At 29.8% G+C, this 696873-nt stretch carries 570 protein-coding genes, 2 tRNA genes and 2 pseudogenes (1 of these 574 cut by a window edge); 288 read left to right on the top strand and 286 right to left on the bottom strand.

All coding sequences use genetic code 11. The features are described from left to right. Positions 1-263 precede the first annotated feature (263 nt). Complete coding sequence (locus tag GOY08_RS06450; RefSeq protein WP_158998039.1) at positions 264-842, top strand: hypothetical protein; 579 nt, start codon at positions 264-266, stop codon at positions 840-842. 274 nt (positions 843-1116) lie between these two features. On the opposite strand, the gene GOY08_RS06445 is transcribed toward GOY08_RS06450, so the two are convergent. Together GOY08_RS06445 and GOY08_RS06440 are read right to left on the bottom strand one after the other, a co-directional pair. After that, positions 1117-1317, bottom strand: coding sequence for a hypothetical protein (locus GOY08_RS06445; protein ID WP_158998038.1), 201 nt, complete (start codon positions 1315-1317; stop codon positions 1117-1119). A gap of 166 nt (positions 1318-1483) precedes the next feature. Continuing rightward, positions 1484-3985 carry an alpha-ketoacid dehydrogenase subunit alpha/beta gene (locus GOY08_RS06440; RefSeq protein WP_158998037.1) on the bottom strand — a complete coding sequence of 834 codons (2502 nt, stop codon included), beginning with the start codon at positions 3983-3985 and terminating at the stop codon, positions 1484-1486. A gap of 154 nt (positions 3986-4139) precedes the next feature. On the opposite strand from GOY08_RS06440, the gene GOY08_RS06435 reads away from it, so the two are divergent. Continuing rightward, the gene (locus tag GOY08_RS06435; RefSeq protein WP_158998036.1) at positions 4140-4844 is read left to right on the top strand and encodes a hypothetical protein; all 705 of its coding nucleotides are present in this window, start codon (positions 4140-4142) and stop codon (positions 4842-4844) included. Between the two features lie 8 nt (positions 4845-4852). Then, the gene (locus GOY08_RS06430; RefSeq protein ID WP_158998035.1) at positions 4853-5578 is read left to right on the top strand and encodes a hypothetical protein; all 726 of its coding nucleotides are present in this window, start codon (positions 4853-4855) and stop codon (positions 5576-5578) included. On the opposite strand, the gene GOY08_RS06425 is transcribed toward GOY08_RS06430, so the two are convergent. After that, on the bottom strand, positions 5560-7329 hold the full coding sequence (locus tag GOY08_RS06425) for a leukocidin family pore-forming toxin (RefSeq protein ID WP_158998034.1): 1770 nt from the start codon (positions 7327-7329) through the stop codon (positions 5560-5562). The two genes, GOY08_RS06430 and GOY08_RS06425, sit on opposite strands and share 19 nt — an antisense overlap. Positions 7330-7557: 228 nt before the next feature. Next, positions 7558-10164 carry an ATP-dependent chaperone ClpB gene (gene clpB / locus GOY08_RS06420; RefSeq protein WP_158998033.1) on the bottom strand — a complete coding sequence of 869 codons (2607 nt, stop codon included), beginning with the start codon at positions 10162-10164 and terminating at the stop codon, positions 7558-7560. A 240-nt stretch (positions 10165-10404) separates the two neighbouring features. Between clpB and GOY08_RS06415 the strand changes: the two genes are divergently transcribed. The 10 genes and pseudogenes from GOY08_RS06415 to GOY08_RS06375 all read left to right on the top strand — a co-directional run bounded on the left by GOY08_RS06415 (position 10405) and on the right by GOY08_RS06375 (position 19673). After that, the gene (locus tag GOY08_RS06415) at positions 10405-11670 is read left to right on the top strand and encodes an FtsX-like permease family protein (protein ID WP_158998032.1); all 1266 of its coding nucleotides are present in this window, start codon (positions 10405-10407) and stop codon (positions 11668-11670) included. Positions 11671-11691: 21 nt separating this feature from the next. After that, a complete protein-coding gene (locus GOY08_RS06410) occupies positions 11692-12945 on the top strand; it encodes an aldo/keto reductase (protein WP_158998031.1) in 1254 nt (417 codons plus the stop codon). 39 nt (positions 12946-12984) lie between these two features. Then, a complete protein-coding gene (locus GOY08_RS06405; RefSeq protein ID WP_158998030.1) occupies positions 12985-13650 on the top strand; it encodes a MotA/TolQ/ExbB proton channel family protein in 666 nt (221 codons plus the stop codon). Positions 13651-13652: 2 nt separating this feature from the next. Continuing rightward, positions 13653-13767 (top strand): annotated as a pseudogene (locus GOY08_RS15730) (biopolymer transporter ExbD); the annotation flags it as partial. Further along, the gene (locus GOY08_RS06400; protein WP_407947659.1) at positions 13749-14075 is read left to right on the top strand and encodes an ExbD/TolR family protein; all 327 of its coding nucleotides are present in this window, start codon (positions 13749-13751) and stop codon (positions 14073-14075) included. The pseudogene GOY08_RS15730 and the gene GOY08_RS06400, both read left to right, overlap by 19 nt. A gap of 36 nt (positions 14076-14111) precedes the next feature. Then, a complete protein-coding gene (locus GOY08_RS06395) occupies positions 14112-15437 on the top strand; it encodes a glutamate-cysteine ligase family protein (protein WP_158998028.1) in 1326 nt (441 codons plus the stop codon). A gap of 20 nt (positions 15438-15457) precedes the next feature. Next, on the top strand, positions 15458-16426 hold the full coding sequence (locus tag GOY08_RS06390) for a DMT family transporter (protein WP_158998027.1): 969 nt from the start codon (positions 15458-15460) through the stop codon (positions 16424-16426). Between the two features lie 250 nt (positions 16427-16676). Next, positions 16677-17468, top strand: a complete 792-nt coding sequence (locus tag GOY08_RS06385; RefSeq protein WP_158998026.1) for a Hint domain-containing protein — start codon at positions 16677-16679, stop codon at positions 17466-17468. A 34-nt stretch (positions 17469-17502) separates the two neighbouring features. Further along, positions 17503-18264, top strand: coding sequence for a hypothetical protein (locus tag GOY08_RS06380; protein ID WP_158998025.1), 762 nt, complete (start codon positions 17503-17505; stop codon positions 18262-18264). Between the two features lie 8 nt (positions 18265-18272). Then, the gene (locus tag GOY08_RS06375) at positions 18273-19673 is read left to right on the top strand and encodes a hypothetical protein (RefSeq protein WP_158998024.1); all 1401 of its coding nucleotides are present in this window, start codon (positions 18273-18275) and stop codon (positions 19671-19673) included. On the opposite strand, the gene GOY08_RS06370 is transcribed toward GOY08_RS06375, so the two are convergent. Together GOY08_RS06370 and GOY08_RS06365 are read right to left on the bottom strand one after the other, a co-directional pair. After that, the gene (locus GOY08_RS06370) at positions 19674-20183 is read right to left on the bottom strand and encodes a hypothetical protein (RefSeq protein WP_158998023.1); all 510 of its coding nucleotides are present in this window, start codon (positions 20181-20183) and stop codon (positions 19674-19676) included. After that, positions 20137-22383 carry a DUF4301 family protein gene (locus GOY08_RS06365; RefSeq protein WP_158998022.1) on the bottom strand — a complete coding sequence of 749 codons (2247 nt, stop codon included), beginning with the start codon at positions 22381-22383 and terminating at the stop codon, positions 20137-20139. Before GOY08_RS06365 ends, GOY08_RS06370 begins: the two co-directional genes overlap by 47 nt. Before the next feature lie 140 nt (positions 22384-22523). Here GOY08_RS06365 and rlmN point away from each other — a divergent pair, with 140 nt between their 5' ends. The 3 genes from rlmN to GOY08_RS06350 are packed head-to-tail and all read left to right on the top strand — an operon-like array spanning position 22524 to position 25524. Next, complete coding sequence (gene rlmN, locus GOY08_RS06360) at positions 22524-23594, top strand: 23S rRNA (adenine(2503)-C(2))-methyltransferase RlmN (RefSeq protein WP_158998021.1); 1071 nt, start codon at positions 22524-22526, stop codon at positions 23592-23594. Position 23595: 1 nt separating this feature from the next. Continuing rightward, positions 23596-24723: a tRNA dihydrouridine synthase gene (locus tag GOY08_RS06355; RefSeq protein ID WP_158998020.1), complete on the top strand. Its 1128-nt coding sequence runs from the start codon at positions 23596-23598 to the stop codon at positions 24721-24723. A gap of 60 nt (positions 24724-24783) precedes the next feature. Next, on the top strand, positions 24784-25524 hold the full coding sequence (locus GOY08_RS06350; RefSeq protein ID WP_158998019.1) for a Bax inhibitor-1/YccA family protein: 741 nt from the start codon (positions 24784-24786) through the stop codon (positions 25522-25524). Between the two features lie 11 nt (positions 25525-25535). On the opposite strand, the gene GOY08_RS06345 is transcribed toward GOY08_RS06350, so the two are convergent. Continuing rightward, positions 25536-26195 carry an energy transducer TonB gene (locus GOY08_RS06345; protein ID WP_158998018.1) on the bottom strand — a complete coding sequence of 220 codons (660 nt, stop codon included), beginning with the start codon at positions 26193-26195 and terminating at the stop codon, positions 25536-25538. Further along, positions 26147-27286 (bottom strand): glycoside hydrolase family 3 N-terminal domain-containing protein, encoded by a 1140-nt coding sequence (locus GOY08_RS06340; RefSeq protein ID WP_158998017.1) that lies wholly within the window; start codon positions 27284-27286, stop codon positions 26147-26149. The genes GOY08_RS06345 and GOY08_RS06340 overlap by 49 nt, the downstream gene beginning before the upstream one ends. Before the next feature lie 57 nt (positions 27287-27343). On the opposite strand from GOY08_RS06340, the gene GOY08_RS06335 reads away from it, so the two are divergent. Beyond that, entirely contained in the window at positions 27344-28852 is a 1509-nt protein-coding gene (locus GOY08_RS06335) for an FGGY family carbohydrate kinase (RefSeq protein ID WP_158998016.1), read from the top strand. A gap of 36 nt (positions 28853-28888) precedes the next feature. Here the strand turns inward: GOY08_RS06335 and GOY08_RS06330 are convergent, their stop codons facing one another. From GOY08_RS06330 to GOY08_RS06320, 3 genes are all read right to left on the bottom strand, one after another. Continuing rightward, complete coding sequence (locus tag GOY08_RS06330) at positions 28889-29356, bottom strand: Hsp20/alpha crystallin family protein (protein WP_158998015.1); 468 nt, start codon at positions 29354-29356, stop codon at positions 28889-28891. A 193-nt stretch (positions 29357-29549) separates the two neighbouring features. Further along, positions 29550-30701: a hypothetical protein gene (locus GOY08_RS06325; RefSeq protein ID WP_158998014.1), complete on the bottom strand. Its 1152-nt coding sequence runs from the start codon at positions 30699-30701 to the stop codon at positions 29550-29552. A 179-nt stretch (positions 30702-30880) separates the two neighbouring features. Further along, positions 30881-31114 (bottom strand): KH domain-containing protein, encoded by a 234-nt coding sequence (locus tag GOY08_RS06320; protein WP_148698833.1) that lies wholly within the window; start codon positions 31112-31114, stop codon positions 30881-30883. Between the two features lie 207 nt (positions 31115-31321). On the opposite strand from GOY08_RS06320, the gene GOY08_RS06315 reads away from it, so the two are divergent. Further along, entirely contained in the window at positions 31322-33397 is a 2076-nt protein-coding gene (locus GOY08_RS06315) for a hypothetical protein (RefSeq protein ID WP_158998013.1), read from the top strand. Here GOY08_RS06315 and GOY08_RS06310 read toward each other — a convergent pair. From GOY08_RS06310 to GOY08_RS06290, 5 genes are all read right to left on the bottom strand, one after another. After that, positions 33321-34070 carry a hypothetical protein gene (locus tag GOY08_RS06310; protein WP_158998012.1) on the bottom strand — a complete coding sequence of 250 codons (750 nt, stop codon included), beginning with the start codon at positions 34068-34070 and terminating at the stop codon, positions 33321-33323. The two genes, GOY08_RS06315 and GOY08_RS06310, sit on opposite strands and share 77 nt — an antisense overlap. Positions 34071-34094: 24 nt before the next feature. Next, on the bottom strand, positions 34095-34652 hold the full coding sequence (locus GOY08_RS06305; protein WP_158998011.1) for a phosphatase PAP2 family protein: 558 nt from the start codon (positions 34650-34652) through the stop codon (positions 34095-34097). A 4-nt stretch (positions 34653-34656) separates the two neighbouring features. Next, positions 34657-36753, bottom strand: coding sequence for a transketolase (tkt, locus tag GOY08_RS06300; protein ID WP_158998010.1), 2097 nt, complete (start codon positions 36751-36753; stop codon positions 34657-34659). A gap of 95 nt (positions 36754-36848) precedes the next feature. Next, positions 36849-37571, bottom strand: a complete 723-nt coding sequence (locus tag GOY08_RS06295; RefSeq protein WP_158998009.1) for a hypothetical protein — start codon at positions 37569-37571, stop codon at positions 36849-36851. Between the two features lie 20 nt (positions 37572-37591). Beyond that, the gene (locus GOY08_RS06290) at positions 37592-37852 is read right to left on the bottom strand and encodes a glutaredoxin (protein ID WP_158998008.1); all 261 of its coding nucleotides are present in this window, start codon (positions 37850-37852) and stop codon (positions 37592-37594) included. A 198-nt stretch (positions 37853-38050) separates the two neighbouring features. Here GOY08_RS06290 and GOY08_RS06285 point away from each other — a divergent pair, with 198 nt between their 5' ends. After that, the gene (locus GOY08_RS06285) at positions 38051-38455 is read left to right on the top strand and encodes a hypothetical protein (protein ID WP_158998007.1); all 405 of its coding nucleotides are present in this window, start codon (positions 38051-38053) and stop codon (positions 38453-38455) included. 6 nt (positions 38456-38461) lie between these two features. Here GOY08_RS06285 and GOY08_RS06280 read toward each other — a convergent pair whose 3' ends face one another. Then, positions 38462-40096, bottom strand: coding sequence for an ArnT family glycosyltransferase (locus GOY08_RS06280; RefSeq protein ID WP_158998006.1), 1635 nt, complete (start codon positions 40094-40096; stop codon positions 38462-38464). A gap of 249 nt (positions 40097-40345) precedes the next feature. On the opposite strand from GOY08_RS06280, the gene GOY08_RS06275 reads away from it, so the two are divergent. The 5 genes from GOY08_RS06275 (at position 40346) to GOY08_RS06255 (ending at position 47795) form a co-directional block, all read left to right on the top strand. Beyond that, positions 40346-42712 (top strand): TonB-dependent receptor, encoded by a 2367-nt coding sequence (locus GOY08_RS06275; RefSeq protein ID WP_158998005.1) that lies wholly within the window; start codon positions 40346-40348, stop codon positions 42710-42712. A gap of 14 nt (positions 42713-42726) precedes the next feature. Beyond that, a complete protein-coding gene (locus GOY08_RS06270) occupies positions 42727-43728 on the top strand; it encodes a hypothetical protein (RefSeq protein WP_158998004.1) in 1002 nt (333 codons plus the stop codon). 46 nt (positions 43729-43774) lie between these two features. Next, positions 43775-44794 (top strand): adenosine kinase, encoded by a 1020-nt coding sequence (locus GOY08_RS06265; RefSeq protein WP_158998003.1) that lies wholly within the window; start codon positions 43775-43777, stop codon positions 44792-44794. A 32-nt stretch (positions 44795-44826) separates the two neighbouring features. Continuing rightward, positions 44827-45948 (top strand): L,D-transpeptidase family protein, encoded by a 1122-nt coding sequence (locus GOY08_RS06260; RefSeq protein WP_158998002.1) that lies wholly within the window; start codon positions 44827-44829, stop codon positions 45946-45948. Between the two features lie 227 nt (positions 45949-46175). Continuing rightward, positions 46176-47795 carry a beta-ketoacyl synthase N-terminal-like domain-containing protein gene (locus GOY08_RS06255; RefSeq protein WP_158998001.1) on the top strand — a complete coding sequence of 540 codons (1620 nt, stop codon included), beginning with the start codon at positions 46176-46178 and terminating at the stop codon, positions 47793-47795. Positions 47796-47876: 81 nt separating this feature from the next. Here the strand turns inward: GOY08_RS06255 and GOY08_RS06250 are convergent, their stop codons facing one another. The 3 genes from GOY08_RS06250 to gltX all read right to left on the bottom strand — a co-directional run bounded on the left by GOY08_RS06250 (position 47877) and on the right by gltX (position 53610). Continuing rightward, on the bottom strand, positions 47877-49313 hold the full coding sequence (locus tag GOY08_RS06250; protein WP_158998000.1) for a PAS domain-containing sensor histidine kinase: 1437 nt from the start codon (positions 49311-49313) through the stop codon (positions 47877-47879). Positions 49314-49389: 76 nt separating this feature from the next. Further along, positions 49390-52155, bottom strand: coding sequence for a M16 family metallopeptidase (locus GOY08_RS06245; RefSeq protein ID WP_158997999.1), 2766 nt, complete (start codon positions 52153-52155; stop codon positions 49390-49392). Then, positions 52156-53610, bottom strand: coding sequence for a glutamate--tRNA ligase (gltX, locus tag GOY08_RS06240; protein ID WP_202914035.1), 1455 nt, complete (start codon positions 53608-53610; stop codon positions 52156-52158). It abuts the gene before it with no gap. A gap of 230 nt (positions 53611-53840) precedes the next feature. Between gltX and GOY08_RS06235 the strand changes: the two genes are divergently transcribed. Then, entirely contained in the window at positions 53841-54122 is a 282-nt protein-coding gene (locus GOY08_RS06235) for a hypothetical protein (RefSeq protein ID WP_158997998.1), read from the top strand. Here the strand turns inward: GOY08_RS06235 and GOY08_RS06230 are convergent. Further along, on the bottom strand, positions 54119-54994 hold the full coding sequence (locus GOY08_RS06230; protein WP_158997997.1) for a follicular epithelium yolk protein subunit: 876 nt from the start codon (positions 54992-54994) through the stop codon (positions 54119-54121). The two genes, GOY08_RS06235 and GOY08_RS06230, sit on opposite strands and share 4 nt — an antisense overlap. 235 nt (positions 54995-55229) lie before the next feature. Between GOY08_RS06230 and GOY08_RS06225 the strand changes: the two genes are divergently transcribed. Then, positions 55230-56006, top strand: coding sequence for a hypothetical protein (locus GOY08_RS06225; protein WP_158997996.1), 777 nt, complete (start codon positions 55230-55232; stop codon positions 56004-56006). Between the two features lie 8 nt (positions 56007-56014). Here GOY08_RS06225 and GOY08_RS06220 read toward each other — a convergent pair whose 3' ends face one another. The 3 genes from GOY08_RS06220 to GOY08_RS06210 form a co-directional block, all read right to left on the bottom strand. After that, the gene (locus tag GOY08_RS06220; protein WP_162343847.1) at positions 56015-57565 is read right to left on the bottom strand and encodes an ABC transporter substrate-binding protein/permease; all 1551 of its coding nucleotides are present in this window, start codon (positions 57563-57565) and stop codon (positions 56015-56017) included. A gap of 23 nt (positions 57566-57588) precedes the next feature. Continuing rightward, positions 57589-58365 carry an amino acid ABC transporter ATP-binding protein gene (locus GOY08_RS06215; RefSeq protein WP_328598599.1) on the bottom strand — a complete coding sequence of 259 codons (777 nt, stop codon included), beginning with the start codon at positions 58363-58365 and terminating at the stop codon, positions 57589-57591. A gap of 132 nt (positions 58366-58497) precedes the next feature. Further along, entirely contained in the window at positions 58498-59289 is a 792-nt protein-coding gene (locus GOY08_RS06210) for a substrate-binding periplasmic protein (RefSeq protein ID WP_158997995.1), read from the bottom strand. 204 nt (positions 59290-59493) lie between these two features. On the opposite strand from GOY08_RS06210, the gene GOY08_RS06205 reads away from it, so the two are divergent. Further along, complete coding sequence (locus GOY08_RS06205; protein ID WP_158997994.1) at positions 59494-60492, top strand: ABC transporter substrate-binding protein; 999 nt, start codon at positions 59494-59496, stop codon at positions 60490-60492. Between the two features lie 45 nt (positions 60493-60537). Here the strand turns inward: GOY08_RS06205 and GOY08_RS06200 are convergent, their stop codons facing one another. Next, positions 60538-61197, bottom strand: coding sequence for a Dph6-related ATP pyrophosphatase (locus GOY08_RS06200; RefSeq protein WP_158997993.1), 660 nt, complete (start codon positions 61195-61197; stop codon positions 60538-60540). A 295-nt stretch (positions 61198-61492) separates the two neighbouring features. Here GOY08_RS06200 and pstS point away from each other — a divergent pair, with 295 nt between their 5' ends. From pstS to pstB, 4 genes are read left to right on the top strand one after another with little or no spacing between them, the layout of a single operon-like run. Next, the gene (gene pstS / locus GOY08_RS06195; RefSeq protein WP_158997992.1) at positions 61493-62599 is read left to right on the top strand and encodes a phosphate ABC transporter substrate-binding protein PstS; all 1107 of its coding nucleotides are present in this window, start codon (positions 61493-61495) and stop codon (positions 62597-62599) included. A 49-nt stretch (positions 62600-62648) separates the two neighbouring features. After that, a complete protein-coding gene (gene pstC / locus GOY08_RS06190) occupies positions 62649-63566 on the top strand; it encodes a phosphate ABC transporter permease subunit PstC (protein ID WP_202914034.1) in 918 nt (305 codons plus the stop codon). Between the two features lie 2 nt (positions 63567-63568). Further along, on the top strand, positions 63569-64417 hold the full coding sequence (gene pstA, locus GOY08_RS06185; RefSeq protein ID WP_158997991.1) for a phosphate ABC transporter permease PstA: 849 nt from the start codon (positions 63569-63571) through the stop codon (positions 64415-64417). Then, the gene (gene pstB, locus GOY08_RS06180) at positions 64414-65256 is read left to right on the top strand and encodes a phosphate ABC transporter ATP-binding protein PstB (protein WP_158997990.1); all 843 of its coding nucleotides are present in this window, start codon (positions 64414-64416) and stop codon (positions 65254-65256) included. The genes pstA and pstB overlap by 4 nt, the downstream gene beginning before the upstream one ends. A 49-nt stretch (positions 65257-65305) precedes the next feature. On the opposite strand, the gene GOY08_RS06175 is transcribed toward pstB, so the two are convergent. Further along, entirely contained in the window at positions 65306-66349 is a 1044-nt protein-coding gene (locus GOY08_RS06175) for a S1 family peptidase (RefSeq protein WP_158997989.1), read from the bottom strand. Positions 66350-66820: 471 nt separating this feature from the next. Here GOY08_RS06175 and GOY08_RS06170 point away from each other — a divergent pair, with 471 nt between their 5' ends. Further along, the gene (locus GOY08_RS06170; RefSeq protein ID WP_158997988.1) at positions 66821-67267 is read left to right on the top strand and encodes a DUF1772 domain-containing protein; all 447 of its coding nucleotides are present in this window, start codon (positions 66821-66823) and stop codon (positions 67265-67267) included. 13 nt (positions 67268-67280) lie between these two features. Further along, positions 67281-67742 (top strand): MarR family winged helix-turn-helix transcriptional regulator, encoded by a 462-nt coding sequence (locus GOY08_RS06165; RefSeq protein ID WP_158997987.1) that lies wholly within the window; start codon positions 67281-67283, stop codon positions 67740-67742. Here the strand turns inward: GOY08_RS06165 and GOY08_RS06160 are convergent. From GOY08_RS06160 to GOY08_RS06150, 3 genes are all read right to left on the bottom strand, one after another. Continuing rightward, complete coding sequence (locus tag GOY08_RS06160; protein WP_158997986.1) at positions 67739-68698, bottom strand: Crp/Fnr family transcriptional regulator; 960 nt, start codon at positions 68696-68698, stop codon at positions 67739-67741. The genes GOY08_RS06165 and GOY08_RS06160 overlap by 4 nt on opposite strands. Further along, the gene (locus tag GOY08_RS06155; protein WP_158997985.1) at positions 68695-69702 is read right to left on the bottom strand and encodes a chemotaxis protein; all 1008 of its coding nucleotides are present in this window, start codon (positions 69700-69702) and stop codon (positions 68695-68697) included. Before GOY08_RS06155 ends, GOY08_RS06160 begins: the two co-directional genes overlap by 4 nt. A gap of 71 nt (positions 69703-69773) precedes the next feature. Continuing rightward, complete coding sequence (locus GOY08_RS06150) at positions 69774-70778, bottom strand: Crp/Fnr family transcriptional regulator (RefSeq protein WP_158997984.1); 1005 nt, start codon at positions 70776-70778, stop codon at positions 69774-69776. A gap of 169 nt (positions 70779-70947) precedes the next feature. Between GOY08_RS06150 and GOY08_RS06145 the strand changes: the two genes are divergently transcribed. Continuing rightward, on the top strand, positions 70948-71247 hold the full coding sequence (locus GOY08_RS06145) for a YggT family protein (RefSeq protein WP_158997983.1): 300 nt from the start codon (positions 70948-70950) through the stop codon (positions 71245-71247). A 65-nt stretch (positions 71248-71312) separates the two neighbouring features. Here GOY08_RS06145 and sppA read toward each other — a convergent pair whose 3' ends face one another. The 3 genes from sppA to GOY08_RS06130 form a co-directional block, all read right to left on the bottom strand. Next, positions 71313-72353: a signal peptide peptidase SppA gene (sppA, locus tag GOY08_RS06140; RefSeq protein ID WP_158997982.1), complete on the bottom strand. Its 1041-nt coding sequence runs from the start codon at positions 72351-72353 to the stop codon at positions 71313-71315. 112 nt (positions 72354-72465) lie between these two features. Next, complete coding sequence (locus GOY08_RS06135) at positions 72466-74229, bottom strand: 30S ribosomal protein S1 (protein ID WP_158997981.1); 1764 nt, start codon at positions 74227-74229, stop codon at positions 72466-72468. A 157-nt stretch (positions 74230-74386) separates the two neighbouring features. Next, the gene (locus tag GOY08_RS06130) at positions 74387-75685 is read right to left on the bottom strand and encodes a 30S ribosomal protein S1 (protein WP_158997980.1); all 1299 of its coding nucleotides are present in this window, start codon (positions 75683-75685) and stop codon (positions 74387-74389) included. 103 nt (positions 75686-75788) lie between these two features. On the opposite strand from GOY08_RS06130, the gene GOY08_RS06125 reads away from it, so the two are divergent. Then, a complete protein-coding gene (locus tag GOY08_RS06125) occupies positions 75789-76787 on the top strand; it encodes a type 2 periplasmic-binding domain-containing protein (RefSeq protein ID WP_158997979.1) in 999 nt (332 codons plus the stop codon). Positions 76788-76804: 17 nt separating this feature from the next. Continuing rightward, positions 76805-77986: a metallophosphoesterase gene (locus GOY08_RS06120; RefSeq protein ID WP_158997978.1), complete on the top strand. Its 1182-nt coding sequence runs from the start codon at positions 76805-76807 to the stop codon at positions 77984-77986. Positions 77987-78161: 175 nt separating this feature from the next. Here GOY08_RS06120 and GOY08_RS06115 read toward each other — a convergent pair whose 3' ends face one another. The 3 genes from GOY08_RS06115 to lepA all read right to left on the bottom strand — a co-directional run bounded on the left by GOY08_RS06115 (position 78162) and on the right by lepA (position 82416). Beyond that, the gene (locus tag GOY08_RS06115; protein WP_158997977.1) at positions 78162-79142 is read right to left on the bottom strand and encodes a hypothetical protein; all 981 of its coding nucleotides are present in this window, start codon (positions 79140-79142) and stop codon (positions 78162-78164) included. Between the two features lie 251 nt (positions 79143-79393). Beyond that, positions 79394-80596 carry a Bcr/CflA family efflux MFS transporter gene (locus tag GOY08_RS06110; protein WP_158997976.1) on the bottom strand — a complete coding sequence of 401 codons (1203 nt, stop codon included), beginning with the start codon at positions 80594-80596 and terminating at the stop codon, positions 79394-79396. After that, positions 80596-82416 (bottom strand): translation elongation factor 4, encoded by a 1821-nt coding sequence (lepA, locus tag GOY08_RS06105; RefSeq protein ID WP_158997975.1) that lies wholly within the window; start codon positions 82414-82416, stop codon positions 80596-80598. Before lepA ends, GOY08_RS06110 begins: the two co-directional genes overlap by 1 nt. A gap of 102 nt (positions 82417-82518) precedes the next feature. Here lepA and GOY08_RS06100 point away from each other — a divergent pair, with 102 nt between their 5' ends. Both GOY08_RS06100 and GOY08_RS06095 read left to right on the top strand, forming a co-directional pair. Further along, positions 82519-83118 (top strand): hypothetical protein, encoded by a 600-nt coding sequence (locus GOY08_RS06100; RefSeq protein ID WP_158997974.1) that lies wholly within the window; start codon positions 82519-82521, stop codon positions 83116-83118. Then, positions 83105-83869 (top strand): substrate-binding periplasmic protein, encoded by a 765-nt coding sequence (locus GOY08_RS06095; RefSeq protein ID WP_158997973.1) that lies wholly within the window; start codon positions 83105-83107, stop codon positions 83867-83869. Before GOY08_RS06100 ends, GOY08_RS06095 begins: the two co-directional genes overlap by 14 nt. A 1-nt stretch (position 83870) precedes the next feature. Here GOY08_RS06095 and ruvB read toward each other — a convergent pair whose 3' ends face one another. Both ruvB and ruvA read right to left on the bottom strand, forming a co-directional pair. Further along, positions 83871-84899 carry a Holliday junction branch migration DNA helicase RuvB gene (gene ruvB / locus GOY08_RS06090; protein ID WP_158997972.1) on the bottom strand — a complete coding sequence of 343 codons (1029 nt, stop codon included), beginning with the start codon at positions 84897-84899 and terminating at the stop codon, positions 83871-83873. A gap of 8 nt (positions 84900-84907) precedes the next feature. Beyond that, a complete protein-coding gene (ruvA, locus tag GOY08_RS06085; RefSeq protein ID WP_158997971.1) occupies positions 84908-85696 on the bottom strand; it encodes a Holliday junction branch migration protein RuvA in 789 nt (262 codons plus the stop codon). A gap of 130 nt (positions 85697-85826) precedes the next feature. Between ruvA and GOY08_RS06080 the strand changes: the two genes are divergently transcribed. Next, a complete protein-coding gene (locus tag GOY08_RS06080; RefSeq protein ID WP_158997970.1) occupies positions 85827-86558 on the top strand; it encodes an MIP/aquaporin family protein in 732 nt (243 codons plus the stop codon). Here the strand turns inward: GOY08_RS06080 and GOY08_RS06075 are convergent. Then, positions 86553-89510 carry a LysM peptidoglycan-binding domain-containing protein gene (locus GOY08_RS06075; RefSeq protein WP_158997969.1) on the bottom strand — a complete coding sequence of 986 codons (2958 nt, stop codon included), beginning with the start codon at positions 89508-89510 and terminating at the stop codon, positions 86553-86555. The genes GOY08_RS06080 and GOY08_RS06075 overlap by 6 nt on opposite strands. Before the next feature lie 313 nt (positions 89511-89823). On the opposite strand from GOY08_RS06075, the gene GOY08_RS06070 reads away from it, so the two are divergent. After that, positions 89824-102624 (top strand): fibronectin type III domain-containing protein, encoded by a 12801-nt coding sequence (locus tag GOY08_RS06070; RefSeq protein WP_158997968.1) that lies wholly within the window; start codon positions 89824-89826, stop codon positions 102622-102624. A gap of 47 nt (positions 102625-102671) precedes the next feature. After that, positions 102672-103769, top strand: coding sequence for a thioredoxin domain-containing protein (locus GOY08_RS06065; protein WP_158997967.1), 1098 nt, complete (start codon positions 102672-102674; stop codon positions 103767-103769). A gap of 2 nt (positions 103770-103771) precedes the next feature. On the opposite strand, the gene GOY08_RS06060 is transcribed toward GOY08_RS06065, so the two are convergent. After that, complete coding sequence (locus tag GOY08_RS06060) at positions 103772-104854, bottom strand: hypothetical protein (RefSeq protein ID WP_158997966.1); 1083 nt, start codon at positions 104852-104854, stop codon at positions 103772-103774. Positions 104855-105021: 167 nt separating this feature from the next. Between GOY08_RS06060 and GOY08_RS06055 the strand changes: the two genes are divergently transcribed. Further along, a complete protein-coding gene (locus GOY08_RS06055) occupies positions 105022-105672 on the top strand; it encodes an EcsC family protein (protein WP_158997965.1) in 651 nt (216 codons plus the stop codon). On the opposite strand, the gene GOY08_RS06050 is transcribed toward GOY08_RS06055, so the two are convergent. Both GOY08_RS06050 and GOY08_RS06045 read right to left on the bottom strand, forming a co-directional pair. After that, the gene (locus tag GOY08_RS06050; protein ID WP_158997964.1) at positions 105665-106642 is read right to left on the bottom strand and encodes a CobW family GTP-binding protein; all 978 of its coding nucleotides are present in this window, start codon (positions 106640-106642) and stop codon (positions 105665-105667) included. The two genes, GOY08_RS06055 and GOY08_RS06050, sit on opposite strands and share 8 nt — an antisense overlap. A 51-nt stretch (positions 106643-106693) precedes the next feature. Continuing rightward, entirely contained in the window at positions 106694-107677 is a 984-nt protein-coding gene (locus GOY08_RS06045; RefSeq protein WP_158997963.1) for a FliG C-terminal domain-containing protein, read from the bottom strand. Between the two features lie 92 nt (positions 107678-107769). Between GOY08_RS06045 and GOY08_RS06040 the strand changes: the two genes are divergently transcribed. The 5 genes from GOY08_RS06040 (at position 107770) to GOY08_RS06020 (ending at position 113750) form a co-directional block, all read left to right on the top strand. Then, a complete protein-coding gene (locus tag GOY08_RS06040; RefSeq protein ID WP_158997962.1) occupies positions 107770-108213 on the top strand; it encodes an acyl-CoA thioesterase in 444 nt (147 codons plus the stop codon). 3 nt (positions 108214-108216) lie between these two features. Next, positions 108217-110256 carry an acetoacetate--CoA ligase gene (locus tag GOY08_RS06035; protein ID WP_202914033.1) on the top strand — a complete coding sequence of 680 codons (2040 nt, stop codon included), beginning with the start codon at positions 108217-108219 and terminating at the stop codon, positions 110254-110256. Positions 110257-110266: 10 nt separating this feature from the next. After that, positions 110267-111100: a histidine phosphatase family protein gene (locus GOY08_RS06030; protein ID WP_158997961.1), complete on the top strand. Its 834-nt coding sequence runs from the start codon at positions 110267-110269 to the stop codon at positions 111098-111100. 92 nt (positions 111101-111192) lie between these two features. Continuing rightward, positions 111193-112725: a LysM peptidoglycan-binding domain-containing protein gene (locus GOY08_RS06025; RefSeq protein WP_158997960.1), complete on the top strand. Its 1533-nt coding sequence runs from the start codon at positions 111193-111195 to the stop codon at positions 112723-112725. After that, on the top strand, positions 112725-113750 hold the full coding sequence (locus GOY08_RS06020) for a hypothetical protein (RefSeq protein WP_158997959.1): 1026 nt from the start codon (positions 112725-112727) through the stop codon (positions 113748-113750). The genes GOY08_RS06025 and GOY08_RS06020 overlap by 1 nt, the downstream gene beginning before the upstream one ends. On the opposite strand, the gene GOY08_RS06015 is transcribed toward GOY08_RS06020, so the two are convergent. After that, positions 113705-114742, bottom strand: coding sequence for a M14 family metallopeptidase (locus GOY08_RS06015; RefSeq protein WP_158997958.1), 1038 nt, complete (start codon positions 114740-114742; stop codon positions 113705-113707). The genes GOY08_RS06020 and GOY08_RS06015 overlap by 46 nt on opposite strands. Before the next feature lie 142 nt (positions 114743-114884). Between GOY08_RS06015 and GOY08_RS06010 the strand changes: the two genes are divergently transcribed. Beyond that, positions 114885-115175 (top strand): FmdB family zinc ribbon protein, encoded by a 291-nt coding sequence (locus GOY08_RS06010; RefSeq protein WP_158997957.1) that lies wholly within the window; start codon positions 114885-114887, stop codon positions 115173-115175. On the opposite strand, the gene GOY08_RS06005 is transcribed toward GOY08_RS06010, so the two are convergent. The 4 genes from GOY08_RS06005 to GOY08_RS05990 all read right to left on the bottom strand — a co-directional run bounded on the left by GOY08_RS06005 (position 115176) and on the right by GOY08_RS05990 (position 123249). Then, a complete protein-coding gene (locus tag GOY08_RS06005; protein ID WP_158997956.1) occupies positions 115176-116144 on the bottom strand; it encodes a hypothetical protein in 969 nt (322 codons plus the stop codon). A 75-nt stretch (positions 116145-116219) separates the two neighbouring features. Further along, positions 116220-119555 carry a UvrD-helicase domain-containing protein gene (locus tag GOY08_RS06000; RefSeq protein WP_158997955.1) on the bottom strand — a complete coding sequence of 1112 codons (3336 nt, stop codon included), beginning with the start codon at positions 119553-119555 and terminating at the stop codon, positions 116220-116222. Between the two features lie 11 nt (positions 119556-119566). After that, on the bottom strand, positions 119567-122344 hold the full coding sequence (locus tag GOY08_RS05995; protein WP_158997954.1) for a PD-(D/E)XK nuclease family protein: 2778 nt from the start codon (positions 122342-122344) through the stop codon (positions 119567-119569). Between the two features lie 35 nt (positions 122345-122379). After that, positions 122380-123249 carry a DNA-processing protein DprA gene (locus GOY08_RS05990; protein WP_158997953.1) on the bottom strand — a complete coding sequence of 290 codons (870 nt, stop codon included), beginning with the start codon at positions 123247-123249 and terminating at the stop codon, positions 122380-122382. A gap of 325 nt (positions 123250-123574) precedes the next feature. Here GOY08_RS05990 and GOY08_RS05985 point away from each other — a divergent pair, with 325 nt between their 5' ends. After that, positions 123575-123844 carry a hypothetical protein gene (locus GOY08_RS05985; protein WP_158997952.1) on the top strand — a complete coding sequence of 90 codons (270 nt, stop codon included), beginning with the start codon at positions 123575-123577 and terminating at the stop codon, positions 123842-123844. Beyond that, positions 123841-124482 (top strand): hypothetical protein, encoded by a 642-nt coding sequence (locus GOY08_RS05980; RefSeq protein ID WP_158997951.1) that lies wholly within the window; start codon positions 123841-123843, stop codon positions 124480-124482. The genes GOY08_RS05985 and GOY08_RS05980 overlap by 4 nt, the downstream gene beginning before the upstream one ends. 12 nt (positions 124483-124494) lie before the next feature. Here the strand turns inward: GOY08_RS05980 and GOY08_RS05975 are convergent, their stop codons facing one another. Both GOY08_RS05975 and GOY08_RS05970 read right to left on the bottom strand, forming a co-directional pair. Beyond that, positions 124495-125655, bottom strand: coding sequence for a hypothetical protein (locus GOY08_RS05975; protein ID WP_158997950.1), 1161 nt, complete (start codon positions 125653-125655; stop codon positions 124495-124497). Positions 125656-125792: 137 nt separating this feature from the next. Beyond that, positions 125793-126425, bottom strand: coding sequence for a YceD family protein (locus tag GOY08_RS05970; RefSeq protein ID WP_158997949.1), 633 nt, complete (start codon positions 126423-126425; stop codon positions 125793-125795). A gap of 406 nt (positions 126426-126831) precedes the next feature. Here GOY08_RS05970 and GOY08_RS05965 point away from each other — a divergent pair, with 406 nt between their 5' ends. The 6 genes from GOY08_RS05965 to GOY08_RS05940 all read left to right on the top strand — a co-directional run bounded on the left by GOY08_RS05965 (position 126832) and on the right by GOY08_RS05940 (position 132941). Next, positions 126832-127089, top strand: a complete 258-nt coding sequence (locus GOY08_RS05965) for a flagellar FlbD family protein (protein WP_158997948.1) — start codon at positions 126832-126834, stop codon at positions 127087-127089. 132 nt (positions 127090-127221) lie between these two features. Beyond that, the gene (locus tag GOY08_RS05960) at positions 127222-129927 is read left to right on the top strand and encodes a tetratricopeptide repeat protein (RefSeq protein WP_158997947.1); all 2706 of its coding nucleotides are present in this window, start codon (positions 127222-127224) and stop codon (positions 129925-129927) included. Between the two features lie 22 nt (positions 129928-129949). Then, positions 129950-130246, top strand: coding sequence for a hypothetical protein (locus tag GOY08_RS05955; RefSeq protein WP_158997946.1), 297 nt, complete (start codon positions 129950-129952; stop codon positions 130244-130246). Then, on the top strand, positions 130243-130743 hold the full coding sequence (locus GOY08_RS05950) for a hypothetical protein (protein WP_158997945.1): 501 nt from the start codon (positions 130243-130245) through the stop codon (positions 130741-130743). Before GOY08_RS05955 ends, GOY08_RS05950 begins: the two co-directional genes overlap by 4 nt. Before the next feature lie 72 nt (positions 130744-130815). Continuing rightward, positions 130816-132018, top strand: a complete 1203-nt coding sequence (locus GOY08_RS05945) for an aminotransferase class I/II-fold pyridoxal phosphate-dependent enzyme (protein ID WP_158997944.1) — start codon at positions 130816-130818, stop codon at positions 132016-132018. After that, the gene (locus GOY08_RS05940; protein ID WP_158997943.1) at positions 132015-132941 is read left to right on the top strand and encodes a 2,3,4,5-tetrahydropyridine-2,6-dicarboxylate N-succinyltransferase; all 927 of its coding nucleotides are present in this window, start codon (positions 132015-132017) and stop codon (positions 132939-132941) included. The genes GOY08_RS05945 and GOY08_RS05940 overlap by 4 nt, the downstream gene beginning before the upstream one ends. 10 nt (positions 132942-132951) lie before the next feature. Here GOY08_RS05940 and GOY08_RS05935 read toward each other — a convergent pair whose 3' ends face one another. Genes GOY08_RS05935 through GOY08_RS05920 form a run of 4 tightly spaced genes read right to left on the bottom strand, consistent with a single transcriptional unit; the run spans position 132952 to position 135970 of the window. Further along, positions 132952-133653, bottom strand: coding sequence for an amino acid ABC transporter permease (locus GOY08_RS05935; protein ID WP_158997942.1), 702 nt, complete (start codon positions 133651-133653; stop codon positions 132952-132954). Between the two features lies 1 nt (position 133654). Next, positions 133655-134368, bottom strand: coding sequence for an amino acid ABC transporter permease (locus GOY08_RS05930; protein WP_158997941.1), 714 nt, complete (start codon positions 134366-134368; stop codon positions 133655-133657). Between the two features lie 34 nt (positions 134369-134402). Next, on the bottom strand, positions 134403-135215 hold the full coding sequence (locus tag GOY08_RS05925; protein ID WP_202914032.1) for an ABC transporter substrate-binding protein: 813 nt from the start codon (positions 135213-135215) through the stop codon (positions 134403-134405). 14 nt (positions 135216-135229) lie between these two features. Then, on the bottom strand, positions 135230-135970 hold the full coding sequence (locus GOY08_RS05920) for an amino acid ABC transporter ATP-binding protein (RefSeq protein WP_158997940.1): 741 nt from the start codon (positions 135968-135970) through the stop codon (positions 135230-135232). A gap of 294 nt (positions 135971-136264) precedes the next feature. Between GOY08_RS05920 and GOY08_RS05915 the strand changes: the two genes are divergently transcribed. The 6 genes from GOY08_RS05915 (at position 136265) to GOY08_RS05890 (ending at position 142592) form a co-directional block, all read left to right on the top strand. After that, positions 136265-137029 carry a substrate-binding periplasmic protein gene (locus GOY08_RS05915; protein WP_158997939.1) on the top strand — a complete coding sequence of 255 codons (765 nt, stop codon included), beginning with the start codon at positions 136265-136267 and terminating at the stop codon, positions 137027-137029. 79 nt (positions 137030-137108) lie between these two features. Then, positions 137109-137858: a substrate-binding periplasmic protein gene (locus tag GOY08_RS05910; RefSeq protein ID WP_158997938.1), complete on the top strand. Its 750-nt coding sequence runs from the start codon at positions 137109-137111 to the stop codon at positions 137856-137858. 30 nt (positions 137859-137888) lie between these two features. After that, positions 137889-138638, top strand: coding sequence for a substrate-binding periplasmic protein (locus tag GOY08_RS05905; RefSeq protein WP_158997937.1), 750 nt, complete (start codon positions 137889-137891; stop codon positions 138636-138638). Between the two features lie 34 nt (positions 138639-138672). Continuing rightward, the gene (locus GOY08_RS05900; protein ID WP_158997936.1) at positions 138673-139428 is read left to right on the top strand and encodes a substrate-binding periplasmic protein; all 756 of its coding nucleotides are present in this window, start codon (positions 138673-138675) and stop codon (positions 139426-139428) included. 114 nt (positions 139429-139542) lie between these two features. Next, positions 139543-141024 carry a methyl-accepting chemotaxis protein gene (locus GOY08_RS05895; RefSeq protein WP_158997935.1) on the top strand — a complete coding sequence of 494 codons (1482 nt, stop codon included), beginning with the start codon at positions 139543-139545 and terminating at the stop codon, positions 141022-141024. Positions 141025-141116: 92 nt separating this feature from the next. Next, positions 141117-142592, top strand: coding sequence for a methyl-accepting chemotaxis protein (locus tag GOY08_RS05890; protein WP_158997934.1), 1476 nt, complete (start codon positions 141117-141119; stop codon positions 142590-142592). Here the strand turns inward: GOY08_RS05890 and GOY08_RS05885 are convergent. Both GOY08_RS05885 and GOY08_RS05880 read right to left on the bottom strand, forming a co-directional pair. Further along, on the bottom strand, positions 142589-143881 hold the full coding sequence (locus GOY08_RS05885; RefSeq protein WP_158997933.1) for a POTRA domain-containing protein: 1293 nt from the start codon (positions 143879-143881) through the stop codon (positions 142589-142591). The genes GOY08_RS05890 and GOY08_RS05885 overlap by 4 nt on opposite strands. Positions 143882-144324: 443 nt before the next feature. Beyond that, on the bottom strand, positions 144325-145026 hold the full coding sequence (locus tag GOY08_RS05880; RefSeq protein ID WP_158997932.1) for a substrate-binding periplasmic protein: 702 nt from the start codon (positions 145024-145026) through the stop codon (positions 144325-144327). A 118-nt stretch (positions 145027-145144) separates the two neighbouring features. Between GOY08_RS05880 and GOY08_RS05875 the strand changes: the two genes are divergently transcribed. Next, entirely contained in the window at positions 145145-146425 is a 1281-nt protein-coding gene (locus GOY08_RS05875) for an RCC1 domain-containing protein (RefSeq protein ID WP_158997931.1), read from the top strand. A gap of 90 nt (positions 146426-146515) precedes the next feature. Next, complete coding sequence (locus GOY08_RS05870) at positions 146516-147166, top strand: hypothetical protein (protein WP_158997930.1); 651 nt, start codon at positions 146516-146518, stop codon at positions 147164-147166. Between the two features lie 22 nt (positions 147167-147188). Here GOY08_RS05870 and recA read toward each other — a convergent pair whose 3' ends face one another. Then, positions 147189-148349: a recombinase RecA gene (gene recA, locus GOY08_RS05865; protein ID WP_158997929.1), complete on the bottom strand. Its 1161-nt coding sequence runs from the start codon at positions 148347-148349 to the stop codon at positions 147189-147191. Positions 148350-148565: 216 nt separating this feature from the next. Here recA and GOY08_RS05860 point away from each other — a divergent pair, with 216 nt between their 5' ends. The 3 genes from GOY08_RS05860 to GOY08_RS05850 all read left to right on the top strand — a co-directional run bounded on the left by GOY08_RS05860 (position 148566) and on the right by GOY08_RS05850 (position 152592). Then, positions 148566-149771 carry a D-alanine--D-alanine ligase family protein gene (locus tag GOY08_RS05860; protein WP_158997928.1) on the top strand — a complete coding sequence of 402 codons (1206 nt, stop codon included), beginning with the start codon at positions 148566-148568 and terminating at the stop codon, positions 149769-149771. Between the two features lie 134 nt (positions 149772-149905). Then, on the top strand, positions 149906-152008 hold the full coding sequence (fusA, locus tag GOY08_RS05855; RefSeq protein ID WP_158997927.1) for an elongation factor G: 2103 nt from the start codon (positions 149906-149908) through the stop codon (positions 152006-152008). Between the two features lie 128 nt (positions 152009-152136). Next, on the top strand, positions 152137-152592 hold the full coding sequence (locus GOY08_RS05850; RefSeq protein ID WP_158997926.1) for a ferritin family protein: 456 nt from the start codon (positions 152137-152139) through the stop codon (positions 152590-152592). Here GOY08_RS05850 and GOY08_RS05845 read toward each other — a convergent pair. Next, entirely contained in the window at positions 152575-153318 is a 744-nt protein-coding gene (locus tag GOY08_RS05845; RefSeq protein ID WP_158997925.1) for a helix-turn-helix domain-containing protein, read from the bottom strand. The genes GOY08_RS05850 and GOY08_RS05845 overlap by 18 nt on opposite strands. A 209-nt stretch (positions 153319-153527) precedes the next feature. Between GOY08_RS05845 and GOY08_RS05840 the strand changes: the two genes are divergently transcribed. The 9 genes from GOY08_RS05840 to accC all read left to right on the top strand — a co-directional run bounded on the left by GOY08_RS05840 (position 153528) and on the right by accC (position 162688). Then, positions 153528-153725: a hypothetical protein gene (locus GOY08_RS05840; protein ID WP_158997924.1), complete on the top strand. Its 198-nt coding sequence runs from the start codon at positions 153528-153530 to the stop codon at positions 153723-153725. 67 nt (positions 153726-153792) lie between these two features. Beyond that, positions 153793-154851, top strand: a complete 1059-nt coding sequence (locus GOY08_RS05835; RefSeq protein ID WP_158997923.1) for a hypothetical protein — start codon at positions 153793-153795, stop codon at positions 154849-154851. A gap of 296 nt (positions 154852-155147) precedes the next feature. Next, positions 155148-157634, top strand: a complete 2487-nt coding sequence (locus GOY08_RS05830) for a ribonucleoside-diphosphate reductase subunit alpha (RefSeq protein WP_158997922.1) — start codon at positions 155148-155150, stop codon at positions 157632-157634. Positions 157635-157657: 23 nt separating this feature from the next. Then, positions 157658-158641, top strand: coding sequence for a ribonucleotide-diphosphate reductase subunit beta (locus tag GOY08_RS05825; RefSeq protein ID WP_202914031.1), 984 nt, complete (start codon positions 157658-157660; stop codon positions 158639-158641). 78 nt (positions 158642-158719) lie between these two features. After that, a complete protein-coding gene (locus tag GOY08_RS05820; protein WP_158997921.1) occupies positions 158720-158986 on the top strand; it encodes a hypothetical protein in 267 nt (88 codons plus the stop codon). 77 nt (positions 158987-159063) lie between these two features. Further along, on the top strand, positions 159064-159906 hold the full coding sequence (locus GOY08_RS05815) for a YdcF family protein (RefSeq protein ID WP_158997920.1): 843 nt from the start codon (positions 159064-159066) through the stop codon (positions 159904-159906). Positions 159907-160007: 101 nt separating this feature from the next. Beyond that, complete coding sequence (efp, locus tag GOY08_RS05810; RefSeq protein ID WP_158998077.1) at positions 160008-160574, top strand: elongation factor P; 567 nt, start codon at positions 160008-160010, stop codon at positions 160572-160574. Between the two features lie 229 nt (positions 160575-160803). Beyond that, on the top strand, positions 160804-161325 hold the full coding sequence (accB, locus tag GOY08_RS05805) for an acetyl-CoA carboxylase biotin carboxyl carrier protein (RefSeq protein ID WP_158997919.1): 522 nt from the start codon (positions 160804-160806) through the stop codon (positions 161323-161325). 19 nt (positions 161326-161344) lie between these two features. Next, positions 161345-162688 carry an acetyl-CoA carboxylase biotin carboxylase subunit gene (gene accC, locus GOY08_RS05800; RefSeq protein WP_158998076.1) on the top strand — a complete coding sequence of 448 codons (1344 nt, stop codon included), beginning with the start codon at positions 161345-161347 and terminating at the stop codon, positions 162686-162688. Between the two features lie 76 nt (positions 162689-162764). On the opposite strand, the gene GOY08_RS05795 is transcribed toward accC, so the two are convergent. The 3 genes from GOY08_RS05795 to acpS form a co-directional block, all read right to left on the bottom strand. Then, the gene (locus GOY08_RS05795; RefSeq protein WP_158997918.1) at positions 162765-163769 is read right to left on the bottom strand and encodes a trypsin-like serine protease; all 1005 of its coding nucleotides are present in this window, start codon (positions 163767-163769) and stop codon (positions 162765-162767) included. Between the two features lie 24 nt (positions 163770-163793). Further along, complete coding sequence (locus GOY08_RS05790; RefSeq protein ID WP_158997917.1) at positions 163794-164450, bottom strand: hypothetical protein; 657 nt, start codon at positions 164448-164450, stop codon at positions 163794-163796. Between the two features lie 168 nt (positions 164451-164618). Further along, a complete protein-coding gene (gene acpS, locus GOY08_RS05785) occupies positions 164619-165008 on the bottom strand; it encodes a holo-ACP synthase (RefSeq protein WP_158997916.1) in 390 nt (129 codons plus the stop codon). Between the two features lie 84 nt (positions 165009-165092). Here acpS and GOY08_RS05780 point away from each other — a divergent pair, with 84 nt between their 5' ends. Next, on the top strand, positions 165093-165677 hold the full coding sequence (locus GOY08_RS05780) for an ATP-dependent Clp protease proteolytic subunit (protein WP_158997915.1): 585 nt from the start codon (positions 165093-165095) through the stop codon (positions 165675-165677). A gap of 5 nt (positions 165678-165682) precedes the next feature. Here the strand turns inward: GOY08_RS05780 and eutC are convergent, their stop codons facing one another. After that, a complete protein-coding gene (eutC, locus tag GOY08_RS05775) occupies positions 165683-166477 on the bottom strand; it encodes an ethanolamine ammonia-lyase subunit EutC (protein ID WP_158997914.1) in 795 nt (264 codons plus the stop codon). An 8-nt stretch (positions 166478-166485) separates the two neighbouring features. Next, on the bottom strand, positions 166486-167865 hold the full coding sequence (locus GOY08_RS05770; RefSeq protein WP_158997913.1) for an ethanolamine ammonia-lyase subunit EutB: 1380 nt from the start codon (positions 167863-167865) through the stop codon (positions 166486-166488). A 463-nt stretch (positions 167866-168328) separates the two neighbouring features. On the opposite strand from GOY08_RS05770, the gene GOY08_RS05765 reads away from it, so the two are divergent. The 4 genes from GOY08_RS05765 to GOY08_RS05750 all read left to right on the top strand — a co-directional run bounded on the left by GOY08_RS05765 (position 168329) and on the right by GOY08_RS05750 (position 173451). Beyond that, the gene (locus GOY08_RS05765) at positions 168329-168574 is read left to right on the top strand and encodes a hypothetical protein (protein ID WP_158997912.1); all 246 of its coding nucleotides are present in this window, start codon (positions 168329-168331) and stop codon (positions 168572-168574) included. A gap of 12 nt (positions 168575-168586) precedes the next feature. Then, on the top strand, positions 168587-169078 hold the full coding sequence (locus GOY08_RS05760; RefSeq protein WP_158997911.1) for a chemotaxis protein CheW: 492 nt from the start codon (positions 168587-168589) through the stop codon (positions 169076-169078). 279 nt (positions 169079-169357) lie between these two features. Next, positions 169358-171196 carry a hypothetical protein gene (locus GOY08_RS05755; RefSeq protein ID WP_158997910.1) on the top strand — a complete coding sequence of 613 codons (1839 nt, stop codon included), beginning with the start codon at positions 169358-169360 and terminating at the stop codon, positions 171194-171196. Positions 171197-171507: 311 nt separating this feature from the next. Next, positions 171508-173451, top strand: coding sequence for a hypothetical protein (locus GOY08_RS05750; protein ID WP_158997909.1), 1944 nt, complete (start codon positions 171508-171510; stop codon positions 173449-173451). Between the two features lie 474 nt (positions 173452-173925). Here the strand turns inward: GOY08_RS05750 and GOY08_RS05745 are convergent, their stop codons facing one another. Then, positions 173926-175866 (bottom strand): S41 family peptidase, encoded by a 1941-nt coding sequence (locus GOY08_RS05745; RefSeq protein WP_158997908.1) that lies wholly within the window; start codon positions 175864-175866, stop codon positions 173926-173928. A 522-nt stretch (positions 175867-176388) separates the two neighbouring features. Between GOY08_RS05745 and GOY08_RS05740 the strand changes: the two genes are divergently transcribed. Beyond that, on the top strand, positions 176389-177678 hold the full coding sequence (locus GOY08_RS05740) for an aspartate aminotransferase family protein (RefSeq protein ID WP_158997907.1): 1290 nt from the start codon (positions 176389-176391) through the stop codon (positions 177676-177678). 12 nt (positions 177679-177690) lie between these two features. Here the strand turns inward: GOY08_RS05740 and hemG are convergent, their stop codons facing one another. Further along, a complete protein-coding gene (gene hemG / locus GOY08_RS05735) occupies positions 177691-179157 on the bottom strand; it encodes a protoporphyrinogen oxidase (RefSeq protein WP_158997906.1) in 1467 nt (488 codons plus the stop codon). A 188-nt stretch (positions 179158-179345) separates the two neighbouring features. On the opposite strand from hemG, the gene GOY08_RS05730 reads away from it, so the two are divergent. Further along, complete coding sequence (locus tag GOY08_RS05730; protein ID WP_158997905.1) at positions 179346-179582, top strand: (2Fe-2S)-binding protein; 237 nt, start codon at positions 179346-179348, stop codon at positions 179580-179582. Here the strand turns inward: GOY08_RS05730 and bfr are convergent. Next, positions 179527-180003 (bottom strand): bacterioferritin, encoded by a 477-nt coding sequence (gene bfr, locus GOY08_RS05725; protein WP_158997904.1) that lies wholly within the window; start codon positions 180001-180003, stop codon positions 179527-179529. The two genes, GOY08_RS05730 and bfr, sit on opposite strands and share 56 nt — an antisense overlap. Before the next feature lie 259 nt (positions 180004-180262). Here bfr and GOY08_RS05720 point away from each other — a divergent pair, with 259 nt between their 5' ends. Continuing rightward, complete coding sequence (locus GOY08_RS05720; RefSeq protein WP_158997903.1) at positions 180263-181903, top strand: APC family permease; 1641 nt, start codon at positions 180263-180265, stop codon at positions 181901-181903. A gap of 1 nt (position 181904) precedes the next feature. Here GOY08_RS05720 and GOY08_RS05715 read toward each other — a convergent pair whose 3' ends face one another. Then, positions 181905-182504 carry a hypothetical protein gene (locus GOY08_RS05715; protein WP_158997902.1) on the bottom strand — a complete coding sequence of 200 codons (600 nt, stop codon included), beginning with the start codon at positions 182502-182504 and terminating at the stop codon, positions 181905-181907. A gap of 107 nt (positions 182505-182611) precedes the next feature. Between GOY08_RS05715 and GOY08_RS05710 the strand changes: the two genes are divergently transcribed. From GOY08_RS05710 to GOY08_RS05700, 3 genes are read left to right on the top strand one after another with little or no spacing between them, the layout of a single operon-like run. After that, a complete protein-coding gene (locus GOY08_RS05710; RefSeq protein WP_158997901.1) occupies positions 182612-183052 on the top strand; it encodes an acyl-CoA thioesterase in 441 nt (146 codons plus the stop codon). Further along, the gene (locus GOY08_RS05705; protein ID WP_158997900.1) at positions 183052-183837 is read left to right on the top strand and encodes an SDR family NAD(P)-dependent oxidoreductase; all 786 of its coding nucleotides are present in this window, start codon (positions 183052-183054) and stop codon (positions 183835-183837) included. The genes GOY08_RS05710 and GOY08_RS05705 overlap by 1 nt, the downstream gene beginning before the upstream one ends. A gap of 20 nt (positions 183838-183857) precedes the next feature. Then, a complete protein-coding gene (locus GOY08_RS05700; RefSeq protein ID WP_158997899.1) occupies positions 183858-185396 on the top strand; it encodes a multicopper oxidase family protein in 1539 nt (512 codons plus the stop codon). 14 nt (positions 185397-185410) lie between these two features. Here the strand turns inward: GOY08_RS05700 and GOY08_RS05695 are convergent, their stop codons facing one another. After that, positions 185411-185632: a hypothetical protein gene (locus GOY08_RS05695; RefSeq protein WP_158997898.1), complete on the bottom strand. Its 222-nt coding sequence runs from the start codon at positions 185630-185632 to the stop codon at positions 185411-185413. A 301-nt stretch (positions 185633-185933) separates the two neighbouring features. Here GOY08_RS05695 and GOY08_RS05690 point away from each other — a divergent pair, with 301 nt between their 5' ends. Beyond that, complete coding sequence (locus GOY08_RS05690; RefSeq protein ID WP_158997897.1) at positions 185934-186431, top strand: GyrI-like domain-containing protein; 498 nt, start codon at positions 185934-185936, stop codon at positions 186429-186431. Here the strand turns inward: GOY08_RS05690 and GOY08_RS05685 are convergent. Beyond that, positions 186420-187214, bottom strand: a complete 795-nt coding sequence (locus GOY08_RS05685; protein ID WP_158997896.1) for a DUF3025 domain-containing protein — start codon at positions 187212-187214, stop codon at positions 186420-186422. The genes GOY08_RS05690 and GOY08_RS05685 overlap by 12 nt on opposite strands. Between GOY08_RS05685 and GOY08_RS05680 the strand changes: the two genes are divergently transcribed. Genes GOY08_RS05680 through GOY08_RS05660 form a run of 5 tightly spaced genes read left to right on the top strand, consistent with a single transcriptional unit; the run spans position 187213 to position 193585 of the window. After that, entirely contained in the window at positions 187213-187692 is a 480-nt protein-coding gene (locus GOY08_RS05680) for a DUF503 domain-containing protein (RefSeq protein WP_158997895.1), read from the top strand. The genes GOY08_RS05685 and GOY08_RS05680 overlap by 2 nt on opposite strands. 10 nt (positions 187693-187702) lie before the next feature. Then, positions 187703-189931, top strand: a complete 2229-nt coding sequence (locus GOY08_RS05675) for a carboxy terminal-processing peptidase (RefSeq protein ID WP_158997894.1) — start codon at positions 187703-187705, stop codon at positions 189929-189931. A 51-nt stretch (positions 189932-189982) separates the two neighbouring features. Beyond that, positions 189983-191017, top strand: coding sequence for an NAD(P)/FAD-dependent oxidoreductase (locus tag GOY08_RS05670; protein ID WP_158997893.1), 1035 nt, complete (start codon positions 189983-189985; stop codon positions 191015-191017). Continuing rightward, positions 191018-191563, top strand: coding sequence for a superoxide dismutase family protein (locus tag GOY08_RS05665; protein WP_158997892.1), 546 nt, complete (start codon positions 191018-191020; stop codon positions 191561-191563). Positions 191564-191578: 15 nt separating this feature from the next. After that, positions 191579-193585 (top strand): amylo-alpha-1,6-glucosidase, encoded by a 2007-nt coding sequence (locus GOY08_RS05660; RefSeq protein WP_158997891.1) that lies wholly within the window; start codon positions 191579-191581, stop codon positions 193583-193585. Between the two features lies 1 nt (position 193586). Here the strand turns inward: GOY08_RS05660 and GOY08_RS05655 are convergent, their stop codons facing one another. From GOY08_RS05655 to GOY08_RS05635, 5 genes are all read right to left on the bottom strand, one after another. Further along, positions 193587-193946, bottom strand: coding sequence for a group I truncated hemoglobin (locus GOY08_RS05655; protein WP_158997890.1), 360 nt, complete (start codon positions 193944-193946; stop codon positions 193587-193589). Positions 193947-194014: 68 nt separating this feature from the next. Then, entirely contained in the window at positions 194015-194851 is an 837-nt protein-coding gene (locus GOY08_RS05650) for a penicillin-binding transpeptidase domain-containing protein (RefSeq protein ID WP_158997889.1), read from the bottom strand. Between the two features lie 263 nt (positions 194852-195114). Further along, positions 195115-195783: a carbonic anhydrase gene (locus GOY08_RS05645; protein ID WP_158997888.1), complete on the bottom strand. Its 669-nt coding sequence runs from the start codon at positions 195781-195783 to the stop codon at positions 195115-195117. 178 nt (positions 195784-195961) lie between these two features. Beyond that, positions 195962-196519 (bottom strand): carboxymuconolactone decarboxylase family protein, encoded by a 558-nt coding sequence (locus GOY08_RS05640; RefSeq protein WP_158997887.1) that lies wholly within the window; start codon positions 196517-196519, stop codon positions 195962-195964. Positions 196520-196548: 29 nt separating this feature from the next. After that, on the bottom strand, positions 196549-197328 hold the full coding sequence (locus GOY08_RS05635) for an SDR family NAD(P)-dependent oxidoreductase (RefSeq protein WP_158997886.1): 780 nt from the start codon (positions 197326-197328) through the stop codon (positions 196549-196551). Positions 197329-197908: 580 nt separating this feature from the next. Between GOY08_RS05635 and GOY08_RS05630 the strand changes: the two genes are divergently transcribed. After that, positions 197909-198631, top strand: coding sequence for a substrate-binding periplasmic protein (locus GOY08_RS05630; protein WP_158997885.1), 723 nt, complete (start codon positions 197909-197911; stop codon positions 198629-198631). Positions 198632-198665: 34 nt separating this feature from the next. After that, a complete protein-coding gene (locus GOY08_RS05625) occupies positions 198666-199436 on the top strand; it encodes a substrate-binding periplasmic protein (protein WP_158997884.1) in 771 nt (256 codons plus the stop codon). A gap of 75 nt (positions 199437-199511) precedes the next feature. On the opposite strand, the gene GOY08_RS05620 is transcribed toward GOY08_RS05625, so the two are convergent. Next, positions 199512-202778, bottom strand: coding sequence for a collagenase (locus tag GOY08_RS05620; RefSeq protein ID WP_158997883.1), 3267 nt, complete (start codon positions 202776-202778; stop codon positions 199512-199514). 801 nt (positions 202779-203579) lie between these two features. On the opposite strand from GOY08_RS05620, the gene GOY08_RS05615 reads away from it, so the two are divergent. Both GOY08_RS05615 and GOY08_RS05610 read left to right on the top strand, forming a co-directional pair. Beyond that, positions 203580-204131, top strand: a complete 552-nt coding sequence (locus GOY08_RS05615; protein WP_158997882.1) for a TetR/AcrR family transcriptional regulator — start codon at positions 203580-203582, stop codon at positions 204129-204131. Positions 204132-204246: 115 nt separating this feature from the next. Continuing rightward, the gene (locus GOY08_RS05610; protein WP_158997881.1) at positions 204247-205455 is read left to right on the top strand and encodes a multidrug effflux MFS transporter; all 1209 of its coding nucleotides are present in this window, start codon (positions 204247-204249) and stop codon (positions 205453-205455) included. A 1-nt stretch (position 205456) separates the two neighbouring features. Here the strand turns inward: GOY08_RS05610 and GOY08_RS05605 are convergent, their stop codons facing one another. Together GOY08_RS05605 and GOY08_RS05600 are read right to left on the bottom strand one after the other, a co-directional pair. Then, positions 205457-206290 (bottom strand): M12 family metallopeptidase, encoded by an 834-nt coding sequence (locus GOY08_RS05605; RefSeq protein WP_158997880.1) that lies wholly within the window; start codon positions 206288-206290, stop codon positions 205457-205459. Positions 206291-206512: 222 nt separating this feature from the next. Beyond that, entirely contained in the window at positions 206513-207508 is a 996-nt protein-coding gene (locus GOY08_RS05600) for a hypothetical protein (protein ID WP_158997879.1), read from the bottom strand. A 230-nt stretch (positions 207509-207738) separates the two neighbouring features. Between GOY08_RS05600 and GOY08_RS05595 the strand changes: the two genes are divergently transcribed. After that, entirely contained in the window at positions 207739-208131 is a 393-nt protein-coding gene (locus tag GOY08_RS05595; RefSeq protein ID WP_158997878.1) for a hypothetical protein, read from the top strand. On the opposite strand, the gene GOY08_RS05590 is transcribed toward GOY08_RS05595, so the two are convergent. The 4 genes from GOY08_RS05590 to GOY08_RS05575 form a co-directional block, all read right to left on the bottom strand. Further along, complete coding sequence (locus GOY08_RS05590; protein WP_158997877.1) at positions 208128-209003, bottom strand: LysR family transcriptional regulator; 876 nt, start codon at positions 209001-209003, stop codon at positions 208128-208130. The two genes, GOY08_RS05595 and GOY08_RS05590, sit on opposite strands and share 4 nt — an antisense overlap. A gap of 193 nt (positions 209004-209196) precedes the next feature. After that, positions 209197-210732 (bottom strand): cryptochrome/photolyase family protein, encoded by a 1536-nt coding sequence (locus GOY08_RS05585; RefSeq protein WP_158998075.1) that lies wholly within the window; start codon positions 210730-210732, stop codon positions 209197-209199. A gap of 13 nt (positions 210733-210745) precedes the next feature. Beyond that, the gene (locus tag GOY08_RS05580; RefSeq protein WP_158997876.1) at positions 210746-211366 is read right to left on the bottom strand and encodes a DUF924 family protein; all 621 of its coding nucleotides are present in this window, start codon (positions 211364-211366) and stop codon (positions 210746-210748) included. 105 nt (positions 211367-211471) lie between these two features. Continuing rightward, positions 211472-212848, bottom strand: a complete 1377-nt coding sequence (locus GOY08_RS05575; RefSeq protein ID WP_158997875.1) for a hypothetical protein — start codon at positions 212846-212848, stop codon at positions 211472-211474. A 275-nt stretch (positions 212849-213123) separates the two neighbouring features. Here GOY08_RS05575 and GOY08_RS05570 point away from each other — a divergent pair, with 275 nt between their 5' ends. After that, positions 213124-213720, top strand: a complete 597-nt coding sequence (locus tag GOY08_RS05570) for a hypothetical protein (protein ID WP_158997874.1) — start codon at positions 213124-213126, stop codon at positions 213718-213720. Positions 213721-213933: 213 nt separating this feature from the next. Here GOY08_RS05570 and GOY08_RS05565 read toward each other — a convergent pair whose 3' ends face one another. Both GOY08_RS05565 and GOY08_RS05560 read right to left on the bottom strand, forming a co-directional pair. Beyond that, complete coding sequence (locus GOY08_RS05565) at positions 213934-214512, bottom strand: TMEM175 family protein (RefSeq protein WP_202914028.1); 579 nt, start codon at positions 214510-214512, stop codon at positions 213934-213936. A 379-nt stretch (positions 214513-214891) separates the two neighbouring features. Continuing rightward, positions 214892-215599, bottom strand: a complete 708-nt coding sequence (locus GOY08_RS05560) for a DNA alkylation repair protein (RefSeq protein ID WP_158997873.1) — start codon at positions 215597-215599, stop codon at positions 214892-214894. Between the two features lie 311 nt (positions 215600-215910). Here GOY08_RS05560 and GOY08_RS05555 point away from each other — a divergent pair, with 311 nt between their 5' ends. Beyond that, a complete protein-coding gene (locus GOY08_RS05555) occupies positions 215911-216249 on the top strand; it encodes a putative quinol monooxygenase (RefSeq protein WP_158997872.1) in 339 nt (112 codons plus the stop codon). Positions 216250-216290: 41 nt separating this feature from the next. Here GOY08_RS05555 and GOY08_RS05550 read toward each other — a convergent pair whose 3' ends face one another. The 4 genes from GOY08_RS05550 to GOY08_RS15610 form a co-directional block, all read right to left on the bottom strand. After that, positions 216291-217013, bottom strand: a complete 723-nt coding sequence (locus tag GOY08_RS05550; RefSeq protein WP_158997871.1) for a substrate-binding periplasmic protein — start codon at positions 217011-217013, stop codon at positions 216291-216293. Between the two features lie 64 nt (positions 217014-217077). Continuing rightward, positions 217078-217320 (bottom strand): monooxygenase family protein, encoded by a 243-nt coding sequence (locus GOY08_RS05545; RefSeq protein ID WP_158997870.1) that lies wholly within the window; start codon positions 217318-217320, stop codon positions 217078-217080. A gap of 70 nt (positions 217321-217390) precedes the next feature. Further along, positions 217391-218032, bottom strand: a complete 642-nt coding sequence (locus GOY08_RS05540) for a lysophospholipid acyltransferase family protein (RefSeq protein ID WP_158997869.1) — start codon at positions 218030-218032, stop codon at positions 217391-217393. 10 nt (positions 218033-218042) lie between these two features. Next, on the bottom strand, positions 218043-218177 hold the full coding sequence (locus GOY08_RS15610) for a hypothetical protein (protein WP_268892489.1): 135 nt from the start codon (positions 218175-218177) through the stop codon (positions 218043-218045). 285 nt (positions 218178-218462) lie between these two features. On the opposite strand from GOY08_RS15610, the gene GOY08_RS05535 reads away from it, so the two are divergent. Together GOY08_RS05535 and GOY08_RS05530 are read left to right on the top strand one after the other, a co-directional pair. Then, positions 218463-220517, top strand: a complete 2055-nt coding sequence (locus GOY08_RS05535) for an aldo/keto reductase (protein WP_158997868.1) — start codon at positions 218463-218465, stop codon at positions 220515-220517. 271 nt (positions 220518-220788) lie between these two features. Further along, positions 220789-221679, top strand: coding sequence for an ATP-grasp domain-containing protein (locus GOY08_RS05530; RefSeq protein ID WP_158997867.1), 891 nt, complete (start codon positions 220789-220791; stop codon positions 221677-221679). Between the two features lie 67 nt (positions 221680-221746). Here GOY08_RS05530 and GOY08_RS05525 read toward each other — a convergent pair whose 3' ends face one another. Next, entirely contained in the window at positions 221747-222595 is an 849-nt protein-coding gene (locus GOY08_RS05525) for a substrate-binding periplasmic protein (RefSeq protein ID WP_158997866.1), read from the bottom strand. 330 nt (positions 222596-222925) lie between these two features. On the opposite strand from GOY08_RS05525, the gene GOY08_RS05520 reads away from it, so the two are divergent. Beyond that, positions 222926-223747, top strand: coding sequence for a hypothetical protein (locus tag GOY08_RS05520; protein ID WP_158997865.1), 822 nt, complete (start codon positions 222926-222928; stop codon positions 223745-223747). Between the two features lie 132 nt (positions 223748-223879). On the opposite strand, the gene GOY08_RS05515 is transcribed toward GOY08_RS05520, so the two are convergent. From GOY08_RS05515 to GOY08_RS05495, 5 genes are all read right to left on the bottom strand, one after another. Further along, positions 223880-224857, bottom strand: a complete 978-nt coding sequence (locus tag GOY08_RS05515) for an alpha/beta hydrolase (RefSeq protein ID WP_158997864.1) — start codon at positions 224855-224857, stop codon at positions 223880-223882. A gap of 169 nt (positions 224858-225026) precedes the next feature. Further along, positions 225027-226079 carry an ABC transporter ATP-binding protein gene (locus tag GOY08_RS05510; RefSeq protein ID WP_158997863.1) on the bottom strand — a complete coding sequence of 351 codons (1053 nt, stop codon included), beginning with the start codon at positions 226077-226079 and terminating at the stop codon, positions 225027-225029. Further along, entirely contained in the window at positions 226072-227637 is a 1566-nt protein-coding gene (locus GOY08_RS05505; protein ID WP_158997862.1) for an ABC transporter permease, read from the bottom strand. Before GOY08_RS05505 ends, GOY08_RS05510 begins: the two co-directional genes overlap by 8 nt. A 34-nt stretch (positions 227638-227671) precedes the next feature. Continuing rightward, a complete protein-coding gene (locus GOY08_RS05500; protein WP_158997861.1) occupies positions 227672-228718 on the bottom strand; it encodes an extracellular solute-binding protein in 1047 nt (348 codons plus the stop codon). Between the two features lie 426 nt (positions 228719-229144). Next, entirely contained in the window at positions 229145-229624 is a 480-nt protein-coding gene (locus GOY08_RS05495; protein ID WP_158997860.1) for a cupin domain-containing protein, read from the bottom strand. A gap of 471 nt (positions 229625-230095) precedes the next feature. Between GOY08_RS05495 and GOY08_RS05490 the strand changes: the two genes are divergently transcribed. Next, complete coding sequence (locus GOY08_RS05490; protein WP_158997859.1) at positions 230096-231478, top strand: hypothetical protein; 1383 nt, start codon at positions 230096-230098, stop codon at positions 231476-231478. A 187-nt stretch (positions 231479-231665) separates the two neighbouring features. Here the strand turns inward: GOY08_RS05490 and GOY08_RS05485 are convergent, their stop codons facing one another. Next, positions 231666-232637 (bottom strand): class I SAM-dependent methyltransferase, encoded by a 972-nt coding sequence (locus GOY08_RS05485; protein WP_158997858.1) that lies wholly within the window; start codon positions 232635-232637, stop codon positions 231666-231668. Positions 232638-233973: 1336 nt separating this feature from the next. Between GOY08_RS05485 and GOY08_RS05480 the strand changes: the two genes are divergently transcribed. The 6 genes from GOY08_RS05480 to GOY08_RS05455 all read left to right on the top strand — a co-directional run bounded on the left by GOY08_RS05480 (position 233974) and on the right by GOY08_RS05455 (position 237397). After that, a complete protein-coding gene (locus GOY08_RS05480; RefSeq protein ID WP_158997857.1) occupies positions 233974-234243 on the top strand; it encodes a hypothetical protein in 270 nt (89 codons plus the stop codon). Between the two features lie 123 nt (positions 234244-234366). Beyond that, positions 234367-235347, top strand: a complete 981-nt coding sequence (locus GOY08_RS05475) for a hypothetical protein (RefSeq protein ID WP_158997856.1) — start codon at positions 234367-234369, stop codon at positions 235345-235347. A 39-nt stretch (positions 235348-235386) separates the two neighbouring features. Continuing rightward, positions 235387-235599, top strand: coding sequence for a hypothetical protein (locus GOY08_RS05470; protein ID WP_158997855.1), 213 nt, complete (start codon positions 235387-235389; stop codon positions 235597-235599). 113 nt (positions 235600-235712) lie between these two features. After that, the gene (locus GOY08_RS05465) at positions 235713-235970 is read left to right on the top strand and encodes a hypothetical protein (protein ID WP_158997854.1); all 258 of its coding nucleotides are present in this window, start codon (positions 235713-235715) and stop codon (positions 235968-235970) included. Positions 235971-236180: 210 nt separating this feature from the next. After that, entirely contained in the window at positions 236181-237032 is an 852-nt protein-coding gene (locus GOY08_RS05460) for an SDR family oxidoreductase (RefSeq protein WP_202914026.1), read from the top strand. Between the two features lie 197 nt (positions 237033-237229). After that, positions 237230-237397 carry a DUF1328 domain-containing protein gene (locus GOY08_RS05455; protein ID WP_158997852.1) on the top strand — a complete coding sequence of 56 codons (168 nt, stop codon included), beginning with the start codon at positions 237230-237232 and terminating at the stop codon, positions 237395-237397. Between the two features lie 36 nt (positions 237398-237433). Here GOY08_RS05455 and GOY08_RS05450 read toward each other — a convergent pair whose 3' ends face one another. Continuing rightward, positions 237434-237886 carry a hemerythrin domain-containing protein gene (locus GOY08_RS05450; protein ID WP_158997851.1) on the bottom strand — a complete coding sequence of 151 codons (453 nt, stop codon included), beginning with the start codon at positions 237884-237886 and terminating at the stop codon, positions 237434-237436. Positions 237887-238458: 572 nt separating this feature from the next. Here GOY08_RS05450 and GOY08_RS05445 point away from each other — a divergent pair. Both GOY08_RS05445 and GOY08_RS05440 read left to right on the top strand, forming a co-directional pair. Beyond that, positions 238459-238980: a hypothetical protein gene (locus tag GOY08_RS05445; protein WP_158997850.1), complete on the top strand. Its 522-nt coding sequence runs from the start codon at positions 238459-238461 to the stop codon at positions 238978-238980. A 426-nt stretch (positions 238981-239406) separates the two neighbouring features. Beyond that, a complete protein-coding gene (locus tag GOY08_RS05440) occupies positions 239407-240549 on the top strand; it encodes an SGNH/GDSL hydrolase family protein (RefSeq protein ID WP_158997849.1) in 1143 nt (380 codons plus the stop codon). A gap of 41 nt (positions 240550-240590) precedes the next feature. Here the strand turns inward: GOY08_RS05440 and GOY08_RS05435 are convergent, their stop codons facing one another. Then, the gene (locus tag GOY08_RS05435; protein ID WP_158997848.1) at positions 240591-241013 is read right to left on the bottom strand and encodes a CBS domain-containing protein; all 423 of its coding nucleotides are present in this window, start codon (positions 241011-241013) and stop codon (positions 240591-240593) included. Between the two features lie 346 nt (positions 241014-241359). Between GOY08_RS05435 and GOY08_RS05430 the strand changes: the two genes are divergently transcribed. Then, positions 241360-241938: a ZrgA family zinc uptake protein gene (locus GOY08_RS05430; RefSeq protein ID WP_158997847.1), complete on the top strand. Its 579-nt coding sequence runs from the start codon at positions 241360-241362 to the stop codon at positions 241936-241938. 14 nt (positions 241939-241952) lie between these two features. Here GOY08_RS05430 and GOY08_RS05425 read toward each other — a convergent pair whose 3' ends face one another. From GOY08_RS05425 to GOY08_RS05410, 4 genes are all read right to left on the bottom strand, one after another. Further along, positions 241953-242432, bottom strand: a complete 480-nt coding sequence (locus GOY08_RS05425; protein WP_158997846.1) for an SRPBCC family protein — start codon at positions 242430-242432, stop codon at positions 241953-241955. Between the two features lie 81 nt (positions 242433-242513). Beyond that, on the bottom strand, positions 242514-242720 hold the full coding sequence (locus GOY08_RS05420) for a hypothetical protein (RefSeq protein WP_158997845.1): 207 nt from the start codon (positions 242718-242720) through the stop codon (positions 242514-242516). Between the two features lie 175 nt (positions 242721-242895). After that, entirely contained in the window at positions 242896-243090 is a 195-nt protein-coding gene (locus tag GOY08_RS05415; RefSeq protein ID WP_158997844.1) for a hypothetical protein, read from the bottom strand. 303 nt (positions 243091-243393) lie between these two features. After that, a complete protein-coding gene (locus GOY08_RS05410; protein ID WP_158997843.1) occupies positions 243394-243852 on the bottom strand; it encodes a hypothetical protein in 459 nt (152 codons plus the stop codon). A 588-nt stretch (positions 243853-244440) separates the two neighbouring features. Between GOY08_RS05410 and GOY08_RS05405 the strand changes: the two genes are divergently transcribed. Then, a complete protein-coding gene (locus GOY08_RS05405; protein ID WP_158997842.1) occupies positions 244441-244701 on the top strand; it encodes a SemiSWEET family transporter in 261 nt (86 codons plus the stop codon). A gap of 341 nt (positions 244702-245042) precedes the next feature. Here the strand turns inward: GOY08_RS05405 and GOY08_RS05400 are convergent, their stop codons facing one another. Further along, complete coding sequence (locus GOY08_RS05400; RefSeq protein ID WP_158997841.1) at positions 245043-245639, bottom strand: biliverdin-producing heme oxygenase; 597 nt, start codon at positions 245637-245639, stop codon at positions 245043-245045. Between the two features lie 39 nt (positions 245640-245678). Then, entirely contained in the window at positions 245679-247235 is a 1557-nt protein-coding gene (locus GOY08_RS05395; RefSeq protein WP_158997840.1) for a GAF domain-containing protein, read from the bottom strand. Between the two features lie 1142 nt (positions 247236-248377). On the opposite strand from GOY08_RS05395, the gene GOY08_RS05390 reads away from it, so the two are divergent. Beyond that, positions 248378-248626, top strand: a complete 249-nt coding sequence (locus GOY08_RS05390) for a stress-induced protein, KGG, repeat-containing protein (protein ID WP_158997839.1) — start codon at positions 248378-248380, stop codon at positions 248624-248626. Between the two features lie 634 nt (positions 248627-249260). On the opposite strand, the gene GOY08_RS05385 is transcribed toward GOY08_RS05390, so the two are convergent. Next, entirely contained in the window at positions 249261-250442 is a 1182-nt protein-coding gene (locus GOY08_RS05385; protein WP_158997838.1) for an FRG domain-containing protein, read from the bottom strand. Positions 250443-251512: 1070 nt separating this feature from the next. Between GOY08_RS05385 and GOY08_RS05380 the strand changes: the two genes are divergently transcribed. Then, entirely contained in the window at positions 251513-253651 is a 2139-nt protein-coding gene (locus GOY08_RS05380) for a hypothetical protein (RefSeq protein WP_158997837.1), read from the top strand. Between the two features lie 80 nt (positions 253652-253731). On the opposite strand, the gene GOY08_RS05375 is transcribed toward GOY08_RS05380, so the two are convergent. Further along, complete coding sequence (locus GOY08_RS05375) at positions 253732-254151, bottom strand: SRPBCC family protein (RefSeq protein WP_158997836.1); 420 nt, start codon at positions 254149-254151, stop codon at positions 253732-253734. A 344-nt stretch (positions 254152-254495) separates the two neighbouring features. Then, complete coding sequence (locus GOY08_RS05370; protein WP_158997835.1) at positions 254496-258893, bottom strand: non-ribosomal peptide synthetase; 4398 nt, start codon at positions 258891-258893, stop codon at positions 254496-254498. Between the two features lie 685 nt (positions 258894-259578). On the opposite strand from GOY08_RS05370, the gene GOY08_RS05365 reads away from it, so the two are divergent. Further along, a complete protein-coding gene (locus GOY08_RS05365; RefSeq protein WP_158997834.1) occupies positions 259579-261933 on the top strand; it encodes a hypothetical protein in 2355 nt (784 codons plus the stop codon). Positions 261934-262239: 306 nt separating this feature from the next. Here the strand turns inward: GOY08_RS05365 and GOY08_RS05360 are convergent, their stop codons facing one another. Together GOY08_RS05360 and GOY08_RS05355 are read right to left on the bottom strand one after the other, a co-directional pair. Further along, positions 262240-263145, bottom strand: a complete 906-nt coding sequence (locus GOY08_RS05360) for a hypothetical protein (RefSeq protein ID WP_158997833.1) — start codon at positions 263143-263145, stop codon at positions 262240-262242. A gap of 347 nt (positions 263146-263492) precedes the next feature. Further along, entirely contained in the window at positions 263493-263648 is a 156-nt protein-coding gene (locus tag GOY08_RS05355; protein ID WP_158997832.1) for a hypothetical protein, read from the bottom strand. A 562-nt stretch (positions 263649-264210) separates the two neighbouring features. Here GOY08_RS05355 and GOY08_RS05350 point away from each other — a divergent pair. Next, on the top strand, positions 264211-265641 hold the full coding sequence (locus GOY08_RS05350) for a M61 family metallopeptidase (protein WP_158997831.1): 1431 nt from the start codon (positions 264211-264213) through the stop codon (positions 265639-265641). A 134-nt stretch (positions 265642-265775) separates the two neighbouring features. Here the strand turns inward: GOY08_RS05350 and GOY08_RS05345 are convergent, their stop codons facing one another. Next, a complete protein-coding gene (locus tag GOY08_RS05345) occupies positions 265776-267215 on the bottom strand; it encodes an SH3 domain-containing protein (protein WP_158997830.1) in 1440 nt (479 codons plus the stop codon). A 736-nt stretch (positions 267216-267951) separates the two neighbouring features. On the opposite strand from GOY08_RS05345, the gene GOY08_RS05340 reads away from it, so the two are divergent. Further along, positions 267952-270771 (top strand): TrlF family AAA-like ATPase, encoded by a 2820-nt coding sequence (locus GOY08_RS05340; protein ID WP_158997829.1) that lies wholly within the window; start codon positions 267952-267954, stop codon positions 270769-270771. Positions 270772-270800: 29 nt separating this feature from the next. Here GOY08_RS05340 and GOY08_RS05335 read toward each other — a convergent pair whose 3' ends face one another. From GOY08_RS05335 to GOY08_RS05325, 3 genes are all read right to left on the bottom strand, one after another. After that, positions 270801-271250, bottom strand: coding sequence for a hypothetical protein (locus GOY08_RS05335; RefSeq protein ID WP_158997828.1), 450 nt, complete (start codon positions 271248-271250; stop codon positions 270801-270803). Between the two features lie 60 nt (positions 271251-271310). Next, entirely contained in the window at positions 271311-271538 is a 228-nt protein-coding gene (locus GOY08_RS05330; RefSeq protein WP_158997827.1) for a hypothetical protein, read from the bottom strand. A gap of 226 nt (positions 271539-271764) precedes the next feature. After that, positions 271765-274761 carry a Tn3 family transposase gene (locus GOY08_RS05325; RefSeq protein ID WP_158997826.1) on the bottom strand — a complete coding sequence of 999 codons (2997 nt, stop codon included), beginning with the start codon at positions 274759-274761 and terminating at the stop codon, positions 271765-271767. 188 nt (positions 274762-274949) lie between these two features. On the opposite strand from GOY08_RS05325, the gene GOY08_RS05320 reads away from it, so the two are divergent. From GOY08_RS05320 to GOY08_RS05295, 6 genes are all read left to right on the top strand, one after another. Continuing rightward, the gene (locus GOY08_RS05320; protein WP_158997825.1) at positions 274950-275501 is read left to right on the top strand and encodes a recombinase family protein; all 552 of its coding nucleotides are present in this window, start codon (positions 274950-274952) and stop codon (positions 275499-275501) included. Between the two features lie 9 nt (positions 275502-275510). Then, the gene (locus tag GOY08_RS05315; RefSeq protein ID WP_158997824.1) at positions 275511-276500 is read left to right on the top strand and encodes a hypothetical protein; all 990 of its coding nucleotides are present in this window, start codon (positions 275511-275513) and stop codon (positions 276498-276500) included. Positions 276501-276548: 48 nt separating this feature from the next. Further along, positions 276549-277160 (top strand): SLATT domain-containing protein, encoded by a 612-nt coding sequence (locus GOY08_RS05310; RefSeq protein ID WP_158997823.1) that lies wholly within the window; start codon positions 276549-276551, stop codon positions 277158-277160. 80 nt (positions 277161-277240) lie between these two features. Then, positions 277241-279388 carry a hypothetical protein gene (locus tag GOY08_RS05305; RefSeq protein ID WP_158997822.1) on the top strand — a complete coding sequence of 716 codons (2148 nt, stop codon included), beginning with the start codon at positions 277241-277243 and terminating at the stop codon, positions 279386-279388. 993 nt (positions 279389-280381) lie between these two features. Further along, positions 280382-281104 carry an SDR family oxidoreductase gene (locus GOY08_RS05300; protein ID WP_158997821.1) on the top strand — a complete coding sequence of 241 codons (723 nt, stop codon included), beginning with the start codon at positions 280382-280384 and terminating at the stop codon, positions 281102-281104. Between the two features lie 445 nt (positions 281105-281549). Further along, positions 281550-282863, top strand: coding sequence for a hypothetical protein (locus GOY08_RS05295; protein WP_158997820.1), 1314 nt, complete (start codon positions 281550-281552; stop codon positions 282861-282863). Positions 282864-282990: 127 nt separating this feature from the next. Here the strand turns inward: GOY08_RS05295 and GOY08_RS05290 are convergent, their stop codons facing one another. Continuing rightward, positions 282991-283800 carry a hypothetical protein gene (locus GOY08_RS05290; protein WP_158997819.1) on the bottom strand — a complete coding sequence of 270 codons (810 nt, stop codon included), beginning with the start codon at positions 283798-283800 and terminating at the stop codon, positions 282991-282993. Positions 283801-284004: 204 nt separating this feature from the next. Next, positions 284005-284613 carry a glutathione S-transferase family protein gene (locus GOY08_RS05285; protein WP_158997818.1) on the bottom strand — a complete coding sequence of 203 codons (609 nt, stop codon included), beginning with the start codon at positions 284611-284613 and terminating at the stop codon, positions 284005-284007. A 529-nt stretch (positions 284614-285142) separates the two neighbouring features. Here GOY08_RS05285 and GOY08_RS05280 point away from each other — a divergent pair. Beyond that, positions 285143-286552 (top strand): hypothetical protein, encoded by a 1410-nt coding sequence (locus tag GOY08_RS05280; RefSeq protein ID WP_158997817.1) that lies wholly within the window; start codon positions 285143-285145, stop codon positions 286550-286552. 797 nt (positions 286553-287349) lie between these two features. Beyond that, positions 287350-289137: a hypothetical protein gene (locus GOY08_RS05275; RefSeq protein ID WP_158997816.1), complete on the top strand. Its 1788-nt coding sequence runs from the start codon at positions 287350-287352 to the stop codon at positions 289135-289137. A gap of 175 nt (positions 289138-289312) precedes the next feature. Here GOY08_RS05275 and GOY08_RS05270 read toward each other — a convergent pair whose 3' ends face one another. The 3 genes from GOY08_RS05270 to GOY08_RS05260 all read right to left on the bottom strand — a co-directional run bounded on the left by GOY08_RS05270 (position 289313) and on the right by GOY08_RS05260 (position 291478). Beyond that, positions 289313-289888 carry a hypothetical protein gene (locus GOY08_RS05270; protein ID WP_158997815.1) on the bottom strand — a complete coding sequence of 192 codons (576 nt, stop codon included), beginning with the start codon at positions 289886-289888 and terminating at the stop codon, positions 289313-289315. A 342-nt stretch (positions 289889-290230) separates the two neighbouring features. Continuing rightward, on the bottom strand, positions 290231-290491 hold the full coding sequence (locus GOY08_RS15530) for an FAD-dependent oxidoreductase (protein ID WP_268892495.1): 261 nt from the start codon (positions 290489-290491) through the stop codon (positions 290231-290233). Positions 290492-290683: 192 nt separating this feature from the next. Next, the gene (locus GOY08_RS05260; protein ID WP_158997814.1) at positions 290684-291478 is read right to left on the bottom strand and encodes a sulfite exporter TauE/SafE family protein; all 795 of its coding nucleotides are present in this window, start codon (positions 291476-291478) and stop codon (positions 290684-290686) included. A gap of 346 nt (positions 291479-291824) precedes the next feature. On the opposite strand from GOY08_RS05260, the gene katG reads away from it, so the two are divergent. The 3 genes from katG (at position 291825) to GOY08_RS05245 (ending at position 295933) form a co-directional block, all read left to right on the top strand. Next, positions 291825-294002: a catalase/peroxidase HPI gene (gene katG / locus GOY08_RS05255; RefSeq protein WP_158997813.1), complete on the top strand. Its 2178-nt coding sequence runs from the start codon at positions 291825-291827 to the stop codon at positions 294000-294002. A 76-nt stretch (positions 294003-294078) separates the two neighbouring features. Further along, the gene (locus tag GOY08_RS05250) at positions 294079-294762 is read left to right on the top strand and encodes a substrate-binding periplasmic protein (RefSeq protein ID WP_158997811.1); all 684 of its coding nucleotides are present in this window, start codon (positions 294079-294081) and stop codon (positions 294760-294762) included. A 190-nt stretch (positions 294763-294952) separates the two neighbouring features. Beyond that, positions 294953-295933 carry a hypothetical protein gene (locus tag GOY08_RS05245; protein WP_158997809.1) on the top strand — a complete coding sequence of 327 codons (981 nt, stop codon included), beginning with the start codon at positions 294953-294955 and terminating at the stop codon, positions 295931-295933. A 7-nt stretch (positions 295934-295940) separates the two neighbouring features. On the opposite strand, the gene GOY08_RS05240 is transcribed toward GOY08_RS05245, so the two are convergent. From GOY08_RS05240 to GOY08_RS05220, 5 genes are all read right to left on the bottom strand, one after another. Next, on the bottom strand, positions 295941-297389 hold the full coding sequence (locus GOY08_RS05240) for an FAD-binding protein (protein ID WP_158997807.1): 1449 nt from the start codon (positions 297387-297389) through the stop codon (positions 295941-295943). After that, positions 297386-298222 carry a TauD/TfdA family dioxygenase gene (locus GOY08_RS05235; protein ID WP_158997805.1) on the bottom strand — a complete coding sequence of 279 codons (837 nt, stop codon included), beginning with the start codon at positions 298220-298222 and terminating at the stop codon, positions 297386-297388. The genes GOY08_RS05240 and GOY08_RS05235 overlap by 4 nt, the downstream gene beginning before the upstream one ends. A 1-nt stretch (position 298223) precedes the next feature. Then, on the bottom strand, positions 298224-299216 hold the full coding sequence (locus GOY08_RS05230; protein ID WP_158997803.1) for an L-tyrosine/L-tryptophan isonitrile synthase family protein: 993 nt from the start codon (positions 299214-299216) through the stop codon (positions 298224-298226). 129 nt (positions 299217-299345) lie between these two features. After that, entirely contained in the window at positions 299346-303110 is a 3765-nt protein-coding gene (locus GOY08_RS05225) for a glycine zipper family protein (RefSeq protein ID WP_158997801.1), read from the bottom strand. A gap of 407 nt (positions 303111-303517) precedes the next feature. Next, positions 303518-303802, bottom strand: a complete 285-nt coding sequence (locus GOY08_RS05220) for a hypothetical protein (protein WP_158997799.1) — start codon at positions 303800-303802, stop codon at positions 303518-303520. 229 nt (positions 303803-304031) lie between these two features. On the opposite strand from GOY08_RS05220, the gene GOY08_RS05215 reads away from it, so the two are divergent. Continuing rightward, positions 304032-304910, top strand: coding sequence for a pirin family protein (locus GOY08_RS05215; RefSeq protein ID WP_158997797.1), 879 nt, complete (start codon positions 304032-304034; stop codon positions 304908-304910). Then, positions 304879-306018, top strand: a complete 1140-nt coding sequence (locus tag GOY08_RS05210) for a DUF4189 domain-containing protein (RefSeq protein WP_158997795.1) — start codon at positions 304879-304881, stop codon at positions 306016-306018. Before GOY08_RS05215 ends, GOY08_RS05210 begins: the two co-directional genes overlap by 32 nt. Before the next feature lie 230 nt (positions 306019-306248). Here GOY08_RS05210 and GOY08_RS05205 read toward each other — a convergent pair whose 3' ends face one another. From GOY08_RS05205 to GOY08_RS05190, 4 genes are all read right to left on the bottom strand, one after another. After that, complete coding sequence (locus tag GOY08_RS05205) at positions 306249-306974, bottom strand: 2OG-Fe(II) oxygenase (RefSeq protein WP_158997793.1); 726 nt, start codon at positions 306972-306974, stop codon at positions 306249-306251. A 14-nt stretch (positions 306975-306988) separates the two neighbouring features. Then, complete coding sequence (locus GOY08_RS05200) at positions 306989-307471, bottom strand: methylated-DNA--[protein]-cysteine S-methyltransferase (protein WP_158997791.1); 483 nt, start codon at positions 307469-307471, stop codon at positions 306989-306991. 143 nt (positions 307472-307614) lie between these two features. After that, positions 307615-308751: a ubiquitin carboxyl-terminal hydrolase family protein gene (locus GOY08_RS05195; RefSeq protein WP_158997789.1), complete on the bottom strand. Its 1137-nt coding sequence runs from the start codon at positions 308749-308751 to the stop codon at positions 307615-307617. 431 nt (positions 308752-309182) lie between these two features. Beyond that, on the bottom strand, positions 309183-310613 hold the full coding sequence (locus GOY08_RS05190) for a DNA-3-methyladenine glycosylase 2 family protein (RefSeq protein ID WP_158997787.1): 1431 nt from the start codon (positions 310611-310613) through the stop codon (positions 309183-309185). A gap of 247 nt (positions 310614-310860) precedes the next feature. Between GOY08_RS05190 and GOY08_RS05185 the strand changes: the two genes are divergently transcribed. Both GOY08_RS05185 and GOY08_RS05180 read left to right on the top strand, forming a co-directional pair. Next, positions 310861-311238 carry a DsrE family protein gene (locus GOY08_RS05185; RefSeq protein ID WP_158997785.1) on the top strand — a complete coding sequence of 126 codons (378 nt, stop codon included), beginning with the start codon at positions 310861-310863 and terminating at the stop codon, positions 311236-311238. Between the two features lie 64 nt (positions 311239-311302). After that, positions 311303-311677 carry a putative quinol monooxygenase gene (locus GOY08_RS05180; protein WP_158997783.1) on the top strand — a complete coding sequence of 125 codons (375 nt, stop codon included), beginning with the start codon at positions 311303-311305 and terminating at the stop codon, positions 311675-311677. Between the two features lie 33 nt (positions 311678-311710). Here GOY08_RS05180 and GOY08_RS05175 read toward each other — a convergent pair whose 3' ends face one another. Then, positions 311711-312658, bottom strand: a complete 948-nt coding sequence (locus tag GOY08_RS05175) for an alpha/beta hydrolase (protein ID WP_235899656.1) — start codon at positions 312656-312658, stop codon at positions 311711-311713. A gap of 230 nt (positions 312659-312888) precedes the next feature. Between GOY08_RS05175 and GOY08_RS05170 the strand changes: the two genes are divergently transcribed. Further along, a complete protein-coding gene (locus GOY08_RS05170) occupies positions 312889-314094 on the top strand; it encodes an MFS transporter (protein WP_158997779.1) in 1206 nt (401 codons plus the stop codon). A 45-nt stretch (positions 314095-314139) separates the two neighbouring features. Here GOY08_RS05170 and GOY08_RS05165 read toward each other — a convergent pair whose 3' ends face one another. From GOY08_RS05165 to GOY08_RS05155, 3 genes are all read right to left on the bottom strand, one after another. Then, positions 314140-318207 carry a Pls/PosA family non-ribosomal peptide synthetase gene (locus GOY08_RS05165; RefSeq protein WP_158997777.1) on the bottom strand — a complete coding sequence of 1356 codons (4068 nt, stop codon included), beginning with the start codon at positions 318205-318207 and terminating at the stop codon, positions 314140-314142. 432 nt (positions 318208-318639) lie between these two features. Continuing rightward, positions 318640-319347 (bottom strand): response regulator, encoded by a 708-nt coding sequence (locus tag GOY08_RS05160; RefSeq protein WP_158997775.1) that lies wholly within the window; start codon positions 319345-319347, stop codon positions 318640-318642. A gap of 116 nt (positions 319348-319463) precedes the next feature. Next, positions 319464-320252 (bottom strand): type 2 periplasmic-binding domain-containing protein, encoded by a 789-nt coding sequence (locus GOY08_RS05155; protein ID WP_158997773.1) that lies wholly within the window; start codon positions 320250-320252, stop codon positions 319464-319466. Between the two features lie 90 nt (positions 320253-320342). Here GOY08_RS05155 and GOY08_RS05150 point away from each other — a divergent pair, with 90 nt between their 5' ends. Beyond that, positions 320343-320603 (top strand): GIY-YIG nuclease family protein, encoded by a 261-nt coding sequence (locus GOY08_RS05150; protein ID WP_158997772.1) that lies wholly within the window; start codon positions 320343-320345, stop codon positions 320601-320603. Here the strand turns inward: GOY08_RS05150 and GOY08_RS05145 are convergent. Both GOY08_RS05145 and GOY08_RS05140 read right to left on the bottom strand, forming a co-directional pair. Then, complete coding sequence (locus tag GOY08_RS05145; RefSeq protein WP_158997771.1) at positions 320593-321171, bottom strand: hypothetical protein; 579 nt, start codon at positions 321169-321171, stop codon at positions 320593-320595. The genes GOY08_RS05150 and GOY08_RS05145 overlap by 11 nt on opposite strands. Positions 321172-321293: 122 nt before the next feature. Next, on the bottom strand, positions 321294-322286 hold the full coding sequence (locus GOY08_RS05140; protein WP_158997769.1) for a S1 family peptidase: 993 nt from the start codon (positions 322284-322286) through the stop codon (positions 321294-321296). Positions 322287-322492: 206 nt separating this feature from the next. On the opposite strand from GOY08_RS05140, the gene hemN reads away from it, so the two are divergent. Both hemN and GOY08_RS05130 read left to right on the top strand, forming a co-directional pair. Then, complete coding sequence (gene hemN / locus GOY08_RS05135; RefSeq protein WP_158997768.1) at positions 322493-323848, top strand: oxygen-independent coproporphyrinogen III oxidase; 1356 nt, start codon at positions 322493-322495, stop codon at positions 323846-323848. 215 nt (positions 323849-324063) lie between these two features. Beyond that, on the top strand, positions 324064-325212 hold the full coding sequence (locus GOY08_RS05130; RefSeq protein ID WP_158997766.1) for a hypothetical protein: 1149 nt from the start codon (positions 324064-324066) through the stop codon (positions 325210-325212). Between the two features lie 27 nt (positions 325213-325239). On the opposite strand, the gene GOY08_RS05125 is transcribed toward GOY08_RS05130, so the two are convergent. The 3 genes from GOY08_RS05125 to GOY08_RS05115 form a co-directional block, all read right to left on the bottom strand. After that, positions 325240-326208, bottom strand: a complete 969-nt coding sequence (locus GOY08_RS05125) for a sterol desaturase family protein (protein WP_158997764.1) — start codon at positions 326206-326208, stop codon at positions 325240-325242. A gap of 135 nt (positions 326209-326343) precedes the next feature. Further along, entirely contained in the window at positions 326344-326505 is a 162-nt protein-coding gene (locus GOY08_RS05120; RefSeq protein WP_158997762.1) for a hypothetical protein, read from the bottom strand. A 113-nt stretch (positions 326506-326618) separates the two neighbouring features. Further along, on the bottom strand, positions 326619-327749 hold the full coding sequence (locus GOY08_RS05115) for a substrate-binding domain-containing protein (protein WP_158997761.1): 1131 nt from the start codon (positions 327747-327749) through the stop codon (positions 326619-326621). Positions 327750-327922: 173 nt separating this feature from the next. On the opposite strand from GOY08_RS05115, the gene GOY08_RS05110 reads away from it, so the two are divergent. Then, positions 327923-328312: a response regulator gene (locus GOY08_RS05110; RefSeq protein WP_158997759.1), complete on the top strand. Its 390-nt coding sequence runs from the start codon at positions 327923-327925 to the stop codon at positions 328310-328312. A gap of 2 nt (positions 328313-328314) precedes the next feature. Here the strand turns inward: GOY08_RS05110 and GOY08_RS05105 are convergent, their stop codons facing one another. The 11 genes from GOY08_RS05105 to GOY08_RS05055 all read right to left on the bottom strand — a co-directional run bounded on the left by GOY08_RS05105 (position 328315) and on the right by GOY08_RS05055 (position 344433). Then, the gene (locus GOY08_RS05105; RefSeq protein WP_158998072.1) at positions 328315-329841 is read right to left on the bottom strand and encodes a SpoVR family protein; all 1527 of its coding nucleotides are present in this window, start codon (positions 329839-329841) and stop codon (positions 328315-328317) included. A gap of 8 nt (positions 329842-329849) precedes the next feature. Beyond that, complete coding sequence (locus GOY08_RS05100) at positions 329850-330953, bottom strand: DUF444 family protein (RefSeq protein WP_158997758.1); 1104 nt, start codon at positions 330951-330953, stop codon at positions 329850-329852. 55 nt (positions 330954-331008) lie between these two features. Continuing rightward, positions 331009-333075 carry a PrkA family serine protein kinase gene (locus GOY08_RS05095; protein ID WP_158997756.1) on the bottom strand — a complete coding sequence of 689 codons (2067 nt, stop codon included), beginning with the start codon at positions 333073-333075 and terminating at the stop codon, positions 331009-331011. An 81-nt stretch (positions 333076-333156) separates the two neighbouring features. Next, positions 333157-334995: a hypothetical protein gene (locus GOY08_RS05090; protein ID WP_158997754.1), complete on the bottom strand. Its 1839-nt coding sequence runs from the start codon at positions 334993-334995 to the stop codon at positions 333157-333159. A gap of 22 nt (positions 334996-335017) precedes the next feature. Beyond that, positions 335018-335971 carry a metallophosphoesterase gene (locus GOY08_RS05085; RefSeq protein WP_158997752.1) on the bottom strand — a complete coding sequence of 318 codons (954 nt, stop codon included), beginning with the start codon at positions 335969-335971 and terminating at the stop codon, positions 335018-335020. Positions 335972-336050: 79 nt separating this feature from the next. Next, the gene (locus tag GOY08_RS05080) at positions 336051-337202 is read right to left on the bottom strand and encodes an acyl-CoA dehydrogenase family protein (protein WP_158997750.1); all 1152 of its coding nucleotides are present in this window, start codon (positions 337200-337202) and stop codon (positions 336051-336053) included. A 100-nt stretch (positions 337203-337302) separates the two neighbouring features. Next, complete coding sequence (locus tag GOY08_RS05075) at positions 337303-339327, bottom strand: acetyl/propionyl/methylcrotonyl-CoA carboxylase subunit alpha (RefSeq protein ID WP_158997748.1); 2025 nt, start codon at positions 339325-339327, stop codon at positions 337303-337305. Further along, positions 339324-340148, bottom strand: coding sequence for an enoyl-CoA hydratase-related protein (locus GOY08_RS05070; RefSeq protein WP_158997746.1), 825 nt, complete (start codon positions 340146-340148; stop codon positions 339324-339326). The genes GOY08_RS05075 and GOY08_RS05070 overlap by 4 nt, the downstream gene beginning before the upstream one ends. Next, on the bottom strand, positions 340145-342046 hold the full coding sequence (locus tag GOY08_RS05065) for an acyclic terpene utilization AtuA family protein (protein WP_158997744.1): 1902 nt from the start codon (positions 342044-342046) through the stop codon (positions 340145-340147). The genes GOY08_RS05070 and GOY08_RS05065 overlap by 4 nt, the downstream gene beginning before the upstream one ends. Before the next feature lie 31 nt (positions 342047-342077). Further along, positions 342078-343685, bottom strand: coding sequence for a carboxyl transferase domain-containing protein (locus GOY08_RS05060; RefSeq protein WP_158997742.1), 1608 nt, complete (start codon positions 343683-343685; stop codon positions 342078-342080). 37 nt (positions 343686-343722) lie between these two features. Further along, positions 343723-344433, bottom strand: coding sequence for a pyridoxine 5'-phosphate synthase (locus tag GOY08_RS05055; protein ID WP_158997740.1), 711 nt, complete (start codon positions 344431-344433; stop codon positions 343723-343725). A gap of 429 nt (positions 344434-344862) precedes the next feature. Here GOY08_RS05055 and smc point away from each other — a divergent pair, with 429 nt between their 5' ends. The 4 genes from smc (at position 344863) to GOY08_RS05035 (ending at position 351959) form a co-directional block, all read left to right on the top strand. After that, a complete protein-coding gene (gene smc / locus GOY08_RS05050; protein WP_158997738.1) occupies positions 344863-348516 on the top strand; it encodes a chromosome segregation protein SMC in 3654 nt (1217 codons plus the stop codon). 146 nt (positions 348517-348662) lie between these two features. Then, on the top strand, positions 348663-349676 hold the full coding sequence (locus GOY08_RS05045) for an NHL repeat-containing protein (protein ID WP_158997736.1): 1014 nt from the start codon (positions 348663-348665) through the stop codon (positions 349674-349676). Between the two features lie 113 nt (positions 349677-349789). After that, positions 349790-350329, top strand: a complete 540-nt coding sequence (locus tag GOY08_RS05040; RefSeq protein ID WP_158997735.1) for a hypothetical protein — start codon at positions 349790-349792, stop codon at positions 350327-350329. A 388-nt stretch (positions 350330-350717) separates the two neighbouring features. After that, complete coding sequence (locus GOY08_RS05035) at positions 350718-351959, top strand: argininosuccinate synthase (RefSeq protein ID WP_202914024.1); 1242 nt, start codon at positions 350718-350720, stop codon at positions 351957-351959. Here GOY08_RS05035 and GOY08_RS05030 read toward each other — a convergent pair. Continuing rightward, positions 351956-352849, bottom strand: coding sequence for a LysR family transcriptional regulator (locus tag GOY08_RS05030; protein ID WP_158997733.1), 894 nt, complete (start codon positions 352847-352849; stop codon positions 351956-351958). The two genes, GOY08_RS05035 and GOY08_RS05030, sit on opposite strands and share 4 nt — an antisense overlap. A 120-nt stretch (positions 352850-352969) precedes the next feature. Here GOY08_RS05030 and GOY08_RS05025 point away from each other — a divergent pair, with 120 nt between their 5' ends. Further along, a complete protein-coding gene (locus tag GOY08_RS05025; protein WP_158997731.1) occupies positions 352970-353977 on the top strand; it encodes a zinc-binding alcohol dehydrogenase family protein in 1008 nt (335 codons plus the stop codon). Positions 353978-353980: 3 nt separating this feature from the next. Here GOY08_RS05025 and GOY08_RS05020 read toward each other — a convergent pair whose 3' ends face one another. Continuing rightward, the gene (locus GOY08_RS05020; protein ID WP_158997729.1) at positions 353981-354679 is read right to left on the bottom strand and encodes a pirin family protein; all 699 of its coding nucleotides are present in this window, start codon (positions 354677-354679) and stop codon (positions 353981-353983) included. Positions 354680-354686: 7 nt separating this feature from the next. Then, positions 354687-355550: an SCO family protein gene (locus GOY08_RS05015; RefSeq protein ID WP_158997727.1), complete on the bottom strand. Its 864-nt coding sequence runs from the start codon at positions 355548-355550 to the stop codon at positions 354687-354689. Between the two features lie 123 nt (positions 355551-355673). Between GOY08_RS05015 and GOY08_RS05010 the strand changes: the two genes are divergently transcribed. Together GOY08_RS05010 and GOY08_RS05005 are read left to right on the top strand one after the other, a co-directional pair. Beyond that, positions 355674-356477 carry a DODA-type extradiol aromatic ring-opening family dioxygenase gene (locus GOY08_RS05010; protein WP_158997725.1) on the top strand — a complete coding sequence of 268 codons (804 nt, stop codon included), beginning with the start codon at positions 355674-355676 and terminating at the stop codon, positions 356475-356477. Between the two features lie 42 nt (positions 356478-356519). Beyond that, positions 356520-357401, top strand: a complete 882-nt coding sequence (locus GOY08_RS05005; protein ID WP_158997723.1) for a hypothetical protein — start codon at positions 356520-356522, stop codon at positions 357399-357401. Positions 357402-357406: 5 nt separating this feature from the next. Here the strand turns inward: GOY08_RS05005 and GOY08_RS05000 are convergent, their stop codons facing one another. Then, positions 357407-357931, bottom strand: coding sequence for a VOC family protein (locus GOY08_RS05000; RefSeq protein ID WP_158997721.1), 525 nt, complete (start codon positions 357929-357931; stop codon positions 357407-357409). Between the two features lie 512 nt (positions 357932-358443). On the opposite strand from GOY08_RS05000, the gene GOY08_RS04995 reads away from it, so the two are divergent. Then, on the top strand, positions 358444-359643 hold the full coding sequence (locus GOY08_RS04995; RefSeq protein WP_158997719.1) for an esterase/lipase family protein: 1200 nt from the start codon (positions 358444-358446) through the stop codon (positions 359641-359643). 1 nt (position 359644) lies between these two features. On the opposite strand, the gene GOY08_RS04990 is transcribed toward GOY08_RS04995, so the two are convergent. From GOY08_RS04990 to GOY08_RS04975, 4 genes are all read right to left on the bottom strand, one after another. Next, positions 359645-360526, bottom strand: a complete 882-nt coding sequence (locus GOY08_RS04990) for a mechanosensitive ion channel family protein (RefSeq protein WP_158997717.1) — start codon at positions 360524-360526, stop codon at positions 359645-359647. 79 nt (positions 360527-360605) lie between these two features. After that, a complete protein-coding gene (locus tag GOY08_RS04985; RefSeq protein ID WP_158997715.1) occupies positions 360606-361661 on the bottom strand; it encodes a GTP-binding protein in 1056 nt (351 codons plus the stop codon). Between the two features lie 96 nt (positions 361662-361757). Continuing rightward, on the bottom strand, positions 361758-361961 hold the full coding sequence (ccoS, locus tag GOY08_RS04980; protein ID WP_158997713.1) for a cbb3-type cytochrome oxidase assembly protein CcoS: 204 nt from the start codon (positions 361959-361961) through the stop codon (positions 361758-361760). After that, positions 361958-364408 carry a heavy metal translocating P-type ATPase gene (locus tag GOY08_RS04975; RefSeq protein ID WP_158997711.1) on the bottom strand — a complete coding sequence of 817 codons (2451 nt, stop codon included), beginning with the start codon at positions 364406-364408 and terminating at the stop codon, positions 361958-361960. Before GOY08_RS04975 ends, ccoS begins: the two co-directional genes overlap by 4 nt. On the opposite strand from GOY08_RS04975, the gene GOY08_RS04970 reads away from it, so the two are divergent. Then, the gene (locus GOY08_RS04970; RefSeq protein WP_158997709.1) at positions 364389-365060 is read left to right on the top strand and encodes a sulfite exporter TauE/SafE family protein; all 672 of its coding nucleotides are present in this window, start codon (positions 364389-364391) and stop codon (positions 365058-365060) included. The two genes, GOY08_RS04975 and GOY08_RS04970, sit on opposite strands and share 20 nt — an antisense overlap. A 2-nt stretch (positions 365061-365062) precedes the next feature. On the opposite strand, the gene GOY08_RS04965 is transcribed toward GOY08_RS04970, so the two are convergent. Genes GOY08_RS04965 through ccoN form a run of 3 tightly spaced genes read right to left on the bottom strand, consistent with a single transcriptional unit; the run spans position 365063 to position 367930 of the window. Further along, entirely contained in the window at positions 365063-365638 is a 576-nt protein-coding gene (locus tag GOY08_RS04965; RefSeq protein ID WP_158997707.1) for a cytochrome c, read from the bottom strand. Then, positions 365628-365786, bottom strand: coding sequence for a hypothetical protein (locus tag GOY08_RS04960; RefSeq protein WP_158997705.1), 159 nt, complete (start codon positions 365784-365786; stop codon positions 365628-365630). The genes GOY08_RS04965 and GOY08_RS04960 overlap by 11 nt, the downstream gene beginning before the upstream one ends. Beyond that, a complete protein-coding gene (ccoN, locus tag GOY08_RS04955) occupies positions 365786-367930 on the bottom strand; it encodes a cytochrome-c oxidase, cbb3-type subunit I (RefSeq protein WP_158997703.1) in 2145 nt (714 codons plus the stop codon). The genes GOY08_RS04960 and ccoN overlap by 1 nt, the downstream gene beginning before the upstream one ends. A gap of 292 nt (positions 367931-368222) precedes the next feature. Here ccoN and GOY08_RS04950 point away from each other — a divergent pair, with 292 nt between their 5' ends. Further along, complete coding sequence (locus GOY08_RS04950; protein WP_158997701.1) at positions 368223-370355, top strand: ATP-binding protein; 2133 nt, start codon at positions 368223-368225, stop codon at positions 370353-370355. Positions 370356-370372: 17 nt separating this feature from the next. Further along, on the top strand, positions 370373-370747 hold the full coding sequence (locus GOY08_RS04945; protein WP_158997700.1) for a response regulator: 375 nt from the start codon (positions 370373-370375) through the stop codon (positions 370745-370747). Here the strand turns inward: GOY08_RS04945 and GOY08_RS04940 are convergent. After that, the gene (locus GOY08_RS04940; protein WP_158997699.1) at positions 370744-371277 is read right to left on the bottom strand and encodes an adenine phosphoribosyltransferase; all 534 of its coding nucleotides are present in this window, start codon (positions 371275-371277) and stop codon (positions 370744-370746) included. The two genes, GOY08_RS04945 and GOY08_RS04940, sit on opposite strands and share 4 nt — an antisense overlap. 14 nt (positions 371278-371291) lie before the next feature. Next, positions 371292-372435, bottom strand: a protein-coding gene (prfB, locus tag GOY08_RS04935) for a peptide chain release factor 2 (RefSeq protein ID WP_202914023.1) whose coding sequence is annotated in 2 segments (ribosomal slippage) — positions 371292-372374 and positions 372376-372435 — 1143 coding nt in all. Because the reading frame shifts where the segments join, the coding sequence is not laid out codon by codon here. Positions 372436-372593: 158 nt separating this feature from the next. Here prfB and GOY08_RS04930 point away from each other — a divergent pair. Beyond that, entirely contained in the window at positions 372594-373481 is an 888-nt protein-coding gene (locus tag GOY08_RS04930; RefSeq protein ID WP_158997697.1) for an undecaprenyl-diphosphate phosphatase, read from the top strand. A gap of 22 nt (positions 373482-373503) precedes the next feature. Continuing rightward, a complete protein-coding gene (locus GOY08_RS04925; protein WP_158997696.1) occupies positions 373504-374733 on the top strand; it encodes a 3-deoxy-7-phosphoheptulonate synthase in 1230 nt (409 codons plus the stop codon). Between the two features lie 31 nt (positions 374734-374764). Here the strand turns inward: GOY08_RS04925 and GOY08_RS04920 are convergent, their stop codons facing one another. Then, the gene (locus GOY08_RS04920) at positions 374765-375334 is read right to left on the bottom strand and encodes a thymidine kinase (RefSeq protein ID WP_158997695.1); all 570 of its coding nucleotides are present in this window, start codon (positions 375332-375334) and stop codon (positions 374765-374767) included. 116 nt (positions 375335-375450) lie between these two features. Here GOY08_RS04920 and GOY08_RS04915 point away from each other — a divergent pair, with 116 nt between their 5' ends. Then, positions 375451-376728 (top strand): NAD(P)/FAD-dependent oxidoreductase, encoded by a 1278-nt coding sequence (locus GOY08_RS04915; RefSeq protein WP_158997694.1) that lies wholly within the window; start codon positions 375451-375453, stop codon positions 376726-376728. Here the strand turns inward: GOY08_RS04915 and GOY08_RS04910 are convergent. From GOY08_RS04910 to GOY08_RS04895, 4 genes are all read right to left on the bottom strand, one after another. After that, positions 376723-377526 carry a CheR family methyltransferase gene (locus GOY08_RS04910; protein ID WP_158997692.1) on the bottom strand — a complete coding sequence of 268 codons (804 nt, stop codon included), beginning with the start codon at positions 377524-377526 and terminating at the stop codon, positions 376723-376725. The genes GOY08_RS04915 and GOY08_RS04910 overlap by 6 nt on opposite strands. A gap of 18 nt (positions 377527-377544) precedes the next feature. After that, complete coding sequence (locus tag GOY08_RS04905; protein WP_158997690.1) at positions 377545-378393, bottom strand: HDOD domain-containing protein; 849 nt, start codon at positions 378391-378393, stop codon at positions 377545-377547. 139 nt (positions 378394-378532) lie between these two features. Then, positions 378533-378889, bottom strand: a complete 357-nt coding sequence (locus GOY08_RS04900) for a hypothetical protein (protein WP_158997688.1) — start codon at positions 378887-378889, stop codon at positions 378533-378535. 102 nt (positions 378890-378991) lie between these two features. Next, positions 378992-379465 carry a transglycosylase SLT domain-containing protein gene (locus GOY08_RS04895; protein WP_158997686.1) on the bottom strand — a complete coding sequence of 158 codons (474 nt, stop codon included), beginning with the start codon at positions 379463-379465 and terminating at the stop codon, positions 378992-378994. 295 nt (positions 379466-379760) lie between these two features. Here GOY08_RS04895 and GOY08_RS04890 point away from each other — a divergent pair, with 295 nt between their 5' ends. Then, positions 379761-381632, top strand: a complete 1872-nt coding sequence (locus tag GOY08_RS04890) for a MutS-related protein (RefSeq protein ID WP_158997684.1) — start codon at positions 379761-379763, stop codon at positions 381630-381632. A 2-nt stretch (positions 381633-381634) separates the two neighbouring features. Here GOY08_RS04890 and GOY08_RS04885 read toward each other — a convergent pair whose 3' ends face one another. The 6 genes from GOY08_RS04885 to mutM all read right to left on the bottom strand — a co-directional run bounded on the left by GOY08_RS04885 (position 381635) and on the right by mutM (position 390446). Then, on the bottom strand, positions 381635-382651 hold the full coding sequence (locus GOY08_RS04885; protein WP_158997682.1) for a leucine-rich repeat domain-containing protein: 1017 nt from the start codon (positions 382649-382651) through the stop codon (positions 381635-381637). 275 nt (positions 382652-382926) lie between these two features. Further along, a complete protein-coding gene (locus GOY08_RS04880) occupies positions 382927-383925 on the bottom strand; it encodes a tyrosine-type recombinase/integrase (RefSeq protein WP_158997680.1) in 999 nt (332 codons plus the stop codon). Positions 383926-383966: 41 nt separating this feature from the next. Then, positions 383967-385319 carry a diaminopimelate decarboxylase gene (gene lysA / locus GOY08_RS04875; RefSeq protein ID WP_158997678.1) on the bottom strand — a complete coding sequence of 451 codons (1353 nt, stop codon included), beginning with the start codon at positions 385317-385319 and terminating at the stop codon, positions 383967-383969. A gap of 577 nt (positions 385320-385896) precedes the next feature. Further along, a complete protein-coding gene (locus GOY08_RS04870; RefSeq protein WP_158997676.1) occupies positions 385897-387978 on the bottom strand; it encodes a SpoIIE family protein phosphatase in 2082 nt (693 codons plus the stop codon). A 117-nt stretch (positions 387979-388095) separates the two neighbouring features. After that, positions 388096-389610 carry a cupin domain-containing protein gene (locus tag GOY08_RS04865; RefSeq protein ID WP_158997674.1) on the bottom strand — a complete coding sequence of 505 codons (1515 nt, stop codon included), beginning with the start codon at positions 389608-389610 and terminating at the stop codon, positions 388096-388098. Positions 389611-389624: 14 nt separating this feature from the next. After that, entirely contained in the window at positions 389625-390446 is an 822-nt protein-coding gene (mutM, locus tag GOY08_RS04860) for a bifunctional DNA-formamidopyrimidine glycosylase/DNA-(apurinic or apyrimidinic site) lyase (protein ID WP_158997672.1), read from the bottom strand. Between the two features lie 123 nt (positions 390447-390569). Between mutM and GOY08_RS04855 the strand changes: the two genes are divergently transcribed. After that, positions 390570-390989 (top strand): hypothetical protein, encoded by a 420-nt coding sequence (locus tag GOY08_RS04855; RefSeq protein ID WP_158997671.1) that lies wholly within the window; start codon positions 390570-390572, stop codon positions 390987-390989. Positions 390990-390992: 3 nt separating this feature from the next. Here GOY08_RS04855 and GOY08_RS04850 read toward each other — a convergent pair whose 3' ends face one another. Genes GOY08_RS04850 through GOY08_RS04840 form a run of 3 tightly spaced genes read right to left on the bottom strand, consistent with a single transcriptional unit; the run spans position 390993 to position 392990 of the window. Beyond that, positions 390993-391793, bottom strand: coding sequence for an SDR family NAD(P)-dependent oxidoreductase (locus GOY08_RS04850; RefSeq protein ID WP_158997669.1), 801 nt, complete (start codon positions 391791-391793; stop codon positions 390993-390995). Beyond that, positions 391771-392280: an SCP2 sterol-binding domain-containing protein gene (locus GOY08_RS04845; protein WP_158997667.1), complete on the bottom strand. Its 510-nt coding sequence runs from the start codon at positions 392278-392280 to the stop codon at positions 391771-391773. Before GOY08_RS04845 ends, GOY08_RS04850 begins: the two co-directional genes overlap by 23 nt. A 29-nt stretch (positions 392281-392309) precedes the next feature. After that, a complete protein-coding gene (locus tag GOY08_RS04840) occupies positions 392310-392990 on the bottom strand; it encodes a hypothetical protein (protein ID WP_158997665.1) in 681 nt (226 codons plus the stop codon). Positions 392991-393081: 91 nt separating this feature from the next. Here GOY08_RS04840 and GOY08_RS04835 point away from each other — a divergent pair, with 91 nt between their 5' ends. After that, positions 393082-394281: a pyridoxal phosphate-dependent aminotransferase gene (locus tag GOY08_RS04835; protein ID WP_158997663.1), complete on the top strand. Its 1200-nt coding sequence runs from the start codon at positions 393082-393084 to the stop codon at positions 394279-394281. A gap of 7 nt (positions 394282-394288) precedes the next feature. Here the strand turns inward: GOY08_RS04835 and GOY08_RS04830 are convergent, their stop codons facing one another. Together GOY08_RS04830 and lon (GOY08_RS04825) are read right to left on the bottom strand one after the other, a co-directional pair. Continuing rightward, positions 394289-395533, bottom strand: coding sequence for a cysteine desulfurase family protein (locus GOY08_RS04830; protein WP_158997661.1), 1245 nt, complete (start codon positions 395531-395533; stop codon positions 394289-394291). An 11-nt stretch (positions 395534-395544) separates the two neighbouring features. Beyond that, positions 395545-398169: an endopeptidase La gene (gene lon / locus GOY08_RS04825; RefSeq protein WP_158997659.1), complete on the bottom strand. Its 2625-nt coding sequence runs from the start codon at positions 398167-398169 to the stop codon at positions 395545-395547. 240 nt (positions 398170-398409) lie between these two features. On the opposite strand from lon (GOY08_RS04825), the gene rpmB reads away from it, so the two are divergent. Both rpmB and GOY08_RS04815 read left to right on the top strand, forming a co-directional pair. Further along, a complete protein-coding gene (gene rpmB / locus GOY08_RS04820) occupies positions 398410-398640 on the top strand; it encodes a 50S ribosomal protein L28 (protein ID WP_158997657.1) in 231 nt (76 codons plus the stop codon). A 190-nt stretch (positions 398641-398830) separates the two neighbouring features. Beyond that, positions 398831-399052 carry a hypothetical protein gene (locus tag GOY08_RS04815; RefSeq protein WP_158997655.1) on the top strand — a complete coding sequence of 74 codons (222 nt, stop codon included), beginning with the start codon at positions 398831-398833 and terminating at the stop codon, positions 399050-399052. Here the strand turns inward: GOY08_RS04815 and GOY08_RS04810 are convergent. Then, positions 399032-399808 carry a lysophospholipid acyltransferase family protein gene (locus tag GOY08_RS04810; protein ID WP_158997654.1) on the bottom strand — a complete coding sequence of 259 codons (777 nt, stop codon included), beginning with the start codon at positions 399806-399808 and terminating at the stop codon, positions 399032-399034. The genes GOY08_RS04815 and GOY08_RS04810 overlap by 21 nt on opposite strands. A 142-nt stretch (positions 399809-399950) precedes the next feature. On the opposite strand from GOY08_RS04810, the gene GOY08_RS04805 reads away from it, so the two are divergent. The 6 genes from GOY08_RS04805 to GOY08_RS04780 all read left to right on the top strand — a co-directional run bounded on the left by GOY08_RS04805 (position 399951) and on the right by GOY08_RS04780 (position 411521). Beyond that, positions 399951-400913, top strand: coding sequence for a succinylglutamate desuccinylase/aspartoacylase domain-containing protein (locus GOY08_RS04805; RefSeq protein WP_158997652.1), 963 nt, complete (start codon positions 399951-399953; stop codon positions 400911-400913). Between the two features lie 103 nt (positions 400914-401016). Further along, the gene (locus GOY08_RS04800) at positions 401017-402804 is read left to right on the top strand and encodes an ABC transporter permease subunit (RefSeq protein ID WP_158997650.1); all 1788 of its coding nucleotides are present in this window, start codon (positions 401017-401019) and stop codon (positions 402802-402804) included. Positions 402805-402807: 3 nt separating this feature from the next. Next, on the top strand, positions 402808-404211 hold the full coding sequence (locus GOY08_RS04795) for an ABC transporter ATP-binding protein (protein WP_158997648.1): 1404 nt from the start codon (positions 402808-402810) through the stop codon (positions 404209-404211). A 106-nt stretch (positions 404212-404317) separates the two neighbouring features. Further along, a complete protein-coding gene (locus GOY08_RS04790) occupies positions 404318-407167 on the top strand; it encodes a 2-oxoglutarate dehydrogenase E1 component (RefSeq protein ID WP_158997647.1) in 2850 nt (949 codons plus the stop codon). A gap of 198 nt (positions 407168-407365) precedes the next feature. Then, a complete protein-coding gene (locus GOY08_RS04785) occupies positions 407366-408466 on the top strand; it encodes an efflux RND transporter periplasmic adaptor subunit (RefSeq protein ID WP_158997646.1) in 1101 nt (366 codons plus the stop codon). 25 nt (positions 408467-408491) lie between these two features. Next, positions 408492-411521 carry an efflux RND transporter permease subunit gene (locus GOY08_RS04780; protein WP_158997645.1) on the top strand — a complete coding sequence of 1010 codons (3030 nt, stop codon included), beginning with the start codon at positions 408492-408494 and terminating at the stop codon, positions 411519-411521. A 19-nt stretch (positions 411522-411540) separates the two neighbouring features. Here the strand turns inward: GOY08_RS04780 and GOY08_RS04775 are convergent, their stop codons facing one another. After that, positions 411541-412167 carry a hypothetical protein gene (locus GOY08_RS04775; protein WP_158997644.1) on the bottom strand — a complete coding sequence of 209 codons (627 nt, stop codon included), beginning with the start codon at positions 412165-412167 and terminating at the stop codon, positions 411541-411543. Positions 412168-412254: 87 nt separating this feature from the next. Next, on the bottom strand, positions 412255-413658 hold the full coding sequence (asnS, locus tag GOY08_RS04770) for an asparagine--tRNA ligase (RefSeq protein ID WP_158997643.1): 1404 nt from the start codon (positions 413656-413658) through the stop codon (positions 412255-412257). 237 nt (positions 413659-413895) lie between these two features. On the opposite strand from asnS, the gene GOY08_RS04765 reads away from it, so the two are divergent. Next, entirely contained in the window at positions 413896-414636 is a 741-nt protein-coding gene (locus GOY08_RS04765) for a hypothetical protein (RefSeq protein WP_158997642.1), read from the top strand. Here the strand turns inward: GOY08_RS04765 and GOY08_RS04760 are convergent. The 4 genes from GOY08_RS04760 to hemH form a co-directional block, all read right to left on the bottom strand. After that, positions 414633-415730 carry a protein-glutamate methylesterase/protein-glutamine glutaminase gene (locus GOY08_RS04760; protein WP_158997641.1) on the bottom strand — a complete coding sequence of 366 codons (1098 nt, stop codon included), beginning with the start codon at positions 415728-415730 and terminating at the stop codon, positions 414633-414635. The two genes, GOY08_RS04765 and GOY08_RS04760, sit on opposite strands and share 4 nt — an antisense overlap. Before the next feature lie 83 nt (positions 415731-415813). Then, the gene (gene truA / locus GOY08_RS04755) at positions 415814-416641 is read right to left on the bottom strand and encodes a tRNA pseudouridine(38-40) synthase TruA (RefSeq protein ID WP_158997640.1); all 828 of its coding nucleotides are present in this window, start codon (positions 416639-416641) and stop codon (positions 415814-415816) included. After that, the gene (uvrB, locus tag GOY08_RS04750) at positions 416642-418675 is read right to left on the bottom strand and encodes an excinuclease ABC subunit UvrB (RefSeq protein WP_158997638.1); all 2034 of its coding nucleotides are present in this window, start codon (positions 418673-418675) and stop codon (positions 416642-416644) included. Between the two features lie 17 nt (positions 418676-418692). After that, the gene (hemH, locus tag GOY08_RS04745) at positions 418693-419730 is read right to left on the bottom strand and encodes a ferrochelatase (RefSeq protein ID WP_158997636.1); all 1038 of its coding nucleotides are present in this window, start codon (positions 419728-419730) and stop codon (positions 418693-418695) included. Positions 419731-419869: 139 nt separating this feature from the next. Between hemH and GOY08_RS04740 the strand changes: the two genes are divergently transcribed. Next, complete coding sequence (locus GOY08_RS04740) at positions 419870-421579, top strand: adenylate/guanylate cyclase domain-containing protein (protein WP_158997634.1); 1710 nt, start codon at positions 419870-419872, stop codon at positions 421577-421579. A gap of 14 nt (positions 421580-421593) precedes the next feature. Here the strand turns inward: GOY08_RS04740 and GOY08_RS04735 are convergent, their stop codons facing one another. Both GOY08_RS04735 and GOY08_RS04730 read right to left on the bottom strand, forming a co-directional pair. Then, complete coding sequence (locus GOY08_RS04735; RefSeq protein WP_158997632.1) at positions 421594-422223, bottom strand: outer membrane beta-barrel protein; 630 nt, start codon at positions 422221-422223, stop codon at positions 421594-421596. Positions 422224-422295: 72 nt separating this feature from the next. Continuing rightward, a complete protein-coding gene (locus tag GOY08_RS04730; protein ID WP_158997630.1) occupies positions 422296-422889 on the bottom strand; it encodes an outer membrane beta-barrel protein in 594 nt (197 codons plus the stop codon). A gap of 323 nt (positions 422890-423212) precedes the next feature. Between GOY08_RS04730 and GOY08_RS04725 the strand changes: the two genes are divergently transcribed. Next, positions 423213-423875, top strand: coding sequence for a hypothetical protein (locus GOY08_RS04725; RefSeq protein ID WP_158997628.1), 663 nt, complete (start codon positions 423213-423215; stop codon positions 423873-423875). A 335-nt stretch (positions 423876-424210) separates the two neighbouring features. Further along, entirely contained in the window at positions 424211-425551 is a 1341-nt protein-coding gene (locus tag GOY08_RS04720) for a leucine-rich repeat domain-containing protein (RefSeq protein WP_158997626.1), read from the top strand. Between the two features lie 14 nt (positions 425552-425565). Here the strand turns inward: GOY08_RS04720 and lon (GOY08_RS04715) are convergent, their stop codons facing one another. From lon (GOY08_RS04715) to clpP, 3 genes are all read right to left on the bottom strand, one after another. Continuing rightward, the gene (gene lon / locus GOY08_RS04715) at positions 425566-428046 is read right to left on the bottom strand and encodes an endopeptidase La (RefSeq protein WP_158997624.1); all 2481 of its coding nucleotides are present in this window, start codon (positions 428044-428046) and stop codon (positions 425566-425568) included. 154 nt (positions 428047-428200) lie between these two features. Further along, positions 428201-429577 carry an ATP-dependent Clp protease ATP-binding subunit ClpX gene (clpX, locus tag GOY08_RS04710; protein ID WP_328598598.1) on the bottom strand — a complete coding sequence of 459 codons (1377 nt, stop codon included), beginning with the start codon at positions 429575-429577 and terminating at the stop codon, positions 428201-428203. Positions 429578-429595: 18 nt separating this feature from the next. Beyond that, positions 429596-430204, bottom strand: coding sequence for an ATP-dependent Clp endopeptidase proteolytic subunit ClpP (clpP, locus tag GOY08_RS04705; RefSeq protein WP_158997622.1), 609 nt, complete (start codon positions 430202-430204; stop codon positions 429596-429598). Between the two features lie 230 nt (positions 430205-430434). Between clpP and hemB the strand changes: the two genes are divergently transcribed. The 10 genes from hemB to GOY08_RS04655 all read left to right on the top strand — a co-directional run bounded on the left by hemB (position 430435) and on the right by GOY08_RS04655 (position 440813). After that, positions 430435-431448 (top strand): porphobilinogen synthase, encoded by a 1014-nt coding sequence (gene hemB / locus GOY08_RS04700; RefSeq protein WP_158997620.1) that lies wholly within the window; start codon positions 430435-430437, stop codon positions 431446-431448. Positions 431449-431477: 29 nt separating this feature from the next. After that, a complete protein-coding gene (locus GOY08_RS04695; RefSeq protein WP_158997618.1) occupies positions 431478-432023 on the top strand; it encodes a TIGR00645 family protein in 546 nt (181 codons plus the stop codon). Positions 432024-432092: 69 nt separating this feature from the next. Continuing rightward, the gene (locus GOY08_RS04690; protein ID WP_158997616.1) at positions 432093-432788 is read left to right on the top strand and encodes a substrate-binding periplasmic protein; all 696 of its coding nucleotides are present in this window, start codon (positions 432093-432095) and stop codon (positions 432786-432788) included. A 43-nt stretch (positions 432789-432831) separates the two neighbouring features. After that, positions 432832-434769, top strand: coding sequence for a DNA mismatch repair endonuclease MutL (gene mutL / locus GOY08_RS04685; protein ID WP_158997614.1), 1938 nt, complete (start codon positions 432832-432834; stop codon positions 434767-434769). After that, positions 434751-435779, top strand: coding sequence for a tRNA (adenosine(37)-N6)-dimethylallyltransferase MiaA (gene miaA, locus GOY08_RS04680; RefSeq protein WP_158997612.1), 1029 nt, complete (start codon positions 434751-434753; stop codon positions 435777-435779). Before mutL ends, miaA begins: the two co-directional genes overlap by 19 nt. 85 nt (positions 435780-435864) lie before the next feature. Continuing rightward, positions 435865-436668 carry a LexA family protein gene (locus GOY08_RS04675; RefSeq protein WP_158997611.1) on the top strand — a complete coding sequence of 268 codons (804 nt, stop codon included), beginning with the start codon at positions 435865-435867 and terminating at the stop codon, positions 436666-436668. A gap of 340 nt (positions 436669-437008) precedes the next feature. Further along, the gene (locus tag GOY08_RS04670) at positions 437009-437962 is read left to right on the top strand and encodes an ABC transporter substrate-binding protein (protein WP_158997609.1); all 954 of its coding nucleotides are present in this window, start codon (positions 437009-437011) and stop codon (positions 437960-437962) included. Between the two features lie 306 nt (positions 437963-438268). Then, entirely contained in the window at positions 438269-439222 is a 954-nt protein-coding gene (locus GOY08_RS04665) for an ABC transporter substrate-binding protein (protein ID WP_158997608.1), read from the top strand. Positions 439223-439278: 56 nt separating this feature from the next. After that, a complete protein-coding gene (locus GOY08_RS04660; RefSeq protein ID WP_158997606.1) occupies positions 439279-440136 on the top strand; it encodes an ABC transporter permease in 858 nt (285 codons plus the stop codon). Next, a complete protein-coding gene (locus GOY08_RS04655) occupies positions 440133-440813 on the top strand; it encodes an ATP-binding cassette domain-containing protein (RefSeq protein WP_158997604.1) in 681 nt (226 codons plus the stop codon). The genes GOY08_RS04660 and GOY08_RS04655 overlap by 4 nt, the downstream gene beginning before the upstream one ends. A gap of 11 nt (positions 440814-440824) precedes the next feature. On the opposite strand, the gene GOY08_RS04650 is transcribed toward GOY08_RS04655, so the two are convergent. Continuing rightward, complete coding sequence (locus GOY08_RS04650; protein WP_158997603.1) at positions 440825-441322, bottom strand: hypothetical protein; 498 nt, start codon at positions 441320-441322, stop codon at positions 440825-440827. Between the two features lie 260 nt (positions 441323-441582). On the opposite strand from GOY08_RS04650, the gene GOY08_RS04645 reads away from it, so the two are divergent. The 6 genes from GOY08_RS04645 to GOY08_RS04620 all read left to right on the top strand — a co-directional run bounded on the left by GOY08_RS04645 (position 441583) and on the right by GOY08_RS04620 (position 449731). Next, a complete protein-coding gene (locus GOY08_RS04645; protein WP_158997601.1) occupies positions 441583-442818 on the top strand; it encodes a 3-deoxy-7-phosphoheptulonate synthase in 1236 nt (411 codons plus the stop codon). An 8-nt stretch (positions 442819-442826) separates the two neighbouring features. Beyond that, the gene (locus GOY08_RS04640) at positions 442827-444734 is read left to right on the top strand and encodes a chorismate-binding protein (RefSeq protein ID WP_158997599.1); all 1908 of its coding nucleotides are present in this window, start codon (positions 442827-442829) and stop codon (positions 444732-444734) included. A gap of 60 nt (positions 444735-444794) precedes the next feature. Then, the gene (locus tag GOY08_RS04635) at positions 444795-447125 is read left to right on the top strand and encodes a hypothetical protein (RefSeq protein ID WP_158997598.1); all 2331 of its coding nucleotides are present in this window, start codon (positions 444795-444797) and stop codon (positions 447123-447125) included. Beyond that, on the top strand, positions 447118-448275 hold the full coding sequence (gene trpB, locus GOY08_RS04630) for a tryptophan synthase subunit beta (RefSeq protein WP_158997596.1): 1158 nt from the start codon (positions 447118-447120) through the stop codon (positions 448273-448275). The genes GOY08_RS04635 and trpB overlap by 8 nt, the downstream gene beginning before the upstream one ends. Next, entirely contained in the window at positions 448272-449006 is a 735-nt protein-coding gene (gene trpA / locus GOY08_RS04625) for a tryptophan synthase subunit alpha (protein WP_158997594.1), read from the top strand. The genes trpB and trpA overlap by 4 nt, the downstream gene beginning before the upstream one ends. Before the next feature lie 107 nt (positions 449007-449113). Further along, the gene (locus GOY08_RS04620) at positions 449114-449731 is read left to right on the top strand and encodes a hypothetical protein (protein ID WP_158997593.1); all 618 of its coding nucleotides are present in this window, start codon (positions 449114-449116) and stop codon (positions 449729-449731) included. On the opposite strand, the gene GOY08_RS04615 is transcribed toward GOY08_RS04620, so the two are convergent. Then, entirely contained in the window at positions 449726-450700 is a 975-nt protein-coding gene (locus GOY08_RS04615; protein ID WP_158997591.1) for an NAD(P)/FAD-dependent oxidoreductase, read from the bottom strand. The two genes, GOY08_RS04620 and GOY08_RS04615, sit on opposite strands and share 6 nt — an antisense overlap. Before the next feature lie 39 nt (positions 450701-450739). After that, positions 450740-452047: a pyridoxal-phosphate dependent enzyme gene (locus tag GOY08_RS04610; protein ID WP_158997590.1), complete on the bottom strand. Its 1308-nt coding sequence runs from the start codon at positions 452045-452047 to the stop codon at positions 450740-450742. A 150-nt stretch (positions 452048-452197) separates the two neighbouring features. Between GOY08_RS04610 and GOY08_RS04605 the strand changes: the two genes are divergently transcribed. From GOY08_RS04605 to kdsA, 6 genes are read left to right on the top strand one after another with little or no spacing between them, the layout of a single operon-like run. Continuing rightward, positions 452198-453055, top strand: a complete 858-nt coding sequence (locus GOY08_RS04605) for a hypothetical protein (RefSeq protein ID WP_158997588.1) — start codon at positions 452198-452200, stop codon at positions 453053-453055. Between the two features lie 2 nt (positions 453056-453057). Then, positions 453058-455670 carry a hypothetical protein gene (locus GOY08_RS04600; protein WP_158997586.1) on the top strand — a complete coding sequence of 871 codons (2613 nt, stop codon included), beginning with the start codon at positions 453058-453060 and terminating at the stop codon, positions 455668-455670. Next, complete coding sequence (locus GOY08_RS04595; protein ID WP_158997585.1) at positions 455667-457694, top strand: hypothetical protein; 2028 nt, start codon at positions 455667-455669, stop codon at positions 457692-457694. The genes GOY08_RS04600 and GOY08_RS04595 overlap by 4 nt, the downstream gene beginning before the upstream one ends. A gap of 14 nt (positions 457695-457708) precedes the next feature. Further along, positions 457709-458140: a hypothetical protein gene (locus GOY08_RS04590; protein ID WP_158997583.1), complete on the top strand. Its 432-nt coding sequence runs from the start codon at positions 457709-457711 to the stop codon at positions 458138-458140. Between the two features lie 14 nt (positions 458141-458154). Next, positions 458155-458841: a DAHP synthetase I family protein gene (locus tag GOY08_RS04585; RefSeq protein WP_158997582.1), complete on the top strand. Its 687-nt coding sequence runs from the start codon at positions 458155-458157 to the stop codon at positions 458839-458841. Positions 458842-458865: 24 nt separating this feature from the next. Then, on the top strand, positions 458866-459705 hold the full coding sequence (kdsA, locus tag GOY08_RS04580; RefSeq protein WP_158997580.1) for a 3-deoxy-8-phosphooctulonate synthase: 840 nt from the start codon (positions 458866-458868) through the stop codon (positions 459703-459705). On the opposite strand, the gene GOY08_RS04575 is transcribed toward kdsA, so the two are convergent. The 5 genes from GOY08_RS04575 to GOY08_RS04555 form a co-directional block, all read right to left on the bottom strand. After that, positions 459702-461318 carry an SGNH/GDSL hydrolase family protein gene (locus tag GOY08_RS04575; RefSeq protein ID WP_158997578.1) on the bottom strand — a complete coding sequence of 539 codons (1617 nt, stop codon included), beginning with the start codon at positions 461316-461318 and terminating at the stop codon, positions 459702-459704. The genes kdsA and GOY08_RS04575 overlap by 4 nt on opposite strands. 254 nt (positions 461319-461572) lie before the next feature. Continuing rightward, entirely contained in the window at positions 461573-462061 is a 489-nt protein-coding gene (locus GOY08_RS04570; protein ID WP_158997576.1) for a hypothetical protein, read from the bottom strand. A gap of 242 nt (positions 462062-462303) precedes the next feature. Next, on the bottom strand, positions 462304-463062 hold the full coding sequence (locus GOY08_RS04565) for an amino acid ABC transporter ATP-binding protein (protein WP_158997574.1): 759 nt from the start codon (positions 463060-463062) through the stop codon (positions 462304-462306). Between the two features lie 15 nt (positions 463063-463077). Further along, positions 463078-463866, bottom strand: a complete 789-nt coding sequence (locus tag GOY08_RS04560; RefSeq protein ID WP_158997572.1) for an amino acid ABC transporter permease — start codon at positions 463864-463866, stop codon at positions 463078-463080. A 55-nt stretch (positions 463867-463921) separates the two neighbouring features. Continuing rightward, a complete protein-coding gene (locus tag GOY08_RS04555) occupies positions 463922-464776 on the bottom strand; it encodes a transporter substrate-binding domain-containing protein (RefSeq protein WP_268892488.1) in 855 nt (284 codons plus the stop codon). A 256-nt stretch (positions 464777-465032) separates the two neighbouring features. On the opposite strand from GOY08_RS04555, the gene GOY08_RS04550 reads away from it, so the two are divergent. From GOY08_RS04550 to GOY08_RS04540, 3 genes are all read left to right on the top strand, one after another. Continuing rightward, the gene (locus GOY08_RS04550; protein ID WP_158997568.1) at positions 465033-465701 is read left to right on the top strand and encodes a hypothetical protein; all 669 of its coding nucleotides are present in this window, start codon (positions 465033-465035) and stop codon (positions 465699-465701) included. Positions 465702-465814: 113 nt separating this feature from the next. Then, on the top strand, positions 465815-466384 hold the full coding sequence (locus tag GOY08_RS04545) for a BamA/TamA family outer membrane protein (protein ID WP_158997566.1): 570 nt from the start codon (positions 465815-465817) through the stop codon (positions 466382-466384). Between the two features lie 123 nt (positions 466385-466507). Further along, positions 466508-466750 (top strand): hypothetical protein, encoded by a 243-nt coding sequence (locus GOY08_RS04540; RefSeq protein WP_158997564.1) that lies wholly within the window; start codon positions 466508-466510, stop codon positions 466748-466750. On the opposite strand, the gene GOY08_RS04535 is transcribed toward GOY08_RS04540, so the two are convergent. From GOY08_RS04535 to GOY08_RS04520, 4 genes are read right to left on the bottom strand one after another with little or no spacing between them, the layout of a single operon-like run. Continuing rightward, a complete protein-coding gene (locus GOY08_RS04535) occupies positions 466730-467212 on the bottom strand; it encodes a hypothetical protein (RefSeq protein WP_158997562.1) in 483 nt (160 codons plus the stop codon). The two genes, GOY08_RS04540 and GOY08_RS04535, sit on opposite strands and share 21 nt — an antisense overlap. A 2-nt stretch (positions 467213-467214) precedes the next feature. Beyond that, positions 467215-469413, bottom strand: a complete 2199-nt coding sequence (locus GOY08_RS04530; protein WP_158997560.1) for a hypothetical protein — start codon at positions 469411-469413, stop codon at positions 467215-467217. A 20-nt stretch (positions 469414-469433) separates the two neighbouring features. After that, positions 469434-470114, bottom strand: a complete 681-nt coding sequence (locus tag GOY08_RS04525) for a 3'-5' exonuclease (RefSeq protein ID WP_158997558.1) — start codon at positions 470112-470114, stop codon at positions 469434-469436. 14 nt (positions 470115-470128) lie between these two features. Next, positions 470129-471061: a LysR family transcriptional regulator gene (locus GOY08_RS04520; RefSeq protein ID WP_158997556.1), complete on the bottom strand. Its 933-nt coding sequence runs from the start codon at positions 471059-471061 to the stop codon at positions 470129-470131. A 100-nt stretch (positions 471062-471161) separates the two neighbouring features. On the opposite strand from GOY08_RS04520, the gene GOY08_RS04515 reads away from it, so the two are divergent. From GOY08_RS04515 to GOY08_RS04480, 8 genes are all read left to right on the top strand, one after another. Further along, entirely contained in the window at positions 471162-472871 is a 1710-nt protein-coding gene (locus GOY08_RS04515; RefSeq protein WP_158997554.1) for a hypothetical protein, read from the top strand. Further along, complete coding sequence (locus GOY08_RS04510) at positions 472871-474040, top strand: glycosyltransferase (RefSeq protein ID WP_158997552.1); 1170 nt, start codon at positions 472871-472873, stop codon at positions 474038-474040. Before GOY08_RS04515 ends, GOY08_RS04510 begins: the two co-directional genes overlap by 1 nt. Then, a complete protein-coding gene (locus tag GOY08_RS04505) occupies positions 474037-475401 on the top strand; it encodes an undecaprenyl-phosphate glucose phosphotransferase (protein ID WP_158997550.1) in 1365 nt (454 codons plus the stop codon). Before GOY08_RS04510 ends, GOY08_RS04505 begins: the two co-directional genes overlap by 4 nt. A gap of 113 nt (positions 475402-475514) precedes the next feature. Next, positions 475515-476678 (top strand): FapA family protein, encoded by a 1164-nt coding sequence (locus GOY08_RS04500; protein ID WP_158997548.1) that lies wholly within the window; start codon positions 475515-475517, stop codon positions 476676-476678. A gap of 13 nt (positions 476679-476691) precedes the next feature. Continuing rightward, positions 476692-478095, top strand: coding sequence for a class I SAM-dependent RNA methyltransferase (locus GOY08_RS04495; RefSeq protein ID WP_158997546.1), 1404 nt, complete (start codon positions 476692-476694; stop codon positions 478093-478095). A gap of 15 nt (positions 478096-478110) precedes the next feature. Further along, complete coding sequence (gene radA, locus GOY08_RS04490; protein ID WP_158997544.1) at positions 478111-479496, top strand: DNA repair protein RadA; 1386 nt, start codon at positions 478111-478113, stop codon at positions 479494-479496. 139 nt (positions 479497-479635) lie between these two features. Then, complete coding sequence (argS, locus tag GOY08_RS04485) at positions 479636-481471, top strand: arginine--tRNA ligase (RefSeq protein WP_158997542.1); 1836 nt, start codon at positions 479636-479638, stop codon at positions 481469-481471. Between the two features lie 143 nt (positions 481472-481614). Next, complete coding sequence (locus GOY08_RS04480; protein ID WP_158997541.1) at positions 481615-482421, top strand: substrate-binding periplasmic protein; 807 nt, start codon at positions 481615-481617, stop codon at positions 482419-482421. Between the two features lie 9 nt (positions 482422-482430). Here the strand turns inward: GOY08_RS04480 and GOY08_RS04475 are convergent, their stop codons facing one another. From GOY08_RS04475 to lpdA, 3 genes are all read right to left on the bottom strand, one after another. Continuing rightward, positions 482431-483504 (bottom strand): BMP family lipoprotein, encoded by a 1074-nt coding sequence (locus GOY08_RS04475; RefSeq protein WP_158997539.1) that lies wholly within the window; start codon positions 483502-483504, stop codon positions 482431-482433. A gap of 77 nt (positions 483505-483581) precedes the next feature. After that, the gene (locus GOY08_RS04470; protein ID WP_158997538.1) at positions 483582-484871 is read right to left on the bottom strand and encodes a dihydrolipoamide acetyltransferase family protein; all 1290 of its coding nucleotides are present in this window, start codon (positions 484869-484871) and stop codon (positions 483582-483584) included. 48 nt (positions 484872-484919) lie between these two features. Then, the gene (lpdA, locus tag GOY08_RS04465) at positions 484920-486323 is read right to left on the bottom strand and encodes a dihydrolipoyl dehydrogenase (RefSeq protein WP_158997536.1); all 1404 of its coding nucleotides are present in this window, start codon (positions 486321-486323) and stop codon (positions 484920-484922) included. 123 nt (positions 486324-486446) lie between these two features. Between lpdA and yihA the strand changes: the two genes are divergently transcribed. From yihA to GOY08_RS04450, 3 genes are all read left to right on the top strand, one after another. Continuing rightward, a complete protein-coding gene (gene yihA / locus GOY08_RS04460) occupies positions 486447-487130 on the top strand; it encodes a ribosome biogenesis GTP-binding protein YihA/YsxC (RefSeq protein WP_158997534.1) in 684 nt (227 codons plus the stop codon). Further along, positions 487114-487740, top strand: coding sequence for a tRNA (cytidine(34)-2'-O)-methyltransferase (locus GOY08_RS04455; RefSeq protein ID WP_202914022.1), 627 nt, complete (start codon positions 487114-487116; stop codon positions 487738-487740). Before yihA ends, GOY08_RS04455 begins: the two co-directional genes overlap by 17 nt. Before the next feature lie 183 nt (positions 487741-487923). Beyond that, the gene (locus GOY08_RS04450) at positions 487924-488910 is read left to right on the top strand and encodes a hypothetical protein (protein WP_158997532.1); all 987 of its coding nucleotides are present in this window, start codon (positions 487924-487926) and stop codon (positions 488908-488910) included. A gap of 3 nt (positions 488911-488913) precedes the next feature. Here GOY08_RS04450 and GOY08_RS04445 read toward each other — a convergent pair whose 3' ends face one another. Continuing rightward, on the bottom strand, positions 488914-489405 hold the full coding sequence (locus GOY08_RS04445; protein WP_158997530.1) for a hypothetical protein: 492 nt from the start codon (positions 489403-489405) through the stop codon (positions 488914-488916). Between the two features lie 215 nt (positions 489406-489620). On the opposite strand from GOY08_RS04445, the gene GOY08_RS04440 reads away from it, so the two are divergent. Further along, complete coding sequence (locus GOY08_RS04440) at positions 489621-490904, top strand: sensor histidine kinase (RefSeq protein WP_158997528.1); 1284 nt, start codon at positions 489621-489623, stop codon at positions 490902-490904. Between the two features lie 12 nt (positions 490905-490916). Then, a complete protein-coding gene (locus tag GOY08_RS04435) occupies positions 490917-491459 on the top strand; it encodes a response regulator transcription factor (RefSeq protein WP_158997526.1) in 543 nt (180 codons plus the stop codon). A gap of 48 nt (positions 491460-491507) precedes the next feature. Here GOY08_RS04435 and GOY08_RS04430 read toward each other — a convergent pair whose 3' ends face one another. From GOY08_RS04430 to GOY08_RS04395, 8 genes are all read right to left on the bottom strand, one after another. Further along, positions 491508-493745 carry a hypothetical protein gene (locus tag GOY08_RS04430; RefSeq protein ID WP_158997524.1) on the bottom strand — a complete coding sequence of 746 codons (2238 nt, stop codon included), beginning with the start codon at positions 493743-493745 and terminating at the stop codon, positions 491508-491510. Positions 493746-493854: 109 nt separating this feature from the next. Further along, the gene (locus GOY08_RS04425; RefSeq protein ID WP_158997522.1) at positions 493855-495174 is read right to left on the bottom strand and encodes an MFS transporter; all 1320 of its coding nucleotides are present in this window, start codon (positions 495172-495174) and stop codon (positions 493855-493857) included. A gap of 49 nt (positions 495175-495223) precedes the next feature. Beyond that, a complete protein-coding gene (locus GOY08_RS04420) occupies positions 495224-498058 on the bottom strand; it encodes a DEAD/DEAH box helicase (RefSeq protein WP_158997521.1) in 2835 nt (944 codons plus the stop codon). Positions 498059-498222: 164 nt separating this feature from the next. After that, positions 498223-498936 (bottom strand): hypothetical protein, encoded by a 714-nt coding sequence (locus GOY08_RS04415; RefSeq protein ID WP_158997519.1) that lies wholly within the window; start codon positions 498934-498936, stop codon positions 498223-498225. A 76-nt stretch (positions 498937-499012) separates the two neighbouring features. Continuing rightward, positions 499013-499699 (bottom strand): outer membrane beta-barrel protein, encoded by a 687-nt coding sequence (locus tag GOY08_RS04410; protein ID WP_158997517.1) that lies wholly within the window; start codon positions 499697-499699, stop codon positions 499013-499015. 329 nt (positions 499700-500028) lie between these two features. Next, positions 500029-501204, bottom strand: a complete 1176-nt coding sequence (locus GOY08_RS04405; RefSeq protein WP_158997515.1) for a thiolase family protein — start codon at positions 501202-501204, stop codon at positions 500029-500031. Positions 501205-501216: 12 nt separating this feature from the next. Next, complete coding sequence (locus GOY08_RS04400; protein ID WP_158997513.1) at positions 501217-501720, bottom strand: EVE domain-containing protein; 504 nt, start codon at positions 501718-501720, stop codon at positions 501217-501219. Then, positions 501721-502818 carry a Glu/Leu/Phe/Val dehydrogenase dimerization domain-containing protein gene (locus tag GOY08_RS04395; RefSeq protein WP_158997512.1) on the bottom strand — a complete coding sequence of 366 codons (1098 nt, stop codon included), beginning with the start codon at positions 502816-502818 and terminating at the stop codon, positions 501721-501723. Positions 502819-503313: 495 nt separating this feature from the next. Between GOY08_RS04395 and GOY08_RS04390 the strand changes: the two genes are divergently transcribed. After that, complete coding sequence (locus GOY08_RS04390) at positions 503314-504576, top strand: MFS transporter (protein WP_158997510.1); 1263 nt, start codon at positions 503314-503316, stop codon at positions 504574-504576. Here GOY08_RS04390 and GOY08_RS04385 read toward each other — a convergent pair. The 4 genes from GOY08_RS04385 to GOY08_RS04370 all read right to left on the bottom strand — a co-directional run bounded on the left by GOY08_RS04385 (position 504485) and on the right by GOY08_RS04370 (position 510958). Continuing rightward, positions 504485-505576 (bottom strand): aminopeptidase, encoded by a 1092-nt coding sequence (locus GOY08_RS04385; protein WP_158997508.1) that lies wholly within the window; start codon positions 505574-505576, stop codon positions 504485-504487. The two genes, GOY08_RS04390 and GOY08_RS04385, sit on opposite strands and share 92 nt — an antisense overlap. Positions 505577-505612: 36 nt before the next feature. Next, entirely contained in the window at positions 505613-507457 is a 1845-nt protein-coding gene (locus GOY08_RS04380; protein ID WP_158997507.1) for a hypothetical protein, read from the bottom strand. 131 nt (positions 507458-507588) lie between these two features. Continuing rightward, entirely contained in the window at positions 507589-509187 is a 1599-nt protein-coding gene (locus tag GOY08_RS04375; RefSeq protein WP_158997505.1) for an APC family permease, read from the bottom strand. 178 nt (positions 509188-509365) lie between these two features. Then, entirely contained in the window at positions 509366-510958 is a 1593-nt protein-coding gene (locus GOY08_RS04370; RefSeq protein WP_158997503.1) for an FMN-binding glutamate synthase family protein, read from the bottom strand. 208 nt (positions 510959-511166) lie between these two features. On the opposite strand from GOY08_RS04370, the gene GOY08_RS04365 reads away from it, so the two are divergent. Further along, positions 511167-512057, top strand: a complete 891-nt coding sequence (locus GOY08_RS04365) for an ABC transporter ATP-binding protein (RefSeq protein ID WP_158997501.1) — start codon at positions 511167-511169, stop codon at positions 512055-512057. Positions 512058-512060: 3 nt separating this feature from the next. Further along, positions 512061-512771: an ABC transporter permease gene (locus tag GOY08_RS04360; protein ID WP_158997499.1), complete on the top strand. Its 711-nt coding sequence runs from the start codon at positions 512061-512063 to the stop codon at positions 512769-512771. A gap of 2 nt (positions 512772-512773) precedes the next feature. Here the strand turns inward: GOY08_RS04360 and GOY08_RS04355 are convergent, their stop codons facing one another. From GOY08_RS04355 to GOY08_RS04335, 5 genes are all read right to left on the bottom strand, one after another. Next, positions 512774-513361: a superoxide dismutase gene (locus GOY08_RS04355; RefSeq protein WP_158997497.1), complete on the bottom strand. Its 588-nt coding sequence runs from the start codon at positions 513359-513361 to the stop codon at positions 512774-512776. A gap of 75 nt (positions 513362-513436) precedes the next feature. Then, positions 513437-514504, bottom strand: a complete 1068-nt coding sequence (locus GOY08_RS04350; protein ID WP_158997495.1) for a hypothetical protein — start codon at positions 514502-514504, stop codon at positions 513437-513439. Positions 514505-514574: 70 nt separating this feature from the next. Next, positions 514575-516092: an aldehyde dehydrogenase family protein gene (locus GOY08_RS04345; RefSeq protein ID WP_158997493.1), complete on the bottom strand. Its 1518-nt coding sequence runs from the start codon at positions 516090-516092 to the stop codon at positions 514575-514577. Positions 516093-516122: 30 nt separating this feature from the next. Beyond that, on the bottom strand, positions 516123-517256 hold the full coding sequence (locus GOY08_RS04340) for an A/G-specific adenine glycosylase (protein ID WP_158997491.1): 1134 nt from the start codon (positions 517254-517256) through the stop codon (positions 516123-516125). Further along, positions 517237-517686 (bottom strand): histidine biosynthesis protein HisIE, encoded by a 450-nt coding sequence (locus GOY08_RS04335; protein WP_158997489.1) that lies wholly within the window; start codon positions 517684-517686, stop codon positions 517237-517239. The genes GOY08_RS04340 and GOY08_RS04335 overlap by 20 nt, the downstream gene beginning before the upstream one ends. Before the next feature lie 220 nt (positions 517687-517906). Between GOY08_RS04335 and GOY08_RS04330 the strand changes: the two genes are divergently transcribed. Continuing rightward, on the top strand, positions 517907-518977 hold the full coding sequence (locus GOY08_RS04330; protein ID WP_158997487.1) for a D-alanine--D-alanine ligase family protein: 1071 nt from the start codon (positions 517907-517909) through the stop codon (positions 518975-518977). 37 nt (positions 518978-519014) lie between these two features. On the opposite strand, the gene gap is transcribed toward GOY08_RS04330, so the two are convergent. The 5 genes from gap to GOY08_RS04305 form a co-directional block, all read right to left on the bottom strand. Then, positions 519015-520022 (bottom strand): type I glyceraldehyde-3-phosphate dehydrogenase, encoded by a 1008-nt coding sequence (gene gap / locus GOY08_RS04325; RefSeq protein WP_158997485.1) that lies wholly within the window; start codon positions 520020-520022, stop codon positions 519015-519017. A gap of 123 nt (positions 520023-520145) precedes the next feature. Then, on the bottom strand, positions 520146-521093 hold the full coding sequence (locus GOY08_RS04320) for a pentapeptide repeat-containing protein (RefSeq protein ID WP_158997483.1): 948 nt from the start codon (positions 521091-521093) through the stop codon (positions 520146-520148). 3 nt (positions 521094-521096) lie between these two features. Continuing rightward, positions 521097-522188, bottom strand: a complete 1092-nt coding sequence (locus GOY08_RS04315; protein ID WP_158997481.1) for an LptF/LptG family permease — start codon at positions 522186-522188, stop codon at positions 521097-521099. Further along, positions 522189-523520, bottom strand: a complete 1332-nt coding sequence (locus tag GOY08_RS04310; protein WP_158997479.1) for an LptF/LptG family permease — start codon at positions 523518-523520, stop codon at positions 522189-522191. Between the two features lie 3 nt (positions 523521-523523). Next, positions 523524-524315 carry an enoyl-ACP reductase FabI gene (locus tag GOY08_RS04305; protein ID WP_158997477.1) on the bottom strand — a complete coding sequence of 264 codons (792 nt, stop codon included), beginning with the start codon at positions 524313-524315 and terminating at the stop codon, positions 523524-523526. A 112-nt stretch (positions 524316-524427) separates the two neighbouring features. On the opposite strand from GOY08_RS04305, the gene GOY08_RS04300 reads away from it, so the two are divergent. Beyond that, positions 524428-524682, top strand: a complete 255-nt coding sequence (locus GOY08_RS04300) for a hypothetical protein (protein ID WP_158997475.1) — start codon at positions 524428-524430, stop codon at positions 524680-524682. Continuing rightward, the gene (locus GOY08_RS04295; protein ID WP_158997473.1) at positions 524660-525760 is read left to right on the top strand and encodes a hypothetical protein; all 1101 of its coding nucleotides are present in this window, start codon (positions 524660-524662) and stop codon (positions 525758-525760) included. Before GOY08_RS04300 ends, GOY08_RS04295 begins: the two co-directional genes overlap by 23 nt. 5 nt (positions 525761-525765) lie before the next feature. Here GOY08_RS04295 and GOY08_RS04290 read toward each other — a convergent pair whose 3' ends face one another. The 3 genes from GOY08_RS04290 to GOY08_RS04280 all read right to left on the bottom strand — a co-directional run bounded on the left by GOY08_RS04290 (position 525766) and on the right by GOY08_RS04280 (position 529439). Then, positions 525766-527277 carry a methyl-accepting chemotaxis protein gene (locus GOY08_RS04290; RefSeq protein ID WP_158997471.1) on the bottom strand — a complete coding sequence of 504 codons (1512 nt, stop codon included), beginning with the start codon at positions 527275-527277 and terminating at the stop codon, positions 525766-525768. 90 nt (positions 527278-527367) lie between these two features. Beyond that, the gene (locus GOY08_RS04285) at positions 527368-528768 is read right to left on the bottom strand and encodes a methyl-accepting chemotaxis protein (protein ID WP_158997469.1); all 1401 of its coding nucleotides are present in this window, start codon (positions 528766-528768) and stop codon (positions 527368-527370) included. A 182-nt stretch (positions 528769-528950) separates the two neighbouring features. Beyond that, positions 528951-529439 carry a DUF3299 domain-containing protein gene (locus GOY08_RS04280; protein WP_158997467.1) on the bottom strand — a complete coding sequence of 163 codons (489 nt, stop codon included), beginning with the start codon at positions 529437-529439 and terminating at the stop codon, positions 528951-528953. A gap of 95 nt (positions 529440-529534) precedes the next feature. Here GOY08_RS04280 and GOY08_RS04275 point away from each other — a divergent pair, with 95 nt between their 5' ends. From GOY08_RS04275 to GOY08_RS04255, 5 genes are all read left to right on the top strand, one after another. Continuing rightward, a complete protein-coding gene (locus tag GOY08_RS04275; RefSeq protein WP_158997465.1) occupies positions 529535-531328 on the top strand; it encodes a RecQ family ATP-dependent DNA helicase in 1794 nt (597 codons plus the stop codon). Next, on the top strand, positions 531325-533889 hold the full coding sequence (locus GOY08_RS04270; protein ID WP_158997463.1) for a Lon protease family protein: 2565 nt from the start codon (positions 531325-531327) through the stop codon (positions 533887-533889). Before GOY08_RS04275 ends, GOY08_RS04270 begins: the two co-directional genes overlap by 4 nt. Next, complete coding sequence (locus GOY08_RS04265; protein WP_158997461.1) at positions 533886-535310, top strand: amino acid--tRNA ligase-related protein; 1425 nt, start codon at positions 533886-533888, stop codon at positions 535308-535310. The genes GOY08_RS04270 and GOY08_RS04265 overlap by 4 nt, the downstream gene beginning before the upstream one ends. A 104-nt stretch (positions 535311-535414) precedes the next feature. Beyond that, positions 535415-535801, top strand: coding sequence for an FtsB family cell division protein (locus GOY08_RS04260; protein ID WP_158997459.1), 387 nt, complete (start codon positions 535415-535417; stop codon positions 535799-535801). A gap of 130 nt (positions 535802-535931) precedes the next feature. Then, entirely contained in the window at positions 535932-536213 is a 282-nt protein-coding gene (locus GOY08_RS04255) for a hypothetical protein (protein ID WP_158997457.1), read from the top strand. Positions 536214-536258: 45 nt separating this feature from the next. Here GOY08_RS04255 and GOY08_RS04250 read toward each other — a convergent pair whose 3' ends face one another. Then, on the bottom strand, positions 536259-537662 hold the full coding sequence (locus GOY08_RS04250) for a cryptochrome/photolyase family protein (RefSeq protein ID WP_158997455.1): 1404 nt from the start codon (positions 537660-537662) through the stop codon (positions 536259-536261). Between the two features lie 111 nt (positions 537663-537773). Here GOY08_RS04250 and GOY08_RS04245 point away from each other — a divergent pair, with 111 nt between their 5' ends. From GOY08_RS04245 to GOY08_RS04230, 4 genes are all read left to right on the top strand, one after another. Then, positions 537774-538679, top strand: coding sequence for an alpha/beta fold hydrolase (locus GOY08_RS04245; protein WP_158997453.1), 906 nt, complete (start codon positions 537774-537776; stop codon positions 538677-538679). Between the two features lie 27 nt (positions 538680-538706). Continuing rightward, a complete protein-coding gene (locus tag GOY08_RS04240) occupies positions 538707-539237 on the top strand; it encodes a GAF domain-containing protein (protein ID WP_202914021.1) in 531 nt (176 codons plus the stop codon). Positions 539238-539331: 94 nt separating this feature from the next. Continuing rightward, the gene (locus GOY08_RS04235; RefSeq protein WP_158997451.1) at positions 539332-539700 is read left to right on the top strand and encodes an Hpt domain-containing protein; all 369 of its coding nucleotides are present in this window, start codon (positions 539332-539334) and stop codon (positions 539698-539700) included. After that, the gene (locus GOY08_RS04230) at positions 539697-540698 is read left to right on the top strand and encodes a polysaccharide deacetylase family protein (protein ID WP_158997449.1); all 1002 of its coding nucleotides are present in this window, start codon (positions 539697-539699) and stop codon (positions 540696-540698) included. The genes GOY08_RS04235 and GOY08_RS04230 overlap by 4 nt, the downstream gene beginning before the upstream one ends. 1 nt (position 540699) lies before the next feature. Here the strand turns inward: GOY08_RS04230 and GOY08_RS04225 are convergent, their stop codons facing one another. Genes GOY08_RS04225 through GOY08_RS04215 form a run of 3 tightly spaced genes read right to left on the bottom strand, consistent with a single transcriptional unit; the run spans position 540700 to position 545101 of the window. Next, entirely contained in the window at positions 540700-541674 is a 975-nt protein-coding gene (locus tag GOY08_RS04225) for a hypothetical protein (RefSeq protein WP_158997447.1), read from the bottom strand. Then, a complete protein-coding gene (locus tag GOY08_RS04220) occupies positions 541671-543782 on the bottom strand; it encodes a polysaccharide deacetylase family protein (protein ID WP_158997445.1) in 2112 nt (703 codons plus the stop codon). Before GOY08_RS04220 ends, GOY08_RS04225 begins: the two co-directional genes overlap by 4 nt. Continuing rightward, the gene (locus tag GOY08_RS04215; RefSeq protein ID WP_158997443.1) at positions 543779-545101 is read right to left on the bottom strand and encodes a glycosyltransferase family 2 protein; all 1323 of its coding nucleotides are present in this window, start codon (positions 545099-545101) and stop codon (positions 543779-543781) included. Before GOY08_RS04215 ends, GOY08_RS04220 begins: the two co-directional genes overlap by 4 nt. A gap of 153 nt (positions 545102-545254) precedes the next feature. Here GOY08_RS04215 and GOY08_RS04210 point away from each other — a divergent pair, with 153 nt between their 5' ends. The 4 genes from GOY08_RS04210 to betB all read left to right on the top strand — a co-directional run bounded on the left by GOY08_RS04210 (position 545255) and on the right by betB (position 549828). Further along, entirely contained in the window at positions 545255-546184 is a 930-nt protein-coding gene (locus tag GOY08_RS04210) for a response regulator (RefSeq protein WP_158997441.1), read from the top strand. Position 546185: 1 nt separating this feature from the next. Then, positions 546186-547208 carry a glycoside hydrolase family 18 protein gene (locus tag GOY08_RS04205; RefSeq protein WP_158997439.1) on the top strand — a complete coding sequence of 341 codons (1023 nt, stop codon included), beginning with the start codon at positions 546186-546188 and terminating at the stop codon, positions 547206-547208. A gap of 71 nt (positions 547209-547279) precedes the next feature. Further along, positions 547280-548338: a PLP-dependent cysteine synthase family protein gene (locus GOY08_RS04200; protein WP_158997437.1), complete on the top strand. Its 1059-nt coding sequence runs from the start codon at positions 547280-547282 to the stop codon at positions 548336-548338. 86 nt (positions 548339-548424) lie between these two features. After that, the gene (gene betB / locus GOY08_RS04195) at positions 548425-549828 is read left to right on the top strand and encodes a betaine-aldehyde dehydrogenase (protein ID WP_202914020.1); all 1404 of its coding nucleotides are present in this window, start codon (positions 548425-548427) and stop codon (positions 549826-549828) included. On the opposite strand, the gene GOY08_RS04190 is transcribed toward betB, so the two are convergent. Further along, the gene (locus GOY08_RS04190; RefSeq protein WP_158997433.1) at positions 549825-551486 is read right to left on the bottom strand and encodes an oligosaccharide flippase family protein; all 1662 of its coding nucleotides are present in this window, start codon (positions 551484-551486) and stop codon (positions 549825-549827) included. The two genes, betB and GOY08_RS04190, sit on opposite strands and share 4 nt — an antisense overlap. A gap of 142 nt (positions 551487-551628) precedes the next feature. Between GOY08_RS04190 and alaS the strand changes: the two genes are divergently transcribed. Both alaS and GOY08_RS04180 read left to right on the top strand, forming a co-directional pair. Then, positions 551629-554376 carry an alanine--tRNA ligase gene (alaS, locus tag GOY08_RS04185; RefSeq protein WP_158997432.1) on the top strand — a complete coding sequence of 916 codons (2748 nt, stop codon included), beginning with the start codon at positions 551629-551631 and terminating at the stop codon, positions 554374-554376. Between the two features lie 455 nt (positions 554377-554831). Next, positions 554832-556448 carry an APC family permease gene (locus tag GOY08_RS04180; protein WP_158997430.1) on the top strand — a complete coding sequence of 539 codons (1617 nt, stop codon included), beginning with the start codon at positions 554832-554834 and terminating at the stop codon, positions 556446-556448. Here GOY08_RS04180 and GOY08_RS04175 read toward each other — a convergent pair. The 6 genes from GOY08_RS04175 to GOY08_RS04150 all read right to left on the bottom strand — a co-directional run bounded on the left by GOY08_RS04175 (position 556445) and on the right by GOY08_RS04150 (position 561506). Next, entirely contained in the window at positions 556445-557191 is a 747-nt protein-coding gene (locus tag GOY08_RS04175; protein ID WP_158997429.1) for a substrate-binding periplasmic protein, read from the bottom strand. The two genes, GOY08_RS04180 and GOY08_RS04175, sit on opposite strands and share 4 nt — an antisense overlap. A gap of 110 nt (positions 557192-557301) precedes the next feature. Then, positions 557302-558063, bottom strand: coding sequence for a substrate-binding periplasmic protein (locus GOY08_RS04170; RefSeq protein ID WP_158997427.1), 762 nt, complete (start codon positions 558061-558063; stop codon positions 557302-557304). A 72-nt stretch (positions 558064-558135) separates the two neighbouring features. Then, entirely contained in the window at positions 558136-558648 is a 513-nt protein-coding gene (locus GOY08_RS04165) for a DUF3575 domain-containing protein (RefSeq protein WP_158997425.1), read from the bottom strand. Further along, positions 558638-559564 (bottom strand): hypothetical protein, encoded by a 927-nt coding sequence (locus GOY08_RS04160; protein WP_158997423.1) that lies wholly within the window; start codon positions 559562-559564, stop codon positions 558638-558640. Before GOY08_RS04160 ends, GOY08_RS04165 begins: the two co-directional genes overlap by 11 nt. 3 nt (positions 559565-559567) lie before the next feature. Next, positions 559568-560401: an HDOD domain-containing protein gene (locus GOY08_RS04155; RefSeq protein WP_158997421.1), complete on the bottom strand. Its 834-nt coding sequence runs from the start codon at positions 560399-560401 to the stop codon at positions 559568-559570. A gap of 19 nt (positions 560402-560420) precedes the next feature. Continuing rightward, positions 560421-561506 (bottom strand): hypothetical protein, encoded by a 1086-nt coding sequence (locus GOY08_RS04150; protein WP_158997419.1) that lies wholly within the window; start codon positions 561504-561506, stop codon positions 560421-560423. A 33-nt stretch (positions 561507-561539) separates the two neighbouring features. On the opposite strand from GOY08_RS04150, the gene GOY08_RS04145 reads away from it, so the two are divergent. The 5 genes from GOY08_RS04145 (at position 561540) to GOY08_RS04125 (ending at position 569327) form a co-directional block, all read left to right on the top strand. Then, complete coding sequence (locus GOY08_RS04145) at positions 561540-563612, top strand: ATP-binding cassette domain-containing protein (protein ID WP_158997417.1); 2073 nt, start codon at positions 561540-561542, stop codon at positions 563610-563612. Then, positions 563599-565422 carry an ATP-binding cassette domain-containing protein gene (locus tag GOY08_RS04140; protein WP_158997415.1) on the top strand — a complete coding sequence of 608 codons (1824 nt, stop codon included), beginning with the start codon at positions 563599-563601 and terminating at the stop codon, positions 565420-565422. Before GOY08_RS04145 ends, GOY08_RS04140 begins: the two co-directional genes overlap by 14 nt. 22 nt (positions 565423-565444) lie before the next feature. Next, the gene (gene serA / locus GOY08_RS04135; RefSeq protein ID WP_158997414.1) at positions 565445-567064 is read left to right on the top strand and encodes a phosphoglycerate dehydrogenase; all 1620 of its coding nucleotides are present in this window, start codon (positions 565445-565447) and stop codon (positions 567062-567064) included. Positions 567065-567145: 81 nt separating this feature from the next. After that, the gene (locus tag GOY08_RS04130) at positions 567146-567862 is read left to right on the top strand and encodes a zinc ribbon domain-containing protein (protein WP_158997412.1); all 717 of its coding nucleotides are present in this window, start codon (positions 567146-567148) and stop codon (positions 567860-567862) included. A 1063-nt stretch (positions 567863-568925) separates the two neighbouring features. Then, a complete protein-coding gene (locus GOY08_RS04125; RefSeq protein ID WP_158997411.1) occupies positions 568926-569327 on the top strand; it encodes a hypothetical protein in 402 nt (133 codons plus the stop codon). 119 nt (positions 569328-569446) lie between these two features. Here the strand turns inward: GOY08_RS04125 and GOY08_RS04120 are convergent, their stop codons facing one another. Then, on the bottom strand, positions 569447-570721 hold the full coding sequence (locus GOY08_RS04120; protein WP_158997409.1) for an MFS transporter: 1275 nt from the start codon (positions 570719-570721) through the stop codon (positions 569447-569449). 1715 nt (positions 570722-572436) lie between these two features. Between GOY08_RS04120 and GOY08_RS04115 the strand changes: the two genes are divergently transcribed. The 11 genes from GOY08_RS04115 (at position 572437) to GOY08_RS04065 (ending at position 588714) form a co-directional block, all read left to right on the top strand. Continuing rightward, complete coding sequence (locus tag GOY08_RS04115; protein WP_158997407.1) at positions 572437-574215, top strand: hypothetical protein; 1779 nt, start codon at positions 572437-572439, stop codon at positions 574213-574215. A gap of 825 nt (positions 574216-575040) precedes the next feature. Then, complete coding sequence (locus tag GOY08_RS04110; protein WP_158997405.1) at positions 575041-577356, top strand: gluzincin family metallopeptidase; 2316 nt, start codon at positions 575041-575043, stop codon at positions 577354-577356. Between the two features lie 238 nt (positions 577357-577594). After that, positions 577595-578596 carry a 2-hydroxyacid dehydrogenase gene (locus tag GOY08_RS04105; protein WP_158997403.1) on the top strand — a complete coding sequence of 334 codons (1002 nt, stop codon included), beginning with the start codon at positions 577595-577597 and terminating at the stop codon, positions 578594-578596. Between the two features lie 164 nt (positions 578597-578760). Further along, positions 578761-580194, top strand: a complete 1434-nt coding sequence (locus GOY08_RS04100) for a glucose-6-phosphate isomerase (protein WP_158997402.1) — start codon at positions 578761-578763, stop codon at positions 580192-580194. A gap of 30 nt (positions 580195-580224) precedes the next feature. After that, positions 580225-581136, top strand: a complete 912-nt coding sequence (locus GOY08_RS04095; RefSeq protein WP_158997400.1) for an AAA family ATPase — start codon at positions 580225-580227, stop codon at positions 581134-581136. A gap of 25 nt (positions 581137-581161) precedes the next feature. Beyond that, a complete protein-coding gene (locus tag GOY08_RS04090) occupies positions 581162-583303 on the top strand; it encodes a hypothetical protein (protein WP_158997398.1) in 2142 nt (713 codons plus the stop codon). A gap of 2 nt (positions 583304-583305) precedes the next feature. Continuing rightward, on the top strand, positions 583306-584757 hold the full coding sequence (locus GOY08_RS04085; protein WP_158997396.1) for a M16 family metallopeptidase: 1452 nt from the start codon (positions 583306-583308) through the stop codon (positions 584755-584757). Between the two features lie 11 nt (positions 584758-584768). Continuing rightward, positions 584769-586343 carry a M16 family metallopeptidase gene (locus GOY08_RS04080; protein ID WP_158997394.1) on the top strand — a complete coding sequence of 525 codons (1575 nt, stop codon included), beginning with the start codon at positions 584769-584771 and terminating at the stop codon, positions 586341-586343. Positions 586344-586357: 14 nt separating this feature from the next. Next, positions 586358-586663 (top strand): hypothetical protein, encoded by a 306-nt coding sequence (locus tag GOY08_RS04075; RefSeq protein ID WP_158997392.1) that lies wholly within the window; start codon positions 586358-586360, stop codon positions 586661-586663. A gap of 185 nt (positions 586664-586848) precedes the next feature. Beyond that, positions 586849-587778, top strand: a complete 930-nt coding sequence (locus GOY08_RS04070) for a hypothetical protein (RefSeq protein ID WP_158997390.1) — start codon at positions 586849-586851, stop codon at positions 587776-587778. Between the two features lie 42 nt (positions 587779-587820). Further along, positions 587821-588714 (top strand): hypothetical protein, encoded by an 894-nt coding sequence (locus GOY08_RS04065; RefSeq protein WP_158997388.1) that lies wholly within the window; start codon positions 587821-587823, stop codon positions 588712-588714. Here GOY08_RS04065 and GOY08_RS04060 read toward each other — a convergent pair. After that, the gene (locus GOY08_RS04060) at positions 588711-590345 is read right to left on the bottom strand and encodes a peptide ABC transporter substrate-binding protein (RefSeq protein ID WP_158997387.1); all 1635 of its coding nucleotides are present in this window, start codon (positions 590343-590345) and stop codon (positions 588711-588713) included. The genes GOY08_RS04065 and GOY08_RS04060 overlap by 4 nt on opposite strands. A gap of 143 nt (positions 590346-590488) precedes the next feature. Here GOY08_RS04060 and GOY08_RS04055 point away from each other — a divergent pair, with 143 nt between their 5' ends. The 3 genes from GOY08_RS04055 to GOY08_RS04045 all read left to right on the top strand — a co-directional run bounded on the left by GOY08_RS04055 (position 590489) and on the right by GOY08_RS04045 (position 593093). Beyond that, entirely contained in the window at positions 590489-590740 is a 252-nt protein-coding gene (locus GOY08_RS04055) for a hypothetical protein (protein ID WP_158997386.1), read from the top strand. An 82-nt stretch (positions 590741-590822) separates the two neighbouring features. Further along, positions 590823-591800 carry an oxygen-dependent tRNA uridine(34) hydroxylase TrhO gene (trhO, locus tag GOY08_RS04050; protein ID WP_158997384.1) on the top strand — a complete coding sequence of 326 codons (978 nt, stop codon included), beginning with the start codon at positions 590823-590825 and terminating at the stop codon, positions 591798-591800. A gap of 147 nt (positions 591801-591947) precedes the next feature. Continuing rightward, positions 591948-593093 (top strand): hypothetical protein, encoded by a 1146-nt coding sequence (locus tag GOY08_RS04045; protein ID WP_158997382.1) that lies wholly within the window; start codon positions 591948-591950, stop codon positions 593091-593093. Positions 593094-593162: 69 nt separating this feature from the next. Here the strand turns inward: GOY08_RS04045 and GOY08_RS04040 are convergent, their stop codons facing one another. The 3 genes from GOY08_RS04040 to rsgA all read right to left on the bottom strand — a co-directional run bounded on the left by GOY08_RS04040 (position 593163) and on the right by rsgA (position 597674). Beyond that, positions 593163-594764 (bottom strand): peptide ABC transporter substrate-binding protein, encoded by a 1602-nt coding sequence (locus GOY08_RS04040; protein WP_158997380.1) that lies wholly within the window; start codon positions 594762-594764, stop codon positions 593163-593165. Between the two features lie 121 nt (positions 594765-594885). Then, on the bottom strand, positions 594886-596355 hold the full coding sequence (locus tag GOY08_RS04035) for an NAD(P)-binding protein (protein ID WP_158997378.1): 1470 nt from the start codon (positions 596353-596355) through the stop codon (positions 594886-594888). 14 nt (positions 596356-596369) lie between these two features. Then, positions 596370-597674 (bottom strand): ribosome small subunit-dependent GTPase A, encoded by a 1305-nt coding sequence (gene rsgA / locus GOY08_RS04030; protein WP_158997376.1) that lies wholly within the window; start codon positions 597672-597674, stop codon positions 596370-596372. An 89-nt stretch (positions 597675-597763) separates the two neighbouring features. On the opposite strand from rsgA, the gene GOY08_RS04025 reads away from it, so the two are divergent. Further along, positions 597764-600601, top strand: a complete 2838-nt coding sequence (locus GOY08_RS04025) for an endonuclease MutS2 (protein WP_158997374.1) — start codon at positions 597764-597766, stop codon at positions 600599-600601. A gap of 84 nt (positions 600602-600685) precedes the next feature. Then, a complete protein-coding gene (gene infA, locus GOY08_RS04020) occupies positions 600686-600922 on the top strand; it encodes a translation initiation factor IF-1 (protein ID WP_158997372.1) in 237 nt (78 codons plus the stop codon). Between the two features lie 15 nt (positions 600923-600937). Here infA and GOY08_RS04015 read toward each other — a convergent pair whose 3' ends face one another. Genes GOY08_RS04015 through GOY08_RS04005 form a run of 3 tightly spaced genes read right to left on the bottom strand, consistent with a single transcriptional unit; the run spans position 600938 to position 603174 of the window. Then, a complete protein-coding gene (locus tag GOY08_RS04015; RefSeq protein ID WP_158997370.1) occupies positions 600938-601555 on the bottom strand; it encodes a phosphatase PAP2 family protein in 618 nt (205 codons plus the stop codon). Positions 601556-601606: 51 nt separating this feature from the next. Continuing rightward, on the bottom strand, positions 601607-602383 hold the full coding sequence (locus tag GOY08_RS04010) for a transporter substrate-binding domain-containing protein (RefSeq protein ID WP_158997368.1): 777 nt from the start codon (positions 602381-602383) through the stop codon (positions 601607-601609). A gap of 5 nt (positions 602384-602388) precedes the next feature. After that, positions 602389-603174 (bottom strand): transporter substrate-binding domain-containing protein, encoded by a 786-nt coding sequence (locus GOY08_RS04005; protein WP_158997366.1) that lies wholly within the window; start codon positions 603172-603174, stop codon positions 602389-602391. A gap of 173 nt (positions 603175-603347) precedes the next feature. On the opposite strand from GOY08_RS04005, the gene GOY08_RS04000 reads away from it, so the two are divergent. Beyond that, the gene (locus GOY08_RS04000; RefSeq protein WP_158997364.1) at positions 603348-604238 is read left to right on the top strand and encodes a sterol desaturase family protein; all 891 of its coding nucleotides are present in this window, start codon (positions 603348-603350) and stop codon (positions 604236-604238) included. Here the strand turns inward: GOY08_RS04000 and GOY08_RS03995 are convergent. Next, positions 604230-604709, bottom strand: a complete 480-nt coding sequence (locus tag GOY08_RS03995) for a hypothetical protein (RefSeq protein WP_158997362.1) — start codon at positions 604707-604709, stop codon at positions 604230-604232. The genes GOY08_RS04000 and GOY08_RS03995 overlap by 9 nt on opposite strands. A gap of 206 nt (positions 604710-604915) precedes the next feature. Between GOY08_RS03995 and speA the strand changes: the two genes are divergently transcribed. From speA to GOY08_RS03975, 4 genes are all read left to right on the top strand, one after another. Next, on the top strand, positions 604916-606838 hold the full coding sequence (gene speA, locus GOY08_RS03990) for a biosynthetic arginine decarboxylase (RefSeq protein ID WP_158997360.1): 1923 nt from the start codon (positions 604916-604918) through the stop codon (positions 606836-606838). A 58-nt stretch (positions 606839-606896) separates the two neighbouring features. Continuing rightward, positions 606897-607823 carry a bifunctional 5,10-methylenetetrahydrofolate dehydrogenase/5,10-methenyltetrahydrofolate cyclohydrolase gene (locus GOY08_RS03985; protein ID WP_202914019.1) on the top strand — a complete coding sequence of 309 codons (927 nt, stop codon included), beginning with the start codon at positions 606897-606899 and terminating at the stop codon, positions 607821-607823. 150 nt (positions 607824-607973) lie between these two features. Beyond that, a complete protein-coding gene (locus tag GOY08_RS03980; RefSeq protein WP_158997358.1) occupies positions 607974-608333 on the top strand; it encodes a hypothetical protein in 360 nt (119 codons plus the stop codon). A 179-nt stretch (positions 608334-608512) separates the two neighbouring features. Beyond that, a complete protein-coding gene (locus GOY08_RS03975; RefSeq protein WP_158997356.1) occupies positions 608513-608869 on the top strand; it encodes a hypothetical protein in 357 nt (118 codons plus the stop codon). On the opposite strand, the gene GOY08_RS03970 is transcribed toward GOY08_RS03975, so the two are convergent. The 4 genes from GOY08_RS03970 to lepB all read right to left on the bottom strand — a co-directional run bounded on the left by GOY08_RS03970 (position 608866) and on the right by lepB (position 612228). Beyond that, entirely contained in the window at positions 608866-609669 is an 804-nt protein-coding gene (locus GOY08_RS03970; protein WP_158997354.1) for a substrate-binding periplasmic protein, read from the bottom strand. The genes GOY08_RS03975 and GOY08_RS03970 overlap by 4 nt on opposite strands. A gap of 24 nt (positions 609670-609693) precedes the next feature. Then, positions 609694-610575, bottom strand: coding sequence for a phenylalanine 4-monooxygenase (locus tag GOY08_RS03965; protein WP_158997352.1), 882 nt, complete (start codon positions 610573-610575; stop codon positions 609694-609696). 211 nt (positions 610576-610786) lie between these two features. Beyond that, positions 610787-611395 (bottom strand): 30S ribosomal protein S4, encoded by a 609-nt coding sequence (gene rpsD, locus GOY08_RS03960; RefSeq protein ID WP_158997350.1) that lies wholly within the window; start codon positions 611393-611395, stop codon positions 610787-610789. Positions 611396-611553: 158 nt separating this feature from the next. Then, on the bottom strand, positions 611554-612228 hold the full coding sequence (gene lepB, locus GOY08_RS03955; protein WP_158997349.1) for a signal peptidase I: 675 nt from the start codon (positions 612226-612228) through the stop codon (positions 611554-611556). Positions 612229-612407: 179 nt separating this feature from the next. Between lepB and ileS the strand changes: the two genes are divergently transcribed. Beyond that, positions 612408-615536, top strand: a complete 3129-nt coding sequence (gene ileS / locus GOY08_RS03950) for an isoleucine--tRNA ligase (RefSeq protein WP_158997347.1) — start codon at positions 612408-612410, stop codon at positions 615534-615536. Positions 615537-615563: 27 nt separating this feature from the next. Here the strand turns inward: ileS and GOY08_RS03945 are convergent, their stop codons facing one another. Continuing rightward, on the bottom strand, positions 615564-616208 hold the full coding sequence (locus GOY08_RS03945; protein WP_158997345.1) for a TetR/AcrR family transcriptional regulator C-terminal domain-containing protein: 645 nt from the start codon (positions 616206-616208) through the stop codon (positions 615564-615566). Between the two features lie 104 nt (positions 616209-616312). Here GOY08_RS03945 and GOY08_RS03940 point away from each other — a divergent pair, with 104 nt between their 5' ends. Continuing rightward, positions 616313-617812, top strand: coding sequence for an FAD-dependent monooxygenase (locus GOY08_RS03940; RefSeq protein WP_158997343.1), 1500 nt, complete (start codon positions 616313-616315; stop codon positions 617810-617812). Here GOY08_RS03940 and GOY08_RS03935 read toward each other — a convergent pair. The 16 genes from GOY08_RS03935 to fliG all read right to left on the bottom strand — a co-directional run bounded on the left by GOY08_RS03935 (position 617801) and on the right by fliG (position 632949). Continuing rightward, the gene (locus GOY08_RS03935; protein WP_158997341.1) at positions 617801-618247 is read right to left on the bottom strand and encodes a hypothetical protein; all 447 of its coding nucleotides are present in this window, start codon (positions 618245-618247) and stop codon (positions 617801-617803) included. The genes GOY08_RS03940 and GOY08_RS03935 overlap by 12 nt on opposite strands. Positions 618248-618394: 147 nt before the next feature. Then, positions 618395-618670, bottom strand: a complete 276-nt coding sequence (locus GOY08_RS03930; protein WP_158997339.1) for a hypothetical protein — start codon at positions 618668-618670, stop codon at positions 618395-618397. A gap of 342 nt (positions 618671-619012) precedes the next feature. Then, a complete protein-coding gene (locus tag GOY08_RS03925) occupies positions 619013-619312 on the bottom strand; it encodes a hypothetical protein (protein WP_158997337.1) in 300 nt (99 codons plus the stop codon). A gap of 124 nt (positions 619313-619436) precedes the next feature. Continuing rightward, complete coding sequence (gene tig / locus GOY08_RS03920; RefSeq protein WP_158997335.1) at positions 619437-620717, bottom strand: trigger factor; 1281 nt, start codon at positions 620715-620717, stop codon at positions 619437-619439. Between the two features lie 193 nt (positions 620718-620910). After that, positions 620911-621582: a uracil-DNA glycosylase family protein gene (locus tag GOY08_RS03915; protein ID WP_158997333.1), complete on the bottom strand. Its 672-nt coding sequence runs from the start codon at positions 621580-621582 to the stop codon at positions 620911-620913. Positions 621583-621672: 90 nt separating this feature from the next. Beyond that, positions 621673-622440 carry a fatty acid desaturase family protein gene (locus tag GOY08_RS03910; protein ID WP_158997331.1) on the bottom strand — a complete coding sequence of 256 codons (768 nt, stop codon included), beginning with the start codon at positions 622438-622440 and terminating at the stop codon, positions 621673-621675. A gap of 148 nt (positions 622441-622588) precedes the next feature. Beyond that, positions 622589-623089 (bottom strand): peroxiredoxin, encoded by a 501-nt coding sequence (locus GOY08_RS03905; protein WP_158997329.1) that lies wholly within the window; start codon positions 623087-623089, stop codon positions 622589-622591. Positions 623090-623098: 9 nt separating this feature from the next. Further along, positions 623099-623803, bottom strand: coding sequence for a recombination-associated protein RdgC (gene rdgC, locus GOY08_RS03900; protein WP_158997327.1), 705 nt, complete (start codon positions 623801-623803; stop codon positions 623099-623101). 85 nt (positions 623804-623888) lie between these two features. Then, entirely contained in the window at positions 623889-625148 is a 1260-nt protein-coding gene (locus tag GOY08_RS03895; RefSeq protein WP_158997325.1) for a hypothetical protein, read from the bottom strand. 110 nt (positions 625149-625258) lie between these two features. Continuing rightward, complete coding sequence (locus GOY08_RS03890; RefSeq protein ID WP_158997323.1) at positions 625259-626941, bottom strand: patatin-like phospholipase family protein; 1683 nt, start codon at positions 626939-626941, stop codon at positions 625259-625261. 18 nt (positions 626942-626959) lie between these two features. Further along, on the bottom strand, positions 626960-628375 hold the full coding sequence (locus GOY08_RS03885; RefSeq protein WP_158997321.1) for a THUMP domain-containing class I SAM-dependent RNA methyltransferase: 1416 nt from the start codon (positions 628373-628375) through the stop codon (positions 626960-626962). Further along, positions 628347-628919: a MotE family protein gene (locus GOY08_RS03880; RefSeq protein ID WP_158997319.1), complete on the bottom strand. Its 573-nt coding sequence runs from the start codon at positions 628917-628919 to the stop codon at positions 628347-628349. The genes GOY08_RS03885 and GOY08_RS03880 overlap by 29 nt, the downstream gene beginning before the upstream one ends. Continuing rightward, positions 628916-629374, bottom strand: coding sequence for a flagellar export protein FliJ (gene fliJ / locus GOY08_RS03875; protein ID WP_158997317.1), 459 nt, complete (start codon positions 629372-629374; stop codon positions 628916-628918). The genes GOY08_RS03880 and fliJ overlap by 4 nt, the downstream gene beginning before the upstream one ends. Then, a complete protein-coding gene (locus GOY08_RS03870) occupies positions 629371-630714 on the bottom strand; it encodes a FliI/YscN family ATPase (protein ID WP_158997315.1) in 1344 nt (447 codons plus the stop codon). The genes fliJ and GOY08_RS03870 overlap by 4 nt, the downstream gene beginning before the upstream one ends. A 2-nt stretch (positions 630715-630716) precedes the next feature. Then, positions 630717-631940, bottom strand: a complete 1224-nt coding sequence (locus GOY08_RS03865; protein ID WP_158997313.1) for a FliH/SctL family protein — start codon at positions 631938-631940, stop codon at positions 630717-630719. Between the two features lie 10 nt (positions 631941-631950). Next, positions 631951-632949: a flagellar motor switch protein FliG gene (fliG, locus tag GOY08_RS03860; protein ID WP_158997311.1), complete on the bottom strand. Its 999-nt coding sequence runs from the start codon at positions 632947-632949 to the stop codon at positions 631951-631953. 182 nt (positions 632950-633131) lie between these two features. Between fliG and GOY08_RS03855 the strand changes: the two genes are divergently transcribed. Beyond that, positions 633132-633974 (top strand): ABC transporter substrate-binding protein, encoded by an 843-nt coding sequence (locus tag GOY08_RS03855; RefSeq protein WP_158997310.1) that lies wholly within the window; start codon positions 633132-633134, stop codon positions 633972-633974. Further along, positions 633971-635209 carry a dicarboxylate/amino acid:cation symporter gene (locus tag GOY08_RS03850; protein ID WP_158997308.1) on the top strand — a complete coding sequence of 413 codons (1239 nt, stop codon included), beginning with the start codon at positions 633971-633973 and terminating at the stop codon, positions 635207-635209. Before GOY08_RS03855 ends, GOY08_RS03850 begins: the two co-directional genes overlap by 4 nt. Positions 635210-636224: 1015 nt before the next feature. Here the strand turns inward: GOY08_RS03850 and GOY08_RS03840 are convergent. The 4 genes from GOY08_RS03840 to GOY08_RS03825 form a co-directional block, all read right to left on the bottom strand. Further along, complete coding sequence (locus GOY08_RS03840; RefSeq protein WP_158997307.1) at positions 636225-637616, bottom strand: hypothetical protein; 1392 nt, start codon at positions 637614-637616, stop codon at positions 636225-636227. 587 nt (positions 637617-638203) lie between these two features. Continuing rightward, positions 638204-640168: a hypothetical protein gene (locus tag GOY08_RS03835; protein WP_158997306.1), complete on the bottom strand. Its 1965-nt coding sequence runs from the start codon at positions 640166-640168 to the stop codon at positions 638204-638206. Positions 640169-640595: 427 nt separating this feature from the next. Beyond that, positions 640596-642845 (bottom strand): choice-of-anchor D domain-containing protein, encoded by a 2250-nt coding sequence (locus GOY08_RS03830; protein ID WP_158997304.1) that lies wholly within the window; start codon positions 642843-642845, stop codon positions 640596-640598. 42 nt (positions 642846-642887) lie between these two features. After that, entirely contained in the window at positions 642888-643031 is a 144-nt protein-coding gene (locus GOY08_RS03825; protein ID WP_158997303.1) for a hypothetical protein, read from the bottom strand. A 561-nt stretch (positions 643032-643592) separates the two neighbouring features. Here GOY08_RS03825 and GOY08_RS03820 point away from each other — a divergent pair. Together GOY08_RS03820 and GOY08_RS03815 are read left to right on the top strand one after the other, a co-directional pair. Next, positions 643593-644264 (top strand): heavy metal response regulator transcription factor, encoded by a 672-nt coding sequence (locus GOY08_RS03820; RefSeq protein WP_158997301.1) that lies wholly within the window; start codon positions 643593-643595, stop codon positions 644262-644264. 2 nt (positions 644265-644266) lie between these two features. Continuing rightward, complete coding sequence (locus GOY08_RS03815; RefSeq protein ID WP_158997299.1) at positions 644267-645709, top strand: heavy metal sensor histidine kinase; 1443 nt, start codon at positions 644267-644269, stop codon at positions 645707-645709. A gap of 54 nt (positions 645710-645763) precedes the next feature. Here the strand turns inward: GOY08_RS03815 and GOY08_RS03810 are convergent. Beyond that, positions 645764-645838 (bottom strand) — tRNA-Gln (locus tag GOY08_RS03810). A 124-nt stretch (positions 645839-645962) separates the two neighbouring features. Between GOY08_RS03810 and GOY08_RS03805 the strand changes: the two genes are divergently transcribed. Both GOY08_RS03805 and GOY08_RS03800 read left to right on the top strand, forming a co-directional pair. After that, positions 645963-647174: a branched-chain amino acid aminotransferase gene (locus GOY08_RS03805; protein WP_158997297.1), complete on the top strand. Its 1212-nt coding sequence runs from the start codon at positions 645963-645965 to the stop codon at positions 647172-647174. A gap of 200 nt (positions 647175-647374) precedes the next feature. After that, the gene (locus GOY08_RS03800; RefSeq protein ID WP_158997295.1) at positions 647375-647914 is read left to right on the top strand and encodes a hypothetical protein; all 540 of its coding nucleotides are present in this window, start codon (positions 647375-647377) and stop codon (positions 647912-647914) included. 1 nt (position 647915) lies between these two features. Here the strand turns inward: GOY08_RS03800 and GOY08_RS03795 are convergent, their stop codons facing one another. From GOY08_RS03795 to GOY08_RS03785, 3 genes are read right to left on the bottom strand one after another with little or no spacing between them, the layout of a single operon-like run. Next, positions 647916-648875: a flagellin gene (locus GOY08_RS03795; protein WP_158997293.1), complete on the bottom strand. Its 960-nt coding sequence runs from the start codon at positions 648873-648875 to the stop codon at positions 647916-647918. Continuing rightward, entirely contained in the window at positions 648876-650501 is a 1626-nt protein-coding gene (locus GOY08_RS03790; RefSeq protein WP_235899647.1) for a methyl-accepting chemotaxis protein, read from the bottom strand. Between the two features lie 19 nt (positions 650502-650520). After that, positions 650521-652203 (bottom strand): GspE/PulE/PilB domain-containing protein, encoded by a 1683-nt coding sequence (locus GOY08_RS03785; RefSeq protein WP_158997291.1) that lies wholly within the window; start codon positions 652201-652203, stop codon positions 650521-650523. A gap of 147 nt (positions 652204-652350) precedes the next feature. Between GOY08_RS03785 and GOY08_RS03780 the strand changes: the two genes are divergently transcribed. The 3 genes from GOY08_RS03780 to GOY08_RS03770 all read left to right on the top strand — a co-directional run bounded on the left by GOY08_RS03780 (position 652351) and on the right by GOY08_RS03770 (position 655505). Then, positions 652351-652947 (top strand): TetR/AcrR family transcriptional regulator, encoded by a 597-nt coding sequence (locus tag GOY08_RS03780; RefSeq protein WP_158997289.1) that lies wholly within the window; start codon positions 652351-652353, stop codon positions 652945-652947. A 15-nt stretch (positions 652948-652962) separates the two neighbouring features. After that, positions 652963-654366 carry a POTRA domain-containing protein gene (locus GOY08_RS03775; RefSeq protein WP_158997287.1) on the top strand — a complete coding sequence of 468 codons (1404 nt, stop codon included), beginning with the start codon at positions 652963-652965 and terminating at the stop codon, positions 654364-654366. Between the two features lie 293 nt (positions 654367-654659). Beyond that, on the top strand, positions 654660-655505 hold the full coding sequence (locus tag GOY08_RS03770; RefSeq protein WP_158997286.1) for a C1 family peptidase: 846 nt from the start codon (positions 654660-654662) through the stop codon (positions 655503-655505). A 238-nt stretch (positions 655506-655743) separates the two neighbouring features. Here the strand turns inward: GOY08_RS03770 and GOY08_RS15605 are convergent, their stop codons facing one another. After that, complete coding sequence (locus GOY08_RS15605; RefSeq protein WP_202914018.1) at positions 655744-656766, bottom strand: flagellin N-terminal helical domain-containing protein; 1023 nt, start codon at positions 656764-656766, stop codon at positions 655744-655746. 157 nt (positions 656767-656923) lie between these two features. After that, complete coding sequence (thyX, locus tag GOY08_RS03755; protein WP_158997284.1) at positions 656924-657646, bottom strand: FAD-dependent thymidylate synthase; 723 nt, start codon at positions 657644-657646, stop codon at positions 656924-656926. A gap of 161 nt (positions 657647-657807) precedes the next feature. Between thyX and GOY08_RS03750 the strand changes: the two genes are divergently transcribed. The 19 genes from GOY08_RS03750 to GOY08_RS03660 all read left to right on the top strand — a co-directional run bounded on the left by GOY08_RS03750 (position 657808) and on the right by GOY08_RS03660 (position 678923). Continuing rightward, on the top strand, positions 657808-658251 hold the full coding sequence (locus GOY08_RS03750; RefSeq protein WP_158997282.1) for a hypothetical protein: 444 nt from the start codon (positions 657808-657810) through the stop codon (positions 658249-658251). A 6-nt stretch (positions 658252-658257) separates the two neighbouring features. Further along, complete coding sequence (locus tag GOY08_RS03745) at positions 658258-660336, top strand: glycosyltransferase (RefSeq protein WP_158997280.1); 2079 nt, start codon at positions 658258-658260, stop codon at positions 660334-660336. A 41-nt stretch (positions 660337-660377) separates the two neighbouring features. Beyond that, positions 660378-661016: a hypothetical protein gene (locus GOY08_RS03740; RefSeq protein ID WP_158997279.1), complete on the top strand. Its 639-nt coding sequence runs from the start codon at positions 660378-660380 to the stop codon at positions 661014-661016. Positions 661017-661163: 147 nt separating this feature from the next. Next, positions 661164-661538: a DDE-type integrase/transposase/recombinase gene (locus GOY08_RS03735; protein WP_158997278.1), complete on the top strand. Its 375-nt coding sequence runs from the start codon at positions 661164-661166 to the stop codon at positions 661536-661538. Positions 661539-661698: 160 nt separating this feature from the next. Further along, a complete protein-coding gene (locus GOY08_RS03730; protein WP_158997277.1) occupies positions 661699-662247 on the top strand; it encodes a peroxiredoxin in 549 nt (182 codons plus the stop codon). A gap of 29 nt (positions 662248-662276) precedes the next feature. Further along, positions 662277-662828, top strand: a complete 552-nt coding sequence (locus tag GOY08_RS03725) for a carboxymuconolactone decarboxylase family protein (protein ID WP_158997275.1) — start codon at positions 662277-662279, stop codon at positions 662826-662828. Between the two features lie 24 nt (positions 662829-662852). After that, the gene (locus GOY08_RS03720; protein WP_202914017.1) at positions 662853-663644 is read left to right on the top strand and encodes a ZIP family metal transporter; all 792 of its coding nucleotides are present in this window, start codon (positions 662853-662855) and stop codon (positions 663642-663644) included. A 117-nt stretch (positions 663645-663761) separates the two neighbouring features. Then, complete coding sequence (purB, locus tag GOY08_RS03715) at positions 663762-665372, top strand: adenylosuccinate lyase (RefSeq protein WP_158997273.1); 1611 nt, start codon at positions 663762-663764, stop codon at positions 665370-665372. Beyond that, positions 665369-666172 (top strand): phosphoribosylformylglycinamidine synthase subunit PurQ, encoded by an 804-nt coding sequence (locus tag GOY08_RS03710; RefSeq protein ID WP_158997271.1) that lies wholly within the window; start codon positions 665369-665371, stop codon positions 666170-666172. The genes purB and GOY08_RS03710 overlap by 4 nt, the downstream gene beginning before the upstream one ends. Beyond that, positions 666165-668675, top strand: a complete 2511-nt coding sequence (locus GOY08_RS03705; RefSeq protein ID WP_158997269.1) for an AIR synthase related protein — start codon at positions 666165-666167, stop codon at positions 668673-668675. Before GOY08_RS03710 ends, GOY08_RS03705 begins: the two co-directional genes overlap by 8 nt. Continuing rightward, positions 668675-670132, top strand: coding sequence for an amidophosphoribosyltransferase (purF, locus tag GOY08_RS03700; protein ID WP_158997267.1), 1458 nt, complete (start codon positions 668675-668677; stop codon positions 670130-670132). The genes GOY08_RS03705 and purF overlap by 1 nt, the downstream gene beginning before the upstream one ends. After that, positions 670125-670655 (top strand): 5-(carboxyamino)imidazole ribonucleotide mutase, encoded by a 531-nt coding sequence (purE, locus tag GOY08_RS03695; protein WP_158997265.1) that lies wholly within the window; start codon positions 670125-670127, stop codon positions 670653-670655. The genes purF and purE overlap by 8 nt, the downstream gene beginning before the upstream one ends. Beyond that, complete coding sequence (locus GOY08_RS03690) at positions 670652-671845, top strand: 5-(carboxyamino)imidazole ribonucleotide synthase (RefSeq protein ID WP_158997263.1); 1194 nt, start codon at positions 670652-670654, stop codon at positions 671843-671845. Before purE ends, GOY08_RS03690 begins: the two co-directional genes overlap by 4 nt. Further along, positions 671832-672623, top strand: coding sequence for an orotidine 5'-phosphate decarboxylase / HUMPS family protein (locus tag GOY08_RS03685; protein WP_158997261.1), 792 nt, complete (start codon positions 671832-671834; stop codon positions 672621-672623). The genes GOY08_RS03690 and GOY08_RS03685 overlap by 14 nt, the downstream gene beginning before the upstream one ends. 1 nt (position 672624) lies before the next feature. Further along, a complete protein-coding gene (locus GOY08_RS03680) occupies positions 672625-674928 on the top strand; it encodes a phosphoribosylaminoimidazolesuccinocarboxamide synthase (RefSeq protein ID WP_158997259.1) in 2304 nt (767 codons plus the stop codon). 29 nt (positions 674929-674957) lie between these two features. Beyond that, complete coding sequence (purN, locus tag GOY08_RS03675) at positions 674958-675530, top strand: phosphoribosylglycinamide formyltransferase (RefSeq protein ID WP_158997257.1); 573 nt, start codon at positions 674958-674960, stop codon at positions 675528-675530. A gap of 2 nt (positions 675531-675532) precedes the next feature. Next, complete coding sequence (purM, locus tag GOY08_RS03670) at positions 675533-676489, top strand: phosphoribosylformylglycinamidine cyclo-ligase (RefSeq protein ID WP_158997255.1); 957 nt, start codon at positions 675533-675535, stop codon at positions 676487-676489. Positions 676490-676709: 220 nt separating this feature from the next. Continuing rightward, positions 676710-678026 (top strand): peptide MFS transporter, encoded by a 1317-nt coding sequence (locus GOY08_RS03665; RefSeq protein WP_158997253.1) that lies wholly within the window; start codon positions 676710-676712, stop codon positions 678024-678026. Positions 678027-678053: 27 nt separating this feature from the next. Beyond that, entirely contained in the window at positions 678054-678923 is an 870-nt protein-coding gene (locus tag GOY08_RS03660) for a mechanosensitive ion channel domain-containing protein (RefSeq protein WP_158997251.1), read from the top strand. Positions 678924-679014: 91 nt separating this feature from the next. Here GOY08_RS03660 and GOY08_RS03655 read toward each other — a convergent pair whose 3' ends face one another. Both GOY08_RS03655 and GOY08_RS03650 read right to left on the bottom strand, forming a co-directional pair. Next, complete coding sequence (locus GOY08_RS03655) at positions 679015-680565, bottom strand: DHA2 family efflux MFS transporter permease subunit (protein ID WP_158997249.1); 1551 nt, start codon at positions 680563-680565, stop codon at positions 679015-679017. A 4-nt stretch (positions 680566-680569) separates the two neighbouring features. Next, on the bottom strand, positions 680570-681430 hold the full coding sequence (locus tag GOY08_RS03650) for an HlyD family secretion protein (RefSeq protein WP_158997247.1): 861 nt from the start codon (positions 681428-681430) through the stop codon (positions 680570-680572). A gap of 284 nt (positions 681431-681714) precedes the next feature. Here GOY08_RS03650 and GOY08_RS03645 point away from each other — a divergent pair, with 284 nt between their 5' ends. The 4 genes and pseudogenes from GOY08_RS03645 to pgtP all read left to right on the top strand — a co-directional run. Further along, the gene (locus GOY08_RS03645) at positions 681715-683100 is read left to right on the top strand and encodes a PAS domain S-box protein (protein ID WP_158997245.1); all 1386 of its coding nucleotides are present in this window, start codon (positions 681715-681717) and stop codon (positions 683098-683100) included. A 255-nt stretch (positions 683101-683355) separates the two neighbouring features. After that, complete coding sequence (locus GOY08_RS03640; RefSeq protein ID WP_158997243.1) at positions 683356-684591, top strand: dicarboxylate/amino acid:cation symporter; 1236 nt, start codon at positions 683356-683358, stop codon at positions 684589-684591. A gap of 79 nt (positions 684592-684670) precedes the next feature. Continuing rightward, a complete protein-coding gene (locus GOY08_RS03635; RefSeq protein ID WP_158997242.1) occupies positions 684671-686269 on the top strand; it encodes a cache domain-containing protein in 1599 nt (532 codons plus the stop codon). Between the two features lie 339 nt (positions 686270-686608). After that, positions 686609-687916, top strand: a pseudogene (gene pgtP / locus GOY08_RS03630) (phosphoglycerate transporter PgtP); the annotation flags it as partial. Positions 687917-687961: 45 nt separating this feature from the next. Here the strand turns inward: pgtP and GOY08_RS03625 are convergent. The 3 genes from GOY08_RS03625 to GOY08_RS03615 all read right to left on the bottom strand — a co-directional run bounded on the left by GOY08_RS03625 (position 687962) and on the right by GOY08_RS03615 (position 691081). Beyond that, the gene (locus GOY08_RS03625) at positions 687962-688726 is read right to left on the bottom strand and encodes a transporter substrate-binding domain-containing protein (RefSeq protein ID WP_158997239.1); all 765 of its coding nucleotides are present in this window, start codon (positions 688724-688726) and stop codon (positions 687962-687964) included. Positions 688727-689023: 297 nt separating this feature from the next. Beyond that, positions 689024-689115, bottom strand: a tRNA-Ser gene (locus GOY08_RS03620). A gap of 52 nt (positions 689116-689167) precedes the next feature. Continuing rightward, positions 689168-691081 (bottom strand): lytic transglycosylase domain-containing protein, encoded by a 1914-nt coding sequence (locus GOY08_RS03615; protein WP_158997237.1) that lies wholly within the window; start codon positions 691079-691081, stop codon positions 689168-689170. Between the two features lie 142 nt (positions 691082-691223). Here GOY08_RS03615 and GOY08_RS03610 point away from each other — a divergent pair, with 142 nt between their 5' ends. Further along, complete coding sequence (locus GOY08_RS03610; RefSeq protein ID WP_158997235.1) at positions 691224-692156, top strand: DUF2797 domain-containing protein; 933 nt, start codon at positions 691224-691226, stop codon at positions 692154-692156. Here the strand turns inward: GOY08_RS03610 and GOY08_RS03605 are convergent. From GOY08_RS03605 to kdpB, 5 genes are all read right to left on the bottom strand, one after another. After that, the gene (locus tag GOY08_RS03605) at positions 692149-693000 is read right to left on the bottom strand and encodes a hypothetical protein (protein WP_158997233.1); all 852 of its coding nucleotides are present in this window, start codon (positions 692998-693000) and stop codon (positions 692149-692151) included. The two genes, GOY08_RS03610 and GOY08_RS03605, sit on opposite strands and share 8 nt — an antisense overlap. 82 nt (positions 693001-693082) lie before the next feature. Then, positions 693083-694123, bottom strand: a complete 1041-nt coding sequence (locus GOY08_RS03600) for a transcriptional regulator (RefSeq protein ID WP_158997231.1) — start codon at positions 694121-694123, stop codon at positions 693083-693085. Between the two features lie 7 nt (positions 694124-694130). After that, on the bottom strand, positions 694131-695237 hold the full coding sequence (locus tag GOY08_RS03595) for a kinase (RefSeq protein ID WP_158997229.1): 1107 nt from the start codon (positions 695235-695237) through the stop codon (positions 694131-694133). A 39-nt stretch (positions 695238-695276) separates the two neighbouring features. Beyond that, positions 695277-695849: a potassium-transporting ATPase subunit KdpC gene (gene kdpC / locus GOY08_RS03590; protein WP_158997227.1), complete on the bottom strand. Its 573-nt coding sequence runs from the start codon at positions 695847-695849 to the stop codon at positions 695277-695279. Between the two features lie 9 nt (positions 695850-695858). Next, positions 695859-696873, bottom strand: the 3' portion of a protein-coding gene (kdpB, locus tag GOY08_RS03585) for a potassium-transporting ATPase subunit KdpB (RefSeq protein WP_158997225.1). It continues 1013 nt past the right edge of the window; 1015 of the gene's 2028 nt are visible here — the last part of the coding sequence; its start codon lies off the right edge, out of view — the gene reads right to left on this strand; it ends in the stop codon at positions 695859-695861.

The raw sequence follows: 696873 nt of genomic DNA, 5'->3' as shown, positions 1-696873 counted from the left end.
TCCCAATGACTTGTTAGCATTTAATATGTTTTTGGGTAAAGTGACAACTGAAGAAGATTACAAAAATTTATTACAAACAAAATACCCTATTCATATTAAAGAAGAAAAAATACCCTTGTTGTATGAGAAGTAATTTTTGAAAAATCATAAAATATTATTAAAATTATTTTATATTTTCCGTATATTTTTCTAAAAAATGTGGAAAGTATTTTGCGTTGATAGTACTTCTTAACTATTGTCTAACAAATTATAGGTTATTAAAAATGATTAGAAAAACACTTAAAATAATGAAACTAATTGCTACAAATACTTTTTTTATAAAACTTATTGCAGTAATTTTTTCTATTAAAATTATTTTATTATATATTGAATTATCAAGAGATATATCTGAAAATGCATTATATTACAAATTATTAATTGTATTCTTACCGCTGTTTTTTTGGTTGCTAGATTCTTATTTTGGCTATAAAAAAAGAATATTTTCTGAAATAAACAAGCAAAAAGAATTGATTTTTCTTGAAGTAGAAAAGAAGGATGAATTGACTTTAAAAGTAAAGAAAGTAACTCATATTAAAAAATTTGTTATTTCTTTTTTATCAATTTTTAAATTAAGTATTTATATACCAATTTTATTTTTCGCAATAATTTTCTCTGGTTTTTTATTCAATAATATGAATAATAGTGATTTAGGGGGTATAGCTTTTAGTTTAGTAATTATAATTGGCTACATTATTTGGCCTCTCGGTTTTTTTTATTGCTTGATTCTTATTTTGGGTATAAATAAAATATATTGTCAAATAAAAAATCAAAAATTATTTTCTTTGAAGAAAAAAGAAAGATGAATTGACTTTAAAAAAAAGTTACTCACATAAAAAATTTGCTAGATCTTTTTATCTATTTTTTTATACGCTTATTTTATTTTTTGTAATAATTTGCTCTTGTTTTTATACCATAGTAGAGATTTAGGAATATTTTTATTAAAATAATTATACTTTTTCCAATTATTGAGACTATTATTAAAGTATTTTCAATTATCCATTTTAAAAAGTGACAACTTCAAATGGGGGATAGAAACATATTCAGAATATCTTAGTGCTAAGTCCCTAAATAAATTTATTATCCACCATTTCCGCCATTTCCGCCATTTTCACCATTTTCACCATTTTTGCCGTTTTTACCATTTTCGCTGTTTTTAGAAACTAAATTTATGTTGGGCTCCATATTTTTATGATAAATTAAATTTCTGTTACTATATGCTGTGTTACTTATTAATAAAAATAATGCTGAAATAATTTTAGCTAGTACTATTTTTTTCATTTAAATATTGTCTTATAATATTTTTTTATTATAAATTTTAAAAACTTTTAGCTTTTTAAAAAATAGCAAAATTACACTTAACTTTTAAAAGAAATAATGTAAACTTAAGCAGAGTTCCATAACTAGAAATTATGATTTTTAGCTTACATATTTAAATTTTTATAGATTAAAAATTTTCAAGTGTAGAATTATGTGTTAAATTTAGGGAATTTTCACCTGATATGGCACCTTGACGCCTTACTTCTTGATTATAAAAATCATGGAATTTTTTAGGAGATCTTTCCTGCATAATTTGATAACAAATTTCAATAATATGTTCAGTTTGTGGCTTACAATAAAAGTCACCATCACGCCCATAAGCGCCTCTATTTTCTTTTGCGGATAAAGTTCTTGGCATGCAATCTAAATAATGAAATGCTTTGTCTCTTTCAATAGACTGTTGCATCATATATGCAGACGCTCCACCTGGGACATCTTCATCTAAAAATAATACAGCATTTGTTTTCTTAATTGACTGACTAATAGTATTTGTTAAATCAAAAGGTAATAATGTTTGTATATCAATAATTTCTGCTGAAATATTCATTTTTTCTAATTCTGCAGCTGCTTCTAAAGCAAGTTTGCAACATGCACCATAGGTAACAATAGTCAAGTGCTCACCATTTTTCAAAATTTCTGGATGGCCTAAAGGAACAGTAAAGGTTCCAATATTATCTGGAATTTTTTCTTTCAAACGATATGCATTGAGAACTTCAATGACCAGAGCAGGATTATCTGATTGAAATAAAGTATTGTACATGCCAGCTGCTTGTGTCATATTTCTTGGGACGCATAAATACATTCCTCTAATTGAATTTAAAATGGTTCCCATTGGCGAACCTGTATGCCAAATACCTTCCAGTCTATGCCCTTTTGTGCGAATGATCACGGGAGCTTTTTGTCCCCCAGCAGTTCGGTAGAGTAGGGTAGACAAATCGTCGGAAGCAGTTTGTAGACAATATAAAAAATAATCAAGATATTGGATATCAACTAAAGGTCTTAAACCCCTAATTGCAGCGCCTATTCCTTGTCCTAAAATAGTGGCTTCACGAATCCCTGTGTCTGTAACTCTTAAATCACCAAATTTTGCATTTAGTCCTTCAAAAACTAAGTTAACATCACCTAATTTACCAACATCTTCTCCTAGGACAAAAAATTTAGGATTGTTTAAAAACTGTTGTTCAAAACATTTTTGCAAGACTACTCTGCCGTCAACGGTTTCTCCTTGAGGAGAATAGGTAGGATCAATTTTTTTAACATTTAATGGTGATTGTTTTGAATCACTATATAGTTTGCTTTCATAAATATAATTATATTTTCTGGAAAAATCATTAAAAAATTGTAATAGTTGATTTTTTTCTGATGATTCTTCATTGCGTATATTAATAATAGTTTTAAATAAATTTGAGTGAATAACTCTTCTGTTTAAAGAAACAGCATTTTCTAAATTATAAATGCATTGTTTTATTACTTCTGAGCTCTGTGTATTATTCAAAACAAGTTTTAAATAGTGGAGAGCAGTGTTAACTTCTTTTTTAATAGGATTTATTAAAAGATCCCAAGCTTCAGAACGACATTTTTCTACATAAATTTTTTCTTCTTCATCTATTAAGTTTAATTCGTTTTCAGTTGAAATATTTTTGGCTATAATCCATTCTCTAAATTTTTTAATACAGCAATAATCTTTTTCCCAGTCTAGTCTTTCTTTAGATTTATATCTTTCATGACTTCCACTAGTGGAATGTCCTTGAGGTTGTGTAACTTCTATCACGTGAACTAAAGCTGGTTTATGATTTTTTCTAACACTATCTGCTGCCATGCGATATGTTTCACAAAGAGCAATATAGTTCCAAGCTTCCACTTGATAAATGGATATGCCTTTATTGTCTTGATCATTTTGAAAACCCGAAAGAGCTTGAGAAATTGAATTATTTACTGTTTGTAATTGCCTTGGGACAGAAATACCATATCCATTATCCCAAACAGACATTAACAATGGAACTTGCAGAACACCTGCAGCATTCATTGTTTCAAAAAAGATTCCTTCTGATGTAGAAGCATCGCCAATCGTTCCAAAAACAATTTCGTTACCTTGGTTTGAATAGTGATGTCCTTCGGAATGTAAACTTTTTTCATTGCGGTAGAGTTTTGAAGCATAAGCTAAGCCAAGCATTCGGCTCATTTGTCCAGCAGTTGGAGAAATATCAGAAATTGAATTTTTATTTTCAAGTTGATTTTTAAAGAAGCCATTTTCATCAAGTAAGCGAATTCCAAAGTGAGAATTCATTTGTCTTCCGCCGGAATGAGGATCATTATTAATATCAGGATCTGCATAGAGTTGAGAAAAAAATTGAGTGACAGAAACATTTCCTAAAGCCATTTCAAATGTCTGATCTCTATAATAACCTGTTCTGAAATCTCCATTTGCGAAGGCTTTGCTTGCAGCAATTTGTGGGAGTTCTATACCATCTCCAAATATTCCAAAACTTGCTTTCCCTGTAAGCACTTCTTTTCTGCCTAATAAACTAGCAAATCTGCTTCTAACAGCAAGTCGATAATCCGAAACAATTTCTTCAAAGGAAAAAGAAAATTTCTTATTTTGAGATTTAATAGTTCGGATAGTTGCCATTGAAATGGACTCCTTCATTATGGAATTAGCTTCTAATTTTATTGAGAAATCCCAATGCAAATGGGATTGCTTTTATATACTCATATATGAGACAATTAAAAAAATCTACATTTAAGTTTTTTTTGGAGAGTAAAATAATATTTATAGGCAAATTATGTTCAAATTTATGTTTTTAGTTTTTTTTATAATCTTTATTAGTAATGCATTCTCAGAAGCAAATGAAAAGCCAGAAACTTGTAATTTTGTCCAAACAGATGCTTTTTTATATGACTATAAAATAATTAATTCTGATGATTCTAATCAGTCTGGAATAAACAATCAAGTTTTAACGGCTAGACCTGGCCTTGAACTATGCATTAAAACTAAACAATTTAATTTTCGTCCACATATTCTTATAAATCCATTTAATTCATCAACAGAAGGTGGATTGTATATTGGTAAAGAATATTCTAATGCCGAACTTGGTTTGTATTCAAGTATTAATTATAGTCAAAAAACACTAGGAAATAATAATAAGTTAAATGAAACAGTTGAAAATAATTTATTGCTAGGACCTTATTTGTATTTATTTCCAAGTTTAAGTGAGAACAATTCTGTAGAAATTTTATTTAGACTATCTTACTACTACTATCTTAATCAAGGAACTGTTAATGGTTATACAACTACAACTTCAAAAAAAAATGGGGTAAATTTTTTATTTAGTTTACTTTATGCGACATATTTAAATAAAAATTTAGCTTACTCACCATCAATCAATTTTGTATATACTTATGCTGTTGAAATGGTGGGTGGAAATATTGGATCAAATATTTTTCAAATTCAAATTTTACCTATTTCTTTTCGCTGGTATTTGCATTAGGAGATTTTATGGTTGAAAGTTTAGTTTTTGGAATAATATCTTTATCAAGTTCTAATTTTACATTACAATATTTAGAAAATTTTTTTGATTTTTATAATAAAAAAAGAAATAAGGAAGGATTAAAAGAAAAGGTTAATGTTTTTTTATATTCAATTTCGGACGAATATTTTAAGATGAATGAAAATGAATTAAAAAATGAAGTTACAAAATGTATAAAAAATTTTCAAGCAATAAATGTTTTTAACTTAATCGTGCCTTGTAGTGAATTGTACTTTTTTAAGGAAATTTTTTTTAAAAATTCAAATTTTGATTTTTATTTTTCGGTTAGTGAAAGTATAAATATATTAAAAAAAAGCTCTTTAAAAAAAATTGCTATAATTTCAAACGATAAAAGTATTGAAAAGAATATTTTTCAAGATCAACTTACTGCTAATGGAGTGCCATATTTCTGGAATGAAAATTTACTTGAAATGATTAATGAAGTTATAATTTGTACTAAGCAATCTGGAATAAATGCACATGTTAATAGAGTATTTAGCAATATATTAGCTTATTTAAGCTTAAATCAATGTGACAGTATTTTGATTGATAACTTTGAAATTAGAACTATTTTCCAAAAAAATAAACAAAAGACTCATTTAAAAATTTTTGATACCTTTCACATATTAAATCAGCAAATATTTAAGTCAAAATTATTCTTTAGAGATGAAGAAAATTATAAAACAGCACTATAAGCTTCTAAGTGTAATTTTCTTTCAGAATTAATATCAACAATTTTTACTCTATGTGAGGAATCTGTCCCAAGTACTTTTGTTTTATCATTGCTTAGGTGTATATGTCCTAACTCATTTAAAACCCATTTTTGATTGTAATTAATATTACATGTGTTTACTGTTAAGTAACCTGTTTGATCTAAATTAAGGCAATTTTCATTAAATAATCTTGTTTTAAATTGTTTTTCATCATTATCATAACCCCAAACTTGGGCACGGGAATTATTACAATCAGCTTGCACAATATTTTTATTACTATCAACAATTAAACATTTACTAGAATAAAGTTCTTTTGTGTTTTGCAAGCGAAAATTTAGTTCTGAAGCAAAATAAGGGGAACTCCAGTCAACTGAAATTTGTTCTGTAACACTAGGTGTTATATAATTATTTGTCTTTATATTTATGTAGTGAAATAAAGCAAGGCTCAATTTTCTTCCAAGTATAACACCTGTTTCGACATTGGTTCCTAATTCAAAAATGGATTGCCCTTGATTTTGCTTACTAGTTTTAAATACTGCTTGAAATGAAGGGGTAAATGATTTGTGACTGATTGCAGAAAATTTACCTTTATTTGCTGACCAACTTTTTTGCCATGCTGCTTCTGTAAAATGGCAAGTATTAAAATCTTTTCTGGTTAGATAGTCGCAAATTTTATCATTTACTTTTGAATCCCACATCCATTTTGCTTTATTATTGTAGCTAACATTTTCTATAGTATATTCATAGGTATTATATGAAACATTTCGCAAATTTGATATTTGAATTGAAGCTCCTAAAGAAACATTTGCATTAGGATTATGATTCATAATCCCACCTAAAATATTTCCTGATAGCCCAATTGTTGTGCCATGACTTTGCGTAATTGTTGTGCCTGGATTGGTATTTTGTGGAAAAGTTTTCGCTAATTTTACATCATTTGTTGAAGTTAATTCATTAACCCAAAAGCTATATTTATTTGCATAAGGGCCAACAAAATCTCTTTTGCTTCTTAAAAACTCATTTCTATTAAAGCCTTGATTTATGTCATCTGCGAGATGCCAACCAGTACCGCCTTCCTCATCAGGGGATACAGAAAACATTAAGTATTTTGCATTTTCTGTCTTTATTAATTGCCCAGTTTTAGGATCCTCTTTCATTGTAAATTTTGAACCAGATAAATCTACCTTATAATTTAATTCTAAAAAAGCATTATTTATACAGTAATCTCGAATTTCTTCCTCATCAAAAAACATAAGCATTGGGCATTGGATATTTTTTCTAACTAAAGTAACATTAACTGTAGCATTAGTTAATGAAGTTTTTACATTTCGCATATTTTTATTTTGTAGATCTTTCTCATTTTTGAGAACTTCTAAGTGTTTATTTAGAATTTCATTGCTAGGTTTTTCATTGTAAACATAAAATTTTGGACCATTATTGGATTTAGCAACCAAGATATAATTGCTAGTAAAACTTAAACCACTCAATTCATTTATTAAATTGCTAGCTAATTTACTTTTATCAATTGAGTTTTTTTCTAAATATAGGGGCTTATAATTTTCATATTCTTTTAAGTAATGTTGTTTATTATTTTCTTCCTTTAAAACTACTAGCCCAGGATAAGTGTATTCAGTTGAGGACTCTTCTTTTTTTTGGTCTTTTTTACCACAACTATATGCGAATAAAATTATAATAGCAGACAAAGAATACAAAGTAACTTTATTTTTTTGCATGTCTCACCTCTAATATTGTTTTTGACATTATATGGGCAAAAAAAATAGAATACAAACAAAATCTTAAAAATAAAAATAAATTTTATTTGTTACATTAGTAAATAAATCGAAAAAACATTTATTCTTTTTTGTATAATAAAAATAGAAGTTAATTTTGAGAAAAAATAAAACCCTAGCTAAAAATTGCTAGGGCATTTTAATACATGAAAAAGATTTTGATAATATAAATTATTTTTTAGTAAAAGATATACTTTTTTTAGAATCTTCTTTTACAAGAATGGTATCCCCTTCATTAAATTTACCTTCGAGTAACTCCATTGATAATGGAACTTCAACTAAATCTTGTAAAGCTCTTTTTAAAGGACGCGCTCCAAAATTTACATCCCAACCCTCTGTTGCAATAGAAGAAATGACTTCAGGACTTACTTCAAGAATCATGTGTTGTTGTTGCATTAATCTTTGCGCTAATTTTGCAACTTGAATACTAACAATTTTTTCTATTACGTCCTCTCTTAAAGCATTAAAAATAACTGTTTCATCTATTCTATTTAATAACTCTGGGCGCATATGGGTGAGTACTTCATCCATAACAAGTTTCTTTAATTGTTCACTGTTGCGTGAATCTTCTGGAGCTTCCAATATACGGTGAGCTCCAATGTTACTTGTCATAATAACGATACAATTTTGAAAATTAATTGTTCTTCCTTGACCATCAGTTAATCTACCATCATCTAACATTTGCAAAAGTACATTGAGAACTTTTGGATGTGCTTTTTCAATTTCATCAAAAAGAACAACTGTATATGGTTTTCTCCGCACAGCTTCAGTCAATTGCCCTCCATCTTCAAAACCAACGTAACCAGGAGGGGCTCCAATTAATCGAGAAACTGAATGCTGTTCCATGTATTCAGACATATCAATTCGAATCATAGATTTTTCTGTATCAAATAAACTTTTCGCTAGGGCTTTGGCTGTTTCTGTTTTTCCTACACCTGTTGGTCCTAAAAATAGAAATGAACCCATTGGCTTGTTTGGATCCTTTAATCCACTTCGAGTCAGACGGATAGCATTCGCAACCGCTTTGAGAGCATGATCTTGTCCTACAACGCTTTCTCTAAGCTCGTTTTCTAATTTTAATAGCCTTTGTCTTTCAGCTGCAAATAATTTATTGACAGGGATTCCTGTCCAAGTAGACACAACTGTTGCAATATCTTCAGCATCGACTTCCTCTTTTAAGAAAACAGAATTTTCATCATGCTTTTCTTCATTTGGAGAATGTGAAGACGATTGTGTTAATGTGCGTAAACGTTCTTGTAGCTTAGGCATTTCACCAAATTTAATTTCACTAGCACGCGCATAATCTGCACGACGCTCATAATCTTCCATTTTAACTCTGGCTTGTTCTAAATCTTTCTTTAATTTATTGATTTCATTAACGCTGCCCTTAGCAAGCTGCCATTTATTGCGCATTAATTTTGCTTCGTTTTCGAGCTCGCGTAGCTGGTTTTCAATGTCAGTTTTTCTACCAATTGCTTGATAATCTGTTTCTTTAGATAAGGCCACTAATTCTATTTTATATTGGGCAATTTTTCTTTCTATAGTGTCTATTTTTTCAGGAACACTATCTAATTGAATTTTTAATCTACTAGACGCTTCATCAATTAAATCAATTGCTTTATCGGGAAGAAATCTATCTGTTATGTAGCGATCTGATAAGGTAGCAGCAGCAATTAATGCATTATCCTTAATTCGAATGCCATGATGAATTTCGTATCTTTCTTTGAGGCCACGTAAAATTGTGATGGTATCTTCAACACTTGGTGGATTTACAATAACAGGCTGAAAGCGGCGTTCTAAAGCAGTATCTTTCTCAATAATTCTATACTCTTCTAAAGTAGTTGCGCCAATACAACGCAATTCACCTCTAGCTAATGCAGGCTTTAACATATTTCCTGCATCCATTGATCCTTCGCCTCCACCAGCTTTGACCATAGTATGAATTTCATCAATAAATAGAATAATTTTCCCAGAAGCATCTTGAACAGCTTTAAGAACAGCTTTCAATCTTTCTTCAAACTCACCTCTAAATTTTGCTCCTGCAACCATGCCTGCAATATCAAGACTTAAAAGCTTTCTGTTCTTCAATGTTTCAGGTACATCTCCACGTATAATTCGTTGCGCAAGACCTTCTGCAATTGCTGTTTTTCCAACCCCAGGTTCACCTATTAAAATAGGGTTGTTTTTGGTTCTTCTAGACAAAATTTGAATGACTCTTCTTACTTCGCTGTCCCTCCCAATAACTGGGTCGAGTTTGTTTTCTTCAGCTAACTTTGTAAGATCTCGAGCGTATTTTTCAAGAACACCTAATTTATTTTCTGGAGATTGGTCAGTCACTTTATTGTTGCCTCTTATCGCTAAAATGGATTTTTGGAGAGTATTGGTATCAAGATTATAACGGTTAAATAAGCTTGCTACAGTTGGTTGCTTACTAGTTGGAGCAGCTATGACAAAATGCTCTATCGAGATATATTCATCTTGCATTTCTTTTTTGATTTTATCAGCCGATTCAAGGTACGAGGATAAAAATGGACCGCTTGTTGGCTCACTTCCACCAGATACTTTTGGGAGTGTATCAACAATTTTTTTTAATTCTGATGAAATTTGGGTTACTTTTAATCCAAGATTTTGACAAAGCATTTTCACAATTTCTTCATTTTCATTAAAAACTGCATTTAAAATATGGGCTGGAGTTAATTCAGGATTGCCATTTTGTTTAGCAACGGTATGTGCGTCATTTATGGCAGATTGGGCTCGATGTGTGAATTGATAAGCCATACGTTTACTCCCTTGTTAAGATTGGAGTTCTAAAATATTAGAGTTAGAAAGCAATTTCTAGTTGCTTTCACTTAACTGTAACCTTGGTCTTTTTGTGTTTTTGTCAAGGTCAAAGAATTGAAAAAAGTTTAATTTGCGGAAACGCTTTGAGATTTCTCTGTTTATGATAAAGCTCTTGATAAAGATAAGATCTTGCAATTTTATCTTATCTTAAAATAATTCGTTATGAGGTAAATTATAGTGAATCTTTTAGTTAGATTATCTCTTAATTTTTTATGCAAAAAAAACTCTAAAAAATTAAGTTTTACTTCTTTAGTTTCAATAGTTGGAATATGTTTTGGATTATCGGCTTTTTTAGTAGTTATTACAGTTTTGAATAGTTTTCAAAATGAATTAAAAAATATTATTTCCTCAGTAAATCCAAATGTAACAATTTATTCGCCAGCAGGAGTAACAAATCCTTCAAAATTGATTAAAGAATTAGAAGAATTTATTCCTGCAAAAGTAGAAAAAATGAGCAGTTTTGTTTATCACGAATCTATTCTAAGTAGTGGAAAAGAAACAGCAACTGTTTACATAAGAGCAATTGAAGGAACAAATTCAGCTTCAGCAGTTCATTTAAATAAATATTTATATCCTGAAAATGCTTTAAATACTTTAAACGTTTCTAGTCCATTGATAAATAAAGATCGTAATACATTAAGCGAAGGTAAACTGTTAGAACAACTACCGCACGTTATTTTAGGAAAAGGACTGGCAGATTCTTTGGAAGTTAAAATAGGAAGTGTTGTAACTTTAATGTCTTTTACATCTGAGTATAAAAAAGTCGGAATTCGTTATAATAAATTATTTGTGACAGGAATAATGAACTCTGGTTTATCTGAATTTGATAAGAAACAAGTTTTAATGAATTATCAAGATGGAGTAAAATTATTTGGTGTTGATAATTGGGCAAGTGGTATAGAAATAAATTTAAAAAACCCTGATGAAGCAATTATTGTAGCAAATAAATTAAATATTGATTTACCTTATAATGTTATAGCATGGCAAGAAATTCATGCAGGTCTTTTTGAACAAATAAAAAGAGATGGTACTGCAATAAAATTAATTGTTTTAATTATTTCATTTGTTGCTGGATTTAATATTGTAGTTACCTTAGGTTTAACAGTCATGAATAGAGCAAAACAAATTGCAATATTAAGAGCGTTAGGTGCAAAAAAATCCTTAGTTATTTCGTCTTTTGTCATGTCAGGAGTAATTTTAGGGCTATTAGGTTCAACATTAGGAGTTGTAACTGGATTAGGGATACTAAAGATTTTTTCAGGTTTATCTCTAGGTGACTTTCAAAAGTTTTATAATATAGAACGGATACCTGTGCACATCGATGTCACATTAATTGTATTTGCCTTTTTTACTTCTCTTATCTTATCGTTCGTAGGTGCTTTATATCCAGCTTGGAAGGCTTCAAAAGTTTCACCTATGCTTGGTATTAGTCAAGGCAATTAATTTAATTTTTAAGGGTTATTTATGAATGTACTTCAGGGATTTGCTACAGCATCTACAACAAGACCTTCCAATCAGTCACTGGGAAGAGTATTTGAAACGCGTCGAAGAGCATTGTATTCAGGCGGACCAAGCGTTTCTCCGGTAGGATTTGGTAGCTATAGAATTGGTTACGCAAAACATTTAGGATTCCCGCAATCAGGCCAAGCTTTAGAACTTGCCATCAGAAAGGGCATGAATTTAATTGATACAAGTTCAAATTATGGATTTGGGCAAGCTGAACTTCTTATTGGAAAAACGTTAGGAAAACTCATTAATGAAGAAATTATAACAAGAGAAAACATGGTTATTGTTTCTAAAGTTGGTTATGTCCAAGGTTCTAATCTTGAACTAGCCAAAGCGAAAGAACAACAACTTCAACCCTTTCCAGAAATGATTAAGTTTGGTGATGAAATATGGCATTGCATTCATCCTGAGTTTATTTTTGATCAAGTTGAACGCTCATTAAATAGAATGAATATTTCAACGATTGATGTATATCTTCTTCATAATCCAGAATATATGCTTAAAAAATTTGAGTTAGAAGGAATTGAAGTTGAAAAAGCAAGAGAAATATTTTTCAACCGTTTACGCGAAAGTTTTTTAGCATTGGAAAAATTAGTTACTTTAGGAAAAATAAAATCATATGGTATTAGTTCAAATAATTTAGGTGCTCCAGCTGAAGAATATGCATCTGTTTCTTTAAAAAAAGTACATGAAATTGCGCTTTCGATAAGTGATCAACATCACTTTAAAGTGGTGCAGTTTCCTCTTAACTGGCTAGAAATTTCCCCCGTATTTTATGACAGAGATGAAATTGGCGAAACAACTCTTTCCTATGCACTCAAAAATAATATTGGTACAATGATAAACAGACCATTTAATGCCATGTTCAATGATGGGCTCATTCGTTTAACTCGTCCACAAGTAAAACCTGATGAGTTACAACAGCTTGATGAAGGTATGAAGATTGGTTTGCAAAACTGGTCAAAGTTAGCAGCTGATTTAGAACGTTTGGCAAAAGAGCAATTGGAAGATGTGCCAGGTTATGATGATGCCACTTTGTCACAATTTGTTATTAGTACTTTAGCTTGGCTACCTGGGGTAACAAGTGTTTTATGTGGTGCAAGGAAAGAAGAATATGTAAAAGATGTGGAAGAAGCGCTCGCACGACCTGCATTAACTAGAGCTAAAGAACTTTTGTATGGTATTTACGAAAATTTAGAATTTACTACTTAATAAAGTTACAAGTTTTTTCTTGCATGATGGAGTGTGAAAATGAATCTTACCCAAGAATTCCTCAAATTTTCCCTAGCAACAGGTCCTCAATGGGTAATGTACACATTGATTGTATGCAGTATTGTTAATGTTGCGATCATCATTGATAGAATAATATTTTTCCATAAAATGCGTGGCGATTTTCCAGAATTTATTAAGAATCTTACTCAAAGATTAAATTCAAATGAGTCATTAGAACAAACTGCTGCTTGGTGCTCAGGGCAAAAAATGTTGGAAGCAAATGTTGCTGCTGTTGGTTTGGAAAGAGGATTGGATAATTTAAAAGCTTCTGAAGAATCTATGAATGCAACAATGATTGCTGCAAAAACAAGACTTGAAAAGGGACTAGTTGTACTTGGTACTTTAGGGAGCAATACGCCATTTTTAGGTCTTTTCGGTACAATTATCGGGATTATCGAAGCCTTTCATGCGTTATCTACTTCAGCAAATCCTGGTCCAGAAGTTATCATGGCTTCAATTTCAGAAGCTTTGGTCGCTACTGCATTAGGTTTGTTGGTTGCTATACCTGCTGTTGTTGCCTTCAACTTTTTTAATAGAGCAATAAAGAAAAAAATGGCTAATACAGATGCGACATCTAGAATTGTCATCACACATTTGGGTTTAGCAGGAAGTAACAGCAATAGTAACAAAAAGAAAGGTAACTAATTATGGCAGGAAAAACAGGTGGAGGAGATGAAGATCCAATTGTTGATATAAATATTACACCTTTCGTTGATGTTGTCCTTGTTCTTCTCGTTATATTTATGGTTACTGCGCATTTTATTGTAAATAAAGGAATGAAGCTGGAGTTACCAAAAGCAACAACTGCAGAGCAGTTAGAAAATCAAAAGACTTTTAATATTTCAATAGGTAAGTCTGGTGAATTCATGTTAGATGGTAAATCAACATCTGTAGATGAATTAAAAACTGTTGCAAGAGATGCAACAAAAAATAAAGCAAAAGTCGTTGCCATGATTAGTGCTGATAAAGAAGCTGTTTATAATTCTGTTGTTATAGTTATGGATGCTCTTCGCTCTGAAGGCGTTACTGATTTTGCTCTCCAGCTTGATCCTGCAATCCAAAAAAAATAAGATGAGGCTCCTTATTGTTTTTTTGGAGCTGCAACAATGATATCTCAAAAATCTTTAGTTGATAAAAATATTTGTTCCCGTGTATGGACTCAGCCAATTAAAGGTACGAGAGAGGGAATGGAAAAAATTGGTTTAGAAATGGAAATGCACGCATATGATGCGAAAACTTTAGCTCCCATTGGTACAGAATCTGCAAAATTGGATGTGCAGTCTTTTTTAAAAAGAGTTGCTGAAATTTCAACGCCAATTAAAATAAAATATGATGAATCTTCATCTCTAATAACAGATATTTTTCTCAAACATGGTGGCAATATTAGTGTAGAGCCAGGAGGGCAAATAGAATACTCTTCCGCACCATTTGAAAAATTAACGGATGTTATTGAAAATGTTATAAAAGGTTTGAAGATAATAGAAGAAGCAGCAGCAGGTGAACTTGTTTTTCTTTCGCATGGAACAAATCCAATTTCAAAGAATGATCATCCTTTGGTCTTGCCTAAAGAGCGTTATCAAATTATGACTCGGTATTTTGAATCCGCACCTCAAGTGCGTGGCATAGACATGATGCGACATAGTGCAACTGTTCAGGCTAATTTAGATATTTTTGGTGATGAAAATTGGCAAGATGCTGTTAATTTGATTTTAGTTTTAGTTCCTATTACACAAAAATTATTTGCAAATTCTCAATATTTTAAAGGGATGAAAAGTCAATATTATTCTGAAAGACAAGAAATTTGGGAGAAAATGGATCCCTCTCGTTCAGGAATTCCAAAAAATATGCCGTTTTCAGATAATGCTGAATGTGCCTATGCGCAATGGGCTAAAAAAGCAAATGTCTTTTTTATTGATGGTCTGCCTATTCAAGAACAACCTTTGTTTAATGAATTATCTTTTGAAAGCTGGTTAGAAAATGGCTACAAAGGCAAATATCCTGATTTAAATAGCTGGGAAACCCATTTAGGAACTTTATTTCCGCATTTAAGACTAAGAGATTTTTTAGAAATTAGACATATTGATGCTCAACCATTCGAACACACTTTTGCTCCAGTAGCTTTTTTTTGGGCATTAGCAAAAACTAGTAAAGTGAGAAAAGAAGTTTGGCAGTTTCTCAAAAAGAAAAAAATAGATTTTAAAAAAGTATTTGTTGAAAAACATGATTACTCTGAATTAGAAGTTCCTTTATTAAATCTTGCTATAGAAATGTTATCTGATTTAAAAGAACAAGAAGCTTGTAAGGCTGTTAATGCATATAAAGATTTTTTAGTACAAAAACCTGAATATTGGAAAGCTGCAAGTGCTCTTGAATTTGTTGAAAAAAATAAGACATTAAATCCCGCAAAAGAATTTGGTAAATTTTTATACTAATTTATTGGTGGAAATGCTGAGTGAAAAAAAATAATAATTACCTAATTGGTGTTTTTGAAATAGGTATTGCGAATTCTTTTGTTGGTGTAAATATCATTTTAAATAAATTTTTAATTGAAAAAGCACCTTTAATGCTGTTATTAGAATTAAGATATATTTTTGGTGTATTAATATTGCTTTTTATGGCAATTATTATGAAAAAATTTAAATTTTACATAGAAGATAATAAGTTTAATAGCTATGATTGGTTTATTTATATACTAATGGCACTTTCTGGTGGTGTGTTTTTTAATTTTATTTACATGTATGGACTGAATAAAACAACAGCAACTTCAGTTGGTATTATTGGAAGTTCTATTCCAACAATAATTGTTATTTTCTCATATCTATTTTTGCGACAACCTCTGAAACGAATTCATGTCTTGAGCGTTTGTTTAGTTGTTTTGGGAATTATGATATTAAATTTGACTAGAATTCCAGGGCAAGTAGCGAATGATAAAATTTTAGAGCACACTTCTGAGCAAATGATTTTAGGGAATTTTATAGTATTTTTAGCAATGGTACCAGAAGCATTATTTACAATATTTGCAAAAATGATTAAAATTAAAGTCTGTCCTATAGTTTCAGGATTATTCATTAATTTATTAAATGGATTGTTTTGTTTACCTTTTGCTATTTATTCTGCAAGGGAAATCAATTTCTTTCAAATAGATTCAAAAATATGGATATTAAGTTTTTTTATTGGCTTGTTTAGTGGAGCTCTCTTTTATACATTTTATAATAGAGGAATTGCTAAAATAGACTCAAATACAGCGGCATTAATGACTGGGGTTATTCCTATAAGTTCGGCAATATTAGCAATAATATTTTTAAATGAACCATTTCACATAACGACATTTCTAGGTATGTTTTGTGTATTAATATCGATATATGTTGGTGTAAGATATGCAGATCAATCTAAAGTACTATTACACAGAGTTAGAGACTAATAGAATTATATTTTCGCTTTTTCCAATCATATACAAAATAATTTAAATATTTACTCACTATTAAGTTATAGATAGATTTATGTATAGGTCTTCACAATGTCATTATTTTGACTTCGCAATATTAAAATTAAGAAACAATATTTTGATTTAAAGCCATAATTAAGAACTTTTCAAAAAAGTATTAAGAATTTTTCAAAAATAAAATTTGAATATACATTAACTCTTACATTTCCAAACAAAAGGGGTTTATATGTATAATAACTTGTTTAAACGTGTTTTGCTTTTTACTAGTATTATAATATCAATAATTTCTATTAGTAATAGATCTTATGCAGGAAATAGAATTATAGGTCCTACTGATAGAAATGGACGTTGTGTAGACAATATTCCTGATGCTCCCACTTGCCAAGGCGAAAGAGACTATGGTCTCAGAAGCGGATGCATAAATAAAGAAGAATATGATTCCTTAGTCGCATATAATTCTTATCCAATTTGCGATCGTAACAACATACTAAGAGCATGGTGTTCATGTGGATGTTTTGAAAAAAATACAAGAATATTTTCTGTTGGAAAAGATATTAACTTTATGGGTTATGAAAAAATAGAAAAAATTATTTCAGAAAAACAACACTACAAAGTTTTAAGTCTTCATCAAGATACTAAGTTATCTACAATTAAGTCCAATACTTTTGATTTATTTCAAACCACGAGCGGACCAGAAAAAGAACCACTCATTGTTATTTATACAGAAAATAATTTACGACTTGCTGTTACCAAAAAACATGCAATTTTACTTAGCAATGGTAAAATGGTTGAAGCTGAAAAAGTTCAATTGACTGATAAATTGGTACAAGCCAATGGTAAACCAGTTAGTGTTCTTAAAATTGAGCGTGAATTTACAAATGATGATGTGTTAAATATATTAACTTCGGGAAAAACACCAATTGAACACACCTTATTCGCTGAAGGTCTTATAGTTGGTGATTTAGCTTGGCAAAATAATTTAAAGAGTATGCTTAATTCAATTACAGTAAGAGAATAATTTTTATTACTGGTTTAATTTTTTGGATTTAAAAATGAAAAATAAAAAAAAATATTTTCTGATAATTTTATCTATTCTGTTAATTTTTTTATATTTATCTTTAAACAAAAAGAATAATCATAACTATAAAACAGATTTAATACAAAATCGAGATAATTTATTGTCTTTTTCGAGAGATAATTTAGATAGTAAAATTAAAAATAATACAAATGAATTAGAAATAAATAATTCTAGTTATGAATTCTCAAAGGAAAAAATTGCAATTATAAAAATGATTAAAAATTTAAAAGATAAATATACATACATAAATTTTGAAAAAGAATTTAAAGATAGTTTTTTCTCCATGTACTATTCTGGTAATCAGAGAAAAATTGTTAATATAATTCAAGAAATTTTATTAGATAAAGAAAATGCAATAAAAATAGCTGGAGATAATCAAGCTTATGCTAGGGTCTTTGCCATCAAGGCTTTAAAAGAATTAGCAATAATTGGAAATCAAGAACCATTAATTGATACTATAAATAAAATTACGAGAAATTTTGATGAAAAGAAATTAATAAATAAAGGTGAAGAGGCGGATATTTATGATTTAGTAAGTTCTTTTATAAGTATTCAAAATTCAGAAGAATTAGAAAAAAATTTAGGATTTTATTTAACAAATATAGGTTTTAAAGGCTCTTTAAAAAATAAAGAATTAAAAGATATTTTTGATCAAAGTGTGTTTTTTTCTTTAAAGTCAAAATTTGGTAGAGAAAAAACAACTGCAATAATGTCTAAATATTTTTCTGATACTTAGGGGTAAAAATGTTGTATATTTATTTACTTGTAAAAAAGGTAAAATTTAAGGGCATATTTTTTATTTTTCCATTTTTAAATTTTATGCTTATATATGCCAATATTCAATCCCCTGATTTGAATAATAATTATGAAAAAATAAATCAACTTGTTAAAAATGCAATAGAAGAGTGGCAATATTCTTGTGCTAAAGGAACAGAAACTTGTACAAAAAAGGAACTGGTATATCCAAAAAAAGCTTTACCAAATGCGAATAGTAATAATTATAGAATACTAGTAATTGATGATAGTGGAATGGCATTAGCTGCATATACTAGATATTATAATCGAGTATTAGAAAATTTAGTGGAAGGTGCAAATGGTGAAATTACAACTGATATTAGATTTCTAGAAATTAATTCATCTGCAAATAATATATTAACTAATATTTTAAATCCTTCTGATTTTTCTTTTATCCCAAGTGAATCCTTAAAACCAAATCAAGAAATTTTTTCAGCTTCTTTTGGTCAAGAATTAAGTAATATTCTTTTCCAAACCAATTCACGAGGGCATTCAGTCAGCATTTTTAATTTTTTAGCAAATAATAATCCTCAAGCGCAGTTTTTGCTTTACTATGATTCACAAAAAAAATGGAATGAAATTATTTGTGATTATAATTTAAAAGATGAATATAAATTAGATAAATTAAAAATATTATTAAGCTTTCAATCTAATTATATAAATAAAAAAATAATTGAATATGGAATTAATTTTATATCCCTCTCTGAAGGAATAGATTCTTCCTATTTTAATATTTTTAATAAATTATGTCCTAATATAAAAATAAAAAGCAGTTTTAAAAGATCTGTAAATAAATTATATTTTGAGCAATTTTTGACAAAACTAGTTGAAAATAATAATGTAATTCTTGTTCAAGCAAATTTATCCTCAAGTAGTTATGTTGATAAAAATAATTCTGATTTTTATTCTGACTGCCAACCACTCAAGAATAGAATAAGGGTAGGTTATATAAATTCATTAAATAGAGATATTCCTCCAGAAGGAATTATTAGTGACAGATCTAAAAAATATTTATTAAATGGCAATGAAAATTCTGAACAGTGCACAGATATATATATAAATATTGCTGTAGAAAAACAAAGACCTTTTAATTTTGCTTTAGGTGCCGTAGAATTTTCCACTTTTAATGTCGGTACAATGCCACCAATAGGGGCTGATGCAGTCAGTTCTTTTGCAACTCCTATTGGATTATCTTATCTTCTTGATTTAAAAATAAAAAACTCAAGTTTAAAGGATGCAAATGATCTATATTCATATGTTATTAATTTAAAAAAGAATGAGAAATTTATAATTTTAGATCCTGCGTTAAATAAACAGTTATCAATATATTCATTGCAATATTTAAAGTAATTACTGCATTGAATCTGCTAAAAGTAAAAGCATTTCACTTGTTTGTTTTAATGATAATGTTTTATTATTTTCATTTACTCTAATATAGTTTTCATCAAGAAGCAAAAATTCTTCAATAACTCCACTTTTTAAAATAAATAATGGCGAATAATTTCCATCTGATTTTCCTAAATCTACCTGTTGAATTAATTTTGTAGCACGGAATAAATAAAATTGTTCATAGGTTTGATTTGGTTCAATTAAAAAACCAGCATCACCTGGGATATAAATAAAAATATATTCTTTTGTTACTTCTTTATTTTGTGGATCTAATACAATTGATCCAAATGATACTTTTAGCTGGTGAAAAAATAAATTTTTTTCTAGATCTTTTTGGGCTTTAAGAAATAGAATATCTTTTTCAAGTTGTTTTCCTAATTGTTGAAAAAAAATTTTTCCTTTTTCAGTAATACTTTCTTCAATACTAAAAATTTCTTGCTTCGAGTGAGACCAAAGTTTCGTCAAATCCATAAGTTCGCCTATCATTTCCTAAAGAATCAAAAAAAGATTTATGCGGACGAAAAAGAGTTCTTGGAACTTCTATGAAGACCAAATTTGATGTTGCAGAATTTCCAATTAATTCATGCAATACTGTTTCATGATAACACACAGGAACACCTTTGTATTCCCTTTTGGTTAAAAGCCAAAACCTGTCGTCAAAAAGTTTAGAATAATTTACCTTTTTTCCTAACAATTGTTCTTTTTCAAAGGAACGTTTATTTGTTCGTAATTCAAAAAAAGCAAGAACTGGATTAAAATGTGTTGCCTTCCCACGTGGACCAAAATACTCCATTGTTTCTTTTTCATCGACATGCGGCATTTCAATACATAATTTTATTTTTGTGCCGTCAGAAAGCTCGGCAAAAATAGGTCCTCCACCAAAATCTGCTACTTCTTTGCGAACAACTCCAAATATAGAAATGGGTTGTTCCAACCATGAAAGTGTTTTCTCCCAGGCTGAATAATGATCTAAGTGTTCTGAAAGTGGTTGCCAATGGAACAGGTTTCCAACAATTTTATGTATTGTTTGGAAAGGGATGCCTATAAATTGTTTTTCATTATTAAAACATAAATTTAATCCATCTTGAGCTAATTCTTGATTAATAAAAGAACATAAATAATTAAGAACTTTTAGAACTTCTTGATCATGTAACTTTTGAATAGACTGTTTCTTATTTTGGTCATGAAAAAGATGATCTTCAATTTTTGCTCGAAGAACCTCAATACAATCACGAATAATTTTAAATGCCTCAGCAGGAATATTGAGTTCTTCTATTCTATCTTTTGATGTGCCTATAACGTTATCTATGTTTCGAATATGTAAACATTCAGCATTTGGAAAGGAGTCCGCAATAGAATCAAATAAATGTATTAATTCGCCATGTCCTGCAGAAATAGGAACATAATTCCCATCTTCGTCTGTATATGGAGTTCCATCTAATTTAAATCTGATAGTTGATAAGGATTTTCCTTGTTCTAAAACAAGCCAATCTCCTTTTTGATTTGCATTGTGTTTTAACCAAACAGGAGCAAATGGTGAGTCTTTTAAGGCAAAAATATCATTTATATTTTCTTGTAAGTAGCTTGAGTTTTTTGATATTTCCTGTTCAAAATCTTTTTTTAAATTTGTTGGGACAACTAAAACATTTCCTAAACAAGGAAACAATTTAATTTGTTCAGCAATTTTTAAAGTTAGAAAAGAGTCTCCTTCAATTGTTGTAGGAACAAGAGCTTTTGGTAAAGCACCATATAAATACACAAATGTAGAGCATATACTATAAGATTTTAAAATATTTTGTTCATGCGAATTAAAAAGAATAAATTCGTTTTTAAATTCTTCTGTTTGTTTTTTCATAGAATTATTAGGAACGACAATTCTCTCCATCCAATGGTTAGTTTGTGCTGAATACTTTAAGACTTGCTTATTTTTTTCATCCAATTTTTGTTTTAACAACGGTTGATTATAGTCCCATGGTGTTCTTATTATTTGTTCATTTATTTGTTGTGAAGAGGTTTTCTTTCTGGCTGTTTTTTTATTACTTTTTTCTCCATACTGATTTTCAGTTGATCCAGTTTGTAAAAGTTCTAAGAGAAAAAAATAAAATTGATAGCAATTTTTTTTGCTTTCTTCTGCAATGTGCTCTTCAAGAGAATCAAATAAAACTGAAATTTCAGGAATATTTTTTATATTTAAAATAGTGGTATGTATTTTTTTTCTAATATTATAAGGTAAATGATAGCCTGTTTTATTAACTGTGAATTTATTAAAAATATCTTTTAATTCGGGAATAAGGTCATCTAAGATAATAATATATTTTTGCAAGTCACTAAAGAAACGAGATGCGGCTCCTGCAGCAGGAATACATGTTACTAAATGATTTTCACGCCAAAAATCCATTGCGCTTCTTTGAAATTTTCTTCGTGAAGGATGGAAGGTGGATGATAATATTCTTGTAATTTGTTTCCAGGAGATAATGCCTCCGTTGCTAGTGGTACAAGCGCCCATAATAGGGATGGTGGTTTTAATTTCATTATTTAAAGCCTGCATAATCCTTGTGTGATGAATATTTATTCTGGTTGGGTCAAGTTGAAGTTTCTTTATTAATTCAGGAGAAATAGTATTAGGGTAATTCACATTTTTATCCTTATTGTATTCACCTTCCATTTGCATTCATCTACTCCTATAAAATTAGACGCTTTCAGCAAGTTAGCATAAGCTGTCGAATTTTGGCAAAAATACCTTGACCAGCTGTTTATACTCTGTTTGATAAAGAGTCACCGATTAGGTGACTCTTTGTGGGATCAATTAAAATGAAATCAATTTTTAGCCAAGATCGAATTACTTTGGCAAGAAGTATTGCCCAGCAGTTTGGTGATTTAAAATCTTCGCTTCGAGCTGAAGTAATTTATCGTGAAATATATAAAAAATCTTCATCTTCACCCACTCCATTTTTTGGGTTGAGTGAAGAAGTTAAAAGATGGTTGAATGAATCTTATACATTTGAATATCCTATTGAAATTATTGATTTAGACTATAGTAAGCAAGATGGATCAGTAAAGTTCATCATGCGTTTGAAACGTGACGGGCGATTAGTAGAAAGTGTCTTAATTCCTGAGTTAGGACGCTTAACCCAATGCATTTCAACACAAGTTGGTTGTGCTCAAGCATGCCGTTTCTGTCAAACGGGGCGTATGGGGTTGGCGCGAAACTTAGATACAGATGAAATCATTGGACAAATTTTAGAAGCAGAGCGTTGGAGACAAGAAAATTCTGCACATGAAACTGCTAAATATGAAAGAATTACGAACGTAGTTTATATGGGTATGGGAGAGCCCTTAGATAATTTAGATAATGTTATTGAAAGTACTCATATTCTTTGTGATAATAAAGGATTAAATTTTTCTCCTAATAAGGTGACAATTAGCACTGTTGGTCTTTTACCCCAATTAGAAAAAGTGTTAACTTTTACAAAAGTAGCAGTAGCATTATCCCTCCACTCCCCTTATAATTCAGAACGCAGTAAAATAATGCCAGTAAATAATAGGCATTCAATAACGGATGTGGTTGAAGTCTTGCGCAAGCATTCACAGCAAGGTTCCCGTCGTTCTTTTATGATTCAATACACATTGCTTCGCGGAATTAACGATACCTCTGCACATGCAAGTGAATTAATAGCTCTTCTTGAAGGTATTTCTGTTAAAATCAATCTTATTCCATTGAATGAGCACGAAGGGGCTTCCTATCGACGCCCGGATTTAGGCAGAGTCTTTGCTTTTCAACAAGAATTGAAAAAAGCAGGTATGGTTGCTACTGTGCGTCTTTCCAAAGGGAGAGATATTCAGGCTGCATGCGGGCAGTTAATTAAAGACAAGGTAAAGTAAAATGAGCAACTTTTTTAATCAACCAATTCAATTGGGGTCATTAAAATTAAAAAATAGAGTGTTTTTAGCTCCATTAGCAGGGGTCTCTGATATACCTTTTCGCCGAATTGCACAAGAAATGGGGGCAGGCTTAACTTATGTAGAAATGCTATCTGCTACAGCTATTTCTTATAAAAATAAGAAGACTTTTGACATGATGGCGCGCCATTCTTCTGAGGGCATTCTTGGTGTTCAAGTAACAGGACCAGATGCTATTCAAGTGGCGCATGCGGTTTCTGTTTTAGATAAACAAGGTTTTGATACTATTGATATAAATATGGGTTGCCCTGTTCGAAAAGTTGTTAATGCAGGTTGTGGGAGTGCTATTTTGAAAGAACCTGAACGTATTTCACAAACTGTGAAATTAGCCAGAGAAGCAACAACAAAGCCTCTATCTGCTAAATTCCGTTTAGGTTACACTCGTGAGCTAATTAATGTCGAAGATACAACTAATCGAGTTCTTACTGAACTAGTTGATATGTTCACTATCCACGGCCGTACACGTTCGGAGTCCTATTCTACACCATGTGATTTAAATGGTATTCAACTTTCTATGCAAGCAGCTGCTAAAAATCCAAGCAAAGCTATAAAAGTTGGTAATGGAGATATCTTTGATTTTCAATTTGCAGAAAAAATGCAGAAAGAAACTGGTTGCGACGCTGTGATGATCAGTCGCGGAGCTTTGGGAAATCCTTGGATTTTTAAAGAAATATTAGAAGGGAAGCGTTATCAACCTACTTTTGCTGAGTGGTATGACGTATTGCTTAGGCATATTACTTACCAAGAAGAGCACTATGGCAAAACAAAAATTTCAGCAATTTTAGCACGGAAACATCTGCTTTGGTATACTAAAGGTTTCCCACAAAGCAAAGCTTTAAGAGATGTTTTAAACAAAGTCGAAGATTTGGAACAAGCAAAAGTACTTTTAAAAGAATATGCTAAGAAAATTGCTCCCCACTATATTCGTTATGGTGATGGTGATTATGAAATGCATGAGGGGTATGATCCCAAGTTTGAAATGGATAGACAATTGGATAGAGGCGTGGGTGATGAAGAAATGAACGCTGTCTTGTCAAATAAGAAAGATTGATTAGATTACTATTGGAATGTGTTGAGTCAACATTTTTCACGTGTAAGGAAGGAATTTGATATGAATCGGTTTCAAAATAATAATTCAAACTGGATGGAAAACGCAGGAAAAAATTCACTTGCTCAAGCAAATGCAAGCAAGCTTATTTCTGGTGTATATGGCTGGATGTCTTTTGGAGTTTTATTAAGTGCTATTGTTGGTGTTGGTATTGTTCAAACAAATACCTTGAATTATCTCCTAAAAATGGGCTCTGGATTTATCTTTGCAATCTTTCTAATGCAGGTTGCTCTTGTTATGGTGATGAGTTTTGCTGCAAATAAATTAAGCGCTTCTGCATTAAAAGCTTTATTTCTTGTTTATGCTGCAGTTACTGGATTTACTTTTGCAATCATTATGAATGTTTATCCTATTGGAAATGTTATCTCTATATTCTTTATAGCCGCTATGGGTTTTGCTGCTTTGGCAATATTTGGAGCAGTTACAAAGAAAAATTTAGGATTTATGCGCACATTCTTGTACATGGGATTGTTTATGATTATTGGGGCAGGAATTTTGAATATATTTATGCACAGCCCAATTTTAAGGTCATTTACAGGTTGGGCAGGAATTTTAGTATTTTCTGGTTTAACGGCATATGATTCACAACGTATTCGTGAGGGGGCGCTTGAAATTTCTTATCAATCAGCTGGTAATAGGCAAGAAATAGGCAAATTTATGATTTATGGGGCTTTAACCATGTACTTAAATTTCATCAATTTATTTATCAGTCTTTTGCAAATTTTTGGTGGTAGAAAAGATTAATTTCATTAGAATTACTGAACAATTACCCAGTTGATTCTTTTTATCACACCAACACTTTCTTGGTCTCTTCTTGCTGGTTTGCAATTTAATTCTTTTGCAGCATTTAAAGCTACTTGATCTATTTTATATCCAGTACCTTTTATCAATGTTGCATTAGTTACTTTTCCTTGGCTATTAATTTGCACCTCTATAATAACATTCCCACTTTTAATTCCCGCATTAGTAGCATCATCTGTTAAATTAATTTCAGGTAATGTGCACTGAGCGGTTTTATCTACCGTAGATTCAGCTGAATAAAATTCCTTACTAGGATTTGATGATTGCCCTTCAGGAGTTGGATTTGGGATATCTTTAGCGTTTGTTGATGGAGCTGTTTTTTCAGACGGAATTTCTTTCTGAATGCTACGTTTGGCAGTATTTGATTTGACAATTTCTTCTTTTGGAATTTTTTTGTCTTGTTGTTTTTGAATAGTTTGTTTATTTGATTGCGATTTATTTGTACTTAATTGAATTGTATTTGTTGAAACTTTAATACTAATAAACTCAGGTGGGTGTGGTTTCAGCAAAGCGATAGCAAGTACTAAAAAGAAATGAAAAAATAAGCTATAAATTGTTATAACTATTATATTTTCATCTTTCGCTTTTTTGTTAAGGTCGAAAAAATATTCCACGCTTTCTCCAACATCAATTTATGGAATAGTTTATCATTCTGCATTTTGTTTGCGATTGCATATGCAATTTTTGCTTCCCTAACAATACTTTGACAACTTAACAAAATATCACAACCAGCTTTTAATGCATCGATAGCTGCATGTTGCAAATAATTATCATCTTCTTGAAAAGAAATATTATTATTTTCAGTTATAGAAGATTGAACCTTTCTTTTTTGCTTATAATGTTCAGCAATAGCGTTCATTCTTAAGTCATCACTAATTATTAATCCTTTAAAACCTAATTCTTTTCGTAAATATTTTGCAAGAATTATTTTACTTAAAGTTGCTGGATTATTTTCATCAATTTCAGGAATTAAAACATGGGCTGTAATAATAAATGGGACATTTTCGTTTATTAAATTTTTGAAAGGAATCCATTCCCTTTTTCTTAGAACTTCTAATGTAACATTGCTGACACTCAATTCCTTGTGCGAATCTGTAGTTGTATTTCCATGCCCAGGGAAATGTTTTGCACAGGAATACATATTTTCAGCAAGCAGTATTTTATTTACGAAAGAGGCGAACTTTGTAACCTTTTCTGGTGTACGACCAAAGCATCTATCCCCTATGACTAAATTAGATGGTTCTGTAAGGATATCTACAACAGGACTAAGTAAACTATTAATACCTAAATTTTTTGCAACAAAAATTTGATGCAACAATTGACCTTCCAAGCCATTTAAATCATTTTGTTCGGCAAATTCAAGGGCTGGTTTACCTCTATTAAAAGGAGGTGGTAAGCGAGAGACTCTTCCCCCTTCTTCATCGATTGAAACTATCATTGGAATTTTATAAGTGCTTTTTTTAATACCACGCACTTTTTTTATTGTTTGAATTAAATTTCTTGCTTGTGAAAAACTTTGAAAATTCCTTTTAAACAATATCATCCCAGATGGTTTTATTAGATTTAATAATTTTTTTTCTTCCGCTTGAATTTCAACGCTATTTAATGATGGCCATAAGAAAAAACCCGCTTGCTCAATAAATGGCAATGAAAAAAAATATTTTTCAAATTTTTTTGGAATTGATTGTCGCTCTTTCAGACTCAAGTTAGTATCCTCCATAAACTCATTACGTTTTTCCCTAAATTCAAAGGAGTGGGAGTTATGACTCATTTTATCTTATCAATAGATGAAGGTACCACAGGAATTCAGGCCTCTTTTTTTAGTATGAATGATTTTTCAATGTATGGAAATAATAAAATTGAATTTCCTCAAATTTATCCAAGGCCAGGATTGGTTGAACATAATCCACAACAGATTTGGGAAACTACTTTAAAAGCAATACAGAATGCAATAGAGCTTTCTTATCAACAAAATTCAAACTTTTCAGCAGCAAAAATTGCAGCTATTGGTATTACAAATCAAAGAGAAACATGTTTGGCTTGGAATAAAAAGACAGGCGAAATAGCTGGTAATGCAATTGTTTGGCAAGATAGAAGAACTGCAGATTTTTGTGAGAATTTAAAAAAGAATAAAAAATTACAAGAAGAAATACTTCAAAAAACGGGGCTAGTTTGTGATCCCTATTTTAGCGCTTCTAAAATGCGCTGGATGTTAGAACAATATTCTTCTGTAAAACAGTGGGATTTAACAGGTGAATTAGCTTTAGGCACTATAGACTCATTTGTGATTTGGAAATTAACAAACGGGAAATCATTTGTAACTGATCATACAAATGCAAGTCGTACAATGTTGTATAATTTACATACTGGAAATTATGATCAAGATTTATTAAAGCTATTTAATATTTCTGAAAAAAGTTTAGCTGAAATTAAACCAAGTTTTGCTAATTTTGGAGAAACTTTTAAAGTACCAGGACTCCCAGATGGTATACCAATAATGGGTGTATTAGGGGATCAGCAAGCTGCTTTATTTGGACAAAAATGTATTCATTCTGGAGAAGCAAAAATAACTTTTGGTACAGGTGCTTTTCTGTTAATGAATACTGGGGAACATATTGTTACAACTGATGAAGGATTGCTTACTACGGTTGCTTTTGCAACAAAAAATAAAAGAGCATTTGCATTGGAAGGTTCCGCATTTATTGCTGGAGCTGCAGTTCAATTTCTTCGAGATAATTTTGGTTGGGTAAAAAACTCTGCTGAAAGTGCTGAACAGGCGATGAGTTATCCTAGAGATGAAGAAATTTTATTTGTTCCTTCATTAGCAGGTTTAGGCGCGCCTTATTGGAATCCGCAGGCAAAGGGGGTTTTATTTGGGCTTACAAGAGGAACACAAAAAGCGCAGATTATTAGGGCTGTGCTTGAAAGTATTGCAATGCAAAATGTCCAGTTACTGAAATTAATGGAAAAATTAAGTAAACAAAAAATATTAAAAGTGGGAGTTGATGGTGGAGCTTCTAGAAATGATTTCCTTATGCAGTTTCAAGCAGATTTATTACAAACAGAGTTATTCAGACCTGCTAATACAGAAACAACTTCTCTAGGAGCCGCTATGGCAGCTGTTACAGGCTTAAAAGAACAGGATATATTTGAATCTGTTAAGGATTATAATGGGAAAGAATTTAGGCCAACAATGCCAGAAGCTATAGCAAGTGCTAACCTATACAGATGGCTTAAGGCGGTAGATTGTGTGAATTTATTTTATAAATAAAAGGCTTGAAAGAAGTTATTCTTTCAAGCCTTAAGGCTATTGAGCTAGTTTAATTTCAATTTTTTTTGCTTCTGCCTGTGTAATTTTGCCAATTTTAATTGATAAAATTCCGTCTTTTAATTCAGCTTCAATGGCATCTGAATTTGCCTTTTCAGGAAATTCTATAGAGCGTTTAAATTTTCCATAGGAAATTTCACTGCGATAAAAATTTGTTTCTTTATCAAGTTCTTTTTTCTTTTTTTCTCCTGATATTGTTAAAATATTTTTCTCTAAAGAAATATCAATATCTTTTTGAGAAATTCCTGAGAGTTCAAGCGTTACAAAATAGTGATCTTTAGTTTCCATAATATCTAAGTTGGGTCTAAACCAAACTTCAGAATTATCATCTTTAATTTGGTCTGAAAAAATTGTATTTATTAAATTACCCACTTCATTATGAAATCCAAAAAAAGGTAACGAACTATTTTGGCTTGTTAAATTTTTTATAAAATGATTGCGGTACATAATTAATTCTCCTATAAAATTTAATTTCATGGAGTCATTCATTCTCCACTACTGGAAACTTAACCGTTTATTTAATTTGTAAAGGGGAATTTTTTTAATTAAAGAATATTTTTTTGTTTATAATTTTACTATTGACTTAATAAAATTATGTTTATATTTAAGGCTATTGACAAAATAATTATCCGTTTATATTTCAGGGTAAATAATAATTAAATGACACAAAATTGTTAGAAGGAGTTATAATATATCCATCTCTATCTTTTATAAAGGCATAAATATTATATGTTTGTCCATATGTCCAACTTATTGGTAATGTTGTAATCACAAAATTTTGTCTCGGACAAGGTTGGAATGGGAGTAATATGTTTGTATTTGTATAGTCCTTTATTTGGCAGTATATATCAAAACTTCTTCTATTAATTAAGCTATTTGGATCTTGACTGTTACTTTGAGGGCCTAGAAAAACATTAAAGTCATTAGAATTAGGCGTTTGTAAAACATATGATAAAAAATCCGGAAATCTTGGATTTTTTTGTAAAACATCTCTTGTGTAAGCTATGGAATAGCCATCTTGTAAAAAACTGTCAGTATTTTCGTTCATTGCTGTGACACTGCCATCTGCCATATTTACATAGTAAAATTGCGCTTTTGATGCACCTCTAACAAATACAGGTTTAAATACTTTTGTATTTCCATCAGCAGTTTGAACCATGAATCGAAATCTTTTAGAATCACTATAAATAGGTAAGTCTACCGCTACTCTACCTTGTGAATCTGTAACATCAGAGGCAATTTTACCTTCACAAGGGTCAAAAATATTTTGCTCACTTATAACATCAAAATAATAAATTGTTGCATTTGCTGCAGGATTACCATTTTTATCTTTAATCAAAAATCCAAAATGATCAACGGGGATTAAAGAGAATGGATTAGGAAAATTTATGTCAATCTTTGTCGTATTTGAATCTACAGTATAATCAAATTCGTATTCACTATACAAAACATTATTTGGACCACCGCCATTATTGTTGTTACAACTACTTGAGCTTCCTGATGTATTTCCAAATGCTAAATATCCTATTTTTATATGCAAACTACCAGTAGGAATTTGGACAGAGTTTGCCCCCGCAGATAATGCTTTTTGTAATTGAAATCCACTTGAGTTTGTAATTGAAATTGGAATTTGGACTGTAGTAAATGAGGTAAATAAAGAACGAGAACCGCCTGTTAAAGAAGGGGCGTTTATGTTAAAACTTACTCCCGGTGCTTTAAAGTAACTACATGAAGTAAATAATTTAGTAAGAAAAATAATTATAATGATATTTATATATCTTTTATAATGCATATTTTCTCCTAATAATATTTTTTACTATTCGGAGTTTATTATTATTTCTTTGTTAGCAAATTTTTGGCGGATATTTGTTGTAATGTATGGAGTTAGAAAATTGACATTTAAAGAATTTTTTTAAAAGAATTATACGAACAAAAAATAAAAATTTTATTTCAATGAGATTTTAGAATATTTTATTCGTCAATGATGTGTAAAATATATCGTTTATTTTGTTTAGCAGCACCACAATTTAAAATCGTTCTAATTGCATCTGCTGTTCTTCCGCTTTTTCCGATGATTTTTCCAACATCTTCTTTAGCAACTTTTAATTCTATAACATTTGTTTGTGCACCATTGATTTCATTAATTTCAACTTTATCCGCATTGTCAACAAGAGACTTCGCAACATATTCAATTAATTCTCGCATAGAAGACGCAGAGGAGATGGACATAGCGGGAGACTCCTTCTTTTCACAAAACAGTAGAATGATGAGTATTCGGTTCTAACATCGGTAAAGAACCTGCCAAACTTTAGTAACCAATGTAAATGAATATTTCAACATACTCTAGGTAACCTCAAGTTCTATGCCAAGTAAACGATACCAAGTCAGTAAAATAGTACCGGGAGAGATTCATTGTCTGGTGGTCAATTTGAATTAAAAAATGGCAATCTTTTTGTTTTAGCTGAAGCCGCTGGCGGAGTCTATAACGGTGCTCAATTGCGTATGATTTGTGATGTTGCTGATGATGTTTCTGTTTTTTTGAAGGTGACAGAAGATCAAAGAATTGGCTTTATGGTTCCTAAAGACAAACTTCTCGATTTGCATAGTAAACTCTCTAAATCAGGTATTTTATTAAAACATTATCGAAACCATTCCATTTTATCTCCAAAAGCTTGTTTGGGGGAACTTTGTAATAAATGCCAGCAAGATGCTTTGGGAGATGCCATAGAAATTTCACCTATTTTGAACGAAAAATTTAAAGAATCTTTTACTGCTTTAAATATAGGAATGAATGGGTGTGCAACGGCTTGTGTAGCGTCCGCTACAGACGACATTCATGTTATAGGTGAAGAATCTGGGTACAAAGTTCTAATTGGAGGAAAATCTTCTGGTGAGCCAAAGCTTGCTGAGTTTTTAGTTGATTCTATTAAAAGAGAACAAATTGGTGAAACAATTTGTTCTATATTAGAGACTTTCTCACAAAATAAACAGGAAAATGAAGGTTTAGCAGAGGTTGTCGCACGAATAGGGTTATCGCCATTTAAACAAAGTTTAAAGTCTGTAGGAGTTTCTGGGGAAACTAGTGAAGCTAATCATTTACAAAGTGGGAGTGATGAAGAAGATATAGCAGCTACTCCTTTAAACGAATCTGCCCTAGAAGAAAAAATCCCAGCAGAGGAGAGTGCAGCCCCAGCAGAGGAGAGTGCAGCCCCAGCAGAGGAGAGTGCAGCCCCAGCAGAGGAGAGTGCAGCCCCAGCAGAGGAGAGTGCAGCCCCAGCAGAGGAGAGTGCAGCCCCAGCAGAGGAAGAAATTCAAGTAGAAACTACTGAAAGTGCTCAACCTAGTACTATTGAAGCTAGTACAGAAGAAACTATTGATTTTGCTGCAGATGCATCAAATGAGCCAGCAAACTCAGCTTCATCAACAGAAAAAGCCGAAGAAGCTCCTCTAGAAATAGAAGAAGAAAAATCAGCTTCAAATCAAACTGAAACATCAGAGTCAGCAGAATCAACTACTGTTTCTGAGACAACAACAGAAAATGCAGAAAATACTGAAGAATTGGCATTAGAAGTCGATGAGTCTGCAGAAGCAATGCCAAAGGCGGAGGATGGAGCTTTAGATAGCTCTTCTGAAGCTCCTGCACTAGAAGTTGCAGGAAATGAAGCTGATTCCACGTCAGCTGAAGTCGCTGCTGATGGTGAAGCTAATAATGCGGAAGCTATGGAAGAGCCTCCATTAGAGATAGCTGGTGCAGAAGAAACTGTTCCAGCTAGTGTGGAAGAACCGGCTGCAGAAGAACCTCTTGTGCAAGAAGTGCAATTAGATGAGGAGCAAACTTCTGTAGGGGAGGAAACCATGAAAGAAGAAACTCCTGAAGAAAACAAAGAAGTAACGGAAGAGTCCGCAGCTCCAGTGGAAGAAAACGCAACTCCAGCTGAAGATTCTACACCTCCAGCTGAAGGTGCTGAAGGAAATCCTTCTGTGGAAATGAAAGATTTAGATATTGTAGATGATACTGCCGAAACATCTGCAGAAGCTCCAGCGGCAAGTGATGAAGAGATTAAAACGGCATCGCCAGAAGATCTTTCTGGAGGAGACGCTCCGCAGCCAATTGATCATGGTTTAGGAGAAGATAATTCTGTTAGTAATGTTGGTGAATCAAGCACCCCTGCAGCAGATATATCAGAAGAAGCAGCTCCAATTGGTTTAGATGATGATGTGACACCAGCAAATGTTCCAACAGGAACTAATAAAACTTCAATTCAAGTAAGAGGAAAGTATTTCATGGTCATTTTATCTGATGGCTCTGACTTTAGAATTCCTTTCAAAACAATACAGGTCGGTAAAATATTAGAAATGCAAATAGAAGATGAAATTTTTATAGTTGAGAATGTTGATGGTAAACTTCAAGTTAAATACGGTGATTTTGAGATGCACGTTCCTTTATCTCATGGATCTGTTGAGGAAACGACGGAGGGGGCTGCTTAGTTTTTGCTAGTTTTTCAGCTATTTCATGAATTTGAATCATTAAATAGGAGTTTTCTTCCGTCCATATTAATTTCTTAGGAAAATGTTTATTATACCATTTAATTTTTACAGCCGTTTTTTTTGCATAAACTTCATCATTCATTAATCCAAAATGTTCCCAATAAAATTCTCTCTTTCCTAAATATATGGTAAAGTCTGGATAATATGTTTTTCCATCAGCTGTTAATGGTTTTTCGTAGGAAAAAAGAATATTTTTTTCTCGCAGTTTTTCAGCTATAAAAACTTCACTTTTACTTCTTACTTTTAAACCAAATGAAGTTAAAACTTGTGGACTTCCATACGAATTAGCTTTCTTTTTGGCTTTTTGTGGAATTTTTTTGATAAATTTTACTTTTTTTGTCGGTCTTGTAATAAAAATATATGTTTTTGTAAAAGCAAATTGGAATGTATTTAAGCATAGTAAATAAAATAAAAATATTATTTTTTGAGAACTTGTATTAGTATTAATAACTAAAATTAAAAAAGAAATAATTAAAATTATGTAGTTAATTATTCTGTATTTTGTATTTACTTTGCCTAATAAAAAAGCCAAAAAAATAAAAGATACAAGAAAAAAAGATAAAAAAGTTAAAAAAGAATTTGATAATAAAATGTTAGATAAACTAGGTAACATCCTTGTTTCCTGTTTAAAAGAAAATTAATTATATTTTTTTACCAATAGAAATCCTGAAATTGAGCAAAGAATGATGGATGCAATTACATCAATAGGCCAATGGGCTAATGAATAAATTCTTGTAAATCCAACAAATGATGCTAAAGGTAAACTAATAAATGCGTATTTCCAGCCATAGCGTAAAGACAAAAATACTGCTCCAGAGAAAGCCCCTGAAGTGTGTCCGCTAGGAAAACTCATGTTACCTCCTCTTGGACGTAAATCACTTATCCCAAAGACCTGACTTAAGCCTAATTTAAAAGCCCATGTTATACCTAAAATCACTACTAACATTTTGATCATTTGGATTGCGCCAATTTTATCTTTCTTCCATAAAACTGGTACCAATACATAAACAGGTATAGCTATTTGAATTATTGAACCGATAATTTCTATCCAAACGTGAGCTGGTTCTCTATAATTCAATACTACATTTATAATTAGTACAAGAAAAAGAATAGTAAAGTAGAAAATATTAACAGTTTTAATATTTACTAATTCTTTTTCTTTTAAATGAAAGTTAATTGATTTTAATAACTTCATTCTGTTACCTTAATTGAAGAAAATTTAATACAAATTTAGCAAACTTATTTTTTTCAAAACCAAAATGTTCTGCTAAAACTTTTGCAGGAGCAGATGCTCCAAAAGATTTCATACCAAATATAGCGCCGTCTCTTCCAACAATTTCTCCCCAACTTTGAGTAGAGCCTGCTTCTACAGCTATAGTAGGAATTTCTTTTGGTATTAAGTTATTTAAAGTAACAGGATTGTCGCTTAAGAGTTGTGGTGCTATACAACTAACAACGCGTATTGATAATTTTACTTTATTTTGATTTAAAGTTTGATATGTTTCTTTTTCTAAAATATTGGCAGTTTCCAGCGCAAGAGAAACTTCGCTACCGGAAGCAATTATAATTGCTTTTGTTCCATTATTTTCAGAGAAGTCTTTAACTATATATGCACCCTTATCTAAACTTTCTTTAACCAAATAAGATTCTCTTGGTGTAGTTAAAAAACTATCTAAATCTGATAAATCTTGGCGCGTTAAAAGCAATGCCGTAGGTTTATTTTTTGTATTAACAGCTTTCTCCCAGGCTAAGTAGGTTTCAAGAGTGTCGCTTGGTCGATAAACAAGGAGATCTGGAATAGCTCTTAAAGCAGCAGCGTGTTCGATTGGTTGATGAGTTGGTCCGTCTTCACCCACTGCATAGCTATCATGAGTTAAAATAAAAACAGTAGGTATTTTCATTAGGGCAGCTAAACGGATAGAAGGGCGCATGTAATCTGAAAAAACCGCAAAAGTTGCACAAAAAGCTTGGAAACCTCCATGCAGAGAAATGCCATTACAAATAGCGGCCATTCCGTGCTCTCTGACCCCAAAGTGTATATTTCTTCCAGAAAAATCTTTACTATTTATAAATGTTGTATTTGGAAGAGTAGTTAAATTGCTGCCTGCTAGGTCAGCAGATCCTCCAACAAGTTGTGGATTTAAAGCTGCTAATTCACATAGAGCTTTGCCACTCGAAACACGTGTGGCCATATTACCTTTTGCATTACTTAAAACTTGTTTTGAAAATTCAACTTCAAGTTCTTTGTTGAAATGCTGATGCCATAGTTTAAGTTTTTCCGGCTCAGTTGTTTCCCAAAGATGTAAAGTAGTAGATAATTGTTTTTCCCATTTTTGATATTTTTTTGCCGAGAATTCAATTAAATTTTTTGCTGAATTATAACATTCTTGTGGTACAAAAAATGGTTCTACGTTTTGAACTCCTAAATGACGTTTTGCATCGACAACATCTTCCGCTGTCATTGGATTTCCATGAATTTTTGGTTTTCCTTCCCATTTTGGAGAACCTTTACCAGGGATGCCTTTACAAATTACAATCGTAGGCCCTGTTTCTCCATTAGACATTTTAGAAAACTCTAAAGCTTTTTCCATAGCTTTTGCTAGGGATTCAAAATCATTTCCATTAGCATGAAGAACATTCCATCCATAAGCTTCATATCTTTTCTGAACATTTTCACTAAATGAGATATCAATTGTTCCGTCGATAGTAATGTTATTTGCATCATAAAGCGTGATTAGGCGATTTAATTTTAAGTGTCCAGCTAAGCTACAGGCTTCAGAGCTGACACCTTCCATCAGACAACCGTCACCAGCTATGACAAACGTTCTGTGATCTATAATTTCATTATTTGTTGTGTTAAATCGTGCGGCTAGCATTCTCTCGGCAATTGCCATGCCAACTGCATGCGAAATACCTTGTCCAAGAGGACCTGTTGTGCATTCAATTCCAACTGTATGACCATTTTCGGGATGTCCAGGGGTAAGACTATCTAATTGTCTAAATTGGATTATTTCTTCCTTGGAGATGGGATAATTAGCCATATGCAAGAGCGAATATTGCAACATACTTCCATGACCCGCTGAAAGAATGAAACGATCTCTATTAATCCAATTTGGGTTTTCAGCGCTGTGTTGCATTACAGCAAAATAAAGGAGGGTGCCCATTTCAGCACCCCCCAATGGCAGACCTACATGCCCAGATTTTGCTTTTAAAACCGCATCCATTCCTAAAATTCGAACAGAAAGAGCAATGTTTTCCAAATCTTTTTTATGTTTTGCGACAAAATCTAAAAGCATAAATAGCTCTCCTCATTGGGGAAGTAACAAAAGATATAAAATCGAGGAAAAACTACATTTTCTTTGTCATTTTTACAAGTAGCTACAAAAGAAGATTAGCTTCCTTTTGTTCTATCAATAGTTCCTTTTTTAGGCAGAGCTGTAGTAATAAGATTGTAAATATCTGCTGAAACAGCATCGGAAAATGTTTTTACAGAATTTTCAATGCTTTCTTGGTATCTTAGAACATGTAAATCAGGAGTCCATTGCATATATTTGATGGTATTGCCATCAGTATCGCCGATTTCATTGAAAGTAACAGGAGTGATATTTTTAGCAGAATAACGTTTTGACCAAATAACTTTACCATCATTTAGATCAATAGCTTTTGTGTCTACAACAAGTGATATTTTTTCTTGAGCAGGTGATTTAGTTGAGTGGTTAAATGATTTAGGCAATGTAGTATTTGGATTGGATATTTCAGGATGGATGGCAGTGCATTTAAATGCTCCGCTTCCAACGGTTGTATTTGCTGGATTAAAGCAATCATCAATAGATACAATATCTTGAACTCTATCAACAACTATAATTTCAATAGCCCATCTTGCATTTTCAGCCGAGGTAATATTAAGGTCAGAGTTCAGTGCTAGTTTTTGGCGAATAGCTTGTGTTAAACGGCTAGCATTTCCTGAATAAGAAGATTTATCTATGGCAGCTGGTATATATACATTTGTAAAATCTTCAGAAATATGGTTCTTTTTGTTGCTAAATCCTACCACACATCCTGTAATAGATGCACAAAACAAAATCCCGCTTCCAATTTTAGCAATTTTAAACATATTTTTATTTTCGTTTTAAATTAGTTTTTCCCAAGTAAATTTAGAAGTTTTCCTTCTTTATGGAGCTTATTTGTATCATCAAAACCGCCAATAAATTTACCATCAATAAAAATCATTGGAACAGTTCTCCAACCATTATTTTCTGCTGAAAGTTTTGCTCTCAGATCAGGATCACTGTCTAAATTAATCTCTTGATATTCAACATTTAAGCTTTTAAAAAGATTTTTTGCTGCATTGCAATAGGGACAAACAGTAGTTGTATACATGAGAACTTTTGCCAAAATAAAACTCCTTTTGAAAAAAGGTTTTTTGTTTTAGAAAACAGAAAACCAAAAAGACTTTAATACATAATATAAAAATATGCTATCAGCTTTAGGGATTTCAATTTTTTTGAGCTTGTTTATTTTTCTTTCGGTTGTATTATCAAGACTTAATTTGCACACCATCAAGGTGTCCTTTAAATTATGTGAGGTTAGATTATGCATGTGATCTGGAAAAGGCCAGACGGTTTTCAAAATGCTCTCCCAGATGACTTCAGACGTGTTGCGTTAAGTAACGGCGCGCATTTATGGCTACATAGGCATGAGCTTGATTGGTACCCCTTTCAAGTAAGTGGTGATTGGGAAGGACAAGATCAAACCAAACGATTAAATAGATTAGTGAACATGCTTGATGCTCCCTTATCTTCTTGGAAGACTTATTTGGAACAACTTTCAGACGACGAGTTAGATGACAAAGAATCTCAGTCAAGTGTTAAAATTGTAAGCAATTTAGTGGAATGGATTCAAGATTTGGAACATTCGGCAAAAGGTCATACGTGGGAGATAGAAATTGTAAGATGTGCTTTAAAAGATATATTAGAAAAACTTAAAAATTTCACTTGATATAAGTTAAAATTTTATTTTTTTTGTTTGTTTATCATATATTTCTTTTAGCTTAGCTTCTTCCTTCATTCTTCCTTTCAAGTAGATTATGTTTTCGCCTGAATATGGATAAATATGAATTTCTTTTTTTTCATGTATATCCATGACTTCTTCAATTAAATTTTGATCAAAATGGTCTTTACTTCCTAGTAATATGATATTGCAATTTGCTAAACGCGGAAGATTATCCCTCCATAAATAAAATGAAGTATTTATAAAGTCAAAGTTATATATTTTAGGTTGATTCTGAAAATGAAAAGCCATTTGAGCAGTCCAATACCATTTTAATGAAGCAAAGATAAAATCAGAGCCTTTACAATTTAATTTATAAGGATTAAAAGGTTTTGTTTCTATATCAATCTTAACTTGTTTTTTTAAATCGTTCTGTAAACTTTGCCACGCAAGAACTTGAAAAAGATCGTCAGCATTTCCTTTGAAAAACACATAAGCCCGTAATACAAATTGATTGAATTGATCAAAACATAATACTGTTGGAATTAATATTGAAATGCTTGCAGATAATTTTAAATATATTTTCCAGCGTTTAAAATATTTATTAGTAAAAGGATGCCATTGAACAGCTAAAGCGGGTATGAGAAGAAAAAAACCTGGCATTGTCCAATGCGGTAAAGCTTGCTTTCCTAATGCGGAAGTTAAAATTATTATAAATAATATCAGAAATGGAAAAATAACTACATTATTAATTGAGGTTAAAAATTTTTTTCGTTTTAAATTTTGATAAATAAACACAAAAAATACCACAAAAAACCATGGGTAAAGATAAAAAATGGTACCTAAAATAAATTTGCTAAAAGCTTTTAAATTTAATGAAAATCCAGCAAAACCATGTTGGCTTTGAAAGTGAAAAGATGCAAATTGATGTTCAAAATTCCAAATTAGAACAGGGCTAACAACTAAAATGCTAGATAAGACAGTTAGCAACCAAAATGGAATATCAGAGATGCTTTTTTTTAATCCTCTATAAAACAAAATGGAAATAAAAAATCCTATACTGATTGGAAGGGCGTGATATTTTGAAAGTCCAGCTATTCCAATAAAAAATCCTGCAAAAAAAGCATATTTTAGCGGTAAATGCAGAAGTTGTTTCTTTTGTTGAACTTCTAAAGCAGATAGCAAAAAATAAAGAGAACCTGAAATACCAAATAACAACCCATTATCTGGTAGTAACATAAATCCCTCTAATGAAAAAACTGGGACGAGTTGGGTCATAATAATTACAGAAAAAGCAATTTCATTTGTAAAAATTTTGTTTTGTAACTTTGCGAATTTTTCTGCACTTAAAAGTAAAAATAAAGTTGATATAAAATAAAATAAAGGAAGAAAAAATCTTGCACCTAAAGAATTATCAAAAATTAAATTGCCAAGATAACTTTGCCAAGCAACAAAAGGGGGGGCGTCAACGTAACTAAGCTGTAGCACTCTCGACCATTCCCAGTAGTATACTTCATCATTGCCCATGGGAAAAAAAATTGCCCAAATTATCCGCAGTAATAGAAACAAAAATAAAATGAACCAAAAATGAGTTCTTTTTAAATCAAATGGTTTGAGAAAAAAAACAGTTGTTTTTTCAAATGAGTTCACGCAATGCCTTTCGGTTGAAACATTCTCTATTATAAATAAAAGTTGACATAATAAATAGAGAACCTTAAATGAGTTTATTATATTGAATAAGCAAAATTGTAAAATAACAAAAAAAATAAATTTGATTAAAAATTAAGCAATTTTATTTTTCAAATTTTTGAATTCCATATTTTGAAAAATAATAGTTTTTTATGGTATTTTTATCTGAGTGTTTAATTATTGATAATGTAAATATAATAGGTTCAAACAATGTTTAAGAAAAACGTGCCACTCATTATCATCGTATTGTTTTCAAATCAGATGATCTATGCCCAAAATACACCTGTGCAACAAAAAACACAAGATGCAAGTCTTGAAGGAAAAATAAAAATTCAAGGCAAAGTTCGTGCTTTAGGTTCAAGAACAGATATTGTGGATGCTATGATATTTGATGAAAGCGATCGTCAAATAACAACAAGATCAAATAATGATGGTTTTTTTACTATAATTGTTAGTAAAAACTCAAAAGGTATTGTCATTCGCGCTGAAAATTTTCAAGATTTAAAAATTAAAATAGAAGATGGAAAACTGCAAAGTGAGTCCCCTTTCTTACTTGAGCCTTCTCCCGAATATGGTGGATATGGAATTATTCGAGCAAAAAAGAAAGATGAAATATCTCAAACATCTTTTCAAGCTGATGAAATAGATCAAGCTCCTGGCACTTCGCGTGATGCTGTTAAATTATTACAAACTTTGCCTTCTGTTTTACCTGCTAGTGTAGGAAGTGCAGATATCGTTGTCCGTGGTGGGTTACCGGGTGACAATTCATATTATTATGATGACCTGTTGTTACCTTTTATATTTCATTTCGGTGGAGCTCAGACTATTATTCCAAGCAGAATGATAGAGTCTATGGATTTTTATCCAGGTGCTTTTAGTGCTAGATATACTGATACAATTGGGGGAGTGATTCAATTAAGATCTCCAGGAAGTATTCCAAAAAAATTATCGGGTGAATTTGAACTTGGGATGATTCAAAGTGGAATTTACTTAGAAGGTAATGCTTTTGGCAAAGAAAAGAGTGAATCAGAAAAAGTAGCTGCTAATACTACTCAAGTAGATAACAATACAACAAATGAAAAAGATAATGATGCAGTTGGATTTCGCATGGGTTTCAGGCGGACTTATTTAGAACTCTATAAACCTTTAATACAAAAATTAGCGAGTGATTCTAGTTTTGTTACGATACCTCAAGCAACAGATTATCAATTTGTTTTTAATGGAAATCATTCAAGCGGTACATGGCAGGCTTATCTTTTAGGAGCTGCTGATAGAGTTTCTTTATCTTCTGATATAGGTAACAGTAATACGGCTTCAGGAAAAAATAGTTTTAGTTTTTATAATTATACAGAAGTTTCAGGCGTAAAATATAATTTTAATTTAGGAAATGGCTATGGTTTGAATATTTTTGGTGAACAACGCTATTTAGTTTTTCAACAAAATATTTTTAATGATGTTATCGATGCAAAAAGCCATTTATTTGTGTTAGGTTTAGCATTAGATAAAAAAGTAAATGACCAATTTTCGTATACACTAGGCATAAGACCTAAAGTTGCAAGAAATCAGGTTGGAATTGATGTTGTTCAATACCCTAGTGGAGATCCAACTATTTATTTTGATCCTGAACTAGCGCCAAGAAATAAAACAACTGTTACTGACAATTACTTTTATGGTGATACGTTTTTGGATTTTACATATTCACCAATTAAGCCTTTAAAATTTAATCCTGGAGTAAATGTTTTAAAAGGACCTTCGGCAAATCAATTAGCAATTGATCCAAGAATTGGAGTTCGCTATGAGTTTATGGAAGGGCAAACATTAAAAGCAGCTTGGGGATATTACAGCCAATTACCCGCTATACAATATTTAATCTCTGGGTATGGTAATCCAAATTTAGATTTAGAAAGAAATATTCAGTATGTAGTCGGTCATGAATCTAAATTTTGGGACAATTATTCAACAGATCTTCAATTTTGGTACAAAACAAGTAATAATTTAACAGGTCCAGCAGTAAATAATTCAAATAATAAATTTGAAAACTCAATTCAATCTAGAGCAAAAGGAGTAGAGTTTTTTCTAAAGAAAAAACCATCTGACTTCTGGTTTGGCTGGATTAGTTATGGTTGGAGTATGGCAGAAGTAAGAGATCCTGGAACAGGTGCATGGCGTTACTCAGATTATGATAGAACACATTCCTTTAATTTGGTTTATGGACAAAAAATTACAAGTCGTTGGAATGCTGGATTTAGAATACAATATATGACAGGTAATCCTTATTCTACGGTACAAGGCGGTACATTTAATCAAAATACTGGTGTATATGCTGCAGCTCCAGATGGAAATACTTATCTTATTAATAAAAATGATGGGCGTTCGCCTTACTTTATGGAAGTAGATTTCAGAACAGAATATGACTTTTTATTTACTGATTGGACATTAACATCTTATTTAAATATTTTAAATTTATTTAATAGAAGTAACGTAGCTTACACTACTTTTAATCGAGACTATTCAAATACTGTAAGTGTAACTGGTTTACCCATACTTCCTTCTATAGGTGTTATTGCAAAATTTTAATATAAGGATTTTCTATGTTATTTTATCGAAACATATTTGCCACAGTTACTTTATTGTTTGTTTATCTCATGACAAATAGTTGCAGTCCAACAGATAATAACTACTATGTCATAAATAAAGTTAGAGTTGTTGCAGCAGTTTTTCAAAATTCGGCATTGGTATCAGGAAATTCTTTTTCAGGAACATCCACGCAACAGTTTCCTGTGCGTTTAACATCATCAACTAATTCTTGTACAAATACACATTTTTATTTAGTAACAATTTCTCCAACTTCAGAAATTCCTACGTTAACAATAAATAGTATAACTGCATATGCTATAGGAAATAATTATTTAAGTAATGGTGGTGGTGCAAGGGGTGTTTCTGCAGGTACAACGGGCACATTAGTATCCTCGAGTACTTTTTTTAGCTCATCAACAACAACAACGGTACAGACAACTCCTTTTAGATTAACTGTATTTGATTATACTGTGAATTGTACAAACCTTAACACAACAAATTTAAATACCTATATGTCGAATGTTAAAGATATTCCAGGATTTCAAATTTCTTATACAGCTAATTCTGGGGTTTCTAGTGATAATGGATTTTATTCATTTTATTTTTTACCAGAACCCACTGATTCTTGGTGGACTTCAACAACATTTCCGGCAAATGCTAGTTCTAGTAAAGTGACACAAATTAAAAATGGTCTAGCAGTTACAAATAATCCTTTATTAATCAATAGTATTTCACCTTCAAGTAATTCAAGTGTATCAGGGAGTAGTGTGAGTATTAATATAAATTTAAATTCTCCATCAGTGCCTTCTCCAAGGGATCCTAACAATTCCTTATACACACCAAGTTCAAGGGTGCAGTGGTATGTCTCTACTGGTTCTATAAATTTAGACACATCTTCTTCAACTACCTGGAATCCTGGTGTAGGTTCAGGTAATACAGTCGGTGGGTTGGTCGTAGTCAGAGACTTGCTTGGTGGAGTAGACTTAAAAATTCTAGGTCCATTTACAACTCAATAATCTCTTCAGAAGTTTCTGAAGAATAAAGTAAAATTTAGAGGGATATATGATTCGGAATACTTTCTTTTCTTCAGAGCAGTTTAAACATAAGCTTGATGTTGTCTCAATAGAAAATGCATTAATAGATTTATTGGTGCGTGCAAATGATTCAGATTTAAAAAACTTTGGTATGACCAAAGGAATTATGCAGTTGGTTGATGAAGAGACGCAAAAAAAAGTATTGCAAAATTTGGGAAATGTGCGTCCTGAAGTTGAGCTTGGAGGTAGTGCATCTAATGCTGTGAGGGGTTTAGCCGTATTAGGTGCAAAAACAAGTTATAGCAGCTGTGTTGGTGAAGATGCTTATGGTAAAGCGTTTGCAAGTCGGTTAGCAGAATTGGGTATAAATAATCGACTTTCTGTGCAGGGGCAAACTCATACAGGTACATGTCTCGTAGTTGTTACACCCGATGGTGAAAGAACATTAAATACTTATCTTGGAGCATGTAGAAAATATATGCCAAGCGATTTACCTTTTGATGATATTGCAAACTCTAAAATTCTTTTCACAACTGGCTATATGCTTGATACCCAAAATCAAATCGATGCCCTACATGCGGCAATTGATTTTGCTCTTTTGAATGATGTCAAAGTAGCATTCGATGTTGCCGATCCATTTGTTATAAAAAGACACGGTAAAAAGACTATTTTTTCTCTTCTAGAAAAAACTCATCTTGTTTTTTTAAATGCTGAAGAAGCAAAAATGCTGCTTGAAATGGAACCTAAATCTGCAGCTTTGGAACTAGCTAAAACTGTTCAGTTATGTGTGGTTAAAGACGGAGAAAATGGTGCATATATTGCCCATGACGAAAATGTAATTTTTATTCCTGCAAAAAAAGTAGAAGTTGCCGATACAACAGGTGCGGGGGATATGTTTGCAGGCGGCTTTATGTATGGCCTTTGCAATGGCCTAACCATTGAACAATCTGGGCAAATTGCAACTCTTTTAGCGTCTGATACGGTTTCATACATGGGGGTTCGTCTTTCATCTAATATCCGAGCACAAGTAGAAGCTATTATTAGATAAATAGCTCTACACTTCTGGAATAAGGGAGTGGTGTGAAGAGACTTAGTCAGGGCATAAAATTTAAAGATTATAAATTTTTATCTGTTGTGTATGCCCTAATTCTGTTTATCGCAGTTTTTAGTTCTGAAACTCTTTATTCTCAGGAAACAAAAGATTTTTTTACAAAAGAGTCGAAAGAACTTTTTCAAAAACAATCTCAAACTAAAAGTGAAGTATCTTCAAATTTAGTTTTAAATCATATCCCTTCTGCATTTGTTAGTTTGGGTGCTTATCTTCCAATTCACGCCATTGTCGTTGAAAAAAATTTGCATAAATTAAGCGTATTTAAAATGTTGTTAAATGGTAATTATACTTTAGTAAAAACTTATCTTGCAATAACAGGAAAAGAGCAAGGCGATAAAAAATTTAGAGGAGACAATCGAACTCCTGAAGGTATATATTTTATTGTCGGACAAAAAGATGGAGCTGACTTAATTCAGAAATGGGGGCCTTCTGCAAGGAAATATGGTCCTAAAGCTTTTGTGCTTGACTATCCTAATATCTTTGACAAGAGACAAAGAAAAACCGGTTCTGGCATTTGGATTCATGGGGTTGATAAAGATGACCGGATGCAGCGACCTTTTGATACAGAAGGTTGTGTGGCCTTAAGAAATGAAGATGTTCTTGATATTTCACAATATATTTCTGAATATCAAACTCCTGTTGTGATTGTAGATAAAATGTCTGTAGTTCCACATGAAGATCTCTTAAAAGAAAGAGCCAGAGTTTCTGAAATGATTGAATCTTGGCGGACAAGTTGGGAAAGCTCAGATTTCGAAACATATTTAAGTTTTTATTCTCCTCAATTTCAATCATTAGGAAAAAATAAAGAAGGTTGGTACGAGTATAAAGAAAAGCTGGCAAAATTACGGGCTGGGGAAATTAAAGTTGAAATTAGTCAACCAAAGATTTTAGCTTTTAGAAATCAGCTATTAGTTGAATTTACGCAAAGATATTCTTCTCCGGATAAAAAAGATTTTGGAAGAAAATATTTGTATCTTAGAAAAGAAGGAAATATCTATAAAATTATTGCAGAAAAATGGTATGCAATCCCCAAGGGAAAGTCAGAATTAGCAGTTACAAGTGAGAGTTCTCCAAAAAAAAGAAGTGACTAAAATTTAATATTTATAATTCCTCTAACAAATTCGAGCATTTCTTTGCTTCTAGACATAATAGCTTGTGAATCAGAATAATATGCATATAATCAGCCTCTGGATTTTTAGTGAGTCTTGCTAACAGTACATAATTTTTGTTAAATTAATTATTGCTTACCCATAAAGACAAGCTTTGCTTAAATTTATCGCTTGTGGTTAGTATTCAACCAAAAAAGGAAGTGTTGCACATGACTATATCTTCAAATTCTTTACCAAAGCGTAGAAAAGTATTTCTTTATGCGGCATCAGTAGTCGCTCCAGGCGCTTCAAATTTGGAAGAATTTCTTGCAATTGTTGAAAAAGGAGAATCAGCTTTAACTCCAAAGCAATCCTTATCAAATGTTTTTTTAGCAGGAATCCCTAAGTTTGATTTTTCTATCTATAAAGATTGGTTAGAAGAAAGGCATGGACCCAAAAGATTTACTTTATTAAATGAAAAAAATGGTGATTTAGTTAAATATGCTGTTGGAAGTTTAATAGATGCCTTAAAATCAAGACCAGGATTAGAAAAAGCCTTACACTCTTTAGATCCGCGTATAACTATACAATATGCTAATGGTTTAGCTGACTTGCCTGTTATGTTTAAGTCGGCTCGTGAGTCAGACGCAGGTTTTTTTCAATGGAATGCATTTTGGGCAGATCCTGTGAGAAATCAAGAATGTTCCGACCATTTAAATAAAATAAAAGTGAATCCAGACGCGCCTCCTCAACCAGATCTCTTTCCTGTAGATTCTCTGCAGCGTTTTGAAGCTCTAAAAAAATGGAATGATTTTTGGGTTCAAAAATCCAGCTATTATCAGACATTTTTAACTGAATTAAAAGAAATTGAAGCCCAACCAGTGGTAGGAATTGATATCGATGCTGCCAAATTAGCATTAATTAGAACAAAATCAAAACAAAGAAAAAATCTACTTGATAAATATAACTGTCCTATTCCTCCATGGGAAAGCACTTCTCCAAATCTATTATGGAATGTTCCAAATGTTGCTGCTGCACAGGCTTCAATGTTGCTTAATTTACATGGAACAGCAACTGGCTTTTCAGGGGCATGTGCATCCTTTGGCTCTATGATTGACCAAGCATTGTTAGAAATCCAAAGTGGCAGAACAGATGCAGCGATAGTAGGAGCCACCGATGCAAATCCGTCGAATGAGCTTATTTCCGCTTTTTATAATGGTCGTTTGGCTGTGTTAGGTGATTCACATGGAGTTCCATTTTGCGATTTACGCGGAACCCATATTTCAGGTGGATCGTGCACTTGGATTATAGCGGCTGAAGATGCAATGCAAAAATTTGATATCCAGCCTTTGCCAATAGAAATACTTGGAGCAGGTGTGAGCAGTGATGCTGAGCATATCATTACTCCTTCAAAAGAAGGGCCTAAATTAGCAATAAAAAGAGCTTTTGCTGCTGCTGGAATTCAGCCGGCACAAGTGGCTCTCTGGGATATGCATGCTACAGGAACACCTGGTGATTGGAATGAATTAAATTTAATAGATGAATTTGCTCCAAGAACAGCATATATTTCAGCAAGAAAAGGTATTTTTGGGCATGGTATGTCAGTAGGTGGGGGTTGGGAACTTACAGCGCAATTGTTAGGAACCAAGAAAACAAATCAACAAACATATAAATTACTACCATCTGGAATAGATCCAAATAAAATTAATCCAAAAATTTCTTCATTAAATCGAAATTTATTATTGGATAAAGTTGTTGAGATCAAAGCACAAGAAGAAGGCCTTATTTGTGTTAAATTAAGTATGGGTCTTGGTGGTACTACAAGTTGTGTAGTTGCACGAGTGAAATAAAACCCGTTACTTTATAGATGAATAAATTTTTTTAAAGACCTTTTTCTAGTCCGCCCTTTTTATTTATTAATTTGAAATATGCTATGAAGCATCTATAGGAAGAGTTATAAAAAAAGTAGTTAAATTTTCATTACTTTCAAAATTTATAGTTCCTTTATGCTGCTCAACAATTCTTTTTGAAATGCTTAAGCCAAGTCCAGTTCCATGCCCAACTGGTTTTGTTGTAAAAAATGGTTCAAAAATTCTATCTTTTATTTCTTCTGGAATTTGTTCACCTGTATTTGAAATTTGAATGATAATGTTTTCTTTTTCTTCGTATAATTTGAGCTCTATTTTTCTGGAGGAATTCTTCTTGCTTAATATAATACTATCTATTGAATTGAGTAAGATATTTAAAATAACTTGGGATAATTCAGTTGGGTAACAAAAAATTTCATCATTTTTTATTTGATTTATCTGAAGGTTGGTTTCTATTTCATAGGCTTTAAATTTGTCTGTTAAGGTGCTAAATACGGATTGGATAATGTCTGAGACTTTTGATTTTGTTTGAGGGAGTATAGCATTATTTTTAGCTAAAGATCTCATCATTTTTATTAATTTTGAAATTCTATCAACCATAAATTCTATTTTTTCAATTGATTTTATAAGTAATTCATTTTCTTCCTTTTCATCTTGACGCAGATTTTTCTTTAAAATTTGTGAATTCCCCAATATAATTGTTAACGGGTTGTTTATTTCATGTGCAATTTGTCCAGCCATTTCACCTAAATATGAAAGTCTATTTGAATGAAAAAGTGCTTGCTGATGATCAACAAGTCTTTTTTCAGATAATTTCCAATTTGTAACATCTTTTGAAATAATTAAGAGAACATCTTCTCCATAAGGCATTTTTATTGGAACTCTAATATTTTCAAACCACGCAGCATTTCCTAAAGGATCGGTAGTTAATTCTATCTCAGATACTTTTTCATCATCTTTACTCACGAGTTTTTCTGTTCCTGGTAACCATAATTCTTTTTCTTGTAATAAATGATTTAATGTTTCTATATTTTTTCCTTCTTTTATTCCAGCAAAATCATAAATTGCTTTATTTGCAAATAAATACAGACCTACACGATTAACTATTGCTATAAGATTAGGGTCATTATCAAAAATTATTTTCATAAGACCAGTATGTAACAAAAAATCTTCGGAAGAATATTGGGACAATTCTTCACAGCAAAATGCAAAAAGATTTTGCTCTTGCAAGAAAAAAATTTTCCAACGTGAACGCGAAAGCATTTCAGGAAAACAAGAAAACTCTATTTGGAAAGATTCATTACTTTGAGAACCATTTTTTAAGTCTTCTAATAAAATTTTTAATTTTTCTAATTCAGAAGCTATTAAAAGAGAAAATAGATTTTTATCTGTTGCTAATGAATGTTTATTTGCTACTTTATTTGCAGCTAAAATATTTCCAACAGAATCTACAAGAAGCAGCGCCTCTTTTGCTAGATTAAAGAAGAATTTGAAATCCATACTTTTATTTCCTAAGAAAAAGCAGGAGATTTAAATCTTTTGAGAAATCTAAAAAAAGAAGCCTAGTTTTGAAATGTTAAGATAAATCCCAAGTTAAATTGGAATCATCATTTTCAGGTATCCAAGTTCCTTTTGGACCGACAATTGAAATAATTGGCGGGTTTTCTCTTAACAACAACGATAACACATCGCTTACCATTTCAGGAGTAACAGCATTGACACGATCAGAGAACTTTAAAAAATTATCGAAATCTAGTCCATACACATCGCTCATCGCAAGTTGAGAGGCTTGGTAGTTGTGATGTTGTGATTCAATACTTTGTGAGCCTAAAACAGAACTCTGGGCGCGCTTTAATTCATCCTTTGAAGGCGGGATTTTAGCTAGCATTTCAATATGATATTTCATCCCTTCAATAGCCTCTTTTGCTTTATGTGAGGCTGTGGCTATATAAGTCGTAAACACACCTGCAAAGATATTTGGAGATTGCGATGCGCTGACGCTATAAGCTAAAGACTTATTGTCTCTTAAGTCCAAAAATAGTCTTCCCCCTTGTCCAGCAAGTATATTTGCCCCTAATTCAAGTGCTGTTCTTCTAGGATCATTTATAGGAAACGATCTAAAAGAAAGGGTAATATGTGCTTGTTCCCTTTTAATTTCATCAAAAGCAACTCTTTTACTTTTGTTAGTAGGGAATTTAGGTGGAGAAGGTAAGATTAATTCTTTTGCTTCGTAATCAGAATCAAAAAAAGATTTAAATTCTGATTCTATTAAGTTTACAAAAGATCTTAAATCAAAATCACCAGCCACAGAGAAAACAAACTCTTTAGCGTGAAAAAGTTGTGACCAGAAAATTTGAGCATCTTCTCTTGTTACGTTTGGAAGAGATTCTTCTGTGCCAATACCACTTTTTGCATATGGATGATCAGGAAATAACATGGGTTGAGATAATTTAGATATTCTTGCAACGGGGCTATCTTTTTGAGCTATGATCACTTCTAATGTTTCTTTATGAGTTCTTTGCCATTCGTTAACTGAAAATTCAGGTCTAAAAAAGCAATCAAGTAACATTTGAGCAGTGCGTAAACTATTCTCACTAATGGAATCAAAACGCATTCCAAATAAATCTCTAGATGAAAAAGCGCTAATACTTGACGCATTATCTTCTAATTCTTCAATAAATTTTCTATAACTTTGCCGCAAAGTGCCCCTAGTTAACATGCTTGCCATAAGGCCACTTACACCATTTTTATCTTGTGGCTCATGGATAAGTCCGCCTTTTAAAAGTAACATACCACTAACTACAGGTAACCTTTTTGAATTTCTGTAATTAATTTTTAATGTTTTATCTCCAGGTAATGGAATTATTATTTGCTTAACATCAGGATTAATTTCTGAAGTTTTTCTAAAATAATGATTTAACCAACTAGCCTTATTAAAACTTGGACTATTAGATTTTTGCAAACTTGTTTCAAGTGGTTCTTCGTTTAAGTGGATGACTTTAGCAGCGTGAAGAATTGTATTAGTAAGTTCTGAAGATGTCATATTTGGCAATATTTCTTGTCCTAAAGCTGCTGAAACACAGAACTTTCCTAATTCTAGTTGATTCATTACATTTTGAGCTATTTTTTGAATTTGAATTGGAGTTACTTTTGAAACTGCATGCATATATTTAGATTCAAATTCCATTTTTTGTGCTGTTTGTAAACTTAAACCCGCACAGCGAGAAATACCATCCATACTTTCGCGAGAATAAATTCTTTGTGCTTTTAAAGTATTTAAAACTCTAATTAATTCTTCTTGTGTGGGTGGGACTTCGGCAAGGCGTCGGATTTCTTCAACTATCACTTTTAGAGCTTGGAGAGTATTGTTTGCCATTCCAAAAAAACCAATTCCAAGCATTCCAACTGGATATTTTGGTGTATAACAAGAGCAATCAATACTTGTTACAATCTGCATTTCATCACGCAAAATTCTAGATAAGCGCGAAGTGTCAGCTTCTCCAAGAATAGAAGCAAAAACATCCCATGCAGGCATGTCGTGACTTTCTAAAGTGGGTGCAAGCGTTGCTAATTGTACACGTGCTTCTTGCCATGCGCCACGTTCAATGATTGCTGTTGGTTGATTTTGAAGTGAATTGCTGAGCTTTGGAAGTTCAGGACGAAATCTTTTTGGCACTGATTGTGGTTGAAAATCTTTAGTTAGTTCTAGAAGATGATTCCACATTTCATCACTATCAAAATCTCCTGAAGCAATAAAAATCATATTATTTGGGATGTACCATTTTTTATAAAAAGAATAGACTTGTTCTCTAGAAAACTTCTCAACAATTGGCTGATAACCTATTACAGGTTTTGCCATTCTTGTTCCATTGTAAAAAATAGAAAACATATTATGCGATAAAACGGCGTTGGGATTATCACGACTTCTTTTAATTTCTTCTAAAATAACTTCTAATTCTTTTTTTAATTCTTCTTCATCAATAAGGCTATTTTGGACAACATCCAGTAAAAGTTCAGCGCCTTTTAATGCAAAAGATGCTGGTGCAGTTAAATGATAATTTGTGTGATCAAAAGTGGTATAAGCATTGATATCTCCACCTTCAAATTCAACTGTTGAAGCTATTTGACCTGTTTTTGGAAATTTCTTTGTTCCTTTAAACAGCATATGTTCAAGAACGTGGGCGAGTCCGCCTTCTTGTGTATCAATATCATCTTCATCAATGGAACCAGCTTTCACCAAAATTTGAACTGAAATAATTGGCGCAAAATTCGAAGGATGTAAATAAACTTCCATTCCATTAGGTAAATATTTATGGATAATATTATTACTATTTTTGTACATTCATGACTCTTTCATAGTTTTTAAAAATTCAATTGCAAGTCTAATTCTTCTTTGTACAATATCTTTGCCTAATACTTCAATACATTCAAATAATGGCGGTGTTTCTTTACTTCCTGTTACAGCAACTCTAACAGGCATAAAAACATCTTTAGGCTTAAGCTCTTTTTCTGTTAAATATTGATTAAATATATTATGTATTTCTTGATGATTCCAATTTTCACAAACATCTAGTTTTAAAACTAAATCATTAAGGTAAGTAGAAACTTCAGTAGGTGTTCTACCTTTAGGAAGTAATGGTGCATTTGTATAGTTCAAATCTCCTTGAAAAAAGAAAGAAGTGTGATCAATAAAATCTTCAAATTTTTCCACTCTTTCCTTAATTAGTGGAATTATTTTTAGTAAATATTCTTCATTAAATACAATTTCCTTTAAATGTGCTAACCATTTATCGTTACTTTCTTGTTTTAAATATTGCCCATTAAGCCATGATAATTTCTTTAAATCAAATACAGGTCCACCTAAGGTCATTCGATCCCATGTAAATCCTTCAATCATTTCTTGAGTTGTAAATTTTTCAACATTATCACCAAAATTCCATCCCATGAGAGCTAAAAAGTTTCTCAATGTTTCAGGCAAAATTCCTTTTCGGCGATAGTAGTTAATTGAGGTAGGATTTTTTCTTTTAGAAATTTTTGATTTATCTGCATTACGTAACAAAGGTAAATGACAAAACTCTGGTTTATCCCAGCCAAACATTTCATATAACATAACATGTTTTGGAGTAGAAGAAATCCATTCTTCTCCTCGAATAACATGGGTAATTTTCATAAGATGATCATCAACTACTACGGCTAAATGATAAGTAGGAAATCCATCTGTTTTAAGTAAAACTTGGTCGTCTACGCCATCATTTTCAAATTCTATCATACCGCGTAAAGTATCTTTAAAAGCAGTTTTACCCGTGGTTGGCATTTTCATTCTAATGACAAAAGGAATACCTTCGGCTAATTTTTTTTCTACATCGGCCTGTGGGAGATCTCTACATAATCTGTCATAACCTGGGGGAAGTTTTTGTGCTTGTTGTGTTTTTCTTAAAATATCTAAGCGCTGAGTTGTGCAAAAACACCTGTAAGCATGTCCTTTTTGAATTAAACTTTCAGCATATTCACGATAAATATCTCTGCGTTCACTTTGTTTATAAGGCGCATAAGGCCCTCCAACATCAGGCCCTTCATCCCATTGGATTCCTACCCATTTTAATGCATCAAGAATCATTGCTTCACTGTCAGAACGATATCTTTTTTGGTCAGTATCTTCAATTCTGATTATAAATTTTCCATTGTGTTTCTTTGTAAAAACATAATTAAATAAAGCAATATATGCCGTGCCGATATGCGGATCTCCAGTAGGGCTGGGTGCAATACGAACTCTGACTTCTTTGTTCATCGATGACATGAAAAGGACTCCTAGTATTATTGGGTACAATTCCCTTATGCACTAGGCTTTACCTCATATTGCATTCTTTTGGCAATGATAGATATTACTGAATGAGTTGCAAATTAAAGATTGAAACGTATACTCCCCCACAAGAAGTTTTATTAAACTTCTTGTGCTAGGGAAATATTAAACAGCTTTATTTTTTCTATTGGATACTTGAAATATTGACAAATGATGAAGAACAAAAAATGCGTGGATTCCATTTTATTATTTTCACACAAGACGTTTTGAAGAAGGATCTGTGGCATAAGGATGAAATTGTATATGCTACAACGCCTTTAAAAGCTGCAGAACTTTATGTATCACTTCATTTTCAAATTCAGGATCATATTCATTCTATGCAAGAAATCAATTTAGGAGAATATGATGTTTTTATTAGAGGGATTGATAATTTTGAGACTAAAATTCGGGTCAAGTCTTGTAGAGAACTTGACCTTGAAATTCCAGCTTATCTCAGGTTCCAAGATTAGGGTGCTGTAGCAATTAAAGTCTTGGGCTTACCGCTACTATCTTGTACGATAACTGAAGCATTAGAATAATATCCCACTTGAATATCTTCGGTAACAACTCTGTAACTTGGCGCATTTGATGCATTTAAAACCGTTTCAATTGGAAAAGCCCAAAAGTGATGGCCTTGATACGGTTTTTGATAGTTAACAGCGGTGTTTCCTGAAAGATAAACGATGTAATTTACTCTTACCTTCATGGTTCCTCTAGTTGCTATCAGATCAGCAGTAACTTCTTCGCCGGGATTTAGATTTACAGATAACCCTGAACTAGAACCAACTGTTGTTGTTTGACTAGAAGAACCACCTTTTCCCCAGGTTTCAGAAAGGCTAAATCCAGTAGAATATTGAACTGATTCTTTTGCTAATTCTACACTAACTTCTGTTGTACTAGTAAATGAAAAGTTTGAAGCTGCAGTAGTAGAAGATGACCAATTGCTCTCTATTGTATTTGCTACACTTTCAGAAATATTTGCAGAAAAAGTTGCAGGTTTTGAAGAACTATTTTTAAAGTAACGAGATGCAATAATAACAGGTTGTGACTGGATGTCAGTAATTTTTATATCTCTAACTTGCATATTAACTTGGACTTGTTGCCAGTTGTAACGGGAGTATAAATCAGACCAAGATTTATTTGGCCAACTATCACTACTTTTTACAAAAACATCTGTAGGCTGTTTTCCAAAAAATTTTGCAACAGCATTTTTTAATTGAATATCGTTAATTTGAAAAGTTTGTCTTTCAGCATCAGTTATAACGTGAAATTCATTTCCTGTTGCTGAAACACTAGAAGAAGCAAGGTTTAGGCCAGCAATGGCTGAAATTAAGATAGTCATAGAATTTCCTTTTTTTGGGAAGAAAGACTTACATTGTCAAAAGAAGATCTTTCATTTATATTTAATTTTAAGCTAAAAATTCTTACAAAATGATGAACTTTATATGAATTTTACATATTTTATCTTGTTTTAATTCAGAAGATTTTGTATTTAGAATGTTTTTTATAAATTTTAGACTCTTGCCTTTAATTTAAATATTCTATAAAATATAATTAAATTTTATAGAGAGCTTAAAATGAAATATTTCTTCAGATTATTATGCTTAATTTATTGCCTATATTTTTTTCAAGTTAAAGCAGTTCAAATAATTCAGCTTGGAGTTGAAGATGTTAATTTTTTTCCAATATATGGTACTTATGATGGAAATGATAATAAACTGTTAGAATATGATGGGTATTCTGCAGACATTTTTCGCTTGTATAATAAATCCCAAAATAAATACGAAATTAAATTCAATCCTGTCCAAATAAAACGCTTGTTTTTAGAATTTCTTGATCCTAAAAGTATTTTAGATGCAAAATATCCAGATGATCCCAAATGGGCTGTTGATTTAAAAAAAAGTAAAGGTTTAAAAATATACTATAGTTTGCCAGTTATTAATTATACTGATGGAGCTTTTGTATTAAAAGAAAATCAAAATGCGGATATTTCAAAAATTAAAACGTTAGGAATGATCCTTGGTTTTTCCCCAATAGGTTATGAAGAATACATAAACAGTGGTAAAATAAAATTAGAACAAACAATTAATGTTAAAATTTTATTTGATTGGTTAATTAATAAGAAAGTAGATGCTATTTATATTAGTAAAAGCATAGGTGAGTGTAAATTAAATATTTTAAAACATTCTGACAAAATAGTTTTTAATAGTAAATTACCTATTCTAAATGGTTCATATAGATTATCTAGTATAAAGTATCCAGAATTAATAAATGATTTTAACGTTTTTTTAAAAAATAAAAAAAATTTTCTTGGAAAAATGCAGAAAAATATTACTAAATTTAAATGTCATTAATTGTAAATTTAGTTAGTCTCTTCTGCTTGGTTGTCAAAGTTTTTATTAAATTTCTTTTTAGAATTAACGGCAAAATGTCTTTCTGCATAACGTGAAAGTCTAGCAAATGGAAGGCCAATTAAAAAGTAAACTAAAGCAGCTAGTAAACCTACTCCTAAGTAGTCAAAGTAAGTTGAAGCTAATTGACTATAAATTGTAGTTAATTCAATTAAGGTAATAACGGAGACTAAAGAAGAATCCTTAATTAATGCGATAAAATCATTGGTTACTGGAGGTATAACAACTCTTACTGCTTGTGGTATAATAATATGGCGAAGAGATTCCATTCTAGACATCCCTAATGCATACGCAGCATCTTGTTGGCTATGCGGAATGGAAGTCATTCCTGCGCGGTAATTTTCAGCTTCATTTGCAGCATAATTTAATCCTAGACCTAAAACGGCAGCGAAGAAAGGGCTTAATTTTATCCCAATATGTGGAAGGCCATAAAAGATGATATACAATTGTATCAGTAATGGTGTTCCGCGAATAATTTCAACATATGTTAGAGCTAATTTGGAAAAAAATGGTGGAGCATATAGTCTTACCAATGCAATAAAAAGACCTAAAGTAACTGCAAGGAACATTGCAAGGATTGATATTTGTAATGTCATTATCGCACCTTTACCAAGTAAAGGTAAGAAACTAATGTATTGTTTTATTTTATCTGTCCATGTTCTTTCTAGGCCAATATGTTTCAAATATTCTTGGTAGGCAATAGGTTCGGCTTTGTATTCACTTGATAAGCCCCAAGCTTCTGCAGTGGCTTTATTCCATAAATTCCAATTTTCTAATATTGCTTGCAAAGTCCCATTTTTAATCAGTTCGTCTATTGCCTTATTTACCTTTTTTCTTAATTCTTTATCTTCTTTTCGAAAGGCAACCCCATACTCCATTCTTCCAACAGGCGGGCCAACAAATTTAAGTTTTGGATTATGTTTAGCATAGTATTGCGCAATTGGTAGATCTAGGAGAACAGCATCAAGACGATCTCCAGCAGCTAAATCTGCATAGGCGTTTACTTCTTCGTCATATATTTTGATTTGTACATCGCCAACATCTTCAAGAATACGATAAGCCAGTGAAGCTGGGAGAGTAGCGACTCTTTTACCTCTGAGATCAGATAACTTATGGATTTCGTAATTTTGTTTATTTACGACTATTTGCTCTGATGTAATGTAATAAGGGTCAGAAAAACTTACTGATTGTTTTCTTTCCTCAATAATTTCTAATCCATCAATAACAACATCGTAATTTCCTGCTATCAAACCTGGGATAAGTCCATCCCATTGATTTTGAACAAATTCTGCTTTCATATCGAGTTGTTTAGCTATAGCTTCGATTATGTCAGCATCTACACCAATAATTTTATTAGGATTATTTGCATCACGAAAGACGTATGGAGCACCACTATTTGCATCACTACCCCATCGTAAAACTTTTTTATCTTCTTTTCCAAAGGAATTAGTTATAAAAATTAAACAGATTAAAGAAACAAAAAAGTAACGAATTCCGTTCATTATATAATTTTCTCCAGTCCTACTCAGTTAAAGTTTCTTAAAAAATGACGTGTTCTTTCATCAACTGGTGAGGTAAAAATTTGTTCTGGAGTTCCCATTTCAACTATTTTACCTTCTTGAATATGTACGATATGATCTGCTACATCTTTAGCAAATCTCATTTCATGCGTAACAACAATTTGAGTCATTCCTTCATCATCTAGTGTGCGCATAACTTGCAACACTTCATGCACTAGACCTGGATCTAATGCAGATGTAGGTTCATCATACAATATTGCTTTAGGTGACATAGCAAGTGCACGAGCTATTGCTGCTCTTTGCTGTTGACCACCTGAAAGCTGACAAGGATAGTGGTCTGCGTGCGAATATAAACCAACTTTAGCTAGCAGTTCTTTAGCTTTTTCCTTAGCTAGTTTTTTATCCATTTTTTTTACAACTATTGGTGCCTTTGTTATATTTTCTAAGAGAGTTAGGTGAGGAAAAAGGTTAAAACTCTGAAATACCATACCAACATTTTCTCTAATGGCGCGTGCTTTTTTATCAAAATCTTTTTGCGATTGAGTTGATGTAGAGTTTTTCTCTAATACAACTCCGTTTATGATGATTTCCCCAGAATCTAAGGTTTCTAAACCGTTTAGACAACGTAATAGTGTAGACTTCCCGCATCCAGAAGGCCCAATTAAAACAGTAAGTTCTCCTGGCGTCACTTCTAAGTTTACGTTACGTAAAACTTCTAAATTGCCATGTTTTTTTGATAAATTTTTGACAGAAATATATGCGCCTGTTGGGCTTATCATCATATAAATACTCCTATTTTTTTCCAAAAGGAGGGAAGCCATGAGAAGGGTATTCTCTTTTACCGTGGAATTGCAGGTAACATAAAATAAAAGGATTTGGAAACAAAAGATTTCAAAAATTATCGGGCAGCATCTCTATTGATAGATATCTTTGAATTCATCACTGTTGGAAGTCATAATTGCGTCATATTTTTTTAAAATTGCTAAAAATTTCGATGTAGCCATAAATTTACGAAGAGTCTTTCGAAGAAGATCAATATCAGTTTGAGTTAAATTTAATGAGCTTGCTAACCATCCCTGACTGTCATAAATTTGGAAATAATTATTGAGTTCGCTTTGAATTTTATACTTTTTTAGAAAGTAATTTGCCTTTATTTTTTGAGTTATCCAGGCATCAACTTCATTCTTCCTTAGTCTATCAATACAGCTATCTTCATCCCGACAGTAATATATCTGCCCTTCCAGTCCGAATGATTTTAAAATACTTTCGCCAGCACCGCCATTAATAGTACCTATTCGAGAAAGTCCTTTGAGGGCATTTATACTGCTTATTTCTTTTGAGGTCCTAAGATTAAAGAGACACGTGTAGTCATCAAAAAGTGGGATTATCCAGTTATAATTATTTTCTCTTTCCGGTGTTCTGAAGTAATAAAATAAAAGTAATCTATTTTCGTTATGGATATTATAATTTTTGATTCTGTCTCCCTTGAGTAAGAAATGATGCGGAATGTTACCCGCGGTTAATGCTTCATCTATAATTTCGCTGAATAAACCTTTTTTAGTATGAACAGAAGTAGAGTAAGGTGGGTTGAGATCAATATAAATTTCGAAAAATTTTGCATATGATATTTGTGATTTTATTAATAAAAAAAAGAATAAAATAAAATTAAAATGAAATAAAGAAAAAAATTTTAAACTGATTTTCATTCTAACTTCCTAGTTACTATAAGAATAGAATATTCCATTGTTTCTTAATGAAAATATTATAATAGAATAAAAGAATGATTAAAATTAAGTCAAAAAAATGGCAAAATTAATTAATACTTTTAATAACCAAAAAAAATTGCAATTGAATTCTTTTAAATTTGTCGCTATTAGAAAGATGATAGATTTTTTCCTGAAAGGTTTATTATGCATTTTTTTCTTTTGCGTTTGATTGTAGTAAATTTTGTAATATTAAGTTTTTGCTATGCTTTAGCTAGCACAGAGATAAAAAATACAAATCAAATACCTAAAATGGTTACTGTATCATTGCTCTTAGATTGGAAACCAAATACAAATCACATTGGATTTTATGTAGCAAAATCTAAAGGATTTTATAAAGAAAATGGAATTGAATTAAAAATATTAAATCCCACTCAAACAACATCAACTGCATTAGTAGGTATGAATAGGGCTGATTTCGGTGTAAGTTATGCAAATAATTTAATTTATGCTAGAAATTCAAAAATCCCTGTGAAAGCAATTGCAGGTATTGTAAGTGTTGATACTTCTTGTTTTGTATGGAGAAAATCTCTGAATGTAAAATCATTAAAACAACTTGAAGGAAAACGTTATGGTGGTTGGGGGAGTCCCGAAGAAAATGCAACATTAAATTTTATTATGCAAAAAAATGGTGCGGATTTTTCAAAGATTAAAATGCTTACAACTGGTGTTCAAGATTTTTTACCAGCGACTTTAAAAAATGTGGATTTTACATGGGAATATAAGGGTTGGAATATATTAGCTGCTCAATTAAATAAAGTAGAAGTTGAAACATATTGTCCATCAGAACATTTTGCTGAATTTAATAAACCATCACCCCTTATTATAACTAGTGATAAATTAATAAAAGATAATCCAAAATTAGTTCATTTATTTATGCAAGCTACAAAAAAAGGTTTTGAATACTCTATAAATAATCCTATAGATGCTGCAAATGAAATGCTTAATCTTCTTCCAGAACTAGATACAAAATTAGTTAAAGAATCTGTGAAATATTTAGCTCCTTTATATAAAGGGAAGAATATCAATTGGGGATATTTAGATTTCAAAAAATTTGAAGTTTATTCAAAATGGATGAAAAAAGTAGATTTAATAAAAAATATTCCTTTTCCAAATGAGTATCTATCTAACGACTTTATAAATTAATTGGCCGTGGCGAACTAATTTAAAGTTTAGCAATTGATAGTATACTTATTTTGATGTTATGGAAACATCAACAACCCAGTATCCATTTTTTAAATTGATATCACCTTCTTTTATTTGTAAGGATTGTTTAAAATATGGTGCTTCATAAAGAATTGTTTGAAACTCAGAATTTTCACCAAACAAATCAACTTTTCTGGATCGAATTTCATTTAGAGTTTCTTTATCAAGATCTCTATTTAATAAGTCTCTTGTTAAATAGCGCTCATTTACAGCAATGATTTTTGCTTTAAACCCAAGTTCTATAAATTCAGAAAGCAGAGCTTCTTTTTCTCTATTTTCTAATGGAAAATACGCATCTATTTTTTCCAATTGACATAATTCCGAGAGAACGTTTTTTTGCTCTGGCTGGTTTATGAAAGGAAAAAAACCCCCTATGAGATCATGTTTCTTTATTCTGCCTAAAGTTTTAGCAAAACTCTCCAGGTGGTTTTCTGTATCGGAATTATAGATTAATAGTGGGATATTCAACTGGTCTGACTGCGCTCTAAGTACGGCAGGAGAAAAGAAGTTAGGTTTTGTTTGATTGCTATAATCCTGCATTGCAGTGATAAGGCATAGAATATCAGTTTTTTTCGTAGCATGATAAAGAGTTAATGCAGAGTCGTGACCGCCACTCCAAAGGCAAAAGTAATTTCTTTTTTTCAATGTAATTTCCTTTAAAAGCATTCAATAGTTTAGTTCAGAAAAGATTTCCAACTTGTTAAATATACTTAATTTTGAATTTGGAGCAATTGGCCTAGAGAAATCTAGATTATTAAAATTTTGTGACGATTCTGTGTCAAAAGTCTCTTTTGATCCGTTTAACGCCACATTATAGCCAAATTCTTTTAACAACATTGAAGTACAAAATTAGATAAAAATAGAATAACCCTCAGATAGATAAATGAAGAGGGAAAAAGTGGCTCCCTTTTTTTATTTGTATTATTAGAGGTTTATCTTTATGCAGACAGTACTAAATAAAATTGCAAAAATATCTGCCCTATTCACCACACTAGCTAGCTTTCCAATGGCTTTCGCAAGTGACCTTGTAACTGGGGCGGGTTCAAGTTTTATAGCTCCTGTTCTCTACAAATGGTCTGCTAATTATAACACTGAATTTGGCACAAAGATTAATTATCAATCAACGGGCTCAGGTGCCGGAATTAAACAAATTGAAGGCAATGTTGTTGATTTTGGTGCGTCAGATATGCCTTTAAAACCTACAGAATTAGAAGCAAAAGGACTGTTTCAATTCCCAGCTATTATTGGTGGGATTGTAATGGTCACGAATATCCCAGGGGTGGGTCAAGGCCAACTTATTCTTGATGCCAAAGTAATTGCTGAGATTTATAATGGAACTATAAAATTTTGGAATGATCCTAAAATTTTAGCTTTAAATCCAAACTTAACTTTACCAAAGAAAAATATTCTGGTCGTCTATCGCTCAGATGCTTCAGGCACAACATTCAATTTCACTTACTTTTTAGATAAAGCGGGTATGGGTGCTTGGAAAGTTGGGGTAGGGACAGCAGTTTCTTGGCCCTCAGGAGTTATGGGAGTTGGTGGTAAAGGAAATGAAGGCATCACAACAATGGTAAAACGAGCACCTGGATCCATTGGTTATGTTGAATACGCTTACGCAATGCAAAATAAATTATCTTGGGCCAGAATGATCAATGCTGATGGAAAAGTAGTGCCTTCCTTAACTGTAAAAGATTTTTCAGATGAGAAAAAAGTCAGTGAAGCTTTTCGAAAAGCATTGCAATCCGCTGCAATTAACGCAAATTGGGAAACAGCACCAGGGATGAATGTAATCCTTGCAAATCAGAAAGGTGCTGAGACTTGGCCTTTGACTGCCTCTACATTTATTCTAATTAAAAAAGAACAAAAGAATTCGAAAATTGGGACAGAAGTCTTGAAGTTTTTTGATTTTGCTTTTAAAAGGGGATCGGAGTCCGCACAAGCTTTAGATTATATCCCAATACCTGAAAATACTTACCGTTTTATAGAGAAAAAATGGACGCATGAAATCAAGTCAGGTAACGACAAAGTAGCTATTTGGAAATAATTTTTCATAATCAATTGAGTTGTTTTTTGTTTAGTTGGAGAAATGTATTTTGGGTGACATTTTATTTTCAAACATAACTAAAGGGTTTGCATGGTTTGCCTTTTTGTTATTGATGTGTGTTTTAGTTTCTTTGTGTTTTGCAAGCGCACCAGCCCTCCATCAATTTGGATTTCATTTCCTAGTGAGTGATGTGTGGGATCCAGTACAGGGGCATTTTGGCGCATTAAGTGCAATTTGTGGTACTTTAATGACCTCGATAATTGCAATGCTTTTGGGTGTTCCTTTGAGCTTAGGAATAGCTGTTTTTATTTCAGAAATATCCCAAGGGAAAATAGCAAAAACTGTTCGAACATTAATTGATTTGATGGCAGGAATTCCAAGTATAATCTACGGAATGTGGGGATTGCTGGTTCTTGCTCCATTTTTAGCTAATTATATCCAACCTTTTATAACTGACATTTGTCAAAATATACCTATTTTAAATGAATTGTTTGGAGGACCACCTCTTGGAATCGGTATTTTTACAGCTGGTCTTATTTTAGCAATCATGATAATACCTTATATTTCTTCTACTTTAATTGATATGTTTCGCTCTGTTCCTGCAGTATTAAAAGAGGCAGCTTACGGGGTGGGGGCTACACGCTTTGAAGTGGTTTGGAAAGTTGTCATTCCCTATGTGAGAAAAGGGATGATTGGAAGTATTATGTTAGGTCTAGGTCGCGCTCTAGGCGAAACTATGGCTGTTACTTTTGTTATTGGAAATTCTAAACAACTAACAAGTTCACTATTTATGCCTGGTACAACTATCTCTGCTTCAATTGCTAATGAATTTAATGAAGCAACTGGCCATTTGTATCCAGCATCTTTGTTGGAACTGGGTGTTATTCTTTTTGTATTATCTTTCATTATTCTTGCATTTGCTCGCTTATTTTTGTTGCGTATTAATAGAAAAAAGGCTGGAGCATAAATATGAGAAAGACACAACTTACAAGAAGAATATCTAATAATATTTTTCATTACCTCTGTTACTTATCAGTTATTTTTGGAATTGCTGTTTTAAGTTCTATTTTTTATGCTCTAATTCATCATGGACTTCCTGCTTTAAGTCTAAATTTCTTTACAATTGATACACCTGCCCCCGAATCTATCGGAGGCGGTTTGAGAAATGCTATTGTAGGAAGTTTAATTATTACTTTAGCAGCTGTAGCAGTTGCTACCCCTGTAGGAATTCTTGCAGCAACTTTTCTTTCAGAATATGCACGTGGAAAGAAAATAGCTTCGGTTATTCGTTTCGTTAATGATGTTTGGTTAAGTGCTCCTTCTATTATTGTTGGGTTATTTGTTTATACTGTTGTTGTGCATCCGATGGGTAATTATTCTGCATTTGCAGGTGCTATATCGTTAGCAATGATTGCTTGTCCTATTATTACTCGTAGTGCAGAAGATATGTTAAATTTAGTTCCAAATGAACTAAGAGAAGCTGCTATTGCACTTGGGTTGCCAAAATGGCGAGTTATTATTCATATTGCTTGGCGTGCTTCAAAACAAGGTATCCTCACAGGTATTCTTCTTTCTATTGCTCGTATATCAGGTGAAACTGCACCATTATTATTTACATCATTAAATAATCAATTTTGGAGCACCAGTTTATCTCAACCAATCGCTAATTTACCTGTGACAATTTATCAATTTGCAATGAGTCCTTATCATAATTGGCAAGAATTAGCATGGGGCGGTGCGCTTCTAATAACAGTATTTGTTTTATTTTTAAATATTTTAACTCGTTACTTTACAAAGTCTGGGGGAAAACGCTCATGAGTATTTTTTCTAATTTATTTAAACGCGCAGCATTTTCCGGTCAGGCTACAACTGGGGAGTTAGATAATTTGGTTGTATTAAGAGATAGTTCTCAAATAGTTATTCAAGATCTAAATTTTTACTACGGAAATAAGCATAGATTAAAAAATATTAATATTTCCTTTAGGAAAAATAAAATTACATCTTTAATTGGTCCTTCAGGCTCAGGAAAATCAACTTTATTAAGAACTATAAATAGAATTTATAGTCTTTATCCAGAGCAAAAAGCTTATGGCAATATTATGATAAACGGGAAAAATATCTTAGAATCAAATATTGACTTAAATGAATTGCGTACAAAAGTTGGAATGGTGTTCCAAAAACCAACTCCATTTCCAATGTCAATATTTGAAAATATTTCTTTTGCCATAAAAATGCATGAAAAACTTAGTAAAAAAGATTTACATGCAAGAGTTGAATGGGCACTACGCTCAGCTGCTTTATGGGATGAAGTTAAGGATCATTTACATTCATCTGGTTTAGGTCTTTCAGGTGGACAACAACAAAGACTGTGTATCGCCCGTACTATTGCTGTAAAACCAGACATTTTATTACTTGATGAGCCTTGTTCAGCTTTAGATCCTATTTCAACTCAAAAAATCGAACAATTGCTTATGGAACTAAAGAAAGATTTTACAATTGTCATGGTAACCCACAATATGCAGCAGGCGATGCGTGCTAGTGATGATACAGTTTTTATGACAAATGGTGAAATTGTTGAAGCTTCTGATACTAAAACTTTTTTCTCAAATCCAAAGGACAAACAATCTTTAGATTATGTGCATGGTAAATTTGGTTAAAAAATTTATCAGTTAAAATTTGTTTTATTGATTCAGAGAAAAGGATATTCTAACTTTCTCTTGCTTTGAAATTAACTTGTTCGTTTACTTGCATTGCTTCCTCTAAAATCCATTCTAAATAAGGTTCAATGTAAGTATTTATGCTTTTCTTGTTTTTACAAATCTCATTTTTCTCGCCTTCATTTGCATGCACTACTCCAATTGTATAAAAAGCATCTTTATCTTTAATAAATATTGGTCCACCAGAATCGCCTTGGCAAATTCCACTTTCACTTCCCTCTGCAAATAAAAATATTGATCTAGGATCGTCATGAAAGTTTTCTGTTATAAATGGAACAATGTTGCTTTTGAAATAGCTTCCTAATGCGGTATTTTCCATTTCATAAAGTATAAAGGATAAAAAATCTAAATTATGTAAATGCGCCAAACCCCATCTTTTTGTCCTAACTATATTGTTGTCACTGTCCGATGTTTTCCCATAGCCTACAAAGATGATTCCTTCGTTATCATCTTTTTTATGGCTAATACCTACAGGAAGTACATTTAATTCATGTGAACTTTTTTCAGTATAGACTAAGGCTAAATCAGCAAAATTACATTTATTAAGAGACTGATGTTCTTTACTATCATCAGCACAATTTTGTAAGTAATAAGGATGAATGATAATATTTTTAGCTTTTGTTTTATAGCTTGTATTAAGAATATCAAAGCTATTAAAGATATTATGATTTGTACTTGTTATAGCATAAGTATTTTCCACTTCATCTATGAAGTCAGCATAACTACTTCCCATTTTTTTTAAATCAAAACAGTGTGCAGCTGTTAAAATAAAATGTTCGCTAATAAATGTTCCTGTACAAAATCCAGATGCAGTGGAAAGTGAAACAACACCACTAGCCTCTGGAAAAGCAGTTTTAACATCATTGCTAAAAGAACATCCATCAACAATTTTATTTTTTTGTTGATTGTTATTTAGAAGCTCTATACTGCATTTATTTTTATTTGAATCTTTTAATTTTTCTTTATTTTTGCAAGAAAAAGATAAATTTACAAAAATAGCAAATAAAAAAATATATTTTTTTTGAATAGTCATTATAAAATCCTTTATAAATTAGATTAATTGCTACGAAAGTAACAGGCTAAATACTAATATAATAAAATTAATATAATTATAAGTAATTTTTATTAGTATATTTTAAAAATATATAATTATTAAATTATATTTACATTTTATGAATTATTAATATATATAAATTTTATTTTTCATTAAAAAAAATAATTGCATAAATAGACTTAGATTTTTCTTGATGTTATTTTATAGAGTTTATAAATTAATGTTTTAATTTTATTTCAATTATTGAAATTAAAAATATATTTATAAATTTTATTTTTAAATTAGATACTAAAAAAATATATTTATTTTATTTTTTATTTTCTTATTGTTAAAAGATTAATTTATTTTTTTTTAATAATATTGAAAAAAATAAAAATGAATGTTATATGAATAGTTGTTTGTGCAACTATCTAGAACTTTCTAGTTTTTCCTCCGGAAGGAATTGTATCCTTGACAAATAAAATTTATCTTTCATTTCATATTCTGTCTGGAATATATGCAGGAGCCTGTTTGAGCATTGCTGTTATTGATTTAAAATTTATTCAAGCATTAAGTGACGTGTCGTTAAAAATTCAATATTTTTCAATACTCTTAAAAAATATGGGTTTTTTAATGGCGCCTTTATTAGTTCTTATGTCCATCCTTTGCCTTTTTTTAACATGGCAAAATAGAAAAAAAATCTTTGTGTACTGTCCATTAATTTTACTTTTCGCAATTTTACTAATTACTTTTACCATTCATTTTCCAATCAATGATCAGTTTTTTAATTTAACTGTCTCAAAAAATGAGGTTCATTATCTGATTAACAAATGGATTTATTGGCATTATTTAAGAGTATTATTATCTTTTTTACTACCCTTTTTTATTGTAAAATATTTTAAACAAATTTTAAATTAAAGTAAGAAATAATATGGAAAAGTTACCACATATTTTATTTGAATCGCCGCATTTTTATATTTATAAATTATCTATGTTGCTTAGAAGAGAATTTTTGACTGCCCTAAAAAAGTATCAATTAACTCCTGAAAAATGGCAAATTTTAACTGCTGTTTGGGAAAATATTCAACCAGTGAATCAAAATTGTTTGGCTAGAATCACTTCGAAAGATAAACCATCTATTTCAAGATTAATTATAGGTATGGAAAAAAAAGGATGGATTGAAAGAGAAATTAATCCTGATGATATGCGAGCTTATTTAATTAAAGCAACTTCAAAATCATTTGAGTTAAAAGAGTCAATTATAAATGATTTATTTTCTCATTTTAATTTATTAGCAGAAAATTTTGGTATAGAAAAAATAAATCAATTAAAAAAACTATCGGAAGAGTATATTTCAATAATTGAATCTCTTCACAAGTATAATAAAATTTAAGGTTTAATTTCTTTTATAATTCTACAAAGACTTTCAAAAACAACTGTTTTTTGTAATTTTAAAGGAGTGAACGTCACCATTTCATTTTCTTCATGAATGATATCATTTTGGATCATATCTGCTATCATTACTTCTCCATCTTGTCTGCCTAAATCAGTTTGTAAAAGTATGGCAATTTCAGGTCTTTTAAATTTATTTTGATTATTATTTTTCCTACTAATTCTTGCTAATGCCGACATCCATGGATGATATTTCTTAGGGACAAAAAGATTTGTACCTTTTTTAAAAACATTTAAGGAAAATACAGCAAAATCCTCTAGAAGTTGAGGATTAGGGTTACTAATTATTCTGCCATACTTTTTGTCTTCTACTTCTTTAATCAAACCACAATCATTAAAAGCCTTATAAATACTTTCTAAATATTGAAAGCGTTTCATTAAGACATTTTCAGCTATGGTAAGAAAATCTGTGGTAACTAAAATAGAAATATTTAAATCATTTTTAATACAAGCTTTTCTTGCTAAAATTGCAAGTAAATTTGCTAGTTGAGCTGAGTGATGATGTGAAGTACCAATGTTTCTGAGTAAATTTTTTTCATTTAGTTTTGTTGAAATTAAAAGTTCATTTACGTGTTTTAGTCTACTTATAGCATCTTTCATGACTGCTTGGCTCCAAACAGGCAAGGTCTTAAATGCTTCACTTAATCCTTCATTTTGGTAAAATACTGCTACGGTTTGAGTAATTGCTCTTGCAGTAGCTGTTCTAGGTTCTCTGGAAAATAAAGTGATCGTTCCTAAAACATCTCCAGCTTTTAAAGTACCAAGAGTAACTTCAGTATTTTCTCTGATGCGATAAATTTCTATTTCACCTTCTTGTACATGATATATGCCGTTTGTAGCATCACCTTCATTAAAAATAATTTGTTTTGGTGCAAAAGTGAGTGTTTCAGGTTTCATGAAGCACCTTTCCAACTTGGTGGAAGAGCTGCTTTTAATGCTTCTATTATTTCTTTTCTATTTAATTTACCCACATAGGCATCTGCTCCAGCTTGTTTAGCTCTATCCTTATTTACGTCGCCGGTTAAACTAGAGTGCAAAATGATAGGCATTTTCTTTAACTTTTCACTGTTTCTAATGCGTTTTACAAAAGAATAACCATCTAATTTTGGCATTTCTACATCACTCACGATGAGTTGCACTTTGCTTAAATCAGAACCTGCCTCAGCAGTATTGAGATCATTCCAAGCTTGTTCAGCATTTGTATATTCAATAATATCTAGTTGCATGCTCCTCAATAGTTCACATATTGCACGACGAGCAGTTGGTGAATCATCAACAACTAATATTAATGGGCGGGTTGAGGATCCAGCTCCTTGTGCTCCACCACTAGGTTGCGCCCCGCCTCCTCCGGTTGGTAAAGGCTGATTATATTCTATAGCCATTGATGATGTTCCTTGGCCGCCACTTCTGCTTTCAATATCTAGTAAAATTCTTTCAAAATCCAAAATAAAAATAAAGTCTTGATTTTCAATTAACATCATTCCTGTGATTGTATTAAATGCATCACTGGATGGTGGTAAAACTTTATCCCAACTGACTCTCCGAATTCTTCGTGTACCAGCAACAACAAATCCTGCTTTTCTACTAGAAAACTCTGTTACTATGACCTGACTTGCTGGAGTAACTACTTCATCATTATATCCTAAAGCTTTTGCCAGGTGGATTGCAGGAATAGGAGCTCCTCTTAAATTAAAAACCCCTAATACTTCTGGAGCATTCGTTAAACAGGGGACTATAGTTGGTAAGCGAATCACTTCACGTACCTTAGCAACATTTACTCCATATAAAATTGGTGTTTTTCTATCAGAAGTAGGTACTGCACTTGCTTTTGTTGCAGTAAATTCGATTAGTTCAAATATATTGCTACCCACTTGAAACATGGGTCTTCCGATATTAACCACGTGTTCTCCCTGATAGGTGGTTATAATTCATTATTCTATCGGTAAAAATTAAATGGGCTAGAGGTAAGGATTTATGCAACTGTCTTTTTTTCATCAGGTTTTACTTTATCTATGTCATTTACTCCCCGGGAAATACTTTCAAAGATGACTCTTTTTTGCAGCATTGGGGCATTTAAGATAATTCGCATGGAAGCTCTATCAGCTCCTTTTTCACTAATGAGTTTCAAGGAAAGTAATTGATGCATGATATCTTCACCATCCTCTCTTCCTAATTCTCTATTTATTAAATTTGCAAAATCAATTTTTAAAAAAGAACCACTGTTTTCTTTATAGCGTTTATGGATTCGTATAAGTCCACTAACCCATTTATGCGCCTTGACGGGGATAAAACCAACGAGTCCTTTTTTTGCAACATTTATGGAAAATACTGCAAAATCTTCTATTAATTGGACATTTGGGGAAAGAACGATGTTACCATATTTTTTGTCAAAAATTACTTTAATCAATCCTCCTGAAGAAAATAGATTAAAAATTTTTTCAAGATAATCAAATTTTTTATGGAGGATAAGTTCACCATTTACCAGAAAGGATTTTAATGGGTATATTTTATTTTCATCATGCTCAATTGTTCCTTGACGGACAAATGCTGCTAATAAATAAGCTAATTGTGATGCATGTTGATGTTGAGAACCTGTTGCTTTAATCAATTTTTTTTCATTAAGCTTAGCTTCAACCAACTGCGAAATAAGTAAACCAATTCTTTCTGTAGCAGATTTTATAAAAACACTTAAGATAGGATTTAATTCATTAAAATAAAGTTTTATTGCTTCAAACGGATAAAATAAAGTTACGGTTTGAACTATAGTTCTGGCTGTAACAGTATGTCTTTCACGTGATAGAATTGTTGCAAGGCCAATAATTTGACCACGAGCAATTTCTCCAAGAGGAATTTCTTGTCCTTCAATAGTTTTGAAAAGTTCTACTTTTCCTTCTTGAATGACGTAAATACCTTTTGTTTCATCCCCTTCTTGCACTACGATTGTTTTTGGCGGCAGCACAATGCTTGCATTTTTCACAAATTTTACCCGTTAGTTGAAAAGGAAAAACCCCCTGTGGATATTTTCGGAAAATAAGATAAAATCTGAATAAAAGTTATATTGACGAAATGAATTTAAATTGTCATTTTATCAAACATTAAAATTATTTGGAGTGATAATTTTAAGTTATAAAAATTGAGGGGCGAGAATGTTACTTATTGAGATATTATTTAAAATTAGTTATTATTTACTTTATTTCTACATGTTATGCCTAATTATTACTGGTATTTTAAGTCTTGTAGGCGCAAATCCATCAAACCCTATTGTTGGATTTCTAAATGCGTTAACATCTCCACCATGTCGTTTTTTAACACGTAAATTTCCAAGATTATTAGTGAGAAGTCAACACGGATATTTTGATATGTCTCCCATAGTTTTAATTTTAATTATTGGCTGTTTAATGATAATTATTCAAACAATTGCTAATCACTTAGGATTTTATGTATAAATTAATTTTGATATAATATTTTATAATTTTATATTATTGATAAATAAATTAAATTTTATAATGATTTATTTTGCTTTGATTGAGTTTGATTTTTCTGCACTTTGTGAAAATAAATTAGTAATCGATTGTTGCATTAATACAGCAGTTTGAGAAGCTAATTTTTGTGTAAATAAATCTGAAAAGGATTGAATATCTTCGTAGTAATACAAAGGAGGAGTATTTTTTAATTTTGCTAAATTTGCAATCTCGGAAAGAGCAAAATCTTTTGTTCCTAGTGCATCAATTAATTTTAAATTTAAAGCTTGAGGCCCTAGAACTATTCTTCCATCAGCCATGTATTTCATTGTAGAGTCAGATGTTTTTCTTTCAGCTTTAACGTCTTCTACAAATTGTAATCGAGTTTCTTCAAGTAATTCTTGCAAATATTGTTTATCTTTTTCATTAAATGGTCTAAATGGAGATAGAGAATCTTTTAATGCCCCAGTTTTTAAAACAACTGGATTTATTTTTAAAAATTGTAGCAGTTTGTCTACTTCAAAACTGTTCATAATGACACCGATACTACCTATAATACTTCCTCTATTTGCAATAATTTTTGAAGAAGAAGAACTAGAATAATAAGCACCACTTGCTGCAATATCTCGCACATATGTGACGACTGGTTTTACTTGTTTTATTTTTTTAATAGTATCATAAATTTCCTGGCTTGGTACAACCGAACCACCTGGGCTATTCACATCAAATAATATCCCTACAACATTTTTATCATTTTTTGCTGCTTCTAATTTTTCAACTACAACAGCTGAAGAATCTGCAGAAATTTCACCATTTAAAGTTACACCAGCAATATATTGTGAATTTAAATGTGGTTTAGTGAATCCGCCAATACCATTTGTCTTTCCAAAAGAAGCGGCTGGATTTAGTGATGTAGAAAAAGATTTAATACTTGTTGATACAGAGCTAATTAAAAAGAATAATCCTACAAAAAATAAAATAAATAATGTTACTGATAAGACTCCGATTGTTGCAAAAAATGTTTTTAATTTTCCTTTAAGGTAATTAACTTTTCCTGACTTTTCAGGAAGATTTTCATGTTGAATATTCATATAGTCCTTCCATTAGATTTTTTTGATAAAAAAAACTCTTGAACTGGGTTAAGATACCACATAGTTCAAGAGCCTATCAATTTAAGAACAATTTTAAGATAGAGTGTATATCTTAAGTGTTGTCTTTAGTTGCCTTTGCACGTGCAAATGCTTCAGCAAAACTGTTTTGGGAAGAAGCATCACTGCTTAATGCAGACTGTATTGTCTTATTGTGAGAATCATCAAGGCCGCGAGTAGCAGCTTTTTGTGAAAGCTCAAAACGACGTTCAGCAAAATCTGCACTTAAAATTACAAATTCAACTTCGGCATCAACCGCAATATTTGGATTTTCCAATTCACTAGTGTGAATGAGTCCTTCTACACCAGGAGCAATGTCAACAAAAGCACCAAACTCAGCTAAGCGAGTTACTTTACCTTTTGCTTTAGTGCCTGGGAGCATTTTCTTTGCAGCAACTTCATAAGGATCTTCACCTAATTGTTTGATGCCAAGAGAGAAACGCATATTTTCTACATCTATTTGAAGAACTTTTGCTTCTACTTCATCACCTTTTTTGTAAAGATCTTGAGGGTGTTTAATACGCTCTGTATAGCTGATATCAGAAACGTGAATTAATCCATCAACACCTTCTTCAATTCCAACAAAGATACCAAAATCTGTGATGTTGCGGATTTTTCCACGGATAACATCGTTAACTTGATATTTTTGAGTCACAATTTCCCAAGGATTTGGTTCTGTTTGTTTCATTCCCAAAGAAATGCGGTGGTTTTCAAGATCTACAGCTAATACAACAACATCAACTTCGTCACCGATGTTAACTATTTTGCTTGGATGTTTAATGCGACGGTTCCATGTCATTTCAGTAACATGAATAAGCCCTTCAACTCCTGGCTCAAGTTCAACAAAAGCGCCGTAGTCAGTTAAGCTAACAACTTTTCCGCGCAATCTTTGAGCAGAAGCATATTTTTCTGCAACAGAAATCCAAGGATCATTTTGTAATTGTTTTAAGCCTAAAGAAACACGGTTGCTAGAAGGATCAAAACTTAGAACTTTAACATTGATTTCGTCACCAACATTTAAAACTTCTGATGGACTATTTAGACGGCCCCATGACATGTCAGTGATATGTAGAAGTCCATCAATTCCACCAAGATCAATAAATGCACCGTAGTCAGTGATATTTTTAACAATACCAATCATTGAAGAGCCAACTTGAAGACCCTTTAATGTTTCACTGCGCATGCGCTCGCGATCTTGCTCTAATAATACACGACGGGAAAGAACAATGTTTCCACGTTTTTTATTAAATTTAATAATTTTGAATTGTAAAACTTGGCCAAGAAGTTTTTCTAAATTACGAACTGGGCGTAAATCAACTTGTGAACCAGGTAAAAATGCTTTTACGCCGATATCAACAGAAAGACCGCCTTTTACACGACCAACAATTTTACCTTCAACAAGTTCGTCTTTTTCAAAGGCTTCAGAAATACGATCCCAAGCTTTGAGCATGTCTGCTTTATCTTTAGAAAGTACTAATTCGCCTTCATCATCTTCAAAAACATCAACAAAAACATCAATAATATCATTAACTTTTAATGAAAAAGTACCATTTTCAGTAGTAAATTCACTTTTTGGGATTTCGCCCGCAGACTTATGTCCAATATCAACAACGACGCTGTCATCTTTTATTTCGATTACGCGCCCTTTTACAACTTGGCCTTCTTTGATTACGCTTTGAGATTCTTCTTGCGCTTTAAATAATGCAGCAAAACCGTCTTGTGACTCTTCTTGTGATAAGAAGTCTACGTCTTCATCAAGCCATTCAAGAGCGTTATAATTTACTTTTTTCTTAGAAACATCGGAGTGGAGACTTGCCATATGTGCGGGATACCTTTCTAATGTGCCATAAAACAGTATCAGGTAAGTTGTTTTATGGGAAAATGCTAATAATATAGCTACGTTAAAGCGGTCTGGGCTAATTTGCACCAAATTCGGCTTGAACGTAGCATATTTGTTTTTTAATGTATAGTTTTAATTATTTCTTCTTTTGTGCTTTTTTAAAGGCAGAAGCAAAGATATTGGAGTCCTCTCTATTTGAATTGGTTAATACTTTAGCATCATTTGCTTTGTAATCTTCCCATTGTTGCATGAGAGCTCGGTCTTCTTCACTGACCGTATCACCGCGTTTTTTAAACTTAATTTTATTTAACATTTCTTCAGGCATAGGACCTTTTATGGATAAACTTAGTCTATGTGCAGAGAGATCTGACGCCAAAACATGTACTTTAACTGACTGTCCTACTTTTAAGATATCCTTGGGATGGTTGATACGTTTTTCCCAAGTAATTTGATTGATAGGAACTAGGCCATCTACTCCATCAGCTACATTGACAAAAGCGCCATTATCAATCATGCGAACTACAGTACCTTCCAAAACTGATCCTGGATGAAGTCTTGTGGCATTTGATATCCAAGGATCTTCACCTGCTTCTTTCATTGTCAAAGCAATTTTTAATTTAGGAGAGCGTTCAATTTTTAAGATTTTAACATTAACTTGTTCACCAATACGAACCACTTCATCAGGTTTTTTAAGTCTTTTCCAAGCCATTTCGCTAAGCGGGATAAGTGCTTCTACTCCTTCTATTGAAGCAAACGCACCAAAATCAACTAATTTAGTGACTGTTGCAATGTGATTTTGCCCCACTTCTAGTTTATTTAAAATTTCTGAAATTTTAGAATCAAACTCTTCTTTTAGAATTGATTTTCTAGAAAGGACAATATTTTTTCCTTTTAATTCAGTAATATGAAATTTATAGATGTTACCTACAAAAACTTCAGGATCGCTAAAATGAGCGAGATCCATTTGTCCTAACGGAACAAAACAACGTTTTCCGCCAAGAGTAGCTTCAAATCCTCCTTTTATTGTTTTTTCTACTTTAGCTTCAACTGGAATTTTAGCAGAAAAAGCATTGCGTAAGATGGAATCATCCATTTCTTTTCTTCGTACAGTCTTTGTCAAAATAATTTCAGAACCATTGTCGGATTTTACATAAGCAGAAATGCTTTCTCCTGCTTTTGGAGGAGTCAGGGATAGACTTGTAAATTCTTCAGTGGGTATTGTTGCTGCGCTTTTACCGCCTAGGTCGATAAACACAAAATCACTATTTACCGAAACAACTGTGCCTTCTACAGTTTCACCCATCCGGTAGCGTCTTGACGTTGGTGTATGTTTGTCAGTTTGTAATAATTGTTCAAATTCATTCATTTCTTCTGCTTCTGAAGCAAATGGATCACGGGAATTTTCTTCTTTATCAATATATCTAAATTTTGCCATTGCCAAAGTGTCCTTATTGATTGCTTAAACAAAGGTGCTAAGCATTAAAGAAGTTTTGTGCCATAATGTGCTTATAAGATCAATTGTTAAAAGGAGAGATCGCTTGTATCGCATATCCATTTCATTTTTATCAATATGGCTGCAATTTTTTGTTTATGGAGCTGCTTTTAAACCTGTGTTAAATTTGCTTGCTCCCCAAGGTGTGTTATCTCCAAAAATGATCTCGCAATTTGAAGATGAGTATCACTGTAATGTAAGAATAGAATTTGTCGGAAGTCGCTATGAGTATGAATCTCGCTTACGTGCAGGTTTGAGGAACTACGATGCCCTTCTTGCAGATGAAAGAATATTGCAAAGACTGTATTTACAAAGGCAGTTACGTTCTCTTAATGATGATGTAAATTTTTCGCTCAATCAAGTAACAAAATATCCTCTGCAAGTTCGTTCGCGTTTAAACTTAGATGGAAGATCTTATGTTACTTTAATGGCTGACCCGATGGGAATTGTTTTCAATAAAAGAAATTTTAACGTAAAACAGGCTTTGCCTTCATGGAACTGGCTTATAAGCCCAGAGGAATTTCCTTTTTGGCGACAAAGAGTATTTGTTTCTAATTTTCCTAAACATCAACTTCTTATTGCCTTATTAGCTACAGGGAAAGAAATTACATCTTCATCATGGTTCATTCCTGAACCTACTATAAAATGGTTACAAAATTTAAAGCTTCAAAGTGTAAATGTTGATTATCCATTAGAATTAGCATTTTTAGGAAATAAAATTGAAGCAGCAGTTGTGTTTAGATCAGAATATATGCGATTAAAAAAAGTTGTACCTGATTTAAAGTTTGTCGTACCAAATAAAGTAACATATTTTGATAGAATTGGAATTGCTGTGGTGTCAGACACTGTCCAAGAAACCTTAGCACAGAATTTTATTAAATTTTTAAATTCTAAAAGAGATCACTTGATTGTTAATGATAATTACATTAGCTATAATGTGATAAATTATGAGGGATCAGCTACAAAAAATTGGGTGGCTTATGATGATGAAAACCCTATACCAAGAAGAATAGAAAATATTTTAAATGATTTATACAAAAAATAATTGAGATAGGAGATAAAATGGATTTTTTTCGAATTCTCATTGTGATACTTTTTTTGATTTTTTCATATTTTTATTTATGCCGAAGTATTCACATTATATTTGGTTTAAAAAGAAAATCATTTATTTACATAACTCTAGCATTATTTATGTTTTTAACAAATTTAGGCTTTTGGGGATCTCGGTATTTTAGAGGGCAGGGGAGTATACCCTATCAATTTGAATATATTTATTGGGTGAGCTTTATATTATTAGGTTTTATGTTTTTTATGCTAAGTTGTTTTTTTATTGCAGATATATTTTCCATAATAATATATTTCATTCATAAAATTATTAGTTTTAAGAAAACAAAAAAATCTGAAAATTTAAATAAAGAAAGAAGAAGAATATTGCATTTTATTTCATTAGGAATTGCTGCTTGTTTTACTGGAGTTGCATATGTAAATGCAAGAAGAATTCCTCAGGTTAAAGAAGTATTTGTTCCAATTAAAAATTTGCATGATGAATTGAAAGATTTTTCTATTGTCCAGCTTACTGATCTTCATATTGGACAAACTATTGGAAAAGAATATGTTGAAGCAGTTGTTGAAAAGGTAAATCTCTTAAATGCAGATATAGTTGTAATAACAGGTGATTTGATTGATGGTTTTGTTGAACAAATTCAAGATTGGGTCAAGCCATTAAGCAATTTAAAAGCTAAATATGGAATTTATTACGTTACCGGAAATCATGAGTATTATTGGGATGCTGAAGGTTGGGTAAAATATATTCAATCTCTAGGAATACACTATCTAGGAAATTCAAATCATCTTTTAAATATTGGCAAATCAAAAGTAATTATTTGTGGAGTGAATGATCTTTCCGCCGAAAAATTTATAGAATCACATAAGATGGATTTAGAAAAAAGTAAAAATAATGCACCGCAGTTTCCTCATTTAAAGATACTATTGGCACATCAACCCAATACTGCTTTTGAAGCAGTTAAACTGAATTACTTTGATTTACAAATTTCAGGACATACCCATGGAGGACAAATTTGGCCAATGACATGGCTTATTCATTTTATTCAATATTTTAGGCCAGGATTAACAGCTTTTCAAAATATGTATGTTTATGTGAGTAGAGGAACGGGATACTGGGGGCCACCAGCGCGTTTAGGCTCGGATTCTGAAATTACATTTCTTAAAATAAAACAAGTTTAATTTTATTTTTTTCTAGATAAACCCTCCCACTCTTGTTGCTGCTGGTTATGTTTATTTTTCAGGCAAATTGAAATCTGGTATGTTAATTGAACCTATTGAAAACGAATCTCTTGAGTCTTTAGATTGAATTATTAATGTATTTTCAAAAAGTCATTTTGCACAATAAAAATTTAAATTAAGCAGGTTTCGCTCCATAATTTGGTAATTCATTTTCATGAACATTTTTTGTTACTTTTGGAATACCTGGAATATCTAAATTTTTATCTGTTCCCATTTCATAAATTTTTATAGGATCAATATGTTTGTATCGAAAACTTCTTATTTCGCAATAAGCTAAACCATGCAGTAATGGAAGGGCATCATAAAAAGGAGTTTCAGGTACAAAGGCCGATGCTTCTTGTTTCATTCCTAATGACATAATTAAATTTTTAGAACTAATTGTCCTTGGCATTTCTGCTAATTTTTTTGTTATATTCAATAAATCTATAGATTTTTTCTTGCCAGCATTTTGTATCTCTAGTTTTTGATTTGTAACTGAGGATAGAAGATCATTACGCCTTCTTAATTCTTCTCGCCAATCTATCGTTTTCTGTGCTTGGCAATAAATATTTCCTTTTAAAAACTCAGATACTGCTTTTTCAATGATATGTTTTACAAGTTTTGAATGCAAAATAAATGTTTTAGTAAAGTAATTTTTCCCATCAAATCTTATTAATCGCCCATCAAATATTTGTTTTAAATCAAAACCAGCAAATGAATATTCAGGTAAAGGATATACAATATCAATACGATCGGAAATTAAATCTCTTACTACTAGGGATTCATCTTTATGAAATTCTACTTGGAATAAGGAATGTCTAAAGTTTCTAAATTGTTCGTATTTAGCAATTTCATTGAGAGAGTAACAGGCTTGTCCATTGTATAGAAACGTTTCAAATACAGTTGAACCGGAAAACCCTTCGGATAAGCGATATTCAAAAATAAAAAATTCCTGAAAAGAATGCATTCGTTGTTCAAAAAAAGGATCATCATCGTTGACTTTACCGGTTGATATAGAAAACAACTCTTTGGCTATTTGTCGCTCATGTTTAAATTCATCTTTTAAAGAGTATTCTGATAAATTGCGGATTATTTCTTGGCAATACTTAGCGGACATGAAAGACCTCATAATTTCCTAGTTATCTTATAAAAAGTCTGGTGAAAGAATTCCACCATATCGTTATTTTTTATTTTAAGAAAAAATAGATAAAGTTTATTGACGTCAAAATTTATTCGATATGCGTCAATTTCTTTAATATAACTTTAACGTATTTTATATTAAAAATGGAAGATTTAGTTCTATTTTTATGCTTTCATAAATATAAATAATATTTTTATGAATATAAAATAGTTAAACAGATAATTGATTTATAATCCCAATTTATCTGACGTATTTTTTTCTTTCTCCATAAAAAAATAAAACATCAAAGATATAAGGTAAATAATTGAAATATATAAAACAAATGAAAATATTGTTTGATTATAAAAACTTGGAAAAATACCAGAAAAAATTGTACCTACTACAAAAAAGAAAAAATATAGTAATGCAGATGAAATTCCTTTTGATAAATTTGTTGAATCTAAAATGATTCTTGTAAAAGGAGCCGAAAATAATCCGTAACCAAAATTAAAACAAGCAAATACGGAAATTAAAAGATATAAATTTTTAGGGAAAAAAAATGTGGTAAAGCATAATACTAGCATTGAGATAGTTGTAATAACAAAACCAATTTTTAAACATTGGGTAGAAGATTTTAACTGACTTAAATATCGTAGTGCAAAAGTTCCTAGTACAAAAGCCATAAATATAGGGATTTGAACAATACTAAATTGACTTTTATTTAATTTAAATAAACTAATTAAAACCATAGGTGAACTAGCTATCCATACAATGACTGATCCAAAAGCAAAACTAAAACTTAAGGTACCGAAAAAATATTTTTGATTTTTAAATAGCTCTAAATAATTTGCTAATGTGGTTTTTAATTTAATGGGAACAATTTTATTTTTTGGTAATGTTTCAGGCATTACAAACCACAAACCAATTAAGGTAATGAATGCTAAGAAAAATGTAGTTAAAAAAATGTATCGCCAGCTTGCAAAAAGTAACACAAAGCTACCTAATAATGGACCTATCATTGGAGCAAAAAGAGCTATGGAAGCCATCCAAGAAATAACGTGAATAGCTTCTTTTTCTGCAAAAAGTTCATGTACGCATGCATATCCAGCTACACCAATGAAGCAAGGTCCCATTCCTTGAAGGATTCTAGCAACAAAAAACATATCCATGTTTGCAGCAATGATACCCAAAAGATTGCCTATTAGAACAATCAATCCACCAGCAAATAGAGTTTTTCTTCTTCCATAGCGATCAGATATTGGTCCAACTATGAGTTGAATTGAAAGTGATCCTAGGAGGAAGATGGAAAGGGATAACGGAATGAGATCTTCAGGCTCTTGGAAGTCATTAACAACATCAACAAGAGCAGGAAGAATCATATCATTTGACAAATAAACAGAGAATTCGAAAGAAACTAAGAAAATTAAAAATAAAAGGTGTGATTTTTTCATTATTCTACATCGGAAAGGTTCAATATCGCCATAAATGCTTCTTGTGGAATTTCAACACTTCCAACTTGCTTCATACGTTTTTTACCTTCCTTTTGTTTATCTAATAATTTTCTTTTTCGAGAAATATCACCACCATAGCATTTGGCGGTAACATCTTTTCTAAGCGCACTTAACGTTTCGCGTGCAATTACTTTAGAACCTATGGCAGCTTGCAAAGGAACTTCATATTGTTGTCTTGGAATAACTTCCCTTAATTTTTTGACTAGCAAACGACCACGTTCATACGAATTGCTTCTGTGGACAATACAAGAAAGAGCATCAAGGGGTTCTCCATTTACTAATATATCTAGCCGAACAAGATCGCTTTCTTTGTAATCTAAAAATTCGTAATCCATACTTGCGTAACCGCGGGAAATACTTTTAATACGATCAAAAAAATCAAATACCATTTCATTTAAAGGAAGTTCGTATTGCAACATCACACGGCTTTGAGAAAGATATTCCATTTTAGTCTGAACCCCCCGCCTTTCAGCTAGCAAGGCCATTACTCCGCCCAAGTGTTCTTGTGGCATATGAAAAGTGGCTTTTACAACAGGTTCAGAAAACTTTGCAATAGTTGTAGCTGATGGTAGATTTGCTGGATTATCAACTCGTAACTCTTCACCTTTTGTAGTTTCAACAATATAAACACAGGTAGGAGCAGTGAAGATGACGTTCATATTATATTCACGTTCAAGGCGTTCTTGAATAATTTCCATGTGCAGAAGTCCAAGAAATCCACAACGGAATCCAAATCCTAGTGCCACTGAAGTTTCTGGTTCATAACTAAGAGAACTGTCATTTAAAGTTAATTTTGCTAGAGCATCTTTAAGGGATTCAAATTGATTTGTTTCCACAGGAAAGATACCTGCAAATACCATTTGTTTTGCTTTTTTAAATCCAGGTAAAGGTTCTACCTGTGCAGAGGCCATGCAAATAGTGTCACCAACTCTTGAATCTTTCACGTCTTTCACATTTGCAATGATATAACCTACTTCACCAGCACTCAAACTTTCTCTTGGATAAGCTTTCACGCACATGATTCCAACTTTTTGCACTTCAAAAACTTTGCCAGAATGCATCATCTTTATTTGATCACCGATTTTGACAGTTCCATCAAAAATACGCACAAGAACTATCACTCCTTGATAGGCATCAAACCAACTATCAAAAATGAGAGCTCTAAGATCTTTGTCTCTGTTGTCAGGAGGGGACGGTATATAATGAATTATAGCTTCTAAGATATCGGGAACACCCATTCCTGTTTTTGCGCTACATTTTATTGCATTAGATGTATCAATAGCAAGTTCTTCTTCAATTTGAAAACAAACACGTTCATAATCAGCACTTGGTAAATCAGCTTTATTTATGACTGGTATTATGTCTACGTTGTTATCTGCAGCTAAGTAAACATTGGCGACGGTTTGAGCTTCAACTCCTTGGGTAGCATCAACAACTAGCAAAGCTCCTTCACAAGCAGTTAAACTGCGGCTGACTTCATAGGTAAAATCAACATGGCCAGGGGTATCAATCAAATTTAAAGTATAAGTTTTTCCATCTTTAGCTGTATAATCGACGGTGGCTGTTTGCGCTTTGATGGTTATTCCACGTTCTCGCTCAAGATCCATACTGTCTAAAATTTGAGCTTGTTTTTCTCTGTCGGCTACAGCACCAGTCATTTCAAGTAAACGATCCGCTAAGGTTGATTTACCGTGATCAATGTGGGCAATGATACAAAAATTTCTGATGAGTTCTGGTTCTGCGTTAGTTGTTTTACTCATTCTTTTCTGCCTTAGTAATATTAAAAAAAAATATAATTTCTGCCGATGATACAGCCCAAGGAAACATACATACTCAAATGTTTACTTTTCGCAAGGACTCTTATGCGCTTACGGTGGCAATATTCAATAATAGCAAAGCTTATTGGGTTAATGCTACCTTGTTTTTTTGTTTCTTGCCAATCAACAGAGGAAGATAAGGATGAGATTCCGTCGCCACCGTTGATGACTTCAACTGAATACGTCTATATTCCATTAAAAGATATTCAAATCTCATATTTTGACAAAAGAAAATGGCGAATTATAACACAACATATTGAATATATTGATAATACATCAATGGATTCCATTTCTTCTATTTGGTTTTTTCAATCATTCCCGTTAGAAATTATAGTACTAGACAATCCTGACATCCATCAGCCTTTTACAAATAACTTTAGTGAGATGAGTAAACTCACCTTGCGGAGAACAAAGATTTACTTGCCATTTTTGGAATTAATTCATTCAGATGATTTGGATTCTCTTCTACCAGCATGTTCTGGAAATGAATTTAGAGCAATTGCTAGAATTATAAGCAATCAAAAATATATAGGCATTCCAAGTGAAGAAGTTAAATTAACAGAGGATGAAAATTTTAGGAAATGGTATAATTTGGGTGAAGTCATTTGCATTAATTTAATAAGAGAAATCAATGAAAGTAATTAAAGTTAAGTTCTCATTAAAAATAAAAATATTTATGCTATTGCTGTTACTTATTTTATTCCAAAATAAAATATATGCCGAAGAATGGATTGGAGCTTGTGAAGAAAATTATCCTCCTTATAACTACATGGAAAATGGATTTCCTACAGGATTAGATACTGAAATTGTTCAACATGTTATGAATAAAATAGGAAAGAAAATAACTATTAGAACAGCTAATTGGTCTAATGTTTATAAAAATTTACTAGAAAGTAAAGTTGACTTGGCATGGCAGTTTATTGGATCTGAAGAAAGGAAAAAATTATTTTTTTTGGTGGGTCCAATTCGTTATGGATTAGACGTTATTTTAGTCAGAAAAAGTTCAAATGTTTCTAATTGGACTTCATTAAATGATTTTTCAGGATTAAAGGCAGGGGTGATTAAAGGCTACAAATATCATCATGAATTCGATACTGCAAATAATTTTAAAAAGAAAGAATTTCCAAATGTCCAGTCACAACTTGAAGCTTTAATAAGTAACAAAGTTGATTTTATCATTGGCGATTTTAATGTAATGAAATATATTATTAAAAAAAATAATTACTATGAAAAAGTTAAATTTCTGCCAACTTCAATAAAAAAGATCCCTCGCTTTATTGCTTTTTCAAATAAGGATAAAGAAAAATCTATTTTATTTGATCATTATCTTCAAGAATTTTTAAGTTCACAAGAATATACAGATTTGTTAGAGAAATATGAAAAATTAAATCGTTAAATTAAATATCAAATTGTTTTATTTTTTCAATATGAGACTTGCCTGATTCAGATAAAATTCTACCTCTTGCTGAACGTAAGACGAAACCCCGATATACTAAATAAGGTTCGTATACATCTTCTAAAGTGGATTTTTCTTCATTTAATGCTGCAGCAATAGCATCTAGACCAACTGGTCCTCCTGCATATCTTTCGTACATTACTTGCAGAAAATCTCTATCCATATTACAGAGACCTTCTTCGTCAACACCAAGACGTTTTAATGAATTATTAATGACCTCTTCATCAATGATATTTTTTTGTAAAACAATTGCAAAATCAAGAACTCTTTTTAATAATTGATTTGCAATTCTTGGAGTACCTCTACATCTTTTTGCTAATTCAAATGCAGCATTTGTGGTAACTGAATAATTCATAATTTTTGCACTGCGTAAAAGAATTTTACTTAAGGCTTCAGGTGAGTAAAAATCTAAATGCTCCTGAATACCAAAACGATCTCTTAATGGAGCTGAAATAGCTCCTGCACGTGTTGTTGCACCGATAATACAAAATGGCGGAAGATCAAATTTTACTGTCCGAGCTGTAGGTCCTTGACCTATTAAAATATCTAGCCGCATATCTTCCATTGCAGAATATAAAATTTCTTCAACATTTGCTGGCAGTCGATGAATTTCATCAATAAATAAAATTGTTTTAGGCTCTAGGCTAGCTAAAATTCCCATTAAGTCTGCGGGCCTTTCAATGACAGGGCCTGCTGTTACTTTAAATTGATATTGCATTGTTTCAGCAATAATACCTGCTAATGTAGTTTTACCAAGGCCAGGAGGACCATGAAATAAACAATGATCTAACATTTTTCCACGAAGTTGTGCTGCTTTTGTATAGATCTTTAAATTATCACAGACTCGTTCTTGTCCAGGATAGTCATCAAAACATTTTGGTCTCAAATTTAAATGAGGTTCTATAGGATCAGTTGCAAGTTCAGGAAGAATGACTTGGTTTTCAAATTTTGTGTGAATATTTTTATTCATACCTTGCCTTAGTGTTTTTGTAACATTTTTTCAGATAATTTAGCTAAACTTTCTTTTAATGCTATTTCAATTGTTATGTTTTCGCCTGTTTCCATTCTTTTTTCAAATTTTGATAGGATATCTAAATATTGCTTGTCTTTATATCCTAAATTAGATAATGCGCTTTTTAGATCTTCCAGCAATTGGCGTTGCATATATTTTTGTTTAGTATTTTTCTGTAAGTTTTTTGAATTTTGTTCGTTGCTTTGATTTTCTATTTTACTGTCAAAATCTTTAATTTTTGTATATTCATTTTCTTCAAGATAAAGTGACAATTTTTTACTTAACTTATCTTTAAGCTCTAAAATTAAGCGTTCTGCAGTTTTTAATCCAATACCCGGAATTGCAGTTAATTTGCTATTTTTTCCAGCAGAAATAATTTCACAAAGTTCTAAGCCGGTAACAGAACCTAAAAGTCCTAAAGCTGCTTTAGGCCCCACTCCTGTAACACTGATAAGATCTAGAAAAACTTTTTTGTCAAAAGAATTAGCAAAACCAAATAATCTAATAGCATCTTCGCGAACATGAGTATAAATATACAATTGTGCTTCGAGGAAAACGGCTGGGAGTTGATACAACGTTGTTGCAGGAACTTCAATTTCATATCCAACACTATTTACATTTAATAAAATAGATTCTGGATTTTTTTCAATGATTATTCCTTTTAGATATCCAATCATTGTTACTACCCTTGTATTTATGAGTGACTCATTTTTCTTAATGAAAACTGCATTATTGCATATTTCAAATTTAACCATAATCACTTCCTCCTTAAAAGGGCAACTCTAAATTGTCAAATTTAAAAATTAAACTAGACAAAAGATCAAAAATCGTGTTCGTTCATATGTTTGTAAGTATTGTAATAATTTATTTTTTTAAGAGGTTTTCATGAATGCGATCATTTTAGGTGAATTTATTGGTTGTGTTTTTTTAATAATCTTTGGTGGAGGCGTTGTTGCAAATACTTTGTTAACTAAATCAAAAGGAATAAATGCTGGATGGTTTGCAATCTCAGCAGGGTGGGGCTTTGCAGTTATGGGGGGAGTTTTTGTTGCAAAGTCAGTTGGATCAGATCAAGCAGATTTAAATCCCGCTGTTACTTTAGCGAAATATTTATTAGGAGGAATTTATTCTTTGCAAGAAATATTTCCAATTTTTATTTCACAATTTGCAGGTTGCTTTGTAGGGGCTATTTTAGTCTGGCTAACTTATTTTCCTCATTGGAAAGAAACAAAAGATCCTTCTTTAAAGCTAGCTGTATTTTCTACAGGGCCTGCAATTAGACATTCTGCTGCAAATTTAATGGCAGAAGTTATCGGCACAACTATTCTTGTTTTTGGTATAGGTGCTATTTTTGGAAAAGCAACAAATAACGGTGCGATATCTCCAGCATTAGGACCTTATCTTGTCGGAATTTTAGTTTGGGCAATAGGTTTATCTTTGGGAGGAGCTACTGGATACGCTATTAATCCAGCAAGAGATCTAGGCCCCAGAATTGCGCATTTTTTGCTACCAATTGCTGGAAAGGGAAAATCTGATTGGAAGTATTCTTGGGTACCTGTAGTTGGTCCTGTATTAGGAGGGGTAATTGGCGCTTATTTATGGAAAACATTTTTATAATAATCCTAAATCTAAATTAAAGTTTAAAATTACCCCATTTTCAGTAACAGTTGAAATTACATTATTAGTATAAGTCGTTCTACTTGAGTAAAATAATTTCAAACCTATTGAATAATTGGGCAATTGTTGAAATAATTCAATTTCTGCTTGATAACCATTACCAAATTGCGAATAATTAAAGAAATTAGGAATAGTTAAAATGTAACCAACTTTGCCGTATAAATGCAAATTAATTTTTTCTAAAAAATCATATCCTAAATAAAAAATATGATTGTCGACAATAATGTAATTGTCTTGCATTGTTTTCGGTACAGCATTTATTTGCGATTGATAGTAAATATCCTGTTGAAGAATATTCTTATATTCGAGTAAGAATGATGATTTTAGATACCAGGACAATCCAAATTGCAAATAAGGCAATAATGCTTGTCTTTGATTTATTGCATAAACAGGTGAATCTAGTAAGTCAAAATAAATTAAACCTAATCCAAAGTGAGTTTTAAATTCTTCACTCCAGTTTTGAACTAATAAAACATTTTGATTTGTACTTGCAGCTGAATTCAAAGAAGCGTAAGAATCTGATGCTTTATTATACTCAAGTAATTTAAAATAGCTAATTCCAAAACCAATTTGAACCGAAGATGGAATATTGTTACTTAAATCACTTGACACAGAAACAATATCTGAAAAATCCGATTTAAAATTATCAATTTTAGTTTTTATTGCATAAAAATATTCTGTATCTGCAGTTATGTGTGAATCAAGATAATTCTCTTTTCCTGTAATTTCAGTAAAAAATGACATATTATCAGTATTTTTAAAGCCACGATATATTTCGTATGTAATGGTTAAATTACTTTCTAATTTTTCCCATTCTAAATAAATTTCTTTATTAATTACTTCAGCTTTTTTCCATTTTGGAGGTTGAGAAGGAACAATTATTTTAAATACATTTGATTCAGAAATATTTTTTTGATTATTTTCTGTGATAAATTTATAGTAAATTATATTCCCTTGTCTTATATTGTCATCAATGAAAGTATTTCCTTCAGCATTATCTTTTAATAAGATAAAGTTTTTATTTAAATCATAAGATTTTAGAATGGTTGTTTTTGTAGTAATATTAGATTGAGTGTTTTTCCATTCAATTTTGACAGATTTTTTATTTATTATTGATAGTTTTACATCTGAAATTGTTTTAGGTTTTAAATCTATACTAACAATATTTGACTCAATTGTATTATTTTTATAAATAGCTATAACTTTATAAAAATATCTATTTCCTTTTTCTACTTTTGGATCTACAAAAACGTTTTTTTGGAATTTTTCTTCTACTAAAGTAAAATCAGTATTTTCAACCTCGGTTCTATAAATATTATAAAATATATTTGTTGAACCATGATATTTATTCCAGTAAAGTTTAATACTATTTTCTTCTTCAATGATTTGAAGAAACAAGTCATCAAATGAAGTAACAACTTTAACTGTATTAGATTTTTTTGTCACGCTGCTAAGATTTTTTGCTACTAATTTATAGAAATAAGTTTGATTTTTTTCAATACTATAATCTCTAGTGAAGTAATCTTTAATATTTGCTTGTATTAATTCATAATTATTCTCGTTATCTTTTGATCTTAATAAATTATAATTACTTAAATTATTATTAAAATTTTTATTCCATTCCAGATAAACATAATTATTTTTTAAATAGGCGGATAATTTTACTTCATTAGGAAATGAATAAAATTTTATTGGTGACGATTCAGTAATATTTTTGTTCTTGTCAATAGCTTTTACTTTATAAAAGTAAACAGAATCGCCTTTTATAGTTTTGTCCGAAAAATTTGGATCTTTTAAATTATCTTTTAGAAGTAAATATCCATTCCGTTCAAAATTTGAACGATAAATTTCATATGTTAATTCAGATTGGCTTTCACACTTATCCCATGTTATTTCAGCTGATGTGTCTGTTATATTAATTGAAATATTTTTAATATAGCTTGGTGGAAGTTGTATTTTTACAATATTTGATTCATGTTTTTTACCAAATCTATCAATCCCAATGACTTGATAGTAGTATATTTTCCCTAAATAAACCTCATAATCAGTTAGTCTATTGCCAAAAAAGTTATTTTCAAAAGTTATAAAATCATTGTCTTTATTTATAGATTTCTTAACTTCATAACGTAAAACAACATTTTCTTTTCTTATCCATTTTAAAAATATTTTTTTATCTTTTGTTTCAGCAAATAACTTTATTTTATTTGTAAAATTGTTTTTGTTGTTTATTTTTTCATCTTTTAAATTCTCTTTCAAAGTTTCTGGTAAGGTAAGTGGAGGTATTTCTACTTTATTAGTTTCTAAAAACTCAGAGTATGAAATTTCTTCATGGCTTTGTTGTTTTTCATTAAAATATATTATTTTTAAATATTTTTTTTCATTCTCACTTAGTTGATTTAATACCCATATAGAGATTGGAAGTGTAATTAATTCATTTGGAAAAATAAGATCTCCTTTTGTTGGTTTCTTTTTAGGATTTAAATCTAATGTTTCATTAAGAGTTCCTTTTTTTCCATAAATTGGAAATGACTTATATTTTTGAAGTAAAACACTTATCATATCGTTTTTTCTTACCTTATAAATAATATAAACATGTGAACTTGGTAGTTTTTGAATATTTTCTAAATTTCCGTTATATTTCTTATATCGAGGTATTTTTTTATTTTCTAAATTTTCAACTAAATTATTATTTAACGAATTATTTTCTACCTCTTTCTTAAGAGGTATGGTTAGAATTTCTCCAGGGTAGATAAGATTTCCTTTTGTATTAATTTTATGCGGGTTTAACTTTAATATTTCAGAAAGATATCCTTTTTTACCATAAATTGGCTTTAGTGAATACTTTTTTAAAATTCCTAAAAGAGTGTCTTTTTTTTGTACTTTGTATTGCATATACTTTAACTCAATTGAATAAATATTTTGATTTTTTTGGCAAAATAAAATTATGAATAGTATTAAAATATTTTTGATTAAATTTTTTTTAAATTTTATTAGCTTCAAATTCCTTTTACCTGTAAAAATTTTTCTAACTTTATATAAATTTTTCGGCTTGTTATATTGCAAGGTAAGTAAGATTATTTTAGGAAAATATTTCTGGCAGTGAAAATATTGCATTGTTAATATTGAAGATAATTATGGATAACTAAATAGAAATATATTCCTTTATTATGTATAATAAATTAAATTTAAAAATTAGGATAGGGAGTTGTTTCGATTATTTCATAAAACAATTTTAATTTTGTTTCTTATTTTGATCGTTGCTTATGGTTGTAATTTTAATCCTTTAGGGGGGGCGAATTCACATGTTGACGATGGTAATAGCCCTTTTTTATCAACTCCTAAAGTTTTTGAAATTACTGATGCTCTTGCAAGTGATAGTCAGGTTGCGTTACTTTGGGGACAAGCGCAAAAAGCAAATCATTATACTGTTTGGTATGGTACTTCTCCAAAAAATTATTCAAATTCTTTGACTTCATGTAATGCCCAAATTGTTTGTATTGTTTCTTCTTTGCAAAATGGGACAAAATATTATTTTAAAGTTTCTGCACAAAATGCCTATGGAAATACGGACTCTAAAACAGAAATAGCTGCTACTGTTGGCCCATTTCAATCTGTTAATGCAATATCTGGTGACAAAACTGTTTATTTAATTTGGAATGCGGTTGATATTGCTAAGACATATTCTGTAAGTTACGGCGTTTATCCTGGACCATTTACAGATTCCATAACCAATTTGCAAACCAATTACGCAATTATTCCTAATCTAAATAATGGTACAACTTATCAATTTCAAGTTACTGCAAGTAATAATGCTGGAAGTGTAGCAAGTAATATAAGTACTGCAACCCCACTTGCACCACCTTTTGCTCCGACTTCTGTTACTGCCTTAGCAGCTAACTCTAATTTAACGAATGTATCTTGGAATGCATCCGTTGGTTTGGGAACAATAACTTATCAAGTAAGTCGTTCAATTGTTTCTGGTGGACCGTATAGTCTTCTTGTAAGTAATTTAAACTCTGCTACTTTAACTTTTGCAGATTATACTGTTTTACCAGGAATGCAATATTATTATGTTGTTTCTGCGAGTAATTCAGCAGGGAGTTCTCCGAATTCCTTTCAAGCTTCCGTAGTAACACCTACAACTCCACCTACCAACTTATATAGTCCTTTTGTATCAACAAATTCTGCAATCATACAATGGCTACAAAGTCCTGGAAATGTACCAATTACTTATACACTAAAAAGATCTTTAGTTTCTGGAGGACCATACTCTAATGTAACAGGTTGTATTAATATTAGTGTAGTAAATTGTTCAGATAGTTCAGTAGCAGCAGGAACGCAATATTATTATGTTGCAAGTGCAACTAATTCAGCAGGGACTACTTCGAATAGCTCTGAATTGGCATTAACAACACAACCAAATTCACCTTCGGCTTTAGTATTTTCTGCAATTACAGCAAATTCACTCCAACTCTCTTGGACTCCAAGTTCTGGGACTGCAGGGCAAATTACTTATTCTGTATTTAAATCAACAACGTCAGGTAGTAATTATTCTCCTGTTCCAAATTGTATAGGAATTAACGGAAATAATTGCACTGATAATGGACTTTCTGCAGGTACAAATTATTATTATGTAGTAATAGCAACGACATCAGGAGGATCTTCTCCAAACTCGAGTGAGGCTACAGCTACAACGCTAACAACACCTCCAAGTGATCTTATTGCAAATGCAAATTCAGCAAATTCTGTTACTTTAAATTGGCAAACTAGTCCTGGCAGTGTGCCAATTACATATCAAGTAAAGAGGGCTACAAATAGCGGCGGTCCATATTTTGTAATTGCTTCGGGATCATGCAGTAATTCAACTCTTACTGTGACTTCTTGTACTGATTTAAGTGCTTCACCTGGACTTCGTTATTATTATGTTGTTTTGGCTACAACAGCTGGAGGAAGCACGAGCAATTCCATTGAAACAAACGCAGTAACTCCTACAGCAGCACCAACTGGATTATCTGCTACGGCTATAGGAAATTCTTCTGTTAATTTATCTTGGAATGCGAGTCCTGGAAATTCTTCTTTAATAACATATCAAGTATATCGTTCTGAAACATCAGGTTTTGGTTATAATTTAGTTTCATCGGCAAGTTGCTCTGTCTTATCTATTGGAGTTACTAATTGTATTGATTCGGCTGTAGATTCAGGGAAAAAATATTTTTATGTTGTAACAGCTACGACAGATGGTGGAATATCAAGTTATTCAGCTGAAGCAAATGCCACAACAACGACAACCCCTCCGGCTGATCTTATTGCAACCACAATATCTAGTACAAGCATTAGTATGAGTTGGTCTGCTAGCCCTGGAACGACTCCCATAACCTATACAGTACTTCGTTCAACGAATAGTTCGAGCGGATATGTAGCCATTGCAACGGGTGGATGTACAGGAAGTTTATCTGTTACCTCATGTATCGATAATTCTGTCAATCTTGGGACAACTTACTACTATATTATTACTGCAACGACAGCTGGAGGTGCTTCTGGAAATTCAGGATTTGCTTCTGCAACAACTCCAACAAATGCACCAACAACTTTAACAGCCACAACAACGGGAACAAATTCTATCAATCTATCTTGGACAGCTAGCTCGGGTAGTGCACAAATAAGTTACACATTATTTCGCTCTACGACGAGTGGCTCGGGATATTCTCAAATTGTAAATGGTTCTTGTGGAACCAGTATTCTGTCTCCTTTAGTTACGTGTCTTGATAATGATGTTTTACCAGGTACAAAGTATTATTATGTAATTACAGCAGCGACTGCTGGTGGAGTATCTGTTTACTCTAGCGAAGCAAATGCGACTACGACAACAAATCCACCAGCTAACGTAACAGCGTCTCCGATTGGTTCTAATACAGTAAACGTAACTTGGTCTGCAAGTTCAGGAAATGTGCCAATCACGTATACTATTTTACGTAGTTCCACAGGTGGCGGAATTAATTATGCTGCAATTACATCTGGTACTTGTCAAAGTGGTTTAGTAAATGCATTTAATTGCACAGATACTAGCGCATCTCCTGGAAATTCTTATTACTATATTGTAAAAGCAACAACAGCTGGAGGTGTTTCTACAAACTCAGCTGAAGTCAATGTGGTTATGCCTTCAACAGCACCCACTAACTTAACTGCAATCGCTCAAGATACTACTTCCATAAATCTGAGTTGGACAGCAAGCCCAGGAACATCAACAATCTTATATAATTTATATCGATCAACATCTGCAACTGGACCTTATAATATTGTTAGTTCTTGTAATAATATCTCAATTAATTCATGTTCTGATACAAATCTTATTGCAGGTACTACTTATTATTATGTTGTTACATCTGTAACCTCAGGTGGTGAATCAGTTTATTCAACTCAAGCACAAGCTACTACTTATACAACTCCTCCTATTTTAAATAATATTAGTACCGCAAGTTCTTCATCAGTTTCTTTATCGTGGACAACTAGTCCTGGAACGGCAAGTATTTCTTATAATGTGGCGCGAGCTAATACAAGTGGAGGGCCTTATACAACTATTCTATCTGGCGGATGTAGTGGATCTCTTGTTTTAACTTCGTGCACAGATACAAACGTAGTTGCGGGAACAACTTATTATTATGTAATTACTGCAACTACAGCAGGTGGTGTATCTGTTTATTCAAATGAAGTATTAGCTACAACAATTGCAAATCCTCCAACTGGATTAGTAGCTACTGCAAATGGAGGTGGAGTTGTTAATTTAGCTTGGACAGCAAGCAGTGGTACAAGTGGTTCTATCAGTTACATTATAAAAAGATCATTATCTTCTGGTGGTCCATATAATGTTATTGATACAAATATTACAACAACAAGCTATAGTGATTTTAGTGTTACAAACGGAACAACCTATTACTATGTTGTTCAAGCAATGACAAGTGGTGGAAATTCTGGAAATTCAAATCAAATAACTGTAACCCCAATTAGTAGTTTAAATATAATTGGAAATGTGACGGCACCAAATCAAGTTACGTTAACTTGGAATACTGCATTAGGGGCAACAAACTATACCGTGAAGCAATCTACAACAATGGGAGGCTCAAGTTCTGGTTCAATTATATCAAATTGTTCAGCCATAGTGTCTACAACATGTGTAATTAATACAGGTCTTACTAATGGTACAACTTATTATTATACGGTATTTGCAAATAATGTTGGAGTAGGATCTACTGCTAGTAATTTTTCAAGTGAGGCTACTAGCACTCCTTTTAATACGCCATTTACAACTATAACAGCAGGAACTGGTCAAGTAGTAATTAATTGGAATTCAATCCCAAATGCAAATAATTATAATATTTATGTTTCGCAGATATCAGGAAATGCTATTTCTGGAGGTGTTATAGCAACGGGCTGTAGTTCAATTACTACAAATTCATGCACGGCTACAGGTTTAACTAATGGGACAAAATATTATTTTGCAATGGTTGCAAATTTATCCACTGGTGGAACTTTTAATAGTGGTGAAGTCTTTGCAACTCCTATTGGATCTTTTGACTTTATTGCTGTCAATGGTTTATCTGCAAATAGTGTGCAAATAAGTTGGAATTCTGCTCTTGGTGCAAGTTCATACAATATTATTTATGGAACAGTTTCTGGTTCGTATACTTTTTCTAGCGGGCCATTTACATCATCTCCTGCAACTATATCTAATTTAAATGCTGGTACAATTTATTATTTTAAAATAGTAGCAATTAATGGACAAGGTAACGTTAGTTCAAATTCTGAATTCTCAACAACATTAGTTACTACACCACCTACTAATATAACCGCTTCAGCAACAAGTAGTTCAACAATGAATTTAGTTTGGAATATCAGTCCTGGGAATTCAAGTATTAATTATATTATCCAAAGCTCTTCTACGCCAGGTGGGCCTTATACAACAATTTCTTGTCCTGTTACTGTTAGTGGCTCTTCAGCTAGTTGTACTGATACCAGTGTTTCTGCTGGAAATAGATATTACTATGTTATTAAAGCTAGCAATACAGGAGGAAATTCATCTAATTCATCGGAAATAAATGCTGTAACTCCAACAACAATTCCTACTGGATTAACAGGAAATGCGGCAAGTAGTACAGCTGTATTTGTATTTTGGAATCCAAGTATAGGTTCTGACCCTATCAGTTATACTTTAAAAAGAGCCAATACAAGTGGAGGACCTTATACAAATGTAATAGGATGTACAAGTATCTCTTCTGCAAGTTGTACGGATACTTCAATAAATTCTGGAAGCAATTATTACTACGTTGTTTCTGCAAGTAATGCAGCAGGTTTTACTGGAAATTCAACAGAGTTATCCTTAACTTCACAAGCGTCTGCGCCAACAAATTTATTAGCTACAGCTGTAAGTGCTAATTCAGTTAATTTATCTTGGTCTAGTAGCTCTGGTGGTGCATCGTTAAGTTTTATAATATTGCGCGCAACACAAAGTGGAGGGCCTTACTCGGCCATAACATCTGGTGGATGTGCTGGTAATATCAATTATCCAACTTTAAGTTGTCAAGATACAACAGCACAAGCTGCATCAAAATATTATTATGTTGCTCAATCTGTAACTTCAGGTGGTACATCTGGAAATTCTAATGAAACTTCAGTTACAACATATGCAAGTGTCCCAATTAATGTAACAGCTACTGCATTGAATACAACTTCTATCTCTCTTAGCTGGACGGGTACAACTGGGACTAATCCTGTTAGCTATTTAGCTAAGCATTCATTAAATGGTTCAACCTATACAGCCATATTAGCTGGAAGTTGTCAAACTGCTGTAAATACAACAAATTGTCTAGATCAAAATGTACAGCCAGGGACAACTTATTATTATGTTATTAACTCAATTACAGCAGCAGGAACAAGTGCTAATTCAATAGCAGTAAGTGCAACTACTCCAACTCTTTCTCCAACAAATGTAGTTGCTAATGTTGGAAGTAGTTCTGCGATAAATTTTTCTTGGACAGCAAGTCCTGGAACGGCAAATATAAATTATTCTTTGCTCCGTTCAAGTGTTAGCGGAGGACCTTATACAGTAGTATCTAGTTGTACTTCAGTTACTTCACTTACTTGTTCAGATACAACTGTGAGTCCAGGTTCTCAATATTTTTATGTTCTTATAGCATCAACAGCGGGAGGAAATTCACCATATTCTGCAGAAGTTACAGCGACAACAGCCGCAAATGTTCCAACAAATTTGGTAGCAACAGCTACTGGAGCAACTTCTGTTACCTTATCTTGGACTGCGAGTGCGGGATCAACTAGCAATGTAACTTATACTGTAAAAAGATCTACAGTAAGCGGAGGAGTCTATTCTTCCGTAATTTCTGGAACCTGTTCGGCTCTTGTTGCAAGCACAACTTGTACGGATCAAAATTTATCTCCTGGAACAATTTATTACTATGTTGTTATTGCAAATACTGCTGGAGGAAGCTCAGCAAACTCATCTGAAGCTTCCGTAACAATGCCAACAACTGCTCCAACAAATTTAATTGGCTCTGCAAGTTCTACTACAGCTGTAAATTTATCTTGGAATGCAAGTCCAAGCAGTGGGGCTTCTGTAACATATTTAATTAAAAGGTCTGTTATCTCTGGTTCAACATATTTAAATATTACATCAGGAACTTGTTCAAATTCAGCATTAGCTTCAACAAATTGTAGTGACACGTCAGTAACACCTGGTAATATTTATTACTACGTAGTAAATGCAACAAATTTTGCAGGAACAACGAGTTTTTCAAATCAAGTAGCTGTAACAGTACCAACAACTGCTCCTTCAAATGTTGTTGCAGTAACTGCATCATCAACAGCAATCAATCTTTCATGGAATTTAAGTCCAGGGAATTCTGCTATTAGTTATATAATTGGAAGATCAACAACTTCTGGTAGTGGCTATATTAATATAGCCACTGGTGGGTGTTCTGGGAATTTAAGTACTTCCACAAATTCTTGTTCAGATACAGGTTTATCACCTGGAATAACTTATTATTATACAATTACTGCAGTTAATGGGGGAGGGAACTCTGCATTATCAAGCGAAGTTTCTGCCACAACAATAACTAATGCACCATCGACTTTAACAGCTACAGCAACAAGTAGTACAAGCGTAAATTTATCGTGGGGTGCAAGTATAGGCACTGCAAATGTTACTTATCAGGTGAGTAGATCTGTAACGAGTGGAGCTAATTATTCTCCATTGACCTCAGGAAGTTGTAGTAACATAACAGTATTAACTTGTACTGACTCTACTGCTCAGCCAGGCTATAAATATTACTATATCGTAACAGCAATTAATTCAGGCGGAGCATCTATTGCTTCTAATGAAGTTTCTGTAAATATGCCTACAAGTCCTCCAACAGGTTTTTCATTTACATCTGTTTCCTCAACAAATATTGTGATGACTTGGGCACCAAGTCCAGGTCTACTTGCAAATACTTATACTGTTTTACGTTCATCAACCACAGGCGGATCATATACAAATGTTGTTGGTTGCGTGGCAATTAGTTCATTAAATTGCTCTGATAGTTCTGTTACACCAGGAAATGCTTATTTTTATATTGTCAGAGCAACAAATTCTAATGGAACAACAGGGAATTCAAATGAAATTAATACAGTAACACCAACAACAGCTCCTTCAACACTATCTGCAGTTGCTGGTGGATCTTTTATTAATTTTTCTTGGACAGCGAGTTCGGGCACTGCTGCATTAATTACTTATTCACTAAGTCGATCACAAACTTCTGGAGCTTCATATTCTGTAGTACAATCTGGTATTAGTTCAACATCTGTTTCTGATAATTCTATTTTTCTTGGTACAACGTATTACTATGTAGTGAATGCAAATACGTTAGGTGGAGTATCTGCAAATTCAAATCAAGTTACAGTAACACCTATTGGATCTTTTTCAATAACAAATATTTCATCTTCTTCAGGGCAAATTATTTTAAATTGGAATGCAGCTTCAGGTGCAACAAATTATACTGTAAAATCATCTACAACTTTAGGAGGATCATCTACTGGAACCAATGTAACAGGCTGTGTATCTATTATTACATTGACTTGTACGGTAACTGGTTTAACAAATGGTACTACTTACTATTTTACAGTATATGCAAACAACACTGGAATAAATTCTACTGCAACAAATTCAACTTCTGAAGTTAGTGGCACTCCATTAGGTAACACTCTTGCAATATCAGGGATAGCATCGACACAAATTTCTTTAAATTGGGGGAGTGTAGTTAATGCTACAACATATAATATTTATTATTCAACTTCTCCAGGAAATGCTGTTAGTGGCGGACAAATTGTTTCAGGATGTGCAAATTTAGTTGTTACGAATTGCACCGCTTCAGGTTTATCTAATGGAGTAACATATTATTTTGCATTAATAGCAAATTTATCAACAGGAGGAACATTTCAAAGTACTGAAATTTCTGGAATGTCGATTGGAACATTTGATTTTATAAGTTTAGCTCCAGTGAATTCAACTTCTGCTAATATCAATTGGTCTGCAGCAAGTGGTGCACAAAATTATATTATTCAATATGGAGCTGTTTCTGGAACTTATACTGGTAGCCAAGGTCCTGTAACAACATCATCTTTAGCATTAAGTAATTTATCTCCAGGAAATATATACTTTATGAGAATTAAAGGACAAAATTCGTCAGGAAGTATTTTATCTACCTCAGAAAAACAATTAATATTACCTACAAATCCACCAAGTGGTTTAAGTTTAGCATCGTTAACAACAACTAGTGCAAATTTATATTGGGTAGTTAGTCCCGGTAACTCAGCAATTAATTATAATATTTATCGTTCAAATGTTAGTGGAAGTGGTTATGTGTCGTTAAGTGGTTCTATTGGCTCATGTGGTAGTATTGTAACAACAAATAGTTGTACAGATTCAAGTATTGCATCTGGATCAACTTATTTTTACGTTATTTCTGCAACAAATAGCGCTGGAACTACCACATTTTCAAATGAAATTTCTGTGACTTCACCTCCTAATCCTCCAACTTCTTTAAGTGCTAGTCCTATAAATACAACTCAAATTCAAATGAATTGGTCAGCAGTGACTGGGAATGCTTCTGGTACAACATATACTTTAAGTAGGTCTTCTACTTCTGGAGGTGCTTATTCTCCTGTTACTGGTTGTAAAAATATTAGCGCTGTAACATGTATTGATAGTACAGTTGCTCCTGGTACAACTTATTATTATATTTTAACTGCAACCAATGCAGGTGGTACTTCGGTAAATTCAAGTGAAATATCAGCAACTAGTTTTACGTCTCCACCCAATACATTTACTGCTCTGGCAACTAGTTCTTCTCAAGTAAATTTATCTTGGTCGGTAAGTCCTGGTACAGCTAATATATCTTATACAATATTTCGTTCACTAGTTTCTGGTGGGCCATATACAGCATTAACAAGTGGAACTTGTTCAGGGAATATTACTGTTTTATCTTGTCAAGATACTTCAGTTTCAGCAGGTATAAAATACTTTTATATTATTAAAGCTAATACAGCGGCTGGCGCTTCAGCAAATTCTTTTGAAATTAACGTAACTACGCCTACAACTGCTCCAACTTCTATCACGGCAACAGCGGTAAGTTCAGTATTAGTTAATATTAGTTGGACGGCAAGTCCAGGAAGTAGTGTAGTTTACAATATTAAAAGATCAACAACAGCAGGTGGACCTTACATTTCTCCAACATCTGGGACTTGCAGTAGTGCTGTTAATTCTCCATTAGTAACATGTAACGATGCAAGTGTTCTTCCAGGTGTAACATACTATTATGTGCTAACGGCATCAACAGGTGGAAGCACTTCAGGTAATTCAAGTGAAGTATCTGTTACCTTACCGACAACAGCACCTACAACACTTATTGCTACTACAGCAAGCACAAATTCTGTTACTTTAAATTGGACCGCAAGCCCTGGTACAGCCTCTATTACGTATAGTGTTTTGCGATCCATAAATGGAACAACTTTTACAGCAGTTCCTAGTGGAAGCGGATGTTTTGGCAATTTATCTGGTATTACCTGTACTGATTCTGGATTAGCAATCGGGACAAAATATTACTATGTAGTTACTTCGACTAATATTGCAGGAACAACGGCAAATTCAGTTCAAGCAACTGCAACAACATTAACATCTACACCAACCGGATTAAGTGCGACAGCAGTTTCTTCATCTTCAGTAAATCTCTCTTGGACAGTGAGTCCAGGATCTGCTAGCATAACTTATAATGTATTTAGATCTTTAAATAGTGGTTCAGGTTTTTCTCAAATTGTATGTAATGTTACAATTACATCTTCTTTGGCAAGTTGTTTAGACTCATCAGCAACTGCAGGAAATATTTATTACTATAATATTTCAGCAACAAATGCTGGTGGAACAACCTCAGTTACAAGTAATACTTCTGTTACTTTACCTACAAATACGCCTACAACAATTTCTGCAACAGCAACAAATACTACTACAATTAATATCAGTTGGAGTGCGAGCCCTGGAAATTCAAGTATAAGTTATATTGTATTACGATCGTTAACAAATTTAGCAGGAAGCTTTTCAACATTTTCAACAGGTACATGTACTCCTGCAGGAATTAGTGGATTAAATTGTTCTGATACAGGAGGTTCTCCAGGAAATATTTATTACTATGCAGTACAGGCGGTGAATTCAGCAGGAACCACAATTCAATCAAGTTCTGTTAGTGCTGTTACGCAAACGACACCACCAACAGGAGTAACAGCAACTATTTCTGGAGTAGGCTCCATTGCTGTAAATTGGACAGCAAGTCCAGGTAATTCAGCAATAACATATACTGTAAAACGATCTACTACATCTGGCAGTGGGTATCTTCCTTTAACAGCAGGTACTTGTGCTAATTCAAATTTAACAAATACTTCATGCTCAGATTTAAGTAATCCAGTTAACGGAACAACATATTATTATGTAGTAACAGCTACAAATGCATTTAATACAACTGCTAATTCAAATATCGCATCTGTTACTTATAGTTCTCCTCAAAATACTGTGACACCAGTACTAAGTGGATCAGGTATTAGTTCTACATCAAATATTATTACTTCAACAGGAAATATACTTTCTACTACTTTAGGGACATGGAGTGATACATCAAACTGTTCTTATAGTTGGTATGCTAATAACAGCATTATAAATGGTGTTACGTCTTCAACTTATACAACTCAATCTTCTGACTTATGTAAAGTTTTGACAGCATGTGTAACTTGTTCAAATTTTTTAGGGAGTAATAAAGTTTGTATTAACGGAAATTCTACAACAAATGGAATTAATACGAGCGGAATATTAACAGATTATTCAAATAGAGTCAGTACTATTTCTGGGTTTTCGTTAACTGCAGCTGGACAAGGACAAATTAAAAACTTTCTAGATAATTTAATTGCTAACAATGTTTCTATACCAGATGTATTATATGCAATGCAAAAGCAACAAAATGCTGGCTATGGAAGTGTAAGTAATAGAACTTTGTTTGACTTATATTGCGATCAGCATAACTCTACACTAACTTCATCCTCGTTTGCTTGGGATCAAAATGGAGTACTGGGCAGTTCTGCTTTAGCATCAGCTCCAAATTATGGTATTGCTACATCTAATTCAGCAATTTTTAATTCGACACAACCATCTACAATTGTAGCATATGCACAAAATCCAAGTTCAACTAATTTTAATGGTATTTTTGGTTATTCAACGAATTCATCTGCTAATTCAACAAATGGGTTTGGATTTAATAGTGGTAGTGGAAATAACTTTCGTGATGATTTAGCGAATCAAACTATTACAAATAGTAATGTAGGATATAATTTTGTTGGCAGATCATTAAGTGGTACAACAAATATTTTAGATACGAATGGAACTCAAACGTTACCTTCAACAAATGCAACAGCTTTAGGAGGTGGTAATTTTATATTAGGTAATTTCCCACGCATTGGAAGTCAACAGAATTTTACATTAAATGGATATTTAGCTTTTGCTGCAGCTTGGACAAATAGTGCTTTAAATTTTAATAGTATGGAAATTGTACGCAGTGCATACACTGTTAATTTTCCTGTTCCTGCTACAGTAACATATATTGGTGATAATAATGGTTCTGTCTATACTTGCACTTTATCTGGTGGTGCTGTACCTAATGCGTCTAGCTGCACAGCTTCAACTGGATTTGGAAGTTTATATAGCGTATCAGCTTCAAGCTCATTTTTGTATGTTGTAAATAGTTCTGGATTTGTATATGCATGTCCTATTACAAATAATTCCATTCCATCTACTGCAGCAAGTTGTTTAAAAAGTACTGGATTTAGTGATTCTTTTCCAGCATATCCTACAATTTATTATGCAAATAATTATGTGTATGTTGTGATGTATAGTGCTGGAACAATCTATTCATGTCCGGTGCAAAGTAATGGTTCCATTCCTAATTCTAGTGGTTGTTCTGTTGGTACTGGATTTAGTAAAATTTATGCTGGTTTTGTAAAAAATAATTACTTTTATCTTGCAAATTATTCTTCTGTAAATAAAGTAACATCATGTCCATTAAATAGCGGAGTCGTACCTAATTTTTCTGGTTGTTCTCAATCGAGTACATTTACTGGAGCTTGGGGTATGGGTTACAATGGCAGTTATGCTTATGTTGGTGGTTATTCGAATGGGAATGTTTATGTCTGTCCTTTTAATAGTGGGGTATTTCCTTCAAGTTCAAGTTGTACAAATACTGCAAATGGATTTGGAACAATATGGGCAATTACAAGTACACCAAATAGTAGCGATGTTTATATCGTAAATTCTAACGGTGTAGTGTATTCCTGTCCAATAGCTGCGAATGGATCAATTCCTTCTGCTGGTAGTTGTGCCAGTGGTTCAGGTTTTGGGAAAGGATATGGAATTAGTATCTATTAAAGTATGCTAATATAATTCCTAGATTATAAATTTAGGAGGTTGCTTTAATGTTGAAACAGAACAAATTATTTTATATTTCTATATATCTTTTAGGAATTTTCAGTGGCTTTGCTCTTTTTTTAACTTATCAATTTATTCAAAATAAATATTCTTCCAATCAAAATAGGATAGTAAAAAAAATAGTAAAGATTGGTGATAGTGTATGGACAAGTGCAGATTTACCAAATGATTTAATTTTAGAATATGCAAATATTGAAAATAATATTTATAATGCTGAAAAAAGGTTTGCAGATCATTTAGCTTTAAGAATTATACTTGCAAAAGAACAAAATAAAAGAGTAGATAAAAATTATATTCCAACTTTATTTGATCTTATAAAGTTTAATCAAGCTAGTGAAGATGATGCTCTTATATATTATAATAAAATGGTTAAAGAACATGGAGTCAATGTATTTTCTGGACAAGGATTTGAGAAAATTAAGACGCAAATTCAATTTCAATTAAATTATGAAAAAATGAATTTAATATCAGATAAAAAAATATCTGAACTATATAACAATGGAAAATATATATCATATGTTAGTAAACCTTTAGGTAATCCTTTGCTTTTTGATATAAGTGTTTTTCCAAATAGAGGTAATAGTAATACTAATATATCACTAATTAGTATTCTTGACTATACAAACCCTAAAAGTATTGAGTTAGAAAATAAAGTAGAAGATATTTATAAAAAATATGGCAAAAAAGTTAATTTTATAAACATTCCTTACACATCAAGTATAAATTCTTTAAGCGGTTTTTTTGCCAAAGGAGCTTTTTGTGCTCAAGAACAAGGTAATGATAAATACTGGAGTTATTCTAGGAAAGTTCTTACTTTTACTTCTAAAAATAATGAAAATGAAAATTTGAAAAATGATGAAATTAAAAATAAAGTATTAAGTATTGCTAATAATGCAAAACTTGATATAAATAATTTTAATACCTGCTTAGATTCCAAAAAAGTTAATGACAAACTGATTTTAATTCAAAATAAATTGTATTCTACAAATGGTTTTCAAGGGAATCCGACTATATATTTAAATAAAAGAGAATTAAATTTTTCTTTGAATGAATTAGACGATAGAATAAAAAATGAGATAAATTGATATTACTCTAAATCAACAGTAAGGCGTATTGAAATTCCAACTTCGGTATAATCAAAAGTAACTGGCTGAACATAAGTAGAGTAATGGCTATAGTATACACGTCCTCTTAAATTCCATCCATTATTAGCTATAATTACTAATAGAGCACCTTCATAACCTTTACCATAATCAGAATTGTAAATCTCATTATTAAATTTTGTATTCAGTAAAAAACCTAATTCGCTATTAAAAAAAATATTTTCGAAATTCAAAAAATTAATTCCCCCTAAAAATTTAAATTTTGTATTAGACATTTTTTCGATTTTTAAAGTATTATCACCTACAGCTCTTACAACAAGAGTATCACCATAAGAAATTAAAAGTTCTGAATATAATAATGAGTTAAATTTATAATTAAGACCTAGAAAATAATTTGTAATTCTTATTATACTATCACCTATTACTACACTTGAATCTGATTGCATAATTTGAGAAATTGAATAATTAATTCCTAAATAGCTTTTAAAGTCTTTTGTCCAATTTTGGATAAAACCAGTTTCAATAAAAGGAATAGCTCTTGATAAAAGTTTTGCTTCAGTGCCAGATGTTGAATCTATTTCTATCAAACGTAAATATTTTATTCCGCTTTCTAAGTAATAAGAATGAAAATTTGAATCTATATTATTCAATTTATCTTCATTTATTAATTCATTTTTAAGTAAACAAATAGATTCTCCTTCAGATAGGGTTATATTATAGCTTGAAATGTTTGGATTAATTTTAAGTGTTTTTTTTAGAAATCCATTTTCTCCATAAATAGGAAAATATTTTTTTTTTCTTAAAATACTAGTTATTGTTTCACCTTCTTTTATTTCATATAGTTCGCAAGCTGTATTTTTATTTTCTTTTAATTTTATAACTTTGCTTTTTTTTAATTCATCAATATTAGCTTCATGAGATTCATGATCTATGTTATTTAAATTATTTGTTTTATTATCTGAATTATTTATGATTTCTTTTGAATAAGAAAGTTGAAATTTAAATAAGATGATACTTACAGTAATAATTAATTTTTTTGTTTTTAATTTATAGATTATCAATTTCAATTGCTTGCTTTCATAAATAAAATTCATACATAATTTCGTTACATTTTGAGGTTTTTTAAAATTTTGTTTTTATTATTTCAAAAATTTGCTAGATAAGGTTAAAATTTCCTAGTTTATGAAAATTTTCTAGAAATTTTATTTCTTCTTAACTCTTCAAGGGCATGTAAATGGCTGAAAAATTGAATGAATCATTAATTTTAAAAACATTAGATTGGGCATACGAGAAAGCCCTCACACAAAATTTACCTGGACTGGATAGTGCTTTTATTTTGGCAGAGGAATATTTAAAACAAGAAGGTTCCTTAGAAGAAAAAATTGATAGTTTAATCCGCTGGCAGAATACAAAAGCAGCTTCATGGGGTTTTTTAACTGGACTAGGTGGTATTGTAGTTATTCCAGTAACCCTACCTTCTAATATTGCTGGAGTATCTTTTTTGCAAATCAGAATGATAGCTGCAATTGCAATTATGAATGGCTATGATGTGCATGATGATCGTGTGAAAACCATGGTTCTTGCATGTTTGTGTGGTTCTGCTGGCGCAGAAATATTAAAAAAAGCGGGTGTTAATTTAGGAACAAAAGTTTTACATAATGTGATTCAAAATATTAGTAAAGAAACAATAATGCGCTTGAATAAAGCTATTGGTTTAAGTTTGTTATCTAGATTTGGGGGAAAAAGTGTTATAAATTTTGGGAAAGCTGTTCCGTTATTAGGTGGTGTTATAGGCGGTGCTTTTGATGGAATTACCACAAATGCTATAGGTGATATAGCAAAAAAAGCATTCCTTAAAAACATTAAAGAAACAAATGTTACTTAGCTACGCAAAGAGAAATTCCTTCTTCCAAAACATCTTTAGGTAAATGGCGACCAATAAAGACAATTCTTGTTTTCTTTTCTTCAGATGGAAGCCATTCTCTATCTTCATTACTTCCCATGGTGGTATGCACGCCTTGAAAAACAATTCTTTTAGATTCATTCTTTATATATAATATTCCTTTATATCTTAAGACTTGATTACCTAATTCATTTAATACAAGTTGCATAAAGCGATTTATTTTTTCAATATCTAGCGGTCTTGTTTCTTCAAGATAAATACTTTGAATGGCATCGTCATGAGAATGTTCATGATATTCCTTTGTTATTTCAGGATTGATTTCTATTCTAGCCTGAAGATCAAATGCATTTATGGCAAGAACTTCCCCTATTTGTACATTTGAATTTACAGTTTTGAAAAGTTTTGCTATTGGATTAATTGTTTTTATTTTATTTTCTACTTCTAGAATTCTTTTCTCATCAATTGTATCAATTTTATTTAATAAAATAACATCAGCAAAGCCTATTTGATCCTGTGTTTCTTTAATTTCAGACAAATTTTGATCTATATGTTTCGCATCTACAACTGTTACAACAGCATCCAGATAAAAATATTTACGAAGATTTTCATCCATAAAAAATGTTTGTGCAACAGGGCTTGGATCTGCCATACCAGTAGTTTCAATTACAACATGGTCAAAATTAATTTTCTTTTTAATTAAATCAAGACAAATTTTAGTGAGATCTCCACGAACTGTGCAGCAAACACAGCCATTATTCATAATTTTTAATTCTTCACCAATGCTTTGAACAACCAGTTCAGAGTCTAAATTAACATCACCAATTTCATTCAGAATTACCGCTATTTTTTTTCCATGATTTTCTTGTAGCATTCTATTTAACAGAGTAGTTTTTCCAGATCCTAGAAATCCAGTAACTACCGTAACAGGATATTCTTTTTGTTGCTGTGCCATTGAAGACTCCATAAGTAAAGGGAAACATGTACCCAAATTTCAATTTTCTTCTTATACCAAAGTTTCTTCCCAAGGAAATGCTATTTTCCCCTTTTCCTTTAGCTCTAAGGCCTTTTTTATAATAGTTGAAATGGCGTTTTCAACTATTTTTTTTTGTACCTTTCCATGTTCCCAGTCATTTTCTATCAAATGTCTCCTTTTTTTTGCTACACAGGAAAGAAATTTTTCTTTTACAGAGTCATCTTCTAGGCGCAGTCCTAAAGATAGTACTTGGTCGCTTAAATTTGAACATAATAAGCTAAGATGATTGGAATTTAATTCAGATATACGCGACAAAGTCAACATATCTTGTGCAATTTTGTTAGCCAGTTCAGGATTTTTCGAGCTTAATCCTGCAAGTAATTGCGTTCTAAAATCACTATTTGCCGCTTGAAGCATTTGGCTTATCTTTTCCACTCCATTTGGAGTTGTATTTCTAGAATTCATATTTTTTTGTAACTTTTCTAGTTCTTCATGAACATTTTCAAGTTCTGGTGTATCAACATGATTTAAGACACTAATTCTTAAGAGTATTTCTGTTCTAACACTTTCGTTGAGATGTTTAAATATTGCTGAGCATTTATCGGGGGGGGCGATTGCTAGAATGAGAGTTATTGTTTGAGGATGTTCAAGTTTTAACCATTGAATTAGAACTTTTTCATAGATTGTTTCAAGAATATTTCTTATTTCATCAATAAGATAGGAGTCTGATAGCTGTTCAATCCAAGTTGGATCTTTTAAAGTTAAATTTGCTTTCGATAAAATTTGCTTTGCTTTATTTATCGAAAAAGCACCTTGATAAGAATCAACTTTTTTAACAAGGTCAACAAATTCTTTAGCTAATATTTCTATATCTTTTTCAGTCAAAATAGGTAAGCGTGAAAAAGCTTTTAAAATTTTTTTAGTTTCATATTCTGGAATGTTTTGGATAAGTTTTGCAGCGTTTTCTTCTCCTGCTAAGGCAAGAATTGCAGCCGCTTTTTGACTTGGAGTCATGTACTTTTTCCTTAATGATTTGATTTTTTATATTCATCCCTTTATTTTAACATTTTTAAACTGGGTTAACCTAACGCTCCTGAGGCTCAATTATGTCAAGTATAAATCAAATTAGGGTTGCTAACCCAAGTGAAGTCACCATAAATAATAGAACATATATCCGAGTAACATCCCATTTGGTGCTAAGTGCACACTTAAATGCAGGGAATAATTTATTTGGTGGATTGCTAGTTCAATGGGCAGATGAGTGTGCAGGTATTTTTGTAATGGAAATTTTGAAAACTCATCATGTTGTGACTAAAAAAATATCTGAAGTGTTGTTCAATGAACCAGCAAAACTTGGTGATGTATTAGAATTTCTTTGTTGCGTAAAAGCAATTGGGAAATCCTCGATAACTGTTGAATGTGTTTGTCGTGCAAAACAGATTGACACTGAGGATAGACTCCGTACTATTTTAAACTGTGACCTCGTGTTTGTAAAAATAGATAAATTTGGAAGATCAACACATCATAATTTTGTGCTAGAGGAAAGTTGACTTATGTTTAAATCCCATTGTGTTCAAATGTTTAATTCAGCTGCGAGTGAATGCCTTTGGGAACCTTCAGAAGAAAAAATAAAATCTGCAAATCTTACATTATTTAGAAATTATATTAATCAGAAATATAATCTTAATTTAAAAAATTTTCATGAACTATATTTATGGTCAATTGGTGAATATGCGGGAAAAAAAAATCATCATTCTGTATTACTATTTTGGCAAAATATTTTAGAATATTTTCAAATAATTCATGATAATGAAGATGAATATAGTGTAATTAATATTGATGATTTTAAAAAAGTGGAATGGTTCCCTTCTGTTAATTTAAATTACACGCAAAATTTACTAAGGAAAAATGATTCTGAATTAGCTATTGTTTTTAGAGGTGAAAATTTTCAAGAAAAAAAATTAAGTTGGACAGAATTAAACATGCAGGTTTCTAAAATGCAGCAATTTCTTCTTTCAATTGGGATTGAAAAAAATGATTGTATTGCATTTTATATGCCAAATATTCCTGAAACAATTACTTTGTTTTTAGCGGCAGCTAGTTTGGGAGCTATCTGTTCATTTTGTTCTCCAGATTTTGGGATTCAAGGAGTTTTAGATAGATTTGGGCAAATTGAACCTAAACTTTTTGTTTTTTCTGATTCAAGTGTTTATAATGGTAAAGTGATTCAAGATTTTAAAAAAATAACTGAAATAATAAGAAATTTAAAGTCGTTAAAAAATATTGTGGAAGTTAATTATTTTAGTAATGAAATTGAAAATATTGATAAAATATTAATTTCTCCTGATATAAAATATAGTAATTATTTATCCGTTCTTAAAAAATTTGAATATAAAGAAATACAATATCCAAAATTCCCATTTAATCATCCTTTGTTCATAATGTATTCTTCTGGAACAACAGGCGTCCCAAAGTGTATTGTGCATGGAGCTGGGGGAACTTTAATTCAGCATGTAAAAGAACATAAACTACACTGTGATTTTAAAGATGGCGATAAAGTCTTCTACTATACAACTTGTGGTTGGATGATGTATCAATGGCTGGTATCTGCACTAGCATCTAACTGTACAATAATTCTTTATGACGGCTCACCTTTTTTTCCTTCGCCAGAAATGTTATTTAACTATATAGACTCAGAAAAAGTTCGTTTTTTTGGAACTTCAGCTAAATATATCGATGCAATTAAAAAAACTTCTTTTATACCAAAAAATAAATATCCTTTAAAAAATTTAGATTTTATAGGTTCTACTGGTTCACCGTTGCATGATGAAAGCTTTGAATTTGTCTATCAAAATATTAAAAAAGATGTGTGTCTATCATCTTTGTCTGGTGGAACCGATATTATTTCTTGTTTTGTGTTAGGAAATCCTACTGGCAAAGTTTTTAAAGGAGAAATTCAAACTCCAGGTCTTGGTATGAAAGTTGAAGTTTTTAATGAATTTGGAAAAAGTATTATCAACGAACAAGGTGAATTGGTTTGTACTTTACCATTTCCTTCGCAGCCAATTTATTTTTGGAATGATCATGATCATTCTAAATTTTTTAATAGTTACTTTAAAAAATTTGTCAACGTATGGCACCATGGAGATTGGGCTGAAATAAAATCTTCAGGTGGTATCGTTATTTATGGAAGATCAGATGCAACTTTAAATCCAGGTGGGGTAAGAATTGGAACTGCGGACATATATCGCCAAGTTGAACAATTTGAGGATATTTTAGAAAGTATTGCTGTTGAACAAAAATGGCAAAATGACACTAGAATTATTTTGTTTGTCAAACTAAAAGTTGATAAAAATTTAACGCCTACACTTATAGATGAAATTAAAGGTAAATTAAAAGTAAATTGTTCTCCAAGACATGTCCCAGCAAAAATAATTTCTGTTCCAGATATTCCACGGACAAGATCTGGAAAAATAGTTGAGACCGCTGTCAAAAGTGTGATAAATGGATTGGAAGTTAAAAATAAGGAAGCAATGGCAAATCCTGAAGTTTTAGCATATTATCAAAATCACCCTGAATTAAATTTAGATTAAAGCAGTAATTATGAAAAAAATAAATCCTATCGTTATTCTATTTAGACATGGTCAAACAGATTATAATGCGGAAAAACGCTTTCAAGGACAGCAAAACTGTCCTTTAAATATGAATGGTTTGGAACAAGTACAAAAAACTGGTGAAGTTATTAGTGATTTACTTGAAGATATTTTTAACAAATTTCCTAATTCTAAAATTGCTGAATGTCGTACTTCAGATCTCCAAAGATCTGTTTTATCTGCACAAGTTGTTAGTAAAGTAATATCAAAGCGCTTAGGAAAAAATATTAATTTTATGAATGAACCTAAATTACGCGAATATCATGCAGGAGAGTTAGAAAATTATACAATTGATGAATATCTTAAAAAAAATCCTGGCAAATTAGAAAAATATTTTTCTGATTATAAAGAAGATCCTTTAAATGCTAAATATCCTGGAGAAAATTCTGAGTCATGGAATATGGTTTCAACAAGAATTCTACCTTTTTTGGTAGATTTAAATCAAGCTTTTATTTCTCAACTAGCTGATAATCCTCAAATTGATTTAATGCATGAGAATTCTGTACAGGATATTTACATTTGGTCAACACATGGTGGAGTCATAAGAAACTTCTTAAGTTTAATGCAAATTTGTGATTTCAATACCTCTTTCATTGAGGTGGGGAATGGAGATGTTCTCCTTTTAAAACCATCTCTAGTAATTGAATCGCATGAGCTAAAAGACAAGCAACTAAATTCTTCAGCCTTACTTAATGACAGGCTAGTGACATGGGAATTGTTAAAACATGTTAAAATAGGTGATTCAATTACTGTACTTACAGATTTATCTACCCTTATTAAGTAAGTCGTAAACTGTCAAAAATTAAGCTTAAAAATTTAATCATTTCTTTAACTTCCGAATTATATGAGCAATGTTGTCTGAAAAAGGATTGAGAATTGCTCAAGATAAAAAATTTATTTCTTAAAATTTTAATAATACTGACTATCTTTCACTTTTCTTTGAAGAATGAAGCATATGCAAAAAAGCAAAATTATATTATATATACTGTAAAAAAGAATGACACATTATTTAAAATCTTAAAAAGATATAAATTAAATCCTATTTTTGGGAAAAATGGATCATTAAAAAGAACATTAGATTTAAATCCAAAAAAAAAGAAATCAAAAGGAAATTTAATTTTTCCAAGAGAAAAAATAAAAATACCAGCTTTTAAAACCCGAAAAGGCAAAAATATAATTGCTATTGACAATACTCAAGAAGAAAAGGAAGTTCAAAAAAAACAACCCATTTTGATTCTTAGTGGCATTTTAGAAAAAAACGCTATTATTTTAAAATGGGATATTTCTCCTGAAAGTAGTGAATATAAATATGATGTAAAAAGAGCTTTTGTTGAAGAGAATGAATTTAAAATTATAGAAGAAAATTTAACTATTAAAGAATTTAAAGATAAAGATTTGTTTTTAGAAAAGGAATATAAATATATAGTTACCGTTAAAGATGGAAATGGTTTTATTTTAAACTCAAATGAATTTAAAATAGTTTATAAACCATTATTTTATACTAGTTTAAAAGGGATGTTAAACGATAAAAAAATACATTTAGAATGGGAAGGACTAGAAGATAATAGCAATATTAAATATATCTTACTTCGTAAATTTAAAAATGAAGATGAATTTAAGCCTATTTTAATAAATACTTTTGAGAATACATTTTCTGATTTGAATATTACTGGAAATAAAATATATCAATACCAGGTTAAAGCTATCAATGCGGATAAAGAATTAGGAATGTCAAATATAGTAGAAATTCCATCATTTCTTTTAGCTTATCATGAAAATAATTTAAAATTAAATATAGCAACAGCATATTATACATACCATGAATATAATACAACTAATAATACTGATAATGTTCTTTATACTTCATTAAGTCCAACTTTAGGTTTAAGTTATTTAAAAAATTGGAATGAAAATTTTGCTACTTATTCTTCTTTAGAATTATCATATTTAGATTTTTTAAATAGTAGTTATTATAATATATCCGGAAATCCTGTTTTACTCTATGGATTAAATTTAGGATTAAATTATCAATTAATGAAATACTTGCATATACATGAAAAAATTAATATTGGAAAAGATGTTATTTATAAACCTTATAGTAATAATTCTAACTTACAAAGTATTTATACTTTTAATAACTCATTGTACTTGGGAATTCACTTTTATAAAACAAAATTGCTTGATATATTTACTGAAATAGGCTATATAGCATCTTTAAGTTTAACAAATACAAATGGATTTGGAAATGGCTATGAAATTAATTTTTCTCTGTTGAAAGGATTTGAAAATTTTGATTTTACTACAAAAATTTATTACTTAAATAAAAATATAATAACTTCTGATGTGACATCTAATGAATCGAATTTTGGCTTAATTGCTGAAATAACATTTCCTATAGGAGAGAATTAATGAATTGTATACTTTTAATAATACAATTTATTTTCTCTAAATTAAATATAATATTCCTTGTTTTTTTAATTTTGCAACCTTGTTATGCGCAAAATGAAATAAATGCAATAGATAATTCAGGTTCAATAATAAATTCTAAAGATCAAAATCATTTAAAAGAGTTTAAGGATATAGAAATTGTTAAACCAGAGAATAATATAGCCAATCCAGAGTTGAAAACACCAGAGAATAATGTAGCCAATCCAGAGTTGAAAACACCAGAGAATGAAATGACATTAAATCCTGAAGAAAAAAATGATTTAAAGAATGAAATGGAAAATGAAATGGCTCAAAAATCAATTTTATCTTTTGATAATAGAACGAATAAAGTAAGTAGTGACAATTTTTTTTCTTATGAATTAAATGGAAATATTCATTACTATCAAATTTCTGGGACAGATAAAAATTATAATATTTCTCAGACAATTCTTTTTAAAGCTGTTACTTTACAGGAATTTGGATTAACTGAAAATTGGAGCCCAAATTTAAAAACCTTTCAAAAAATGAATTATTCCGTTTTGCAAGTTTCATCATCAACAGCTGGAATAAATGTATATAATTCCTTAAATAGAATTGTAAATGCAATTTTTGGATTAAAATATGATGTAATAGAGAAAATATATTTAAAACCTGAATTTCAATATGGTGGTTTAATTGCATTTAGAGCCCTGAATTCTAAGACAACAGTGATAGAAACAATTTTATTACCTAAGTTAAATGCAACATTTGGATTTCATATTTTTTATACAGATCATGTCGAATTTAATGTATATGGAGTTTGTAATGCCATCATACCTGTTCAAGTACCTAATTATGGAAGTGTAAATGGTTTTGGCTATGAATTTGGTCCCGAATTTATTTTCAAAAAAACAGAATGGTCTTTCAATACAAGTTTATATTATAATTCTTTTTATCTAAAAACTTCACCAATTAATTTAAATTACTTAGAATTTGGTTTGCGATTAGGATTTGCTCTTGATTTATAAGAATAAGTCCATTTTAATGGATGAAAATTCATTTTTTGTGCTATCACAAATAGTTCTCCAGGTAAGGGCTGTTTTGCTTGGTGATTTTCATCGCGAGTAGGGTATTTTGGAAATAAAATATTTCCACTTAAAGGTGCTAATAAAGGTTTATTTAAGTTATCAAAGCCAATATTTTCATTTTTTTCTATATATTTAAAGTTACTAAGTCCTTGATGAAGTCGTTTTGTTGGATGATCAAATTTTTCCTTGTATTTAATTTGCATGAATTCAAAATCATCATTTTTGTGAGCTAATTTTTTAATGGAGCAATGGTGCAGGAATACTAAATCCATGTTTTTAATAGCTCTTTTCATTATCCAATATGCAAAAAGAGCAGCACTAGTATGGAACCCTTTTTCTCCAAGTTCAATAGTAATTCCTACCTTTTGCAATGAGCGAACATATTCATCTGTACACATCCCTAAATTTGAAAAAGCCGCTCCTTTTTTTCTCGTTACATATGTATTCGATATACCAGTTGATCTTGCCCAATAGTAACTTTGAAGATCCATCTCAAAAATATAAAATGGTCTTAAACATGGCATAATAGTTTGATGAAAATCATAATAAATATCAGCTTGTTGCAGTAAAGGTGTGAGCTCTGCAGCTCTTTTTGCTTCTATAGTATTAGAAAAAGAATTTTTTGTACCAAAACTTCTGTTTAAATCCATTTCGATAAAACGAACATTTTGGCGCGCAGCAGGAATGTTTCCCAAGAAAAATGATATTTTCCCACCATATGTTATTTTGTGAGAGAGAAGATCTTCAATGATTTTAATAATAGCTGGCAATGAACCTGTTTCGTTCCCATGCACTAAACCAGAAAAAATAATATGACCTTTATGCTTTTTAAAATCTATGGTTAGTGAATGGGGAATTCCATTACTGTAGTCTGCTGCATATTTTTCAAAAATTTTTAAGTTGTCTTCAAGATTTAATATTTGTGAATTCACTTTCAACTGCCTTTAATTAAAAGAAGGAAAAGAATCAATCAGATTCTTTTGTTTGCAAAAATGTAGCATTTAATTTAAAAAAAACTAGTATGCTGTTTTAATTCCTTCCAAGAATAGCTCTAGGAATAGAAAGGTTAAGAAATTGCCTATATATGTTTATGAACCCACTATTTGGTCTTTAGATGAACCTGTTAGTGATTGCTGTTATTTTGAATCTATACAATCTTTTAAAGATGAACCATTGAAGAGTTGTCCAACATGTGGGCATGCGGTTCATCGTAGTGTGACTAATTTTAGTTTATCCACGTCTAAATCAAGTCAGGAAAAAACATCTGACCCTTTCCAAGCTTTAAATTCAAAAAACGATTCCCCCTCTGCTCGTGCAGCGCGTTTGGCTATGCGGCATGTTTGTGCTCAAGGTTGCAAACATTAATTATTTTTCAAAAAATAAAACCGTTTTTGGTTTGCGTTGAACATCGCGGATGGATTGATCCCCTCTAGCTACCACTGTGGCTCTGGTAAGTTTTCCTTTCTCAACTTCAAAGATGAGAATTCCAATTTTTTGGAGGATCATGAAAATTCCTAATCCTGCACCAGGGTAACCTTCTTGAATGGGCTCTGTTTCTTTATACCCAACACCAAATCTAATATATTTAGCAATTCCTTCACCTTTAAATGTACCAAATTTATCTTCTACACTTAATACAAGTGTTGTATCAGAAAATAAGCATTTTAATTCAATTTTCTCATTTTCTTCTAATGCAACAGCTTGGGTTCTATCAATATTGCTGCGAGCGGGGCAAGCATCCCAGATGGCATTCATTAGAAACTCATCAACAATATCACTTAAAATTTTTGCATAAGATGCAGATCCTGCTACCAGCTTATCTTTTTTCTGCTGAATGAGTTGAGAAAAGAAATCAGCAACTTTACTTTGAATGATGACTCTTTCAGAAGAATGTTCAATAGATTGTTCATAAGTTTCAGGTGATTTCAATGATAAATTTTGGATAATATTTTTTGCTTTATTTTTTTTGAAAGATAGGATTTGGATAATAACAGTTTTTAATAGTTCTTGATGGATTAAACCTATTAAAAATCTTATTTTTTTCATTTCTTCTTTGTATTTTTCAAAAATAGAAAGTTCTTTTTCGTTTGGCATCAAAATTAGATTTTCTGTGATAAAATCTTTTGCTTTATTGACAAAAAATAAAAAATCAACGCCATCACATAAAATATATTCATTGCCAGATTTATCAAATTTTGAAACGATCTCGGTGTTAGGGATATTTTTTTGTATCACATGCGAGGTGTTTTTACAGGCAAGCTCAATGGCATCCAGTTGATTCTGGTTAAGAATTTTGCTTAAATTTTCTGTTATGTAAAAGCAAACTGCAGACATTATTGTCCTTATAATATTGATTTAATAAAATTCTTACTTTTTTTTCTCTTTGGGTCAAAAAGAAATGTCGGAAATCTAGTAGGAATTTTTTCTCAATAGAAAGCAGATACTTTCTTTGTTTGAGAAATCAAAAAAATTTAAACTTACAGAACTTGAACCCAAAGTAAATAAATCTGGAATTAATTTCTTAGGGTAACAGATCGAGGCAATGATATCATAAGGGTAATTTAGCTCTTGCAAATTGAGTTGACTAATTATTTCCATATAATTTATTATTTGCTCAATATGTGATTCATCAGGTAAACCCGTTTTATAGTCAATAAGCCATACTAAATTTTTGTTCTGTGAGCTTAGTTGTAATTCCTCTAAACTAAAAAGTTGATTATCTATTGTTTTAAATGTAGGAATGAATGGGAGAAAAGACAATTTATCAATTGGAATAATAGCTACAAAATCAAGGATATTCCTTTGAGTCATTGTAAAAAAATTCACAGGTTCTGTTTCTTTCCAAACTTCAAGTTCATGGTAGATTTTTTTGGCATGTAATTTAATAGAATATTGGAGCGAATTAATTTTTGCAGGTTTATTTTCTATAGCCGCATGATATAATATGCCCCGTGAAATAGATTTTCTTTCTTTCATTTTTTTCTGAATCAATTCATATATATTATTAGTCTTAAATTTCTCAGTTTTTTCTTCTGATATGTTGTTTAGTATATCTAAATTAGAAGTTTTTCTATAAACGCTAGTAGCTTGGAAATGAAATTTATTAATAAAATTTGAGGAAATTAGAGGTTTTTCATCAGTATTTCTTTCGTTACTATCAAAGTTACAAAAATGTATAAATTGAGGGCCGAAGTCATAATATGAAAAGGAATTTTCATTGCTTTTAATAGGAATGGGAAAGTTTTCATTTGTTTGAAACCAAGGAGGCTTTTGCTCTAGAGTAATTTGTTTCCTTCCTTGTTTTATTTTTTCTGATGTAAGATTAAAATTACTTCTTAAAAATTTTATTAATATTTCTTCTTCAAGATATTTCTGAGAAGGAATAATATCACTACTAGTATAATCTGATAAATCGTCACGTAGACCAAATCTTTTTTGGGAATGTCTTTTTGCTTGAAAGATAGTTAGTGATGATATTGCCCTAGTAAATGCAGTATAAAACACCCTTTGACGTTCAAAATCTAATTCAGCTTGTTTCCTTAATTCTGGATAAAAATACTTTTCTTTTAAATTGCCTTTTGAGTTGTATTCCTCAAAATAATCTTCTGCATTAAATTTCTCATTTTTTACTCTTTGCAATATTGACATATTTTCAATATCGTCTTGTAACCAAGTAATATCAATAAATCGTTCAGAAATTGCAGTAACAAATTTGCCACTTGGCTTTACTCGACCATTTTTAGGGTAAAAGAATACATGTTTCCATTCAAGGCCTTTTGCTTTGTGTACTGTTTTTAGCTCTAAAGAATTTTCTAGTTCAAGTAATTTATTATTTAAATTTCTTATGCCCCACTGTTCTAATTCATGAGGTATGATTTGTTCTTTCTTCTTTTTTTCTTTTAATTGAGTATTTTCTATTAAATTATTTTTAATTTTTTTCTCTAATTCAAACGAAAATTCATGATATGAAAGTTTTTTTACCAAAGCTTCTGCAAAATTATCCATGTTAATAATAAAATACATAGAATGTATGTCGTCGCATTTATGATTAAATAAATAAAATAATTCCCATCTTAATTCTTGCCATGCATATAAAAAATTATCTTTTGCAATTAATTTATACTTTTCAATAACTGCTAATATATCACTAATTTTTTTTGATTTAAATTTTTTGTCGAGAAAGAAACTTTCTATTTCTTCAAAGTTTATTTTGCAAATTGGACTAATCAATATCATAAATAGATCATAATCATCGTTTTCGTCAACTAGAAATTTTACTAATGATAAAGAAACACTATATTCTAAAATAGTATCTAACGTATTATTTTTTTCCACAGAAATATTTACTGGAATACTATGTAGCTTTAGAAAATTATAAATTTTTAAAATATCTGCATTTTCTTCACATAAAATAACCATTTCATTCCAGTCACAGGCGACAGTTTTTTTCCAGTGCTTTATAAATTCGACATAACACTGCAATGAATAATTTTCTAAATTTATAGAATTAATTTTTTTATTTAATTCTTCATCAGAGTTATTTAATCTTGAAGTATTTAATGAACATGTAACAATATTTAATTTTTCAACATGAATTATATTTTCTTCAATTGTTTTTCCTGCATCTAGAGCATTTTCAGAAATATATTTTTTTAATGCTTCTTTATAAAAATAAGATTCTTTGAATTCTACTGGGAACCTTGGGTTATTCCAATCAAACGTAATTTTTGATAAAGAGTTTATTTTATTTAGCAATGAGGGATCTGAGCGAAAGTTTTTTTTCAGCTCTAAATGTTCCCAGTTGATATGTTTTTTTAAACCTTGAAAAACATCAACAGAAGCATTTCTAAATCCATAAATACTTTGTTTAGGATCTCCCACAACAATCATTCTAGCATTATTCATTTGCACTAAGTGATATAAAATGTCATGCTGAATATGGTTGGTATCTTGGTATTCATCAACAATTAATTCTTGAATTTTTATTGGAATATTTGACTGTAGTTCTTCTTTTAGAAATAAAGTTCTATCAGCATAGCTAAATTCTCCCCTTTGTATACGCTTTAAATACTCCTTGCGTGCAAGGGTATGAAAATCTTTAAGCAAAACTTGAGTTGCCGGATGCATATTTCTTGCAGCTATTCTAATATTTTCATGAGATGTGGCGAGAAAAGTATCATTGCAAAGAGCTTTTAGAATAAAACTAAAAGTACTAGAAGTCTGTAAGAAACCAGTATTTAATGCTCCTGACAGCAAAAAGTCTATAGCTATTACTAACTCTTTTTGATTTAGATTGCTATTTAAAAAATATTTTTTGATTGATTTTTTAAGATCATCTTGGATTACTTCTTCTTCAATGAGTTGTAATTTAGGTGGCATTTTAAACTTATTATTAGACTGATTTTTTTCCCACCAAGTAGGATAAATACAATTTACAAGATCTGAAAAAAAACTATCAATTGTAGATATATGTATTAAACTTAAAGCATCATTTAAGAAATATTCTTTCGAAAAATCATTCTCAATTCGTGCCTTGATTTGCTGTGCAGCATCATTTGAAAAAGTTACAATGAATAAACGAGCTGGGTCAATTTTTTTAGTCAAAAGCAGCCATTTTACTCTTTCTAGAAGAACGGCTGTTTTTCCTGCGCCTGCACCAGCTTCAATTAAGAGATGTTTTTTGCTTGCTGTATAATTCGGAAAAAAATGAATGCATTTATTTTGTTCTTCAGTAAAACTACGCATAAAAACCTCTGCTAATTAATTTGCTCGACAGAAGATTCATCAGAATTTATATTATTAACTTTTGCAGGACAAATATTTTTGTAGTCGCAAAAATTGCAATATGTTTCTTTTAGAGGAGAAGGTTGGAAATATCCCTGCTTTAATTTTTCTACATATTCTGAATATTCATTTAACATTTCATAAAAAATTTTATTATCTTTTTTTAAAGGATTAAGAAATTCATAATTTAAGATGGGATTTTGGGATGTATCCAGATTTTTCAAGTGAAATAATGCAAAAGAAGTTATTTGGTTTCTATTTAAGTTTTCCCCATCATCTTCAAATAAATGTTTGTCAGCCCAGGCTAGGCAGTATAGAGCTCCTTGAACACTAAGTTTAGCAGATTTACTATTTGGTTTTTTTAACTCAGAAGGAAGAAGTGCAAGTTTTTTTTCAGTTTTAGGAATATTAGCTGTTTTATAATCAATAATTTTAATACCTTCTGAAGTGCAGTCAATTCTATCAATTTTTCCAACAAAAGATATTCCAGCAATATCTATTTGAATAGGTCTTTCTCTTTCAATTCCGACTAGAGAGTTAGAATTCTCTAAAGCGAGTTCTTTTTCTATAAAAATAAAGCGATAAAAAGTTCTTTTCAATATTTCTCTATCTTGTATTGCTTGAAAAGAATTTTCATTTGTATTCCAGATTAATTCAATCGCTTCTTCAAAGGCAGAAAATATTTGATCAAAAAATATATATCCATATTTTATCAAAATATCTTTGAAGCATAATTTCCATTCTTGGATTGATTGCGAAATAAAAAGTTTTTCATTTTTTAGATGCATTATAATTTCTTCATAAATTTTAGGCATTAATTTATTGTAATTTGAATTTCCAAGTATTGTTACTAAGCGTGAAATAAGTTGTTCACAAACTAAATGCATTTTACTTCCAATTACCAAAGGATCAGATTTTAAATAAATATCTTTTTCTTTTTTTAATTTAAGAACTTCTTGTAAATAAAAATTTAATGGACAATTAATATATTTTTCAAAGCTAGTAATAGATATTCTATTTTTATTCTTTAATAAAAATTCTTCCCAGTTTTTATTTTGCAAATTTTCATTTAGTTTTTTCTTTAAGCTATTTATAGAAGTAAAATTTAACTTTTCACCAAAAAATTCAACATTTTTATTTAAAACAATATAGGGAGGAAATTTTTCCATTTCATCAACAGAATTTAATAGAAATGATATTGGTATTGAAGAGTTGCATATATTTTTCCAAAAGCCTTTGTACATAATTTCACTTGCAGGAAGATCAATTGGCACACCATTTTTTCTTAATAAAGTTATGGCATTGTTTAAAACTTTTACATTAAAACTTGAGTTTGTTGCCGCATGAGCTCTTCCTATGCAAAAAATATTATTTGGAAAAGTGTCTGAATTAAAAAATGATAGAGCTTTAGGAAGACTATTTACGGAATGTGGTTCACCAATTTGCACAGTTTGTTGTGATAGAAAATTTTTAAGTAGTGATAGAATAAAATTATTATTAATTTTTGTTTTTATTGAATAAATATCAGCAATTTTTTCTATTTTTTCAATATTCTCTACTAATGAAATATATTCAATAAATTCATTATAATATTTATCTAGTTGCGGATAAATTTCTTGAAATTTAAAATAATTTTGATTGTTGGAATCCCAGTTTTCTATCATGCTTTCATTGATTGGATACTTACCAGAAGCGCATGGTGTATATAATTTTAAATTTCCTGGATCATAGTCAGCAAGTATTTTAAAAGAATTTTCGGATTCTAACACTTCATCTACTTTTTTTATAAAACAATGATTATTATTAGCAATTTTGAAAAAAATATTGTCGCTATTTAGCTTTATATCATTGAATGAATCTTTAATAATAGTTCTATTTGTCCAAAAAAATGTATTCTTATAATTTAAAATTTCCTTTGTTTTTATAATAGAGCTTCTTAAGTCATCAACAACATAGCTTTGAAAATTACCTGGTCTAATAGTATTAATTAAGTCATAATTATTTTCTTCAATATTTAATTGATTGTTGTGGTTTGTAGCAAATTCAGGAGCACAAATCCAAATGATATTACTTTTTAGAAAGTTATTAGGTAAAATTAATTTTGTCTCAAATTTATAAAGATGTTCAATAAAATCAATATTTAAATAATTTTTTACTAAGGATTGTAGTCTACTAAAATTACTTATTCCCTCTTTACAATACTGATATGTAGCTAAAATTTGTTTTAATGAAATTTCATTTATTTCTTGAACACTTTTAATTTGATCTTTACTTTGTGTGTCAAAAAGTAAACTAGCTAGCGATGTGCTTTCAGGCCAATTTATATCTATCAAAGATAGAATTTGTTTTGCAATTGGCAGAGAATCATTATTAAAATAATTAAACATTTTTAAAGAGTATTCAATATATTTCTCTTGATTAATTACATCTAAATATGGTTGTAAAATAAAATTTGGAATATGATTTAGAATATTTTTATCGCTAGTTGAGATTGATGCACAAAAATTTCTGGCTAAATTATCCAATGTATACATAGAAATGCCATATACAGATTTATTATTATTTCGGTTTAATTTTTTTAATTCATGGAAGATTTGATTACGAAATGTAATTAAATCTTCTTTTCTTTCACAAACGATCGACCAATGGATATCTTTTGCACAAGAATATTCAGAATAATGCTGAATGAATTCTGTTATAATTTTATAATTACATAGAAACATAGAATGCTCAAAAAATTCTTTTTTCATGTAATTTCCTTACAAAGAAAGAAGCAAATTCTTCTCTAAGAATATAGATAGCTAAGAGAATTTATTATATCTAAGACATCTTTTGGTGATTGTATACAATAAGCCCCGTTTTTTATAAGTTGATTGCAACCATCACTATTTGAGCTAGTTATATCACCTGGAATAGCTCCCACGTGACAACCTAAATCTAAAGCGGCATGCGCTGTAATTAAACTTCCACTTGTTTTACCAGCTTCAACTACCAATAAAAAATCACATATTGCAGCAATTGATATATTCCTTCGTGGAAAATTCCATTTTTTTGCTCCACTATATTGATGAAATTCACTCATAATTAAAGCATTCTCTGAATTCATCATTTTATTAAATAAATTGATATTTGAGGCTGGATATAATTGATTTAATCCAGACCCTACAATTGCACAAGAACTTCCATATTCAAATGCAACAGAATTTGCAATAGAATCGATTCCTATGGCGCCCCCTGAAATAATAGTATTTCCTGCAATTGTAAGTTCTTTAGAAAAATCCGCAGCTATTTTTCTGCCATAAAATGTTGGTTTTCTAGATCCAATGATACCGATTTTTGGTTTTTCTAAAATTTGTAAATTTCCGCAATATTGATATGCAAGTAAACAAGGATGCTCCCATTTTCTATGAATTATTTTTTCTAGATGATAATAGGGAATAATTTTTTTATTAGATTCTTTTTTATCAATACATTCGAAATTGATATTTAAATTGCATTTTTTAGTTATTTTTTCTAAACTATATGAGCTTGAATTGTAATTAAAATGGTTTGAGAGAAAATTTTGAACCCTATTTAATTCTTTAATACTTAAATTTGTTTGCAAAAACCATAACTCTTCACTAGTTAAAGTTGAGCACTCATTATTAAAAATCATTATTAAAATACTTTCTTAAGAAAATTGAAAGAAAAAAAAAGTAATATGCCGATTTGAAATAAATTATTTTTTATTTGTTTGATATAGTTTTTAATTTTGATCACAATTTTTTTGTCTTTGTCCATATTTTAATGAAAACAAAAAAATGACGCATAAAGTTAAGATAATATTATTATTTTGCATTGGAAAAAATTTGACTAGGTAAATTCATTATGCTTTACTCAGTTTAAAGCAAATAAAGCTTAAATAAGTGTCATTTTTGTCTGTGCAAAATTTATTTTTGCATGCAAATCTTTTTTTTTAACTTCCTTTTGTAGGGTGAATTATGAAAGAAAGTCGTTGCCCCTATCATGTTAAGCAAGGATTAGTTGATTCTGAGGGAAAATTAATTTTAAGTGATGTCTGTGGAGTGAAGTCTGCATGTGGGTCTGTATGCCCGCACGCCCCTTTTAAAGATAATTCACATAAAGAGTGTTCCCGATATGTGACTCATGTTAGAGGTGCTGAGCGACAAGTACTTGTTCCTAAGAACGATATAGAGTATTTGCCCGAGGTGAGTGGTTTAAGCAATTTTAGTGAGATAGATCTCTTGTGAATTTAAGTTCAAGTACAATAAGCAAAAAGTATCATATTCAAAGGAAATCGAATCCTATCGATTTAATAGGTTATGAAGTGGACTTTTGTGATACAGAAACCAATGCACTGATTAAAGTCGCAATGTTTTCGTATGTTAAATCTGATTCAGTAGAAATTAGTGATTTTTTCCAAAGATTGCTAAAAAAGTATTCTATAATATCAAATAAAAAGCCTTTTCATGGGCTTTTTTCTATTCTATTTTTCTCAAAATTTAAGGAAAGATTTATAGTTGCTGTTGCTGAAGAAATTAAACAACTTAGAGTTAGTTGGCTATTAGAAAAGTGTGATCCATATGAATTAGCAGCTATTGATGCAAAAAATACTCAACACTATTTTTCTCAGCTTGAAAAAAATTTATTTGAAAAATATGTAGCTGAGTGGGACTCACCGCAGAAACTTTTTTATTCTGAATTTAAAAATCTTAGAAAAAAAATTATTTTTCAATTTTTTCGAAGTAATTTACATTTTATTTTATTCTGGTGTCTTATTTTTCTAGCCATTTTTTTAGGATTGCACATTACATCGAAAGAAAATTCTTTGACTATGTGGCAACAATTAAAAGGTTGGATATTCTTTTTATTACAACGATTAAACTAAAAATTTATAAAATTACTTTAAAGAACTATCATTTGTTAACATAAAAAAAGGTTTTTTGGGATTGCAGCATTTATTATTTAAGTCCCATAACCAAAATTTACAGCTTGGAAATATATCGCAACTATTTTCATCTGAAAGAAAAACTTCCTTACGGAAATAAGAATTTGAAACAGGAGAGCTTTTTGTAGAAGAACTGCTTAAATTATCTTCTCTGCTTATTTCTTGTTTTTTTAGAGGCATAGCTAGTAAAATTGTTTTTTGAGAAGAAAACAGATGGTTTTCTATTTTGGATGAATTAGCAAATTCTAAGCTTTGTTTAGTTACTTGATTACTAGAACGATCTTTCGAATTTGAAATCAAGATTTCATTTAGCTTATTGAAGTTAGGTTTATTTTCTTTATCATTTGGCAGAATGTTTGTAATTATAGCATTCGGCTTTGAAAACTTATTTTGTAGGGATTGCTCTTTTTCTGCATTTTTGTTTTCAAAAGAAGCTGGTTTTATATCTGTGGCAGACTTAGCTTGTTGAGTATAAATTGTTTCATTTTTTTGCACGGGAACTTTTGGTTCTTTAGGTTGTTGGATTACTGCAGTTTCACTTTTTTGCACGGGAACTTTTGGTTCTTTAGGTTGCTGGATTACTACAGTTTCATTTTTTTGCACGGGAACTTTTGGTTCTTTAGGTTGCTGGGTTACTACAGTTTCACTTTTTTGCACGGGAACTTTTGGTTCTTTATGTTGCTGGATTACTACAGTTTCATTTTTTTGAACGGGAACTTTTGGTTCTTTAGGTTGTAAAGTCGCCTTTACATTATTGTTTTCATTTGTTTTTTTAATTTCAGTTTGTTTCCCAATTTCTTTTTTTAATTCAAGATTTAGCTTCTCTTTTGTCAGCATACTTTTTGGTAAAAGTATGACTTCACCAGCATAAATACAATTTCCTTCACTTTCTTGCTTCTCAGGATTTAATTTTAAAACTTCTGCTAAAGAACCATTCTTTCCATAGATAGGTTTTAAGGAAAGTTTTTGGAGTATGGTAGAAAGATTATCATTTGGTTGTACAGTATATTCAAACACTTCTTCACTAGCAGAAACAGAAAAAGGAACAGCGAAAAGAGATAAAATAACTAATTTTACTCCCCATTTTTCTGCTAATTTCTTCAAAAAGTGCATACGATACCCTCATTCCAAATGAAGGAAAACCTTAATTTCTTTTCGGAGAATTTTTTATAAATAATGAATAGTTTTAGATAAATAGTTAATATTTTACAGAAATTAAATTATGGCGGAAAAAGAACTTGAAATGCCTATTAATGCAACTTTTTAAAATGACTGCAGTTTTTTTTATGTGCGACAGTTCTTGTTTTGCCATTTAAATCAGTTAAGTTTAATTCTTCACCACATTCAGAACAAAGACCTAAACAATTTTCTCTGCAAAGAGGTAATTCTGGAATTGCGCAATATAATGAATCTATTAACATTTCATCAAGAACTAAAAAACTTCCACTATAAAAATAATTTTCAAGTTCTTCGATACTTATTTCCAAATCTTCTTCTTCATCCTTTGTATTACTTCCTTTAAATGTATTAATTTTAGCTTTTTCCTGAACAGATTTAGGAGTGAAAAAACAGTTTATTGGTGCTGAAATTTTAGCTCTAAATTCTGTTAGTGAACGTACACATTCAAGAAGTGGTTCAAATATTATTTCACCAGAAACGCGAAAAAGCATATGCTCTTTTACAATCTTTAAAACTCCTGAAATTTTTTTATATTCTGGGTTGTTTGGTGTAAGACCATATTCAGTTAGAAATCCAATAGTATTTTCAGAAACAAGACCATCATCAAAATGAAATACATTTCCAAGTGGTTTGTCATTCATCCCAAAAATAACTGTTACTTCATTACCAATTTTTGGAATGCTTAAAGAAATATTTTTTTTCATAATTAAAAAATTCCTCAAAAGAAAAAGGAGAACAAAGAATTAGAATTTTAAATAAAACTTTGTTTCAAGAATGGAATTATGATAAAAAAAATGAACTTGCAAAGGAAAAACTTTTTTTTCTATAGAACTTCTCAGCAATGCCATATTGAAGCATTCTTTTGAATGTTATGAAAATGTATGTTTAAAAAATTACTATTAATGTATGTAATAAATACTTTATTAATGATATTTAAGGGCATATTTTTACAAAATTCCTAAAAAAATAATGCAAAAAATTTGAAAATTCACATAAATTTACTTCTCATGTATGCTTTGCATATATGAGAAAAAATACTGTGATGTTTAACATACATTATAAATATATTAGTATGATAGGTAAGTTATTCAAATTAAAAGGAGGATTCAAGTGATTAAGCTGACTAGAATCGATGGATCAAATATTTATTTAAATCACATGAACATTCAATGGATAGAATCAATTCCAGACACTACCATAACCGTAATGAACGGTGCAAGAATCATTGTTAAAGAAAAAATTGAAGATGTATTAACTCTCATAAAAAATTATTCAAAAAGCACTGAACATTCCAATTTTGAAAATTCAGTACACTGTTTTTCAAAGCAGATTATTAAAGAAGAGGGAAATGATTGCCCTAAGACATAATTATCTAGAGTATTTTTTTAAATTTTGATCCGAAAGACATTAGCATAACATTAGGACTTGCTGATGCTCTTTAAGATTATAAAAAAGTTATTCATAATAAGTACTTTAAATCTACTGATAGGCGTGCAATTTTTGTTTGCTCAACAATGGCCAACTCTTTTTCTTCCAGAAGATATCATCCCTGAAAATAAAGATGACTTAAAAAAAATTGAGAAAATGTCTAGCAAATCGTTTGAAAAGATGCCACCTGAAGATGTTCGCAATAAAATTTATCAATCATTTTATTTTATTGCAGATTTTTTGAGTAGTACCAAAGGCGAATTACCAAAAGGATGGTTTGAATCTAAAAAAGATCCAGAAAAATCTTTAATCCATGGATTTCCTCCTGAATTGAAAAGACCACCTCTCCAAATATTTTACCCTGCTTATAATTTAGGTGTTTTAGGATATTTTATTAGTGATGATAAATACATTTCTAGGCTAAATATTTGCCAAGGGTTTTGGTTAGAAGAGCGTCTGCAAAAGGCTTATGATTGTATGTTTTTTTTGCAAATGGATCTTGCAAAAGATAATGTTCCTATAAATTCGCTTACTAGAATTCAAGTAAATATAATGCATGGATTTCTGTTTCTTTATTTAGCCACAAATGAAATTAAAGACGTACATATTTGGAATGCAAAGACAAGCCCTCCTTCTCCTCAAGAATTTACAGAAGGAGATCACTACTCAATGGCTAGAGCTATTTTTGCATATGTTGCAAATCAGATAGATGATTCTTTGTATTTGCCTAAACAAAAAACAACAGTGATAGAAAATGTCTATAAACACGCTTTTGAAAATCCAGTTTATTTCAAAGTTTCAACAAAAATTAGCACAAAAAAAGCAAAAGTAACTTTCATTCCAGAGCATTTAGATTCTTTACTTTGGATACAAACTGTAATGCCATTAGTTTACGCAAATACAATGGCCATGAATCAAGGTATTTTACTATGGCAGAGAGCTTTTAATGCTGCTTTAAGATTAGAAAAATATTTTGATTATTTTAATTACCCAAAACTTCCAGAAGGTTCTCCAGTTGAGATAGTTGACCGACCTTTAGTAAAACGTGAAGTTTTTATATCTCCTAAAAATAATACCGACTTTTTAGTAGCTTCAGATTTATTCAGAACTTCTGCTATGTTAATTGCCAAAGATCCAGGAAAAGCATTAGAATATATTGCTGCAGGAATTCTAAAAAAGGGTCATCCTGAAATTTCTTCATTACTTTTTACATTATCTGCTAATGCTTATTTCGATTTAGATTTATTGAGATGGGCACGAAGATCATATTCATGGGCGGAACTTTTTTCAAAACCTTTTGCAATGAAAGTTCCAAGTTCTTTATTTTATGGAGCAGAAACTGCTTATTGGTTGGGTTATTATGACATTGCAAAAAAGGGATTTGAAAGATTTACAAATTTAATTGGAGATCCTGAATATGGTCCTTGGGCTTATTTGCGCTTAGCTGAAATAGCTGAAAGACAAGGTGAAAGAGATAAAGCCAAAAATAAATATGAAATGCTTTTAAGAAAATTTAATAACCATCCCGTTTCGACGGATGCTCAAGTTCGTCTATTTTGCTTATATGAAAACACTTTAAGCAAACGGGCACGTATGGTTGAATATGCAAAAGTCCAAGAGAAGATTAAAGATGGGAGAGATCTTTTAAAGAAACAAGCAAAAGCTTGTTTGTTAAAAGTTGATTTGGACAACCTACAGGCTGAAGCAGAAGTAGATAATAAGAATAATGTAGTTGAAAAATCTTTAAAACAAAAGAAAGCTATAGATAATTATGCAAAAGAATTTCCAGATAGTGAGTTTTTACCCCTTTTCGACAGTAGATTAAAAGAGTTAGAGCTCTCTGTGGGCACGTTTCTAGCTACAGAAAATGCTTGTTTTGAACTCCTTGATTATTATAAAAAAAATAAGGCGGCCATATTATCCTTAGAGAAAAATAATCATCACTATGTTAAAGGGCTAAAGTGGGAAAAAGAAGAAAAACTAAAAGTTTTAAGATGCAGTGCATTTATTAAAGATTTTCCCATTTGGAATGAAATGCGGAAGTCAGAAGTTGGAGGTGATGGAGAACCATTGCATTCTGAGTTTTATCAAATGATGTTTCATCCATCAGTAGAAAATGCTCTAAAAGCTTATAATAGTTTAAAAAAATCAAATGAAAAATGGAAAGAAGATCTTGTAAAAGTAGAAAAAGCTCAGCTTGATTTTATTTTAAATAAAGATTTTTGGTCTTTATTGACTTTAAGAGAACTTTTAAAATTTGATTTACTTGCATCAAAATCATCTAATAATCTGTTAAATATAGCTGTTTCACAAGACTTATTTAAAGAACCTAACCAAATTTTTTCTTCGCCGACATTTTGCTCATGGATGTTAAGAACTTCTCCAAATTTCAACAAAGAAAATTGGTTTCAGATACTAGCTTTAAAGGAAAGTAAGGAATGGTTAGATCTTTTGCAAGAAAAAAAAGCTGATAAATCATATAATTGCGAAAAAGGATTTGCGAAAGCTATTTTCACATATTTTCTTAAAAATCCGGATAATAATTTTGATGACAAAATCTTATTTCCTTACTTACAGTCTAAGGGAATAGCAAACGCTGGTGAAGAGTGGTTACAATATGCTCAAAGGATTGAAAAAAACAGAGGACAGCAAGACAAGCAAGTGCTTGATATTTATAAGAAGTTAAAAAAAGAAGCTAAGGACCCTATTGTCAAAGATGCCGCAGACTTATGGCTAAAAAAGAATATGCCAGAGGAAGCCGATAAGTTATTATGGTGAGAGAAACCTTAAGGGAGAAGTTATGGGAACAATTGTGCAACTATCTAAAAAAAGAGAAGAAAAAGATAAGCAAAATTCAAAACTTAAAGCTCCAGATGGTGAAACTGTAAGATTATGGCGTCTTTCGATGGAAATAGATGATTTAATAAAAAAAGGTGTCATGAATGATTCTTTGCCACCCGATGAAATTGCTACTATTCTATCACATAGATTAGGTACTTTAATATCTTGTTGTGATAAGCCAGAAGAACTTGCTAAGTTTTGTGCGCATATCATAGAACGAATGAATTCTAATTGTATTACAGGTGAACCTGCATGACGAATATCTTGTCTTTTGATTGGGAAAAGGATGACTACGTTAGAATATCAGGAATGGTAGATGAAAATGCTGATTTTAGTGAATTATATAAAAAGCATCACGATATTTTATTTTTAGATTTAAAAGGTGTGCATAGAATAAACAGTAGTGGTGTGCGTAAATGGGTTTTAGCTTTAGACAAATTAAAAGATGTTGAACTGCATTATATAAATTGTTCCTTTCCTGTTGTTGATCAATTGTCGATGGTTCCAGAATTTATAAATAAGAAATCCTATGTCGAATCTTTTGATGCGCGTTACGTTTGTGAAAATGATAATACTACACATATATTCAATTTAGTTGTAGGTTTTGATATCCAACCAGGATTAAAAAAATACGAAGATGGTCCTGAAAGATTTTGTCCTAATTGTAAAAATCGTTTAGAATTTGATCATAATCCAGATAGTTATCTTTTTTTTCTAAGCAATTTACATCCAAAGAAAAAATCAGCTAGTTAATATTACTCTCTTGCTGTTAAGATTACAAAAAGTTATACAACTTTGTACTTAAAATTTTTGTACGGGGTGTGTATGACAAAATTAGATGAAATGAATTCTTGGTTATTAGCATTGAGACCTTTTGGTTTAACAAAAAATGATGAAATAAAAAGTAAATTAGAAGCTCAAAATATTGAAGTATTCGATTTCACTTTAGGAGATCCCAAAGAACCTACTCCTGATTTTATTAAAAAAGCCTTGATCGAAAATATTGATTCAGTAAGTCAATACCCACAAAATATTGGATGTTTGCAATTAAGACAAACTTGTGCAAAATGGGTAAAAAATAGGTTATCAATTGATATTAATGCTCAAAACCAAATTATTTCATCTAATGGTAGCAAGGAAGCTATATTTCATATTCCTCATGTTATATTAAATTCCTCTTCTATCCGTCGTATGATTATCAGTCCTGAGCCAGGATATCCAGTTTACAAAGCTGGAACTGTTTTAGCTGGTGGTATTCCTTATGTTAATCCATTGAAAACAGAAAAAAATTATATTTTTGATCCAAGTGAAGTTCCACAGGAATTGACAAATCAAATCGCTGCAATTTGGTTATGCTATCCACATAATCCAACAGGTGCAGTAATTAAAAAAAATCAAATGGAAAAAATATATAAATGGGCTTGTGAACATAATATTATAATTCTATCTGATGAATGTTATATTGATATGTATTATGAAGGAAATGATAGTCCTAATTCTTTTCTAGAAATTTCAAGTAAAGAAAATTTTAAAAATGTTATATGCTTTTTTTCGCTGAGTAAAAGAAGTGGTATGACAGGATATCGTTCTGGATTTATTGCAGGTGATTCTGAATTGTTAACTTTATATGCAAAATATCGTTTAAATGTAGGTTTAGGTACTCCTGATTTTATTCAAAAAGCTGCAATTTCAGCTTGGTCTGATACAAATCATGTTAGAGAAAGAAACAAAATATTTGCTAAAAAAAGAGAATTAGTTGATGCTTTTTTCAAAACAAATAATATTTCTGTGTTACCTAGTTGTGCGACATTTTATGTCTGGGGTAATGTTCCAAATTCTTATCAATCTGATTTTGAATTTGTGAATAAAATTTTGGAAACAACGGGTATTATGCTAACACCAGGTTCTGTTTTTGGTGAATCCTGTAACAGGAATTTTAGAATGGCTTTAGTTCCAACTGTCGATAAAATATCTGAATGTTTAAAAATATGGCAAGCAAAAATAAATTCTGGAGAAATTAAATTATGATTTCATTATCGTATCAAGAATTAGAAGAGTTAGAAAATAATATTAAAACACTTGTAAGTGACAATGAACTTTTACAAAGAAAAACTTCTCAAGAAATTATTTATCAATGCTTACGTTATCTTGAAGATGGTACGTTAAGGGTTGCCTCTCCAAAAGGAGAAGGTCCAAACTGCGGCGAAGTTGAAATGCGTGATTTAAATGAATGGGTTGTTCATCCATGGGTAAAGCAATCTATTTTATTTGCAATGAAAATTAGAACTGTTGAAAGTTTTAAATGGGAGTTGAATGGAAATTTAAAAATAATGGGACAAGAGAGAGTACATGCAGGTTCTTTGGGATACCACGATAAATTAGATGTACGAAAAGACTTAGCAGCTTATGGAGTTCGCTCTGTTTATGGCTCTATTGTACGAGAAGGTGCTTATGTATCAAAAGGTGCCATTTTAATGCCTAGTTTTGTTAATATAGGTGCTTGGGTTGGCCTTGGTACAATGATTGATACTTGGGCTACCGCGGGTAGTTGTGCACAAGTTGGAAAAAATGTTCATGTAGCAGGTGGTGTTGGAATAGGTGGGGTTTTAGAACCTGAAAATGCTAAGCCTGTGATGATTGGAGATAATGCTTTTCTAGGGAGTAGGGTGATTGTTGTTGAAGGTACTATTGTGAGTGAAGGAGCAGTTTTGGCTGCAAATGTATCATTAACTTCTTCTACTCCTATTTATGATGTTACGACATCGGAGAAAAAAGAATATCGAGGTTTTGTTCCTCCAAATGCTGTAGTTGTTGCTGGTACAAGAGTGAAATCATTTCCAGGAGGAGAGGTTCCTATTCAATGTGCATATATTATTGCTTATCGGAGTGCAAAAAGTGATTCCAAATTAAGTTTGAACAATATTTTACGCGAAACGGGAATACCTATTTAATTGCTAAAAATTAAATAGATTTTTTCCAAGCTAAAGTTTTTTCAAGCCAACGACTTAAGCTTGTGAATGCAAAACAAATAACAAAATAAATTATAGCCAAGAAAATAAATATTTCTGCAGCATAGTTCTGGGTTCTATTATTTATCTGTTGTGCAACTTGAGTTAGCTCTGAAACCCCTACAATATATCCCAAAGAAGTATCTTTTATTAAAGAAACAAATTGGTTAACAAAAGAAGGAATCATATTTCTTAGCCCTTGTGGAAGAACAACATATCGCATTGTTTGCCAGTAAGTCATTCCACTAGAGATTGAAGCTTCGGTTTGACCTTTTGGAATACTTGCAATACCTGCTTTTACAATCTGTGAAATATAACAAGAAGTAAAAATTGTTAAAGCACAAATTACAGTTCCATTTTCTGGAAATTTCCCACCAGTTAAAATAGGTAACAAAAAAAACATCCAAAAAATAACCATTAATAAAGGCATTGCTCTTATTAAATTAACTATAAACGAAACAGGTACTCTAATATAAGAATTTCGTGATATACAAAGTAAACCTAATATTAATCCGCCAATAATTGATAAAGAAACAGATATAAAAGCTAGAATGATAGTTAGAGCTAAACCACCTAAAGGTCCATTTGGATAGCGCCCAATCATTAATTGTAAAAAATTGTTTTGTATAACACTTAAATCAAAAATACTATCCATATCAAACAGTTCCTTTGCCAATTGGGTTTAGAACTTTTTTGTCATAAATTGTTATTAATCCTGAAATAACAAAGGAAAAACAAACATAAATTAAAGTAGCAGCAAAGAAGGCTTCAAAACTTTTGAACGACTGGCTTTCAATTTGCCTTGCTTGATAAGTAATTTCCGCAACACCAATAACCATCGCCATAGATGAATTTTTTGCTAGATTTAAAAATTGGTTTATCAAAGGAGGGATTGTCAAACGTACTGCTTGTGGGAGTATAATATAGTGCATGGATCTGACATATGAAAATCCGCTACTTCTAGCAGCTTCCATTTGTTCTTTTGGAATGGAAGAAATTCCAGAACGGATATCTTCAGCGATAAATGCTGAGGTATAAAATGTTAAAGCAATTACTGCTGCTGCGAATTCGAAATTTAAAGTGTTTAGCCAATCATTAATTACTGTTGGTAACACTTGATAAGAACCAAAATACCAAAAAAATAGCTGTACAATGAGAGGAGTGTTCCTAAAAAATTCCAGATAGCACTGGGCAAATATCCTGATTGGAGCAAAATGAGCTAAACGCATGACGGCTAAATTCAAACCAAGGAAAAATGCCAAAGCACATGAAATAACGGAAAGTTCTACTGTTGTTACAAGGCCTTCTACTAACATTTTTGCATATTTTTCAGTTAGTAGGATGGAGAAATCAAATTGGTAAGATGACATAAAACCATTCCTAAATTTTTAATTGTTTATATTTCTAGGGGGTGATTTTAAAGTCTTTTACTAAAGGAACTGAAGAATTTGGACCAAACCATTTAGCAAAAGTGGCATCAGCTTTTCCGTTTTTTTCCATCTCAATTAATGTTTGATTTACTATTTTTAATAATTCTGGATTTTTTTTGTTAACACCTATTCCATATGGCTCTTTAGAAATATCAAATGCAGGTAATTCAAAATCCTCCTTCTTAGATGCTTTTGAAAGTATTCCCGCTAAAATTGATTCATCAGTAGTTATTGCGAATACTTTTCCTTGTTGCAAAGCTAAAAAAGCTTGGGGATAATCATCAAAAGAAAGTATTTTTGCGCTTGGAATTGCTTTTGCAGCATTCAGCTCTGAAGTTGATCCTTTGGTTGTACCAATTTTTTTGTTTTCTAAATCTTTTAATGATTTCACTGTTCCTTTTTTAACAATGAATTTTTGCTTAGAGACAAAATAAGGATAACTAAAATTTATTTGTTTTGCTCTTTCTGGTGTAATTGTCATTGTACAAGCAAGCAAATCAACATTATCTTCCATCAATAATGGTATTCTATTAGCAGATGTTACCGGTTTTAGCTCTATTTTAACTCCTAATTTATCAGCGATTTCCTTTGCAAAATCTATATCATAGCCTTCTAAAGTGCGAGATTTTTCATTTACAAATCCAAATGGGTATAAGGAGTCTTTCACACCAACTATAAGAGTTTTCTTTTTCTTTATTTCATTAACATCAGCTTGAACATTTGTTACATATAGAAGAGGGATTAAAGAAATAATAGATATAAAAAATTTTCTGCTCATTAATTTCATGAAAAAATCTCCTTTTATGCTTGCATTGGTGTCAAAACTTGCTTTAAAAATTGTTGTGCTCTTTCTGATTTTGGATGATTAAAGAAATCATTAGGTTCAGAAACTTCAACAATTTTTCCAGCATCAATAAAAACTATTCTATTTGCAACTTCACGAGCAAAACCCATTTCATGGGTAACAACCATCATAGTGATATCGCCCTTGGCAAGGTCTTTCATAACCTTCAAAACTTCACCGATCATTTCAGGATCTAGAGCAGATGTTGGTTCATCAAACAACATAATTTTAGGTTGCATGGCAAGTCCACGTGCAATAGCTACTCTTTGTTGCTGGCCACCAGAAAGTTGTGCCGGATAGGAGTCTTTTTTATTATCAAGACCTACTTTATTAAGTAAATCAAGAGCTATTTTTTCAGCTTCAGATTTGTTTACTTTTTTAACTTTTATGGGAGCCAGTGTTATATTTTCTAAAACTGTTAAGTGTGGGTAAAGATTAAACTGCTGAAAGACAAACCCTATTTCTCCTCGTAATGTATTTAAATTTATTTTCGGATCTGTTACTTTAATACCATCCACAATAAGTTCACCGGCATCCACGGTTTCAAGAGCGTTAACAGTGCGGATAAGAGTAGACTTTCCAGAACCTGAGGGGCCACAAACAACAACAACTTCCCCTTTTTTCACTACTAAATTAATATCATTTAAAACATGCAGTTTTTTATTGTACCATTTATGAATACCTTTAAATTCAATCATGCTAGCTTCCCATTTTTTCATAACCATTGAAAGATAATAAAATACCTTGATTAGATAAAATATCAAAAAATAAAAATTTTTACAAAGAAGAAAATGACTTCATAAAACTCAATTGTGAATTTAACAAATGTATTTTTTTTTTCAAGCAGATTAAGTTTTTTATCATTGATTTTTCTCAGATTTTATTCAAGTGAATTTTAATGAGCTTAAGTCGCCAATTAATTGACTATAATTGTTTAAAAATATCTTGGATAATACAATAAATTATAAATTTATAAAATTAGGGATATATAAATGCTAAATTATAAAAAAATATCCACATTAATTGTTTTATTTGGATCTTGTTACATAACAACTAAAATAAAAGCACAGGATATAAAAATTTTAACGGAAAATGTCCCTGGTGAAGTTGAAAAGTCGAGTAATGGAAAAGTAACCGGAATTTTTGCAGAAATTGTTACTCAAGCGCTAGAAAGTCAAAATATTAAATATGAATTTATTTGGACAAGGTGGAAGTTAGCCCAACAAAAGGTTCAAGAAAATGCTGATAAAAAAAGTTTTATTTTACCAATAACCAGAATTCCTGAGAGAGAAAAAAATTATATCTGGGTAGCTAAAATATGTGATATAGAAACTTTCTTTATCACAAAAAAAGGCAATAAAAAAATAAATAGCTTAAAAGAAATAAATGATAAAAAAATTGGTGTCCAAGTTGGTACCTCTTATGAGCAAAAAATTTTAAATCAAAAAGGAAAAGCATTTAAGGATGAAGTCTCTTCTGTTCCCTACGATCAGCTAAATGTGAAAAGATTATTACTTGGGGAAATATTTGCCTGGTATACAAGTTCTATTTCGGGAAAAGCAAATATAGTTGCTGAAAAAATAGATCTTAGCCAATTTGAATACGGAAATAAAATTGATGTTGAAGAAAATTATATTTCAACGACTTCAAAAACAGATCCTAAATTAATAGAAAGAGTTGCTAAAGCCTTTGAGCAGTTTAGAAAAACAAATAAATATTCTGAAATTATTAAAAAGTATGTTCCTAATAAGAATTAATCTGCCAGAATATTGACTTTATATTTTTGTAAGTAAAATGTTTAATTATAGAGTAATCATTTTTATAATGGAGTTTTTTATGTTCAAACAAAAAAATTTTCTACTCGCGCCAGTTTTTCTTTTTGCATTTGGTACTGCAATAGCTCAAGATATATCAATTTTGACTGAAAATTTTCCATCTGAAACAGAAAAAATTGGAGAAAATCAAGTCAGTGGAATTGGTGGAGATATTGTTACAAAGGCATTAGAGGCTAAAAAAATTTCCTTCAAAATGGTTTGGTCACCTTGGAAAAGAGCGCAACAAGAAACCCTTGCAAATTCTGACAAAAAATCATTTGTAATTCCTTTAACTCGCAATTCAGAGCGGGAAGCAAGTTATAATTGGGTAGCTAAACTTTATGATGCTGATACTGCATTTCTGACATTAAAATCAAATAAAAAACTGGACAGTATTGCTGATGCAAAAGGTAAAAAAATAGGTGTTTTACTTGGTTCTTCGTATGAGGGCTTTATTGCAGATGCAAAACATGGATTAAATAAAGCTGATATAGAAGCAGTGCCAAATGATGCAACAAATGCTAAAAAGCTTGATGCTGGAAAAATATATGGCTGGTATTCAGGAGTGATTGGGGCTGTTGCAGCTTTAAAAGCTGAAAAAATAGATATTGGAAAAATAGATATTGGTAAAAATATTGATCGCGAAGAAAACTATATAGCGACAGCTAAAAATACTCCTGCTGAATTAGCAAATAAAGTAAAAGATGCAATTGAAAGTTTTAAAAAGACACCTCAATATGCAGCAATTATTAAAAAATATGCAGGAAAATAATTTTAATTTATTTATAAAATTGAGGATTATATGTTAAGAAATATAAAGATTTTAGCAATTTCTATATCAACTTTAGCATGTACTGCTGTATTTGCTCAAGACATTACAATTTGCACACAAGTTTTACCCTCAAAAACAGATAAATTAGGGGAAAATCAAGTTGGTGGCATTGGTGGTGAAATTATTACAAAAGCATTTGCGGCTAAAAAAATAAGTTTTAAAATGAATTGGTTGCCTTGGAAGCGTGCTCAAGAAGAGACCTTAGCAAATAGTGATAAAAAATCTTTTATTATTCCTTTTACAAGAAATGCTGAAAGAGAGCCTAATTACAATTGGGTTTCAAAATTGTATGATGCTGAAACAGTATTTATTACAAAAAAAGGAACAGCAAAGTTAAATACTATTGCTGAAGCTAAAGGTAAAAAAATAGGTGTTTTACTTGGTTCTTCCTATGAAGCTGCCATTGCTAATGAAAAAAATGGGTTAACAAAATCAGATATTGAAGGCGTACCAAATGACTCAACAAATGCGAAAAAACTTGAAGCGGGAAAAATATATGCTTGGTATACTGGTGTCATAGGTGCAATTGCTACGTTCAATGCTGAAAAAATGGCTATAGATTCTTTTGAATTTGGAAATAAAATTGATATTGAAGAAAACTATATTGCAACATCTAAAGGAACAGCAAAAGAACTAGTTGATAAAGTTAAAGAAGCTATAGATTCTTTTAAAAAGACTCCTGATTATAAAGCAATTATTAAAAAGTATACTGGTAAATAGTATTTTTTTGTAATAAGCTGTTAAAGGTAATTAAATGGCTATTTCTAAAAACATATTTTATTCTTTTCTATACATTTCCTTCACCTTACCAATATTTTCTTTTGCAGAAGATGTCACCATAATAACGCATGATTTCCCTTCTAAAACTGAAAAATGGGGGGAGAATCAAATTGGTGGAATTGCAGGAGAAATAATATCCCAAGCTTTTAAACATAAAAATATTACGTTTAAAATAATATGGGAACCTTGGATTAGAGCACAAGAAGATTGCTTGGCAAATACTGATAGTAAATCATTTATTATTCCATTTACTAGAAATCCTGATAGAGAAAAAAAATATATATGGGTTTCTAAAATCTATAATGCTGATACGGTTTTTATTAGCTATAAAGGAACAAAACCAATCAATTCTCTCCAAGAAGTAAAAAATAAAAAAATAGGGGTTATGCTTGCTACTTCATATGAAACATTTCTGCTAAATCAAAAATTAATGAAACAAAATATCATTTCAGTGCCAAAAGACTCACAAAACGTAAAAGCTTTGGAAGAAAAAACAATAGATGCTTGGTACACATCTGTCATAGGTGCATTAAGTTTTCTAAAAGAGCAAAAGCTAAATATTGATTACTATACATTTGGCAATAAAATAGATACTGAAGAAAATTATATTGCTACGACAAAAAAAACATCTGAAAAACTTATTAGTAAAGTAAAACAGGCCATTGAAAGTTTTAAAAAAACACCCCAATACTCAGCAATTGTAAGAAAATATACAGGTAAAAATCCTTAAATTAAAGTAATGATTAATATTATATTCAATATTATGATAAATACTAAATAAAATTAGGTAAATATTATTTATTGCCTACCGATAGATTGACATACAATTTTTGTTGGTAGAAAGATGGATATTAAAGAAAAACCTTTAAATATAAAAATCTTACTTATCATTATCCCTATAACAGTTTGCTCAATAGGCTTATACTTTGTTTATCAAATATTAGATACAAAAAAACAATTTCAAATTGAATTCGATAATACTATTGTTAATTCTATGGTCATTTTAAAACCCTCCTTATCAGCTAATATTTATAATTTAGAGAAAAACAATGTTTCTAATTCAGTAAAAGGATTATTTATTAATGAGAATATTAATAAAGCACTGATATTTAGTGAAAAAAAGACCTTATTTACTGGAGTGCAAATAAAACCTGACAAAACTTATCTGGATCTTCCAGACGATACTAAAATTTCTGATTTTACAGAAGATTTAGATTTTAAAGCAATTCAAGGTGTTTTATCAAAAACAAAAGAAAATAAAAGAATTTATATATCCCCTATTATAGACCAAGAATCAAAAAGATTTGATGGCATTATGATTATTGAAGCAGATTTAAGTAAACTTTCTTCACAAATATTGCGGATGATTATAGGAGCTATACTTGGTGTTTTTTTCTGTGTAGTGTCAATTATAGTTTTATCTTTTTATATTATAAATAAAATAATTTCAAAACCATTAGCAAATTTAACACTTGAAGTAGGATCAAAATCTGACGATATTTATGCAACAAATCAAAATTTAAATGTTTCCTTTGTCAAAGTATCAAATCTATCAGAGTCACAAACTGAAGCGATGGATAAAATATTACAACAAATGAATAAAATGATAGAAAGTGTTGATGTCACAAATAAAAGAGCAGAAGATTGTAATAGAATTGTGGATAACTTAAATGAAAAAACTAAGCAAGGTAACAGCATTGTTGGCACTATGATTTCTGCTGTCGAAAAAATTGATAAAGCAAGTTTAAACTTAAAAGAAATATCGAAAATAATTAATAATATATCAGCTAAAGCAACAGTTATTAATAATATTGTTTCTAAAACAGAATTGCTTTCTTTAAATGCTTCAATTGAAGCTGCTAGAGCTGGAGAATTAGGAAAAGGATTTTCCGTGGTAGCCGAAGAAGTGGGAAATTTAGCAAAAATGAGTGGAAAAGCAGCAAAAGAAATAGATAATTTGATAACAGAAAGTCAAAAAGTTGCAAATACTGTGATACTAGAAATGAACAATAGTGTCTTAGAAATTAAGAATAATTCTAATAATGTTTCGCAATCTTTTCATGAAATAGCTGGTGAAGTCGTTAATATATTAAATAATACCAAAGAAATACAAAATTCTACTTCTTTTCAATCACAAAGTATCAATGAAGTACAAAGTTCAGTAAATTTAGCAGGTTCAATTAACTCCAATACAAAAGATGAAATGACTGGATTAATATCTTTAGGAAAAGAAATAGATGATCAGTGTGAGAAACTAAAAAATGTTATGCAATCAATGAATGTAATTATTGCTGGAAGAAGTAAAAAAGTACATAACCCTCAGTAAATTCAGAAAAAAAAATTAATATTTGAACTTAAAATTAACTTAATAATACTAATTTATATACCGATTTAATACTGGTATTGAGGATTAAAGAAATGAGATTTTCAGATTTATCACTAAACTTAAAAATAATAATTGTTACGGTACCAATTATTATTTTATCTCTTAGTATCTATTTTATTTACTCTATTATAGATACTAAAGGACAACTTCAAGAAGAATTTGATCACTCTATTTCTAATTCATTAGTAATATTAAAGCCATCTCTTTCTGCAAATATATATAATTTAGAAAAACAAAACGTTTTAAACTCAATTAAAGGTTTATTTATCAATGAAAATATAGTTAAAGTATTTATATTTGGTGAAAAAAAGACATTATTCACTGGCGCTATAAAAAAAGACAATAATACTGTAGATGAAATAGCAAACGATATTAAATTGACTGATTATACAAAAATAAATGATTTAAAGGATATAAAAGGGGTTGAAACTTTAGCTTTATCTTCCAATAGAAGAGTATATTTATCTGCAATTACTGATAAAGAATCAAATCGATTAGATGGAATCATTATTATCGAATCTGAATTAACTCATTTAAATAAACAAATTTATAAAATGATATTTACTGCTGTACTAGGTTTATTAAGTTGTATTGTTTTAATTTCTGTTCTTTCTTTTCTCATAGTGAAAAAATTTGTTTCAGATCCATTACAAATGCTTACTAAGAAAATAGGGGGACAATCTGATGAACTAAACTCTACTAACAAGGAGCTTAGTAAGGCATTTGTTAAGGTTTCTGAATTATCAAAATCGCAAAGTGAAGCCATGGATCAAATTCAAAATCAAATGGAAGAAATGGTAAAGATGATCGATAAGACTAAGAAAAATGCAGATGAATGTATTCAAATTGTAGATAGTTTGAACCATAAAACTAAAGAAGGGAATCATATTGTTGATTTAATGACTTCAGCAGTAGGTAAAATTGGAAAATCAAGCGACAATTTACAAAATATTTCGAAGATTATTAAAGATATTTCAGCTAAAGCCACAGTAATAAACAATATTGTATCTAAAACAGAATTGCTTTCATTAAATGCTTCAATTGAAGCAGCAAGAGCTGGTGAACTTGGAAAAGGATTTTCGGTAGTAGCCGAAGAAGTGGGGAACTTAGCAAAAATGAGTGGTAAAGCAGCAAAAGAAATAGATCAATTGATTTCAGAGAGTCAAAAAGCTGCTGAAGTAGTCATAAAAGATATGAATAATAGTGTTTTTGAATTAAAAGACAATTCAAAAAATGTTTCAAACTCATTTCAAGCAATTGCTTCAGAAGTTGTTAATATCTACAATAATACAAAAGAGATTCAGGAATCAACAACTCAACAAAGTTCTAGCATTGGTTCTGTGGTAAGTTCTGTAAATATAGCAAGTTCTATTAATTCTGAAACTTATGATCAGATGAATGCATTGATTAAATATGCAAAAGAAATTGATATACAATGCGATAAGCTGAAAGATATTATGGATTTGATGAATTTAATTATTCAAGGTCACAAAGAAAAAAGAAATTAAAAGAATTGCAGTAATCCAAAACTAAATCCATTCATTTTAAATTGAGAAACTGTAGTTGCATAATCTAATCTAAAAGCAATTTTATTAATTTTCATTAATGGAATTCTTATTCCTACACCCACACTCGAATAAATATTATGAAATAGATCATCAAATTGATCTGCAGTATTTCCATAATCAAAAAATGGGACAAATTGAAAAGCTATATAATTATTTTTATATAAAGTAAAACGAAGTTCAATGTTTTGATAATAAGCATTTCTTCCGGTTAATTGTGTGTAATTAAAGCCTCTTAGTTTATCTAAGCCACCAAGATAAAATTCATTCACCGGATTTTTTGAGTTTGTCGATTGGAGACCAATTCGAGTTCCAAAATATGAATCACGAATACTAGGAAGTTCAACAAAACCTAGTAACTGAAAGTTTTCATCATTAAAATTTTCGTCACTTGAATTTTGGCTAAAGTAAGAATTCGTAATATTATTTATTAAAATTCCTTCTTGAGTTATTTCTTGATAATCCATTTTTCCTATTTGTACTCTTGATTGAAGTCCAAAACTTGAGTATCCAGAAGGATTTTTTATAAAATTACTATTATTTGTAGCAATTTCATCACTGGAAAGTTGGGAATTAATTTTAATAGCTTCTTTAAATGCAATACCACCACCAAAGTTAATATAGTTATTTAATTTATATAGACTGAATAAATTAAATAAATGCTCTTCAAATGAATAGTATCCAATTTTTTCTTCATTTTTAAAATAAGTAATTTTCTTATTTATGATATTTGCACTTGCCCCATTAATAAAATTATTTCTAAATGCATAATTGTTTGCAAAAGATATACTGTAATTAGATTCCCCATTTTCTATTTTATAATTTATATTGAAAGTGTAAAGATTATTTAAAAAATTAGAATCAAATAATCCAAAAGAATAGTAGCTAGTTCCTCCTCCAGATCCCGCTATAAAGTAAGGAATAAAAGTCCATTTTTTTTCAAGATTAAAAGTAATTTTAATTGTTTTTTCTTTGTCCTCATCTACTTGAGCAGTTACTTTACTAAATACAGTCGTATTTTTTAGATTTTGAATGTCATTGTCTAATTTACTTTGTGAAAAAACTTCACCTTCTTCCAATTCAATTATATATTTAAGTGAATCTTTAGGAATATCGGAGTCACTATTGAATTCAATTTTTTTAATTATTTTTTCTTCCGCAGAAGCAAGATGGGTTAAAATAGCTGACGAAAAGCTAATAAAAATCTGTATCATTTTGATATAAATGCGCATATTTCATTTACCTTTATAAGGTTTTGAAAATACTAGCATTAATATTTTGAGCAGGCAAATTTTTGGCGCTATTTTTTAAAAGATTAGATTTTAGCTAGAAAAAGGGTTGCTTACCATTAATAGTAGCAACCCTTTTTGGTCTATTAGCCAACTTATTAAGCTATTTATTTACAGAATTTATTTTGCAATTTCGGTGCTAAAGCTCACTATTTGATTTTTAATTTCATCATGATTTGCTAAAATAATTAAAGTTAAAATAAGAAAAACGTAATATTTAATCATAAACTTCCCCTTTAAAAAAGTAGTCTTATAATATATAATTATGCTTAAATAAGCAACATATTTTTTATCATCTCCTTTTTATATATCGTATTTCTATGATATTATTTAATAAAATATTACGCGTAGTTTAAATTAAATGTTTATAAACAATAATTTTATTGTTACTTTTCAGTTACTTCTTTAAATTTATGAATCATTGACTCATCACTTCCAGGACTGAAAGCAATATAGATATTACCATCAAATTCAGGAACTTCTAATACTTTCTCTACAACATTCATATTGCTGTAGAGTTCTTTTAACTTAGCTTTTAGGCCTTCTTCTGCAATAATAATCAATTCACAGCGTTTATTTAAAAATTTTTGCACATTTTGAGTTTGTTGAGTAGTTTCTTCAATTTTTGTAAAGTTAGCTTGCAGTAAATGTTCATGTCTATAATCATTTCTTACTACACAGGTTGTATATTTTTTTGCATCTTCTAAATTGCGTACTTCTATTCCTTTTGTATCTTTTAATTTGTAAAAATTTAAAGTTTGTTTATATGCTAAAATTGCAAAATTAAAAATTCCTAAACGTTCTTTTGTTTTCACAAAAGGAAAGATCATAACATTTTTTTGCTTTTTTGCTTCTATTAATGCCCTAGCCCAAGGAACAACTTCAATTTTTACTTCGTTTTCTATTTTTAATTTTTTTAATGCTTTTACAACTTTTTCTCCAACAAGTCCTGATATTTCATTTTTTTCATTGACTACAACATATGGTGGGTTGTTTTCTGTATATATTTTTAAATCTTTAAATTCATTTGCAAGTGTCGATTGTGACATTTTACAGAAGAAAAGAAACAAAATAATATGTTTTTTCATTTATCCCCCTTTTTTTGTATTATATAATAAACTGATAAGTCACGTTATTGACATTAATATTCTATATTTATTTGAGCTGTATTTAATATAATCTTATAACTTTTGCTTAGGATTTGAAATGAAATTTTTTCTAATTTTTTCTTTATCCCTAATTTTCTTCACTGCATGCAATGATTTATACGACTTACCTGATCCCAAGGTTCCTTTAAATGAAGGATCTTTTAATTCACTCGATGAATTAGTGTCTTATTCAACTAAATTGGGATATGTTCCAAGTTATACAACTAATGGTGGCGAATATGGTTTAATTAGTATGGGTGATATTGATAGTTGTGTAGTTATGAAGTCTGGAAAATTAAAGTGCTGGGGAAATAATGCAAATGGGCAACTTGGGTTAGGAAATTTGATAAACCAGGAAACTCCTGTAACTGCTACAAATTTAGGGTTATCAGGTGTTTCTTCTGGTGATTTTGCTGTTGCAGTTACTTCTGTTCTTCTTCACACATGTGCTTACTTTAAATCTGGATTTAAATGTTGGGGTGATCAATCCAATGGTAAATTAGGTAATGGTTTAACTGCTTCAGCAAATGTTTTATCTCCAGTAACAGTTGGAACTTTAGGTGGTAAAACTGTAAAAAAATTCAATGCAGGTGATCAACACTCTTGCGCTGTTTTTACTGATGGTACTTTAAAGTGCTGGGGTTTAAATACAAATGGTCAATTAGGTGATGGCACTACAACCCTAAGTGCAACTGGTGTTGCTCCAAACCTTGGCGGAGCTTCAGTAGTTGAGTTTTCTTGTAATGATTTTTCTAGTTGCGCTATTACCAGCAATAAAGATCTTAAGTGCTGGGGAACTTTATTAACCGGCTCTTCCTCTCCTTCAACAATTGCTACCAATGCTGCATATGTGGCTAGTGGAGATGGAGGGGATGGCGGTTCAGAGTTTTCCTGTTTTGTAAATACTAATCAAAATGCTTACTGTTTCGGTGCTACTAACACTTATGGACAATTTGGTAATGGAACAACCAGTGCATCATCTACTCCTGTGCCTGTGAGTAATATAACAGGAGTTAGTATGATGATTACTGCTGCTCAACGAGCTTGTGCTGTAACAAATAATAATAAAAGTGTTTACTGTTGGGGACAAAATAATTTTGGACAATTAGGAAACGGAAATACTACGTTATACACTGTGCCACAAAAAGTGGTAGGATTACCTGCTTCTGAAACTATAGTTGATATTGCATGTGGTGATAACGTTACATGTGTTTTACTATCTAATGATGATCTTTATTGTTGGGGACAAAATAATTCCGGACATTATTTGGGTATTCCTTACACTTCAGCAACTATGTCTTCAAGTGCAATAAAAATATTGAATAGAAATGATCCTTAATTTTTGTTTTTAGAATATTTTATTTAGTTTTTTTGTAGAGTTTTATCTATGCATAATGTTCTTATTACATTTTATATAAGGAAATATATTTTGATAAATATTATATTTTCTGTTGTTTTCATTTTCTTTTCTTTAAATACTTTTTCTCAGGATTTTTCTGGATCTGGTGGAAATTCAGTAGATGTTCTCGCTTCAGGTGGTTATACAGTAATAACAATTCAGAATAGTCAATATATAGGATATTCAGCTGTAGCTAAAGTTTTATTTCCTTTCAGTGGTTCTAAAGATATTTCAATTGGGCTTGGCGTTAAATATGATAATGCTTCTTATTCTCCAAGTTCAACAAACGGACAAATAACATATACTCATCAATACGATACTTTAATGGTGGGTATTGATTTGGGATATAAGATCAATTTTTCTTGGTTATTAGTTCTTTTAAATCCTTACATCTATTATTCTCTGTATGATACTTGGCTGCAAACAACTGATACTCCCACTTATCAGCAAACATATTCTCCCTATATTATCCATAATATAAATTACGGAACCGGATTACATTTTCTTTTTAAAATTGATCTTAATTCGGGCACTGGTATTTATTTTGGTCCAAGTGCTTTTTATTCAGGAGGTTATATCGTGTACCAAAATGCCACAGATAGTAAAGGTAACAAGTATTCTGGTGGAGAAGGTAGTTATTCTTTGTATTCTGCAAACTTTACAATTGGCATGTATTTTTAAATTAATTAGTTATTTTCTGCGGCTATTGTTCTACACTAGCTGCAGCACCTTTCCGTCCTGGTTTTGCAGTTTGTTGCGAAGAAGAACTTGCAGGGAGTGCTTGTGCTGTTCCTGGTAAGGATTTGAGGCTTGAGTCTTCAGTATCACTTTCTGAGGCGCCTGCTGTTTTTATTAAATTTGCTCTTGAACGGACTGCATTTTCAATTTTTGCTAGCGTTTCAGGATGTTCTCTTAAATATTCTTTTGCATTTTCTCTTCCTTGGCCAAGACGTTCTCCATTATAGGTAAACCAAGTACCGCTTTTTTGAATGATTTCCGCTTCAGGTGAAGAAGCGAGATCGAGTAAGTCACCTTCTTTACTGATTCCTTGACCAAACATGATATCAAATTCAACTTCTTTGAAAGGGGCTGCAACTTTATTTTTTACAACTTTGACTTTTGTGCGATGTCCTGTTGTATCGTTACCATTTTTTATTGCTGCTGCACGTCTTACCTCTAAACGAACAGATGAATAAAATTTAAGAGCTTGTCCGCCTGTTGTTGTTTCTGGGTTACCAAACATAACACCAATTTTCATACGGACTTGGTTGATGAAAATAACAATACAGTTTGTTTTTGAAATGCTACCTGTTAATTTACGTAGAGCTTGGCTCATTAAACGAGCTTGAAGGCCCATGTGGCTATCTCCCATTTCTCCTTCAATTTCAGCACGAGGAGTTAACGCAGCAACGGAATCAACAACAATGAGGTCAACAGCACCGCTTCTTACAAGCATATCAACTATTTCTAAAGCTTGCTCTCCATGATCTGGTTGAGAGACAAGTAGGTCAGAGGTATTCACGCCAATTTTACGAGCATAACTTACATCAAGAGCGTGTTCAGCATCAATAAAAGCAGAAATCCCGCCTTTTTTTTGGCATTCGGCAATTGCGTGTAGAGTGAGAGTTGTCTTTCCACTTGATTCTGTTCCATAAATTTCAATGATACGCCCTTTAGGGAGTCCACCAACACCGAGAGCAACGTCAAGGCTGATGGAGCCGCTAGGAACGACTTGAAGCTCTTGCGCGATTTTAGATTCATCCGAAAGGCGCATGATTGTACCTTTGCCGAATTGTTTTTCAACTGAGTGAAAAAGCGTTTCAAGAGCCTTAAATTTATTAGCATTTGATTCATTAGCGGACATGAGCTTCTCCTTTTATTGCAAACGTAAATTGCACATGTTTAGATATATGTTGGGAATTGGTGTACGTGCAACCCTCTGAAGTATGTATATTCTTTTTTGTTGAAAGAATACCATACATTTGTACTGTCCATTTTTTCATATCCTTTGTTTAGTTTCAATTCAAGGGTTCTCAGGATATTTTCTGTTGGGATAAAAATAGTGTTTGGGAGAAATTAAATGGCTTTAAAAACAGGCAATGAAAAAACAATAGCTGTATTATTTGGTGGGCGCTCAAGTGAACATGAAATATCATTGCGTTCAGCTGTGTTTATACTAAAAAATATTCCTTTGAAATATAAAATTATCCCTGTTGGAATAAATAAAAATGGGAGTTATCGGAGTCTATCAGGCACATTTTTATCGACTGATTTTTCAGAAATAACACCAGAAGATTTAGCAATTATAGTAAAAGGGAGTGTGCCTAGCGCATTTATTGGTAGAAAAAATACAAAATCAATATTGTTACCTTATTTAGAGGATGAAATTAAAAAAGATAATCCAGAATTTTTTTATGAAATCAATGAACAAAAAGAAAGCATTAGAATTTTAAATTTAGATGCATCATGTTTTTTTCCTGTACTACATGGTCAAAATGGTGAAGATGGGAGATTGCAAGGATTACTTGAATTAGCCGATTTAGCCTATGTAGGTTGCGATATTAGATCAAGCGTAATTGGGATTGATAAAGATATACAAAAACGATTGGCAAAGCATGCAGGAGTACCAATTGCTAAATATGAGCTTGTTGAAATAGAGCAATTTGAAAATAAACATGCAGAAACAATACTAAGAATTGAGGCGAATATTGGCTACCCTTGCTTTATAAAACCAAATTCGCTTGGTTCAGCAGTAGGAACTGGACGAGCTAAAAATAAAAGTGAGTTAGAAACACTATTAAAAGAGGCTTTAGCCTTTGATCAAAAAGCACTTGTTGAGGAGCCAATGTCTGGAACAGAAGTTGAATGTGCTTTCCTTGGAAATTCATGTAATCCAAGAATTACAATTGCAGGTGAAATAGCAACTAGTGATTTTTACTCTTATGAAGAAAAATATGCCAACACTTCAAAAGCAGAATTATTTATTCCTGCACGCCTTTCTTCTGAGAGAATGCAAGAGCTGAGAAATTTTGCTAAAACTGTAGCTGTAGCTACTGGAATTTCTGGCCTTTGTAGAATTGATTTTTGGAACTGCAAAAAAACGAATACATTTATATTCAATGAAATCAATACGATACCTGGATTAACCTCTATCAGCATGTTTCCAAAACTTTGGGAATATGAAGGGGTGAATGGTGAGCTTTGGATTGAAGAAGTTATAGAAGCTGCTTACATGCGAAAACAAAGAACAGTTAAAAGTCAGTATGGAATTAAAGCATCTCTCTGAATATAAATCGTCTAAAAGACTCCCTTTAAAATGGCTATTGAAATTCAATCAAAAATCAGATAACACAGGGCTTGTTTAACGTCCGTATGCTAGGACTGAAATTTTAACCATTTTTATGTTGAGTTGGATTAATCATGACTATTAAAGACCTCGCCCGTGTAAGAAATATTGGGATATCTGCCCATATTGACTCAGGAAAGACAACACTTTCTGAACGTATCCTTTTTTATACTGGAAAAATCCACAAGATTGAAGAAGTTAAAGGAAAATCCGGCGTTGGTGCAACAATGGATAGTATGGATCTCGAACGTGAAAAAGGGATAACAATTCAGTCTGCTGCTACTTTTTGTCAGTGGAAAGACTTGTGGATAAACCTTATTGACACTCCTGGCCACGTTGACTTCACTGTGGAAGTCGAGCGTTCTTTGCGAGTACTTGATGGTGCAATTTTGGTTCTTTGTTCTGTTGCTGGGGTACAATCTCAGTCAATTACTGTTGACCGTCAAATGCGTCGTTATCGTGTTCCACGTATCGCTTTTGTAAACAAAATGGACCGCGCGGGTGCAAATCCTTACCGTGTTTGTCAACAATTGCGTGAAAAACTAAATCATAATGCTTGGATGGCACAAATGGCTATCGGAGCTGAAGATCGTTTTCAAGGTGTGGTAGATCTTTTAACTATGAAAGCTTTCTACTTTGATGGTGCAAATGGTGAAAATGTAAGAGAAGAAGAAATTCCTGTAGACATGATTGAGGAAGCAAAATCACGTCGTTCTGATCTTATTGGCGCACTTGCAGACTTTGATGACGCACTTGCAGAAAAATTCTTAGGTGACGAGTACGTTTCAGCTGAAGAAGCTGCAAAAGTAATGCGTAAAGCTGTTATCAGTCTACAATTTACTCCTGTATTCTGTGGTTCTGCATTCAAAAATAAGGGTGTCCAAAATCTTCTTGATGCAGTTGGTGCTTACTTGCCTGCACCTAATGAAGTTTCTAACGAAGGTCTTGATCAATCAAATAACGAAGCGCCATACCAACTTAAATCAGATCCTAATCTACCTCTAGTTATGCTTGCATTTAAATTGGATGAAACTCGTTATGGACAATTAACATTCATGCGTGTTTATCAAGGTACTGTTAGAAAAGGTGACATGTTAATTAACATGGCTTCTGAAAAACGCGTAAAAGTACCGCGTATTGTGCGCCTACATTCAGATGAAATGGAAGATATTGAAGAAGCATCAGCTGGCGATATTGTTGCATTATTCGGTGTTGATTGTGCTTCTGGTGATACATTTACAGATGGAAAAATTAACGTAACTATGGCTTCCATGTATGTGCCAAATGCGGTTATATCCTTGGCTATTGCACCAAAAGATAAAGCGGCTCAAACAAACTTTTCAAAAGCTTTAAATAAATTTACGAAAGAAGACCCTACTTTCAGAGTTTCTCGTGATGAAGAATCTGGTGAAACAATTATTGCGGGTATGGGTGAACTTCACCTTGAAATTTATGTTGAGCGTATGAAACGTGAATTTAACTGTGAAACGATAGTTGGTAAGCCACAAGTTAACTTCCGCGAAGCTCTTACGCAACGTGCCGAAATTAACTATACACACAAAAAGCAATCTGGTGGTTCTGGTCAGTTTGCACGTATCGTCGGTTATATGGAACCATTGGTCGATGCTGGTGATAAAATTTATGAATTCTCTGATGAAACTGTCGGAGGTTCTATTCCAAGACAATTTATTCCAGCTTGTGAAAAAGGTTTCGTAGAGCAAATGAAGAATGGTCTCTTAATTGGAGCTCAAGTTGTTGGTGTTAAACTTATCGTTAATGATGGTTTACATCACCCAGTGGACTCTAACGAAATGGCGTTCAAAACATGTGCTATGACTGGTTTCCGTGAGTCCTATATGAATGCTAAGCCAGTAATTCTAGAGCCAATTATGAAAGTTGGGATTGAAGGACCTGAAGAATTCCAAGGAACTATGATGGGATTAATAAATCAACGTCGTGGTGTGATTATGGGATCCTCTGGGAACGGTGGCTACTGTCAAATTGAAGCTGAAGTTCCTTTAACTGAAATGTTTGGTTTCTCAACTGACCTACGTTCAGGTACACAAGGTAAAGGTGAGTTTTCTATGGAATTTGCTAAGTACGCAGCTGTACCAAGAAATGTTCAAGAAGACATGGTTGCGAAATATAAAGCAAAGCGTGCAGCAGAAAACAAATAGTATTTAAATTTTTGTATCATTTCTATTTAAAAACCGCATGAGTTAAAATCTTTTTCTCATGTGGTTTTTTTGTATTATTTTTCTTAAAATATAAAAGTTAACAGATTGTAATTTGGAGAGGGGAAATTATGAAAGTGACCAATGAGCTATCAAGTGGATTATCTTCTTTGGTTGAATTAAATGGCACTATATTACAACAACTTAGAATCCATAAAAATATGGTAGGACTTTGGGGTTATGATAAAATTGTAAATATTATAACCACCCAAAAACAAATTATCTCACAACTACAAGATACTCTAATTACTTTTATGCTGAAAGAAGAATATAATCTTGATCTGCAAAATTTAGCCAAGTTAAATATAGGACAAACTGTTGAAGAAATTTTTGTTTCTGATAGAGCTATGGCTGCTAATTGCTATGAACTATGCAATAAAATCTATTTAATCACAAATGATATTGAATTGAATAAATTTTTAGAAAAAATTTCAATACAACAAAAGGCTTATTATTCCTTAATGAATCAACAATTAGAACTTGTGAGACAAATGGGAACTCAACTTTATTTAGCGACGCGCGGGTAAAGTTGGGATAAATTTAGTTGTTTTATTTTTCCAATTTTTTTTAACTTTTTTTTCAATTGCCACAATATTCTGTTCTTTGTTTTGTTTGATCATATTAAAATCTAATATTGCTATTTTATTTAGTATATTTTGTGTTTTAATTTCTAGTTGTTCTAATTTATTTTGTATATTATTTTTTTCTTTCATATCAAATTTTAATGTTTTGTTTATTTGTTCTTTTATTTCTAATAAATGGGAATAATTATTAATTATTAAGTCATTAATTTTAGAATTTTTATCCTTAATTTGTTCTGATTCGTATAATTCTTTCGCAGTCTTCAAGTTAAAATTTTTGCTCTGAAATGATTTTTTTAATGTTTGTTTTTCAATAAGTAATGGTTTTTCTTCTAAATAATTATTATTATTATTTATCTGTTCTATTGGTAATGTTTTTTCTAGTTGGTTATTTGGAAAATAATTTTGGGAGCTTTGATATTGGTTGCGTTGGTGATTTAGTAAATCACTTAGTTTATAGAATAACCTATTTCTAGTATCTATTTTTCTTTTTTCAAAGGAAAAAATTCCTTTGCTTGTGAGTTGTGACAATCTTGAACGATTGACACCTAAAATTTCAGCTGCTTCTTCAGCGCTAATAGTAAAACTCTCATTTGATTCTGTATTGTTTTGATTGTGAGTAAGATGGGGAAAATGGGTTTTTTGTTCTAAAATTTCGGTTGTATCGGACATTTACTCTTAATCCTATCAGTGTGATGACTGCCAGAAATGTTTTCAAAGCATATTTTAACACGATTTTAGATTATTTGCTGTTTTTCTAGCTTTCGTATTTTGGCTGTTTTATAAAGAGATTGCTTTTTTACATCTTACGAAGAAAGTAGTTGTTCTGTATGAAGAAAAAATTAGTTATATCAATATGTTGCGTTTTATTGGGTTCTTGTGTGGTTAATATTTCTGATTCTTCTAAAACTAATGAGGAGAAAAAAGAAAAAAAATTAGATGAAAAAATAGTCTCTGAAGAATGCAGTAATGGAAATAAGACTGCCTGTGAACTTGACGAATGGATTCAAAAAAACAAAGCTGAAACAAATAAGAAAGTTCTTGAAGAAAGTGGTATTCGTGATAGAGGAAAGAAATAATATTGATTGATTTATTATTTCTTTTAGATTAAAAATCCTTTGAATATATGGATATTTAGGGGATTTAATGCAGGTAAGTAAAGTTTTTATATTTTATTATAGTATCTTAATCGTAGGTTTTTTCTTTATTTCTTGTACTTCTAATTCAAATAATGACCTAAGAAATTCCTCTAATATATCGAAAAAAATGTTAATTTTGTATGCGTCTGATGATCCTTTATGGCTGCCTTATTTTTCTAATGTCATTACAAGACGTATAAAACGTGAAAGTAATTATTCTGCTTTTGAAGACCTTGAAATTAATAAAGAATGGTTGCTAAATAGTATTGGAACTCTAAAAGAAGTCCATGTTGAAGATAAATTGAATAGTTTTAGCGAGAAGTTAAAAGCAGCTTATTTAGCTGGGAAGTATTTAAAAGCTTACAAGCTATCGCACCAATTTATGCAAGAAGCCGCTTTTTTGCTTGCTAATCAACCAGCCTCTGTGGGTTATGCATATGCTACTTTAAGCTTTTGGGCTTCCGTTTCAAATATGCGTTATGCTAAATTTTATGCTATTAAATATGGAATAATTTATGAAAAATACTTACCTTTAAGAATTAAAGATGAACTAGAATTTCAAGCAAATTCAGAATTAATCGATCAGCTAAAAAATCTTACTAAGAGTTACATTTCTTCTCAAAAATATGTTCAAATTAAAAATATAAAAAATTGTAATGTTTATGTTGATGGTCAAGAATTAAAGACAAATAAAGTTTTACTTCCACCAAAAATGCAAAGTATTGTTACTGCTTCCTGCGCTAATGGGATGTTTTCTCAGACTATAATTGCTGAAAAGGTAAAAGAAGTAAAAATTTCACCTTACTACCCAGCGGCATTTTATAAAATGCCGACTGTGAATGCTTTACCAAGTGAACTATTAGCTCAATTAAAATTAAACCATATTTTGCTTGTTTTTTGGTCACATAGTGGGAAGTATTTAGATTTACAACTCATTGAAGCTAAGTTGAAGCTAACTGTTGCCAAAACACGTATAGATCTGTCTGCAAAGAAAAATGTTGATGAAGCTGGAGATCTTTTGCTCTCATTTTTACAAACCAACTCAAGTCAACTCACTAAAAAGTAGTTCTGAGGGCTTGACCTCCTGAATGATATGACCTATTCCCCTAAGTCTATCTTGTTGTCAAAAGCTTGTCGTTTTTCGTCAATTTTTTTATCATTTCTATTAATAATTTCTGCTTATTTCCTATGCTTTTTTCGATTAATGCCCAATAAATTTAGAGATCTTTTAGTGCAGGAACTTTTATACCCACACTATTGACAGTGTGTTTTCGAATGAGCTAACACTATATATAACAAGTGTCGGCATTTTCATCCTACATAATGGGATGCCGCAATTCCTCGCTCAGAAGATTTGCGGCTGTGAGTTTTTTGCGGCATGTAACACCATTCATTTGTATGGTTTCTACTACTTGTTTGTTTGTTGATTTTAAAATGTGCTGTTCTGATACACCATCTGGAGATTTATTCATGGCAATAACTACTTATAGACCTTATCATCCAAAAGTGAACTTTAGTGAGTTAAGTTTTCCAAATGTGGACTTCAATTCATCATTACAAAATATCATTCTTGATGTGCGTCCATGTATTGAACAGGGTAGGGAATATTCATATATTGCCGCTAGTTTACTATCGGAACAATTACGTTTAGAAGTACTCCAAACAATTGGTTTAGAATCAACACAGACAAATTTGCCAGAAGAAGAAAAGTTTTATCCGACTTTAATGCAATATGTAAAATTTGGTACAGAGTTTGGACAACTTACAAATCGTTTGCGTGAGTTGGATTTAGAATACTTAAATTCTTGTATTAAACATGAAAGAAATTATTTATTTGATTATCTAGGCGCACATACTCTTTATGATCGCTATCTGCTGCATAAAAAGGGAATGCGTTATGAAACCTTGCAGCATTTCTGGATGAGAGTTGCTATGGGTGTTGCTTTGGCAGAAGGCAACGCACAGGAAGCAACAAAACACGCAGCTGAATTTTATGATGTTATTTCTCAAATGTTGTATGTTCCAAGCACTCCAACTTTATTTAATTCAGGAACAAATCATTCACAGATGTCGTCGTGTTTTTTGACTACAACTCAAGATGATTTGCTCGATATCTATCGACAATATTCTGATAATGCAATGCTTTCCAAGTATGCAGGAGGCTTAGGAAATGATTGGAGTAACATTAGAGCAAGTGGAAGTTGGATAAAAGGGACAAATGGTCGCTCGCAAGGAGTTATTCCTTTTATCAAAGTCCAGGATTCCTCAACCATTGCAGTGAATCAAGGTGGAAAAAGAAAAGGTGCTGTTTGTGCATATTTAGAAACATGGCATTTGGATATCGAAGATTTTCTTGAACTTAGAAAAAATACTGGGGATGAACGTCGGCGTACACATGATATGAATACAGCAAATTGGATTCCGGATCTTTTTCTTGAGCGGGTGGAAGCAAATAAAGAGTGGACTTTATTTTGTCCTTCAGAAACACCTGATTTACATGATTTATATGGTGATAACTTTAAAAAAGCTTACTTAGATTATGAATTAAAAGCAGATCAAGGCAAAATTCAAAATTTTCGTAAAGTTTCTGCGCTACAATTGTGGCGAAAAATATTAACAATGATTTTTGAAACTGGTCATCCATGGGTAACGTTTAAAGATCCATGCAATTTACGTAGTGCTCAACGACATGTAGGTGTTGTGCACAGTAGTAACTTATGTACAGAAATTACATTAAATACAAATGCTGAAGAAACAGCTGTTTGTAATTTGGGATCAATCAATTTAAAAGCTGTATTTTTATCTGAAAATCCAGGAAAAACTTTAGAATACGCCGTACGCGTAGGTATGCGTATGTTGGATAACGTAATTTCTGAAAATTTTTATCCCATTAAATCTGCCGAAAGAGCTAATCACAGACATAGACCTGTAGGTTTGGGATTTATGGGATTTCAGGATGTTTTGTATCTAAAGAAAATTCCTTATGCAAAACCAGAAGCAATGTGGATTGCAGAAAATATAGCAGAACAAATTAGTTACTATGCAATAAAAGCCTCCTCTTTATTAGCAAAAGAAAGAGGAAGTTATTCCACCTTTAATGGCTCTTCTTGGTCAAAAGGATTAGTACCAAAAGATACCATAACCGAATTAGGATCGCATGTAACATTACCAAAAGCTCCAGACTATTTTCAAAGTAACAATGGAGAAATGTTACCTTGTCAAGAACTATTAAAAAGTGATGGTTTTAATTTGAATTTAAATTGGGACGAGTTACGAAATAATGTAGCACAAGGAATGCGCAATAGTCTTTGTCTTGCCGTAGCACCAACAGCAACTATATCAAATATTTCCAACTGTACTCAGTCTATAGAACCAACATATAAAAACTTATATGTAAAAAGTAACATGGGTGGTGAATATACAATAATAAATGAGTATCTTATTGATGATTTAAAAAACTTAGGTCTATGGAATTCTGATTTAGCTCGTGAATTAAAATTAAATGATGGATCTTTAACAACCCTAGAGTTACCTGAACATATAAAGGAACTTTATAAAACAGCTTTTGATATTGAACCAGAACAATTGATACGTTGTGCAGCATTACGCCAAGTTTATATTGATCAAGCACAAAGCCTTAATTTATACATGTCGGCTCCAAGTGGAAAGAAAATTGATGAAATGTATCGTTACGCTTGGCATAGTGGATTAAAAACAACTTATTATTTAAGAACAAAAGCTGCCACAAGTGTTGAAAAATCTAGTATTGTAGCTAAAAAGAAAGACATAAAACCGACTGAAATAAAAGCTTGTTCAATTGAAAATCCAGAATGCGAATCTTGTCAATAAAAAGAATAAGCTAGGAGATAAAAATGCTGATTAATGAAATAAGACCACAATTAATGCCTTTTAATTATCCATGGGCATGGGACGAATTTAAAAATTTATGCAAAAACCATTGGCTACCGCAAGAAATATCTATGGCATCAGATATCGCTCAGTGGAAAAATATGGGCTATTTAACAACTGATGAAAGACATCTTATCAAGAAAATTCTAAGTTTTTTCGCAAATACAGATGTTCTTGTTGGTGATAATATTATTATGGCCATTTATAAGCACATCACTAATCCTGAATGCAGACAATATTTAACTGCCCAAGCTTTTCAAGAAAGTATTCACTCTTGGAGTTATTCACACATTGTTGAATCACTTTCTATGGATCAACAAGAAGTATTTGGAGAGTTTAAAAAGGTAGGAACAATTAAAGACAAACATGACTTTCAAGCGCAATTTTTTGAAGGTATTTTAAATGAAGGTTTTACTACAAAAACAAAGGAAGGTAGAGCTTTATTTTTAAAAAATTTATGCGCATATTATGTTGGTATGGAAGGAATGCAGTTTTATAGTGCTTTTGTATTGTTACTTAATTTCAAGAGAAGAAATTTGTTGGTTGGAACATCAGAACAGCTAGAATATATCGTGCGTGATGAAAGCTTACATTGCAGATTTGGAACTAAACTAATTAATCAGTATATCTTGGAAAATGAAGATATTTGGACACCAGAGCTACAAGCAGAGGTCAGACAGAATATTGAGCATGTTGTGGAATTAGAAGACGCGTTTGTTGCCGATGCTTTGCCAAGAGATATTTTAGGTCTTTCAAAAGCACAGTTTGCTAAATATATCCGTTATATTGCTGACAGACGTATCGAAAGTATAGGTTTAGAACCTATATATGGTGAAGAAGAAACACCTTTCCCATGGATGAATGAAATAATGGATCTTCCAAAAGAAAAAAACTTTTTTGAAACACGAGTTACAGAATACCAAACAGGCTTTGGTTTGGAATGGTAAGTGACAAAAGTTAACTAATTGAAATATAAAAATAAAAAAGTTAAGGTAAAGGTAAATATCAGATTTTGAGGTATGCTAATGCAAAAATGCCTGTTGATAATAGTTACCTTTATTTTTTTTAATTTTGTAATTTCTTGCACAAAAGTTGATTCTGTCGATTTAATTGTGGAAGTACCAGAAATGTTAAAAAAAGAGAAATTAGCCACTTTTTATGGGAATGATGCAAATAAAAATTGCCAACATTTTAGGAAAATATATGCAGGATTTTGTGATACAGTAAATCAACCCTACATTAAATGTTTTGACTTAAATGAAAAAAAATACAAACTAACTTCTTGTGAATAAATCTTTTCAAACCTTCTAACAAATATGCTATAAAATTTTTGGAAGAAAGAAATAGTATTGGAAGAAGGTATCAAAATATGGATAGTAACAAAGAAATAGTGGCATGGGATTTGGATTTAAAAAATTACTTGAAAGATTTTTCCTATGATGCAGGGTTTCCAATAGTTATTTTGTTAATTTGCTGTATTTTTTTATGGTTATGTATAGCTAAGAAAATAACAAAAATTTTAATAACTTTTTCAACATTATTAATTGTAATATTTTGCTTTAGAAAAACTCCTGATATTCTCTTAAAACCGTTACTAATTTTAAGTGAACAAAAAGAAAATAAAGAAAACAGTTTAATAATATCAAATATTCTTCCTAATTGTATAAATCAAGCTAGTGCTATTGTAGTGCTTGGAGGGGGAATATTTCAAGAAAACTTACCTTCAACTAATTCACAAATACGTTTGATGGGGCTGTCTCAATTACTGCTAATAATGAATTCTAGTGGAACAAAAAAATCACAAATACCTATAGTATTAACTGGTGGTCAAACAAATAAATATATCAAACAAAGTGAAGCAGATGCTATGAAAGTTTTTTTAAACTATTTTTTAAAAAAAAATAGTTACCTAAAAATAATCACAGAAGAAGAAAGTAAAAATACATATCAAAATTCAGCGTATGTAAAAAAAATCTTTACTGAAAATAAAATTGAAAAAAAAATTATATTAATAACTAATGATTTTCATATGCTAAGAGCAAAAAAAACATTTGAGAACCAAAATTTTACAGTTTGTCCAGTACCTATTATTTCACAAAGTTCTTCTGGTTCAGGCGTCTTTAACTTCAACAATGCACTAACATCTGTAACTTTTATGAATGAATACTTTGGGATTTTAGGTTATGCTTGGAAGGGATGGTTAAAATTTTAAGCTATATTTTGTTAAATTCCTAGCAAATTTCCTTGATTGCATTTTTATATTAAAGATGTTAGTTCAGAATCGCATGAAAAGGAGATTTTTATATGAGTAGCATGTATGATACCCGTGATTTTAGAAGAGGTCTCAAAGTTTTAATGAATAATGACCCTTGGGTAATAGTTGATTTTCAACATGTCAATCCTGGAAAAGGAGCCGCTTTTACTAGAACTAAGGTTAAAAATTTAAGAACTGGACAAGTTGTTGAGCACAATATCAAAAGCGGTGACAAATTAGAAAAACCAGATGTTGAAGAAAGAAGCATGCAGTTTCTTTATAACGACGCAGATGGCTATAATTTTATGGATACAGCTAATTATGAACAGATTTCTCTTACAAATCTTGAAGTTGGCGATACAAAAAACTACTTAATAGAAAATTCCGTAATCAAAGTTGTATTTTTTAATAATAAACCAATAGGGGTTGAAACTGAAACATTTGTAGAGTTGAAAGTAGTTGAAACTGCTCCTGGTGTTAGAGGTGATACAGCCACTGGAGGCAGTAAGCCAGCTAAATTAGAAACTGGATTGGTAGTAAGTGTTCCTTTTCATATCAATGAAGGGGATATACTAAGAATTGACACACGTGAGGGTGTCTATGTTGATAGGGTAAACAGAAAATAGAACAAAAATTTCTATATTTTAAGCTGGTAAGTTTAGTCTGCCAGCTTTTTTATTGGGAAAAAGCAAGGATAACAGAACCTAGAAATCTTCACAAGCTATTGACTTTCTTAAAGGATTTATGGAAATCTGAGGTTGTTTTTATAGAACTTTAAACGTTCTTAAATTAAGTATAAGAATATACTTGAACTTGTAAGTTTGAGTTATAGGTTAATTTTAGAGGAAAAAAATAATGGTTGATGTAAATAAAATTGAAAAGTTAATGTCTTTGATGGCTAAGCATGGATTTGATGTGGTGCAAGCAGAATCTTCTGGTGAAAAAATTTCTTTAGCAAGAAATGTAACACAAGCTTCCCTCTTTAATCCCACAGTACAGCCAACTTTACCAACAAACTCCATAGCATTGGCTTCAAAAAATGTGCAAGTTTCAACGGATAATACTTCTGAGCAAGAATCTACATTTCAACAAATCAATAATAAAGAAGAGAAAGTTACTAAAAAACTGCCAGATGGTATCACAATTACAAGCCCATTTGTGGGTACTTTTTACCGTTCTTCCAACCCAGATGCTGCACCATTTGTTGATCTTGGGGCAAAAATTAGGAAAGGACAAACTCTTTGTATAGTTGAGGCTATGAAATTAATGAACGAAATAGAAGCTGAAATAGATGGAGAGATAGTTGCTATTTTAGTTGAAAATGCAAAACCTGTAGAATTTGGAACTCCTTTATTTATTGTTGCTCCAGCTATGTAAATCCAATTGTGAGAAAATTATTATGAAAAAAATTCTTATTGCGAACAGAGGCGAAATTGCAGTTAGAATCATTCGCGCTTGTAGAGAATTGGGAATTAAGAGTGTTGCAATCTACTCTCAAGCAGATGCACACAGCTTGCACGCAAAACTAGCTGATGAAAGCATTTGTATAGGCCCTGCTGAAAGTAAAAAAAGCTATTTGCATATACCAGCAATAATAGCAGCTGCAGAAGTTAGTGGTGCCGATGCTATCCATCCTGGATATGGTTTTTTATCTGAAAATGCACATTTTGCTGAAGTTTGTGCAAAGTGTAATTTTACATTTATTGGACCAACGCCAGAGCAAATGCGAAAATTAGGTGAAAAAGTTGCAGCAAGAGATGTTGCAAGAAAAGCAGGATTGCCTTTTCTACCTGGATCGAAATCCGCTATTGAAAATATTGATGTAGCTAAAAAAACTGCAAAAGAAATTGGCTTCCCTGTAATATTAAAAGCAAGCGGCGGCGGTGGTGGACGTGGAATGAAAATCGTTCATAAAGAAGCAGATTTAGAAAAAGCATATTTTACATGTAGACAAGAAGCAGGGGCAGCATTTGGAAATTCTGAAGTTTATTTAGAAAAATATTTAGAAAATCCAAGACATGTTGAAATTCAAATCATGGCTGACAAGCATGGTAATATTGTGCACTTAGGTGAACGTGATTGCAGTATTCAACGCCGGCATCAAAAAGTGATTGAAGAAGCACCATGTAATCTATTGTCAGAAAAAGAAAGAAACAAAATTGGGGGCTATGCAGTAGCTCTTGCAAAAGAGGTTGGCTACCACGGAGCTGGTACAGTAGAATTCCTAATGGATGACGACAAAAACGTCTATTTTATGGAAATGAATACTCGTATTCAAGTTGAACATCCCGTTACTGAGCAAATAACTGGAATTGACCTCGTTAGAACACAAATATTAGTGGCAATGGGAGAAAAGCTTCCCTTTACACAAAAAGATATTTCAATAAAAGGCCACGCCATTGAATGTAGAATTAACGCAGAAGATCCTAAATCATTTGCACCTTGGCCAGGTAAAATAACAGCCTATTCAAGTCCGGGTGGTTTGGGTGTCAGAGTTGATGGTTTTGTTTATCATGGTTACACTGTGGTACCTTATTATGATTCTATGTTAACAAAATTAATAATTACAGCTGATACACGTGAGCTTGCTATTCAAAAAATGGAATGTGCATTAAAAGAATTTATTATAGATGGTATTAGAACAAATATTCCATTTCACTTAGAGGTACTGAAGCATCCAGATTTTATGCAAGGAAAACATTCTACACGCTTTTTAGAGCGAGCAGGATTTGTAAAGTAACTTAAAATTTTTAGTTAAAAAAAGGTCTATATTTTTAAATATAGACCTTTTAAAATAAATAGCTTTGTTTAATAAATTAATTATTCACTAAAACCAAACTCTCACCTCTGGCACTCATTTTTGAATTTAACCAATCGGTATACGGAGCAATTCTTGTATTGATAGAAGTACTTAATTTATTGCAATCATCTTCTTCATTAACAAGAATTTCATGAGCTTTTTTTCCTAACCAAAAACCAGAAGCGCCTTGAGTTGCTGAAAGTAACAGAGCTTCGCCGTTAAATGATACAAATTCAGGGCCGCCAGAATCTCCAGAACATGTTTGACCTTGTTGAGCAGTAATTCTATCAGTAATGATTAGAGTATCTTCAGGCTTAGTTGTGCTAAATTTATTTGAAACATTCCCAAAGTTCACTTGGTCCTTAAAGAAATTATTTACTGAATTATATTTAGAGGTAGGATCATAAATATCTACTTTTCCTAAAGTGGAAACGGACCATCTTTTTAAACCGTAAGATTTAGAATCATATCTTCCTGTACTCCCATAACCTACATTTAAAATTAATTGGTTTGGTTTAGGCGGATTTACAGCAATTTTTGCTGGAGTTAATTGTAAATCTTTTACCAGATCTTCTACTGTTTCTATAAGAGCAATGTCACCTAGTGATGGATTATAGAAAGATTTTGTTGTATAATAATCATTTGTGTAATAGTTTTTAACGTTTGCTATTTTTACGTTAAATACATCGAATGCATTATTGCCAAAAATTACTTTTATATCTTCTTTTTTCTTATATCCATTTACTTCATGGAATAAACAGTGTGAAGCTGTAATAACAAAGTGAGAAGAAACGACAGTTCCAGTGCAAGCACTAGAACCTAAAAATAAAAAAACAGTTGAATTGTTACCTATAATGTTTTTTGCATTTACATCACAACCATTACTTATTCTATTTGTTGAAAACTCATCTGGTAGAGAAGCACAAACTTCCGAATTTTTAACCGCATTTTTTGGGGGTTCTTTACAAGAAATAATTAACAAAGATGCGCTAGTTAAAGCAAGATTTAATATTTTTTTCATATTTATTTTGTCCTTAAACAGGTATTAAAATGTAAACATAGCTATTAAATTTACTGAATATTCATTAAATCCACTGCGTTCAGTAGTACTTTCAGGTGGAGTTTGCATTTCTAAATCAATAGAGTGTCTGTTGTAAGTAAGACTTCCACCTAAGCTAAAATTATCCGCAACATTGTAAGAACTCATCAATGTTGCACCATAAAAGTAATGGTTAGTTATTTTAAAACTATCTCTTGTTAAAGCTTTCGTAGTATAGTCATTTGAATTATCGCCAGAAAAACTAATGTTATTTGAAGGAGAATATCCTAAATTTATTAAGGCATATATTGGTAAATTATTAAAATAATTAATTTTAATACCGCTCAAAGCACTTGTCGTAAAATAGTTAAAACTACCTTTAACATTTTCATTGTTTACAGAATTTGAATTTTTACTAAAAACACTATTTAAATTTAAACCTAACACAGGAGAAATTGAAGCTTCTGGATTGAAGTTATAAAGACCAGAGAGACCAATATTAAAACCGCTGAAAGAGTTCATTACTTTGTTGGCTTGTGAAAAAGAAAAGCCATTTAAGTAGGTATAACCTAAGCTCCCATAAACATCTATGTTTTTCTGAGCATATGATTGTTTAGTTAAAAAAAGGGAAGCTATTAATAGAAGTATTTTCTTTTTACTCATTGTATTTCCTTAGAAGAACAGAAAAAATGTTAGAAAAACTTCAATTAATATACAAAATCTTTTAAGTCAAATATTTTGTTTAAAATAAGGTGTTATTTTGCTGAAAAATATGAAATATATAACAATAAATTTATAAATTATGTAATATTTTTATTTAATTGATAAATTTTATAAAGAATATAAAATAACAGTGGCAATGGCATATTCTTCATGGTGACTGAGAGAGACATCGGCAGAAGAAAAACCCTTTTCAATTAAGAACTTAGAGATATTTTCTGAAAAGCATAGAACAGGCCTGCCAGACGACTCATTTTCTATCCAAATTTGTCTTGGAGAAATACCTTGTACAAATAGACCTGTACCTACTGCTTTGGAAAAAGCTTCTTTAGCTGCAAAGCGAGCTGCGTAAGAGGCTATGCGGCCAGAAAGTGCTTTTTGATCGCAATATTCAATTTCTTTCAGATGAAATATTTTTTCTATAAAATTACCAGTAGCCAAAGATTTCGCAAAGCGAGTGACACTAACGATATCTGTCCCAATCTGTATTTTTTTGCTCATAAGTTGTCTTGTTCCTCTGTTTTATTTAACTTATAATCCTTGTTAGCAAATCATTTCCAAATATTGAAATGAGAAGGAGCATAAATGGCTAATCATGATGAGTTAAATCCAAATCTTGAAACGACTACTCAAAAAAAACTTTTTGATCAACGACTTATTGTTCTCTCTGAAGGAATTCATGCCGCGTCAGCAAAAAAAATCATTGAACAACTTTTTGCCATGGAAGCAGCTGATCCTGCAAAGGAAATTTGGCTTTTCTTAAATAGCCCTGGAGGTGAAGTAAATTCTGGCTTTGGAATTTATGATACCATTCGCTTTATTCGGCCAGAAGTAAAAATAGTTGTTACAGGCTTGGCCGCAAGTGCAGCTACTGTTGTCCTTCTGGCAGCTCAATCAAAGTATAGATATTCCATGCCTAATTCAAGGTTATTAATTCACCAACCGTTGATTGGGGGGAGTATCCAAGGACAGGCCTCAGATATTGAAATTCATGCTAAAGAAATTTTAAAAACAAGGGAAAAAATTGCTGAACTTTACACCAAAGAAACTAAGCAACCTATTGAAAGAGTAAGAAAAGATATTGAACGCGATTACTGGATGACATCTCAGGAAGCCCTAGAATACGGTCTTATAAGTAGAGTTATTTCATCATGGAACGAAGTAAAGTAATTATTTTAGGCAAGTTTAATTGATTGCAAATCTGAATCTAGTACTAAATGAGAGGGGCTTTCGTCTTTTAAAATAACACCTGTAGCATTCAATTCTTTTGCTTTCTGTAAAATCCAAAAAATTTTATAAGCAGCTAGTTTATAACTTAAGCCCTCATGCCGGATATTTGAAATACAATTTCTTTCCGATTCCAACCTTCCAATTTTAGGATTCCATGTAATATAGACACCTAAACTATCAGGAGAAGATAACCCAGGTCTTTCTCCAATAAAAATAAGGCTAGCAATACAGTTTAATTTTTCACCAACTTCATCGGACAATGCAACTCTAGCATGTTTTGCTAATAGGACAGGGGATAGGTTAAATCTAGAATCATCTTTTAGTAGAAAATTTAATTCTAGAAAAAGAGGTATGGCGTGGTTGTGAACGGCAGTAGCTGAAAGACCATCGGCAAAAATCAAAGCAATTGAATTCTCATGCCACGGTTGCTCTTGAAGGAGTTTTTTGCTTTTATCATTTAATCTTCTCCCTAAATTAGGATTCATTAAATAATCTTTTTTTGATTCAGCCATAGATTTAAGTACCAAAGAGGAAACACCTTTTTCGTTTAATTGCTCGGAGATAAAATTAATATTTAATTCAGTATAAATAGCATCTTTTGCAAGTGCATGCGATAAACCAAAATTCAATATTTCTTGTGTGGGAATACTTTGTCCAACTCTCCCTAATGCAATTCTAGCAGGTGTATGGTTTTTCAAATGTTGCCAAGAATCTTTTTTAATAATGATATTTTGAGTCATAAATTTTCCTAACAATATTCTAATAAAATAGGATTATTTTGAATTGGAGGAATAACTTTATTAAGATTTTTATCAAGTAAATTATTTCTAACCAACCATTCTTCAAACTCAGGAGCTCTTCTTAAATTTAATAATTGGCGAATATATAAAGAATCATGAAAAGAAGTACTTTGATAATTTAACATAATGTCATCTGCACCCGGAATACCCATAATGAATGTAACTCCCGCAGTTCCAAGCAAAGTTAACAAAGTATCCATATCATCTTGATCTGCTTCAGCATGATTTGTATAACAAATATCACAACCAATTGGTAAACCTAATAATTTTCCACAAAAATGATCTTCAAGACCTGCGCGAATTATTTGTTTTCCATCATATAAATATTCTGGTCCAATAAAACCAACTACTGTATTAATTAATAGAGGAGAAAACTCTCTTGCAATAGCATAAGCACGAGCTTCACAAGTTTGTTGATCAACATTATAATGGGTATAAGATGATAAACAACTTCCTTGACCTGTTTCAAAGTACATCACATTATTTCCAACATTACCTCTATTTAAAGATAATGCTGCATCTTGAGCTTCTTTTATAAGAGCAAGATTTACTCCAAATTGAGCATTTGCTTTTTCAGTTCCTGCAATCGATTGGAAAACTAAATCAACTGGTACATTGTTATTTATCATTTTTAATGTGTTAGTAATATGCGTAAGTATACAAGATTGAGTAGGTATTTCAAATTTTAAAATAATATCATTTAATAAATTATTAAGCATTGAAAGAAGTTCTATATTGTCACTTGCTGGATTAATTCCAATTACCGCATCACCACAACCATAAAATAATCCATCAATTAATGAAGCAGAAATTCCTTTTAAATCATCAGTTGGATGATTGGGTTGCAAGCGTACTGATAGTGTATCTGGTAAACCAATTGTATTTCTAAATCGAGTTACAATTTTGCATTTTTTAGCTACCAAAATTAAATCTTGATTGCGCATTATTTTACTAACTGCTGCAACCATTTCAGGAGTTAGGCCTTTGGATATTTTTAGTAGCGTGTCTGAATCTGCTTCATCTGAAAGGAGCCATTCTCTAAAATCACCAATAGTTAAATGAGAAATTTTTTGAAAAGCTAAATTATCATGTTTATCAATAATAAGTCTTGTTACTTCGTCTTCTTCATAAGGAATTAAAACTTCTGTTAAAAATTGCTTTAATGGAACTCCTGCCAAAACTATTTTAGCAGCCATTCTTTCTTCATAACTATTAGCAGCTATTTGAGCTAATAGGTCACCAGAACGTTCAGGTGAGGATTTTGCCATAACTTCTTTAAGAGAACTGAAATTATAAATTTTATTTTGAATAACTGTAGTATACTTCATATTTAACCCTATTAATTACTTTATTTTATTCTTAAATTTTATATATTAATAAAATTAACATTTCAACTCACAAGAATATAATATTTAAATTTAATCAGTGTGTTAAAGTAAGAGTTATTTCAACCGACAATCTTTTATACTTTTTTTTTAAAAAGTAGAACTGATAGTGTATGATTTTAATAATCTAATACAACTACTGCAGCAAAAGATATCAATAGTTTAATAAAAAAATCTGTTGAAAAATCAGAGCAAGGCGCCAAAATTGCTGAATAAAGCGGAATTTTGTTAAAAAATATTATTACTTCAATTAGAAAAATTTCAGAGCTTAATGATGAAATATCATCAGCTTCTCAACAGTAAGCAGAAGGTATAGAACAAATTAGACGCTTCAACACATAATAATGCAAACTCTTCAGAAGCAGTTGCTGCTTCATCAATTCAATTATCAGCTCAAGCAGATGCAATGCAAAATATGGTTAATGAATTAGCTGTTATTATAGGAAATAAATTTTCATCTGAAAGAAATATAAATTCAGAAAATTATCAATTAAATATAAATAGAGATTTTAGTTATAATAATTTTGGTACAAAAAATACAGCATTTAATAAACAAAGATATGAAGATATTATACCTTTTGGACAAAGAAAAAACTATCAGAAGGAAAAACCTGTTAAAATTAATAAATTAGATATTAATGATGGCTTTTAAAAGGATTTTGATATGACTTATGGATTCTTTAATGATAAAAAAATTGAACAAAATCAGTATTTAACATTTAGACTTAATACTCAATTATTTTGTATAGGTATTGATAGCATTAGAGAAATTAACCAATTGGTTGAAGTAGTTACAATTCCAAATACACCAGAATTTATTATTGGTGTAATTAATCTTAGGGGAAAAATAATTCCTGTTGTAGATTTAAGAGTTAAATTTGGTTTAGGAATTTTGCAAATCACTAAAGAAACATGTGTAATAATTATAGAATGTAGTCTTGGTTTTATAGGAATTGCAATAGATGCTGTTCATGATGTTATTACTTTAGAAAATAATCAAATTAAAATGCCGGAAGTAATAGAAAGTAATAAATTAAATTATATAAAAGGATTAGGAAAAGTAGATTCAAAAATATTCATAATTATTGATATTTTAAATTCTTTTTCAAAAGAAGATTTTTTCAATGTGCAAAATATTTCTTTCTCACATACTTAGTTATAGCTAACTTAACAGAAAAATTGAAAAAAATTTAAAATTTAACACATTGATAACATTGAATAATAATGCTTAATTTATAGTTTGTCACAATTTTATATAAATAAATAATTCATTAAAATAATCTAAAATAAAGGGAAACTTTGATATTAAATTTCGACAATTAATTTCGTTGTAATGAGATTGCAACCCAAAGTGCTGTAAAAATGAGACAGACAAAAAATGCTGAATTGTTCAGCGTTTTTGTATCACACCCATAATAGGAAAGGTCAGTGTGCTATGTCTACATTTTATAAAGTTTCTTTAGCGTTGACATCAATCGCTTTTGCTGCAGTAGGATGTAAAAAGTCTTCTTCAGGTGAGAGTGCAAGTCAATCTAGTGATGTGCAAGCATCAAAACCACAGGCTGAAACAAAGCCTACAACACAAGATTATTTATTAGTTGGTGCGCCAAATGCTTTTAAAGGCAAAGGTGCAGTTTTAATATGTAATCCAGATGGAAGTTCTTGTAAAACATTTTTAGGTGGAGATGACGAAGCGTCAGTAGCATCAGCTAAAAGTTTAAAGTTACAAGAAGGTGATAAGTTTGGATCTAGCATAGTTGTTACTGCAAATAATATATTTGTAAGTGCAGCAAATAAACAAAGCGGATCTGGTGCAGTTTATAAATTTGACCTTTCTGGTAAAAATGGATCTGCATTAGAAATCACTGATTTATATCAAGCAAAACAATATTTAGGTAAAAGCATGTTTGCAACAGCAAAAAATCTTTATATTGGAGCTCCTGAAAGAAAAGGTGACGATAAAAAAATTAAAGGTGCATTGATAAAATGTGAATTAGACGGAACAAACTGTGCAGTATCTTTAGGTGGAGAAAGTACAAATTCCTCAACACAAGTTTTAGCAAATACATCATTACTTGGAACTTATGGTTTAGGTGCAAGTATATTTGCAAATGAAAAGAATTTATTTGTTGGTGCGCAAGGTGGATTAGGTAAAGTAACTAAATGTGAAGCAGATGGAAGCAACTGTTTACCATTAAATCTTTCTTCTTCATTAGTATCATTAATTACAAATGACAACTTTGCAGAAAGCATGACTGGAGATAGCAAATATTTATATATTGGTGTTCCAGGTAGAGATCAAAGTGCGTTAAAGCCTTCAACATATGACATTGGTGGATTAATCAGATGTGATATCGATGGTGGAAACTGTGCAGATTTCATTGGTGGAACTTCTAAAGTAACTGGTGGATTAGCGTTTGAGAAAAATGATAAATTTGGTTCAAGCGTAGCTTTATCTAAAGATGGAAAATCTATTTATGTAGGATCCATTGGAAGAAAAACAGCAAAAGGCGTAACAATTGGTGCAGTAATCAAGTGTGACGTTGAAGGTAAGGAATGTGCTGATATCGTTGCTGGTAAATATGCTAAACCAGTAGTTGCAACACCAGTTGTGGCAGCTGCACAGGCAGCTTCTGCTCCAGAAGCAAAATCTGCTCCAACAGTTTCTTCTGTTATAGCAGCTAACCCTGTTGCTCCAGCAAAACCAGATGCTCCTAAAGCTCCTAAAGCAGGAACTGAAGCTTCTGAATTAAAGCTTGGTGAATACCCATCTAAAGATGATGAGTACCTAGGATCTGACTTAGATTCTATTCAAGGTGCATTAATTGGTGCCAGTGTTGCTGTTGCTACTTTACCAATCCAATCTCAAGTTGAAGCTCCTGCTGCTTCTTCAGAAACAAAAGCTGAAGCGGCTCCAGCTTCTTCAGAAGCAAAACCTGAAGCAGCTCCAAGCTCTTCTGCAACTCAACCAGCTACAACTCCTGCTTCTTCAAGCAGCAGCCAAGCAACTGCACAAGCAGATTCTTCTAAGAAACCATCTATTGTTCCAACATTAATTACTGGTGGAGCATTGGTTGCAGGACCGGTATTAGCGAAAAAAGGGATTACTGATTCTATCAAAGCTGCTTTTGCAAAAGTAGGAACTTTCTTTGGGAAGATTGGTAGCTCAATCGTGAGTTTTGCGAAAGTTGCAGGACCTAAGATTTTAGCATTCGCTAAGACAGCATTAGGTGTTGGAGAAAAAGTGGCTCCACTAGCTTTAGCAGCTCTGTAAGTATAGTAAGCTAATATAAAGTAACAAACTTTACTGAAGGTTTTGAATAATTCAAAACCTTCTTTTTTGTATTAAAAAAAGAGGAAAAATAAAAAAATATGTTACATTATTTGAGTTACATTTTTTATATCCTGAAAAAATAAACTTAAAACCTTTATAAATAAAGAATAAATAATTACATAAATAATCGTATTAATGAAATTTTAATGATTATGATATCAATTTTTTGCTAAATATATTTGGTATTTTAATGAATATTATTTCTTTAAAATATTTTATAACACACCCATAATAGGAAAGGTCAGTGTGCTATGTCTACATTTTATAAAGTTTCTTTAGCGTTGACATCAATCGCTTTTGCTGCAGTAGGATGTAAAAAGTCTTCTTCAGGTGAGAGTGCAAGTCAATCTAGTGATGTGCAAGCATCAAAACCACAGGCTGAAACAAAGCCTACAACACAAGATTATTTATTAGTTGGTGCGCCAAATGCTTTTAAAGGCAAAGGTGCAGTTTTAATATGTAATCCAGATGGAAGTTCTTGTAAAACATTTTTAGGTGGAGATGACGAAGCGTCAGTAGCATCAGCTAAAAGTTTAAAGTTACAAGAAGGTGATAAGTTTGGATCTAGCATAGTTGTTACTGCAAATAATATATTTGTAAGTGCAGCAAATAAACAAAGCGGATCTGGTGCAGTTTATAAATTTGACCTTTCTGGTAAAAATGGATCTGCATTAGAAATCACTGATTTATATCAAGCAAAACAATATTTAGGTAAAAGCATGTTTGCAACAGCAAAAAATCTTTATATTGGAGCTCCTGAAAGAAAAGGTGACGATAAAAAAATTAAAGGTGCATTGATAAAATGTGAATTAGACGGAACAAACTGTGCAGTATCTTTAGGTGGAGAAAGTACAAATTCCTCAACACAAGTTTTAGCAAATACATCATTACTTGGAACTTATGGTTTAGGTGCAAGTATATTTGCAAATGAAAAGAATTTATTTGTTGGTGCGCAAGGTGGATTAGGTAAAGTAACTAAATGTGAAGCAGATGGAAGCAACTGTTTACCATTAAATCTTTCTTCTTCATTAGTATCATTAATTACAAATGACAACTTTGCAGAAAGCATGACTGGAGATAGCAAATATTTATATATTGGTGTTCCAGGTAGAGATCAAAGTGCGTTAAAGCCTTCAACATATGACATTGGTGGATTAATCAGATGTGATATCGATGGTGGAAACTGTGCAGATTTCATTGGTGGAACTTCTAAAGTAACTGGTGGATTAGCGTTTGAGAAAAATGATAAATTTGGTTCAAGCGTAGCTTTATCTAAAGATGGAAAATCTATTTATGTAGGATCCATTGGAAGAAAAACAGCAAAAGGCGTAACAATTGGTGCAGTAATCAAGTGTGACGTTGAAGGTAAGGAATGTGCTGATATCGTTGCTGGTAAATATGCTAAACCAGTAGTTGCAACACCAGTTGTGGCAGCTGCACAGGCAGCTTCTGCTCCAGAAGCAAAATCTGCTCCAACAGTTTCTTCTGTTATAGCAGCTAACCCTGTTGCTCCAGCAAAACCAGATGCTCCTAAAGCTCCTAAAGCAGGAACTGAAGCTTCTGAATTAAAGCTTGGTGAATACCCATCTAAAGATGATGAGTACCTAGGATCTGACTTAGATTCTATTCAAGGTGCATTAATTGGTGCCAGTGTTGCTGTTGCTACTTTACCAATCCAATCTCAAGTTGAAGCTCCTGCTGCACCAGCTGCAAACAGTCAATCTGATGTAAAACCTGGTTCTTCTGCAAACGGCAAACCTGATGCAGCTCCTGGTTCTTCTTCCCAAAATCAACCTGCAGCACAAGCAGATTCTTCTAAAAAACCATCTATAGTTCCAACATTGGTATCAGCTGGAGCTATTGTAGCAGCTCCTACTTTATTACAAAAAATCAAAGGGTTTTTTGCAAATATTAAAAATAAAATATTCCCAGCAAAAGTGACTCCAGTAGAAACTGCTGAAACACCAGCTGCAAATGAAAATACTTCATTATTAGCAAAAGCAAAAAATGCTTTTAGAAAAGGAACTTCAGTTGCTGAAAGTGTTGTAGAAAGTCAAGGAGCTCTTGCAAAAGAAGCTGCCGCTAAAGTTGCTGCAAAAGCTAAAAGTGGAATTCAAACTGTTTCTGGAAGTTGGGATGCTGAAAGTTTTTCATCCTTTGATGAAGAAGTTGTAGAAACCCTTGCTAGAAGATAATTTTCCAAAGTAACAATAATTTATTTAGGAGATTTTGAGAAATCAAAGTCTCCTTTTTTTAATTTAAATAAATATAGGAAAATAAAATTATAATTGATATGTGCTTTTTTTATAAGGTAATATTAACTATAAAATTAATTAACAGCCTTTCAAAGCAATAATTTATAAATATCGAAGGCGGATATCGACTTCTCTTTCTACGTATTTCCTCATCCATTCTTCTTAGATTGATATAACATTTTAATTTAGACAAATAATATTATTTGTTATTAAATAACTTAACTAATATAATTTTGCTAGTTAGCGCAATAATGAATTATTAATATATTGAAAAAATTGCAAATAATATTAGATTTTTATTAAATCTGAAAATATAAAATAAAAGTATAAATCATCCTAAAGGGCTAAAATAATATGTTACAAAAAATTTTAGCTCTTTAGGAACTTTGTAAGAAAAAATTTCATTAAAAAAAGTTATCTATTGAGATAGAATTTTTTAGGATTTTTTTCATTACCCATATCATCCATTATTTTATTCAAAATATTTTCACCATTATTCAAAATGTCGTAACTTGTAGGCTTATAAATATAATCAGAAATAACTCCATTACCTTCAATATATTGTTCATCTTTACTAGTATTTAATCGTTTTACTTTATTCCAAGCAAAACGTAGTTCAATACCCTTTGGTAAAGATTTTGCATTTGGAATTATTGAGGATTTTGTTCCATCACTATCAATAATTACGGGAGTTAAAAATTCTTTCCAATCTATAACATTAGCTCCACCTCCTCCTGTATGGCGTGTTTCTCCAAAAATTCTAGCTATTTTATAATCTTTGAATAAAGCAGCAAAATCATCACAAGATGAATAACAATTGCTATTAGTAAGAACTGCTACTGGTTTTTCAGTATAAATTGGTTCTAATATTTCAGTCTCATCTTTTGAAAAATTTTGTGGAAGTGCATCATTTTCATCTCCATCAAAGCGATTTCCTGGTTCAAGTAAAAGCAATCTTTTGTTTACTAATTCCTTTTTAAATTTGTCATTAATTAAAAAGTCCATATCTATTACTGTATTTAAAATTGGTTCAGATAATTCGTCATTAGTACCTAATCTAGAAAAATATCTAGACATTTCTAAATTATAAAAAGTATCTCTGTTTGTTGGTGAAACTAAAGGAAATACTTTCATATTTGTAACAAATTGATGTGTAAAAATATTTGCTAATAAAATAGGATAAACTCCAAATCCTCCTCCATTATCTCTAACATCAAATATTATTCCTGAAAGAATATCTTTATTTTTAGAAATAAAATTTCGAATAATATTAACTTCTTTAAATATTTTATTTCTTACAGATAAATAATCATTTTCATCGAAATTTGCACTCGGAATAAACATTTCTATACGAATTAATCCATATTTTTTATCATTTTTCTTAACAATTTTTAATGTTACATTATCATTTGATTTTTTCTTTATGTTTTTATAGTAATTACTTATTGTTTCATGTTTATTCGATTTTTTTAATTTAAAAAAATATGAGTTATTGTTATAATCATTGCTTTTATTCTCATTGCAAATATCTAATCTAGACTTTTTTGTAATCCAAGGAAATGAATATTTTTTTATCGTGCCATCAGTTTTTTGAACTTTTATTGTAAATCTTCCTTCGGGTGTTTTCATAAAAGCACCATTTCTTGAAAAAAAACTTTGAACAGCTCGTGTTTTAAAAGCATCTTCATTTGCACCCCGCATATATTTTCCTAATTCATTGATAGCATCTTTAACTGAAATCTCTTCAGCTGTAAATCCTTCAATTCCTAAATTAGAAATTGTTAAAATTTCATCATTTAGCTTAAGATCATTATAATTTAAATTATCCATTTCATTTTCAAATTTGGGATTGTCTGTTAATTTTTCTGAGATAATTAATTTTTCATTTAATCCATTAAAATCATATGATAAATTAACATTCAATGGAAATCCACCTATTAAGCATTTAGCTGGTAAGGGATATTCAAAATCGGTATGGAGATCACGTATATTCATAAAAATGAACATTGTTTTTCTTAGTAATTCCTCTGAACTCATATTTATATTTAATTGATTTGCTTCTTTTAAAGAATCAAATTGATAATCTGTAATTTTTTGTAATCTATGAACATAAAGATCATTAAAAATAGTTTTAACAGAGTCAATGATTGTTTCTTTTTCTGCAATAGATAATTCAGGTAAAGTCCATTTTAAGGCACTACTTTCAATTTTGGAGGAAGATTCTTTATTTTCAGCAATAAAACTTGGATTATAGTTTTCATTTCTTTGTAATTTCCCACAATTTGTTAAGAATGTAAAAAAGATAATAATTAATATTTTATATTTCAAATATATAGAGCGCTTTTTTAGACCCATGACTTCTCCTTTATATAAATTATCTTAAGTAAGATTATCTAAAAATTTTAATATTATTATGTTTTAAAGTCAAAAATATTTTTATCAAACCCATTTATACAAGTTTAATGATTTTTAATTTCATAAAACTATATAAGTTATTAAAATTTTTAAAAATTATTTATAAAAATATTTTCCAGTAAAATACATTATTGGTGGAAATTATGTGAAAAATATTAAAGAAAGTATTGAATCTATCTATTATATCGATATCTCATATGATATCAATAATTTTATTCTATATTAAAAATCTATTTAATAATTTAAATTTAGAAGTTATTTTCCCATCTTCAAAATCAAATAGAATTTTAAATTCTTAATTTTTTTAAAGTTTGTAATTGCGATTTAGTAAAAATTAGGGTAAAAAGTAGTTTGTGAAATTAATAAAAAATATTCTAATATTAATATAATTAAATAAGTATTTTTTAACTTATATAAAAAATAAGCTAAAAAAATTCATATAAAACTTTTAAGGAAAATAATATGCTAGAACAAAATTTAATCCAAAAAGCGCGTACATTAATGCCTCGAGGAGTTGCTGAAAACTATCGTTTTTGGGGAGATGAAACTATTTTTATTCAACAAGCAAAGGGTGCAAAGCTAATAGATTGTAATGGAAAAGAGTACATAGATTTTCGACTTGGTTATGGCCCAATTATTTTAGGATATGGGGATGCGCGAATAGATAATGCAGTAATTGAACAAATAAAAGAATCGGGAATTCTTTACGGTTTTTCTTCGCCCTTGGATCTTCAAGTAGTTGAACAAATGCAGAAAATTTGTCCGCAATTGGAAATGGTTCGATTTGCAAATTCAGGAACTGAAGCAGTAATGGGCGCTGTCAGAACGGCAAGATCTTATACCAAAAAAAAACATGTAGCCATAGTGGAGGGGGGATTTCATGGTTTATGTGATGAAATGATGTGGCGGCCAGACTACGAAAATCGTATTAAAAATTTACTCCCATTGGGGTCTGGGTTGGCTCCAAGCTCCCAAAACCATATTAGTTATATTAGTATGAATGATGATGAAGAATTGCATTCTCTTTTTGCCTCTAAAAGTCATGATTTAGCAGCCATTTTAATGGAACCTATTATTGGAAATGCAGGAAGTATAAGTGTTCAAAAACCATGGTTAGAACGATTACAAAAAATGTGTCAGCAACATGGAACTTTACTTATTTTTGATGAAGTAAAAACAGGTTTTAGAGTGGCTTTAGGAGGAGCTCAACAACTTTATGGAATGAAAGCTGATTTAAGTACATATGCAAAAGCTATGGGTAATGGCTATCCAATAGCTGCTTTTGGAGGACGGCGAGATATAATGGAAATTATTGGTCCTCACAAAGGAGGAGTAACACACGGAGGAACTTACACAGCTAATTTAATTGGCATGCGGGCAGCTAATAAGACTCTTGAAATTTTATCAAAAGGACAAGTCTATGAAACTATTTTTTCAATAGGTGAAAAAATAAAGCAAACGCTTTCACGAGTATTTTCTAAAGCTGGGGTCAAGCATGTATTTGCAGGTCCAAGTTCAATGTTTGGTGTGCATTTTGGTGAATTTATCCCAACAAACTATCGTGATTGGTATAAAACAAACAGTGAATTATATAAAAAATTTGCATGGAACCTTATAAAATTAGGTGTAATGTTAGAACCCGATTCGCGGGAACCTTGGTTTATTTGTGAAGCACATCAAGAGATGGACTTGGGTTGGTTTGAAGATATTGCAACAAAAGCTATATTTAAAGCACTTAATTCAACTGATTAAGTCATTAATTAATTATAAAATATTTTTTTCTTCTCCAGCCAAAAAAAGTATTACATTTTTACAAGTAATTGAAGCTTGTTCAAGACAATCAGAAACAGATGGCCCCTTTATATAATTTCCAGTAAAGAAAAGCCCAGGCATAATAGCTTCGATTTTCCATATAGATTCAAGAATTTTATCTTGATTTACGGTGGCTAATGGAATGTATTTTTCCCAGATAATAACTTTTTCAAATATATAATTCGTATTTTTTGGAACAATATTTGTTTCATTTAATCTTTGTTTTGCAATTTCTATAAGCTCAAATTCGCTTTTTTGTAAAATATCTATTTCTCTATCACCACCAAGGAGAACGCGAAATAATTTTGAATTTTTTGGTGTATGTTGAGGATAAGTAGAATGAACAAAGATTACTCCAAGTAAATCTTTTGACCATTCACCTGCTAAAGCACCAAATCCGCGAGGTGAATTAGAAATTTGATTGTCTGTTCCTAATCCAACCACAGCAACACTATGTGCTTCCATTGACCTTAAATTTTGATAAGATTTTTGTAATTCTTCAAAATTAATATTATCAACAATTAGAGATAAATTATTATCTCGCCAAGGTTGGCCAGAATAAACAACACAGTCAAATGATTGTTTCTTTATTTTATTTTCTAAAGTAAATTCAAGGGAAAAATAATTAGAAATTTTTATAATTTTAAAAACTTTTTGATTTAAATTTAATTCAACAATTATAGATTTTTGTTTGCAAATATTTAAAAATTGTTGATATAATTCATGAACTAAATATTCCATTCCATTTTCAAAGCTTCCTAGTCCTTTTTGTTTAATTTTTATATCTTTTTTTAATTTATTTTTAAACGAAAGAATAAAAAATGCTTTCAATAAGCTACCATAACCGTTTTCTAATTTTAATAAATTTGGAAATGCATATCTAACTAAAATTTTTTTAGCTCCACCACCCCAAATACCAAAAGTTAGTGAAACTAAAAAAGTCTCAGTAAATTTTTTACCGAAATGTCTTAAAAAAAACTGATACAAAGTATCATTAAAGTTTTTATTATCTGGTCTTTTTAAAAAGATTTCACTAATAATCCTTAATAAGTCTCGAAATCCAAGAAAACCATTTTTTTTCAAACGAAAAATATTTGGTGTAATTGGAATACAGTTGGTAGGAGTTAAAAGGTATCTTCTCTTCGCATTTTTGGCCGGTACCAATAATTTATTAGTTAATTTAATCTCATTTAAGCAATCCCAAAACGCTTGTCTACTCAACAAAACTCCCTGAGCTCCATGCTCTAGTTTAAATTCACCACTAGTTGTATTTTTTAGAACGCCTCCAATAGAAGCACTTGAGTCAAAAATTGCAATTTTGCCAATATTTTTATTTGCCTGTTTTGCTAGCAAATAAGCAGATCTTATTCCTGAAATACCTGCACCAATAATCGCAACATTTTTTTTGTTTGTTTTCATAATTTACCTTTTTTGACAGTTAAACTTTAACTCTGTCGGGAACATTTACATATAGCAAAAAGTTATAAGCAAGTTTTTCCTTAAAAATTTAAATACTTGAGAATAATTCTCAACTGAACTTGAGAATTATTCTCAAGTATGTTATTTTTTTTCCGAGAAAGAGAGCAAATGATTCAAAGGGGTTGATAATGCTAATGTGTCTCTGCTACGGGGTTTCTTGTAAAGAAATAAAAAATCTTGTTAATCAGGGTTTTGCCACAACAGAAAGTGTTCAAGAACAGTGCCTAGCAGGAACAGGGTGTGGATGTTGTCTAGATGCTTTAGAAAAGCTAGTAGAAGCTGAGGCAAATTCTATTAAATTCACACAAATTACGACTTCTCATGCAACTGCTGAGCAAGATAATTCTCTAATCCAATATCCTTAATCAAACCCAACTGTGTTTCTAACCAATCAACATGCTCTTCTTCATCTTCCAAAATTTCTTCTAAGAGTTCAGCGCTGGTATGATCTCGCGCATTTTTGCAAATATCAATTCCATTTTTTAGGCGATCCAAAGCAGTATGCTCTAAAGCAAGATCTGACTCAAATTGTTCTTTAACAGTTTCGCCTATGTTTAACTTGTCTAATTTTTGTAGATTTGGGATTCCTTCTAAAAATAATACCCTATCTAATAATTCTTGAGCATGTTTCATTTCTTCAATTGATTCTTTGTATGTTTTTTCTGCTATTCTGTTATAACCCCAATTTTTGCACATCCTTGCATGTAGAAAATATTGATTAATTGCAGTAAGTTCGCCAGTTAAAACCTCATTTAAGGCTTTTATAACATTAGCATCACCTTTCATTTGTTCTCCTTTGTGTATTTATGCAAATGAATAAAATGGAACAGTTAGATCCTTTGTTGCATTTGCAGATTATCAACCTAGAAAACATAAGTCCATTACCTCCACGAAGCAATTTCCTAATAAGTATAAATTATTATAATTATTATTAAAATGTTACAAAAATGGGATGCTTTTAGGTTTTATTAGACAAGCTATGGTTTTTCAGTTAAACCATATGTTGATTTTACACTAGTAGAACTTTTTGCTTCGGAGACTATGTATGCAATTTAAAAGACAAATAGGTGCTGGGGGGGTCATGTTCGCTTCAATTGGAGCGATGGTTGGTTCTGGTTGGCTTTTTAGTTCCTTATATGCTTCCCAATTAGCAGGACCCGCAGCAATTATATCTTGGATCATTGCTACATTTTTTATAATCATTATTGCTCTTACATTTGCAGAACTAGGGACTTTGTTTCCAATTGCAGGTGGAATTGCCAACTACCCATTTTTTACGCACGGTAAATTAGCTGGTTTTCTTTTAGGCTGGATTTCTTGGTTATCTTTTTTGGTACTAACGCCAATTGAAGTCCAAGCAACTATCCAATATATGACAAATTTTTTTCCTTCTTTGACAAGAGTAGAGAACAATATTCATCATCTTACAGCTAGTGGTTACATCACAGCTACCATTCTCATGTTGCTTCTTGTTTTTATAAATACAAGAGGCGTAAAATTTATGTCAGATACAAACAAAGTTTTTAGCATTTGGAAATTAGCTGTACCTGCTTTGGCCATACTTATTTTCTTTTTAAGTGCGAAAGGTACTACTAATTTGACTTTGGAATCAGCTGGAGGTTTTGCACCTTACGGCTGGCAAGGTATTTTTTCTGCATTGGCTGTTGCTGGGATAGTATTTTCCTTTAACGGCTTCCAAATTGGAATTATGATGGCTGCTGAAACAAAAGATCCGCAGAAAAATATACCAAAAGCTATTATAGGTTCTGTTTTACTAGGTGCCCTTCTCTATATTCTTCTACAAACATCCTTCTTAGTTGCAGTTCCTGAAGAAGCATTAAAACATGGATGGTCACATCTTTCATTTACTGGGGATGCTGGTCCGTTAGCAGGTTTAGCTCTCACTTTAGGTGTTGCTTGGCTTGCATACTTGCTTTATGTCGACGCTGTTATTTCCCCTCTCGGAGCAGGAATTGTTTATGCAGCTTCAAGTTCAAGAGTGCTATATGCACTAAGTGCAAACGGATATATTCCTCAGCAAATTAAAAAAATTGATAAAAGAGGAATTCCAATAACAAGTATTTGGGTAAATTTTGGATTGGGAATGCTAGCATTTTTACCATTTCCAGGTTGGCAGGGAATGGTCGCATTTCTTTCTTCAACTATGATTGCTGGTTATGCTATAGTGCCAATTTGTATCGTTGCTTTAAGAGAACAACAACCAGATTTGCACAGACCATTTCGCTTACCAATGTATAAATTATTTTGTTTAATAGCATTTTTCATATGTAACTTAATGCTTTACTGGTCTGGCTGGGAAATCATAAGCAAATTGTTTATTGCTGTCTTAGTTGGTTTTTTCATTTATTTTTCAATGTTAGTTTACAAAAAAGAGTTAGGCGCAAATATTCCAACTTGGCGAAATGCATTTTGGATCTTTGTTTATTTAGCAGGACTCTGTTTATTCACTAAATTTGGTTCTTTTGGACAAGGTTTAAAAGTTATACCAGAGGGATTTGACTATTTGTTATTAGCAATTTTTTCTTATGGAATTATGTTACTCTCTAAAGCAACAATGTTACCAAAAGAAATTGCCGAAAAAAATATCGATTTGATTTTATCAGGGCATAGTGGAATTGCTGAAATTGAAGCTGAGGCTAAAGAAAAAATTCTTTCTAATGGATAAGTTAAAAATAATATCCTACTGTAATTCCTAAATCTGGTTGAAAAATATTTTCTTGTTTGTTTATTTCATTTGTTGCCTTATTCCAATCAGAATTACTTGATTTATTATTAGGCAGGTTATTTTTATCAATATAATTTGTACCAGATTTTATTCCTCCACCTATATAACCAGCTATTGTAAATCCATTTGAAGCAAGAAAACGATAACCAGCAGCAAGTACAAATGAACCATATTGCTTAGTAGATTTATAGTTATCTTGAGTATCGTAAAGATAGATATCCGAATATGTAAAATTAATTTTGCCTTGCACAAAGGGGCCAAGTAATTTTTCGCCTAAAAAATAATATCGCAAGTAATATGCAATATTATAAATATCTCTTTCAGCATTCATTGTATTCTTCGCATATATTTTTTGCTGAAAAATCTCAAAACCTAAACCATTAGAAATATTCTTGCTCAAACCGATTTCTGTGTTCAGACCAATTCCTTGATTGATAAGTAACAAGGGATTTGCTTCTACAATGAATCCCTCAATGCTATGTGCTTGAAATTGAAATAAGTTTACTAGAATGCAAACTAAAGACTTTTTTGGTGTTTTCATAATATGTATTATTCCTTCAATCATTGAACATTGTCCAAATGAATAATAGGTGTTATAACAAAAATTGAAAGCATGAAAATAAATTTTATGCAAAAATTAGAGGTTCTATGAGTAATATAAAAAATATTCAGAAGTTCTACTATGAATTAACAATTAAAGAACACCACTTGGATACCTTTGGACATGTTAATAATGCAGTATACTTAGAGCTTTTTGAAGAAGCACGTTGGGAATTCATTTCAGAAAATGGATATGGACTTAAAAAAATACAGAATGAAAAAAAAGGGCCAATTATTTTAGATACAAGTATAAAGTTCTTAAAGGAACTTAAACTAAGAGAAAAAATTATTATTGAAACTTTTTGCACTGAAGTTTCAAAAAAAATTATTAAAATTAAACATTTCATTCGAAATTCAGAAAATACTATCTGTACTGAAGCCGATTTTACCATGGCATTTTTTGACCTTGAAAGAAGAAAAATAATTGAACAACCAAAAGAATGGTTACAAGCTTTAGGAATTCATTTTATTGATGAAATGAGTAACTAATGCAAAACGAACTATTTTCAGTAAAAAATAAAAAAATATTAATTACTGGAGCTTCTTCTGGTTTAGGGGCACATTATGCGGAAGTGCTTGCTAAAGCTGGTGCACATCTATTTTTATTAGCGAGAAGGAAAGAAAATCTTCAATATATAGTTACAAATTTGCAAAAAATAAATCCAAACATAGAATATTTGGTTCTAGATATAACAAATTTTGATTTATTACAAAAAACAATTATTAATTTACTTGATAAAATAAATGGGATAGATGTACTAATAAATAACGCAGGTTATTCTCCTAAAATAAAAAAGAATGTTTTTGATTTAGAAATTTCTGATTGGGATGATATTTTTGATATTAATTTAAAAAGTATGTGGTATCTTTCAAATATTGTTGCAAAGAATATGCAATTAAATAGTATAAAAGGAAGCATAATAAATATTTCATCTACAGTTGCAAATAGAACAAGAATTGGCAACCCTTTTTATGGAATTGCAAAATCAGCTGTTGTTTCTTTAACAAAAAAATATGCAGTAGAATTTGCTAAATATAATATACGAGTAAATTCAATCGCTCCAGGTTTCTTTGAAACAGATATGAATAGACATTTTATTCAAACACAACAGGGACAAGAATTTCTTGAAAGAACAATTCCTTTAGGAAGAAAGGGTAATTTTGATGAATTAAATGGAGTTTTATTTTTATTTGCATCAAGTGCTTCATCTTATATCACTGGTGAGTGTGTCTTTGTAGATGGTGGGTATATAACAAATTCAATCCCTAATTAATTAAAAAGGTTATTAAAAAAATGAATACATTAGTTTCTTTAACACTTGGTTCTTTCGTGCTTTTTTCTAGTTTCAATCTATATGCTTCTGAAATGGGGCATAATTCCCACAACAAACACGCTACTAGTTCAGAAGAAAGATTTAGCGAATCAATAAAAAATTTAAATTTTGTAAAAAAATCTCAAATTATTAAATTAAAAGATGGTGATAGTTTTACCTTAACTGCAGCTATTGTAAAGCAAAAAATTGGGAACAAAATAATTAAAAGATATGCCTATAATGGAACTATTCCAGGGCCATTAATAGTAGTTCCTAAAAATGCAAAAATTAAGCTTAAATTTGTAAATCAAACAGATACCGATCAAACATTACACTCACATGGATTACGTTTGGATTATCGTTACGATGGAGCTGTTGGTATTGGCCAAAAAGCTCCTGTGAAACCAGGAGAATCATTTGATTATGAATTATTTTTTCCTGATTCAGGAGTTTATTGGTACCATCCACATGTTCGTGAAGATTACTCACAAGATATGGGTCTTTATGGAAATTACTTAGTAAAAGATGCTTTAAAAGAAGAACCATTTAACAAGCAAATTTCTTTGGTACTTGATGATATTTTACTTAGCAAAGATGCAAAACCTTATTTTAAAGATTTCGCAAATTACGCAGCTATGGGACGATTTGGGAATGTAATGTTAATTAATGGAATACCAAATTATGTTACACAAGTAAATAAAGGAGATGTAGTTAGATTATATCTAACTAATACAGCTAATACAAGGACATTTCAATTTAAAATACCAAATGTAAAAATGAAACTTATTGCTGGTGATGCTAGTAATTTTGAGAAACAAACTTGGGTTGATAGTGTTACTATTGCTCCTTCAGAACGTTATACTATTGATGTGTTGTTTGAAAAAGAAGGAACTTACAATATTGAAAGTATACATCAACAAAAAAATTTGAAACTAGGAACTATAAAAGTTCTAAAAACTAAATCACAAAAAGATTACACAAAAGAATTTGGAAACTTAATTGAAGATTTTGAAGTTATTAAAGAGATAGATAAAGTAAGGCCATTTTTAGACAAAAAAGTAGATAAAAATATAGCTTTAACAGTCAAAATGGATATGAGTCATGCTGAAGAAAACCCTCCAGAAATTGAATGGGAAGATACCATGCCAGAAATGAATTCCATGATGACTTCTAAAGAAGTAACATGGCAAATTGAAGATCTCGATACAAAGAAAATGAACATGGATATATTATGGAAATTTAAAAAAGGAAATTATTATAAAATTAAAATATTCAATGATCCAAAATCAAGTCATCCTATGCAACATCCTATTCATTTCCATGGACAAAGATTTCTTATTGCAACCCGCAATGGGGTCAAAACAACTAACTTTACATGGAAAGACACTGCTTTAGTAAAAACAGGTGAAACAGTTGAAATTTTATTAGAGGCATCAAATCCTGGAAAATGGATGTCACATTGTCATATTGCAGAACATCTATCAGCAGGAATGATGATCGGTTTTGATGTGGAAGAATAAAAGTGATAAAACTTTTATTGGAGCCAAACTATAATTTTTCTATCTTGTTCTTCAAGTTTAAAAATATCTGTTGCGTAAAGAATTTCTTGCTTAGCTAAATTATCTTGAATTTCTTTTAAAGGAATTCCTTCAGCATATATTTTAGCAATAACATCATCAGGAATGAGTTCTATGAGCCAGCGTGCACTATGCGCTGGCAATGAAACATCCACAACATTTTGATTGTTTCTTTGCACTAAGACTCTTAAATTTGATGCTTTATTATCTGACGATTTTTTTTGAAAAAAATTTCTAAAATAAGTGTAAGGGCATTTGCTCATAATTCACCTGTTTTATAGTTCAAGTCTTCGCTTTATTTTAATTATACTATATTTTATTTAGAAAATATCTTTGTTTCTTTTAGGGAATGAATTTGGGTTAAATAAGGTGTGTTTTTTGCAAATTCTAAATACCCTTGCTTTAATTTATTTTAATTAATATATCCATGGAATCAGAAAAATTTTTCTGATAAAAACTTCAATAGAAAAGAGCAAAAAAATGCAAATAGTTGATACTACTTTAGAAGAAATAAACCTTGTTGGAATTTTTGTTAGAACAAATAATAAAAGCGAATTTACCCAAAACTTAGGGAAAATACCAGGAAATTTCAATAGATATTTTGGCGAAAAGATGTTCGAGAAAATTCAGCATAGAATAAAACCTTTTGTTACCTATGCAGTTTATACTGAGTATGAAAGTAATGAAAATGGCGAGTACACCCATTTTCTTGGGGAAGAGGTTTCCTCATTTGCTAATCAGGATACTAGTTCTTTTAAAACAATAACAATTCCAAAAAGCAACTATCTAAAATTTACGTCAGCAAAAGGAAAAATGCCAGATATCGTTATAAATGTTTGGCAAAAAATTTGGAGCATGCAACCTGCTGAGTTTAACGGAAAGAGAAACTTTGTTGCGGATTTTGAACTGTATGATTCAAGAGCAAGCGATCCTGAAAATGCTCAAGTGGATATTTATATTGGAAAATCAAGTACTTAAATTGTTAAATAATTTTTTTGAATTTTCCAAATAACTCAAGGCAACCTCTATTTTTAAAGGATAAAAGGGACATCCTTTACTGTAAGTATCTCTTGAAGAAAGAATTTGACTGCCTATTTCATCTAAATATTTAATTTGATTTATCAAGGAATTATTTATAAAACTAATGTCGCAGTCAAGTTCAAAACAACTCATTGAAATATCATTTTCTCCTAAAGTCATTCTCTCATAAACTGCGTGTCCAAATAAAAATGGGATTTTTAATCCATTTAAATTTGCAAGTAAACAGCCACCTTCATCAAATATCGTAAGAAAATCTTGTTCTCTTGTCCTTGATTTTGGTGGATTTTTCCAAGGAAATTCAGCATTTTCATCAAATGCAAGGAATTGCCGCATATTTAAAGTGGCTTTAATTTTTGGAAAAGTATACCAAATGAGTGCATTATAAAAATCGTGCCAATTTTCATATCTAGTTCTTATTTCTCCTTGAAGAAAAATTCTCGGCTCATAAAGGCTATTGAAGCCTTCTATACATCTTTTACCTTTTTGCAGGATAAATTTTAATTCAAATCCCGTCCAAGTTTTTGTTTTTTGAGGTTTGAAAAGGTTAAGTTGTTCTAATGTCGGCCAATTTGAATGGTTGGAAAAAATTTGTCCGTATGGCATAATAGGGAAGAACAACTCAGAGCAACTTAAAAATTGTGCCTTCCAACGTCTGTTTGTTGTTGGGACCTTATTTTGTGCTCTTTTTTTCTCAACCCTTGGAATTTCAGGGTGCACCATGTACTTAGCCTCTCTTTATATCGTTTTAGATCTAGATCCCGAAATAATGGTCAATGATCGTGATAGGGTTTTACGCTCTCTGCGTGAAAAATTAAAGCAAAAATTTAACCACAGAATAACAGTTCGAGCAGATGAAAAAGAAACTTCTCTTGCAGTAGCTTTATTTGATGATAATTATGAACGAATAAAATCTCGCCTTGATGAAATTCATGAAAAAGTAGAAGCAGCAGGCGAGGCAAGAATCCGATTTGAACAAGGTCAAATATTTTATTGGTTTAATGGTAAATTTGTTGAGACAAATGACAGTTTAGCTTATAGTGAGAAAAATTTGAGCGAGTTTAAAAATAGTAGTGCAAATATTACTAGGTCATTTCGTGTACAAGAAAAAACTATTGTATATACAGACAAGGACGATGAATTGTCTTCTATTCCATCAAGGTTTTCAAGAAGGAATTTAAGAATTCCAACCCGAAAGTGAGAATGTTTCAATGATTTTTAATAAAACGCGAGTATTTTTAACTATTGCAGCTGTGACAATAACTGTCCCTATTGGACAATATTTTAAAATTATTCCAACTTTTCAAAATGCAAATTCAGAAGAAAGTAATAAAAAGAATCCTAAAATTGTTGCAGCTTATTTAGGCTGTGCTACTTTATCCGAAAGAATGAAAGATTTTTTAAAAAATCATTATGTTTTTAGAACCTTTGAACCTGAATTAGCAAAAAGAACATTTGATACATTTATAAAACTTTTAGATCCTGGAAAATTGTACTTTACCCAAGATGACATTAACGAATTTCAAAAACAACAACCTGACTTATTTAAAAATATTAATAATTATGATTGCCGTTTGATAACTGGTGAGAACGGAATTTACGAAAGATATCGCAAAAGAATAACTGAAGCAACCATATTAGCTAAGGAAGCATTAAAACAAAATCAAGATTTCACTAAAGATGAATATATTGAAACTGACAGAAAAAAAATTGAATGGGCAAAATCAACTGATGAATTAAAGGAACGATGGCGCAAAACAATTAAGTTTATTATATTGAATATGAAAGATTCAGATGATTTAGAAAAAATTCGTACCCGTTTAATTAAACGTTACGATCTAATTAAAAAAGATATTGATTCAAAGTCATCAGATGAAAGATTTTCTTTATTTTTAAATTCTTTTGCTTTTTCCTTGGATCCGCATTCAAGTTTTCTCACTCCAATTGATAATGCGCAATTTCAAGCTGACTTTAGTTTAAAATTTGTGGGGATTGGGGCTACATTAAAATCAGTTGATGGTTATACAGTAATCGATTCTGTAGTGCCAGGTGGTGCAGCTGCAAAAGATGGAAGACTGAAAAAGAATGATAAAATAGTTGCTGTTGATTCTGGAGATAATTCAGGAATACAAGATGTCATTGAAATGGATTTAAGTAAAGTAGTACAATTAATTCGTGGAAAAGAAGGTACAACTGTAAAGTTAGTTATTCTTAGAAAAGAAATAGATGGTAAAATCAGCCGATTTACCATAGCTTTAAAAAGAGCTGTTGTTCAAATTAAAGATAACGAAGCAAAAAGCGATGTCATGACAATTAATAATAAGAAAATTGGTATTTTAAATTTACCAAGTTTTTATATAGATTATAAGGGTTGTCAAGATAGTCCATCTACGTGTCGCAGCTCTTATAACGATATGTACAGAGAAATTAAAAAATTAAAGCAATTAAAAGTCGATGGTATTGTCCTTGATTTAAGAAGAAACGGTGGGGGTGATTTAAATGAAACACAAAAAATTGTCAGTTTATTTATTAAGAACCCAATAGTAACACAAGTAGAAGATAAAGATAAAAATGTAAGGATACTTTTAGGTGGAGAATTAAAAGAAGATCCATATTTGGGTCCATTAGGAATTCTTGTTAGTAAATATACAGCATCTGCTTCAGAAATTGTTTCTGGTGCTGTACAAGACTACGGTCGCGGTATAATTATGGGTAATAGCAGAACTTTTGGTAAAGGAACAGTGCAAACAGTTATTGAAGTCCCAGGTACCGGTGGAAGAGTTACCGATGGTGCTATTCATGTAACTATAGCAAAATTTTTCAGACCAAGCGGGAAAAGCAATCAAGAAAAAGGTATTTTATCAGATATAGTAATTCCAGATATTATTGAAGCTACAGAAATTGGTGAAAAAGAAAATGATTATGCTTTACCTTATACAATTATAAAAGCTTCAAGAGATTTTAAACCTGAAAAAGATTTATCAAGTTTGATAGTCAATTTACAAAAATTAAGTAAAGAAAGAATTGAAAAATCTGACGAATTCAAAAAAATAAATGAAGCTATTGAAAAGGCTAAAAAAGAAAAAAATACTCTAGTATCTTTAAAAGAAAGTAAAACTACTTTAGCGAAGGGAGCACAAACAAAACAAAGTAAAGAGAAAATTGTTAATAATAAAGAAAATGCTAGCAAAGAAAAAAATGCTAATAATAAAGAAAATGCTAGCAAAGAAAATAGTAGTCTTGATAAAATAGCCAATAATAGTGAAAATACCGGTAAAAATAAGAAAAGCTCTTCTGCTAGTAATGAATCTATTGCCGAAGATGAAGATAATTTTGAATTTTCGCCTAAAGTTATTAGAAAAAATGATATTCAATTGCGTGAAGCAGCAAATATATTGATAGATAGCATTCGACTAACAAGTAATAATAATAAAAACTAATTTTATTATTATTACTTTATAATATCTTAGAGCAAATAAAGAGAATAAATTATGAAAAAAGAAATTTATGATATTACAATATTAGGTGGTGGACCAACTGGATTATTTGCAGCTTTTTATGCTGGGATGCGAAATGCGAAATGCAAAATAATAGATTCTATGCCTGCACTAGGTGGAAGATTAACAGCAGTATATCCAGAGAAATATATTTATGATGTAGCTGGTTTTCCAAAAATTTTAGCGAGAGAACTAATTGATAATTTAATTGAACAAATTAAACCATATAATACAGATATTTGTTTGAATGAAAATACATTATCAGTCGAACAAACAGAAGATCAAATTTGGGAAATTAAAACTAATTTAGACACTCATTACACAAAAACAATAATTATAGCTGCAGGGGTGGGATCATATAGTCCTAAAAAGCATCAAGGATTAGGAGCCGATCAATTTGAAGGAAAAGGAATAGAATATGCAGTTATAGAAAAAAATATCTATAGAAATAAAAATGTAATTATTGCAGGTGGTGGAGATTCTGCTTTAGATTGGGCAAATGAGTTAGTTTCGATTGCCAAATCAGTTACCCTAATTCATAGATCTGATAAATTTAGAGCACATGATGATTCAATAACAAAACTCAAAAAAACAAATGCAAGAATTATTTTAAATTCAGAAATTTCTGGTTTTTATGGCAATGAAAATTTGCAAGAAGTGCTAATAAAAGGTTTAGAAGATCACCATGAAGAAATTATTAAAGTTGATGCTGCTCTAATAATGTTTGGATTTAACAGCTCACTTGGAAAAATAAAAGAATGGGGTTTAAATTTGGTTGGTAATGGTATTTGTGTTAATGAAAAAATGGAAACAAATTTACCAGGTATTTTTGCAGCTGGTGATATTGCGAAATATTCAGCTAAACTTGATTTAATTGTTACTGGTTTTTCAGAAGCTGCTATTGCTGTTGCTTTTGCAAAGGTGTATTTAAATCCTAAAGAAAAAGCACAACCATTGCATTCTACTACAGTAATGGAAATTAAAGAAAAGAAAGAAAAACGTTTAAACGCTTCAGTTAAGGAGATATAAATGAACTTTCGTATTGCTCTGCTTTTTTCCATAGGTGGATTATTCTTTGCTTCTTGTGAAACAAGTAAAAATACCAATCCGCAAAGGTATCAAATTAATCTGTTACCTAAAAATGACACAAAAGCTTCAGGACAAATAATTGTTGAAACTTTGCAGCAAAATAAAATTCATATATCAGGAAAAATTACTGGATTAAGTCCTAATTCGGTGCATGGATTCCATATACATGAAAAAGGAGATTGCTCTGATTCTGCAGCAATAAATGCTGGAGGGCATTTCAATCCTGATACTCATCATCAGCATGGAGAATCTATAGCTACTACAGAATATAAGCATCAGCATGCTGGAGATTTAGGAAATATTAAAGCAAACGCAAACGGAATAGCACTTATCGATGTTAATATTGAAAAGCCAATTAATTTAATTCCAGATGACAAGTTTTCAATTTTAGGCAAATCCATTATTATACACGCTGATGAAGATGATGAAAAAACAGCACCAGCTGGAAATGCAGGTAAAAGAATTCTATGTGGAGTAATTAAATAAACGGATAGGATAAAAATGGATCATTTAAAAGAAAATGGCCGATCTTACTGTTTTTTTGATAAAAGTAACATTGAAGGTGCATTTGAAAATGAGTGGCTTATTTCTAATGCCCACGGAAGTTATGCATCTGGAACAATATCTGGTGTTTTGACTAGAAAATACCACGGCTTATTTATTCTAGCAAAACAACCACCTTTAAATCGTTATTTATATATTTCGAAAGTAGAAGAAGTAATCACTATTGACGGAGTTGATTATACTCTTTATTCAAACTGTTGGCAAAATGCCTCTATAGTAAATCCAAATGGAAGTTTTTATATACACTCTTTTTATCTAGACGAAAATATGCCTGTTTGGATTTACAAATGTGGTGATTTTTTTATCGAAAAAAGAATAATCTTGCATTACAATAAGGATATACTAGGTATAAAATATTCAGTATTAAGTAACAGCGATAAATCTTTCCAAATAACATGCAACTTATTTGGAAATAATAGAAATTTTCACTCATTGCAAAAAGAAATGAATATTGATTTAAATATTACTCAAACAGATGAATTATTAATTTTAAGTAATTCTTCTGAAAATAATATTCTAAAAATAAGAGCAAATTGTAATAATATAGAACTTTGTAATGTAATATATTATAATTATTTTTTAAAAGAAGAGGATAATAGAGGTTTTGAAGCACTAGAAAATCATGTCTTATTTAGCAAGTTGCATTATAATTTATCTAAAAATAATAGTGCCGAAATATTAATATTTTGTTGTGAAGAAAATATTAATAATATAACATTTCAAAATATTTTAAATGAAATAAAACTCTACAATAATATTGTTGTAGACCTTTGGAAAAAAGAAATTGAAAATTCACCAGCTTGGGTAAATCAGCTGATCTTAAGCAGCACTTTTTTTATAATAAAAAAGTATAATATGCAAAAAGAATATTTATACTCGATATTAGCGGGTTTTCATTGGTTTGGGGATTGGGGAAGAGATACAATGATTTCTCTTCCTGGACTATGCCTTGTTACCGGACGATTTAAGATTGCAGCCTCAATTCTTAATAATTATTCGCATTATCTTTGTGAAGGATTATTACCAAATCGATTTCCAGATGATTCTGTCACACCCGATTACAATACTGTAGATGCAAGCCTTTGGTATTTTAATGCTGTTTTTCAATATTTTAAATTCACAAATGAGATTTCATTTATCAATGATCTTTATCCTATTTTAAAAGAAATTATTTTATGGCATATCAAAGGAACAAAATTTAATATCAAATTAGATCCTACAGATGGATTAATTTATGCTGGACAAGAGGGTTCGCAATTAACATGGATGGATGCAAAAATTGGAGATTATGTAGTCACTCCAAGAATTGGAAAGCCAATTGAAATAAATGCTCTTTGGTATAATGCATTATGTATTATGCGGTCATTTTCAGACATATTAAATAAACACGACGAGAAATTTTTTACCAATTATATTCAATTAGTAGAAAAAGGATTTCAAAAATTTTGGGATGAAAACTTACAATATTGTGTTGATGTTTTAATGCAGAATGATCTTCCAGATACATCTCTCAGGCCTAATCAAATTCTTGCACTTTCACTTGAATATTCTCCCTTATCCAATTTCCAGAAACGCTGTATTTTAGACAGTTGTGGAAGATTTTTATTAAGTTATTTTGGGTTGAAATCATTAGCTAAAGATAATTTAAATTATCGCGGAAAATATCTCGGAAATCCCTTTGAGAGAGATTCAGCTTATCACCAAGGAACTATTTGGGGATGGCTTCTTGGGCATTATGCAGTTGCTTACTATAAAGTTACAAAAAATAAATCTGTTGCATTTGGATTTTTGGAACCAATGGAAAAGCATATAAATGATGCAGGTATAGGTTTTATTAGTGAGATATTTGATGGTGATTATCCCCACACACCGAGAGGCTGTATAGCTCAAGCATGGAGTGTAGGTGAATTTCTTTATGCCTGGTATTATTTATCAAAATATTAAATCAAGCTGTAACAATATCATTTTTGAATCCGCCAATAGCGGTTAAAATTGTAGTTATGTCATTTCTCTCAATTTTAACTTCTTCTAATGTTTCTTTCAATAACTTCACAACTTCAGAAAAATCAGCTTCGTTAATTTTTAAATTTTGATGGGCCGTTTTTATTTTTTTTACATCATATCCTTGTGGACCACCTAGAGCAGTAGAGAAAAACTGCGTTTGGTGCTCTATTAATTTAGTCATATCAGTATTCTCAAAAAAACGATACAAATTGTCAGAAGCTAATACCTTTTTATAGAAAAGACTGACAACTTTTTGAATAGCATCAAATCCACCATACTTAGAATATAAAGTATTTCCCATAACTGCTCCTAGTTTAGGAATGTATCTTATCATAATACTTTAAAATTCATAAAGGTATAACTAAAATGTCATTTTTCTAATTGAAATCCAAGCTTTTTTAAAAATTCAAATGTGTTATTTTTAGCTACAATATGATTAAATTTACCATTCGGAATTTTATCTTTAATTTGGCTTATAAAAATATATTGCTTATTACTTTTCTCTACCCAACCAACAAACCAGCCATGCGCAATTCTATTTTCAAGATATCCAGCACCAGTTTTGCCATAAACTTTATCTATTACAGACTTATCTTCTAAAAATAAATTATTTTTAGTCATTATAAAGGCCTGTTTACTAACAGATAATTCATTTTTAACAAGTTTTTTCATAAACTTGAGTTGTTCATAAGCTGTAATTTTGAGTGAAGAATCTATCCAAGGAATCAATAGTTTTTCATTATCAGAAGATATTCCTTTAAAATCTTTATTTCCATAATCAAATTTGTTTAAATAAATTTCGATATTTTTCTCACCAATTTCATGAACTAATTTCTCACTAAACCAAACAACAGAATATTTTAGCCATATTTTTGGATTTACAGGACCTAGCCATTGTTTTGGCATCCAGTCTTTTACTCCATCTCTAAGATATTCTTTTTTATATTCCCAAGTTGGTGAAGATTCTGTACTAAGTATTTTTTTATCATACCCAATTAAACTTAAAGGTATTTTGAATGTAGAATTGGGTGGAGTAGGGGAGCTACAAAGATCTGTTTTATATTCTATAACACTTTTGTCATTTTGAACATCATAAAGCAAAAAACAGCCTTCAGCATCTTTATAGTATTGAGTAAAATTTATATCCTCTGCATAACTACACGTTGAAAAGAAAAAAATGGATGAAAAAAATAACTTTAACAGCATAAATACCTCTTCTTAAAAAAGTTACACTCTAACAAAAGAAAGCGAATTGCAATAACTAAAATATTTTTAAATTAAAATCTGCGAAATAATTAAATCACAATTATTTAAAATTAAATTAAATTAAATAATTTTTCTTAGGACTAAATTTTGCTTGACGTATAATAAAAATATATATTTATATTAGTTTGTTTTTAATAGGATGGGTGCATTGAATATTTTATTGAAAAAATGTATTATTTATTGACAATCATTTACATTGGTAATTAGTAATTAAGGCTTGATAACAATAATTCTGCTTCTTCATCATCTAAAATTTTAAATCTTTCTAAAGATTCATTGAATGAATACACGTCAGCTGTAGCTATATCAAACCACCAACAATATATTTTCAGTTTATTTTGTTTCAAGAGTTCACGAACGATAGGATAAGATTCCATATTTCTTTTTTGTTCTAAAACGTTAATTTGTGATAGTTGATTATGAAGTTTTAAGGATTTATCTAAAGAAAATCCTTCATTCAATTTTTTTAAAGATTTTTCGCCATATTGAAGCCATGAACGCAAGTTTGGTGAGGAAATAGTATTTCTTCCTGCAAGAATACCTTGCATTGCACCACATTCCGAATGTCCGCAAATAATAATACTTGAAACTTTTAAAGTCAGTAATGAGAATTCTATAGCTGCTGCTTCTGATTCGTCTCCTACAGACAATCCATCTTCTTGGCATGGTGGAATTAAATTTCCGACATTTCTAACAACAAAAAGATCTCCGGGATCTGTTGAAGCAAATAAATTTGGAACCACTCTACTATCTGAGCATGCTACAAATAAAACATCAGGAGATTGTCCAAGAGCTAAACGCGCAAAAGTTTCTCTGTAACCTTCAAGTACATTCTTTCTAAAATCAGTAATACCTCTAATTAATTTTTTCATTCTATTTCCTCTAAAATTTACCAATAATTAGATATGCGTATAGTTTAATGACTAAACTCAACTAAGCATGACAGTATATTTTAATTTTTCATAGAATTTCAATGGAAGCAGGTAAGTTTATCATTTTTAGAAGTCATTCTAAAAAAAGGAGTTTTGTTAAAAAACTCCTTTTAAAGATTTAATTTTTAGAAATTTCAATTAAGCCTTTTAAAATTCCTGTTAATCTAACAATATCATGGATTTTACTTCTTTGAACACCAACTTGTACAGCATGTTGCTCATGAGCTAAAACACATTTTTCACAACTATTTAGGATACTAATTGCTATAAAAATAAGTTCAAAATGAGATTGAGGCATTTTACTCTTGCCAAGTATACCCATTCTTAGACCAACAGCTCCATATTCCTTACTTGCTTCTTTATCACTGATATCAATAAAGTGCCTAAATTTATGGTATGTATTTAACATCCCATTTATTCCTGGGATTTCTTGAGCTTCTTCAACTTCTTCAGGCTTAATATCAAGAAAAGAAGCATATTCAAGCGCAAGATTTGTAAGAATTTTACTTTCTAAAGTTTTACTTAGCGCTATGAGATATAATGCTAATTCATTATCTGTTAAATTTTCTGAAAAGAAATACTTTTCAAAATTACTTTTTAAATCTCTTACAATAATTCCATCATACCTAGATTCTATCGTTGCTAAAAATTTCTCAGTTAATACTTTTCTATTCATAAATAATTCCTTCTATTTAAAATAATTTCTTAATATTTATTTCTACCAGCCATTACTCCACCATCTACATCCCAAATCGCTCCCGTAACCCAAGATGATTTATCAGACAGCAAGAAAGCAACAACTTCAGCAACATCACTAGGACGACCAACTCTACCAATCGGATGGAAGGTATTAAAACCCTCTAATGCTGCATGTACTTGCTCTTTAGGTATAAACCCTTCGTAAATAGGAGTCTGAACAACAGCTGGAGAAACCGCGTTGACTCTAATTTTATGTGGAGCAAGTTCCATCGCTAAATGTTGAGTCAATGAATGTAATCCTGACTTTGCCATAGAATATGCCGATGAAGGTGTTGCTTCTACCGCTTGTTTAGCCCACATAGAACCAATATTTACAATTGAACCCATTTTATTATTTTTAACCATATTTTGTGCGACTTTTTGCGTTATAAAGAAAAATGACTTATTAATTTTATGATATATGTCATAGTCACTATCAGAATGATCTAAAAATGGTTTAGGAAAGAAGACTCCTGCAGCATTAACTAAATAATCAATGTCACTGTGCTCTTGGGATATTACTTCTAAAAACTGATTAACTTCACTTTCTTTAGTTAAATCAATTGTATATCCTTTAGCCTCACCAATATTGTTTAGCACCTCTAAAGCTTCTTTTGTTTTCACGGTGGATGAACCCGTAACTAAAACCTTAGCACCATTTTTTGCTAAAATTTTAGCTGTTTCTAGCCCCATACCACTAGTGCCACCAACTACGAGTAATTTTTTAGAGAAAAATGTTGAATTCATAAAAGACCTACCTTTCAATTAGGATTTTTAAAAGTAGGCTGAATTACCTACCGATTAGTAGGTTTGTATATGATATTTTTTTTTAAGTCAATATTAATATGAAAAAAAAAACATAAAAAATATTTTATTATTAAATATTAGCTAGTTAAACACGGAAAATCAATTAGTAACAAATAAAAAAAAGATTTTTAATTTTAATTTAGTTTAATAAGTACAGAATTTGCCAATGATATAAATAATTCAAATAATCTTGAAGGTGCACAATATTTGCTCAATAATGGCACATTGAAACTTTGTGATAATGATGAATGTATAGATTTTAACTAATTAACATATAAAAAAAGGGATTAATGATTTTATTAAGCCCTTTTCTTATTTCCCATGAATTCAAATACTTTTTTTTGATTTAGGAAGTCAAATAATTTTCTAAATTAGATTCGATAAAATGAACCAATGCTCTAAAATTAGAATAGTCTTTTCAATATATAAAATAGTTTGCCTACGATGAGGTAACATGTTAAATATATTTAAATTTTTTATAATTTTCATCTATATTTCAACTTGTTTTAAAAGCTTTTCCATGGAAGAGATAAAACTTTCAACGTCAGAATGGAGTCCATACATTGGTGAAGAGCTACATGAGAAAGGATTGATTGCAAACATTGTCCAAAGAGCATTAGAGTTAGAAGGATATAAGTTAAACTTGGTATTTATGCCCTGGGCGCGAGCTGTAAATGAAGCGCAAACAGGAAAAGAAGGGCTGGATGGCTATTTGCCAGAATATTATGATAAAAGCAAAGAAGAATATTTCGAATTTTCAGATCCATTTTTAGATAGTGAAGTTGGCTTTCTTATCAATGAAAAAAATAAAACAAAGTTTAATATAAACATAGATAAAAATAATTTGTCAAAGTCTTATGAAAAACTAGTAAACTTTCGTTTTGGAGTTGTCAGGGGATATATTAACGAGGAATATTTTGATAAAATAACTTTTCTAAAAAAAATTGAATCTACATCTGATGAAAAGAATTTAATTTTACTTGATCAAGGAAAAGTTGATATTGTTGTTATTGATAAAAATGTAGCAAATTACTATAAAAGAAATTCACCTGATCTTTTGTTATCAAAAAATCAACTTATATTTCTAAATCCTCCAATAAAAAGCCATAAACTTTTTATCGCATGGTCGAAATTAGCAAGCAATTTTAAAGCTAAAAATAGAATTTTTAATAGTGGATTAAAAAAACTTCTCGATTCGGGTGAATATTATAAAATAATTAAATTTTATCAAAATATTCAGTAAACTCTGAGAAATAATTTCTAATGGAAATATTACTATGCAATATAAAGTTTTAATATTTTTTTTACTTAGTATCATATCCATAAAAATTCATGCTATTACTTTAAAACTCTGTTATCCAGATAATGATGCTCCACCATGGCAAATTGGTAATGGGGAATATATTTTTCAACCTCCTGGATTATCAATTGATATTATTTCCTCTGCAGCAAGAAAAATTAAAGTAAATTTGGAAATTATAAGAGTTCCAACAAATAGAGTTTTTCAAATGTTAGCTAAAGAAGAAGTTGATGGAGTCTTTATTTTTTCATATTTACCAGAAAGATTAGAACATGGAGTTTTTCCAACTCTAAAAAATGGTGAACTAAATCATAAAAATAGAGTTGCTACAATGAACTATCATTTCTACAAAAACAAAAATACTAAACTAAATTGGGATGGAAAAATTCTAAGTAATTTAAATTCTGCAATTGGTGTAAACAGAGGCTATGCTGTTATTGATATTTTAAAAAAAAATTCTATTCCATATGAAGAAAGTAAAGGATCAGAAATTTTAGTTAAGAAAGTAGATACAGGAAGGTTAGAGGGATTAGTTGCCCAAAGTGTTACTGTTGACTTATTTATAAAAAAGTTGAAAGCAAAAAATTTAATTAAACTATCTCCTCCACTTATTTCTAAAGATTATTATTTAGTTTTTGGTAAAAATTTTTATTTAAGAAACAAAACATTATGTGATAAATTTTGGGAGAATATAGGAAATGTCAGAGATGTAGTAATAAAGAAAAATATTTTAAGATATGCTAACTAAGAATAAATTATATTTATTCTTAGTTAGCATATTGTAAGTGTATTTAAATATCTCAATAAATTCGTACTAATTAATTTAATTTATTTCGAAATTTACCTTTAACAACATGACAGGTTCAGTAACTGTATTTGTAATTCTTGTAATAAGAATTTCTGCATAATCCTTATTTGATTTACAGTTTTCCTTTTTTTCATACATAAATGCACCATAATTTGCTAATCTAAGTTCATTACAATTAACATTTTTAATTATACTGTAATTATATATTTTATCAGGAATAAGTAAATGCTCAATATCACTATAAATATAACCTGAAATTCTAACATCATCTTTGAAGGATATTTGATGTGTTTCAATATCTTTAGGAATAGAGTTTAATTTTTCAGATAAATTTGGTTTATTTTTAACTTTTATCTCAATCTCTCCAGCTTCATTTCCATGCTTTATAACTTTAAGAATAATTTTATCGTTTAATCTATTTTTCTCATCCGGATTTGAGTAAGAATACATATATCTACTACCTAGTACTATATTTGGATTCGGGTTTTTAAGCTCAAAGTCAAGATCATTCATATAACGTTCTACAAAATTTCTATCTATAACTTTAAATCCATCGCCACGATCAACTAGACTGTACTCATCTCTATATAGGCTTCCTGTTGCTCTTCCATTTTCATCCAAATATATTTCATTAATAAACATTCTTGGATCTATCTCTTTAAATTTAAATATATTAACATTTATTTCATGCGAATTTTTATCATTATGCAATGGAGTTTTTATTTTATCGGTTTCACTAACTTTAACTTTACCTGTTATTTTTTTATAATCTTCGCTATTTAAACCTTTATTTTCATAAGTAATTTCACCGTTTTCATTTACTTCTAAATGACCTCTATCTGTATTTTTATCTACATTATAATTATAAGACTGGCCTTCTAATCTTCTTTGACTTGTATACAGAATATCAGATAAAATATCTCCAACAAAGAAATAAAAGTGTTCATTTGAACCTTTAAAGGTTTTATCACGCTGTGCGCTATTACTTATTTTTATTTTGGATTGTTTTGAATCAGACAATTGGTCGAACTTAATTATTTCAATTTTATTGTTAGTTGTTTTTCCTTTAATTGGCCCTTCACAATAAAGAGTATTTTCATTAAACATACAATTTGTATTTAAAAATCTATTATCATCTGAATATAGACTACTTATTGATGAATTTAAATTTTCTTCATTAACATTTTTATTATTTAATTTCCATTCACATGCAAATCTTGCTTGTGAATTAGAATATTCATTACTTGCAACCAATTCACAAGTATTTTTTTTATGCGTAATTTCAATTCCATTTAATTTAAATTTATTAAATATTTTGTTATATATATCAAATAATATAGTATTATTTAATTCAAAATATTTATCATTTACTTTTGTTTCTAAATTGTTGTAATTATTTAAATTATTTTTCACATCAATTACATAATTTTTGAAATTTTTAGAATACAATTCTGTATTTGAAATTTTTTCCATTAAATTATCAAATTCAATTACATTATTTGCTTTAATTGAAGCTATTATTCCATCAAATATTGCACGTTCTTTCTCGTATAAGTAATTTAATAAAGCATTACTTTGTGGATATAAAATATTTGATGGTAAAATATCTAATGATGAATTTACAATTTCTTTAATCGGTCTTATATTTTCAGAAGTTATCGAATTAAAATTATATTTATTCTTTAATATACCATTAAATTGAGTTGAAAAAGCAAAAAATTCTGCACTCCCTTCTTCAAACCATTTCATTCTACTCCATTTTTTTACAAATGAAGAAGTATCACCATCAATTCCTTGTACCAAATATCTAGCATTTAAATAGTGGACGTATTCATGTCTAACAATCTCTTCTAAATTATTTTGATTGAATGTATAGAAAGAACCTACGTGCTCAACATAAAATCCACTTAATCCTTCTGGATCATTATCACTAATGTAAGCCTTAAATTTATCATAATCTTCTTTGTTTTTATAAATAAAAACTTGTAACCTTTCATTTGGATCATTTCTAACAGGATCAAATGTTTTTGCTGTTCTTTTATACTGAGCTTCTACTTGTTTCATCGCTAGGTATAGTTTATCTGTTTGATTTTTATCTAAAGATGAAAAAATTATAATATTTCCTTCATCATACTTTGATCTGTTTTTAAAAAGTTCTTTACTTAATTTAGATTTTGCGTCACATATATTCTTCTGATATTTATCAACAAAGTATACGCAATTTTTTGAATTAACAATTTTATTTTCTTCTAGTGCCGAAACAGCTTCAACCCAATATCCTGAAGGATCCTCTTTCCCTGTTTTTGAAATACGTGAGGTATTTGCTATTAGCTTTTTTAAAGTATCAATAATTCTTTCTTTATTATTATTGTCATTATTTTTTACATTATATCTTAAAAATCTTCCTAGTTCTCTTATATAGTTCCTGTAGATTTTTGACTCTGCTAATTTAAGATTTTCATCATTATTAATTTCATTATTTACAATATTTATAATATTATTTACTATATTTATAAATTTATCTCTATTTTCTTTAGATTTAAAATAAATACCTCCAGCATCGTGTGAAGAAGCTAAGGCATTTTGAATTGGTAAAATAGAATCATATAATGCACTCTTATTTTTATCCACAATTGAAGAAGAATTTAATGTAATATATTCAATTAAAGCTAAAGATTGTTCATAAGTCTTTGCTGATTCAATTAATCCAAAAACTTGCTTTGATAAAGTTGAAAGATTTTCAGAATATTTTTTGTCATATATTTTAATAGCATATTTATGTGCAATAGTTGCAATGGAATCTTTTAAGAAAGTATCACTTTCATATTTTTTCTTTTCCTCATCATACTTTATGTTAAAGTCATTAATATACTTTGGATTTTCTTTTTGTAAAAAATAAGCAAAATTTAAAAATGAAACTAAATTAAGAAATTTTTTAGGTGAATTTAAGTCGACCCTATCAACTTCAACTAATGCTTCATTAGTAATTGTAATCATATTATCTTTTGTTATAATTTTTCTCAACTCTAATGGAGAAGCTAAAGATATTTTTAAAATACAATCTGGATCTATATTTGCAATCTTATCCAAAAAGTCCTTTCCTGATAAACTCATAATTTCTTTAATGATATTTTTTGAGTCAGTCCTGCAATATCCATTGCTCTTATTAATTACATTAAATCGAGGCTCGTTAGCTAATGCATATGTATTAATACATGATAAAATGCTTAAATTAATAATTACTTTAAAACAACTTCTTATTTTTAAAGCGTTGTTTCTCATAAAAAAACCTCCTTGTTTAGATTCCCATTCTTTTTGAATGATAAAAAATTATTATTTTATGGAGCTATTAAAATCAAATTTAATTTATGTATTTTCATTAATTAATAAAGTTAAATATTTAACTTATAATATTTAATTATAATAAGTAACTAAATTTTATAATACTTTATTTATTTAATAATTTTATTTTTTTTCTTTTAATTATGGGTATCTATACTAAAAATTTTAAAATAATCATTTGTTGCATAAAATAATTATTTAACTATATTAAATTTTTAATATAGTTAAAAATTTTTAAATTTTTGAAATTATTTTATAATTTAGTTTAGCAAAATTAATCTAATTGCTCTTAATTTAAATTGGCTTAGGAAATAAATTTTTATTTATTTATAAGTAAAATTATTTCTAAATTATGAAAAAATATTATTATATTCAACAAATTAAATTATCATTATGCACCATAAGTGCTTATTAAAAACTCTAAGTTAATTACTTTATTTGAAATTATTTAAGAAAATATTAAATTTTTATTCTGTAATGTTTTTCTTTTTTAAAAATGAAATAGAACGATAGTTATTTCATCTTGATATATGATTATTTATTTTAAGTGTATTTAAAACAATTATAAAGCTTTTTTGTTACTGTTAGAAAAAAAAATCTACTTTAAACTTGAACTTGCAAGGGTTAATACCAAAATAATCTTTACAAAGAGTCAAATGTAGACTACTATAAAATACCGAACATTTGGTACAAAAAGTGTTCTTTTTAGGTGCTGATTAATATCATAGGGATTCCTTTAAAATGACAAAAATTGAATTAATACAAATACTTATAAATGAATTTAGAAAATTTGGATATGAAGGTCTTAGTTTGAGACAAATATCACAAGCCACTGGTCTTGGAAAAGCTAGTCTTTATCATTACTTCCCTGGTGGTAAAAAAGAAATGGCTTTTGAAGTCATGAAAGCTGCTAACTCATGGATCGAAAAAGATTTGCAAACTCTTGTTTCCTCAGATTTACCTCCTGATGAGAGATTAGAAAGTTTAATCAAAATTTTAAAAGAGTTTTATCAAAATGGCAAAAATGCTTGCCTACTTGATGTAATGACAATAGACAATTGCTCAAATGATGATTTCTATCTTGAATCTAGAAATATACTAAAAAACTTAACAAATATTTTTTTTACTTTAGCAAAAGAATATGGGCAAAATGAAACTCAAGCTTATATCACAGCACAAACTGCTTTAAGTTTACTCCAAGGTTCGTTAATTCAATCAAGAATACTTCAAGATACTAATATTTTTGAGCAGCAATTTAATTATGTTGTTCGCTTATTGAAGAATAGTAAATGAATTTTGCAGGGAAAGAGATTTTTTATAAGTTAAAATAAATTTTCAAATAACTATTTCCTCATTGCCTTCCGAAAAAATTTCAACTAGATTTCATATACAGAATTAGGAATATCTTATGAAATCTAGTTTGCTTTTAAATAGTGATAAAAAAAATTGGTTTGTCATTTTATTAGGCGGTTTGACAGCATTTGATCCATTAACAATAGATATGTATTTGCCAGCGTTTTTAAATATCCAAAAAGATTTAAAAACATCAATGCCACTTGTCGAACTATCTGTTTCTTTATTTTTTATTGGCATGGCTTTAGGACAACTTGTCTATGGTCCATTATCAGATAAATTTGGCAGAAAAAAACCTCTTATAGCTGGAATGGTACTTTATTTTTTTGCAACTATTGGCTGCGCTACAGCCAATAATATTTATTTCTTTCTCCTTTTTAGATTGATTCAAGCTTTTGGTGGCTGTGCAAGTATGGTTATAAGTAGAGCAATTGTGAGAGATCTGTTTGAAAAAAAACAAGTTGCTATTTTTTTATCAAATATGGCAATTGTCATGGGAATTGCTCCTATAATAGCGCCTTCCATTGGTGCAATTATTAATCAATACTTTGGCTGGAGAGCGATTTTTTATTTCTTATCTTTTGCAAATCTTATTAGCATCTCACTAATTATCCTTTTTTTACCAGAAACAAATAAAAATATTAATAGAAATCTTAATTTTTCAACAATTATGATAAATTATTTATATTTTTTAAAAAATAGAACATTTATTGCATATTTAATTCCTGATGTTTCTATTAGAGCTGGAATGTTTGCCTATATTGCAGGATCTCCCTTTGTCTTTATTCAAATATTTCATTTATCTCCTAAAGAGTATGGAATATTTTTTGGTATTAATGGATTAGGATTACTTATAGCCGCTCAAATTAATAAGAGATTATTAAATTTTATGACTCCTGAAGTAATATGCCGTAAAAGTATTAAGATTGCTTTTCTTGCCTCATTTGTACTGCTAATAACTAGTTTTATTCCAATTTTATCTGCTATATTTATTTCACTTTTTATTTTTATTGCAACTTTAAATTTTATAAGCCCTAATTCTATTTCTATAGTTTTAAGCAATCAAGAAAGTAAAGCCGGATCTGCTTCTGCTTTTTATGGATGTTTTCAGTGGAGTATTGCTTTTATAAGTTCAGCTATTGTTAGCTTTTTTCATAATAATACAGTTTTACCATTAATGAGTACTATATTTACATGCGGCTTCATTTCTTTTATAGGTTATCACTTTTTTCTTTACGATAATAAATTACACTCAAAAAATTAATCTATTTCTGATGAGCTTTTCCATAAGCTTTCTGAAGTGCTTCTTTATCTAGTGGGCTTAGATATTTTACATTTCCAATATAATCCCAATATAGTCCTTGATATAAAGGAACTATTGTAAATTTTCTAGGATCTTTACTAAAAGCATTTAATGCATAATGCATAATTGAATAATAATCATATGATCCAAATTGTAATGTAGAGTGATGGCCAATATCAAAATTATTTTCCTTACCAGGCTGAATATTTTCTTTGATAATTTTTACATAATAGTCTCTATCTGCTCGACTTTGTTCATGCAAAAATCCAAGAGAGTGCATAAGTTCATGTTGAATAATTTCAGAATAAATACAACCATTTCCTAAAGAAACTGTTTGCGGATAATCTGCACCAATTCCTGAATAACAACCATCATCATTTATAATTTCAAGATAATTATATTGCAATTTATCATGTACTTCTATAAATTTTACATTTGCTACTTTTTCAATTTCATTCATTGCAAATCGAATTATAGATTTTTCAAAGTAAGTGAAACTTTTTTTATGAATGTATTTATTTCTAGAAGAAAAAGGAATAAATGAATAATATATTGTACCATTATTCCAGTAATATTTAGAATAATTGTATGGAGCGCTTGAACTTTCCTTAGTACCATTATTGCTTTTTTTGACAAGAATATCACCCTCTATAAGTGAGTATGTTATTTCATTTTTACTTGAATCAATCTGAAACTCTTTCATCGCTAATGGATCTTTACTCAATTGAAGCATGTTTGCAGAAAAAATATTACCATGTATTTGTATTAAAGTTAAAAACAAAATTATTTTTTTCATTTTATTAACCTCTTAGATTAAATTTTATTCTTCAATTTTTTATAATTAAATTTCTACATTAAATCAAATATTTTTTATTTAAATTTGTTAAAACAAGTATATAATTATTAGATAAATTTTTAGATAATAAATTATCATAAAAAACAATTAGATAAAATTAATGAATATAATTAAATATTAAAAATTAATTTAATTATATCTCTGCTAAGAAAAATAATTTTTTTATTTTTTTTGTGCTGTCTTTTGAGCAGATTCATCAAAACTATTATGAAAAGAAGAATTTGTTAAATCTCTATTTACCTGTTGAAGTCTTGAATGTAAATTAGGATTTTTTTGCTTGAGTTCATAAGAATCCTTTAAATGTTGACCAACATGCATACCTATTAAATAGGTTCCAACTACTAAGGACAAAACAGGATTACCATATAATTTAGCCATTCTTTTTGTTATCAGGAATTTAACTGGAAAACTTTGAGCAAAACTTCCATAATAAGTTGATTTTGGAAATAAGTGATTCATGGCCGCATTTGTTCTTCGACGAAATGGTGAGAGATTAAATAAACCAAAAACTGATAGAAATATACCTAATTTTTCAGCCACAAAATTATTTGAAAGATCATAAATAATTTCACAGGTATGTGTAATTTTTCTTGTAGGATTGGTTATAGAACCTTCAATTTTTGAAAAATTCTCATAAGTATTTTGGAAACTATAATTTAGCGTATTAGATCTTCTATTCCAAGTTCCCCTAAAATCTTGATAATATTGTAAAGGAGTTGTAATTTGATCAAATCTTTGCATAAAATATTTTTTTACATCTCCTGTATTCATTGCACAAATCATAAAGTTGTAGGGATCTAAAGCATTACGAGTTTGAGAAGGAATTTGATAAAACAAATTACTTATACCTCTTTCTAGTAAATTAAAATTTGCTTCTACTAAATCGACAACTTTATTGTATGCTAGCATTTTAAGGTACCAATAAAGAGAGTCATCTTTTCGATGATTATATTTAAAATTTGTGAAAATATTTTTTTTTAAAGCATTTCCATTTGTATTAAAAAAATCTGTTGATTGTCTAAGAGCATAATTATATTTTTCAATACAGAAACTATTAACAAGTTTTAATGCTTCAACACTTTCTTCATGTGTTAAAAGAATTTTTTCTTCACTAGATGAAATAGCATCATCATGAATGTCTCCGATGACTCTAGGCATAACCCTTCCTTTATAATATGTTTAATATATAATCTTAAATTAATTTGAATTTTATTAACTGTAAACAGTATTTTTTTCCTAATTCAACAAAAAATAAATTTTATTAACAACCTGTTGACTAAATCTATAAAATCATTAAATATCAATTAAATTTTAAATAATTCGTGCAGTTAGATAATTCTAAGATTATTTTAAATGATTAATAAAACTTTACCTACTTAGGAGAAATTATGCATATTAAATATATGCTCTGCGGGCTGTTGCTTATTTTTACAAGTCCAATTTTAGCAAAGTTTTATAAGTGCCCTGAAATTTATCAAAATACTTATCACTCAATATTTAGTGAAATTGATGAATGGCAAATATATGCAGTCAATGCAGCAAATAAAACTATTTATAAATTTACTACTAAAGAAAAAATGGATGATTGGCAAGATTATAATATAGAAATCACTTTTAATAGAGATATGTCCATCTTATTTTGTTCTTCAGCCGCTCAACACATAGAAGTGAACAAAAGTAACATATCTCTTTTGGTACTAGGTGAAATTAGAGCATTAAAATTTATTGACGAAGTAAATTGTTCTATTGATAAAATTAACAAAGGATTTACTTGCAATTAATCTTTTTGTTTTAATGCGTTTATTATTGCTTTAGAAATAGCTTGAATTGCCTTGATACTTCTATTTTCTACACGATAAAGTAAACAAATTTCATCATGAAAAGATGGAAAATTTTCCATCTTATATAATTTTCTACTTTCTACCAAATTAGCTACTTTTGTTGGTAAAACTCCTATGCCACATTCTTTGCTAACAAGCGAAGCTATCACTTCTAAACTACTTGATGAAATTATTCGCTTAAATTTAATTCCTTTTTTATAAGCAACTTTTAAAACACTTTGCACCTGTATGAGATCAGGATCACAAAGCAATATACATTCATCATTTTTAATTTTTTGCAAATCTTTATTTAGATTTGAACTCCAAAAAGTCACTTCGTCATCACAAATTTTATGGATTATGAGATCTGGATGATAAATCGGATTTACAGCGATTCCAATATCAATATTTGAACTAATTACCCCATCCACAATTTTTCTTGATAATGAATGTTGGAGATTTATTTCAAGTTGCTGATGATTCAAAAGAAGAGTTGGTAGAAATTCTGAAAGTGTAAATAAACCAACTGAAGGATGACAACCAATAGTATATGATCCTTGAATTTCATTAATTGAAGCAAGAGCTTGAACTTTTAATTGCTCCCAACTTTTTATTAAGAATTTTGATTGTGCTAGCAGTTGTCTCCCAGCTTGGGTTAGCATAACTCCTGATTTATTTCTGATAAGTAAGGAAGTTCCTATAGATTCTTCAAGTCTTTTCATAGCTTGAGTTAAAGATGGTTGGCTTACACCAGCTCTTTTTGCTGCTTTTGATATATTTAACACATTTGCTACTTCAATAAAATAATGCAAATCTGAAGGTGATGCTATCATTTAATCTCCCATTGATACTTTTTTAAAAATTAAAATAATTTTAAAATAGAAACGTTATCTAATGGGACATTCTATTTTATATTAGGTATAAAATCCAATATTAAGTCTATTTACAACCAGTTTAAAAACCCATTTTCAAATAATATTTTAAGATTATAAGAGAATCTCATTCACTTAAATTTAATTTAACTAATTATAATTCATTATTTCCCATCATAGTAAGAACTTCTTTTGCACGTATTTTAATTGCTTTTTTCTTTTCTTCTGTAAATTTTTCCAAGCTTTTTAAAATAAGAGACATTCTAGGATTATCTTGAAAAATGTTTTTATTTCTTTCAATAAAATTCCAATATAATGAATTAAATGGACAAGAATTACTGCCAATAATTTCTTTTGAATTGTAAGAACAATCTTTACAAAAATTACTCATCTTACTGATATAATTTGCACTTGCTGCATAGGGTTTGCTAGCAACAATCCCTCCATCTGCAAATAAAGCCATTCCAATAGTATTTGGCATTTCCACCCATTCAAATGCATCGCTATAAACAGATAAATACCATATATGCACTTTCGTAACATCAATACTCGCGATGAGAGCAAAATTGCCTGTAATCATAAGACGCTGAATATGGTGAGAATATGAATGCTCTTTAGTTTGTGCTACAACGTCAGCTATACAATTCATTTTTGTTTTTCCCCCCCAAAAAAAGTCTGGTAGGGGGTTTTTTGCATTAAAATAATTTAAATCTTCGTAAGAAGGCATTTTTAACCAATATATCCCTCGTACAAATTCACGCCAACCAAGAATTTGTCTTATATACCCTTCAGCAGAATTTAATGAAACATTTCCTTGATTATATGAATTTTCGACTAATTTACATATTTCTCTTGGCAAAATTAGACCTACATTAATGTAAGATGATAGTAATGAATGATTTAAATATGCCTCACCTTTTACCATAGCATCTTGATATTCACCAAAATTGGGAAGGATATATTCTACAAAATGTTTAAGTTCTATTAATGCTTGCTTACGAGTAACAGCATAATGAAATGGCTCTAGATTTCCAAAGTGACTTGAGAATTTTTCTCTAACAAGTTTTATTACATCAAGAAGTATTGAAGATTTTTTATGACTTATTCTTTTTGATGATTTAAGATTTTTAGAAGGAGGCTTTCTATTTTCTTTATCATAATTCCATAATCCACCAATAGGACTGCCATCTTTTTCAAGCAATATTTTATTTTTTTTTCGCATTTCTCTGTAAAAAAATTCCATTCGTAAATTTATTTTTCCACTTGACCATTTTTTAAAATCAGAAATGGAACAAAAAAATCTATCATCTTCTAAAATATGAAAAGATAATTGAAAATATTTACGAATTTTTTCAAAAAATATTTTATTTTTATATTCACTTGGTTCTGTAACAGTTATTTTCTTTATAGGATAATTTTGAACAATTTTTTGAAATTCAAGAAATAAAGAACCTGAATTTAATGGATCGTCCAACTTTATATAGACAACATTAAATCCTTTTTCTGTTAATTCTTGAGCAAAGTGTCTTCTTGTAGCTAATAAAAATGCTATTTTTTTAGGATGGTGCGGAATATCTGTAAATTCTTCTAAAGTCTCACAAAAGAAAATGATATCATTTTTATTTGCGGTTTTTAATGAAGAAATTGATTCAGATAACTGATCTCCCATTATGTAAATTAGATTACTCATATGTTCCATTTATTTAAAATCCTGCTCCTTCTTTCTCAAGGAAATTTATCTCACTTTGTGTCGAACTTCTACCAAGTACTTTATTTCTATTTGGGAATCTGCCAAATAATTCAATGACTCTTTTATGTTTTAAAGCATAATCTAAGTTTATTTTACAAAATTGTTTTTGTTCAGAGGATGCATTTTCATATTCCTTTTGATATAAATCAACAGACTGAATTTGTAAATGAATATCTTCAGCATGTTCTAGTGGCAAAAAAATAAAACTTCTTTTTTGATAAGACAATAATTTGTCATACCCTAGTCTGATGGCAGTTAAAGCATATGGAAGACCCAAATGACATATTGTAAACGCTCTTGCTTGGCCACGAAAAACATTAAGAGGGAATTGATCCAATAGTATGATTAAAGCTAATGCGCCTTCAGGTGTTTCCATCCACGCATCAAGATGGCCTAATATAGCTTTATCAATTAATTTTCTATATTTTTTCTCAATAAATTGATCTATTTCAGGAAATCCTGAAAACCACAATGTCATTGATGAGTTCACATTTTTTAATTTTAGTTTTTGAACATCACCAAACCAAAAATCTAGAATATTATTAATATTTTGATTTGTTTTATTTTCTTGCATTTTTAAACCCACTCATAAAAAATTTATTGTTCTTGTCATGGTGATTCCAAAAAAGTAATTTAGCAAAAGATTTTATACATTAATAATTATAGATATTTTCTTCTATTATTGCAGAGTGTTATAAGATATATTTCCATTAATGTCAATTTTAGCTTCTAAATTACTTTTCTCGCTAATTTTCCCACCAAATCCTTCATAAATAATTGTTGAATCTACTGCTAATGGAAATTTTGGTATTACAATACTTCTAATTTCGGGATATTTCATAAATATTTTTTCAGATGCACTTACTAATTTACTATAGAATTCCATTTTACTTTCTTTTTTTGAGTATCTATAAGGTATCAAAGAAATGATAATTAAAAGAATTATAGTTTGAAAAAATAAATTAATTTTCGTATTTTTTATTGCACCATTGAAAAGAATAATAATTGGAAGAATAGCAATAATAAATAAATGTTCATTTAATAAGTATGTAGATCTATCATATGATGGAATACAAGAAAATCCATAATAAGTGATAAATATATATAAAAGAAAAAACTGTACTAAGGAGTCTTTATATAATTTAAAGAAAAATACTTTAATAAAAGTTAACAAATAAATAATGAGCAAAGGAAAAATTTTATATACTTGAAATAAAATTAATGATGAATCATTCATTAAAAATATAAATCCTCTTCCAAATCCTCCTTGAAATAGAAGAAATTTATGAATAAATGTCGCTGTTCCTGTATTTCCTACATAATTATTTAATTCACTTGAAATTGAAAATGTATGTATTATAAAAGGTATTTGTAAGATAAGAAGAAGAATAACTGATATAAATAAAAATTCAAATTTTAGTCTTTTAGATTTTGTCTTAATTAAAATAAAAAGCATAGACGCTAGAAAATAAAATAATGCAGGTGAGTGGCATTGAACAGAAAACCAAGATAGAGTTATAAAAACTAAAATATTAATTTTATTAATTTTTTCATAACCATTGCTTAAAATATTTTTATATATAGCAAAAGCTAATGATAAATTAATAAACATTGTTGCATAATTAGGATTCCAAGAGAGTCCAGCCATTGAAGCCAAAATTGGACTTGTAATGTATAAAATAAACAATGAAAATATAAAAACAAGTGATTGATTATACTTTTTTGCTAAGCTATAGAACAAAAAAGAGTTTGCTAATGCAAAAAAGAAGGATTGAGAATATACAGCTATATGTGGCAAATAATTAAAAAAAGGCCCTAAAATATGATAAGTTAATTGCAAAAGCCAATAAAAAATCGGACCTAAAGAATTACCGCCAGAAGAAATAGACGTACCAATAAGTTGAATATCCTTTGAGCTTGCAATTCTCCAGTCTCTGGATTGATCTCCAAGCATTTCATAAGAGTCATGAACATCATAGATAAAATATAAGTAATTAAATAAAAATAATATTAGTACAGGAATAAAAATTTTTAAATCTTGCTTTTTTAAAGACATGTGAAATCACCTTTCTAAAAAAAGCAGACTATATTTGTTTGAATTTTTTGTCAAAAATTAACTTCTATAAAATTTAAATTACTTTCTAAAATTTTAGCTAAAAGTAAAAATTACTTTCTATTAAATATATTAAATTTTTTTTCAAATTCTTAATGTATTTTCTATTCTCTACAAGTTGATATGATAGACAAATGTTATTTTTCTGACACTAGCCTAAACTTAAATCAATTAAATACGATTTTAAATAAATAAAGACTTTAATAAGGAAAAAGAAAATGCTGTATAAAATATTTATTTTGAAAATATTCTTAATTAAACTTGCTATTATTTGTTTATCTTTTGCTAATTTTAATGCTTTTGCATTCACTGGACCTGGTATAGTTTTCAGTCCAATGATAGGCTACTATAACTATAATGATGACTATACAAATACAACAGCTAGCCCAAAACAAGATCAACGCTCACATTTCTTATATGATATTCGTCTTGGATACCTTATTAACACTAAAGTAAAATTATATTTAGGTTTAATTTATTCTGGAATGAAGCGAGACTATACACCAGGAACAATTCAAAGAGTTTCTGCTGGAGCTTCTGCAGGTTTTGCTGCTAATAATTTTGCAATTTTAGTGCATTTTTTCCCTTGGTCACAATATAATCATCCAAATTTTACAGCATCTGATGGTGTTGGGTTCCAATTTGATGCTGGTTATTATGCACCACTATCTAAGGCGTTCTCACTCGGTTTACAGTTTACTTATAGGAATATTACTTATAATACTTATACACCAGTTGGATCAACGACAAGCCAATCCAAAGTAATTACAGAAGAAGAGTACTTACCTATGATAGGTTGTGCTATCGTTTTCTAAATTTTATTTAATAATACTCTTCTATTTACATGTAAATTTGGAGTACTTTTTTTTAGTTTACAATTATTATTTGACTTTTAATAATGAATATATAATTTTTTGACTAAATCAAATTTGTTGCGACAAATAAAGCACCTCCTTCAAAATCAGGCAGGTCTATCAAGAGAGTATCCCACTGACCTTTCCAATACCAAACTTAAAAATATATTAATTTTATCTATACATTCTTAATTTTTTAAATGGATGAGCCCAAAAAAAAGCTACAAAGATATAGATTAATAATGATATATAAGGCGAGAAATAAGTTGTAAATATTCCTATTATATAAAAAATTATTGAAAATTTTCCTATCTTATTTTCACCAATTTCTTTAACCAACTTTGAATCTTTATCATGTGATATTTTTAAGGTATAAGTTAGAAGATAAAAAGATATTGAGGATAAAAGTAAAACTATTCCATAAAGAACAACCGGGGTTTTTGCAAAAGAATTTTCACCTGACCATGCTGTAACAAAAGGAAGCATTGATATCCAAAATAATAAATTTATATTTGTCCAAACAACTTTCATGTTAATTTGGGTTGCTAAATGAAATATATAGTGGTGACTTACCCAATATATTCCTACATAGATGAAACTTAAGAAGTAGCTTAAAAAAATCGGAAGTAAAGGTAGTAATTCATATAAATCGTCAGTTTGAGGAATTTTTAATTCAAGTACCATTATAGTTATTATAATAGCTAAAACACCATCACTAAATGCTTCTAACCTTGCTTTACTCATACAATGCATATTTTGCTCTTTTTGTTTAGAAAAATATTTTTATACAATCCATTTTTCGGAGATAAACAGATTTATGTAATAGAAATAAATTTCCTATTAGATATAAAATTTTTATTTAAAAAATTGAGATATTATTTAATAAATTCATATAGTAATAATAATTTAACTATAGAATAGTCTATTATATTGGTAATTTTTATGTTTACTTACATTTTTTAAAATTCAAATAAAAAAATGTAAATAAATTAGAAAATTTATTTACATTTATGTCATTTATTGCAAATGGAGGCTTGTATGAAAAAATAGATAGTTAATTCTTTCCTAATTTTTGTAGCAATTAACTTGATAACTATACAAGTATTAGCAAATAATGTTATGAAAGATGAATTTACTTTAAGATATCAAATTTTTCTTTTTCTGAGAATTTTTCTAAAGAGTAACGGAGCATTATTTTAGGCATTACTTTAAAATTATTTTTCAAAAAATTTTTTAACTGAAGTTTATTCTTTTTACCAGCTTCTCTAAGCATCCATCCACATGCTTTATGAATTAAATCATGATTATCATTTAAAAATCTCGGAATTATAGAATAAAAGAAATTAAGTTCATTTTTATGAATATATGCGAAACACGAAACAACAGAAATTCTTCTTTCCCAAATTGAACTTGAATACGATAAATTGCTTAAAATATCATCTAATTTATTTTGATAACAATATTCTCCTAAAATTTTGTAACAACTAGCATCTACCAGATCCCAATTATTTATGAATTTTGTATTACTTAAATAAAAGTTTACAATTTTTTTTTGGCCTTCCTCATCTCTATTTTTAGTCATTATTTCATACTGATAAGTTAAAATAAGCAAGCCAAGCAATCTAACTTCATGATACTTATTGACTAATAGCTCATGAATTTGTTCAAGTTGTAGTGATAAATTTTTCTTTGCTATTTTTCTGACTTCAGGAACCACGACTCCTAGAAAAAGATCTCCTTCTGCATATTGCCCTTTTCCCGTTTTAAAAAATTTTTGTTGTATTGCTGCTTTTTCAGTATTTTGCAGCTTTTTTAAATTTTGGATTAATTTATTTCCCATTTTTCCCCTAATTAGTATATTTTCAATTAGTTAGAAATATATCAAGAGAGACTTTACAATATTTTTTCCAATAATAATATACAAATTTATCCTAAATTTTATTAATGATTAACAGATTTATATAATTTTAGGATTAATATTATTAAGATAAAAAAAATTAGTTAATCCAAAAAAATTTTATTATTAACTTTTTATTAACAGTAATTTCATTTTTTCAGCATTGTAACAAAAAAAATTAATGGTAAGTATGAATTAATGAAAAACCTTAATTGGAAAGTTTTTCAGTTATTTATTTTTAAAAGGATTATAACATGTCAAAACTAAATGAGAATTATAATGTAGGAAAACCTCATAAAGAAATTTTAGCTGTATTTGCTAAAGTAAAAGTAATTCCAGGAAATGAAGATTTTTTCAAAAAGGAAATGGAAAAAATAATTCCTTTGACTTTAAGTGAAAAAGGAGCTTATTGTTATTTGCTACATGAATCAACAAATGATAAATGTGAGTTTACATTATATGAACAATGGGAATCTCAAGATGATTTAAATGCTCATTTAAATTCAGATCATATGACTAAATTCTTTAATGCAGTGAAAGATATTATGCAAACAGGATATCCAGAAATTAAAACATATCGAAATGTTCGTTAATTAAAATAGTAAGACTTATATTTGCAAAATTTTTATTATATTTATAAGTCTTTATCTGGATCATAAATATCTGTTAAAGTTTTTTTTACTATAGAAATTATTTCATCTTCTATTTCTTTATTAAAAGCAATATAATTATTAACATCAATATCTTGAAGTTCAATTAACTTTACAACATCACTCATTTGCATATTATTTTGGTTTAGATACTTGAGCATAGAATTTTCACTTAAAATTATTAAATCTTGTCTCTTTCCAATAAATTTTTTAAAATTCAAATCCATAGAAGTTGCTATTTCTATTTTAGGAAAACCTTTTTTTTCTAGTAAAATTTGTCTAAAATCATCTCGAACAACACCTATTGAATACTTTTTTGTGTCATTAATATTTTTAATTTTGATATCTTTTCTCGATTTTAACTTGAAGAAAAATTGTCTAGATTTATAAATAATGCAGCAATACTTTAATTCTTTTTCTCTTACTTCTGTTTTTGCTATAGGAAAAATTGCAAAATTTTTATTTTTTGTCGTTTCATAATAAGCTCTTGACCAAGGCATGATTTCTACTTTGCTTTTTATATTTAATTTTTTTACTAAATATTGAATTCTTTCACCTATAACTCCTTTTAATTCATTACTTTTTTCATCATAGTAGATAACTGGTGAAGGTTCAGTAACAAAATGAAGATCTTTTATCTCAATGGCGTATGAATTGTACCAATAGATGAGGGAGATGAATATCATTTTTATTTCAAATTTTAACATGCAACAACCTCTTCATATTGAAGATAAAGCACTATCAATAAATATAGCATAGTATTTAGTTGAATTAAATTTCTAATTTTTGACTAGCAGAATCTTTCTCTTTACTTACTATTGATATTTGTCCAACTTTACCTAATCCAAATGGCGGCATATTAGCATAAATATTTTCATAAGAACCACTAGATGCTAAATATGTCTCATGCCATATTCCAACACAATCATCATTTCCAATATTTAAACGCATACCAATTAAAAAAACAACAAAGTCCCCTTTAAACTTTGCAGTCATTCTTTCTTTTATAACCAAGAAAATCTCCTCTACATTTTATTTTGCATCAATAAAACTTTTCTAAATAAATATAATTTAAGTAAACAATTTACTCATCATTCATTGTGGAAAGAAGAGTATTTGTAACTGCATCAAAATTCTGCTCAGTAACACAGATAGGTACACCGATTTTAACCTGCAATTTTCCAAATGGAGTAGGGAATAATTTTTTATCCCAACTCCATATTTGGAAACTCGGTTTTGATGTAAAATAAAGGGGAACAATAGGAACTTTACTTTTAGCTGCAATATAAAGTACACCTTTTTTTAAAACTTGTGGAGGACCAGAGGGGCCATCTGGGCAAATCATGGTTGAATATCCAGATTTAAGATCTTTTATAAGCTCCTTTGTAGCTTTAATTCCAGTATTTCCAGCAGATCCTGGTATTATTTTTTCGACACCTAAAAGTCTTACAAGTAGCCACATATGCGCCATATATAATAAAGGATGAACCATCCAAACATGTTGCTTATATTTAAAAAATGCAGAAAAATAGCATGGAAAATATCGATGCCAAAATATGAAAATATAATTTTGATTAGGTGAAAGATTTTCGCTTCCTATCCATGAAATTTGTATAGTCTTATGATTTATCCAATATTGAAAATATTGTAAGTATCCTAATACATATGCATATATTAACAAGAATGGTTTTACTAATAAAGGTGCTGAATCTATTCTGATTGGCATATTCTAATTCTTAAGATTCATAGTATTTATTTCTGACACTTATTAGTAATATATATTTTTTATCTTTTTCTATATATTTGCCCATATTTTTATTATTTATTTTTAAATAATAACGCAAATACTTACTTTCATTTTCTTCTTTCATTTTAAATCACCTACCTTTATTCTGTAATAAGGAATATTATACCACTGCAATTTTTTAGATTCAATCTTTTATAAAAACTTTAATAATAAGCATTGTTAAAATGTACAAGTTAACAAGAACACTGTCTTTTTAACTTATTAAAAAAGTATCCAATATTTTTAAATTTTAAAAGTGGTAATCTTTTTATTATATTTGATAAGATGAATTCAAAATTCTAAATATAATTTTGAATCTTAAATGAAAATAATTTAAAATAAAAAAAATAAATTTAGTGAGGAAATTAGTGTGGAGAAAATTATTAAAAATGTTGCAACTTATAAAAAAGCTTTAGATTTGGCTAAAAGTTTTGAAGAAGAATCAAAAAATTGTTTAGGGATACAACTCAATCAAAGCACTTCCGATTGTGAAGGTTTTTGGCCTCTTCTTGGCCATACAATTAATAATTTAGGCGACCCATTCACTGGGTTAGGTGGCCATCTGGTTTCTTTTGAAGCAGAAAAAGAATTAGTTCATTTTGTATCTAATTTACTTAAATTACCTGAAAATGATGCTTGGGGTTATACCAATCCTGGATCTTCGTTTTCAAACTTGCATGGAATCCATATTGGCATGCGTCGTTTTCAAGACCCTATTTTGGTATTTGCAGAAGATGCTCATTATAGCATAATGAAAGCGGCTTTAATAACAAGATGTAAGCAAATTTTGAAAATAAAAACTCTTTCTAATGGTTCCATGTGTTCTGAAGATCTTTTTAAGAAATTAAAAACACAGAAAAAAAATGAAAATTATATATTTATTTTTTGCTCTGGTTCAGTTAATAAAGGAGCTTATGATAATATTTTAGAATTAATAAATAGTATTAGATTAGCAAATATTAATTCAGAAAACTACCATATACATCTAGATGCTGCTTTAGGTGGATTGATTACACCATTTTTAGAGTATCAACCTTTGTCATTAGATTTTAGTATTGAAGAAATTGATACATTATCAGTAAGTTTACATAAAAGAGTTGGGATCCCCATGCCTGGTTCTTTATTTTTAGCAAGAAAAAAAATAATTAATAATCTTCCATGTTCTCCTTTTGCTGAGTGTGTTGCTTCTTATGATACTACTATTGGAGGCTCAAGAGATGGAACTATTCCCTTTATTGCATTAAATATAATTAAAAAAGTAGGTATGGAAGGTTTTAAAAAACGTACACAAGCAATTTTAGAAAAAACAAAGATATTAACTGAACTTTTAAATAATAAAAATATTGACGCATGGCATAATAAATTCTCACCATGTGTGGTATTACCAGCTCCTTCTCAAATGCTTGCAAAAAAATATCATTTACCTATTTTTGTTGATCCAAGTAAAGATAATTCTCATGATAACTTTACTCATATTTTCACTATGGAACATGTAACAGAAGAAATTATTAATCAATTTGTTGAAGATTACATAAAAGATCCAGTTATAATTAGAAAATATTTTAAAAAAAACCGAATAAATTCAGAAATCATTTCCAACGCCAAAAAAATACCAGTTAAAGAAATAGTAAAAAACACTTATGCACCAATTATTGGATTAGGTACCTATAGAATTCCTGCTGGTTTTAGAGCATATAATGCAGTTCTAAATGCTCTAAAATTAGGTTATAGACACATTGATACTGCGAGTGTTTATGAAAATGAAGAAGATATTGGTAAAGCAATTAAAGATTCAAAAATTCCTCGTGAAGAAATTTTTATTTGTACTAAACTTGCATCTTCAAAGGTAGATCCAAAATTTGTAAAAACTGAATTTAGTAGTAGTTTAAATAAACTAAGTATGGAATATATTGATTTATATCTGATTCATTCACCAAATAATGCAACAAATAGGCTAGCAGCATGGAAAGAATTAGAAAAAATTTATGAATTAGGCCAAATAAAAGCAATAGGAGTATCAAATTATGGAATATTACACTTAGAGGAACTATTAAAAAATTGTTCTATAAAACCTGCAATTAATCAAATAGAAATTTCTCCTTTTAATCAAAAGAAAGATATTGTTAAATATTGTTTTGAAAATAATATTACTATTTGTGCATGGGCACCATTAACAAATTCTCACTTTTTTGAAGATCCTGTAGTTTCAAATATTGCGCTAAAATATAATGTAACTCCAGCTCAAGTTTTCTTAAGATGGAGTTATCAAAATGGTTTTTGTTCTATACCAAAATCGGAAAATATAGAGCATATGAAAGAAAATTTAAATATTTTCAATTTTGATCTTACATATAAAGATCTTGCAGAGTTAAATTCATTAGAAATTAATTTTAAAACTTCTTGGAACCCAACTGTTGTAAAATGATTAAAATCTTGATAATTACCTTTCTAATGTGAAAATAATTGTTAGATCAAAACGAAAAAGTATATTAAATTTTTTGAAAAGAAAGAGTAAGTTCTTGACTTATATTATTAATTTTTTTTAATTTGTAAAATTTCTTCATAATTCTCCCAAAAATATAAGATTTAGTTACTATATAAAAATATTCTAACTAAAATATTTTAATGTATGCTTGCTTTTTATATTCGCATATAATATATGTTCCATATAAATACAATAATATTTAGGATAAAAAATGAAAATAGCATTACTTGATTCTGATAATAAAGATTTTTTTATTAATAATTGCTCCGACTTTCTTGATGAATACAAATTATTTAAACCATTCTTAAAAGAAAATGGAGCTGATGTAGAAATTATAAATTGGAAGAATATAACTAAAATTCAAAACGAATATGATATAATAGTACCAAAAAGATGTTGGGATTATTCGCTTAATTATTCTGATTTTATTGATATGCTATCGGAACTAAAAAAAAATAATAAAAAAACCGTTAACGATATAGATCTCATAATATGGAATTCACATAAAAAATATCTTTTAGATTTAAAAGATATGAATCTAAACATTGGCGAAGTTCTTATTATTAATAAAAAGACAACTAATTATATAGATATAATTAATGAATTTATTATTAAAATTGAAAAAAATTCATTATATAGTAATTTTGTAGCTAAACCAGCTATAGGATTGGGTGGAAAAAATGTATTCAAGTTTTCTAAATCAGATTTGATAGAAAAAAAGGCTCTTTTTGATGAGATATTAAATAATTGGGATTTGGTAATTCAAACATTTTTTCCAGATATAAATAGTGAAGGCGAACTTTCATTTTTCTTTTTTAGCAATCATTATTCCCACGCAATAATGAAAAAACCAGCAATAAATTCTATTTTAGCTCATCAATTGTATGGTGCTAAAAATATTTCATACTTTCCCTCTTTGGAAGAAATTAAGGAAGCAAAAAAATTTATAGATCATTTAAACCCAAACTATGCCAGAATTGATTTGGTTAGACATAATGGAAAATTATATTTAGTTGAACTCGAATTAATTGAACCTTATTTATATTTAAACGAAAATATGACAGAAAATATTTCAGCTTTTTGTAAATCACTAATGAATTAAAACTACAATTATATTTCATGCAATGAAATAATATTTTATTATTACTAATCTTTTAAAACACATTTTATTATTGATAGTTACAATTTATAGTACATTTCCAAACTTTAAAATTAATTAATTTCTTGAAATCATCATCAGTTAAATATTTTTTAAAAATTTTTAATACTGTTCCATCAACAACCATTTCCTTAATTAAGGTATCCCAACTCTGTCTTTCAATTTCATTAATTGTTTTCTTTGAAATAACAATTCCTACATTGGCTGATTTTTCTTCTGGAAACCAATCATATATTTCAATATCATCTTTTAAGTTAGGAAATTTTTCAAAATATATTTTATAATTTAAAATACTTCCTATCACAGCTTGAATTCTATTTGTCGCTAATTTCTTATACATTAATTCTTGGGAGGTAGACTCTTCTACTCTTTTTTCTTGCCTTAAGAGGTCTAGCATATTATCAATTTTTTTGCTCCCATCTTTATAAGATATTATTGTACCAAAAATTAAATTCTTATTTGCCATAAAGTCTTGCATGCTTTTAATATTAGTTTCTTTTCTTATTAAAATAGATTTTTTATAACTAACAAAATTAGAAAAATATGAATATTCTTCCCTCTTAGTTGTTGGAATACCTGATGTTGCAAAATCTAATTTACCATTTTCTAATTCATACCAAATTCTAGCTCTAGGTTCTGCTGTAATTACAAATTTACAACCACTTCTTTTTTCAAGTTCTTTAAGTAAATCATAATCAATTCCACTTTTTTTATCCGCCATATAGAAAAGTCCATTCTCATATACTTTTGCTGTGAATTCTCTATTACACTCTGGTAAAACACTTTTTCCATATATTTCAAAACTTAAAATCTGACTTAATAAAATAATAAATTTTAAAAAAAATATTTTATAAAACATATTCATATCCCAACTTAATTATTTTTCAATAAAAATTTAGTATTTTAATATTATATCTTAATTTTTTTTCTTGTAAAGAAGATATAAATTATATTTGATTATTTGAAAAATTTAAATCATTATTACATAAAAATCAATTAAATTAATTTTTAATTAGCTTACCTTTTATAAAATTTAAGTAACATAAAAATTTAGAATTATTCAAAGGAAAAACGGGAAAAGTAGACATTTACTCAGAAAGATGTATAAGAGTAGAGTTACAAGCAGTATTTTTTGTTCTTGATTTAAATATATTTATACTCCTTAATACTTATATTATAAGGGTAAACTATGATAAAAAATTGGACATTAGTATGCACTGGACTATTTGGATTGTCTTATACAGTAACATCTTTAGCAAACTCTTGCGCTAAAGATGTTACTCCTCTTATTCAAAAAATATTTTCTACATTAGGAAACGACTGCTCTAATTATGTATCCCTTTACTCTAAAAATGCTAGATATTATCATCAACATGATGGATTTAAAACAGCACCAGAATTATTAAAAACTTGTCAGAACTATGCGACATTTTGTCCAGGAAAGTCTTGCAAATTTCAGCAAAATGGCAATCCAATGTTAGTAGCTCGTGAAAATACATGTCATATTCTTGTACCTTATTTATGGTCAGAAATTCCTGCAAATAATAAAGCTCCTAATAATTTAGAACCACATACAGGTTGGGAATATATAGCAGTAAGTCCAGATAAAAACTCACCTTTTAAATATACAATTAATAGTTTTGCTGAAATAGAATCTACATATTCCGTATCATTTAATTGGTCTGAACCAAGCAATACTCCATCAAATGTTGCTCAAAGTACTTTAAAACTTCTTGCACTTGAAAATAGTGCATCTAAAGGCGAATGTGACAAACCTATAGCGCCTATTTTAACAGAATTCTTTAAAAATAAAAGCAATCGAGAAAATACATGGAAGCAACAAGGCGATGCAATAGTACTTGCTGCTGGAGGGATTTGCCATGTATTAGTACCATTTGCAGCACAAGTTGGTGATTTATTAAAAACAGGTATTTTTGTTTTTCTCCTAGAGACAAATGTCTCATTAATTAATTATAAAATAATACAAAGTATTGAATTTATAAAAAAATGATTTTATATAAATTTTCATTAATTATTTTTTACTTTATTTCAAACATCATATTGGATTAAATTGAGGATACAAAATGAACAGTGAAATTGAAATATATATAGCAAAAAAGAATTAATATTTAAGTTAAATAATCTATTTAAGATGTTTTTTAAAAAAATCAATCACTTTAAGTGCATTTTTTTTCTGATCAAAAATGCGGTCGCCATGCCCTGCATTTTTTAAAATATGGAGAGTAGCATTTCTATCACCAATTTTATTTTTAAGTTCATTATAAAAATAAATTGATTGCTCAGTTCCTACAATACAGTCACGATCACCAACTTGAATTAAAAATGGTGGAGTATTTTCATTTATATAAGTAACAGGATTTGCCATTTTGACAAGGGATAGATCAGTTTGAATTGGCTTACCAAGGTAAAGAGATTCAGGCGAATTTTCTGAATTATGAAATTCTTTTTCAGGAGAGTTTTCTGGAAACTTGGATTTATCACAAACTTTTTCTAACATAGAATCCATTGATGAAAAATCAACAGGAGGAAACATTGCTGTCACAGCATTAACAGAAGAACTAAAATTTATATTCCCTAAATTAGGATCATCAAATAAAGAAATTCCTGCTGTAGTTCCAACTAAAGAAGCAATATTTGCACCTGCCGACTGTCCAAATACACCAATTTTAGATGCATCGAAATTAAATTTTTCTGCATTTGCTTTTAGCCATCTTATAGCCGCTTTAGCATCTTGAACTGCTGCTGGAAACTTCGCTTCACCACTTAACCTATAATTAATGCTTGCAATAGCAAACCCATTATCTAAATAATATTTAAAATTTGCAATTGGATCAGTTTTAGAACCAAACATAAATGCACCTCCATGAATAAAAACAATTACCGGAATATTATTGTTTATATTTTCAGGGATATATAAATCTAACTTTTGTGATTCCGAAATATTTGCGTATGGAATATTTGTGTAAGTTGGGATTACACTTTCTCTCGCAATAAAATCCATAATATTTTCATATGCATTTTCATGCGAAATATCAGAATATGTGAAAAATACACTTTCACTTGCAATAATTAAAGATAAAATTGGTAGAATTGAATTCATATTTTTTCTCTCTATAATAATAAATTTATGGCTATATTAATTTAGCCATAAATTTATTATTATATTTATTAAAATTTTCAATAAAAAATTGTTTAATATAATTAAATATAAAAAACTTAAATTTATTTTAAAAATATCTTCAAAATAAATTATATTAATTGATTGATAATCAATCTTCAAAGCAAAATATATTACAAATATCTATTTCTAAATAAATACTATCTCCAATTTTTACTTCTTCTTGAGGAGAAAATTTTCCAATTACATTTCCAAATTCTTTTGAACAAAAATGAACAAGTATATAAGAGCCAAAATATTGGAAATTTAAAATATTTGCTTCAAAGTAAAGAAATTCTTTATGAGTATCTAATTGTCTAATTTTTATAGACTCAGGACGAAAATACAAAAAAATTGTATTTACATCTTTTTTATTCGGTAATAATTTCTCTAATATCATAAAATTTTTAATAATTATTTCTGTTACTTTTATTCTATTAATGACTCCAAAAAAAGATGCGACAAATGAATTTTTTGGTTTATTATAAATATTTTTTGGAGTATCAAATTGCTCTATTTTTCCATTATTTAAAACTATTATTTTATCTGAGATCATTAAAGCATCATTGGCATCATGTGTGACAAATATTGAAGTAATTTGATATTTCTTTAAAATATATACAGTTTCTTGAAGAATATCTCTCCTGAGATTTACATCCAATCCAGAAAACGGTTCATCAAGTAATAAAACTTTTGGCATTGGAGCCAAAGCTCTTGCTAAAGCAACTCTTTGCTGTTGTCCTCCTGATAATGCATGGGGATAAATAAAAGAATATTCCAGCATTTTTATAAGCTTAAGCATTTCATTTACCCTACTCAATTTTTCAGATTTTGATAGGTTTGAAATGCCATACTTAATATTATCTTCTATATTTAAGTGGGGAAATAAAGCTAAGTCTTGGAATACTAAACCTACATCTCTTTTATTTGGTTCTAAATGAATAGATGCACTAGTTAATACTTTATTTTCCAGAAACACTTCTCCACTCTTAATTTTTTCAATACCAGATATAATTTTCAATAAAGTTGATTTACCAGATCCAGAAGGACCCAAAATACTAATAATTTCACCTTTAAAAATTTGAAAGTTAATATTTTCCAAAGTAAAAGATTTTTTGTACTTATGAGAAATATTTTTAATATTTAAAATTAACTGGTTATTCATCTTTATTTTCTTTCAAGCGATATATGTTAAATTTAGTTATAAAATATAAAGCAAATATTCCTAAAATGACAATAATTAATGCATAAGGTGAAGATTCTTTTAGTCTTTCATCAGAAGCTAGATTATAAGTTTTAATTGCAACTGTCTCAAAATTAAAAGGTCTTAATATCATCGTAGCAGGTAGTTCTTTAAGGATATCTAAAAAAATTAATATAAATGAAGTAATAAGTGAACTTTTAACAAGAGGGAAATATATTTTTACTGCAGTATTTTTATTTGAATATCCTAAAATTTTTGAGGCCCAAAATAAATTAGGGGAGACTCTTTTCATTGCTGATTCAGAATTATTAAATGAAATAGCAGAAAATTTTATTGAATATGCAAAATATAAAGCAATAATGCTACTTGTAAATATATTATTTATATTTTCATTTTTGAAAATATTCATTGATAAATATAAAATAAATTCGTCTAAATTTTTTAAATTACTAAGCACTATAATAGAAAGAATTGATCCAGGTATGGCATATCCTAGAGAAATAAATTTAGGAAATATATTAATTAATTTATTCAATTTTATTTGACTTGAATAACTAAAAGTAAAACCTAATATAATGCAAATAATTGCTCCACTAAATGATATAAAAAAGGATCTAAATATAATTTCAAAAAATTCTTTATCAAAATTTTTAAATCCAATTTGAAAGGTATTGTACAATAATATTGATATAGGTATAACAAATGCAATTAATATAGGAAATGTGCAATAAAAAATTGCTAATAACGAATAAATTAAATTTAATTTTTTTGCACTTTTTTTTGCATTTAAAAATTGATTTTGATAAAATTTCTTTTTTCTTTTCAAGTATTGATCAATAAAAATGGCTAACGCTATTATTGAAAATAAAGTAAGAGAAATTTGAATTGCCCCTTTGATACTTCCTAATCCAAACCAGGTTCGATAAATTCCCGTAGCTAACGTATCTATAGAAAAAAAGTCAACGGTTCCAAAATCACCAAGTACTTCAATACAGACAAGTATTGTTCCTGAAAATATTGCTGGCTGGGAAAGAGGAAAAATTATTTTCCAAAATGTTTTTAATTCTGATTTTTGAAATATTCTTGCTGCATTGATTAAATTTGGTGAAATTTCAGCAAATGCGTTTCTGCTAAATAAATAAACATATGGATAAAAAGAAAGGCTCATAATAAATATAGCTGCTATATAAGAATTTAATTCAATAAATTTATCTTTATGTGAGTAATAAATATATGCAAGAATATATGAAGGAAAAACAAAAGGAAGTATGATAGCCCATTCCAAAAATTTCTTTAAAGGAAATTGATAAAATGTGATTAGCCAAGCCAAAGAAACCCCATATAATAATGTTATCAAACCAACTGACAGACATAATATCATTGAATTCCAAATATATGTTGAGAGTACAGTTGAATTTAAATGTTTCCATATTTCAAGATCAATTGGAAATAAGTAAAATAATATTGAAAAAATAGGAATTATAAAAATCAAAATAAAAATTAATAAAATTAATTTCACAAAATCTCCAAATGTATTTTTTCAGACTCAAATATTAACGCCATCCAACTTTATCTAATATATGAATAGCTTTTGGAGTGTTTTCTCCTAAATTAGATAAATTAATTGTATCAAATTTAGGCTTACCCATATTTTTTAACACAAGATTCCATTCAACATCTGTTCTAACAGGATATTCATTATTCATTTCTGCAAGCATTTTTTGTGCGTCTTGACTTACTAAGTATTCAATAAATTTAATTGCATTTTCTTTATTTTTTGAATATTTTGCAACACCAGCTATACTAGCGTTTATATGCATTCCTCTATTATTTTGATTTGGAAATACAACACCTAAATTTTTTACTATATTTTGCTCTTCAGAATTTTGTGATTTTAAAAGACGAGCATAGTAATATGTATTTACTATTGCAATTTCTCCTTTACCTTGTGAAATTGCTTTCATTTGGTCAATATCACCTCCCTCTGGTTTTCTTGCTAAATTTTCAGTTATTTTTTTTGCCCAACTCTCAGTTTCCTGCTCTCCGTTTGCACTAATTAAAGATGCTACTAGGGATTGATTATAGACATGGTTTGAAGTCCTTACTAAAACTTTTCCTTTAAATTTTTCCTTTGCCAGATCTTCATAATTTTGAATTTCATTTTCTTTTATTTTTGACTTATCATAAACTATAGCTCTTCCGCGTAAAGTAATTGCATACCACATTTGGTTTGGTCCAATTAAATTTCTTGGTACAGAATTTTTAAGTTTAGAAGAACTCACTGATTGAAATAAATCAGACTTTTCTGCTTTCCAAGCATTTCCAATATCAACCGTAATTATTACATCTGCAGGGCTTGTTTTGCCTTCAATTTTTACTCTTTCAATCAATTGAGCTGCTTCTTTAATTTGAATTTGATTTATTTTAATTCCTGTTTCTGACTCAAATTTTTTAAATAGATCATTATCCACTCCATAGTGTCTTGAAGTGTATAAATTAACTACCTTTTCTTTTTCTGTAGCATAAATTACGTTTGGAAATAAATTTATAATGATAAATGAAAAAAGTGAGAATTTAAAAAATCTTTTATTTTCTTTCATAAACTATCCTTAAGTTTTTAATTGTTGAATGATTTTGTAAGACAAACATTGGTCTACAAAACTAAATCAGATATAATGAAAATGGTTATCATTATCAACAATGTTAGCCTAGTTTTTCTAAAATTTTATATTAGCATAAAATAATTGCGATTTTCTAAAAAAAATAGTACTAGTTTATAAGATAATAAAACAAATAGAAAGATTTTAGGAGCAATTAAAATTTAAAAGTTCAAATATTTTTATTACTTATCAAAATTTGATGTTAACAGAACACCTTTTCTCAAAATTTGAAATATTATTTAACATACTTGAAAAATATCGATATTTGAGAATTGATACTAAAAATAAGCAATTAAGGCAATCGCATATTTTTCACTTATATTACTTTTTTATTTTAGATAATAATAAAATGGAAATAGTACTGACTTAATCCGTTAATAATTCAATTATATTCTTTGCATGGGGAAACATTTCATTTAGTTTTGAGCGCTGACCTATTTCAAAATCGTTAAAATCAAATCCAGGAGCAACCGTACATCCAACAAAAGAATAATCTCTATCGTTCATAGAAATAGCACCAAACCAATAACCAGCTGGAACAACGTGCTGTAATTTATGGCCAGCCTTTAAATCTTGTCCAAGTATTACTTGAGATAAAATACCATCTGGTGAGATTTGAATAATTTTTAAAGGAGCGCCTAGATAAAAGTGCCAAACCTCATCAGATGCAATTCGATGAAGCGCTGACTTCTTGCCAACAGGTATAAGAAAATAAATTGCAGTTGAAGAGTTTCGCTCACCATTAGGTGTAGACGTTTTGGTCTCTGCACGATATGATTCTTTAAAATAACCACCTTCTGGATGCGGTTGCAGATCATACAATTCTATCAGTTCTTTTAATTCCATTTTAAAACCTTTTAAATATATTAATAAAGATGTTGCTTATAGTAACAACATCTAACACTAATTAAAAGTTCTAAAAAAAGTCAAATTTTTCTTACGAATAATTTTCCTAAAAAATTAACCGAATGATTTTTTAAATTCGAAAGGATGTTAGGAAACGGTATTTCTAAATTACTATAAATTTTATCATTACATTTAATATAACAGATTAAAAAATTCAATATTTTTAATTTTTGCTAGTTCTTTAAGATTTGCAATGCGATGAATTAATTGATTACTTATTTCAACTTAAAAATTCAAATTTAGGAATAAAAAAATACAAATATTTTAAAATAATTTTGTAATTAAAATTTAATTAAATTGAAATTAAATTTATATTAGTATTTTTATGTTATCTGCATGATAGAGTACCCGAAAATTAGATTATTTATATTAAATCATAAAGTAAACAATATATTTAATTAAGGTGGAATAATGTTTGGACGAAACGAATGGGTTTCTGGTAAAAGAACAATTGGAGAAGAACAAAAAGGTTCTACTGCACCTCAAAATACAATTTTTACCCCTCATATAAACCCAACACCAGATCAAAATGCTATTTACTACAGAAATGAAGTTTGGAATGCAACTGGAGATTTAAGGATCATTGGAGTTTTAGGTTTACATCTTTATTTTACCCAAAGATCTAAGAGAATTGTCCTTTTACTTCATCCTAAAACAATTACTTTTTTTCAAAAATTCTTATGGCATTGTGGTGTAATTATCCGACCCATGGGAATAAATTCTTCGGTGAAACTCCCCGTCCCAACTAGAACGCAAGTAACAAATTTACAAAATAAATTCGGCACGTTAGATAAGCCGTTATCCCTTTTTAAAATGCAATATGATATCATTAATCCTTTAGCGCCACCAGAAATACAAGAATTAAAAAATCTTGATAAAGTTGTACCGGGAATTCGTACAATGTGTTTTGAACAAAGAACTAATATTCGATTTCGACGTCCTTTCAGCAGAGGTCTAATAAGCAATACAATAAATTCATCAAATAAAAAAATAAAAAAAACTCTAATAATTCATACCAAGAAAAAGTCATATCAAGGTCTTAACAACAATATGGCCGGGGCACCTGGTGTGAATTACCATGAACAACATAAGTTTAGTTACTCATTAGCTTTAGCTGTTGCAATGCACGCTTCAAAAGCAGGTTGGGATGTTTTTATTAACGATGATGGAAATCGTTTCCATGGAAATTTAACGACAATTCCAGAAAGCGTTCAATCTTTGCTATCTTGGGTTCATAAAGGAAATACTTTTAATATTACAGATCTAAAAAAAATCAAAGTGTTACCAAGAAATGGCTCGCTTATAGAACAATATGCAGACGTTGCTGAATTTGGGGAAAAAAATGTTATTCACCTAGGAGGAAGAAGTGGCCATTTGGAATTTATGATTTATTTGGGACAAAAAGTCATTTATGTTGAAGAACCAAATGCTGAAGGTGAAGATAGAATTTCTACAACTCTTTGCTCTTTCAAATATCAGGGTGAAGAATTAATGAAAAGGCTTATCTTAATCCCAACTACAGCCGGTGGACGAGCAGAGCATGAATATAGATATGAACTTCTTAGTAACAGTTCAGATAGAATCAATAGATCTCCAATAGATCTCTCTAATTCTTTAACTTCTACAAAGTATCCTATACCTCCTCCCCCGAGTCATTATAGAGCACCATTAGGAGTGAATCCTGTTCCAATAAAACGTATTACATCTTTTCATAATTCTGAATTGACTGTAGATTATTACAAAATAAAAGCACTTCATAAAATTTTAAATGCATTAGGACTAATTAATTATTGATTATCCTTTAGTTTTTAAATTTCAAATTATTGCATAAAAATATTTTTAAAATCTCTTATATTGAATTTATTCTTAATCCTTAGAAGGAACAAAAAGAGTAATGATTGATCTACCTTTACTGCAATCAGATAATCCAATAAAGTAAAGAAATTGTTTGGTATGATTCATATTTTTCATTTTCTATGTATTAAGTTTCCAAATTAGGATGTTGTTTTAATCCGGTTACACACTTAGATAAAAATCTAATATTTGTTTCAATATTTATAAATTGATTATTTTCCATAAATTTTAAAATGGGGCGTTTGATGTAATTCATATAAAATGGTTCATGAAAATCTTTTGGAAAATTAAGTAATGCCCAATCAAAATCAGGAACATCACCAAGTTGAATTGAATCGATAGTAACCATCAATCCTAGATGATTTAATTTCCTATATGCGGACTTAAAAACTAAGTTTCTCTCTTTTTCAGGCATTTCATGAAATAAATAAGATGATAATATAATATCAAAATTTTCTTCAAAATGATCTAAATTTAGTGCATCTAAATTCAGATATTTTATATTTGAATAATTTTTTGTTTTTTTCTCCGCATATTTAATATAAGATGAACTAAGATCAATCGCTGTTAATTCAATATTTTCACAAGAGCTTAACAATATTTCTGTGGATTCGCCTGAGCCACAAGCTAATTCAAGTATTTTTAACCTGCGATTTTGTTTTTTTATATAACTTAAAACAGGCGCTAAAAGAACCCGTCTTGTGAGAGCAAGTGATCCTCTGAATAATATTTCCGTTTGGTGTGAATATAATTGAGCTGACTTATCACTTAAGTAACCATCAGTTTGAAAATGAAAATTTCTTTTGTAATATTTAGGTAAATCTTTTTCATCAACTTTTAAATCTTCTGAAAATGTTTTGTATTCATTATTTTTTTTTCTAATAGAAGAATGAAATGAATCTTTAAATATTTCTATATATCTTTTCCAGTGAATGATCGGATTTTCAGGCAATACTAAAGTTTCAGAGTAAATATTCTTTTGAATATTATTTATGTCTTCCTCAATCATATTAATGATAGTTTTTATTAGTTTTTCTTGATGATCTTTTGGTGGAGGTGGATTAGGTTTACGTCTTAATCCAAAAAATTTTTGCACCATTATGATTGGAAATCCTTCAAGAGTATAAACAAAAAATCTTGAGTAATTGAAAATTTTAAACAGAAAAATTTTATTTTTTAAAGGAAACATCTGTGCTCCTAAATTTCATTTTTTCCAAAAAATATACCTTTATTTGAGTTTAATGTTTTTTCCAGCACTATCAACTGAAGAATGGATCTTGATCTCTGTTTGAGTGCTTAATAAGGATATGATAATCAATTTCATGACTTTTTGAATATCCTCAAATCTGTAACTCTTCTTTTCAGAATTTCAGCAATAAAAATATCTTTTAAACCAGGGCTCAACCAGATGACAAGGGCATAGGTGTTGTTCTATACTTGATATCAACTAGGCAGACGAAACTTTTAGGAATAGCAATTGTGAAAAACCTCAGCAATATAGATTCAATTTTAACAATTAGGAAGTTAAATAGATCATGGAGAGAGCTTAGAAAGCATGGAGTTCTTACTGGGATAGATAAAAAAATTATTTAAATTAAAAGATTTTATATGTCTTGGTTATATATTTGTTTTTCTTTGATTTGAAAAATTGAAATAGTAATTACTTTTACGAAATAATTTTTACAGAGGATTTTGAAATAAAAAATCAAATATAATATTTTACTATAAGAAAAACATTTAATTATTTGTTTTAAAACTTTACATTTGTAAATTTATAAAATAGACATCCACTTAACTACAAAATATTATTATACAAAAATTTTACAGTAAAGTAATTTATACTAAAAGTTATTTACAAATTTAAATATTTTGTATACTTCAAATAGGTACTTCTTATAAAAAAGGAGTATTCATATTTGTTAATGTGTATTCTTAATTATTAAATAATACCGGGTTATGTTACTTCTAATAAAAATTGGTTATCAAAAAAAGAGAATAAGTTTCAACGATCGTTAATTCCTTTCAGTATTATCTCTTTTTAAATAATAAGAGTTATTCGAATAAAACACTAGAGTTTCCGATTTGGATAGTTATCCCGATGGCAAATTATTGAATAAATAACTTTATTTTAAAATTATATTTTCCAACATTTATTAACATGAATTTATAATTTGAATAATCTGTTCAACGGAGAAAAGTACACCAATGAAAGAATTCGGTAATTTAAGAAAAAGCGGCCGAAATATATAATTTTTATTAATATATTGAACAATATATAAATTGAATTTATAATTAGGGTATAATATTTCTAGGATTTATTTAACATTATTGTTAATTTAAATATAAATTAACAGTATAATCTAGTTATTAATTTAATGTTTAATTCTCAATATAAAAATAGAATGTAGTTAATTCACAAAAGCGAGGTTTATTTTATGTTAAAAAAAAATCAGATTTCAAATGTTTCCCGTAAAAACACTATGGAAGAAGATAGATCTGATAAATACAATTGGTCTAAATGCGAGGAAAATAACAAAAGGACAACTGTAGGCGAAAGATCAAGAAAAATAGGAAAATTACCTATTTCTAGATTCGGCAAATTTTTTAAAGAGAACGCATTGGATGATAGGGAAATTCGTTCAAAACATCAGCGCGAGATTAAATCTAAGAATTCAAATGTAAAAGCTCGCACAGGTAGTCAATAGATTTATTTAAAACACCAATATGTTACTTAATATAATTCAAGATTTATTATTCATAAAATATTTTCAATTAAAAAAATATTTAACACAATCTATTAATCTTTAACATTTATACGAGAATTTATTATGCTTACAAAATATAAGATCATTTTATTACAAGTGTTCTTCTTTCCTCAGATAATAAGTGCTTTAGAGGAGAAGGAGTGCGTTATCGAATTCCAAAACAATTCCTCTGAAATTATAAAAAACGAAGAAAATTTAAACTATTGTTTGAATTCATTAGCAAATAAAAAGATAGAAAATGTTGTGGCTTATGGTAGCAGTTCGTGGACTGGTTCAACTGCCAAAAATCAGCAACTTGCTTCGCAAAGAGCAAAAAGATCAATTTCATTTATAAAAAAAAGGTATCCTGATATTCTAGTGAAAGAATTGAATCCTTTTCAAATGCAATATATTGGAACAAAAGCGGTAGTCACATTTTATTATAACGATCCAGCAGAAGAAAAAAATATAGCTTTATTAGAAACAAAAATATCTGAAATGGATATGGAGATCAAAAACCGAGATGCTTTGCTCGCTTCAACGGGCGAAGAATTAGATAATCTTAAGAAAGAAAACAAAGATCTTTCTTCTAAAAACAAATCTCAAGAACAGTATTCGGATAGTTACAATGCTGATGCAAAATTTAGGATTGGTTCTTTGTTTTCTTACGATACCTATTACAGAGAGAGCGGAATAAATTATTTATCCTTGGGTACAGAGTTCTCGTGGGTGATAAAAGCTTCGCATTTTAGACCTGAAATTGGAGCAAAAATTAAAACGTCTATCCCTAATTTAAAGATATCGGACAACAATGTGCAGGTCACTAATACCTATGCTTTTCTGGGATTAGGAATGTCTATAAAGTCGTTTTCAACAGGGCTTCGAGTAATTGGTGGAAAAGAGTGGATTAAAGTACCAGAAAAAAATATTGATAAAGGAGATTTGGCTGCTGGAGGTGAAGTTAGAGTTGGTTATGAAACAGAAAGAGGTCCATCTGTTTTTCTAACTTATTCACTTACCAACAACATACAAATGATTGGCTTAGACGTCGGGTTAAGTTTTTAATTTTTTCAATTTATAAAAATCTAATACATCGGAGAAAAAATGAAAAAAGCATTAATGAAAGATTATTTTAATAACTCTGAAAATAATCAACAAGAGCCTTATAAAAAAAAGGATGAAGCAGATAAAGAGGAAAAGGAAAAAGAGGATACAACTAGAAGACCAATAGAAGTTCCAATTATTAATCCCCCGCGTAATCCCGGTGGAGTTCCTCCTGCTGAAGAGCTTTTAAAAAGAACAACTATTTACGTTTAATAATAAAAAGATAGATGCAAAAAATATCTCTCAGTTCTAGTGAATAAATTTTATGGTGTGGGTATTTTTCAAAGAGTTTATTTCAATTTTTTCATAAAAAAAGGAGAATTATTATGTCTGGAGTTATTTTAGGAATTTGTATAACTGCTGTTTCTTACGTAGCTATTTCAAAATTAATAAAAAAGAATGAAACCTCTGTTCAAAACTATATAAGTTCAACGGCTGAAAAACTACGTAATTATTTAGAAAATTTCATTTCAGAAAAAAAGCAAAACGATTCTAAACAGCCGCAAGAAGGAGACTCAACATCAGAGTTTGGTAATAAAAAAAATAAGTTCTTTCAAAATGAAGAAGTAAGACCTAAATACTAAATTTATTTTAAGATTTATATTCTATATCAAGATTGTATATATTAATAATTAAGAAAAAAGTATTTTAATTTGAATCTTAAAAAAGTATTAATATAATCCAATAATTAATGCACAAAATATTTCTGGTAAAATCCATATTTAGGTGCAAATTTAGTCGAAAAAAGGTCTAGAAAAAATCTTCTTTTACAAAAAATGATAGGAAAAAAGGAAATGGAAAAAAGTAAATTCCACCAAAGTTATGATGGAAAGCCTGGAAAAGAAAAGGAAATGCTCCCAAAGCCTATTTTCGAAAGACCCGATAAATTAAGTGCAAAGCGTCTTGAAGGTAAAATTGCCATTATAACAGGTGGTGATAGTGGGATAGGGAGAGCAACAGCCATCGCTTTTGCCAAGGAAGGCGCAGATTTAGCATTACTTTATCTAAATGAGCATGAAGATGCCCTTTTTACAAAAAAACGAGTCGAAGAAATTGGCAAACGATGCCTCACACTAGATGGAGATTGCGGTAATCGTTTTTTTTGTAATGAAGCAATCAGGCAAATTATTAAAAAGTATGGATATATCGATATACTCGTTAATAATTGTGGAGAACAACGTTTACACGGAAATTTTGAAGAAATTTCTGAGGTAGAAATACAAAAAATATTTCGAACAAATATTTTCTCCTATTTTTTTATGACACAAGCTTCATTAAGATTCATGAAAGAAGGTGCCAATATAATTAATTGCGCTTCAGTTGTTGCCTATAAAGGAAGTGATGACCTAATTGATTATTCTGCTACAAAAGGAGCAGTCATTTCGTTTACTCGATCTTTAGCAAAAAACCTTGCCAAACAAAAAATCCGAGTAAATGCAGTTGCTCCTGGACCTATTTGGACTCCATTGATACCTTCTACTTTTACTGAAGAGCGGCTAAAGCATTTTGGAAAAGATACCTTTCTAGAAAGAATAGGACAGCCATGTGAAGTCGCTCCTTCGTTTGTTTTTTTAGCATCAGAAGATGCCTCTTATATGACAGGTCAAGTACTACACCCAAATGGTGGTATTCCCGTTAATTCTTAATATGAATAAGGCTAAATTATTTCTGGAAATAAAAATTCTTTCAATTTTTATTTTCTCTGGGAGATCCATTTTACCTTTCATTTTTCATTTCATTTTAGAAATGAATACTTAAATTTCTAATATTTTAATAATTAAATGTGCGATATAATTATTAAATATTATTTTTTAAATGTCTAAAATTGAAAAAGGAATAAAATATGTTACGCTGGGCACTAGGATTTTTGGGTGTTTCTTTAGTCGCTGCTTTCTGTGGATTTTATTTATTAGCACACATGTATGCTTATGCAGCAAAAATAATATTTATTATATTTCTAGTTTTAAGCATTTTATCATTCATCGATTCCTTCTTAGAAAGAAAAAGTTAAAACTTTTAGATTATTTGCAGAGATGGATTTATTAAATTATTGCTCAGCTAATTCTTTTTTATAATCATCAAAAAGCTCACCCATCTCAATAAGTTCCATCTCCGTAAAAAGTTTTTTGATTTGTGGAAATAGTTCTTCTTCTTCATCGCAAAGAGCATGGTGTTCTAAAAGTTCTTTTAAGACATAAAGAGTAGCTTTAAATTTTCCATCTTCCCCAGGTGCTGTAGAAGATAATTTGTCCAAAACTTTATTTATAAGAGAATGCTCAATTTTACCTTCTAAAACTATATCTCTAAGCTTTACATTTTTTTTCTCGCAAATTTTATATAATGCTTTTTCTTCAGATTTGGCATGCAATGAAATTTCTTCACATAACCTTTGAACCAGTTCTTGTGTTTTTTCATCATCTTTTTCAGTCCTTTTTTCTAATTGTTCAATAATATTCAACACATTATGGTGATCAATTATCAATTTTTTTATAATGTTCATAAAATTACCTCACAAAATATTCAAATTTTAAAAATTTTTCATAAATTGAAAATAAAAACTGTCTTTAATTATTTTTAACTAAATTAGCACAAAATTATCAAAAATATTAATGGTAAGTAAAAACATTAAAGAAAAAGTAATATTTTAATTATTTTATTAATCGATAAATTACAAAAATTCTATATAATCTTAAATATTAAATGAAAATTAAGATAAATAAATCAAATAATTCAAGATACAGGTTAAATTTACTAAACAATTTAAAACACTGTTCTATAAAAAATTCTACACGATTAAATAAACTTCGTAAAGTATTAATCTTTCAAAAAATTATATCTTATATATATATTGCTTAGAAAAAAAATATATGAGAGTTTATAGATCCAAGATCATTTAACATAAATTAAATTTTAAATGTATCTTTAACTCTAATTTTTCTAACAAGATATTTGTAAAATAAAAGTTATCTATTGCAATAACTCTTACTATCAAATTTTTAATTTTAATAATGAAACCATTAATTTCATAAAAATCAGAATAAAATAATTAAATTAATAAAGAGGAAATTAACAATGGAACAAAAAAATTTATTCATATATATCATTATACCAGCTATTTCATGTTTTATTTTTATTCCTACACATTCTGTTTTTAATAAAATTAATCACTACAAGCAAATATCAAGTGACAATCATAGTACTGTTTTATATTCACTAAACTGTGAATCACCAAAAAATGCCAGAAATTGTACTTTAAATTCTTTAATTGTAGCTGGAGATCGGGCAAAACACAGTTGCTCTGTGACATTCCAAACAATTTTTAAGAAAAAAACTCTTAAAAAAAGAAAAGATCAAAAATATTCTATCGAAGTTGCTAGAAAAAAATGTGCCGATTCAATTACATTTATTTTCGATAATAATTCAATTTCAACATTCATTAAAGAATTTCCTGATACAATCCGCTACACAGGAAATAATATTTGTGAGGATCTGAAAGTTTTTAATAAAGAGGGTCTAAAAATTACAGATTCTAATATGACACGAACTGAATTTCAAGAATGTAAATCAATGATAGTTCAAATATATGATCAATAAAGGAAAGTTACATATTTAAAAAATTAAAATTATCTTTACTGTTGCAGTACATTTATATTTTACTTTACACCTCTTGACTTGGATCATTTTTTTATATTATTTTTGTTTTGTGCTTATTAAGATCGCTTAATGCATAAAGTTAAATTAAACTATAATCTAAGAATATTTTAAATAATTATTTTCTCAAATAAAATTACTTAAAATTAAAATAAATGAGAGCAAAAAAATTTCATACATATTATTTTATATTACTAGTCATTAAAATTATAATTATTTTCAATATTTTTAAATTATAATACTTTCTAACTAAGATTAAGTTTTAGCAAAAAACTAAAATTTGCAATTACTGTTGATATATGATTTTAGTACATTTAATTGTGCATTGATAATTATATTATCCTACTATTTTTAAAAAAGGTTCAATTTATGATTTGCTCAAAAAGTATATTTATAGCTTCAAGTATTATGCTTAGTATCAATTTGCAAGGATGCGCTCGTTTATTTAAAAAAGACGATAGTCATCCACAACTTTCAGAATATTCTTCTCAGTTTAATTCTGTTGTGATTTTTGGAGATAGTCTTTCTGACACTGGAAATATAGATCTTTTAAGCCGAGCAGCTAAAGACATTCCAGGATCAGGAGTCTCAAAAGCTTACCCAATTTCACCTCCCTATAAGGAAGGTAGGTTTTCTAATGGAGAAATATGGGTCGATAAGTTTTTAAGAGATCTTAAACTATCTCCTCCTTCCTCACACGATTGTTTTTTTAATATAAATATAAACCGAGCATGTAATTTTGCAATAGGAGGTTCATCAACATCTAGCATGCAAAATTCAGAAAATATTCTTTTTAAAAAAATTACTGATTTTTTTAAAAATGATTTTGTAACAAACTATTTAAAAAAATTTCAAATTCTAATGAAAATTGGTGTAAAAGAAATGATAAAAGAATATTTAAAGATTAACAAACCTGATGATTATGCATTAAATCATACTCTATATGTTATTTGGGCAGGTGGAAATGATTACTTACAAAAGGCAGATCCGTCTTTAACAGTAAACAATATTATAGAGAGCATAAAAATTATATCAGACTACTCTCCATCAAATGATAAAAAATATTTTTTGATCCCTAACTTACCTGATCTCGGAAAAACTCCATATGCCATAAAAAGAACAGAAGAAATTGAGATTTTAACTGATAGGTCTTATAAGCATAATTCAATTTTAAATGAACAATTAGAATTCCTCGAAAATCAACCTCAATATAAAGACAAAATAGTTATTATTAAACTTAAAATAGAAAACCTTTTTAAAGAAATAATTTCTTCTCCTGCTTCTTATGGTTTTAAAAAAGTAAATGAAGCATGTTATTCAAAAAACTATTCAGAAAATGATGGAAATATTTGTTCAAAACCTGAAGAATATTTATTTTGGGATGAAATACATCCTAGCACAAGAGCTCATTGCTTAATAGCAAATCTCGCTGAAAAAGCACTTATAGATGCTCAGCTTCTAAAAAATCTTATTATAAACGATAATGAGTGCAATTCAAAAAAAGATAGCTAAATTTAATTATTAGATAAAGCATGTGCTTAATTATTTTTTTTCTATGGGGTAGAAATTTCTCTTAATAAATTACCGCTCGTTGTATTTGAACAAAATCTCGAGATTTGTGCTTGAGAAACAATTCCAATACAAGAAAAATTTTCATCTACCACTGGCAATCTTCTAACTTGATTATCAGCCATTATTTTAATGCATTTTTCCAAGCTATCATCTTTACTTAAAGTATATTTAATTTTACTCATACATTCTTCAACAATTGAAGAAGAGGGAATTAAATTTTTTGCTACTCCTCTATATGTTATATCTCTATCAGTTATAACTCCCAATATTTTTTTCTCCTCAATTGTATTTACAACAGGAATTTCTCCACAATCATATTCAGACATTAATTGAGCGCATTTTAGCAAAGTAACTTCGGGCGTGCATACGACAGGATCTTTGGTCATAATATCAGATACAATCATTTTTTTTCTCCAGTATTCAATTGATAAAAATTAAAAAATTTATTGGAAATAATAGTCAGTACAAAAATCACAACTATTATTTTTTTACTTTACCAAATAAATAAAATTAAGTAAATCAGATATTTTAAAATAAATATTTTATTTTCAATAATTTAAACTAAAGATATCACTAAATAATTTAAAATCCAATTATTAAATGTACTTATTTCTTGATTTATAAATTAAAATAATTCATACTATAATTACAATGGAACTCTATTTATCGAGTGCTATTGTTACTCAATCAATTCAGCATTACTACTCAATCATTTCAATTAAATATTTAAACTGAGAAAAGGATTTCTTTATGATTAAAAGCTGTATAAATTTAATAGTTACTTCTACCCTAATTCTCTCGCCAATTGCAACATTATCTTCCTATAGTAAAACTCAAAAACTAGGCACTTCACATCATAATAAAGCTGAAGTCGACATAGCTATTGGCCTTTTTAATTCAAAAAAAGTAAATATTCAGATACGAATACCAGCAAAAGAAGCATATGGATTTGAAGGAAAAACGCAAACAGCAGAGCAAGACGAAAAAGTTAGAGCTACAGATAATATTATACGCGAAAAAATTTCGCAGATTGTCGCATTCCCAAAAGAAGCAGATTGCAAATATCAAATTGAAGAGATTGAAAATTTTGAAGTAGCATCAGAAAAGTTTGATTTACCAGAAAAAGGAGAACGAAAAAAAGGTAATGTTTCATATTGGATATTAAAAGCAGACGTAAATGCTTATTGCAATAAAGTAATGGATAACCAAAAAGTTGTTATTGATTTTTCTAAAGACTTCAGAGAAATCAATAAAATATTTGTTACTTTAATTGGTGATAAAAAGAGAAAGGTGACTATTCATAAACCATCTGGAGAAGTTTATCTTTAAGGAGCAAGAAGGAATCAAACCATATATTTATTGTTTTCGATTCCTTCTTTGAGACTTTTCAAATCAATTGAAATCTGCTGTTTTGGATTTTCACCAAAAAAAGAACTTATTTTTTCTCCCAGAGTTCCGAGCGGCGGTTTGTAAAGAATAAAAACTTCTAATAAGGTAGCATAAATTGGAAGAGGATCTTCGCAAATAATAGCATATTTGAAAGACACTCTTCCATAATTATAAACGTCTGAATTTGGGAGTGATTGCCAAACAATTTTCTCATTTGGTACTTTTTCCATAATGGTTGCCTCCCAAGATACAGATGCCCCTAAAGGAGCTTTCGCTGTCCATGTAGAATTTAATTCATCTTTTTTTCTGACCTCTTTTAGGTGCTCCATAAAAAGAGGTAAATTTTCTAAATTAAGCCAGAACTTATAAAGAAGTTCTGGTCTACAATAGACGAGGACGTGATCATTAATAGTATTTTCAGCTGAAGAAGTCATAATATTTCATCTCATATTTAGTTGAATTTTATAATTTATATTTCTTATAATTTAATCCTACCTTAATTTTAAAAAATGTATTTAACCTCCTTGCAATAATTTATTTTTTTTATCTCCAACGTTCGTATTTGATTCTTTTTCTTTGATAAATTTATCCAAATAATTCTTTATATTTTCTGCAGAAGAATCAATATATGAGCGTATTAAAGAATCTTTTTTATCGATTAGTTTTGATATTAAAACATAAGATACAGTCGTCAAGCATAACCCTATTAAAACACCATTCATTTTTTACCCTTTCTAAATTTATTCATTTTTAATCATTGATTATTTTAATTATGTAACAAATAATGAAATTTTCTTTAACTTTTATAATATCTTGAATACATGTCAATATTCTTTTTTGAAGTTCAGGAAAACAATATTAAAGCCCTACCTTTATTTATTAATTTTATACTCAAAGCTAAGGAAAAAAGAGAAATCTCAAACTTTCTGTCATTTTTTCTTCTGTTCCTTTTTCTATGATACAAATTTCACCCTTTTCATTTTGAATGACTTGATCTTCAATGTGGATATTATTTTTAAAGGAAATAACCTCATTATCATTTTTAGATATTAAAAAACGTTTCCAATTTTCAAATTCTAAAATCTTTCTCATTTTTATTCTCCCATATATGTTTTTATTAATCTTACATTATCAAAATATATCTTAAAATAATTAACTTAATTTTTAAGCCAAGCATTGATATATTATTAATAAATTGACATTTTAAAAAGAAAAGAAGACAGCTTAATTCTGTTTCATATAAAATTTTATTAGCCCTTCATCTGGTTAGAAGCTTATATAGATACCTTTTCTGCAAATTTAAGGTCAAATAATTTTAATTTAATATTCGGACAAAGGATAAGTAAATCTTCTTAAAAATTTTAGCAATTAATTAATTCATATTAAGTCTCCCTTCTAGTAATTACGTTCTCTCCTATCACTATTGTCGTTACGTTCTCTCCTATCGTTATTGTCGTTACGTTCTCTCCTATCACTATTGTCGTTACGTTCTCTCCTTTCATTGCTGTCATTTTTTAATGCACGATCATTTTTTGAACTACGATCGTATTGCCCGTTTTGGCTTGATCGATTGTTATTTTCTTCTTCACGTTCTTTTGCAGCTTTTGCTTCTCGCATATGTTCCGCACGAACCTCACCGCCTTTATGGCCTATTTCTTGAAAAAACTCTCTACCGTGTGTAGCAGCTGTCGTTTCTCCGCCTTTTCGACCCATTTCCTCAGCAGTCCACTCTCTATTACTTTCTTTTCCGTCACTGTTATCACTTTGTGACGTATTTGATTTATGATCTGAATGAGATCCTTCCCGCTCTTTATTGTTATATGTATTTTGGGAAGACTGGCTGTTATTTGTCATAAAATGCACTCCTTTATTAGATATTTTATTTTATAATTATTTCGGTATTAATAGAAAATAAACGTTAACTAAACAGTATATTATAGGTGAGGCAGATTCAAAATAGGAATCTGCCTCTTATAGTTAACATTTTAGTTTATATAAGTAAACTTTTCGAAGTAGAAAAATTCAAATTATTTAAATAATGCTTTGATATCTACGAATTATATTATTCAAATATCAAAGAATATTAGTATATAAACATTTATTTAAAATCAAAAATACTAGAATAAATATTTTTTAATAATTTAAATTTCAAAAATAAAGTTAAGCTTGATTTTTTTATAAATTAGAATCATGATTAGAAAAGTTAACTTTATAAGTTAACTTTTCTTTCTCTAAGATAAATAGAATCAAGTTATAATTTTCTAATAATATTAAATATTTTAAAATCTAAATTAAAATTGGAGTAATTAATTCTATGTTAAATTTATTAATTAAAATATCGTTATTTATTTATTATATAAACATTTTATTTAAAAAGATAAAAAAATTTATCAAAGCCGCACAAAGCTTATACCTTACACTAACCACATAAAGGATATTTAAATGAATAGAAAAACTATTGATTTTCTGGTTATGGCAATTGGTCTTTTTGGTAATACAATGTTTTACGTTCAAGCGTTTAAAATATTTGAACTGAAGTCTGCTGATGCAGTGTCTCTAAATGCATTTTTAATAAGTCTACTTGCCCTTGCAGGCTGGGCTTACTATGGTTTTTATCTAAAAAATACTCCCCTTATAGTAGCAAATTTATTTGGTGCATTTGGTACAATATTAGTTTTATCAGGAATTTACATGTATTCCTAAAATTGATTTAAAACATTTAAGTATTGATAAGAATTGTAATTAATTTTTACCGTTTATGTAGGAACAAAACTATTTTGGAAGCAATAAAAAAAGGAGCAATTCTCTTATATAAGCTTATTATTTTCATTTAAAATTATTTGCTTGTCTTACAGTTCTTTATTAATAACTAGTAATTAACAATCCTGATATGCTTCAATTCCCCAACTTTGCAAATGAGTTATAATTTTGAGCTCCTCTTAATAAGCTTTTGTTCATCATATTGTAAATATTTTCCATAGAAATTTTGAGAATTAAAGGTTTTTTATTACGACGGGTAATTTTTATTATAATTCATATTAGTACTATGTAATTACATTTTTGAATTCAATTTTAAAGCAATTAAATGTATCTATTGCGGATTTTATTATAATATTTTTTTTATCAGGAAAAGATGTTACATAGTTTTCTAAATATTCAATAAAAAAAATCCAATTTTTAAAAGAATCTCTTCCTATTTCACTTAAATAATTCATCTTATTTTTTAATTCTTCCCCATAAAGCGAATAAAGCTTCTTATAAATAATTTGAGATCCAATGGAAGATCCTTCTACTACATATAAACATCCTAAGACCTCTTCAAAGGATTTAACTTCAGGAAAAAATATAGAAAAATTAATTTTATTTAAATCAATTTCAAGATTTTTTAAATCTAGTATTAAGCTTTCTGTTTTATTTTTTTTAGTCACCTTTGGGAAAGAACTTTCAGATTCAATAAATTTTAAAGAAATTTTCTCTAAAGGAGCGATTACTTTGTACATCACAACAATATAATCTATATAATCACTTATCGAAGGCTTGGGAGTATTAATTTTCACAAAAAAATCGATTTCCTTATGAATTTTTGAAGTTTCTAATTTTAACAATTCATGAAAACTTAATGAATACTCATTTTGAGCCATTTACACTACCTCTTTTTAAATTACTATTATCATATTTTTCTAGTTTAAAGTTTCAAAAAATTTAATTTCCTTATTCATTTGAATATGATTCAAAAAATTTGAACGAGTTAAAATTAGTTGACTATGCAGTTTTAGGGCAATTTCATAATCCTTCATAGTCCATTGTTTACACTTATGATTTATATCTTGTAGCCATGTATTAAATGATCTTCTAGGATTTATTATCTTCTCATCTTCCAAAAAAAGGTCTAATTCATCTGGGTTTCCACTCCATTTTAAAGTCTGGCTCTCTTCTTTTCTTATTAAAACTATAAAATTTGATAAATCATTACTTAAATTAATAACGAGAATCCCAGCTCCAACAGATTTTGACCATTTATAAAATATTGGATTAAATGTAACCAAACTATCAAAAACATAAATATTTCTAATTTTATATTTTTTTAATTTTTTAAGTACTTCATCTATAAATTCTGTTGGAATTAAAGAGTTTGTTTCCGATTTATTATTAAATCTATAGAACAATAAATTTGCATTAAATATTTCTTTTAATATTTCAAAATTTTTATTAGACATTTTCTCAAAATTACATTGAGATTTTTCATATGATAACACAAAATCATCTATAGATGATTTATGCTCAATTTCTATCTTTCTTATAATATTATTTCTAAGTTGTTTTATTCTAACTGAAAGAGCATCAACTAATAGTTGAATTTTAGGTAAAACTTCAATTGGAGTATAGTTCTTATTTTTAGAATGAGATCCAATCAGTCCTTTAAGCTTACCATCAATTACAATAGAAAATGAGGAAGATGATTTTAGGCTCATATTTCTTAAGTAATCAAGATGTATAGAAGATATATCTCTAAAAATAGAATATGTTAAATCAATCTTATTATTGCAACCTTTAATTGGTACTGGAATATAATCAACGTTGTAAATTATTCTAAACTTATTTTTTATGTATATCTCTCTTACTGACATGGGAAGATCAGTAGCTGGATAATGATGATTTATAATACTTTCTAACCCATTAGAAAAATAATTTGCCTTGATAATTCCATGATTATTTTGCAAAAATTCACAAAAATAGGTCCTTTCAAAGCCTGTTACTTCAGAAATATATTTGCATAGATTATTGCTTAATACATTTATACTATCTTTTGATTCTGTTATATATTGAAGTATTTCTTGGTAATTTATTTCGTCAAAACAATAATTAAGTCTGTCAAAGTTACTTTGAAACTCAATACATAAAACAGACCCTGAGAAAAACATAAAAGAAGGTATATTAACTAGATAGTTTTTTAAGTAAATTTCTAAGTTTACAAGAACTCTTGACTTATTATTATATAATTTAAATTTACTAGAAAAATTTGTTAATTTTTGTATTGATCTTTGGCTAAAAACATTTTCAATATCTTTGCCATATATCTCAAAGCTAAATAAATTATAATAGCTCTCAGAAGCAAATAATATTTTCCCTATCACTAAATTTATTCCTATTAATACGGCGTCTGATTGGAATATATTAGTTAAATTAACTTCTAGTTTTTCGCAATATTCATAATTATTTTTAATAATTATACTCATAAAAAATTTTCTTTCTATTCAATTTTTTTACAATTAATTTTTTTATAAAAAAATTAATTATTTTATTAAATTTATATTAAGTTTGATGTATATAATTTTTTTGATACTTCGTAATTAATTTAGTAATAGTAAAAAAATAGATAAGAAACTTAAAATAACCAATTTTTATTTTAGAAGTATTGTTTTCCGTTTTCCCGATCTATAGTACCATAAATCACTACTTTAGATAGATAATTCTATCTAGCATGTTCCTTTATCATAAAATTAAATTTTTAACAAATATTTTTGATAAAAAATGTTACCTAAACACAATAATATGAATTTATTAAATAAAATCTTAAAAATCATTTCAGTTAAACTGATGCAAATAAAAAATTTTTAGCTTCGTCTAACGTATCAAATAAATTAATCTGAATATGATGCTGTAATAAGCAAAAATCAAATCTCAAAAATAATCTAATCTCAAAAAAGCTCACAAAATAATTAATATCTTTAAAAAATTTAATCACAATAGTTACATTGCATGAAAGTATTTAATTTGCTTATAAATAAAACTTTAATTTAAAATAAGATATAAATAATTTTTATAAAAAAATATCTATTTAATATAAATGGTATAGTTAAAAATATTAATTTAAATTTTAAGAATAGCAATAAAATAAGAACTTTCATAGCAATTGAAAAAATTTGAGTTAGATACTATAAATTTTCTTTATACGTCTATGGAGAATTTTATATACCAAAGCGATTATCTTTAGAATATAAACAACTATTCAATTACACTTAAATTTTTGAATTTTCAATAATTCAGTAATGAAATAAAAAAGTTATTTTTATGGAATCTTGAAGTTAAAACATTAAGTAGTGTTATGCATTCAGTAAAAATTTTGAAAATTTACAGCTATATAATTGTGAAAAAACATTATTTGAAATAATTTTTTTCTCTATTGATTTTTAAGATTAAGATTTTACTAATTTTATTAATTTAAAAAAAGTTTATAGTAAAAATAATTTGAATAATTAATTATTATTGTTAATTTGATGATGTGTTTTGATATCAAAGTCACTTCAGTAAGATTATTCTATTAAATTAATTCAATTCTAATACCTTCAAATAATATATTTATATCGGAGAACTTGTTATGTCTTATAAAATACAGTCTCAGAGCAATAATTTTAGTAATAAAAAAGCTTATTCTGAAAAAATAAATAATAAATTTTTGAGGAAAAATAGCGATAATTATAGACCAATGTCGGCGGAAGAAATTGCACGTAAAGGCGGCAAATTAACATCGCACATTCATGGTAAAGAATTTTATCGACAAATTGGCCTTAAAAGTGCTCAATTAAGAATAAAAAAAATTAGAGAGCCAATTTATAGTGAGGATTAGAATTTTATAAAAACAGCTTAAAAAAATCCTCTCATTATTAAAAGATAAATTGCTTTTAATTTTATGAATTGTAGGCACTTATTTTTAAAATTGAAAAAAAAATTTCCCCACACTTTACTTGAGATAAAAAGATGAATTTTTCGAAAATTCTAATAATTATGTTCTTAGATGTAGGATTTGAAATTAGTAATTTATCTAGAAATTACTAATTTTAAATTTTTAGGTGTCCTTAATCGAAGCAATTAGATAAATCAAATTCACCTATTTATTAAGAATACTTAAAAAGAAATTTCTATTGTTGATTCACCTAATATTCCTTCTGATTCAGTGATTGGAGAGTTGTAAAAAAAGAAAAATCAATATTAAATCATTCAAGATGAAGAGAAAGAAAATATATGATAAATATTAAATTTTATTTTTATTTATTATCATCCGTAGATTTCTCTCATTAAAACAAATACTAATTATTAAAAGCTAATTCTTTTAAACAGTTAAATTAGCTTTCATATTTTAAAATTTCCAGTTATTAGTTTTATGGAGTTCAGTCGTACTCCATATCTTATATTTTTTTTTTGATAAATTTAAAATGAGTTATTAAATTTAGTTATAATACTTACTTTTTTATCTACTTTATTCAGAAGTTACTAAAGTAGTTTAATTCTTTATTAATATTGTAATCACTGCAACTAAATTCTTGATAAAGATAATCAAATTTTCTTTTTTTATCATCTGGGTAAATAAAAGCCTCATGAATACCAAAATATCTCCTAAGTTCAAAGATAATCTTAGCTTTATCTTCTTTATGCAGCAGAATTTTTGTAACATATAAATTTGATCCATTCCACTGATGTAATCGGCTCTCTGATTTATTATTATCTTTTTCAATTCTTTTATTTAATTCAAAAAAATCATATGGTATTATAGTTTTATTGTCAATAATTTTCCCAAAATGTATTGTAAAAATTGACGATTGGTTTTTACCCCTATCGGTTTCTCTATATTTTATGATACTTGCTTCATTTAATTTATAAATAAATGAAAGCCTCTTTTTAATCTCTATTAATATTTCTCTCTCGTCATTTAATGAAAAAACGCCTCCACGATCAGTTATAAAGTCAGTTAATGGTATAGTTAAATTTTTATTAATAGATCTAATCCCTATTTTTCTTTGTCGCATAATTTCTTTTCCCAATCTATTAATTTCACTATTTTTAATATTTATTTCTTGCATATTAATTTTTTCTATTTCTGTAACACTATAATTAAACATTTCTTTGACATTATTATATTCATTATCTAATTCTTTAAAAATATTATTTTTATTATCCATAATTGAAATTTTTAATTTTATTCTAAAATTAAAATCATTTAATTTAGATAGTTTTTCAGTTCCCTTTATTTGTGGATTAAATAATAGAAATATAGCTCCATCTTTATTATAATCATTACATGCAGCAAAAAATAATGCTATTAGAGGATTTTCACTCCAATCAAGAAGTCGTGTTGGCATATGATAGTGTTGCAATTCCAAAATTTTTTGAAGAATTATATTTGAATCTATATCTTCAATATCTAAATACGAATATTTATATTTGAGAGCACTTTTAATTAGCTTTGTCTCATCATAATTAATACATTCTTCTCTGAATATACTTGGAATTAATTTCCATGAGTAATTACTCTGACCCCTAAAGTAGAACTTATTTGTATGTTTTATTTCAGATGAATTGTTTTTAATATTATTTCTAATAAATTCATTTGAAATATTTTCATTATATCTTGAAATAAATTCAAGATAGCGCAAAACGTTTTCCATTTACAAATTTTCCTATCAATAAAAATATTAAATCATAAATAGTTCTTCTATTAAATGGTTTTTATATTAAATTTTTTTAAAATTAATCTTATTGAAAAATCATTCAAGAGTGAAGTAAAAAATATAACACTTTATTGATTAACATAAATATTAATTGAGAGGCAAATTTTTTTGTAAAAATATCTAAAAAATAATTAAGTTCAGTTAAAACCAACAAAATAATATTTTAATTTTTGGTAGTCTAATGCATAAAGATATATTGTCATATAAAATTTTTTTGGATTTCTAAATTTAAATTATTAGAATTTTTTATAAGTATAAATACCTTTTATTTTAAGATTAATTTCTCTTTAATATAGATATAATAGATGCTTATTTTACTTTAAAAAATTTCATTCGTAAAAAATACCTCAATTTTATAATTTTTAAAATTTTATTTTTTTTATAATTAAAGATTTTGATGCAAAACATTATGGGTTATGGTTATAATTTTGTTACTTTTAATCGCAGCTAAAAGAAAGTAAATTTGACAAATAATCAAAAAGGATTAGTAGCTTTTCACTAGATTTTTTAATTAACTTTTAATCTTTGTTTAAAAATTTTTTCAAAAACTAGACATTTTTCTTTTAATGTTCCCTTTTAGAAAGTCTCACATTACCGTAATAGAATACTTGAAAATAAATATTTCAATATAAAATACTGATATTGTTGAATTATTTTTCACTTTTCAAATATATTCCGGTCTTTTTTTTGACATTAATTTCATACTAAAGGGAGAAAATATAAAGCAAATTAATGGATTAATAATTTTCTGCCTCACTTAAGAGGTAAGTTTTAGCCTATTGTTATTATTTAGACTTTATAGACTACTATTTTATAATTTAATAAAATAAAAAGAAAAATTTAATATTAATATGTACTTTTATTTTACATAATTTTCTTAATTATATTTTTAAGAAATTATTCACAGAGATACTTAATCTATTTTAGTAAAGTGGTCAATAAAAATGGCGATATAAGTAAATAGATATATTTAAAATGAATTTAAATCGTTAATAGGATAATCCATTATGCTAATGAAAAAAAAATTTAACAAATTATTTTTTTTAACTTTATTGATTATTATTTCTTCAAGTAGTTGTCAGAAAGAAAATAGTGAAAAGAATAATAAAGATAACCTTGTTACGAACAACGAAAATTGGAAAAATACAAGTTTAGACAAAGAACTGCCTCGATCTTCTTATCTTTCAAATCAACGATTTGAATATCCGAAACCAGCGGTTGTAACAGATAAGAGCAATCCTCCTGGTTATGACGATGAATATATGATGATAAATTATAGACCTTTAGATAATGTGACACCAAACCCTCCAGATGGTTCCTTAAATCATGTGATTGGATTGAGAATAAACGGTTTACCCATTCGAATTCCTTTAAATAAATATGGTTTTGAAGAAGACCTTATTGACTCAAAAAATTTAATTGATAACTTTTTGCAGTATGTTGAAGATCCAAAAAATGATTTTGAAAGAGTTGAAGACAAAATTCTAGCATTTAGAAACGCTATACACAAGGTACGTCCACAGCAACCAAGAGTTCTTATTTCTGGACTTGGTCCCACAGGTCTTCTTTCTTTACTAGAAGCGTATAAAAATGGTGCTTCAGTCATTGGTGTGGAAAGAAGATCTCAATATACGAGGCCGCAAGTACTAAGGTTAACAGACGACACAATTAAAAATATAAAATATTTTTTAGGTGATAAATTATTTGAACATCTAAGAGAAGTTGGTGTAATTTCTCGTTCACCAAATTGGATTTATAATAAGTTTGATAAAAATAATAAATATATATACAAGCCAGGAGTGCCTTTTAATCTAACTCCAAGTGATAGAGCTTTTCAAGCAGCACACCCTGAATTAAAAATGGAAAATGTAGATATAATAAGAATAAATCATTTGGAAACAATACTAGCAGCAGTCGTCGAACATCTTGCTAAAGTTGATTCACATCATATTAGAGTTTACTATGGTAGTGTTCTAGATATAAATAAAAATCCAAGTTCAGTTTACGATTTAACATTAAAAGTTTTTTCCGTAGGATTAAATTCATCTGCAAAAATAAACCCTGATGTTATGTTGGTAAGTGAAGGAAATACGGATAAAGCAAAAGATGTATTTGATATTGCAAGAAATGATTTAAAAACAGAAACTTTGTATGGAGCTACTGTTGCATTCAGACTTCCTGTTGGATTTGATATATCATTAAGACCTATTGAAAATTTTTATGGTACTGCTTCTGTAAAGGGAATTGCACAAATAGATGAGGATAAATTAACTAAAGTTGGAAACGACATTGAAAACTATAAATGGACTATGATTGATGAGCAAGTTCTTTGTGTAGAACTTAATAAGCAGCTAGATGAAAGTTTAAAAATTTATAAATCAATCACTCCAAAACCTAAGGAAAAAATTGAAGAAACTGATATTAATTTTCCTTGTAATCCAATAGCTACAATACCTTTACTCCCACCATTATCAAGAAGAAATGGTGGAGACAGAATATTTCTTCCAAGAACGCGTTACTTTTTTACAGGTGGTATTGCCTATCTTGGTGCTGAACTTCAAGAAAAACAATATAAAATGTATCACGAAATTGAAAAATATATAGAAAATAAAAACAAGACAAAAGTAATAAAAGAGAATACAAAACAAGAACTGAAAAAAATCATGCTTATTTTAGCAAAAAAACATATGCCCCGTGAATATATAGAAGGACAAGATCCCATTCCATATAAATCAATTGCAGATAGAGCATTAGGCAATAGTAGTATTTTGGCTGACATATCAAGAGTGATAATGGTAGCCGAAGAAAATACTTCATTAGGACTATTCCCAATTATCTTAAAGAGGGCTGTTTCTTTTAATAAACCAGTTAAAATTAAAGACAAAGTTGGCAATAAAAAAACAATGCGAGTTTTTGTTATGGGGGATAGTTACGCAACAACTCATTTTTTTACAGGAAGCGGCGCGGTAAATGGTTTAAGAGGTGCAAGTTTTTTTGCAACAGCAATGTATGAAGGTTGTACTGATATTTCATGTGTTACGGCAGCCAAAAAAATTTCAGATACAACGGATGAAATGCATGCAAAAGTGATTGAAGGCAAAGGTGACGCTCCTTTAGACGGCCCTTTTAATCAACGAATTCCATAAATATGCTTGAAAAATTAGATTAATATTATTTAAAGGGTAGATAGAAAATTTTTTAGAATAAAGAATTAAATAAAATTGCTTTAATTTTTCTTCGCTAACTGAACTAAATTTTCAGTTTGTTGAGGAATTTTTTGCACAATCTTGTTACCTATAATTTTCCTCCAGAGAAAAGTAAGTATCCCTTCAATTTTAATAATTGTTACTAACTTTACAGCATTTTTTTCTGGAATGATTTCATGAATGCCATACATTTTTGCACCTGGAAGTTGAGTACAATCGACAAACTTAAAGTCTTTTTTGACTTCAATAAGTTGTAAGGTAACTTCTCTCCCATCTATTGTTTTCAAACTGAAAGTGGAGCCTTCAGTAAATTCACCATTCAGCTTGCTATCCTTGATCCCTGGATTCCATTTCTTCCAATTTTCAATGTCGCTCCAAAGTTCCCAGATTGCTTTTTTATCAATATTTTCAAATTTTTTTTCATATTTATAAATCCACATAAAACCTCCTGAGTCAGTTATCTTTACTAATTGCTGGTGCGGGTAAGGATTTGTGTAAAACCGCACTAGCCATATCTTTAAACAAACCTGATTATAACTTATTTAATAAGGCAAAAAACCTTTAAATTTAATTTTGTCAAGAACCGTGTTTTATGAGACCTTTAGTAAAGTACGACATAGCAAACATAAATTGGAAAGTTAATTTATAATTTTGTGCTCTTGAATTTTACAGATAGAGCTCCAAATCCTGTACCTGAAAGTAAGTAAGGTTCAGAGGGTATTGGATGTTTGATTTTTTTATAAGCAGTCCATATCTGCGATAGATATGAAATCTTATAAAAAAATTATTCATTAAAATAAGGATCAAATTTTTCGAATGGAATGTTTGGCCATTCAATGTTTAAATCACGTAAAATCATTTCTGATTTATAATTGATTATTTTATTTTTATAATGAAATTGACTGGTATTTGTATTAAGTAAACCTAAATGTAGCATTAGTAAGTTTATGTCTCTTTGTAATTTAGGATTAGTGGAATTTTGAACTAGATAGTTCAAAAAGTCTTGAGAACTAACTTTTTGATAAGAATTATTAGGTTTAATTTTATATAAAAGATCAATGATAGAATATTTAGTAGAATTAAAAAAATGAAATATATTATCCCTAAATTCTATTTTTTCTATCGTTTTAACAATTGATTCTGATACTACATTAACTGGAGAAATTTCCAGTTGATTAAAATCTTCAGGAATAATTTTTAATTTATAAAATATGTTTAATAAGTTATATGAAGCATTACTTTCAATATTTTTTTGCATCTTAAATGTATTTGTATTTAATAATAAGTTTCCTACTCTGTAAATATTTATATTGATATTTTTTTCTCGATATTCTAAACATAAATTTTCAGCTATTAATTTGCTTTTTACGTAGTAATTTATAGGTATTCCTTGAATATTTTCATTTAGTTCACAATAAATATTGTTTTTATTATTATATGTATTAGAACATACTGATGTAGTAGAAATAAAATGAAAATCTTTTTTCTTATGCATAGAAGAAAATTTGAGCAAATTATTGGTAGATTTTATGTTTGAATTATAAAAATTAATATACTCATCATAATGTTTAACTAATGCAGCAGAATGTATAACAAGATCTATTTTTGAGAGAAGAAAATAGTAATTTTCTTCTGGGAGATTGAAGTTTGTTAATTCAATTTCTGCCGGATAAATGAATATTTTATAATCAAGTAAATGAGAAATATCTTTATCAAAATAATAAAAATATAGATCAAGTAATCTTTTTGTAGCATCATCTTTGCTCTTATCTCTGATCAATAAAAATACATTATTTTTTGGATTTTTTAAAAGATCATGAAGTATGTGAATTCCAAGGTAACCAGTACTTCCAGTTAGTAAAATATTAGAAATTTCAGAGTTATTTATATTTTTGATTTTGTTTTTTTCTTTTAAAAGGATTTTATATTCAGATTTATATAAAAACTCTATAGAATTCATTTTTTTTATACTTTTTTTGTTTCCAATTAGAGTTTTCTTTAAATCATTTAGTTTATTCATAATAGGATTTCTGTTTTTCTCTAAATAGGTACAAATATTTTTAATTGTTTTTAATTCAAAAATATGATTAATATCTATTTGATAGTTTTTTTGTAATATTGAAACTAATTTTATTGCTAAAATACTATTCCCTCCTATTTCAAAGAAAGAATCGTTAATTGAAATAAATTCTTCTCTAATATCTAAAATATTAGCCCATAAATTTATAATGTCTTTTTGTAAAATTGTAATATCTTCTAATGATTTTTTTATTACTATAGGATTTTTCTTAATTAAATATGAAAAATCAATTTTACCACTTGCATTCAATGGTATTTTATCTATTTGAACAAATTTAGAAGGTAACATATAATTAGGTAGTTTTTTTATTAAAATTTCTTTTATTTTATCATCGCTTATAGTTTTCTCATTTTTTAATACAAAATAGGAGATTAAAATATTTTTATTACAAAAAATAACTACATTTTGTTTAATCTCTTCAATTTCTGAAATTGCCAGCTCAATTTCTTCGAGTTCTATTCTAAAACCTCGAAATTTAATTTGTCTATCATTACGTCCAATATAGTCTAAATTACCATTAGGTAAATAACGAACTAAATCTCCAGTTTTATAGATTCTTAAATTTTTTAAAGATTTTTTCTCTAGTTCGGTTTGAAATGGGTTGTGGATAAATTTTTCTGAAGTTAATTCAGAATTATTAAAATATCCCCGTGCTAAGCATTCACCACCTATGTAAAGCTCACCTGTAACACCTATGGGACAAAGATTAAAATTTGAGTCTAAAACATAAGTTTTGTAATTATCATAAGGCTTTCCAATACAAAGATCATCTTTTTTTGAAGTCATTAAAAAAGATGTAGTACCGACTGTCGCTTCAGTTGGACCATATTCATCTAAAACTTGATAGGAATAATTTAAGATATGATCTCGGGTGTGTTTAGTTAGTTTTTCTCCCCCTACAACACACATTTTTAATTTATTGTTTATCATATCTGCTTCTAGAAGATTAAGAAATGAAGGGGTAGAAATCACAAGTTCAATATTCATTTTATTTAAATGGTTATAATACAGATTTAAATTTTTAATATCATTAGTATAAATACAAACTTTCTTACCAAATAATAAAGGGTATAAAGTTGATTTAATATTTAAATCAAAACCAATACTACCAGAAAAATCTACAATATTTAAATCACTGATATTTTTCGAGAATTCAAATAAATAATTAATTACACTTTTATGTTCAACCATAACACCCTTAGGCTTTCCGGTAGTACCTGAGGTGAAAATAATATAAGCTAAGTTTTTGCTACTAAATTTTTTATTTAGATTTACGATAGGTTTTTTATTTAAAACATTTATAGTATTTTGGTCATCCAAAGGGATAATATTTATATCAATATTTAAAGCATTATTTTTAATTACATTAAAATATTTTTGACTAGTTAAAATAAATTTTGGCTTAATTTCATTAATAATTTGATTTACTTTTTCTAATGGTAAGGAAGTATCTATAGGCACATAAGAGCAACCCGTTTTTAATATTCCAAATATACTAATAAAAATAAGTTCACTACGTTCTAAATAGATTAAAATAGGAGTTTCATTTTTAAAATTTATTAGATTATTAATATAAAATGCTAACTGATTTGCTTTTTTATTTAAATCAGAATAACTTAATTCAGTATTTTCTGAAATTAATGCTATTTTATTTGGAGTTAAAAGTACTTGATCTTCAAATATTTCATTTAAAGTTTTATCTTCTGGTATTTTTTTTGAAAATTCTTCATTATTTATTGGTTTGTATTTGTATTTACTTTTAAAATGGTCGGAAGGTATAGGTTTAAGAAAATGAGTTGGATCTTTTTCTAAAAAAATGTCGAGATAAAAATTAAAAGTTGAAATATATGAGTTTAAAAAATTGTTTATTTCAAAAGAATTTAATTTATTTTTATTATAAAATACTCTAAAATTAATAGAGTTTTCTTTTTTCTCAAATAAAAAATTTAAATTATTTATCATGTTGATACTGTTTACTTCATAAGAAATAATATTAGTATTATTAAAAATATTACTATTTGTTGTGATTAAACTTTCAGAAAATGAAAATTCTATTTTATTTAAATCATCAATAAATTTAGAATCTTGATACAAAGTATAATTCATTTTTTTTGTATTTTGGTCTTTTATTTCTTTAAAAAAAGTTTTTGTTTGTTCAAAAATATTATTAATATTTGTGTCATTATTAATTTTGAAAGGTATGATTAATGTATTTGTTTGCGCTCCGTAATACTCCTGCATCGGATTTATATTAATTTGAAATTTAATAGAGAAATTGCTAATTTTAAAAAGATTGTATAGTGTAATTGCAAAAATAGATTTTGAGAATATATACCAAGTTATTCTCTGTTTTTTTATAATATTTTCAAAATATAGATTACTTTTAAGAGGAATTGAAAAATCTACTTGATTAATATTTAATTTCTTTTGAATGTAAGATGAAGTATGATTAAAAATATTTGATTTAGAATTTATTTCATTATTTAAATTTATTTTTTTTAATAAGTTTAAATTAATATATTCATTTTCTTTTAGTAATTTTTCCCAATAAATAGCATTACTATTAAAATTTTCAAATAGACTGTTTTCTTGTTTTGTAAATAATTCATTGCAAAGATTTATTTGAATTTGTTTATTGGTATATTTTTTTAATACTTGATTATTGTAGCTATTTATTATTTCGTTAAATAATACCAAACAGCCATTTGCATCCATAATAATATGATGAAATACAAAAATAATTCTAAATGTATTTTTATTAATCTTTATAATTTTGTATCTGTAAAGATGGCTTTTAAAAAGGTTGAATGGTTTAAGGATAAAATTACTTATTGATTCTTCATTTATATTATTATGTTCATAAATTATTTTATTCGCTTCTAAATTCTCAGTAAAATATAATAAATCATTGATTTTAATAAGATGAGAATTAATTATTAAATGAGAAGAGAAATAATTATAAACAATTTTTTCAAGAAGATCTAGGTTGATATCACCTTCTATTTTGCAGTCATAAAATAAATTTAAATCAGATCTATTTGGATTTAATACCCAAAGGTTATAAAAACCTAAATGATAAGGAGAAACTTTAAAGAAGGACATATTCTTACCTAAAATAGCTCTTAAGCAACTAAAATTTAAAAACATTTTTTACTACATTTTATTAAATATCTATGCAATAGTTTTTTTAACTTAATTTCTGAAAAAAGATGATATCTATTCATAAAAGAATGAGCAATTATAAATAACATATTGAAATATTTAAATAAAAATTCAATTTTTATTTAAATATTTCAATATGTTTAGACAAAGATAGCCGAGAACAGACAGTAGTTTAAGTCAAAAATAGTTTTAGATGAAGATAAATCTTCAAGGAATATTCCATTTTGCGCACAGGCAATTAAAGAAGAAAATGAATTTATAAAAGAAAAATTCAATAATTGATGATATATTTAATGATAATCTGTAATTCAAGGAAATCTAAATATAAGGTTTTATACAGGACAGCCAAGGAATTTAAATCTGTATTTATGTTTTGTAAAAATCAATTATTAGGTGAATAAAGAAAATTTAGCATAATAGAATTCGTAAATTTAGACACCGAAGCCCTATCAAATTATAATATGTTTAAAATAAATGAAAAAATTATTTTTGTTCTGAAGACATTGATAATTAATGTTGAAAACAATATAAGTTTATATGTTAAACTATTTATTTTAGATATAGTTTAAAGTCATGATTAAAAATTTTTATTTAACCAATTATTTTTTTTGGAAAAGATTAAAAAATGAAACTTACTATATATTGTCAAAATACTGCTCAAGCAGGAGATAGATACGGTGTAGCTATATCTATGATATTAAATCCTCTTTCTATTCTTATATTATTTGTCCACAGTTCAGAGGAAGGCATAAAAAGGGCAGACAAATGGTTGGATTTGTATAAATCATTTGGGTTAAAAATGGAACGCATTAAAATAATTTGTATTTGTAGCTTCGGTCACCAAGAAATATCTGTTCTAGGTGATAAATTTTTTTCCTCAAAAACTGAATATGATAAATTTCTAAGTAATTACCCGGAACTTGAAAAAAAAATAGCTAATTTAGAAATAAAAATTGCAAAAGGGTCAAAAAATAGCGAACCAATATTTGCAAATATTGCCTATAAAGCTATGACGGAACCAAAAATTGCAATGAAAGCGCACACAGCATTAAAACCTGAGATAGAAAAATTGTTTCTAGATTCTCAATTAGTCAATGGAAATTTTAAAAGTAATCAAGAAATATTAATAGTTGAAAAAATAAAACAAATTTTAGATCCTGAAGGAACTGAAATACCAAGCACAATTAAGATAGAAGGCATTGAGTACGCACCTGTTACTGATACAACGAGATTCATATCTGATTTCATTAAAAAATATACTTATAACATTTTCATAGAAAAAATAACTACTCACTACCGAACTAAATGTTTTGTAAATATTGAAGCAGAACAGCAAAATATAATTGATAATTTTTGCAATGATATTATAGACAATGCAGAAAAAGAAAAAAGTAAAATCGTTAATCTAATATGGATTAGAGGTGTAAATCAATCTGAATTTAATAATCTTTTAAAAGATACAGATTCTTTAGAAGCTTTGAAAGAAAAATCGAAACCAATTTGGGGAGAATTGGAAACAAGAATAGCAAAAAACAAAAGAAATCCACAACACGTCATGACTTTAAAGCTCTTTACTCTTTTAAAATTAGCTCCAAAACTAACAAATGAAAAGGTATTATCTCTTCCTATAGGAGATCCTGTTCGCATAGATGAATATGATTATTTTAAAGATAACAATACTATTATAAGAAAAACAGATTTATATCCATATGATGATAAAAATAAAATACTAATTAATTTCTTTCATAGAAATGGTTTTCAGTCTGAGATTAATCAGCTTTATTTTCTATTTAAAATGCACGATCTAGCCAAATCTAGAAATATCAAAGTTATACAAGTTGGACTTAGGAGTGGAGGGTTAGAACGAGGATCTTACTTAGGAATACCAACTATATATTTAGAAGAAGTAGGGGCTTCCTCTGCTGGACGTTTAGGAGGATTGTCACATTATGGAAATATTGTAAAAGAAATTGATTTTATCCTTTCAGACATCTTTAAAAATTTTGAAGATTTATACAAATTAATTATAAAAGAATTTGATGCTATTTCTAGTCAATTAAAAATTGTTTCTAATATGGTTAAAGATAGCGATTCTGTAAATAAGTTTATAGAAAAAATAAATTCTTTAAAATTTTTCCCTGGACGACTTCTAATTCCAATTTATGCTGATGTAATTTATGATATTATTGAATTTATAAGCGATGCATTTAGTGATATAGAAAAGTCAATAAATAATGCATTAAAATTAAAAGATGATTATAAAAATAATTTAAAGAATAGTATTTTAGAAAGCAAAAATTCATTAAATAAATTAAATAATATTAGTATTTCAGTACTTTTTACAATCCATATTAGTACAAATTTAGAGAGTTTACTTTCAAAAGAGTCTATTAATATTCGTGAAATTGAAAAAATTAAAAAATCATTAATTGAACAACAAAACTATTTAGCTAGTTTAAATATGGAAAAGAAAAAAAGTAATGAAATATTAATGCAAATAGACCCTAAATTAGAAGAATTTTTAAAAAAAAGGAAATATGAAGAAATAAACGAGTTAGTAGAATTAAAAGATCTTTTTCCTGTTTCTAAAAGAAGAAGTGAATTAAGTGAAAACCATATAAATATTAAACTTTCAGATAATGAATATCAAAAATTTTTGGAATCAAGGAAAACCGAATTACAAGATGAATTAAAAAAACTTGGAACTTTTGAAAAAAGCTCTAATGAATTAAGAAAACTAAATTTTAGTTTTGAGTCATTGTATAGAAGAATAAATATTTCTCACCCTTTGTATAAAAGAATTAAATTCTCAAATAGACTTCTTGGATTATATCAAGATAATAAAGATTTTTCGGAAGAAAAACTAATCAGCAGATTCATAAATAATGCAGAACCTGAAAAAAGCGATGATCCTATGACTTATAAAGAATTTCAAAATCTTATTGATACTTATAAATACTTTTTGAGAGTTAATATGTAATTGGCTGCTAATGAATCATCATTCTTGTTCCCTTATTTAATAATTTTTTGCAATATAGTTCCTATAATATTTGAAATAATTATACATATTATTTGAATAACCGGAGTCTTGGATGCTTTGAAGCGAAAACTATTTATATATATTGCGGCTTACCTCTGAAAAAATGTGCGTTTGAGGTTGATTAATTCGGGTCAGATTAATCTACAATTGGGTTCAAAGTGAATTAATTTAGTCTTAAAATCGGTTTAATTTGAGCCCGAAAATTTTCCAAGGTGGGTTGTGATAACTAAATGCCACAATATCAAATTACTCAAAACGGGATAAAGTCGTAATTAAACCTCTTTTAGCTTCGTTATGTTTTTCATAAGTTTCATGCTTTATTTTGTTATCATTCCATTCATCTACATATCTACGATTATAGTTGCGACCCATTACCATTTTTCCAATTTCATCAATAAAGAATTTATTTAAATCATTATTAATAGGAATACCTTTAACCTCCATATTTGGAGGTATTTTAGACTGTAATTTAGAAATTGCACTTTCTAAACCAACTGGAATTAAATTAATTTTAAATTTCGTTGGTTCTAAAACTTTATTTAATACATTTGCAAGCCTTAAAAAAGAGGTGCCTTCATTTATAAAGTCTATAAATGCTATATTTTTTATTCCTAGATTATTATTATTAAGTCCTTTATTTATTTTTCTTTTTAAATATTCAACCCATTCTTTCGATGGATTATCAACTTGACCTCGAAATGAACCATTCACTTTTACTGCTTTAATATTTTTATTATTAGAAAAAATTTTATTATTTTCATTTTGAATCATAAGCTTTGAAATAGATAAACTTTCACCCAAAAAACACATTACATTTATATTATTTTTGTCTGCCGTATCTAAAATTAACGCAGTTAGTGAAATCATAGAATTCCACCAATCAGGTTTTCTACTAGAATTCCAATCATGAGTATAACTATTGCTTTTTACTTGATCTAAAGAACCATCACAATATTGGCAGCTTAAAAAGTTTTTATGTCCAGTTCCACAATTTATACAAATGTATGAAAAATCAGGATACATAATATTAATATCTTTTTTTCTTACTCTACAAACTTGAGTAGTTTGAATTAAATAATCTTTTGGTTTATAATTACTTCCAATAATTTGTTCAGGAAATTCTGGAAAATTATTATCACATAAAATACACATGTTAACTCTTTTCAAAAAAAAAGTCTTAGAAATTTTTCGAAAAATCAACTGACTAGTTTAACATTATTAAATTTAAATTAATAAATAATTGGTTCTTTTTCACAGCTTTAACGCTACAGCTGCACTTATAAAATTCCTATTTATAATAAAAAATACTATATAATAAAATATAGTTTTTTCAATAAGTATTTTATATTAATCGCAAATTATTAGATTTATTTCATTATTTAAAGTCAAGTTTAGAATGAATACTATTTTATCATAAATACATCATAAAAATCAATATATTAGTCAAATTTAAACATTCATCAATCCATTTAGCTGTAAGTTCTCAGCCATCACCGTAACTAAAAAAGAACTATATTTTCTTCTTTTTTGTTTTCAAAGCTCCTTCGATCCCAGCTACCAGTTGGTCTAAAAATAGAACCTATATTTGAAGCATATAAGGAAGATAAAATCATTAAACTCAAAAAACAGAAAACAACAAATTTTTTACTATTCATTATATTTTTCTTATTTTTTCGAATATATGGAGGTATCAAGAATCAGGATAAGCTCTATTAATCCACCTAACTTCTAAAAGCTATTTGTCAGAAAATAAAACTAATTGTATTATTACCAATCTCATTAAAATTGAAAATTGACCTGATTTTTTTCTTTTCAAAAATATTTAAATCTTACTGAAAATTTGATTCTAAGTTTTCCTCTAAAATAAATTTTTCAAAACAACATAATATTATCTTTTTTTTAATTAAAAGTTGTTCGATTTTATTTTTCGTAATATTTATAAATTTATAAATTTATATATTTTTTTATAAATTTATAAATATTAATACCTTAAATTATTGAAAGAAATAAATAATGAAAAATAGAGTGTTTTACTATATTATTTTATTTTCAAATATATTTATAATGAAACATATTTTTGCTATAAATTTAAGCTACACATTTGATTATTTCCCTAAAAATTGCGAAATTAATATATGTTATTTAAAAGTCAAAGCAAAATTTCCCATTAAAAAGAATGCAAAAGAGTTAATTTTAAATTTGCCTTATGAGCCTCATATGCCTGAAGGCCTCCCTGAATCAATATCTGATATAAAAATAAAAGGAGCAAATTTTGAAAAAATTAATAACTATCAATTACTTTTATCAAATATATCCAGAAAACAGTATATTGAATTGACTTATAACGTAAAACAAAAAAATCTTGGAATGCCAAGTAAAATCGAAGATATCTACTTCCCAATTTTGCAAGAAAAATATTTTAAATTTATTGGTTTACCAATTCTTATTTATCCCGAAACAATTAAAAAGAAAAATCCACACAATTTGATTAATTTTTACTTTAAATGGAATTTGCCTGATAACTGGGGGTTTGCAAATAGTTTCGGCAAACAGGTTTATTCTCAAAAAGTTTTGTCTACTTTAGAAGAGATCCAAAAAAGTATTTTTATAGGCGGGTCAGAATATCGCTTTTATGAAATAAAACAAAATTCTCATGGAAAGGTTATAACAGCTATTCAGGGAAAGTGGCAATTTACAGACGAATATTTTACTAATAGTGTAATAGATATTATTAATTTCCAACGAAAATATATGAAACAAACTCAAAAAGAGCCATATTATTTGGTTGAATTAGGTTTAATTCAACCTAAAGAAGTTGATCTTTGTAAAGGATATGGTGGATTAAATTTAACTAATGCTTTTTCTTTTTTTCTAGAAGGAAATTCGTGCTTACTTGACGAATATAGTTTAAGAACTTTAATACATGAATATTTTCATAAATGGATCCCCGGAAAAACTTTTAAAACATCTGAAGTAAAAATAAATAATTTTAATTTTATCTACTCTCCTTTTAACTGGTTTAGAGAGGGCTTCACTAATTTTTTCACTTCACATATTGCATTTAAAATGCAATACAATAAACAACCACTCGAAGAAAAAGAATCTATCAAAAAATACTTAGAAAATTTTAATAGAGTAATAAAATCTTATTATACATCACCCTATATTTGCTATTCGCAGCAACAAATAAAAGATGAATTCTGGAGTAATAGCAGTGTGCAAGATCTGCCTTATATCCAAGGTGAATTAATTGCTGCTAATTGGAATGCCAAAATTAAGAAAAATACTTTAAATAAAAATTCATTATATGATTATATTCAAAGCATGATAAGTTCTAAAAATACATATACTGAATTAAATGTAATAAATTTAGCTAAAAATTATCCTTTTCATATTGATTCTGTTGAAGAAGATATCCAAAAAATACACAACGGTTGTGAGCAACCTCCGATAGATGAGATGTCAAGCCCCATCCAAATTGCGCCAGATGTCTTGGGTCCTTGTTTTGAAAAGAAATATAAAAAGTATAATATTTTAGATAAAAACCGTAAGCAGACACAAAAAGAAATATTAGTTCCAGAATTTCAGATGATTTCCGACTGGGATAATCAAAGGACGACTTGTTTAAATTGGTTAAACTTGACTTAATGCAAGTGGTAAGCTTGATGGAATAAAATACTTACGAAGGTGAGGATGTCAATTTTTTACAATCAATAATTCTTACTACCTTTAAAACAGATTAAAGAATAAGATTGTTTTTACCAAATTTATTGAATGAATATTCAGAGCATTTCATCTAAATAAGTCAAAATAAATTTTGATCTTTTTTTGTCGTCTGCCAAAGAGATGAGAATGGAATTTTCAATGGTGTATTCTTTAAGTACTGGTAAAAATAAGGATTGTCCAATGACAGAGCGGTAACTATTGTCAGCGGGTCTTAATGCCCATATATTATTATAAATCCATGGTGTTCCATTTATATTTCCAACATAGAGCATAATATGACCTGGTATGTAAACAAGGGTAACAAGTTTACGCCCAAGATCTATTAAACTTTGTATTCTTTGCTCAGTATTTTGACTACTTAAATCAATTATTTTTCCTGTTTTATATTGGTCTACAGAATTACGTGGGAGCCATATTCCAAAAACTGAAAAAATACTTTGCATTTCTTGGGAGCAATCATTGTTAAAATACATGCCGCCCCATCCATATGTTCTACCATTTAATTCTTTTATAATTTTGGAAAAATGAGCCGGTGTTGGGGAAAGAGGAAAAAAAGTGCTTCCTTCATTTTTTACTTCAGCTGAAACTAACCTTGCAGTTCCATCTTTGAGTTTATGCGGAATCCATACTGTATTTTCAGATTTATTTTTTCCTGGAAAAATGCTCCCAATATAACCAGCAACTGTATTCAGATTTTTAAAGTTTTGATCATCTACAGTAATATTCGCTTCTGTTCGTATAATAGAACGAAATCCATTTGTATTTGCATATGTAATATAATTTTTAATGAATTTGTCCGATACAAAAGCAATATTTTGAGAGGGAACCCAGGTCATAATATTTGTATGAGTGATTACCAAGGACCAACCATTTTGACTCATTCCGATAACATATAAAGGACTACCAATCCAAATAGAAGAATCTTGTAGTTGATCGAAAGGATAACCATTACCAGCAATTTTATAGTTGAAATAAAGAGGATCATAAGTTGGGAAAAGCTTTGCCTCTGAATTATTTATAGCAATGGCTCGATATTTCGAATTATAATGAGGATTTGTAAATTGCTGAAAGTTGCTATTTTTTGATATTGTATGATCAAACCAAGAACAAGAATATGGTCTAAAATTTGATGAAAAGCTTTTAGGATTTGTTGTGTCACAATTTTCCCTAAATTTGCGGAAATTATTTTTTAATAACTCCTCAGGGGGATTTGTTTTTAAAAATTGAGACACATAATTTTCGGACCAAGGTGATTGAGAACCCATAAAGCGTTCTTTAAAATCTGAGACTTTATTTTCAATGATTGAATTATGAAAAATCGGAACATTAAATTCGGAGGAATTTTGATCAAAAAAATGATTTATATCTTGATTATATTTATTTATTGGAAAAATTTGAATTTGTTCAGGATTAAAAGCAAGTGAAGGATAGGAAATAATACAAAACACATAAATTATAAACGTACGTTTCACAATTGATAGAAAAGTCTTTTCCATGATTTACCTCTATTTATGTTTAATTTTATTTCTTTGATAGCTGAAAAATAGGAGAATTTAGCCATTATTTTTTTCAAAAAAGAACTACGTATAAATTACGAAGAACAATTTCTTGTCGCTGACATTACAATTTATTCATTTTTTTCTCAATAACATCCTTTAACTTTCTAAAATATACTTTAATATTTCAGCACTTAAAGTAAAAGAAATTTTTTTAGAATTATTCTATATTCAATATGATCACTATTTTTATTTAAGAATCTGATATCTCATCTATCTGGTAAGAGGTAAGGATTCGACCGCCCTGAGGTAGGCAGGTTGTCGTTTCTCAAAGAGGATGAGACTAAGATATCAAAAAATTAAAATTTTGCTTAAAAACAGCGTAATGTTCTCTATGTCCTATTTTTTAATGTATGTCTTATGGAACTATCAAGAGTCAGGATAAGCTCTATTATCCTGCTAAAGTGTAAATTACATATTTTGTCTTTAGAGTCTGACGTTGAAACTGGCTACATTATCGAGATTAAACAGTATTCACAGAATAAATTTAGAATGACATTCATGAAATCTGATTGTTTGTTACTATATCAAATAATTTTTCATAATCATTCTATTCTTTTTGCTTGATTTTATTAAGTAAAAATGGTTAATTCGAAGAATGTATTTAAATTCAGTGTCTCCTCACTTCTTTTCTTCATTAATAATTAATATCTCTTACTCTATAGGCGCATGAAAAATGATTCAAAGCAATTTTACAGGAGCTAAATGGTGGAAAATAGATTTCCATGTTCATACACCTTGTTCAACGGATTATAAACAAAAACATATAACGACTGAAGACTGGATAAATAAGTGTTTAGAAAAAGGACTTGATTGTGTCGTTATTACAGATCATAACGATACAGGTTGGATCGATGGTGTAACTGATTCCCTCTCAAAATTAAAGAAACAAGATGAAAAATACAGATATTTTTATATATTTAAAGGGATTGAATTAACAGTTGATGAAATACATTTTATATTAATATTTAAAGATAGTATGAATGCAAAAGATATTGAGCGTTTAATTGGAGGAACCTTTAATATAAATAGCGCTTTATTTTATGATGCTCCAAATCAAGAACGAAAAATTCAAAGTCAGTTTGATTGGATTGATAAAATACAAGAAAATGCTATTGTAATACCAGCTCATATTGATAGAAGTGATAATGGCTTTTTCAATATTAAAAACAAACCTAAACTTGATAACTATTTAAGATCAAAACAAAAATTTTTAGCTATGGAATTTAAAGGCAATCTTGATAATATTGCCAACGAAATAAAACATCTTGAAAATGAAAATTCAAATTTTAAAAAAAATTATGACTCTCAAAGCGCTGAATACCCTGCTAAAGAAAAACTTAAAAATCTAAAATATATATCCCAAAAAATTGAGGAATATAAAAAACAAAATACTACTTTTATTTTAGGTTCAGATTCACATAATTTAGATACAACAGAAGAATTATTTACATGGGTAAAAATGGAGACCCCAAGTTTTGAATCTCTCCGCCTTGCTCTTCATGATGGCTCTGACTCAGTAATACGCAGTAATGACACGTCAGAAAATTTAAATGAAATTAAACATAAGTATATAGATAATATTGAAATACATAATGCTTTATTTGCTGGAATACAAGATCCTCTAAATATTAAATTTAATCCTTGGTTAAATATTATCATAGGAAGCAGAGGCAGCGGTAAATCTTCTATTTTTAATTTCTTAAAAATCTTATCAAACCCTACAGTCATTGATAGTGATCAAGACAGAGATAGTTTTAAAAATTTTTTTAAAGAAAGAAATGAAAAAGAAAATTCTGGTGCATTAAAAATAAATACGATAATTTCTCTAACATTAAATAATCTTAACAATGAGTATGAAACATTCAAATATGAACATTCTGATAAAAAATGGACCATAAATAATAGTCTAATCTTGAAAGATCAATTAAAAACATATCTTCCAGTTAAAATATTTAGTCAAAAAGAAATATTTGAAATTTGCCAAAAAGAAAATAACTTTTTTGAATATATTAAATCATTTATTCAGGAAGAATTAGAAAAAATTAATGAAGAAATTAAAGATAAATTTTCTACTCTTAAAATAAAAATTGAAGAAATAAATAAATTTACTAATTCAGTATCTAAATTAGAATCTATTGATTCTGAAATAAAAATCCTTGAAGAAAAAATAAAAGTAATTGAAAGTACAGAATATAAAGATACTATCAATAAATACAAACTATATCATAGCTTAAATGAAAGCCTCAATACATCAACTGATTTTATTAAAGAAAATTTCATTAATCAACTAAATAAAATTCCTAATAAAGAGACAAATTATAACATTCAAATTAATTCTAATTTAGATGAAAAAACAAAAAATGAATTGACTAAGTGGAATTCTGAATTGACAAAATTAACAAGTTTATTACATGAAAATATAAAACAGATAAACTCGCATTTTGATACATTATCGATTTTACATGAAAACACATATTTTTACTCAAATTACATTCAAATAAAAAAAGAATATGAAGAACTTACAAATAAATACGGTGCCTCTATTCAAGATTTTTCAAAAGATTTTGAAAAATTAAATAAATTAAAAAAAGAGCAAGAAAAAATTGAATCAGAAAAAAAAGCCCTTATTCTATTAAATGAAGATAAAGAAAAAATTAAAAAAGATATTATTCAACTTGAACAAAAAAAAAGGGAATTGATAAAAAGAAAAATAGATGATATTAACAATAATCAATCAAAATTAAATAATAATTTCAAAAAAATTAAAATAAGTTATCTTATATGTCAAAGAAATGTTTCTCAATCTTTTCAGAATGAAATAGGCACTCGAAATCAAAGATATTCTTCATTTTATCTATCTGAAGATGAAAAAAGTGGCTTTTTATTTGATACTTTTTTATCCTCAAAAAACGATAATATAGATAACATTTTTAAACATATTCATGATGAAAAGAGAAAATGGTTTGAGTTTAATCCTAAAAACTCTGCTGAAAAAGAATTAAAAAATATATTACTAAATAAAAAAGATGAACTTGATTTATTCTTTCCTGAAGATACAATCAAAGTTGAAATATCAAAAAACAAATCTTTTGAACCAATTAGCAATGTTTCTCCTGGTGAAAAAGTTGCTGCATTTTTAGAACTTGTTATGAATATAGAAAATAAAACACTTTGCATTGATCAACCAGAAGATGATCTTGATCTTACTTTTATTTCGGATACAATTATACCACTAATAAAAAACTACAAAAAAAATCAACAAGTTATTATCATAACCCACAATGCTAATATTACAATAAATACAGGGGCAGAAAATATCATTCACCTAAAATTTTCAGGAGGAAAAGATCCACAAATTCGACATAAAGAGACTGGCGCTTTACAAAATGAAAAGATTCGAAAAGCTGTTTGTGATGTCGTAGAAGGTGGTGAAAAAGCTTTGCAAGATAGATATTACAAAATATTCAAAGCACTAAGTAACTACAAACCTTAAATCATTTAGTAACAAAATACTATTTCCAGTTAAGGCTTATTGCAAAATTTTTCTTTATTTTTCATTAAATGAGAGCCAGGTGGAAAACGAGGATCATTATTAAAAGAATGTTTGCTATCTATTTCTGCTTGTTCTCTAGTAGGACTTGAGTTTTGCAAAGCAGGAGTTTTTGGAGTTCCTAAATAATCAGAAGCAGTAATAATCCATCTAAAAGAATTATTTAATTCGCTAATTTCAAGATTATAACACGGATATGAAACCTTAGTATAAAATGGCGATCCATTTTCGCATAACATTGATCCGCAAGGAAAACGGGGATCATCTTCAAAAGCTTCGATAATCTCGTCTTTAACATTTTGAAAAGAGCTAGTTCCTTGCAATGAATTAATTTTTTGATTTCCTATGTAATTTGCTGATTCAATCCTCCAAAGTACAAGATTATTTGATATTACTTTTGATGTAAGATTAAAAACTTGCATACTATTTGCTCCTAATTGTAGATAAAGATTGATTATTATATAAATAAATTGATATCAGCTTCATTGTTTTACCCATAAATGAAGCCCTACTAAAAGAGTATACCCAATAAGAAATTGAGGATCTTTTTGAAATGCATTTATGGAATCAATTAGCATATCAGGATCAGTGCTTGGAATCACCCATGTACTATAGCCTGATGTAGAAGCACCGACTGCTGGCAATGGTAAAATACCCCAAACGATCTGATTGGCTGCTGTTATTAAAGGAATGGCTTGATAACTGAACATAGATGAGTCTCCTAGTTGGAAGTGAATGGTTTTAGATTCTAGAGACTATTATAAGAAGAAAATTTCCCGATCCGGCCTTTTAATGAAAAAAACTTATTAAATGTTTGAAAATGAAGATATTCCGGATAAGTTGGTAGGAGGTAAGAATTCGTACAGAATCGGGCCACTTTAAATTTTTAGCTCAATAATTAAGCACTAGGTGTATACTGTTCCCATTTTACACCATTCAAACTTTCAGTTCAAAGTCAATATCATCTAATTTTCGATCCTGGATTTCATAAACTCCAAATCTGTTTACATGGCCAGTTCGATACGGATTAATTTTTGAAATAAGAATAGGATCTACTTTGAGACCTTCCGATGTAAGTTCTTTAACTGATTTTGTTATTGCATATACATTATAAAAAGTAAGTACGACAGCTATTAAATGATTATATTTTATAACTCTCAATTGCTCTTCTCTGTCGTTCTTAGTAATCATATCTTCACCAAAGTAAATCCATTTTACAAATTTATTAAATGATTCACATTTATTAGTTGAAGATTGGACTATTCTTCTAAGATCTTGATCGGATAAATAATTGAGAAGATAAGTTGTTCGTATAACTCTGCCTAATTCTCTAAAGGCATAATACAATTTATTTTTTCTAGAACTAGTGTTTAATCTTTTTAATATTGTTGATGGATTTATCTTACCAGCCTTAATTGAATGAGCGACCCTAATCATATCATATAAATATTTTTCAATTAAATCCCAATCAATTTTTTCTTTTGTAAACAAGGAATCAATATGTTTAAAAATCTGTTCTGAAGATGGTTTGTAAAAATTTAAATCTTTCCAATTTTTTATTCTGGGCATTAATTTTATACCTAGGAGATAGGATAAACCAAATCCTGTGAGCATTTGAGCGTGAGAATCTCCATGAATTGTATCAGGCTGGATATCTGATTTATTTTTAGAAAGTCCATCTAAAATAAATATTCCTTCTCTCATACCGCAAGATATAAAATGAGAAAATAATGCAATATAGGTATCACTAATATGATAATATCCAATTCCTCCAAATTGACCATATCTTATATGATATTCAGAGAGTAAATTATTATCATACATGTCCCAATGAGTCCCATCTGCAGCGGCTCTTGAACCATTTCCCCAGAGTTTAGGTAAATCAAATTTATTGTAAATATTTATAACACTTCTAATACAATTATCAATTTTATCAACAGAAGTATGTCTTAAATTTAAAAATGAAATTTTTCTTCTATTTACTTCAGGAACAGCTTTTGCTGTTTGAGTTGGACCAAGACCCGTTCCATAAGCAAAAATTGTTAGAATATAACGCATTTCTTCATCTTTAATTTTTGCTGCGTGTCCACTATTTGGTCCGAAGAACTTTGTTAAATTCAATAAATTATTTCCAGAAATTAATATATTTAACAATGACATAGAATGTTTTTGCATCTTTTTATCAAGCATACTCTCAAGTTCTTTTAGTTTTGCTTTATCTTTTTCAATAGGAATATATTTCTTTAATTTAGGTTCTCCATTTTGAATTTTAAAATCTGGATTTTCTTGAAAAGTTTCATCAGTAAAATTAGCTGATTTTTCTAAATTACTTTGAATATCTATAATAAATTGTTTCTTATTAGTGGAAATTCCTATTAATTTTCCATATTCATCTAGCGTTCTAAGAGACTCTTCTTCTGAAATAAGTTCCTTTCTATAATCAGAGTAATCTATGCTATTATTTATGCACAAGTCTCCTGCTTGTAACTCAAGCGCTATTTGATTACATAAGCAAGCCTCAAAATGTTTTCTATTTATTTTTTGGGGGAAACCATCTCTTTTCTTTTTTCCAGTTACTAACTTCCACCAATTGTCAAGTATCCAAGAAAAATCAATTAGAATTGGGCCTGTTTTTCCTTTCCGCTTATAAATTCGCCCTGGATATAACCATTCAGTTGTTGTATCCTTGTGAAATAACATGTATTCAATAGCATTTATGATTGAACTATCTTCGCTAGTAGAGGATAAATTTAGTGCTGTAAGTATTTTCAGTAATCTTTTTCTACTTTGTTTATAATGGTTCCACACAAATCTGTTAAAATTTTTAATTCCAGATTCTACTTGCGTTCTTGCATAGTCAAATAATTCTTGATTATTATTCACAATATTCGTAATTTCATTGATTTTTTCTAATTCTTGTATTCCAGATTTTACTTGATCCTCAATTTCATTAAATGTTTTAAATACTGACTCTGTCTTTTCAGAGTTTTTATCAAGATAAAGTTGAAGTTCAAACTTTGCTCGAACATTAAATTTCTTTATTCTTTTTATAAAAACATTGCATAAATCATCATTAATTCTAGCCAATTTTGTATATAAAAAACAAAGTATCAAAGTAAGCCGTTTGTCTTCTTTAACTTTAAATAAGCTTCCAATATCATAACCATTAGCTTCTTCATAGAATGTCTGTATTTTTATAGGTGGAAGATATTGAATTAAATTGTTATATCGTGACATGGTTTGCAATAATTTTTGTCTCATCAGCATATCAGCCATAACTTTAAAACTAGGTTTTTCTAAATCTTTTTTTAAATCATCCCACAATGAATGTTCTTGATTTCTTTCAAGGAACAAATTTCCTAAATAATATCTTCCAGACTGATCAAGTTTTTCAAAAATATCTATGTATATTTTATGATTAACTTTTGCTCTATGATATTTACAAATATCATGAATAGTTCTAAAAGCAGGAATCTCAAATCTTTCTTTAACAAGATATTCCAAGCTAATATTTATTAAATCTATAAGTTCATGCTTAATTAATGCCATTTCTGGCAAAACATTTTCAAGTAAATCATTTCCGCCATTATTAAATTGTTTTATATTTAAATATTCTCTTATACATTTAACATGCCTTCTTTTTGAACCTGAATCCTGATATCCATGGATCAATTCATTAATTGTTCCTTTAAAATTTGATTTTTCAACAATAAATTTTATTATAAGCTCTGGAATTTCATTAAGCTGAATAAAATAACCAATATTTTGAAAGCTTTTTAAAAGAAGAACCATACATAGAAGTGGTTTTTCACCTGTAGAGTTATTTTTACAAAATTCTATTTCTTCCTCACTTGGATAAAATAACTTTTGCAATTCACTTTCTGAATAAGATTTTTTGAATCTCGGATATGCAGTGTCCTCAAAATTAAGCATATATTGTTACCTCAAAATACCTGACATAAACCTTGGTTTTTGGCAGTAGATATGTATTATCGGGTAAGTATGCTTTTTTGCGGATATTTTTGTGCCAAAACAGATGCCAAAATCATTCTGCCATTAACTCTCACAATAGATGAGTTATGACATAATTTTAAATTTTGCAAAATATCTAGGAGAATTTTATGTACATTGGTTATGCAAGAGTTTCAAGTGCTGATCAGTCTTGCAACTTACAAAATGATGCACTTTCTAAATCTGGATGTGAAAAGATATTCTCAGATATTGCTAGCGGAGCAAAAATTGAGAGAAAAGGTTTAAATGACACAATAAATTATATGCGACCTGGTGATACTTTAGTCGTATGGAGATTAGATCGTCTTGGCCGAACGCTTTCTAGCTTAATTTCATTTGTTAATGAACTAAATAATAAACAACTTTGCTTCAAAAGTATTGTAGAAAATATTGATACAACAAGTCCAACAGGGAAATTTTTTTTCCATGTGACAGGTGCTTTCGCGGAGTTAGAACGTAATATCATCAAAGAAAGAACAAGAGCTGGTCTTGAAGCTGCACGTTCAAGAGGTAGGTTAGGAGGAAGACCTAAGGTTATATCCTCTGATAAGATTCGAGCTGCTATAGATCTTTATGAAAAGAAAAACTCTTCAATTTCAGAAATATGTCGTTTATTGAAAATATCAGAACGAAGTTTTTATCGTTATAAATCGTTAACTTAGGTATTTAATATGAAAAATTATAAATTTTTTCCTTTGTCTGGATTGTTTGAGTTATCTAGTACTTTAGTTACATTTGATGGTAAGACTGAGTTTGATAAATATAAATATAAATATAATAATGAAAAATTTTTGCCTATTGGAACATTACTTTCTAATCAATATTTTTTAAATGGAACTATAAAATGTAAGATAAAATTTGTTGATATTCCAGATATACAAGAAAATGAACAACAAAATCTGGAACAATATGGTGCAGAAATAATAATTAATTACGATACTGAGAAAAAATCATTTTTAAGTGCGGGTATAAATTCTATTTTTGGTTTAAATATTCGTTATTTTAATTCACAAACATGGGAAAATTTTTCGACGTCGCAATTAATAACAAAAATACCAAAAGACTCTGAATATGAGATAAAAGTAGAAGTATTTGGAAAAAAAATTCGCTTATTTTTGAATGATGTAGAAATATTATCGTGTCAAAGCATTTATAATTTTAAAACAAGTCAGAGTGGCGTCTGGTGCATAGGAAAAACTAAATTAATTATCACAGACTTTTGTGTTGAATATATTAAGCCAGAAATATTTATGATTATGCCTTTTAAAGACAATTATAATGAGAGATATTTTAAAATAATTAAAGAATCATGTAAAAAAATATGTTCATTAAAGAGAGCTGATGAAATTTATAATCACGGCGTTTTATTAAATGACATAATAGAACATATTACAATTTCCTCATTAATTATTGCAGATATTTCAGAACAAAACCCTAATGTTTATTATGAAATAGGATATGCGCATGCGATGCAAAAACCAGTTATATTAATTGGAGATCGAAATAAAATTGAAAAAATTCCTTTTGATATATCACACTTTAGAGTTTTATTTTATGAGGATAGTATGACTGGCGGTAAAGATTTTCAAGATCGCTTATTACAACATCTTAATAGCATACTTGGTACACATATCAAGGTATTCTCAGTTGAAGATAATTAGATTTATTGAATTCGTATTTCATAAATAATTTTTTTGAGATATTAATATATGGAAAATAATAACAAAAAAGAAAACGTGCAAGAATTAGAAAAAAATATAGTAATTACTAAAAATAGCAGAATGAAGGCTGAAGTTAGACTTAAATTTTACTCTTTTTGGCTTAACACAGGTGTTGCAATATCATCAATTATAATTGTAATTATAAATGTTATAATTTTAGTTTTTCCTGATTATGATCGAAAACATATTTTAACATTTGTTTCCTTGTTTTATTCATTATTGATATTAATTTCATCACTATTGATATGGTCAAGAAATTTTGAAATTAGAGCAAATAATTTTAAAGATTGTTATTTAAGATTAGATAAACTATTGAGAGAATTAAAATCTACTAACGATGAAATAAAAATAGGAAAAAAGTATGATAGCATATTAAAAAAATTTGAAAATCATGAAACTGTTGATTATATTGACGCAATGCTTGAATTCAATATTAAGCAAAAGAAGGATCAAAGTAGCTATAAGAAAATGAGATTAATAACATTAAATGAAAAAATTAAACATTATTTTTTTAAAATCATAAGAATATTATTTTACATCCTTATAGTTATTGCTCCTTTAATTTTTTCTTATTACTTGATTTTTTGTATCAAATCATAAGAATATTTTCATATAAATTATAATTTTTTATGGACAATTTTTTTAAAATTCTTACCTTTTAACATATAAATGAGATTAAAATGAAAGAAAAATATAATTTACAAACCTTTCAAGATATAGCGCTAAAAAACTTATATAACAATAATAATTATAAAAAATACCTAGAAGAATTAAGAGAATTATGCAAACAAATTGCTACAAAAATTGCCTATATTGAACCTTTACAGTTATTGCACTATGCTTTTTTTGAATATGTAATTTCTAATTTTGGAGTTGTAGCAGAAGCTGATTTATCCAAAGAACAAATAGATAGCTACCGATTACTAGAATTTATTCAAACTTGTATAATATCAGTTTCTCCTCAAAAGAATTATAGAGATTTAATTCAGGAAGATTTTGTCTATATAAAAACTAAGATTAAAGAAATGTTTTCAAAATTAGATTATGAATATTATTTTATCTTTTTCTTAAAAGAAAAATCTTTAGATATTTTTAATGACGAAGAAAAAGAAATTTATATGATTTTAATTTCAAGTTGGATTAATATACGAGGAAAAAGATATATCAATCATGAAAAAGAAAATTTAATTACCCTTCTTACACCTCACAATGACGTACTTCAAAAAATATTCGATGTAAATGCAGAAGAAATTGGTATTGGTATTGATAAAATGATAATGAATTTAATTAGCGTTCCAGAAAAAGTATTTAAATTAATGTCATTATACCAGAAATATAAAGATGGTTTTAACAGTAATTATAATGATAATTTAAATACAAAAATCTTATTTGAGGAAATATTTAATTTTGAATTATTTAATGTAAAAAAAGTTACAAATTTACCTACATTATTATTAGAAGCTCTTTCACATGAACCTGGCCAAGATCAAATATTTTTTGATTCTTTAAAAGATCCAAAGTTCTCAGGCACACCTTTTAAACGTTCGCCGATTTTTTCATTCCCATTACTTAAAATTAATAATAATTATTATACATTTCATCCATATATATTTTGTGATTATTTATATAGAAATATTCATTCTATTATATTAAATAAAGAATCTAATTATACGGAAATTTGGAATGAAAAACAGAAAAATATTACTGAAAATCTTCCCTTTGAGTTATTTACAAAAAATTTGCCAAATGCTCAGTCTTTTCACAATTTTTATTATATAGGTAAAGATAGTGTAGGAAAAAATAATTGGATAGAATGTGATGGAATTATTTTATTTGAGCAATTTTTATTTATCCTAGAAGTCAAAAGTGGTAGAGGAAGTATTAAATCACCTGTTGAAAACATTGAATCGCATTTTAAAATAATAAGTGATCTTTTAGTGAATCCTGCACAACAAGGTAGACGTTTCTTAAAACAACTAAAAGAAAATAAAAGTATAGAAATATTTGAAAGTAATAGTAATAAAAAATCTAACAAATCATTATATAAGTTAGATATAAATAAATTTAAGAAAATAGCTATTATAGCGATATCATTAGAACAATTGACTGATATAAGTAGTCGTATTCAACATTTTCAAAAATTTGCACTTCCTATTGATTTAGATCCTGTTTGGATTGTATCTATTGATGATTTAAGAGTCTATAGAGATATACTTTGTGGACCAATAACTTTCACTCATTTTATATTAAAAAGATTAGAAGCATTTAAAAATGATAAATTATATTCAACTGATGAGTTAGATCATTTAGGGTTATATTTAGAAAATAATTGCTATACTGATATCATGAATGAAAATAATAAAATCAATCTCTTTTTAGGTTACAGAAATAGAATCGATGAATATTATTCTAATCTTTTATGTAATAGCAATACTTTACCTCCTTCTCAAAACCTTCCAATCGAGTTAAAAAATTTATTAATAATTTTAGAGAAAGAAGCAAAACCAGGGTTTATTTGGGTTGGACATCATCTCTTAAACTTTAATGATTCTACTAAAATTCTAATATCTAATAAGATAACGAACATTACTATGTTACAAATTAGTCAAGGCGAAATCATACCATTTTCTATTTCAAATGAAATAAGTTTCTCATTTGTCATATTAACATCAAATATCAAACTGACTTCAAATTTTATTCCTAGAGATTATGCACTATCTAATATGGCTTTACAAAATAAAGATGAAGCTTTGTTGTTTATGCTACATATAAACACCTTTAATCAAATTAATAGTTGTGAATTTTTTTTCCTTTCAAAAGAGATCTAAAACGAAGAGTAAACTGAAAAATTTAAAAAGAAAATTGAAAGTAGATAAATATAATACATGTTCTTTTGGGAGAGGAAAAAATATAAAAAATTCCAAATAATTAAAATGTATAAAAAATAATTTTCCCTCATTTTTCATAAAACAGCTATAAATTATATCAAATTCTTAAAGTGGCCCGATTCTGTACGAATTCTTACCTCATACCAAGTTCTCTTATCCTCCCAATCCTTAAAAATTCTGTTACTGTAATTGGGAATGCTAAATAGCAGCTTTATTAATTTCTGGCCTGCTCTGCAAAGAAAACTTCTGAACTACAAAGAAACGTACAAATATGAAAGGCACTTTGGGAGAGGGTCTAAAATTGGCAGGATAATTTTTTAAGAGGAAAGGAAGCCTATGGCACTCAGAAATGTATTGGCCTTATTTACAAAGAACCTGTAAGAAAAAGGAGCTTCTCTTCATACCATAAAAGCTTACAAACAGGATCTGATAAGCATTTAAAATCAGGAACAAGAACCCAACTCATCAAACAAGACTGTCAAATGAAACACCACCTCTCATAATTTATTCAACACTTTAAATTCGCAGTATCTATTCTAATATTTTCATAAATTTTCAAATATTCTCATTCTCTAAATTCTTCCACCCCATTTTTTTTCGCCAATTTTTTCTTTCTTCTGAGTTTCACACAACATAATGGGAGTTATCATAACTGAAATTCCAACCAAGAGTTATTTTATTTAATTTAATAATTTTAGTAATATTAACTAATATAAATTTATTAATATAATATATAAATTTAGTAAATTAAACTATTAAAATAAGAAAAGTCACAAAATTTACCCCTAAGAAGAAATAAAAGAATTACTGATATATAAATTCTATTAAAATTTATAACTATGATATTATTAGATAAATTTTTTATATTTTTTGTTTTTAAAAATTTAGTTGAATGAAATAAACTTTATAATTAAAAAGAAAAGGAAGAAAAGTATGAAAAGAATTGCATTGGTTACTGGAGGTAACAGAGGTATTGGGTTTGAAGTCTGCCGGCAACTGGCAAAAAAGGGGTTTCATGTAGTTTTAAGCTCACGAAACGAAAAAAAAGGCAAAGAGGCCATTAAAAAACTTAAAGAAGAAAAATTATCAATTTCCTATTTAAAATTAGATGTTACAAAAGAATCAAGTATAAAAACAGCGGCAAAGCAATTTGCAAAAGAATATGGAGTTTTAGATGTTTTAATCAATAATGCAGGAGGTAATTATGATTATGGAATAACACCAACTCAATCTCAAGTAGATTTTATTAAAGAAACTTTAGAACTTAATTTATTAAGTGCTTGGACAACTACGAAGCATTTCCTCCCTTTATTACTAAAAAGCTCATTCGGAAAAATAGTAAATGTTTCTAGTGGAGCAGGCTCACACGGAGATCTGTATTTTGGTTTAGCAACAAATAATGGCTCAGTAGCATCTTATGGAATTTCAAAGCTTGCTCTAAATGGTCTTACAGTAAAACTTGCTGCAGAACTGAAAGATAAAGGAATTCTAGTAAACTCAGTTTGTCCAGGTTTTACAGCCACAACCCCAGAAGCAAAAAAAATGGGCGCAAGACCTGTAGAAGAGGGGGCAGCAAGTGTCGTTTGGGGTGCGTTACTCGAAAAACACGGGCCAACAGGTGGTTTTTTTAGAGATGGAAAATCAATTGGTTGGTAAATTTCATATTAAAAAAATTATTAACAAGGGATTTTTTTAATTACATGGTCTCTTATGTAATGAGCTTACTAAGATTTTTTTAATATTAATTTATTGTTTAGGAATACATATTTATATCAATTAACCTACATTTTTTTAATTATAATATATTTATTTATTAAAAAGGTTAAAATTTACTTTGTAAAATAAGATTTTATTATGTTTATATTAAATACAGAACCAAAATTTAAAATAAAACTAGAATGTTATAATTTCTAAAAAGAAGGTTATACTCCTTCTAAAAATCAATATAAAATACATGATTTTTTATTTTTAATTTAATTAAATATTTATCTATCAATTATACATATGATAAAATAAATATTTTTATTGTTGACTATTCAAAAAATAACGTTCAATTTCGTAAAATGTAGCTAATAATTATTCCATTTAAGGAGAAATAGTTATGGATGATATTTCTTTTGAATTTATTGTAGATTATGGAAAACATAGAGCTGGTGAAAATAAAACTGATCCTTATGAATTAGTGGTTTATGAATTGCAATATTTTGTTGGTTCTGATTTTTCTGATAAACCTGATAACTTCTATAAAGAAAAACCAATTGTAGAAAAATTTAAAGCAAATTTAAGGCGTGAAGTAAATAAACTTGAAGTAAGAGAATCTATTTTTTTAAAAGAATTATACAAAGATCTAAATGTAATGCAGATTGATGGTAGATATTACGGAAATGAAGAGTTTAAGAAAAAAGTTCTGGAATTTAGTAAAAATTATTCTGCTTTTAGTAAAGATAAACCACTAGAATTTGATAAGACAAATATTGACTACTTCTTGCGAAATAGAAATTTATATCAATTAGAATATGTTTCATCTAAGTATAAGACAAGTAAAACAATCCTTGATATTTTAGAAAACAAGTTTATTCAACGTCTAATATTAAATTCAGACGTAGTAACAAGAGCCTTTATTCCAAAATGCTTTATATGTAGGTTAGAAGAGCTTAAAGAAAGTAAAGAATATAATAATGATCATATTATTAGAACAATAGTAAATTATTTTAAAGATTATTCTAGCATTGTTATAAAAAAGCAAGGAGATTATGCTCTTGGACGTGGTAATTTATTTTTAGAGAAGTTAGATCTTAAGGAAATGGTTAAAAATCATCCTTATTTTATAGGAGGTGGAAGTAACCCATTATTATTAATTGAGGGTGTTAGTAATGTTGGAATGAAATCCCGAAAGCCTGACAATAACTCAATTACAACCTATCGTGCTGCTGTTGTCTATCATATAAGTGGTAATGGAAATGTTTTATTATACAATGCAATAAATATTCATGCAGAAAAAACAGATAGAAATCAACCAGATTCTCATGGCTGGACAAGTGCTTATCATTTTGTAGCAGAAAAACCGAGAGAATTACAACGAACAGCAAAAAGTAAAGATATTACTTATTGCGATTCTGGCGATAAAAATAATTATAATTACTCAATATCAAAACTAGATTTTGGGAAAGTCGCAAGAAATTTGAACTTGAAAGATAATAAACCAGATTTATTTAATAAATTTTTTCAAATTGCTCTATTATTAGGTTCTTTTGATAAAAAAATTTTTATTGATTATTTAATTAATTCTTTTAAAAATAATGTTGATGGCGTAGTAGGAAATATTCAAATATTTAGATCATATACTAACTTTGAAAAATATGATAATTTGGCAATAATTGTTAAACAATTTGAAATGCTAACTCCGAATAGCTGAATATTTAGCTATAAAACAAGGAATTATTTGGAATAAAGCTATTCCAAGAAGTAACAATTTTATTTATAATTCCTAATACTGATTGTCCCATTCTGTTTTAAAAAAAGCTAGTAAAATGTAAAATATTTTATATTTCTATTTCATTAAAAATAAATGCAATATTATCAGAGTAATTCATGTCATATCTTAAAATTATATATTTAAAAAGATCATCTATATTACTTTTTTTATCATGTAATATACCATAGTTTGGATCATAAAACAGATAATTAAATTCATCAATTATTAAATAACATGAATGTTTAATTTCAGAGTATGAATATATACTATCTATTGATAAATTTTTATTTCCAATATAACATGTTTCTCCATCATGAATGAAGTATCCTTTAGTTCTCCTAGAAGTAATAGATATATTATTTGTAAATGAAAAAAACAAAAATCTAGGTTTTTTATTCCAGTTTTTTAGATAATTAAAAACATTTTCTAATGATTTATTATGGGGATATATGATGTAATAAGTGTTTAGTAATTCTATCTTTTTTTTTGTGATATCATTGTATATATTCTTTATAAATAAAGATATTAGATCAGAAGTTTTTTTGCAAAAATAATCCTCATTTTTTATGATATCTGAGATACCAATTGAAAAAGTAGATGCTTGTTGTTTTTTATGAATATCCATAATAACATTTTTTTGATTTTTAAGAGCACTTTTAATAAAAGTTAAATTTATCTTTATGTTATTAAAAAAAACGTGAACACAATTATTATATGGTATCTTTTTTCTTAAATAAATATCTAATAATACACATAAAGTTGTACAAACAGCACTATCTATAATACTATCCTGATTTAATTGGATAAAATTTGAAGTACTCAAAGTATCTATTCGAGATAAGCTCTTATTTTGTAAATCTATGTCAGAAATAAACATCGTCTACTCGCTTTTTATAAAAATAAGTAATTTATTTTCCTTATTGATAATGCTAAATTATTATTAATAAATAAGCATTATCAATAAATGTATAATATCGAAAAAGAATATCTATAAAAAATTAAATCCGCAAGATATTTTATAAACTTCAAAATTAAGAAAATATCTTTGACTATATTCAAGGCAAGTTTTATAAGAAATTTCTCATCGCTTAAATAAATGCACAGGAAATGTAGGCCGAGCAATCAAAGAATTTCTGTAACGAGAGCAATTTCCATAATCTTCTAACAGTCCTAAAAATTGAGCCCAACCCAAAGTATAAGCCATAGAAATATCAACCGCTGTAAAGTGGTTCCCAACAAGATATTGTTTATCTCCGATTTCTTTTTCTAAAATTTTTACAATGGAATTAAATTCTTCTTTTGCATATTCTGTATCAGCATGGATACGTTTATTCTCAGGTAAAATTATTGAGTGCTTTAAGATTCGCCAAAGTGGAGTTTCCAATTCGCTGAGACAAAAAGACATCCATTGATCATAATAAGCTCGGTCATTAGTTCCAGACAAAGGTATAAGTTTTGATTCTGGAAATTTTTCACCTAAATAATTTAAAATAGCTGTTGACTCATACAAAAAAAACGAACCATCTTTTAAAATAGGAATTTTTCCAAATGGATTCATTTCTAAAATATCAGGATCTTTATGTGCTTCTCGAGGATCTATGAGATATTCCTTAAAATCCACACCAATTTCTTTAAGCATCCAATAACATTTGACCCAACGAGAAGAACCAATACCATAGAGTTCTAACATTGATAAAATCCTCAGAACAAAAAAGATTAATAAAAAAATATCTATTATTCTATACTTCCATTTTAATTCTATCAAAACATCTATCTGATATTTTTAATAAACGACTAATTTCAGGAATAGAATAATATCTCCTATCCTAAAGATCAATGATTGCATAAAATTCAATAATTTAAATTAGTTATATATTCAATAAGTAATGTCTTCAAATGTCATAAATACTTTTCAAGCAACTTTGCTTAGTAAGACCATAAATAGTTTTAGGGATAGTAAATCAGTAGCTTGGAAACAAAATAATAAAGCTATATTCCAATATTAATTATAAATAAAAATTCTTCTAAAAACAAAATATTTATCCTGATATTATAAAACAATCATAAATAAAGCCTATAATATCATATATATATTTATTTTTGTATAAAAAAATAAATTATTGACATAAATTAATTTAAATATCTATAGAAAACATGTGCTAAAATAATAGCACTTAAAGCCAATAATTAATTTACAAAAATTCAAAAAGGAATATACTTTGCGATACCTATATTTTCAAATCATCACTTTTTTCTTAATTTTTTTTCTAAATAATGCATATGGAAAAGAAATAATTAAGAAACTAGAAATAACAAATCATCTTGGAATACCATTACTTAGTTTCACGGATGATAATAATATCACACAAGATTTCATTTCTTCTAATGAAAGCTTCAATATGAGTGATATCCATATTCAATCTGTAATTTCAAAAAAACATCCCTATAGTTATTGCTTCAAAATAAACAATAGAACTCCAAGAAATTTTAAAAATTTTCCAATATATCTAAATTTTTATGAAAACAATATAAAAATTGATAAATTTTTTATTAATATTGAAATTTTACAATCATTTCATACCTCTCATTTTTGCACTATTGCTTCAAAGAAAGAAATTATTAAACATATTAAGAATAAAAACTTTAATAAACATCATTTTGATTTTGAGAATACTAAAATAATTTCTGGTAATAATTTTGATATTTCATTTGTTTTCATTTCGGGTAATAAACAGATATCTCCTAATTTCAATGAAATTTATAGTTTTGTACAATTAATAAATCAAAGTAGTTTTACCAAAATAGATAAAGAAATATTTACTAAAACTCTTAATGAAGTATCTTATATTTTAAATTATGATATAGAAAATTTTAAGAAAATATTAATTTCTTATTTGAATAAAGAAAAGCTACAAAATAAATATAATTCTTTATACTTTGAAAATAGGGAAAATACACCTGAAAATTTAAAAAAAGCTAGTAGTAACCTTTCATTAATTCTTAAAGAACTTGATGTGCATTTAAAAAATAGTCGTGATCATGAATTACTTGCTTCAGAAATTATTAATAAAATTAAAAATTTAAGAAATTATTTGACAAAAGATTTTCCTAAAAAAATTGAATTTTTTAAGTATGTTAATGACAATCCTAAGTATTCAGAATTCCCAACAGGATTTAAAACATATTGTTTAAGTAATAATTGCCATGGCCCTTCAATATCATTTTCATCCTTTTTATTTAATCCCGATCCAAGTAAAATTAATTATCGCTTTCATCAAAATATCACCCATGAAATTACTCACATATTAGGTTACGATGAAGGAATAGCTTATCCTATTGGATATGCTATGAGTGAAATTATTAATAATTATTACACAGGTTCAATATTTAATAATATTGAACCTGTGTATGAAGATTTCAAAAATAATAACGAAAATATATTTATTGATATCAGAGACATTACCGTACCTGAAGAAATTGATATTCCTCAAAAAACTACTGAAAAAGATCAAACAACAGAAAGCAGTCAAACCAATTCAGCAACAAAATTTGATAAAAAAAATTATTTTCCGATTTTTGGAAATTCCATTATTTTTCTTTATCTTTATAAATATTATTTGAATTATTAAATTCTATGGATTAAAGGAGCAATTTTTTAATCAAGAATAAATCCTCCAACTTGAGCATCCCATAATTTTTTATATAATTGTTGTAAAGAAATTACATATTGGAATGTATCATAAATAATTTTATTTTTGATGATACATTGATGTTTGTAATTTAGAAAACTATCAGAACGCCATGTTACATTATCTAACAGAATAAAGTTTGCTACTATAAAAATTAAGGGAAAGACTATACTTTCGATTTCATTTTGTTTTGATTGGCTAAGTGTATTTATAATATCTTTAAGAAAAAACTATTTAAAAGCCCCATAAATCAGGCTGCAAACGGAATAAGTATGTAAATAAAAACTATAAATTTATAAGGTTAAAGAAAGTTCAAAGTAAATTGAGACAAATTTTTCCGCAAAGAGTGCATGTTTTCCACCATTCGTATATTGACAATTTAAAATGTATTGAATATAAAAAATATTAATTAAAATACGTAAGGTATAGCTATTTAGATTACGCAAGAAATAGTTTATTTCAGAAGAACTATTTTCTGCCTTTTAAACGCTAACTTCTTAATACTATCTGGGAATGGTTATTTTTTCATGACACACTTTTAAAACTAAACAGGCAACAATCATAATTTAAAATTTTTTAAATTGCAAGCTTTAGATATTATCATATTGGTTTTATAATTTTTTGAATTATTTGATATTTTAACAATTTTTTGGTAAGTAAAACTTAATGTAATTTTATTGTCTCGCTCCTCTAGAAATAATTATTTTTTATAAATTAAATAATGGTGGGCTATGTTAATGTTTTCAAAAATACTTGTAAAAACTATTGCAATTTTTTTATTGGTAGGTTTAACGGAGAAAAACTGTGACTCCTGTCAAAACGTTTATGCTAATGAAACTGATAGTAAAATCCCAAAATTTGTTTATAGAGCTTCTCCTTCAAAGCCTGAGGATAAATTTAAAAATGGTTTTATTAGAGATAGAGCATTGAGTACCGATCTAGGCTTGCACATTTCAGGAGACTCAGGAGATTCCACTGCATTTATAAGCACGACTTCTAATCGAGATTATGCAAGACAATTTGCAACATCCTATGCTATGGGCTGGTGGTATGTTCGTGAATTTTTTGTTTATGAAATTATTCCACAAAATAATTTTATAGATTTAGAAGCAACTTACTTAAGAACAATAACAAATTCTACAACATCAGCAGAATTACGCACAGCATTAGAAAATTCAAGAGATACTTTTACTAGGGAAAATGAATTTTCAGCTTTATATGAAATCCGTCCAGAAACAATTGTTTCGGCAACTCGCTTTGAGTTTGATTCCAACACAAGGCAGTTTGTTCAACGCGAAACAATAGAAAATAATATAACTAGAATAAGCAGAAGTAATCCACAAATTGTTGCCTCTTTACATGAAAATAATTTTCCTCTTGGTACTTTTAATGGTATTCAAATACAGTACAATCAGGTATCTAGTGGATTTGCATGTTATGTTCCAAATACTAGCTCAAGTATGCGAAAAAAAAGAAATGAAAATGAAAAAAATTATATCTGCCCTTATACAGGCAAAAATATTTATGAAGAAATTCAATCTCCAGAAGAAATATTTGAAAAAAATTCATTTAAAATAAAAATTGAAGTATTTAATAAGAAAAGATACTGTATTACTCCAAAAAACGGGAATTATATTTACTTAGATTATTGCGAAGAATCAGCCGAATGGATTTATACTGATCTCGGTCAATTAATTACTTTAATACATGACGGAAAAAGTGAACAATATTATTGCTTAACATCTCCATCAAATAACAATGATTATAATTATATTAAATTAAAAATTTGCGACTTGAATTTAAATGAACAAAAGTGGAATTTAAGATCGCATGGCGATAATAACTATATTATTACATCATATAACAATAAGTACATTAATTCTTATAACAACTATTACTTATATCTTGATGAGAGCATAGATCAAAATAAAACATTGAAAGTTGTAAATTATAATGAAATGAAAAAAGGGAAGCCATTTCTCCAATTTTCTTTGGATCTTTCTGTAAATGGAAAATACTCAATATATCTTTCTGCAGGAAAAAGTATGTATATTGGATATCCTTCAGAAATAAAAAACTACTATAATGCACATAGTAATATAATATTTTCAAATTATGGAAATAGTGAATTAGAACCACAGGTATGTTACTATTCATCTCTTATTAAAAACGGAGGTTCCTCTTCTGATTGGGTAAGTGGTGATTATTGCTCCTCAAATAAAGTTTTAAAAAAAGAATTTATTTGGATTTTAAATAAAAACACTTTTTTTAATTACTACATCACTGATATTGGAGAAAACTACTTAAGATTTGATAACATAGTAATGTCAGTTAATCGTTATTTTGCATATACAGCAAATAGTTTATGGTATGATAATAGTAGTTTTTTAAGTAAATTTAAATTTAATAATCCTGAAAAAATATTTGCAAACTATTACTCAAAAGGGAAGAATTTGTCTCAAAAAGAAAGACTAAAAAATGCATATAACGGTGTAAAAAAATATTTTTATAGTTATCATGAATAAAAATTTAATTTTAATCGCAGAATTCATACTGAAATTTAGAATATTAACAGGCTCACTAATTCTTAGACAGAGTAGTAATTTCTTTACATCAAATAAAGAAATATTTTTTGAATAAGAAAAGCCTTAGGATAAGTATAAAAATATCCTAAGGCTTGAATTTTAATTTAATTAAAACTTATTTCACTATATCCAAATCAAGTTCAAGAGAAATTATTTTTGAATATTTAGAATTGTGCCATCCTTTAGCAAGAATGTTGAATTTTGCTGTATATTTTCCTGCTGCTAAGTTAGTATTTTTAGAAGGATCAAATTTTACAGTTAAAGCGGAAGCGAAATTACTATAGCAAATTGCTGCATCATTCATATATTTTCTTCCACAACCACGATCTGTAAACCCTGTTAAAATAACTGGAACAAGTTGATCATTATGATTGGCATAAACTGTAAATTGAGTTCCAGGAACATATTGACCAATTCCCCAAGCAGCTTTTATGTCATTTACTAAAAAGTAAACTGAACTTTTTCTTCCATCAAATGCTGCTTCTAAAGATAAATCTTCAGATTTATAAAATTTATCTGCAGTAATTAAATTTTTTGTCTCTTGTATGATATTAATATTTTCTTCTTGAGTTGTAATATCTGCTGTATTGCTTGTTTCAGCTGTTGAATTAGATTTTTTACCACAAGAAGCTATAAGTAAAGTAGATCCTAAGATAATTGTGATAAAAGATTTTGAAATAATATTTTTCATAAAATATTCCTTTTAAAAGAGTGATTATAAAGTAACTATATTTGTTACTTTTGTAAATTTAACACAAAAATAACAAATTTAAAGTTAAGTTTTAAAAATTAGATAAGTATAAAATATTAAAAAGTAATATAGAAAATTACAGTTTAATTACAGAATAAATTACTTAAATTAATAATTTTTTTTACTGCAAATTATAGAATGTTTATTAAATAAAAATTAAGAAAAAATTACAGAGTATTTTTTTTGAGTCTTATAATAAAAATTAAGCAAAAATTCAAAATAGTACACTGATATACTAATATATTCAAATTCTTTTCAGTCTATATCTATCAACCGAGAGAATTAAATACTATGCATAGTAAATTTAGTAGCTAAATCAATTGCTGTTTGACAAGCTCCTTCCATAAAACCGTAATATTCTTTACTAGCATGTTCACCTATAAAATGTAATCTATCATTTAATTCACTTTTATCCCAGCATCCATATAAGGTAGTCATTTGCCCAATCAGTGGAGTTGAATATGATTCTTGGATAAATGGCTCATTTGCCCAATTGATATATGCACTTTTTTTCTCGTAAAACTTAAATACATTTGGCCATATTTTTTCATAAAACTTTAGAGAATTATTAAATTCATCTTTTTCAATTTTATTTCCAATGAAACATTAGATAACAATGCAAAAGTTAAACTTGATGTCGTGTTTTTTATTAATTGTCTTCTATTAAGCATAAAAAAATTCCTAAATTAAAATAAAAGCAAAATTTATAATAAAAGAAAGAATTTTAATAAGATATTATAAAAATTCGCTTAGTAACATTTTAATACTAATTATTACTAAAAAAATTGCAAAAATTTTCTTTAATATTTCAATTGGTAATCTATGCGCTAATTTAACTCCTAAGGGAACAAATATTAAACTTGCTGGAACAATAGCAAATACCGCAGGCCAATATATATATCCTGTGGCTTGATATGTAGAACTTTTAAACCCTAAAATAACAAATCCTATAGCCCCACTGAGCGCAATAGGTAATCCGCAAGCAGCTGAGGTTGCAATTGCATTTCGAATAGGAATCCGAAACCAAAGAAGGAGAGGAACTATTAAAGAACCTCCACCTATTCCAACTAAAGCACTAAAATTTCCAATTAAATACCCAAATAAGTTACTCAATAAATACCCTGGAAATTTTTTTTCACCTTTAGGATTTCCGAGAAATTCAATTTGAACTGCAACAATTAAAAGAAAAAAAGCAAAAGTTATTTTTAAAATAGAACTTGACAATGAATTAGCAATAAATACACCTATTAAGGTACCAATTACCATACCTGGTAGGAGTTTCTTAAATGCAGGCCAATGGATAGCTTTCCGTTTTTGATGCGCATAAATAGAAAATAATGCGGTAAAAACAATGGTTGTCATAGAAGTAGCAATTGTCATATGCATTATTTTGTCTTGCTGTATTTGAAGTTTATATTGAAAAATCCAAATTAATGAAGGAACAAGAATAATACCTCCACCTAAACCTAATAAACCAGCAATTGTCCCAGCGAATGCACCAAGAAGAAGAAAGTAAAGTAAATCTAGCATACTAGTTGTTCTCAAAAGTTTATAGAAAAGAACGTTAATACTATATTTTTTTTTATTAATCTATTACTTTAAAAAGTTTCTCAAGAAATATGAACATTCTTTCTAAGTTTAAATAACAAGACTATTTTGAAAATTAGGGACTTATTGAAGGTTTTATAGATTCTTCTTTTTTGGTACTTTGTCTTCATTAAGTCACTTTGATAATGAAGAATAATAATTATTACTAATTAAAATTTAAATAGACTATTTTCATTTTATTTTAAAATTTTGTAACTTTAAAATAATTGACATTAATAAACTTAATTTTTAGAATTGACATTCTTCTTCGAAACTTTATGAGGAACTTATGAAAAAAAACTCCCAATGTCCCTTTACAAATGCCTTAAATTCTCAAATTAGCAATAAAAATTGGTGGCCAAAACAAGTTAACTTAGCAATTTTGCATCAACACTCTGAATTAAGTAACCCTTTAGAAAAAAATTTTAACTATTCTGAAGAATTTAATAGCCTTGATCTCAATGCAGTTGTTGAAGATTTGCATAAATTAATGCGAGATTCGCAAATTTGGTGGCCAGCAGACTATGGGCATTATGGGCCTTTTTTTATTCGTATGGCATGGCACTCTGCTGGTACATATAGAGTTTTTGATGGTAGAGGGGGAGCAGGTAATGGTTCACAAAGATTTGCTCCATTAAATAGTTGGCCAGATAATGGAAATTTAGATAAAGCTCGCCGTTTACTGTGGCCTATAAAACAAAAATACGGCTGCAAGCTCTCTTGGGCTGATTTAATGATCTTAGCTGGAAATGTAGCATTAGAATCTATGGGATTTAAGACATTTGGATTTGCTGGAGGAAGAGAAGATATTTGGGAACCTGAACAAGATATCAATTGGGGGCCAGAAACAAAATGGCTTGGTGACGAACGTTACAAAGGTAACAGAGAATTAGATAATCCTCTAGCTGCAGTCCAGATGGGACTTATCTACGTCAATCCTGAAGGTCCAAATGGAAATCCAGACCCACAAGCTTCTGCCAAAGACATTCGTGAAACATTTGCCCGCATGGCTATGAATGACGAAGAAACAGTCGCTCTTGTTGCTGGTGGACATACTTTTGGAAAATGTCATGGCGCAGGAGATCCCTCTAATGTCGGTCCCGAACCTGAAGGCGCTGATATATCAGAACTTGGCCTTGGTTGGAAAAATCGTTTAGGTACAGGAAACGCTGAGCACACTATAACTAGTGGAATAGAAGGAGCCTGGACCCCAAACCCAATCCAATGGGATAATGGATATTTTGAAACTCTATTTGGATATGAATGGGAATTGACTAAAAGCCCTGCAGGAGCTCATCAGTGGAAGCCTAAAGGTAACAAAGCAGAAAATACAGTTCCTGACGCCCATCTTACGAAAAAGAAGCACGCACCAATGATGACGACTGCTGATTTAGCTTTACGAGTGGATCCAATCTATGAAAAAATAGCACGTCGGTTTTTAAAACATCCAAATGAGTTTGCTGATGCCTTTGCTAGAGCTTGGTTTAAATTAACACATCGTGATATGGGTCCCATTAGTCGATACTTAGGGCCACTTGTTCCAAAGGAAGTTTTAATTTGGCAGGATCCAATCCCATGCATCAATCATGCGAAAGTAAATAAACAAGATATCAAAGATTTAAAAATTATGATTTTAAAATCTGGTTTAAGTATAAGTCAGTTGGTAACAACAGCTTGGGCTTCAGCATCAACTTTTCGAGGGAGTGATAAAAGAGGTGGGGCAAATGGAGGGAGAATAGCACTTGAACCTCAAGTAAATTGGGAGGTTAATCAACCAGCACAATTAAAAAAGGTAATTTCAAAGCTAGAAAATATTCAAAAGAATTTTAATTCAAACCAAATTAGTAATAAAAAAGTTTCTTTAGCAGATTTAATTATTTTAGGAGGATGTGCTGCAATTGAAGCTGCTATTCAAAAAGCAGGATTTGACTTTCAAGTACCTTTTTCACCTGGTAGAATGGATTGCTTACAAGAACATACTGATATTGAATCTTTTGCAGTTTTACAACCTTTAGCAGATGGGTATCGCAATTATGTTAGCAAAAATTATTCTGAATATGCTGTAGAGCTCTTCATAGATAAAACTCAATTATTAACTTTATCTGCACCAGAAATGTGTGTACTACTAGCAGGAATGCGTGTTCTTAATACAAATTACCAAAACTCAAATTATGGTGTTTTAACAGAAAAACCTGAGACATTATCAAATGATTTTTTTGTTAATTTACTTGATATGAATATTTATTGGACAAAATCTAAGAATGAAAATTTATATGAGGGATTTAATAGAATTACAAATAAAAAGATTTGGACTGCAACAGCGGTGGATTTAATTTTGGGTTCTAACTCTCAATTAAGAGCCATTGCAGAAGTATATGCTAGCAATGATAGTAATATAAAATTTATCAAAGCATTTATTCATGTTTGGAATAAAGTAATGAATTTGGATCGATTTGATTTAAAATAAACCGACAAAAAAAAACGCGTTAGAATTTTTCCTTTTGGTAATTATCGTTTAGTGTATTATTATCAAGAGGGAAAATATGAAATTCTGTTACTTACTACCTATATTTTTCATTAGTTTTTCTGCCAAGTGTGAAGACTATCTTAATTTGGTTACAGGTAATGACTATCCACCCTACTCTGACGAAAGATTACCTGAGGGTGGTGTATTTACAGCCAAGGTTAAACAAATACTGAATAAACTTAATATAAAATATAAAATAGAGTTTATGCCTTGGGCACGTGGGTATGAACTTGTGAAAAAAGGAACCTTTTCAGCAACTTTTCCTTATACTTTTACGGAAGAAAGAAATAAAGAAGTTTTATATTTAAAAAAATCTATTCTTTCTTCTAAAATATTCATTTATACACATATTAAATATAAAAATAAAAAATCTATAGATGATTTTAATGGGTTAGTTTTTTGCGCCCCAAATGGATACTACATAGAAGAATCAATTCAAAACAAAATCAATAAGGAAGAAATAAAACTTCAAAAACAATTTGATGCCAAATCTTGTCTAATTTCGATAATAAATAATGATGCCGATTTTATGATTTTAGGATCTGAACATATTAAAAAATATCAAGAAGAAAGCACAGAAATACTTAAAAAAATAGTTCCATTAAAAAATCCTATTAAAAAAATTGAATTATATATTGTATTTAATAAAAATATAGATAAAAATATATATAATAAAATTGAGAAAGAATTAAATAAATAATAATTTAAATAATTCTTTATATTAATAATTAATTTTATATTTTTTGTGTTTTTTAAAAATATATTCAAAATAAAAATTAGTTATTTCAAATATTTATATTGAAAGTATATATTTTAATGATATATTTATTCCTGTATTTGTTTATATTTTGTAAGATTTTAAAAGTTTATTCAAGCAGAAAGATAATACTATGAAACTAAAAAATTTAACAATATTATTCCTTATTTTATTGTATAATATGGCTGTAAATGCAAAAACTGTCCCTAACAATCCAAATAATACAAATTATATAAATTATATTAAATGGTTAGATAGATTGAGCAATGTTGCAAGTGGTGCAAATTTCATAGCTAAAAAATATAACCCTCTTTGGCATTTAGATAGCTTAGGGTTTTATCAATCCGGATATGGGTTACTAAAAGATTCATATTTAATTAAAAATGGGCTTGGAGAGCTGGATTTAAAAACAGCAACAGGTTCCTTAATTAAAGCTTTGCAAATCCATGGATATTTATCTGGATATGTTCTTCCTGGACTTTCGCAAATTTCTTTTATGTATACGGCGTATTCTACATATCCTTCAGTTTTAAATACTTTTTATCATTATACGCATACTCCATTAAATATTTTAACCGTAGATGCAAAAAATCCCGTTCTAAAAATAAGTGATTTTGAAAGCACAATTCAACCAAGTTTTTCTAATTCGACATATTTAAGATGTTCAATTTTGACAACTGATAAAGTACCTAAATTGGAAATCTCGCAATTCATTACAGATGAAGATTTACCAGGTTTAGATAAAGAAAATGTTAATCAATATTATAAAGGTCATATTATTATTTATGGAAGGTGGTTAGAAATTACTAGTAATGACAGTGTTAAAAAGCAATATGTCTTTGCAACTTTAAATAATCCAATTGAATTACAAGAAGCCTGTTTAAGAAAATATCAACCATACTTAGAAAATATATTTAATGCTTATAAAGCTGAACCAACAAATAAATATTTAGAAAAATTATACTTTGACCATTTGTATTTATTTCAAAAAGGAGAAAATGCTAGTAAATATTTTATTCCAACAGCTGGAAATACAAGCTATAGCGAACACTATCCAATTTTATTTTATTCCCAGATAGATAAAGATCACGCTATTCGCCTTGCTCCTGAATAATTTTATATTAAGTTAAAAATTCTAAATTTATTTTATGAATTTCATTTATTGAATAAATTTTTTCTATGTATGAATCTGGCCTAACTAAAACACATTTCTCTGCGTAATCATAAAAGTCAGTCCAGTAATCTTCTGCATTTTTCTTTAAGTGAATTTTTATAATTTGAACATTTTTATGGATATATTTATCTTTAATAATATCATCTAATTGAAATATTAGTAAAGTATAACATGAATATTTTAACAACGTATATATTCTTTCTTTAGATTCTTTTTTATAAATGTAGAAATCAAATAACCTATTTAAAACATATCCATTTCTATTATAAAATATTCCCATTCCTGTGATATTTCCTGCATGTTTCTCAACAATCTTCACATAATCTATAGCATGAGAGTTGTTTTCAGAATATTTAGTTGAACGAACAAGTTTTCCAGAAGTTTCAATCACGCTAAGAGCTACTGGTTTTCTTTCATTTTCATATGTATCAAGCAAATTTATGGGAGAAATTTTATTATTAACTGAGTGTATTTTCCAAATTAAATTAAATGCATCAGCTATTCCTGTATTAAGACCTTGTCCCCCATTAACTGAATGTATGTGTGCAGCATCCCCAACTAAAAAAACTTGATTTGCTACTGTAAATCGCTCTGCAACTGACTCTTTTACTGAAAATTGAGAAAACCAATTTAAGCTTGCTAATGTAATTTCATAAGGTGTAATAGCTTTTTTTATTTTATTCATGACATTTTGGAGCGTAATTTCCTCTTCATCCATTCTAATATAAAATCTTTCAATGTTACCTTCACGTGGTATCCAAGCAACATCTGATGTTTCATTTTGAAAAACTATTATTTCTGGTACTTTAGGAAAATTTGTGTCTATTTCCGCATCTAAAACAGCCCAGGTGAGTTTTGGTCTTGTAATTTCAAAAGAAATATTAAACATTTTCCTAACAAAGGAATGCGCTCCATCAGCTCCAATAACGTATTTAGAATAGATAGTTTCACCTGAAGAAATTTTTGTAGCACAAAAATTTTCCGATATTTTAATGTCAAGAACTTTAGTTAATCTTTTGACTGGATTATTTAATTCTTTTAACTTTTTATCTAAGATATTTTCTATAAATGACTGTCCTAGCATCAGAAAGTGTTTATGAAAACATCCTTCTAAACTTTCCCACCAAGCCGATTGTCGAGAAATAAATCTTCCATTTTCCCATACAGAGCTTGTATTACAAGTTTTCCCAAGCGGATAAACACTGTCAAATAAATTTACGATTTCTAAAAGCTGCAATGTTCTAGCATTTAATGCATCGGCTCTCCCTGCTTTTAAGGGACCTTCAGATTTATCAAAAATAATTGATTTCATGCCACAAAGTTGAGATAAATAGGCACACATTAATCCCACAGGGCCTGCTCCAATAATAGCTATATCAGTATAAATATTTTTCATTTGTAAGACTCTAAATTTTCATTTTTTACAGGAGGATCACTTAAAACATGAACTCTCTGCAGATGTCTTGGAGATTTTGAAAGAAATGCTTCTCGTCCATGTAATAATGTTAGATTATCAGCAATTACTACGTCATTTTGTTCCCAAGTATGCGCATAAAAATTATTTTTAGAATATAAAGCGGCTTTTAAAGAACTATGAAATTTTTCTTCAATTTTATTATCTATTCCTGTAAATTTTAATTCTGGATAATTAATGAAATTCCCAAATTCATTTGAAGGTATTTCATTGTAACGAATTACATTATAATTTTTATGAGGATGTTTTGTAATGATCGGTGATACCACTTTGCTATGATAGAAATCTGTTTTTCTTAAATATGTACCTGTTACATTATCGCATAAATTTAAAAAATCTTTTGAAGCATTTTGCAATAAAAGCAAGGTATTTGAAAAAGTGGTTCGTCCACCTTGGCCTTTGTTAGGAGCTGAAACGCAATGAAAAATTTGATACTCTGGAATATATTCGCGATACATTCCATCCCAATGTAATGGAACATAGTTGTGATGAAAGATATGATCATTTGGATTTTCTTGTTCAATTAGTTCTAGCACCTTGCCAAAGGGCCATAAACTTATTTTGCCCCAATTTTCACAATAAAGTGCAAAATCATTGGAATTTAAAAATGTTTTAAATCCACGGAGCACAAGAAATTGCTTTGTATGAAAAATTTCTCTTAAATTTTCGGTGTCTAGAGAATGAATTGATTGATTGGAAAATGTTGGTTCAAGAAGCATACCAAATGGTTCGAGTTTTCTGGTTTTAAAATTCATTTTATGCCTCTGAAAATGAAAGTGAAGTATAATTTTGCTCTTGTTCAGTTAATTCATAGTAGCTTGGGCTTCCTGCTGATGTGTAAACTAATTTTGCCCCTAAATTTTCAGCCTCTATTCGCTTAAGAAGAAAAAATCTTTCATTTAATTTTACAACTACACCGTGCCATGGTGTTCCCCAGCTTTCTTCACCAATAAGTCGAATGCCAAGCTTTTTGGATCCGCAACTTTGGGGATGGATTGAAAGCCTGACAGATTCTGGAAACCGTTTCGCAATCAATTCACTCCAAGCATTGCTCCTTAAAATGACTTGATACGCTTTTGCTCTACTCTCTTTTTGAATAAGATTGCGACTTTTAGTTTGCCCTGGATAGGAAGCGTCTTCAACTAAAAATCTTGTCATACCGCAATAAAGTCTATGCGCATCGATATGATCTTGTTGACTTGATAGTCTAGAACCTAGCAATATTTTTTCACGCAAATTCTCTAACGTATCTCCAAAATGGTACATCAAATCTTCTCGCAACTTTGTAAAGTTATTTTCACTAGATACATCATCTAAGTGAAATGTTGATAAATTTGAAAGCTTCATGTCAGATATCATCTCAATGATTGCATTTTGATACTCAGTTATTGCATTTTCATTTATTCCAATAATATCGCTAAAAACACGCCCATCAGAACATATTTTTATTTTTGCACCAGGTGGATAAATGCTAGTAATTTGTTCGCAGATTTGATTTAAAAGTTTTAAAGCAAGCTCCTCCCCCATATCAGGTAAGTGGCTAATAACTTTAAATAAATTTGGAGATTTTCCTGGAAATGCAGGCAAGACAAATGTTATTGGTTCATACTTTTCAATAAAAGCTAAAATTTTTGTAATATACTGAGAATGGCATTTCGCACAATTTTGAAAGCAATTTCTATGTTTTTGAAGCGTTCTACGATATTTAAATAATATATTTAAAATGTCATTAGCTATTTTATTTTCCATAAAAAACCCTCAATATTTATACTTAAATAATATTTTTAAGTACAATTTATTGAGGGATCATCGCAAAATTTGATGAAAATCTAAAATAGGCTCTCATTATCATTGCAATAATAAAAAACTATACATTTTTTAAACTTTTTCCTTTGCAGCTTCCTTTGCTAAATCCATTTGTGAAATACCATTTTTTTGCGCTAATGTCATAATATTAGTATATGATTTTGTTGCACCAAAAGAAAAGAAGTTTCTTTGTTGATTTAGTACCTTACTTAACTTGTTTATTAAATTTATGGAATTTTCTCTGTCAATTTTTTCAAACTCAGATTTAAGAAATTTTCCTTTGTCTGTATTTTCCAATCTTAATATTTCGGCTTGAATACCTAATGAAATTTTTGCATATGTGGATGTCTGTGTTTGTTCAAGAGCATTTCTTTCTAATTCCATTTGATTTTTATATTCAATTTTTTCTTGGAGAAACTTTTTCTTTTCTAGCGATAAATTTTTATCTTTTACAGAAGCAATTTGAGCTTCTTCTATTTTTCTAGTTACTTTTTCTTGTTGATAACCATAACTTATTTTTTGATACTTTTCTCTTGTTCCATCAAACATATATGCTAAAAATAATCCAAATAATCCCCAAACAGATTGGATAAAAGCAAGTTTTTCTTTATCAGAATTGCTACTTGAATAAAAACTTTCTAAAATAGTCTCATGGTTAGCGGGATACATAGCAAATGAAAAGAATAAAAGATAAGTTAAATACGCTTGATTTTTTGATTCATTTTCAACATTTTCAATCTCAAGATTAATATCAGCTAAACCACTATCTTTTAATAATTTTAAATTTTCATTTTGGCTTGCATTTGCATGTTCATGATTTGTTAAAAGCTGTATATTTGTAGTTTTTTCAAATTTAGAGAAATAAATAGCTAATGAACTTATTCTAATTTCAGCGCTTTCAAACATATAATCATTTCTGGTGATATCAAATAAAGAATTTCTTTTATAAAAATTATAACCAAATGATTTAAAATAAGAACTATCTCTAATTTTTTCTATACATTCTTTTAAAATTTCTTTTGCTTCATCACTATTTAAAAAGTTTTTGAGAATTTGAGAGATACTATTCTCTGCATTTTGTTTTTTACTGATCTCATATGCTTTAAAAGGAATTTTAAATTTATCAGGTTTAAAAAAGCTCATAATAAAAGAATGAATTTGATCATTACTCATATCTGTTGAATTAGATTCAATAACTTTAAATGTTGGAATAACACCAAGCATTAAAGCTTTATCAGAAATAAAACTTTCATGTCTTTCCTGTAAGTCCATTATTTGTAATTCAAGTTTTTCTGAATAATTTTTATCTTTAGTATTAGAATTCACGCTTTTTAAATACTTTAAGAATAAATCCAGTGAATATTTAAAAAATTTATCCGTATTTCTTGCCAAGTTTTCATTTATAGGCTTAGTTTCATTTTTTGCTCTACTTTTTTGCTCAAGTAGAGATAGAGAGTAGTCTATATTTCTTTTAAAAATAACCACTCTGTCTTTATATTCAGTATATCTTTTGGTGAAATTTTGATAAAAACCAGTATTTTTTCCAAATAAGAAATCATACAATCCTATCATATTTGACCAGCTACTGTTTTTTTCTTCAAGATAACTTTTATTTAAACTTTCAACATGATTTGAAAATTCGTTCATCATGGATAAAAGTAATTCTGTTCTATCTTTCAATATACTTAAAGGTACCATAGCAAAAAAGACTGATGTATCTTCTTCTCCATACATAGCCATAAGCAATTTACTAAATTTAAGCGCTTCAGTATGATATTGAATTTCTGAAACTAAGTTAATTAAATTTGATAAATAAAATAAATACAATCTAAAAAAATCAGAAGAATTTTTATTAAAGTAATCTCTTTTAAATCCAGGAAGTAGGAATTTAGAAAAGGATTCATAAGGCATCAAAAAGTATCTTTTCAGTTTTTCATCGGAATTAAAATTATTTGCTAAATTTTTATCTTGAAATGATCTTAATACTTCATCTGGAATATCTACAGAGTATTTATTCAGAACAATATTGTAAACGCTCCAAAGTCCAAAAAATGAGTAAACAGATAATTTATCTAGTTTATCATCTTTCAGCATGAATGTACTTACTCTTTCAACATATAAAACAAGTTCACAAAAACTATCTATTTTTCTAGCAAAAACAAATTCGCGTTTTTTATTTTGTTCATTTTTAGAAAATTCTTGTGAGTATTTTTCTTTAAGCTTAGTGTTTTTATCAAATTCCCTCTTAATCGCAAAACAAATATTTACAACATTTTTAAATTCATCTTTAGTCAATATTTTTTGTTCTGAATTAATTTTAATCAGTCCATTATATAATTTACTGCTTGATTCTGAAGCTTTTTCATTAATCTTATGCTGAGAGTTCCACCATTCAAACATTTTGTCCCAAACATTTTGGGCAAAACTTACTGAATTTTGTTTAGGATCTTCTAATTTTACAAGCTGATGGGTAAGAGAAATAATTTTTTCCAGTTGCTTATCTTTATTGTTAAAATTATGCTTTAAAAAATCATGTGCATATTCAAATAATTTATTTACTTTTTTCTCAACTTTTAAAACACTATCATCGTTTGGAATTTCTTCAATACCATTGCTATTTAATTTAACTTTATTTAATTCATTTATTAAAGTTGATATTTTACCAATTTTCTTTTCAAGGCTTTCAAGACGTAAATCTTTTGAATCTTTAATTTCATTTACTTTCAAAATACTTAAGTCAGACCAGATACGATAGGAAACTGATTTAACAGAATCATTTTCAATTCTTTTAATAAAATCATCAGAATCATAAAATTTTAATTCTTGATCTGTACCAAGTAAGCTTGAATAAATCCAGGGCATTATTGGTGTAATTGCTGAAGATCCAGAAAGTAAAATACTTCCCAAGTTTTCCACAATAGTCTCACTATAAACTCTGTTTTCAACATACTTTGTGATTTTATCTTTAAAGCTTTGATATACTTTTTTAAAGTCACTTGGCAATTTTGCTGATATTTGTTCGCTTTCTAATTCTTTTTCAACATAATTTAAAATAGAGAGAATTACTGAGCTAGGCATTTTATCAATTGAAAGAAGTAACATAAATAGGACTTTAACATACGCATTTGCTAAATAAAATCCATTTTCACTATTTCTCCAACTAATTAAAAGAAGTTTTGTATTGCCAAATTTTCCTGAATATTTTGCTTTTAAATACTGGGCTAAAATCTCAACTCCAGCTTGTATTTGTACGGATTGAGTTCTGAAACACTGATTTTCCCATTTGAATAAGTCATAATCCATAAAGGTACGGAATTTTTTTAGACTCACCCACTTTGTTCTAGTTGCTTGAAGCATATAGACAGCCGAGCCAAGGAGAAACCCAGACATAGCTCCCATTAAAGCGTGTGCAGTAGTTTGTACTCCAGGTAGCGCTCCAATTGTATTTCCAACCGCGTAGCCAGCAACTGCTCCTACAGGCCCTGCAACTGCAGTTCCAATGGCTCCCCCAGCTGTGGCCGCCAGCTGTTGAGGACTTACAAAATTTGCTATGACACCACCAGCAGCACCTGATCCTGAGCTCGCAAGTATCATAGACTTGTAGCCAACCCTAGATGCCATGAGCTTCTTTAAATTTTCTCCTTCTTGTTTTCCAAGAGCAAAATATTCAGCAACCAGACTTCGTGCAACAGCTAAATCGCTTTCTTCATTTGAAAAAGGGATTTGTTGATCAGAATTTTCAAACAAAGTTGTCAATAAATCTAATGAGTTAGAGCTTTCTGAAGCTTCTCTTCCGGAAGCACCAGCGTCATGTATTTCGTTCTCTGGCTGAGTCATTTACAAATCCTTTCACAGATTTAATTTTTAAAAAAATACAGAAAAGTGAAATAAATTTTTATCTAGTTTTCTATTTTTTATAATTATCAAAAATCTATATCAAGAGCATTGAACAAACTCTTTCTAAAAAACTTTTCAGAAAGAAAAGAGATAGCGCACCAATAATTATTTTTTAGTATATTTTTTTTTATTATTCAATCTAAATTTGCTTGATCTATCTTATTTTTTTCGTTATAAATAAAAGACTAAAACAATAATATGTATTTTATTTAACTTTGAGCTTCATTTTTGCTTATTTAATTCCATTTTAAATTTTTACCTTAATATTATTAAATTTTAAATTTCAAAAAATATAACAATATTGGTTTATAAAATATCTAATTTTTAAAAAAGAAATAAATCACAAATTAAAGTTCAATTCGTAAATCATAGCCCATTTTTTCAACTATATCTGCAACTAATAAAAAAGGAACATCACATACAGGATCTATCAAACTTAAAAATTCCTTTTGAGTTATTTTAAATTTCTTACAAAAATCTTTTATTTCCATTTGATTTATTTTTAAATAGTCAAGTATCAGCTCGATAAGAGGAAATTTAAAATTGATAAGACTAGTTTTATCTTTTTGGGGAATTATAGCATTATCTTTTTTATCTTTCTGTTTAATCACACTTTTTTTACTTATAACCATTTCTACACCATTCTTCTAATGAACTTTCTGTGCAAATTAAAATTTGCAAAAATTTTCTTAGCAGAAAACATTATAAAGTTAAATAGAATCATAAAAAGATAAATTATTGACTTATCTAAAAAAGTAATTTTAAAAGATATATAATTACAAATATTCAGTTTTTAATTTTATTGCTTGTTAATTATATTAGCATAAAAATTAAGCTTTTAATATAACAAAGGTAAATGACATGACAGGTGATTACATAATTCAAGGAATTTCTAAAAGTATAGGGAGCATTACAGTTACAAGATGTTTACCACACTCAAAAAAAAGGTATCTTGGCCCTTTTGTCTTTGTAGATCATATGGGTCCTATTGAATACAATTTAGAAAATGATATTAATGTTTTACCACATCCACACATTGGATTAATGACTGTTACTTATTTTTTAGCTGGTGAAGGCTTTCATATAGATAGTATTGGAAATAAACAACAAATAAATGTAGGTGACATTAATTTAATGATTGCTGGAAAAGGAATCGTGCATGCCGAAAAAAGTAGACATATTCCTAAAGATCAAACAAAAAAAATTCATATGCTCCAAATTTGGATTGCACTTCCTAAAGAAGAAGAAGAATGCGAACCGCAATTTATTAATTATCCAAAAGATAAACTTCCAAAATTTACACTAAATCAAACCTTAGATGTACATTTACTAATTGGAAGATATGAGCAATTTCAATCTCCTGTTAAAACTTTTACAGAAACGTTGTATTGCATTATTGAATGCAAAAAAAATAACACCGAAAAATTATTATTCCCTTACAAAGAACTTGGTATCTTAGTAGCAAATGGACATGCTAAAATAAATACGCATAATCTAAAAGCAAATGACCTTATTATTTTAGAAAATCCTAACGATATTCAAATTGAAGGTGAACAAGGTAGCATCCTAGTTTGTTTTGGAGGAACCCCATATCCCGAAAAAAGACATATCTGGTGGAATTTTGTTGCTACAAGAAAAGAATTAATTAAAGAAGCTGCCGAAAAATGGAAAAATCAAAAAATGGGATCAATACCAGGAGAATTAGAGTATGTTCCATTACCAAGTGATTATAATTTTTGAATACATAATATATTATTTTATTCTATTCTACGTTAGTATTTTTAGTTTATCTTATATAACTAAGATTCAAGCCCAAGAAATTATTTGGGAGCAGATACAAATCCCCGCTCCTGGTACAAACGAAAAAGGATTAGAAACTCTATTAATATATTCAAATATCCCAGGAAAACATCCCACTGTTCTCATCACACATGGGACTCCAAGAGATCATAACGATATCCCTAAAAGAACAGCAATGGGATTTTTTAAACAAGCAATGTATTTTGCAAAGAAAGGATTTTCGGTTGCAGTTGTTATGCGTTCGGGTTTTGGACATTCTGGGGGTGGAATTGGAAAATATAATAACTTTTCATGTCAAAGTCCTGCATATCTTTTAACAACTAAACAAGCTGTAAATGATTTACAAGCGGCTTTATTGTATTTATCTACTTTACCTCAATTTGACACAAATAATACAATAGCAGTTGGTGCTTCAACAGGGGGGTTAGCTTCTATAGGATTAGCAGCTTTCCCTCTGGATTTAAATGTCGGAAAAATTAAATTGACTTTAAGTTTTGCTGGTGGAAATGGATCTTATGCGCCAAGAAAAATTTGTGGAGGAGATTATACGTTAATATCAGCATTTAAAGAATTAGGAAAATTAACATCAATTCCAATGCTTTGGATTTATGCAGAAAATGATCAATATTTTTCTCCTGAATTAGCCAATGAACTCTTAAACGCTTTTAATAAAAATGGTGGTAATGCTAAATTAGTAATCACACCTTCGTTTGGTGAAGACGGACACTTTTTATTTAATCAGGGAATGAAGATTTGGGAACCAATAGTTGAAAAATTTCTTAATGAAAATAATTTCAAATTAGTAAACATTGTGATAAATAAACAAAAAGAAAATTTAGATCAAAATCCAAATCTATATAATGCACATAGCAAAGAAATATTCTCAAAATATTTAGAAGATGCACCTCATAAAGCTTTTGCAATTGGCGATAAAGGAAGCTATGGAAAAAGTGCAAATCAATACTCTAAAGAGGATGCAATTACAAAAGCGCTAGAAATTTGTAAACAATATAACAAATCTGATTGTAAAATAATTCATTCATTATGATTATTAGTATATAGCATTCAAGTAAAAAATATGTTACTTTATATTTGAATATTTAGCTAGCTCTAATTTATTGTTAAAATTTATTTAATAGATTTCAATATTTTATTTAAAAGGATAGCATTTATGGAAAATTCAAGTTTAGAAATAATTTCAAAAAAACAATATTATAAACTTTTCTGAATATTAAAAAAAACAATAGAGTCATTAAAATTCCAGATATAGAATATTACTTATAGTAATGAATTTTCAACTTGATAATCATGAAAAAGTATCCCCAATGTCATTCTATCCCCTTGTGTTACTTCACTAACTCCATGTTTAAAGACAGTACGATAAAAACCTTTGTTCCCTAATTCAGCATGATAATTTGAAGAAAATATGACAAAACCTCCTTTTGGAATAGTCACTACACGGGGAATACTTTGCATTCGAGGTCTTTGTTGCACTAATATAAAATATCCACCCTCGTAATCAACACCTTGCTGATCTAGCCCAAAAACAATTTGATAAGGGAAAAAATTTGAACTAGCTATATCTTGATGCAAACATGTATAATCACCTTGTTTGTATTTTAAAATTAATGGAGTAGATTTAGTTTGCTTTCCAATTGATGTTTCACTTAAAAAGCTATTTAAAGTTGTTGGATAAATATAATCATATTTATTTCGTTTACTCCATTCATTTGCAGTATTCACAAGCTGTGAATAAATAACTTCTCTTAGTATTTGAATAGTATTTGGCAAAGGATATTTAAAATAACGATATATTCCTTTACCAAATTGATATCTTTCCATGACAATTGTTGAACGATATAATTCATCTTTTTGATAGAAGTCTTTAAATTTCTGACTTTCTACTGCGGTTAAAAACTGCTGATGCAAATAGTATCCGTTATTTAACAGTTTTTCATTTATTAAATTCCAATTTAAATTCAATACTTTGTTACTTAGGGTCATAATTTCTCTTCAAATTAAAAATTAAATTTTTTTTCTAAATCTAGTAAGGCTTTTTTAATGTGTAATCCACCAGAAAATCCTCCTAGAGATCCATCAGATGCTATCACTCTATGGCATGGAATAATTATACAAAAAGGGTTCTTTCCATTTGCATTGCCTACAGCTCTACTGGCACTCATATTTCCGCAATTTTGAGCGAGCTTTTTATAGGAAATGGTTGTTCCATAAGGAATTTTAACCAACTGAGCCCAAACCTGTTTTTGAAATTGAGAGCCTATAATATCAAGCTTTAAATTAAAAGTTGTTCTCTTACCAGTAAGATATTCATGTAATTGGCGTTCTGTTTCTTCTAATATTTCATTAATATAACTATTAATTATATTTTCTCCAGAATTTATTGGCTGCTCTGACCAATAAACCCCCTGAAGACCTGCTGTTGATCCAACTAAGTAAAGATCACAAAGGTTTGTTGTTATTTTTTTCTGTTTTACCTGCATTTTATCTCCAACCTTTTCTAAAACTTTACAAGGTAGAAGTCTTTTTTAAATTATATTCTTATAAATTGCTCGCCAAAACAGGACATCATCATTTTTTAATTAAAATTAATTTAAAAGACGAAGAATTCTTTACGAAGTCAGTCTTAAATGCTCAAATCTTGTTCAAGTAAAAATAAGTATCCGAATTGACTAATATCATTATTCATTGCAGTAATATCTGCGGATGTATTTACTTCATTCACAACGGAATCATTATGTTTGTACCATTTATTTTTTTCTTTTAGATAGGCATAATAATGACCACCATTTAATGTACCATGATGTATTATCACAGCTTTAACGCCATAAGCTCTTTGAGTTGTCGATTTTAAATTGTCTTTCAATGAATAAAAATGAATAGGAAAAACTTCAGGAAAAGTAACAATATCAGTATTTTTAACTAAATTAGCGCCTTGTTGCGTAAAACGTTTTAAAGTTAAAATTATTCTATTTGGAGCTTTATTCAAATCATCTAATGTAAAATAAGTTTGTTTTTCAACAGATTGTGTTATTCCTGTATCACTATCAAAGAAACCATCTATAGTTTCTTTTAAATTATGATTTATTAAATCATTAATATTATTAATATTTTTTATTAAATTAATAGGATAATAGATGTTTTTAGTAAATTTACCATTTACTAATGATTCAGTATAAATAGGTTTTAATGTTCCATCTTTTAACTTAATTTGCGATGATACATAAAATGATTCTGGTGTTTCATTAAGCTCAAAAAATCCTGAAAGAAGTCTAAAGTATTCATCTGCATCAATTTGGTCTTTTGTGATCACAAGACCATTAATTGACCCTGAACCTGTTCTATATAAAAGAGTTTGTGTTATTTCAGTAAATATTTTATATAACGCTTCTCGGAAAAATGGATCTTTACTATTTAAGACCTCAACGTTAGAAGGATTATGATATACTGCATCCATTTTCATACTTAACGATTCCATAAAAGCAAAAAACTCCCTTTGTAAATTATTATTTAAAGGAAAATTGCTTTTTCTTAAATAAGACCAAAGCAATTTATGCACAGAATTAGCAAAGCATGTATTGCCTAAATTTTCTGTTCCAACTGCTTCTGAAAGAAGTTTGGTTGTAATTTGAACTTCTGTTTGTGATTGGCGTGGTGGAATTTCCCTTGCACTAGAACTCTCATGCTTTTTACTTGTTTTATTACAAGATATTAGGCTTATTCCAAAAATAATTGTAAATATTAATTTATGTTTTATACTCATTAGATGAATTTCCTTGTCAAATTAAAATTAAGATTTAATAAAATCTTATTAATTGAAAATAATATATAAATTAATTATTTAATTAGATCAATAAAGACATATGTAATAAAAAAATTTGAGTAATAAATTAAAATATTAGATACCCCTATAGAAGTCATTTTTCAACGTAAAATAAAACAATATTATTATATAAATATTTAAATTTTTAGAACTAAACATTTTTTTTTGGCATAAATATTTTTTAGCTCTTAAATCATCATTTTTAGCAGATGTTTAAATTAATTAACTTATTCTACATTAAATAAGTCTTAAAGTGATAAATAGCGGAATTTAAAATAATATTTTCGGATTAATCCAATAATTATAATTATTATTATAATTATTAAAACACAAATTATAGCACATTTGACAAGATTATATAGAAAATATTATTATAAAATATTTTTTTTACTTTTCTCAAATTTCTTCCATAATAAAGCAGCAACATATCCACGCCAAGGTGAGACTTCATTAATTTTTTCAAGCGAATAACTTTGTAAAGTACGGGCTAATATAAGATCTGTAGCAGGAAAAGCATTAGTGTCCTTTAAAGCTTTTAGGGAAATATAATCAACAGTCCAATCGCCTATTCCTTTAATCTTTTTTAATTTATTAGAAAATTCTTTTATAGACTGTGTTGATTCTAAATGAATTTCATTTTTGATAATTGCATTACAAAAATCTTTTAAAGTTTGTTTCCTACGACCCGTTGTTTTTAATTTTGTCAAATCTGCTTGTAAAATTTGTATTGGAGTGGGAAATAGTTTTATTGGAGCATCATCCGCATAAAATCCCGATTCATTGCCTAATAAATTCACTAAATCTGCAACTAAACTTTTCCCGCGTTCAACACTAACAAGTTGTCCAAGAATAGTGGCTATTGCTACCTCAAAAGCATCCCAGCCAGTTGGCAAGCGTATGCCAGGGAACTCTTCCAAAATAGAAGAAAGTTCTGGTACTTTCTTGATTGAACTTTTAAGATATTCTGGATTAAATTGAAGATCGAACATAGACCTTACATTTTCAATAATTATTGGAATGACCGAAATATTTTGGCAAATTATTTTTAGTAATAAAGAGGACTTCTCAGGAATATGCTCTACACTTAATTTCCCAATTTCTCCATTTATTTGATAAATTCTACTCATAGAATTCTCGGTAAATTCTTCTAACTTTCCCACTTGATGTGAGCGGTAAAAGTTTAATAAAGATTTAAAATCATACGGATTTTGATATGACAAAAGAAATTCAAAAGATTCACTAGAATTTACTTCACAATTTTTTCTAATTTCAGACGGGGACATTTGATACTTCTCTTTAATTGAGGAATTAAATCGACGCAATGACTGGAAGCCTGAATGATAAGCTACTGTCGTTAAGTTACTTGAACTTTTTGAAATAAGTTGTTTTGCTATTAATAAACGATATTCTTGTATTAATTGGACAGGAGTTTTTCCTAGAATATTAGTAAACACCCTTCTTACATGTCGTTTTGTAAAGCCCAATTCTAATGCATAGTTTTCTTCATTAAAGTCAAATATCTCAATAGATTGCAGCTTTTTAAGTGCTTTTGTCAAAAATGTATTTCCATTTTCTAGACAATCTTCATACTTTTTCTGTGGTTGGCAGCGCAAACAAGGACGAAATCCAAAACGCTCTGCTTCTTCAATAGAAGAAAATAATTTAATATTGCTTATTTTTGGTGTCGCTGGGCATATGGGACGACAAAATATTCCAGTGGTCTTTACACCAAAGTAAAATTTCCCATCAAATCTTGAATCTTTAGATATTATTGCAAGATACCCTGCTTCTTGCTGCAACATTTTATATCCTTTAACTCTCTTGCACACCCAACTAAAACTGCATCCAAAAATTAACTTTCTGCTAAAAAGATAGCAAGACATTTTAAATTCTCTAAAAAATGAAATTTATTTCAATTTAACTATTTGTAATTATTATATAATAAAAACACTGCTTCCTTTTTGAAAAAAAGGTTGACTTATTTAAATTGCTCAGCTAAAAATCACTATACCGAACGTTTGGTATAGTGATTTTACAAAGGAGAAGCCCATGTCACAAATTTCTATTGTTATATTTAATGATCCAAAAAGTCCTGGAGATGAATCTTTAGGGAGAATTTTTAACGCTCTTGTTCTAGCAGCCGACTTAAAGACACAAAGACAAGACTTTGAAATATATTTTCAAGGTGCTGGAACACGTTGGATTGCTGCTTTAGAAGATTCCAATCATCCAGCACACGAATTATATACACTAGTTAAAACAAATATCACTGGGGCATCAAAAGCTTGTGCTACAGTTTTTAATGCAAAAGAAGATGTTGAAAAATATGGGATTAATTTAATTGATCAATTTCAAATTCCTAGTATAGGAGGAGCTACTAGTCTAGCAAGCTTATTAATTCAAGGAAAAACTTTAATTACATTTTAATTTGATTTTTTATTTTGAGATTTTTTAAGTATTTATATTATTTTATTTTCTAAGGAAACACATTATGAAAACATTATTAACTTCGTTCGCTGCTTTATTCATTAGTCTTAACGCATTTTCAGTAACTCCTAATCAAGATCTAAAGAAAGCTCTTATTGTTACAGTAAAAGCAAAACCAGGGAAAGGAAAACAAGCTTTAGATTACTTGGCAAGTGCAAATCCATTGAAAGTTGTTGCTAATGAAAAAGAAACTAAAACTTGGTACTTTGTTAAATTAAATGAAGAAACATTCTATGTTTTTGATACTTTTACAACTGAAGAAGGCAGAAATGTACATATTGCTGGCGACATTCCTAAAGCAGTAATTGCTAAACCTGATCTTTTCTTTCCTCTAGAAGTAAAAAAAGTTGATATTATTATGTCTGCTCAACCAAAATAATGCATTTAAATAAGGGTTAAATTAATTTAACCCTTATTTATTATTTTCTGCAAATTTACTTACATTTTCATTGTAAATATCAATAGAATTTTTAATTCTAATATTTTTTAAGTTTACTAACTCGTTCTGACAAATCTTGTTTTTTTCTATCAAATTCAAACAAAAAAATTCTAACATTTTTCTTCTATATTGATCTTCTTTCATAACAAAAGCGCCACAGTGATCATTTTGCAAAAGGGTATTCATTTCTTTTTGTGCTGGAAAAGCTGCATATAACTCCTTACCCAACGAATAAGAAACAACAGGATCATTTTCACTATGAAAATTTAAAACAGGAACTGTTATTTTATTTGCATAATCAATTGGGCTATATGAGTCGGAAACTAAAAAACTTAATGGCCATTGAAGAGGCCATGTCAACCAAATTGAACTCAGTTTGTCTTTTGCAATACTTCGATAAGAGGAAAATGTACTATCCAAAACAATTCCGCGAATATTTTTATTAGGATTTTCTGCAATCACAGGAATCACAATGGCTCCTCCTAAACTCTGTCCTACAAGAAAAATATTTTTAGCAGTATTATTACTATAAATCCATTTTAAAACTTCAATTGAATCATTATAAATTATTTCTTTATTAGGAGTCCCATTTGATAGGCCATATCCTCTATAATCAAAAATAAATACATCGTACCCATATTCAGTAAGCCATGATAAATATAAAAAATGTGTAGATATATTTTCCGCATTTCCATGAAAATGCACGATTAATCCTAAAGGATCTATTTTTTTTGTTTTTAATAACCATCCATTTAATTTAGTTTCATTATCAACATTTATAAAAATATTTTCATATTTCAAATTAATCTTTGTTGGTTCCATTCGCATCTTATTATCAGGAAAATAAAATAGATGATTGCAGCCTTGAATAAGGATAGCCACGCTTAAAGGCAACCATTTAAGGAAAACAGTTTTTATCATATTCAAAATTATTCCTCCATTTTTCACTTTAAAGCCCTCCCCTTTTTTTTGAAAGACTTAATTGATTATACAAATTTTAAACTTGCAAGTATAAATTCGTTGTTATAAAAGAAAATGTTTCTGTATACTTAGTTTTAGGATGAAGATGAAATACACTTTAACACGACGACATTACTAAATTTTCCTTTTTTAAATATTTTAAAATTTAATACTATTTATAAGGACTTTTCATGTCAAAAAACGTGTCTAATGTGTCGTATTTATTTGTTTACTTCTTAGTTTTATACGAATTTAGTGTTTATATCTCAAATGATATGATCATGCCTGGGATGATTTATGTCATCCAAGATTTTAAAGTTGATAATAGTTATATCCCTAGCGCATTGAGTTTATATATTTTTGGCGGATCATGCCTTCAATTATTTGTTGGTTACTTTGCTGAAAAATATGGAAAACGTAAGCTACTGTTATATGGTATCATGAGTTTTATTCTAGGGTGTATGTTAAATTCAATAGCACTTAACATTTACCAGTTTTTGCTTGCAAGAATAATTCAAGGACTTGGTATTGCATTTATTAGTGCTATAGGCTACGCCACTGTCCAAGAAACATTCCCAGAAAAAAAAGCAGTGAAAATTATTGCTTTTATGACTTCAGTAAGCATTCTAGCTCCTTTAGTTGGTCCTTTAATTGGCAGTCTTTACTTACAATTTTTTCATTGGCGAGGCATAAATATTTTTATTACATTTTTAGCAACAATTGCTTTTATAGGCCTATATTTTTCTTTCCCAAAAGATAACGTACTAAAAAATAATATCAGCTTTATTGAGGATGGAATAAAATTATATACTAAAATACTGCTACAAAATAGGTTTCTTTTTGGAGTTTTAACTTTTACTTTTGCCCAATTCCCATTAATTTTATGGATTTCAGTTTCACCTATATTATTAATTCAAAATGAAAAAATCTCTTTTATAAAATATGGTTTTTTTCAATTCCCGATTTTTGGAGGATTTATTGCAGGAACGACTTTATTACAACTTTTGTTAAAGAAATTTGATTTAAGAGATATTATTGTCATTTCTGCATTTATTATTTTTTCAGGTTTATTAACATTATTTTTTACAACATTTTATTTAGCAATTAATATTGAGTTAATTATGATATTATTAAGTATTTATACTTTTGGGTTGGGTTGTATTAGTTCACCTTTAATTAGAACAATATTATACTCATATGCATATCCAAAAACAGCTATGACTGCACTATTTAGTTTTATTAACATGATAATTTTAAGTATGAGTGTGGAATTTTTTTCAAATTATATAAAAAATGTAAAATTATTTTCAAATATTTTATTTGGAAGCTTACTTTGCTTTTCTATAACAATTTTTCTCTATTTAAATTACACAAAAGAAAGAAAAAAAATTATTTGAAAACAAAAGGAATATGATTCACTTTTTTAAGAAATGAATTATTCACTAGACAAAAACATTCCACGGTTGGGCAGGAACACCAATCCATTCAGTATTTTCAGGAATAGATTCTCCTTTTAGGACTAAAGTAAGAGGCCCTAAACGAGCTCCCTGCCCAATATTAGCATTATACAATACTGTACATCGAGAATGCAATGTTACGTTAGATTCGATATTAACTATCCCAACTTTCATAATTCTATCTTCGAACAAATGAGTTTGTGGTCCACATCTATTATTCAATACGCAATGATCACCAATTTTAACACAATCAAATTCTGTTATATTAGTTGTATCAATGAAAGAATTTTTTCCAATTTTACAACCAAGTAATCTCAGAAAAAACGAAATCCATGGTGTTCCTCGCAAAAAATTTAAAAAATTTGGAACGCATATAGATTCATAAATACTTGTAATAGCTTCAGTACGCCAAATAAAAAATGACCACATTGGTGCTGCTCTTGGTTTATAACGACCTATACTAATCCATTTTAAAATAAATACTATAAAAAAAGTACTTATTCCGTAAATAAAACTTGCAAAACTTAAATCAAATAAAACTTCGAACCAGTAAACAAAGGTGTGAATTGGTGATAAAGGCATAGCATAATTTATTATTAAATACGCACTGGTTATTGTTATAACAAATGGTAAAATAATTCTAAATGCTTCAACAATACCACGACAAAATATTCTATAAAAAGAAGGATCGAAAGTCAGTGAATCGGGAAAACCAGAAAATGTTTCACGTGCAGGAAGCAATAAGGGAGGAGACCCCATCCATGTATCTCCTGTATTCATTAAATGGTTTTCAGGTGGTTTAGATTGAACTCCAATTAACATATTTTCTGGTAAGTGAGTTCCACTTGGCACATAAGCACCATTACCAACAAAACTCCTATTTGATATTTTAGTATTATTTAAATACATCCAACCATTATTTAATTCTGAACTCCCTAACATAACAGCATCTGCAATAAATGTTTCATCACCTAAATCTAAAAATTCAGGGACAATACCCATTACATTTGATATTTCAGCTTTTTTCCCAATTTTTGCACCTAATATCTTGAACCAAAATGGTGCATAAATTGTTGCAAAAATACCTTGAAATACATTTAAACTTGATTCTTGAAATTGATTTACAATCCATCTTATAAAATATGAGTAACTATAGATGGAATAAATTCCTGGCTTTAATTTCGGAATTAAAAATGAGCGAATAAAACCAATGAATAAACCAGTAAATAAAATTAAAAGTGAACTTGCAATAAATACTAATATAAAATATTTCAAAACTATCTTTAGCAAACTTTGTGATGCAGTTCTTTGCCAAAATCCAAAGTTATCAAACTCATCAATTAAAACAAAAGTTGGAAAAATTGGTAAGAAAAACAAAATAGAAATTGTAATAGAGCCAATTCCATAAACAAAATAACTATTCATTCTTTGAAATAAATTTGAATCTTTTGGCGGCTCGGGAGAATTGTAATTTTTTATTTTCTTTGCAGGACTTCCATCCCAAAACTCATTTGATTTAATGATAGAACCTTCACATAGACCAGATAATCCTGAAAGATAAGAATTTTTCTTTATGACAGTATTTCCCTCAACAACACAATATGCAGCTATGGAAGAAGATTCTTCTATTGATATAGAGCCTAATATCAATTCATTATTTTCAACTCGCGCATTTTCAAGTGACGCTGATGATCCTATACTTACTCTATTACCTAATGAAATAAATTTTGGAAACCTTAAATTAGCTGACGAGAGTATTACATTTTTACCTATTTTTGCACCCAATAATTTTAAATATAAAGAGTAATTAATTGAGCCATATAATAAATAAACTGGAGCTACATGATACAATTTATCAACTATCCACCAGCGTAAATATGTTTTCCCCCATAAAGGATACTTACCAGGTTTTATTTTATAAAGGATAATTCTTGAAAAGACAATAACAATTAAGAAAGTTAATAATTGAGTTATAATGAACGTAACTAAAGAAGCAGATATCGCTAATACAATACTATCTTCATGATCTCCTGTCATATAGTGAAAAGCAAAAAATGGTAACAACCAGTTTAAGACCCTAAGAATTATCAAAAATGGCAATAAAATTCCTTGAATTAATCCACAAATATATCTATGTGATGCTCTATATTTATTAATTACTTTGTCTTTCAAAAATTTTTCAGGTTGCTTTTGTTGTAATATTTCTTCTAAATATTCTGCTAATTTTGATATTATTCTAAATTCATAAATTTTATGAATTGATATTTTTGCCAAACCATCCGTTTTACGTAATTCAGAAATTAGCTTTGCTGCAAGTAAAGAATGCCCCCCTAAATCTGTAAAAAAATCATATTGCAGTTGTATAGATTGATTAGGAAAGATTTTCAATAAAACATTTAACAGAACTTCCTGCCCTTTTGTTTTAGGCTGAAAGTTTCTGATGTCATCTTCTCCATGTAGAAGTGGTTTATTTTTTAATTCTTTTCGATCAATTTTTCCAGAAGACAGTCTTGGCATTTCTGTAAGCCATATAAATGAATTAGGAATCATATATGTAGGTAAGTTTCTTTGCAATAATTGTCTTAATTCAGATGAATTGTAAATATTTTTATTATTACTTACCAAGTAAGCAACTAATTGTTCAATATCATTTTCACGAATCAAGACAACTGCAGCAGCTGCTATATTTGGAATTTTTTGCAGTGTTGATTCTATTTCTCCAAGCTCAATTCTAAATCCTCTTATTTTTACTTGATCATCAATCCTTCCTAAAAAATGAATATTTTCATTCTCATCAATAAATGCTAAATCACCAGATCGATATAATATTTTTTCATTTTCATTTTTTGCCGAAGGATTATCTATAAATTTTTGTTTGGTTAATTCTTTATTAGCTAAATATCCTAATGAAACACCAGGTCCAAAAATACACAACTCACCAGTATTATTGAAAGGTAAAACATTATTACTTTCATCAATCACGCACATTCCATAATTTGGAATTGGTTTTCCAATTGTAATTTTTTTATTTGGAATTAACTCTTCAATAGTAGCTGTCACTGTTGTTTCAGTCGGCCCATAACTATTATATACTTTGCAATTTTCATGAATCCATTTTTCAGCTAAATTTGGTGGACAAGCTTCTCCACCAAGATTTATTATTCTTAAAGAAGAAATTTTATGTATGAATAAAGCAAGCAAAGTTGGAACGATATGCAAAACTGTAATTTTTTCTTGTTCTAAAATAATTGGAAGATTTATTGGATCAACAGATAACTCTTTAGGTGCTATCCAAAGAGTTGCTCCAACTAAGTAACTGATCCAAATTTCTTCAAAGGACATATCAAAAGCCAAAGAAAAACCTTGATAAACTTTATCATCACTTTTTATTTTAATTACATCATTTTCACTTCTTAATAAATGACAAATATTTTTTTGTGAAATCATAATTCCTTTAGGAATTCCTGTAGAACCTGATGTATATATTATATAGGCAATTTGCGAAGGATCAGAATTTCTTGTTGGTATAAAATAGTTTTCAAGCTTTTGTTGGACAGCTAAGTGACCTAGAGTTTTTTGCTTTAAATTATTGCAACGCTCTATCCAATCCTCATCTGTTAAAAGTAGTTTTCCATTTGAAGAGTTCATACAAATTGAAATTCTTTCAAAAGGAGCTTCAGAATCAAATGGTAAAAATGCAGCACCCGATTTAATTATACCTAATTGAAGTATTAATAAATCTAATCCTCTAGGAAGCCATAGGCCAATAATATCGCCTTCTCTAACTCCTATTTTATGCAAATTTTTTGCAACGCAATTGGCTTTATCATTTAGTTGGGAATAAGTTAAATTTTTATCTTTAAAGATAAGCGCTATTTTATTAGGAAATTTTTCTACAGTTTGAGCAAATATTTCGGAAAGTGTTTCATTGCGTATAAATGTAAAATTTTGATCTCCACGAATAAAATAATCCCCAAATTCTTTATCATTAAAAATATTTTGATCTAAAACTTCTTCTAATTTTGGAGTCATTGAATTTTCAATGGAACTCATAAAATAGCCCCTTTTTAAAATAATTATATTGTAAGATATAAATTTAAATTAAAGATTTTTTAAGTCAAGCTAGTTAATAAAAATTAAATTTTTATTTAAATAACAAATTATATTGAAATTAAATTATAAATTTAGAAGATATTTTGAATATTATGACTCCTTATTAGAAATATAAATTTCATTTTAATAATTTATTGTTATTATTTCAATGGACAAAAGTAATTAAATATAAAATTATTAACTTACTTTTATATTTATTTAGAGTTCCTTAGCATAGAATAATGATTTGTATCAGATTTTGGTAATTTTTTGATACTTATGATTTTAAAACCGTTTTTTTCTTAAAAAGGGATATTTTTGGTTATGGTTTTCTAAATAACAACTTTGCTTAGTTTTATCAAAATACTCAAACATTAGTGATGCTCTATTACGTTATTGAATAATATGCAATTTTATTTTATTTTTAGTTATTTGATCAAGGTCTTTAAATTGTAGTCCAAATCCATTATTTGATAATCGTACAACTAATGCTTTACACTTCACTTCTTCTAATATTTTTGGTATTGTGAATTTTAGTTCAATTTCTTCTCCAATTTTAGGACTAATAATTTTGTCATTATCTAAAAGATGTGTTCCATCAACAGAAATATCAGTTGCAAATGTATCATAATTATTTGCAGATTTAAGTACATTAAAAGGAATATAACATTTCACACGCTCAGATTTTCTGTATTCTAGTTTAGCTATTTTTTTTATTTCAGCAGATAAGTCTTGAATAGAAAATGGTTTTAAAATGAATAAATCGCATTGATGGTTAAGAGCATTATCTTTAATCTCATGGCGCGAATCATTACTTGTAACAATAAATTTTATTTTTGCGTTTTTACTTTTTAATTTCGTATTTTTTATTTCTTCAATCCCTTGACCATTTTTATATGCATACTCCATAATTACAACATCGACTTTTTCTAAATTGACTATTTTTTTCATTTCATCAATTTTATCCGTTACTTTTACATTAAATCCATTATGTAAAAGAGCCGTAGCAAGAGAATTAGCTACCATTGATTGATCATCAACAAGTAGCACATTTAATTTTCCATATCGATTTTCTTCAAAAACTATATCTGAATTGTACATATAATTCTTTTCCAATTGTTAACATTTTGAATTTCACAAAACTCAAACATTTTTTCGTATTTTATATTATTATAGCATATGAAATGAAAAGGTTAAAAGATGGCATTAAAATTGTATCAATTTTTTGAATAGGACTTTAGCAATTCATTTATAACCGCAGTATCATTTGCCACAGAACTGACGGCTTTCCAAAATTTTTCACGGAATTCCTTAGAAAGTTTTGAGTTTTTAGCCAATGGAATGTAATATGACCGCATTGTAATGTATTTAGTATGAATTTTTAATTGATCAGATACTTCATAAAATTTTTCGATATTTATTGGAAAAGTAAAGTTTGCAACAACTGACCCATTTTTTGCTTCAATCATTTGTTTAATATTACTTATATTACTCAAACCAACATATAAATCTTCATGGTATATGGGTTTTAATTCTTTTTCTATTGAATATCCTCTTACGACTCTGACTGGTTTAGGAAATGTTTTTTTATCTCCATCATAATTATATTGGTTAGATTTTAAAGTAATTAGGACATATCCTGAACATGCTACTTTATAAGAAGATGTACAAACACCCCATTCTTCAGGTCCCGATCCTGGTGGAAATTCTAAAAATTTCGCTCTTTCTTCATTGTAAGATAAATTTAAAGCACCATCAATTTTTCCTTTTTTCAACAAATCAAGACATCTAGGCAGAGGTAAATATTCAAGAACAAGCAAAACACTTGTTTCTTTATTTAATTCTAAAATTCCTTTTTTTAAAATATCTATACTAATATTTTCTACATTCTTTTTGAGTCTTAGCTCACTTCGAAAATCATCAGCGCATATTTTAATTTGCAAACCATTAGCTGAAGTTAAAAAGAAAACAAAAAGGAAAACAATCATGTATCTTAAATTTGACATACTATATTCCTACAGTTAATTTATAATCTCACTGAAGAAAGCATAGCATGCTTAATTCAATTATTAAATAGACCCTTTTTAAGAGTAGAAATGACTTGGAAAGTTTATATTATTGAAACAATTTCTGGCAAACTTTACACAGGAATTACCACAGATATTAATAGGCGTTTTAAAGAACATCAATTGTCTATTAAAAAAAGAGCAAAATTTTTTGCGTTAAGTCCTCCCAAAAAAGTAGTTTATCAAGAAAGTTTTGAAGATAGATCATCTGCTACAAAAAAAGAAATAGAAATTAAAAAAATGTCTAAAAAAGAAAAATTAAAATTAATTTATATTTTCTCTAATGAATAATTTTATTAAAACTATTCTCTTCAAATTCTCTTTTATTTATTGCATTTAAAAGAAGAAAATTTATTTGTTTAGTATATTCAGCAAACCATTTCCCTTCCGCATATTTTTTGTCAAAAAATTTTTCTATTTTAAAATTTTTTGACTGAATTCCGTATGAACCAGTTATCATATACTTTCTTTTTAACCGTAAAACTGTATAAAAACCATTTAACATACAATATTTACTACTTGCTTTATATGCGTTAATTATTTTACCTGGCTTATATATTTTACCATTTTCATTTACCAGCTCTTTATAATTTAACTCTTCAAAACAAATTATGTCCCTATTTGTATAAAATATTAAATCCATAACAGGATCAATTAAAATAAATCTTTCATTTCGATAAAAATCAAGATATTTATTTAAATCAATATGCAAAAAATTTAGTTCTTTAGTTTCTATATTCAAAAAACTAGTATTTATGTAGCTAAAATAATTTAGTGCTTTAAATTCAAAACATATTTCGTAAAATTTCCTCTTCAGACTATCATCTATAATATCATTTAATTTTATATCGTTTTCCATATTTGTCACCAATACAATAATAGTAATTTTATACTATTTTATTAGTATTTACCTAATTTTTAAAAAAGAATAAAGGAATAAAGCTCTTTTTTTTGTCTGATTCCTTAAAAAAAAATTGAAACTTAATAAGCAATTATTGTAATACCGCTAGATGCTTGAATCCAATTAATATAATTCCCAATAGTTGTATAGACCCCATACCCATCTTGGCAGTTAGCATAGTTACTTGTATCAAAACGATAAGGTGGAGAAGAGTTCAAGGGGTGTGGTGATAGTAAGTTATTACTTCCCTGAGTAATTGCTGCTAATACATAATTGCTATTTCTTTGGACATATACTGGACCTCCTGAATCACCTGCACAAGTTCCCTTACCTGCATTAGGCCCTATAACAGTCAGATATAATTGATACGCATTTGCAAAAGTAATTGAGTTAAATTCTTGAATTGCTCCATTGGGAGGAGAATCTGGATTTGCATTTGATGGAATAGACGTAACTACATTTTTTAAAGTATTATTAGAACCCGAATCACTCTGATTCCCATAGCCAGCCATCCATTTTGTTTCCGTACTTGATATTGTCAGAGGATCTTTTAGAACTTGAACAATATTGTAATTAGGAAGTATGCTACCACTTATTTTTACCCAAGCAATATCATTTAAAATACAATCATAAGAGCTACCAGAAAGACATGGTTTGTAATTTGCTGGTCTTTGCCAACAGCTTATATTTAAAGCCTGAGATGCATTATAGTTTTGAAAAGAATCTGCAAAAACAACAACACCAGGAGAAGTTGAATTTATATTTACATCATCAAAGCAATGCCCTGCCGTTAATATTAAATTACTCTGAACAATTGTTCCTGAACAAATAATTCTTTTAGAAGCATTTTTAAAATCATTCAAAATAATAGCTACAGTATTAGAACCTGTGATAATGCTAGAATCTGTAGCTGGATTACCTCCAACAATTTGTGGTTTTAATTTCAAATCTTTATTCATTAAATTACATGAACTTGGCCCAGAATAATTTACAATATTAACTGGAGTATCTTGGGAACTTTTTTGACAAGACACACTTAATAAAAGAAGAATAATGAATAATATTTTTCTCATTTAAACTCCTCTCTAAATTTTACAAGCAAATAAGATGATCTCGTTTTTTTGATCTGTTGAAAATGAATCTCAATAATGTTTTATTATTTTAATATTACTAGATATTTGAAATTTATTCAAAATTTTTTTACGAAAATAATTATTTCTTTCTGTTAAAAAGTTAGTTATGAAAAATGTGTACTTTGTAGATACTAAGGAGTTAGGATATGATACCAAGCGATGAACTTTTTTTAAAATATGACCTTCCTGTTCCTAGATATACAAGCTACCCACCCTATCCTTTTTGGAAAAAAGACTTTTCGCAAAATGAATTTCTAAATAATTTTCATTTAAATTTTTCAAATAAAAAAGAGCTTGAAATATCTCTTTACATCCATCTTCCATTTTGTGAGTCTCTTTGCTATTTTTGTGGTTGTAATAAAGTAATAACAAAAAATCATGAATTAGAAATGCCTTATATCAAAAAACTTCTTTTAGAATTTGATAATTATCTTGCTATTATGAATAGACCAGTTAAATTAAAGGAACTACATTTAGGTGGAGGTACTCCTACATTTTTTTCGCCAAGTAATTTAAAGTATTTATTTTCTGAAATTTTTAAAAGAATAGAAGTTTCTGATAATCATGATTTTAGTATAGAAGTACATCCAAAAGTAACAAATAAAGAACACTTTATGGTGCTTAGAGAGTTTTCATTTGATAGAGTAAGTATTGGAGTTCAAGATTTCAACATAGACATTCAAAAGATAATTGGCAGAGAACAGTCTTTTAAAGATATTGAATTTTGTATTTCTTATGCAAGAAATATTGGGTTTAAATCAGTAAATTTTGATCTCATCTATGGACTTCCAGGACAAACATCTGATACTGTCCTAAATTCTCTTCAAAATGTATATAAATTAAATCCAGATAGAATAGCTTTCTATAGTTATGCTCATGTTCCTCAGTTAAAACCAAGTCAAAATAAGCTAAATAAAACATTTTTACCGGCTGGAAAAGAAAAGTATTTGATTTACAAAACAGCTTTTGACTCACTAACTAATAATAATTACTTCAGTTTAGGATTTGATCATTTTGCATTAAAAACAGATTCCTTATATTTAAGTGCAATTCAAGGAAAATTGCATAGAAATTTTATGGGATTTACTACACAACAAAGTTCAGTGCTTTTAGGAATTGGTGTATCTGCAATCAGTGATTTTGGTTTATTTTATGTGCAAAATAAAAAATCATTTTCTGACTATATGGAAATGACTAAAAAAGAAGTCTTTAATTTTGAATCTGGATATATTATGAATGAAAATGATTTGGTGATTAAACAACATATTTTAAATTTAGCTTGTTATCACAAAACTTCATTTAATGAATTCCCTTTAAATAACAATCTAAAGTTACAAATTATTAAAAATTTAAAAACATATGAATTTGATAATTTAATACATGTTAGTAATGATACAATACAAGTAACAGAGTTAGGTTTAACTTTTTTAAGAAATATATGCTCTGCTTTTGATCAATATACTCAAGTAAAAAAAGTAATTTCTTACAGTCAAAGCATTTAAATATTTAGCATTTAATATTCTAAATATTTAAAGTTAGATTTTTTATAATTTAATTTTATTTAAAAATAATTTATACTTTTTCTTTTTTAAAAAAATAATTTCAATTTTATTGTATTAATTAAATAATTAGATTTTTAATTTACTTTTCAACTCTGTTAATATAAATTACAACTAGTAGATCAATTAAAAGAATAAATAATAAAAAGGAAATTGGAATGTTTATTTATAAAGCTAAAAATATATTATTAATATCTTTAATAAACTTAAGTTACTTTTCAAATAATGCATTTTCTCTTGAAATAAATCCGTCATGCAACATTAGTGATATCAATTTAATTAAAGAATATGCTAGTAAAATTAATAAAATTGATATATTAGAAACCTCTTGTAAAGGAAATAGCAATTCTAATATAAATAACTCTTTATATTTTAAATATACCTTTACAACAAAGACAAATAAATTTTCTTGCTATATATATGGTAAATCAAATATTATTTCCGCTAATAATACAACAAATATTCCACAATTAAAATGTGACATTGATAATAAAACCAGTGAAAGTAGTTGGGTTGAATATTTTGTACAATATGATAAATATATGCAAGCTACCAAACGAGTTTTGGATAATTGGAACCAACTACCTGCAATAAAACTTGCACCCCTGCCAATAAAAAATGAAATGGATTTTTATGAAATTGCAGTTTTTACAAATTATCCTTATAAAAAGGGGAGTAGTGGTTCACTCCCAAAAGGAATTCAAGTTTGGTTTACAAATGCAGCAGATATGAAGGAAACTTGTAAAAATGTTATTAAAAAAGAACGTATCGAAAAACGTAACTTAGGATTAAGATATAGTCAGTTACTTGGAATTCCCCCTCAAGCGCCTAACGAAACAGCAAGATTTTTTGCCTTTATGAAAGTACCTGCAATTTTAGCTAAACCTGATATAGATTATCAAGGTACAAATAACACTTTTACAAGCTTTAAAGGACCTGGAATTTTTCGTCCATGTGCTTCAACATTTATGAATCCAACAGCAGCAAATTGTAATACTATTGATAGAATTCCAATTGGAGAAGTTTCTTTAAGGAAAGAAATAAGTAAAGATGATAAGATATCTACCAACCTACTTATTAGCTCAACATTAACTAAATGGACAGCTTATCAGTTTCTAAAAAGATACTTTGCACATGATGGATATACAGAATGCCCTTGGACAGGTCGGGGCTATACATATGATTGGGGTACAGAAAAAAGATATCACTACGGTATGTCTGAATATATTTTAGAACAAAAATCTAATTATTCTGTATATAATATAAAATCTGTTGAAGAATTTTCTGCAGATTGTTCAGACTTATGATGAATCTGGGCTCTTTTATTTCATAAATTAAACCGCAGAGACCTTTTTCTGAATATATTTTTTCTGATTATCTTCCATTAACTTAGATTTGCTAAAATACTCTTCTTGGATTTCTTTTGTAGTTTTAGAAGAGCCATCATGACTCCATCCAGGTGCTTTAAGCAAGTAAAGAAATTTATTTGTTAAACCCTTTGCTCTAAAAGAAGCTTTAAACATGTCTCTAAATGTAACAAAATTTAAGGCAAAAACATTGTCAGTATTTAAATCATGTAAAACTCCATATTCAACTTTTTCTTCTTCTTTTGCAAAAGTTTTAAACATTTTATCCCAAATGATAAATATACCACCGTAGTTTTTATCTAAGTAACCAATATTTTTTGCATGATGAACACGATGATGACTAGGTGTATTAAATATTTCATCAAAATATTTTATTTTTCCAGTGTATTTTGTATGCAACCAAAATTGATATGTAAAATTTATCGCCATCTGAAAGAAAATATCTTCAAGCTTAAAACCAATAATAAATAAAGGAATGTAAAATAAACCTTGAGGTACATAATCAATAAATGAGGCTCTTAAAAAAACTGTTAGATTATATTTTTTTGATGAATGATGCACTTCATGAATACACCATAAAAATCTACATACATGCGATATTCTGTGGAACCAATAATAAGAAAAATCATCCATCAAAATTAATAATACAAATGCCCATAAATATAAATGCTCACCTTTTATTAATGCACTCCATACCCCAGGCATTTCAAATAGAGCAAATTTTGAAAAAAAGTCATATAAAAATATTGTTAACGCTGCATTAAGTGCTAATGGAATAGTAAGATAAAAGAGACCTGTGCCAATATTAAATACTGTATCTTTTAATTCATAATCGTTATTAGCCTTATATTTAGAGACAATAAACTCTAATAAAATTAAAGAAAAAAACATGACATAAGATAATACTGAAAACATTTGTAAATATTTTTCTACCATAAATAAACCTGCTTATTAAATTTTAAAGGGACATAAGTTAAGTTTAATTTATAATAATTAGTTTAATTTTTGTCAAATAAATTTGAATTTTAGAATAGAACTGTACTAAAATTTTTTTTTTTTAGTAATGGAATGCTATTTCACAATTCTTTCTTGTGATGCTGGATGACTGTCGTAACATTTTTCAACATCTTCTCTTGAAAAATGTTTTGTTTTACATTTCGTACAAACGTATTTTGCACCATCACGTTTGTATTTTTCACTTTTAATTTTTTCGTCTTTTGGATTCATGCTCATAAATAAATCCCTCCATTTGATAAAATATCGGCGTTAAGCAAACTTTCTTTACAATTAGTTTCTTTTTAAATTTGTATAGTCATTATGTTCATCAATAATATTATGCTATTAAATCAATCCTTTGGGAAAATTAAAGGAAGAATATTTTTCTCTGAAAAATCATAATGTTTTAATCTAGAGTTGTAGACTTTTGATAATTTTTTGAAGTCTATTTTTTTCCACTTTTTTCTATTATTATAAAAGTTTAAGTACTTGTCAGAATTATTCTTTCTTATTAGAGACATCCACGAATTCAAAAAGTTATTATTTCCATCGAAAATATCTATTCCATGAAAGTAGTCATGTAATAGCACAGAAATCCATGCCCCATCCATGAAATGTCCTCCCACAGTAGCAAATAGTTTATTTTCAGATACTGCCTTTACCCCTTCAAAACTCCAATCAATTCCACCAATTAAAATACTTTTTGCTTTCGTATCAAGACTTTCAAGAGCACCTAATGCAAGTTCATCACTCGCTGCCCAAATAGCAGAAAGATGATTCATTTTAGATACTTCATTTTTCATAATTTTTGCCGCTTCATCTCTTTGCCAATTTAGATAAAATATTTTATCGATTATTATTTTTTTCTTTGATTGTTTAATAAAATTATTTAAACCAGTTATTCTTTTTATAGAAGCTTCATCAGCAACTGCTCCTGCTAGAGATATCAAATGATATTCACCTTTTCCATTTGGTTGACTATTATCAATTAAAGTTTTTCCAAGAAAATAACCTGCATATTCATCAGTAGGTAACATTTCTCCTAAAAAAAATTTATACTTACTTTTTAAAAATTTTTTATTATTAAATCCAAAACCAGAATTATAGACAAAAAAAGGGATTTTATTACTCTCTAATTTTTCGGCAATTTCATTAATTTTATCCTGATAATTAAGAATCATCATAGCATCAATTTTATTTTTTTCTAAAATAGAATCAATGTTTTCTGAAATATAAGAGGTACTATTATTCCCATAAATTGTATACAAATCCATATCTAGATTTTCACAAGCGGCTCTTGTAAAATCAACAAGAAGAGAAAAAAAAGCATCATCTTGTTGTCTTAAAGTCATTAATCCTAATTTAATTTTATGTCCTGCAAGACAGTTATTTTGCCATATAGTTATGACTAAAAATAAAAGAAATATTATTTTTATCTTTAAGAATGAAACAATTGTATTTTGTTTTTTACAAAAATTCATAGTGTAAACTTTAAGTTAATTTCTCAATATATAATTTATAATAGTAATTTAATTATTATTATTTTAGTGTCAATTTTTATTCATAATTTTAAATATAGTCAAAAATATTTCAACCCATTCTAATAGTCCTTTCTTTCCGATATAATCAACATATTATTCATAATGGTGAAAATATGCAAAAAGTTGTTATAATCCTTGATGATACAGAAGAAATTCATTTGATTACAAAAAAAATATTAGAGTCTTTAGATTTAAAAGTTGTCTGCTGTTACAATTCTGAAGACTTAATATCACAAATTTTAGCACATATTCACGACGTAGCATTAGTCTTACTTGATATCTATATGCCAGATAAAAATGGTTTTATGGTTATGCATAGCTTAAAAGATAGATTTCAAAAAAGGCGTTTTAAAATTGTTTTCTTTACTTCAATAAAAGAAAAGAAATATATTTTGCAAGGAATGAGCTTAAAGGCTGATGGTTATATTATTAAACCGTTTAAAAATGACGATTTTAAAGAGAAAATTTTAAAACTTATAAATGAGCCATTTCAGCAATTTTAAAATTAATCTAAATTAACCCCTTTTTCTATTCTAGGCTCTGAGCCATCATAATGAATGATTTTATTTTCTGATTCTATAATTGTTGCTATATTAACGGGTCTATTCCAAATCTTAAAAATATTTTTCAAGGTTTCTACAGCCCAATCAATTTTTAAGTCTTTTCCTTGATGCTTATGTCTTAATAATAATTCACCACGATTTCGAAAATTTCCATCGGCAACATCAATAATAGGCTGACCAAAATTCGTCATTGCATCGAGTAAATCTCTTTTTATCGTTTTAAAATCTCTATCATGAATAATTGCTTGTCCAGATCGTCTATCTTGTACCCATGTAAACAATCTTGCTTCTTCACAGAAATCTTCATCAAGAAATTCATCAAGAAATGTTATATCATTATGAAATTTTCTAACTTCAAATAATTTTTCCATTCCTTTATTAGTATTTTTATTCCAATTTTTTCTAATTTGAGGATCATCACAAAGGATATAATCTAACCCATATTGACCGTTATTCCATCTTTTTTCAATGTGGCGCATAAGCTCTACACCCAATTTATATGGGTTCAATCTTTGACCTGACATCTGAACAACACCAGCATAATGATCGCAATAATCGATGACTTCAGAATCTTTTAAGACTAATTGAGTCAATATTTTTGAATGCCAATATACTGCCCAACCTTCATTCATTATTTTTGTTTGACCTTGCGGAGCAAAATAATAAGCTTCTTCCCTTACAATAGATAAAACATCTCGCTGCCAAGAATTCAAAGGAGCATAGTCCAATAAGAATTTTAACACATCACGAATAGGGCTTTCTGGAAATTTTTTTTCTTTTTCTTTTTCTTGAATAACTTTTGCTTGTTGTTCCTTAACGTAACTATCAGGATTAATATATCCTTCCATATATCCTCGTAGAGATGGGAGCTTTGGTACTGGTAACTTGTCAGGAGAAATTAAACTCTCATCATAATTATCTTTTTCTTTAGGTCTATTTTCCCTACGAATATGGGGTCCATGTTGATCAATTAAATTTTCTAATGATAAACAAATATCTATAAAATTTTCAACTTCATCATGTCCAACTTCTTCAATATATCTTCTCACTCTACTACCATGATTAGCCATTTCATCAAGCATTTTTCTGTTAGTATGCGAAAAACAATAATTGTTTTTAAAAAAATCACAATGCCCATAGACATGGGCAATAACTGTCTTTTGATCCACAAGCGAATTACTTCTGAGTAAATATGCATAGCAAGGATCATTATTAATAACCATTTCATAAATTAATGAAAGTCCATATTCATAACTTTTTGCTATTCTTTCATACTCCATCCCAAAGCGCCAGTGAGGATATCTTGTTGGAAACCCTCCATAAGCTGCTATTTCACTCATTTGTTGATAATCAACCATCTCAAATATAGTTGGAAAAAAATCCAGACCTAAATTTCTAGCATGGCTTTCAATTTCATTTACAATATCTCTCAATTCTGGAGTAAGTTCACTTGTGAGACGCGGATCCATTACCATAATTACTTACCCTTTCCTAAAAAAGCACGTAATGCGTTCATAATCCCATCTCTATCTTTGATCTGATGCATTATGACTTTCTCGTTTTGTTCGCCATAATGTTTTTCCAAATCTTTTAAAAATTGTCCGCTGCCATATCTACTTTCAACCTGCCCATAAGCAAACAAATTACTAGAAGGTAATAAAATATTATCTAAAAGATTCATACATTCATTAGTATCATTTCCACTCCAATTATCTCCATCTGAAAAATGGAATAAATATATATTCCATTCTGATGCGGGATAATTATCTGCGATAATTTTTTCACAAAGTTTATAGGCACTACTTATTAAAGTACCACCCGATTCTTTTGTATGATAAAACGTATGTTCATCAACTTCTCTTGCAATAGCATCGTGAATAATAAAGCGTGTATCTAAATTGTCGTAGTTATGTTTTAACCATGCATTTAGCCAAAAAGAAGTTAATCGCACTATTTCTTTTTGTTCATCTCCCATCGAACCAGAGACATCCATCATATAAATAATAGCTGCACTTGCCTCAGGCTTTTCTTCAATTCTAAAACTTCTGTATCTTTTATCTTCTTTGATAGGAATAACAATAGGCTTATCGTTTGTGTAATCACCAATACTTATTTGTCTTTTCAAAGCTTCTTTGTAAGTACGCTTGAAGTTTCTTAAACTTTCTGGTCCATTTCTTAATACACCTTGATATTTATATTTTTTCTGAGAAATATTCTTTTTCCCTTTGTCCTCGATCCTAGGGAGACCCAATTCTTCTCCTAAAATTCCTGCAAGTTCATCAAGGCTCACATCAACTTCCATACTATGCTCACCTGGATTTTGCCCAGCTTCGCCTTCTCCTGGTTGTTGTTGCCCTTGACCTACAGGATCACCAGGTTCTCCATCACCTTGCCCAACACCTCTTTGTTGATTCCCACCAAATTCAAACCTTGGCAAATCTATTCGAGGCAATGGAATTGAAACCTGTTTATTTCCCTGTCGACCTATCAGCTCGCCAGAAGAGATAAACCGTTTTAAATTATCCTTGATTTTTCCTCTTACAATTTTTCTAAAACGGTTAACATCGGTTTCCATTTTCATATAATTGCTCTCCACTTTCAATACGAAAAAGAATAATGGTAATGAAAAGAAACTGTTAATTTAAATTTCTTTTCACATCACCACGAGCAAAAATACTTGCTACAAAATGGAGCGCATCTGTTGAACAAATATCACAATATCCATAATTTTTAATTAATCTGTTTTTAACAACGTCAATTTTCGCTTGCGTTTCTTTATCAACGACATTGCTAACTAAACTTGTTAATTTAATTGTATCTTTCTGATCTTCAAATAATTTTAATTCAAGAGCTTTATGCAGCCTTTCATTTGTTTTGTAATCAAAGATTTTTCCTTCTAAAGCCAAAGCGCCAATGTAATTCATTATTTCTCTTCTAAAATCATCTTTTCGACTTTCAGGAATATCTATTTTTTCTTCAATACTCCGCATCAATCTTTCATCAGGTTCTTCACTCATACCTGTGTATTTATTGCGCACTCTTTCTTTCTGCGTATACGCTTTAACATTATCAATATAGTTTCCACAAAGTTTAGCAATTGCTTCTTCATCAGCAGATATCGCTCTTTGAACTTCATTTTTTACTATATCTTCATATTCTTGTTTAACTACTGCAAGAAGTTCACGGTATCTTTTCTTTGTTTCTTCATCTCGTATTAGACTATGATTTTTTAATCCACCTTCTAATTCATTCAAAACAATAAATGGATTGATACAACCATTACCTCTATCTTCAACAAGAGAATTAGAAAGTTTGTCTTGAATATAGCGAGGAGAGATTCCGTCTAAACCTTCTCTTAATGCATCTTTTCTCAATTCTTTTATATTATCTTCTGTATAACCAGAAAGAGTTTTACCATCATATAATTTCATTTTTTGCATAACTGTTAAGTTAGCTTTTTTGGGCTCTTCAAGTCTAGTTAAAATACCCCACATAGCAGCAGTTTCAATTGTATGTGGAGCTATATGAATATGTGGAACGGTTTCAGGATTAAAATCCTTTTTATAAATTTTAACTTCTTCTTTTAGTTTAGTTATATAAGGAACATCTATTTTCACTGTACGATCTCGTAAAGCTTCCATAAATTCATTATTTTGCAGTTTACGATATTCTGGTTCGTTTGTATGTCCAATAATAACTTCATCAATGTCAGTTTGTGCGAACTTTTTTGGTTTAATTTTATGCTCTTGAGAGGCACCTAACAAATCATAAAGAAACGCTACATCAAGCTTTAACATTTCAACAAATTCTACAATACCTCTGTTTGCAATATTAAATTCACCATCAAAGTTAAAGGCACGTGGATCGGAATCTGAACCGTATTCAGCAATTTTCCGATAATTTAGATCCCCTGTTAACTCTGTTGAATCTTGATTTTTTTCATCTTTAGGTTGAAAAGTTCCAATTCCGATTCTATCTTTTTCCGATAGTAATAGACGTTTCACATTGATATGATTTTTTGCAATTTTTTCCCAATCGCCGTTATATTGTTTCATTAAATCATTATAAACATAACGACAAGCAGGACACAAACTACCTTCAATATGAATTCTTTCTTGAAAATGTTTTCCTTTATTTAATAAACTTAATACTTTTATGCGAGCTTCTTCTGGAATTAAATGTAATGGTTCTTCATGAATTGGGCATGGCATTACATCTTCCATTTTTAATTTATCATGAAGGTTTATCCATTCATAAGAATACAAAGAGCCATCACTCTGATGCGAATACCACTCAACACCTTTTTTTAATAATCTTGCTATTGTTGACTTAGCACTCCCAACAGGACCATGCAAAAGTAAAACTCTTTTTTCTGGACCATAACGTAACGAGGCGGCTTTAAAAAAATTAACTAGTTTAGCAATATGGACATCAAGGCCAAAAACTGCGTCTTTCCCATTATTCAATGGATCATCAAAAAACTTATAATGTATTAGTTTCTTTTTATGTTCAACATATTCATAAGAACCAAAATGCATTATTAAATCATAAATCCGTTGAAATGCTGTTCTGCAGAGTTTAGGATTTTTCTCTACCATCGCAACATAATCAGAATAACTGCCAGTCCAATTTAACTCATTAAATAGAGATGGACTATAAACTTCCTTAACAAGCTCGAACACTTTTTCAGTATGCAGTTGCATGAGACCTCCGATGCATGAGGGAACTAATTAAAAGTAGATTATCTCAAAAAAAAGTCGGTCGCAAACTTAACTAGTCGTGAATTATTGATACAAAGATTTAATTAAAGTAGCTCTTGTTTCCTGTATTTTTAGACGGTTTATTTCTCCATTTGTTAACTTTTCACCACTAGCTTCAGTAAAAGGTTTTTCTAATATATAAAACTTTTTTAATGTTACATTTCTAGGCAAAGACTCATTAACTTTATTAACAATTGATTGCACGTGATCTTTTATTTTCTCTGGTGTTGCACGATAATCAGCCAGAGCGTTATGATTCAAAACAATCAACGCAGATAGATATGGCATTTTGTCACCAATAACACAAGCATCAGAAATAATATCATCTTCTTTTAATAATTGTTCCAATCTGACTGGTGAAACAACAGTTCCTCCTAAAGTTACAAATAAATGCTTTTTTCTACCAGTGATAATAAATCCAAATGGAGTCATTTGTGCAACATCACCAGTTTCTTCCCACTTTCCTGCATTTTCAAAAACAGCACTAGACAGTCTGTATTCTAACGTAGAATGCGCAGCCAAACGAAAATTTACATGCGGTAAAGGTGTTCCTATTACTTTAAAATGTGCAGCATGGTAAAGATTGCTTGATAACATTCCAGCTGCATGCGTAGTTCCATATGATTCTATAACAGGTATTCCTAATTTTTCTAAGGTCTTTACATAAGTTTCTTGTGCAGAAGCTAGTCCGTGCACAACAAAACGCAAATCCTCGACTGCTTCTTTTAAAAAAGAATGTCCCGAAATAATTCTAGAAGTTTTTCGGAGAGAAGATTTTAATAAATCAAAAATTCCCTCAGGAATTTTCATAGCTCTATTAGATGATAATAGATTTTGAATTTTATCTATTTTTTCACTTACCTGAAATCTTGGGAGATGATTAGAGCGTTTTGTTACAAGATCAATAAAGGAACAAAGTTGCTCCAATTCACCTGAACTGCCAAAAAGATAACTCGGCCTTAAAATTCTTAAATTAGTTTCCCAATCTGTGCTAGGATTAGGAAAACCAATAATTCCATTTTTTAACATTGCGCAAAAACGACTTAAATGTGCAAAAGGATTACTAGGCATCATCAATTCCATACTTTTCCAAAATATTTGTTTTGGAAATTCAGCATGAATAATAAAATTTTGTGCTGTTGTTACCAATGCATCTGGCAACAAAGTTTCAGGTTTTTGGAAACCATCATGTCCAAAAGAAACAAAAGAAAAACGCCCTGGTTTTACATTTCTCCAAGGCGAATCTTCTGGAATTATTGATTGAGGAGTTTTTTGAATTTTTAAGTCAATCTCTCCTTGAGAATACTCTTGGTTACTTTCGTGTTTCTTAATTTTATACTCTCTGTAGATTGAAAGAATTTTTGGTTCAGGATGTTTATCTTGTGGCATCCAAGCTGCAGAAGAAATATTTAGCACTGGAACTGAAAAACCGTTTAATTGCGGAGTTAATTCATCAATATCTGACGCTATTACAATACCTTTGAAATAATTTAAACACCATTTTAAATCGCTTTTTGACATTTGCGAAGGGGCACACATGACATCAAGTCCAGCTAAAATAGCCCCAAACATTGCCACAAATGAGTTATAGGTATTTCTACCTATTAAAATAACGCTTTGTCCATATTCTCTAGTTTCAATAGGCAATAAATTATTCCAATATTCGACCGCTCTTCCAACATGCGAGCAAAAGTCTTTGCCTGAAAGTTGATGCCAAGCTCCATTACAATATGTTCTAATAGTAACATAATTTATTTTTACAGATTGTTTTAATAATAAATCAAGAAAAAGTTCACTTCCTAGATAAATATTAGGTATGTTATTTGTTACATTATTTTGTGATTCTGAAACAACATTATTCATAAAGAATCCATTCTATTTTCATTCAAACCGTAACTAATTTTGATTGATGAGGTTTGAGTAGAATAATATTTTTTTTAATATCAAAATATTTCCTTTGAGCCCTAACCTGTACTGCAAGATCAATTTCAGGAAAATAACCAGTCAAACTGTTACCATATGTACAACCTGTATCTATTCCAACACAGATAGGTCTACCAGAAGGCAGAGTCTTACGAAAAAGACCTTGTTTAGCATCATGACCAAAAACAATTAATGCAGGCCCCTGATGAAGCTCATGCCAACGAAAACGCTCTTTTTCTTTATCTATACTTATAGCTGATTTTTGATTTTGTGAATTTTGATTTAATACTTCTGAACGGTAACCAGCAGGAACAACCGTTAATTTTTTTTCATTTCCTTTTGTATCCCATTTAACGTAACGAGCGGTTAATAACATTCTTTCAGAAGAACCTAACAAACCTTTTGTAGAATCAAGGCCTGCATGCACAATAATTAGAGGATATTCTCTTTCCCATTCATTGCGTTTTAATTGAGAAACTACCGTTGATACATAAGCATGCGGCAAAGAACATAATAGATCAAAAATGGCTCTTTTGTGATAACGAATTAAATGTAACGTTTGTTTTGTATGTTCTGCTAAAGTGTGAAAACTTCTTTTTTGAGCTTGCTGGATAGTTGACCATAAAGCCCAATCATGATTCCCTTTGATACATAGGGCTCCATACTCTTGAATAATTTCATAAATTCCAACCGGATCTGGTCCCTTGGTAAACAAATCACCTACAAGAATAAGTTGAAATTTAGAGATATGCTTTTTGGCGGCTTCGATAAGTTCAAAAAGCTCGCGAGCGCAACCATGCACATCGCCTACAATAAAAAGTGGAAGCCTATCTGATGAAGGGGCTAAACTTTTTATAATTAAGTTATTTGAACTATCCTGCAAATCATATACTCCCAAATTAAATGAACTCAACATTCATTTTAATCTACTCCGATTAGTAGATTGTAGGCATTTGCAAAAAAACTTTCAACACAAGAACGAATTTAAAAAATGCTTATTTGCCACTTTTACGAACAAATTCTTTAACAATAATGTTTCGTAAAATTTCGCTAGTTCCTCCACCAATTTCTAATAACTTCGCATCACGCATAAGCCTCTCAACAGGAAATTCACGAATATACCCATAGCCACCTAATACCTGAATAGCATCTAAGGCAACTTTAGTAGCCATTTCTGAAGCAAATACCTTAGCAGCAGCGGCTTCTTGATTTGCCCTTCTACCTTCTTCTATCACTTGAGCTGCTTCATACATGAATGCTCTAGCAGCTCGATAGCCTATATACATATTTGCTATTTTCTCACTAATTGCCTGAAAGTTGATAATATTTTCCGAAAATTGTTGACGCTCTTGTGCATACTTTAGGGAGTGATCCAAACAAGCCCTTGCTATCCCTAGAGACATAGCACCAAGTCCTACTCTCTCTATATCCAAATTCTTCATCATATGCTTTACTGAAGATCCTTCTTCTCCAACTAAATTTTCAGCCGGAACTAAACAATCTTTAAAAACCAATTCACCTGTAGGGCTTGCACGCATTCCCATTTTAGATAGTTTCTTTCCAACTGAAAAACCTGGAAAACCACGTTCAACTATAAAAGTTGAAAGACCCATCCGATCATCACCAGTTCTTGCATAAACTAGAAAAACATCTGCTATTGGACCATTTGTAATAAACATTTTAGAACCATTTAATACATAATGATCATCTTTTTTGACTGCTCTTGTTTGCAAACCAATTGCATCTGAACCAGCGCCAGGCTCTGTCATAGCCATACCGCCAATCATTTCACCAGAAATACAGCTAGGGAGATAACGCACAAGTTGTTCGGGAGATCCATTCTGAGCAAGATTATGAACAAATAGGAGAGAATGAGCTAGATAACTTAAGCACGTCCCAGGACATGCATAACTAAGTTCCTCCATAACAGCGACTACGGAAACAGCACCTAACTTTGCTCCGCCAAATTCTTCAGGACAAGTCAATCCCAAAATTCCTAATTCTCCTAATCGCCTAAAAATACCAGGAGCAAGTCTTTCTTCTCTATCTAGTTCATCTGCATAAGGAGCTAGCTCTTTTGCAGCAAAAGCTCTAACAGTCTGTATAACTTCTCGAATCTCTTGTGCATTGTTATGATAGGTTGTCATAATTTAGGTTTCCTTCAACTAAAATTGGAATGAGTTCAAAAATGGTCTTTTGATGTTTTCATGATAATAAACGAAAATCCAAAAATGAAACAGCTTATAGTTAGTCTAATGCTATCACAGCCATAATATCTGTTCCTGATAAAATTTTCCCCTGTTCAACTAAAACATTTGTTACTTTACCATTTCCTGAAGACTTTACTTCCAATTGCATCTTCATAGACTCAACAATAAAAAGAACTTGACCAGCTTCCACCAGTTGTCCTTCTTTGATAAGAACCTCAATTACTTTACCTGCCATAGGAGCGCAAATTTCGCCACTCCCCGTTTGATTTTTATTAACGATACTAAGCTCATAATAGGGACATTTAATATTTAAATATTCACCGAAGATATTAATTTGAATATATTCAGAAGTAAGTCTTTTTGCATAAAATGGTATTCTATTTTGTGTAGTATAATTTGAGCTAAATATTAGATTTCTTAAATTGAAAGAATATGAATTTTTAACTTCAGTTATTGAAGAAAGCAAAGAATCAATAGAATTACCAACAAGATAAAATTTATCTTTTTCAGATTCTCTCATAATTTTAAAATTGTTAAAATCATTCTCTGTTGTTAACGCTTTTATATTTGGTAAGCTTTTTGCTTGATTATTAAAAGTAATATTTATTTTTGATTGATTAATTTCAGCATGCAAAGAATTTACTAATAATTCTCTAAATTTTTTTGAAGTCAAAAGATCTATGAAATTTTTCGGAATTATTTTTTGATTTAAAATTTCTAACTCATTAGCAATCCAATGTGTTGATTCATTCCCTACCAAAAAATCAGGATGTCGAACAATATTTTGTAAAAAAGGTATATTTGTAGTGCAACCTAAAATAACATAATTTTCAAGCGCGATAGATATTTTTTCAACAGCTAAAGCTCTATTGGGAGCTGTAACAATCAACTTTGATATCATAGAATCATAATTTGAATTGATTCTTGCTCCTTCAATCACACCAGAATCAACTCGAACACCAGGAGCATTGGGTTCAATATACAAGTGAATTTTACCTGGTGTTGGTAAAAATTGATTACGAGGATCTTCAGCCAAAATTCGCGCTTCAATCGAAACTTGTTTAGGTTCGAGCAAATGAAATTCATCAGGACTAGGAAATTGTTCGGGCCAACAACCTTCAGCTAAATCAAATTGAGCTTGAACAAGATCTATTTGATAAGCATTTTCTGTAACTGGATGCTCAACTTGCAAACGAGTATTCATTTCTAAAAAATAAAAATTAGAATTTTCATCAAGTAAAAATTCTAAAGTTCCTGCTCCACGATATTTTGTTTCTTTAACAAGGGACAAAGAAGCTCTTCCCATTTTTTCTCGGAGTTCTCTACTGATATGTGATGATGGTGCTTCTTCAATTACTTTCTGATGCCTTCTTTGTAAAGAACATTCTCTTTCACCAAAAAAAACTCCCCCACCTTTCCCATCTCCAAAAACTTGTATTTCAATATGTCTTGGTGCTGTTAAGTAACGTTCAATAAAGACAGTCCCGTCATTAAATGCAGCTTTTGCTTCTTCAGAAGCTCTTTTTATAGCATTTGGCAGTTCATGAACATCATCAACAATTCGCATTCCACGACCGCCACCTCCACCACTTGCTTTAACCAAAAAAGGAGAAAAAATATTTCTGTTCTTTAATTCTTTCTGCCATTCAGCTGGAGATATTTTATTTAAGTCTTCTGATAATAATGCGTTTAGTGTAGGAACACCACATTTTTTTGCCATATTTTTAGCTGACTCTTTACTACCCATTGCAAACATATTTTGGGGAGTAGGACCTACAAATGAAATTCCTGCATTTTCTACTTGTTCAGCAAACTTTGAATTTTCAGATAAAAATCCATAGCCTGGATGCAATAAATTTGCCCCCCATTTTTTAGCTGCATTTACAATTTCTGTTGCGTTCAAAAAACTTGAAACAAACAGAATAGTATCTGCTTCTTTACAAATTAGTGAATCAGAGTCTTCTTGCGTACTAATAACTGCTACTATATAATTTCTTTGCTTTGCAGCTCTATAAATTCTTCTAGCAATTTCACCTCTATTTGCAATAACTAGTTTTTTCATTTTTGCATCCCATCACACCAAGAAGGACTTTTTTTCTCAAAAAATGCGGATAACCCAGCTTTTCCTTCAGTACTTGCCCTTGCAGTTGCAATTTTTTCAATGGTAAAATCAATTTGTGCTTGATTAGGTAAAGGGTAACTATTTTTTATTAATTCTTTAGTAATTCTTGTTGCATTTGGAGCTGCTTGAAGAAAATGATATAATTGTTCTTGCGTTTCTGTCTCTAAATTATCTTTTTTTGTTACTTTATTAATTAATCCAATTTTAAGACATTCTGTAGCAGTTTGTTTTTGCCCTGAAAGTAAAATAGGTGAAGCAAAAGCAACACCTATTTTTCTAATGATATAAGGACTAATAACACCTGGAACAATACCAAGTAAAACTTCAGATGTTGCAAAAACTGTGTCTTCAGTTGCAATTACATAATCAGAACATGCCACTAAACCAAATCCCCCACCAATTGCAGCACCGTGAACTATGCTTATGACAGGAGTTGGAAAATTTACTAATTGATAGAACATTTTTGCAAGATTTTTAGCATCAATAAAATTATCTTCTTTACTTTTATCAGCTAAAGAGCGCATATAATTTAAGTCGGCTCCAGCGCAAAATACCTTACCTTCACCTTCAATAGTAAGTAAACGCATATCATCAATGTTTTTAATATTTTCTAATTCTTCTAACACATGAATAATTTCATTAATCATGTTTTCATTAAAAGCATTTCTAATTTCAGGTCGATTTAATCTTAACTTTTTGACACCATAACGCCCATTTATTACTTTAATAGAATTCCCTATATAAAAAATATCTTCCATCATGCGTTCCTTCTTACAAGTTCACCAGCACAAGATCTGTTTTCTGGTTGAATAGTTGCAAGTAAGGCTTCAGGGATATCTACCTCGCATCTTAATAAGGCTTGGCTAAATGTTTTGCCTTGGGCATCGATTTGTAAACTTTTTGTTCCACCACCACCTAATGATTGTTCTAGTAAAAAATTTAAAGCCCAAAGATTGGGAACTAGATACCTTGTTACGTTGCCTTTACACAAACTATGAAACCAATCATTTACTTTTTCTGCTGTAATGTTCTCTCGTAACCAAACGTAACATTCAGGGCTTCTGCCAATCAATCCAATATTTACTGTGTCACCTTTATCACCACTTCTAGCATGTGCTATTTCCATTAAACAAACTTTTATAGGTCTGGAAGTCGCCATGATACTCACTAAGCTTGGACTCCATGGATCATGTGGAGGATTTTCTATTTCAGCAGAACCTTTTGTAACAGGCCATTCCAATTGTAAAACTTCTTGTATTTGAACAGATTTCTCATCATTTTTCTTTTGTTCGTAAGTTCTAATATTTGGTAATGCACATTCTTGTGGAATTAAAGCAGGCCAATAACTTACTATATCAGAAATTGTTGGAGCACCTCCTGTTACTGCAACACCTGCAGGACCACTTAAAATCAAGCTAGGAAGAAGCTTTCTAAATATATTTAATTTGTCTTTATTATGATCTCTTACAGTAAGTCTTAATAATATTTCAATAGCATCATGTTTTTTTAACATACCTTTATGTGTGCTATCGTCTCCAACATATTCAGTATTTTTAAAATCAACAGTTGAACCAAAACCAGCTTTTTTCAATTCACTTTCTAATCTAAGCCAGAATACCCGCGCAAACATCTCTGCTTTTGCTCGGACATCTGGCCCAGATATTATTATTGAACCTGAGCATTTATAACCTTCTTCATATGCTATACTTACTTTTAATAAATCTGTTGGTTTTCTACCTTTAATTCCTGTTACTTTAACTCTTTCAGGAGAATTTGTTGCAATTTGTATAGAAGAAAAATCTGCTATAACATCTGGAGTAATATAACTTTGAGGTGACCCCATTTCATATAATAATTGCTCACGAATTGTTTGGCAGCTAATGTAACCACCTGTATTAGGGTGTTTTGTTACGTAAAATGAGCCATCCTCATAACATTCAACTATAGGAAATCCAATATCGATGAAGCTTGGGACTTTTTGCCAATCTGTGAAATTACCACCAGATGCTTGTGCTCCACATTCAATAATATGTCCTGCTACAATACCATGAGCAAGTTTATCATAATCTGAAACTTTCCATTTAAATTCATGCATCATAGCTCCCAAAGTAATACCAGTGTCTGTTACTCTACCGCAAAGAACAATATCTGGTTCACTTTTTAAAGCTTCAGCAACTGGCAAAGCACCAAAGTATACATTTGCACATAAAACTTTATCAGCATAATTATTAAACATTTCTCCTGTTTCCATATTTTTAAACTCCACACCAGAGTTTCTTAAATTTGGAATAGCACTTAAAATGTCATCTCCATCAATGACAGAAACTTTTAAATTTATATTTTTTTTTCGTGCTAAATTAAATAATGCTTCTGCACAAGCTTTTGGATTCACCCCACCAGCATTTGTTATAATTTTTATTTTTCTACTTAAACATTCCTCTAATAAAGGCTCCAAAGCTATTATAAAATCTTTTGCATATCCAGCTTGAGGATCTTTTGATCTTTGTTTTTGTAAAATACTCATTGTGATTTCAGCAAGAAAATCAATGGAAATATAATCTAATTTTAATTCCCCAAATACTTGCCTGCGTAAAGCATAAGGATCATCACCCCAATATCCACCAGCGTTAGCAATTCTTATAAATTCTTTTTTTGACATAAGCAAAACTCCAAAGAAATAATTTAAATAATTACATTCTAAATACGCCAGTTTGAGTATCTTCAATAGGAGCATTTAATGTGGTAGCTAAACTTGCAGCAAGAACTGAACGAGTTAAACGTAAATCAACAACACCATCATCCCACAAACGTGCGGATGCAAAATAAGGATGCCCTTCTTTTTCATATTTTGTTCTAATTGGCTCAGAAATTTCTTCTACTTGATCAGTTGAAAAAGTTTTATTCTCTCTAGCTAGCTGTTCTCTTTTAACTGTCACCATAACTTGTGCGGCTTGTTCTCCACCCATTACAGAAATACGACTTGTCGGCCATGACCATAGAAATCTAGGCGAATATGCTCTACCACACATTCCGTAATTTCCTGCACCATAAGATCCACCAAATAAAAAAGTAATTTTTGGTACCTTAGCAGTTGCAACTGCATGCACCATCTTCGCTCCATCTTTTGCAATACCAGATCTTTCGTATTGTGAACCTACCATAAATCCTGTAATATTTTGCAAAAATACAATTGGAATCTTATCTTTTGTACATAATTCTATAAAATGCGTTACTTTTAAAGCACTTTCACTAAATAAAACTCCATTATTTGCAATTATACCACAAGGAATTCCTTCGATATGTGCAAATCCTGTAACAATAGTTGTTGCATATTTTTCTTTAAACTCAAAGAAACGGCTACCATCAACTATTCTTGCAATTATTTCTTTAATATTAATCTGACGTCTTAAATCTTTCGGCCATATTCCTAATATTTCATTTGGATCATAAAATGGATCTTCAGCAGATTTTAAAGAAATATTAGCTTGTTTTTTATTACTTAAATTACAGACTATATTTTTAATTATTGAAATTGCATGCTCATCATTTTCAGCAAAATGATCTGCAACACCACTCATTTCTGTATGAACTTTTGCACCACCCAAAAACTCTGCTGTTACGTCTTCTCCTGTAGCTGCCTTCACTAAAGGTGGGCCTCCTAGAAAGATTGTACCCGTCTTATTTACAATAATAGTTTGATCACTCATTGCAGGTACGTATGCACCTCCTGCAGTACATGAGCCCATAACTGCAGCAATTTGAGGAATACCTAATGAACTCATCATTGCTTGATTGTAAAATATTCTACCAAAATGTTCTTTATCTGGAAAAACTTCTGCTTGTAATGGTAAAAAAGCTCCACCACTATCAACTAAATAAACACAAGGAAGTTTATTTTCTAATGCTATTTCTTGTGCTCGCAAGTGCTTTTTTACAGTCAAAGGATAATAAGTTCCGCCTTTCACTGTCGCATCATTTGCAATAATCATACACATTTTGCCAGAAATTTTTCCTATGCCTGTTACTATTCCAGCACCAGGAACAGAATCCTCATATACATCGTGTGCTGCAAGTAAACCAGTCTCTAAAAAAGGTGAACCTGGATCACAAATTGCAGCTACTCTATCTCTAACAAACATTTTCTCTTGACTTTGATGTCGCTCCCTTGCTTTTTCTCCCCCGCCTAATTTTATCATATTTTGCAATTCAGATAGTTTTTCACATAAAAGCATATTTTGTTTAAAATTTTGCTTATAGTCTTCTGAAACTAACGATATTTGGCTTTTAATAAAAGTCATTTTTATTCCTATTTAATTTAGCTAGCCCTTTTAACTCTTAAGATATTAATTTCTTCATTTCTCTGACAGCTTTTTCTAGTCCAACAAACAATGCATATGCAATAATACTGTGGCCAATATTTAAATCAGAAATGCCTTTAATTTGCGCAATTTGGTATGCATTCTGATAATTTAAACCATGCCCTGCATGAACCTGTATTTTATTATCTAAAGCAAATTTTGTTGCAGTTACTATTTTTTCAAATTCTTTTTGTTTTTCTCTTCCATCGCTATCAGCATATTTTCCAGTATGAATTTCAATCATTTCCACACCAAGATTTTTTGCTAATGTAATATCTCTTAAATTAGGCTCAATAAATAAACTAACTGGAATTTCATTTTTCTGTAATAAATTAATAGACTCTTTCAATTGATCAAAATATTCCTCTAAATTAAGACCACCTTCTGTTGTCTTTTCTTCCCTTTTTTCAGGAACTAATGTTACCATAAAAGGTTTTATACAACAGGCAAAATCTATCATTTCATGCGTATTTCCAATTTCTAGGTTCAAAGGGATTTGTAATATTTCTTTCAATAACTTTATATCCCGCTCTTGGATATGCCTCCTATCTTCACGTAGATGAACAGTTAACTGATCTGCACCTGCATTTTGAACAATGAAAGCGGCCTCAACAGGATCTGGATATTTTGTACCTCTTTGTTGGCGCAGAGTAGCGACGTGATCTATATTAACTCCTAGAGTTGCCATTGAAAGATTCCCCTTCCCTATTAGAAACATTTAAATAATCAGACTTAAATTTATTACACTTAAAATAGATGTTGATGCAAATTTACAACTGTGTTTTTTAAAATTTTAGTAAATAATATCAATTGTATATTAAAATATTGTGCTATAAATAAACAAAAGAGCAGAATAACCTTTCATATCTCTTTTTATGCTTCCTCTCCAAAACCAAAAATAAGTCCAAATTTCAAACATTTGTAAAATGTGATGGATGATGTAATTTAGAGATAGTTGAAATTAGTTTGTAAAATTTGAATTTTAGATTATCAATAGCTGATCTTTCTTGATCAATCGTTGCAAATCTTTCTATTTTAGAGACTGATTTTCATTTTTTGCTATTTTTTTAGACAAAAAATTTAACTTTTGTAGATCATTAAAATCTATAAGGATAACATGAAACTTAAATCGATACATATATCTGGCTTCAAAAGTTTTGCTGATAGAGTTAATATTCAATATCATGATGGAATTACCGGTGTCATTGGGCCAAATGGTTCTGGCAAATCAAATATCATCGATGCTGTGCGGTGGGTAATGGGTGAACAGACCGCAAAGAGTTTGCGTGCAGATGATCCAACAGACATCATATTTTCAGGATCACAAGATCGAAAACCCCTTAGCTTAGCAGAAGTGACTTTAATTTTTGCAAATGATGGCTTACATTGCCCTGCAGAGTATATGCACTTACCTGAGATTTCGATTGGCAGAAGAATAAATCGCAGCGGTGAACGTGAATATTTCATGAACAGAGAACCTTGTAGATTAAAAGATATTGTTGATTTCTTACTTTCTATTGGCCTTGGATCAAAAAGTTATGCAATTATTCAACAAGATAAACGTGATAGAATAATCCAAGCTTCTCCTGAAGATCTAAGAGAAATATTAGAAGAAACAGCTGGAATAACAATGTTTAAAGTGAGAAGAAAAGAAGCAGAAAAAAGACTTCAATCGACTCAAGAGAGAATGAAAAATTTAGCAGAAATTGAAGGTGAGCTTGTTAGACAAAAAGAATCTCTTTCCGAGCAAGTTGAAAAAGCATCCCTGAAATTGAAATACACTACTGAATTAAAAGATAAAGAAATTGAACTTATTAAAAACCATGTTGGTTTTTATCGAGGAATTGCAAGTAAAGTTAAAAAAGAAATTGACAGTAGATCATCAGAAATTCAACAAGCAACAGTTGAAGCAAGTGAGTGGGAAATTGTTGCAAACGATCTTAAAACAAATCAACTAGAATTAACTCAACAAATTAAATCAACTGAAAATACTTTAGATGATCAAAAAATTGCCCTTACAAAATATGAAGAAAGACGCGAAAATTACAAAAAAAGACATGATGAAAGAATATTGCAAAAAGATAAAATAAAAAAAGAACTAATTGATGAACAAACTAATTTAAAGAAAGAAGAAGAAAAACAATCTTCAATAATGCTAGAAATAGAAACTTTAAGTTCACAACTACATAAAATTGATCTTGAAAAAGAAAATTTGGAAGAAAAATTAGAAGAAATTGATGAAAATATTCAAGTAGAGCGAATGCGTGGTGATGAAATTCGTTCAGAAATAAGAGCAATTGAATCAAGCAAAAATTCATTAAGAGCCAGAAATGAAAGCCTCTTAGATACAATAAGTAAGTATAATAATCAAATTCAAAAAGTTACAGAAAATCATCTTTCTTCTTCTGAAGCAAAAGGGCAACTAGCAGCAGACAGAAGAGCTATAGCAGAAAATTTGAGTAAATTATCTATTGGATTAGATGAAGTTGTATCAAATAGAAACTCATTGGAAATAGAGTTAGAGAAAGTTAAGTCTAATTTTGATATTGCAAATAAAGAACGTGAAATTATAAAGCAAAATCATTTAGAAGTAACAAGTAAAGTAAATATTTTAAAAGATCTAGTTGAGTCTGATAATGGATTATCTGACGGTCTCCTATCATTAAAAGAAAAATTAAGCTCTAAAATATCAGGATATTTATTTGATTCAGTTTCTTTACATAAAGAAGATGAATCTATTTTAGAGAATTATATGCCATTTCTTTTTCAATCAGCAATTCTTGAAAATACAGATGATTTAATTGAAATTATAGATAAAGTAGAAGAATATTCAATTTCAAAAGTAAATTTATTGGTTAAAGATCTTATTTACCCTCTCAATCAGAGTGAAGAAATTGATAAACAAAATATATTAAACATCAGTGGAGTTAGATGTGTTGGTGATAGATTAGAGAACTATAAAGTTCCAGCAGCAAAAAGAATTTTTGAAAGAATTTTTATATGCCAAGATGAATGGCTTTTATTAAAGGCAAAAAAAATTGCTAATAATAACCAACATTTCATTTTTATTACGGAAAGAGGATCTATTTCTAATGGAGTACAAGGTTTTTCTTGTGGAATTATAAAAGAGGGAGCCTCTCAAGGCATTTTGCAAAGAAGAAGAGAATATTCTGAATCTTTAATTTTAAAAGAAAAAATTCAAGAACAGCTAGCTTCTGCTGAGGGTACATTATATTCATTAAATGAAAATAAGAAAAAAATAGAATTTAGATTCAATGAACTTGCAAGTGTCCTTGAAAAAGAAAAAGTCGAATCTTTAAAATTATCTAATCAGTTAGATAATTTTGATCTTCAATTGAGACATATTGAAGAAAATATTTCAAGATTAGCTGACGAAAGAAATAGATTAAATTTAGAAATTTCAGAAGCCAAGGAATCATTCGCAAAAAATCAAAATCAAATGGATAAACTAGATAATGAATTAGAAATATTGCAACAAAATTTAAACGATTTCGAAATAGAATTTTCTGAAAAAAAAGAAATAAAAGATGAAATAAATACTCAATTACAAAATAAAAAATCTGAGAGAGCAGTAATAACTGAAAGACAATCCAATAATAGAAAATATTATGATGAAATGGTTTATCAGTTAAAAAGAATGCAACAGAAAGTTGATTCTTTTATACGTCAGATTGATGAATTAGAATCAGCAATCTCTAATGGAGAAGATGAATTTGATAACTTAAATAGTGAAATATTAAATTATCAAAAGCAGGTTAAAATTTTAGAAGATAAATTAGAATATTTACTGCAAGAAGAAAGTGAAGTAACAGAAGAGTTAAGAGTTTATGAAAGTAAGTTAAAGTCACAAAAAGATAATGCAGCCTCAAAACAAAAATTTATCAATGAAAAAATGCTAGAATTAGCTAGATATGAAACTATAATAGATACTGCTGTAAAAGAAGCCAGTGAAAAATTTTCATTGACATTAAAGGATCTTCCTTCAGAGGCAAGTGGCGATCAAAATCAAAGAATTGTTCTAGAAAATAGAATTAAAGAACTACAACAAGCAATTCTTGAACTTGGTGCTGTTAATGAAAGAGCTTTAGAAGAATTTAAAGACGTTTCTGAACGTTTAAATTTTCTTGTTACCCAAAAAGATGATATTGATAGATCTATGCAAGAGCTTTATTTGTCAATTACTGAAATTGAAGAAAATACAAAAAATAGGTTTAAAGAAATTTTTGATAAAGTAAATGTTGAGTTTCAAAAAATCTTTCCAGTTCTATTCCCAAACGGTTATGGTGAGTTACATATGCTCAAAGAAGACGACTTATTGAATACAGGAGTAGAAATATTAGTTCGCCTTCCAGGAAAAAAAATGCAAAATATGAGTTTGTTTAGTGGTGGAGAAAAAGCATTAACAGCTATTTCGCTAATTTTTAGCTTACTAAAAACTACTCCAGCTCCTTTTTGTTTCCTTGATGAAGTCGATGCTCCACTTGATGAAGCCAATGTAGGTAGATTTAATGCAGTTCTTGAAGCATTAAGTGGCGAATTTCAATTTGTTGTTATTACTCACAATCGTAGAACTATGGAAGTCTTGGACACAATTTACGGTATTTCTATGAGTGAACCAGGGGTTTCCAAACTTGTTTCAGTTGACTTGAGCGACGTACCTCCTCATCTCAGAAAAAAACAGAAAACAGCTGTGCGTTCAGGAGCAACTGTTAGTCTTACTGAAGCAGAAAAACAATCTATTAATCCTTGAACGGTTTACGATTCTCCAACTGTCAATCTTATTATAATAAAATAAATACATTATACTTTTTTAAAATATTTATAAATAAACTAAAGAACTATCCCGATTCTTCCGAAGTAAATAATGTTTACTTTATGATTTCTAACGAGGAAATTATGTATTTTAATAAATTATCAATATTTATTTTTATTCTATTAATTTGTTCTTGCGGTAAACAAGGATCATCAGGCGGAAATTCAAATGCAAGTTCTTCAAACGTTGTTAGCACATATTCTATTTTAAACTCAGACGACAATATTGCACAAACAATAAAAAATAGCCATAATCCATATTATGTTATTACAAATAGAGCTGCAGCTACCTTAAGTGTTTGCGCTATGGATACAAATGGGAATTTAGGGAATTGTGTAAATACACAAAAACCAAATGGTGGCTCAACTGCAGATGCTGTTGGCTTTTCTAATAATTATGCTTATATCACTCGTCACGGTAGTGTAACTGGTACTGTAGGTGCAATCACAATCTGCTCATACACTGCAAGTACAGGTACTTTTTATACTTGTTTTGATTCAGGAGCTGCTAATTTAGTGGGACCAGAAGGTTTAAAAATTTTTAATAATTCAGCCTATGTAATAGACTCCAACTCTAATGCTGTAAAAATCTGCCCAAATGCAACATCTGGTTCTCTTGCTTCATGTTATGACTCAGGAATTAGCAGTGGTTTGCTTAATTATCCTACAAATATTACTTTCAAAGGTTTAAAAGCTTATATAGTTAACTTTTTAGGTAATAGCATTCTTTTATGCGACTATAATTCAGCAACCGGTGGATTAGGCAACTGTACTAATCTCTCTTTTAATTTTAACTGGCCACATTCTATTTCCTTTAATGGGAGTTTTGCATATGTTAGTGCTACATCAAGCAATATCATAGCTATGTGTCCATTAAATGCTGATGGTACTTTGGGTACTTGCAGTAATTCCGGAGCTACAAATTTAAATGCACCAAGAGGAAACATTCAATTTGTAAACGGAAATGCATATGTTGCAAGCACAAATAGCAATATTATATATAAATGCCCTGTTAACTCTAATGGTACTTTAGGGAATTGTGTTGATAGCGGAGCTTCAGGAATATCTACCCCATTTTCTGTTGACAAAATTCCTTAAAAAAGTTGAAAATAATTTTTAATTAGAATAGGTTCAATTTTATATTTTAGAATTTCATTTTTACAATAATTCTTTAAAAAAATAAAATAACATTAAATAAATGCAGGAATAAGATGTATTCAAAAATCATTGCTACTTTTAGCTTCATTCATTCTATATTTTTAATTAATAAAGCTCACTCACAAAATAATTACTATATTTATTGCGCGAACAGCAAAAAAGAATGGAAATGGTTAAAAGATTTAAATAAAAATTATGTTTCAATAGAAGGAATTCATAAACAATCAAAGTACACTATACACAAAGGATTAGGAAGATATCACACATGGATGATTCGCTATTTAGAAGTTACAGAATTAAATGCACCACAAAGAATAATGAATCTACAAGAAATGTGTCTTAAAAATTACGGAAATGATTTCAGTTTTATTCAAGCGGCTAAAAATAGATATTCTTCTTGGATTCCTTTAGTGATCAATCAGAAAGACCTCATAAAAGGCTACTATGAACTAGATATAATTAGAGATGAAGCGATTTATGAGCCTAATATAATGCTGAGGATTGTACCTGTTAAGGAAACGATTGTGAGAGAAGCTTTGAGCCATATTATGGATCTAAATATCCAATTATATTATGACTCAGAAAATTTTTAATCCTAACTTTCCAATTTTTTTCCAGCAGAAATTTATAGCGAAATTTAATTAAAAAATTAAAATTTACATTAATATTAATTCTATAAATTTGAATATTTATGAATATTTTAAACTAAATAAAAATAGATAAATTAGCATAATCTAAATTTATTCTTTTATAATTATTTCACTTAATATAGTTTCTTGCAGTTAATCAGATAAAAATAAATCTCAGGGAAAAAATTTGAAGACCCTGTAAGTGCTTAAAAAGTTCTCAGAAACTCACCAGCTGATTGCTATTACTTAAAATAAATTTTTAAGTTTAAAAACTTGCTTGCTATTTTTTCAAATTTCACATATTGAATAATTATTCACATATTGAATAATTATTCAATGAACAGGAAAGATTATGCTGCAAAAAATTATTCTTGGTTACTCAGGCGGTTTAGACACTTCAATCATGATCCATTGGCTCCTTGAAAATTACAATTGCGAGGTGATTACAGTTACTTGCAATGTAGGACAAGGAACGCATGAATTGTGTAATATCAAACAAAAGGCAATAAATTCAGGAGCTTCAAAAGCTTATATTTTAGATGTTCAAAATGAATTTATTACTGAATATTTATGGAAACTTGTTAAAGCTGGTGCTAAATATGAAAACCATTATTTACTAGGGACAATTTCAAGACCCTTAATTGCTAAAAAACTTGTCGAAATTGCCAAACTAGAAAATGCAACTGCAATATGCCATGGAGCAACTGGCAAAGGAAATGATCAAGTTAGATTTGAGCTGGCGATAAAAGCATTTGATTCAAAAATAAAAATAATCGCCCCATGGAGAACATGGTCTATTTCTTCCAGAAGTGAAGCTATTGATTTTGCAAACCAAAGATCAATCCCAATCTCTGCTACAAAAGAAGCTCCATATTCTATCGATAAAAATATTTGGTATGTGTCTCACGAAGGTGGCGATCTTGAGGATACAAATTCTGAACACAATCCAAATTTCTACGAAATGTGTTCTAAGTTAGATGAGGCTATAAACGTTCCTGAATGCATTGATATTGAATTTCAGCAAGGAATTCCAATAGCATTAAATGGTAAGAACTTATCTCCTATTTCAATTTTAGAAGTATTAAATAACTTAGGCGGTAAGCATGGAATTGGAGTAACAGATCTTATTGAAAACAGATTAATAGGTATGAAATCACGTGGTGTTTATGAAACACCTGGAGGAACTATTCTATATTCAGCTCATGAAAAGCTGGAAAGTATTTGTTTAGATAAAATGCTTTTGCAAATGAAGCAAAAACTTTCAATGGATTATGCAAAAATTGTTTATGATGGGTTTTGGTTCACACCTATAAGAGAAGCTTTAGATTCATTTTTTGATTTTTCACAACAAAATGTTTCTGGAAAAGTAAGGCTTAAATTATTTAAAGGACATTGTTTATTTGCAGGATGTGAATCGAAAAATAGTTTATTTAATAGAAATTTTGCAACTTTTGAAAAAGATGATTATTACAATCAAAGTGACGCTGAAGGATTTATTAATCTTTTAGGCCTTCCAATTCAAATTCAAGCAATGTTAAACGAAAAAAATATTTCAATAAATAAAAATTTACTTCGTGAGAAATTTAAAGCTTAACTATTATTAATTTTCCACTTTTCTAAAATAAATTGAAATAAAGTTTTTATTCTTAAATTTTCATAACGACTATTGTTAGTTAGCAACCATATATTACCATAATCTTCTAAATAATCATCTAATTTAATTTCAATAAGTTTCCCTTGTGAAATATACTCTTTTACATCCCAAAATGATCGCACTATTATTCCTCCTCCGTTAAGTCCGTATTCATTTATAACATTTGAATAATTTGTTTTTAAATCTCTTTTACATTTTAGATTATTTAATTTGAATTTAGATTTTACAAATTGAATTTTTTCATGGATGTCTAAATATGCTATTTTATGCTCATTTAAATCACTTAAAGTTTTAGGTAAAGTATTTGTTTGTAAGTAATTTGGAGAACATGCAAAAATTAATCTATTTGTTCCCATTTTTTTGCCAAATAAAGATGATGAAGGTAAATTTCCAATCCTAATTGCTAGATCAATATTATTTTCCAGTAAATCCAAATAACTATCTGTAACAGTAAGTTGTATTTGAATATCTTTAAACTGCTGCATGAAATCTGTAATAACTTTTCCTAAAAAGCTAACCGCAATTGAATTTGAGCATGTTATATGAATTTTTCCTTCCATTTTTTTTACAGCTGAATATGATAATTCTAACTCTTTTAACAAATCTAAAATTTGTAATGCCTTTGAGTAAAATACTTCTGCTTCCTGGGTAGGAGTAACTATCCTTGTACTCCGGTGAAATAAAGAAAATTGGATATTTTCTTCTAATACTCTTATTTTATTTGATAAAGCAGCTTTAGAAACCTTTAGTTTGGCAGCAACCTTAGTATAACTTTTTTCTTGAAATAGGAGGACGAAAGCTTTTAGTTCATCTAAATTATTGATTTTCATAGATTTTCCTATTGTTAATAATATATAAACAATAAGTTAATAAAATATGTTATTGATAACTAAAATTCAAGTGATAAATTGGGAGAGAAGAAAATAGATTCAGCATTAAGGAGAAAATCTATGTTTGCTTTTAGACCATTTTACAACGCTACGAAGGATAAAATTCAATTTAAAAAAGTGGAAGTTCCAATACCAGAAATAAAGGAACAAGACATTCTTGTAAAAGTTTTGGCAATTTCTGTAAACCCAGCAGACTACAAAATAGCACTTTGGAAAAAAGACATGCCTGAACAAAATATTCTTGGATGGGATGTTTCTGGTATTATTGAAAAAGTTGGTAATAATGTAAAAAACTTTAAAGTAGGTGATAAAGTTTTTTATGCTGGATCACTAATTCGACAAGGCGCTAATGCGGAATATCATGTTGTGGATGAAAGAATTGTTGGTCATATGCCAAAAAGCATTTCTTATAAAGAAGCAGCAGCTGTTCCTTTAACAGCATTAACAGCATATGAAGCATTATTTGAACAATTAAAAATTTCCCAAGAATTAAATATAAAACCAAAGAAAATATTACTAGTAGGCGCTGCTGGTGGTGTAGGGTCCATGGCAATTCAACTGCTAAAAAAATTAACAAATTGTATTGTTATCGCTACAGCATCAAGAAAAGAGTCTATCGAATGGGTTAAATCTTTGGGAGCAGATTATACCATAGATCATACCAAAAGCTTTTTATCCCAATTAAACTCACAAGGTATTAATGAGGTTGATTACACGTTTTTTATTAATGGAACAGAACAATATTTTGATCAAATACCTGAAATAATGAAGCCATTTGGGAGAATTGTTGCTATTGATGACCCAGAAAATAAATTAGATCTTATGAAATTGAAAGGGAAATCTTTGACATTTTCATGGGAGTTAATGTTTACTCATTCATTATATGAAACAGAAGACATGATTAAGCAACATCATATTTTAAATAAAGTTTCTCAACTTATTGATGCAAAAAAAATAAAGACAACACTTTCTAGTGATTTAGGAATGATTTCAGAGGAGTCATTGGAAAAATCTCATGACTTATTAAAGACAGGAAAAACAATTGGAAAAATTGTCTTAACATTTTAATGGTCAACATAAATCGAAAATTAGAAAATGATTATTTAATTCATCACCTTTAAAATTAAGAATTTCCCCTTCTGTAATTGCAAGCCCATCACCGGAACTTAAAATTACAGAATCATTTATTAACAATTTTCCTGATATTAATTGAATCCAAGCATGTCTTTCTTTTTTTAATTTATATGAAAAATTTTCATCTTTTGAAAGAATAGCTCGATATAATTTCACATCTTGCTTTAAAATTAATGAACTTCTTTCACCATTTGCTGAAGCCAGCAAAAGCAACTTATCTGAAGAATTGTTATAATTTTTTTGTTGATATGCTGGAGGTTTATCATATTCATTTGGTTCTATCCAAATTTGCAAAAGATGCACATCATCAATTTTTGAATGATTAAATTCACTATGTTTTATTCCTGCTCCTGCACTCATCAATTGCACTTCACCAGAAGAAATTATTGCACTATTTCCTAATGTATCTTTATGCTCCAAAACGCCAGAAACCAAATAAGTAATAATTTCCATATTTTTATGCTCGTGAAAAGGAAATCCTCCACCACCTTTTAAAAAATCTTCATTTATTACTTTTAATGAACGAAAACCAAGAAATTTTGGGTCATAATAGCCATTAAATGAAAAAGTAAAATTAGTATTAAGCCAATCATAATTTGCAGAACCTCTATCTTTACTTTTCCTAATTTCAAACATAGCTATCCTATTCCTTATAATTCATTTTTAATAAGTTATATTTTCTTTTTCTATAGTATACAAAAATTAATATAAGTAAAAAAGAAATCATACAAATTCCAACTACACGCATAAACCCCATTGCAAAACCAGTATATGCACCTGCGTTTGGATCATAGTAGCAACAAAATAATAGAAATCTATCTGTAGTAGAACCAATTTTTCCTTGTGAGGCATCCATTAATGAAAATTTGACATCATTTACTTTATAAGAAATTCCATAGATATAACGCGTAATTGTTCCATCAGGAGCTATAAAAAAAATAGCCGCTGTATGTGAATATTCTTTATTTTCTGGAATATACTTATAATAGAAACCCACTTCTTTAGTTAAAATATCAATATTTTTGCTATCCCCGACAAAAAAATTCCAATCAGCGTTTGTTTGTCCTAATTTTTCTAGATATTCACTTTGTTTCTTTTTTGCATCATGAAAAGAATCATTAGGATCAAAACTTACAGTTAAAACTGTAAAATCTTTTCCTATTGGCCAATTTAATTCTTGTAAAGTTTTAACTAAATTTAATAGTTGAACACTGCATAAGCTGACACATCTATAGTAATTTAAGGTTAAAAGAATTGGTTTTCCATTTTCAGTTAATTGCTTTAAAGTTTTTATTTCACCATTTTGATCTGTAAACTTTAAATTTAAATCAATTTTTTTACCCAGTTGTTCTTTTATAGTAACTCCCTTATTTACTTCGGGTACAAGATCTACTGGCGGCAAAGTTCTATTTTTATCTGGATTTTGAAAAATACTTTGAGGATAACTTTTAATTTCTAAAAAAAATAAAAGAGAAGTAATTACTAGAACAAAAAATTTTTTATACATACGTTCCTCGCCATGATAAATAATACAATTCTGTGATTATTTAATATGTCAAATTATTGCAAGTTTATAATCTTTTATTTCTGCTAAAATTTCATTATTTAGAATTATTTAAAAGGATAAAAAATGCAAAATATAAATACTCCTTGTTTATTTATTGCACATGGAAGCCCAATGAATGCAATAGGAAAAACTGATTTTTCAATAAAATTAAATGAAATAGGAAATTCACTTAAAAATAAAATTAACGCCATTGTTTGTTTTTCGGCACATTGGCGAACTGAAGGATTATTTATTTCTGGTGCAAATAGTTTGAAAACAATATATGATTTTTCTGGATTCCCTAACGAGCTTTCTAATATAGTTTATACACCACAAGGAAGTCCAGGGTTAGCAAAACGATTAAAAGCCGAATTAAAAGATTTTTCTCCTATACTTGATGACAATAGAGGAATTGATCATGGAGCTTGGAGCATTTTGATACATTTATTTCCATTAGCCGATATTCCTGTTGTTTTAATTAGTCAAAATTTAGATTTTAAATTAACTCAACACTATGAAATAGGGAAAATCTTAAAACCATTGAGAGATGAAAACATTTTATTTATTGGTAGTGGTAACATAGTACATTCATTTTTTTCATTTTCACCAGACATTTCAGCACCTACTCCAGATTGGGCTATTTTCTTTGATGAGAAAATTAAAAATGCCTTAGAAAATAAAGACCATAATACAATCTTAAGGTATAGGCGCTTATTTGGAAAAAGCGCTAAACTAGCTGTTCCAACTGAAGAACATTTTATTCCACTTTTATATATAATAGGATTAGAATCCGAGTCAGATCAAATAGAGTTTTTTTATGATAAATTTCAAAATAGTTCTATGTCTATGCGGAGCTTTATACTTAGGCAACTTGCTCAAAGGAATTAATTTTGCTAATCCATGATTTTGGGTTATTTAGGAGCTCACCGCATGCAACAACCATATTATATGCAATTAAATTTAGAAGCCAACGAAGCAAATAGGCTATACTGGAACGAACAATATTTCTCTGTAGAATCTGTCGTAATGTTACCTAAACAGGTTGAAACTAAAGATGATGCCTATAATGCAGCAAAAGAATGTACTTTGGTTGTTAAATTAACTCCTTTTAAAAATCAATTTAGAGCAAAGCTTTTAGCAAGCTTAAAGGCTGAAGAATCTCCTGAAAATGCAAAAATTCTAGGTCTGACTTTAAAAGTAGATGTTATTAATCTGCAATTAATTGATATTCTTGACTGTCGATCTTTACAAACAACACTAGATAGTAAAGGTAATGGCAATATAAATGTTTCAGATAGTGAAATCCTAAATTTAACAGAAAAAGAAAAACAAGAGTTTAAATCAGCGTTTGAAAAATTAGCTAATGGAAACCTAAATCCCCATTTAAAACAACCTTTTATAAGCTTTGTCCCAACTTTAGCAGATTCAAACTGGGAGGAAAAAATTCCACCAAGACAAAAGAAAGCTTCATTAGTGCCATTTCAAGCTATTTTTCCCTATGCAGGAGCTATTGAGCGTTTTCATGACAAACAAGTTTTTGCATTAGATGATTTGTATTGCATAAATCCAGATTGTGATTGCAATGAAGTTACATGTGTTGTGTTAACTTTTGATCAAAAATCTGGAAAAGAAATTACCCACGGTGGTTTTAAATACCATTTTGAAAAGAAATCTTTTAAAAATATTCCAAACTTTCCTTCTCAATTTAACGCTCAAGAATGGTTTAAACAATTTAATAAGCTTAGTCCATTTCAATTAAGCAATTTATTTGAATCACGCTACAATTTCTTAAGAAAAAAGCACAATACATAATTTAATTATTTCTTAGTTTTTCTCTTTGTTACTTTTTTCTTCGTAGATTTTGCTGTACTTTTTTTAACTGCAGATTTCTTTTTCTTAGATGCTGTAGCTTTTTTCTTTTTTGCTTTTGGCTTTTTTAGCTCTTTTGCAAATGACCAAGAATAGCCATCTATATCAACAACAGTGCACATTCTATCCCCCCAATAGAAATCTTCTGGGGAAACAATACTTCTACAACCACTCGCAACAGCTTTCTCATATACTTTATCAACATTATCAACAAACACATAAAACGACTGAGATGGAGTGATATTTAAAGAAGCAGGGGCTCTTGCTGGGCTACCCATTGCATTTTCTGGATGCAGCATGCAAATAACCGTATTTTTATGAAAAACATTTATATGATTAACATTTCCGTGCTGGTCCTTCATACCTTTTACTTTAAAACCAAATGCTTTTGTATAGAAATCTGCAGTTCTTTCTAGATTTCTTACAGCTAGATAAGGAGAAAGCCATGGCATACGGGCAGGACGAGGATCCATAATCTATTTTCCTTTAAAAAAAGTATTTTAAGTAAGCAACCTAAGAATTATTTTGGCAAAGAGATATAGAATATTCAAGACCAGTTAGGAAAGATTTATCCAAATGAAAAATATTTGACAAATTTCTATTAAAAGTCATTCTCGATAAATAAAATTTAAAAATAATCAAATTTAATACAATTAAAAAATTATTTAAAACTTTACTTTTTAATTTTAAAATTTTTACTTTAAAATTATAAGATTTTTTTTTTATAAATAGATTAAGAAATTAATTTATTTTTTTTCAAATAACTATAGGAAATTTAAATTTAAAAAAAGTCAAAAACAACAAAAATAAATTTATCCAAAATCATTAAGAAATAAAAGAAAAATTATATACAAGGAAAAGATGGAAAAAAATATTTTGCGATCTTGAAACAAAAAAATATTCAAGATACTGTAATGTTACAAATTTTTCACAATATTGTCTTAAACTCTCCTTGCAAAGAGGATTCATTCTAGAGGGAAGCTATATGGAACGTTTTTTTGTCTATTTTCTTCTTTTATCTTTTTTTATCCAGAATAAAAGTTTTGCAAAAAATCATTTACCAGTTGTATTAGTTCATGGATTAACAGGATGGGGACGACAAGAAATGAAAGGATTTTATTACTGGGGAGGAATGAATGACCTGCAGGAAGATCTTAAGATAAAAGATTATCAAGTCATAAGTGCATCTGTTGGACCATTAAGTTCAAATTATGATAGAGCTATTGAATTATATGCACAACTTAAAGGAACATGTGCTGATTATGGTGAGTATCATGCAAAAAAATTTGGACACGCTCGATATGGTAAGTGCTATCAAACTCCGCTTTTACAAAAGTGGGATGAAAACCATAAAATACATTTATTAGGTCATAGTCAAGGTGGGCAGACTATCCGTGCATTTCTTAAGTTATTAAAAGAAGGTTCAATAGAAGAATTGAACACATTTCAAGCTAATAGAAACGAACTTTTTTCAGGGAATAAGGATTGGATATATAGTTTAACAACTGTTTCAACTCCTAATAATGGCACATCACTTACAAATATTTTGGATGTATTTATACCAACTTTACAAACACTTTTTTCATTTTTTAGTGCAGCAGTTGGAATAACTCAAAATTCTTTTTATGATTTCAAACTCGATCATTGGGGTTTAGCTAGAGACAGGCACGAATCTTTTTCTGATTATTTTAATAAAGTTATTAATTCAAAAGCATTTACAACAAAAGATATAAGCAAATGGGATTTAAGTCCTGAAGGTGCTTTAGAGTTTAATGAAACAGAAAAGATTTATTCAAATGTTTACTACTTTACATTAGCAACTAAATCAACGCATATTACAAATCCTTTTAACAACTGCAAGTTTTCATTTCTTAATATTTTAGATTTGCCAACAGCAGCAATAGGTTGTTTTACACAAAATATTTCTGAAAAAATTAATATTGATGAAAGTTGGCTTGATAATGATGGAATGGTTAACACAATAAGTATGCAAGCTCCATTTCAACAAAAGCAAGTTTATTTTTCAAATAAAGAAAAAGTAAACTCAGGAGTATGGAATTTTCTTGGAGTCAAAGACACTTGGAATCATATAGATATTATTGGTACTTTCCCAACATTTAGAAAAACATATGCCTCAGTAAAAGACATATATGAAAATCATTTAAAATTACTTTATGACTTATAATTTAAGTACTTTTACGATCAGTTAATTTAAATACTTCAGCTTGATCTTGGAGTATTTTTAAATTTACATTACGTTGTGGATAAGGAATTGATATGCCTTGTTCCTCAAAATTTGCTTTAATTGTTTTATATAAATAATAATTTACATCCCAATAATTATCAACTAATACCCAGCATCTTAACATCACATTTACAGCACTTTCATTTAGAGCAGTAATTACAATGATAGGTGATGGTTCTTTTAAAATTCTTCCATCTAGTCTAGTTAAATTAAGAATTATTTCTCTAGCTTTTTCTGCGTCACTTTCGTATGAAATTCCTACATTAATATCTAAACGTCTAGTTCCATTTCTAGTAAAATTTTTGATAGAAGAATTCCATAAAAGACTATTTGGAACAAATAAAAAAAGTCCATCAGGGGTTTTTAATGTTGTGGTAAATAAATTTATTTCTTGAACCGTTCCAATATTTGCATTGGATTCTATATAATCATTCACCTGAAAGGGTCTTAAAAAAATTAGCATTATTCCTGATGCAATATTTTGTAATGTTTCTTTCAAAGCCAAAGCTACACCAACACCAGCTGCACCTAAAAAAGCTATAATACCATTTGTATTCGCCCCAAAAATATTCAATATAATCAAAACACAGACAATAAATGATGCATACTTAATTACTGTAAGAGTGATAGGCAATAAAGTTGGATCAATTTTCTGCACTTTATCGTTAGTCTTCTTGACAAAATGAATAAACCACTTTGTCAAAAAATACACAACTATTACCGAAATCACTGAGAAAAATATATTAATCACAAATGTCCAAAACAATTCTAAATGAATTTTGTTAAATTGCATATTATAATAAACCTTTAAAAATTCGTTCATTTTTTAGTCCAGCAAAAAATCACAAAACAAATTCATCTTATTATAAAAATATTTTTATTACAAATTTAATATAATTCAATCACTCTACAACAGCACATGCATTTAATTTTTGTATCATTCCATTTTGATCTATATTTTGTCCAATAAATACAATTTCTTGATATTTTTCTCCATCTTCAGCAGGGTATTCTTCAATAGAACACGACGCTCCAGCTTGTGACCAAAAATGAATGGAATCAATACTATCATTAAACCAAATAAAACCTTTGGAACGTAAAATAGAATCAGTTTCTTTTTCAATAAATTTCCAAAATTTTTCTTTCTGAAAAGGTTTAGAATTTTTATAAACAAAACTTGATATTCCATACTCCTCAGTCTCTGGATTATGTGATCCTCTTGCTTCAGCTAACCAATTATCATTAGCTTCAGCATCGGAAAAATTAAATAAATTTGTGTGCAATATTTTATCTAAAGCTATTTTACAATTCGTTGTTTGATATATTTTTGCTTTAGAATTCATTTGTTTTAAAATTGCTAAAAGTTCGTTTACTTCATCATCACTTACTAAATCAACTTTATTAATTAAAATAATGTTTGAGAATTCTACTTGATCAGCCAATAAATTAGAAATATTTCTTTCATCATCGACTTCAGTCAATTGGCGGGAATAAAGACTTTGGGAGTGGCAATATTCTTCAAGGAAATTCTTTGCATCTACAACTGTTATACAAGCATCTAAATATGCAAAATCTGATAATGAAACTCCATTTTCATCTTCAAATGTAAAAGTTTCTGCCACAGGTAATGGTTCTGAAATACCTGTAGATTCAATAATAATTTGATCATATTTATCTTCTTTAGCCAACTTCATAATTTCCACCAGTAAATCTTCTCGCAAAGTACAGCAGATACAGCCGTTGCTCATTTCTACTAGAGTTTCTTCTTTTCTTAATAGTTTTGTTTCATCTGTTTGAATCAACATGGCATCAATATTTGATTCAGCCATATCATTAACAATTACAGCAACTTTTAAATTATTTTTATTTGTTAGAATTTCTTTTAATAAGGTTGTTTTTCCTGCTCCTAGAAAACCAGATAACAATGTTACAGGAAGTTTTTTCTTTATAATTTCCATAAGATACCCCAAGAAGTCATTAATGCAAATAATTTGCATTAATGACTTCTTGCATAGATAAAAAAGAAAAACAAGATATTTTCAAATAGTAAATAACTATTTAAGATTATTATCATTTTTTTTTACACTAGGGTTTATCTCTTTATTTTCTTGATCTTCTATCTCATCATCAAGGAGAACCTTGTGTGCAGGGGATTTTAAATCATCAAATTGACCATTTTTTACAGCAAGTAAAAAAATAAAGAGAAAAAATGCTCCAACAAAAATCATAAAAATAGCTAAGTAAATGACAACACTCATGCCAGATGAACCTTTCTAAAATAAACAATAAAAAAAACTGATAAAGATGAAATTGGCATAAATATAGCTGCAAATAAGGGATCAACATACCCTAAAATAGCAAAATAAATAGCAATAAAATTGTAGACTAAACTAACTAATATTAAAATTTTTAAAGTTTTTTTTGCTTGTTTACTTATAATAAATATATTTTTCACCAAAAATAAATTTGGCTTACGAAGAAATATATCAGCAGAATGCAATGCTACATCTGTACCGCCATGCGAGGCTATGCCGACATGTGCTTTTGCCAACATTGCCGCATCATTCACTCCATCACCTAATGCTAAAACTTTTTTTCCTGCTGTTTGAAATTCTTCTAAAATCTTTAATTTTTCATTAGGTAATTTTTCTGAATAGCAGTAGTTGTAATTAATAGACAACTCATGTGCAATCTTGTGAACAGATGCAGCTTTATCACCAGATAATATATAACAAGCTATATTATTTTTATTTAAATATTTAATTAATTCCTTTGCTCCATTTTTAATCTGCTCAGAAAGAATAAATTTAACACAAAAATCTCCATACTTTCCGTAAACACAAAATCTTGTTTCAGTATCTTGCAATTTGCCATTAATAAATTTATAATTTCCAATCTTAATTTCAATATCATTATTTATATTAGCAACAATACCAAGTCCAGCTAATTCTCTCACATTTTTTAACTCAATACTTTTAAAATTTTCTAACTGCATATGATTAACTATTGCTTTTGAAACCAAATGTACTGACTGTTTCGTTAATGAATAAAATGCCAAGAGAATTTCTGCTTTTTTTTCATCACTAACTCCTGAATTTAGAAATTCAATTTCAATGACTTTTAATTCACCGCTTGTTAATGTTCCTGTTTTATCAAATAGAACGGTATCTACTTCAGACAAAGCCTCTATTGCATTTTGTGTTTTCACAATAGCACCAATTTTCCATAAAACCCTTAGTGTTGAAGACATTAATAAAGGAGTCGCTAATGCTAACGCACAGGGACAAGAAATGACTAAGATAGCAACTAAAACATCTACGGCTTTTTCGGTTGAAAAAAAGCTCCAAAATCCAAAAGATAATAAAGAGATAATTATTATAAATAAACTAAAAATAGGTAATATCTTCTCAATAACAGTTTCAATATTAGATTTATTATTTTTTGCTTGATTAATTAATGTTTCTAAACTTGAAATCCAGGTTTCATTCCCTGTCTTTTGTGCTAATATTTTGACAGGATTTAGTAAATTTTGTGCCCCAGCAATAACAAAATCATTTTCTTTTTTTACTACAGGCATTTCTTCACCTGTTAAGGAAGATTGATTAACTTCTGTTTCTCCTTCTATTATTATTCCATCTGCTAAGAAAATACCCCCTTTAGGAATTAATACATGATCGCCTTTATTTATAGAAAAAGCTTCAATTGGTAATATATTTTTCATAGATTCACCCAATTCTTTTGCTTTATGAATTGCCTTTTCATGAAAATATCTACCAATCAAAAGAAGAAAAACTAAACCTGTTATAGTATCAAAGTAAACTTTAGTACTATTTAAAAAAGTTTCATACACACTAATCAATAAAGTAACAATTAATGCAAATGAAATTGTTGTATCAATATGTATTTTTCTATTTCTTAATGCATTAAATGAATTTAGAAAAAAACTTCTTCCTGAATACAATGCAGCAGGTAACGATATTATCATGCTTATTAAAATAAATATTGTATTTATTTTTTGATCAATTCCAAAATATTTTCCAAAATATGAACTGGCAGCAAAAATCATTACGTTACCAAATGCAAATCCAGATATTCCTATATCTTTTAATCTTTCTTTTTCATACCTAGATCTAAATTGTTTTGAAGATAGAAAAGGAAGCGGGAGTGGATTATAACCAATATTTGTCAAAAGTATTGCCGCATTTTTAAGATTACTTACTGCGTTATTTTTAATTGTAAAAGTAATTGTTTTTTCTAATAAATTTATATTAATTGCATCAAGTCCATCTATTTTATGAAGCGATTTTTCTATCAACCAAATACAAGCTGCACACTTTATTTCTGGAACAAAAAATCCCCATGTATTTTTATCAAACTTAAAAATAGAATTTAAATTTTCATCTTCATAAATATTATAATGTGATATTGAAAATTCTTCTGCAGAAGATGGAGTTTCTCCAACTTTTTTCATTATTTCATAATATTTCTGTAAATCATTAGACAATAAAAACTGGTAAACACTTGCGCAACCATTACAGCAAAACATTTGATTAGATTTTATTTTTATGAAATTTTTACTGCAATGCATGCATCTACCTTCAATATCATTTTGTAATAAGACTTCCTTTTGAGATAAATTTTGTGCTATAATATTATTGTTTTCGTTAATATTGGAGTCTTTTTGTATGAATAATTTTGTAAACATTTTTGTCCCTATGTTATCAATTGCAGCTTTTGGTTTTTCAGGATCACTTCATTGTTTAGGCATGTGTTCTCCATTAGTTGCATCTTGCCAAAAAAAAACTTGGCAATACTTTGTTAGCAGAGGAATAAGTTACACCATAATTGGACTCATTTCAGGATATTTAGGAACTTTTTTATTCAAAAACTTTTTAAATTTATCTGCAAAAAAAATTGCTATTCTTATAGTTTTCATTTGTCTTATCCAAATTTATTTTCAGCTTAAGCCAAGTAAATTTTTTAATAGTAAAGCTCAAAATTTTGCAAATTTCTTAAACAAATATTCACCTCTTTCTCAAGCTGCCACATTAGGTATTATAACAGCATTATTGCCTTGTGGTTTTTTATATAGCGCCATATTGATGAGTGCTACTTTTGCTAATCCATGGTTGAGTGCGGGAGGTATGCTAATTTTTGCTATTTCAACTTCACCAATATTGATTAGTAGTAGAGGATTGACTTTGCTATTTTCAAAAAGAAATCCAAATTTTTATAAATATTTCTCTATTTTTATCTTGTTCTTAATTGCATTTATAGCTTTATTGAGAGGTGGGTTTTTCCATTCTGCTGATCATAAATTCCATAGCAACGATGAAACAAAAATGGAATGTCATTAATATTAATGTAACTTTCCTTCTTTTCCTTCAGGCTTTTTTGGATTTGGAGGATTGCTTCCTTGAATACTTGCTATATAAACAACTAATGCCTTAATTTTTTTATCACCTAGGATAGTTTTCCAACCAGGCATTCCCTTTTCAGGCACACCAACATCAATAACCTTTTCAACAGCAACATATGTATTATCAATAATCCAATAGTCGTCAGTTAAATTTGGACCTACTCCACCCTGTCCTTGAAGACCATGACATGAAGCACAATTAGTATCATAAGCTTGTTTTCCTTGATCTATCATTTCTTTATTCTTTATATTCTCTGCATAATTAAAGTCTCTGCTTCCATTATTTGAGTTAGAATTATTCTGTCCAACCGATGCTAAATATTCATCTTTTAATGGATGTCCATTTTTGTAGATGTGATAATAAAATAAATATATCGCAGCAAATATAATTGTCCCATAAAATAAAATTTGAAACCAAAATGGAGTTGGATTATCATATTCTTTAATACCATCAAAATCATGGTCTAAAAGTTTTTTGTTTTTTTCATTTTCTTTTTTATCGTTATCATTCGTCATTTTTTGTCATATCCTCACAATGCTTAATATAACTTTTACTAACTATATTTGACCAAATTAACCAAAAAATAAATAAAATAAAGGTTACAAAAAAGACCCCAATCGTAACGAAAATTTCCCCATGATCAGAAGCAAGTTCACTTAACATTATTTCCCCTCAATTTTTTTTGTTGAAGGTTCTAATGCATTGCGTCCATCAATTCCTAATCTTTGCAAGTAAGCAATTAAGGCAATTATTTCGGCATTTTTATTAGCGTTAATTCCCTGCTCTTGAATACCAGTAGCAATGTTTTCAGCTTGTTTCTTTAAGTTTAATACAGCATTATCAATTTCTTCTTGAGTATAAGGAACTCCCAATTTAGCCATAACTTTTAATTTATCGCTTGTGTAAGATGTATCTAAGTGATCTTTTAATAGCCAATCGTATTTAGGCATAGTACTATTTGAAGTCATGCTTGTAGGATCTTCCATATGTTTATAATGCCAAATATCCCCGTATTTTTTTCCTAACTTTTGTAAGTCTGGTCCAGTTGTCTTTGAACCCCATAAGTGTGGAAAATCATATTCAAATTCACCAGCACGCGAATATGGTCCATAACGCATTTCTTCTTCTTTAAAAGTTCTGATCATTTGCGAGTGACAATTATTACATCCTTCACGAATATAAATATCACGACCTTCAATTTCTAAAGGAGTATATGGTTTTAAAGTTGCAATTTTTTCTTCTGTAGAATGATTTATTAGTAATGGAAGAATTTGCACAATACCACCGATTGAAACAGCAATAAGAGTTAGCATCCCCATGACTAGTCCTAAATTCTCGGCTGCTTTTTGCACAGTTCCATAAACAGTTTTTTTGTGTTCAATTGTTGAAAAACTATGCGCTTCAACTAAGGTATCAGGAACTTTTCCAACCTTTTTAATTGTTTTATAAATAACATAAGTTCCAATTATAATTCCTACAAGATAAAGAGTTCCACCAATAGCTCTTATTTGATAATATGGTAGAATTTTGTTTACCATTTCCATAAAATTTGGATAAGTTAACACATTATCGGTAACACTTTCTCGCATAAAACCAAGCATTGCCCCAGCTATATACATAGGAATACAATAAATAAGAATTCCTACAAAAGAGATCCAAAAGTGTGCATTCGCCAATTTTTTACATTGCAATTCAGTTTTATAAATAGATGGAACTAGCCAGTAAAGCATAGCAAATAAAATATATCCATTCCACCCTAAAGCACCCACGTGCACATGCCCAATAATCCAATCTGTATAGTGCATAACTCTATTTACAGATTTAAAAGAAAGGATAGGACCTTCTAATGTTGCGCACAAATAAAAAATAGCCCCAGCTAGTAAAAATTTTGTAGAGGGATGAGATTTGATTTCTTTCCATGCAGACTTTATTGTCAAAATAAAATTAATTGCGCCTCCCCAAGAAGGAGCAATCAACATCACAGAAAATACAACACCAAGGGACTGTATCCATTCTGGAAGAGCTGTATATTGCAAGTGGTGAGGACCAGCCCACATATAAATAAAAATCAATGACCAAAAATGTATAATTGATAAGCGATAAGAATAAATGGGTCTATTTACTAATTTGGGAACGTAATAGTATCCTAATCCCAAAAATGGGGTAGTTAGTACAAACGCAACTGCATTATGCCCATACCACCATTGAACTAATGCATCTCTTACCCCAGAAAATGCACTGTAACTTTTTAAGAAAGTTACAGGCAAAGAGATATGATTTACTATATGAAGCAGTGCAACTGTAATAATTGTTGCTATATAAAACCAGATAGAAACATACAGAATTTTTTCACGTCTAATTGCAATTGTTAGAAAATAATTTATTGCAAAAATAACCCATACAACAGCAATTAAAATTGCTATTGGCCATTCTAATTCTGCGTATTCTTTTGATGTTGATAAACCTAGGGGTAATGTAACAGCAGCAAGAACGATAATTAACTGCCACCCCCAAAAATGAATATTTGAAAGGACATCACTAAACATTCTTGTTTTTAAAAGACGCTGTGAAGAATGATAGATACCAGCAAAAACACCATTTAAACAAAAGGCAAAAATAACAGCATTGGTATGCAAAGGGCGTAAGCGTCCAAAGGTTAACCAAGGCAAGTCAAAATTAAATGGTCGATAAAATAATTGGATGGCAATAATGACTCCAACCAACATGCCAACAATACCCCAAATCAGCATTGCAGCAATGAATTTTTTTACTATGCCATCATCATACCTAAACTTTTCCAAACTCATTCAACACTCCATGTGCAATTTTAAGAAAAAACAATAAAGCACAAATCAATCATAAATATTTCACAAAATGGTATTCAAACACAAGAATAAATGCCTTATTTTTTTGCTAAATTATAATCATAAATGGCGTTTTTTTGACATTATAATGAAAATTATTCTCATTCAAAATTTTAATATACTATATTTTTTATATTTTTATAAACTGAAAAAAAATTCCTATATATACATTTTACGCAATTTGACATTATATATCTTTTAATTCAAAATACAAATTAATCTAAGCAGGTAAACAATGTCGCCTATTAAATTAATATCTTTATCAATTGGTATAATATTAAATACATTTATTTTTTATAATTTGTATTTAAAATATATTCATTCAGAAGAATTAATTGTAAGAGAGTTAGCAAAAGATATATCAGAATCTATAAAAATAACTTTATCTAAATACAATATTAGTTTAAAAAATATTCAAGGTATATATAGCATTAAAAATAATATAAGTAATGAAGATTTTGAATTATATACTAAAACTATAGATTTCAAAAAAAATTTTAAAGGGTCCTTAGGAGTTGGATTTATAAGACTTATTTTCGACAAAGATTTAGAAAAGTATATTCAGGAAAATAAAAATTCAGATATTCATCCGAAGGTAAATACAGATGAGCATATGATTGTAGAACATATCGAACCTCCAGAAACAAATCCTGAAATAAAATGGCTCGATATTTCATACGACAGTTTTCGCAGAGATGCTGCTTTAACATCTGCTCTTAAAAATGAATTTACTTTGACAAGACCCGTAAACTTATCACAAATGTATGAAAAAAGCTTAGGTTTTTATGCCCTAATGCCAATTTTCGATCCTAAAGGAAAAAATCCAAGATATTTTCTAAAAGGATGGGCTTTTACAACAATAGTACTAGAAAAGTTTCTTCAAGAATTAGATAATAAATTACCAAATAATGTAAAAATACAAATTGAATTTGATAATTCAGATCTTGTCTATACTGGCGGATTTTCTCGCTTTATCTCTGAAAGTAAATTATATAAGAATCGTTCTGAAATTACAAAACAAATTGGTGGCTATAATTGGAAAATAATGCTGACAGCCGACACAAAAAAAGTAATGAGTTATATTTATCTTTTAGCACTTCTCTATGTAATTATAAGTATTATTATTATATATACAGTAAATAAATTAACAAATTTAATAATAGCAAAAAATAGAATGCTTTATCAAAAAGAATCTTGGTTTAAAGGGGTCATAAATTCATCTAACTATTTAATAATATCAACTGATAACTCTGGAAAAATATTATCATTTAATAAATCAGCAGAAAACTCTCTGCAATACAAATCTATAGAACTTATAGGAAAAGAAACTCCTCTCATTTTTTATGATAAAGATGATTTAGAGAGTATTATAAGTCATCAAAAATCTAAAAATCAAGAAAATATTTTACTTTTACCGAAAGAAAATATACAAAATAAATTAGAAGTAAATTTAGAAAAAAATTTAAATTCATTTGACATTTTCATTAGAAATATTAAAAAATACAATTCTTCTCAATATACATTTGTTAGAAAAGATGGTGAAAAATTTTTTGTAAAAGTTCTTATTTCATCTATACACGATCAATTTGAAAATATTATTGGCTACTTATTTACGGCTGAAGATTTAACTCATGAAATTGAAGTACAAAAAATAATTAATGAACAAAAAGAACAAATGTTATATACATCAAAATTTTCTCAATTAGGAGAAATGGCAGCAAATATTGCACATGAAATAAATACTCCTTTATCAGTAATTATAATGAAATCATATTCAATAAAAAATAAACTAATAGAAAACAATTTAGAAATTGATAAATTAGTAAGCGATATCACAAAAATAGAAACTACTACCCAAAAAATAGCAAGAATTGTAAAAAGTTTAAAAATGTATACAAGAAATTCAGAAAAAGATAATTATGAAAAAATCAGTTTAAATAACATACTTCAATCAAGCTTAGATCTAAGTCACGAAAAAATTACAAATAATGGTATTGAATTAAATATTCAAACTTGCGAAAATTTATTTACGTTTGGGAAAGAGGCTGAGTTATGTCAAGTTTTTTTAAACTTAATCAATAATTCTATAGATGCTATTAATAATTTTACAGAAAAATGGATAAATATTACTGTAACAAAAAATGAAAATAAATTAATTCTTCAATTTACAGATTGTGGCTCTGGTATTTCAGAAGATATAGTAGATAATCTTATGAAGCCTTTTTTCACAACAAAACAAGTTGGTAAAGGAACAGGTTTAGGTCTAAGTATTTCAAAAAGAATAATTGAAATGCACAATGGAAAACTTTATTATGATCGTTCAAATAAAAATACAACTTTTGTAATTGAACTACCAAGTGTATATTAGTAGAAAAAGGAGTTACTTTGTTGAATTTAAACCATATCAATATTTTAATTGTAGATGATGATGATTTAATGCGTGAAGTTTTAGCAGAATTAATAACTTTAAAAACAAAAGCAAATATTTTTGAAGCAGATAATGGAAAAGATGCATTTAAAATTGTTCAAAATGAAAAAATTCATTGCGTCATTTCAGATGTAAAAATGCCCAAAGGGGATGGAATTTCATTAGCAAAAGACATATTAACTTTGAACAAAGAGAAGCCTATTTTATTTATTTGCTCAGGTCAAAACGAATTAGATTCTAGTAAAGAAAAAGAATTAAACATTAAAAAAATTTTTGAAAAACCTTTTGAAATGGAAGATATTTTAAAAGAGCTTTTCAAATATTTTAATTAAGAATATTTCAATAGGCTTTGAATATTTGGACTACTTGGTAGCAGCAACTGTTTGCCATTTAAAAAGGCTAATTCAATGAGAAAAGAAAAACCACAAACTTCAGCCCCTCCTTTATGTATAATTTCAGCAGTTGCTTTGGCAGTTCCTCCGGTGGCTATGACATCATCAACAATAAGGTATTTCTCATTTTTTATAATTGAGTTCCTTTGAATTTCTATACAATCTGTTCCATATTCCAATAAATACTCTTGTGAAATGATTTCCCCTGGAAGTTTTCCTTTCTTTCTTGCGGCGACAAAAGGAATATTTAACTCTAAAGCTAGGGGTATGCCAAAAAAGAAACCACGGCTTTCAATTCCAACAATATGCTGTGCTTTTACTTCATTGGCAAAAAAAGCCATTTGCTGTATTACTTTTTTCATTACTGGAGGATTTTTAAATAATGGATTTATATCTTTAAAGCTTATACCTTTCTTTGGAAAATCAGGAACTGTTAAAATTAATTTTTCTAAATCTTGTTGAATTGACATATAAACCTCAAATTTTAAATAGAATCTGAATCCTCAGTTCCACCTTTACCTTTAAATTGACCAGCAGCATATTGTCTTAAATACTCTAAACAAAACTCTTCAATTTCTCCATCTAGCACTGTATTTGGATCGCTACTTTGGGCAAGAGTTCTTACATCTTTTACTAATTTATAAGGATGCAAAACATATGAACGAATTTGCGAACCAAATGCATTGTCCATTTTTGCTTCTTCAATTGCTTTAGACTCAGCCTGCCTTTTTGATATTTCTAGCTCATACAACTTTGCTTTTAAAAGTTTTAAACATGTCTCACGATTTTGAATTTGGCTGCGCTGTTGCTGACTTTGCACAACAATTCCTGTAGGTAAGTGAGTCATACGTACAGCAGAGTCAGTTCTATTGACATGCTGTCCTCCTGCTCCTCCTGCTCTATAAGTGTCAACTTTTAAATCACTTTCTTTAATATCTATTTGAATATCATCATCAATAATAGGACTGACATAAACGGAACAGAAAGAAGTATGTCTTCTAGCATTTGAATCAAATGGTGAAATGCGAACTAAGCGATGAACTCCATTTTCAGATTTCAAAATGCCGTAAGCAAAATCTCCTTCAATGGTTACAGTAGCATTTTTTATTCCAGCACCATCACCCTCAAGTTCATCTACAACTTCGGCTTTAAATCTTTTTCTATCACAAAATCTAAGCATCATACGCAGAATCATTTGCGCCCAATCACATGCTTCAGTTCCGCCAGCACCAGCATTTATTGTTAATATTGCGCTGTTGCGATCAGTTTCCCCCGATAACAAGCGTTTTGTTTCAAGATCATTGACTTCCTTTGTTAACTCTTGCAAAGAATCGTCAGCTTCTTTAATAGACTGCTCATCACCCTCTTCACCAAATTCAATTGCAACAAGGGTATCACCAAATTTTTTAATTAAATTTTCGCAGGATAAAATAGCATCTTCAAGATTTTTCTTTTCTTTTAAAAGTGTAGAAGATTTTCTTCTGTCATTCCAAAAATTAGGATCGCTATTGCTTTCAGCTTCAATTTCTAAAATTCGTTTTCTTTTTAATGGAGTGTCAAAGATACCTCCGAATAGGTTCAAACTTTTCTTGGATTTGTCCAAGCAATGTGCGTTGAATTTCGCTCATTTACATATCTCCATAAAAAAAAATTAATTCCAAAAAAGAACCCGTCAAATTTAAATTAAAAGACGGGCTTAATTAAAATATACTGGCCACTATGTGGCCTTCATTGAACGATATGGTATCTATTTCTATTGTGCAACTTTTTCTAAAGGAGATTTATTATGGCACTTGCATGCCCTATTCCAGTGCATGGACATCTGATAGATTGCGGATTTGTTGATTTGGGCTATTTTAAAATTATTATTTTAGGAATAGTTCAAGGAATAACAGAATTACTTCCAATAAGTAGTACAGCTCATTTACGAATTGTTCCTGCTTTTCTCGGTTGGCAAGATCCCGGAACTCCTTTTACAGGTGCAGTACAATTAGCGAGTTTTTTTGCTGTTATGATTTATTTCAGAACTGAAATATGGAATATTTTTTCTGGAACTTTAAAGAGTATTAAAACTAGAAATTTTTCTTCAACAGAATTTAGACTTGGAGTTGGAATTATTATAGGTACCATACCTGTAGGGGTGATGGGCTTGCTTTTAAAATCTACTTTAAATTCTCCTAATTCACCTTTAAGATCCCTTTATGTTATTGGAGCTGCATGTATTTTTATGGGAGCGTTATTCATAATAGCTGAAAAAGTTTGTAAACATGAAAGAGATTTTAAGCGTTTAACTTTTAAAGACTGTATGATTGTAGGGCTCGCACAAGTTGCTGCTTTGATACCTGGAGTTTCACGATCCGGTGCAACAATCACAGCAGGATTATTTTTGGGACTAAAAAGAGAGACTGCTGCTGCTTTTTCATTTATTTTAGGGGTTCCAGTTATTGTTGCAGCGGGATTAAAACAAATCCATGAAATGCACAATGCAGGTCTTTCTGCTTATGGCTGGAGTGTCCTTACTGTTGGTATTATTACTGCTTCTATTGCTGCATTTTTAGCTGTTTTTGGGCTTATGAAATATTTAGAAAAAAGATCCACTCTAATTTTCGCTTGGTATAGATTAATTTTAGGATTTATTTTAATCTTAGGTGCAGGTTTCAATTTTATACAATAAGTTTATAATCAAAAGGTAATTCATGACTTCGATCAATAATGAAAATTTTTATTTTCCTAACTGGCATCCTGAGAGTTGGAAATTTTGTTTTCAAAAACAAATACCAAATTATAAAAATGAATTATCTTTAAAATATTCTATGAATTATTTGAAAAAATCAGAGAAAATAGTTCTTGATCAAGAAATAATAGATTTAAAAAATTTATATTCGCAAGCAGAAAAAGGCAACTTATTTGTTTTGCAAGCAGGCGACTGCGCAGAAACATTTGAAAGTTGTAACTTTGATGATGTTAAAAATAGAATTGATCATTTAGAATATCTTTGTAGTTTACTTGAAGAAAATATTAAAAAGAAAGTAGTTCTAATTGGCAGAATTGCTGGTCAATATGCAAAACCCAGAACAGAACAATTTGAATTTAAAAATAATTCTAAAATACTTTCCTACAGAGGAGACATAATAAACTCCATTAATTATTCTGAGGCTGATCGTTCTCCTGATCCTAAAAGATTAATAACTGCATATGAAAAATCTAAGCAAACCGTAAATTGGATAAATAAAATTAAGAAAAGTAATTTATTTATTTCTCATGAAGCTCTTTTGTTACATTATGAATCTTCTTTAACTCATTACTCTAGTTTTACAAAAGATTGGCTAGACTATTCAGCCCATACGCTTTGGCTTGGCGAAAGAACCCGTGAAATAAACGGTGCGCATGTTGAATTTCTGAAAGGAATTGGAAATCACATAGGAATTAAAATTGGCCCGAATGCCAAACCAAATGAAGTCGTTGAATTGCTCCTTCTTTTAAATCCTAGAAATTCGCCAGGTAAAATAAGTTTAATAACAAGATTTGGAGACTCTCCTGTTTTAGAAAATCTCTCAGAAATAATTTTTTCCATTCAAAAAAAACAATTGAATGTTACTTGGATAAGTGATCCTATGCATGGAAATTCTTTTAAATCTCATACAGGTTACAAGACGAGAAATTTTACTAATATTTTAAATGAATTAAAAAATACCTTAGAAATCCATAAAAAAATGAATTCAATTTTAGCAGGTGTCCATTTAGAGCTCACGTATAACAACGTTACGGAATGCACTGGTGGAGAATGTAATCTTCAAGAGCAAGACTTACATTTGCGATATGAAACCTATTGCGATCCACGCTTAAACAGGTCTCAAAGTATTCAGCTTATTAATAACTTTAGTAAGTTATATCTTGAACACAAATTTTTTAATGTTGTAGATTAAAGTTACACTTAATATGATAAATATTTCTAAATTATTTGATTTTATCTTCGGGTACATAATGATGCAAAGCACATCTAGGTTCATAAGAATCCGTAGCACCTACTAATACAAGTTGATTTATATTGTTTAAACGTTGACTATAAAAAGCATCATTGCTGCACTGAGCACAAATTGCTGTTAATTTTGTAATTTTATTTGCCATAGCTAAAAGATGTGGCATGTAACCAAATGGTTTTTTTCGATAATCTAAATCTAAACCAGCAGCTACAACTCTAATTTTTTTTGCTAAAAGTTTTTCAATATCTTCAATAACACTTTCATTAAAAAACTGAACTTCATCAATTCCTATTACATCAATTTCAGATAAGTCATATTTAAAAATTTCACTTGTACTTTCAACAAGATGGGCAGAAATTTTTTGTCCATTATGGCTACAAATTTCTTGGGTAGAGTATCTAATATCTGAAGCATGTTTAAAAACTAAAATTTTTTGCTTTGAAATAAAGGATCTTTTAAGAACCCGTAACAATTCTTCTGTTTTACCACTAAACATACATCCGCAAATCACTTCTAAAAATCCAACTTCATTTTTCAAAGTCATTTTTACCTCAGATAATATAAAAACCAAATCTGGACTAATATAAAATTATAGTGAAAGCAAACTGAAGTAAAACAGGATGCTAACAAAACTTATTTTGCTTAAAAAAGGATCAAAAAATGAAAAATAAAAGCACTTCAACCCATGTCGTTATCGTTGGAGCTGGTTTTGCTGGTATTAATGCAGCAAAAAAATTAGGAAATATTCCAGGAATTCAAATCACAATGTTAGATAAAAATAATTATCATTTATTTCAACCACTTTTGTATCAAGTGGCAATGGCTGGTTTAAGTCCAGCAGAAATAGCTTCTCCTATAAGATCTATTCTTGCAAAATATAACAATATTGAAATAAATCTTGGTGAGGTTATTCATATAAATCCTGATGAAAAATTCTTAGAAACAGAATTTAAAAAAATATCTTTTGACTTTCTTATTCTCGCTTGTGGAGCAAGTCACAGTTATTTTGGAAGAAATGAATGGGAACAATTTGCCCCAGGAATGAAAACAATTGAACAAGCAACTGAAATTAGACGTCGAGTACTAACTGCATTTGAAATCGCAGAACAGTTAGACAACGAAAAAGAGCAAGAACAATTTCTTAACTTTATCGTGGTAGGTGGTGGCCCAACAGGAGTTGAACTAACTGGTTCTTTATGCGAAATAGCTTACCATACACTAAATAATGAATTCAAAAAAATTGATCCCAAAAAAACAAAAGTTATTCTTATTGAAGCAGGACAAAGAATATTAGCTTCATTTTCCGAATCGTTATCAAATAAAGCAAAAGAAGATTTAGAACAAATAGGTGCAAAGATAATACTGAACAAAAGAGTAGATAAAATATCTTCAGATGGTGTTTGGTTAGGTGAAACTTTTATTCCAGCTAAAACAGTTATCTGGGCAGCTGGTGTGCAACCTTCAAAAACAGGAAAGTATTTAAATACTCCTTTAGATTCTCTTGGCAGAGTTATTGTGGAAAATACTTTAAATATTCAAAAATATCCGTATATCTATGTAATTGGAGATCAAAGCCATTGTAAAGATAAAAATAACAAACCTCTTCCAGGATTGGCACCAGTTGCCATACAGCAAGGAATCCACGCCGCAAAAAATATTTGTCGAGTTTTAAATAATCAAACTCAGTTACCTTTTTTGTATTTTGACAAAGGAACAATGGCTACTATTGGAAAAGGCAGGGCAATTTCAGAATATTCAGGAATAAAAATGCGGGGAAAAATAGCATGGTTAGCATGGTTATTTGTTCATATCCTATACTTAATAGGATTTAGAAATAAATTTTTTGTACTGTGTCAATGGATTTGGTCTTATATTACGTTTGGAAGGGGAGCACGCTTAATAACTAAACAGGATTGGAAAAGCAATTCGGATTCATAGTTTTTCATACATAGAATTTCCTAAAGACTTTAAATTAAAAGCTTTTGGATCTACGCTATCACTATGACCAATAATTAAAACACCACCTTTCACAAGGCGCATGACTAATTTACCAATTATTTCTTTTACTTTATCAGGTGTAAAATAAATTAATACATTTCTACAAACAATTACTTCAAAACATGGTTGCATACTTTGTAACTTTACCAAGTTATCAGTAAAAAAGTTACAACGTGCTTTTATATTTTGATCTGGTACAAAAGTATCTTCTTTATCTAATTTTTTCAAATGACTTTGATAATTTGGAGCTATCTTAACAAAATCCTTCATTGGATATATTGCCTTTTTAGCCATTTCAACTGAAACAGGATCAATATCAAATGCTTTAAAATCATAATCAAATCCAGGATGTGCATTTCTAAAAGCTTCTAATACTAAGCAAAAAGAATAAACTTCTTCACCAGTAGAACAACCACCTGATTGCATCCGAAACTTTTTTATTCCCTTAAATCTTTCTGCTAATAATGCTTCAAATTTTTTATAATGCGGCATTTCGCGGAACCACTCAGTAGTGTGGATAGTAAATGCGCTAAGTAGTTGAGCAAATTCTTGATCATTTGAAATCGCTTCCTGCAAATATTTATCAAGACTTTCTGCTTTTTTTACTTGAACACGGCGCAGAACATTGGAAATTATTATTTCTCTACGATAGCTTCCTTGCTGACAATTTCCGGTAACATTTTCAGCCATAGCATATATTTTTTCTCTTTCTTCAGGCTTAAAATTCTCAATTGGCATTGATGTTTCCTTTACCCCTTAGGAAGGCTGAATAGCTGATTCCGTTTCTAATGCATTTTTCACAACTTCCTTGACAGTATCGGGTGTCAGTTCCATTCTCTTTAGCATAGACATCTCAATTTTTGTGTCTCTTTTATAGTCTTTAAAGCCAAAACCATAACTATGAGCTAAAATATCTGACAAAATCAAAATATCTATTAGTTTATTTGTCTCTACGGGTAACTCTTTTCTTAAATCCATATTTCTAGTATCATGAAATGCAATTAATGTTTTAACTTTTTCAGGAATTTCCCAACTGTCTAAAGCTCTAAATCCCAGTTTTGAATGTGGTTCTAAACCCATTTGACTTTCTGTAGTAGCAAAATCAATTTGATTTTCTAAGCAATGCTTAGCCATTTGTGTAAAATTTTCATTAAATAAACTTGCTGTTAAAGCCAAACCGACATCATGCATTAGACCTGCCATTTGCACTTCTGAGACAAAGTCAGGGGCAATTTTCTTCGCAAAGTTTGAACAAAGTAAGCTAACAAAAGAACAGTGCCGGATAAAACTATTAAATTCAAATGACAATGAATCTTTAAAAACAAAAGTACTTTCTAAAGCTTGCAGTACCATTATTTGCCTTAAATTATCATGTCCAATTCTAGATATTGCTGTTTTTAAATCGCTTGTAGGAGACCCTCTACCAAGTAGGAATAAGCTTGAGTTTGCAAGTTTTAAAATACTCGCTGAAATAGCAATATCTCTTGAAAGTGATTTTGCAAGAACTCCAGTATCAGCATTAGGATTATATAAGTAAACAAGACATTCTCGTGCTACTTGTGGCATTGCAGGCAATTTAAAATCTGCTGGCAAAAACATTTTCATAGTAAATCTCACTCACTATAATTGTGTAAGGTTTTAATCGTCTGAATATTGAAGTTTCCAAGACTGCAAAAATGTTTAATAGTTTGGATTTGATTTAGGAAAAATTTTCTAAAAAAGTATTGAAGGGAAAAATATATTTTTAATGATTATTTGATTCTTCTTCTTTTAAATCACGAAGAAGCTGTACAAATATTAAAATTGTTACTAGTAACATACAAACAGCAGCAATCCATGAACCAAGGTAAGCAGCAGCTATAATGGTTGGAATTGATAAAACCAATCCATAGCCATTTGGAGCTACAGATTTAGCCTGTTCATTAGCTCCTGCAATGGCATAGACAAAGGTCATTAAGGGGAAAGCAAAGGTAACAAAAACAACCCAAGTATGATCTAGTTCATTGTTTTTGTTAAAATGAGGGAGCAGTTTTATTAAACCAATAACAACACAAACAAAACTCAAAAAAGCAGCAAGAAGAGAACTTACATTTTTTCTCATAATTTTCCCCATGCAAAAAGTTTAACATTTTTCATAGGGAATTATACTACACAGAAAGTCATTTAGGTAGAAGACACTAATGAATCGGAACTTCTTTAATAATTACATCACTTCATTATTTCTAACTATAATTTCTGCAATATTTTTAGTATTATAATTAGGAATTTGGTAAGCTAAACAAGTTTTCTTAAACTTGTTATAAGTAACCCATGCCGTCAAACCTTGAGTTTTATATATTTTCAAAGCACATTTAGCATTTTTCAATGGGTTATATAAATCCGCTTCATTCAAATTACAGTCTTTCATCCAAATATCATTAATCTGTAATAACCCATGATCTTTAGTATTATTAGTATTATGGCGATTTACTGCAGTTGGCTTAAAATTTGACTCAAATTCTGCCAAACATGTCACAACTGGAACTATTTCTCTTGGGAATCCTGCTTTTTCAAGAGTATATGCAACTTGCTCTTTTGATAATTGACGACTTTTATTTAATTTTGCTGATTTAGCAGGCTCTGCAGCTAAAACATTTAAACTTAAGAAAAAAGTAATTAATGTAAGAAATAATTTCATTTAAAACCTCTAAACAAACGTTTGGAGTTATTTCAAGTAATTGAGGAAACAAACTCCGACGCTTCAAAATAAAGCATAATTAACTATGAGCAAAAGGTATGCCAAATATAACAGCCTGAAATCACATAAAATGACAAAAGGATTAAAAATTGACCTGAAAAAAAATTAAACAATAAATTTATATATGGTAATTATTTAGACACTTGTTACTTAAATAGCAGTCTTGGCTTTTGCAGCTTCTGTATGTTAGCGTCAATTGTTCGTTCCATAATATACCTAAATAGTGAGAATGATAATGAGTTTTGTCGAGTCTAACTTAAAGAAACAAAAGTTTAATCTAAACTATGAAAGTGGCAAAAAGTTAGCCATATTTTATGACAACAAGCTGAAATCTTTGGATAATAGAGTTGCTGTCATGCGTTTAATCAGCACAATAGCTTTTTTAGCTATTGTTGTTGGTGTTTTTGATAAAGATAAAGCAGTAATAAATATCATACTTATTATTGCATTTCTAATTTTTTGTATTGTTACTTCATGGATTCATAAAAATATTCAGGCTTCTCAAAAAAAATGGAGTGCAATTCAAACTAGTTACTTGTTATCGCAAGCCAGATTAGAAAGAAATTTTAAATTAATTTCTGAGAATAATTCACCTTGGCATCAAGAAGTTATTAAAGTACCAAATGGGCATGTCTACGCACATGATTTAGATATTCATTCGCAATTATTTACATTATTAGATACATGCACTACAAAAGAAGGATCTGTTAATTTATTTAATCTTTTAATGACTGCTGGAGTCTCACCAGAATCCATTGAAAAAATAAATGAGAGAACAATTAAAGCTTCTGCACTTGGAAAAGAGTCTACCCTTATTAGAAGAATGGAAGTAATAAAATTAAGTACGCCAAATATTCAAAAAAATGAACAACAAAATAATAAAAAAATGCCAGAAATATCTAAAAATAAATCCTTATTTTATACTTTTTTTACTTTAATTAGTATTTTAATGTGGGCTGCAATTTTAATACCTTCAATAAAAAAATATCTTGATTCTGGTATGACAGAATCCCTCATTCAAGGGTTATTAACTTATGGCCTCTTTCTAGGAATAAGTATTTATTTATTTCAACCTGTAACGGAAATTGCAAATAAAATTTTATTATCCTCAAAAAAAATTGAACTCATAACAAAAAATCTGAAAAATAAAGAAGATCTTTTTAAAACTCTTGAATTTTCATTTTTATCGAATATTTCGTTTAAGAAAATACAGCAATTAAATTTTCTTCTAAATCTTTTAGATTTACGTGGAAATATTATTTTCTGGATCACAATTCATCTTTTCTTACCTTTTGATGCCTTACTCTGCTTTTTTCTTGAAAAAAGAATAAGAAATATGCAAGCAGAGATAGAAACATGGGAAAAAGAATTATACTTATTTGACTTACTTTGCTCATTTGCAAGATTTAAAATAGAAAATCCTGAAAGTAAATTTATTAGTTTAGCTGAAAGACTTTCCGTAGATAATAATAATATTGTTGTAGAAAACATTGGCCATCCTATTCTTCCCTTAAAAAATAGAATCACAAATTCTATATATATTTCTAACCAGTCGCCATTAATTCTTTTAACAGGAAGTAACATGTCTGGTAAAAGTACTTTTCTTCGAACATTAGGAATTAATATCTTATTATCAAATATGGGTGCACCTATTTTTGCATCTAAATTAAATATCGTACCTTCAAGAATTTTGTGTGCAATTCGAATCGACGATTCTCTAACTGAAGGAACTAGCTATTTCTATGCTGAGGTCAAAAGATTAAAATATATATTAGATTCTCTAACTGATAATAATAAAGCCCCCGGTTTTTTCTTAATTGATGAAATATTTAGAGGCACAAATAACAAGGAAAGATATATAGGAAGCTTAAATATTATTTTAAGTCTATTTGATAGAAAATCCTTTGGTTTAATATCTACTCACGATTTGGCTTTAGCCGAAATAGAAAAAACAGACCGTCGTTTAGTTAATATGCACTTTAAAGAACATATCGAAGATAATAAATTAGCTTTTGATTATAAATTAAAAACGGGGCCATGCCCAACAACTAACGCTTTATTTATTATGCAGCAAGAAGGTCTTCCAATTCATTTGGGCGAGAAATAAATTTATTTACTTGATCCTGAAGAAGAATTTAAATATCTAACATTTTTATTCTGTTGCTCAAACTTACATACTTTATCTAACCAGTTGTATTGTTTAATTGAATTCCTTTGATCTAAAGAATTAAATTTTATACAAGTATCTTTTACAAAAGGATTTCCTTGAGGCAATATTATTGTATTTGCTTGAAAACTATACAACGGTCCAGGGTTTAATATAAAATTATTCTTTATTGATAATACTTTAATTTTCTTTAAGTTTGCTATATCTTCAACGTCACTAATTTTATTAGAACTTAAAAATAACCATTGCAATTCTTTTAAACTACTAATATTATTGATATTTTCTATTGAATTATTCGATAAACTAAGAACGATTAAATTACTTAATGATGATATTGGATTAATTTTCGAAATATTATTATCATCAAGCCACAAGGCTCTAAGATTAATTAAACCACTTATAGGAGATAAATCAACAATTTTTTTTCCAGTTAAATTCAGCATTTTAGCATTAAAAAGCGTTTGTTTTAAAGCTAAATCATTACACTCTTTAAGCTGTACAGTATTTAAAACAGCATCAATAGTATGTTTTATATCTTCATTTACACGATCTTTTAATAAACACCAAGAAGTAAATGTCCTGTTAAATTTAATTAATATATCTGTTTTTACGTTGTTTTTTTTATTAAATAAAGAAACGTTACATTCTGTATAAGTAGTTAATTTCATCCCAGGATCTTTAATACTTATATAATCATTTGAGAGTGATAAAATTTCATTACAAACTTTATCTTGCCCAGTAAAAAGCATAGAATCATAACTGCTATCAAGCTTTATTCTACTAGGAATTATTTCAAGTTTATTTTCTTTTTCAATCAATAGATGATTAATTGAGAAAAATAAATAAAATTCTTTATCAATAGCAAACAACTTAAAAGGAAAGAATATTAAGAAAAAAGTAATTGCAATACTTAATAAAGTTATACTTTTATTCCTTTTTAAGCAATTGATTCTTCCCATTAAGAAACCTCATAGACACAATTCCTTCTCAATGTATTTTAAACACTTTTTTCATTCAAACTTGATTTTTTTTGTCTTCAAAATAGACATAAAATAAATTTAATAAGAATATTCATTTATGACAATTTATCATTATTATTTATTGTTTTTTTATTTACATAAAATTTATATAATATATTTAATTTTTTATATATTTAGCAATATTTTATAGATTTTTTAACGTTCGTAGGAGATAAATTTTAAGAAAGTTAGTTTATTTTTTATTTTTTGTTAACTTAATCAAAAAAACTAATTTTCCTTGTTGCAGCAGCTGATAACTCATTGGATTTCTTAATATAAATAGACGTTGTTGCTGTTAATTTATGATTCAAAAGGCTTTGTATTTGGATGATTGGAACCCCTTCAGAATGTAATAATGTAGCTAAAGTTGTTCTAAAACTATGTGGACTAACATCCCTAAAAATACCCGATTCTTTCACTGCAACTTTTACCATGTCAAAAATTGATGCTCTGTTTAACTTTGTTGAATTTTTAGACATTTGTGAGCGTGTAAATAAATAATCATCCGGGTTAGTATCACTACGAAACTCATTTTTGTATTCTAACAAAACTTGTGCCGTATTTTGATGGATAAAAGGCGAATGAGGCAGGTCTCCCTTTGTAGTTAAATGAAGCCGCCAATTTTGGCCTATTTTTTCTAAATTTTTTATCTTCAATTCACATAACTCCTCAACTCGCATTCCTACAGTGAACAAAGTATACATTACAGTATAGCGAAGTCTCCACACACAATAAGTCCTACTTTTCTTACATTTAGAAATTTGATATTGCTTTTTACAATATTCTAAGAGCTTTAAAACCTCTTCTTGTTTAAGAATATTTGTTTTCCCTTTTTTATCTAGCTTAGGCTTTTTTATTAATTCTAAAATATTATATTCTATTAAACCTTTTTTTCTTGCATATGTTAGTAACGAAGAAAGAGAGGATAACTTACGAGCAATAGAAGCTATAGAGAATTCTGATAAACTTTCTTTCCAAAGAAGAACAAGTCTTTCTGTAATTTGTTTTAATGAAGTTATTTTAATTTTTAAAGTTTTAAAAGCAAACAAGAAAAACTCTTCTAAATCTCTTGAATAAGATTGCTGTGTATTTTCACTCTTAAATGACATAATAAACCAATTTAAAAGATCAATTATTTCTTTTCCAATATACTCTTCTCTGATGAGAAGATTTGTTTTATTTTGTATAAATCTAGCTTGACTAGTACTATGCATCCTTGCAACTTCCATATTTAAATTTTATTTAATATAAATCCCTAAATTATATCTGTTATAAGTCCATCTCTGACAAATATTTCTGAAGGTAATTCACGTAAATTATATTGACTTGCCATTGATCGACAATAAGCCCCAGCCTCAAAAAATGCTATAATATCACCTTTATGTATCTGTGGTAAAATTGCATTTTTTGCCAAAAAATCTCCACTTTCACAGACAGGTCCTACAACATTCCAAGAAAAATGGTTAAAATCTTCTTGCTGCAATTTTTTAATATTGTAATTCACTAACTCTGCGTGATGGATAGCTCCATATAAACTGGGTCTTGGGAAGTCGTTCATTGCCCCATCTACATAACAAAATATATTTTCAACGGAATTTCTTTTTTCATAAAGAACTTTTGTCAAAAAAATTGTAGAACTCGCTACTACGCTTCTACCGGGTTCCATACAAACAGATAAATTTGAGTAATCTTCATTCCAAACAGACAAAAGTTTAGGATATTTTTTACTCTCTTCTTTAAAAGCATTACAAACAAAATGAACATGCTTGAAAATATCCTCCCCATTTTCAGGTACGCCATTTTGTCCAACACCTAGTCCCCCTCCAAAATCAATATGCTGCACAAATATTTTATTTTCATACATAAAATGTGCACAATCTAATACTTTCTTTACAACTAAAGGAAAAATTGAATTTTCTGTTAATTGTGAACCAATGTGAACATGAATTCCTTTTAATGGATTGATCCATTTTAGAAATAAATCTTCACTTGTAAATTGTAATTTTTTTGCTTTTAACCAAGTTTGAAAATGCTCATATAAAATACCAAATTTTGAATTTAAAGCCCCAGTTTTTAAGTGAGGATGCGTTTCTACTTCAACAGCAGGATTTAGACGCAATGAAACCAATACTTTTTTTTCAAAAGAATTTAAATTTTTTTCCTTATATAGAAAATCTAGTATGTCTGATAATTCAGTCAAATGCTCAACGCTTAAATTACCAAGTCCTCCCAAAAGAGCTTCTTTCCATTCCGTTTCTTTTTTTCCTACCCCAGCAAAACATATTTTTTTAGGATGAATTCCAGAAGCTATAGCTTTACGCCATTCACCTATTGAAACAATATCAATTCCAAAATCTTCTTTAACTATCGTCTTAAGGATTGGAGTAGCAAAATTAGCTTTCATGGCATAGAAAATTTCATTATGCATAAAGTGACAGCTTAAAGCTTCCTTATATTTATTAAGTCTCTGAGAAACAGCATTGAGGCTTGTCACATATACTGGGGTTTTATCTAAAGCTAGAATCTGCGCTAAAGGAACGGCATCAATCTCAAGCCCTTCTCCGTTTATTCTTTCTTCTATAGATTTTAAAGAGATAAATGGTCGCATTTTAATACCTTACATAAACTTAATAGATTCAAAGCACAAAACTATTGGGCTTCTTCCTGATTATTTGTATCAGCTCAGATGAATATTAGTCCAGCCTAATGTTACAATTCTGTAATATTTAAATTCTAGCAATTTTTTTGCAATAGTTTGGAAACAAAAAAAAGACTTTATAAAATGAAGTTTCTATTAACAAATTTAAGCTTCTTTTTTTAAGGTGGGATTTAAAAGAAAAAAAAGGTAATAATTATTTAATAGAAATGTAACGGTGGGATAAAAGGAGAAAAAGAAGCTCATTTAATTACAAATATTATTACTTGCTAACTTTTAAGCGACAATCTTACAAATTTTTGTCTATTATTAAGACAATTTTATAAATTACAAAAAATAATATTTTTATATCAAAAGATAACTAACAGACAAATGACAAATTGTTATTAGACTTTCATTTATCGTAAAATTTAAAACTTTTTGCTTTCCTATTTTTGTCTTAAAAAATGACATTCTTAATTTTACTAATTTAAAAATATTAATAATTTAATCAAAAATAATAGGTTATTTTTAAAAAATTAAATATTTATTAAGCAACATCAGCAATTATTTTTGTATCTGTAGATTTTAAAAACCGAATCGCTAACAATGCTATATCATCTTTTTGAGGTATGCCATCAAAATATTTATAAGCGTCATTGGTAACATTCTTTATAAATTCAGAGGGATCTAATTGTCCATGCGATTCCATAGATCTTTTAAAATTTTTAAGTCCATACTCTTTCGCCTGGGGTGATTCTCCTTCAACTATTCCATCAGTGTAAAAAACTATTTTTTGCCCTGGTAGAAAATCAAATTCTTTTGTTTCATAATCACTACCTTTAGTAAATCCAAGTCGAGAACCCATTGCAGGATAAATATATTTTACTTCTGTTTTATCCGTATTTGTGTCTACAATAGCTGGAGGAGTATGACCAGCTGACGATGCAAAAATTTTATTTTCATTAAAATCTATCAAAGCAGCTACCATTGTCATCAAATATGTTTGTCTTCCAGTATCAACAATGCATTCATTAATAAATTTTAAAACTTGCGAAGGAAAATCATTATTAATTTTATTATTACCCATTTTTACAAATTGAAAAAGCATATCAGCAGAGCCTCTTGTTACAGCTGTAATCAAAGCTGCAGGAGTTCCATGCCCTGTAACGTCTCCAAATAAAACTAAAATTCTATTCTCATCAACTTCATAAATTCCAAACCAGTCACCACCGCATTGACTTGCAGTTTTAAAGAAAATAGAACAATCAAATTTTTTTGAGTTAGGGAAATTTTTTGAAATAATTGAATCCTGCACTGCACTTGCTAGTTCAATATCTCTCTCTAAATTTGCTCTATTTTTCTCTCTAATAACATGCCATTCATTTTCCACCGCTGTGATTAATGAGGTACTTAATGTATTTAAAATCCCCAAGCTTTCTTGAGATAATACGTTAATATTTTTAGGAAAGAAAACTTCTACGACACCCACTAAAATATTTTTTGAGTTTAATAAAGGAAAAAGTAGGATTGAATTATTTATATAATCACCAGAGATAAATAATTGTGAACTTTCAAAAACTAATTCTTTACTTGAAAGAATTTTATCTAATAAAGGAGATAGATTCTCTTTTTGTAATTTATCTGAAATTCTAATAATACCTTTTGGATTATTTAAAGCTTCATTTTCAATATTTAACCAAACTTCAAGTTTATTTAATTTAATAAGTTCTTTCAAATATTTTTCATAAATTTTTACAGATTCTTCTATATTCATACATTTAACTATAGCTTGTGCTGCTTCTGATAAGCCTTTTATCATGAGTAAACTATGCTCTATTTTATCTACCATGAAATTGAAGTTTGTAGTTAATTTATCAATTTCATCTTCTTCATTTCCAATATTATATCTAAATTTATCTTTTATTTTTGTAAATTTACCATTTGCTATATCAAGGCTTGCTTCCATTAATAATTGAATAGGATTTATTATTTGTTTCTTTAAAAAAGCATAAGTTAATAATAGAATTGTGCAACTTAATGCAAATGTAAATAATATAAAGCTTATTTTCTGCTCAAGAAGTCTTTTTTGGATATATTCAGTTGAGAAATTTAAAACGACATAACCTAAAAATTTTGGATCGGATAAATCGGTCTCTTTCCACCATAATGAACCAATTAATCGGTGAGAACCATCGGGTAAATTTTGCATTTGAGAGACCATTTTAGAAGGAACGGAATCGTAATTGCGTTTTATTTTTTTTAACTCATTATTATTAATATCTTTTTCATTTCCTTTTTCTTCAGATTCAATAAGCTCTTTTTTATTATCTGCTCCAATTTTGTATTGATATCCTGAAAAAAAGTGTCCTTCCGAATCAAATATTTGAATATTTATTACAGTTTCCGCTTCAAATAAAGGTTTCATACCTCTTGCAGCAATATCCTTATCAAGTTCCCAAAGTGATTTTGATAAAAATCCAAGTGAATTTGATAATAATAAAACGTGATTAGATTCAGCATCAGCATTAAAAGATTTTTCAGCCTTTTTAATCTGGAAAAAACTATAAAGAGACATAACTCCAAATGTGACAACTAATAACAAAATAATGATTTTAGGAGCTAACTTCATACTATCTCCAAAATTGTATGAATCCGTATTATTGTTAAACATACAATTTACTTTATTCCGATAATCGCTTAGATATCGGATAATGTGTTATGAACTTAAATTTTCTGTTAGAAATTTTTAGGAAGGAATACAGAGTAACAAAATTGCTTTTTCATCCACTGATGTAAAATTAAAATCTAGATTAGCGGGTATAAAAATACACTCCCCTGGAACGATCTTATGCTGAATTTCTTTCCCATTTCTTTGATTTATATTAATAATTAAATTTCCAGATAAGTGAAATAATATTCTATATGTCCCAATTGTTGGCAATTTTATAGTTTTATTAGCTTCTAATGTTATTCTGCTGGACTGAAATTCATTAAATTTACAAACAACTTCTTCTTTAAAATTTTTCTCATTTTTTATTATTTGTAAATTTGTTTTTTTAGGTACAACTAATTGCATTATATCAATAGCTTTTTCAGTATCCCAATGGTCTTGTGTTAAAACTTTTTGAGCAAAGCTTAAAATGTAACGTTCATAGGTAGGAGTTTGAAATTCAACTACAGTAACACCACTTTGAAGCGCATGAGGTACCAAAGTTGGAACTTGTATGACATCAGCAACTTCTAAATCAAGATACCCAGCAAAAGAATCCATTATTTTTCTTTTTTCTTCTTCTTCAAGGATATCTTCTTTAGGAATTTCTTTTCGCCACTCCTTTATTTTATCTGGCAAAATTGGTTCATTAAGAGGGATATTTTCTGCTGTTCTAAATTTATCATAAAAAGAATCTATTTTTTTTCTTATCAGTTCATATTCTTTAATAGCTGTTAGCAATTCTTTTTTAAATGCACTCTCACTTTTATAAGCTTTTAGTTTATCTGGGTTTACTCCAAACTTAATTTTCCCTGATGGAGAATTAATTTGAGTTACAACGTATACTTCATTTTTTTCTGTATGAAGTTCATAATATAAATCTCCATAAACTTTCTCAGAAATAGGATCTAAAATTTTAACTAGAATGAGTTGTCTTTCAGCAACCTGCTTTCCAAGTAGTGTAGATGGACAAGCTTGAAAAAGCCAAGAAATTGGAATGGGAAGTTCACCATCAATTGACTTAATTTTAGCAACACCTCTTTTTTCTACACCAGTAAACCAAATTTCTTGTCCCCAAGGTTTTATGATGTTGATTGGAATAAATTTATATAAATTATCAGGTTGGAAAAGATTCTGCTTGTTTTCTAAAAAGATATTTTCCTTTACTCGATTATAAATCGTATACTCATTTAATTCGGTTATGGTAACTTTTTGGATTTGTAATAGCTTCCCTTTTTTTGAATATTCTTCAAAACTATTTATAAATGTATAAAATACATTAGTAGGATAAATGGCAGTTATCTGATAATCATTTCTTTGTTCGTCTTTTTGCACCATGTAATAGATCCAAATGACTTCATCCCCTTGCTTCCATGGGGCAAAGAAAGTATGTTGGAAAGTTAAAATAAATTCTATTATTGGGGAATTATCAGCTTTTAATTGATCAATAATACCAGATATTATTTCTTCAGGCTTAATAATACTCTCTTTAGTATAAAATACAGAGCATTTTATTAATTCATTTTTTTCAAAGTTTCTATGCATGCTCATGAATAACCCTCAAATTATTTTTGACAGTTTGGACAATACCAAGAACTTCTTCCACCTTGTGGAAGTCTTGCAATCAGCCCACTGCATTTAGATCTTAAGCACTTTTGTCCTTCACGACCATATACTTGATGCAGTTCCTGAAAATTACCTTTATTGCCTGAAAAGCTACGATAAGAGGCTATGCTAGAACCACCAAATGCTATGGCCTTCTCTAACATTAATGGAATCTGATTGGCTAGAATTTTCCATTCTTTTTGACCTATCGAAGAGCAGGAACGAAAAGGTGAAATTCTAGCCAAAAAAAGAGCTTCTAGTGCATAAATATTGCCAATACCACCAATTATTTTTTGATCCATTAACATTTCTTTAATGGATCTATTTTTTACTGTTATCGATGAATCTTGGAAAACAACATTTAATGCTCTTTCATCCAGTGGGTCACAAATTGCATTTCCTTGATCCATTTTTGCATCACGAATTTTCCAAAATCCAAATCGCCTAGGATCAATGTATGCTAGCCCTGAGCCATTGCTAAAATAAATGGAAACATGCTGATGCTTTTCAATTTTCTTACTATTATTTTCAATCGCTTTAAATGCGCCAGACATTCCTAAACTTATGTTAACTGCACCTTGAGTCGTTTCAATGACAAGCTGCTTGCCTTCTCGAAACACTTTCTTGAAACTGCTTCCTTTGGCAAAAACATTGTTTAGCTGTTCTAGATCAAAAGGATATCTTAAGTTTTCCCGATGAAACTTAATATTATTTACAGTTAATCCTAAAAAATTTGCATTGATTGAGTTTACAAAGTTCTGTACTTCAGCAAGTTCTGGCATATTCACTCCTTGAAAAAATTAACAGGTATATTTTTCTTAGTTAATTAAAAATTTGGCAACTCTTTTACCCCAAAAAATCGCTATAATACTCATTAGAACTCTTGTATAATCAAAGGAAAACTTATGAGTCAAATTTTTAGAATTGCCACAACTCAAGCCATTAGAGAAATCATTCAAGAAAGTGCCGTTGAAGGACGTTTTGGATTGCTTCTAACGGAAGAAAGTATTGATAAAATTTCAGAAAGAGTAGTAGATTTATTTGAAATGACCTTAAAATTAAGAGCCAAAACTCAAGAACTATTTGGCCAAGTAAATGCAAAAGCAGAACAGACCAACACAGTTAATAAGCAACAAAAAAACAAATTAAACATCGACGAGAGAAGTCCTTTTCCAAAATCAAAAAATGCTGCAGAAGTGTATGATTTTGGAAAAAGAGTAAAATCAGATTTTGAATCAATTCCTTTACCTACAATTCAAGATATAAAACTTCCTCGGACAAGATTTCAATTAAGCTTAGAAGAAAAAGAAAAACTAAGAAGATAAATTTTATTTTTTTTCTTGTAACCATCTTGTGATATTTGTAACTAATTTTCTAGGTAAAAATTTTACAGAACAAACACCAATTTTATTCATAACACCTGGGATAATTAGGACATCATTATTCATCAATCCAGTAAATCCTGCTTGCGCAACAGTTTGTGAATCAGCAGCTATTTTCGAATTAAATATTTTTGAAGAGTCATCAATTTTAGCTGTGGCTTGGAATCCTGTCAAGGTTGGGCCAGGGCAGAGAACTGATATTTGTACATTTGTCTCTTTTAATTCATTTGCAAGAGCTTCGCTGAAAGAGAGTACATATGCTTTAGTAGCATAATAAACTGACATAAATGGACCGGGTTGAAATGCAGCAGTAGAAGCCACATTAAGAATTTTTCCGCCGCCATTTAAAAGCATTTCATTCAAATAGCAATGAGTTAACTCTGTAAGTGCTGTAATATTTACATGAATCATCTCGGCTTGTAATTTTGAATTAATTTCATTAAAATTTCCTAAAACACCAAATCCAGCATTATTAATTAAAATATCAATTTTTTTCCCTAGTGATTTTGTTTTATTTAGAACTTCTTTCGCTGCATTGGGTTTTGCTAGATCACAAGGAATTACTTTACAATCTACCGAATAATTTTTAATAATTTCTTGTGCTAAATGTTCAAGTTTATCAGCACTTCTTGCAACTAAAACAAGATTGTATCCTTCTTTTGCAAAGATATGTGCAAAATCAAGGCCAATGCCACTTGATGCTCCCGTAATTAAAACGGTTTGATTATGATTGGAAAGTTGATTCATATTTTGATTTAACTCCACCTTTTTTTAACAAGGAAACCATTTTTAAAAAAGCAGCTAGATCACCTGCGATAGTAACTTTTCCAGTAATAAAAGCTTTATGAGCCTTTAAAGTTCCTGTTAATATTTTATATAACGTAACAGAGTCTGTTAAGATAGTTGTTCTAGATGAACCTTCAATAACATTTAATAAATTTTCATCAGTTATTAACCAAGGACAAGCTAAATCAGATGTAAATTTATATTCAGAACTGCTTCTATTTTTTTCAATACTAACAGACCATGAGGCTTCTTCATCTACCATAACAATAAATCTAGGTAATGAATCTATTTTAAATAAATAATCACCTTTCAACGAAGTTCTTTCGTAAGGTTCTAAATTTCTTAACTCACAACAAACTAAATCTCTAAAAGTATTTGCTATTTCCCATAATTTAGGAGAGCTTTGGTCTGGATTAAATCCATCTTCATTTTCTTGAAATGCTTCCAAAATATAACCTTTCAAAACAAATTAATTACCTAATTATCCCAGGAAAATTTTATCTGAGCTTCCTCAGAATGCATTGATAAGGTGATTTTATTTTCTGAATTACTAGATGATTCAATGCTTTCTTTTTTCTCATTTAAAAATAAATCTTTTACTTCCGAGCCTTTTAAAGCTTCATAAGGAAATTTAAATAACACAATGTAATGCCTACTCCAATAAGAACTCAGAGGAAAGAATGGCTTGAGACCTTCTTTTCTTCGATAAGGTTGAATTTCATGTGCTGGGACTATAACATCATTTATTTTTAAAGAAATTTTCCACAGTCCTTCGTCGTTTAATTCAAAAAAATTGTCCGGTTTTGAAAAGAAATCGAGAACTACAGCGATTGTATCTTTTTTGACAAGTATTTTTTCATCAATTTTTGCTTTTGGGCCATAAATATATTCAATTCTACCTTTATAAGCATCTTCCATTTCTGGAGATATGAGAACAGCAGTTATCTTAAATTTTAATTCTAAATTCTTATAAATATTTGTACTTTTACTCCATTTTGTTAAAATTGGTTGATAGTTTTCATCTTCATACATATTTTTTGGTGTAAGAACATCTGCTTGATTATGCACACAACCTGTATACAAAAATCCAAATATAATATAGTAAAAAAAACTTGTTCCTGTTTTTTTAAGCCCAAGTCTAGAAAAAAGAAATTTCACAAAAGACACCCTTATTAAAATAGTGACCACACATTCGGTAATTATAATGCGACTGGCATGATATTGAAGTCAAGATTAGAGGGAAATAAAGATGAAAGCACTAAGGCCTTTTTTTATGGAAGACTGGTTAGAGTCTTTTCGAAATAAAGCCCTTTTCAATATGGGTGAATCGGGTGGAAGAGCACGCACTGTCAAAGAGCTTTTAGAGCAAAGTGGTTATTTAGAAAATAGCTCTTTTGCAGAAATTATGAATTTACTCTTATCTGACAGCCCTAATAGAGGTCGAGAAGATTTAAGAAAATTGATTGCTGACATGCATAATGGAGCTACACCAGAAAATATTTTAATCACAACAGGGACAAGCGAGGCCTTATTTTTATTATTTCGTTATTTAAGCCCTAAAAAAGTGGCTATTCCTATTCCAGCATTTCAACTTTTATATGAAATTCCTGCAGCAATGGGTGCTGAAATTCTTCCTTTACCCATTCGCTATAATCAAGAAGGCATACCTTTTTTAGATATCAATGAATGGATTGTAATTTTAAATCAAGAAAAACCTGATTGCATAGTAATTAACAATCCGCATAATCCTAGTGGCTTAATATTTTCAGATGAAGTTTTAGATATAATAGTTGAATATTCTAGTAAAAATAATTGTGCCTTAATTGGTGATGAACATTATAGATTTTTATCTTCAGAAAAGAATGTACTTGGCAGAAGTCTCTACAATAACGAGAAAAATATTTTTATAACGGGTTCATATATTAAATGTTTTGGATGCCCTGGATTAAGGATTGGATGGTGTATAGGTAACAAACAAGCATTAGATTCCATTCAAAATGAAAAAAATTACACTACACACACTGTCAATCCTTTTTCTGAATGGCTATCTTATAAAATTTTATTGAATCAGAATAGTTTATTATTTAATAACATTAAAAGTGAGTGGCTAATAAATAAACAAATATTAAAGCAATTTCTTTTACAATCAAAAACTGTGTATGGAATGTCTCCAGAAGGTGGTTTAGTTACTGTTTTAGGATTAAAAAATATCAGACATGAAAATGAATTAAATCAAAAAATGGAATTGCTTTTAAGTAATGGAATTTTTGTGTTACCTTTACCCTCTATGGAATTTGGTAGATTTAATTTTCAAGAAAAAATCATTTTGGAGGATAAAGATTTTTCATTAATTAACAAAGGTTTTGGTTTTCGTTTAGGTTTAGGAATTGAACCTAATAAGTTTAAACTAGCTTTAGAAAAAATAGAACAAATATTAATTAATAATTAATATTATATTAATTATTCAAATAGTTTTTAATAATTGAAATAGTTTTTTCAATTTCTTCTTTTGTATTCGAATGTGATAAAGAAATTCTAATAGAATTTTTTGCTAGAACAGATTCTTTTCCTAATGCCAAAATTACTTTTGAAGGTAAATTTGCCCCACTACTGCAAGCAGATCCTGAACTTGCACATACTCCTTGCAAATCTAATTCAACCAACAAATCTTCACCTTTTAATTTTTTTCCTTGAACTGAAAAATTGATTGTATTAGGTAATATCATTTGATTTGGTGTATTTAATTCAATATTTGATAGTTGAGAAAGTTCCTTAAGAAAAGTATCTCGCAAATTTATGATATAATTTTTTTCTTTTATCCATTGCTCTGTATATAAATCTTTTGCAATTAAGCCAAAACTAATAATTCCAGGCAAGTTTTCAGTCCCTGCACGTCTATTTTTTTCTTGAGCGCCACCCAAAATTAAAGGTAAATATTTTCTTCCCCGTCTTAAAAAAAGCGCTCCAATTCCTTGTAGACTTCCTACTTTGTGACCTGAAATTGCAACAGAGTCATGACCTGACGATAACCAATTGTCTAATTCTATTTTTCCATACGCTTGCACTGCATCAATATGAAAATGTAATTTCTGGAGGTGCTCTTTTGAAACATTGGAATTTAAGTACTTAGATGTCAATAAATCAAAAGAATCTTTATCGGACTGTGAAGAAGATACTCCCCAACGCATATAATGCAAATAATCTCCAATTAGTTTAACCGGTTGAATTGTTCCAATTTCATTATTTGCGGCCATAATGGTGATTAGAGTTGTATCTGGTTTTATATTTTTAATGACATCTTCAAATTGAATAAATCCTTCTTTTGAGACATCTATTTCTGTTACTTTAAGATTTTGTGTGTTTTTTAAAAATTGAATAGGTTCTTTTATTGCAGGATGTTCAATAGATGAAGTAATTACATGTTGAGATTCGATTGGTACTTTAGTGTTTTTTAATACTCCATTTGTAGCAATATTATTTGCTTCAGTTGCACCAGATAGAAATATTATTTCACCTACATCCGCATTTAAAGAAGTAGCTATCGCCTTTCGAGCTTCAGTAAGACAAACAGAAGCATTTCTCCCCTTGGCATGAGGACTTGAGGGATTTCCAATAGAATCTTTTAATTTATTGAAAAGGATAGACAAATGCGCATCTGTAGATGGACTTGTCGCATTATGATCTAAATAAATGGGCTTCACTGAATTTAACCTTACTTAGTTGGCTTTTTTATACTCTTATTAAGTCTTTTATTCGTACTTGTAACTTTATTTTTTGATTTTGCTTTGGCATTAAGTCTCTTACTTTCCTGAAAAGCAATATGTAAAACTTCATCCAAGTTACCAATAGTTTGAATGTTTAACTCATTTAGAATATTTATTGGAATTTCTTCAAGATCATGTTGATTATCAATAGGTATTAGTACTTTTTTTATTCCATATCTATGTGCAGCCAATACTTTTTCTTTAATACCACCTACAGGCAAAACATCTCCACGCAAAGAAATTTCTCCAGTCATGGCTAAATCAGCTGCTATAGGTTTCCCTTTAAATAAACTTACCATAGCAAGAAATGTTGCTACTCCTGCGCTTGGTCCATCTTTTTTTACGGCTCCTTCAGGAAAATGCACATGCAAATCTTGTTTAGTTAAATTTTTAGCAGAAATTCCACACATTTTTGCATTTGAACGAATGAAAGCAAAAGCAGTATGAACTGATTCTTTCATGACATCACCAAGCTGACCTGTTAATCCAAATTTTCCATTTCCAGGTTGGCTTGCTGCAGTTTCAATATATAAAACATCTCCACCATTTGGCGTCCATGCTAAACCAGTAGCAACACCAACAGGTAATGTATGCGGTTTTTTCTTATCATTAAAAGGAGTTGGTCCCACTAATTTACGAATAAAATCAGAAGTGATTGTTTTCTGAAAAGGTTCTTTGCTCTTATTAAAACCATTTTCTACACATTCTTTTGCTAATCCCCTAATAATAGCGGAGAGCTCACGCTTTAGCTGCCTCACTCCTGCTTCTCTTGTGTAACCTTGAATAAAAGATCGCATAATTTCAGAAGAAAAATCTAACTTAAGCCAATCACTCATACCGTGTTCAGAAATTACTTGAGGTAATAAATGGTCAAATGCAATATGTTCTTTTTCATCAAGAGTGTAACTACTTAAATCAACTATTTCCATTCTATCTCTTAATGGTGCAGGGATAGAACCTAATTGATTTGCAGTTGCTATAAAGAAAACTTTACTTAAATCTAAAGGAACATTTAAATAATGATCCATAAATACATTATTTTGTTCAGGATCTAGAACCTCAAGCAATGCACTTGAAGGATCTCCTCTTCCATCTGCTGCAAGCTTATCTATTTCATCAAATAATATGACTGGATTCATTGTGCCTGATTTTTTTAAAGCATCGGCTATTTTACCTGGCATACTGCCAATATATGTACGACGATGTCCTCTTATTTCAGCTTCATCTCTAACACCACCTAATGCAATTCTTACAAATTTTCTATTTAAGGCTTTAGCAATAGATTTTCCTAAACTTGTTTTACCCACACCTGGAGGACCAACAAATAATAATATAGGGCCTTTTAATGAATCTTTTAGAGCACAAACAGCTAAATATTCTAGAATCCGTTTTTTTACTTTCTCTAATCCATAGTGATCTTTATCTAAAACTTGTTTTGCATTTTCTATGTTTATTTCACTTTCAGAAAAAGTTTGCCATGGGATATCTAAAAGCCAAGAAACATATGTATGACTGACCATATACTCTGGTGAACCAGGTTGCATCATGTTCATTCTTTCAACTTCGCGCAATGCAATTTCTTTTGTATCATCAGGCATTTTACTTTTTTGAATTTTTTCAACTAAATCAGCAGGGTCATTTGAATTTAATCCACCCGCTTTTCCATCCATTTCACCTAATTCTTTTTGCAGTAGTTTTATTTGCTCTTTCAAAAAATATTTTCTCTGTTGTTTACCCATTTCAGATTTTACTTCAGAGTTAATTTTTTGCGATATTTCTAAAACTTCTATTTCTCTTATGAGAAGGGCATGAATTTGTCTAAGACGAATTTCTAGATTTTCTGTTTCAAGTAATTCTTGTTTACTTTTAAAATCCATACTTAAATAAGGAATAATTAAATTTGCAAGATATGCAGCATCTTGAACATTTTCAATAAATAAATTTGCTTCATTTGGAATGTTTGGAGAAAGACTAATTGCTTTTTGCACAAGTTGTTTCATAGCCTTTCCAAGAGCGACAACTTCTATCGTAGTCTCTTCATCAGGATTTGACTGATCAACATCAAGATACTCTACTTCTGCAGCCAAATGATCCGCCTCAGAGTTTATATAATTTACTATTTTGAAACGCTTCACTCCCTGAACGACAGCTCCATAGGAGTTATCAGGAAACTTCATTACTTTTAGTATCTTAGCTTCTGTGCCAACTTCATATAAATCTTCTGGTACAACAGACTCTGATCCAGAGTTTTTTTGCGCAAGAATACCAATTCTTCCACCAATCCTGATAGCTCTGTCTACAGACTCACTAGTCCACTCTTTGCCAGCGGTAAAAGGAAGAACATTATGCGGAAAAAGAACAGTATTTTTAACAGGAACTATTTTTAAGGTTTTTAAGCCTTCTTTAACTTCAGGCTGTTTTTCTTCAGTTTCCTTTGGCTTTTTTGCCAATACTTTAATTTTTTTATTAATAACCACAGGGAGTTGAGCTGAGTCCTCACTAAGAGAGTCATTTTGTTCATCAACTTTAACATCACTGGTTTTAGAAATTTTGCTATTTTTTTTGTCTTCCATGATACCCTCTTAACGCCCTCGACAAATATGGCCAAAGGAATTTATGTTCATTCTCTTTGCGAATATGGCCAGCAAATCGAATATGTCAATATCTAAAAGATTCTTAATTGCAAAGACTCTTATTTCTTGCATCTTAGGCAAAATACTGCTATGGCCTTTAAACTTACGGCAACAGGCAGACTCTTTAAAGCTGAAGCAATTGCTGTTCATTTTTGAATATGATTTGGAGGAATTAAAATTATGTCACGTGTATGTGAATTATCTGGTAAAAGTGGACTAGTTGGAAATCGCGTATCTCACGCTAAAAACAGAACTAAAGTTCGCCTTCTTCCTAATTTACAAGAAAAAAGCATTTTTGCCCCAAGTTTAGGTAAATTTGTTAAAGTTCGCTTAAGCACGAGCGCTCTTCGTACTGTAAACAAAATCGGTATTGAAGCTTATTGTGCAAAAAAAGGTATTATCATTCGCTAGTATTATTACCTAAATAAAAAAAAGGGTTGAAGTAATCATCTTCAGCCCTTTTTTTTGCCTAAAAATTAGACGATTTGACTAAATTTTAAACATTTTAATCTTTTTTACCAATTTTAACACAATAAAATCAAATAGATAAATATCGGTACACTCTTTGCTACTAATAAAAGGAATTTACTTGAGGTTTAGAATGTATAGCAAAACAAAAATATTTTTCATTATAGTAGTGACAATTGCTTTAATTCAATCTTGTACATATAAACCAATTGTTTTTTCAAGCCTAAACAATGGAATTGAATTTTGTGACGCAAAATATGAAAATCAAAAAACAAAACAAATGTTTTGCAACCCCATAGGGTACGAAGAGCTACCAGAATCAGATTTTTCTTTGCTACTTAAAATTTTCTTTTAACAAATTTCCTGATAAAGATTCCAATTGAATATGCTTTATTTCATTATCAAGCTGCTCTATTTTTTCTTTCATTAATTGATATGCTTTTTGAATAAAATCTTCCACATTATCCAAAGAATATCCCTTAGTTTCAATAGGATCCATTATTTCAGCCAAAACTGTTCCTGCTTTCCATTTTTTATAATCCAAAGCAAATTTTAGATTACTTACTGCGACGATTTGGACTGGTACTTGATTTTGAATCGCAGCATAAAAAGCACCTTTTTTAAAAGGTTTTAATCCTAAACTATGACTTCTAGTTCCTTCTGGAAAAATCCATAATGAAGATCCTGTTTGTAAAGCTTCATCCACATTTTTCATAGTATTCATAGCTTTTTGATGATTTCTTCTATTTAAAAAAAGATTTCCTGCCAAATAAAATATCCAACCAAAAATTGGAATCCAAACTAATGATTTTTTTCCAATAATTAATGTATTGTAAGAGATAATACGACCAAAAATGATAGCATCAAAATAAGATTGATGATTTGCTATTATCACTTTTGGGGTATCACTAGTCATTTTATATTTTTCTTTGACAATTATTTTTATTTGTAAAAGACTTGCTGATATATAAGAAAATATTCTACCAAAAATAACATTATTATTTTTATTTCTAAATCTAAAAATGAAGACAAAGAACAACAAAAAACTTAAGATAAAAAATAAAAGAAACAAAAGAACAAATCTAAAACCACGTAATAAATAACCAGCCATATAAATTCCAATACGTAGAAGTCAACTTAATAAAACTAATAACCTTAATTTTATTCACTCCATAGAAGCAAAAAAAATTGGCTTTGACAATTCTTATTTTTATAACATAATGAAATCAGTAAATAAAGACTTAAGGTTGCTTATGCTAGCACAACATCTTGAAACATTCGCAAAATTAGAGAACAAATCCAAAGGTATTATAAGTGACTCTATACATTTAGATTTTAATAAACATAAGGGTCATATCGTAATCGGTGGTTTAGTACATGGAAACGAAGTAGGATCTTTACCAGGAATTCTGCAAATCATTCAGAATTTAGTAGATAAAAAAATAAGCTACGGAGGTAAAATTTCCTTTTTTTTAGGGAATAAAAGAGCATCAATTGAAAATAAACGGTTTTTAGAGGAGGACTTGAATAGATCTTTTTCTTTCTCAGAAAATAAAATAAAATCATATGAAAAACAAAGAGCAGAAGAAATAAAAAAGTTACTTAATACTTGTGACTTATTTCTTGATTTTCATCAAACAAACAAACCGTGTTTGGAACCTTTTTATATTTTTGCCATGCATAGCATAAGTTATTCATGGGCTAGAGCAATTGGATGTTGTAAAATTTTTGTGACACGCAGAGCAAATACTCCATACTCATCTGAAGGAATGTGCTCCGATGAGTATGTTAGAACACTAAATAAGCCTGGGATTACTTTAGAGTTGGGACAGCAAGGTTTTTTTACAAATGCAACAAATACCTGCAAACAAGCAATCATAAATAGTATGCAGTTAATGGATTTAGTTCATTTGAAAAAAAGACATATCCAAAATTTAGCTAGAAAAAAAAATGAGTTAAAAATTCTGCAAATGATATACTCTGAAAAGTTCAAAACCAAGCAATCTAAATTAGTAAAGGAATTTATTAATTTAGAAAAGGTAACAAATGGACAACTTATAGGTGAATTTAAACAAGGACAAGATTTTTATGCCCCTCAAGATGGTTATATCCTCTTCCCCCAATATCCTATGCGCGATGAAAATGGATTTGTTATTGAAACTTTACCATCGCACATTTATACATTAGCAAAAGATTCAAATCGATTGCTTAAATAATGTCACTTAGTGTCTTGCAATTCTATATCTCATTATGCTTTACAGTTGGAGTTACCAAAAAATGAGATTTTAATCTCATTCCAGTTAAAGTTAAGAGGTGAGCATGACACAATTTGCCAAAGTGCAAGCAACCCGAGGTGCTTTTTTAAGAGCAGATATTGCCGTGATTGTAATTGTCATTGTTCTGGGAATGGGTTTTGCCGATTTTTTTAGTTCGGGAAACTCACCCTACTTAGAAAAGGTCGATATTAACACTTCTATCTCATCACTCCCTAGTTATTCACTTCTTTCCTTTGTCCGAAGCTTAATAGCATTAATATTAAGTTATATTTTTGCAGTTATTTATGGAACAATTGCTGCAAATAATAAATCCCTTGAAAAAATAATGATTCCACTACTTGATGTTCTCCAAAGTCTCCCAGTAGTGGCTTTTTTACCAGGATTTGTACTGGCTTTAATTTCTATTTTTCAAGGAAGTCGTTGGGGCTTAGAATTTGCTTGTATTTTAACTATATTTACTGGACAAGTATGGAATTTAGCCTTTGCTTATTATGAATCCCAAAGAACATTACAGCCTGAATTTAAAGAAGTTGCAAAAATTTATCAACTTACAAAATTACAAAAGTTTTTCTTTGTCGATTTCCCTAATGGGTACCGTCCATTGATTTATAACGGAATGATGTCCATGGCTGGAGGCTGGTTTTTCTTAACAACTTGTGAAGCTTTTACATTAGGAAACAAAGATTTTCGCTTACCTGGTTTAGGTAGTTACATAGCAGAAACATTTGCAACAGGTAATTATATTAACTTTTCAATTGCACTTGTTACCTTATTAATTATTATTGTAAGTACTGATATTTTTTTATGGAAACCTTTAATTGCTTGGGTTTCACGTTATAGAGATAGTGATGATGGAAAAGGAATTCAAGATGATAATTGGTTTCTAAATTTAATTAGACAAACAAGTATCCCTGAAATAATATCAAACTTTTTCAAAAAAAGTATTTTATTTTTATTTCCAAAATCCAATATTAATGAATCAGGAGCTACTCGAAAATACTTGATTGATAATATTGATAAATGGGGAACTGTTATCAGCCCTAAAAATTGGTTTTCTGATGAAAATGTAAATAAAATTCGTCGTTCTTCTGTCCTATCTCTACTTGTAACTTTTGCCATCGGTGGTCTTGTTTTTACTTTGTTACCTAAACTACCTTCTTTTGGCCAGACTTTAGCCTCCCTTTCCAGCAAAGATTGGTTTAACCTAATGAACGCTGTTTTTTTTACAGGAATAAAAGTTCTTCTTGTTCTCATTATAAGCTCTATATGGACTATACCAGTTGGTCTTTGGCTTGGTCTAAACCCACGTTTGGAAACATTCTTTCAACCGATTATCCAAAACTTAGCAGCATTTCCAGCACCTGTTTTATTTCCATTAATTACTCTAGGTTTAAGTTTTGGAAATATCCCTCCTTTTATTAATGCAACTTTATTAATGTGTGTTGGATGCCAATGGTATATCTTATTTAATGTAATTGGAGGAGCTTCACGAATCTCTGCTGATTTAAAATTTGTTACCCAAATTTATAAATTTTCTTTATGGCATCGCTTTAGTAAATTATATTTTCCAGCTATTTTACCTTCTTTGGCTACAGGTTGGATCACTGCCGCTGGAGGAGCTTGGAACGCCAGTATGGTAGCTGAAGTTGTTGAGTTTCCTGGGGGATCCATGCATTCATTTGGGATAGGAGCAGAACTCGCAAGTGCATCAGCACAAGGCAATTATCAAAAATTGATAGCAGCAATCATTTGTATTGTTGTAACTTTAATCATTTTAAATCGCACCTTATGGCGAACTCTGCAAATATTTGCTGAAAGAGTTAAGGATTAGGCTATGTCTAAAAAGAAAGTTGTACTCTCTGTTAGATCTTTATGCAAAGACTACAGACGCCCTAGTGGAAATATGTTTACTGTTTTGGAGGGAATTCATCTCGATATTTATGATGGAGAATTTCTAGCATTAGTTGGTTTATCTGGTTCTGGTAAATCTACATTGTTACGTTGTATGGCAGGATTAATAAATCCTGATAGAGGAACAGTTACTTACGCAAATCCTTCACCTGAAAATATGCAATTAAGTGCATTTGTCTTTCAAAATTTTGCTTTATTTCCCTGGATGACTATTCGCGAAAATATAGCTGTTTCAATGCCTAAGTTAACAAAATCAGAACAAAATATTAGAGTTGATAGAATTATACAATTAGTAGGGTTAAAAGGATTTGAAGATGCTTTTCCCAGAGAATTGAGTGGTGGTATGCGGCAAAGAGTAAGTTTAGCTCGTGCCATGGTTTCAGATCCAATGATTATGTTTATGGATGAACCTTTTTCCGCTTTAGATCCTCTTACAAGTGAATCTTTAAGGGCTGAACTTGTAAGAATTTGGGGGCAAACAGAACGAAAAATTCGCGCCTGTGTTTTAGTCACGCACCGTTTCGAAGAAGCATTACAGTTAGCAGACAGAATTCTTATCCTTTCATCCAATCCAGGTACAATTTTTCGTTCTATTGAAATTAATTTACCGCGCCCTAGAATGCCTAATTCACCTGAATACAAAGAATTAGAAGAATTGCTGGAAAAAGCTTTTGGCCAACTCCACCTAGATAAAGTAACAGAGGATGTTGATTTTGATACTTCAACTCCTGAGCTGATTCTCCAACAAAGATCATCAGATCAAAATATAAGAAATAAATCTGTTAATTTACCAAACGATAAAATACCAGATGAAATAAGAGCGAAAGAGTCTTCATTAAATAAATCCAAGAGGGTTAAACCACTAATAAATACAAACTTAACTTTAGTTGAGGGTCTAGTCAGCAGATTGAGTACGGAAGTTGAAACCACTGATCTTTATGATCTATGCGAGGACATGGGGCAGAGCGTAGACCAAGTCTTGCCAGCTGTGGCAGCTGCAGAGACATTAGGTTTTATTACCACGCCAGGTATTCGCGTCATCTTAACGGATGAAGGCAGGAAATTTGCTGCAGAACATGATGCCGAAGCTCGCGGTAAAATTATGCGGACTGCAATTTTAAAATTGCCAGTTGTGTATTCTATCTATGAGTTAGTAAAAAATAGTGGTGAAGAAGGGCTCGAAGCTGATATTGCTATTGAACAAATAGTTATGATGCTCCCTTTTGAAGATCATGATGTGCAATTTCAGACTCTATTAAAATGGTGTCGTTACGCTAACTTGATTATCTACGATTCTGATGAAGAAAAATTGTTTATACCCGATTAATTTTGATAGTCTCTGCAACTAAATCCGAAGTTGTGATAACACAATTTTAGATGTGGTGCGTCTGTCTGCATTTCGATTTACTTCCTGATAAGGACTTGTGGCAAATATGAGTGGTAATTTTAATTCTGTTTTTCAAAATAATGCTGGTTATGTAGAGGAAATGTTTTCGCGATATTCTTCCGACCCCAACTCAGTTGGAATTGAATGGCGAGCTTACTTTGAAGGATTTCATGAAGGCTTTGGCACTGCCACTGCTCTGGCAAATGATGTTCCACATTTTAATGAATTATTAACTGATTTGAGTCATCAGCAAAGAAAAGAAAGTTCAGTAGCATCAAATGTGAGTCCAGATGCTATTCAGTTTGAATTTAAAGTTGCAGCCTATGTCCAAGCATGGAAAAGTTTTGGTCATTTAAAAGCAAAAGTAAATCCTTTGAGCGTCAGTAGCCCTGAAATTCCAACGCTAAAAAAAGAAAACTATGGCATTTCAGAATCTGATTTTTCTAAAACAACCATGGCTGGATTGCTGATTGGTCTTGATAAAATGTCTTTTGCTGAATTGCACAAAGTTTTGGAAGCTAGATATGCTGGAACTGTTGGTGCAGAAATTGAGCATATTGAAAGCAATGAAGAAAGAACTTGGCTCCAAGATCAATTTGCCCAAATTTATAAGCCCATCGCAAAAGAAACTCAGACTGCAATTTATCATGAATTAGCGAAATCAGATTCCCTTGAAAAAACAATCGCCACAAAATACATTGGCAAAAAACGTTTTAGTATTGAAGGTGCAGACGCTCAATTTCCTGCTGTTGAAAGCTTTTTAGATGAAGCTGGTAAACTAGGAGCACAAGAATGTACTATTGCCATTGCACATCGAGGTCGTTTAAATTTCCTTGTTAATGTAATAGGTAAACCATTAGAAAGATTATTCAGTGAATTTGAAGGATATCCTAATCCTGAATTGCATGGCGATTGTGATGTTAAATATCATTATGGTTATGAATCTGAACGCACCACAAGAAGTGGAAATAAACTTTTAGTTTCAATGCCATTCAATCCAAGCCATTTAGAATACGTTGGCAGTGTGGCTATGGGAGATACTAGAGCACGTCAAGCAATGTATCATAATGGTGACTCAGATAAAGTAACTAGTATTGTATTACATGGAGATGCCGCATTTTCGGGACAAGGAATTGTTTTTGAAAATATTCAAATGATGACACTTCAAGGTTATACCGTTGGTGGAACCGTTCATATTATTGCAAACAATCAAGTTGGTTTTACAACTGACCCTTCAGATTCACGCTCATCAACTTATTGCACAGACGTCGCTAAAGTAACTGGATCTCCTGTTTTTCATGTTAATGCCGATAACTTAGATGCATTACATAATGTCATGGTGCTTGCTGCTAATTATAGATTTAAATTTAAAAAAGATTTTTATATAGATTTGGTTTGTTTTAGAAGACATGGGCATAACGAAACAGATGAACCTTCATTTACCCAACCTTTAATGTATAAAATTATTAAAGACAAGCCAGCTCCATATGAAGAATATGCGCAATATCTTGTTGATAAATACAATTTTAATTCTGATGAATTAAAAGAAATATATAACAACTATCGTTCTGACATGAACAAAGTTTATGATAAAGTTAAAGCTGAACATCTACCTATTGTTCAGTTTACACCATTAAGAGAAGCAGGAGAGTTAAAGTTAGTCGATGAAAAAGAAATGTTAAAACCTGCTAAAACTCAAATTTCTTTAAATAAAATTAAAGAACTAGCTTTAAAAATTTGCCAAACTCCAGAAAGCTTTAAGCCAAATCCTAAACTTGCTCGAATTATTGTTTCGGAACGAAAAGAAATGGCTGAAGGGAATAAAAAACTCGATTGGGGAATGGCTGAATTACTTGCTTATGCATCATTGCTTAATGAAGGATATAGCATTCGTCTTGCAGGAGAAGACGCGCAACGAGGAACATTTTCTCATCGACATGTTACTTTAGTAGATTTTGAAACAGGCGAACGCTATACAAGTATAAAAGAATGTATTGAGCAAAATGCTAAAGTTGAAATTATAAATACTCTTTTGTCTGAAGAAGCTGCCATGGGTTATGAATATGGATACGCGGTAAGGCAAGCTAAAGGTTTGGTTCTTTGGGAAGCGCAATTTGGTGACTTTGCTAACGGCGCACAAGTTATTATTGATCAATTTATTGCTGCTGGTGAAACAAAATGGGCTCAATCACAAGGTCTAGTTTTATTACTGCCGCATGGAATGGAAGGTCAAGGAGCTGAACATTCAAGCGCCCGTTTAGAAAGATTTTTACAACTTTGTGCAAATGCAAATATGCAAATTTGTTACTTTACTAACGCTGCCCAAATTTATCATGCATTAAGAAGACAATTGCACCGTAATTTTAGAAAACCTCTTGTCATTATGACACCTAAAAGCTTTTTGCGTAGCCCAAGAGCTGCAACAACTCTTGAAGAACTTGCTTCAGGCACCTTTGAAGAAATTTTAGATGATCCACGTATTTCTAAAGCTCAGAAAATAGAAAAAGTTTTATTCTGTACGGGTAAAATTTCTCTTGACTTATTTGATGCTTTAGAAAAAGACGAATTTAAAAACAAAGCAGACACTATTGCAGTTATTAGAGTAGAGCAGTTATATCCATTTCATACAGAAAAAGTAACAAGCATTCTTTCACATTATAAAAATGTAAAAAATGTTGCTTGGGTTCAAGAAGAGCCTGCAAATATGGGAGCATGGACATATATCAGGTTTGAATTAGAAAAAGTTTTAGAGAAGATTGGAATACAGTCTAAATTAATGTATTTTGGTCGAAGCAGAAGAGCAACTCCTGCTGTAGGATTAGAAAAACAACATTTTATTGAACAAGATAAATTAATTCACGCCGCACTATTAAGTAACGAGTCGACTGAAATATGACGTTTAATTTTTGTCGACTTCTTCGTTAACTTTTAAATTTATCAAAAATTTTTAAAATATTAAAATAATAATAGCTTGGAATTATTTTATACCCTAATAAATTATAAAATGAAGAATCCTTCCTGATATACTATTGAACGAAATGAAAATTACAGTTATGAATTAAATCTAGTCCTTTAAGTTTAAAAGAGGAATTTTATGTCAAAACGAATGAGTATAACTATCATCGCATTGGTTATCGTGTTTGGATGTGTATTTGGTTGGTATGGATTACGCCAATATTTTATTAAAAGCTTTTTTGCTAAATTTGAGCCACCTCCACAAGTTGTTAGTGTAGTAAAAGCCAAACTTGATAATTGGCAACCGTATCTGTATTCTGTTGGTTCTTTAAGTTCAATTAATGGTGTTGATATTAGTGCTGAAACAGCTGGACAGGTAAAAGCAATTTACTTTGATTCAGGAAAATTTGTAAAACAAGGAGAACCACTAATTCAATTAGATGACTCATCAGAACAAGCTCAATTAAAAGATATAGTTGCTCAGCTCCAGCTTGCACAAGTAAATGATAAAAGAATAAAACAATTATTTACTCAAGGAGCTGCTTCATTATCTGCAGTAGATGATTCGTCTTCAAAAGTAAAACAATTAACTGCAAATTATGAAAATGCTAAATCTTTAATTGCAAAAAAATTAATTAGAGCTCCTTTTAGTGGAAAAATTGGAATTAAACAAGTTAACGTAGGCCAATTTATTCAAGCTGGTTTTGCTTGTGCAAGTTTACAAACTTCTAATGCTTTATACGCACAAATCACACTTCCACAGCAAGATACAAATAAGGTATTTATTAATCAAGAAGTCATAGTAAATGTGGATGCTTACCCAAATATTAATTTTAAAGGGAAAATTAATGCTGTTGATTCTAAAGTAGATGAAGCTACAAGAACAATTCATGTCCAAGCTACAATTGACAATACAGAAAATAAATTATTACCTGGAATGTTTATTAGCGTAAAAGTTGCTTTACCTATTGTCCCAAATTCAATTATTTTACCGCAAACAGCAATTACATATACCTTGTATGGCGATTCAGCTTTTGTTGTTACTTTATTAAATCAAAAATCAGATAAAGGTGATGAATTAGCAACAGTGAAAAGAGTTTTTGTGAAAACTGGGGAAAAAAGAGATAATTTAGTAACAATTATAGAAGGAATAAAAGAAGGCGATACAGTTGTCAGTAGTGGACAACTTAAATTAAATGATGGAGCAAAAATAGCCATAAACAATTCTATCAATCTTTAATAGATTGAGTGAGCTGAGGAAGAAAATGAAATTTACCGACATATTTATTCAAAGGCCAGTGTTGGCATCAGTCGTTAGTATTTTAATTTTCATGGTTGGTTTAAAATCAATATTTAATCTTGATCTTAGACAATATCCTAAAGTTGAAAATACCGTTGTTACCGTATTAACCACTTATCCAGGTGCAAGTGCACAATTAATGCAAGGATTTATTACTCAACCAATTCAGACTTCTGTATCATCAGCTGAAGGAATTGATTATATTAATTCTTCCAGTTCACAGGGTGTGAGTAAAATAGAAATTCACTTAAAATTGAATTTTAATTCTACAACTGCATTTGGTGATATTTCAGCAAAAGTAAATGCGGTTCGCGCACAACTTCCTAAAGATGCAAATGATCCAGTAATAACAAAGACAACAGGAAGTACATTAGCTGCTTTGTATATTAGTTACTCTAGTGAGAAAATGTCTGGACCGCAAATTTATGATTTGCTTGCAAGGGTTGTACAACCAAAAATGCAATCGGTTTCAGGAGTAGCTAGTGCAGATATTTTAGGGGGAAATCCTTTCGCTATGCGAGTTTGGTTAAACCCAGAAAAAATGGCTGCTTTAGGAGTAACAGCCGATGAGGTCGGTTCAGCACTACGCGCAAATAGTTATTTATCAGCAGCGGGACAATTAAAAGGACAATATACTATCACTAATATTAGTGCTGCTACTGATTTACATAGTGAACAAGAATTTAAAGATTTAGTAGTAAAACAAATAAAAGGTAAACTCATCCGAATGCGGGATGTGGCTGAAGTTGAATTGGGCTCTCAAAGTTATTCTTCTTCTGTTACTTTTAATGGAAATAAAGGAGTTTTTATAGGAATTCAACCAGTTCCATCAGCAAATCCTCTGACTGTCGTAAAAAATATTCGTGAAGTAATTCCACAAATTGAAAAAGATTTGCCACCATCTCTTAAGCAACTTATCGTTTATGATTCAACCGAGTTCATTTCAGCTTCCATTAATGACGTAATAAAAACTTTAGTTGAAGCTACAATTATCGTTATTGTTGTTATCTTTTTATTTTTAGGCTCACTTCGTTCTGTAAGCATACCTATCGTAACAATTCCTTTATCATTAGTAGGCGTTTGTTCCCTTATGATGGCTTTGGGTTACTCAATTAATCTTCTAACTCTTTTGGCGATGGTTTTAGCAATTGGACTTGTTGTTGATGACGCTATTGTTGTTGTCGAAAACATCCAACGTCATATTGAAGAAGGAAAATCTCCACTAGATGCAGCTCTTATTGGAGCTAGAGAAATTGCAATGCCAGTTATCACTATGACTATTACTTTAGGTGCTGTGTATGCACCAATTGGTTTAATGGGTGGTTTAACAGGCGCATTATTTAAAGAATTTGCTTTGACACTCGCAGCTTCAGTTGTTGTATCAGGAGTTGTTGCATTAACGTTGTCACCAATGATGTGTTCAAAAATTTTAATTCATGAAACAAATGACAAGGGATTTGCAAAATGGATAGATAAGAAATTTAACCAGTTACAAAAAAAATATGAAAATCTTTTGCATTCGGTTTTACAAACTAAACCTGTAGTTGTTTTCTTTGGCTCTGTTGTATTAGTAAGTGTCTTTTTCTTATTTTTATTGACACCAAAAGAGCTTGCACCTAAAGAAGATCAAGGATTTTTAGCAATCTTTTCTACAGCTCCGCAATACGCCAATGTTCGTTATTTGGAACGTTATACCAAAGAAATTGATAATATTTTGCAAAAATATAATGAACGTGCCGCTAATTTTAATGTAAATGGTATGGGTAGTGAAAATGCGGCTTTCTCAGGACTTATATTTAAACCTTGGGGTGATAGAAAACGCACTGCCATGAAGTTACAAGAAATCATTCAAAAAGATCTCAACCAAATTGCAGGTGTGAAATCATTTATATTTTCTATGCCTGATTTACCTACTGGAGCAAGTGGGATGCCAGTGCAATTTGTGTTAAAAACAACAGATGATTATAAATTTCTATATTCTGTAATGGAAGATTTAAAAGCAAAAGCTAGAAAAAGCGGTTTATTTATAGTTGTAGATAGTGATTTAAGTTTTGAATCTCCACAGTTAAATATTAAAATTGATAAGAATAAAGCCACCGAAATGGGTATTACAATGCAAACAATTGGTAATTCTCTTGCTACAATGCTAAGTGGTGCATATACAAATTTATACAATATGAATGGCAGAAGTTATCAAGTTATACCTCAATTAAAAGATGTTAATAGAAGCAATCCTGAAGAATTAAATAAAACATATGTCAGAAATAGTTCAGGAAATCTTGTTCCTTTATCTAACTTTGTGACTTATCAGGTGACATCTGAACCAAGTTCATTGAATCAATTTCAACAGTTAAATTCTGCAACATTATCTGCCGTTATGATGCCTACTCAAACAACAACAACTGGCCTTAATTACTTAAAAGCAGAAGCTGAAAAGTTAATGCCAAGAGGGATGTCCTATGATTTCTCGGGTGACTCTCGTACCGAGCAACAAGAAGGAAATGCATTACTAGGAACATTTGCATTCGCTTTAGTCGTTATATTTCTTGTTTTAGCAGCACAATTTGAAAGTTTTAGAGACCCCTTAGTTATCATGTTTAGTGTTCCTATGGCTATTTGTGGTGCATTAATACCGTTAAATATTGGTCTTGCTACTATAAATATTTATACAGAAATTGGTTTGATTACTCTTATTGGCTTAATTACAAAACACGGTATTCTTATGGTTGAGTTTGCAAATGAATTACAACATAAAGATAAAATTGACTTAGAAACAGCCATACAAAAAGCTGCATCTGTTAGATTAAGGCCAATATTAATGACAACAGCGGCAATGGTATTAGGTGTTATACCGCTAATTATTGCAAGTGGTGCAGGTGCTTCTAGCAGGTATAATATTGGATTAGTAATTGCATCGGGTCTGACAATTGGTACTTTATTTACATTGTTTGTAGTTCCTACAATGTATACTTTGATTAGTAAGAAAAAATCTTAACAAAGTATTATACAAGCAATCAGTAATTTTTATAATTATTAATAGCTGCCGTTAATTTATTATAAATTACTCTTAATCCGTTATCTCCATCTAAGAAAACAGACTTCCCATTTGGATTTGAAACCATCGTATTAATATTATTAATGGCATCAAGAATTGTTTGATTCACATAGTTTAAATCATTTCTAATTTGTTGCTTTCGCATATTTAAAATTCTAATATCTGGATTATAAATTTGAGCATCATAAATAATAGTGTTTAACAATACTGGAATTCCAGAATTGGATGTATAAACAAAGTTATTATTTGTATCACTAACTAACTTTGCCATTTTATCAACGCCATCACTAGTAAGTGATGAAGTTATATTTTGTACTGAGGTCATTTCACTATTACTAAATCTGCAAGTACTTAACATATAAGTATTGTCATTTACGTTATTACTTAAGTTGCGTAATGAAACATACACAGACTTTGCGCTATTATATAAATCATATGTAGGAGAATACAATTTTTTTACATCAGCCGAATCAACATATGGGGCTGTAGTATCTTTTGTTCCTACATCATTTGAAGGACCACATGTTACATTTAAAAGTATACAGGTTAGTAAAATAAAAATTTCTTTTAGCCTAAAAATCCCCATACATCCTCACTGAAGATCTATGGGGTTTTCGGTTGACTTTTTTCTAAATATGAGAGGTTTTCGTATTTTTTTTAAATAGTTAAAATGTTAATATTTACAATTACCTGGAGTTCTTGGGAAGGGGATAACATCCCTAATATTATTCATACCTGTTACCCACATAATTAAACGTTCAAGTCCAAGCCCAAAACCAGCATGTGGTACAGACCCAAAGCGTCGTAAGGAAACATAAAAATCCATATGCTCAGTATTTATTCCTTTTGCCTTCATTCTTTCAATTAAAATATTTTCTCTATCTTCACGCTGGCTTCCACCTACAACCTCACCTATCCCAGGCATTAAGACGTCCATCGCCCGCACTGTTTTACCATCATCATTTAAATACATATAAAAAGCTTTTAACTCTTCAGGATAATTAAAGACAATCGTTGGAGATTTAAAATGTTCTTCACATAGATAGCGTTCATGCTCACTTTTTAGGTCACAGCCCCAATACACTGGGTGTTCAAAATTTTTCCCACAACTCTTTAAAATTTCTATTGCTTCAGTATAGGAAACACGAATAAAAGGTTTTTCTAAAGCTAAGCGCAAATATTCTCTTGTGTCTAATTGTGTTTTTTGAATACAAACATCAAGATCATCATGACAATTTTCTAATACATCCGCTACAACAAAACGAATCATATCTTGTGCAAGTTGCATATTATCTTCTAAATCAGCAAAGGCAAATTCAGGTTCAACCATCCAAAACTCAGCTAAATGCCTTGAAGTATTTGAATTTTCTGCGCGAAAAGTGGGGCCAAAAGTATATATACGATTCAAACCCATAGCGAGCAATTCGCCCTCTAATTGGCCTGTAACACAAAGCATAGTGGGTTCTTCAAAAAAATCTTGCGTAAAGTCAACTTTTCCTTCTTTTGTCTTAGGCACTTTTTCCAAATCGAAATTTGTCACTTTAAAAGACTCGCCAGCCCCTTCTCCATCAGCCGTGGTTAGTAGTGGAGTATGAACATAACAAAATCCGCGTTGAGTAAAGAACTGATGAATTGCGAAACTGATTCTGCTTCTGATGCGAAAGACGCTTGAATATGTAGATGTTCTGACACGCATATGTGCATTATCGCGGAGATATTCATAGGTCATTTCTTTTTTCTGAAGAGGGTAAGTTTCTGGATCGGCAAAACCATATATAGAAACAGCAGTAGCTTGCAATTCATATTTCTGCCCTTTTCCAGGGCTTAGTACTAAATTACCTGTGATTTTTACTGAACAACCTGTGGTTAATTTTTCAATATCAGAATAATTTGATATATTTGCATCAACAATAACCTGCAAAGACTTGGCACAGGTCCCATCATTAATCTCTAAAAAGGAAAATTTTTTAGAACCTCTTTTAGTCCTTAACCACCCTGCAATTGAAATCTGTGAGGGAGGGATATTATCCGCATGAATTTCAGATATCTGAGTCAGCCCAGAAAGTAATGTCGACATTGTTACACCTATGAAAATTTAAAAAACAAATTGGGATTACACCGTTATGATAAAATAAAATGGTCAATATCACCCTTATGCCCAAAGTTCAGAGTATGTCATAAGCTTTGATTTTGTGCAATGAATTGCTATTTTTTAATAGGAAGGTTTCAAACATTTAAAAGGAGAATTGCTTTGAAAAAAATTCAATTTAGAAAAAGCAACCTGAGATTGTTTTGTTTGTTCCTTGGGTGCATTTTGAACTCTAACTTTAGTTTTGCACAAAAATATTGGATACGCCAAAGTGAACGTGACAACGAACGCTGGTCAATGAGCACCTATTTTACCGAAAAAAATAAATTAAAATATTCAGACTTTTTATTAAGATTTTATAGCGATGGAAGCGGAAAAAATTCACCTCGCTTGGAACCTTTTGTTTATGGCCTTTGGTATAATGGACTGACAAGTGATGGAAATCAATGGGAAGGTGTGGGTTATGGGGGCAGTATTTACTTTAACAATTTTATTTCAGGCATATTTAAAATCCCAACCCCAAATATTGTACCAGGTGCATTTGGTGAACACCGTGAAGAAGTTGCACGAGGAGTAAGTAGAATAGATTCTTATGGTCCTTCCTTGCGTTTTTTTGGTCGTAATCAGCAAGATTCCGCCTTATATTTAAATCTAAAAAAAACAGAGCGTGACTTACTTGCTCAATATTATGAGGAATGGAATTGGGAAGCTGCTACTGTTATTTATCTAGCCCAAAGCTTGAGAGTAGAAGGCTCATGGTTATTTAGCAATGATGACTGGCCTGCTTTTCCATCATCATATGCCAAACAAACAGGATTTAAAATTGGTGGTGGATTAGAAATAGGTTTTTTTAGAGTGAGTGCTTTTTTTGAAAAAACTTCATATTCAATAAAAAATCCGTCTCCTAATACTCTCCGTTCCTTTGATGAAATACGCAGAGTTATTCAAGTTGGTATTTCAATTTAAGATACTAATTGTTGCGATGAGTCAGAGCATTCTGAAATAATTTTTTCAGCAATTGTATTTAAAGGTAACACTAAATCTACAGCACCTTTTGCAATAGCTTTTTTAGGCATTCCAAATACAACCGAAGTTTCTTCATCTTGTGCAATTGTTAAACTTCCTACTTTTTTAAGTTCCAGCAGACCATCAGAACCATCAGCCCCCATGCCAGTAAGTATTATTCCAAGTGCATATTTTCCAACATTTCTCGCAACAGAGGAAAATAAAGGATTTGCAGATGGTCTTACTCCTTGAATAAGAGGTCCTTCTTTTAATCTTATGATATAATTATGTTGCTGGCGTAGAATTTCCATATGCAAATCACCAGGAGCTAAGTATGCTTTTCCAGGTTCAATGGTTTCATTTTGTTCAGCTAATTTTACTTTAAATTGACAAACATTATTTAAATTATTGGCAAATCCTTGTAAAAATTCTTTAGCCATATGTTGGACAATTAAAATACTAGGAATATTTTCTGGCAATTGTGAAAGTATTTTTCTAAGAGCATCGGTTCCACCGGTAGATGCTGCAATAGCTATTAGCTTAATTGCTTGTTTATTAATTGGATTTCTTGGCAAAGGGTTTATATGTTGTTTTTTTGTAACTATTGATTCAATTTTTAATAATGGTTTGAGTGATATTCTGGCTGCTAACTTTACTTTATGAATTAATTCTTTTGCTATTACCTCAACATTAGAACCTGGTTGAATGACTTGCTTAGGAAAAATATCTAAGGCTCCATAAGTTAAAGCTTTTAATGCGTTTTCCGAATTTTCTTTTGCATAACTACTAATAATAATTGTAGGAGTGGGATATTGTTGCATCATTTTTTGCAAAAAAGTAAATCCATCCATTTTAGGCATATGCAAATCTAAAGTAATCACATCAGGCTTTTTTTGCTCAATTATTTTAAAAGCCTCAAAAGGATCCTGTGCAGTTGCAATTACTTCAATTTGATGATCAAAGCTAAGAAGAGAACTAAAAAATTTTCGCATTGAAATTGAATCATCAATGATTAATACCTTTATTTTCTTTTTATGAATATTTCTCTGAGTCAATTTAACCTCATTTAACTTTTATTCATTTTAGCTAAGTTAGAAAAGAAAGAATAGGTAACAAAGTACCAACAAAGACATTGTCTTTAACACGGAGAGGGGAAGAAGGTTTGAGCTTTAAGACTACTATTTAGTTCAATATCTGAATAAAAGACTTGCATTAGGGTTAGACCCCATGCAGGCGCACATACTCCCATTTGGTTTCTATTTTTATGTAAAAAACCTTCGGTTATGGTATTCTTTGGTAATTTATTGCTTGCTATATCAACCGCTGTTCCTACCATATTGCGTATCATGTTTTTCAAAAAACCATCGCCCCAAATATCGATAATAATGCATTCAGGATAAACAGGATGAAATTGTGTATGAATTTTATAGATTTTTTTTTGCGTATTTTTAGCTCCACAATCCACAGCACGAAAAGCAGAAAAATCATGCTCTCCAACATAATTTTGGAATTGCAAAAAAAGTTCAGACTTATCTAATTTTGAACGTACGTGCCAACATCTACGCGTTAAAAAAGCATGTTCAGAAAATCCATTCCAAATTAAATATCTATAATGTTTTCCATTTGCTGAAAATCTGGCATGAAAATCACTTTCTACATGTTCCACTGAATACAAAGAAATATCCAAATGTAAATGTGAATGAAAAATTCCGTTCAGACCTTTCAAAATTCTATCCAAAGAATATTTTGTTCGTGACTGAAAATTTAAGACAAAGCAATTTGCATGAACACCAGCATCTAAACGACTACAACCAGTTAAAGTTACAGTTTCTTTAGTTAAAATAAACCAAGCTTTTGAAATTGCTTCTTGCACTGTAAAAACATTTGGTTGTTGTTGATACCCATGAAATTTTTCACCATTCCAAGAAAATGTTAATTTAAAGTTTTGGTATTCATTTTCTTCCATTTAAGATTCACCTGTTAGTAAAAGAATTTGCTCTTTTAATATAAAAATTTTATCCCTCAATTGAGCCGCTAATTCAAAATCCATTTTTTGCGAAGCTTTTAACATTTCTTTTTGCATTTTTTGGACATATTTTTCCAATTTTTTAGCGTCTTTTAAAATATTTTCATCATCTAAATTTGCTATTGCCTGAATTAATTTTTCTTGAAATGCATCACCATAGTCAAGATTATATATTTTCTTTAAATCATCTGGTATTTTTTTATATACTGTTTGAGGTGTTATATTATTTTCGGTATTGAATTTTTCTTGTTTTTCTCTTCTTCTAGAAGTTTCTTCAATGCAATATTGTATACTTTCAGTTTGTTTATCAGCATATAAAATAACTCTTCCATTAGCATTTCTTGCTGCTCTACCAACAGTTTGAATTAAACTTGTTTTACTTCTTAAAAAACCTTCTTTATCTGCATCTAAAATAGCAACTAAGGAAACTTCGGGTAAATCAAGCCCTTCACGTAAGAGATTAATTCCTACGAGAACATCAAAAATACCTAATCGAAGATCTCGTAATATCTCAACTCGCTCAATGCTTTGAATTTCCGAATGAAGATATTTTATTTTTATACCAAATTCTGCATAATAAGCAGTGATATTTTCTGCCATTTTTTTAGTTAATGTAGTAATTAAAACTCTTTCTTTTTTTGCAATCACACTTTGAATTTCAAATAAAAGATCATCAATTTGCCCTTTAGCTGGTTTAACAAGAATTTGAGGGTCAATTAAACCAGTAGGACGAATAATCTGTTCAACAATCTCAGATCCTGCATGTTCTAATTCATATTTAGCGGGAGTTGCTGAAACATAAATAGTCTGACCCATTCGATCTTTAAATTCGTCAAAATTTAAGGGACGATTATCTAGTGCAGCTGGTAAGCGAAATCCATATTGCACTAATGTTTCTTTTCTTGCTCTATCTCCACGATACATGCCGCCTATTTGCGGAACTGTTACGTGACTTTCATCTATAACCAATAAATAATCTTTTGGAAAATAATCTAATAAAGTAGAAGGTGGTTTACCAGGCTCTCGTCCATCTAAGTAACGAGAATAATTTTCTATTCCCTGACAGTACCCTATTTCCCGGATCATTTCTAAATCATGTAATGTTCTTTGTTCTATACGTTGTGCTTCAATGTGCTTTCCATTCTTTTTAAACTCAGCAACTTTTTCAAGTAAATCATGGCTAATTTGTGAAATTACCGCATCTATCTTTTCATTTTCTAACACGTAGTGTGAAGCAGGATAGATATTTATTTTTTGAATTTTTTCTATTACCGTTCCTTTCAAAGCATCAATAGTTGATAACTTTTCTATCTTATCTCCCCAAAATTGAATGCGTACGGCTTTTTCATTTTCTGATGAAGGAACAACTTCAATTATATCTCCTCTTACTCGAAATTTACCTCTTTCTAATGAAATATCATTTCGAGTATATTGAATAGATATCAGCTGACGGATAAAATCATCTCTGGCAAATTCTGCATTTAAGTTTAAAACTATTCTTGAATTTAAATAGGTATCGGGCGCTCCTAAACCATAAATACAACTTACAGAACTGACAATAATAACGTCACGCCGTTCAAATAAAGCTTTTGTTGCACTATGGCGCATTTTATCTATATTATCGTTGATAGAAGCAGACTTATCGATAAAAGTATCTGTGCTTGGTAAGTAGGCTTCAGGCTGGTAGTAGTCGTAGTAACTGATAAAATATTCAACTGCATTATTTGGAAAAAGTTCTTTAAATTCTTGGAATAATTGTGCTGCTAAAGTTTTATTATGCGCAATGACTAAAGTTGGCCTTTGGGTTTTTGCAATAACATTTGCAATTGTAAATGTTTTACCAGAACCAGTTACACCAAGTAATATTTGTTCTGAAAGTCCTGTTGCTAGGCCTGTAACTAATTTTTCTATAGCCTGTGGCTGATCTCCTGTGGGAGTAACTGGCCAAGAAATTTCAAAAGGTTTATCAGACATAGTATTTTTCCAATGAATTAAGCATATTTTTGAATCATTTTTGCTACCGATTGCACCCAGTTAGAATCTGCATTTAAGGAAGGTATAAGGCGTAAATCTTCTCCACCTATTCCTAACCACTGTTCCTTAGCTCGCATTTGAATTTCTTCTAGGGTTTCTAAACAGTCAGCTACAAAAGCTGGGCAAAATACAGCTATTTTTTTATAACCTTTATCAGCTAAATCTTGCAAAATAAGATCTGTGTAAGGTTTAATCCAAGGATCTTTCCCAAGTCTTGACTGAAAAGAAGTTGTGTAATTTTGTGGAGCCAAATTTAGTTTTTTAGCTAGAAGTCTCGTAGTAGCAAAACATTGAGCTCTATAACAAAACTGGTTTTCTTTTTCAATTTTATCACAGCAATTTTCTTTTGTTAAACAGTATTTTCCTTTTGTTAAATCGGACTTTTTAACATGTCTTTCAGGTAATCCATGATAACTAAACAAAATAAAATCAGCAGAATAATCGGATAAGAAATTCTTTGCTACTGTTGAAAAACTATCAATAAATAACGGGTCATCAAAGAAAGGGGGAATATATACAACTTGTGGCACATTCCACATTTTATGAATGACCTTGCTTACTTTTTCAAAAACAGTTCCTGTTGCAGCAGATGAATACTGTGGAAATAAAGGAAAAACGATAATTTTACTGACACCCGCATGATTCAATTTAGAAATTGCTTCATCAATAGAAGGATTTTGATATCGCATGGAAACTTCTACTTGATAATCATCACCCAATAATTTCCCAACTGCCATACCTAGTTGCCTAGAATGCATTAATAAAGGTGAGCCGTGCTCTTTTGACCAAATGCTTTTATAAGCATGCGCTGATTTTGGGCTGCGGAAAGGCAAAATAATACAACGCAATAAAAAGAAACGTATCACTGCAGGAATATCTATTACCCTTGGGTCAGAAAGAAATTCCTTTAAATAACGCCGCACAGCTTTTGTTTCAGGAGCATCGGGAGTTCCCACATTCACTAACAATACCCCAGTTTTTACCTTTGGTTCCATAGATTATACCCTTTAGCAAACAACCTAAAACACTTTTAGAAGGCATTTTTCATCCAAATAGGAAAAAGAAGACCCAGCACATTCCAACGCATTGAATTAACATGAATGATATTAAGATACCATAAGGGATTAGGAAAAAATGTTTAGTATCCGAAACCGTTTTTTATTTCTGATGTGTGGATTAACAGCGCTAGTATCCACGGTTTGTTTGACATTTGGTGCTTGGTTATTATTTTTGCAACTAAAAAATTCATCTTTTAAAATTTTAAACTCTGCAAAAGAAACGTTAAATACTTCTTTAGATTTTCAATTTTTAAAATTAGATGGCGATAGCCGCATCATTGCAAATTTTTCTCAATTTATTAAAGAAATTGAGTCTAGACAAAGTTTAGCTGTTTTAAAAATTGCAAAAAAATTTCAAGAAGAATTAGAATTATCAGATGTACATAGTTATGACAATGATGGAAATCCAATATCTTTAGGAGAAAGTGGAAACCAAACCTTTATTAATTTCTTTTCTGAAAACAAAAATAAAATTTTATTTGATAGTTTTAAACAAGCTTTAGATGGAAAAAATTCTTCTAAATTTATGTCAAGTAATAATTTAAAAATTATTCATCTTTCTCCTGTAATCTCTGAAAATAAAAAAGTATGCGGAATATTATCAACTACTTTTAATTTAGATAGAAAGTATTTACAAAAAATAGCAAAAATAACCGGAGTAGATATATCTTTTTTTAGTGAATCTCAAATGCTATCAAGCTCAATTGAAGACGAAAATGAGATTGAGATAATAAAAAAAGAATTTGGGCATTTAAAAAATGAAAAAAATAAAGAAAATGATAAAACTTGGACTTCAAAAAATGGTTACTACCATGCATTTAAGTTTAAACCTAATTTAGTAAATGAAAACGTAACAGCTTTCCTTTCTATCTCTAATAAAGAAAATGAATATGTATTTAATACCTCTAAAATATTTATTTTAATTCTTGGCCTAGGAATTTTTTTACTATCTGTTATTTTATCATCTTTTGGAGCAGCGGGAATTACCAAAGGTCTAAAAAAACTTGAAAAAAATGCAACAACCTTATCAGCTGGTAATTTGGATGTTCCGATTGTAAGTTATGGTACAGATGAAGTATCTAAATTAGCAAAAAGTTTTGAAATAATGCGTAATTCAATTAAAAATTTGATACAAAATTTAAAAGAAACTAATCTTTCTTACCAACGCTTTGTACCAAAAGAGTTTATTGATATTTTGAATAAAGATGATATTCGTAAAATTTTATTAGGAGATTTTTTGGAACAAGAAATGACTATTTTATTTTCAGATATTCGTGGATATACTAAACTTTCAGAAAGCTTAACTCCAAAGGAAAATTTTGAATTTATCAACGATTATTTAAAACTAGTTGCTCCTATTATAAAAGAACATGGAGGATTTATTGACAAATATATTGGAGATGGCTTAATGGCCTTGTTTCCTAATGAAGCATTTCAGGCGTTTAAGGCATCGCAAAAAATACTTTCAGCAATTAAACAACAAAATAGTGAAAATCAATATTCAATATTTGGTGAAGTAAACATTGGAATTGGTTTGAATACAGGTAAAGTTGTGATTGGCATTGTTGGGGAAGAAAAAAGATTAAATGCAACTGTAATTGGCGATGCTGTAAATACCGCTTCAAGAATAGAAAGCATGACCAAAGAAGTTAAAACTGAATTATTAATTTCTGAAAGCACATTCAAATCATTTGATGCTGAAGAAAAACAGCTGGTAGAATTTGCTGGAGAATTTAGTGTTAAAGGAAAAGATGAAAAATTAAAACTTTATAAACTTGCCAACTAAAATAATTATTTAACTTATATATTGATTCCAAAAACAACATTAAAAGACTGCTCTGTACCTGTATATGTTTTATCGCTAACACCATCTGCTTTTCTGACAAAAACTCTTTTTCCTAGGAAATAACCAAAACCAATGCTATATTTATCATCAATATTATAAGTTGGAATGATACTAAATCCAAAAGATCCTGCACTATAAATTTTTACAATTCCTGTATATACATAAGAATAAAATTCATTTTGTTTAGTTATAGCTGCAACGTTTAAATTAACTAAAGTATATAGGTCAAATTTATCATTTACATTAAATTTAAGTCCTGCAGTTCCTGCAAGATCTAATGAAGACAGTGTCAAATCGTAAGAATTGATACCATTATTTTTATGTCCCGTTGTATAATTATAGGAAAGACCTCCTCCTAAAACAGGATGAATATTGCTATTATCTATAAATGGAGCCATATACATGGCTCCCATATTCCAACCCGATAATTGCGGAAAATTTGGATTATCGGAGCTATCATCGGAATTTTTGTAATTATCAATTGAAGAATATCCACCTTGAAACATTAATGTTGAAGGGTTTCCTTTGGCATATGCCATAGTAATTACTGAGGAAGCTGCTAGCGTAAGTAATATTTTTTTCATTTTAAATTCTCTTTAAAAAAAAGCTAGGCAATATTTGAAATAGCCTAGCAATATTGAAATTGTTCTAACTAATTAAAAGTTAAAACCTACAATTACATTTGCTGAATGCTCATTGTATTGAAAATCTTTATTATAATTTGTATTTTGAACATTTAAATTCCTACGGTTATATGTATAACCTAAACCAACATTTAAGGATTCAGATAGGTCATAAGTTCCTATTAATGATGCACCAAAGCTATAAGTGTTTTTAAGATTTTCATCACCTTTATTATATGAAGTAGCAAAATAATTATAAAAAGAGTAACCAGCATTCACTAATGCAAACATATTGAAGTTATCTGCAAGTTCAAATTTTGCACCAACTTTAATAACTCCTTCGTAGGAATTTAAAGTTAAAGTATTCCCATTTGAAAAAGAATACCGCATTAATTGCGAATTTAAACCACCACCCACTACTGGCGCAATCATATCGTTAAATAGGGTGTAAAGGTATGTTACTCCTAAATTTCCACCATTAAAATTGTTATCATATGCACCATCAGAGAAACCGCTATAGTTTGTATAACCAGCATTTATTTGAACATCAGATGAGTTTCTTGCTGCATATGCAGAAGTTGTAATAACTATGGAAGCCAGAGTGAAGCTTAATTTTTTAGCAAACATTAAATAACTCCATTTATTTAAGCAAATAATTAAAAATGCTCAATTTTGGTAATTAAGCATAAATTTATATATTTGTAATTTTAATTAATTTCAATAAATTATTAAAATTTATTTTTACTTGTGTATATTTATTGTAAGTAATACATTTTTTATTAATTTTAAGTCTCGTAAATTTATTTTTTTAGATAACCTTTCAGTTAAAGATCTAATATTATGCAAAAATTTCAGTGAAACTTTATTAAAGCAATACAAATTTTTTTGCTATTATAGATAAAAATTTGTATTGATTAAAATTGCGACATAATATGTAAGAAGATTTTATCATGTATTATAAATATAAAATTTATTTACTCTTCTTTCTTTTACTTTCTTGTAGTATCGCATTTTCAAAAGATATTCTCCCTTGTAAACAAGATCAAGAAAGATTAAAAAAACGTTCTGAAGAGTTACAGCAAATTGTAGAGGAAGATCAATTAGATAGAAAGAATAATCCTGAAAAACTAGAATGGGAAACTCTTTTCCAAAGAGATGAAAAACGCAGAAAAAGAGTTGGAGAAATTTTTGGCGAAGGGTGTTTGCAAACTTCTTCTGATTATAAAAATGCTGCACTTGTATTCCAACATGGGAATGTTCCAGATCATTTTTTTCAAACTTTTTTATGGGCTAAAAATGCTGTTGACTTAGGAGATCAAAGTGCAAAACGACTTATGACTTTAGGTATTGATAGATATCTTGTGTACTCCGGAAAAAAACAACTTTTTGGAACCCAAGCTACATTATTATCAGATTCATCTTGTTGGTGCCTTAATCAAGTTGAATTGACTTTTCCTGACAAAAAAAGACTTGAGTATGCTGGAAAAAATTTGGTTGAATCATTACAATGGATTTCTTCTTTAAATTCTAAAAATCCTTCTTGTAAAATAATTCAGTTTTGCAACAGCAAAGCAAAAAATTCACCTTCTGGTACCATACCTGGTTTTTGGTAAAAAACATATTTCATCAATTACGTAAATCTATATAAACATAAAATGTAGTGAGTTATGTAATATAAAAATCCTTATTATAATTTTATATCTTCTGAAATTAAGCGCATGAGAATTTATTAATTAATTATGAAAAAAATTATTTATTAATTATGCAGAAAATATTTAATTTAAAAATGACAGATATTGTTCACATTTTTTTTCTCTATTGAATTCTTAATTTACACAATTTTTCGATAATTTTAAACTTATATCTGTAAAATATGTTTAATTAATAATTTGATTTTTTTATTTTTATAAATTAATAAAACATTTTAGAACAACTAAAAGAGGTCGTAATGTTTTCAAATTCAATAAAATATTTTTTAACTTTTTTCTGTTTCCTAAGCAATTTATCGTATGGAGTTGAAAATACAAAAAAAGGGATATCCTTAAATTTAGATGAACATAAAGAAATATCAGATGATAATGAAATCATTTATGTAGTTGAAGATAATGATGGCAATAAAAGTGCTAAAATTGCTAAAATAAATGGCAAACCAACTCTTGGAGGAGTTAATGAAGAGCCATTATTACTTTCTACTTATAAGATAGAAATTCCAGATATTAAAAAAAACAATCCAACTATAGTCCTTGATACATCCTCTCATCAAGATCTTGGCTGTTATGAAATAGTATTTTCTATAGACAGTTCAAATGTTTATATTTCCCAATTACCAAACTTTTTAAATACCGCTAATTCTTGTTCATTCAATGTATTAATGAATGGAAAATTTTATAAGAAAATTAATTTGCTAATAAACTATTCATTCAAAAAGTGGTGCAACTTAAATACTAATTTAGAAGCGACAAGAACAGCGAGAAAAATAAGTGAAAATTGTGAGATAGATTTAAATACTAAAGAAATAAATCTTACTAAACAAAACATAACTGATATTAGTCCTATATCAGGATTTGTTGCTTTAAAATATTTATATCTAAATGAAAATCAGATTAGTTACTTACCAATAAATATTTTTAAAAACCTAAATAAACTTTTCGGATTAACATTACATTCAAATCGATTAACAAAAGTTGATTATAATGATTTTAAAGGCTTAAAAAATTTGAAATATTTAAATTTAGGCTATAACAAGTTAAATTCACTACCTGAAAATTTATTGGAAGATTTAATTTCTCTTAAATATTTTAGTATTAATGAAAATAAGGAAATAGATTCTCTGCCAGAAAATTTATTTAAAAACAATCTATTTTTAGAAGAATTGGTTCTTTCTATTAATAAGATTAGAATTATACCAAGAAATATTTTTAAAAATTTGAAGAATATTAAAGAAATAGATTTACATTTTAATAATATTGAATTCTTAGAAAGTGATATTTTCTCAGAAAATGGAAAATTAAAAAATTTGAATTTAAGTATAAATAAATTTTCTAAATTCCCAGAAGATTTATTTTTTCCTCTCAAAAATTTAAGAAACTTAAATTTTTCAAGCAATTACTTTCCTGAAATACCCATAGATTTATTTAAAAATAATAAAAAACTTGAAAAATTAATTATCTATCAAAATGGTTCAAATGAGTTATCAATAAATCCTAAATTATTTGTCAAAGAAATAGAGAGCTTGAAGCATTTTTCTCCATATAATTCAACTGAAAATCAGATTGATCGATATAAATAATATTATTAAAACATCTAACCACTCGCCTCAGTAATAGAATCATCTCCCATTGAAATATTTCTTTCGGTTCTTGTTTGGGAAGATTTTTCTTCGAATGTATTTGTTTCTGTAAGTTCTCCAATATTTTCCAAACATTCTTTTAAGACATCTTCTAATTTACTGACAAAACGGACATCTACTTTTCTGCGTATGGTTAAAGGAAGCTCTGAAAAAGAACCTTTATTTTTTTCTGGTAAGCAAACAACCTTAATTCCAGATCTTAATGCTGCCAGTAATTTTTCTCTGACACCACCAATTGGTAATACCCGCCCATGGAGAGTTATTTCTCCAGTCACAGCAATATCTTGTCTTACAAATTGATTTGTCAGGGCAGAAACTAATGCAACAGCTATAGCAATACCAGCACTGGGCCCATCTTTTGGTATGGCACCTGCTGGAACGTGTAAGTGTATGTCATATTTTGTAAACTTATCGGTCTCAATTTTTAATTGATCTGCTAATCCACGCACACAGCTTAATGCAGTTTGTGCAGATTCTTTCATAACATCACCTAGCTGGCCTGTTAAAATAAGTTTGCCAGTTCCATTCATTAAAGTTACTTCTAATTCTAAAATTTCTCCGCCAGCTTGAGTATAAGCAAGACCAACTCCAACGCCTTTTCTTTTTTTGTAAATATCATGCTCATCATTAAAGTACCGTTCTTCACCAAGTAATTCCTTCGCCATTTTTGCTGTTACTTTTACTGATTTTCTATCTTTTCCTTTTTCATCATTCTCTGCTATATAACGTGCTAACTTTCTAGTTATAGTTGCTATATGCTTTTCTAAACTACGTAAACCAGATTCCCTAGTATAAGAATTAATTACTAATGTAACAGCATTATCTTGAAATTGAATTAATTCTGGATTTAAACCATTTTGACCAATAACCTTTGGAATAATATATTGTTTGGTAATTTCTGCTTTTTCTTCTTCACTATAACCGCTAACTTCTATAATTTCTAAGCGATCTCTTAGTGCAGCTGGAATTGTATCTAACCTATTTGCATTAGCTAAAAAAATGATTTGGCTTAAGTCAAAAGGAACAGAAATATAATGATCAGAAAAAGAGTGATTTTGTTCCGGATCGAGAACTTCAAGCAAAGCACTAGCAGGGTCACCTTTATAATCTGCACCTAATTTGTCAATTTCATCTAGCATCATGACTGGATTTCTAGTTCCGACAGATTTCAAAGTTTGAATAATTCTTCCCGGCATGGCTCCAACGTATGTTCTTCTATGCCCTCTTATTTCGGCTTCATCTCTAACACCACCTAAACTAATTCGGACAAATTTTCTTCCTAATGCTCTTGCAATACTCCGACCAAGACTTGTCTTACCTACCCCTGGTGGACCAACAAAACATAAAATAGGCCCTTTTAATTCAGGATTTAATTTTTTTACTGCAATATATTCAAGAATTCTGTCTTTAATCTTTTCTAGTCCATAGTGATCTTCATCTAAAATTTGTTTACAATGCGACATCTCAATTTTAGAATCACTCATTTTTGTCCAAGGAAGATCGATCATCCATTCTAAATATGTACGAGTTAAAGTTGCCTCACTAGAGTCTTGATTCATTCTTTCTAAACGACGCGCCTGTTTTAAACATTCATTTTGTGCATCGTTTGTCATTCCGCTTTTTATTATTTTTTCACGAAAATCTTCAATTTCTTCTTTACCATCAAGCTCTCCTAACTCATGTTTTAGAGCTTTTAATTGTTCTCTTAAATATTGTTCTCTTTGATTTTTTACAGTTTCTTCTTTATGACTATGTGAGTATCCTCTACTACTATTATTTGAATAGGATTCTAATTCTTTTAATAATAATGAATATACTTTTCTTAGTCTTTCAAATGGATCTGATGTAGCTAAAACTTTTTGAGCTTCTACTATTTTTAGACCTAAGTTACTTGCAATTAAATTAGCTAATCTTCCTACATCATTTATATCTTCAATTAGCATTAAAAGATCAGGTGATATAGAGCGCCCAAATGGAACTAATTTTTCTAATAATTCTTTTACTGCTCTACATAAAGCTTCACCTTCTTGGCTTGTTTCTTTATCTAATAACAGTTTCATACTGACAACAGGATAAGGTTCTGATTGTTTCAGACCTAAAATATAAGCACGAGATACTCCCTGAATGAGAACTTTTGTTCTTCCATCAGGTAATTTTCTTGTTCGCATAACTGTTGCTACTGTTCCTACATCATAAACATCAAAAGGAGGGGGGGTTGTTACTTTCAGTTCAATAAAAGCTTCATGTTCACGGTTTACTTCGGAACGAAAAGCAGATAAAAAAATAAATCTATCTTTTGCACAAGCTGCTTCTACTGCTCGCATACAAATATCTTCTGAAACAAATACAGGAAGAATCATTTGTGGAAAAACAACGATATCCTTTAAAGGTAACAAAGGAAGACAGTCAGCAACTTTATCAATTCCTTGCGACATGAAGTAAGAACCTCTTCTATAACAACATCCTTTTTAATTTTTTATGCTCATTATTTATTTTTACAGAATTGAATAAAGTATGTGAGTCGCAAAAATGGCAGGAATTTAAAAAAATTCTGCGGGAAAAAAATGCGCACTGCAAAAAAATGTTCAATTATTTTTTTGCAGTAGATTTTGCTTTGGCAGCAGTTGTAGAAGCTGGCTGCGACACAGAGGATTGTGAACGAGATCTTTGCTCCTGACGCTGTTGAACTTCTTCTTCAGAAAGAAATACTCTATCTGGTGCTTTTCCTTCTTTAATACATTCGGGAGTTACAATAACTTGCTTGACATTTCTTTGTCCCGGAATATCAAACATAGTCTCAAGCATGACATCTTCTAGAATAGCTCTAAGGCCACGTGCTCCCGTTTTTCTTTTGATGGCTTCTTGAGCTACGGCTGTTAAAGCTTCTGGAGTAAAATCAAGTTGAACCCTTTCATAACTAAACAATTTTTGGAATTGTTTAATTATTGAATTTTTAGGTTGTGTTAAGACCTGAACAAGGGCTGCTTCATCTAATTCCGCTAAAGTAACAATAACAGGAAGTCTTCCCATAAATTCAGGAATCATACCAAACTTTAATAAGTCCTCGACACGCACTTTTGCAAAAAGATCCGTAACGGTCATTTTAGCTTTATTTTTGATATCAGCACCAAAACCCATCGCTGTTTGTTCCATACGATTTCGGATGATTTCCTCTAATCCAGCAAAAGCACCACCACAAATAAAGAGAATATTTGTGGTATCAACTTGTAAAAACTCTTGTTGAGGATGCTTTCTTCCGCCACGCGGAGGAACATTTGCAACAGTTCCTTCCAATAACTTGAGCAAGGCTTGTTGCACACCTTCTCCAGAAACATCTCTTGTTATTGAAGTATTTTCACCTTTGCGTGCAATTTTATCAATTTCATCTACGTAAGCTATCCCTTTTTGTGCCTGTTCAACATCAAATTCGGCTGCTTGCAAAAGGTTTAAAATAATGTTCTCGACATCTTCACCAACGTACCCTGCTTCTGTAAGGTTTGTAGCATCTGCAATGGTAAATGGTACTTGTAAAATTCTGGCCATACTTTGTGCAAGTAAAGTTTTTCCTGAGCCTGTAGGACCTATCAATAAAATATTACTTTTTGCAAGTTCAACATCTTCTTTGTTAGCACTTGTTCCATGCTCAATCCGTTTGTAATGATTGTGAACAGCTACAGAAAGAACTTTTTTTGCCCTTTCTTGACCAATCACATACTCATCAAGAACCTTTTTAATTTCATTTGGACTTGGTACGCCTTCAGCAATTTGTGTAGCATCGTCCTTTTCCATTTCTTCAGCAATAATTTCATTACAAAGCTCGATACATTCATCACAGATATAAACGTTAGGACCGGCAATGAGTTTTTTGACTTCTCTTTGGCTTTTGCCGCAGAAACTACAATGCAATCCATGCGCTCCACCCGAGCCGCCACGTCCTGAAGAAAATTTCATTCCATTCTTTATCATATAAATTAACTACCTTTATTAAAGGCCTGTAAAAGCAATCCTGTCAGATCTAGGCAATAAAATATCGTCAACTAAACCATATTCCTTAGCTTCACTGGCAGACATAAAAAAATCTCTATCCGCGTCCGCTTCTATTTCAGATACCTTTTTACCTGTATGAGCTGCTAAAATTTGATTTAAGCGTTTCTTTAAAGAAATAATTTCTTTCGCTTGAATTTCAATATCTGTGGCTTGTCCACCAGCCCCACCGTGTGGCTGGTGAATCATAACTCTACTATTTGGTAGAGCATATCTTTTTCCTTTAGCTCCAGCAGCTAGCAACAACGCCCCCATACTAGCACACTGCCCTACACAAAAAGTTCTAACTTGTGGTCTAATAACTTGCATGGCATCATAAATGGCTAGACCAGCAGTAACACTACCACCAGGACTGTTGATGTAAAAACTAATATCCTTTTCAGGATCCTGTGACTCTAAAAAAAGGAGCTGAGCAACAATTAAATTAGCAACTTCATCATAAACAGGAGTACCTAAAAAAACAATACGGTCTTTTAATAAGCGGGACCATACATCATAGGAGCGTTCTCCACGATTGGTTTGTTCAACAACGATAGGGACAAGTGGCATACATCTTCTCCAAAGGACTTTCAGTGATCAATCAAATGTTAAATCTCACTAAGCAATTGTAAATATAACCTAGAGAATCTTTTACTGCAAAGTTGATAGAAAAAAAACTTACTGAAAGAAGTCTAAAAGACTTGCTTCATAAACTTGTAATGATGATACTTAGCTTGCTTCCCCGAATTCAGCAATGGAGAAGTAATCTTTGACATCAAATGCAATCAATTGGAGCAAAAATGTCTAGCTATCAAAGTATAAAAGATTTACAAATTGGGCATACTCAAATTCGCCCACGTAGATTAAGACTCAATCAACAAATTAGAGATCTTGTTGAAGAAAATACATTAACTAAAAAAGATTTAATTTACCCTATTTTCGTTTCTGAACCAGGCACAACAAAATTTGAAATTCAAAGTTTACCTGGAATTTCTAGAATTCCTTATCAAGATATCCTATCTGAAATTGAAGAAATAAATCAATTAGGAATTAAAGGGATCATGCTATTTCCTGTCATAGATAAAAACAAAAAGGATTTGCAAGGTAAAGAATCATATAATAGTAATGGATTAATGCAAAATACAATAAGAAAAATAAAGGAACAATTCCCAAATTTAGTAATTTTTGCTGATATTGCTTTAGATCCTTTTACTACACATGGTCATGATGGAATTACTGATCAAAATAATTATGTTTTAAATGATGAAACTGTAGATGTTTTATGTAAACAAGCGTTATCTTACGCAGCAGCCGGAGTTGATTTCGTATGTCCAAGCGATATGATGGATGGACGTATTGCAGCTATCCGACATGCATTAGACAAAGAAGGCTTCATTAATACAAGTATTCTTGCATATAGTGCAAAATATGCTTCGGCATTTTATGGTCCTTTTAGAGAGGCTGTCGCTTCTGGTGCAAGAGGATTGGATAAAAAAACTTATCAATTAAACCCAGCTAATTGTCTTGAAGCAATTAAAGAAGCGAAATTAGATATAGAAGAAGGTGCGGATATTATAATGGTAAAACCTGGCTTGCCTTATTTAGATATTCTTACAAAAATAAAACAACAAGTTGATGTACCTGTAGCAATTTATCAAGTAAGTGGTGAATACTCTCTGTTAAAACTTGCAGCTTCCCATAATTTGATAGATGAAAAATCAGCAGTCTATGAAACTATGCTTGCTATGAAGCGTGCTGGTGCAAATTTGATTGTTACTTATTATGCAAAGTGGATTTGTCAAAATATTCTATAATTTAATTAAATTTTTTAGAAGGAATTCCTATGTCTTCTCCAAAAAAAGAAAATTTAAAATTGAAAATTGAAACAACTTTAGAGTACATTATTTTTGCGAGTAGATGGCTTCAAGCTCCACTTTATTTTGGATTAATTATTGCACAAATAGCTTATACAATTAAATTTATTCAAGAACTAGTCCATATTATTGGTTCAGCAACAGTTACAACTGAGCTTCAGCTCTTACTTGGTATTCTTTCTTTGGTAGATTTCACAATGGTGGCAAATTTACTTGCAATGGTTATTATTGGCGGATATGCAACATTTGTTAGCAAATTAAATGTTGAAAACCATGATGATAAACCAGATTGGCTAGATCATATCGATCCAGGAACAATTAAAGTTAAATTAGCAAGTTCTTTAATAGGAATTTCAAGTATACATTTATTGCGTTCTTTTATAGATATTTCAGTTTCTGACATTGAAAAAATTAAATGGCAAATCATTATTCACCTAACATTTATAGCTTCCACTGTTTTCTTAGCAATTAGTGAATATATTATGTCAAAAAAACATATCAAACAAACACATTAGTTTTATTAACTTTTCTGTGCTATCTTAACTTAATGCTAATTGGATTTACGAATAAAAAGAGAGCAATTTATGAAAAAACTTGTTTTGTTTGCAGTAATCTTAAATTTTCTAAGTTACAAAATAATTTATGCACAAGAATTAATTGGATTTACAGAAGAGCTTCCGGGGCTTATCGAACTTGATGGAGATCAATTAAAAGGTCCAGTAATAGAAAAAGTAAGAAAAATTTTCAAAAAAGCTAAATTGAAAGAAAATTTAAAAGTTTATCCGTGGGCTAGAAGTTATGAGATGGCAAAACGAGAAAAAAATTATTTTGTTTTTCCAATGGCTAAAAACTCAGAAAGAGAAAAATATTTTAACTTTGTGGGTGTTTTATTTAATGTAAAAACCTATTTATATCAAAAAACAGAAAATATTATTAAAATTAAAACTCTTGAAGAAGCTAAAAAATACTCCATATGTGTCGTGCGTAATGATATAAGAGATCAATATTTAACGGAAAAAAACTTCCCAAATTTAATTAGATTTTCAGATCAAAACGAAGCAATTCATGCTTTAATCGCCAAAAAATGTGATTTTGCTATTTGTGCAGAAAATATTGAATTTATTTGGAAGAAAAATGTAAAAGAAAATTTAAATTATTTAGTAAAAAAATCTTTCCATGTAAAAGAAATAAATGGAGATAGGTATCTTTCAATTAGTAAACAAACAGATCCTGAAATAATAAAAAAACTTGCAACTGCAATGAAAGAAATAAATAAATAATTTACTTCTGAAAACTAAAATTAAAAATAAAAAGGAATAACGTTTGTATATTGATACTATTAAAAAACTTCCAGAGCATTTAATAAACCAAATAAAAGCAGGCGAAGTTGTAGAACGCCCCTATAATGCAGTTAAAGAACTAGTAGAGAATTCTATTGATGCTCAAGCAAAAAATATTGTAATTGATTTGTTAGATGGTGGAAAACAACTTATAAAAATTACTGATGATGGTAAGGGAATTCCTGCGAATCAATTAGTACTAGCACTAGAAAGACATGCTACTAGTAAAATAAATAAGTTTTCAGATTTAGAAAAGCTTTCAAGTTTTGGATTTCGCGGTGAAGCACTTCCAAGCATAGCTTCTGTATCAAACTTTTCGCTTCGCTCTAAAACTGCTGAGCAAGAATATGGTTCAGAATTAATTGTAAATTACGGAGAGAAAAATTCCATAAAAAATATTTCAATGACAAAAGGAACAATTGTCCAAGTAAAAGAAATATTTAAAAATGTTCCAGTACGTTTAAAGTTTTTAAAATCTACTGCAACCGAATTTGCGCATATCCATGATTTCATAACAGCAATGGCTTTTAGCAATCCAACTGTTGCTTTTAAATTAATGCATAATGGGAGAGAGGTTTTAAATTTTATTCAAAAAAGAACTCTACTTGAAAGATTTTCTGAAATTATTGGTGTTGAAAAAAATAATTTTATTCAATTAGAATTTAAAAGAGGCTCATTTGAAATAACAGGATTTGTTGGAAAACCAGAACTTGGAAAAAGTGTCCCAAGCCATTTTATAACTTTTGTGAACGGTAGATATGTGAAGGATAAAGTTATTCGCTCAGGAATTTTACAAGGATATCAAGGATTACTTCTAAAAGGTTTAGTAGCACCTGCTATTGTTTTTGTTACTGTAGATCCAAGTTGGATTGATGTAAATGTTCATCCCTCAAAAACAGAAATTCGTTTTTATGATTCTTTAGCTATTCAAGAATTTATTTCTATAGCAGTACAAGATCAATTGAAACATGGGATTAAAGAAAAAAAACCTTTAGAGAAAGATATAGGTTCAATTAATTCAAATAATTTTTCGTCGCTATTTAAAATTTCAAATTCAGAAAAAAAATCTCAAATATCTGTTGGAAGTAATACCTTAAAACCTAGTTATTATTCGCAAAATAAAGGGAGTGAAGTAGCTAAATTAAAAATGCCTGAATTTGAAAACAAAACAACAATAATTGAAGATAGTCCTATTGAGACTCCTAAATATGAAGAATGTTTGAAGTCTTATAATTATAATCAAAAATTTAATCCATTCGCATATGCAAATTATTTAGGCCAATTTGATAATTGTTATATTATTTTAGAAATTGAAAAAGAATTATGGTTCCTCGATCAACATGCTTTCCATGAAAGAATTTTATATGAGGAAATTTTATTAAATCATAAAGCAAGCAAAACTCCAAGACAAGATTTATTAGCCCCAATAATCATTCCATCACAAGAAGTTTTATCAGATATTATAATGGAAAATAAAAGTAAAATATTGTCTTTAGGATTTGAAATTGAGAAGTTAAAAAATAGCCATATTGCAATACATTCTTTTCCTAGTTTTTTAAATATCCAAAAAATTCCAGATATTTTTGATGATATTATAACAAGAATAGTTGCAGTTCATGGTTTACCTCAAGGTGAAACTTATCCTATTTTTGAAAAAATTTCTAAATTTACTATTGGAATTCAGGAAGAATTAAATTTAATTCCGTCCCAATTGAAAGATGAAGATGTTTTTCATCTTTTATTTGCAACTATGGCTTGTCATAGTGCAATTCGTGCTGGAGATCCTTTGAACTTTGAGTTAGTACAAAGACTTTTACAACGGGCTTGTGATGTAGATTTTTATTCCCATTGCCCACACGGCAGACCTGTTATTCGGAAATTTACTAGCAAGGATGTATCTTCGTGGTTTCTCAGAACGTAACTTCACAACTTAATTTTAAGGCTGTTATTATTGTTGGACCCACTGCAAGTGGAAAAAGTGCTTTAGCCCATCGAATTTATGATCATTATAAAGAAAAAAATGTAGAATTTGCTATTGTAAATCTTGATGCTTTTCAAATTTATAGTGAAGTGACAGCTGGTACCGCTAAGCCTTCTGCTGAAGAACAAAAAAAGTACAAATATTATTGTCTTGACTTGCTTCCTCCCCATGCTGCAATGGATGCAAATCTTTATGCAAAATTAATTCATACTCAATGCCAAGATTTGTATAAACAAGGAAAGATACCTTTATGTGTGGGAGGTAGTGGATTATATTTGAGAGCATTTTTACATGGCCTCGACAATTTCCCAGGTAGAAACGAAAAAATCAGAGAAAAAATTCGACTAATGGCAGAAGCTAATGGATGGAATTATTGCCATGCAGAACTTGCAAAAGTTGATCCTATTCGGGCAAGTGAGCTGCATCCTAATGACAAAACACGCATAGAACGAGCCTTAGAACTTTATTATCTTTTGGGTAAACCCATGTCCTCATTGCGCAGTAAAACACAAAACTTAGGGGATCAAAGTACTTTATTTCCTTCTTTTCTCATTCATTTAGAACCAAATGAGGCCATTTTAAAAGAAAAAATAAAACAGAGAGTACCTCTATTATTTGCTCAAAATTGGATTCAAGAAGTCATTTCTCTAATAGATAAGTATGGAGAAGAACTTATAAATTTTAATTCTATGCGAGCTATTGGGTACCAAGAAGTCATTCATTTCATACTTGAAAAAAAACCTCTCAAAGAAAAATTTAACTCTCTTTCAGCACCCCCAGAATTGCTTGAGCGTATATCAACTCTCACATGGCAATATGCAAAAAGACAGCTCACCTGGAACGCAAAAGAGAAAAAAGATGTCATAGTAACATTAAACTCAGAAAATGAGTTTACTAATATTGTTCTACTTATTCATGATTGGCTTAAAGAAAACAATATTCTAAAGTAGCATCAAAATCTATTGACTTATTTTTTTAAAAAGAGTTATAAGGTACCATATAAAAGTATGGTACCTTTTCCTTTAGAGGCTTCTTATGGTTGAGTTAACAAGTGCACAGTTTAAAGTAATGGAATATATTTTTAACCATATGGATAGCACCGGTACTCCTCCGACTATCAGAGAAATCGCTAGTTACTTTAATTGGAAATCAATCGGTAGCGCACAAGATGTTATCGCAGCCCTTAGAAAAAAAGGGTTATTATTAAGCAACGTACCTGGAAAATCGAGACAGATAGTTCCTACAAAAGAAGTTAGTGAGTACTTTTACCAGTACTATTCTAAAAGCCAAAATATATCAGCAAAAAAATACTCTACGAATCAGCACTCTTATCATAACTCTTCTTACCTTCCTCAGCCGCAAGTCTTACCAGGTTTTGAAGATTCCATCAGAGTACCTTTAATAGGTCGGGTTGCAGCAGGTTTTCCTCACGAAGCTATTGAAAATTCGGCTGAATACATTTCCTTTCCAAACATCTCTAAAAATAAAGCAAATAAGTTATTTGCACTTGAAATTGAAGGTTTAAGTATGGTTTTTGCTGGTCTGTTGCCGAAGGATATCGTTCTTGTAGAACTAGGTTCAGAAGCAAAAGATAATGATATAGTCGTTGCTTCATTAGGCTTTTCAGAAACAACAATTAAAAGATTTGCCAAAAAAGGCTCTTTTCAATATGAAAAAAATATTTCTCTTATATTAAACTCTGATGAAAAAGACCTTTCATTACCTAATGCTATCTTAATTCCAGAGAATCCTGAATATCTTCCTATCCCTTTTGGTACTCACTCTGATGACAAAATTATTGGTGTTGTGAGATCTTTGTATCGTAAAAATATTTTTTAATGATTGCTTTTCTAAATTAGATTTCATGTTGCGTAAAAAGCTTTTTAGCTATATACTAAAATTGCTTTTGTAAAAAACCTTTTGTGTTTTTTATTTTTTCTTCTAAATAATGTTGCTAAGTTACTTTATTTAGATATTTTTCGGAGTCTGTTATGCTAGTAAAATTATTTCGAAATATTGTTATAAAACTCAAACAAAATAAAATAGCAAAACTAACTTCAAAATCTTACTATTCCTATTATCAAGCCTATTGATTCTTAAACTTTTCTCATTGCTTAAAATTTAATATTAACTTAAAATTTTAATGAAATTTTCATATAAATTTTATATTGGAGTACAAATGAATAAAAAAAGTATTATATTAATTAGTTCATTAATAGTCATTTTATTAACTGCTGTTCTTATAAATAGAGCTAAACAAAATCCTGATGAAATAACTATTGGAATTTTACAATTTGCTTCATTTCCCGCTTTAGATGAAGCTCGAATTGGTTTTATGGAACAAATTAAAAAAGAACTCGGTAGTAATGTTAAATTTTTAGAGCAAAATGCACAAGGGTCTGTTGTTCAAGCACAGGCAATTGCCTCAAGCTTCAAAGCCAATCAAAATATTAAAGCTTTTTATGCAATTGCTACACCATCTGTAATGGCACTGAAGTCAGAAATAAAGGATAGACCTATTATTTTTGCTGCTGTAACAGATCCGGTGGGGTTAAATTTAAATTCCCCGGATACTAATATCACAGGCGCTACAGATATGGCAGACATTGCTGAGCAAATAGAAATCTTACGTTCATTATTACCAAAGTTAAATAAAATAGCTATCTTATACAATCCTGCCGAATCAAACTCAACGATACAAGTAAAAAAAATGAAGGAAGAATTAGTTAAATATAATATTCAGGCTCTTGATGTAGGAGCGAATAGTCAAGCAGACGTTGCAGCTGCAGCGCAAAATGCAGCGCAAAATGCCCAAGCCATTTTAGTCCCAACTGACAATACAATTTCCTCAGCATTTCCCATCGTCAGACAAATAGCAGACAAAGCAAATATTCCTTTAATAACAACAGGTACTAATGAAAAAAACCCTCCTTTAATGCAATTTGGAGTGGATTATACACAATCAGGTATTCAAGCTGCAATTTTGTTAAGATCAATTATTGCTGAAGGAAAAAAACCAGCTGAATTAGAATTTATATCTCCTAGCAGCAAAATATATATAAACTCTTTGGAATTAAAAAAATACAATGTTATTTTACCTGAAAATATTAAAAACTCTGTTACTTTATTATAATTTCACTATTTAACCCTTGCACTACGAAGAGTTTTTAGCTAAACTCATACTGTCTGGTTTGTTGCTAGAATTTCTACACAAACCAAGATTTTGCAAATATGGAGCAGTATCATGGAAACGTTATTAAAAGTACTTCTTAGAAATCGACAACAACGAAACACTTTATCTATAGCGTCTTCCGCATTTTTTACTTTCTATTTTGCCTATCGATTTTACTTTTAAAATTTTCCCCTTTTCAAAAATTGAATATTAATTATATTAATCTTATAATTTAAATTAACATAAATTATTTGGAGAAATTGAAAAATGAGCAAAAAAATTATTTTATTAATTGCTATACTTATAGTAATTTTATCTGGAGTTGTCTTGCTAAAACGTAATAAAGTAGATTCTAATCAAATCACTATTGGCATCTTACAATTTGCCTCATTCCCTCCTTTAGATGAAGCTAAAGAAGGATTTATTTCAGAGTTAAAAAAGGAATATGGACAAAAAATAGTAATAGTAGAACAAAATGCTCAAGGCTCTGTTGTACAAGCACAGGCTATTGCTTCTAGCTTTAAAGCAAATGAAAATATTAAGGCTTTTTATGCAATCGCAACACCTTCTGTGCAAGCTTTAAAAGCTGTTATAAAAGATAGACCCATTCTTTTTGCAGCTGTGACCGACCCTGAAGGACAACATTTACGTTTTCCAGGTTCAAATATTACTGGTGCCACAGATATGGCAGATGTAGAAAAACAAATATCAATTATTAAACAACTGATCCCAAATTTAAGGAAAATTTCATTACTATATAACCCAGGAGAAACCAACTCTGTTCTTCTTGTTAAAAAAATGAAAGCGGAACTCACAAAAATTGGCGTTGAATTTCAAGAAAACGGAGTAAACAGTCAGGCTGATGTAGCTGCGGCAACCCAAAATGCTGTTTTAAATGCTCAAGCCATTCTTGTTCCAACTGACAACACGATTGCTTCAGCTTTTCCTATTGTTAAACAAATCGCTGACAAAGCAAAAATTCCTTTAATAACAACTTGGACAGGCGAAAAAGATGCACCTTTTATGCAATTTGGCGTTGATTATGTTCAATCAGGGGTTCAAGCAGCGGAATTATTAAAAAACATCTTAAATAAAGGCATACCTCCTATGGAGTTACAGGTCATTTCTCCTAATAGTAAAGTATTCATCAATTCATATGAACTAAAACGTTTAAATATAGTGCTACCCAATTCTTTGAAAAATGACTTGATTGTTTTATAAGGCCACTGCTCAGTTTTTTTATTTCCTTTGCGGAAAGTTTTTTTAGGAATTTTATAATGTCTTCTTCTATTTTACCTGTAGTTATTGGAATTTTAGAGCGTGGTTTTATTGGTTCATTTGTAGTTATGGCAATTTACTTGGCTTCCAGAGTTATGAAATTTGACGACTTCAGTATTGAAGGAACCTTTGGATTAGGCGGAGCTGTTGTTGCTTGGGCAATTCTCCATAATTTTGATCCTTGGCTTGCTTTGATAATAGCAGTGATCAGTGGAGGATTTTCTGGCTGTATAACAGGAATGCTCCATACGAAATTAGGGTTAAATAAATTGATTGCTGGTATTGTTGTTACGACAATGCTTTTTTCAATAAGTATAAATATTGGTACAGCTAATGTTGCTTTAGGTAACGCACACACTATTTTTACTTCTTTACACTTTTCCTCTTATAGCTCGCTACTCCTATTAGCAATTCTTTCTTTATTAACAGCATTTATTTTTATCTGGTATATGAAAACAGAAAATGGTTTTATTCTGCGTTCAACTGGAGTAAATGAGCAATTTGTAACTTCATTAGGAAAAAGCGTTCCTTTTTATATAACTTTATCTTTAGTTTTAGCTAATGCTTTGAGTGCCTTTGCTGGTGGAATTTTCGTTCAATATAGTGGTTTCTATTCTGCATTCGGAAATGTTGGTACCTTAATCGCCGCATTAGCAGGCTGTATGATTGCAGAAATGATTGCTGCAAATATGTTTTTAATGGCAATTTTAGGTTCAATAATCTATCAATTACTAATTGCAATAACAATAGAATTACAAGTTGAACCTTCTTGGCAAAAATTAATTACAGGACTCCTTATTGTTTTTATTCTTGTTATTAAAAAATTGGAAAATGTTAAAGGAGTTCAAGCTAAATGATTCGTGTTGAAAATGTTCATGTAAATTTTGGTGAGTTTAAAGCCTTAAGTAACATCAATTGCTCTATTCAAGAAAAAGATTTTATTTTAATTTTAGGGCATAACGGAGCTGGCAAAACCACTCTTTTAGATACAATTTCTGGAAGGATAAAACCATCTACAGGTAAAATATTTCGCAACCGTTCGGATATTACTCAATTATCAGAAACTAAAAGAGCACAGTTTATCAGTCGTGTGTTTCAAAATACTCATATGGGTTCTGTAGCCACAATGACAGTTGCTGAAAATTTAGCGATGGCAATGCTAAAATCGAAAACAGCTGGTTTCAAAAGTGCTATTAAAAATTTTCCCGAAAATATTGTCGAAGAAACTTTAAAACCCCTAGGTTTGCGTTTAGAAGAACTTTTACAAACACCAATAGGGAAATTATCTGGCGGTCAAAGACAGATTATAACAATCGTTATGGCTACACTTTGCGAGCCTGACTTGTTGTTGCTTGATGAACCTACAGCTGCTCTTGATCCCGTTTCGACTGAAAATTTGCTTCAATTTGTAAATAACTTTACAAAGCAAAGAAAAATAGCAACTATGATGATCACTCATGATGAACAGCGTGCAAAGTTTTTAGCCAATCGTACATGGGTTTTACAAAAAGGTGAGCTTTCCATAGATAATTAAGCTTAACCTATTTATTTGAAATAAATTTTTGTCCCATAATCTGTTGCATAACAATCTGAATTATTAAGCTTCCAATCAGTTCTATCCATTTGACCAGGACCATATGGTGCTACAACAAAAAGACATGCTGTTTTTTTATTTGGAACAATTTTAATTGCTTCATCATTTCTCACTCCAATAAAAGAATAAATGGATTGAAAAGATTTCTCTTCAAGAACCACCATTCCAATTTTTTTCCCAGAATTTGATGGTAATTCAAGTTTTTGAGTGACATCTAGCATGTGACAATTTTCATCAACAAACCCTATATTATTTTCAAAAATATTAGAAATTTGCATAAACCAGGAATATTTTGTATCCAAATTTGTAAAAGAATACCAAACATGCACTCGTTTTAAATTTCCATTAACATTTACTTGGCATGTGGGATTTCCTTGCGAAAAGGCCTGAGTAACAAATAAAATACTTAACCCAATACCTAACGAAATTTTTCTTAATTTATGAAACATATAACCTCCTAAATTTACTTATTTCTTTATTGATAATAATTATTATTATCATTTTTAACTCTTGTCAAGACTCCCATTTTTTTAATTTCAGAAAGTAAATATTGACAGGAGTGAAGAAAATCTGTTACAAAAAATTGTGCTATTACGCTATTACAATAGTACTGATATATTATTACGTTATTACATCAATACATTGCTGCACAATTTAAATGCTACTTTTTTAACCATTTATTAATTATTTTTATTTGGGAGCATATTCTATGCAAATTTCTGATTCTATAATTCAAGATAATCTAAAAAACTCAACTCATTTAAATTATTCTTTGAGAAATTGGAATACAGAATCTTGGAAAAAACTTCCTATTTTACAACAACCAAAATTTCAAAAAGACGATGTTTACTTCAAAATTTTAAGTGAAATAGCAAAAGTAAAAAGTTTTATAGAATTTGAAAGTTTAGAAAGAATAAAAAAAAAGCTTAGTTCTGCGAGCTCAGGAAATTGTTTTGTACTTCAAACAGGTGATTGTGCAGAACAGTTCAAAGATTGTACACAAGAAAAAGTTGAGAAAAAGCTTTCTGAATATGAAGCACAAAAAGATTTTCTGCAGAAAATTCTTTGTAAAGAAGTACTACTCATAGGACGAATTGGTGGACAATTTGCAAAACCAAGAAGTGAGGAATTTGAGAAAATAAATGGGGTACTTTTTCCGGTATACAGAGGTGATATAGTCAATCTCCCAGATAAAAGTTTAGAAGCTAGGCAACATAATTCAAGGAATTTAAAAATTGCTCAATTATGTGCAGAAAATGTCCATAAATTTATAAAAGACTATAATAAAAAAGATGAAATATTTACTGCACATGAAGCTCTCCTCTTAGATTATGAAAACTGTTACACAAAATATCATAAGAAAAAAAATAAATACTATAATAGTAGCACACATTTTTTTTGGATTGGTGAAAGAACTCGACAATATAATAACGCACATATTGAGTATGCAAGTAAATTATTTAATCCTATTGGAATTAAAATTAGCGAAAATTTAAATTGTGAAGAATTGATTAATATCATAAAAAAAATAAATCCACTAAACGAAGAAGGAAAGATTACACTTATTAGTAGATTTGGAGTTAATAAAGTTGAAAGATATTTACCAAATTTAATTCAAATTGTGAAGAAAAACCTTTTAAATGTTACTTGGGTATGTGATCCAATGCATGGAAATACACAGCAAACAACTAATAAAACAAAAACTCGAAGTTTAGAAAACATACAAAAAGAAGTATTAATGAATATTGAAATACATGGAAATGAAAATTCTGTATTAGCAGGAGTACACTTAGAAACTACAGATCAAATTGTAACTGAATGCTTCAGTGAAAATTCTAATATAACTATATTTGATGTAGAAAAAAATTATAAAACTGCTTGTGATCCTAGATTGAACCCAGATCAAACTAGAGAAGTTTTAAAATTATTTAATCGTTTGAATTAGGAGAAAATATGACACAATTTCTTTCATATCCTGAAACAACCTATGAAATTAGAAAAACCTACATTAGTGGGACTGTATATAAAGAAAAAATAGTCCTAAATATTGAAGATAGTTATTTTTCAAAATTAGCCGATAAAATTAAAGACAGTTACGATAATATCTTAGAAATAATTAACAACAAGAATAATGATAATCAAAAATTTTCAAATATCAAAATATTTAAACAATTAAGTCTATTAAATGATTTAGAAGAAATATGCCATACATATAAATTACACTGCATTTCTGCACTTACTTTTGAATCTGCTCATCTTTTAGAAAATTTAAACTCTATAACTGATAATTATACTATTTTTGAATTTAAATTATGTGAATGTGATGAACAAAAGACAGAAAATTATATAGCTAATTTTATCCAAAAAGAGACAAAACTACCTGAATTAATACTGAAAAATAACAATAGTGATAAATATTTTGAAAGATACAAAAAAGTTCTTGAACATTTAAAAAATGGTGATGTTTATGAATTTGTTTTATCGAGAAAAATAGATTTTAAAACAAATGAAACAGAAATTTTTAATTACTTAAAATATCCAATATTAACTCAACAAGCAAATTACAGATTTGCTCTTGAATTTCGGGAAACAAAAATTTGTGGTGCTAGCCCTGAAATATTAATAGATATTTCTGAAAATTTAGCAACAATGCGACCAATAAGCGGTTCAATTCGAAGAATAACTAATTCCAAAGAGTTAACTCAAGAAGATAAAAATGAATTAAATTTATTGATGAATTCAGAAAAAGAAAAATCTGAACTAGATATGTTAATAGATTTAGCAAGAAACGATTTAAATAAGTTTTGCAAACATGTTGAAGTTTCAAAATATAGAGAGCCTCTTATTCTAGAACATATAATTCATACACAAGCTACTGTAACAGGTATATTAAATAATAATATAAATTATATTTATGCCATGTTACATTGTATTAATGCTGGAACATTAGTAGGTGTTCCTAAAAGAAAATCTATGGAAATAATTTATAATATAGAAAAAGAAAAACGAAATTTTTATGGAGGAAATTTAATACACATTCAACCAAATAGAAGTCTAAAGACAATTATATTAATTAGAACAGCTTTTATTCAGGAAAATCATATAACATTTCAAGCTGGTTCATCAATCACTTTAGAAGCAGATCCTGAATATGAATTTTGGGAATGTGGTTCTAAATTAAAAAATTTAGTTTCATTAATTAAAAATGATGATCTTTGTTTTAATCTAAATAAAAAACCTAATATTGTGATAAATAATAAGAATATTATTCCAAATAATTTCGAGAAAAATAACAATTATTTAATGATTGAAAATTTTGATAGCTTTAGTAATAATTTATTAGCATTATTTGAAAAATGCGGTGCAAAAGTTGATATTGTTAAAAATAATATTAGAAAAATTGATTTTGATAAATATGCTGGAGTTATACTTTCTCCAGGGCCTTCTCACCCAAGAGATGCTGGTTTTTTAATTCAACATATACAATCCCTCATAAACAAAAAACCCATTTTTGGAGTTTGTCTAGGATTTCAAGCTATTATTGAGGCCTTTGGGGGGGAAGTTAAAAAGCTGCAGAAACCTGTTCATGGGAAAGCAAAACAATGTCTAACTAAAAAAAGTGAAATTCTTTTTAAAAATTTACCGACAAATTTTTTAGTTGGTAGATATCATTCTTTATATGGGAACAAGATTCCTGATCAAATAAAAATTGTTGCCGTTGATGAACTAAATACTCCAATGGCTCTAGAAATTACTAATCTTGAAAAAAATATTTGTGCTGTTCAATTTCATCCTGAAAGTTTTCTAACAGGACAAATTGGCGAAACAATTGTTAAAAATTGGATGGATTCAATCTCATGAAAACGTAACAAAGATTATAAAATAAGTAATATGAATTTTTAATTTAAGATGGAATAAAAAATGAAAAATAAATTAAATGATGATAAATATATATTAAGCAATATATTATCTGATAATCTTACTAAAGAATTTTTAAATGATATTGGAACAGATATTAGCAGCAATTGTCTTGCCAAACTAGTTTTAGAATTAAAAAAAGTAAGTAACAGCCCACAAAAACTAAAACAAATAATTTCACAAGCAGACTTCCCATTATTTGATATTGTTGGAACTGGTGGGATTGGAGTTGATAAATTAAACACTTCTACACTCACTGGTCTTTATGCAAGTTGTTTAGGTTTTCAAATAATCAAGCATGGTGGGCGTTCTTCCAATGGAAAAATTGGTGCTGTTGATTTTTTAGAAAAAAATCACATCCCTCTACAAAAAATTATTGAAAATGCTGACGAATACTTTCGTGCTACGAATTTTTTATTTTTACCCGCCTCATTTACTTATCCTATATTTGCAAAAAGCGCTGCCATTAGAAAAGAGATAAAAGGCCCAACTATTTTTAATTTACTTGGACCACTCCTCAATCCAATTGATGTGAAGGGTAAACTAATTGGTGCGTTTAATTTTAATATAGCTTTAACAATAGCAGATACTTGCTCACTTTTAAATGAAACTGCAATCATAGTTTCTTCCTATGATCAAAATGGTTATTTAGATGAAGCTTCACCATATTCCTCAACAATTCTATATTTTTGCAAAGATAAAAAATATAAAAAAATTGAAATAAATCCTATTGAATTAAATAGTTTAAATAGAAAAGAAATTTTTTCAAATAGCATTAAAGTGACTGAAGATTTATTAAGCAACGCTGAAAGTGATTCAACTAATTATGCAAAAAATCTTATTTCATACAACTTAGCAATTTTGTATGTATTAAATGAATTTAGCTACAAAAATTGCTTGATGAATTATGAAGAAAAAAATATAGTTGAAAAAATTCTACTAAATTATAAAGTAATCCAAAATAACTTTAATGAATATTCTAATTTAGTTGCAAAAAAAATAGAGCAAATAAAAAAATTATCTCCCCTTCATCCGAAAAGTCCTATCTTAGTTCAGCACAATTTTGATTTACCAAAAATAAAAATTCCCGAAACAAAATACCAATCTTTTAATAATAAAGAAAAATTACTTTTAGCAGAAATAAAATTAAATAATCCTAAATCAACTATTTCTAATACTTTAGCATTAGAAGAAAGATTAAACGCGTATGAAATGGCTGACGGAATTAGTTTTATAACCCATCCTTCTTTTTCTGGTTCTTTAGATATTCTTAGAAAGATAAGAGAATTAACAAATAAACCTATTTTAGCGAAAGATTTTATTACAGAAAAATATCAAATTAAAAATTTGGTACTAGCAGGAGCGAATGGAATATTACTTTTGCAAGATTACATATCTGAGAGTAAGCTAGTTGAACTAGTTGATTACTGTAAAGAATTAAACGTTAGTTCTTTCGTTGAAAGCTCTTTTTTCCTCCCAAAAATTGGTGACTTCTATGTGTTAAATTCAAGAAGTTTATTTTCGTTAGAAGAAAATAAATATTTTAGAAATTTTTTGCTAAACTTTAGCAATGAAAAATTCGATCCAAATAAAATAATTATTGCAAGTAATATTGAAGAAATAAAAGAGGCTAATACAACTTTAAAAATTTTCAAAGGCTGTATTATTGGAACAGCATTAATGAAAATAAACGATTATCATGATATTAAAAATTTTATTTCCAATATTAAAAAACCAAATATTACTACTAAATTTTGTGGAGCAAAAACATTAGTAGATTTGCAAAATGCTTTAAATACTTCAGTTGAGCTTATAGGCATTAATTTAATCCCTCAATCAAAAAAATTTGTTGGTATAAGTAGCTTAAAAGAAATGCTTCCAGTTATAGAAAAAAATCAAAATAAAATTTGTTTTATAACAAGAAATGATATTGATTTAAATTGCCTTAATCTTGTTAAAAACTTTGCTTGTACAGAACATGCATACTCATTTCCTATGTTGGATAAATCTAAATATCATATAAGTTCAAATTCTGGTAATTATTTAAATACAACAGCATTTTTAATTGATGGCTCTATTCCGGGTAAAGGAATAATAGAAAGTTATCCTGAGAATATCAAAAACAATAAAATTCCAATATTTCTTAGTAATGGTATTAATTTTCTAAACTATAAAGAAAGATATCAAGAGGCTTTAGAAAAAAATTGGAAAATTATTGGAATTGATTGTTCTAGCGCAATTTGTAATGACGAATTAACAACAACAGAAAATATACTTTCAATTGATAAAATGCGAAAAATGGAAAAATTAATTAAAGGAATAAAACATGGGTGATTTAGCATTGGAAATGGAAAAAAATATAACATATCTTACCCCATTATTAGATAATGCATTAAAAAATTTAGAAAAGGGATTTAATCAATTTATTTCTGATCCAACAGAAGTAAAAAAACTATCTTGTTTATTAAAAGATTTTGCAGGAAGAGAAACAGCTTTACATGAAGCGAAAAACTTAGGAAAGTTATATAAAGGTAAAATATTTCTAAAACGTGAAGATTTGGTTCATGGCGGAGCACATAAATTAAATAATGCTATTGCTCAATGCTCACTTGCTAAATTTATGGGAATTAAAAATGTTATTGCAGAAACTGGTGCAGGGCAACATGGAGTTGCAACCGCTATGGCATGTGCAAATTTAAAGTTATCATTGCAGGTTTTCCAAGGTGAAATAGATGTTCAAAGACAATATTTAAATGCTTTGAGAATGAAATTATTTGGAGCCCACTTAATTCCTGTGACAGATGGTTCGAAAAAATTAAAAGAAGCAGTTAATGCAGCAATGCGTTTCTGGGTTGCAAACTATCAAGACCATTTCTATTGCCTTGGTTCAATTGTGGGTCCGCATCCATATCCTTCTATCGTTCGTCATTTTCAAAAAGTAATTGGAAATGAAAGTCGAAAACAAATTTTAGAAAAAACTTCTTTTTTACCTTCAGCAATATTTGCCTGTATTGGAGGAGGCAGTAATGCTGCAGGAATTTTTTCTGCTTTTGTTAGCGATGAATCTGTAAAACTTGTTGGTTGTGAAGCCGCAGGTGCTGCAAGTTTAAGTCATGGAGCAATGGGTGTTTTACATGGCATGGAAACATTTATTTTGCAAACATCCAATAGACAAATTGCAGAAACCCACTCAATAAGTGCTGGACTTGATTATCCTGCAGTTGGTCCTTGGTTAGCAGGATTAAAACAAGAAAATCGCCTTCAAACACAAGCCATCTTAGACGAAGAATGCATACAAAGTCTGAATGAGCTTGCAACAGAAGAAGGGATTTTATGTGCACTTGAATCAGCACACGCAGTTGCAGGTGCAAAAAAATATTTAGCAAATAATCCAGGTGAAACAATTATTATTTGCTTGAGTGGAAGAGGAGATAAAGACTTAGATACAATTTCAAATTTTAAAAATAAAAGTGAGTTAAAATGAAAATAGGAATATATCATACACTTGGAGATTTTGGTTTAAAAAATAGTTTTTCAATTTTTAAGCATTTATTAAAAGCTAATGTTGATCTTTTAGAAATTGGGTTACCTTTTAGCGATCCGCTTTTAGATGGTGTCATTATTCAAGAAAGTCATAAAAGAGCATTAAATTCAAACTTATCTTGGTATGAAATTTGCACTGCATTAAATGATTTAAAAAAATATTGTAATCATGAGCAGAAAATATCTATTATGACAACAACTCAATTATTGTATACAGAGGAAAGAAGAGCTTCTTTTCCAAAGTTCTCCGGTTTATTATTTTCTGATTTAAATTATAATAAAAAACTTCCATTCGAAATTTCTACACCTAGAGTTTGGTTTTTAACTCCTGAAATTGTCTTAAATACAGAAAATCTCGTGCCTCCAGAAAAATTCAGTATGATATACTTAACTAGAGTTCAAGGTGTTACTGGCAATAGTAAAGAACTAAATATATCGACGCAAAAGGCAATAGCAAAATTAAAAGCAAAATTCAGCACTGACATTTGGCTTGGATTTGGAATATCTCATAAAGATCATATTCTTGAAGCAAAAGAAATTGGTGCTAATGGAGTGATTATAGGAAGTGCTTTTATTGATTATCTTGACAAGACATTATCAAAAACAAAGATATCAGATTATGTAATTCAATCAGCAATAGAGAAATTTCTACTTTTATTAAATATTTCTTAAAAGCAAATAAAAAATATTGTTTCCAAAATTGAATTGACTTTTTTAAATTATTATGCTTCATTGTTAGAAAATAATCTTAAAAATGCAATTAAATAAAGGAAATAAATATGAAATATTTTATTGTTTTCCTCACTACAATTTTCTTTTCAAAATTTTTATATGCACAAGTATTACTTCATGATGCATTTCAATATCCAATTAAATATTGCCAAGACTATGTTCTTGCTATTCCTAATTTTTTAGACCAAGAAAAATCAAATGGATTTATTATAAGATATGATTCAATTCTTTCAAATTCTCCATATTTGAAAATATCCCCATATCTTTCCAGCGTTAATTTTGGTTTTTTTAATTTAGAACCAATAGATAAAAATCTTTGTAAAGAAAATCTTCAGGAAAACGCTCCTTTTCTTATTAAATTTATAAAGACTGCTGATACAGAAAAAAACTATTTAACATTTCAGAATAATAGCTTTCAATTTATCCAAAAAAAAGGACAACTTTTAAACAATTTCATTTTTAAATTTAAAGAAATAAAACAATATAACTCTGAACGTTATTACTCGTTATATACTGAAGATGAAAATGGGAAAAAAAATTATCTATATTGCGATATTATTCAGGGTTGTTATGGAAAAAATTCTGAAAGCTTCCCTGTAAAATTACTACCTGTAGTTCGTTCTACATACGAAAAAGCGAGTTATGAATTCGACGATTTTTTATAGATATGGAAAATTTTCTTGAATATAGGATTTTGCATGATTAATTGCTTGCATAACCTCTGAAGTACCTGGACCAATTAATTTCATTTTTCCTGGATAAGTAACTATATCACCTGCAGCATAAATTCCAGAAATAGAAGTTTGTCTATTGTGATCAACTACAATTGAATTGCCTTCCATTTGTATTCCCCATTGCTGGATTACATCCAAATTGAATAAGAGTCCAATAGCAATTATAATTTCATCAATTTCTAATTTTTCTGATTCACCAGTTTTAGTATTTCGAATAGTGACTGCTTTCACATGACTTTCATCACCATGAATTTCAATTAATTCACTAAAAGTTCTTATTTCAGCATCAGAAGAATATAGTTTTTTTGTTGTCTCTTCATGTGCATTAAATCGATCGGATCGATGTAATACATATAAATCTTTACATTCATTTACAATAGTTAATGCCAGATCAAGGGCACTATCTCCACCACCCACTACTAAAACTTTTTTATTTTTGAACGTATCTAAAGATTGGACTCCATAATAAACTCCTTTACCTTCAAATTCACGTAAATTTTTTATATCTAGACGACGTGGAATATGCGCACCCATTCCTAAGCATAACATAACAGTTTTAGTGTGCATAACTGTTCCGTTACGAGTTTCAATGCATAAAATATTATTTCTATTCTTTCTTATTAGCACCACTTCTTCATTCAGACTGCTTGGAATATTATATGGAGCACTTTGTGCAAATAAATTTTTATATAAATCTTTTCCTCTAATAGCAGGTATTCCTGTTATATCATAAACCCATTTTTCGGGATAAATTGCTGTAAGCTGACCTCCTAATTCATGCCTTCTATCCACAAGTCTGACGGACATATCGCGTAATCCTGCATAATATGCACCAAACAAACCTACAGGACCTCCACCAACTATAATGGTGTCATAACACTCTAGTAAACCACCGCTCACAACGCATCCTCCTCAAAACCAATCAAACTATCAATCATTTCAATGCCGCCTTCTTGGCTTAAAACCAGCTTCTTCAAGCTTTTCTAATAATAAATACTGATGCTCCGAATTTCGGGTTTCCAATGACAATTCCACATCAACATCACCTACACTTACTTCGCTGTAAGTGCGATCGTGAATAAGATCAAGCACATTTCCTTCTAAGGCTGCAACACATTCAAGTAGTTTTTTTAATCCCCCAGGCCTATCGCTAACACAAACACTCACTCGCAAAACCCTATCTGTAATATTAAGGCCTCTTGTAATAACACGGGTGAGCAACTGGGGATCAATATTTCCACCGCTAATGCATGCAATTACTTTTTTCCCAGCATAAAAATCAGGACGTTTAAGCAAATCTGCAATTGCTGCCGCTCCTGCTCCTTCAGCCAAGAGTCGTTCTTGTTCGCATAACCCTAAAATTGCTTGTACGATATAGTCATCGGAAACTACAGAAAAATTTTGAACAAAGCGTGTCATATAATTATAGTTTAAATTTCCAATTAAACCCACAGCAATCCCATCTGCAATAGTTGCATGTGCTGGTTTATCAATAGGAGTTTGTATTTTATTTTGAAAACTTTTCACAGCAGAATTGTAAAATTCTTGTTCAACACCTACAATATTTCCTTTTGTACCAGCCTTCAATACAATAGAAGCGCCTGCTGCTAATCCACCACCACCCACACTACAAACAAAATAATCTATATCTCCGTATGACGAACTAGTTGCTTCAGCATATTGTTCTAATGCTTCCAAAGCACAAGTAGCCTGTCCTAGAATGATGTCATAATTGTTATAAGCATGAATAAAATGCGCATGTTCTTTTTTTGAAAACTCAAGTGCAGCTTCTGTTGCTTCCTCTAAATTCATACCTTCTAAATAAATGATGGCTCCCAATTTTTCTGTCGCATCTCGCTTAACTAAGGGAGCTGTTTTGGGCAAGAAAATATGTGCTTCACAATCTAGATTTTTTGCTGCAAACGCAATTCCTTGTGCATGATTCCCAGCTGATGCTGCACAAACTTTTAATTTACCTTTGCCTTTACTTTTTGCTTTTAAATTATAAATAGCATTTAAAGCACCTCTAACCTTAAACGACCCATTTGGATTTAAAGATTCTAATTTAAGCCAGATATCGCCACCGGTTAATTGGCTTAACCATTGAGAACGACGCAAAGGACTGGGTAACATAAAACTACGAATTATATTTTGGTATGCTTGTCTTATTTCTCCCATGAGCTCAGCAGGATTTTCAAAAGTTTTTGCTTCAACCAAATTTAACAGCTTTAAAAATTCAGGAGACATAAGTGGTTACCTTTCCAATTTGTTATGAACAAAATTTTTATTGGAACCGTTTTCATAAATTTGTCCTAACTTGACAATCTCTGTTAACATAATTCTAGCAAGAGGGATAACATATTTATCAATCGGCTTCCAAAAAAAGGCAAAACGAAAATGAACTTTGAACAAATTGCTAGTGTTTTTCCAATGGAAGAAAAGTATTGGCCATGCGTAAACCCTTCAAAAGCATTACCTCTTGCGATAAGATCTTACATAAAAGAAAAATTTGGTGGTATTTTTTCAGCAAATGACTTTTTTAAAAAAAATTCTCCTAGCCGTTTAGGAATAGCAACACGGCCATTTGAAATTGGTGATCCAATAGTTACTATTTCAAAACCACACTTTATTAAAACAAATGAATTATTAACAAAAATAGATTTTTCTCCTGGAAGACAAAAAGTTATTGTTATTTTTCATAATTATTTTAATATGGCTTATTTTTCAGAAAAATCAAAAATTAATAAAGGTCAATTAGCAAACGGTATTTTAGCTATTTTAGAAGAAGCCCATAAAGGATTATCTCATTTTTTTAAAATACTACCTGTTAATACGATTGATTTATTTTCTGGAAGCAAACAATATCAAACAGAGTTACAAAATGCTGAATATGTTTATTTTATAACTGATCTTTTATATATACATGATAATCATTTGGCAGCAGCAAAAAATGTCCTTGAATTATTAAAAAATTTCAAAATTAAAAAAGCAGTATTTCTATTGCCAAGAGACCCATTAGAAACAACTAAATTAAATGAAAATATAGAAGAACTTATTCCATGGAAAAATGATATTAATATTAAAAATAATATACATTTTAGCGAATCTGAGTACTATAAAAACATTGAAAATCAAATTACTTTTCTAAGAAATGAAGTTAAACAAAACAATCACATAGTTAAAATTGTTACTGCTGAGGATAAAATTGGAAATTTTATCCATTTTTTACTCCATGAAGTCTTTAGGAAAAAATAAATATGTTTTTATTTATTATTTCAAGTTTAGTTTCTTTACTTACTATCTTGGTCTTATTTTTGCAAGTAAAAAAAATTAAGCCAAGAGAAATTCCTTCATGGTTTTTTGGAAAAACTAGAAAAAACCCTTTCAAAAATAAAATTAAATTAAATAAACCACCCATTCTTCCTATCATTCTAATTTTAATAATTACAATTTGCTTTTCCTTAGCATATCTTCAACAAAAACATGCTCTTAATAAAGAATCCACAAATAAATCTGCATTAATTTGGGTGGATCCTACTATATCTGCAAGACTTACAAGACTTGAAAATAAATTCAATCCTGAAATAGAAAGTGATAAAATTTTAGATTTTGGATATAAAAATTATGGATTAGAAAATTCTTATAAATTTGTAAATGGTCAAATAAAAATTGAACATAAAATAAAAGCATTATCTACAAAAAATGAAATTATTGAATTTTTAAATGTTCAAAGCAATATTGTTGCACCATTTAGTCAATCAATAGTAATTGATGAACTCATAAAAAATTTAAATAGTAATGAGAATTTTTTTGAAAAAAAGAATATTTTAATTGCCTTATCTGATGGAAATTACGATACCATGCAAGGTCTATTTAATTTAAAAAAGTATTTTACTAAAGGAATATTATTAAAAACTAAAGAGTTAAATAATTTAATAAAAACTCAAAAGGAAATAATACCAACAAATTTATTTCCTTTATGGAACGAAAAAATAAAAACAAAAGATGATTTCAGTATTTTCAACAAATTTAAATCTTTAATTCCTCAAGAAGCTCGCCCTCAATTCATAATAAATAATTTCAGCAATACACAAGAAAGTTTTAATATTTTAACAGAAAAAGATACAAAAAAGACCTTACCACTATTTATTGCATGTACTAATAAATATCCAAGTCCAATTGAATTAGATTCATTTGCAAGTCTAAGAACTCTTGTTAATTTCTTTGGAAGTAATTTTATTGAAAAACAGTGTGAGAAAGAGAATTATGAAAATATGGATCCAAATAAAAATATTTGGAAATATAGAAATGCTGCTGTTTGGATTGTACAATTGAATGATCAGGTAATTTCAACAATGAATGATGATCTCTCATTTTGGATCCCAGAAGGATTTGATCCTAATTTCGATACGTTAGTATATACAGCAGGAAACATTCCACATTCTGATTATATTGAAGAAACACTTGCAGAACTAAAAACTATTCAAATGGATTCAGGTAATTTTCCAATCCAAATCCCCATCATACCGCCTCCTCCAGGTGCTGAATTAGGCATTAGATTTCCGGATGATACAAGAGTTTATAAAGGAGTTTTTAAACCGTTTTATAATTCTGCAGATGGCACAAGTATTGCTTGGAAAGCAACTTCTTTACCATTTTTTTATTTAAGAACGACAACTACTACACCAAATGGGGAATTAGGAAGATCAAGAACATGGACCCATTTTTGGTTTGAAGTTTCTAGTACTTTAAAACAATCAAATCTTGCCTATACAAAATTAGTACTAGATGATGCCTCAAGATTAAGAGAAAAATTGGATGAAATTGAAGTTTATGCAGCAGATAAGTTTGCTGAAATACTAGATTTAGAAACTTTAAAATTCCAGAAATTAAATAACTTTACATTCGGACTATATAAATTAGAAAATAAAAATAAATTATTACTTATTACACCAAAAAATGATTTTAAATTTATTAAAACTCTTACTGTTGAAGAATTTAGCGAAAATTTTAGAAATCCATCAGTTGAAACAGATGAACAAAGTGGAAAAAAAAGTATAAGTCATTCAATTTTCCATATTTTAGCAGCGGTAATTGGAGCAATTTCTTTACTTGCTCTTTGGTGGCATCAAAAAATAAATATTGCTATTTTCCTATTATTTTTAAGTCTTTTTTCCTATAAAAATAAAACCTTTGCTTCTGAAAACTTTTCTTTCCCATTTTTCCCAAATAGTAGAGAAATTAACAAAAGTGAACATGAGAATGTTCCTTTTAGGATTGCTTGGTGTGGAAAAAATTTTACTGCAGACCACGAAAAAAAATACAATGAACTTCGTGCAACTATTATGAAACGTGGCACAATTACATTTCCATTGAAAATAAAAGTTGCTGCATGCCACCCAGGTGAAGCAGACATTTGGTGGACTGATGATTTCCGAGATTTAAAAATAAAAGATCTTTCTGCTCATATTTCAAACGGTGGGATTTTTATATTGGAAGGAACAAAAGAAATGCCTTCTTTTCTCTTAGAATTAAATGATCAAAGTATAGGTATTCAATGGGAATCACCAAAAAAAAGAGGGATGTTTTATCGCAGCTTTTATTTACTACAATCATTAGATGGTTGCTTAAATGACTCTGCTAAAGTTCTCATACTTCGCAAAAAAATAAATGCCCAAGCACCTTTTGGATTGACAATAAGTACACACTTTTTATCGAATGGCGAAGACTGTTTCAAAGAGAATAAAGATTATAGGCTAAGGACTTTTGTAAATATTTTTTATTCTTTTTTGACTACTGATTATAAAGAAGATCAAATTCAATTACCAGAAATATTAAACAGAATAAGAAATCTTGGGTTAGAACCATGAAAAAAACTATTATTTTACTTTTAAGAATATTTATTATTTTTTTAATTTTTTTACCAATAATATTACCATTTATTGAAATGAAAAATACTTCAGACTCAAATTCTATAATTCAAATATTTATTCCTGAAGAAATTAAATTTAGTTTTAAAGAAAAAGATATAATTCAAAAAATTATTTATAATCAATTCGGTCAAGATACAAAAATTAATTATACTAATTATGGTAAAGAAGATAATTTACCTATACAAGATTACGATGATCTTATTTCTCAAATAAAAAATAATTCAGGAACAACAGTAATTATTTCAAATGCACATTTTTTTGGAGAGGAGGCAAAAAAATTTAATACTTTATTGAAAGAAACCAGAAATTTTAAAGAAAATAGATTATTTTTTATCCCTTTGACAAAAATTCTTAGCAACAATAGTAGCTCTGAAAATTACTTGGTTTTATCAGATATATTTATTCCTAAAATTAGTTTTCTTGGAGAAGAATCGACCGCAAGTATTCATTTAATAGGGAAAATAAAATCACATAATGAAATTAAAGGAGAAATTATTTTACATTCCGGAAATTCTTTTTTAAATGCAAAATCATTTAAAATTGAAATACCAAGTAATGGGTTAATTAATACTATTATAGATGTTCCTATAAATTTCTCTAAAATTGGAAATCAAGTAGTGACTGCCGATGTTACTTCTGCATTTACAAAACAACCTATGAATTCTGTTAGTACAAATGTTCAAGTTGTTTATTCTAAAAGTACTTTTCTTCATATTAGTGTAGGTCCTGACTGGAGTTTAAGAACACTAAGACAAAAACTAAAATTTTGGCCAAATTTAGATTTATTAAGCTATTATATACTAAGAGAAACTACTAGCGATCAAAGCATTCCCAATTCTCAACTATCATTAATAGAGTTTCCAGCTGATAAGCTTTTTGGGAGCAGTTTACAAAACTTTCACGGAATTATAGCACAAAACTTCTTATTTGATACGTATCTTGGCGAAAAAGAGTCAAGTAACCTTATCAATTATGTAGCCAATGGAGGAAGACTTGTTTTACAAGCAGGACCTCTATCTTTTTTAAGTGAAAATAGCTTAATTAATTCTATTTTTCCTTGTGAAAATAAACCTAACTGGGATTTTAAAAATAAACATTTTTGGAAAGCAAATGAAACAAATTTTCTAACGGATGATATTTTTAAAGAAAGCTTATCAAATTTAGTAACTTATTATACTGCTTTAGACTGCAAACCCAAAAAAGACGCAATTGTTTTAGCAAAAACAGCTGATGGAGATAGTCCTGTACTTCTTGCTATGCCTTATCAAAAAGGAATTATTTTATCATTTTTAGGAGCTGATTGGATCTATGGCTATACTCAAGAAAAACTAGAAAATCATGCAGCTGTAGCTTTAAGAATGCGAGGTTCCGAAAGTAGTGAAAATATTTTTAATTGGATGGTAGAGTTCTTACAAAGAAGGCAAGATAGCGGAATTAAGGGACCAGATCTATTAGGCCCGCGTATCTATGCAGAAGACAAATTTTTGCAGATTAAGAGTCGAGGAGGCCTGCAAATAAATAAAAATATTTTTGTATCCTCAAACCTAAAAAATGAGCTATCTGGCGCACCCTTCATTTTAAATAATCTGCAAAGAGAAATGCTTAAGTTAGACTCGTCTCTGTCTACAATTTTACCAAACTTAAGCGCAAATAGCGGAATTAATTCAGATATTTCTTTGAGCTGGCAAAATAAAAAAGATGAGCATCTTAAATTTCAAACTTGGCCAGTTTTTTCTGGTACTGCAAAATCTCAAGAAAACTTTGAAAACCCATTTTTATTTGAAGGAATCCCTGAATTATTAAAAATATCTTCCGATTTAACCAAAGACATAACTGCAGTGTCAAAAAAAGTTGCACTTCTTGATGCATACCCATGGCTACTTGCATTCGCACTTTTTTTACTCACTTTTGAACAGTTATTGACCCGAGTTTTCTGGAGGAACGAACTCCAGAAGCTATAAGCTAAAGGTGGAGTATGGTTCCAAAAATACCGAAAAGACGTGAGCCCAGATACGAAACAGCAATAGTCGCTCAAATATTTCCAAATAAATGGAACCCTTTAATTTCAAAAAAAGTTGTCGTCTTGGACCTCTCATGGAAAGGATTTAAAGCTGAATTTATTACAAATGAGGGAATTAACTATAAAACTGGAAAAAATCTTTCATTAAAAATTCCAATTGATCAATTTAACATATCAAATATTAAATTTTTAAAAATTGATTTGGTTGTAAAATGGTGTGATAAGGAGTTAAAGAGAATTGGTGGTGTGATAATTCATCCAAGAGGTGAAAATGCCATAATCTTAGGTAATTTAATTCAAAAGCTTGCTTTATTGAAGCAAACTGAAGACGAAATAAGCCAAGGAAGCTCAAAAACTCTAGATCAAGAAAGTAGTGAAGCTTCCTAAATAGGGAGCTTTCCATGTCCTTTTTTAGTCAGTATAAAAACTTTGCTTTAGAGCATATTTCTAACAATAATCTTTTTGTTCCTAGCGAGAGATCTGTTTTTCCTGTTTTCAATTTTGGTGAATGGAAATTAAATTCAAATTCTAATCAGGTTCATTTAGAAATAATGAAGGAAAATATAACAAAATTTAAAGAAAATTCTCTTGATATAACTCAACCTTTTGGCTCTATAGTAAGTTCCCCAAATGAAATACTTCTTGCTGCTAAAATAGTAAATTTTCTATATATACCAGGTGAATTATGCAGACAAAGTGATATTTTAGAAGCTTGTAAACAAAGTCAATTACCCATTTTTGTTGAAAAAGGTAATTTTCTCGCTCCAAGTGATTTGCAACGAGTAATAGAAAAATTAAAAAACACTCAAGTTGCTATTATTGAAACAGGAAATTCTTTTGGATATTCAGATGTTGTTTTAGACCCTCGGTCTTTGCATATCTTACGCTCTTTTGGCATTCCATTTGGTATTCATCTCGGAAAATTGTCTTCTATTGAAGAAATAACCTATACACATAAACCGCAATGGCTTAAAAATAATGATTTTATGAATGCGTTTATTGATACCGGAAAATGTTTTGGTGCCAATTTTTACGTCATCGAAAATCGAAAACAATTAAAAGTCTTAAATAATTTTTTATCTGAATAGTTCATAAGTTTAAAGGCTAATATAATGCAAAATCAAACAAACTTTTATGCAGGTCAATGGGATGGTGAAATTTGTCAAAATGTCACTTTATCTAAAACAAGACCTTTAATAATTGCTGGACCATGCATGCTTGAATCCTTAGAATTAGGATTAGAAGTTGGATTTTTTATGAAAAAACTATGTGAAAAATATCAACTTCCTTATGTTTTTAAAAGCAGTTATGATAAAGCAAATCGCACAAGTGCAACAAGTAAACGAGGCCCAGGAATAGAAACAGGTTTAAAATGGTTGGAAAAAATTAAAAAAGAATTAAATGTTCCTATACTTACTGATGTTCATTCTGTAGCACAGGCTGAAGAGGCAGGAAATGTAGTAGATATTTTACAAATACCAGCTTTTTTATGTAAACAAAGGGAACTTCTTATAGCAGCAGCCCAGACTGGAAAAGTAGTTCAAGTAAAAAAAGGACAATGGGCTGCCCCAGAAGAAATGCGAGAAATAGCGCATTTTCTTTCTGCTTGTAACAATCCCAAAACCATATTAGTAGAACGAGGTACCTGCTTTGGTTATAACAACCTAGTTGTAGATTTTCGTAATTTAGTAGAGATGAGCAAAGAAGGGCATGCTGTTATTTTTGATGCTACACACGCAGTTCAGTTACCTGGCGCTGGGAATGGTTGTTCTTCAGGTTTAAGAGATATGGCACACCCTCTTGCAAAAGCCGCAATTGCAGTTGGAGTTGATGGGCTGTTTATGGAAGTTCATAAAAACCCAAATGAAGCTCTTTCCGATTCTGATACTCAATTAACTATGCTCATGGCTGAAAAAATAATAGAAGATATTGCGAAAATGCTGCACCTTTAATTCATTTGAGACTGGCAATATTTTTTCATTTCATCTATTGTTTCTAAATTTTTATTTAAAAATCCATTTTCAATCATTATTTTTTCAACTGCAAAATTAACCCAACATTGAGAATATGCTGAAGGATGCGGGGAGTTAAAGAAAATAGGATATTTTATTCTATTCCCATTTTCGTCACTACATTTATTTTCTTTTACAGCCATTAATATTGTTTCTTTACCAATATTTGAAAATGCTGTTTTATAGAAATTCCCGCTATAACAAAAATCTTGTATATAATTATTAGTTTTAGGAATTAGATATTTTGAATTCATTTTAGTAAAACCGTAATCAAAAAACGAGTCATCAAAAATATTTTTGTTATTCATTATTCTTTCAAAATCACTATTAACATCGAGAATTTTAATATTAATTTTTTCTTTTTGAATATCTTGGAGATTTTTCAGAGAACTATTTAAATAAAAGTTAAATTTTGCAGTTGCCTCGGATAACTTTATAGAAAATTCTGTTTTATTTTTTTCATCATCTTGATATTTATTATAATTTGCAGTTAAAATAATTGGCGTTTTACCTAAATCAGGTAAATTTAAAACTAAAAAATGATAGCCACCTGCATTATTTAACATTTTAATTTGTTCAACGATATTATCTACTGCTCTTTTATAAATGATATTGACTCCACCTACAGCATCTGGGTTTTCAAACATATTCTGAGCAGGTAAATTTCCCTCAAATTTTTCTAAAAAATCATTTGCACCAATCCAAAATATATAAAGTGTTTCATTTGGGTTTGTAATTTTTTGATTTGTAGTTCTATATGAATCAGTTGTTAAGTAAGATTTTAAATAGGAATTAACATAATATTTCGAACTTCCAGTAAAAAAAGTTCTTACAGCAGTTAAAAATTGTGTAGGAATACTATTATTAAATGCATCATTGGTTCCATCAGTTTTTGCTCCGCCATAAGCGAAATTTAAAACTGGTAAATGAGTTCTTTCAGTTAAGTAATCATTCCAGACATATCCATCAGCAAAACGTCCAAACCAAAATGGATAAAACGGCATTATTTTTGTCCATCGCTTTAAATTACCTGCATCAGATAAACTATCACCAAATAAAACAATTTGTTTAATTTTTTGTTGATTTACTTCGCCTTTAATAAATTGAATTGGATATTCATATCCTGCTAGATCTGAAGTTGCAGCTTTTATTTCAAATATATCAAATTTTTGTGTTGGGAATTTATTTTTTAAAGCTGAATTACATTGATTTTGAACTTCCTGATAAGATAATTTTTCCTCTATAAAAAACCCATCAGTTATTTTTCCTGTTAATTTTGTCTTAATTAAATTTGAATTCCCTGAATTTATTGCCCAAACATAATTTTTTCTAGCTCCAAAAGTTAAAAAATCCAAGCTCGGATACATTAAATTAGGATTGCTATTTTCTAACCCTTGAAGTTGATCATGATAATAACAAGCTACATAATAGTCAGAGTTAAATAAATTCTTGACATATTCTGGCTCAGATTTTGCGAATGAAGTACCAGAAAAGCAAAAAGAAACTAAAATGCTAAGTTTTTTGTATGACTTTATTTTGAAGGATAACTTCATATAATTTCTCCAATTTTTAATTATTTTCTGCAAAAAAAATATCTTGAAATTTATTGGTAGTCAAATTATTATTATTTTTAGCTTATTTTTATAAATTTGAGGTAAAATAAAATTTAATTCTATATCTACAAGTTATTTTCATAAAAATATCTTTATATTCTTTTATTTTCGTCAAAAAAATGACAAGTCAGAAAATTGACAAGAAAAAACTCCATTTAATATAAATGGAGACACCCCGTCTTTTTTATAATTTATTAATTAAATATAACTGTATAGCTCTCTTTTGCACAGTTTTTGCTTAATTCTGAATTCTTGATAAATATTTCAATTGCTTTAGCTGCATTATTTTTTAGGTCTGTAGCAAATATAGGATTCACAAAAGAAGGAGAACCTTTAAGAACTGCTGTATGAGTTATTTTAATGTCTTTACAATTATCGTCATTAATAACAGCTTTAATTGATGCTTCAGTTTGATAAGTTCCAATTAATGGGACATTAATAACTTTAAAACCTACTTTTTCAACATTGATAGCGGTTAATCTATTTTTTTCATTAACTTCAAAATTACCAGATAAAGTTACTGGAGTACTTTTATCTACAACTCCCTTTTTAAATGTATCAATCATTTCTGCAATTATTTTATTTTGATTTTCTGGATTAACTACTGTACTCAAATCATAGGTTTCAGCAAACGCTGCACTTGATAAAGTAGCAATATATAAGGTAACTAATTTTAAACTCATAAGTATTTCCTTTTTTATTCGACAGGGCTGAATTAAAGTACCATTATTACCTTAAATATCAAGAATAAATGTGAAATAATTAATTTATACATATTCTTGATATTTAATCAAATAACCAATTAAATTAGTTAAATTCAATTAATTGTTTATTTGATTTTTCTCATAAAGATTTTCTTTAAAAAAAGAAAAAACCCTTTCTATTCTTCAGAAAGGGTTAGAATATTATAAGACAAATTTAAAAATTAACTTTGATGTGTAATTCGCTTAAGGAAAGTTTGAAGACGTTCGGTTTTTGGAGCTAAAAACATTTCTTTAGTGTCACCTTGTTCAACAATCAAACCACTTTCAAGAAACATTGTTCTATTAGAGACTTTTTGGGCAAAATATAATTCATGGGTAACAACAATCATTGTCATACCACCTTTAGCTATGTCAACTAATATATCTACAACTTCATCTACAAGCTCTGGATCAAGAGCACTTGTAGGTTCATCGCAAAGTAAAACTTTAGGGTTAATTGCCAATGCTCTTGCAATTGCAACTCGCTGTTGTTGCCCTCCTGACAAGCCTCTTGGATATTTATCTATGTGACCACCTAAACCTACTCTACGCAAAAGATCAGTAGCTATTTGATTTGATTCTTCTTTGGATTTGCCTAAGACTAAATTAGGTCCTAAAGCGACGTTTTGTAATGCAGACATATGTGGGAATAATTCAAAACGTTGAAAAATCATTCCTGTATTTCTTCTAATTAAGTGCAAAGATTTTTTGGAATCACGATAATTTATTCCACATACTTCAACGTCACCCGAAGTGATCGTCTCTAGGGCATTAATAGTTCTCAAGCAAGTACTTTTACCACTTCCTGAAGGACCAATAAGAGCAACTACTTCACCTTGTTTAACCTCAAAATTTATACCTTTAAGAACATGATGCTCTTTATCTTTGGTGTAAAAAATTTTATTAACATCTTTTAAACTAACTACGACATCTTGCGACATAAAATCATTTCCAAATTAATGTTTTAAGCTTACACTTAATTTCTTTTCTAGATATCTTCCTAATGAGCTAACTAGAGTATTTACTACGAAATAAAGTAAAGCAATAAAGAACCAAATTTCAAAGCTTCTAAAGGTAACAGTTACAGCATTTTGAGCTTCTTTTGTAAGTTCAGGAATTGCCACAACAGAGAGTAGAGAGCTGTCCTTAATTAAAGAAACAAATTGGCCAATTAATGGTGGCAACATATTTCTAAGTGCTTGTGGAGCAATTACTTTTCTAGCTATTTGTAGAGGACTGAGACCTAATGCCTTTGCAGCATCAATTTGGCCTTTTTCAAAGTTTACAATAGTGCCTCTAAAAATTTCAGCTACATAAGCTGAACAAAATAAACTCATTGTTAATACACCGGCAACTGCTCCAGACAGATTAAAAGCCGAACCTACTATAAAATAAGCAACATATAATTGAACAAGAACAGGGGTATTACGAAAAACGTCTACATAAAATAAAGCGGCAAACTTTGCCACCTTTTCTTTTGTAGTAAGAAGTATACCAAAAATTATTCCTAGAATAGTACCAATGACTATAGCTTCAAAACTCATTTTGATTGTTATCCACAATCCTTTTAGAAAAAGACCAGGTCCTCCTCCTTCAGAACTTGGAAGCCAAATATAGGGTAGTAAATTTGTAAAGTCCCAACTATAATCTAGTTCCAGAAAACTTCGAACTAATATATAGAATAGCAATGAAATTACAAAGATAGACAAAAGGGAGTAATAAAGAGGTATTTTTTTATCTGGCATTGCGTTTCTTTTTTCCAAACTGAGGATTTAAAACTAAAAAACAAAATTATTTTTGCTACTTATCTAGAAGAGCCATCCACTCTTGACCTTCGAAATAATACTTGACCGCCTTAGCATAACCACCATTTTTTTTCCAGTCAGCTAAAAACTTATTGAAGGTAATCAATAAATCTTGATCTTTTTTACGCATTGCCACAGCAAATTGGTCACCACTAAATCCATTTGGAACAATATAGATTTTTCCTGGGTTATTTAATGCAGCGAGTTTCACATAAGGAGTATCATAAATAAAAGCGGCAGCTCTTCCTCCTAAAACTGCGTTTAAAGTATCAGCATCGGCATCGAAGCGCATAATTTGTGCTTTACTTAAAGCCTTAGAATCTTGAAGATATAAATCAGGAGCAGATCCTGTTTTAACTGCAACTTTTAAATTTGGTTTATTAAAATCATCTAATGCTTTGTAAAGCTTTCTATTTTCAGGAGTGTCTTTTGTAGCTATAAGTAATTTATTATCGTAGTAAGGATCGCTGAATTGAACCGCTTTAGCTCTCTCTTTAGTTTTAGCCATAGATGAGGCTATCATATCACATTTTGCAGTTAATAATGAAGGAATAATACCATCCCACTTTGTGTCCAGCATCAATAATTTTACATTTAATGTCTTCGCAAATGCTTCCATCATATCGGGATCAAATCCTAACCATTTGCCAGATGCAGTTTTCATCTCCAACGGCAAATACCCTGATTCAGCACACACACGTAAAACACCATCTTTCTTAATGGTATCCAGTATTGACTTCTCAGCAGCATTTCCTTTTGAAAGTATTACTGTCGAGATGGCACAAATAAACAATTTTATAAGCGTGCTTCTTGCTGCAAGCCGTAGCCCAGAATTAGTTGAGCTCCTCATAGTTGGATACCTTTCGTTAATTATTGGAAATACGAAAAAAGCAATGCTCCGTTTATCACACAAAATCATAGTGAGCAAATTTAATCCTCAAAAGAAAATCTCAAAAATGTAGCAAAAAACAAGCACATTTGCACAATCAGTTCAGAAGGAAAATGTTTCTTAACTATCTTGTGTCATATGCAAATATTAGTCATATCTTCTTCATCAAAAAATAAGATAATTCCAATAAAGTAGAATTTCTCGATAGAGGAACATTATGAATTTGATGAGATTTCTTTCCTTAATCAATATTTTGCTGATTAGCGGGTGCTCTTCACTGCTAAATCCCAACTATAAAAGGAATGGGGATGCTACAGAACAAAGAAAAAGTCCAAGCTTTTTAGAAAGTCTCTTTCAAGATGAACCAAATAATGAAAATGGAAGAGATAACTTCAACAGAAACGGTATATCACAAAATGGCCAAATAAGTCCAAATAAAAGACCCTCTTTAGGAAACAATAATTTTAATTATGCAATGCCAATGCAAAATTCGTTTTTACTTGCGCATATAGAAGGCAATACTTGGAGGACACAAGCACATCCAGCTCTAGTTTTTGGAATTATCTCGAGAATTTTATCACAAAATTATATCATAAACTCAATGGATAGACGCAATTTTAATTTGCAAACAGATTGGGATAAGTTTTTTATTGATGGTAGATTATTTAGAAACAGAATAAATGTAATGATTTTTCCTGTTGGCCCTAGGCAAACCGAGGTTGTATTAAAAAACGTTGTAGAATACTATACAGGCTCTCCTGCAAGTAAAATGGAGGATAATTCATCCTGGCTTCCAAGTCCTGATCTAACAGATGAAATAAATAAACTAGTAGATTCAACTAATAGACAAACAACTCTTCTTCAAAATCAGATCTATTCTCGCTAAAAATATCCTATCTTTAAAAAATAATGAAAATATTTCCTGTGTATATGAAATATGAATAGCCGATAAAAATTTAAATTAATTATTATCTGGTTAAAATTTCTATGAAGATATTTTTGTTAACAATAATAAATTTTATATTTATCTCTAAAATAGCTTTTGCTATAGATATAACTTTTAACGGAAATTACTCTACAAGTTATACTAGTACATACAAATACACAAGAACCTCCTATGGACTTGAAATTGGCTTGCCTATAAATAGATTTATGCAAATTGAAATGGGGGAATCATTTACAAGCGATTTATATGAGTACAATGACGCATACAGAACTTATGTTGCAAGCCAAGGGACTAAGACATTACCAGCTGGTCAACTAACTCAGCAAATAGATTCAACTGATACTTTTACAAATTTAAGCATAGGATTATTTAATTATTACTTTAGTCCATCTATTTACGGCGGCATATTAAATAGAAAACAAAAAACAAAAGATATATATGGACAAGAAAGTAACGATGAAGTTCCCTTAACTTGGGATGCTGGTGCTTCTTTATCAATGAGAATAACTCGCTATTTTCATTTGAAAATTACTTACCGCATATCTCCTTCAGGAGTAAACTCTCCATACGGAAATCCTTATTATGATCAATCCTATTGGGGTGGTATTACTTTAAGTTTCTAACTATATGAAATAATTTGAATAAATTTATTTAAAAAAGCTACATTTTATATTGACTTTTAAAGTAACTTGACCTAATTAAAATTGTCTTTTTTATTCATATTGTCTATTATTAAAGAGTTTAAAATGAATATCAAACAATCATTAATAATTTCTATAATTTCTATTAGCTTAATTTCTAGTTGTGTTGAATTCAGCAAAAGTAATCCTAATATATTAAATATTAATGAATATAATATTTCTGAATATTCTCTAGAATTCACACAAAAATTCAATACTAAAATTTCTGATTTTCATTCAAATGTTGATGAATATATGGAAAATTTTTTTATTAATAGCTTCATTCAATTAAAAAAAATCTTTATTTAAAAACCGAAGACTCCCCTGAGCTTCCACTATCATTTCTAATATTTTCAATTTATGTTTCCATAATAAAAGAAGTTTTTTAGCTTCTAAGTAAACATCAATTTCTTCTAATGCTGTTAAAAATAAATCTTCTTGATCGTTGAATGTATCCAAAGAATATTCTTTTCTCTCTAGATTAGAAAATGCAAAACAGCGATCTAATGTTTTAATTATTCCATCCCATTTTGTTATATTTTCAGTACAAATAGAAACAAGTGAATTAATTTCATTTCTACCTTGATCACAAAGTAAATAAAAAATACTTTCAGATTCTAAATTATCAGGTCGCCCCTGTTTAATAGCAAAATTTAGTTCATTAATATTAAAATATTCACTAAAAGAAGATTTAGTTTTCACCCGTTTTTGGCTAGATCGATGATGAAAAGAGATTCCATGAATGTAATTACGATTTTTAAATGTTTTCATGACTACCGTAAACGACTTTCTAAGTAACGAATCATAGGAGAATCAGAAGTTTCACCTTGAGATTTTAGTTTCGAAATTTCATCAAGAATTTTTTTTCTCCAAGTCGAATCTAAAGCGCTTTGTGCGGATATTATATCCATCATAGAACGATAAGAGTGTGCGTCTTGCTCTTTCTGCATATCTTTATCGCTTTCTTCCTCGTCTTGCAGTGATAAAATGGCTCTTTCTACTGCCTCTTGTGCCTTTTGGGTATACACTAATTTATCAAATGAGCTATCTACATTTGTTGATTGTAGTGTTTTTTTTGTATTACTCTTTGCTTCTTGCAAAAATTCATTAAATTCTCCTCCTAAACGTGGTGTCTTTTCCAAATTTGCTTTTGCTTTCTCTAATGTTTTTATTACTTCAGATTTATTAGTTGCGTATTTTGAATTTTCTAAGGCAAGATCGGCATGATTTAATTGAATTTTTGCTTCCTGTATGGCTTTTAATCTAGCCTGTTGTAATAATTGCATGGCAAATCCTAAATGATTATTTGCTTCATCCATGGCTTTTTGTATATGATTCTGAGCATCATAAATATTATCAGTTGTTAAACTACGTTCAGTAGATTTTAATTTATCTGAGGTTTTATCTGCATTTAATAAAGTTAAAATAGAGTTTTTTTCTGAATTTGATAAAGGATATGCATTTTCATTAATAATTTTCTTGATTTGCAAATTGATATGAGAAGCCATTTCTTGGAGTTCAGCTGCTTCACTTTTGAATTCATTTTTATGTTTTAACCAATTCTCATTCATTAATAAATTATTTTTTAGATTTAAGAGTCTTGCCATGAAGTTATTTGTTTCATTCATTTTTTGCTGTCTTCTTAAAATATTTAAAGTAGTAATTAATTTTGCTTTAGCTTTTTCATAATAATTATCATTCTTAAGAGACATATTTTCAACTGAACTCATAGTCTCTAAAATATTTCTTCTAATAACACCTGACTGACTTAAATTTATAGATAATTGTGAAGCTTTAGATAGAATATTTAATTCCAAAGATTTAAAATTTTCATCAGGTTTATTCATACTATTCAAACGTTTTAAAGCATCTTCTAAATTTTTAATAATCTCAGATCTTACTTGCAGAGGAGTCTTTATAGGAAACTCTAATTCGTTCGACTCGCCTGCCAGATCAGACAAAACAGTTTTAGCGATAGCTTTTACATAAAGAATATCTTCTGCCAAAAAAGGTATTCCCAAAGTAACTAATTCAACATTTTCTGAGTTAAATTGAAATTCAGCTGAATTGGCGAATTCAGCAATTGTTTTTTTAAAAGAATAACCAGATTTTGTACGAACATTTAATTCTATATTAGTTAAAGGAACTTTCGAATTTACTAATAACTTAAAATTTAGTTTTCCATGAAATTGAGGTGAGTCCAAACTTTCTTTAAAAATAGGTTCAAAAACAACCTGAGGTTTCATAGTTAGATTAACTGTTAAATTTATTTTAAATGTTTTTTCTTTGTTAGTTACAATTAATTCTATATTTTTTGGCTCTATTTTTATTAGATTGTTATTATTTATAATGTCTTTTGAAAAAGAAGAATACATTTCTTGAACCGAAGTTGACCAACTTCCATTTCGCATTTGATAAGATATATTTTTTTCAGGATAACTTTGGTTTTTATCAACTAATTGAACTTGCCAAATATCGCTTTTTTTTAAATTTATGATATTTATTTCCAAATAATAAGAACTATCAATTTCTAAATTTTGTTCTTTCTTTGTTAATTCTAGAAATAAAGGATTTTTTGATAAATAAGATGGATATTCAATTTTTATTACAGGATAAGATTCTTTAAAAATAGATATAAATTTATCAAAACTAAATAAAAACTCTTCTTTAAAAGTTAAAACTGCTGAAACAATAAATAGAAAATATATAAAATATTTTTTCCTATTCATTTTTTTTACATAATTTTTTTCAGAAAAACCTGCAGCTCTTAAATTTAATTCAATTCTTTCATTCGAAAAAGATTTAATTACTTGTTGACCTTGAAAAAAATATCTATCAAATAACCTCAAAGTTAATAAAGAGATTGGAAAAGCAGTCCAGATAAGAGAAGGATTTACAAATTTATAAAAGACAAAACTTATTTGAATAGTAAAAAAAATTGCAAAAATAAAATGTAATAATTTACTTTTCACTAACGTCACATTCCTAAAATTTATCCTGGCATTTCCTCACGATAAGGATAAAGATCCGCAATGGTCTTAATTGCAGGATTTTCTCTAAGCATACTCCAAAATACATCGGCTGTAACTAGAATATCGCCAATAGAACGGTGCCTAGATTCAAAGCTTAATCCGTAATGTCTTGCTAAAGCGTCAAGATTTCTGCGCTCAATCTTAACTAAATCTCTTGCCATTTTTAGAGTACAAAACACAGTATAATCACATGATATCCCCAATCTATTCGATTCATGAAACAACATTCCAACATCAAACTCAGCATTATGTGCTAACCCCACACATCCGCGTAAAAAATCGTGAAAATTTGGTAAAATAGATTGAAAATTTGGTTTATCAATTAACATATCATTTGTTATTCCTGTTACTTTTGTAATTTCATCAGTAATAAGTATACCTGGATTAATTAATTGAGAAAATCTATCAACCTCTTTTCGATTTATATATTTTATAGCACCAATTTCAATAATTCGAGAAGTTCTTATATCTAAACCAGTTGTTTCAAAGTCAAAAATAACAAAAGGTAGTTCATCAATTGCATCTGAGTCATTAAACCTAGAACCACTCATACCTCCCATAATTGCAATTAATGAATTTTGCGAACTTTGTTTAGCATTAAGAATATAGTGAAATATACTATTTTGAAAATTTGATACCATAAAATAAATCCAACTTATTGATAAATTTTTTGTAAAACCTGAATGAATTCAGCTGCTGCAGGTGCAAGCTCACGTTCTTGAGAAGAACAAATTAAAATAGATCTTTCCATTCTTAATCCCTGTACTTTTAACACATGGATATTTTTTTCATTTTTTAATGAGTGCGAACTTACAACACTTAAGCCGATATTTTTTTCTACCATTTTTATCATACTTTGTGTAGATCTTAAAGTCATTACTGTTCTATATTTCATTCCTAATTTTCTGAATTCCATTTCAATTATATCATGTATTGCACTACCGCTTTCAAACAAAATCATTGGCTGTCTGTTAATATGAATAGGTAACAAAGTCTTTCCTTGTTTCTCTAATGATGAAGACATTTGTACCAACGGATTTTCAGGAGCTGCGATAATTTCTAAAGTGTCTAATATTTCTCCATGAATTTTAAGACCCATTAAAGGATCCTCACTTGAAGAAATAAATGGATTTCTAGTTATTAATCCGACATCTACGGAGCCATCATGAAGTGCTTCAATTACTGTAGCTGAATCTTTTTCATGCAGAGTAAATTGAATTTGAGGATATTTTTTTCTAAATTCAGATATTGCATCAGGAAATACACCAGCAACAGCTGTTGCTCCACCACCTAAATGAACAAAACCTTCACGCAATTCTAAATGATTTCTTACTGTTGTTTGTAGTTGATTCATTCTTTTTAGAATATCTACTGCAATTCCGTAAACTAATTTTCCCATTGTTGTTAAACGAACCCCTCTTGCAGTTCGTTTTAAAAGAGCACATCCTAAACTTTCTTCTAGTAATTTTAACCGCGCAGATAAAGCCGGTTGAGTAATATGCAATTTATTAACAGCCGATGAAAGAGATCCTTCTTGCACAACTGTAACAAAAGCTTGCAATCTATATATGTCCTGTAACTCTTGCACTCTTTACTCCATAATATGAGAATAGACACGTTTGGAACAATACTGTAAGGATAAATGTCGTCAACAAGTTATAGACGATAATAAGAACAGGATGACAATTGTGAAAGAGATTAACCCATCTAATAATATCAGTCTCAATAACCGTTCCAACATTGCACAACTTGCTATTTGGACAAAAAAATTTTCCACTCCTCTCCATAGAATGATCAACACAAGTTTGCAAAAAATAACCGCTTCAGAACATGGGCAACTTATCTTGTCCGTTTATAAACCTGGTGATGATAAAAGCACTGTTCTTTTAAGTATGAAAAAAGGTGAAAGCGGTATTTCAACGACACACTTGAAACCTATTCCTTTAAAACAACCTAACTCTATTGTTCAGATTGCACGTAAATACTTGCATGGGCGAAAGATTATTTCCGCTTATGCGACTATGGCACCAATTACCATAATTCTAGAATTTGGGGAACCAAATAAAAATCTCGAAAATTTTCTTGAAATAGAAACGGGACCAGATAGTTTGATACTAGATTTAGATGCAAAGCCACCAAGAATCATATTAGCTAAAAAATATTTAGGAGTTCCAAGCAGATATATCACTGAATGTGGGCATCATTTTTCTCCAGAAGATATTTTTTTTGAAAGCTGGTGTGAATGGAGTGAAGAAAATACAAAAACAAAGAAAAGAGCTTGTTTTTTTAATCCCTTAATTGGTTATTGTCCGATGCCCGGTATTAGCGATGAGAAAGAGCATGTTAAACAACATGAAAGTAAAGCTTTTGTTCCGCTAAATTTACCGAAGGTACCTGAAGAATTATCATTAGTCACTGCTTTGGAAAATTTACCAACTCATATTCGCAGAGCTACAAAAACAAAACTTCAATTTTTGACTCGAAGAATTCAAAAACAAAAACAAGATCTTCCAGATCAAAAAGAAATTTCTCGACTTTTAAAACAAAGTGAGGGTTTAAAAACAAACTTATATTTGTGGCCTAAAGATTCTCCTACATGGTATGTACCACCACAATTTATTTCTGAATTTGGATTACCAGCATTTTTCACTCTTAAAAAAGCTGAAAAACCTGGCGATATTTTAAATAAAATTCATCATGAAGTAGATGTTTTAAAGAGAAGAAAACAAGAACTTACAACTAGAATTGCAGAAAGTATTCAAGCTGAAAACGACTTTAAAAATTTAATTATTAATTGTGCAAAAGAGATAAATTATTTTATTGATATTTATTCAAAAGAAAATGCAAATATTTATAATAAAGATATCAATAAATTTTCTAAATATATTTTAGATTTAATTTTAGAAAAAGAAGATCTCCCTTTAATTTCAAAATTATGTAGAATCTTAGATATTCCTATAACAGAAAGTAAACTTGAACGAAAACTCATTGAAGAAAAAGAAAAACGTTTACCATTTAGAATTTATTTTGCATCTACTGGTGAATTCATCCGCGTTGCTAAATCAGCTGAAGATGGTGATAAAATGTTAAAAATGATGCCTTCAAATCATACATGGCTTCACGTATTAACAGGAGAAGGAAGTCATGTTTGGCTTGAAAAACCAAAAGGAGGAAAAAAACCATCTCCGCAAGCAATAAGAGAAGCTTCAATTTTAGCAGTTCATCATTCTAAACACAGCAGAGCTCAAAGTGCAGAAATACAATTAGCAACCCGTGCTGATATAGAAAAAAAGAAAAACTTACCTATTGGTAAAGTTCTTGTTAGAAGATGTGATACATTGCTAATTAAATATGATCAAACTGAACTTCAAAAACTACTTGTGGGTGCTAGCATATAATGGAAATTAAAGAAGAATTTGTAGCTCAAACAACAAAATTAAAAGTTGCAATTATTCATGATTGGATGTTCACCAGAAGAGGTGGCGAAAGGGTTCTTGAACAAATTTTAAATTTATTCCCTCAAGCTGATCTTTATTATTTATTTGGAAAACCTGGAAAAGTCTTACAATTAAAACATTCACACCGATTTATTTCTTCATTCCTAAGTAAAATACCCTTGATTGAAAAAATTTATAAAAATTTATTGCCATTTTTTCCGATTGCAATTGAAAGTTTTAATTTAGAAAATTATGATCTTATTATTTCAAGTAGTAGTTGTGTTGCAAAAGGAATTATCCCACCTCCACTCGCTATTCATGTCGCTTATATACATAGCCCTATGCGTTATGCTTGGGATCAGGAGCATCGTTATTTTAAACAACAACCTAAATTAACAAAACCTTTAGAGATTTTAAGAAGATTTCTTTTAAATAGACTGAGAATATGGGATGTTACTTCTTCAGTAAGAATTGATAAGATAATAGCAAATAGCCAATTTGTTGCTAGACGTTGCAAACTATATTATGGCAAAAGTGCTGAGGTAATATACCCGCCTATAAATATTAAATATTTTAATATCAGTAATGCACAAAACATAATTTCTCAAAAAAGAAAAGTATTATTATTTGGAGCATGGACTCCGTATAAAAAAATGCTGCAAACTTTAGATCTTCTCATAGCAAATAAAATTTCAGTAATAGCTGCAGGCCAAGGCGAAGAGTTACTAAAAGCCAAAGCAAAGTATGGTGATAAAGTTGAATTTTATATTGATCCACAAGATGAGAAAATACCAGCAATTTACGCTCAAGCACATTGCCTACTATTTCCTGCTATTGAAGATTTTGGTATTGTACCTTTAGAAGCTACTGCTGCAGGACTGTGGGTAGTTGCACCAAATAAAGGTGGCACAAAAGAAACAGTAATTGATAAAGTTACTGGATATACTTTCTACGAAACTTCTACAGAGTCTATGTTATCTGCTTTAAATGCGGCATTAAATAAGGATATTACTCCTGAAGATAAAAAAAATATGGCTTTACATGTTGAGAATTTTTCAGAAGAAATATTTCTACAAAAAATGATGATGACTTTATTAGATTGTTTAAACTCTAAAAGGGATATGCAATGATTATTAGTAGGCATGTTGAAAAATTAAATATTTATAGAGCTATTTTAGATTTTTCAATTATAGCTTTTTCATGGATATTTGCTTTTATTTTACGCTTTAATATCGAAATTTTTGCCCTTACAAAAGGAAGTGATTCATTAACAAATTATCTTAAGCTACTGCCTATTTTACTTACCAGTTATTTTTTTATTTTTTTATCTTCTGGTATTTATAAAAATAATTTAATAAAAAAAAGGATATGGGAAGAAAATTACCTTTTAACAAAACAACATACTATTTCTTTTTTCATATTTGTTACATTATCATATTTTATTTATGATCATAGATATAGTCGTTTAACTTTAGCAATTTTTTTTATTTTAGTAATTTTTTTACTGCCTATAGGAAGAAGTTTAATAAGAAAACTTAACAGGCTATATTTAAAGCATAATAAAAATAAAAAAATTGCCATAATTATTGGTGAAGGACCAAATTCAACGAGCTTAGCTAAAATTATTCATTCACATTCAGATTGGAATTTAAAACTAGCTGCAACTCATTCTTTTTCTGCTATAACTGCTATTGATGATTATTTAAGAAAAACACCTGTAAATCTAATTTTCATAACTCCAAGTGCACATGAAACAACTAAAGTTAATGAAATATATAAACATTTAGATAAAAGTTTAGCTGATATTTTTCTTATTCCATATACAGGAGAAAAAACCTTTTTCAATCCAAATCCTATTCAATTTGATGGCATTACGGCTTTATCTTTAAATTCCTCACAACTCCATAGCTTTGGCTTAATTTCAAAACGACTGTTTGATATTTGCTTTTCCCTTCTATTTTTAATTTGCTTTTCCCCGGTTTATTTAATTTGTGCTTTATTAGTTCGTTTGAGCAGTCCTGGACCAATTTTTTTCAAACAAGAAAGAATGGGACTTGATGGAAAAAAATTTAATTGTCTTAAATTTAGAGGGATGTATGTGGATGCTGAAGCAAAATCGGGTCCTGTATGGGCAAAATCTAATGATAATCGTACTACTCCCATAGGTAAGTGGCTAAGAAAAACAAGTTTAGATGAAATCCCACAATTTATAAATGTTTTAAAAGGTGAAATGAGTGTTGTTGGACCTAGACCAGAACGTCCAGTTTTTGTTGATGATTTTAAGGAACAAATACCTGGATATTTATTACGCCATAAAGTCAAAGCAGGCATTACTGGGTGGGCGCAAGTAAATGGTTGGCGTGGCAATACTTCTTTAGAGAAAAGAATTGAATGTGATCTTTGGTACATTCAAAATTGGAATTTTTGGTTAGATATGAAAATCGTATTTTTAACTCCTGTAAAAGGACTTATCCACCCAAACGCATATTAATCTCTTGTAATCCATCTCCATCTGCTTAAAGTATTGGCTATTCTTGGTAGAAGTCCCATTTTCTGTTAAACTAATTTAAAACCAATTTTTATTGCGCATTTGGAGTTAAAAACATGAATTCACCTGAACCACCAAAAAGTCCAACAGCGCCTAACGCATCCCCTTCAGTAAAAAAATACTTTCAAATTGTTGCTGCTCCAGATGGAATGGAGGCATTTATTCCAGCTAAAACTAATATTAATCCAGAAACTGCAAAATTAACACTTGAACAATTAACAGCGTATTTAGTAAAATTAGGATTTTCAGCAAAGCCAACACAAGACGCTTTTCAAGAACTTATTAAATGTGCAGCTTCAAAACAAAAACAATTTGAAAAAAATTTTGTTTTGATAAAAGGGAGTCCATTTACACCTGCAAAACCTGCGACAATCAAATGGCTTAACCCTATTTCAATGCCAAAAGATCTGGTAAGACCAGGCATTCCTTTTGGGATCATTAAACAACCAACACCTGCAAGTTTAGCGAAAACAATATATGGCGAAGAATTACCAAATGTACTTCCTTTAACTGGTGAAAAAGTGGATGAAAAAAAAGTCATCACAACGCACCCTGAATTTATAATGGACAAAAATGGTGAAATTAAATGTGCAAAAGGTGGCCAAGCTATTATCCAACCCGATGGTAAAATTGATTTTGTTGATTTTTATACCGTAAAAGATGTCCGCCCCGATCAATTTCATAAAGTCCATTTTCCATGTAGCGTAGTTGTAAAATGTGAATTACAAGGGGCATTAGATTGGATAGTTGACGGAGATTTAACCCTTGAAGAGTTTTGGTCAGCTTCAAAAATTCAAGTTAAGGGCAATGTAAAAGCTAAAAGTGGAATTCAAACAAATAATTCAACTGATGAAACAAAAGCTGTGCAAATTCATGGAAATCTTGAAGCAGTTTTTATTCAATCAAGTTGTTTTATTGTTGAAGGTAACGTAAAAGTTGAGAAAGCGATTTTGGCTTCTAAGGTAATTACAAATGGAAATTTGGAATGCCTAGGAGATCCTGGAAAAATAGCCGGATCTGAAATCATTATGAATAAGGGAACGATAAATGCTAAAAACATTGGTAGTGAGAAAGAAAAACCTACTTTTGTTAAATATTTATCAGAAGAAAGTGCAAAAAATTCGAAAGTTGAAGCTCTTTCAGAAGGAACTCGCATCCAAATACGGAAATCAAATATTATCATTAAATTTACACAACCTTGGCCTCCGCCAAATCAATAGGTATTTATTCTAAATGCAACGCAATCGATCTAAACAAAAATCTGTTTCAAAATCTTCACTTTCTCATACAGTTTCAAAAAAAAATGAAAGAGAAATCATTACAGCATATAGCTTATCAACCGATGGGAAAGCAATTGCCAAAGGTGAAGATCAAATTGTTGTTTTTGTTAAAGATCTTTTACCAGGAGAAAAAGCAAAAGTAGAAATTATTAAAAAAAAGTCTACATACAAATTAGCTTTAGTAACAAAATTAGAATCAACAGTTTCCTATAGAACTATACCTCCTTGCCAATATTATGATTTATGTGGTGGTTGTCAATTGCAACATATTTCTTCTGAATTTCAGAGTAATTTTAAATTACAATGGTTTTTTGAAACTTTAAAACGAATTGGTAAATGGAATGATTCGCATTTTTTAAAAGCAGAACAAATATTAGAAGTTGTATACTTAAAAAAAGAATATTATCGACGGAGAATCCGTTTACATTTTGATGGGAAAAATCTAGGTTTTAAACAAAGCAGTTCAAATAAAGTCACTAATATTTCAAATTGTTTAATTACAACTGAACTTATAAATAATAAAATAGAATTTATTAAAAAAGCATTATTAAAATGTGTTTCTCTTTTAGAAAACAAACATTGGGAATGCGAAATTGAAATCACTGAAAGTGATGATGAAAAAATAATAATTCATGTTGCAGATGTTTTTAATTTTGACAAAAACTTGCAAATTTCAAATATTATTAAAGTCATAGAAAAAAATCTTGAAATAAATCAAGATCAACATATTTTAATCAAACATCCTGACTTGCAAAAATTTAAATTAAAAAAGCAAAGTTTTATCCAACCACATATTAATTGTATTTTTCATTATTATAAATATATAAAGTTTAGTATTGATCTTTTTCTCAAAAAAAATCAATTTAGAATTCAAAATTTTATTACTTATGACTTATATTCTGGAGCCGGAGTTTTTACGGGAATTCCATACTTTGCTGGTCTACAATATAATTTAAAAATTAATTGCTATGGAATTGAAGGTATTAAAGAAGCCATTGAATCTTTAAATCAAAATTATAAAAATTTACCCGTCCAAGGAAAAACCCAAAATGTCGATGATTTTATTCAAGAACAGTTTGAAAATAAAACAAAGGATCCAAATAACTATCATGGAATTCATATTTTAATATTAGATCCTCCTCGTTCGGGCTGTACTATCACTAATATGCAGAAAATTGTCGAAATTTGTGCAAAAAATGCTCTTATTTTATATCTCGCTTGTGATCCAGCTAGTTTTGCTAGAGACTCACGTGTTCTTTTAGAAGGTGGCTTTCAATTAACAAACCTAACATTATTTGATTCCTTCGGCCATACCACTCATTATGAAGTCTTAGGTTGTTTTGAAAAAAATGAGTAATTACGGATTTTAATTATGAAGAATTCTTTAAAACAAATTTTTGTCTGCAACTCGTGTGGTTCAATTCATCCTAAGTGGTTGGGCAAATGTCCTGATTGTGAAGCCTGGAATTCCATTCACGAAGAAACTGTTCAAAAAAATCAATATCAACAAAATTTAAGTGGTAGTAAAGCGGACATCAAACCTTTACCAAAAGTTGAAGAAAAACTAGAAAGACGCCTTTTTTGCGGAGTACCTGAATTAGATAGAGTGCTAGGAGGTGGTCTTGTAGTAGGAAGCCTTATTTTACTGAGCGGCGATCCTGGTATTGGTAAATCAACCCTTCTTTTACAAGCTTTAAATGGATTAGCGCAGCGTGGGTATAAGGTTTTATATGCTAGCGGTGAAGAAAGTTGTACACAAATTAAGTTAAGAGCTGAAAGGCTAGGCTCTTTGCACATGAATATTCTTGTTACAAATGAAACAAATATTCTTGCAATTATTGAAGCAGCTAAAGTCACAAGACCAGAAGTTTTAGTGATTGATTCTATTCAAACAGTATATAATCCAGAACTGCCTGGAAGTCCTGGAAATGTAAGCCAAGTACGTGAATGTACTAATCTCATTTTGCAAAATGCAAAAAGTCAAAATATCTCCACATTTGTGATTGGTCATGTTACAAAGGAAGGTAATATTGCCGGTCCAAAATTACTTGAACATCTTGTTGATACTGTAATGCATTTAGAAGGTGATCATTCAAGTGGTTACCGCATTTTACGGGCTCAAAAAAACCGATTTGGTTCTACTGGAGAAATAGGAGTTTTTGCCATGCAAGGCCATGGTCTTGTTGATATCCCGAACCCTAGTTCATTATTTTTAGATCAAAACAAAAAAGGTTGCGAAGGTTCAGCAGTCACAATCACCATGGAAGGCACACGCCCTATCCTACTTGAAGTTCAAGTTCTTGTAGGAAAAACTTCGTTTGCATCACCCAGACGTTTAGCAACAGGCTTTGACACCAATCGATTTACAATTCTCCTAGCCGTCCTTGAAAAGAGAGCTGGATTATATTTATCTACTCAAGATGTCTATGCAAATATTACAGGCGGTTTCAAAATATACGAAACTGCAATTGATCTTGCCACAGCTGCGGCAGTGACTTCAAGCCTATTTAATAAACTTTTACCAGCAAAATCAGCTTATTTTGGAGAAGTTGGGTTATCAGGTGAAATTAGAATGGTTAATCATGCTTTGGCAAGAATTCAAGAAGCACAAAAGTTAGGATTTGAAAAAGTCTTTATCCCAGCGCAAAATTATCAATTAGAACAACCTCACATATTGAAACTTGTTGAAAAATCGGAACATCCCTTTTTCGTAATACCTGTGGAACATATCAATGAAATTGTCCACAAAGATAGATAACTATCATATCAATGAAATTGTCCACAAAGATAGATAACTATCTAAAATCAAATAAAAAACATCAAATGTTAACTATTTTATTCTAGACATCTCTAGCTATTTAAAATATCCTCAAATTTTATTGCGCTCAGGAAAGAATTTGTCATATGCAAATTCTAACTGGAAACAGTATTTTAAATTCCAACAAAAAATTTGGTGTGAAATGACAACAATGCATGATCCTTTTAAACAAGAAATCGCTGAACTCATTTATAATGAGTTAATAATTATTAGCTCAGAATTAAATGTAGAATTTCAAACAAAACAAGAAGACATTTATAAAATGTTGACTATACCTCCAGAGTTCTCCTTTGGCCAAGCCGCTTTACCTTGTTTTCAATTTGCTAAAACATTTCGTCAAGCCCCAAATAAAATAGCTCAAAAATTAAGTGAAAATTTAAATAAAAAAAATAAAAAATTTGTTAAAGAAGTAGCTTGTATTAATGCTTATCTAAATTTTCATTGTAACTTTAATCAATGTGCAAACCAGTTAGCTCTAGATTTTTCAAGCAATACTTATTTTCATAAAAATTTACTGCAAGACAATGAAAAAGAAAAAATAGTTTTAGAATACTCTCAACCAAATACACATAAAGCAATGCACGTAGGCCATTTGCGTTGTCTAGTGTTAGGTGACTCTGTTGCTAATTTATTAGAGTATATTGGTAATAAAGTTGTTCGGGCAACTTACCCCGGTGATGTAGGTACACATGTTGCAAAGGTAATTTGGTATCTTACCCACCCGACAAAAAAAGATTTACCTACTCAAAATAAAACTCAATGGCTTGGGCAAATATATGCTGAAGCAGTCGATGCTTTTAAAGCTATAGAAAAAACTGAAAAAGAAGCAAAAGTTAAACAAGATATTTCTGAAATATTACATCAACTGAATAATAAATCAGGAAATTACTATGATCTTTGGAAAGAAACTCGTGAATGGAGCCTTGAAGAATTAAGAAATATCTACCACTGGCTAGATACAAAATTTGATACTTGGTACTTTGAAAGCGAATGCGAAGCACCTTCTAAAGAGCTAGTAAAAAGAAAATATGCTGAAGGTGTATTTGTAAAAGACAACGGAGCCATTGGTTTAGATTTATCCGAATGGAAATTAGGCTTTGCAATGTTGTTAAAATCCGACGGAAATGGCTTATATCTTACAAAAGATATTGATCTTATAACAAAAAAGTTTTCAGATCCAGAAGTAACAAAATCTATTATTGTTGTGGACTCTCGCCAAAAACTACATTTCCAACAATTATTTAAAATTGCTGAAATTATGGGATATCCACAAGCAACAAAATCTGTGCATTTATCTTATGAAACAGTTAATACGGAAGATGGCAAACCCTTTAGTTCAAGACAATTAAATGGATTACAATTATTCGATTTAAAAAATAAAATGGAACAAAAAGTAACTACTGATTACTTAGATCGTTATAAAGGACAATGGTCCGAAACAGAAATTGAAGACACTGCTAAAATTATAACAATTGGCGCATTAAAATATGGTATGCTACGAGTTGATAATAATACTCAAATAAATTTTTCATTAGAAGAATGGCTTAAACTTGACGGAGAAACTGGGCCTTACTTACAATATGTACATGCGCGTTGCTCAAGTATCTTGGAAAAAATTGGTTCACCTACCAATAGTTCAATTGAATTAAATGAAATTCAGGAACACGAACTGGTCTTTCTCTTGTCACAATTTAATGAGTATGCATTACAAGCTGGATTACAGAATAGACCTTCCATTCTAGCGAATTATTTATATGATCTTGCTAAAAGTTTTAATCGCTTCTATGAAAACTGTCCCATTAAAAATGCTACCGATAATATCAAAAATTCCCGTTTGCATTTAGTAAAATGCGCAAAGCAAGCTATTTCAGAAGGATTAAAATTACTTGGAATTCCTGCACCTGCAAGAATGTAAGATTCACTCTTTGTAATTTTTAGCACTCTAAAGATGTAAATCCGAAAAAGAGTCAAAAAAATTGTATCCAATTTAACAAATATTAATTTATTAATAATTTATTATAATTGAAGACAATAAATTATATTTTTTCAGGACTATCTATGAGTTGCTTTTTTAAATGTCTTATTTTTCTTGTTTTATTTTTTTCTCAATTTTCTATTTTTGCAGGAAACTCTGTACGTATTTGTACAGAGCAAAGTCCTCCCTATGTCGAAGCCAATCGGGACACAGGAGAAGTAAAAGGAATAGATATTGATATTTTTACATATATATTTAATAAACTGGGTGTGGAATACTTTATCGAACAAATGCCATGGGCAAGATGCGAATTATCGCTTGAAGCTGGAGTGGTTGACATCGGAATTAAAGTTTCAAAAAACCCAGAAAGAGAAAAGTTTTTATTCTTTCCAGAGAATGCTGTATGGGAAACTGTTTTTGTCTTATTTACAAATAATCTAACTAAGAAAAAATACAAAATTAAAAGTTACGATGATATTAAAGCGCATAAACTAATTGTTGGTGTGATTCATGAAAATTCCTATAATTCAGATTTTTGGAAAGCTTTTCCTTGGGTAGACAAACCAAATCAACTTTATCATCCTCTCATTGAACCATCCCTAAATGTCGAAAGTAACATGAAAAAATTAGCAGGAAATAGAATACAGTTATATCCTCAAGACAAAGAAATTGGAATATATACAGCAAAAAAATTAGGTTTAAAAAATATAACCTATTATGATACAGTATTATTTAAAAAACTTTACTATAATACTTTTGCAAAAAATTCAAAATTTTCTCATGAAAAATATGGTGATATAATTGCATTAATGAAAGCATATGATATTGAATTAAAGAACCTAAAAACTACAAAAAAATACAAACAATTTTTTGATAAATATTTAAAATAAATATTAATTTTAAGTTTTGCTATTAGCTTTTTTCACTATTTCATAATAGTCAGGGACTTTTATTTTTCCATCAATTATTTCTGATCTTATTTTATTAATTTTTCTAATTTCAAAACCACTTAATAAAATTCGATTGTATTTATCGTAAGCCCAATCAATTCCACCATTTCGTAAATCAAAAAATTTTGTCTCTGAAGTAAATCTATTTTCTACTATATCCTTTATTGCCATAAAAACAGCTATATCTACGTGTTTTAGCATACTTGTTAAAACAGCTCCTGGAATAATAGAATTTTGATTTGAATCTACTCCAATAGTATAAAATTTCTGAATCCCATTACCTGTATTTTTTTCATGATCAAGATTAAATTCACGAGTTGCTTGAAAAATTCCTTGTCCTGAAGGTCCTGCAACTTGAAAAATAACATCATAACCTTGTTTAAATAATGAAATTGCTATTTCTTTAGCTTTTGCAGGATTATTCCAGGCTTCGGTTTTTGGTCCAATAACAGTATACAAAACTTCAATTTTTGAAGAAATATGTTTAGCTCCAGCTTCATAAGCCATTCCAAATCGCTTCATCATAGGGATATCCATACCACCTATCATTGCAACTTTTTTTGATGAACTTTTCATAGCGGCTATACTACCCATTAAAAAAGCACCTTGATCTTCTCTAAATAGAGCTGAGCGCACATTTTTTTTGCTAGATTGAATTTCAGCATCTATTGTTAAATATTTTTTATCTGAATATTTTTCAGCCAAAGCTTTTACATGACTGGATGGGTTAACTCCTACAGAAATAATTAGTTTACAATTCGGATCTACACTGAAAGCTCTTAAAAATTGTTGAATTTGTTGATCGGAATGAGTTTCTAAAAATTTACTTTCTTTTGAAATTGCAAGTGATTCTAATGCTTGTTGAAATCCTTCAACTGCCGATTGATTAAAAGATTTATCGTTTTTCCCACCAACATCTAATACCATGCAAATTATAGGTAAATTTGCATAAACTATATTTGATTTTAGCAAAAAAAACATACACAAAAAGTATTTATATATTATTTTGTGAAAAGAATTCATTACATCCTCAATATACAAATTAAAAAACCCAAAGGAATACCCTTTGGGTTTAACAAAAATTTAAATTATAATCTACCTTAGATGACAGGTAAATTCCAATTTTCAATTACATTTTTAACTGTACTTAAAAATTTACCACTATCAGAACCATCAATAACTCTATGATCAAATGACAATACACAATAGCACATTGTTCTGATAGCTATAGCATCATTGATAACAACAGGTTTCTTTTGCATTGCACCAATTCCAAAAATCGCAACTTGAGGCTGATTTATAATCGGTTGGCCTATAACAGTACCAAATCCACCATAGTTTGTAATAGAAAAAGTTCCTCCACGAACGTCTTCTGGAGCTAGTTTTTTTCCTCTTGCTTTATCAGCTAAATTATTTAGTTCTCTACCTAGTCCAACAAAACTTCTTTCACTGGCATTTTTAATTACAGGAACTATCAATCCCCAATCAAGTGCGACTGCACAGCCTAAATTAATATCTTTTTTGTAGAGAATTGTATCGCCATCAACACTAGCATTTACAATTGGAACAGCTTTGATTGCTTCGATAGCTGCATGCATAAAAAATGGCATAAAGGTTAATTTAAAGCCATTGATAGCTTCAAATTTATCTTTAAATTTTGCACGCACATCGACTATTTTTTGCAAATCAATTTCAATTACTGAAGTAACATGTGGACTTGTTCTTTTACTCATAACCATATGTTCTGCAATTTTTTTGCGCATTCCAGACATTGGTACACGATTCACTCTTACACCATCAACAATTCCTTCAGAACCACCGCCTGTTGACTTGAGATGATCTGAGCTTGCTTTTGCAGCAGGAGCTGTTGCTGCGGCTGCAGCGGAAGCAACTAATGGAGAAACTGTTTTGGATTCTAATGCAGCAAGAACATCGTTTTTAACAATTTTGTTACCTTCTCCGGAACCTTGTACCTTTGATAAATCAAGCGCGTGTTCTTCGGCCATTTTTCTGGCTAATGGGCTTGCATAAACTTTTTGCAAGCCATCATTGCTTATTTCAACATCTTTAGAAGTGACTTGAATTACCTGTTGTGGTTGCTTTATTACTTTTTCTTCCTTTGGAGCTTCAGCTACGGCACCTGGAGCAGCAGCATCATCAATGACTGCAACTACAGAGTTTACACTAACTGTTTCGCCTTCTTTAGCTAAAATTTGGACAAGAACACCAGTAACAGGAGATGGAATTTCTGTATCAACTTTATCCGTAGATATTTCAAATAAGATTTCTTCTCTTTGAACTTTCTCACCTAACTTTTTATGCCAGCGGGTTAATGTTCCTTCTTGAATTGATTCTCCCATTTGAGGCATTAGCACGTTCTGAGTTGCCATATACAAACATCCTTTTCGTATCAGTTTTTTAAATCAAAAATGAATATATTATATATTAATTGGATGTCCCATTGCAGTGTGAGCAGCTTCTTTTATAATTTCAGACACAGTTGGATGTGGATGAATGGTATGTGCCAACTCTTCAATAGTCATTTCCAAATTGTTACCTAATGCAAATTCTGAGATCATTTCACTGGCTTTTGGATTTACAATATGAACACCTAAAACTTCACCATATTTGGAATCAGTTAAAATTTTTACAAAACCATCAGCTACATCATCTATGTGGGCTTTGGCTATGGCAGAAAAAGGAAACTTAGCAGATTTATATTCTCTACCAGCTTTTTTTAATTGATTTTCTGTATATCCAACACTAGCAATTTCTGGATAAGTATAAATGGCTGCAGGATTTGTTAAATAATTTATTGGATGACGCTTTTTGCCAACAATTACATCAACCGCATATAATGCTTCAGCAGAACCTGTGTGAGCTAATTGAGGTGTTGGTATAACATCCCCAACGGCATATATTCCAGGTACATTTGTTTGATAAGTTTTCAAATCTACTGAAATGAAACCGCGTTCATCCAATTTAACACCAACTTTTTCTAAGCCGATATTTTCAACATTAGGAGCACGCCCAACGCTCAATAGAACCTTGTCATAAACTCTTGGAGAACTTTCTCCTTCAATCATGACTTCAACTTTGTTACCTTTAGCCGTGACTGATTTTGTTTTTGTGCTTGTTAAAATTTCGCAATTTTGTTTTTTTAATGCTTTTGTTAATTCAGCAGCAGTTTCATGATCTTCTGTTGGACAAATTTGATCTGCCATTTCTAGTACTGTTACTTTTGTTCCATAACGGCCATAAGCTGAGGCAAATTCACACCCAATTACGCCACCACCAAGAACTGCCATCGTTTCAGGAACTTTATCCCAAGCCCATATTTCTTCTGAAGTTACAATATTCTTTCCGTCAACCTTTATGTGAGATAAATGGCGCGCTCTACTACCTGTTGCGATTAGAATATTTTTACATGTATATGAAGTTTTTTTACCATCAGCTGTAACTTCTACTTGACCTTTTCCAGTTATAGTTCCAAATCCACGCAGAACATCTACTTTATTTTTTTTCATTAAGTAACTAACACCGCTAGTCATTTTCTTAACTATTTCATCACGTCTTTTATTCACTTGTGGAAAATCAAGTTCAGCTTTATCAGCACCAGCTATTTTCACTCCATAGCTTGCAAATTTTTTAGCTTTATCAAACATAAGAGCTGATTGCAGCATTGATTTTGCAGGGATACAACCAACATTCAAGCAAGTTCCCCCAAGGGTTTGATCTTTTTCTATAATTGCCACTTTTAAGCCAAACTGCGATGCATAGACAGCACCTTCATAACCAGCTGGACCGCTTCCAATAACAATTAAATCATAATTCGTAGACATTAAATTTTTTCCTCCAAAGATATTAATCCTAAAAATATCCTAAAAAGACACTTGGAATCTCCCGCTGTTTGTATGTAGTCTTGCCCATCGTAAAACGCAACCTCGGGAAAGGAAAAGTCCCCCATGCGCGAGATTAAACTACCAAATCAAGATTTTATATTGTCTTTATCAGAAAAGAAAACCCCCCTGCGAATTGAATTTATTTGTTCGGGGCTTAAGAACTCAGATTTACCCCCATCTTCCGCGCCAGAATTTGCATTGGTTGGTAGAAGTAATGTTGGAAAAAGTTCTTTAATAAATTTTGTCGGAGGACAAAAACAACTTGCAAGAGTAAGTAATACTCCTGGGAGAACTCAAACTATTAATTTATTTTCAGCGGAAAAAGGTGCTTTTTTTCTTGTAGATCTTCCAGGTTATGGCTATGCAGAATCAGCACTAACTACTCAAGCACATTGGGAAAAAGAAATGCAAAATTTCTTTGAAGAAAGAACAGGACTATTTGCAATCTTTATTTTAATTGATATTCGTAGAGAAATTCAACCAGAGGATGAAAACTTATCCCGTTGGTTTCAAAAACTTGGTTTAAAAGTTATTTGCATACAAACAAAATGTGACAAAGTACATAAAAGCAAATGGCATCAATTAAGAGAAATTCATGCAAAAAAACTAGCGCTGCATTCAAGTCAAGTAATTACAACAAGTTCTGATAAAAAACTTGGGTTAAATGAAATTTTTAGAAATATTTCAGGTATGCTCGATGCTCTTGAAAAAGATTTAGAGGATGAAGAAAATGACATCCCGCAATGAAACAGAGTACACAGGTAAACTTATGTATCAACTAGGTGAAACTTTATTAGATAAAGATGATATCATAATTCAATCTAAACCTAAGCTTTCCTTCGATAAACAAGGTTATTTATATCCAGAAGTGAAAGAAGAGTTATTAAAATTTCACCCTGAAGTTGTTCTTTATTGCCCACAAATTCCTCCTAATACTGGAACGATTGCCCGCATGTGTGCAGCTTTTAGTTGTACTTTACATCTTATTGAACCCATGGGTTTTCATATCACTGAAAAAGCTTTAAGACGTGCCGGTCTTGATTACTGGGAGCATGTTTCTGTTTATTTGCATAAAAACTGGGAATCTTTTTTATTGACGAGAAAAAACAGAAGAATCATTTTTGTTGAAACGGGAGGAACTCAATCCCCCTATGAGTTTCAATTTCAACCAGGTGACCTACTTGTTTTTGGGGCTGAAACTTTTGGAATCCCTAAAGACATCATGCAAAAAGAAATTTCTAAAGGAACAGCTGAGATAATAACAATACCAATGTTTAATACCGGTGTAAGAAGTTTAAATCTTTCCAATACTGTTTCCATAATTATGTATGTAGCCATCGCAAAAATCCAAAGTTGATATTTTCTGAAATGAATTGACATAATTTATTTTTTTTAATATTTTTAATCATATAAATTTGTTTCGATTAGGATTTTTTCCTATCTGACCTAAGTCTTAGTTTAATCCTTGTTTTTAAATCATGCTCTATTCTTTTACTATTATATTTCAAACATGTTTATTTTTCATTTTTGGGAGACAATTATGGTTTTTAACAGTATGTCTGAAAAGTTAATTCCCATTCAAATCAAAGGCGTAGGTAAAGTTGGTTGCTCTTTATTAAAAAATTTAAATAAGAATGAATATAAGGTAACAGAGGCCTCGGATTCAAAATCAACGATTAGCAATCCTGATGGCTTAAATATTTCTGAAATACTTAATATAAAAGAACATGAAAAAAAAAACCTAAACGTATATATATCAAGTAATAATTTTTATGATTTTCTTGAAGTTGAAAATAAATCTAATATAATTATTGATTCTAAGGAAACACAATTATTAAACTCACACTTAAATTACAGTATTTATGAGAAAATATTGAGAGAAAACAATAAAGTAATTTTCTCAGCGAGAGACACATTATTCTATGGTATTGATATATTGTTAACAGAATATTCAAAAAATATTGGAATCAATGCTGCATTAAATGGAATTGGAAGATATCTCCAGAATAATCTAGAATTACTTCGTAACAAATGCGTTTCTTTTAGAGCTAACTGCCATCCTGTAAGTACGTTTTTAATTGAGCTTATTGAAAATGGTGAAAGTTTAGAAAACGCAATTGATTTAGGAAGACAAAAAAAAATATTTGAATTCTCTATAGAAGATGAATTAATAGGAAAAAATGCTTTTATTTCTGCTAATATAGCTGCAAATGCAATATATGGATACAAATACGATTCTTCAATTTACTTACAAAATTTAAAAGATATCGATCCCGAACTTATCAGATACAGAAAACAAAAAGGGAAAACAACTCGCCTCATTTGTTCTGCACAAGCAGACGGTGCAATTCATTTATCTTATCTTGAGATTGATATAAATTCACCGCTTTATTGCTCATCTGATTCGGTATCCTATGTTTTTGAATTAGGCCATGAAAAAACCCAAGTTGTTAGAGGAAGTGGAGTTGGGCCCCTGCAAACTGCATTAGCTATTCTTGATGATTTAATCTATCTGAAAAATAGATAGTGATTATTCAATTATCTTTAAATCAAATAATCCTAGATTCCCATTTTGATAAAACACTCGAATTTGCCAATCACCAGTCATAAAAAGCTGCATATTATCAAGCTTAAAACATCCAAGTTGTATTTCTGATGAAGCTTTTGATCTTATATTGCTTGGCATTTCAATTTTTTCTATTGTTGGGGGCTGACTGCCATGGCCCATATCAGGCATATATAAATCAATTTTATCAACAATCTGATGATCCTGAACGCATAATATGGATTGACTCATATTTTTTGAATTTGGTTTAGAAAAAAACTGAAGAACTCCAAAAGCTTTTGAAGCCTGATTTGCGGATAAATTTTCAACATTTCCCGTTTTTTTATCATATGCTGAGAGGTGCATTGGAATTTCAATTAAAGGTTTAGCTTCTGTTTTTTTCAAATATAATAAAACTAAAGCAATAAAAGCAACAATAATACCTAATAATAAGGACATTTTAGTAAACTTACTCATTCAAAACTCCTAGCTACAAGAAAACATATCAAAGCATAAAGCTTTTAACTATCAAAACAAAAAAAGGAAAGAATCAAATCATACCATGGTGCAACAAATCATTGCGCTAAAAAAGGGTTTTTTCAATAATAAAACTTGGTAAACATCTTAAGGTAAGCTAAAGATATTTTACTGATCAACTTAATAGCTGACCAGATTTCTAAATTAGGTAAAAAATGGGATTAAAACAATTATTACAAAGACTTAAGTGTTTCTTCTTTGACTATAGTTTTCCGGACGAAGAAAGAACAAAATTATTCTGGCTTATTCATTTACGCTGGATAGTCATTTTCTTGCTATTAATTCTTCTCTACTTTGTCATTAAACTGGAATGGATTCAATCTCAATTTATTCTTCTCTATTTATTAACTCTTCTAAATTTAAGTATTTTAAATGTTGGAGCATTTTGTTTAGCACATAAATTAAAAATTATTTCTATTAATTTTATTTTTTTTCAACTAATATCTGATTTATTTTCAATTACTTTTTTACTTGTAATCACAGGTGGAATTTGGAATCCATTAGCACAAATTATTTATTTAAATGTTATTTTAGGAGCAATTTTACTCCATAAATTACAAGCAATAATTTTTTTCACATGCTCAATTCTTAGTATACTTTTTTTGCATTATTTAAATTTCACCCCTCCAGCATTTAGTTTATTTCCTAATAAAAATCCTTTATTTTTATCTGGACAATTAGGAATTTGCATTCTGATATTTATATTAACACACTGGATATCAAGATTGCTAAGTAAACAAAAAAAATATTCAGAAATTCTATTAAGTGAAAATAACCGGCTTGATAAATTACGCGCAATAGGTGCACTTTCAGCTGGATTTTCGCATGAATTTGCGACCCCTTTAAATACTATAAAGCTAAGAACAGAACGTATTGAAAGAAAATACAGTAATTTAATTTATGATGATGTTTTTTCAATAAAAAAAGCAATTGAACAGTGCGAAAATGCTATCAAGCAAATTCATAGTAAATCACTTTCAGATGAAAAAACATTATTTGAGAAAAAAAATATATATGAATTAATAAGCAAAATAATCTTTAGTTGGAAAAATAAAGATTACAATATAATTTTTATTGCAGACAAAGAAGTAAAATTTTTTGAATGTAAAATTCCTATTTTAGCATTTACAAAAGCATTTATAGATATATTAGAAAATGCTATTCAGGCTAATAACTCAAACTTGTTAGAAATAAAAATAACTTTACAGAAAAAAGGACAGTATCTTGATCTCTCCGTATCCGATAAAGGACCAGGTTGGCCTAAAATAATTAAACAATATGCAGGTAAACCATTCTTGACAACAAAAGAAGATGGTGTTGGATTAGGTTTATATAATGCTTTTTCTTTGGCTTCAGCTGTAAATGGAAAATTTATTTTACTAGACAATATAAAGGGCGGAGCATGTGCCCAATTTTTAATCCCAATATGGAAAGAATGAAAGTTGTAAATCATGAACAATAAAAAAATTCTTATTCTTGAGGACAATGAAGATTTTCGCTCTTCTTTAGCAATAGAATTTGAAGAAAAAGGATTAACTGTTTTTGCAATAGAAAGCTCATCTAAAATTCCAAAAATAGCGAATTTTATTGATTATGCGATTGTTGATTTAAGATTAAAAAATGAAAATGGTATAGATGCAATTGAATTATTACAAGAATTCAACCCAAACTGTAAAATAGTTATGCTAACAGGTTATCCTAGTTTAGCAACTGCTGTTAAAGCTATTAAAAAAGGGGCAATAAATTATTTAACAAAACCTGTAAATTTAAAACAATTAGAACTAGCATTATTTGAAGATGAGTTTAATGAATCGGTAAGTATTCAACAAACAAATTTTGTTTCTTCCCCTTTAAGTTTAGCAAAGCATGAAAGAGAATATATTGAATATATTTTAGCGGAATGCAACGGAAATATTACAAATGCAGCAAAAAGACTTGGTTTACATAGACAAAGTTTACAAAGAAAACTGAGGAAATATCCACCGAAAAAATAAATTAGACTTCAATTTATTTTATAATTGAAGTCTAATAATCTAAAGAATCTATTTTTTTGGAATTGTTATATTCAAATTAATTAACATATTCTGGAATACATTTAAGTCATGCCAATTAATTGCTTGGAGATATAAAGTACCAAAATAATTACCTTCAGGAAGATTTTCATTTAAATTTGGTAAGAACTTAATTATAAAGCCTTTAGAGTTATTACCTTTGCCATCTGCTCCACAATTAATTGCTACTGCTGAAGTTAAAGGCCAATTTGCATAAGTTGGACAATTTTGGGGTACACTATTCCCAATTAAAGTAACATCATATCCATCTACCACATTTGGATTATAAACTTTAACTTTCAATGTAGATTGTTCTTTTCCTGTATCACCCCCCCAAGTTATAGTATGAAATTTATCTTGCTTAGCATTAGGTAAAACAAAGCCAACAGATTGAGCAGGTGGTAATAGAGTAGTAAATAAGCTAGATTTATCTAAGATAATTGGTAATCCTTTCCCATCATAAGTTAAATCAAATGCAACAAATTTAAAGTTATTTCCTTTAAATCTATTTTGGACATCAGTTAAACCTAAATGAAAAGTACCAATCTTTTCACTAGCGACATTCATGTAATATTTATTAGCATTTAGAGATGATGTATAAATTGCTGCTTCATCAGGAGAAGATATTTTTTTATCACTTCCAATTTTAAAACTTAAAGGGGCTGGTGATACTGCACTAAAAATTTCATTATTTATAGTTAAGCTGTCTACTGTTACTGTACAGTTTTTGTTGTATGATAATTTAATGATAAGGTTTTGTTTACTTAAAATTTGTGAATTTGGAGAATTCATCCCATCACATAACACTGATAACTGTACAGTAAAATTTGCTGTACTTAATCCATCAATTAAACTATCAGAGTTTTTACCAATAACTTTATAAATATCTTGTAAAATAAAACCCGTTTCAGTCATAGGTAAAGTAGCAACTGTTATACTTGAACCAAAAGAGTCACCTTCTTTTAACCCTAAAATTCTTGCTTTATTTACCCCATGAGTTCTTCCAGCAATAAGTTCTATACAATCTGTTAATTGTTTATCATTATCTTTCCCTGGCTCAAGTTTACATCTAAATACAGAACCTGTTCTTTTTCCTGTTTCATCTTTTCTACCAACAGCTCCAACATAAATATAGTTTCCATAAACTGCTAATGCAGAACCAAAATTATCATTTACTCCAAGCTTTAATTCATTAAAGCTTTTTTGATTTTGGCCTCCATAAATTTCACTGCAATTTTTTCCATCAAAATCACATCTAAATACAGCACCTGTATCATATAAATCACTTTTGTTGGTAGGCCCACTATCTCTTCCTATGGCACCGACAAAGATATTTTTATCAGATCCAGCTATGCTATATCCAAAATTATCATTAGTTATTAAATTTAACCTTGAGATATCAAATTGAACACAATTAGAGCCATCTGCTTTGCATTTAAATACTCGACCATTACCACCATTTTTATTTTTTGCACCAATATAAAGACTAGAATTTGTTAAATAAATACTTGAAGCAAAATTATCAAAACCATTTAAATCTTTTCTAATTTGATTTGTTTGATTTTTCCCACCCATTATTTCTATACACTTTGTTCCATCGGCATCACATTTAAATAAACTTCCCATATCATATAAATTTGATTGTGCTGGAGTACCACCATCTCTACCAATTGCACCAATAAAAATGGAGTCATTAGTTGCAAAAATACTAGTACCAAAGTTATCATTTGTAATTAGTTTTAAACCACTGCTGTCTATTATAGAACAGTTTAATCCAGATAAATCACATTTATATACAGCTCCATTAGGATTATTTTGTTCCAAAATATTAGCTGCATTAAATCCACTTTTATTTAAAGCACCTATATAAATTGAATTATCATTTACACCAATACTTGATCCAAAAGAATCATTTTGTTTAAGAGTTAAATTTGTCGCACTAATATAACCTGCTAAACCTCCAAATATTTCTATACAATCATCTCCGTCCAGTGAGCAACGATACACAGAACCAGTCCCATTTCTTCCTTTTGCACCAATAAGTAAGTAATTTTGATTGTTACCATTTGGATTTGGAGTAACTACATTTGCACTTGAATTAGCTGAATCGTATCCACCACCAAATCCTCCACCTCCCTTAGAGCAAGATAAAAGAAACAGCAGAATAAAGAGTGTGGAAATTATTTGATATATGATTTTTATTTCAAATTTCTGACGCGAAATATGCATAATATCCTCCAATAAATAAAATCATTCTTTCATCGGCGGATATCGATAAAATTTTATAGTTATTCAAATATTTAAATAAAAATTAATAATTACAATATGTTATGTTAATTTAAAGGATTTTGCTTTTCTTTTTTCCAAAATTTACCTGTGCTAAGAAAGAATTAAATAAAGCAATTACACTTATTGTTACTAATAAGAAAGCTGGAGAAGAAAGACTATTTGTTTTTTCAATTAGTGCTGTTGCTAATAAGGGTGTAAATCCACCTAAAAACGCAAAGGCAATATTGTAGCTTAAAGAAGCTCCAGAAAATCTTATGAGTGGTGGAAAAGACTTAATAAGTAAATACATAGCTGAAGCGGTTGAAGCTGCAGTTCCAATAATCATTAAAATATAACAAGCAAAAATTGGGTAGTAATTATTTTGTGAGAAATGTGAAAATATAGGATATACAAAAAGTGCAAAAATAATACACGAAAACCTAAATACTTTTTCTGGCCCATATTTATCACAGAACCATCCAAATAAAATATTTGTAAGTGAATAAATCAAAACAAATAAAGAATTAATCTTTAATATTTCGCCCGATTCAAAACCAAAATATGTTTTTAGATAATTAGGTAAATAAAGCATAAATAAAGAGACTGATACTGCTACAACACCAAGCTCAAGTGCAGATTTGAAAACTAAGAATTTATAATTATTTAATACTTCTTTAATAGGAACTCTAATTATATTATTTTTTATTTTATTAAAAACTGGTGTTTCATTTAAAAAATTCCTTAAATAAACTCCAAATAAACCTAAAATACCTCCCGCTAAAAATGGAACTCTCCAACCCCAGTTATTCAAATCTTGTTGATTTAAATATTTTGTTAATATAAAACCTACAGTAGAACCTAAAAAGGTTCCAAAAGTAACACCAAAAAATAAACTGCCACAAGCTAATCCACGAAAAGATTTTTGCACATTTTCATAAATATATGTCAGTGAACCTGGGATTTCTCCACCAATAGCTAATCCTTGGAGAAAACGACACATAACTAATAAAATAGGTGCAAATACACCTACAGATTGATACGTGGGAAGCAGGCCAATTAAAAAAGTAGGTAAGGCCATTAAAAATACAGCCAGAATAAAGGGTTTTTTTCTTCCCTGCCTATCCCCAATATGACTAAAAAGGATTCCCCCTAAGAGTCTTGCAAAATAACCACTTGCAAAAATAGAGTAAGTTAAGATCAAACCAGTAACTGGTGAAGAACTTGGAAAAAATAGAGCTGAAATAATGTTGGCAAAATATACATATACTACAAAATCATAAAATTCTAAAGCGCTACCAAGAGCTGATACCATAAAAATTTTAATTTCATGTTTAGTTAATTTCTGTTTATTGTTCTCACTCTTTTCATATGTAATTTCTAATTTTTCCATATTTCAGCCCAAATTCATTAAAATTATTAAAACTTCTTAAATAATTATTTTAAATAGTAAGAACAGCTTCCTCTTCAGAAGAAGAAATTCCAATTTCATCTGTTTCTTCCACTAGCATTCTATTCCTAGCATCTAAAGGTTCTCGTAACAGAATTTTTTGTAACCGTTTTGCTTCTGCTGCTAATGCAGGATCAAAATCTATTAACCGAGTACAACTTTGTAAGAATGTATAAAATCTGAATAAAACATTCATACAATCTCCTGCAGAAAAATATTTTGATGAATGTTCTTCAACCAAGTCTTCCCATTTTGTTCTTGGATTTAACCATTGCTTTACGATTGATGCTGCACCTAAATTAAATTCTCTGAATGTAATTTCAGGGCTTGTATTTTCTTCCCATTTTTTTGGTTTAATTTCGTCATATAATTCTGGAAATAAGTAATTAGGATAGTATTTATTAATCAACTTAGGAATTTCTAAATCATTCAAAAATTTTGTATCAGCAAAAGTTGTTGGAATTTCTTTAAAATGTGCAGCTCCAAAGGCTGACATTGCTTGCAAATAATCACTAAAAGTGTCTTTATTAATTAATCCTTGCGCCAACCAATTTGCAATAATGAGTCCTCCAGCTTGAGGAAAATGTCGTGCTAAATTACCCATTAAAGTTGGTACAGATCCATCTAAGGCATTTACATCTTGCAAATGTTGAATAATTTTATTCAACATACTTTGATTGGCAGACTGCATTAAATTATGACATACTTTTTTAGCTACACATCTATTACATGCTATAGTAGAGCGTTTTTTTCCAGATTGAAACATTTTATATGTGTTAGGAATATCTTCGCATTCAATTTTTTCCAGTTCATATTTCTGATACAGAGTTGCTGAGATTAAATCGTGGTCAGCAACAAAAACTTGTGCTGAATCTTTTGTACGCATAAAAAATGATTTTTGATAAAACATTGATAAATAAGCAATACTTTGATGTTGACCTAATATTCCAATCACTGTAGTAGGATCGAATTTTAATGAACTTTTACATTTTTCTCGCTCTTTAGGTTTTTGGGCAATATATCTTCCAACATTTAACCATAATGAAAAGCCTTGTGAATCATGCCCACGCCTTCCAGCTCTTCCAAGCATTTGCATTATTTCTGTATTTGAATAAATTGTTTCTCCGCCTTCACTAGGACGAGATTCATCTGAAATAAATGCACTTCTAACTGCAAAATTAACACCTAAACTTATTCCCATTGTACCTGAACAAACGCGTAATAAACCTTCCTTCAACAAAGTTTCTATTGCAACCCGACCTGGAGGAATCATTCCACTATGGTGATATGCTATTCCATACTTTGTAACTAGTTTTTGCAATTCAGCAGGAACATATTCAAAGCCAGAAAGGGTTTTAATTCTTTCTCTCAGTTTATCAATATCATCTCCGAAAGACTCTTTTTTAAATTGTTTTGATAAACTTAAGGCTATTCCTTCAACATCACCTCTTCTGCCTGCGTAAACAACAATAGGACCCATTTTTTGTTCCAAAGCATGCGCTATGGGAGCACATAACGTTTGATAAACTTCCCTGCCCCGAAAACGCTTATTGTCTCGCCTTTTCATTTTATTTAACTTCAAAATGGTAAACTCATCTTCTTTTGATAAAGGTAACTCTTCACCAAAAATCCAACCAAATTTGGTATAAACTAAATGAACTAAAGGAACAGGTCTTTTTGTAACTTTAATTACCACGGATTCTTTTCCTGTTAAAAATTGAATCCAAGCAGCAAAATCTTCACTATTTGGGACGCTTGCGGACAACAAAACCAACTGACTATCTTTCGGAGTTAATATTAAAGATTCTTCCCAAGCACTACCCCTACTTTCGTCTTGTAAAAAATGGTACTCATCATAAACAACGACTCTTCTATTCATATTAGGTTCAATACCTAGTAAGCTATTTCGATAGGTTTCAAGTGTTGCTAGCATAATTGGTGCTGTCAGATTTTCCTTAAAATCACCAGTGTTAATTCCAACTTTTTCTCGTCCATATTTTTCAGAAAATTCTCTATATTTATCGTTACTTAAACTTTTAACAGGACTTGTATAAATTAATTTTATTCCTTCAGGTAAGCGATATTCTAGCAAAGCCTCTATAACCCTTGTTTTACCTGCAGATGTAGGAGCATCCACAATTACATTTTTTCCTGCTAGTAATGCTTGCAGAGCTTGAAATTGCCATTCATCTAAAGTCATCCCTGCTGGTGTTGTTAATTTTGTTTCTTCCAACTTATTAATACTGTTACTTTTAGATGTTGATATTTCTTCTTTAAGTTCTAATTCTTTTTTATATTTAGCTAATGCAAAACCTCTAGTAGGTTTTTGAATTTCTTCTTTTATTTGAGGCCCTGTTTTTTCTGTGCTTTCTAATGCGAAATTTTCTTTTTTAGTTTTTAAATAAGATTTTGTCGGCTGTAATTTAGAAAAATTTTTTTCTTTTGAAGTTATATTTTTATTACTCTCTCTACTTTCTCCATGTTGAGTTGTAGAAAGAATACCTAAATCTTCTGCTGTTGCTTTACCAGCCAGCAAATTATTAATTTTAACCTGAGTTGAATGAGCTAATTTTTGTAAGAACTCTGCCCCAAATTTGCTGACTAGGTAATCATCAAAATCAATATTTGGAAAACGTTCTTTTTCTTTCCCAGGAAAAAAATTCCCTTTCTTTTCATTTTTCCATTTATGCCGAAATTTTTCTTTTTTTGGGTCCGAGGAGTTTTCTTTTCCACCTTTAGGTTGGCTATGATATTTTGGATTTCTAGAGTTTCTATCCTTTACCGCTTTTCCACCGTATCTATTTTCATGACTTGATTTCTTCTTCAAAACTTCCTCCAAAACATCCTTTCACGGATGGAATAACCGATTCCGTATTTGCCATTTTTGAAATATACTAAGAAAAAACAATAATTTCCAGAACAAAGAGTTAATTTTATAAATTTATAATTTTTAAGAAAATATTTTTATTTTTCAACTAACTTTTGTTATTTTTAAATTTGATACGAAAAAGATAAACTCGAAGAAAATTCATGAAAATTTATTTTTTTCTCAGCTAGTACGTTTTTAAAAACGGCATTATTCAATTCGGTATCTATTTCTCCAGAGTAAGCAGTTTGATGATTTTGGTAAGTAACAACGAAAGACATTCCAAAATTTTTATAAATTTGAAAAGAATTTTCTAAATCAATTCCAAAAACATTTTGTCTTTCAAATTTTATAGCAGAAGTAATTTGCGCCTGTTGACTATAATTATTTGCTGTACCAGAAATATTTAAATTAGAAATATTATAAAGTGAATATCTAGCAGTTAGAAATAAGGAATAAATGTCACTAAATTTTGCTTTTAAACCAATTGATGGATAAAATAAATAAGCTTCATAAGATGCTTTTAATTTATAAGTAAACTGTGAGCTATTAGCAATACTTCTGCTTGCTAAATTTTGATATTCAACTCCAAGACCTAAAACTGGGGAAAACATTTTATTAGATAAAAAAGAATAAAAATAATTTGCCCGAAGATGAAAACCAAGAAAAGGATTTTTTAATGAATAATTATCTAAGTCTTTTAAAAACGGATTAAAATATGAAAATCCAGGTTGGATTGAGAAATGATGATTTGTATTTTGCTCCTCTTCAGAAATTTGAGAACTAGCAAATACAGGAAAGATCATTCCACATAAGAAAAAAGTAAATACTTTGAGCAAGGGACATCCTTTTCAAAAAAAGATAATTCTTTTATCTTTCGCAAAAAAAAAGGGTTATTTGCATAACCCTTTTAAATTAGAAGCTGTAAGAAGCTATCAAGTTCGTTGAGAACTCGTTGAAGCTGCTATTATCAGAACTAGATTCAGCTTTATTCTTATATTCAAATTTAGCTTGGTGTCTATTATAAGTTGCACCTAAACCAAGGCTAAAGTTTTCAACTACTTCATAAGTACCAACTAAAGAAACTCCGTAAATAAAATGATCTTTAACTGTTACATCATAGGCTTTATCACTTAAAACTGCTCCTGTTAGCTTACTTTTTTGAGTAAAAGTTGGATCAACGTCGTTATAAACTCCATATCCTAAATTCGCTAAAGCAAAAATTGCAAATTTTGGTGCTAGAGTAAATTTGTAGCCTAAATTACCCATCAATGCTAATGTTTTAAAGTTCTGCTTATAAGACGTAGAACTAAAATCATCAGAATCTTCTATTGTGTTAGAATAAATTTGATTGTAGTTGATTCCAAGACCAACAACTGGGGAACCAATTTCTGTTTTATAAACTGAATATAGTGCAGAAGCATTAACATTGAAACCATTATAGTTTAAATCGTCTTTAAAATCACTAACTTTTACGCCATTGTAATGAGTATAACCCGCACCTGCTAAAACATCGAGACCAATTTTAGAATTTTCTTGAGCAAATGCAAAATTAGCAACTACTAAAGAACCTGCTAAAGAAATTAACGCATTACGTTTCATAAATTCTCCTTATTTTTAAAAAATAGCCTACCAAAAATGTAGGATGTTATGAAATAATCAATATTTGAGAGAATGACAAATAACTACCAATTTTTGGGTATCTTACCATTTGATTAAAAATAAAATTTTCAGATAAATATTAATAATTATTACATAAAAAATACATATCAATTAACTATTTAATTTTATTAATTTATAAATAACCTGTGATTTCATGCGGTTGGATAGTGAAAAAAAGCGAGATTAATTGTTTTTTTACAATTAAACCCATCTTTTAGTGTGCTTAAACTCTTTTTATTCAATATTTGAAAGAATAAAGTTTCTTAAAATTAAACACGTTCTATAATCATTGCAAATCCTTCTCCACCACCTATACAAAGAGTAGCTAATCCATATCTTTTTTTGTACTGCTGGAGTGAATGAATTAAGGTAGTTAAAATTCTTGCCCCACTTGCACCTATTGGATGCCCTAGAGCACAAGCCCCTCCATGAATATTAACCTTATTGTGAGGTAATTCTAATTTTTTCATAGCTGCCATTGTTACTAAAGCAAATGCTTCATTTATTTCATAAAGATCAATCTCATTAGCTGTTAGATTTGCTTTTTGCAAAGCACGCTGCATTGCTGTTACAGGTGCAGTCGTAAACCATTTTGGCTCTTGAGCGTGTCCAGCCCAACTAATAATTTTAGCCAATGGTTTTAAATTGTATTTTTTTAAAGCATCTTCTGAAACCAAAACCAATGCTGCTGCTCCATCATTTATTTTTGAAGCATTTGCAGCAGTAATAGTACCATCTTTTTCAAAAGCGGGTTTCAACTGTTCTACTTTATTTAAATCAGCAGCCAGCGGTTCTTCATCTGAATCAATTGTCTGAGTTGTTTTCCCTGTTGTAACAGTAACAGCAGTTAATTCATTTTTAAAATAACCCTCTTCCATTGCTTTTCTAGCTCTTAAATAACTTTCTTTGGCAAACTGATCCTGCGATTCTCTACTAAACTGATATTCTTTTGCACAAAATTCAGCACAGTTTCCCATGTGCAAATTATTGTAAGGATCCCAAAGACCGTCATGAATCATTGAGTCTATGATTTCTTTATGCCCCATGCGCATCCCGTCCCGTGCTTGAGGTAGGATGTATGGAGCACATGACATACTTTCTTGACCTCCTACAACAACAATATTTGAATCTTGCGTCATAATGGATTGAGCTCCTAAAGCTACTGCTTTTAATCCACTGCCACATACTTTCCCTACTGTTAAGGCTTGCACAGAATCAGGCAGTCCAGCATAAAGAGCGGCCTGACGAGCAGGTGACTGTCCCACTCCTGCAGTTAATACTTGCCCCATTATTATTTCTTCTACATGTGTATTACTTAAACCGCTTGCATCTATAGCTGCTTTAACAGCTATTGCTCCTAATTTTGGAGCTGGTGTTTGTTTAAAGACTCCTTGAAAACGGCCAATTGGAGTTCGTTTAGCAGCTACAACATAAACATTCTTCATAAGCTCCAGTCCTTATATTTTTTGACTGCCCAATTTTACAATAAAATGAAATTCATCTTCAGATACTGGTAATATTGATAGTCTCTGACCTTTTCGCAACAACAGCATACTCTGTAATTCTTTATATTCTTTTAATTGCGTTAAAGAAACAAACTGCGAAAATTTTTGAGGGTTACCCACTGTCACAGCAAACCATCTAGGATTTTCTACCGTTGCTTTAGGATCAAAATATTTTGACTTAGGATCGAGGGCAGAAAGATCTGGACGAGCAGTTTCAACTATTTCAGCTATTCCCGCTATACCTGTAGGTTCAGCATTTGAGTGATAAAATAAAACTCTATCTCCTATCTGCATTTCTTTTTGCATAAAATTTCTTGCTTGATAATTTCTTACCCCATCCCAAAATTCTTTTTGCTCTTTTTTTTGGAGTAAATCTGCAAAAGAAAAAACATTAGGTTCAGTCTTCATTAACCAAAATCTAGTAGGAAGATAATCATTGACATTTTTTAAAGCCATTTATTTTTTTAAATTTCCTATTGCTGAGTTATCAAATTGAGACATGACCTTCAAATTTGAAACACTTTTTATTCTTTTTTCTGCGAATCGCTTAGCTGCTTCATGAGTAGAAATGCCATGTTTGTCAGCATCAGTAAAAATAGATTCTAATGTCAACGCAATTCTGGCAACTTCAGATTCAACTTTCTCTAAATTATATCCAGTAATTTCATTTGCAACATTGATCAAGCCACCTGCATTAATAACATAATCTGGTGTATAGAGAATTTTTAAATCTTTTAACATTTTTGAATGTTTATCTTCATCTTCTAATTGATTATTAGCACAACCAGCAATAATTTTAACTTTTAAACTTGGTATTGTATTTGAATTCAATGTTGCTCCACGAGCACAAGGTGCATAAATATCTGCTTCTAAGTTAAATAATTCCCTTTCACTTATTATTGTTGCATTATAAAGATTATGCATTTCTACAAGCTTTTTATCATCTATATCTGAAACAAATAATTTAGCACCTTTTTCATGTAAAAATTTGCAAAGATGTTTTCCTACTGCACCAACGCCTTGAATACAAATTTTTATTCCATTGAAATCTACTTTGCCAAATCGATGTTTCATTGCTGCTTGAATACCAAAAAATGTACCTTTAGCTGTCATAAAACTTGGATCTCCACTACCTCCTAAACCAGCGGAAACTCCTGTAACATATTTAGTTTCAAGCCTGATATGATCCATATTGGTGACATTAGTATTCATATCTTCAGCTGTAATGTAACGACCACCTAATGATTGAACATAGCGCCCAAAAGAACGAAACATTTGTTCCGTCTTTTGTTTTGGATCTGCAATAATGACAGCTTTTCCTCCTCCAAGAGATAATCCTGCACATGCTGCTTTATACGTCATTCCTCTACTTAATCTTAAAACATCAATCAAAGCATCTTCTTCATTGTCATATGGCAAAAGCCTTGTTCCACCCAAAGCTGGGCCTAATGTTGTGTCGTGAATTGCTATAATTGCTTTTAAGTTTGAGGAAGGATCATGACAAAAAACAACCTGTTCATGTCCCATGGATTCAACTTGTGAAAATAGCTTCATTGTAACCCCTTAATATAGCTAAATAATTTATATAAAAAATTATTAATGTAAAAATAACATTATTTAAATGTTTCCGTGACTTCAATTTAATACCTTATACTTACCAAAAGTGAAAAGTTTTACAAGTAGCCTGCCGATTAAAATTATGGAATGAATTTTTTCATTGTTAGTTCTTGTAATTAACTTATTACTGATAAAATAGTTTACTAGAATTCACTTAGAAAAAATTTTTGGCATTGGATTTTATTAATTTTTATGGTATAATAAATTAGGAAATTTTTGGAGTTTTATGAAATTTATTTTTAACGGAACAAGTTTATTACCTACGAGCCCTGGACCGGCGTAACTACTTACCTTAAATCTTTATGCCGCTTGGAATTATGCTAATCCTCGGCTGAAGGAATTATTCAACTAAATAAATTGAATAACTTTTAAATTCAAAAAGTAAATTTCGATTATCTTTTTGAATAAAAGAAAGCAAATAGGTGTTGTGTCATGCTGATGTTTATGAATAAAATTAATAATAAAATTGTTACTGTTATTGCTGTAGCTTTTGCTATGTTTGTTGACGCTATGAGTTATGGAATAATTGTCCCATTAATTCCAATCTATACTGATAAAATTTTAAATTTAAATGATACTTATATCAGTATATTCTTAGCTATGTATGCAATTGGGCTTTTTGTCTTTGTACCTTTTGTATATTTAATTGCTAAAAGTATTGGAAATAAAAATGCATTATTGATTGGCGGTTTGTTACTGCTTATATCTTGTATCATTTTTCCTTTTAGTAATAGCTTTTCTTCTTTATTATTTGCAAGATTTCTTCAAGGATCTGCAGCTGCAATTACTTGGACATGTGGATTGAGTTTAGTAGCTCAAAGTGTGCATCCACAACACAGATCTTCAGCCCTTGCAACTGCAATGATTGGTGTTTCTATTGGACACTTAATAGGTGCTCCATTTGCTGGTTTTATGTATGAATTTGGTGGGATATTTTTTCCATTTTATATAGTAGGATTGATTACTCTTCTTAGTATGCTTGTAATAATAAGTATTTCAAAAAACAGCGAAGTATTTACTGAAAAAAGAGCATATAATTTAGTAAATTTCATAAAAATAACAGCTCACAATAAAACTCTGCTAGCTCTAACTGGAATTGTTTTGCTTGAATCATTTATGTTATCTTATTTAGAACCTAGCATTGCATTATTAGCTTCCAGAAATTTTAATGCCTCTAGCGAAACGATTGGGCTATTATTTGGTACTCAAGTATTAACTCTTGCATTAGTTTCTCCAATTGCAGCAAAGTTAGCTGAAAAATTTGGGAAAATTCAGGTAATCCCTTTTGGAATGTTAGCAAGCGGACTTATTTTCATATTTATGACTTCAAGTACAACAAATTTAATGATGTATTTTATTTTAATGGCTTGTTTAGGAGTAGCCTGTGCTTTTACCATCAGTCCGGTATTATCTGCTTTTGCTGATGAAATTGATTTGACCGATTTGAAAGGCCTTTATCATATAGGCTATGGATTTATTAATATAGTCTATTCTATTGGTATGTTACTTAGTCCAAGTCTAAATTTATTCATTTCAGATTATTTATCAAGCCAAATTTCTTATTTAGTCATTGGATTTACTCTTTTAGCAAGTACTCCAATATTTATGGTTTTGACTCACTTACAGAGCGGCAATTTTCAACCTTATTCCAAAGTTCCTTCTCATCTTGTAAAGAACCAGATAAACAATTCTTGAGGTTATTAAGCATTAACTTAAGATCTTGCTTTGCATTTTGAAAGGCTTTTTCAAGAGGCTCTTGTTTTGCTTCATATATTGAATAACTAAGAATTACCGCATTATTAATCTTTCCTTTTTGAAAAGAAAACTCATAATTAGTACCAATTTCCAATCCATTCATAAATTTTTTATACTCACTTGCAATTTGATTAAACTTAATTTCTCTTTCAGCCAAAAAAATACTTTCATCATTAAATTCTGAGTTTTTTTCTGCATACTCATAAAATTCTGTTATCTCTTTTTTAACTTTTCCTAAATATTCTTGAAACTTTTTCTGAGCTAATAAATTCTTTTTATACTGCGAAAAATATTCCTGGGAATTTATTTTTAATTCAGGATGCAAATCTAAAAAATGAACTGTGGCTCTCTTTGCTATAAAATCAGCTAAATTTTCATTAAATGAATAATAGTCTGGAATATACAAAGTTCTATGTACGGATTCATGAATTAAAACTTCTATAAATTCTGATAAACTTGATTGATCGAGCATAGATGAATAAATAGGATCAGGATAATATCCTAATAATGAAAATGCAGAAACACCACCCATTACTGTATCAAATCCTTCATTTTTTAGTTCATCTCTCTTTTTAAAAGCTTTATCTTTTTCAAAGAAACCTAAATAAGGTTGACTTCCAACGAAAGGAAACCACCAGGTTTTTAATTTTAATTTTCTTTTCTCAGCTCCCTGAACCACCCAAGAAACAGATGTGGATTCTAATGCAATATATTTTTTATAACTATTCCCAGGTGTTAATCCTATTTCAGATTCAGCATACGCCAAAATGGGTTTCACTAATTTCAATTTTTCAATTCGATCTTTTGTTTCTTTATTTTCCTCAAGCACATCTTCAATTTTTTGTTGCTTTAGAAGCAATGAAAATTGTCCATATCCTTGTTCAAATGAATAACACCCAGTAAATAAAAAAACACTTAAAAATATTAACTTTTTTTTCAATTTTAACCTCAATTTTAAATCACTCAAAAACATCATTCAATAACCAGCAATCCGTTTTTGAATTTCATGCTGAATAACATTTTCTGGATAACGGATCACTCTTAAAACTTCATTTTTTTCAACCAAATCTTGTCCTGCTAGAATTTCTATTTGACTTTCCTTTTCACGAATTTCTTTAACTTTTCCATAGCCAATAACTTTATCTGGTGGACTCATAGGATTTTTTTGAGCTAAAATAGCAAATAAATCAGTCTCAGAGACGTAATTATTTTTTCCTAAATTAATTGTAACTTCCTTTTTACTTTTTTTAATAATATTTCCTTCTATTGGTAAGTTTATTTGGAGCAAATAATATAAATTTGCTGCCGTTTTTTCTGCATCTTCACTGGAAAACACTTGTTCTTTTTCAAAAACTATTTTTCCAGTTTTATCAAATATTTTACCAATTAAACTATAATCTTTTCCATTTTCATTTTCTTCAAAAGCTATCTGTATCAATATGTCTAAATCTCCAGCAAATACTGTATCTTTCCAACCTCTTTGTGCAAATTCTACAGATGAAAGATTCAATGAATTTGCAATTTTATTTACTTCATCTGATATGATACTTCTTTGAGACATTTCATTCATAAATCTTGAAAAAAACTCTCTTCTAGCTCTTCTCCAAACAGTGTTATTTTGTAACACACCAAGAATAGATGGTTCAACCAATCCAACAGCAGGTTTGTAAGGTAGCAACGAAGAAACATATAAAATAGGTAGCTGATTGCTCATACTATTCACTTCAATAGCTTTTCGCAATGTTTTAAAATCTATGCTATTTGGAATTGAATTTTTTTGGTTAATAGAAAGAAAAGATTTTTCATCCAGTTGCTTTTGTGTTGATACAATACCTAACATACTTGATACATCTAATTTCAAAGAATTTAGCTTTAATTCAGATTTATCAATACCTCTTCCTATAAAATAAGCAAAATTTTGAATTATGAAGTCAGAACTTTTTCCTTCATTTAATTCTATTTTTAATTCTTGCTTTCCACTTCCTGAAACCAATGGTCTAATATTTGTGATAAAACTATCTTTTTTGACAATCACGGAATCTGGTCGCATGGAATGTAGAACTGATGTTGAAATATTTCCTGAAGAATCTGTACTTCCAACCAAACGTATTGATTGTGTCCCATTTTTCCCAAAGAAGATGTAGGCATCTTCAATTGGATGATTTTGGTAAAAAACTGATATTGTTATAGTATCTTCAAATAAAACAGATTTTTTTTCGGTTATGGTATTCAAAATAGGTGATGTTTTAAAGATTGCCTTCTCTGTCCAAGATGCTCCAGTCTGTTTTTCATTTTCAGATAATCCCATGGTGGGCAAAGATTCTGGAATAGGTTCTACGGGTAAATTTTCTTCTATTTGTGCAATATTAACAGTTTGATTTAAGGGCTCTATGGGAAAATCTAAAATAGGATCATTATCCGATAAATTTTGTATTCCAATTTTTTTATTACTTTCTTCAATAATTATAGGAATTTCTCTTAAAGAAATGGTTAAATTGAGATCTCTATCTTGCCACCATTTTGGTGCAGTTAATGCCACAATTTCTGGAAGATATATTCTATCTAAATTATTACTTTGAACAAATATTTTCATTTGTGGTAATTTAGAAAAATCTACTTTCCACTTAACGAAACCATTTTTATTAGTAATCCCTTCAATGACTTTCATCTTTTTTCTATTTACTGCATTAATTTGATATAAAGTTACTGAACTATTCGGAAGTAATTGTCCATGACTGACCACTTTTACTGTAATAGATCCAGCTTGAAAGTAACTACAACCAGTAAAAATAAAAAGAAAAAGGAATAAATATGGAAACATAGTTTACCTACATAAAATATTCTTCTAATTAATATTTTAAGTAGATTTTAAAATGCGGAAATTAATATTCCCGACAAACGATGAATCTTTTTCCTAGTCATGCTGGAAAAGGAATACTTGCAGGAATTTATTTATGCAACTTGCTGATTACTATATTTTTTTCTCTCATTTTGTAATTCTTGTATAGTTTTATTTATTGCAATATTAGATTTTTCTTTCGATAATTTAAACTTTGTCGCAAGAATTAAAGAAACAAAGCAAATTATAGCAATTAAAAGAAAATCAACACCATTTTTTATTGCACCAGACCCACCATCATAGGTTCCATGATAAGTAACGACTCCTAAAGATAGCATATAAAATAATAACCAAGAGAACCCTAGCAAATCAAATGAAAATGTTTGATTACTAAATTTTCTGATAAGTATTAAAGAGAAAAATCCTATTACTATGATTACACTTAATTTAAGCATGATGTTCCAGCCACTCCAAAATAAAAGCATGCTGCTAATATAAAATGCGAGAAATGAAACAATACGATAGTTAAAAACTTTAAAAGGTCTTGGAAGATTAGGAAAATCTTTTCGTAATACATATAAAGTTACAGGTATAACCGCATTACATAAACAAATAGCCGCAGCATAAAAGGCAGCCATTTCTTGCCAGTTATCTAAAAAAGCAAATATCAATAAAGAAACAATAAAACTTACAATCAGTCCTAAAACGGGAACTCCATTTTTAGATAATTTTTGAAACATCATTGGCATTTGCCCACTTTTACTCATACTGTATGAAGCTCTTGCTGAAGATGCCATAAAAACGATACCACTTCCAAATGGAGAAATTAAAGCATCGGAATATAAAATCATTCCAAACCAAGCAATTCCTATTACTGTAGCTAATCCAGCAAAAGGACCTGCTTCACCTGGAAAAGTTAATTTATCCCACCCCTGCCCTAATAATTCTGGAGGAATAGCTAAGATAAATGCTAACTGTAAGAGACAATAAATAACCATGCAAATAAGCATGGAACCGATAATTGCAATAGGAATACTTTTTTGTGGATTTTTAGTTTCTCCAGCTAAGGCAACACCTGGTTGAAAACCATTATATGCTAAAATAATTCCTCCAATAGAGAGCGAAGCAAAAATCCCATGCATCCCATTTGGAGCAAAACCATGACTTGTTAAATTTTCAAAGTGTGAAGATTTATAAAAAAATAGAACTATTAATAAGCAAGGAATAAAAATTTTCCATATTGTAATGTAAAAACTTGTTTTAGACATAAACTTAGCACTTGTTACATTAATCAATAATAAAAAGGCTGTTAAAAAAAAGGCTAAAACATAACCCGAAGCCGTTAATTTATCTTTCAGCATTAAATCAGGAAAAAAATTTGCGGCATATTGTATCACTGCTAAAACTTCAATAGGAACAATAACAATAAAAGCTAACCAAGAGATCCAACCCAACATGAAAGAAACTAAATTGCCATGGGTCAACTGAGGAAAAATGCTCATACCACCGGATACAGGGAACATAGTTGATAGCTCTGAAAAACAAAGAGCAATTATGATAATAGCAACTGCTCCAATGAGCCATGATAGTATTGCCGCTGGCCCTGCCATTTTTGAGGCATATAAAGATCCAAACAGCCATCCAGAACCAATCGTTGCACTAACAGAGGCAAATAATATGCCCGATGTAGAAATTCCACGTTTTAATTCCATTTAAAAACCTCTTGCAAAAGTCGTTGAAATGGAAATATACATAATAAACTTCGACTTTGAAAACTAAACTTTTAATTTTTATGCCTAATTTTGAAAAGCAGAAAAAAAATAAGATGTTATAATTGTTTATGAAACAGCTATAGTAAAGTCAGTAGTATTTACTAGAAAAAAATTTTTCTTAAACAAAAAGAGGTTTAAAAGTTTCTGGACTGGCTAATTTCACAGCTGTTTCAAAGGATGCTGGAATATTATTGGATAGCAAAGAACCTTCAGGAATATATTCAAAAATTTCGGCATAACTTTTAGATTCAGTTTCGCTCACCCGGCGCATCACATGCCAAGGGCGAAGTTCGTGTGTTCCCTCTAAACCCATAGCATCTATAATTTCGACCATACTTTTAATGGTTTCATGATGAAAGTGCGAAACTCTTTTTCTTTTATCTTTAACCACTAATCCTTGAATAAGCTGAGGATCTTGAGTTGTAATTCCTGTAGGACAATCATTTGAATTGCATTTTAAAGCTTGAATACAACCAAGAGCCAATAACATCCCTCTAGCCGAGTAAACAAGATCTGCACCCAAGGCAATTAATTTTATCATTTCAAAGCCAGTTGTTACTTTACCAGATGACATGATTCTTATTTTTTTGCGTAAACCAAAACCAACCAAACAGTTATGCACAAATATAAGAGCATCTATTCCAGGAGTTCCTACCGAATTAGTAAATTCTAAAGGAGCAGCGCCCGTCCCTCCTTCTCCACCATCAATAGAAATGTAGTCTGGCATCATATTTGTTAGCAACATAGCTTTGCATAATGCAACAAATTCCCATTTATTTCCTAAACACAATTTAATTCCAACAGGTTTACCACCTGAAAGTTTCCGAAGCTTGCCAATAAAATACATCATTTCTGTAGGTGAAGTAAAAGCGGAATGTGCTGGAGGAGATAAAACATCTCTTCCCATCGGAACTCCACGTATTTCTGCAATTTCTGGGGTGACTTTTTTTGCTGGTAAAATTCCACCATGCCCTGGTTTTGCACCTTGTGAAAGCTTTATTTCTATCATTTTTATTTGTGGAATATGCGCAGCTTTTTTTACAAATTCAAGTTCATTAAAACTTCCATCCTTATTTCGACAACCAAAATAACCAGTACCAATCTGCCAAATGATATCTCCACCATTTTCTAAATGGTAAGGAGTAATTCCACCTTCACCTGTATTTTGGGCAAAACCACCATCCTTGGCTCCACCATTTAAGGCTAAAATAGCATTTTTACTAAGTGAACCGTAACTCATTGCAGATATATTTAATAAATTTGCACTATAAGGTTGTAAACAATCCTTTCCACCTATCATTAGCCTTAGATTTTCAGGACTCATCGAAGTAGGTTGTAAAGAATGATTTACCCATTCATATCCAATTTGATAAACATTTTTCCTTGTGCCAAAAGGAACTGAATCTCTAACTGCTTTAGCGCGCTGATAAACCACCGTTCTTTGTTCTCTGTTAAAGGGAACTCCATCGGTATCTGATTCAATAAAGTATTGTTGAATTTCTGGTCTTATCATTTCAAACATGTAACGAAAGTGCGCTAGAACTGGAAAGTTGCGTTTTAAAGTTTGTGATGTTTGCAACATATCTTTAATTCCAACGATGATAACTGGAACTATGATAATTAATGAAAATAAAAATGGAGGATATATGAAATAGGCTATCATATTTAACAGTAATAAAGAACTTGAAATTATGATAAATAAATTTCGCATTTTTTCCCCAAATAACAAACTTGAAAGAACAATAGATTTGATATTTAATAGAATGAAATGATCTTATCAGCAAAATAAATTAGAATAAATGTGACAAAAAAATGAAAAGGCAAATCAATCAAACAAATTTATAAAAATATGAATTCCCAGTCCTTCTTGCGTCTCTAGATAAAAAGAAATACATGTGACTTATTGGAGATGAGGGACTATGACGTTGAATTCTATTTTATCTATCAATCAAGTATACAAACAATACCAAAACAAAAATGTCATTGAAAATCTTAATTTTTCAATTCATGAAAATGAAATTGTAGCTTTGCTAGGAGTCAATGGGGCTGGAAAAACAACCACAATAAAAATGATGCTTGGTCAAGTAATACCTAACTCTGGCTCAATTTTGTTGTATGGTAAAAATCCTATAGATCCTCAGGCACGAGCACAAGTTGGCTTAACTCCACAAAATGTTGACTTTCCGGAAGGATTATACACTGTTGAACTTTTAAAATTTGTTCAAGCACACTATCAAGCTCCTTGTTCAGTTGAACAAATGATAGATCTTTTCCAATTGCAATCTTTTTTGAAAGTGAAGGCAACAAAACTATCTGGAGGACAAAAAAGAAGGCTTGCTTTGGCATTAGCATTTATTGGTAACCCTAACTTGATTTTTCTTGATGAACCCACTACTGGTTTGGACGTTGAGTCTAGAAAAATATTACTTAAAACTATCAAAAATTTTGCTACTAACGGCAAATCTATTTTTTTGACTACCCATTACTTAGAGGAAATAGAACAAATTGCGACAAGAATACTGGTATTAGCAAATGGAAAAATAATTGCAGATGGTAGTATAGAAGATATTAAAAAAAGAGCTAATTTTAATCTTTCTTATGTTACTTTTTACTGTGATTCCAACTTAAATTTAAATTTATTTCCTTTTGTTTCTTCTTTTGAAGTTGAGAATAATTTTTATTCTATTAAAACAACTAATTCTGACATTTTTATTTCTGATTTAGTCACACAAAAAGTACCTTTTAAAAATTTGCAAATTCAAAAAGAAAATTTAGAATCTGCTTTTATTCATTTATCCAAAGGAAATTAAATAGTGAAACTCTCTATTTTATATTTCAAATTATTGTTTTCAAGCACCACAAGAAATGTTCCCGCGTTGTTTTTCACCCTTATATTCCCTCCTTTAATGCTTTTATTATTTGCTAACCATTGGAAAAATAGCAATCCACTAGGAGCGGTTGTTATCTTTTTTAATTATTCAGTGCAAACTGTTGCTCTTATGCTTTTAGGAATGGGGGTAACACAAGAAAAAAACTCTGATTGGGCAAAATATCTTCGCAGCTTACCTATTGGTTTAAAATCAATGATATTTGGGCGGTTATTACATACGTTAGCTCTCTCTAGCATTAATTTGGTTTCTTTAGCTGCTATTGCAATTTTTATTTTAGACTTACCCCTAAATTTTTCTAATTTCGGCGGGCTAGCTCTTGTTGCTTTACTAGGTGGCATTCCTATGGCATTACTAGGAATGACAATTGGTTATATTGCAAATCCCGATTCTTCAAGAAGCATTTTTACTTTATTAAATTTACTTTTATTATTTGGTTCTTTTTCTTTACCCAATGAAGGAGTTTTTAAATACTTAAGAGAATTTGTTCCCTCTTATCAATGGGCAAAAATATCGTTTATTTATTTAGAACAAAATACTATTTCAATACCACCTGTTCTATGGCTTTGTGGATTATCTTGTTTTCTTATCTTTGCTTTTCAAAGGACATATAACAGAAATTTAAAAAGAAATTAATTTTATTTAATTGCTTGTGCCACTCTTTGATTAACAATAGACCAATTGATATTTTTAAAGAATGTATCTATATAAGCACCTCTGTTTGCTTTATAATCAAGAAAGAAAGCATGTTCCCATGTATCCATAACAAGAACAGGTACATGATTTAACGGAAAACCAATATGATGCTCCATAATTTGAACATTTTTTAGCTTTCCAGTAGTAATTTCGACACAAGTAACAACCCATCCTGGTACGGCTAATCCAGTTGCCTTAACATCAGCCTTCCAGTTATCAACACTTCCAAAAGATGCTTTTGCTAAATTTTCAAATTGCGGAGATGGACTTTCACTAGATAACAAATTATCGAAATACATTTCATGTAAATAAGTACCATTATAAGGAACACAATGTCTGCGCTTTAATTCAGCATATTCCCCAAAGCTATAATTAGTTAATGATTTATCTGTCTTTTCCAATTTTTCATCTATTTCATTTAATTTCTTAACATAACCTTCATATAAACCAAAATGCGCTTCTAGTTGAGGATCGCTAATACCTTCTAATTTACCTAATAAATGTTTAAAACTACGAATTTCTTTAGCCATTTTTCCCTCCCATAGCATGAGTAAAATACGATATGGATTAAAACATCAAAATAGTTGATATGCAAACTTTTAAACTCACTTTGAATTCATTTTTTTCGGAAAAATAGTAGGATCAATTTTTAAAACATCTCCTACTTTTATCGGACGTTTATCATCTTCATAGCGAATAAAAGCAATGCAGGAATCAATTTCTCCATTTACTTGAGGTAAATATCGAATGATATGAATTCTAGCATTTTCTGGACCTACTAATCGCATACCAATTTGTAGCCCAAATCCTCTTCCTTTATCAAGATAAATCCATCCTCTGTACCGCCGAATGACTTTAAATTCTTCTTTGGATAAATCATGTAATTCAGGAATTATTTTATTTACTAGACTATCAGAAATAGTTTCAGGATTAAACAATTGTGGCTTTTCATCGATAACTAAATCTTTATTTTTTTGCGCAAATACTCCCGAGTTTAACTGAGAATGAAAAGTAACCATTGGCCAATCTTTTTTTTTCTCTGCAAAGTCAGATTTAAAAGTTATTTTAACTAAATTTAAAGGCTTACCTGGGAACTCAACATTTTCTGGACTTTTTAATTGCTCTTGATAGTTACCTTTGCAAACAATCCGTCCCAAATTTGTGATATTTAATATGCCTTTTGCTGATAATTTTTCCCCCAAATAAAGATCAATTAAATTTTCCATCCTTTCTTCAGAGCGAAAATCATAAAAAGAATTTATTTTTACAGGAGCTATATTAGCAAAATTACGTTTGACAATGGTTGATAAAGGAACAAGAGAATCAGAAAAAGAAATAGGAGCTATTTTTTCATTAAATTTCCAAATCGTCCCAATTTGTAGGCAATCTTTATAACGAACAATGGATGCAGCCTGTAAGTATTCTTTTTTTTGTTGTTTACCAACATTAAAAAGAAAATAAGTTGCTAGGTAAGCGTCATACTCTTGATTCCAATCAAAAACCCTTAATCCTCGGTAAGCCCCTTTTTGTAAACTTAGTTTTTCTTGTGTCTTAGAAATTCCTAATTGTTGCAATAATGACTCCTGATAATCCAATGCCTTTTTCTTAATAGCAATTGGTATTTCAGGATTCTCTGAAATCATGGTTGTTGGGGGCAAAATTAAAAAAGGCAATCGACACTCCAAAATTATCTTCTTGAAGTTATCGACTAAGATTTAAAGCAATCAATAATATTGCACTTTACTAAAGATTATTTTGTTTTTTCTTACTGTTGCGAATGTCACTTTCTACAGCTGCAAACGGTGCCGACAAATTTAAAACTTGCGGATACACAGTAGACAATAAAAAACGCACTCCAGTAATGTAACTATTTCCTGCTTTTCCTCTACCAATACTTGGTAAAAGTGGATTTAATTCAATTGTTGAGGTATTCCAAAGAATAGAGGGCACACTAGAACGCTGACGAATTTCATAAACTTCTTCAGCAAATTGAGAATGCACACCCAAACAACGGGTTGCTCCAAGTTCATCTAATATGTTGATCATTTCTTGTCTATCTTGGATAGAGATAAGACACACATCGGGACCAAAAAAAGCATTAGACGCATAAATACTCTTTAAAACTTTCTCTGCACGCATAAAATGGACACCAGGGGAAACAAAATAACCATTTCCATTGTTGTCTATGGGTTTTCCCCATCTTAGTGTATCATCAGATTCTCTAGCTGCTATCCCTTGAAATCTTAAAAATCTTTCCCAAGAGTTTGAGCTACATAATGGTTCCATCACATGAATATCTGAACGTGTTAAATCTTCACGCGCACCTATAGGCATAGATTTTACAGCTCTCACCAATTTATCTTGAAACTCATTGAATATTTTTTGATCTACAAAAACCAGATTAGTAGATTCTAATCTTTGCCCAGCATCCAGAAAGGCGCCATATACTATTTTTGAAATAGCAGTAGAGATGTTTGCCGATTCAGTTACGTAAGCAGCATTTTTACCGCCACCACACAATACTAAACGTGCATTTTGTTGTGTCGAAGTGTCTCTACGAATTTGCTCTAAACTTTCTTCCCCACCAGTGTATAAAATAGTATCAAATTGATGTGTCAGAACTAAGCGACGAAAGACTTCAAAATCACCATAAACAATTTGCACAACTCCAGGTGGAAAAGAAGCTTGATGAAACCCACTAGCAAGTAAAGAACCAGAAAGTAAACAATGAGATGAAGGCCGCATACATACTGCATTTCCAGCTGCTAAAGCAGGTAACACGCTACTTAGGAGGGTATACACTGGTAAAGCAATATTAGATGATACAAGAACCAGACCTAAGGGAGCATATTGCCATTCCCAACCTTCTTCATCTCTCTTTACAGATAAAGCTTGTTTACAAAATTCAGGTAAAGCAGCAAATAATTTTTCGCACAAAGACCACTCTTCCTCAACTGCAACCTTAGAACGTGCAAGTTCAAGCATCATGTTACTTTTTATTTCATCTGCATTTTCTTTTAAAAATCCTATTACTTTTTTTAGGTACGAAAGTCTTTCATCAAGAGATGTTAATCGGTATTTTTTTTGTGCTGTTTTCAAACCCTGAATAACAGGATCAACAAGTTCTTTGCTCCAACTAGCTGTTGCCAAGATATCTGAAGGATTTGCAGGATTACTAACAGAAAAAATATGTTCAGTCTTAGTCGTTGAATGAAAATTTCCGTTAATATAGGGAGGAATCAGATTTAATTGAATTGCCATTTGAATATCCTCATTAAGTGAGTTGAGCACTTAAATGGAGGATAAGATTTTTAATACCTTAAGGTCAAGAGAAGATGACAAATTATGCTTTAAATGAGAAATAGGTATCCATTGCAGTTCAGAAAATTTTAAATATTTTTCGAAAATTTTTTCGCTTTTAGAATTATGTTTAAAATCATTTACAAGAATCGCAGTGCCAACAATTTTATGATGGGTAATACTATGTTTGAATTGTCCAGGAAGACAAGAAATTGAAAATCCTATTTTTTTTATATCTGCATATAAATTTTCCAAGCTTAAGCTTTCGCTAGAACTTATTAAAGGAAATCCGAAAGTTTTAGTTAAAAACCCTTGTTCTCTTTTTATTAAAAGAATTTCATTTGATGACATTTTTTTGAAAATAACTGCAATAATATTTTCTTCTTGGGTATTTTTTCTGGGCTTCACTGGAGGGCATAAAGAAACTGTTTCTTTACTGAAAGCTTGACAGTACTTTTGTACAGGACAAATTTCACAATTTGGATTTTGTTTTTTACAGATTGTCGCACCCAAATCCATCATAGCTTGATTAAAATCACCTGGATTCTCACGCGATATCAGTTGATTAACGTAACGTTGAATATAATCCTGTCCCTGCTTATCCCAAACATTATTTTGAAGATTTAAAATGCGACTAATAACTCTTACAACATTACCATCAACACAAGCTACGGGCTCATTAAAGCATATACTTGATATTACAGAAGCTGTATAAGGCCCACATCCTGGAACCTTAATCCATGAGGAAAAATTTGTTGGAAAAGAACCTTTGAATTCATCTAAAATAAATTGAGCACCTTTTCGCAAATTACGGGCTCTGGCATAGTAACCTAAACCAGCCCATAATTTTCTAAGTCGATCATCTTCACAAAATGCTAATGATTTTAAATCAGGCAATTCTTTAATAAATTCTTTATAACGAGGCAATACAACAGAAAGAATTGTTTGCTGACTCATTATTTCACAAATCCAAGTGTGATAAACATCTATATGCTCACGCCAAGGAAATGGTCTTTTATTAACATTGTACCAATCTAATAAATCTTTTGAAAAATTCTTCATATTGAAAAACAAACACAAATCAACATTTGTTATTTTGTGTCTATTATATATTTCCTTGTTCATTCATCACTTCATTAGATGAATGTGCTTTATCTCCAGATGATTTTCTTGGACGACCACGTCTCATAGATTGTTTTAATTTATCTAATTTACTTGGACGACCGCGTTTCTTTGGAGTTTTTACTACAGCCTTCTTTGGACGACCGCGTTTCTTTGCAGATGATTTTGTTGGACGACCGCGTTTCTTTGCAGATGATTTTGTTGGACGACCACGTTTTAATGTTTTTTTCTTAGAACTTACTTTTTTTGCTGTTTTTTTTCTTACAGCTTTTTTTGCTGACTTTTTAGCTACTTTCTTTTTTGCAGCTGTTTTTTTAACAGGTTTTTTTGCAACTTTCTTTTTCTTCACAGAAGTTTTTTTCGCAACCTTCTTCGCGCTCTTCTTTGCAGATGATTTTTTTGCTCCAGCTTTCTTACGCTTTGTTTCAGCCATAAAACAGACTCCTTTCAATTTTTATTTTTAACCGCACACAATACCACGGTCCAGTCTTAATTTAACTCATGCCAAAAAAAAATGGTAGTGGCAATACCATTTTTTATTTATTTTTATTAAGAAATTATTTTATCATGATAGACAAGGATATCTTTGTTCTAGAATTTTTTTTGAAAAATTTTAAAGATGATGAAATAATTTTTTTAAGGGGAAGAAAATTATGAGTTCAATTTTTACTTCTGAAAATAAAAATCAAATACTTGGTCTTGTATATGATTTACCTACGAAACTAGAAAATTCACAAAAAATAATTTTTCCTGACGATGCATCTGCTGAGTGGGAGACAAAAAATACGATCGATAAAATTTGTGAAACTTGGAAAGAACTAGGTTTTTCTGTAATTCTTTTTCCTTTAGATTCCACTTTTCTTCTAAAATGGTCTAATTTTAGTTCCCAATGTACTTTAATACATAGTTTAGTGGAAGGTTGGGGATCTCTTGCACGTGAAGGCTGGATTCCTTCATTATGTGAATTATCAGGAGTTCCATTTATTGGTTCTGATCCTTACGCTCAATCTATTTGTATGAGCAAAACGCAATTAAAATTATTATGCAATTTATTAAAAATTCCAACTTCTCCATTTTATATAATTAAAAATATTAAAGACTTTGCCAAAATCCCCGCAAAATTTTTTAAAGAAACACATTTTATTAAACCAGATGGAGAAGGTTCTGGTATGGGAATTGATGCTAGCTATTCTATGTCAAACTCAAAATTAGAAACGTATGAAAAAGTGAAACTACTTTTGGAAAAATATCCTGATGGCGTTTTATTAGAAAAATTTCTTTGCGGAAAGGAATTTACTTCAGGAATTATTGGAACACCTGGAAAATTTCTGCCAATAGCTGAGATTGAAGTTGAAGATAAAATTTATGGTTTAGCTAATAAATCTAAAGAGTATATGGGTGAAAAAGTAACTTTTCCTAAATTATCAAAAAAGAATGAGAGTATAATTAAAAATAGTTCTGAAGTTTTATTTCAATACTTAAATTTAAAAGATCTTGTTCGTTTTGATTGGCGATGTGATGAAAAAGGAAATCCTTACTTTTTAGAAGCAAATACTTTACCAGGAATATCTTTTTTCTATAGTGTCCTTCCCTTAATGGCCAAACAAATAGGAATCCAATACAAAGATTTTTTTGGCATATTAGCTGAATCTGCTTTAAGCAGAGGATTGTCGAGAAATTTATGGTATGGAAAAACAAGAATAAAAAAACCTTTAAATGATTAAATCATTTAAAGGTTATTATTTTGATAAATTAAAAATATTAATATTTTCCGGTTGCTACTAAACGAGTTAATTGAACCATACGATTGCTAAAGCCCCATTCATTGTCATACCATGAAAGAACTTTTACCATATTTTCACCAATAACTGTTGTATATTCAGCATCAATAGTCGAACTGTTTGAACATCCATTATAATCACAACTAACTAAAGGCTCTTCAGAATACCCTAAAATTCCTTTTAAATAAGATTCTGCTGCAGCCTTTAATGCAGAGTTAATTTCAGAAGTAGTAACTGATTTTTCTAATTCAAAAGTAACATCAACTAATGAAACATTTGGGGTTGGGACTCTTACGGCAAAACCATTTAATTTTCCTGCAAGAGAAGGTATTACTTCAGAAATAGCTTTAGCGGCACCTGTTGAAGTTGGAATCATACTTACAGCTGCTGCACGTGCTCTTCTTAAATCTTTATGAGGTAAATCTAAGATATTTTGATCATTTGTATATGAATGGATAGTTGTCATGAGGCCTTTTTTTATACCAAATTTTTCATGAATAACTTTTGTAAATGGGGCTAAACAATTTGTAGTACATGAACCATTACTAACAATATGATGTTTTTGTATATCATATTCGTTATCATTTACACCAATTACAATAGTTTTATCAATTGATTTTCCAGGTGCACTGAGTATTACCTTTTTTGCACCACCCTTTAAGTGAGCCGCTGCTTTTTCACCTTCAGTGAAAAGACCTGTGCATTCAAGCACTATATCTACACCATGAGTTCCCCAAGGAATTTCAGCTGGGTTACGTATTGCAGTTATTGGAATATTTTTGCCATCAATTATTAATGCATTTTCTTGGCAGTCTACTGTTTGCTCTGCTTTTCCATGTACAGAATCATATTTATACAAGTGTGCAAGAGTTTTAGCATTTGTTAAATCATTGATTAAACAAACTTCAATATCTTTCTCGTTTTTTAATGCTCTTAGTACACAACGACCAATGCGACCAAAACCGTTGATCCCTATTTTAATAGCCATGAGTTACCTCCTAGTTAAAAAGTTTGGCTTCATTAAAGCCATATACCCACTAATCTTAAGTTCAGATAGAAGTAAGAAAATGGACTTGTTTGTTATCCAAAAAAAATAGAGATTCTGCAAGAATTAATGACGAGAATCGTTATAGGGAGAGTTTATTAATTCTAAAAATTCTTCTGCCGTTTGACAACCTTGAAAATTCTTTCCAACACAATTACAGCCAGAAATTTTGATAGGTTGAGATAAAACCAAGTGTAATTTAGTAAATAAGCACTCTTTAAACTTACAGTTTTCAAATTCTATCCCCTGAATATCACAATCTTCAAATTCACAATCAGAAAAGTCTACACCATTAAAATTAATTCTGGTAAGTCGGCTTGTTTTAATTGTTAATTCCGAAAAATCTGATTTTATCAATTGATTTTCAGTAAAATCGGATTCTGAAATAGTTACATCTGAAAAAGTAGTTCGAGAAAATTTATTATTTTCTAATCTAGCCTCTTGCAAAGTGACATTACTTAAGCGAGCTAGACTATAAGTTGATAAACAAAAATCTGTTTTTATAACTGCTAATTCAGAAAATTGGACTGCAGTAAATTTATTATTTCGCACTTCGGAATGATCTGAAAAATCAACTCCAAACCATTGTGATCCAACGACCTGATTATCTTTTACTTGGCTATCAGAACTGACATGCAAAGCACGAAAAACTGATAGTTTTGCATCTAGTCCAACAATATTCGGTGAGAACCCTATTGGCTGGAAATTACTAGAAATATTTTCTTGAATTTTTTCTATTTGCGGCATGTTTTCAGAAATTTGCTGTACTAAATTACTTGAAATTTTCAATAATTCTTCCAAATTTACAGTCTTTTTTAATTTCTCAAATGCGGTTTTTAAACCTTCCTGTGATTCTTCTTTCTGTGCATCAAAATTATTTGTATTATTATCAAAATCACTCTTATATTTATTTGCTTTTTTTAATACATAATTTTTTTCTATCAACAATTTAGCTTTTTCAACATCCATTTTCCCTTTAGCTACAGCTTTAAGAATGGAATCAAGTTCAATCATACACTATTGTCCTTTGTCTAATTTTCTAATGAGCATAAAACTCAAACATAAAACTAAAATATTCATGATCCAAGCTGCTAAGAGAGGATTTAAACTTCCCTTTATTGCAAAACTTTTTAGTACCAAATTACCAAACCAATATACCAAAGCAGTAACAATGCAAATTACAATCCCAATATATTTTTCTTCCTGCCTTTCTTTCTTTAAAGCAAAAGGAATAGTTAAAAAAACAAATAAAATATTTGCAAAAGGAGCACTTATTTTTAAATATAAATCTATTATTCTATCAGAAACATTTGCTCCTGCCTCTTGTGCATCATCAATTACTTTTTTTAATTGCCAGTAACTTAATTGATTTGAATCACTTGTATCTTTTAATACTTTTGGAGGAGCAAAATCAATATTAGTAACGTAATATGATTTCACATCAATTTTATTTAATTGATAATGAGAATCAAAATTATTTACAATCGCAGATCTTAACACCCAGTTACCAATATTTTCATCAAAATATGCTGACTTTGCATGAACAATTTGGCGAATGTTTGAACTTTCTGATTTAAAAAACTCAACATCATATAGTTCCTGCTTACTTTCATCATAGCGCTGAAAATAGAGAATTGTTCCTTTAGACTTCAACCATTTGCTTTCAGTAAAAACATAATCATTTTTTTTACTGCCTTCAATTTCAATATTTCTAACTCGCAAAAAATTTGTTGTACTCACAGGTTGAATAAACTCATTTAAAATAAATTGTCCCGCTGTAAATAAAAGACCCACTGAAACTAAAGGTATAGAAATTCTTAGCATTGACATACCTGCAGCTCTAAGTGCGGATATTTCGCCGTGCTTAGCTAGTAACCAGTTTGTTACTATACCTCCAATCAACACAGCAAATGGCATTAATTGAATTGTAATCGTAGGTACTTGCCATAAATAATAGTAAAACTTTATTTTTGCTGAAATTGTTCGGCCATCAAAGTAATGTTGACTTTCTTCCATATAAGTCAAGATAAAATATATTGATAATGAAAAGAGTAAAATACTTAAAATACTTTTTAAGTATTGCGATGCAATATACCACCAAATCCGCATTTAAAGCCTCTTTCTTTTGAATTTAAAATCTTCTTGCAGAAAGGCAATAAATCCAGTTGATGGTGGATGTTTGAGACGCCATCGCAACAACAAAATAATAATAAATATCAAAATAAGAGGTGTTGCTAATAGCATTGCATATGGAGGTAAAATAAAATTCAAAGATAATTGTTGGCATAATGAAATAGATGCATATAAAGCAAAGATAACTAAACCAACTCCTAAATAGACTCCAAATTGTTTTCTTCTTGGATCTTGAATACCTAAACAAATTCCAATGATCGGAAGAAATATAGTTGAAATTGGAACTGATATTTGTTTAAAAATAAAAATAAGTTTTTCAACCATTTTAATATCTTTGTTCCAATCCAAATTTGTTTCCATTTCTTTACTTAATTGGTTAAAATACTCCCGAGGGTATAGCTGATTAGAATTTTCAATTTGATTCATTTCAACTTTAAACTTGTCTTTAAAAGTATTTATTAATGAAATGTGCATATCAGAAAAATGTGTAATAGTCCAATCAGAAACTTTTGGAAATAAAATTAAATCATTTTTATTAAAATCTTTTTGAGGAAATTTAAAGTGTTCATCTTTATTAGATAAGAAATATGACAAATTATGGTTTGCTAATTTACCAGAATAACCAGTACCATTTTTTAACGAAAAAATATAATCAGGAAAACCATCGTTTGATTTCTTTTTTAATTCTCCCTCTTTTGATTGTACAATTGAGTAGTAACTATAAGAATTTGTCTTTAATCCAATAAATACATCCTGAAAATCTGTTTTATCTTCGCTCACTTTGTTTAAAAACATTACTAAGTTAACGTTATCTGAATTTGCAAAAGCATCGTTGATAAAACTTTTTTCCCGAATAGAATTTTTTATCATTGCTTCTACAAGTTCTCTTGATTGTACCCACTTAAACATTTCAAACTGTCTGTTTGAATACGGTTCAAAAAAAAGAGCACTAAATAAAGAAATTAACATAACTAAAAAACCTAATATAGTAGGCATTCTAGCTAATCTTAAAACACTAACTCCACTTGCCATCCATGCTTCTAACTCCCTATCTGCTGCCATTCGAATAGTGACAATAGAGCATGCTAGCAATAATGAAATTGGCACGGTAAATTTAATAATAGAAGGAAAGGAATAAAGTAATAACATAAGAAAAGTTGTTGCAGTATCAGGTGCAGAAAATAGCACCTGAGCATAGCGTGGAATTTTAGCCATCATCATGATAGAACTGAGGCTTGCAGCAATTACAAACGTCAGGGACACTATTTCATTCGCAAGCAACCTATCTAATTTATGATATCCTATCATTTATTACTCTACTGCTGAAAACATACCAAGTGTATTATAACCACAATCCACATGAAGTACTTCTCCAGTAACACCTGAGGATAAGTCGGATAATAAATATACAGCCGAACGTGCTACATCTTCTGTAGTAACGTTTCTCTTGAGTGGAGAGTGCTTTTGTGAATTATCCAGCATTTCCTTAATTCCTGGTATCGCGCTAGATGATAATGTACGAATTGGACCTGCACTGATAGCATTTACCCTAATACCTACTTCGCCAAGATCATAAGCTAAATACTTAGCGCACGATTCAAGTGCAGCTTTTGCAACTCCCATGACATTGTATCTTGGAACAACTTTTTCAGCTCCATAATACGACATAGTAATTACACTTCCGCCTTTTTTCATCAGCGGTAACGCCGCTCTAGTCACGGCAAGCAACGAATAAGCTGAAATATCGAGAGTTGAAGCAAAAGACTCTCTAGTTACAACCATAAATTTATCTTTTAAATTTTCTTTTTCTGTAAAAGCAACGGAGTGAATAATGAAATCAATACCGTCCCATTCTTTCTGAATGTGCTGATAAAAATCAGCTATTTGCTCGTCTTTTGTTACGTCGCACGGCATTACTAGAGCATTTGGCAGATCTTTAACCAATTCTCTTACACGCTTCTCTTGAGCATCTCCCAAATAATTAAACGCCAATTGAGCACCCTGCTCGGCACATAATTGAGCGCAAGCCCAAGCTATAGACTTATTATTTGCTACTCCAAACACTACTCCGCGCTTTCCAGCAAGAATGTTTGCTTGAATCATTTCCTTCCTCCAATGTCAAATGATGCGAAAAAACAAATTCGCCGAGCCTTGAGCCTACTTGCATCTTGCGTTACAAACAAGCCGCTGATAGCCTTTTTAATGGGAGGAATTTATGGATAATAACATATCAAACATGAAATACGAAAAAAGATTAATTGATAATGCTACCTGCAAAAGGCGTTTTCATCTCGTATTTGAAAAAGGAAGCCCTAAAAATCCTGAGGTTACGGCAAAGTGCCCTCATTGCGGAGTCGTCTTATTTCATGAAAAAGATCATCCTGCTGTTATGATCGCACGTGACGAAAATCTTGTGAAAAGTCCTGACGGAACTGAAACCATAATTTATGACTGCAAGTTTGATAGATAGCTACTTAATTGAAAACACTTTTATTCTTGCCATACTTTCTGTTACGGCAATTTTTTTCTCGGGTAAAATAACTTATTTTACGGCATATATTTTTAATATATTGCATTGGAAAAGCATTCTTTTTCCATTTCCCATCTTTATTTTTAATAAATTCTTTCATGTTCTGAGAGTTGCAGCTGATAAAATTCCTTTTATTACTTTGTCTATTGTACTGGCAGAAAAATTAAATTTATCTCTTTTTTGGACAGGTTTATTTACTATTTTTGCAGGAGTTTTAAGGTTAGCATCAACTTATGACTGGCGAAATATTCTCCCAAAAATAAAACGCTGGCGTTTTGAATTAGGTATTTATTATGAACCTCTAAATAACGGAATGGAGTTTGGCGATAAAAATTTTAGATTATCTTTGCTATCGCATTTAGCAAAACCAAATCATCTTAATAAATTTGATATCTCTAAAACTGATTTTCGTTGCTATATTGCTCTTGCGTTACTTTTTTTTAGCCTACATTTCTTTCCTCATGGTGGTTCATACCCAAAGTTTGAAATAATAGCCCTCATTTTAATTATGTGGTGTTGCCTAGATGCCTTAAAATGGAATTTAAAATTGCACCATAAAGCAGATGCATACACTGAGAAATATCAAGAATCTATTAAGTTATTTTTTGGAATATTTTATCAAAGAACATTATTTTTTGTGCTTTTAATATTTATATTATATTTCTTTTCAATCAATCCTAGTTTAAATTTTAGTAGATACCATATAGCAGCAATGATATTTTTTTCTATTTTTTTAAACAAATTTCTAAGGATTTGGAATGAAGCATTATTAACTAAACAAAATTTACAAAAAGAATATTATCCTGCAAGTTATCATAGAGAACATATGTTTAAATTTGAAAATGCGCGAATATGGAGAGACATAGGTGCACAAAAAGGTGAAGCAGTTAATCCTTTAGTTCGCCTTGTGATGTTTAGGACAATGTTTGAGTTGTCTGAAAGAAGTTTTTTTCTTGGTATCATTAATCACTTAGATATTATTTCGGCAATATTTTTTTATGCTGTATTAATTAGCTAATAACTTTAGCCACTCTTTTTCTTTTTTTCGCCGTAAATTACGTTTTCAGTTTTATCAACAATATCAGTCAAGTGTTGACTTGCATTTGAAATTTCTTCCGTAGCTTTTAATGAATTTTCCGATTCACCTGTATTTTTAAAAGCCAATTGGTCAAGTTGTCCCATTGCATTAGCTATTTGCTTCACACCAATTTCTTGTTCTTTCGTCGCATCTGAAATTTGCCCCATTTGCAAATTAATATCTTTAACTCCGGTAACTATATCAGAAAAAGCTTCTGCAACTTTTGCAGTTCTTTTCTGCCCTTCTTCTACTTTTTGAATAGTTTGAACTAATATCCTTTGTACTTCTTCCCTACTTTTTTGCAGTAATGTTTGGATTTCTCCAGATGATTTCCCGCTCATATGTGCTAAATTACCAACTTCTTCCGCAACAACAGCAAAGCCTTTCCCATGTTCGCCAGCTCTTGCTGCTTCAATTGAAGCATTCAAAGAAAGCAATTCTGTTTTTGAAACAATTTCGTTGATAACTTTTGTTTTTGATTCAATTTCATTAATAATAACTTCTATTTCTTTTAACTTTGAACTGGCTTCTTGAATGCCTTTCATGGATGAAATGAGATCTTTCATTGAAACTTCACCTTGTTCAGCTTTACCTGAAATGGAGTTAGCTAAATCAGCAGAGTTTCCTGTTAATTGAGTTGTTTTTCCTATCATACTTGTTATCTCAGAAATTGCTGCTGCAGTTGTTTGAATAGAAGTTTCTTGCTCTTTTGAGTATTTTTTTACACTACTACTTGAAACTTTTAATTCATCACTTTTTTGCATAAGCCCTTTTGAAGCATTTATTAATGAAAGACACACTTCGGATAATGGTTTTACGACAGAATTTGCAAAATAAATACCTATGGAAATAAAAGTAACAATACAAAAGACACAAGCAAAAAGCAGAACTTCTAAAAATTTTGTCATTGAAGTTGAAACATCATCCAAATATAAACCCGTTCCTACTATCCAGTCCCATTCAGGGAAATAATGGATATAAGATAATTTTTTTGTTGGTACGGTAGATCCTGCTTTAGGGAACATATACTCAATAAATCCAGTACCTGATTTTACTGCTAAGTTCGCAATTTCTACATATAATTTAAATCCTGTTGGATCTTTAAATTCAGACATATTTTTTCCAGAAAGTTCTGGTTTCACCGGATTTAATACTTGATATGCTTTTGTGTTTGTAATAAAAATATATTCATTACCACCATATCTTATTGTATTAATAATTTCTTTTGCTTTGTTTTGAGCTTCATCCCTAGACAAAGTACCTTTTTTTTCTAATTCAATAAAATGCGCTGTAACCGTTTTTCCAACTTGGACTATATCTTGTAAAATATCTTTTTTATTGTGCATCAAAGATTCCCAATAGATATTAGAAATCCACACCATAAATATAGTAAAAATCATAATAGACATTAAGCTGTTTAAAATAATTTTAAATTTTATCCCTTTATTTCCTAGCATAAAATACCCTTCAAAAATAGGCATGTTTACCTATCGGGATATTTTATTATTTATATAATAAATATTAAAATATCTTTAAATATCAATATTTTAAGCGGTATGTTTTTTTCTAAATCCAAAAACTACACTTTCAGTCTTTTCTACAACCACTTTAAGATTATTACTTTCATTCTGGATAACATTTGTTACTTCTAAAGATTTTTCAGATTCAGTGGTATTTTTTAAAGCTAATTGATCCAGTTTTCCCATAGCGTTAGCTATCTGTTTTACTCCAATTTCTTGTTCTTTGGTAGCATCTGATATTTGTCCCATTTGTTGATTTATACTTTTAATTCCTTCAACAATATTTATAAATGACTCCGATACTTTTGCGGTTCGATTTTGACCATCAGAAATTCTTGATAAAGTTTCTTGCAATATTTTCTGCACATGTTCACGGCTTTGTTGCAAAAGTGTTCTTATTTCATCTGATGACTTTCCACTAGTATGCGCTAAGTTCCCAACTTCTTCGGCAACAACTGAAAACCCTTTTCCGTGCTCACCTGCTCGCGCTGCTTCAATGGAAGCATTCAAAGATAATAGCTCTGTTTTAGCAACAATTTCTGTAATTACTTGAGCTTTACTTTCTATTTGATTTATAATGCTCTCTATTTCTTTTAACTTTGAACTTGCTTCATATATTGCTTGCATTGATGTAATCATATTTTTCATAGATATTTCTCCTTCTCCTGCTTTCTGGGAAATATCATTTGCAAGTTTAGCTGATTGAGTTGTAAGCTCTGTTGTTTTCCCTATCATACTTGTAATTTGAGAAATTGCAGCGGCAGTCATTTGTATAGATGATTCTTGTTCCTTTGAATAATTTTTTACCCTACTACTTGATTCTTGAAGAACTATACTTTTTTCTTGTAATTCAATAGATGACTTTAATAGTGATTGACAAACTTCATTTAATGGCTTTTGAACTGAAGAAGCAAAAAGAATTCCTATAATAACTAAACAAACAACACAAATAAAACAATCAATTAATAAAATTTCAATAAAGTAATATAAAGCTGCATATGCGTCATCAATATATAAGCCTGTTCCTACTATCCAATCCCATTCAGGAAAATAATTTACGTAGGATATTTTTTTTGTTGGAATAGTAGATCCAGCTTTAGGAAACATATACTCAATATATCCCTTACCAGACGCTACAGCTACCTTTGCGATTTCTACATAAAGTTTTAATCCAGTAGGGTCTTTAAATTCAGACATGTCTTTTCCGCTAAGCTCAGGTTTTACTGGATTTAATACTTGATAAGCTTTAGAATTTGTAATAAAAATATATTCATTTCCAGAATATCTTATCGCATTGATATCAGCTTTTGCTCTTTTTTGCGCATCTTGTTTACTTATCACGCCTTTTTTTTCTTCATCTGTATAAAATTTAACAATAGTTGAAGCTACTTCTACAATGCTTTGCAATTTTTCTTTTTTACTACTCAATAGTAAATTCCAATATGTAAAGGATAACCAGACAAGAAATATTGAGAAAATTAAAATAGAAATAAAACTATTAAGCAATATCTTATATTTAATCCCTTTTTTTTGCAGCATAATTCACTCGTTTTAAAGTTAATATATTTAAATTATAATGAAATAAATAAAAATAAGCAAAAAATACAATCTTATTGCTGCATGTAGGTTTCTGTAGATGATCCAATCATTTCGAAATATGTTTTTGTAAATTTGTTGGCGCTTTCAGAAATAATAAATTTACCAATAAGCCAAACAGGACCAAAGGACATTTTAGCTTTTTTACCACTTGCCATTTTAACATGGATAATTTGATTAGGCGGCGGAGGAGGCACATGAATACATGCCATTGGAGTAGGAACAAACAGGAATTCATGAACAAAATCTTGATTATCTTCTAAGGGAATAATAAAACCAGGAATTTTAATCGTAGTCCCATTTATTTTTTTTAAATCCAAAGGAATATCACCGGATTTAAGATCAAGCGATTGGAGATCTTTCCAATCTATATTTGTTACTTTATTTAAATTTATTTCTGCATGAATAGTTTTTGTTGTCTCTTTTGTAAAAAAAGTGACTAATGCAAATCCAATAGAAATCCCTGCGACTGAAATTATGACTATTTTATAAATCAGCTTCATTTCACCCTCGCAAAAAAATTCACACCCACGTCCACAATTACTGTACTCAAATTAAAAACCATCGTAAATAGCATGAGAATCGATGAGTGAGGCTTATGGAAACTGAATTTGTAAAAAAATGTGAAGAATTTGCTAAGAAAAACTTTTTGTTATCTAATTTGCGACCTGCACAAAAAGAAGTTCTTTCACTAATACATAATAAAAAATTTGTCTTAGCTACTCTACCAACCGGGGCGGGGAAAACACTTTTATACTCTTTACCCGCATTATTTTTTGCAGATCAACCCGTCCTTGTTATCAGTCCATTAATTTCTTTGATGCGCGATCAAGAAAGAAGAATGGAATTAGCGCAAATTTGTTCAGCAATTTTTACTTCTGAACAATCAGAGGAAGAAAGAAAAATTGCTTGGAAGAAAGTAAAAGCTGGTGACGCTAAAATTATTTTCGCATCGCCAGAAAGATTTGTTTTGCCATCTTTTTTAAACTCAATAGTGAAATTAAATTTAAGTATGGTTGTTGTAGACGAGGCGCATTGTGTTGTCTCTTGGGGTCATCAATTTAGACCAGAATATGCTGAAATTGGAAAGATCTTAACAAAAATAAATCCACCAAGAATTCTCGCTCTTACCGCAACTGCTAGCAGAAATAGTAGGCAAGACATTATTAAAAAAGTTTTTCCAAATAGCTCTGAAGTATTTGAATATACTTCAAATCCTATTGGACAAAACATTATTGTAGAAAGTAAACGGGTTTTTTCAACTGAAGAACAGTGGGAGAGCTTGGAATGCATTATTGAAGAAAGTTCTTCTAAGAAAACCTTGGTTTATTTTCAAAGTAGAAAGCTTTGTGAAGAAGCTACTAGAAAATTTAAAAAGTTAAAACTAAATGCGATAACTTATCACGCAGGCCTTGGAAAACAAGAAAGAAAATTTGCTGAACAATATATTCAAGAAACAGATAAAAAAGTAGTTATTTGTGCCACAACAGCATTTGGCATGGGTGTAGATATCGCTGGTATTCAACTTGTTGTTGTTTTTGGATTTCCAAGTAACATAGAAGAATTTTTTCAAATGTTAGGAAGAGCAGGTAGAAGCGGAGAAACATCACATGGAGTTTTGCTTTGGACAGGAGCCGATCCCATTCGCAGATCATATCAATTTAAGGCTTCTTTTCCTGAACCATCCATATTTTTAGAACATTGTTCTCAATTTCTCAAATACATGCCATCTCAATTTGGTGAAAGTCTATTTGTCAGCAAATCTGATTTACTGGAAAAAGTAAAAACAAAAAAAGTAGAGAATAAAGAAAAAACCTTAGAAAGTATTTTTGCAGGTATGCGAATATGTCAAGTTTTGGAGGATACAAGAATAGGAGAAAATTATTTTTCTCTTAAACTAAACCAGTCAAAAACTTTTGCAGACATTTTAACCACCCTGCCGGAGGGTGTAACTAAAAGAAAAAAAGTTTTAGACGGTGTGGCAACTTTAGTAGAATCAAACTGGATGTTAATTAAAGGAGCACAAATTATTCTATCTTATAAAATGCTTCAAGATGCTTGCGAGTTTTCAGAGGAAACTTGCGATCAAGTTTTTTTATACTATCAAGAACAAAAAATGTTAACATTTGTTAAAATAAGTCAGGATGATGCAAGAAATGGAGTAATCTTAAAAAATGGCTATGTACATTTACAAAAAGAAATACCTAGATATATTTCAGCACGTAGCCATTTTCATGCAAGCTTGCGTGAACTTGAACACCTATCTACTGCAACTTCCTGCAGACTTGTGGATAGTTTTGAATTCTTTGCTTCACGGAAAATTCAAGGAGCTTCAAAAGGTCTTTGGCGTTGTATGCAATGTGATATATGTATCAGAAAGAGGACGGAATGAAAAAAATTAAATCTACGGATACAAGAACTTCTCTTACACAAAATTTATTGGCAATAAGAGAAAAAGAATTCCCTGTAAATTTCAAGATCCAAAAAACATCATTGCTATTTCGTCGTCTCACAACTGATGAAGTCTATCGTTCATGTGAAGAAAAGCTTGTTGAAACTGAAAAACTGAAGAAAATGGAACCTAATTATGACATTATTTCGCAAGTTAGGGCAGTAAGAGCTATCAATTTAGGTTTAGGAATTCAAAAACCTGGATACAATATTTATGTAGCAGGAGTTCAAGGCACTGGTAAAACAAGTGTTATTAGAACCTTTTTGAAAAAAACAGCTGAAAAATGTTCCACACCAGGTGACTGGATTTATGTTTATAATTTTAAAAATCCTGAATCACCTCACGCCATGGAGCTTAAAACAGGCATAGCTAAACGCTTTAAAAAGCAAATGGATGAGTTGATGGAACAATTAACCGTCGAACTTGTCGATGCTTTTCAATCAGAGGAATATGAAACTAATGTCAATTCTACTGTCAATGCAAGCAACGAGAAAAAAGCAAAATTATTTAGTGAATTAGAGAAGGCTGCAAAAGCAAAAAACTTTGGAGTAAAGTCCACACGAATGGGAATTGTTACTGTTCCAATAGTTGAAGGAAAACCGCTTAGTGAAAAAGATTATTCTGATTTAAATGAAGAGCAAAAAGAAAAAATTGAATCAGAAAGAAATTTATTAGAACCTGAAGTTTTAGATTTTGCTCGTAAAGTAAGAGCAATAGAAAATGAAACAAAAAATAAATTAGAAGAATTACAATCTGAACTTGGAGATTATGTTGTTAGCCAAGCATTAATTCCATTTCTAAAAGAATATGAACACGAGAAAAATGTATTAGAATATCTAGACGAAGTTAAAAATCATTTATTAGAAAATCTAAATGATTTTTTACCTGACGATGAAGATGGTGAGGGAGAAGGAGAAGAAACAGTCGCGCCTTCTTCTTATCATCTTAAAAAAGGTGATCCACATTTGCCATATCGTATTAATGTTTTTGTGGATAACACTGAAATCAAAGGCGCGCCTATTATCATTGAAAATAATCCGACTTTTTATAATTTATTTGGGAAAATTGAAAAAAACATTGAATATGGTGTCTATACTACTGACTTTAAAATGATCAAAGCAGGCTCCCTTGCTAGAGCAAATGGTGGTTATCTAGTATTAAATGCGCTTGATGTATTACGAGCCCCTCATGTTTGGGATACTTTAAAAAGAGTAATGAAAAATCAAAAATTATTTATTGAAGACTTAGGGGAGCAATATAGTATTCTTGCTACAAGTGGATTAAGACCAGAACCTATTCCACTAAATGTTAAAATAATTTTAATTGGATCTGACTGGATTTATAGAATGCTTTATCAACATGATGAAGATTTCAATAAAATTTTTAAAATTAAAGCTGATTTTGATGCACAAATGGATCGCTCACAAAAAACAATTCATGACTACGTAGAGTTTATTTCGACACGTACAAAAGTTGAGAATTTGTTACCTTTTGATGAGAGCGGTATTGCAGCTATTATTGAGTTTGGAAGCAGAATAGTTGATGATCAAGATAAATTAACAACACGATTTAGTTTAATAAAAGATATTACAATTGAAGCTGACTTTATTGCTAAAGAACAAAAAAGTAAAAAAGTAACAAGAAAAGATGTTGAAAAAGCAATTGAAGAACGTTATTCACGATCTTCGGCAATAGAAGATCATATTATAGAAATGTTAGAACGCAAAGATATTATTATTTCTACAAACTCTAGACGAGTTGGAGAAATTAATGGACTAGCTGTTTATTCATTAGGTGATTTATCTTTTGGTGTACCCACAAGAATTACTTGTCGAACATACAAAGGCAAACCAGGAATACTCAACATTGAACGCGAAGCGTCTCTTTCAGGAAAATTACATAATAAAGGTGTTAGCATTTTAACAAGTTGGATCAATGCTACTTTTGCTAAAAAACAACCAGCACATATTGCTGCTACAATCTGCTTTGAGCAAAATTACAATGGCGTTGATGGAGACTCCGCTACTTTAGCTGAATTGTGTTTAGTTCTTTCCTCCATTGCTAATATTCCTATAGATCAAGGTATTGGAGTAACAGGATCGGTAAATCAATTTGGAGAAATTCAACCTATAGGTGGTGTGAATGAAAAAATTGAAGGATTTTTCAAAACATGTAAATTGCAAGGCTTAACAGGAAGACAAGGCTGCATTATTCCAGTCCAAAATATCAAACATCTTATGCTAAATCGTGATGTACGTGAAGCTATCGAGAAAGAACAGTTCCATATCTGGCCTGTCGCAAAAGTTGAAGAAGCTTTTGAACTTCTTACTGGTTTCTGTGCTGGAAAATGGGAAGAAAAGAAATCACAATTTGAAGACGGAACTGCTTTTCATACAATTTATAAAATTTTACATGAAAAAGTAAAAAAAACACCAAGTAAAAAAACAAGTACGAAAAAATCTACTGCTAAAAAGAAAGTAACACGTAAGAAAACATCATGAATTTAAAAAGTAAAAGATATCTGACATTACAGAATTTATATGAGCTCAAAAGAGTTTCTTCTATCCAAGAAAGAATGTCTTCTGGTAGAGTTTTTTATAAAGATCATTTACTTGGTTTAACAGATCAAACTGGAATTCTTTGGCCAATTGAAAAACATGATTATCTACAATCAAAAATATTAAATTCAGGTGATTGGATTTCTTTTAAATGTGCAATAAATAAAATTGAAGTTCCTACAATTTCAAATGAAGAACATTATGTGTTTCAAATAAATGAAATTGTTGATATGGTTGAAAATAAAAATGACTGGATAAATACAAAAATAGAATCTCCCCTTCCAAATAATGAGGAATTGCAAAAATTAAATTTACCCAATCAACAGATTACTTCTTATTTTTGGTCTAATAAAACAAACAAAAGATTTCAATTATTAAACAAAAGGAACAGAGCTCTAGAAAGAACATCCTCTTTTTTTAAAAATAAAGGTTTTTTTAATATAGAGACACCAACTCTGGTACCTAGCGGTGGAGTAGAAGTTTATTTAAATTCTTTTAATACCTCTTATATTGATCATCGAAACAAACAGTGGGCATTGCAGTTACCAACAAGTCCAGAATTTGCACTGAAAAAAGTCATGACGGAAGGTGTAGAGAAAATTTTTCAACTATCTAGAGCATATCGAAATAATGGAGAAGTGGCTAAATTTCATGAACCAGAATTTATTATGCTAGAATGGTATAGAGCAAATGCTACTTTAATTGAAATTATGGACGACACACAAAATTTAGTAAGAGTAATAGCTGAATTATTGGGATCTACAAAAGATTTACCAAAACAATGGCCCGTTTTTAGAGTAGATGATTTATTCAAAAAACATTTAAATTTAAATTTAGAACAACTACAAAATAGAGATCAATTTTATGAAAAAGCTAAACATCTTAGTCATTCAATAACTCCACAGGACGATTGGGATACAATATTTTATAAACTTTTTATGGAAAAAATTGAACCATTTTTATCAGAACAGAAAGCTTGTTTCGTTACTAATTATCCTATCCAAATGAGTGCTTTAGCAAAGCAAGAACTGATAAAAACTTCTAACGGAGAAATTCAGAAAAAACCTTTTGCTGAAAGAATGGAAGCATACTTGTTTGGAATTGAAATTTGTAATGGATATTTTGAATTGAATGATTCAACTATTTTTCAAGAACGTTTTGCTACAACACAAAAATTGCGCCCAGATGTGTTGATGGATTATGGTTTTCAAAATGCTATGTTATTCGGCTTACCAAATTGTGCTGGTAATGCCCTGGGAATAGATAGAGTTATTGCTTTATTACTGGATTTAGACAATATTTCCGCTATGTATCCTATCCCATTTTTGAGTCAGTTTCCAGCTGATACCGTTGCTTGGGAATAGTAAAGTGCCAAATTTTATTGCACAGAAAAAAGTCAAACCCCATGCTCTGAATTGTGCTATGCTATATTTGGTGAAATACTCTGTTTTTAAGATGGAGGATGTGCATGAATACAAATAATACTTATCCTTCAGTTTTTTCAAAAAGGTTCCAAACACTAGCGCGTTGGGTTGTTGTTGTTGTTCTTTGGCTAATTATTGCCTCTATTGCTATTGGGAAAGCTGGTATTTCAAATTTTATGGAACTTTTAAATGAAAAGGATATTTTAGTCCAAACAATCATGGAACTTCAAATTCAAAACCAAAATTTAGAAGAAAAAATTGCAAGTCTCAAAACCTCTCCTGAAAAACAAGCACGTTACCTTAAAGAAAACTTTGGCTATATTGAACAGGATGAGTATATTTTCCAATTTAGTAATAAAAATCCTTTTGAGTTAGGTACAAAAGAGAAAAAAGCAGATAAAAACTCTATTATTTCTGCTGATGTTCCTTAATAAAAGCATAATTATTTTTATAAATGTTTCTTAATAAAATTTTATTGTTCTTTTTGATTAAAAGCATGATTTTTTACCTCTAATGTTCCATAATTAAAAGGGAGTATTCTTGTTATGCAAAGAACTAGTTATGTTTCTTTTATTATCTGGCATAATAATTTCAAGCTGTAATAAAAGTGATTCTAGTGATTTGAATACAACAGACTCATCAAGTGCATCGGAATTAGTTAGTTCTTCAGTATCTGGAGCTGTTAGTAGTTCTTCAAGCACAGGTAGTTTAACCTTTTTAGAAAAACAAAACAATTTTAAAGAATATTTAACAAAATTTCTTACCGATTATGCATATGCAGCAAATAGCTGTCCAACTCCTTCAAGTACTGCATGCACAGGAAATGTGGACAAGCAACTTTAACAAATACAAGTAACTCACAAAGTATAGTAAATATAGCGCACATTTTTAATGCTTATCTAATTTAAATAATTTTATAGCTTTTAAACGTTGTGCATCGTGTTCAACAATAGGCTTAGGATATTTCAAATTACTTGAAAATAACCCAGTATTATACTCAAATGGAGCATGTATTTGTTTGTCATCACAATGATTTAATTCAGGACAATATTGACGAATAAATTTTCCACTGGGATCAAATTTAACTGACTGTGATTCCGGATTAAAAACACGAAAATAAGGTTGAGCATCACAACCAGTGGAAGCACTCCACTGCCAACCACCATTATTAGAGGATAAATCAAAATCCAAAAGATTTTCTGCAAAATACTGCTCACCTTTTTTATAATCAAGAAGCAAATCTTTTGTTAAAAACGAAGCAACAATCATTCTTAACCGATTATGCATCCAACCTGTTTCTTTAAAACAACGCATTGCAGCATCAATAACAGGAAATCCAGTCATTCCATTTTTCCAACATTCAAAAAATTCTTCATTCTTATCCCATTTTAAACTAGAATATTCTTTTTTAAAAGTGCTATGTACAACATGGGGAAAATGCCAAAGTATCATTTTATAAAATTCACGCCAAATGAGTTCATTGCGCCAAACTTCTGCGCCTTTTGAATGAAACTTTTCAGCAAAAATAAATGCTTCACGAATTGATAAAGTTCCAAAACGAAGATGCATAGACAAAAAAGAGGTACCAGAAAGTTGGAAAAAATCTCTTTTTGTATCGTAATCGTTTATTTTTTTAGAAAAATTTTCGAGATATGTTAAAGCATTTTTCCTTCCTGGGTGAATAAATATATCGGTTGATTTAAAATGTATTGCTTCTATATTCCATGGAAAAACCGTCTTTTTTAACTCTTCTTTATTTGCAATTTTTTGCATACTATATGTATATTTTGTTAAATCTTTATTTGAAAATTGTTTCAACCATTGATTTTTATAAGGTGTAAATACTGTATAAGGTTTATTGTCTTTTTTTAATACTTCATTTTCTTCAAATATTACTTGATCTTTACATAATTTAAATTCAATGCCTATTTGTTGTAATTGAAGTTTTATTTTTTTATCACGTTCAATAGCACTTGGCTCATAATCTTTATTGGCATAGACGCATTGAATTTGAAAATCTTTTCCAATTTTAGAAATTTCTTCTAATGGGTTTCCATAGACAACTATTAAAGATTTCCCGTGTTTTTCTAAATAATCTCTTAATTCTAAAAGTGATTGATAAATAAAATAAACTCGTCTGTCTTTTTTATTTGCAATTTTATTTAAAATATTTGTATCAAAAACAAATAATACAATCACTCTTTCGGAAGATTGACAGGCTTCATGCAAAGCTCTGTTATCATCCAATCTAATATCTCTTCTGAGCCAAACAAGTGAAGTTTGAAAAATCATACAATCCTCAATAAATATCTTTTAAAAATAAGCAAAGAAAGCTTCTAGCAAAGCGCATTGGAGTATGCTAAATAAACAGTATTTTTGCAAACATTCTGAGAAAGGTAAAGAATGATTGAATACAACTTAAATAATTTTGCTGTTTATGAAATTGAAGCGCCTAGTAGCACCAATAAAGCAGTTTTTTTTAGCCATGCAAATGGAATCCCAGCATTAACATATAAATCTTTACTAGAAAAAATGGCCAAAGAATTAAATGCATATATTATTACTTATGATATTCGTGGTTTTGGAAAAACTAAGAAACAATCTTTGGACAATTATGAAAATAAAGTTTGGTTTTGGGATATATTAGCTCAAGATCACGAAGAATTATTTTTTGCCGTGCAAAAAAAATTTCCACAAATAAAAGAATGGATCTTGTGTGGACATAGTTTGGGTGCTTGGCTTTCTATTCTTTCTATGCGCAAATTAAATGTAGCAAAACTGATATTAATGGATCCACCAATACTGCCATCAAAAGTTATTTTTCCATGGTTCATTTTACATTTACTTAAAAAAACCGAACTTTCACCTCTCAGTAAAAAAGTAAAAAAAAGAAAAAAAATGTTTCCCTCATTTGAAATAGCAAAACAGGAGCTAAAAAAAAGTAGATTAATGCAAAACTGGCCGCTTGAAAGTGTTGAAAATTATGTTAATGGAAGTTTTCACGTAAAAGATCAAAATAGTATTATTCATTTACGTCACGATCCCAATTGGGAAGGGAAAATATTTGAAGAATATCCTATGGGAGCATGGCGGGGATTCATAGTTATTCCTAAGGAAATTAGGAACAAAATACAGCCCTTTTTTCTCGTCGGAGAAAATAGTGATACCTGCAATCTAAATGCTAAATATTGGGTAAAGCTATTTTTCCCAAAATTAAAATGGATTAAAATAAAAAATGGAACGCATATGTTTCCTATTGAACAACAAGCAGAAACCCTAAAAGAATTAAAAGAAATAATTAATTCCTAAAATACATTTGACGAAAAGAGGCTTTGAATGAATTTCACACCAGCAATTGATATCACAAAAAACGAAGAATTTTATTCAAATTTATTTAAACTTGTAGATTCTTATATCATTTCTGAACCTGATTGGTTAGCACAGCTTACAAATTCTTTAGCATTACTTAATGAAATGTTACCTCAAATTAATTGGATAGGAATTTATTTACTTAAAGAAAAAGATCTTGTTCTTGGGCCTTTTCAAGGCAAAATGGCTTGTAATCGAATTCCTTTAGAAAAAGGTGTTTGTGGAAAATCAGCTTCCGAACTAAAAACAATGAACATCGATAATGTCGGAAAAATTGAAAATTATATTTCATGCCATAAAGAAACTTTTTCAGAGCTTGTTATCCCAATTTTTTACCCTAATAAAAAGCAAGAATTAGAGCATTTGATTGGTGTCCTTGATATTGATAGCCCCGTATTTGCAAGATTTACTGAAATTGATCAGAAAGGCTTAGAAAAAATAGCTCAATTACTTGGCGATAAAATAAACTGGCCAGACCCCACTATTCTGAGAAAGTAATTCACTAGAAATAATCTTCTTTGCTTCTTTCAAAAAATCTTGCAAGTGTGTCATAATATTCCTTAGAAAAAATAATATTGATAGGAATAAATAAATGAGTGACACTTTTAAGCATATAAATTATCAAACAATTGAAGGTTTAAAAATGCTGCAAGAAGACGGTGAACCAGACTTTTTGCTCGATCTAATAGAGACATTGTTAAAAACAACTCCCCAAAAAATAGTAAATATTGAAAACTTCTTAAACGCAAATGATTTGCAAGCTGCTTCGAAAGAGTCTCATTCTATAAAATCCAGTGTGCGAGCTTTAGGAGCCGAAATTTTAGGCGGAAAGTGTCAATCATTAGAAGATTTAAAAGCAACCAATGAAGTTGAAAAGGCGAAAAATATCTTTAATGAAATTAAAAAAGAATATGAAAGTGTCGCAAATGAACTTTTGCAAATAAAAGGTTCTTTAAAATGAAATTTAAAATTTTTTTTATATATACTTTTTTATTTGCACTAGAGCCTGTTTTTGCAGCCGATGATGCTTTAGAAATGCAAGAAGAAATTATAATCGATAAAAATTTTAAATATATAATAAAACCTTTTCCAGCGCCTATCCAATTAGGAATAACTATTGATGATTTACCAGCGGCAGGTCCTGAAGTAAAATTTATGTCACGTGAGGAAGTTTCAGAAAAAATTATCAAGGCTTTAACAGACAAAAAAGTCCCAGAAGTATACGGATTTGTGAATGGTATTTTACTTTATCAAAACGAGCTACAGACAAAAATATTAAAAGACTGGAAAAGTAAAGGTTTTTTATTAGGTAATCATACTTTTTCACATTTCGATCTTAAAAAAGTGAGTTCCCAAGAATTTATTCAAGACATTGAAAGAAATGAATCTATTTTATTAGATTATGTTCAAACAATTCCTGAATTAAAAATTTTCCGTTTTCCATATTTAATGGAAGGAAATACTACAGAGAAACGTTATGATATCCGTAGTTATTTTTCAAAAAGAAATTATATCATAGCACAAGTAACAGTTGATTCAGAAGATTGGATTTATAATGATGTATTCATACGTTGTAAAAATGGAAATTTTGAAAAAGAAACTAATGAACTTATAGAAAATTACTTAGTACATATTTTTCATGTATTAACATATAGTGATAAATTGGGGCATTTTATATATGGATCAAACAGAAAATTTTCCCATATTTTACTTTTACATTATAATCCACTAAATGCAGTTATTATGCCACAATTGATAGATAAATTTAAACAAAATAATGTCAAGCTAGTTTCTGCTAAATCAGCAATACTAGATCCTATTTATCAAGAAGATTTTCCTCAACCCATGAAATTAGGTATCCCCTTTTTTGAGCAAATGCGAAGAGCAAGAAAACTACCTTTCAAAGAATATCCTTTTCCATATTTAAATAATTCATGGCTAAATTCTGTTTGCAAATAAATTAAAACATTAAGTTAAATATCATACCCATTTCATTTGAAAACCACAAATTTCCATCTTCAATTGAATTGATTCGATTATAAAAAAATGCAATATTATGATTGTCACGTTTTCCAAATTGTAATTTAGATGCAAAAGCTATTCCGTTTCCTCTAGTACAAGTATCCTTATCCCACAAACGGTTATAATTAAACTCTAAATTTAAAAATACATTATCAATTACAAAAATTGGAACATTGGCTTCAGAGCGAAAGCCAAATCCCATAAAAGCTGTAGGAGACCAATAATTCGTAGTATTATTTTTATAAGAAGTATTTTCATAACCTAGACCAACCCAAATCCAAGGTTCATCTGTTGCAATACCATACAAAAGCGAAACTGTAGATACAGATTTTGCATTTTGATCAGAAATAAAAAAATAGTTTTCATTCATTCTCGTCATTAAATAAGGTAAAAAATTATAATTGAAAGAAAAATTCAATACATCTGTAGTTAAGCGATCATTGGTACCACCTGGTTGAATAGTATAAATATATGCATAATCTCTATTAGCGGACAATATTAAATCAAATAATTCATCTGAATGTAGAAACAATTTTATTTCACCACTGTAAATGGTTTTATCATTATTATTGTTTGTATCATAAGATCTGTGCGCACCAGAAGTAATATCTATTTGAAAGTTAGAACTAAATTTTCTTCCTAATAAAAAATTACCTCTTTGTCCATTATAATTATGAATCGCATTAAATCCTTGAGTAGTAAGAAGAGATCCTCCCACATCCCAAGCAACTTCATCTTCATTTTCATAAGGAAACGATAAATCTCGCCTATTATTTCGAAATGCCATACTTGATGAATGCATAAACATCTGATCAGAAGACTGGAGATAAGTATAATTTCCTGACAGCTGACTCATATCAGCCCAGCAGTATATTGGGAAAAGTAGCACTATAATGAAAAATATAATTCTCATAAATTTTCCTGTAAATTTAAAATAATTGTGCTATTTGGATTTATTTCATCAATTTTTACATAATCATAAGAATCCGTAGATTCTATTTTTAAGTTTTTATCATTGAAAAAGATATTATATTTCTTATCCTTAATATTTGCTAATATTAAGGAATAAGAATCAATTTTAAAGCTATTTTCATTTTTTATGATAATTTTATTTTTCCCATTTTCTGCAACTAAATTAACATAAATATTTTCTCTTTCCAACCACCAAAGTGCTAAATTTACATAATTTGTTTTCCAAACATTTTTTTTCGATATATCTTTTAAAAAATTATCTAAAGCTTTTTCCATATTTTTAGATCCAAAATATTTTGCAGGAAAGTTATAAAATGCTGCACCATTTAATTTTTCTACCTCAGAAAATTGATTCAATAAATCCTTGTATAAAATTGATGAATTGTGAAATTTTGCTGCTTTAAACATTTTCAATTCTTTTGCATAATTTTTTGGAATATAAACAAAATTATTGTCATCTAAAGGAACAGGAGAAAGCCTAAATAAATTTTGCTTGCCTAAAAAGTAATATAATCCATTTTGCATTGAAGCATTTAAAGTAGTGGAATCAAATTTTGCATCAGATGCTTTAAATCCAAAAACTTTATTTTGCCAAGCTTCTTCAATCAATAAACGAGAGTTTTGAATTTCCTGAAATTGAAATTGCAAAGTATTTCCTTGTAAAATTTTTTCATCTTCTCCTAATGAAGCAAATTCTATGCTTGGATTTGCCTCGTCTTCTATAAATTGAGGATTTTCTTGAATAACTTCTGAAGTTAAAAATATTGTCATGGGAAAGCGATAATCTTTTAAAATATCAATATAATTTTTAATAAAATTATTAAAACTGTAAATTTCCAACGAAGGGACAAAAACTGTTTTTGCTAAATCTTTCCATGCTGGCTTCAAAACTTGTGGAAGATCTAAAGCCCATTGCAAAGAATTAAGAAGCATAAGATCCAAATAATATTGATCTGCTTCTGCTACTTTTTGATCTTTTACAGGTGGATCCAAAGCAAGCCATACTGTTCTTGCATTACTTTCCTTAAAAACACCACGCACAACAAATTCAGCATCATACTTATCGGTTCGAATTTCAGACTGAGTATTTCCTTCAAAAATAGAGGGATAACCTGCAATAAAATGTGCATGAAATTGATTGTCATAAGGAAAATAATTTAGTAACAATCCTGGAGGTGCATCAATCCAGGGAATGCTATTTGCTTTAAAAAGCGTAGGATAATATGGTCTTTTTTGTTTGCTTTTTTCTAGTTTTATTCCAAATATTTTTTCAGAAAATTGATCTAGATTGATTTCTCCAAGGCCATCAAAATAGGCAACCGCACCTGTGGCAAACACCGGAATTTTTTTATTTAATATTTTTTCAATTTCAATTTTTGCTTTTTTATTTAAAGAAATAGCATTTGGTAGCAATAATAAATTAATTTTCCCAATATCAATATCATTAAAGTCTGAAAAAGTAGTATAATTAAATTTGTATTTTTCAAAGAATTGTTTCCACCCTTCAAAAATTATTCCCTGATTTTTTTCAAAATCTTTATATTTATCTGGCTTGTAAATTGCAATTTTATATTGATTCATTTTAGAAAAATTAGATAATAGTATTTTCTTTTTTTCTTCCGAAATAAACTCGTTAAATAATGGATCTTCTTGTAAAGAATTTAATTGAAATTCCTTCATCAGACCTTTAGCCAAAAGACCTTCATATTTATTAGTATCTATTGTTTTTTCCCCAAGTCTAAAATAACTGTAAAGATAACCTGAAATTAGAGAAATAAAAATAATTATAGCTATAACAGCAAAAAAATTCATCAAAGTTTTTCTATCACTTAGTTTACTGTCAAATTCATTTTTCTCCTTTTTTTCTTTTGGTTGGATATAAGGTGCATATTTCTTAAAAAAAACTCCTTCAATAATTTGAGTTGCATCTACTTTACCTAACTTCAATAACTGCTTGAAGCGATATAAAAAATAAGTAACTAAAGTAATAAAGAGTGTTGCAAGGCATAATGAAAGGACAAATATACTTAATATATTTTGTATTATCATTGATCCATTCCTTTGCGTTCCAATTTTGCCCAATTCATTGGGAGTTTGAGAAACTCGTCAAGAATTGAAAAAAATCTTACCACTTCTAAGGAAAACGAATATGTAATTCGATTAATGGCAGAATAGAAAAGTAAAGAATAAGATCTTTTTTCTGTCACAATACAAAATAAGGTAACAATTATATCCAGTATAACAAGTTGAAAAAAGAAATAACCAACAAAATTTTCTGAACTATGAATTAACGTATAAGCTATGGAAAACATCCCAAAACCAAAATTGGCTACCGGAATAAATATTGATTCTAAAATCATGTAAATAATGATAAAAAAATTTTTTAAGCTTTTATAGGGTAAAAATAACCAAATAATATTTTCTCTAATTGCCTGAACAATTCCCCTGTTCCAACGATAGCGTTGAGAAATTAATGAATTAAAGTCATCTGGAGCTTCAGTAACAGCCACCATTTTTGCATCATAAACAGTTTTGTAACCAGCCATTAAAAGTCTGATAGTTAATTCACAATCTTCAGCAAAAGTATTTGAGTGATAACCACCCACTTCAAGTAAAATATCTTTCCGAAATAAGCCAATAGGACCTGGGATAACAATAACACTTCCTAAAAATGACTGTGCAACTTTGAATAAATTAAGACCAGAGATATATTCTAGTTTTTGAAAAGAGGTAATCGCATTATGAACGTTACCAATTTCAACACTACCTGCTACAGCTGCAACTTTAGCATCATGCTCAAAGTATTTAATTCCAACTTCGATTGCTTCTGTATTCAATACGCTATCTGCATCCATACAAAGAACATAATCTCCATGGGCTTCACTAACAGCTCTATTTAGAGCTGCTGCTTTACCTGCATTTTCTTGATGGATGGCACGAATTCGTCCTTTTTTTTCTAGTAAAGAGACAACTTCAATAGTGGAATCTGACGAACCATCGTCAACAATCAATATTTCAATATTTGGATAACTCATGCTTAAAATTGATTTTGCAGCATTATTTATAACTTTTTCTTCATTAAAACAAGGAATAATCACCGTAACTAAAGGATAGTAATCTAGTTTATCAATAGTTTTGGCAAAAAAATGATTTGCAAAACTAAAAAACAAGTGGCCAAGTAATCTTACAAACAGAAAAAGTAAATAAACTCGCATTGCATAAAAGAAACCAAGTTCTACACCTGTTAATTTAGAAAAATCATAACTTTTAAATAAAACAAATATGCAAAAAGTACAAATTAGTAAGACAATAACAACAATGAAAAATAGCTCTTTATCTTTCACTTTTAAAATGTTTTTTCTTACCATATTACATACCTATTGATTAAACATTCCCGCATACTCTTATCGAGACATAGAAAATAATAGGAATAGGCATATAATTCTTAGTAAAATAAATTTGACACGGATATTAAATGTAAAAAATTTAGTAAAATATTTACTAATTAAAGGATTTAACTGATGAGTGAAAGCCAGCAACTTGATTTAACAATCGAAAAAAAACCTGATGAAAATATTGAAAAGAAAAAAATTTTGTACATAGACGATGATGAAGTTTCACAAAAAATTATTTCAAAAGCACTTTCAAAACATTTTAAGGTTATCAGTGAACTTTCTGGCACAAATGCAATGGTTATTGCTGAAAAAGAAGAACCTAATTTAATTTTACTTGATCTCAATATGCCAAATATTGATGGATTTGAAATTCTAAGTTTTTTTCGTGCACATCCAATTTTATCCTCAATTCCTATTATTTGTGTGAGTGGTGACAAAGAAGAAAGTACTAGAAGAAGGGCTAATGAACTTGGGGCTACTAAGTACATGCCAAAGCCAATTGATATTCTGCAAGTTTCAAATGATGTAAAAAATTTACTAAATATTTTAAACAATAGAATTAATAGTAATGACGGAAAATGTCAAGTATTTATCGGATTTAATACATCTGAAAAAGATATGGAAATAAAAAGAGAAATACTAGATTACTATAAAAAGGGAGAAAATATTTTAATTCTTTCTTTATTGGATGGCAAACATTTTTTTAAAAATATTGAAATTCCATTGGAAGTATTTGCTGAAGGAAAAATTGTTTTTTTGCAAATAAAACCATCATTAATTTCTCGGTTACCTTATTTAGAGGAGTTATCTTCAGTCATTTTTGATATGAAAAGAATGCTAACTTTTGAATTAAATAGCTATATTCTTTTTTTTGATGACCCAGATGTTTTATTTAGTACAAATGAAGGAAATCAAATTTATTCCTCAATGTTTTTAATTAGAAACTCATTTAATACAGCATTTAAAAATGTTTTTTATTATACAAAAACAAGCAAAGATAATAAAATTTCTGCAACTATAAATACAATGGCAAAAATATTAGTTGGTAATTACTAAAATGAGATATAAATTTTCAAATCAATTTAAACATAAATTTAATTTATTATATGTCATTTTTACTATTAGCTATCTTTTTTATTCTTCTAATTCATTTTCACAATCAATTTCAAAAACTATATTTAATCCTTATGCTGAATTTACTGAATATCTTGAAAAAAAAGATGATTTATCATTAAAAGAAATCATTAAAAAAAATAGTTTAAAATACATAACACTGGCTTTTATTCAAGATGCTGACAAATGTCTCCCTGCCTGGGATGGTTTAAAAAGTAATAGAATAGACAATACAGAAATCCTCGAACTTTTAAAGGATATTAAATCTACAAATATTGCTTATTACATTTCATTTGGCGGACAAGATGGAAAGGATTTATCAATCAAATGCAAAAGTCCCAATGATCTATTCCAAAGTTATGAAAAAATTATCAAACTATATCGTCCAATTGGACTTGATTTTGACCTTGAAGGAAGAATTTTAACCAATAAAGTTGCATTAAGAAAATTAATTATTGCTCTTAAAGATTTGCAAAGAATTTATCAAAATTTAAAAATATCGATAACAATTCCTATCATGCCGACAGGTCTTAATTCTACTACAAAAAAATTATTACTCGATTTAAAAAATAACAATATTCAATTCACCGTTAATTTATTAACAATGAACTACTCAGAAGAATTAAACGGAAATATGTTAAAATATTCACTATCTGCATTAAATAATTCTTTACTTTTTTTACTTAAGATAAATAAAAAAATAAAAAAAGAAAATATACTAAATTTAATTTCAATTACTCCTATGATTGGAATTAATGATTTAAAAAATGAAGTTTTTACAATTCAAGATGCAAAAAATTTAATTTTTGAAAATAAAAAACTAAATCTTTCTGAAATAAGGATGTGGTCACTTGAACGAGACAAAAGTTGTTCTAAAAATCTCAACTTAAAAATTTGTTCTGGCATTAAAAATCAGAAGAATTTTGAATTTACAAATATTTTTAATTCTTTAAGTTTTAAAAATTAAAGATAAATTCTTGTCAAAACTTATTTTTAAGATTAGTTCTATTTTTAGAGATTAATTAGAAAGGTTTAGTTATGAATAATTCTTGGCTAAAAGAAGCAGTAAAAAAGATAGAAGCTGATTTTAACCGTTCATCAGATACACATTTATTTAAAATTTCTATTCCCCAATTAAAAAATATTGATCTTTATTTTAAAGACGAATCAGCCCATCCTACAGGAAGCTTGAAGCATCGTTTAGCAAGATCTTTATTTTTGTATGCTCTATGTAATGGTTACTTAAATGAAAAAACAACCGTAATAGAGTCTTCTTCAGGATCTACGGCTGTTTCTGAAGCCTATTTTGCTAAAATGCTTGGTCTTAAATTTATTGCAGTTATGCCTGAAAATACTTCAAAAGAAAAAATTGCAAAAATTGAATTTTATGGTGGTTATTGTCATTTGGTAAAAAATTCAACTGAAGTTTCTAATGAAGCAATTAAATTAGCAAAAAATAAAAATTCTTATTTCATGAATCAATTTTTATATGCAGAAAAAGCAACCGATTGGCGAGGTAATAATAATATTGCTGAAGCCATTTTCGCACAAATGAAAAATGAGCGCTTTTCCATTCCAAAATGGATTGTTATTGGTGCCGGAACTGGTGGTACTAGTGCAACAATTGGAAGATATATTCGTTATAAATCGCTTGATACACAAGTTTGCGTAGTAGATCCTGAGCATTCAGTTTTTTATGATTTTTATCATAATAAAGTTCCTGCTGACTTTGAAACAAATTTTTCCTCTAAAATTGAAGGAATTGGTAGACCAAGGGTGGAAAAGTCATTTATCAAAGAAATTATAGATCAAATGCTAAAAATTCCGGATTCTGCTTCTATTGCAGCAATGCACTACCTTGCAGATTTTTTAGATTACAAGAGAGGGCCTTCAACTGGTACAAATTTTTGTGGTGTCATTGAAATCATAAAACAAATGCAAAAGAAAAAAGAAGAAGGTTCGATTGTAACTTTGCTTTGTGATTCTGGCGAGAGATATACAAATACCTATTATAATTTTAACTGGCTTGAAAAAAATAATTTTTTTATCAAAGATTATTACAATAATATAGATAATTTTTTTAAAAAGCTAAAGTAACCAAAATATTTATTTAAAATTCGCTGCTTTTAAATACTTTTAAAATATGTTACTTAGAACTTCCACTTAACATGAAAGGAAGTAAAATGCAAAAGACTTTTTCTAACTACTCTCCCTCCACTGGTAAGAAAATTTGTGATATTGAAATCACTCAAAATTATGAAATTGAGAGTGCTATTCAAAAAGCAAAAATTGGTTTTAAAACATGGTCAACATTTACAGGATTGCAAAGAGCAAAGATACTAAATAGAGCAGCAAGTATTATTAGATCTCGCACGCACGAACTTGCACAAATAGAAGTGTTGGACACTGGTAAACCTATCACTGAAGCTCTTGAAGTAGACTTCCCTAGCGCAGCTGAGTCTTTAGAGTATTTTGCAGGATTAGCTCCAAGCATTCATGGAGATCACGTTCAACTTGGAAAATCTTTTGCATACACAAGAAAAGAGCCAATAGGCATTTGCGCAGGAATTGGTGCGTGGAATTATCCTTTCCAAATTGCTTGTTGGAAAGCTGCTCCTGCGCTAGCTGCCGGTAATGCTATGATCTTTAAACCTTCCGAACTCACTCCGCTGAGTGCCAATAAACTGTACGAAATTTTCCTTGAAGCTGGAATTCCTGAAGGCGTTTTCCAAGTTGTTCAAGGTGGAAGAGAAGTTGGAGAATATTTAAGTTTACATAATGATATTCAAAAAATTTCTTTAACTGGTTCCTACTCAACTGGGAAACGAGTTATGCAAAATGCAGCAAATAATTTAAAACATGTCAGTCTTGAATTAGGTGGTAAATCACCCCTTATTATTTGCGATGATTTTGATATCGATAAAGCTGCACAAATTGCAATTAATGCAAATTTTTATAATCAAGGAGAAATTTGTACAAATGCAACAAGAGTTTTCGTTCACCAAAAAGTTAAAGATAAATTTACAGATTATTTATTGAATAAAGTATCGAAACTAAAAGTTGGTGATCCTTATGATAAAAATACTAAGCTAGGTGCGCTTATTTCAAAAGAGCATTTCAATAAAGTATTGGGTTATATTGAAAAAGGAAAATCAGAAGGAGCTAGATTAATTTATGGAGGCAAAGCTCCGGAATGGAGCCCAAGTGAAAGCCAATTTGCAAATGGAAACTTTTTGTTACCTACAATTTTTACTGATTGTCATGATGATATGACAATCGTGAAGGATGAAATATTTGGCCCAGTCATGTCAATTCTTTCATTTCAAAATGAAAATGAAGTGATTGAAAGAGCAAATAATACAGCTTATGGACTAGCTTGCGGAATTTTAACTAATGATTTAAATCGCGCACATAGAGTCATAAACCAAATTCAAGCTGGCATGTGTTGGATTAATAGTTATAATTTAAGCCCTGTTGAAATTCCATTTGGTGGATTTAAAGCGTCAGGATTTGGAAAAGAAAACGGCATTGCCGCTATTGATAACTATACACAGCTAAAAACTGTGTATGTAGAATTAGACAATTAATGAATCAACCTTTTTTTGAATTTAGTAACTAAATTTTTTAAATTGTGTGGACCCATTCTTATAATAAATAAATAACTTAATATAAGAATAATGAGTCCACCAATAGTAAGAAAACTAAAATTAAGCAAAAAATCCTTCTTAAAGAAAAGAATATTTTCAATATTTTTCCAAAACTTATTAGTCATAAAAATACCTAAAGCACCTAAAAGGTAAGAAAGTATGGCAAACACAATTATTTTAAAATTAAAATATTTTCCCCCTGCAATATAAGGATTATCGCCAAAGTATTTTTTCTGAAAATTTTTCTTTAAAAAATAGTAATTAAGAAAAAAATCAAATGCAGTAGAGGTACTGTATGAAATGCCCAAACCAATAACTCCATATTTTGGGGCAAGAATTGAACTTAAAGTTGCGTTTAATATTAAATAAATAAATGCATTATAAATAATCTGTTTAGTAGAATTAATAGCATAATATGCATTTAATAATATTTTAGAACCAGCAGCAAAAGTAATACCTATTGAATAAGAACAAACTGCTAATGAATTTTGAATTGTATCATAATTTGTTACTTTACCGTGTTCAAAAAGCACCGAATAAAAAGGAACTATCAATAAAGAAAAACTTAAAGTAGTAATACTAGCAAGCCATAGTACTGTTTCTAAACTTTCAGTAAGTAAACTGGAAAACTTTTTATTTAATCCTTCATTTACTGCTTTAGTTAGAATAGGATGCGCAGCAAACCCCGTTGCCACACCAAACAATCCTATTGGTACTTGGATAATTGTAATAGCAGTAATAATATAACTTAATACACCTGAGCCAATACTAATTGCATAATAAGTATTGATCATTAAAGCTATAACTAAAGCACCTTGAGCAATGCCCCTAGGAATCATCAATATTAAAACAGTATGTAATGGTTTATATCTTATCCAATGCAAGACATTAAAACTTGGCAATTTTAATAGTCCTAAGTGATAAAGAGGGATGTACTGATAAATCATTTGAAAAAATGCACCCAACATTGCACCGACAGCGATGGCATAGATTGGATTGATAGAGAAATGACTTAAAAATGGGGAACAAACAGCACAAGCAATGATTCCAACATTTAAAAAAGCTGAACTATTCATTGCACGAAATGTTTGTCCAAGGACTGACAAAACTCCCATTGCAACAGCATTTAACATGGTAAGAGGTAAATAAAATCCTAAGATTTTAAATAATTGAGATGCTAACTCTAAATTTCCTGAATTTTTAAATTGATTTCCACCAATTAATTGCATAAAAGGTGTAGAAAATATCATAGTTAAAAATGCTATAAGCAACGTTAAAAACAAAAAGAAACCGATAATAACTTGAATAAGTTCTTTCTCAGCTTCTTTTCCTTTTGCTCTCTCGTCTACTAATACCTTTACAAATGCTGCTGACAATGCGCCATCTGCTAATAAATCTCTTAAACTGTTCGGAAAACGAAAAGCAGTATTAAAAGCATCAAGTGAATGCGATAAACCAAAAGTAGCATTAACAACGGCTGTTCTTAAAACCCCCGAAGCTCTCGAAAGCAAAACGCCCAACATAGCACCAAAACTTGCTCTTCCTAATTGTTTTGTTTCTTTCTGCAAATTGCTTTCTTCTTGAATTCCATTTTGCATTTAGTCTTTTTTCCTTAAACTTGTTTGTTGCCATCATCGCAACGGCATTCTATATGTCATCATAGCTCGGATTTCCGTACGCTTTGATATTACCTTATCTGTATTCAAATTTATTAGAACGTGGTAGGCATTTGGAGAAAATATGAAAACTAATGACATTCGCAGAAAATTCATTCAATTTTTTGAAACAAAAAAACACACTTATGTCCCAAGTGCCTCCACAATTCCCATAGGCGATCAGACTATCCTTTTTACGATAGCAGGAATGACTCAATTCAAATCCTGTTTAACAGGTGAAGAAGTTCGACCCTACAAAAGAGCAACCAACGCACAAAAATGTATTCGTATTGGCGATCTTGATGATGTCGGTAAGGATGGGCGCCACTGTACTATGTTTGAAATGTTAGGATCATGGAGTTTTGGAGATTACTACAAAAAAGAAGCTATCCAGTGGGCTTATGAATTTTCTAAGGATGAACTTAAATTAGATATGAGTCGTTTTTGGGCTACCGTGCATAACAGCGACCAAGAAGCTTTTGATATTTGGAAATCCATCGGTGTGCCAGAAAATAGAATTGTTCGCTTAGGTGATAAAGATAATTTTTGGGCTATGGGTCCTACTGGTCCATGTGGTCCTTGCTCTGAATTATATTTAGATCAAGGTGAACATGTTGGCGACTGCTATGCAAAAGGATTGCAATGTAAAGGACCTGGATGTGATTGTGATCGTTACCTTGAATACTGGAATCTTGTTTTTATGCAATATAATAGACAAGAAGATGGTACTTTAAAAGATTTACCAATGAAAAGCGTTGATACAGGCTGTGGACTTGAACGCCTCACTGCATTAATTCAAGGTAAAACTTCAAATTTTGAAATTGATATATTTCAAAAGATAAAAGAAAAAATATCTGCGACTGCTGGTATTTTAGGTTTAGAAAAACTAACTAAGCAACAAGAAATAAGTTGCAATGTGATTGCGGATCATATTCGCCTTCTAACATTTACATTAGGTGATGGTGCACATTTTTCTAATGAAGGAAGAGGATATGTTTTAAGACGTGTTCTTAGAAGAGCGGTTAGACATGTAAGCAAATTAGCTCCAAATTGGCCTAAAAACAAATCATTTTTAGAACAAATTGTTCCTGTTGTTGTTGAAGAAATGTCCGAATTTTATCCTGAAATTAAAAAGAATAAAATGCAAATTGAGCAAGCTATTCAATTAGAAGAATTACGTTTTAATACTACTCTTGAAAGTGGTTTAACAAAGTTCCAGGGATTTATTGAAGAAGCAAAATTAAAAAATAAAAAAATACTTTCTGGTGAACATGTCTTTATTTTGCATGATAGCTTTGGATTTCCATATGATTTAACTCAAATACTTTGTGAAGAACAAGGTTTTACAGCCGATATTGATAGTTTTAACAAACATATGTTGGAGCAAAAAGAAAGAAGTCGTTCGGAAGCAAAATTTTACAAATTTGATCAAGATGATTCACCTTGGATAGAGTTCCATCCAAGTAATCCAAATCAAGACAAAACTTTTTCAGGTTATCATCTTATTTATCAAGGTGCTTTAAAAAATAAACAAGAAATCATTGAACAATCTATTCCTTTTGTGCAGATAAAAAAAATAAGACAGCTTAAAAATAAATTGTTTGAACTTATTATTTCAAACACTCCATTTTATCCAGAAGGAGGTGGACAAGTTTGTGATTCTGGCTGGTTTATAACAAATAACTCTTATGGAAAAAATGAATTTGAAGTCGTAGATGTTAGAAAAACCGTAAATGCAATTGTCCATCTTTTAAAACATGATGAATTTAGCTCAGAAAATGCTAAACCTTTAACTAATTCAGAGTTGATACAGTTATTTGGCGAACAGTCTAAGGTTACAGCTTTGATAGATTTCTCTTTAAGACAAAGTACCATGCGTAACCATACTGCTACACACCTGTTACATAAAGCTTTGCAGGTCGTGCTTGGTGAAAATGTTCGTCAAGCAGGATCTTTAGTTAATTCTACAACTCTGCGCTTTGATTTTTCGCATAATAAAGCAATGAGTTCTGCAGAAATATTCCAAGTTGAAAAATTAGTAAATGAACAAATACTAAAAAATATTGTTGTGGAGACTTATGAATCCGTTCCTTTAGCCAAAGCAAAAGAAATGGGTGCGATGGCAATGTTTGATGAAAAATATGATGAATTTGTGCGAATGCTTAACGTTCCAAATTTTTCTTTAGAATTGTGTGGAGGAACACATGTTAGTTCAACTGGGCAAATTGGAATGTTTAAAATTATTTCTGAAGGCAGTGTTACTAGCGGAGTTAGAAGAATAGAAGCAGTAACAGGTCATAATACTTATGAGTACCTTAATAAAACAAAAGAAATAATTCACTCGGTAACAGATTTATTAAAATGCTCAGAGCATGATATTGCACAAAAAATTATTTCGATCAAAGATCAGCAAAAAGACATGGAAAAACAAATTCAAGTTTTACAAAGCAGATTAGTAAATGCCGAAATTTCTGAAATTTTAGAGAGTGGAAATGATATTCAAGGCAAAGCAAAACTTATTGTAAAATCCTTTGCTGAAATTGATCTTAAAGAACTTGAATTACTTTGTGATCGTTTAAAAGAAAAGCCTAACATAATAGCAATTCTTGCAACAAAAGCAGACTCAAGAGTTCACTTCATGGTCGGGATAAATTCTAATTTACTAAAAGAACATAAAAAACTTTCAGCGGGACAAATTGTAAAACAACTGTCTGAACTTGTAGATGGTAAAGGTGGAGGCCGCCCCGATTTTGCACGTGGCGGAGGCACTCATCTGGAAAAGTTACCTATTGCTCTAGCAAAAACTATGGAAATAGTTACGAATCTTATTTAGAAACAGAAAAGTTTAGATTTCTTTCCGCTTGTAATTAAACCTATTGATATTTCATTTTTTCTTACTTACCTTTTCTAAAGTTAAATCTTCTTTATTAAAGGTAATTTCTGCTTTAGAGAAGATTAGAATTTTAGAAAATTTTCATTAATATCTATAAATATACCAAAATTTATTTAAAATTAGAGCATGTTGTATTTTTTATAGGATTCAACTCTTTATTTTTTTTTCACTGCAACAAAATTTTTTTGTCAAATAATTTCAAAAAGAAAACCCAATAAATGCACTTTTCGCATTTACAGATTATGCTTGAAGGGAATCAATTAATTTGACTAACCAGAAATAAAGAACTAAATGAATTGTGTAAATAAATGTTCGGATTTCTCAATGGGAAGCTTTATAGCGCCTGAAAGATTCCATATTCATAAAATTTTTTTAACTTCGAAAGGTGATACACCATGAAACTTAAACGAAGTATTGGTTTATTTGGCATTATATGTGCCAGCCTTGGCGGAATTGTAGGATCTGGCTGGCTCTTCGGTTCCCTGTATGCGGCGCAAATGGCAGGACCGGCCTCATTGATTTCTTGGCTTATTGGTGGCGTGAGTATTATGTTTCTTGCCCTCACATTTGCTGAGTTGAGTACAATGTTTCCTATCTCTGGGGGAGTTGCTGCTTTTCCAATTTTTACTCACGGTAAACTTGTGGGTTTTATTCTTACCTGGATCACTTGGATTACTTATGTAGTTTCTATTTCTCAAGAGGTTCAATCTACAATTCTCTATATGGGAAATCGCTTTCCTTCTTTAATTCAAAAAGTAGATGGAATTAATGTTTTTACATCTACTGGTTATATTATTTGTTTTCTAACCATGTTGGTTCTGATACTGTTAAATAGCTTTGGTGCAAAATTTCTAGCCAATGCTAATAACTTCATAAGTACTTGGAAACTTCTTGTTCCCTTTCTCGTTGTTGTTATGTTTTTGATGACATCGCATAATGTGGATAATTTAGGTTTAACTTCAACATCTCCACACGAATTTGCTCCTTATGGAATTAACGGAATATTTTCTGCTGTCGCACTAGCTGGTGTTGTATATTCATTTTGCGGATTTCAACATGCTGCTCTTCTTGCGGGAGAATCAAAACGTCCACAACGTGATATTCCCTTAGCTCTAATTTTATCTATTTCTATCTGTATTGTTCTTTATTGCGGTCTACAATATTCTTTTATTACAGCAATGCCAGACAGTGCTTTAGCAAATGGTTTTAAAAATCTTTCTTTTGCTGGTGATGCTGGTCCATTAGCTGGCCTTGCGGCAAAAATTGGAATTTTTTGGCTTGTTACAGTTCTCTATATAGATGCCATTGTTTCGCCTTTAGGGACTGGAGTTCTATATGTTGCATCAAGTGCACGCATTGTTCAAACAATGAGCCAATCTGGAAATGCTCCTAAAATTTTTGCTAAAATTGCCAAATCCGGCATTCCAATGCGCGCCATATTTTTAAATTTAGTTGTTTCAATGCTTGCCTTTCTTCCTTTTAGTGGTTGGAAAGCAATTGTTTCCTTTCTTTCTTCAGCTCTTATTTTTTCCTTTGCTGTTGGGCCTATCTGTTTAATTGCATTAAGAAAACAACAACCAAACAGACCACGTCCATTTAGCCTTCCTTTTTATCCACTACTATCATTTATAGCCTTCTATGTTTGTAACTTAATGATCTACTGGTCAGGTTGGAATGTAGTATGGAAACTAGCTGTAACCGTAATTGCAGGTCTTGTTGTTTTTGTTATTTCCAATCACCTTGGGAAAAACTCGATTGATAAAGAACATATTGCAAACAAATTAGACTATAAATCTGCTTTATGGCTTATTCCTTATATGCTAATTTTCTGTGTACTATCTTATTATGGCTCCTTTGATGGTGGACAAAAAGTTATTCCTTTAGGTTGGGACTTTTTAGTATTAGGTGTATTTAGTTTATTTATCTTTTATCTATCAACTAAGTATTGTTTACCTGCCGCTGAATCAGAAAAAAATACAGAAGCATTGCTTGCTAAAAAAGGCGGAAATTAAATTTTTCCTAAATAATTTTTTAATATTTTAATATATTCAGGTGTTTTTTTAAATTTTTCAAAGGAATTTTCAATTTTTTGAATTAATTCTTTTGAAACATTTTTTGAAGTAGCAATGTAGTTTTCTTCTAAATCTATTTTTTTTCCAAAATTATAATTAGAAATATCTTGATTTTGATTTTTAAGTTCAGCAACAATATCAATTTTTACATCATACCAAGCATCAATTCTTTTATCGATAAGTTTTTTTAAAATAGCTGTTTGATTAAAAGATGTTTCAATATCTTCTGGAACTAAACCATTTTTGGTATCTCTTAGAGTTTGTTCCATAGAAGACCCGAAAAGAACCCCTATTTTTTTATTTTTAGCAGTACTAAAATTATCAATATTTTTTTCATTTTTAAGAGTTAAAAAAATGGATTCTAATTCATACAATTTTGAAATCCATATATAATTATTTTCTCTTTCTGCATTTCTTGTTAAAGGCAAAATAAATGTTTTTTTATTTGAGTTTAATAATGTATCTAATTGCGCTCTTTTCCATGGTAGATATATAATTTTGTAGGAAATATTACTTTGATTTAAAGCGCTAGAAAGAATATCTCCCGCAATTCCAGTTATTTTATTATCAGTTATAGCTACTGTCTGATTTGAAAATTCATGTGTTAATATTATAATATCAACATCTTCTGCTGAAGAAGAATTTATAAAGAAAAGCAGGAAAATTAGTATTATTTTTTTCATACATCTACCAGCAATAAATTTTTATATTTGTTTGTATTTTATACCATATTTTTATAAAGTATAATAATCTTTAATTCTTCCAAAAAATGTATGTCAATTCCAAATGCGAATTATTTATATTTATGGATATTTTGTTTAATAGTATCATCCCTTACTTTCCCAATTTGATTCCAAAATTTTTCACACAGATCCTTATTTTTTTCATAAAAATTTTTGCCAAAAACTAAGAAATAATCTTTTTCAAGTACGGCTGGGTTTAATTTAACAATTTTATGATGGTCAGGTAATTTTGAGTTAAATATATCAATTGTTAAATCATGCTCGACCAAAACATCAAGCCTACCAGCACTCACTTTTTTAAATAAAACTTCCGAACCTTTACTTTCTTCAAAAGGAATATTCAATTTTTTTAAAGTTTCTATGACAGAACTGCCTCTAGATGCTCCTATATTAGAGTTGTAATTTAATAGCTTTGTGCCATCCCAAGAAACTGTAGAGTTTTTATTTCGATAAAAATGATATTTCAATGAAAATACTCGTCTACTGCTATCAGCTTTGCCATTACTAAAAGGAAAAACTCCATATTCAGTTCTTTCAGGTAAATAAGAAAAAACGAATATTCCATCAGCTTCTTCTTTCTTTAACGTTATAAAAACCCTATTCGTAGGAACACGAAAATATTCAATATTTATTTTCAAATCATTTGCTGCTTTAGAAATAACATCAAGAGATAAACCTGGAGGATCTGCTACTTTATCATCGTTTCCCATTTGATTGGGGGGAGAATCTTTATCAGGGTAGAACAATTTTAAAGTCAAGGCTTCAGACGAGAAAGAAAAAAATAAATAAAATAAAGGAATAATTTTTTTCATTCTTTAATTTCCTAGTAATTAAATAAATTAAATTAAGTAACTAAACAATCAATTTTAACTTAAGAATATTTACTATAAAGAATAAACAAAAGAAATTTCAGGACTAACCTGGACATCCCCGTACATATATCCAATCATAATACCAAGTAATAAATTTAATTTTTTAGTCATTGACCATTTGTATCCGGGAACTACACCGCCTATCAAATCATTGTAGGAATCTGACTTATTATCACTTTTTTTAATAGTAACTGATTCATAACCACCAAAAAGTCCTAGATATATCCCACTAACATTTGGAGCAGTAAAATATAAATTAAGTCGAACCTGACTTTGCCAACCAGTAACTTGCGGATCAATATTACGTGTATCAAAATATGTTCCATATAAACCTATTTGAACATTTTGAGAAACATACGTTGAGACTCCCGCTGAATATAATCCAAATAAAGGTCCTAAAATATTTAATGACAAACCAAAATTAGAAGGGACTGATGAGGATTCTTTATCTTCATAAGCTTGCACATTACTTTGAAAAAATAATATCATACAAATAAACAGTACTATAAAAATTTTACGGAGCATCATTTTCACCATATTTTTCTATTTTAGTCATCAAAGCATTTGTTTCTTTATTTGGAGAAAAAATATTATCTTCTGACAAAGAAAAAGTAACCTTATGTAAACCATTTAACATATTTTTTTTACAACCAATAAGTTCAAGATTTGTTTGAAATGTTTTCCCATTTATTTTAATAGGATCTTCAATACTTCCCTGCAAAGTATGATGACATTCATTTGTTCTTTCCATACCAATAGCAAATAAATCTTTCTGCTCTATTTTATCTGATTGTATTTTAAATGAATATATTTCTTGTTTTAGCTCTTTCTCACTCAGTAACGTTTTTTTTGTCACAAAGATTAGCATGCCATGACTATCAAAAAATTCAAGCGGTTCCTTATCTATTTGTATATTAGAATAATGTTTTACCCTTTGCCATCCGCCATAACCATTCCTTAATAAAACAATAGTTGCCAAATTTTTATCTTCATTACAACCTTTCATAATTACAAATGCTTCTTCATCGTTTTTATTTAAAATTTTACCCCTTGTTTCATAAAAATATAAAAAATTATGATCACTATTTTTATAATTCATGTATTTTGGACACTTGTTACATTGAGTGAAAGGTTCATTAAACTTTTCTTGTATTTCTTCAGCACAAATTGGGGAAAAGACTTCAGCATTTGTAAAATGTTGTAAATTATTGACTAATACAATTTCTTTTTTTTCTAAAGGCATTTGTTTTTTATCAGTCTTTTCAATTTTTTTTGCAGGTAATGCAATATAATTTTTTGTAAATGGAGCCTTTTCAACCAACTTTGTTTTACCAAGATCAAGGAGTTGTTTTGAATCTTGGGGGAAAAATTTAAATAATAAAAAACCAGCAACAATACTTGGGGTAAAAAATAGAATTAAAAAAATTAAAAATTTTTTCATAAATTAAAAAAACTGTAATTGTTGAGTTACGTGTTTTACTATATTGCCGACATCTTGGCTAGTTAAACCTATTTTTTCTAATTCTATTTGATTAACTCTTGTATCGCGATGATAATTTTGAAAAGCATTACCAAAGCGATGGGCAATTGTATCAGCTAAGCACATTATATTGATTAATTTATTTTGATCTGAAGACAGCGTTTTAGGCCGAAATTTTTCTTCAGTATGATGATACTTAATTAATATAATAACATTTTGGGGCAATTGCCATTTTTGCAGCAATACCTCTGCTAACTGTTCATGAGGCTCTAATTTCAATAATTTTTCTGCAATATTAAAATCTATTTTTTCTTTTAAACATTTCTCGGTCACTTGTTTCATTAAATTTTTATCTGAAACTGTTCTAACAAGTAAGCCTACATCATGCAATAAACCAGCAACTAATAAGTCAGATAAAGCCTCAATTTTTAAATGCTTTGCTATTTCAAATGCTACTTGTGATACCCATGAGGAATGTTTAGTAAAGGATTTTACATTAAAAAAATCTATTGCTTCAAACTCAAATAACTTTTCAATGGAATATTTAATAAGAATTTGCATTAACGAACTAAGACCAATTCGAGTCATTCCGACCTTCAAATCACTAGTAGATTGTCCCATCGAATAAACAGAAGAGTTTGCAAGTTTCAAAATGCTCGATGTTATACCTGCATCTTTTTGCGCATGATTTGCCAATTTTGCTATATCGGCCTCTGAGCTATACATTTGAGCTAAACATTCTCGAACAGCATCGGGAATGGACGGTAACTTGATATCTTTTGCAGAATTGTTTTCCATATTACCCTCATTAATATTTTCACTGAATATATTTTTTCCAATTTTGTTCTAACTCTAATACAGCAGCACAATAAATACTCATTTGAAAAGGAGCTCCCCAATCAAAGAGTGTTGATAAATTTACAGGATCCATCCCATGCGATAGGCATAAAGACTTAAAATTAGAAATATTAATTTCATTGTTTAGATATGAATGGAATTCACATTTCAATAATAGAAGAGGATAAAATAAATTTGCTTCAAGCCAATTATATTTTCCTTTTTTGGATACTCCATTTCCATTAAGAAATATTCTTTCAGCATTTAATGCATTTTTTTCTGCTAAAAATAAGTGATCTGCTAAATACATTCCTTCAGGCAAAATTTTATGTTGCTTTGCATCAACGATATGTTGTAATTCATGGACAATTAAAGAAGCCTCATATAATTCAAAATCATTTTTTTTAGATAGAAAAATGTGATTTGTATGGCCAACTCCGACTAATGAAAAGAATCTATCTATTCTTTCAATGATATGAGTTTGATAATCAGGCTTTGAATTTTCGCCAAAAAAATATTCTTCTATTTCTTTAAGCGAAAATTTTCTTGCGAATATTGGTCCAATTGGAAATAAAATAGGTCGCCAGTTGTCAACTACAAGCTGCATAATATTTTCTACCAAATACTCTGGAATATAATACATTTCATTCATAAATATTTTAAGAAAATTAATTATTGATTTTTCGTTTTTTTCTAAATTGTAATTCCAAATTTTTGCCAATTCATTTAATTTACCAAAAAACGATAGGGGTTTTTCAGTATCAATTATTTTATTTTTTTCATTATAATATATTTTTTCTAAAGAATTTTTTAACAAGAACAATTCAGTTAAATCTTTTTTATTAATATTTTTCTTTTCAAAAGAAAAACAAACCCACTTATAATACTTCGAAATTAATTTATTATATTGCAGAACCTGTTCATTGAAATTTTTTGTAAATTGGTTTATTACTGTTTGTGCAGCAATCATTTTTTGCAAATAACTATGTTCATTTGGAGTAAGAAAACCGAGTTCAGCTTTGGTAATGAGACTTGATATTTCATCCAAATTAAAGCAAAAATTCACTTAAAACTCCTAACTAAAATTTGAGGTATCGCCTTGTCTCAAACTAAAACTTCATTATGGGAAAAGTTAACCTTTTCCGATGTTACAAACATAATGCTAAAGTTAAATAAACGTTCAGCAAATAAAAAAGATTTAAATTCAATTCCATTTATAAACGAGACTTTAAAACAAAAAGATCCCTATCCTTCTTTTATTCAAGCTCTCCCATTATTAAGAAAGTCTCCTTTTAAATCTCTAATAGTTTTTGAAAAAAACCAATTTACAAAAATGTTTTTGATTCATATTACAGACGTAACAGCTTCTTTGCTTGCCGCCTTAACAGCGGTTCAAGTGTTAAGAAGTTTAGAACAGACATCGGAACATTTTCGTTTGATAGATTTATTATACCAGAATCCAACTCTAAACGAAAAGTTATTTTTTAGTATGTCTTTGGCTATTATTATATTTTTGCTTAATATTTTTGCAACAAGCTTACACGCCCAAAAAATTGAAAAGGAGATGTTACTAGCTTGGCGAATTCCCTACAAACTCATGTTTTACATTTATACCCAACTTCTTAACATCAGCAAAAAGGATAGAAATAAGTTTCAATCTGGTGACATTACAAATATGGCACAAAATGATACAAAATTTTTAGGAGATTACCTATCCCACGCAATGGTGGACTTTCCCGTTTTATTAGTCTCTTGCGTCTTAGTAATGATTATTATGATCTCTACCATTGGGAAAATTGCTTGGTTAGGATTCATTATCATTAGTCTCCAAATTCCAATTTCAATTTTTTTCACTTGGCTTGGAAATAAGTTGCATCATGAGATGATGCGGCGTGGAGATAAAAGACTGCAACTTGTAACGGAATGGATTCAAGGAATGCGGTTGATTCGTTACTTTGGCTGGGGCAAGCATTTTAAGCAAGAAATTAACCAAGCGACTTTATCTGAATATCGACAAGATTTAAAAATTGCTGCAAAATACTGCACCGCTTTTGCCATCACACATAATTGGTGGATGGTTGTAAGTAGTGCTATTTTTGCTGGAATTGTTTATTTAGATGGACAAAAAAATGCTTCCACCATATTTGCTGCCATTTGGTTTTCTGGAATTCTAGGTCATCAAATTACACCATTACCTTGGTTTGTAAATGCTTGGTCACAAGCACTAGTAGCCTCAAAAAGGCTAAAAAAAATGTACCTTGCACGAACTCAAAACGAAGAATTTCCAGAAAATTTAAAAGAAAATTTTTCTCAAGAAGAAAAGAAATTGATTGATAAAATTATTACAAAAAAAGAAAAAATGTCTTTTTCAATTTCATTTACATTAGAAAATGTTTCTTTAAAATTTTCTGATTCAGAACCTTATGTTTTAAAAAATATTAATTTAGAAATTCCCGCAAATAAAATTATTGCTATTATTGGTCCAGTCGCTGCTGGGAAATCTATTTTATTGCAACTCTTGATGGGAGATCTAGTTCCTACAGAAGGGACAGTACGCTTTAAATTACAAGTGAATCATGACAATGTAATCACTGAACTGAATTGTTTTGTACATACCCTTACAGGAGTAAATATTTTGCGTGCTATTCAAAGTTATGTACCGCAAGAAGCATTTATCATGAATAGTACAATAAGAGAAAATATCCCATTGCAATATAAAACTGAAAATGAAATATTCACTAGTGAAAAAGAAATTATAAATTCTTTATATGCTGCTAGCTTTAAAAGTGATTTAACAAATTTTAGTCAAGGATTAGAAACAGAAATAGGTGAAAAAGGTGTGAACTTATCTGGCGGACAAAAACAACGTATCAGTTTATCTCGCAGTGCATTTAAGAATTCTAGTTTAATAATTCTTGATGACCCTCTTAGTGCAGTTGATGTCAAAACAGAAAAAGAATTAGTAACAAATATTTTTCTGGGCGAATGGGGAAAGAATAAAACAATCCTTTGGGCTACTCATCGTTTAGAATTTTTAAAATATTCTGATTCAATTATATTTTTAGAAAATGGTGAAATTTGTGAACAAGGAATATATAAAAATTTAATAAAAAATAAAAACTCAAGATTAACGCAATTCTTAGCAGGCATAGAAAATTATGGAAGAAACTAAAAAATTTATTGCAAAAGAAAGTGTGCAACAAGGTAATATTGGTTTTGCATTTTTTAAACGTTACTTTTTGGCTATGCAAGGTGTCCAATATTTTACACCAGTCATATTTATTTTAATTATTTCAGCTAGTATAGGTGAAAGTTTATTTCGCTATATTGTTTCTTTGTGGGTTGATAAATGCTCTAATAATCAATGTAACCATGAAATTCAAATTTTTAATGAATTAAAGAATTGGTTACAACATGCAAATGCAGAACAAATCACAACATTTTTCTTTGCTTTTTGTGGAATAGTTATAGTAATTAAAGCTTTAGATTGGCTAGTTTTAATTGGTTTTTTATCAAATGGAGCAAGAGTTCTTCATGATCAAATGGTTGATAGTTTTTCGAATGTCAGAGTTACCTTTATGGATGAGCATCCCTCAGGTAGACTTATCCGCCGCTTTAGTGGCGACTACATTCAGGCAAAAGATGAAATTCCAAATATATTTGCAGATATTCTAGGCACATTTGTAGAATTAGTAATTATTACAATTATTGTATTGTATCAAACACCTTTTGCCATTTTTTCTATACTACCTTGCGCTTTATTTTATTATCGAATTCAAAAAATATTTAAATCAGCTTCAAGAGAAATTCAACGTCTAGCAAAAATTTTAGAAACACCTATCTGGAGTTTATTTACTGAGTCAGTAGTTGGTTTTCAAACAATTCGTGCTTATGGAAAAACAGAAGAATTTATCAATCGTTTAAAAGGAATTGCACAAGATTTTGCAAGAGCATCTTTGTTACAAAGCAGAATATTGCGTTGGTTAAACATACGACTAAAAGTAACATCTGAATTTTTTTCGTTTACAATTACATTAATTGCAATTTATTTTGTTACACAAGGAAAAATAGGAATTGGACAAGCTGGTTTTTTAATGAGTTTAACAATTGGCTTAGACTCTATTATGCAATGGTTAACAAGAAGTTTATCTATGATTGAAGCAAAAATGGTTAGTGTTGAAAGAATCATTGAATATAAAACTCTACCATCTGAACATAAAGATACAAAATTAGATTTTATAACTATTCCACATCAATGGCCTAAACATGGAGAGGTTAATGTATTAAATTTACAAGCTAGTTATAGAGAAGATTTACCAATTATTTTAAACCAGTTAACTGTTTCCTTTCCTGCTGGAAAAAAAATAGGGATTATAGGTAAAACTGGTGCAGGAAAAAGTACATTATTTCAAGCTTTTTATCGAATGCTATTTTTCCATAGTGGCGAAATTTTAGTAGATAATATTGATATTTTAAAGTTACCTTTAGAAAAAGCGAGAGAAATTTTTGCAATTGTTCCACAAGAGCCACATTTATTTTCTGGAAGTTTAAAATATAATCTTGATAGAACAAATAAATTTTCTGAAAATGAAATTTGGAATGCCTTAAAAGATGTTCAACTTGCTGATTATATTTCTAATTTACCTGGTAAATTAAATTATGAAGTTGCAGAAAAAGGAACAAATTTTTCTGTTGGTCAAAGGCAATTAATTTGTATGGCTAGAGCAATTTTAAGTAAAGCTAAAATTATTTTAATGGATGAAGCAACCGCTAGTGTTGATTTAGAAACAGAAAAATTAATTCAAGCGGCAATAAAAAAAGCCTTTGCTGAGAAAACTACTATTGTTATTGCACATCGCTTAGATACATTGAAATCTGCCGATTATGTTGTTTTGCTTGGCAACGGCAAGCTCCTAGATTATGGTAGGCCTGAACAAATTCTTACCAAACTAGGTAATGAACTTGAAACGCACTTAACTTAAATATTTCAATAGGAACGCTAAAATGGAAAAGGCAGTTAAAATTTTAATAACTGGAAAATTGCATGAGGTTGCATTAGATCTTCTAAAAAATCAGCCATCTGAACTTTCCGTCTCTTCTCCATTGCAAATTGTATACCTCCCAGACGCTCCAAGGGAGGTGATACTAAAAGAAATTATTGATACAAATGTTTTAATTAGCCGCTCTGAAACAGATGTCGATGAAACTTTATTAACTGCGGGTAAGGAATTACGAATTGTTGCACGCGCAGCTGTCGGTTATGGTAATATAAATTGTGATTTAGCAACAGATCTTGGTATTTTAGTTGTCAACACTCCAGGAAAAAATACCAATTCGGCTGCAGAACTTACCTTTGGCTTATTACTTGCACTTATTCGAAAAATTCCAGCAGCACACATTAGCACTAGCCAAGGCGGTTGGAATCGCCATCATTTTACAGGAACTGAATTGGGTGGAAAAACAATTGGTATTGTTGGCCTAGGTAATGTTGGACATAGAGTAGCTAAGTTTGCTTTAGGTTTTGATATGCGCGTTATTGCTTATGACCCCTATATTTCAGATGAGGTATTTCGCCGCAATGGTGCTGAACGCAAAAATACTTTAGAAGAACTTCTTGCTGAATGTGACGTTCTTTCTGTTCATGTTCCCTTAAATAAAGAAACAAAAGGCATGATCACTGAAGTAGAATTAAAGAAAATGCGCAAAGGTGCATTTGTTTTAAATGCTGCACGCGGTGGGATAATTACTGAAAAAGGATTATTAAATGCTCTTAATGAAGGCTATATTGCAGGTGCCGGAGTAGACACCTTTGATAATGAGCCAAAACCGATGGCCGAACTCATCAAACATCCTAATATAATTGTGACTCCCCATATTGGAGCTAGCACCCTAGAAGCCCAATTTCGTATTGGCGAAACCATAGCTGTGCAAGTTTTAAAAGCTTTGCGTGGTGAAATTGTTGATTATCCAGTAAATTTACCACATGTTTCTTTACTTGGCTCAGGCGATCTCCGTGCAATCTCGGTTTTAGCTGAAAAATCAGCGCATGTTGCTGCTCAAATATTCGATTTTCATCCAGCCACCTTGCGTTTGACTGTTACTGGAGCTTTAAAACAAGAAGATCTACAAATCCTAAAACTCTCTACATTAAAAGGCTTTTTAGCGCATGCGTCTGATGAGTTTGTTTCTTATGTAAATGCAGAACGTTTACTAGCAAAAAGAGGTATTAAAATAGAACTCGCTCTAAAAAATAATTCACTAAAAAATGAGTTGCTGCTTGAAGTTTTTGGCAGCGGAGCAAATGAAAAAGTATCTGTTGGTTCTGTTTTATATGATGGAAAAATAGCAAGGCTTTGCTCTATCAATGACTTTCTATTTGAAATTGAACCCGATGGTGACCTCATTATCATGCAAAATCATGATAGACCAGGAGTGATTGGTGATGTTGGTTCTTACTTAGCAAAAAACAATGTCAATATTGCACAATTTGAGTTATCCCGAAATCGTAGAGGTGGCATGGCAATGAGCTTAATTCGGGTTGATGGCGAATTGCAATCAGCCACTATCAATGGTTTGCGAAAACTGCCAAATTTAATTTCAGCGCGTTTGGTGAGTGGACTCTAGGACACCTATAAGTTATTGAAAGTCATATATTACTATGATAAAAAGAGAAGTTGCCATATTTTGTCTCAAAAGGAGAAACCTTTGAATCCAAGTTATGAAATTATTGAACAATTATATAGACTTGATATTGATTCTGGACTTGTTACCCAAGATCAACGCGCCGCTCAAAAAGAACTTTCTGAGCTCGCAAAAAAATCTAGAATCAGTGAAGAAATTATTTCAAAAACCAGAACAGACATGTCTTTCAACGAAGCGGAACTTCGTCGTTTGTATAAAAAGCTTGATGATCTTGAAGAACGGAAAGCTGAACGCTCTGCTAGGCTCTTTGCCGCAAAAAATGATGATGATCACAGAAGCTTAAAACGTGAACTGGATCATGTTGAAAGAGAAATTCGTGATACACAGAAAAAAGCTGATGAAACAGAAAACAGAATAGAAATGTCAAAATCTTTGTTTCAAAAAGCAGAAGCTGAACTTTCTGCATCAACAAGTGCATCAGAAGGTGAACGCAGAAAAGCACAAGAAGCTGAAACAAAATCCGCAGGTCGTTTAACAGAAATTAATAAAGTACGTGACACTTATTTATCTCGTCTAGACGATAGAATTGCGCAACACTATATACGTGTCGCAAAAATTACCCGTAATCCAAATGGTCCCATTTGTCGGGTTATTGAAAGAGCATGCGGCAATTGCCATATAGGTTTATCTCCGCAAATTTTAAATAACATTGCCAGAGGCAAATCTGTTGAATTTTGCCCTAACTGTTCGCATGTTCTCCTTCCTAGTTCACAAGTTTAAGTTTCTTTTAAATAAAAAAATACTAGTGCAAAAAAGAGAGTAGTTAAAACTCTCTTTCTTCTTTATTCTAAAGAAAATTTCATTGTTATTTTCCTTATTATTTTAATCTAACCTAATTTTTAAAATATATTAATTCATTAGAGCAAAATTTTTTAAATAAGTAAATAGAACAAATAAAAAGAGAAATATTAAATATATTTTAAAATAAAAAATTATAAATTTGTTTTTCAATCATTATCATTTTAAACAAAATAAAATCAAATAATTCAATCTGATTAACATAAAATTTTACATGGAGTTTTTTTATGAAAAAAATAATATCTCTGACTACAATTTTTATTTCTTTAAGTTTTACTTCTGCATTTACTAATGAAAAAACCATTGTTGATGAAATATATAGTGGAATAGTATAAGCAGCAAGATATCAAAACATTGATCCAATTCATGACGCATTACATTCAATTAATTATGATTACTATAAATTAACAGATCCAAGAGGAGTAGAGCATAAATTAAAAATTTTGCACAGTGAAAAAGGCAAAAAACAATAGAAGATGTTGTAAGATTTATTGTTTCTTCTAAATTCGAAGAAATTGAAATGAAACTTAGTTATTACACTCAAGACACTAATATAATAAATAAGATTAAAGAAGATATTGTAAGAGATGTTAATTCACGTGTATTAGAATCTTATGAATATAATGCTAAACTAGTTGCTCATAGAATTGATTAATTTATCTTTAAAAAAAAATTTTCCTACCTTTAAAAATTTATCAATTCACTTTTAATTTTCTGCCAATAAATTTAATTTTAATCAAAATTTGAATATAAGAATTAAAATTAAGATGAAGTAACAATATTTCTTATTAAAAATAAAAATTATCATAACTAATGTAAAAATAGAATTTAAAATATATTTTAATAAAAACTAAATATCGTAAGAGTTAATTATGATTAATAAAAAAAATAATAAATGCTAAAATAATGTATTGACAGATAAAAATTTATAATTTATTAGCAAAGAAACATTACTTTAACTATCCAATATTATAAGGAAAAAGCTATGAAAAAATTACTTCTTGCTTCTTTAATGCTTGTATCAACTTCTGTTTTTGCACATAATTTACCACTAAGTACAAAATGGAGCAGTGACTATGCACCTGGTAAAGGCACTTATATTGTAAAAGTAGTTTCAAAAGATGAAATTGAATTAACAGTTGATGAAAATGTTTGTGGCTTTAATCAACTAGGAGATGTTTCTTTTTGCACTTTAATGTTTTTCTTCCCTATTAAAGGCGTATTAAACACATTGCCCATTCCTGCTCCAAGAACCACTTTAGTGTATAGTTTAGAAAATACAGATTATAGAATAGTACATGATGTTACAAAAAGTGGATATATTCGTTTGTTAACAGTTGATGAAAATGGTGGAGTGAAAGATTCTGTTAGATTGTTTAAAAAATAATTACTTTAATTTTCTTTTAGCGCACTAGTTTTCTACTAGTGCGCTTTTTATTGTATTCTATTTAATTCTTCTTGGTCTGATGAATATTTTCTTGATTTTTAAAATTAGCTAGTATTTACTTATTTTACAAAAAATATTTTTCTACTTTTTATGATTTTATTTTTAATATTTTTTTCAGAAAAAATAAGAATAAAAAATATAATAAAGTAGGGGGAAAATATTACTACATAGTATGGTATATAATGAATTAAATATCCACTGAGTAATGCAATAAATGCTATTGCAATCGTTGAAATTTGATATTGTTTTGTTGTCACGTCTAAAATTTGTTTCAATTCAAAAGTTCTCTGAACAGCAAACATTCCTAATGAAAAAACTATATTTGAAAACAAATGTGCCAAAATGATTAGAAAGATAGATAAATAAATATTTTCAATGAAATAGATAACTAAGTAAATAAAAAGAAAAATAAAGTTGCAGCTTAAAAAAATGAATTTACTTTTAAATAATTTTTCAAATTGATTACCAGAAATTAACATGGGACCCATTATTTGTCCGATAGTCTTTGCTAAAATAAACCCCAATGCAGGGGTTAAAATTATTCCAAATATGAATATTTTTGTCCCGTATTTATTTCCAATAGTTGGAAGCAAGGAAATTGCAGGAGTAGTTACAATAGGAAGAAAAATTAAAATTAAAAAAGAATATTTTTGTTCCTCTGAAAAATTTCTAAAAAATAATAATTGTTGTTTTATAAAACTTTTATTTTTTATTTCCTCATTATTTTTATAATTATCGGAATTTTTAATACTTATAAGTTTATTTTTATAATAAGAATTCAGAAATAATAAAGCAGAAATAAGATACATTAAAATATTTAAAATTAAATAATTTTTTGTACTAAAATAATTATAAAGCAAAGTTCCAATGAATGTCCCTAAAATTATATTTATTGAAAATAAATAGACATCTAATTTTGCTGCTAAAGGTAGATAATTTTTATCAGTAAAAACTCTTTTTACATAGATTTGAGATATTGGGTAGCAAAATCCCATAATAAAAGCTGAGATAAATTCAGCAAAAACTATTAATAGTACATAGTTATTGCTAATTCCTAAAAGTGGTAAGAACAAGGAAAATGCACCAAATAATTGAAATAAAATGCATAAAAAAATAATATTTACTTTTTTTGCCAAATAGCAACTCAATTGGCTTGAAAATATACCCGGTATTACTGAAAATGAGAATGCCATTGTAAAATATAACGGCGAGGCTCCAACCTTTGCCAGATGACCGTATACAGCGACTTGCGTTAATCCAATACCAATCTGCATAATAAGATTTGCAATTGCAAAATAAACAAAATTAATGTTTAAAAATAAAAATTTAAACACAAAACACCTCTATTTGTTGATTTAAGAAAATCGTTTTATTATTTTTAATTATTTTTCGAAATTCAAAATCAACATCTACGGCATACAGTGTCCATCCATTTTAAACAGTCGGGTTAGCATTAATGCCTTTTATCAGAAAATTGGAGTAAAATAAATGATTATTGCTGAAATTTATAATTTAGGAGTTGTAGAAATTGGGATTTTATTGAATGGAGTCAATTTAACTGGCAGTATTTTTTAGAAATCATAAATCTTATATTTTCTATTATTTTAATAATGCCAATTAAGATTTGATAAAATTAATGCTATTAATGAATAAATCACTCCAGTTTTTTGAATAATTTTTACAAATAAAAGAAACAAAGAAATTAATAATGGATTGGTATAAACAACTCATCACGGTTTGCATTACTTCCTTCAAATCCTTTTCTCAATTCTTTTCCTAAATTTTTTTAAAAATTAGTCCAAACTCAAATTCCTCTTTTACTAATGAAGAAACTGTCTCAATTTACACCTTTGGAATTTTAAATGAACTTAAAAATATAAAATCCATTTTTAAATTTACAAAAAACTTTCTCAGTGAATGGTATCGTCATTTATTTTCTAATGATGGATTTTTATTCAGACTTAATAATTTAAATCATCTTTTTCCTGAGCTTTCTAAATTCATTTTAAAAAATAAAAAGTTCAAATTAAAATCTAATTCCTCTAAACATATCATTCTATTAGAGTCTTTACCTATTATCTTAGCAAAGGGTTTTAGAATCCACAAAAGTAATACAGCAAAAGAAATTTCTTCAGTTGGTTTCAGCTCTTCCAAAAGTATTTTTATTTTGGATTAAAACTTCATTTTCCAGCTTTATTTAAAAATAATCGCCTTCCTCTCTCAACGAAAATAACCCGCACTGAGACACAAGATTTAACAACGGCTAAGAATGATTTATTAAATTTAAATCATTAAGAAATATTTGCTGATCGTGCATACTGCGATCAATCTACTAAACAAAAATTGGCTGGAAAAATTTCTAACTTGCATACCCCAATTAAACTTTCAAGAAGTAAAAAAATTCTTTCATAAGAAAAAAAAGTATATTATAAATCTTTTTGTTTAATTAAACAATCAATAGAAATTCTATTCAACTGGCTAATTGAATCTAATGGTATTCAAACAATCAAACAGCATCCAAAGTCCGTTCTACAAAGGGCTTGCTTGTCCATGTTTTCGGAAGACTTTCTGCATGCCTTTTTAAGTAAATGTTCTTTTTCTAAAAACGTATTCTTAACTCTTAATTAGCATTATTTGTAAATCATAATAAATTTAAATTTTTTAAAAAAATGCTATTCTCGGCATTTGAACGAGTGCCCAAAATCAAGATATTCAAACTTCGCGTTATTCTAAAATTAGCATTATGTCCCCACATGTCATAATATAGATATTTTATTTAAAGATTAGAAAGAAAAAAGTATATAAAAGTTATTAAAAAACCTTATCCCAAAGTTTTTGGTTAAATATTTATTGTTACGAAAGGTATTATATTTGTGCCTCTCCATTAGTTTAAAACATTTTCACTCATTACAAGCCTATGCCATAAAATTTTACTTATTTGTCAAATTGTCATTTTAATATCAATTATTGGTTATCTCTTCTTTTTTCTAAATTTGAGATCTAGTAACTTATATTATGGGAATAAGTTAAAAATTAAGAGATTATAATTATGCCTACTAAATCATTACAATTAAATGAATTTGTAGTATACTTAAAAAATTGGTTTTCATATCATGATAAAGATTATAGTGACTGTATTAATATTAATATTTCAGATATTAAAAACTTAAAAGAATGTGAATTTGGAAAAAATAAACAAAAATTTATTATAGCATTCAAATTTATAAATCCACAGGATAAATATAAATGCGCCTTTGGATTTAATATAAATCAAGGCAAATTAAAATGCAGACACTTTTATAAATCTCACAGCGAAAGTAGTTGGAGAGTTGGTACAGGTTGGAGAACTGGTCAAAGAAAAGGCAAAGAAGGAGATTGGGTTAAAGGCGCTGAAGGTCCTAATTTTGCACTTGAACATATGGAAGGTGGCTATATTGGAGAAGGATTATTGCAATTTGCTTTTGAAAAATATCTTGAAGATTTCGAGGAAACATTTATTCCTCCTTATAAATCAAATATTTATGATATTTTAAAAAATGCTGGCATTGCTGAAGACTATTTATATTCTGATAATCCTAGCATTCAAGCAGAGTATATTAAAGCACGAAATATAATTCCTGACTCATTATATTTATTAAATAAAAATAACAAATATAAAGAAGATCTTTATAAGAAAAGTCAAGTATTTTTTCAAAAAGACGTAGTTTTTGCAAATGAAATTAAAGATGATGATGTTTTATGGGGAGTAATAAACCAATGTTTAAATAATGGACCAATTAAAAGGTATAAATTTTACCACGAAATTTTAAAGGAAAATTGTATTACTGAAATTTATGGACTTAAAAATATTTATATAGAAATAGCTCGAACTGAAAAAACAAAAAATCTTAATTTTTGTTCAAAATCAGGTCTCGCAACACATTCAGTTAATAGTCCAATTTGTTGGGTAAAGAATGTTTATATTTGGGAAAATGCTCAACTAGTTACATCAGAAGAAGAATGGGGCAATGTTTCCACATTTGGAAATTATTCTGATTATGCTGATGATCTTTGGTTTTTAGTGCAAAAACCTATGGATTATATTTTTCAATGCGTACCAAAAAATGTTCAATATATATTGAATAGTGCGGAAAATGATTGCATTAATTTAAAGAAAATTGGATATTACAAATCTTCGAATATATTCGCCAATAACTTTTATAACAATTTTAAATATGTTTCTCTTGCATTTTATAACGAAAAATATTCGAAACTTATTCAAGAATACAAAAAGAAAAATAACTTTCAATTATTTAAATCTAAATCAAATAAATTCAATCTTACAAAATTAATTAAAACATTGACTGAACCTGACAATTTACAAAAAATTGTACTTTTATTAATTCATGGATGTCAAACATATAAATTTTTGCATAAAAATGAAGATTCAACAGGAACACGAAGATGTAAAGATTTTATAAAAATATTACAAGAAAACTTTAATGTTATTACATACGATAAATTAGGAAATATTATGCATGATCTTTTTTCTGAAAATAGAATTGGAAATACATGTTATACAGAAAATAAATGGTTTGGACGAATTTTGACAAATGAAAATAGTTTGTTTACTGTATGTGCAAGAAGTTTATTGAACCTACAAGAGTATAAAGAAGCAGTAGATAGTTTTGACAAAAATAATCCAATTAAGATTGCATATATGACTAATTATACTAAAAAAGAAGATTGGATTATTCGTTTTTATATAGAATCTTTAAAAGAAAAATTATTGGATATTAATAAAGATCAAAGCGGAAAATTATTAGAAAAAATTAAAAACTACAAATAACCTATCTAAATAAATAAATATTTTTATTATAACGTCCATGTCAAAGCTCTGTTCTTACTAAATAGGTATAACAGGTAAAAAAAACCTCCACGACAAATGCGATAGATTAGCAGCCATATTTGCTAAACCAAATATTGAATTTCCCATGGCAAAATTTTCAAGAGTAGTTTCTGAATAAATCCTTTCATCATTTGCACGATCTGGAAGAAAATGATTTCTCCCTAAGTAATCAAAATGTTTTAAGATAACCGCAACATATTTCCACTATTATTCAGTGGGAAGAGAGAATTTTCAATTTGTTTTATTAAAAATCTATTTTGCAAATGTTTCCGCTGCTTCTTTTGTAACAGTATAAGAACTATAATTTGCTTTATACTCAGGATAAATATCAATTTCCCAATTTTAAGGTTTTTCATTATAATTTGCAATTTGCAAAAATAATGAAACTCTAAGTTTGTTCTTAAAAAATATTATCAATTTATATTTTTATCAAACTATAAAATTGATCTTAACCCCTATTTGAAATTGACACTTTTTCATCAAGAAAAGGAGAGTCAATGGATAAATTAACAAAACAACATAATTTACTTTTATTTTTCTTAAAATTTACTTTAATTATTCTGAAAATTTTCTAATAAGTAATAATTTCTTGATGAAATGGAAAATTAAATTTTAATTTTAAGATCCTATTTTTAAATCAAAGAAATTTTGTATCAAATTCCCATTTGAAAGCAGAAAAAAAATTAATTTTTTTGTTGTGAAAAAAAGAATAAAAAATTATCATTGCGGTAAACTTTTTTTTACAACTATTGAGGGCTAGTACCAATGAAAATCAAACTGATTTTGGCGTTCTCCACAACTTACTTTAGTTTAGCTTATAGTTTATTTGCATTGGCAGACAATCCCAAAAGTGTCCGTTGGACGTATAAAGAAGACAACAATAGTGACTTTGTGCATATTATTGATGTAATTAATCAGAAAACTGGTTTTGCTCTTTCTGTATCAGATTTTACAATGCTCGAAAGTCGTAAACTGGCAAAATATAATTATCTTATGCTCACGCAAATGCAAAATGGGTTGCCAATAGAAGGTAACACGTTACGAATTTGGACAAATAACCAGGGCCAACTTTACCAAGTTGAAGCGCAAGTGAGCGATAAATCTTCCCCAAAATATTCTAAACTAAAAAGCTCAATGGGCGATGAAAGCGTTGATACTCTTCTATCCTCAGATGCAACAATGGATATAGTAAGAAACGCAGTTTTAAATCATCCTGATGATAAACAGATACGTGATTTAAAATGGAAAGACGTTATAGACAAAGATAAAATATTACGTATCGTGAAAGTTAAAAGTAAACACGGAACTCATACTATTAAGATTGATCCTACTAACAAAAAAGTAGTCGATCATCTTTATGAAGATTTTCCTAATGCAGACAATGACAATAAAACACTAAGTGTTCCTGTGCATATTTATCCAATTTATGAAGAAATTGAAAAAACTAATGAATTAATGCCACGTTCTCCAAGTTTTTTACGGAACCTTAATAGCAAGATCTTCAAAGCAGAGACAGATCCTTTTGCACCCTTACGTAACATAAAATACTTAAATTCCATGTTTGATCCCTTTAAAGGATTAACTGCAGCTGGACGCAAAGAAGGATATTGGGCTCCTTCCTACGTAAAAAGACAAGGTAACGCAATTCGTAGCTCACTACCTTTAGTTGATAATAACTTTGCTTCGGGTTTTCTTTTAGAAGGAAAATATACTTCAATAAATGTTCATCCTGATGCTATGAAACAATATGCTGGAAGCTTAAATTTTAAACCACAATTTTCAGGGCAATTCCGTTTTGACTATCGTGATAATGAAATGGTTCCAACCGGAACTTATCATGCTAAACCCTTTACTTCACGAAAACAAATGGATCAAATTGATGCGGTTCGTCTCCCAGATCATAACGTTGTAGAGTATATGAACAACGGCTTTGATGCTATTCAAGTTTATTGGGCTGTTGATCAATTGTTTCAATCTCTGCAAAAAAGTGGTTTTAATGATCCAGAATTATCTACAAGACCATTTCATGCGTTCCTTTATGATCCAGATATTTCCATGAAAAATAATGCGTATTACACTGACGATACAATTAACTTCACAACTTATTCCCCAAACCAAGGTAACATGGCGCGTGATAATACGACAATTTGGCATGAGCTTGGACATGGTGTGATGGATCGCTTGATGGGCGATTATATTAATTTAGCTGGCACAGGTGGACTGAGTGAAGGTATGGCCGATTTTGTGGCACAAATGGTATTGCATGACGTTACAGGCGCTGGTTCATTCCCAGGCTTATCCGATATGCGCATTATTAATAAAACAGGATTTTTCCTAACCAACGAAGTGCATGATGACGGAGAAGCATTTGGTGGGACAATGTTTGATATTTTAACGGCAGCAGAAAAGAAATTTGGAATTTATACCGGATTGCAAATGATGACAGATTTAACACTAGATGCTATGCGCCTAAGCAGAAACCACCCTGCACTTGGTGAGAAAGAGTGGTTTGAGCACATGTTATTTGCAGATGAATTAGGCAATGGAAAAGTTCGGAAAAGTGGTGCTTTTAAAGAACTTATTTTAGCTGCATTAGCCAATAGAAACTTCAGTTTAGACAATAATTCGCATGCGGAATATATTTTTAAAGCAGATGGAAAAGATATTATAGCAGGACAGCCTGGTTCCCGTTCAAAACCTATTCCAGTGAAGCTAAAAGCAGGAGAAACAAAAGCATATAATTTAACAGTACAGCTTAAAAACTCAGCAGTTTACAAATTTAAATTTCCAGTTCAAGTAAAAGTCAGTTTAGGCGGAGGTCCAATTCAGGGGGCAATCCACTGGAAGGATGAAGAAAAATATCCTTTAGTTTACACTTTAAATTCTGAAGCTGATATTGCAAAAATTCCACTTTCTGTAACTGGCCAATGTGATGAAATTAACCGTGATGATGGCAGCTGTGTAGATTATGCTTCAGTGCAAATTCTGAATAATGGTCAAGATTTAACAAGTAGACCAGTGGCGAAAAAACGCTTTTATATCAGAATGAAGCAAGTAAAGAATTTAAATTTTGAGTCCTAAAAGATATTCTCATCTCCATAGTATTATCAGTTAATATTATTTAAATATCCTCATAACAAAATAAAATTTATTTTAGATCAATATTATTTTATTAACCATTATTATCCATATATTTTCATAAAGTTATATTGAAAATAATTCTCAAAATTTCCTTCTAAAATTTGCACGAAATTAAAAATTGTTTGTCCTAGTTTCTTATGTTAAACATTTTGCTTGATTATACTGTAAGGAACCTATTATGAAAGTCATTATTTTTAGCGCTCATGATTATGAAAAACCATATTTTACTGAATTAAATAGTCACAATAACCATGAAATATTCTTTGTTTACAATAATTTAAATTTAGAATCTGCTATTATGGCAAAAGGCTTTGATTGCGTTTGCGCTTTTGTAAATGACAAATTAGACGCTGAAGTCTTAGTTAAATTGAAAGAACTTGGAATTAAATTAATTGCCTTACGTAGTGCAGGTTTTAACCATGTAAATTTAAATGCTGCCTTTGAACTAAATCTTCCCATTGTGAGAGTTCCAGCCTACTCTCCACACGCTATAGCAGAACATGGTGTTGCATTGCTACTAACTTTAAACCGAAAAATCCACAAAGCCTATAATCGTTCAAGAGAATTTAATTTTTCCTTAGAAGGGTTAGTGGGTTTTGATCTCTATAACAAAACAGTTGGAATAGTAGGTACAGGTAAAATTGGGCTAGAAATGGCAAAAATTATGCACGGTTTTGGTTGCCATGTCTTAGCGTATGATAAATACCCAAATACAAGTTTAAATTTTATGCAGTTTGTTTCGTTAGAAGAAATATATAAAAAATGTGATATTATATCTCTGCATATACCATTGACAAATGACACGCACCATTTAATTAATGATTCCGCTTTTTCTTGTATGAAAAAAAATGCCATTATTATTAATACAAGTAGAGGAGGAATTATTGATACAAAAGCATTAATTGAAGCTTTAAAAGCAAACACAATTAAAGGTGCAGCCCTAGATGTGTATGAAGAAGAAGAAAACTATTTCTTTTCAGATTTTTCAGGAAAAGGAATTGATGACGATAATTTAGCAAGATTGTTAACTTTCCCAAATGTAATTGTAACTGGACACCAAGGGTTTTTAACAGCGGAAGCAATTCATAATATTGTTGAAACTACGCTTAATAATATTTCAGACTTTGAAAATAAACTTCCTTTAATAAATGAAGTAAAAATTAAAAAAAATAATCACTAAAAATGCTGTGGAGCTGTTGTTAAAGTAACAATTTTTACCTACGCTTCACTCTTTTCTTTATTTCTTTAGCACGCACACTATTGCAAAAATGCCGCCATTATGTGATTTCTTATATCGCTTGTATTCGTAGAAATACAAAAATATTGTGCTTAAGGAGTAAATTCATGCTTTCGCTAGAAAAACGCCTCATTTTAGACTGGACAAAAGTCCATGATGTTTTTCCTATTGAAAAACATCTTGCCAATGAAACTAATAACTTAATTTCGGCAAAAAAAGCTCTTGCAACAGGAAAAGGCAAAAGTCCTGAATTTACAGGTTGGGTTCATTATGTAAAAGAAGAATGTCCTAAAATTATAAATGAAATAAGTAAAACTGTAGAAACAATAAATAATCATTCAGACGCTGTTGTTGTTGTAGGAATTGGTGGCAGTTTATTAGGTACCAAAGCAGTTTATGAAGCCTTGACTCATACTTATGCAGCAGTAAAGCCTGATCAATTCCACAAAAAGCCCTTACTATTTTGGGCGGGACATCATTTAGCTCTTGATGAACTTTCTGAACTGCTCGACGCCCTAGACTGCTACACTCCTAGTTTAATAGTGGTCTCTAAATCTGGGGGCACTACAGAGCCTGCCTTAGCTTTTAGAGTTTTAAAACAATACCTTGACGATAGATTTGGAACCACCGAAGCTTCACACCGTATTTTTTCAATCACTGATCCTAGTGACGGGACTTTACTAAAAATTTCAAAAGAAAATAATTATCCTCATTTTAGTATTCCTAAAACAGTGGGAGGGAGATATTCTGTTTTTACTCCCGTAGGCTTGTTACCTTTAGCAATTGCAGGGATTAATATTCAAGAATTTGTTGCTGGTGCGCAACAAGCATATGAAGACAGTTTGTCAGAAAAAAATCATTCTTTGGAAACAAACCCTGCACTTTGCTATGCAGGTGTGCGTAATGTTTTGTATAAAAACAATTATAAAATTGAATCCCTATGCACTTGGACACCTAAGGCAAAAGGCATTGCTGAATGGTGGAAACAACTTTTTGGCGAAAGTGATGGTAAAGAAAATACAGGTATTTTTCCAGCAAGCGCAAATTTTACTACTGATTTGCATTCATTAGGACAATACTTTCAAGATGGAGAAAGACATCTTTTTGCTACTCATCTTAAAATACAAGATGAATATTCATTAACTAAAGGTTCAATGAAAAGAAAAATAAAAATTCCAGATCCTAAATTAAATGATGGTTTTGATTTCTTATTAGGAAAAGATCTTTCCTATGTTCAAAATGAAGCTCAACAAGGAACTTTCCTTGCCCATTCCGACGGTAAAGTACCAACATTAGTTTGGGAAATGCCCGAATTAAACGCATGGTGGATAGGTTATTGGATGTATGTAAACATGCTAGCTTGTGGTATTGGTGGATATGCTAGAGGGATCAATCCATTTGATCAACCAGGTGTTGAAGACTACAAAAATAATATGTTTGCACTCCTAGGGAAACCCAGTTATGCTGACAAAGCAAGTCAAATAAAAAACAGATTAAATTCAGGTAGCCGTTTACGTTCTTTAGGATTAACTACTAAGTAAACAAAGTAGAACATTGCAAGAGGTTAAAGAATGAATACTGGTATTACAATTGACAGAGAAAAAGAAACTGCCGTTATTGGAAATATAACAGTAAGACTTGCTAAAGAATTTGAAATAAAAGCAGATTGGCTTGGAAATGAACTTGCAGCTCACCAACTTAGAGCTTCTTGGCTTCGTTTATCAGACGAAGATCTGCCAATGAATCCTAGACTTGTAGGTAAACCTGGGGTGGGTAAAACCACCTTAGCGGTTGCTGTTGCCCGGGAATTAAAATACCCAGTTTACTTAATGCAAGGAACAAGTGACACCCGTCCTGATGATTTAATTGTTACCCCAGTAATCACTGAAGGAAAGCAAATCAGTTATGTAGCAAGTCCAATAGTAACAGCTATGTTACTTGGTGGCGTGTGTATTTTAGACGAAGGCAATCGTATGTCTGAAAAAAGCTGGGCTAGTCTTGCCTCTTTACTTGATCACCGCCGTTATGTTGATTCTATTATTGCAGGAGTTCGTATTCATGCGCATAAAGAATTTCGTTTTGTTACTACAATGAATGATGATTCCAGTGTGTATGATTTACCTGAATATATTCAAAGTCGTTTAAACCCACAAATATTTTTAGATTTTGCAGATATTGAAACAGAAGCACGAATTATTCGCTTTGCAGTTCCTTATGTGGAAGAAAATTTACTATCATTATTAGTAACATTTTTAGCAATTGCGCATAAATATGAAGAATCATTTTCTGTACGCGATGGTATTCAAATTGCAAAATATGCGCAACGATTAAAAAGTTTAAATAAAGAATTGACTTTACCAAAAGCCTTAAAAGCAAGTGTTTATTCTATTTTAGGTGAGGATGCATTAAAATATTTTCCTGCGGATGAACAAATGCAAAATGATTCTCAATCCTCTACTAGACCAAATTTAAGACCAGTATAAAAATTTTTTTAAAATGGCAGACAAAATGAGAACGCAAAAAAATATTATAAAGCTCTCAAGTCAATATTATTTGGAATTAGATCCAGAATTAACTGAGGAAAATAAAAATACTGATGTTTTTTTAGGATGGGAATATACGCATGGAAAAATAAAGGCAAAGACTTTGCAAAAATTATTTCCAAAAAGTAATATTCAATTTTTTCCAATTGCAAAAACTAATTTACAAGAATCTTGTATTTTAAAAAATATAGAACTACTAAAAGATAAATTTAAGCATATTACTAATGCTCATATTTTAATAGATTGGCCTGAGGAATGCCAGCCATTACTGCAAAATTTGCAATCCTCATTTCCGCATTCTGTTACATTAACATCCAAAAATCATTTAGCTAATAAAGACAATTCAAGCACAGTTGATAACTTAATATTAAATATTGAAGATGATCCTATCTTGTTTTTAGAATCCACTGAACCAAGAAGATATTTATTAAATATTTTTAAAAATAATATTATTAAAACTCAATGCATTGGCTCTATAGAAAGTTATTTACAATATCAGTTATTTGTTAGTAATAGTGAAAAAATGTCATTAAAATCTGAATGTATTGTAAATGGTTCGTTAACAGCCTGGATGCAATATCAGCTTGCGCAAACTTTTCCTTCGGAAATCTTTCGACATGAATTTATGCAAAATAAAGCTGAACAAATTTTTAAAAATATTGTGCATTATATTTTTTCATATTTAAATGAAAATATTATTATAATATGTGGTTACAAAACTATGAATTTAATAGAGCAGCATTTAGAAAAAATAAAATCAAGAAATGATTTAAAAATTTATGAAGTAAATAATTTATCATATTTAAAAGAAAAAAAAGAGAAAAGTAACCAACATTTTATACTAAGCCAACCAAGTAAAGATTCGTTTTTAGAGTATATACATGTACCCGGTTTTTTTATTTCAGATTTATTAGAAGAAAAAACTCCATTAGAAAATTGGCTTGATTTTGCAAGGAAAAGTTATGCAAATAGTTTTATTCGTGCAAGTAAAAATTATAACGATTGGACAAAACTAGATATCAATGCTGCTCAAGAAAGAGACTATTTTCGCTTTTCATATCGTCTTGCACAAGATAGAAATATGTTTTTTCCAAGTATCTTTGATATTTTAGTTGCTGGTTCTGCCGTAGTAGATTCAAATTTTTCCTATGAATTAATGAAAGAATGTAAAAAATTTCCCGAAAATGAAAAATTAGCAACTTCATTACCCGAAATTCATTTGCCACTCGACCATTTTTTTAAACATACTGAAAAAGTTAGTATAGAAAAATTTAGTACCATTCAAAGTAAGAAAAAATTTAAAAAAACCAAACTAAAGGCAGTAGAAAAAATAAGTCAACAGAAAAATATTACTCCTATTAGCGAAGAAAAGTATGCTGATAATACTTGGGTACATGAAGATCATCCCTATTCATGCTCGTTTCCTAGTGAAGATATCTTTATGGAAAAGTTAGCATTAGATATCAAAAAAAATATGAGTGATAAATTAAAATCACAGGAAATTAATTATCAAGAATTGCAAACAGACTTTTATGAAGGTCTAGATATCAGAGAAACCATACGCAACTGGCACAAAGAAAAAATAATTGTCAAAGAACTCCATAATACTGGAAAACCAGATATTGGTACGGTTGTATTTAGTTTTGCTGATCCAGCAAAAGACTCTTATTACTCTTGGCGATCTTTTTGGTTAGCAGAACAACATGATGATAGTAATTTAATGTTTTATGCTACACCCTTTAAAGACAATTTAATTGGTCCTGGAATTGCAAAAAGTGAATTTGGGGGGTTTGCCGTTATCCCACTCCCAAGTTCTATAGAAAATCCATGGGGAAATCCTTTCATCCAACATTATGCAAGAAATGCAACAGAATGTTTAATTTTAGCAGGAGCTCTATCTACAAATCATAAAAGTATATTATTTATTTCCAATCATCCACCATCACAACACATTGCTAAAATTTTAAAACAAAGTCGCAAAAACATTATATATGCCAAGCTCGATGAATTCCCCCAAGAAGACATTCGACTTGTCAGGACATTTCATATTTTAGCAGAAGCTGGCGTAAGAAATTATGCTCAAAAATATATTAGAAAGGATTCTTAATTATGCGCTTAAATAGGACGCATTTTAGTTACTTTAAAACCTTTTTTGCTTTCCCAAAAAAATTACTTTTACTTTTATCAGTATTATTTCCTCTAACTATTTATGGAGTTGATGTAGAACCTAAACTTCAACAAACCTACAAAATAATCCCTGGATCAACTATTCAAGCATTTCAATACAAATTACAAAATGGACTTCAATTTTATATCATTCCTGACCAACGTAACCCTGTTGCTACGATTCATTTCATACTAGATGCTGGCAGCAATCGCGAATCAAAGGGGACAACAGGATTAGCACATTTTTTTGAACACATGATGTTTCGCAAGTCAGAAGGTGCACCTGAAGGAAATTATGACAAAGTTTTAAACTCCTTTGGTGGCTCGGGCAATGCCGGAACTAGCGATGCCTATGTTACGTTTTATTCAACATTTCCTGGTCCAGCATTAGAACAAATGCTAAAACTCGAAGCCAATCGATTTCTAAGTTTAGATATTACAGATCCATATTTTTCTATTGAAAAAGGTGCAGTTATTTCTGAAAGAAAACTTAGAGTAGAAAACGATCCCCTTACCCGCAGCAGCGAAATATTACGTGCAATAACTGAACGGAACACTCCTTTGGAATGGATGACAATAGGTTCTAAACAAGATGTTGAAAATATGAGTATAGAAAGTGCTAAAACATTTTATAAAAACTTTTATACGCCTGACAATACAACTATTTTTATTGGAGGCCCTTTTGATCCCCAAAAAGTTGCAAACCTAGTGCAAAAATATTTTGGAAGTTGGAAAGGAAATTTAAAAGTAACACATCAAAAATTCCCAACAGATTACTTAACACGTGATTTAGGAAAAAAGTTTGTTTGTAGTGCACCTATTTATTCTCAAAAATATAAAATTACATATCCAACATTTAGTAAAAATATTCATGATTTAGTTAATGTCATTATCTTTAAAACATTGCTTGATGATCATCCAGATGGAAGATTTGAACGAAGATTAGTGAAAGAAAAAATTGCCACAGATTTTTCTTTTTATAAAGTGTTTTGGCAAAATCAAAGTAACCCTCTAACTGCAAATTTTTCTTTAAATAACGAACAAAAATTTGAAAATGCACTAAAATTTTGGGAAAATGGGATTAAGGAAGTATTAAATAAACCAATTAGCGAAAAAATTAAAAAACAAATTCTAAAACAATTAGCAGTATCAAATGCTGAAACTGCTGAAAAAATGACAAATTTAGTAAATACAATTTTTGAAGATGTATTTTTTCTCAAAAGTATGAACACAGCAAGTCAGATAGAAAAATTAGTAAAGACTTCTTCTACGTCGGAATTTAGAAAATGGGTTACTGAAAATCTCTCTAACAAAAATAATTATGTTACTGGAATTGTACCTACTGGTAAGGCTGAATCTTGCCAAGATTTATATACAAATTTCTTAAAGAAATAAGGAAGTAAAGAATGTTTCTTTTTTTAAAAAACACAAAATATTATCTACTTAGTTCAGCTGCCGTTCTTTTAATATGCATGTCTAGTTATGCACAAGATTTAAAAAGCCAGCGTCCTGTTATTTTTTCAAAGCCAATCGAACTCGATTGGCGTTCATATACTTGGCCAAGTATTAACTATAATCGTACAGCAGTAGATGGTGGAGGAGCTATTTACAGTTTGCAAAATGATACAAATTTAAAATTTAAAGTTAATATTGTTCTACCAGGTGGGGTTTTTTCCCTCCCCCAAGAAGATCGCCCAGCATTTGGAGCACTAGTTGATCTTTTTATTTTAGGTGGAAGTGGAAATTATAGTTTTGATGAAATTGATAATTATACATCAGAAAATGGTATTAATATCCGCACAAATATATTAGCTAATGGACAGCTCATGCTTTCAGCTGATGCGTTGACCCAAGATTTTCCTAAAGTATTAGAGTTATTACGTAATATTTTATTAAAACCAAGATTTGACGCAAATAGTCTTCCATTATGGAAACAAAGAACAATCGATGGTTTTAAAAATTTAATTGACTTTAATACCTTTGATAAACAATTTAGACTCATCGATCAGCAAGCAAATAGTGTTCTATTTGGTAAAAATCATTATTTTGCCAAAGCTTTAGAAAGATCTTCCCCAGCTGTTATAGAAAAAATTAGTTTAGAAAAAATAAAAGAACTTTATAAATTAACTATCAATAAAAATGGCTTAAATGCATTTATATCAGGAAACTTTTCCAACAATGATTTTGAGAAATTAAAAAAATTAATTTCTGATTTACCGCATTTATCTCCTCAAATTCGCACTTGGTTGCCGCAAAAAGATATAGAAGCAGATAATATTACAAAAATTAGAACTGTTTTAATCACAAAATCTGATATGAGCCAAAGTAATATTTCATTGCGTTACTATTTTCCAAAAATTGGAAAATTAAATTCTTTTGAAAGTACCCAATTTGATATATTGGAAGAAATTTTTTCTTCCAGTGGTGGAATTGTTGGCAATGATAGATTTACAAAGGCTCTGCGGGCTGACTCTGGTATAAGTTATTCTCCACATGCTTACTTCAATGAAACAACACTATATCCAAACACAAATTTTGGAATGTTTCACTTAACTTTCCAAAGTCCAAATGAAAGATTAGCTGAAGCTGTGAGCTTAGCTACTTCAACTTGGAATAATTTTATTCAAAATGGAATTACTCAAGAAGAATTGGATAATACTAGAACAGCTCTTATTAATAGAATGCTTGCTTCAGAAATTACTGTATATAATAAATCCGATGAAGTCATGAATCAAATTTTAAAAGGAAATTTACCAAGTGTAAACCCTATTGAATTTAATTTAGCAAAGCTAGATAAACAAAAAGATGTGCAAGAATTAAACAGGCTTTTAAAAAGATTAAAAAAGGAATCCGTCTATCCAGTTTTAGTTATTATGGGGAATCCAAGTTCAGATGAAATAAAAGAATTAAAAAATATTTCAGATATTGACTTAATTAGCACAAATGACTTAAACACCATTATTAAACCTTATTTAAAGTAGAAGGATAAATTTTTATGATTAAATCTTTTTCGGTAAGTAATTTTTCTGTAAATGAATTTATAAAAAAAGTATCTGATTCTTTGTCACAAAGAGAATTAGGGAAAATTGCTAATGTTTCTTTAAATGGAGAGAATGTAGTCATTACATTCTCTAAATTGGGAAAAAGCGAAGTGATCTATTCTCTAAAAAATCTTTCAGAAGGATTTGAATGTATTCATAAATCAGAGAAAATATCACTAACTCACAAAGCATTTCGATCTGACATTGAATCTAAACTTTCAAAAGTTTTAGAATTACATGGTGCAAAAGTAATAAATTAACAACCGCCAAAGATAACCATTTTTTATTATATTTAACGCAAAATTTATTTCTCTCAAATTAATTAAATTTTTATTAGCTAGCTTCTTAAACAACCCATTATAATTTCTATAATTTTCTTTGCTTTTTATTTAATTTTGTTGTTATTATCCCACTGCTTTAAAAATGATTATATGAGGATATTACTATGAATAAATTTTATTTTTCTATCATACCAATTATTTTTCTAACTGGTTGTGCAAAATCACCTTCTACAAGCGAAAATATTCAAAAGAAAATGTTAAATGTCAGTTATAGTGGAACAAGTCCAAAATCATCCATGCTTGTTGATATCCATTGTGAAGATGCACTAGAAGGAGAGAATGATTGGGATGATAAAAATGTAAAGTTTGATTCACAAACAAGTATTAATATTATTCAAAATTCAAGTTGTAGCATAACAATTACAAAATATACCCTAGCCAATGGAGATACATTTGTTCCTAAAGACAAACCCCTTATCTTAAATATCACGGAATCTGGGACTGGTAGTTCTGTAAGCGGTACTTATAGAAATTCTACAAATAATGAAATTGTTTTATTTGCTGATGCTACAAATTATAAAGTTGAAGTATATGAAAGAAACAATCCCATTAAAAACTATACAAGTGCCATTCTGTTTAGTTCCGATACTAATTTAAGTTCACTTTTTGGAATAATAAATACTCCTAAAAAAATAGCTCTAATTTTCAAACCAACTCTTGGATACTTAAACAATTTGACAGTTGATATATCAAAATTAAATTCTACTTTTCCAAACGCATGGAGCATAGAAGGCCCTTCTTCTTGTACAAATTTTACAAATGATTGTAAAATTACCTTAGTGTTTAATCCTCCAAAATCTACATCTGGAAGTTTGATTAGTGTTTTAAATGTTAGTTATAACAATGGTAGTTTACAGACTACACAAATTCCAATACAGTTTTCAGCATCAACAGCATTAAATCGTTCTACTACACCAACAACTATTGAATACAATGAGGAGGAGCTATTAAAGAAATATCACCATAGTTTGCAAGAAATTCACAATAATCACAAACAAAATCTCTCGGACTCTTTATTACCAGATGAAATTTAATTTTGATTTCATTTTTTGTTTTATTTCAAACAAGGAGTAAACATGAAAAAGATTGTCGTCATAACTTCATTAGCTTTAGTTGCTGTTAGTTGTAATAGAAAATTTAGCACAGAAACAAATGATTTTAATTCGGGAACAAGTGATATTAGTTCAAAATTGACTTCAATGAATGTCTCATCTCTTTCGAGCGCATTATCTAAATTTAAATCGATAGATGTAAACATTACCTGTCCAAAGGCGTTAGATGGTATAAATGACTGGAGTGATAACTATACTGTTCAAGACACCAGTCCTAATTTTAATATTGTAAAAAATAGTGCTTGTACAATTAAGTTAAATAAATATTTTGATGGAATAAATACTTTTACTCCTAAAAGCTCTCCACTAAGTATTGCAATCTCTGCCGCTGGCATTATAACACTGACAAACCCAGCTGTAGAATATTCTGTTTCTCCAACAGATCCTGACAATAAAAAGTGGTATTTTGCTGCTGCTGGAAAAGATCCTTATAAATTGATTATAAATAATGGAAAAGATGCTGAAAAAGTTATTTCGGAAATTGTGAATTTAGATCCTCAAGCTGTAACTGTAGAAGCGGGCCCTGCTCCTAGTGCACCTAATGTTACAAATTTAAAACTTACAAAATTTCCACGCAATAGTGGAGACTGGGATTATTCTTTAAGTGGTAAAATTGATAAGCCAAGTGTCTGCAAAATTTTCGAATCTTCAACTGTTACAAACTATGACTACAATTCAATCAACCAAGTGTTCACAACCTCAAATGGTGCAATTACTTGCCCAGATAATTTACTTACAGGGGTGCAAGGAAATTGGAATTCTTTTGCCCAATCAGAGAAAGTTATTATTTGGCAAAGCTCAGATCCAAGTGCCTCCTTTTTTGGTTATACATACTTAGTTTTACCTAAACAAAACTAATATTTACTTAATTTCCCTTCAGCTTTAATAGAACTCACTTCAGAAAGTAAATATAGCTGTAAGGGATTTATTTTAAAATTTTGAATATAGGGTTTTACTAAAAAATTTGTTGACTTACTAATAATTGGTATTTTTGGGACATCTTCCAACAAAATTTTTGAAGCCTGCTGAATGAGTTCTTTTCGTTTTTTCGGATCAAGTTCATGCATTAGATCTAAAACTATTTTATCATAATATTTATTTTTATAATTTGAATTATTTAAGGGATTATTACTAGTTAAAATATTATAAAAATCATATACATCATTAATATTGGCTAATACACCCATTCTTATAACTTGATAATTATCTAGTTTTTCTTTTTCTACTAAATTATCCCATTCTTCCTCAACTAATTCGGCATTTATTCCAAGAATTTGTTTCCACATGCTAGCAATAGATATAGCAATACTTCTATGCATATAGGCTTTATTAAAATGAATATAAATATTCAATTGATTATTTTCATTGTATCCTGCATCTTTATACAAACGCTTTGCTTCTTTAATCTGCATTTCTCGTGACCAATAATACCAATATGGCATTGTATGGTCATGATTTTTTAATCCATAAGATAAAAAATCATATAATGGAATTTGTGTTTTATTAAATAAACTTTGGGATATAAATTCTCTGTCTATTGCTATATTTAATGCTTGTCTTAATTTTTTATTACTAAATGGTGGAGATTGAATGTTAAAAGTATAAAAATAGCAGCCTAAAATAGAAACTGTTTTCAACTCCGAATCAAATTTATTTTTTATACTTTTGATTTGATCTAACTCTATATCAGTCACTATATCTAATTGACCATTTTGATAAAGTTTAATTAAAGTATTAGGATCTTTTTCAAAAATATAATTAATTTTTTCAAAGTTAATAGCTTTTTGATTCCAATAATGTTTGTTTGCTTCTAAAATTATTTTTTCACTTTTATTTGATTTTTTTAAGGTATAACTTCCATTTGTTACTAAATTTTCAGGTAAAGTAAATTTGCTACCAAATTTTTCAATATTCTTTTTTTGCACAGGAAAATTATTTGAAACAGCTAATATTTCCAAAAAAATAGGAGTAGGTTGAGTTAAATTTATTTCTAAAATATATTCGCTAAGAGCTCTTACACCTAAGGAAGCTATAGGCATTTTTCCTAAAATTATTTCTTTACTATTTTTGATAAATTCTGATAAATAAGATTGATAAGAATAAACTGCCGGATCAACCAGGCGCTGCATAGAATAAACATAATCATTTGCTGTCAGTTTTGTCCCATCTGACCACTTTAAATTTTTTCTCAAATAAAAAGTATACGTTTTTCCATCTGAACTTAAAGTCCAACGTTCAGCATTTGCTGGTATTATTTTACCTTCACCATTTGAAATGACTAAGCCTTCAAAAAGTTGATAAATTAGTACATTGCAAATATTTTCTTTACATTTTTGCGGATCTAATAAACTAGGAAATTCTGTTTGCCCAATATTTAGTTCCTTAGTTCTATTGATTTTACCATATGTATCATCAAATGAATAAGAAAATTCAATAATAAAACAGCAAATAAATGCAACTAATTTTTTTAGACCAGTAAATTCATCCATGAATTCCTCATTCTATCAAATGTTAATTTAAGATAAATTTATCTACATCCGTATGTCTTAGAAGAAAATTAAACTTGAGGATCCGCATTCCTTGAGTTATGAGAAAATCCTGATTTCTTATTCACCCTAAAAGGAGAAAAACCATGGTGTTTACCTCAGCAGCAGTCACTCTTGAATGGAACCGCAATAATTTGATTCTTCGCCGTGGGGCTAGCCAAATCCTCATCAATGCAGAACACGTTCAAAGTTTACGCACCCAAGAATCCGAAGATTCTTTCATTAATTTTTTCCGGACGACAGCTCTCCAAAATAGAGAAGCACGTAGAGTCTTCCTCTCATGGGAACGTAAGGATAGCGAACTTTTAAATAAAATCTATAAAGAAATGATGTCTTAAAAAAATTTTATTAAAATAGATAGTAAAAATGCGAATAAGTATTTTTATTCAAATAATTTCAATACTTTACAAGGTGAAATAAATGAATTTAAACAATCAACCTCAACCTGAGCAATTTGTTAATATTGCATATTACAAATTTGTTCAAATTGAACAGCCCCAAGAGTTACGCGAAACCTTATTAAATTTGTGCAATGACCTGCAAATCAAAGGTACTATACTACTAGCACATGAAGGAATTAATTCTTGCTTAGTTGGTTCAAACTCTGCCATAGATGCTTTTATTTCTTTTATGCACAAACATCCATGTTTTTCAGACATTGAATTCAAAAAAAGTTATAGTGAGCATATCCCTTTTCGTAGAATGCTGGTTAAAGTTAAAAAAGAAATCATCCCAATGGGCATGGATTCAATACAACCTGCAAATTTTACAGGAAAATATGTTACAGCCATGGAGCTGAAAGAATGGCTAGACAAGGGTGAAGATCTTGTTTTTCTAGACACTCGAAATGATTATGAGGTTGAATTAGGTACTTTTCGCAATGCAATAGATCCTAAAATTAAAAAATTCCGCGATTTTCCTGACTGGGTTCGTGAAAACTTTATGCAGTATAAAAAGCAAAAAGTTATTACCTTTTGTACCGGAGGAATCCGTTGTGAAAAAGCAACGGCTTTTATGCGCCAAGAAGGTTTTGAAGATGTCTACCAAATTCATGGTGGAATTCTTAAATATTTTGAAGAAACGCACAAAAAAGCACCGACAGATGACAACTACTATGATGGCGACTGCTTTGTTTTTGACTATCGAGTAGCAGTTGATAAGCAATTAAAAGAAACTCAGTATGAAATTTGTTACGCATGCTGGACTCCTTTACGTGCTGAAGACAAAACTCATCCTAATTATAAAGCGGATACCTATTGTCCACATTGCTATGAAAATTATCTAAACAAAGAAGTCAAGCGTAATAATTTAATCAAAGAAAATAATATGCGGTCTTTGAAAGTTCGCCAAGAAAGAGCAAAAAAAATCCGGGAACAATGGGAGAAGGGACTTTTATAAAATCCCTTTTCTTCTCTAAAAGCCTTAATTACTCAGCTTTTTAATTTTAATTTAATCAGTGATTCATTCTTAATTGTTTAAAACTAATAATGGTCTGCAGTATGCATATAACTGCAAAATATTACTTTTAGGCATAGAGATTGCAAATTGATTACAACATACCGTTACCGTATCAAAGATTCGGGAAGTACAAAAAAGAAATTATTAAAAATGGCAAACGGTGTGAATTTTATTTGGAATTTTTGTAAAGAAACACAATCCAATGCCTTAAAAAATAAACCTGTTAAAGTAATAACCGATCCTAAAACAAAAAAAATTTATTACACTCCTTACTTTTTTACTCAATATGAAATGAATGAGCTTGTTGCTGGAAGTTCAAAAGAACTTGGATTACATTCTCAGACTGTCCAAGCTGTTGCAGAAGAATACATAACAAGAAGAAAACAGTTTAAAAAACTGTTGCGCTGGCGAGGAAGAAACTCGTTAGGTTGGATTCCTTTTAAATCCTCTGGTATTAAAATTGTTAAGGATGTAGTTCAATATAATAAACTTAAATTTAGATTTTGGAATTCAAGAAACTTACCTAGTGACGCACATATAAAATCTGGTTCTTTTGCACAAGATAATTGTGGCCGTTGGTATATAAATATTACAATTGAAACAAAAAACAATTTATATAATAAAAACTCCACTTCAGAATCTGCAATTTTTTTATCAAATTATAAAGGAATAATATATCAGAACGAAAGTGACTCTGTAAAACCAAATTTCTCAAGTAAACTAATAGCTAAAATAAAAAAATTAAATATTGCCAAGAAAAAAAGAGTGATTCAAAGAAAAAAAGATAAATTAAAGGAAAAGCCTAAACCTATTGGTCGAAAAGAAAAAAAGATTTTAAATAAAGTAGCAAATATCAAGCAGGATTTATTTCATAAAGAATCTACTAAAATTATTAATAATAACAGATTAGTTATAACAAATGAAATTATAGCTGCAAAAAAAAGAATCCAATCAAGAAATAGTTTTATTTCAACTCGTTTAAATGTAAAACATTTCCAAAATATGCTTTGTTACAAGGCCCTAAGAGCTGGCAAAGTCGTTTCTATAGTATCAAATAAAAACCTAAGTTTGGTGCCATTTCAATGCTGTAGTTTACAGTCGCAGTTTATTCTTAGGAAAAGAACATTTGTTTGTAAAATATGTCATAAAAGAACTTCTTTTATGACATCAGCTAGGAACAATTTGTTACTAGCTGCAAAACATTTGCTCCGTATCGGGCATGATACGCCATAAAGCTAATTATATGCTTTTGGGACATTTTTAATTGCTAAAAATGGGATGCCAAGTAACATAATTTAAATATTATTTATTTAATAAATAAACACCTTGCAAGGAGTATTTTCCTAAATTGTTTTTTTCAAAACCCGTAACATACTGTTTTCGTAGATAGGTAGATACGTAGCTATATATTGGAATAATAGGAGTATCTTCTTGCAATATTTTTGCTGCGCTTTCTAGATATTTTTTCCTTTTTACACTATCACTTTCAAACAAAGATAAATTCACTAATCTATCATACTCATTATTTTTGTACTTTGGATCATTCATTGGATCAGTTGAACGATATTGATTTAAAAAATCTCCGGCATCATTAATATTGGCAATGTTACCTAATCTTAGAATTTCAAAATCTCCACTACTTCGTTTATCGAGCATAGTTTTCCATTCTTCATTGACTGTTTCAACTTGTACTCCTAAATTTGTTTTCCACATTGCAGCAACAGATGTTGCTATTTTTTTATGTGCTTCATTTGTATTATAAAGAATATGGATAGTTAAGGGCTTTTGCGCTGTAAATCCTGCTTCTAGATAAAGCTTTTTTGCTTCTTCAAGTTGTTTTGAACGTGGCCAGTTCTGCCAATAGGTAACATTTTGTGAATAATTTTTAATTCCATAGGGTACTAAATCATACAAAGGTTTTTGTCCCATTCCTAGGACCGAACGTGTAATAATGTCTCTATCTATAGCAATACTTAATGCTCTCCTTAGTTTTGCATTATCTAGTGGTTTTTTTTGTGTATTTAAAACATAAACATAACTTGCCAAATAAGGATCGTTTACCAATTCTTTACTAAATTTATTTTTTATTTGGGTAAATTTATTTGGTGGAATGTTACTTGTAATATCTAACTGCCCTGCTTCATACATTGCAAATTCTGAATTTTGATCTACAACCGCAAAAAAATTTATTTTTTCGATAAAGTAATTTTTTTCATTCCAATAATACGGATTTTTTTGAACAGTGACCTTATCTCCCACTTTTCTGTATTTTAAAACATAAGGACCATTAGAAATTAAATTATTGACTTGTGTAAAATTATCTTTCAATTTTTCAACACTTTTTTCTTGCACGGGAAAGGTATTTGTAACTGTTAAATTTTCAAAAAAAGCGGGTGAAGGTTTAGTCAGAATAAATTCAAGTGTATAGTCATCAATAGCACGTACACCCATACTAGTTACAGGTTTTTTTCCATTAATTATTTCTGGAACGTTTGTTACCGATTCAAGTAAATTTGCTTGTTCGGAAGCTATTTTAGGATCTACTAATCTTCGAAAAGAATAGACAAAATCTTTTGCAGTCACTGCTGTATTGTCTGACCAGCGTAAATTTTTCTTTAAAGAAAAAGTATAAACTTTTCCATCACTACTTACTTTCCATTTTTCTGCACTTGAAGGAATGATATTTCCTGCATTATCAGTTGTTATTAATCCTTCAAATAATTGTTTGATAATGGCTGTACAAGTTGATTCATTGCATTTTTGTGGATCAAGTGTTTTAGGATCATCGGCGTTACCAATATTTAAAACCTGTTCATTTGCTTTATTAATTAAATTGTTTGCATACATAAATGTTGAATTCAAAAGAATAGCAGAACTAAAAATAAGTTTACATCTTTTTTTCATAAATTTCCTCTTTAATTTGAGCTAAACTCTATCATAACACAAAATTAACAAAGAGTATTCCAAAAATTATTTTTTGATTTTTTTATTCCGAATGTAAATTATAAAAAAATAGAAGAGAAATTTATGACAAATTTAAAAAAACTTCATTAACACTATTTACTATTATTTTCCAAGGCTCATCTGCTAATCCAGGAAAATTATCTCCACAACAATACATTCCATCTAATCCCATTTTTATATCTTTTACTTCAATATTTACAGGAATGTCATTTGGAATTGTATAGGCAACAGGTAATAAAATAATTCTTTCCATAATTTTCTTTTGCGGAATTCTTGCTCCCTTTTTTAATTCTTCAGTAAATTCTGTTTTTATAACTCGACATGTAGCTTTTCGTAAACGAGAAATTGCTTCTCTCACAGCTGGGGCTTGCATAGAATCTTCATAGTCTAGTTTTGTAGTCATTAAAAAACGCTGATCACGAGTTAAATATCCAACTGCTCTTTCTACTGGAAAAACCACGCAATCATCTGGCTTGATAAATGAAGGCCATTGTTCGCTTTGGAGGTCAGAAAAGTTAGTTATTTCAGAAATAACAAGAGAAATTGGTCTAACTTTTGAAATAAACTTTGACTGTGCTGGGGAAAAATGTTCTTTAGCTATTATTCCTAAACAATTATTTAGTGGCATGGCAAATATGACATTATTGCACTCTAAATGTTTTTCTTTTGGATTTAAATCATCGGATAGCAATAATTGGAAAACATTTTTTTCGTTTTTTTGGACACGAATAAGTTCACATAAATTTCGAATAATAACGCCTCTTTTACTTAATATTGTCCCAATAATATATTCAAAACAAAAACTACGATAAAAATAATTTGGTACTTTTTTTTGATAATTATAAAAAAAGTCTTGCATTCTTTTTTGGACGATAGAAAATCTTGTTTTTTCCCAATTGGGACCAATAATAGTTTGAAAAAAAGGGGAAAAAGTATCTCTCGTACTTTTTGGCAGTTCATTCCAATATAAAGACTTATCAAAAAGAATATTTTCACTCTTCAGAGAATCATCTGCAGGATAATTGATTAAGTTTTTGAAGCTTTCTGCTTCTTTTTTTGTAAAAAACTCTGATGAAGAATTAAATAACTCATGAAATGAGATAAAATCTTTTTTTACAAAAAAAAGATTTCTTTCAGTTTCAAAACTTTCATTTTGTATATCTAATTTAACTTGCAAGTTTTCTATTATACTAAGTTCTTCTTCATTTAATTGAGAGAGAAAATGCCGATAAATAATTTCCAATGCATCTGCATTTAAAAATTCAAATCCAAGTCCACTAAGATATTGATTATTAGTAGCATTTTCATATATTTCTGAAAATACCTGTTCCCTTGATTTGCCAGAAAACTGGTTTAATTGTGTATAGAAAAGCCTTCCACCCAACTGAGCTTCTTTTTCCACTAAAGTAATACCTTTAGTTACTTTATTTGGGTCTTTGGAAAGTTTTAAAGCTAATAGTAAACCAGAAAGCCCACCACCAATAACTACATATTCGGAAAATTTTTGATCTGAAATACTAACAATGCTCATAGAATTCCTTAGTGTTACTTATCTTTATTTTCAATTTCATTTTCCTGAAGTAATTCCTCATCTCTTTTTTGCACTCTAGCTTTTAAATCCGCTATCATATTTGCATCTGTAGCGTCGCCCTCTCCTTCACGAAAACTGATTCCTTTTAAAATTCCTAGAAAACTTCGATAGCGCTCAGCTGATATTTTACCTTGTGACACTGCTTCTTTTATAGCACACTGGGGTTCTAAATTATGTGAACACTCGCGGTACTTGCACTTGTAATTTCTGAATTCTCTGAAACAATAACTTAAAGTTATTGCATCATAAGTTTGAATATCAAAAGAACGAATCCCAGGAGTGTCAATTGCATAAGCACCTATTTCTAAGTAAAGTAAACTATTATATGTTGTTGTATGTCTTCCTTTATAAAAAATATCAGGATTTTCATCAACAATTTGCTCAAATTCAGGCTTCATTAAGTTCAAAATACTACTTTTTCCAACACCAGAATGTCCAGCAAAACCTATCACTTTTCCTTTAAATAGTTTTCGTAAATGTTTAACACTATCAGCATATTTTTTAGGTTTTAATGCACTTAACTCAATGACATCATAGCCAATTTTTTTATAAATTTCGACTCTTTTTTGGTAGTTCGCAAGAAAATCTTTATTTGCTAACCTTTCATTACTTAATAAATCTACTTTATTTAAAATTATCACAACCGGAATATTTTCAATTTCTGCTTGAACTAAAAAACGGTCGATAAGTCCCCAACGCACTTCAGGATTTAAAACTGAAGCAACAACAGCAATAAGATCAATATTAGCCAACATGACATGTTCCCATTCAGCATTTAATGGATCTTTTCTAGATATTTTACTTGTCCTTTGAAAGGCATGCTGTACCACGCCACGGGGCAAATCTGTATCAATTGGTTGTCCTTCTTCATCAAATAAAACTTCAGCATTTGGTTCAAATAATATTCTATCTCCAACAACAACAAAATTTCTTTCTTTATGCGCACGTTGAAAATGTCGTTTTGCTACAGTACACAACCATAAATTTTCTGTTTCAGGAAAGCCAATTTTACTTTCTTCAGCAATAAATACGTTTCTTTTTTGTACTTCAATTACTCTACCGTTACGATAACCTTTTTTATAAAAATCATTTAATTTATCACTTAATTGCTTTTCTGATAAATTATCTTCGTCTGAATTGACTAACCAATCATCAATTATTCTTCCTCGCACAGATCTTTTTTCTTTTTTTATCTTTTCTATTTTTTTAAAATTGTTACGTCTTTCATCTTGGACGTCAAAGTTTTTAATGCGAGCCAAGTCTTTACTCCTATTGATGTTTGCCCACAATACGTTTATACATCATCACGCAAAGCTTGGAAACTAACCCTAAACTGGCGTATGATTTTATGGAACATGAAAACAATATTGAAGACAATTCCTTATCCTATTTACACAAAGATGCTCTATCGCGCCTAGAATGGGGGAAAATAACAAGTTATTTAGCTGATCTTGCAATTTTTCCACATACTAAAAATGCATTAGCAGCTTTAGAACCTTGGTTGACTAAAGAAAAACGTGAATTTTACTTTGGAACAACTGGTGAAATGCTAGAATTAAATTCTACCAGTAATGGACTTAACCTAGAGCCTTTTGATTTTCAATTATTTGAAAGTAGTTTAAAACGAGCCTCTATTTTACCTCCCCTGGCTCTATTCCAAATTTTAACAACTCTAAAATTAACTACAAATGTGCTTCATTTCTTTAAACACGAAAAAGCAAAATCTTTAAAATATCCGTTGCTAACAAATTTAGCTCTATTGTTAAAACCAAATCTAGACTTATATACAAAATTAAAACAAAGTGTGGACGCACAAGGCTCTATTCTATCTACAGCCTCTGCTGAACTACACTCTGCTAGAAGTCGTGTAGAACATGCTAAAAGAAAAATTGTTGAACATCTTGAGGAAATTTTAAAAAAGCAAGAAATTAAAAGCTCTTTACAAGATTCTGTCTGGATGTTGCGAGATGGACGCTATGTCCTACCGGTTCGTTCTGATCGTAAAAGCGGCGTGGAAGGTATTCCAAGAGGAGTAAGTCAATCTGGTTCAACTGTTTTTATTGAGCCGCAGGCATTGGCTGCACAACATGCACAGCTCGAAAAAGCCCAAACTGATGTTGAAATTGAAGAGAATAGAATTCTTCGCGAACTCTCAAAAGAGTGCTACCTTATTCATGAAGATATTCTTTTTAATGCTCAACACTTGACTACATTTGATCTTATTTCAGCAAGAGCTAAATTCGCTGGATTGATCCATGGTATAGAGCCAAACTTTGTAACAAATTCCATTAAATCAGCTCGATTTTCATTTTTACGAGCGAAACACCCCTTATTTATCCTTGAAAAAAAACTATGTATCGAAAATGATTTAGAACTAAAACCGAGCCACAACTCCAACTCACCATTTGTTTGGGTCCTAAGTGGTCCTAATGCTGGTGGTAAAACTGTGGCTATGAAAACAGTTGGCATTTTAACACTAATGGCTAAGGCTGGTTTATTTCTATCGTGCGAAAAAGCTGAACTGCTAGATTATGAAGAAATTTTTGTTGAGCTTGGTGATAGACAAAATAGAGAGGAAGATCTCTCTACTTTTTCAGGACATCTTGCCCAATTGAAAAAAATTGCTACCTATGCCAATGAAAAAACATTAATTCTCTTAGATGAAGGATTTGTTGGAACAGACCCCGCAATTGGAGTGGCAATGGCCAGATCCACTCTTGAATTTTTTGCAAAAAAGAACTCTACTGTTATTATTACAACTCACTTTTCTAATTTAAAAACTTTATCTGATGGTGATGAACGCTTTTATAATGGTAGTATGGAATTTGAACCTAAAAAACTTTTGCCTACATATAAACTATTAAATGGAATACCAGGCCAAAGTTATGCGATAGAACTTGCAGAAAGAATGGGTTTAAATAATGAAATTATTCAACAAGCCAGAAGCTATTATGGCAATGAATCACAACGCATGGAAAATATTCTTAAAGATTTGCAATTGAAAAAAATTCAAGCAAGTGAAGAATTAACCAAACAAACTCTATTGACTAAAAAACTAGATGAGCAATTAAAAGCGTTACAATTTGAAAAAGAAAAAATTTCTGAAATACGCGAAGATTTAGTTGAAAGCTATCGGAGTAAGTTGCAAAAACGCCTTAATGCTTTTGAAAATAGGCTAAACATAAGGGAAAGGCAATTTGAGAAACAAAAAGAAAGTCTTTTGAAAGAACTAGAATTTAAAGCAAATACTGAGTCTACCGAAAATCAATCCTCTGTGCAGACAATGGAAAGCGTGCCAAATTTGAATTCTGAAAAAAGTATTACCGCGGACAATAAAGAAATAAAACAAGGTATTAAACCTAAAAAACTTTCAGGATTTGAAGCGCTCTCTCAGTTAAAATTACCAAAGAAACAAAGTCAAAATGATTCATATATTGATTATGACTCACTTGATGAGAAAGCTAATAAGTTTCGCTCGCCAAAACAAATGTCTAGTAGAGCATTGTTAGATGAAGCAAGACTGAGTTTAAATTATATTAAACAATCATATGACAATATTGAAGAAGAGTTAAATTTAGATTTAAGTGTAATTCAAAATAATGAAAGAAGTACTAAAGATAAAGTCAAAGAAGCAAAAGAAACAGTTTTAGACATAAAAACTCAGGGTAAAGAACCTACGTTTTGGCAAGTTGGAATGATTGTCAAATGTGATCGTTTTAAAGAAAAAGGAAAAGTAATTAAAACTGCAGATTCAAAAGGAAATATCGAATGTTTATTTGGTATTTTAAAAGTAAAAATTCCTTATTATGAATTAAAAACAATTGATTCTAACTTTCAGCAAACAATTTCTGTTTCAAATAATAAAATTAAAAATCAAGTAACAAAAAAAGTAAAAAATACAAATGAGTTTGATCCTGAAATTCCACCAGCACTTCAACATTCAGGAAATACTATAGACTTAAGAGGTTTAACTGTAGATATTGCTCTTGATAAACTTGATTTAGAACTAGATAAAATGCACAGAAATGAAGTTGATCTTGTGATTATAATTCATGGACATGGGATGGGTAGAGTAAAAGAATCTGTCAGAAAATTTATAGAAGAAACTTCTTATAAGTTACGTTATCGCAATGGAAGACAAGGAGAAGGCGGTGATGGAGTCACGGTAATAGAATTTATTTCATAAATATTTTCAATGGCCTTGATTTCAGAATAAATAATATGAAATACTAGTAATATATTCTTTTAAAATTCAATAGGAGTCTTTAATATGAGTAGAACGGATTTGTTGAGCGTTGAGGGAGTTGTTACAAACGTGTTTGCAGGTGGTAAATACTCAGTTAGTTTAAGTACTGGACAAATTATTTCTGCAAAGATTTCAGGTCGCATGCGAAAGTATCAAATTAGTGTTATTATTGGAGACAGAGTAACCGTAGGTCTATCTCCTTATGATGTCAGTCATGGTTTAATTATATCAAGAGAAAAATTAGCTTCTAAAGCCAAATAGGAATTATTAAATTTATCAATTTGATTCTTTAAGCATTATTTTATTTTCAGTAAACCGACAGAAAATAACGGCTACCATCCACCCCAATAATCCTCCTGCAATAACATCACTCAAAAAGTGATAATGCATTAAAACCTGCCCTAAACCTAAAAGGAGACAAGGGATTAAAAAAATTATTTTATATTTTGGGTAAAAGTAAATTAAAACAGAAAAAAATGCGAAAGTAACAGTTGTATGCCCTGAAGGAAAAGATTGATATGCTGTACCTTTTTCAAAAAATTGAAATCCGTATACATTATTAACTAACAACGAAGGATTATTATCTATCCAAGTATTTGGCCAATATCTTGCAAAAATAAATTTTAGAAAATCCTTAATATGAGTACTTACTGCCACCGAAGCCATTGCTATAAATAAAACATTAAATAATTTTTGCTTTTCATATCTTTTGAAAAATAAAATAAAAAACAGGAAAAATAAAATTAAAAATGCTATTATAACATCAGGGATATGAGTCAAAATATTAAAAAAGGATACTTTATTTATACCGGCAGCGTGAATCCAACGCACTAATGGCGCATCGATAAAGTAATATGCTAATACTATAGAAACTAATGAAATATATCGAATCAAGGAGAACTCCAAAAATTAACAACTAACTAAATTGCTGTCAATTGACAAGAATTATTTTTGAAAAAATTTTATTGTTTTATTTATTTTATTGATAAGCTCTTCCCCAACTTTATAAGAACACATGAAATATCTTTTTTCTCCCTCAGGTATATCCGGAAATAGTTTATATTGTAAATTTTCTTTTAATTCATATTCTAGGTTGTAAAAATATTCAAATTCACTTCCATTTATTAACATATAATCTGCTTTTTTCTTAACAATATTATATAACATTTCAAGAATATTATCAGATGTTAAATATATTTTTCTTTCATCTGCCACCTTATCTATAGAATTACTAAAATTTTTATATTTCTTTACTAATTGATCTGCATTTAATCCATAACTGTATCCTACTTTTAATTGGATTTTAAAATCATCAATTTTTAAAAGTTCCTCTAATGTTTTAGCTTTATTTACAATTTCAGAATTTTTTAATGCAACTAAAACCAATCTTTTTTCTGAATAATAGGGTTCTGAAAAAAAGGAATAAGCTTCTCTATCTTTACTCTTGTAAGCGTAAATAGTGCAAATTTTCATCTCATTTTTTTTAATTATTTCCAAAGATCTTATTAAAGGCATTTCTTTAAATTCATAGGAAATTCTAGATTTTTCTAATATTTTGATTGCTTGTTTATATAGTATTCCATCTTTTGGAAGGCCAGTATCTTTATCAAAAATAACAAAAGGAGGTCTATCATAAACAGCAATAAAAATTTTATCTTCTAAAGAAAAAGCTAATGAAAAATCTAATAAAATAATTGATAAAATAACATAAAATATTCGCATATACTTTACTTCTCATTAGGCAATTTTAAGATTTTAATTCTTGAGTTAATTTTTTCCATAACTTCTTCACCAACTTTTTTAGAACAAATTAAGTGCCTATATTCACCTTCAGGTAAATCTTTAAATTCAAGAATTTTTAAATACTTTTTATAAACAGCATTTTGTTCAATTAAGTTTTCAATTTCGTTTTTTGCAATTAACATATAGTCAGACTTTTTATTTAAAATTTGATTTAACATTCCAATATTATCGTCTGAAGTTTTATTAATATTTTTTCCAATATTTTTATTTTCCTCAAAAGCTTTATAGTGTAAATATTCAAGTAATTTTTCATCTATCAATTTGCCATAACTATAGCCAATTTTAACTAATAATGTAATATTTTTATCTTTTAACATTTCTGTAAAATTTGAATATAATTTAATTTTTTCATTATCAATATTATATAGTACAATTGTATTTTTATCTTTATAGATTGGCTTTGATATAAGCGCTATTTTTTCCCTTTCAATATTTCGTAAACCTAATGGGTAGCAAACTTTTACTTTATTTTCTTTAATCATTTGTAACGTTCTTATTACAGGAACATTTGAATATTTATATTCAATATCTAAGCCTTGGAAAATACTTTGTATAATTTTATAAATGGTACCATCAACGGGATATTTTTCTTTTTTATCTTCGATAAAAAATGGAATTCTTGGCTGATAGTTTAAAAAAATAGTTTCTGTTTCAGCAAAAATATTAAAAGGAAAGTAAAAAAGTATTATTAGAATAAATTTTAGTTTCATTTTTTTCTCCTTATAAAAAGTTTATTATTTATCTACAATTTTTCCATATTCTCTAGCCATTGAAATGACATTTATAGAGTTAACAAAAAATAATTTTCAATACTTGCTTATCTTTTTTTTCTCGTTATATTAACTATCATTCATTCTAGACAAGGATGCATATGAAACTTTTTATGTTTTTTACCATTCCCATATATTTATCAGCAATTATTTTAGAATTTTTTCATTTTAAAAAACAGCAAAAAAGTGTCTATAAAATGCAGGATACATTTGCTAGTTTAGCTATGGGTTCTGGCTATCTTATTGTTTCTAGTTTAGCTGGATTATATATTTTTTATATTTACTCTTATATTTATAATTTTAGATTTTTTGAAATACCTTCACCTTGGGTTGGATTGTTTGTTGATGCTAAATTAAATTTACTCTCTATTTTTTTATTATTTATTCTTGATGATTTTTGCTATTATTGGTTTCATCGAGTTAGCCATATTTGTCGCTTTTTTTGGTGCGCTCATGAAACTCACCATTCTTCTGAATATTATAATTTTGGAACTGCATTACGCCAGTCATGGATTGGAGCTCCATTTACTTGGATATTTTGGCTACCTTTACCATTGATAGGATTTCGTGCAGAAGATATATTTTTTCAAGCCACACTTAATTTATTTTATCAATTTTGGATTCATACTAAATTAACAAAATCTTTTGGTTTTCTTGACTATATTTTTAATACTCCAAGCCACCATAGAGTTCATCATGGAACAGAAATCCATTACTTAGATAAAAATTATGGAGGTATTTTTATTATTTGGGATAGAATTTTTAACACATTTACTCCTGAAATAAATGAACCAAAATATGGAGTATTACACCCTGTAAATTCATTTAATCCTTTTAAAATAGCCTTCCATATGCTTTATTCTTTATTTATTGATATAAAAAATGAAAAAAAATTGATTAATAAGTTAAAAATTATATTTTATCCACCAGGATGGTTGCCAAACAATAAAGGACTTACAACCAAACAAATGCAAGAAAATTACAAAAAAAATAGTTTACTCTGAAAATCCTGATATTTTTGAAACTTTAATATTATTCATTATCCTTTTAAATTTATACTCTAAAGAACTTTTATTTATAACTTGAAGTATCCATTTTTCAGCCAAATTTTTTGCATTTTCTTCTACTTTATCAAGTTCACAGATAATTTCACTTGTAAATTTCTCTTCTAAATAGTTCCATCGGGGTATATTAATTAAATCTAATCTTTCGTTTGAAATACCAATTTGTTTGAGATTCATTTTTGCAACTTCACTTTCAGCAATCATAAATATATTAGCCTTAACTTGATTATTTTTTTTGTCGGGAAATATATTTAAACAGGATATTTCATAATGCCATGTATCATTTAAATTGTCTGTGAATGTTGCATAAACCAAGTGCCAAGGGAAATTTTTGTTGGCTAATCCTCTGATTGGATCACCACTACTTACTTTCTCTATTTCTTGATATCGTCTATTCTGCCAAAAAGACACTGTACCCTCCTCAAAGAAGGATTGTCTATAGAAATTATAAAGGGTGCCTCTTAAAATATACTCAATTTATTATAACATTTAAGGTTCTCTTTTTTTTTCAGAAAATTCTTGACATAGGCTACATCTATTATATTTCAGAGCGTGTTTCCTCTCTCGCAGTGTATTGCGGAAATTCTTTTTAACTCCTTTTTTTGTGGGGTATGACGATGATTAAAAACGTCATTCAAGAGTCTCGTGACCTATATGGCATAGATGATTGGGGTTCTGGATACTTTGGTATATCTGAACAAGGTACCGTAGAAGTTTATCCTTTTGGTAACAAACAAGTCGCAATTGATCTTGCAAAGATTGTCGACCATGCCACAGAAATAAAGGTGAAGACACCATTTATTCTTAGGTTTCCGCAAATTCTCGACACACAATTGACGAGATTACAAAATGCTTTCAGGGGAGCAATGGAAGAATTTAAATATGACGGAGAACTGCGGGCTGTCTTCCCTTTTAAAGTCAATCAAAGAAAAGAATTTATTGATGACCTAGTTAGCAGTGGAAAAAAACATATTTATGGGCTAGAAGTTGGTACAAAACCAGAACTCTTTGCCGCTTTAGCTTACGATATCCATCCTGAAGCTCTTTTTGTCTGCAATGGATTTAAAGATTCACATTTCATAGAATTAGCATTTGATGCAAAGAAAATGGGGAAAAATGTTGTTCTTGTTATTGAAGGAACCGATGAATTAAAATTCATCATAAATCACGCCAAAAAAGTAGGATTTTGCGTCGACATAGGCCTAAGAGCTAAACTTTACTCTAAAGGCTCAGGTATGTGGGAAAAATCTGGCGGAATTGGTAGTAAATTTGGCTTGAATAGTGTTGAAATGATGGAAGCTCTTTATTTGCTGGAAGAAGCAGGTTTAAAAGAGAAGTTAGTTATGATTCACTACCATATTGGCTCACAAATTACAGAAATTAAAAAAGTAAAATCTGCCATGAAAGAAGCTGCAAGAGTTTATGCAAAAATTCTCAAAAGCGGGTTCAATCTGCATTACTTAAATATCGGTGGAGGTATTGGAGTCGATTACGATGGTAGCAAAACAAGCTTTTATGTAAGCCACAATTACACAATTCAAGAATTTGCTAACGATGTCATTTACATCATTCAAGATGTCTGTAAGTCAGAAAATTGCAAAACTCCACATATTGTAAGTGAAAGTGGACGCGCTGTCGCTGCATATCATGCTGTTTTAATTACGGATGTGCGTGAAGTCGAAAAAACAGGTGGTGATTTAGAAGAATGGAAAATTTCTCCAACCGATCACCGCATTTTAGGTGACATGATCAATTCATTATCCTACATGAATGGAAAAAACTTTGTCGAATACTTTCATGATGCTTTACAATATCGTGATGAATTATTTACTTTGTTCAGTCTTGGTTATTTAGAAATTGAAGAAAGAGCAAAAGCAGAAGTTATTTATTACGCTCTTTGTAAAAAGGCTTTAAATTTTTATCGTAATTCAGGAATGCAACTAGAAGAATTTGACGAGTTAGAAAAAAATCAATTTGGTAAATACATGGCTAACTTTTCAATGTTTCAGTCCATTCCTGATTCATTAGGCATAGACCAACTCTTCCCAGTTATGCCTATAACGCGTTTGAATGAAAAAACAGAACATCATGGCGTTATTATGGATTTAACATGTGATAGCGATGGTTGTCTTGATAAATTTGTTGATAAAAGAGATATAAAACATTCTTTAGCTCTACATATTCCAAAATCTAATGAACCTTATTATATTGGTTTTTTCTTAGTTGGAGCTTATCAAGAAGCGCTTGGAAATAATCATAATTTATTTGGTGCAGTAAATGAGTTAATTGTTAGAATTAGTAATGAAGGACAAATTAATTCTGTTGAAGAAGTTAAAGGAGAAGATGTTGGTGAAATTTTGCGCATCATGAACTATAAAGATGAAGAAATCATTGCAAGTTATGAAATGCAATTAAAACGTAATGTAGCTGCAGGTATTATTGATTCAAAAGAATGTGAAAGAATATTGAAAAAGGTTAAAAACTTTTTTAATGAATACCCATATTTGGTAAGGAAAAGTACGTTAGAAATAGTTGGATGATCCAATTTTTTCTCCCTTCTTAGTTTTCTAAGAAGGGTTTTATTTTTTTAGGAGCATTATGAAAGCATTTAAAAGAGCAGAAAGCAATGGTTTTATGATACCAGATCTTACTTTAGATTGTGCTTACTTTGAAAATACAAAATGTAAAATTCTTGATGGAAAAAAGTTAAGTAACAATTTTGTGCAACAATCTCAAACTTTAATTAATGGAAGAAAAATCCCTTGCCTAGCTGTAATTTTAATTGGGAACGATCCTGCTTCAAAAGTTTATGTAAATAATAAAATAAAAATTTTTAAAGAAGCTGGATTTTTATCGAAATCTTATATTCTAAATGAAGATGAATATTCTGAACAAAAAATTATTAATTTAATAGAGTCTTTAAATAATGATGAAAATATAAATGGTATATTAGTTCAACTCCCTTTACCAAAAAAATTTAATTCAACAAATATACTAAACTCTATATTGCCATCGAAAGATGTTGATGGATTTCTTGCTCATAATATGGGTTCTTTAGCTACGGGTGAATTTAATTCAGCAGTGGCTTGTACACCTTTTGGAGTTATGGTTTTACTCCATGCATATGGTATTCAACTTTCAGGAAAAAATGCTGTAGTTATTGGTAGAAGCAATATAGTTGGCAAACCTATGGGTTTATTACTTCTTTCAGACGACGCTACTGTTACTTTTGCGCATTCAAAAACAAAAAATTTAAAAGAAATTTGTCAATCAGCTGAAATAATTATTGCAGCAGCAGGTCAACCTGAAATGATTACAAGCGATTATGTTTCTAATAGTGCAATTGTTGTAGATGTCGGTATTCATAGAAAAATTGATGGTAAACTCTGTGGCGATGTACATCCAAGTGTAAAAGAAAAAGCTAGCGCTTTAACTCCAGTTCCTGGAGGAGTTGGGCCTATGACTATTGCTATGTTACTTTTAAATACAGCTCTTTCAGCTTGGGATCTTTCTAATAAAAAATAAAATTAAAATTAATTAATAAAAAACAAATAAATTCATATAGTATAAAATATTTTTGGTAATTTAGATAATAAATATCTATTATTTTAATTGACTATACAAATATTATTTGTTACTTAAATTTTAGTTCAATAATTCAATGGGGATATAAGAATGAATATCAAAATAATTTTTATAGCTATTTTAATTTCATATCATTCTTGTTCTTTTTCTAAAGAATATAGATGTCCTGATATTTCTAAAGGAACTTATTCTTTAAACATTAATAAATATGGAAATTGGAGTTTTTATGCAACACAAAAAAATAGTAAAAATTCTTTAAACAATTTTTTTATTGATACCAAAGTTGTTTGGGAAAGAAAAACAATAGAACCAATTGAATATGTTGAAAGTAATTTAAATAATGTCATAAGTTGCTATTCTTATGAGGATAATTTTACTATACAAGCTATTTTATTAATTCCAGAAAGAAGTTGTCACTTTAAAGAAAATAATATTTTTTGCTGTTATTAATTGCTATTTCCTTTTCATTTAATTTTAAAATTATTTTTCATAATTTAATTAAATATTTCCAATTTTAAATGGTATGCTTTTATTTTATTTAAACATAATTCATTGACTACCCAATTTAATTTTGTTAGATCGAGACTAAACTACTTCATATTTTAATTCCTTGTTGGAGAAAAATTTTTATGAAACTTAATAATATACTTATTCTACTTACGTTAATTCCAACTTTTTCAACAGCAAAAGAGTATATTTGCCCTGCTTTACCAGCTGGTAATTATGTATCTGTCGTTGATACTTTGAATGATTGGTATATTTATGCCACAGAAAAAAATAACAATACAACAAAAATGGATTTTAAAGTAAATAATATTACACATTGGAACAAGTTAAGTATTGAGCCTTTGCAAGATTTAAATGGTACATATATTAATTTAATAACCTGCAGTTCAACAGAAGAAAACTTTTATGTACATATAATGCTAACAGTTCCTGAAAGTAACTGCTATTTTAAAGATAAGAACACATTTAATTGTTATTAATTGTGCAAAAACAACTTTTTATATTGATTTGTTCTTTTAAAGATTGAAATTTCTGTATCATATTCTTTCACAACATCTAATATGGTTTTATATTTTTCTGTAGAATATTGAGAATATCTAGAAAAAACAACATAGTAATCTTTTTTAAACAAAATATTTTCGTAATAATCTAAATCACCAATATTTAATTTTTTGATACTAGAAAGACCTATTTGTTTATCTTGAGGATAAAGATCAATTCTGCGTTTACTTAGTTTCAATAAATTCGTTTCTACATTTTTAGATGGTTCTATTTGCTTATTATAAATTCCTTTTGTCTCATCAACCCAAGGCAAAGCTTCCCAAAATGAAGGATGATACGAATTTTTTTCAATAACCCCTACTCTCAAATTATTTTTAGCAATTTTTTCATAATCTACTCTGGGATTATTTTTTTTAAATTCTTGTGTGGTGAAAAAAACAAACTCTGAACTCCAAGAAATATTTTTTGGATAATATAAAAATTGTTCTCTTGCTGAATTTTTGGAAGTACCTAGAGCACCGTCATATTTTCCTGTTTTCAAACCTTCTTCACATTTAGGCCAAGCCATTTCTTCAATATCATAATTCACTTGAATTTTATTAAATATTACTTTTAATATTTCAATATCTATTCCTGATAAAATATTTGTTTCTGATTTAATAAAATAAGGTGACATAATTTCACCGCATAAATTTAATCTATTACTTGCTTGAACTTTACAAAAAAAGAATGCTAATGAAAAGAAAAACAGAAATTTTTGAGCTGATTTAGCTAACATATACATTCCTTTTCTGCTTTATTATTACAGCAAAAATCCCTTTTTCTTGGCCCATTCTCTGAATTTATTTTCTAATTCATCAAATGAAGAAATTTCAAATAATTGATCTTGCATATGATGAATATCAAAATCAGTTTCAATGATAACATCAATATCAAAAGGAATTTTTTTGACCTTGCTAGATAAACTATATACTATTTCGCCACAAGAAGAAGCTATACCTGCGCCATAAATACGTGTTAATTGAGCTTTTCTTTCTTTACCATGATGTGCTGTAGGATTAATTAAACCAAATTCAACCGTAAACCAATAAATTCGATTAAACCAACTAATTTCTTCTTCTGTTTTTGCATTTGCACCTGCAATACCAAATAAATGAAAAAATTCAGCAAATCGGGGGTTTGTGAGCATAGGTAAATGACCTATTTGATCATGAAATGTATCTGGTGCTGGGGTATAATCTATTTCATCCATATGCCTGATAAAATCTGTACACGGGAAAACTTTGTTTGCCAAAAGAGCAAAAAAGTTTATTGGTGACACTAAACCTTCTGCTCGTATGATTTGCCATTGGGTGCATTTTTCTAATTCAATACTTGATTGCGCTAAATTTGGTATTCTATCTGCTGGAAATTTCAAGGCTTTTGTACCTAATAAATACTCTTCACATAAATGCTCTTGGACTAATATTTGCTGCCTTTTCAACATTTTTTTCCATGTTTCATGTTGCTCTTGCGAGTAAGTGGGAGCAACAATTTGCTTTCCAATAGTTCCTTCAATAGAAGGGCTAGGAATAACAGGATATGAAGATTTGGCTTTATATTCTACCTCTATTGATAAAGCCCCCCTAGGTAACGGAATTTCTTTAATAAAATTTTTTTCTTTGGGTATAAAAGATGAGTTCATATTTTTGCCTATATTATTTATAAGTAATTACAATACGTTATACCTTAGTATTGCAAATTACTTAGCCATACTGCCATATTATCGTATCAATTTTATAAACTCATTATTTTTATTTGAAAACTTGGAAGGTAGAAAATAAAAAAAAGCCATTACATTTTAATGAGTTAACCCCTTAAAAAGAATGGCTTAAAGAAAAATAATAGCTTAAAAATTAACCGCGTTGTGCGTAGTATTCAACAACCAAACGCTCATTTACGTTTAAAAGAACTTCTTCACGTGAGCATGTAGAAACCACAGATGCCTGTAATTTATCAGCAGTTAAGCTTAAAAAAGCAGGTGGCTGTGCATTTGCACGGTGAACAATATTGTTCTTCACTAAAGAAACTGTTTTTTCTTTATTTGTTGGAACAATTACTTCACCTGGTTTGCATTGGTATCCTGGCATATTTACACGACGGCCGTTGACATGAATATGTCCATGACGAACCAACTGGCGTGCTGCAGGAATAGTAGGCGCAAAACCAAGACGGAATACGATGCTATCTAAACGCATTTCGCATAAACGTAAGAGTGCTTCACCTGTTAAGGTTTTAGCCTTACGTGCAGCTTTAACATAGCGTTGCATTTGTCTTTCAGTCAGACCATAATTGAAGCGGATTTTTTGCTTTTCTTCTAGTGCAAGAGCAAAGTCAGACTTCTTTTGTGGTGCTGCACCATGCTGACCAGGACGAGATTTTCTCTTAATTTCTTTATTTGTAAGCCCTGGCAAAGTTCCGAGGCGACGAGCGATGCGCATGCGTGGGCCGGTGTAACGAGACATATGTACTAAGTACCTCCATGAAATGTTCAAAACACAGGCGCACTATATGTTTTTTATTTCCATAAGGGAAGCCCTTAGTGAAAATCTTCGCAAATTTTTTTTACGCCTATGCCTTCAATGTAACTAACTAAAACTATTATATTTTACCAATTTCCACACTAGTCTATTGCTTTGAAAAAGCGTTCTGTCTTAAATTCAGGAAAAAAACGTTCATTTCCAGTTGTCGAGAATAAGACAAATCCTGTTTCACCTAATATGGTATCTTCATCTATAAAACCAAATATACGGCTGTCAATAGAGCTATCACGGTTATCGCCAAGAACAAACACTTTATTTGGAGGAACGGTAAAGTTCCTCTTCTCAAAGTACGTATGACTTGGAGTTTCCGACAGTAGTATTAAATGAGGAGGTAATTGTAAATCTTTATTTTCTTCTAATATTAAAGAATTTTGGTAAATAGTTGTAGGGTTATTACCTATATAGCTGTATGACAACTGATGATCATTGATTGTTATCATACCTTTATTGAAGGATATAGAATCTCCCGGTATACCGATGACCCGCTTAATAAAAATATCTTTTTCATTAGGAGGGCTAAAGAGTATAATGTCACCTCTTTTAGGGGAACTCCATTTGATTATCGGCTTTGACTGAAAAGGTAACCAAAGAGCGTATTTAAGCTTATTTAAAAAAATTCTGTCACCAGGAGTTATATTTGGCAGCATTGAAGAAGAAGGTATCATATAAAAACTAAGGACTGAAGTTTTCAGTAACACGAAGAACAAGACAAAAATAACCACCCAAAAAATATCATTCAAATATCGCTTTAACAAAGTGGGATCTCCTCATGTAAAAACAATGCCTTGCAGAATAGCCAAATTGTTCAATATACATACACTTTTCAAAAACTTTTTCCACTTAAAAAACTATACTACTTCCTAGATTATTTGATATACCCAACAGAATACCGGAGATCGGTTGAAATAAGTCAAAGGAAAATCAGGAGACTGAAATGCAAGTTGAAAAGCCACCTAAAGGGATAAATTTCCCCGCCATAGAAAAAGAAATATTAGAAAAATGGGACAATGAAAATATTTTTCAACGAAGCATTTCTGAACGCCCTATTGATAAAAAATATAATTTTTATGATGGACCTCCCTTTGCAACAGGATTGCCACATTTTGGCCACTTTGTCCCAGGTTCCGTGAAAGATGCCTTTCCTCGTTATTTTACAATGAAGGGCTATAGAGTCGAAAGAAGATTTGGCTGGGATTGCCATGGCGTTCCTGTTGAACTACTTGTGCAAAAAGAGCTCGGATTAAATGGAAAATTAGATATTGAAAAATATGGCATAGCAGAATTTAACAAAGCATGTCGTAATTCAGTAGTAAGATACACAAAAGAATGGCGAAATTACATTAAAAGACTAGGTCGCTGGGTTGATATGGATGATGAATACAGAACAATGGATCCTGAATTCATGGAAAGTGTCTGGTACATAATCAAAAAATTATGGGACAAAGGCTTTATTTATGAGGGCAAATTTGTTGTTAGTTATTCTACAGCATTAGGAACTACTTTATCAAATTTTGAGGCAAGTCTTGACTATAGAGATGTTCAAGACCCTTCTTTGACAATAAAAGCAAAATTAAAAGGAAAACACGCAGGAAAATCCTTGTTAGTATGGACAACTACACCTTGGACTCTACCAGCCAACTTCGCTGTCGCTATTGATGCAAAAGGAATTTATGCTGAAGTTATTGATACAGCATCTGGCGAACATTTTTATATTTTAAAAAGTAGAATTTCAGCATATTGGGCAAAAGAAGAAACATATCAACTTATACGTGAATTTGCTGGGGAAGAACTGGTAAATTGTGCTTATGAACCTTTTTTTGATTCGTGGATTGATAAGGGGGGAGAGCATTCTTTTAAAGTTTATGCAACAAATTATGTTTTACACGATACTGGTACGGGAGCGGTTCATACTGCTCCTGCTTTTGGTGAAGATGACTTTAATGCTGCAAAACAATATGGCCTCCCTATTTTTGATCATTTAGATACAAATGGAAAATTTATTGAAGGTAACATTCCTGAGGTTATTGGATTAGACTTTAAATCAGGTGATAAAATTCTTATTGCTGATTTAAAAAAACGTGGATTTGTTTTCAAACATGAAACATTTGTACACAGTTATCCGCATTGTTACCGTTCAGGTGTTCCCTTAATGTACCGTGCAGTGCCTTCTTGGTTTGTTAAAATACAAGAAAATAAAGAGCTTATTTTAAAAATGAATGAACAAATTAATTGGGTACCAGATCACATTAAATATGGAAGATTTGGCAAATGGCTGGAAAATGCAAGAGATTGGAATATAGGCCGTTCTCGTTATTGGGGTAATCCAATACCCGTTTGGAAAAATGAGACTACAGGAGAAGAACTTTGTATTGGATCCATTGCGGAATTACAAAAATATACTGATAAAAAAATAACTGATCTCCACATGGAATTTATTGATGATATACTAATCCCATCTACTAAATTTCCTGGTACATTCTTAAAAAGAGTTCCATTTGTCCTTGATTGTTGGTTTGAATCAGGATCTATGCCTTATGCCCAACATCACTATCCATTCAAACGTGAAAAGGAATTTGCTTCATTATTTCCTGCAGATTTCATATGTGAAGGATTGGATCAAACAAGGGGATGGTTTTATACATTAACTTTATTATCTAGTCTGTTATTTGAAAAACCTGCTTTTAAAAATGTTGTTGTAAATGGACTTGTTTTAGCTTCCGATGGCAGAAAAATGAGTAAGAGTCTAAAGAATTATCCTGATCCAATGGCAACTTTAGATGAGTACGGAGCTGATTCTGTTCGCCTCTTTTTATTGTCCTCTCCAGCGACTGTTGCTGAAGAGGTACGTTTCAGTGTTGAAGGTGTAAAAGAAAGTACTCGTAGAGTCCTCTTACCACTCTGGAATGCATATTCTTTCTTTGCAACTTATGCCTCAATTGATAAATGGTGCCCTGAAAAAGATTTTGTTGAAAGTAAAAATGATCTTGATAAATGGATTTTACTCCAATTAAATGAATTGATAAAAAACATAGATAATTCTATGAGTAATTATCAAATTGCCAAAGCAGCTCCTGCAATTACCCAATTTTTCGATGATTTAAATAATTGGTATATTCGACGCAGCCGCAGACGGTTTTGGGAAAGTAACAAAGAGGCTTATTCTACTTTGTACAAAGTATTGCTTCATGCAACCCAAATTCTTGCTCCTTTTGCACCTTTTACTGCTGAATATTTCTTTGGTAAATTAGCCTTAACTAAAGACTTGCAAAAAATTGGAAGTGTGCATTTAGCTTTAATGCCAGAATACAGAAAAATTTCTCAAGAAGAAGCAAACCTTCTTGAAGAAGTTGCTTTAGCAAGAAGAGTTGTTGAATTAGGAAGAACAATTCGAGTCACACATAAACTAAAAAATAGACAGCCATTAAAGAAACTAACTGTTGGTGTTTTATCAAAAGAAATAGGACAAAAAATCTTGTCCCACACTCATGTTATTTGTGAAGAATTAAATGTAAAAGAGGTTTCAATTACTCAAGACCCTTCGGAATTAGCAAAAATAATTGTAAAACCAAATTTTAAAGTGTTAGGAAAATCTTTAGGTGATAAAATAAAAGAATTGCAAGCCTTGCTTAATGAACTTTCCCAAGAAAATTCAATTCTTGCTTTAAAGAAACAAACTTTTTCTGTAAATAGTTTTGTATTAGATCCTGACTCTGTCATAGTTGAGTTAAGACCCAGTGGCAACAACTTGGTTGCAACAGATGCCGAAATTGTTGCTGCTCTAGATCCTAATATTTCAGAAGAGTTACGTTTGGAAGGTGTCGCTAGAGAATTAGTTAGCTTAATTCAAAAAGCTAGAAAGTCAGCTGACTTCAATGTAGAAGATAAAATATATTTGCAAATAGAAACTAATGCAGCTTTACAAAAAGCTGTTGAGGCGAATAAGACCTATATTGAAGACGAAACATTATCACAGATAACAAACGTTTTACCTAAAGAGGCAGTATATGCAACAGAAATATCTTGTGAAGGAGAAACTGTTACAATAAAAATGTGTCTTCTATAATATTCTTCTACCCTTAGAAAAAAATTTCTAAGGGTTTTTCTTTTGCAAAGTCATTAAACCTTGACATAAAAGATCCAAGCCAAATTCAAAACGTTCTTCTTCATTATCAGCAAATAAATCTTCTAGTACCATATTTAAGTTGTTGTTCAATACATTTTGCAAATTGATACTTGAAAAACTTGTTACTTTATTGAGGTAGTTTTTTTCATTTATTTTTTTATTTCCTTGCTCTTCAATAACAAAACCTAAGACAAAATATAATATATTAAATGCAAATCTACCTGCAGTAATTGCCTGAAAATTATTTTTAATTAGAGGATTAACAATAGCATGATAAACTCGAAATACATTTTCAGTAGGTACTACTGTTCCAGCATATATTAATCCACCATCTCGCCGGGAAAGCAAGGCGCGACGAATGTCTTTAGCTATCAATTTAATTTGATCTGCCCAGCTTATTTCAGAATTTAAAGGTTTGATGGCCACATCTGAAAGCAGAGAATCTGCTATTTTATCTATCAATTCTTGTTTATTTTTGAAGTGCCAGTACAAAGTTGGAGCCTTAATATTTAATTTTTCAGCTAATTTACGCATGGTTACACCTTCATAACCAACTTCATCCAATAGATCTAAAGCTACATTTACAATATTTTTTGCTTGTGTTTGGTTCAAAACATCCCTCCATTGACAACCTAACACTGTTAGATTATATAACTAACAGTGTTAGGGTACACTTTATTTCCTTCAACTTAAAAACAATACAAAGGAAAATACAAATGAAAAACCAATATGAAGTTGTAATTGCGGGAGGAGGGCCTACAGGATTAATGCTGGCCTATGAATTAGCATTGAAGGGAATAAAAGTGTTGGTTTTGGACAATAAAATAGCAGAATCACCCGAATCAAGAGGAGCAACAATCCACCCAAGAACGGCAGAACTTCTTTCCGCTAGAGGTCTTTTAGAAAGCTTTATCGAAAAAGGAAAAGAGCTACTTGAAAAAGATCCAAGACTACCTCTGTATCACTATGCAGTCATGATTAAATTAAAAATGTTTATGCTTGATAGTCCATGTAATTTTACACTTTGGTTACCGCAAAAAGAAACAGAAATTTTATTACAAAACCATGCCTTAGAACATGGTGTAGAGATTTTAAGAGAACATGAAGTTGTGTATTTTGAAGAATATTATGATGGTGTTGTAATTGAAGCAAATTATCTAGAAAAAAAGTCAAAATTTCATGCAAAATACTTAGTTGGATGCGATGGCGCAAAAAGTGTTATAAGAAAACTAAGCAACATAGAAATGTTAGGAACAAATAAAACTAATACAGCATTACTTGCTGATGTTTATTTGGATACGCCATTAGCCTATTCAACGCAATGTGAATTTAGCTCAAAGGGCTTAGTTGTCGCAATGCCTGCAGGAAAAAATCTTACACGTTTTATCATTATAAGTAATAATATTAGTGATGAAATTGTTCAAAGTTCACTAAATTTAGATCTAATAAAGAATTATTTAGTAGATATTTGTGGTCATGATTTTGGAATAAAAAATCCGCATTGGATATCCAGTTTTGGTAATGCTAATAAATTAGCAAAACAGCTGATAAAGAATAGAGTTATACTTGCTGGTGATGCTGCTCATTATCATCTTCCAGCTGGAGGACAAGGATTAAATTATGGCATTCAAGATGCTTTTAATTTAGGCTGGAAACTAGCTGCAGAATTAAAAGGATGGGCTCCAAAATGGTTACTTGATAGCTACCAAACGGAACGTCTGAAAGCAGGAAAAATGTTAATGGAATCTATAAAAAAGCAGGAAAGCTTATTATTTAGAACAAATGATAGTGATTTAGTTTTTAGAAAATATTTTGAAGATGTTATATTAGAAATTGATGCTGTGAATAAAAAGCTTACAGAAGAAATAGCTGGTTTACACATAAATTATCAAAATTCTACTGAAGAAAATAAACTGATTGGTTGTAGAATTCCAAATTTAGAGCTTTTTCAAGATTTCAATTGTCTAAATTTATATAATTTATTTTCTAAAGGTAATTTTATTTTCATTTGTTTTACACATCAGAAATTTAGATTTCCAGAAGAATTTAAAGATAGATTAGAAATTTATCATTTTAAATATACAGAAAAAAGGTATGAATTCTTCAAAACTAAGTATCTGCTCATTAGACCTGATTTATATATTGCCTGGGCATCAGATCATTTACAATCTTCTGTTACAATAAAAAAGCAATTAAATTATTGGCTAAAAAAATAAAGCTTTTAACTCTAAAGAAACATTTATATTTGAATTTGAAAAAACTTGTGCACCAATTAAATTAAAATGTGGGGTCATAATAAATTCAATATTTTGAATCAATTCTTTACTTTTAAAAGAAACAGGTCTTTCAATATTTTCTCTAATATAAGAATATTTCGAAAAAATAGGAGATAATTCATTTATCTCATAGAAATTTGGTCTGTAAATTGAGCTAGGCTCATTGCAATGACATTTTGTACTTGTTAATAAGTTTCTATCTTGCTGGTAAAAAGTTTTTATCCAATTTTTGTGTGATATAATATAATTTTTTAAAGGTATTTCCCCAATTTCTTTTTTAGTTTCAATATAATCAACTGCATAGATATTATTGAAAACAAACAACGCCATTAAAGCATACAATATGTTGAATATATTATTAAATTTAAACTTCATAGAAACCTTTAGAATTGTTAAATTTATTTTAATGAGCATAGCAGGAGAGGAAGTACACTATCAGCTGTATAATTTTAGCATAAAATTGATATAAATCAATAATTTTTCTAATTTGCCCTTTAATATAAAGAACTAATTTAAATATTATTATATAATATTGATAAATCTAGATTTTTTAGCTTTCTTTTTTTGATTTAACATGCCTTCTATTTTTTTCAGTTGATTGCCATGAAATACCACAGAAGCTAAGCATTTTCCTTCACAACCATGATTTTCTGCAAGAAGTCCTCGAAGTTGACCTAATGCAAACGGTTTTGAGGTGGTAATAGCTTTACCACATTTGTCACAACGAATAGTCTTGATTTCAATATCATAGCGTTTAGCCCAAATCTCATAATCTTCGATAGGATATAAAATTCCCATGACGTGATCCTTTCAATTACCAAGGAAATAAAAGCAATATATTTAATTAAAGAAAAAATAAGGAATATTTAATATTATTCAGAACTTTAATTGCCATATTTACAAATCAATAGAAAGTACAAGTAAAAAAAGGCAAATAAAATCACAGATTCAAGCAATTATCTTTTGCTAAGATAAATTTATATTTATAAAAAGTCAATATAAATTGTTACTTTGATATGATTTATATTTTAAAAGAGAAATTGAAAAATACTTTTTTGTTTTAATTCATAATATTTTAAATGAAAAAAGCCTCCTTGTAAGGAGGCTTTTCCAATAACAACAGCTTTAAAGTTACTGTTATTAGTTAGAAGCTGGAGCTGCTTCAGCTGCTGGAGCTGCTTCAGACTTAGCTGCTTCAGATTTTTTAGCTTTATTTTTCTTATGAGCAGATTTTTTCTTTTCTGCTTTTTTCTTCTCAGCTTTTTTGTGTTCTGCTGGCTTAGCTTCAGCGTTTGCATCACTTGCAGCTGCTGTAGAAGTTGGTTTTGCTTCAGCTGCAGCAGCTGGAGCAGCCGCAGGAGCTGCTGCTTCAGAAGCAGCTTCGTTAGCAAAAGCAGAAAAAGTAAGAAGAGATGCAGCAACTAAAGATATAAGTTTCATGAAAACCCCCAAAAAAATTGGCGTTGATTAAAATAAGAGGAGCAAAAAATCATCCTCAATTATTAATACTTCACGAACTCAGAATTTATTCCAAGATCAAAATCTTTTTTAAAAATTTTTTTACTTAGTCAATATATTCAATTTGTGCTTTTTCTAAAATTTTAGAAATTACTTTGCGAATCATAACTTGCCCACGGAACTCATCATAAACTTGTGTTCCTGCACGCTTTATTAATTCACGTGGATCCATACGATTTGCCATTGCATAGGAAGCCATGTCTCTTAACATTTCATCATCACTCACAACTATTTCTTCTTGTCTAGCAATATGACCTAATGCTAAAATTCCACGCACTTGTTTTGCAGCCCACTCACGATATCCCGCACGAGCTTGTTCATCTTCCTTATTAATTTGAGCATTTTTTGCTGCATTCGCATTTGCTTCAGCAATAGCACGGTCAATAGTGCTTTCAATTAAACTTTCAGCTACTTCAAAATTATTTACTGCAAGAACATGATCTACAATTTGCGCAAATGCAGAGCTAGAGCGAGCTTCTTCATTTGATTTTCTAATTGTTTCAAGTAAGTTTGTTTTTGCTTCTTCAATTGTTTTATGGCCTAAACGAGTGGCAAACTCATCATTTAATTCTGCAGGAACTATAGTTTCAACTGAGTTTACTACCAATTGAAATTCAACTGTTAATCCTTTTAGTTCATTATCTTGATAGTTTTCAGGATATGTTACTGAAAAAGTTTTAGATTCGCCTGCTTTTAATCCAAGAATGGCTTCTTCAATTGCTGGAAGATTGGTACCATTTAATTCAATCATCTGTGAATTTGTCTCTTTATTTTTTAGCTCATTCTCAGCTGAAAATACTTTATAAGAAACATTAGCTACATCACCCTTAACAAGAGCTCTTCCGCTTTCATCTTTTTCAGTTTTTCCTAAAATTCTTGCGTAATTATTTAATAACTTATCAAGCTCTTCTTCAACATTTATATTTAAATTTTTATTTAATTTAACTGTTAAGTTTGAATAATCCTTAATTTCTACTTTAGGATTGATATCTACAGTTGCAGAAAATTGAAAATCATTATTTTCATCAAATTGATTTTCTGGTTCTATGTGTGGATAACTAACTATTTGAAAGTCTGCTGTTTTAGCAACATCAGAATATGCATTATTAATTACTTTATCAGCAGCTTTTTTTACTATGTCACCAAAATAAAACTTTCTAATTAAAGCTTGAGGAGCTTTTCCTTTACGAAAACCTCTAACTTCTGCAGTTTTTTGAATTTCGGAAGCAACTTCAGAAAATGCTACTTTAATAGAAGCAGCTGGTACTGATATTTTGAATTTACGACGAGTGCTATTCACTTCTTCAATTGTTGAGGAAAATGTCATTTTTAGTTCCTACTTAATAAAAAATCCATAAAACGGATGTTGCTTAAAGTTGCCAAGTCCTTTAAAGAGCGAAGCAAACACCAATTGTTTAGCTAAAAACCATTACTAGAGAGTACCTGTTAGGTCAATACTGAACTGCATTTTGACTATAAAATCAATAATTTTAAGAGACCCAAGAGGAGAAAAGAAACAATCAGAGACTTGAAAGGAGCTCCCAAACCTGTTTTCTCCAGTGGGGAAACTCATATAACTCTTTAATACTAGGGAGAAAATAAGGCTGGACAACTTTTCCAGAAATTTCTATTTTATCTAGTAAGCTGTTTTCATTGATATTTTTTAAAGATGAGGTAATCTGCAGAGCGCTATACAAACCTTTCAAAGAACGGTAGCCAAAACAAAAAATATATTCTGGAGCTACACATTTTAGCTCTTCTATTAAATTATTTTGGACGCAAATATGGAGAGAATCTGTGTATAGAGCTTTTTGTGGAAAACACTTTACTGCATAAGAAAAATAAGAATCGTTTTTAATGCCAATTTTGCTTAAAAGATTCAAAATTAGACTTGCTAAAGGAGATTTTTCACTGAATACATCTCCTGATTTATCCTCTATGGAATCGGGAAAGTCTCCTAATATAAAATATTTTTTTGGAACAATTTCTTTAGAAACAACTACATGGTTCCGCATTTGAGCTAAGGGACACAAACCACACTGTGAAATTTTAATTGCTAAATTTTCATCTGAAGGCAAATGAGGCAGTGTTTCTATTTTTGTGGGTTTAGGAAACCGTTCAACACCCTCAAGAATATGAGCCATTGTGCGAGCTTTGATGTTCTGCAGTAATGTTTCTTTGGTGAACGACATGAATTTTCTTTCTTCTAAAATAAAAACAATTTTATTGATATTGAAGATTTTAAAAATTGTAAAGATTAACTATTTTAGATTCTACTGATTTTAGTTGAGGAGTTTCTCAGCAGCTTTTTGCCCAATGTCTTCTCTTCTTGGCAAAGCTTTCGTATATTTTGTAATCAAGCGCTCCATCTTTGGAAAAAATTCAAAATAAGTTAATATAGGATTCATCCATCCAGTCGTTATACAATAATATTTATTGAATGGAACAGTATGATGAATTTTGTGGTGCTCAGGATTTAAAAAAATTCTATATTTCTGTAATATTTTAATTAAAAAATTTGCTTTTTTTGCATGAGCCCATTTATGAATTTGATTTGTAAATAAAACAAATATAGTCATGAAAAAAATAAAATAAACACAAAACGATGAAAATTTATGCAAAGAACCAATAGGTAAAAAAAGACAAACAAACAGAACAGGAGTTCCTGCAAGTGCACAAGCTGCATTCGTTTCAATAAAGTCATGCCGTGTAATAGCCAATTGATCTACATGATGCTCTCTGAAGGGACGAATTAAAGCAGGCCCTAAAATAGGGATATCAACTGAACCCCATGTATCACCCGCCCAGTGGACAATACCACCAACAAAATCACTCAATATCCAGCCAATTAAAAGTGCTGGGAGAGATAAAAACCAGAGCTCATTGAAGGAGGCTATAATTTTCCAACTTATAATAAAGGCAAATGACAAAAATAGAAATAATCCAACAAACTCAACTGCTCTAAACCATTTGGGGTATCCATTGGCCAATTCAGTTTTATCACGTTGGATTATTTCTTGGCTATTCGCTTCATTATCTATTTCATGCATTACTGAACTCCATAAAATTGTTAAATAAATTACAATTTGAAGCTATATTAACATAAAAATGAAAAATTTGAAAATATGTCATTTCCAAGCATTTTTATTCTTTTTTGCATTCCAAAATAATTGACGAAAAATAAAACATTTGAAGATTTTATGAGCTTGTTAATTGTTTTAAAACTTCTAGAACAGTTTCTACATGCTCAGTTACTTTAACTTTTCTCCATTCTGCAACAACCATTCCTTCTTTGTTAATTAAAAAAGTTGAACGCTCAATTCCCATATATTTTTTTCCGTACATACTTTTTTCTTTCCATACAGCAAAATTTTCAAGTAATTTACCTTCTTCATCAGATAACAATGTAAATTTCAAACCTTCTTTTTGAATAAATTTTAAATGGCTTTGACAGGAATCTTTGCTTACTCCATAAATATCACATCCAAATTTATGAAATGTTTTTAATTTAGTTTGAAAATCATTTGCCTCTAAAGTACAGCCAGAAGTCATATCTTTAGGATAGAAATAAATTACATTCCATTTTCCTAAAAGGGTTTTCTCAGTAATATTATTTCCATTTTCATCTACAACTGAAAATTTTTTAACTTTATAAGGTTTTTGTAAAATAGGAGATTGTTCTGTTTTTTTTGTTGGCATAAATTATTCCTAAAAAACTGGTTGGCTTGATTCTGTTTCATTACTATTTTCAGTTTTTCTTTCAAAATGAAACTTATTCGCTAAAGAAACAGGAGATAGATCTAAATATGGTTGCATATCTGTATTTAAATTTAATTGTATTTTCTCAAAATCCAATGCTGCAGTGCCTGGATTAATATTTATAATTGGCAAATCAAAAGCTTCGGAAAATAATTTTTCGAACTCAGTTATTGATGATGGAGAAGTGGTTGTTAGCCATATTTGATTATCTTTTAAATTCCACAAAACTTCTGTTAATTTAACCGTTGGTATAGAGTTTCTTAATAGTTCTTCCTTTAATTTATCTTTAATTGTATCCCTAACTTTTTTTCCAATTTTCTTTTTCGTACCTTGGCTATCTTCTTTTTCGTGCCCTAATGCTTCTAATGCATTACGTAGCTGCAACTTCATAAACGTAGCTGGGATTTTTTTTCTATCAGATCTCATTCCAAATAAAAAAAACTGATCAAAAACAAGGGAATGAGGATATTCAATCTTTGCTTCACCTGTAAAAGGATGGCAAAATCCATTTGCTTCTTCTCTCACATCATCAATATTTAGAGGAGAAATAAAGGCTTTGCTTAGTTTTTCCATAATCCATTGAATAGATAAATCTTTACCGTGCGTAAGTATTTGAAAGCGCTTCAAAGCAAGTGAGCCTGTCGCAATTGGCATATATTACCCTTTGTTTAATTTCTATTAAATCTGTTTAAAATATAAACAGTCCAAAGGGTAATTTACATGAGAAAATCTTAGAATGCTATTCTTCTGGTGGTGGCGATGATTTTTCAGGCACAGTGGCTTCTACAGGAGCTACAGGTTCTGCTGCTTTTACAGGAGGATCTTCAGGTTGAACTGCAGGTGTAGGCTCTTCAGGCTTAGCTTCTTTAACTTCAGGAACTGGTTGTTCCTCTTTTTTAGGTTCTTCTGAAACGACTGGCTCTTTTACGCTTACATAATCTTCAATATTAATTGGAAATATCTTAGTGTAATCCCAAGTACCACTTTGTAAATTTAAGGCCGAAATTTTTAAATACCATCTACCTTTGCCAATATTTTGCACGGGGAAACTTGTTTTTACTGTACTAAAAACTTTTACTCGATTTAAAAAGTCAATATCTGTTGCTATTTCAATTCTATAAAATGAAACTTTCCCATTAGAATTCCATTTTATTGAATCCTTAAGTTTTAATTGCTCTGGGATTTCAGCAATCAAAGCAGAAGATTCTGGGGGTATAATTGTCATTTTATGAACATTTTCATTTTGATCTTTCCAATAAATATCACCTGGCGGTGGTATTGAAATTCTATATTTACCAGAAGAATCAGCGGAACCATTTAAATATATTTTCTTAAAATTAGGATCTCTCGAAACGTATATCTTTTGTTTTTGAGGGATATTTAACAATGGCCCACCATCTAAAATATCATAGTTGTATACTGCTGGACCAGTTGCTTCCTTTGGAAGAGTAGCAACTGCAATTTCATTTTTTGGAGCAATAAAAGGAGGAGGAATATCTTTAGTGTCTAACTGTACTGAAGGTTTTTCATTTGTTTGTTTTGGGCTCTCTATCACATTTTGCTTTTTTGGTTCTGTTTCTTTAACTTGTGGTACAACAGCTACTTTATTAGATGAAGATTTAGAAGAATCTTTCCCTACTGGAGATGCAATTACGTTTGATTGTTCAACCATATGTTCTTGAGGGACTTGCACTTTAACCGGTTCCTCTTTTTTAGTTGGTGATTGAGCTAGTTTATCTGTAGGTATAGTATCTTGTTTTTCGTTTTCTTTCACTCCAAAAGGTGAAAAAGGACCAAAAAATAATAATCCAGCTGCTGCAGCTCCAGCAACTCCAACACCGGCAGTAATTCCTGTAAGAATCATTTTTCTTTTCTTACCTAAATCATCCTCAGAAGTTCCATCTGGAAATGTTTCATTTTTTGGAACATTTTTTTCTTCTTCAGTCTTTTCTTTTTGCCGGTTATTTGAGTCGGTTTTCTTTAGGCGAATATTAGTCATTTCACAACCTCTAAGCACTGTTTTCCCTATGCAAAGTTTATATCGGAATGTAAAAGAATGGATTCAAGCTTCAATTATTGCCTATAGGAAATTTTTATGTAGGAAATTTGTCAGTTTAAGAGGGAGGCAATCATATTTTTCGATTTTAATGCATAGCCATGCTTTGCAAATTTATGTGCTATTGCATCATAAGAAGCTAATATTTGTGCTATAGTACAACGATAACCTAATTCAACCAATTCAGAACGGATGTAATATTTCATAGGATTACCAGCCATAGCTTCCATAACTTCATCAGTTGGCTTAAAAATAATAAAATCAACATCAGGATGATTATCCATAGAATGCTTTAACATTGAACTAGAACGAGTTTGCACTAAACTTTTAACCGCCTGCACCATTGTAAAGTAACCGCCGCGCTTCATTACTGCCCCAGGTAAATTGCTTGTATATGGAACCATCGGGTCAATATAAACTACTAGTGCTGCTCCTTTTCTTATTGCAGTGTTAAAATCTGAAGCACTTGTCAACTGCCCATCTGTAAACCAATGACCCTTGATCAGTTCAGGCAAATAAAAGGGTGGCAAGGCTGTACTTGCACGAATAGCTTGACTAATTTTTATATCTTTCCAAGGTTCTTCTCCAAAAACAATATTTTCTCCTGTATCTTGATCGGTAACGCTGATGTAAAGTTCTTTTTTAAGAGATGAAAGATTATCTTCTATCCCAAAATGACGCATTTGCTTTTCAAAAAATTTTTTTAATTTTTCACCTTTAAAAAAACCTGTAGGAACTGAATGCTGCAATCTACTTATGACTTCGCCTGAGTCAAATGATGAAAAAGCCCGAATAAAATCAAAGGCTCTTTTTATTATTTCAGAACCAGCAAAATCAAATACAGTATTTAGACCTAATGGTTCTAAGCTTGTGTGTCGTCTATAGATTTGTTTGACAAGATCATCAGAATGAACACCCACTGCTAATGTACTAGCAATTATTGCCCCAGATGAGACTCCACAGAAAATATCAAAATCTCCAGATTCTTTATCTAGTAAACAATTATCTAATGCATTCACAACACCTATGGAATAAATATAACCTTCTAATCCCCCACCAGAAATGCAAATACTTGTTTTTTTATGGGATTGCCTAAACTCATATAGTTGTCTTGTTGCAGCCAAAAATAATTCTACTGAATCTGAAGGTTCAATAATAACCGCGCGTACATTGGCGAGACTAAGGTAAAACTCTCGATTTGATTTCCGTGCAGATTTTGGCAATATGACAACAATTCTCCGCATAGTATACAAAAATCCAGATGGGGTAAATTTTTCAATTGCAGAACGAAGATTTTCAAATGTGATTGGTATTTTTTGATCTTTTTTCTCGCTTGTAATAGAGGAAGAATGTAATACTTTTGCCAATTCAGGATTTTCTTCTTCCTGTTGAATATTTTGGTCATTTACTTTATTGGATTGCTGCGAAAAAAAGGACTGATCCTTTTCCAAAGTTCTCTCATCCAAAATGATAAGATCTGCATCAAAAATAGGCAATTCACTTGCAACAACATGCACATCATCATAAAAGTTAACAGTTGCACCCGGAAAAGAATTTGCTGCTAAGGCAAGTCTTCTTAATAAATAAGATGAAACTGAAAACGAGTTGGGTTTATCAGGATTTATTATTCTTGCACCTGCCTTTATAAAATCAACTTTTAAAGACTCTATTAAAGAAGAATCCGCAATATACATCACCCTAAATTCTTTATAACCACAAAATTTATCCGCAACCAAGTAGATCTCCTTATAATTCTAACTACTAGGATTAGAATTTTTTGAATTCCTTGGATACAAAACATATTGAAAAAACTTACAAGGAATGCTTCCATTATACACAGATATTTTACGGGTAGGTTTTAAACCAACTTTTTTTGCAAATTCTTCATTTCCAGAAATAAGCCAAGCAGTCCAATTTGGAAAATCTTGTTTCCATAAATCACCTAAGGATTTATAAAATGGTTCTAAATCTGTATTTTCGTTTAAGCGTTCACCATAAGGTGGGTTAACTAAACAAAGTCCAACCGAGGCATGGGGCTTTGATACAAAAGCGTTTAATTTTTTAAAACCAATAATTTTACTAACTCCAGCATTTTTTGCACATTCTTTTGCAGTTTCTAAATTTTCCTCAGAGAGATCACTTGCAATAATTGAATAAACAGAATTTGCATCAAATTCAATTTTATTTTGAATTGCATAATTTCTAATAACTAATATTAAATTAGTCATAGATTTTTCATTTGCTAGTATTTTGTTTCTAATATCTTTTGTTAATGCTTTTAAATCACGTTCTAACTCTGGCAACAAATTAAAAAAAGCAAAATGATTTCTGTGCGCATTAGGTTTCCAATGTAACAAAGCCAGTGCAGCTTCAATCGCAAAAGTTCCCGATCCGCACATTGGATCGAGAAGAAAAGGTGATAAAAGTTGTTCCTTTACAGGAAGTCCTTGTTTCTTTAGTATCTTTATTTCTTTATCAGTAAAATAAACAGCAGAAGAGGTATTCCAAATACTATTTGCTAAACTATTCCATCCAGACATTCTTAATAAAGATGCAGCAAGGGTTTCTTTTAGTGGAGCCTCCACTGTTTTGGTGCGATACCCTCTCTGCGACAAAGGTTCTCCAGTGGTATCAATTGAAATACTTAATTTTTTCTGAACTAAACGAACAAAAATTCTAACATCAGGATTTTCAGTATCAACATTAGGTCTACTGCCAAATTCATCACGGAAATGATCACAGATGGCATCTTTGATTTTAAGAGCTAAAAACATAGAATTATCAATAAATGTGTGATTGATAGAAGCATTCACTGCAAACGTTTTTTGCTTATCAAATAAATCTGACCAATTAATCTCACGACAAACATAATAAAGATCTTCTTCAGTATCTATCTGTTTTTCAAGAAGAACTAATAAAACTCGACTTGCACACATCGAAGCTAAATTAGCACTAACAGCACCAGACCAAGGAGATTCAACATAGCAGCCTGCTGAGCCTTTCCAAATATGATGTTTTATTTTCAAAGAATCAAAAATTTCAGATAATTCTTCTTGGAGAGTTTCTTCAAGTCCTTTAGAAGTAGTAGCAAAAAATCTTAAACTAGGTGACTGTCCATACAAATAATCACTATTTTGCTGATTAGGGTGTTTGTTTTCCTTTTTCTTCATTTTTTTCCTTAGCTGGAGCACATAAGCCTAACTCACGTAGCATTTCAAACTCTCTACCGGAGCGAATTCTAGTATAGTACTCCAAAAATTGTGTCGCTTTCGCGGGTGAAGTATTTTCAAGAAGCTTAGTCACTTGCCTAGAAGGTAAGCGGCTAAAAAGAGCTATAACTAAATCTCTATCCATAGATTCCAAAACAGGAGCTACCTTCCTAGGCTCCATTTTTGAGACAAACTCTACAGCCTCTTTCACCCTATCCTCTTTTAGTTTTTTCTCTTTTTGAAGAGTTTCGTCAAGTAAACGTTTCTCTTCTTCAATTTTTTTTATCCGCACATCAACGTCATTCTTTGCTAAATCATAAGATTTTTTTGCTTCTTCTAATTTAACAATCTTTTGCTCTATATCAATTTTAATTAATTGGAGTTCTTCCCTAATTTTTAATGCCTCAGAAGCAGTTAATTCCTTTGGAATTGTTGGTAAATCATCACCATAGACATTTAAAAATGGGCAAATTCCAAATACTAAATAAATTAAAAATTTTCTCATTCCTCACCTTTTTCATTTATTTGTGTCCGAATATACTTTTGGTTTCCTATCTCATCAATTAGCTTTTGTTCTTTTGCAGTTTCTCTTTCTATAAATTCTTTTTTCTTTAAATCTCTTAAATTTTCTAAAATTTTTTGATTTCGTTTTGATTGAATTAATATCTGCTGGAAGACTTCTAAATCTGCTTGATAGTTTCTTATATTATCAAGGAGTTCTATAATTCTCTCTTGTCTTAATAATAAAGAATGTTCATACAGTTTAACCGTACTCAAATTTCCTAATTTCAAATTTTGATTGAGTTCTTCTCTTTCATCAAAATACTGATCTCTTTCTTGGTGAACCATTTTTCTAAGATCATTTATGATAATTTTCGTTTTTTCAACTTTTAATTCTGCATCTTGGGTTTCCTGTTCACGAAGATTTAAAACTCTTTGTAATGAGAATTTAAAATTCATGCTAAGTCATCTCCAGTTAATTCTTTTAATAACAACAATGATTCTGGATAATTACAAATAATATTTCTATCTTGCCTTAAAAATTCGTTGATCCTTGGAAGTAATTTTATTGCTTTATCTAATTTGGGATTGATACCTTGGCTATAGGCACCTATATTTATGAGATCCTCATTCTTTTGATATTCGGACATTAAATCTCTTATAATGCCTATACATTTTAGATGCTCTTGTGACGCAATATCAGTTAAAACTCTACTTGCACTGGAAAGAATGTCGATTGCTGGAAAATGATTTCTTTCAGCCAAGATGCGAGACAAATTAATGTGACCATCTAAAATGCTTCTTGCCGAATCACTTATAGGATCATTAAAATCATCTCCCTCAACTAAAACGGTATAAATTCCTGTTAAAGATCCTGATGATTGACTATTTCCAGCTCTTTCAAGAAGTTTAGGTAACAATGAAAAAACAGATGGAGTATAGCCTTTTGTAGTAGGTGGTTCGCCAACTGATAACCCAATTTCGCGTTGAGCCATTGCCACTCGAGTTAAAGAATCCATCATTAGTAAAACTTTTTTGCCTTGTTCACGAAAATATTCTGCAATAGCTGTTCCAACATGAGCCGCTCTAACTCTGCTTAATGGAGATTGATCTCCAGTTGAAACAACAACCACACTTTTTTTCATTCCTTCAGAGCCAAGATTTTCCTCTAAAAACTCTCGAACTTCTCTTCCTCGCTCACCGATTAAAGCTATTACATTTACGTCAGCATCGGAATAACGAGAAATCATTCCCATCAAAACACTTTTCCCTACACCTGAGCCAGCCATTATCCCAATTCTTTGCCCTTCTCCAAAACTTAAAAGCCCATTAATGGAACGAATTCCTGTATCAAAATGTTTACTTATCCTATTTCTTACCAAAGGATTTAAAGGTTCGCGATGAATAGAATAAGGAATTCCCTGTCCCATTTGAAAAGGAGAACCTGTCATTGGTCTTCCATATCCATCAATAATTCTTCCTATTAAGTGTTCACCAACTAGTATTTTAGGCTCTCTTTCAATACATTGAACGTATGAATTAGCACAAACTCCTGTCGGTTCTGAAAATGGGATCACAAGAGATTTTTCTTTGCGAAAACCTACAATTTCCCCCTCTATCGCAAAAGTTTTTTCTCGATTAAATATTTTTACAAGAGCCCCCAAAGGAGCATCAGCTAAAGTAACCTCAATAACAGTTCCTACTATTTGAACAACTTTACCAAAATTCTCAAAATGATTTTGTGGTTGTAATATTTCACGTTGTTTTTTAATTTTTGCTAATGCATTATTAGAAAACATTTTTATCCTGCCTTTTTAGGGATATCATAATTTACTTCATTCTGAGGAGAAATTTCTTTAAACAGTTCATCTTTTATATTATCTATTATCGTATCAACATTTTTCTTAATATCTACAAGCGAAGCACCGGCTTCATTTTCAACTTGGAAATCACCATTTTCTAAAGAATTATTCTCTTTAATTTTAATTTTAAATTTTGCATTTTGCGATTCTAAATGTTTCTTTAATCTCTGAGCATCATTTGCATTAACTTGAATTGATAGATTGGAATTAGTATCAATTTCTTTTAGAACATCATCAAAAATTTTATAAAGAGTTGCATCACTAGATTTTATTTGCTCACGAATTATTTTTTCTGAACAAAGTTTCAATATCTCTAGAAAAATTTCTTTTCCTTCAGAAATTAGTTTAGTTTTTAATTCATCCATTTTTAATGCAGCTTCTGAAATATTCGCAAACGCTTTGTCATATTTTGATTCAACTGCAATTAAACCTTTTTCTTCTCCAACTTGAAAACCAATTCTATTACCTTCATCTAATCCAACTTTGTAACCTTCTTCCTTACCTATTTTTTCACCTTGAAAAAAACCTTCTTTATGTCCTTCTTGATAAGCATCTTCTTTTGCTTTTGCTAATTCTAATTCTAAAATTTTTGGATCAATATTTTCTTTGTTTTTTTCATTCTGCATTAATGGTGACTGTAAATCTTTTTTTTCTTCAGAAATATTTTCTACTGGATTTTCTTTTTTATTTTCTTTATTTAATATTTGTTCCATTTTTTTTTGTTCACTTAAATTAGAATCAAATTTATTTTCTTCTTTTTTATTCATTTTTTTTTCTTTTTGCTTTTCTTTTCCTAATTTTACTTCTTCAACATGCTCTAATTCAGCTAATTCTAAAGCCATTGCCTCTTCTTCATCCATTAAAGTACGCCGTCTTCTTTTTAAAGCTTCTTTTTGGCCTCTTTTATAATCTTCTGTCATATCCCTGGGTAATAAAGGTTTAGATTTTCCTGCAAATGGTTTTTCAAATTCTTTTGCAGAAATTACTTTTTGCGAGATTTCTAGAGGATCATGCATTTTTTCTAGAATTACCGTACGTTTAACATTGTCAGGAAAAATTATACTTTGCTCATTAAAATGCAGCCATGGATAACTATCCATATCTAACAAATTCATCATTTTTTCGTCATTTTTTTTTACTAATTTTCCACTCTTACTAGCCATTTTACTCCCATTATACTAATGCATTTTCACCACTAGCCGAAATCACAATTTTACCTTCATCATTTAATCTTCTAGCTACCTGCACAATAGCAAATTGAGCTTGTTCGACATCAGAGATTTTTGCAGGTCCCATAATTGTCATTTCTTCTCTAAGATTTTCAGCTGCTTTTTGGGACATATTTTTATATATTAATTCTTTTACACCTTCCGAAGCCGTCTTTAATGCAAGTTTTAACTGCTCAGGTTTAACTTCACGAAGAACTGTTTGAATTCCTCTATCATCAATTTTAATCAAGTCATCGAATACAAACATTAATTTTCTGATATTTTCTGCTAAATCAGGATCTCTTTCTTCTAATCTATCTAAAATATTTTCTTGTGTAGCTTTATCCATTAAATTTAGCATTTCCACAATCGGATCGATGCCACCTACTTTTGAACTTGTTACGTTTCCTAGACGCTGTATTTCATTTCGCAAAACATCATCTATTTCATCAATAATTTCTGGAGAAACACTTTCCAAACTTGCTACTCTTAATATTAATTCAGTATGTAAACTTTCTGGTAATATTTTTAAACATTCACCAAACTTTTTTGGATCCAAATGAGCTAAAATTAATGCCATTGTTTGAGGGTGTTCGCTCCTTAAAAAGTTAGCTAAAGTTTTAGGATCTATAAGTTCTAACGATTCTAAATTTGCATTTGAAGTTAAAGACAGTTCATCAATTAAGGCATTTGCTTGATCACTTTTAAAAGCGGACTCAATCAGACGTTTCGTAAAATCGTTGCTTCCAAGGAAATATTTTTTATTAGATTGAAGAATTTGATAAAATTCTTCCATTACCATGTCAATTGTATCACTATCAACTCTACCTAAACGGCTCATCGCACTACCAATGCGTTTTATCTCGAATTCCGTCATATGCTTAAAGATTTCCGCAGAAATCTCCTCGCCAAATGCTAAAAGTAAGATTGCTGCTTTCTGCGGTCCAGTATATTTTATTGCCACATGCTCACCTTTATAGATATTTATATTAATTTAATGCCAAATTTATAACTTGGTAAGGAAGAAAAGTTCTGTTAGTCAAAAATAATTTAGGAAATAATTGCCAATTAAATATCAAATTTTTGTCTATATTTTTTTTAATATATGAATTATCATTATTTAACAATTAGGCAATTGGATTAAAAATGAAAAAAAGCATGACTAAAAAAAGAAGAAAAATATTTCAATTTCTAGCATTCTTATTACTAATTAATTTCACATATGCAAGAGCTGAAATACCTCCAGATATTAAAAAAATTATTACTAGAGGTAAAATTATTATTGCTATAAATGGTATTGATTATCCTCCTTTTTTTTATGAAGCAAAAAACAATAAATTAGAAGGTATTGATGTCGATATATCAAAAGATATTGCAAAATATTTAGGTGTTAATGTTGAATTCGATCGAACAGCTAAAACGTTTAAAGATGTAGTAAAATTAGTTGAAAATGAAAAAGCAGATTTAGCAATAAGCGCTTTAAGCGGAACATTAAACCGCGGGATATCAGTTAGAGTTTCAAACCCTTATTTTTTACCTAACCAAGTTGTCATAACAAATAGATTACTTGAATTAAAAATTAATAATGATATTAAAATTCCACCTGAAAATGGAAAAATAGCCGTATTAAATAATGCAGCATATGAAGATTTTGCTAATCAAAATTACGAATTTTTTAAAAATAATTTCAAAGATTTTTCTGTTGTAAAATATGATTCCTTAGAAAATGCTTTTAATGATGTAATAGAAGGTAAAATATTGGGACTTTATGTGGACGAAATATATGCAAATAATTTGTTAGCAAATGATAAAAGGGCTAATTTATATGTACGAAAAAAAATCGTCACAGATGCTGTTGACCCAATTTGCATTATTTTAAATTGGAAGGCACCAAATCTTGCAAACTGGATAAATCTATATATTACTCGCATGAAAAACAACGGAAAAGAAAAAACTCTTGCAAAAAAATATATGAAAGAAATGAAATGATTGAGAATTTTAAAAATGTAATGCTAAATCATTGGACTATCCTTATCACTATGATACTTGGAATAGTATTTGGCATTTATTTTCCATCTCAAGCAAAAGATTTATCATTTATAGGTGAAATTTATTTAGAGATGCTTCAAATATCAGTCATACCTATCATGATGACTGCTATAATTTGCGGTTTTTTTAATATTTTTCACAATAGTGACTCTATATATTATTTAAAAAAACTTTCATTTTACTATTTAATTTTTATTCTTTTGACATGTTTTTTTACATTTTCATACTCTTTCATTTTTTCTCCAGGTCACAATTTATCAAAAGAAACACTTGAATTATTGAGCAATGGAATTGCAAGCTCAGAAAAAACCTTATCTAAGAATATAAATACAAGTGGAAGTTTTATAGAACTTTTTAAAAATGCTTTACCAATAAACATTGTAAAAGCAATTTATGAAAGAAAAGACATTTCAATTTTATTATTTTCAATTCTACTTGGAATTTGTCTTGGGCGGGCTGAAAATCCTAATGTTAATACTGCTATTGAGTTTTTCGATGCAATTTTTTCAGCTTTTATGAAAATGGTCAATATTCTACTTTATATATTACCTATAGGAATATTTTTCTTAATTTCTGGATTTATTTCTAATGTAGGAATCGAAACTCTCAAATCACTTTTTGATTTAATTACATTGATATATGTAACTATATTAACATTATTTTTTATCTTTTTATTAATAATTAGTAGGAAACAAAAAATTTCAATTATCACTACTATAAAGAATTTAAAAAGCGCATATTTAATAGCTTTTGCAACTTCAAGTAGTTTTGCTTCAATGCCTGCGGCTATGCTTGCTCTAACCAATGAATTTAAATTAGAGAAAAAAAATGTAGAATTAGTATTACCATTAGGAATTAGTATTTTTAAACCTGGAATCATGATACGAAGTATTTCTATTGCATTTTTTTTAATGAATTTATATAAAATTCCAATAAATTTTAATTCATTATTTATTCTTTTAATTACGAGTTTTTTGTCGTCAATAGCAAGCACCGCTGGTCCAGCTATACTTAGCGCAACCACTTTTGGTGTAGTTCTTTCTCCCCTTGGAATTCCTCCTGCGGTAGGAATATTTTTACTACTTAGCATAGAACCTCTCATAGATCCAATAACAAGTATGTTAAATATTCAAAGTAACTGTATGGTAACAGTTTTGGTAAGTAAAAATAAATAATTTTGAATAATAAATTTTAAAAAATTATTCTAATTTATCCTGTTCATTATAATTCTTTTCTGGGATTTTGGGAAATTAAAAAAAGTAAAGTTGAAAATCATGGAAAAAATACTTTTCTTGTTTCTGTATCTAACAGTTTAATTTTCATTATAAAATAATTTTTATCTTTAAAGAAATTAAAATTTAAAATATGAATACAGATTGCAGGTTTCAGAGTTTTGAATTTTTTCCTCTGGTTAATTGTTGTTCATTCCATTATTGAGTTTTGCTATTACATATAGCCTATTTTCTTTATCATCTTCTTAATCTTTATTAATTTAAGTATTTAAAGAATTTAAGGAAATAATTTTTTTTCAATTTAATGGTAATTTAAGACACTAATTAAAAAATGAATTAAAATATCTTCTTTTTCCCAAAAAATAGTTTTAAATACATAATAATTTTTAATATTAAGCAATTCAAATTCCATTACAACTCATTCCAATTACATAAAAAAGAGCATAAATTAAAAATAATAGAAAGAAAATTAAGTAATTTAAATTTTTAATATTCATTATAAAATTAAACAAAAATAGTAAGAATTTATAAATTAAAATTTAAACTATAAAATTAATATTTTAAGTTTTATAAAATTGAATTTTTTTTATTGAAGTAAATTATTTAACAATTCTTAATGATTTTTATTATATATTTTTAATTTCTAAAATATATTTTTAATTTCTAAAATATATTTTTAATTTCTAAAATATATTTTTAATTTCTAAAATATATTTTTAATTTCTAAAATATATTTTTCAACATAGAAATAAAAAAGGTATTTATTTGATTAAAGATTTTTAAAATAAAGAAATTTTTTCTGGGAAAGAAATGCATGAATAAACTGAGAATATGGGCATAGGGGAGGACTAGATATTAATAGTCATTCATAAAAGCATCAGGTATCACTAATAAAAGGAGTTTCCCAGAAAAATAATATCCTAGCAAATCAAACTATATCATTGCTAGGATAAAAGAATTATAATTTTGGTTCTTTTATAATAGAAGTGAAATCATTTCCAAAGCTATCTTTTCCAGTTACTGTAACAGTTATTGGAGAATGCTCTTTTGAAGAATGTCTATCGTCAAGTTTAAAGATAAATCCAATAGCTTTTTCAGATGTTTTTTCTGTTTGTACTTTTTTAACTGCACTAGAGAGATCTTTAACTTTTGAACCTGAAAAACTAAAATCTACTCCTGTAAAATTGTCTTTTAATAATGTTTGAATTTCGGCCTCAGGCTTATTCATATCTAAAAATTCAACTGATAATAATTCTTTATTTGCGCCAACATTCAACTTAGTTAAAGCATTATGAACTTGATTAAGTTTTGCTTGTACTGGTGTTAATTCAGCAGGGGTTCCATCATTGTCAGTGATTAAAATCTTTTCAACTTTTAATTCATAATTTTCATTTGCTTTTCCTTTTCCTACATATTTTGCAGTTAGGTATTTAAACTTTTCTTTAGACGAAGAATTCTCTACTTTAAACACATGATCAAATGTATGGAATAAATCTGTCTTACCTTTTTGCTTGTTTTCTAAAACAGGAATAGTTAATGCATCTTTAAATTTTGCTTTTGGAGCAATACTATGCACTGTTACTGAACCATCAACAAGCTCTAAAGAAGCTACTAAACGAAGTTGCTTTGCCGAATTGCTGGATGGTTTTACATAAAATGCATTATTTAGTTTGGCTTCAGCTGGTACTGATCCATTTGCACATCTTATATATGAATTATTTGGATCCATTTCAGCTGCTTCTAATTGCCTACTTACAGAAGCATTTTCATAATCTTTTAAATAAAGACTTTTTCTAACCGCATTTAATTGATCAGGAGTAAGGCTTACCAAACCATCTTTATCATACAATTCAAATGCTACAGGAGTTCTATGATTATTATTATTAAATACTCCTAAATCACTTGATTTTGCTTTATCGCCACAAAGTGATTTAATTCTCAATTGAAGTCCTGAGCGTTCATTCAATTTCAGAGCTTGAAGTTCTGCAGATACTGTACCGGCTAAACTAGGAAGAGCTGAAGTATCAATAGCTTCATCATCTGTTGTATTTAAGTCATTATTTGCTAAATCAGCTATTCCATCATCAACTAAACTAGGATCAACCGCTCCACCATCAGTACCAGTACCAGTACCACTACCAGTACCAGTACCACTACCAGTACCAGTACCACTACCAGCTCCAGCTCCAGCTCCAGTACCAGCTCCACCATTTCCGCCTGGCGCAGACGTTTGTTGATTTTGATCTTTTGAATCTGATTTTTTATTATTACAAGAAGCTAAAAAAGATGCACCAATTACTGCTATTAAAGAAACTGATAGTAATTTATTTTTTGTTATTTCAACCTTCATACTTTCTCCATTCTTTAAATTAACGAATCTTATTAAAATACAAAAACATATTTAAAAAAGATTAATATATAACAACCACATTTATTTATTAATTAATTTTTCCAATATTTGTCAAATTAATTTTTATCATATTTAATTTAAATAAAAGCACGAATTCGCTTTTAATATATATTTTTCAGATAAATTAATATAATAATTTTATCAAATAAAAATTATAATTTTAAATTTTAAAATTATAAATAATAAATATTTATAAAAAATAATTAATATAAAATAATTAATATTATAATAAATAATTAAAATCTAATATTTTTAGCATTATATAGATTTATTTATAATCTCAAAAAAAATATTATTAATGTTTAATTTAATTTTATTTAATTCTTAAATAACATAAATAATTAATTAAGTAAAAAAATAAATACACAAAAAAATAGAAATATACAAATTTTATTAAAAAGTTACAAATAATTGAAATTAATTTTTTTATTACGACTAATAGTTTTAGTTATTAAAATATTGAAACCTAAGAAGTAAAAATTATATATTAACTATTAAAATATTATTATATAAAATTTAAAAAAACTCTACCATTTACTATCTTTTATTTTTGAAATAAATGGATTACCAAAACTATCTATTCCTTCAAATTCTATAGCTATTGGCGAATGACTTTCTGACGCAAATTTGTTATCAATTTTTAAAAGAAATCCAATACTGTTGTTTTTTTGAATGTTATTAAAAATTTGCTTATAGTCTTTTACTCCTGAAAAAACTAAATTATTTTCATTAAAATATTTAGAAAATATATTTGAAATATAATTAACATCTGATTTCAAATTAAAAAATACAAGATTTTGTAAAACTTTATTTTCTCCAATTAGTAAAGAATTTAGATTATTAATATAACTTTCAAGTTTTGCCTCACTTGGAAGAAAAGTAACCTTATTACCTTCCTTATCAGTTAAAAAAACACGTTGGATGAAAATTTCAACATTTTCATTATTTTTATATTTGCCATTGTATTTTGATGTCAAGTACTTATATTTTTCTTTTGTAATTAAGTTTTCAACTTTAAAAATATGTTTAAATTCATCAAATAAATCATGTTTTTCAATTTGGCTACTTACTTTAACAGGGATCTTTAAAAACACATTAGGCAAAACTGAAATTTCTTGATTCATTTCATTAATTTTAACAAATGAAGAAATTTTTATCTTTTTAGAACCCTTTCTCTCATTCTTTAAATAAAAAACATTTGAAAAATTTGCATTATTTGGAACAACTCCATTAGTACATCTTACAAATGAATCAAATATTTTTTCTTTTTCTGAGAGTTTTCTAGTAATGTTATTTTCAAAATCTTTCAAAAATAAATTTTCTTTAATAATATTATATTCATCTTCGCTCAAAGGTATTTGACTGTTGTTGAAATTATAAATACCAAAGGCCAATGGAATTTTATGAAAACCATTATCAAATAAAGTTGAATTTTTCATGTTTTCAGAATCACTGCATAATGACCATACTTTTAGAAATAAACCCTTTGTTGAATTTAATTTATTAATTAATGCTTCTTTTTTCAACAATTTTTCTACTTGCTCATATGTTATGAGGTTATCATCTTCTTGCGGAGCACTTGGTACTGGCATATTTTCAGCTTGCAAAGAATCAAAATTTTCTACCAACTTCAATTCTGGTAATGTTTGAGAGAACATTCCTGTTTCATTATAATTATGCTTAACTTCATTACTAGAATCTGTATTAGAAAAACTTTCTAGTTGAGTATGCAATATTGAATTATCTTCTTGCTTTTTCCTCTGTTGATATTCATCTATTGAATTATCTTCTTGTTTTGTACCCCGATTTTTTAGTTTCTGCCTAAACTTTTCTGCAAATCTTTTAAATGATTTTTTTGAAGCTAATTTGTCACTTTTTTTAATATTTTTATCACCATTTGTTTCTTCTTCCAAAAGTATTTGAGTTTCAACATTATCTTCAAGAATGGGGTAAAGCTTATTTGAATGCTTTAAATTATTTGTTGAATTTGCATTTTTTGGAGATGTATTTTGACCATTATCAGATTCTGGAAGAGCTGGTTCTAGGTTATTATTACTAGAAAAACTTTTAGGTTCACTATTTTCTTGGGATGCTAATGAAATTGGCAACATTTCTAAGCTATTGCTATTATTTACACCTAATTCTTTCTCAATAGCATTTTGTAATTTATTTTTTATGGCTTTATTTTCTTCACCATTTAATTCATTCTCTATTTCTCCATATTTTTCAATACTTTCTAAGTTTTCATCTTCAATATCATCATCTATATCATCTCTTTCTGGATTTATAACATTTTCATTACTATCAATCTTAATTTTGATATCTGGAATTTTTATTTCTGCCAGATTTTCCTCTACAGGTGATGCCTGGCTATTACTATTACTTTTACTTTGTTCAGTGTTTTTATTTGCACATGAATTTATAAAAAATATTGGGAAAATATTTAAGTATATTATATTTTTCAAACATCTATAATTTATTTTATTTTTCATTGTTACTCCATAATTTTTTAATCTCAATTTTGCAAAAAGAAAAATCAGAAATAGATTTATATTAACAAGCGATATAGATAATTAAAGTTAACCATAGATGTCAATTTTATTTCTAAATTACAAAATATTAAAATTTGAAAATATTTTTATGAATAAATTTATTTTAATTAATTGAAATAAATTTCTTATAAAATAAAAAATAAAAAACAAAGAAATAAAAAAAGTAATTATAAAGTATTATATTTTAAAATTTTAATAAAAATATTTATAGAATAACTATAAAAAAAACTCTTCTAATAAGAGAGCCTAAGCATAAATTTTGTAAGTATTTCAAGAAGAAATAAAGAAAGTAATAATAATAAAAAAAAACTCCAAAAATTCTTACAAATTTTTGGAGTTTAAAAGCGTTGAACTATATTGTTCAATCTTAGAAATTATCGCCCATTACTGCTGTGAATTGGTTACCAAATGAATCTGTACCTTGCATTTCAAATTTGAATGGTAGGTGCCATTGGTAGTTACCTACCCAGCTAGGCATACCGGAGTCAGAAATTGAAGCTAAAGCAAAGTCTTGGCTAGTTATTTGAGCTAAAGTTAAATTTGTTGATTTATTTTTACTCAAGTTAACTGAAGTCTCAGAACCTTTTAAGCTACCATTTAAGAACTTACCAGAATAGAATTCTCTTCTATATTGATTATTCATAAATGTTTTTCTTTGCCCTTGGTCAAACCAAGCTAAATCTGTGCTGAATTTATCCGCAGATATTTGGTACCAGTTTGAACTCTTATTTTGATTCGTATTTGTGATACGAATTTGAGCAACACGTGCAATAGATAAAGATGGAATATCTTTAAGATTTGGAGCAATTCTAAATAATCTATAATTGTCTCTTGTTACCAATCCACTGCTATAGTCATCTGCAATAATTCCAATAGAGTATAAAGAATCTGCAGCAATCTTTAAGAAAGGATTGTCTTTTACATCTACTTTAATACGCCCTGCTTGATAGTTATCTGTACTTACAGAAGAAACTTTTCCATCTTTTTCAACATAAGAAAGTTTCGCACCAACATCTAACGTTTGACCATTAGCTTTGGAAGTTAAATAAACTGCTGAAACACCTTCTGGAATTGATGAACCATCAATACATTTAGAATAAGCATCTTTCACAGCTTTTATTCCAGGCGCCTCAATACTAACACCACCAGCAACTAATTGAACTTGAGTAGATTTCATTACATCAGCTAATTTAACTTCAACTTTTTTTCCATTAATGTCTGTACCAGTAAATGTAGAAACCAAAGGAATATTGTGTGAACCATTTCCATAAACTTCAGCTGTTTTACAAATTGTTCCAATTTCAATACTTGCAGTAGCAACTTTATATTGAGAAAGATTTAGAACATTTGCTGGAACTGATTTAAAGTTTATATTAGAAATTGCAGTTTTTTGCGCTTTACCATCGTTATAAACCACAGCCATTGCATATCCTGCAGTTTCATAATTATCTTTATCTGCAGTTAAAACTACGTCAAAAGTACAACTTTGATCTTTATCTAATTCAGCTTTACAAGTTGTCGCACCAATTTTTAATGGAGATACTAAAACGGGTAGAGCTAATTTTGTTGCTTTTCCATTCCCTGCATTTTTAATAGTGTAAGTACGAGTTGCAGAAGAATTAACATTTGCAATTAAATAATCCGCTGTAGACTCGATTGTTAAATTTGCAATTCCTGTAGTTTGGTATGATAGCTGAGTAGTAGCTGTAACTGGCTTTTCATTCCCATCTTCATCAATATCATTATAAGAAATTTTCAGATCAACAAGGCTGCTAACTACTTCTAACGGATTAAAAGTAATTTCAATGTCACAAGTTGCACCAACTTCTAATGAGTCTTTACAAGTTGATTTGGAGCTTAAAGGAGCTGTTAATTCAGCAATTTTTAATCCAGTTATAGCTTCTTCACCGTTATTTTTAATAGTCAATGTTTGAGTAACTGGTTTTCTTACTTCTGCTTGGAATTGTGGAAGAGTTGGAATTTCTAATTCAATTTTACCTTTAGCTAAGTAAGCAATGTCTGATGCAGAGGATAGGGCTTTTCCTTCACTCATGTATTGTAAAGTAAGAGTTTCTTTCCCACTTCCTACTTTCTCAGGTGCAAATTCAATTGTTACTTCACAAGATTCACCTGGAGCTAATGCTTTTATTTCACATGCATTTTTTGTTGGTTCTACAGGTTTAGAAGGATCCGTTGTTTCTTCTTCAGTTTTTGCAGGAACAGCTGGTTTTATTGGAGCTTCTGTTTTTGCTTGAGCTTGTGGCTTACTAGCAGAATCAGATTTTGCAGGAGAATCTTCTTTTGCTGGCTCAACTGGTGTAACTGCAGGTTTAATTGTGAAAGGAGAACTAAGTCCACTCAATACAATATTCGTAGCAGGCTTTGTGCCTTCATTTTTAATTAATATAACTTGTTCTTTTTTTGCACCAACTTTAGCTGTAATTTGAGCTACTGGTACACTAACTGTTAACTTAGCATCATCAACTTTAGATGGTGTAACATCTGCTGATGATTGCTCAGAGGAAGATGATTTTCCTTTGTTACAGGAAATCGCAAATGCTGCACCAGCAATAGTCAGCATCGTGAGTTGAAGTAATTTCGTATTACGAATTTTCATAAAAAACCCTTTAAGTTAGTTGTGAAGAAAAAAGTTAAAAAATTAACCTTCACATTCGGAAGGAATAGAAAAATTAGAATCTTCAAAGTTAATAGAAGAAGTTGGCTTATCTGCTGTTGAAGATTTCTTCTCACAAGAAGCAAGCAAAACAGGAATAATTAAAAAAATAGTTAATATTTTTTTCATTTATAGATAATCCCTTCCAAAATCAATTAGTTAAAAAAACTAAATTGTTTACAAAAAATAAAGCTATAAAGAGTTATAATTCCCAGTTAACCTCTAAAATAACTTTAAAAACACATCTTTTTTATAGAATATTAGTGATTACAAAGGTGTTAAACACTTATTAAATACATTATTTTAATTCTCTATAATTAAAGCTGAAGTAACAACTTAAAAAGATTGGTTTTTTATTAATTTATCCTCTAAATAATTACATATTTATGAAGTAAAAATTAAGAATTTTTTGATTATTTTTGTAATATACTAATTCCAAAGAATTAAAATATTACTTTCAATTCCGATCTGAAATTAAGATTACAAATTTAGAATTTTATTTGTAATATTCTTAATAAGAAGTATATAAAAATAACTTCTTATTTTACTATTTTCTCAGTATTTTCATAGAATTACACTTTGAGAATTTTGGTTTTATGTAACCTTTTCAATACGTTATACATTTTGTCAAAATATGCGCATTGGAAGGTAATTAATAATTTGTTATAAAGAAACAACAGGGGATTTCTAATGAAAATTTTAATTATTGAAGATGCTGAAAAGACAGCATCCTTTCTAAAAAAAGGACTTACAGAAAAAGGATATGTCGTTGACGTTGAGTCTAATGGGCAAGAAGGTCTTATTTTAGCGCAAGTGAATAATTATGATTTAATTATATTAGACGTTATGCTTCCTCAATTAGATGGTTGGTCTATCCTTAAAGAGTTAAGAGCTTCTGATAATAAAACTCATATTATAATGCTTACTGCACGTGATGATATAGAGGATAAAGTCAAAGGCCTAAATTTAGGTGCTGATGACTACCTTGTAAAACCATTTGCATTTTCTGAGCTTGTTGCGCGAATCCAGACAGTTTTAAGAAGAAAACCTACAATTCAAAAAGATATTTTATCTTTTGCAGATCTTGAAATAGATTTTAACAAGAAAAAGGTTTCACGAGAAGGTAAAAAAATTGAACTAACTCCAAAAGAATTCATGCTATTGTCTTTGCTAATTCGGAATCATAATGTTGCACTATCTAGAAGTGAAATATCTGAAAAAATATGGAACATTAATTTTGATACTGATACAAATGTTGTAGATGTGCATATAAGAAGACTTAGAGCTAAAATTGATGACGGATTTAATAAAAAATTTATTAAAACTGTTAGAGGAATTGGATATATGTTTGATGAAAGTTGAGCATGCAAAAAATCTCATTATTTATTAAGAATATAAGAGAAAATAACTTTAACATCAGTTTTACAATTTGGCTTTCATTTTGGTACATCATAACCTGTCTTATCCTAATTTTTTCACAAAATTATTTATTTAATAGTTTCATCTCATCTTTTTACAATCAAAATGAAAAAGTAACTCTTGAAAAAAATATCCAAGAAATAATAAGATTAATTGACAGGCGAGAAAATCCTAGCAGATCTCCTTTTGAGTGTCTTTTTTTTGAAGTTAATGATAATCTTTTCTTTTTAGTCGAAGACGTAACAAATAGAAAAATTATGTTTATAACACCTGGGATGTTCAAATTTTTGTATTCACTTCGAGAAAATGTAACTGAAAATCTTGTCACACCAGATGATGACATTAATATTAGATCTAAAAATTCTAAATATTTTTACTATATTAAAAAAGAAATAGTTCACAATAATAAAGTTTTACATATAGAAGTATTATCGGACAAGACGAATAGAATTTCAATTTTAACAAGCTTTAAAAATCGTTCAAATTTCATTTCATTAGCAATATTAATATTTTTCTTAATTCTTTCTATATTTATTTCTAAAATAATTTTAAGTCCAATACATAGAATAGTAAAAAAGATAAGCAGCATTACATCTTCTAATTTACATGAAAGAGTTGATATCGACTGGCTTCCCCAAGAAATTAAAATAATTAAGAATTCATTTAATGAAGTATTAGAGCGGCTTGAAGATTCTTTTAGAAGAATAAGTCAATTTTCTGATGACATAGCGCATGAAATTAGGACACCCGTAAATAATTTAAAAGGTGAGATTGAAGTAACGTTACAAAAGAAAAGAACTAATCAAGACTATATTGATATACTCCACTCTAATTTAGAAGAATGCCATAGACTTACAAGAATTATAGATAACTTAACATTTCTTTCACGTTCTGAAAAGCAGAATATAAGGATTCAAGCAGAAGAAATTAATGTTTTTGAAGAATTAAATAATATGAAAGATTTATATGAGGGGATTGCTGAAGAAAAATTTATTACTATTAGTTTGGAAAGCGAAAAAAATATAAAAGCTCAAGTTGATAAAGTACTTTTCCAAAGAATTATAAGTAACCTTTTATCGAATGCAATTACATATAATAAAGATCACGGAAATATTAAAATTAAAGCTTTAAAAATAGATAATAATTTACATATCGAAGTGCAAGATACAGGGGTGGGAATTTCTGAAAAAAATATTCCACATTTATTTGATAGATTCTATCGAATTGATAAAGCAAGACACACATCATCAAAAAATATGGGTTTAGGTCTTTCGTTGGTAAAAAGCATGGTAAATATGCATAACGGTACTATAGAAATTAAAAGCAAAGAGGGAGAAGGAACAACAGTTATTCTAAACCTTCCGTTAAGTCACACAGAAAGTAACTAAGTTTTCTTTAGGCATTTTTTTTATTTTTTACTAAATGGATTTCTTGTCGAAATGTGGCTGGGGCACTAGGATTCGAACCTAGGAATGACGGTATCAAAAACCGTTGACTTACCGCTTGTCGATGCCCCAATCGGTGGTGAAACCTGTATGCCAACGTTAGCAAATCTTGTCAAGCTTCGATTCTAATTTTTTTCTAGGTCAAACCTTTTTCAATTTCGAAAGAGATTAAGAACTCTTACTTAATTGAAAAAACATGTTAGATGTGGAAGGGAGTCTTTCATATCTAGTAGCCAAGGTTCATGGCTTAGACTCGTTTCATGAAATAAAAGAAAAGGGAAGACAAATGAGTTTAAAGAGTTCAACCAGTAGTCAAAATTTTATTAATCATTTCAAAATTATAAAAAATCTTTTACCCAAGCATAAAAGGAAAGCTCCTCCCTCTTTAAACGACCATATTCCTTTTGGAGCCATCCCAACCAATCACATGTTGATATGTGATTTTTTACCAAGAAAAAATGGGTGGCAGAACCCAGAGATTCTCCCCTATAAGCCATTTTCGCTCACTCCCAATTCGGTGGTTTTTCACTATGGGCAAACTATATTTGAGGGATTGAAAGCCTATCGTTCAGAGAACAATGAAAAAGAAATTTTTCTCTTCCGCCCCGATAAAAATGCAGAAAGAATGGCTAAATCTGCTCAAAGAATGGGAATGGAACCTTTTCCAGAAGATCTTTTTGTTCACTGCATCAAAGAACTTGTAAAAATAGATAAAGATTGGATTTTACCCTCTCCAGGAGCGATGTACATTAGGCCATCGATGATTGCTTTAGATAGGGGGGTATCTTATAGAGCTTCACAAGATTATCGTTTTTTTATCATTTTAAGTCCATCAAAAAACTATTTTACTAGTGAAACTACTATATCAGTTTATATTGAAAGAAACTTATCCCGAGCTGCCATAGGAGGCGCTGGAGAAGCAAAGTGTGGAGGAAATTATGCTTCTTCATTACTCCCTATGAAAATAGCTAAGGATAAGGGGGCTGAACAAGTTCTTTGGCTTGATGCAAAGGAACATCGTTACGTTGAGGAAGCAGGAGCTATGAATGTAATGTTTGTTTATCAAGACAGAATTGTCACTCCTGCATTATCTGGCAGCATTTTGCATGGAATAACGCGAGCTTCGGTGATACAAATTGCTAGACAATTAAACATTCCTGTAGAAGAGACAAAAGTTGATATCAACCAAATTATAGCTGATGCAAAAACAGGCAAATTAACAGAGATGTTTGCCTGTGGCACTGCTGCCGTTATCTCTCCAGTCGGTTGTCTTTTAGATGGTGATGAAAAAGTTGAAATAAATAATGGAAAAATTGGTGAAATAAGCATGCGATTAAAAAGTGAGTTAGTTGGAATACAATCAGGAAAACTTCCAGATCCATATGGTTGGAGACAACTTATCTCTTGATATAAAAAAATAAATTCTTTTGATGTTTGCAAAACTGTCTAAAATATTACCAGTCAAATCTTCGACACACCTAAGTAGTCAATTTAAGTTAAGAATCATTCATAGAGTAAATCAACTCTATGGGTGAGGAAAAAACAAAAAATATTATATATTATTTGCCATCATCAAAACTATTCATAAAGCCACAAGGAAAATTTTTTATGAAGTCGAATTCAAATGCACAAAAAACAGCATCTGAAATTGCACAAGAAATATTTAAAGTAACAAAAGTAGAATCTTCATTTGATAGAAAAGGAAGATTTTTACATCTTATTGCTAAGTTAGAAAAAAAAGATTTTATAAGATTATATTCTCCTGCAACAACTGTCACAATATTTATCCAAGGTTTTTGGTTACAATTAATGCTAAATGGAAAAAATATGCTTGTTTTGAATAGAGAAGATAATATAAGTTTTAACATTGAAATTATAGAGAATGATTATCACTTAAATAAACTAAAAATTTCTTATCAAAATAAAATACTGGGTTTATTTACATCAAAAAAAATTATGATTTCAACCAAACCTAACACCACTGATGAATATTTTTTTATAGCAAAATCTATTGTAAAAATACTTCAAAAAATTAGAAACAGAAATTATGGCAATGAGTTAAACAATTACAAATACCCAGTAATACAAATAATTCCAAATGATATAGATAAAATTGAATTTGATTCAAATTTGGTTAATATACAATGAACTATGATTTATTATTATCTACACTTTTAATTAATGTTAAAATATTTTGTGAAGAATTTTGATTTTTTTGTGCTAATAAACTTGTACTAGCTTGCACTAAAATATTTGCTTTGGCAAGATTGGTAATTTCAGTTGCATAATCAACATCTCGAATTCTAGAATTTGCTGCAGCTGTATTTTCATAAGCAACATTTATTGAGCTTAAAGCACTAGACAACCTTGAGGTTGCAGCGCCGATATTTGCCCGTTGTTCTGAAACTTGTAAATGCGCTTGATTGAAACTTTCACCTAATTCTTTTACATTACTTGCACCAAAATTATCCAAGACATCATCTATGGACACTCCTTCCTCAGAATTTACAAGATTTTCAGCTGATTTTATTCCTAAATCTTCTGGATGTACTCTAATTTTATCTAAATCATTTATTTCAATTAATCCAACGTCTTTACCGTCGGAATTTGCGGGTCCTGAAACTCTAATTTTAATTGACTTGGTAGTAAATCCATTTCCACGTCCTATTCCTTGGAATTCTGATTCATCATTTGAATCTGTGCTAAATAATTCTTTTCCAGCATGAGCTATTGTTGATGAAGTTGATACTAGTGAATCATAATTTGCTTGATATTCTACAAATAAAAAACCTCTTTCCTTATCTGATAAAGCAGGATTTGTTGATTGAGCTACTAATTCTTTTAATCTTATTACCGTATTTGATACCTGACTTAAAGAAGAATCAACACTTTCTGTAAAAGATAAACCTTCATTTGCATTTTGTTTATAAATATTTAATTCACGCATTTTCGCCATAAGCATATCAGATCGAGCTCGTTCAGCTGGCATTGGTTCACTGCGAGTAAAACGAACTCCTGACGACAATTTTTCAAGACTATTATCATAATCTTTTTGTGCTTTTGTAAGATTTGATTCTACGATGCCCGTACCAGTTATTCTCAAACCCATTTAACTTGCTTCCTTAACACCGCTTGAATTACTAGAGTCGTCTTGTTTATTTACTGTGTAGTCAACTAATGTAAACTTTCCATCTTCTTTTAATATTAAAACTTCACCGGGTGAGCCGACATTTAACGATACACCTTGATTCAGCATATTCTTTAAATATTCACTAGCTAAAATTACTTTATCTACACAGCCTGAAATATCTTTACAAACTTGCTGCATTGTTTCTAAAGAAGAACGTTCTGTATCTAAATGTTTGAAAGAAATTTCAACTTGATGAAGTCCACTAGAACATTGATTTGCAGCTACTTCTGAATCGGATTTTGCTTCACCTAAAGTAACAGAAACATGATGAACCCAATCATGAACTTGTCTAACAACACTTTGTGCTTGTTCGAGATTACTAACTATATCAAGCAATTTTTTTATTTCCAATTGTATTGCCGCCAAACTACTTGTACCAGCAGCAACTATACTTGTTAAACTTGTTTCTACTTGGGTCACTAAATCGCGTGCAAATGTAGCTGTTTCGGTAATTTTTCTGATAGTTCTAAACATTTCTCTTGTTCTTGATTTATTGCCTTCACTCAGATTTTTTGCAGTTCCTAATTGATCATCTAATCCAATTGCCTGGCGTGATAATTGACCTATTTTTTCTCTTAATTCTTTTAATAAAGCATCGGCTGTATCTGCTTTTTTTACTCCGGCCTCTATTACAGCGTGTCCTTCTCGGATTGCCGCCATTGCACCAGAAGTTTCTTCTTGAATTGCTTCAATTCGATCATAAATATCTCTTGTAGCAGTACTGGAACGTTCAGCTAATTTTCGAATATCATCAGCAACTACGGCAAATCCTTTTCCTTGATCTCCTGCACGCGCGGCTTCAATACTTGCATTCAAAGCTAGTAAATTTGTTTGTTCAGAAATATCATCAATGACTTCAATAATATTACCAATGTCGGCAACTCTATTTGCTAGAATAGAAATTTTTTCTTGAACCGCATTCATGCGATCTCTACCACCAATCATGGCCGAAGTTACGCCTTGAATAGCTTCTCGTGTCGTTTGTGAGTGCTGAAAAACTTCATTTTGTAAAACTTGAGTTTTATTCATGAGTTCATCCCAGCTTTTTATCACTTCTGTTAATTGTTCTGTTTGATCTTGAAAGGTATTAAAATCATGTAAGAGGTCTGACCCAAGTCGTCCCCATGCCCTACTTCTATCCGCAGTTTTTCTAGTTTCAGCTAAGGTGTGTCTACTTAGTAATATACTTTCTCGAATATAATCAGAAGTAACATTTAAAGTTACAATGCTTTCTCCGATAGCTTGTCTAGTACTGTCTAAATTAAACGATGCTCTTTGAATTTCTCTATCTTTCGTTTTTCTAAACTCTAATAAATTTCCTAAATTATCTGTTACACTTGCAATACTATCCGATATTTTTCTAAATTGACCTTGGAGTGCCAAAAGAAGTTGACGTTCTCCTTCAATATCAGTGCTTTGAGAAAAAGCAATTAGTTCATTCAAACGTCGAATGGCAATGATCAATTGTCTTTGAGCATTCAACATCGAAGCCATACAATCAGCAGCTGATAATCCAGTATCTGTAGACATTTGTTCATTTTCCACTTCACACCTCAAATTTAAATTATTCTAACTTCATTTTTAAAATTTGTTTTAAAATTGGATCCAATGCATAGTAAATTTTATTATCGTTTTGATTTAAAATGGATTTAGAATCACCAACGGATGAAAAGTTTTGCCCTTTTATTTCGTATGATGAATTACCATCAAAAGAAACAGAAATATTATGATTTTCAAGTAATGAATTAACGTAACTTATAGCCTGCTGTTGATTTGTGAGCATAGTTAACTTTACTAATGCAGAACTTGCCAAAGCTGAAAGTTCAGCTATTTGTTGTTCATTAAGTTCTTCTGCTTCTTCTACTGAATTGACATTTTGCTCACTGGTTAAATTAGAATTTTCCTGAATTTCGACTTCTTCAGTTATTTCTGCATTTGGAACTTCACTTTCTGTTTCGTTAACTAATGCAATCTCTTCACTAATTTCATCAGCAATTGGTGCATCATTAGCTGTTTCGCTAATAATAGCACTCTCCTCGCTAATTCCTTCTTCTGCTGGTACTTCATTTGGAGCAGCACTTACTGCTGCACTCTCCTCGCTTATTCCTTCTTCTGCTGGTACTTCATTTGGAGCAGCACTTACTGCTGCACTCTCTTCGCTTATTCCTTCTTCTGCTGGTACTTCATTTGGAGCAGCACTTACTGCTGCACTCTCCTCGCTTATTCCTTCTTCTGCTGGTACTTCATTTGGAGCAGCACTTACTGCTGCACTCTCCTCACTAATTCCTTCTTCTGCTGGTACTTCATTTGGAGCAGCACTTACTGCTGCACTCTCTTCGCTAATTCCTTCTTCTGCTGGTACTTCATTTGGAGCAGCACTTACTGCTGCACTCTCCTCGCTAATTCCTTCTTCTGCTGGTGCTTCATCTACTTTTACTGGTGGTTCAGTCTCACCAGATCCTTCTACTTTTATTTCCTTTTTAGATTCTTCAACATCTAAAACACCTTTTGCAATTTCTCCACTACTTCCATCAATAAAACCTACAGAAGGACTTGGAGTATAAATAGTATTATTCATCTCAGGAAAAGCGATATCAGGTGATGGTTCTTCATCATCGTGCTCTGCTCCCCCAGATTTACTTTTCTTTGAGTTTTTATTCACAAATTCATTTACATTATCTGAATCAATCTTTCCTAAATTGCTATGATATTTATCCCCATCAATAGAAAGAGCACCCATCTCATAAGAAGCCTCATATCTTAGTCCTCCTATGACTCCTCTTGAACGCTCAATAACTGTTGTTAACTTTAAATTCGGAATACTAATTCGATATATTTTATTCAATCCTTCAGCCAGTTGAAAAACTGTAGCAGCAATAGGAATAATTCGTTTATTTAAAAAAAAACGTAACTGTTGAACTGTACCTCTATCTGAAGGATCTTCCATGGCAACAAATATGGCAGAATTTTCTTCACCTAAGCCAAAACAACTATAGTGAACAGCGATATCAATAGGTATATAAGATTGATAAGATTCATTTAGTAATGCAATAGCCTGATCCCCTAAAGCATTAACTCTAAAATATCTTTGTAAATATTCTTGTATTTGCTCGGGTGAAGCTATATTTAAAGAACGCAATATACGAACAGGATTTTCTCCAAGTTCTTTGCAAGTTTTTCTTAAGGCTATGAGTTCTCCAGAAGACAGGTACCCATCTTGCTGCATAACCTGAAGCAAATCGTACATATGTCTTTCCCTAGACCTTAAGTTTCCTATGAATAAAAATGATTCTCTTGACTCATTCTACTATGATCTTAAGCTATTTTAGATTCTGGGGGAGTATCAGTTCCTTCCCAGATATGAAATTGACGATTTAATACAGGAATATTAATTATGAGCCGCTCCGATCTTGCTTCAGAAAGAAAAACTCAAATAATCAATGCTACCATTGAATGTATCACACGCTATGGCTACAGTAACTTTTCCATGCAAGATGTAGCAAGAGTTGCGGATGTTTCAAAAGGAATTATTCATTATTATTTTTTAAATAAAGAAGATTTAATGATGACTGTTCTTGACCATGTCAGTTCAGATATCGAAAATCTACTTCATTCAGGTGATATTAATTCAGATCCAATTACCAGACTTTCAAATGTTATTTGGATGTGTTCAAGTATAGTTCAAAATAAGCGTGAATATTATCGGATTAATATGGATTTCTGGACTCAAATTGATCAAAAAGAGAAAGTAAGGCAAGAAGTAGCAAGTCATTATGCTAAATTTAGAAATTCAATTGCAGTTATCATTCAACATGGAATTACCCAAGGAGTTTTTAGAAAAGGCGAAGCATTACAATTTGCTAGTATGATAATTGCAATGATCGATGGAATTGCTTTACAATGGCTTTTTGACGAAGGTGTCTTTAACTATGATGAAATTGTAAAAAACAGCGAAGAAGCAATTCTTAGTTTTTTAGTTGTTAAAAAATAATCTAGGATAAATATTTTGTTAAGTTATAAGCGGAAAGTAATATCATTTTTCATATTTATTACTATTTTTGAGTTGTTACTTTTTCGCTCATTCCTTTCAATAAATACATGCTTTGCCCAAGAATCCAATGAGTTAGATGTAAAAAATTTTACAATAATAACCCCCAAAGTAGCTGAAGGAATGATAGTTGCAGATATAGATTTTAGAGGAAATTCAAGAACAAGTGATGATGTGATTGAAAATAATTTAGAACTCGAAGAAAATGAACCTTTTACTTCTGAAAAATTAAGAATTTCAATGCAGAATTTAAAAAATTTGCAAGTATTTTCTAAAATAGATGTAACTTTATTTTTGGATGATAAAAACAGATTAATTATCCGTTTTGATATTGAAGAAAAGTGGACTTTATTACCTTATTTCTTAGCCGGATCTGGTGGTGGTACCTCTTATTTAGTTTTAGGACTTTATGAAACAAATTTTATAGGTAGATTATATACATTTAATTTTACATATGGTTGTAAAAACTCGAACTGTTCTACTTTTGTTTATTTTAGAAACCCGAGTGTTTTAGGTAGTCCTTTTAATATAGTAAGCTATTTGACTAAAGAGCATAATGTTTATCATGTTTATAATCATGATAGAGATATTCTTGGTACCTTTTCAAATCAAAGAGACATGATTAATTTATTTACAGATTTAAAAATTACACCTTCTTTTTTCATAGGACTTGGCTTTTTATATCTTAATAATTATATATCAGAAGATGGAATTACATCGTCTGATGCAGAAAACAATAAGAATCGAAAATATGATGTACCAGCTTCTACTTCATCACTAGCTCTTGAAACAAGATTAACTCTTGGAAAAATAAATTATGATGGATTAAAATCTGATGGCTTGAGTTATGTAACAATTATTGATTCCACTTTGCAAGGATATCCTAGCAAAGAAGATAATTATACTTCAGTCAATAGCACTCTTTTATATTATAAATCTAATTTTGATTTTGGAATTATTCCCCTACCAAAATACACGGTATTTGCTTTGCGTAGCAACATAAGCGCCACATCAAGCGATGTTACTTCTCAGCAATTTTTTGTTGGGGGGCTCGATAAATTAAGAGGTTTTTATGATGGAGAGTTTTCTGGAAAATACTCGTGGTTTAGTAATTTTGAACTTAGAGTACCAAGTTTAGTTACTGAATACATAGCTTTACAACATGCATTTTTCTCCGATGTAGGTTATGCGGCTGATACTTTTCCAGGTATTTTTAATAAATTTACTGGTGTAAGTGTGGGAACTGGAATTAGGATCTTACCCCTAAAAATTAATCGTGTAGCTTTACGATTTGATTATGCTTATACTTTAAATCCCTTTAATACATTTGGATTTAATTTTGGACTTCTCCAATTTTTCTAAGTATTTTTTATATTTAATTTCGTCTTAATACTAAAAATAACATCAATCTTAAAATGATTTTATTTTTAGTATTTTATAATAAAATACTAATATTATAAAAAAACTGACTAGAAAGAATATTTTTATTTTAATACAAAAAAGAAAAAATTGAAAACAAGCTTCATTTATAAAATGTCAAATTATTTTGGTAATCTATAAAAAATATTTCCATAACTTATAAACAACTAATTGAAATTAATATTTTTTTAGTTATAATTTTTTTTTAATCATTAAAATTTAATTTGGAGGAAAAAATGCTAATATCAAATTTTTGCAAAAAATCTATTATAACTTTTTTTGCAGCATTTTCTTTAACGTCTGTTGCAAAGGAAGAGAACCAAAATTTAATTTTAGAAAATTCTGTAAATAGTAATGAAATAGATTACAAAGATGGTATACTACCTTTTAAAAATTCAGCAAACTCAGTTGATTTAGGTATGGCTAATGTACCTGTAAGAGACATTGGTGCCTATGGTTACATTGTTGTATTTTCAACTGTTAGTGCCTTGAATGCAAAATTGAAATTACCTTATTTAATTGATGTGAATTGTACTAATGCTCTTTTAAACACTATATATCCTAACTCAGCGACTCCTGAAGAAACTTTAGACACATTAAAAGAATTTGGGATAGTTTTTGAACGAAAGAATTTAAAATGTGGTTTTACAATTAAAAAAGAAGAATATCTAAAAATTAGCAATAAAAATTATAAATCTCAAATTTCATATAAAAGTTATCCAAAGTTAAGTATAAATGAATTAAAATTAACATTAAAAAATGGTCATAGAGTACTAATAGGAACTTCTCTTCAAGATAATCTTGGCGATCCTATTTCAGTAAATGGCTTTAATTTAAAAGTCATTGGAAATTCTAAAATTTATGATGGTGGTTTATATGCTTGCCAGCAACCTCAAAGTAACGAAAATTATTGCTTAAATGGAAACTCTGGTACTTTATTAATCGCTATCGGATACGATGATAATCAACAGTTAATAAAGTTACGGAACTCTTGGGGAGTTAATGCTGGTGAAAATGGTGATTTCTATATGACTTATTCTTTTTATGAAAAAATGGCGAGTAACTCTGTAGTTATTAATTAAAACAATTATCAAACCCTCTATTTCAATTTTTAAAATAACTGTTTAACAATATAGTTTATCTAGAAAATTGACCTCACAGAAAAACTCTTTTCATAACAATTTTAATTTTTTAGAAATGCATGCAGATTTTAAGAAAATTATCGACGAAAATTTTTTGCCAAATTTATGATATCTTCCATTAAACAAAGTGGATTTGTCACTTTAAACCGCAACAAATCCACTCCTTTCAAGAAAAAACTTATCCAAGTAAACGCATTGCTGCGCCTGGGCTTTGGTTTGCTTGCGCAAGTACAGCCACACCACCTTGTTTAAGAATGTTAGATTGTGCCAATTTAGCAGTTTCTTCCGCAAAGTCTGTGTCACGGATACGGCTATTTGCTGCAGAGTAGTTTTCAGATTGCACTGATAAGTTAGAAATAGTGGAGTATAAGCGGTTTTGTAACGCACCCATATCTGCACGGAATTCAGAAACTTTTGAAATAGCATCATCAATTTTATTTATTGATGCTTGTGCACGCATTTTTGATCCATTCATATTATCCGGATCTTCCATAAATACACCAGTAGAATTGTAAGATTCATCACTTGCTCTACCAAGGCCTAAACCTAAAGTACTGGTATTAATCTTATCAAAGTTCAAGCGAATAATGTTCACTGGGTTACGAGCGAACTCTTCATTGAAGACATCGCCTTGGCCATCAAGTTTTCTTTCATTAATACCATCAGTTGCTGATGCCCAGTTTTTCCCAACTTGAACTTCTAGTGGAGGAATATTTGACTTTTTAGTCATTTCTTCAGGGAGATTTAATTGATCTTTATCTTCCACATTATCAATATTACTACCAGTTAAAAGTAATGTTCCGTTATATTCAGTAGAATTTGTAATACGATCAACTTCATCTTTCAGAGCATTAAATTCTTTATGAATAAATCCACGTTCTTTATTCCCGATGGTATCTGAAGCACCTTGCACTGCAAGCTCACGTAAACGAGAAAGAATGTTACCTATTTCATTCATTCCACCTTCCGCTGTTTGTAACAAAGAAATACCGTCACTCGCATTTCTTTTTGCCATATTTAAACCACGAATATCTGCTTTTAATTTTTCACTGATGGCAAGGCCAGCAGCGTCATCTGAAGCTTTGTTAATGCGATATCCAGAGCTTACTTTTTCAATGGATTCGTCATTTTGTTTAGTGGTAATACTCAAGGCTCTCTGAGCATTAAGGGATTGGATGTTGGTTTGTATGCGCAAACCCATAGCTGGTCTCCTCCATGAAACTCACCTCAAACCAAAACCACTTTGGTACAGGGTGTGGCCATCCTTGGCCAAACTAGTAAAAAATGTATCGTAGGCATTTTGCCATGCGTACATTTTGCATATCGGAAAAGTTTTTTTGGACTATAGGTAAATTTTTCTACTTAGTGGAATCTAAAAGTGCAGCAATAGAATGTGGGCAGATAGGATCAATCAATTTTTTGATGGCACGCGCAAGATTTCTAATTTCAAGCTGCGCTCCTTCATGGTCTCTTAATTTTATGAAATGCACTGCAGCTTCTAATGATGCTGTCCAAACTAAAGAATTTTTAAAACTAATTGGCATCACCATTCTTGCTTGTTCTTTACAAACACCTAATTCCAGTAATTGCTTGTATGCTGAATATCCATTTTCGATAGCAGACATATATATTTTTTGTGCTTCAGTATTTTTTTCAACAGCATCTCCTTCATTTGAAGCTTGTTTATTATTTGTATGCTGTTTGCGAAATAATTCAGGAATATGAAACTCAGGTTCAAATTCAACATATCTTCCAGACACTTCATTCCAAGTAGTTGCGGCTTCTTTAAACTCTCCACTTGTATAAGAACAACCAACTTGATGTTTATAAAGCTGCCTACATACAACCTCAGAAACACCTTCCAAGGTAAAAGAAAAAACCACATGCCGAAATGGACTCATGTGTTTATGCGCAGCTAAGTATTTTATTAATTTAATGTCTTTTTCATCTAACTCTGTTTTTCTTTTGCCAAAACTTACTCTTGCAGCATTCACTACAGATAGGTCATTTCCCATATAATCCGCAAGCGTTACCTTACCATCATCTACGTCAATCGTTTCACATAATTTATTCTGATTCATTGATTTTCCTCCAAATTGCCAAGATAGAAATATCTAGCTTTAGAAGAAAAAAATGCAGGAGTTCAGCCAAAAAAGCAACAGCAGAAATATTTGATTAAATATATAGCAATAAATAAACTTTTAAAGATAGTTTCTTTTGTTCTGTTAAGTAGGTACAAATAGTGGAAAAAAATTTATCTTCAGACATTGAGCTCTACAAAAAACTTAATGAAGAATTGTATAAAGGTTTTGAATTTTCAGAATTAAAAGATGAGTTTTCATATTTTTGGAAGAAGTGGACTGAAATTCATCTTCTTCAGTTAAAAGAAATAATAACAATTAGTTATCCAAATACTTATAATTTAATTGAAATAAAGAAACTCAATGAAAGCTTTATGCATAAAAGAATAGGTATGATTTCAGCATTTTTTCAAGGAATTAAAAAAAAACCTACATTGAAAAATGAATCAATTCTTTTCAAGCACATTTTAAACGAACACGATGAAAAATTTACAGCTATTCTTCAGCAAATTTTATCTAGACTATTAAGTGAGCTCAATAAACTGAACGTATATCGCAAAGCTACGAATGCATATTTATATTCTCAATATACTTTGGGAGGATAAACCAAAATGATGAAATGCTGTAACATAGAAAGTATCCTAACTGCAGCAAAAATATATGAACCCCAATTCTTTCTTGAGTATCTTGCAAGTGAGAAATTTGCATCAATCTTAAAAATTCAAGAACAACATGAAAAAACAGCTTTAACTAAAGCAAAAAAAGTGGCTTTTATTGCTCCCCAGCTACCCCACCCTTGTGAACTAGAAATTTGGAATCAATGTGTGAAAAAACTAGGTGTGGAAGGCTCTTTATACACTCACATAAGTGAGGAAAGAAATTTTATTCAATTTGCTAAATTACTACATAATTCTAATACACCTATATACTTAACATGTTACACATTAGATTCCATGAACGAAAACAAAACTTTTCTTTCTGGCTTAGAAAAAGAATTAGAAGATTTTCAACTTATAATTTCTTTAGGTGAAAACTCTCTAGCAAGTTATCAAGCAGCAAAAGTGAAACGCAGCCATTTATCACGGCTAGTGATTTGGCAAAATTCACCCCGTCCACCGCATGCAAATATAGGAGCCCGTTCACCTAACGGTTCACCACTCCCAAACATAGCAAGAGAAAGAACAGTAAGAAAAGAGGTGTTAAAAAACTCAGATATTGTTCTTTGTTTTGATAAAGACGGTGCAACATGGTCCTATTTAGAAGATGTCAGTTCCCAAAGAATTAGAAGAGTCTCTAGAGGAATCAATTCTCAGAGATATTCCTCAGAAATTTCTTCACTCCGAAGACTAGAATTGCGAGCCTCATTAGGATTACCGGAGACAGACTTTATCTTCTTTCACTTAGGACCTCTGGAAATTGAGTCTGGAGCCCTGGATTCGGTTTTTGCATTTAAAAATTTGTTGCAAAGCAATCCATTATTTCAAGGTAAAGCACGTTTGTGTTTTTGTGGGACAGGGTCAGCAGGAGCAGATATCAGACAAAGTATAGTTGAATTAGGCTTAGACGATCATGTTTATTTTTTAAACCCTAATGGAGAAGGTTTAAAAGAAATTCATGGAAATCAATTTTCAAGTATTATTGCTCTTTGCGATGCAGTGATTCATGCTCCAATAGCTCCAGTGAATGGAAATGCAACAAAACACTTAGATAGTACATATGATGTTATGTGTGCTTTGGCTTCAGATATTATCATTATTTCTAACGGTAATAACTGGATAGGTGAATGGGTTAGCAGATTTTATAAGACTTTTTCTGCAGGAAGCATTCATAGCTTAGCCCGTTTAATGCAAGAAACTATTGAAAAACAAGATAAAGTGACTAATGTTAAAAATGCTATAAAAAAGGCTTTACTTAATGAATTCCCGTTTGAAAAAAATTGTAATGAAATATCAGAGATATTTAAATCATTGATTATTACTTTACCAACCGTCGAAATAGAAAATACAAGTAAACTTATTGCTCAAATTGAAGAAATGGTCTTAGCAAAACAATATATAGATGCTATTAATCTAATTTCTCAAGCATTCCAGAAGACAAATCTATCAGTAATTCAACAAGCAAATTTATTCAGATTAATAGGAGATTGTTTTACAAAATTAGGCGATTTAGATAATGGAGTATCTAACTATTCTAAAGCTCTTGAGCTTGATCCATACTGTGCTAAATGCTTTATTGGTCTAGGAACAATTGCATTACAACGAAACAACTACAATATTGCAGTCCCTCAATTTCAAAAAGCTGTTAGTTTAGCTCCAAACGATGACATGGCAAGTTTAGGCTTAGGTTTGGCATTTGAAGGTTTAAATGAGTTAAAACAAGCATTATCTTGGACAGTTAGAGCTTGTCACTTAAAAGCTGATAATACCGTTGCTATCTTTAATTTAGTGAAGTTATCTTTTGAAATGGAACAATTTGTTGATGCTGAAAGAGTATTAATTCGTTACTTAGGTTTACATCCTAACGATGTAAATATGATTTATACACTAGGAACAATTGAATTAAAGACTGGTAAAAACGATATTGCTCTTCAATTAATGGAAAATATTTTAACACTCGATCCAATGAATAGCAGAGCACATAGCTTAATTCAACAAATCCAAAAGCAAGATTCAGTGAAAAAACCAGCTTAGTAATATTTAATACTTAAGTTGTCTTTGGAAGGAGAGGTTTTATGGCAGATGTTAGAGTAAATGGAAAAAGAGTTCCGCCACTTCAAAGCATTGATAATATTTCAAATTTAATAAGTAAACTCGAATCAATTGCAGTGAAAAACAACAGTGCTTTAACCTCTATAATTGTAAATAATAGTGCGATAGACATTGATAACCCAGAATATCATCGCTTGAAATTAGAGACAGAAGATACCGTGGAAGTAAAAATAGATTCCCCAGAGCAGCTTTCTTATGAAAGTTTGCAAGTAGCTCTTGATATGGCAGGTCTTCTAATATTTGATCTAAAAGTAGTTGCTGTAAGACTGTGGGAAGCTGGAAAAAATTATGAAAAAAGCTTAGAAACTCTTTTAAATGATTGTAATCTATTTCTTTCTTTGGGTGCCAGACCTATCTATCTATTAAATAAAGATCCTCACAATATTGAAGAAGAAGCTAAAGATTGTCTAAAAGAATTAGATCTCATTGCCAATCATGTAGAAGATGCTACATTATTAGCTGTGCATGATAGTCCAAAAGAAGCATGTTATGTATTAGTTGGTATGGTAAAACCTGCTTTAGAACGCTGGATTGGGTTGAGTGCAAAATTTGCTCAAATCCTAGATATTAATACAGTCTCAAATAATCTGATTATATCTTAACTATTTATCCCTTTAAAAGACAAATAATATAAATAAAGCTTGCCTATAAAAAACACTTGAGATATCAAAAAGGCATTGTTACGTTACTTTTTGATTAAGGTCCGTATACATTTATTCGTTTAGTTTTTTGAATGGGAGCTACTACTAATGGCAAGCAAAGAAAGAATTGATAAACAACATCGTTACCCTTGGGCAGTGATTGAAACTGCTGTTCAGCTTTATTTTCAACAAAATATGACATTTCGTTCCGTTTCCGAAAAAATGCTAGCACATGGCGTTGAAGTATCACATAAAACTGTCTATGAATGGGTTCAAAAATTTGGTGATAATGTTGATAAAAAATCACGTAAACGTATTCCAAGCTATGAAGTTGAAGAATCATATGTAAAATGCAATGGAGATTGGAAATACATGTATCGTGCATGCGATCGCCAAGATTCTACTTTAAGCATTTGTATGCGTGATAAGAAAAATCTTGCTTCTGCTAAATCTTTCTTTAAAAAGAACTTAGAAAATAACTAATTCTTTAACTTTTGTTTTCTTTAAGTGATTTAACAGCCATAGAAAATTCTATGGCTTTTTTTTTGGCAAAATTCCTAGTAGATAAATTTGACAAAATATAATATTAGAATTATTCTAAATTTGTTATTTGTTAATTTTATTCTATTTTAAGGAGTACTTTATGTCTCGTTTACTAAGTATTGCACAAAGATTCCCCGACTTTAGCGTTTCTGCAGTTGTTTCGCTTGAAAAAGGTAAAGAATTCAACACTATCAATTTAGCTTCAACGCTTGGAAAGTGGTCTGTTTTTTTCTTTTGGCCTATGGATTTTACTTTTGTTTGTCCAACAGAAATTGCTGAATTTAACCAAGCAAATAAAAAATTCTTGGATAGAGATGCGCAGCTTTATGGAGTTAGCACTGATAGCCAATTTGTGCATTTAGCATGGCGTCAACATCATCCAGATTTAATAAATCTTCAATTTCCAATGCTTGCTGATAATAAAAAAGAACTTAGTGAAGCTTTAGGAGTACTTCATCCAAGTGAAAAAGTTCCTTTAAGAGCAACTTATATCGTTGATCCTACTGGAATCATTAGATGGGTAAGCGTCAATGATTTATCTGTTGGAAGAAATGTAAATGAAGTCCTACGTACTTTAGATGCTTTACAAACAGATGAACTCTGTCCATGCAATTGGGAAAAAGGTCAAGACACTATTAAGTTAAGTTAATCATAAAATTAAAAAAAAAGAAAGTTAAAATGATGGAAAATTTAGAATATTTAAATACATTTATTGATAAATATACTGAAAATTTAGAAGGGACAATCCCAAAGGATTTAAAATTAAATTTTACTAAACTTTTATCAACCGAAGATTTAAACACAGAAGAAAAGTTACTTTTACTTATTTGTATTAGCAAAACATTAGACTTTCAAGAACTCTATCACTCTGTATTAGAAGTTGCTAATTTAAGCAAAATAGCTCATTCTTCTATAAATGAAGCTAAACAGATCCCTGCTATAATGGGAATGCTAAATACATATTATAAGTTTAAATTTTTTAGTGAAAAAAATCCTCAGAGTAACAATATAAATTATGGTGCACCAAATTTAAGAATGCAAAGTTTGATGAATCCAAATATGCCGAAAGAAACCTTTGAGCTTTTATCAATTGCTGTTAGTATTCTTAATAGCTGTGAAAAATGTGTTATTGCGCATGAAAAAGCTTTGTTAGAATTATCTGTTCCTGCGCAAAAAATTCATGCAACTATGAAGTTTGCAGCAGTTACTAAAGGTCTAAGTTGCTTATAAAAAGCAAAAAGGTGGTTCAATAAAGTGATAGATAAAGCACATTTTATTTATGTCATCATTATCGGCACCTCCGTTACCTTTTTAGCTTCCTGTATTGGAGCATTACCCATCTTCTTTTCCAAAAATATTTCTTTAAAAATTCGAAATATTTTAATGGGAGTTAGTGCTGGAGTAATGTTAGGTGCCGTTTGTTTTTCTCTTATAAATCCAGCTATTAATCTTACTGAAATAAAATTTAATAACAAAATAATAGTAGCTGGGTATATTTCTTTATTCATTTTAATTGGTAGTTTTTTTATCAGTTACTTAAATGAAAAAATACCCCATGAACATTTTTTAAAAGGTAAAGAAGGAAAAGACATAAAGTCTTTAAAACGTATTTGGTTATTTGTACTAGCAATAACAATCCATAATTTCCCTGAAGGGATGGCCGTTGGAGTCGGTCTTGGGAGTGGAGAATTAAAAATAGCTTTACCAATAATTGTAGGAATAGCTTTACAAGATCTTCCAGAAGGTCTTGTTGTTGCATTATCCTTAAAAGCTTATGGATATTCTAATAAATATGCTATTACTGCTACCCTTCTTTCCGGCCTTGCCGAATCATTAGGTGCATTAATTGGTTGTATCACAACCTCTTTATCTACAGCTTTATTGCCAGCTAGTTTAGCTTTTTGTGCTGGTGCCATGCTTTATGTCATCTGTGGAGAAATGATTCCTGAACTCCATAAAGAAGAAATAAACAGTGCCAAAGCGACAACAGGATTTATCTTTGGATTTATTTTAATGCTTTTTCTTGATGTTGGCTTAAGTTGGTAACTATTTTATTTTTTTTATTTTTTTTCTCTTTTTAATTTTAAAGCTTGTACATTGAAATATTTTTATCTATGAGAAACTGACCGTGTAAACAAACATAAATATCCGGAGGTTTGTATCATGATTGAACGTTATTCTCGCCCCGAAATGAAAGCTTTATGGACAGAAGATGCCAAGTATGCCTCATGGGCAGAAGTAGAAAAAGCACATTTATCTACTTTGATTGATTCTGGAGAGGCGCCCCAAGAAGTCATTTCTATCTTTGAAAAGGCTTTAAGAAACAAAAGTCCAGATGACTTTCTAAAGCGAGAGCAAGAAACGGGTCACGATGTCATTGCCTTTGTAGCAGAAGTCGGAGACGCTATGGGTGACAAAGGTCACTTTTTACATAAAGGTTTAACTAGCTCCGACGTCTTAGATACCAGCCTTTCCCTTCGCATCCGTTCTTCACTTTCAATCCTTACAAAAACTATCCAAAAAATCAGAGAAAATTTAGCTGCTAAATCATTTGAACATTCTAAAACAGTTTGTATTGGTAGAACACACGGTATTCATGCAGAACCTATGAGTTTTGGTCAGGTGCTAAGTAGCCATTTTGCTGAATTTCAAAGAGCCCATTTAGAAATTTTACAAGCTCAAAAAATTATGTCCTTTGGGAAACTTTCCGGAGCTGTAGGTACATATTCCCAAATGTCTCCTAAATTTGAGGCAGCAGTATTAACAAAATTAAATTTAGAACCAGAATACGTTGCTACCCAGGTTATCCCAAGGGACAGAATTGTTACAGTAGCTAATGCTATTTTATCTGCCACAAATGCAGTTGAGCGCTTTGCAGTAAATATGCGCCACTGGGCTAGAACGGAACTTGGTGAGGTATTGGAGCCCTTTGGCAAAAAGCAAAAAGGAAGCTCTGCAATGCCACATAAGAAAAATCCAATATTAGCTGAAAATTTATGCGGATTAGCAAGATCTATTCGGGGTTATGTAGGAATGCTCTCTGAAAATGTTGCATTATGGCATGAAAGAGATATTTCTCACAGTAGTGTTGAGCGAATTGCCTTGCCAGATATTTTTGTTACAGCTGACTTTATGCTTGCACGTTGTGCATCTTTAATTGAAGGAATGCAAATTCGACCTGAAGCTATGTTAGCTAATTTATGGAAATCTGGTGGATTATGGGCAAGCCAAAGTGTTTTAACTGCTTTGGTCTCTAGTGGAATGAACAGAACTGAAGCATACGAATTTGTTCAAGCAATAGCTTTAAATATTTCTGCTAAAGTTTCTACTGTTGGTGTTGAACAAAAACAATTTTTACACGATCTCCTGCAAAATAAAAAAGTGACTGAAATTGTTGGCAATAATACTTTAAGTACCCTATTTGATACAGAAAGATATTTAATAACAGTTCCTGTTACTTTTAAACGCGTTTTTGGTATTACACCTGAAGAATTCGCACGCAAAAATAATTTATCAAATGACATGAAAATCCCAGCATTACAAAAAGTTATTAAAGTAACTGTAGAACTCCTCCCAGATGTTCTTGACACAGAGGCTAAAACAATTGCAAACGATATGAGGTCTTCTGGAACAGACGTGCTCGATATGCGCCAACAGAAATCATTTTTTGTTCGTCTTCCTGGTCACTCTTCTCCAGAAAATATTAACTCATATACGCAAGAAGTTTTATACAACCCTGTGATTGAGCAGTATAAGATTGAGGTTGTCCAATGAAGAAAAAAACTTTAGTACCAGTTTTCCCAGGTACAAACTGTGAAAAAGAATCCTTATTATGGATTGCAAATAATTTAGAAACTAATGCTGAATATCTAGATTTAGAAAGACATAGTCATTTAAAAAAAGATGATATTGATTTTATTTTTATTCCTGGTGGTTTTAGTTTTGGCGATTATTTGCGTGCAGGTGCTTTAGCAGCCAGAACAAAAGAAATGGCTTTTGTAAAAGAAAAAGCTTTGGAAAATATTCCTATTCTAGGAATTTGCAATGGCTTTCAAATTTTATGCGAAAGTGGCCTTTTACCAGGTGCGTTGATTAAAAATATTACGCGCCAACATCATCATTTTCCTGTTTCAATAAGAATAGATACCTGTTTCTTAGATGAATCAAATCAAGCAAAAAAGTCACTTTGGATTCCTAAGTTTAGAGGACAAGCTTTAGAAAATGTGAACAGAATTTTTGGCAAAGAAATTTTCATACCTATGTCATGTGGTATGGGTAACTGGTTGCCACCATCTGCTGAAAAAGATAAAAATTTAGCTGAGAAAAATGCAGTTGTTTATTATAACTTTAATGAAAATGGAAGTTATAAATCAATCGCAGGATTAACAAATGAAAGTGGTACCATTTTTGGTATGATGCCACATCCTGAGCGTGCTTCTGAAGAGATTTTAGGTGGAAATGAAGGCTTAATTTTTCTTTTAGGAATTTCACAAACAAAAAATATAGCTATAAAGCAAGGAAGTCCACTTGCTTTGTTTGTAGAACAACTGACTCAAGGAGAAAATTATGTTTGATTCAAACCTCCTAACAGCTGAATTTATCAATCAAGCACAGCAATTTGGTTTAAATAAAGAAGAGTTAATAAATTTCTGCACCAAATTAAATAGAATACCTAGTCATGAAGAATTAGCAGTTTGTGGTGCTCTTTGGAGCGAACATTGCTCTTATAAATCCTCAAGAGTTCACTTGAAAAGATTTCATACAGAAGAGCCATGGGTTATCCAGGGACCTGGTGAAAATGCAGGTGTAATAGCAATAAACAAAAATTATGGGATTGCTTTTAAAATGGAATCTCATAATCACCCTAGTTACCTAGAACCTTACCAAGGTGCTGCAACAGGTGTAGGCGGTATTTTGCGTGATGTGTTTTGTATGGGCGCATATCCAATCGCAAGTTTAAATTGTTTGCGTTTTGGTGAAGGAACATGGAATGCAAAATTAATTCGCGATACTGTAAGAGGAATTGGTGACTATGGAAACTCGGTTGGGGTTCCTACAGTAACAGGTGATATCAGTTTTCATAATAAATATAGTAAAAATATATTGGTAAATGCTTTTAACGCTGGATTAATTCATAAAGATAAAATTTTTAAAGGAATTCTTTCTGAAGAAACAACAGGTAAAGTAGCAAATACAGAGAATGTAATAGTAAATCAAAAAGTAAATAGTGAATTACAAAATTTATTATTTCCTGAATCCGAAAACGTATTAATATACTTTGGTTCTGCTACAGGTCGTGATGGTGTTCATGGTGCAACAATGAGCAGTTCTGAGTTCTCTTCTACAGGCAACACATTAAAACCAACAGTACAAGTTGGTGATCCTTTTGCTGAAAAAGTTTTACTAGAAGCTACTCTATCATTAATTGAAAAGAAACTTACAATTGGCTTGCAAGATATGGGAGCAGCTGGTTTGACTTCAAGCTCAGTTGAAATGGCAGGTAGATCAGGATGTGGTGTTGCAATTGATTTAAATAAAGTTCCACAACGAGCTAGCAATATGCAAGCTTGGGAAATATTATTAAGTGAATCACAAGAAAGAATGCTCTGTGCTGTTAAACCTAATAACGTTTCTGCAGTTCTAGCAGAGTTAGAAAAATTTAATATTACATACGCTGAAATTGGGAAGGTTAATTCTACTGGTTTATTCACATGCATTTTTGATAACACAATTGTTACGGCAACTCCTGTCCCTATTTTGGTAGAAGAAACTCCTAAATACAATTGGCCCGTCCAAGCTAGAGAAGAATATTTACACAATAATAAATCAATAAAAAATGAAGCAAATGAAAATAACTGGCAGCAAAATAATACTTCAGACAAATTAAGTTTGTCTTTATCTTTAATAAATTCTGAAATTCATCAAGATATTCTTGCAGATATTCAATTAGAAAACTTAATTGAACGTTATCCAAATTTAATTGCCAAACTTTTTGCACATCCAATGAATGCAAATAGGTCTCCAGTATTCCATAATTATTGTTCAACTGTGCAAGGAAATACAGTAGCTGCTTGTGGTTCTTTACAAACAGCTTCAGCGGGTGTTGTGCGCTTACCAGAATATGCACAAGAATTCGATGCAAATGGGAAAATGACTACAACTGGAATTGCCATTGCAGGTGGATGTGAAGAACGTTGGGTAGAGTTAGATCCTTATCAAGGTTCTGCATTAACTGCTTTAAAAATAGCTAGAAAATTAGTTGCAACTGGTGCAGTTCCTCTCGCTATGACGGATTGTTTAAATTTCGGTAGCCCAAAATCTCCAGACGTTATGCGACAATTTTCTGATGCTATTGATGGTATAAATTTAATTGCAAAAGAAATGCATATTCCAATAGTAAGTGGAAATGTAAGTTTGAATAATCAAACTGAAGGAAAGCCAATTCCTCCTACACCTATGTTAGGAATGGTTGGAAGAGTTGATGATGTCTCTAAAGTACCATTGGATAGATTACCTTTAAAATATTTTTCTAAATCTAAGGAAAAGTCTATAATTTTATATCATATTTCTTTATCTAACTCTGTTGAAAATTCAAGTTACCTTGCTTCACAAACAGCATGGATATTGGGTGGTGAAAATTCTGATTGTCCAAAAGTAAATCTCAGTAATGAAAAAGTTATTTGGAATTTTATCCTAAAAACAATCCAAAATAAATCTCCTATAATTTCTAAACCAATTGGACATGGTGGAATTCTTGGGAGCTTGATTTCAATTGGTTTAAATTCAAATTGTTTAATTGAATTAGAAAAGACAATATGGAAAAAATCTGCGAAAGAATTATTTGCTGAAGGCAATATGGGTTTTATTTTAGGATTCAATTCAGAAGAAAATTTTGAAACTGTTCTAAATTCATCTATTTATCCTGATTTGGTGATTTCTAAAATAGGAGAACTTAAAGGTTTAGATTCTAAAATTAGTATGCCATTATACGATCACAATTTAGTCTATTCAGATTTTTCTTCTTCATTAAAAAAATATTTTGATACACTTTCATGTGCTGATAAGGAAACAAAATAATGTGCGGAGTTTTTGGAGTAACAAATACTGAAAATGCTTCAAAAATTGCATATCTTGGACTTTTTGCTCTACAGCATAGAGGCCAAGAAAGCGCTGGCATTTCCTCAACTAATTCGTCTGAAATTATTAGTCATAAAAATTCAGGCTTAGTTATAGATGTTTTTAAAGAAACAGATTTAAGTAAACTTAAAGGCAATCATGCTATTGGACATGTTCGCTACAGTACTGCTGGTGGAAATTCAGATGCAAATATTCAGCCTTTAACTGCACGTATTGGTGGAGTTCCAGTCTCTTTATCACATAATGGAAATATTGTTAATTCAGAAGAAATGCGGCAATTTTTAGAATCCTCTGGAGCTATTTTACAAGCAACCTCTGATACAGAACTCATCCTGCACCTCATGGCGAGAAGTAATAAAAAAGAATTTATAGCTAAACTTACTCACGCATTTGAAGAATTATTTGGTGCTTTTTCTTTATTACTACTTACTCCAACGCATTTATATGCCGTTGTCGATGCCTGTGGCTACAGACCATTATCTTTAGGTTTATTAAAAAATGAGAGTAAAATTCCTAGCTGGGTTCTTGCCAGTGAAACCTGTGCGATGGATTTAGTTGGTGCCGAATTTATTCGCGACATTTCACCAGGAGAAATATTAAGTATAGAGCTTGCTACTGGGAAAATTGAAAGCGTATTTTTTAACTTAACAACTCAACAAAGCAAAAGTTTACAACAGGCAAAATGCATTTTTGAACATGTATATTTTGCGCGTCCTGATAGCCTTGTGTGGAATATGCTAGCCAATGACACCCGTTTTGCTATGGGAGAAGAACTCGCCAAAAATAATCCGGTTGAAGCTGATATGGTAATAGCAGTTCCTGATAGTGGCGTACCTATGGCGATGGGTTATGCGCACGCTTCAGGTGTTCCCTATAAAATTGGTTTAATTAGAAATCACTATGTTGGGAGAACTTTCATAGAACCTACACAAAATGTTCGGAATTTTAAAGTTCGATTAAAATTAAATCCCGTTCGCGAAACTATCAAAGGTAAAAAGATTATCGTTATAGATGATAGTATTGTACGAGGAACCACCTCCCAAAAAATTGTTGAATTATTACGTGAAGCCGGTGCAAAAGAAGTGCATATGCGAATCGCATCTCCTCCAGTCAAGTTCCCTTGCTTTTACGGCATTGATACTCCAAAAAGACAAGATTTACTTGCACAAGTGATGACTGCTAATGAAATGAATGATTATTTAAAATCCGATACTTTATCTTTTCTTTCAGAAAAACAACTCTTAAAAGTGATGCAAAAATTTCAAAAAAATACTGCAAATGAAAATTCTTTCCAAGAAAATGGGGGCTGGTGTACAGCTTGCTTTACAGGGAATTATCAAGATGAAATTGCACAACAAAAAGGGTGTGGCTTTATAAAGGAATTAAAAAATGTTTAAAAATCCAATTGTTTCCATTATAATGGGAAGTCAATCTGACTATGAAACTCTTAAATATAGTGAAAACATTTGTGAAGAATTTGATATTCCATATGAAATTCAAGTTATTAGTGCGCATCGAACACCAAAACTTATGTATGAATATGCTGAACAAGTCAAAGCAAAAGGCATTAAAGTAATCATTGCTGGGGCGGGTGGAGCAGCGCATTTGCCTGGTATGGTGAGTGCGTTGACTTTAGTTCCAGTTCTCGCCGTTCCTGTCCAATCAAAAGCGTTAAATGGCCTGGATAGCTTACTATCTATTGTGCAAATGCCTGGAGGAATACCAACAGCTACTTTTGCCATTGGACAAGCAGGCGCAACAAATGCAGCCCTTTTTGCTTTGCAAATTTTAGCTATGGAAAATGATGCTTTATGTAAAAAATTAGAACTCTGGCGTTCAGAAAAAAGTATGAATGCTTTAGAAGGTAACCGTGTAGTACAAGAAAAAACTCGAAAAAACCAAGGAAAAAAAGAAAAATGAGAACCATAGGGATTTTAGGAGGAGGGCAATTAGGCGGTATGCTTTCCGAAGCATTATACAATTATGGTGCTAAAATTGTTTTTTATGACCCAGATCCCCTTTCTCCTTCGTTTCATAAATCTGCAAACCATTATCAAGGTGATTGGAATGATGCAGCTAAACTGGAAGATTTTTTTCGCCAATGTGATTTAGTGACCTATGAATTTGAAAATGTTGCGACAGACCTTCTGAATTATTTGATTGATAAAACAAAAAAACCATTATTTCCTGCTGAAAATGTTCTTAAAATCACACAAAATAGAATTTCTGAAAAATCCTTTTTAAAACAAAACAACTTGCCAGTTTGTAAATTTATTGCATGCACAAATTTAGCTGAGCTCACTTCAAATGCAAAGGAGTTTCCTTTTCCTTTTATTATTAAAACTGCTTTTGGTGGTTATGATGGAAAAGGCCAGTGGGTCATTCAAAATCAAAGTGAATTAGAAAAAAGTCTTGCCGAAATTTCCTTGTTGGGTAATTCAACTTTTATTATAGAAGAAAAAATTGATATATTTTCTGAAGCTAGTTGTATTGTTGCCCGCAATAAAAAAAATGAAATTGAATGCCTTCCTATATTTGATAATATTCATAAAAATCAAATATTGTATCAAACTAACCTTCCCTCTCAATTACCTACTATTGTGCAAAAAAAACTCCAAGATATTGCTATTGAAGCTACTGAAAAGTTAGATGTCATTGGGTTATTAACTACTGAGTTTTTTATTTCAAAGCAAAAAAATGCCAATACAAATCAGGATTTTGAAGTAGATGAATTTCAAATATATATAAATGAATTTGCACCTCGACCACATAATTCTGGACATATTTCTCGAGTTGCCTGTTCTATAAACCAGTATGATTTATTTGCGAGAGTATTATTAGACTTACCATTACATACACCTAAATTATATCCAGGATACTTTTGTATGGGTAACTTGTTAGGTTCTACTTGGATAAAACAAAAGCAAGGAAAAAACCTAAATTTAAGTTGCTGGAAAGATCATCCTAATATTGTTTCTTTAACTTTATATGGAAAAGAATCTCCAACTGAACAGAGAAAAATGGGACATTTTGTTTGTCATGCTGATAATATTCATGATTGTAATAAATTTTCTGAAAATTTTAGAAAGGATTTAAATGAATCCGATTAATACAAAAATGTGTTTAGGAATAGATCCAAATCCTACTGGAAAAGATTTTGAATCCTTTAAAGATTCTGTCTATAAACATATGGAAATACTTAGTTTTAGCTGTGGAAAATTAAATAATTATATTATAAAACCACAACTTGCTTATTTTTTATTGCATGGTAGCAAAGGATTATTATTGCTGGAAGAATTAGTAGCTAAATTTCAGAAAGATTATACAATAATACTTGATGGAAAATTTAATGATATTTCCACTACTTTAAAAGCTTATTTAGACTTTGCTTTTGTAACCTTAGGTGTTCATGGAATAACTATCAGTCCTTTTTTAGGTGAAAAATCCATAGAAATTGCTGTTGAGCAGTGTGTTGAACACGTAGGTAAAAAAGGAAGAGTGTACGTTCTATGTGCTACAAGCGAAAATAGTCACTCTGATTTATCGTATATTCAAGATAATTGGAGAAATATAGTAACTTCTTGTAAAAAAGTCCAAGAAAATATTTTAGCAAATGATCCAATGTATTCGCAAGTAACAGGAGTAGTTATTGCTGCGAATAGAGAAGAAATTTTGTTTTCTCAAGAATTTATAACTAGTCAATTGAGTGCTTTGTGTCCAGGAATAGGAGCTCAAGGTGCGGATTGGAACGTTATTTCTAAAAGTAAAAAAATATCTAATGAAATGATTTTCCCATTCAGTAGAGCTATATTTTCTGGTGGTAATATTGAAATAGAACAAATGTATGAAAATATAGTCAATATTAATAAATATTTTCAAGGATCTTAACATGACATTAATTCAAAATATTTATATTGGAAAAGTTCGAAATAGTATATCTTTAGCAAATAAGTTAAGAATTCTTCAGACAAGCAATAGAATATCTGCTTTTGACTTTATTTTTCCATTTGAAATAAATAATAAAGCTGAAATTTTACAAGCAATTTCGACCTGGTACTTTAAAAAGACAAACCATATTATTGAAAATCATTTAATTGGATCTCTTGATACAACACATGTTTTAGTAAAAGAAGCCAATGTTTTTCCTATTGAAATTGTTGTGAGAGGTTATTTATCGGGAAGTTTATGGCGTTTATATAAAGAAAAAGGCCCACAAGAAATTAATCATCAATACGGTATTCTGCTCCCAAATGGAATGCAACAAAACCAAAAATTTCCTGAACCAATAATCACACCAACTACTAAAGCAGAAATGGGACACGATATGCCTATTACTGCAGAAATAGCTAAAAACTTAATTGGTGCAGATAAATGGAATTTTATTGCAAAAAAATCTATAGAATTATTTCAATTTGGAACACAAGAAGCTCTCGCTAAAAATCTCATTCTTGTAGATACAAAATACGAAATGGGAGAATACGATGGTAGAATAATACTTGTAGATGAAGTGCACACACCTGATTCTTCAAGATATTGGATTGCAGATAATTTAGATTTATCTAACCCAAAACAAATGTCAAAAGAATTCCTTCGTGAAGAATTAATAAAACTTTTTGGAAATCCTGAAAATATCAAAGATAATCCTGCCAATCATCCATTTTTTAAAGATGAAAAAATAGTTCATGATCTGATTGAAAAAGTAACTATTAGGTACCAAGAATTGTATCAAACTTTCATTGGCTCAGAAAAAACTCCATTGCAAATTGCAAATGAGCAAAAAGTTGTTTGGCCTATATTCCCTGACACTTTTAAAGAAATTATCAATGCAGCAATCATGCCTAAAAATGTTTTAGTCATTGGAAATGGTGGTAGAGATTATTCTATTTATTCTTCATTTCAGAAACTGCCAGAAGTAAGTACTGTTTTCTGTGCTGCCGGAAAAAGGCTTTGGGATTCACCAAAATTTGCATCTTGTCCGGTTAGTAATGTTAATGAAATTGCTCAATTTGCCGCAAATCAAAAAGTGGGTCTTGTTATTGCTGGTCCTGAATTACCTATTGCAAATGGTATTGCTCCGGCCTGCGAAAAATTTAATATTCCAATTTTGGCACCATCTTTAGCGTGTGCATCTTTAGAAGCAAGCAAAATAATTTGTAAAGAAATAGTTGAAGCAGCTAATATAAAAACAGCTAAATCTAAAATTATTTCCTGGAAAAAATTGAAATTACTTCTTTTAAATTTCTTAGAAAACCCTAGTATTCCTGATTTTTCATTACCATGTGTTTTGAAGTATGATAGTCTGGCTGCTGGCAAAGGTGTTTTTGTTCTATCAAATCATGAAGATATAAAACAAGCTTTAGAGTCTATTGAAAGTAATTTACCTGAATGGGAAATTATGACAAAATCGGTAGAAGCTCCTACATACAGTAACAATAAAGGTGAACCCTATTTCTTAATAGAAGAAACGTTAATAGGAGAGGAGATTTCTGTAATTGCATTATGCAATAATGAACAATTTAGACTTTTACCAATAGCTAGAGACTATAAAAGACGTAACAATAATCAAACAGGTCCTAATACTGGTGGAATGGGTACAATAGCTCCTGTTGAACTATCTGATCGTATTATGACGCAAGTAAAAGAAACTTTTACAAAAATATTAAAAGAATTAAATCATAGAAAAACACCGTACTATGGATTTTTATTTGCTGGATTTATGCTTGATAAGGAACAAAATGCTTGGTTACTAGAATTTAATTGTCGTCTAGGTGATCCAGAAACTCAGGTTATTTTACCAGGATTACAAAGAGAATTTTATATTGAATTATATAGAACAGCAAAGAAACAAGCATTTTTATTTCCTGAAAAAAATGCAACTCCTTTTTTGAGTGATTCTTTAAAGAGAGTTTTTGTAGTGGGAGCTTCTCCTGAATATCCTGAAAACAGTGCTCCTAAAAGAAAAATAGTTTTTTCTGAAAACCTTTCAAAAGAATGTCAATTTATTCCAACTGCAATTGAACCAGATCAATCTACAAGTGGCGGAAGGGCTTTTGGCCTTTTAAGTTCAGGTAAAAGTATACCAATTGCACGAAAAAATATTTACTCACAAATTGAAAAAATTAAACTAAAAAATATAGATAATTCTTTAGTTAATCCGCATTATAGAACGGATATTGGTCAAGAGTTTGAATAAATGTGCAGCTTATATGAGTTGGATTAAAAATGATATTAGTACTAGCAAGTGGTAGTGGAACAAATTTTGCGGCTATTGCAAAAGAATTCAAAGATAAAGTATCTGGATTAATTTGTAATAATCCTGAAGCTAAAGTGATTGAAAAAGCACATAATCTAAACATAAATGTGCATGTCATAGCACATAAAAACTTTTCTTCAAGAGAAGAACATGAAAGAAAAATTATTGAATGTATTCGGAAATATCGTGAAGTTAAACTTATTGTTCTAGCTGGCTATATGCGAGTTTTAACTTCTACTTTTTTTTCTGAATTGCATGCTAATTTTATTCATTCTGCACCGCTTATTATAAATTTACACCCAGCTCCCCTTCAACTTTATAAAGGGGCACATGCCTATGAGTATGCGGTAAGTAATAAATTTTCACACTGGGGTTTAAGTGTCCACAAAGTTATTCCTGAATTAGATTCAGGTGAAATTTTAAATTTTATATCTTTTCCTTTGTTTCCTTATGAAAATGTTCAAGATTTAATTAAAAGAGTACGCCCTTTGGAACATCAAATTCTCATAGATACCATCCACTCAATCTTAGGAGATAAATAGCAATGACAAGTAAAGAATACGAAAAAGCAGGTGTGAGTATTCATGCAGGAGAATCTCTTGTTGATAAAATTAAGAAAATTAATCCAAATATTGGTGGATTTGCAGGTCTTTATCAACTTGATGCGGATAGATTTTTAGTCGCATGTACGGATGGCGTGGGAACAAAATTAGAACTTGGAATAAAAATGCAACGCTATGAATACTTAGGTCAAGATCTCGTAGCAATGAGCTTAAACGATTTAATTGTTTGTGGTGCCAGACCTCTATTTTTCTTAGATTATTATGCTACTGGAAAGCTTGATGTAGATGTTGCTCACAGAGTAATTAAAGGAATAGTTAAAGCTTGCCAAGAATGCAATTGCATTTTGCTAGGAGGTGAAACTGCAGAAATGCCAGGATTTTATGACAATAATAAATTTGATTTAGCTGGTTTTGCTGTTGGTGAAGTTTATCAAAAAGATCTAATTGATGGTAGAAAAATTGTTGCGGGAGACTGTTTAATAGGATTACCTAGCAGCGGCTTTCATGCAAATGGATATTCCCTAATTAGAAAAATTATGGGTGATCATAAACTTTCCTTAGAAACTCCTTTTGAAGGCAAAACATTAGGTGAATTTTTAACTGAACCAACTAAATTATATGTAAAAGAAATATTAAACCTAAAAACAATTGTTCCTATTAAAGCAATGGCACATATAACTGGTGGTGGACTCACAAATATTAGTAGAGTACTTCCAGAAAGATTTGTTTTTGATGCCGATAAAAGTAAAATACCTACTCCTCCAATAATGAAATTTTTTAAGGATCTTGGAAAAATTTCTGATGATGAAGCATACAATGTTTGGAATATGGGATTGGGTTTTTGTATTGTTGTTTCTCCTGAACATGTTCAGGCTGTAAAAAATACAATACCAAATTCATTTGAGTTTGGAAAAATTATTCCTCTTCATACAAAATAAACATTAAAAAATATCAAAAATTAATTTTATAATTTGTATTTTAAAATTAATTCATTTTTTATTTTATTAAATTCATTCAATAATTTAAAAATTTTAGTTACTTTTTACTTTAAAATAAAGTTTGCTTATTACTAAAACAAATGTTGTCAAGCTATCTTCTAAAGATTAAGATTGGAAAAATTATATATTCACCCTCTCTGGAATCAGGAAGATAAAAAACATGACCACTAAAATACGTCAGCCGAAAGGTATGTATGTCTTAGCGTTTACAGAAGTATTTGAAAGATTTAGCTATTACACTCTTTCTTTTTTGTTAGTTCTTTATGCATCTTCACCAATAAGTTCTGGAGGGCTTGGGTGGAGTAATGAAAGAGCGCTTGAATTAGTTGGTATTTACACTTTAGCTGCATACACCTTTCCTATTATTGGATCATATATAGCAGATGACTATATTGGAAAAGGAAAGGCAGTTATTTTTGGGGGCTTTACTATAATTTTAGGGCATTTTTTCATGCTTTTCTCAAAAAATGAGAGCATGTTTTATTTGGCTCTAAGCTGCGTTGCTCTTGGAACGGGTTTCTTTAAACCATGTATGCCCTCACTGCTCGGTGATTTGTATAAAACAAATGATAACCGAAGAGAATCTGGTTTTAATTGGTATTACTTAGGAATAAATATTGGTGCCATGGTAGCAGGGATAAGCGGTGGTCTTTTAACAAAAGAATTTGGGTATCCTATTGCTCTTGCTTCTGCTGGAGTAGGAATGACCTTGGGAATGTTAGTTTTCTTTTTAGGAAAAAAACATTTAGTTCTTGAATTTACTAAAAAGTCTAAACGAGTCAAAGAAGTGCAAAAAAAACATATGACCAAAATTCAAAAAAAGGCTCTTTATTGTTTAGTTCTAGCTTTTGTCTTTTTTGCAATTTGGACAACTGTATATAACCTTGCAGTTTCAGGAACTTTAAGTTTATATATTGAAAAATTCACCAACCGTACTATACTTAATTATGAGATACCTACAACTTTTTTTATGTCATTAGAAAGTTTTACAATTATCGTTGTTACACCAATCATTACTTTTACATTAGCTAAATTAGCACTTAAAAATAAATATCCCCACTTTTTTACTCAAATGAATTTTGCTGTCTTTGTTTCTGTTTTAGCCATATTTTATTTAACTTATTTGTCTTATATAGCTAAAGATATTTCTGATGGTGCACGACCTTTTGAACATTATCAAATTATGGCATTTATAATTTTACTTTCTATTAGCGAAACGATTATTTCTCCTGTGATGATGTCTGCTATAAGTATTATGGCTCCATTAAGATTTAAATCATTATTTCAGTCATTCTATTTAGCTTCTTTTGGACTGACGAGCTTATTAGCAGCAAAAATTGGCAGTCATTCTTTGCATGCTCCATTTGAAACTTTTATGATTGTGAGTATTGTCATATTAACTAGTGGCGTAGTTTATTTTATTGCTCGCCCAAAAATGATCAAAATTGCCAACGAGGCCGCTAAAGATCAAAAATAATAATTATTATAATATTATAGGAAGAAAATGTTCTCTTTAGACTTAAAAGATTTTTATTTACAACATGTTGTTACAACCTTTATTTTCTTCTTAACATTTCTGGGTCTTAGATATTTAGTCATCAAACAAATATCTAATTTAAAAATTTCTTCTGCTGAAACTAAAAGAAGTATTATTGTTAAAGTTAACAATTTATTTATAATTATTATATTTCTTTCTATCATTACAATATGGTCAGATGAAATAAAAACGATGGCACTCTCTTTTGTCGCCATTGCAGCAGCAGTAGCAATTGCTACCAAAGAGTTTATTTTATGCTTTATCGGTGGAATTTATTATTGGCTAGCAAAACCCTTTTCCGTTGGTGATAGAATTGAAATATTTTCATTTAGAGGCGAAGTAATTGATTTTAAATTTTTAAGTACAAAAATAATAGAAATCGGTCCTGGCAAAGATCATTCGCAATACACTGGAAGAATGCTCATCATTCCAAATAGCTTATTTCTAATTCATACGATAGCCAAAGAAAGCCATCATGAAAAATTTACTCTTTATTCTTTTATAGTTCCAATTGAAAACAATTCTAATTGGCAAATTGCTGAAAAAAATTTACTAACAGCTGCTCAAAATGCATGTAGAAACTTTTATGATGATGCCAAAGAATTTTATGCTAGTGAAGAACACTTTTTTGTCTTAGGTCCAGTAAATATTGAACCAAGAGTTCAAATAGTCATACACTCTCCAAAGCAAATAAATTTAATTGTGAGAATACCCTGCCCTTCATTACAAACTAATCAAATACAGCAAAATATCATACGCTACTATATGGAATTACAGACACAAAAAATTTCTGATACTTCAAATACCGAACACAGAGCAGGTGTTACTACTTTATAAATTCAGAAAATTTAAATGCAAATAATAAAATTATCTAAAAATGGTGAAACATTTTTTTTCGTAATATTTAAAACAATTTAACATCTATATTCTAATGTACATCTGTAACTGCTACTACTTTCTTTTTTAATTTAATCAAAAATAATGGAATGAAAGAAACAGAAAATATTATCATCATAATTCCAACTAACTGTAAGAAACTTAACATAAATATTTGCTGCTGTACTCTATGATAAATACTTGCAATACTAGCAGTCATATAATCTGTTAAACCAACTTGATTTGAAAATTTAGTTGCAAGACCATGGATATTTCCATTTAATTCAGTTGTCATATTTATATTTAAAGAACTTAGACTTGGTAATAATTCATTATAATTAATACTAAGCTTCCTTGCTAACATAGTATCAATCAGTGCGATACCCATACTTCCACCTATTTGCCTAAATAAATTTAAAAAGCCTGATACTTGTCCTAACTCATATCCTTTAAATTGGCTTAATATTGTGGAATTTATTGGCACAAATAAAAAAGCTAAAGCAATTCCACGAATAAATAACATATACAAAACAGATACTTTAGAGGTAAAAGATGAAAAAAACGTCATCATCAATAAAGAAAGTTCAACAAATACCAGACCAATAAAAATTAACCTACGGGGATCTGAAATTTTTTGAACTTGTTTTCCTATAAATGGCATACAAAAAGCCGTTAATATTGATCCTGGGATGAACATTGCGCCAACTTGTACAGCATCATAATTATATGCTCTATTCAAAAATACTGGTAAAATAAAAACAATTCCATACAAGTAAAATCCAAGACATGCCATAAGAGTAATACCACTAATGACAATTGGTTCTTTAAATAAATGAAGATTAAGTATTGGATTTTTAACTTTAAATTCCCAAAAAATAAAAGATATTATACTAATACAGGATACAATCGCACAGGTTAATATTATTTTAGAATCAAACCATTCATCAGCTTGACCTCTTTCCAGCATAAACTGTAAACAACCAATTCCCAAAACAAGTAAAATAAATCCTAGTATATCTAATCTAACTTTATTGTTACCTTGATTTTCTCTATTTTTTATGCAAACAAATCCAATTGCAAGCGTCAACAAACCTAAAGGTAAATTAATATTAAATATTGAACGCCATCCATAATTATCCGTAAGATATCCGCCCATTACTGGTCCTAAGGTAGGACCAATCATGACACTCATACCAAATATCGCTCCTGCAATTCCTGCTTTTTCTGGTGGAAATTGCTCATAAATCAAAGCTTGAGATGTAGGCAACAAAGCCCCTCCTGCAATTCCTTGTAATATTCTAAAAATGATTAAGGAAGTTAAATTAGGAGCTAGTCCACAAGCCACAGAAGTGAGTGTAAAAATAAAAATACAACTTAGATAGTATTGCCTTCTTCCAAAGCGCTCACCAAACCAAGCAGAAATAGGTAAAACAATAGCATTTGCAACAGTATAGCCAGTTATGACCATACTTACATCTTCTAATGTAGCACCTAAATTTCCCATCATGGTTGGTATAGCAACGTTAACAATTGATGTATCAATAATTTCTAGCAATGAGGCCATGATTGCAACAAAAATTATTAATTTTGAATTTGCATTCATATTGTTAATTCCGGTGTTTTTTTAATTTTACAAATGCTGATAAACCATTTTTTAATAATTCAATATCATTTTCTGACAATGAATTTAAATTTATTCTAACAGGAACTCTTTGCACAACTTTCGTAAAATTTCCTGTCGCATTGTCTGGCGGAAGTAAACTAAAAGTTGCACCAGTTGCAGAACTAATTGAAGATACATTTCCTTTATACTTTTTATTTGTATAAGCATCGACCTCAATATCAACTTCTTGCCCTAATTTTAAATATTCTATTTCTGTTTCTTTAAAATTTGCTGTGACCCATCTTTCATTAGTATCTACAAATCCAATTAATGACGTACCAAGCGAAGCTAACTGCCCTACTTCTGCAGATTTTTTTGATATAATTCCATTTGTTGGTGCTATAATTTTTGTACATTCTAAATTTAATTCAGCTTGAGAAATGATTGTTTCTAAACTTTCTTTTTGCGCGCGTAAATCTGATACATTAGCAAAATTTGTATCATATTGTTGTTTTGTAGAAGCTCCAGTATTAAAAAGACTTTCCGTTCGTTTAAAGATAGATTCAGCGTCTCTTAATTTTGCAGATAGTGAGGATAAATTATATTTTGCTTGTTTCAATGCATTAACATAATCTCTATCATCAATCTCAACTAAGATTTCACCTTTTTTTACTTTTTGACCTTGTATGACATTTACTTTAGTTATGTAACCACCAACTTTTGCTGATAATATTGTCGAATGTCCCTCAATTTGGGCATTATCTGTGGATAAATAAATATAATTATCATATATAAAATAGACAGCTAATATTGAAGTAAAAATAACTACGAAAAATAAAATAATATTTTTTTTAGAAAATTTCATTGTAAATTGTTAACTCCAATTTATTATTACAATAAACTAATTTATTCATGATAAAAACAAAAAATCAGCTTATTTTTGCTTTTATGTAGCAAATTCTAATTTTGAGAACATTTTTTCTTATTAAATTTTAATGGATCCTTTCCCTGCTCATTTAGCACATTACATCCCTAAAGGCAAATATTTAAAGCTCTTAGGTATAAATTGTTCACAAAAGATTGACTAATAGGCTCAATAGAAAATTAAATTTTTTACAAATTCACCGAAAATCCCACCGAGAGGGTTCGATGAATAGCACTAATCAAAATACTCAAAGTAAAGAAGTTGATTTTGACTTTGATGAAATTTTATTTTCTATCACTGATAAGCGCGGCATTATCCTTGATGGAAATAAAGTTTTTACTAGAGTAAGTGGTTTTCAAAAAGATGAACTTATTAATAAACCACATAATATCGTTAGACATCCTGACATGCCAAAATGTGTTTACAAATTGCTTTGGGAAAAATTAAAAGAAGAAAAAAGCATTGTTGCTTTTATAAAAAATAAAGATGCAAAAGGCAATTTTTACTGGGTACTTTCCTGTTTTATGCCTATTCAGAATGGTTATTTATCAATAAGAATCAAACCTCAAAGCCCATTATTTTTAAAGATTAAGGAGTTATATTCAGAATTATTTATTACTGAAAAAAATTCAAATATAAATTCTTCTTATGATTTATTCTTAAAAAAGATAAGTGAAATTGGGTTTGATAGTTATGAATCATTTATGACAAGAGTATTATCTTCAGAGCTATTTTTAAATAAAAAGTTCTTAGTACAAAAAGAAAATATTTTTTCAAAAAAAGTAAATACTGAAATATATACAGAAGTTAATAGAAATTTTTTAAATAATAAAAAAGAATTTTCTATAATAATTGAAAAAATGAAATTATTAATTTTATTTGCACCATTGTTAAAAGAAAAGACCGACCAAATTTTATTATCTTGCAATAAATTAGACTATATTTCTTTGAATATGTCTATTAATTCAGGAAATCTTGGTCAGCAAACAGCCTCAGTTTCAATTATTTCTAGAGAATTTCAAATTATGGTTTCTACTATCAGAACGCAAGTCAAAAAATTTCAAGATATATCAAAAGAATTGCGAACTCTTTTAGAAATGATAGAATTAGAAGGCTGTCTCTCCTTTTTGCAAATTCAAACTATAGAAAATTATTTGATTGATTATTTTGAAAACTTTTCTTCAAGTGATAATAATATTAATAATTTAGCTCAAAACGTTAATATTCTTTTTTCATTGTTCATTGACAATTCAAATAATAAATTAATTAGGTCACTAGATAAGTCTCAATATCTTTGCAAAAACTTACTAGAAATATCAAACTCATTAAAAGGAAAAATTTTTAGTTTAGAAATAACAAAAGACTTGTCCAAAATTGAAATTTCACGGAACCCTAGTATTGAAGGATATTTTGACAATCAAATACTAGACATTCATCAGTTTATTTTAACTAATAAAGAGAATATTGCTAATATACTCACTGAGACAAATAAAGTAGCTAATGATTTACATGTCTTTAGCGGAAATGTATCTAAAATGAAAAATTATATCAATTTAATTAAAATAAAGTTAAATCAGACAGCCCATATCAAAGAAAAGCTTGCCTCTTAATATAACTTATTAATATTATTAATTTTTATATTTCATAATAACAATCAATCACGAATTGTATTTGACATTTAAAAACAATCAATATATTTTGAACCTTCTTTAGTATGATCTAAAGCTTTTTCTAACGATAGGTTTACGAAATGTCTTTCTTACCATCATTCTTACCAAAAAAATCTTTCTGCTGTTGTTGTTGCTAAATCTTCTATTTTACCCATAATTTTTCTTTTATAATAACAAAATAAGGTATAATAAAAAATGTGTGCTAATCATGCCATTAAAAATAATAATCGTTACTTAAAACCCTTAGCATATTTTCTGATGATATTATTAGGGATAATTTCAGGATTAAGTGATATTTCTTTTCTCCATAATTTAGGTAATTTTATTTCCGAATTATTTATTAAAATTTTTAAATTTATCAGCTTACCAATAATTGGCCTTTCTTTAATTGTAACTCTTACAAATTACAATTCTGAAAACTCCTCAAAATTCATATGGAAAAAAACAATTCTATATACATTAACAACAACGTTAGTAGCAGCATTCATAAGTTTTTTGCTTTATTTGATAATTTCCCCAGGTAATATTCAAGTACAATTATCAAACCAAGAGCATTTAATTAAATCAGAAAAGAGTTATCTTCAACATATCACCAACATTATACCAAATAATTTATTCTCTCCATTTATTGAACACCAAGTTCTTTCTATTATGATCATAGCGATCATTTTTGGTCTTGCAATTCGCAACATCCCACATCCTCAAGCAAAAGAAACCATTCAAAATTTTTTCCTAGGAGCGCATAGCCTTTTTCTCACAATCACTCAATGGATTATAAAAATTATTCCAATTGGGTTATTTGGTTTTATGACAGTTACTGTTCTCTCTTTAAAAAAAGGAATGGATTTAAAAGGACTCAGTTTATATTTGGCTGTAATCATTTTAGCAAATTTAATTCAAGGTCTGGTAATATTACCACTCTGGCTCAAGTCTAATGGAATTCAACCTTTAAATGCATTAAAAGGAATGTTACCAGCTTTATCTTTAGCATTCTTTTCTAAATCGTCCGCTGGTACATTGCCTGTAACAATAAGTACAGCTGAAAAAAACTTAAATATTTCTCCTGCAGTTAGTAGGTTTGTTCTTCCTCTTTGCACAAGTATCAATATGAATGGTTGTGCTGCTTTTATTTTTGCTACTGTAATATATTTAATGCAAAATCAAGGAATTGAAATTTCTCTAGCAACAATGCTGTTATGGGTTTTTATCTCTACAATAGCTGCAGTTGGTAATGCTGGTGTACCTATGGGCTGTTTCTTCCTTAGCGCAAGTTTACTTGCCAGCATGGATGTTTCGATTGTATTACTAATGATTATCCTACCTTTTTATAGCATTATTGACATGATTGAGACTTCATTAAATGTTTGGTCAGATTCTTGTGTTACTCAAGTTGTTGATAAAAAATTAAAAAGTCAAAGTTTTAGCATTTAAGAAGAAAATTAATTACTGTTAATTTAAGTTTTTTCAAGCTTTCTCGATATTTTAAATGACATACAAAAAAGAGAAAGCTATGCAAATCTGGAAATTATTAATAAAAAATATTCAATCATTGAAACTTAGTATCAGTAGTGCCATTCTCGCATCTGTTCCTTTAATTCTAGTTTTTTTATTTTTTACTTTACCAAATTATCAAGACAGAATTGAATTAGCAAAAAAAAACTCAGTTCAAATTGCTATTGAATCTGTCTTTCAAATTTTGACTTTTTACCATAATAAAGAAAAATCTGGAGCTATGAGCCGGCAACAAGCCCAACTAGAAGCTATGGAAGAGATTAAATTACTGAGATATAATGATAATGAATATTTTTGGATTAATGATCTTCATCCTACAATGCTTATGCATCCTTTTAAACCTGAATTAAACGGAAAAGACATTTCAGAATACAAAGATCCCACTGGTAAAAAGTTTTTCCAAGAAATGGTCTCACTTGTAAAAAATGAAGAAGCTGGTTTTGTGAATTATATGTGGCCAAAACCAGGAAAAACAGATCCACAACCAAAAATATCTTATGTAAAAATTTTTAAGCCTTGGGATTGGATGATAGGAAACGGAGTTTATACAGATGATATAGCAGCAGAAACAACAAAAGTTCGAAACGAAAACTTAGCTATCATGTTTCTTGCCGGATGTATTACTTTTGCAATCTCTATTTTTGGTGGTTTACAACAATTGCTAAAAGTCGTACTTCCTGTAAAAGATGTTATCGAATCATTAAAATCACAAACAAATTCTCTGATGACAACTTCAGAAATACTGAATAAAACATCACAAGAGCTTAATTCCGCTGGCCAGACACAATCTTCTTCCATTCATGAAACAGCTGCGGCAATGACTCAAATGAATGAAATGATAGGAAAAACGTCCCAATCAGCAACTGAATCCTCCCAATTATCAGGAGAAACAAGAAAAATTGTTGAACAAAGTTTAAAATCGCTACAAGTTTTAAATCAAACTATGAATTCAATTACCCAATCTCAAGAAACCATGCAGAAAACAACATTGCAAAATTTAGAAAAAATGCAAGAAGTGATTCAAATTATGAATCAAATATCAGACAAAACAAGTATAATTGATGATATCGTATTTCAGACTAAACTTCTTTCCTTTAATGCTTCAGTTGAAGCTGCAAGGGCTGGTGAAGCTGGAAAAGGATTTGCTGTTGTTGCAGAAGAAGTGGGTAATTTAGCACAAATGAGCGGGAGTGCTTCGGTTGAAATTTTAAGTATTGTCTCAAACTCTAATCAAAGAGTAAGTGAGCTTATTTCATCTTTTAGAGAGAATTTTTCCTCTGCAATGGAAGAAGTCAGCACATCAGTTGAATTAGGTTTAAGAAATAGTCAAAAGTCTTTAGATATGTTGGCAAAGGTCGTTGAAATTGCAACTCGTTCTAGCGAAATGGCGCACGAAATTAGCGCGGCAAATGCAGAACAATCAAAAGGAAGCGAAGAAGCAACAAAAGCTCTTCGACTAATGGAACAAACAAGTCAAAAAATGAATGAAATTGTCTATCAAACTGAAGAACAATCCCATAAATTACTTGAAAAAGCTCATCATCTTGACGAGTTATCAAGTCAGTTAAACAAAATTTTAAAAAACAAAGCCGCTTAATTTATAATTAAGAGTTGTTAAGAATTAATTATATATTTAAAAATTATAATCATGAGATATTAAAACAACAAATTTATTCTCTATTTAACAAATTTAAAAAAAATACAATAGCCCATTATTCATAAGTAATAATGAGATATTTATTACTTATGAAGAAAATTTTTTAATTCTCTCAAAATAAAATAAAACATTATATAACTCATGCAAGTATTTAAATAATAAAAATAAATCAAAATAAACTTGATAATCAAAGATAAAAAGAATTATAAGATTGAATATTTTATACTATTTCATATAATATAAAATATAATTAAAAATAATTTTATTTTGGTGGTTCAAATGTTTTCAATATTAAAACCCAAAACATCTTCTGTAAAAGTTCCAAATGAAAACATAAAAGAAACTTATAATCGTTTTCGTATTATGGCTCTTTCTAGTGTTTTTGTTGGCTACTTATCATATTATCTTGTTCGCAATAATTTTACCCTTTCTACACCATACTTACAACATGAATTGCAATTAACAAATACTCAAATAGGATTTTTAAGTAGTTGTATGCTCATTTCTTATGGAATTAGTAAAGGAGTTATGAGTAGTTTAGCAGATAAAGCAAATCCAAAAATGTACATGGCCTTAGGCTTAATTCTTTGCGCAATTGTTAATATAGGGCTTGGGTTTAGCTCTCTTTTTTGGGTCTTTGCTGGTTTTGTCGTTTTAAATGGAATATTTCAAGGAATGGGAGTCGCTCCCTCATTTATTACCATTGCAAATTGGTTCCCAAGCTCAGAAAGAGGACGTGTGGGTTCCATTTGGAATATTTCACATAATATAGGTGGAGGAGTTGTTTCGCCTATTATCGGTGGTTCTCTTGCACTACTAGGTCAAGATAAATGGCAAATATCTAGTTTTATAATACCTGCAGGAATCTCAATTGGAATAGCTTTTTTAGTTATCTATTTAGGAAAAGGTTCTCCAACACAGGAAGGGCTACCTGAATTAAAAGAAATAATTCCTGAAAAAATGGGTTTGAATCAAAATAATGAACAGCAAGCACCAGAAAACATGTCTGCTTATCAAATTTTTGTTAAATATGTCCTAAAAAATAAAAATGCTTGGTATGTCGCATTTGTTGATGTTTTTGTCTATATGGTGCGTTTTGGGATGTTAAGTTGGCTACCAATCTATCTCTTGAAAGAAAAAGATTTCACCAAAAATGAAATGAGCATTGCTTTTTTATTTTTTGAATGGGCTGCTATCCCTTCTACTCTATTAGCTGGCTACATTTCAGATAAATTATTTAAAGGCAGACCTATGCCTCTCGCAATTATCTGTATGTCATTAATTTTTGTTTGTATTATTGGTTATTGGCAAAGTGAATCCGTTCACACAGTCACAATATTTGCATCCATTGTTGGATGCCTTATTTATGTCCCGCAATTTTTAGCCTCAGTTCAAACTATGGAAGTTGTTCCTAAATTTGCAGTTGGATCTGCTGTAGGATTAAGAGGTTTCATGAGCTACATTTTAGGAGCAACACTAGGAACATCTTTATTTGGATTTTTAGTGGATAAATTTGGCTGGCACGCTGGTTTTTATACCCTTATGCTAGGCGCTATTTTATGCATCGTATTTTGTATATTATCTCATATTAATTTAAACCCAAAAGAAATAAAAAAGTAACATCACAAAGTATTAATTAATATTATATTTTTTTGCTAATTGACTTAGTACTTTTTTAGATTTTAGTTTAGATAATGCTTTTTCTATTAATTGAAAAACTTCTTCTGGTACCTTTCTTGAAATCCAAAAATATCTATTTGAAACAGAGAGAGGTGGAAAAAGAATTTTAACTTTTTTTTCCAAGTTTAATTCTTTAATACTATTTAAAGCAGTATATTTTTGAACAAATAAGAAACGTCCTCTATTTGTTAATAACATTTGAAATAAACGCTCCATATTATTAGTACCAGAAATTCCGCTATCAGTCATGACTTTTGACTTTGTTATTATCCAACTATTTTGTTCCGTTCCTTTCCATGAAAGAACTAAATTATTAGGATAGAGTTTCTGCAAATCTTGTAAATTTTTAATTTCAACAGAATCTTCAGCTCTTGCAACCAAAACAGACTGTGCTTGAAAAATTGGAATATTTATTTTTTTTAATTGAATATTTCTTCTTTCTGTTTCCCCATTACAAAGGAAGATATCTGCCTCACCATCTGTTACTTTTTTCTCTATTTGAATAATTGAGCTTTGTTCATCCATACCCGTAAATTTTAACTTAGGTTCTATTTTTTCAATTTCAGACAAAACATCTATACATAATCCCTTAACCTTACCATTTTCTTTATAAAACTTAGGCTTACTTTCAAATGTTGGGACACGTAAAATATAATTATTTGCAAAAATATACTTACTATTAATCAAAATAAAAATGCAAAAGACAAAATTTTTCACATCTCCTCCAATACAAAGATCTCTTTTCAAATCTTCTTAAATAATAATACTATTAAAAGAAAATTTTTGAGTGTTGGTTTTTTGAAGGAAATAGATTGATAAAATTTTTCTTCAAATTTAAAAAATAAACTAATGATTTATAAATATAAAATATTTTTTAAACACAGATATTTCAGTTAATTTATAAGACAAGGTTTTTGAAAAATTGTTAGATTTAATAGTTATTTAATTATTAGCTTTTATCACTTAATTAAGTTATAAAATATATCAGAATGAATTTCTTAAATATAACTAAAATGGCGGAGAGCGAGGGATTCGAACCCTCGGTACCCTAAAATGAGCACGCCTGATTTCGAATCAGGTACATTCAACCACTCTGCCAGCTCTCCAATTCCTGACTTCTATTGACTATCACAACATATTTTAGAAAGGCAAATGGGTCTAGCGAGAAGTTTTCCGATTTCCTGAAGTAGCAACTTTCTTAGTTTTACTATTTTTTTGTTGAGCAGCAAGACTTTTTATTTTTTTCTTACTTTTATGGTTTGATGATGATTTAAGTTTTTTATTCTTACCAATATGCTCATTTTGCGCTACCATTTTGTTATTTTTAGAAGAAACATGGTGTAATTGTTGCTTTTTAGATGCATTTCTTTTGGACAAAAACTTTTGCGAAGTGAGTTTATCATACATGCCATTTCCTAAAGATATTGGAATATATACCACTTGACCCTTCCGCAAAAGTGCATTGGATTTTAACTTACTATTAGCATGCAATAAAGCAGATTGAGATACTTTATAACGTGCGGCAAAAGAGGCCAAGGACTCGCGTCTATGAATTCTTGCAGCGATAATGTATTTATTTGAAGCCTCTGGTAATTGATTAATTGCTAATAGAGCATTGTCATAATGACTAGCTGGTACTTCTAAATCAAATTTCCCTTCAGACGTGGCACTAGGGGGAGGAGTAATCCCCAATCTAAGTTCTGGATTCATTGCTTCTAAAATATTTTTATCAATTTTCAAATTATGCGCTAAATCAGAGAGAGCAATAGAACGCTTTACTTCTATTATTTTTGAAGGTGCAGGAAGGGGAGCATCGGTTGTATCAAAGCCAAATTTCTCTTGATTTTTTGCTATGATCATGGCTGCTATTAATTTTGGAACATAATCAGCCGTTTCTTTATTAACAACTCCCATTGAAGTTAATTCAAAAAATGAGGAATCTGTTCCATAATTTCGTAAAGTCTTTCTGACCAAACCAGGCCCACCGTTGTAACTTGCAGCTGATAAATGCCATGAACCAAATGTTGAGTATAGACGAGATAAATAATTGGCAGCCGCTTTTGTCGATTTAACTAAATCACGCCGTTCATCCAAATAATCATTAATAACAAGTCCATTTTCTCTAGCGGTTGCAGGCATGAATTGCCACAAACCAACAGCTCCAACATAACTAAGGGCTTTTGGATTATAGCCTGACTCTATCATAGATAAATATTTTAAATCTTTAGGAAGACCATATTCTTCTAATATCTTTTCCATCTGCGGCATTAACGCCCTTCCACGTTTTAGCCAAACAACAAAATAATTTCGTCCTGAATTTGTAAAATAATTTATCCATTGCAAAACTTGTTGATTGATAACAACAGGAAAATCAAATCCTGTTTTTTCAATTGAAGGATAAACTATTTTTATGTACTCATTTGTTCTAGCGAGCGCTAAAGCTTTGTTTTTTTGTGCTACAGAAGAATATTCATGTCCATGTGCAGCTAACCACTGCGAATCAAATTGTTCTTTCCAAGAGTCATAATAAATGTTGTCATCACATATAAGAGTGTTTTCAGCCCCCTCACCTAACGAATAATTTTGTGTAAATCCACCTAATTCTGAGCTATCAAGTTTTTCAAGGGATATGGCTTCATCAGAAGTTGTTAAATAAAGATTATCGTTTAGATCTTCCGTTTCTTCAGAACTTGGAACAATATTGTTATCCGAAGATAACTCCAAATCTTCTTCTGGTTTTGTTTTTTTAGGAGGAGCATAAGCTACCTGGGGTTTTTCAGATTTAGCTCTAACCTGCTTTCTATTTTCTTTTTTCACATCAAATCTAGAAGTATTTTGATTTGCTTGTTGATTTTCAGAGCTAGTTAGTTTTTCATCTAAAATATTGTTTTTACTGTATATTTCTGAATTTTCAGAGGATAAATATAAATTGGATTGTTTTAAAGAACTTTGGCAGCTTACTAGCAATGGCAAAAAACATAATGTTGTTAGAAATTTACAAGCAGAAAGAGTTGCTTTCTTTTTTTTAGAGGTTACATTTTTATCTAAGATACTGATATTATTAAATTTCACCTTCTTGGCTCCACTTCATGACAGACACTTTAGTGTTATCGGCATGACTGCTTTATATTTTATATGTTACAAAAAATGCTCGGGTGTTGAAATCAACACATTGTTACATCATGTTTAGACTTTGACGAAAAGGGTGTCAATCTTGAATTATATCCTCCAAAAAAGAAATTATCCATTGGTGAAAATGAATTATGAAATTATTTCAAGAAATACAACTTTTTCATTAGCACTACTTGAAAACAATGAACATAATTCCAAAGAAACAGTAGACATAAGTATTTCATATTTTCTTGATAAAGAAAAAGACCTTCCTATTAACAAACAAAATACAATAAAATTATCACATTTAGGCAATTACAAATGCAATTCTTGTACTAAGGTTGTGAAAAAACTATTTGATGGTTTTTGTTTTCCTTGTTTTAAATACAAAGCATGTGCTGATAAATGTATTATGAGTCCACATTTATGTCACTACATGAATGGTACTTGTCGTGAACCTGCTTGGGGGGATGCATACTGCTATCAGCCACACTATGTCTATCTTTCTTTTACAGATAAATTTAAAGTTGGAATAACTAGAGAAACTCAAGTTCCCACAAGATGGATAGATCAAGGAGCAACAAGTGCAGCATTACTCGCAAAAGTATCATCAAGAAATCAAGCTGGAATATTAGAGCATAAATTGAAAGAAATTATTCATGATAAAAGTCATTGGCTAAATATGTTAAAATCTGGAAATGAAAGACCAACTACTTCGCTCTTTCATGAAACATATTACAAAATATCAGATTGGATTAAAAGTAATTCACTTCTTGAGTCTAATGATTTCAAGGCAAAATTACCTTCACATTTAAACCTAAAGAATGAAATTTTATTATTTGAAAAACCTACTATCTTAAATATTGAATATCCTTTTCCAGATCAAGTAAATAAATATCAATCTATTAATTTAGAAAAAAACAGTATTTTTGAAGATGAAATATTAGGAATTAAAGGGCAATATTTAATTTTTAAAAATCATGTATTCAATGTCAGAAAGCATGAAGGATTTTTCGTTGATTTTGATATTACTTAAAAGATCCTTTTACAGGAATAGAATTCAACGTCTGAATTTTTTCACAATACTTTTCTTCCACAGTACAGAGAAAAAAACTAGCAGTATAACGACTCGGTTGTAATATGTTATTAATTCTTTCATTATATTGTTGGCGGATAAAAAATCCTTGGTCTGTATAAAATAAATTATCTGCATAATAATTTAGTAATTTTTTTTGCCATTGAAATTCACCATTGAAAAAATAAAAAACATAACCATCTTTACTAAGTGCAAAAATTTCATTTTGATCATTGCTTGAAATTGAGGTAATTTGCTGATTTAGCTGAATATAATCGATGCAAACCAAATTCAACAAACTACACTTTTTAATACTAGATGAAATCCAATTATATCTATTTTCTTTCACCTGCAATACATAAAAATAGTCCCCTACAAATGAAACTCCTTTTATTTCTCTGCCTTCTATAAACATAGTATTTGAATAATTACCTTCCAAATAAATGTCAATTTTATTATCTTTTCTTGCTATTAACCCATAGCCATAATCAGTAAATGATATATCTATAATTTCTGCTGTTTCTTTTGGCGTTTCTATTGGATTACATTTGGAAGTAAGTAGATTGCAAGAATGCAAAGAATATTTCTTATCTTCTTTAAAATACTTTGCATAAAAAAAGTTATCTCCGGTATATGAAATGGAATAATTAATGCTGGGTAATATTAATACTTGCCGAATTAAATATCCATTTTCATAGTAATTAATAGAATTATCTGCACTCAATATTAAACCTCTAGACCCAAATGCAGAATTATATTGCAAAAGAAAAATTAAAAAAAATATAAAACTTAGAATATTTTTCAACAAAAACCTCCTTTACTATATTGTTTGTAGAATAATAGAGGAATTTTTTGATTTCACAAAATTAATTTATATTAATTTTATTTCAAAAGTCTTGAACTAACTCATAAATAATAAAGTCTAGATTTCCATGCTGATCCTTAATTTCACTTTTTCTTATTATATAAGGCTTTTTTATATTTTCAAAAACCAAATCTGTTTCTTTTTTATCAAAAGCCCCTTTTCTTATTAAATCACGAATAATAATGTAATTATTAGAGGAAATTGATAAATCATACCAATTATTTCCTTTAATTTCATAATTTTCTGCACCGATAATTTTTCTTAATATATGATTATAATAAATTACTTTATTTAAATGATTTAAGACAAATATTCCATTCGAATAAAAATTTATAATTTCATTAATTTCCCATTCTTTGTAACGTAAATTTCTAATATTAAATCTATTAAGATCACTTAATCTATTCCATAATTCAGAAAATTCTAAAATAAGAGTTTTCATTTCAACATTTTCAGCTTCTGGAAATTTTAGTTTCTGCCCTAAGTCAGGTTTAAATTTTAAGATTTCAGAAATTTTCTTAATAGGAGTTGCAATTTTTTCAGAAAGTCTTTCTGAATAATAAATGGAAATAAATAAAGAAATAAAAAATAAAGCGCAGCATAGTCCCAAAATATAGGTAGAAAAATTTTCTTTTTCTAAAATTTCTTTACTCATATTTTCATAATTATTATTTATTAAATAATTCAAAATTTCTCTTGAAAATACGTAATCTTTATTCGTCATTTTTTGATACTTAATATAATTATTAATAATTTTTTTTAGCTCAATAATTTTAATATTTTCAATATTTCTTTTTTCAAGAGTATAGAAAGAATCATTTAATTTTTGCAATTCATCTTTAGAAAACATATAACGAGAATTTGAAGAAAATATATTGTCAAATTGAGTTGAAACATATAAAAGTGATTGAAGATTTTGAGTATTTAATGCAATATAGTTCTTAGGGTTTTTCCCAATAAAGTAAACAATAAAAATTAAAATCAATGAGGATAGATTAGATAGAAGTAAAATTTTTAAAACTTCTATAGCAATTCCTCTACGCATCGGTGGTAAAACGCTCATAATAACCTCATTCAACATTGACAATATGAACATCAACTCCAACTGCATCATGAATAAATTCTAAAATAATAGATCCTCTTATTCTTTCTTTAATAGGAGATAAACGAGATTTACCAAAAACAGCATGATATACCTTATTTTCTATAGCAAAATTTACTAACGTATCAGAAATTTTTTCACCTTGTAATATTACTACTTCAGCACCTAATCTTACGGCTAAATCAAAATTTTTTTGAATTTTTCTTTGCAGTTGTGAGTCTATATGAACTGAATCTTCAGCTTTTTTTTGAACGTAAACAACAAAAACTCTGCTTGAAAGTCTTGCTGCCATTTTAGTTCCTTTTCGAATTAAATTTGGTGCATTTGTTGGATCAGAACTTAATGCAATCATTACAGCTTCTTCTGCATTAAATTTATTTTTATCTTGAATAGATTCCTGCATTTTTTGAAACAAATTACCTGCAGCTTCTCTCAGGCATATTTCTCGTAAAAAAGTTAAATTATCATAAGAGAAAAAATTAGTTAAAGCACTATCAATTTTACTTTTTTCATAAATTTTACCAGATCTAAGTCGCTCACGTAAATCTTCCATACTTATATCTATCATTATTATTTGATGTGCTACTTGAAGAACTTTATCAGGAATTCTTTCTAAAATTCTTACTTTTGTTGCTGCGGAAACTCTATCTGCTATTGATTCGAGGTGTTGAATATTTAAAGTAGAAATAACATTAATACCGCTATCAAGTATTTCTAAGACATCTAAATATCTTTTTTCATTTCGACTTCCGTTAATATTTGTATGTGCAAGCTCATCAACAAGAACAATTTCAGGTTTTCTTTGGATCACTTCTTCAACATCCATTTCATGAAAAATTTGATTTGCAATTTGAAAAGATTTTAATGGTATTTTTTCTAAGCCTTCTAAAAGAGATGTTGTATCTGCCCTATTATGAGGTTCAACGTATCCTATTACAATATCAAATCCTCTTTTTTTTAGGTTTTGGGCTTCAGACAACATAGAAAAAGTTTTGCCTACGCCAGCTGCATAACCTAAAATTATTTTTAAAGAACCTTTATTTTTACTCTTAATAATTTCTTCAAAAGATCTCATTCAAAAGAAATTCCTTTATATTTTTCATAGAATATTATTTTATAAAGTATCCAATGAAACATTTAATTGTAATACATTTACTAATTCTTGACCCATAAATGTTAAATATGGTTTTTCAGTATTTTTTTTGATTAAATCATTTACCTTTTCTTCACTAATATTTCTTGCTAAAGCAATACGTTTTATTTGGAGTTTCGCACTATCAACAGTAATATGCGGATCCAATCCACTTGCAGAAGCCATAATTAAATTGCTAGGAATTTCTTGAGAATCAGGCAATAAATTTTTTTGTTTAATAAAAATAACTTGATCATTGATTCTTTTTAAAAGTTTTTCATTATAAAAAGCATAATTTGATGCTCCAGAGCTCAAAGCATCATAACCTTTTTCTCCTGCTGCTGAAGGCCTGCCCCAAAAATATTTATCACTAGTAAAATTTTGTCCAATTAATTTAGAACCAATTGGTTTAGAATTTAAATACACAATGCTACCATTTGCTTTTTTTTCAAATAAAACATTACCTATTAAATAAATAGATGAAGGATAAATAACACCTATAACAATATAAAACAAAATAGAAATCATAAAAGTATTATAAATTATTCTTAACATTTTAATTTCCTATATTAAGTTTAAACTTACTAAAATAATATCTATTAATTTAATTCCAATAAATGGAAATATAATACCACCTAAACCATACACTACAATATTATATCTCAATAATTTACTTGCTGACTGAGGTCTATATTTTACACCTTTTAAAGCAAGTGGAATAAGTATTATAATTATAAGCGCATTAAAAATAACTGCAGATAGTATTGCACTTTCAGGGCTTGCTAAATTCATAATATTAAATATTTTTAAACTTGGAATACTTGTTAAAAATAATGAAGGAATAATTGCAAAATACTTAGCAATATCGTTTGCAATACTAAAAGTTGTTAGAGCTCCCCTTGTAATAAGCAACTGTTTTCCAATTTCCACTACTTCAATTACTTTTGTTGGATCTGAATCAAGATCAATCATATTTCCAGCTTCTCTTGCAGCTTGAGTACCTGTATTCATGGCAAGACCAACATCAGCCTGCGCCAATGCAGGAGCATCGTTTGTTCCATCACCCGTCATTGCAACCATAAATCCTTCATTTTTTAAAGACTTTATTAGGTTTAATTTATCTTCAGGTTTTGCTTCTGCTAAGAAATCATCAACACCTGCTTCTTGAGCTATTGATTGTGCTGTTAATTTATTATCACCTGTGATCATAATTGTTTTAATACCCATAGCTCGTATGCGCACAAATCTTTCTTTAATTCCTGGTTTTACTACATCTTTTAAATAAATTACTCCCAGTACTCTTGAACCTTTTACTACAACCAATGGTGTTCCACCCATTTTAGCAATATCATTTACATGTTTATTTATTTCTTCTGGAATTTTTCCTTGAAAATGTTGTAACCATTTTGCAATGGCATCTTTCGAACCTTTGCGAAAAGAATCAGTTAAAGTATCAAGCCCACTCATTCGAGTTTCTGCAGAAAATGGGATTGCTTTTGCTTCACCTGCTAAATTAAAAATGCAATTCATTTCAGTAGCTAATTTTACTATTGATCTTCCTTCTGGAGTTTGATCAAAA

The sequence above is a fragment of the Pigmentibacter ruber genome (assembly GCF_009792895.1).
Taxonomy (GTDB): domain Bacteria; phylum Bdellovibrionota_B; class Oligoflexia; order Silvanigrellales; family Silvanigrellaceae; genus Silvanigrella; species Silvanigrella rubra.
The sequence above is the reverse complement of the archived record's forward strand: the minus strand, read 5'-3'. Positions and strand labels throughout refer to the sequence as shown.

Bases quoted from the DNA above. Each gene is read 5' to 3' on its own strand.
- GOY08_RS05925 (WP_202914032.1), bottom strand. From the start codon at position 135,215: ATGAAATTAATGAGCAGAAAATTTTTTATATCTATTATTTCTTTAATC.
- GOY08_RS04890 (WP_158997684.1), top strand. From the start codon at position 379,761: ATGAGTTTTGTCGAGTCTAACTTAAAGAAACAAAAGTTTAATCTAAAC.
- GOY08_RS03655 (WP_158997249.1), bottom strand. From the start codon at position 680,565: ATGAATGCAAATTCAAAATTAATAATTTTTGTTGCAATCATGGCCTCA.
- GOY08_RS03650 (WP_158997247.1), bottom strand. From the start codon at position 681,430: ATGAAATTTTCTAAAAAAAATATTATTTTATTTTTCGTAGTTATTTTT.
- GOY08_RS05080 (WP_158997750.1), bottom strand. From the start codon at position 337,202: ATGACAACCTATCATAACAATGCACAAGAGATTCGAGAAGTTATACAG.
- GOY08_RS04895 (WP_158997686.1), bottom strand. From the start codon at position 379,465: ATGAAATTATTTCTTACATTAATTACTTTTTTCTTAAGTTTAAATGTT.
- GOY08_RS05875 (WP_158997931.1), top strand. From the start codon at position 145,145: ATGAAATTTTTTCTAATTTTTTCTTTATCCCTAATTTTCTTCACTGCA.
- GOY08_RS05485 (WP_158997858.1), bottom strand. From the start codon at position 232,637: ATGGTGCAAAAATTTTTTGGATTAAGACGTAAACCTAATCCACCTCCA.
- GOY08_RS04585 (WP_158997582.1), top strand. From the start codon at position 458,155: ATGTCCTTTTTTAGTCAGTATAAAAACTTTGCTTTAGAGCATATTTCT.
- GOY08_RS05015 (WP_158997727.1), bottom strand. From the start codon at position 355,550: ATGTATAAAAAATTTTTTGTTCTAGTAATTACTTCTCTTTTATTTTTT.
- GOY08_RS04475 (WP_158997539.1), bottom strand. From the start codon at position 483,504: ATGAATTCTTTTCACAAAATAATATATAAATACTTTTTGTGTATGTTT.
- GOY08_RS04230 (WP_158997449.1), top strand. From the start codon at position 539,697: ATGAAATTTAAAATTTTTTTTATATATACTTTTTTATTTGCACTAGAG.
- GOY08_RS06265 (WP_158998003.1), top strand. From the start codon at position 43,775: ATGATTCGGAATACTTTCTTTTCTTCAGAGCAGTTTAAACATAAGCTT.
- GOY08_RS06035 (WP_202914033.1), top strand. From the start codon at position 108,217: ATGTTTAAATCCCATTGTGTTCAAATGTTTAATTCAGCTGCGAGTGAA.
- GOY08_RS05215 (WP_158997797.1), top strand. From the start codon at position 304,032: ATGACAGGTGATTACATAATTCAAGGAATTTCTAAAAGTATAGGGAGC.
- GOY08_RS04965 (WP_158997707.1), bottom strand. From the start codon at position 365,638: ATGACGAATGATAACGATAAAAAAGAAAATGAAAAAAACAAAAAACTT.
- GOY08_RS04365 (WP_158997501.1), top strand. From the start codon at position 511,167: ATGACGTTGAATTCTATTTTATCTATCAATCAAGTATACAAACAATAC.
- GOY08_RS05310 (WP_158997823.1), top strand. From the start codon at position 276,549: ATGGAAAATAATAACAAAAAAGAAAACGTGCAAGAATTAGAAAAAAAT.
- GOY08_RS05245 (WP_158997809.1), top strand. From the start codon at position 294,953: ATGAAACTAAAAAATTTAACAATATTATTCCTTATTTTATTGTATAAT.
- GOY08_RS05750 (WP_158997909.1), top strand. From the start codon at position 171,508: ATGTCTACATTTTATAAAGTTTCTTTAGCGTTGACATCAATCGCTTTT.
- GOY08_RS03975 (WP_158997356.1), top strand. From the start codon at position 608,513: ATGAAACTTAATAATATACTTATTCTACTTACGTTAATTCCAACTTTT.
- GOY08_RS04335 (WP_158997489.1), bottom strand. From the start codon at position 517,686: ATGGCTGAAACAAAGCGTAAGAAAGCTGGAGCAAAAAAATCATCTGCA.
- GOY08_RS06380 (WP_158998025.1), top strand. From the start codon at position 17,503: ATGAAAAATAAAAAAAAATATTTTCTGATAATTTTATCTATTCTGTTA.
- GOY08_RS05680 (WP_158997895.1), top strand. From the start codon at position 187,213: ATGTACTTAGCCTCTCTTTATATCGTTTTAGATCTAGATCCCGAAATA.
- GOY08_RS05675 (WP_158997894.1), top strand. From the start codon at position 187,703: ATGATTTTTAATAAAACGCGAGTATTTTTAACTATTGCAGCTGTGACA.
- GOY08_RS05040 (WP_158997735.1), top strand. From the start codon at position 349,790: ATGTATTCAAAAATCATTGCTACTTTTAGCTTCATTCATTCTATATTT.
- GOY08_RS04290 (WP_158997471.1), bottom strand. From the start codon at position 527,277: ATGCTAGGAAATAAAGGGATAAAATTTAAAATTATTTTAAACAGCTTA.
- lon (WP_158997624.1), bottom strand. From the start codon at position 428,046: ATGTCGCAAGGAATTGATAAAGTTGCTGACTGTCTTCCTTTGTTACCT.
- GOY08_RS05565 (WP_202914028.1), bottom strand. From the start codon at position 214,512: ATGCATTGTATGAGTAAAGCAAGGTTAGAAGCATTTAGTGATGGTGTT.
- GOY08_RS06270 (WP_158998004.1), top strand. From the start codon at position 42,727: ATGTTATTTTATCGAAACATATTTGCCACAGTTACTTTATTGTTTGTT.
- GOY08_RS06335 (WP_158998016.1), top strand. From the start codon at position 27,344: ATGACTCATTTTATCTTATCAATAGATGAAGGTACCACAGGAATTCAG.
- GOY08_RS03745 (WP_158997280.1), top strand. From the start codon at position 658,258: ATGATGAAATGCTGTAACATAGAAAGTATCCTAACTGCAGCAAAAATA.
- GOY08_RS03640 (WP_158997243.1), top strand. From the start codon at position 683,356: ATGTGTGCTAATCATGCCATTAAAAATAATAATCGTTACTTAAAACCC.
- GOY08_RS04010 (WP_158997368.1), bottom strand. From the start codon at position 602,383: ATGCGAATATTTTATGTTATTTTATCAATTATTTTATTAGATTTTTCA.
- GOY08_RS04940 (WP_158997699.1), bottom strand. From the start codon at position 371,277: ATGTCAATTCAACAAGATTTAGAAAAATTAATTTTAACAGTTCCTGAT.
- GOY08_RS06450 (WP_158998039.1), top strand. From the start codon at position 264: ATGATTAGAAAAACACTTAAAATAATGAAACTAATTGCTACAAATACT.
- GOY08_RS06365 (WP_158998022.1), bottom strand. From the start codon at position 22,383: ATGCAAATGGAAGGTGAATACAATAAGGATAAAAATGTGAATTACCCT.
- GOY08_RS05915 (WP_158997939.1), top strand. From the start codon at position 136,265: ATGCTAAATTATAAAAAAATATCCACATTAATTGTTTTATTTGGATCT.
- GOY08_RS05620 (WP_158997883.1), bottom strand. From the start codon at position 202,778: ATGAGAAACAACGCTTTAAAAATAAGAAGTTGTTTTAAAGTAATTATT.
- GOY08_RS05525 (WP_158997866.1), bottom strand. From the start codon at position 222,595: ATGTTTTATAAAATATTTTTTTTAAAATTTATTATTTTATTAAGTCAG.
- GOY08_RS06210 (WP_158997995.1), bottom strand. From the start codon at position 59,289: ATGAAAATCAGTTTAAAATTTTTTTCTTTATTTCATTTTAATTTTATT.
- GOY08_RS05685 (WP_158997896.1), bottom strand. From the start codon at position 187,214: ATGGTGCACCCTGAAATTCCAAGGGTTGAGAAAAAAAGAGCACAAAAT.
- GOY08_RS04220 (WP_158997445.1), bottom strand. From the start codon at position 543,782: ATGATAATACAAAATATATTAAGTATATTTGTCCTTTCATTATGCCTT.
- GOY08_RS04790 (WP_158997647.1), top strand. From the start codon at position 404,318: ATGAGTGGTAATTTTAATTCTGTTTTTCAAAATAATGCTGGTTATGTA.
- GOY08_RS05975 (WP_158997950.1), bottom strand. From the start codon at position 125,655: ATGCACTTTTTGAAGAAATTAGCAGAAAAATGGGGAGTAAAATTAGTT.
- GOY08_RS04215 (WP_158997443.1), bottom strand. From the start codon at position 545,101: ATGGTAAGAAAAAACATTTTAAAAGTGAAAGATAAAGAGCTATTTTTC.
- GOY08_RS05240 (WP_158997807.1), bottom strand. From the start codon at position 297,389: ATGAAAAATATTTATACTGATATAGCTATTATTGGAGCAGGCCCTGTG.
- GOY08_RS04695 (WP_158997618.1), top strand. From the start codon at position 431,478: ATGTCTTCTCCAAAAAAAGAAAATTTAAAATTGAAAATTGAAACAACT.
- GOY08_RS04315 (WP_158997481.1), bottom strand. From the start codon at position 522,188: ATGCGGATTTGGTGGTATATTGCATCGCAATACTTAAAAAGTATTTTA.
- GOY08_RS05195 (WP_158997789.1), bottom strand. From the start codon at position 308,751: ATGAGTATAAAACATAAATTAATATTTACAATTATTTTTGGAATAAGC.
- GOY08_RS05580 (WP_158997876.1), bottom strand. From the start codon at position 211,366: ATGCAAGAAAATAAAACAAATCAAAATATTAATAATATTCTAGATTTT.
- pstB (WP_158997990.1), top strand. From the start codon at position 64,414: ATGAGTATTTTTTCTAATTTATTTAAACGCGCAGCATTTTCCGGTCAG.
- GOY08_RS04165 (WP_158997425.1), bottom strand. From the start codon at position 558,648: ATGCTCCGTAAAATTTTTATAGTACTGTTTATTTGTATGATATTATTT.
- GOY08_RS06285 (WP_158998007.1), top strand. From the start codon at position 38,051: ATGCATGTGATCTGGAAAAGGCCAGACGGTTTTCAAAATGCTCTCCCA.
- GOY08_RS05120 (WP_158997762.1), bottom strand. From the start codon at position 326,505: ATGAGCATGAATCCAAAAGACGAAAAAATTAAAAGTGAAAAATACAAA.
- GOY08_RS05985 (WP_158997952.1), top strand. From the start codon at position 123,575: ATGAAAGAAAGTCGTTGCCCCTATCATGTTAAGCAAGGATTAGTTGAT.
- GOY08_RS04575 (WP_158997578.1), bottom strand. From the start codon at position 461,318: ATGAAGTTATCCTTCAAAATAAAGTCATACAAAAAACTTAGCATTTTA.
- GOY08_RS05275 (WP_158997816.1), top strand. From the start codon at position 287,350: ATGTTTTCAAAAATACTTGTAAAAACTATTGCAATTTTTTTATTGGTA.
- GOY08_RS04505 (WP_158997550.1), top strand. From the start codon at position 474,037: ATGATTATTAGTAGGCATGTTGAAAAATTAAATATTTATAGAGCTATT.
- GOY08_RS05090 (WP_158997754.1), bottom strand. From the start codon at position 334,995: ATGAATAATGTTGTTTCAGAATCACAAAATAATGTAACAAATAACATA.
- GOY08_RS04240 (WP_202914021.1), top strand. From the start codon at position 538,707: ATGAATTTCACACCAGCAATTGATATCACAAAAAACGAAGAATTTTAT.
- GOY08_RS04330 (WP_158997487.1), top strand. From the start codon at position 517,907: ATGAGTTCAATTTTTACTTCTGAAAATAAAAATCAAATACTTGGTCTT.
- GOY08_RS04660 (WP_158997606.1), top strand. From the start codon at position 439,279: ATGTCTTCTTCTATTTTACCTGTAGTTATTGGAATTTTAGAGCGTGGT.
- GOY08_RS04550 (WP_158997568.1), top strand. From the start codon at position 465,033: ATGAATTTGATGAGATTTCTTTCCTTAATCAATATTTTGCTGATTAGC.
- GOY08_RS04555 (WP_268892488.1), bottom strand. From the start codon at position 464,776: ATGAGGAGCTCAACTAATTCTGGGCTACGGCTTGCAGCAAGAAGCACG.
- GOY08_RS05385 (WP_158997838.1), bottom strand. From the start codon at position 250,442: ATGGAAAACGTTTTGCGCTATCTTGAATTTATTTCAAGATATAATGAA.
- GOY08_RS05340 (WP_158997829.1), top strand. From the start codon at position 267,952: ATGATTCAAAGCAATTTTACAGGAGCTAAATGGTGGAAAATAGATTTC.
- GOY08_RS03855 (WP_158997310.1), top strand. From the start codon at position 633,132: ATGAAAAAAAGCATGACTAAAAAAAGAAGAAAAATATTTCAATTTCTA.
- purM (WP_158997255.1), top strand. From the start codon at position 675,533: ATGACAAGTAAAGAATACGAAAAAGCAGGTGTGAGTATTCATGCAGGA.
- GOY08_RS05185 (WP_158997785.1), top strand. From the start codon at position 310,861: ATGTCACAAATTTCTATTGTTATATTTAATGATCCAAAAAGTCCTGGA.
- GOY08_RS04320 (WP_158997483.1), bottom strand. From the start codon at position 521,093: ATGATTGAACTTGATTCCATTCTTAAAGCTGTAGCTAAAGGGAAAATG.
- bfr (WP_158997904.1), bottom strand. From the start codon at position 180,003: ATGAAAGGTGATGCTAATGTTATAAAAGCCTTAAATGAGGTTTTAACT.
- GOY08_RS04170 (WP_158997427.1), bottom strand. From the start codon at position 558,063: ATGAAAAAAATTATTCCTTTATTTTATTTATTTTTTTCTTTCTCGTCT.
- GOY08_RS05445 (WP_158997850.1), top strand. From the start codon at position 238,459: ATGGAACAAAAAAATTTATTCATATATATCATTATACCAGCTATTTCA.
- tig (WP_158997335.1), bottom strand. From the start codon at position 620,717: ATGACATTTTCCTCAACAATTGAAGAAGTGAATAGCACTCGTCGTAAA.
- rdgC (WP_158997327.1), bottom strand. From the start codon at position 623,803: ATGCCAATTGCGACAGGCTCACTTGCTTTGAAGCGCTTTCAAATACTT.
- GOY08_RS05475 (WP_158997856.1), top strand. From the start codon at position 234,367: ATGCTTACAAAATATAAGATCATTTTATTACAAGTGTTCTTCTTTCCT.
- GOY08_RS04105 (WP_158997403.1), top strand. From the start codon at position 577,595: ATGAAAGTCATTATTTTTAGCGCTCATGATTATGAAAAACCATATTTT.
- GOY08_RS05105 (WP_158998072.1), bottom strand. From the start codon at position 329,841: ATGGATCCGCGTCTCACAAGTGAACTTACTCCAGAATTGAGAGATATT.
- uvrB (WP_158997638.1), bottom strand. From the start codon at position 418,675: ATGTCTGATAAACCTTTTGAAATTTCTTGGCCAGTTACTCCCACAGGA.
- GOY08_RS06310 (WP_158998012.1), bottom strand. From the start codon at position 34,070: ATGTTACCTAGTTTATCTAACATTTTATTATCAAATTCTTTTTTAACT.
- GOY08_RS06100 (WP_158997974.1), top strand. From the start codon at position 82,519: ATGCGCTTACGGTGGCAATATTCAATAATAGCAAAGCTTATTGGGTTA.
- GOY08_RS05440 (WP_158997849.1), top strand. From the start codon at position 239,407: ATGATTTGCTCAAAAAGTATATTTATAGCTTCAAGTATTATGCTTAGT.
- GOY08_RS03965 (WP_158997352.1), bottom strand. From the start codon at position 610,575: ATGAACTCATCTTTTATACCCAAAGAAAAAAATTTTATTAAAGAAATT.
- GOY08_RS05710 (WP_158997901.1), top strand. From the start codon at position 182,612: ATGAGTAATATAAAAAATATTCAGAAGTTCTACTATGAATTAACAATT.
- pstS (WP_158997992.1), top strand. From the start codon at position 61,493: ATGCAGACAGTACTAAATAAAATTGCAAAAATATCTGCCCTATTCACC.
- GOY08_RS06065 (WP_158997967.1), top strand. From the start codon at position 102,672: ATGTTGAAACAGAACAAATTATTTTATATTTCTATATATCTTTTAGGA.
- GOY08_RS04645 (WP_158997601.1), top strand. From the start codon at position 441,583: ATGCAAATTTCTGATTCTATAATTCAAGATAATCTAAAAAACTCAACT.
- GOY08_RS04950 (WP_158997701.1), top strand. From the start codon at position 368,223: ATGTCGCCTATTAAATTAATATCTTTATCAATTGGTATAATATTAAAT.
- GOY08_RS05225 (WP_158997801.1), bottom strand. From the start codon at position 303,110: ATGACTCAGCCAGAGAACGAAATACATGACGCTGGTGCTTCCGGAAGA.
- eutC (WP_158997914.1), bottom strand. From the start codon at position 166,477: ATGACTCAAAATATCATTATTAAAAAAGATTCTTGGCAACATTTGAAA.
- GOY08_RS05350 (WP_158997831.1), top strand. From the start codon at position 264,211: ATGCCTGAAGGCCTCCCTGAATCAATATCTGATATAAAAATAAAAGGA.
- GOY08_RS04125 (WP_158997411.1), top strand. From the start codon at position 568,926: ATGAAAAAATTACTTCTTGCTTCTTTAATGCTTGTATCAACTTCTGTT.
- GOY08_RS05590 (WP_158997877.1), bottom strand. From the start codon at position 209,003: ATGATAGCATCACCTTCAGATTTGCATTATTTTATTGAAGTAGCAAAT.
- GOY08_RS05435 (WP_158997848.1), bottom strand. From the start codon at position 241,013: ATGATTGTATCTGATATTATGACCAAAGATCCTGTCGTATGCACGCCC.
- GOY08_RS03665 (WP_158997253.1), top strand. From the start codon at position 676,710: ATGACCACTAAAATACGTCAGCCGAAAGGTATGTATGTCTTAGCGTTT.
- GOY08_RS05430 (WP_158997847.1), top strand. From the start codon at position 241,360: ATGATTAAAAGCTGTATAAATTTAATAGTTACTTCTACCCTAATTCTC.
- katG (WP_158997813.1), top strand. From the start codon at position 291,825: ATGAAAAAAAACTCCCAATGTCCCTTTACAAATGCCTTAAATTCTCAA.
- GOY08_RS04975 (WP_158997711.1), bottom strand. From the start codon at position 364,408: ATGTTTACAAAATTATTCATACAAAAAGACTCCAATATTAACGAAAAC.
- GOY08_RS06135 (WP_158997981.1), bottom strand. From the start codon at position 74,229: ATGGCAAGTCTCCACTCCGATGTTTCTAAGAAAAAAGTAAATTATAAC.
- GOY08_RS05825 (WP_202914031.1), top strand. From the start codon at position 157,658: ATGCTGATTAATGAAATAAGACCACAATTAATGCCTTTTAATTATCCA.
- GOY08_RS05405 (WP_158997842.1), top strand. From the start codon at position 244,441: ATGAATAGAAAAACTATTGATTTTCTGGTTATGGCAATTGGTCTTTTT.
- GOY08_RS04970 (WP_158997709.1), top strand. From the start codon at position 364,389: ATGAATAATTTTGTAAACATTTTTGTCCCTATGTTATCAATTGCAGCT.
- GOY08_RS04005 (WP_158997366.1), bottom strand. From the start codon at position 603,174: ATGAAACTAAAATTTATTCTAATAATACTTTTTTACTTTCCTTTTAAT.
- GOY08_RS05845 (WP_158997925.1), bottom strand. From the start codon at position 153,318: ATGTCCGATACAACCGAAATTTTAGAACAAAAAACCCATTTTCCCCAT.
- GOY08_RS03595 (WP_158997229.1), bottom strand. From the start codon at position 695,237: ATGAGATCTTTTGAAGAAATTATTAAGAGTAAAAATAAAGGTTCTTTA.
- GOY08_RS05790 (WP_158997917.1), bottom strand. From the start codon at position 164,450: ATGAGTAAAAAGAAAATACTTCTATTAATAGCTTCCCTTTTTTTAACT.
- GOY08_RS03840 (WP_158997307.1), bottom strand. From the start codon at position 637,616: ATGAAGGTTGAAATAACAAAAAATAAATTACTATCAGTTTCTTTAATA.
- GOY08_RS05600 (WP_158997879.1), bottom strand. From the start codon at position 207,508: ATGCCTAGAGTCATCGGAGACATTCATGATGATGCTATTTCATCTAGT.
- rlmN (WP_158998021.1), top strand. From the start codon at position 22,524: ATGAAATCAATTTTTAGCCAAGATCGAATTACTTTGGCAAGAAGTATT.
- GOY08_RS04665 (WP_158997608.1), top strand. From the start codon at position 438,269: ATGAGCAAAAAAATTATTTTATTAATTGCTATACTTATAGTAATTTTA.
- GOY08_RS04655 (WP_158997604.1), top strand. From the start codon at position 440,133: ATGATTCGTGTTGAAAATGTTCATGTAAATTTTGGTGAGTTTAAAGCC.
- GOY08_RS05595 (WP_158997878.1), top strand. From the start codon at position 207,739: ATGCATATTAAATATATGCTCTGCGGGCTGTTGCTTATTTTTACAAGT.
- GOY08_RS03885 (WP_158997321.1), bottom strand. From the start codon at position 628,375: ATGAAGAAAAAGGAAAACAAACACCCTAATCAGCAAAATAGTGATTAT.
- GOY08_RS06220 (WP_162343847.1), bottom strand. From the start codon at position 57,565: ATGAACGGAATTCGTTACTTTTTTGTTTCTTTAATCTGTTTAATTTTT.
- GOY08_RS04570 (WP_158997576.1), bottom strand. From the start codon at position 462,061: ATGAGTTTAAAATTAGTTACCTTATATATTGCTACTTTATCAAGTGCA.
- GOY08_RS03660 (WP_158997251.1), top strand. From the start codon at position 678,054: ATGTTCTCTTTAGACTTAAAAGATTTTTATTTACAACATGTTGTTACA.
- GOY08_RS03820 (WP_158997301.1), top strand. From the start codon at position 643,593: ATGAAAATTTTAATTATTGAAGATGCTGAAAAGACAGCATCCTTTCTA.
- GOY08_RS05510 (WP_158997863.1), bottom strand. From the start codon at position 226,079: ATGAATAACCAGTTAATTTTAAATATTAAAAATATTTCTCATAAGTAC.
- GOY08_RS05360 (WP_158997833.1), bottom strand. From the start codon at position 263,145: ATGTGTATTTTATGTGATAATAATTTTCCAGAATTTCCTGAACAAATT.
- GOY08_RS05795 (WP_158997918.1), bottom strand. From the start codon at position 163,769: ATGAAAAAAATATTAAATCTTGCTTTAACTAGCGCATCTTTGTTAATT.
- GOY08_RS06000 (WP_158997955.1), bottom strand. From the start codon at position 119,555: ATGCGTAGTTTTACTGAAGAACAAAATAAATGCATTCATTTTTTTCCG.
- kdsA (WP_158997580.1), top strand. From the start codon at position 458,866: ATGCAAAATCAAACAAACTTTTATGCAGGTCAATGGGATGGTGAAATT.
- GOY08_RS06385 (WP_158998026.1), top strand. From the start codon at position 16,677: ATGTATAATAACTTGTTTAAACGTGTTTTGCTTTTTACTAGTATTATA.
- GOY08_RS04245 (WP_158997453.1), top strand. From the start codon at position 537,774: ATGATTGAATACAACTTAAATAATTTTGCTGTTTATGAAATTGAAGCG.
- GOY08_RS04855 (WP_158997671.1), top strand. From the start codon at position 390,570: ATGAGTCAAATTTTTAGAATTGCCACAACTCAAGCCATTAGAGAAATC.
- GOY08_RS05230 (WP_158997803.1), bottom strand. From the start codon at position 299,216: ATGGAAAATAAAATAGCTAATGACATTTTAAATATATTATTTAAATAT.
- GOY08_RS06030 (WP_158997961.1), top strand. From the start codon at position 110,267: ATGAAAAAAATAAATCCTATCGTTATTCTATTTAGACATGGTCAAACA.
- GOY08_RS05005 (WP_158997723.1), top strand. From the start codon at position 356,520: ATGCAACAACCATATTATATGCAATTAAATTTAGAAGCCAACGAAGCA.
- GOY08_RS05950 (WP_158997945.1), top strand. From the start codon at position 130,243: ATGACGAATATCTTGTCTTTTGATTGGGAAAAGGATGACTACGTTAGA.
- GOY08_RS03770 (WP_158997286.1), top strand. From the start codon at position 654,660: ATGCTAATATCAAATTTTTGCAAAAAATCTATTATAACTTTTTTTGCA.
- GOY08_RS05640 (WP_158997887.1), bottom strand. From the start codon at position 196,519: ATGAATAGAAAAGTATTAACTGAGAAATTTTTAGCAACGATAGAATCT.
- GOY08_RS05935 (WP_158997942.1), bottom strand. From the start codon at position 133,653: ATGGATAGTATTTTTGATTTAAGTGTTATACAAAACAATTTTTTACAA.
- GOY08_RS05145 (WP_158997771.1), bottom strand. From the start codon at position 321,171: ATGGAAAACGATATAAAATTAAATGATATTATAGATGATAGTCTGAAG.
- hemN (WP_158997768.1), top strand. From the start codon at position 322,493: ATGATACCAAGCGATGAACTTTTTTTAAAATATGACCTTCCTGTTCCT.
- GOY08_RS05765 (WP_158997912.1), top strand. From the start codon at position 168,329: ATGCAAAATATGGTTAATGAATTAGCTGTTATTATAGGAAATAAATTT.
- GOY08_RS05560 (WP_158997873.1), bottom strand. From the start codon at position 215,599: ATGGGAAATAAATTAATCCAAAATTTAAAAAAGCTGCAAAATACTGAA.
- GOY08_RS03930 (WP_158997339.1), bottom strand. From the start codon at position 618,670: ATGGGAATTTTATATCCTATCGAAGATTATGAGATTTGGGCTAAACGC.
- GOY08_RS05940 (WP_158997943.1), top strand. From the start codon at position 132,015: ATGATTTCATTATCGTATCAAGAATTAGAAGAGTTAGAAAATAATATT.
- GOY08_RS05700 (WP_158997899.1), top strand. From the start codon at position 183,858: ATGAATACATTAGTTTCTTTAACACTTGGTTCTTTCGTGCTTTTTTCT.
- GOY08_RS04740 (WP_158997634.1), top strand. From the start codon at position 419,870: ATGTTTAGTATCCGAAACCGTTTTTTATTTCTGATGTGTGGATTAACA.
- GOY08_RS05835 (WP_158997923.1), top strand. From the start codon at position 153,793: ATGCAGGTAAGTAAAGTTTTTATATTTTATTATAGTATCTTAATCGTA.
- GOY08_RS03905 (WP_158997329.1), bottom strand. From the start codon at position 623,089: ATGCCAACAAAAAAAACAGAACAATCTCCTATTTTACAAAAACCTTAT.
- GOY08_RS05035 (WP_202914024.1), top strand. From the start codon at position 350,718: ATGCTGCAAAAAATTATTCTTGGTTACTCAGGCGGTTTAGACACTTCA.
- GOY08_RS04435 (WP_158997526.1), top strand. From the start codon at position 490,917: ATGAACAATAAAAAAATTCTTATTCTTGAGGACAATGAAGATTTTCGC.
- GOY08_RS05460 (WP_202914026.1), top strand. From the start codon at position 236,181: ATGGAAAAAAGTAAATTCCACCAAAGTTATGATGGAAAGCCTGGAAAA.
- GOY08_RS04800 (WP_158997650.1), top strand. From the start codon at position 401,017: ATGACACAATTTGCCAAAGTGCAAGCAACCCGAGGTGCTTTTTTAAGA.
- GOY08_RS05745 (WP_158997908.1), bottom strand. From the start codon at position 175,866: ATGGGTCTAAAAAAGCGCTCTATATATTTGAAATATAAAATATTAATT.
- kdpC (WP_158997227.1), bottom strand. From the start codon at position 695,849: ATGTTAAGAATAATTTATAATACTTTTATGATTTCTATTTTGTTTTAT.
- GOY08_RS05850 (WP_158997926.1), top strand. From the start codon at position 152,137: ATGAAAGTGACCAATGAGCTATCAAGTGGATTATCTTCTTTGGTTGAA.
- serA (WP_158997414.1), top strand. From the start codon at position 565,445: ATGGAAAAGGCAGTTAAAATTTTAATAACTGGAAAATTGCATGAGGTT.
- clpP (WP_158997622.1), bottom strand. From the start codon at position 430,204: ATGCCACTTGTCCCTATCGTTGTTGAACAAACCAATCGTGGAGAACGC.
- GOY08_RS04405 (WP_158997515.1), bottom strand. From the start codon at position 501,204: ATGAAGAATGTTTATGTTGTAGCTGCTAAACGAACTCCAATTGGCCGT.
- GOY08_RS04925 (WP_158997696.1), top strand. From the start codon at position 373,504: ATGACTTCGATCAATAATGAAAATTTTTATTTTCCTAACTGGCATCCT.
- GOY08_RS04115 (WP_158997407.1), top strand. From the start codon at position 572,437: ATGCCTACTAAATCATTACAATTAAATGAATTTGTAGTATACTTAAAA.
- GOY08_RS04440 (WP_158997528.1), top strand. From the start codon at position 489,621: ATGGGATTAAAACAATTATTACAAAGACTTAAGTGTTTCTTCTTTGAC.
- GOY08_RS04870 (WP_158997676.1), bottom strand. From the start codon at position 387,978: ATGAAGTTAGCTCCTAAAATCATTATTTTGTTATTAGTTGTCACATTT.
- GOY08_RS03785 (WP_158997291.1), bottom strand. From the start codon at position 652,203: ATGTACGATTTGCTTCAGGTTATGCAGCAAGATGGGTACCTGTCTTCT.
- clpB (WP_158998033.1), bottom strand. From the start codon at position 10,164: ATGGCTTATCAATTCACACATCGAGCCCAATCTGCCATAAATGACGCA.
- GOY08_RS05625 (WP_158997884.1), top strand. From the start codon at position 198,666: ATGCAATATAAAGTTTTAATATTTTTTTTACTTAGTATCATATCCATA.
- GOY08_RS04300 (WP_158997475.1), top strand. From the start codon at position 524,428: ATGGATAATAACATATCAAACATGAAATACGAAAAAAGATTAATTGAT.
- trhO (WP_158997384.1), top strand. From the start codon at position 590,823: ATGAATTTAAACAATCAACCTCAACCTGAGCAATTTGTTAATATTGCA.
- GOY08_RS05760 (WP_158997911.1), top strand. From the start codon at position 168,587: ATGACTTATGGATTCTTTAATGATAAAAAAATTGAACAAAATCAGTAT.
- GOY08_RS03740 (WP_158997279.1), top strand. From the start codon at position 660,378: ATGGCAGATGTTAGAGTAAATGGAAAAAGAGTTCCGCCACTTCAAAGC.
- GOY08_RS05645 (WP_158997888.1), bottom strand. From the start codon at position 195,783: ATGAAAAAATTAATTAGAGGTATTACTGATTTTAGAAAGAATGTACTT.
- GOY08_RS06075 (WP_158997969.1), bottom strand. From the start codon at position 89,510: ATGCAATACAAAGTACAAAAAAAAGACACTCTTTTAGGAATTTTAAAA.
- GOY08_RS04110 (WP_158997405.1), top strand. From the start codon at position 575,041: ATGAAAATCAAACTGATTTTGGCGTTCTCCACAACTTACTTTAGTTTA.
- truA (WP_158997640.1), bottom strand. From the start codon at position 416,641: ATGGAAGAAAATGAATACCAAAACTTTAAATTAACATTTTCTTGGAAT.
- GOY08_RS06395 (WP_158998028.1), top strand. From the start codon at position 14,112: ATGATATCTCAAAAATCTTTAGTTGATAAAAATATTTGTTCCCGTGTA.
- GOY08_RS05270 (WP_158997815.1), bottom strand. From the start codon at position 289,888: ATGAAAAATATTATTTCAAAATCTTTTATCACAATTATCTTAGGATCT.
- trpA (WP_158997594.1), top strand. From the start codon at position 448,272: ATGAAAATAGGAATATATCATACACTTGGAGATTTTGGTTTAAAAAAT.
- GOY08_RS05175 (WP_235899656.1), bottom strand. From the start codon at position 312,658: ATGATAAAAACTGTTTTCCTTAAATGGTTGCCTTTAAGCGTGGCTATC.
- GOY08_RS06095 (WP_158997973.1), top strand. From the start codon at position 83,105: ATGAAAGTAATTAAAGTTAAGTTCTCATTAAAAATAAAAATATTTATG.
- GOY08_RS06245 (WP_158997999.1), bottom strand. From the start codon at position 52,155: ATGTACAAAAATAGTAATAATATTATCCATAAATATTTACCTAATGGA.
- GOY08_RS06045 (WP_158997963.1), bottom strand. From the start codon at position 107,677: ATGACTCCAAGTCAAAAAGCGGCTGCAATTCTTGCCTTAGCAGGAGAA.
- asnS (WP_158997643.1), bottom strand. From the start codon at position 413,658: ATGTCGACATTACTTTCTGGGCTGACTCAGATATCTGAAATTCATGCG.
- GOY08_RS05110 (WP_158997759.1), top strand. From the start codon at position 327,923: ATGCAAAAAGTTGTTATAATCCTTGATGATACAGAAGAAATTCATTTG.
- GOY08_RS06080 (WP_158997970.1), top strand. From the start codon at position 85,827: ATGAATGCGATCATTTTAGGTGAATTTATTGGTTGTGTTTTTTTAATA.
- GOY08_RS03940 (WP_158997343.1), top strand. From the start codon at position 616,313: ATGAAAAACCAATATGAAGTTGTAATTGCGGGAGGAGGGCCTACAGGA.
- GOY08_RS04065 (WP_158997388.1), top strand. From the start codon at position 587,821: ATGAAAAAGATTGTCGTCATAACTTCATTAGCTTTAGTTGCTGTTAGT.
- GOY08_RS04375 (WP_158997505.1), bottom strand. From the start codon at position 509,187: ATGGAATTAAAACGTGGAATTTCTACATCGGGCATATTATTTGCCTCT.
- lepA (WP_158997975.1), bottom strand. From the start codon at position 82,416: ATGAGTAAAACAACTAACGCAGAACCAGAACTCATCAGAAATTTTTGT.
- GOY08_RS04450 (WP_158997532.1), top strand. From the start codon at position 487,924: ATGGTTTTTAACAGTATGTCTGAAAAGTTAATTCCCATTCAAATCAAA.
- GOY08_RS04605 (WP_158997588.1), top strand. From the start codon at position 452,198: ATGAACTTTGAACAAATTGCTAGTGTTTTTCCAATGGAAGAAAAGTAT.
- GOY08_RS03880 (WP_158997319.1), bottom strand. From the start codon at position 628,919: ATGAGAAAATTTTTAATTTATTTAGTATTTGGAATTTGCCCATTTTTA.
- GOY08_RS03865 (WP_158997313.1), bottom strand. From the start codon at position 631,940: ATGGCTAGTAAGAGTGGAAAATTAGTAAAAAAAAATGACGAAAAAATG.
- GOY08_RS05300 (WP_158997821.1), top strand. From the start codon at position 280,382: ATGAAAAGAATTGCATTGGTTACTGGAGGTAACAGAGGTATTGGGTTT.
- GOY08_RS04395 (WP_158997512.1), bottom strand. From the start codon at position 502,818: ATGAAGCTATTTTCACAAGTTGAATCCATGGGACATGAACAGGTTGTT.
- GOY08_RS05290 (WP_158997819.1), bottom strand. From the start codon at position 283,800: ATGTTTATTTCTGACATAGATTTACAAAATAAGAGCTTATCTCGAATA.
- GOY08_RS06325 (WP_158998014.1), bottom strand. From the start codon at position 30,701: ATGCATTATAAAAGATATATAAATATCATTATAATTATTTTTCTTACT.
- GOY08_RS05410 (WP_158997843.1), bottom strand. From the start codon at position 243,852: ATGACAAATAACAGCCAGTCTTCCCAAAATACATATAACAATAAAGAG.
- GOY08_RS05315 (WP_158997824.1), top strand. From the start codon at position 275,511: ATGAAAAATTATAAATTTTTTCCTTTGTCTGGATTGTTTGAGTTATCT.
- GOY08_RS03925 (WP_158997337.1), bottom strand. From the start codon at position 619,312: ATGAAACTTATATCTTTAGTTGCTGCATCTCTTCTTACTTTTTCTGCT.
- GOY08_RS05060 (WP_158997742.1), bottom strand. From the start codon at position 343,685: ATGACTTTTATTAAAAGCCAAATATCGTTAGTTTCAGAAGACTATAAG.
- GOY08_RS05250 (WP_158997811.1), top strand. From the start codon at position 294,079: ATGAAATTCTGTTACTTACTACCTATATTTTTCATTAGTTTTTCTGCC.
- GOY08_RS04650 (WP_158997603.1), bottom strand. From the start codon at position 441,322: ATGTTTCATAAATTAAGAAAAATTTCGTTAGGTATTGGGTTAAGTATT.
- GOY08_RS04205 (WP_158997439.1), top strand. From the start codon at position 546,186: ATGAGATATAAATTTTCAAATCAATTTAAACATAAATTTAATTTATTA.
- yihA (WP_158997534.1), top strand. From the start codon at position 486,447: ATGCGCGAGATTAAACTACCAAATCAAGATTTTATATTGTCTTTATCA.
- purB (WP_158997273.1), top strand. From the start codon at position 663,762: ATGATTGAACGTTATTCTCGCCCCGAAATGAAAGCTTTATGGACAGAA.
- GOY08_RS06330 (WP_158998015.1), bottom strand. From the start codon at position 29,356: ATGTACCGCAATCATTTTATAAAAAATTTAACAAGCCAAAATAGTTCG.
- GOY08_RS04075 (WP_158997392.1), top strand. From the start codon at position 586,358: ATGATTAAATCTTTTTCGGTAAGTAATTTTTCTGTAAATGAATTTATA.
- GOY08_RS04730 (WP_158997630.1), bottom strand. From the start codon at position 422,889: ATGTTTGCTAAAAAATTAAGCTTCACTCTGGCTTCCATAGTTATTACA.
- GOY08_RS04675 (WP_158997611.1), top strand. From the start codon at position 435,865: ATGGTTGAGTTAACAAGTGCACAGTTTAAAGTAATGGAATATATTTTT.
- GOY08_RS04160 (WP_158997423.1), bottom strand. From the start codon at position 559,564: ATGAAAAAATTTTTAATTTTTTTAATTCTATTTTTTACCCCAAGTATT.
- GOY08_RS04480 (WP_158997541.1), top strand. From the start codon at position 481,615: ATGAGTTGCTTTTTTAAATGTCTTATTTTTCTTGTTTTATTTTTTTCT.
- ccoN (WP_158997703.1), bottom strand. From the start codon at position 367,930: ATGAGTTTGGAAAAGTTTAGGTATGATGATGGCATAGTAAAAAAATTC.
- GOY08_RS06425 (WP_158998034.1), bottom strand. From the start codon at position 7,329: ATGCAAAAAAATAAAGTTACTTTGTATTCTTTGTCTGCTATTATAATT.
- GOY08_RS05085 (WP_158997752.1), bottom strand. From the start codon at position 335,971: ATGTTGAGTTCATTTAATTTGGGAGTATATGATTTGCAGGATAGTTCA.
- GOY08_RS05610 (WP_158997881.1), top strand. From the start codon at position 204,247: ATGAAATCTAGTTTGCTTTTAAATAGTGATAAAAAAAATTGGTTTGTC.
- GOY08_RS15605 (WP_202914018.1), bottom strand. From the start codon at position 656,766: ATGGGTTTGCGCATACAAACCAACATCCAATCCCTTAATGCTCAGAGA.
- tkt (WP_158998010.1), bottom strand. From the start codon at position 36,753: ATGCTTTTAGATTTTGTCGCAAAACATAAAAAAGATTTGGAAAACATT.
- GOY08_RS04425 (WP_158997522.1), bottom strand. From the start codon at position 495,174: ATGGAAAAATTAGAAATTACATATGAAAAGAGTGAGAACAATAAACAG.
- lpdA (WP_158997536.1), bottom strand. From the start codon at position 486,323: ATGTCTACGAATTATGATTTAATTGTTATTGGAAGCGGTCCAGCTGGT.
- gltX (WP_202914035.1), bottom strand. From the start codon at position 53,610: ATGTCATCGATGAACAAAGAAGTCAGAGTTCGTATTGCACCCAGCCCT.
- GOY08_RS05390 (WP_158997839.1), top strand. From the start codon at position 248,378: ATGTCTTATAAAATACAGTCTCAGAGCAATAATTTTAGTAATAAAAAA.
- GOY08_RS05220 (WP_158997799.1), bottom strand. From the start codon at position 303,802: ATGGTTATAAGTAAAAAAAGTGTGATTAAACAGAAAGATAAAAAAGAT.
- GOY08_RS05470 (WP_158997855.1), top strand. From the start codon at position 235,387: ATGAAAAAAGCATTAATGAAAGATTATTTTAATAACTCTGAAAATAAT.
- GOY08_RS05755 (WP_158997910.1), top strand. From the start codon at position 169,358: ATGTCTACATTTTATAAAGTTTCTTTAGCGTTGACATCAATCGCTTTT.
- rpmB (WP_158997657.1), top strand. From the start codon at position 398,410: ATGTCACGTGTATGTGAATTATCTGGTAAAAGTGGACTAGTTGGAAAT.
- GOY08_RS05815 (WP_158997920.1), top strand. From the start codon at position 159,064: ATGGATAGTAACAAAGAAATAGTGGCATGGGATTTGGATTTAAAAAAT.
- GOY08_RS05780 (WP_158997915.1), top strand. From the start codon at position 165,093: ATGGCTAATCATGATGAGTTAAATCCAAATCTTGAAACGACTACTCAA.
- GOY08_RS04810 (WP_158997654.1), bottom strand. From the start codon at position 399,808: ATGGCTGGTTATTTATTACGTGGTTTTAGATTTGTTCTTTTGTTTCTT.
- GOY08_RS05705 (WP_158997900.1), top strand. From the start codon at position 183,052: ATGCAAAACGAACTATTTTCAGTAAAAAATAAAAAAATATTAATTACT.
- GOY08_RS06320 (WP_148698833.1), bottom strand. From the start codon at position 31,114: ATGCGAGAATTAATTGAATATGTTGCGAAGTCTCTTGTTGACAATGCG.
- infA (WP_158997372.1), top strand. From the start codon at position 600,686: ATGAGTAGAACGGATTTGTTGAGCGTTGAGGGAGTTGTTACAAACGTG.
- purF (WP_158997267.1), top strand. From the start codon at position 668,675: ATGTGCGGAGTTTTTGGAGTAACAAATACTGAAAATGCTTCAAAAATT.
- GOY08_RS04295 (WP_158997473.1), top strand. From the start codon at position 524,660: ATGACTGCAAGTTTGATAGATAGCTACTTAATTGAAAACACTTTTATT.
- GOY08_RS04785 (WP_158997646.1), top strand. From the start codon at position 407,366: ATGTCAAAACGAATGAGTATAACTATCATCGCATTGGTTATCGTGTTT.
- GOY08_RS04640 (WP_158997599.1), top strand. From the start codon at position 442,827: ATGACACAATTTCTTTCATATCCTGAAACAACCTATGAAATTAGAAAA.
- GOY08_RS03730 (WP_158997277.1), top strand. From the start codon at position 661,699: ATGTCTCGTTTACTAAGTATTGCACAAAGATTCCCCGACTTTAGCGTT.
- GOY08_RS05930 (WP_158997941.1), bottom strand. From the start codon at position 134,368: ATGTCATCTTACCAATTTGATTTCTCCATCCTACTAACTGAAAAATAT.
- GOY08_RS04920 (WP_158997695.1), bottom strand. From the start codon at position 375,334: ATGACTTTGAAAAATGAAGTTGGATTTTTAGAAGTGATTTGCGGATGT.
- ruvB (WP_158997972.1), bottom strand. From the start codon at position 84,899: ATGAATAAAAATATTCACACAAAATTTGAAAACCAAGTCATTCTTCCT.
- GOY08_RS05115 (WP_158997761.1), bottom strand. From the start codon at position 327,749: ATGAATTTTTGTAAAAAACAAAATACAATTGTTTCATTCTTAAAGATA.
- GOY08_RS05395 (WP_158997840.1), bottom strand. From the start codon at position 247,235: ATGAGTATAATTATTAAAAATAATTATGAATATTGCGAAAAACTAGAA.
- GOY08_RS06165 (WP_158997987.1), top strand. From the start codon at position 67,281: ATGGAAAAGTTACCACATATTTTATTTGAATCGCCGCATTTTTATATT.
- GOY08_RS04270 (WP_158997463.1), top strand. From the start codon at position 531,325: ATGAAAAAAATTAAATCTACGGATACAAGAACTTCTCTTACACAAAAT.
- GOY08_RS05330 (WP_158997827.1), bottom strand. From the start codon at position 271,538: ATGTTCAGTTATCAAGCCATTCCTTTAATAACAGCAGCCAATCAGATC.
- GOY08_RS04725 (WP_158997628.1), top strand. From the start codon at position 423,213: ATGTATTATAAATATAAAATTTATTTACTCTTCTTTCTTTTACTTTCT.
- GOY08_RS05420 (WP_158997845.1), bottom strand. From the start codon at position 242,720: ATGAATGGTGTTTTAATAGGGTTATGCTTGACGACTGTATCTTATGTT.
- GOY08_RS06205 (WP_158997994.1), top strand. From the start codon at position 59,494: ATGCATTTTTTTCTTTTGCGTTTGATTGTAGTAAATTTTGTAATATTA.
- GOY08_RS06435 (WP_158998036.1), top strand. From the start codon at position 4,140: ATGTTCAAATTTATGTTTTTAGTTTTTTTTATAATCTTTATTAGTAAT.
- GOY08_RS06020 (WP_158997959.1), top strand. From the start codon at position 112,725: ATGAATTGTATACTTTTAATAATACAATTTATTTTCTCTAAATTAAAT.
- GOY08_RS03710 (WP_158997271.1), top strand. From the start codon at position 665,369: ATGAAGAAAAAAACTTTAGTACCAGTTTTCCCAGGTACAAACTGTGAA.
- GOY08_RS03850 (WP_158997308.1), top strand. From the start codon at position 633,971: ATGATTGAGAATTTTAAAAATGTAATGCTAAATCATTGGACTATCCTT.
- GOY08_RS04960 (WP_158997705.1), bottom strand. From the start codon at position 365,786: ATGTTAAGTGAACTTGCTTCTGATCATGGGGAAATTTTCGTTACGATT.
- GOY08_RS04795 (WP_158997648.1), top strand. From the start codon at position 402,808: ATGTCTAAAAAGAAAGTTGTACTCTCTGTTAGATCTTTATGCAAAGAC.
- GOY08_RS05905 (WP_158997937.1), top strand. From the start codon at position 137,889: ATGTTAAGAAATATAAAGATTTTAGCAATTTCTATATCAACTTTAGCA.
- GOY08_RS05365 (WP_158997834.1), top strand. From the start codon at position 259,579: ATGAAACTTACTATATATTGTCAAAATACTGCTCAAGCAGGAGATAGA.
- GOY08_RS04690 (WP_158997616.1), top strand. From the start codon at position 432,093: ATGAAAAAACTTGTTTTGTTTGCAGTAATCTTAAATTTTCTAAGTTAC.
- GOY08_RS04175 (WP_158997429.1), bottom strand. From the start codon at position 557,191: ATGAAAAAAATAATACTAATTTTCCTGCTTTTCTTTATAAATTCTTCT.
- GOY08_RS06215 (WP_328598599.1), bottom strand. From the start codon at position 58,365: ATGATGATAAGCCCAACAGGCGCATATATTTCTGTCAAAAATTTATCA.
- GOY08_RS06120 (WP_158997978.1), top strand. From the start codon at position 76,805: ATGGATTTTTTTCGAATTCTCATTGTGATACTTTTTTTGATTTTTTCA.
- GOY08_RS03970 (WP_158997354.1), bottom strand. From the start codon at position 609,669: ATGTTAGCTAAATCAGCTCAAAAATTTCTGTTTTTCTTTTCATTAGCA.
- GOY08_RS05900 (WP_158997936.1), top strand. From the start codon at position 138,673: ATGGCTATTTCTAAAAACATATTTTATTCTTTTCTATACATTTCCTTC.
- GOY08_RS06115 (WP_158997977.1), bottom strand. From the start codon at position 79,142: ATGTCCGCTAAGTATTGCCAAGAAATAATCCGCAATTTATCAGAATAC.
- GOY08_RS15610 (WP_268892489.1), bottom strand. From the start codon at position 218,177: ATGAAAGAAGAAAATGAAAGTAAGTATTTGCGTTATTATTTAAAAATA.
- GOY08_RS05180 (WP_158997783.1), top strand. From the start codon at position 311,303: ATGAAAACATTATTAACTTCGTTCGCTGCTTTATTCATTAGTCTTAAC.
- ruvA (WP_158997971.1), bottom strand. From the start codon at position 85,696: ATGGTTAAATTTGAAATATGCAATAATGCAGTTTTCATTAAGAAAAAT.
- GOY08_RS04095 (WP_158997400.1), top strand. From the start codon at position 580,225: ATGAATACTGGTATTACAATTGACAGAGAAAAAGAAACTGCCGTTATT.
- GOY08_RS05100 (WP_158997758.1), bottom strand. From the start codon at position 330,953: ATGAAAATGGAAACCGATGTTAACCGTTTTAGAAAAATTGTAAGAGGA.
- sppA (WP_158997982.1), bottom strand. From the start codon at position 72,353: ATGAATATTCAACATGAAAATCTTCCTGAAAAGTCAGGAAAAGTTAAT.
- GOY08_RS04540 (WP_158997564.1), top strand. From the start codon at position 466,508: ATGAATATCAAACAATCATTAATAATTTCTATAATTTCTATTAGCTTA.
- mutM (WP_158997672.1), bottom strand. From the start codon at position 390,446: ATGCCAGAACTTGCTGAAGTACAGAACTTTGTAAACTCAATCAATGCA.
- GOY08_RS06250 (WP_158998000.1), bottom strand. From the start codon at position 49,313: ATGGATTTCAAATTCTTCTTTAATCTAGCAAAAGAGGCGCTGCTTCTT.
- fusA (WP_158997927.1), top strand. From the start codon at position 149,906: ATGACTATTAAAGACCTCGCCCGTGTAAGAAATATTGGGATATCTGCC.
- GOY08_RS05095 (WP_158997756.1), bottom strand. From the start codon at position 333,075: ATGCAACTGCATACTGAAAAAGTGTTCGAGCTTGTTAAGGAAGTTTAT.
- GOY08_RS05495 (WP_158997860.1), bottom strand. From the start codon at position 229,624: ATGGAATTAAAAGAACTGATAGAATTGTATGATCTGCAACCGCATCCA.
- GOY08_RS05655 (WP_158997890.1), bottom strand. From the start codon at position 193,946: ATGGGAAATACTTTATATTCTAAGTATGGTGGATTTGATGCTATTCAA.
- GOY08_RS05520 (WP_158997865.1), top strand. From the start codon at position 222,926: ATGATAAAAAATTGGACATTAGTATGCACTGGACTATTTGGATTGTCT.
- GOY08_RS04040 (WP_158997380.1), bottom strand. From the start codon at position 594,764: ATGAAAAAAAGATGTAAACTTATTTTTAGTTCTGCTATTCTTTTGAAT.
- GOY08_RS04250 (WP_158997455.1), bottom strand. From the start codon at position 537,662: ATGATTTTTCAAACTTCACTTGTTTGGCTCAGAAGAGATATTAGATTG.
- GOY08_RS05355 (WP_158997832.1), bottom strand. From the start codon at position 263,648: ATGAATAGTAAAAAATTTGTTGTTTTCTGTTTTTTGAGTTTAATGATT.
- GOY08_RS04565 (WP_158997574.1), bottom strand. From the start codon at position 463,062: ATGTCGCAAGATGTCGTAGTTAGTTTAAAAGATGTTAATAAAATTTTT.
- GOY08_RS05500 (WP_158997861.1), bottom strand. From the start codon at position 228,718: ATGAAAGAAAATAAAAGATTTTTTAAATTCTCACTTTTTTCATTTATC.
- GOY08_RS05995 (WP_158997954.1), bottom strand. From the start codon at position 122,344: ATGAAAAAAGAATTTTTTGAGCATTCTATGTTTCTATGTAATTATAAA.
- GOY08_RS05200 (WP_158997791.1), bottom strand. From the start codon at position 307,471: ATGCAGGTAAAACAGAAAAAAATAACAACAAACCTTTGTGATCTTTAC.
- fliJ (WP_158997317.1), bottom strand. From the start codon at position 629,374: ATGAATTTTAAATTCTCATTACAAAGAGTTTTAAATCTTCGTGAACAG.
- efp (WP_158998077.1), top strand. From the start codon at position 160,008: ATGTATGATACCCGTGATTTTAGAAGAGGTCTCAAAGTTTTAATGAAT.
- GOY08_RS05305 (WP_158997822.1), top strand. From the start codon at position 277,241: ATGAAAGAAAAATATAATTTACAAACCTTTCAAGATATAGCGCTAAAA.
- GOY08_RS05400 (WP_158997841.1), bottom strand. From the start codon at position 245,639: ATGGCTCAAAATGAGTATTCATTAAGTTTTCATGAATTGTTAAAATTA.
- GOY08_RS05480 (WP_158997857.1), top strand. From the start codon at position 233,974: ATGTTAAAAAAAAATCAGATTTCAAATGTTTCCCGTAAAAACACTATG.
- GOY08_RS04280 (WP_158997467.1), bottom strand. From the start codon at position 529,439: ATGAAGCTGATTTATAAAATAGTCATAATTTCAGTCGCAGGGATTTCT.
- GOY08_RS06255 (WP_158998001.1), top strand. From the start codon at position 46,176: ATGACTATATCTTCAAATTCTTTACCAAAGCGTAGAAAAGTATTTCTT.
- GOY08_RS03805 (WP_158997297.1), top strand. From the start codon at position 645,963: ATGTTAGATGTGGAAGGGAGTCTTTCATATCTAGTAGCCAAGGTTCAT.
- hemB (WP_158997620.1), top strand. From the start codon at position 430,435: ATGTCTAGCTATCAAAGTATAAAAGATTTACAAATTGGGCATACTCAA.
- GOY08_RS05205 (WP_158997793.1), bottom strand. From the start codon at position 306,974: ATGACCCTAAGTAACAAAGTATTGAATTTAAATTGGAATTTAATAAAT.
- GOY08_RS03815 (WP_158997299.1), top strand. From the start codon at position 644,267: ATGCAAAAAATCTCATTATTTATTAAGAATATAAGAGAAAATAACTTT.
- GOY08_RS05770 (WP_158997913.1), bottom strand. From the start codon at position 167,865: ATGAAGTATACTACAGTTATTCAAAATAAAATTTATAATTTCAGTTCT.
- GOY08_RS06375 (WP_158998024.1), top strand. From the start codon at position 18,273: ATGTTGTATATTTATTTACTTGTAAAAAAGGTAAAATTTAAGGGCATA.
- GOY08_RS05615 (WP_158997882.1), top strand. From the start codon at position 203,580: ATGACAAAAATTGAATTAATACAAATACTTATAAATGAATTTAGAAAA.
- GOY08_RS03725 (WP_158997275.1), top strand. From the start codon at position 662,277: ATGATGGAAAATTTAGAATATTTAAATACATTTATTGATAAATATACT.
- GOY08_RS04455 (WP_202914022.1), top strand. From the start codon at position 487,114: ATGACATCCCGCAATGAAACAGAGTACACAGGTAAACTTATGTATCAA.
- GOY08_RS06225 (WP_158997996.1), top strand. From the start codon at position 55,230: ATGAAATATTTCTTCAGATTATTATGCTTAATTTATTGCCTATATTTT.
- GOY08_RS04495 (WP_158997546.1), top strand. From the start codon at position 476,692: ATGCAACGCAATCGATCTAAACAAAAATCTGTTTCAAAATCTTCACTT.
- GOY08_RS06175 (WP_158997989.1), bottom strand. From the start codon at position 66,349: ATGACTATTCAAAAAAAATATATTTTTTTATTTGCTATTTTTGTAAAT.
- GOY08_RS04880 (WP_158997680.1), bottom strand. From the start codon at position 383,925: ATGCATAGTACTAGTCAAGCTAGATTTATACAAAATAAAACAAATCTT.
- gap (WP_158997485.1), bottom strand. From the start codon at position 520,022: ATGGCTATTAAAATAGGGATCAACGGTTTTGGTCGCATTGGTCGTTGT.
- GOY08_RS05515 (WP_158997864.1), bottom strand. From the start codon at position 224,857: ATGAATTCAATTCTACCAATTTTATCTTTAATTATTGCAAGTGAAAGT.
- speA (WP_158997360.1), top strand. From the start codon at position 604,916: ATGATTAAAAACGTCATTCAAGAGTCTCGTGACCTATATGGCATAGAT.
- GOY08_RS04340 (WP_158997491.1), bottom strand. From the start codon at position 517,256: ATGAACAAGGAAATATATAATAGACACAAAATAACAAATGTTGATTTG.
- GOY08_RS05010 (WP_158997725.1), top strand. From the start codon at position 355,674: ATGCAAAATATAAATACTCCTTGTTTATTTATTGCACATGGAAGCCCA.
- thyX (WP_158997284.1), bottom strand. From the start codon at position 657,646: ATGAATCAGAATAAATTATGTGAAACGATTGACGTAGATGATGGTAAG.
- GOY08_RS05660 (WP_158997891.1), top strand. From the start codon at position 191,579: ATGGATCATTTAAAAGAAAATGGCCGATCTTACTGTTTTTTTGATAAA.
- GOY08_RS04200 (WP_158997437.1), top strand. From the start codon at position 547,280: ATGAATAATTCTTGGCTAAAAGAAGCAGTAAAAAAGATAGAAGCTGAT.
- GOY08_RS05375 (WP_158997836.1), bottom strand. From the start codon at position 254,151: ATGTGGATTTATAAATATGAAAAAAAATTTGAAAATATTGATAAAAAA.
- GOY08_RS05920 (WP_158997940.1), bottom strand. From the start codon at position 135,970: ATGATTGAATTTAAAGGTATTCATAAATGGTACAATAAAAAACTGCAT.
- GOY08_RS06005 (WP_158997956.1), bottom strand. From the start codon at position 116,144: ATGTCTGCAGTTTGCTTTTACATAACAGAAAATTTAAGCAAAATTCTT.
- GOY08_RS05860 (WP_158997928.1), top strand. From the start codon at position 148,566: ATGGCTTTAAAAACAGGCAATGAAAAAACAATAGCTGTATTATTTGGT.
- GOY08_RS05715 (WP_158997902.1), bottom strand. From the start codon at position 182,504: ATGAAAACACCAAAAAAGTCTTTAGTTTGCATTCTAGTAAACTTATTT.
- GOY08_RS04400 (WP_158997513.1), bottom strand. From the start codon at position 501,720: ATGGCTTTAAAAAATGTCAATGATTATCTTCCTACTAGATTTTGGTTA.
- GOY08_RS03705 (WP_158997269.1), top strand. From the start codon at position 666,165: ATGTTTGATTCAAACCTCCTAACAGCTGAATTTATCAATCAAGCACAG.
- GOY08_RS05370 (WP_158997835.1), bottom strand. From the start codon at position 258,893: ATGTCCTTCTTTAAAGTTTCTCCTTATCATTTAGGTTTTTATAACCTT.
- GOY08_RS05165 (WP_158997777.1), bottom strand. From the start codon at position 318,207: ATGAGTTCCATTGAAAATTCAATGACTCCAAAATTAGAAGAAGTTTTA.
- rpsD (WP_158997350.1), bottom strand. From the start codon at position 611,395: ATGTCTCGTTACACCGGCCCACGCATGCGCATCGCTCGTCGCCTCGGA.
- GOY08_RS04510 (WP_158997552.1), top strand. From the start codon at position 472,871: ATGGAAATTAAAGAAGAATTTGTAGCTCAAACAACAAAATTAAAAGTT.
- GOY08_RS06405 (WP_158998030.1), top strand. From the start codon at position 12,985: ATGAATCTTACCCAAGAATTCCTCAAATTTTCCCTAGCAACAGGTCCT.
- lysA (WP_158997678.1), bottom strand. From the start codon at position 385,319: ATGCGACCATTTATCTCTTTAAAATCTATAGAAGAAAGAATAAACGGA.
- GOY08_RS03915 (WP_158997333.1), bottom strand. From the start codon at position 621,582: ATGTCGTTCACCAAAGAAACATTACTGCAGAACATCAAAGCTCGCACA.
- GOY08_RS03600 (WP_158997231.1), bottom strand. From the start codon at position 694,123: ATGAGCGTTTTACCACCGATGCGTAGAGGAATTGCTATAGAAGTTTTA.
- GOY08_RS05210 (WP_158997795.1), top strand. From the start codon at position 304,879: ATGTTCCATTACCAAGTGATTATAATTTTTGAATACATAATATATTAT.
- GOY08_RS04305 (WP_158997477.1), bottom strand. From the start codon at position 524,315: ATGATTCAAGCAAACATTCTTGCTGGAAAGCGCGGAGTAGTGTTTGGA.
- GOY08_RS05720 (WP_158997903.1), top strand. From the start codon at position 180,263: ATGCAATTTAAAAGACAAATAGGTGCTGGGGGGGTCATGTTCGCTTCA.
- GOY08_RS03800 (WP_158997295.1), top strand. From the start codon at position 647,375: ATGAAGTCGAATTCAAATGCACAAAAAACAGCATCTGAAATTGCACAA.
- acpS (WP_158997916.1), bottom strand. From the start codon at position 165,008: ATGAGCAAAAAAATACAGATTGGGACAGATATCGTTAGTGTCACTCGC.
- GOY08_RS05585 (WP_158998075.1), bottom strand. From the start codon at position 210,732: ATGAGTAATCTAATTTACATAATGGGAGATCAGTTATCTGAATCAATT.
- GOY08_RS05550 (WP_158997871.1), bottom strand. From the start codon at position 217,013: ATGTTAAAATTTGAAATAAAAATGATATTCATCTCCCTCATCTATTGG.
- GOY08_RS04620 (WP_158997593.1), top strand. From the start codon at position 449,114: ATGAAATATTTTATTGTTTTCCTCACTACAATTTTCTTTTCAAAATTT.
- GOY08_RS05000 (WP_158997721.1), bottom strand. From the start codon at position 357,931: ATGGATCCTCGTCCTGCCCGTATGCCATGGCTTTCTCCTTATCTAGCT.
- GOY08_RS05570 (WP_158997874.1), top strand. From the start codon at position 213,124: ATGCTGTATAAAATATTTATTTTGAAAATATTCTTAATTAAACTTGCT.
- GOY08_RS04835 (WP_158997663.1), top strand. From the start codon at position 393,082: ATGAAAGCACTAAGGCCTTTTTTTATGGAAGACTGGTTAGAGTCTTTT.
- GOY08_RS04590 (WP_158997583.1), top strand. From the start codon at position 457,709: ATGGTTCCAAAAATACCGAAAAGACGTGAGCCCAGATACGAAACAGCA.
- GOY08_RS05895 (WP_158997935.1), top strand. From the start codon at position 139,543: ATGGATATTAAAGAAAAACCTTTAAATATAAAAATCTTACTTATCATT.
- recA (WP_158997929.1), bottom strand. From the start codon at position 148,349: ATGTCCGCTAATGAATCAAATGCTAATAAATTTAAGGCTCTTGAAACG.
- GOY08_RS06305 (WP_158998011.1), bottom strand. From the start codon at position 34,652: ATGAAGTTATTAAAATCAATTAACTTTCATTTAAAAGAAAAAGAATTA.
- GOY08_RS03895 (WP_158997325.1), bottom strand. From the start codon at position 625,148: ATGACTAATATTCGCCTAAAGAAAACCGACTCAAATAACCGGCAAAAA.
- GOY08_RS05045 (WP_158997736.1), top strand. From the start codon at position 348,663: ATGTATTTTAATAAATTATCAATATTTATTTTTATTCTATTAATTTGT.
- GOY08_RS03830 (WP_158997304.1), bottom strand. From the start codon at position 642,845: ATGAAAATTCGTAATACGAAATTACTTCAACTCACGATGCTGACTATT.
- GOY08_RS04595 (WP_158997585.1), top strand. From the start codon at position 455,667: ATGAAAAAAACTATTATTTTACTTTTAAGAATATTTATTATTTTTTTA.
- GOY08_RS05170 (WP_158997779.1), top strand. From the start codon at position 312,889: ATGTCAAAAAACGTGTCTAATGTGTCGTATTTATTTGTTTACTTCTTA.
- GOY08_RS04635 (WP_158997598.1), top strand. From the start codon at position 444,795: ATGAAAAATAAATTAAATGATGATAAATATATATTAAGCAATATATTA.
- GOY08_RS04265 (WP_158997461.1), top strand. From the start codon at position 533,886: ATGAATTTAAAAAGTAAAAGATATCTGACATTACAGAATTTATATGAG.
- GOY08_RS04535 (WP_158997562.1), bottom strand. From the start codon at position 467,212: ATGAAAACATTTAAAAATCGTAATTACATTCATGGAATCTCTTTTCAT.
- GOY08_RS04805 (WP_158997652.1), top strand. From the start codon at position 399,951: ATGCTAGCACAACATCTTGAAACATTCGCAAAATTAGAGAACAAATCC.
- GOY08_RS05630 (WP_158997885.1), top strand. From the start codon at position 197,909: ATGGAAGAGATAAAACTTTCAACGTCAGAATGGAGTCCATACATTGGT.
- GOY08_RS04720 (WP_158997626.1), top strand. From the start codon at position 424,211: ATGTTTTCAAATTCAATAAAATATTTTTTAACTTTTTTCTGTTTCCTA.
- GOY08_RS03690 (WP_158997263.1), top strand. From the start codon at position 670,652: ATGAGAACCATAGGGATTTTAGGAGGAGGGCAATTAGGCGGTATGCTT.
- GOY08_RS04775 (WP_158997644.1), bottom strand. From the start codon at position 412,167: ATGGGGATTTTTAGGCTAAAAGAAATTTTTATTTTACTAACCTGTATA.
- GOY08_RS04085 (WP_158997396.1), top strand. From the start codon at position 583,306: ATGCGCTTAAATAGGACGCATTTTAGTTACTTTAAAACCTTTTTTGCT.
- GOY08_RS05730 (WP_158997905.1), top strand. From the start codon at position 179,346: ATGCTAATGTGTCTCTGCTACGGGGTTTCTTGTAAAGAAATAAAAAAT.
- GOY08_RS05150 (WP_158997772.1), top strand. From the start codon at position 320,343: ATGACTTGGAAAGTTTATATTATTGAAACAATTTCTGGCAAACTTTAC.
- GOY08_RS04850 (WP_158997669.1), bottom strand. From the start codon at position 391,793: ATGAATCAACTTTCCAATCATAATCAAACCGTTTTAATTACGGGAGCA.
- GOY08_RS05465 (WP_158997854.1), top strand. From the start codon at position 235,713: ATGTCTGGAGTTATTTTAGGAATTTGTATAACTGCTGTTTCTTACGTA.
- GOY08_RS03795 (WP_158997293.1), bottom strand. From the start codon at position 648,875: ATGGGTTTGAGAATAACTGGTACGGGCATCGTAGAATCAAATCTTACA.
- GOY08_RS04380 (WP_158997507.1), bottom strand. From the start codon at position 507,457: ATGTTTCCATATTTATTCCTTTTTCTTTTTATTTTTACTGGTTGTAGT.
- GOY08_RS03985 (WP_202914019.1), top strand. From the start codon at position 606,897: ATGAAAGCATTTAAAAGAGCAGAAAGCAATGGTTTTATGATACCAGAT.
- GOY08_RS04815 (WP_158997655.1), top strand. From the start codon at position 398,831: ATGTATAGCAAAACAAAAATATTTTTCATTATAGTAGTGACAATTGCT.
- GOY08_RS05635 (WP_158997886.1), bottom strand. From the start codon at position 197,328: ATGAATTCAACATTTTTCTCTAAAAAATTACTCGTAGTTGGTGGCACT.
- GOY08_RS05605 (WP_158997880.1), bottom strand. From the start codon at position 206,290: ATGAAAAAAATAATTTTGTTTTTAACTTTAATACAAATACATGGTAAT.
- GOY08_RS04090 (WP_158997398.1), top strand. From the start codon at position 581,162: ATGAGAACGCAAAAAAATATTATAAAGCTCTCAAGTCAATATTATTTG.
- GOY08_RS06145 (WP_158997983.1), top strand. From the start codon at position 70,948: ATGTTACTTATTGAGATATTATTTAAAATTAGTTATTATTTACTTTAT.
- GOY08_RS04260 (WP_158997459.1), top strand. From the start codon at position 535,415: ATGAATACAAATAATACTTATCCTTCAGTTTTTTCAAAAAGGTTCCAA.
- GOY08_RS05880 (WP_158997932.1), bottom strand. From the start codon at position 145,026: ATGAAAAAACATATTATTTTGTTTCTTTTCTTCTGTAAAATGTCACAA.
- purE (WP_158997265.1), top strand. From the start codon at position 670,125: ATGTTTAAAAATCCAATTGTTTCCATTATAATGGGAAGTCAATCTGAC.
- GOY08_RS04180 (WP_158997430.1), top strand. From the start codon at position 554,832: ATGAAACTTAAACGAAGTATTGGTTTATTTGGCATTATATGTGCCAGC.
- GOY08_RS05260 (WP_158997814.1), bottom strand. From the start codon at position 291,478: ATGCTAGATTTACTTTACTTTCTTCTTCTTGGTGCATTCGCTGGGACA.
- GOY08_RS04225 (WP_158997447.1), bottom strand. From the start codon at position 541,674: ATGAGAATTATATTTTTCATTATAGTGCTACTTTTCCCAATATACTGC.
- GOY08_RS03825 (WP_158997303.1), bottom strand. From the start codon at position 643,031: ATGAAAAAAATATTAACTATTTTTTTAATTATTCCTGTTTTGCTTGCT.
- GOY08_RS04560 (WP_158997572.1), bottom strand. From the start codon at position 463,866: ATGCCAGATAAAAAAATACCTCTTTATTACTCCCTTTTGTCTATCTTT.
- GOY08_RS04155 (WP_158997421.1), bottom strand. From the start codon at position 560,401: ATGGAAAACAATTCTGCAAAAGATATCAAGTTACCGTCCATTCCCGAT.
- GOY08_RS05530 (WP_158997867.1), top strand. From the start codon at position 220,789: ATGAAAATAGCATTACTTGATTCTGATAATAAAGATTTTTTTATTAAT.
- GOY08_RS05910 (WP_158997938.1), top strand. From the start codon at position 137,109: ATGTTCAAACAAAAAAATTTTCTACTCGCGCCAGTTTTTCTTTTTGCA.
- GOY08_RS05295 (WP_158997820.1), top strand. From the start codon at position 281,550: ATGGATGATATTTCTTTTGAATTTATTGTAGATTATGGAAAACATAGA.
- GOY08_RS05970 (WP_158997949.1), bottom strand. From the start codon at position 126,425: ATGAAAAAAAATATTTCTTTAAGCATTCCAAAAATTGGTAATGAAGTA.
- GOY08_RS04255 (WP_158997457.1), top strand. From the start codon at position 535,932: ATGTTTCTTTTATTATCTGGCATAATAATTTCAAGCTGTAATAAAAGT.
- GOY08_RS04445 (WP_158997530.1), bottom strand. From the start codon at position 489,405: ATGAGTAAGTTTACTAAAATGTCCTTATTATTAGGTATTATTGTTGCT.
- GOY08_RS04900 (WP_158997688.1), bottom strand. From the start codon at position 378,889: ATGAGAAAAAATGTAAGTTCTCTTCTTGCTGCTTTTTTGAGTTTTGTT.
- GOY08_RS05665 (WP_158997892.1), top strand. From the start codon at position 191,018: ATGAACTTTCGTATTGCTCTGCTTTTTTCCATAGGTGGATTATTCTTT.
- GOY08_RS04355 (WP_158997497.1), bottom strand. From the start codon at position 513,361: ATGGCTAAAGAAATTCGTAGTTTTAAACATTTATTAGGTAAATTAGAA.
- GOY08_RS05155 (WP_158997773.1), bottom strand. From the start codon at position 320,252: ATGTCAAATTTAAGATACATGATTGTTTTCCTTTTTGTTTTCTTTTTA.
- GOY08_RS05425 (WP_158997846.1), bottom strand. From the start codon at position 242,432: ATGACTTCTTCAGCTGAAAATACTATTAATGATCACGTCCTCGTCTAT.
- GOY08_RS05140 (WP_158997769.1), bottom strand. From the start codon at position 322,286: ATGAGAAAAATATTATTCATTATTCTTCTTTTATTAAGTGTGTCTTGT.
- GOY08_RS05690 (WP_158997897.1), top strand. From the start codon at position 185,934: ATGCAAATAGTTGATACTACTTTAGAAGAAATAAACCTTGTTGGAATT.
- GOY08_RS06370 (WP_158998023.1), bottom strand. From the start codon at position 20,183: ATGGATTTGACGAAACTTTGGTCTCACTCGAAGCAAGAAATTTTTAGT.
- GOY08_RS04995 (WP_158997719.1), top strand. From the start codon at position 358,444: ATGGAACGTTTTTTTGTCTATTTTCTTCTTTTATCTTTTTTTATCCAG.
- GOY08_RS05885 (WP_158997933.1), bottom strand. From the start codon at position 143,881: ATGCGCATTTATATCAAAATGATACAGATTTTTATTAGCTTTTCGTCA.
- GOY08_RS04780 (WP_158997645.1), top strand. From the start codon at position 408,492: ATGAAATTTACCGACATATTTATTCAAAGGCCAGTGTTGGCATCAGTC.
- GOY08_RS05335 (WP_158997828.1), bottom strand. From the start codon at position 271,250: ATGCAAGTTTTTAATCTTACATCAAAAGTAATATCAAATAATCTTGTA.
- GOY08_RS04100 (WP_158997402.1), top strand. From the start codon at position 578,761: ATGCTTTCGCTAGAAAAACGCCTCATTTTAGACTGGACAAAAGTCCAT.
- GOY08_RS05320 (WP_158997825.1), top strand. From the start codon at position 274,950: ATGTACATTGGTTATGCAAGAGTTTCAAGTGCTGATCAGTCTTGCAAC.
- GOY08_RS05490 (WP_158997859.1), top strand. From the start codon at position 230,096: ATGTTTGGACGAAACGAATGGGTTTCTGGTAAAAGAACAATTGGAGAA.
- GOY08_RS04410 (WP_158997517.1), bottom strand. From the start codon at position 499,699: ATGAAACGTAATGCGTTAATTTCTTTAGCAGGTTCTTTAGTAGTTGCT.
- GOY08_RS04500 (WP_158997548.1), top strand. From the start codon at position 475,515: ATGAATTCACCTGAACCACCAAAAAGTCCAACAGCGCCTAACGCATCC.
- GOY08_RS04060 (WP_158997387.1), bottom strand. From the start codon at position 590,345: ATGGATGAATTTACTGGTCTAAAAAAATTAGTTGCATTTATTTGCTGT.
- GOY08_RS04025 (WP_158997374.1), top strand. From the start codon at position 597,764: ATGGAACATGAAAACAATATTGAAGACAATTCCTTATCCTATTTACAC.
- GOY08_RS03685 (WP_158997261.1), top strand. From the start codon at position 671,832: ATGAATCCGATTAATACAAAAATGTGTTTAGGAATAGATCCAAATCCT.
- GOY08_RS04885 (WP_158997682.1), bottom strand. From the start codon at position 382,651: ATGGGAAGAATCAATTGCTTAAAAAGGAATAAAAGTATAACTTTATTA.
- GOY08_RS05650 (WP_158997889.1), bottom strand. From the start codon at position 194,851: ATGCTGTTAAAGTTATTTTTTTCATCCATTTTTTTCTTTTCAACGTGT.
- GOY08_RS05670 (WP_158997893.1), top strand. From the start codon at position 189,983: ATGAAAAAAGAAATTTATGATATTACAATATTAGGTGGTGGACCAACT.
- GOY08_RS06430 (WP_158998035.1), top strand. From the start codon at position 4,853: ATGGTTGAAAGTTTAGTTTTTGGAATAATATCTTTATCAAGTTCTAAT.
- GOY08_RS05955 (WP_158997946.1), top strand. From the start codon at position 129,950: ATGGGAACAATTGTGCAACTATCTAAAAAAAGAGAAGAAAAAGATAAG.
- radA (WP_158997544.1), top strand. From the start codon at position 478,111: ATGAAGAATTCTTTAAAACAAATTTTTGTCTGCAACTCGTGTGGTTCA.
- GOY08_RS04430 (WP_158997524.1), bottom strand. From the start codon at position 493,745: ATGCATATTTCGCGTCAGAAATTTGAAATAAAAATCATATATCAAATA.
- GOY08_RS06355 (WP_158998020.1), top strand. From the start codon at position 23,596: ATGAGCAACTTTTTTAATCAACCAATTCAATTGGGGTCATTAAAATTA.
- GOY08_RS06055 (WP_158997965.1), top strand. From the start codon at position 105,022: ATGGCTGAAAAATTGAATGAATCATTAATTTTAAAAACATTAGATTGG.
- GOY08_RS04310 (WP_158997479.1), bottom strand. From the start codon at position 523,520: ATGATAGGATATCATAAATTAGATAGGTTGCTTGCGAATGAAATAGTG.
- GOY08_RS06295 (WP_158998009.1), bottom strand. From the start codon at position 37,571: ATGTTTAAAATTGCTAAAATTGGAAGCGGGATTTTGTTTTGTGCATCT.
- GOY08_RS04275 (WP_158997465.1), top strand. From the start codon at position 529,535: ATGGAAACTGAATTTGTAAAAAAATGTGAAGAATTTGCTAAGAAAAAC.
- GOY08_RS04235 (WP_158997451.1), top strand. From the start codon at position 539,332: ATGAGTGACACTTTTAAGCATATAAATTATCAAACAATTGAAGGTTTA.
- alaS (WP_158997432.1), top strand. From the start codon at position 551,629: ATGAAAACTAATGACATTCGCAGAAAATTCATTCAATTTTTTGAAACA.
- GOY08_RS05990 (WP_158997953.1), bottom strand. From the start codon at position 123,249: ATGATTTTTAATAATGAGTGCTCAACTTTAACTAGTGAAGAGTTATGG.
- GOY08_RS04000 (WP_158997364.1), top strand. From the start codon at position 603,348: ATGTTTTTTACCATTCCCATATATTTATCAGCAATTATTTTAGAATTT.
- GOY08_RS05575 (WP_158997875.1), bottom strand. From the start codon at position 212,848: ATGTCTTTAAAAAAGCAAGATTTAAAAATTTTTATTCCTGTACTAATA.
- smc (WP_158997738.1), top strand. From the start codon at position 344,863: ATGAAACTTAAATCGATACATATATCTGGCTTCAAAAGTTTTGCTGAT.
- GOY08_RS04910 (WP_158997692.1), bottom strand. From the start codon at position 377,526: ATGCCAATTGAGAATTTTAAGCCTGAAGAAAGAGAAAAAATATATGCT.
- GOY08_RS03735 (WP_158997278.1), top strand. From the start codon at position 661,164: ATGGCAAGCAAAGAAAGAATTGATAAACAACATCGTTACCCTTGGGCA.
- GOY08_RS04735 (WP_158997632.1), bottom strand. From the start codon at position 422,223: ATGAAAAAAATATTACTTACGCTAGCAGCTTCCTCAGTAATTACTATG.
- GOY08_RS05285 (WP_158997818.1), bottom strand. From the start codon at position 284,613: ATGTTAGAACTCTATGGTATTGGTTCTTCTCGTTGGGTCAAATGTTAT.
- GOY08_RS05380 (WP_158997837.1), top strand. From the start codon at position 251,513: ATGCTAATGAAAAAAAAATTTAACAAATTATTTTTTTTAACTTTATTG.
- GOY08_RS05065 (WP_158997744.1), bottom strand. From the start codon at position 342,046: ATGTCAAAAAAAGAATTTATAAGAATTGCTAACGCTGGTGGATATTGG.
- GOY08_RS05030 (WP_158997733.1), bottom strand. From the start codon at position 352,849: ATGAAAATCAATAATTTAGATGAACTAAAAGCTTTCGTCCTCCTATTT.
- GOY08_RS06400 (WP_407947659.1), top strand. From the start codon at position 13,749: ATGGTTACTGCGCATTTTATTGTAAATAAAGGAATGAAGCTGGAGTTA.
- GOY08_RS05890 (WP_158997934.1), top strand. From the start codon at position 141,117: ATGAGATTTTCAGATTTATCACTAAACTTAAAAATAATAATTGTTACG.
- GOY08_RS04525 (WP_158997558.1), bottom strand. From the start codon at position 470,114: ATGGTATCAAATTTTCAAAATAGTATATTTCACTATATTCTTAATGCT.
- GOY08_RS05540 (WP_158997869.1), bottom strand. From the start codon at position 218,032: ATGCCAATCAGAATAGATTCAGCACCTTTATTAGTAAAACCATTCTTG.
- GOY08_RS05125 (WP_158997764.1), bottom strand. From the start codon at position 326,208: ATGGTAGAAAAATATTTACAAATGTTTTCAGTATTATCTTATGTCATG.
- GOY08_RS05740 (WP_158997907.1), top strand. From the start codon at position 176,389: ATGCTAGAACAAAATTTAATCCAAAAAGCGCGTACATTAATGCCTCGA.
- GOY08_RS05130 (WP_158997766.1), top strand. From the start codon at position 324,064: ATGTTTATTTATAAAGCTAAAAATATATTATTAATATCTTTAATAAAC.
- pstA (WP_158997991.1), top strand. From the start codon at position 63,569: ATGAGAAAGACACAACTTACAAGAAGAATATCTAATAATATTTTTCAT.
- purN (WP_158997257.1), top strand. From the start codon at position 674,958: ATGATATTAGTACTAGCAAGTGGTAGTGGAACAAATTTTGCGGCTATT.
- GOY08_RS03835 (WP_158997306.1), bottom strand. From the start codon at position 640,168: ATGAAAAATAAAATAAATTATAGATGTTTGAAAAATATAATATACTTA.
- GOY08_RS05345 (WP_158997830.1), bottom strand. From the start codon at position 267,215: ATGGAAAAGACTTTTCTATCAATTGTGAAACGTACGTTTATAATTTAT.
- GOY08_RS03870 (WP_158997315.1), bottom strand. From the start codon at position 630,714: ATGTTTTCTAATAATGCATTAGCAAAAATTAAAAAACAACGTGAAATA.
- GOY08_RS06410 (WP_158998031.1), top strand. From the start codon at position 11,692: ATGAATGTACTTCAGGGATTTGCTACAGCATCTACAACAAGACCTTCC.
- GOY08_RS03910 (WP_158997331.1), bottom strand. From the start codon at position 622,440: ATGCATGAAATAGATAATGAAGCGAATAGCCAAGAAATAATCCAACGT.
- GOY08_RS05945 (WP_158997944.1), top strand. From the start codon at position 130,816: ATGACAAAATTAGATGAAATGAATTCTTGGTTATTAGCATTGAGACCT.
- GOY08_RS06040 (WP_158997962.1), top strand. From the start codon at position 107,770: ATGTCAAGTATAAATCAAATTAGGGTTGCTAACCCAAGTGAAGTCACC.
- trpB (WP_158997596.1), top strand. From the start codon at position 447,118: ATGGGTGATTTAGCATTGGAAATGGAAAAAAATATAACATATCTTACC.
- GOY08_RS03680 (WP_158997259.1), top strand. From the start codon at position 672,625: ATGACATTAATTCAAAATATTTATATTGGAAAAGTTCGAAATAGTATA.
- GOY08_RS05055 (WP_158997740.1), bottom strand. From the start codon at position 344,433: ATGGCAACTCTAGGAGTTAATATAGATCACGTCGCTACTCTGCGCCAA.
- hemG (WP_158997906.1), bottom strand. From the start codon at position 179,157: ATGAAAACAAACAAAAAAAATGTTGCGATTATTGGTGCAGGTATTTCA.
- ileS (WP_158997347.1), top strand. From the start codon at position 612,408: ATGCAAGTTGAAAAGCCACCTAAAGGGATAAATTTCCCCGCCATAGAA.
- GOY08_RS04190 (WP_158997433.1), bottom strand. From the start codon at position 551,486: ATGCAAAATGGAATTCAAGAAGAAAGCAATTTGCAGAAAGAAACAAAA.
- GOY08_RS04140 (WP_158997415.1), top strand. From the start codon at position 563,599: ATGGAAGAAACTAAAAAATTTATTGCAAAAGAAAGTGTGCAACAAGGT.
- GOY08_RS05555 (WP_158997872.1), top strand. From the start codon at position 215,911: ATGTCAAAACTAAATGAGAATTATAATGTAGGAAAACCTCATAAAGAA.
- GOY08_RS03645 (WP_158997245.1), top strand. From the start codon at position 681,715: ATGAATAGCACTAATCAAAATACTCAAAGTAAAGAAGTTGATTTTGAC.
- GOY08_RS04670 (WP_158997609.1), top strand. From the start codon at position 437,009: ATGAATAAAAAAAGTATTATATTAATTAGTTCATTAATAGTCATTTTA.
- GOY08_RS04930 (WP_158997697.1), top strand. From the start codon at position 372,594: ATGGCACTTGCATGCCCTATTCCAGTGCATGGACATCTGATAGATTGC.
- GOY08_RS06350 (WP_158998019.1), top strand. From the start codon at position 24,784: ATGAATCGGTTTCAAAATAATAATTCAAACTGGATGGAAAACGCAGGA.
- clpX (WP_328598598.1), bottom strand. From the start codon at position 429,577: ATGATAAAGAATGGAATGAAATTTTCTTCAGGACGTGGCGGCTCGGGT.
- GOY08_RS04915 (WP_158997694.1), top strand. From the start codon at position 375,451: ATGAAAAATAAAAGCACTTCAACCCATGTCGTTATCGTTGGAGCTGGT.
- GOY08_RS03780 (WP_158997289.1), top strand. From the start codon at position 652,351: ATGAGCCGCTCCGATCTTGCTTCAGAAAGAAAAACTCAAATAATCAAT.
- lon (WP_158997659.1), bottom strand. From the start codon at position 398,169: ATGGAAGACAAAAAAAATAGCAAAATTTCTAAAACCAGTGATGTTAAA.
- GOY08_RS06160 (WP_158997986.1), bottom strand. From the start codon at position 68,698: ATGAAACCTGAAACACTCACTTTTGCACCAAAACAAATTATTTTTAAT.
- GOY08_RS06445 (WP_158998038.1), bottom strand. From the start codon at position 1,317: ATGAAAAAAATAGTACTAGCTAAAATTATTTCAGCATTATTTTTATTA.
- GOY08_RS05020 (WP_158997729.1), bottom strand. From the start codon at position 354,679: ATGTTTGAAATTAGGAAAAGTAAAGATAGAGGTTCTGCAAATTATGAT.
- GOY08_RS04370 (WP_158997503.1), bottom strand. From the start codon at position 510,958: ATGCGAAATTTATTTATCATAATTTCAAGTTCTTTATTACTGTTAAAT.
- accB (WP_158997919.1), top strand. From the start codon at position 160,804: ATGGTTGATGTAAATAAAATTGAAAAGTTAATGTCTTTGATGGCTAAG.
- GOY08_RS04080 (WP_158997394.1), top strand. From the start codon at position 584,769: ATGTTTCTTTTTTTAAAAAACACAAAATATTATCTACTTAGTTCAGCT.
- GOY08_RS04985 (WP_158997715.1), bottom strand. From the start codon at position 361,661: ATGGAAATTATAAAGAAAAAACTTCCTGTAACATTGTTATCTGGTTTT.
- GOY08_RS05455 (WP_158997852.1), top strand. From the start codon at position 237,230: ATGTTACGCTGGGCACTAGGATTTTTGGGTGTTTCTTTAGTCGCTGCT.
- GOY08_RS03635 (WP_158997242.1), top strand. From the start codon at position 684,671: ATGCAAATCTGGAAATTATTAATAAAAAATATTCAATCATTGAAACTT.
- GOY08_RS03980 (WP_158997358.1), top strand. From the start codon at position 607,974: ATGAATATCAAAATAATTTTTATAGCTATTTTAATTTCATATCATTCT.
- GOY08_RS06230 (WP_158997997.1), bottom strand. From the start codon at position 54,994: ATGACTATCTTAATTTCAGCCATTGCTGGCCTAAACCTTGCTTCTTCT.
- GOY08_RS04600 (WP_158997586.1), top strand. From the start codon at position 453,058: ATGTTTTTATTTATTATTTCAAGTTTAGTTTCTTTACTTACTATCTTG.
- GOY08_RS05415 (WP_158997844.1), bottom strand. From the start codon at position 243,090: ATGAGAAAGATTTTAGAATTTGAAAATTGGAAACGTTTTTTAATATCT.
- GOY08_RS05820 (WP_158997921.1), top strand. From the start codon at position 158,720: ATGCAAAAATGCCTGTTGATAATAGTTACCTTTATTTTTTTTAATTTT.
- GOY08_RS05160 (WP_158997775.1), bottom strand. From the start codon at position 319,347: ATGTACAATTCAGATATAGTTTTTGAAGAAAATCGATATGGAAAATTA.
- GOY08_RS04865 (WP_158997674.1), bottom strand. From the start codon at position 389,610: ATGAGCATGCATAGAAACTTTGAAAAAAATGAATTAATAAAATGCTCT.
- GOY08_RS06275 (WP_158998005.1), top strand. From the start codon at position 40,346: ATGTTTAAGAAAAACGTGCCACTCATTATCATCGTATTGTTTTCAAAT.
- GOY08_RS04035 (WP_158997378.1), bottom strand. From the start codon at position 596,355: ATGAGCATTGTTAGTATTTCAGATCAAAAATTTTCCGAATATGTAGTT.
- GOY08_RS05325 (WP_158997826.1), bottom strand. From the start codon at position 274,761: ATGCTTAATTTTGAGGACACTGCATATCCGAGATTCAAAAAATCTTAT.
- GOY08_RS04390 (WP_158997510.1), top strand. From the start codon at position 503,314: ATGCTGATGTTTATGAATAAAATTAATAATAAAATTGTTACTGTTATT.
- GOY08_RS04055 (WP_158997386.1), top strand. From the start codon at position 590,489: ATGGTGTTTACCTCAGCAGCAGTCACTCTTGAATGGAACCGCAATAAT.
- GOY08_RS04210 (WP_158997441.1), top strand. From the start codon at position 545,255: ATGAGTGAAAGCCAGCAACTTGATTTAACAATCGAAAAAAAACCTGAT.
- GOY08_RS06110 (WP_158997976.1), bottom strand. From the start codon at position 80,596: ATGAAAAAATCACACCTTTTATTTTTAATTTTCTTAGTTTCTTTCGAA.
- GOY08_RS05075 (WP_158997748.1), bottom strand. From the start codon at position 339,327: ATGAAAAAACTAGTTATTGCAAATAGAGGTGAAATTGCTAGAAGAATT.
- ccoS (WP_158997713.1), bottom strand. From the start codon at position 361,961: ATGAGTGTTGTCATTTACTTAGCTATTTTTATGATTTTTGTTGGAGCA.
- GOY08_RS05190 (WP_158997787.1), bottom strand. From the start codon at position 310,613: ATGTTGCAGCAAGAAGCAGGGTATCTTGCAATAATATCTAAAGATTCA.
- GOY08_RS05450 (WP_158997851.1), bottom strand. From the start codon at position 237,886: ATGAACATTATAAAAAAATTGATAATTGATCACCATAATGTGTTGAAT.
- GOY08_RS06130 (WP_158997980.1), bottom strand. From the start codon at position 75,685: ATGGCAAAATTTAGATATATTGATAAAGAAGAAAATTCCCGTGATCCA.
- GOY08_RS04345 (WP_158997493.1), bottom strand. From the start codon at position 516,092: ATGGCAATTCAATTAAATCTGATTCCTCCCTATATTAACGGAAATTTT.
- GOY08_RS05235 (WP_158997805.1), bottom strand. From the start codon at position 298,222: ATGAATTTTAAAACCAGAAAACTCGAACCATTTGGTATGCTTCTTGAA.
- GOY08_RS04990 (WP_158997717.1), bottom strand. From the start codon at position 360,526: ATGAACGAATTTTTAAAGGTTTATTATAATATGCAATTTAACAAAATT.
- GOY08_RS06235 (WP_158997998.1), top strand. From the start codon at position 53,841: ATGCGTGGATTCCATTTTATTATTTTCACACAAGACGTTTTGAAGAAG.
- GOY08_RS04905 (WP_158997690.1), bottom strand. From the start codon at position 378,393: ATGAAAATGTTTTTGCCAGCAGATTTTAAATTGCCTGCAATGCCACAA.
- GOY08_RS06050 (WP_158997964.1), bottom strand. From the start codon at position 106,642: ATGGCACAGCAACAAAAAGAATATCCTGTTACGGTAGTTACTGGATTT.
- GOY08_RS04470 (WP_158997538.1), bottom strand. From the start codon at position 484,871: ATGGCAACTCAGAACGTGCTAATGCCTCAAATGGGAGAATCAATTCAA.
- GOY08_RS04610 (WP_158997590.1), bottom strand. From the start codon at position 452,047: ATGTCTCCTGAATTTTTAAAGCTGTTAAATTTGGTTGAAGCAAAAACT.
- GOY08_RS05025 (WP_158997731.1), top strand. From the start codon at position 352,970: ATGTTTGCTTTTAGACCATTTTACAACGCTACGAAGGATAAAATTCAA.
- GOY08_RS04070 (WP_158997390.1), top strand. From the start codon at position 586,849: ATGAATAAATTTTATTTTTCTATCATACCAATTATTTTTCTAACTGGT.
- GOY08_RS03935 (WP_158997341.1), bottom strand. From the start codon at position 618,247: ATGAAGTTTAAATTTAATAATATATTCAACATATTGTATGCTTTAATG.
- betB (WP_202914020.1), top strand. From the start codon at position 548,425: ATGCAAAAGACTTTTTCTAACTACTCTCCCTCCACTGGTAAGAAAATT.
- GOY08_RS05070 (WP_158997746.1), bottom strand. From the start codon at position 340,148: ATGATGGAAGATATTTTTTATATAGGGAATTCTATTAAAGTAATAAAT.
- GOY08_RS06440 (WP_158998037.1), bottom strand. From the start codon at position 3,985: ATGGCAACTATCCGAACTATTAAATCTCAAAATAAGAAATTTTCTTTT.
- hemH (WP_158997636.1), bottom strand. From the start codon at position 419,730: ATGGAACCAAAGGTAAAAACTGGGGTATTGTTAGTGAATGTGGGAACT.